The following is a 922746-nucleotide window of genomic DNA, read 5'->3' on the forward strand; positions in this document are numbered from 1 at the left end:
AATCAGGTTCAGGATATCCACTTTTGGATAGGTACGCGGCTGGAACGAGGCCCCGGGTGCGAGTACCTCCTGATTCAGTACGCGCAAAGAGGCATAGCCCAGCAGCTTCGGGTCAAAGTAGTGTCCAAAGGAAAAGGTGTAGCGGGCCTGCAGCCAACCGAAATCGGCTTGTCCGCACTGTTTGGCTGTTCTTGTCGTAATCATAAAACTTGACCTCTCTTTACACTAAAACAATGGTAAAGGTATGGACGCTGCATTGTTAGCCAGATATTCTGCCCGGTATGTTCAAATTTACTGAATGAGAACGCCATGGCTAAAGAGAGAGCATTGACCCTTGAAGCACTGCGGGTGATGGACGCGATCGATCGACGCGGTAGCTTCGCCGCAGCAGCGGATGAACTGGGGCGCGTGCCATCTGCCCTGAGCTATACCATGCAGAAGCTGGAAGAAGAGCTGGATGTGGTGCTGTTTGACCGCTCCGGTCACCGAACAAAATTCACCAACGTCGGGCGAATGCTGCTGGAGCGCGGTCGCGTACTGCTGGAAGCGGCGGATAAACTGACCACCGACGCTGAAGCCCTGGCCCGCGGCTGGGAAACGCACCTGACGCTGGTCACCGAGGCCCTGGTGCCCACCACTGCGCTCTACCCGCTGGTGGATCGCCTGGCGGATAAAGCCAATACCCAGCTGTCGATTATCACCGAGGTACTCGCCGGGGCGTGGGAGCGTCTGGAGCAGGGACGGGCCGATATCGTCATCGCCCCGGACATGCACTTCCGCTCTTCGTCCGAAATCAACTCCCGCAAGCTCTATAAAGTGTTGAACGTCTACGTCGCAGCACCGGATCATCCGATCCACCAGGAGCCGGAGCCGCTCTCCGAAGTGACCCGCGTGAAGTACCGCGGCGTGGCGGTGGCGGATACCGCCCGCGAGCGCCCGGTATTAACTGTCCAGCTGCTCGATAAACAGCCGCGTCTCACCGTCAGTACCCTGGAAGATAAGCGTCAGGCGCTGCTGGCCGGGCTGGGCGTGGCCACTATGCCGTATCCCTTTGTGGAAAAAGATATTGCCGAAGGACGGCTGCGGGTCGTCAGTCCGGAGTACACCAGTGAAGTGGATATCATAATGGCGTGGCGACGTGACAGCATGGGCGAAGCCAAATCCTGGTGTCTGCGCGAGATCCAGAAGCTGTTTACCCAGAAGTAATCTGAAGGCCCGGCAGGCGCAGCGCCGCCGGGCAATCCATCAGTTGTTTAGCAGCGGATCCGGCCCAAAACGGTTTTCACCTACCGTTCCGCGCTGGCAGTTGAAGATCAAAATAATTATCCAGCCGAGCACCGGGATCAGTACCAGCAGCAGCCACCATGCCGACCTGTCGGTATCGTGCAGTCGGCGAAACAGTACCGCCCACCCCGGCAGAAACACCAGCAGGCCATATACCGTGGTGAGAATGCCCTCGCCGCCAGCCCGCTCCCAGCCCAGCATTTTGTCGATGAGGCCCAGGACGCAGATCAGAATGAAGTTCACCAGAATAAACATCCAGTATTCTTTGCGCCGGGCGCGCCCTTTAAACCCAATATAATTTCGCAGTACTTTTAGATACCAGTCCATTTGTTGTGGCCTCAGTAGCAATTAATCACTTGTTTTCTAAGGGTGCAAATAAAGCATAGACGGGAATAAAAGAGGGGTAAAGGGCGCCAGAAAAGCGCCCCTGAGGCTTAGTCGAAGCGAGCGTCGCGGCCGTGCGGTTCAGTCAGATCCTGCCACGGGCCGATGGAAATAATGCCCGTCGGATTAATGGTTTTGTGGCTGCGGTAATAGTGGTTACGGATATGGTCAAAATCGACCGTCTCCGCAATTCCCGGCATCTGATAGATGTCGCGCAGGAAACCGTACAGATTGAGGTAATCGCTGATCCGGCGTTTGTCGCACTTAAAGTGGGTCACGTAAACCGGGTCGAAGCGAACCAGAGTGGTCCACAGACGAATATCGGCTTCGGTCAATTGGTTACCGGTCAGATAGCGGTGCTGACCCAGGATTTGCTCCAGACGCTCCAGTGACGCAAAGACGTTATTCACGGCTTCGTCATAGGCTTCCTGGCTGGTGGCAAACCCGGCCTTATAGACGCCGTTATTGACGTTGTCGTAGATCCAGCTATTCAGGTCATCAATTTTATCGCGCAGCGCCGGCGGATAAAAATCGCCCGCCCGGGCGCCGTGAGCATCAAACGCGGTGTTCAGCATGCGGATAATCTCCGCCGATTCATTGCTGACAATGGTCTGATTTTTCTTGTCCCACAGTACCGGAACGGTTACCCGGCCGGTGTAGTGCGGGTCGGCGCGCAGGTAAAGCTGATAGAGAAAATCGTGGTGATAGAGTGAATCGCCGGTGGCCGCCGGGAAATCGCTGCCGAAGGTCCAGCCATTTTCCAGCATCAACGGATGCACCACCGAGACGGGGATCAGCGTCTCCAGCCCCTTCAGGGCGCGGACGATCAGCGTGCGGTGTGCCCACGGGCAGGCAAGCGAGACATAGAGATGGTAACGATCTTTCTCTGCCGCAAAGCCGCCTTCGCCGCTCGGGCCAGGCGCGCCGTCCGCGGTAAGCCAGTTACGGAAGGCCGAAACGGAGCGCTTAAAACGCCCTCCGGTGGATTTGGTGTCATACCAGGTATCCTGCCAGACGCCGTCTACGAGTTGTCCCATCTTTTCCTCCTTAGATAGCAAAAGCGAGGAGATATCTCCTCGCTTTTTGATTCAGTATAGCGTGCTTACCACTTCTTATTCAGAACGCGGTCGATGCTGTATGCACCCGGGCCGGTGATGGCCAGCAGCAGGAAACCGCCTGCGATGGTCAGGTTTTTCATGAACATCAGGGAGTTCACGCCTTCCGCAAAGTTGCTGTGGAACAGGAACGCCGTCAGCAGGGTGAAGCCTGCGGTAAACAGTGCCGTAGTGCGGGTCAGGAAACCGAACAGGATCGCCAGACCACCCCCAAATTCAAGCAGAATGGTCAGCGGCAGCAGGAACCCCGGGACGCCCATCGCTTCCATATACTGTTGCGTACCGGCGTAGCCACCGATTTTGCCCCAGCCTGCGGTAATAAACAGGATTGGCATCAGGATACGCGCAACCAGTACACCAACATCTTCTAATTTTTTCATCTTACTCTCCAGGGAACCACTTGGGCTATAAATACTATTTAGTGTGCAAAATCGGGCGGATGCCGCGGTCTCGCTGACGATGGAGAGAATCATAAACGGGGTGAATGGGGATTGTTAGCAAGGAAAACTGTCAATCTTTTTCAAAGATATTGAGCAAGGCGGGACGGCACAAAAAAGTAAAGCGCCAGAAGGCGCTTTACCGGGTGAGGCAGAGGACAACGTCAGCGTGCGTCGGATTTGCGGAGTTGCTGCTGATTAATCGTCGATTTCACCAGCTTCCAGGCACTCCAGATACCGAAACCGCGGCGCGCCCAGCGGATCAGCATATTTGGATGTCGGACTGCCCGCACCGCCATAATGCTGCTCGCCACCAGCGCCCAGGCGCGGAGGCTCAGGAAGGTATTCCAGCCACGGTCGTAAGCGTGGGTCGCTTCCAGCCAGTCGCGGCTGCCTGCTGACAGATCAATCCGCTGCTGCTGGATCTGGCTTAGCAAAAATGCCTTCTCTCGCTGACGTTCTGATCTGCTTCTGCTCACTTTTTCTCATCCTCCAGCAATGACCGGTCGTTAGCCAGTTCCTTACGGGTATGGTGCAACAGGGTCGAGTGGCGCACCTTGCGCATCGTCCATATTCCACCTATCAGAGCGGCGAGCAGCAGTACCACGGTTGTGCCAATCATCACATTGAGGCGGTATTGCGGATCGACTGCCCAAATAATTAATACCATAAGGCTCATCAGGCCAAACGCGGCGAAGAGCATGGTCAACCCCAACATCAGTAGCAGCTGGAAGATGTTTGCTTTCTCTTCTTCCAGTTCAACCACTGCCAGGCGGATACGCGTCTCCGCGATGCCGACGAGAGTGGTTAAAATCCGCTGTCCGATACCGAGGACGTTTTTTGCGGGCCCTTGTGGTTGACGTGAATCTTCCATAATTAACGTCGCGTAAGGAGCATGCCGATGACGACGCCAACCGCAGCACCGATACCTACCCCGGCCCACGGATTTTCACGTACGTACTCATCGGCGCGCGCAGCGGCTTCACGGGTCTGTTTCGCCAGCACATCGCTGGTTTCGCCCAGACGGTAACGGCTCTCATGCAGGGCCTGCTCCGCTTTATTGCGCAGTTTACTCAGCTCTTCTTTCGACTTACTGCTCGAGGAGCTCAGCACCTCTTCCAGGGTATCCGCCAGGGACTTCAGTTCAGCGCGTAAATGGTCTGACGTAGTATCTTTTGACATGATTCTCTCCTGTTAAGATGTCCATTAAATCAGTAATCGCGAGACTCCAGCGCTTTCAGCTCGTTCTGCGCCTCCAGCAGCTTATGCTCACGTTTTGTAATCTTGTCCGCATCGCCTTTCTCTTTTGCCTCCGCCAGATCCTGGCGGCGTTCAGCAATCTCCTCTTTCTGATCGGCAATTTTGCGCTGATGATCGGCACGCAGCTTGCTGTCTGAACAGTTAGCTTTAACTTCGCTAAGGGCCTTCTGCAGCCCGTTGATTCGACTCTGATTGTTATGCTTTTCAGCGTAGCTGATCTCGCGTTGAATGTCCTTTTCCTTCTCCTGACACAGAGAAGACGCGAATGATGCTGCGCTTAAAGAAAAAAGGGCGAGGCCCAGGGCGATGCGGTAATTCATTATGAAAACCTTCCATTGTTTTTCGACATAACCTGCGGGAATGTCGATTTCCAGAGTTGTGCGGAGTACGAGTGGGAGGTGCTCCGCGTACTTAAGCATAGTAAGTAAACGGTGATATCACCAAAGTGAGTGAAAAGATTCAGAATAGTGGAAATTTAGCCTAACAGGCGCGAGGTATCACGCAGACGCGTCAGCCAGGCGGACGCCTGATTACCCTCATCCTGTTGGGCAATGATATAACCGTGCGGCAGGCTTCGGTCGAGCACCTTCTTCGCTGCGGCGCTCTGCACGCTGGAGTCGAAGGTGATCAGCAGCACGTCATTCTGTGGGGTAATGCTCTTGAACTGAATGCCGTTTGCATCCAGATGGTGCCAGATGGAGAAGCCATCTGGCATGCTGGTGCCCTGATTAACGGAGCGGATCGCCAGCGTTGATTCCTGCTTTTGCAGCGCCGTCCAGGCCAGCAGCAAGGCGCTGAACATCATCAGCGCAACCATGGCGTAAGAGAGACGGCGCAGTGACGGGGTTGAATTGCTCATTGCTTTAACCCTGACTTCCATGTTTTTTCTTCCACAACACCACCAGCGAACCAATCAGGCCAAACACCAGCAGCACGACGGGCAGCAGCATCAGGCAGGACATCAGCTGATCTTCGTACTTCAGGAATACCGGGGTCTTACCGAGCAGGTAGCCGAGGGTGGTCAGGATCAGCACCCATAGCAGGCCGCTCATCCAGTTAAAGAACTGAAAACGGGTGCTGCTGAGGCCGGAGAGCCCGGCAATCGTTGGCAGAAGGGTACGGACAAAGGCGATGAAGCGGCCCACCAGCAGCGCGGAGAGCCCGTGCTTATGGAACAGATGGTGCGCTCGCTGATGATAGTGTGCCGGGAGATGGGAAAGCCAGTTTTGCACGATGCGCGTATTGCCGAGCCATCGCCCCTGGATATAGCTCAACCAGCAGCCGAGGCTGGCGGCAATGGTTAGCAGCAGCACGGTTTGCGGGAACTGCATTGCCCCTTTTGCACAGAGCACGCCCACCAGCACCAGCAGACTATCGCCGGGCAGGAAAGCGGCAGGCAGCAGACCGTTTTCAAGAAACAGGATCATAAACAGGACAAAATAGAGCATGCCAATCATGGAAGGATTGGCCAGCGTTTCGAAATCCTGAGCCCATAAGGCGTTCAGTAGTTGGGTCAAAAGTTCCATTCAGTGTTCCTGAAAATCGGTTAACGGCACACCTGTCAACCGGGTCAAACAGCACGGCGACATTTTTTATAATTTCATTATGGTCGCTCGCGGACACAATGTGTGGCCAGAACTGTTCCCTGTTAAGTGGCAAAGTAAGCAAGCACTAACTAACAAGCTAAACGGCTAAATGCATCTAATTGTAACAAAGCCTGAAGGGATCCGTCACAGTATTTGCATCATTCCAGGATTGATTTTGGCTTAACCCAGGCAGAGGACGCGAGGTCTTTTACAAACGCTGACACTCTAAAGGTTTGCTTACCCACCGGGGCCGAAAGGCGCAGCGAAGCGCCTGCCGGTATAAAAAGGGGCTTATTTTGCGTGACTGACGGCAGTATCGAGATGAACCACCGGATTCTCCGCAAAAAGATAGCGGTCGGCATTGAATTCGAAGTCGTCGCTGGTTTCATTGAACAGCATCTGTTTGGTGTTCTCGAGATGCTGCCACATCGCCAGTTTTGCCGCATGCGGGTCTTTACGGATCAGGGCCTTGAGGATCTGGTCATGATCGTCGCACCAGTTATCCACGGTACGGGAATCGATGTGATCGTGCAGTTTTTTCCAGTACGGGTTATGAACGCGCTGAGTCCACATTTTTTCGACAATTGCCGCCAGGGCGGTGTTTTGCGTGGCGAGGGCCACCTGAACGTGAAACTGCAGATCCCACTCGGAGTCGCGGAAGCATTTTTCTTTACGCGCGTTATCCTGGATCTCCATCAGCTTCATGATGTCCTGCTTGGTCACCTGCGTCGCCGCGAACTCGGCGATATTGCTTTCGATAAGCTGACGGGCCTGGAGCAACTCAAAGGGGCCGTAGTTGGCAAACTCCAGATTTTCGTCCGGGGCCGGGGAGTGTTTTGCCTGACTGGAGATGACATGAATGCCTGAACCCTTACGCACTTCAACATAGCCTTCAACTTCCAGCATGATGATGGCTTCACGAACCACGGTGCGGCTTACGCTCTTCTCATCAGCAATAAAACGCTCGGCAGGTAATTTGTCACCTACCAGATACACGCCTTGCTCGATACGAGCTTTCAGCTCGGCAGCAAGTTGCTGATAAAGACGACGGGGTTCGTTGATTTCCATATGCGCTCCAGGCAGGGTATGGCTAATGATTTGTTATACCACTTTTACCCGTTTGTCTCCAGATTTGACCCGCAAAAAAGCCGCTCAGGAGCGGCCTTTTCATTGCCGGGCAAGCATAGCGCCACCCGCCATTACATATGCGCTAACTCTGCGTTGCCGGCCTTCCAACAGACTCTTGCTGCAACTCATCCGCAGATTTGTTTTTCAGCACCGTCCAGATAAGCACCGCACCCATCAGGTCGAACACCGCCAGGACCGCGAACAGTGGGCTGAAGCCGATGGTGTCAGCCAGCGCACCTACCACCAGAGCAAACATGGTGCTGGCAGTCCAGGCAGCCATCCCGGTCAGGCCGTTGGCAGTCGCCACTTCGTTACGACCAAAGACGTCAGAAGAGAGCGTAATCAGCGCACCGGACAGAGACTGGTGAGCAAAACCACCGATACACAGCAGACCAATTGCCACGTATGGGCTGGTGAACAGGCCGATCATACCCGGGCCAATCATCAGCAGGGCGCCCATGGTCACCACCATTTTACGGGAGACGATCAGGTTCACGCCAAACCAGCGCTGGAACAGCGGTGGCAGATAGCCGCCGACGATACAGCCGAGGTCAGCAAACAGCATTGGCATCCAGGCGAACATGGCGATCTCTTTCAGGTTAAAGCCGTAGACCTTAAACATGAACAGCGGGATCCAGGCGTTGAAGGTACCCCAGGCCGGTTCTGCCAGGAAGCGCGGCAGGGCGATACCCCAGAACTGACGGGTGCCGAGGATCTGCAGAACAGACATCTTCTTGCCGTTGTTGGTCTGGTGCTGAGACTCCTGGCCGCCGATGATGTAGTCGCGTTCTTCTTCAGACAGCTTCTTCTGATCGCGCGGGTGTTTGTAGAAGATCAGCCAGGACATTGCCCAGGCAAAGCTCAGCACGCCGGAGAGAATAAACGCCAGCTGCCAGCTGTGCATCACGATAGCCCACACCACCAGCGGCGGAGCAATCATTGCGCCGATAGAGGAACCCACGTTGAAGTAGCCCACCGCAATGGAACGCTCTTTCGCCGGGAACCACTCGGACGCCGCTTTCAGACCCGCAGGGATCATCGCCGCTTCCGCCGCACCGACTGCGCCGCGGGCCAGCGCCAGACCGCCCCAGCTGCCTGCCAGCGCGGTTGCGCCGCAGAAGATAGCCCAGGTGACGGCGAAGACCGCGTAGCCGACCTTGGTACCCAGAATATCCAGCACGTAGCCTGCTACCGGCTGCATGATGGTATAAGCCGCGGAGTAGGCCGCGATAATATAAGAATATTGTTGCGTGGAGATGTGCAGCTCTTCCATCAGCGTCGGTGCAGCCGCCGCTATGGTGTTACGCGTCAGGTAGCCCAGCACGGTGCCGAGCGTCACCAGTGCGATCATGTACCAACGTAACCCTTTAATTTTACGCATGTAAAACCTCATCGTTATGTTATTGCCGCACCGGAGTACGGGCATCCCTACGCCAGGCGTGAGATGTTTATCAACGGGAGGGTGTTACCGGGATCACTCCCGGAACGACCCGAACCTTGCCATAAGTAAACGTGCATAAGTCGGTATCCTTACCGCTGAGTCCGATGCCTGTGGCACCGGTAACGCATTCCGTCGGCTTATAATTTGCGACGGCGAAAAGATAACTTGTCATACAACTTTAAAAGGTGAGTGACATCACAAAAGTGTCAATCTTTGTAAGGACAATGTCTCTGCTCTGTTAGGCCAGAGCTGGCGCGGGGGTTAGCGGTATTTACCACTTTGGATGTAGATTATTTGTCGACGTTTATTGATCTAACTCACGAAAAAATCATCGGCCTCTGGAAATTGGTGTGATAACTTTGCAGCATCTGAACATTACTTTTCTGACGCACTCGTAGGCTCGTAAGAGGAAGACGATAATGACCCCGTTTATGACTGAAGATTTTCTGTTAGATACCGAATTTGCCCGCCGTCTGTATCATGATTACGCAAAAGACCAGCCGATTTTCGACTACCACTGCCACCTTCCGCCGCAGCAGGTTGCCGAAAATTACCGTTTCAAAAACCTGTATGACATCTGGCTGAAAGGTGACCACTACAAGTGGCGTGCTATGCGCACTAACGGGGTGGCGGAACGCCTCTGTACCGGCGATGCCTCCGATCGTGAAAAATTCGACGCCTGGGCCGCGACCGTGCCGCACACCATCGGTAACCCGCTGTACCACTGGACCCATCTGGAGCTGCGCCGTCCGTTTGGCATTACCGGCAAGCTGCTCTCTCCGGCTACCGCCGATGAGATCTGGAACGAATGCAACGAACTGCTGGCGCAGGACACCTTCTCTGCCCGCGGCATCATGAAGCAGATGAACGTCAAGATGGTCGGCACCACCGACGATCCGATCGACTCGCTGGAACATCACGCCGTTGTCGCGAAAGACAGCTCGTTTGACGTTAAAGTGCTGCCAAGCTGGCGCCCGGACAAAGCCTTCAACATTGAGCAGGCGACCTTTGCTGACTACATGGCGAAGCTGAGTGAAGTCTCTGATACCGAGATCCGCCGTTTCGGCGATCTGCAGACCGCGCTGGCGAAGCGTCTGGATCACTTTGCGGCTCACGGCTGTAAAGTGTCTGACCATGCCCTGGACGTGGTGCTGTTTGCCGACGCCAACGAAGCCGAGCTGGACAGCATTCTGGCGCGTCGTCTGGCCGGTGAAAGCCTGAACGAACACGAAGTGGCGCAGTTCAAAACTGCGGTACTGGTCTGGCTGGCGGCAGAATATGCCCGTCGCGGCTGGGTGCAGCAGTACCACATCGGCGCGCTGCGCAATAACAACCTGCGCCAGTTCAAGCTGCTGGGCGCTGACGTCGGTTTTGACTCCATTAACGACCGTCCGCTGGCGGAAGAGCTGTCGAAACTGCTGAGCAAACAGAACGAAGAGAATCTGCTGCCGAAAACCATCCTCTACTGCCTGAACCCGCGTGATAACGAAGTGCTGGGCACCATGATCGGCAACTTCCAGGGCGAAGGGATGCCAGGCAAGATGCAGTTCGGTTCCGGCTGGTGGTTCAACGACCAGAAAGACGGCATGGAGCGTCAGATGACCCAGCTGGCGCAGCTCGGCCTGCTGAGCCGCTTTGTCGGGATGCTGACCGACAGCCGCAGCTTCCTTTCTTATACTCGCCATGAATATTTCCGCCGCATTTTGTGCCAGATGATTGGCCGCTGGGTGGCAGCGGGCGAAGCCCCGGCCGATATCCAGCTGCTGGGCGAAATGGTGAGAAACATCTGCTTTAACAATGCGCGCGACTACTTCGCTATTGAACTGAACTAAGGCCTTCTGAGGGTTGATATGCAATACATCAAGATCCATTCGCTGGATAACGTAGCGGTCGCGCTGGCCGACCTGAGCGAAGGTCTGGACGTGACGTTTGATAACCATACCGTCACGCTGCGCCAGGACGTGGCGCGCGGGCACAAGTTCGCCCTGCAACCCATTGCCAAAGGGGAGAACGTCGTTAAATACGGTCTGCCTATCGGCCATGCGCTGGCGGATATCGCGGCGGGTGAATTCATTCACTCCCACAATACGCGCACCAATCTGAGCGATCTGGATGAGTACAGCTATCAACCTGAGTTACAGGCTGAGGCCAGCCAGGCGGCGGATCGTGACGTTCAGATCTACCGCCGCGCCAGCGGGGAGGTGGGGATCCGCAATGAACTGTGGATCCTGCCGACCGTCGGCTGCGTCAACGGCATCGCCCGTCAGATCCAGAGCCGGTTCCTGAAAGAGACCGGGCAGGCAGAAGGGACTGACGGCGTTCATCTGTTCAGCCACACCTACGGCTGTTCCCAGCTGGGCGACGACCACATCAACACCCGCACCATGCTGCAAAACATGGTGCGCCACCCGAACGCCGGGGCGGTGCTGGTGATCGGCCTTGGCTGCGAGAACAACCAGGTCGATGCCTTCCGCGAAACGCTGGGGGATTTCGATCCGGCACGCGTGCACTTTATGGTCTGTCAGCATCAGGACGATGAAGTGGAAGCCGGGCTGGAGCATCTGCATCAGCTGTATGAGGTGATGCGTCACGACAAACGTGAAGCGGGCAAGCTGAGCGAGCTGAAGTTTGGTCTGGAGTGCGGCGGCTCGGACGGCCTGTCCGGCATTACCGCCAACCCGATGCTGGGTCAGTTCTCCGACTACGTCATCAGCAACGGCGGCACCACCGTGCTGACCGAAGTGCCGGAGATGTTCGGCGCGGAGCGCATTTTGATGAGCCACTGCCGCGACGAAGCGACCTTTGAAAAGACCGTTACCATGGTCAACGACTTCAAGCAGTACTTTATCGCCCACAACCAGCCGATTTACGAGAATCCATCCCCGGGTAACAAAGCGGGCGGGATCACGACGCTCGAGGAGAAATCCCTCGGCTGCACCCAGAAAGCGGGCGCCAGCCAGGTGGTGGATGTCCTGCGCTACGGCGAGCGGCTGCAAACTCACGGGCTGAACCTGTTAAGCGCGCCGGGCAATGACGCCGTGGCCACCAGCGCCCTGGCGGGTGCGGGCTGCCATATGGTGCTGTTCAGCACCGGTCGCGGTACGCCGTACGGCGGTTTTGTGCCGACGGTAAAAATTGCCACCAACAGCGAGCTGGCGGCGAAGAAAAAGCACTGGATCGATTTTGACGCCGGTCAGCTGATCCACGGCAAAGCGATGCCGCAGCTGTTAACGGAGTTTGTGGATGTGATTGTTGATATCGCTAACGGCAAGCAGACCTGCAACGAGAAAAACGACTTCCGCGAGCTGGCGATCTTTAAGAGTGGTGTGACGCTGTAAGTGTGTTTGCCGGGCGGCACTGCGTTTGCCCGGCCTACGAAAGTAAAAGGCCCGGTCACTGACCGGGCCTTTTTTATTAGCTGCGCAGCGCGTTTTTCGCCAGACGCGCGTCTTCAGCCTGACAGGCCGCGGCGGTAAACAGCACGTCAGTCGAGGAGTTCAGCGCCGTTTCACAGGAGTCCTGCAGCACGCCAATGATAAAGCCGACCGCTACGACCTGCATGGCCACTTCATTCGGGATACCGAACATATTACAGGCCAGCGGGATCAGCAGCAGCGAACCGCCCGCCACACCCGATGCGCCGCAGGCGCACAGCGATGCCACGACGCTCAACAGCAGCGCGGTTGGCAGATCCACCGGAACGCCCAGGGTATGTACAGCCGCTAAGGTCAGCACGGTGATGGTGATTGCCGCACCCGCCATATTAACGGTTGCACCCAGCGGGATGGAGACGGAGTAGGTGTCACGATCCAGGTTCAGCTTCTCGGCCAGGGCCATGTTCACCGGAATGTTTGCCGCAGAGCTGCGCGTAAAGAAGGCGTAGACGCCGCTTTCACGCAGGCACGTCAGCACCAGCGGATACGGGTTACGGCGGATCTGCCAGAACACCAGCAGCGGGTTGATCACCAGCGCCACCAGCAGCATGCAGCCAACCAGCACGAACAACAGCTGGGCGTAGCCCCACAGGGTTTCAAACCCGGTGGTTGCCAGGGTGGAGGAGACCAGGCCGAAGATACCGATCGGCGCAAAGCGGATCACCACTTTCACCATAAAGGTCACCGCGTTGGACATGTCGTTAACCAGGTTTTTGGTGGTGTCGTTACCGTGGCGCAGGGCAAAGCCCAGCCCGACGGCCCACACCAGAATGCCGATGTAGTTAGCATTCAGCAGAGCATCAATCGGGTTAGAGACCATGCTCATCAGCAGGCCGCGAAGCACCTCGACAATGCCGGATGGCGGGGTGATATCACCCGCGGCAGAGGTAAGGTGCAGCGTGGACGGGAACAGGAAGCTAAACACCACCGCCGTCAGGGCGGCAGAGAAAGTACCCAGCAGATAGAGGAACAGAATCGGACGAATGTTGGTTTTCTGGCCGTGCTGGTGGTTGGCAATGGAGGCCATCACCAGCATCAGCACCAGCACCGGTGCGACGGCTTTTAACGCGCCAACGAACAGAGTGCCGAGCAGGCCGGTGGCAATAGCGGCCGGTTTAGAAACCAGTGCCAGTAAAATACCCAGCACCAGGCCTATCAGTATTTGTTTGACGAGGCTGCCCTGCGCCAGACGCGCGAGCAGACCAGTAGATTGTGTGGTCATGGAAAATTCCTTCAGTGAAATTGCGTTCCGTCCCGGGGGTGCTCTCAGGCACTTATCATCCCGGTTAGAGGTGTGTGGTTTGCAAGATTGAGTATATTGAAAGCGCAATGCGAGGGAAGCGTAAAATGCTGGGTTTTACGTGCTGCGTCATATTTTTTAACTGTATATTTACATTTTTGTCGGGTGGCGCTGCGCTTACCCGGTCTACAAACCGTAGGCCCGGCAAGCGTCGCGCCGCCGGGCATCAAACCGCACAAACCCTTACTGGATCTGCCGCTTCTTATCGTTCTGGTGGTTCACCCAGGCGTTGATAAGCAGGGTCAGGACCAGGATACCAAACACCACGCCCAGCGAGATGGCGATCGGGATGTGGTAGAAATCGACAATCATCATCTTGATACCGATAAACACCAGGATCACCGACAGGCCGTACTTCAGCATTGTGAAGCGCTCCGCCACGCCCGCCAGCAGGAAGTACATGGCACGCAGGCCGAGGATGGCAAAGAGGTTCGACGTCAGCACGATGAACGGGTCAGTGGTCACCGCGAAGATCGCCGGAATGCTGTCGACCGCGAAAATCACGTCGCTCAGCTCCACCATGATCAGCACCAGCAGCAGCGGGGTAGCGAACAGCAGCCCGTTCTTGCGCACGAAGAAGTGCTCGTTCTCGATGGTGTCGGTCATGCGCAGGTGGCCGCGGATCCAGCGCACCAGCGGCTTCTCGCCAATACCGGTTTCGTCTTCCTTCGCCAGCGCCATCTTCACACCGGTAAACAGCAGGAACGCGCCGAAGATATAGAGCAGCCATTCGAACTGCGAGATCAGCCAGCTGCCGGCGAAGATCATGATGGTACGCAGGACGATCGCGCCCAGCACGCCATACACCAGCACCCGACGCTGCAGGGCAGCCGGTACGGCAAAGTAGCTGAACAGCATCAGCCAGACGAAGACGTTATCCACCGCCAGGGCTTTTTCAATCAGATAGCCCGTCAGGAACGCCAGCGCCTGGGGATCGGCCACCGCGCGGCCCTGAGTGATAGAGAGATACCACCAGAAGGCGGCACAGAAGAGCAGGGAGAGGGTGACCCACACCAGCGACCAGGCGGCCGCCTGTTTCATGGTCATGCCATGTGCGCCGCGACGCCCCTGTAAAAAGAGATCGATCGCCAGCATGATCAGGACCACGACTGCGAATCCGCCCCACATCAGCGGAGTACCGACAGTATTCATAAAATTTTCCTTCCTGTACGAGCCTACCCCACAAGGCTATTTTGCTTGCCATTTTGAACCTGGGCAGTGCTCGCAATCCTCACGTACTACGTGTACGTTCCGGTTGCTGCGCGCTGTCCGTGTTCAAACTGTCTGCGCCAATTACGCCTTCTGGGGTAGGCTCTAAAAAACAAAAACGGCTATGGTCAGAAGACGATAGCCGTTGCGTTTTTTATGCATAGACCTCGCCTTCCGGCAAGGTCTCACTTACAACAAGAAAGGAATACGTTAATCGCATTCCTTTTTCGTTGCCCGGCGACCGGATGCGGGATTAAACGCATCGTAATGACGATCCACCGGCCAGGAAGTTACTCCCCTTTGCAGGTAACAAAATATGTCAGGCCATTGATTTCGTCAATGGCCTGCGCGAATTCATTACACAGCTTTACGCGGTAACTTCTGCATTCAGGCCATCCGCCGGGAACACCACCCCCGTCTGACGACGGATCTCGGTCTGTAGCTTCGCCGTGGTACGGCTCACCGCAAGGCCCGGATGGTTCACTTCCTGGGTTTCGACCAGACGCGCAAACACCTCTGCCTCATACAGCATAGTGTTGATATGTTGAGGCTGCGTCAGCTCCTGCGCCTTGCCGCCGCGCGGCACGTAGCTCAGCTTCTGGCACTCGGAGATCTTCTCAACCACCAGCGAGCCGTTTTCGCCCTGAATTTCGCTCGGCAGCACCGAGTCGCTCACCTTGGAGTGCTGCAGCGTGACGCTGAAATCACCGTAGTCCAGCACCACCAGACCGTGGGCATCAACACCGCTCTCCAGCAGGCTGGCGGTTGCCTGCACCCGGTGCGGCTCGCCCCACAGCGCCACCGCCGAGGCCAGGCAGTAGAAGCCGATGTCCATAATCGAGCCGTTGGAAAACGCCGGATTAAAGGTGTTCGGGTTTTCGCCGTCGAGATAGCGCTGATAGCGCGACGAGTACTGGCAATAGTTAATAAAGGCTTTGCGTACGCGGCCCACTTTCGACAGGGACTGCTGTAGCAGCAGGAAATTCGGCAGGCTGGCGGTTTTAAACGCTTCGAACAGCACCACTTGGTTTTCCCGCGCAAGCGCAATGGCGGCTTCCACTTCCTCTATATTGGAGGCCAGCGGCTTCTCGCAAATCACATGTTTTTTGTGGCTGAGGAACAGCGTCGTCTGCGGGAAATGCAGTGAATTCGGGCTGGCAATATAGACCGCGTCAATGGCATCGCTTTGCGCCATCGCCTCCAGAGAGGTAAACAGATGCTCGACGAGATAGTCGTTAGCAAAGGCCTGAGCCTGTTCAAGGCTGCGGGAATAGACTGCGGTGAGCTTATATTTGCCGGTCTCATGGGCGGCATCGACGAACTGGCGAGTGATCCAGTTCGTCCCAATGACTGCGAAACGTATCATAAACGTTCACGAACTCCGTAGCTGGGAACCTTTAGCCACTGTAGCACGTCAGAATGACAAAACGAGTGCGCTAATCCGCATTACTATTTAACGATAAATGCGTAAGCCACAAACGGGTATCAAACTCCAGCTGGTGATACTGCGGTTCCATATGGCAGCACAGGGAGTAGAACGCTTTGTCGTGCTCTTTCTCTTTCAGGTGCGCCAGCTCATGCACCACAATCATGCGCAAAAAGGCTTCCGGTGCGTTGCGGAACACGGTCGCCACGCGGATCTCGGCTTTGGCTTTCAGCTTGCCGCCCTGCACGCGGGAGATGGCGGTGTGCAGACCCAGGGCGTTCTTCAGCACGTGGATCTTGTTGTCGTACATCACCTTATTGATCGGCGGGGCGCTCTTCAGGTACCGGCTTTTCAGATCCTGCGTATACTGCCAGAGGGCTTTATCGGTGGCGAAATCGTGGGTCCCCGGGTAGCGTTTTTCCAGCACCGCGCCCAGCTTCTGCTCGGCAATCAGGCTGCGAACCTGAGAAAGTAAATGCTCCGGGTAGCCCTGGAGATAAGTCAGTTGGTTCATCAAAGCCCCAAAATAATTTGAAAACGGGTATACTCACGCACCCTTTTCAGGGATAACGCCGAAATTTTACCATTCAGGAGGGCCGATGAGCCACTTAGACAACGGTTTCCGTTCACTCGACTTAAAACGTTTCCCGGAAACGGACGACGTTAACCCGCTTCAGGCGTGGGAAGCGGCGGATGAATATCTGCTGCAACAGTTGGATGAGACAGAAATTAGCGGCCCGGTTCTGATCCTGAATGATGCTTTCGGCGCATTGGGTTGTGCGCTGGTCGAACATACACCGTACAGCATCGGTGATTCCTATCTGAGCGAGCTGGCGACGCGCGAGAACCTGCGCCACAACGAGCTCGATGAAGGCAGCGTGAAGTTCCTCGACAGCACCGCAGAGTATCCGCAGGCGCCGGGCGTGGTGCTGATTAAGATCCCGAAAACCATGGCTTTGCTGGAGCAGCAGCTGCGTGCCCTGCGTAAGGTTGTGACGCCAGAGACGCGCATTATTGCGGGCGCAAAAGCGCGTGATATCCACACCTCGACCATTGAGCTGTTCGAGAAAGTGCTGGGTCCAACCACCACCACGCTGGCGTGGAAAAAAGCCCGCCTGATCAACTGCACTTTCAGTGCTCCGCAACTTGCCGACGCGCCAGAAACCCTGAGCTGGAAGCTGGAAGGCACCGACTGGACTATCCACAACCACGCCAACGTCTTTTCACGTACCGGGCTGGATATCGGCGCGCGCTTCTTTATTGAACATCTGCCGGAGAACCTGGAGGGGGAGATCGTTGACCTCGGCTGCGGTAACGGCGTGATTGGCCTGACGCTGCTGGCGAAGAATCCGGAGGCCAGCGTGGTCTTCAGCGACGAGTCGCCGATGGCGGTGGCCTCCAGCCGTCTGAATGTGGAAACCAACATGCCGGAAGCGCTGGATCGCTGCGAGTTTATGATCAACAACGCGCTGTCGGGCGTGGAGCCGTTCCGCTTTAACGCGGTGCTGTGTAACCCGCCATTCCACCAGAAGCATGCCCTGACGGATAACGTCGCCTGGGAGATGTTCCACCACGCGCGTCGCTGCCTGAAAATTAACGGTGAGCTCTATATCGTGGCTAACCGCCATCTGGATTACTTCCACAAGCTGAAGAAGATTTTCGGCAACTGCACCACCGTAGCCACCAACAACAAGTTCGTGGTGTTGAAGGCGGTTAAGCTCGGTCGCCGTCGTTAAGATTGTTATGCCGGGCGGCGCAGCGCCGCCCGGCATCAGACCGCACACAATGTAGGCCGGGCAAGCGAAGCGCCGCCCGGCAATGCCGTTAGATCTCCAGCGCTAATTTCGTCCCCTGGGCAATCGCCCGTCTTGCATCCAGCTCCATCGCCACGTCACACCCACCAATCAGATGCACCGTTTTACCTGCTTCGCGCAGCGGATCCGCCAGATCGCGCTTCGGCTCCTGACCGGCACACAAAATCACATGATCGACGCGCAAGAGCTGCGGTTCACCGCCGATCAGTACGTGAAGTCCTTCGTCGTCGATCTTCTGATAACTGACCCCCGGGATCATCTTCACACCGCGCGAGAGCAGGGTGGTGCGATGGATCCAGCCGGTGGTTTTCCCCAGTCCTTCGCCCGGTTTGCTGGCCTTACGCTGGAGCATCACGATCTGACGCGCGCTTTTCGGCTGCTGCGGCCCCTCCGGACGCAGGCCGCCCACCTGATTCAGGCTGGTATCGATACCCCACTCCTCGCAGAATTCCGCAATATTCTGGCTGGTGGGCTCGCCCGCCTGGCTCAGGTACATGGCGGTATCAAAGCCGATCCCGCCGCAGCCGATAATCGCCACCCGATCGCCCACCGGTTTTTTATCGCGCAGCACGTCGAGATAGCTCAGCACCTTCGGATGATCGATGCCCTCGATCGCGGGGGTGCGCGGGGCGATCCCGCTGGCGAGGATCGTTTCGTCAAAGTCGATCAGATCCTGCGCGCTAACCCACTGGTTAAGCCGCAGATCGATCCCGGTGAGGTCGATCATCCGCGCGTAATAGCGCAGGGTCTCGTAAAACTCCTCTTTGCCGGGGATCTGTTTGGCGATATTAAACTGCCCGCCGATTTCAGCAGCGGCATCAAACAGCGTCACGCTGTGCCCGCGCGCCGCGGCATTCACCGCAAACGCCAGCCCCGCCGGACCTGCACCCACGACCGCCAGCCGTTTCTTATTTAGTGCCGGCACCACCGGCATTCGGGTTTCGTGGCAGGCACGCGGGTTGACCAGGCAGGAGGTGACTTTGCCGACGAAGATCTGATCCAGACAGGCCTGGTTGCAGCCGATACAGGTGTTGATCTCATCCGCACGGCCGCTCTGCGCTTTGGAGAGGATCTCCGCATCGGCGAGGAAAGGCCGCGCCATCGACACCATATCGGCATCGCCTCTGGAGATCACATCCTCCGCCACCCGGGGATCGTTAATGCGGTTGGTGGTCACCAGCGGGATCGACACTTTGCCTTTCAGCCTGCGCGTCACCCAGCTGAACGCCGCGCGCGGCACCGGAGTGGCGATGGTCGGGATCCGCGCCTCATGCCAGCCGATCCCGGTGTTGATGATGGTTGCGCCTGCGGCTTCAATGGCCTGCGCCAGCTGGACGGTTTCCTCAAAGGTGCCGCCGCCCTCCACCAGGTCGAGCATCGACAGGCGGAAGATAATAATAAAGTCGCTCCCGGCGCGTTCCCGCACCGCGCGTACCACTTCGATCGCAAAGCGCATCCGCCGGGCATAGTCCCCGCCCCATTCGTCATCGCGCTGGTTGGTACGCGCGGCGAGGAATTCGTTGATCAGATAGCCTTCGGAGCCCATCACCTCCACGCCGTCGTAACCCGCCTCGCGGGCCAGGGCGGCGCAGCGGGCGAAGTCATCAATCAGGGTCAGAATTTCATCATGGCTGAGGGCATGCGGCTTGAAGCGGTTGATTGGGGCCTGGATCGCCGACGGGGCTACCAGGTTCGGCTGATAGCTGTAGCGTCCGGTATGCAGAATTTGCAGGGCGATTTTGCCGCCCTCCTGGTGGACGGCATCGGTAACGATTCGGTGGTGCGGCAGCTGTGCCACATCGTTCAGCACCGCGCCGCCCTCCATCGTGACGCCAGAAAGCGCAGGGGCCACGCCGCCGGTGACGATCAGCGCCACCCCGTGACGGGCACGTTCGGCATAGAAGGCCGCCAGCCGCTCCGCACCGTCCGGCCGCTCTTCCAGACCGGTATGCATCGAGCCCATCAACACACGGTTTTTGAGCGTGGTGAACCCCAGATCAAGGGGGGCGAACAGCGACGGGTAGTGGCTCATAAACGCTTCCATTGTAAAATTATTGTTATGTGGTCGGATGAGTTACTAATTTAGCCAGCGGCGGGGGAAAGGTAAAAGCGGGATTAAATGATTGTGATGGGATTCAAAGAAAGCCCCCGGTGGCGCTGCGCTGACCGGGGCAACCAAACCGTAGGCCGGGCAAGCGTAGCGCCGCCCGGCGTTTAGCGTGCTGCGCGCACCAGCCCCGGTGCCTGCCACATCGACGTGGTCAGCCCGCTGTCCACCAGCCCCAGCTGGTCGGCGTACACCGCCTGCCATTTCTGCATCATGCCGTCGTACAGATCCCGGTGCGCCGGGTTCGGCGTAAACTCCCGGCTCCACTTCACCAGCTTCTCGCCCGTGGAGGCCATATCGGCATACAGCCCGGCCCCGGTGCCGGCAGCAATGGCGCATCCCAGCGCGGTCGCCTCTTTCACCTCCGGCACCCGCACCGGCAGGCCGGTAACGTCGCTTAAGATCTGGCTCCACAGCGCCCCTTTCGCGCCGCCGCCGGCAAACACCAGGCCGTCAAAATTTACGCCGGAGAACTGCGATATCTGCGCCAGATTGCAGGCGGAGACAATGGCCGCATTCTCCTCCAGGGCGCGGAACAGGGTGGCTTTGTTGCATTTTTCCGGGTCGATGGAGAGGTTAATAAAAGACGGCGCAGCGTGATACCACTGCTTAAAATGCATGGCGTCGGAGAAGATCGGCATCACCCCGTGGGAGCCCGCCGGCACCCGGCTGGCCATCTCCTCCATCAGAGCGTAAGTGTCCATCCCCATCCGCTCGGCAATCAGCTTCTCTTCGGCGCAGAAGGCGTCGCGGAACCAGCGCATGGTCAGCCCGGTGAAGAAGCTGATCGACTCCGCCTGGGCCATGCCGGGGATCACGTGCGGGTTCACGCGGATGTTCATCTGCGGATCGGTTCGCACCTGCGGCAGATTGACCACCTGCTGCCAGAAGGTACCGCCCAACACCGCGGTCTGCCCGGCGCGCACCACCCCCAGCCCCAGACAGCCCAGCTGCACATCGCCGCCGCCCATCACCACCGGCGTGCCTTCCCGCAGGCCGCTCTGCTGCGCAGCCTCTTTGTTGATCGCGCCCAGCAGGGTGCCGGTCTCTTTAACGGGAGAAAGAATGTCGGCACGCAGCCCGGCCATATCCAGCAGCGCCGGTCGCCAGTCGCGGGAGAACAGATCCAACATGCCGGTGGTGCCCGCGTTAGAAGGGTCGACGGCCAGTTCGCCGGAGAGCTTCGCCGCCAGCCAGTCGCTGATCATGGTGATGGTGGCCGCTTTGCGGTAGATGTCCGGGCGATGGTGCGCCAGCCACAGCAGGCGCGGCATGGCGCTCAGGGCCAGGGTCTGGCCGGAGACGTCATACACTTCGGATTCAAAGCGGAAGTCGTGGATCTCTTTCAGCTCGGCCACTTCGCGGCTGGCGCGGGCATCGACGTTGGCACAGGCCCAGATGGCGTCGCCGTTGCGGTCGTAGAGGACGATCCCTTCCCGCATCGAGCAGCAGGCGACGGACTGAATATCCGCCGCGCTCAGGTGCGCCCGCTCAAGCGCCTGGTGGATACACTGGCAGGCCAGCCGCCAGTTGGTGTCGAGGTCGAACTCCATCGAGCCGGGGACGTTCTCCACGCTCAGGTGTTTCCACTCCGCCTGGCCGACGGCAATCTGATTGCCCTGCAAATCGAAAATAACGGCGCGAACGCTGCCTGTCCCTGCATCTAACGCTAAAAGGTAACTCATGAGCTTGCCTCGTGTCAGGCGCAGGGCGACTCTTATCCGGCCAGAGCCAGCACCGCGCGGGCTGTCGTCTCTTCCGTCACCAGGCCATTGATACGGCGACCGTTCAGTGCGGCATAAATCGCATCGGCTTTCTCTTCTCCTCCGGCGACCCCGACGATGACCGGCAGCTGCGCCAGTTCATCGAGGGTGACGCCAAGTAATTCCCGGTGGATCTCCAGCTCTTCTACCCGCTCGCCGTTGGCGTTAAGGAAATAGCCCAGAATGTCGCCCACCGCTCCTTTACGGGCAAACATCAGCTGCTCGCCCTCGCTGATATAGCCGGAGCGCAGTATGGTGGCGTCCCGGCGCTGGTTCACTGAACCAATCCCCACCACCGCCACATCGGCAGCGGTGGCGGCGAGGATCACGTCCCGCACGCTGGTTTCCCGCTTTAAGATCCCGGCCACTTCCGCCGAGGACACCCGCAGCGGGGCGGGGATCATGCTGATACTACAGGCGGCATCCAGCTGGCCGATGCCGGTCATGTAGGGCCCGACGCCGCCGGAGAGGGTCACCAGCCGCACCTGCTGGGAGCTGATAAAGCCGCTTAAGTGCTGAATGCAGCTCATGGTCGTTTCACCAAATCCCACCGCCAGCAGCTGGCCGGGCTCCAGCACGCCCATGAGCGACTGCGCGGCGCCAATCCCTAAGCGCACGCTCATTGGCGGGGTGTTGAGGGCCGGCAGCACGCGGGTAAGCCGCAGGCCGAAGCGCTGCTGAAGTTCGGTCTCCAGCGCCAGACAGCCTTCGTAGCGGGAGTTGATCTGCACGCGGATCACCCCGGACTGTCGACCCTTTTCCAGCAGCCGCGAAATCTTGAGCCGCGGTAATCCCAGCCGCTCGCCGATATCGTTCTGCGTCAGGCCGTCGTGGTAGTAGCACCACGCCACGCGCGCCACCAGTTCCTCTTCCGTCAGCGCCAGTCCGGCAAATCGTCCCTCTTCGGCAACGCGTTTCTCAGCCATATTTGAACTCTTATCAAAATTTAGATCATATGTTCGCCCTGCCGCAGGATGAATGTGTGAGCCACACGGCAAAACGGATATTCCGGAATGTTTCTGCATTATTGGGATCATATCCATAAAACTGTGATCCCTGCACGGTTGTAAATATAGTTCACCGTCTACGCTTTTGAACATTATTAATTTGAAAAATCATTTGTTCAATAGCGGAGCGATAATGACAGCACTTATCGAGGCGCGCGGGATCCAGAAGCAGTTTTCCGGCGTTCCTGTATTGAAAAACATTGATTTCACTCTGCTTGCGGGCCAGGTACACGCCCTGATGGGCGGCAACGGCGCCGGGAAATCCACCCTGATGAAGATTGTCGCCGGGGTCGAAACTGCCGACCGCGGTGAACTTTCTATCGCCGGTCAGCCTTTTGCTCGCCTGAAGCCAGGCCAGGCGCACCAGCTCGGCATCTATCTGGTGCCGCAGGAGCCGATGCTGTTTCCGAATCTCAGCGTGCGGGAAAACATCCTCTTCCGTCTGCCGCGCGGGCAGGCCACCGCCCGGCGTCTTGCCGATAAGCTCGAGCAGCTTCAGTGCCAGCTCAATTTAGAGGCCGCCGCCAGCACCCTGGAGGTGGCGGATCAGCAGATGGTGGAGATCCTGCGCGGGCTGATGCGCGAGGCGAAGATCCTGATCCTCGATGAACCCACCGCCTCGCTGACGCCCGGCGAAACCGAACGCCTGTTCCGCCAGATCCGCGCCTTACAGGCGACGGGGGTTGGCATCGTCTTTATCTCCCACAAGCTGCCCGAAATCCGCCAGCTCGCCAGCCACGTCTCGGTGATGCGCGACGGGGCGATCGTCCTGAGCGGCGAAACCGCGCAGTTCGATGACAATGCGCTGATTGCCGCCATGACCCCGGTCAGCCGCGACCAGGGCCTGAGCGACACGCAAAAGCTGTGGCTTGCCCTGCCGGGCAATCGCCGCACCCAGGCCCAGGATTTTCCGGTGCTGCGGGTAGAGAGCCTCACCGGGGAAGGATTTATCGATCTGAGTCTTGAGATCTACGCCGGGGAGATCGTCGGGCTGGCCGGATTAGTGGGATCCGGGCGCACCGAGTTTGCCGAGACGCTCTACGGCCTTCGCCCGCCGCGTGGCGGCAGGATCTGGCTCGAAAACCAGCAGATCGACAACGATCCGGTCAGCACCCGGCTGGAGAAAGGGCTCGTCTATCTCCCGGAGGACAGGCAGGCGTCCGGCCTGTTTCTCGATGCGCCGGTACGCTGGAACACCGTTGCCCTTAACGAGCCTTCCCTCTGGCAGCAGCGCAAGCGCGAGTCGGCGGTGGTGGAGCGCTATCACCGGGCGCTGGGGATCAAACTCAATAGTGCCGATCAGACCGTGCGCACCCTGTCGGGGGGTAATCAGCAGAAGGTACTGCTGGCGCGCTGCCTGGAGGCCAATCCGCTGCTGCTGATCGTCGATGAGCCGACCCGCGGGGTCGACGTCTCGGCCCGCGCCGATATCTATCAGCTCATCAAAAGCGTGGCGGCGCAAAACGTGGCGGTGCTGATGATCTCCAGCGACATGGATGAGTTTCCGGGCCTCGCGGACCGCGTGCTGGTGATGCATCAGGGCGTGCTCAGCGGAGAACTGCCGCGTCACGCCGTCAGTCTGGATCGGATGATGGCTCTGGCCTTCGGAGGGCAGGCATGAAAACACTGCTGAAAAACCGAGAACTTACTGCGCTGCTGGCGATCCTGGCCCTGTTTGTGGTGCTGGTGGCGCTCAACCCGGCCTATCTCAGTTTGCAGACCCTGGGGATGATCTTTGCCAGTTCACAGATCCTGATCCTGCTGGCGCTCGGTGCCGGGCTGGTGATGCTGACCCGCAACATTGACGTCTCGGTCGGCTCGATAGTCGGGCTGTGCGCCATCGCCGTGGGAGTGGCGCTGAACAACGGTTACGGCCTGCCGGTGGCGATCCTGTTTGCGCTGGCCATCGGGGCGCTGGCGGGCGCCTTCAACGGCCTGCTGGTGGTGGGGCTGCGCATTCCGGCGATTGTCGCCACTCTCGGCACGCTGGGGCTGTGGCGCGGGGCGATGCTGCTCTGGACCGGTGGGAAATGGATTGAGGGCCTGCCGGTGAGCCTGAAATCCCTGTCCGAGCCGGTGGCGCTCGGGATCTCTCCGCTGGGTATCGTGGTGCTGGTGATTGCCGCTCTCGGGGCATGGACGCTGTCGCGCACCGCCTTTGGCCGCGATTTTTACGCCGTCGGGGATAACCTTGCCGCCGCCCGCCAGCTTGGCGTGGCGGTCAACCGCACCCGGATGGCGGCCTTCACCCTCAACGGCGTGCTGGCGGCCTGCGCCGGGATCGTCTTTGCCGCACAGATCGGCTTCGTACCGAACCAGACCGGCAGCGGGCTGGAGATGAAAGCCATTGCCGCCTGCGTGCTGGGGGGTATCTCCCTGCTCGGCGGCACCGGGACCTTAATCGGCGCGCTGCTGGGGGCCTTCTTCCTGACCCAGATCGATACCGTGCTGGTGCTGTTCCGCCTCCCGGCCTGGTGGAACGACTTTATCGCTGGCCTGGTGCTGCTGGGGGTGCTGGTGCTCGACGGGCGGCTGCGCCAGGCGCTGGTGCGTCATCAGCGGGCGCTGAAGTACGGCCGCTTCCAGCCGGGCAACAAAGGGGGGAAGCACGTCCCCCGTTTCGCAAACGCAACAAAGAGGTGGCGTAAATGAAGCTTAACTGGGAGTGGGCGCTGCTGCTGTTACTGGTGCTGGAGATCCTGCTGTTTGGCACCCTCAACCCGCGGATGCTCGACATCAACATGCTGCTGTTCAGCACCAGCGATTTTATCTGTATCGGGATTGTGGCGCTGCCGCTGACGTTAGTGATCATCAGCGGCGGGATCGACATTTCGCTCGGCTCCACCATCGGCCTGTGCGCCATCGCGCTGGGGGTGATGATGCAGTCCGGCGTGCCGATGGCGGCGGCGATCCCGCTCACCCTGCTGCTCGGGCTGCTGTGCGGCCTGTTCAACGCGGCGCTGATCCACTACACCGGGATCAGCCCTTTAGTGATCACCCTCGGCACGCTCTACCTCTACGGCGGCGGGGCGCTGCTGCTTTCCGGCATGGCCGGGGCCACCGGCTACGAAGGCATTGGCGGCTTCCCGGAGAGCTTCACCGCCTTTGCCAACCTGACGGTTATAGGGCTGCCGATCCCGCTGGTGCTCTTCGCGTTCATCACCTTCTTCTTCTGGCTGATCGTCCACCGCGGGCGTTTTGGCCGCCACCTGTTTCTGATTGGGCAAAACCCGCGTGCGGCGCGGTATGCGGCGCTGTCGGTGAACGGTATGCCCTATGCGCTCTATGGCCTGGTGGGCGTGGCCTCGGCGATCGCCGCCCTGGTGATGGTCTCCTATTTCGGCTCGGCGCGCTCCGATCTGGGGCGTGACCTGCTGATGCCTGCGCTCACCGCGGCGGTGCTTGGCGGGGCGAATATTTATGGGGGTTCAGGTTCGGTACTGGGTACGGCGCTGGCGGCATTGCTGGTGGGGTATCTGCAGCAGGGGTTACAGATGGTCGGCATCCCCAACCAGGTGTCGAGCGCGCTGTCAGGGGCGCTGCTGGTTGTGGTGGTGATGGGGCGTTCGCTGAGTCTGCACCGTGATTGGGTGCGGTCTCTTCTCACAAAAAATACCCGGAGCGTATGATGAAAATAAAACTGATGGTGCTGGCCGTGGCGTTAAGCGTGGCGACGGCGCAGGCGGCGGATCGCATCGCGTTTATCCCGAAACTGGTGGGGGTCGGCTTCTTTACCAGCGGCGGTAACGGCGCAAAAGAGGCGGGTAAAGAACTGGGGACGGAGGTCACCTATGATGGCCCGACCGAGCCGAGCGTCTCCGGGCAGGTGCAGCTGATCAATAACTTCGTTAACCAGGGCTACAACGCCATTATCGTCTCGGCGGTGTCACCGGATGGGCTTTGCCCGGCGCTGAAACGCGCCATGCAGCGCGGGGTGAAAGTGCTGACCTGGGATTCCGACACCAAGCCGGAATGTCGCAGCATCTACATCAACCAGGGCACTCCGGAACAGCTCGGTGGTCTGCTGGTGGACATGGCCTCGAAGCAGGTCACCAAACCGGCCGCCAAAGTGGCGTTCTTCTACTCCAGCCCTACCGTTACCGATCAGAACCAGTGGGTAAACGCGGCGAAAGCCAAAATCGCCAAAGATCATCCCCAGTGGCAGATCGTCACCACCCAGTTTGGCTATAACGATGCCACCAAATCCCTGCAGACCGCCGAGGGGATCTTAAAAGCGTACCCGGATCTGGATGCGATCATCGCCCCGGACGCCAACGCCCTGCCAGCGGCGGCCCAGGCAGCGGAAAACCTGAAGCGGGAAGGGGTGGCGATTGTCGGTTTCAGCACGCCAAACGTGATGCGTCCGTACGTTGAGCGCGGTACGGTGAAAGCCTTCGGCCTGTGGGATGTGGTGCAACAGGGCAAAATTGCGGTCAATGTCGCCGATCGTTTGCTGAAAAAAGGCGATCTTAACGTGGGCGACAGCGTGGAAGTAAAAGATATCGGCGCCCTGAAGGTCGAGCCGAACAGCGTCCAGGGCTATCAGTATGAAGCGAAAGGCAATGGCATCGTGCTGCTGCCGGAGCGGGTGGTGTTCACCAAAGAGAACATCAACAACTACGACTTCTGACAGGGGGGAACATGGCTGATTTAGACGACATCAAAGAGGGTAAGAACTTTGGCATCGACCGGCCGCAGCAGAACGTGCCCTTCACCCTGAAGGGCTGCGGGGCGCTGGACTGGGGGATGCAGTCGCGGCTGGCGCGTATCTTTAACCCGGCCAGCAATCGTACGGTGATGCTGGCCTTCGATCATGGCTACTTTCAGGGGCCGACCACCGGGCTCGAGCGTATCGATCTCTCCATTGCGCCGCTGTTCGCCGAAACCGACGTGCTGATGTGTACCCGCGGCATTCTCAGGAGCCAGGTGCCGCCCGCCACCAACAAACCGGTGGTGCTGCGCGCCTCCGGGGGTAACTCGATGCTGGGGGAACTTTCCAACGAGTGCGTGGCGGTGGCGATGGAGGATGCCCTGCGGCTGAACGTCTGCGCGGTGGCGGCGCAGGTCTATATCGGCAGTGAGTATGAGCACCAGTCGATCAACAACATCATCAAGCTGGTGGATGCGGGCAATCGCTACGGTATGCCGACTCTGGCGGTGACCGGGGTCGGTAAGGAGATGGCCCGGGACGCGCGCTACTTCTCGCTCGCCAGCCGTATTGCCGCCGAGATGGGGGCGCAGTTTGTTAAAACCTATTATGTGGAAGAAGGGTTCGAGAAAGTGACCGCCAGCTGCCCGGTGCCCATTGTTATCGCCGGGGGCAAAAAGCTGCCGGAGCACGAGGCGCTGGAGATGTGCTTCCGCGCCATCGACCAGGGCGCGTCGGGTGTCGATATGGGTCGCAATATCTTCCAGTCCAGCGCGCCGCTGGCGATGCTGAAGGCGGTGAAGAAGGTGGTGCACGAGAAGATGAGCGCCCGCGAGGCGTACCAGTTCTGGCAGGAGGAAAAACAAGGAGAAGGACAATGAACGTGACTTTAGTGGAAATTAACATTAAGCCGGACCGGGTGGAGGAGTTTCTGGCGGTGTTTCGCGCCAACCATGAAGGGGCGATCCAGGAGCCGGGCAACCTGCGGTTCGACGTGCTGCAGGATCCGCGGGTGAAAACCCGGTTCTTTATCTACGAGGCTTACAAGGATGAGGAGGCGGTGCTGGCGCATAAGCAGACCCCGCACTATCTGGCGTGCGTGGAGAAGCTTGAAGACCTGATGTCGGAGCCGCGTAAAAAACGCTGTTTTGTCGGGTTGATGCCAGCGTAAAAAACGCCCGGTGGCGGCTGCGCCTTACCGGGCCTACGGGATGGTGCGGGTGGTTTTGTAGGCCGGGCCAGCGCAGCGCCGCCCGGCGTTTTTCAGGCCAGCGCCAGCGGCTGGACCCGCGCCGTGGCCCCCGGCATCAGCCGCTGCAGGTTGCTGACCAGCTCATCCCCGGCCGCTTCCAGCGCCGCTAACGGCATGGCGGGCAGGCTTTCGAGAATAAACCACATGGTCTGCGCCTGGCTGTCGAGCCGGGTGCGGAATCCTTGCCGCCAGTTCCAGCGTCGGCAGGTCACTCCCACGTCGTCGCGCCAGATAACTTCGCCCGCATCGGGATGCTCCACGCCCGGCTGACCCTCTTTAACGGTGTCAAAAGGCTCACTGCCGTCGGCCAGCGTCAGGCGCGGTGCCCCGGAGTAGGCGGCAAGGTTTTCACCGCCTACCGGAATGGCATAGCGGATGCTGATCGCATTGTAGATATCCACCACAGGATCGAGCGGCGGCAGCGTGCCCTCTTTCAGCACCCGCTTGCGCAGGGCGCTGGCGGAGCAGGGAGTGCGTTTCGGTTTGGCGCCAAAGGCTGTAAACACCTCATCCCAGGCGGCGAGATGGGCCTGCGCCCAGGGAAAGTCATCGTTTAACATTTGCTGGCAGGCCTGATCTAACGCGGCAGAGGCTACGCCGGGAGCAGTAATGGGCGCGGCTTCGACCACGATGCTCAGCGCGCGGAACCCCGGCGCGATCCCGGCAAGACGCGGATCTATTGACGGCGTGAGGAGGGACATAAATAATCCTGTATCGACTGTTTTATACCATGGTAATGACTAGTGACCGATAAAGTCAATATAATGACTGCGCAGGGCGCAGATGTGGCCCAGGTAAGCCTGGCGGTCGCGAACCGTATCCGCAACTGGCGGAAAGAGAAAAGGCTGTCGCTGGATGAGCTGTCGCGCCGCGCCGGCGTCAGCAAGGGGATGCTGGTAGAGATCGAAAAAGGGGCCGCCAACCCCAGCATTGCGATCCTCTGCAAACTGGCGGCGGCGCTGGGCGTGTCGGTGGCCGATATCGTTAACGTCGCCAGCGAGCCGCAGGTGCACATTATTGAGGAAGCGGCGATCCCGGTGCTCTGGCAGGGCGAGAAGGGCGGCAGCGCCCGATTGCTGGCAGGCACCGCTGGCCCGGATATGATTGAACTCTGGCGCTGGGAGATGCAGCCCGGGGAGAATTTTAGCTCGCCCGGTCATCCGGCAGGCACCTTTGAACTGCTTCATGTCGAGGCGGGGGTATTAACGCTGAAGATTGAACAGAGCACCACGCAGGTGAACGCTGGCGCATCGGCGGTAGCGAAAACCGAAGCGGCGCACAGCTATGCGAATGAAGGGAAGAGCGTGCTGCGGTTCACCATGACGGTGGCGGAGTTTCACCGTTAACATGTGAGATGCCGGGGGCGCTACGCTTGCCCGGCCTACAAAACCCAACGTCGTTGTGGCCGTTGTAGGCCCGGTAAGCGAAGCGCCACCGGGCAACAACAAGCACAGTCTCATAGGCCGGGCAAGCATCGCGCCGCCCGGCGCTTTTTACGCTTCAGCCACGCTCACCCGCAGCGCCGCCAGCGCCTTACGGGCCGCTTTCAGCACCTGCTCACACTGCTCAACGGTCAGCGTCAGCGGCGGTTCAATGCGAATGGTTTTCGAGTTGTTGAGCGTTCCCGCCACCAGCACCCGCTGGCGGAACATCTCACTCGCGAAGCTGTAGCCGGTTTCGTTATCGACAAACTCAATCGCCATCAGCATCCCTTTGCCGCGCGCGTCCTGCACCAGGTCCGGGTATTCACGTCCCAGCTGGCGGAAGCCATCCAGCAGCATGTCGCCTTTCTGCTCCGCCTGGGCGGGCAGGTTCTGCTCCAGCAGCACGTTGATGGTCGCCAGCGCCGCGGCACAGGCCAGCGGATTACCGCCAAAGGTGGTGGTATGCAGGAAAGGATTGTCGAACAGCACCGAGAACACCTCTTCGGTGGCGACCGTAGCCCCAATCGGCATCACGCCGCCGCCCAGCGCTTTGGCCAGGCACAGAATGTCCGGCTGCACGTTCTCGTGCTCGCAGGCAAACATCTTGCCGGTACGCCCCATCCCGGTCTGCACTTCGTCGAGGATCAGCAGCGCGCCAAACTCATCGCACAGCTGACGCACCGCCGGCAGATAGCCCACTGGCGGCAGGATCACCCCGCCTTCACCCTGGATAGGCTCGAGGATCACCGCGGCCACGTCGTCGCCGGTTTTACGGCATTCGGACAGCGCGGAGCGCATGGCGTTAATGTCGCCGAACGGCACGTGGCGGAAGCCCGGCAGCAGCGGCATAAACGGCTTACGGAAGGCGGATTTCGCCGTGGCAGAGAGCGCACCTAACGACTTGCCGTGGAAAGCGCCGCTGGTGGCAATAAAGGTGAATTTCCCGCGCGGCGACTGGTACGCCTTGGCGAGTTTGATCGCCGCTTCGACCGATTCCGTGCCGCTGTTACAGAAGAAGCTGTATTTCAGTTTCCCTGGCGTCAGTGCCGCCAGCGTTTTTGCCAGCATCGCCCGCAGGGGATCCAGCAGTTCCTGGCTATGAAGGGGTTGTTTTGCAAGCTGATTTTGTACGGCGGAAACCACTACTGGATTACGGTGCCCCACGTTGAAAATACCAAATCCACCCAGGCAATCTATAAACTCCTGTCCCTGGGTGTCGACAAGCGTATTCAGACTCCCCGCCTGCCACTCTACGGCTCCGTAATCCCCGCCTGCTGTTACAGATTTTCTGTATTCCAAAAACCCGGGATTTACATGCTCTTTGAAGTAATCAATCACCTCGCGGTTAAGTTGTTTCATCTCCTCATGATCAAGCGTTCGCTTCTCAATGAGATTCAATGCGTGCGCGGTACAGGCCAGGGCCGACGCGCTGGAGGGTAACCTGTTCAAGATGTGCTCCCGGGAATGGCGTATCACATGATACTGGATTAAGTATTGCAGGCTTTGCGCCACTTCCGGTGAGGGGGCAAAAATCGGGATAAACGCCAGGTTAAAATAATGTTACACAATATTTAATCATGCGAAACGGAATTTCGACGGCAGCGCTTCGGCATTTTCCGGTGTCAGAATGCGCGTTTGCAGTGCATTCGCCCTGTTTTAGTGCGGTCGGGTCTCGGACAGGCGGATCGGGCGATCCCCCTTTGGGGGTAGTTTCAGGGCGAAATCATTTAATATCAATACATTAGAAAAACACACAAAAAATGCGGTTTAGTCGCGTTTTGCGATCTCAGGCATGTTTAACAACTAAAGATAAAACCGTTAACGCCGAAAAATCTTTACGCTACAAAAATAACATTCAAGTAACCTGCAAGGGATGCCTATGTCGCCTCAAAGATTTGTCACACAGTGTGAATACCCGCTGAATGATGACACCACCCTGATGTCCACCACCGATCTGCATAGCTACATTACCCAGGCCAATGACACCTTCGTCCAGGTAAGCGGGTACTCGCTGGGCGAACTGGTGGGTCAGCCGCACAACCTCGTTCGCCATCCTGACATGCCAAAAGCCGCCTTTGCCGACATGTGGTACACCCTGCAACAGGGGGAACCCTGGAGCGGTATCGTGAAGAACCTGCGTAAAAATGGCGATCACTACTGGGTGCGCGCTAACGCCGTGCCGATGGTGCGCAACGGCCAGACCACCGGGTATATGTCCATCCGCGTGAAAGCGACCCCGGAAGAGATTGCCGCCGTCGAACCTTTATATAAGGCACTGAATGAAGGGCGCTGTAATAAGCGGGTGCATAAGGGGCTGGTGGTGGCGAAAGGCTGGATCGGCAAGTTGCCGGCGATGCCGCTGCGCTGGCGGGTGCGCAGCGTAATGACCCTGATGTGGCTGGTGCTGGCGGGAGCCCTGTTCGCCACCGGTGCGAGCTGGGCGGCAATGGGGGTCAGCGCGCTGGTGATGCTGCTGGGAACAATGCTGTTTGAGCAGCAGATTGTGCGTCCGGTCGAGAACGTGGCGCGTCAGGCGCTGAAGGTGGCAACCGGCGAGCGCAATAGCGTGGAGCATCTTAACCGCAGCGACGAGCTGGGGCTGACCCTGCGTGCGGTGGGGCAACTCGGCCTGATGTGCCGCTGGCTAATCAATGACGTCTCCAGCCAGGTAGTGAACGTGCGTGACGGCAGCGACCAGCTGGCGAAGGGGAATGATGACCTCAACGATCGCACCCACCAGACGGTGTCAAACGTGAAACAGACCGTGGAGACGATGAACCAGCTGGCGATGACGGTGCAGAACAACACCCGAACCGCGGTGGATGCCGATAAGCTCTCCATCGCCGCCAGCGACGCCGCCACCGAAGGCGGGCACGCGATGCAAACTGTGGTCAACACCATGGACGAGATTGCCGACAGCACCCAGCGTATCGGCTCGATCACCAAGCTGATTAACGACATTGCCTTCCAGACCAACATCCTGGCGCTGAACGCGGCAGTAGAAGCGGCCCGGGCGGGCGAGCAGGGGAAAGGCTTTGCGGTGGTGGCCGGGGAAGTGCGCCATCTGGCCAGCCGCAGCGCCAGTGCCGCCAACGATATCCGCAAGCTGATCGACGCCAGCGCCAGCAAAGTAATGTCGGGTTCCGAGCAGGTGCATGCCGCCGGACGCACGATGGACGATATCGTGGAGAAGGTGCAGAACGTCACCCGGCTGATCGCGGAGATCAGCCAGTCGACCTCGGAGCAGGCCTCCGGGCTGTCGGAGCTGACCCGCGCGGTAGCCGAACTGGATTCCATTACCCAGAAAAACGCCGCGCTGGTGGAAACGAGCGCGCAGGTTTCCGCAATGGTGAAGCACCGCGCGAAACGTCTGGAAGATGCCGTCACCGTGCTCCATTGAGTCAGTAACGTTCCAGAAAGCCGTTTGCTCCTGACGGAGTTAACGGCTTTGTTATTTGTGAGTTGTGATTATTTTTATCGGTTACTGTTAATGTAATATTAAATAACTAAAAAAACGTCTCAGTTAATTATTCCTGCCTAAGTCAGTTTTCCCCGATGCTCTGTCAAAAATCCCCGTTTCCGTGGTTACGTAACGATCGATGCGGCTAAATTAATAGCTCACGCCTATCTTTTGTCGGAATTATGGAAGAAAAAAGCGATCAAAGTCATAAAGTTAGCGATGAAGTTACCGATAACGCTGATCGTCTGAGAAATAATCACATCGATGGAGTAAATATGTTCTTACATGACGTAAAAATCGGCACGAAATTATTTCTGGCGTTTGGGTTCTTTATTGTCCTGATGGGGATAAGTGCAAGTTTATCCCTGTTGAGCCTTAATCGGGCAAATAACGGGATGCAATCCATTATCACCAGCGATTATCCCACCACGGTAAAAGCGAACCAGTTAATCGACAACTTCCAGGAATTTATTAGCACCCAACAGCTCATGCTGCTGGACGATCGAGGCACGTACAGGGCCCAGTCAGAACAGCAGTTGAAGGCGATCAGCGAACGTATCACCGGGATCCTCGGCGACCTGAACAGTGCCCTGCAGGATAAAGCCTCTCAGCAGGTGCTGAGCGATATCCGCGGGGTACGCCAGCAGTATCTCGACTCCCGCTACCGTATCCTGCAGGCGGTGCAGAGCAACGATCGGGCGGGTGCGATTCAGGAGATGATGACCAATACCCTCAGCCTGCAGCAGGCCTATAAGGCGAAAGTGCAGGAGCTGATTGCCATACAGAACACCCATATGCAGCGCGCAGGCGTGGAGGTAGACGGCGACTTCAGAACCAACCGCCTGCTGCTGATCCTTATCACTCTGTTCAGCGTGGCGGTGGGCAGCCTGATGGGATGGTTTATCGTGCGCTCGATTACCCGCCCGCTGGGCGAGGCGGTCAATTTTGCCCAGTCTATTGCCGATGGCGATCTCACCGGGAACATCGCGTCGCACGGTAAGGACGAAACCGGCCAGCTGCTCTCTGCGCTGATGGAGATGAAAAACCGTCTGCTGGAGATTGTGCAGCAGGTACAGTTCGGCTCGGAAAATATCTCCACCGCGGCGGCGCAGATTGTGGCGGGCAACCAGGATCTGGCCGCGCGGACGGAAGAGCAGGCCAGCTCCGTGGAACAGACGGCAGCGTCGATGGAGCAGATCACCGCGACGGTGAAAAACACCGCATCACATACCGGTGAAGCCACTCATCTCTCCGCGGATGCGGCTCGGGTGGTGAAAAGCAACGGCGAGATGATGAAGCAGGTCACCAGCAAAATGCGCCTGATTAACGAGACCTCCAACCGGATGTCCGACATCATCAACCTGATCGACTCTATCGCCTTCCAGACCAATATTCTGGCGCTGAACGCGGCGGTAGAGGCGGCGCGCGCGGGTGAACACGGCCGCGGCTTTGCGGTGGTGGCCGGTGAAGTTCGCCAGCTTGCCCAGAAGAGCGCCACCTCGGCCAGTGAAATTCGCCAGCTGATTGAGAGCTCAACCAGCCAGACCCAGGACGGGATGGCGCTGGTGGAAAAAGCCAGCGGGCTGATTAACGGCATGGTGGGTAACGTCGAAGAGATGGATGGCATCCTGCGCGAGATCCGCCAGGCAAGCCATGAGCAGACGGAAGGCATCTCGCAGATCAACAGCGCGATTGGCCTGATTGACTCCACCACCCAACAGAACTCCGCCCTGGTGGAGGAGTCTGTCGCGGCGGCCTCATCCCTTAACGAGCAGGCGATAAACCTGAAAGATCTGGTGAAAGTGTTCCGCGTTCGCGCAGAAGTCACCGCTTAATCCAGCTGGGAGATCTCCAGCGCCGCGCGGTCTATCACGCCGATAATCTGTTTGATCTGCGCGTCGCTGGTCTCTTCCTGATTCACCTTCAGATCCAGCACCGCCTTGAAGTTATCCAGCGCCCGCTTCATCTGCGGGTTTTTACGCAGCTGGAATCCCACGCAGCGTGCTTTGACGCGCTCCTGAATGTGCTCCAGATGCTCCAGGTTTTCCTCCAGCCACTGCTGTCCGGCAAGGGTAATTTCAATCTTTTTACGCCCGGTCTCCTCCTCGGTGAGGGTGATGAACTGCTGATCCTGCAGAAAATCGAGCGTCGGATAGATCACGCCCGGGCTGGGCGTGTAGTTGCCCTGAGTCAGGGTCTCAATCGCCTTGATCAGCTCGTAGCCGTGGCTGGCGTTGCGGGTCAGGATATCGAGGATCACCAGGCGTAATTCGCCGTGCCCAAAGAAACGCTGACGGCGGCCGCCGCCGTGATGGTGTTCGCCGCCCCGTCCGCGGCGGTGGTGCTCGTGGTTGTCGCTGCCGTGAGAGTGTCGCATCGTCTTTCTCCGTATTTTTGATATATCTAATTTATATCTAAAATGTGAAAAGTAGCAATGCCAGCAAGTGATATTAATTTAAGTGATTGAAATTAAACTGGTTAATTTTTGCTTTTTGAATCAATGCACGCGATCGCAGACTATATCAAAAAAATTCTTGCAATCTGTTTAATTAGCAATCATTATCATTTAACTTTCATTTTCGATATATCTGTTTCACTTTCACGAAGGCAAATTATGACCACATCCCGCTACCCCCAACGTGTCCGTAACGACCTGCGCTTTCGCGAGCTGAACGTGCTCCGCGTTGAGCGCGTCAGCGCCGGTTTTCAGCGCATCGTGTTAGGCGGCGAGGCGCTGGAGGGCTACAGCTCCCGCGGCTTCGACGACCATTCCAAAGTCTTTTTCCCGGAAAAGGGCACGACCTTTGTGCCGCCGGTGGTAACGGACGAGGGCGTGGACTGGGGTGATAGCGTGCGTCCGCAGGCGCGGGATTACACCCCGCTGTATGACGCGGCCCGTCACGAGCTGGCGCTCGATTTCTTCATCCACGACGGTGGGGTGGCAAGCAACTGGGCAGTAGAGGCGAAGCCGGGAGACACTCTCTCCATCGGCGGCCCGCGCGGTTCGCTGGTGGTGCCGGAAGATTACGCCTGGCAGCTGTACGTCTGCGATGAGTCGGGCATGCCCGCGCTGCGCCGCCGTCTGGAGGCGCTGCGCGCGCTGCCGGTGCGCCCGGAGGTTCACGCCGTGGTGACCGTTGCCGATGCCGCCTGTCAGGACTATCTGGCCCACTTAAGCGAGTTCAACATCAGCTGGGTGGTGGGGCATAACGAGCAGGCGGTTGCGGATCGTCTGGCGACGCTCAGCGTGCCGGCAGAAGATTACTTTATCTGGCTGACCGGGGAAGGGAAGGTGGTGAAAAACCTGAGCCGCCTGTTTGAAACCGACGCCATCGATCAGAAGCTGGTGCGTGCCAGCGCATACTGGCACGCCAAATAATCAGGCCACGTCGTCGAGCTGCGCTTCGCTGACCTGATGTTCGAGCGAGGCGCGCACCTCGTGCAGGGCCTTCTCCTGCTGGGCAAAGTAAGCTTCCATATTGCTCAGCGAGGAGACCAGCAGCCAGGACTCCTCTTTTTCCAGCTCCGCCAGCTCGCTCAACAAGGTGTCGATCTGCTCCCGGACCTGGGCCATCTTTTTGCGGATACGCGTCAGGTCGTTCAGTCTGTCGCTGGCCATCAGCGGCTCCAGCCCCTGATGCAGACGGGCTACCAGGGAGCGGATCGCTTTTACATCGCCACGCTGCTTCGCCTGGTTCAGCTGCACCATCATGGCGTTCGCCTCTTCCTTCAGCTCGTCCGCCACCAGATCCGGGTGACAGAGCTTGCTCGCCTGGCGCCAGAGCCGTTTTAGCTCATTCTGATCCTCTTCCGACAGATCCTTGCCCTTGCGCAGGCGGATCTCCGCTTCATGCTGCTGCTCGCGGTATTTTTCATACTCGTCATTGGCTTCGTCCCGCGCCTGACGGGCGGGCTCCTCTTCGCGGGTTAAGCCTGTTTCCAGCTCCTGGGCTTCGGCCAGCAGGTTGGCGATGAGGTTGCTTTGCTGTTGCAGATGCTTACGCGCCGCGGCGGCCTGCACCGAGTCGGCGGGCAGATCGCGCCAGTGTCGGGTCAGCGTGGTCAGCACCTCCACCGCCTGAGCAACGTACTGCTGGCAGCGGCGATAATCCGCCTCCCGGCGGCGCGCCTCCGCCTGCTGGCGGCGCAGATTAAGCTCCGCCAGGGTTTTGCGCAGGGCGAGGATCTGGCTCATCAGCGGGCCGAGACGGGTGAGGTAGATATCGTTAAATTCATCCAGCTGCTGAACGCGGGCGTTACGCCTGTCGATCAGATCGCGCAGGCGTTCTTCCAGCGCTTTCAGCTCCAGCTTGCTGGCGGCCAGCTGCGGATCGCGCCACGTTGTCACGGCACGCTGGCTTTGCAGCCAGTGGGTAATGGCCGCCATCGCCCCGGTGTAGTTTTTCTGCTCAAGCGCCACGACGATCGCCCGCAGCTCCTCGTCAAAGGCTTCGCTTTTCAACCGTGCCAGCTGACTCTCGATGATGTCGTCATCTTCCAGTTCAATGGCATTTTTAATGATTTCCAGCCGTTTGATCGGTGTGCTCATGATGCTTTTCGCTTTGGCGCTTAAGTATTTGAGTTAAGGATAGTTGTCAGGAAAACAACAGGGAATAATACACATGTCTGATGAATGGCGCGACGGGGGAATGCGTTAATTTTGCGCCAGGTAATGGTATGAGGGTTATGCGGCTCCCACCTCCAGTACTACGACTTTTCGCGTTTTTTCATAAATCCTGCTTATAGTTACTCTCCGGTATTTAACCGCAATTACACTATTTTTCTGGTCAAATGTTTCAATTACGTAACATAAAACAACATTTTATGTTTAGGTTGTAGGTTGTTAATGGGGAAAAGTGGAGAAAATGTGTGATCTATCGATAAGCTTGTAGATAGTATTAGCTCTACGTAATATGCATTAGAATATTAGGTAAACAAATATTAGCGCCAGCGATGGCGGGCGATGATAGTTGTTAACCCTTCACTCCCTTTACATGTTCGTAATCTCATAAAACTGTTGTCCCTGGCAAAGTCATGCAGGAAACAAAAATACTGACTTGTGAATCAAGAGTAATACCATGAAAAATTATGATGATTTGCAGCGTTTTAAGGATAAAACGCGCACCGGTGACATCCACTTTAAGGACCTGTCAGCGCAAAACAAACAGGCCTCAAGCAGCGGCTGGGCGATTATCAACCAGCTGGCGGGTGTGGACAGTGACGCAGTGCTGGCTAAGGCTGGCAGCGTTGCGTTGCGGTGCCCGTGCCGCAGGCCGTTAAGCCCGGCGAACTGGATGCTGCTTTTGCCAGCCTGACGAAGACGCCCGTGGCGGAGCCTGCCGGTTCAGCCCCGTCTATCCTGCAGAGCATAACCAGCGGCAGCGCAGATAAAGAGGCGCAGACGCAGCTTCATCCGGCGTCACCCTCTTTGTTCGATCAGCTGCGCCCTGAGGCGGCCCCCCAGGCGGCCGTGAAAGAGACGCCTGTTGCGGCGGCGCCATCCGCATTCCATTCAGCACCCGCGCTGGCGCCGGTACCTGCATCTGTACCCGTACCTGCTGCGGCAGTGAACACGCCGAAACCGGCGGAGCCGGTGCGCTTTGAGCAACTGTTCGCGACCAAAACGTCCGGGCGTGCCAGCCATCCGGTGAAAGATCTTCCGTTACAACCGCTCCTGGAGAAAATCGCTTCATGCCGTTAGTGTGTATTTGCTCGCCAAAAGGCGGAGTAGGGAAAACCACGGTCACGGCCAACCTCGCTTATGCTCTGGCACGTTCCGGCAATAAAGTTCTGGCCATTGACTTCGATGTACAGAACGCGCTGCGTCTGCATTTTGGCGTGCCCTTGTCTGACGGGCGCGGCTACGTTGCGCGTGCCAATGAGTCGGCAGACTGGAGCCAGTCGGTGCTGACGGCGGGCAGCAATATGTTCGTCCTGCCCTATGGCGAAGTGACGGAAGAACAGCGCCTGATCTTTGAGCATAATCTGACCAGCGACAGCAACTTCCTGGCGCGAGGCTTAAGCTCCCTGCTGAACTACCCGGGGCTGATCATCCTGGCCGATTTCCCTCCGGGGCCGAACCCGGCGCTGAAGGCGATCTCTCCGCTGGCCGATCTGCATCTGGTGACCCTGCTGGCCGACACCGCATCACTGTCTCTGCTGCCCCACATCGAAAATCACCGGCTGACCGGCGGCGAACCGCCAGAGAACAAGGCCGGATACTATTTCCTGGTTAACCAGAGTGACAACCGGCGCCATATCAGCCGTGACGTCACCGCCTTCTTACAGCAACGCCTCGGTGACCGCCTGCTTGGTGTGATCAACCGGGATGAAAGCGTGCCTGAGGCTAATGCCTCACAGCAATCGATACTGGATTTCAGCGCCACCTCGGCGGCTGCGTTTGATATCGAGCTGGTGAGTAAGCGTATCGCGGGTATTTTGGGTATCCAGGTCGGTGACGGCGCCGTGCACGCCAGCCTGAGAACCTCCAGTTTCTGACGACAATTTCAGGACGTCCTATGAAAAAGGCGCTGTTTTATCTACTGCTATTGGTCTTAGCACCCATCGCCGTATTAATTATTATCACCCCAATGGATAGCCAGAAGCAGTATATCTTCGGTCTAATCACTATCGGGGTACTGGTAATGACTCCAACTTATTGATAGTGTTTTATGTTCAGATAATGCCCGATGACTTTGTCATGCAGCTCCACCGATTTTGAGAACGACAGCGACTTCCGTCCCAGCCGTGCCAGGTGCTGCCTCAGATTCAGGTTATGCCGCTCAATTCGCTGCGTATATCGCTTGCTGATTACGTGCAGCTTTCCCTTCAGGCGGGATTCATACAGCGGCCAGCCATCCGTCATCCATATCACCACGTCAAAGGGTGACAGCAGGCTCATAAGACGCCCCAGCGTCGCCATAGTGCGTTCACCGAATACGTGCGCAACAACCGTCTTCCGGAGCCTGTCATACGCGTAAAACAGCCAGCGCTGGCGCGATTTAGCCCCGACGTATCCCCACTGTTCGTCCATTTCCGCGCAGACGATGACGTCACTGCCCGGCTGTATGCGCGAGGTTACCGACTGCGGCCTGAGTTTTTTAAGTGACGTAAAATCGTGTTGAGGCCAACGCCCATAATGCGGGCGGTTGCCCGGCATCCAACGCCATTCATGGCCATATCAATGATTTTCTGGTGCGTACCGGGTTGAGAAGCGGTGTAAGTGAACTGCAGTTGCCATGTTTTACGGCAGTGAGAGCAGAGATAGCGCTGATGTCCGGCAGTGCTTTTGCCGTTACGCACCACCCCGTCAGTAGCTGAACAGGAGGGACAGCTGATAGAAACAGAAGCCACTGGAGCACCTCAAAAACACCATCATACACTAAATCAGTAAGTTGGCAGCATCACCGCTTTGTCGATTGTTAATTTTTTATGTCCCTCTAAAGATAATTTGGTTTTCGATACTCCAAATTCTATAGGGCTAAATTTATGAGAGTTAAAATAATCTTCAATGATTTCATATGCTGTTTTTTTATTGCTTAAACCAAGCGCACCAAGTTTTTTACTTTTTCTACTACCTTTATGGGTCAAAATCCTGAAAGAATAAAAATTAACGCTGTGCATAAAAAAATAACCTTTTCTGGAGAATTTAGGAAGTTTTTGGAGTCTTTTGGATGTGGGAGAGTAAAAAGGACGCTACCGCCCGAGTGCTATCACCCAAATGATACGTGCTGTCACAGAAGATGGTTTTAGAGAAGACTACACCATAATGAGATGGCGTAAAGCTAAGCGCTGGGAAAGAATCTGGAATTGAGAAAAGATAGGCAAAATTACACAAAACGACATCTGCAACTTACCTTTTTGCACATGTGGCCTTACCTGACAGCCTCATGCATCACCATCAATCCCCGTGTGCAATATCCCTGGCATATCCCTAAAAACAAAAAGGAGCTACGTTTTGTTTCGTAACTCCTTGTTTTATTTGGTGGCCCCTGCTGGACTTGAACCAGCGACCAAGCGATTATGAGTCATGTTAACAACGCGTTTCATCTTTGTGCATTTTTCATCGCTATGATTTTATTTTGATTAATAACATAGTGTTAATTCATTATTGTTGTTTCATGTTGTGCTGTGTTTTGGCCTTCAGTATCATCATTACGTCACCCACTACGTCACCTGTAAATGTTCAGGTGACGTAACACCTAAGGACTGAAAAAGGCTATGTCTGATAATTTAACCGTCTCGCTGATCAGCGGCTTAAAGCCGAAGAAAACTGCCTATTATGAGTGGGACAAAAGTGGTGAACGTGGGGCAGGGCGATTAGGGGTGAAAGTTGAGCCATCAGGCCAGAGAGTTTTTTATTATCGCTACTTCTGGCAAGGGAAACGGCAGTTCATTCTGCTAGGGCGGTTCCCTGAGCTGTCACTGGCACAAGCCAGACAGCAATGCAAAGAGCATGCGGGTCTTCTTAAACAAGGAAAAGCACCCAAGGCCGAAATCGCAGAGCAGCTTTTCTCTGCCGAACAACAACAACGTGAAGACCAGCTCAGAGGCAGCATTGAGCAACTCATTTTGGGTTACACCACCAAAATGCGTGAAGATGGTAAACGCACCTGGCAACAGGTTTTGTACCGGCTGGAAAAAGAAACCTATCCTTTTATACCTAAAGTGATGAAAGCTCGTGACGTTACACCTGCTCATATTAAACAAATTCTGGCCACCATTATTAAACGTGGTGCATCAGTTGAAGCAAATCGTGTTCGCTCTTATCTGATGGCAGCATTCAATTATGGGCTGAAGGCTGACAACGATCCGGCAAACCACCAGCAGAACGTGATGTTTGGGCTTCAAATGAATCCAGTGAGTGTGATACCTAAACAATCTGCAGCGGAGAAGGCAGGGACAAACTGGCTGAAACTGGATGAATTACAGCAACTTATGGGGGATTTCCCTAAAGCACCAAAGGTCGGCTCGTTAATCAGCCAATTGCTTAACTTATGTGTCTATACGGGGGGCCAGCGGCCTCATGAGCTGGTTTCCAGCCGTTGGGATGCCGTTAACTGGGAAGAAAAAACGTTATTGATAGTGGCGGATGTGTCGAAAAATAAAAGGGATCATCTGGTGCCTTTGACTGAGTCAGCCATTGAGATACTCGAAAAGTTGAAGGCTGAGAATCATAGTCAGAGTCCTTACATCTTCCCGCAGCGTATTAAATCGGAACAGCATCTACGCACAGACAGCTTTGCACAAGCCATCATTTATTACCGGCAACACTTTGCGTTGAGCCCATCTTTTATTGCGCGTGATATTCGTCGTACCTGTAAGACCCTGATGGGCGAAGCGGGTATTGCTAAAGACCTGCGTGACCGCATTCAGAACCATGCTCTACAGGATGTGAGTTCTAAACACTACGATCGTTACGATTACCTGGTTGAAAAGCGTAAGGCTCTCGAGATCTGGGAGTCTCGGGTGAATAACCACCAGCAACAGCAGGAAAACAATGTCGTTAACCTGTTTGGGCAGAGATAGAGGCTTAAATCGGATCTCTGGATTTGCTGGCGAGGCCGACGTTCTTCGCCAGTGTTCGGTTACGTTTGAGCTGTCGCTCAATTTCTTGCACGGGTTTTCCGGTTTCAATGGCTGTAGAACTGGCAACGGAACGATAGATTTGTGCCGGGGTTACTTGATATGGCGGAACTAATTTTTTCATGATAGTCAATTAAATTAATTGTGCCTTTATTATTTGATGCTAAATACAATAAGCGAAAATATTAGAGGTGACGCCATCTCCTCACCTCTAATATAAAAATATCTAATATTTATTACATTGTGATTCCTGCAGGAGCAGTTTTTTTATCTAACCCGGATTGCATACTTTGTCCTACATTATCACGACGGAAATCAAACATGTTCATTTCAAACGTACTTATAGCTACCTGATCATTGCCATGAACATGAGCAATCAAACGATTAAACGGTTCCTTGTAAGGTGCTTTAGCGTAAGATCCTCCGAATTCCCCTGAGTTAACGAGCACAACATGCTGGTACATATGATAATGCAGTGCTTCAACCATGGAATCGAATGTATTAACATCCCGGTAATGACTCCAACTTACTGATAGTGTTTTATGTTCAGATAATGCCCGATGACCTTGTCATGCAGCTCCACCGATTTTGAGAACGACAGTGACTTCCGTCCCAGCCTTGCCAGATGTTGTCTCAGATTCAGGTTATGTCGCTCAATGCGCTGAGTGTAACGCTTGCTGATTACGTGCAGCTTTCCCTTCAGGCGGGATTCATACAGCGGCCAGCCATCCGTCATCCATACCACGACCTCAAAGGCCGACAGCAGGCTCAGAAGACGCTCCAGTGTGGCCAGAGTGCGTTCACCGAAGACGTGCGCCACAACCGTCCTCCGTATCCTGTCATACGCGTAAAACAGCCAGCGCTGACGTGATTTAGCACCGACGTGGCCCCACTGTTCGTCCATTTCAGCGCAGACAATCACATCACTGCCCGGTTGTATGCGCGAGGTTACCGACTGCGGCCTGAGTTTTTTAAGTGACGTAAAACCGTGTTGAGGCCAACGCCCATAATGCGTGCACTGGCGCGACATCCGACGCCATTCATGGCCATATCAATGATTTTCTGGTGCGTACCGGGCTGAGAGGCGGTGTAAGTGAACTGTAGTTGCCATGTTTTACGGCAATGAGAGCAGAGATAGCGCTGATGTCCGGCAGTGCTTTTGCCGTTACGCACCACGCCTTCAGTAGCGGAGCAGGAAGGACATCTGATGGAAATGGAAGCCACGCAAGCACCTTAAAATCACCATCATACACTAAATCAGTAAGTTGGCAGCATTACCACCTTCACCTTCTGCGACACGTTATGATCGTGCAGCGAGACCCACTGGTTCAGTTTGATCTTAGCTTTCTTGCTGTCCACTTCCCGATCAGGATCTTCCAGGTTTTGCAGCAGCTTGTACGCCACCTTGTAGTTGGTGTAGTTCTTCAGTACATCGAGAATAAAACCTTCTTCGATGGCCTGGCGCATGGAGTAAACGTGGAATGCTTCCGGTTTGTTCGTTTTCGACGCTGGTTCCTGCGGATTAGGACGACGACCAAACAGCTCCAGGGTTTTGGCTTTCGGTGTAGCGGTAAAGGCGTAATAGTTGAGGTTGTTGCTGCCTTTACGCGCGGCGACGGTGGCATCCAGAATATCTTCTGAAGACATCTCCACATCGTCATCTACTTCTTCGGTCATCAGCACTTCTTTCAGCTGACGCGCCGTAGAACCGCTCTGCGAGGAGTGCGCTTCATCGGCAATGACCGCGTATTTACGCTGCTTGAGGCTGACGCTGTTTTCAATCGCCTTCAGGACAAACGGGAAGGTCTGAATGGTAACGATAATGATTGGCTGCGAGTTTTCCAGCGCGCTCGCCAGCTTCTCCGATTTAGAACCATCCCCCTCTTTATTATTGATACGCCCGACCACGCCATCTTGATGCTCAAACTGATAGATGGTGTCCTGCAGTTGGTCGTCAAGCACGGTGCGGTCCGTCACCACTATCACCGAGTGGAACTGCTTCTCGCCATGCTCATCGTACAGGCGGGAAAGCTGGTGAGCTGTCCAGGCGATAGAGTTCGATTTGCCCGACCCGGCACTGTGCTGAATCAGGTATTTGTTGCCAGTCCCTTCCACCGTAGCGGCCGTAATCAGTTTGTTCACCACATCCCACTGGTGATAGCGCGGGAAAATCAGGCTCTCGCTTTTGTACTTCAGGCCAATGGCGTTTTCTTTTTCGACGATTTGCAGATGCACGAAGCTCGCGAGAATTTTCAGCAGATTGTCCGGCAGCAGCACCTCATTCCACAGGTAGCTGGTGGCGTAGTCGTTGGCATCTTCCGGGATATCATTCCCCGCGCCGCCGTCATGGGTGCCTTTGTTAAACGGCAGGAAGAAGGTTTTATCGCCCTCAAGTTTGGTCGCCATAAACACTTCGTACTGGCTGACGGCAAAGTGCACCAGCGCCCCACGTTTAAAGGTCAGCAGCGGCTCGGGTTTATTGGTGCCTGAGTCTTTTGGCAAACGCGTTTTCTTATATTGCGTAATGGCGTTTTGCACCGTCTGCTTAAATTCAGACTTCAGTTCGAGGGTTGCTATCGGCAGGCGGTAATGGTGCCAACTTACTGATTTAGTGTACGATGGTGTTTTTGAGGTGCTCCCGTGGCTTCCATCTCCATCAGTTGTCCCTCCTGCTCAGCTACTGAAGGCGTGGTGCGTAACGGTAAAAGTACTGCCGGACATCAGCGCTATCTCTGCTCTCACTGCCGTAAAACATGGCAGCTACAGTTCACTTACACCGCCTCTCAGCCCGGTACACACCAGAAAATCATTGATATGGCCATGAATGGTGTTGGATGCCGGGCAACCGCCCACATTATGGGCGTTGGCCTCAACACGATTTTACGTCACTTAAAAAACTCAGGCCGCAGTCGGTAACCTCGCGCATACAGCCGGGCAGTGATGTGATTGTCTGCGCTGAAATGGACGAACAGTGGGGCTACGTCGGTGCTAAATCACGTCAGCGCTGGCTGTTTTTACGCGTATGACAGGATACGGAGGACGGTTGTGGCGCACGTCTTCGGTGAACGCACTCTGGCCACACTGGAGCGTCTTCTGAGCCTGCTGTCGGCCTTTGAGGTCGTGGTATGGATGACGGATGGCTGGCCGCTGTATGAATCCCGCCTGAAGGGAAAGCTGCACGTAATCAGCAAGCGTTACACTCAGCGAATTGAGCGGCATAACCTGAATCTGAGACAACATCTGGCAAGGCTGGGACGGAAGTCACTGTCGTTCTCAAAATCGGTGGAGCTGCATGACAAGGTCATCGGGCATTATCTGAACATAAAACACTATCAGTAAGTTGGAGTCATTACCCTGAAACGCTCTGAAATCCACAATAACAACCATAACGAAAACAGGAGACGTCGTAATGGCAATGATGAAAACATGGGTTTGTCAGCAACCGGGGGAATTAACGTGGCAATCAAGAAATATTCCAAAACCACAACAACATGAGGTCTTAATAAAGGTAAAAACGGTTGGTATCTGCGGAACAGATATTCATGCGTGGCGAGGGAAACAACCTTTTTTCAGCTACCCTCGCGTATTAGGACATGAAATTTGCGGGACGATCGTCGCGCTCGGCAGCCAGACTGACCATTGGCACGTTGGTCAGCAGATCGCGGTGATCCCTTATGTCTCCTGCCATGAATGTTCTGCGTGCCGGAGCGGGCGAGAGAACTGCTGTGAAAATATTGCGGTGATTGGCGTACATCGTGATGGTGGGTTCAGCGAATATTTATGCGTACCTGAGCAAAACATCCTGCTGGCGGAAGGCATTGCACCCGAAGCGGTTGCGCTGATCGAGCCGTTTGCCATCAGCGCACATGCGGTTCGCCGTGCGGCGGTGAAGCCCGGTGACGCGGTCCTGGTGGTGGGCGCTGGGCCAATTGGGCTGGGGACGGCAGCCATTGCGGCGGCGGAAGACGCGCAGGTGGTGATGGTGGATACTAGCCCGGAGCGCCGCGCGCATGTGGCGCACCAGCTGGCGTTACCGGCTCTCGATCCGCTGGCCGATGACTTCCTCACTCAGTTGCGCGATAGCTTTGGCGGTGACCTTGCACAGACGGTGATTGATGCCACCGGCAGCGCGCAGTCGATGAATCGCGCGGTGGAGTTGATTCGCCACGGCGGCAGCATTGTATTTGTCGGCCTGTTTAAAGGCGACCTGCAGTTCTCTGATCCGGAGTTCCATAAAAAAGAGACCACGCTGCTGGGCAGCCGAAACGCCACAAAAGCGGACTTTGCGCGGGTGGGGGAGCTGATGCAGCGTGGGCTGCTGCGCGCCGACATGCTGCTGACTCACCGGTTGCACTTTGATGAGTTGGGTAGCACCTATGAACGAGATGTCATCAATAATCCACGGCTGATTAAAGGCGTGATAGAGTTTAGCGAGAACATTGCTGTCGCTCAATAAAATAAATATGATGTAAATCAATATTTTAACTAAGTAAAACCTGCACCTCCGTCTGCGCTAAAGCCTGTCCGACAATATGGAGAAAAACATGACAACGGTAAACATCGCGCTTAAGGAAGCCTATCAACTGGCCTTCGACGTCCTCAGCTCAAACGGATTTTCAGCCGCACACGCCGACGCTATCGCCCGCAACGTCACCGCGGGTGAACGCGACGGCTGTGCTTCACACGACCTGTGGCGCCTGCTGGGGATCGTAGAAACTCTGCGCAAAGGCAAGGTGTCGCCGGATGCGGAACCGACGATTGTCGATCAGGCGCCCGCTATCGTTAAAGCGGATGCCAACGGGGCGTATTCGCTGTGTGCCTATGAAAAGGCGCTGCCGCTGCTGATTGAAAAAGCTCGCTACTGTGGGATTGCGGCGCTGGCGATCAACCGTTGCGTGCACTTCTCGGCGCTGTTTGACGACGTGGAACCGCTGACCGACGTGGGGCTGGTGGGTTACGCCTGTACGCCAAGCCACGCGTGGGTGGCCCCGGCGGGCGGCACCCAGCCGCTGTTCGGCACCAACCCGATTGCGTTCGGCTGGCCACGCGGTGCGAAGCCGCCGTTTATTTTTGATATGGCGACCAGCGCCGCAGCGCGCGGTGAAATTCAGCTGCACCAACGGGCGGGTAAGCCAATTCCAGAAGGCTGGGGGATTGATAGCGACGGCCAGCCAACCACCGACCCGCAGGCGGTGCTGGACGGGGCGATGCTGACCTTCGGCGGCCATAAAGGCTCGGCGCTGGCGGCGATGGTGGAACTGTTCGCCGGCCCGCTGATTGGCGATATGACCAGCGCCGAATCGCTGGCGTGGGATAACGGCGCGGGCGGCCTGCCTTACGGCGGCGAGTTGATTCTGGCGCTCGACCCTCAGCGTTTCCTGGGAGCAGAGGCCGGGACGCATCTGGCGCGCGCTGAGACGTTGTTTAGCGGCATGCAGGCGCAGGGCGCGAGACTGCCTGGCGAGCGGCGCTATCTGGCGCGCGAGCGAAGTGAGCTGCATGGGCTGGATGTTTCTCGTGGCCTGTACGACGAGATTTGTGCGCTGCGCGGGTAACGAGCATCCCCGGCGGCGCTGCGCTTGGCCGGGCCACGCGATCCGTCAATCTGCACTCATCGGTTCCCTCTCCCCTATGGGGAGAGGGCTAGGGTGAGGGGGAATAGGCACGCTCGGTGATGCAAAATCGCGCAGCTACCCGTATTAATAGTCACAATTTCTATAAAGTTTTGTCTTTTCCCGCCGAAAACTCGTTATTCGTCCGGAGGAAAGAGAAACATGTTAAAACGTATAAAGATCGTCACCAGCCTCGTGCTGGTTTTGGTGTTGTTTGGCCTGTTACAGCTGGCGTCAGGGGGACTGTTCTTTAACTCTTTGAAGCATGGCAAAGAGGACTTCACCATTCTGCAAACTGTGCGTCAGCAGCAGTCCTGGCTGAACGGGAGCTGGGTTGCTCTGCTGCAAACCCACAATACCCTGAACCGTGCCGGGATCCGTTACATGATGGATCAGAACAATATCGGCAGCGGCGCTACCGTTGCCGAGTTGATGCAGATTGCCACCAAATCACTGTCTGATGCGGAAAAACGCTGGACCGAGTACGAAGCGATGCCGCGTGACCCGCGTCAGAGCGAAGCGGCGGCGCTGGAACTCAAACGTAACTACGACATCTACCACGGCGCGCTGTCCGAGCTTATCCAACTGCTGGGTGCAGGCAAAATCAACGACTTCTTCGACCAACCGACTCAGGGTTATCAGGACGGCTTTGAGAAGGCGTACGTCAACTATCTGCAACAGAACGACAGCCTGTACGACCTGGCGGTCAACGACAGCAATGCCTCCTACACGCAGGCCATGTGGATCCTGTTTAGCATGATGATCGCCGTACTGGCCTTGATCATCTCCGTCTGGCTGGGCGTGCGCAAGACGCTTATCGAACCACTGAATCGTTTAATCGACAGCATTCGCCACATTGCGGGCGGTGACCTGGTCAAACGCATCGACGTGGAAAGCGACAACGAAATGGGCGAGCTGGCACACTCTCTGCGCCATATGCAGGGTGAACTGGCGCGCACCGTGGGCGAAGTTCGTCAGGGGGCTCACGCGATTTACAGCGGCGCGAGTGAAATTGCGATGGGTAACAACGATCTCTCTTCACGTACCGAGCAGCAGGCGGCTTCTCTGGAAGAGACGGCGGCGAGTATGGAAGAGCTGACGGTGACCGTGAAGCAGAACGCCGAAAACGCCCGTCAGGCGAGCCATCTGGCGCTGAGCGCATCGGAAACCGCGCAGAAGGGCGGTAAAGTCGTGGATAACGTGGTGCAGACCATGCGTGATATCACCGCCAGTTCGCAGAAAATTTCCGACATTATCAGCGTGATTGACGGTATTGCCTTCCAGACCAACATTCTGGCGCTGAACGCCGCGGTGGAAGCCGCACGTGCCGGTGAACAGGGGCGTGGTTTTGCGGTGGTCGCCGGTGAAGTTCGTAACCTGGCGCAGCGCAGCGCCCAGGCGGCACGGGAAATTAAGAGCCTGATTGAAGACTCGGTAAACCGCGTTGACCTCGGTTCCACGCTGGTAGAAAGCGCGGGCGAAACCATGGATGAAATCGTGAATGCGGTGACCCGCGTAACCGATATCATGGGCGAAATTGCTTCCGCATCTGACGAGCAGAGCCGGGGTATCGACCAGGTTGGCCTGGCGGTATCGGAGATGGACCGTGTCACCCAACAGAACGCCTCGCTGGTGGAAGAGTCCGCGGCAGCCGCCGCGGCGCTGGAAGAGCAGGCTAGCCGACTGACGCAGGCGGTGGCCGTGTTCCGCATCCAGCAGGGCCAGGCAAGTACCGCGCGCGAACCGGTCAGCGTGGCCGCTGCGCCAGCGCCGGATACGCTGCGTAAAGCGGCGGCAACCGACACCGGGGAAAACTGGGAAACCTTCTGATATGACATGCGCCCCTGTCAGGGCGCATTAGCTCAGCATCAGGCGCATGGCGCAGCGTGATTCATACGCCATGCCGTGCGCCACTTCTTGTGCCAGCTTTTGCCGTAGCGCAGCGTTCAATGACGTTTCCGGTAGCATTTCGAATCCCATTCGGGCATACCACGGCGCGTTCCAGGGTACATCCCGAAAGGTGGTGAGCGTGAGCGACGTGAAGCTCCTTGCTTTGGCCTCTACCGCGACATCGCTAAGAAGGCGTCGACCTAACCCTATTCCCTGACTCGCCTGATGCACGGAGAGCTCGACAATAAACAGCGTCGAATCCTGTGCTTCTGCTAACAGAAAACCACGCGGTTGACCGCTGTGTTCTACCACCCAACTCATTTCCTGCTGCAGATAATGCTGATGGCAACGGGCAGAGATGACGGGGCCTTGAGCGAGCCAGCTCAATTCGGGGATCTGCCGAAAGCATTGCCCGGCGGCGCGTTCAATGTCTGGAAGTGCGGCGATATCCGCAGCAGTGGTCGGACGAACGAGAGTTATCATGGGGCAAGTATAGCCTGTCGTTAACCGGCGCAAACCAAAATTGGCGAATAAAAGTTACTGATAATCATCGCATTATCCGGCGTTTTGCGAATGCTCAACAGCCGTTTCTGACCAGGGGTAATACCCAGCGCATATTTTTCAAATACCCCTGCGGGCACGGGTAATGCTGCCAACTTACTGATTTAGTGTATGATGGTGATTTTAAGGTGCTTGCGTGGCTTCCATTTCCATCAGATGTCCTTCCTGCTCCGCTACTGAAGGCGTGGTGCGTAACGGCAAAAGCACTGCCGGACATCAGCGCTATCTCTGCTCTCATTGCCGTAAAACATGGCAACTACAGTTCACTTACACCGCCTCTCAGCCCGGTACGCACCAGAAAATCATTGATATGGCCATGAATGGCGTCGGATGTCGCGCCAGTGCACGCATTATGGGCGTTGGCCTCAACACGGTTTTACGTCACTTAAAAAACTCAGGCCGCAGTCGGTAACCTCGCGCATACAACCGGGCAGTGATGTGATTGTCTGCGCTGAAATGGACGAACAGTGGGGCCACGTCGGTGCTAAATCACGTCAGCGCTGGCTGTTTTACGCGTATGACAGGATACGGAGGACGGTTGTGGCGCACGTCTTCGGTGAACGCACTCTGGCCACACTGGAGCGTCTTCTGAGCCTGCTGTCGGCCTTTGAGGTCGTGGTATGGATGACGGATGGCTGGCCGCTGTATGAATCCCGCCTGAAGGGAAAGCTGCACGTAATCAGCAAGCGTTACACTCAGCGCATTGAGCGACATAACCTGAATCTGAGACAACATCTGGCAAGGCTGGGACGGAAGTCACTGTCGTTCTCAAAATCGGTGGAGCTGCATGACAAGGTCATCGGGCATTATCTGAACATAAAACACTATCAGTAAGTTGGAGTCATTACCGGTGAAGGTGATTGTAGAGCACTTCCGTAAGCATGTGATGCACTTACTGGCCGGCCAGGCTAAAGCGATGGTGGTGACCAGTTCGCGTAAGGCGGCGGTGCGCTACAAGCTGGCGTTTGATAAATATCTCGCCGAGCAAAAGTACGACAAAATCAGCGCGATGGTGGCGTTCTCCGGGGAAGTGGAATTTTTTGATAGTGACCCAAACAGCCTTGCGCTGCTTAATCAGAAGTTTACCGAAATCAATATGAACCCAGGCCTCAAAGGCCGGGATATGCGCAAAGCGTTTGATACCGACGACTACCAGGTGATGCTGGTGGCCAACAAATTCCAGACCGGTTTTGACCAGCCCAAACTGTGCGCCATGTATGTGGATAAAAAGCTGGGCGGCGTTGAGTGCGTACAGACGCTGTCGCGCCTGAACCGCACCTATCCTGGGAAGGTGCAGTCCGGCACCTTTGTGCTCGATTTCTACAATGAGCCTGACGATATTTTGGGTTCTTTCCAGCCGTACTACCAGACAGCAGAACTGACGGATGTCAGCGATCCGCAGCTCGTCTTTGAACTGTTTGAAAAGCTGCGCACCAGCGGTATTTTCCTGTGGAAAGAAGTGGAGCAGTTCTGCGAGGCGTTCTTCAGTAAAAACAAATCCAACGCCGCCATTAGCAATATCTGCAAACCTGCGGTGGAGCGCTGGAAACATCGCTACACCTCGGCGATTGATGCATATGTGCTGGCCAAAGAGATGTTTGAACGCACCAAGAAGACCGGCGATATTGTGCTGATCACCAATGCGGAAAACACTTTCAAAGAGTGCGAGAAAGAAAAAAGTAAGCTGGATATCTTCAAGAAAGATCTCGGCAGCTTTGTCCGCTTTTACGAGTTTATGTCGCAAATCGTCGATTACGACGACAAGAACCTGGAGGAGCTGAGCCTGTTTGCCCGCCATCTGCGTCCGTTGCTGCATGAGCAGCGCATCGAAGAAGATGAGATTGATTTAAGCAACGTGGAGATGAGCCATTACCGCCTGTCGAAGCTTCATGAACAGCACCTGAAGCTGCAGGAAGATGCGGCGGAATACAAAATCAAACCGGGTAATAATGTCGGTACGGCGAAGCCGAAGGACAAGAAAGAAGAGTTTTTGTCGAATATCCTGGCCCGCCTGAACGAGTTGTTCGTGACCGATAATCTCACCGATAAAGACATGATTAACTATGCCTTCGCGGTGCGCGACAAGCTGTCAGAAAACCAGGCGGTGATGACCCAGATTGCAAACAATACGCGCGAACAGGCGATGCTGGGCGATTTTCCGAAAGCCATTGATGATGCCGTGATGGACAGCAACGACGCCCAGCAGGAGATGATGGTGCAATACCTCTCTAACCCTGAACTGGCGAAGGGTTTTGCCCGCGTGGTGTTTGATATGTTGAAAGGGGCTTAGTTTTTCAAGTTGACTAGTAGTGGGGATGCGTTGCCTGGTTTGGAACGCAGGTAAAATGTATCCCCATCTGCGGTGGTAGATCTGAAACTACTAGCCCACTCCCTGTAGGGATGAAGTGGTTTACTGAATTTGGCCACCTGAATAGAGGTGATATGCTCATCTCAGAACAATACAGGCGTACCAATGAAACGAAGAAATTTTAGTCCTGAATTCAAACGCGAATCCGCTCAGCTGGTTGTCGAGCAAAACTACACCGTCTCTGATGCTGCAAAAGCTATTGATGTCAGTCTTTCCACGATGACGAAATGGGTCAAGCAGCTGCGCGAAGAGCGTCAGGGCAAAACACCAAAAGCCTCTCCGATAACACCAGAACAAATCGAAATACGTGAGCTGAAGAAAAAGTTACAACGTATTGAAATTAAAAAATAAATATTAAAAAAGCTACCGCGCTCTTGATGTCAGCCTCCCTGAACAGTTCTCGTTAATCGGGAAGCTCAGGGCGCGTTATCCAGTGGCCTCTCTCTGCCACGTGTTCGGGGTTCATCGCAGCAGCTACAAATACTGGCAAAACCGTCCTGAAAAACCAGACGGTAATAGCCTAATGGATCGCTTCTTCAGGAGCCTGAAGAACGAATGGGTTCCGGTGACGGGCTACGTAAGCTTCAGCGAAGCAGCTCACGCTATAACGGACTATATCGTTGGGTATTACAGCGCGCTCAGGCCGCATGAATATAACTGTGGGTTACCACCAAACGAATCGGAAAACCGATACTGGAAAAACTCTAACGCGGTGGCCAGTTTTAGTTGACCACTACAGTATTCAACTATGGGGTGAAGGATGACAACGACCCGGCAAACTACCAACAGAATGTTATGTTTGGACTCCTGATTAACTCAGTCAGTGTTATTCTTCAACAGTCAGCAGCCAAAGCAGCCATCTCAGGGCTGCAAGTATCATCATAGTGATCATTTGATCACTTTATTGATCGCCCGTAACGAGACAAACGAAATTTATTTCGTGTTTTTGAACACCGGTTTTTTTGTGGCGTTTACGTCACCTGATCAAAACATCAAAATGCTTACTAACCCAGACAGGGTAAGGCCTTACTCGTCGCTAGTATTCCACGAATGGGTGATCAGATATACCGGTTCAGGCAAAGCGAATGTGATCAGATATACGTGATCACATTTTGTGATCACGTCTCAAATTTTCTCCAGATACCAGCCCCATGGTTTGTTTTGAGCATTCAGCTGACATGAAACAAATTGCCAGCCAACGAGATAAAGGTCATTGTTCAAACGTCGGAATACCATTCTGTGGTTTGAGCTGGTCATTCCGAGGTGTTCTGCTAATTGTTTGCTGGTTACGCCGGGATAGAGTGCTACAGCAAAAATATATGAGTGGTGGGGATGCCATGACATTTTTGTCAATAAATGCGCCACGGTATCAAGCGATCCCAAATCTTCAATATAAATTCTTCTGGAAAACCTATCGATATTCCACCGACTGCGTTGACCATTTCGTCTATTTTTCTTCACCACAGTGTTTGGATCATCGTGAAAAGAAGAAAATGCCAATGACTTAGCGACAAAATTCTTTTTTCGTGCTAATTGTTTTTTAAGCATTTTTCGACGCTCACAATATTTATATCTCCACCATTCATCCTCTGTTATACGTCGGTATGCTTTGTTCCCATATATACGGCGTATGTTTTTTTCGATAATACCCCAGTCATATTCATTATTACCCTCAGTATCCATTTACCTCTCCTGCTTTTTAGTAATTTGCTACAACCAAGCTTTCAATAACCACGGATTGATTAGACTCGCTGGGTAATTGCACAGGTAGCGGCCTGCGGTGCCTGGATTAAGGTAATACCAGTGGCAGTACTGCCTGACGCTGATATTGCAAGGCCAGTACTCTCGATAGTAGCGCTCAAAGTGACGCAGCCAATGGGGAGTCAGGCTTGAATGAATGCTACCGGGCAGTGTGGTTATTGAATCTTTTTTCTTGTGCGTATGCAGTCTCCGTAGTGCTCTTAAAAGAGCTTTACTGCGAAGTGCTTTTATATCCACTGGCGTCGTTACATACTTGAACAAGTCCTCTGGCGTTTCATATTCAATCTGCTCGCCTGAAAACTGGCTTTCCTTCTCTGCAAAAAGTGGATCCAGTTTGCCGGGTAAAGGGCAATGTTTCTGCGCAGGTACAGAAGCAGCAGGATTAATCTGCAATTGAGCTGGCTTGATACGTCTGGCTTTTTTCAGGCATGAGTAATGCTGAGTCCCGGAAAGGTCAATACCATCAGCGATATGTGTTTTTGAGTATCGCTTGGCAAAGTAGCTAACCCGTAGGAGCAATGCCGTTAGGGCTTCGGTATCGTCCCGGGTAACCAGATAGTACCCGTGCTTAGGTAACCAGACCCTACCGTCGGTAGCGTGCTTCCAATAGCACTTCACCAGCTGATTAATTTTGTGGGGATGGCGGACAACGTTGCCATCCATCATCAGAAGATAATGGTAATGCTGAGCGGGAGCCTTATTCTGCTCTCTGACCCAAAACACCCGCATGAAGCTTTTGGGATAGAGCTTCCTGAGGGCAGGAATTAACAGTTTATGGAAGGCAGTAATAACTCTATTGTCAGGACTGTATTGAGGCAAGTGAAAGTCATAGCGTATTGCCAGAAAGCGAGAACAACAGCGGTAAGTTTTATCAATGGCCCGGAACAGAGAATTCATGATTTTTATATTCTGCTGACTCTCCTCAGGCATAACTGGCCAGAGTACATTGTCAAAGAGAAACTCCCCACCAGCTTTGATGTCAGGGTAAGCAGAGCTCCGGGTAATATTATTAATTACCGCGCATTGAAGAATAGAATCTTTGCTGGCAGTTTTACTATTTATCATGGAGTTATATTAAAGTTCGATTCGTTGCGCTGTTATGATTTGATGAGCTTATTGTTTCAGCTGGTTACACCAACAGAGAAAAGAAAGGCTGGAAATTCCAGCCCTTTGATTCGATGGTTATTTCGCATTTTGCGCAAGCCAGCCTTCATACAAACTGGCAGGCCAGCCGAGGGTTTTACCGCCACGCATTAGGGGTTGAGGAAAGTTTCCGGACTTTACCCAACGATACAGGGTTGTACGGCTGCAACCGAGAAGCTCAAGCATTGCACTGATGCGAATCAGACGTTGGGGCTGATGAAGGGCGATAACCTTATCAGACATGGTTGGTTTATTTTTCAAACTGCTGACTCCCAATGAAGTGTATTGAAACCATTGAGATTTAATCAGACTCAGAGTGAGTTTACCTCCGTACCTTGTGAAAGGTCCTATAGTACCTTGCGTAACTTATTATTTATCAACGTTTTTTCTTTTTTGTTTTTTCGCTGCTCTAAGACTTTCAATGTCCTGAGTCGGACGTTCAAAAAGATTCAATGCAAAACCAAGCAGCTCACTTACCGCCTGGCGAGACATAGGTAAGCTCCCTGTGGAGGGCCAAAAATTTATAGCGTGTTTCTCGAGGGTATCAATAAGGTCTGTAACTGTTGGGACAACAGTTTTTTGGCTGCTTTTTTGGTTTTGCTGAATAAGCGCAAGAACTGCAATTAGTAACTCCTCTCGCTTAATTGCATAGTTTTCCCCCTTTAGTGGAGGAGAGGGTTTGTTCTCTCGTTCAGTCAGGAGGGCGAAATATTTTTCTTTATAATCTGGTTCATCTTCATACGTGTCGAGAAGTTCGAACTCAAGGAGTGGCGCGAGCTCTTTACGTAAGAAGCCATGCGTATGAAGTGATTCCTTTGACAGAGATGATTCAGTGATCCCAGACAGAAACTGGGAAAAATGTATGGCAGTCCTGGAATTCACCACCTCCTCAAATGTCAGTTTTTCTTGTTTGTCTCTTTGGTAAGATAATGTGCAAGCTTTAGCATGGTTTAATAACTCAACATCAGTGATTGACTCCTTGCCAAGTACAAAGAATCTTAAATCATGTTGATCTGTAAGAAGCTTTACGAGCGATGAGGCGATATCCGCATATGGGGAATGTGGGTAGCAATGTTTGGCCGAACGCAAAATATGATACAGGCTGACGCAGTCATCTGGTTCCGGATACTTTTTTCGTTTCTTTGCTGCAACCGCCAGCATGTCTGAAAAATTCATACCGATTTCAATTCTCGATTGGTAGTGGCGGTGAAGTAACGTCACCCATTACATCACCCAGATTGCTAAAAAACAAAAAGGGCTTAGTCAGTTTCCTGTCTAAGCCCTTGTTTTGTTTGGTGGCCCCTGCTGGACTTGAACCAGCGACCAAGCGATTATGAGTCGCCTGCTCTAACCACTGAGCTAAGGGGCCGTGGCGGAGGATTATAAAGTAACTCCTCGCCGCAATCCAGAGCTACCCACCTGCCTGCTGTTTTTATAAACAACCCATTTTCAATCTCTTATACTTAGAGCCTGAACCATTAAGCGGGAGTAATCATGATCAACGAAATCCTTGCGCCAGGCCTGAGGGTGGTGTTCTGCGGCATCAACCCGGGAAAGTCCTCCGCCCATACCGGTTTTCATTTTGCTCACCCCGGAAATCGCTTCTGGAAGGTGATCTACCAGGCCGGGTTTACCGACAAGCTGCTGAAGCCGGAAGAGGAGCAGCAGCTACTGGACACGCGCTGCGGCATCACTATGCTGGTGGAGCGGCCGACGGTGCAGGCGAGCGAGGTGAATCTGCATGAGCTGCGCAGCGGCGGGCGGGAACTGATTAAGAAGATTGAGGACTATCAGCCAGCAGCGCTGGCTATCCTGGGTAAACAGGCGTACGAGCAGGCGTTCAGCCAGCGGGGCGTGCAGTGGGGAAAGCAGAGTATCACCATCGGCGTGACCCAGGTGTGGGTGTTGCCTAATCCGAGTGGGCTGAACAGGGCGACGGTGGAGAAACTGGTGGAGGCGTATCGGGAGCTGGATGAGGCGCTGGTGACGCGCGGGCTTTAGCTCCTTTGCTGGCTGATGCCCTCAGCCTGACCTCTCTATGGGAGAAGGCGCGAACTGCCGGGTGGCGGCTACGCCTTACCCGGCCTACGGGATCCGTAGGCCCGTGCAAGCAAAGCGCCGCCGGGCGCTTTTTAGGGGGCACTCTGCCACAGAGCGAAGGGAAAAAAGCCAAAAAAAAGCTCCCCGTAGGGAGCTTTTTACGTTCAGGACGGTTAGTCGTCCAGGAAGCTACGCAGCACTTCAGAGCGGCTTGGATGGCGCAGTTTACGCAGCGCCTTCGCTTCGATCTGACGGATACGTTCACGGGTAACGTCGAACTGTTTACCCACTTCTTCCAGCGTGTGGTCGGTGTTCATGTCGATACCGAAACGCATACGCAGGACTTTCGCTTCACGGGCGGTCAGGCCAGCCAGTACGTCGTGCGTAGCGGCACGCAGGCTCTCGGTGGTCGCAGAGTCCAGCGGCAGCTCGAGGGTGGTATCCTCGATGAAATCACCCAGATGCGAATCTTCATCGTCGCCGATTGGCGTTTCCATGGAGATTGGCTCTTTGGCGATCTTCAGCACCTTACGGATCTTGTCTTCCGGCATCAGCATGCGCTCGGCCAGCTCTTCTGGCGTCGGCTCGCGGCCCATTTCCTGCAGCATCTGGCGGGAGATACGGTTGAGCTTGTTGATGGTCTCAATCATATGCACCGGAATACGGATGGTGCGCGCCTGATCCGCGATAGAGCGAGTAATTGCCTGACGGATCCACCAGGTGGCGTAGGTGGAGAACTTATAACCACGACGGTATTCGAACTTATCAACCGCTTTCATCAGACCGATGTTGCCTTCCTGAATCAGATCCAGGAACTGCAGGCCACGGTTGGTGTATTTCTTGGCGATAGAGATAACCAGACGCAAGTTCGCTTCAACCATCTCTTTCTTCGCACGGCGGGCTTTCGCTTCACCGATGGACATGCGACGGTTAATGTCTTTTACCTGCTCGATGGTCAGGCCGGTCTCTTCTTCAATCTGCTGCAGCTTCTGCAGGCCACGGTGTACGTCGTCAGCCACATCACGCAGCTTTTCAGACCACGGCTTGTTCATCGCGATAGCCGCGTTGAACCAGGTTTCGCTGGTTTCGTTGCCGGTGAACAGGGTGATGAAGTTCTTCTTCGGCATTTTGCACTGTTCAACGCACATTTTCATGATGATGCGTTCCTGGGTACGGACGCGGTCCATCATGACGCGCATGCTGTTAACCAGGTAATCGAACTGTTTTGGCACCAGACGGAACTGTTTGAACACTTCAGAAAGCTTCAGGATCTCTTCCTGAGCGGCTGCGTGGCTGCGGCCTTTGGCTTTAATGGTGTCGCGGGTCACCTCATACTGCGTACGCAGCTCACCGAACTTCTCACGCGCCAGTTCAGGGTCGATGCTGTTGTCATCGTCGCTGCTGTCGTCGTCGCCGTCTTCTTCATCTTCGTCTTCGTCATCATCCATCTCTTCCTGAGACAGTTCAGACCCGACGTGCGTCGCCGTAGGGGCAAGGTCTTCTTCCGCGTTCGGATCGACAAAGCCGGTGATCAGATCGGACAGACGCGCTTCTTCTGCTTCCACGCGATCGTACTGCTCGAGCAGATAGGTGATGGCTTCAGGGTATTCGGCAACGGAACACTGAACCTGGTTGATCCCGTCTTCGATACGTTTAGCGATGTCAATTTCGCCTTCGCGGGTCAACAGTTCAACGGTACCCATTTCACGCATGTACATGCGCACCGGGTCCGTCGTGCGGCCGATTTCAGATTCAACGCTCGACAGAACCTGTGCAGCAGCTTCTTCTGCATCTTCATCGGTGTTGTTTGAGTTTTCAGCAAGCAACAGATCATCGGCATCAGGGGCTTCTTCCATCACCTGAATACCCATGTCATTGATCATTTGGATGATGTCTTCGATCTGATCGGAGTCGACGATATCTTCCGGCAGATGGTCATTGACCTCGGCATAGGTCAGATAGCCTTGCTCCTTACCACGTTGGACAAGAAGTTTCAGCTGTGACTGCGGGTTTTGCTCCATAAGACGGTATCCACACTTATTCGTTTGATTGGTGTCGGCGATACGGCTGCCAACCTTTAAAGCGAGGGCGTACTTGTATTTTTGCCGCTGCCTCTCAGTGCGGCTGTCGGGATCTACCCGAACGATATTCGGCACTTAAGCCGTTAAATTCATTTCCGGGCACGTGCTTCAGTAATCACACGCACCTCTTCGCGTTCTGCTGGCGTTAACCCATGGGTCCGCGAGCGGGCGATCAATTCAGAGAGCCGTAGCTCAAGCATCGAATCAAACATATGGTTGAGCGAGTCGGTGAAGGTCTCTTCAGCGATATCTTTATCTGCTATATCGTCCCACATCGACAGTTTTTCAAGGGTTGCGGACGCTTTTGTTCCGCGATAGTGCTCTAAAAGTTGCCCGGTGGTCAGACCTGGCTGTGAGAGACAAGTGTTGACCAGTTCTGCGAATAAGCCAAGTCCCGGCAGCTTTTCATGGTCCAGACCTGCCAGAGAAGGCACTTTCGGTGCCAGTTCCGGATTCTGCACCAGCAGTCCTATCAGTATACGCATGGTTGTGCGTTTTAGCTGAGGCGCGGGGCGAGCCGCTCCGCTCTCCGCCAGCTTTGGCATTAAACGTTCAAGCTGACTGTCATCCAGAATGCCGAGTTTTTTACCCAGCTCCTGACGCAGATAGATGCGCAACGTTTCGCCCGGTACCTGAGTAATCAGCGGCAAAGCCAGCGTGCTCAGCTGGGCGCGGCCATCCGGGGTGCTCAAATCCACCTGCGGCATCAGGCTGTTAAACAGAAACGTGGAGAGCGGCTGAGCCTGCTCCATCCGCGCTTCAAAAGCCGCTTTGCCCTCTTTACGCACCAGCGTATCCGGGTCTTCGCCGTCGGGCAGAAACATAAAGCGTAGCTGACGCCCGTCGGTCATATAAGGCAGTGCCGTCTCCAGCGCGCGCCATGCGGCTTCGCGCCCGGCACGGTCGCCGTCGTAACAGCAGACCACGGTGTTGGTCACCCGAAACAGCAGCTGAATATGGTCGGCGGTCGTGGAGGTGCCCAGAGACGCAACGGCATAGTTAATGTCGAACTGCGCCAGCGCCACCACATCCATATAGCCTTCGACCACCAACAGGCGCTGCGGTTCAGCGTTATCCTGCTGGGCTTCATACAGGCCGTACAGCTGGCGGCCTTTATGGAAAATGTCGGTTTCCGGGGAGTTAAGGTATTTCGGCAGGGCATCGCCCAGCACGCGTCCACCAAAACCAATTACCCGGCCACGCTTGTCGCGAATGGGGAACATCACCCGTTCGCGGAAGCGGTCATAGCTGCGTCCCTTGTCATTAGTGACCAGCATGCCCGCGTCGATGAGGGATTTACGATCTTCGCTATTGCCGCCAAAACGCTTTAACACGTTATCCCAGCCGGGAGGGGCGTAACCAATAGCGAAACGCGCAATAACATCGTCGCTCAGTCCGCGCTGGTTCAAATATTGACGCGCAGGCTCAGCGGCAGGTTGCTTAAGAGACTGTTGATAAAATGCGTTCAGGCCGTCCATCAGCTGATACAGCGTTTGTCGTTGATGACGCTCTATCTGGCTTGGCCCGCTGCCTGCTTCATACGGCACTTCAAGGTTGTGCATGGCAGCCAGCTCTTCGACGGTTTCAACAAACTCGAGCTTGTCGTAGTTCATCAGAAAGTCGACGGCGTTGCCGTGCGCCCCACAGCCGAAGCAGTGGTAGAACTGTTTTTCACCGTTTACGGTGAAAGAGGGGGTTTTTTCGTTATGGAATGGACAGCACGCATGGTAGTTTTTGCCCTGCTTCTTCAGCTTTACCCGCGCGTCGATAAGATCGACGATGTCGGTTCTTGCCAGCAGATCATTGATAAATACGCGTGGGATTCGTCCAGCCATAGGCCCCGTGATTACACTTCATCCTTCAAACTGCCTCTGCGTTGGCTGCGCTCGTTCACCCCTGTCACTTACTTAAGTAAGCTCCGGGGATTCACTCACTTGCCGCCTTGATACAGCGTGAATGATTTTGTGTAAATCCTGATTCATAAACGAAAACAAGCCGCGCATTCCTTCCGGAAGCACGGCCTTACGACTACTACTCTGTCTGACAATTGAGGACGTGCGTCCTCAAAAGATTAGTACAGACGAGTACGGCGTGCGTTTTCGCGAGCCAGTTTCTTCGCGTGACGTTTCACAGCAGAAGCTTTAGCGCGCTTACGTTCGGTCGTTGGTTTTTCATAGAACTCACGACGACGAACTTCAGCCAGAACACCTGCTTTCTCGCATGAACGCTTGAAGCGACGCAGTGCTACGTCGAACGGCTCGTTTTCACGTACTTTAATTACCGGCATGTAACTCTCACCTTTATAAATTCGGTTTGCCGCTGGCATCAACGCCAGCTTATTTCAAAATGGTGCGGAATTTTACTGCAATTGCTGCTGCTTTGTAAAGCACCGCGGCCGTTTTTGAAAGGGACTTTTATAAGGGTGAGGAGTATACACGAAGAGAACTCCAGGGGTGAGGAAAGTTTTACATCAACCCGCCCAGGCTCTACACTGCGCGGTATCTGAGTGAGGTAAAACAAGTCATGCGTGTACTGGGTATTGAAACATCCTGCGATGAAACCGGCATCGCAATTTACGACGATGAAAAAGGGCTGGTCGCCAACCAACTGTATAGTCAGGTGAAATTACATGCTGACTACGGCGGCGTGGTGCCGGAGCTGGCCTCCCGCGACCATGTACGTAAAACGGTGCCATTGATTCAGGCGGCGCTGAAAGAGGCGGGCTTAACGGCAAAAGATATCGACGCCGTGGCCTACACCGCCGGTCCGGGTCTGGTCGGCGCGCTGCTGGTGGGCGCGACCATCGGGCGTTCGCTGGCGTTCGCGTGGGATGTGCCGGCGATCCCGGTTCACCATATGGAAGGGCACCTGCTGGCGCCGATGCTGGAAGACAATCCACCGGCATTTCCGTTCGTGGCGCTGCTGGTTTCCGGCGGCCATACCCAGCTGATCGGCGTCACCGGAATCGGTCAGTATGAACTGCTGGGCGAATCCATTGACGATGCGGCGGGTGAAGCCTTTGACAAAACCGCCAAGCTGCTGGGGCTCGATTACCCTGGCGGCCCGATGCTGTCGAAGATGGCGTCGCAGGGTACGGAAGGGCGCTTCGTCTTCCCGCGCCCGATGACCGATCGTCCGGGGCTCGATTTCAGTTTCTCCGGTCTGAAAACCTTTGCGGCGAATACCATCCGTAATAATGAAAACGACGATCAGACTCGCGCCGATATCGCCCGTGCCTTTGAGGATGCGGTGGTGGATACGTTGATGATCAAGTGCAAGCGCGCCCTGGATCAGACCGGCTTTAAGCGTCTGGTGATGGCGGGTGGCGTCAGCGCCAACCGTACCCTGCGCGCGAAGCTGGCGGAGATGATGCACAAGCGTCGCGGTGAAGTGTTCTATGCCCGTCCGGAGTTCTGCACCGATAACGGGGCGATGATCGCTTATGCCGGGATGGTGCGTCTGAAGCCCGACGCGACGGCAGATTTGAGCGTCTCCGTTCGTCCGCGCTGGCCGCTGGCTGAACTGCCTGCCGCCTGATGGCAAACGCCCGGATGTCAGATAACGATATCGAACATCCGGGTTTTGGCTAACAGACAGTAAAGCTGACAGCCGTTTTTCACCCCCAGCTTCTCCATCGCCCGCATTTTATGCGCACTCACGGTTTTGATGCTCAGATGCATACGCCGTGAAATATCCGTCAGGCTTAACCCTTTGCAAATCAAACGCAGCACTTCTGTTTCCCGTGGCGAGAGCGCCTCGTTGCTGGTTTTACCTTTCTGAAAGAGGGTATTCATCAGGGTGCGCTCGACAAACACCTCGCCGCTCATCACCGATTGCAGCGCCTGGCCAAGGATTTTCTCATTCGTATGCCGACTGAGATAAGCCCTGGCACCCGCCTCCAGCGCCAGGCGGATCATCAGCGGATTGGTATCGGGCGAGAGCATAATGACCTTTAGCGTGGGGTAGTGATGCATTAACCATTTCACCAGCGTCAGCCCCTCCATATCGTTCAGCGACTGGATGAGGGTGTAGCCCAGCAGCAAAATATCGATTTTATTCTGTGCCAGCAGGTTCAGCAGCTCGCTGGTTGATGCCGCCTCGCCAGTAACGCAAAGGTTAAGCGGGGAGTGGGTGTCCGTCAGATGCGTATGGTTGTCCATGATCATGGCGCGCACACCCCGACGAATAATGGTGTGTTCATCCGCAATCGCAATCTTGATTGTCATCGGGGTTCCTTTTGCGTGCTACCGCACTATTTTGATGTGCTCAGATAAAAATCAATTTTACCGGACATGTTTATTTTGCTGTTGCGCTGGAATAAACATTTTTATTATAAAGTGTCCTTGCGCGGTTATTTTAAGTGAGATGCAGGTAGGTAATAAAGTTTTCCATCAGGTATTTAAGTTAATTTTATTCTCAGTCGTCATTGACATCTTTTATATTTCATTATTGCTTCATCCTGACGTCTTGGCAGGAAAATTCTTGCTTTCTTGCCAGAGCGCTCTTATTGGTGGTGGGGCGTTTTTAATTCAAGCTGAAAAAAGGATGTGTGTTTATTTATGACCTAATGGAATATTGGCTAAAATGAAAAAAAGTATATTGTCCCTGCTAATTTGCGCAGCCGTCACCTGTTCAGCCTATGCAGAAACGGCCCCGCAGGTAGAACTCGCTCAGAACGGCGAATCTTATGTCGCCATTGTGGTTAAACTGAAACCCAGCAAACCGCTTTTGAAATCAACCGGCACGACCAGCGCCAGCACCACGACTAACCAGCTGACCCTGAGCGATCCATCGCTGGTGCCGACCAGCATGTTCCGTCCGAACAAACTGCGCAGCACCCAATCCGATGAGTTCGCCCAGCTTAATGCGCGGTATGGTTTCGATCGTTATCTGCGTATTGAATTACCGGAAAGTAAAGCGACCGACAGAACCTATATCAATAATATGATTGCGGAGCTGGAACAAAACCCCAATGTCGACATCGTGTATCCCGAAAGCCTGCCGGTATCGCTGGATAAATATCATGTTGGAAATGAACAAAACCAGCCGTTGCTGAAATCCACGGTGCAAAGTTCAGTCGGTGCCTCAACGGTACCAGATTTCCGTCATCTGCAATATTACACTAAAGCGCCAACGGACAAACGCCAGGGATATTATATGGGCGGGGTCAACCGTGACAGTGTGAATCAATATCCGGGTAATGCAGGCGAAGGTGTGACCATTATTTCCATGGAAAACGATATCTGGAATGTGAACCACATCAATCTGCCGACGCCTGCGTTAACCCAGGGAAATACGAAGTACATCGACGATCACGATACCGCTTCCGTGGCGATTATGGCGGCCAAAGATATTGGCGCTGGGGTGCGTGGTCTCAGCTGGAAAAGCCGTGTCGGCTTCTCAGACTGGAAGTATAACAACCTCTATAACATGATCCCTTTGCTGAAAGCGGGCGACGTGGTGCAGATCGGGATGCAAACCGGCGGCGGGGAGATAACCGGTTGTACCACTAAAGACTGCTATGTCCCGCAGGAAAACGTGCAAAGCTATTACGACGTGATTAAGGCCCTGACTGACAAAGGCGTGTACGTGATAGAAGCCGCGGGGAATGGCAATATCAACCTTGACCATTCGGCGTTTAAGGGGAAATTTGACGTTCATACCCGCGATTCAGGTGCCATCATTGCCGGGGCATTCTGCGCCAAAGACGGCAAAAAAGCGTCGTTCAGCACCTACGGATCGCGTGTGACCAGCTCCTCATGGGGTTGCTGGGATGTCGTGACTGCCGGCTACGGTAGTCTTTATAATGCCGCAAACGCGCAATATACCAACACCTTCGCTGGCACCTCCTCCGCCAACCCTATCATTGCAGGCGCCGTGGCCAGCCTGTCAGGGATTGCCAAAGCGAACGGTATCACCGTCACCCCGGTGCAGATGCGTCAGATCCTCCAGGACACCGGCACCTCGCTGGCGAACGGAGAGTCGGCTAAAGTGGGAACCCATCCTGATATGGAACGTGCGGTCGCGCGGATCCTGGCCCTGAAGGATGGCGGCAAAACCGCCCCAGCCCCGACAGCAGCCGCAGGTGCGGACTACACCATGGTTTCACCTGCCAGCGGCGTAAGCACTTATCCGCTGGATGGCAGTAAGAGCCTGAACGTGAAGTCGTTTAACTGGAGCGTCACCAAAGGGGCCGGCACCTTCTGGCTGCAGGAGAAGCTGAACGGCTCGCTGGTCAACAGCGTGAACAGTGCGCATGCCTGGGCGGTGATCCCGGCCAATACCGAAGGTGAAGTGACCTATACGCTGACCACTACCGGCGAAGACGGGCGTACCGCGCAGGACAGCATGACCATTAAGGTCAGCAAACCGGCAGCGCCAGCGCTGGATGTCCCGGCCTATAACGCAAAAATCGCCTATCCGACCAAATGCACGAAAGTGTCGTATAACGGCAAGATCTGGATGAACCAGTGGTACGTCAATCCGGGCCAGGAAACCCCGGGCACTGGCGGCACCTGGGGCGTGTGGCGTCAGCCGGGCGCAACGGGCAACAGCTGTAAATAACATCCACAGCCTGGCGTCACGCCAGGCTTTTTTTACATCTTCAGCATCCCTTTCTCTTCCAGGAAGCCAATAATCGTTGCCAGCCCGTCGCCCGCTTTCAGGTTAGTGAAGGTCCAGGGACGCTCGCCGCGCATCCGGTTGGTGTCACGCTCCATGACCTCCAGCGATGCGCCAACATAGGGGGCGAGATCGGTTTTATTGATCACCAGAAAATCGGATTTGGTGATCCCCGGCCCGCCTTTACGCGGGATCTTTTCCCCTTCCGCCACGTCGATCACGTAGATCGTCAGATCCGCCAGCTCCGGGCTGAAGGTGGCGCTCAGGTTATCTCCGCCGCTCTCGACAAAGATCAGGTCCAGATTGCCGAACTTCTCGCTTAACGCTTCCACCGCCGCCAGATTCATCGAGGCATCCTCGCGGATCGCAGTGTGCGGGCAGCCGCCGGTTTCCACCCCGACAATGCGCTCCGGCTCGAGCGCCCCCGCTTCGGTGAGGATGCGCTGATCCTCTTTGGTGTAGATATCGTTGGTCACCACCGCCAGCTGATACCGATCGCGCATCGCTTTACACAGGGCTTCCAGCAGGGCGGTTTTGCCCGACCCCACCGGACCGCCGACGCCTACGCGCAGGGGGTGTTTGTACTCAGACATAGAGACTCCTCAGGAACGGAATAACCGTGAATATTGGGTTTCATGACGCGCCGAAGCGATGGCGGAAAGCGGCGTGGCCGCCCCCAGCTGGTCATCGCGGCGCAAAAGCGCCTGCTCCAGCCCGTCGGCAAAGCGATCGCAGAGTTCGATGATCAACAGCTGGGCCGCCTGCTGGCCGAAGGGCACCAGCTTGACGCCCGCCATCACCGCGCTCTCAATCCAGCTGTAGCCGAGGCTTAACGCCAACTCGTGCAGGCCGATTCCCCAGCGCACGCCGAGCCATGCCATGCCGCACAGCTGGCTTTGCGAGAACAGCGGCAGCCAGTCGGGCGGGCAGTCCGCCTCCCAGCTTTTGATCAGCCGGGTGAAGGCCGCTCCGCGGTTGCGCTCCTCTTCCCGAAGTTCGCGAGTCTCGCGGCAGGCCAGCAGGTATGCCGTCCAGCGCGAGGCGGCAGCGATATTGTTCTGCTCGCAGGCGCGATACAGACGGGAAAACAGCGGCAGATCGACGCAGAAAAAGCTCTGCTTCATCTGCTGACATTGCCAGGCTTTGAACGCGGCCGGGGTGGTGACCCAGCCCGCTTCCGCCGCCCACTCCAGCCCCTGCGACCAGGTATAAGATCCCACCGGCAGGCTGCTGCTGGTGAGCTGCATCAGGCGCAGCTGGCGGGAGGGCTCCATCAGCTCATCAGCGCCAGCAGAGCGGAGGCGATCAGCCCGCCGCCGAAGGTTTTACGCAGCCCATCGTGACGGCGCAGCAGCATACCGGCAGCAAAGCTGACGCACAGCACCGCCGCGCTGGCGAGCATAAAGCCGCTGGTGAAAAGCCAGAAGCTGTGGCCTGCCATCTCGACGCCGTGGGCCCAGCCGTGGAACATCGCCAGCGCCGGTACGGCCAGCAGCAGACGATTTTCGGTTTTGAACATCATTACGCCGCACACCGCCAGCGAGGCGATAATCAGCATCTCCATGCCGCTAAAGCCCCCCAACAGGCTGCCCGCGACGGCGCCGGTCAGCATCATCCCGAGGGTGGCGAAGGGCATCAGCAGCCTGCGGCCGCTCAGGGCGGCGAGCACGCCTGCGCCGGTCAACATCAGCAGATGATCCAGCCCGGTCAGGGGATGGAAAAAGCCGGCCTGAAAACTGTCGCTGCCGTGCCCCGGATGGGCCAGCGCGGGCAGGGAGAAGGCCAGCAGCAGCAGGGGTAATAACTTACGCATGATGGATCCTTAATGTGAATGTGCGTGAGAGTGCGAATGGGAGTGGCCTTCGCTGGCGTAGGCGCCCGCTTCCGGCTCAAAAGGCAGGCTGGCGAAAGTCACCTCGAGATCGAACAGCTTTAGCATCTCGTCCAGGACATGATCGTGGTGATAGCGCAGCTCGCCGGGCAAGATTTGCAGCGGCACGTGGCGGTTGCCCAGGTGATAGCAGGCGCGGGCCAGCAGGAAGGGATCGGCGCAGCGCACCACCGACAGCGGCTCGGCGGCGGCAACGACCTCTACCACCTCACGCCCGTCGTCGCTGGTGAGCAGGTCGCCGCCCCGCAGCAGCAGGCCGCGCGGCAGTATCAGCCCGGCATCGCGCCCGTCGTCCAGCACCACGCGGGCACGGCTCTTGACCCGGACATCAATCGGCAGCGTCACGCGGGCGGTCACGGCATGGGGATGGTCAAGGCGTTGGGTTAAGGTGATCATGATTCCTCCTCAGAACAGAAAATAGCGTTGCGCCATCGGCAGGATCTCTGCCGGCTCACTGGTGATCGGTTCCCCGTCGATGCGCACCTCATAGGTTTGCGCGTCGACGGTAATGTTCGGCTGCAGGCCGTTGTGGATCATGTCGGCCTTTTTCACCGTCCGGCAGCCTTTGACCACCGCGATGGCGCTTTGCAAATTCAGCTCCTGCGGGATGCCGTTGTCGGCAGCGGCCTGCGAGACAAACGTCAGCCTGGTGGCATGACGGGCGGCGCCCAGCGCGCCAAACATCGGCCGGTAGTGCACCGGCTGCGGGGTGGGGATCGAGGCGTTAATGTCGCCCATCGGCGCGCAGGCGATCATCCCGCCTTTGACGATGGTGGCGGGCTTCACGCCAAAGAAGGCCGGGGACCAGACCACCAGATCCGCCAGCTTTCCGGCCTCAATCGACCCGACCTCGTGGGCAATGCCGTGGGTCAGCGCCGGGTTGATGGTGTACTTGGCGATATAGCGCTTCACCCGCAGGTTATCGTTAGCGCCGCGCTCGTCCGCCAGCGGGCCGCGCTGCACCTTCATGCGGTGCGCCACCTGCCAGGTACGGATAATCACTTCGCCCACCCGTCCCATCGCCTGCGAATCCGACGAGGTGAGGGAGAAGGCGCCGATGTCGTGCAGCACGTCCTCGGCGGCGATGGTCTCCCGGCGAATGCGCGATTCGGCAAAGGCCACGTCCTCAGCGATATCCGGGTCGAGGTGATGGCAGACCATCAGCATGTCCAGATGCTCGTCGATGGTGTTGACCGTGTAGGGCAGGGTCGGGTTGGTGGAAGAGGGCAGAATGTTAGGGTGTGCGCAGGCGGTGATGATATCCGGCGCATGGCCACCGCCCGCCCCTTCGGTGTGGAAGGTATGAATGGTGCGCCCGGCGATAGCCGCCAGGGTGTCTTCGACAAACCCGGCCTCGTTAAGGGTGTCGCTGTGCAGCGCCACCTGAATATCCATCTCATCCGCCACCGTCAGGGCGCAGTCGATCGCTGCGGGCGTTGAGCCCCAGTCCTCATGAATTTTCAGGCCGATGGCCCCTGCGGCAACCTGCTCGCGCAGGGCATCGGGGTTGGAGCCATTGCCTTTTCCCAGCAGGCCGATATTCACTGGCAGCGTATCGGCGGCCTGGAGCATCCGCGCGATATACCAGGGGCCTGGCGTGCAGGTGGTGGCGTGGGTGCCGGCAGCAGGTCCGGTGCCGCCGCCGATCATGGTGGTCACTCCGGAGACCAGCGCCTCTTCCGCCTGCTGCGGGCAGATCCAGTGGATATGGGTATCGACCCCGCCTGCGGTGACGATCTTGCCTTCGGCGGCGATCACCTCGGTGGCCGCGCCAATCGGGATGGTTACGCCGGGCTGAATATCCGGGTTACCGGCTTTGCCCACGGCGACGATCCGGCTGTCCTTCACGCCGATATCGGCTTTGACGATCCCCCAGTGATCGACGATCAGCGCGTTGGTCAGCACCAGATCCACGCACTCCTGCGCCGTCATCTGCCCCTGTCCCATGCCGTCGCGGATCACCTTCCCGCCGCCGAATTTGACCTCTTCGCCGTAGATCGTCAGATCCTGTTCCACCTCGATCCACAGCTCGGTATCGGCCAGCCGCACCTTATCCCCGGTGGTGGGGCCAAACATGTCGGCATAGGCCTGACGCGAGATCTCAGCCATGATCCACCTCGCCCATCACCGCGCCGCGAAAGCCGACAAGGCGCTGCGCGCCCGCCACCTGCACCAGCGTGACGGCGCGCTTTTGCCCCGGCTCGAAGCGCACGGCGGTGCCCGCGGCAATATTCAGCCGGTAACCTTTGGTGGGCTCACGATCGAACTTCAGGGCCGGGTTCACCTCGTAAAAATGGTAATGGGATCCGACCTGGATCGGACGATCCCCGTGGTTCTCGACGATCGTCGTCAGCGTGTTGCGCCCGGCATTAATAACGATCTGCCCGGGTTGTATCTGATATTCGCCTGGGATCATGCTCCCCCCTTACAGGATCGGATTGTGAACGGTGACCAGCTTGGAGCCGTCCGGGAAGGTGGCCTCCACCTGAATGTCCGGGATCATCTCCGGCACGCCCTCCATCACCTGGCTGCGGGTCAGAACGTGGCGACCGGCTTCCATTAATTCCGCCACCGTCTGCCCGTCGCGCGCCCCTTCCATAATGAAGGCGCTGATCAGGGCCACCGATTCCGGGTAATTGAGCTTTACGCCGCGGGCGAGACGGCGCTCGGCCACCAGCGCGGCGGTAAACAACAACAGCTTGTCTTTTTCTCTGGGGGTCAGTTCCATCGTGCGTCTCTCAGGTGTGCCAGATTCGGGGCGAGCAGGGGGCTTTGGCGGTGAGCTGCGGGCGCAGGCGTTGCCAGATCTCGCGCATCGCCTGCTGGCAAATCAGGTTGTCATGGGCCAGAAAACGGACCGACAGCAGGCCGTCGGTGAGGGTAGCGCCCGCAAAATCGTTCAGTGGGGTCAACAGCTCACGGGCATCATCCAGCTGCGTTTCGGTTGCCGGATAAAACAGCAGGGTGCCGATCCAGGGGTGTTCCGCCACTGGCGACAGATCGCCGTCCGCCAGATGCTGGCGCTCGATCAGCAGCGGTTCGCCCTCGAGCCAGATTTCAAGGCGGCTCTCAATGCGTCCGTGGCTGAAGGGCTCATTGATCACCGGGCGACCGAGGCAAAACAGCTCCCAGGCCAGCAGGGTGCTGCTGCGCTGCAGATGAAACACCGAGCGCAGGGCGGCATTCGCGCCGGGGAAGAAAATGGTGTCCTGCGGTAGCCACTCCAGAATGGCGTTTTCGTCCAGCGTGAAGTGCTGATCCAGCCGCGCCAGCGCGCCAGTGCTGCGATAGAACTTGCTGGCGCCGGGCATGGTGATCAGCGCATGGCTGCGGGCCTCAAGGTGGACGTCGATCGTCAGTTCATCCCCGCCAACAATCCCGCCCGGCGGATGCAGCAGATAGAGGTGGCAGGTCTCGCCTTCGGGATAGAACGGACGTTGTACGGTAAGGGGACCGACGTGACGGACAGCGTGAAGGAGGGTTTTTTCAGGGGTGTGACAAAACTGCAAAGCAAGCGAGGCCTGCCAGCCTTTTACTGTTTTATCAACCATCTGAGTTGCTGACATGCTTCATCCATCTGCTCGCCATCGGGGTGTTTTTTAGTATGCCCTGGCGGAAATGAAGGCTGTCATATGAGTCACTTATGGATGAGGCGTTCGCTAAGAGCTCACTTATTTTCTGGAGTGGTGGAATTGTTCCGTTCACTATGACTTCTCTGCGTTATGTGCGCCCCGCTGCGGTGAACGTGTTAAGGGGGCTGCCGCCGCCCCCTTAACAATCCCGGCTCCCGGCAAAGAAAATCGCCGCTTCGCGGTGCCTTCGGCTTATTCCCTTCGGCTATCGGGTCGGGCGTGATCCTACATCCATGTAGGTCACGCCCTCTCGGCGCATCCATGCGCCTTGCCCCGGCCTGCGGTCAACGCCTCAGCGATTTTCAGCCGGACTTTCGCTCCCTCAACCTTCTCTGCGGTTTGAATGTGGCACGGGTGTTGAGTCCCCGCTGAAATCGGCGAACCGGAGACCGTATGACAAGGGCTGGACGCCAGGGATGGCGGCCAGAGGCGAATCGAGACAGGACAAAATTGCCGGGAGCAATTTTGAACAACGCTTGCGTTGGCCCCGTAGGGGCGAGTCCCATGGATGGGACGAGTAATCACGAGTTGAGCCGACCGCAGGCGTCAGGTCGGGAGGTGAGCGTAGTGCGAAGCACCGATTTCGTCGCGGGGCCGCGGGGATTGATAAGGGGGCCGCGGTGGCCCCCTTATCACGTTCACAGGTTCCGTTCATTTCATATTCTGCTGGACATGAGGTGAACGGAACCATTCCACTCCTGCTACATAATGCCTTACCAGACAGGTAATACCTTACCGGTAATCCTCCGCATCAATATCATACCCGGAGGGCTCCCAGCGGATCGCCAGCAGCGAAACCAACCCAATCAGCGGCGCCAGGGCGATCACCCAGAACACCGCCGTATCCATCGAGGCCACCAGCAGCGGGAACATAAACAGCGACAGCGTCGAGCTGCTGCGCATCAGCGTCTGGTTCAGCCCCACACCGACACCGCGCAGCGACGTCGGGTAGCTGAGCGAGGCAAAGGTCATCGTATGCGCCCCCGGGCCAAAGCCCTGGCCGAACAGGAACAGGGCCAGCATCGCCACCGCCGCGATCCCCTCCGCCGCGCCTTCCGGGCGACCGATAATCGCCAGCACCAGCAGGGCAATCAGCTGACAGCTATAACCCCCCAGCGACATCCGCCAGGCGCCAAAACGCGGTACCAGCCGCACCGCCAGCAGGCCGCCGACAAAGGCGAACAGCAGGTTCAGGGCCAGGGAGATCAGAATCGTGGTCAGCATCGACTGCACAAAGAAGCTGGAGATAATCACCGGCAGGCCAAAGGCCACGGCGTTATAGGCGAAGGACGACACAACCGACAGCAGCGTGGCAAGCGTAGTGCGGCGCAGATAGACCCCACGGAACAGATTCAGGTAGTTACGCCAGCTGGCTTTGTTCACCACCGGGGCGGGCTGATCGAGCGCCTCCTGCGGCACGTGGGCATTAATGTTATACGCCTTGCGCAGAATCGAGGCCGCCTCTTTCAGGTTGCCCTGATTCGCCGCCCACACCGGCGATTCGCTCATGTACTTACTGCGGATGGCAATGATCACCAGCGCGGGGATCGCCCCGAAGCCGAGGATAATTCGCCACAGCCAGTCACTGTGCGTCTCCGGCAGCACGCCATAGAAGAAGAGCACCAGCAGGTATGAGATGCTGATTGCGGCATACCAGGTGGGACACCACATGGCGACGCTGGCGGCTTTGTTGCCGGGGCCTTTCAGCCTGGCGAACTCACTTAAGAAGGCCATCGCCACGGGGAGGTCGATCCCCACGCCCAGGCCCATCACAAAACGCGCCCCTGCCAGCACGTACTCGTTCGGGGCAAACGCGCAGGCGATGGCCGCGACCACAAAGAACACCATGTCGGCCATAAAGACCCGGTAACGACCGATTTTATCCGTCAGGTAGCCGCCAATCAGCGCCCCGACAATTGCGCCGAAGGTGATCGCCGAGGCCACCATGCCGGTGCCTGCGGGCGTAAGGTTGAACTCGCGGGTAATGTCTTTGATCCCGAACGCCAGCGCGCCCAGGTCGTAGGCATCCAGGAAGATACCGCCCAGCGCAATGCCGATGACGATGCGCGCATTGGCCCGGCCCTGGGAGCCTTCATTAACCAGTTGGGTGACGTCCGCTGCGTTACGGACCCATTTGATCTCCCCGTCGGGAGTTTTTCCTGCCGTTGCAAGTGAGGTTGGATCTGCGATCTCTGTCATTTTCTTATGTTGTGTTGGCTGTACGAACAAAAAGAGTACTCACCGCAAGAAAACGATCTAAATCACATTTGGTTATAAGGCATAACTAAGGGGGCAGGCGAAAGGGGAGCAGAGTCGCCTTACTGCGGATCTTTCTTCTTTCTCTTCAGCCTGGCCCAGATTTTGGTCTCCTGACGACGCCACAGGCGCTGGATATTGTCATGATGACGCAGCAGGATCAGGCAGGAGAGCATCGACACCGGGAAGGTGAACTGCGGTTTGAACCACCAGACGTAAAACGGGGCAATCAGCGCGCTGACGATAGCGCCAAGAGAGGAGTAGCCGCTGAGCAACACGCTGAGCAGCCAGGTGCCGGCCATTACGCCGGTGAGATCCCAGCCAATAGGGGCAATGGCGCCGAATGCGGTGGCCACGCCTTTACCGCCTTTGAAACCGAAGAATACCGGCCAGATATGGCCCAGGCAGGCGGCGATGGCAATCAGCCCCAGCCAGAATGGCGTCACGCCCAGCGCATACGCGCCCCAGACGGGAAGCATGCCTTTCAGGACGTCAAAAATCAGAACCGCTACGGCTGCTCCTTTGCCGCCAATTCGTAGTACATTGGTCGCCCCCGGATTCCCGGAGCCGTTCTCGCGTGGATCGGGTAATCCGGCGATACGGCAGACCAGAATGGCGCTGGAAATTGAGCCGCAAAGGTAGGCGAGGAGGATCATTCCAGGCGCGATTGCACTCATAACGCTGTTCCGTTTTGAAAATATCGTTTTGTACTTAGCATCTGTGGATAATACGCATAATTCGCCGGGAGTGGTATCCGGTTTAGCCAAAAACCAGGCAGGTCGTGATGGATATAGTATTTATAGAGCAACTTTCGGTAATCACCACTATCGGGGTGTATGACTGGGAACAGACCATCGAACAGAAGCTAGTGTTCGATATCGAAATGGGCTGGGATAACGTCGCCGCCGCGAAAAGCGATGATGTGAACGATTGTCTCAGTTATGCCGACGTCAGCGAAACCGTCATTAGCCACGTGGAAGGACAGCGTTTTGCGCTGGTGGAACGCGTGGCGGAAGAGGTGGCGGAGCTGCTGCTCAGCCGCTTTAATTCCCCGTGGGTGCGCATCAAAGTCAGCAAGCCGGGCGCGGTAGCCCGGGCGGCCAATGTGGGCGTCATCATTGAGCGTAGCCAAAATCTGAAAGGAAATATTTAACGGTATAATAGTTAAACCAATTCCTGTTAAATCAGTCTTACAGCTGTTCCTTCTGCGGTTGCCCCCCGGGTAACCCGTTTTTTTGTCTTTTTAGGGGTTTATTGATGAGCGATATGCACTCCCTGCTGGTGGCAGCAATACTGGGTGTAGTCGAAGGATTGACAGAGTTTCTGCCGGTTTCCAGTACGGGCCATATGATTATCGTCGGCCATCTGCTGGGGTTTGAGGGCGAAACGGCGAAAACCTTTGAGGTGGTGATCCAGTTAGGCTCCATTCTGGCGGTCGTGGTGATGTTCTGGCGCCGCCTGTTCGGGCTGATTGGCATTCACTTTGGTCACCCGCCGCATGAAGGCTCCGGCAAAGGGCGTTTGACCCTGCTGCACATTCTGCTCGGGATGATCCCGGCAGTGGTGCTGGGTCTGGTGTTACATGACACCATCAAATCGCTGTTTAACCCGATTAACGTGATGTACGCGCTGGTGGTCGGTGGCGTGCTGCTGATCGCCGCGGAGCTGCTGAAGCCAAAAGAGCCGCGCGCGCCGGGTCTGGATGATATGACCTACCGCCAGGCGTTTATGATTGGCTGCTTCCAGTGTCTGGCGCTGTGGCCGGGCTTCTCCCGCTCCGGGGCGACAATTTCAGGCGGGATGCTGATGGGCGTGAGCCGCTATGCCGCCTCTGAGTTCTCGTTCCTGCTGGCGGTGCCGATGATGATGGGAGCGACCGCGCTCGATCTCTACAAGAGCTATCACTTCCTGACCGCAGGCGACATTCCGATGTTTGCCGTGGGCTTTATCACCGCCTTTATCGTGGCGCTGATTGCCATCAAAACCTTCCTGCAGCTGATCAAGCGTATTTCGTTTATCCCGTTCGCCATCTATCGCTTTATCGTGGCGGCCGCGGTCTACGTGGTCTTCTTCTGATGACCGACTGCCCTCAGTCTTTTGGCTGAGGGCAACGCTGTTCCTTCCAGTACGCTACCGCCTGAATCCGCCGTTTCGTTAACTCTTCCCGAATCTCTGGCCCTTTAAATCCGGCCTCGACCACCGCTTTGGTCGGCACGGCTTTCGCCACCTCCCAGGCTTCGCGCAGCAACCGCCCCTGCGGATAGTCGCTGGCTTCAAACCCGGTGCGCCCGCGCACGTCGGCTTCGCTGGTCAGGGCGATCTGCTCCACGCGCTGCGGCTTACGCCAGGCGTCGATGCTGTCGAACAGCTTGACGATGGTGGCCGGTTTGAGGATGGGGAAGGTGTGGATCAGGTCATGGAACTCGGCGACCAGCTTTGCCAGATCGCGGATCTCGTTCGGCACCCGCATGCGCTGGCAGACTTTTTCAACCAGCCTGACGCCGGCCGGGCCGTGGCCGTGATGGCGCGGCCACAGTTCGGGTGGCGTTAAGCCCTTGCCGAGGTCGTGACAGAGGGTGGCAAAGCGCACGTCCACGTCGGGGCTCAGCATCGCCGCCATGCTCAGGGTCATCAGGGTATGGATGCCGGTGTCAATTTCGGGGTGCCACTTCGCCGGGGCAGGCACGCCGAACAGCGCATCCACTTCCGGGAACAGCACTTTGAGCGCCCCGCAGTCGCGCAGCACCTGGAAGTAAACCTGCGGATTGCGGGTGGTGAGCGCATTCTCGGTCTCTTTCCACACGCGCTCAGGCGTAAGGTGTTCCAGCTCGCCCGCGTCGGTCATCGCCGTCATCAGGGCCATGGTTTCGTCGGCAATGCGGAAGCTCAGATGGGCATAGCGGGCAGCAAAGCGCGCCACGCGCAAGACGCGGAGCGGATCTTCCGAGAAAGCAGGGGACACATGACGCAGGATGCGGTTTTGCAGATCCTGTTTACCGCCGTAAGCATCGACGATATGACCGTTTTCATCCTGTGCGAGGGCGTTGATGGTCAGATCCCGGCGCTGCAAATCGTCTTCGAGGGTGACATCAGGGTCGGCATGGCAGATAAACCCGGTATAGCCGACGCCGGATTTGCGCTCGGTACGCGCCAGGGCGTACTCCTGACGGCTTTGCGGGTGCAGAAAGACAGGGAAATCGCGGCCTACCTGCTGGTAACCCGCATCGAGCATGGCCTGAGGGGTGGCTCCCACCACCACCCAGTCCTTATCTTTGACCGGCAGACCTAACAACGCATCACGAACCGCACCACCGACCAGATAAATCTTCACGCCACACTCTCCCGTATCAAATATTGGCAAAATAATACGTAAGTATGGCAGAGATGGCGACTTAGTTCATCCAACGGTCTTTACGTTTACGGCTCGGCACCAGATGTGGCAGCACCAGACCCAGAAGCAGACCCATACCCAGCACGCCGCCGCCATACATAAACCACTGCATGATGATGGTGCGCTGTTTGTCATCCAGCTGCAGGTTGGCCGCGCTCACCTTTTTCTGGGCGACGATCAGCTCGTTCTTCAGCTTCTGGTTCTCATCTTTGAGGCCGTTGATCACCCCGTCGCTCTGGGCCACTTTCTGCTGCATTTCAGCGGTGCGCTGGTTCCAGGTGGCGTCGATATTGGTCAGCTTGTCGGTCAGGGTTTTGACCTGGTTTTCCAGATCCGGCACGCGGGTGCGCAGGCTCGGGTCGGTGCTAAGCTCTTTCAGGGGGATCCAGGCGGTACGGCCGCTGCTGTCGCGTACCTGGCCATAGTTGGATTCCGCATTGCTCTGCAACAGCACCACTTCCTCGCCGGCATTAATCGTACCCACGAGGCGATAATTGTCACCCGGACCGCTGCGTACCCAGGTGTTCAGTTCGTCAGAAACGTAGCGCTTCTCTTCTGCGTGGACCACGGTCGCGGCGCTTAAAGCAAGTAATGTCAGTCCGATCAGGCGTAATTTAGGCATCAGGCAGTCGTTATTTTCATAAAAAGTGGAACGATATTAGTGGAAACAGTCTTCAGGCTCAAAGGATTCGTCAGCATTCGGAATCCTCTGTGCCCTGATGGCCACTGTAGCAAACTTTACGCCCGTCAAATTGCCCATTGCGTGGCAATCTGGCGCAAAATACTATCTACTGACAAAAAAGTGGCGAGTAAGTTCGCCGTAATTTACCCCGCGATGTTGCAATCAAAAGAACAAGGCCATGGCTCAGGAAATCGAATTAAAGTTTATCGTTGAAAGCGGCAGCGTTGACGCGCTGCGAAATCACCTGCATCAGCTGAACGGCGAGCATTACGCGCCGGTGCAGCTGCTCAACATCTATTACGAAACCCAGGACCTGTGGCTGCGCCGTCACGACCGGGGTCTGCGCATCCGCGGCGTGGACGGGCGTTATGAGATGACCATGAAAATCGGCGGTCGCGTGGTCGGCGGCCTGCATCAGCGCCCGGAATACAACATTGAGCTTGGCCAGCCCGAGCTGGAGCTCGCGCGCTTCCCGGCGGAAGTGTGGCCGGAAGGTGGGCTGCCAGACGGGCTGGCGGAGAGCGTCAGCCCGCTGTTCAGCACCGATTTCTGGCGCGAGAAGTGGCTGGTGAACGAAGGTAAAAGCCGGATCGAAATCGCCCTCGACCTGGGTGAAGTAAAAGCGGGCGAGTTCCAGGAGCCGATCTGCGAGCTGGAGCTTGAGCTGCTGGAAGGCCACGCCGATGACGTGCTGAAGCTGGCCCGCAAGCTGGTAACCCAGAGCGGCCTGCGTCAGGGCAGCCTGAGCAAAGCCGCTCGCGGCTATCATCTGGCCCAGGGCAACGCGCCACGCCTCCTGAAGCCGACCGAAATTCTGCGCGTCGCGCCGAAATCCTCCGTCGAGCAGGGCTTTGAAGCCTCGCTGGAGCTGGCGCTGAGCCAGTGGCAATACCACGAAGAGCTGTGGATCCGCGGCGTGAAAGGCGCAAAAGAGCACGTGCTGGCGGCGATGGCGCTGGTGCGTCACAGCCTGACGCTGTTCGGCGGCATTGTGCCGCGTAAAGCGAGTGCTCACTTACGTGATCTGCTGACCCAGGCCGACGCCCTGATGGCCTCTGATGTTTCTGCCGAGACGGCGGTCTACAGCCCGCAAACCGCTATCGCTAAGCTGGCGCTCACCGAGTTCCTGGTGACCCGGGGCTGGCGCAGCTTCCTCGATGCGAAGGGGGAGACCAAAATGGCGGAAAACTTCAAGCGTTTCGCCGACATCCACCTATCCCGTCACGCCGCTGAACTGAAAACCATTTTCGGGCATCCGCTGGGCGATCAGTATGGCGATCAGCTGATCCGGCTGGCGCGTAACGTCGACAGCATTCTGCTGCTGGCAGGGGCCTATGACGGACCGGTCGCCCGCGCATGGCTGGAGAACTGGCAAGGGCTGCTGTATGCCATCAAGACCCGCCAGCATATTGAAATTGAGCATTTCCGCAATGAAGCCATTTCGCAGGAGCCATTCTGGCTGCACAGCGGAAAACGTTAACGCAGGCAAGGAACCCCCATGATGCCGCTTTCTTCACCCTTACAGCAGCAGTGGCAGACGGTATGTGAGCGTCTGCCGGAAGCATTACCCGCCTCGTCGTTAAGCGATCAGGCCCGCCAGGTGCTGACCTTCAGCGACTTTGTGCAGGAGAGCGTTACCGCCCATCCTGACTGGCTGGCGGAGCTTGAGGCTTCGCCACCCCAGGCGGACGAGTGGCAGCACTACGCGCAGTGGTTACAGGACGCGCTGGCGGAAATCAGCGATGAAACCGCGCTGATGCGCGCGCTGCGCCAGTTCCGTCGACGGGTGATGGTGCGCATCGCCTGGGCGCAGGCGCTGATGCTGGTGAGTGAAGAGAGCACGTTGCAGCAGTTAAGTCACCTGGCTGAGACGTTGATCGTCGCCGCCCGCGACTGGCTGTACGACGCCTGCTGCCGCGAATGGGGCACCCCGTGCAGCGAGGACGGCACCCCGCAGCCGCTGCTGATTTTAGGCATGGGCAAACTGGGCGGCGGCGAACTCAATTTTTCCTCGGACATCGATCTGATCTTCGCCTGGCCGGAGAAGGGGGCCACCCGCGGCGGACGTCGCGAGCTGGATAACGCCCAGTTCTTCACCCGGCTGGGACAGCGGCTGATCAAGGCCCTGGATCAACCAACCCAGGACGGCTTTGTCTACCGGGTGGATATGCGCCTGCGCCCGTTCGGCGACAGCGGCCCGCTGGTGCTGAGCTTTGCCGCGCTGGAGGATTATTACCAGGAGCAGGGGCGCGACTGGGAACGCTACGCGATGGTTAAGGCGCGGATCATGGGCGATACCGGCGATACCTATGCCAACGAGCTGCGCGCCATGCTGCGCCCGTTCGTGTTCCGTCGCTACATTGATTTCAGCGTTATTCAGTCGCTGCGCAACATGAAAGGAATGATTGCCCGGGAAGTGCGTCGTCGCGGCCTGAAAGACAACATCAAGCTGGGGGCGGGCGGCATCCGCGAGATCGAGTTTATCGTCCAGGTGTTCCAGCTGATACGCGGCGGGCGCGAGCCCTCGCTGCAGTCCCGCTCCCTGCTGCCCACCCTGGCCGCCATCGCCCAGCTGAACCTGCTGCCGGAAGGCGATGACCGGATCCTGCGCGAGGCCTACCTCTTTTTACGGCGGCTGGAGAACCTGCTCCAGAGCATTAATGACGAACAGACCCAGACCCTGCCGGGGGATGAGCTTAACCGCGCCCGCCTCGCCTGGGGGATGCGCCTGGACGACTGGCAGGCGCTGATCGACGCGCTGGATGCCCATATGGCCGCGGTGCGCCGCATTTTTAACGACCTGATCGGCGACGACGAGAGCGAATCCCAGGACGATGAGCTGTCCGAGCACTGGCGCGAGCTGTGGCAGGATGCGCTGCAAGAGGACGATACCACCCCGGTGTTGACCCACCTCAGCGATGAAGATCGCCATCGGGTAGTGGCGCTGATCGCTGATTTCCGCCTTGAGCTGAACAAGCGCGCCATTGGCCCACGCGGACGCCAGGTGCTGGATCACCTGATGCCGCATCTGCTCAGCGACGTCTGCTCCCGGGCCGATGCCCCGGTGCCGCTGTCGCGCCTGACCCCGCTTCTGAGTGGGATCATCACCCGTACCACCTATCTGGAGCTGCTCAGCGAGTTCCCGGGTGCGCTCAAGCACCTGATTTCGCTCTGCGCTGCCTCGCCGATGATTGCCAGCAAGCTGGCGCGCTATCCGCTGCTGCTGGACGAGCTGCTCGATCCCAACACCCTTTACCAGCCGACGGCGACCGACGCCTACCGCGATGAGCTGCGCCAGTATCTGCTGCGCGTGCCGGAAGAGGACGAAGAGCAGCAGCTGGAGGCGCTGCGTCAGTTTAAGCAGGCGCAGCTGCTACGCGTGGCGGCGGCGGATATCTCCGGGACGCTGCCGGTGATGAAAGTGAGCGATCACTTAACCTGGCTGGCGGAAGCGATTATCGATGCGGTAGTCCATCAGGCGTGGGTGCAGATGGTGGCCCGTTACGGCCAGCCGAAGCATCTGGCCGATCGCGAAGGACGCGGTTTTGCGGTGGTGGGCTACGGCAAACTGGGCGGCTGGGAGCTGGGCTACAGCTCCGATCTGGATCTGATCTTCCTGCACGACTGCCCGGTGGATGTGATGACCGACGGCGAGCGCGAGATCGACGGCCGTCAGTTCTACCTGCGCCTCGCCCAGCGCATCATGCACCTGTTCAGCACCCGGACCTCGTCCGGCATTCTGTATGAGGTGGATGCCCGTCTGCGGCCGTCCGGGGCGGCGGGGATGCTGGTTACCTCTACCGATTCCTTCGCGGATTATCAGCAGAACGAGGCCTGGACCTGGGAGCATCAGGCCCTGGTGCGCGCCCGGGTGGTGTATGGCGATCCGCAGCTGAAAGCGCAGTTTGATACCATTCGCCGCGACGTGCTCACCGCCACGCGCGAGGGGCCAACGCTGCAAACCGAAGTGCGTGAGATGCGCGAGAAGATGCGCGCCCATCTGGGAAATAAACACCGGGATCGCTTTGATATCAAAGCCGACGAGGGCGGCATCACCGACATTGAATTTATCACCCAGTATCTGGTGCTGCGTGACGCGCACAGCAAGCCGAAGCTCACCCGCTGGTCGGATAACGTGCGCATTCTGGAGCTGCTGGCGCAAAACGACATTATGGACGAGCACGAGGCGCTGGCATTGACCCGCGCCTACACCACCCTGCGCGATGAGCTGCACCATCTGGCCCTGCAGGAGCAGCCGGGTCATCTGCCGCTCGACTGTTTTAACGCCGAGCGAGAGCTGGTGCGGGCCTGCTGGCAGAAGTGGCTGGTGGAACCGTGCGTAACAAAACAAGTGTGATATTATCGCGCGCAAATTGTGAATCTTTCTGGAGTCAGGAATGAAAGTAACACTGCCAGAGTTTGAACGTGCTGGAGTTATGGTGGTTGGCGATGTGATGCTGGATCGCTACTGGTATGGGCCAACCAGCCGCATTTCCCCGGAAGCCCCGGTCCCGGTGGTGAAGGTGGATACCATTGAAGAGCGTCCTGGCGGCGCGGCAAACGTGGCGATGAACATTGCTTCTCTCGGCGCGCATTCGCGTCTGGTGGGGCTGACCGGCATCGACGACGCCGCGCGGGCGCTGAGCAAGACGCTGGCGGATGTGAACGTCAAATGTGATTTTGTTTCTGTCCCGACGCACCCGACCATCACCAAGCTGCGCGTGCTGTCGCGTAACCAGCAGCTGATCCGCCTCGACTTTGAAGAGGGTTTTGAAGGCGTGGATCCTGAGCCGCTACACGAGCGCATCAACCAGGCGCTGGGCAACATCGGCGCGCTGGTGCTCTCCGATTACGCTAAAGGAGCGCTGGCCAGCGTGCAGCAGATGATTACGCTGGCGCGTACTGCCGGTGTACCGGTGCTGATCGACCCGAAAGGCACCGACTTCGAGCGCTATCGCGGGGCAACGCTGCTCACGCCGAACCTGTCCGAATTCGAAGCCGTGGCGGGTAAATGCAAAACCGAAGATGAGATCGTTGAGCGCGGCATGAAGATCATCGCCGATTTCGACTTCTCCGCGCTGCTGGTGACCCGTTCCGAGCAGGGGATGACCCTGCTGCAGCCGGGCAAAGCGCCGCTGCATATGCCAACCCAGGCGCAGGAAGTGTATGACGTCACCGGTGCCGGTGATACGGTTATCGGCGTGCTCGCAGCCACCCTGGCCGCGGGTAATACGCTGGAAGAGGCCTGCTACTTTGCCAATGCCGCCGCCGGCGTGGTGGTGGGTAAGCTGGGGACCTCTACCGTTTCACCTATCGAACTGGAAAACGCGGTGCGCGGTCGCGCCGATACCGGTTTTGGCGTGATGAGCGAAGAGGAGCTGAAAGTGGCGGTAGCCGCGGCACGTAAGCGTGGCGAGAAAGTGGTGATGACCAACGGCGTGTTCGACATTCTGCACGCGGGCCATGTCTCTTATCTGGCGAACGCGCGCAAGCTGGGCGACCGTCTGATTGTGGCGGTCAACAGCGATGCCTCCACCAAACGCCTGAAAGGCGAGACCCGTCCGGTGAATCCGCTTGAACAGCGCATGATTGTGCTCGGCGCGCTGGAAGCGGTGGACTGGGTGGTCTCGTTCGAGGAAGACACGCCGCAGCGCCTGATTGCCGGGATCCTGCCGGATCTGCTGGTCAAAGGCGGTGACTACAAGCCTGAACAGATCGCAGGTAGCGAAGAGGTGTGGGCCAACGGCGGAGAAGTGATGGTGCTCAACTTTGAGGACGGGTGTTCAACCACCAACATCATTAAGAAGATCCAGAAAGACAGTCAGTAGTCGTCTGTAAATGCCCGGCGGCGCTACGCTTGCACGGGCCTACAGATCGTGCGGTGTGTAGGCCCGGTAAGCGAAGCGCCACCGGGCGTTACAGGCTGCACTTATGCTTCATCATCCACCGGTGGGATTGCCGGAGCCGGTTTCACTTCGTCAACGACGCTGCGGTTTTCCAGCTCGGTCAGACGCTGTTCCAGCAGGGCGATTTTCTCGCGGGTACGCAGCAGCACCTGCGTCTGCACGTCAAATTCTTCACGGCTGACCAGATCCAGACGCATCAGCTGCGACTGCAGCACCTGGCGGATCTTCTTCTCAACATCATCACCAAAGTCACGTACGCCTTTCGGCATGGATTCATGGACCTGGCGGGCAAGTTGTTCAATTTTTTTTGGGTCGATCATGGTAGTTCCCTTGAAGAAAAGGTGTTAACGACCATTGTAGCGCGTAACCGCGATCCTTAAACCAGAATTGTGTGAAGCTTATGCGTTGCCGAACATAATCATTAGCGTTATAGTTATCCCGCTTATTCTCAGGGCGGGGCGAAATTCCCCACCGGCGGTAAATCAGCGCTACGCTGAAAGCCCGCGAGCGCTTTGGGTGCAAACTCAAAGGTCAGCAGATCCGGTGTAATTCCGGGGCCGACGGTTAAAGTCCGGATGGGAGAGAGTAACGAACCAGCCGGGCGAGGCCCGCTCACGTTATTTTTTTGCCGTACTACGGCGCTCCTAAGACTGCCCTGATTCTGGTAACCATAATATTAATGAGGTTTTTTTACCATGAATCAGACGCTCCTTTCCTCTTTCGGCACCTCTGCTGACCGTGTAGAACAGGCGCTTGCTGCGCTTCGCGAAGGTCGCGGCGTGATGGTGCTTGACGATGAAGATCGTGAAAACGAAGGCGATATGATTTTCGCCGCCGAAACCATGACCGTTGAGCAGATGGCGCTGACCATCCGTCACGGCAGCGGTATTGTTTGCCTGTGTATCACCGAAGATCGCCGTAAGCAGCTGGAACTGCCGATGATGGTAGAGAACAACACCAGCGCCTATGGCACCGGTTTTACCGTGACCATCGAAGCGGCCAGCGGTGTGACCACCGGCGTGTCTGCTGCTGACCGCGTGACCACCGTGCGTGCAGCCATTGCCGATGGCGCAAAACCTTCTGACCTGAACCGTCCGGGCCACGTATTCCCGCTGCGCGCGCAGCCGGGCGGCGTTCTGACTCGCGGCGGCCACACCGAAGCGACCATCGACCTGGTGACCCTGGCCGGCTTCAAGCCTGCCGGTGTGCTCTGTGAACTGACCAATGATGATGGCTCAATGGCGCGCGCGCCGGAGTGCATCGAATTTGCCGGCAAACACAACATGGCTGTGGTCACCATCGAAGATCTGGTGGCGTACCGCCAGGCGCACGAGCGCAAAGCCAGCTGATAACGCATCATAAAAAACGCCGGGTTAACCCGGCGTTTTTTTAGCCAATTCCTGCCGTCTGGAGTAGCACCAGACTGAGCCCCATCACCGACATTCCGCACAGTACCCCATAGCTGGGATTGTTGTTCGGGTCGATCTCTTTGGCGAGCGGCATCAGCTCATCCACCGACAGCGCCACCATAATCCCTGCCACCGCCGCCATAATGGCTGCCATCACCACCGGCGAAATCAGGCTGCCGAGGATCAACCACGCCAGCACGCCGCCCGCGATCTCCGCCATGCCGGAAATACCCGCCCAGAACACCGCTTTACGCTTGGATCCGGTAGCGGCATAAACCGGGCCCGCCACCGCCAGCCCCTCGGGGATATTGTGCAGCGCCACCGCCAGCGCAATACCAAAACCCAACTCCAGATTATTACTGGCAGTCACGTAGGTGGCGACGCCCTCAGGGAAGTTATGCAGGCTGATGCCCAGAGTCAGCAGCAGCGCGGTGCGTCGCAGGTTACCGGGCAGCGGCTGACTGCTTTTTTGCATCAGATCCTGCGGGTGCGCGTGGGGTAACATCTTATCCAGCGCAAAGTAGCCCAGCAGGCCAATGACAAACATTCCGTAGCCCAGCACCGGCGACATGCCTTCCGTGCCGAGGGCGGCGGGCAGCATCTCCATCAGGGAGATAAGCAGCATAATGCCGGCCGCAAAGCCGAGAGAAAAGGCCAGTAGCCGGTTAGAGGGCTTCTGGCCCAGTACGCCGAGCATGGCGCCGATAAAAGTGGCTGCGCCTGCAAGAATAGTCAGAATCAGGGGAACTGACATTCACCTCTCCTTATGATAATGATTCTCATTCATATTAAAGGCTAAACGCGCGTAACGCGAGCGGGTACAGACGCCTTTACAGATCCCTTACATTCAAATTTCCTGATGATCTTCATCATGGTTATCTGAGTTCATCTTATCCGGATTACGGGTAAGGTAAAGCTATCAAATCGACACCTTGTGTAAGGATATCATCATGACTTCATCTCGTATGCCAGCGCTGTTTTTGGGTCACGGTAGCCCGATGAACGTGCTGGAAGATAACGTCTACACCCGCGCCTGGCGGCATCTGGGCGAGACGTTGCCGCGTCCGAAGGCTATCGTGGTGGTGTCTGCACACTGGTTTACCCGTGGAACCGGCGTCACCGCCATGGAAACGCCGAAAACCATCCATGATTTTGGCGGTTTCCCGCAGGCGCTGTACGACACGCACTATCCGGCACCGGGATCCCCGGCGCTGGCGCAGCAGTTGGTAGATCTGCTGGCCCCGATCCCTGTCACCCTCGATAAAGAGGCGTGGGGGTTTGACCATGGCTCCTGGGGCGTGCTGATCAAGATGTACCCGGATGCCGACATCCCGATGGTGCAGCTCAGCATCGACAGCACCAAACCTGCGGCCTGGCACCTGGAGATGGGCCGTAAGCTCGCGACTCTGCGTGATGAGGGTATTATGCTGGTGGCCAGCGGCAACGTGGTGCATAACCTGCGCACCGCCCGCTGGCACGGGGAAAACACGCCTTATCCGTGGGCGACGTCCTTCAATGATTACGTGAAAACGAACCTGAACTGGCAGGGTGCGGCAGAAGAACATCCGCTGGTCAATTATCTGGCGCACGACGGCGGCTCGCTCTCGAACCCGACGGCGGAACACTTCCTGCCGCTGCTCTATATCCTGGGGGCGTGGGACGGTAAGGAGCCTGTTACCATACCGGTGGATGGCATCGAGATGGGCAGTTTGAGTATGTTGTCGGTGCAGGTGGGGTAAATCGCCCGGTGGCGCTGCGCTTGCCGGGCCTGTGGATTTGTAGGCCGGGTAAGGCAAAGCCGCCACCCGGCACCACAAACTACTCCACAAAAATATGCGGATAGAAGCGGGACAGATCCTGGGTGATCAGCGCCCGATCTTCGCGAATACCAATCCCGGCTGGCTGATCGTTGATCAGCCAACTGCCGATCAGCATATAGCTGTCGCCATACTTCGGTAGCTGACAGAACTGCTGGACGATCATCCCCTCTTCGCCATACGGGCCTTCTACCGCTTCCACGGTATTACCGTTTTCGATAATCGACACGTTGGCACCCTCGCGGGAGAAAATCGGCTTTTTGACGTACTTATCCATTTGCGGATAGTCATCTTCCGCGAAGTACGCCGGCAGCAGATTCGGATGATCCGGGAACATCTCCCACAGCAGCGGCAGCAGGGCTTTGTTGGAGATAATGCTTTTCCACGCCGGCTCCAGCCAGCGCACGCCCGCATCTTCCAGCTTGGTGGAAAACACTTCGCGCAGCATGTATTCCCACGGATAGAGCTTGAACAGGTTACTGATCACCTGATCCTGGGTGTCGGTGAACTGACCTTTTTCGCCCAGCCCGATATCTTCTATATAGAGAAATTCAGTGGCGACCTCCGCTTCGGCGGCGCAATCCTGCAGATACTGCACCGTGCCGCGATCTTCGACCGTGTCACGACAGCAGGCAAAGTGCAGCAGATTGAAGCCGTGCTGCTCGCGCAGTTCAGCGAAACGTTCGATCAGCTTTTCCTGCAGGCTGTTGAACTGATCGCTGCCTTCCGGCAGACGGCCCGCGTTCTGCTGATCTTCCAGCCAGATCCACTGGAAGAAGGCCGCTTCATACAGCGAGGTGGGCGTATCGGCGTTGTTCTCGAGCAGCTTTGGCTCGCCGGCGCCGTCCCACGCCAGGTCAAGGCGCGAGTAGAGCGATGGCTGATGCGTCAGCCATGACTGACGCACAAAGCCCCAGGTGTGCTTCGGAATGCGGAATTTGGTCAGCAGTTCATCGCTGGCAATGACCTTTTCCACGACCTTGAGGCACATCTGATGCAGCTCTGCCGTGACCGCTTCCAGCTTTTCAACCTGGGTGAGGGTCAGTTGGTAATAGGCATCTTCACACCAGTACGGCTCGCCGTACATGGTGTGAAAGTTGAAACCGTATTCGGTGGCTTTTTCGCGCCAGTCCGGGCGCTCAACAATACTGACTCGTTCCATTCTCAGCCGCCCATAGAGCGTGTTGAGGTACCGGCCGCGCTACGCTGCATGGTGTTCTGTTTGGCAACAGAATCACCGAAGCCGCCGCGGGTAACGGTGCTGGTGGTGGCCGGTTTTGGCGCCATCGCGGTCTTAGGCACGTTCATGGTGCGGCCTGGCTGGGCTGCACCATAACCTTTACCGCTGGCATCGGTGTACTGGCCGTAAGCCGGGCTGGCCGGATTCTTCGAGCTGAACAGCGGCTGCTGCTGATAGCCTGCGCCGCCGCTCATCAGACGGCCCATCATGTAACCCGCCATCAGCGGCATCCAGAAGCTGCCGCTGGACTGTGCCTGCGCCTGGTTTTCTGCTGGCGCGGTGCCTGCCTGAGCCGGGGCCGGTGCCTGCTGGCACTGGCCTTCACCGAACTCTGCCACGCAGTCTTCACGGCTGGCGTATTTCGGCGCGGTACGTTCCGCTTCCTTCAGGGCGTTGTTGTACGAGGTAGTACACTCCGCGCTTTTGCCGGTAGCGGCCGCACAGTCATCGGCATTCTGATAGAGAGAAACCGTTTCGTCGGTTTTTTCACAGCCTGCCAGCATAAACGCGGCGCTCAGCGCCAGAGCGACAGGGGTGAAATGACGCGCGTTCCAGCTTTTGCGGAACGAGGCGTGATTAATGGATTTTGTCCGTTTCATAATTGTCTTCCAGGACCCAGTGGTAAAACACAGAAAATAACGCTCAGAATAGAGGATGAGTGGTGGAAATTGAAGCGACGGGGGCGAAACTGGGGGATCTTTACGTTGGCTTACGTATTTTTGTCGGACTGGGAGGATTTACCCGGCCTGGTGAACCCAGACCGGGTAGCAGCATCAGTTGCTGGTGGTGCGTGCAGCAGCGGCGGTGTAACCGTCAGCAGAGGCATCCTGCTGTGGGTTTTCCGGCGCCACGGCTTCTGGCGTAGTGGAGATCGGCTTACCTAATGAACCGTTCAGCGCCACCAGATCCTGCTCGTTCAACGTACCCAGCGCTTGCTTGATGTTCAGCTGGTTGATCAGGTAGTTGTAACGGGCATTGGAGAGCTGTTGTTTAGCGTTGTACAGCGTGGTGGTCGCGTCCAGCACGTCAACAATGGTACGGGTACCCACCGAGTAGCCGGCTTCCGACGCATCCAGTGAGCTCTGGGCAGAGACAACGGCCTGTTTGTAGGCGTTGATGCTGCTGACAGAGGCGTTCACGTTGTTGAAGGAGGAACGCACGGTCTGCACTACGCTGCGGTGCGCGCTTTCCAGCTGCTCGCTGGCACCCACAAAGTTGTACTGCGCCTGTTTGACCTGCGAATTGACCTGGCCGCCCTGATAGATTGGCAGGGAGAAGTTCAGGCCGATTTTGTTCTGGCCAACGTCGCTGTCGTTGTACTGACCATTGCCGGTTCTGGAACCGCTGTAGCTGGTGTTAGAAATGCTGCTGGAGGCGCTCAGGCTCAGGGTAGGCAGATGGCCATCCTGCGCCAGGCGAATCTGCTCGCGGGCCAGATCCTGGCTCAGACGAGCCTGCAACAGGCTGAGGTTACGGTTTTCAGCCTCTTTCAGCAGGGCATTCACCGCCTGCGGCTTTTCGGCTTTGAAGTGCTCAACGTTCAGCGATGCCAGCTGCGGGTAGTAGTTACCGGTGACCTGACGCAGCTCTTCGACGGCGTTATCCAGGTCGTTACGCGCGGTAACTTCGTTGGCCAGCACATTATCGTATTGTGAACGGGCGTTCTGCACGTCGGTGATCGCCACCAGGCCCACGTTGAAACGCTGGGTGGTCTGATCGAGCTGACGATAGATAGCCTGTTTCTGTGCTTCAACGTAGGAGAGCGTATCGATCGCGCTCAACACTCTGAAGTAGGCGGTTGCGGTATTGAGGATCAGCGTCTGCTGGTCGGTCTGATAGGTGACATCCTGAATACCGGCAGATTTTTCCTGCAGGCTCAGGTTACGCCATCTGGACATATCAAACAGCGTCTGGGTTAACTGGAGCGAACCGCTGGTGACGTTAGAGTCGACGCCGTTAGCATCCCGGTAACCGTTATTGTAGGTATAGTCGGCACCCAAACCCAGCTGTGGTAATAATGGGCTGCGTGCTTCATTAATTTTTTCAAATGCAGCATCACGATCGGCGGCGGATTTACGCAGTTCCGGGTTGCTCAGACGTGCCTGCTTATAAACCTGTATCAGGTCCTCTGCCTGACTCAACGCGCTGAAACCCGTCAGGCTCAGGCCGATGAGGATGGGGAGCAATTTCTTCATTTGCTTTCCTTGTTGTGAAGCTTAGTTAGCGCTGATCTAATTAAAAAATATCTACCGATTCTAGCAGACTTCGCCACTGCAAAAGGTTGGCGTTCCGTGCCATGCGGCAGTAACTTGCACCAATTTACCATACTGTAGTAGAAACCGCAGTTTAGCAGAATTGAATTTCACCTTAACGCCACCATTTATACCAGGATGCAAATATGGATAAACCAGAAAAGTTGCCAGTGACTTTTACAAAAAACGATGTAGAAATTATTGCACGAGAAACGCTCTACAGCGGATTTTTTTCACTGGAATTATACCGTTTTCGCCATCGTTTGTTTAACGGTGAAATGAGTGGCGAAGTCAGACGCGAAATTTTTGAGCGCGGGCATGCCGCAGTCTTGCTACCCTTTGACCCAGTGCGTGACGAAGTGGTACTGATAGAGCAGATCCGCATTGCCGCGCTGGATACCAGCGAAAGCCCGTGGTTACTGGAGATGGTGGCCGGGATGATCGAAGAGGGCGAAACGCCGGAAGATGTCGCCCGCCGCGAGGCAATAGAAGAGGCCGGGCTGGACGTTGGTCGAACAAAACCGATCACCAGCTATCTGGCAAGCCCCGGGGGCACCAGCGAGCGCCTGTCAGTTCTGGTTGGCGAAGTGGACGCCACGACCGCGCAAGGGATTCACGGTCTGGTTGATGAAAACGAAGATATTCGTGTTCATGTGGTAAGTCGGGAGCAGGCTTATCAATGGGTAAAAGAGGGGAAAATCGACAACGCGGCTTCTGTCATCGCTTTGCAATGGCTACAGCTGCATTATCAGGAATTACGAAACGAGTGGAAAAAATGAAGCGTTATACACCTGACTTCCCTGAAATGATGCGCCTGTGCGAGACCAATTTCGCACAATTGCGCCGATTACTGCCACGTAACGACGCGGTCGGTGAAACAGTGAGCTATCAGGTGAGCAACGCGCAGTATCGGTTAACCATTGTTGAATCAACCCGTTACACTACGCTGGTGGAAATTGAGCAAACCGCGCCGTCCATCAGCTACTGGAGCCTGCCGTCAATGACGGTGCGGCTCTACCATGACGCGATGGTCGCTGAAGTGTGTTCAAGTCAGCAGATCTTCCGCTTTAAAGCGCGGTATGATTACCCAAATAAAAAGTTGCATCAACGTGACGAAAAGCATCAAATTAACCAGTTTTTAGCCGACTGGCTAAGATATTGTTTAGCACATGGAGCAATGGCGATTCCGGTTTGTTAGCGTCGTAAACCTACCTAAGGACACCATTTGGAAAGCCTGTTGAACTTGACTGTTGCTGGTGGGGCGCCAGTCAGGGTATTGCAAATTACTGATACTCACCTGTTTGCCAAAAAGCATGAAACCCTGTTGGGTGTTAATACCTGGGAGAGTTATCAGGCTGTTCTGGAAGCCATTCATGCCCAGAAGCGCGAATGCGATCTGATTGTCGCCACGGGCGATTTGGCGCAGGATCAAACCTCCGCGGCTTATCAGCATTTTGCTGAAGGTATCGCGAGCTTTAACGCGCCCTGCGTCTGGTTACCCGGTAATCACGATTTTCAACCTTCGATGTACAGCGCGCTTCAGGATGCGGGGATTTCCCCTGCGAAGCGGGTCCACTCGGGCGACAACTGGCAAATCCTGCTGCTCGACAGCCAGGTTTTCGGCGTGCCGCACGGCGAGCTGAGCGAGTTTCAGCTGGAGTGGCTCGAAGCAAAGCTGGCGGCCGATCCTGAGCGCCATACTCTGCTTTTATTGCATCATCATCCGTTGCCGGCAGGATGCAGCTGGCTCGATCAGCACAGCCTGCGCAACTCTGCCGCTCTCGATCGGGTGCTGATGAAATTCCCGCGGGTTAATAACCTACTCTGCGGCCATATTCACCAGGAGCTGGATCTCGACTGGAACGGTCGTCGCCTGCTGGCTACGCCGTCCACCTGCGTGCAGTTCAAACCGCACTGCGCGAACTTCACTTTAGACACCATTGCCCCAGGCTGGCGCTGGCTGGAACTGCATGCCGACGGCTCGTTAACGACCGAAGTCTGCCGCCTGCAAAGCACGCAGTTCCGCCCGGATACCGCGTCAGAAGGCTACTGATGTCTGCGCTTCTCTATTTGCACGGATTCAACAGTTCCCCGCGCTCGGCTAAAGCGACGCTGTTTCGACAGTGGCTGGAGGTGCATCATCCCCACGTCGAGATGATCGTGCCTCAGCTGCCGCCGTACCCGGCCGAAGCCGCCGAAATGCTGGAGGCGATTGTCCTGGCGCACGGCGGCGAGCCCTTTGGCGTGGTGGGGTCATCCCTCGGCGGTTACTACGCCACCTGGCTGTCCCAGTGCTTTATGGTGCCCGCGGTGGTCGTCAACCCGGCGGTACGGCCTTTTGAGCTGCTGGTGGGCTATCTGGGGCACAACGAGAACCCCTACACCGGACAGCAATATGTGCTAGAGTCACGCCATATTTACGACCTCAAAGTTATGCAGATTGATCCGCTGGAAGCGCCAGATCTTATCTGGCTGCTGCAACAGACGGGTGATGAAGTGCTGGATTACCGCCAGGCGGTGGCGTACTACGCCTCCTGCCGCCAGACTATAGAAGAGGGCGGTAATCATGCCTTCACGGGCTTTGAGGATCATTTCACCCAGATTGTCGACTTTCTTGGTCTGCACAGCCTCTGACAATCGCTGCGAATTGCTAGTTTAAATCATGACGCAAACCTATAACGCTGATGCCATTGAGGTACTCACCGGGCTTGAGCCGGTTCGCCGCCGTCCGGGGATGTACACTGATACCACGCGCCCAAACCATCTGGGCCAGGAAGTAATTGATAACAGCGTCGACGAAGCGCTGGCGGGTCATGCCAAACGCGTCGACGTTATTCTGCACGCCGACCAGTCGCTGGAAGTGATCGACGACGGTCGCGGCATGCCGGTGGATATTCACCCGGAAGAGGGTGTTCCGGCGGTTGAGCTGATCCTCTGCCGTCTGCACGCGGGCGGCAAATTCTCCAACAAAAACTACCAGTTCTCGGGCGGTCTGCACGGGGTAGGTATCTCCGTGGTCAACGCCCTGTCAAAACGGGTTGAAGTTACCGTTAAGCGCGACGGCCAGGTGTACAACATCGCCTTTGAGAACGGCGACAAAGTCCAGGATTTGAAGGTGATCGGCACCTGCGGCAAACGCAATACCGGCACCAGCGTCCACTTCTGGCCGGACGAGAGCTTCTTCGACAGCCCGCGTTTCTCGGTCTCACGCTTAACGCACATTCTGAAAGCGAAAGCGGTCCTCTGCCCTGGGGTGGAAATTACCTTTAAGGATGAGGTCAACAACAGTGAACAGCGCTGGTGCTATCAGGACGGTCTGAACGATTACCTGGGCGAAGCGGTCAACGGCCTGCAAACCCTGCCGGAAAAACCGTTCATCGGTAATTTTTCTGGTGATACGGAAGCGGTGGACTGGGCGCTGCTGTGGCTGCCGGAAGGCGGCGAGCTGCTGACCGAAAGCTACGTCAACCTGATCCCAACCATGCAGGGCGGGACGCACGTTAACGGCCTGCGCCAGGGGCTGCTGGACGCGATGCGCGAGTTCTGCGAATACCGCAATATCCTGCCGCGCGGCGTGAAGCTGTCGGCGGAGGATATCTGGGATCGCTGCGCCTATGTGCTGTCGGTCAAAATGCAGGATCCGCAGTTTGCCGGGCAGACCAAAGAGCGTCTCTCCTCGCGCCAGTGCGCGGCCTTCGTCTCCGGCGTGGTGAAAGATGCTTTCAGCCTGTGGCTGAACCAGAACGTTCAGGCTGCGGAAATGCTGGCCGAGATGGCGATTTCCAGCGCCCAGCGTCGTCTGCGGGCGGCGAAGAAAGTGGTGCGTAAAAAGCTCACCAGCGGTCCTGCGCTGCCGGGCAAGCTGGCGGATTGTACCGCGCAGGATCTGAACCGCACCGAGCTGTTCCTGGTAGAAGGGGACTCGGCGGGCGGATCGGCCAAGCAGGCGCGCGATCGTGAATATCAGGCGATCATGCCGCTGAAGGGGAAGATCCTCAACACCTGGGAAGTCTCTTCCGATGAAGTGCTGGCGTCGCAGGAGGTGCACGACATCTCCGTGGCGATCGGTATCGATCCGGACAGCGAGGATCTGAGCCAGCTGCGTTACGGCAAGATCTGTATCCTTGCGGATGCGGACTCCGATGGCCTGCACATCGCCACCCTGCTGTGTGCGCTGTTCGTGAAGCACTTCCGTACGCTGGTGAAAAACGGTCATGTCCACGTGGCGCTGCCGCCGCTGTACCGTATCGATCTCGGCAAAGAGGTCTATTACGCCCTGACGGAAGAAGAGAAGGCGGGCGTGCTGGAGCAGCTCAAGCGCAAGAAGGGCAAACCGAACGTGCAGCGCTTTAAAGGGCTGGGCGAGATGAACCCGCTGCAGCTGCGTGAAACCACGCTCGATCCTAATACCCGCCGTCTGGTGCAGTTGACCATCAGCGATGAAGACGAGCAGCAGACCAACGCGGTGATGGATATGCTGCTGGCCAAGAAGCGCTCGGAAGACCGCCGCAACTGGCTGCAGGAGAAGGGCGACCTGGCGGATATTGAAGGCTGATAAAATGCCGGTCGGCAGGGATCGTGCGGGCTATTTGCCCGGCGGCGCTTCGCTTGCACGGGCCTACGGGACTTGCGTGGGCCTACGGATTTTGTAGGCCGGGTAAGGCATCGCCGCCACCCGGCATCTCCTCAGGCTGCATGATTCTTTCTATACTGTAAGGGCGTCTCTCCGATGCCCTTTTTAAATGCGCTGATAAAATAGGTCACATCCGAAAACCCCACCCGCGCGGCAATATCCCGCACGCTCGCCTCCGAGTGCAGCAAACTTTCGCAGGCCTTGCGCAGGCGTAACGTATTCAAATAATCGTGAATTTTTTCCCCCGTTTCGGCATGGAATTTCCGTGACACGTAGCTGCGGGATTTCCCCAGCTCGCCTGCCAGCGCATCGAGGCTGAATTTTTGCTGGTAATGCTCATCCAGCCAGAACATCACCTGGCTGGCGATCCCCTGACTGTTACCGGGCTGGCCTTCGTCATCGTGCGGCAGCATGGCAAACAGGCCGATCAGCAGGCTGGCGACGCGCTCGCTGTTCATCGGCGGCGGATAACAGCTGAACAGATGATCGAGATGGCTGTGGCAGTGCGCCATATCCGCCACCCAGGCCTCCCCTCCGCGCTGCGACAGCTTCTGTAGCCGCTGCTGGGTTTGCGGAAAATCACGCAGCGCCTTCAGGACCGCATGCTGATCGAGATGAATAATGGTGCGGCGATAGTTCGCTTCGGCCTGAGGATCGACCATTACTTTGTGCAGGGTAAAAGGCGGAAAGAAAAACAGCCGTCCCGGGCGCATGGTGTAGTGGCGATTATCGACAATCGCTATGCCAAATCCTTCTTCGACATAGAGAATTTCCAGACACTGGTGCCAGTGATGGTAGCGCACGGTGTTGGCGAACAGGCGACTGAACGACACGATGGTATCGTTCAGGGCGATCAGCTCAAGATGTTCCGCCGTGGGTGTTTTGCGCATAGTGCAATAAAACTCAATTTTTCCCTTTTCCTGCCTCTTTATAAACCACCTTTTTAAATTTCCTCAACTGCGGGTTTATTCATCTCTCACACCTGTGACCCGGCTAACATTTCTGCCCCTCGCTGATTAACTATTCTTTGCCGCAGTTGATTACGAGGACGACCCTATGTGCGCGGCAAACAAAGAAAAATCAAATCCGTTGTCATCCCGTCAGGATCTGGTGGCGGCGCTGAACACTCTGCTGGAAGCAGTGGACACGCAGTTCCCGGCGGGTAGCTCCCGCTTTTCGCTGGGCGATACCAGTGCGCATTACGCCACGGATGTGGCGCAGATGGAGGGGCTGTCCCGGGTGCTGTGGGGGCTGTTTCCGCTGATGGCCGCAGGCGACAGCACGCCGTTCAGCGACAAATACATCGCCGCCATTAAGCAGGGCACCGACCCGCAAAGCGCAGGTTACTGGGGCGAAGCCGGGCCTTACGATCAGCGTCTGGTGGAGATGGCGGCCTACGGTCTCGGGCTGGCGCTGCTGCAGGACAAACTCACCGATCTGTTCAGCGAGCGCGAGGTGATGAACCTTCATGCCTTGCTGAACCAAATCACCGATGCGACGATGCCGGACAGCAACTGGAACTACTTCGCCATCATGGTGCAGCTCGGCTTTAAGCGTGCCGGGCTGCCTTATGACCAGCAGGCCATCGATCGCCGCTTCGCGATGATGGACGCCTACTATCTGGGGGAGGGCTGGTACTCCGACGGTCCGGGGCGGCCAAAGGATTACTACATCTCAATGGCGTTTCACTTCTACGGTCTGATCTACGCCACCCTGAGCGGCGATGAGGCACGGGCAGAGGTGCTGCGCCAGCGTTCGCGTCTGTTTGCTGAAGACTTCATCTACATGTCCGCCGCTGACGGTGCCTCAGTGCCCTTTGGCCGCAGCCTGACCTACCGCTTCGCGATGGTCGCCTTCTGGAGCGCGGTGGCCTTCTCCGGGCTGGAGGTGTTCACGCCGGGCATCGTGAAGGGGATTATTCTCCGCCATCTGCGCTGGTGGCAGCAGCAGCCGATAACCGATCGCGATGGGATCCTGACCCTCGGGTTTGCCTACCCGAATCTGGCGATGTGCGAGGACTATAACTCCCCCGGCTCGCCGTACTGGGCGCTGAAAACGTACCTGATCCTGGCCCTGCCGGAGAGCCATCCGTTCTGGCAGGCCGACGAGCAGCCGCTGCCAGCGCTGGCCGAAAAGCGCGTTATCCCCCATGCCCAGCAGATCCTGATCCACTCCGATCATGTGACCCTGCTCACCGCCGGACAGCTGGAGCTGAACAACTACGTTAATACCGAGGCGAAGTACACCAAATTTGCCTACTCCAGCCGCTTTGGTTTCACCATTGAGCGTGGGCGTTTCGGCCTCAAGCACGCCGCCTGCGATTCCATGCTGCTGCTGGCCGATGGCGATAACTACTTCCGTGGACGCCGCGAGTGCGAGGAAGTCCGTGTTGACGAAAATTGTATTTTTTCGCGCTGGTCGCCGTGGCATGACGTCCATATCGAGAGCTGGCAGGTGCCCTTCGGCGAGTGGCATCTGCGTCTGCACCGCATCAACAGCGCACGCACGCTGCAAACGGTCGAGGGCGGGTTTGCAGTGATCAAAGCTGAGCCGCAGCTGCACGGTCGGGGCAGTTATCTGAGCGCGGACAACGGCAGCAGCGCCATCGTCGATCTCTCACCAAACATCACCCGCCAGCCCGACAGCGTGGTGACGCCGCCAAACAGCAGCATCATGTTTGCCGAATGCGCCGCTATTCCGGTGCTCAGCACCACCATCCCTAAAGGGGAGAGCTGGCTCTGCTGCGCGGTGACGGCCTCTGCACAGAATAAAAACCGGGCGGAAAGCCCCCAACTGCAAATCAACAATAACCAGGTGGTGATTCGCGCACCTGGAAGCGAACGTCAGCTGTCGTTCATTTTATAAAGCCCTTACCCTGGATATCGGCGAGGTTGGTATGAATAACAAAACTGAATATTACAAAATCAGCAGTTTTATCTTTCTCTATTTCTTTACCTGGTCCGCGAGTATTGGCCTGCTGGCGATCTGGCTCGGACAAAAAGCCAATCTCAGCGGGTCGGTGATCGGTACCGTATTTGCGGTTAACGGGATCTTCTCCGTTATTCTGAAACCGATCTACGGCTATATTCTGGATAAGATCGGCATGAGCAAATACCTGCTCTATTTTGTGGTGGCGATGTCCGCCCTGATGGCGCCGTTCTTTATTTACGTTTATCAGCCGCTGTTAATGTCCAACACCATGCTGGGGATTATTATCGGCGCGCTCTATTTAAGCTTCGCCTGGTATGCGGGCGTGGCGGCGTGCGAATCCTATTCTGACCGTTTCAGCCGCCTTAATGGCATGGAGTTTGGTCAGATCCGCATGTGGGGTTCATTGGGTTGGGCGGTGGCTTCCTCGTTCTCCGGCCTGCTGTTTAACCTCTCCCCGGCGTACAACTTTATTATGGGCAGCGTGGCGTCGGTGATTATGCTGATCGTCCTGCTGAACCTGAAAGTGAACACCAACTCGGCCCATGCCGGTGAGGTGCTGACCAAAGAGAAAATCGCTCCGGCGGACGTCTATGCCCTGTTGCGCAGCCGCAAGTTCTGGGCCTTCTGCCTGTACGTGGCGGGGGTGGCGTGGATGATGTTTATCGCCGAGCAGCAGTTCTCCCGCTATTTCGTCACCTTCTTCGATGATATTCACCAGGGTAACGCGGTGTTTGGCTATCTGGGTACCGTGCAGTCGGGGATGGAGTTCGTCATGTATATGGTGATCCCGCTGTTCGTTAACTTTATCGGGGCCAAACGCGGACTTTTGATTGTCGGCCTGATTGTCGGAGCGCGACTGATTATTTCCGGGATGTGCGATTCGCACCTGTTAATTTCGGTTCTCAAGCCGCTGTACGGTCTGGAAATCTGGGTGATGCTGCCAACTTACTGATTTAGTGTATGATGGTGTTTTTGAGGTGCTCCAGTGGCTTCTGTTTCTATCAGCTGTCCCTCCTGTTCAGCTACTGACGGGGTGGTGCGTAACGGCAAAAGCACTGCCGGACATCAGCGCTATCTCTGCTCTCACTGCCGTAAAACATGGCAACTGCAGTTCACTTACACCGCTTCTCAACCCGGTACGCACCAGAAAATCATTGATATGGCCATGAATGGCGTTGGATGCCGGGCAACCGCCCGCATTATGGGCGTTGGCCTCAACACGATTTTACGTCACTTAAAAAACTCAGGCCGCAGTCGGTAACCTCGCGCATACAGCCGGGCAGTGACGTCATCGTCTGCGCGGAAATGGACGAACAGTGGGGATACGTCGGGGCTAAATCGCGCCAGCGCTGGCTGTTTTACGCGTATGACAGGCTCCGGAAGACGGTTGTTGCGCACGTATTCGGTGAACGCACTATGGCGACGCTGGGGCGTCTTATGAGCCTGCTGTCACCCTTTGACGTGGTGATATGGATGACGGATGGCTGGCCGCTGTATGAATCCCGCCTGAAGGGAAAGCTGCACGTAATCAGCAAGCGATATACGCAGCGAATTGAGCGGCATAACCTGAATCTGAGGCAGCACCTGGCACGGCTGGGACGGAAGTCGCTGTCGTTCTCAAAATCGGTGGAGCTGCATGACAAAGTCATCGGGCATTATCTGAACATAAAACACTATCAATAAGTTGGAGTCATTACCGAAATCTGTCTCCTGCTGGTGTCGGTATTTAAATATATCGCCGAGCATTTCGATAAACGCGTCAACGCCACCATGTATCTGCTGGGCTATCAGGCGATGCTCTACGTCGGCAACGTCGTAGTGTCCTCACCGGCCGGTTATATGTATGACCGCATCGGCTTTGAGCAGACTTATATCATCATGGGCGCTACGGCGCTGACCTTTACCCTGATTTCTGCGTTTACCTTATCCGCCTGCCAGAGCAAATGGCGCGGCGCTAAAACGCTGAACGTTGCAGAACACCACTAATTTACGCCGTCAAAGAAGGAATCGAATTATGTTAAGTCATATCACCGAGGAACGTCTGGCCGATATTCCCGCCCCCGTGGATGAACGCGCCTTTAGCGATGAGTTAAGCTCGGCGCGCAGCCACGTCCTCGACCTGATTAGCCGTCATTTAACGGAGTTCGGCGACAAATTTCCGGCAGAAACCTGCAAGGAGGGGTATTACCCGCTGACTGACAACGTCGAGTGGACCACCAGCTTCTGGACCGGGCAGCTGTGGCTGGCGTGGGAGATGAGCGGTGATGAAAAATTCCGTGCCATGGCCGAGAAACACACCCGCTCGTTTGGCCTGCGCATCGCCGGGCGCAGCGACACCAACACCCACGATCTCGGTTTCCTCTACACTCTCTCCTGCGTGGCGGACTGGCGGCTGACCGGCAGCCGTGAGGCGCGCGGTTTCTCGCTGCTGGCCGCCGAAGCGCTGCTGGAGCGCTTCCACGAGAAAGCGAAGATCATCCAGGCGTGGGGCGATCTGGCGGATCCGGAACAGGCCGGGCGGATGATTATCGACTGCAACATGAACCTGCCGCTGCTCTACTGGGCGACCGAGCAGACCGGGGATCCGCGCTTTGCCGAGGCCGCTAAAGCCCACGTGATGCAGGCCGCGACGTATCTCATCCGCGAAGATGCTTCGACCTTCCACACCTACTATATGGACGTGGTTACCGGCGCACCGCGCTACGGCAACACCCAGCAGGGCTATGCGGATGACTCCTGCTGGTCGCGCGGCCAGGCGTGGGGGATTTACGGTTTCCTGCTGAGCTATATCTATACCGGCGACGCGACCATGATCGCCCTGTCAAAACGGCTGGCGAACTACTTCCTCAATCGCCTGCCGGAGGATCATGTCTGCCACTGGGATCTGGCTCTGGTGGGCACCGACGCCCTGCGCGATTCGTCATCGGCGGCGATTGCGGTGTGCGGCCTGCTGGAGCTGGTGAAGCATCTGCCGGCGACCGACCCGGACCGCGAGCGCTATCTGGCGTGGGCGAAAGGGATCATGTCCTCGCTGACGAAGCACTATCTGATGGGCAAAGAGGAGAAGGGCAACGGTCTGCTGAAGCACTCGGTTTATCACCTCGCCAGCAATAAGGGCGTGGATGAGTGCGCCAGTTGGGGGGACTACTTCTATGTAGAAGCTCTGGTGCGTTTTACCCAGAGCTGGAAATTGTACTGGTAAATAAAAGCTGGGGTGAGGTCACCACCCCAGCACCTCTTTTATGACTCGTCGGTAAGGCGTGTCGATCTGCTCCGGCACCTGGTCGATGTAGTTCCGCGCGTGCTGGCGGGCCTCGCCGCTCAGGTTGTCCAGATAGACAATGGCTTCGTCCACGGTGGGCACCCGGCCCTCCAGCGAGGCGCTTCTCGGCGGCAGTCCGGTCCAGATCACCGCCTCGATACCTCTCTCCACTGCCCATTCTGAAAGCAGACCGGTGTGGCGACCGGCGATCGGCAGCGAGCCGATGCCGTCACAACGTTCCTCCGGGATCCCCTCGCGCTCGCGCAACGCCTGGCAGGCCACGCTCAGCGTTTCCGCGTTGAGCCATGCCCAGAGCACCGGTACGGCAGGCGCATTCATACAGATGGCGGTAGCCAGTTCACCGCCGTCGCTGACCCGGCAAAACTCGACGGGCAGCGACGGCCCGTCGGTTTTCCACTCCCCGGCGACGGGGAGTGAGCCGCTTTTCCATATCAACGAGCCCCAGCCCAGACAGGCTATCTTCATTATCGTCCCTCTGTGCGACGCTATCAGGCTTCAGGAATACGCAGCGTCTGCCCCGGATAAATTTTATCGGGGCTGGAGAGCATAGGTCGGTTGGCTTCAAAGATTTTGTTGTATTTCGACGCATCGCCATACACGGTTTTGGAGATGGCGCTCAGGGTGTCGCCCGATTTTACCGTGTAGTAGGTGGCTTCATGCTGGGTGTCGGTGGCGGTGATGGTGTTCTCCACCTCGCTGACCCCTGCGATGTTCCCCACCGCGACCTGGATTTTCTCCTTCTGCTCCTGGGTCAGCCCGTCGCCCGTCACCACGGCCTTACCGTCGTTGACGTTGACCTGCACCTTTTCGGCACCCGGTATGTTGAGCTTTTTAAGGTGCTCCGAGACTTTATCACTTTGACCTTTGTGATCGGTCAGGTTATCCCACAGCTTTTCACCTGCTTCTTTAACGAAGTTAAAAATTCCCATTCCTTCCTCCAGATAACAATGAAATCAGGAATAAGCATAGCAGCTGCGCTTTAAGGTGATAAAAAAAGCCCAGTAACCTAAGGTTACCGGGCTTCTGTTTTGCCCGGTGGCGCTACGCTTACCGGGCCTACAAAAACGTAGGCCGGGCAAACGCAGTGCAGCCCGGCGATACCGTGGAGGTTAAACCCCCTGCTCCAGAATACGGATATGGGTTTCCAGAACGTCACCTTTCACCGCCTCGCTCCACGCTTTCATGTGCGGGGTTTGCAGGTGGGCTTCGAGGTGGGCCACGGTCTCCCACAGCTCAACCATCACAATGGAGTCCGGGGCGGTGGTCTGGAAGCTGACGCCTGCGGCGGTGTCCACCATCGGCGCGTAGCCGTGGCAGCCAGCCTCTTCTAAAACGGTTGGGATAATTTTTGCGAACTGATCCAGCACCGCCTGACGGTGATGTTGCCCAGGACGGGTGCGAATTTCAGCAATAACGGTAAGCATGGTCATTTCTCCTGATAACATGCCATCAGTTAAGCAAAAATTTCCGCGAGATGCTTGCGATATTCTGCGATATAGCGTGGCACATCCGGCATTTTGATCACGTCGTTGGTGATAAAGGTCGGCAGGGCTTCCATTCCGAGGAACTGGTTAGCCTTGTGGAACGGCAGATAAACACCGTCAACGCCCACGCCGTGGAAGAACTGATCTTCTTCGGTGAAGGCTTCCATCGGTGCGTTCCAGGTCAGGGAGAGCATGTATTTTTTCCCCTGGATCAGGCCGCCGGAGCCGTATTTCTTCGATGCATCAGAGCGGGTGCGGCCGTCGCTGGCATACAGCGCGCCGTGACCTTCGGTAAAGACGTCGTCCATGTACTTTTTCACGGTCCATGGCGCGCCCATCCACCAGCCAGGCATTTGCCAGATTACGACGTCGGCCCAGAGGAAGTTCTGCACTTCGGCCTGGATATCGTACTCGCCGTCGGTGCGCACGACCTTAACATCATGCCCGGCGTCGCGCAGGAAGCCGTCCGCGACCTCGGTCAGGGTGTCATTCAGTTGGCCATTAGAGTGGGCGAATTTTTTCGCGCCGTTGATAATCAGGATATTGCTCATTAAGTTGTCCTCAGAGTAGCGAGTCTGAGGGCCATTCTACGCGCGACAGCGGTGCGGTGAAATTAGCAAAATGTGCAAAGTCTTTTGCTGAAAAAGCAATAATGCCTTACCAGCCGATCCTGACCTCAAATCCGCCATTCTGCCCGTTGCGTAGCGAAACCGTCATTCGGTGCAGGGCGGCGATGCGCTTCACAATCGACAGACCCAGGCCGCTGCCGGTCTGATCCTGACCGGGTGGGCGATAAAAACGCTCCCCGATCCGCGCCAGGGCGTCGGGGGAAATACCCGGGCCGGTGTCGCGTACGGTCACGCTGTGGGCGTCGAGCGTCACCTCCACCTGGCTACCGCGCGGGCTGTAGCGCACGGCGTTGTCCAGCAGGTTGCGCACCAGCAGGCTCAGAAGTAATTGCTGCCCGGAGCGGGTGACCTGCGGAGCGTGGATGTTGAGCCGAATGTCGATTCCGGCCTGCTGCGCCGGGTGATAGATATCCATCACTGCCGACTGGAGTAAATCGGCCATGTTAAGGGTTTCGACATCGTCCAGATTTTCCAGCGAATCCAGGCGCGACAGCGTCAGGAGCTGTTCAACCAGCCTTGATGCCCGGTCGATCCCGGCGTGCAGCTGGGTCAGGGCTTTCGCCTGCGCCTGCGGATCGTCCAGCGACATCTGCGCCACTTCGGTCTGCACTTTCAGGGCGGTTAACGGGCTGCGCAGCTCGTGGGCGGCATCCGAAGTAAAACGACGCTCCCGGGCCATCATCTCCTGGGTGCGGGCGAAAAGCTGATTCAGCGCGTCCACCAGGGGGCGAACCTCAACGGGCACGCCATGCGTCGCCAGCCGGTCAGTGGCATCGGGGGAGCGGGCGCGCAGGGTTTGGGTCAGCTTTTTCAGCGGCCAGAGTTCACGGCTCAACAGGACGATCAGCAGCAGCAGCATCACCGGCAGGGCCACCAGCCACGGGGTGAGCTGCGATCTCACCACGTCCAGCGCCATCTCCTGGCGGTACTCCCGCTCCTGGCCGACCACCACCCGGTACTTTCCGTCCGGCGCGGTGAGCCATAAGAATCGCCATTCGTCGTTATCGTCGTTGAGCTGGCCGTTATCAAAACCTTCCCGGCGATAGTGATAGGGAATATCGCGCCCGTTTTCACCGTCGTTGAGCACCATTTTGCCGTCGGGGGTGTAGATGGCGAAGGCCAGCGCATCGTCGTCCAGATGCCCGTGTTTCGCTTTTTTCGGCACCTCGCGCATCCGTTGCGGGGCGCGGATCTCATCCAGATCCATGGTCAGCAGCCGTTTGGCAAACAGCATCTGCTGGGTGTCGAACAGCTTATCGAGCTTATCGCTGGTCTGGTGCCAGGCGACCAGGCTGGCGGCAAACCACGCCGTCAGCGACAGGGCGAGGAACAGCAGCGTGAGGCGCAGCTTGAGGCTCAGGCGTTGGGTCAGTTTCATGCGTCACCCAGGGTGTAACCGATGCCGTGCACGGTGCGGATAAAATCGCTGCCGAGCTTGCGGCGCAGATGGTGAACGTGGACTTCTATGGCGTTGCTGGAGACATCGTCGTCCCAGGTATAGAGCTTCTCTTCAATCAGCTTGCGCGGCAGCACGCGGCCCGCGTTGCGCATCAACAGCTCCAGCAGGGCGAACTCTTTGGGCTTGAGCACCAGGGTTTCGCCATTTAGGCTGGCCACCAGCCGGCTGGGATCGAGCGTTACGCCGCCGTGGCGCAGTTCGCTGCGCGCCTGGCCGTGGCTGCGGCGCACCAGCGCTTCAAGACGGGCGGCCACTTCGATCAGGGCAAAGGGTTTGCAGAGATAATCGTCGGCCCCGAGGCGCAACCCTTCGACGCGCTGGTTGAGCGCGTCCCGCGCGGTCAGGATCAGCACCGGCTCGCTGCGGCCCCGTTCCCGCCAGTCGCGCAGGATCTGTAGCCCGTCGATGCCGGGTAGGGTCAGATCCAGCACCACGGCATCATAGGGGGCGCTGTAGAGCGCCGCTCTGCCGGTTTCACCCTCGGTGAACCAGTCCACGCTGAAGCCCAGTTTTGTCAGCCCGGCCTTAATGCCGTCGCCAATCAGCTTGTCGTCTTCTACCAGTAAAATGCGCATGTGCCCTCCCTGTTGCGGCCAGTAAACCCTCTGTCACGCCCGGCTGTACAGTAAAAAAATTTAAATTTTCCGCTTAAGAAGTTGTTAAGGTTTACCCTGTTAAATGGACTGCGAAACAACATCAACAGCCTATCCCGTTAGGCTATTTTATTTGCCATTTTGAACCTGGGCAGTGCTCACAATCCTCACGGACTTCAAGTACGCTCCGGTTGTTCCGCGCTGTCCGTGTTCAAACTGTCTGCAACAAATACGCCTACCGGGACAGGCTCTAAAGGGAGAGTTAAGATGAAAAAATACGCTGCGATTGCTGCCATCATGATGATCACCACCGCGCCGGTTTTTGCGGCTCAGGGCGGGTTTAACGGCCCGTCGGCCACGGCAACCCAGACGCAAACCCAGCAGGGCGGTTTTGTCGATAACGACGCCAACCTCACCACGGCGCAGAAGGTCAAGGATCAGAAGGACGACAGCTGGGTGAAATTGCGCGGGAACATCACCGAGCGCTTGTCCGATGACCGCTACACCTTCCGCGACGAGAGCGGTACGGTGGTGGTCGAAATTGACCACAAGCGCTGGAACGGCGTGACCGTCACCCCGCAGGATAAGGTTGAGCTGCAGGGTAAAGTCGATAAAGAGTGGAACGATTTCGAAATCGACGTGAAACAGGTTATCAAGCTGAGTAAATAACCCGAAAAAGGGCCGCCATTGCGGCCCTTTTTCTCTGTGACTCGACTCGCCAGATAAGGTAGTATCTGCGGCAATATTGCCTGAAACCAACCGGTTTCTGAGTTGAGGAATCCCATTTAATGAGCGATATGGCAGAGCGCCTCGCGCTACATGAATTCACGGAAAACGCCTACCTGAACTACTCCATGTACGTCATCATGGACAGGGCGTTGCCGTTTATCGGTGATGGGCTGAAACCCGTTCAGCGCCGCATCGTTTATGCGATGTCTGAGCTGGGTCTGAATGCCAGCGCCAAGTTTAAAAAATCCGCCCGTACCGTGGGCGACGTGCTGGGTAAATACCATCCGCACGGCGACAGCGCCTGTTATGAAGCCATGGTGCTGATGGCCCAGCCGTTCTCTTACCGCTATCCGCTGGTCGACGGCCAGGGGAACTGGGGTGCACCGGACGATCCGAAATCCTTCGCGGCGATGCGTTACACCGAATCCCGCCTCTCTAAATATGCCGAACTGCTGCTCAGCGAGCTGGGCCAGGGCACCGTGGAGTGGGTGCCGAACTTCGACGGTACGATGCAGGAGCCGAAAATGCTGCCTGCGCGTTTGCCGAATATTCTGCTGAACGGCACTACCGGTATTGCCGTGGGGATGGCGACGGATATTCCGCCGCATAACCTGCGTGAAGTGGCGAAAGCGGCCATCACCCTGATTGAACAGCCAAAAACCTCGCTGGATGAGCTGCTGGATATCGTCCAGGGGCCGGACTACCCAACCGAAGCGGAGATCATCACCTCCCGCGCGGAAATCCGCAAAATCTACCAGAACGGTCGCGGCTCCGTGCGCATGCGCGCGGTGTGGACCAAAGAGGACGGCGCGGTGGTGATCACTGCGCTGCCGCATCAGGTTTCCGGCGCGAAAGTGCTGGAGCAGATCGCCTCCCAGATGCGCAATAAAAAGCTGCCGATGGTGGATGACCTGCGCGATGAATCCGACCACGAGAACCCGACCCGTCTGGTGATTGTGCCGCGCTCCAACCGCGTGGACATGGAGCCGGTGATGAACCATCTGTTCGCCACCACGGATCTGGAAAAAAGCTACCGTATCAACCTGAACATGATTGGGCTCGACGGGCGTCCGGCGGTAAAAAACCTGCTTGAGATCCTCACCGAGTGGCTGACGTTCCGCCGCGATACGGTGCGCCGTCGTCTGAACCATCGCCTGGAAAAAGTGCTCAAGCGCCTGCATATCCTCGAAGGTTTGCTGGTGGCGTTCCTCAACATCGACGAAGTGATCGAGATCATTCGTACCGAGGATGAGCCGAAGCCAGCGCTGATGTCGCGCTTTGGCATCAGCGAAACTCAGGCCGAAGCGATCCTTGAGCTGAAACTGCGCCATCTCGCCAAACTGGAAGAGATGAAGATCCGCGGCGAGCAGAACGAGCTGGAAAAAGAGCGCGATCGGCTGCAGGCGATCCTCGCCTCCGATCGCAAGATGAACAACCTGCTGAAGAAAGAGCTGCAGGCGGATGCCGACTCCTTCGGCGACGACCGTCGCTCTCCGCTGCACGAGCGCGAAGAAGCGAAAGCGATGAGCGAGCATGACATGCAGCCGTCCGAGCCGGTGACCATCGTGCTGTCGCAAAGCGGCTGGGTACGCAGCGCCAAGGGGCACGACATCGACGCCCCGGGTCTGAGTTACAAAGCGGGCGACAGCTTCAAAGCTGCGGTGAAGGGCAAGAGCAACCAGCCGGTGGCCTTTATCGACACTACCGGGCGCAGCTACGCCATCGATCCGATTACGCTGCCGTCGGCGCGCGGGCAGGGCGAGCCGCTGACCGGCAAGCTGACGCTGCCGCCGGGTGCGACGGTTGAGCATATGCTGATGGAAGGCGACGAGCAGAAGCTGCTGCTGGCCTCCGATGCGGGCTACGGCTTTATCTGTACCTTTAACGATCTGGTGTCGCGTAACCGCGCGGGCAAGGCGTTGATTAGCCTGCCGGATAACGCCCGCGTCCTGACGCCGCTGGTGATTGAGGACGAGAGCGACATGCTGCTGGCGATCTCCGCCGCAGGCCGGATGCTGATGTTCCCGCTCAGTGACCTGCCGCAGCTGTCGAAAGGTAAAGGTAACAAGATCATCAACATCGCAACGGCGGAAGCGGCCGCAGGTGAAGACAGCCTGGCGCACCTCTTTATTCTGCCGCCGCAGAGCACTCTGACTATCCACGTGGGTAAACGCAAAATCAAACTGCGCCCGGAAGAGCTGCAGAAAGTGGTGGGCGAACGTGGACGCAGAGGGTCGTTGATGCGCGGCCTGCAACGCATCGACCGCGTGGAGATCGACTCTCCGAACCGCGGTAATGCGAGCAACAACGAAGCGTAACAGAGCACCTCCCCCTCCGTTCAGGAGGGGGTCTCGCGTTAAACATCCGTTATAAAAACAAAAGAGTTACCAGTGAACAGTTGCAGTATAATCGTCAGCTGTCAGGGGTTTTTGAGGTCGCTATGCTATTAATTGTTCGTTCCATTCTTGCCGTTATTTACTGCATTCTGGTCTGTATTTTCGGCTGTATTTACTGCCTGTTCAGCCCGCGTAATCCAAAACACGTTGCCACTTTTGGCCACATGTTTGCTCGTCTGGGGCCACTGTTTGGACTGAAAGTAGAAACGCGTCTGCCGGAAGGGGCAGAGAAACATGGCAACGCTATCTATATCGGTAACCATCAGAACAACTACGATATGGTCACTGCGGCAAAAATCGTCCAGCCGCCAACCGTCACCGTGGGCAAAAAAAGCCTGCTGTGGGTGCCGTTCTTCGGCCTGCTCTACTGGCTGACCGGCAACCTGCTGATCGACCGTAACAACCGCGCCAAAGCGCACGGCACCATCGCCGAGGTGGTAAACCACTTCAAAAAGCGCAGAATCTCCATCTGGATGTTCCCGGAAGGGACCCGCAGCCGCGGTCGCGGCCTGCTGCCGTTCAAAACTGGCGCGTTTCACGCCGCAATTGCGGCAGGTGTACCTATTATTCCGGTGTGTGTTTCCAACACATCGAATAAGATTAACCTCAACCGCCTGCGTAACGGTCTGGTTATCGTCGAGATGCTGCCGCCGGTCGATGTCAGTAAATATGGCAAAGATCAGGTGCGCGAGCTGGCGGCTCACTGCCGCGAATTAATGCTGAATAAAATCGCTGAACTCGATAAAGAAGTCGCAGAGCGCGAAGCCGCTGGCAGGGTTTAAGCCGGCTTAAAGGGAAAACGAGTTCCCGCGTTGTTAGTACGTTTATACATGGAGCTAATATGTCACTCAGTCGCCGTCAGTTTATTCAGGCATCGGGTATCGCCCTTTGTGCAGGTGCGGTTCCGCTGAGGGCAAACGCCGCCGGGCAGCAGCAGCCGCTGCCCATCCCGCCGTTACTTGAATCCCGCCGCGGTCAGCCGCTGTTCCTGACATTGCAGCGCACCCACTGGTCGTTCACCCAGGGGACGCGGGCGAACGTCTGGGGCGTTAACGGACGCTACCTTGGCCCGACCGTGCGCGTCTGGAGCGGCGATGACGTCAAACTGATCTACAGCAACCGCCTGGCGGAGAACGTCGCCATGACCATCAGCGGCCTGCAGGTGCCGGGCCCGCTGCTGGGCGGTGCGCCGCGCATGATGTCCCCGAGCGCCGACTGGGCGCCGGTTCTGCCGGTTCGCCAGAACGCCGCCACCCTCTGGTATCACGCCAACACCCCAAACCGCACCGCGCAGCAGGTCTACACCGGGCTGGCGGGGATGTGGCTGGTGGAAGATGAGATCAGCAAATCCCTGCCGATCCCGAATCACTACGGGGTCGATGACTTCCCGATCATCATTCAGGACAAGCGACTGGATAACTTCGGTTCGCCGGAGTACAGCGAGCCGGGCAGCGGCGGTTTTGTTGGTGACACGCTGCTGGTGAACGGCGCACAGAGTCCGTATGTTGAGGTGTCACGCGGCTGGGTGCGCCTGCGCCTGCTGAATGCATCCAACTCACGCCGCTATCAGTTGCAGATGAGCGATGGCCGGGCGCTACACGTGATTGCCGGGGATCAGGGCTTTTTACCGGCCCCGGTGCCGGTGAAGCAGCTGGCGCTGGCCCCGGGCGAGCGGCGCGAAATTCTGGTGGATATGACCAACGGCGATGAAGTGTCGATCACCTGCGGCGAGGCGGCGAGCATCGTTGACCGCCTGCGCGGCTTCTTTGAACCGTCGAGCATTCTGGTCTCGACCCTGGTATTGACCCTGCGTCCAACCGGCCTGTTACCGCTGGTGACCGATACCCTGCCGATGCGCCTGCTGCCGGACGAGGTCCTGAGCGGGACGCCGGTGCGCACCCGGGATATCAGCCTCGGTGACGATCCGGGCATCAACGGCCAGCTGTGGGATGTGAACCGCATTGATATCACCGCCCAGCAGGGCACCTGGGAGCGCTGGACGGTGCGCGCCGATATGCCGCAGTCATTCCATATCGAAGGGGTGAAGTTCCTGGTGCGCAACGTCAACGGCGCCATGCCGTTCCCGGAAGACCGGGGCTGGAAAGATACCGTCTGGGTCGACGGACAGGTCGAACTGCTGGTCTATTACGGTCAGCCCTCCTGGCCGCACTTCCCGTTCCTGTTCCACAGCCAGACGCTGGAGATGATGGACAGGGGCTCGGTGGGGCAAATGTTAATCAATCCGGCACCATAAATCTTGCCGGGTGGCGGCTTCGCCTGACCCGGCCTACAGGCCCGTAGGCCCGGTAAGCGCAGCGCCACCGGGCATTAACATCCCCGCACAATACTCCTTCATTTCCCACATTGATCCAGCGTATAATCCCGCTCCTTTTGTCTATTTTTTCTTCGGAAGCATTATGAGCGCAATTTCCCTGATCCAGCCGGATCGTGACCTCTTCTCCTGGCCCCAGTACTGGGCGGCCTGCTTTGGACCGGCACCGTTCCTGCCGATGTCTCGTGAAGAGATGGACCAACTTGGCTGGGACAGCTGCGACATTATTCTGGTGACCGGCGATGCCTATGTCGATCACCCGAGCTTTGGCATGGCGATCTGCGGTCGTATGCTTGAAGCCCAGGGCTTCCGCGTCGGGATCATTGCCCAGCCGGACTGGAACAGCAAAGAGGACTTTATGCGCCTCGGTAAACCGAACCTGTTCTTCGGCGTCACCGCGGGCAACATGGACTCGATGATCAACCGCTACACCGCCGATCGCAAACTGCGTCACGACGATGCCTACACCGCGGATAACGTGGCGGGCAAGCGTCCGGACCGCGCCACTCTCGTGTACACCCAACGCTGCAAAGAAGCATGGAAAGACGTGCCGGTCATCCTGGGTGGCATCGAGGCGAGCCTGCGCCGTACCGCCCATTACGACTACTGGTCTGATACCGTACGCCGTTCGGTGCTGGTGGACTCCAAAGCCGACATGCTGATCTTCGGCAACGGCGAGCGTCCGCTGGTGGAGGTGGCGCACCGTCTGTCCCAGGGCGAGCCGGTAGGCAACATCCGCGACGTGCGCAACACCGCGATCATGGTGAAAGAGGCGCTGCCGGGCTGGAGCGGGGTGGATTCCCGCATCATCGATATGCCGGGCAAAATCGACCCGATCCCGCACCCGTACGGCGAAGATCTGCCCTGTGCCGATAACAAGCCTGTTGAGCCGAAGAAAGCCGAAGCCAAAGCGATCACCGTTCAGCCGCCGCGTCCAAAGCCGTGGGAAAAGACCTACGTGCTGCTGCCATCCTTTGAGAAAGTCAAAGCTGACAAAGTGCTCTACGCACATGCGTCGCGCATTCTGCACCATGAAACTAACCCGGGCTGTGCCCGTGCGCTGATGCAAAAGCACGGCGAGCGTTATATCTGGGTCAACCCGCCGGCGATCCCGCTCTCCACCGAAGAGATGGACAGCGTCTTTGCCCTGCCGTACAAGCGCGTGCCGCACCCTTCATACGGCGACAGCCGCATTCCGGCGTATGAGATGATCCGCTTCTCGATCAATATCATGCGCGGCTGCTTCGGTGGCTGCTCCTTCTGCTCCATTACCGAGCACGAAGGGCGCATCATCCAGAGCCGTTCTGAAGAGTCGATTGTCAACGAGATCGAAGCCATTCGCGACACGGTTCCGGGCTTTACCGGCGTGATCTCCGATCTGGGTGGCCCGACAGCCAACATGTATATGCTGCGCTGTAAGTCGCCGCGTGCGGAACAGACCTGCCGTCGTCTCTCCTGCGTCTATCCGAGCATTTGCGAGCACATGGACACCAACCATGAGCCGACGATTAACCTGTATCGTCGCGCCCGCGGCCTGAAAGGCATCAAGAAGATCCTCATCGCTTCCGGCGTGCGTTACGACATCGCCGTGGAAGATCCACGCTACATCAAAGAGCTGGCGACCCACCACGTGGGCGGCTACCTGAAGATTGCTCCTGAGCATACCGAAGAAGGCCCGCTGTCGAAGATGATGAAGCCGGGGATGGGCAGCTATGACCGCTTCAAAGAGCTGTTCGACACTTACTCCAAACAGGCCGGGAAAGAGCAGTACCTGATCCCGTACTTCATCTCCGCCCACCCGGGTACGCGTGATGAGGATATGGTGAATCTGGCCCTGTGGCTGAAGCAGCGCCGCTTCCGTCTGGATCAGGTACAGAACTTCTATCCGTCACCGCTGGCGAACTCCACCACCATGTATTACACCGGCAAGAACCCGCTGAGTAAGATTGGTTATAAGAGTGAGGATGTGGTGGTGCCGAAGGGGGACAAACAGCGTCGCCTGCATAAAGCCCTGCTGCGCTATCACGATCCGGCTAACTGGCCGCTGATCCGCCAGGCGCTGGAAGAGATGGGTAAAAAGCACCTGATCGGCTCACGTCGCGACTGCCTGGTGCCTGCGCCAACGCTGGATGAGATGCGCGAAGCGCGTCGCCAGAATCGTCATACCCGCCCGGCGTTGACCAAGCACACGCCGATTGTGCATCAGCGTTCGAACGCGGGGGCAACCGCGAAGAAACCCGTAAAACGCAAAGCGTAAAATAAAACCCCGGCTCGCCGGGGTTTTTTATTTATCCGCCAAACTGGTCCGGATCCGGCCCTAAACGCTTGCCTTTATCCAGCTTCGCAATTTCACCCAGCTCATCTTTATCCAGACGGAAATCCCACACCTTGAAGTTTTCCGCGATGCGCGACGGGGTGACGGATTTCGGGATCACCACCAGGCCGCAGTCCAGATGCCAGCGAATGACAATCTGTGCCGGGGTTTTGCCGTACTTATCGGCGAGATCGCGGATGATTTTCTGATCGAACACCCCTTCGCCGCCCTGTGCCAGTGGGCTCCAGGATTCAGTCTGGATCTTGTGGGTCGCATTCCAGGAGTGGAGTTGACGCTGCTGCATCAGCGGGTGCAGTTCAATCTGGTTGATGACAGGGGCCACGCCCGTCTCATCAATCAGGCGCTGCAGATGGTGAACCTGGAAATTACAGACTCCGATGCTCTTCACCAGCCCTTCTTTCTGCAGCTCAATCATCCCTTTCCAGGCGTCGACATAGTGATCGATCGCCGGCACCGGCCAGTGCATCAAGTAGAGATCGACGAAATCGAGTTGCAGCTTGTCCAGGCTCTCCTGGAGCGCTTCTGCAGGGCGCTTCTGGTCGTCGTTCCACAGCTTGGTGGTGATGAATAACTCATCGCGTGACACACCGGCGCTGGCCAGCGCTTTGCCCACGCCGTCCTCATTTTTGTAGGCGGCCGCGGTATCAATGGAGCGATAGCCGACTTCCAGTGCTTTATGAATGGCGGACACGACCTCGTCGTTACCGGCTTTCCATACGCCGAGCCCCAACTGGGGCATTACGTTGCCGTCCTGAAGCTTGATTACGGTTTGGTTTGCCATTTTTCCTCCTTCATTGGACATCCACCAGAGGTACTCCTCTGGTGGCGTATGTGCATTAAGCCTGGCCTAAATGCCGAAAAACGAAAGGTAAGCGTGCAAAATCGCTTAGCGAGCGGCCTCGTAAATACGGCGGCTCACGTCGAGGGTAATGTCGTGATGCTCACCGATCTGGGTCATGCCGTGTTCTTCCAGTTTCGCCAGCAGGGCAGGGATGGAGCTGCCGTCCAGGCCATAGCCGGAGAGGCGAGTTGGCACGCCCATCTGCTCGAAGAAGTTGCGGGTGGCGGCGATAGCGGCATCGATGCGCTCCTCTTCCGAACCGGCGGTGATACCCCATACGCGCTCAGCGTACTGCAGCAGTTTGCCGCGCTTGGTGTCGCGTTTCTCATTCCACAGCGCAGGCAGAACGACCGCCAGGGTCTGGGCGTGATCGAGGCCGTGCATCGCCGTCAGCTCGTGGCCCAGCATGTGGGTGGCCCAGTCCTGCGGCACGCCGGCACCAATCAGGCCGTTCAGCGCCTGAGTCGCGGCCCACATCACGTTGGCACGCACTTCGTAGTTTTCTGGCTCTTTCAGCGCCACCGGGCCGTCTTCAATCAGAGTCAGCAGAATACCCTCGGCGAAACGATCCTGAATTTTGGCGTTCACCGGGTAAGTGACGTACTGCTCAACGGTATGAACAAAGGCGTCCACTACGCCGTTCGCCACCTGACGCGGCGGCAGGGTGTAGGTGTAAACCGGATCCAGTACCGCAAACACCGGCTGCACGTGCTCGTTCATAAAGGCCTGCTTGTCGCCGGTGGTTTTACGGGAGATCACCGCACCTTTGTTGGACTCAGAGCCGGTTGCTGGCAGGGTCAGCACGGAGCCCATCGGAATGGCGCTTTTGATGTCGCTGCCGCCGGTCTGCAGGATGTGCCACGGGTCGATGCCGTCAGGATAGTGGGCCGCCGCAGCGATAAACTTGGTGCCGTCCAGCACCGAGCCACCGCCCACCGCCAGCAGGAAGGTGATCTTCTCGTCGCGGGCGATTTTCACGGCGTTCATCAGGGTTTCGTAAGAGGGGTTCGGCTCGATGCCGCCAAACTCACGCACGTCCAGACCTTGCAGGGCGCTATAGACCTGATCCAGCACGCCGTTTTTCTTCACGCTGCCGCCGCCATAGGTGACCAGCACGCGGGCGTCTGCCGGGATCTGCCCGCGCAGATCGGCGATAGCGTCTTTACCAAACAGAATACGGGTCGGGGTATGCAGATTAAAATTGTTCATTGTTCGTTCCCTTAGGTGGGTGAAAATACCGGGCTAACTGATGGTGCCCATTGTGGCGAGCGCAGGCTCTCCTCTCAATGCACATTCCTGCCGTTGTCTTGCCCATTTCTACACGGAGCTGGAGAAACTGCGAAAAACCGCGCACACTGCAAACGTCGGAAACCCTGGACGGATCGAGCAAAGATGAACCGCGATGAAACCTGCCTGCAGCTAACGGCGCAAATTAACAGACTGAAAGATAATGCAAATAATCTCGGCGAACTGCTGCCGGACGTGCGCCTGCTGTACGGCACTCAGCCCGGCACCCGCACGCCGGTGATGTACCAGCCGGGTATCATTTTTCTCTTTTCCGGGCATAAAATTGGCTATATCAACGAACGGGTATTCCGCTATGACCCGCGCGAATATCTGCTCCTGACAGTACCTTTACCCTTTGAATGTGAAACCTTCGCGACAGAAGCCGTGCCGCTGGCGGGGATTCGTTTAAATGTGGATATCCTGCAACTGCAGGAGCTGCTGATGGACATTGGCGAAGACGAGCTGTTTTGTCCGTCGATGGCGGCAAGCGGGATCAACTCCGCCACGCTGACGGATGAGATCCTCTGCGCCATTGAGCGTCTGCTGGATGTGATGGAGCGGCCGCTGGATGCCCGCATTCTGGGTAAACAGATCGTGCGTGAAATTCTCTATCACGTGCTGCTGGGGCCTGGCGGCGGGGCGCTGCTGGCACTGGTCAGCCGTCAGACCCACTTCAGCCTGATCAGCCGGGTGCTGAAGCGCATCGAGAGCCAGTACACCGAGAACCTGAGCGTCGATCAGCTGGCGGCAGAGGCCAACATGAGCGTCTCGGCGTTTCACCATAACTTCAAATCGGTGACCAGCACCTCGCCGCTGCAATATCTCAAGAGCTACCGCCTGCACAAGGCGCGGATGATGATGATTCACGACGGGATGAAGGCCAGCGCGGCCGCGCTGCGGGTGGGGTATGAAAGCGCGTCGCAGTTCAGTCGGGAGTTCAAACGTTATTTCGGGGTGACGCCAGGGGAAGATGCGGCGCGGATCCGGATGATGCAGGGGTAGGGTGTTCAAGTTCCCTCTCCCCTATGGGGAGAGGGTGAAGAGTATAGCTGTCAGGCGTTGCAGTACTTCTTACGGATCACCACCACGATGGTTCCCACCAGCCCTGCTACAAGCAGGAACAGCGGCAGGATCATCAGGAAGGTCATGACCTGATCTTCGTGGCGTTTCACGAATGGGATCATGCTCAGCGCATAGCCGAAGGTGGTCACTACGCCGACCCACAGCAGCGCGCTCAGCCAGTTAAAGAACTGGAAGCGGCGGTTAGAGAGGCCGGAAATGCCCGCCATGGTGGGCAGCAGGGTGCGCACAAAGGCCAGAAAACGCCCGGCGAGCAGCGCCAGCAGGCCGTGGCGATCGAACATGCAGGTCGCCCGCTGATGGTATTTATGCGGCAACTGCGCCAGCCAGCTTTTGACCACCCGCGTATTGCCCAGCCAGCGGCCCTGCAGATAGCTGAGCCAGCAGCCCAGGCTGGCGGCGGAGGTGAGGATCACCATCGTCGGCGCAAAGTCCATTACCCCTTTACCGATTAACGCTCCCGCCAGCAGCAGCAGGCTGTCGCCCGGTAAAAATGAGGCAGGCAGTAACCCATTTTCCAGAAACAGCGTGGCGAACATCACCAGATAAACAATCCCAACCACGTGAGGGTCCGCCAGTGCTGCAAAATCGTGTTGCCAGAGTGCAGCGATAATATCTTGAATAACAGCCATGGGCTTTCCTGTGGAACAGCGTATATGAAGTTATTGTACTCCCTATTTAGCCCGATGGGTTTGATCGAGGACCCAACAAATCAGACTTTTCTGGAGGTGGTGTCCAGAAATGCCTACTTTGCGGCCTCTTTTGTCCACGGGCTATTCGATACGAGCAAACCCGGCCTCTAAATCCGCAATCAAATCGTCGACGTTTTCCAGCCCGATATGCAGACGGATCAGGGTGCCGGTAAAGTCCACTTTTCCGCCCGGACGCAGATCGGCAATCTGCTCTGGCTGGTTCGGCAGGATCAGAGACTCAAAGCCGCCCCATGAGTAGGCCATGCTGAACAGCGAGAAGTTATCGAGGTAGTTGGCCAGCTCGTCATTGCTCAGACGCTTGTTGAGCACAAAGGAGAACAATCCGCTGCTGCCCGTAAAGTCACGTTGCCAGAACTCATGGCCTACGCTGCCCGGCAGGGCTGGATGGTTTACGCGCGCCACCTGCGGATGCTGCGCCAGCCACCGGGCGACTTTCAGGCTGCTTTCATGATGCTGACGCAGACGAACGCTCAGGGTGCGCAGGCCGCGGCTGGTCATGTAGGCGGTATCGGCATCCACCATTTGTCCCATCAGATAGGCATTTTCACACAGTTGCTCCCAGCAGCGGGCGTTGGAGACCGCCGTACCGATCATGCCGTCCGAGTGGCCAATCAGGTATTTGGTCGCCGCCTGGATAGAGATGTCGATACCAAAATCGAGCGCCTTAAACAGCACGCCTGCCGCCCAGGTGTTATCGATCATAATGATGGCGTCCGGCGCTTTGCTGCGTACCGCCTGCACAATGGCCGGCACATCATGCACTTCCATGGTGATGGAGCCCGGCGATTCAAGGAACACGATCCGGGTGTTGGGCTGGATCAGATCGGCAATATTGGCGCCGATCTGCGGATCGAACCAGCCGGTGGTCACGCCCAGCTTGCTGAGGATTTTGGTACAGAAGTCCTGGCTGGGCTCGTAGGCGGTGTTGGTCATCAGAATGTGATCGCCCTGCTCGACAAACGCCAGAATGGTATTTGCCACCGCCGCCGCGCCACAGGGGAACAGCGCACAGCCTGCACCGCCTTCCAGCTCGCACATCGCTTCCTGCAAAGAGAAGTGGGTCAGCGTCCCGCGACGCCCGTAAAACAGCTCGCCCTTCGCCCGGTTACGGGTGGCGTGCTTTTTGGCCTCGACGGTATCAAATACCAGCGAGGAGGCGCGCTGAATAACGCTGTTTACCGAACCGAGGGTGTATTTCTTGCTGCGTCCCGCCTGGACAAGGGTGGTATCAAGATGCTTCTCTTTCATGTCTACGCAACCTGTTTTTATACGTCTGGACGTCCACACTATCACGAAAGTAAAAAAGGTCGCGAGGAGGGGGATAGGATCAGCGGAAAATTTTTTAAAATTTGTTTCCGGGAAATTTTTCCTGCGTAAGCGCAAGGAAAATGAAACGAATTTACGGCAGTATGTAAATACTAATGAGAACTACTATCAATTCGACGCTGTTTTGATATTATTATGCTCAGATTTTGTGATTTGCGTCCTGGAGATACCGAGTGGGTAATAATTTGATGCAGACGGACCTCTCCGTCTGGGGCATGTATCATCATGCCGACATCGTAGTGAAGATTGTGATGATCGGCTTGATTCTGGCGTCCGTCGTCACCTGGGCTATTTTCTTTAGCAAGAGCGTAGAGCTTATCTCGCACAAGCGCCGTCTTAAGCGCGAACAGCTGCAGCTGGCCGAGGCCCGCACCCTGAATCAGGCGAGCGACATGACCTCTTCCTTCCAGGCCAAAAGCCTGACCACCCAGTTAATCAACGAAGCCCAGAACGAGCTCGAACTTTCTGCAGGCAGCGAAGATAACGAAGGGATTAAAGAGCGTACCGGCTTCCGCCTCGAACGTCGCGTTGCGGCCATTGGTCGTCATATGGGCCGTGGTAACGGCTACCTGGCGACTATCGGTGCGATTTCACCGTTCGTTGGTCTGTTTGGTACGGTCTGGGGCATCATGAACAGCTTCATCGGCATCGCCCAGACGCAAACCACTAACCTCGCGGTTGTGGCACCGGGCATCGCAGAAGCCCTGCTGGCGACGGCGATTGGTCTGGTTGCAGCTATCCCGGCGGTAGTCATCTACAACATCTTCGCCCGTATGATCGGCAGCTACAAAGCCACCCTCGGTGACGTTGCCGCTCAGGTCCTGCTGCTGCAAAGCCGCGATCTGGACCTCAGCGCCAGCTCGGTGAAGCCGGTCCGTTCTGCTCAGAAATTACACGTAGGTTAATTCGTCATGGCAATGCGTCTTAATGAAAATCTGGACGATAACGGCGAAATGCACGAAATCAACGTGACGCCGTTTATCGACGTCATGCTGGTTCTGCTGATTATCTTCATGGTTGCTGCGCCGCTGGCGACGGTGGACGTGAAGGTCAATCTGCCCGCGTCATCCAGCCAGCCGCAGCCGCGCCCGGAAAAACCGATTTATCTGTCCGTGAAAGCCGATAAATCCATGTTCCTGGGTAACGATCCGGTGACTGAGGAGTCGGTGATCCCGGCGCTGAATACCCTGACCGACGGCAAGAAAGACACTACCGTCTTCTTCCGTGCCGATAAGACCGTCGACTACGAAACCATGATGAAGGTAATGGACACGCTGCATCAGGCGGGTTACCTGAAGATTGGCCTGGTCGGCGAAGAGAAGACAGTCGCGAAATAAACAAAAACGGCAACCCCAAGGGTTGCCGTTTTTGTATTTGCCCGGTGGCGCTACGCTTACCGGGCCTACGTTCAACATGTAGGCCCGGTAAGGCGAAGCCGCCACCCGGCGCTGCACCACTATCCCAGATGTTCCCCGCCGCACACCCCGTGCACTTCCGCCGTCACATAGCTTGACTCCTGGCTTGCCAGATAGACATACACCGGTGCCAGCTCCGCAGGCTGCCCTGCGCGCTTCATCGGGGTCTGCTGACCAAACTGCGGGATTTTCTCCTGAGTCTGGCCGCCGGAGATTTGTAGCGCCGTCCAGATAGGCCCTGGGGCCACCACGTTGACGCGCACGCCGCTCTCTGCCACCTGTTTCGCCAGCCCGCGGCTGAAGTTAAGGATGGCCGCTTTGGTTGAAGCGTAATCCAGCAGATGGGAGCTGGGCTGATAGGCCTGGATCGACGAGGTGGTGATAATGCTCGCCCCGGCGGGCAGCAGCGGCAGCGCTTCCTGGGTTATCCAGAACAGCGCGAACACGTTCACCGCATAGGTCTGCTTAAACTGCTCCGTCGTCAGGTCGGCAATCTTTTCGACCGCAACCTGCTTACCGGCCACCAGCGCCAGCACATCCAGCCCGCCCAGTTCCTGATGGGCTTTATGCACCAGTGAACGGGCAAATTTTTCATCGCTCAGGTCGCCGGGGATCAGCACCGCTTTGCGTCCAGCTTCTTCAATCAGCTGCTTCACCTGCTGCGCATCTTCTTCTTCGGCAGGCAGATAGTTAATGGCGACGTCCGCTCCTTCACGCGCGTAAGCGATGGCGGCAGCGCGTCCAATGCCTGAATCGCCCCCTGTCACCAGTGCCTTACGATCCTGTAGTCTGCCGCTGCCCTTATAGCTCTTCTCGCCGCAGTCCGGCACCGGGTCCATCTTGCTCTGCACCCCGGGGGCAGGCTGCTTCTGCTGTGGATATTCACCGGTGTGGTACTGGGTTTTAGGATTCTGAATTTTGCTCTGGGAATTTGCCATTGAGGTTCTCCTTGATCTTGACCCGCCATCTCCGGACAGCTTTTGTATCTTAAGTTAACGATGTCCGCTGCCGCCGATATTCCCTCGGGGAGTGATATCCCAGCGCGCTGTGCGGGTGGTTTTCATTGTAATGTGTGAACGCTGCTGCAAGGTTTCGCAGGGCTGTTCTCACATCTGGTTTTGCCATGAACGCGATATAGTCTTCCTTCATCGTCTTCACGAACCGTTCGGCCATGCCATTGCTCTGCGGGCTGCTCACCGCTGTTGTACACGGCTCCAGATTCAGCTCTCTGGCGAACCTCCGCGTTTCATGCGCGGTATATGCTGAACCGTTATCCGTCAGCCATTGAACCGGTGTGGTCGGCAGCCCGTCGCCGAAGCGCTTTTCCACCGACCTCAGCATCACATCCTGCACCGTCGAACTGTCGTAGCCTCCTGTGCTCGCTGCCCAGTCTATGGCTTCTCTGTCGCAGCAGTCCAGCGCGAACGTGACCCGCAGCTTCTCACCGTTGTCGCAGCCGAACTCGAAGCCATCTGAACACCAGCGCATATCGCTTTCTGCCACCGCGATTTTGCCCTTATGTTCACGCTTCGACCGCTCTGGTTTGTCATGCAGTAACAGCAGATTATGCTCGCTCATAAGCCGGTAAAGCCGTTTGGCGTTCACGGGGGCAGTCCCTCTGTACGACGTTGCGTACGCAGGATGCCCCACACACGGCGATAGCCGTAACTGGGCATATCGCTGATGATATCGAGGATCTCTGACAGTATTTCAGCGTCTGCTTCGTCATCACGCCGGTTACAGCGCCTGTCCCTGCCAGTCGGCAGAACGGTTAATTCGCAGTGACAGCTGCGCACGCGACACGCCCATGGTGCGGCTGACCAGGGCTATTCCCCGTCCTTTGGCAACAAGGGCGCGTGCGCTATCCATTTTCGCGACTGAGCGTACTCCACGGCTTCTTTCAGGATCTCAACTTCCATCGTCTTCTTGCCCAGCAGGCGCTGAAGCTCCCGGACCTGCTTCAGAGCAGCAGTAAGCTCAGAAGCTGGAACAACTTCTTCTCCGGCCGCAACGGCGGTGAGGCTGCCTTCCTGATATTGCTTCTTCCACTTAAACAGCAGGCTGGGCTGGATGCCATGCAGGCGGGCGACATGGGAGACATTCATGCCCGGCTCCATCGTCTGCTGGATAATGGCGATCTTCTCCTGAGGAGTTTTACGTTTACGGACTTCTTGTCCTAACAGGATCCCGGTCATCTCAAAATTGGCGTTAGTGTTAGACATATATTCAAGCCTATCTCTTATCTGGAGATACAGCTACTGTCTGGTGTTTCAGGGGGCTACATCACCATTGAGGTTCTCCTTGAGTGGTTAGTCAGGCTTTAAGCTTAGGAGAATCAACCAGGAAGTGAGGATCATTCAGGATAATCCTTAAATCAGCAACGGGCGAGGCGGTACGAACTGGCGGGGTTTACGGCTTTTGCGGAGGGATGTCGGCTTTCGCGGCCAGCACGTCTTCATTCAGTGCGACTGTGGTCACGCTGGATGTGCGATAGCCCTGATCGGCCAGCTTACGGGTAACACGCAGGGTGGCGGTTTCACGTGCCCGCAAATACTGATAATTGGTTTCCAGGCGGGCCAGTATTTTATCTTTTAAGTCTGGTCGCTGCTGCATAATGGCGTTTATTGTCGCGCCGTAGATCTCTTCTTTAACCTGCAAAGGGTAAATTTCACGACGGTTTTGCCATTTCAGACGCACCAGACCGGCGGGAATGGAGAGCAGCTCTTTCGCAATGCGTTGTATTTCCGCATTTTTAATCTCTTTAAGTGCAGCCAGGTTTTGCTCTAAGATAAATTCATCGCTCTTTTTATCATCTAAAGCTAAATAAACGTTGTTGTTATCAACATCCTTCACGTTATTCATCCCCTAGCTTATAAAAAATGGGCGTGTTTTTTTCGCAAGTAATTAGATTCAGCCAGATGTCATTACCGGCTTCGTTTATCTCATCGGTTTTTTCCGTCAATATTTGACTTAGTGCTTGCGCGTCTATTTCCCCCTCCGCTTGCAGGTCATTGAGCAAACGGGCGAAGACCTCGATTTTAACTACCCGGAATAACCGGTCCTTTATATGGCGGTCGTGCTCTTCGAGCAACATATTGCGGGAGTTACCGGTACGGGTAACACCAATTAATATATCGGGCGCATAATCTGCGAGTGTTCTTTTCCCCTTAGTGAAATTTGCATTGCTTTCTGCTTCTGGTGGTTTCGGTTCCACGGAAGAAATGTGAAACTTAGCCGGGACCAGATTGTCGGGCAACATTTTATATTTCCTTTAATTTCAACAGGGTAGGGTTGTCTGGAGTGTGAGATTCGTTGACAATAACATGAGGCAAATTTAAAATCAAAAAAAATGGAGCCTGCCTATATGAACAGCATTTTTTATACTGTCATTACTTTGTTATTGCTTACTGCCGTAGTTCTTTTATTGATGCGCGAGTTCAATAAAAGTAGCGAAGCGGAGAACGCGCACGCCTCTGCCCAGCCAGAACGGATGTCAAAAGAAGAGGGCGAAGACCATTTTTCGGTGTTAATGAATGCGATTACGCCGGTTTGGTACTGGCGTGTTAATCATGAATATATTGATTTCCTCCATGCCACAATTAAACGAATGAATATGGTGGAAATAAATAGCATTCCTGACTTGTTTGAGGCGCAGCGTCGTTGCAGCGATCTTAACTCGGCGGTCTACAAATATTACGACAATATCAAGAAGCGCTGCCTGAATGGTGAGAAAGTGTCGCATTCCGATCTGGAGGTAATGAACCTGAGCCAGTGTTTTCGTGAGTTCAGCCTTGAGGCCTATCCATCGCTGGTCGTACTGGTTTGGCCGGAATATCAACGTCCTGTCGTTAAGCCGGAGCAGGTATAGGGGCGTTGTTGTTTAGTTGTTGCAAACACTTTACCCCGTTGCGATATACTGCGCGCTGGTTTCGTTTGCAGACAGGACTCTATGGAACGCTTCTTTGAAAACGCAATGTACGCCTCCCGCTGGCTGCTGGCCCCGGTCTATTTTGGCCTCTCGCTGGCGCTGGTGGCCCTCTGTATTAAATTCTTCCAGGAAATTTTTCACGTCCTGCCGCATATATTCAGTGTCGCAGAATCCGACCTGATCCTGCTTCTGCTGTCGCTGGTGGATATGACCCTGGTAGGCGGCCTGCTGGTGATGGTGATGTTCTCAGGCTACGAAAATTTCGTCTCGCAGCTGGATATCTCCTCTGATAAAGAGAAGCTGAGCTGGCTGGGTAAAATGGACGCCTCGTCGCTGAAAAACAAAGTGGCCGCCTCGATTGTGGCCATCTCGTCGATCCATCTGCTGCGGGTGTTTATGGATGCCAAGAACATCCCGGATAACAAGCTGATGTGGTACGTGATTATCCACCTGACGTTTGTGCTGTCGGCGTTTGTGATGGGATATCTGGATAAGCTGAGCCGCAAGTAAATACGCGGCCGGGATCCTCTCTCCCCGACGGGGAGAGAGGCAAACACTATTTATCTGATGACGCCTGCCACAGATTCAGCTGCCCGTCGGCCACGTGCCGATCAATCCGCTGCAACTCATCCTCGCTAAAGTGCAGATTATTCAGCGCCTGCACGTTCTCCTCCAGCTGCTCCGTCCGGCTGGCGCCAATCAGCACTGACGTCACGCGCTCATCCTTCAGCAGCCAGCTCAGGGCCATCTGCGCCATCGTCTGACCGCGTTCCTGCGCCATCTCATTCAACAAACGCAGGCTGTTGAGGTTAGCGTCGGTGAGCATATTCTCGGTCAGGCCGCGCGCTTTTTTACCTTCGCGCTGCATACGGGAGCCGTCAGGAATGCCGTTGAGGTACTTCCCGGTCAGCAGCCCCTGCGCCAGCGGCGTAAAGGCGATACAGCCGGTGCCGTTAGCCGCCAGGATATCCAGCAGGCCGCTCTTGTCCACCCAGCGGTTGAGCAGGTTATAAGAGGGCTGATGGATAAGCAGCGGGATTTTCCACTCGCGCAGCAGCTCCGCCATTTTCTGGGTGCGTTCCGGTGAATAGGAGGAGATGCCGACGTACAGCGCCTTACCGCTCTGTACCGCCTGCGCCAGCGCAGAGGCCGTCTCTTCCATCGGCGTGTTCTCATCCACCCGGTGCGAGTAGAAGATATCGACGTAGTCCAGGCCCATCCGCTTCAGGCTCTGGTCGAGACTGGCGAGCAGATACTTGCGCGAGCCGCCCGCACCGTGCGGGCCCGGCCACATGTCATAGCCTGCTTTGGTGGAGATAATCAGTTCATCGCGATACGCCGCGAAATCATCGCGCAGCAGGCGGCCAAAATTTTCCTCCGCGCTGCCCGGCGGTGGGCCATAGTTATTGGCGAGATCGAAGTGAGTAATGCCGCAGTCAAAGGCTTTTCGCAGCAGAGCGCGCTGTGAATCGAGGGCGTGGACGTGGCCGAAGCTGTGCCACAGGCCGAGTGACAGGGCGGGTAAGCGCAGGCCGCTTTTTCCACAGTAACGGTACTGCATGGTCTCGTAGCGGTTCGGGGAGGCGTTCCAGGGCATGATGTCTCCTTTCTGATGATTGATTTTCGAAACAGCGTTTCTATTCTATCCTTTGTTCGTTCACAATTCATGGAGATATGCGATGACGCGTATGACCGCCAAAGACTTTCCTCAGGAATTGCTCGACTACTACGATTATTACGCTCACGGCAAAATCAACAAACGTGAGTTCCTCAATCTGGCTGCCCGCTATGCTGTCGGCGGCGTCACGGCGCTGGCGCTGTTCAATATGCTCAAGCCCAATTACGCCCTCGCAGAGCAGGTGAAGTTCACCGATCCCGACATTTTGCCCGAGTACATTACCTATCCCTCGCCGGACGGTCATGGCCAGGTGCGCGGCTATCTGGTGAAACCGGCTAAAGCCACCGGTAAAGTCCCGGCGGTGGTGGTGGTGCACGAAAACCGCGGTCTTAATCCCTACATTGAGGATGTGGCGCGTCGGGTGGCGAAAGCGGGGTACATCGCGCTGGCGCCGGATGGCTTAAGCTCGGTGGGCGGTTATCCCGGTAACGATGAAGAAGGGAAGGTCCTGCAACAGAAGGTTGATCCAACGAAGTTGATGAACGACTTCTTTGCCGCCGTCGGGTTTATGGAAAAACACCCGGACGCCACGGGCAAGGTAGGGATCACCGGTTTCTGCTATGGCGGTGGGGTCTCTAATGCCGCGGCGGTCGCCTGGCCGGAACTGGCCTGCGCGGTGCCTTTCTATGGCCGCCAGCCCCCAGCGGCGGATGTTGCCAAAATCAAGGCTCCGCTCCTGCTGCATTACGCCGAACTCGACAAGAATGTTAACGAGGGCTGGCCTGCTTATGAAGCCGCGCTTAAATCTAACGGCAAGGTATATGAAGCCTGGATCTATCCTGGCGTAAACCACGGATTCCACAATGATTCTACCCCGCGTTACGACGAGCCCGCCGCGGAATTAGCCTGGAAAAGAACCCTGGGATGGTTTGAGAAATATTTGAGTTAACCTGCCTGAAAATGCCCGGCAGGCATCCCACTGCCGGGTCCGCATTATTTATTTCGCCCGACAATAGTCTTTTTGCTTTATGACATTTTTATTACCGTCAGATGGCTGAAATGCAATGCCACTCATCCCTTAATCATTATGCGGGTAAAGGTGGAATAGATGCTTTATATTTGCAACTTTATGAAATATAAAGGCAGGTTATTTTAAGGGGTAATACCACCGATGCCGCATCTTAATTTCCACACTTATTAAACAGAAATAAAAAGTTTTATAAAATTAGCCAATAAAAGTACCGCTTCGCATTTTATTGCCGATAACGAGGGTAATACTCGCCTCCGGGCGATATCTCCCTCATGGCAAGGAAATAAATATGCAAGTGTTTCGTAATTTCACGATCCGGTTCGTCATGCTGACGATTCTGGGGATTTTCTGTTTAATGTGGGCGGGCGTTGGGCTGTACGGCTCCTGGGCACTGTCCCGCGTTGCCGATGGCAATGAGGTCGATCGGCAGCTGGTCAAACAGATGACGGTGCTCAGCCAAGGCAACGATCAGTACTTCCGCTTCGTCACCCGTTTGAGCCGGGCGATGGACGTGCAGGCGGCGGGCGGTACGGCGGATCTCACCTCCGTCCAGCAGGCGCTGGACACCATGAGCAACAAGCTCGAGGAGATGAAAGCCATGTCGCCGGGGCCGATGGATGCGCAGATCTCATCCCAAGTGATCGCCAGCTGGCAGGCGCTGCTGGAGAACGGCGTAAAGCCCCAGATGCAGTTCGCGCAGCAGGGCAACGTTGATGCTTATCGCCAGCAGGCGAATAACGTCACCCCACCGCTGAGCCGGGCCTTTGGCGACAGTGCCGGAAAATTCAATAAAGCCGCCGACAGCATTCTCGACAGTACCCGCGTGACGGTGGACGGCCTGACCAGCTTCACCCGGACGGTGATCGTCACCGCGACCATCATCGGTCTGCTGATCCTGCTGTTCGCCGATCGCTACCTGGTCGCCATGCTGGTGAAACCTCTGGATCAGCTCCGCCACCACTTTCGTCAGATTGCCCAGGGCGATCTCAGCCAGCCGATCGCCCCCTTTGGCCGTAACTGCGTGGGCCAGCTGGTGCCGCTGCTGACGGCGATGCAGGACAGCCTGCGCGAAGCGGTCAGCACCATCCGCAGCGGTAGCGAGAATATCTGGCGCGGCGCCACGGAGATCTCCAGCGGCAATAACGATCTCTCGTCGCGTACCGAAGAGCAGGCGGCGGCGCTGGAAGAGACGGCGGCCAGCATGGAGCAGCTCACCGCCACGGTGAAGCTGAACGCCGACAATGCCCGTCAGGCCAGCGAGCTGGCGGATCTGGCCTCTCTCACCGCCAGCCGCGGCGGGGCGCTGGTGGATAACGTGGTCAACACCATGACCGGCATCTCCGTCAGCTCGAAGAAAATCGCGGAGATCACCAGCGTCATCAACAGCATTGCCTTCCAGACCAATATTCTGGCCCTCAACGCAGCGGTAGAAGCGGCGCGCGCGGGTGAGCAGGGGCGTGGTTTTGCAGTGGTAGCGGGCGAGGTACGTAATCTCGCCAGCCGCAGCGCCAGTGCGGCAAAAGAGATCGAAGGGCTGATTACCGATTCCGTCTCCCGGGTGGAGGAGGGCGCCCGACTGGTGAACGATACCGGCACCACCATGGAGGCGGTGATGCGTGATATTACCGGCGTGACCACCATCATGAAGCAGATTGCCGCCGCCTCGGAAGAGCAGAGTAAAGGCATTTCACAGGTGGGCGTGGCAATTACCCAGATGGATGGCGTGACCCAGCAGAACGCCTCGCTGGTGGAGCAGGTGTCGGCCGCGGCCTCCGCGCTGGAGCGTCAGACCGAGGAGCTGCAACGCTCGGTGCAGAAGTTCCGCCTGGCGAGCTAGCGGCGGCCGGGCTGCACGTCGCTGATCAATTGGGTCACCTGTGAAAGGTGACCAATTTTCACTTCACTGGACCGCTGAAACTTGCTTTTGTCGATTAACAGCAGCGACTGGCTGGCACGACTGAGAAGCTGCGACTTAAAACCCGCGCTGTGCGGGGTGGGATCCCACATCACACCCTGCTCATCCACCCCCTCGCACGAGAAAATAAACAGGTCGATCTCCAGGGCCTTCAGCTGCGTCACCAGAGCCGGGTTCACATAGCAGCGATATTTCCGCTCCAGCGTTCCGCCCGAGCAGATCAGAGTGATGCGTTCGCGCTTCGCCAGCTCAAGGCAGATGGGCAGGCTGTTGGTAAACACCGTCAGGGCGATATCCGGCAGCTGCCGTGCCAGATGAAAACAGGTTGAGCTGGCGTCCAGGGCCAGAGTCATCCCGTCGGTGACCCAGTCCAGGGCGTGACGGGCAATGTCGGCTTTGTCGGCGTAATGGCTTTTCAGCCGCGCGCCAAAGGGTTCGCCGCCGTCGCGGTGGTCCGGGTGAATGGCCCGCGCTCGCCCGTGATGGCGAACAATCTTGCCCTGCTGCTGAAGCTGTTTCAGATCCCGGCGAATCGTCTCTTTGCTGACCCTAAGCTCCGCGGCAAGGGCGTCTGTGGTCAGCCAGTCGGACGCCGCCAGCAGGCGGATAAGGTCCTGATGACGGGTGCTTTTCATGACTGCGTTCCGGTTCGGGAGACAGAGATTAGCGTCTGGCCAATCGCCACGCCATTCTTGCCGGTGTGCTTGATCTGGTACATCGAGCGATCGGCGCGGCGCAATGCATCGACGAAATCATCCTGCTCCTGCACCTCATCGATCCCCACCGAGGCCCCCACCTGCGCCTGGCCGTTATCCAGCTCGAACGGCGTCAGGGCCGCATTCAGGCAGAGGTGTGCGGTGCTGTTTACCAGCAGACTGGCGAGCGGGAAGGGCAGCAGCAGGACAAACTCGTCCCCACCCAGACGCCCGACCACAGCGCCCGGCGGGCAGGTGTCGCGCAGACGCTGGCTGAGCTGGATCAATAGCTCATCGCCGCTGCGGTGACCGAAGGTGTCGTTCACCGTTTTAAAATCATCCAGATCGATAAAAGCAATGCACAGCGGCCCCTGGGCTTTGAGCTGCGCGAAGTGCGTGAGCAGCGCATGGCGGTTGGCAAGGCCGGTGAGCGGATCGTGGTTCGCCAGCTGGGCAAGCTGCTCCTCGTACTGCTTCTCTTTAGTCATGTCGATGTGCGTGCCGGTCACCTTCAGGGGGTTCCCCTGCTCATCCCATTCGGTGACGCGGCCGCGATCCAGCACCCAGGTGACAGTGCCGTTTTTGTGCTGCATCCGGTGCAGTGCTTCGTAGAATGGGGTTTTGCCGTGCAGATGATCGTAGAACGCATCAAGCACGTTCTGCCTGTCATCGGGGTGCAGATGCTCACGCCAGATCTCAAACTGCGCGCTCAGCTCCTTGGGCTGATAGCCCAGCATGGAGCCCCAGCGGCGGTTATAGATAATCAGCTTCCCGGTCGGAACATCAAGCTGCCATAAACAGAGACCCGTCCCGTCGAGCGCAGCGCTGAGCTTGTTGCGGGCGTCACGCGCCAGCCTGGCAAGCCGGGCGTTGTGCTTTTTGAGAATCTGAATCTGATGTTCCAGCGCCTTTTCTGACATGCGAATAATCTGAAGAAAGAAATTATTGATGCCAGTTTACCGGATGGTTGTAAATATGCTGTTGAAAAAAGAGGGAGGTTTGCGTTAAGGCCTGTTACCCCTGAAGAAGGCACGACGGCATAACCGCATCGCTGTATAATGTTGTATATAGCGAATGCGAGGACATGATGAAACAGCAATTTTGGCAAGCTTTAACCCTGGGCGTAGCGGCTTTACTGCCCCTCTCTTCTCAGGCCTCCCGCACGATCACCGACCAGACTGGACGCACCGTGACGATCCCCGATGAGGTTGACCGCGTGGTGGTGCTTCAGCATCAGACCCTGAACCTGCTGGTGCAAATGAACGCCAGCGACAAAATCGTCGGGGTGATGGCGAACTGGAAACAGCAGCTGGGCGACGGCTATGCGCGTCTGGCCCCCGAGCTGAACCAGAAAACGACCCTGGGCGATTTGACCCACGTCGACCCGGAGAAGCTGGTGGCCCTGAAGCCAGATGTGGTGTTTGTCACCAACTACGCGCCGCAGGAGATGATCAACAAGATAGCCAGCCTCGGTATTCCGGTGGTCGCCATTTCTCTGCGTCACGATGCCGCGGGTGAAAAAGCGAAAATGAACCCCACGATGGCCGATGAAGAGCAGGCTTACGATCTCGGGCTGCGCGAAGGGATTACCTTGATCGGCGAGATTGTTAACAAGCAGCCCGAAGCGAAAGCGCTGATTGACGCCACCGATCGGGGCCGCAGGATGGTCAGCGATCGTCTGAAAGATATTCCGGCGGAAAAACGCGTTCGCGCCTACATGGCTAACCCGGAACTGACCACCTACGGCGCCGGGAAATACACCGGGCTGATGATGGCGCATGCGGGGGCGGTTAACGTGGCGGCGGCGACCATTCAGGGCTTCAAAACCGTGGCAATGGAGCAGGTGATCGCCTGGAACCCGCAGGTGATTTTCGTCCAGGACCGGTACCCGTCCGTGGTCAACGAAATCAAAACCGGCGCGCAGTGGCAGACCATTGACGCGGTGAAAAATCAGCGCGTCTACCTGATGCCGGACTACGCCAAAGCCTGGGGCTACCCGATGCCGGAGGCGATGGGCATCGGCGAGCTGTGGATGGCGAAAAAGCTCTACCCGGAGAAGTTTAAGGACGTGGATATGCGCAAAGTGGCCAACGACTGGTATCAGCGCTTCTATCGCACCACCTGGCAGGGGATCGACTGATGCGCGTGCTGGCGGCAGGCAGCCTGCGCAGGGTATGGCCGCAATTACTGGCCCACTTTCCGGAACCGGTTGAAACACGGTTCGGCCCGGCTGGGCTGTTACGGGAACGTATTGAATTGGGGGAGGCCTGCGATCTCTTTGCCTCGGCCAATCTTGCCCACCCGCAGTCGCTGCTGGCTGCCGGACGGGCGCAATACGTGGCGTCGTTCGCCAGCAACAGGCTCTGTCTGACCGTGCGCAGTGAGGTGCTGCGCGAGGGCGATGACTGGCGCTCGGTGCTGACCCGGGCTGATTTACGTGTTGCCACCTCGACGGCGGGCGCCGATCCGTCAGGGGATTACACGCAGACGCTCTTTACCCGGATGGGGGGCGCTGGCGGGGCGGTGAAGAGACGGGCGATGGCCCTGGTGGGGGGGCGAGGATCGGCCCCCGTTCCGGCGGGCAAGCTGGCAGCAGAGTGGATTATCCAGAGCGGGCAGGCGGAGGTCTTTATCGGTTACGCCAGCTACGCGGCCACATTGCGCGAGATAGCCGGGCTGACGGTTATCGACATCCCGGCACCCATTAACCCACGTGCAGAATATGCCTGCGCGGTGATGACGGCGCAGGGGCAACGGCTGGCGGATTTTTTAGAGTCAGACAAGGCAAAAGCGATCCTGCTCCAGGCGGGTTTCGGTGCGTAATTCTGCCGGGTAGCGCTGCGCTTACCCGGCCTACAGGTTCGTAGGCCCGGCAAGCGCAGCGCCGCCGGGCAATGGGTCAGCGCATTAACCCTGACGTTTGTCTTCGGTATTGGTATCAAAATCGCTCGCCGCATGACGCTCATGCAGCTGCTCGTTCAGCTCGCCGTTAGTGCGGTTGACGATACGCCCGCGCTTCACCGCCGGACGGCTGGCGACATCTTTCGCCCAGCGCTGGACGTTCTTGTAGCTCTCTGCGTCGAGGAACTCCGCCGCGCCATAGACCTGGCCGAGCGCCACGCTGCCGAACCACGGCCAGATGGCGATATCCGCGATGCTGTACTCTTCCCCCGCCACGTAGCGGCCGCGCGCCAGCTGTTTATCCAGCACGTCGAACAGGCGTTTGGCTTCCATGGTGAAGCGGTCGATCGCGTACTCAATTTTCACCGGCGCGTAGTGATAGAAGTGACCAAACCCGCCGCCGAGGAACGGGGCGGCGCCCTGCAGCCAGAACAGCCAGTTCAGGGTTTCTACCCGGCCCGCCGGATCTTTTGGCAGGAAGTGACCGAACTTCTCCGCCAGATAGAGCAGGATATTGCCGGATTCGAACACGCGGGTGGGCGGCGTGGTGGAGTGGTCGCGCAGGGCCGGAATTTTGGAGTTCGGGTTGACCTCAACAAAGCCGCTGGAGAACTGATCCCCCTCGCCAATGCGGATCAGCCAGGCATCATACTCTGCACCGGTGACGCCCAGCGCCAGCAGCTCTTCCAGCAGGATCGTCACCTTCTGGCCGTTCGGCGTGCCCAGGGAGTAAAGCTGCAGCGGATGCGAACCGACCGGCAACGCTTTGTCATGCGTGGCGCCCGAGATCGGACGGTTGATGCTGGCGAACGCGCCGCCGTTGGGGTTCTGCTTCCATTCCCAGACTTTCGCTGGCTGGTAGTTGTTGTCGGACATGTTGATCTGCCTTTTTGGGATGTGTTGAGGCAGTTTAGCAGGCATTACGTGAACGGTTTAACGAAGTGAGCGCATAAGCATATGCACTATTCCTTCTGGCGCTTATATATATAAATTCCGCATAAGCTTAATCAAAAACGGCATTTTCATTGTTAATGCGTAAGGGCTTAAAGCTGAATATGATGCGCAAACAGATATCTGTGAAAAATAAAAATTAGCAGTTAAAAAAACTTTCAAGGCAAGGAGTTAGTGAGATATGCGTAAGCCATTAGTATCTGCTGTTCTGGTCGCGCTGGCGCTGGTTGCCGCGGGCTGTGATGATGCCAAAAATAAAGAGACTGCGTCGGCCCCGGCTGCCAAAAGCGATGCGCCGAAAGAGGGCGGTTCACTGATTATCGGCATCACCTCCGGCGACCCGCTGGCCGTTAACCCGCTGTATGCCAGCGACCGTACCACCCTGACCATCATGCAGGCGCTCTATGCCCCGCTCTACAGCTTTAACGATGGCAAAATCGAATGGGGTCTGGCCGAAAGCCTGACGCCATCCGCCGATAACCTCAGCTATACCCTGACCTTAAAACCCAATCTGAAGTGGCAGGATGGCCAACCGCTGACTGCCGATGACGTGGTGTTCACCTTCAACAAACTGCTGGAGGAGAAGCAGCACAGCTTCTTCCGCAGCATGTTCACCTACGGCGGCAAGCCGGTGGCGGTGAGCAAGGTCGACGATCGCACCGTTAAGTTCACCCTGCCGCAGGTGAGCGCTGCCTTTACCGGCACCCTGGTGCAGATCTACCCGATCCCGCAGCACGTGTTTGCTCATGAAGCGGATCTGGAAAAGAGCAGCAAAAACGATGCGCCGGTGGGTTCCGGGCCGTTCAAATTTAAGGAGTACCGCGCCGGGCAGTATTACGCCCTGACCCGTTTTGACGACTACTGGAACGGCAAAGCGAAGCTCGACTCCGTGACCTACCGTTTCGCCAAAGACAGCAACTCCGCCAACCTCGCGCTGCAAAACGGCGAGATCAACCTCAAGATGGTCGATCCGCAGGATGTGTCGCGTCTGAAGAATACCGGCAAGTTTGATTTCGTGGTCTACCCGGAAGGGCGTCTGGCCTACATGACCTTCAACCAGAACGTGCCGGTGATGAAGAGCAAGGAGCTGCGCCAGGCCATCGCGTATGCCATCAATAAGGACGAACTGACCCAGACCGCGTTCACCTCGCTGGACTACGCCAGACCGGCAACCTCGTTCCTGACCCCGGATACGCTGTACCAGACTGACGACGTGGAGCAGTACAAGTTCGATCAGCAAAAAGCCAAAGATTTGTTGAAAGCCTCAGGCGCCCCGGCAGACCTCAAGCTGCGTCTGGCCTATGTGAATACCAACAAAACCCAGGAGAGCCAGGCGCTCTACATTCAGCAGGCGCTGAAGGGCATTGGCGTGAACGTGGAGCTGATGCCGCTCAACTCCAACGCCATGTCCCAGCGCAGCCTCGACATGAACAATACCGCCTGGGAGCTGAACCTCGGCGGCTACATCATGGGTGCCGAGCCGGATGGCTACAAATCGCTGTTCATGAGCAACGAAGCCTACAACTACGCCCACTACAAGAACCCGCAGTTCGATGCCCTGTGGGATAAAGGTGCTGTAGAAACTGACGCTGGCAAACGCGCTGAGATCTACAAGCAGATCCAGCAGACCGTGGCTAACGACATGACCTACTACCCAATCTCCTACACCAACGCCACCGTGGCCGTGGATAAACGCTTTGGCGGCACCAAAGAAGCGGAGCCGAAGCCGGTGTATCTGTTCCAGGATCTGTCAAAAATCTACCAAAAATAAGCTGTCGCCCCGGTCAATCGATCGGGGCGTTGTGTTGGGTAAGTAGTAAGGGCATGTCGTGAACACACTACTGATGCGTCGGCTGCTGCAACTGGTGCCGATGCTGTTCTTTATCTCGCTGGTGGCGTTTTTGCTGGTCAAACTCGCCCCGGGCGATCCGGTGGCGGCGTACATCACCCCGCGCATGGCGCCAGAGGATATCGAGCGTATTCGCCAGAGTCTGGGGCTGGATAAGCCGCTGGTGACGCAATATTTTCTGTGGCTGAAAAATATTTTGCAGGGGGATCTGGGCTATTCGCTGATCTATCACCGCCCGGTGCTGGCGATGATTGCCGAGCGCATTCCGGCCACCCTTGGGCTGATGGGGGCCTCGCTGCTGATGGCGATTATCCTCGCCATTCCGCTGGGGCTGCTGGCCGGGGCGTTTAAGCACCGCTGGCTGGATCATGTTCTGAACCTGTTCGCCTATATTGGCATCTCGGTGCCGATCTTCTGGTTTGGTATTCTGCTGATCACCGTCTTTGCCGTGCAGCTCAACTGGTTCCCCAGCATGGGGATGCGCACCATCGGCATGGAGGATAACTGGCTGGACGTGGTGCGCCATGGCGTGCTGCCGTGCATTGCGCTTACCTTCTATAACCTCTCCAGCTACGTGCGCTACATCCGCTCTAATACCATTTCGCAGCTTTCGGCAGACTACGTGCAGACCCAGCTGGCCTATGGAGCCACCCGTTCCAGCATCCTGTTCCGCCATGTGCTGAAAAACGTGCTGCTACCGGTGATCACCCTGTTTGGCCTGTCGTTTGGCGAGCTGGTTGTCGGAGCCTATGTCACCGAGAGCGTCTTCTCCTGGCCGGGGATGGGGCTGCTGGGGATCCAGTCGATCACCTCCCTCGACTACCCGCTGATTATGGCGATCATCATGCTCTCGTCGCTGATGCTGATCGTCGGCAACCTGATCGCCGATCTGTTATATCGCTTCGCCGATCCCCGCATACGTACCCTGAGGTAATCCCGGATGAGCAGACGCTGGCAACAGGTTCGTCACCAGCTGCGCCGCAATCGTCCGGCGCAGTTCTCGCTTTTTGTACTCTTTATCTTTATCGCCGCCGCACTGTGCGCCGGGCTGAGCCCGTACGATCCGGATCGGATGTCGCTGGGTGCGCGCACCCTGCCGCCGGATGGTGCCCACTGGTTCGGCACCGACGAGTACGGACGCGACTACTTTACCCGCGCCCTGTACGGCGGGCAGATCTCGCTGATGGTCGGCTGTCTGGCGATGGTCTTTTCGACGCTAATCGGCACGATAGTCGGCACGGTAAGCGGCTACTTCGGCGGCTGGCTGGATAACCTGATGATGCGCGCGGTCGACATCCTGATGGCGATCCCGGCCTTCTTCCTGCTGCTGGTACTGAATGCGTACCTGAAGCCCGGCGTGGACAACATCATCATGATCATCAGCCTGCTGACGTGGATGAACATGTCCCGGCTGGTGCGTGCCGAAACGCTGTCCGTTAAAGAGCGCGAGTATGTGCTCTATGCCCGCGCCTCCGGGGAACATCCGCTGCGGATTATCCTGCGCCATATCATCCCCGGCGTGCTGCCGACCATTATCGTCGCCGCCACCCTGAATATCGCCTCGGCCATTCTGATGGAATCCACCCTCAGCTTCCTCGGCCTCGGGGTGCAGGCGCCTGCCGCCTCCTGGGGCAGCATGCTCAATAACGCCCAGTCGTATATCGGCGAGGCCTCCTGGCTGGCGATGTTCCCCGGCATTCTGATTCTGCTGACGGTATTCAGTTTTAACGTGTTAGGCGACGTGTTCCGCACCGCCTTTGAGCCGGGAGCGAACCGCGATGAATAACTTACTTGAACTCGACAACCTGCAAACCACCTTCCGCACCCGCGATGGCGATGTCCACGCGGTGCGCGGGGTGAGCTTTCACGTTCAGCCGGGCGAGCTGGTGGGTATTGTCGGGGAGTCCGGCTGCGGCAAGAGCGTGACCTGCAAATCCATTATCCAGCTGCTGGGCAGCAACGGGCGCATCACCGGGGGGCAGATCCGTTTCGACAATGACGATCTGGCGCAGAAAACCCCGGAGCAGATGCGCGCCATTCGCGGGAACCAGATCGCGATGATTTTTCAGGATCCGATGACCGCCCTGAACCCGGTGCTGACCATCGGCAAACAGATGGCTGAGATCCTGATGCGTAACAAAGGCCTGAACAAAAAAGCGGCCCGCGCGGCGAGCATCGCCATGCTGGAGCAGGTGGGCATTGCCGAAGCGGAGCGCCGTTACGACCAGTATCCGCACGAGTTCAGCGGCGGGATGCGTCAGCGGGTGATGATCGCCATCGCGCTCTCCTGCGATCCCAAACTGCTGATCGCCGATGAACCCACTACCGCGCTGGACGTCACCATTCAGGCGCAGATCCTGCGGCTGTTAAAAAGTTTGCAGCAGAAAACCCACACCGCCATCCTGCTGATCACCCACGATCTTGGTGTTGTCGCTCAGGTATGCAGTCGGGTGGTGGTGATGTACGGTGGGCTGGTGATGGAGGAGGGCAGCGTGGAGGATATCTTTTACCGTCCGGCACACCCCTACACCCAGGGGCTGCTGGCGTCCCTGCCGCACCCGGAACAGACCAGCCATCGTCTGTCGCCCATCGAAGGATCGCCCCCGGGCCTGCTCAATCCGCCCCCGGGCTGTCCGTTTGCCGAACGCTGTCCGCAGCGGATGCCGCAGTGCGAGCGTCAGCCCGCGTTTTACAGCCCCGAACCGGGGCACCGCGCGGCCTGCTGGCTGCTGGCCGATAAGGAGGTTCAGGCATGAGCGAACAATATTCCCCGCTGGTCAGCGTGCGGGACCTGTATAAGCACTTCACTCTCAACGGCGGCCTGCTGCGCAAAGGGGTGGTGGTGAAAGCGGTGGACGGCGTCAGCTTTGATATCCGCCAGGGGGAGACCTTTGGCCTGGTGGGCGAATCCGGCTGCGGCAAATCGACCCTCGGGCGCGCCATTCTGCGGCTGTTTGATATCACCTCCGGCGAGATTGATTTTGCCGGGCAGGCGATCGCCCAGGCCAGCGAAAAGCAGCTCAAGCCGCTGCGTAAGCGGATGCAGGCCATTTTCCAGGATCCTTATTCGTCGCTGAATCCCGGGATGACCGTCCAGCAGCTGGTGGCGGAGCCGATGCAGATCCACGGCTACAGCCGCGAGGAGCAGCGGGAGCGAACCGAAACCCTGCTCTACAAGGTGGGGCTCAAGCAGGAACATCTTCAGCGCTTCCCGCACGAGTTCAGCGGCGGCCAGCGCCAGCGGATCAGCATTGCCCGGGCGCTGTCGGTGCGCCCGGAGTTTGTCCTGTGCGATGAGCCGCTGTCGGCGCTGGATGTTTCGGTGCAGGCGCAGGTGGTGAACATCCTTCAGGATCTGCAGCAGGAGCTGGGGCTGACCTATCTGTTTATCGCCCACGATCTGTCGATGGTGCGCCATATTTCGACGCGCATCGGGGTGATGTACCTCGGCAAGCTGGTGGAGGTAGCGCCCGCCGATACCCTGTATCAGCATCCGGCGCACCCCTATACCCGGGCCCTGTTAGCCTCCGTGCCGCAGCCCGATCCACGGATCCGCAATCTGGAGCAGGCCACCTTGCGCGGGGAGATCCCCGGCCCGACCTCTGTGCTGCCGGGCTGTAAGTTTTGCAGCCGCTGCCCGCACGTGATGCCGGTCTGCCGACGCGAAGCGCCCGCGATGCAGGAGATTGCTCCCGGCCATTTTGCGGCCTGTTGGTTGTTTAAGGTGTGAGAGTAAGGTGCCAACATCCGCCGGGTGGCGGCTTCGCCTTACCCGGCCTACAAAACCCTTAACCCGGTGCAAAATCGTAGGCCCGTGCAAGCGCAGCGCCGCCGGGCAACGGCAACCGCGTAAACCGTTTCGGACTATCCTTCAGAGAACCCCTTCATTCTGCCGGAGTTGACCATGAAACCCTTCTCGATCCTGTCCGCCGCCGTCGTCCTTTCCCTCTCTCTCTTTACCACCCACGTTGAGGCTGCCCTCGAGGCAGGCAGCCATGCGCCCAACTTCACGCTGCAGGGCGCGCTGGCGGGAAAACCTCTGACCTTCTCCCTGCAACAGGCGCTGCAAAAAGGGCCGGTGGTGCTCTACTTCTTCCCGGCAGCGTTCAGCAAGGGTTGCAACATCGAAGCCAACGCCTTTGCCGACGCCACCGACGAATTTAACAGGCTCGGTGCCAGCGTGGTGGGCGTCACCGCCGGGAATGTCGAACAGGTGGATGAGTTTTCCAGAAAAGAATGCCGCGATAAATTCACCGTTGCCGCCGATCCCGGGGCGAAGGTCGCCAGGCAGTACCAGACGCTGATGCAGCTGAACGGCAAAACCCTCTCCGAACGCACGTCGTTTGTCATTGCGCCTGATGGTAAAATCCTGCTGAGCTATACCGACCGTAGCCCCGAAGCGCATATCCAGAAAACGATGGCAGCCGTTAAGCAGTATGCCGATTCGCATTCGTAGCGCCGTGGGGGTGTCATAAACAGGAGAGGGCATGACCCAGGCAATAATGCTGCAGGGAACCGCGTCCGATGTGGGAAAAAGCGTGCTGGCCGCCGGCCTGTGCCGCATTTTTTATCAGGACGGCTGGCGCACCGCGCCGTTTAAATCACAAAACATGGCCCTCAACTCCGGCATCACGCCGGACGGTAAAGAGATGGGCCGGGCGCAAATCATGCAGGCCGAAGCGGCCGGGATTGTGCCGGATGTGCGTATGAATCCCGTCCTGCTCAAACCCTCCGCGGGCGGTCAGGCCCAGGTAGTGCTGATGGGCGAGGTGGCAAGCAGTATGGATGCGGCCCGCTATCACGACTTCAAGCCGCGCCTGCGGGAGCAGATCGCCGGGGTGTATCAGAGCCTGGCGCGGGAGCATCAGATCCTGGTCCTGGAGGGGGCGGGTAGCCCGGCGGAGATCAACCTGCGCGATCGCGATATCGCCAATATGGGGATGGCGGAGATCGCCCGGTGTCCGGTGATCCTGGTGGCCGATATCGATCGGGGTGGAGTGTTTGCCGCCATCTACGGCACCCTGGCGTTGTTGCAGGAGCACGAGCGCTGGCGGGTCAAAGGCGTGATCATCAACAAGTTTCGCGGAGATGTGGCGCTGCTCTACTCCGGGTTACAGCAGATTGAGTCCTTAACCGGCGTACCGGTGCTGGGGGTGATGCCGTGGCTGGATCTCGATCTGGAGGAGGAGGATGGCGTGGCGCTCCAGCGGGGCAATACGCGCCATCGTCAGGCGCGCGAGATCGACATTGCCGTGGTGCACCTGCCGCATATCGCCAACTTCACCGATTTTAACGCCCTGTCGGCGCAGCCGGACGTACGCGTGCGCTACGTCAGCCAGCCGCGGGAGCTGGACGAGGCCGACCTGCTGATCCTGCCGGGCAGCAAAAACACCCTTCACGATCTGAACTGGCTGCGCGACAGCGCGATGGCGCATGCCCTGCTGAAGCGACACCGGGACGGCGTGCCGCTGCTCGGGATCTGCGGCGGGTATCAGATGCTGGGCGACACCCTGATTGATGAGGTGGAATCCGGCCTCGGGCAGATGCCCGGTCTGGGGCTGCTCGATACCGTAACGCAGTTTGCCCGTCACAAAACTACCACCCAGGTCAGCGCCCGGATGGCGGCGTCGCTGCCCGGCTGGCTGGCCCCTCTCGCCGGAATGGCGGTGCGTGGGTATGAGATCCACATGGGGCAAACCGCGCGGGCCGACGTGGCGCAGCCGGCGCTGTGGCTGGAAAAAGAGAATGCGCAGGTTGCCGACGGGGCGGTGAGCGACGATGGGCTGGTGTGGGGCACCTATCTGCACGGTCTGTTCGACAGCGATGCCTTTACCCGCGCGCTGGTGGACAGCCTGCGGGCACGTAAAGGGTTACTTCCTCTCGAAACCGCGCCAGAATACGCCAGCTATAAAGACCAGCAGTTTGACCAGCTGGCGCAGGCGATGCGCCAGCACGTTGATATCGCCAGAATCTATCAGATCATGCGTGAGCATCAGGAGTGCAAGGAATGATTGTCGTGACCGGAGGGGCGCGCAGCGGTAAGAGCGCCCACGTTGAGGGGCTGGTCGCCCGCCACTATTCGCAGGTTTTATATATCGCCACCTCCACCGTCACCGACGAGGAGATGGCGGCGCGTATCGCCCGGCATCGCGCCCAGCGGCCCGCCCACTGGCGCACCCTGGAGCGTTATCGCGATCTGGGGGCCGCTATCCACCAGCAGGTTCAACCCGGCGAAGCGGTGGTGATCGAGTGCATCACCACGATGCTGGCGAACCTGCTGTACGACGCCTCGGGCGGGGCCGATCCCGACACCCTGGACTTTGTGGCGCTGGAGTCTGGATTGCAGCAGCAGATCGACGATCTGATTGCCGCCTGCCTGGCGACCCGCGCCCCGGTGTACATCGTTACCAATGAGCTGGGGATGAGCATCACCCCGGAAAACCGTCTGGCGCGGCATTTTGTCGATATTGCCGGACGGGCAAATCAGAAACTGGCCCAGGCGGCAGAAGAGGTCTGGCTGGTGGTCTCAGGGATTGGAGTCAAAATTAAATGAGCTTAGCGATGTTATGGGCGACGCTGCGCCTGATGTCACGCATTCCGGTACCGGAAAAATGGGCCGACGGGGTGGAGTTCCGCCAGCTGGCCCGTGGGGTGCCGTGGTTTGTGCTGGTTGGCGCGACGATCGGCGCGCTGGCCGGGCTGCTGGCGCTGGTGGTGAGCCAGACCGGCGGCGGGATCTATATTGCCGCCGCCGCTTACGTGCTGGCGCTGGTGCTGCTCACTGGCGGTTTTCATCTGGACGGACTTGCCGACACCTGCGACGGCATCTTCTCGGCCCGCAGCCGGGAGCGGATGCTGGAGATCATGAAGGACAGCCGGCTGGGCACCTTTGGCGGCCTGGCGCTGGTGTTTGCCATTCTGCTGAAAGTCTTCGCCGTGATTGGCCTGGCGCATCTTCCCACCAAAGAGTGGTTCATGCTGTTGGTGTGCGCCCCCATCGCCGGACGCGCCGCGCTGGTGCTGGGGATGTACGGCCAGCGCTACGCCCGCGAAGGCGAAGGGATGGGCAGCCTTTATATCGGCCAGGTGAGCTTCCGTAATGCGGCGCTGACCCTGCTGGGCGGGGCAATAGCTGTGGGGCTGATCGGCGGGCTGCACGGGCTGGCGGCGATGCTGGTCACTTACGTCGTGATTTATGGTCTGGTGCACTATCTCCGCCGTCGTCTCGGCGGGCAGACCGGGGATACCCTGGGGGCGCTGGCCGAAACCGCAGAGATCGTCTTTCTGCTGGCATTAATGTGGGTCTGAACATGCGATTTTTTCTGGTTCGTCACGGACAAACCGCGGCCAACGCCAGCGGCCTGTTCTACGGCAGCACCGACGTGCCCCTGACGCCGCTGGGGATTGAGCAAAGCACGCGGGTGGGCGCTTTACTGGCGGAGGTGTCGTTCAGCGAGGCGATATCCAGCCAGCTGCAGCGCGCGCAGCAGACCGCGGAATTGATCGTCCCGGTGACCGGGAGCGATCCGCGGCTCAACGAGATGGATTTTGGCCGCTGGGAGATGCGGCATTTCAGCCATATTGCCGAAGAGGAACCCGAAGCCTGGCAGAGCTGGCTGGATGACTGGCAAAACGCCACCCCCAGCGGCGGCGAGCCCTTCCCGCACTTTGCCGGGCGGGTGAAGGCCGTGGCGGACGAGTTAACCCAGCGCCAGGAGCCGGGCGACATGCTGATCGTGGCGCACCAGGGCGTACTTAGCCTGCTGCTGGCCCACTGGTTAAAGATGCCGACTGACTCCCTGTGGCACTTCCCCTTCCGGCAGGATGCTTACACGATGGTAGAAAATCGCGGCGGATTTATGCTGCTACGCGCCTTTAACGACCGGAGCCCTTTCCGGGAAGAAGAATGAGAACAATACCGATGCAGACAATACATGACCTGCTGGCCGCTATTACGCCCCTGGATAAGAACAAACAGGCGCAGGCGGCACAGCATATCGATGGTCTGGTGAAACCGCTCAACAGCCTGGGACGGCTGGAAACCCTGGCTATCCAGCTGGCGGGGATGCGGGGCTTAACCCGGCTCGACGATCTGCAAAAAGAGATCGTTGTGATGTGCGCCGATCACGGCGTCTACGAGGAGGGGGTCGCCATCAGCCCGCAGCAGGTAACGCACCTGCAGGCGCTGAATATGATCAAGGGCACCTCCGGCGTCTGCGTGCTGGCGAAAAACAGTGGCGCGACTGTGCTGCCGGTAGATATCGGCATCGACTGCGAGCCGATCGAGACGATGCTGAGCCTGAAGGTGGGGCGTGGCAGCGGTAACATCGCCCGTGGCCCGGCGATGAGTCGTGATGACGCCGAACAGCTGCTGCTGCGCAGCGCCCGGCTGGTGCAACAGCGTGCCGCAGAGGGGATCGCGGTGTTTGGCACCGGCGAGCTGGGTATCGCCAACACCACGCCGGCCTCGGCGATTATCAGCGTGCTCAGCGGCTGCGATCCGCAAGAGGTGGTGGGGATTGGCGCTAACCTGCCGGCGGATCGGATCCAGCATAAAGAGGCGATTGTCCGTCAGGCGATTGCGGTCAATCAGCCCGATCCCGGCGATGCCATCGATGTACTGGCGAAAGTGGGCGGCTACGATCTGGTGGGGATGACCGGGGTCATTCTCGGCGCGGGAGCGTGCGGGCTGCCGGTGGTGCTGGACGGTTTTCTCTCCTATGCCGCGGCGATGGCCGCCTGCCAGCTTGCGCCTGAGGTGAAAAACTACTGCATCCCATCGCATTGCTCGGCGGAAAAAGGGTCCCGACGGGCGTTAGACCACCTTGGCTTGACCCCTTATTTGTACCTGGATCTGCGTCTGGGCGAGGGGAGCGGGGCAGCGCTGGCGATGTCGATCGTCAGCGCCGCCGGAGCGATGTATGGCCAGATGGGGGTACTGGCTGAGAGCGGGATCAGCCTGAAAGCGTAATCTGCCGCTGATGCCATCGTCCGAGGAGCAGTACCGTGGTGAGCGCGCCGAGCAGGGCGCAGAACATATCGGACTGCGTATCCCAGGGATCGCCCTGGGTGCCGAGGAAATCATCCGCGCCCTGGCCCATCGCCAGCGCCGCCCACCACTCGATCAGCTCGTAGGTGGCGCTGATCGCCAGCGCAATACAGCACACCAGAAAGGCCGTCATCTTGCGGCCAGTGACGTAGCCGCCGCGCACCAGGATCTCCCGGGCCGCCAGCGCGGGCACCAGCCCCTGGAAAAAGTGCCCCAGCTTGTCGTACGGGTTGCGGCTCAGGTGGAACATCTCCTGAACGTCAAAGCCGATGGGGACTTTGGCGTAGGTGTACATCCCGCCCACCATCAGGATGATGGCATGCCAGAAGATCAGCGTGTAGAGCAGGGGAGTCAGCGGGTAGCGCCGTTGGGTGGCGAGCAGCAGCGGCACGATGATGATGACCGGCGTCACCTCCATCAGCCAGGTGGTTCGGTCCGCGGTATAGAGACCGGTATAAATCAGGATCAGCAGTAAAAGCAGCGCGCCGACCTTTAATCCAGAGGAGAGTGCAGTTTGCGTCATGTGAGTTAACTGTTGAGTAAAAACAGACACTATCGACCGACGCGGCGAAAAATACAATGTCTGGCAGCTGAGCATAAAAAAACGGGGCCATGCGTGGCCCCGTTGATCGTTCATAACAATCAGAACGACTTGCGTACACGCAGACTGAAGGTGTGCGCCTGGTAGCGGTCGCCGGCCTGCAGATCGTAACGCGCGTCGAGGCTCAGATCGTTGGCGTCATACAGGGTGGTGCCCACGGCTACGCCCGCCATATCTTCCACCGGAGAGGCCCCTTTGGTGATAAAGCTGGTTTCACCGATAGCATCGGCGGCGTAGGTCGCATGGCTGCTGACCTGACGGTTATCGTACTGGTGGATCCAGGAGACCTGGGCGAACGGCGTCAGGTTACCCAGGCCGGTGGCGAAGGTCTTCCCGATGCGGGCACCGATATCGCTCACCACAGACTGCGCGTGGGTGCTGCTGACATCCAGCGCCATGCCGTTGCCGCCGGTTTCGCTGTAACCATCCACATGCTGATAGCCATAGGTCAGGCCCGCCAGCGGGGTCAGGACCACGTCAGCCGGCAGGGCAATTGGATAGCCAAGCTCGCTTTGCAGGGTGATGGACTGACCGTTGAACTTGCCGTGGGCAGCGCCGGAGAAGCCGGTGAAATCAGCGCGACGCACGGAGCTGTAGTTCTGACGGTTCAGACCTGCGGAGAGGTTCAGGTACCACGCATTGCCGGTGTAACCCGCGTAAGCAATTACCCCATAGTTATTGGCGGTAGAGTTGTTGCCGCTCAGGTTGTCTTTACCGTGCACGGAGGTGTTGCTGTAGTTCAGGGCTGCGCCCAGACGCCAGTCGTCACCCAGCGCGCGGTCGGCACCGATGATCAGGCCGCCAAACTTCGCGGTGTAGCCGCTGACGTTGTCGGTGCTGTCCTGGCGAGCGTAACCGCCGAACGGCTGACCCCAGACGATCCAGTTGTTGGCGTAGTCATCACCGGTTGCCACGCCGCTGGCGCCGGAGGCCTGCGGGTTACGTACGGCATCGATATGAGCACCCACTACGGCCTGAGCAGTAGAGGTCGCAACGGTGGCTGCGGAGCTGGTGTTCAGGTTCTGGCTGGTAGAAAGACGCTCCCCGACGCGGTTCGCTTCCTGTTTACCTTCAATCGCCAGGGAGGCGTTGTACAGATTCAGCAGCTGTGGGGAGGCGATACCGGAGTAGTTCGCCAGCCCGCCGAGTGCCGCCGTGGCGCTCGGAATAGTGGCATAACCCCGTTTGGTCGGCTGAGCAGGTGCAGGTTCCGCTGGCGCAGGCTGCGTCGGCGGCGTTGGCACCGTAACGATCGGGGCAGTGACGTCGGGCTCTGTCACGACCGGCGGGGTGACTTCGGGTGTTGGCTCTGGCTGAGGCTCTACCGGCTCGATGATGACCGGCTCTGCACCCAGGGTTAACACCAGGGCCTTGCTTTCATCCAGTTCAGCGACGCTGCCGTTGACCGTACCGCGATAGCCGAGGGCTTTGTAATTCAGCCGATCGGCGTGGTAGTCGGTCTCTGCGCCTGCGGCATTGATGACCACATAACGCTGGCCTTCGGCGAACTGGTAAGTGCTGCCGGTGCGCAGCAGATTAACGCTGGAACCCGCATCGATAATAGCATTGCCGGTGACGTTGAGGCGGCCATAGCCGGTATCGGCCAGCAGATCGCCGCGAGCATCCGCCAGATCGGAGACACCGGAAATCAGCGTCGCGGCGGCTTTCTGATGGTAATCGCCAGCGATGTTGATGCTGTTGTTTACCTGCAGGGAAGCCGCTTCGTTCACCACGGTGCCGTTTGATACAGGCTGCTCATCGCTCATCTGGAGTGACATCAGGCCGAATTCAGGCGTGCTGGTAACGATATTATCGTTCAGCAGCAGCGAGCCGGTGCCGAATATCACGTCGGAACCCTTAATGGTCCCTGTCGCGCCCTCGAGGCCGGTCAGCGTGCCCATGGTGGTGGTGCCACCGTTAATGTTTAATGTTGTCGCGTTTAAGGCGTAAATCTCACCAGCAATAACGCCACTGTTGGTCAGGGTCACGCCATCGCTGCTATTGCTACCGACCAGCAGCGCATAATAGCCGCCCGTTAACAGGCCATTGTTAACAATCTGCGTCGTTGCGCTCTGGTTGTAGTAGTTCCAGATATAGATCCCGCTCGAGTTGCCTGACAGCTCACCGTTGTTGATGATTGAACCAAGGGCGCCGTTGCTATAGATAGCGGTAAAATTGCCGGTGATTTGGCCGTTATTTTCAATGGTGTCGATAGTGCCATAGGTATTAATACCGGCGAAGCTGCCATTAATTTTATTATCATTGACGATGGAATTAATGGTGCTCTGGTTATATATCCCGGAACTGCCGTAATTATCGGTCGCACCACCGTCAATCGTACCGGTGTTGTGCAACGTGCCAATCGTACCGTTATTAAAAATGGCGCTGTTTTGGCCGCTGTTGACGTTATTTTCGGCTGGGGTGAAGGAGATCACACCCGCATTGGCTAAGGTATCAATGGTTCCCTGGTTACTGATGACGCGGGAACCAGAGATCTTACCTTCTGCGGTATTGATTAAGGTATTAATGGTCCCGGCATTGTCTATCGTGCCATTGTTATATGAATTGAAGTCGTAGTTATTGTTGTAAGTATTCTGAACGCCCTTCATGGTGCCGCTGTTGGTGAGGGTGTTAATCATCCCCGATGCGCTTACCGCAACCACTTTGCCATTCTGGTACTGATTGAGGCTGGAAATGGTTCCGTTATTGTTAAGCTCACCCACGGTTCCATCAATCTGCACAACACTGCTGCTCAAAAATAATGGAACACTGACAACGTCGCTGATGGTGCCGTCATTGATAAGCGTTGTGACAGTCACTCCCGAATTAACGGTTAAGGCCGAATCCGGGGCGCCCGTTACGCTCCCCGTCTGGGTGATATGCACTAACTCTTTTGCGTTAGCGATCTGAACGCTGCTTGCTGGTGTGTCGATAATTAATTCATGAGATGTGGCGTAGGCCTGCGCGGTCGTTGATGCCACCAGCAGAGAGATCAGCTGGCTAAGACGTTTCTTTTCCATGGTGTACCATCATAAAGTTGCGATGTTTGTGCAAAATGCAATTGTGATTTCTTCGGATTAATCCGATATCTTCGGGCGCAGAATATACAAATTGTTGCCGAAAACAATAAGCACTGCTTAATTATTTCCGGTTGAATTCATTCCACATATTTGGTCATGTTGATAATTTGAGTTAAGGCTGGTGCGGCATGAGGATATATCCTCACATTTTGCAGGGAACGATATTGATTAGTTTATCTTTATTATTGTCAGGGTGTATTACCGCCGAGCCGCTCAGTGCTGCGCATAAAATAGCCAATGAAAGTGGTCTGATCAGTGAGAAATTTGACACAGATCCATTCCCTGTTGTTACCTGGCACCGGATTACGCCACCAGTACAATCCCTGCGGGTCTACGTCGAAGGAGATGGCTTTGCCTGGAAGAGCCGCACAACGCCCTCTGATAATCCGACGCCGCGTCATCCGATCGGCCTGATGCTGGCCGCGGCGGACAGTCAGGCAAATGTGTTTTATCTTGCCCGGCCCTGCCAGTTCATCGGGCCGCCGCTGCCGGCTAACTGCCGCGTAAATATCTGGACGCAGGATCGCTTCTCGCCTGTGGTAATAGATGCGATGAACGAGGCGCTCAACCAGATGGTCCTGCGCTATCCGGGCGTGCAGCTCGATGTGGTTGGCTACTCCGGGGGCGGCAATATCGCCGCCCTGCTGGCGGAACGCCGGGATGATGTGCGCTCCCTGCGCACGGTGGCTGGCAATCTCGACGTGGCGTATGTCAATGCCCTGCATCGTGTCACCCCGATGCCCGCAGCCGAGAGCGCCATCGATGGTGCTCCCGCGCTTCGCGCCCTGCCGCAGATCCACTTCAGCGGCGAAGCCGATACCACCGTGCCACCCGCCGTCGCCCGACGTTTTCAACAGGCGGTGGGGGGAAGATGTGTGCAAACGGAGATAGTCAGCGGGATGAAGCATGGTTCGGACTGGGCGGCCATCTGGCCGCGACTGCTGGCGCAAGGTTTGCCGGACTGCTGATGTGTGATCAACGTTGAATGACTTCAGGACGAATAATGAAAAAGAAAGAGTTTGTGACCCAGGATCTGTTGAGCAAAATCTATCAGGACACCACGGCGGGGCCACGCAAACTCCCCCCTGAACGGCAGCTGGCCGAAGAGTATGGCGTCTCGCGTTTCACCATCCGCCAGGCGCTGGAAAAACTGGTCAGTATTGGCGTGGTGCGGATCGTGCAGGGATCGGGGATCTGGATCAACGAGCACGCGCGCAATAATCCACTGATCTACAACTCGATCACGGAAAAGCGATTCGATCAGATGCGCTACCGGATGATCAGCCTGCATAAGACGAGGCCAGATCGTGCGGCGCAGCAGATCTTTGGCATCGATGAAGAGAGTTTTATCTGGCACTTTTGCCGCCTGCGCTACGTCGATGACCAGCCCGTACAGCTGGAAGTGTCCAGCATGCCGGCCGCCGATTTTCCCGATCTTAATCAGCAGGCGATTGAGCGTTCCATTCAGCAGTACGTATTAAATAAAGGGATGAACATATCCCACATGTTGACCACCTACCGGGCGGTCAGCGTCAGCCGCGAGCAGGCGGTGATCCTGGGCTGCAAAAAAGGCAGCCCGGCAATGCATATTAATAATCGCGGGATACTGGAGGGGGGCCGGGTATTTGAGGTAAGCGATATTATCGATATCAACTACACCTGCACCTGGGTCAGCCCCTATAACCGCGATAATTTCGCCTGGCGACAAAATCAGGGCGTATGAAGGGTGCCGTCCGGCAGGCGGCTTTGCGTCCACTCGTGCGGGCGATAGACCACCGGATATGCCAGGGCCAGCTCTTCATTAAAGCCGGTGCCGATGCCGGGCGCTGTCGGCGGATAGACAAACCCGTCCTTCACCTCAGGCGCGCCAGGGAAGACGCTGTTGGTGGACCTGGAACGCGGAATAAATTCCTGAATAGCCGCATTATGCAGGTGAATGTTCAGGTGCGTATTCACCGCCACGCCGATAGGCGTCATATCGCCGGGGCCATGCCAGGCGAGACGCACGCCAAAGGCCTGACACAGATGCGCCAGCTTCAGTGCCGGGGTGATGCCGCCGATCTGCGAGATGTGGCAGCGAATAAAGTCGATACGGCGATTGACGATCAGGTCGTGCCATTCAGCCGGATTATTGAAGAGCTCGCCCATCGCCAGCGGCACACAGCTCTGCTGGCGAACCTGTTCCAGCCAGGCGCTCTGCTGTGGCGGCAGGATATCCTCGATAAAATAGGGCTGATAAGGCTCAAGCTGTTTTGCCAGCTGCACTGCCTGCTGCGGGAATAAACGCTCGTGGACATCGTGTAAGAAATGGAGCTTCCGGCCATATTTTTCGCGCAGGGCGCGGAACATCTCCACGGTATTTGCCATATACTCATGCTGATCGAACCAGGCACCCGGCGTCGGGTTCTCCGGAGCATGCAGCGCCGATGGCGTGCCGCCATAAAAACCGAGCTGACAGCGGATATGGCGATAGCCTTGCGCTACCAGTTTATCAACGGAGGCAAAGAGTTCCTCCAGCGTCTCGCCGCTGGCGTGGCTGTAAGCCGGGATCGCATCGCGGGATTTTCCGCCCAGCAGCTGATACAGCGGCATGCCGGCCAGCTGCCCTTTAATATCCCACAGGGCCATATCCACGCCGGAGATCGCGTTGTTCATCGCCGGACCGTTACGCCAGTAGGCGTTCACGTTCATCATTTGCCACAGATCTTCGATGTTATTGGCATCCCGGCCAATCAGCAGCGGTTTGAGATACTCATCCACCAGGGTTTTAACCGCCAGCGGGCGCTGCTGGAAGGTGGCACAGCCGTGTCCGACGGGGCCATGCTCCGTGGTAACGCGAACGGTGACCAGATTATGACGGTCCGGACGGGTAATAAAACACTCGATATTTTTGATAATCACAGGCGTCACGAGAAACTCCTTTGCGGCTCTGTGGAAATATAGAATGGGAATATCATCGCCCTAAAAATGTTTGCCGGTAAACCGTTTTTTTATTATTTATTTTGGTCAGTTATTTGATTCTATTTTAATTAAAAACCATACCAATTTTGGATTGATGGCGGTTTTATGGCTCTTTGCATGGTTAAATGTGAGCGATGTCAACTTTTATTGGTTTGTTTTGCCTGGTTGGTTTATCTATTCTCGTGGCATCAATAAAACAACAACCATACCGGCAGGAGTCTTTATGGGGACGCAAGAAGCCATCAACAATATTATTCGTCTGGTCGGCGGCCAGGGAAATATTAATAAAGTCTGGCACTGTATGACGCGGCTACGGTTTGATCTCATCGACGATAATAAAGTCGACCAGACCGCGATCAAAAATCTGCCGGGGGTGCTGGGCGCGCAGCTGCAGAGCGATCAGTTTCAGGTGATCATTGGGCCGAAGGTGAACAGCTGGTACGAGCAAATGCTTAATGTGCTCGGTCAGGGAGCTGATACAGCGCCGACGGCGACAAAGGGGCGTAAAAGCCTGGTTTCCCTCTTTATGGATACCGTCTCGGGGGTGTTTGGTCCGATTGTCCCGGCCATTGCCGGTGCCGGGATGATAAAAGGCTTGCTGGCCGGGCTGATCGCGCTGAAGGTGGTGTCGGCGAAAAGCGATACCGTCATGGTTATCGACCTGATTGCCAGCGGCGTCTTCTATTTCCTGCCGTTCTTCCTCGCCGTGTCGGCGGCGAAGATCTTCAAGACCAATGAGTATCTTGCCGCGGCGGTTGCCGCCTGTCTGATGTATCCCTCCTTAATAGAAGCAGCGAAAGCGCTGGCGACGCATCAGGAAGGGGCGGTCAGCGCTCTCTGGTTAATGAATGCGATCCCGGTATCCGTCTTTAACTATGCCTCGAGCGTCATTCCGGTGATCTTCTCAGTGCTGGCATTGAGCTATATCCATCGCTGGGTAGACAGCATCATGCCGGATGTATTGAAAACCGTGTTCACGCCGACGCTTACTCTCTTTATAGGCGCTTTGGCGGCGCTGGTGGTGATCGGTCCGATTGGCATCTGGCTGGGTAAAGGACTCGCCTTCTTTATAGAAGGGCTGTTTGGCGTGTCGGCCAGCTTCGCCGGACTTATCGTCGGGGCTATCCGTCCGGTGGCGATCCTGACCGGTATGCATCACGCGATGACGCCGATTGCCCTGCAGAACTTTAGTGACCGCGGCTACGACATGCTGATGCCGATGATGTTTATGGCCAATATGGCGATTGCCGGGGCGACATTCGCTATCTGGCGTCTGAGCCGGGATCGTCAGGAGAAGACCGTTACGCTGTCGGCGGCCATCTCTGCGCTGCTGGGGATTACCGAACCGGCACTCTTTGGTGTCCTGACGCGCTACAAGAAAGCCTTTATTGCCGCCACGGTGGCCAGCTCGCTGGCATCAGCTTTTATTGCCTTCTTCGGCGTGCGTCTTTATGGCTACATTCTGTCGAGCATCTTCAGTTTGCCTGCTTATATAGGTCCGTACTTTGTCTTTGCTTTGGCAGGCGTGGCGATATCTTTGGTTCTCTCCTTTATGTTAACCACCATTCTGGTGAAGAAAGAGCAAGCCGCAGCGTGATTCAGAACCCGTTTTAGCGTATGTGTCGCAGGGAATATCAGCGCGTTTGTGGATAACTCTGTGGGCAAATGCGTATAAGGCGGGGTTTTGCTGGGGAATGCAGCAGTCAGTCATTTTTCTGTCATTTAAGGGTTGCGGCCCCGGGAGAACTCCCTATAATGCGCCTCCATCGACACGGAACAACGGCAAACAAGCCGCCGGGTCAGCAGAGAAAAGCGTGAAATTATCGCTTGACTCTGAATGAGGAAAGCGTAATATACGCCACCTCGCAACGGTGAGCGAAAGCCGCGTTGCACTGCTCTTTAACAATTTATCAGACAATCTGTGTGGGCACTCAAAGTGACATGGATTCTTAATGTCTTCGGACAATAAATGAATACCAAAGTCTCTGAGTGAACATACGTAATTCATTACGAAGTTTAATTCACGAGCATCAAACTTAAATTGAAGAGTTTGATCATGGCTCAGATTGAACGCTGGCGGCAGGCCTAACACATGCAAGTCGAGCGGTAGCACAGGGAGCTTGCTCCTGGGTGACGAGCGGCGGACGGGTGAGTAATGTCTGGGAAACTGCCTGATGGAGGGGGATAACTACTGGAAACGGTAGCTAATACCGCATAACGTCGCAAGACCAAAGAGGGGGACCTTCGGGCCTCTTGCCATCAGATGTGCCCAGATGGGATTAGCTAGTAGGTGGGGTAATGGCTCACCTAGGCGACGATCCCTAGCTGGTCTGAGAGGATGACCAGCCACACTGGAACTGAGACACGGTCCAGACTCCTACGGGAGGCAGCAGTGGGGAATATTGCACAATGGGCGCAAGCCTGATGCAGCCATGCCGCGTGTATGAAGAAGGCCTTCGGGTTGTAAAGTACTTTCAGCGAGGAGGAAGGCGGTGAGGTTAATAACCTCATCGATTGACGTTACTCGCAGAAGAAGCACCGGCTAACTCCGTGCCAGCAGCCGCGGTAATACGGAGGGTGCAAGCGTTAATCGGAATTACTGGGCGTAAAGCGCACGCAGGCGGTCTGTCAAGTCGGATGTGAAATCCCCGGGCTCAACCTGGGAACTGCATTCGAAACTGGCAGGCTAGAGTCTTGTAGAGGGGGGTAGAATTCCGGGTGTAGCGGTGAAATGCGTAGAGATCTGGAGGAATACCGGTGGCGAAGGCGGCCCCTGGACAAAGACTGACGCTCAGGTGCGAAAGCGTGGGGAGCAAACAGGATTAGATACCCTGGTAGTCCACGCCGTAAACGATGTCGACTTGGAGGTTGTTCCCTTGAGGAGTGGCTTCCGGAGCTAACGCGTTAAGTCGACCGCCTGGGGAGTACGGCCGCAAGGTTAAAAACTCAAATGAATTGACGGGGGCCCGCACAAGCGGTGGAGCATGTGGTTTAATTCGATGCAACGCGAAGAACCTTACCTACTCTTGACATCCAGAGAACTTAGCAGAGATGCTTTGGTGCCTTCGGGAACTCTGAGACAGGTGCTGCATGGCTGTCGTCAGCTCGTGTTGTGAAATGTTGGGTTAAGTCCCGCAACGAGCGCAACCCTTATCCTTTGTTGCCAGCGGTCCGGCCGGGAACTCAAAGGAGACTGCCAGTGATAAACTGGAGGAAGGTGGGGATGACGTCAAGTCATCATGGCCCTTACGAGTAGGGCTACACACGTGCTACAATGGCGCATACAAAGAGAAGCGACCTCGCGAGAGCAAGCGGACCTCATAAAGTGCGTCGTAGTCCGGATTGGAGTCTGCAACTCGACTCCATGAAGTCGGAATCGCTAGTAATCGTAGATCAGAATGCTACGGTGAATACGTTCCCGGGCCTTGTACACACCGCCCGTCACACCATGGGAGTGGGTTGCAAAAAGAAGTAGGTAGCTTAACCTTCGGGAGGGCGCTTACCACTTTGTGATTCATGACTGGGGTGAAGTCGTAACAAGGTAACCGTAGGGGAACCTGCGGTTGGATCACCTCCTTACCTTAAAGAACCTGCCTTTGTAGTGTCCACACAGATTGTCTGATGAATGATGAACTTCTAAATGTACTTCCGAGTGCATTGAGAAGTTTTGCTCTTTAAAAATCTGGATCAAGCTGAAAATTGAAACGACACGCCGTGTCTGTTCTCCGTAATAAGAGCAGATAAGCGGTGTGTCAGAGTCTCTCAAATTTTCGCAATCAGAAGTGAAACATCTTCGGGTTGTGAGGTTAAGCGACCAAGCGTACACGGTGGATGCCTAGGCAGTCAGAGGCGATGAAGGACGTGCTAATCTGCGATAAGCGTCGGTAAGGTGATATGAACCGTTATAACCGACGATTTCCGAATGGGGAAACCCAGTGTGACTCGTCACACTATCGTTAAGTGAATACATAGCTTAACGAAGCGAACCAGGGGAACTGAAACATCTAAGTACCCTGAGGAAAAGAAATCAACCGAGATTCCCCCAGTAGCGGCGAGCGAACGGGGAGTAGCCCGGAGTCTGAATCAGCATGTGTGTCAGTGGAAGCGTCTGGAAAGTCGCAGGGTACAGGGTGATACTCCCGTACACGAAGATACACTTGCTGTGAACTCGAAGAGTAGGGCGGGACACGTGGTATCCTGTCTGAATATGGGGGGACCATCCTCCAAGGCTAAATACTCCTGACTGACCGATAGTGAACCAGTACCGTGAGGGAAAGGCGAAAAAGAACCCCGGCGAGGGGAGTGAAAAAGAACCTGAAACCGTGTACGTACAAGCAGTGGGAGCACCCTTGTGGTGTGACTGCGTACCTTTTGTATAATGGGTCAGCGACTTATATTCTGTAGCAAGGTTAACCGTATAGGGGAGCCGAAGGGAAACCGAGTCTTAACTGGGCGTTAAGTTGCAGGGTATAGACCCGAAACCCGGTGATCTCAGCCATGGGCAGGTTGAAGGTTGGGTAACACTAACTGGAGGACCGAACCGACTAATGTTGAAAAAAATTAGCGGATGACCTGTGGCTGGGGGGGTGAAAGGCCAATCAAACCGGGAGATAGCTGGTTCTCCCCGAAAGCTATTTAGGTAGCGCCTCGTGAATTCATCTCCGGGGGTAGAGCACTGTTTCGGCTAGGGGGCCATCCCGGCTTACCAACCCGATGCAAACTGCGAATACCGGAGAATGTTATCACGGGAGACACACGGCGGGTGCTAACGTCCGTCGTGAAGAGGGAAACAACCCAGACCGCCAGCTAAGGTCCCAAAGTCATGGTTAAGTGGGAAACGATGTGGGAAGGCACAGACAGCCAGGATGTTGGCTTAGAAGCAGCCATCATTTAAAGAAAGCGTAATAGCTCACTGGTCGAGTCGGCCTGCGCGGAAGATGTAACGGGGCTAAACCATGCACCGAAGCTGCGGCAGCGACACTATGTGTTGTTGGGTAGGGGAGCGTTCTGTAAGCCGTCGAAGGTGTGCTGTGAGGCATGCTGGAGGTATCAGAAGTGCGAATGCTGACATAAGTAACGATAAAGCGGGTGAAAAACCCGCTCGCCGGAAGACCAAGGGTTCCTGTCCAACGTTAATCGGGGCAGGGGTGAGTCGACCCCTAAGGCGAGGCCGAAAGGCGTAGTCGATGGGAAACAGGTTAATATTCCTGTACTCGGTGTTACTGCGAAGGGGGACGGAGAAGGCTATGTTGGCCGGGCGACGGTTGTCCCGGTTTAAGCATGTAGGCGGAGGTTCCGGGTAAATCCGGAACCTTGTTAACGCTGAGGTGTGATGACGAGGCACTACGGTGCTGAAGCAACAAATGCCCTGCTTCCAGGAAAAAGCCTCTAAGCATCAGGTAACATCAAATCGTACCCCAAACCGACACAGGTGGTCAGGTAGAGAATACCAAGGCGCTTGAGAGAACTCGGGTGAAGGAACTAGGCAAAAATGGTGCCGTAACTTCGGGAGAAGGCACGCTGATGTGTAGGTGAAGCCCCTGCGGGTGGAGCTGAAATCAGTCGAAGATACCAGCTGGCTGCAACTGTTTATTAAAAAAACACAGCACTGTGCAAACACGAAAGTGGACGTATACGGTGTGACGCCTGCCCGGTGCCGGAAGGTTAATTGATGGGGTTAGCGGCAACGCGAAGCTCTTGATCGAAGCCCCGGTAAACGGCGGCCGTAACTATAACGGTCCTAAGGTAGCGAAATTCCTTGTCGGGTAAGTTCCGACCTGCACGAATGGCGTAATGATGGCCAGGCTGTCTCCACCCGAGACTCAGTGAAATTGAAATCGCTGTGAAGATGCAGTGTACCCGCGGCAAGACGGAAAGACCCCGTGAACCTTTACTATAGCTTGACACTGAACACTGGTCCTTGATGTGTAGGATAGGTGGGAGGCTTTGAAGCGTGGACGCCAGTCTGCGTGGAGCCATCCTTGAAATACCACCCTTTAATGGCTGGTGTTCTAACGTAGACCCGTAATCCGGGTTGCGGACAGTGTCTGGTGGGTAGTTTGACTGGGGCGGTCTCCTCCTAAAGAGTAACGGAGGAGCACGAAGGTTAGCTAATCCTGGTCGGACATCAGGAGGTTAGTGCAATGGCATAAGCTAGCTTGACTGCGAGAGTGACGGCTCGAGCAGGTGCGAAAAGCAGGTCATAGTGATCCGGTGGTTCTGTATGGAAGGGCCATCGCTCAACGGATAAAAGGTACTCCGGGGATAACAGGCTGATACCGCCCAAGAGTTCATATCGACGGCGGTGTTTGGCACCTCGATGTCGGCTCATCACATCCTGGGGCTGAAGTAGGTCCCAAGGGTACGGCTGTTCGCCGTTTAAAGTGGTACGCGAGCTGGGTTTAGAACGTCGTGAGACAGTTCGGTCCCCTATCTGCCGTGGGCGCTGGAGAATTGAGGGGGCTGCTCCTAGTACGAGAGGACCGGAGTGGACGCATCACTGGTGTTCGGGTTGTCATGCCAATGGCACTGCCCGGTAGCTAAATGCGGAAGAGATAAGTGCTGAAAGCATCTAAGCACGAAACTTGCCCCGAGATGAGTTCTCCCTGAGCCTTTAAGGCTCCTGAAGGAACGTTGAAGACGACGACGTTGATAGGTCGGGTGTGTAAGCGCAGCGATGCGTTGAGCTAACCGATACTAATGAACCGTGAGGCTTAACCTTACAACGCCGAAGCTGTTTCGGCGGATTTGAGAGATTTTCAGCTGATACAGATTAGTCACTGCGCCTGCGGGCGGGGTGAACAACAGAATTTGCCTGGCGGCTGTAGCGCGGTGGTCCCACCTGACCCCATGCCGAACTCAGAAGTGAAACGCCGTAGCGCCGATGGTAGTGTGGGGCCTCCCCATGCGAGAGTAGGGAACTGCCAGGCATCAAATCACGCGAAAGCCCATCCTCACGGATGGGCTTTTTGCGTTGCGCCGGGAAAACCCGCCGGGCGGCTGCGCCTTACCCGGCCTACAAGCTATTATCCTTTCTGCAGTAGAGTTACCTTCCATGTAAATGAGATTTATTATCAATAATACTTTACAGGCGAAACATAAAGATTTATTTTAAATGCATGTTTAAAGCCGGAGGTACTTATGAGCCATCACAGAATTCCCAAAAACTGGACCATCAAACGTTCCACTCCCTTCTTTACTAAAGATAATGTCCCCGCAGCGCTTCTGAGCCATCACAACACCGCAGCCGGAATTTTTGGCCAGCTCTGTGTAATTGAAGGGACTGTAACCTATTACGGCTTCGCCAATGAAGAGGCGACGGAGCCAGAAGTAAAAGTCGTGATTAACGCAGGCACCTTTGCGACCAGCCCACCGCAGTACTGGCACCGTATTGAGATGACCGACGATGCGCAGTTTAATATCAATTTCTGGGCTGAACCGGCGTTCTCCGGTGAAGAAGTTTACAGCGCGAAAAAGGCATAATCCCGATGCTCCCTTATCCTTAATAAGGGAGCCCCTTCATACGGTGTGAAAGCGTTATGATCACTTTCTTCAGACACTCTTCAACGCGGGTCGACTACGGCGAACAGGAATCCTGTGGGGAGCAACTTCTGCTGCACGTGGCTGAATACCAGGAATATCTCTCCTGTGAAGCCCCATTTTGCCCGACCATAAATCACGATCGACTGGCCGATCCTGCTTCAGCGGATCCATTTTCAGGAGGATCGCTGTGAAGATCGTTGCTATTGAGGCCAATATTGCTGCGGGGAAAAGCACCCTGCTGGTACCTCTGGCGGCGGCGTTAACAGAAAAAACAGGCGCAAACTGGAGTGTAATAAAGGAGCCCGTGGATGAAGATCCGGTATTTCTTGAACTGCTTCAGGTGTTCGTTGAGAACCCGCACGATGCTGACGCCAGAGTGGCCTTTCAGCTCTATATCACCGCTTCCCGCCAGCGTCTGTTAAACAACATCCCGGAAGGCAACTACGTTATAGAACGTTCCCTGTTCAGCGACATCGTGTTCTGCCATGTGAATTTCCTGATGACTGAACAGCCATCGGCCCGGTATATGTCTTATTTCTACCAGATTAAGGATAACCTGCGGCGCTATCCACATATCGATTTGGTGGTCTATATCGATCGCGACGCCACGGCCTGTTTTAACGACTGTATGGCGCGAGCACGGCCTGGGGAGGATAAATATACGCTGGACTACTTTGAGGACGTTAAAGTCTTTCACGACGCCTGTCTGCCGCAAATTACCCGTCAGTATGGCTCAACGCTGCTGACGCATCGGGTCCAGTCCGGATTTGCATGCCCTGAAGCGCTGGCAGATGCGGTGATAGGGAAGCTGAAGAAGTTATAAGATTCTGTTTCGCCAAAAGCAAAAAACCAGCCCGTAGGCTGGTTTCTTTAAATAGTGGTGCCCGGACTCGGAATCGAACCAAGGACACGGGGATTTTCAAAACTCGTGCTTGGTTTGACCAGAATTAATACAGTTAATCTTAACCTGAACCTGCCCACAGGATTAAATACACTAGTCAGCTAGGGAAGGTGCGAATAAGCAGGTCATTTCTTCCCAAGCTGACTCGCTGATTAAAATTTCGCGGATCTGGGCCGATTTTTTTCCCGCAAACACATCGAATCAGCCTATTTAGGCTATTTTTTCCACCATTTCTGGCGTTATTTCCGGTTTTTACTGAGATCTCTCCCACTGACGTATCATTTGGTCCACCCGAAACAGGTTGGCCAGGGTGAATAACATCGCCAGTTGGTTATCGTTTTTCAGCAGCCCTTGTATCTGGCTTTCACGAAGCCGAACTGCCGCTTGATGATGCGAAACGGGTGCTCCACCCTGGCACGGATGCTGGCTTTCATGTATTCGATGTTGATGGCCGTTTTGTTCTTGCGCGGATGCTGCTTCAAGGTTTTTACCCTGCCGGGACGCTCGGCGATCAGCCAGTCCACATCCACCTCGGCCAGCTCCTCGCGCTGTGGCGCTCCTTGGTAGCCGGCATCGGCTGAGACAAATTGCTCCTCTCCATGAAGCAGATTACCCAGCTGATTGAGGTCATGCTCGTTGGCCGCGGTGGTGACTAGGCTGTGGGTCAGGCCACTCTTGGCATCGACACCAATGTGGGCCTTCATGCCAAAGTGCCACTGATTGCCTTTCTTGGTCTCATGCATCTCCGGATCGCGTTGCTGCTCTTTGTTCTTGGTAGAGCTGGGTGCCTCAATGATGGTGGCATCCACCAAAGTGCCTTGGGTCATCATGACGCCTGCTTCGGCCAGCCAGCGATTGATGGTCTTGAACAATTGACGGGCCAGTTGATGCTGCTCGAGCAGGTGGCGGAAATTCATGATGGTGGTGCGATCCGGCAGGGCGCTATCCAGGGATAATCGGGCAAACAGGCGCATGGAGGCGATTTCGTACAGGGCATCTTCCATGGCACCGTCGCTCAGGTTGTACCAATGCTGCATGCAGTGAATACGCAGCATGGTCTCCAGCGGATAGGGCCGTCGGCCATTGCCCGCCTTGGGATAAAACGGCTCGATGACAGCGGTCATATTCTGCCATGGCAGAATCTGCTCCATGCGGGAGAGGAAAATCTCTTTTCGGGTCTGACGGCGCTTAGTGCTGAATTCACTATCGGCGAAGGTGAGTTGATGGCTCATGATGTCCCTCTGGGATGCGCTCCGGATGAATATGATGATCTCATATCAGGAACTTGTTCGCACCTTCCCAAGGTATGCTCGCTCCCTGGTCTTGAGTTCAGGTCTAAATCTTGTGAGTGAAAATTAAACACTCATACGTCCACCCAGTTTTATTTACTGTGTTGTTAGCCAATATATTGGATACTATGCCCAAGTGACTCAACTCTGAATTCTGTATCTTGAAGTCACTTGGAGATATGGCAATAGTGCATTATTGAAGGAAATAGGTAATGAGTAAAAAAATGACCATGGCTGAGATTTCAAGGCAGCTTGGAATTTCAACAATGACTGTGTCGCGTTACTTTAATGGCGGTTATGTCTCGGAAGAGAACCGCCTTAAAATTGATGCCATCGTCAAAGAGAGTCATTACACGCCTAATATATTTGCTCGCTCCATTCGTAGCCAATCCAATATTATTGGTTTCATCGCGCCTCGTATTGAGTCATATACGACCAGTTTAGTGATTAAAGGGGCGCTGGCTGCTGCCAATGAATCACAAGTACGAATGCTGTTTCATGCCACAGGGTTTAACCATGAGTCAGAATGCCAAGCTGTGAGAGAGTTTAACGGCTTAAATGCATTGGGCACGATTATTATTGCGTCAAAGCACAGTGTCGAAGAGACTTTTTATCGAACCTTAGACAATGTGGTATTTATTGGCAAAAATACCCCCCACCATTGCTGTTTATATTACCCCGATCATGCAGCGATTAAAGCCCTCGTCTCCCACACCATCACTCAGTTAAAACAGCAGCAGGCACCGCTGGCTGCCGTACATTATATTTATGATGAGCGTATGCTTTCTAGCCGCACTAAGTTGATGCAAGCCACTATTACCGACACCGTCCCTGAGTTGAATTTATCACTACAAGCCCTAGCCAACTCGGAGGACAAAGCTGGCTATCAGGCCGTTCAATTACAGCCTAATCATGTCTACTTTTGTGCCACCGATAATATTGCCATTCGTTTATATCGTCGCGCCAAAGAACAGCAACTCAAGATCGGTCATAACGTATGGATTGTAGGCATGGGTGACTATGACTACAGCGATTTGTTAGTCCCGAGCCTGACGACTGTCGCTTTTAACTACTATCAAGTGGGCTACCAAGCTGTCAAAAAATTGCTCAAGCGCGATTTCAGTTCTGTTGAAGGCACATTCGACATAAAGATGAGAGAAAGCTCACAATTCCTCTGAAATTGTGTTGAGTCCAAATCGGTTCTACTTAACTATATGTGTTAACGATAACGCATATAGTATAACCGATGACACTCGCTCCTAATATGCACTCAAAACCACTCGCGTGGTGGAAGAAAGCAACCGCCTACCAAATTTATCCCCGTAGTTTTTATGATACAAACCAGGACGGTATTGGTGACATCAATGGCATCATTGCTAAGCTCGATTATCTTGCTGATTTGGGCATTGATTTAATATGGATTTGCCCATTCTATGCATCACCTAATGATGATAACGGGTACGATATTAGTGACTATCAAGCGATTCATCCTGACTTTGGAACCCTTGAGGATGTGGATGAACTAATCAGTGCTGCTCATAAACGTGGCATTCGCATTATTATGGATTTAGTGATCAACCACACTAGCGACGAGCACCCATGGTTCATTGAATCTCGAGATAACAAAAATAGCCCTAAGCGCGATTGGTATATTTGGCGTGATGGTTGTGAGCCTACCGCTGAAAAACCGACTTGCGACCCAAACAACTGGGAAAGTATTTTTCATGGCAGTGCATGGGAATATGATAAAAAAACTGCACAGTACTACTTGCACCTATTTTCAAAAAAACAACCTGATCTGAATTGGGAAAATCCTGAAGTTAAACAAACACTATTTAAAATGATTTATTGGTGGTTGGAGCGTGGTATTGATGGCTTCCGTGTGGATGCAATTAGCCATATTCAGAAACAACCAGGTTTACCTTCTTTACCCAATCCAAAGGGTGAAAAGTATGTCTCTTCGTTTGATTATCATATGAATGTGGCAGGGATTGAAAAACATCTGCATGAGTTAAAAGAGCAGGCGTTTGATCCCTTTAACATAGTGACAGTTGGTGAGGCTAATGGGGTGACTGCCGACAATGCATTACTTTGGGTTGCCGAAGCGACCGAACACGATCAAGGCGGTGTTTTCAACATGATTTTTCAGTTTGAACACATGAAGCTATGGTCGGAAGAACAAAGCAACGTGCCTTTAGATCTAGTGGAGTTCAAACGCATTTTATCGCGTTGGCAAGATGCATTAGAAGGTAAAGGCTGGAATGCGCTTTATTTAGAAAACCACGATCAAGCTCGTAGCATTGATACTTTTGCCGACCCTACCTCTAGGTATGCCAGTGCTACCGCGTTAGCGAGTTGTTATTTCTTGATGAAAGGAACTCCGTTTATTTATCAGGGCCAAGAGATTGGTATGGTAAATCATCAGTTTACTTCTCTTGATGAATTTAATGATGTGTCTGCTAGAAATTTAATTCAAAAGCTATCTCAACAAGGTCAAAGCGATGCAGACATCTTAGCCTTGTTAAATCAAGTATCTCGCGACCACAGTCGCTTGCCAATGCAATGGAATGCGCAGGATTTTGCCGGTTTTTCTGAGGTGCAACCTTGGTTCTCCGTCAATCAACAGTACGCAGATATCAATGTTGAGCAACAACAGAATGATCCAAATTCGATTTTGAGTTTCTATAAGCAGCTGATTGCTCTGCGTAAGTCAAATGTAAGTTTAGTGGTTGGCCGCTATCAATTGCTGCTACCTAACGACCCTAATATCTATGCTTATCAACGTGTTGCACAAGATATGACATGGACCATTATTACCAATTTAAGTCCACAAGAGAGCATCGTTGATATCGACCGCATGCAATTAGGCGAGTTAATGCTTGATAATCAGAATATCAACAATGAACACGTTCGCTCAGATTTTATAGCGACGCAAATTGCCCCACCTTATGCTGCGTATATATTTGCAAGAAAGCACTAAATTATATTTATCGCAGGGCCTTGATAAGGCTACCCTGCATTTAAACCAAGGAATCATTTATGAGTCAGTTACTATCTTTTGATTTTTGGCAACGATTTGGGAAATCCCTTATCGTTGTTATCGCGGTGATGCCAGCCGCTGGTATCATGATATCACTCGGTAAAGTTGTCGCAATGTATGCCGGTGGTATTGGTGCCATTGAAACACTAGGCGCTATTATGGAAAACATAGGCTGGGGGATCATAGTTAATCTTCACCTATTATTTGCTGTCGCTATTGGTGGATCATGGGCTAAAGAACGTGCAGGAGGAGCATTTGCCGCGCTGATCGCCTTCATCTTAATTAACCGTATCACTGGGGTTATATTAGGCGTGGATAACGCTATGCTCAGTGATCCCGAGGCGGTTGTGATGAGCCTATTTGGTTCTGAGCTACCTGTCTCTCAATTCTTCACTAATATTTTGGGTGCTCCTGCTCTAAATATGGGTGTGTTTATCGGTATTATGTCTGGCTATTTAGGTGCCAACTTATTTAACCGTTATCATGACTTCGCTCGCTTACCTCAGGCATTAGCATTTTTCAACGGTAAGCGTTTTGTACCTTTTGTTGTTATTTTCTATTCGATGATTATTGCGTTTGCTTTATCAATCGTATGGCCTTTAATTCAAGGTGCGCTTAATGATTTTGGTCAATGGATTGCAACCTCTAAAGACACTGCGCCGATCACTGCTCCTTTCTTGTATGGTACGTTAGAGCGCTTATTACTGCCATTTGGTTTACACCACACTTTAACTATTCCAATGAATTACACCGAGTTGGGTGGTACTTATGAGCTTTTAACAGGGGTGAATGCGGGGGCAAGTGTTTATGGTCAAGATCCACTATGGCTTGCTTGGGTTAGCGATTTAAATAATCTTAAATTAAGCGATCCGACAACTTACCAACATCTATTAGATACGGTGCATCCAGCACGTTTTAAAGCGGGCCAAGTTATTATCGCAGCGTCTTCATTGATTGGTATTGGACTTGCGATGTATCACTGTGTTGATAGTGATAAGCGCGCACAATACAAGCCAATGTTTTTATCTGCGTGTCTTGCTGTGTTATTAACCGGTGTGACAGAGCCTATTGAATTCATGTTTATGTTTATTGCTCCTGTTTTGTATGTTGCGCATGCGGTATTAACAGGGATTGCATTTGCGTTGGTCGATGTGATGGACCTACGTATACATGCCTTTGGTTTGATTGAGTTACTCACTCGTATACCTATGATGGTTTCAGCGGGAATCGGTGGTGATTTGGTTCGCTTCGCATTGGTTTCTATTGTTTTCTTTGGTGTTAACTATGGATTATTCCGTGTGCTCATTGTCAAATTTAAATTGCCAACACCGGGCCGTATGGGTAACTACCTCGATGAAAGTTCAGAATCCATGTCAGAAGATGAGAAGATGGACATTATTATTCAGAATTTAGGTGGCCGTGCCAATATTGCTGAGATTGATGCTTGTATGACTCGCTTGCGCATTACAGTTAATGACCCGCAGTTGGTTGCTGAATATGCATTATGGAAGCCGACAGGAGCACTTGGTGCTGTAATTAAAGAACAGGGAGTACAAGTTATTTATGGTCCAGGAGTGGATGTCATTAAATCTAGATTAGTTGAGAAGTTTTCAGCACAACCTGAGTAATTCATTCTCTACCCTAGATAAAATAACCTCGAGAAACGCAGCCTTGAGCTGCGTTTAACTCGCTACAATGAATAAGTGAATAATAAATGAAGTTAATGACGCTAAATACCCATAGTTGGCAAGAAGAGAAACAACTAGAAAAGTTGGATGTGGTAGCGCAAGCCATTATCGAGCAAGGGTGCGATGTCGTTGCATTACAGGAAGTGAATCAACATCAAAATAGCCCGGCTGTTGATGCCAATATATTAACTAATCACACCGTGCTCGCTGATAACTATGGATATTTATTACAGAAAAAACTCATGGAATACGGCTATCACTACCAACTTACATGGGATTTCGTTCATCAAAGTTATGACGTATATCAAGAGGGACTGGCATTCTTGACGCGACTGCCGATTGTCGAGCATGAGGTCATTGACCTAAGTGATAACTATGATGTGAACTTTTGGAAACATAGGCGAGCAGTGCGTATTAAGGTCACTTCTCAACGAGGTGATTTCAATCTTTATAATTGTCATTGCGGCTGGTGGAGTGACTCAGAGAGCTCATTTGAGGACCAGTTCAACAGAATAAAGGCAACATTATCAACAGAGTTGAGCTTTCTATTAGGCGATTTCAACAACCCAAGCCATATACGCAATGAAGGTTATGATTATGTATTACAGTGCGGTTTGATAGATTGTTATGAAATAGCAGAAATAAAAGACTCCGGAACTACTGTAATTAAAAATATTGACGGTTGGGAACAAAATAGCCAAGCGCTACGCATTGATTTGGTTCTTAGTAATCAACCGATGGTGGTAAAGCAGCATCAGGTGATTTTTAATAACGATTTTTATCCGGTTGTATCGGATCACTTTGGGGTTCTGGTGGAAGTAGACATTATTTAATGTTTATTCATAGACTAAACCTTAAGCAATACTGGACTTTTAATTACGTGACTTTGCAATACCTGTAGTTATTCAGGACTTTCTAATTTAGTAAAGGCGCTGACACGTTTTTGTCCCAAAACTGTGTTACAAAATCCACAACACCAAATTTTGAAGAGCCCCTTAGAGAGGGACTAGTTGAGGGGAGCCCAGTTGGCTAGTTGGCGGGGGTATCTGTTTCCTCTTCAGTGATTTCGTCATCGGTTGAAGGCACCGCTTGTTCAACTTCTGCTTCTTTACCCTTTGCTTTAGCTGATTTTCGTGCTCGAATTTCGATATCAATAATGCGCCGAGCCAGTTTGATAATGCGCTGTTGCCATGCGTAGTTGCCATCAACACGTTGCTTATTGCTAAGCACGCTAGATAACCAGAGTGTGTCCATTGAGATCATCAACGCATCGAGTTTGCGAACTAAGCCGACAAACTGGCCAACCTGAGGCGAGCTGATTTTGGCGTTGAAGGTAATCGGGTCGGTGTAGTCAGGTACTTCATCGATGCCGTTGGACTCCATCAGTTTGTCCAAACGAGCTTGTTCGTTGTCTACCGCTTTAGCGCAATCCTCGATCAACTGGCTAATTGACCTGCCCCCACGATTAGATACAACACTCAGTTAGTAACGTCGGAATCTTCATTCTCAGAATGACCCTTTCTCCAGCCCGCTGCAAATTCAGACGGTGTCTGATAATTCAGCGTGGAGTGCGGGCGGCATTCGTTATAATCCTGCCGCCAGTCATTAATAATTTTCCTGGCATGAACGATATCGCTGAACCAGTGCTCATTCAAACATTCATCGCGAAATCGTCCGTTAAAGCTCTCAATAAATCCGTTCTGCGTTGGCTTGCCCGGCTGGATTAAGCGCAACTCAACACCATGCTCAAAGGCCCATTGATCCAGTGCACGGCAAGTGAACTCCGGCCCCTGGTCAGTTCTTATCGTCGCCGGATAGCCTCGAAACAGTGCAATGCTGTCCAGAATACGCGTGACCTGAACGCCTGAAATCCCAAAGGCAACAGTGACCGTCAGGCATTCCTTTGTGAAATCATCGACGCAGGTAAGACACTTGATCCTGCGACCGGTGGAAAGTGCGTCCATGACGAAATCTGTTACCAACGGTGCAAAACTGATCCACCCCAGCGGTTGAAAATTGATCCAGGGGTTAATCTGCTCCTCTGAATACAGGGGAGCTTATGATCACTTTTGAGATTCGTATGGAAATTAAAGTCCTGCACAAGCGGGGAATGAGTATCCGGGCCATTGCCAGGGAGCTGGGTATTTCGCGCAATACTGTCCGCAGCCACCTGAAAGCCAAATCTGAAAAGCCGCAGTATTCACCACGCCCGGCACCATCATCACTGCTCGATGAATACCGTGATTACATCTCTAAGCGGATCAGCGATGCGCATCCCTACAAAATCCCGGCGACCGTTATTGCCAGGGAAATCATGGAGCTGGGCTATCGTGGAGGGCTTACTATCCTGAGAGAGTTCATCCGTAAACAGACCCCTGCCAGCACAGGCAGAACCGGTCGTTCGCTTCGAAACCGAGCCCGGACGGCAGATGCAGGTTGACTGGGGGACCATGCGAAACGGCAAGTCACCCCTGCATGTGTTCGTCGCTGTTCTGGGATACAGCAGAATGCTTTACATCGAGTTCACCGACAACATGCGCTACGACACGCTGGAAGCCTGTCACCGCAATGCGTTCAGCTTCTTCGGCGGTGTACCGCAGGAAGTCCTGTACGACAATATGAAAACGGTGGTGCTGCAGCGTGATGCTTACCAGACCGGGCAGCACCGGTTCCATCCTTCCCCTGTGGCAGTTCGGCAAAGAGATGGGCTTCTCTCCCCGCCTGTGCCGTCCCTTCAGGGCGCAGACTAAAGGCAAGGTGGAGAGGATGGTGCAGTACGCCCGCAACAGCTTCTATATCCCGTTAATGACACGCCTGCGTCCGATGGGGATCACCGTCGATGTTGAAACCGCAAACCGTTACGGCCTGCGCTGGCTGTACGATGTGGCCAATCAACGTAAGCATGAAACTATCCAGACCCGCCCCTGCGATCGCTGGGTGGAGGAACAGCAATCCATGCTGGCACTGCCACCGGAGAAAAACAGTATGACGTGCAGGTTGATGAAAGCCTGATGACCTTCGACAGGCAGCCGTTGCATCATCCGCTCTCCATCTATGACACGTTCTGCAGAGGAGCCGCATGATGGTCGAACTGCAACATCAACGGCTGATGGTGCTTGCCGAACAGCTCCAGCTGGACAGTCTTATCGGCGCAGCGCCGGCGCTGTCGCAACAGGCGGTGGATCAGGAATGGAGCTACATGGACTTCCTGGAGCACCTGTTACATGAGGAGAAACTGGCCCGGCATCAGCGTAAACAGGCGATGTACACGCGGATGGCAGCCTTCCCGGCGGTAAAGACGTTCGAGGAGTACGACTTCACCTTCGCCACCGGCGCTCCTCAGAAGCAAATCCAGTCGCTGCGATCCCTGAGCTTCATAGAGCGTAATGAAAACATCGTGTTGCTGGGGCCATCGGGCGTGGGAAAAACGCATCTGGCGATAGCCATGGGCTACGAAGCAGTACGGGCGGGCATCAAGGTTCGCTTCACAACAGCAGCGGACCTGCTGCTACAGCTGTCCACTTCACAGCGTCAGGGCCGTTACAAAACGACTCTCAATCGTGGTGTCATGGCCCCGAAGCTGCTTATCATCGATGAAATAGGTTATCTGCCGTTCAGTCAGGAGGAAGCCAAGCTGTTCTTCCAGGTCATCGCCAAACGTTACGAGAAGAGCGCGATGATCCTGACCTCCAACCTGCCGTTCGGGCAGTGGGATCAGACGTTCGCCGGTGATGCAGCGCTGACATCGGCGATGCTGGACCGGATCTTACATCACTCACACGTCGTGCAAATAAAAGGGGAAAGCTATCGACTGAAGCAGAAACGAAAGGCCGGGGTTATCGCTGAAGCTAATCCTGAGTAAACAAGGTGGATCAATATTAAACCGTTGGTGGTGGCGGTAAGTGGATCACTTTTTACCCGTTGTTGACAAAATCCATCGACCAGGTCAGATTGGGCGCCGCCGGACGGAGCAGCGGCAGACGTTCTGTTGCCAGCCCTTTACGACGTCTTCTGCGTTTTACGCCCAGGCCACTGAGGTGATAAAGCCGGTACACGCGCTTATGATTAACATGAAGCCCTTCACGGCGCAGCAACTGCCAAATACGACGGTAGCCAAAACGCCTGCGCTCCAGTGCCAGCTCAGTGATGCGCCCTGATAAATGCGCATCAGCAGCCGGACGGTGAGCCTCATAGCGGCAGGTCGACAGGGATAAACCTGTAAGCCTGCAGGCACGACGTTGCGACAGACCGGTCGCATCACACATCAACATCACGGCTTCCCGCTTCTGGTCTGTCGTCAGTACTTTCGCCCAAGAGCCACCTGAAGCGCCTCTTTATCCAGCATGGCTTCGGCAAGCAGCTTCTTGAGTCTGGCGTTCTCTTCCTCAAGCGACTTCAGGCGCTTAACTTCAGGCACCTCCATACCGCCATACTTCTTACGCCAGATGTAAAACGTGGCATCGGAAATGGCATGCTTGCGGCAGAGTTCACGGGCGGGTACCCCAGCTTCGGCTTCGCGGAGAATACTGATGATCTGTTCATCGGAAAAACGCTTCTTCATGGGGATGTCCTCATGTGGCTTATGAAGACATTACTAACATCGGGGTGTACTAATCAACGGGGAGCAGGTCAGATACCGACTTGGATTGATACTGACGCGCCTCAACAATGGTGAGTCACTGACCGTCAGGGGGCTTGCTGACGAATTTAACGTTTGTGAAAAAACAATACGGCGTGATCTGACCGAGCGTCTTGCTTACCTGAACCTGCTCCGACAAGGAAAGCAGTACCGCCTGCCTAAAGGGATTCTGGGGAAACGCAGCAACACGGATTTGCGCCGTTTTACCCGCATACTCGGTATCGAAGGGTTGTTCCCACGCTGGGAAGATCGCCTGCTGAACGTCCTCCTGGGGGATACCGAAAATAATCCCTTCCTGATCAAGCAACGCCCCTATGAGAATTGTGGTGCTTTCATGTCCACCCTGAATGCCATTTCTGGGGCGATTCAGGCATCCCAGAAGATTGCGTTTACTTATAAAAACAAGATATTTTCGGCCACTGAACCTTATCGTGTCGTGAATGACAGAGGGCTCTGGTATCTGGCCGCCCGGCACGAAGGAACGTTGAAGAGTTTTGCAGTTTCCACGATAACGCATGTGCAGGTCAGCAATATGCGATTCAGCCCTGATCCCGTTGTCATTCAGCAGGTGGAACTTGCGGAAAGTATCTGGTATGGCGATGAACTCACCGAAGTACTGATCGCTGTCTCAGCCCGTGCGGCATCCTATTTCTCTCGCCGCAACCTTTATCCCGGTCAGGAAATTATCCATACAACACCAACCGGTGATTTGCTCGTTATTTCCCGTGTGGTGCATCCCCGGCAGATTATTCCTCTAATCAAATACTGGTTGCCTGAGGTGGAAGTCATTAAGCCAGCGTCCATCCGCAATCAGATTATTGACGACATGCGCAGTGCGCTCACTCGATATGATGAAATGAATGGAGAAACATCAGATGAATAACGAAACGACTTTATACGACGATAATGATGCGGAAAACGCTTTTGAGGCGCTCGCAGTGGACTTACTGAGCGGGTTGCTGGGGGCGCATGATAATGCGCAAAATGCCGTTCTGAAAGACTGGCTGGACAGTCCTTTCCCCGTTCAGCCAGAGGTTTTACTCAAACATGCCGAATTTATCTGTGAGCGATTTCAGGCCGGGGACGACAGCCACCTGCTGATGCACGGCATTGATGAACAACTGGCGGCGATGACACTTTCCCGTAAGGAACGCTTCAGCCCAATGAATAAAGGGATGGTTGGATATTCTGCTCCTCGTGACCTGGAGAAAGTGAATGCGCTGCTGAAGGTCATTATCACCTGGTATGAGTGCGAAATCGTCCGGCTGAAGGTGAAGTATGGCGAAATCACGCCACCGGGCAAAAAATAAACCACACCAGCGAATCATTGATAAGGGAGAGCACAGCGCTCTCCCTTATGTTATTGATTGACTATCACAACTTGACTATGCCACTTTTTAGCGCCAGCCGGACACACTTGTTAGCTTCCTGCATAATGACATCGTGCGGATACATATTCATTGCACGATACCCGTCTGATTTCGCCATTTTTCCTTCCATGCCTGCATTATCCAGAATGGCTTTCCACGCATCGCGTATTTTCTTCGAGTCCTTTTCACCCACGCCGCCGGAAAGCGTGCCAAACAGCTCCTTGTTGTTGTCGCCAATATTTTTGTATTCCTTTGCATCAGGGTCCAGCAGCATGGCCATTTGTGTTGACTGACGGGTGGCTTCATAGCAGCGGCCCGCCGTTTCCAGTGAGATTTGAGAGGCTGATGCTGAAGCAGATGCTGCCAGAATGAATGTGGTGAGAATGATGTTTTTCATTAATTAACCTGTGAAGAATGTAGAGGTTTGAATTCAGTTATTGATAACGCCAACGCTGATGGGCTATTCATCGCCTTTGCGGTTGGCGGCATTGCTGTAATAGCTGACGCATTTATCGGCGAAAGCTGCCTTCTGGTAAGCCCGGGGAAGCTCATTTTCCAGAGCGTCAGAGTTTTCATTAATGGATTCCTGGTCAACGCCGTTGCGGGCCAGCTCGTTGTGCAACCAGCTTTTGGTAAAGGCGATATCACTTCCACGGGACTTCATAAGCCCTTCATTGCCGTCCAGAGCCAGATAACAGCTCACCCGGTTTTCGACCTTAACCAGCCCGGCATGAGCGCTGACAAGCGGGATGAGCGAAATAACCAGTGCAGTAAAAATCTTGTTCATGATGTTTTTTCCATAAATAACAGACCATGCGGGATATCGCCGAATGAGCATATCGGGTGGGTGGGACAGGTTATGACCACAGGGGAAAGAATTTTCAGCGATGGATAAAGGCGCGTCGAAGTGGTGCTGAGAGTCGCCAGCAACCGGGTGAGGCGGGTTCCATGATGCAGCCCATGCGGGCAAGGTCACGGCGGGCTGTGCGGGGTGAAATTCCGAACAGCTGGGTGAGCACACGGACTGACAGCGTTTTCCCCTGACAGAGCAAAATGACGCAATGGCAGAGGCGTTCAGCAAGTTTTTCAGCGCGGGCCATCAGTCCTCCCATACGCGCCAGGTATTCCCGCGTTGTAGCCGTTTCAGCTGGCGATGCAGGACCACGGCATTATCCGGTCTTCCGGTCAGGCACTCCGCTGTGAAGCGGTGGCAGTTCTCCTTCAGCAGGTGATACTGACGTCTGGAGCCCAGCGCCCGTAATGCCCGACCGGCTGCGGCAATATTTCCCACGGGCAAGCGTCCCTGACAATCGGTATAGACCGACATGGCAGGGTTCAGACCATTCAGTCTGGCCATAAACCCTTTGCGGTCGCTGCAAAGCACTTCACCATCACCGGACAGATGCACAATCCGGTTATTGCCGGTGTAGATACCACTGTGGGTGACATAGCCACCTGCCAGTTCGCACCAGACGATACCGCCTCTTGCCGGTTCATCCACCGTGTCACGAATAACATTGTCGGTGAAGCTTTCCGCCAGACTGAACAGAGGCCGGTATATCACCAGCCGGGAAATGAGCGTGAACAGCATAAAACCTCCTTATCAGTCCGGGGAAACGGTGACGGTGAAGACATCCATCTCGCAGTACGCCACAAAATTGTCCTGCCAGAGCGTCCAGAACCCATTTAGCTCATGGTTTAGCGGCAACTCTCCGATTAGATAGTGCCAGGCATAGCGCTCCGGCCAGCTGATATCGAATTCCTTTGCCAGTTCGGGCCAGACACGGCCCTGCCAGCTAAAGTCAGTGAGGTAATCCAGTTGCCATATTTCAGGATGCTCGCTGCGGATGAGACGAATTTCTACCGGATGCCAGCCGCCGTTTTCGGCGCTGTACTCAGGGTCACGAAAGTTCAGCACGACACCCTGACAGGTGTCTGGCAGTGCCGCGAGGTGTGCGGTTATCAGCGCGATAAACTCGCCGCTCAGGGGAAGGTCAAGCGTGGGCTGATGCAGTATGGGTGTACAGGGGGTCACAGATAATCTCCTTTATAGCGATATAAATTGGGTTGCCTCAGGCAGTGCAAAGGTCATGAAGGAAAGGGGCAGAGCAAGGGGGATAAAGGGGGTCAGGCAGAAAGGGGAATTGTCAGCAGTTTTTCCATTCGCTTTTCCCAGTCGGGGTAACAGCGATGGCTGAACGCCCCGCCTGAACCCTCTTCGGTGAGACAGATATCAGCACAGCGAAGAATGGCGGCGAGGAAACCCGCATTATTGCGACTGGCACTGGTAAACAACGGGCGCAGAGCCGTGGAGGTGAAATCACCTGCTTCATGGGCTTTCAGAACACCAGATATAGCGCTCAGGGCAATCCATTCCCGGGAGAACAGACCGCCGCTGTCGTTGGCGGTAATGCGTAACCCTCGTTTCCCGTCCAGATTTTCAGTCATCTCCCAGTGCAGCAGGCCAGTGGAATGCGGATTAATTTTCTCGGCCTCACCAGTAAGAAGGCAGAGGTCGTTCTGAGTTTCAGCATTAGGGGTTGGTGCGGTTTTACTCTTTTTCATCGGTTAATATCCTGAAGGTTCAGCCATAGCGATAAGTTCAGCGGCCCCGGTAAAGGTCGCCGACGACGGGAACAGCAGATAAAGGCCCTGCCCTGAGTCGCTGAGAATGGTCAGGGCAAGAAACAGTGAATCATCCAGACGGATGACGTATTCGGCATTGCAGGCCAGATGGTGCAGGTAAGTGGTCAGTTGTTCAGAAAGGTGCTTCTCCTCGCCGGGAAGCAGATACAGCAGTTGGGTTTGAGTTTCCTCCCACAGCTTCGCCGTTGCAGTGAGACTGCTGTCAGCGCATTCGGTGAGTTCGTTAATCAACTGCAGTTGCTGAACCGGTGACACGGGCAGGCAGAAAGCGTCTGCCGGAGACTGTATAATGTGCATTGCGGTGTCCTGATTAATTAATGGGCACCAGAATAATATATGGGCGAAAAGTGTATTTATTACAGGAATGACAATGTTAAAAAAAATCACGGCAAGCGACCTGATTAATAAAATGGAGAAGGATCCTGATATCGTCGGACTTAAAAATATTAAGCCGGAGGATTTTTTGAAAGTCATGTATGCATGTAAAATGCCGGGCGGTTTTCCTGCTGCTAACAAGGGGCATTCCGTGCTTGATGTTTTAACAAAGGATGGTGCTCTGAATGCCTTGGCATTTCTGTTGAATTCACTCAGTCATAGGAAGGAGGGGAAGGCTGGATATTTTTATCGTAACCTCCCCTGCAATTATATGGCTGTTTATGATTCAGGTCTTGAGCACGTGGTTGTGTCGCACGGGAAGTATATTTTCGACCTTGATGTTATTGTAAGAGAACTAATTTTAAAATTAAATGGGGGAGGCTTTCAGATTAAACTTAAATCAGATATTCCTTCTATAGGTAATGAGTTTTCACTTTTTCCGACGATAATAAATAATGCATCTGATGATGCGCTCGATTTTATATATTCAAAGCCTGTTGATTTTTCTGGGATGCTGAGCTTAACCCATATAAATATGATGAGTGAGCATTTCTCCAATAGTCTGAGATCTTTTGATAGTGCGTTGAGCGCAGGATCTGTAGGTCACATTACTAACGTACTCATATTTCTTCTGGAACTTATGGCTGAATGCCAGCAGAACAGAGGGGATGTTGATATGTCTAATTATTTAAAGCAACAGAGCAGGACTCATTTTCTTGAGAAGAAAATTGCATTCGATACGATGTTCATATTCGTTCTGTTGTGTAAAGTGCTTGATGCTATTAAGCGTGCGAACATGCTTCAATCAGCTATAGCTATACCTGGCAGTCCACTTCAGGTGTTCATTGATGAGAATTTTAAAAAAGATTCATTCTTTATTATCAAGGAACAGCGGAAGTTATTAATGAAAATAGTTTGGTATTGCTCATTGCTGCGCCTTAAAAATAAAAAAGAAAGCGTTCTTGATGAGAATGGCCCTCATTTGTCGTCAGATGTTATTAAGCATGTTTATAGCAACGTGTCGTGGATGGATTCAAACTCAACCCGAGTCGCGCAGTATTTTTGGTCCTTGGTCCGTGATGCTTTGAATGAAAATAAACATAGTGATGTTCACTGGGTAAATAAACGTAACCATATTCGCAGAATTTCCGATGAACGATTGTACCAGCCAGTTTTACTGATTGATCTCAGCACAAGAGGGGGGATCAAAAACTTCATGGGCGAACATTTTGATCCTAAGAAAGTGATCTTGACCCGCCATCTCCGGACAGCTTTTGTATCTTAAGTTAACGATGTCCGCTGCCGCCGATATTCCCTCGGGGAGTGATATCCCAGCGCGCTGTGCGGGTGGTTTTCATTGTAATGTGTGAACGCTGCTGCAAGGTTTCGCAGGGCTGTTCTCACATCTGGTTTTGCCATGAACGCGATATAGTCTTCCTTCATCGTCTTCACGAACCGTTCGGCCATGCCATTGCTCTGCGGGCTGCTCACCGCTGTTGTACACGGCTCCAGATTCAGCTCTCTGGCGAACCTCCGCGTTTCATGCGCGGTATATGCTGAACCGTTATCCGTCAGCCATTGAACCGGTGTGGTCGGCAGCCCGTCGCCGAAGCGCTTTTCCACCGACCTCAGCATCACATCCTGCACCGTCGAACTGTCGTAGCCTCCTGTGCTCGCTGCCCAGTCTATGGCTTCTCTGTCGCAGCAGTCCAGCGCGAACGTGACCCGCAGCTTCTCACCGTTGTCGCAGCCGAACTCGAAGCCATCTGAACACCAGCGCATATCGCTTTCTGCCACCGCGATTTTGCCCTTATGTTCACGCTTCGACCGCTCTGGTTTGTCATGCAGTAACAGCAGATTATGCTCGCTCATAAGCCGGTAAAGCCGTTTGGCGTTCACGGGGGCAGTCCCTCTGTACGACGTTGCGTACGCAGGATGCCCCCCACACGGCGATAGCCGTAACTGGGCATATCGCTGATGATATCGAGGATCTCTGACAGTATTTCAGCGTCTGCTTCGTCATCACGCCGGTTACAGCGCCTGTCCTGCCAGTCGGCAGAACGGTTAATTCGCAGTGACAGCTGCGCACGCGACACGCCCATGGTGCGGCTGACCAGGGCTATTCCCCGTCCTTTGGCAACAAGGGCGCGTGCGCTATCCATTTTCGCGACTGAGCGTACTCCACGGCTTCTTTCAGGATCTCAACTTCCATCGTCTTCTTGCCCAGCAGGCGCTGAAGCTCCCGGACCTGCTTCAGAGCAGCAGTAAGCTCAGAAGCTGGAACAACTTCTTCTCCGGCCGCAACGGCGGTGAGGCTGCCTTCCTGATATTGCTTCTTCCACTTAAACAGCAGGCTGGGCTGGATGCCATGCAGGCGGGCGACATGGGAGACATTCATGCCCGGCTCCATCGTCTGCTGGATAATGGCGATCTTCTCCTGAGGAGTTTTACGTTTACGGACTTCTTGTCCTAACAGGATCCCGGTCATCTCAAAATTGGCGTTAGTGTTAGACATATATTCAAGCCTATCTCTTATCTGGAGATACAGCTACTGTCTGGTGTTTCAGGGGGCTACATCAGAAAGTCCTCTGGAGAACATCTAAACCTAAAAAGACCGAATAGGTTTCCGTCAGTTCATAGTATCAAAGGGAGCGCTTCTCACATAGGTGTGACTAGTGTGAGCCTCAGGCATTCGTAGAGGATGGTGCCCTGGGAGGCTATGCGCCGCCGGCGCTAATAACTCTTATCTAATTGAGGGCGTTACGGGAAACGCTCATTCTTTTGAGCGCATTCTAACTATCTGGTCTGCTTAGTGGTGGTATTTTGTGCTAAATCCCGCAGGTATTATGGCGAGAACTGCAAGGATATTGTATCAATATGTATTTAATGGTTTTTTTTACCAGAAGAATGTTCCTTGCTTTCATCTATTGTCATAGCTTTGGACTGATTTCCCTGCCGAGCGTAAATTTATCCCCATACCGAGGCGCACCGGAAATCAGAAACTGAATCTGGTGAGTGAATGAAACTGACAGAAGGAGAACAATGTGAAATTGTCCCACTACATTGATGTATTGCTGAAAAGCTATGACCCTGGCTGAACTCTGCCATATATACCTTCAGCACACCAGAGGGTATAAAAAATCCAGCCATACGGATAGTTCTAAAATCTCGAATTATATTGTGCCACAGTTAGGTGGCACAGAGATTGAAGATATTACGCGGCTACAGATTCAAAGCTATATTAATGGTTTGACGCATCTTAAGAACTCGACTCTCAATCGTCATATTAATTTACTCAAAGCGATATTCTCGTTTGGGCGCGAATATTGCTACATAGATAAGTCCCCTGTGGCCGGAATGCGGACTTATAAAGAGCCTGCATCACTAAGAAAAACTCTTGAACCAGAAGAATTTTCTTCATTAATTCGAGTTCTTAAAGAGGAAATAGTTGCAGAGCCACGCGACACGCTGAGTCTTATTATGCTTCTGGCTTTCACCGGAATGCGTCTGGGTGAAGCACGCTCTGGGCTGATTGAAGATATAAACTTTAAAAAGAGTACACTCTTTTTGCGAGATAGTAAATCCGGTGACTCCAGGTTGGTGCCACTTTGTCGCGAAGCTAAGGAAGTTTTACGTATGCAGCAGAATAAATATGGGGCGACAGGTTTGATTTTCCGCTCAAGCAATGGAGGGATGGTCAGTGAACCGCGAAGGTTAATGGCAAAACTCTGTGAGAAAGCCGGTATTCGCAAATGCCTGTTGCATGAGCTCAGATATACCGCAGGCTCAGCAATGCTTGCTGCGACCAATAATATCTATGCCGTAAAGGTATTCCTGGGACATCGGAATATCAAAACGACTGAGCGGTACGTCGCATTCTTTAATGGTAAACAACATGAAGATGTTGAAAAAGCGATGGCCCTGATGATGAAAGACTGACTGCAGTAGTATCAAATTATCAATTTATAAAATGAATGCTTTATTCCCTGTTAAGGGAAGGGCGCTCCACAACCTAAAATAAAACCTGATAAGGATTACATTATGTCAAACGTGAAAAGCAAATCAGCAGAACACAAATTACCGGAAGGTTTTACTGAAGAGAATGGCCGGTTGTATTATTGTCATGAAGATGATGATAAAAAGAAACTTGTGTCCAGTCATTCGCTGAAACCTGTGGCAAAAGCCTGTAACCGTACCCTGAACGGGAACTGGCACATTGTTCTGAAATGCACGAATCACAGCGGTGCTGAAGCTGACGTAACCATAAGCCTTAAGAAGGTTAAAAGAAATACCGATTCTGTTATCAGTCAGCTTGCCGGGAAGGGCGTCTTTGTCCAGGACGGCAAACTATTTCTGATGTTCCTGGAAAAGTCCTGTGAGCAGGACTTGCCACTTTACCGCGTGGCGATTCGACCAGGATTTCAACCTGAGGAGCTGGTGTTTCAGTTTGGTCCTTATCCAATCTTTATGGCTGGACGAGAGGGGATCCAGGATGTGATCCCGAATGAGGATATGACGATTAATCATGCCATTGCTGTCTCAGGTTCGCTTGAGCAATGGCAGGAACTGATTGCTAAGAAGGTATGTGGTATGGCTCCAAAACTGTCTATCTTGGTGGGGCTCAGTTCATTCCTTCTCCCTCTTCTGGGCGAAAGTGGTGCCATTTTCCACCTGTGTGGTGACAGCTCGACGGGTAAAACTGCCGCGATTCAGGCAGGTGCCAGCGTGAATGGTCTCGCAGCTGAGCCCGGAAGTGGTAGCCCGACCCAGATCCAGCGCTGGAACAGCACATCTAATGGGCTGGAATTGCTGATGGTCATGAATAACGGAACGACCTTATGCCTGGACGAGCTTGGCTCATTCACCGGTAAATTTTTTGCAGAGACGCTGTATGACATCGTTTCCGGTGTTACGAAGTCTAGAATGGACGGCGAGACTTTGGGGATGGCGCGGCAATCCACATGGGCTCAAAACGTACTGTCTACCGGTGAGTTGACGATTGTAGACAGAATTCGCCTTGAAAAGTCTCCGGTGATGGATGGTATGTTGCATCGCGCCTTGTCTATCCCTGTCACATCGGAGGACTCCAGAAGCGAAAATGAAGATATCGATGCCGCCAGACAGCGAATTAGCGAAATAAAGACCAGTCTGTTGACCTGCCATGGTAGTGCTGGCTATGAATTTATTCGTTGTTTGACACATCTCGTAGATGAAGACGGGAAGTATTTTGACTGGAAAACAACGTCAGATATTCTGAGGTCATCACTGAACGAGTTTCATGATGAAATGAAGCGGCACTTGCATGCAGAACTCATTACCCTCAGTTCTGTTGAAAACAGAGCATTGCATCGTTTCTCTATCCTTTATATGACGGGGGCCTTTGCCGCAGACTGGTCGATCCTGCCGTGGCAAAGTCCAGAAATTGCCGATGTGGTTTATGAAGCCTTTAAACGTTGGTTGCAGCATTATCGCGCTGATGCTGGTCGTAAACAGAACGTCCTGATCACCGTCCAGAACTTCATTGCGGTGAGTCGTTCAAAATTTATTGACGTGAAAATGCCTTCTTTTGCTTCCCGTAAGACCGATACTGCCGGGTATATTCTAAATGACGGGAGCTATTTGATACTGCCGGACGCCCTTGAAAAACTTGGGATGAACTGGGGCTTGTCTGCGAAAAAACTGGCCCGCTTAATTGACGAAGAAGGTTATCTGACACGCCCGGAAGGCGATCGCCTGACGACACGCCGGACCATACAAAAAGTAAACGTGACGGGGTACTGCTTATCTGCCGAATTTGCCACAGCCAGTTTCTGAATTCTTAATCATTGATTCCACAGGCCGCCCGCACAGGCGGCCTTTCTCATGTCTGTTGATTAATCAGATGACCCGGAAAATGCCAGTGCATTACCAATATGTTGCTCTATCAACTGGCCGGTCGCTTTCAGCCGCTGCGGATGCAGATGAGCATAACGCTGTGATGACTGAATGCTGCGGTGTCCGAGCTGGGCCTGGACGTCATATAGGGTGCCTCCCCGTGAAACGATTAATGCTGCGACTGAATGGCGACATGTGTGAATACAGACCTCCTCATCGTAGATGCCTGCCCGTCGGATAATGCGCCTGAAGGCTTTAGTGACATTGCAGACTGGTTTGCCCGGCATTTTGCCGCCAAACATCCATACATTGCCGCCGAAGCGGGGTAACTCATCAATCAGCTTTACCGCCCAGTCGTTGAGATGAACCAGTCGCCCTGAGCCGTTCTTGGTTTCCGGTAGCCACAGCGTTCCCTGTTGCTTGTTGTAATGTACCCATTTTGCCAGCCTCAGCTCGTCACGTCGCAATCCGGTCAGCAGCAGTAAACGAATATAAATCCCGACTACACGGCTGTTGTCCTCACTGGCAGCCTCGAATATGCGCCGGATTTCCGTTTCCGAGAAATAACGCTGGCGGGCGTTATTTTCACGCAGAAGTGGGATGTTTGCCGCCGGGTTCACTGTCACCATCTCATGACGCAATGACCATCTGAGGAGGGCTTTCAGCAGGGCAATCACCCGGTTATTGGTGGCGGGCTGACAGGTTTCGCAGAGCGATGACTGAAGTTGGGTGACGTGACGAGGCGTGATTTCATTAAGCAGCAGATTTCCCATCATAGGGGCAATGTGGTCACGAAAGCGCTGCTCATCCTTGTTCCAGCTCTTTTTATGCAGTTTTGCCCATGGGAAGTAATACTGGCTGAAGGCTTCCTGAAGGGTAGGTATGGCCCGGCATTTGTCCCGCTCGTAACGCGGGTCAGTACCAGTGGCTATCTGTCGTTTCATCTCAGTGGCAATCTTTCGGGCGACAGTGACATCAATCTCCGGCCAGTGACCGATGCTGATAGCACGTTTGCGGCCCTGCCAGAGATAGCGCAGGAGAAACTTCTTCTTACCTTCTCCCTTACCAACCAGACATTTGAGCCCGCTGATTTCGGTATCGCTGTATTCCGCTTCACGGGAGGGGGCATCTGGTTCATTAGGGGGCAGGCCATCAATGAGGCGTTGAGTAAACTTAAAACGGCGTGGTGTGGGCATGCAGAAGTCTCCTTATGCAGTGGGTGATTTAATGCGTGAATGTGGTCAGAAAGTGAGGCAGGGAGGGAAGAGTCCCGTTCCTCAGTGTGTAATGCGCGTTGGAGCAGAAAAGGCAGCATGACTATGTTGTGGCAATGACGGCTACTGATGGGGGGAAGGTGATCGCCAGAATTCTCCGGTCCGTCTCTGGTCTTCCCCGCAACTTACCCGGCGAAATCCCTTAAAACGGGAGCTGAAAAAGTATTGCGCCATAACGTTTTGACAGGTAATTCCCCGTTTCCCCGTGAGAATGGTGCAGGGGAGGGCACTGAATTAAAGGCAACGGTGTGTTGTTTACTATCGGTCTTTCAGTGAAGAGGGTAAATTTATTAGATAATAAACAACCTATATGAATAATATATAAATGAATATGTACATGAAACCGTTTGTTGATCAGTAAATCATTACAGTTAATTTGGAACTATTTTATTAATGGGTATGAATATTAATAGTTAATTTAATTATCAAAGAAATATCAGTCACGCTGAGTTTCCACATTTATCTGCTGCAAGAATAAAAGTCATGGTTAACGATACATCATGTCATTTGAGAAAATAAAATGAAAAGCCTTCATTGTCTGTTTAATTTGTTTTTATCATGTAACGTATGTTTTTTGGGATTGAGTTTATTACCATTATTTTATGAAGGAATATACAGAGTGATATAAATGTTGGATTGATGACTGGTGGTAGCATTCATACCCACCCTGTGAAAATAAATCGGGAAAACGGGAAATTTGGAGCAAAGTGTTGGTATACAAGGGATGTGTGGATCTCTGTTACGGGAAAACTACGGGGATATTGTGGGAAAAGGACGGGAGAGAGGTCCTATGTTGATGCTGATCAGATCTTTTCTGGTTTGCACTTGCTCATATCGTGAACAGCGTTAGTGTGGTGAGCATCATTTGCCAAAAGGGTAAGACAATGAATGCCATACAGCAGCATGCTGCAGCGCTTCTGGATAGTATTGCACGATGGAATGAAGTGACGACTCTGGCTAAATTACGCTATCAGTCCGAGCTGGCACCTGATTTCAGCCTCATGGACTGGCTGAGGAATGACGAACTGGCCCTTTCACGCTATCTACGATTTTTGCTTTCTCCTAATGAAACTCATGGTCAGTCAGCACTGTTTCTAAAGGGATTTTTTTCCCTCATTGAAAAGAGTGGGCACGATAGCCCTATAACTACCGGAGGCAGCCATCATAAAGTCAGGGTTGATTATGAAGTCACTATTGAAAACAGAAGAAAAATAGATCTGTTGATGACGTCTTCAGAGGGTTTTATTGCTATCGAAAATAAGCCATGGGCAGCAGATCAGGAAAATCAGTTACGGGATTATGCATTATGGCTGAACAAAAGTGAAAGACCATGGAAGTTAATTTATTTATGCAATCAGGAACCAGGAGAGTGGACTCTTCCTGACAATACCCCGGAAGCGCTGAAGCAACATATACTCACGATATCCTGGCATGAAGTCGTCAAATGGCTTAATGAATGTTTATTACATATTCGGGCAGGTGCGGTCAAAATATTTGTTGAATCATTGATTAAATATATCAACCAGTCAATTAATGGTGAGTTCATAATGGATAATAGTTGTGAGTTGTCAGAAATCATCCGCAAGGATAGGCACTCTATAGAATCGGCATTTATGATTTTTAACCAAATGAATGAGGTTCGCAACGATTTATTCAAAGAGTTTATTTCTGATTTAAATGCCAGCTTCATTAATCATCCTTATTCTATTGAAATCTCGGATGGGGACCTATCGAAACGTGGGGCTAATTTTTATATCCCATTAAGTTCGGATGGTAATTACACTTTGTGCTGGGAGTTTGAGTATTCAGGTTATTATGGTTTATTTTTTGGCATTTCGGGAGTGAGTCTGGTTGAAGGTCAATCTGCAAAAATAGCTGCTGCCATGTCAGAGATATTTCCACACACGCAGGGTAAATCCAGCGAATACTGGTCATGGTGGAGCAGAGGTTTCGATCTGCAAGGGAAAAATCGCATTCCTAGAGACTGGGGTAATGATGGAGCGGTTTGGGCGAAGCTCCGTGAGCGTGATACAGACAGTATTTTTGCAGCTACCCGTGAAGCGATTCTGGCCGTTCATGAAAAGCTGGATATGTGTTTATTGCGTTAATTATCTGATCGTTTGCAGTAAACGCCTGCAGTGGTAGATAGCCAATGAGGACAGGACGTGATCACGACTTAATGTGGTAAGCAAAATCTATGAGAGGGTACATGGATAATATTGAAGACAGCATTCCGCTTGGTATGCAGCAGTTGATTGATGCTGAGAGCGACGGGAAGATTTGGCTAAACAGTATTCCGGTCGTGAACGAGCTGTTGGATGATTTGCAGCGCGTGGCATGGCATGCGCGAATTCAGCAGGCAAAACATGAGATAACGGCGCACAAAAGCGCATATTTGGTGAATGCCAAGATCAGCGAACTGGTGCAGATCTTCGAGGGTAGGAATCCGGCCTATGCCGTCCTGCCGTGGAATACCGATCCCCACCAGATGAAAGCATACATTATGAAACAGGACGACTACTGGGGAGACGATGCCGACGTTATCTATGATGATGCCTTGCCGCGATTGCTCAATTGCTGTGCTGCTGCGGCAACTTGTGGTGTTGAGTCGCTATTACCAGACTGCCCTGAGATATTCCGCAGCAGCAAAGAACAGGTTCTCGCTGACCTGTCTGAGCAGCGCTATCTGGCTGGTGCGTTCCTGATGGGGGTGTCAGTAGAAATATTTATCCAGATGGCGGGCTAAATACCCCCCAATACCGCAACATTTTTACCAATCCATGCTTACTTTCGGAGAATGGACTGGCGGTTTCTATAAAGTGGCGAACCTTCTTCAACGGCAGCCAAATTGAACGACACTGGTGATTGTGGGTTATCGTGTCATGAAAAGCTTGCCATAGTCTGATCAGTAATTGAATAACTGTAATCCTGTGACTTTTGGCTATACAAGTTGGAGTCAGTTGGTTGAGAGTACTCATAACCGATATTATTGAGAACCGTGAACAAGGCCGGGAACCCTTTCCGGAATTGCGAGGGGTTGAGCAAGCCTACCGGCGCGGTAGTATTTTTTACACCAGCTGGGAACAGTTTGAAGACCAGAGCCTCGTTTAGGATTGTGTCCATTGTTGGAGGGTAAGATCACAAAGAGATTACACCCGAACAATGGTCAAAAGTCTCTGATGAAATTCAGCATAAACTTCAATTACAATGTGTTTAGTTCTTCCTTCCTTATCCTTATCGCTTCGTCTCTATTTAGAAAACCTTTACCTCGACATTTTCTACAATTCCTTATAGTCATTTTTGTACAGTCCGGACAGTCAAAGGAGTCGAAAACATCGATATCAATTTTTGAATAAATGTTATTCAAAACATAGCCATTCCCCATACAGACAGGACAAGACTGTGCACCCAATACTTGAACACCTTCACAAAGAGGGCATTCAATATATGTACGAACGGGATTCACATTTCGTTTTTTCTTGGGGATAAGTTTAATATACTGCTCAAAATATTTTTTAACTGCTCTATATACGTCCTTTCTATCTTCAGTCGATTGAAAAAATTCCGGGGCAATTCTAAGTCTCATCATCCCCGTATGTTTCAAAACAATCAGATCCTTTTCTTTATCACTGACAATTCCCCATGAATTAGTATGTTCAGGATGCCCATCATATTCAAGTCCAATTTTAGCAATGATTTCATTTGTATCTGAGTCATATAATTCAATTATTAAATCGTTTGAAAGGCTTTTTTTGGTCTTTGGATTGTAAACCTTTTTCTGAAGATGAAAATTTACAGAGTAACATCCATGAACACCATTTATTACGACATTAGTTCCTGAGATATTTTTAAACCTTAATGGTTTAAAATAAGACATAACGTATGCAATAAATATTGCCTCCGGGGCGGATGAAATTTTGTTGTTAGATTTGAAATTAAATAAATAATCAGATAGATTTTTATTATTAAGTATCGCATCCATTTCTGAGAGACTTAGGCATACTATAGTTCTTTTTTTTCTTTTCCATATTTAATTCACCTGAAAATAATTTTTATTTAACTTCGATTAGTATCTTCAAGCAACATATCTTTTAAATTTTCTACGCTTAAGACTTCACTGCTGCGATGTATCATTGCATGACAGTTGGGACAAAGGGGAACCATATCAGTGATTGGATTTACCACGTAGTCCTCACCTACCGTATGCAGCGGTTTGATATGGTGCACGTGGATAAAGCCTTTGCCGTGTTCACCATAGACTTTCTCAAAGTCGAAGCTGCAACACTTACAGGAAGTACCGTGATGGTCAATGCAAGCCTGTCGTGCTCTTGGATCACGCTCGTAAGAGTTTACCGTAACCTGCTTTTTTGCACCTTCTGCGTAATTCTCAGGTGCGGGAATTTCATCGGGAAACGAGTTAGGTAAGAAGTCGGCATACCATACTGTTCCTTCTTTTCGTAGAAAACGCTTTTCAAGTTTAGGGGTAAAACTTTTGATAACGGCAACATCTCGATCTTCGTCGTTTCGCCCCTGCTCCATATCAAAGGTGAAAAAGTCATAACCTTCGGCAATCAATTGGATGTGTTCAATAGCTTGAACATATCCCAAGTTCTTTCTTGTCTTGCCATCTACCACTTTGGTTTTCCACCGCTCTCGGAGTATTACAGACCTTTCCTGTTCTCTCTGTACATCCCATGCGCCAAAAATCACCATCTTCTTTGTGTGATTAACGAATGACCAACTCCAAGTCCAGTTCCTGCAAGTAGCCCCATGTGACTGGATGAATTGTTTTCTGTTCATGTCCATCTCCCTTTTAAGTATTCCTTTGTACATAAAAAATGTACGAGTGATCCAGCACTTTATATAGTTTTCTGACAGCGCCAGCATAAGGGGATTTGAGCAATTAGAGGTTAGTATGAAACCGGGCTTGAACAGGCCGGGGCAAACGAGCAAATCGAAGTGCGGTAGTTATTCACGAATAATTACCAAATCACTTTAAGTACTTCAATTGTCGGTACTGTTATCTGCTTGAGCAAAGCGAGTGCAATCAATCCCTGCGGGTTTTTAGGGGGATTACCGGAAAGGATGATGCTTTTCTTCCCCAGACCGGACAAAGACCGGATGCTGCCTTGCTGTGATCAATTCACCAACTAGGTATACCTGTTGGAAATAGTGTTTTTTGGCAGCGTGAAGACCAGCAGACGTTGGCACAGTGACCGGAGGGGTAGGGAGTCGCTAAAGGGAAATGCTCAGGCTGGATGGAAGAGGCCGAGTGGCGGTAACTGTGGCTAAGACGACCAGAAATCTACCGGAACCCTAGATAGCAAAAAACCAGCCCGTAGGCTGGTTTTTCTAAATAGTGGTGCCCGGACTCGGAATCGAACCAAGGACACGGGGATTTTCAATCCCCTGCTCTACCGACTGAGCTATCCGGGCAACGGGGCGAATTAAACCCGATCCGCCTCGTGCCGTCAATGGAATTTGTTGATTTCGCTACTGACCGCACACTCTGTCGCCAGTTTGCTGCGATCTCAGGCAAAAAACGCGGTCCACAGGGCGGAAAGCGGCATGGCGATCACCAGCGCAGGCAGCATATTGACTACCGCAAACATCTTAATTCCGCAGATCCGCAGCCCGGTTGCCAGCAGCAGCAGACCACCAACGGCGGTAAAGTCCGCCATCATTGCCGGCGTGGTCAGCGGTAAGATTAATGTGGCGCAGGTCGCGAGGGCGAGCTGGATAAGCAGCATCGGCACGCAAATCGCGGCAACTGCGATACCCAGGGTGGTCGCAAAAATGGTGGCAGTGAAGAAATCCAGGAAGGCTTTAGCGATAAGAATGCTGGGGTCGCCGGTCATCCCCTCCTGCATCGAGCCAAAAATCCCCGTGCCGCTGGCGCAAAACAGAATGATGATGGCGACATAGTTCTGGATAAACGCGTCGTGACCACCGCCTTTCTGTTTCCCACGGGAAAGCAGGTTTTTCGCTTTGCTGACGGCGCCGTTAATCCCTTTCTCCAGATAGCAGAACTCTCCAATCAACGCTCCAAGCAGCGTTGCCAGCACCATCACCGGCAGGTTAGCGCACTTGATGACCAGCAGAATACCAATCCCCAGTGAGGCGAGGCCAAAGATTGAAGGCATCGAGGAGCGAATACGCTCCGGTAGTCGCTGGCTTAGCACGGCGCCAAGTACGCCGCCCAGCAGCACGGCTCCCGCATTAATGAACGGTCCAATAACCACTGTGAACTCCTGTTATTTACTCATTGATATTGCATTATTATTACTCTTTTCAGTGAGTAATCGCCAAGTTAATCCCATTTTTTGCATAATGATTCCTTCTTGCGCGCCCTGGCGAAAGGTGACATTATTGCGCGAATTTTCTCCTCTCAGATACGAGGCCGCCAATGCACAGACTCTCTCTCGCTCGAATGGCTGGCCGTATCGACACATCTTATTCTACGCTCACCATGCGGTGAGGGTAACGTAGGCTCACTGCAGGACAACATTAAAACCAGACGCGTTCTGCTTTTACTGATGTCTGGCGGTCGGAGCTGAACTCCGGTCAGACACATTCGTTGGGCAGGGGGACTCCCTGTCCGGGGCTTTTTCACGCCTTGCACGGGTATTTGCGCTTATGAAATCAATGAAAATTGCCGTCAGCCGCGAGCTGGCGTCCGCCTTATCCACACACCGGGAAGTGGTGACGCTGGATAACACAGATTTTACGGATGTGGCGGCAGTCGTCATTACCGTCGCTGAAAGTCACAGCGGCATCCTCGCATTACTGAAACGCACCGGTTTTAACCTGCCTGTATTTATGTTCTCGCCACAGCCTGTTGAAACCCCTGCGGGTGTCGATGCTGTGATCGATGGCAAAGCGCAGGAGTGGTTAGAGCTGGAAGCCGCGGCCTGTCGCTATGAAGAGAACCTGCTGCCGCCGTTTTTCGACACTCTCAGCCAGTACGTGGCGATGGACAACAGCACCTTTGCCTGCCCGGGGCATCAGCACGGGGCATTCTTTAAGAAACACCCGGCAGGCCGCCAGTTCTTCGATTTCTTTGGTGAGAATGTCTTTCGTGCCGATATGTGCAACGCCGACGTGAAGCTGGGCGATCTGCTGATCCATGAAGGTTCTGCCAAGCATGCGCAAAAGTTCGCCGCGAAGGTGTTTAACGCCGACAAGACCTATTTCGTCCTCAACGGCACCTCGGCCGCCAATAAGGTGGTGACCAATGCGCTGCTCACCCGTGGCGATCTGGTGCTGTTTGACCGCAACAACCATAAATCCAACCACCATGGCGCGCTGATCCAGGCCGGAGCGACCCCGGTTTATCTCGAAGCGGCGCGTAACCCGTTTGGCTTTATTGGCGGCATTGATGACCGCTGCTTTGACGAGGCGTACCTGCGGGAGCTGATCCGCGAAGTGGCTCCGGAAAAAGCCCGTGACGCACGTCCGTTCCGTCTGGCGGTGATCCAGCTCGGCACCTATGACGGTACCATCTATAACGCCCGCCAGGTGATCGACAAGATTGGCCAGCTGTGTGACTACATCCTGTTTGACTCCGCGTGGGTGGGTTACGAGCAGTTTATTCCGATGATGGCGGATAGCTCGCCGCTGTTGCTGGATCTCAATGAGAAGGATCCGGGGATTTTTGTCACCCAGTCGGTGCACAAACAGCAGGCCGGGTTCTCCCAGACCTCGCAGATCCATAAAAAGGATAACCATATCCGCGGTCAGGCGCGTTTCTGCCCGCATAAGCGCCTCAACAACGCCTTTATGCTTCACGCTTCCACCAGCCCGTTCTATCCGCTGTTTGCAGCTCTCGACGTTAACGCCAAGATCCATGAAGGGGAGAGCGGACGTCGGCTTTGGGCCGAGTGCGTTGAGCTGGGTATCGAGGCGCGCAAGGCGATTATCGCCAACTGCAAGATGATTAAGCCGTTTATCCCGCCGGTGGTGGCCGGGCGTCCGTGGCAGGATCATCCTACCCATGCGATTGCCAGCGAGCTGCGTTTCTTCAGCTTTGAGCCGGGGGCCAAATGGCACGGCTTCGAGGGCTATGCCGAGGAGCAGTACTTTGTCGACCCGTGCAAGCTGCTGCTGACCACGCCGGGTATCGATGCTGAAAGCGGGGAGTATACTGACTTTGGCATCCCGGCGACCATTCTGGCGCACTACCTGCGTGAGAAAGGCATCGTTCCGGAGAAGTGCGATCTTAACTCCATTCTGTTCCTGCTCACTCCCGCGGAGAGCGCAGAGAAGATGGCGCAACTGGTGGCGATGCTGGGCCAGTTTGAACAGCACATTGAGGACGACACCCCGCTTGCGGATGTCCTGCCGACCATCTGGAAGAAATACCCGGTGCGCTATCGCGGCTATACCCTGCGTCAGCTCTGCCAGGAGATGCACGATCTGTACGTCAGCTTTGACGTGAAGGATTTGCAGAAAGCGATGTTCCGTAAAGAGAGCCTGCCCACCGTGGCGATGAACCCGCAGGATGCTAACCAGGCCTTTATTCGCGGTAACGTCGAGCTGGTGCGCATCAGCGAAGCCGAAGGGCGTATCGCGGCGGAAGGGGCGCTGCCATACCCGCCGGGCGTGCTGTGCGTGGTGCCGGGCGAACTCTGGGGTGGGGCGGTGCAGCGTTACTTCCTGGCGCTGGAAGAGGGCGTCAATTTGCTGCCCGGTTTTTCACCGGAACTGCAGGGCGTTTACAGCGAGAAGGATGCAGACGGGATTAAGCGGTTGTACGGGTATGTACTGAAGTAAAAAAATTCCCCCCTCGCAGGAGGGGGGAACCTAACAGATTAATGCGCGACGGTCTGCGCACCTGTTGGAGTACGAACATGTTTGTACTTGAACAGCGCCATGAAGGCGAAGGCCAGCACCAAAGAGTAGCCTGCGAAGATCAGCCACACCGGCTGCCAGTCAGTAATACCGTTAGTGGTATACATCTCCACAACCTTACCGCTCACCACGCCGCCGAGAATACAGCCGAAGCCGTTGGTCATCATCAGGAACATGCCCTGGGCGCTGGCGCGGATTTCCGGACGAACCTCTTTCTCCACAAACACGGAGCCGGAGATATTGAAGAAGTCGAAGGCGCAGCCGTAGACAATCATCGACAGCACCAGCAGCACGGTACCGAAGGCTGACGGGTCGCCGTAGGCAAACAGACCGAAGCGCAGCATCCACGCGAAGATACTGATCATCATGACGTTCTTAATGCCGTAGCGGCTCAGGAAGAACGGGATGGTCAGGATGAACAGCGTTTCGGAGATCTGGGAAATCGACATCATCACCGACGCATGCTCTACGATAAAGCTCCCGGAGAACAGCGGGTCGTTATCGAAGCTGTGCAGGAAGGTATTGCCGAACATGTTGGTGATCTGCAGCTCCGCACCCAGCAGCATGGAGAAGATAAAGAAGATCGCCATGCGTTTGTTTTTAAACAGCGCGAAAGCATCCAGGCCGAGCATGGCGCTCCAGCTCTGGTTTTTCTGCTGGTTAGAGACCGGAATGTGCGGCAGGGTCAGGGTAAACAGCGCCAGCACCACGGAGAGTACCGCCCCGATATAGAGCTGCATGTGGCTCAGTTCGAAGCCCGCGAAGCTCACGCCCCACATCGCCATGATAAAGCCGATGGTGCCCCAGATACGGATCGGTGGGAAATCGGTGACGATATCCATACCGGCGTCTTTCAGACGGTAGTAGGAGATGGTGTTGATCAGGCCCAGCGTTGGCATATAGGCCAGCGAGTTAAGCAGGATCACCATAAACATCGCCCCTGGCGTGGTGACCTCGGCCGCCATAAACAGCGTACCCGCCCCCACCAGATGGCAAAGCGCATACACCCACTTGGCGCTTATCCATTTATCCGCCACGATCCCGAGCAGGGTCGGCATAAAGACGGCAGCGATACCCAAAGAGCTATAGACCGCGCCGATAGAGGCACCGTCAAATTTGAGCGTGACAAACATGTAGGAGCCGAGCGTGGTTAGCCAGCTCCCCCACAGACAGAACTGCAGAAACGACAAGATTTTAAGCTGCAGCTTAAGGTTCATGTTACTTTCCTCACAAGAGAGCGGGCTGTATGTTGGTGTAGAAACATTTGGGTTTTGTATTTGATGCAATTCTATCAGCGAGTGGCGTGATGTTTTGTTACCTCCCGCAAAAAAATGCAATCAACATTAATTTGCAGTTTGGATTGTGATGCAAATAACACTTTCCTATGGATGAGGCCTGCACTGCTGGAGAGGATCTTTACCCTCTCCGGGGAGGAGAGGGTAAAAGAGAGAAGGCTACTTTCTACGATAGTTCTTTTGCGCCGTATTGACCTTATAAAGATAGCGGCGTGACTCGGCGGCGGGGTGACGGGTGGTCAGGGTCTGGTAAACATCCCCTGGCGACATGCTGTTGATAATGCTCGCCGCCTTCAGTTTATCGCTGGAGAAGACCCGCAGCACGCTGCCCGCACCGCCGTTATAGGCGGTGATGACCGCATAGCGACGCGAGGTCGGGTTATCAATGCCGCTCAGGTAGACGTTGTTCAGCATCGCCAGATAGGCGGTGCCGGTATCAATATTACTGGCGGGATCAAAGAGATAACTGCGGCCTGGCATGCCAGATTTCCCCTGCGCGCGGAACACATCTTTTCCGGCGCTGTGCTGAACAACCTGCATCAGGCCCAGGGCGTCGGAGCGGCTCACCGCATACGGGTTAAACGACGATTCGGTCTGCATAATCGCCAGGATCAGCGACTCATCGACACCGTATTTACGCGATGCCTGACGGACCATCCCCACATATTTGTGCGCACGTTTATCGAGGTGGTTTGGCACCAGGTTAATGGTCACGCTGTAGATAACGCGCAGGCCGTTGCTGCGGCTTTTCAGGCGGGTTTGTAGCAGATAGTTGGCAAAGTTGTTGGCACGACCTTCCCAGCGAATGGACTGACCGGTTTGATCCACCACCTGGCCATACAGGAACGGCTCTTTCGAGATGGTGATGTCGTCGGCATCGGAGTAAAGGTCGATAGAGCCCGGATCGTCACCCATCAGCAGGGTTTTGACGATCGCCTCACGTAAACGTGCCGCAGGATCGGTTCCGGCGATGGTCTCGACGGTGATGGTACCCTCGTCAAAGTTGATGTGGCTTCGGGTCTGGTAAGCGTCGGTGTATTTAACGTAGTCTTTCGGTCCGGCGATCAGAACTTCGTTAAATCCCCAAATGTTTTCGATGTTGTGGGCAAACTGCCCCATCAGAATGTCAAAACCGTTGGTGTCCTTCACCCAGGCTTCGTTATAGCTATCGCCTTTATTACTGGAGGAACACGAAACAAGTAACGGTGCAACAAGAGCAAGCGCTAAAAATTTTTTCATCATTCCGGGAGTGCGTGTTGTGTTGTTTTTGGGGCTGTTTTGCCGGGTGGCGCTTCGCTTACCCGGCCTGGTTATCGTGGGCCCGTGCAAGCGTAGCGCCGCCGGGCATCAGCCTGCACGATATTATTTTTCCGGTGGCGTGTAGCCTTCGATGTGGACGTCTTTGCCTTCAAACAGGAAATTCACCATCTCCTCTTCCAGCTGCTTGCGGTGTTCAACGTTCATCATGTTGAGCTTGCGCTCGTTAATCAGCATGGTTTGCTTGTGCTGCCACTGCGCCCACGCCTCTTTTGAGATCTCGTTATAGATGCGCTTACCCAGGTCGCCCGGATAGAGCTGGAAGTCCTGGCCTTCTGCGTCGCGTTGCAGGAAGGTACAAAAAATTGTTCTGGCCATACTGATTCCTCTTTGTCGCCCGGAGCTAAGCCGTTGCCCCGACACGTAATTGCTGTAACAGGCGCTCTACGGGAGCTGCCAGCCCCACTGACGGCGGTTGCGCTAAGTTATACCAGAGAGCGGTGCCTTCATCCATGCACGAGGTGAATGAGGACACGGGAAGCCACATTGGAACAATATCCAGATGGAAGTGGCTAAAGGTATGGCGAAACGCGTTGAGCTGCACAAGAGTATCGGCAGGGATGCCGCGTTGCGCCAGCCAGTCGCGAAGCCCATCCTCATCTTCAAACTGCGGGAAGCAGAATAAGCCGCCCCATAAACCGCTTGGTGGACGCTGGGCGAGCCAGACCGTCTCCTCGTGCTGCATCAGCAGAAAATAGCCGGTGCGCTCGGGCAGCGTCTGCTTCGGCTTTTTACCGGGATACTGCGCCCAGCTGTGGTTGGCATAGGCCACACACAGATTATTCAGCGGGCAGAGTTCGCATTTAGGCTTCGAGCGGGTGCAGACCATCGCCCCCAGATCCATCATCGCCTGGTTAAAGCGTTCAACGCCGTGAGCGGGAGTGACCGCCTCGCTGATTTCCCACAGGCGCTTTTCCACCTCCTTCTTGCCCGGCCAGCCGCCAACGGCATAGCAGCGTGCCAGCACGCGCTTCACGTTGCCGTCGAGAATGGGGAAGTGTTTCCCCAGCGAAAGGGAGAGAACGGCTCCGGCGGTAGAGCGGCCGACGCCCGGCAGGGCAGCCACTTCCTCGAAGGTTTCCGGGAATTTACCCCCGTGCAGCGACACCACCTGCTGGGCGGCTTTATGCAGATTGCGGGCGCGGGCGTAGTAGCCGAGCCCGGTCCACAGATGCAGCACCTCATCAAGCGGGGCGTTCGCCAGATCGGTCACGGTGGGAAAACGCGCCATAAAGCGCTCAAAGTAGGGGATAACGGTAGCGACCTGCGTTTGTTGCAACATCACCTCGGAGAGCCATACTTTGTAGGGTGTTTTTTCAGTTTGCCAGGGCAGGGTTTTACGCCCGTATTTGTCGTACCAGTCCAGCACCTGGGCTGAAAATTGAGAGGCTTGCATGGTCTTCGCTTCGCGATATCAGGGACGCAGATTGCAGCACAGCGGCATGCGGCTGTAAACCGGATCTTTCCCATGCTTGCATCCCATCATTAACTTTGGATAATGCCCGTTTCCCGAACATTCTCACAAGCAGACTACTCTTTTATGAAAAACGACGTCATATCACCGGAATTTGATGAAAACGGCCGCCCGCTACGCCGTATTCGCAGCTTTGTCCGCCGTCAGGGGCGCCTGACAAAGGGACAGCAACATGCGCTGGATAACTACTGGCCGGTGATGGGCGTAGAGTTCACCGAACAGCCGCTCGACTTTGTTGAGCTGTTTGGCCGCGACGCGCCGATTACGCTGGAGATCGGTTTCGGCATGGGCGCTTCGCTGGTGACCATGGCAAAAGCGCGTCCGGAGCAGAACTTCCTCGGTATCGAGGTTCACTCACCGGGCGTGGGTGCTTGCCTGGCGACGGCCCATGAAGAGGGCGTCGAGAATCTGCGGGTGATGTGTCATGACGCGGTAGAAGTGCTGCACAAGATGATCCCTGACAATTCTCTGAACATGGTTCAGCTCTTTTTCCCTGACCCATGGCACAAAGCACGTCATAATAAACGCCGTATCGTTCAGGCGCCGTTTGCCGAACTGGTCAAAAGTAAACTGAAGCTGGGTGGCGTTTTCCACATGGCCACCGACTGGGAACAGTATGCGGAGCATATGCTGGAAGTGATGTCGACGCTCGACGGGTATAAAAACCAGTCGGCGAGCAATGATTATGTGCCGCGTCCTGACTCACGTCCGGTAACGAAATTTGAACAGCGTGGCCATCGTCTTGGTCACGGCGTATGGGACTTAATGTTCGAGAGGGTGAAATAATGGCAAAGAACCGTAGCCGTCGTCTGCGTAAGAAAATGCACATCGAAGAATTCCAGGAAATTGGTTTTTCGGTTGCATGGCGTTTCCCGGAAGGCACCAGTGTAGAAAAAATTGATGAAGACGTAGATGCTTTCATCAATGAAGTTATCGAGCCGAACAAGCTGGCATTTGACGGCAGCGGCTACCTGGCGTGGGAAGGTTTGATCTGCAAACAAGAGATCGGCCAGTGCACCGAAGAGCATCAGGCTATCGTACGTAAGTGGCTGGAAGACCACAAATTCGAAGACGTGCGCATCAGCGAACTTTTCGATATTTGGTGGGACTAATAGAGCATCAGGGGCCAGCAATTGCTGGCCCGTTTTGTATGAGGGAGAATATATGATGCGCAAAACGCTGCTCGCTACGGCTTTAATGACCACGGCTCTGACCGCTCACGCAGACTACAAATGCGAAGTCACGCCGCGTGACGACGTGATCCTTAGCCCGCAAACCGTGCAGGTAAAAGGTGAGAACGGCAATCTGGTGATCACTCCGGATGGCAACGTCATGTTTAACGGCAAGCAATACACGCTGAGCGCAGCCCAACGTGAACAGGCGAAAGATTACCAGGCCGATCTGCGCAGCGCGCTGCCGTGGATCGACGAAGGCGCTCTGACCCGTGTGGAAAAAGGCCGTGTCGCGCTGGATAAGATCATTGCTAAAGAGGTAGAGGAGAGCAGCAATATGCGCTCGCGCCTGACCAAACTGGACGCGCAGTTAAAAGAGCAGATGAACCGGATTATTGAACATCGTACCGATGGCCTGACGTTCCACTATCAGGCGATCGATCAGGTACGTGCCGACGGCCAGCAGCTGGTAAATCAGGCGATGGGCGGCATTCTGCAGGACAGTATCAACGAGATGGGCGCTAAAGCAGTGCTGAAAGGCGGCGGCAACCCGCTGCAGGGCGTGCTGGGTAGTCTGGGCGGGCTGCAAACTTCCATTCAGAACGAGTGGAAGAACCAGGAAGCGGATTTCAAGGAATTTGGCAAAGACGTGTGTAAACGCGTGGTATCGCTGGAAGAGAGCCGCAAGGGGCTGGTCAGCGGCCTGAAATAAGCCACATTATCCAGCAAAGGGGATCTCCCTTTGCTGGTCTGAACTACATCAATCCCAACAGTTGCGGGATACACAACGAAATTGCCGGGATGTAGGCGATAAGCATTAGCGCTATCAACAGGGCCGCGTAGAACGGCAATAACGGTTTGATCAGCTGTTGTATATTTACCCCTGAAATTGAACAGCCGACAAACAGCGCACTTCCCACAGGCGGTGTCAGCAGGCCAATACAGAGATTGGCCACCATCATGATGCCAAAATGCACCGGATCCATCCCCAAATCCTGGGCTATAGGCAAGAAGATGGGCGTGAAGATCAGAACCGCAGGGGTCATGTCCATAAAGATCCCCACAATCAGCAGCACGATGTTTATCAACAGCAGAATAATCAGCGGATTATCAGAAATGCCCATAAGGGTATCGCTGATTAAGTAAGGGATATCCGCGTTGGTCATTGCCCATGACATGCCCACGGAAAAGCCGATCAGCAGCAGGACTATGGATGTCATCACCACCGACTCCAGAATAAGCCTGGCTAAATCTCGCCATTTCACTTCACGATAAATCAGCACCGACAGGATGAAGGTGTAGATCACGGCAATGGCTGAGGCTTCGGTAGCCGTAAAGATGCCGCCAAGAATACCCCCCATAACGATGATCACCAGCAGCAGGCTCGGCAGAGCATCGAGCAACGCTTTTAGCGCCTGTGCGCAGGTGGGACGCTCAGCCAGTGGCCAGCCGCGGCGCTTAGCAATGACCGCGCAAACGAGCATAATCGCCAGCCCCATCAGGATCCCCGGCAGGTAGCCCGCCATAAATAAAGAGGCTATCGAGACGCCGCCTGCGGTGAGGGAGAAAACAATCAGCACATTGGAAGGCGGAATGAGCAGGCCGGTGATACAGGAGGAGACGTTTACCGCAGTGGTGAAGGCGGGATCGTAACCCTGCTTTGTCTGGATGGGATGAAGCGTACCGCCAACGGCCGCGGCCGCCGCAACCGCGGAACCTGAGATAGAGCCAAACATCATATTCGCCAGCACGTTCACATGGCCGAGCGAGCCGGGCACCCGACCCACCATCACCTGCGCCAGCCTGATCAGCCGTATGGCGATCCCGCCGCTGTTCATCAGCGTGCCCGCAAAAATAAAAAAGGGGATCGCCAGCAGCGAGAAATTATCTAAACCGTTCGCCAGGCGCTGGGAAACCGTAATGACGGCGATCTCCCATGGAAACATCAGCAGCATGGAGGCCACGGTGGCGATACCGATTGAAAAAGAGATCGGTATCCCGATGAAAACCAGCACAAAAAAGCTGCCAAAAAGCATCAGCGCTACTGCGTTTTCCATTATATCGTCTCCGGAGATGTACTCTTAAAATGTAGAAAGCTCTGACACACGAAGTTCAGGGCATAAAACATCATGACCAGGCCGCTAAGCGGCAGTATGAGATACACGTAACCCATCGGGATCTGCATCGCTGCGGAGACCTGCGCCGTCTCAAAGGTTTTACTTATCAGCCTGATGCCTCCCGTCACGATGACCAGGCCGGCAAAAACAAAAATCATCACATTCACAAACAGGTTCAACAGGGCCTGCTTAGGACGGCTGAGTGATAACGCGAGAAGATCGATTGAGAGGTGTCGCTGAGCGCCAACGGTATAGGCCGCGCCGAGCAACCCAACCCATATCATTAAAAACCGTGCCAGCTCATCGGTGAGTGTGCTGGGCTGGTTAAGGACGTAGCGGCTGATTACCTGCCACACGACACAGACGACCAGTGCAACCATTACTATCACGCAAAAAGCAGCAATGACGCGGTCTACCGCAGCCTTAAGGCGGTTTAATATCATGGCGAATATCCCGTTAAAACAGGGTCTGAACAGACCCTGTGAAAAATTACTGCTTCGCAGCGTTTTCAAACTTCGCCAGCAGGGCGGCTTGTTTGGGATCTTTTTTGAAATCATCGAACAGCGGCTGAACTGCGGCGCGGAAAGGGGCTTTATCCACTTTAACGATTTCACCACCCATCGCTTTTGCCTGAGCGCGGGTATCGGCATCAATCTGCTCCCACAGTTTTTGCTGATAGGTCTGAGAGTTAAGGGCGGCTGTCGCCAGAATGTGTTGTTGTTCAGCTGTCAGGGCATTCCAGGTTTTGGTGGCGATAACCAGAAAGTCCGGGATAGCTGCATGTTCATCCTCAGAGAACACCTTAGCGATTTCAATATGGCGCGTTTGTACCCATGACGGAACGTTATTTTCCGCCCCGTCAACCACACCCTGCTGCATGGCGGTATAGACTTCGCCGAAGGAGACCGGGGTTGGCGAGCCGCCCATTAGCTCCACCATTTTGATCGTGGTTGGGCTTGGCCGAACACGAATTTTGAGGCCCTTCAGATCCGCCGGTTTAGTAATGGGTTTTTTAGCATAGAAACTTCGGGTACCCGCGACATAAGCGGATAAAGCAAAGAAGCCTCTCTCTTTAGTGGATTCCATAATATCTTTGCCGATCTCGCCAAATACAACGGAATTAAAATGCTGCTGATCGTTAAATAAGAAAGGTAAATTATAAATAGCATAAATATTGTCAAAGGACTCCAAATCACTGGCCGATCCTTTGGTCATATCCAGCGCGCCATTTTGTAGGAGCTCCATTGTTTCACGGGCATTCCCCATTTGACTGCTGGGATATATCCGCACGGTCATTTTGCCGTCGGATAACTGGTGTACATCTTTCGCCAGGGCTTCGAATGCGCGATGGACGACGTGGCTGCGTTCAAGGTTATGTGCGAGTTTAAGGGTCACTCTCTCTGCTGCGCTGGCAGGAAAAGTGAATAAGGTCATCAGAAAGGCCCATAACAATAAAAATAGATGCGTTCTTTTTTCCATTATTAAGCTCCATGCTAAAAGATGTCAGAATGAATTCCGTTACGCGATGCTCTTATTTGTATGACAGATTTACAAAGTTGTCGTACATCTGTCGCAATCATAATCACAATTTTCAGCTGGGGTAGTGCTTTATTATTAAAATGTGCGCTGGATTGGAGAAATAAAACGAGAGAGATTAATGGTTTTAGTAATAATATCCGGCAGGCGCCCGGTTATAATTAAAATATCGTGCAGGATAGTCGGTTTTACCGATATATATGAATAATGCGCCCGAAGGCGCATCGAAAATTACTCGGCGAGGAAAAGCTCCAGCAGGGAATTGAGAAACAATTTACCCTGCTGAGTGATCTGCCAGTCGTGTTCGCACTCGGTCAGATAACCTTTGGCGATGGCTTCATCCAGCTGAGGACGAATCACCGTTTCAGGTAACCCGGTATACAACGCAAACTCCGCTCGCGGCGCGGCTTCCAGCAGACGGAAGCGGTTCATAAAGAACTCAAACGGCTTATCTTCGGCCTCGACGTCATGGCTGCGCTCCAGATAGCGCCCTTCCATATAGCCACGCGGATGGCGCGTTTTGGCAGTTCGCAGAATACGCCCGTCCGGGAAGGTCACTTTGCCGTGGGCACCGCAGCCAATCCCCAGGTAGTCGCCAAAACGCCAGTAGTTCAGGTTGTGCTGACACTGGTAGCCCGGCTTTGCGTAGGCCGAGGTTTCGTACTGCTGATACCCGGCGGCAGTCAAAAGCCTATGGCCCTGCTCGAAAATATCCCACAGCGCGTCATCATCAGGCAGCACCGGCGGGCGCGAACCAAACAGCGTGTTCGGCTCAATGGTCAGCTGATACCAGGAGAGATGCGGCGGGTTCAGTTCGATGGCCTGGCGCAGATCGTCCAGCGCTTCTTCCAGGGACTGATCCGGCAGGCCGTGCATCAGGTCGAGGTTAAAGCTGCGCAGGCCCAGCCCGGTCGCCAGATGTGCAGCGCGCTTTGCCTCACCCGGGCCATGAATACGCCCCAGACGCTTTAACTTCGGCTCGCTGAAGCTCTGTACGCCAATGGAGATCCGGTTTACCCCGGCACGCTGATACTCGACAAAACGATCGGCCTCTACCGTACCCGGATTGGCCTCCATGGTAATTTCTGCATCCGCTGCCAGATTGAGGCGCGCACGCACGCCATCCAGCAGCGTCTGCATCGCCGGGCCCGAGAGCAGGCTCGGCGTACCGCCACCAATGAAGATAGTCTTAACTTCACGTCCCTGCGCGTAAGCTACGTCGGCGTCCAGATCGGCAAGCAGATGCTGAACGTAATCGTCATGAGGCACTTCGCCTTTCAGCGCATGCGAATTGAAATCGCAGTACGGGCATTTCTGCACGCACCACGGGATGTGAATATAAAGACTCAGAGGTGGCAAATTAGCCATTACGTAACGCTTCCAGTAACAGTTTCAGTGCGCGCCCACGATGGGAGATCGCGCTTTTCTCTTCGCGGGTCAGTTCCGCAGCGGTTTTGCCCTCGGTCGGGACAAAGAAAATCGGATCGTAGCCAAAACCGCCGTTGCCTGCCGCCTCGCGGGCGATGACACCCGGCCAGCTGCCGTGGCAGACAATCGGGGTAGGATCCTCGGCATGACGCATATAGACCAGCACGCAGTGGAACTGCGCCTGGCGCTGCTCATCCGGTACATCCTTGAGCGCGTCCAGCAGCTTTTCGAGGTTCTGCCGATCGCTGGCATCGACGCCGGAATAGCGGGCGGAGTAGATCCCTGGCGCACCGCCAAGCACGTCCACCGCCAGACCGGAGTCATCGGCAATGGCCGGCAGACCGGTCACCTGCGCCGCATGGCGCGCCTTCAGAATGGCATTTTCGATAAAGGTCAGGCCGGTCTCTTCGGCAGAGTCCACGCCCAGCTCGGTCTGCGCGACCACATCCAGACCGAAATCATTTAACAGCGAGGCCAGCTCGCGCACCTTACCGGCATTACCGGTAGCGAGAACAACTTTTTGCATGTGTTAATCCTGTTGTATCAGAGCCGCGACTTCCGTCGGGATTTGTTGCGGATTAAGAATTTTGACCTGCTTGTGGCGGCCCAGTTCACCCTTCTCGATCAGCACCTGGCTTTTCGCGACGCGAAACTGTTTTGCCAGATACTTCACCAGATGGGCATTGGCCTGGCCATCCACAGGAGGGGCGGTGATGGCGACTTTTACTTCGTCGCCATGCAGCCCGATGATAGTGTCGCGGCTGGCTTTCGGCTGAATATACAGCCGTAAAACCAGCCCGTCGGCGCAGGTGCTGACAGCACTCATAACGCCATCCACAGCCCCGGCAGCAGGATGTTGCCCGTGGACTGCAGCAGCTCAGCGATACCCATGTTGATCACGTACAGCAGCAGCACGAGGATCATCGGGGAGAAGTCGATCCCGCCCATGGCAGGCAGCAGGTTACGGATCGGGCGCAGCAGCGGCTCGGTAAGCTGAATAAGGGAATATTCTACCGGGCTACGACCACGGCTGATCCAGCTCATGATCGCCATCACCATTAGCACCCAGAACACCAGCAGGCCGATCGTTTTTAGCAGGATTAACACCGCCGCGATCCAGATGATCGGCTGGAAGGTGATGACCATAAACAGCACGATCGCTTTTACCACGCACAAAATCAGCGCCACCAGCAGAGAGGCGCTGTCAATCGGGCCCATCGGCGGGATCACCCGGCGCAGCGGCCCGATAATCGGCTGGGTCACTTTGACGACAAACTGTGAGAAGGGGTTGTAAAAATCACAACGGGCCCACTGCATCCAGACGCGCAACAAAAGCACCATCGTATACAGTTCAATGACGGTTGAGAGCAGGAAGGTCAACGTCTTCATGGCGTTCCTCAGGTTTCCTTATTATTGGGTGTAATCGCGCGCACCGAAAATTGCTGTGCCGATGCGCACCATGGTGCTGCCAGCCGCAATCGCGGCAGCCATATCGTCCGTCATGCCCAGTGAAAGCGTGTCGACCGTTGGGAAGCGTGTTTTAAGCGCCTCAAATGCTACAGCCATTTGCCGGGCGACGGCAAACTGCCTGTCGTAATCTGACTCCGGGGCCGGGATCGCCATTAACCCGCGAAGCCTGAGGCCAGGCAGCATCGCCACCTGATCCGCCAGTTGTTCCAGTTCCTCCAGAGCAATACCTGACTTGCTGTTTTCATCGCTAATGTTGATTTGAATCAGAACGTTAAGCGGTGGCATCTCTGCCGGGCGCTGCTCGCTCAGACGGCTGGCGATACGCAGACGATCCACCGTATGACACCAGTCAAAATGCTCCGCCACCAGCCGGCTTTTGTTCGACTGTAATGGCCCGATAAAGTGCCACTGCAGATCCGCGGTGCCTTTTTCCCGGAAATGGCGGATTTTTTCCACCCCTTCCTGCACGTAGTTTTCACCGAACATGCGCTGGCCTGCATCGATCGCTTCTGCGATGGCGCTCGCAGGCTTGGTTTTACTGACTGCAAGCAACGTAACTTCTTCTGAACTACGGCCGCAAACTGTTGCCGCGGCTGAGATTTTGTCCCTGACCTGTGCCAGGTTATGCGCAATGTCGTTCATTTTCCGAGGATCATTAAATGGATATGGAAGAAATTGTGGCCCTTAGTGTAAAGCATAACGTGTCGGATCTACACCTGTGCAGTAACGCACCACCGCGCTGGCGGCGGCGAGGGGAAATGGAATTCGCCCCTTTTCCGGGGCCGGATGTGGTGATGCTGCTCAAACGCTGGCTCAGCGACGAACAGCAGGGGGCATGGTGCGCCCAGGGGCAGGTGGACTTTGCCGTTACACTGGAGCACCACCGGCTGCGGGCCAGCGCCTTCGCCCATACGCAAGGGTGTTCGCTGGCGCTCCGGCTGTTGCCCGAAAAGTGCCCTCAGCTGTGTACCCTGGACACGCCGCGAGCGATCCCCGAGTTGCTCACCAGCGATAACGGGCTGATTCTGGTAACCGGGGCCACCGGCAGCGGTAAATCCACCACGCTTGCGGCCATGGTTGACTTTCTCAATCACCACAGCGACGGGCATATCCTGACCCTGGAAGATCCGGTGGAGTTCATCCATCAGAGCAAGCGTTGTCTGGTGCAGCAGCGGGAGATTGGCCTGCATTGCCCCTCTTTTGCCGATGGGCTTCGGGCTGCGCTGCGTGAAGATCCTGACGTGATCCTGTTAGGTGAACTGCGCGACAGCGAAACGATCCGCCTTGCGCTCACCGCCGCAGAGACCGGACATCTGGTGCTGGCGACCCTGCATACCCGGGGGGCCGCCCAGGCGATAGAGCGGCTGGTGGATGCCTTCCCGGCAGAGGAGAAAGAGCCGGTACGTAAGCAGCTGGCTGGCAGCCTGCGGGCGGTGCTGGCGCAAAAGCTCGAAAGGGATAACCAGCAGGGACGCGTCGCGCTGTTCGAGCTCCTGGTTAACACCCCTGCGGCGGCCAATTTGATCCGCGAAGGTAAAACCTGGCAACTGCCCGGCGTGATCCAGACCGGGTTGCAGGCAGGGATGCAGAACTTTGAGCAGAGCCGTGCTGAACGCAGGGCACAGGGTCGGCTTTAATACGGCAGAGAATGAATTTCGCGGCCTTGTATCCTTCTGCATGGGCGGTAAAATCGAGCCTCTGATTGCACACCTTGAAAGCGGCTATGTCATCACAACCGAACCAAAGTCTTATCGACGGCATTCGCTGTCTGCAATATCTGGTTTCCAGCGGTCGCGCCATCGGTTGCCGTGAACTCGCGCGGCTGATGGGGATCAACACCACCCGTGTGAACCGTTTGCTGATGACCATGGCCTCTATTGGCCTGACCATGCAGGACGAGCACCGACGCTACCTGCCTGGTCCCGGCATTCATGCCCTGGCGGCTCAGTCAATACGCGGCTCCGAGCTTTTCTCCCGCGCCTTGCCCCGGCTGGAACGCAATGCGCCACGCGATATCGTGGTGGCGCTGGGCGTGCTGTGGGAGGATCAGGTGATCTATATCTGGCACTCCGTGCCCGGCAGCCAGACCACCCAGGCGCTGGCCGGTTTCCACATACTGCCTGCCTGGCAATCAGTGATAGGCATGTCGCTGCTGGCGAGTGAGACGGACGAGGCGCTGATACCGCGCTTTACGCCCGAGCAGTGGCAAAACCTTGCCCCACATGTGGCGCAGCAGCGTCAGCAGGGGCATGTGGTCTGGCACCATGATGACGGCGAAGTGTCGATGGCTATACCTGTGGGCGTGCACCATGCCGCGCTGGCCTTTGCCGGTATGTGGAATGTTGAGGATGAGCATGTCCGCACGCGTCTGGCTGAGCTGACGGCGCTCAACGCCACGTTGCTGGAAGAGTAAGGGGTATTTGCCCGGCGTACCGGGCAAAGGGAAGGGGATCAGTAACCCTGCTCGAAGAAGCTTTCGAGGATAATCACCGCCGAGGCGGAATCGACGCTGCCTTTAGTGAGCGCGCGAAAACCGCCGTGCTCAAACAGGCCGGCGCGGGCTTCTACCGTGCTCAGTCGTTCATCGTGCAGCTTAATCGCCACGCCAAAACGGCCATGAATTTTATTGGCAAAATTGCGTGCGCGTGCAGTCAATGGCTGTTCGGTGCCATCCATATTCAGCGGCAGCCCGACAATCACTACCTCCGGCTGCCACTCTTTCAGCAGACGCTCAATCAGGTTCCAGTCCGGCGTGCCGTTTTGCGCCTTCAGCGCCGTCAGCGGACGGGCGGTGCCGGTGATGCGCTGGCCGATCGCCACGCCGATACTTTTGGTGCCGAAATCAAACGCGAGAAGCGTGCCGCTCATCAGGCATGCCCCGCTACGCCAGGCATGGTCTGGATATCAATGCCAATCAGCTTAGCCGCATCACGCCAGCGATCGGCGATAGGCGTTTTAAACAGGATGTTTAAATCTGCCGGGGCCGTCAGCCAGGCGTTATCCAGGATCTCCTGCTCAAGCTGGCCTTTTTCCCATGAGGAGTAGCCAAGCGCCACCAGCACATCGGCAGGCTGCTTTTCCGTGCCCAGGGTTTCCAGCACGTCGCGGGAGGTGGTGATCACGGTGTTGTCAGAGATACGGATACTGGAGGAAAAACCTGGCGGCGTATGCAGAATAAAGCCGCGATCTTCCGCCAGCGGGCCGCCCAGCATCACCGGTTTGTCGAGACGAATTTCTGGAACTCGTTCGTCCTGGGAAATTTTTAATTTGTCCAGAATGCCTTCAACAGACAGATTTTCCAGCGGTTTATTGATGATAATACCCATCGCGCCATCTTCGCTGTACTCGCAGATGTAAACGACCGCACGACGGAAAATCGGATCCTGGAGAGCAGGCATGGCAATAAGAAAGTGATGCTGTAAATTCATTGTCAGAGGTTCTGTTTCCTGGTTTAAAAAGCGACAGCACCCAGTATGCGTACAAACCTGAATGCTGTCACTAACAGTATTGGCTGGGTTATTACTGCTTCAGACGTTTTTCGATCGCATCCATCAGCATGCCGGTAATGGATACCGGGAACGCGGCTTCGATTTCGCGAATACAGGTCGGGCTGGTAACGTTCACTTCCGTCAGGCGATCGCCAATGATGTCGAGGCCAACAAAGATCAGCCCTTTGGCTTTTAACATCGGGCCGACGCGGCGGGCAATTTCCCAGTCGCTTTCGGTCAGCGGACGCGGTTCGCCACGGCCACCGGCCGCCAGGTTACCACGGGTTTCGCCGCCCTGAGGGATACGCGCCAGGCAGTACGGCACCGGCTCACCATCCACCACCAGCACGCGCTTGTCGCCGTCGACAATCGCCGGGATATAGTTCTGCGCCATGCAGTAGCGGGAGCCATGCTCGGTCAGGGTTTCGGCGATCACGCCGAGGTTCGGGTCGCCCTCTTTAACGCGGAAGATAGACGCACCGCCCATGCCGTCCAGCGGTTTCAGGATGATATCGCCGTGTTTCTGCCAGAAGGCTTTCAGCTGCGTTTTGCTGCGCGTCACCAGCGTCTCTGGCGTCAGGTCGGAGAACCAGGCGGTGTAGAGCTTCTCGTTGCAGTCGCGCAGGCTCTGCGGTTTGTTGACGATCAGCGTCCCTTTCTCTTCTGCACGCTCAAGGATATAGGTGCAGTAGATGTATTCGGTGTCGAACGGCGGATCTTTACGCATCAGGATGACGTCGAGTTCGGCGAGGGGCAGATCCTGATCGGAGCCGAATTCGTACCATTTATCGTAATTCTGCTCGACGTTGACGATGCGGGTGCGCGCACGGGCTTCGCCGTTAATCAGATACAGGTCGCTCATCTCCATATAGTGGAGCTGATAACCGCGACGTTGCGCTTCCAGCAGCATAGCGAAGCTGGAATCTTTCTTGATATTGATGCTTGTGATGGGATCCATCACGATGCCGAGCTTAATCATTGTCTTCTCCGTTAATGCTTCAACCTAAATCGCCAAAACGCACCTGCAGGGCCGTAATGGCGGTTAGCGCGGTGGTCTCAGTACGCAGAACGCGGGGTCCCAACAGAATATCAGTAAACTGGTAGCGTGCGGTCATGGCGATCTCATCCGCCGACAGGCCTCCTTCCGGGCCAATCAGCAGCCGCACGCGTTCAACCGGCAGCGGCAGGGTGTTGATGCTGGCGCTGGCGCGAGGATGCAGGTTGAGCTTCAGACCCTGTTCCTCTTCCGCACACCAGGCTTCAAGATCCATTGCCGGGCGGATCTCCGGGACGCGATTGCGGCCACACTGTTCACAGGCGGCAACGGCGATCTTCTGCCACTGCTGGAGCTTCTTATTCAGACGTTCAGCATCCAGTTTAACGCCGCAGCGTTCAGAAAAAAGTGGCGTAATGAGGCTTACACCCAGTTCGATCGATTTCTGGATAGTGAATTCCATTTTTTCGCCGCGCGACATCACCTGGCCTAAGTGAATATGCAGCGGCGATTCACGATCGTCGATTTCGCCACGCAAGATACTCACCTGCACGCTTTTTTTATCGGCGCGGGTGATTTGTGCCTCAAACACCTGGTTTGAACCATCAAACAGCTGAATCGCCTGACCTGCGCCCATGCGCAGCACGCGGCCAACGTGGTTGGCCGCCTCTTCAGAGAGGGCAATTTCACTGCCTGCGACAATCATTTCGGGATGATAAATACGAGGAACACGCATAGTTAAGAAGTCCATCAAGAGCTGAGTCCCTTGCACATTCTGCCCCCTCTTCCCTGTGGGAAGAGGGTGAGAGTGAGGGGTACGCAAAGAAACAATTGCCGCTAGTGTAGGTTAGCTCTTTTGCGCCTGGCAAGCGCGCTGGACGTACGGGTTGTGATTCCCCTGCACTTTGGCAATGCGCTCATCGCGCTGGCACTCCCAGGCGGTCACCGGATAGAGTTTATCCCAGGCGTTAAAGAGCTGGGTTTGCTGGCGGGAGAGATTGAGGTCATAGCGATCGCGCATATAGAAGTAGGTGCGGGCGATGCTGCCCCGGGCGCGGGCTGGCGGTTCGGCGAGCTTCTCTTTGAAATCCACCTTCATCGCACACTGACCATACTGGCCTTCACCGCCGTTCCACTGGCTGTACATAAAGTTGCCGCGATCGCCATTCACTTCGCCCACGGCGGGTTGCAGGTTATGCATATCGCTCTCTATCTGGCGATAGACCGGGTCTTTGGCGCAGTTTTTACGCCCGCCATCCTGCCAGCACTGACGCTGGTGGCCAAACTGCCAGGCCGGGACCACATGTTCCCATTCGATACGGCTGGCGCGGTTCTCATTTTTACGCACTTTGTAGCCGCAGGAGGCCAGATCCACGACCCCTTTTTTGCCCTGCCAGTTAATTTTGCAGCCACAGTAAAAATCGCCCGCGACGTCAGCATTGACCTTCACGCCTGCGGCTTTTGCCTGAGAGAAGCTGTGGATACCTTCGGCCAGCGCATGGCCTGAGAACGCGGTCGTCAGAAACGCGACCGCGAGAGAGAAATTACGGGACATCGTGAACTCCGTGTCAAAACGAGCCCGCAACGTAACGAAAGTTGTTCCTGTATGCAATCAGGTAGATCAGGAATGTTCCTGATAATTCTGCCGCTTACTCCGCAATAAGAGGTTCGCCGCACTTCACGCAGCGGTAGGTGGCTTCGCCGCGCACCACCCGGTTATGGCGACGCACGGTGAGCTGGTGCTGCTGGCACTGGCAGCGGTAAGGGAAGGTATTGCGCCGTACTGAATCAAGCTCGAACTGGTGCGTGCGACGAGCTGGAACGCCCAGCACCGCTTCCATCATCCATTTCCACTCTTTGCCGTGGGGCGCCACGCGGCCAAAGTGCTTCCACACCAGCAGGTGCGCCAGCTCATGCGGGATCACTTCGTCGATAAAAGCCTGCTGGTTTTCCAGCATCAGGACCGGGTTGAGGCGGATCTCATACGCGTCCAGCCAGGCGGTGCCGGCTGCGGTGCCGCGCTGCTGCCAGACCAGTTTCGGTTCAGGGTAGTTCCGGGCGAGCTTAAGGTTGGCCTGCGCCAGGCTGTCACGCAGGCTGCGCATAGCGGCTTGCTGGAGCGCAATGGGGAGACGGGGTGTTTTCATAACGGCAGAGCATAGAGCCTGTAGCGGGGCGGTGCAAGCGGCTTCCTCCCGGACGGGAGGAAGCCGGAAGGATCAGTCGTGAGCGCCGATTTCGCGCAGCGGACGACCTTTCATCAGGTTACGTTCAATACGCTCCAGCGACACATGTTTGGTTTCAGGAACCAGCCACAGCGTCAGTACGATAAACACTACGTTCAGACCGCCGTACACCCAGAAGGTATTGGCATTGCCCAGGGTATCGAGCATGGTCAGGAAGGTTGCGCCGACGATCATGTTGGCGATCCAGTTAGTGGCGGTGGAGCAGGTGATGCCGAAATCGCGTCCTTTCAACGGCTGGATCTCGGAACACAGCACCCAGATCAGCGGGCCTGCGCTCATTGCAAAACCAACGATAAACATCAGCAGCATCCCGACGGCCACGTACTGCATGGCTGGGGATTCGATACCGACATGCAGCATCGTGCCCAGCACGCCCATACCAACGGCCATGACCAGGAAGCCCAGCGTCAGCGTCGGTTTACGGCCCCAGCGATCCACCAGACCGATGGCGATAAAGGTCGCCAGCACGTTGGTCAGACCGACGATCACCGTGCCCCACATCTGCTCGGTGGTGTTGCTGTACCCCGCCAGCTCAAAGATTTTTGGCGCGTAATACATGATGACGTTCATCCCGGTGAACTGCTGCATCACCTGCAGCAGCACGCCAAGGAACACCGCCCGGCGGAAGTTGCTGTTCTCTTTGAACAGCGCCCAGCCACTCTGTTTGACCTTCAGGCTTTCACGGATCTCTTCCAGCTCGCGTTTCGCTTCTTCACTGGTATCGCGCAGGCGCAGCAGCACGCGCTCCGCATCGTTAAAGCGCCGTTTGGCCGCAAACCAGCGCGGGCTGTCAGGGAGGAAGAAGACGCCGATCAGCAGCAGGATCGCCGGGATAATAATCACCCCCAGCATCCAGCGCCATGCGCCGCTGTAGCTGAACGCGGTATCGGACAGGTAGGCCCCGAGAATACCGATGGTGATCATCAGCTGATACATGGAGATCATGCTGCCGCGAATTTTCTCCGGCGCGATCTCAGACAGGTAAAGCGGGGCGGTGTAAGAGGCGACGCCTACCGCCAGGCCCAGCAGCACGCGGGAGACAATCAGCACTTCCACGTTAGGGGCCGCTGCGGAAAAGAGAGAACCGGCGACAAACAGAATGGCACCAATCATCAGGCTCTTTTTACGCCCGAGCTTGAAGGAGAGCCAGCCGCTGCCGACCGCGCCGACCGCCGCACCGAACATCATTGAGCTCACCACCCACTCCTGGGTGTGGGAGTTGATCTGGAATTCATCCGTTATGAACGGTAAGGCCCCGGCAATGACGCCGATATCAAGACCGAAAAGTAATCCTGCCAGGGCAGCAAGGAAGCAGACGAAGAACGTCATCGTCTTGTTGGACGTCCGCCCCTGTTTTTTATTGTCAGGCATTTTGCCCTCCATTTGGCTTAGCTGTTTCATCAATGTAAAGATTTGATTAGGAAACAGTAAAAGTATGTCAGAGGGGGAGGTGTGACAAAGAGAGTATTCCGAAAGGAGGCTGATTTTATCTGGATGTAAGCGATTTCATGAAGGGCGTTATGTAGCAGAAAACAGAAAGGCCAGCACGGGGCTGGCCTTTCAGGAACGCTGTCAGTCGATTATTTCAGACCGGCAGCGTCACGCAGCTGGGCGGCTTTGTCGGTTTTTTCCCATGGGAAATGTTCGCGACCAAAGTGACCGTAAGCGGCGGTTTCTTTGTAGATTGGGTGCAGCAGATCCAGCATCTGGATCAGGCCGTATGGACGCAGGTCGAAGAACTCGCGCACCAGCAGGGTCAGCTGCTCAGAAGGCACTTTTTCGGTACCAAAGGTTTCAACCATGATAGAGGTAGGTTCCGCCACGCCGATGGCGTAGGAGACCTGGATCTCACAGCGGTCAGCCAGTCCCGCAGCAACGATGTTTTTCGCAACATAACGTGCTGCATAGGCTGCGGAACGGTCTACTTTAGACGGATCCTTACCGGAGAAGGCGCCGCCACCGTGACGCGCCATGCCGCCGTAGGTGTCAACGATGATCTTACGACCGGTCAGACCGCAGTCGCCCATTGGTCCACCGATAACAAAGCGGCCCGTTGGGTTGATGAAGTATTTGGTAGAGGCGTTCAGCCACTCGGTCGGCAGAACCGGCTTGATGATCTCTTCCATCACCGCTTCCTGCAGGGATTTCTGGTCGATATCTTCAGCGTGCTGCGTGGACAGAACCACCGCGTCGATGCCGACAATTTTGCCGTCGTCGTACTGGAAGGTCACCTGGCTTTTCGCATCCGGACGCAGCCACGGCAGGGTGCCGTTTTTACGCACTTCAGCCTGACGCTGCACCAGACGGTGAGCATAGGTGATTGGCGCTGGCATCAGCACGTCGGTTTCGTTGGTGGCGTAGCCAAACATCAGGCCCTGATCGCCCGCGCCCTGCTCAAGCGGATCGGCACGGTCAACGCCCTGATTGATGTCCGGGGACTGTTTGCCGATGGCGCTCAGTACGGCGCACGAGTTGGCATCAAAGCCCATATCAGAATGCACATAGCCGATTTCACGCACGGTGTTACGGGTGATCTCTTCGATATCAACCCATGCACTGGTGGTGATTTCACCGCCAACCATCACCATGCCGGTTTTGACATAGGTCTCACAGGCGACGCGCGCTTTTGGATCCTGCTCGAGGATCGCATCAAGCACCGCATCAGAGATTTGGTCAGCAATTTTATCAGGATGTCCTTCTGATACGGACTCGGACGTAAACAGGTGTTTTGCCATGTTTTAATTTACCTAAGGAGAATTTGTTTAGCTCAAACTGTCGTGTGGGATAGCCGTGGCAGGGTTTTCCACCAGGACTTGCAGATGATGACACTGGCAGTCTGAGTGTTAATCAGTATGGATGGATTAACATCTGGATGGCTATTTTAGGTCACTTCTTAGCCCCATTTCCAGTTTTTTTTGAATCCATGCGCACGCCATTGAAAACCCGACTGGAAATTTTTGCTGACGGTCCCGGCAATGCGCACATTTATATTTTGCATTTTCCCTGTCTTGTCGGTATAAAACGCGGCGCGCGGCTCATACAAAAAAGCACACGACGATTCTTCGTGTCGCCACTTCCAGCCGGGTAAAGCAGTGAACTTTTAGCTTTAACTTGTCGCGGGTTTGCTTAAGCTTGCGTGGAGGTGATACGAGATAATGAACCGTCGTTTTCCGCTTAGTCAGTTCTGCCTTTCAGGCCGGAACATGTTCCCCGCCATTCGCATTTCTAATCTGCAAACCTGCCGATGTTATACCCATCTCGGCGCTTCTCAGGATTCCAGGGCAGGCACTACGCTTTGTGAAGTCTGAACAAGGGCGCTCTTGTAAATACAAGAGTTTTCTCGTGGTTTCGCCGGACCTTGTCATACAGAGTTCGGATACGTGTTTTACAATGATATGAATAAGAAACCGGTCGCACGCCCCGGCTTTCAGCATTCTGTGCTGGAAATCCGGTCGGATAATGGGTTGTTATCGCAGATTGACGCTGCGATAGTAGTCAACTGTTTTACACTGAATAGTAAGAGTTGAGGTTCGCTATGTCTGACGACATGTCTTCGTTTTCGCCTTCGTCAGCAGGCGAACAGGGTGTACTACGTTCTATGCAGGAGGTTGCGATGAGCTCCCAGGAAGCCAGCAAGATGCTGCGCACTTACAATATTGCCTGGTGGGGCAATAACTACTACGACGTCAACGAACTGGGCCACATCAGCGTTTGCCCGGATCCTGACGTACCGGAAGCGCGCGTCGATCTCGCCAAACTGGTGAAAGCGCGTGAAGCGCAGGGGCAGCGTCTGCCTGCACTGTTCTGCTTCCCGCAGATCCTGCAACACCGTCTGCGTTCCATCAACGCCGCCTTCAAACGCGCGCGAGAATCTTACGGCTACAACGGCGACTATTTCCTGGTCTATCCAATCAAGGTGAACCAGCATCGTCGCGTTATCGAATCCTTAATTCACTCCGGCGAACCGCTGGGGCTGGAAGCCGGCTCCAAAGCAGAGCTGATGGCGGTACTGGCCCATGCCGGCATGACCCGCTCGGTGATCGTCTGTAACGGCTATAAAGACCGTGAATACATTCGTCTGGCGCTGATCGGCGAGAAGATGGGCCACAAGGTCTATCTGGTCATTGAGAAGATGTCCGAAATTAATATCGTGCTGGAAGAGGCCGAGCGTCTGAACGTGGTGCCACGCCTTGGCGTGCGTGCGCGTCTGGCCTCGCAGGGTTCCGGTAAATGGCAGTCCTCCGGCGGCGAAAAATCCAAATTCGGCCTCGCGGCGAACCAGGTTCTGCAGCTGGTCGAAATCATGCGTGAGCGTGGTCGTCTGGACAGCATTCAGCTCCTGCACTTCCACCTCGGTTCCCAGATGGCCAACATCCGCGATATCGCTACCGGCGTGCGTGAGTCGGCCCGGTTCTACGTGGAGCTGCACAAGCTGGGCGTGAACATCCAGTGCTTCGACGTAGGTGGCGGCCTGGGCGTGGATTATGAAGGGACCCGCTCGAAGTCCGACTGCTCGGTGAACTACGGCCTGAACGAATATGCCAACAACATCATCTGGGCGATTGGCGATGCCTGTGAAGAGAACGGTCTGCCGCACCCGACGGTGATCACCGAGTCTGGTCGTGCGGTTACCGCGCACCACACGGTACTGGTGTCTAACATCATTGGCGTTGAGCGCAACGAATACACCGAAGCGACCCCGCCGGAAGACGATGCACCGCGCGCGCTGCAAAGCATGTGGGAAACCTGGATTGAGATGCACGAGCCGGGCACCCGCCGTTCCCTGCGTGAGTGGCTGCACGACAGCCAGATGGACCTGCACGATATTCACACTGGTTATTCATCCGGTACATACAGCCTGCAGGAGCGTGCCTGGGCCGAGCAGCTGTATCTGAACATGTGCCATGAAGTGCAGAAACAGCTCGATCCGAGCAACCGCGCACACCGTCCGATTATCGACGAGCTGCAGGAGCGTATGGCGGACAAGATGTACGTCAACTTCTCGCTGTTCCAGTCGATGCCGGATGCCTGGGGTATCGATCAGCTCTTCCCGGTACTGCCGCTGGAAGGGTTGAATCAGGTACCTGAGCGCCGCGCGGTGCTGCTGGATATCACCTGTGACTCCGACGGGGCTATCGATCACTATATCGACGGTGACGGTATCGCCACCACCATGCCAATGCCGGAGTACGATCCGGAGAACCCGCCAATGCTGGGCTTCTTTATGGTCGGGGCATATCAGGAGATTCTGGGGAACATGCACAACCTGTTCGGGGATACCGAAGCGGTTGACGTGTTTGTCTTCCCTGACGGCAACGTGGAAGTGGAGCTCTCTGACGAGGGTGACACCGTGGCGGATATGCTGCAGTACGTGCAGCTCGATCCGAACAAGCTGCTGACCCAGTTCCGCGATCAGGTGAAAAAGACCGATCTGGACGATACCCTGCAGAAACAGTTCCTGGAAGAGTTCGAAGCCGGGCTGTACGGCTACACGTATCTGGAAGACGAGTAAATGCCGATGCCCGGTGGCGCTACGCTTACCGGGCCTGCGAGCTATACTCACTTGAACCCGTATGAAATAGCGGCGATAATCCGCCGCAACAGGCACTATTCAAATCAATCCCTTCCTCGTCGGGTTTAACGACGCGGAGGGGATTTTTTTTCATCTATTTTTAATGCTTCGACGTTATAAAGAGGTCAGGACATGAGCACTTTAGGACATCAGTACGATAACTCCCTGGTATCTAACGCTTTTGGTTTTTTACGCCTTCCGATGAACTTCCAGCCGTATGAGAGCGATGCGGACTGGGTGATCACCGGGGTGCCATTTGATATGGCGACATCCGGCCGTGCCGGTGGTCGTCATGGCCCGGCGGCTATTCGTCAGGTCTCCACTAACCTGGCCTGGGAGCACAACCGTTTCCCGTGGAACTTCGACATGCGCGAGCGCCTGAACGTGGTTGACTGCGGCGATCTGGTGTATGCCTTCGGTGACGCGCGTGAAATGAGTGAAAAACTGCAGGCCCACGCTGAGAAGCTGCTGGCTGCCGGTAAGCGTATGCTCTCCTTCGGCGGCGACCACTTCGTGACCCTGCCGCTGCTGCGCGCCCACGCGAAGCACTTCGGTAAGATGGCGCTGGTGCATTTCGATGCCCATACCGACACCTACGCGAACGGCTGCGAATTCGACCACGGCACCATGTTCTTCACCGCGCCGAACGAAGGCCTGATTGATCCTAATCACTCGGTGCAAATCGGGATTCGTACCGAGTTCGATAAAGACAATGGCTTCACCGTGCTGGACGCCGGCCAGGTGAACGATCGCGGCGTGGATGACATCATCGCGCAGGTGAAGCAGATCGTTGGCGACATGCCGGTGTACCTGACCTTCGACATCGACTGCCTGGATCCGGCCTTTGCTCCGGGCACCGGTACCCCGGTGATCGGCGGCCTGACCTCCGATCGCGCCATTAAGCTGGTACGCGGCCTGAAGGATCTGAACATCGTTGGCATGGACGTGGTAGAAGTGGCGCCTGCTTACGACCAGTCCGAGATCACCGCGCTGGCCGCGGCGACCCTGGCACTGGAAATGCTCTACATCCAGGCGGCGAAAAAAGGCGAATAATAGAGAGGCCGGGACATGTTGCCCGGCCTGTTTATCGAGGTTACTTAATGCCGTCTGCGGACATGCGATCGCGAATATGCTGCGCACGCGCTGCAGAGGCAGGGTGATCGTCAAACATTGAGCTTTGACGCCCCGCTTCCTGCTGGGCCAGTTTTTCGAAGCTGGTGGCTAAACCTGACGGATTGATGCCGCGTTTGCGCAACAGATCGTAAGAGTAGTCATCGGCTTCAGATTCCTGACGCTGGGAGAACTGGGAGTTGACCAGTTTTTCACCGAGATCGCCAAGCTGCGACTGGGAGAGGCTCCCGACAATGCCGCCGGCAGACGCTGCCGCCACGCGAACGGCGTTGGTGCCAAGCGCAACCTGCATCCCTTTCTTCACGTGGCCAAGCGCAACGTGACCCATTTCATGCCCGATAACCGCTTCGACTTCGTTGTCGTTCATCATGTCCATCAGCCCGCTGTAGACGCGGATGCAGCCGTTGGCCATGGCGAAGGCGTTGACGTCTTTAGCCATGTAGACCTTATAGTTCACCGGCTGGCCATTGATGTTGTCACCAAGAGCAGAAGCAATCTTATCCAGACGCTGAGCGTAAGTGCTGCCTGCCGGTGCGATGGTGGCTTTACCGTCCATCTCCTTACAGGCCTCATCGCTTAATGTTTTAACCTGAGCATCGCTCAGGGAGTAGGCCTGAAAAGCCTCTGCCCCGGAGCTCATCAGACCGCCAGAGTCCATATTCTGACACCCGCTCAGCAGGATCGTCGTTCCCAGAGCCAGCACTATTGCACGCATTTTCATTAGGTTGCTTCCGCACTCGTTAAACACGATAAATTCTGAAAGTACATCACGGCAGCGAAGCCGGAGTATGGCTAAGTATAAAGAATATAAACGGAGGCGGGCGAGAAGATTGCGCAACGTGCGAGCCTGTTCCAGAGATTTCTTAACCGGCAAAAGAATGGTCCATGTACATGCTTTGTCGCTTGGGTTACATTGTTGGCACTTTTTTCTGGCGTAGCCCAAAACGCGCTGTCGTCAAGCCGAAACGGGTATGGCCTTCAACATCCGATCTGGAGTCAAAATGTCCTCACGTAAAGAGCTTGCCAATGCTATTCGTGCGCTGAGCATGGATGCTGTACAAAAAGCTAAATCCGGTCACCCGGGTGCCCCGATGGGTATGGCTGACATTGCCGAAGTGCTGTGGCGTGATTTCCTGAACCACAACCCGCAGAACCCGGCCTGGGCTGACCGCGACCGCTTCGTGCTGTCCAACGGCCACGGCTCCATGCTGATCTACAGCCTGCTGCACCTCACCGGCTATGACCTGCCAATCGAAGAGCTGAAAAACTTCCGTCAGCTGCACTCCAAAACCCCGGGTCACCCGGAAGTGGGTTACACCGCAGGTGTTGAAACCACTACCGGTCCGCTGGGTCAGGGTATTGCTAACGCAGTGGGCATGGCGATTGCTGAGAAGACGCTGGCGGCGCAGTTCAACCGTCCGGGTCACGACATTGTTGACCACTTCACCTATGCATTCCTCGGCGACGGCTGCATGATGGAAGGTATCTCTCACGAGGTATGCTCCCTGGCCGGTACCCTGAAGCTGGGCAAACTGGTTGCGTTCTATGACGACAACGGCATCTCCATCGACGGCCACGTTGAAGGCTGGTTCACCGACGATACCGCAGCACGTTTTGAAGCCTACGGCTGGCACGTGGTGCGTGGCGTTGACGGCCACGATGCTGAAGCGATTAAACGCGCAGTAGAAGAAGCCCGTGCTGTGACCGACAAACCGTCCCTGCTGATGTGCAAAACCATCATCGGTTTCGGTTCCCCGAACAAAGCCGGTACCCACGACTCACACGGTGCCCCGCTGGGTGACGCTGAGATCGTTCTGACCCGCGAACAGCTGGGCTGGAAACACGCCGCGTTTGAGATCCCGTCTGAGATCTACGCGCAGTGGGATGCAAAAGAAGCCGGCCAGGCCAAAGAAGCGGCCTGGAACGAGAAATTTGCTGCCTACGCGAAAGCCTTCCCGCAGGAAGCGGCTGAATACACCCGTCGTATGAAAGGCGACATGCCGTCTGACTTCGACGCCAAAGCGAACGAATTCATCGCTAAACTGCAGGCGAACCCGTCCAAAATCGCCAGCCGTAAAGCGTCCCAGAATGCGATCGAAGCTTTCGGCCCGTGGCTGCCAGAGTTCCTCGGCGGCTCCGCTGACCTGGCGCCTTCTAACCTGACTATCTGGTCTGGTTCTAAAGCGATCAATGAAGATGCTGCCGGTAACTACATCCATTACGGTGTACGTGAATTCGGCATGACCGCGATTGCCAACGGTATCTCCCTGCACGGCGGTTTCCTGCCGTACACCTCCACCTTCCTGATGTTCGTGGAATATGCCCGTAACGCGGTGCGTATGGCTGCGCTGATGAAACAGCGTCAGGTGATGGTCTACACCCACGACTCTATCGGTCTGGGCGAAGATGGCCCGACTCACCAGCCGGTTGAGCAGGTCGCTTCCCTGCGCGTTACCCCAAACATGTCTACATGGCGTCCATGTGACCAGGTTGAATCCGCGGTAGCGTGGAAATATGGCGTTGAGCGTCAGGACGGTCCGACCGCACTGATTCTCTCCCGTCAGAACCTGGCTCAGCAGGATCGTACCGAAGAGCAGCTGGCGAACGTCGCCCGCGGCGGTTACGTGCTGAAAGACTGCGACGGTCAGCCACAGGTGATCTTCATCGCGACCGGTTCTGAAGTTGAACTGGCCGTTGCGGCCTGGGATCAGCTGGCAGGCGAAGGCGTGAAAGCTCGCGTGGTTTCCATGCCGTCTACCGATACCTTCGACAAGCAGGACGCGGCTTACCGTGAATCCGTGCTGCCGAAAGCCGTTTCTGCCCGTGTTGCTGTCGAAGCGGGTATCGCTGACTACTGGTTCAAATACGTGGGCCTGAACGGCGCTATCGTCGGCATGACCACCTTCGGTGAGTCTGCTCCGGCTGAGCAGCTGTTCGAAGAGTTCGGCTTCACCGTTGAGAACGTGGTCGCGAAAGCGAAAGAACTGCTGTAATTACATAAGCAGAGCACATGAAGGGTCGCGAAAGCGGCCCTTTTTTATGGCAATAACCGACCCGCTTCCAGACGAACCACGCGCGAAAAATGACGTCGGGTAAAGGCCGCGTCATGGCTGATCGCCACGACGCTGGTTCCGCGCTGACGACACACCGCCAGCCAGTTTTCAAATACCGCCAGCCAGTGGGGATCAAAATCCCGGCTGGGTTCATCCAGCAGCAGAACCTCTGGCGCCATCGCCTCGAGACTGGCGACGGCCACCATCCGCCGTTGTGCCGTGTGTAGATCAAGCGGATGGGCGTCGGCAACCTCCTCTAGCCGGCACAGCTGTAAGGCGTCCTGAGTACGGCGCGCAATGTCAGCCGCCGGTAATTTTTGCAGCTTCAGGCCAAACGCCACCTCTTCGGCAACCCTGCTATGGAAAATCTGGTTTTCCGCCTCCTGAAACAGCACGCCAATATGACGGGCGCGCTGGCGGTTTTTCAGCTGCGCTATCGGGTCAGCTTTAAAGGTCACCGCGCCAGAGGAGGGGATGAGAAGCCCGGCCATAATGCGCAACAGCGTGGATTTTCCCGCGCCATTATCACCCGTTAGCGCCAGCCATTCGCCCTCCCTGAGCGTAAGCGAGATGTCGCGCAGGCACTCATCTGCCGCGCCTGGCCAGCGATATCTGACCTGATTCAGGGTTAACATAAGGGATGTAAAGCTCCGCTGCGCAGCTGCCAGACCTGCTGACAGTGGGTAATAAAAGGGGAAGGATTGCGCTCGAAAAGCACAATCAGAGAGCGGTGTTCCAGCGCCCAGTGGCGCAGCCGTTCCAGCAGCCTGTCGGCGGCTTGCGAGGTCAGGCGGCTGAAGGCTTCATCGAGAATTAACAGTCTGGGCTGCATGGCGAGCGCGCTGGCGATCACCACGCGCTGGGTTTCGCCGCCGGAGAGCGTGCCGGGATGACGATGGCGCAAAGGCTGACAGTCGGTCAGGGTGAGCGCTGCGTCAATGCGCTGCAAAATTTCCGCTTCGTCGAGGCAGAGGTTTTCCGGGCCAAACGCCACCTCCTCCTCAACGCTGAAAGTACAGCCGGAAAGCTGCAGATAAGGCGACTGCTGCACCAGCTGGATGGCGGATGAACGCTCCACGAGGGATAACTCTCCGACCGGGGTTCCCAGTAGCAGCCCCTTGCCTTCAATCTTGCCGGGCAGGAAGTCCGGGTACCAGCCTGCCATAAGCTGCGCCAGAGTGCTTTTTCCGCTGCCGTTATCACCCAAAACTGCCACCATTCCCGGCCCGGAACAGTGGAAATCCAGGCATGAAGGCGAGTGGGTAGCATGGAGGGGGAGAAAGCGAAACTGCTCTAGCGTAACCATAACCAGACCCCCGTTTCCGTCACCATCAGCAGAACCATGCCGTAGCGCGCCAGGCGCTGTAGGGTACTGTCATGCGGAGCCCACAGCGTGGTGCGCGTGCGATGCAGGCGAAAGCCCCGCATATCCAGCGCGGCACCGCGTACGGCTAAATCATTGAGTGCATTGTGGGTGAGCGGCACAATCAGGGCGGGGATTGCGGCAAGACGCTGATACCAGGCTTCGTCCAGCGGTACGCCGCGCGCTCGCTGGGCCTCATGGATTATCGTCAGCTGGCGTTTAAGCTGTTCAACCACCAGCAGCGGGCCGGCAAACAGGTAGGCCACGCCAGGCGGCAGACGGGAGGCAAACAGCGCCCGGATAAATCGTTGAACCGGCACGTATGCCATCCACAGCTGCGACGTCGAGACAATGGCCAGAATGCGCAGCCACAGCGTGATGGCGTGCGCCCAGCGCTGCGGATCGCGAGGCTCGCCGCTGACCCACTCCACCAGCATGCCGCCATGTACCAGCCATAAACCCACTCCAAAAGGGATCATCAGTAAGACAACATATTTTGCCCGCCGTCGGGTGAGTTTAAGCCCCAGCAGGCAGAGAAAAGTGGCCCCGCTGTACACGGGCAGCAGGGTCTGGGGTGGCAGCAGCAAGGTGCTGCAAGCCGCCAGCGCCCATAGGGTTAACGAGGTAAACGGATGCATCTAGCGCACGGCTGCCATTGTCGGGAAATGGCGCGTGGTGCGTAGGGGCAGCTGGCGCAGCAGGAGCCACACCAGCACTGCGGTCAGCACTTTATCAACCAGATTGGCACCCAGCACGGTGATGGCGACAGACTCCACCAGGTTTTGCCCGACGGCCTGCAACCAGGCGACAAACAGGTCGGCACCGCCACCGGTTACGCCGCCAAAGAGAGCGGTGCGTAACGGCACCGCTACCAGCGTGACGGCGAAGGTAATAACAATCCCGCTAACGACCACTTTCGGCAGGGTGCGAAACCAGCCTGCCCGCGCCAGCCAGCCGGCAACCAGGCCGATCACCATAGCCACAGGCGCAAAGGCGGCGGCAATAGGATCGGTTAACAGCCCCCACAGCAGGTTGGTCAGCAGACCGGTCAACATGCCGATAACCGGGCCGAGCAGCACGGCGCTGATCAAGGTGCCGATGGAGTCGAGAAAAATAGGTAGCTTAAGCATGCTGATCAGCTGACCGCCGATCATGTTGATGGCAATAGCGATCACAATCAGGACCAGAGCCTGGCTGGAAAACGGGCGACGGGACATAGAGAAACCTCTTGCTGAGTGGTCAATTAACGGGGGGAGATATGCATTTCGTCATAGCCGGAAAGCGGGCAGGGCTGGCGGCTGAATGCCAGCTTTTTCAACTCGCCGATCACTAACTCAAGGGTGGTGCGCACGGTACAGCCCGGCATCATATGGCCTCCGAGCATTCTCCCTTGCGGATCTGAAACGCTGAGGTGCAGATGTTCACCGGTCAGCTCGAGCGTGCCATTGAGGGAGATAATTTCCCAGGTACCGGTGAGCAGGGTGGTGGCCTCCTGTCCGGCATAGCGCAGCGCGACGTCGGTCAGGCTACCGGTACAGCCGGCAATCCAGGCGGCGAGTAGTTGATGCTGTTGCACAAAGGCGTGCAACTGCGAAAACACCTCCTGGCCGGGAAGCAGACGAAGGGCATAAAAGCGGGCTTCTGATGAAGAGGCGTGAAGCATAGTCATAATTTGCAGGACTCCGAGACTCGGACGTGCCGCACATAGTATCGGCGCCGGGGGAAGTGCTTTCTGATATAAATCAGGATTTACGCCGCGACAACGAAAAGATCTTGCTACGCTTATTCACGATTCTGGAATATGGAATAAAACCGGCGATAATTGCACGCTAAATGTGACGTGCGTCATATAGCTGGCTTATTGGTCTGGACAGAGATTTCCTTTATTCCATGTTTCGCTTATTCTAGCTGAAGCGTTTCAGTCGATTAAACGTTCGACAAATGACCAATCAGTTGGAGTTTGTGACAGGCGAGGATTCCCCTCGGAGCGTTGCTGGATTACTCTGTCAGCCACCTCGAATCAGGGAAAGCTTTGCAGGAGACTTATGACCGTACGCGTAGCGATTAATGGTTTCGGTCGCATCGGACGCAACGTGGTTCGTGCTTTATATGAATCCGGGCGTCGGGCGGAAATGACCGTGGTGGCCATCAATGAACTGGCGGATGCCGCAGGCATGGCGCATTTATTGAAGTATGACACCAGCCATGGGCGCTTTGCCTGGGACGTTCGTCAGGAGAGAGAGCAGCTGTTCGTTGGTGATGACGTGATTCGTGTGCTGCACGAGCAGACGATCGACGCCTTACCCTGGCGTGAGCTGGGCGTGGATGTGGTGCTCGACTGTACCGGCGTCTACGGCAATCGCGGACATGGCGAAGCCCATCTGGCGGCTGGCGCGAAGAAAGTGCTCTTCTCACATCCCGGCAGTAACGATCTCGATGCCACGGTGGTTTACGGCGTTAACCATCATGAGCTGCAAGCGGAACACCGCATCGTCTCCAATGCCTCCTGCACCACCAACTGTATTATTCCGGTCATCAAACTGCTGGACGATGCCTATGGCATTGAATCGGGCACCGTGACCACGATTCATTCCGCCATGCACGATCAGCAGGTCATTGACGCATACCACCCGGATCTGCGACGCACTCGCGCGGCGAGTCAGTCCATTATCCCGGTGGACACCAAACTGGCGGCCGGTATTACCCGAATTTTCCCCCAGTTTGAAGACCGTTTTGAAGCTATCGCCGTGCGTGTTCCAACCATTAACGTGACGGCGATCGACCTCAGCGTGACCGTGAAAAAACCGGTAAAAGCCTGTGAGGTCAACATGTTGCTGCAAAAAGCGGCACAGCAAGCATTTCATGGTATAGTTGACTATACGGAATTACTGTTGGTCTCAGTAGATTTTAACCACGATCCGCATAGCGCCATTGTTGATGGCACCCAAACGCGCGTGAGTGGGGCGCATCTGATCAAAACGCTGGTCTGGTGTGATAACGAATGGGGCTTTGCTAACAGGATGCTCGACACCACGTTAGCCATGGCCGCACAAGGTTTCAGGTAAGGCGCGTATTGCGTCTGCAAAACTTTAAGAATCAACGAGAGGATTCACCATGTCTGTAATTAAGATGACCGATCTGGATCTGGCAGGTAAACGCGTTTTCATCCGTGCGGATCTGAACGTACCGGTTAAAGATGGGAAAGTCACCAGCGACGCACGTATCCGTGCCTCTCTGCCAACCATCGAACTGGCACTGAAGCAGGGTGCAAAAGTGATGGTCACCTCCCACCTGGGTCGTCCGACCGAAGGCGAGTACAACGAAGAATTCTCTCTGCTGCCGGTTGTTAATTACCTGAAAGACAAACTGTCCAGCCCGGTACGTCTGGTTAAAGACTACCTGGACGGCGTTGAAGTTGCTGAAGGTGAACTGGTTGTTCTGGAAAACGTTCGCTTTAACAAAGGCGAGAAGAAAGACGACGAAACTCTGTCCAAAAAATACGCAGCCCTGTGCGACGTGTTCGTAATGGATGCTTTCGGTACTGCTCACCGTGCGCAGGCTTCTACTCACGGTATCGGTAAATTCGCTGACGTCGCCTGTGCAGGTCCACTGCTGGCAGACGAACTGGAAGCACTGGGCAAAGCCCTGAAAGAACCAGCTCGTCCAATGGTTGCTATCGTTGGCGGTTCTAAAGTCTCTACCAAACTGACCGTACTGGACTCTCTGTCCAAAATCGCTGACCAGCTGATCGTCGGTGGCGGCATCGCCAACACCTTCGTTGCCGCTCAGGGCCACAACGTGGGTAAATCCCTGTACGAAGCAGACCTGGTTGACGAAGCAAAACGCCTGCTGACCACCTGTGACATCCCGGTTCCAACTGACGTTCGCGTAGCGACCGAGTTCTCTGAAACCGCTACCGCTGAGCTGAAGTCTGTCTCTGACATCAAAAATGAAGAGCAGATTCTGGACCTGGGCGATGCCTCTGCAGAAAAACTGGCTGAGATCCTGAAGAATGCGAAAACCATTCTGTGGAACGGCCCGGTTGGCGTGTTCGAATTCCCGAACTTCCGTAAAGGTACTGAAATCGTGGCTAACGCGATTGCAGACAGCGACGCATTCTCCATTGCTGGCGGCGGTGATACTCTGGCAGCAATCGATCTGTTCGGTATTTCCGACAAGATCTCCTACATCTCCACTGGCGGCGGCGCATTCCTCGAATTCGTGGAAGGCAAAGTTCTGCCAGCAGTAGCCATGCTCGAAGAGCGCGCTAAGAAGTAAGCCATTTTAGGGCAGGGAAACCTGCCCAATTTTCAGCGTGCTTTTAAGAGCTCGCCCCTTTCCAAGGCCGAAGATACAGGACTCGCAACATGTCTAAAATTTTTGATTTCGTAAAACCTGGCGTGATCACTGGTGATGACGTTCAGAAGGTGTTCCAGGTAGCAAAAGAAAACAACTTTGCTCTGCCAGCGGTTAACTGCGTCGGTACCGACTCTATTAACGCCGTACTGGAAGCCGCAGCAAAAGTTAAAGCTCCGGTAATCGTTCAGTTCTCTAACGGCGGTGCTGCGTTTATCGCAGGTAAAGGCGTGAAAACTGACGTTCCTCAGGGCGCGGCAATCCTGGGCGCAATCTCTGGCGCACATCACGTACACCAGATGGCTGAGCACTACGGTGTTCCGGTTATCCTGCACACTGACCACTGCGCGAAGAAACTGCTGCCGTGGATCGACGGTCTGCTGGACGCGGGCGAAAAACACTTCGCAGCAACCGGCAAGCCACTGTTCTCTTCTCACATGATCGACCTGTCTGAAGAGTCTCTGGAAGAGAACATCGAGATCTGCTCTAAATACCTGGCGCGTATGGCCAAAATGGACATGACTCTGGAAATCGAACTGGGTTGCACCGGTGGCGAAGAAGATGGTGTGGACAACAGCCACATGGACGCTTCTGCCCTGTACACTCAACCAGAAGACGTTGATTACGCGTATACCGAGCTGAGCAAAATCAGCCCGCGCTTCACCATCGCTGCCTCCTTCGGTAACGTACACGGCGTGTACAAGCCAGGCAACGTGGTTCTGACCCCGACCATTCTGCGTGATTCTCAGGAATACGTTTCTAAGAAACACAACCTGCCGCACAACAGCCTGAACTTCGTCTTCCACGGCGGTTCCGGTTCTTCTGCTCAGGAAATCAAAGACTCCGTAAGCTACGGTGTTATCAAAATGAACATCGATACCGACACCCAATGGGCAACCTGGGACGGTATCCTGCAGTACTACAAAACCAACGAAGCTTACCTGCAGGGCCAGCTGGGCAACCCGAAAGGCGAAGACCAGCCGAACAAGAAATACTACGATCCACGCGTATGGCTGCGTTCAGCCCAGGCCTCTATGGTGACGCGTCTGGAGCAGGCATTCAAAGAGCTGAACGCGGTTGACGTTCTGTAATTTGTGCTGCTAAAAGCCTCAGAAAGCCCGCGTTAATCGCGGGCTTTTTTTTGCTTTTTCAACTGGCTACAGGCACTATTTATGTGATCTGTTTGGCAAAACTCCCCGCTTTTGTTTACCCTTTACTAACTTGCCTGCCTCGATGGGGGATGCATTTTTATGGTCTGGCTTAGATAAGGAATATTGAATGGAAGATCTCGGTGTTGTAGATAGCATCAATAACGCGGGCTCCTGGCTGGTGCGTAACCAGGCATTGCTGTTGAGTTACGCCGTTAACATTGTGGCGGCCATCGCCATTATCGTCGTCGGTATGATCGTGGCGCGCATCATCTCTAATGCGGTTAACCGCGTGATGCGGGCGCGTCATATTGATGCCACGGTGGCGGATTTCCTATCCGCCCTGGTACGCTACGGCGTTATCGCGTTTACGCTGATTGCGGCGCTTGGCCGGGTCGGGGTACAAACTGCGTCGGTTATCGCTGTACTGGGTGCCGCCGGTCTGGCCATTGGTCTGGCGCTGCAGGGGTCGCTGTCGAACCTGGCCGCGGGCGTGCTGCTGGTCACTTTCCGTCCGTTCCGTTCGGGTGAGTATGTTGATCTGGGCGGCGTGGCCGGTACCGTGCTGCAGGTACAGATCTTCTCTACTACCCTGCGTACCATCGATGGCCGCATCGTGGTGATCCCGAACGGTAAGATCATCGCCAACAACATTATCAACTTCTCCCGTGAGCCGGTGCGTCGTAACGAGTTTATTATCGGGGTGGCCTATGACTCTGATATCGATAAGGTAAAGCAGTTGCTCACCAACATTATCGAGTCTGACGATCGGATTCTGAAGGATCGTGACATGATTGTCCGTCTGAACGAACTGGGCGCTTCATCGATCAACTTTGTGGTGCGCGTCTGGAGCAACAGCAGCGATTTGCAGAATGTCTACTGGGACGTACTGGAGCGCATCAAGCGTGACTTCGATGCCAACGGTATTAGCTTCCCGTATCCGCAGATGGATGTAAACTTTAAACGCGTGAAAGAATCAGAGGAATAACCGCTTCTCAACGACCCGGCAGGCGCAACGCTGCCGGGTTCTCATTAGCTTAGCTAATTGCCAATTAATATTATCCATTTCCGCTTATTATCCTCCCGCAGTATAGTCTGCCCTTAAGACAGCTTCCTGAGATTAATTTTCATGTTATCTTTTTACATTCAAGGGCTTATGATTGGCGCAGCGATGATCCTGCCTCTCGGCCCGCAAAATGCGTTCGTCATGAATCAGGGCATTCGTCGTCAGTATCATCTGATGATTGCGTTGCTCTGCGCAGTGAGCGATATGCTCCTGATCTGCGCCGGTATTTTTGGCGGTAGCGCGCTGCTGATGCAGTCCCCCTGGCTGCTGGCGCTGGTTACCTGGGGCGGGGTCGCGTTCCTGCTGTGGTATGGCTTTGGCGCCCTGAAAACGGCGATGGGCAGCAATATTGAGCTGGCCAGCGCCGAAGTGATGAAGCAGGGGCGCTGGAAAATTATCGTCACCATGCTGGCGGTGACCTGGCTCAACCCGCATGTTTATCTGGATACCTTCGTGGTGCTGGGCAGCCTGGGCGGGCAGCTCGATGCCGAGCCGAGACGCTGGTTTGCACTGGGTACCGTCAGCGCCTCTTTCCTGTGGTTCTTTGGGCTGGCGCTGCTTGCCGCCTGGCTGGCTCCCCGTCTGCGCACCGCCAAAGCCCAGCGCATTATCAACGGCCTGGTCGGTGTGGTGATGTGGGTTATCGCTTTCCAGCTGGCGAAAGAGGGGATTCATCATATTCGGGAACTATTCTACTAAGCGTTGTCTTATGGACATTCGACCAGCAGCCGCTAAGCTTGCTGGCATGCGCCCTGTTACATGGGCACTCTTCGCAACATGGAGGAATAAAAGTGAAGTTGAATGTAATCGCCCTGGCGGCATTAATGGGTTTTGGCGCAGCATCCGTTCAGGCCAGTGAACTGCCTGACAGCCCGCACATTGTGACCTCCGGTACCGCCAGCGTTGATGCGGCCCCGGATATTGCAACCTTAGCCATCGAAGTGAACGTGGCGGCAAAAGATGCCGCTACCGCCAAGAAACAGGCAGACGATCGCGTTGCGCAATATCTCTCTTTCCTGGAGCAGAACGGCGTCGCTAAAAAAGATATCAACTCTGCCAACCTGCGTACTCAGCCGGATTATGACTATAAGGATGGCAAAAGCATCCTGAAAGGTTACCGCGCGGTGCGTACCGTGGAAGTCACGGTACGTCAGCTTGATAAGCTCAACTCCCTGCTGGATGGCGCGCTGAAAGCGGGTCTGAACGAAATCCGTTCTGTCTCCCTGGGTGTTGCGCAACCAGAGAAGTATAAAGACGAAGCGCGTAAAGCGGCGATTGATGATGCCGTGCGTCAGGCGCAGCAGCTGGCTTCTGGCTTTAACAGCAAGCTGGGCCCGGTTTACAGCGTCCGTTACCACGTCTCTAACTATCAGCCGAGCCCGATGGTACGCATGATGAAAGCGGAAGCGGCGCCAGTCTCTGCGCAGGATACCTACGAACAGCCAACCATTCAGTTTGACGATCAGGTTGACGTGGTATTCCAGCTGGAGCCAGCGCAGGGTCAGCAGACTCAGCCGGTTCAGCAGAATCAGCAGAATCAGCAGCAGGATACGGCGACTAAAGCACCGTAAGTCTGGTATTCAGCACAGAAAAAAGGCCGGGTCAGCTTTAATGCGACCCGGCCTTTTTATTAGTCCTGACGCAGGACTTTATGTCCATGGGCCAGCAGCGCGTCGGTGACGTTGCGCATCATCCGGCTTTCCGGGGCAAAGCGGTGCCAGTAGAGCATACGGCGCTGGTGTAAGCCTGGTGTCAGGTCGATCAGCTCGCCGCTGTTCAGCTCTTTCTCGATCTGCAGATGCGGGATCATGCAGCAGGTGGTGCCCTGACGTGCCAGCTGCACGAAGGCTTCGGAGGAGTTCACGATATGGCAGGGTACGCTGCCCGGCGGCAGGTCGAAGTTCTGCTGTAAAAATGCCTGATGCATGTCATCAAGATGGTCAAAGGCCACGGCAGGTGCTTTCAGCAGCGCCGCGCGGGTAACGCCATTCGGGAAGTAACGCTCGGCAAAGGCTTTTGAGCCGACGAAAAGATAATCCAGCGCCCCCAGCTGATCCACCAGACAGCTAGGCAGCGCCTGAGGCTGGATACTGACTGCGCCCACCACTTCACCGCGGCGCAGACGCTCCTGGGTACGGGTTTCATCTTCTACCTGTAAATTCAGACGGATAGGCGAATCGGCCAGCACCGGGGCGAGGGCAGGGAGGAGCCAGGTTGCCAGGCTGTCGGCGTTGACCGCCAGAGAGAGCAGCAGCGGCGTGGAGCCGGTCTGTTCATCCCCCAGCCACTCATCTTCCAGCAGCTCAACCTGCCGCAGCAGCGCCAGCAGCTTTTGTCCCTGTTCGGTTGGACGCGGCGGCACGGTACGAACCAGCAGCGGCTGCCCGAACATGTTCTCAAGCTGTTTGATTCGTTGTGAAACCGCGGATTGGGTAATGCACAGCTTTTGAGCTGCGCGTTCGAATCCGCGTTCACGAATAACGGCATCAAGCGCCTGTAATGTTCTGTAGTCCGGACGTTTCATTGCTCTGGCTGACTCCCAAAAAATTCAATACTTCGCACTATGACATAAATTTATGTTTGATACAGACGAAATTGGTGACCTCGCAGATCACATGGCACAGGCGAATGCTCTATAATGCGCGTCACGCAAAATCACCACGGGCAAGAGATCATGACGCAGGATGAACTGAAAAAAGCAGTAGGATGGGCCGCTCTCCAGTATGTACAGCCGGGTACCATTGTCGGCGTGGGCACAGGGTCAACGGCAGCACACTTTATTGATGCGCTGGGCACGATGAAAGGCCAAATCGAGGGCGCAGTTTCGAGCTCCGATGCATCCACGGAAAAGCTGAAAAGTCTGGGGATCACCGTTTTCGATCTGAACGAAGTTGACCGTCTGGGAATTTATGTCGACGGCGCGGATGAGATCAATGGCCATATGCAGATGATCAAGGGCGGTGGCGCGGCGCTGACGCGTGAGAAAATCATCGCCTCCGTGGCGGACAAGTTTATCTGTATCGCCGATGCCTCCAAGCAGGTGGATATCCTCGGCAACTTCCCGCTGCCGGTTGAAGTGATCCCGATGGCGCGCAGCGCGGTTGCCCGCGAGCTGGTGAAACTGGGTGGCCGCCCGGAATATCGCCAGGGCGTAGTGACGGACAACGGTAACGTGATTCTGGATGTTCATGGTCTGGAGATCCTCGACGCCGTGGCGCTGGAGAATGCCATCAACGGCCTGCCGGGCGTGGTAACTGTAGGGTTATTCGCCAACCGTGGCGCGGATGTCGCCCTGATCGGCACCGCCGATGGCGTTAAAACCATCGTGAAATGATCTGACGGGGGGAGCCTCCCCCCGCTAACTTTTTTTGCAAAAGCGATATTCGGTGACTTGTGTCACATTACTAACCCTCTCCTGACGATCCTGCCGCTTTCTTAATGCTCTGCAGCATTATTCACTGCCAATTGACGCTGTATGACATTTCTTCAGAGTGCCGACGCAAACGTTCATATTGCTGCAATAGTTTTTTTTGATATGTTGGCTGGAGCGGATTTCAATCCAGCACAACAACAGTTCAGACAATCAGACAGGGTCGGGGAAATGGCAAAGGTATCACTGGAGAAAGACAAGATTAAATTTCTGCTGGTCGAAGGGGTGCATCAGAAAGCACTGGATAACCTTCGTGCGGCAGGTTACACCAACATCGAATTTCACAAAGGCGCGCTGGATACCGAACAGCTGAAAGAGTCGATCCGTGATGCCCACTTCATTGGCCTGCGATCCCGTACCCACCTGACCGAAGATGTGATTGCCGCAGCAGAAAAACTGGTCGCGATTGGCTGCTTCTGTATCGGTACCAACCAGGTTGATCTCAATGCTGCCGCGAAGCGCGGTATTCCGGTGTTCAACGCGCCATTCTCCAATACCCGTTCCGTGGCGGAGCTGGTGATTGGGGAACTCCTGCTGCTGCTGCGTGGCATCCCTGAAGCTAACGCCAAGGCCCATCGTGGGATCTGGAATAAACTGGCGTCCGGCTCTTTTGAGGCGCGTGGTAAAAAACTGGGCATTATCGGCTACGGCCACATCGGCACGCAGCTGGGCATTCTGGCGGAATCGCTGGGGATGCACGTCTTTTTCTACGACATCGAAAGCAAGCTGCCGCTGGGTAACGCTACCCAGGTTCAACATCTCTCCGACCTGCTCAACATGAGCGACGTGGTGAGCCTGCACGTCCCGGAAAACGCCTCCACCAGGAACATGATGGGTGCGGAAGAGCTGGCGCTGATGAAGCCGGGCTCGCTGCTGATCAACGCCGCGCGCGGTACGGTAGTGGATATCCCTGCGCTGTGCGAAGCCCTGAAAAGCAAACATCTGGCAGGGGCGGCCATTGACGTCTTCCCGACCGAGCCGGCGACCAACAGCGATCCGTTCAACTCGCCGCTGTGTGAGTTCGACAACGTGATCCTGACTCCGCACATCGGCGGCTCCACTCAGGAAGCGCAGGAAAATATCGGTCTCGAAGTGGCCGGTAAGCTGAGCAAATATTCCGACAACGGTTCAACACTTTCTGCGGTCAACTTCCCGGAAGTGTCTCTGCCGCTGCACGGTGGACGTCGTCTGCTGCACATCCACGAAAACCGTCCGGGCGTGCTGACGGCCATTAACCAGATCTTCGCTGAGCAGGGCGTGAACATCGCCGCACAGTATCTGCAAACTAACGCGCAGATGGGTTATGTGGTTATCGATATCGAAGCGGATGAAGATGTTGCCGAGAAAGCGCTGCAGGGAATGAAGGCCATCCCAGGCACCATTCGCGCGCGTCTACTTTACTGATCCTGCGGTTTGTGGTGTCGGGTGGCGCTTGCGCTTACCCGACCTACAAAGTCCGAGGGTTTATGTAGGCCGGGTAAGGCGTAGCCGCCACCCGGCTTTTTTTACCACTGCCAGACCTTCGACGGCGTCACCACCGCCGGCAGCGGAATATCCCATTTCTCCACCGGTAGCTTTTCAACGCCCTGACAATCATGCGCGTAGCCTACGGGCTGTAAGCCATGCTGCTGCCAGTTCTGTAGCGTGCGATCGTAAAAACCGCCGCCCATCCCCAGACGTTGACCACTCTCATCAAAGGCCACCAGCGGCGTCACCAGCACGCCCAACTGCTCAAGCGGCAGCACGTCGCGCACGTCCAGCTTCGGTTCGGTGATTTTCAGACGATTCACCACCAGCTCGCTGTGAGGATGATAGTGCAGGAACAGCAGGTTCCCGGGACTAAAGGGGTGGAGTACCGGCAGATAGACCTTTTTCCCGGTGCGCCAGAGTTCATCGATCAGCGGTTGGGTATCGAGTTCGCCATCAAAAGAGAGGAACAGGGCAACGGTATGCGCCATGACGACGGGCGGATAAGCCATCATGCGGGCCGCGGCTTGCTGGGCGAAATGGGCTTGCTGTTGAGGCGTTAAGGCTCTGCGTTGCTGACGGATAAACTGACGAATGTGTTGGCGTGAGGCAGGGACTTCAGGAAGTTGCGTCATGGTAGTCGCTGGGTAGAAAGGTGAGGGAATCTCCGAGATGCCGCCGCAGGCTGTAACCCTTGAACCCTTGGTTCAAGGTGAATGTGTCGTCATAGTTTTAAGGCTTCTCGGACGAACCGAGCATGCTCACCAACCATGGAGCGCCACATTCTTGTGGTATGAAATATCGGCTCAGGGGACTGGCCCGCATGCGAACATCTCAGAGAAATTTTTCCTTCAGGGTCACTCTACCATAGTAGACCACGAAGTGTTATTCAAAGTTTTGCCCCGGTCTGTCTGTTATGCGACCCTGATCAAGCAATGCCTGTTCAATGGTCTGCTGGAGCATTTTAATACGTTGTTCCATGCTCGCCGCGTAATCGCGGGTCTTCGCTTTTTCCTGAGTCAGTTCATAACTGATGTTCAACGCGGCGATGAAGACCAGCTGCTCAGTATTTGTGACTCTAGTGCGTTCTTTTAAATCTTGCAACCGCTGATTCAAATCATCCGCAGCCTGATTCAAAGCATCCCTTTGTTCAGGCGGACAATTCACTCGCAGCGAACGGCCAAAAATTTGGATATCGACGGGTTGTGCAGACATGCCACCTTCCTGCTGTTTGACTGCGCTGCCTTCACATCCGCTTCCGGGGGCTGCGAAGGGGCGACACTATAGCTACCCTGGCGCGTAGAAACAAGCCCTATTCTGGTTCACCAGGGTCCAAAGTGGTAGCATATCATGAATATTCCTCCCATTGATGATGAATGCTCATGTCTATACAGAACGAAATGCCTGGTTACAACGAAGTCAGCCAGTTACTGAACCAGCAGGGCGTGGGTTTAACCCCGGCTGAAATGCACGGTCTGATCAGCGGGATGCTGTGTGGTGGAAACAACGACAGCTCATGGCTGCCGCTGGTTCACGACCTGACGAACGAGGGTCTGGCGTTCGGTCACGATCTCGCTCAGGCGTTGCGCAATATGCATGGCGCAACCAGCGATGCGCTGGAGGATGACGGCTTCCTTTTTCAGCTTTATCTGCCTGATGGCGACGACGTCAGCGTGTTCGATCGCGCCGATGCGCTGGCAGGCTGGGTCAACCACTACCTGTTAGGTCTGGGCGTAACGCAGCCTAAGCTGGAAAAAGTGACGGGCGAGGCGGGAGAAGCTATCGACGATCTGCGTAACATCGCTCAGCTGGGCTACGATGAAGACGAAGACCAGGAAGAGCTGGAGATGTCACTCGAAGAGATCATTGAGTACGTGCGCGTGGCGTCTCTGCTCTGCCACGATACCTTTACGCGCGCAAAACCGACCGCGCCGGAAGTGCGCAAACCAACCTTACATTAATAAAAATTCCAGGAGGGTGTCATGACTCAGCAAGAGTATCTTCGCCGCCGTCAGGCATTGCTGGCCACTATGCAGCCGGGCAGCGCCGCGTTGATTTTTGCCGCACCGGAAGCCACGCGCAGCAACGATAGCGAATATCCGTACCGCCAGAGCAGCGATTTCTGGTACTTCACCGGCTTCAACGAGCCGGAGTCGGTGCTGGTGCTGATTAAAAGTCACGATACCCACAACCACAGCGTGCTGTTTAACCGCGTTCGCGATCTCACCGCCGAGATCTGGTTTGGCCGCCGTCTGGGCCAGCAGGCCGCGCCGGAAAAGCTGGGCGTGGATCGCGCTCTGGCGTTCAGCGAAATCAACGATCAGCTCTACCAGCTGCTCAATGGTCTGGATACGGTCTACCACGCGCAGGGTGAATACGCGTATGCCGATGAGATTGTCTTTGCCGCGCTGGATAAGCTACGCAAAGGCTCCCGGCAAAACCTGAAAGCGCCCGCAACCCTCACCGACTGGCGTCCTGCCGTCCACGAGCTGCGCCTGTTTAAATCGGATGAAGAGCTGGATGTCATGCGTAAAGCGGGGGAGATCAGCGCCCTGGCCCATACCCGGGCGATGCAAAAATGCCGTCCGGGGATGTTCGAATATCAGCTGGAAGGCGAAATTCAGCATGAATTTACCCGCCACGGCGCGCGCTTCCCGGCCTACAACACCATCGTCGGCGGGGGTGAAAACGGCTGCATCCTGCATTACACCGAAAACGAGTCTGAATTGCGGGATGGCGATCTGGTGCTGATTGACGCCGGCTGCGAATTTAAAGGCTATGCCGGGGATATCACCCGCACCTTCCCGGTGAACGGCAAATTCACCCCGGCGCAACGCGCCATCTACGACATCGTCCTGCATTCGCTGGACACCGCGCTGATGCTGTTCCGCCCCGGCACCTCCATCCAGGAGGTTACCGGCGAGGTGGTGCGCATTATGGTTAGCGGGCTGGTGGATCTGGGGATTCTTAACGGCGACGTCGATCAGCTGATCGCGGAGAACGCGCACCGTCCCTTCTTTATGCATGGCCTGAGCCACTGGCTGGGGCTGGACGTGCACGACGTGGGCGTCTACGGCCCGGAACGTTCGCGTGTGCTCGAGCCGGGAATGGTGCTGACCGTTGAACCGGGGCTCTATATCGCCCCGGATGCCGATGTGCCCGCCGAGTATCGCGGGATCGGCATCCGTATCGAAGATGATATCGTGATCACCAAATCCGGTAACGAAAATCTGACGGCTTCGGTGGTAAAAAACGCCGACGAGATCGAAGCCCTGATGGCGGCGGCGCGCCCATGAGCATCATCATCGTTGGCGGAGGCATGACGGGCGCCACCCTGGCGCTGGCGATCTCCACCCTGACCCAGGGCAAGCTTCCGGTCCACCTGGTTGAGGCCGTGGCGCCGCAGTCGAGTGGCCATCCGGGGTTCGATGGCCGCGCCATCGCCCTGGCTGCGGGCACCTGCCAGCAGCTGGCCCGCAGCGGCATCTGGCAGGCGATTGCCGATTGCGCCACCGCTATCGAAACCGTTCATGTCAGCGATCGGGGACACGCCGGGTTTGTCACCCTCGAAGCGCAGGACTATCGCATTGATGCGCTGGGGCAGGTCGTCGAGCTGCACGACGTGGGTCTGCGCCTGTTCCGCCTGTTGCAGGATGCTCCCGGCGTGACGCTGCATTGCCCGGCGCGCGTGGAGCACTTTACCCGCAGCGAAACCTCGGTCAGCGTTACGCTGGATGACGGCAGTACGCTCGAGGGACAACTGCTGGTGGCTGCCGACGGCTCACGTTCGGCGCTTGGCCAGCAGTGCGGGATCCAGTGGCAGCAGCAGCCTTACCATCAGCTGGCGGTGATCGCCAACGTTGCCACCGCCGAGCCGCACCGTGGCCGCGCCTTTGAACGTTTTACTCAGCATGGCCCGCTGGCCATGTTACCGATGTCGCAGGGGCGCAGCTCGCTGGTCTGGTGCCATCCGCTGGAAAAGGCGGAGGAGGTGAAGGGCTGGTCTGACGAACGCTTCTGCGTCGAGCTGCAAAAAGCCTTTGGCTGGCGACTTGGGCGCATCACCCATGCCGGGAAGCGTTCGGTCTATCCGCTGGCATTAACCACGGCGTCGCAGTCTGTCTCCCATCGCGTCGCGCTGGTGGGCAATGCGGCCCAGACGTTACACCCCATTGCCGGACAGGGCTTTAATCTCGGGCTGCGGGACGTGATGAGCCTTGCCGAAACGCTGGCGCAGGCCTTTGCCCAACAGCAGGATTGCGGCGCGTATTCGGTGCTGGGCCAGTATCAGAAACGACGTCAGGCAGATAAAGAGGCCACCATCGGTGTGACCGACGGGCTGGTACATCTGTTTGCCAATCGCTGGGCGCCGCTGGTTGCAGGGCGTAACCTGGGGTTGATGGCGATGGAATTATTCATTCCGGCACGCGATGTGCTGGCGCAGAGGACTCTCGGTTGGGTCGCTCGCTAAGGAGTAAACAAAGTGCAGAATGTTGATGTTGCCATTGTCGGTGGCGGAATGGTAGGACTGGCGCTGGCCTGCGGTTTGCAGGGCAGCGGTCTGCGCGTGGCGGTACTGGAGCAGAAACAACCTGAGCCTGTCGCTTCCGATGCGCCGCCAGAACTCCGGGTCTCGGCGATTAATGCCGCCAGTGAAAAGCTGCTGACCCGCATCGGCGTCTGGTCAGAAATTGTCGCCCAGCGTGCGAGCTGCTACCACGGGATGGAAGTGTGGGATAAAGACAGCTTCGGGCATATCGCTTTTGATGATGAGAGCATGGGCTACAGCCATCTCGGCCATATCATCGAAAATGCGGTGATTCACCATGCGCTGTGGCAGAAAGCGCAGCAGTGTAGCGACGTCACGCTGATTGCCCCCGCGCAGCTGCAGCAGGTGGCCTGGGGCGAAAACGACGCCTTTATCACCCTGCAAAGCGGCGACATGCTGACCGCGCGCCTGGTGGTGGGGGCCGATGGGGCAAACTCCTGGCTGCGCAACAAAGCCGACATTCCGCTGACGTACTGGGACTACCGCCATCATGCGCTGGTCGCCACCATCCGCACTGCGGAGCCGCATCAGGCCGTGGCCCGACAGATTTTCCATAACGATGGCATCCTCGCCTTCCTGCCGCTCAGCGATCCGCATCTCTGCTCGATTGTCTGGTCGCTTTCCCCCGAGAAGGCCCAGCAGATGCAGGAGGCGTCCGCCGACGAGTTCAATCAGGCCCTGTGCGTGGCCTTTGATAACCGGCTGGGGCTCTGCACCGTCGAAAGCGAGCGTCAGGTATTCCCGTTAACCGGTCGCTATGCGCGCCAGTTTGCGGCGCATCGTCTGGCGCTGGTGGGCGACGCGGCGCACACCATCCATCCGCTGGCCGGGCAGGGGGTGAATCTGGGCTTTATGGACGCCGCCGAGCTGGTAAATGAATTGCGTCGTCTGCATCGTGACGGCAAAGATATCGGGCAGCATCTTTATCTGCGCCGATACGAACGCAGCCGTAAGCACAGTGCCGCCATGATGCTGGCGGGCATGCAGGGGTTCCGCGAACTCTTTGCCGGTGCCAACCCGGCGAAAAAACTGCTGCGCGATCTCGGCCTGAAGCTGGCTGATACCCTCCCGGGAGTGAAACCGCAACTCCTGCGTCAGGCGATGGGGCTTAACGATCTCCCGGACTGGCTCCGTTAAAATACACTGCATCCTTCAAGCTGCCTCTGCGTTGGCTGCGTCTGCTCACCCCAGTCACTTACTTATGTAAGCTCCTGGGGACTCTCAGACTTGCCGCCTTGATGCAACTTGAATGACTTTGTGTATTGACCCCCGTCACACTTTATTCTGTCGGCCTGTGGGTCGGCAGAATTCCCTCGTTTGAAATAATCTAATTTCACCGACTTTTTCGCATTAGATTAACTAATCTGGCTGTTTTTATGTTACGGAAATTTCGCGCATTTTTCCGCAGTAAATATCATCCTGTGCTAAATCCCATCTTATCTACTTTGCTTTTGTGCGGAACGATTCGCATTTTTATAGTGAATAACTCTGTACGCTTTGCTGGCATTTTTGACCATAAGCTAATGTGATGGCCCATTCTGCCTTATGGTTAACCACCGTTTTCGGTGGTAAGTTCAGGTAAAAGAGAACGTTTGCGTCGGCGTCCGGGAGCGATGCCGATGCCGGGTTTTATGGTGGATTTTTCAGCATAAAACGCAAGACAGCCCAGCTTATTCAACGAGGAAAAGATGGCTCAACAGACGCCTTTATACGAACAACACACCTTATGCGGTGCGCGCATGGTCGATTTCCACGGCTGGATGATGCCGCTGCATTATGGTTCGCAGATTGATGAGCATCATGCGGTGCGCACCGATGCCGGTATGTTCGACGTCTCGCATATGACCATTGTCGATCTGCACGGTAGCCGCACCCGGGAGTTTCTGCGTTATCTGCTGGCAAACGACGTGGCGAAACTCACGAAGCCCGGCAAAGCGCTCTATTCCGGCATGCTGAATGCCTCTGGCGGCGTGATTGACGACCTGATTGTGTATTACCTCACCGAAGATTTCTTCCGCCTCGTTGTTAACTCCGCCACCCGTGAAAAAGACCTCGCCTGGATCACCCAGCACGCTGAACCTTACGCCATCGACATCACCGTGCGTGATGACCTGTCGCTGATTGCGGTGCAGGGGCCGAACGCGCAGGCGAAAGCCGCGTCCCTGTTCACTGATGAGCAGCGCCAGGCCACCGACGGCATGAAGCCGTTCTTTGGCGTGCAGGCGGGCGATCTGTTTGTCGCCACCACCGGCTATACCGGTGAAGCGGGCTATGAAATTGCGATGCCAAACGAAAAAGCGGCCGATTTCTGGCGTGCGCTGGTGGAAGCGGGCGTTAAGCCGGCAGGTCTGGGCGCGCGCGATACGCTGCGTCTGGAAGCCGGGATGAACTTGTACGGCCAGGAGATGGACGAAGGCGTCTCTCCGCTGGCAGCCAACATGGGCTGGACCATTGCGTGGGAACCGGCCGATCGCGACTTTATCGGTCGTGAAGTGCTGGAACAGCAGCGTGAGAAGGGCACCGAACAGCTGGTTGGCCTGGTCATGACCGAGAAGGGCGTGCTGCGCGGCGAGCTGCCGGTGCGTTTCACCGATGCCAATGGCAACCACTGCGAAGGCATTATCACCAGCGGCACCTTCTCCCCGACGCTGGGTTACAGTATTGCTCTGGCACGGGTGCCGGCGGGTATTGGCGAGACTGCCGTGGTGCAGATCCGCAACCGCGAAATGCCGGTCCGCGTGACCAAACCGATTTTTGTTCGCGCCGGTAAGCCGGTCGCCTAATTATTTTTATCAGGAGAAATTCAATGAGCAATGTGCCAGCAGAACTGAAATACAGCAAAGAACACGAGTGGCTGCGCAAAGAAGCCGACGGCACTTACACCGTCGGGATCACCGAACATGCTCAGGAGCTGTTAGGTGACATGGTCTTCGTGGATCTGCCGGAAGTGGGCGCGACCGTCACCGCGGGCGACGACTGCGCCGTGGCCGAGTCGGTAAAAGCGGCTTCTGATATCTATGCGCCAGTGGGCGGCGAAATCGTGGCGGTTAACGACGCCCTGAGCGACTCCCCGGAGCTGGTTAACAGCGAGCCATACGGCGAAGGCTGGATCTTCAAAATTAAAGCCAGCGACGAAGCGGAAGTTGCCGCTCTGCTGGATGCTACTGCGTACGAAGCCTTACTGGAAGACGAGTAAACCTTTCCCTCTCCCCTCTGGGGAAAGGAGAGTCAACGTAGGCCCGGTAAGCGTTAGCGCCACCGGGCAACAGAGTTACAAACAACTACGATTCACTGCACGTTTCAGGAACCATCGCTCATGACACAGACTTTAAGCCAGCTTGAAAACCGTGGCGCCTTCATTGAACGTCACATTGGGCCGGATGCTCAACAACAGCAGGAGATGCTGAAGACGGTTGGCGCGGATTCGCTCAACGCACTGATCGGCCAGATCGTGCCAAAGGATATTCAGCTCGCCACCCCGCCACAGGTGGGTGAATCGACCACTGAATACGCTGCACTGGCGGAACTGAAAGGCATTGCCAGCCTGAACAAGCGCTTTAAGTCTTACATTGGCATGGGCTACACCAACGTGCAGTTGCCGCCGGTTATTCTGCGCAACATGCTGGAAAACCCGGGCTGGTATACCGCCTACACTCCATATCAGCCGGAAGTGTCTCAGGGCCGTCTGGAAGCGCTGCTCAATTTCCAGCAGGTCACCCTGGATCTGACCGGTCTGGACATCGCCTCGGCCTCGCTGCTGGATGAAGCCACCGCCGCCGCAGAAGCAATGGCGATGGCAAAACGCGTCAGCAAACTGAAGGGCGCTAACCGCTTCTTCGTTGCCGCCGACGTTCACCCGCAAACCCTCGACGTGGTGCGTACCCGTGCGGAGACCTTTGGTTTTGAGGTGATTGTTGATGACGCTGACAAAGTGCTGGATCACCAGGATGTGTTCGGCGTGCTGCTGCAGCAGGTGGGCACCAGCGGTGAGGTCCATGACTACGGCACCCTGATTACCGAACTGAAAGCGCGCAAAATCGTCGTCAGCGTGGCGGCCGATTTTATGGCGCTGGTGCTGTTAACCGCCCCGGGCAAACAGGGCGCAGACATCGTCTTCGGCTCTGCGCAGCGCTTCGGCGTGCCGATGGGCTACGGCGGCCCACACGCGGCCTTCTTCGCCGCGAAAGATGAATTCAAACGCTCCATGCCAGGCCGCATTATCGGCGTATCAAAAGATGCCGCCGGTAACACCGCCCTGCGCATGGCGATGCAGACTCGCGAGCAGCACATTCGTCGCGAGAAAGCGAACTCCAACATCTGTACCTCGCAGGCGCTGCTGGCCAACATTGCCAGCCTGTATGCCGTCTTCCACGGCCCGGTGGGCCTGAAGCGTATCGCCAGCCGTATTCATCGTCTGGCCGATATCCTGGCCTGCGGCCTGCAGCAGAAAGGTCAAAAACTGCGCCACGCCCACTTCTTCGATACCCTCTGTGTCGAAGTGGCCGACAAAGCGGCGGTGCTGGCGCGCGCCGAAGCCGTAGAGATTAACCTGCGCAGCGACATCCTCAATGCGGTGAGCATTACCCTGGATGAGACCACTACTCGTGAAGATATTCAGGTCCTGTTCAACGTCCTGCTGGGTGACGACCACGGCCTGAATGTGGATACTCTCGATAAAGAGATGGCGCATGACAGCCGCTCTATCCAGGCGACCATGCTGCGCGACGACGCGATCCTCGCCCATCCGGTGTTTAACCGCTACCACAGCGAAACCGAGATGATGCGCTACATGCACTCCCTGGAGCGCAAGGATCTGGCGCTGAATCAGGCGATGATCCCGCTGGGCTCCTGCACCATGAAGCTGAACGCCGCCGCCGAGATGATCCCGATCACCTGGCCGGAATTCGCCGAGCTGCACCCGTTCTGCCCGGCAGATCAGGCGGAAGGCTACCATATGATGATTAACCAGCTTTCCGACTGGCTGGTAAAACTGACCGGCTACGACGCCCTCTGCATGCAGCCGAACTCCGGCGCCCAGGGGGAGTACGCGGGTCTGCTGGCAATCCGTCACTATCACGAGAGCCGCAACGAAGGTCATCGTGATATCTGCCTGATCCCAAGCTCTGCCCACGGTACCAACCCGGCCTCTGCCCAGATGGCGGGGATGGAAGTGGTGGTTGTCGCCTGTGATAAGAACGGCAACATCGATCTGGCTGACCTGCGTGCCAAAGCAGAACAGACCAGCGATAAGCTCTCCTGCATCATGGTGACCTATCCGTCCACCCACGGGGTATACGAAGAGACCATCCGTGAAGTGTGCGAGATCGTGCACCAGCACGGCGGCCAGGTTTACCTCGATGGCGCCAACATGAACGCCCAGGTAGGGATCACCACGCCAGGCTTTATCGGCGCGGACGTGTCGCACCTGAACCTGCACAAAACCTTCTGCATTCCGCACGGCGGTGGCGGCCCGGGTATGGGTCCGATTGGCGTGAAAGCGCACCTGGCCCCGTTCGTACCGGGTCACAGCGTGGTGCAGATTGAAGGTATGCTGACCCGTCAGGGCGCGGTCTCTGCGGCACCGTTCGGCAGCGCCTCTATCCTGCCAATCAGCTGGATGTATATCCGCATGATGGGTGCAGAAGGACTGAAGCAGGCCAGCCAGGTGGCGATCCTGAATGCTAACTACATCGCGACGCGTCTGAAGTCTGCCTTCCCGGTGCTCTACACCGGTCGCGATGGCCGCGTGGCGCACGAATGTATTCTGGATATTCGTCCGCTGAAGGAACAGACCGGCATCAGCGAGCTGGACATTGCCAAACGTCTGATCGACTACGGCTTCCACGCCCCAACCATGTCGTTCCCGGTCGCGGGCACGCTGATGGTTGAGCCAACCGAATCCGAAAGCAAAGCCGAACTGGACCGCTTTATCGACGCGATGCTGGCGATCCGCATGGAGATCGATCGCGTTCAGGATGGCGAATGGACGCTGGAAGATAACCCGCTGGTCAACGCCCCGCACACCCAGCACGAGATGGTGGCGGAGTGGAATCACGCTTACTCCCGCGAGCTGGCGGTCTTCCCGGCAGGCGTTGCCAACAAGTACTGGCCGACCGTGAAGCGTCTTGATGACGTCTACGGCGACCGTAACCTGTTCTGCTCCTGCGTGCCAATGAGCGAATACCAGTAACCTTTCTGCCATACTGTAGGCCGGGTAAGCGCAAGCGCCACCCGGCTTTTTTTGTTTCTGGAGAGTCTTATGGCAATTGCACTTGTAACCGGCGCCAGCCGCGGAATTGGCAAAGCTACGGCGCTGCAGCTGGCGAGCGAAGGCTATACCGTGGCGGTGAACTATCACCACAACATCAAAGCCGCCACCGACGTGATCGCGCAGATTGTGAAAGAGGGCGGCCGGGCCTTTGCCCTGCGTGCGGACATCAGCGATGAAGCGCAGGTCATGGCGATGTTTGACAGCCTCGATCGTGAAGGCGAGCCCCTCACCGCGCTGGTTAACAACGCCGGCATTCTGTTTGAGCAGAGCACCATCGAAAATCTCTCTGCCGAACGTATTAACCGCGTGCTGGCCACCAACGTGACCGGGTATTTCCTCTGCTGCCGTGAGGCGGTGAAACGCATGGCGCTAAAGCATGGCGGGAAAGGCGGGGCGATTGTGAACGTCTCGTCCGCGGCCTCACGACTCGGCGCGCCGGGGGAGTATGTGGATTACGCGGCATCGAAAGGGGCCGTGGACTCCCTCACTACCGGGCTAGCGCTGGAGGTGGCGGCACAGGGCATTCGGGTTAACTGCGTCCGTCCGGGGCTGATTTATACCGAAATTCATGCTTCCGGCGGGGAGCCAGGACGTGTGGATCGGGTGAAGTCGATGCTGCCGATGCAGCGCGGCGGCCAGCCTGAAGAGGTGGCGCAGGCGATTGTCTGGCTGCTGAGCGAGAAGGCGTCGTACGTGACGGGCAGCTTTATTGAGTTAGCGGGCGGGAAGTAAATCCCACCCGCATCATTTGTAGGCCGGGTAAGGCGAAGCCGCCACCCGGCGTTACAGAATTAAAGCTCCTCGCCGTTGCTGGCGATCACCGCTTTGTACCACTCAAAGCTCTTCTTACGCGAACGGGACATGTCGCCGGTGCCGTCGTCGTGCTTGTTCACGTAGATAAAGCCGTAGCGTTTGCTGTACTGGCCGGTGGTGAAGGACACGCAGTCGATGCAGCCCCACGGGGTGTAGCCCATCAGATCCACGCCATCATGAGTCACGGCTTTTATCATCTCTTCGACGTGGGCGCGCAGGTAGTCGATACGATAGTCATCGTTGATGCTGCCGTCCTCTTCCACTTTGTCGTAAGCGCCGAAGCCGTTTTCCACGATAAACAGCGGCTTCTGATAGCGCTCATACAGCTCGCACAGGGCGTAGCGCAGACCCACCGGGTCGATCTGCCAACCCCAGTCCGACGCTTTCACGTGCGGGTTCGGAACGCTGCCTTCGAAGCCGGAGATTGCATCGCCGGTGCCGCCTTCCGCTTTCACCGCGTTGGTCATGTAGTAGCTGAAGCCCAGATAGTCGCAGGTGCCTTCACGCAGGATCTGCTCATCGCCCGCTTCCATATTGATGGTAAAACCGCGACGCTCCCACTCGTTCAGGACGTAAGACGGGTAATAGCCACGCAGCTGCACGTCGGTAAAGACATAGCGTTCACGCATCGATTCCTGAGCAAACATCACGTCTTCTGGCTTGCAGGAGAACGGATAAAGCGCCACCATCGCCAGCATGCATCCGACTTTCATTTCCGGGTTGATACGGCGGGCGGCTTTCACCGCCAGGGCGCTGGCCACGAACTGGTGATGCAGCACCTGATACATGGTCTCTTCCGGGTTCTGATGCTCGGTATAGACCACGCCGGAGCAGCAGTAGCCGAACAGCGGGGCGCGCCAGTTACGCTGGTTGTTGATCTCGTTGAAGGTCATCCAGTATTTGACCTTGCTCTTGTAGCGCTCAAACACCACTTCAGCGAAATTAACGAAGAAGTCCACCACCTTACGGTTGGTCCAGCCGCCGTACTCCTGCACCAGGTGCAGCGGCATTTCGAAGTGGGAGAGGGTGATTACCGGCTCGATGTTGTACTTCAGCAGCTCATCGAACATGTCGTCGTAGAACTTCAGCCCCTCTTCGTTCGGCTGGGTTTCGTCACCTTTCGGAAAGATACGGGTCCAGGCAATGGAGGTGCGGAAGCATTTGAAACCCATCTCGGCAAACAGCTTGATGTCTTCTTTATAGTGACCATGGAAGTCGATGGCTTCATGGTTCGGGTAGTATTTGCCCTCAACCACTTCCTGGGTGATCTCACGCGGTACGCCGTGTGCGCCACCGGTCAGCACGTCACAAATGCTTGGGCCTTTGCCGCCTTTGTTCCAGCCGCCTTCAACCTGATGCGCCGCGACCGCGCCGCCCCATAAAAAGTCTTTTGGTAAAGTGAGTTTTTTCATCTTTGCTAATCTCATTTATTGTCTTATTTTTGAGTCTAACAAAGGGGAATAAAAAGTCACGATATAACAATTCACAGAAATTGTAATTTGTCACTTCTAAAAAACAGGGTGTTTTATTCTGTTAATTTCTTCGCCAGTTTGCGTCCCAGTGATTCAAGAATATAAATCACCGGGATTTGCGTCGTAATATCGTAGACGCCTGCGATACGCGTTTGGGGTACATGCCAGGAGAGATTAAAGTCCGCCAGTTTCGCCAGCCGCGAATGTTCGTGGCTGGTGATCGACAGAACCTTGCAGTGATGCAGGCTGAACTGGCTGGCGAAGCGCAGGATCTCTTCGGTTTCGCCCGAGACCGAGAGGACAATCGCCAGGGCGTTTTTCGCCATATCGTTGGTGACCGGGAAATAAGGATCGTCGATATGGTTGCTGAATTTACCAATATTGGAAAAGAACCGCGCACCGTATTTTGCCAGCGAGCCAGAAGTGCCTGCGCCGACAAATATAATACGCTCCGACGATAAGATAATATCCACGGCGTTATTTAAAAGCGTATCAAATTCATCGTTGTTTACGCTTTTGAAAAAACTGATAATCTCACTGGCACCAAAATTGGCCTGCTGCGGTTCGTTTTGTTCGAGATATAATTTAAACCGCACGCGGAATTCAGAATAGCCATCGCAATTGAGTTTGCGGCAAAAGCGCAGCACGGTGGTGGTGGAAACCCCTGCCGCATCCGCCAGTTCGCGGATGGTCATGTACATCACCCGATCGCGGTTTTTAATGACGGTGTTGTAGACCATCATCTCCAGATTATTGAGACTGGCAATGGCGGAATGGGAGAACATGCTCACAGTGGCTAAACTCACTCATCAACTTCATCTTCAGGGAATAATAACATGCAGCCAAACGACATTACTTTTTTTCAGCGCTTTCAGGATGACATTCTGGCCGGACGTAAGACCATCACCATTCGTGATGAGAGCGAGGCGCACTTTAAAGCGGGCGATGTTCTGCGGGTAGGGCGTTACGAAGACGACGGCTACTTTTGTACCATTGAGGTGACAACTACCTCGACCGTGACGCTGGAAACGCTGACCGAAAAACATGCTCAGCAAGAGAACATGACCCTGGGAGAACTTAAGCGGGTCATCGCGGAGATCTATCCGAATCAGACTCAGTTTTATGTCATTGATTTTAAATGTCTTTGATTTTTAACATGAACAAGCGTTAGCTGAAAATATCACTCAAATATATGATTGTATTAAATAAATATTTATATGATATTTATTTTAGCTAACAGGTGTTCACTGGAATCATTCTCAGTTAGCATAGTCAGCGATGCAGTATTCACTTATGTTTTCCCGGAGTTCTCTATGGTTAGCAAGCCATTAACCGCACAGGGATATTCGCTGGCTGAGGAAATAGCCAACAGTATTAGTCACGGGGTCGGTCTGGTGTTTGGCATCGTCGGGCTGGTATTGCTGCTGGTCCAGGCCGTCGACACCAACGCCAGCGCGCTGGCGATCACCAGTTACAGCCTGTATGGCGGAAGCATGATTCTGCTGTTCCTGGCCTCCACCCTTTACCATGCCATTCCGCATCAGCGGGCCAAGATCTGGCTGAAAAAATTCGACCACTGCGCCATCTATCTGCTGATTGCCGGGACCTATACGCCGTTTTTGCTGGTGGGGCTGAATTCGCCGCTGGCGCGCGGACTAATGATCGTTATCTGGAGCCTGGCGCTGCTGGGGATCCTGTTTAAGCTGACCATTGCGCACCGTTTTAAGGTGCTGTCGCTGGTGACCTATCTGACGATGGGCTGGCTGTCGCTAATTGTGGTCTATCAGCTGGCGGTAAAACTGTCGGCGGGCGGGGTGACGTTGCTGGCGGTGGGCGGAATTGTCTATTCGCTGGGGGTGATTTTTTACGTCTGCAAGCGCATTCCCTATAACCACGCGATCTGGCACGGTTTTGTGCTGGGCGGCAGCGTGTGCCATTTCCTGGCGATTTATTTGTATGTAGGGCAGGTTTAATTAAGATTGTTTTTGCCCGGCGGCGCTACGCTTGCACGGGCCTACGGGTTTCGTAGGCCGGGTAAGGCGAAGCCGCCACCCGGCACTAACACCATCACTCTTCCAGCGAATACGGCAGCGGCTCGATGCTCAGGGTATTCACATCTTCGCGCACGCGGAACACGCTATCCGGCTCCATATCATTATTCATGACGGCCTGCACCAGCAGACGACCATCATCGAGCTGAACGGCGGCAAGCACGGTGCCGGTCCGGCGCCAGTTCTCACCCATTTTCAGCTCCAGATCTTCACCGGCTTCCGGTACACGGCTCGCCTGGCCCGCCAGATACCACAGCGCGCGTTTGTTGGCGCCGCGGAACTTCGCCCGGGCCACCATCTCCTGGCCGGTATAGCAGCCTTTTTTAAAGCTGATCCCGCCGAGTGCCTGCAGGTTGGTCGCCTGAGGAATAAACTGCCCGCTGTTGGCGGCATCGATTACCGGGATGCCCGCTTCAATGTTCAGCGCCAGCCACTGCTGGCTGTTATTCAGCTGGGCTTCGCCACGCAGGGCCTGGGTCACGCGCTCTGCGGTAGCAACATCGGTTACCAGCAGGAAGCGTTCCGCCGGGTGTTCAAACCACAGCAGCGAGGTGGCGCCGTCGTGAGTCACCTGTTTTTCGGCATCCGGCAGTTCGCTGAACAGATTTTTCAACGCCGCGCGCGCCTGGAACCCGGCTACGCCCAGCAGCACCAGCTCGTCATCGGCAGCGATGGTCACTTTTGAGAACACCGCATACTTTTTCAGCTCCGCGAGCTGCGCGTCGCGCAGGCTGCGGCGTTCGATCAGGGCAAACCCGTCCTGACGGCGGAAGAGGCGCAGGTTGCTCCACATCTTGCCTTTTGGATCGCAGTGCGCGGCCAGCAGGTGTTGGTGTTCGGTCATCTGACTGACATCAGCGGTCACCTGGCCCTGCAGGTACTTTTCGCTGTCCAGGCCGACGAGGGTTGCCAGCGCCCAGTCATCAAGGGTCATAAGCGTCAGCGGCAGACGCGCAGAGGCGACAGGCTGGCGCGGGGAGAAAGGTGTAAATGCCATAGTGAGGTCCTGAATTGCATAACGCTTTGTTAATGCCTAATGGTAAAAGAGACTGTAGCCAATGCAAGCGGTTTCAACAGGCTATTCGTGCCCTCGCGCTGTTCTGCGTAGCACGACGCAAAACGGATGAACACGCTTTTTTGTTGTGGTTTTTTCTGGAAGAGTGCGGCAGGAACGTAATATTCCAGTAATGAAACAGCAAAAAACACGTTACACTAAGAGCCGTTTCTTCCCGGTAGATTCTCTCTCTTAACCGATACGAACGAAACACTGCCTGAACTCAACGTTATGCAGGAAAAATGCACATGGACATTACTAACAAAGCCCGCATTCATTGGGCATGCCGTCGCGGCATGCGCGAACTCGATATCTCCATCATGCCGTTCTTCGAATACGAATACGACACCCTGAGCGATGAGGACAAACAGCTCTTCATCCGTCTGCTGGAGAACGACGATCCTGATTTATTTAACTGGTTGATGAATCACGGCGAACCTGCCGACGCCGAACTGCAACGGATGGTGCTTTTAATTCAAACACGGAATCGGGAACGTGGTCCTGTGGCAATCTGATTTACGCGTCTCGTGGCGCGCCCAGTGGATGTCTCTTTTGCTCCACGGCCTGGTTGCGGCTTGCATTCTGTTGATGCCATGGCCGCTGAGCTACACCCCATTATGGTTAATCTTACTGTCGCTGGTGGTGTTCGACAGCGTGCGCAGTCAACGACGCATTAATTCCCGTCAGGGCGAAATCAAACTGTTCATGGATTCCCGACTGCACTGGCAGGGCAGCGAGTGGGAGATTGTCGGCACGCCGTGGATGCTAAATGCCGGCATGATGCTCCGCTTACGCAAAGGCGACGGGAAACGCTACCAGCATTTGTGGCTTGCGGCAGACAGCATGGACGAAGGGGAGTGGCGGGATCTGCGCCGGATGCTGTCGCAGCAACCGACGCAGGGGCGATAGCGGTTAACTAAACTGCTCCGCCATTTCGCCGAGGATCTGCTCGCACCAGTTTTGCAGGCGCTCTTCGCTCAGATCGTATTGATTAGTCTCATCAAGGGCCAGCCCGACAAACAGCTGGCCGTCGGCAATGATCGGTTTCTTGCTGGTAAACTCATAGCCTTCGGTCGGCCAGTAACCGATGAAGGTCACCCCTTTCGGCGCCAGCTTGTCATGCAGCATCCCCAGCGCGTCGAGGAACCACTCGCCATAGCCTAACTGATCGCCCATGCCGTACAGTGCGATAATTTTGCCTTCCAGCTTCAGGGAATCAAGCTGTTCCCAGATGGCTTCCCAGTCTTCCTGAAGTTCACCAAAATCCCAGGTCGGGATACCCAGGATCAGCACGTCGTACTGTTCCATCATCGTCGGGGCGTCGTCTTTGAGATTATGCAGGGTGACCAGTTCCGGACCGATAATGTCGCGAATTTTCTCTGCGGCCATCTCGGTGTAGCAGGTGCTGGAACCATAAAACAGACCAATATTCATCGCTAAAATGTCTCAATACTTGCTATGACTTTGCGAGTAGTGTACCAGAAACAACCCGCATTCAGGCATAATGCACCCATTGCAGAACGAAAGAGGCTGACGTGGAAAAGGATCTCGCACTCATCGAGCAGTTTCTCGATGCGCTATGGCTGGAGAAGAATCTTGCCGAAAATACCCTCAGCGCCTACCGACGCGATCTGGCGATGCTGGTGGCCTGGTTGCATCATCATGACCTCTCTCTTACTACGGCCCAAAGTGACCATTTGCAGGCGCTGCTTGCCGAGCGTATGGAGGGGGGCTATAAGGCTACCAGTTCCGCGCGGCTGCTGAGCGCCATGCGGCGTCTGTTTCAGCACTTGTATCGTGAGAAATTGCGCACCGACGATCCCAGCGCCGCGCTGGCCTCGCCCAAGCTGCCGCAGCGTCTGCCGAAGGATCTCAGCGAAGCACAAGTTGAGAGATTATTACAGTCGCCGGTGGTTGACCAACCGCTGGAGTTGCGCGATAAAGCGATGCTTGAGGTCTTGTATGCGACGGGGCTGCGCGTCTCTGAGCTGGTCGGGCTGACGATGAGCGATATCAGCCTGCGTCAGGGCGTGGTGCGGGTGATCGGTAAAGGCAACAAAGAGCGTCTGGTGCCGCTGGGTGAAGAGGCGGTGTACTGGCTGGAGAGCTATCTCCAGCATGGACGTCCGTGGTTGCTCAACGGTGTCTCCATTGATGTGTTATTCCCGAGTCAACGTGCGCAGCAGATGACGCGTCAAACCTTCTGGCATCGCATCAAACATTACGCCACACTGGCGGGTATCGACAGTGAAAAACTTTCGCCGCACGTTCTGCGTCACGCTTTTGCGACCCACCTTCTGAATCATGGCGCCGACCTGCGCGTGGTCCAGATGCTGCTTGGGCACAGTGACCTTTCAACGACGCAAATCTACACGCATGTCGCGACGGAACGCCTGCGGCAGCTACACCAACAGCATCACCCACGTGCGTGATGACTCGTAACAGGAACCAATATGAAAAAGTCTTTAGTGCTGTTCTCTCTGCTGGCAGCCTCATTATCTGGTCTGGCGCATGCTGACGATGCGGCCATCAAACAGTCTCTGGCGAAGCTTGGCGTTACCGGTAGCGATATTCAGCCTGCGCCGATCGCCGGAATGAAAACCGTGATGACCAGCGGCGGCGTGCTGTACGTCACCGAAGACGGTAAGCACTTTCTGCAGGGGCCGCTGTACGATGTGAGCGGCGCCCAGCCGGTCAACGTCACTAACCAGATGCTGATGAAAAACCTGAATGCGCTGGAAAAAGAGATGATTGTCTACAAAGCGGCGCAGGAAAAGCACGTCATCACCGTGTTCACCGACATCACCTGCGGCTACTGCCACAAGCTGCATGAAGAGATGAAAGACTACAACGCGCTGGGCATCACCGTGCGTTATCTCGCTTTCCCGCGTGCGGGCGTGCAGAGCCAGCCTGAGCAGGACATGAAGGCCATCTGGTGTGCGAAAGATCGCAACAAAGCCTTTGATGACGCCATGAACGGCAAAGGCATTCAGGCCGCTTCCTGCGATATCGACATTGCCAATCACTACGCGCTGGGCGTGCAGTTTGGCGTGACCGGTACGCCAGCCATCGTGCTGAGCAACGGGTATGTCGTGCCGGGCTACCAGGGGCCGAAAGAGATGAAAGCGTTCCTTGATGCGCACCAGAAACAGTTTGGCGGTAAATAATTCGCGTGAAATCTTCGATACAACTCCGTCGTCGTGAAGTGGACGACAGCGCCGCCTTACCCGCGGATCTGTCGCCTCTGTTGCGTCGACTGTATGCCAGCCGTGGCGTGAAACATGCAGACGATCTTGAGAAAGGCGTAAAAAATATGCTGCCCTGGCAGCAGCTGAGTGGCGTCGATACGGCCACGGAGCTGCTGTACAACGCCTTTCGTGAAGGAACGCGCATCATCGTGGTGGGGGATTTCGATGCCGATGGCGCCACCAGTACCGCGCTGAGCGTGCTCAGCCTGCGGGCGATGGGGTGCGATAACGTCTCCTACCTGGTGCCTAACCGCTTTGAGGATGGCTACGGCCTGAGCCCGGAAGTGGTCGATCAGGCCCATGCCCGCGGCGCGCAAATGATCCTCACCGTCGACAATGGGATCTCGTCCCATGCCGGTGTCGATCATGCGCACAAGCTGGGGATCCCGGTGCTGGTCACCGATCACCACCTGCCTGGCGACACGCTGCCGGCGGCGGAAGCGATCATCAACCCCAACCTGCGCGACTGCGACTTCCCGTCAAAATCGCTGGCGGGTGTCGGCGTGGCCTTCTACCTGATGCTGGCGCTGCGTACGAAGCTGCGGGATAAAGGCTGGTTTGAGGCGCAGGGCATTGCCGCACCGAATCTGGCGGAATTCCTCGATCTGGTGGCGCTGGGCACCGTGGCGGACGTGGTGCCGCTGGATGCCAATAACCGTATTCTCACCTGGCAGGGCTTAAACCGCATTCGGGCCGGCAAATGCCGTCCGGGCATTAAGGCGCTGCTGGAGATCTCCAACCGGGATCAGCAGCGGCTGGCGGCCAGCGATCTGGGCTTTGCCCTCGGCCCGCGTCTCAACGCCGCCGGGCGTCTGGATGATATGTCGGTGGGCGTGGCGCTGTTGCTGTGCGACAACATCGGCGAAGCGCGCGTGCTGGCCAACGAGCTGGACGCCCTGAACCAGACCCGCAAAGAGATCGAGCAGGGGATGCAGGCCGAAGCCCTGACCCTGTGCGAAAAGCTGGAGCGCAGCGGCGAAACGCTGCCCGGTGGGCTGGCGATGTATCACCCTGAGTGGCACCAGGGAGTGGTCGGGATCCTGGCCTCGCGCATCAAAGAGCGTTTTCACCGTCCGGTTATTGCCTTTGCTCCGGCCGGAGACGGCACGCTGAAAGGATCGGGCCGATCCATTCAGGGGCTGCATATGCGCGATGCGCTGGAGCGCCTGCATACGCTGCACCCGGATCTGATGATCAAGTTTGGCGGCCACGCGATGGCGGCGGGCTTGTCGCTGGAAGAGGCGAAATTCGATCGGTTCCAGCGGCTCTTCAGCGAGCTGGTCACCGACTGGCTGGATCCGGCCCTGTTGCAGGGCGAGGTGGTCTCCGACGGTCCGTTAACCCCCGCTGAAATGACCATGGAAGTGGCGCAGATGCTGCGTGATGCCGGTCCGTGGGGGCAGATGTTCCCGGAGCCGCTGTTTGATGGCCGCTTCCGTCTGCTGCAACAGCGGCTGGTGGGTGAACGCCATTTGAAAGTGATGGTAGAACCGGTCGGCGGCGGCCCGCTGCTGGACGGGATCGCCTTTAACGTCGATACCACTATCTGGCCGGACAACGGCGTGCGCGAAGTCGAACTGGCCTACAAACTGGATATCAACGAGTTTCGCGGCAACCGCACGCTGCAAATCATCATCGACCATATCTGGCCACTTTAGCATCACTATTCCGCTATAAAACAGGGCGTGAATCCGGTACAATTCCGCCCTTATCTCCGCATTTTGACTAGTCCATAAAAGAAAACAGACCATGTTTGAAATTAATCCGGTAAAAAACCGCATTCAGGACCTCACGGAGCGCTCCGACGTTCTTAGGGGGTATCTTTGACTACGATGCCAAGAAAGAGCGTCTCGAAGAAGTAAACGCCGAGCTGGAACAGCCGGACGTCTGGAACGAACCTGAACGCGCACAGGCGCTGGGTAAAGAGCGTTCCTCTCTGGAAGCTATCGTCGATACGCTTGATCAGATGGCGCAGGGTCTGGATGACGTGTCCGGCCTGCTGGAGCTGGCCGTTGAGGCCGACGACGAAGAGACCTTCAACGAAGCCGTGGCAGAACTCGACGTGCTGGAAGAGAAGCTGGCCCAGCTGGAATTCCGTCGCATGTTCTCCGGTGAATACGACAGCGCCGACTGCTACCTGGATATCCAGGCCGGTTCCGGCGGCACAGAAGCACAGGACTGGGCCAGCATGCTGACCCGTATGTACCTGCGCTGGGCTGAAGCCCGCGGCTTTAAGACCGAGATCATTGAAGAGTCTGAAGGCGAAGTGGCAGGCCTGAAATCTGTCACCGTTAAAATTATTGGCGATTACGCCTACGGCTGGCTGCGTACCGAAACCGGCGTTCACCGCCTGGTGCGTAAGAGCCCGTTCGACTCCGGCGGCCGTCGTCACACCTCTTTCAGTTCCGCGTTTGTCTATCCGGAAGTGAAGGACGATATCGATATCGAAATCAACCCGGCGGATCTGCGTATCGACGTTTACCGCGCCTCCGGTGCGGGCGGTCAGCACGTTAACCGTACGGAATCCGCGGTGCGTATTACTCACCTGCCGACCGGGCTGGTAACACAGTGCCAGAACGACCGTTCCCAGCATAAAAACAAAGACCAGGCCATGAAGCAGATGAAAGCGAAGCTTTATGAACTGGAGATGCAAAAGAAAAATGCTGAGAAGCAGGCGATGGAAGATAACAAATCTGACATCGGCTGGGGCAGCCAGATCCGTTCTTACGTCCTTGATGACTCCCGCATCAAAGACCTGCGTACCGGTGTCGAAACCCGTAACACGCAGGCGGTGCTGGATGGCAGCCTGGACCAATTTATCGAAGCAAGTCTGAAAGCAGGGTTATGAGGAACCAACATGTCTGAACAACAAGCACAGGGCGCTGACGCGGTCGTCGATCTTAACAATGAACTGAAAACCCGCCGCGAGAAGCTGGCTGCACTGCGCGAGCAGGGCGTGCCGTTCCCGAACGATTTCCGTCGCGATCGTACCTCAGACCAACTGCACGCTGACTTCGACGCTAAAGAGAACGAAGAGCTGGAAGCGCTGAACATCGAAGTGGCCGTTGCAGGCCGCATGATGACCCGTCGTATCATGGGTAAAGCCTCCTTTATCACGCTGCAGGACGTGGGTGGCCGCATCCAGCTGTACGTTTCCCGCGACGATCTGCCGGAAGGGATCTACAACGAGCAGTTCAAGAAATGGGACCTGGGCGATATCCTCGGCGCTAAAGGCAAGCTGTTCAAAACCAAGACCGGCGAGCTGTCCATTCACTGCACCGAGCTGCGTCTGCTGACAAAAGCCCTGCGCCCGCTGCCGGACAAGTTCCACGGCCTGCAGGATCAGGAAGCGCGCTACCGTCAGCGCTACCTGGATCTCATCTCTAACGATGAATCCCGCAACACCTTCAAAATTCGCTCCCAGATTATGGCTGGCATTCGTCAGTTCATGGTAGCCCGCGACTTTATGGAAGTGGAAACCCCAATGATGCAGGTGATCCCGGGCGGTGCGTCCGCGCGTCCATTCATCACCCATCACAACGCCCTGGACCTCGACATGTACCTGCGTATCGCGCCGGAACTGTACCTGAAGCGTCTGGTGGTTGGTGGTTTCGATCGCGTATTCGAAATCAACCGTAACTTCCGTAACGAAGGCATCTCCGTGCGCCATAACCCAGAGTTCACCATGATGGAACTCTATATGGCGTATGCAGATTACAAAGATCTGATCGAGCTGACCGAATCTCTGTTCCGTACTCTGGCGCAGAACATTCTGGGCACCACTGAAGTGCCTTACGGTGAAGAGGTCTTCGACTTCGGCAAGCCGTTCGTGAAGCTGACCATGCGCGAAGCGATCAAGAAGTACCGTCCGGAAACCGAGATGGCCGATCTGGATAACTTCGATTCTGCGAAAGCGATCGCCGAAAGCATCGGTATCAAGGTTGAGAAGAGCTGGGGTCTGGGCCGTATCGTGACCGAGATCTTCGAAGAAGTGGCCGAAGCGCACCTGATCCAGCCGACCTTCATCACCGAGTACCCGGCAGAGGTTTCTCCGCTGGCGCGTCGTAACGACGAGAACCCGGAGATCACCGACCGCTTTGAATTCTTCATCGGTGGCCGCGAAATCGGCAACGGCTTTAGCGAGCTGAACGATGCAGAAGATCAGGCGCAGCGCTTCCAGGATCAGGTTGATGCGAAAGCCGCAGGCGACGACGAAGCGATGTTCTTCGACGAAGACTACGTGACCGCGCTGGAGCACGGTCTGCCGCCAACAGCGGGCCTGGGTATTGGTATCGACCGTATGGTTATGCTGTTCACCAACAGCCACACCATCCGCGACGTGATCCTGTTCCCGGCGATGCGTCCGGTGAAGTAAGCCGTTAAGATGTAAAAAAAGCCCCGAAAGGGGCTTTTTTATTGCGCCGCGAAGGCTCTGAGTGCTTCGCGAGCCGTACTCGCTTCCATGACCATCCACGGGCTAAAGGCCCAGGGCGTGGCATCCAGCGCGCGGAATAACGCCTCCAGCTCAACCCACTGATAGTCCATCACTTCATCATCATTTATTGTTATTTCATTCGTGATGCGAGCGGCAAATACCGGGCAAATTTCGTTTTCAACAATCCCGGAAGGGTCGATTTTACGGTAGCGAAACTCAGGCGCAACGGGGGTGATATTGGCAATTTCGGCACCCACTTCGAAACGGCAGCGGCGGATTATTGCCTGTTCTGTCTCTTCGCCAGACTGCGGATGGCCGCAGACCGAGTTCGTCCAGACGCCGGGCCAGGCTTTTTTGCTCAGTGCGCGTCGGGTAATCAGGCATTCATCATTGGCGTTAAAGAGCCAGGAGGAGAATGCCAGGTGCAGTGGGGTATAAGAGGTGTGTGCGGCATATTTTTCCTGAGTGCCAATCACCATTCCCTGGTCGTTTACCAAAATAACGTGTTCTTGAATACTCATTCGTGCTCCAGTACCAAACATGCCAGATGGTTCAGCACCATCAGCGGCATTATTATACTGCATTCATATACGAACGGTTTGTCGCCCAGAGCGGAAAAGGGCTGACCCATATCAGTCGGGGCTGCTATCATAGCGCGGCCATTCACGTTGACCGAGGAACTGTTTTGTTTGCAGGAAGCCCGATGAAAAAAACCGTTTCTGCTCTGTTTTGCCTGATCCTGGCCCTGTTGCTGGCGGGATGCGCGGGCAATCAGGCATCGGATTCTGGTCCTGTGTATACCGTTAAACGCGGCGATACGCTGTACCGCATCTCGCGTGCGACCGGCACCAGCGTGAAGGATCTGGCGCGTCTGAATAATATTTCGCCACCTTACACCATTGAAGTGGGACAAAAGCTGAAGGTAAACGGCAGCAGCGCCATGGCCAAAAAATCCTCTTCAAAGAGTAAAGGTAAAACCGCCGCGGTCACGCCTTCTTACGCCGTACCTAAGTCCTCCTGGCCGCCCGTCGGGCAGCGCTGCTGGGTCTGGCCTGCCAGCGGAAAAGTGGTGATACCGTACTCCACCGCAGAAGGGGGAAACAAAGGGATTGATATCGCCGGTACCCGCGGGTCGCCTGTGTATGCTTCTGATGCGGGCAAGGTGGTCTATGTCGGCAACCAGCTGCGCGGTTATGGCAACCTGATCATGATTAAGCATGGCGAGGACTACATCACCGCCTATGCCCATAACGACACTCTGCTGGTGAATAACGGGCAAAACGTGAAGGCCGGGCAGAAGATCGCCACCATGGGCAGCACCGGCTCCAATACCGTGGCGCTGCATTTCCAGATCCGTTATAAGGCGACGGCGATCGATCCGGTACGCTATTTACCGGCGCCGGGCGGCAAACCGAAGTGCTAAGTGGTTATTTAATCGCCGGTTAGCGTATGGGAGTCTTGTCAGAAGAGGCGTAAGGTCTATAATGCTTTACGCACCTCAAAGCGGGCGTAGTTCAATGGTAGAACGAGAGCTTCCCAAGCTCTATACGAGGGTTCGATTCCCTTCGCCCGCTCCATAATTCCTTTGTCTGTTCCCTTACTCCCTGCAAACCTACGCCAGTAAGATCTGAATCAGCATCTGTACAAAATAGAGCGCACAGGCGATCTGTATTACCCGAAACCCCCATCTGACATAGCGCCATGCGTTGCGTTCCCTGGCATCAGCGTGTGCAATGGCTGGGTCAGCAGACCGTTTTTTTCGCTTTGTTTTGATTGCGTCCCATGCCCAAAAGGCAAGCAATATAACAACTAATCCTTTCAAATAGAGGGGGTTATCCATCGTCATTCAGGCGCTCCGGGTAGTCTGCTGATAAAGAAAACAGACTACCCTAAAGACAATACAATAAACATGGTTATCAGCGGTTTATCGCATTACGCCCAAAAAACCATGGATCCCCATATAAATCCCCACCAGCCCAATCAGCACGCTGGAGAAGTAGGGGGCTCTCCTGGCCATCGTATTAAACCCGCTCCAGCGTTTTGCCACCTGACGTACGCTCACCGCGGCCCCTACGCCAACGGTCACCAGGGTAAGCGCCAGCCCCATGCTGAAACTGACCACCAGCGTTGCGCCCAGGGTTAAGGCTTTCAGCTGGATACAGATAAGCAGTACGGTGATGGCGGCCGGGCAGGGGATCAGACCTCCGGTGAGGCCGAACAGCAGGATCTGCCCGTTAGTTACCTTTCTGCCGGCGAAGCGGCGCTGAATATCATGGGCATGAGCGCGCTCGTGGGCATCCTGATACGCCTTCGAATTGACCTCCAGCCCTTCCAGCGCGGCACGATCGTGTTCGTGTTCGTGTTCGTGATGATGATCATGGTGGTCATGGTCATGGTCATGGTCATGATCATGGTGGTGGTGGTCAGCATGCCCCTGCGTCTCCTCCAGCCAGCTCTTCTCCCCTTGCCATGTGCGCCAGAACATCCACACCGCGGTGCTCAGAATAACGATCGCAGAGATCACCTGTAGCCAGGGTTCAGCCGATTCCGCGGTGAACCTGTTGCTGAGGTACATCCCGCCAAAGGCAATCAGCCAGACGATGGCGGTATGGGAAATCGTCGCGGCCAGCCCAAGCATCACGGCCTGCCGCACCGTGCCTTTAATGGCGATGATAAAAGCCGCCATCATGGTTTTGGAATTGCCGGGCTCCAGGCCGTGTAAAGCACCTAATAAGATGGAGCTGGGAATAAAAAACCAGGCATTACCTTGCTGAAGAAGAGCGGTAAATTCGTTCATGAGAAGCGTTGTTTGTGAGTTGTTGGTGCCCGGATTCTACTCCCCCCCAGTACAGTATACTACCCCCCAGTAGATCGTCGATGTTACAATCAGCGTTGATTTTTCGGTTAACGAGGTGCCACGTGTCGCATACCATCCGTGATAAACAGAAGCTTAAAGCCCGTACCAATAAAATTCAGGGTCAGGTCGCGGCGCTGAAAAAGATGCTGGACGAGCCGCACGAATGTGCTGCGGTGCTGCAGCAGATCGCGGCGATCCGCGGGGCGGTAAACGGCTTAATGCGGGAAGTGATTAAGGGCCATCTCACTGAGCATATCGTTCATGAAGGCGATGAAGTGAAGCGGGAAGAGGATCTTGATGTCGTGCTGAAGGTGCTGGATTCATACATTAAATAAATGTTAACTTTTTGAAGCTGCACGCCAACGCTATGCTTGTTCCCAAACTCATAATAATTACAGAGGCAATGTCATGGATAACGATCTCCTGCAAGCGGGATACCGGGCCTATACCGGTGAGAAAATTGATGTCTACTTCAATACCGGTATTTGTCAGCACGCGGGAAACTGCGTGCGTGGCAGCGCCAGACTCTTCAACCTGAAACGTAAGCCGTGGATCATCCCTGATGAAGTGGATGTTGATACGGTTGTGCGTGTGATCGATACCTGCCCAAGCGGCGCACTCAAATACCGCCACAAATAAGCGAGAACCCATGGAAATTCAGGAAGGCCATAACAAGTTTTATGTGAATGATGCCGATGGCAACCAGGTCGCGGAAATTGTCTTTGTTCCCACCGGCGAACACCTCAGCATTATTGAGCATACCGATGTCGATCCCAGCCTGAAAGGGCAGGGCGTGGGCAAACAGCTGGTGGCGAAGGTGGTAGAAAAGATGCGCGCAGAGAACCGCAAAATCATCCCTCTGTGCCCGTTTGCGAAACACGAATTTGATAACACCCGCGAGTATGACGATATCCGCGCCTGAGACCGCACGGGTACGGCTCCGGCAATGGCGACCAGAGGATCTGGCGCCATTTGCCGCGCTGAACAGTGACCCGGAGGTGATGGGCTGCTTCCCCGCGCTCCTGAGCCGGGAAGAGAGCGATGCGCTGGCAGAGCGCTTTCACGCGCTCATTGACCTCAACGGCTGGGGATTCTGGGCGGTGGAGGAGAAGGCCAGCGGGACCTTTCTCGGCATGGTCGGCCTGCATCATCAGCCTGACCGTTTTTCATTTTCACCCTGCACTGAAATTGGCTGGCGACTGGCAAAACCGTTCTGGCACAAGGGGTTTGCCTGTGAAGCCGCAACGGCCTGCCTGGCGTATGCCTTTGAGGTGCTGGAGCTGGACGAGGTGGTCTCTTTTACCTCCATCCACAACGTCTCTTCTGAGTCGTTAATGCAACGCCTGGGAATGACTAAACAGGGGCACTTTCTGCACCCGTCGCTGCCGGCCGATCACCGGCTTGCCACTCACGTGCTGTATGGCCTTTCCCGGCAGCGTTATCACACTCATCCCCGCTTTAAGCAATAAACATTACCGACACGCATAACACCCCGACAATCAGCGTCAGCACATTGCCGACGGAGCGGTAAGGCTTCAGGGCCGGGATCAGGAAGGTCGACAGGGTCGGCATGATAAACAGGATCATGGCGATAAGCGGCCCGCTGATGGCGTAGATCATCGAGATGGCATTGGGATTAATGCAGCACACCGCAAAAGTGATCAGAGAGACCCCCATTACCGACACGGCCCGATTGAAGGCCCGGCTTTTCTTCACCCCAACCTGATTTAATCCTGATTTCACTATCTCCGTTGCCCCCTCAATCACGCCAAAATAGGTGCCGAGAAACGACTTCGACATCGCGATGATGGCTACCACAATCCCGGAAATCCCAAGCCAGGAAGGGGAGGAGGGCATCATCGAGAGCGCGGAGAGAATGGTGACCCCTTCCTCTTTGGCGGCGACGATATAGGACGGCGGGATCGACAGCAGGCAGCTGAAGACAAAGAACAGCACGCTCAGGCAGATGATCAGGTACGCCACCTTCATGATGCGGGTGCATTTGCCCATCGCGGCGTCGCCATATTTCTCCTGCCGGTCGACGGCAAAGGTCGAAATAATCGGGGTATGGCTGAAGGCGAACACCATCACCGGAATAGAGATCCACACCTGGTGCAGGGTGTGCTTATCAACCGTCATCTGGCTGGTGAGCAGCGAGGGCTGCCAGCTGTGGGTGAGGTACAGCGACACCAGCAGGAAGTACGCAATCAGCGGAAAGACCAGAAAGCCCATCACCCGGATGGTGACATGACGCCCCATCAAAAAGATCAGATTCAACGCCAGCACGACGCCCAGGCTGACCAGCACCCGCACGGTGGTGTCCACCGTTATATGCTTCGCCAGCTGTTCGGTCAGCGAGTTGGTGATCGCCACGGCGTAGATCTGCACCACCACAAAAAAGGCGACAAAGTAGAGCGTGGTGATTAGATTGCCGATCTTTTTCCTGTAGTAGTGGGTGACCGCGCCGGTGATCCCTTCGCTACCTTTTGTTTTTGCCGAGAGGATGAACTGGCATAGCGCTTTGTGGGGCCAGTAGGTGAATGGATATGCCACAAGGGCGGTGATAAACAGGACGACAGCGCCCGCAGATCCCAGCTGGATGGGCAGAAACAGGGTTCCTGCGCCCACGGCCGTGCCGTACAGGGCAAAGCTCCAGAGGGTCTCTTCTTTAGACCAGATTTTCGACATGAGAGAAAAGTATCAACTATAAAACCAACAAAAAGGAGACTATTTTACCATAATCATCAGTTGGCGTGGTGGCTGATGCGGGTTTAAGCAGGCCGGAAAGCATTTCCGGCCGGAGGGATTACCAGGTTGCAGGCTGTCGCTGCTGGCGTCGCTTCATGACGCGATCGCGCAGGGTGTCGTAGGCCCAGTTATAGACCATGGTGTACGGCAGGAAGAAAATAAAGAAGCCAATCTCTAAGGTAAACGCCTGCAACAGGCTTACGCCCAGCACCAGCGACACAATGCCGACGCCGATAAAAATAAACCCGACCTCAAAGCCGAGGGCGTGGAGGGCGCGAACTTTGGCGGTGCGGGTAATGATATGCCGCGGCCACAGCCTGTCAAAACCGGCGTTATAGATGATATTCCAGATCATCGCCGTGGTGGCGAGCAGAATAGTCAATCCGCCCATCTCCAGCACCGGACGCTGCATCAGCCAGGCGGTGGTCGGGGCGAGGATCGCCGTGGCGATGCCCTCGAAACAGACGGCGTGGAAGATACGCTCCGGCAGTTTTCGGTGTTGAATATCGTTGTGCTGCATAACCTGATACCTCATTAACCTGCCAGGATGGGCAGAATCAGGTCGCTATTTTTATCGTTAAAACTGATATATAAAAGTTGGATTCCATCGATAAAGTAGATACATCATGCGCTACTCCCCCGAAGCCTTAACGGCGTTTGTCGAGACGGTTGCCGCCGGCTCGTTCTCCGCTGCCGCCCGCCGCCTGCGCAAAAGCCAGTCCACCATCAGCACCGCCATCGCCCATCTGGAAGATGACCTCGGCTTCGCGCTGTTCGATCGCAGCGCCCGTCAGCCGGTGCTCACCGCCCAGGGTAAACAGGTGCTGGGCTACGTTCAGTCGATCCTCGCCGCCAGCGCGCGGCTTGACGAGCTGGCGGTCTCCCTCAGTGAAGAGACCGAAGCGCGGCTGACCTTTGTGCTCTCCGACACCCTGCACCCGGACGTGCTGGAGGAGATGCTGTTTCGTTTTGACGAGCGTTTTCCCCATACCGAATTCGAATGCCTCATCGGTGAAGAAGAAGATGTCATCGACCTGCTGCAAAAAGGGCGGGCGCACATCGGCCTCACGGAGGCGCGGGAGAGTTATCCCACCGACATTGCCGCCGTTCGCTTGCCGATGCAGACCCACATGGCGATCTATACCTCCGCCACGCATCCCCTCGCCGCGCAAAAGCGCACTGAAGCTGATGAACTGCACGGCTGGCGGGAGCTGCGCCTGAACACCTATCTGGAGCGCGAACCGGTGCTGGCCCAGGGTCCGGTGTGGTCTGCGCCCAACTACCTGATGTTGCTCAGCATGGCGGTGCAGGGCTTCGGCTGGTGCGCGCTGCCCTGTGCGCTGGTAGCAGAGTTTTCCCCTGCGAAAGCCCTGGTGCAACTCAACGTGCCGGGCTGGCCGCGTTCGGTAGCGATCGATCTGGTGTGGAATAAGCGCTCTCCGCCGGGGACGGCGGGAAACTGGCTGCGGCACTGGCTTCAGCACCAGGCGGATCCTGTGTGATGAATACGACATTCCCCTGATCGGTACCGAAATCTAAAAGGACTACACTTGATGGGGTGAATTAACCGTCGAGAAGAGACATGGCCGCTAAAAATACCATTACGCCCCGGGTGCTGCTGCTCTCAGCCAGAGACTGGGTGCCTAATAATCCTCATCTGCCGGTGCTGATCTATAAAGGGGTAATATCGGAAGGCGATTTTGCCAGCCAGTTTGAACAACGGTTTGCCGACAACGGATGGCCGCCCCAGTGGCGCGATGGGATTTTCGACTATCACCATTACCACTCGACTGCCCATGAAGTGTTGGGTGTTGCCCGGGGAACGGCGCGCCTGGTGATTGGCGGTCCTGGGGGTGAAGAGATGGAGGTCGAAGCCGGGGACGCCCTGTTATTGCCTGCGGGAACCGGGCACTGCCGCTTATCTGCAACGCTCGATTTTCAGGTAGTAGGGGCATATCCGCCGGGGATGGAGTTCGATCTGTGTAAGCAGGCGGCAACGCCGGCAATACTGGCGCGTATCGTGGCGCTGCCGTTTCCTGAGTCGGATCCAATTAATGGCAACGAGCCTGCCTTAACCCAGTACTGGAAATCTCCGCCCTTCAGCCAGTGAAGGGCGGAACAGGGTTACTTGCCGGTATAAATATCGAAGCTGAAGTATTGTGAGGCGAGCTTTTTATAGGTCCCGTCCGCCAGGATCGCCGCGATAGCGCCGTTCAACTCCTGGCGCAGCTGGTCATCCTCTTTGCGCAGTCCAATGGCCGCCCCGGCGCCAAACAGGGCATCGTCCTGCAGCGCATTGCCGACAAAGGCAAACTCTTTACCCTGCGGCTTGTTGAGGAAGCTGTATTCCGCCATCACCCCGGAGAGCACGGCGCCATCAATACGCCCGGACTCGAGGTCGCGGATCACCTGATCGGCACCCTGGTAGGCCACCACGTTAACGCCCTTGCCGCGCCACTGCTCATTGGCATAAGTTTCCTGGGCGGAACCCTGCTCAACGCCGATGGTTTTCCCCTTCAGCTGATCCACGCTGTTGCTGGCGAGGCTGTTTTTACGTGCCACCAGGAAAGCCGGGCCGCTGTAGATCTTGTCGCTGAAGGCAATCTGCTCTTTACGCTTGTCGGTGATGTACATCCCGGAGAGGATGGCATCAAATTTACGCGCCTTCAGGGACGGAATGATGCCGTCGAAGTTGCTTTCAACCCAGACGCATTTCGCCTGCAGTTGCTTACAGATGGCATTGCCCAGATCGATATCAAAACCGACCACCTCGCCCTGCGGATTTTTCGATTCAAAGGGGGCAAAGGTCGGATCCACGCCAAAACGCAGCTCTTTGGTCTCTGCTGCCAGGGCAGACGACGTTGCCAGCAGTGCCACCAGCGGTAAAAGGTATTTTTTCATTATCTGTCCCTGTCTTAACGGCAATAGTTTTCAACCAAACGGGCAAAGAAGGAGGCCCCGGTGGTAATGATCTCATCATTAAAGTCGTAGCCCGGGTTATGCACCATGCAGCCGCCTTTTTCCCCTTTCTCGCCGTTGCCGAGCAGGAAATAGCTGCCCGGACGTTGCTGGAGCATAAAAGCGAAATCTTCACTGCCGTTGGACGGGGAGACGCTCTCGAGTACCGCATCCTCGCCAAAGAATTCGACGGCCAGCTGGCGGGCGAAGGCGGTCTGTTCCGCATCGTTCACCAGCACCGGGTAGGAGTCATAGATCTCCACTTCGCTGGTGGCGCCGTAGCTGCGGGCGGTGAAGTCGGTGAGCTCCTGAATCCGACGGATCAGCAGGTCGCGGATCTCCGGCTTCATCGAACGCACCGTCAGCTCCATCACCGCGCTGTCCGGGATCACGTTAGAGGCAATGCCCGCCTGGAAGGTGCCGACGGTCACCACCGCGGTTTCACCCGGCGGCACGTTACGTGCCACAATGCTCTGCAGGGACATGATCAGGGCGGCCCCGGTCACAATCGGATCCACGGTGCGTTCCGGGTGCGCACCGTGACCGCCGTACCCTTGCAGGGTAATTTTCACGGTGTCGGCGGAGGCCATAAAGTTGCCTTCATAGAAACCAAACTTACCGGTCGGCAGATAAGGCATATTGTGCAGGGCGAAAATACGGTCGCAGGGGAAGCGGTCAAACAGCCCGTCTTTAATCATTAAATCCGCGCCGCCAATCGCCTCTTCGGCAGGCTGGAAAATAAGGTGCACGGTGCCGTTAAACTGGCAGGCATCCGAGGCAATGTATTTCGCCGCGGCCAGTAAAATCGCGGTGTGGCCGTCGTGGCCGCAGGCGTGCATTTTGCCCGGTACGGTACTGGCCCACGGCAAATCGGTGGCTTCTAAGATCGGTAAGGCATCCATATCGGCGCGCAGGCCGATGGATTTGCTGCCCTGGCCTTTGCTGAGCGAGCCGACCACGCCGGTTTTTCCGATCTCCCGCGTCACCTGATAGCCCCAGCCTTCCAGCTGGCGAGCCACCAGATTGCTGGTATTAAACTCTTCGAGACTTAATTCGGGATTGGCATGTAAATGACGGCGGATGGCGATGATTTCTTCTTCTGATTCTTTTATTTCTGGAATGATACAGTCGGACATTTGTTACTCCAGTGTAAACGCGTGTTTGCCACTCCTAACTTATCGTCGTGCCGTCATAATGCAAATGCGTTCTCTTATAATTAGCGCGGAAATTATAAGTTGTGTGAATGCATGCGGGCTTTACATCCGGGCCTGCAAAATGAGTGCGCGATCCTTTGTGATAAAACTCACTTTTTTTAAACAATTACATCATTAGTTGATAACAATACTCTACTATGTGCGGTGTCATTTTGCGCAGAGGTTGAGATGAAAGACGTCGTGATAGTGGGTGCGTTGCGCACAGCAATTGGCTGTTTCCAGGGAGCGCTCTCACGCCACTCGGCGGTAGATCTGGGCAGCGTGGTGGTCCGCGCGCTGGTGGAGCGCAGTGGCATTGAGGCCCACGAGATCGACGAGGTGATCCTCGGTCAGGTGCTGACCGCAGGGGCCGGGCAAAACCCTGCCCGTCAGGCCGCGCTGAAAGGGGGATTACCCAACACCGTCTCTGCCATTACCATCAACGACGTCTGTGGCTCCGGGCTTAAGGCGCTGCACCTGGCAACCCAGGCGATCCAGTGCGGTGAAGCCGACGTGGTGATCGCCGGTGGTCAGGAGAACATGAGCCGCGCGCCGCACGTTCTGACCGACAGCCGCACGGGCGCTCAGCTGGGGAACAGCCAGCTTATCGACAGCCTGGTGCACGACGGGCTGTGGGATGCCTTCAACGATTACCATATGGGCGTTACGGCGGAAAACCTGGCGCGGGAATATGGTATCTCCCGTGAACGACAGGACGCCTACGCCCTCAGCTCTCAACATAAGGCCCGGGCCGCCATTGACGCAGGCCGTTTCCGGGATGAGATTGTCCCGGTCAACGCGCAGAAGCAGAACGGTGAACATCTGCTGGTGGATACCGATGAACAGCCGCGTACCGATGCCAGCGCAGAAGGGCTGGCGTTGCTCAATCCTGCCTTTGAACTCACCGGTTCGGTCACCGCCGGGAATGCCTCCTCTATCAACGACGGTGCCGCCGCCGTGATGATGATGAGCGAGAGCAAAGCCGAAGCGCTGAATCTGCCGGTGCTGGCGCGCATTAAAGCCTTTGCCAGCGTCGGCGTGGATCCCGCCTTAATGGGAATCGCCCCGGTGCATGCGACGCGCCGCTGCCTGGAGCGGGCAGGGTGGCAGCTGGCGGATGTCGATCTGATCGAAGTCAATGAAGCCTTTGCTGCCCAGGCGCTTTCGGTAGGGAAAATGCTGGAGTGGGATGAGCGCCGGGTCAATGTCAACGGCGGGGCGATAGCGCTGGGCCACCCCATTGGCGCGTCTGGCTGCCGTATTCTGGTCTCGCTGGTGCATGAGATGGTGAAACGTGATGCCCGCAAAGGGCTGGCGACGTTGTGCATTGGCGGCGGGCAGGGTGTGGCACTCGCCATAGAACGCTAATTCGCTTTGATATATATCAACCTAAATAAGCCTCCCGTCACGGAGGCTTATTCGTTTGTGAGCTCCATCATATTTTTACCCTTGTAAGTAGATTCTCAAACTTCCTCGAAATATTTACCGCATTCGCTGAGTCGCTAATAAAAATTTAGTGTGATCCCGATCCGTTAAATTCCGCTTAAAACCCCTCTTTTGTTGATATTGCTCACGCCTGGCTTTGCCAAAAAAAATGAAACAAATAATTACGATCATGATCACTAAAATTACGTATTTAAAAAAATAAAATTCAATTCCATAAAAACGAAACATCATTTTAAACGAGGGTTTGTCCATGTTTAAGAAATCTCTGGTCCTTGCTTCACTTATTGGCGCTTCTTTCGCAGCTCAGGCTGTCACCGTGGATCTGCGTCACGAATACATTGATACTGGTACCAACGCAGACCGCGTGGCAGTTTCACACCGTTTCGAAAATGGTTTTGGTTTTTCAGTAGAAGCGAAATGGAAATCCGGCGGCGATAAAGCTGACCAGCCGTTTTCCGATGTGGTAGGTAATGGTCACGAAGACCAGATTAGCTGGCGCTGGAAAGCAACCCCGAATATTGCGTTAACACCAGGCTTTACCGTTGAAAGTAAAGACAGTTTCACCATTTATAAACCGTATCTGCATGCGCAATATAGCTTCGATAATGGCTTCTACGTTGCCGCACGTTACCGTTATGACTACACCCGTTATCCGTCAAGCTCGAATAAAGACGACGATAAAGTTAACCGTGGCGATGCGTGGGTTGGCTGGGTGATGGGCGACTGGCGTACCGAGCTCAATTACGTATACGCGAAAAGCTCCGAAGGCACTATCCGTAATAACAACAAAGATTACTCCCAGGAATATAACGTCAAGCTGGCGTACAAAATTGATAAAAACTGGGCCCCATATGGTGAAGTGGGCAACGTCGGTGTGAAAGAGACCGATGAGCGTCAGACCCGTCTCCGTGTCGGTGTAGCATATTCGTTCTAATAACAAGCAGTACCTCCGGGATTAACCGGCTCGAACGAGTCGGTTTTTTTATGCCTGCAATTTATGACTTCACCGATCGACAGATAAAAAAAAGCCCTCCATAAAGAAGGGCAAGGCCAGTTACAGGAACACAAACACAAACTTTTATTCACGCAACAGTTCAGGTTGCTCAGGAAGCTTCGCAATATAGAGAGCAGGTTTGCCGTCTTTATCGGAACTAAACAGGACCGCTTTATCATCCGGGGTAAAGGATGGATGCGGATGGGTCACCTGGCGGCTGTTGGCCACGGTTGCCCAGGAGGTATCGTGACGCGCAACGCGGAAGTAAGCTTTTTTCGCCACGTCAAACGCATACAGGTAAGGATCGTTATCGATGGTATAGCCGCTGGTGTCTTTCACATCAACCGGCGTGCCGGAACCATCACCCACCAGCAGCGTGCCGTCAAAGTTACTCATCAGGTGCGAACAGGTCGGCATCTGCATCACTGCGCTGTTCTCGCCGGTATCCGGATTGAAGCTATACACCGTACGGCCTTGTTGGCCTTTCAGGTAAGAGACATACACCAGCGCCGAGCCGTTCGGTACCCAGAACTCGTGGGTGCAGCTTTCGCCTTCCGCATGCTCTTTAACCTTACGCACGTTGCTGCCGTCTTCGTTAACCATCCACATGCGGGCATCCACCAGATCGTGCGGGCCTTCATGGCAGAACGCGACGGTGTTGTCATCGAACGGACGGTAGATCGGGTGACCGAGCCAGTTTTTCTCTTCGTGGATCACGCTGCTTTCGCCGGTCTGCAGATCGACGCGCAGCAGGCGGCAGTGCGGTCCTTTATGGAAGAAGTCGTGGAAGATTTTCCAGTCGTTCAGCGGGGTCCAGTCGCTCTTCGCAATTTCGATACCCACCAGTTTGGTGCAGTCAGAGTTGGCCACCCAGGTGCCGTAGCCGACCCAGTCGTCGCTCACGCGATACACTTCGCGCTCAACCAGCGTCGTCAGATTGACTTCCAGCAGGGTGCGATCATTCTTAACGTAATAGAGGGATTTATCATCCGGCGACAGGAAGCCGCCAAAGGTGTTGTCGCCCGCGCCTTCGGTTAACTGCACCGCTTCGGCCTTTTTCAGATCCAGCAGATAGTAGTTCCAGTGGCCATCGAATTCACCAGCAAACAGCAGATGACTACCGTCGTTGAAAAAACACTTTTGATAGAAGTAGTTACGATGACAGGTAACTTCAGGGGGGGTCAGGCGGGTGACTTCCACGCCTGTATCCGGATCGCGACTGACCTCATAGTTCAGTTTGACCCGCATGCCTTTTGCCATGATGCACTCCTTGAATTCGACGACAGGGTTTTACCTGCGGTCCGATCGGTAAAATATGAGTTTAAAAACTGGGTGTTAAAATATCAAAACATCGTTTCAGTGTGTGTGACTGGTGGCGCACTTCTGAAGGAAAAGCCCGCGAATTCATCATTCTCTTTACATCTGTTCAGATTTTTATCATCCCGGCATCAATTTTTTATTCCTTTATAAGTTATTGTTTAATTTAAAAATTAGAGTATGAATTTTAAAAATTAGTTTTAAGAAAGCGATGTCAACTCCCTGACAATCGTGATCGCAACTGCAATTTTGAGATTAACTAACAGAAAAAGTGAAACATCGTTTTCAATGTAATTGAAAACCCATTTCACAGCAGATAATATGTGCCCATCACGAAAACGGAACACCGTTTTGTTAATTATCATGGCCTTCGGGGCCGATAAATTCTGGAGGTTAATGTGGAAGTCAGACAAAGCATCCACAGCGCGCATGCAAAAACGCTGGATACCCAGGGTCTGCGCGATGAGTTTTTAGTTGAGAAAGTATTTGTCGCTGATCAATACACCATGGTGTACAGCCACATTGACCGCATCATCGTTGGCGGCATCATGCCGGTGGCCAAAACGGTCTCTGTCGGTGGTGAAGTGGGCAAGCAGCTCGGCGTCAGCTTCTTCCTCGAGCGTCGTGAGCTGGGCGTGATTAACATCGGCGGCCCGGGCACCATCACCGTTGACGGTCAGTGCTATGAGATCGGCCATCGCGACGCGCTGTACGTCGGGAAAGGCGCGCAGGAAGTGGTCTTCGCCAGCGTCGATAGCGGCAAACCGGCGAAGTTTTACTACAACTGCGCCCCGGCACACACCACCTATCCGACCAAAAAAGTGACCCCGGCGGAAGTCTCACCGGTCACCCTGGGTGACAACCTCACCAGCAACCGCCGCACCATCAATAAATATTTCGTTCCTGATGTGCTGGAGACCTGCCAGCTCAGCATGGGTCTGACCGAGCTTGAGCCGGGCAACCTGTGGAACACCATGCCGTGCCATACCCACGAGCGCCGCATGGAAGTGTACTTCTACTTCAATATGGAAGAAGACGCCTGTGTATTCCATATGATGGGTCAGCCGCAGGAGACGCGCCATATCGTGATGCATAACGAGCAGGCCGTCATTTCTCCAAGCTGGTCTATTCACTCTGGCGTAGGTACGCGTGCCTATACCTTCATCTGGGGCATGGTGGGTGAAAACCAGGTCTTCGATGATATGGACCACGTAGCCGTTAAGGATCTGCGCTAGTCGCGGACAGTTAAGCACAAACTTGCCTGTTCGTTCAGGCGCTGAAAGATAAAGGATAAAAAATGATTCTTGATGCATTTTCTCTGCAAGGTAAAGTTGCGGTCGTTACCGGTTGTGATACCGGTCTGGGCCAGGGTATGGCGGTCGGCCTGGCGGAAGCTGGCTGTGACATCGTCGGGATCAACATCGTTGAGCCGCAGGAGACCATCGAGCGTGTGACCGCGCTGGGTCGTCGTTTCCTGAGCCTGACCGCTGACCTGCGCAAAATCGACGCCATTCCTGAGCTGCTGGATCGTGCTGTGGCTGAATTCGGTAAAATCGACATTCTGGTCAACAACGCCGGTCTGATCCGTCGCGAAGACGCGATCAACTTCAGCGAGCAGGACTGGGACGACGTCATGAACCTGAACATCAAGAGCGTGTTCTTCATGTCTCAGGCGGCAGCGAAGCACTTTATCGCGCAGGGCAACGGCGGCAAAATCATCAACATCGCTTCCATGCTCTCCTTCCAGGGTGGCATCCGTGTGCCTTCTTACACCGCCTCCAAAAGCGGCGTAATGGGCGTTACCCGTCTGCTGGCGAACGAATGGGCGCAGCACAACATCAACGTGAACGCCATCGCTCCGGGCTACATGGCTACCAACAACACCCAGCAGCTGCGTGCTGATGAAGAGCGCAGCGCGGCGATCCTTGAGCGTATCCCGGCGGGTCGTTGGGGTCTGCCGAGCGATCTGATGGGGCCGGTTGTGTTCCTGGCTTCCAGCGCGTCTGACTACATCAACGGCTACACCGTCGCGGTTGATGGCGGCTGGCTGGCGCGTTAATTCTCGCCACTGCCGAAAAACCTCTGCCCTGGGCGGAGGTTTTTTTTGCCCTGAATAATTCATTGTCCATATACATAAAAGAGAAAAATCCATAGGCTTTTGACGAAAATGACGCATATCACATATTTAATGTCTATAAGTCATGCGTTTAACCAAAAGTGGTGAATACTCATCATAGTTTTAAATTGTAATGTCCATCACAGAACGCTACCTGCCAGCCAATAAATCCATATTTTCGCGCTATACGACCTGACACTTTTCCGGGGTTTCTCGTAGTTTCATTTAACGTCTTACGCTGTTCAGGCAGGAAAATATGACATCTATAAATGACTCTACCCTTATGCCCCGCGCCTTGCGCGATACCCGCAGGATGAACCTGTTTGTTTCTGTTTCCGCGGCGGTGGCCGGTTTACTGTTTGGGCTGGATATCGGCGTTATTGCCGGTGCGCTGCCTTTTATCACCGATCACTTTACGCTCAGTAATCGCCTGCAGGAGTGGGTGGTGAGCAGTATGATGCTGGGCGCGGCTATCGGTGCGCTCTTCAACGGCTGGCTCTCGTTCCGGCTGGGGCGGAAATATAGCCTGATGGTCGGTGCCATTCTGTTTGTCGCCGGCTCGATAGGATCCGCTTTCGCCACTAACGTGGAAGTGCTGTTGCTCTCGCGAGTCCTACTGGGCGTGGCGGTGGGGATCGCCTCGTATACGGCGCCACTTTATCTCTCGGAAATGGCGAGCGAAAACGTGCGCGGCAAAATGATAAGTATGTACCAGCTGATGGTGACCCTCGGAATTGTGCTGGCCTTTCTTTCTGATACGTATTTCAGCTACAGCGGCAACTGGCGCGCAATGCTGGGTGTACTGGCATTACCGGCGGTATTGCTGATTGTGCTGGTGATCTTTTTGCCTAACAGTCCACGCTGGCTGGCGCAAAAAGGGCGTCACGTCGAGGCGGAAGAAGTGCTGCGGATGCTGCGCGATACCTCTGAGAAAGCGCGGGAAGAGCTGAACGAGATCCGCGAAAGCCTCAAGCTGAAACAGGGTGGCTGGTCGTTGTTCAAAATAAACCGCAACGTCCGTCGCGCGGTATTTCTCGGCATGCTCCTGCAGGCGATGCAGCAGTTTACCGGCATGAATATCATCATGTATTACGCGCCACGTATTTTCAAAATGGCCGGGTTCACCACTACCGAACAGCAGATGATCGCCACGCTGGTAGTGGGGCTGACCTTTATGTTTGCCACCTTTATTGCGGTGTTTACCGTCGATAAAGCGGGCCGTAAGCCGGCCCTGAAAATTGGTTTTAGCGTGATGGCGCTGGGAACACTGATCCTCGGCTACTGCCTGATGCAGTTTGATAACGGTACGGCGTCCAGCAGCTTATCCTGGCTCTCTGTGGGGATGACGATGATGTGCATCGCGGGATACGCGATGAGCGCCGCGCCGGTGGTGTGGATCCTGTGCTCCGAAATTCAGCCCCTGAAATGCCGCGATTTCGGGATCACCTGTTCCACCACCACTAACTGGGTGTCGAACATGATCATTGGCGCCACCTTCCTGACCCTGCTGGATTCTATCGGCGCGGCAGGGACCTTCTGGCTTTATACGGTGCTGAACGTGGCCTTTATTGGTATCACCTTCTGGCTGATTCCGGAAACCAAAGGTGTCACCCTGGAGCATATTGAGCGCAAGCTGATGTCAGGGGAGAAGTTAAGAAACATCGGCGTGTGAGGGTAATGCCCGGCGGCGCTTTGCTTGCCGGGCCTACAAAACCGTAAGCCGGGTAAGGTGTAGCCGCCACCCGGCTTTTTTCACACCCGGGCGAGATAGAGCGCCGGCATCCCTTCTTCATCCGAGGTATACAGCACCCACTTATTTTCCGGTGAAAACGACGGATGCGGGTGGGTCACCTGGCGATCGCCGTCCAGCACTTTCCAGCTGGTGTTGTGCTGGCAGATGGCGGTTTGCGTGCCTTGTTCAATATCGAATACCCAAATAAAGGGATCGTTGAGGCTGATATCGCCGGTATTGTGCGGCGCGCCGTCACCGACGATCAGCGAGCCGTCGTGGCTACTCATCAGGTGAGAGCAGGGCGGGATCGCCATCAGCTGGCGATTCTCCAGCGTTTGCGGATCGGCGCTGAACAGGTAGCGCTGCGGATCGTTCTCCTTGTGCGCCACGTAATAGAGCGCTGAGCCGTCCGGCACCCAGAACTCGTGGGTAAAGCTCTCGCCCGCGGCATGCTGGCGCACCTTGCGCAGATTGCTGCCATCTTCGCCGATCAGCCACATGCGGGCATCGATCGCGTCGCGCGGCCCTTCATGACAAAATGCCACGGTGCTGTCGTCGAACGGACGGTAAATCGGATGTCCGAGCCAGCGTTTTTCCTGCAAAATCACCCGCCGTTCACCGGTTTGCAGATCGATGTTGATCAGGCGGCATTCCGGGTTGGTAAAGTAGAACGCGCGGAATTTGCTCCAGTCGGTGAGCGGCTGCCAGTCGCTTTTCTTAATCTCGATGCCCACCAGCTTCGTACAGTCAGAGTTCGCCACCCAGGTGCCGTAGGCCACCCAGTCGTTATCGACCTCATACACCACATACTCTTCAAGACTGTCGAGATCGACGCGTCTGAGTTCGCGGCTATTTTTCACGTACCACAGAGATTTATCGTCCGCGGAGAGGAAACCACCGAAGGTGTTGTCTCCGGCGCCGTCGGTCAACTGGGTCGCTTTTTGCTGCTCAATGTCCAGCAGGTAGTAGTTCCAGTGGCCCTCAAAGGCGCCGCCAAAGATCAGCTTGCTGCCATCGCGGGTAAAGCATTTCTGATAGAAGTAGTTACGGTGACAGATGATGTGCGGGGGCGTCAGCCGTATCACGTCGTGGCCGGTCTGGCTGTCCTGACGGGTACGGAAATTCAGGGGGATGATTTTTCCTTTCATGGTATGTTCCTTCAGATAAAAAAATACCCCACCGCATAGCGGCAGGGCATTGATAATCTAAGATAATTAGCGCATTGCGCGTTTCAGGATACGTTCAGCCTGGCGCTGGAAGTCAGCAGCAGTCTCTTCTACCGTTTTCTGACCATAGTCGATGTACTGCAGGGAGGTGCCGAACTGGGCCACGATCTGCGGATCGTCAAAGTATGGCGATACGGAGAGTTTGGCTGGCAGAGACTGCGCCAGGCGCAGACCCGCAACCGCCGGATCGTTCTCTTTGATGGTGCCGTCTTCAGTCAGGTATTTCACCGCCACTTTGCTCAGCGGTACGCCACGCTCCAGGCCCAGGGTTTCAACGCCTTCTTTGCTGTTCAGCAGGAAGTTGATGACTTTCGCTGCGGCTTCCGGGTTCTTAGTGGATTTCCCGATAGAGAGCATCTGGGCGGGTTTAAAGAACAGACCGGCATCCGTTGCGCCCGGCAGCATTGGATAGCTGCCCAGCTCCAGCTTCGCTGGTGGCTTCAGGTTGTCGGAGTATTTCTTGATGGTGGAGTTCCACATGTAGGTCCCGCCCCATTCACCCTCGATCCACGGCTTCATCTCATACATGTTGCTCTTACCGAAGGACGCGTAGTACTTGGTGTCCGGCATCACGTGGCTGTCGATCAGCTTCTTATAGGTCTGGAAGAACTCAACCCACTGCTCTTTGCTGTAGGAGAATTTCTTCGCCTGCTCGTCGACCGCCGGGATGTTGTACTTCTGGATCATGTAGGAGTTCAGCAGCGCCAGCGTATCTTGGTGCTCCAGCACCACCGGATAGTACTGTTTGCCCAGTTTGCTCTCAAAAGCTTTACCCGCCGCCATCAGCTCATCCCAGGTTTTCGGGTATTCAACGCCCGCTTTTTTCCAGGCTTCATCGTTGAAGTAGAAGACGCGCGCGGTCACGGAGATCGGGATCCCGTTCAGCTTGCCGTTCACCGTGGTGGACTGTAGCTCTTTAGGATCGAACTGCGTCAGATCGATCACGTCCTTCATTTTGTTCAGGTCGTAGAAGCCGTCGCCGGTTTTGGAGAAGATCGGCAGCCAGTTCCAGTTGGTCTGCATCACGTCCGGCTCGGTGCCGCCCGCAATCTGCGTGGTCAGACGTGACAGGTGACCATCCCAGCCGGTGTATTCCGACTTAACGTTAATATCCGGGTTCTGTTTGTGGAACTCTTCCAGAGCTTTCAACGTGACCTGGTGACGGCCATTGCCGCCCCACCAGGACATACGCAGATCGGTGCTGTCCGCAGCAAAAGTGGGTAGGGCACTCATTCCAAAAGTAGCGGAGATAACGGCGCTTAAAAGCACTTTTTTCATTTTTATAACTCCATTAGAGAGAGATGTTCTGTTCAGTTTTCGCGTCAAAGATATGACACTTATTCATGTCGAACTTAAAGTACACCTTACGGTGAAGGCCTTTGTTAATCATCGGCTTAGCTTCATCGGAAGGAATTCGGGCAGTCAGTTCGTACTCGCCAACTTTCAGGTAAACGAAGAATTCATGTCCCATGTTTTCGGCGCGGACCATTTCGCCGCTGCAGCTGCCCTGGGCGAAGGGCTCATCGGAAATTGAGACAAAATCAGGGCGGATACCGTAGAAAATGTCCTGATCAACATGCGCGGCGACTTTCTCTTTCAGCTCCGGACTTAACGGCATGGTCTGGTTGCCGATGGTCAGGGAGAGTTGGCCGTCCTGCTGCACCAGTTTGCTGGCGCGGATGTTCATCTCCGGTGAGCCAATAAAGCCGGCCACGAACATGTTTTTCGGTTTGTGGTACAGGTTGTCCGGGGTATCCACCTGCATGATATGGCCAAGCTTCATCACGCAGATGCGGTCGCCCATGGTCATCGCTTCGGTCTGGTCGTGCGTCACGTAGACGGTGGTCGCCGGTTTGCCGGAGGCCTTCAGCTGCTTGTGCAGATCCGAAATACGGATACGCATCGAGGCACGCAGTTTGGCGTCGAGGTTAGAGAGCGGTTCGTCGAACAGGAACACGTCCGGCTTTTTCACAATCGCACGGCCTACGGCCACACGCTGGGCCTGACCACCGGAGAGCTGGCGCGGCAGGCGGTCCAGCAGCTCATCCAGCTCGAGGATTTTGGCCGCTTCGTTAACCTGAGCCTCAATCTGCGCTTTTGGCAGCTTGCTCAGCTTCAGGCCAAAGGCCAGGTTTTCACGCACGGTCATATGTGGATAGAGCGCATAGTTCTGGAACACCATCGCAATCCCACGCTCTTTTGGCGCCAGGTTGTTGACGATCTTGTCGCCGATGCGCACTTCGCCGCCGCTGATGGTCTCCAGACCGGCCAGCATACGCAGGGTGGTGGACTTCGCGCAGCCGGACGGGCCGACGATCACCATGAATTCACCTTCAGCGATTTTCAGGTCGATAGCATGTACCGCTTTGAAGCCGTTGGAGTAAACCTTTTCCAGTTTGTTGAAAATAACTTCAGCCATGATATTTCCCTCTTAACCTTTAATTCCGCTGCTGGTTACGCCCTGTACGAAGTAGCGCTGTGCCAGGAAGAAGACAATGATGGATGGCAGAATGGAGATGCTCGCCATTGCCAGAATTTCGTTCCACGGCGCACCTTCGGTGACGTCGATGGACATTTTCAGAGCCAGTGCAATCGGGTATTTGTCCACGCTGTAGACGTAAATCAGCGGCCCGATAAAGTCGTTCATTGACCACATGAACTGGAACAGTGCCACGGAGATGATGGCCGGCTTCAGGATGGGTACCACCACGTACCACAGCACCTGAATGGAGTTACAACCGTCAATCTGCGCCGCCTCTTCCATGTCACGCGGTACGCCGCGCAGGAACTGAATCAGCATGAAGACGAAGAACCCTTGCGTAGCGAAGGCCAGCGGCAGGTACAGCGGCATGTAGCTGTTCAGCATGCCCATTTCACGGAACATCAGGTACTGAGGGATCAGCAGCACGGTGCTTGGCAGCAACATGGTGGTGATCAGCGTTGCGAACCAGAACTTCTTCCACGGGATCTCGAAGCGGGCAAAGCCGTACGCCACGATGGTGGAGGAGATAATGGTCAGGATCACTTTCGGGATCACATACTTGAAGGTGTTCAGCATGTAATGACCGAAGTTGTACTCGGTACCGGTTTTCCAGCCGTTAATGAAGCCGTCCCAGGTAGCGTGTGCCGGCCACAGGCTCAGGGTGGTGAAGATCTCGTGGTTCGGTTTGAACGACGCCGAGAACATCCACACCAGCGGATAGAGCATCAGCAGGCCAACAAACAGCAGGATCACATAGCGAATGCTGGCGCTAATTTTTTCACGACGCAGCGTCCGCGCCACTTCACGTTCTGCGATGCTTCTCGCCGTGGAGAGTTGTTGAATATCAGCCATTTTTGCCTCCCTTATCGGCGGAGTAGAACACCCAGTATTTCGAAGACTTAAAGGCGATAGCGGCGAAGACAGCGACTACCAGGAACAGGACCCAGGCCAGTGCCGCGCCGTAACCCATGTCAAAGTACTTGAATGCGGTGTCGTAGATGTACAGTGAGAACAGGTAGGTGGAGTAGGTTGGTCCACCGCCGGTAATAACATACGGACCGGTAAATTCCTGGAACGCCTGGGTGGTCTGCATGATGAAGTTGAAGAAGATCACCGGTGTAATCAGCGGCACGGTCACTTTCATGAACATCTGCCACTTGGACGCGCCGTCTATCATCGCCGCTTCATACTGCGACTGCGGGACGTTCTGCAGGGCGGCGAGGAAGATCACCATCGCTGAGCCGAACTGCCATACGCGCAGCAGGGTCACGGACATCAGCGCCAGAGAAGGTTCGCCAAGCCAGTTCACCGCGTCAAAACCAAACACGCCGATAAAGCTGTTGAGCAGGCCATCAATAGCAAACAGGGCGCGCCACAGAACGGCAATGGCCACGGAACTGCCGAGGATCGATGGAATATAGTAAGCGGTACGGAAGAAGCCGATGCCGCGCAGTTTAAAGTTCAGAACAAACGCAATACCCAGCGCAAAGGCCAGTTTCAGTGGGATAGTTAAAAAGACATAGGCAAAGGTCACGCCCATGGATTTCCAGAAGAGGGTGTCTTCCGTAAACATGTAGCGATAGTTCTCTATGCCGTTAAATACCGGCGGGCTCATCAAATCGTACTCAGTAAAACTGAGGAAGAAAGATGAAACAAAGGGGAAGGCGGTGAAAAGTATCAACCCAATTATGTAGGGTGATATCCACGCCAGCCCCAACATCTTGTTTTCATTCATACATACCTACCTGGTAATTAATGGTTTAAAACGGAATCTGTACGGGTGCTGCTGGCCGTTGTTTCAATTTTTTAAAACTTATGAACCACCGTTTTCAATTTGTAAAACGACGTTTTAATTTATTTTATTGTGATTTAAATCCACGTCATTCAATAAATAGTGGAAATGTGATCGCGGTCGAAACAGCGTTTCAATAAGGTGAGATGGATGGCATTTTTATCGACTTGCGCGGAAAGGCGATGAGAAAAAACCAGCTAAACAGAGGACTTTGCTCACATATTCTGGGAATTTTCGTCGGCAGAGACAAACTACTAATATTTGTAGCAAAAATGTAACATGGGAATTAAGGTAGCGAGGATATAGTTAACTTGTTGAATGATTAATTTGCTGAGATAAAGCGAATTGCACTTAAGCAGAAAAAAGGGCGATGCAGTTGCATCGCCCTGTTCATTATTTCAGGAAATCTTCACGAACCGGGGTAAAGGTATCCAGCAGGGTGCCCGGCTTCAGGCAAACGCACCCGTGCATAATGTGCGGTTGCTTATACAGCGTATCCCCGGCGGTAACGACATGCTTCTCTTCACCGATGGTGAATTCGAATTCACCGGATAACACATAGGTCAGCTGCTCGTGCGGGTGGTTGTGCATCGGGCCTACGGCACCCTGTTCGAAATTGACCTCTACCGCCATCATTTTGCCGTCGTGCGCCAGAATACGGCGGGAGACGCCGTTACCCAGATCTTCAAGTTGAGTTTCTTTGTGGAAAATAAACATGCTCATGTCCTGTTATATAGTGAAACATCGTTTCATTTAATTTATCCCAGTGCCGGGTAAAAGGAAATGTGGAACCAGAGAACTGGAAACTCGATCACAAGTTTGCTTCACTGGGTGAAACCGGAAAGGAGAGCACGATGAAAACGATTGGCCTGTTGGGAGGAATGAGCTGGGAATCCACCATTCCGTATTATCGTCTGATTAACGAGGGGGTGAAGCAGCGCCTGGGAGGATTGCACTCGGCCAGCCTGCTGCTGCACAGCGTCGATTTTCATGAGATAGAAGCCTGCCAGTCCAGCGGCGACTGGGAGAAGGCCGGAGAGATCCTCGCTGAGGCAGCGCTGGGATTGCAGGGGGCAGGGGCGGAGGCCATTCTGCTGTGCACCAACACCATGCACAAAGTCGCCGCGCAGATTGAAGCGCGCTGCTCTCTGCCGTTCCTGCATATCGCCGATGCTACCGGGCGGGCCATCACCGCGGCGGGCATGAACCGCGTGGCGCTGCTCGGCACCCGCTACACCATGGAGCAGGATTTCTACAGCGGGCGGCTGACGGCGCAGTACGGCATCGAAAGCCTGATCCCGGACGAGGCAGATCGGGCCCGCATCAATCAGATCATCTTTGAAGAGCTTTGCCTCGGCACCTTTAGCGAGGACTCACGCCAGTACTATCTGAGCGTGATCCAGACGCTCGCCGATCGAGGGGCGCAGGGAGTGATCTTCGGCTGCACCGAGATTGGCCTGCTGATCCCGGCGGATGAAAGCCCGATCCCGGTGTTTGATACCGCCGCGATCCACGCCGCCGATGCGGTGGCGTTTATGCTTTCGTAGCGTGCGAGGTTAACAGCCGCTCCAGCGGATCAATAATGGTATCCAGCCCCTGCTGCAGATGGGCGCTAAAGGTATCCACCAGCGCCGAGGCCGGGCGGTGCAGCGGCCTGATCAGGCTCACCGTAAAGGGCACCGAAATACTGAAGCGGCGGATCGCAATCCCGCTGTCGGCATAGTCCAGCGCCGTCAGCGGGTTCACCACCGAAATCCCCACCCCCGCCCGCACCATGGCGCAGATCGAGGCGGCGCTGTGGGTCTCCACCACCATCCGTCGTTTCACCTGATGCTCGGCAAAGAGCGTGTCCAGCAGCTGCCGGTAACTGTCGGTGCGCGACAGGCTGATGTAGTTCTCGCCCTGAAAATCCGCCGGGGTCAGTACCGCTTTTTCAGCAAGCCGATGTCCGGCAGGCAGGACGCACACCTCATCTAATGAGAGCAGTTCATGGCGGGCGGTACCCGCCGGGGTGGCGAGGGTTTCGGTCAGCCCAAGATCGTGGCGCTGGGCCGAGAGCCACTCCTCCAGCAACGGCGACTCCTGCGGGACGATGGTCAGGTTCACGTCCGGGTAGCGGGCGAGAAACGGCTGCAGCAGGGCGGGCAAAAACGACTGGGAGAAGACCGGCAGGCAGACGATGGACAGCTCGCCCTGGCGAAACTCGCGCAGGCTGTCGGCGGCGCTGACGATGCGGTCCAGCCCGTACCAGGAGCGCTGCACCTCCTCGAACAGCCGCAGCCCCTGCACCGTGGGGTGCAACCGCCCGCGGGTACGCTCGAACAGCGTCAGGCCGATCACCTTCTCGAAGCGAGCCAGCTCGCGGCTCACCGTCGGCTGGGAGGTATGCAGCAGGCGCGCGGCTTCGGTCAGGTTTCCGGCGGTCATCACCGCGTGGAAAATTTCAATATGGCGTAAATTTACAGCGGGCATGGGAGGCGACCTGGTTGCGCGTAATCCATATCATTTTTGCATAGACTGGCGATAAAACGATATTTTTTATTCTCTTCGCGCTGTGGCGTAATCATAAAAAATCGACTTCCCGGAGAGCACCATGCCACGCCCGCTGAACAACACCGATACCGATCTGAACGCCGACAATTTGCTGCGCCTGCCTGCGGAGTTTGGTTGCCCGGTCTGGGTTTATGACGCGCAGATTATCCGCGACAAAATTGCCGCCCTGCATCAGTTCGACGTGGTGCGTTTTGCCCAGAAAGCCTGCTCCAACATCCATATTCTGCGCCTGATGCGCGAGCAGGGCGTTAAGGTTGACTCCGTATCGCTGGGTGAAATCGAGCGCGCGCTGGCGGCGGGCTACGATCCAAAGATCGACCGCGACGCCATCGTCTTTACCGCCGACCTGATCGACAGCGCCACCCTGGCCCGAGTGCATGAGCTGCAGATCCCGGTCAACGCCGGTTCGGTGGATATGCTGGAGCAGCTGGGACAGGTGTCGCCGGGCCATCGCGTCTGGCTGCGCGTCAACCCGGGCTTTGGTCACGGCCACAGCCAGAAGACCAACACCGGCGGCGAAAACAGCAAACACGGCATCTGGTATAGCGATCTGCCTGCGGCACTGACCGTACTGCAGCGCTATAACCTGAAGCTGGTGGGGATCCATATGCACATCGGCTCCGGCGTGGACTACGGTCACCTTGAGCAGGTGTGCGGCGCGATGGTGCGTCAGGTGATCGAATTCGGTCAGGATCTGGAGGCGATCTCCGCGGGCGGTGGCTTATCTATTCCCTATCGCGAAGGGGAAGAGGCGATCGATACCGATCATTACTATGGCCTGTGGAACGGCGCGCGCGACAAAATCGCCGCTCATCTGGGGCATGCGGTGAAGCTGGAGATCGAGCCGGGGCGCTTCCTGGTGGCGGAATCCGGCGTGCTGGTGTCCCAGGTGCGCAGCGTGAAGGCGATGGGCAGCCGTCACTTCGTGCTGATCGACGCGGGCTTTAACGATCTGATGCGTCCATCCATGTACGGCAGCTATCACCACATTACGGCCCTCGCGGCCGACGGCCGGGATTTAACCCAGGCACCAGTGGTAGAGACGGTAGTGGCAGGCCCGCTGTGCGAATCCGGGGATGTCTTTACCCAGCAGGAGGGCGGGAAAGTGGAAACCCGCGCGCTGCCGCAGGTTGTGCCCGGGGATTACCTGGTGCTGCACGATACCGGTGCCTACGGCGCGTCCATGTCCTCGAACTACAACAGCCGTCCGCTGCTGCCGGAAGTGCTGTTTGATAAAGGTGAGGCGCGGCTGATCCGTCGTCGTCAGACCATTCAGGAACTGCTCGCCCTCGAACTGTTCTGATCGAACCAGGGTCCCGCCGCTACCGAATCACGTAACACCAGCGTGCCGGTAAAGGGCGGGATCGCTTCGATCGGCTCGCTTTTCGCCAGCCGGATCGCCTGATCGATGGCGGTGGTGATCATGTTATCGATCGGCAGATAGACGGTAGATAACGCGGGCTCCAGCCACCTGGCGCAGGGCGCGTCATCAAAACCAAATAACGACACATCCTGCGGAATATGCAGCCCGGCCTGGTGCAGTGCCTTCGAGGCCCCCAGCGCCATATCATCATTACAGGCAAACAGGGCGCTGAAGGGCACCTTGTCGTTCAGTAACTCCTGGCACAGTTCATATCCGCGGGTCATTCCCGAATCGCCATACTTCACCCGGCTCTCATCCCAGGGAATGCCGTGCTTTTCCAGCGCCTTGCGATAGCCGGTCAGACGCGCCTTGCCGGTGGGGGTGTGGATCGGTACCGTCATGCAGGCAATCTCCCGGTGCCCCTGGCTTATCAGGTACTCCACGGCGCTGAAGGCGGCTGCCTGCTGTTCGAAGAACACGCAGCGCTCCCGGGCCTGGCTGACGTCGCGGTTAATCACCACCAGCGGCATCTTGACGCTGTTGATGAGCTTCATGATCGCTTTTTCGCTCATGTAGCGGGTGTAGAGCACGATAGCATCGCACTGGCGATCGGCCAGCATCTGCACCGCTTCCTCTTCCCGCTCCGGGGTATCGTGACCGTCGGTGACAATCAGCTGCTTGCCGTGCGTTTCGGTCTGACGTGAGGCCTGCTGCAGCAGGCGCCCAAAGTAAAAACCGTCAAAGGTCGAAACCACCAGACCAATGCTGTTGCTGGTCCGGTTCGCCAGCGATCGCGCCAGAAAATTGGGGCGGTAGCCCAGCTCTTCCATCGCGTTAAACACCTGCTGACGGGTACTCTCTTTGACCTGACCTGTGCCGTTCAGTACGCGCGACACCGTGGCTTTCGACACGCCCGCGCGCAGTGAGACATCCAGCATTGTTGCCATTTGCTCTTCCTGCTTCCACGTTATGCACGCAAGTTTATCACAGACGTTCAGCGGCATAAGCCGGGCGGGAGGGGCAAAACCCTCATCAGGATCACGCTTTCTGGCAACGGGTGAGGAGTCAGGCAAAAGTGGCATACCAAAGTGATTATAAATCACACTCTGGGATACCTCTTGTCGCGTTGAGAGCTTAATCACAGAACAAATCGTGACTGGAAGCTATTTTTGGTATGCCAATAGAAGCCGGCTGTACACCTTATCCCAATAAAGGCCCTTTTACTGAGGTATTACCCCATGGCATTACAGGAAAAACTGATCAACTCTCTGGGCAGTTTCGCCACAAAGTTCAACAGTTATCGCTATATCATGGCGATAAAGTCCGCCTTCATCACCTTAATGCCGGTCATCATCGTGGGCGCATTTTCGGTGCTGATCTCCAATATGGTGCTGGATCCGAAAAACGGCTTAGCCAGCTTTCAGTCGCTCTCGTTTCTCGCCACGCTGAAGCCGATCACCAGCGCCCTGAACTATGCCACGCTGAACTTCCTCAATATCGGGGCCGTGTTCCTGATCGGCATCGAACTGGGGCGTATCAACGGCATTAAATCCCTCTTCCCGGGGCTGCTGGCGGTGATCTGCTTTATCTGCGTCACGCCAACTACCGTTGAGATGATGGTCGACGGCGAAATGCACATGGTAAAAGATGTGCTCCTGCGCCAGTTCTCCGATACCCGCAGCCTGTTCCTCGGCATGTTCATCGCCATCCTGTCGGTAGAGATCTACTGCTGGCTGGAAGGCCGGCCGGGGCTGAAGATCAGGATGCCTGACACCGTGCCGCCGAACGTGTCGGCCTCGTTCTCGGCGCTGATCCCGGCGATCATTACCACCACCCTCATCGCCACCTTCGGCTTTGTGTTCCATCAGGTGACCGGCATGTACCTCTACGATGCGGTCTACCAGGTGGTGCAACAGCCCCTGGAGCGGGTGGTGCAAAGCCTGCCGGGGATCCTGCTGCTGATGTTTGTCGCCCAGCTGTTCTGGGTGATCGGTATCCACGGTAACCAGATGATCAAACCGATCCGCGAGCCGCTGCTGCTGGGGGCGATCACCGTCAACATGAGCGCCTTTGAGCAGGGCAAAGAGATCCCGAACATCATCACCATGCCGTTCTGGGACGTCTACATGAGCATCGGCGGCTCGGGTCTGACCATCGGCCTGCTGATCGCGGTGATGATTGGCACCAAACGTAAAGAGATGAAGGAGATCGCCAAGCTCTCCATCGGCCCGGGGATCTTTAACATCAACGAGCCGGTGATCTTCGGTATGCCAATCATGCTCAACCCGATTCTGGCGATCCCGTTCATCATCACCCCATTAGTGACCGGCTCCATCGGCTACTTCGCCACCGTCACCGGCTTTGCCGGTAAAGCCGTAGTGATGGTGCCCTGGACCACGCCGCCGCTGATCAACGCCTGGCTCTCCACCGCCGGTTCGATGGGCGCAGTGGTCACCCAGGGTGTCTGCATTATTACTGCGGTGCTGATCTACCTGCCGTTTGTGAAGATCGCTTCACGCCGTGCCGAGCAGGCCGCGATTCAGGCCGCTAACCAGGAGGCAACGAATAACGCATGAGCATTAAACAGATAAAAATCCCCGGGGACTTTATCCTTGGGGCTGCGGCCTCCGCCTGGCAGACCGAGGGCTGGAGCGGCAAGAAAGCGGGGCAGGATTCGTGGATCGATCTCTGGTACAAAAACGATCGTCAGGTGTGGCATAACGGCTACGGTCCGGCAGTCGCTACCGATTTCATTAACCGTTTCCGCGAAGACGTCGCGCTGATGAAGCAGGCCGGGCTGACCCACTACCGCACCTCCATCAACTGGTCGCGTTTTCTCACCGACTATGAAAACGCCACCGTCGATGAGGAGTACGCCGCATATTACGACGCCCTGTTTGCCGAGATGCATCGTCAGGGCATTGAGCCGATGATCTGCCTCGAGCATTACGAGCTGCCGGGCACCTTGCTGGAAACCTACGGCGGCTGGGCCTCGAAGCATGTGGTGGAGCTGTTTGTCCGCTATGCCGAAAAGGTCTTTGCCCGCTATCACCATCTGGTGAAGCGCTGGTTTAGCTTCAACGAGCCGATTGTGGTGCAGACCCGGGTCTATCTCGACGCGCTGCGCTGGCCCTACGAACAGAACACCAGCACCTGGATGCAGTGGAATCACCACAAGGTGCTGGCGACGGCGAAGGTGGTGAAGCTGTTCCGCGAGAAGGGCTACAGCGGCAGCGTGGGCTGCATTCTTAACCCGGAAGTGACCTATCCACGCTCACGTGCGGCCCATGACGTAAAAGCGGCGGAGATCTACGATCTGTTCTACAACCGGGTATTCCTCGATCCGCTGGTGCACGGGCGCTACCCGCAGGAACTGTTCACCCTGCTGGAGAGACATCAGGTGCAGTGGGAGTACAGCCCCGAAGAGCTGGCGCTGATTGCCGACAACACCGTTGACGAGCTGGGCATCAACCTCTATTACCCGCACCGGGTAAAGGCTCCGTCCCGGGCCTGGCACCCCGAGACGTCGTTCCACCCGGCGTACTACTACGAGCCGTTTGAACTGCCGGGGCGGCGGATGAACCCTTCTCGCGGGTGGGAGATCGCCCCGCGCATCATTTACGACATGGCGATGCGGATCAAAAACGACTACCGCAACATCGACTGGTTCGTGGCCGAAAGCGGGATGGGAGTTGAAAACGAAGCCCAGTACCGTAACCACGACGGCATCATCGAGGACAACTACCGCATCAACTTTATCAGCGAGCATCTTTATTACACCCTGCTGGCGCGGGAGGAGGGGGCGAACTGCCACGGCTACATGCTGTGGGCCTTCACCGACAACGTCTCGCCGATGAACGCCTTTAAAAACCGGTACGGCCTGATTGAGATCGATCTGGCGGATAACCGCGCCCGACGCGCCAAAAAGTCGGCCAGCTGGTTCCGGCAACTGCGTGATGAGCGCGTCCTGACCCTGACCCTCGATGACGAATGGAAGTAGGCGCAGATCGCGATGCTTCTGGTAACATAGTGCGCAAACTGGCCGCATTAACTCAGAGTACAGGTGATAACGTGGATAAGGCTGTCGTCCCGGCGGAAAAGAAGCAGTACCAGGAGATTGGCGAGGATTTACGCGCCCAGATCATCCAGGGGCACTATCCCGTGGGCTCGCGTCTGCCGCCGGAGCGCAATATTGCGGAAACCTACGGCGTCAGCCGCACCATCGTGCGGGAAGCGCTGCTGATGCTGGAGTTACAGGGCACCGTGGATATCCGTCAGGGCTCCGGCGTCTACGTGATGCGCATTCCCGAAGAGCATGAGAACGAGGAAGAGCGTCTGTTAAAAAGCGACGTTGGCCCGTTTGAGATTTTGCAGGCGCGCCAGCTGCTCGAAAGCAACATCGCCGCCTTTGCCGCCAAAATGGCGACCCGGGCGGACATCGACAACCTGCGTCGCATCATTGAGCAGGAGCAGCGGGCGATCGCCGCCAACGACAACAGCCAGGACAACAGCAAGATGTTCCATCTGGTGCTGGCGGGCGCCACGCAGAACCAGATGCTGCTGGCGACCGTCGAAAGCGTCTGGCACCACATGGATAGCAGTCCACTGTGGCAGCAGTTTAACGTTCATATCGCCAGCAGGGCGTATCGCCTGAAGTGGCTGGGCGACAGGCAGACTATTCTGGCCGCCCTGCGTCGCCGCGACGTGATGGGGGCCTGGCAGGCGATGTTCCAGCATCTGGAAAATGTCAAAAAGAGCCTGCTGGAACTCTCCGATGAAGATGCCCCGGACTTTGACGGCTATCTGTTTGAGTCGGTGCCCATTTTCCAGGGGAAGCTGGTGTGATTATTCAACCGCTGTACGCCGCCCCACAGCATGCGGAGCAGGTGATCGACTGGCTATGGCAGGCCTTTGGCGACGGGCTGTCGCGCGACTTTTTTGCCAGCGTAGTGACTTACAGTCAAACGCCGGGCGCGCTGCCGCTGACCTTTATTGCCACTCAGGGTGAACAGCTACTCGGCACGGTGGGGCTATGGCGCTGCGACCTGATCACCCGCCAGGATCTCTATCCGTGGCTGGCGGCGCTGTACGTGGATGAAGCCGCGCGCGGGCAGGGGCTGGCGGGGAAATTACAGCAGCACGTGCAGAAATATGCAGCCGGGATCGGCTATCGCGAACTGCATCTCTGGTCCGCCTGCCGCGATTTCTATGAACGCTACGGCTGGCACTACATGGGTGACGGTCTGGAGTACCCGGACAAAACCGTGCATCTCTACCGCTATTCGCTGGCGGACTCTGCCGGTGGTGTGACCGAGTGACGACGCACCAGCGTCGGGCTGAAGACATGCGTGATCTCCGGCGGCTGACGTTTATCCGCCAGTGACAGCGCCAGCTCCGCCGCCTGGGTCGCCATGGTGACGATTGGGTAGCGCACCGTGGTCAGCCGCGGCCGTACATAGCGCGAGATCAGGATGTCATCGAAGCCGATCAGCGAAATATCTCCCGGCACGTCAATCCCGTTATCGTTCAGCACCCCCATTGCTCCGGCGGCCATCGAGTCGTTGTAACAGGCGATCGCCGTAAAGTTACGCCCCCGTCCAAGCAGCTCCGTCATCGCCTGCTCACCGCCGCGCTCATCGGGTTCACCGTAAGTGACCAGACGATCGTTGCAGGGCAGGTCGTTCTCGCGCAGTGCATCGTAGTAGCCCTGCAGCCGATCTTCGGCGTCAGATATGGCGTGATTGGAGCAGAGGTAGCCGATGCGGGTATGTCCCTGCTGGATCAGGTGGCGGGTGGCAAGCCAGGCGCCGTAGCGATCGTCCAGCGACACACAGCGCTGCTCATAGCCGGGAATAATACGGTTCACAATTACCATGCCGGGGATCTGCTTCATCAGATGAACTAGCTCTTCGTCCGACAGCTTTTTGGCATGGACCACCAGTGCCGCGCAGCGATGGCGGATCAGCTGCTCAATCGCCTGACGCTCTTTCTGCTCATTGTGGTAACCGTTGCCGATCAGCAGAAAATTGCCGGTGTGGTAGGCGACCTGCTCGACGGCTTTCACCATCGCGCCGAAAAAGGGATCCGACACATCGCCCACCACCAGCCCGACGGTATCGGTGGACTGCTGAGCCAGCGCCCGGGCGTTGGCGTTCGGGTGATAGTTCAGTGACTCCATGGCGGTCAGCACCGCCTGGCGGGAGGTTTCGCTGGCTTTGGGGGAATTATTGATGACGCGTGAAACCGTGGCGACAGAAACACCCGCCAGTCGGGCCACATCCTTAATTGTCGCCATTCTTTACCTTCTCATTGGGGTAAGCGTTTACACACTAAATAGTGTTGCGGAAAAGTCAGGCGTATTCAAGCGCAGGGCGGTGAGGCAATTCACAAAGGTGACACGTGGCTGCGGAAATTGTGTAATCGTTACACAGCGAAGCGTGACAGAAGCGGGTGAATTTGAATCTTTGGTTACACTTTGCCTCAGGCTGTTGCGATTGTCTGCTGGCAGGGATTTAGTCGCCGTTGCTACATTTGAGATCCCAGAGGTATTGATAGGTGAAGTTGACCCGCGGTTAACTGACACGCTTTACACCAGCCTGCGTTCTTACGCAGGTTTTTTTTGCTTGTTGTTCAAAATGTAACAGCCGCCGAAGAAATTCACACCTGGTTGCACTTCGGCTCATTCCCTTGCTTTTTTGCGCTGGTGAAGTCGATGGCCTGGATCCACAATCAAGATCCCAGAGGTATTGATTGGTGAGAATTCTTAGTACGTACTGCGTACTCATCTCTTGCACCAGCCTGCGCAGATGCGCAGGTTTTTTTTTGTCTTTATCCGGCTGTCGCTCCTGCTGCACTTCTCGTGTAATCTGCCACAATTTACCGTAACCCGGCTAATTGAAAGGCAAAGGGAGTTGAAATGCTATTTGGGTTCTTCCGCACGCTGTTCCGTATTCTTTTTCGCGTCCGTCTGACGGGCGACACCCGGGCATTGCACGCCGATCGCGTTCTTATTACCCCCAACCACGTCTCCTTTATTGACGGTATCCTGCTGGCGCTGTTTTTACCCGTGCGTCCGGTGTTTGCGGTCTACACCTCCGTCAGCAAGCAGTGGTACATGCGCTGGCTGACGAAGCTGATTGATTTTGTCCCGCTCGACCCGACCAAACCGATGATGATCAAACACCTGGTGCGTCTGATTGAGCAGGGGCGTCCGGTGGTGATCTTCCCGGAAGGGCGTATCTCCATTACCGGCTCGCTGATGAAAATCTATGACGGCGCGGGCTTTGTGGCAGCGAAATCCGGTGCCACTGTGGTGCCGGTGCGCATTGAAGGGGCAGAACTGACCTTTTTCAGCCGCCTGAAAGGGCTGGTGAAACAGCGCCTGTTCCCGCGCATCACCCTGCATCTGCTGCCGCCGACCTCCTTGCCAATGCCCGACGCGCCCCGTGCCCGGGATCGACGTAAAATCGCCGGTGAGATGCTGCATCAGGTCATGATGGAAGCCCGGATGGCGGTGCGCCCGCGTGAGACCCTTTATGAGTCGCTGCTGACGGCGATGTACCGCTATGGCGCGAAGAAAAACTGTATCGACGATATCAATTTCGCCCCTGATAACTATCACAAGCTGCTGACCAAGACCTTGTTTGTGGGCCGTATTCTCGAAAAATACAGCAAACAGGGGGAAAAGATCGGCCTGATGCTGCCCAACGCTGGGATCAGCGCCGCGGTGATCTTTGGTGCCGTCTCTCGCGGGCGTGTCCCGGCAATGCTGAACTACACCGCCGGCGTGAAGGGGCTCGGTAGCGCCATCACCGCCGCGCAGATCAACACCGTGTTCACCTCACGTACCTTCCTCGATAAAGGTAAACTCTGGCATCTGCCGGAGCAGCTCACCCAGGTGCGCTGGGTCTTCCTCGAAGATCTGAAAGCGGAAGTTACCGCTGGCGACAAGCTGTGGATTTTTGCTCACCTGCTGATGCCGCACCTGGCGCAGGTTAAACAGCAGCCGGAAGATGCCGCGGTGATCCTCTTTACCTCCGGTTCGGAAGGGAGCCCGAAAGGGGTGGTTCACAGCCATAAAAGCCTGCTGGCCAACGTCGAGCAGATCAAAACCATCGCCGACTTCACCGCCCGGGATCGCTTTATGTCGGCGCTGCCGCTGTTCCACTCCTTTGGCCTGACGGTGGGGCTGTTCACGCCCTTGCTGACCGGGGCCGAAATATTCCTCTACCCGAGTCCGCTGCACTACCGCATCGTGCCGGAGCTGACCTACGACCGTAACTGTACGGTGATTTTCGGCACCTCGACCTTCCTCGGCAACTACGCCCGTTTTGCCAATCCCTATGATTTCCACCGCGTGCGTTATGTGGTAGCCGGGGCGGAAAAACTGCAGGAGAGCACCCGCCAGCTGTGGCAGGACAAATTTGGCCTGCGCATTCTGGAAGGCTATGGCGTGACCGAGTGCGCGCCGGTAGTCTCCATTAACGTGCCGATGGCGGCGAAACCCGGCACCGTCGGGCGCATTTTACCGGGGATGGACGCGCGTCTGCTCGCCGTTCCGGGTATCGAAGAGGGCGGACGCCTGCAGCTGAAAGGACCGAACGTGATGAACGGCTACCTGCGGGTAGAAAATCCGGGCGTGCTGGAAGTGCCGACGGCGGAAAACGTTAACGGTGAAGTGGAGGCCGGCTGGTACGACACAGGGGACATTGTGCGCTTTGACGAGCAGGGCTATGTGCAGATCCAGGGGCGCGCAAAACGCTTTGCCAAAATTGCCGGAGAAATGGTGTCGCTGGAGATGGTGGAACAGCTGGCGCTGGCCGTATCGGCAGACAAAATGCACGCCACGGCGGTGAAAGCCGATGCCAGCAAAGGTGAGGCGCTGGTGCTCTTCACCACTGACAGCGAGCTGAAGCGCGAGCAGCTTCTTCAGCATGCGCGTGAACATGGTATCCCGGAACTGGCCGTTCCACGCGATATTCGTTATCTGAAACAACTCCCGGTGCTGGGTAGCGGCAAACCGGATTTTGTCACCCTCAAAGGCATGGTTGACCAGGCGGAGTCGCATAATGAGTGAGTCAGTACCCACTAACACCTCCATCTGGTCGAAGGGGATGATGGCGGTTACTGCCGCCCAGTTCCTCTCTGCCTTTGGTGATAACGCGCTGCTGTTTGCCACCCTGGCGCTGCTCAAATCCCAGTTTTATCCGGACTGGAGCCAGCCGATCCTGCAGATGGTGTTTGTGGGCGCTTACATCCTTTTCGCCCCCTTTGTCGGTCAGGTGGCGGACAGCTTCGCCAAAGGGCGGGTGATGATGTTCGCCAACAGCCTGAAGCTGCTGGGTGCCGCCAGCATCTGCTTCGGCGTGAATCCGTTTATTGGCTATACGCTGGTGGGGATCGGGGCGGCAGCCTACTCCCCCGCCAAGTACGGTATCCTCGGTGAACTGACGACGGGCGATAAGCTGGTCAAAGCCAACGGGCTGATGGAGGCCTCGACCATAGCGGCGATCCTGCTGGGCTCGATGGCGGGTGGGGTGCTGGCAGACTGGCACGTGCTGGCGGCGCTGGGGATCTGCGCGGTGATGTATGCCGGGGCAGTGATCGCCAACCTGTTTATCCCGAAACTGCCGGCGGCCCGTCCGGGGCAGTCCTGGCGTTTTACGCCGATGACCGCCAGCTTCTTTAATGCCTGTCGCTTGCTGTGGCGGAACGGCGAAACCCGCTTCTCGCTGCTGGGCACCAGCATGTTCTGGGGCGCGGGGGTCACGCTGCGCTTCCTGCTGGTGCTGTGGGTGCCGACGGCGCTGGGCATTACCGATAACGCCACACCGACCTATCTCAATGCGATGGTGGCAGTGGGCATTGTGCTGGGTGCGGGGGCGGCGGCGAAGCTGGTAACGCTGCAAACCGTCGCGCGCTGCATGCCCGCCGGGATCCTGATCGGCGTTGTGGTGCTGATCTTCGCGCTGCAGCATGCGCTGTTGCCAGCCTATGCGCTGCTGTTCCTGATGGGGATCTGCGGTGGTTTCTTCGTGGTGCCGCTGAATGCGCTGTTGCAGGAGCGCGGGAAGCAGACCGTCGGGGCAGGCAACGCCATCGCGGTGCAAAACCTCGGCGAAAACGCCGCCATGCTGCTGATGCTGGGTCTTTACTCGCTGGCGGTGAAGGTGGGTGTGCCGGTGGTGGGCATTGGGGTCGGCTTTGGTGGCCTGTTTGCGCTGGCGATTGCGGCGCTGTGGATCTGGCAGCGTCGGCGGTGATAGGGTGGCGGCTACGCCTTACCCGACCTACAAACCTTGCCTTTGACTTTGTAGGCCCGGCAAGCGCAGCGCCGCCGGGCAATCAGGCGGCGCCGGAGCGATTTGATGCCCTCTTCCACGAGGCAGAGGAATCCTCAGTAATTTTATTGCCTTTAAAGCAATGAAATAATCACCTGATAATAAAGGGCTTACAGCGACTCCCTGGTCCGGCTGAAAATCGCCGAAGCGTTTCCGGAAGGCCGGGGCGAGGCGCAGGGACGCGCCGAGAGGGCATAGCCTGCATGGATGCAGGCTGGTGCCCGACCCGAAAGCCTGAAGGAATAAGCTGAGGGTCACCGCGAAGCGGCGATTTTTTTTGCCGGGAGCCGGGGTAGCCAGGGGGGAGGCGGCGAGCCCCCCTGGCACGTTCACCGGTTCAGGCCTGGCAGAGAAGCAAGGAACCTGAGGTGAACGGAACCACCTCCTGAGTCGCATGCTCCCCCTCACCCTAACCCTCTCCCTCAAGGGAGAGGGGATAGTCCGTGTGAATATTTTTGGTGGGGATCCCTTAGCCCACGAGAAGAGGGCGCACATATTAAAAAGGCAACTTACGTTGCCTTTTTGCTTTTGTCAGGGTGCCGGGTAGGTATACACCTGATGTACCGCTTCAATCTCCGCTAACACCTCTTCGCTCAGCTCCAGATGGATGCTTTCAACGTTAGTTTTCAGCTGTTCCATGGTGGTTGCGCCCAGCAGGGTGCTGGCTACAAACGGCTGACGGCGCACAAAGGCCAGCGCCATCTGCGCCGGATCGAGCCCGTGACGTCTGGCGATATCCACATAGGCCGCTACCGCTTTCTGCGTCTGCTCGCCGCTGTAACGAGTAAAGCGGCTGAACAGCGTATTACGCGCCCCCGCCGGTTTTGCACCGTTGAGATACTTACCGGTCAGCGTGCCAAAGGCCAGGCAGGAGTAGGCCAGCAGCTCAACGCCTTCATACTGGCTCACCTCCGCCAGACCCACTTCGTAGCTGCGGTTCAACAGGCTGTACGGGTTCTGGATGGTGACGATGCGCGGCAGATCGTGCTTATCCGCCAGGTGCAGATAGCGCATCACGCCGAAAGCCGTTTCGTTAGAGACGCCGATATAGCGGATTTTACCCGCACGCTGGCATTCGGTTAAGGCTTCCAGCGTTTCCAGCAGCGTAACGACCGGTGCGCTGTCGCTCCAGCTATACCCGAGCTTGCCGAAGCAGTTGGTCGGACGCTGAGGCCAGTGAACCTGATACAGGTCGAGGTAATCCGTCTGCAGACGCGTCAGACTGGCGTCCAGCGCGGCGCGGATGTTCTTACGATCGAGGATCTGATTCGGGCGAATGCCGCTGTCGTTATTGCGTGACGGGCCGCTGACCTTAGAGGCAACAATCAGCTTTTCGCGGTTGCCGCGTTTTGCCAGCCAGTTGCCGACGTAGGTTTCGGTTAAGCCCTGGGTTTCCGGGCGTGGCGGAACCGGGTACATTTCAGCAACGTCAATCAGGTTAATGCCCTGGCTGACGGCGTAATCGAGTTGTGCATGGGCATCGGCTTCGCTATTTTGTTCACCAAATGTCATCGTGCCCAACCCCAGTTGGCTTATCTCAAGAGCGCTATGGGGGATACGGTGATATTGCATAGCCGGCTTCCTTAGTTGACATGTTAAGCGTGTCAGGAAATTCCCGACGAAGGACAATAAACATGGCAGAGGGGAAGCGAAAGGGGAAGAGAAAAATCAAAAGGCCAGCAAGTTGCTGACCTTCAATATTATCTTTCGATAATCTGCGAAACGTCGTCGCGGTTAATCTGCATATTATTACCTTCCCGATCGCGGTAGCTGACCAGACCGGTATCATCGTCGACTTCGGGTTTGCCGTCGGTCAGGATCATGCGGCCATATTTCGTCGCCATGACGTAATCGCTGCTACAACCTGAAACGGCAAACGCTAAACCAACAGCTGAGATTATCACTGCCCATTTTTTCATTCTTATTACCTCCACCTGGCTCGTATCACATGATTAGTGTAGTAATAACTCCGGTAATGGTTTTCACAAAGCGGTGAAATCTGAAAAAACAGGCAAATATGTGATAAACGACATAATTCTGGCTAAAAAATCAGGTATTCAGCAAAAAATGACGCGCTAACAGCGCACCCGTGAAGTTTTTTTTCAAATAAAAGCCGCGGGGCAGGGTCAGGATCGGTTCCCCGTGCGCGCCGATGGCCTCGGTGAGGGCTTTACTGTTTGCCGCTTTGGGCCGCAGCTGGAGCACTTCACCGTGGCGGGCGGTGATACGCTCAACCTGACCCAGCACGATCATGTCCATCAACTCCTCCCAGTCCAGGCGCAGCTGACGATCTTCCTCCTCATCCGGGCTCCAGATCAACGGCGCACCGACGCGCCGTGCCGCCAGCGGGATCGCCCGATCGCCCTCCACCGGGATCCACAGCACACGCTTTAGCTTATGCCGCACGTGGCTGCTCTCCCAGGTGATCCCGGTATTGCCGGTTAACGGCGCCACGCAGACAAAGGTGGTTTCCAGCGGACGGCCCAGGCTGTCGATCGGAATGGTCTTCAGCTCCACCCCCAGCGCGGCAAAATCCTGTTCAGGTTTGCTGCCCGCGCTAGCCCCCAGCCACAGCTCCAGCAGAATGCCCGTCCATCCCTTATCACGCTTAAGATCGGGTGGAATGGGCAGACCGGCCAGGGCGGCGAGTTCTCCCAGCGAGTATCCCGCCAGGCGTTGCGCTTGTTGCAGTAATGCCGCTTCCGTTGCGGGGGGAGACGTCAGGGGAACAAGGGGAAGCATGATCGTTGCCTTCTGGTTAAAAAGTGAACAGCAGTTTTCCACCGCACGGTCTGAGTTTATCTTTTTCTTTTTGCTGGTGCCAGGTGGATGATTTATCAGCCTTTTTATCACCTGCAATTCCGTTTCGCTAAGGGAGCTCTCCCGGTTGTTCAAATCTGGTCACTGACAATAAACAGGATCTTACACCCTGTTATCCACAGAAAAATGGGATAACTGGGAATAACCCCCACTACTGTTTCCATTTACAGCCTTGACGTGGGACGAAAATCGAAAAATCAGACAAAATGTGCCTAACTTATTGGCACAATCTGTGGATAAAACCGACGTTGTTCGATCTTTCATCAGTGCCAGGATCTTTAAGGTGATGTACATCACACTATGCCGTGTAATTCAGGTAATTTATAATTTAACTCCATGAATTATAGTGATTTGTAAAAATCACTCATCTCTGTAATATTCAGAGTGATCTGGGTTGTCCATCGGTAATTCCACACTTCTTCACAACTCTATCCACAGAAAAAGTGAATAAAATTGCCCTTTGTACCGGTCATCTGTTTATAACTCAGCTGATAATTGTGAGTTATTCAAATGTTATTAGGCTCCAGGCCAGAAAGAGAGTGGTTTACCGCCTCACTGGAGTGTGAAACAATCATTTATATATAAGGTTTAGTTTGGGGTAGTCCGGTGATTGATGACGATGGCTACCGCCCGAATGTAGGTATCGTAATTTGTAATCGCCAGGGTCAGGTTATGTGGGCCCGGCGATATGGTCAGCACTCCTGGCAATTTCCCCAAGGTGGGATCAATCCAGGAGAGTCCGCAGAGCAAGCGATGTATCGGGAGCTGTTCGAAGAAGTTGGCTTAAGCCGCAAGGATGTTCGCATTCTGGCTTCGACCCGCAACTGGTTGCGTTACAAGTTACCGAAGCGTTTGGTGCGTTGGGACACAAAGCCGGTATGTATCGGCCAGAAACAGAAATGGTTTCTTCTGCAATTGGTGAGCAGCGATGCGGATATCAATATGCAAACCAGCAGCACGCCCGAATTTGATGGCTGGTGCTGGGTCAGCTACTGGTATCCCGTTCGTCAGGTCGTGTCGTTTAAGCGCGACGTTTACCGTAGGGTGATGAAAGAGTTCGCAAGTGCTGTGATGTTGCTGCAGGAGACCCCTCCTAAGCCGCAGAGCGCACCTGCCTGGCGACGTAAAAGAGGTTAAGCTACGCACATTATGCTCACCCGCCTGCGCGAAATAGTCGAGAAGGTGGCCAGTGCCCCACGGCTCAACGAGGCGCTGGATATTCTGGTCACGGATATCTGCCTTGCGATGGAAACCGAGGTGTGTTCGGTCTATCTTGCCGACCATGACCGCAGGTGTTACTACCTTATGGCCACGCGCGGATTAAAAAAACCGCGTGGTCGTACCGTTGCGCTGGCATTTGATGAAGGTGTTGTGGGTCTGGTCGGGCGACTGGCGGAACCCATCAACCTTGCCGATGCGCAGAAACACCCCAGCTTTAAATACATCCCCTCCGTAAAAGAGGAGCGCTTCCGCGCATTCCTCGGCGTACCCATTATTCAGCGCCGTCAGCTCCTTGGCGTGCTGGTGGTACAGCAGCGTGAGCTGCGCCAGTACGATGAAAGCGAAGAGTCGTTCCTCGTTACGCTTGCCACGCAAATGGCCGCCATCCTCTCCCAGTCCCAGCTGGCAGCGCTCTTTGGTCAGTACCGGCAGACGCGCATTCGCGCTTTACCGGCCTCGCCGGGCGTCGCGATTGCAGAAGGGTGGATGGACGCCACGCTGCCGTTAATGGAGCAGGTTTACGAAGCCTCGACGCTGGATACCGCCCTTGAGCGCGAACGTCTAACCGGCGCGCTGGAAGAGGCCGCCAACGAGTTTCGCCGCTACAGCAAGCGTTTTGCTGCCGGGGCGCAGAAAGAGACGGCGGCGATCTTCGATCTTTATTCGCACCTGCTGTCCGATGCCCGGCTGCGTCGGGAGCTGTTTGACGAGGTCGACAGCGGCTCGGTCGCGGAGTGGGCGGTCAAAAAGATCATCGAAAAATTCGCCGAACAGTTTGCCGCCTTAACCGACGGCTATCTGAAAGAGCGTGCCGGGGATCTGCGCACCTTAGGCCAGCGTCTGCTGTTCCATCTCGATGACACCATCCAGGGGGCCAACACCTGGCCGCCGCGCTTTGTGCTGGTGGCGGATGAACTATCTGCAACCACCCTCGCGGAACTGCCGCAGGATCGGCTGGCCGGGATCGTGGTACGCGATGGTGCCGCCAACTCCCATGCCGCCATTATGGTGCGTGCGCTGGGGATCCCGACGGTGATGGGCGCGGACATTCAGCCCTCGGCACTGCACCGACGCACGCTGGTGGTCGACGGCTATCGCGGCGAACTGCTGGTCGATCCTGAACCGGTGCTGTTGCAGGAATATCAAAAGCTTATCAGCGAAGAGAATGAGCTGAGCCGTCTTGCCGAAGATGATGTTAATCAGCCTGCGGCGCTGAAAAGCGGTGAGCGAATCAAAGTGATGCTCAATGCCGGGTTAAGCCCGGAACACGAAGAGAAGCTCGGCAGCCGCATCGATGGCATTGGTCTCTATCGCACAGAAATTCCGTTTATGCTGCAAAGCGGCTTCCCTTCTGAGGAGGAGCAGGTCGCGCAGTATCAGGGCATGTTGCAGATGTTCAACGACAAACCGGTGACGTTGCGCACTCTGGACGTTGGCGCGGATAAGCAACTGCCGTACATGCCGATCAGCGAAGAGAACCCCTGCCTGGGCTGGCGCGGGATCCGCATTACCCTCGATCAGCCGGAGATCTTCCTGATCCAGGTGCGCGCCATGCTGCGCGCCAATGCCGCCACCGGTAACCTCAGCATTTTGCTGCCGATGGTCACCAGCATTGACGAGATCGATGAGGCCCGCCGTCTGATCGAACGCGCCGGGCGCGAAGTCGAAGAGATGATCGGCTACGAAATTCCGAAACCGCGTATTGGGGTAATGCTCGAAGTCCCCTCAATGGTCTTTATGCTGCCGCAGCTGGCGAGCCGGGTTGATTTCATCTCGGTGGGTACCAACGACCTGACCCAGTACATGCTGGCGGTGGATCGCAACAACACGCGGGTGGCGAGTATTTACGATAGTCTGCACCCGGCAATGCTGCGCGTGCTGGCGATGATTGCCCGCGAGGCACAAGAGCAGGGGCTTGACCTGCGTTTGTGCGGCGAGATGGCCGGTGACTCAATGTGTGTGGCGATCCTGATTGGCCTTGGCTTCCGTCACTTATCCATGAACGGACGCTCCGTCGCACGCGTGAAGTACCTCCTGCGCCATATCGACTTCGAAGAGGCGCAGCTGCTGGCGAAACGCAGCCTTGAAGCACAGCTGGCAACGGAAGTACGCCATCAGGTGGCGGCCTTTATGGAGCGTCGCGGCATGGGCGGCCTGATCCGCGGCGGGCGTTAAGCACCGGGTATCCCTTCCTCCTCGGGGAGGGATACAAACTGCGCGAAGTCTCTATACACATCTTTTACATCTCGGGCGCAACCTCCACGCTCGCTTGTGCTATGATTCGCAACTTTGGAGCGCAGGGTACACCTCTGCGCGCATCTCTGCCGCTGTCCACTTTCAGCGGAATAACAACATCTTGTGGTGACAGATGAACAGTGGCTATCTGCATTTTCCGGAGTTTGATCCGGTCATTTTCTCAGTAGGACCCGTTGCGCTTCACTGGTACGGTCTGATGTATCTGGTCGGTTTCGTCTTTGCCATGTGGCTGGCTGGCCGTCGTGCCAAACGCCCTGGCAGCGGCTGGACCAAAGACGAAGTGGAAAACCTGCTGTATGCCGGTTTCCTCGGCGTTTTCCTCGGTGGACGTATCGGTTATGTGCTGTTCTATAACTTCCCGGTCTTCCTGGCCGATCCGCTCTACCTGTTCCGCGTCTGGGATGGCGGCATGTCCTTCCACGGTGGCCTGATCGGCGTCATCCTGGTAATGGTTATCTTCGCCAAACGTACCAAACGTAGCTTCTTCCAGGTGGCTGATTTTATTGCACCTCTGATCCCGTTTGGTCTGGGCGCAGGTCGTCTCGGTAACTTTATCAACGGTGAACTCTGGGGCCGCGTCGATCCGAGCGTGTCATTCACCATGCTGTTCCCGCAGTCCCGTGCCGAAGATATCGCGCTGCTGCCGTCGCATCCGGAGTGGCAGTCGATTTTCGATACCTACGGCGTTCTGCCGCGCCATATGTCCCAGCTGTACGAGATGGCGCTGGAAGGTGTAGTGCTGTTTATCATTCTGAACCTGTTCATCCGCAAGCCGCGCCCGACGGGCTCCGTATCGGGCCTGTTCCTGATCGGTTATGGTGCGTTCCGCATCATCGTTGAGTTCTTCCGCCAGCCGGATGCGCAGTTTACCGGTGCGTGGGTGCAGTACATCAGCATGGGGCAGATCCTCTCTGTGCCAATGATTGTGGCAGGCATCTTGATGATGGTCTGGGCGTATCGTCGTCCACAGCAACAGGTCTCCTGAGGAATCATGAAACAGTATCTTGAACTGATGCAAAAAGTGCTCGATGAGGGCACGCCAAAGAACGATCGCACCGGCACCGGTACGATCTCCATTTTTGGCCACCAGATGCGCTTCAACCTGCAGGAAGGTTTTCCGCTGGTCACGACCAAGCGCTGCCATTTACGCTCGATCATTCATGAACTGCTATGGTTCCTGCAGGGCGACACCAATATCGCCTATCTGCGCGAGAACAACGTCTCCATATGGGACGAGTGGGCGGATGAAAACGGCGATCTGGGCCCGGTCTACGGCAAGCAGTGGCGCGCCTGGCCGACGCCGGATGGCCGCCATATTGACCAGATCACCACCGTGATGAACCAGCTGAAAAACGATCCAGACTCGCGCCGTATCATCGTGTCGGCCTGGAACGTGGGCGAACTGGATAAGATGGCGCTGGCCCCGTGCCACGCGTTTTTCCAGTTCTACGTAGCGGATGGCAAGCTCTCCTGCCAGCTCTACCAGCGCTCCTGCGATGTGTTCCTCGGCCTGCCGTTCAACATCGCCAGCTATGCGCTGCTGGTGCATATGATGGCCCAGCAGTGTGACCTGGAAGTGGGGGATTTTGTCTGGACCGGTGGGGATACCCACCTGTACAGCAACCATATGGAGCAGACCCACCTGCAGCTGAACCGTGAGCCGCGTGCGCTGCCGAAGCTGGTCATCAAACGTAAACCGGACTCCATTTTCGACTATCGCTTCGAAGATTTCGAAATTGAGGGCTACGACCCGCATCCGGGGATTAAAGCTCCTGTAGCCATCTGAGGCTGCAATCCTGACACAACCGGCGCCTTTCGCGCCGGTTTTTTTATGCCCTCGTGATGGTTTTGCGAGCCTGCGTCCGCGTGAATTGCAACGCGCTGAAACTCCCTCGAAAGTGCTGAAGCCGCCTCGTAATCTGCACATCTGCCCCTCGAACTGTTTTTTTCTTCACGGCACACTGCCGCCATGAAAAAGGAAAAGGGCTTTACCCTCATGGAAATGCTGATCGCCCTCTCGCTGATCGTGACGCTCAGTGCGGCAGGGCTGTACGGCTGGCGGCGCTGGCAGCAGCAACAGCAGCTGTGGCAGACGGCGCGCCAGGTACGGGATTACCTGGTGGTGCTGCGAAATGATGCCTGGCGGAACAACCGGGACCATATTGTGACCCTGCAACGGGCGGGCAAACAGTGGTGTCTGTTAAAGACCGGCATCCCGGCGTGCCAGGCGGATAATGCTTTTGTACTCACGCCGCAGTGGTCTGACATTCAGGTCACCGAGCTAACGCCTGCGCTGGGGTTTTACGGTTTACGGGATACCGCCTGGGCCGGAAGAGTACGTGTGCAAAGCCAGGCCGGAGAGTGGCTGATCCTCATTTCCGCATGGGGGCGTATCCGCATGTGCAACGGAAAGGGGGAGTTCGCATGCCGGTAAAGCAGCAGGGATTTTCCCTGACCGAAGTACTGATCGCGATGGCGATAAGCAGCGTGCTGCTGATGAGCGCGGCGCGATTCTTGCCCGCGCTACAGCGGTCGATAATGGTGCTGACGAAGCAGCAGGAGCTGCAAGAGGAGCTCTGGCTGCGCATAAACGGCATCGGTAAGCATCTGCAACGGGCGGGGTATTGCGCGGGCAAGTGCGAAGGCGAGGCGCTGAAAATTGGTCTGCGCGGCGAATGCGTTATTGTCCAGTGGGATGAAAACAGCAACGGCCGCTGGGAAACCTTACCCTCAGCCGGCGCCGAGCAGACCGGCTTTCGTCTGAACGGCGACGCACTGGAAACTTTGCGAGGTGCGACGCAGTGCGAGGGTAAGGGTTGGGAGAGAATGACCGACCCTGACAGGATCAGGGTTCAGCGTTTTCAGGTGCAACGCATTTTACGTGCGGGCTTCGCCCCGGAGCTGAGCCTGACGCTGGCGGCCTCCGTCAACGGACAGCGCGATGGCGTGGTCGAGGCGCGCCACGTCGTGACCGGGTTTAATCTGTGAACCGTCAGCAAGGGATGTCGTCGCTGGCGCTGGTGCTCCTGCTGCTGATTCTTGGCAGCCTGATGCTGGCCGGACTCAACCAGCAGTTGGCTGCCCTGATGCGCATCGTTAGTACGGAACGTCAGGCGATACAGCATCAGGCGACAGCCCAGTCCGCGCTGGAATGGGGAAGAATGCTCTCCTGGCAAACCCAGGCTGAATATGCATGCCGTCAGCATCCGCAGCAGCCCTGGCGCGTCTGCTTACGCATTCTGGAGGAACGCGCGCTGCTTATCGCCAGCAGCGGTAGCGCGACGCTGTGGCGGCTGGGCGAGGTGACGGCCAACGGCGTATATTTCTCGCCGCAGGGCTGGAGCGATTTCTGTCCCCTGAAGGAGAGGGCGTTATGTCAGCAACCGTAGCGAAACAGAAGGGGTTCAGCATCGTTGAGGTCTTACTGGCCATGATGCTGATGGTAATGGTCGTCACCGGGCTGGCGGGTTACCATCGTGTGTTAGCCAGCCGGTTTGTCACCCTTGAGCAGTATCGTCAGCTCTGGCGTCATGTCTGGTCTCAGTCACAGCTGGCCGCCGGGGAGATCCCTCCAGGCTGGCAGGTAAACAGGGTGCAGACAACACCGGCCGGATGTGTCAGCATCTCGGTCTCACTTATTTCTCCATTGGGTCGGCAGGGTCAAATGACGCGCCTGCACTGCCCGGTTAGCCAGTAGTTGGGAGCAGCAATGTTAAGGGTCTACCACTCAAACCGTCTTGATGTGCTGGAAGCACTGATGGAATTTATCGTCGAGCAGCAGCGGCTCGACGATCCCTTTGAACCGGAGATGATCCTGGTTCAAAGCACCGGTATGGCCCAGTGGCTGCAGATGTCCCTGTCGCAAAAGTTTGGCATTGCCGCCAACATTGATTTCCCGCTGCCCGCCAGTTTTATCTGGGATATGTTTGTTCGCGTGCTGCCGGAGATCCCCAAACAGAGCGCGTTCAACAAACAGAGCATGAGCTGGAAGCTGATGACGCTGCTGCCGGAGATGCTGACGCATGATGAGTTCGCCATGCTGCGCCACTACCTGAACGACGATACCGATAAACGAAAGCTGTTTCAGCTGGCGTCGCGTACTGCCGATCTCTATGACCAGTATCTGGTCTATCGCCCCGAGTGGTTAACGCGCTGGGAAGCAGGAGAACTGATTGACGGCCTTGACCAGGCGCAGGTCTGGCAGGCGCCGCTGTGGAAAGCGCTGGTGGAACACACTGAAAAGCTGGGTCAGCCGCAGTGGCACCGTGCCAATCTCTATGAACGTTTTATCGCGACGCTGGAGTCGGCCTCTGCGCCGCCTGCCGGATTGCCATCCCGGGTCTTTATCTGCGGGATCTCCGCCTTGCCGCCGGTTTATCTGAGAGCGCTGAATGCGCTGGGCCGGCATATCGATATTCATATTCTTTTCACCAATCCCTGCCGGCATTACTGGGGAGACATTCAGGATGCCCGCTGGCTGGCCCGCATCGTCACGCGCCAGCGTCGTCGCCTGTTTGACGAACGCGCGGTGCCGCTATTTAAAGACAGCGAGACGGCGGCTGACCTCTTTGACGAACAGGGCATTCAGAACCTGCCGAATCCGCTGCTGGCCTCCTGGGGAAAACTGGGGCGCGACTATATCTACATGCTCTCCGAGCTTACCGCTTCCGGAGAAGGGGATGTCGATGCCTTTGCGGATATCACCCCGGACAGCCTGCTGCATAACGTGCAGCGGGATATTCTGGATCTGGACAACCGCGCGGTGGCAGGCATCACCGCCGCCGAGTTTGCCAACAGCGCCAACAAGCGCCTGCTCGATCCTGACGATCGCAGCGTGACCATTCACCTGTGCCATAGCCCGCAGCGTGAGGTGGAGGTGCTGCATGACAAACTGCTGGCGATGCTGGAGGACGATCCGCAGCTGACGCCGCGCGACATCGTAGTGATGGTGGCCGACATCGACAGCTACAGCCCCTATATCCAGGCGGTGTTTGGCAGCGCGACGGGCGATCGCTACCTGCCGTTTGCAATATCGGACCGCCGGGCGCGTCAGTCGCATCCTGCCCTGCAGGCGTTTGTCAGCCTGCTTTCGCTGCCGGACAGCCGCTTCGTGCCGGAAGATGTGCTGGCCCTGCTGGACGTGCCGGTACTGGCGGCCCGTTTTGATATTGATGAGGACGCGCTGCGCTACCTGCGTCAGTGGGTCAACGAATCGGGCGTTCGCTGGGGGATGGACGATGACAACGTGCAGGAGTTTGAGCTGCCGGTCACAGGCCAGCATACCTGGCAGTTTGGCCTGACGCGTATGCTGCTCGGCTACGCCATGGAGAGCAGCCAGGGAGAGTGGAATGCCGTCCTGCCGTATGACGAATCCAGTGGCTTAATTGCCGAGCTGGTGGGTCATCTGGCTTCGCTGCTGATGCAGCTTAACCGCTGGCGGCGGGAGCTGATGAAGTCGCGCTCGCTCGAGGAGTGGATGCCGGTATGCCGGGAGATGCTTAATGATTTCTTCCTGCCGGATCAGGAAACCGAAGCGGCGATGGCGCTAATCGAGCAGCAGTGGCAGGCTATCATTGATGAGGGTATCGCCTCGCACTATGGCGAAGCGATACCTCTTTCGCTGTTACGCGATGAATTAACGCTGCGTCTCGATCAGGAGCGTATCAGCCAGCGCTTCCTCGCCGGGCCGGTGAATATCTGCACTCTGATGCCGATGCGCTCCATTCCATTTAAGGTGGTCTGCCTGCTGGGCATGAACGACGGCGTCTACCCGCGCGCGCTGGCGCCGCTGGGGTTTGATTTAATGAGCCAACAGTCCCAGCGCGGCGACCGTAGCCGTCGCGATGACGACCGCTACCTGTTCCTCGAGGCGCTGATCTCCGCCCAACAGCAGCTCTATATCAGCTACATCGGCCGCTCAATTCAGGACAACAGCGAACGTTTCCCTTCGGTGCTGGTTCAGGAGCTGGTGGACTACATCGGACAAAGCCACTACCTGCCGGGGGATGAGCACCTCAATTGTGATGAAAGCGAACAGCGCGTGAAGGCGCATATCACCTGCTGCCACAGCCGTATGCCGTTTGATGCCGTTAACTACAAGGACAACGAGCAGCAGAGCTACGCCCGGGAGTGGCTGCCGGCCGCGAAGCGGGAAGGGGTGGCCCATGGCGACTTTATCCAGACGCTGGATCCGCTCCCGTTGGATACGGTCGCGTTTGAACAACTTCAGCGCTTTTGGGCCCACCCGGTGCGGGCCTTTTTCCAGATGCGGTTGCAGGTCCATTTCCGCTCCGAAGAGAGCGAGATCCCGGATGCGGAGCCGTTTACCCTGGATGGGTTAAGCCGCTACCAGTTAAACCAGCAGTTGCTGAACGCGCTGGTGGAGCAGGAGGATGCCCATAAGCTGTTCCGTCGCTATCGTGCGGCGGGTCAGCTGCCATATGGCGCCTTCGGGGAAATTACCTGGGATGCCCAGTGTGAAGAGATGCAGGCCCTCGCTGGCCGGGTGATTGAGTGTCGCCAGCCCGGCACGAACATGGAGATCGATCTCAACTGCAACGGTATCAATCTGACGGGATGGCTGCAGCACGTACAGCCTGACGGACTGCTGCGCTGGCGTCCGTCAATGCTCAGCGTTTCGCAAGGTTTGCAACTTTGGCTGGAACACCTTGTCTATTGTGCGAGCGGTGGCGAAGGTGAGAGCCGGTTATTTGTACGTAAAGACGGCCAATGGCGCTTCCCGGCGCTGCCTGCCGCCCAGGCCATGGAGTATCTGTCGCAGCTGGTTGAAGGCTACCGGCAGGGGATGAATAAGCCGCTGCTGCTGCTGCCAGAAAGTGGGGGGGCATGGATTAAAACCTGTTACGACGCCACAAATGATGCGATGTTAACGGATGATGCGACCCTGCAAAAAGCGCGCAGCAAATTTTTGCAGGCTTATGAAGGCAACATGATCGTGCGTGGGGAAGGGGACGACGTCTGGTATCAACGCCTGTGGCGAACCCTTGAGCCCGAGTACTTTGAGGCCATCACCGACGAGGCCCGACGCTACCTGTTGCCGCTGTATAAATTTAATTAGTCCTGGCCCTGTTTAAAAATTGCGCAGGTTTGGGCATTCATTTATGATGCCCATCTTGTCATGGACTGATGTACACCACAAAGAGATGCTGGCCTGCCCGGCACAAAGCGTGTTAATGATGATGTCCGTGATGAAGAGGTAGTGAATGCCAGGCAGCACCTTGTTGAAATCGTTAGTTTTGTTCGTCGCTCTTTGGGCCCCCCTCAGTCAGGCAAATACCGGTTGGCAACCCGTTCAGGAAACGATCCGCAAAAGCGATAAAGATACCCGCGAATATCAGGCGATCCGCCTTGATAACGGGATGGTCGTGCTGCTGGTTTCCGATCCGCAGGCCGTAAAGTCACTGTCGGCGCTGGTAGTGCCGGTGGGCTCGCTGGAAGATCCTGAATCCCACCCGGGGCTTGCGCACTATCTTGAACATATGACCCTGATGGGCTCAACCAAGTACCCGCAGCCTGACAGCCTGGCCGAATTTTTAAAAATGCACGGTGGTAGCCATAACGCCAGCACCGCGCCGTACCGTACTGCCTTTTATCTTGAAGTTGAAAACGATGCGCTGGAAGGGGCGGTCGATCGCCTTGCGGATGCCATTGCCGCTCCGCTGCTGGATAAAAAATATGCCGATCGCGAACGCAACGCCGTTAATGCCGAGCTGACGATGGCCCGTACCCGGGACGGGATGCGTATGGCACAGGTCAGCGCCGAAACCATTAACCCCGCGCACCCTGGCTCCCGCTTTTCCGGCGGTAATCTTGAAACCCTGAGCGACAAGCCGGGCAGCCCGGTGCTTGATGCGCTGCACGCCTTCCGCGATAAATACTACTCCGCCAATCTGATGAAAGCGGTGGTGTACAGCAACAAACCCCTGCCAGAGCTGGCGAAACTCGCCGCCGATACCTACGGCCGCGTTCCGAATAAAGATATTACCCGCCCGGAAGTCACCGTGCCGGTCGTCACCGATGCGCAGAAAGGCTTAATCATTCACTATGTTCCCGCGATGCCGCGTAAGGTGCTGCGCGTTGAATTCCGCATTGATAACAACACCGCGCAGTTTCGCAGCAAAACCGACGAGCTGGTTAACTACCTGATTGGCAACCGTAGCCCGGACACGCTGTCCGACTGGCTGCAAAAGCAGGGGCTGGTGGAAGGTATCCGCGCGGACTCCGATCCGATCGTCAACGGCAACAGCGGCGTGCTGGCCATCTCCGCCACCTTAACTGATAAAGGTCTGGCCCATCGTGATGAGGTGGTTGCCGCCATTTTCAGCTACCTGTCGCTGTTGCGTGACAAAGGCGTTGATAAACGCTATTTCGACGAGCTGGCCCACGTGCTGGATCTCGACTTCCGTTATCCCTCCATTACCCGTGATATGGACTACGTTGAGTGGCTGGCCGACACCATGATCCGTGTGCCGGTCGAGCATACGCTGGATGCGGTCAATATCGCAGATCGGTACGATGCTGACGCCGTCAAAGCCCGTCTGGCAATGATGACCCCGCAGAACGCCCGTATCTGGTATATCAGCCCGGACGAGCCGCACAACAAAACCGCCTACTTTGTAAACGCTGAATATCAGGTTGATAAAATCAGCGAGCAAACTTTTGCCGACTGGCAGAAGCGATCCGCTGCGATTGCGCTCAAGCTGCCGGAGGTGAACCCCTATATCCCGGACGATTTCGCGCTGATCAAACCCACTAAAGAGTATGCGAAACCGCAGCTGATTGTGGATGAGTCTGACCTGCGCGTGGTCTATACCCCGAGCCGCTATTTCGCCAGCGAGCCGAAAGCCAACGTCAGCATGGTACTGCGTAACCCTGCAGCAATGGACAGCGCCAAAAACCAGGTGATGTTTGCCCTGAATGATTATCTGGCCGGCATTGCGCTGGATCAGCTCAGCAACCAGGCCGCCGTGGGCGGGATCGGTTTCTCAACTAACGCCAACAATGGCCTGATGCTTAACGCCAACGGCTACACCCAGCGTCTGCCGCAGCTGTTTAAGGCGTTGCTGGAGGGTTACTTTAGCTACACCGCTACCGAGGATCAGCTGGCGCAGGCCAAATCCTGGTATGCCCAGATGATGGACTCCGCCGAAAAGGGTAAGGCCTTCGATCAGGCCATTATGCCGGTGCAGATGCTGTCGCAGGTGCCTTATTTCCAGCGCGAAGAGCGTCGGGCGCTGCTGCCGTCCATCACCCTTGACGAGGTGATGGCCTATCGTGCGGCGCTGAAAACCAACTCCAGACCGGAGTTTCTGGTGGTCGGCAATATGAGCGAAGATCAGGCGAAAACCCTGGCGCAGGACGTCCGTACTCAGCTGGGGGCGAAGGGAACCGAATGGTGTCGCAACCAGGATGTGCTGGTGGATAAACAGCAGAACGTGATTTTCGAGAAACCCGGCAGCAGCACCGACTCCGCGCTGGCGGCGGTGTTTGTCCCAACCGGCTATGACGAATACGCCAGCTCGGCCTACAGCGCCATGCTCGGACAGATCGTCCAGCCCTGGTTCTACACCCAGTTACGTACCGAAGAGCAGCTGGGCTATGCCGTGTTTGCTTTCTCGATGAACGTGGGCCGCCAGTGGGGGATGGGCTTCCTGCTGCAAAGCAGTGATAAACAGCCGGATTATCTCTGGCAGCGTTTCCAGGCCTTCTTCCCGCAGGCGGAAGCTAAGCTGCGCGCCATGAAGCCAGAAGAGTTTGCTCAGATCCAGCAGGCGGTGATCGCCCAGATTACGCAGCCGCCGCAAACCCTGGCCGAAGAGGCGTCAAAGATCAGCAAAGATTTTGATCGGGGTAATATGCGCTTCGATTCGCATGATAAAGTAGTGGCCGAGATAAAACAGCTCACGCCGCAGAAAGTCGCCGACTTCTTCCACCAGGCGGTGGTTGCCCCGCAGGGGATGGCGATCCTGTCCCAGGTATCGGGTAGTCAGAGTAAAAAAGCTGACGTTGCCCCGCCTGCAGGCTGGACGGTCTGGAAGAGCGTGAGCGCATTGCAGCAATCTTTGCCCAGGAGTAAGAACGAATGACCGATACCGCCGAGTCCCTTGATCCCCTGAGTTTACCGTTACAGGGGGAACGACTGATAGAGGCCTCAGCGGGAACCGGAAAAACCTTCACCATCGCCGCACTCTATCTGCGCCTGCTGCTCGGGCTGGGCGGCAGCGCAGCCTTCAGTCGCCCGCTCAGCGTGGAAGAGCTGCTGGTGGTGACCTTCACCGAAGCCGCGACGGAAGAGCTGCGCGGCCGTATCCGCGCCAACATTCACGAGCTGCGGATCGCCTGCCTGAGACAGAGCACGGACAATCCGCTGTATGCCAGTCTGCTGGACGAGATTGACGACACACAGCAGGCGGCCCAGTGGCTGCTGCTGGCGGAACGGCAGATGGACGAGGCCGCCGTGTTCACTATCCACGGCTTCTGTCAGCGCATGCTCAGCCTGAATGCCTTTGAATCCGGCATGCTCTTCGAGCAGCAACTCATCGAAGATGAATCCCTGTTGCGCTACCAGGCGTGCGCCGACTTCTGGCGTCGTCACTGCTACCCTCTGCCTCGCGATATTGCCGAAGCGGTACACGCTCTCTGGAAAGGCCCGGAAGAGTTACTCCGGTCCATCGATCGTTACCTGCAGGGTGAAGCCCCGGTAATTAAATCCCCCCCGCCTGCGGACGAAACCCTGGCCTCTCGCCATGAGAAGATCGTCGGCCTCATCGCCACCATGAAGCAGCAGTGGTCCAGCAGCGTGGGGGAAATCGACGCGATTATTGAACGTTCCGGTATCGACCGGCGCAAGTTCAACCGCGGCAACCAGGCAAAATATATTGAGCGCGTCACGGCCTGGGCCCAGGAAGAGAAGCACAGCTACCAGCTCCCTGACGCGCTGGAAAAGTTCTCACAAACGTTCCTGGCGGAGCGCACAAAAGCGGGCGGCGAGGTGCCGGAACACCCGCTGTTTGTCGCCATCGATACTCTGCTGGCTGAGCCATTGACCCTGAACGATCTGATGATCACCCGCGCGCTGGCAGAGATCCGCGCAGCAGTCGCGCGCGAAAAGCGCCGTCGCGGCGAGCTGGGTTTTGACGATATGCTCAGCCGCCTCGATGAGGCGCTGAACAGCGACAATGGCGACGCGCTGGCCGCGGCCATCCGCGGCCGTTTTCCGGTGGCGATGATCGATGAATTCCAGGATACCGACCCCCAGCAGTACCGGATTTTCCGGCGGATCTGGCGGCAGCAGCCTGACACCGCGCTGCTGCTGATTGGCGACCCGAAGCAGGCGATCTACGCGTTCCGTGGAGCGGATATCTTTACCTATATGAAGGCCCGTGGCGAAGTTGCCGCGCACTATACGCTGGATACCAACTGGCGCTCGGCGCCCGGTATGGTGGAAAGCGTCAATACCCTCTTTTCACAGATGAACGACGCCTTCATGTTCCGTGAAATCCCCTTCCTGCCGGTCAAATCCGCCCCGAGAAACGCCGGGCTGCGCTTTGAGCTTCGGGGGGAGTTCCAGCCAGCGATGAACGTCTGGCTGATGGAGGGCGAGGGGTGCGGCGTCGGGGATTACCAGGCCTTTATGGCCCAGCACTGCGCGGCGCAAATCCGCGACTGGCTGAGCGCCGGGGTGCGCGGTGAAGCCATTCTGCACCGGGGCGACGAGGCCCGGCCGGTGAGAGCATCGGACATTACGGTGCTGGTGCGCAGTCGTCAGGAGGCGGCGCTCGTCCGCGACGCGCTGACGCTGCTGACCATTCCCTCGGTCTATCTCTCCAACCGCGACAGCGTGTTTGAAACCCTCGAAGCCCAGGATATGCTCTGGCTGCTGCAGGCGGTGCTGGCGCCCGAGCGTGAAAGCATCCTGCGCAGCGCGCTGGCAAGCTCAATGCTCGGTCTTAACGCCCGGGACATCGACATGCTGAATAACAGTGAAACCCTCTGGGATGAGGCGGTGGAAGAGTTTACCCGCTATCGCGAACGCTGGCAGAAGCGGGGCGTGATGGCGATGCTGCGCGACATCATGGCGCAGCGCAATATTGCCGAAAATATGCTGGCCACCGCGGGGGGCGAACGCCGTCTGACCGATATTTTGCACATCAGCGAGTTGCTCCAGGAGGCGGGAACGCAGCTTGAGAGCGAGCACGCTCTGGTGCGCTGGCTGGCGCAGCATATTGCCGAACCCAACAGCAATGCCTCAAGCCAGCAGATGCGCCTCGAAAGCGACAAACATCTGGTCAAAATCGTCACCATTCACAAATCGAAAGGGCTGGAATACCCCCTGGTCTGGCTGCCTTTTATTGCCAACTACCGGGTGCAGGATCAGGCGTTTTACCACGATCGCAACACCTTTGAAGCCGTACTTGACCTCAGCAAGGCGGAGGACAGCGTCGAGCTGGCCGAAGCCGAGCGGCTGGCGGAAGATTTGCGCCTGCTGTATGTGGCCCTGACCCGCTCGGTCTGGCACTGCAGCCTGGGCGTCGCGCCGCTGTTCCGTCGTCGTGGCGACAAGGGCGGTGACAGCGATTTCCACCTCAGCGCGCTCGGACGCTTGATCCAGCGCGGCGAGCCAAAAGACGCGGCCGGGCTGCGCCAGTGCCTGGAAACCCTGTGCAATGACCACATTGCGCTGCAGGTGGCCGGGGTGGCCGATACCGCCCGCTGGCATATGCCGGAGTCGGCGATGCCGGATCTGCAGGCGCGGCAGGTGGCTCGCGTGCTGTTTGACGACTGGCGGGTCACCAGCTACTCCGGGCTGCAGCAGCGCGGGCACAGTATCGCCCAGGATCTGATGCCGCGCCTCGACGTTGATGCCGCAGGCACAGGCGAGGTGGTACAGGAGCCGGAGCTGACGCCGCACCAGTTCCCGCGCGGTGCCTCGCCAGGCACCTTTTTACACAGCCTGTTTGAAGCGCTCGATTTTACCCAACCCGTCTCCCCGGAGTGGACGCTGGAGATGCTGCAGAAAGGCGGGTATGACGCCCGCTGGGAGCCGGTCCTGACCCACTGGATCAACCAGGTACTGCAGACGCCGCTCAATGAAGAGGGGATCTCCCTGAGCCAGCTTTCAGCCGCCGATAAACAGGTTGAGATGGAGTTTTATCTGCCGATCGCCGGGCCGCTTACCGCCGATGCGCTGGATGCGCTGATCCGCGAGCACGATCCGCTGTCGCGTGACTGCCCGCCGCTCGACTTTCGCCAGGTGCGCGGCATGCTGAAAGGCTTTATTGACCTGGTATTCCGCCATAATGGCCGCTACTACCTGCTCGACTATAAGTCCAACTGGCTGGGGGAAAACGGCGAGGCCTATACGCCGCAGGCAATGGCCCGTGCGATGCAGTCCCACCGCTACGATCTGCAGTACCAGCTCTACACCCTGGCGCTGCACCGTTATCTGCGCCACCGTATTGCCGATTATGACTATCAGCAGCATTTCGGTGGGGTGATCTACCTGTTTTTACGCGGCGTGGACGGCAGTTCGCCGGGGGCCGGTTGCTTTGCCACCCGCCCGGGTGAAATTTTAATCAATCAAATGGATAGCTTGTTTTCTGCAAGCCAAGAGGAGCTTGTGTCATGACGATGCAGGAATTATTGCTGGAGGCCGTGGAACAGCGCGTATTGCGTCGTCTGGATGTACAGTTTGCGATGATGGTGGCCGGGAACGATGAACCCTCGGTGATGCTGGCGACGGCGATCTTAAGCCGGGATACCGGAGAGGGGCATGTCTGTTTGCCGCTGTCCCGTCTGCAGGCAGAGGCTAAAACCGCCGCGCTGCAGGCCTGTTTTGCCCTGCATGATGAAACCCTGGACTGGTCCGCCACGCTGATGCGTTCGCGCGCAGTGAGCGCAGGGGACGAGCCAACGCCGCTGGTGCTGGTGGGCGAGCGCCTCTACCTCAACCGGATGTGGCGCTACGAGCGGGCCGTGGCCGGTTTCTTTAGCGAAGCCAATCAGCCTTTGCCCCATGACAGTGCCGACGTTCAGCGTACCCTGAACGCATTGTTCACCTCTGACGAAGCCGTTAACTGGCAAAAGGTGGCGGCGGCGGTGGCGTTAACGCGGCGTATCTCGGTGATTTCCGGCGGCCCGGGCACCGGTAAAACCACCACCGTCGCCCGCCTGCTGGCGGCGCTGATCCAGATGGCGGGAGAGGAGAAGTGCCGTATCCGGCTGGCGGCCCCGACCGGTAAAGCCGCCGCCCGTCTCACCGAGTCGCTGGGCGGCGCGCTGCAACAGCTTCCGCTGACCGACATTCAGCGTAAGCGCTTCCCGACCGAAGCCAGTACCCTGCACCGTTTGCTCGGCGCCCAGCCGGGCAGCCAGCGTCTGCGTTACCATGCCGGTAACCCGCTGCATCTGGATGTGCTGGTGGTGGATGAAGCCTCGATGATTGACCTGACCATGATGTCTCGTCTGATTGATGCCCTGCCGCCTCATGCCAGGGTGATCTTCCTTGGCGATCGCGATCAGCTGGCCTCCGTCGAAGCGGGCGCCGTGCTGGGCGATATTTGTACCTGGGCCAGCGCCGGTTTTACCGTGCAGCGTGCCCAGGAGCTGGCTGGCATGACCGGATGCCAGATGGAAGGCAACGTCAGCCCGGTGGCGGGCGCCTTGCGCGACAGCCTGTGCCTGCTGCAAAAAAGCTACCGTTTCGGCAGCGACTCCGGCATCGGGCAGCTGGCGGCAGCGGTCAACCGTGGCGATCGTCACGCGCTCCGCTCGGTGTTTGACGGCACGTTCAGCGATATCGAGAAAAAGCAGCTCCAGAGTGGGGAAGAGTATCTGGTGATGCTGGAGGATGCCCTGCAGGGATATCACCATTTTCTCGACCGGGTGCAACACCAGGCCTCCGAAGAGGAGATTCTGGCGGCCTTTGGCGGCTACCAGCTGCTGTGTGCCTTACGGGACGGCCCCTTTGGCGTGGCCGGGCTCAACGAAAGGCTGGAGCAGGTGCTGATGCAAAAGCGCCGCATCAGCCGTCAGCCGCATTCGCGCTGGTATGAAGGACGCCCGGTAATGATTTCGCGCAACGACAGTGCGCTGGGCCTGTTTAACGGGGATATCGGGATTGCGCTGGATCGGGGGCAGGGGCTGCGCGTCTGGTTCCAGATGCCGGATGGCAGCCTGAAGTCCGTACAGCCGAGCCGACTGCCGGAGCATGAAACCGCGTGGGCGATGACGGTGCATAAATCTCAGGGCTCTGAGTTCGATCATGCGGCGCTGATCCTGCCTACCCAGATGTCCCCGGTAGTCACCCGGGAGCTGGTCTATACGGCCATTACCCGTGCCCGTCGGCGGTTGTCGCTATATGCGGATGACGGCGTGCTGGTGCAGGCCGTTACTACCCGTACGGAACGGCGCAGTGGCCTGAGTGCGATTTTTGAAGCCTTGTAATTTATTCCCTCTCCCCATGGGGAGAGGGTCAGGGGGCTTAACCTAAATCCGCCATCAGCACCTTCGAGCGACGCTGATAGTTGTACATCTCTTTCTTGGTTTCCGGCAGGGAATCAATGTCCACCGGCGTAAAGCCGCGTTCCTGGAACCAGTGAATGCTGCGGGTAGTCAGCACAAAGAGTTTACTCAGCCCCTGCTGCCGGGCCTGAACGGCAATCCGCTCCAGCAACACCTCGCCGCGCGACGAACTGCGGTAGTCAGGATGCACCGCCACGCAGGCCATCTCGCCAATCTTCTCTTCCGGGAAGGGGTAGAGCGCCGCACAGGCGATGGTGAGGTTGTCGCGCTGAATAATGGTGAATTTATCGATCTCCATCTCCAGCTGCTCGCGGGAGCGACGCACCAGGATCCCCTGCTGCTCCAGGGGGCGAATCAGCTCCAGAATGCCGCCGATGTCGTTGATAGTGGCGCGACGGATCTGCTCGGCGCTCTCCATCACAATCTGCGTCCCGATACCGTCGCGGGAGAACAGCTCCTGCAACAGGGCACCGTCTTCCTGGTAGCTGATCAGGTGGCTGCGGCGCACGCCGCTGCGGCAGGCTTTAATGGCGCCGCGCAGGAAACGCACGGTGCCAGAGTAGTAGTCCCCCTGTTCCTCAAGCGCTTCTACCCGCGCCTGGGCTTCGTTAGGAAACAGCTCAGAGACGATATTCCCCAGCTCGTTAGTGACGCCCTGTGAAGAGCAGAAACCGATCATTTTTTCGGCTTTCAACTTGATCGCCAGCTGGGTGGCAATCTCTTCTGAGGTGAGGTTAAAGCTTTCGCCGGTCACGGAGACGGCGACCGGGCCGGTCAGCACAATCGCACCGCCGTCGAGCTGGCGATGGATCGCCTCTTCATCGATACGGCGAATACGTCCGCTGTGGCAATAATCCACCCCGTCATCCACGCCAAGCGGCTGAGCGATAATAAAATTGCCGCTCACCACGTTGATGTGCGCTCCCTGCAGCGGAGTGTTGTTGAGGCTCATCGACAGCCGCGCGGTAATGTCCAGCTGCAGCAGACCGGCGGCCTGCTTCACCAGCTCCAGCGTTTTGGCGTCGGTAACGCGGGTATGTTTATGGTAGATCGGCTCGTGATGATGCGCGGCCAGATTGGCTTCAATCTGCGGGCGGGCACCATAAACGACAACAAGGCGAATACCCAGGCTGTGCAGCAGGCCGATGTCATTGACTATGCTGGAGAAGTTCTCATGCTCAATGGCTTCGCCGCCGAGCATAATGACGAACGTCTTTCCCCGGTGGGTGTTGATATAGGGAACAGAATGACGGAATCCCTGGACCAGTTCGATTCTACGTTCCTTCACCACGGCACAACCCCTCAATGAATGTTTATTCGCAATTTTTGTATTTTTATTCGAATATGCCCCTGCGCGCAAGCCAAAATTTTCGGCGAAGCAAAGAAAACATTCAGGGAAGTAATCGTTAACGCATGATTGTTTACCCTTTTAAGGATGACAGGTTATGCATCATTCGCTAAAGTTTTCGGTCAATTTGGACGTTATGAGAAGTTATTCGATATCTTTGCTCGGGAGAAGCATGTCGGGATCCAGTAAAGCATTAAGTCGTCGCCGCCTGTTACAAGGGGCCGGGGCAATGTGGTTGCTTAGCGTAAGTCAGGTAGGGCTTGCCGCCGTCAGTCAGGTGGTGGCGGTACGTGTCTGGCCAGCGTCGACCTATACACGCGTGACGGTCGAATCCAACCGGGTGCTGAACTATAAGCAATTCGCCCTGAGTAATCCGGAGCGGGTGGTGGTGGATATCGAAGGGGTGAACCTCAATTCAGTCCTCAAAGGGATGAGCGCCCAGATCCGTGGCGACGATCCTTTTATCAAGTCCGCACGGGTAGGGCAGTTTGATCCGAAAACCGTGCGCATGGTGTTTGAGCTTAAGCAGAACGTAAAGCCGCAGCTGTTTGCCCTGGCACCGGTGGCCGGATTTAAAGAGCGTCTGGTGATGGATCTCTATCCGGCCAACGCGACGGACATCCAGGATCCTCTGCTGGCGTTGCTGGAGGATTACAACAAAGGCGATCTTGAGAAGCAGGTTCCGCCTGCGCAAAGTGGTCCGCAGCCGGGCAAAGCCGGGCGCGACCGCCCGATTGTGATCATGCTCGATCCGGGCCATGGCGGGGAAGACTCCGGCGCGGTGGGCAAATACCGCACGCGGGAAAAGGATGTAGTGCTGCAGATCGCCCGCCGCCTGAAGGCGTTGATCGACAGAGAAGGCAACATGCGCGCTTACATGACGCGTAATGAGGACGTCTTTATTCCGCTGAAAGTTCGCGTGGCGAAAGCGCAAAAGCAGCGCGCGGATCTGTTTATCTCGATCCATGCGGATGCCTTTACCAGCCGTCAACCGAGCGGTTCATCGGTGTTTGCGCTGTCGACCAAAGGGGCAACCAGTACGGCTGCAAAACTGCTGGCAGATTCGCAAAACGCCTCTGACCTGATCGGCGGCGTCAGTAAGAGCGGCGATCGCTACGTCGACCATACGATGTTTGATATGGTGCAGTCGCTGACCATCACCGACAGCCTGAAATTTGGTAAAGCGGTGCTGGGTAGACTGGGTAGGGTTAATAAGCTGCATAAAAACAGCGTCGAACAGGCCGGGTTCGCGGTACTGAAGGCGCCGGATATCCCGTCGATTCTGGTGGAAACCGCGTTTATCAGTAACGTGGAAGAGGAGCGTAAGCTCAAAACGGCCGCCTTCCAGCAGGAGGTAGCGGAGTCGATACTGGCGGGGATTAAGGCCTATTTCTCGGATGGGGCGACGCTCGCCAGACGAGGATAATCAGGGATGCCGGGTTTATGCCCGGCAAAAGGGCAAACTGCAGATACAAAAAAACACCCGAATGGGTGTTTATTGTTTTCAGAAGTGTTGGTTGCGGGGGCCGGATTTGAACCGACGACCTTCGGGTTATGAGCCCGACGAGCTACCAGGCTGCTCCACCCCGCGTCCGTCATTCTACTTTGTAGAATCTTACTTCTTTAAATTTGATTGGTTGCGGGGGCCGGATTTGAACCGACGACCTTCGGGTTATGAGCCCGACGAGCTACCAGGCTGCTCCACCCCGCGTCACCGTACTGCTTGTACTTCATCAAATTTTAATTGGTTGCGGGGGCCGGATTTGAACCGACGACCTTCGGGTTATGAGCCCGACGAGCTACCAGGCTGCTCCACCCCGCGTCCGTGGAAGCGCACTATACTCTGCTGACTTTTTGTTGCAACCCTTTTTCGTAAAAATCACCAAATTAGATGTTGATTGTACGCTCTGCCGACAGTTCGACTGTTTTTTGCGCAAAATTTGCGTGAGGGGAGGTAATCGCATTTCAATACCCCTGCCGGTTTGTTATCTTCATTGCGCAGAATCGGGCAACTTGAAGACGGGATATAATGAAAGGACGTTGGGCGAAGTATCTGATGACGGGCGCGATGGTAGCAATCCTTGCTGCCTGCTCCTCCAAACCGACCGATCGCGGTCAGCAATATAAAGACGGGAAACTGACCCAGCCTTTCTCTTTAGTGAATCAGCCGGACGCCGTGGGCGCGCCCATCAACGGCGGTGACTTCGCAGAACAGGTGAGCCAGATCCGTACCGCATCACCGCGATTGTACGGTTCGCAGAACGCCGTGTATAACGCGGTGCAGGACTGGTTACGCGCCGGGGGCGATACCCGCACCATGCGCCAGTACGGCCTCGACGCCTGGCAGATGGAGGGCACCGACAACTACGGTAACGTCCAGTTTACCGGCTACTACACCCCGGTGGTACAGGCGCGCCATACCGCGCAGGGTGAGTTCAAGTATCCTATCTACCGCATGCCGCCAAAACGTGGCCGCCTGCCGTCCCGCGCCGAGATCTATTCCGGTGCGCTGAGCGACAACTACATTCTGGCCTACAGTAATTCGCTGATGGATAACTTCATCATGGATGTGCAGGGTAGCGGTTATATCGACTTTGGCGACGGCAGCCCGCTTAACTTCTTCAGCTACTCCGGTAAAAATGGCCATGCTTACCGCAGTATCGGTAAGGTGCTGATCGATCGCGGGGAAGTGAAACGCGAAGATATGTCGATGCAGGCGATCCGCGAGTGGGGCGAGAAGCACAGCGAATATGAAGTGCGCGAACTGCTCGAGCAGAACCCCTCATTTGTCTTCTTTAAGCCGCAAAACTTTGCCCCGGTGAAAGGCGCGAGCGCGGTACCGCTGATTGGCCGCGCCTCGGTGGCCTCTGACAAGACGGTGATCCCGCCGGGCACCACGCTGCTGGCAGAAGTGCCGACGCTGGATCACAACGGGAAATTCTCCGGTCAGTATGAATTGCGTCTGATGGTGGCGCTGGACGTGGGCGGAGCCATCAAAGGCCAGCACTTCGACATCTATCAGGGGATTGGCCCCGATGCTGGCCACCGTGCAGGCTGGTATAACCATTACGGACGCGTGTGGGTGCTGAAAAGCGCAGCAGGCGCAGGCAACGTGTTTAGCGGCTGAGTGTGGTAATATTGACGCTATGTTTTCCGGGGTGAGGGGCAACTCTCACCCTTTTTACATCTGAGGTCCTATGTCTGTGGTAATGAGCGAAGCCTGGCGCCAGCGTTTTGGTGGCACCGCGCGTTTATATGGTGAGAAAGCCCTGCAACTGTTTGCCGATGCGCACGTCTGCGTGGTCGGGATTGGTGGCGTCGGCTCATGGGCGGCGGAAGCGCTGGCACGAACCGGGATCGGCGCCATTACGCTTATCGACATGGATGATGTCTGCGTCACCAACACCAACCGGCAGATCCACGCCCTGCGCGACAGCGTCGGGCTGGCGAAATCCGAGGTGATGGCGGATCGCATTCGCCAGATCAACCCGGAATGCCGCGTCACCGTGATCGATGATTTCGTGACGGCCGATAACGTTGCCCAGTACATGGGAGCCGGCTACAGCTACGTGATTGACGCCATCGACAGCGTGCGCCCGAAAGCGGCGCTAATCGCCTGGTGTCGTCGCAATAAAGTGCCGCTGGTGACCACCGGCGGGGCGGGCGGGCAGATCGACCCGACGCAGATCCAGGTGACCGACCTGGCGAAAACCATTCAGGATCCGCTGGCGGCCAAGCTGCGCGAGCGCCTGAAAAGCGATTTTGGGGTGGTGAAAAACAGCAAAGGCAAGCTGGGGATTGACTGCGTATTCTCCACGGAAGCGCTGGTTTATCCGCAGGCGGACGGCTCAGTCTGCGCCATGAAGAGCACCGCGGAAGGGCCAAAACGGATGGACTGTGCCTCCGGGTTTGGCGCGGCCACTATGGTGACCGCTACCTTTGGTTTTATCGCTGTTTCTCACGCCCTGAAAAAGATGATGGCAAAGGCGGAACGTCAGGCCTGACGCGCCGCCTCCAGCACCGCCTCACTCAGCGCAGTCAGCCCCTGGCTGCGCGAGGCGCTCAGCTGGCCGCGTAACCCCAGTGCATCAAACAGCGCCAGCGGGCTTTCGCTAAGGATCTGCGCGGCGCTTTTTCCCTCTATCGCCGTCAGCAGCACGGCCAGTAATCCGCGCACAATGCGGCCTTCGCTGTCGCCATAAAAGTGCAGCTTATCCCCGACGGGCGTCATCCCAAGCCAGACGCGGTTCTCACAGCCGGGGATCTCCTTCGCCTGCGCCTTCAGTTCATCGGACAGCGCGGGCAGCTGCTTACCCAGCAGGATTAGCTGGCGATACTTGTCTTCCCACTGGGTCAGCGGGGCGAAGGTCTGTTTCAACGTCTCTTCAGTGATGACGGTGCCGAACGGATGTCCGGCGAGAGTTGGGCTTGTCATTCATCCACCAGTAAAGCAAGGGCGCGATCGACGGCGGCAACCAGCGCGTCGACGTCGCTTTGGGTGTTATAGGGGGCAAACGAGACGCGCAGCGTGCCGTTAACGCCGAGCGCCGCCAGCAGCGGCTGGGCGCAGTGCTGCCCGGCGCGCAGAGCAATACCGTATCCCGCCAGCAGCGTTACCATGTCGCTGTGATGCACTCCGGCAAAATCGAACGCCAGCAGGCTCGAATCCTGGACGCGGAAAGAGCGAAAACCGGGACGCTTTTTTAGCGCTTCTTCGGCCAGCGTTGCCAGCCCGCGGCTCCAGCTCTCCGCCTGCTGCAGATCGACCTCCGCCAGCCACTCCAGCGCCGCGCTCAGGCCAATCACCCCGGCGACGTTGGGCGTCCCGGCTTCCAGGCGATACGGCACCGCCTGGGTTTTGAAGCCGTCGAAGCTCACCTCGGTGATCATCTTGCCGCCGCCGAGCCACGGGGTCATCTGCTCCAGCAGCTCCGCTTTACCATACAGCGCGCCAATCCCGGTCGGCCCGTACAGCTTATGTCCGGAGAAGGCATAGAAGTCGATATCCAGCTGCTGCACGTCCGCCGGAAAATGCACCACTCCCTGTGCGCCATCGACTACCACCACCATGCCGCTGGCATGGGCGAGCTGAATGGCGCGGGCCAGGTCCGGGCAGCCGCCGGTAACGTTGGACATCTGCCCCAGCGCGAGGATACGGCTGCGCGGAGTGATAAATTCGGGCAAGCGGGCGACATCTGCTAATAAATCGGCCCCCAGGGGGAGCTTCACTACCCGCGCGCCGGTCTGCTCGGCCACCATCAGCCACGGCACCAGATTGGCGTGATGTTCCGCCTCGCTGACGATGATTTCGTCGCCTGGCTGGAGGCGTGGACGGGCATAACATTGCGCCACCATATTGATGGCCTCGGTGGTGCCCCGCGTCCAGACAATGTTTTTACCGCTTTCGGCATTAAGCAGCTGTGCGACCTGATCGCGGGCTGCTTCATAGCGCGCGGTTAAGCGTTGCGCCTCGGCAAACTGGCTGCGATGCACATTGCCTGCGCTCAGGCTGTAAAACTGGTTCGTGGCCTCGATCACCGCCTGAGGCTTTAGGGCTGTCGCGGCGCTATCAAGATAGACGCCGGCATCGGCCAGCGCCGGGAACTGCGCGCGAAAATGGGCAGGGCTGAATGCGTTCATGGAATTCCTCTTCATCGTGAATAGATCGTCGCGCAAATTCAGCGGCAGGGCAAGGAGGTTGATCTCTATCGGAATTGTCTGTTTATCCTGGCGTAACAGACGAAGCAGGTTATGCTGAAATAGTGTCAGGAGAATGTTTTAGCCTGTTATGAAACACGCTTTTAATAGCATTAATTGCTAAAGGAGAAGAAGATGAAAAAGACTATCGCAATTGCCTCTGCCTGTATGCTGACTTTTGCCCTGAGCGCCTGTTCCGGTAATAACTATGTGATGCACACCAACGATGGCCGCTCTATCGTCTCTGAAGGTAAGCCACAAACCGATAATGATACCGGCATGATCTCGTATAAGGATGCGAACGGGAATAAACAGCAGATCAACCGCAGCGACGTGAAAGAGATGGTTGAACTGGACCACTAACGGAATTGCAGACAAAAAAAAGCACCGCAATTGGGCGGTGCTACATTAATCACTATGGACAGACAGGGTAAATGTACAGGAAGTGAAAAATTGGTAGCGTCGCTACCGAGGTCTGAATCGCAGACCAATTGCAAACACAACAACACAACATCACAACCGTAAGCCAAAAGCCCTTCAGAACACGCATTCCAAAAAAAGCTTTTCGTTCCGGCTCAGGAAGTGCCGCCACTATAGGTATTTGCTGGTAGTTCCTCAACGGACAATTTATAATGGCTCAGATAAAAAAAACTAATAGGTTAAACGTTGTTTCCTGTTTGTTAAAAGCCGTTAACATCTAAGCCAGATAACCATGTCCAAGCGATTACCACCTCTTAATGCATTACGTGTATTTGATGCTGCCGCCCGCCATTTAAGCTTCACGCGCGCGGCCGATGAGCTTTTTGTGACTCAGGCCGCAGTAAGTCATCAAATCAAGTCCCTTGAGGATTTTCTGGGCCTCAAGCTGTTCCGCCGCCGCAATCGTTCCCTGCTTCTGACGGAAGAGGGGCAGAGCTATTTTCAGGATATTAAAGAGATATTTTCCCAGCTGACGGAAGCGACGCGTAAGTTACAGGCGCGCAGTGCCAAAGGGGCGCTGACGGTCAGTTTATTGCCCAGTTTTGCCATTCAGTGGCTGGTGCCGAGGCTCTCAAGCTTTAACTCAGCTTATCCGGGAATTGATGTCCGAATCCAGGCCGTCGACCGTCAGGAGGACAAGCTGGCCGACGACGTTGACGTAGCGATTTTCTATGGCCGCGGCAACTGGCCAGGGCTGCGTGTCGAAAAATTGTACGCGGAGTATTTGCTGCCGGTCTGCTCGCCACTACTCTTAACGGGCGAAAAAGCGTTAAAGGCACCAGAAAATCTGGCGCAGCATACGCTTTTACATGATGCTTCTCGCCGCGACTGGCAAACTTATACCCGCCAGCTTGGTCTTAACCATATAAACGTGCAGCAGGGCCCCATCTTCAGCCACAGTGCGATGGTGTTACAGGCTGCCATTCACGGACAGGGCGTGGCGTTGGCTAACAACGTTATGGCGCAGTCCGAAATTGAGGCCGGCCGCCTGGTCTGCCCCTTTAATGATGTTCTGGTCAGTAAGAACGCTTTTTATCTGGTTTGTCATGACAGTCAGGCAGAACTGGGTAAAATAGCCGCGTTTCGCCAGTGGATCCTGGCAAAGGCGGCCAACGAGCAAGAAAAATTCCGCTTTCGGTACGAGTAACACTTTCTTTTGCGCGCAGGACGCGCATAACTTCAGGACAGAAACATGACCAGCCGTTTTATGCTGATTTTTGCCGCGGTGAGTGGCTTTATTTTTGTTGCGCTGGGCGCCTTTGGCGCACATGTCTTACGCAAATCATTGGGTGTGGTGGAGATGGGCTGGATCCACACCGGTCTGGAATATCAGGCGTTCCATACCCTGGCGATCTTCGGATTAGCCGTGGCGATGCAGCGCCGGATTAGTATCTGGTTTTACTGGAGCAGCGTATTTATGGCGCTGGGCACCGTGCTCTTCAGCGGTAGCCTGTACTGCCTTGCGCTGTCGCATTTACGCCTGTGGGCGTTTGTTACCCCGGTCGGCGGCGTCAGCTTCCTGGTCGGGTGGGTATTAATGTTAATCGGTTCGTTCCGTCTGAAACGCAAGGGCGTTGTTCATGAATAAAGTTGTCTTATATTGTCGCCCGGGCTTTGAAAAAGAGTGTGCTGCGGAGATCACTGATAAAGCCGCGAAGCGCGAAGTGTTTGGTTTTGCCCGCGTGAAAGAGAACGCGGGCTATGTTGTTTTCGAATGCTATCAGGCAGATGACGCGGAAAAACTGGTGCGCGATCTGCCGTTTAGCTCGCTGATTTTTGCCCGTCAGATGTTTGTCGCGGGTGAACTTCTGAAAGATCTTCCGCCTGAAGATCGCATTACGCCGATTGTTGGCATGCTGCAGGGCGTGGTGGAGAAGGGTGGCGAGCTGCGCGTTGAAGTTGCCGACACCAACGAAAGTAAAGAGCTGATGAAGTTCTGTCGCAAATTTACCGTGCCGCTGCGCGCGGCACTGCGTGAGGCGGGTGTGTTGACCAACTACGAGACACCAAAACGTCCCGTGGTGCATATCTTCTTTATCGCCCCAGGCTGCTGCTATACCGGTTATTCGTACACCACCAATAACTCGCCGTTCTTTATGGGCATCCCACGTCTGAAGTTCCCGTCTGATGCCCCAAGCCGTTCAACGCTGAAACTTGAAGAGGCGTTTCACGTCTTTATTCCCGCTGATGAGTGGGACGAACGCCTGGCAAACGGTATGTATGCGGTCGATCTTGGCGCCTGTCCGGGCGGCTGGACCTATCAGCTGGTGAAACGCAACATGTGGGTTTCCTCCGTCGACAACGGCCCGATGGCACAAAGCCTGATGGATACCGGACAGGTGACCTGGCTACGTGAAGATGGTTTCCGCTACCGCCCAACCCGCAACAACATCTCCTGGATGGTGTGCGACATGGTAGAGAAACCAGCGAAAGTGGCGGCCCTGATGGCTTCCTGGCTGGTCAACGGCTGGTGTCGTGAGACCATTTTTAACCTCAAGCTGCCAATGAAAAAGCGCTATGAGGAGGTCTCGCAGAACCTGGCCTACATTCAGGAGCAGATGGATGAGCACGGTATTAACGTGGTGATTCAGGCGCGCCAGCTGTACCACGATCGCGAAGAAGTCACCGTGCATATCCGCCGCTGGTGGGCTGCCGTGGGCGGTCGTCGCGACGAGAGATAGTTCCCCTCACCCTGACCCTCTCCCCATAGGGGAGAGGGAACGTTAATGCTCTAACCTGAGCTGCTGCAAATTCCCGTCTAACTGTAAATCGATCTGCAACCGCGCCACGTCCCGGCAGATAAACGCCATCTCTTTGTGCGCTTCCAGTTTTTTGCGCCACTTCTCCGGCACCGCATCCAGACGGGCGTAAATCCCTTCCAGATCCTGAAAATCGGTCAGCAGCTGGGCTGCGCTTTTCGGGCCAATCCCGGCAACGCCTGGTACTTTAGAGCTGCTGATCCCCGCCAGCCCCCAGTAATCCGGCAGCTGCTGCGGCGAGACGCCAAACTCACTGGCGATAAAGGGGGCGTCGAGCCAGCGTTTCTGGAAATAGTCGCGGATGCGAATGTTGGGAGAAAGCAGCTGGCAGTAGCCCTTGTCGGTCGAGACGATGGTGGCCTGATGCCCGGCGCTGGCAACTTTTACCGCCAGCGTGGCGGCCAGATCGTCGGCTTCGTTGCCCTGGGCCCCCCAGCAGGGAACCCCGCGCTGTTCAAAAGCGGCGCGAATGGCGGGCATTTCGGCGTGCAGATCGTCCGGCATGGGCGCGCGCCCGGCTTTGTAATCCGGCAGGCGCTGGTGTCGCCAGCCGCTGTTACGGGCTTCATCGTCAAACACGGCGACCACGTGACTGGGCTGGCTGTGGCGAATAAGCTGCTCCAGCGCATGCAGGCAGGTATCCTTGCAGGGCGTGCCCTGAACCGCGTGGATGCGCCGGATAAGGTTCAGCGCGTCGACAATAAGCAAATGAACGGCCACAGATTTTCTCCCTTCTGTTCAGTCAAATAAGGGTAACACTGTCGGCGGGGGGAAACTACGTGTGGCGGGGCGTTCGGGAAGGAGCCTCGCAAAACAAGGCTCCTTTTTTGCACTTAGTCGCAGGCGACAATCTTCATCGCCAGACCACCGCGGGAGGTTTCGCGGTATTTGGCGTTCATGTCTTTCCCGGTCTCATACATGGTTTCGATCACTTTATCGAGGCAGACGCGCGGCTCGCTGGTACGGCGCAGCGCCATACGCGCGGCGTTGACCGCCTTGACGGAGGCAATGGCGTTACGCTCGATGCACGGCACCTGTACCTGACCGGCTACCGGATCGCAGGTCAGACCGAGGTTATGCTCCATCCCGATCTCCGCCGCAATGCAGACCTGCGTCGGGCTACCGCCCAGCAGCTCCGCCAGGCCTGCCGCCGCCATGGAGCAGGCCACGCCCACTTCGCCCTGGCAGCCCACTTCCGCGCCGGAGATGGAGGCGTTCATCTTGTACAGCGAGCCAATAGCGCTGGTGACCAGCAGATAGCGGGCCAGCGAGTTAGCATTCACTTCGCGAATAAATTTGTCGTAATAGGCCAGCACTGCCGGAACGATGCCGCAGGCACCGTTGGTTGGCGCGGTGACCACGCGGCCACCCGCGGCGTTCTCTTCGTTTACTGCCAGCGCGAACATGTTGATCCAGTCCACCACCGCCATCGGGTCGCTGGTGGTTTTGTCGCTGCTGACCAGCATGCGGCGCAGGGCGGCAGCACGTCGCGGCACGCGCAGTTTGCCCGGCAGAACGCCCTCGGTGGTGATCCCGCGTTCAATACCGCCGCGCATCACCTCCCAGACGTTAGCAAAGTGCTGTTCCAGCTCTGCTTTGCTGTGTAATGCCAGCTCGTTTTGCATCATCAGGCCGGAGAGTGACAGACCGCTCTCCTGGCAATGGCGCTGGAGATCGGCCGCCGATTTATACGGATAAGGGACCGCAACAGGTGCGCTGTCGCTCTGCCCAAAGTGGTCTTCGTCGACGATAAAACCGCCGCCGATGGAGTAGTAAGTTTGGCTGTAAATCACCTTGTCGCCTGCCAGCGCGGTGATCCGCATGCCGTTTTCGTGCAGCGACAGGTTGTCGGCATGGAAATTCATGCAGCGATCAACCGGGAATTCAACTTCATGTTCACCCTTCGCCAGCAGCAAGCGGCTGTGGGTGTTAACGTCCTGGATAAAGCCCGGGATGGCATCAATATCGACGCTATCCGGCAGGTTGCCCGCCAGGCCCATAATAATGGCGATATCGGTATGGTGACCTTTGCCGGTCAGCGACAGGGAGCCGTAAACATCCACCACCACGCGGGTTGTGTCGTGCAGCATTCCGCGTGCAATAAGATCGTCCGTGAACTGTTTACCGGCTTTCATCGGCCCGACGGTGTGCGAGCTGGATGGACCAATACCAATTTTGAAAATATCGAAAACGCTAATCATGATGCGTCCGTTGCTTTACGTCTTGGGAGAAGAGTGCGCCGTCCGAAGACGGCGCGGGAGGAATTAAGCGAACAGCGAGAAGAAGATAGCGGAGATAGCAATCAGACCCATAATCACAACGAAGACGTTGCTGATCTGGCCGCTGTATTTACGCATCGCTGGCACTTTCTGAATCGCGTACATCGGCATCAGGAACAGGATCATCGCGATAACCGGGCCGCCCAGGGTTTCGATCATCCCGAGGATGCTCGGGTTCAGGGTGGCAACCGCCCAGGTGGTCAGCAGCATGAACAGAGCAGTGATCTTGTTCAGCTTGTTGATTTCAATGCTCTTGCCTTTACCGCGCAGAGATTTAATCACCATGCCGTTAAAGCCTTCACGTGCGCCCAGGTAGTGGCCGAGGAAGGATTTGGTAATCGCGATAATGGCGATGATTGGCGCCATCCAGGCAATGACCGGTGCGTTAAAGTGGTTCGCCAGGTAAGACAGGATAGAGATGTTCTGCTCTTTCGCTGCCGCCAGATCCGCCGGAGCAAGGCTCAGTACGCAGCTGAAGACGAAGAACATCACGGTCAGCACCATCATCACGTGAGCGCGAGCCAGGATGCTGGAACACTTCTTCTCGGCACCCTGACCGTACTCTTCACGCTTCGCAACCGCGAAGGAGGAGATGATCGGGGAGTGGTTGAAGGAGAAGACCATTACCGGGATTGCCAGCCACAGGGTCATCCACAAGCCGTTGCCGGTCGCAGATGCGCTGCTCAGGGAGAGGGTTTCCAGCGCCGCGCCGTTCCACTGTGGGATCAGGTAGCAGGCCAGCACCATCAGAGCGATAACGAACGGGAACACCAGCACGCTCATTGCCTTCACAATCATCTGCTCACCGAAGCGCACGATGGTCATCATGCCGACAATCAGGATCAGCGACAGAATGGCGCGCGGCGGCGGGGTCATGCCCAGCTGGTGGGTCATGAAGCTGTCAACGGTGTTGGTGATCGCCACGCTATAAACCAGCAGGATTGGATAGATAGCAAAGAAGTAGAGCAGGGTAATCAGTTTACCGGCGCCAACACCGAAATGTTCTTCAACGACTTCGGTGATGTCTTCGCCCGGGTTTTTACCAGAAAGCACAAAACGGGTCAGGCCGCGGTGTGCAAAGTAGGTCATCGGGAAGGCAATGATCGCCATGATGATCAGCGGAATTAAGCCGCCCACACCTGCGTTAATAGGAAGGAAAAGAACACCAGCGCCGATTGCTGTGCCGTACAGGCCGAGCATCCACATGGTATCTGTTTTACGCCATCCGCTTCGGGTTTCAATCGAAGCAACGGTGCTGGTTTGAGTGGTTTCCATTGTGTCTCCAGGAAGTAGCTAATGTCAGGTTTCTGGTCAAATTCGATGCAAAAAGGGCTAATCGTAATATGAAATTCGCTCAGCGACGGTTTTTATATAATTTTTCTCCGTAACTATTGGCGGGCGGAAAGATACATTTTAGTAATGGATCTATCAGTGATCCCGATCTCAAATGCGATAATCCACTTATGATGTGGGTATCTTTAGACCATTTGTCTGCTAAGAAAACGTCAGGGCGAATTTCTGGGCGCGAAGGCTACCATTAACGATATGTGGCGAGATAGATCCGCCTGAAAGATAGGAGGCATACGCTGTAAAAGCATCGGTTTATAGGATTTTTTCATGCTTTATGGCATTTGTGGCTAATAAATCACGCTCCAGGAAACAACGTAATCGTTTGCGTGGCGTTATAAAATAGCAAAAAGATAAGTAATAGTGATGTTGCAAACCAGGCCATGTGGCTGAAGGTAATAAAAAAGCCGGGAGGCGAAGGGCCATTCCCGGCGGGGGAGAGTGCCCGGCATGCGAGCCGGGCGGGTCGTTACGCAGAAATCTCGTAACAGGGGATATAGGCAGAGCCGGGAAGCTTCATACGGTGCTGAGCGACGAAGCCCTGCAGCAGATCGTCCATGCGGCGCATCATTTCGCGATCGCCATGGATTTTATAGGGGCCAAACTCTTCAATGGCCTGGATGCCCACCTCTTTCACATTACCGGCGACGATGCCCGAGAAGGCGCGACGCAGATCGGCGGCCAGCACTTCAACTGGCTGATCGGGATAGAGTTTCAGGTTGGCCATGTTTTCGTGCGACGGCTCAAACGGGATCTGTAGATCCGGTGAAATGCGGATCGACCAGTTAAAGCTATAGGCATCCCCGGTATCACGGCGGTTCTCTTTCACCAGCGGCATGGCCTTTTTCATCAGGCGCGCCACTTCCGCGGCATCGTCGATGATGATGCGATAGTGACGGCGTGCCGTCTCGCCCAGGGTATGCACGATGAATTCATCCAGCACACGGAAGTAGTCTGCGCTCTCTTTCGGCCCGGTCAGGATCAGCGGCAGGACCTGATCCTGGTTGGCCGGATGCATCAGAATACCCAGCAGATAGAGCAGCTCTTCTGCCGTACCCACGCCGCCCGGGAAGATGATGATCCCGTGTGCGATACGCACAAACGCCTCCAGACGTTTCTCAATGTCCGGCATGATGATCAGTTCGTTAACCAGCGGATTCGGCGGCTCAGCGGCAATGATTGACGGCTCAGTCATGCCGATGAAACGGCCCTCTTTATAGCGCTGCTGGGCATGACCCACCGCCGCACCCTTCATCGGCGCTTCCATCGCGCCCGGACCACAGCCGGTGCAGATGTTCAGCTCGCGCAGCCCCAGCTGGGTGCCCACGCGACGGGCGTAGAGGTATTCGGTTTCGTTAATGGAGTGACCGCCCCAGCACACCACCATGCTTGGGGCTTCGCCCACGTGCAGGGCGCGGGCGTTGCGCAGAATAGAGAACACCAGGTTGGTGATATGGGCCGAGCTTTCCAGGTTCAGATGCTGAAAACGACCGGCGTTACTGATCTGGCCATTCACAAACAGGATATCGCGCAGTACGGCAAACAGGTTGGCCTGCAGCGCGCGAATAATGCGCCCGTCAACAAAGGCATCTTCCGGTGGGTTAATCAGCTCCAGCTTCACGCCACGTTCGCGGCGCAGAACGTTAATATCAAAGCTTTCAAAGCGGGACAGCAGCTCTTTGCTGTTGTCGGTGAGGCTACCGGAGTTCAGAACGGCAAGTGAACAGTTGCGAAACAATTGATAAAGATCGCTGCTGGCCGTGCTCTTGAGCATGTCCACTTCCAGCTGCGACAACATATCCATTGAGCCAAGCGGGCTTATATGTGTAATCAAGTGAGCTCCTTACGGGACGTTTATCGTCTTTCCCTGCTGATTACAATAGCCCTGGCTTATGACCTTTCACAACCCAAAGCGCGGAACGGACCGCGCATATTGTGAATTTATTTATCTTACTGACGGACTAAACGACCGATCGCCGGAACAAAATCGCCGTTGCTGCGCCACGGATTGATATCCAGTCCGCCACGGCGGGTATAGCGGGCGTAAACGCTCAGCGTCTCTGGCTGGCAGAAATGCAGAATGTCGTTAAAGATGCGCTCCACGCACTGCTCGTGGAACTCATTGTGGTTACGGAAGGAGACCAGGTAGCGTAGCAGCTTCTCGCGATCGATTTTCGCGCCGCGATACTGGATCTGTACCGAACCCCAGTCAGGCTGATGGGTGATAAGGCAGTTGGATTTCAGCAGGTGGCTGACCAGCGTCTCTTCTACCAGGTTGCCGCTGGCGGCGTTTTCCAGCCAGGCGGTATCAAACTGGTAGTTGTCGATTTCGATCTCCTGATCGTCAATGCAGGTGCCGTGGAAGTGGGCGATCGGCTGGCCTTCCAGCTCGTCAATGCGGTAGAGGGCAACGGTTACTTTCCCCTGCGCGCAGGCGCTCAGGTCGCGTTCCAGCGTGCGCTGCACCGCTTCCCAGCTCTCAAAGCGCGTCTGGTTGAAGCTGTTGAGGTAGAGCTTGAAGCTTTTAGACTCCACCAGATTGACGCTGGTGTAATCCAGCTCAACGTGGCCCACCGCCACCTGCGGTAAGCCGCGGGCGTTAAGCCAGGAGAGCTCATACAGCGTCCAGATATCACCGCCGTGAAAGGGCAGGCTATCGGCCTTCAGCCCCAGCGGATCGCGGTTAAGACTGCGAGGTACCCCCTGTAACAGGCTGGCGTCATAGGTGTCGCGATAGGCGGTGGTTTTGCCCAGGGTTAAGCCTGATAAGGCATCATGATTTTCGTAAGACATGTTTCGTTGTCACTTTAAAGGTAAACTATGCAGCTGAGTGTATCCTGGCTTATATGAAGAGAGAAACCGGTGGATAAAGAGACTGCTGCTGCCTTAACCGCGTTTACGGCGCGTTACTGTGACGCCTGGCATGAACAGAAAGGGACATGGCCGCAAAGCGAGGCGCTGTATGGCGTCCCTTCGCCCTGTATTATCACCTCTTCCGGGGATACCGTGATCTGGCAGCCCCAGCCGTTTACCGCAGAGCAGAATGTAAAGGCGATTGAACGCGCAATGGACATTGTGGTACAACCTGCGGTCCACGCGTTCTATACCACACAGTTTGCCGGGGATATGTGCGCTCGCTTTGATAACGAGATGCTGACTCTGCTGCAAACCTGGAGTGAAGAGGATTTGCTGCGCGTGCAGGAGAACCTGATTGGGCATCTTGTGACCCAGAAGCGCCTGAAGCTATCGCCAACGCTCTTTATCGCCACCCTCGACAGCGAAATGGATATCCTCTCTGTCTGCAACCTCACGGGGAACGTGGTAAAAGAGACGCTGGGCACGCAGAAACGCCAGTTCCTCTCTGCTTCCCTTACGGATTTCCTCAAGCAACTGCATCCCGTCGTGTAATCCTGAATACTACTGCGCGTGTGAGAGATCTCTTACAAAGCTTGTAAGAGATCACCGTAATAACCGATACGCGCAACATATTATGCTGCCAGATAACTCATTAATTATCAGCTTGTTGAGTAAGAATCTGGCAGTAATAAGATGTAACATCTGTTTAATTTAGCTTACGGAGTGCCTTGTAAGACGAAGCGGAATAGGGGATTCTATGTCCGTCGACAGGAAGCCGACACGAGAAACGAACATCAGGATGATGGCGTTTCTTAACGTAGGACACGTCAGGAAGGCGTTACAGGGAAGGCTTCAGGACGAAGCAAAAGGATAACGCAGGATGCGTGAAGGACACCTCCAGGACGGAGAATGAGAGCCGGTAAGGATGTCCGGTGGGTCAGGAAGGCCAGGACGTTTCAGGATGAAACCGTCACATCAGGATGATGTGCGCAGGATGCAGTGGTCGAGGGAAGACCAGACCTTCGGGTCAGAGGAAAAGTTGTCACGGATGAGCAGGGAGCACTAAAAGTAGCTGGATTGCTGCGAAACGAACCGGGAGCACTGTTTTTACAGTGCTCCCTTTTTTTATTTCTGCGTGGTCTTTGCTATGCTGCCCGCCGTTCAGATTTTCAGTTGAGGTTTTCATGACGCATCACGACCATGTGCGCGCGCAGCTGCACGCCATCGAAGCTTTAATGCGCGATCATCAACTGTGGCAGGAGGCGGCGCCGCAGCCTGACGCGTTTGAGAGCACGCAACCTTTCTGCATGGACACCCTGGAGCCGTTTGAGTGGCTGCAATGGGTGCTTATTCCCCGCATGCATGCCCTGATTGAGGGTGGACATCCGCTGCCGCAAAACTTTGCCGTCGCGCCTTATTATGAAATGGCGCTGGACGCTGCCCATCCGTCACGCGACGCGGTGCTGGCGGCATTGCTGGCGCTGGACACGCTCTTTGGCGATGAAGCATGATTGAGATCCTTTATCAGGATGAGTGGCTGGTTGCGGTCAATAAACCTTCCGGCTGGCTGGTGCACCGGAGCTGGCTCGATCGCGATGAAAAAGTGGTGGTGATGCAGACGGTGCGCGATCAGATTGGTCAGCATGTCTTTACCGCCCACCGTCTCGACAGACCGACCTCAGGCGTGCTGCTAATGGGGCTCTCCAGCGAGGCCGGACGACGCCTGTCGCAGCAGTTCGAGCAGCATCAGATCCAGAAACGCTACCATGCGATTGTCCGGGGCTGGCTGACCGAGGCCGCGACGCTCGATTATCCGCTGGTCGAAGAGCTGGATAAAATCGCCGATAAATATGCCCGCGATGATAGAGGCCCACAGCCCGCGGTGACGGACTATCGTGGTCTGGCAACCACCGAACTGCCTGTCGCTATCAGCAAGTTCCCGACCACGCGCTACAGCCTGGTCGAACTGGAGCCAAAAACCGGGCGGAAGCACCAGCTTCGACGTCACCTTTCCCATCTGCGCCATCCGATTATCGGCGACAGCAAGCACGGCGATCTGCGGCAGAACCGCAGCGCGGCGGAGCATTTTGGCTGCAACCGTCTGATGTTGCACGCCAGCCAGCTGAGCCTGGTGCATCCGTTTACCGGCGAGCCGCTGACGATCCGGGCCGGGCTTGATCCGGTTTGGATGCAGGCGCTGTCACACTTTGGCTGGTGCGGGCAACTCCCCGAAAATGAAAGGGTTGAGTTTGATCCCGCCAACGTTCAGGATGAACGTTAATTGCATTCATTGAGGGAGTAAACCATGGCTGTAGTCGGAATTTTTGTCGGCACGATGTATGGCAATTCGCTGCTGGTGGCCGAAGAGGCCGAAGCTATTCTTGCGGGAATGGGCCATAAAGCCACGGTCTATGAAGATCCCGAACTTGCCGACTGGGAAAAATACCAGGGCCAGTATACGCTGGTGGTCACCTCGACAACCGGGCAGGGCGATCTGCCGGACAGTATCGTACCGCTGTTCCAGGGCATCAAAGACAAGCTGGGTTATCAACCGGAGATGCGCTACGGCATCATCGCGCTGGGTGACAGCACGTATGCGAACTTCTGTGGTGGCGGCAAGCAGTTCGACGCCCTGTTACAGGAGCAAAGTGCTCAGCGCGTGGGGGAAGTGCTGATGATCGATGCCTCTGAACATCCTGAGCCCGAAAGCGAAGCCAACCCCTGGGTTGAACAGTGGGGTACATTGTTAAAATAAGTTCTGGCCCTCCCTGCTGCGGAGGGCCAGAACCCGTTGCCAGTTAACAAAGCGACCTTACAGCCAGTGTAAGGGCACTGAATCGAGTAAGCATTGGGCAATCGCCCGTAATTCCGTACATTAATAGCGGGTATTGGCAGGCATTTTCACTGCGTCAAGCGACCTGTTTCACACTCCCGTCAATCCCTGCCGCCAGCGTGCCGTTTACCGGCGTGCAGTTTTCATTTCCGTGAAGTCTCTTCCATTCTCCTGGGCTTTTGCCACAAACAACCGCACAGCGGTGTACCAATGTTGTGTTGTTGCACGGTGAGAGGGGTCTTGATCCTTTCTTATACTTTTTCCGCCAGTTAATAAAAATGCAGTCGGTAAGGCAAAAGACCTCAACGTTCAAAACTGCAAAAACACATACACGTCATTCTGATTACCCTACAGGTGTGCTGTTCAGAATGAACGTAGCGGAAATGCTATGATTCAGGAGTGCAAGAATGAGTACATTAAGCCAGGCGGCGAGCAGCGCTGAAAAGCGTACCAATGCCCGCTATTGGATAGTGGTGATGCTGTTTATCGTCACATCCTTTAACTATGGCGACCGCGCCACGCTGTCGATTGCCGGTTCCGAAATGGCAAAAGATATCGGTCTGGATCCGGTCGGTATGGGGTATGTTTTCTCGGCATTTTCATGGGCCTATGTTATCGGCCAAATCCCTGGCGGTTGGTTGCTCGATCGCTTCGGTTCAAAACGCGTCTACTTCTGGTCCATCTTTATCTGGTCCATGTTTACCCTGTTACAGGGCTTCGTCGATATCTTTAACGGCTTTGGCATCATTGTCGCGCTCTTTACCCTGCGCTTCCTGGTCGGGCTGGCAGAGGCGCCTTCCTTCCCGGGTAATAGCCGCATAGTGGCAGCCTGGTTCCCGGCGCAGGAGAGGGGAACGGCGGTGTCCATTTTTAACTCCGCGCAATACTTCGCGACCGTCATCTTCGCCCCAATCATGGGCTGGCTGACCCACGAAGTGGGCTGGTCACACGTGTTCTTCTTTATGGGCGGGCTGGGTATCGTAATTAGCTTTGTCTGGCTGAAAGTGATCCATGAGCCGAACCAGCATCCGGGCGTAAACCAGAAAGAGCTGGATTACATCGCCGCAGGCGGCGCGCTGATCAACATGGATCAGGCCAAAAGCAAAGAGAAAGTACCGTTCAGCCACAAGTGGGGCCAGATTAAACAGCTGGTTGGCTCCCGTATGATGGTGGGGATCTACCTCGGTCAGTACTGCATCAACGCCTTAACCTACTTCTTTATCACCTGGTTCCCGGTCTATCTGGTTCAGGCGCGCGGCATGTCGATTCTGAAAGCCGGGTTTGTGGCCTCTGTTCCGGCGATCTGCGGCTTTGTCGGCGGCGTGTTAGGTGGGGTGATTTCCGACTGGCTGATGCGTCGTACCGGCTCTCTGAATATTGCCCGTAAAACGCCGATCGTGCTGGGTATGCTGCTCTCTATGTCGATGGTGGTGTGTAACTACGTTGATGCCGAATGGATGATTATCGGCTTTATGGCGATGGCCTTCTTCGGTAAAGGGATTGGGGCGCTGGGCTGGGCGGTGATGGCGGATACAGCGCCGAAAGAGATCAGCGGCCTGAGCGGCGGTCTGTTCAACATGTTCGGCAACATCTCCGGGATCGTCACTCCGATTGCCATTGGTTATATCGTCGGCACCACCGGGTCGTTCAACGGAGCGCTGATCTACGTAGGTGTCCACGCCCTGGTGGCGGTACTGAGCTACCTGGTGCTGGTGGGTGATATCAAACGTATCGAACTGAAACCTGTCGCGGAGCGTTCATAATGAGTATGCAATCGAGCCCTGTTGTAACCGAAATGAAGGTTATCCCGGTTGCCGGTCAGGACAGCATGCTGCTGAACATCGGCGGCGCGCATAACGCCTGGTTTACCCGCAATATCGTGGTGCTGACCGATAACGCCGGGAATACCGGCGTCGGGGAAGCCCCCGGCGGCGAGGTGATCTACCAGACCCTGGTGGATGCCATCCCGCAGGTGGTGGGTCAGGAGGTGGCGCGGCTGAATAAAGTGGTCCAGCGCGTGCACAAGGGCAACCAGTCTGCCGATTTCGATACCTTTGGCAAAGGTGCCTGGACATTTGAACTGCGGGTGAATGCCGTGGCGGCGCTGGAAGCGGCGCTGCTGGATCTGCTCGGCAAAGCGTTGAACGTGCCGGTGTGCGAACTGCTCGGCCCGGGCAAACAGCGCGATGCGGTCACCGTGCTGGGCTATCTCTTCTACCTGGGCGATCGCACCAAAACCGATCTGCCCTATCTGGAACGTTCGCCGGGTAGCCACGACTGGTATCACCTGCGCCATCAGGAGGCGCTCTCCAGCGAGGCGGTGGTGCGTCTGGCGGAAGCGGCCCAGGATCGCTACGGCTTTAAAGATTTCAAACTGAAAGGCGGCGTGCTGCCGGGCGAGCAGGAGATCGAGAGCGCCCGTGCTCTGAAAAAACGCTTCCCGGATGCGCGTATTACCGTCGACCCCAACGGCGCCTGGCTGCTGGATGAGGCCATCGCGTTGTGCAAAGGCCTGGGCGATGTCCTGACCTACGCCGAAGATCCGTGCGGCGCCGAGCAGGGCTTCTCCGGCCGTGAGGTGATGGCGGAGTTTCGCCGCGCCACCGGCCTGCCGGTCGCCACCAATATGATCGCCACCAACTGGCGCGAAATGGGCCATGCGGTGATGCTGAATTCGGTGGATATCCCGCTGGCCGATCCGCACTTCTGGACCCTCTCCGGCGCGGTTCGTGTGGCTCAGCTGTGCGACGACTGGGGCTTAACCTGGGGTTGCCACTCTAATAACCACTTCGATATCTCGCTGGCGATGTTTACCCATGTCGGCGCCGCCGCACCCGGCACGCCAACGGCTATCGACACCCACTGGATCTGGCAGGAAGGCGAAGCGCGCCTGACCAAAAATCCACTGGAAATTAAACACGGCAAGATTGCCGTACCGGATGCACCGGGGCTTGGCGTGGAGCTTGACTGGGATCAGATCCACAAAGCCCACGAAGCCTATAAGAAACTGCCTGGCGGCGCGCGTAATGACGCAGGCCCGATGCAGTACCTTATCCCCGGCTGGACATTTGACCGTAAACGCCCGGCGTTTGGTCGTCACTGATTAAAGGATTGAATTATGAGTACATTTACTACGCCTGTTGTCACTTCCATGCAGATCATTCCGGTTGCCGGCCATGACAGTATGCTGATGAACCTGAGTGGGGCCCATGCCCCGTTCTTCACCCGTAATATTGTGATTATCAAAGACAACTCAGGCCATACCGGCGTGGGTGAAATCCCGGGCGGCGAAAAGATCCGCAAAACGCTGGAGGATGCGATCCCGCTGGTGGTAGGCAAAACCCTGGGGGCCTACAAAAACATTCTCAATGCCGTACGTAATGAGTTTGCCGACCGTGATGCGAGCGGTCGCGGCCTGCAGACCTTTGACCTGCGTACCACTATTCATGTGGTCACCGGCATTGAAGCCGCAATGCTCGACCTGCTGGGCCAGCACCTTGGCGTCAACGTGGCGTCACTGCTGGGTGACGGGCAGCAGCGTACTGAAGTCGAGATGCTGGGCTACCTGTTCTTCGTCGGCAACCGCAAGCTGACCCCGCTGCCGTACCAGAGCCAGCCGGATGAGCAGTGCGACTGGTATCGTCTGCGCCATGAAGAAGCGATGACCCCGGACGCGGTTGTCCGTCTGGCAGAAGCGGCCTATGAGAAGTACGGCTTTAACGATTTCAAACTGAAAGGCGGCGTGCTGGCTGGTGAAGAGGAAGCTGAATCTATCATCGCCCTGGCGAAACGCTTCCCGCAGGCGCGCGTCACCCTCGATCCAAACGGGGCCTGGTCGCTGGAAGAGGCGATCCGCATCGGTAAGCGCCTGAAGGGCGTGCTGGCCTATGCGGAAGATCCGTGCGGCGCCGAGCAGGGCTTCTCCGGTCGTGAAGTGATGGCCGAGTTCCGCCGCGCCACCGGTCTGCCAACCGCCACCAACATGATTGCCACCGACTGGCGTCAGATGGGTCATACCCTCTCCCTGCAGTCGGTCGACATTCCGCTGGCGGATCCGCACTTCTGGACCATGCAGGGTTCGGTACGTGTGGCCCAGATGTGCCACGAGTTTGGCCTGACCTGGGGCTCGCACTCAAACAACCATTTCGATATCTCACTGGCGATGTTCACCCATGTGGCTGCGGCCGCGCCGGGCAATATCACCGCTATCGACACCCACTGGATCTGGCAGGAGGGCAACCAGCGCCTGACCAAACAGCCGTTCGAAATCAAGGGTGGGATGGTGAAGGTGCCGACCACGCCAGGCCTGGGCGTTGAACTGGACATGGATCAGGTGATGAAGGCGCACGAGCTGTATCTGCAACACGGTCTTGGCGCGCGCGACGACGCGATGGCGATGCAGTACCTGATCCCGGAGTGGACTTTCAACAACAAACGCCCTTGCATGGTGCGTTAAGTCCGGTGCCGGTTCCTGCGGGAGTCGGCATTTTCTCTTGCGTGACGGGTGTATGCTTATGGTAGTCAACATGCGTAAGGACGGCTTATGAAAATAGTTATCGCACCGGACTCTTATAAAGAGAGCCTGAGTGCCCTGGCTGTGGCGACGGCAATAGAGCAGGGATTTTGCGAGATTTTCCCCACGGCAGAGTACGTCAAACTGCCGGTCGCCGATGGCGGTGAAGGCACCGTGGAAGCAATGGTTGCTGCCACCCAGGGAGACATTATTCAGGTGCGGGTAACGGGGCCGCTCGGCGGGCATGTTGACGGTTTTTATGGCCGCTCCGGTGATGGTAAAAGCGCGTTTATCGAGATGGCGGCAGCCAGTGGTCTGGAGCTGGTGCCTCCGGCCCAGCGTAATCCGCTGAAAACCACCTCCTGGGGAACCGGGGAGCTGATCCGCCATGCGCTGGATGCGGGTGTAAAACATATCATCATTGGCATTGGCGGCAGCGCCACTAACGATGGTGGGGCAGGGATGGTGCAGGCGCTGGGCGCGAAGCTGCTGGACGAGCAGGGGAACGCCATTGGTGCTGGCGGCGGCGAGCTGGAAAAGCTGGCGCGCATCGACATCAGCGGTCTGGATAAGCGGCTGGCAGCGTGCCGCATTGAAGTGGCCTGCGACGTTACTAACCCGCTGACCGGAAACAATGGCGCAAGTGCCGTGTTTGGCCCGCAGAAAGGGGCAACGCCGGAGATGATTACGCGCCTCGACGGCGCGCTGACGCAGTATGCCCGCATCATTGCCCGCGACCTCGACGTTGACGTGCTCGGCCTGGCCGGCGGCGGTGCCGCAGGCGGTATGGGCGCGGCGTTATACGCTTTTTGCGGCGCACAGCTGCGCCAGGGCATTGAGATCGTAACCGATGCGCTCAACCTCGACAGCCAGGTGGCCGACGCCGATCTGGTGATCACCGGGGAAGGGCGAATCGACAGTCAGACCATTCATGGCAAAGTCCCGGTGGGAGTGGCAAAGATTGCGAAACGCCACAATAAACCGGTGATTGGTCTGGCAGGTAGCCTCACGGCGGATGTCGGCGTGGTGCACGATCATGGTATAGACGCGGTGTTCAGCGTGATCTACACCATCTGCACGCTTGAAGAGGCGCTGGAAGACGCCGCAGAAAACGTGCGGATGGCAGCGAGAAATATAGCGGCGGTGTTGAAGGTGGGGATGAATGTGTAGCCTCTGATGTTTATTCCCTCTCCCCTTTAGGGAGAGGGTTAGAGTGAGGGGGGGACTTACGACCCCAGCACCTTCATCGCTTCCCGTGTGACGTTATCCATCTCATCCAGCAGCTCCAGAAACTCCGGCTCAAGCTCGCTTTCCGGCGTCCCGGAACGCAGCTGCTGCTCCAGTAAATGACACAGATTTTTCAGGCGCGGCACGCCACTGTATCCGCAGCTGCCGTGCAGCTTATGGATCGCCTCGACAAGATCTTCCGGGTTTTCACCCACCAGCTGCTCTTCCACTTTATTGCGGATCTCCGGCAGGAAGGCCACCAGCATCTGCAGCATCTCCCGCGCGAGGTCATTTTTGCCCGCCGCCTGACGCAGCGCCAGCTGCCAGTCGAGGGTGGCACTGACGCTAACCTGGCTCCCGGCGGCTTCCGGAGGGGCGATCCAGTTGCCTGTCGCCGGACCGGGCTTGTAACGCAGCAGCAGGCTGTGCAGCTTCTCTTCTTCTATCGGTTTTGCCAGATAGTCGTTCATCCCGGCGCTTAATAACTTCTCTTTCTGGCCCGCCATCGCATGCGCAGTCACGGCGATCACCGGGGTTAGCTGCTGATGGGGCAGTTGGCGAATCAGCTCGCAGGCGCGGATCCCGTCCATGCCAGGCATCTGAATATCCATCATGATCAGATCAAACTGCATCTGCCTCGCCCGCTCAACGGCCTGTAGGCCACTCTCGCAAAGTTCGACATGCTGGACCTGATCCTCCAGCAGGGCGCCAATCAGCTTCAGGTTGGCTGGGTTGTCATCCACCGCCATCACGGTCATCGGCAGCTTGCTCTCATCGCTAACGATTGGTGCGGCGTAATGGTTCAGACGGCAGTATTCGGTCAGGGTTGGCAGCAGGCGCGTGGCGGTGAGCGGTTTCAGCAGACAGGCGGCCGCCCCGTCATGTTTAAGCTCTTCGGCGTTGATCTGCGCATGGCACGGCAGGGCCAGCAGCAGGTAATCGGTCATCGAGGCCGCTTTTGCCAGCCGCTCCTGCTGCATGGTCAGCTCGCCGGTAAAGGTCACCGGGATGCCCATCAGCAGAATGTCGTAATGGTCAAACGGCAGCGCGGAGAACGCCGGACTGTAGATCACCTCCAGCGGGGTGGTGCTTAACACGTCCAGCGTACTTTGCGCGGCGGCGGTATTGGCCTCCACGTACGCCAGCCGTTTACCCTGTAGACAATCCATCGCCGATCGATCGGTCAGGACATTCGGATTCAGGTCGAGGTTGATATGGAACCAGAAGGTCGATCCCCGGTTAGGCTGGCTATGGAAGGAGATATCGCCCCCCATCTCGTTAACCAGTTTCTGGGTGATCACCAGCCCCAGACCGGTGCCGCCATGGCGTCGGGAAATGCTGGCGTCGGCCTGACGGAAGGCCTGGAACAGCCGGGACTGATCGCGTTCCGGGATCCCAATACCGGTATCACGGATCTGCACTTCAAGCTGTACCTTGGTATTGCTGATGGCGCGTTTTTCGACCAGCACGTCAATGTTGCCGCTCTCGGTGAACTTGATGGCGTTGCCCACCAGGTTGGTGATCACCTGCTGCAGGCGCAGCGGGTCGCCAATCACGTTATCCGGCACATCATTCTTAATGTTCAGCGTCAGTTCCAGCCCCTTGTCGTGGGAGGAGTGTGCCAGCAGGGTGACCACCTCATCCAGCGTGTTACGCAGCGGGAACGGGATGCTCTCCAGAATCAGTTTACCCGCTTCGAGCTTGGAGAAGTCCAGCACGTCATTGATGATCGCCAGCAGGTTGTTGGCCGAACGTTCAATGGTATGCAGATGGTCGCGCTGGGTCGGGTTGAGTTCGGTCTTCAGGGTCAGGCGGGTAAAGCCAATCACGCCGTTGAGCGGGGTGCGCAGCTCATGGGACATGTTGGCCAGAAACTCCGATTTAATGCGGGCCGCTTCCTGGGCGCGCTTTTTGGCCAGATCCAGCTCGACGTTCTGGATCTCCATCTGCTCAAGGGTTTCACGCAGGTCGGAGGTGGCCTGATCGACGTTATGCTGCATCTCCTCATGGTAGGCCGCCAGCGACATGGCCATCGAGTTGATGCCATTTTTCAGCATATCCAGCTCGCCCAGCATAAAGCCTTCGACGCGGCTGTCGAGCTGGCCCCGACGGATACGGTCAACAGTATTTACCATGTTGCGGATCGGACTGGTCACGTCGCGCATCAGACGCCAGCCGAAAATAAGCGCAATGCCGATACAAAACAGCATCATCACCGTGGAGATAAAAATTTCCCTGTACTGCTGCAGCCGCACGGACTTGAGATCCAGCTCCAGCGCCACATATCCCAGCATGTTGTTATTGGGCTTGGCATCCGACCCGGCAGATTCATCCGGTGAATAGCTTTCCGAGATGATTGGCGTGCGCAGGATCATCTTCTCGTCCTGGCGGATCACGCTCAGCCGCGCCGGGAAGGGCATACCGGCCGGGAGCTTCAGCGTACCGGGGTCCTGCTGGATATTGGAGGTCACAAACAGGCGATTATGTTGGTCATAGACCGAGATCGCCCGCACAATATCCGAATGACGGCGGTGCAGGATGCTAATGAGCTGGCCAATAGACTCGCGATTTTGCAGGGTCATACCGTACTCGCTGGACACCGCCAGCGGTTCAATAATGCTGGCTCCGGCATCCTCAAGCTGGCGCTGCAGGTCGTTATAACGGTGCACCACAAAGAAGGTACTCAGCAGTAAACCAATGAGTACGGTAGGGGCGAGGATCAAAATCATCATGCGCGCACGCAGGCTGTAGTTGGTCATGGAGTTCCGTTATGGGACAATTAGAGTCAATATGTTCATTTGAGAAAATACCCGGCAATGGCGCAATTCTACTCTGCAAAGCGGCGCGTGACGACGCGTCAGATCATAACTGTTGATGTGACAGACCTCGACCCCTTCGGTCAGGGGGTGGCGCGCCATAATGGTAAGGCCTTGTTTATTCCCGGCCTGCTGCCCGACGAACGTGCGGAGATCGCCCTGACGGAAGAGAAACGTCAGTACGCGCGCGGGCAGGTAAAACGCCGCCTCAACGACAGCCCGCAACGCGAGACGCCGCGCTGTCCGCATTTTGGGGTCTGCGGCGGCTGCCAGCAGCAGCATGCCAGCATCGCGTTGCAGGAGCGCAGCAAAAGCAACGCCCTGGCGCGCTTGCTGAAGCACGACGTCAACGAGGTGATTGCCGATAAGCCGTGGGGTTACCGCCGCCGGGCGCGCCTGAGCCTGAACTATCAGCCGAAAACCGCGCGTCTGGAGATGGGCTTTCGCAAAGCCAACTCCAGCGATATCGTCGATGTGAAACAGTGCCCCATTCTGGTGCCCCGTCTTGAGGCATTGCTGCCAGAAGTGCGCAAATGCCTCTCTGACCTGCAGGGTATTCGCCACCTGGGCCACGTCGAACTGGTGCTGGCAAACAGCGGCCCGCTGATGGTACTACGTCATACTGCACCGCTTTCGGCCAAAGATCGCGAAAAACTGGAACGCTTTTCGCATTCCCATGAGCTTGACCTTTATCTCGCCCCACAAAGCGAGATACTTGAGCAACTGAGCGGTGAAACGCCCTGGTATGATTCAGACGGGCTACGCTTAACGTTCAGCCCGCGCGATTTCATTCAGGTCAATGACGGCGTTAACCAGCAGATGGTGGCGACAGCGCTGGCCTGGCTGGATATTCAGCCGGAAGATCGGGTGCTCGATCTGTTTTGCGGGATGGGCAATTTTACTTTGCCGCTGGCAAAACGGGCGCATAGCGTGGTCGGCGTGGAAGGTGTAGCGGCGCTTGTAGAGAAAGGACGCGACAACGCGATTCACAATGCGCTGCAAAACGTGACATTTTTTCACGAGAATCTGGAAGAGGATGTCACCCGGCAGCCCTGGGCGGCGCACGGCTTCGACAAGATTCTGTTGGATCCGGCACGTGCAGGCGCGCCAGGCGTGATGCAGCATATTATTAAACTCGCCCCTGAACGTGTGGTCTATGTTTCCTGTAACCCGGCGACGCTTGCCCGGGACAGCGAAGCATTACTGGCGGCGGGTTACCAGATTCAGCGTCTGGCTATGCTTGATATGTTCCCGCACACTGGACATCTGGAATCAATGGCGTTGTTTGTACACAACTGATGAATTTCGGCTTGTCGAATTCGACAGGCAAGGGTCCCTAAAGGAGAGGACAATGGTTGCGGTAAGAAGTGCACATCTCAATAAAGCTGGTGAGTTTGACCCACAAAAATGGATCGCAAGTCTGGGGATTGCCAGCCAGCAGTCGTGTGAACGCTTAACCGAAACCTGGGCCTATTGTCTGCGCACCACGAAGGGGCATCCCGATGCGGAGCTGCTGCTGTGGCGCGGGGTGGAGATGGTGGAAATCCTCTCCATGCTGAGCATGGATATCGACACCCTGCTCGCCGCCATGCTGTTCCCGCTGGCCGATGCCGAGGTCGTCTCCGAAGAAGTGCTGCGCGAAAGCGTCGGTAAATCGATCGTGTCGCTGATCCACGGCGTGCGCGACATGGCGGCGATCCGCCAGCTGAAGGCCACCCACACCGACTCCGTCTCCTCCGAACAGGTCGACAACGTTCGCCGTATGCTGCTGGCGATGGTGGATGACTTCCGCTGCGTGGTTATTAAGCTTGCCGAACGCGTCGCCCATCTGCGGGAAGTGAAGGACGCGCCGGAAGACGAACGCGTGCTGGCGGCGAAAGAGTGCACCAATATCTATGCCCCGCTGGCGAACCGGCTGGGGATCGGGCAGCTGAAATGGGAGCTGGAAGATTACTGCTTCCGCTATCTGCACCCGGCGGAATACAAACGTATCGCTAAACTGCTGCACGAGCGCCGTATCGATCGCGAACACTATATCGAGGAGTTTGTCGGCGGCTTACGTCAGTCGATGAAAGAAGAGGGCGTGAAGGCCGAAGTCTACGGTCGGCCGAAGCATATCTACAGCATCTGGCGCAAAATGCAGAAAAAGCATCTCGCCTTTGATGAGCTGTTTGATGTGCGCGCCGTGCGCATCGTGGCCGAGCGTTTGCAGGACTGCTACGCCGCGCTGGGGATTGTTCATACCCACTTCCGCCACATGCCGGATGAGTTTGACGACTACGTCGCCAATCCGAAACCGAACGGCTACCAGTCGATCCATACCGTGGTGCTGGGGCCGGGCGGTAAACCGGTCGAAATCCAGATCCGCACCAAACAGATGCACGAAGAGTCCGAGCTGGGCGTTGCCGCGCACTGGAAGTACAAAGAGGGCACCTCAGGCGGGGCGCGCTCCGGCCACGAGGATCGCATCGCCTGGCTGCGTAAGCTGATTGCGTGGCAGGAAGAGATGGCCGACTCCGGCGAGATGCTCGACGAAGTGCGCAGCCAGGTCTTTGACGACCGGGTCTACGTCTTTACGCCGAAAGGCGACGTGGTTGACCTGCCGGCAGGCTCAACGCCGCTCGACTTCGCCTACCATATCCATAGCGACGTGGGGCACCGCTGCATCGGCGCCAAAATTGGCGGGCGCATCGTGCCGTTCACCTATCAGCTGCAGATGGGCGATCAGGTGGACATCATCACCCAGAAACAGCCGAACCCGAGCCGCGACTGGCTGAACCCGAACCTGGGCTATATCACCACCAGCCGTGGACGCTCCAAGATCCACGCCTGGTTCCGCAAGCAGGATCGTGACAAGAACATCCTTGCCGGTCGCCAGATCCTTGACGACGAGCTGGAGCATCTGGGCATCCACCTGAAAGATGCGGAAAAGCAGCTGCTGCCGCGCTACAACTTCAACGAGCTGGATGAGCTGCTGGCCGCCATCGGCGGCGGGGATATTCGTCTTAACCAGATGGTGAATTTCCTGCAGGCGCAGTTCAACAAACCGAGCGCGGCGGAGCAGGATGCGGCGGCGCTGAAGCAGCTGCAGCAGAAGAGCTACACTCCGCAGCACCGCAGCAAAGAAAAAGACAACGGCAGGGTCGTGGTGGAAGGCGTCGGTAACCTGATGCACCACATTGCCCGCTGCTGCCAGCCGATCCCGGGTGACGAGATCGTCGGCTTTATTACCCAGGGGCGCGGGATCTCTATCCACCGTGCGGACTGCGATCAGCTCGAGGATTTACAGTCTCACGCGCCCGAACGTATCGTTGATGCGGTGTGGGGCGAGAGTTACTCTGCGGGCTATTCGCTGGTAGTGCGGGTTTCGGCCAACGATCGCAGCGGCCTGCTGCGCGACATTACCACCATTCTGGCGAACGAAAAGGTGAACGTGCTGGGCGTCGCCAGCCGCAGCGACACCCGTCAGCAGCTCGCCACCATCGATATGACCATCGAAATCTATAACCTGCAGGTGCTGGGCCGGGTGCTCGGCAAGCTGAACCAGGTGCCAGATGTGATCGACGCCCGTCGTCTGCACGGCGGGTAATCCATCGCACATTCTTCTCCCCGGCGGCGCGTTGCTTGCCGGGGCTACGCTTCACGTAGGCCGGGTAAGGCGCAGCCGCCACCCGGTATTACCGATTTAACAGGATAAGACATGACCCAAATCGACCGCCTGCTCGGCATTATGCAACGTCTGCGCGACCCGGAAACCGGCTGTCCGTGGGATAAAGAGCAGACTTTCGCCACCATCGCCCCCTACACCCTGGAAGAGACCTACGAGGTGCTGGATGCCATCTCCCGGGAAGATTTTGACGATCTGCGCGGCGAGCTGGGCGACCTGCTGTTCCAGGTCGTGTTCTACGCCCAGATGGCCCAGGAAGAGGGACGCTTTGATTTCAACGATATCTGTGCCGCCATCAGCGATAAGCTGGAGCGCCGCCACACGCACATTTTTGGCGATGCCACCGCTGAAAACAGTACTGAAGTGCTGGCCCGCTGGGAGCAGATCAAAAGCGCAGAACGCGCTGAAAAATCGCAGCATTCAGCGCTGGACGATATCCCGTTAAGCCTGCCGGCGCTAATGCGCGCGCACAAGATCCAGAAACGCTGCTCGACGGTCGGGTTTGACTGGACCTCATTAGGCCCGGTGCTCGATAAAGTCCATGAAGAGATCGACGAAGTGATGCACGAAGCGCAGCAGGCGGTGGTGGATCAGGAGAAGGTCGAAGAGGAGATGGGCGATCTGCTGTTTGCTACCGTCAACCTTTCACGTCATTTGGGCGTCAAAGCCGAAGTGGCGCTGCAAAAAGCCAACCTCAAATTCGAACGCCGTTTCCGGGAAGTGGAGCGCATTATCGCTGCCCGCGGCCTGGAAATGACCGGCGTGGACCTTGAGGCGATGGAAGAAGTATGGCAGGAAGTAAAACGCCAGGAATCTGATCTCTAACGAGTTTTTGCGATCAAGCGCAATTTGTGTGATTTTTTAAATGACAAGCGCTTGATTTGCGTCAAAAACATTTACCCAAAAGGGGCTATTTTCTCACTCCCAATATGAGTCAAAGCCTGAGACAGGAGACGGAGAATGAAAGTTTGTGGCGCTCGCCGTGTTCGGGTATACTACTTTCCCGTCCTGGTTATTCCATCGTTTCACCCTAACTTCTCAGGTTCAGCATGACAACGAACTATATTTTTGTGACCGGCGGGGTTGTATCCTCTCTGGGTAAAGGCATTGCCGCAGCCTCCCTCGCAGCCATTCTTGAAGCCCGTGGCCTCAATGTGACCATGATGAAGCTGGATCCGTACATCAACGTCGATCCAGGTACCATGAGCCCGATCCAACACGGGGAAGTGTTCGTTACTGAAGACGGCGCTGAAACCGACCTGGACCTGGGTCACTACGAGCGTTTCATTCGCACCAAAATGACCCGTCGTAACAACTTCACGACTGGCCGTATCTACTCCGACGTTCTGCGCAAAGAGCGCCGTGGCGACTATCTGGGCGCTACCGTTCAGGTTATCCCGCACATCACCAACGCCATTAAAGAGCGCATCATTGCCGGTGGCGAAGGCCACGACGTGGTGCTGGTCGAAATCGGCGGTACCGTAGGTGATATCGAATCCCTGCCGTTCCTTGAAGCGATTCGCCAGCTGGCGGTGGATATCGGTCGTGAACACGCGCTGTTCATGCACCTGACCCTGGTGCCGTACATGGCTGCCGCAGGTGAAGTGAAAACCAAACCGACCCAGCACTCCGTGAAAGAGCTGCTCTCCATCGGTATTCAGCCTGACATCCTGGTTTGCCGTTCCGATCGTGCCGTTCCGGCCAACGAACGTGCGAAAATTGCATTGTTCTGTAACGTGCCAGAAAAAGCCGTTATTTCAATGAAAGATGTCGATTCCATTTATAAAATCCCGGGCCTGTTGAAATCACAGGGTCTGGACGATTATATTTGTAAACGATTCAGCTTGAACTGTCCGGAAGCTAACCTGTCTGAATGGGAACAGGTTATTTATGAAGAAGCGAACCCGGCAGGCGAAGTGACTATCGGTATGGTCGGCAAGTACATTGAACTGCCGGACGCCTATAAGTCCGTTATCGAAGCGCTGAAACACGGTGGCCTGAAGAACCGCGTAACCGTCAACATCAAGCTGATTGATTCGCAGGATGTTGAAACCCGCGGTGTCGAAATTCTGAAAGATCTGGATGCTATTCTGATCCCTGGCGGCTTCGGCTACCGTGGCGTTGAAGGCAAGATCGCTACCGCACGCTATGCGCGTGAAAACAATATTCCTTACCTCGGCATTTGCCTGGGTATGCAGGTTGCGCTGATTGAATTTGCCCGCAACGTGGTGGGGATGGAAAACGCGAACTCTACGGAATTTGTGCCAGACTGTAAGTACCCTGTTGTGGCGCTTATTACCGAATGGCGCGACGAAGAAGGTAACGTCGAAGTCCGTACCGAGAAGAGCGATCTGGGTGGCACAATGCGTCTGGGTTCTCAGGCCTGTCAGCTTTCCGACGACAGCCTGGTACGCCAGATGTACGGTGCGCCGACAATCACTGAACGCCATCGTCACCGTTATGAAGTCAACAACCTGCTGTTGAAACAAATTGAAGCTGCGGGCCTGCGTATTGCGGGCCGCTCCGGGGATGATCAGTTGGTCGAGATCATCGAAGTGCCGAACCACCCATGGTTCGTCGCCTGTCAGTTCCACCCGGAATTTACTTCTACGCCGCGTGATGGACATCCGCTGTTTGCTGGCTTTGTGAAAGCCGCCAATGAGTTCCAGAAGCGTCAGGCGAAGTAAGAAAAGTTAGAACGGCAGCGCGTACCAGGGGTACGCGTTGTTTGTCTGGAGTTTTAGTTTAACTTGTACTGAGGAAAATCTAATGTCCAAAATCGTTAAAGTCATCGGTCGTGAAATCATCGACTCCCGTGGTAACCCGACTGTTGAAGCCGAAGTACACCTGGAAGGTGGTTTCGTCGGTATGGCAGCTGCGCCGTCAGGTGCATCTACTGGTTCCCGCGAAGCGCTGGAACTGCGCGATGGCGACAAATCCCGTTTCCTGGGCAAAGGCGTAACCAAAGCTGTTGGCGCGGTTAATGGCCCAATCGCACAGGCAATCCTTGGCAAAGACGCCAAAGACCAGGCTGGCATCGATAAAATCATGATCGATCTGGACGGTACTGAAAACAAATCTAACTTCGGTGCGAACGCAATCCTGGCTGTTTCCCTGGCGAACGCCAAAGCAGCTGCTGCTTCTAAAGGTCAGCCACTGTTCGAACACATCGCTGAACTGAACGGCACTCCAGGCAAATACTCTATGCCAGTTCCGATGATGAACATCATCAACGGCGGCGAGCACGCAGACAACAACGTTGATATTCAGGAATTCATGATTCAGCCAGTTGGCGCGAAAACCCTGAAAGAAGCAGTACGTATGGGTTCTGAAGTGTTCCACAACCTGGCTAAAGTTCTGAAAGCTAAAGGTATGAACACTGCTGTAGGTGACGAAGGTGGTTATGCACCTAACCTGGGTTCCAACGCCGAAGCACTGGCTGTAATCGCTGAAGCGGTTAAAGCAGCAGGCTACGAGCTGGGCACCGACATCACCCTGGCGATGGACTGTGCAGCATCTGAATTCTACAAAGACGGTAAATACGTTCTGGCTGGCGAAGGCAACAAAGCCTTCACCTCTGAAGAGTTCACTCACTTCCTGGAAGACCTGACCAAACAGTACCCAATCGTCTCTATCGAAGACGGTCTGGACGAATCTGACTGGGATGGCTTCGCATACCAGACTAAAGTACTGGGCGACAAAATCCAGCTGGTTGGTGACGATCTGTTCGTAACCAACACCAAGATCCTGAAAGAAGGTATCGAGAAAGGCATCGTTAACTCCATCCTGATCAAATTCAACCAGATCGGTTCTCTGACCGAAACTCTGGCTGCGATCAAAATGGCGAAAGACGCTGGCTACACTGCAGTTATCTCTCACCGTTCAGGCGAAACTGAAGACGCGACCATCGCTGACCTGGCTGTTGGTACCGCTGCTGGCCAGATCAAAACGGGTTCTATGAGCCGTTCTGACCGTGTTGCTAAATATAACCAGCTGATTCGTATCGAAGAAGCGCTGGGCGAAAAAGCACCATACAACGGTCGTAAAGAGATCAAAGGTCAGTAATTCATTCTGAACCTTCATCTTTAGAAAAAACCCGCTTCGGCGGGTTTTTTTTTATCATGACACCGTCGGTACGCTATGACGTGTACATACCGCCTGTTCAATAATATCGGCAGCCCGTGCTGCCCCTCCGGCGTTTCTCAGTTGAGTCTGGAGGGCGGTGATGCGCTGCGTGTACTGCTTATTTTCCAGCAGGTCGAGAAGATGCTGGCTGAGCGTGCGGCTCGGCGAAAAACGGCAAGCCTTAAGGCCAATGCCGCTGAAGACTACTCGGGCGGCGACGCCTGGCTGATCAAACGCCAGAGGCACGGCGAGGATCGGCGTGGCGGTGGCGATGGCATCCATAACCGTATTCAGCCCTGCGTGGGTGATGACGGCGCTGGCATCGCGCAATACCGCCAGCTGATCGGTAAATCCTATGGTATGCGCCCCCGCATGTGCCAGCCGGGCGGTTTGACTGGCATTTAGTCCGTCACAGTGGGCAATAAGCAAGGGCACTCCAGCCTGTCGGCAGGCGCGGGCAATCTTGCGGAACAGCCCATAGCGGTAGCCCTGGAGCGTGCCTAATGACGCAAAAACAAACGGCTTTTTATTGCCGGAAGAAACCCTTGGCGGATCGTAGCGTAGCGGGCCTACCGCATGGAAGCAGGCGGGCAAGGTGCGTGGAAAATCAAAGCCTGGGATGGTCTGGCTGATTTGCGCCAACGGAGACAGGCATTGATCCAGCCTGGTGCGCGAGGCCAGACCAAATGCCCGGGCATGACGGGCAATGACCCGCCCCTGTCTCGACATCAGCCAGTCATAAACATCCGCGCTGGAGGCGTATAATTTCCGGCTGCGATCGCTGGTGCCATAGCGAAAAGGCATCACCGGCAAGGGGATGGTGTTATCCCGGTTTACCGGCAGGGCGCAGCAGATGGAGATAAAGGGCAGGTTGAGCGCTTGAGCAACCAGCCCTCCTGCCGGCTCCATCTGATCGACAATCACGGCATCAATATTGTGCCGTTGGAAGGCGAGGGGCAGTTCACGGCACAGCATATCGGTAACGCTTGCCATACCTGATATCAGGCGAAAAAACCCCGGCTCGTTTATCGCTGACGGCGTTGGGTGACCCACTGCGATGAAGTTTGCCTGCGGTTCCCTAAGCAAGGTGCGAGCCTCTTCCTGCTGAAAAAAAGTGACCCGATGGCCGCGCACGATAAGGTGTTTTGCCAGTGCTTCCATAGCGTGCATATGGCTGTATAACGGTAGCGTTATTACCGCAAAATGGCTCATTCTGCTTGTCCAGTATTCTGATGGCTACTCAGTCAAGGGGGTTAACATCGACGCGAGCCGGGTGGGCGATATCTTAAAAGCGTAGCGTAAGTTTTCATGTTTTTAACATTGCCTTCTGACGACGGCTTTCCACCTTAAGGCTGTTAACCTGGCTATCCTTAAACTGACAGGAATAAAATCGTGGCCAGGGTTGTTTTGCCTGATTATGTGCGATCTGCAATAATGCCCACCTGTAAATCTGACCAGAGATAACTATGCAGTACCCGATTAATGAGATGTTCCAGACCCTGCAAGGCGAGGGTTACTTCACCGGCGTTCCCGCTATCTTCATTCGTTTGCAGGGATGCCCGGTTGGCTGTGCCTGGTGTGATACCAAACATACCTGGGAAACGCTTAGCGATCGGGAAGTGTCACTGTTCAGCATCCTGGCCAAAACCAAAGAGAGTGATAAATGGGGCGCGGCGAACCCGGAAGATCTGCTGGCGATTATTGGTCGTCAGGGCTGGACGGCGCGCCATGTGGTGATCACCGGCGGGGAACCCTGCATTCACGATCTCTTGCCGCTGACCACACTGCTCGAAAAAAATGGCTTTAGCTGCCAGATTGAGACCAGCGGAACGCACGAAGTGCGCTGCTCCCACACCACCTGGGTGACGGTATCGCCAAAAGTGAATATGCGTGGCGGTTACGAAGTGTTGTCCCAGGCGCTGGAGCGTGCCGACGAGATTAAGCACCCGGTAGGGCGCGTTCGTGATATTGAAGCGCTGGATGAACTGCTGGCGACGCTGACCGATGACAAACAGCGGGTGATTGCTTTACAGCCGATCAGTCAGAAAGAGGACGCCACGCGTCTGTGCATTGAAACCTGTATTGCGCGTAACTGGCGACTGTCGATGCAGACTCACAAATACCTCAATATCGCTTAGCAATGACGTAGATATTGTCGGACGGGGGCATATTGTCCGGCAATCATTACGCTTCAGGGAGAGTAATTGACATGATGTCAACTGAGCCACTCAACGCATTTTCCATGGATTTTTTCTCGCTGAAGGGAAAGACCGCCCTGGTGACCGGCGGCAACCGAGGCCTGGGGCAAGCTTTTGCTGTGGCACTGGCGAAAGCGGGGGCCAATATTTTTATCGCGGGGATTAGCGATGAGAATGCCAGCACCCGCGAGCTCATCGAATTGCAAGGCGTTGAGGTTGAATTCATGTCAGTGGATATTGCCGGTGAGGGTATGCCCGAACGGATAATCAATGCCTGCTGTCAGCGTTTTGGTACCCTGGATATTCTGGTCAACAATGCGGGCATCTGTAAGCTAAACAAGGTGCTGCGTTTTGGGCGAGATGACTGGGATCCGATGATTGAGGTTAATCTCACGGCAGCATTTGAGCTCAGCCATAAAGCGGCAAAAATAATGATCCCGCGCCGTAGCGGTAAGATTATTAATATCTGTTCGGTTTTTTCATATTTAGGCGGAAGGTGGTCTCCGGCCTATTCAGCAACCAAGCATGCGCTGGCTGGATTAACCAAATCCTATTGCGATGAGTTAGGCGAATATAATATTCAGGTGAATGGTATTGCCCCTGGCTACTATCACACCGATATCACGGCAATAACGCACAGCACCCCAAAGGAATATAAGCGGGTACTTGAGCATATTCCTGCCAACCGATGGGGGGAGCCGCAGGATTTAATGGGGGCGGTAGTATTTCTTGCCAGCCGGGCCTCAGATTATGTCAATGGCCATATCCTGGCCGTAGATGGCGGCTATCTGGTGCGTTAGCGCGTTGAAAACGGTAAAGACCCGCCAGACGGCGGATCTGATGCGGGAAAGGGGAGATTACTCTCCGCGATACACACAGCCTGCCGTGCAGGTCTCTTTGATCATCACTGCGCTCAGCAGGGGCACCAGCGGCTTAATCTCATCCCAGATCCACTTCGCCAGCACTTCGCTGGTCGGATTCTCCAGTCCTGGAATATCATTCAGATAGTAGTGATCGAGACGGTTATAGGTTGGCTTAAACGCGGCCTTCAGCTCGGCAAAATCCATGATCCAACCGGTATGCGGATCGACTTCACCCGTGATCTCCAGGCGCACCATAAAAGAGTGCCCGTGGAGGCGACCACATTTATGCCCTTCCGGGACGTGAGGGAGATGGTGGGCGGCTTCGAAGATGAAATCTTTAAACAGTGTGGTGGACATCATGAACTCTCAAAAATGCGGAAAAAACCGCCGCATAATACCGGAAAGGACATTTTTTATCATTACCTAAAACGGCCATTCATACCCGGCTGGTTTTTTGAGACCATTAAATCTGTTTTTTCCTTTAATTTTCAATGTGTTAATTAATCGTTTTTATCGTTAAGAACGATAGCAAAAACAGGTTAGTCCATTTGGTTATTTATTATTTCCATCCCGTCTTTAATTGTTATGATCCGCGCCGTTAACCTTACACTCTGTTCTGTCTTTCAGATAAAAATTCAGCTTTGCTACTGGAACATAACGACGCATGACAACACAGGCCCCACCTTCAAATTTGCTTCCCCTGAACCCGGAGCAACTGGCACGCCTGCAGGCGGCCACCACTGATTTTTCGCCTACCCAGCTTGCCTGGGTCTCCGGTTATTTCTGGGGAATGCTCAATCAACAGCCGGGTGCTGTGGTAAGTGCACCGGCTGCGGCCGTTGAGATCCCGGCAATTACGCTTATCTCCGCTTCGCAAACCGGCAATGCCCGTCGCGTGGCGGAAGCCCTGCGGGACGATCTGCTCGCGGCCAAACTGAACGTGAACCTGGTGAACGCCGGGGATTATAAATTTAAGCAAATCGCGTCAGAGAAGCTTGTCGTTGTCGTGACCTCTACCCAGGGTGAAGGTGAGCCGCCTGAAGAAGCGGTTGCGCTGCATAAGTTCCTGTTCTCCAAAAAAGCGCCAAAACTGGCGGGCACCGCCTTTGCGGTCTTCGGCCTTGGCGACTCCTCCTACGAATTCTTCTGCCAGTCGGGCAAAGATTTTGACAGCAAGCTGGCCGAGCTGGGCGGTGAGCGCCTGCTGGACCGCGTAGATACTGATGTCGAATACCAGGCCGCGGCTGCTGAATGGCGCGCGCGCATTGTCGATGTGCTGAAAGCCCGCGTGCCGAAAGAGACGCCTGCGCAGGCAACCCTCACCGCGACGGGCGTGGTCAACGATATTCACACCAGCCCGTACACCAAAGAAGCCCCGCTGACGGCGAGCCTCTCGGTTAACCAGAAAATTACCGGTCGCGACTCTGAAAAAGACGTGCGCCATATCGAAATCGATTTGGGCGACTCCGGCCTGCGCTACCAGCCGGGCGATGCCCTTGGCGTCTGGTATCAGAACGATTCGGCGCTGGTCAAAGAGCTGGTTGAGCTGCTGTGGCTGAAGGGCGATGAGCCGGTCAGCGTAGACGGCAAAACCCTGCCGCTCTCTGAAGCGCTGCAGTGGCATTTCGAGTTGACCGTCAACACCGCGAACATTGTGGAAAACTACGCCACCCTGACCCGCAGTGAATCCCTGCTGCCGCTGGTGGGTGACAAAGCCAAACTGCAACAGTATGCCGCTACCACCCCAATCGTCGATATGGTGCGTTTTGCTCCGGCACAGCTGGACGCCGACGCGCTGATTGGCCTGCTGCGCCCGCTGACGCCGCGTCTGTATTCTATTGCCTCTGCGCAAGCCGAGGTGGAGAGCGAAGTCCACGTCACCGTGGGCGTGGTGCGTTATGACATCGAAGGCCGTGCCCGTGCCGGTGGTGCCTCCAGTTTCCTGGCGGATCGCGTGGAAGAAGAGGGCGAGGTGCGGGTCTTTATCGAGCACAACGACAACTTCCGTTTGCCAGCCAACCCGGAAACTCCGGTAATTATGATTGGCCCGGGCACCGGCATTGCGCCGTTCCGCGCCTTTATGCAGCAGCGTGCCGCCGACGAAGCGCCGGGCAAAAACTGGCTGTTCTTCGGCAACCCACACTTCACCGAGGATTTCCTCTACCAGGTGGAGTGGCAGCGCTACGTGAAAGAAGGGGTTCTGAGCCGCATCGATCTGGCCTGGTCCCGGGATCAAAAACAAAAAATATACGTACAAGACAAACTGCGCGAACAGGGCGCAGAGCTGTGGCGCTGGATCAATGACGGTGCCCACATTTATGTCTGCGGCGACGCCAATCGCATGGCGAAAGACGTTGAGCAGGCGTTGCTGGAAGTGATTGCTGAATTCGGTGGCATGGATACTGAATCGGCGGATGAATTTTTAAGTGAGCTGCGCGTCGAGCGCCGTTATCAGCGAGATGTCTACTAATGAGCGAAAAACATCCTGGCCCTCTGGTGGTCGAAGGCAAACTGTCTGATGCCGAGCGCATGAAGGTTGAGAGCAACTACCTGCGCGGCACCATTGCTGAAGATTTAAACGACGGTCTGACCGGCGGTTTCAAAGGCGACAACTTCCTGCTGATCCGTTTCCACGGCATGTACCAGCAGGACGATCGCGATATCCGTGCCGAGCGTGCTGAGCAGAAGCTGGAGCCGCGTCACGCGATGCTGCTGCGTTGCCGTCTGCCGGGCGGCATCATCACCACCAAACAGTGGCAGGCGATCGACAAGTTCGCCCATGACAACACCATTTATGGCAGCATCCGTCTGACCAACCGTCAGACCTTCCAGTTCCACGGCATTCTGAAGAAGAACGTGAAGCCGGTACACCAGATGCTGCACTCCGTCGGGCTGGACGCGCTGGCGACCGCCAACGACATGAACCGTAACGTGTTGTGTACCTCCAACCCGTACGAGTCCGAGCTGCATGCCGAAGCCTACGAGTGGGCGAAGAAGATCTCCGAACATCTGCTGCCGCGCACCCGCGCCTATGCTGAGATCTGGCTGGATCAGGAGAAGGTTGCGACAACCGACGAAGAGCCGATCCTTGGTCAGACCTATCTGCCGCGTAAGTTTAAAACTACGGTGGTGATCCCACCGCAGAACGATATCGATCTGCACGCCAACGACATGAACTTCGTGGCGATTGCCGAGAACGGCAAGCTGGTGGGCTTTAACCTGCTGGTGGGCGGCGGTCTGTCGATTGAGCACGGTAACAAGAACACCTACGCCCGCACCGCGAGCGAGTTCGGCTATCTGCCGCTGGAGCACACCCTGGCGGTGGCCGAAGCGGTAGTGACCACCCAGCGTGACTGGGGCAACCGTACCGACCGTAAAAACGCGAAAACCAAATACACGCTGGAACGCGTGGGCGTGGAGACCTTTAAAGCCGAAGTGGAGCGTCGGGCCGGCATCAAGTTTGAGCCGATCCGCCCTTACGAATTTACCGGTCGCGGCGATCGCATCGGTTGGGTAAAAGGCATCGACAATAAATGGCACCTGACGCTGTTTATTGAGAACGGTCGTATTCTCGATTATCCGGGCCGTCCGCTGAAAACCGGCCTGCTGGAAATTTCGAAGATCCACAAGGGCGAGTTCCGTATCACCGCCAACCAGAACCTGATCATTGCCGGCGTGCCGGAAAGCGAGAAAGCGAAGATCGAGAAGCTGGCGCGGGATCACGCTCTGATGGACGCGGTGAAACCGCAGCGTGAAAACTCGATGGCCTGCGTCTCCTTCCCGACCTGTCCGCTGGCGATGGCTGAAGCCGAGCGCTTCCTGCCGTCGTTCACCGATAAAGTGGAAGCGGTGCTGGAAAAACACGGCATTCCTGATGAGCATATCGTGATGCGCGTAACCGGCTGCCCGAACGGCTGTGGCCGTGCGATGCTGGCAGAGCTGGGTCTGGTGGGCAAAGCGCCCGGGCGTTACAACCTGCACCTGGGCGGGAATCGCAGCGGGACGCGCATTCCGCGTATGTATCGCGAGAACATTACGGAACCAGAAATTCTAGACTCCATAGACCTGCTTGTCGGGCGCTGGGCGAAAGAGCGCGAAGCGGGTGAAGGCTTCGGCGACTTTACGGTGCGTGCGGGCATCATTCGCCCGGTGCTCGATCCCGCAAGGGATTTCTGGGAGTAACATCCCACGGGTTTATCAGTTGTAGGCCGGGCAAACGCAGTGCCGCCCGGCAAAACAGGCAAACGAGGTTCTTATGTCCGTACTCGATCTAAACGCCCTTAACGAACTGCCGAAAGTCGAACGTATTCTGGCTCTGGCGGAAACCAACGCCCAGCTGGAAAAGCTGGACGCCGAAGGCCGCATCGCCTGGGCTCTGGAAAATCTGCCAGGTGAATACGTGCTCTCGTCGAGCTTTGGTATCCAGGCGGCGGTCAGCCTGCATCTGGTGAATAAGATCCGCCCGGACATCCCGGTGATCCTCACCGATACCGGATACCTGTTCCCGGAAACCTACCAGTTTATTGACGAGCTGACGGACAAGCTCAAGCTGAATCTGAAGGTCTACCGCGCGGAGCAGAGCGCGGCCTGGCAGGAGGCGCGTTACGGCAAGCTGTGGGAGCAGGGCGTGGAGGGCATTGAGAAATACAATGCCATCAACAAAGTCGAGCCGATGAACCGGGCGTTGTCCGACCTCAACGCTAAAACCTGGTTTGCCGGTCTGCGCCGGGATCAGTCCGGTAGCCGGGCATCACTACCGGTGCTGGCCATTCAGCGCGGGGTGTTCAAGGTGCTGCCGATCATCGACTGGGATAACCGGACCGTTTACCAGTACCTGCAGCAGCATGGTCTGAAATACCATCCGCTGTGGGATCAGGGCTATCTGTCAGTGGGGGATACCCACACCACCCGCAAATGGGAGCCGGGTATGGCAGAAGAAGAGACCCGTTTCTTTGGCCTTAAGCGTGAGTGCGGATTGCACGAAGGGTAAGTTTTGTGCCCGGGGGCGCTGTGCTTACCGGGCCTACGGTTCGTGCCGTTTTGTAGGCCCGGTAAGGCTTAGCCGCCACCGGGCATGACCTTATGCCTTTCCTGCCTTCGCCAGCTCTTTCACCAGCGGCAGCATTACGCGCACCACGTCCCGGCTGCGGTGCTCGATCCGTTTTGGCAGCGCCTCGTCAATGTACTGCAGATTATCCAGCCTGACGTTATGCCAGCTGGTTCCCTGCGGGAAGGCTTTCGATTTCGCCCGCTGCTGATAACCGTCTTTCTTACCTAATGACCAGTTGGTCGCCTCGACATACAGCACCGGGATCCCGGCTTTGTCGAAAACCTCACCGTCATTGCAGCAGCCGGTCCCTTTCGGGTAGTTGGCGTTGCCGCCCGGATTGGTGGCGGCGAAGATACCCTGGGTGCGGGCAATCGCCAGCGCGCGGTCGCGGGTTAATTTGCGCACCGGGGCAGGGGTGGTTTTGCCGCTGTTAAAATAAAGCTTATCGCCCACAATAAGGTTATCGAGGTTGATCACCAGCAGCGTGTTTTTCTTCTCGGCCGCGCTCATGCGGTTAAGCACGTTCTCGGCGCCCAGGCGTCCCTCTTCTTCACCGCTGGTGGCGATAAATCGGATGCTGTACTGCGTTGGGATATTTTTCAGCTGCTCCGCCAGCTCCAGCATCACCCCGACGCCAGCGGCATTATCATCGATGCCCTGTAACGTGAGGCCGCCGAGGTTGTTATCGGCATCGCTGTCGCTCATCGGAGCGTAGGTATCCAGATGCGCCAGGATAATGATCTGCTGCGCGGCTTTACCTTCATGGGCAGCAATTACGGTGCTGCCGGTCACGTTGTGCCAGTTTTTGCTCTGGTTACGCGAAGTGTAGATATAGCGGCTCTGGAAGGTGCGGATATCGCTCTGGTAACCCATTTCGGCGAACTGCTGGCGCACATAGTCAGCGGAGAGCATCTCGGCGGGAGTGCCGGTCATACGGCCCGGGAAAAAGGTCGCTATATGACGCGCCTGCGTCGCGGCAATCTCACCCGGAAGAGGGGTTTTAGCCTGAACCGTTCCGATCAAGCAAACGCCGATCGCCAGGGCAGCGATACGGTGGCGCATTGCGGAAAACATAGTGAGTCCTTAAAAAATAGAGCAAAATTTTACCGCGCTTAGTATGAAACTGTGACCGCGCTTACACAATTTGAATTGCTCTTAAATGCCCGTAATTACGCATGTTAAGCACTTTTTGATATTTGCTTTTCCAGAGCGTTATTCCATTGAGTAACTACTCATTCCAATTCGTAATTTCATTCGCTATGAGCAGCCCCCTATAGTCCCACTATTCCTGGTTGTTAGCGAGTTGTAGCATTGTGGATTACCTTCCTTTATTTGCTGACATAAAAGACCGTCCGGTACTGGTGATCGGCAGCGGTGAAATTGCCGAGCGCAAAATTGCCTTTTTACATCGGGCAGGCGCGCGCGTGCAGGTGATTGCCGAAGCGGACTTTGATGAAGCGCAAATCGACAATGTGGTATTGGTTATTGCCGCAACCGAAAACCGTGCGCTCAACCAGCGCATCTCTGATGCCGCCCACGCCCGTCACCGTCTGGTGAACGTGGTGGACGATCAGCCGCTGTGCTCGTTTATCTTCCCGTCGATTGTCGACCGCTCGCCGCTGTTGGTGGCGATCTCCTCCGGCGGCACCGCACCGGTGCTGGCGCGCGTCCTGCGGGAAAAAATTGAAGCGTTGCTGCCAACCAGCCTTGGCCGGATGGCAGAGAAAGCCAGCTTCTGGCGCAACCACCTGAAAACCCGCCTGACCAGCGTGGCGGAACGCCGTCGCTTCTGGGAGCGGGTGTTCCGTGGCCGCTTTGCCAGCCTGATGCAGGCCGGTAATGAGACGGCGGCGCAGCAGCTTCTCGAGGACGAACTGGATAACCCGGGCAGCACCAGCGGGGAGATCATCCTCGTCGGAGCGGGGCCGGGCGATGCCGGACTACTGACGCTTCGTGGCCTGCAGGTACTCCAGGATGCGGACGTGGTGTTCTACGACCATCTGGTGACCGAGGGTATACGCGAGCTTATTCGTCGCGACGCCGAGCAGATCTGCGTCGGCAAACGCGCGGGCGGACACGCCGTACCGCAGCACGACACTAATCAGATGCTGATTGCCGCAGCGAAAGCGGGCAAGACCGTGGTGCGTCTCAAAGGCGGCGATCCCTTTATCTTTGGCCGCGGCGGCGAAGAGCTACAGGCAGCCGCCGAAGCGGGCGTACCCTTCCAGGTGGTGCCGGGGATCACCGCGGCCTCCGCGGTAACGGCCTATGCCGGTATTCCGCTGACGCACCGGGATTACGCCCAGAGCGTCACCTTTGTCACCGGTCACTACAAGGCCGACAGCACCCCGTTCGACTGGACCCATCTGGCCCAGAGTCGTCAGACGCTGGCGATCTATATGGGCACCATGAAGGCGGCGGAAATCAGTGAACAACTTATTCACCACGGGCGTGATGCAAACATGCCCGTGGCGGTGATATCCCGCGGCACGCGCGTCGATCAGCGCGTGGTGACCGGCACACTACAACACCTTGCAAGCCTGGCGAAAGACGCCCCAATGCCCGCCCTGATTGTGGTGGGTGAAGTGGTGCAGCTGCACAGCACGCTCGCCTGGTTTCAACACACTACCGACACAGAAGGGTTTGGCTCTTCTGTCGTAAATTTGGCTTAGCCCTGGAGCAACAGGCTATTTTATTTGCCATTTTTGCCCCGGGCTGTGCTCGCAATCCTCACGTACTTGAGTACGCTCCGGTTGCTGTGCGCAGGCCGTGACAAAACTGGCTGCAACAATAATGCCTGTTGCACCAGGCCTTATAAGGAACGGTTATGGATCAAAAACGACTGACTCACCTGCGGCAGCTTGAAGCGGAGAGTATTCATATCATCCGCGAAGTGGCCGCCGAGTTCGCTAACCCAGTAATGATGTACTCCATCGGGAAAGACTCCAGCGTGATGCTGCACCTGGCGCGTAAAGCGTTTTATCCGGGCACGCTGCCGTTCCCGCTGCTGCACGTGGATACCGGCTGGAAATTCCGCGAGATGTATGAGTTCCGTGACCGTACCGCCAAAGCGTATGGCTGCGAACTGCTGGTGCATAAAAACCCGGAAGGGGTGGCGATGGGTATCAACCCGTTCGTGCACGGTAGCGGCAAACACACCGACATCATGAAGACTGAAGGGCTGAAGCAGGCGCTGAACAAATACGGCTTTGATGCGGCCTTTGGTGGCGCCCGTCGCGATGAAGAGAAATCCCGCGCCAAGGAGCGTATCTACTCCTTCCGCGATCGCTTCCATCGCTGGGATCCGAAGAACCAGCGCCCGGAGCTGTGGCACAACTACAACGGCCAGATCAACAAAGGCGAAAGTATTCGCGTGTTCCCGCTCTCCAACTGGACCGAGCTGGATATCTGGCAGTACATCTATCTGGAAAATATTGAGATCGTTCCTCTGTATCTGGCGGCTGAACGTCCGGTGCTGGAGCGCGACGGCATGCTGATGATGGTGGATGACGATCGTATCGATCTCCAGCCTGGCGAAGTGATCAAAAAGCAGATGGTGCGCTTCCGTACCCTCGGCTGCTGGCCGCTGACCGGCGCGGTGGAATCCAACGCGCAGACGTTGCCGGAGATCATTGAAGAGATGCTGGTGTCGACCACCAGCGAGCGACAAGGGCGCGTGATTGACCGCGACCAGGCAGGCTCGATGGAGCTGAAGAAACGTCAGGGTTATTTCTAAGGAGCCGCCATGAATACCACTATTGCTCAACAGATTGCGGATGAAGGCGGCGTTGAAGCCTACCTGCACGCACAACAGCACAAAAGCCTGCTGCGTTTTCTGACCTGCGGCAGCGTTGATGACGGCAAAAGTACGCTGATTGGCCGTCTGCTGCACGATACCCGTCAGATCTATGAAGATCAGCTCTCCTCCCTGCATAACGACAGCAAACGTCACGGCACCCAGGGTGAGAAGCTCGATCTGGCCCTGCTGGTGGATGGCCTGCAGGCGGAGCGCGAGCAGGGCATCACCATCGACGTGGCCTATCGCTACTTCTCCACCGAGAAGCGCAAATTTATTATTGCCGACACCCCGGGGCACGAGCAGTACACCCGCAACATGGCAACAGGCGCGTCTACCTGCGACCTGGCGATCCTGCTGATCGACGCCCGTAAAGGGGTGCTGGATCAGACCCGCCGTCACAGCTTTATCTCCACGCTGCTGGGGATCAAGCACCTGGTGGTGGCGGTCAACAAGATGGACCTGGTCAACTTCAGCGAAGAGAAGTTTAACGAGATCCGCGAAAGCTACCTGACCTTTGCCGAACAGCTGCCGGGCAACCTCGATATCCGCTTCGTGCCGCTCTCGGCGCTGGAAGGGGATAACGTGGCTTCCCAGAGCGCCAGCATGCCGTGGTACAGTGGCCCGACGCTGCTGGAGGTGTTAGAGACCGTCGAGATCCAGCGCAGTGTGGAAACGCAGCCGATGCGCTTCCCGGTGCAGTACGTTAACCGCCCGAACCTCGATTTCCGCGGCTTCTCCGGCACCATTGCCTCCGGCAGCGTGCAGGTGGGGCAGCGCGTGAAGGTGCTGCCCTCAGGCGTAGAATCTGCGATTACCCGTATCGTCACCTTTGATGGCGATCTGCAGGAAGCCGGGGCAGGCGAAGCCGTTACTCTGGTGCTGAAAGACGAAATCGATATCAGCCGTGGCGACCTGCTGGTGGATGCCGCAGAAACGCTGCCTGCGGTGCAAAGCGCCTCCATTGATGTGGTGTGGATGGCCGAGCAGCCGCTGAGCCCGGGCCAGAGCTATGACATCAAAATCGCTGGCAAGAAAACCCGCGCCCGCGTGGACGGCATTCAGTATCAGGTGGATATCAACAATCTGGCGCAGCACAGCGTCACTGAACTGCCGCTGAACGGCATCGGCCTGGTCGATTTCACCTTCGACGAACCGCTGGTGCTGGATCAGTATCAGCAGAACCCGGTAACCGGGGGCTTAATCATTATCGATCGCCTGACCAACGTCACCGTGGGCGCCGGGATGGTGCGTGAGCCTAAATCGCAGGCGAACGCGGTGCCGTCAGAGTTCAGCGCCTTTGAGCTGGAGCTGAACGCGCTGGTACGCAAACACTTCCCGCACTGGGGCGCACGCGATCTGCTGGGAGGCAAGTAATGGCCCAGCATGATGAGAACGTCGTCTGGCATCCTCATCCGGTCACTGTAGCCGATCGCGAACAACTCCACGGTCACCGTGGGGTTGTGCTGTGGTTTACCGGGCTCTCGGGCTCCGGTAAGTCCACCGTCGCGGGCGCGCTGGAGGAGGCGCTGCATAAAGCGGGTGTCAGCACCTATCTGCTGGATGGCGACAACGTGCGCCACGGGCTGTGCAGCGATCTCGGCTTTAGCGATGCGGATCGCAAAGAGAACATCCGTCGGGTGGGTGAAGTGGCCAGCCTGATGGCCGATGCCGGGCTGGTGGTGTTAACGGCGTTTATTTCGCCGCACCGCGCCGAGCGGCAGTTCGTGCGCGAGCGCGTCGGCCAGAACCGCTTTATTGAAGTCTTCGTCGATACCCCGCTGGAGATCTGCGAGCAGCGTGATCCGAAGGGGCTGTATAAAAAAGCCCGCGCGGGTGAACTGAAAAATTTCACCGGCATTGACGCAGTTTATGAAACCCCCGATGCGCCCGACATCCATCTGGAAGGTCAACAATTGGTAACAAATTTAGTGAGCCAATTATTAGACCTGCTCAGACAGGGCGATATTATCAGATCCTGAGATGGTATTGATGGGGTGATTAACCCCATCGATATGTCATGGTCACAGGATCAGCTATGCGAAACAGTGAGAACTACATTATCACCGGGGCGGACAGGGTATCGACAAATGACGACACGACCTGGTCTTTCCCTGGGGCGATTGTCGGCTTCGCGTCATGGCTGATGGCACTGGGTATCCCTTTCCTGTTTTACGGCAGTAATACCCTGTTCTTTTTCCTCTATACCTGGCCTTTCTTCCTGGCGCTGATGCCCGTTGCCGTCGTGGTGGGGATTGCGCTGCACTCTCTGCTCAACGGCAAGCTGCTCTACAGTTCATTCACCACCGTAATGACGGTGGTGGCAATGGTCGGACTGTTATTTTTATGGCTCATGGGATAAGTTCAGCCATAATTCAAACCGTCACTAACTGTGTCACGTTGAAGGCTGCGCGAATCTGCAAAAAAAATGTGGTACATTTGCCCGCAATGGTGCGGCATCTCTGTAGCCCCGATGTAGAGTCGTGGGGAAAGTTATGGGATGATGATGCCGTTTTTCAGGGGGCAGGATGGGTAAACTTACGCTGCTGTTGCTGGCATTGCTGGTCTGGCTTCAGTATTCACTGTGGTTCGGTAAGAACGGCCTTCACGATTACAGTCGCGTCGGCGATGACGTGACGGCGCAGCAGGCAACAAACGGCAAACTTAAAGCGCGAAACGATCAGCTGTTTGCGGAAATTGACGATCTCAATGGCGGACAAGAAGCCATTGAAGAGCGCGCGCGCAACGAACTCAGCATGACTAAGCCGGGCGAAACCTTCTATCGTCTGGTGCCGGATGCGTCTAAACGCAACCAGGGCTCAGTACAAAACACCCGATAATCAGGCCCAGGATTATTAGCCATGGCAGTCACTTTTTCAAACGTATGCGCCGTTGTGCCAGCCGCCGGGTTTGGCCGGCGCATGCAGACAGAATGTCCTAAGCAGTACCTTTCAATTGGTGATAAAACGATCCTTGAGCACGCCGTAGCGGCGCTGCTGGCGAACCCACGCGTGACGCGGGTCGTTATCGCCATCAGCCCGGGCGACGCCCGCTTTGCCGCGCTGCCGCTTGCCCGCCATCCGCAGGTCACCGTTGTAGACGGCGGCACGGAGCGTGCCGACTCGGTACTGGCAGGTCTCCAGGCCGCCGGTGAAGCGCAGTGGGTGCTGGTGCATGACGCGGCGCGTCCGTGCCTGCATCAGGACGACCTGGCGCGTCTGCTGGCCATCAGCGAAACCAGCCGCGTCGGCGGCATACTGGCAACGCCGGTACGCGATACCATGAAGCGCGGCGAGCCGGGAATTCCGGCCATTGCCCATACGGTAGATCGCGTTGACCTCTGGCATGCGCTGACGCCGCAATTTTTCCCCCGCGAGCTGCTGCAGGCCTGCTTAACCCGTGCGCTGGATGAAGGCGCAACCATCACCGACGAAGCCTCAGCGCTGGAGTACTGCGGTTTCCACCCGGAACTGATTGAAGGGCGCGCAGATAATATAAAAGTGACGCGCCCCGAAGATTTACAGCTGGCAGAATTTTATCTTACCCGTTCGACCCATCAGGAGAAGGCATAATGCGAATTGGACATGGTTTTGATGTACACGCCTTTGGCGGCGAGGGCCCAATTATCATTGGCGGTGTACGCATCCCTTATGAAAAAGGACTGCTCGCGCATTCTGATGGCGATGTTGCCCTGCACGCGTTAACCGACGCACTGCTGGGTGCGGCGGCGCTGGGCGATATCGGCAAGCTGTTCCCGGACACCGATCCGGCCTTCAAAGGGGCCGACAGCCGCGAACTGCTGCGCGAAGCCTGGCGTCGTATTCAGGCCAAAGGTTTTACCCTCGGTAACGTGGACGTGACCATTATTGCTCAGGCACCAAAAATGCTGCCGCATATCCCGCAGATGCGGGTGTTTATTGCCGAAGATCTCGGCTGCCACATGGATGACGTCAACGTCAAAGCCACCACCACCGAAAAGCTCGGCTTTACCGGTCGCGGTGAAGGTATCGCCTGTGAAGCCGTGGCGCTGCTGGTGAAGGCGGCCAAATGACGGATTTCGATAACCTGACGTACCTGCACGGTAGACCGCAGGGCACGGGCCTGCTGAAGGCCAATCCGGAAGATTTCGTGGTGATCGAAGATCTGGGCTTTGAGCCGGACGGCGAAGGCGAACACATTCTGGTGCGGATCCTGAAAAATGGCTGCAACACCCGTTTTGTGGCCGAGGCGCTGGCTAAGTTTCTGAAAATTCACGCCCGCGAAATGAGTTTCGCCGGGCAGAAGGACAAACACGCTGTCACCGAACAGTGGCTCTGCGCCCGGGTGCCCGGTAATGCAATGCCTGATTTAAGCCAGTTCCAGCTTGAGGGCTGTAAGGTGCTCGAATACGCCCGTCACAAGCGCAAACTGCGCCTCGGCGCGTTAAAGGGCAACGCCTTTACGCTGGTGCTGCGTGAGGTAAGCAACCGCGACGAGGTCGAAAAACGTCTTACTGCCATCACCGGGCAGGGCGTGCCGAACTACTTCGGTGCCCAGCGTTTTGGTATTGGCGGCAGTAACTTACAGGGTGCGCTGTGCTGGGCGCAAAGCAATGCCCCGGTACGTGACCGCAATAAACGCAGTTTTTGGTTGTCGGCAGCCCGCAGTGCGTTGTTTAATCAAATCGTGAGCGAGCGTCTGAAAAAAACGGACGCGAATCAAGTTGTTGTTGGCGATGCGCTACAATTAGCGGGGCGCGGCAGCTGGTTCGTCGCCACCGACGAAGAAATGGGTGATTTGCAGGCGCGCGTCAATGCGAAAACGCTGCTGATCACCGCGGCCCTGCCGGGTACCGGCGAATGGGGGCCGCAGGGCGAGGCGCTGCAGGCGGAGCAGGCAGCCGTCGCCGGTGAAACAGAATTATGCTCTCTGCTGGTGCGGGAAAAAGTCGAAGCGGCACGCCGGGCGATGCTGCTCTATCCGCAACAGCTGAGCTGGAACTGGTGGGATGACGTAACCGTTGAGTTACGTTTTTGGCTACCGGCAGGTAGCTTTGCCACCAGTGTTGTCAGGGAACTTATCAACACTTCGGGTGACTATGCGAATATTGCTGAGTAACGATGACGGGATCCACGCGCCGGGCATTCAGACGCTGGCTAAGGCGCTACGTGAGTTCGCTGAGGTGCAGGTTGTGGCTCCCGATCGTAACCGCAGCGGTGCCTCTAACTCGTTAACCCTCGAGTCGTCCCTTCGCACCTTTACCTTCGACAATGGCGATATCGCCGTTCAGATGGGCACCCCGACGGACTGTGTTTTTCTCGGCGTTAACGCCCTGATGCGTCCGCGTCCGGACGTGGTGGTCTCCGGCATTAATGCCGGGCCCAATCTGGGCGATGATGTGATCTACTCCGGCACCGTGGCGGCCGCCATGGAAGGGCGCCATCTCGGTTTCCCTGCGCTGGCCGTCTCGCTCAACGGGCATCAGCATTACGACACCGCTGCCGCGGTGACCTGCTCCATTCTGCGCGCGCTGAGCCGCGAGCCGCTGCGCACCGGGCGGATACTCAATATCAACGTCCCGGACCTGCCGCTGGATCAAATTAAAGGCATTCGCGTGACGCGCTGCGGTAGCCGTCATCCGGCGGATAAAGTGATCCCGCAGGAAGATCCGCGCGGCAATACCCTGTACTGGATTGGCCCGCCGGGTGAAAAACATGATGCCGGCCCGGATACCGACTTCGCCGCGGTGGACGAAGGGTACGTTTCCGTCACGCCGCTGCATGTAGATTTGACCGCGCATAACGCGCAAGATGTGGTGTCAGGCTGGCTGGATCGCGCCGGAGTGAGCTCCCAATGGTAAGTAAACGTGTACAAACACTCCTGAATCAATTACGCACTCAGGGTATCGCTGATGAGCATGTGCTTAATGCCATTTCGCTGGTGCCGCGTGAAAAGTTCGTCGATGAGGCGTTTGAGCACAGTGCGTGGGAAAACGTCGCTTTGCCAATAGGCCAGGGGCAGACCATTTCCCAGCCCTATATGGTGGCGCGAATGACCGAGCTGCTGGAGCTGACCCCGGACTCGCGGGTGCTGGAGATCGGCACCGGGTCGGGATACCAGACCGCCATTCTGGCGCACCTGGTGCATCATGTCTGCTCGGTTGAACGTATTAAAGGCTTGCAGTGGCAGGCGCGTCGGCGCCTTAAGCAGCTTGACCTACATAATGTTTCTACCCGTCACGGCGATGGCTGGCAGGGCTGGAAGGCTCGCGGCCCGTTTGATGCCATTATCGTGACGGCCGCACCGCCGGAAATCCCGGCTGCGCTTATGGCGCAACTGGACGACGGCGGGATCCTCGTTTTACCGGTGGGCGATGAACATCAGCTGTTAAAGCGTGTTCGTCGACGGGGCGACGAGTTCATCATCGATACCGTAGAAGCCGTACGTTTTGTGCCTCTGGTAAAAGGGGAGCTGGCCTGAGACTCGGATTTTTCCAGGGTTATTCAGGCCAATTCAGCGTATGGTGTGGCGCAAAAGCGCGTGACATTACGGTTAATTTTAAGTCACTGGTAACTAATAATATTCCTGGGGGATAAATGAGCGCGGGAAGCCCAAAATTCACCATCAGCCGTGTTGCGGCACTGTCACTGGTTTCACTGTGGCTGGCAGGTTGTACATCCTCGAATAATGCCCCTGCGCCGGTGAGTTCAGTTGGCGGCAACAGCGGTACCAGCACCGGCAATTCATCCGGCGGCATGCTGATCACTCCTCCGCCAAAGATGGGCACCACAGCACAACAAACACCTCAGATTCAGCCTGTTCAGGCACCGGTAACCCAGCCAACGCAGATTCAGCCAGTGGATCAGCCTGTCCAGACGGAAAATGGCCGCATTGTGTATAACCGTAAGTATGGGAACATTCCGAAAGGGAGCTATACCGGCGGCAGCACCTACACCGTAAAACGTGGCGATACATTGTTCTATATCGCCTGGATCACCGGGAACGATTTCCGTGACCTTGCACAACGAAATAACGTTCAGGCCCCGTATGGACTGGAAGTTGGCCAAACGCTGCAGGTAGGTAACGCAACGGGCAAACCGCTTACGCCAGGCAATACCGTGTCGGTTGCTGACGTGACGGCGCAAAATAACAGTGTGACGCCTGCGCAAAAATCAAGCACAGTGGTTGCGTCGCAACCGACAATTACGTATTCTGAGGACTCAGGTGAACAGAGTGCTAACAAGATGTTGCCGAATAATAAAGGGTCTGCGGCTGTGGTCACAGCGCCCGTTACGGCACCTGTCGTTAGCTCTACCGTGCCCGTTGCCAGTAGTCAGACGTCCAGCTCGCCAATCTCTTCGTGGCGCTGGCCGACTGAAGGCAAGGTTATCGAGAACTTTTCTTCCTCCGAGGGGGGAAATAAAGGGGTCGATATCGCAGGAAGTAAGGGACAGGCTATTATCGCGACCGGAGATGGACGCGTAGTATATGCCGGTAACGCTCTGCGCGGTTACGGTAATCTTATTATCATAAAACACAACGATGATTACCTGAGTGCCTACGCCCATAACGATACGATGCTGGTCCGGGAACAACAAGAAGTTAAGGCGGGGCAAAAAATAGCTACTATGGGTAGCACCGGAACCAGTTCTACACGCTTGCATTTTGAAATTCGTTACAAGGGGAAATCCGTAAACCCGCTGCAATATTTACCGCAGCGATAATTTGGCGGGACATACCACTTCGGGTGTCTCGTTCAGGGATCACGGGTAGGAGCCACCTTTATGAGTCAGAATACGCTGAAAGTTCATGATTTAAATGAAGACGCGGAATTTGATGAGAACGGAGCTGAGGTTTTTGACGAAAAAGCCTTAGTAGAAGAGGAACCCAGTGATAACGATTTAGCTGAAGAAGAGCTGTTATCGCAGGGTGCCACTCAACGTGTGCTGGACGCGACTCAGCTTTACCTTGGAGAGATTGGATACTCTCCACTGTTAACAGCAGAAGAGGAAGTTTACTTCGCGCGTCGGGCATTGCGTGGTGATGTGGCATCACGCCGCCGTATGATTGAAAGTAACCTGCGTCTGGTGGTCAAGATTGCCCGTCGTTACAGCAATCGTGGTCTGGCTCTGCTGGATCTGATTGAAGAGGGCAACCTGGGGCTTATCCGCGCGGTAGAGAAATTTGACCCTGAACGTGGGTTCCGTTTCTCAACATACGCGACGTGGTGGATCCGACAGACTATCGAACGGGCAATCATGAACCAAACCCGTACGATCCGACTGCCTATTCACATCGTGAAAGAGCTGAACGTCTATCTGCGTACCGCACGCGAGTTGTCCCATAAGCTGGACCACGAGCCAAGCGCGGAAGAGATTGCCGAGCAGCTTGATAAACCGGTTGATGACGTAAGCCGTATGCTGCGTCTCAACGAGCGTATTACCTCCGTCGACACCCCGCTGGGTGGCGATTCCGAGAAAGCGCTGCTGGACATCCTGGCCGATGAAAAAGATAACGGCCCGGAAGACACCACGCAGGACGATGATATGAAACAGAGCATCGTCAAATGGCTGTTCGAACTGAACGCCAAACAGCGTGAAGTGCTGGCACGTCGTTTCGGTCTGCTGGGGTATGAGGCTGCAACACTGGAAGACGTCGGTCGTGAAATTGGCCTGACCCGTGAACGTGTTCGTCAGATTCAGGTAGAAGGTCTGCGTCGCCTGCGTGAAATCCTGCAGGGGCAAGGGCTGAATATCGAAGCGCTGTTCCGCGAATAAGCAACTTTTCGTCAAAAAAAGGCCCGTCGAGAGACGGGCCTTTTTCTTTTGTCTTAAGGCTGCGTGGTTTCGTGCAGCAGACGCCAGGTAATCGTATCGCCTTCCTGATTGAGTACGGCGCTGGACCAGCGCACGTTGACCGGCTGATCGGGGCGGGTTTGCGTTTCACGGTAGTGAAGCACCGCGCCGTTATCCCAGGTCTGCAACGTCGTTAATTCATCAATCACGATCTTCAGTCCAGGACGGCTGCCGCGCTGAGTCTCCAAAAAACGCGCCAGCGCGGGGTGATCCAGATGTGCGCCGCTGGGAGCAATCATCAGAAAGTCCTCGCGAAAACGGGCGAGCAGGGCGGCAAAATCGCCTTCACCCTGGCCTAACCAGTTTTCTAACGCGATGTGAGCATCAATAATTTCTGTTTCATAGCGGGTCATTCTCTCTCCTTTACCATCATTTTGCGGACCAAATCCGTAAACTGGCGACGCTCCTCGGCGGTTAAACGCCCCAGAAAAGCCTCATCGACGTTATTCCCTACCGGCTTGCAGCTCCCGAGCAGCGCTTCACCTTCCGGCGTTAAGAAGACAAACCGTCGGCGCTTATCGGCCGGATCGGCTTCGCGCGTCACCAGCCCGCGTGATTCCATGCGGCTCAGCATTTCCGCAAGGGTGGCTTTGGTACTGACAGCGGCTTCGGTCAGCGCCACCTGCTCGATACCGGGATGTTCGGCGATGGAACGCAGCACCGCATATTGCGGCTTGGTCAGCTCGGGCAAGGCCTGCTGCCAGTGCGCGGTATGCTGCTGAAAAAGCTGACGTAACAGGTGGAACGCTTCTTGTCTCAGTTCCATGAACTCTCCGGCGTAAAAATCACCTCTCTATGATAGCCGTTATCAGCCGGGAATTTAACGCGACCCTTTTTAGCATTACGTGTGATCGTATACGAACGATATTGCGAGGTGGCGTATCCAGGCGTAGGGTAAACAACACGTTCGCATACGAACAAATTAGATGAGGTACTGAATGCGATTGATTGTTGGGATGACAGGAGCGACCGGCGCGCCGCTCGGGGTGGCACTGCTACAGGCGCTGCGCGACATGCCGGAAGTGGAAACCCATCTGGTGATGTCGAAGTGGGCCAAAACGACGATTGAGCTGGAAACGCCCTACACCGCTCAGGATGTAGCCGCGCTGGCCGATGTGGTCCATAGCCCGGCCGATCAGGCCGCAACCATCTCATCCGGATCCTTTCGTACCGACGGCATGATCGTCATCCCCTGCAGCATGAAAACGCTGGCGGGTATCCGTGCAGGCTATGCAGAAGGGCTGGTGGGGCGTGCCGCCGACGTGGTGCTGAAAGAGGGCCGCAAGCTGGTGCTGGTTCCGCGGGAAACGCCGCTCAGCACTATTCATCTGGAGAACATGCTGGCTCTTTCCCGCATGGGGGTGGCGATGGTGCCGCCGATGCCCGCTTATTACAACCACCCGCAAACCGCCGATGACATCACCCAACACATTGTGACCCGGGTGCTCGACCAGTTTGGTCTGGAGCATAACAAAGCCCGTCGCTGGAAAGGCTTACAGGCGGCCAGAAATTTTTCACAGGAGAATGAACATGGCATTTGATGATTTGAGGAGCTTTTTGCAGGCGCTTGATGAGCAAGGGCAATTGCTGAAAATCACGGAGCAGGTCGATGCGGAGCCGGATCTGGCGGCAGCAGCCAACGCCACCGGGCGCATTGGCGACGGTGCGCCTGCGCTATGGTTTGACAATATTCGCGGCTTTACCGACGCCCGCGTGACGATGAATACCATTGGCTCCTGGCAGAACCACGCCATCTCAATGGGGCTGCCGCCGAATACGCCAGTTAAAAAGCAGATCGACGAGTTTATTCGCCGCTGGGATAAATTCCCGGTAGCGCCGGAGCGCCGCGACAACCCGGCATGGGCAGAGAATACCGTCGACGGCGAAGCAATAAACCTGTTCGATATTCTGCCGCTATTTCGCCTGAACGACGGTGACGGCGGGTTCTATCTGGATAAAGCCTGCGTGGTCTCCCGCGATCCGCTCGATCCGGATCATTTTGGCAAGCAGAACGTCGGCATCTACCGGATGGAGGTGAAGGGCAAACGCAAACTCGGCCTGCAGCCGGTGCCGATGCACGATATCGCCCTGCATCTGCATAAAGCGGAAGAGCGCGGACAGGATTTGCCGATTGCTATTACCCTTGGCAACGATCCGATCATCACCCTGATGGGGGCCACGCCGCTGAAGTACGATCAGTCGGAATATGAGATGGCGGGCGCGCTGCGTGAAAGTCCGTACCCGATCGCCACCGCGCCGCTGACCGGTTTTGATGTGCCCTGGGGCTCGGAAGTGATCCTCGAAGGGGTGATTGAGGGCCGCAAACGCGAAATCGAAGGGCCGTTCGGGGAGTTTACCGGACACTACTCCGGTGGCCGCAACATGACCGTAGTGCGTATCGACAAAGTCTCATACCGCACCAAACCGATTTTTGAGTCGCTCTATCTTGGCATGCCGTGGACCGAAATCGACTACCTGATGGGGCCGGCAACCTGCGTGCCGCTCTATCAGCAGCTGAAAGCCGAGTTCCCGGAAGTGCAGGCGGTAAATGCGATGTACACCCACGGTCTGCTGGCGATTATCTCCACCAAAAAACGCTACGGCGGCTTTGCCCGTGCCGTTGGCCTGCGGGCGATGACCACGCCGCACGGGTTGGGCTACGTGAAGATGGTGATCATGGTGGATGAGGATGTTGATCCGTTCAACCTGCCGCAGGTGATGTGGGCGCTGTCGTCGAAAGTGAACGCTGCAGGGGATCTGGTGCAGTTGCCGAATATGTCGGTGCTGGAGCTGGATCCGGGTTCAAGCCCGGCGGGGATCACCGACAAACTGATTATCGACGCCACCACGCCGGTTGCCCCGGATCTCCGTGGACATTACAGCCAGCCGGTGCAGGATCTGCCTGAAACCAAAGCCTGGGCTGAAAAACTGACCGCGATGCTGGCCGTACGTAAATAAGGAGGGAAAAATGATTTGTCCACGTTGTGCCGATGAACATATTGAAGTGATGGCGACGTCGCCGGTTAAAGATGTCTGGACGGTGTACCAGTGTCAGCACTGCCTGTACACATGGCGAGATACCGAGCCGCTGCGCCGCACCAGCCGCGAGCACTATCCTGAAGCGTTTCGCATGACGCAGAAAGATATCGACGATGCCCCGCAGGTGCCGACCATTCCACCGCTGCTGTAAAAAAAGCCGGGTGGCGGCTACGCCTTACCCGGCCTACGCCGTTCCAGTAGGCCCGGCAAGCGTAGCGCCGCCGGGCGATACAGGCCGCAGCGATCTACACCAGATTCTTTAAGCGATAAATCCACTCCAGCGCCTGACGTGGCGACAGGGAATCCGGATCGAGGTTCTCCAGGGCCTCCAGCGCCGGGGAGGTCTCTTCGGCTGGCATCAGCAACGACATCTGCGTCCCGTCCACCTGAGTGGCCGCCGCGTTAGGCGCGAGGCTTTCCAGCTCGCGCAGTTTTTGACGCGCACGCTTGATTACCTCTTTCGGCACCCCCGCCAGCGCTGCCACGGCCAGACCGTAGCTTTTGCTCGCCGCGCCATCCTGCACGCTGTGCATAAAGGCAATAGTATCCCCGTGCTCCAGCGCATCCAGATGCACGTTCGCCACGCCCTCCATCTTCTCTGGCAGTTGGGTCAGCTCAAAGTAGTGGGTGGCAAACAGGGTCAGCGCTTTGATTTTATTAGCCAGGCTTTCGGCGCATGCCCACGCCAGCGAGAGCCCGTCATAGGTGGAGGTTCCGCGGCCAATCTCATCCATCAGCACCAGGCTGTATTCCGTGGCGTTGTGCAGGATGTTGGCGGTTTCGGTCATCTCCACCATAAAGGTCGAACGACCGCTCGCCAGATCGTCCGCCGCGCCCACGCGGGTAAAGATACGATCGATGGGACCGATCTCCACCTTTTGCGCCGGAACGTAGCTGCCGATATAGGCCAGCAGGGCAATCAGCGCCGTCTGTCGCATATAGGTACTTTTACCGCCCATATTCGGCCCGGTAATGATCAGCATCCGCCGCTGCGGCGACAGGTTCAGCGGGTTAGCGATGAACGGTTCGTTCAGCACCTGCTCCACCACCGGATGACGGCCTTCGGTAATGCGCACGCCGGGCTTATCGCTAAAGGTCGGGCAGCAGTAGTTCAGCGTCTCGGCGCGTTCCGCCAGGTTGACCAGCACATCCAGCTCGGCCAACGCGGTGGCGCTCTGTTGCAGATCCGCCAGATGCGGCATCAGCATATCGAACAGGGCGTCATAAAGCTGTTTTTCCAGCGCCAGCGCTTTGCCTTTTGAGGTGAGAACCTTGTCTTCGTACTCTTTCAGCTCAGGAATAATGTAACGCTCGGCGTTTTTCAGCGTCTGACGGCGCACGTAGTGAATGGGTGCCAGGTGGCTCTGCCCGCGGCTGATCTGAATAAAGTAGCCGTGTACGGCGTTATAGCCAACCTTCAGGGTATCCAGCCCGAGACGCTCGCGTTCGCGGATCTCCAGCTTATCGAGATAGTCCGTTGCGCCATCGGCCAGCGCGCGCCACTCGTCCAGCTCTTCGTTATAGCCCGGGGCGATAACGCCGCCGTCACGCACCAGCACCGGCGGGGCTTCGATAATGGCGTTTTCCAGTAGTTCGCGCAGTTCGCTGAATTCGCCCATCGCCTCGCGCAGCTTCTGCACCGGCGCGCTGTCGATCTCTGCCAGCTGGCTGCGCAGTTCTGGCAGTTGCTGGAACGCGTGACGCATCCGGGCCAAATCGCGCGGGCGTGCGGTGCGCAGCGCCAGACGTGCCAGAATACGCTCCAGATCGCCCACCTGGCGTAACACCGGCTGCAGTTCGCTGTACCGATCCTGCAGAGCGCCGATGGTCTGCTGGCGTCCGGTGAGCGTAGCGGTGTCGCGAACCGGCATGTGCAGCCAGCGCTTCAGCATCCGGCTGCCCATTGGGGTGACGGTGCTGTCGAGCACCGAGGCGAGGGTGTTTTCCACGCCGCCGGCCAGGTTCTGGGTGATCTCCAGATTGCGACGGGTGGCGGCATCCATGATGATGCTGTCCTGCTGGCGTTCAATGGTAATGGAGCGGATATGCGGCAGGGCAGTGCGCTGGGTGTCTTTCACGTACTGCAGCAAACAGCCGGCAGCGCAAAGGCCACGCGGGGCGTTTTCAACCCCAAAGCCGGTCAGATCGCGGGTGCCAAACTGCAGGTTGAGCTGCTGGCGCGCGGTATCGATCTCAAACTCCCACAGCGGACGGCGACGCAGGCCGCGACGGCCTTCGAGCAGCGCCATCTCCGCAAAATCTTCGGCATACAGCAGCTCCGCCGGGTTGGTGCGTTGCAGCTCGGCGGCCATGGTTTCCCGATCGGCCGGTTCGCTCAGGCGAAAACGTCCGGAGCTGATATCCAGGGTGGCATAGCCGAAACCTTTGCTGTCCTGCCAGATGGCGGCGAGTAGATTATCCTGACGCTCCTGCAGCAACGCTTCATCGCTGATGGTGCCGGGCGTCACGATGCGCACTACTTTACGCTCGACCGGGCCTTTCGAAGTGGCCGGATCGCCAATCTGTTCGCAGATGGCAACCGACTCTCCCTGATTAACCAGCTTTGTCAGGTAGTTCTCAACCGCGTGATGCGGGATCCCGGCCATCGGGATCGGTTCCCCGGCGGAGGCGCCGCGTTTGGTCAGCGAGATGTCGAGCAGCTGTGACGCGCGTTTCGCATCGTCATAAAATAGCTCGTAAAAGTCACCCATACGGTAAAACAGCAGGATTTCCGGATGCTGAGCTTTCAGCTTCAGGTACTGCTGCATCATTGGGGTGTGGCCGTCAAAATTCCCTTGCGTGCTCATCAGGTTGTGATATCCATTGATATATATATTAATGAGTTAAAGTGATTTTTGACTCTCATTTAGTATCACTTTGTCTCATAGAATCTCATGAAATCCTATGAAAATATGTAGGTTAAAATGTAGCTTGCAAACCTACACTCCAGTTATGTAAGGTCAGTATAGTGAAAACCTACATTTTTCTCATAAGTATATGAGGATATGATAACGGAGTCTTTATGGCAGTAAAACAAGATAGGAAGCCACTTTCGTCTAAAGCTATAGAGATGATGAAGGCAAGCGACCATGATAAAGCAGATGTGGGGGAAAACCGTGGTTTGAGAGTCTCTTGTGGTAAAACTGCTGTTAAATCCTTTTTCTATCGATACACCAGTCCTCTAACTGGCAAGCTTGTCCAGATTAAGATCGGCAACTTTCCTCAAACTACTCTCGCCGTGGCTCGTACAAAACTGCATGAATTGAAACAAATCCGACAGGATGGGCGCTGTCCTGCAACAGAGTTAAAACAACAACAACTCTTAAAAGCAGAGGAAGCTGAGAGAGAGACGGTGCCAGTATTAACCATCAAGGGACTTGTTGAACTCTATCTATCCGAACGTATCGAAGATCGTAAAATGAATGATGGTAAGGTTGTTCCTGGCGCAAGAAAGAAAAAGGGGCAGAAGGAAGTACGCAGAACTCTGTACGCGGATGCTGTTGAGAAATTGGGAAACCGTAGCGCATCCGAGATCACTAGAAATGATGTCGTGCAGTTAATAAATAGCATTGTTGCTCGAGGGGCAAAGGTACAGGCGGGGAATGTATTGCGAGAATTATCACTTGCGTATGAATTCGCCATAGGACTTGGGCGATTTGAAGATAGCTTTGCGAATCCTGCGTTATTAGCAAAATCAAGCCTTAGTCAAGCACGGCTCAAATTAACTAATGACCGTGGTACACGTGTTCTTAGCAAAACAGAACTGACCAAACTCCTTCAATGGTTACCTGGATCCGCTTATTCGCCTACTGTAAAAAATGTTCTCCGCATGACGCTATGGACGGGGTGTCGTACTGGTGAAGTCTGCAATATGGCGTGGAAAGATGTCGATCTGGAAAAGGGTACAATACATCTTCGTGATACTAAAACAAATGTAGAGCGTTATGTCCAATTATCTAGACAGGCAATAGCCTTCCTGAGAATACTTCGCCTTAATTCTGACAAATATTTATTCCCCTCGACGCAGACAAAGAAGCCGATACTCCAAAAATACCTAACTGAAAACGCATGGCGTATGCGTGAGGCAGGACTAATGCTAGATATACCTCGTTGGACGCCACATGATTTGAGGAGGACAGTAAGAACAGAATTGTCACGGTTGCAGTGTCCTAATGAGGTAGGTGAAGCTATATTGGGACATACCAAGGGGGGAGTTGAAGGGGTATATAATCTTTATAAGTATGATGCTGAGTGTAAATATTGGTTGCAAAAATGGGCTGATTTTTTAGACTCAATATCTGTATCACCATCGATAATCTAGGAACCTCCGAGTTGCTGCTGGTCAGTGGGATACTTAAATGGGGCAAACATACCCATTTATTAATCCAGCATGGTCCTTGGAATGTTCCCTCTTGGCACACAGAGGACTTCGAAGTAAAGTAATGGACTGCTAAGAGCGACAAGCGGAAATTAACATATCTGTTAAAATGGCCAAATTTAGCTATCCACTACAGTGCGAAAAGTTATTTATCTGGCGATCAAGGATGCGTCAAAAAAATGGAGTATACCGATCCAATACTGGCGGCTGGCGATGAGTCGTTTTATTATCGACTTCGGTGACCGCCTGAGCGATCACCTTTAATACGGTGGCAGTTACACAGAATTATTTACAGGGTCAAATATTATAAAGCCCCCCCAAAAGTACCCCCAGAAGATTATTCCATTTCTAAACCTTGTTGAGCTTAGACCTACGAATATTATATTTTGATATAATATTATACATTAAGTGCTATGGCTGCGAAGGCATAGCACTCATATTCATTTCGTAGAATTTACTCTCCTAATTTGTATGCATAATCACCCACAATTGACGAAAACAGCTCCAACAACTCTAACTTAGTTCTTCCAGAAGCCGCTATGCTAACTAATTCATTGAAATCAATTTCAATATATTTGTTTGCTCTAGGGTTCAATAGTACACCTGTCTTCCATTCATCCGTACCACCCTCAATTGAGGATGAGAAATTCAATAGCCAATAAATTAAAATCTGCCGGTAATCAGAAGACGAAAAATTTCTATTTGTGCATTTTACTTCGATCAGTCGCTGGCCGATTGAGAAATCTCCTTGACCTTGTGCTATCCATTGAAATCCAGGAATGATGGGAGACCTAATTACATTACCATTGCCCCATTCTTCACTCAAATATCTTATTGATTTTGTTAAATTAGTAGCAGTTTGGTTAGCTATTTCAATCTCAATATCTGATAAATTATCGGGTAAAACTGCATCAAAATACCTTGATTGCCGAATCAGGGCGATAGACAAACACTCATTCCAATCTTCATTTTTTTCTTCAAGCATTTGCTCTGCTCTTACATAGGCAACTTCAAATAGCATAGCTGCATTTGTATCTATTCCTACCAACATACTTTCATCAATAATCGTACAGCCGGGTATAGGTTGTGCCTCGCGATTGAGATGTGCAACTATTGCCGGTAGCAATTGTGGAAATAACAAATCACAGATACCGGGAATATCTCGCGCTACAGTTCTGGGATCTTTGACAGGTAACCTTAAAAATCTCATTTATTCTCCGCCCCTTGGCACCAATTAATGAATATTGAACAAAATGATACTTTTCCTTTTTGTTCAATTCCTAATGACCAAGAGTTAGGTATTGCTTTTATTACTTGAGCCCTAAAATGTTTTCCGTCATCACCAAATTTATAGGATGCGAGCCAAAGTATTCTTTGTACTTCCGGTGTCAATTTTGGCCACTTATTTCTCTCGGAAACGAATGAAGGTCTATCTTTCCAGTTTCTTATACAATCAAGACACGCTCTTTTAATTGTTTCAGATGAACTTTCATTTAATAAACCATGAACATAAGCAGCTCGATTATTTGTTCTAATTACTCTTAGAGAACGTAAATAATGCAAACAGTTCGCTTCTGGTAGCAGTAGATGCTTAGAGTGCACAACAATATCATCAACCATCTTATCAAGCATTTGATAGATAGAAGAATACCGCTCATCATTCCTAATAGAAATTACACCTTTAATAATTGTAGAAAAAGAACTTCTAAAGGAATGTAAATTATCTGGAGAGAGTAATGTTATACATAACTGTAATGCTAAAGCTGGCTCATGAAGTTTCAATGTTCTACTTATTTGATTAACTAAGAAAGTATCTGGCTGACTTTTATGGATCTCTAAATCAAGTAAGGATTGTACATTTAGTTTCTCGACAGTTTCAACTAGTTCATCATAATCAGAAACAGGATTGTCTGAATAGGGGTCAAAATGTAAGTCAATTTTTTTAAGTTTACTAGATTTATCATCATCAACAAACAATTGTGTATAAACAAAGTTTTTATAGTGTTGAGCTTTTAAAATTGTTGTTTTAGTTCTGTTTAATGACAATCCATAATCTGCCAAAGCGTTCGACAGAATTGAAATAGCACGATACGCTTCAGCTTGATCACTGGCAATAATAGTAAAATCATCCACATACCTATGCCACTTAAGTTTTGATGATGTCAAAAGTTGGTCAACTGAGGTCATTAGCAACTCTGCTAAAACTCTTGAGCATTGCCCCCCGACCGGCAAGCCAAATGATCTACCAGCTGACAACTGACTTAGCAATCTATCTATTTGAGTTGCAACTGTAGAACCTTCACCAAATAAATCATTAATACAATTCTCGATACGATGATGATATATGTGCTCGTAAAAGCTTGATATATCAGTTTGGATGACAATAGCCCCATCATTATCTAATGCCGCATCATTAATTGTTGCTTCTTTATATGCCCTCCATGACTTATCTCTATCAAATAAATTTTCACCAATTTCTACGTAACGATATGAGTGTGCATTTGGACTTCTTTTTGATTCATTTATTTCTGCAATCGCGATAGCCAGACCATTAAGATATATATTCCAAAATGGATGTATCTTTGTAGAGATTCTAAAGCCGCTTGCACCAGTTGGTGAAAGCAATCTCTCCGAGTAAACCTGAATTCCATTCAAAGTATTTTTTGCATTCGTTTTGCTATCTTTTTCAAGCCTGTCAAAGAAGTCAAAAGCCATATTTGCTATCTGCGTCTTTGAATCGGAAATGAAAACTGTATCGATATCAAAAGGCAACATGTCATTGTCGCCATGAGCGCCAACATCTTCAATAGCCCTTATAAAGTGTTCACGTTTCACTGTATTCATCATCCCCACCGACTCATTAATTTATATTCAGATATAAAAAATTAACTTATGACAAGATTCATAAATAGGCAAGAAGATCTGGCCGATGAAAATTATCGCCTTAAACAGATGTTTGCGGATCTGAGTCTGGAGAACTGGGTAATGAAAGATGTTATTGAACAAAGCTTTAAAAGCTGTCTTTAAGCGTGGGCTGATGACACATCTGACAGCGACATTTGGACTCAATATGCGTCAGACCAGTAGGACGCTGAAACTGAACCGGACAGTCTGCAGGGCGTTGTTGAATAAGTCGATTTTGCTCAAAAGTGGGCTATCTTCGTATTATTCCCTAAATCAGCCATCAGGTCACAGTTTCCCATTCCCAAGTGAGAGATACATTTTGGCTTTATTTTTATGGTCATCATGTCATGAGAATATTCTACTCAAGTGGCAGAACTTTACTCCGCTCACTACACAGGATTAATCCATCTGCATCATCTTCCCTCTGAGATCCCAAATTTTTAAACATTGATGAAAAGTAACCATAGTGCTCTTTCTATTTGTTTGATCCTGCACTAATTTCTTCCATCCTCGCCTTTCTCTAATGGGACACATTTGTTAGCATATCGTGGCATAATTGGATGGATATAGTGGCATTGAGCCCATGGTCCTACTGAATGGTGGTGACACATTCAACAAACGTTAGCAACCAAAGAGGTGAAGTCATGGCGCGTCGAGTTATTTACTTACTAGCAGCACCGCTTGCCGTTGCTGTTGCAATTGCATCCTGGAACTACGTTGGTGTGCAGAAGCAGGTATCCCAAGTGATAAAAGCGGACCTTCGTAATAGTGGAATTAATGCAATTGCTCATTACCAATGGTTTGTTAACCCACAGACCGTTGTATATGACTTGAGAGGGGTATCAGAGGATAAGAGTGCATTAGATGTGACGCGCACACTACTCCAATTCTCTGAGCAAATGAAGGCTAGATCTTTCGACAGGGTTATTCTTTCTTATAAGGGCAATCCTCGCTTCATGCTCAAGGGAAACTATTTTCACACTTTAGGCACTGAATACGGTGTGCAGAATCCGATGTATACACTTCGCACTCTGCCGGAGAATATTTACAACTTAGATGGCTCGCCGGCGTTCGGTACTTGGACGGGTGGGGCGTTAGGCGTTCTAGGTAAGCAAATGGAAGATCTGACTGAATTCAACAAACGCTGGTACTTATCTGACGTTACCGGTGGCAACTAACGAGTTATGTATCTTATGCATTTCTAGATGAATTTATGATAAAGCCACTTAACTCTTTTTTTGCGCTGAGATAATAGTCTCGTGGTTATGAGCGCGTATAAAAATGTGAGTAAGTCCCAAGACTTACCTCATGACGGTCAAGTATTCAATGAGTGGATCATCATATACAAAATTCATACTTTTTTATGGAATATTATCGTTCAAGCACACGGGGTTCGTCCCTTTTGTGGACTTACGGAGTTTGTTAAAAAATTTATCAATCAACAAATTGGATGCATAACCGAAAAATGAAATTTAATTTTGCATTAGTAATTAGCGGTGTCTTATGCCTAAGTGGTTGCGTTCAGGAACGAGTCATTGAGCATTATCATTACGAACTCCAGAAAAGCCCTAATGCAATAGTATATGCTAATTGTTTTATTTTTAATAAAGATAATGAGAAAATTCCATCGGAATCATCAATTATCGATTTTGACAGTTGGTTTGTTTATAAGTCAGGGAACTCAAATTTAGTAATTAAAACGCCACCAATGGAAAAAACCTCTAAAGAAGGGGGTTATAATTATTTTGGCCCTAATGGTATATTCATCAGTAAAACAAAAACTGAAAATGGGTATCTTTATTTTTTAAATAGTGCTCTCGCTGTTTTTTGCCCATTTGATGTGGGTTCAAAAAAATATAAAGATCCCGAGTCTTTTCATACAACAGTTAATTGATTTTATATATTGAAAACTGTTTTTTTTGAAAAAATTATGCGATCCTACTGAACAATGCTGATTGTAAGTATCCCGTATAAGAGTACCGTTCACATTTAGAGTGTTTAATCAGGATAGGTTCTAAGGTGATCGCGTATTTGTAGAACATCGATCTTATAACCCGCCGCTACTGATTGACTCATTGGTGGAATGGGTGGTCACTTTGAGTAGAATTTGCTTACGCCGATGGAGACGTTACTTGGTGTAAAACGCATCTGGGTCGAGAAGAATTCAAGTCAGATGTAAACTGACAGATACCTATATAAATAATTGTTAACTGTCAGATCAGATCTGAGCTAATACACCTAATCTTTTCACGCATTTCGGCCAATGATCCCATATTTCTGCTTTGTTTAATAATGCGACTTGATGCTGTCTGATTAAATCTACATCTTTTCTGGTCAAGCGAGATGCTTTATTTTTCTGAAGAATATATTTCTTCAAATCTACTATACTAAGAATTTCTGAATATGAATCATTTTTTCCTGTTTTCTTAATTATTCTTTTAAGTCGAGATGAGTAAATTTGCAGTCTATCAAACGGATTGTCAATGTTGAGGATGTTGACTAGGAAACAATTAGTTTTAGTCTTTGATAAACTCTTCTTAGGCTTTATCCTTGCTTCAATGCGGAGGAATTGTTTGCATTCATTCAAATCTATATTCATGAGGCGTTTCTTTTTTAGTGTGTTAACTCTATCGTTTCCATAAACATCTACTTTCTCATAGCAAAGAAAGTGTAAGGCTGAGCGTGTACTTCCAATCAATAGTCCTGGTAACCCATTTGGTTTATCATAATATTTAGATTTTTCTGCCCGAACTAAACCCCATAAATAATTATTTAACTTATCACCATAAATATCATAGGCAACATCTATTCGAGTGATCCAAGACGTTGTTAATAGAGCATACAATTTTTCACTAAAACACTTGTCCAGCCAATGTAGTAATTTATTCATTTTGTTAGGTGGCATATGTTGGGGGTTAAAGTCGAAACGTATGGATCCGGTTTTTAAATTTATAGGCTTGTAGTCAATTCTTAATAGTACTGGGGATTTTTTCGCAATATATTTGATTACAATTGCTTTGATATATGGCTTTCCAAAAATGCCTCTGATGATTTGAACTCTATATCGCTTTGATTTTTGTTTATCCATGATATCTAGTTTTTTGTAAATCAAGTCTTCATCTTGTAGGTTTTCGAAGTTACTCACTAATGAAAGTTTGTCTATTCTCATTTTGGTAACCTGACCTTTATTATCTTTTCCTATTCTATTAGAGTGACAGAATTCTATGTTTTTTTTGTTTAAAAGCATGGGGAGCCTCTAGGTGTTAATAACTATCAAAGCGAGAAAATAGTGAGTTTTTGATTTATGTCTCGATTGAATCATTGTGGGTGAAAACAATATTCATGTTTTGAGGTTTGTGTAAATCTATGTCTAGATATCTATCTGGGTATCTATTTAGGTATCTATTTAGGTATGTAGGTATATAGCTATGTGTCTATAGCGTGCTATTAGAGGCACGACGCAAGGATGATCATTAAGTGGATGTTTTGTTCTATTTCAGATTTACTTTTTGGCGGTTGGCTATCCAGTCCTGAACTTCTTCCTTCCTCCATGCGACGGAACGTGAAGACTTTCCTTCAGTGAGACGAACTGGTTCTGGGAAGTAGCCTGCCTTGATCTGACGGTATAGTGTTGCACGCGAAACTGCGCACATTTCTAGGACGGTTTTGATTTTGATTAAACTTGCATTTGGCATGTTCTGAATTCGCTAGTTAAGCGTACCGGATTAGTACCTAGACTATTTACAGATTTCATGGGGTTGCATGAGGGTTCTCATTAACTTTATGAAAAATAATATGTTTTTTGAATATTTTTTCGCGAAAATTTTGAAATTTTGAAAAGTTTGAAACTTTTCGGCTTATCTCTGCATCGACTACAAAAGTTTCAAATCCAAAACTTTCTCTACAACACACCTAAAACGCATCTAAAACCAGTAACTAAAACATGCAAAATTTGCCAAAATTTTAGAGTTTTTTTTTCGAAAAATAGAGAGGATGATGGGCGATATGACGATTTTTTCACAGTATGTGTTCAGATTGAGAGTAGCATTGCTACAGATAATCTGGACACGTCTGTGCTGCTGCTGGACTGCCCGAGTGTAAGGTAGGGATGATGCTTGCTGATAGCTAAATATAATTTTTAGATAGAGTGTAGTGGGGTGAGGAAGTATGATTGATAAGTAAACCTCAATCTTATGAAATATAAAATGGAGAGTGTGGATGGAACTTACAATAAAATACAGTGAAGTTAAAAATCTAGCTTATTCCTTGAAAGTAAAAACCAATGCACTACATCATTTGCAGCCTTACAATGCTAACTTGATGGATGTGTTGGGGGCTAATGAAAATGCACATAGTGCGATTTTGGTAAAGATATTAAAATTTAAATGCAATGGTGTTAATGAGTTTTTACCTTCATTTATTAGCAGAGTGTTAAAACGTGATTTATTATTTAATCATGAATATTTAAACATTTCTGCAGAAAAATATAGAATTGATGCATTCATCCGTGATGAAAAAAATGCCATTATTATTGAAAATAAAATTCATGGGGCGGCAGATCAAAAAGAACAACTGAAAAGATATATTGATATCGCTAAGCACCTTGGCTTTTCTGCAAACAATATATATGTCCTATATCTCACAGGTGTTGACTCGGAATACGAACTATCAAAAAGCCTTGCTGAATACAGTGAGTCATTTATGGGACGTATTCAAATTTCCTCATTTAGCACGGATGTTTTAGCATGGTTAGAAAATGACGTAATTCCCAACATAAGGGATAAAGATAAAAATCTTCTTTTCTTTGTTAGTCAATATATAGATCATATTAAGGGATTATACTTTAAAAGAGATAAGGATAAAAACATGAATGAAAAAATAACTGAATATCTCATTGAGTCAATGGGCTTGAAAAGCGAAAGTCTAGAAAGGACCATAAGTGTAATGGAGGAAGAGTATAATGTGGTCAATGGATTACAAAAGCGACTGGCCAGTTTGATAATAGAGAAGAAAGAGAAGGCTTTTGATTATTGGTTTGAAAAACTAAAAATAGACTTCCCTCATTTAAGTGTTTTAAGAAATATTGACGACAGTACTCTAACTAAAGTTGGAGTGGTTTTTTACTCAGATAAAGGGAATTTTTCAGTTTTGATTGAGAAAAATAATGATTCATTGTATTTTGGAATCGGTAGACATTTTACCAAAGATACGATATTGAATGAAAAAATAAAATCTTTCAGTGATGTTTTTTTAGACAAGCCCTTTAAACTGTCTCCATGGTGGTATGGATGGAAATTTACTAATTACGAAACTGGATATCACGAACTATCTGTTCTTATACAAAAAACACAAACAGTACTTTGACGCTTTCAATCATGAAATCGTTGTTCATTGATGAGAAAGTAATTTCACGTCAAATAGGTCCCTTCTTGAAAGGAATCGCACTCTTATAGTACCCCCTCTACAAATAGAGGGGGTACCTTTTTATTTTCATGGAACTAACTCGACCTTATAGATCGACTGATGTCAATACCTGCAACATAGCGTCATCATAGCGTTCCATTTCTGACAGGCGAATCGCCTGTTTCAATAACATGGATTCAAATAAATTTCTGGCCAAACGACCATTTGCGAACTTGTCAGTGGACTTTCTGTAATTTGAGAAATTATCTAACAACGCCCTTTCCAGTTCATTATCTATTGTGTAGTCATTTCTCTCGGCCATTAACTTGACTATATTGACCAGTTCTTCATCATTGTAATCATCGAATTCAATGAAAAAGTTAAACCGAGATTTTAGGCCAGGGTTTATATTCAAAAAATCCTCCATCTCATCTTTATAACCTGCAACAATAATTACAATATCATCACGGTAATTTTCCATGGCAACCATGAGAGTTTCAATTACAATCTTGCCGAAGTCATTGCCCTTACCCGCTAAAGCATATGCCTCATCAATGAAGAGAACACCACCCTTGGCCTCTTCAAGAATTTTGCTGGTAATTTTTTCTGACTCTCCAATATGTTGCCCGACCAGATCTGATCGTCTGACTTCTCGGAATCCTCCTTGACTCACTAATCCATAAGCCTTGAAGAGCCTACCAATAATTCTGGCTACGGTTGTTTTACCTGTGCCTGGGTTACCCGTAAACACGATATGTCTACCAACTGAGACTGACTCCAGCCCCAGCTTTTTTCTTTTCTGTTGGATAGTACTGAAGGCAATGAGTTCTTTTATCTTTATTTTAACACTAGTCAAACCGATGATATTATTTAGTTCATTCTGGATGGATGTTATTTCATCATGCTTAACATTAGCGATTTGATTATTATTATCTGGTGCATTACAAAGAGCGCAGAGTTCTGCTATAGATGCCTGTTTGCCAACATACTTCATATCAAAAAATGAGCAAAGTCCTTTTATATCAGTATAGGTTAGGTAGCTTAAAGCTTGTGTGAGAGTCATCGAATCGAGCACTCGCCTAGTTAATTCATACTTGTTCCCAGTGCCGATATTGCCATTCGCTCTAAGAATAATTTGCAAGTCAGATTTATGGAGGTTTTCTAGAAAATCAAGAGGTGACATATAACTTCCTTATTAGCAAAAGTGATGATTTTAAAATCGAGGTGATATACAAACTACTGCTTGTCCGGGGGGATTACCGTCCTACGCGTTGCTGCCGCTCCTCACGTGCTGCAGGTCGGGTTTTTCGAGAGAAGACGGTTGCCGCCTAAATTTTGCACATTTAACAGTTAATGTAGGTCAATATGTTGTTTTTTATATTTTTTTTAAAAACTCATTAAAAATCAACTGAGACACACCAATGCATCATGGGGGTGTGCGCGTCGAAATTGTCAGTAGTGGTCATGGAGTGATGATGTCCATTTCTTTGAAAATAGTGCTGTTCAGGCGACGTTAGCGTCGTGTATTGCCGCTATTGTCGCATGAAAAAAACACCCGGCGCAGCAAAATGTCGCGACTTTACGAGGCCTCTTCCACAACCAGTTCGATCACTAATTTTCCCTGTTCTACCAGCACCCGTACCCGGGAATGGGTTTTAAAACCCGCCTCTTCCAGCCAGTCGCCTTTTAGACTTAGCGCGGCGTGCACGCTGTAGCGCGTTGGGATCTTGGTCTTGCGATCCTCGTGACGTTTTCTGAAATAGCCCACGGTGAGATGACGGCTGGGTCTGGAAATACACATATCCGACATAGAAACTCCTTTTTCTCAGGGAAGGATCCGGTGAAATAAACACCTGTATAAAATGCCAGTAAAAAGAGGCGGAGACAAACGCATAACTGCGAAGCGCCTTCAGAAAACGAAATGTAAAATATGAAATTTGGCTGAATATCCGGTCTGAAAAATGTATTATAAATGCAACTTATCAGTGGGTATCAGCCTATGTCAGGAAAACGTATCGCGCGCGAAAAAGAGACCATCCGCAAGATGATCGCGCTCTATGAAAAGCAGTGCCCGCAGGCATCGAAAGAGGCTGGGCATTATCCGGCACTGAATGATTATGCCGACAAGCGGCTGGATAAATGCGTGTTTGGCGAGAAAAAACCGGCCTGCAAACAGTGCCCGGTTCACTGCTATCAGCCGGCTAAACGGGAAGAGATGAAACAGGTGATGCGCTGGGCGGGGCCGCGGATGCTCTGGCGACACCCGATTTTAACGGTTCGCCACCTGATAGACGATCGCCGCCCGGTGCCGGAGCTGCCGGAAAAATACCGTCCGAAAAAATAACGCTCAGGCGCGTGGCCTGCGCATTGGCCGACAGATAACGACCATGGCGAGGGCGCTGCAAAACGGAAACACCGCCAGCACCAGCCACGGGTACATCGCCCCGACAGAGGGTGTCAGCGCCCGATCGAGCAGATCACCCAGCAATAAATTCCCCGCCAGCACCGCGCAGCCGCCTGCGGTCGCCAGCGCGCCGTAATGCGCGCCTAAGGTCGCTTCGCTGGCAAACCACGGCACCACGTCTTTGCCCGCCGGCACCAGCAGCATCTGCCCGGTGGTCAGCAGCGTGACGAAGCAGGCCGCAGGCAGCAAACGCAGCCAGCCGGCCGCTGGTTCTGATGGCGCAAAGAGCGCGACGCTCAGGAACGATACGGCAATCAGCAGAAAGCCCACCGGCAGGATCCGCACTGCGCCTATCCGGCGGGCAAAACGCGCCAGCGGCAGCTGAAAAAGGATCACCAGCCCCGACGCCAGCATAAACAGCGGGCCGAGATCTTTTTCGCTGCCTCCGGCACGCTGGATCTCGACCGGCAGCGCCAGATAGAGCTGGTTATAGCTTAACAGCCAGCTGCTCCAGGCGATGATGAACGCCACGAACCGCGGCTGGCGAAAGGTGGTCCACCACGGGGTTATCTGCAGCGGCTGGTTTCTTGCCGACCCGGCCGGCAGGCAGAAGAACAGCACGATCAGCGCCACCACGAAGACCGCGGCCCCTGCCAGCGCCACCTGGCGAAAGCCCAGGCCAGTGAGCAGGGCGCCCGCCACCGGGCCAAGCACTGCCCCCAGCTCGCCGCACACCGCAAACAGCGCGAACCACTCGGCGCGGCTGCGTTTGCCCTGCGCCTCGCTGCGGGTTCCGGCTTTTGCCAGTAAGGCTTCAATGGAGGGGGAAAATAGCGCGCCGCCGATCCCGGTGAGGCACGCTCCGGCGATGATAACGGGCAGACTGTAGCCAAAGGCCAGCAGCAGGTAGCCCACCACCCGCACCACGCAGCCGCAGAGAATAATCACGCGCGCGCCGTAGCGGTCGGAGAGGGCACCGCCGACGATAAACATCCCCTGCTGGGAGAAGGTTCTCAGCCCGAGCACCAGCCCGATAAGCCCGCCCGAGAGCAGCATATCGTCGCGTAAAAAGATCGCCAGAAAGGGGACAACGGCATAAAAACCGATGTTGAAAACAAACTGGCTGCCCAGTAAGACGGGCGGCCAGAGTTGTGTTGCGGGACGGATCGGGAACACGTCTTACCTCGCCTCAGACGAGGTAGTGGATATGTTTTTTGCCGTGAAAAGGCGACAGCTCAATGCGGGTTTTCACCCGGAACACCTCCCACAGCAGCTCTTCGGTAAGAATTTCCTGCGGCGTGCCGGTAGCAACAACGCGCCCTTTCTGCATCACAATCAGCGCATCGCAGAACATCGAGGCGTGATTAAGGTCGTGGATGGCGACGATGCTGGTGACCGGCAGCTGGCTGATCAGCTGCATCAGCTGCATCTGATGATGGATATCCAGGTGGTTGGTGGGTTCATCCAGCAGGATCTCGGTCGGCATCTGGGCCAGCGCCCGGGCGATGTGCACGCGCTGGCGTTCACCACCGGAGAGGCTCTGCCAGCCCTGATCGCTGTTATGCAGCATATCCACCGTCTTCAGTGCCGAATTGACGGTCTCGTCATCCTGCGCCGTCCAGCCGGAAAATGGGGAGTGGTGCGGAATACGCCCCAGCTTCACCACGTCCCGCACGCGCATGTTGGCATCGGTCATACCGTGCTGTTCCACAAAAGCCACCCGACGGGCGAGCTGCTTTTTGGCGATCCCGGCAATGCTTTTGCCATCCAGCGCGACGGTGCCGGTATGCGGGCGACGCAAACCGGCAAGGATCCGCAGCAGCGACGATTTACCGGAGCCGTTTGGCCCCAGCAGACCGACGGTCTGCCCCTGCGATACCGCCAGCGAGACATTATCGACGATGACCTTTTTACCCACCTTCCAGGTGATATTTTCAGCAGTGATGCTCATCACTTATTCCTTGAACGATAGATAATCATGGCAAAGAACGGGACGCCCACCAGCGCGGTGACCACGCCAACCGGCAGGCTTTGCGGGGCGATCAGAAGTCGGGAGGCGATATCCGCCAGCACCATCAGGATCGCGCCGGCCAGCGCGCTGGCGATGAGCAGCGTGCGGTGCAACGGGCCAAAGAAGAAGCGCATCACGTGCGGTACCACCAGGCCGACAAAGCCAATGGAGCCCGCCATGCTGACGATGGTCGCGGTCATTAACGCGGTGACGATAAACAGGATCAGGCGCACCCAGGGCACGGCGATCCCCAGCGAGGCGGCGGCATCGTCGCCAAAGGTGAAGGCGTCGAGCGCGCGGGCGTAATAGAGGCAGATCGCCAGACCCACCAGCACCATTACCAAGACCAGCTGGAACTCGGGCCATCTCACGCCGCTAAAGCTGCCCAGCAGCCAGAACATCACGTCGCGCGCCTGCTGGGCGCTGGCCGAGGTGCTGACGGTCCAGGCGGTGATGGCGTTAAACAGCTGCGAGGCGGCAACCCCGGCAAGAATGGTGCGTTCACTACCGCCGCGCGCGCCGTTGGTCAGCAGGGCCACAAACGCAAAGGCGGCAAAGGCTCCGGCAAAGGCCCCGGCGGAGAGGGTGACGGTGCCGCTGCCAACCCCCAGCACCACCACGGCGACCGCGCCGGTGGACGCCCCGGCAGACACGCCCAGCACGTAGGGCTCAGCGAGGGCGTTTTTCAGCAGGCTTTGCAGTACCGCGCCGCAAATCGCCAGCCCCGCGCCGCAGCAGGCCGCCACCAGCGCCCGGCTCAGGCGGAAGTCCCAGATTACGCTCTCGTAGATGCGGTTGAGCGGAACCTCGGTTAAGCCGATTTTGTTGGTAATGGCATAGAACACGCTCTGCAGGGGGATCGACAGCTCCCCCACGCTGACGCCGATGGCGATCACCAGCAGTAACGCCACTATCGCCAGAAAACCCGATGCCGGCAGCAGCCAGTTATGTCGGGTCTGTTGAACCACTGCGGTCATTAATTCAGTCCTATCTTTCTGAGCTGTTCACCGACCTGTTCCGCGCCGTAGATAGTGCGGATGGTTGGGTTCATCGCCTGGCCGTCCATGATCACAATGTGACCTTTTTTAACGGCTTCCAGCTGGCTGACGGCCGGATCGCTCTTCAGGAATTTGATTTTCTCCTGGGCATCGTCCAGCGCCCAGCGATTACGGTCGAGGCTGGAGACCACGATCACGTCCGGGTTGGCGGCAATAATGCTTTCCCAGCCGACGGTAGGCCATTCGGTTTCGGAGGTGATGGCGTTGTGGCCACCCAGCACGTTGGCAATAAAGCCGGAGGCGCTGTTTTTCCCGCCGACGTAGGCGTCAGAAGAGGGGGAAGAGCTGGAGAACCAGAAGACGAAGGAGAGGTCTTTTTTGTTTTTGCTGAACTCGCTGCGCAGATCGGCTTCGCGCTTTTTGAAGTCGGCAATCAGCGCCTGGCCGCGATCTTCCACGTTAAAGATTTTGGCGAAATCTTCGATCTCTTTGTACAGGAAGGTCATATCCCACAGCTTCTGGCGGCTGCCGTACATATCGCCAATATCTTTTTTGGTGGCGCACATGCCCGGCGACATATAGCTGTTCACGCCCACGGTCGCCAGATCTTCGCGTTTGGCGACTTTACTCTCCGGGCCCAGCAGCAGCGGCAGCTGCGCCGGAACGAAGTCCGGGTTTTGCGCCAGGATAGACTCCAGAGTGGGGATCTCGACGGTCAGCGTTTTGACTTTTTTGTTCTGTTCAGCCAGCTGCGGCAGCACTTTGGTTGGCCAGAAGGCGCTGGCGGCTACCTTATCTTCAAGGCCCAACAGCAGCAGAATTTCAACGGTATTTTGTCCCAGCGCCACGACGCGCTCCGGCGCTTTGGTGAAGGTTTCTTTATATCCGCAATTCTCAATCGTCAGAGGATATGTGGTCGCAAAAGCCGAGCCTGCTGTTGCGATCAGCAATCCTAATGCGCTGATGACCTTTTTCATGGAACGCTATCCTTCATTAATGTAGTTATGGCAGCCCGGGCACCTGGCTGAGAATGAATATCATTTATTTCGGCGGAGTTTTATACAATGATATATTCATGGTGTCAATGAACGATAATAACGCCATGAAACTATTGGGTTTGTGAGGACGTTTGTAGGCCGGGCAAGCGCAGCGCCGCCCGGCGAAGGGGGATTAATCTAAATCTGCACCGTTGCTGGCGATCACTTTCTTGTACCACCAGAACGATTTTTTGCGTTTGCGATCGAGGGTGCCGTTCCCGGCGTCATCGCGATCGACATAGATAAAGCCGTAGCGCTTGCTCATCTCGCCCGTTGAGGCGGCCACCAGATCGATGCAGCCCCAGCTGGTGTAGCCGATCAGCGGGATGCCGTCTTCAATCGCATCGCCCATGGCGCGGATGTGCTCCCGCAGGTAGCTGATGCGGTAGTCGTCGTTGATCTCGCCGTTAGCGTCAATCTCATCTTTCGCCCCCAGCCCGTTTTCCACCAGGAACAGCGGCTTCTGGTAGCGATCGTACATCATGTTCATGGTGATGCGCAGGCCCAGCGGGTCGATGCCCCAGCCCCATTCGCTCACCTCGATGTGCGGGTTGCGCAGGGACTTGACGATGTTGGCCGCGCTGGTGTTGCCCGCGTTCATATCCGCCGAGGCGCAGCGCGAGGCGTAATAGCTGAACGACACAAAATCGACGGTGTGTTTCAGCAGATCGTCATCGCCGGGATCTTTGACAATCACCACCCCTTTTTCGCGGAACACGCGGGCAGAGTAGGCCGGATAGCTGCCGCGGGCCTGTACGTCGATAAAGAACAGGTTCTCGCGGTCTTTCTCCAGCGCCATCCACACGTCTTCCGGTTTGCAGGAGTATGGGTAGAAGTTACCGCCCGCCAGCATGCAGCCGACCTGGTTTTCCGGGTTCACCTCGTGGGCAATTTTGGTCGCCAGCGCGCTCGCCACCAGCTCGTGGTGCGCCGCCTGGTACTTGACCTGGTCTTCGTTTTCGCCTTCCTCAAACACCAGCCCGGCGCCGGAGAAGGGGCTGTGCAGCATGATGTTGATCTCGTTGAAGGTCAGCCAGTACTTCACCAGTCCGTTGAACTCTTCGAAGCAGGTGCGTGCATAGCGGGCGAAGAAGTCGACCATCTTGCGGTTGCGCCAGGAGCCGTACTCGGTCACCAGATGCATCGGCACGTCGAAGTGGCACAGGGTCACCAGCGGCTCGATGTTGTACTTTTTGCACTCTTCGAACACCGCCCGGTAAAAGGCAATTCCCTCTTTATTAGGCAGCGGCTCGTCGCCGTTCGGGTAGAGACGGCTCCAGGCAATCGAGGTACGGAATACCGTGAAGCCCATCTCGGCCATTAAGGCGATATCTTCTTTATAGCGATGGTAAAAATCGATCGCGTTGTGGCTGGGATAGAACTCGTCGTCACGCAGCGAAAAGCGTTTTTCCTTGCCGACTTTTACCGCCAGGCGGTTAGCGCCGTGGGGGATCATATCGACGGTGGTCAGGCCCTTGCCGCCTTCACGGTATGCGCCTTCGCTCTGGTTAGCGGCCAGTGCGCCGCCCCATAAAAATCCTTGTGGAAAAACTGACATTGTTACCTCGCTATACATTTATGCTTGTGCTGCTTTGGCCTGAACCGGTGCGGTTTGTAGCGCGCGCGCTTTTTCCGCTTCCTCTTCTACCGGGATATCTTCAAAGCCCAGGATCAGGGTCAGCACGAAAGAGAGCACCACGGCCAGGGCCATCACCCCGAATACCCAGACGATAGACATCGGGTTAGCCGGGTCGAAGAACTGGACGCTGGTAAACAGGCCCGGCGCCGCCATTGAGTGGCTGGCCAGTCCGGCAATCCCGGCGACGGCGCCGCAAATAAAGCCGCTGATCAGGCTCGCAATCAGCGGGCGTTTCAGGCGAACCGCCACGCCGTACAGCGCCGGTTCAGAGATCCCCGCCATGATGGCAGAAGCCGCTGCGGCCAGCGCCGTCTGACGCAGTTCCGGGTTTTTGGTTTTCCACGCCACCGCCAGCGATGAACCGCCGAGTGACAGGTTGGCGCCGATTTCAGACGGCATCACCATCCCTTCTTTGCCGGTTTCGGCAATGGTCTGAATGATGGTTGGGGTAAAGACGCGGTGCATCCCGGTCATCACCAGCAGCGGCCACAGCGCGCCCATGATGGCAACGGACAACCAGCCCAGATAGCCGTGAATGGTGTAAACCAGGGAAGAGATGCCGCTACCGATCCAGATCCCCAACGGCCCAATCAGGACGATGGCGAGCGGGGCGGCAATCAGCACGATCAGCATTGGCTTAAGGAAGTTTTTGGTGACCGCCGGGGTAATTCTGTCCACCCAGCGTTCGATATACGACAGGCACCAGGTCATCACCAGCGCCGGGATCACCGTGTAGGTGTACTTCACCGCGGTGACCGGAATGAACGCGAACTCGACGTGCTCGCCCTGCGCCGCTTTGGCCATCAGCTCGATAAAGCTCGGGTGCACCAGCACGCCGGCAATGGCAATCGCCAGCGACATGTTGGTTTTGAATTTTACCGCGGCAGAGGCAGCCACCATCAGCGGCAGGAAGAAGAACGCCCCGTCACCGATCACCGTCAGAATGGTCAGCGTCGGTTCGCCTTTGGTCAGCACGCCGGTCATCTCGAGGATCATCGCCAGCAGTTTGACCATCGATCCGCCGATGATCGCCGGGATCAGCGGTGACATGGTGCCGATCAGCGCGTCGAGGATCCCGGCGCCAATGCGTTTCAGGGTCAGCTTTTGCGGCCCCTGCGGCGCGGCAGGCTGCATGTCGGCGGGCAGCAGATTCACCACCTCGCGATACGCCTGGGAAACGGTATTGCCGATGATCACCTGGCACTGGTTGTCGTTGCGCACTACCCCCAGCACGCCGCTGATGCTCTTAAGCGTGGCGCTGTCGATCAGGCTCTCGTCTTTCGCCACAAAGCGCAGTCGGGTCATACAGTGGGTGACGGCGACAATGTTATCTTTGCCGCCGAGCGCGCTGACAACGGCATTCGCCAGCGCAGCATAATTTTTGGCCATCGGGTTGTATCCTGTTTTATCAGTAAGGTACGTCTTCACCGTGTGCAACGATGAAACTTATATAGGAAACCGGTTCCACAAAATCATGAAGAGTTTCCTGAGATCAAACAAGATCATGTTTTGACCATTTTTTATATTCGTGATGACGATCACCTAACGCCATAAAAAGCGTGCGATCCACGCTGCGACAATTTTTACGCGGTGCAGTACACTGCCGCTCACTGGATTAAGACGGAACAGATTGATGACCACGATGCTGGAAGTGGCGAAGCGGGCAGGGGTCTCGAAGGCGACGGTTTCCCGGGTGCTTTCAGGCAATGGCTACGTGAGCCAGGAGACAAAAGACCGGGTTTTTCAGGCGATTGAAGAGAGCGGCTACCGCCCCAATTTACTGGCGCGCAACCTGGCCACCAAACGCACGCAAACCCTCGGGCTGGTAGTGACTAACACCCTTTATCACGGGGTCTATTTCAGCGAGCTGCTGTTCCACGCCGCCAGAATGACCGAGGAGAGAGGGCGTCAGCTGATCCTTGCTGATGGCAAGCACAGCGCCGATGAAGAGCGGGAGGCGATTCAGTATCTGCTCGATATGCGCTGTGATGCGATCATTATCTACCCGCGTTTTCTCAGCGTCGATGAGATGGATGAGATCATCCAGAAGCACGAGCAGCCGGTGATGGTGCTCAACCGTCGCCTGCGCAAAAACAGCAGCCACTGCGTCTGGTCGGATCATAAAGCCTCCAGCCAGGCGGCGGTATCGACCCTCATCGAACAGGGCCACCGCGATATCGCGTTTATCACCGGATCGCTGGACTCCCCCACCGGGATTGAACGTCTTTCCGGCTACAAGGACGCGCTTGCTGCACACCGCATTCCGCTACGCGAATCGCTGATTGTCGAGGGCAAATGGACCCCGGCCAGCGGGGCGGCAGGGGTGGCGACGCTGCTGGCGCGCGGGGAGAGTTTTACCGCGCTGGTAGCGAGCAACGACGACATGGCGATCGGCGCTATTAAGCAGCTCCACGACCGCGGGATCGCCGCGCCAAGGGCGGTTTCGGTGGTGGGTTTCGATGATATTGCCATGGCGCCCTACGTGGTGCCCGCGCTTTCCAGCGTGCGCGTGCCGGTGACGGAGATGGTGAAAGAGACCATCAGCCGCCTGATCTTTATGCTCGACGGCGGGGAGTTCACCTTCCAGCAGACCTTTGCCGGGGAGCTGATCCTGCGTGATTCGGTGATCCCCGGCCCGCACCGCCGATCATAATGCCGCCGCCGGAGGCAGCCAGGCGCGGGTAAAATCGAGCCAGCCGCCTGCGGTCAGCACCATATCCTGCACGTTTTCCAGGGCGTTGATCCGGTAGCGATAATGGAACAATGGCGTGCATCGGCCCTCCGCCAGCAGGCGCTGGAAAAAGGGCGTCAGATGGGCGTGAAAATGCGCTTCGCTGTCGCTGTTTTGCATCAGCTGCTGTTTCGCGGTCCCCCAGCCCGCCTCGCCCAGCGCCGTGGCCCAGGCGGGTTCATAGATAAACCATTCTGCCAGCGCAAAGGCTGCCATTCCGGTTGCCAGATGATCCCCCAGCAGCAGATCGGCGTCCGCCAGCGTATCGGGGGCATACCAGCCATCACGATCTTTCCACTCGGTGTGCAGCTCACAGCCGTGCGGCTGTAGCTGGTGCCGCCAGCTTTCAGCCAGCTCGCGCAGTTCAGGCGTGTTGTAGCACACCAGTTTCAGCCGGGGCGGCAGGTTGATATCAGCGGGCGCGGGCAGGCTGGGCACCTGTAGCCCGGGGAGGATTTCAGTGTGGATCTGCAGATCTTCACGCCGGCCAAAGCGCTGCTGGTTGAGGGTCAGGGCGGTCTGGCGCAGATACGCGGCCAGCGCTTTGGGCAATGTTGCATTCACCATCAGCCAGGCAAAACCGCCGCTGGTTGAGGTCACCGCTTCCTGCGGGGCGCTGCCTTTCCCTACCGTGATCCATGCCGGTTTATCGGTTACCGTGCCGGTGCGCCAGAACTCAATGGCGTGCAGCAACGGATGGGCGGCAAAGTACCAGGGCTGGCGCTCGAGGCGCAGAAAATGCGAGTGATGACGGGCAATGGCGAACGGCCCGGCGCCGACCTCCGGTTGCCGGGGGTGCGGCAGACGGCAGATCGGATGGGCGAGGCGATGGGCCAGCAGCGCATCCGGGGCATGCAGATACACCGCCAGACACCAGGGGGCGACGAGGGTGACCGTGTCGATATGCATCAGCCCGCTATTGCGCGCCGGATCGGCCAGCAGCAGCTGCATCGCACTCAGAATATCGTCGTCGCTCAGCGGCTGACCGTTGTGCCAGTGAGCGCCGCTGCGCAGGTAAAAATGCCAACGCAGTCCGTCCTCAGGGCAGGCCCAGTGGTGCGCCAGATCGGCCACCGGCTGTGCCTGACCCGGTTCATAACGGGTTAACCCGGCGTGGACCGCGCAGATAATATGCTGCTCGGCGCGCCGACGATGCAGCGCCGGATGCAGGGAGGTGAGCGGGCGATACCAGGGAATGCGCAGCGTTGGCTGATGCTTGAGCCATTTGCCGCCGAGAAACGGAGTGATGATGTGATGCAGGCTGGCCGGATCGCCGTCCGCCAGCTGGAGGGCGCTCTGATAATCACCTTTCTCCAGGCAGGCGTGCATCAGCGGGGCGCTGAGTTCGCTGGTGGTCACCAGGCAGTGCAGGGTGGCGCGATGCCCGCGCCCCGGCTGCGCCTTCCAGCTTAACCAGCCGCTTTCCGCCAGCTGGCGTAACAGCGTGCGGGCGTGGCGTTCGCTGCACAGGGCGACTTCCGCCACCTCGGCGATGGTGGTGAGTCTGGCGCTTAAACCGTAATGCACGGCGAGCCGCTGGTACTGGCGGATTTTCTGGATCTGGCGCATGGCGGCATCCCTGACAAAGGCGTTGCTAAGAGTGTAGGGCTTTTTGCGCGATAATAAACGTTTTGCCGGGTGGCGCTTCGCTTACCCGGCCTACGGGACGGGTGCCGGCTGCTTTGCCGGGTGGCGCTTCGCTTACCCGGCCTACGGGACGGGTGCTGGCTGCTTTGCCGGGTGGCGCTTCGCTTACCCGGCCTACGGGGCGCTTCGCTTACCCGGCCTACGGGACGCTGTAGGCCCGTGCAAGCGTAGCGCCGCCGGGCAATCAGTGCTTGATCTGACTGACAGGCAGCATCAATTCGCGCAACCGCTCGATGCGCGCTTCCGGGCTGAGATAGAGCCAGCGAAAGAGAATACGTTCATGTTTCTTTGCCTGTCTGAACCAGGCAGCAAGATAGTTAAGTTCCTGGGTGAAGTTTTTCATTGGCGGTCTCCGGCTGACGAGTACCGCAACAGAGTAGGCCGTAAACAGGGATTAAAACAGGACAGGGTTTGACAGCTGTTCCGCATTAAAAAAGCCCCGGGGCACCGGGGCTGCGAAAGGCAAAATCGGACAAGCATACAACGAGTAGAGCAAGAGTTTGAGGGTTAAACAGATAATGATTTCAGCAGGGCAAAGGCCTCCTTCATGCGATCTTCACTGACCACGAAGGCGCGCAAATTGCCTTCGCTGTCCGCTCCTTTCGCCACCATCCCCTGGGGTTCGATGGCGATCTGCCAGTTCAGGTCCTGGCGCTGAGTTTCGCCTGCCAGATGCAGCGGCAGTTCCGGCGTTTTCACCTTCACCAGCATCGCAGGCAGTTTCAATGGCGTGTTGGCTCCGAGCAGGTTCTTCGCCAGATACATGGCGCTTAACTGGATCGGCTGCAGGAAGGGCAGCACCTGACCGTTAATTTCGGCGCAGTCACCCAGGGCATAGATATCCGGCTGGGTGGTTTGCAGATAGCTGTCGACCTTCACGCCGCGGTGGGTTTCTGCCCCCGCACGCTGAGCCAGTCCGATCTCCGGACGCAGGCCGGTGGCGGCAATCACCACATCCACTTCGATACAGCGGTCACGATCCAGCAGGGCGCAGATGCCGGTATCGGTTTTGGTCAGGCTTTGCAGCTGGGATTTCAGCTGCAAATGCACGCCCATATCGGTCAGCCGGTGTTGTAAGCGACTGCTTACTTCGGCTGGCATCAGCGCCGACAGAATGCTGGCGGAATGGTCAACCAGGGTGACCGCTTTCCCGGCGCGGCAAAAATCCATCGCCAGTTCGCTGCCGATAAGCCCCGCGCCGACAATCATCACCCGCTGGGCGTCACGCAGCGTGGTTTCGCAGGCCCGGTACTCCATCTGGCTGTTGAGGGTAAGCATCAGCTCGCGGCCCGGAACCGGCGGCACAAAGGCTGCGGCCCCGGTGGCCAGAACCAGTTTGTCATACGACCACTGCTGGTCTTTCCCTTTAACCACGTGCGCTGCGGCATCAATGTCGGTGACCCAGGTGTAAGGGAACAGGCGCAGGTTAAACTGTTCGGCAAACTCCCCCGCCGTCTGGCGGGTGAGGTCGTCTGCATGCTGACTCTGGCTGATCACGTGGCTTAAGTCAGGCTTGTTGTATTCATCCATGCTGTCCGCGGCAATCAGCGTCAGCGGGACGTTCGCATCCTGTTTACGGATATTTTTTACCAACTGGCGGGCGGCGAAGCCCGAGCCGATAATCACAATGCCGTGGCTCATTTTGCCTCCGATGCCAGTTCGTCAAAGACGTCTTTACCGAGGGAACATTCCGGGCACAGGAAGTTATCTGGGACGTCGCTCCACGGTGTGCCCGGCTGGACATCCTGCAGCGGTTCGCCGAGGGCCGGATCGTAGATCCACTGGCAGACGCTGCACTGCATGCAAGGGCCGAGGTCGGCGGCGGCTGCGGCGGCACAGGCGCAGGCTTCCTGCTCTGGGGTGGCTTTAGCGGTCGCTTCTGGCAGAGGAGCGAGCGCCCACTGACGTGCAATGTCGCGGCCGTGCTGGCGGCAGATTTCCAGCGCGTCCAGATCCGGACGCCATTTCGCCTTCAGGCTCATCGACATTTCAAAGCCCGCGTCCTGCAGACGGGTTGAGAGACGGTCAACCGCACCGCCGCTCCAGCCGTGGGAGCCGAAGGCGCTGGCGCGTTTGTTGTGGAAGCGCAGGCCGGTCATCTCTTCCACCAGGCCGGCAATTTTCGGCATCATCACGTTGTTCATGGTGGAGGTGCCCACCAGCACGCCTTTGGAGCGGAAGACATTGGTCAGAATGTCGTTCTTGTCGCTGCGTGCCACGTTAAAGATTTTCACCGCCACATTTGGGTCCACTTCATTGATGCCCTGAGCAATCGCGTCGGCCATCATGCGGGTGTTGTTGGACATGGTGTCGTAGAAAATGGTGATGCGATCTTCCTGATAGTCCGCCGCCCACTTCAGGTACTGCTCGACGATCTGGGTTGGGTTCTCACGCCATACCACACCGTGGGAGGTCGCAATCATATCCACCGGCAGGTTGAAGCCGAGGATTTCGGTAATTTTTGGCGTAACCAGACGGCTGAACGGGGTCAGGATGTTGGCGTAGTAGCGCTGACACTGCTCGTACAGCTCGGCCTGATCCACTTCGTCGTTGAACAGTCGTTCGTCGCAGTAGTGCTGGCCGAAGGCGTCGTTACTGAACAGCACGGCGTCGCCGGTCATGTAGGTCATCATGCTGTCCGGCCAGTGCAGCATCGGGGTTTCAACGAAGATAAGCTGTTTGCCGTTGCCGATATCCAGTGAGTCGCCGGTTTTCACCACGTTGAAATTCCACTCCGGATGGTGGTGATGACCATTGATGGAGTCGATGGCGTTATTGGTGCAGTAGATCGGAGTGTCCGGGATGCAGGACATCAGCTCGGTCAGGGCACCGGCGTGATCTTCTTCAGCATGGTTAATGATGATGTAGTCGATATCGGCCAGGTCAATTTCACTGCGCAGATTTTGCACGAACTCACGGCTGAATTTATGATCAACGGTGTCGATCAGCACGTTTTTTTCTTCCCGGATGAGATAGCTGTTATAGCTGCTGCCGCGCAGCGTTTTGTATTCCGTTCCGTGAAAATCACGTACTTCCCAGTCACGTTGACCAACCCAATGAATATTGTTTTTAACCAGAATAGACATAGCAACCTCAACTTAATACAGCGAAATTAAACGAAAGATGTAATGGTAATTGCAGGTTGCGTGCCAACTTTATAACTTATTGATTTTTAATGGTTTATAAAATAATAACTCCTGATGGGTAGTCAATTTGACTGTCATTGATATAGTCAATATGACAAGATGTATTGTCAAAATGACAGTGAGGCGAGAATGAGTTTTTCTGTAGAGGTGCTGGCGAAAATCGCCATTGAATTGCAGAGCGGCATCGGGCATCAGGATCGTTTTCAGCGGCTGATCTCCACCCTGCGTCACGTCCTGGATTGCGATGCCTCGGCGCTGCTGCGCTACGAAGGGCGGCAATTTATCCCGCTGGCGATCGACGGCCTGGCGCAGGACGTGCTGGGAAGGCGCTTTACCCTGGAGGGCCACCCACGGCTGGAGACTATTGCCCGCGCCGGGGATGTGGTGCGCTTCCCGGCCGATAGCGACCTGCCCGATCCCTACGACGGGCTGATCCCCGGCCAGGAGAGCCTGAAGGTGCATGCCTGTATCGGCCTGCCGCTGTTTGCCGGGCAGAACCTGATTGGCGCTCTGACCCTTGACGGCATGTCGCCGGATCAGTTTGATACCTTCAGCGACGAAGAGCTGAGGCTGATCGCCGCTCTCGCCGCAGGGGCATTGAACAATGCCCTGCTCATTGAGCAGCTGGAGAGCCAGAACAGCCTGCCCGCGGGCCCGGCGGTGTTTGAGCAGGTGAAAAACACCGAGATGATCGGCCTGTCGCCGGGCATGATGAGTCTGAAAAAAGAGATTGAGATTGTCGCCGCCTCCGACCTGAACGTGCTGATCGAGGGCGAAACCGGGACCGGGAAAGAGCTGGTGGCGAAAGCCATCCATGAGGCCTCACCGCGGGCGGTCAATCCGCTGGTCTACCTCAACTGCGCCGCCCTGCCGGAGAGCGTGGCGGAGAGCGAGCTGTTCGGCCACGTCAAAGGGGCCTTTACCGGAGCCATCAGCAACCGCAGCGGCAAGTTTGAAATGGCCGATAACGGCACCCTGTTCCTCGATGAGATTGGCGAGCTGTCGCTGGCATTGCAGGCCAAGCTCCTGCGTGTATTGCAGTACGGGGATATCCAGCGGGTGGGCGACGACCGTAGCCTGCGGGTCGACGTGCGGGTGCTGGCGGCCACCAACCGCGACCTGCGCGAAGAGGTGCTGGCCGGGAACTTTCGTGCTGACCTGTTCCATCGTCTGAGCGTTTTCCCGCTTTCGGTGCCGCCGCTGCGCGAGCGGGGCGAGGACGTGGTGCTGCTGGCGGGCTATTTCTGCGAACAGTGTCGGCTGCGGATGGGGTTATCCCGGGTGGTGCTCAGCCCCGGCGCCCGGGCGCACCTGCTGAGCTACGGCTGGCCGGGCAACGTGCGCGAGCTGGAACATGCCATTCACCGAGCGGTAGTGCTGGCCCGGGCCGCGCGGCTCGGGGATGACGTGGTGATCCACGCGCAGCATTTTGCCCTGCATGATGAAAGCGCCCCTGCGGTGACGCCGGAAACCCCGCTGGTGGTGAATCAGAACCTGCGTGAGGCGACGGAAGCGTTCCAGCGCCAGATGATTAGCCGGGCACTGGAGCAGAACAGCCGCAGCTGGGCGGCGAGCGCGAGGGCGCTGGAGACCGACGTCGCCAACCTGCACCGGCTGGCGAAACGTCTGGGTCTGAAGGGTTAGAGGATGCCTGCCTGGTAGAAATCCTGCAGGTTGATGGCGCCGCACAGGCGGCCCGCTTCATCCACCACCGGGGCGGCGGTGATTTTGCGCTTCATCAGCAGCTCTTTGGCTTCTATGGCGCGGCTTTCAGCATTCAGCGTCAGGCCGCCAGTGGTCATGGCGCTACTGACATTAACGTCCAGTTTGCCGCCGCCCACCAGCCAGCGACGCAGGTCGCCGTCGGTGAAGACGCCTTTCACCTGGTTGTCGTCATCGCAAACCGCCACCAGGCCGAGCCCGGTACGGCTCAGCTCCAGCATCGCATCCATCACGCTGGTATTCAGCTTCACCTGCGGGATCGCCTCATTAGTGCGCATCAGGTGATGCACTTTATTCAGCAGACGCGCGCCCAACGCACCTGCCGGATGAGAGCGGGCAAAATCTTCTTCATTAAAGCCGCGGGCCTGCATTACCGCCATCGCCAGCGCATCGCCCATCATCAGGGTATTGACGGTGCTGGAGGTCGGGGCCAGATGCATCGGGCAGGCTTCGCGCTCCACCGAAATATCCAGCGTGGCTGTGGCGGCCAGCGCCAGCGGCGAGCGGGATTTTCCGGTCATCGCCAGCAGTGCAACCGATTTTTCCTGCAGGCGGGGCAGGATCAGATCCAGCTCTTTCGCCGAGCCGGAGTAGGAGATAAACAGTAGCACGTCGCGGCTTTCTATCATCCCCAGGTCGCCGTGCAGGGCCTCGGCCGGATGGACGAAAAAGGCCGGGGTGCCGGTGCTGGCCAGGGTCGCGGCAATCTTCTTGCCGATATGCCCGGACTTGCCGATGCCCGCGACGATCACTTTACCTTCGCACTGAATAATGGTGTTTGCCGCACGAACGAAATCCTCACCCAGACGTTCCGGCAGGCGGCTGGCCTCCTGCAGTTCCAGCATCAGGGTTTGACGACCCGCGTTTAACAGAAAATCACTCATCTCTCTCTCCGGTTACAATCACTTCGATTCCTTTCTCTTCCAGCGCTTTTTTGAACGCCGGATCGATACCCGCGTCGGTGATCAGCTTATCGACGCTCTCAAGGCTACAGACAATATTCGGGCTTTTACGGCCAAACTTCGACGAGTCGGCCATCAGGATCACTTCCCGGGCGGCGTTGCACATCGCTTTGCTGACGCTGAACACCTCGTTGAAGGTGGTAACACCCGCGTTGAGGTCGATACCGTCGGTGCCCATAAACAACCTGTCAAAGCTGAAATGGTCGAAGGCGTTCTCCGCCAGTTGGCCGTGAAAGGAGGCGGATTTTTTACGGAAGGTGCCGCCGGGCATCAGGATGGTTTGTTCGTTGTCGAATTCGGACAGGGCGTTGACGATATGCAGGCTGTTGGTCATTACCGTGATGTTATTAAAGCGGCTCAGCATCGGCACCATCTGCAGCACCGTACTGCCCGCATCGAGGATAATGGAGTCACCGTCATGGATATACTTTACCGCCGCGTCAGCGATTAACGCCTTCTGGTGGGTGTTGATCAGGGTTTTATGATCGATAGGCGGATCGGCCTCGTCCTTATTCAGCACCACGCCGCCATAGGTGCGGATCACCGCCCCAGAATTCTCCAGGATCACCAGATCTTTGCGGATCGTGGTGCCGGTGGTGTCAAAGTAGTGGGCCAGATCCTCAACCGAACACTTTCCCTGCTTTTGCAGATGGTCAAGAATGGCCGCCTGCCGCTGACGGGGTTTCATAGGCGTTGAGTTCCTCAGGTTGCGAAATGATAATTTCGCAAGCTTATAGCGTTCAGAACGAAATTATCCATGTTTCAATTTAAGCGCTAATGATAGTGCATCCTGACAGAGTGAATCATTGGGAAAGATCACATCAGGCTCTAATTCCTGCAGCGCCGTGCCGTTAATCGCTGCAATTTTCACCGGTCGGGCAAAGACCGTCAGCCCACGCATCATCAATGAGTCACAGACCCGGTGATTATCGTCCAGCGCAATGGCGACAATCACCCGCGGTTTAAAGCGCCCGCCGGAGCGGCCCACGCCCACGCGGCCTTTCTGGCAGAGGGCGTCGAAGGCGCGGTTAAAGCGGTGGATTTGCCAGCCGCCGAGCGCCAGCTGGCACAGCCAGGCGATAACGGCGACGGTGATGAGAGTGGTGACCATATCAGCTCCTTAATTGCCGGGCGGCGCTTCGCTTGCCCGGCCTACGATTAATCTTCCTCTCCCTGTGGGAGAGGGGAATAAACTCAGAACATCACCTGCCCGCCGGTGATGTTAATCGACTGTCCGGTGCAGTAGGAGGCTTTCGGGCTGGCATAAAACAGCAGCATATTCAGCACGTCCTGATAGTCACACCCGCGCTTCAGGGGCACTTTGTCAATGTAATACTGCTCCACTTGATCCGCCTCGATGCCCAGCTTGGTGGCATATTGTGGCAGCAGGGACTGGAACATCGGCGACTTCAGCAGGTTGCCCAGCATCAGCGAGTGCACGGTAATGCCGTACTCCGCCAGATCCAGCGCCAGAGACTGGGTCAGCCCCACGCCGCCGAACTTGGCCGCGCTGTAGCCGGAGTTGTGCTTGCTGCCCACCTTGCCGGATTTAGAGTTGATCTGAATGATGCGCCCGGCGATACCGTCGCGGATCATCAGACGCGAGAACTCCCGGGCGCAGAGGAAGTAGCCCACCAGGTTCACCTGCAATGAGCGATCGAAATCCCCCAGCTCCACGTCGCTGATAAACGCCGCTTTGGCGATCCCGGCGCTGTACACCAGCAGATCGACGCGGCCAAAGATCTCATTCACCCCGTGCGACAGCGCCATTACGCTCTGCTCACTGGTGGCGTCGGCGCCAAAGCCGTACGCCTTGCCTTCACCAAATTCCTGGTTGATCTCGCTGGCGACCCGGGCGGCTTTTTCGCTCTGAATGTCCACCACCGCCACGCGATACCCTTCTGCGGCCAGCCCGCGGCAGAGATATTCCCCTAAGGTTTGTCCCCCGCCAATGACAACTGCAACCTGTTCCATGTTTCTCTCCTTTAATTACGCCACAAATTTCAGTACACAACCGGCTGCCACCGCCTGCGGAACCGGCCCGGCAACGTGCACGGTGCCCGGGTATTCCGCTGCGGTCTGGCCATCAAAACGCAGGGTGATATGCCCCAGCTCGCGCAGGTTTTGCTCTGCGACATCACCCACCGCCGTCACCGGATAGCGCGCGTCGCCCAGCGTGAGCTGGCTGCCCGGCCGGAGCTCGCCGCTTAGCTCGCCGTGACAGTGGATAAAACAGAACTCCTCGATATCCGCCGGCGCCCCTTCACGGAAGGTGATCAGCATCTGGTCGCTCAGGGCATCCGTGGCGCTCTGGCCAATGCGGGTAATGGTGGTCTGGTAAATCACGGTCATCACGAAGTCCTCTTATTGATAAATAAAGCCAGAGACGAACCAGGCAATCAGTACGGTTGGCGCGCCGGTCAGGAAGCGGCTCACCAGCACGGAAGGAACGCCGACGCGCACGGTGTCCTGGCGCGCTTCGGCCAGCGACAGCCCCACCGGGATAAAGTCGCAGGCGGCCTGGGCATTAATGGCAAACAGCGCGGGCAGGGCGAGGTGCGGGGGAATATTGCCGAGCCCAATCTGCACGCCAATCAGCACGCCGATCACCTGGGCGATCACCGCCCCTGGGCCGAGGAACGGCGACAGCAGCGGGAAGGAGCAGATCAGCGCCAGGGTCACCAGCCCGAGCGGATGGCTGGCCAGCGGGGCGAGGCCGTGGGCGATCCAGTCTCCCAGGCCGGAGGCCATGATGATGCCGATCAGCGCCGAGACGAAGGCCATAAACGGCAGGATGGTTTTCAGCACCGTGTCGATGGTGTCGCGCCCGGACTGGAACAGTACCGCCACCGCAGAGCCCATCCCCATCCCGACTTTCGCCAGCAGGCCGTCGCTCTGCTCGGTGATCTTTTTACTGGTGTCATACTCGCGCGGCGCGCTCTTCTTCGCCGGGGCGGCACCCTCTGCCAGGGTGATGTTCTCCTCTTTCACCCCGGAGACGTAAATGTCCTCCACGATATACTGCGCCAGCGGGCCGGATTTGCCCGTTGAATGGATATTGACGGTGGGAATGCGCCGTTTCGGGTAGATGCCGCAGCGCAGGGTACCGCCGCAGTCGATCACCGCCACGCCGATCTCCGCTTCCGGCGGCTCGCCCTCCTTAAAGCCATCCACCGCGTCCCAGCCGGTGAGTTCGCGCAGCTTGTCGACAATCGCCGGACGGGTGCCTGCGGTGATATAGACGATCTTCTTCTCAGTGGTCGCGTCGAGCTCCAGCGGGCCGCCCCAGCCGCCCACGCCTTTTTCAATCCGGATACGGGTCATGCTGTGGCTCCTGCAAGCTGGACTTTCTGTTCAAGCTGGATGCCCATTTTCTTTTCGAAAATGGCGGTGGTGAGATCGGTCACCCAGCCGCGGAAGAAGTTGGTCACCAGGCCGACCAGCAGGTAACTCACCGCCAGCGGGCCGAGCGGCAGGCCGAGAGTAGTCAGCCCGCTGGCGATCCCCAGATAGACGAACAGCTCGCCGGGATTGATGTGCGGAAACAGGCCGTTCATCGAGTGGCAGCTGTAGGACGCCGCGGCGTAGTAGCTCGGCTTGTAGCGCTCGGGCATAAAGCGCCCGAGGCTCAGGGTCATCGGGTTACAAAACACGAAGGTGCCGATGCAGGGCAGCAGCAAATAGCGGGAGACCGGATTACCGGCGCAGCGCTGGGCCAGTTTTTCGATCCGATGCTGACCAATAAAGTTGATCAATGCATTCATGATCACCAGCAGGCTGATCAGCAGCGGCAGGATCCCGGTGACCATGCTGGTAAAGACCTCGCCACCTTTCTGAAACAGCCCGATAAACCACTCGGCGCCGTGGGTGATGGTTTCTATCATTGTTTTCTCCTGTAGGGTGAGTTCATCTCTGACGGGTCAATAATAATCACTTTGAAAGGTATTAAAGTGTTAAACAGATCTCACAATGAAAGAAAAATGGATTATTTTGAAAGATAATAGGAAAGGCGAGAGGGACGTGGTTGAGAAGAGGACGAATTTGTCTTTAGGCAGCGTAAAGATTTTGCCCTGCGGGTTCGCATCTCTTCCTTGAGGTGTCCCGGATGCTTTACCATACTTGCCACTTATCGAATTCGTTGAATGGATGTCTCATGCTCAAGCGTCGTTACGCAGCCATACTGCCTGCGCTTATCCTGCTCTCTGCCTGCAGCAGCAAACCTAAGACCGAAGAGGTCCAGCAACAAACGGCGGGCGTACTGTCCGGCGGCTTCCTGCTGGAACCCCAGCATAATGTGATGCAGATGGGGGGCGACTTTGCCAACAATCCCGCGGCGGAACAGTTCATCGACAAAATGGTGAGCAAGCACGGCTTTAATAAAGCCCAGCTGCAGGAGATCCTCTCCCAGGCGAAACGTCTGGATTACGTGCTGCGACTGATGGATCGTCAGGCCCCGACCACCCAGCCACCGGCCGGGCCGAACGGGGCCTGGTTACGCTATCGCAACCAGTTTATTACCCCGGACAACGTGCAGAATGGCGTGGCGTTCTGGAACCAGTATCAGGACGCGCTGACCCGCGCCCAGCAGGTTTACGGCGTGCCGCCGGAGATTATCATCGGGATTATCGGGGTAGAAACACGCTGGGGCCGCGTGATGGGCAAAACCCGCATTCTGGATGCGCTGGCGACCCTCTCCTTTAACTACCCGCGCCGGGCAGAGTACTTCTCCTCCGAGCTGGAAACGTTCCTGCTGATGGCGCGCGACGAGCAGGACGACCCGCTTGATCTGAAGGGCTCCTTTGCCGGTGCCATGGGCTACGGCCAGTTTATGCCGTCTTCCTATAAGCAGTATGCGGTTGATTTCAACGGGGACGGGCACATCAACCTGTGGGATCCGGAAGATGCGATTGGCAGCGTCGCCAACTACTTCAAAGAGCATGGCTGGACGCCAGGTCAGCCGGTGGCTGTAATGGCTAACGGCCAGGCGCCAGGGCTGGAGAACGGCTTTAAAACCAGCTATACCCCGGCACAGCTGACGGCCGTAGGGTTAATGCCGCAGCAGCCGCTGAGCGGTAACCAAAAGGTCAGCCTGCTGCGTCTGGATATCGGCACTGGCTATCAGTACTGGTACGGTCTGCCGAACTTCTACACCATCACCCGCTATAACCACAGCACGCACTACGCGATGGCGGTCTGGCAGCTGGGGCTGGCCGTGGCGCAGGCGCGGGCGGCATCGCCGTTCAGTTAATACTGTCTCTTCCTGGCGAAAAAGTGAGTGGCGTTGTTCCACTCACTTTTTATTCTTAACCGCTCGGCCTGCTTAATTTTTTTCTGAAGCGCCCTCGTAAAACCTTCACCTCACCCTCATATCTACCGACTAAAGTGCTATCTTGTGCTGCACGTTTTTAAGGAGTCAAAACGCTATGACTGACCATGAATTGATGCAGCTCAGTGAGAGGGTAGGGCAGGCGCTGAAACAGCGCGGTGCGACGGTCACTACGGCGGAGTCCTGTACCGGCGGGTGGGTGGCAAAAGCCATCACCGATATTGCCGGCAGTTCCGCCTGGTTTGAACGCGGGTTTGTCACCTACAGTAATGAAGCAAAAGCGCAGATGATTGGCGTCCGTGAACCCACCCTCATCGAACATGGCGCGGTCAGCGAACCGGTCGTCATTGAGATGGCGATTGGCGCCCTGCGTGCCGCCCGGGCGGACTATGCTATCTCTATTAGTGGCATCGCCGGGCCGGACGGCGGCAGCGCGGAAAAGCCTGTCGGGACGGTCTGGTTTGGCTTTGCGACGGCGCAGGGCGAGGGCGTTACCCGTCGGGAATGCTTCAGCGGCGACCGCGAAAGCGTGCGTCGTCAGGCCACCGTTTATGCGTTAAAAACGCTCTGGCAACAATTTCTACAAAACACTTGATACTGTATGAGCATACAGTATAATTGCTGCAACAGAACAGAAATCCAAGGTGAAGCGCAGTTGTTTCACCCGGCATGAGAGGAAAAAATGGCTATCGACGAAAACAAACAGAAAGCGTTGGCGGCAGCACTGGGCCAGATCGAAAAGCAATTCGGTAAAGGTTCCATCATGCGCCTGGGTGAAGATCGTTCCATGGATGTAGAAACTATCTCCACCGGTTCGCTTTCTCTGGATATTGCACTGGGTGCTGGCGGCCTGCCTATGGGTCGTATCGTAGAGATCTACGGGCCAGAATCCTCCGGTAAAACCACCCTGACCTTACAGGTTGTGGCGGCTGCACAGCGCGAAGGCAAAACCTGTGCCTTTATCGATGCTGAGCACGCGCTGGATCCGGTCTACGCACGTAAACTGGGTGTTGATATCGACAACCTGCTCTGCTCCCAGCCGGATACCGGTGAGCAGGCACTGGAAATCTGTGACGCGCTGGCGCGCTCTGGCGCAGTAGACGTAATCATCGTCGACTCCGTTGCAGCACTGACGCCAAAAGCAGAAATCGAAGGTGAAATCGGTGACTCTCACATGGGCCTCGCGGCACGTATGATGAGCCAGGCGATGCGTAAGCTGGCCGGTAACCTGAAGCAGTCCAACACGCTGCTGATCTTCATCAACCAGATCCGTATGAAGATTGGTGTGATGTTCGGTAACCCGGAAACCACCACCGGTGGTAACGCGCTGAAGTTCTACGCCTCCGTGCGTCTGGATATCCGCCGTATCGGTGCCGTGAAAGACGGTGAGAACGTGGTGGGTAGCGAAACCCGCGTGAAGGTTGTGAAGAACAAGATTGCTGCACCGTTTAAACAGGCTGAATTCCAGATCCTCTACGGCGAAGGTATCAACTTCTACGGCGAACTGGTTGACCTGGGCGTGAAAGAGAAGCTGATTGAAAAAGCGGGCGCTTGGTACAGCTACAACGGCGACAAGATTGGTCAGGGTAAAGCGAACGCTATCTCCTGGCTGAAAGAGAACCCGGCGGCAGCTAAAGAGATCGAGAAGAAGGTGCGTGAGCTTCTGCTCAGCAACCAGGATTCTAAACCGCAGTTCGCTGTTGATGGCGAAGGCGTTGAAGAAACCAACGAAGATTTCTGATAAACAGATGTAATAAACAAGGGTCGCTTAGTGCGGCCCTTTTTGCTTTTTAATTTTTGCTTTTATTGCAGCAGGTTTATCTATGAATGAATCCACAGCACGTCGTCCGGCTTATAACCGTCTGCTGGATCGGGCGGTACGCATTCTTGCTGTTCGTGACCACAGCGAGCAGGAACTGCGCCGCAAACTCGCCGCGCCGGTAATGAGCAAAAACGGGCCAGAGGCTATCGATGCCACGGCAGAAGATTACGATCGGGTCGTTGCCTGGTGCTATGAGCACAGCTATCTGGACGATACCCGTTTTGTCTCACGCTTCATCGCCAGCCGCAGCCGGAAAGGCTACGGTCCGGCGCGCATCCGCCAGGAGCTTAATCAAAAAGGTATCCCGCGTGAAACCAGCGAAAAGGCGATGCGTGAATGCGAGATTGACTGGTGCGAGCTGGCGCGGGAACAGGCTGTCCGGAAGTATGGGGAACCTTTGCCGCGTGAGTTTTCAGAAAAAGTCAAAATCCAGCGCTTTTTGCTTTATCGCGGCTTCCTGATGGAGGATATTCAGGATATCTGGCGTAATTTTACCGATTGAACGCATGCGGGATTTTACTTCCCTTTAAAGAAAACTTATCTTATTCCCACTTTTTTCAGTAGCTGGTCCGTCCAACAAAGATTGTGTAGTGACCGGCTGTGACATTTCGTTAGCTTGATTTCAGGATAATTATGAGCAAGAGCACCGCTGAGATCCGACAGGCGTTTCTCGATTTTTTCCATAGTAAGGGACACCAGGTTGTTGCCAGCAGCTCCCTGGTACCGAACAACGATCCAACTTTACTGTTTACCAACGCCGGGATGAACCAGTTCAAGGATGTCTTCCTGGGTCTCGACAAGCGTAATTATTCTCGCGCAACCACCTCGCAGCGCTGCGTGCGTGCGGGCGGTAAACATAACGATCTGGAAAACGTCGGTTACACCGCACGTCACCACACCTTCTTCGAAATGCTGGGTAACTTCAGCTTCGGCGACTATTTCAAACATGACGCTATCCAGTACGCATGGGAACTGCTGACCGGTGAAAACTGGTTCAACCTGCCGAAAGAGCGTCTGTGGGTTACCGTCTACGAAACCGATGACGAAGCCTATGAGATCTGGGAAAAAGAAGTGGGTATCCCGCGCGAACGCATTATTCGCATCGGCGATAACAAAGGCGCTCCGTACGCGTCTGACAACTTCTGGCAGATGGGTGACACCGGCCCATGCGGTCCGTGTACCGAAATCTTCTACGATCATGGCGATCACATCTGGGGCGGCCCTCCGGGCAGTGCAGAAGAAGACGGCGACCGTTACATTGAGATCTGGAACATCGTCTTCATGCAGTTCAACCGTCAGATCGACGGCACCATGGAGCCGCTGCCTAAGCCATCCGTGGATACCGGTATGGGTCTGGAGCGTATTGCCGCAGTACTGCAACACGTCAACTCCAACTACGACATCGATCTGTTCAGCACCCTGATTAAGTCTGTTGCCGAAGTGACCGGCGCAACCGACCTGAGCAACAAATCCTTGCGCGTTATTGCCGACCACATCCGTTCCTGTGCCTTCCTGATTGCTGACGGCGTGATCCCGTCGAATGAAAACCGTGGCTACGTGCTGCGCCGTATCATTCGTCGTGCTATCCGTCACGGCAATATGCTGGGCGCGAAGGACACCTTCTTCTACAAACTCGTTGGGCCACTGGTTGGCGTGATGGGCGCAGCTGGCGACGAACTGAAACGTCAGCAGGCGCAGGTTGAACAGGTTCTGAAAACCGAAGAAGAGCAGTTTGCCCGTACTCTGGAACGTGGTCTGGCCCTGCTGGACGACGAACTGTCGAAGCTGAAAGGCGATACCCTGGATGGCGAAACCGCCTTCCGTCTGTACGACACCTATGGCTTCCCGGTTGACCTGACGGCTGACGTCTGCCGCGAGCGCAACATTAAAGTTGACGAAGCGGGCTTCGAAGCCGCCATGGAAGAACAGCGCCGCCGCGCGCGTGAGTCCAGCGGTTTTGGTGCCGACTACAACGCGATGATCCGCGTTGATGGCAGCAGCGAATTCGAAGGTTACGAGCATCTCGAAACCAACGGCAAAGTGACTGCCCTGTTTGTTGACGGCAAGGCCGTGGACAGCATCAGCGCGGGCCAGTCTGCGGTTGTGGTTCTGGACAAAACCCCGTTCTACGCAGAATCAGGCGGCCAGGTTGGCGATAAAGGCGAGCTGAAGGGCAGTGATTTCAGCTTTACCGTGAACGACACGCAGAAATACGGTCAGGCAATCGGCCATCAGGGTACGCTGGCATCCGGCATGCTGAAAGTGGGCGAGGGCGTTCAGGCTATCGTTGACGAAGCACGCCGCGCACGTATCCGTCTGAATCACTCCGCGACGCACCTGATGCACGCCGCGCTGCGCCAGGTTCTGGGCACGCACGTTGCGCAGAAAGGCTCGCTGGTAAACGACAAAGTGCTGCGCTTTGACTTCTCCCATTTCGAAGCGATGAAACCGGCGGAAATCCGTGCGGTGGAAGATCTGGTGAATGCCCAGATCCGTCGTAACCTGCCGATCGAAACCAACATCATGGATCTCGACGCGGCGAAGAACAAAGGCGCAATGGCCCTGTTCGGTGAGAAGTATGACGAACGCGTACGCGTACTGAGCATGGGCGATTTCTCCACCGAGCTGTGTGGCGGTACGCACGCCAGCCGTACGGGTGACATCGGTCTGTTCCGCATTGTGTCCGAATCCGGTACGGCGGCAGGCGTGCGTCGTATCGAAGCGGTCACCGGCGAAGGCGCGATTGCGCTTCTGCATGCAGAGAGCGATCAGCTGCACGACATCGCGCAGCTGCTGAAGGGCGACAGCCAGAACCTGGGCGAGAAAGTGCGCAGCGTGATGGAACGTACCCGTCAGCTGGAAAAAGAGCTGCAGCAGCTGAAAGAACAGGCCGCCGTTGCCGAGAGCGCAAACCTCTCCAGCAAAGCGGTTGAGATTAACGGCGTCAAACTGCTGGTCAGCGAACTGGCTGGCGTTGAGCCGAAAATGCTTCGTACCATGGTCGACGATCTGAAGAACCAGCTCGGTTCAACCATCATCGTTCTGGCAACGGTAGCGGAAGGTAAGGTTTCTCTGATTGCGGGCGTATCTAAGGACGTGATCGATCGTGTGAAAGCAGGGGAACTGATTGGTATGGTCGCTCAGCAAGTGGGCGGTAAAGGCGGTGGTCGTCCGGACATGGCGCAAGCCGGTGGTACAGACGCAGCAGCTCTTCCAGCGGCGCTGGCCAGTGTTGAAAGCTGGGTAAGTTCTAAACTGTAATAATTACAAAGCGTACACAGACGCCATAACGACACCGTTATGGCGTACTGCGCTCTACGCTATCGATAATGATAAAGTCAGGTTGAGTTTGTGTATATCGGCTAAACTTACGTTTAACAGATTGTGATGCCGTGACTACCTACACATTACGTGTTTGTCATCGCTTACTTTTTGGCGTTATATGATGGATAATGCCGGGATACAAGAGACCCGACTCTTTTAATCTTTCAAGGAGCAAAGAATGCTGATTCTGACTCGTCGAGTTGGTGAGACCCTCATGATTGGGGATGAGGTCACCGTGACAGTTTTAGGGGTAAAGGGCAACCAGGTACGTATTGGTGTGAACGCCCCTAAAGAAGTCTCTGTTCATCGTGAAGAGATCTACCAGCGTATCCAGGCTGAAAAATCCCAGCAGTCCAGTTACTGATATTATCGCGTCTCGCTGTCTGGCGAGACGCAACCCTCCTGATATATTCCTTGTCAAAAGTTACCGTTCGATTTCAATTGCTCTCTTTTTAACCTTCTGTCACACCCTTTCTCTGTCCGCCATCCCTTTTATACCCCTACATAACTGCCAGCAGGCCTGCAAAATCCGTTTATAAAACACCCTCTTTGCGGGTTTTACATGCGAATTGCCTGTGATTTGTGCAAACGATAAAAGCTTGTGGAAAATTGTTTGACTTATAGGTCCCAGAAAGTAATATATGCGCCACGCAGCGACGAGAAGCTTTTAACGAGTTACTCGAAGCACTCGAAAGAGGCGTTGTGTGGTGAGGTGGCCGAGAGGCTGAAGGCGCTCCCCTGCTAAGGGAGTATGCGGTCAAAAGCTGCATCCGGGGTTCGAATCCCCGCCTCACCGCCATTTTGCATCCGTAGCTCAGCTGGATAGAGTACTCGGCTACGAACCGAGCGGTCGGAGGTTCGAATCCTCCCGGATGCACCATATTCTCCGAGATAGCAGTTAAACTGTTGTTTCATGTTCTGCGAGATAATCGCAAGCACCAGGGAGGATAGCGTTGCTTTAGCAACGACCCGTAGGGCGAGGCGCAGCCGAGTAATACTCCCGGATGCACCATCTATTACTTCATATTGCTTTCGAAGTGATATGAGTATCGAGTAGTACAGTAGTAAATCCTGATGCATCCGTAGCTCAGCTGGATAGAGTACTCGGCTACGAACCGAGCGGTCGGAGGTTCGAATCCTCCCGGATGCACCATCTTTTACTTTGTGTTGCTTATGAAGCAATACTGAGTATCAGCAGTAACAGCAGTAAATCTCGATGCATCCGTAGCTCAGCTGGATAGAGTACTCGGCTACGAACCGAGCGGTCGGAGGTTCGAATCCTCCCGGATGCACCATCTTTTACTTTGTGTTGCTTATGAAGCAATACTGAGTATCAGCAGTAACAGCAGTAAATCCTGATGCATCCGTAGCTCAGCTGGATAGAGTACTCGGCTACGAACCGAGCGGTCGGAGGTTCGAATCCTCCCGGATGCACCATATTCTCCGAGATAGCAGCCATACTGTTATTTCATGGTCGGCGAGATAATCGCAAGCACCAGGGAGGATAACGTTGCTTTAGCAACGGCCCGTAGGGCAAGGCGCAGCCGAGTGCATCCTCCCGGATGCACCATCTCTTCTTGTCACCCCCCTCTGATGTTTAGTTCTTAATCACTCTCATTGTTATCACTTCGCAATCAGCGACAAAAACCGCCATTTACGATAAAGTAACGTTTTGTAATCCTTCTGCGAGAGCACGATGTACGCACAGTATGACGGTTTGATCTTCGATATGGATGGCACCATCCTGGACACCGAGCCAACGCATCGTAAAGCCTGGACTGATGTCCTCGGCCGTTACGGAATGCGTTTCGACTTACAGGCGATGATTGCCCTCAACGGATCCCCCACCTGGCGTATTGCGCAGGCCGTGATTGAACTGAATCAGGCCGATCTCGACCCCCATCTGCTCGCGCGTGAAAAAACCGATGCGGTAAAAGCGATGCTGTTAGACACCGTGCGCCCTTTGCCATTAATTGAAGTGGTAAAAGAGTGGCACGGACGTCGTCCGATGTCGGTCGGGACGGGCAGTGAGAGCGCGATCGCAGAGGCACTGCTCAACCATCTTGGCCTGCGCCACTATTTTTCTGCCGTTGTCGCCGCCGATCATGTTAAAAACCACAAGCCCGCCACGGACACCTTTCTGCTGTGCGCAGAGCTTATGGGTGTGCCCGCGGCCAGGTGCGTCGTATTTGAAGATGCCGACTTCGGCATTCAGGCAGCGCACGCTGCCGGCATGGATGCGGTGGACGTTCGCTTACTGTGAGTGACCTGCTGTCACTGACCTCACTCTTCGCCAGCAGTTTTTTAAGCGCCACTCTCCTGCCGGGAAATTCGGAAGTGGTACTGGTGGCGATGCTGTTGTCCGACGTAAGTCAGCCCTGGTTGCTCGTGTTAATAGCAACAATGGGTAATAGCTTTGGAGGGCTGACTAACGTTATTCTTGGGCGATTCTTTCCGCTACGCAAAACATCGCGCTGGCAGGAAAAGGCAGTCGGCTGGCTAAAACGCTATGGGGCTGCCACGCTTTTACTAAGCTGGATGCCGGTAATCGGTGATTTACTGTGCCTGCTGGCGGGATGGATGCGCATCTCCTGGGGGCCCGTGCTCTTTTTTTTATGCCTCGGCAAGGCGCTGCGCTACGTTCTCGTGGCGGTTGTGACTTTACAGGGCATGACGTGGTGGCACTAATTGGACTGTTTGTGACCATGAACCATTACAATTATGCTAAATAAAATGATTTTGACAGGCGGGAGGTCGAATTGATCCCGGACGTATCACAGGCACTGGCCTGGCTGGAAAACCACCCTCAGGCTCTGAAGGGTATTCAGCGTGGTCTTGAGCGCGAAACGCTGCGCGTTAACGCGGATGGCAGTCTTGCAACGACGGGCCATCCACAGGCGTTGGGTTCAGCGCTGACCCATAAGTGGATCACGACTGATTTCGCTGAAGCGCTGCTTGAGTTCATCACCCCGGTCGATGGCGATATTGACCACATGCTGAAAATTATGCGTGATATTCACCGCTACAGCGCCCGCAATCTGGGTGATGAGCGTATGTGGCCACTCAGCATGCCTTGCTATATCGAGCAGGGCCAGGACATTGAACTTGCGCAGTACGGCACGTCAAATATTGGTCGTCTGAAAACGCTCTATCGCGAAGGGCTGAAAAACCGCTACGGCGCGCTGATGCAGACGATTTCTGGCGTGCATTATAACTTCTCACTGCCGATGGCATTCTGGCAGGCGAAGTGCGGCGAGACGGACAAAGAGGCGATCTCTGCGGGCTACTTCCGCCTGATCCGTAACTACTATCGCTTTGGCTGGGTCATTCCGTATCTGTTCGGCGCATCGCCGGCGATTTGCTCCTCGTTCCTGCAGGGCAAACCGACCACGTTGCCGTTCGAGAAGACCGATTGCGGCATGTATTACCTGCCGTACGCGACCTCCCTGCGCCTCAGCGATCTGGGTTATACCAATAAGTCGCAAAGCAATCTCGGAATTACCTTTAACGAATTGCACGAGTATGTGGCAGGATTGAAGCGGGCGATCAAAACGCCGTCGGAAGCGTACGACGAAATCGGGCTCGAGAAAGACGGTAAGCGCCTGCAAATCAACACTAACGTTTTGCAGATTGAGAACGAACTTTACGCGCCGATCCGTCCAAAACGTGTCACCCGCAGCGGCGAGACGCCGTCAGATGCTCTGCAACGCGGCGGTATTGAGTACATCGAAGTGCGCTCCCTGGATATCAACCCGTTCTCACCGATTGGTGTGGATGAGCAGCAGGTACGCTTCCTCGATCTGTTTATGGTCTGGTGCGTACTGGCGGATGCGCCAGAAATGAGCGCTGACGAACTGCTCTGCACCCGCACCAACTGGAACCGGGTGATCCTCGAAGGGCGCAAACCTGGCCTGACGCTGGGCATCGGTTGCCAGACGGCGCAGTTCCCGTTACAGCAGGTGGGTAAAGATCTGTTCCGCGATCTGAAGCGCGTCGCCCACACGCTGGACAGCGTTTACGGTGGGGAAGAGTATCAGCAGGTTTGCGATCGGCTGGTCGAAAGCTTTGATAATCCTGAGCTGACATTCTCGGCGCGCATTCTGCGTTCTATGATTGATCAGGGGATTGGCGGTACAGGTCGTGCGCTGGCGGCAGAGTATCGCGATATGCTGCAGCAGGAGCCGCTGGAGGTGTTAAGCGAAGCCGATTTTGCGGCGGAGCGCGACGCGTCAGTGGTGCGTCAGAGAGAGATTGAAGCGGCGGATACCGAGTCGTTTGCCGATTTCCTGGCGAAACAGGCCTGACAGAAAAGAAAAAGGCCACATCTCTGTGGCCAAAATAACATCTCTGAAGAACAGGGATGATGATAACAAATGCGCGTCTTTCATATACTCAGACTCGCGTTGAAAAGAAGAGTTCATTTTTTTTAAAAAAAAATCACTATCGGAGGTGACGTATGCCGTTATTAGATAGCTTTACTGTCGACCATACCCGTATGGAAGCACCAGCTGTACGCGTTGCGAAGACCATGCATACCCCGCACGGCGACACGATCACCGTTTTCGACCTGCGCTTCTGCGTACCTAACAAAGAAGTGATGCCGGAAAAAGGTATTCACACTCTGGAGCACCTGTTTGCCGGTTTCATGCGCGATCACCTGAACGGCAACGGCGTTGAGATCATTGATATCTCCCCAATGGGTTGCCGTACCGGTTTCTACATGAGTCTGATTGGCGTGCCTGAAGAGAAACGCGTCGCAGATGCGTGGAAAGCTGCGATGGAAGACGTGCTCAAGGTAAAAGAGCAGAACCAGATCCCTGAGCTGAACGTTTACCAGTGCGGTACGTACCAGATGCACTCTCTGGAAGAAGCCCAGGAAATTGCTCGTCATATTCTTGAGCGTGACGTTCGCGTTAACAGCAACGAAGAGCTGGCGCTGCCTAAAGATAAACTGCAGGAACTGCACATCTAGCAAATTACCCGGCCCTCAGCAAGGAGTGTGCCGGGTAATATTAGTTTCTTTATAAATTCCTAAAAGCCTATCTCTCGTTGTGCATCCTTCTCTTTCTCTCTATTATTGCAATCAACGCATGATAGTTATTTATATATATTATATTTATGGATGATATGTTGGCGCTCATTCACTGTAATTATAGATGCGTTAATATTTCATGGAATAGATAATAATTCAGAGGGATTTATGAAAGTTTATTTGACTGGCACCGCGATTCTTTTTTCCGCTCTTCTCCTGTCTGCCTGCAGCTCTAAACCCGTTACAACGCCTATCGCCAAAGCGCCCGCTGAGCGCAAGCAGGAGGTGCAGTGCTACCAGGAGTTCTCCGCGCTGCAAAAGCTCGATCCGGCGGCATATGAGTCCTATCGTAAGCAATTTGATAATATTAATAAAAACTATAAAATTTACGAATCGAATAAATCTCTGGTTGATAACAACGCTTCAGAAGTTATGCTGACCGAAATTAATAAAAAACTGTCGCTGGTATGCGTAAGGATTCGTAATACGGTTTATACCAACATGATGAACCGTGCCAATGAAATGAATAAGTTATGAATAAATACTTTAGCGCAGCATTGTACTGCGGATTGTTATTATCGGGTGGAAAAGCATTTTCAGCCGGAACGGATTTGTTGGAACGTTTAAATAACGAAAAAATTATCGGCAACGGTTCAACCAATCCTTTCATTGCCTCAGAAGCCAACACGAATCCCCCGGACGCGGCGCCGCCGAAAGCAGAGCCAGCCCGCCCGTCGGCGCGTGCCGTGCCCGATAAAAAAGACAAAGCCATTGCAGTAGACCAGGCCAAACTTTCCCGCCTCACCGAGGCGCTTCGCCAGGCTAATGCCACCATCACCGGATTAGATAAACAGCTGAGCGCGGTAGAAAGCGAAAAGTCGTTACTGGAACAGGCTGTTGCCGACGAGAAGGAGCGCGTCGCGGAAAAGGAGCAGGCAATCGCCCGATTTAAATCACAGCCGGAAGGCAGTGCACAAAAACTTGCCGTCGAAAGCCTTATCGCGACGTTGCCGAAGCCAGCTGGCGTCGATCAACAAAAATATGCCGAACTGGCAGAGCAACTGCGTAACGCCAACGTACAACGCGCCGAACTGACTAAAGCCCTGAGCGAGCTGCAGGTACAGAAAAATGCGCTGGATACGCAGTTGAGCGCTCTCAAGGCGAACAACGCCCAGGCTATCGACGTGGCGAAAGAGCTCGACGCCTTAAAAGCCCAGCTGTCGGCGCTGAATCTGCAAAAAGTCACCCTGGAAACCCGGCTGGCCGAACAGGAAAAAGTGTTCAGCAGCGAAAAGACAAAGGCTGAGATTGCCCAGAACCAGCTGGAGGACGCCAAAAAAGTTATCGCCTCGCAGGAGTCCCAGCTGGCCGCGCAGAAGAGCAGCGCCGGAAGCGACAAAGAGAAGCTGCTTCAGGAGCTGACCGACCTGCAGACGCAGAAGAAAGCGCTGGATACTCAGCTGGCCTCCCTGAAAGAAGCCACTGCGAAAAACGCGGCTCTGACCAAAGAGCTGACCGACCTGCAGGCCCAGAAGAAGGTGCTGGATACCCAGCTGGCCGGGCTGCAAGAGACCCGCGAGAAAAACGCCACCCTGACCAAAGCGCTGGCCGATCTGCAAACGCAAAAGAATGCGCTGGACGCACAGCTCGCCACGCTCAAAACAAGCAGTGACAAGAGCACTGGCGCGGTGAAAGAGCTCGACGCCTTAAAAGCCCAGCTGTCGGCGTTGAATCTGCAAAAAGCCACCCTGGAAACCCGGCTGGCCGAACAGGAAAAAGTGTTCAGCAGCGAAAAGATAAAGTCTGAGGTTGCCCAGAACCAGCTTGAGGACGCCAAAAAAGTCATCGCCTTGCAGGAGTCCCAGCTGGCCGCGCAGAAGAGCAGCGCCGGAAGCGACAAAGAGAAGCTGCTTAAAGTGCTGACCGACCTGCAGGCGCAGAAGAAAGCACTCGATACCCAGCTGGCCTCCCTGAAAGAGGCCACTGCGAAAAACGCGGCTCTGACCAAAGAGCTGACCAACCTGCAGGCCCAGAAGAAGGTGCTGGATACCCGGTTGGCCACGCTGAAAGCGGCCAATGAGAAAAGCGCCGCGCTGGCGAAGGAGATGGCTGACCTGCAGACGCAGAAAAAGGCGCTGGAAACAGAGCTGGCCGGGCTGAAAGAGACCCGCGAGAAAAACGCAACCCTGACCAAAGCCCTGGCCGATCTGCAAACGCAAAAGAATGCGCTGGACGCACAGCTCGCCACGCTCAAAACAAGCAGTGACAAGAGCACCGGCGCGGTGAAAGAGGTGGATGCCTTAAAATCCCAGCTGTCGGCATTAAACCTGCAAAAAGCCACACTGGAAACCCGGATGGCCGAGCAGGAAAAACAGCTTAAAAGCGAGAAGTTCAAGGTCGATATTGCCCAGAACCAGCTGGAGGACGCTAAAAAAGTCATCGCTTCACAGGAATCCCTGTTGGCGCTTCAGAAAAATAACGTGGGCAGCGAGAAAGACAAAAGCGGTGCGCTGGTCACCCAGCTGGCTACCGCCGGGAAAGAGACGGCGGAGCTGAAAAAGCAGCTGGCTCTGCTCCAGACGCAAAAAGCCTCGCTTGAGGAGCAGCAGAAAACACAAAGCGCCTCTCTGGCAACGCTGACAGCCGAAAACCAGAAGCTGAAAGAGAGCCAGTCTGCACCAGCAAAAGAGGGCGCGGATAAGCAGCGGATGAAGATCGATAAAGCTGCGGCAAAAGATACCCTGACCAGCTACGCCATTGGCACCTGGTATGGCGATGCGGCAGGGCGTGAGAAGAGCAAGCTCGACGGGCTGAACAAAAAGCTCGATCTCAACGCCTTTATGCAGGGCTTTGACGATAAGGTAAACAATAAGCTCCAGCTGACACCCGCTGCGCTTTCGAAGGAGCTGGCCGCGCTGGACCAGGTACAGAAAAAGCAGTTTGTCGCGACGCAAAGCGAAAATGAAAAGCAGAGTAAAGCGATCATGACTAAGGCGGCGAATGAGAAGGGGGCCAAGCGACTGCCGGATGGCGCCATCTACCGGGTGATTCAGCAGGGTGAAGCACCTCTGGTTACGGGCAAGAATGAGATCATTACCGAAATTGATGAGGTGTTGGGCACCGGAAAAGTGATGTCCAGTAAAGAGGTTCGCGCCAGCCGAGTTAAAGACTTACCGCCGCTGTTCCAGACGGTAGTGAAAAAGCTCGGGCTGGGCGGGGAGGCAAAACTGCATATTCCTGCGAAGCAGGCCTACGGTGAAGCGGGCGTTCCCGGTTTTGTACCGCCAGGCACGGTCTCGATCATTACGATTAAAATTATCGGCATTAAGTAAGCTTAATCGCTACCATAAAAAAACGGATCTGCATGCAGATCCGTTTTTCTTTTCAGCCGGTTAGTGGGCGCCACCGCCTCCGCCGCCCGCGCCGAATGGCGGTTTGGCGAACCATATTAGCCCTAATAGCACAATGAACACGCCCGCCGATAGCCAGAAAATCTCGTTAGCCGAGATGATCAGCCCCTGCGCGGTGATCTGCTGCGCTATCCAGCCCGAAGCCTGCTGCTCGGTCATGCCCATCCCCTGCAGCTGGCTGTAAACCTCCTGCGCCTGCGGATTGAACACGTTCACCGATTCAGTCAGCTGCGCATGGTGCAGCGACTCGCGGTTGGTCCACATGGTGGTGGTCATCGAGGTACCGATGGAGCCCGCCAGGGTACGCATAAAGTTCGACAGACTGGAGGCCGCCGCCATCCGTTCCGGCGGCAGGCCGGAGAGGGTGATGGTGGTCAGTGGCATAAAGAAGCAGGCTACCGCAAAGCCCTGAATGAACTGCGGCCACGCGGAGGCACCAAAGTCCATGCCCGGCTCAAAGGTATAGGCGCGCCAGTAGAAGCACACCGCATACATAATGAAGCTGAAGGTCACCAGCCGACGCATATCCAGCTTATGGGCAAAGCGGCCGATGATCGGCGACAGCAGGACCGGGATCACCCCGACTGGCGCTGACGCCAGCCCCGCCCAGGTGGCGGTATAGCCATATACCTCCTGCAACAGCTGCGGCAGCAGAACGATAGCGCCGAAGTAGAGCATGTAGGCAAGGCTGATACACAAACAGCCTATGGTGAAGTTGCGCGACTTAAACAGCGATAAATCGACTATCGGGTTGTCATCCGTCAGCTCCCAGACAATCAGGAAGCTTAGCGCCACCACCGCCACGACCGTCAGGACGATGATCTCCTGCGAGGCGAACCAGTCCAGCTCTTTCCCGCGGTCGAGCATGATCTGCAGGCTGCCGATGCCCAGCACCAGCAGCGCCAGCCCCACGCCATCAATACGCCGTTGTTCGGTGCGGGTTTCGCGGCCGCGCAGCGACTGCAGGGTCAGCAATACCACCACCGCGCCAATCGGCACGTTGATAAAGAAGATCCAGCCCCAGTGGTAGTTATCGCTGATATAGCCGCCCAGAATCGGGCCGCAGATCGGGGCGACGATCACCGTCATCGACCACAGCGCCAGCGCGATGGAGCGTTTGGCCGGCGGGTAGTTGTTGAGGAGCAGACTTTGCGACAGCGGGATCAGCGGTCCGGCGACAATCCCCTGGATCACGCGGAAGAAGATCAGCATGGTCAGGCTGCTGGACATCCCGCACGCCCAGGAGGCAATAACAAAGGCGATGGTCGACCAGAGGAAGAGTTTTACTTCCCCGACGCGCTTTGCCAGCCAGCCGGTAATCGGGATGGAGATGGCATTCGCCACCCCAAACGAGGTGATCACCCATGTCCCCTGGCTCAGGGATGAGCCAAGGTTCCCGGCGATGGTCGGGATCGCCACGTTCGCGATGGTGGAGTCCAGCACCTGCATGAATGTCGCCAGCGACAGCGCAATGGTCATGATGACCAGCTGCGCGCCTTCCAACGGTTTTTGCGGTTTTTGCTGCTGCATAACGCTCACCTTCGGATTAACCGGCGTTTGCCTTCACGATCTCATCGATCAGCTTATTCACCGGCTCAAGGCTGATCTCGCGGGCATTACTTTCGTAGGCCGGGTTAGAACGCGCCTGGTTTGCCAGCATCTGACCGTCGCGGTTGGAGGTATCGACCGTCACCAGCGTGGAGAGGCCAATACGCAGCGGATGGTCCGCCAGCTGTTTCTCATCCAGCTCAATACGCACCGGCAGACGCTGAACCACTTTGATCCAGTTCCCGGTGGCGTTCTGGGCAGGCAGCAGGGAGAAGGCGCTACCGGTACCCATATCCAGGCCGACAACTTTACCGGTGTATTTCACCTCGTCGCCGTAGATATCACTGACCACCGTCGCGCTCTGGCCGATACGCATATGCGCCAGCTGCGTCTCTTTGAAGTTAGCATCCACCCACAGGTTAGTTGCTGGCACCACCGCCATCAGCGGGGTTGAGGAGCTAATCTGCGCGCCAGGCTGCACCGAGCGACGGGATACGTAACCGGTCATCGGGCTGACAATTTTGGTTCGCTCCAGGGCCAGCCAGGCGTTGCGTACTTCGGTCGCCGCCTGTTTCACCGCAGGTTGTTGATCGAGGGTCGTGTCCAGCACCACCGCCTGGTTGGCGTTGTACTGCTGGATGGCGACATCAAGCTGGGCCTGCGCGCTGGCCACCGCATCGCGGGCATGTTGCAGCTCTTCACGGCCAATCAGATTGGCGGTGCCGAGCGGAACGCGGCGATTAAAGTCGCTCTGCGCCTGGGCGAGGGCGGTCTTCTGCACGGTGATGTTGGCCTGCAGCTGCTTGCTGTTGATCATCTGCTGGCGGGTCTGACGTACGCTCGAGGCCAGCCCGGTCTGCGCTTTTTCAAACGCCTGCTGGGCATCGGTCGGATCCAGCGTCACCAGCACGTCGCCTTTTTGCACAAAGTCGGTATTGTCAGCCCAGACTTTCGTCACGCTGCCCGACACCTGCGCCATAATCTGAACCTGGTTCCCTGCCACGTACGCATCATCCGTCTCTTCACTATGACGCAGTACTAAAAACCAATAGATCCCATATGCCACGGCAATGATAATAAAGAGCAAGGTCAGCAGCAGAAGGGCGCGCTTGCGTTTGCCTTTCTTGTTGTTGACCGGTTGCTGCGGGGTTGTGTTCTCCGCATTTGCGCTCATGATTTTCTCCACGATCTTATTATTTCACATCGGCTGAGCCGACCTGTTATCAGAAAGGCCAGCACTATGATGTGCTGGCCTGTCGGTTTTCTTATGAATCTGGATTTTTGGAGCGTGTCGTCGCGTTAGCGCAGCGCCTCAAGAACAGCGCCGTCTTCATCCATCTGGTCCAGACGGGTGAGAAGCTTGCGGGTGATATGCTCGAGCTGCTCTTTCTCGGTACCGCTTAAAGACGACCAGAGTTGATGCAGACAGTTGTGCTGAGGTGGAAGCACCTCGCGCAGGAATTCGTGACCTTTCTCGGTCAGTTGCAGGTGCAGACAGCGACGGTCATTGTCGCTTTCACGGCGTTCGATCCAGCCGCGTTTTTCCAGCTCATCGGCAATACGGGTTGCATTGGTACGAGACGAACCCAGGGCGCAGCTCAGCTCGGAAGGCTGGATGCTGTGATTCTCCTGAGACTCCAGCGTAATCAACGCCATAAATAACGTCTCGTTAATCCCTTGAGCTTTCAGCATTTTATTGCGATTTTCCAGCAGCTTGCCCTGCATATGCATGCAGAGACGGGTCAGCAGGATCTCCTGATACGGGAAATCTGCATAGCGACTGGCGCGAAATTTAAGCATTTGTTCAATGGGCGTAAACGAACTATCCATTTGGGCATAACCTCATTAATTACAGCCGATATAGTAACAACAGTGACAAATAATGTAAATGAATTATTTGTGCGGCTAAAATCCATTAGACAAATTTCACCGTCATCAAGAGCCGGGTAGATCCGTGACCCGGTAAGCACAGAAAAGAGGGGATGGCACTGGCAAAACGGGGATGGGTCTTCGGGCGTAAGCTATTCATGCGGTATTCTAATATATTACCCACATAAAAATTTCCGGAATAAATGATTACGCCACCATAACAGACTGAGGGGCTCCTTAACACCCTGAGGAGCCCCAAACTTATGTAAACCTTATTGAATTGCCTCCTGGCGATGGTAGCCGCGCCACCAGGCCAGCAGGTTAACCAGCGCCATCACCGTCCCAACCGCACACACGCCTGCCCAGCCGGCATGCTGCCACGCGTACGCCGAGATCAGTGACCCGGCGGCACCGCCGATAAAGTAGCTGGTCATGTACCCGGCCGTCAGACGGTTACGGGCGTCCGGCTTAACGCGGTAGATCACGGTCTGATTGGTGATATGCACCCCCTGCACGGTAAGGTCGAGCACCAGAATGCCGACAATCAGCGCCAGCACCGAGACATGCCCGTACCAGATCGCTGCCCAGGAGAGCAGGAGCATCACCAGCCCGACGGTGGTGGTGAGATGCGATTTACCCTTATCCGCCAGGCCACCCGCAGGTCGTGCGCCCAGCGCGCCTGCGGCGCCGGCCAGGCCGAACAGGCCGATCATCCCCTCAGAATAGTTAAACGGCGGGGAGGCCAGCAGGAAGGCCATTGAGGTCCAGAGGATGCTGAAGTTAGCAAAGGTGAAACAGCCCAGCAGCGCCCGGGTACGCAGCAGTTTATCGTGCGTGAACAGGCTGAAAACGGACCCCAGCAGCTGAGGGTAGTTGAGATGGGTTTCTGACTTCACCTTCGGCAGGCCGCGCCACAGGGCGAGAGCCATTACCACCATCAGCACCGACGCCACCCAGTACACGGTGCGCCAGCCGCCGATGCCCGCCAGCAGGCCCGCGACGGTGCGCGCCAGCAAAATCCCCAGCAGCAGGCCGCTCATAATGGTCCCCACCACCTTACCGCGTTTTTCCGGCGAGGCGAGGGTGGCGGCGAGCGGGACCAGAATCTGGGCCACTACCGAGAACAGGCCCGTCAGGGCGGTGCCGAGGATCATCATTGCCAGCGACTGGCTGGAGGCGGTGATCAGCATCCCTCCGGCGGCCAGCAGGGTCATGGAGACAATCATCGCCCGACGTTCAAACATATCCCCCAGCGGCACGAGGAACAGCAGACCCACGGCGTACCCCAGCTGGGCGGCGGTGACGATAAAACCGGCCGAGCTGGCCGAGAGCGAAAAATTGCGGGCGATGGTTTCCAGCAGCGGCTGGGCGTAATAGTTACTGGCGACCGCCAGACCGGTTGCCACTGACATCAGCAGAATAAGTGCGGGGCTCAGCCCCTGAGTGGATTTTGTCATCAGGTTTTTGAAATCATTAGTTGAGTGATTATTTTTTCAAAAAACATAATAACGGATGAATAAGGGAGGCGGGGAGATGTTGAGTGATGGATCGTGCGATCCAGGCCCCTCACCCCGGCCGGGATGAGGGGACACTGCGTGCTCTTACTTCTGCGCGGCCAGCGCCTCATTCACCCACGCATCAAACTGCTGCTGGTGGGCTTTGATCCAGCCGTCAACGTGACCCTGGACATCGGCTTCAGAGGATTTGCCCGCGTGCATCATCGCGTTCTGGGCGTTGATGTCCGCCAGCGGGAGCTTCATTACCGAGAACAGCTTCGCCGCCGCCGGGTTTTTCTCAGCCCAGGCTTTGTTGGCGACGATGTGCATGGTGTTCACCGGGAAGCCATAGTTCATGCCGTTCGGCAGCTTGGTGTCGATATCCTTCTGCTCGCCCGGCAGGGAGGAGAACGGCACCTGCAACCAGACCACATCTTTACCCGGCTTCAGCACGTCGCTCACCCAGTACGGCGTCCAGGTGTAATAGATAACCGGCTTGCCTTCCTTAAAGCGGGCGATGGTGTCGGCCATCATTGCGGAGTAGTTGCCGTGGCTGACGTCCACGGTTTTCGCCAGGTGGAAGGCTTTGTTCTGGTGGTTAATCACCGCTTCGCAGCCCCAGCCCGGGGAGCAGCCCATCATGTCGGCTTTGCCGTCACCGTTGGTATCAAACAGTTTGGCGATCTTCGGATCCTTCAGCTGTTCGATATTGGTGATGTGGTACTGGTCGGCAGTTTTCTTGTCGATCAGATAGCCCTGCGCCGCGCCCGAGACAAAGGTGCCTTCGCGGTAGAACTTCTTGTCGCCGCCCGCCGCGCTGTACATGTCGTCATGCAGCGGCTGCCAGTTTACGGCCGTAAAGGTGGCATCGCCGGAGGCAATAGAGGTATAGCCCACGTTGTAATCCACTTCGCTGGGCTTACTGACGGTATACCCCAGCTTTTCCAGCGCCCGGCTGACCAGCCCGGTCTGGAACGACTCTTCGGAGATGGTGCTCTGTACCGGTTGCACGGTAATGCCTTTGCCCGGCAGATCGGCAGCAAATGCGCTGGTGGAGGCAAGGGTGGCAAACGCTGTGGCAAAAATTACGCTATGTCGCATCGTTGTTCCTTATTTTGCTTTTGAGAAGGGACGGGTGATTAACCCGACAGGGCCGGTGGTGTACCAGCGACGGTTGCCGCGACTGCGTGAATCACGACCGACAGCCTGGGTCAGGCGGTCAAGAATAATGGCGAGGATCACGATCCCGACGCCGCCCACGGTGGCGAGTCCCATATCGAGACGACCAATCCCGCGCAGCACCATCTGACCAAGACCCCCTACGGCGATCATCGAGGCGATCACCACCATCGACAGGGCCAGCATCAGGGTCTGGTTCACACCGGCCATAATGGTCGGCATCGCCAGCGGCAGCTGCACTTTGAACAGCATCTGGCGCGGGCTGGCGCCAAACGAGCGCGAGGCTTCGATCAGATCGGCGGGTACCTGGTTGATTCCCAGAATGGTCAGACGCACAATCGGCGGCAGGGCGAAGATAATGGTCACCACCACGCCCGGCACGTTACCGATGCCAAACAGCATCACGATAGGCACCAGATAGACAAACGCCGGGGTGGTCTGCATCGCATCCAAAAGCGGCCGGATAATTTTGGCCGCCCGCGGACTGCGCGCCAGCCAGATCCCCATCGGCAGGCCAATCACCACGCAGAAGAGCAGGGCGGTTAGCACCAGCGCCAGGGTGATCATCGCCTGCGACCAGGCACCGATCGCACCGATCAGGATCAGCGAGATCAGGGTCGCGATGCCCATCCCCGCGCTGCCAAACTGCCAGGCAATCAGCGAGAACAGCACGATAGCGACCGGGGCCGGCATGCCCAGCATCAGCTGCTGGAAGCCGTTAAGGATATAATCCACCGGGACGCGGATCCCCTGAAACACCGGGCGAAAGTGCGTCACCACCCAGTCGATCCCCTCTGTCACCCAGCTGTCGAGCGGGATAAGGGTTTTATGGAACGGATCCATAATATTGAAATGTTCTGGCGCCGGCGCCGGGGCGCTGGTCAGCCAGTCGGCACTGCCGCCGTCCGCAGGAGCCGTCGCCGGAGCGGTACCCCACGCGTCGGCGGATTGTGCCGCGCTGTCGGCGGCCTCAGTGGTGCCCCACGGGTTAGATTGATCAGCCATTGTTTGCCCCCTCGCGATCTAAAGCCTGCAGCAACATGCGTTTTGAGATGATGCCGACGTACTGTTGTTCCTCTCCGACTACCGGTACCGCGCAGGGCGCCTGACCGACATGGGAGAGCAGCTCGCTGAGCGGCGTTTCGGCATCCACGGCAAGCGGAGCGTCAATTAACGCCGCATCGATTCCTGCGTTTTCGCTAAGCGCGGTTTTCAGGGAGTCGATGGAGACAACACCTACAAATTTATTACCGCGTTCAACCAGATAACCGTATTCGCGGTCTTCATCCTGCAGCAGTTTGAGCGCCGATCGCGGGCCGAAGCCTGGCGTTTTACGGATAATGCCGTTCGGCGTTCGGCGGGCAATATCTTTGGCGCTGAACACCTGGCTAATATCCACGCCGCGGAAGAAGGTACGCACATAATCATTCGCCGGATTATTGAGAATTTCATCCGGGGTTCCCACCTGCACCACTTCGCCGTTTTGCATAATGGCAATACGATCGCCAATTCGCATGGCTTCATCGAGGTCATGGGAAATAAAGACAATGGTGCGCTGATGCCGCGACTGCAGTTTTACCAGCTCATCCTGCATCTCGGTACGAATTAAGGGATCGAGCGCCGAGAAGGCTTCGTCCATTAATAATATATCGGGGTTGATCGCTAATGCGCGGGCTAATCCTACGCGCTGACGCATCCCGCCGGAAAGTTCATCCGGGTAGGCGTGAGCGTAATTTTCCAGCCCCACCTGACGCAGCGCATCCAGCGCTTTTTCCTGGCGCTCATTGGCCGCAACGCCGGCTAATTCCATACCAAAGGCGGTGTTATCTAATACCGTCATATGCGGCATCAGAGCGAACGACTGAAACACCATCGCGATCTTTTTTCTGCGCACCTCGCGGAGCTCGGCGTCCGATATTTTGGCGATATCCACGCCATCAATCAGCACCTGTCCGCGGGTGGGTTCAATCAGGCGATTGAGAAGGCGAACCATAGTGGATTTACCCGAACCGGATAACCCCATGATGACGAAAATCTCGCCTTCTTCAATGGCCAGACTGGCGTCTTTAACGCCAAGCGACAGCCCGGTTTTTTCCAGAATATGTTCTTTTGAAAGTCCTTTTTCAATATATTTGAATGCGCGCTGCGGGTGCTCGCCAAATACCTTATAAAGATTTTTAACTTCTAATTTAATTGCCATGCAATAAAGAATGCCCCGTTATTTATTTATGTCGATATCATTACCAGTGAATATAATTAACCGGCCATACCCTAACATACTCAGAATCTGAGACAACCCTGGATTGGCTTGTGGCATGATTTTTGCCGCGCGCGAATCGGCGCAATTTCCCATGAGATAAGGGCTGAGCGCGATATGAATTTTTCTTGAGAAATGTCTTATTATGGCGAAATTCGCGGAGCGAAAACAAAAATGCACAGGAATATGACAGGGGAATGACGCCGGTAAGGGCAGGGAAATAGGGTAATGACTCCAACTTACTGATAGTGTTTTATGTTCAGATAATGCCCGATGACCTTGTCATGCAGCTCCACCGATTTTGAGAACGACAGTGACTTCCGTCCCAGCCTTGCCAGATGTTGTCTCAGATTCAGGTTATGCCGCTCAATTCGCTGAGTGTAACGCTTGCTGATTACGTGCAGCTTTCCCTTCAGGCGGGATTCATACAGCGGCCAGCCATCCGTCATCCATACCACGACCTCAAAGGCCGACAGCAGGCTCAGAAGACGCTCCAGTGTGGCCAGAGTGCGTTCAGCGCCACAACCGTCCTCCGTATCCTGTCATACGCGTAAAACAGCCAGCGCTGACGTGATTTAGCACCGACGTAGCCCCACTGTTCGTCCATTTCAGCGCAGACAATCACATCACTGCCCGGCTGTATGCGCGAGGTTACCGACTGCGGCCTGAGTTTTTTAAGTGACGTAAAATCGTGTTGAGGCCAACGCCCATAATGCGGGCGGTTGCCCGGCATCCAACACCATTCATGGCCATATCAATGATTTTCTGGTGTGTACCGGGCTGAGAGGCGGTGTAAGTGAACTGTAGCTGCCATGTTTTACGGCAGTGAGAGCAGAGATAGCGCTGATGTCCGGCAGTACTTTTACCGTTACGCACCACGCCTTCAGTAGCTGAGCAGGAGGGACAACTGATGGAGATGGAAGCCACGGGAGCACCTCAAAAACACCATCGTACACTAAATCAGTAAGTTGGCACCATTACCGCAGGCGCTTACACTCATGATCTTGGCCGGTATTGGGTTTATAAGACTCTAGTCTCACAACCAGCCGTACTGCGTGCGCTAGCAGCTCGCTACCCGCAAATACTTGTCGATGAATCCCAAGATTTAGGTACAGTACATCAGGAAATCTTAGAATTATTAATAGGTGCAGGGACACAAGTAACTCTTATCGGAGATATAAACCAAGGGATTTATGGCTTCGCTGGTGCTGACGGAGAGTTCCTGAATAGCTACGAGAATCGTGCTGAGGTAACCGGCTACAAGCTTACTCGCAACTATCGTTGCCTGCCGCCAATCATTAATGTCGCCAATTCTCTCTGCGGCCGTAATGACGAGCCTGACCGGCAGAACGAAAAAGTTGGCGCATTTTTCATCGGATACAAGGAATCTGAACTGCCCACATTAACTGAAGCATTCAAGGCTCATATTGATGAGTTAGGCATGCAGGTTCAGGATTCAGTGATTCTTTGTCGCGGGGCTGAGAGAGCCGAAAAAATTGCGGGTAGAGCCTCCTCGCCAGGACAAGGTACGGTCAAAGTCTTAGCTGAAGCATGTTTGTTACGAGATCAACATGGTAACTACCATGGCTGCTTTAAACTGGTCTGTAGGGCAATTATTGGATTACTGGGCAATGCACCCCATGGGCTAAGTTCAGTACTTCAGGGACTATCACATGTAAATGGAATGAGTGGGCTGAGACGACTTCTATGGCGTTTCAGTCGCAGCGCAGAGTTAGGGCTTCCCTCGTCTGCTCTGATAGCGAAAACAGACTGGCACAGCAAGCTATTAGCGAATGTCAAAGTGCTTCTCGCAGAGATTGAAAAACAGTATGGATATAAAATCTCTGGCACGCTTGGCACCAAACTGAAGAAAACGTCACTATCGGATCTGCCATTGGCCAATGCATCTGTTACTCATGCACCCGGATTCAGAGTAGAGACAGTACACCAGGTCAAGGGGGAGTCTATCGGCGCAGTTATGTACTTGGCAAAGAAACCTCATATAGAAGCATTGCTTTCAGGTACAGGTGAGGAAGAAGGCCGGATTGGTTATGTCGCAATCACTAGAGCCAAGAACTTATTTTGGCTCGCTGTGCCACAAGCATGTCTAAAAGAATTAAAAGAGAATCTTATTAGCGCTGGTTTTCAGGAACGGATTAATCATGCCGTTATTGGTCCTACCTGAACCGGATTAAACGCAACTCTGGACTCATCGTCCGGTTTTTATCCGCCATTCCTCTTGGATGGCGGCTTTTTTAATTGTTACTGTCTTGATTACCATTGATTAATATACTTAAATATCATTTATTTACCTTCGGAATTGATGAGCTTCGAACCTCTGCTACTCGCTCTTAACAGACATTCATTGTTTCTCATATGCAACAACCAATACTGCAAGCATATAAAAAACCGAACACCAGCCCCTCAGCCCTAACCTCATTCTCAAACGCATTAAGGGGCCTGCCACAGCCCCTTCACCATCTTCGATTAGAAAGCCTTAACCGACGTCCAGCCGCACTCAATGCACCGTAATATACGGCTCCTTCACAAACTCATTAATCAGCCAGACCAGATCGTGCAGCAGTCCCGCCAGTTCTTTTTCGACACTTGCGGGCAAGGTTCCACCCAGAATTGCCTGAACCAGAGCCAGCGCATAATCCACCTGGGGAGCAGTTTCCTGCCAGCAGTCCGGCATACAGGAGGTGAGCGTTTCCCCCTGGATTAACTGGGCGATAAGGTGCGGCGGGAGTTCGGCATCACAGCGTTCACTCAACTGGCGCAGCGCGTGCAGCAGACCTTCACAGAGCGCAGTGCGGGATGCTCTGTCGTTGGTTTCGATCAATACGCTCACCAGCGCGGCGCAGCGATCGGCGACCTCGAAGAGATCGGCAGCCGCAGAAAGCGGCGTAGTCAGGGAAGCGGGAATAACCTGTTCGTCAGATTGCGGGTAAGTCAGGGTTGAAATAGTAGTCATCATGACATCCTCTACGTGTAGTCCAATTAACTACCCAGTGAGTTCTGTCAACAACGGGTAAAAAGTGATCCACTTACCGCCACCACCAACGGTTTAATATTGATCCACCTTGTTTACTCAGGATTAGCTTCAGCGATAACCCCGGCCTTTCGTTTCTGCTTCAGTCGATAGCTTTCCCCTTTTATTTGCACGACGTGTGAGTGATGTAAGATCCGGTCCAGCATCGCCGATGTCAGCGCTGCATCACCAGCGAACGTCTGATCCCACTGCCCGAACGGCAGGTTGGAGGTCAGGATCATCGCGCTCTTCTCGTAACGTTTGGCGATGACCTGGAAGAACAGCTTGGCTTCCTCCTGACTGAACGGCAGATAACCTATTTCATCGATGATAAGCAGCTTCGGGGCCATGACACCACGATTGAGAGTCGTTTTGTAACGGCCCTGACGCTGTGAAGTGGACAGCTGTAGCAGCAGGTCCGCTGCTGTTGTGAAGCGAACCTTGATGCCCGCCCGTACTGCTTCGTAGCCCATGGCTATCGCCAGATGCGTTTTTTCCCACGCCCGATGGCCCCAGCAACACGATGTTTTCATTACGCTCTATGAAGCTCAGGGATCGCAGCGACTGGATTTGCTTCTGAGGAGCGCCGGTGGCGAAGGTGAAGTCGTACTCCTCGAACGTCTTTACCGCCGGGAAGGCTGCCATCCGCGTGTACATCGCCTGTTTACGCTGATGCCGGGCCAGTTTCTCCTCATGTAACAGGTGCTCCAGGAAGTCCATGTAGCTCCATTCCTGATCCACCGCCTGTTGCGACAGCGCCGGCGCTGCGCCGATAAGACTGTCCAGCTGGAGCTGTTCGGCAAGCACCATCAGCCGTTGATGTTGCAGTTCGACCATCATGCGGCTCCTCTGCAGAACGTGTCATAGATGGAGAGCGGATGATGCAACGGCTGCCTGTCGAAGGTCATCAGGCTTTCATCAACCTGCACGTCATACTGTTTTTTCTCCGGTGGCAGTGCCAGCATGGATTGCTGTTCCTCCACCCAGCGATCGCAGGGGCGGGTCTGGATAGTTTCATGCTTACGTTGATTGGCCACATCGTACAGCCAGCGCAGGCCGTAACGGTTTGCGGTTTCAACATCGACGGTGATCCCCATCGGACGCAGGCGTGTCATTAACGGGATATAGAAGCTGTTGCGGGCGTACTGCACCATCCTCTCCACCTTGCCTTTAGTCTGCGCCCTGAAGGGACGGCACAGGCGGGGAGAGAAGCCCATCTCTTTGCCGAACTGCCACAGGGAAGGATGGAACCGGTGCTGCCCGGTCTGGTAAGCATCACGCTGCAGCACCACCGTTTTCATATTGTCGTACAGGACTTCCTGCGGTACACCGCCGAAGAAGCTGAACGCATTGCGGTGACAGGCTTCCAGCGTGTCGTAGCGCATGTTGTCGGTGAACTCGATGTAAAGCATTCTGCTGTATCCCAGAACAGCGACGAACACATGCAGGGGTGACTTGCCGTTTCGCATGGTCCCCCAGTCAACCTGCATCTGCCGTCCGGGCTCGGTTTCGAAGCGAACGACCGGTTCTGCCTGTGCTGGCAGGGTCTGTTTACGGATGAACTCTCTCAGGATAGTAAGCCCTCCACGATAGCCCAGCTCCATGATTTCCCTGGCAATAACGGTCGCCGGGATTTTGTAGGGATGCGCATCGCTGATCCGCTTAGAGATGTAATCACGGTATTCATCGAGCAGTGATGATGGTGCCGGGCGTGGTGAATACTGCGGCTTTTCAGATTTGGCTTTCAGGTGGCTGCGGACAGTATTGCGCGAAATACCCAGCTCCCTGGCAATGGCCCGGATACTCATTCCCCGCTTGTGCAGGACTTTAATTTCCATACGAATCTCAAAAGTGATCATAAGCTCCCCTGTATTCAGAGGAGCAGATTAACCCCTGGATCAATTTTCAACCGCTGGGGTGGATCAGTTTTGCACCGTTGGTAACAAGTTCCTACGCTCGGGGGGTAGCGCTGACGGAGGTAGGAATACCGCCCACATAGAAAACGGCCAGCCTTTCGGCTGCTCCGCCAGCGCCACCGCGATTTTAACGGGATACGCACTGCCGCGACATATAAATATCGCTATGTAGAATACGGGTTCCTACACCCGATTGCGGATGTGCCGCAACGCAGTCACTTTACGAGGCTGATAACGGGAATAAAAGCCTTAACCATGAATTACATAAGGTTACTTTAAAGTTTGCGAGGAGCTTTCCAGAAAGGCCATGCTGGGGGCGCTTCGCTTGCCCGGCCTACAATGCTGACGGCATTCAGACGTGTCATTGTCATCGTCACTTATGTCGATGACAGCCGCCCTACCAGATAAATCCTTTTAAATTCAAAATATTAATATCTGGCCCAATTTATGCATACCTCCGGCAAGCTAATCATCATTCCCGGAGATAAGAATGAACCGTTTCATCATTGCCGATGCCAGCAAATGCATCGGCTGTCGTACCTGTGAAGTGGCCTGCGTGGTGTCGCACCACGACACCCAGGACTGCGCCTCGCTGACCCCGCAGAACTTCCTGCCGCGCATTCACGTCATCAAAGGCGTCAACGTCTCCACGGCCACCATGTGCCGCCAGTGTGAAGACGCCCCTTGCGCCAGCGTCTGCCCGAACGGGGCCATCACCCGCGATAACGACTTTGTTCACGTCCACCAGGAGCGCTGCATCGGGTGCAAAACCTGCGTGGTGGCCTGCCCGTACGGCGCGATGGAAGTGGTGCTGCGTCCGGTTGTGCGCAGCATTGGCGCCGGGCTGAACGTGATGTCAGAGAAGGCCGAGGCCAACAAGTGCGACCTCTGCTACCACCAGCCGGACGGCCCCGCCTGCATTCAGGCCTGCCCGACCAATGCCATTGTCTGCATCGACAGGCAGAAGCTTGAGCAGTTGAGTCTCGAGAAACGCCGCCGCGCGGCGCTGGACTCCGTTTCCTCGCAGATGCTGTAAGCCTCTGCCTCTCTTTTCACTTTTAGCAGGTCTGTTACTGATGAAAAAAATCACCAGCGTCTGCCCGTACTGCGGTGCGGGCTGTAAATTAAAACTCATTGTCGACAACAATAAAATCGTTCGTGCGGAGGGCGCGCAGGGCGTCACCAACCAGAATCAGCTGTGCCTGAAAGGCTATTACGGCTGGGATTTTCTCAACGACACCCGGCTGCTAGGCTTTGTACGAAAAGTATTGCCGCATGCAACGTAGGCTGCAGGCCAAGGTGACCATGGCTGCAAAGCTCTTGGCCAGCTTGTCATAGCGAGTGCCGATCCTGCGATTTTCTTTCAGCCAGCCAAACATCCGCTCAATGATGTTCCGTTGCCGGTATTTGGGCCGGTCAAACAGTCGGGGCAAGCCAGGTCGAGGTTTGCGCGGCATAGCGCGCAATGGGATTACCGGCTGCATTCGGTAACGGTCGCAGTACTGGCGCAGGTGCTCGGCATCGTATCCCTTGTCAGCCAGCAACCACCGGCTACGTTTACGCGGTCGTCCTGGCTTGCCAGCAATTCTTACAGCATCCAGCAGCGGCTGAGCGTGGGAGACATCACTGGCTTGTCCTGGTGAAAGCCTGAAATGCAATGGCACGCCATTGGCATCGCACACCATGTGAATCTTGGTGGTCAGACCGCCTCGACTGCGCCCCAAGGCATGGTCTAACGGTTCTTCAGGCCCCCTTTTTTTCCCGGCGCCTGAAGAGGCTCGGGTTGCTCGTACTGCGGTGGAGTCGATCATCCAGGTGTCCAAGTCGATCAGTCCTTCCCGGTTCAGCCGAATATGCAGACGCTCCAGTACTCGCTCGAATGTGCCGTCGTCGCGCCAGTCACGAAAACGCTGATACACCGTTGACCAAGGCCCAAAGCGTTCAGGCAGGTCGCGCCAGGGAGCGCCCGAGCACAGGATCCACAGAATTCCGTGGAGAACCTGACGATCATTGTTGCGAGGACGGCCCATTTTCTGTTCTGGAGAAACCAAATCCTTGATCAGCTCCCATGACGCATCAGAAAGTTCGTAACGCCTTGCCATACGGGCCTCCAACCGGTCATGGCGGCAATTTTAGCCACAACGACTTTTCGTACAAAACCTAACGCCGCGCCTCACCCAGCCAATGATCCGCTACCAGAAGGGCGGTAAATTTGTGCCCGTCTCCTGGGATGAAGCCATCCGCTACACCGCCCGACGCCTGGGTGAGATCAAGGCCAGCCATGGACCGCGCGCCATCATGACCACCGGGTCATCGCGCGGCACCGGGAATGAAACCAACTACGTGATGCAGAAGTTTGCCCGCGGGGTGCTCAACACCAACAACGTCGACTGCTGCGCCCGCGTCTGCCACGGGCCGAGCGTGGCCGGGCTGCAGGAGACGCTGGGCAACGGGGCGATGAGCAACTCCATCAGCGATATCGAAAACTCAAAATGCCTGCTGATCTTCGGCTACAACTGCGCCGACTCGCACCCGATCGTCGCCCGCCGGGTGATCAAAGCCAAACAGAACGGCGCCCGGGTGATCGTCTGCGATCCGCGCAAAATTGAAACCGCGCGCATCGCCGACCGGCATTTGCAGATCCACAACGGCTGCAACATGGCGCTGGTGAACGCCTTCATCTACACCCTGCTGGACGAGAGCCTCTACAACAGCGATTACGTCGCCCGCTACACCGAAGGGCTGGACGCGCTGCGCGAAACGGTCCGCGACTACGCTCCGGAAAACGTCGAGGAAATTACCGGGGTCAGCGCCCGGCAGATCCGCGATGCGATGCGCATCTATGCCGCCGCGCCGTCCGCCACCGTGATGTGGGGGATGGGCGTCACCCAGTTCGGGCAGGCGGTGGACGTGGTGAAAGGGCTCTCCACTCTGGCGCTGCTTACCGGCAACCTCGGGCGCGAACACTGCGGCGTCGGCCCGGTGCGCGGGCAGAATAACGTCCAGGGCGCGTGCGACATGGGGGTGATCCCCAACCAGTTCCCCGGCTATCAGGACGTGACGGACCCGCAGGTGCGGGAGAAATTCGCCCGGGCGTGGGGCGTCGATCCACAACTGATTGATGACCAGGTCGGCGTGCGGATCACCGAAGTGCCGCACCTCGCGCTGGAGGGCAAGGTCAAAGCCTATTACATCATGGGGGAAGATCCGCTCCAGACCGAAGCCGACTTAGGGTTGGTACGCAAAGGCTTTGACGCCCTCGACTTCGTGGTGGTGCAGGACATCTTTATGACCAAAACCGCCGAGGCGGCGGACGTGTTGCTGCCCGCCACCTCCTGGGGCGAGCATGGCGGGGTCTTCACCTGCGCCGACCGGGGGTTCCAGCGTTTTGAAAAAGCCGTGGAGCCAAAGGGCAACGTCAAGCGCGACTGGGAGATCATCAGCCTGATCGCCACCGCGATGGGCTACCCGATGGCGTACCGCGATAACCAGCAGATCTGGGACGAAATGCGCGAGCTGTGTCCGTTGTTCTACGGCGTGACGTACGAAAAAATGGGCGAGATGGGGCACATCCAGTGGCCGTGTCCGACCCTCGATCATCCGGGCACGCCGTGGCTCTACGCGGACAACCGCTTCGACACCCCGAGCGGCAAAGGGCAGCTGTTTGCCGCGCCATGGCGCAAACCGGCGGAGATGCCGGACGCCGACTATCCGCTGGTGCTCTGCACCGTGCGCGAGGTGGGGCACTACTCCTGCCGTTCGATGACCGGCAACTGCGCGGCGCTGCAAACCCTGGCGGATGAGCCGGGCTTTGTGCAGATCAACCCGCAGGATGCGCAGCAACTCGGCATCCGCGATCGTCAGCTGGTGTGGGTCAGCTCCCGCCGCGGGAAGGTGATCAGCCGCGCCGACGTGAGCGAACGCATCAATCAAGGGGCGGTATACATGACCTATCAGTGGTGGATTGGGGCCTGCAACGAGCTGACCCAGGACAACCTCGACCCGGTCTCGAAAACGCCGGAAACCAAATACTGCGCGGTGAAGATCGACACTATTGCCGATCAAGCCTGGGCAGAAAACTATGCCCAGACCACCTACAGCGCGATGAAACAACGCCTGCGTGAGGCGGTAGAGAGTTAATTAATGTGTACAAACGGCACGCTGCTGCGCATTCGCGGCAAAGTCCAGGGGGTGGGGTTTCGCCCCTGGGTCTGGCAACTGGCCCGGCAGCTGGGGCTGAAAGGCGACGTCTGCAACGACGGAGCAGGGGTGGTGGTGCGCCTGACCGGTGAGGCGCAGGATTTTATCACCCGGCTGGCCGCCGGAGGCCCGCCGCTGGCGCGCATTGACGACATCAGCGAGCAGCCGTGGCACTGGGCCTCGTTGCCGGAGGCGTTCACCATTCTGCCAAGCGGGCAGGGGAAGATGACCACTCAGGTGGTGCCGGATGCCGCCACCTGCCCGCAATGTCTGGCCGAGATGAACGATCCGGGCGAGCGTCGCTACCGTTATCCCTTTATCAACTGTACCCACTGCGGGCCACGCTTCACCATTATTCGGGCGATGCCCTACGACCGCCCGGCCACCACCATGGCGGAGTTTGCCCTCTGTCCGGCCTGCGCGGCGGAGTACCGCAATCCGGCTGACCGGCGCTTTCACGCCCAGCCGGTGGCCTGCCCCGACTGCGGGCCACAGCTGAGCTGGGTGTGCGGCGAGTGGCGTGAAGAGAAAGATAGCGCCCTGCGGGCTGCGGTGGAGGCACTGAAGCAGGGCGGGATCGTGGCGATAAAGGGGCTGGGCGGCTTCCATCTGGCCTGCGATGCCGGCAATGCGCTGGCGGTTAACCGGCTGCGCGCGCGCAAGCGGCGTCCGGCGAAACCGCTGGCGGTGATGATCCCGCCGCGATTAGCTGTTGCACTTCCTGCAGAAGCGCAGGCGCTGCTGCGCTCCACGGCGGCACCCATTGTGCTGGTGGATAAGCGGCTCCTGGCCTGCTGCGAAGCCATCGCCCCGGGCTGAACGAGGTGGGAGTAATGCTGGCGGCGAACCCGCTCCAGCATCTGCTGATGCAGGATCTGGATCGTCCCCTGGTGATGACCTCCGGCAACCTGAACGGCTGCCCTCCGGCGCTGACCAACGACCGGGCCATGCAGGATCTGGACGGGATTGCCGACGGCTGGCTGCTGCATAACCGCGACATCGTTCAGCGCATGGACGACTCGGTGCTGCGCGCCAGCGGCGAAATGCTGCGCCGCTCCCGGGGCTTTGTCCCGGACGCGCTGCCGTTGCCGCCCGGTTTTGCCAATGTACCTTCGCTTTTATGCCTTGGCGCGGATCTGAAAAACACCTTCTGCCTGGTGCGCGGCGGGGAGGCGATCCTGAGCCAGCACCTGGGCGATCTGGGGGATGACGACGCGCTGGCCCAGTGGCAGCAAGCCCTGACCGTGCTTCAGGATCTCTGGCAGTTCAGCCCGGAAGGGGTGGTGACCGACGCCCATCCCGGCTATCGCTCCACCCGGCTCGGGGAGCAGATGCCGTATCCCCACCATCGCGTGCTGCATCACCACGCCCACGCCGCGGCCTGCCTGGCGGAACATGGCTGGCCGCGCGACGGCGGGGACGTCATCGCCCTGGTCCTTGACGGGCTGGGCCAGGGGGAAAACGGTGCCCTGTGGGGTGGGGAGTGCCTGCGGGTCAACTACCGCTGCTGTGACCGGCTCGGCGGGCTGCCTGCGGTGGCGCTGCCGGGCGGCGACCTTGCGGCACGCCAGCCGTGGCGCAACCTGCTGGCCCAGTTCCAGGCCTTTGTGCCCGGGTGGCAAGCCCGCCCCGAGGCGCGGGTGCTGCTGGATAAACCCTGGCCGCCGCTGGCCCAGGCCATCGCCCGCGGGGTGAATTCTCCGCTGGCCTCGTCTGCCGGACGGCTGTTTGATGCGGTGGCCGCCGCAACGGGCTGCGCTCCGGCGCAGCTCAGCTACGAAGGGGAGGCCGCCTGTCGGCTGGAGGCCCTGGCGCTGCACGGCGGGCCGGTCAGCCATCCGGTCACCTTGCCGGTACGCGACGGCGAGCTGGATATGGCCACCTTCTGGCACCAGTGGCTTGGCTGGCAGGCCTCTGACGCCGAGCGCGCGTGGGCGTTCCACGATGCGCTGGCCGGCGGGCTGGCGACGCTGGCGGTGCAGCATGCCCGCCGCTGCAACCTCGGCACCATCGTCTGTAGCGGCGGGGTTATGCACAACCGGCTCCTGCGGGAACGCCTGCAATTCTGGCTGGACGATTTTACCGTGCTGTTTCCCGGGCGCTTGCCCGCCGGAGACGGCGCGATTGCATTTGGACAGGCGGTGATTGCTGCCGCGTCTCTTTCTTAAATCGGGATATCACGATGTTTATCAAATACTTCAACAACCACCCCAAGGCCATGGCGCTGATGCTGGCCCTGATCGCCACCAATATTCTCGCCTGGGGAACCGCGTTCTACCTCTTTCACAACACCCCGTCGCTGATGGCGGCCAGCCTGCTGGCCTGGTGCTACGGCCTGCGGCACGCGGTGGATGCGGACCACATCGCCGCCATTGATAACGTCACCCGCAAGATGATGCAGCAGGGCAAACGCCCGTGCGGCGTGGGGGCCTGGTTCTCGCTGGGGCACTCCTCCATTGTGGTGCTGGCCTCGATTGCCATCGCCGCGACCGCTACCGCTTTCAGCCGTAACATGGAATGGTTCCACGAGACCGGCGGCACCATCGGCACGGCGGTGTCGGCCTTTTTCCTGCTGGCGATGGCGCTGGTGAACCTGGTTATTCTGCGCGACGTCTGGGGCAGCTTTAACAAAATGAAGCGCGGCGAGAAGGTGCCGGAAGAGGTCTCCTTTGCCCGCGGCGGGGTGATGAACTGGCTGTTCCGCTCGGCGTTCCGCCTGGTGACCCGCAGCTGGCATATGTATCTGGTGGGCTTTCTGTTTGGCCTCGGCTTTGATACCGCCACCGAGATCGGGGTGCTGGGGATCTCCGCAGCCGGGGCCTCCAGCGGCATGTCGGTATGGGCGATCATGGTCTTCCCGCTGCTGTTTACCAGCGGTATGGCGCTGATCGACACGCTCGACAACCTGATTATGGTGGGTGCCTACGGCTGGGCCTTCAACAAGCCGCAGCGCAAGCTCTACTACAACATGACCATTACCGGCACCTCGGTGGTGGTGGCGCTGTTTATCGGCGGGCTGGAAGCGCTGGGCCTGCTGGCGGATAAGTTTGGTCTGACGGGCGGGCTGTGGAACGACGTGGCGGCGCTGAATGACAACCTGGGCAACGCCGGGTTTATCGTGGTCGGGCTGTTTATCCTCTGCTGGATCGCCTCTCTGATTAACTACCGCTTCAAAGGCTACGACGCGCTGATCGTACGCTAACGTCATCGCTGTCCGTTCGTCATGACATTTATGACGAACGGCTGCCCCCCCGCAAAACTCTTTCTCTATTTTTCCACAATTTCAGCTACTTAACTTCAAATTTCATGCTGGCACACTTCATGCATACCGCTGAGGACATATTACTAACGGAGTAACTACCGATGAAGAAAGTCGTCACGGTTTGCCCCTATTGCGCATCGGGTTGCAAAATCAACCTGGTGGTCGATAACGGCAAAGTCGTCAAGGCTGAAGCGGCACAGGGTAAGACCAATCAGGGCGATCTCTGCCTGAAAGGCTACTACGGCTGGGATTTTATCAACGATACGCAGATCCTCACCCCGCGCCTGAAGTCACCGATGATCCGTCGCGAGCGCGGCGGCAAGCTGGAGGCCGTCTCCTGGGACGAAGCGCTGGATTACGTTGCCACTAAACTCTGTGCGATCAAAGCCGCACACGGCCCGGACGCGATCATGACCACCGGGTCATCGCGCGGCACCGGGAATGAAACCAACTACATCATGCAAAAATTTGCCCGCGCGGCAGTCGGCACCAACAATGTCGACTGCTGCGCGCGCGTCTGACACGGCCCATCGGTTGCAGGTCTGCACCAGTCGGTCGGTAACGGCGCAATGAGTAACTCCATTGTTGGCATCGAGAATGCCGATATGGTCTTTATTTTTGGCTATAACCCGGCGGATTCGCACCCTATCGTGGCGAACCGGGTGATCAAAGCCAAACGCAACGGGGCGAAGATTATCGTCTGCGATCCGCGCAAAATTGAAACCGCGCGCATTGCCGATATGCACATCGCCCTGAAAAACGGCTCCAACATCGCGCTGCTCAACGCGATGGGGCACGTGATTATCGAAGAGCAGCTGTACGACCGCGCCTTTGTGGCGGCCCGTTCCGAAGGCTTCGAGGAGTATCGCAAAATCGTTGAAGGCTACACGCCGGAATCCGTTGAAGACATCACCGGGGTCAGCGCCCAGGAGATCCGCCAGGCGGCACGGATGTATGCCGCAGCGGAAAACGCGGCCATTCTGTGGGGCATGGGCGTGACCCAGTTCTACCAGGGCGTGGAAACCGTACGTTCCCTGACCAGCCTGGCGCTGCTGACCGGCAACCTCGGCAAGCCTTACGCCGGGGTTAACCCGGTGCGCGGGCAGAACAACGTGCAGGGCGCGTGCGACATGGGTGCGCTGCCGGATACCTATCCGGGCTATCAGTACATCAACAACCCGGAAAACCGGGCTAAGTTCGCCAAAGCCCGGGGCGTGGAATCTCTGCCTGCCCATACCGGGTACCGCATCAGCGAGCTGCCGCACCGGGTCGCGCACGGCGAAGTGCGTGCCGCCTATATCATGGGGGAAGATCCGCTCCAGACCGACGCCGAGCTATCCGCGGTGCGTAAGGCCTTTGAGGAGCTGGAGCTGGTCATTGTGCAGGACATCTTTATGACCAAGACCGCCGCCGCCGCCGATGTGATCCTGCCGTCCACCTCCTGGGGTGAGCACGAGGGGGTTTACACCGCCGCCGACCGCGGTTTCCAGCGCTTCTTCAAAGCGGTAGAGCCGAAGTGGGATCTCAAAACCGACTGGCAGATCATCAGCGAGATCGCCACCCGGATGGGCTATCCGATGCACTATGACAACACCCGGCAGATCTGGGATGAACTGCGTCATCTGTGCCCGGATTTCTTCGGAGCCACCTACGAGAAGATGGGCGAGCTGGGCTATATCCAGTGGCCGTGCCGCGACGAGTCAGAGGCCGATCAGGGGACGGATTACCTGTTCGAAAAAGAGTTCTCCACCCCGAACGGGCTGGGACAGCTCTATACCTGCGACTGGGTTGCGCCGATCGACAAGCTCACCGACGAGTACCCGCTGGTGCTGTCGACGGTGCGTGAGGTTGGCCACTACTCTTGCCGTTCGATGACCGGTAACTGTGCGGCACTGGCTGCCCTGGCGGATGAACCGGGCTATGCGCAGATCAATACCGCCGACGCGAAGCGCCTCGGTATTGAAGACGAAGCCCTGGTGTGGGTCACATCGCGTAAAGGCAAAGTCATTACCCGCGCCCAGGTGAGCGATCGCCCGAACATGGGTGCGGTGTACATGACCTACCAGTGGTGGATCGGAGCCTGTAACGAGCTGGTGACGGAGAACCTGAGCCCGATTACCAAAACGCCGGAGTATAAGTATTGCGCCGTGCGCGTGGAGCCGATTGCCGACCAGCAGGGTGCCGAACAGTACGTGATTGATGAATATCACAAACTGAAAAAGCACTTAAGGGAACTGGCTAAAGTGTAAAAAGCAGCCCCGAAGGGCCGCCCGGCGGCGCTTTGCTTGCACGGGCCTACAGAAACGGTAGGCCGGGTAAGCGCAGCGCCACCCGGCAAAAATGCGGGCACTTTGTCATCATAATCAGCAGCCCCCAAGGGCTGCTTTTTTTTGCGCTCATACTTTATTTGGGAATATATTCCTCCGATCGGAAAATGTGGAAATTTAAAAGGACAGGGGATATATCAGCCATTCAGCCATCCGGGTGTTTAAACGGGTAAAATAAATAATATAAACATTGCTTAGCTAATTTTTCTATGTCTTAATAGCGCCATCGGTTTGGAAAACAGACCTTACGAAAGCAGTTTTAGTAAAGCAGTCCTCAGTTCAAGTGTTATCCACAGATACCCTTCTTCATGAGTCTCCTCCTAAGTGCCAGGTAAGTAACTCTCGCAATACAGGCCATCATCGCCGCGTTTAAGTGGCTCATCATTAAGGAATTATCTATGTCTAATAAAATGACTGGTTTAGTAAAATGGTTTAACGCAGATAAAGGTTTTGGCTTTATCACCCCTGATGACGGCAGCAAAGATGTCTTCGTACACTTCTCTGCTATCCAGAGCGACAGCTTCAAAACCCTTGAAGAAGGCCAGAAAGTCTCCTTCACCATTGAAAATGGCGCTAAAGGTCCTGCTGCCGGAAACGTCACAGTCCTGTAATCTGCGTTAATTATCAGTAGTTATTACGATAGCGATGAAGGTAATAGCCTGAGCAGTTAAGCATTGCTGATAATAAAATAAACCCGCCCTGAGCGGGTTTTTTATTAACTTAATTTCGCATGACAGCGGTTCGCTTATTTTGCCGCCTGGCTTAATAACGCATTGCTACGTTTAATCCGGACGGTATTTCCCTTTCTGCTGCAGGCCGTAAATCTGTTTCTGGCTCGTAGTCGCCAGGGTCGTTATCATCCCGGGCACTGACTCTCCAGCCACTCACCGACGACAGGCCATAATTTCTCTGCACATCGCGTACGAAAAAAGCCCATGTGGCCGACGCCTGAGAGACCGAATTCCGCGTGCCGTATCTCCTGGCGTTCAATTTTTGCGTGCTGTACCGGCTCCAGCAGGCGCGTAATGGCTTCGGGGTTAGCCCAGGGATCGTCATCAAAACCCATCACCAGTAAGGGTAACCTTATCTCGCTTGCCCGTCGGCGCGCATCCCAGTCAGGATCGTCGTAAAAGTAACCCGGCATTGCGCTCCAGCGTCCCCACTGTAGCATCACAGGCGCGGGTAAATCTTCTCCCAGCCCGAGGCGCCTGGCAGGCATATACCCAAAGATACGGCATAGCGCCGGCGCGAGAATACGCAGTAAGCACCATACGCGTACCTTTTCTGCCGTATGTTTGATGGTCCTGGTCACCCCGGCGTGTGATGCCACAATGACCGCCGCCTTCAGGGAGTGGGTGGCCGTCGAAAGCAGAACGGCGTGCCCACCAATGCTGTGACCCACTGCCAGCAGGCTAAGCCCGGGGAAACGCGCCTTAGCCCAGGCCGTTATGCAGCCTACATCCTGCTCGATCCAGTCTGACATGGAGACGCTGTAGTGACGGAGCATTCCCGACTTCGAGCGACCCGTCCCACGGTAGTCGTAAGTCAGAACGCTGAATCCCATGTTGTTAAGATACTCTGCGAAGCCTTTGTAAAACGCCTGCACAACCGCCGTAGCAGGATGAAGGATAACCAGTGCTCTTGCATCGTTTTTTTCCCATAACGTGGCAGCCAGAAATCCGCCTTCAGTGACCGGTATTATTATCGAATTCATCAGGTGAGCCTTTTTTTGTGTGGTCATACCAGTTGGAGCTGTATTGACTGTAGCTTTTACTCACTCATCTGGCGATTTTTTTTGTTCTGTATCCTGATGCCCGCTTTGCGCTCACAGCGGCCTGAACGCTCCAGGCGGCCCACCCTCATCGTTGCCGGGCAACGCTCTTCCCGGCATTGCCTGTTTTTAAAGAGGGGCTTGCGAGCAGAAACGCTATCTGAGAAGGGCATTAATGAATTATTTGCATAACTCCTGTCAGGCTCTGCCTCTTAATCGCCACCGTCTTTGTCCTTTAGAATGGCTGTTTGACAGCGCAGAGGAGTTCAATCGTGGAATATGCAGAATTAAGCAACGGCCTGAAAATGCCGATGGCCGGTTTCGGTGTTTTTCAGGTTACTGACAAAGAAGAGTGTAAACAGTCCGTGCTGAGCGCGATTCGGGCAGGCTATCGTCTGATCGATACGGCTGCGGTCTATGGCAATGAAGATGCCGTGGGCGACGCCGTTCGGGAAGCCATTGCCGGGGGCCTGTGCACCCGGGAAGAGCTGTTCATTACCTCAAAACTGTGGGTGCAGGACATGGCCAGCGACGAGACGGCCAAAGCGGGTATCGACGCGTCGTTAGAAAAATCGGGGCTGGAGTACTTTGATCTCTACTTGCTGCATCAGGCCATGCGGGACTATTTCAGCGCGTGGCGGGCGATGGAAGAGGCCTATGAAGCCGGTAAACTGAGAGCGATTGGGGTGTCCAATTTTTATCCTCACGTCTTAGCCAACTTCTGTGAAACCGTCCGAATCAGGCCGATGGTCAATCAGGTTGAACTGCATCCGTACTTTGCCCAACCTGCCGCCCTGGAAACCATGCGCTATTACAACGTGCAGCCTGAAGCCTGGGCGCCCTTGGGCGGCGGGCGACACAAGCCGTATGAAAATGCGATGCTGCAGGGCATTGCCGATGCCCATAAAAAGAGCGTTGCTCAGGTGGTCCTGCGCTGGAACGTCCAGCGCGGTGTGACCGTCATTCCAAAATCGACCCATCAGGAACGTATCGAAGAGAACGTTGCTATCTGGGATTTCTCCCTGACGGAGAGCGAAATGGCGCAGATCGACGCCCTCGATTTGGGCTACGTCGGGGATGCCGTGAAGCACTTTAACCCTGAGTTTGTTCGCGCTTGCCTGGGCGTCAACATTCACGACTGAACCGTTGCGCCACTCTTTCACCCCTTTTCGGGGTGAAATTATTAGAAATTCCAGTCCTCGTCTTCGGTCTCCACCGCTTTACCCATCACATACGACGACCCCGAGCCCGAGAAGAAGTCGTGGTTTTCGTCGGCATTCGGCGAAAGTGCGGCGAGGATGGCCGGGTTGACCTCGGCCATCTCCGGCGGGAACAGCGCCTCGTAGCCGAGGTTCATCAGCGCCTTGTTGGCGTTGTAGCAGAGGAAGGCCTTCACATCCTCCTCCCAGCCGGTTCCGGCGTACAGCTCTTCGGTATAGGCCAGCTCGTTGTCATACAGATCCATCAGCAGATCCAGCGCAAAGCCTTTTAAATCCTCGCGCTCCGCCGCGCTCACTTTCTCCAGCCCTTTTTGGAACTTATAGCCAATGTAGTACCCGTGTACCGCCTCATCGCGGATGATGAGCCGGATCAGATCCGCGGTATTGGTCAGCTTGCCCCGGCTGGACCAGTACATCGGCAGCCAGAAGCCGGAGTAGAAGAGGAACGATTCCAGAAACACGCTGGCGATCTTCTTCTTCAGCGGCTCGTCGGCGCGATACTGTTCCAGCACCCGCTGAGCTTTGCGCTGCAACGCGTCGCTCTCCTCGCTCCAGCGGTAGGCGGCATCCACGTCCCGGGTCTGACAGAGGGTGGAGAAGATCGAGCTGTAGGAGCGGGCATGCACCGCCTCCATAAAGCTGATGTTCGACATCACCGCCTCTTCGTGCGGCGTCAGCGCATCGGCGATCAGGGCCGGAGCGCCCACCGTGTTCTGCACCGTGTCGAGCAGGGTCAGGCCGGTAAAGACGCGAATGGTCAGCTGCTGCTCGGCGTGGCTCAGGGTGGCCCAGGCCTGGACGTCATTCGACAGAGGCACCTTTTCCGGTAGCCAGAAGTTGCTGGTCAGGCGGTTCCACACCTCCAGATCCTTATCATCTTCAATCTTGTTCCAGTTAACGGCGTGAACCCGTGACAGTTTCATCCTCTCTCCTTAAAGCGCGCAGGACACGCAGCCTTCTGTTTCGGTGCCTTCCAGCGCAAGCTGGCGCAGGCGAATGTAGTACAGGGTTTTGATCCCTTTCTTCCACGCGTAAATCTGCGCTCTGTTGATGTCGCGGGTGGTGGCGGTGTCCGGGAAAAACAGCGTCAGCGACAGCCCCTGGTCGACGTGCTTCGTCGCCTCGGCATAGGTATCGATAATCTTTTCCGGCCCAATCTCGTAGGCGTCCTGATACAGGGCCAGGTTCTCGTTGGTCATAAAGGGGGCAGGGTAGTAAACGCGCCCGGTTTTGCCCTCTTTGCGGATCTCGATTTTCGAGACGATAGGGTGAATGCTCGAGGTCGCATGGTTGATGTACGAGATCGACCCGGTAGGCGGCACTGCCTGCAAATTCTGGTTGTAGATGCCGAACTGCATCACGTCGTCCCGCAGCTGCTGCCACATCTCCCGCGTCGGCAGGGTAATGCCGGCCCGGGCAAAGAGCGCGCGCACCTTCTCCGTTTTCGGCTGCCAGTCGTTTTCCAGATACCGACTAAAATACTCCCCGCTGGCGTAGCGCGACTGTTCGAAGCCCGCGAAACGCCGCCCCTTTTCGCGGGCCAGCATCATCGAGGTGTTCAGGGCGTGCCAGGTGATGGTGTAGAAATAGAGATTGGTGAAATCCAGCCCCTCCGGACTGCCGTAGGCGATCCCCTCCCGCGCCAGATAGCCGTGCAGGTTCATCTGCCCGAGGCCGATGGCGTGCGAGGCGGCGTTCCCGGCCTCCACCGACGGCACGCTGCGGATGTGGCTCATGTCCGACACCGCCGACAGGCCGCGCACCGCAGTTTCGACGGTACGGCCAAAGTTGGGGGAGTCCATGGTATGGGCAATGTTCAGCGAGCCCAGATTGCAGGAGATATCGTGCCCGATCCGGGTGTAATCCAGATCCTCGTCATAGGTTGAGGCGCTGTTGACCTGCAAAATCTCCGAGCACAGGTTGCTCATGTTGATGCGCCCGGCAATGGGGTTGGCGCGGTTAACGGTATCTTCATACATGATGTACGGATAGCCGGACTCAAACTGGATCTCCGCCAGCCGCTGGAAGAAGTCGCGGGCGTTGAGAGTAGTCTTACGAATGCTCGGATCCGCCACCATCTCGTCGTACAGCTCGCTGACCGCCACATCGCCAAACGGCTTGCCGTAGATGCGCTCCACGTCATAGGGTGAGAACAGCGCCATATCGGCGTTCTCCTTCGCCAGCCGGAAGGTGATATCCGGGATCACCACCCCCAGCGACAGGGTTTTGATACGAATTTTTTCGTCGGTGTTTTCCCGTTTGGTGTCGAGGAACCGCAGAATGTCCGGGTGATGGGCATGCAGATAGACCGCCCCGGCCCCCTGGCGCGCGCCCAGCTGGTTGGCGTAGGAGAAAGCATCTTCCAGCATTTTCATCACCGGGATCACCCCCGAGGACTGGTTCTCAATGCGCTTGATCGGCGCCCCCGCTTCCCGCAGGTTCGAGAGTAAAAACGCCACGCCGCCGCCGCGTTTGGAGAGCTGCAACGCTGAGTTCACCGCCCGGCCAATGGACTCCATATTGTCTTCGATACGCAGCAGGAAGCAGGAGACCAGCTCCCCGCGCTGGGCCTTGCCGCAGTTGAGGAAGGTGGGCGTCGCGGGCTGGAAGCGTCCGGCGAGCATTTCGTCGGTAAGCTGGCGGGCAAGGGTTTCATCCCCCTGGGACAGGGTCAGGGCCACCATCACCACCCGATCCTCGAAGTGTTCGAGGTACTGCTTACCGTCGAAGGTTTTCAGCGTGTAGCTGGTATAAAACTTCCATGCGCCGAGGAAGGTCTGAAAACGAAAACCGCTGGCGTGAGCGTGGGCAAACAGCCCCAGCACGAAGGCACGATCGAAGCGTGCCAGCACCCTCGGATCGTAGTAACTCTCGCTGACCAGATAGTCGAGACGCGCCTGCGGGCTGGTAAAGGACATGCTGTTGGGGTAGACGTGGGCGTTAAAAAAGGCGTCCACCGCCTCATGATCTTTGCTGAACTGGATCTTCCCGTCCCGATCGTACAGGTTCAGCATGGCGTTCAGCGCATGGAAATCGGTTGATCTCTGCATCACGCGCTCTGCGGTTGTCGTTGCCAAAATTCGTTCACTCCTTTACGCACGTTGTCGACGTCCTGCTGGGTCCCCATCAGCTCGAAGCGATAGAGGTACGGCACGCCGCATTTTTGTGAGATGACGTCCCCGGCGCGGCCGAACGCCTCGCCGAAGTTACGGTTGCCGGCGGCAATCACCCCGCGGATAAGCGCCCGGTTGTGCGGATCGTTGAGAAAGCGGATCGCCTGCCGCGGCACCGCCCCGGCCGTTCCACCCCCGCCGTAGCTGGGCACCACCAGAATAAAGGGCTCGTCTACCTGGAGCCGCTCCCGCTCGTTAAGCGGGATCCGCACGGCGGGCAGCCCGACGCGCGCGATAAAGCGGTGCGTGTTCTCCGAACTGCTGGAGAAGTAGACGAGCAGGCTCATGCCCGGGCGGCCTGGGCTGGCTGGGGCAGACGGTTAATCAGATCCGGGCGGAAGCCGGACCAACTGGTTTCCCCGGCGATCACCACCGGCAACTGGCGGAACCCCTGGGCTTTGAGCATCTCTGCCGCGTCAGGAACCAGGTCAACATTCACCATTTCAAAGGCCACGCCGCGGCTCTCCATGGCGCGTTTGGTAGCATGGCACTGCACACAGTCGTTTTGAGTGTAAATAATAATGCGCATGATTCGTATTTCCATCTAGAATAGGATTCCGACGCCAGTTAGTGCGTCACCAGGAGTCTGTCTTGCTAAAGAGAATACTAGATGTAGTTATCGTAAGTTTCAACCATACAAGATATGGGAAAATGTCAGGGGTTCACTGTCGGTGATGCGTTCAACGGGAGAGGGAGGCGCTCGGGCTTAAAAAAGAAAAACCCCCACACCGCAGGGCATGGGGGCAAAGGAGGATAGAGCCGGATCGGAGATTATTTGCGCAGAGCAAGCAGCGCGCCGATAAAGATCCCCACCGCGGCGACGGTCCCTACCGCACACATCGGACGTTCACGGATAAAGGTGTTAGCGCAGCCAATGGCATCGCAGGCGGCCTGCTTGCCGGTCGAGCGACCCTGCAGACGCGCGCGGGTTTCACGCAGCAGCGATTTGGCTTTACGTCTGGCGTCGTCCGCTTCGCCCTTCGCATCCGATCCCCAGGATTTCAAAACGCTTTCCAGCGAATCCGCTAATTTCCTGACATCGTTATGGATATCCTGAACATCGTCGTCAACATCGTTTCGGTTCGAACGGTTAAACATATGCTTCTCCCTTGTATTTGCGGTAATTAATAGTTTAGACCACCTTTTTAATATCTGAAGCCGGTCACGGCTTATCAGGCCGTTTATGGATTTTTCTGAAAGCGCTGCTATTGCTGAATACGGTAAGGTTGCCCGGCAGGAAATGATAACGAGGAAAGAATATGTATTTACGACCCGATGAGGTTGCGCGCGAACTTGAAAAAGCGGGATTTACCGTGGATGTGGTAACCCAAAAAGCATACGGGTACCGTCGTGGCGATAATTATGTTTATGTGAACCGGGAAGCCCGTATGGGGCGCACGGCGCTGATCATTCACCCGACGCTGAAAGAGAAAAGCCTTTCCTTTGCGGACCCTGCTTCAGAGATGAAAACCAGCGACCATTATGAGCAGTTCCCGCTCTATTTAGGGGGCAATAACCAGGAACATTATGGTATTCCGCATGGCTTCAGTTCCCGCATGGCGCTGGAACGCTTTCTGAAGGGCCTGTTTGGCGACGCGCAATAATGACGCGACTGGCTTGCGCCAGTCGCCGTGCTTTACGCTTTGACCTGTTGATACTGGCTGACTTTGAACAGACGTCGGCAGTAATCGAGGAAATAGCCGTAGACCGCACCCATCATCATCGACACCACGATATTTGAACTCACCGCCGCGGCAATCTGGTGCCAGTCGGCTCCCACCGTTAACAGGATCGCGACATACACCGGCGACTGAAAGGTGACGTAGGCCACCACGTCCGCCAGATTTTTCATCCAGCCGGTGGGCGAGTAGCGACGGGCAACGCGCATCACCGCATCGCGATAGAAACCGTATGGCCATGCAATAAGGATATTCACCGGGACGGCCACCAGGCGGGAGGAAAGCGACTGCTCGAAGGTCATTCCGGAGAGGAATATTTCAATCAGCATGTTCACCACCGAACAGTAGACCACCATGGCAAAGGTATCCGCTACCGCGTGACGCAGGCGAGACTGCCGAGAGAACATGTCCTGACTCCTTAAAGGTTGTATAACAGAGAGGCTAAAGCAGGGTAGGTTAGTGCTTTAGTTTGCATTATTTTTCGTGTATAGAGTATCTCTCTGCATTGAAACCTACAATTAGCGATAAATTTTTATTTAAAGGCGTTTTGTCCGTAAAATTCTCTAAGCCAATCGGTTTTGCCAGTGCGGCGGCATTTTCTCTTCGTTCTTTGTTTTTCTTTTTGATAAACAATGGGTTGTATTTTTTATTTTCAGCGGAGGGCATCTGCTGTGTTCCGGGGCGAAAAATCCCGTGCTTTGCTTGCTGCTCATGCTGCCAGTTTGAGATTGGTTGGAGTGAAAGTCTGGAAAGAGGTTTTTTGATTTATGCGTCAGAAGTGAATGAATAGTCGTTATGCCGACAAGAGAAAAGCCCAGGCAATTCCCCTGGAAAGGTTCAGGAATTAAATAATCATTAAACAGGTTATCAGGATAAATCATACAAAAAGAGAAGCATCGCACTGACTATTTTCTTTATTTCATTTAATTTGAGATAAATTATATTTTCGTGCGCTGTTGTCTGGATGTTCATAAACAAATGAATTACCATGGCCGCTATTGTTTATTTTATCGACTTGAAAAGGTTTTCATTTTATATGACTTCGCTGTTACAGAATCTTAATAATATTCGTACCCTGCGCGCAACGGCGCGTGAATTCTCGCTGGACGTGCTGGAAGATATGCTCGAAAAGCTGCGCATTGTCACGGAAGAGAAACGTAATGAACAGGCTGAAGTTGAACAGCAGCGTGCCGAACAGAGTCAGAAAATTAACGCCCTGCTGGAGATGATGAAAGCCGACGGTATTTCGGCAGAAGATCTGCTGAGTTCCGATCTGCTGAACGCCCCGGCACAGCCGAAAAAACGTCAGGCGCGCGCGGCAAAATATCGCTTTACCGATGTCGACGGTCAGGAAAAAACCTGGACCGGTCAGGGCCGTACGCCGAAGCCTATTGCCCTTGCACTGGCAGAAGGAAAATCACTGGATGATTTCCTGATTTAAACTGTGCATATCGGGCGGAGTAATACCGCCCGGTAGCGTCTGCTTAGCAAACCCCAAAATCACCGTCTTCTTTATACAGCGTTACGTCCGCTGCCTTCAGGGTGAATTTCTCCCCTTGCTCGTTACTCGCCTGCACCGCCACAATCTGATCTTCATGCACTTCGATGACTTTAAGTTTCGGTCCGCCCATGCGCGGTTGTACGAGATCGCCAACAGAAAACATAATTACCTCCTTCAGGATTGATGTGTCCCTGAGCTTAGCCCAGGCGCAGGCCCGGGTACAGCATCCCGCGAGGATTACCCCTTAATCGCCAGACTAAACCTGTGTAAAGAGGGTAAAAGAGGGTAAAACTTCACGCGAACGCTGGCGGCTGTGCGTAGACTCACTACGCTTAAGGTAAAAGCTCTTCTTTTACAATGACCTGACTGCTTACATGGAGAATCTATGGGTTTCTGGCGTATCGTAATTACCATCATTTTACCGCCCCTTGGCGTGCTGCTGGGTAAAGGCTTCGGCTGGGCGTTTATTCTGAACATCATCCTGACCCTGTTGGGTTACATCCCCGGCCTTATCCACGCGTTCTGGGTGCAGAGCCGCAGCTAATCCCGCCACAGTAAATCGCTGTAGATCCCGGTCAGCACCCCCTGAGGCGCAAACTGCTGTTTGATCCAACGGGTGACCTGACCGGTAGCCGCATGCTGCGTGGCGAGCAGCATGCGCGAATCCTGGCGCGGGTTATTAATACGTCGCGTCACCAGCAGTCCTGCATCCACCGCCTCTCTCGCCATATGCTCCGGTAAAAAACCAATCCCTTCTCCGAGGATCTGACACTGGCACTTGGTATTGAAATCCGGAACCAGGATCGCCTCCTGGCCGTGCAGCAGCCAGCCCACTTTTTTATTGATGGTGTGCGCCGTGTCTTCAACCATGATGTTGGGATACAGCCGCAGCTGGCTCTCGGCCAGCGGCTCCGGGGCCAGCGCCAGCGGATGGTCCGGGGCGATGGCGAACACCCAGCGGATGGCGCCAATCTCGGTGTAATCAATCCCGCCGCCGTCGAGCAGGGTATCCGGAGCACCAATGGCGATATTCGCCTGGTTATTGATGATCGAATCCCAGACCCCGTTGTACACCTCGGTCGTGACCGTGATCTGGCAGGTGGGGAACTGCTTTTTCAGCACCTGTAACAGGCGAGCGGTGTGGCGCGGGGTGTAGAGCAGCTGGTTGATGCAGATCCGCACCCGGGTCTCAATGCCCTGCGAAATGGTGTCGATCCCACGCTTGATGGCGTGGAAGTCATTCAGCAGGTCTATGGATTTGCGGTAGAAGTAGAACCCCGACTCGGTCAGCTCGATGCTGCGGGTGTTACGCACAAACAGCACCACGTCGAGGCCGGTCTCCATCCGCTTGATGGTGTAGCTGATGGCTGAGGTGGTCACCCCCAGTTCGGCGGCGGCTTTGCTGAAGCTGCCAAAACGCGCCGCGGTGGTGAAGGCCAGCAGGTTCTCTTCGGTAAAGATGGAATTCATATTATGGCTCCCGGCACCCATCAGTTTTGAACATATTTTAACAAAGTGGTTACAACGCATTTGACGCCGGTCACAGTTCTGCTAATTTGCTGCGAGCCGCACGGCACAAGGGCTCAGTAAACATAAGCAGAATGCAGCTTAGGGGCTTAAAAAGCGGTAAAACATAAGGAAAAGGTTGCACAGACGCACATTTTGACTCCACTGTTAAATTTAACTCAACAATGAATTCGCTGTCGATGAATCCTTTTTAAGCGGATTCTTTTCTGACCAGGCCGTTGCTATGCTCAGTCCATCAGAAAGGAAAACCAGGAGTGTGGATATGTCCAGCAATGAGCTTGTTACTGAATTTCTGCTAGCCGCCGAACAGGGAAATGCCGACGCATTAAAAGCCTGTCTGGAAAAAGGGGTGGATATTAACGCCACCAACCGGCAGAAAAGAACCGCCATTATTATTGCCAGCCTGAATAAACATTATCCCTGCGTGGAATTACTGATTGCCGCCGGGGCCAATATCGACCAGCAGGATCAGACCTGTTTCAACCCGTTCCTCATCAGCTGCCTGACCAACGATCTCACCCTGCTGCGCCTGGTGCTGCCGGCCAACCCGGATCTCGACAGGCTGACCCGCTTTGGCGGCGTGGGCATCACCCCGGCCAGCGAGAAGGGGCATCTGGAAGTGGTGCAGGAGCTGCTGACCCACACCGACATCAACGTTAACCACACCAACTTCGTAGGCTGGACGCCGCTGCTCGAAGCCATCGTTCTCAATGATGGCGGTGCCCGCCAGCAGGCGATTGTGAAGCTGCTGCTCGACCACGGCGCCAACCCGCACATGACCGACAAGTACGGCAAATCTCCCCTCGAACTGGCGCGGGAAAAAGGCTTCAACGAGATCGCCGACCTGCTGATCGCCGCCGGCGCGTAATACCCCCGGCCAGCCGTTTCGGGCTGGCCTGAAATTAAAACCGGACCGTTTTTCCATCATGCCTTCGGGCGTGATGTGGCCCCCTTTTGCCCGCATCCAGGAGGACGTAATGCCCACCAAAATCGTAATAAAAAAGAATACTTATTTTGATTCCGTATCGCTGATGTCGGTTTCCACCAAAGCCAATAAATTGCCCGGCGTGGAACAGGCCTTTGTCGCCATGGCCACTGAAATGAATAAAGGCGTATTAAAAAATCTCGGCCTGCTGACGCCGGAATTAGAAGACGCCAAAAACGGCGACCTGATGATCGTCATTAAAGGCGAGGCCGCCAACGACGACACCCTGGCCGCCATCGAAGCCCTGTTCACCCGCAAAGAGAGCGCCGGCAGTCATGAAGCGCGATACGCCACCCTCGCCAGTGCCAAAACCCATCGCCCGGAGAGCAATCTGGCGGTGATCTCCGTCAACGGCACCTTTGCCGCCCGCGAGGCGCGCCAGGCGCTGGAGAACGGCCTCAACGTGATGCTGTTCTCTGATAACGTCTCGCTCGACGACGAGCTGGCGCTCAAGCAGCTGGCCCACGAGAAAGGGCTGCTGATGATGGGGCCGGACTGCGGCACCGCCATCATTAACGGGGCAGGGCTGTGCTTTGCCAACGCGGTGCGTCGCGGCTCGATCGGTATCGTCGGTGCCTCCGGTACCGGCAGCCAGGAGCTGAGCGCGCGCATCCACGAGTTCGGCGGCGGGATCTCCCAGCTGATCGGCACCGGCGGCCGCGATCTGAGCGAAAAAATCGGCGGGCTGATGATGCTCGACGCCATCGGCATGCTGGAAGCCGACGACGCCACCCAGGTCATCGCGCTGATCTCCAAACCGCCTGCGCCTGCGGTGGCCGAGAAAGTGCTGGCCCGCGCCCGCGCCTGCCGTAAACCTGTGGTGGTCTGCTTCCTCGGTCGCAACGAGCCACCGGCCGATGAAGACGGATTACAGTTTGCCCGCGGCACCAAAGAGGCGGCGCTGAAAGCGGTCTTGCTCACCGGGATTAAAAAAGAGTCACTGGATCTGCACCCGCTCAACTGGCCGCTGATCGAAGAGGTGCGCGCCCGTCTGACCCCGCAGCAGAAGTACATTCGCGGCCTGTTCTGCGGCGGCACCCTGTGCGACGAAGCCATGTTCGCCGCGCTGGAAAAATACGACGATGTCTACAGCAACATTCAGCCGGATCCGACCAAACGTCTGGCAGATATCAACGTCAGCCAGGCCCACACCTTCCTCGACTTTGGTGACGACGACTTCACCAACGGCAAACCGCACCCGATGATCGACCCGACCAACCGCATCAGCCGCCTGCTGCAGGAGGCGCGGGATCCCGAAGTGGGTGTGATCGTCATGGACTTCGTTCTCGGGTTCGGATCGCACGAAGATCCGGTGGGGGTGATGATCGAGGCGATCAAGGAGGCGCAGGCGATCGCCAGAGCCGACAACCGTCCGCTGGAGATCCTCGGCTATGTGCTCGGCACCGACCAGGATACCCCGTCTCTCAGCCAGCAGTGCCAGCTGCTGACCGATGCGGGCGTCATCTGGGCCAGCAGCAGTACCAATACCGGATTACTGGCACGTGAATTTGTCTGCAAAGGGGAGAAAGCCTGATGACCACCTTATTTAACCAGCCGCTTAACGTCATTAACGTCGGCATCGCCCTGTTCAGCGACGACCTGAAGAAGCAGCACGTCCCGGTTACCCACCTCGACTGGACCCCGCCGGGGCAGGGCAATATGCAGGTGGTGGAAGCGCTGGATCAGCTGGCGGATAAACCGCTGGCGGAGAAAATTGCCGCTGCCAACAAAATCGCGCTGGAGCGCATTATCCAGTCTCACCCGGTGCTGGTGGGCTACGACCAGGCCATTAACGTGGTGCCGGGGATGACCCGCACCACCATCCTGCACGCCGGCCCGCCGGTGGCCTGGGAAAACATGTGCGGAGCGATGAAAGGGGCCGTTACCGGGGCGCTGGTGTTTGAAGGGCTGGCAACAGATCTCGAGGACGCGGCACGGCTGGCGGCCTCCGGGGAGATCACCTTCTCGCCGTGTCACGAGCACGACTGCGTGGGCTCGATGGCGGGCGTTACCTCCGCGTCGATGTTTATGCACATCGTCGAGAACAAAACCTGGGGCAACCGCGCCTTCACCAACCTCAGCGAGCAGATGGCGAAGATCCTGCGCATGGGTGCCAACGACCAGAGCGTGATCGACCGTCTGAACTGGATGCGCGACGTGCTCGGCCCGATGCTGCGCGATGCCATGAAAATCATCGGCGAAATCGACCTGCGCTTAATGCTGGCTCAGGCCCTGCACATGGGCGACGAGTGCCACAACCGCAACAATGCCGGCACCACGCTGCTGATTCAGGCCCTGACCCCGGGGCTGATCCAGGCGGGCTATCCGGTGGAGCAGCAGCGCCAGGTGTTTGAGTTTGTCGCCAGCAGCGACTACTTCTCCGGCCCGACGTGGATGGCGATGTGCAAAGCCGCGCTGGATGCCGCCCACGGCATCGAGTACAGCACCGTGGTCACCACCATGGCGCGCAACGGCTACGAGTTTGGCCTGCGCATCTCCGGCCTGCCGGGGCAGTGGTTCACCGGCCCGGCGCAGCAGGTGATTGGCCCGATGTTCGCGGGCTACAAGCCGGAAGACTCCGGGCTGGATATCGGCGACAGCGCCATCACCGAAACCTACGGCATCGGCGGCTTTGCGATGGCGACGGCCCCGGCGATTGTCGCCCTGGTAGGCGGCACGGTGGAGGAAGCCATCGACTTCTCCCGCCAGATGCGCGAGATCACCCTCGGTGAAAACCCGAACGTTACCATTCCGCTGCTGTCGTTCATGGGCATCCCGACCGCCATCGACATTACCCGCGTGGCGGGCAGCGGCATCCTGCCTGTGATCAACACGGCGATTGCCCACAAAGACGCCGGGATCGGCATGATTGGGGCGGGCATCGTTCACCCGCCGTTTAGCTGTTTTGAAAAGGCGCTGTTGACCTTCCGCGATCGCTACTTCTTATAAGGTAAGCATCCATGAAAAGCATGAAACTTGAGTGGAAAAGAGGTGACTGGGCGGCGTACTTCGGGTTGATGACCAACAACCTGACGAACCTGCTGACCATGATGGGGCTGCTCATTTTTGTCGTCGGCATCCCGAAAGAGATTGTTTATGGACGTATTGCGCCGGCCTTCGGGCTGGCGGTACTGGTGGCGAGCGTCTGCTACGCGTGGTTCGGTTTACAGATGGCGCGCCAGACCGGGCGTAACGACGTGACCGCACTGCCGTCGGGGCCGAGCGCCCCGTCGATCTTCACCGTGACCTTCCTGGTGCTGATGCCGGTCTATCAGCAGACCGGCGATGCGGATTTCGCCATCCAGATTGGTCTGGTGTGGTGCTTCGTGGAGGCGATGATCCTCGCGGGCGGTTCCTTCCTCGGCGAAACCATCCGCAAGATGATCCCGCGTACCGTGCTGCTGTCGTGCCTGTCCGGTCTGGGTCTGCTGCTGCTGGCAATGAACCCGATGCTCCAGGCCTTCGAAGCGCCGACGGTCTCCTTCATCGTGCTGCTGCTGATCTTCATCAACTGGTTTGGTAAAAAGCCGATCTTCGCCCGCATCCCGACCGGTCTGCTGCTGCTGATCGCCGGTACCGCGCTGGCGTGGATCTCCGGCCTGCAAAGCCCGGAAGCGATCAAAGCCTCGATGTCCTCCTTCGGTTTCAACCCGCCGGAAGTGCATATCGACAGCTTTATGCAGGGTCTGCCGCACGCGCTGCCGTATCTGGCGTCTGCGGTTCCGCTGGGGCTGGCGAACTACATCTTTGACCTTGAGAACATCGAAAGCGCCCACGCGGCGGGGGATGAGTACCCGACCCGCAAGGTGATGCTGGCTAACGGTCTGGCCTCGATGCTCGGCTGCCTGATGGGCAACCCGTTCCCGGTGACGGTCTACGTCGGCCATGCGGGCTGGAAAGCGATGGGGGCGAGCATCGGCTACACGCTGGCCTCTGGCGTAACCATGTTCATCGTGCCGCTGTTCGGGCTGGGGGCCTTTATGCTCGCCATCATTCCAATGACCGCCATCGTGCCGATTCTGGTCTTTATCGGCGTGGTCACCGCCAACCAGGTGGTGAGGGAAACGCCCAAAGTGGAGGTGCCCGTCATCTTTATCTGCCTGTTCCCGTGGATCGCCAACTGGGCGCTGACCATGATGAACAGCGTGATGGGGGCGGCGGGGACCAACGCGGCGAAAATCGGTACCGACGTGCTGCACAGCAAAGGGATTTACTACGAAGGGCTGATGCACCTCGGCAACGGCGCACCGCTCGCCAGCATGCTGTGGGGCTGTATCGCCATCTTCGCCATCATCAATAAACCGCTGCGCGGTGCGGTCGCTGCCGCCGTCGGGGCGCTGCTGGCCCTGTTCGGGGTGATTCATGCCCCGGTGGTCGGCTTCGCCGAGGGCAGCTCGCTGACCTTCGTGCTGGCCTACCTGATGATGAGCGGCATGTTTGTGGTGAAGCATTTTCTCGATAGCCGCGAAGCCGCGAGCGTTGAACCAGCCCCTGTTGCGAAGGAAAACGTATGAAAGAACTCATGGTCGTCGCCATCGGTGGCAACAGCATTATCAAAGATAACGCCAGTCAGTCGATTGAGCACCAGGCGCAGGCGGTGAAAGCGGTCGCGGACTCGGTGCTGGAGATGCTGGCCTCCGACTATGACATCGTCCTCACCCACGGCAACGGCCCCCAGGTGGGGCTGGATCTGCGTCGGGCGGAGATCGCCCACGAGCGGGAAGGGCTGCCCCTGACCCCGCTGGCGAACTGCGTGGCCGACACTCAGGGCGGGATCGGCTACCTGATCCAGCAGGCGCTGAACAACCGTCTCGCCGCCCGCGGCGAGCAGAAGGCGGTGACGGTGGTGACTCAGGTTGAAGTGGACCAGAACGACCCGGGCTTTACCCATCCCACTAAACCGATTGGCGCTTTCTTCAGCGAGGCCCAGCGTGATGAGCTACAGCGCGCCCATCCCGACTGGCATTTCGTTGAGGATTCTGGCCGCGGATACCGCCGCGTGGTGGCCTCGCCGCAGCCGGTGCGCATCGTCGAAGCCGACGCCATCAAGGCGCTGACGCAAAAAGGCTTCGTGGTGATTGGCGCGGGCGGCGGCGGCATTCCGGTGGTGCGTACCGCACAGGGCGACTACCAGAGCGTGGATGCGGTGATCGACAAAGATCTCTCCACCGCGCTGCTGGCCCGCGAAATCCACGCCAACGTGCTGGTGATCACTACCGGCGTGGAGAAAGTGTGCATCCACTTCGGCAAGCCCAACCAGCAGGCGCTGGAGACGGTGAGCGTGGCGCAGATGACGCGCTACATGGAAGAGGGCCACTTCCCGGCGGGCAGCATGCTGCCAAAAATCGTTGCCAGCCTGGAATTCCTGCACCACGGCGGCACGCGGGTGATCATCACCTCGCCGGACTGCCTGCCTGCGGCGCTGCGTGGCGAGACGGGTACCCATATTGTGGCCTAACCCCGGCGGGCTTCCAGCCCGCCGCGAGACAATACAAGGACAAGACAATGAGTGAGAATAAAAGCCGCCGGGAGTTTCTCAGCCAGAGCGGCAAAATCGCAACCGCTGCCACCGCCTGTGCGCTGTTTGGCGCTACCGGCTCCGTCGCGTATGCTGCTGACACAGCGAAACCGACCTGCGAGACGGGCAAACCGATGAACATCACCGCCACCCACTACTATCTGGATAACGTGCTGCTGGAGGCCGGGTTTAACTTTGACGGCGACGTGGCCGTCAGCACCCGCACCGAGCTGAAAACCCTGGAGATCAAGGATGGCAAAATCGCCGCCCTGCTGGATAACAACAGCCACGCCGACGCCATGCTGCCGCACTACGATGGCGGCGGCAAGCTGCTGCTCCCGGCGATGCGCGACATGCACATCCATCTGGATAAGACCTTTTACGGCGGTCCGTGGCGCTCCCTGAATCGCCCGGCGGGGACCACCATTCAGGACATGATCCGCCTCGAGCAAAAGCTGCTTCCGGAGCTGCAACCTTACACTCAGGAGCGGGCGGAAAAGCTGATCGACCTGATCCAGTCGAAGGGCTCCACCATCGCCCGCAGCCACTGCAATATCGAGCCGACTTCGGGGCTGAAGAACCTCGAGAATTTACAGGCGGTACTGGCGCGGCGGAAGCCTGGATTCGACTGCGAGATTGTCGCTTTTCCGCAGCACGGCCTGTTGCTCTCGAACTCGGAGAAGCTGATGCGTGAGGCGATGCAGGCCGGGGCGCACTATGTCGGCGGGCTGGACCCCACCAGCGTCGACGGCGCGATGGAGAAATCCCTCGACCTGATGTTCCAGATTGCGCTGGATTACGACAAAGGGGTGGATATCCACCTGCACGAAACCAGCCCGGCGGGCGTGGCGGCGGTGAACTACATGGTGCGAACCGTGGAGAAAACGCCGGAGCTGAAGGGCAAGCTGACCATCAGCCACGCCTTTGCCCTGGCGACGCTCAGCGAGCAGGAAGTGGACGCCCTGGCCCCGCGCATGGCGGCGCAGCAGATCACCATCGCCTCTACCGTGCCGATCGGTACCCTGCATATGCCGCTCAAGCAGCTGCGCGATAAAGGGGTGTTTGTGATTACCGGCACCGACAGCGTGATCGACCACTGGTCGCCGTATGGCCTGGGGGACATGCTGGAAAAAGCCAATCTGTATGCCCAGCTCTATATCCGCCCGAACGAGCAGACGCTGTCCCACGCGTTAGGTATTGCTACCGGCGACGTGCTGCCGCTGAACGACAAAGGCGAGCGCGTGTGGCCGAAAGCGCAGGATGCCGCCAGCTTTGTGCTGGTGGACGCCTCCTGCTCCGCCGAAGCGGTGGCGCGCATTTCCCCGCGCACCGCGACCTTCCATAACGGCAACCTGGTGTGGGGGACGGTGGGCTGATGTTGTGCCGGGTGGCGGCTACGCCTTACCCGGCCTACGGTTCGCGATTTTTGTAGGCCGGGTAAGCGAAGCGCCACCCGGCAATTGCAAACGACTCAATACCCCACCTTATAGACCCGCCCGCTCTGCACCCCTTCCACGCTGCGGCGATAGGCCTGGGCAACGGTGGCGGCGGGCACGCTTTCGAAGCCCGGGAAGAAACCGTCGTAGGCTTCGGCCGATTCGGTAAGCACCGTCGGGCTAATCAGGTTGATCCGAATTCCACGCGACAGTTCGCACGCTGCGGCGCGGACAAAGCCCTCCAGCGCGGCATTGACCGTGGTGGCATTCACCCCCTGGGCAATCGGCTCGTGGGCCACAATGCCGCTGATCAGGGTTATCGACCCGCCTTCATTCAGATAGTGCTGCCCGGTCAGCGCCAGCCGCACCTGGCCCAGCAATTTATCCTGTAGCCCCTGGTTGAACTGGCTGTCGGTCATGGTCGACAGCGGGCCAAAGTGCAGCCCGCCGCTGGCGGAGACAATGGCATCAACCGGGCCGATCTTCTCGAACAGCGCCTGCACGCTGGCCTGCGAGGTGATATCCACCTGATGATCGCCTTTTGTGCGACCCACGCGAATGACTTCATGACGACGACTCAACTCTTCTGTGACTGCCTGACCGACCGTACCGCTGGCACCAATAATGACGATTTTCATAGCCGACTCCTCTGTATGTGAGCCTTGATTGTTTAACAAACCGAAGAGCGGATAAACTGGGCTAAAGTTAGATCATTATTAACCAGAGGTTTGTAATATGGATAAGCTTCGCGGCATGGAAACCTTTATCGCGGTGGTGGAGAGCGGCAGCTTTACCGGTGCCGCCGCCCGGCTCGATATGTCGGCGGTGATGGTCGGGAAGTATATCGCCTGGCTGGAAACGCAGCTCGGCACCCGGCTGCTGGAGCGCAATACCCGCCGCCAGAGCCTGACTGACGCCGGGCGGGTCTGGTTTGAGGAGGCAAAGCGGGTTATCGAGCAGGTCGCCATCGCCGAACGTTCGGTGGAGCGTCTGCGTACCGCACCCGCGGGCACGCTGCGGGTGACCGCGCCCACCTCATTCGGCGGGTGCGTGATTGCCCCGCTGACCGCCACCTTTTTGCAGCGTTTCCCGGAGGTGCGTGTCGAGCTGGATCTTACTAACCGGATGGTCGATCTGGTGGAGGAGGGGGTGGATCTGGCTATCCGCATTGGCGATATCCACACCGGGGATCTGGTAGCGAAATACCTCTGTCCTTACCGGATGGTGATCTGCGCCGCGCCGGACTATTTAGCCCGTCACGGCACACCGCAAACGCCGGACGATCTGGTGGAGCATCTTTGTCTCTCCCACACCGTCTGGACCGCGCGCAACGAGTGGCGGCTGCCGGGTGTGGAGGGGGAAGTGCGCTGGAAGCGCGATGCGATCTTGCGCTGTAACGACGGGTATGGGCTGCGGATGGCGGCGATTGCCGGGGCGGGATTGCTGTTACAACCGGAGGTGCTGGTGGCGGACGAGCTGGCGAATGGTCGGCTGATACGTGTTTTGGAAAGTTACACGCCACAACCCCGACCGGTGCATCTTTTATGGCGTCAGGATCTGCGGCCGCTGCCGAAGTTAACCCAGTTTATCGCCCATATTATGCAGGCCGGGGAATAGTGCGGTCTGTAATGCCCGGCGGCGCTGCGCTTGCCGGGCCTACAAAACCCTCGGACCGTAGGCCGGGTAAGGCGTAGCCGCCACCCGGCATCAGGGCGCACCAATCAGAAGCTGTAACCCACACCCAGGTTCCAGCCGTTGATCCCGTAGTCATCGCCCAGGTCGGCAGTGGTACCTTCGTAACCGACGTGGATCGCCAGATCAGGCGTTGCGTTGAACTGTACGCCCGCGCCGTAGGCGAAAGAGGTCGATTTGTCATCGATGCCGTTGCGCTCGGTATAGTTGTCGCCGCCGTTCACCCAGGTGGTGTGGCCGTCTGCTTTCACGCGAGCAACGCCGCCCAGCGCATACAGGGAAACGAATTCATTAAGGCGATACGCCGGGCCTGCCATCAGGGAGTAATATTTCACTTCGATGTGATTTTTAATGGAGTCGGAAGCGAGATAATAATGCTCGTCCTGATCGCCGCTCATATAGGTAAATGAACCCACCAGGCTTACCGGGGAATCCCACTCGTAGCGATACTGAACGTTCACGCCGCGGATATTTTTAAAGTCTTCAACGTTACTCTGCGCATAACCCACCGAAACGGTGTGATTATCCGCCAGAGCAGCGCCGCTTGCCAGACTCGCCGCAACGCATACCGCCAGGGTAATTTTTTTCATTTTCCGTAATCCTTGTTGTCATTTTTTATGTGTAATGCCATATATCCCCAACCATCAGGCTGGAGATATTCCACTGCAAATTAAGGCGATAAAATTGTTGGTTGTTTTGGCAGGCGATGAAATAGGGAATAATCTTAAAAGCCGGAATAGTCCTGGAATTTGCCTCCCCTATATTGGTAGGGTGTGATGCTTACTCATCATACTTAACGCTGATGCTTATTTTCTCTGCGGGTATTTCAACGGTGATATCGCAACCTGTCCAGACCGCTTTGCCGTGGGTCATATTGTTCTGAATATAATAGTCCCGTAAGTTAACTAACAGGAGCCGAAGATGATAACTGGCTAACTTATCCGGCATGAACCAGTCCTGGTTATCCTGTTGATCAACATAATCATATTCATACTCGCATGACTCGCCATCCAGCGCTAATTTTGCGCGCGCAATGATTTTCTTTGCCTCAGCAGGACCGGCATCAACCAGTAATTGACCAATTTTATTATGCAGATCGTCTAAGTCGCTCATTTATTTATCCTGAAATTTTATTTAGTGTGAGATTATTATCTGTTAATCAGCATACTTAAAATCAATCGCGATTCTGAGCGTTTCAACATCGACCGTTATTTCACAGGCGTGCCAGAACGCGGGCTGTTGTGATGAGATGTTATCAACAAAAAATTTCCTCAGCTCAACCAGAAGGTCCAGCAAATCAGCATTGGCCTGTGCGCCTGCAGTAAACCAGCTTGTCTCACCTGAGGTGCTGTCCACATAATCAAACTCACATTTGCAGTGGTCATCTTCGGGCGACAGCTCAGCGCGAGCGATGATTTTTGCGGCGTTATCGGGCGCTGCGGCTATTAAGACCGAGCCAATATCATTATAAATAGCCTGGGATTCGCGCATATTTTCTCGCCCTTACTTCGTCATAGTTGAACACTTAATTACATTTTCCAGTGGGGGCTTTGAGCGGCCCGCACTCATCGAAGCCCAGCACCACATATCCTTTATCCTGCATGCAGGCTTCCACTTTTTCTACCCGGGCAAATATTGCTTTGTGGTCTTCCCCGGATAGCTACTGCCTCTGCCCCATGCTGGACTGTCTACATCGATATTTTTATCGACGCCGCAGGCATAAAGATCGGCTTTACGCTGTACCCGATCGGTATGGCCCAATGCTGGTGACCCTGTTTATCGACATAGTCATAAGTAAACTCACCGCAGTTACTTTCAGGATCTAACGTGGCACACAGAATGATTTTTTCCCCAGTATCAGGCGCGATCGAGAGCAATACTTAACCAATGTCATTATAAATATCCTGGGATTGACGCATCATCCTCCTGAAAGATAAATTAACTCAAATGAGGCAATATTTATGCCCGTAATCTCTATACACCAATCCGGGCTAAAGTTTGATAAAAACCGTTACAAATAATGGTTTTTTAATTTTTAATCAACGTTGCGTGACACAGGTGATTATGCTCCGTGTACTGAAGATGTACTGAGTGGTTGCCGTAATCATACTTTGACCAGCCATTGATCCACCCAAGGAGCATGTCGACTTTGCCTTCGCCAGACAAAGTGGGTTTTCCAGACAATTTTGTAATAAATGCCCTGTCCATCCCTCCTTTGATTCCGGGGATAAAATTGCCTGTAAAGGGTGAATATCCATCTTCATTGCCAAAGTAAAAATGAATATGATTTAAGCAGTCTTTCCGAAACCCCATCTCGATACCAGACTGATAAAATTTATAGTGCTTCGTTTTTCCATCGGGATCGTTATATTCGCCAGCATAAGCTGATATAACCGGGGATTCACCGATAGCATGACACAGGTTGATAACTTCAACAGAATTTTCCCTTTTACCAAGAACATCTATAAAATGAGCCCATTCCACTGTCATTTTGTAACTCCTGTCTGGCGTGTACTTCTCAACAATAATATAACCTGGTTGTTAAAGAACAAATTCATAGAAACCACCTACGAAAGCGGGATTTTTATTCAGGAAAGAAGGTTAAACAGGTCGCGTCTGAGCTGAGCGAGTTCATCGTTTTCATCCATCAAAACCTTTCCGTTTCTGTACAATACGAGATCGTTCAGAGATCCCATGCCGCCATAGAAACTTAGAAAAATGTATTTTATTTCATCATAGTCGACGCGTTTTTCAGGTGATGTCCAGGGTATGAGGGCAATACCAGGACCCTGGCGTTTTTGGAGCACCGCTTCTACAGGTGCTCCAAAAATCATCTTTTATGGCTACAGGGTTTTCCAGATAAATATTTACCTTGACTTACCTTAGTTGCCATCGATCCAGACATCTTTCACCCAGGCGGCTAAATCAGGCCATTGCTCTTCACTAGCACCATCGCCAGTCCAATATTGGACACGACCTTGTTGGTCTAAACAATAATAACTACCGTTATCTTCACATATGGGTAGCCACGATTCAGGCACGCCAAGTTCTTTCGCATCATTTATAGCCGTTAACAACTCGCCATAGAGTTTTTTGTCTTCTGTGACAGATAATAGTTCGATTGTTCCATAATAGATATTGCCAACTTCCTTAAGAAGTTTCTTGTAGTCAGGTGAAAAAGAAAAGCCTGTTTCTCCTTCATATTTATAAATAATATCATCATCCGGTAAAGGAATATTACTTCTCTCGTTCCCGGACACTACCTTTAACTCTTCAATAACGTCATTCAGGCTATTAGCCATACCGTCACCTGTTAAAATTGTTTGCTCGCTGCTCCCCGGCCCCCAATTTTTCCATCTTGTTATAGAACCAGTAACCCATCATTATTTCCCTTTACCCAGGGATATTTGTTCCCTTTATGGAAGACGGCAGTATAGCAGGATAAAGACTACTACCAATATTTAAGCCCGTAATCGCTTTACATCGACCCGGGCTAAAATTTGAAAAAAACATTATAAATCAGGGTGTTCTAATATTTAATCAACGTTGCGTGACACAGATGATTATGCTCCGTGTACTGAAGATGCACTGAGTGGTTGCCGTAATCATACTTTGACCAGCCATTGATCCATCCAGGGAGCATGTCGACTTTGCCTTCGCCAGCATCAGCTGATATAACCGGGGATTCACCGATAGCCTGACACAGGTTGATAACTTCAACAGAATTTTCCTTTTATTCCTGTAGTAAATGCCAGCCTCCCGCCGGAAGGGCGGGAAGTCGCCTATTAATCCTCATACTTGAAGTCGATATTTATTTTCAGTGTTTCAATGTTTACCGTTACTACACAGCCATGCCAGAATGGCTTTTTTGTGATTTAAAGTTATCAACAAAGAAATTTCTTAATTCGACCAAAAGATCTAATAGTCTTGCACTGGCATTTGCAGTTTCAGTGACCCAATGCTGGTTTACTTGTTAATCGATAACTCTAAGAAATCATCCGAATAATGTCATGAATACCCGGATGGCAGACGCTACCATATTGGACATTCCCTGTCCTGTAATATGGAACAGCGCTGTGGTTGGTGGTGTTCATATCTGCAACCACGGAACCACTCAATACAAAACGGTGCTGGGAATAAGATGCACATCTGCGACACCATGTGAGTCATTTCCAGCACCCTGCAAAACGAACAGGCAAAATATTTTTTAATGCTTGTCAATTAACTTTAGTTGAATATTACTACCATCAGGAATATCTCTTATTTGCAATGCAATATGTGCTCTTGCTTTCATTGCAACCGTAGATTTTTCTAAATAAAGATTATCTGACTCATATTCACCACCAGCAACAAAAGGCATTTTTGGAACTAAGCGATGGCCAACTGGTATTGAACCATGCCTCTTCTGCCAGGCATTTGCTAGCGGATAGCCTGTTAATACATCATAATCTTCAAGTATTGTTTTACACCATTCGTCTATATCTTGGGCAAGATAATCAAAAGAACCTGTTTCAGGATCGAATGCGTAGATGCCATTTTCTTTTATACAAAATTGACCGCCGAAAAGATCTTCAGCAAAGAAGATGGCGTTATGAGCAAGGTTATCGTAACAATCAATCCATAAACTATTCTCATTCCAGTCAATCAATCCTATTTCATCGCCTACTGTCTCAAAAGGGAACACATGCAAAGCTGACTCAAAACCATAAAATCCGTTTCTTTTATTTAATAAATTAATTAAATCATGTGCCAAAGGGTAATTATGATAAACAGAGGGTAATTTATTCCCCTTACATAAGGAGATATCATCACTACAAATGGATAAAAGTTTTTCCAAAAAGATTGACATTTTTATTAATCCTTATTCGTTTTAATGATAACTGTTGAACCATCGGGTAAGCCCCGGCATTGTGCTCCAATACATGCTCCAGCACCTCTATTATCAGATGGAGGAATTGGCCTTACAGAAGCACCATTACCGCCTTCTTTAAACATAGCTGGCGGATATTCATCTCGATCCGCGCCCTTGACAGGCGGTGTATTTTTTAACGATTCTTTTCGTCTTTGAGCGGCACCACTGCGATCTATCGTTAAGATAGTAGCATGTCCTGCTTGTTGGGCATCTTCAATATGTTTCGCTGATTCTGGATACTTCGTTTTATCAACAATGATAACCGCTGAAATCTCATCACTGGCCTGGTTAATCAGCTTAGACGCCGCTTCCAGATCGCCTGCTTTAAGCGCCTTTTCCGCACCCTTAATGGCTTTGCCCGCAACATCCCCTGCGCCAGGAATGATGCCAATCGTTGCAGCCAGATAATCAAGCGCACTGTGCGCTTCCGCAAAGCTCTTAATGTCACCCACGACCGGGACAAAATCTACGCCAAACAACGCCATATCCTTCAGCGCTTCCCGACGCTCGGTATACATTTTAACCGCGCAGGCTTCGGCGCTCATCCCGGCACAGTTTTCGCGCTTATAGCGTTCATTTTCGGCCTTCACCTGCTCTTCGGCCACCTGCGCGGTGGTTTTACCCTCCTGCAGTGCCGCGACGATGTCGCCAACGGAGTTATTCTCAACCGTCGTTTTACCCGCCTGTGCCCCGGCAACAGTGGAAGCTGAGCTGTCGCCCACCAGCCCACCGGATAAGCCTGCCGCCAGCGTCGCCAGCGCAGAAACCGTCTGCTTCTGCGTTTCATCCAGCTTATCGGCAGATTTGCCGTACATCTCGAGGGCGATCATCCCCACCAGCTCGCCCGTGGTGGCGCCGGCGGCACCCGCCAGCGCGTTTTGCCCCTGGGCGGCGGCCAGCGCGGCGTTGACCACCGCGTGGGCGGCAACTTTGCCCTCGTTGCTCAACCCGCTGCGGTGACCAATGACATACGCTAGGTACGGTGCAGCACCGCCCGCCAGGGCGGCGCTGAGATCGCTCCCGGCCAGCCCCTGAACCGCCGCCGTCGCCGCCTGAATCGCCCGCTGATACTCCCCGCCGGTGCCAAAGCCGGAGGCATTCATCGCATCGTTGTACGCCGTCTGGTAAATCTGGCCGTTAATATCTTCCAGCGTCGCGGTTTTTCCCGGGTTGGCTTTCTCCCACGCCGCTTTCGCCTCCTGCAGATCCTGCGCGTTGACGTTTTTCAGCTTCTCTTTCGCCGCGTTGGTGGCGCGGATGCTGCCCTCGGTGCGGGCAATATCCGCCACCTGATTGCCGATCTCGCCGATCAGCTGCGCCTGCTGGAGTCGCTCCTGCTCTTTTTCCTTATCGAAGATAGGGGAGAGCGTCTGGTTGGCGTGCTCCACGTCGCGGCTGAGCTGGTTAATATCCTGCACCTGACGAGTCGGGTCGCGGACGATCAGCGTACCGTCCGATACCGCTGCGTGCGTGGTGCTGCTGTCATGTCCGTCGCGGTTGGCGCCCACCAGCAGGCCGTTAGCCATGTTGCCGGCAAACTGGCTGCCGATGCTGCCCCCGGTGCTCATGCCCACGCTCTGGTGTTCCACTTCGAAATCGGCGCGGTTTTCAATATCGCTGAAGCCGATGGTGCCGGTATCGAGACGGTTTTTATCGGCGGTCGCCGTCGAGCCAATCACCGCTCCGTTGAGCTGGGTATGCTCGCCCACGGTCACGTCATAGCCGCCTTTGCCCGCGAAGATCCCGGTCTGCTCCACCACCGAGTCGTAGTTGCTGTGCATCTTGTCGCGGCTGAGGTTGACGCTGGCCGAGCCGGTCATGGTGCCGATACTGAAGCTCCCGCCCGCGCTGGCGTTCTGCTGTTTTGAGTCGTAGCGATCGCTGTCCTGCTCGGAGGTGAGCGTCAGGTTGCGGCCAATGTCCGCTTTCACGGTTTCGCCGCTCACCTGCGCCCCGGTCAGGGTGGCGTCACGTCCGGTCAGGAGATTCACCTGGCGGCCCGCATCCACGGTGGTCTCGCTGTGGGTGGTGCCGTTGCCGCTCTCGTTGCCTTTGCCGCGGTTGACGCTGGCGGAGATGTTGATGCCCGCTCCGCCGGAGCCGTATCCGATGCCAACCCCGACGCTGCCGCCCTTGCTCTCGTTTTTACCGTCCAGCAGCTGGGTGTTTTGCGCCGAGCGCAGGTACAGATCGCGGTTGGCGGCAAGCGTGATATCGTTGCCCGCCTTCAGCTGGCTGCCTTCCATGGTCAGATCCCCATCCGCGCCGCGCGCGCCGCTGCCGGTGGCGATCACGCTGAGATCGCGCCCGGCGTTGAGGGTGCTGCCCTGAGCGGTGTTCTGCTCGCTGTACTGGGTCGATTTCGACGACTGGCTGCCGTAAGAGAGGCTAATGCCCACCGTGTTGGTGTTTGATTCGTCTGCGCCCAGCGCCTGGTCCATCCGTGCGGCCTGGGCGGCCTGCACGCCGGAGAGCGCCGCCTTCACGCCCTGCAATGCCTGCAGGCGGCCGCTGCCGGAGGATTTCGCCTGCTGCGAGGCCTCGACGGCGCTGTTCAACGCGCTGCCAACGGTACCGGAGAGCGCCAGCGTCAGCCCGGAGGTTTTCTGCTCCACCTCGTGGGTCTGCTGGCTGCGGTTGTTCACCGCCGTGATGTCGACGTTTTTACCGCTGAGGGCCATGTCCTGACCGGCCACCAGATCCGAGCCGCTCACCGTCAGGCGATCTCCCGCCCGCAGGGTCAGGTCGCCGTCAACGCTGCCGACGGTGCTGCCCGCCTGGGTGGCGTCCGCGCCGGTGTCGGTGGTTTTGATACTCTGGGTGCCGACGCTAAAGCCGATCCCGCCCGAGCTTAACAGCCCCGATTTTTTCTCCTGCTTCTGGTGCAGCTCGGTATTGCGCTCGGCCTGGGTCCCGACGGTCAGGTTGTTGCCTGCCAGCAGGGAGACATCATTGCTGCCCGCCACGTTGCTGCCGCGCACGGTGAGATCGTTTCCGGCGGTGAGGTTAACGGTGTTGCCGTTCAGCTCGCTGCTCTGCACCGTCTGACGGTCAATCTGGTCGCGGGTGGTGGTGGTGGTTTTCGACAGCCAGCCGTTACCGCCCACCACTTTATGCCGTTCGTCCAGATCCTGAGTGTTTTCGCCTGCCGTCAGGGTCAGGTTATTCCCGGCGCTGACGTTCAGCGCCTCGCCGGCGGAGAGGGCGGCGGCGCGGGCGTTGAGATCGTTCCCGGCGGCAAGGGTGACGTCGCCTTTGCCGGTCACTTCGCTGCCGACGCTGGTTGTCTGCCCCTGTTTCAGGCTGTTGTCGGCGTCCCACACCAGGTTATCGCGGCTGGCGGTTTCCACCGTGTTCAGGGTCATATCCCGCCCGGCCACCAGCTGCGCTTTGCCGTTCTCGCCGCTGGCGATCACCTGCGCCCCGGTCAGGGTCATATCCCGCCCGGACTGCAGGGCCAACTTACCGTCGTCGCCCTGCACGTAAATGCCGGAGACGCTGTCGATGGTGGTGCGGGCGAAGCTGTTCTCGCCGTTAACGCTGTCGGCGCTGGTGGTGGTGCTGATGAGATTGATGTCGCGTCCGGCGCTGGCCAGCACGCTGCCGTCGCCCACGATGGCACCGCCAAGGTTGTTGATATCGGTGCGGGCGTTCAGGTTGACGTCCGCCCCCTGAAGGGTGCCGGTCTGGTTGGTGATGTTGTCGGCATCCAGCTGCAGGACTTTGCGCCCGGCAATCGTCCCGCGGTTAAACAGGTCGCCGTTAAGCTTGATGGAGACATTGTTGCCGGCAATCAGCGCCCCGGAGCCGTCGATATCTCCCTGTTTCACTTTGGCGTAGACCTGCGGCACCAGCACGTTCTCCATCGAGCCGTCCGGCATCTTCACCCGGGTGTTAACCAGCCAGACGATATCCCCGGTCAGGAGCGCCATCTGCTCTGGCGTCAGCGCCACGCCGATCTTCAGGTCGTACTGCTTGCCGAAGGTGATGCCGCGATCCATCAGCGCCTTGTACTGCTCTTCGTCGTTGTTGTAGCCGTCCAGATAGCGCTGGCCGGTAATGCCAATCACCTGCTCGCGGATCAGGCGCTGCTCGTAATAGCCATCCCCCAGCCGTTTCTGCGTGTTGTCGCCATTGGCGGTAAAGGCGTCCTGCATATAGTCGCTGCCGAGCCACTGGCGCTCGTTGGTAAAGCGCGGGTCGGTCTCCACCAGGTACGGCACGTCCGCCGATGGGTTCACCTTGAACAGGCTGTTGTCCGGCAGGGTGGTATTCGGGCCGATAATGCGGATCGCGCCGTCGGCCGGGGTCACTTCAAACTGCTGTCCGGCCGGCGGGGTCACCGGCTCGCCCGGCGAAACGGTCTGCTGTGGCGCGGGTTTCACCCCCGCGGCCTGTCCAATGGTGACGTCCGTTCCCTGCAACACCAGCGGGGTGATGCTGAGGTTGCTCCCCTCAACGCTGCCGTTGCCGATCAGCTGGCCCGGTTTCAGGGCGATATCCTGAATGGTGGTTGGCGGGGTATATGCCGTGCGATCGCGCCCCTGTTCATCATCGCCTTTGTGGCGAATACGGTAGTAGTGGGTGACGGTGCCCTCATCGGTGGTGTAACGCTTGCCGGGCACGTCCTCGTTCTTCACGCTGCCCATCTGGTCAATCGCCAGGGTGCCGCCTGCGATAACCTGGCTCTTGTCGTTAAACAGTTTGTCGCCCGTCATCAGCAGGTTGCCGCCGGCGAGGATCTTCGCCGGGTCGCTCTCTTTAATGCGCGTTTCGTCAATCGTGCGGGTGTAGTCGTACTGGTTGAAGTTGTCGTTATTGGCGCCGGTATCTTCTGGCGTATTCAGGTTACGCAGCCCGTCTGAGGAGTTGCCATCCACCCAGACACCTTTCTCAGTCGAACTCCAGCGGTTGGTGGAACCGGAGTGCTGATAGTCGGTGAGATCTTCCTGCGACACCCGCACCACTTCGGTGGAGAAGTGGTCGTTGATGTTGTTGATCTGCCCGGCGGCAATCGCCATATCCCCGGCGGACTCAATGGTCGAGCTGTGGTTGTTAAGGGTTCCTGCGCGACCGGTGACGGCGCCCTTGTCGTCCAGCGCCCCGCCAATGGTCATGCTGCCGGCGCTGTAGATCAGGCCGTGGTCGGCGTTATTCAGGGTCTGCACGCCGAGGTTCACGCGCTCGCGCCCGGCCAGCGTCGCCGCGGTGCCGTTTTCGGCGAGGTTGTTGAAGGTATCCACATTTACCCCCACCGCATCGCCGTAGATCCGCCCGGTGCCGGTGTTGGTCAGGGTGTTGGCGTTGATGCGGGTGGCGATCCCGTCGATCAGTCCGGTATTGTGCACCGTGCCGGTGGCCGTCAGGGTGGTGCTGCCGGCGTTGATTTCGCCGCTGGCGAGGTTGGTCAGGTTGGCGGTCTGCACGTCGAGGGCGCTGCCCGCCATCAGCTGGCCGCTGTTGGTCAGATCGCCATCGGTGGTGAAGGTCAGGTTGCCGTTGGCGATCGTAGTGCCGGTGTTGTTCACGCTGCCCGTGCTGTGGAGATCCATATCCCCCAGCGACAGTAGCTGGCCGCTGGCATCCAGGGACGCCGCGTCTACGCTCAGGGTTTTACCCGCTTTCAGGGTGCCGCCCGCGTTGACCAGGTTCAGCTCGTTGCCGCTGAGATCCAGCGTGCCGCCGGAGGCCAGCGCCCCGGCGCTGTTGTTCAGCTCGCCGCCGTTATCAATATTCAGCGTGTCGTTCGCCAGGATACTGCCGCGCCGGTTATCCAGAGCTCCGGTGTTCAACGCCAGGCTCTGGCCCTCCAGCCCCTGATTTTCACCGAGCATGTCGCGGTTAATAAAGTTCAGGGCATTGAGGGTCACGCTTTTGCCGCTGCGGATCAGCCCCGAGACGTTATCCAGCACGCCCTGGGCGCTGTCGAGGAGCAGATCGCCCACCGACTGGATCTGCCCGCCGCCGTTTTGCAGGTTAGTGGTGTGCAGGGCGGTATCGGCCTCGCCAATCACCCGTCCGCCGCTGCGGTTATCCAGGTTCGTGGCCGCGACATCCGCCGCACCGCTGGCCGCCAGGGTGCCCGCCTGGTTATTAATACGTCCTGCCGAAAGGTTCAGCGTCCCCAGGCTGTTAAGGGTGCCATCGCGGTTATCGAGCGCGCCGGAGGCGACGTTCACGCCATCGCCCTGCAGCACGCCTTTATTATTGATGAGCTGCGTGGTGGTCAGGGAGAGGCTCTCTGACGCCGCCAGCTGCCCGGCGGTATTGTTCAGCGTGTCGCCGCTGAAGGCGAGGCTATCCCCGGAGAAGGTGGTGCCCTGGCTGTTATCCAGCAGGCCGCCGCTCAGGGTCATGGCCCCGACCGATTTCAGCGCGCCGCCGTTATTGCTGAGCGTGTCGAATCCGGCGGTCAACGTGCGGTTCGCACCGATCTGACCGTCGCTGTTGTCGATAGCGCCCGCGTTAAGGTTAAAATCGCCGTCGCTCGCCAGGAAGCCGCTCTGGTTGTTCAGCGCGCCGCTCTCAAGACTAAGGGAGCCCTGAGAGAGCAGGGAGCCGGAACGGTTATCAAACGCGCCGCCGTTCAGGGCCAGGGTAGCGCCGTCGGCGACAATCACCCCCTGCTGGTTGTCGAGGCTTCCGGCGCTGATGCGCTGAGTTTTCGCCGCCTCAATGCGCCCTTTGGCGTTATTCACCGCCTGGTGGCTTTGGATCTCGCCGTCGCCCGCAGCCGCAGAGATCAGCCCCTGCTGGTTGTTGAGCGCTCCGGACTCCAGGCGGGTGTTGCCCGCCACCGCCACGATCTGCCCGGCGGTGTTGTCGATTTTGTCAGCCTTGAGCCGCACGCCGTTGGCCGCGCCAATCTGTCCCTGCTGGTTATCTATATTGCCCGGCAGGTCTACCGCCAGTTCGCCGCTGCCGCTGTGGGCGATTTTGCCTTGCTGGTTACTGAGGTCGTGGGCGCTTAGGTTCATCGTCTCCGCGCTCAGCGTCCCCCCGGCGTTGTTGAGCATCTTACCGGTGCGCAGGGTCATTTCGCTGGCGTTGACCTTCGCGCTGGCGGTGCTCACATCCCCCGCGCCGCCGTCGAGCAGAACACGTTTGCCCTGGGTCTGGCTGCCGCTGACGTCCACCCCCTGGCCGCGGGCGCTGAGATTACCGCCCGCCAGGGTTTGCCCGTGGGCGCTCAGCTGGCCGCTGGTGCTGATTTCCAGATCCCCCGCGTCGGCGAGCTTGCCGTCGCTCTTCACCCCGGCGGCCAGCACGCTCTGCTGGCTCCCGGTAAGGCTGGCCGCGTTGACCCGGACGTCCCGGGCGGCGGTGATTACGCCGCTGTTGTTAAGCTCGCTGGCGGTTTGCAGGCGGGCGCTGTCGCCCGCGCGCAGGGTGCCGCTGTTCTCGATACGCCCGTCGGCAGAGAGGGTCACGCTGCCCGCCTGAGCGCCGATGGCCCCGGCGTTACGCACCCCGACGCCGGTCTCGGTGCCGACCATGCGGATTTTGCCTGCGTACATGCCGCCGAGGCTGGCCACGTCCACCGCCAGCTGCGGGCGAGTGGCGGGATCGTCGCTGCCTTTTTCGATCGCCTCGTGGGCGGCATCCACCTTGTTGCGCCCGGTGGTGACCTTCAGATCGTTAGCCCACAGCCCGGCGTTAACCTTCACCGAGCGGGCAATAATGTCGGTGTAATCCGCGCCGGAGGTGTCCATCCCCGCGCCCTCGACCACCACTTCGCCGCGCTCGACGTTAAAGCCGGTCAGCGCGCCGTCTTTCATCTGCGGCTGGCCGGTGGTGAGGGTGGCGCGGTTGGCGTTAATAAAGCCGCAGCCGCTACAGGTGATGCCCGACGGGTTGGCGATCACCACCTGGGCTTTTTTCCCCGCCACTTCGATCATGCCGTTCAGCTTGCTCGGGTCGCGGGAGCTCACCTCGTTGAGGATCACTTTGGCTTCGCCTTTCGCCAGCCACGGGTTGCCCGCCACCATGCCGCCGATATTGGTCTGCACGTTTTTGTGCGAGTTGTTGAGGATCGCCCCTTTGTTGTCCACGTCAAACTGGGTGTAGTTGTTGCGTGACACCCCGGCTGCGGACGGGGTCTGGATATTGACCTGCGGCGTGCCGTTGGCGCTGTTGATGACCGTGGGCTGCTGGTTTTTTGGAGCACCGGCGTCCGCCACGATAGTGGCCTGCGCCGTCTGCACGGCCCCCATCGCCAGCCACAGGCTCAGGCTGATGGCGCTCACCTTGCCGATAAGCTGGCCGTGGGTATGGCCGATGCCGGAAGAACGGGACGAACCGGCGCGGCCGGAGCGGGCGATATCCGCCACCACCATCAGCATGCCGCGCGCTTTGTTAAAGACAATTCGGTACAGGTTCTTATTCATGGTTCGTTCCTTTAAACGCTTCCGGCAGGCTTACGGTGAGCGGGTGATTCTGTTGCCACTCTCTGGCGTGTTGACGGCTGACGTGGCTGCCGTGGAACAGCATCACGCGCTTGCCACGCTGCGCGCCGCGGTGATAAAGCGCGCGGCAGACGTGGTCGGGGAAGATATCGCGGCGCATCAGGTTGTACATCGCGGGGGTATGGCCGAAGGGGGCGATCCAGTCGCAGAACCAGATCCGATCCCCGCTGTCCCAGTCCTCTTCTTTCATCTCGATGGCCGGGCGGGTGAGGTAGCGGGCTTCCGCCTCCTCGTTCAGCCAGGCCCAGCTGAGGAAAAAGATCGGCCGGTCGTTTTCGCTCACCAGCACGTACTGCTGGCGCTTAATGATGGGCAGCAGCAGGGTGGGGAGGGCGTGCAGCGGGGCATCCCGGTGCATCGGGGAGTGCATCCACAGCCAGACGGTGGCCCCCAGCACTTCGGCCTCGCTCTCCTGCCCGCCGAGGATCAGCGGCGCTTTGATATCCAGATGTCCGACGCGCATCACCAGCTCCAGTTCAGGTTAAAGCCGAGCGTGAGATCGCTGGTTTCAAAGCCGTCCGGCTTCGAGAACGGCGTTCCGGCGAACAGGTCGTAGCCGGTGTTAAAGGCGTTGCCGCGCAGGCCCGCCACGCCGCCCGCCAGGTGTTTACCCACCTGCAGATCCGAGCTGTAGCCGCCCACTTCGCCGTAGTCGGCACCCAGATAGAACTCCTGATTTGGCAGCGGCGTGCGCCAGGCCAGATCGTTACGCACGTACCAGCCGTGGCTGGCGCTCAGGGTGCGCTCGCCGTCAAAGCCGCGCACCGTCCAGCGGTTGCCGATGGCGAACTGATCCTGCGGCGTCAGCGGCGTGTTGCTGATCTGGCGCAGGTACTGCAAGTTGTAGCGGAAGTTCTGCGTGCCGATGGCAAACGGCAGGTCGAGCTGGGCGCTGAGCTGGGTAATTTTGCTCAGGGCAGTAGCATCGCCCCAGTACTCTTCCGGCGCAGGCTGGGCACCAAACCAGCGCGTGCCGCGCTGATAGCTGATGCCTGCATCCAGCGTCGCCTGGCCGATGTAGTGGCGGTGATCCAGCCCGATGCGCCAGCCCGCGGTCTGACGGCGCTGGACGCCCACTTCCGTATCGTCGATAAAGTTGCGGGTCTCCCGCGCCAGCACGTCGTAGCTGAAGGTGGTTTTTTGCGAGCCGCTGCGGTGCAGCACGCGGCTGAGCTGAATGTCGAGGTTTTTGCTTTTACCGCTGTAGCGATAATCCTCGTTCAGGCCGGCGACGGTCTGGTGGTAGTCGTAGTCGCTGCCGGTGATGCCCAGCATCCAGTAGCCAAAGGGCACCGAGTAGTGGGCGGTGACGTTTTTGCTGCCTTTGCCGCCCTTGTCGTTCAGATCGTGGCTGGCAGAGACATACAGCAGGTCGCTCAGGGAGAAGGGGTTATCCAGCGACAGGGTCACGCCGCCCTGGTAGCGCCCGGTGGTTTCGGTCCCGGCATCGTCCAGCGACAGGCCGATACGCCACATTTTGCTCTGTTTGCGGGCGATCACCACATCGCTCTCGCCCGGGTTTTCCCCCGGCAACAGCTCCATGCTGGCCTCCACCGTCGGCAGACGTTGCAGGTTTTCCAGCCCCTGTTCAATATCGCGCAGATCCAGCAGGTTCCCCTCGTGGGCCGGGAAAGCGCTGTAGAGCTGGATATAGTCGTCGCTCTCTTCGGTCAGCTTCACGTGGCGGATGGTGCCCGGTACGATGGCGAGTTTCAGCGTCCCGCTCTTCAGATCCTGAGACGGGGCCAGCACGCGGGTGGTGATCCAGCCGTGGTCGACGATGCGGTTCTGCATTGTACTCATCAGCAGGTTAATCCCTTTGCCGCCCAGACAGCGCCCCTGGGCCTGGTCCGCAATACGCTGGAGCGGTAGCCAGTGGGGCAGGGCCTCCTCGCCGCTCAGCTCGACGCGGTTAATCGGGAAGCAGGGGGATTCCGTCGGAAAAGCAATTTTGCCAAAGCCGGATGAGGGCTCAGAAAGACGCACATCGGGAACGGGCGGGGTTAATTGCTGCTCCAGTGCTCGCTGACGCTGCTGCTGAATAATAAATTGATTATCCGGCTCTGCCGCCTGGGCAGGGAACATTAAGGACAGGCCAGCGGCTGACGTTATTATCAGGGCGATATTGTGTGGGGCTTTCATCGGCAGATCCGTGCTGTGTAAGCAAAATGAATACAATGTGAATTTGTGTAAAATTGTTTAAGTATTGCGAGGGGAAGGAAAGAGGGATTAATCCTAAAGCCCGGAATTATCCGAGTTTTGGGCTCCTTAATTCTGGTAGGTTAGTATCGGGAGAGAATATATCGGGGCGTTTCACGTGGATGTCGGGAAATATCCACGCGAAACTTAAGTGAAATTACACGCTATTTCTGAATGCGATCGACACGAACGACTGGCGGGTTCATCTTTTTATCCAGACTGCCGTTAATGCTGATCATATTGTCAGGCTTGACTTCACGACCATCAAATACAGCCTGAGGAATAATGGTATCGATTGTGCCGGTTTTATCGCGGAATTTAAATTTATCGCCGCCGGAGCCATCAATTAAATTCCCGCGCAGGGAGATGGTCGCGCCATCGTGCATCTCTTTGGCCTGCTCCACGGTCATGGTTCGGGCATCCTCGGTGCCGCGGTAACCCTCATCCAGCGAATGCGGCGGTGGCGGGGCAGCATCTTTCTTCAGTCCACCATTATCATCGGCATATGCCGCTGAAATTAAAAGACAACACAATAAGGGTGCGACGGTTAATTTCATACTGCCTCCTTGGTTTAACCTGCTTGACAGATTAAGCCTGGTTGCTATTTTTTATTTTGCAAACAGGAACAGTCTTAATCAAATTTATCTATAAAAATCATCTGGCTGTATAATCTTAATAAACGAAGCGGTGAGGTGATATATGGCGAAAGTAAAAGAAAATTCCCCTCCTTTACCCGGCGTGAAACAAAGCCATGCCGCACTGCAGTTTGAATACGACGTCCACCGCTTCGGTTTCGTTCTGTTATTGCTGATTATTGCCGCTGCGCTGTTGGGGCTTTTTTCGGGCGGTTATTTTAGCGAAGCGACAAAAACCAACGCCGCCAAAAGCGTGCAGGTGGAATACCAGCGTTTTGGCCGTCTGCAATCTCCCCTGGAGCTGAAAATTACCCTGCCGGGGCAAAGTAATGCCCCTGTGACAGTGCGTATTGGCGGGGAATATATGGCGCGAACGCAAACCGATAATATCTGGCCGCAGCCTGACGAAATGCACAGCGAGGGTGGGGAGCTGGTGCTGGTTTATCAGGAGGCGAAACCACGTCAGGATTTTACCGTCTGGCTCTATAGCACGCCGGATCAACCCGGTAAAACCGTCACCACTGTCACGTTAAATAATCAGCCGGGTCTCTCTTTCTGGCAATTTATCTATCCGTAGGGGACCAGTATGGAAATGATACTCAGGGCGGTGGCGATTTATCTGATTTTGCTGGTGGTCTTTAAAATCGCCGGAAGGCGGGCGCTGCTGCAAATGACCAGCTTTGATTTGATCCTGTTATTGATTATTAGTGAGGCCACCCAGCAGGCGCTGCTGGGGGAAGATTTTTCGGTAACCGGGGCCATGCTCACCATTATTACGCTGGTGGTGATTGATATGCTTTTCGGCGTGGCAAAAAAATATATTTCCGGCGCGGAATCGATGCTTGATGGCTCCCCGGTTATTCTGGTTGTGCACGGTGAATTACAGAACGAAAAATTAAAAAAGGTGGATGTCTCCTGCGATGACATTCTGGTATCGGCCCGACAAAACCACGGAATATATCAGCTCGAAAAAATTAAATACGCAATCCTTGAACGCAATGGGCATATTTCGATTATTCCCGAAGAGAGTGAATCATGAAAGAAAATATCTGGAACCAGGCCAAAACCACCAAGGAACTTACCAGTCAGGTGTCGACGGTGTTAATCGATTTAGGCTGGCTGCTCACCACGGCCGAGTCCTGTACCGGCGGCAATGTGGCCTCTGCGCTCTGTGCAGAAAAGGATACCGCCTCGTTCTTTGGCACCGGCGTGGTGACCTTCAACAATGAAGCCAAGCACAAGGTGCTGGGGGTCAGTAATGCCACCCTGGAAAAGTACACCGCCGTCAGTAGCCAGACGGTGGGCGAGATGGCCGAGGGGGCGTTGAAGCTGGCCGATGCGGATGTCAGCATCGCCATCAGCGGCTACGCCGGGCCGGACGGCGGCGAGGATGGCACCCCGGCGGGTACCGTCTGGTTTGGCTGGTGCTTCCGCGGCGAGGTGACCACCGCCGTGCAGCACTTCACCGGCGAGTGTGAAGACGTGATTGAGAAAGCGGTTCGCTACGCGCTTTCTGAACTGTTGCGGCAGATCCCGCACTGGAAAAAGCAGCTGCATTAAGGAGAGGCTATGAGTTACCGGCGCAACGGCTGGGGTAGGCAAGGCCACGGCGCTGCGTTTTGCAGCGGCAGGCTACGACGTGGGCCTGATCGCCCGCGATAACCACAGCCTGGAAGCCACGCGGGCGGAGGTGGCGAACTATGGCGTCAACTGCCATGCGGTAAGCCTGGATGTGGCCGATGCCGCGGCATTAAGCGGGGCAGCGCAGACGCTGGCCGACCGGCTGGGCGCTATCGACGTGTGGATAAACAACGCCATGTGCACCACCCTGGCACCGTTTTACAGCATCACCGACGATGAGTTTCGCCGGGTGACGGAGGTGACCTATCTGGGCTGCGTCAACGGCACCCGGGCCGCGCTGGAGCAGATGATACCCCGCGACAGTGGGGTGATTATCCAGGTCGGCTCCGCGCTGGCCTACCGCTCCATTCCGCTGCAATCAGCTTACTGCGGCGCCAAGGCGGCGATCCGCGGCTTTACCGATGCGCTGCGTACCGAGCTGATGCATGAGCGCAGCGGCGTGCATCTGGCGATGGTGCAGATGCCGGGACTCAACACCCCGCAGTTTGACTGGGCGCGGAATAAGTTCGCTTACAGCATGCGCCCGGTGGCACCGGTATTTCAGCCGGAGGTCGCCGCCGAGGCCATCTTTGGCGTGGCGCAGAGACCGGTGCGCGAGCTGTGGGTGGGGCGCAGCACCATCGGAGCGATTGTTGGCCAGTTCCTGTTCCCCGGTTTTCTCGACCGGATGATGGTGAAAAAAGCCTGGGAAGGGCAGATGGACGAGGCGCTCAACCCACCTGACCGACGGGACAACCTGACCGAACCGGTCGGCGGCGAACACCGGATACACGGGCGTTTTTCCCCGGAGGCTAAACCCCACGCTGCGGCGATGACCTCCGGCGTGCCGGGCAAAGCCCTGCTCGGCACCGTCGCGCTGGCGGGGCTGCTGCTGATTGGAAAATGCCTCGGACGCCGGAAGTAGTTCGTAGGCCGGGTAAGGCGTAGCCGCCACCCGGCTTTTTTACTGCGCACCGGGCCTTATGCGGCACCGCCCGGCGGCGCTGCGCTTGCCGGGCCTACGGATGGTGCATGCTGCGGGTGTGGTAGGCCGGGTAAGGCGTAGCCGCCACCCGGCTTTTTTACTGCGCACCGGGCCTTATACGGCAACGCCCGGCGGCGCTGTGCTTGCCGGGCCTACGGCTCGTGCATGCTGCGGGGGTTGAAGGCCGGGTAAGGCGTAGCCGCCACCCGGCTTTTTATTGCGCACCGGGCCTTATGCGGTAACGCCCGGCGGCGCTGCGCTTGCCGGGCCTACGGATCGTGTATGCTGCGGGTGTGGTAGGCCGGGTCAGGCATAGCCGCCACCCGGCTTTTTATTGCGCACCGGGCCTTATGCGACAACGCCCGGCGGCGCTGTGCTTGCCGGGCCTACGGCTCGTGCATGGTGCGGGTGTGGTAGGCCGGGTAAGGCGTAGCCGCCACCCGGCTTTTTATTGCGCACCGGGCCTTATGCGACAACGCCCGGCGGCGCTGTGCTTGCCGGGCCTACGGCTCGTGCATGCGGCGTAGCCGCCACCCGGCTTTTTATCGCGCACCGGGCCTTATGCGGCAACGCCCGGCGGCGCTGTGCTTGCCGGGCCCACGGCTCGTGCATGGTGCGGGTGTGGTAGGCCGGGTAAGGCGTAGCCGCCACCCGGCGATGTTGCAGCTTAGTGGTAACCCTCGGTATCCGTCACCTTGCCGCGGAACACGTAATAGCTCCAGGCGGTGTAGACCAGGATCAGCGGGATGATCAGCAGCGTGCCCACCAGCATAAACAGCTGGCTGGAAGGCGGGGCGGCCGCGTCCCAGATGGTGATGCGTGGCGGGATAATGTTGGGCCACAGGCTGATACCCAGCCCGCTAAAACCAAGGAAAATCAGCCCTAGGGTGAGAAGGAAAGGCCGGGCGTGGCTGTGCGGGTTGCGGGTGAGCCGCCAGATCCAGATCCCAAATACCGCCACCAGCAGCGGCACCGGCATGAAGTAAAAGAAGTTAGGCAACGAGAACCAGCGTTCGGAAACATACTGCCAGCCGAGGGGCGTCCAGATGCTGACCACCGCCACGACCCCCAGCAGCGCCAGCAGCACATGGCGGGTCAGTTCCCGCATATGACGCTGTAACGCCCCTTCACTTTTCATGATAAGCCAGGTAGTGCCCAGCAGGGTATAAGCCACCATCAGCCCCAGACCGCAGAAGAGGTTGAAAGGCGTCAGCCAGTCCAGCGCGGAACCGGCAAAGCGACGGCCCTCCACGTCGAAACCGTTAATCATCGCTCCCACCACAATGCCCTGGCTGAAGGTCGCCAGCAGCGAACCGCCGGCGAAGGAGTAGTCCCAGAAGGCGCGGTGGGACGGCGTGGCTTTGAAGCGAAACTCAAAGGCCACGCCGCGGAAGATCAGGCCGATCAGCATGGCGGTCAGCGGGATCGTCAGGGCGTCGATAATGACCGCATAGGCCAGCGGGAAGGCGCCGAACAGCCCCGCGCCTCCCAGTACCAGCCAGGTTTCGTTCCCGTCCCACACCGGGGCGACGCTGTTGACCATCACGTCCCGCGCCTGCGGGTCACGCTCAAAGTAGAAGAGCATCCCGATACCTAAATCGAAACCATCCATAATGATGTACATCAGGGTGGCGAAGACGATGATGGCAAACCAGATCACTGAGATATCGACGCCCATTATGGTTTCTCCTCTTCCGGTACCGGTTCAGCCGCTGAGAGCGGACGCGCGGGCCTGCCGTCGGTATTCAACGAGAGATTGTCGGTCGGCTGCGGTCCCTTCTTAATCAACCGCACCAGATAGACATACCCCACGCCAAACACCGAGCAGTAGACAACGATAAACGCCAGCAGGCTGATGCTCATCTGCAGGGTGCTGTGCAGCGACACCGCGTCAATGGTGCGCAGATAGCCATATACCACCCACGGCTGGCGGCCCACCTCGGTAGTGATCCAGCCCGCGAGGATCGCCACCAGACCGGCGGGGCCCATGCTCAGGGCGAACCAGTGGAACGGACGGGAGTGGTACAGGCGGTGTCGGTGGCGCAGCCACAGGCTGATAACGCCCATCAGGATCATCAGCAGCCCGAGGCCCACCATCACGCGGAACGACCAGAAGACGATCAGCGAGTTGGGTCGCTCATCTTTCGGAAAATCTTTCAGCGCCGGAACCTGCTTATCCAGGCTGTGGGTAAGGATCAGGCTACCGAGCGCCGGGATCTCCAGCCCGTATTTGGTGCGTTCCTCTTCCATATCCGGTACGCCAAACAGCAGCAGCGGCGTGGCTTCACCGGGGGGATTTTCCCAGTGGCCTTCAATGGCGGCAATTTTCGCCGGCTGATGTTCCAGGGTGTTCAGGCCGTGCATATCCCCGACAAAGGCCTGAATCGGTGCGACCAGCAGCGCCATCCACAGCGCCATCGAGAACATTTTGCGCACCGCCGGGCTGTCGTTACCGCGCAGCAGATGCCAGGCTCCCGATGCGCCCACAAACAGGGCGCTACTCAGGAAGGCGGCGATGGACATATGAATCAGGCGGTAGGGGAAGGAGGGGTTAAAGATAATGGCGAACCAGTCCTCGGGGATCACCTGGCCGTTCTCGATGCTGAAGCCCTGGGGGGTGTGCATCCAGCTGTTGGAAGCGAGGATCCAGAAGGTGGACATCAGGGTGCCGAGCGCCACCATGCAGGTGGCAAAAAAGTGCAGGCCGGGCCCGACCTTGTTCCAGCCAAACAGCATCACGCCGAGGAAACCCGCTTCGAGGAAGAAGGCGGTTAACACTTCATAGGTGAGCAGCGGGCCGGTGATGCTCCCGGCAAACTGGGAAAAGCCGCTCCAGTTGGTGCCGAACTGGTAGGCCATCACCAGACCGGAGACCACGCCCATGCCGAAGTTAACGGCGAAGATTTTTAACCAGAAGTGATACAGCGAGCGCCAGACGTCATTCTTCGTCTTCAGCCACATGCCCTCGAGCACCACCAGATAGCTGGCGAGGCCGATGGTTAAGGCCGGGAAGATAATGTGAAACGACACTGTGAAGGCGAACTGAAGCCTGGCGAGATGGAATGCATCGAGTTCGAACATCGTACTCTACCCCTGTCAGCGAAATGCCCCGTAAGAAACGGGGCATCGTGGTACAGCATTTACCTCGGCGCGGGGTTACGGTTTTTTCTTACCGGCCCCCAGCTCCGCGCCAGTCAACGGATTGGCCTTCGGATCCGACTCGGTGCGCGATGCCATCGCTTTCAACAGAGCGGCCTGCTCTTTCGAAAGCGAGACCTGAGCGCTCCCGTCGCCACCGTCAACGGCAGGTTGCGGATCGGCAACGTACTCGAAGTTTTCGTCGCTGTTCCAGCTACCGCGAAGATCGTCACCCGCAGACATATTGTAGTAGGTGGTTGAATATTGTTCGATAGGCGGCAGTTTCCCCGGTGGGAAATTATTGCGAATCGACTGCAGCGCCTTCTCAAACGAGAGCTGGTGCGCCGCTTCACGGGTCATCAGGAACGCGAGGGCATCTTTTACCCCGACATCGTCAGTGACGTTGATTAGGCGTTCATAGATGATCTTGGCGCGCGCTTCCGCTGCGATATTCGAGCGCAGGTCAGCGGTGGGTTCGCCAATGGTGTCGATATAGGCCGCGGTCCAGGGCACGCCGCCGGAGTTGGTCAGCGGTGGCCCACCCCCGTACAGCAGGGAGGTGATATGGCTGTCGTTACCGTTGGCCGTCAGGGAGCGATAGAGCTCCGCTTCCTGTTCGGTGCCTTCTGCCAGCTCGCCTTTAGCACCTTTATTCAGCATACCGACCAGCGTCCCGATGATTTCAAGGTGGCTCAGCTCTTCGGTAGCGATATCCATCAGCATCTCTCTGCGACCTGCATCGTCATCCCCCAGACCCTGAGTGAAGTAACGGCAGGCGGCAGCCAGCTCGCCCTGAGGGCCGCCGAACTGCTCGAGCAGCAGGTTCGCGAGGCCGGGATTTGGCTCAGCGACGCGAACGGTGTATTGCAACTGTTTTACGTGTCGAAACATAGGCTCACTCCTGGGTTATTTTTTCGCTTCAACGCCTTCGGCGTCAGAGCGCAGGAGGAATTGTTCCGTGGTATCCGGGATATGCTGGATAAGCCAGTCGGCCATGCGCTGCTCTTCCGCGAGGATAGATTCGATGGCAGGGATCGAAGCCACGTCTCCGGCTTTTTTCGCCGCAGCCAGCAGGGAGGTGTAGCAGGCGATTTCGAACTGCTCGAAAACGTAGCCGCTAATCGAGCCTTTCACGATCTCATCCGACGCGGCCATGCCACCCATCGATTGGCCGAACGCCATCATTTTGCTCATGGAGTCTTTTAAAACCGAGCGGGAAATATCGTTACGATCGAGGATCTCTTCCAGCAGGGTAATCTGGTGCTTGGTTTCAGAAATATGCTGTTCAATTCGGGCGCGTACATCAGGGTAATTATCGATGCGGCTGGCCATTGATTCGAGCATTGATTCGGCTTGCTTTTCCATGGCGTGAGCATCGCGTAGCCAGTCATGGTAGTGTTCTACGTGATTCATATTTTCTTCCTCGGGTTCGGTTAATTCAGGCTTACTTTTCCGCTTTCTGATTAATATTACCGACGGCCAAATCGGTGAGTTTAAGATCGGTGGATTTCTCTTCTTCCAGCGTCTCGGCTAATAATTTCACCGCCTGGGTATAGCCTAATTGCTCGGCCAGGGTGGCGAGCGTGCCATAGCTGGCAATTTCGTAGTGCTCGACTTTTTGCGCCGCCGCGATCAAGGCTGCATCGCGTACTTCATTTTTTTCTGTGCTTTCAAGGACTTCATTGGCTTCTTCAATTAAGCCTTCCATTGCCACGCACTTCATTCTTTTCAGTTTAATATTGGGCGTTTTCTCCACGATCTGATCGATACGCTCAATCTGGCCGTGGGTCTCTTCCAGGTGCGCTTTAAACGCAGCGCTCAGATCCGGGCTGGAGGCTTCGCGGGACAACTTTGCCAGCGCACGGGTTAGCTGTTTTTCTGCACTGTAGGTGTCAGATAGCAAGTGAATAAACACATCTTCTATGCTTTTCATATTCATACGCTTTTCTCCAGTGACATAAAAATTCTGCGAGCCCGCGGACCCGCAGAGTACCGATTAAAGTGAATAACAGGCTTTAATAATGAGATGAATTAAGAGTTGTCAGATTTACGTCCGCCACCATGGCTATGCTGACCCCCCTTTTTGCCTGCTTCAGAAGCGCGCTGCGGATCATTTTTGAAATTACCGCCGCTTTGCTGTCCACCTTTTTTCCCTGCTTCAGAAGCCTTTTCACGATCCTGTGCGAAATTACCTGAACCACCACGTTGCTCTGCCATATTATGTTTCCTCATATACATCGTTTATGTCAGTAAGATACGTTTTCATTCGTATCCGTTGTCGTTCAGAATTAAATTTAGCCGCTATTTTTGAAGAGTCAAACGAGAATTTTGGAATAATTTCCAGTCCATCTGATGAGTTGGAGGAAATATCGGTTCGCTTGTTTTTAGAATATTTTCCTTCAAGGTGATGTTATCAAACGACCTTCCGGGATAACGGCTTAACGCGTTTTTCTCTGTCTCGTTGAAACGCGCGATGCCAGGCGTGGCGGGGCTCTTTACTGAAGTTTACAATTAGGGTAAGCGATGCATAGCGCATAAAAAATAAAAATACGTGGGATTAGTCTTAATTGATTTCCTATATTATTCGCAGCGCGGAAGAGTGACTAAAAAATAATCTAGCGAAGCGGTTGAGTATATTATGCATGGATTACAGTGATTCATGGAAAATGCTACTTCATAAAGAGTAAACGAAGGGCAGGATTAAATACCCTGATAAAGTATGATGGTGAATCGGGTACGTTGGTCAATACTGAGCCGGAGCGGTGACGCGGTGTCATCCTGCTAGCTGCAACGGTGAGCCATATGATTGATTTCGTTTCGGGTGTCCTGATCCACACTCCCTTCTGGGTCTATCTCATCCTGCTGTTTCTGATAAGCCGGGGCATCAAGGCGCGCAGGCCCGCGACCGTGGCGCTGGAGAAGCTGGCCATCATCCCGGCTATTTTTCTGCTCTGGGATATCTACGATCTGCTGGTTTTCCGCAAGCTGACGCTGGCGACCGGCTCCCTGTGGCTGGTGGGATTACTCAGCGGCGCGGCAATGGGCTACATCCTGATCAAACGCACGGCGGTGGCCCGCGCCGCCGCCCCGCGCAGCATCTATCGTGAGGCGGATTATTCGGCCCTGCCTTTTATGATGCTCGCCTTTGCGGTGAAGTATGTGCTGGGGGTGATGAGCGCCATCGCGCCCGACGTGCTGCTGCGCCCTGGAGTGAGTGCGTTCGCCATCATCACCGGAGGGCTGTTCGCCGGGGTGTTTGTCGGCAAGTTTGTGCGCTATGTGCGGGTGTATCTGGCGGCGGAGATGCGGGAAGTGGGGTGAGAGGGATCCCCTCTCCCTGGAGGAAGAGGGCTGGGATGAACGTGCCGCGTAGTGGGATACTCCGTTAGCCGACGTTAACGAGTTCAGCTTTCTTTGTTGGCCCAACGAGGTCCATCTCTTTTTCCCGCTGGCCCACTTGTGCAAGTTTGTTGCCGTCAATAGTTGCCCAGAAGTCTGCGGCGCGTTTGGCAGCAGCAGTCGCTTTAACAGAATCGATTTTTTTGTTTTGCTTGATCATAACGTCTCCCGGTTGGTTTTTAACCATTTCATCAGAGTTTACAGCGGTCGCGTTTGCCTGACAAACAGTCGATTTTTATCTCAGTGGATACCCATCACTTTGCGTCGAATCGTTGTCTGAATATCAGCGACTGCAGAGGACATTTTGTTGGGGGCGTAAAACACTTGTGAGAATCCATACGATCGATAGCGTGGTTTCATCTCCTCCAGGGGGTCATGTATCACCACATCATCAAGTTCCATCATGCTGCAAAATGTTGTCGAATAGATCAGAGCAATAATAAAGACGTTACCTGTAAGCGCACTCTTTTTGTGAGCTCTCAGATTTTCCAGCATGCAAATGGCGAACTCCTTCCTGCGAGCATCATATTTGCAAATTATTGCTGCATGCAGGACAGCATAATCATATCCCTTCGTACTTTTTAGTCTGATATCTAAGATACCGTTATCGTTGGCATTTCCACGATAATGCTCTATTGCCCAGCGCCAGTTAAGAACCGCGTTATCGTTCTCATTCCAAAGGTAAGTTTTGTCTTCCTCGCTTAACGAACCTACGATGATGCTATCCCAACCGAAGCTCTGAATGATTTTTTGAGTAGTATGAAGGCAGTGTTCATGTATTTCCTGGAGCGATAAATTGCTCATGTCATCAGCCATCCTTAGCTGTCATCTTCCCCTCACGCTATCGTGAGGGGAAACATTCACATTAGTTAATCCACTCCACTCCCGCATCGGTTGTCAGCCAGCGTGGCGCCTTCAGGCGCTCGGCAAAATAGCCGGTTAACTCTGCCAGTAGATCGCTCATGGTGCGGGCGGTATCCGGTGCCAGCGTATTGCTGATTAACAGCCGGGCGATCGCTTCACAATAACCGCACAGCGCATCGGATTCCGGGGCAAACTCCGGCTGATGCAGGGGCAGGGAATCAACGGTGAGATACGCCTCAAGATCCCGGGGAATGGGCTCATGCAGCGTCGGTTTCAGCAGCGCCAGGCAGGCGGCGAGGCGGCCGCACAGGGCGATTTTCATTGTCGGATCCTCTTCGTACAGCATCGCTTCGCAGAAGCGTTCGCAGTTATCGGCCAGTTCGGTGAAGTCGGTATTGTGGTCGAAGGGGGCGGTAATGAGCGGGTTGATAGTAGCCATATTTATGTTCCATTAAGTGGTTTATTTACCGCCACCCGGAAATGCCAATTTCACGGGTGGCAGAACTGAACGGAGTTGGCATTACCGGCCTTAATGGATACCGGCGCGTCTAACGACGCCCCCGTCCAGCCCACCATAGAAGTGTTGCCAGACGCGCGGTGCGTTACAGCCCCGCTCACCATTAAGTTTAACCGGGATGCCAATCCCGACGCCAGATGTTGCTGACGTACCGACACCCTACGCCGCAAATAGCCACTGTTAAAGAAGGGAGATAAGGCAGATTTCATTCCTGCGAGGCGTCTTCAGGAAAAGATGTGAATGCGATGAATTGTTGCAGTTCAGCGGGAAGAAGGAGCGCAACAATGATGTTGCACGTCATTATCCTGGTTTGTTGTTCGCGGTGCTCTTGTCACACTTCGTCTCTGTAAGGATCAGAGATAATTAGGGTCGATACACTTCACAGGAGAGGAAAATGGTATATATCAGCAACATCATGATGATTCAGGGGCAACCGGCCATCATCACCTTTGAAGCTGAAATCGGTGCGTTTCGCGGTAAGTTCCTGAATGTCTCTGGTTACTGTGATTTTGTCGCGGACAGTATCGCCGGTCTGCATAAAGAGGGAGAAATCTCTTTGGCAGAATATTTACAGGATTGTCGTGAAGAAGGTATTCAGCCGTTTCGTGAAGAACAACAGGAACGGCTGACTGTTCGGGTATCTGGACGCCTGGGTGCCCGCCTGACGGCAGTTGCTAAACAGCATTCAATCTCTAAAAACCAGTTAATCGTTGAAGTGTTAGAGCGGGAACTGGCGTTGGTCTAACCGCGGCCGAAAAAACGAGTATTCCATTGCGGGCCAATACAGGGCCCGCATTCATAAGTTTATGCTGTCTTAGAATTACGCTACAGACTGCTGCGCTTTCTTCCTCTCAACCATCTCCGCCGCAGTAATGATCTGCTGATGTTCTGCCTGCATGCGCTCGTCGTGCTGAATTTCCCAGATATCCACGTTCAGCTGCAAGTTCAGCCAAAACTCAATGGTGGTATCAAAAGCCCGGGCTAGCCGTACGGCCATGTCCGTGGTCAGTTTTCGGTTGTTATTGACCAGCGCGCTGACGCTGTTTCTGTGCACGTTAAGCATCTCGGCCAGATCGGCAATTTTTAAATGCAGCGGCTCAAGAAACTCGTGAAGCAGAATATCGCCGGGTGTGGTCGGTTTACGGGTGCTGTTTGTGAATGCCATTTTATGACCTGCCTTGTTTAGCGGATGTCCCCATACGCATCGCTCATCGGTGAGCATTGTAGGTATGAGGATCAAGATAAATCCCTTTCGCCTTACCGCCTGACCAGATGAAAATCAGTCGGTATTGCCTGTTCACGCGTATCGAATAACAACCCAGAAGCGGCGAGCTCAACGCTTCAAGCTTGTTGCCGGGTGGGCTACGCAGATCCCGATACGAGGTCGCTGCGTTGATGATGTCGAGTTTTCGCATCAGAGCTGACGCTATCTCTGCCGGGATTTTTCCATGTGGACGTCCATATAGAAAAAAGTCCTCAAGCCAGGTATCGCGAAAGTCAGAGATGCTCCTTAACGTAAGTGGTGTGGTCATTCTCCATCCTGGTGAACGTAGGTCAGTTTAATGCACTTATGCACTGTGCGCAAGTGCGTTTATTTACATGTTCTGTAATGGCAAATTAACCTGGAGTTTTAGCGTGGGGAAGCGTAGCGCTGGGGAGAATGTAAGGTTTGCGAGGCGTCTTCAGAAAAGGGGAAGTGCGTAGGCCGGGTAAGGCGTAGCCGCCACCCGGCGATGTTGCAGCGTTAAAGCGTAAACGCCCCTTCCATGGTAATGACACAGCTGCCGCCCACCCGAACAACGGGTTTTCCTGACGAGGCGTCATACCCTGAATAAAGTACACTGGCCCGGCCCATATCAACGCCCTGGCTCACCTGTAGCGACAGCGTGGTTTTATCCCGATGCAGCGCCAGCAGGGCGGTCACCGCGGCGGTGGCGCTGCCGGTGGCCGGATCTTCCGTCATGCGCGGGGTCAACATCCGCGCCTGGAGATCGCCCTGTTCACCGGCATCTTTATCAAGGGTATAGGCATACACAGAGACCGCGCCATCCAGCGGCAGCACCGCGCGGAACCCCTGCAAATTCGGCACGCAGCGGCGAAGCGCGTCCCGGGAGGCGAGTTCCACCACCAGAAACGGCAGGCCAACCGAGGCGACAAGCGGGTTATGCACCTCGGTGCGGATATCCTCTGCGGTCAGGGACAGGCAGGCGGCGACCTGTTCCGGGCTGACTTCCGAGCGACAGGATAAGGCTTCCGGCGTGACCAGTTCGGCACCAGTCACCGTGCCGTTGTCTTTTAACAGCCTGACGGGAACCAGACCTGCAATTTCCTCGAGCAGCAGCGTCTCAGGCAGAGGCGTGTCATTCATCTCCGCATAGGTTGCCAGCACGTAAGCGGTGCCGACGTTGGGATGGCCCGCGAACGGAATTTCACGCGAGGGGGTAAAAATCCGCACCCGCGCCGTATGGGCAGCATCGTCCGGCGGAAGCACAAAGGTCGTTTCACTGTAGCCAAACTCAACGGCAATCCGCTGCATCTGCTCGGTGCTCAGATCCTCTGCATCTAAAACCACGGCGACGGGATTGCCCAGAAAGGGGGTATCAGTAAAAACATCAGCCACAACATAACGTCTTTTCATTTACTGTCCTGAATGAAGTGATTAAAAGCAATCCATGGATGGTACTTCCTTAGCGTGCAAATTAACAAAGACACTCACGGGAAAATGAAAAACGTCAGGGCAGATAGACTAAGGCGCATTGACGAACCTTCCACAGGAGAGCGCCGGATGTTCACCCATATGCGAATTGCCAGACCCGTTACCGACCCCGAACGATCGTTTCAGATGTACAGCCAGGGACTGGGCCTGCAAAAGATTGCTGACTTCCAGGATCATCAGGGATTCATCGGGATTATGGCAGGCAAGGAAGCGTTGTCCTGGCACCTCGAGTTTACGGTGTGTCACCATCATCCCGTCCAGCCCTCCCATACCGAAGAGGACCTGTTCGTTCTCTATTATCCCGATAAAGCGGAGTGGGAGCAGGCCTGCGCCCGGATGATCGACGCAGGTTTTACTGGCGTGGATTCCTTTAACCCCTACTGGGACGTTAACGGACGGACGTTCGTGGATCACGATGGCTACCGGGTCGTTTTGCAGAACCGGGCATGGTGATTTGACGCAGGGCTTATCACCTTCAGAACGGGCTGGCATGGCGGGCGACGATCGGCTCCCCGCTGACGGGATGGGCAAAATGCAGCTCGCTGGCGTGCAGCATCAGCCGTGGCGTCCGTTCGGTGCCGGGCGGCAGGAGCCCGCCATACAGATCGCAGCCCAGGATCGGGTGGCCCAGCTGCTGGCAGTGAATGCGCAGCTGGTGGGTGCGCCCGGTCTCCGGGGTGAGTTCAACCCGCGTCACCGGCACCGTCCCTTCGTGATAAAAACGCTCCACCACACGATAGCGGGAGCGGGCAGGTTTGCCGTTGATAGCGCAAATCGACATCAGCGGAAACAGAGCCGGATCTTTCGCAATGGGCGCATCTATCACCCCTTCGTCATCGGCCAGATGGCCGCAGAGCAGGGCGGTGTAGATCTTGGTCACGCTGCGCTGGCTGAACTGCTGGCAGAGGGCGGCATTGATCGCCTTGTTACGGGCAATCACCATCAGCCCGGAGGTACCAAAATCCAGGCGATGCACCAGGGTGCAGCCGGGAAAAGTCTGCACCAGCCGGTAATGCACGGAATCGAGATTTTGCGGATTCTTCCCCGACAGGCTCAGTAGCCCGCTGGGTTTATTGATCAGCACCAGATGATCGTCCTGCCACAGCGTCTCTATCGGGTCGTGGCACGGCGGGGCAATAAAGGTATCGATAATGGCAGACATCAGGCTGACCGGCGGATAAAAGAGGCGAGGATAATAACCAATTTGCCGCGGGCTGGCGAATCGGCTCTATTTGCCGGGTGGCGCTACGCTTACCCGACCTACAACACCCTCGTAGGCCCGTGCAAGCGCAGCGCCGCCGGGCATTATGTTGCCTGCGCAGGTTCTTCTTTCGTTTCCGGCGTTCGGCTGCTGGAGTAGATAAAGAACAACGCGATCCCCAGACAGACGATGGCCCCCAGACGGCTCATCGAAAACGGAATCGCCGCATTACCCAGCCAGCCGAAATTGTCGATCAGCATGCTCATGGTTAGCTGACCGAAAATCACCGCCACGGTAGCGACCGCCGTACCGATACGCTGCACGGCCAGCACCATGATCACGATGTACGGCACGCCGAACATCGCCCCCAGCAGCTGCCATTTGGGCACGTCCAGCAGGGTCACGGCCTGTTTCGGTTCAAAGAAGAAGATCAGCAGGGCGGTGATCAGCGCGCCGACGGAAAAGGTCAGGAACGCACTTTTAAAGACGCCTACTTTGCTGCCCAGCTGGCCGTTGATGGCGGCCTGAATGCTCAGCGTCGCACCGCCGATAACCGCCAGAATAATCATGATAAATGTCATACTGTTACCCCTGTGCAACCAGAACCAGCGCGGCGATGATGAACCCCAGCGCGATGATGCGTTTACTGTCAATTTTGCGGTGTGGCGTGCCCAGCAGGCCGTAGTGATCGATGATCAGGCTTTTAAAGACCTGGCCCGCCAGGATGCCAATCATGGTCATGGCGATGCCGATTGCCGGCGTGGCGATGGTCAGAATGATGACGTACACCGGGCCGAGCACCCCGCCCAGCAGCTGCCATGAGGGCTGGGCGAAAAACGACGGACTGTTGCGCGGGCTGAAAAACAGCATCAGCAAAAACGTCAGGGCGGCACCGACGCCAAACACGCTGAACGTTGCCCACAGATCGCCCACCTCGCCGCCGAGCGGCCCCAGCAGTCCTGCCTCGACGGACAGCCCCATGCCGCCCGCGATCGTGAATAAAATCAATATAAGTTGCATACCACGCCGTCTCTCCGTTGTTGAGGCCGGGAAGCGTACGCCTGTTTATCCGTGAGAAAAATGCCATAATGCAATAAACACCTGTGCAGGAAATGCATTAATGTACGATGCCGCAAACATCAATATTCGCTGGCTGCAGATCTTTATTGCGGTCTATGAAACACAGAATTTTTCGGTGGTGGCGCGTCGGGAGGGGATTTCGGCGTCGCAGGTTTCCCGCGTTATTCATCAGCTGGAAGATGCGCTCGGCCAGCAGCTGTTCTACCGCAATACGCGGGCGATTATCCCGACCGAGAGCGGCCATCTGTTTATTCGTTTTGCCCGCCAGATGCTCGGCAATCTTGACGAGGCGCGCCGGGAGCTGGACGAACGCAAGCGGGAGCCTTCTGGCATTATCCGCATCAACACCCCGGTCTTTTTCGGCCAGCGGCACATCGCCCCCGGCCTTCCCGGCCTGACGGAACGCTATCCCCGGCTCAGCATCGAGCTGACGTTGACCGATGATTATATCGATCCTCACCGGGATGCCGCCGACGTGATCTTTCGCATCGGCGCGCTGACCGACTCCTCTTTTCACGCCCGGGTGCTGGGCCAGCAGTTTTATCACCTCGCCGCCGCTCCGGCGTACCTGCGCAAATACGGCACGCCGAAAACGCCGGACGACATTATGGGGCATAAATGCCTGGTCTACCGCGGCTCGTCCGGCCCCAACCGCTGGCTGCTGCGTCAGCCCGGCGAGGCGTGGATCCACTATCCCGTTACGCCGCTGATGTCCTCCAATAACGCCGAAACCCTGCTTATTGCGGCGCTGGGCGGGATGGGGATTGTGCTGTTTCCGGACTGGCTGATTGGCGACCGGTTCCACAGCGGTGAGCTGGTGAAGCTGCTGCCGGACCACGAGACCTCCATTAATACCGAGCCCCTCAACATTGCGGCGATCTACCCCCATACGCGCCACCCGCCGCTGAACGTGCGGGCGGTCATTGATTACTACGTGGAAGTGTTTGGGTCGCCGCTTTACTGGCAGTCTGGGGCGAAGGGGGCATAACAGGAATCAAGCATGTCTGAACAGAATTTATCCAGAATGGGTGCGGCGAACGTCACGCTGATCGGCGATGAAGTGGAGCGTCGGGTCATCGAGAAATATCCCGTCAGTGAGGTGGAGTTTGCGTTTTATCACTCCGCTGCGCCGCGACTCCGCCATGCGGGTATCGCTTCTCCTGCGCTGCTGTTCGCTGATGCCTCCCGGCGCAAAATAAGGCTGGAATATATTCCCCACCCGGTGGAGCAGGACGCTGTAGCAGGCGATGAGGTGCTGTTGATGCTGGCCCGTCTGCACGATCATCCGCCGGATCCTTCATGGACTTATCATCCCCACGGCTGGTCAGCCGCCGCGCTTGAGGCCTCCCTCGCGCTGTTGGTTTTACCAGAAAGGGCTGCACAGCAGATGCGCCGTTTTCATCAGCACAGCGAGGCGCTGTTTCAGCATCCGGGTTTAATTTCCGGCGACAGTAATGCGGGTAACTGGGGCCGAAGAGATAACGGCGAGTGGGTGCTTTTTGACTGGGAACGGTTTGGCACGGGAAGTCCGGCTATCGACCTCGCCCCCCTGATTAAGGGAATGGGCACCCTTCAGGCATTCAATACGCTGGCCGATCGTTATAGTCTTATTGCCTGTTATCCCGGCGTTCGTGACTTCGCCAAGGAGATCGCCATAGCGAAAGCCTGGATTGTGACGGAGGTGGTTTTACTGCTGCATGCGCGGCAGAAAAGCGATTTTCAGGCCTACCTCAGCTGGTACAGAGAGCATCTTCCTGGCTGGTTAGCGCGCACCGTCAACATACTCTGAATACCTGCATGGGGAATAGTAATGCGTCAACTGTCTGTCCTGTTCTGTCTGCTGTTACTCACCGGCTGCGTCGTCAGTTCGCCGCAGAAAGCGCAATTTAATGCGGAGTATCCGAACCGCCAGGATATTCGCAGCCACACGGTGTACCGCTTTATGACGAAACCGCTTCAGCCGGGCGGGGGAAAATACTACGGCGCAAACGATCTGGCCGAGACTCTGTATGTCAGAGCCGACAACGCGGCGATGGTGGAGTTACGCTTCAACTATCCTGGCAGATCGCTGCAGGTGAAATCGCTGGATGCGCAAAACAGAACGCTGCGGGAGGAGACCTACGCGCTGCTGGATGAGTCGGCGGCAAAACCGTCCGATGCCGAAAGCCGGTACTTCTTCCTGAGCAAAGAGGGCGTGCTGTTAACGAAGTTTAAAAATTGCACCCCGGATATGAGCGTCGGTTGCCGCTGGCAGGATCGGACGCTGTTTATTACCCGCAGCGGCGATATGGCGGTGCAGTTAGCCAGCGGAACGGCGGGCATGGCGTTTCTGGTGATCCCGTTTTATGGCTCGGAGAAATATCTGGAGATTTTCCCGAAGGTTTCGGGTACGTAGCGCTTGTGCGACAACGCCGGGTGGCGGCTACGCCTTGCCCGGCCTACAAAACTCATCAATTGTTATTATTGTTTTTACTCATGGAGCTAATAAGACTGTAACTACGTTCATTATCTTCCAGGGTTACGCACATGTTTGTGTCATGGTGGTTAATTGTTCCTGTCGTTACAGGGGTCGCGATACTCTTCATTATGGTTTCCCGTCTCTCCAATGAAGTGGATAAACTTGAAACGGCGTTAGAAGAGAGCCGGGGACAGCTGAAGTCCCTCGGCCATAACGCTGAGGCGTTCAAACAGGCGAATCGACGCGTGTCTGAAAATTTGCTGCGGGCAAAAAGTTAAACACGGCAGACGGTTCAACCCCCTTAAATAAATCATCTTCTATACTCTGATACGTTTAGTGGAATATGCCGCTGTTCTTCATACTGCGCTGTTTTTTTAGCGTGTACGAGAATGAAAATAGCTGCAACTGCCCATGAAAACGCCGTTTGAGTGACTTGTTTATTTTATAAGGGGACTTCCTGGTATGTTGCACTCTCAACCCTCCCGCGTCGGCAGCATATTGCTGTTGCTGGCCGCGGTCATTGGCTTCGCGGTGGCGTTATATGCCTGGCTGACACCGCTTACAGGCGTCACCGGCACTATTGGTGCGCTGGGCGTGGCCATCGCCTGCGTATTTCTGGCAATACTGAGCTTTATTTTGCGTGCCGCATCCCGTCGCGGCGGGCGCATTTTCCTGATTATTGTCACCCTCGTGTTCTTGTTTGGGATTGGTTTTGCAGCCGCGCTGCTGCACCAGTACATCATTACGGCAGCTATGGTGGTCGGCCTGATTGGTCTGATTATGCTGAGCAGCAATTCCGTTCGTCACAATCCCCGCGTCAGAGCCTGAGGAGCCACCCGTGCATAACGATAAACACTATTCCGTCTTTAAGGTCAGCATGACAGCGCTGGCGCTGCTGGTTACTCCACTCTCGCTGCAGGCGCAGGATAAAGCCGCTGAAGCCTCTCAGGGGACTCAGGAAGAGCTTAATGTGGACGCGGCCGATCAGCAGGCGCCGGGCACCACAAAAACCACTGACGAGGCATCCACCGGTCAGGAAGGCGGAGAGAAAGCCGCGTCGGTCAAGCAACCTGCGTCCCCGCTGGTGCCCTCTGCGGCCACCTGGGACAGTTTCCATGGGCAGCTTAACGCGCAGAAATACAGTCCGCTGACGCAGATTACGGCGGATAACGTCGGTAAATTAACAAAAGTCTGGGAGTTCCATACCGGCGACGTCTCGGATGGTAAAGGCGACACCCCGGCTACCGTCTGGTCCGCCACGCCCATCTTCGCAAATGAGACGCTCTACATCGGTACCCCTTTCGATCGCCTGATTGCGCTGGATCCGGGCACGGGTAAAGAGAAGTGGCACTATGACACCAAATCGTCACGCAAGGCGCTGACCCAGCCGGTGCTGAAAAACCGCGGCGTCTCTTACTGGCAGGCAAAAAATCCGGTCGCCGGAGAGGCGTGTCAGAAGATGGTTTATATGGGCACCGTTGACGGCAAGCTCTTCGCGCTGGATGCCGATTCCGGCAAGCCGTGCAGCAGCTTTGCGGACAATGGCGTGCTGGACATCAATCAGTGGAACACGGTTAATGCCAAGTACCCGCTATCTATCCTGCAGCCGCCGACCGTCGTGGGCGACCATCTGATTGTGGGCTGGGCCGGTAAAGACTGGGCCTATGCCGAAGCGCCTCCGGGCAGCGTATTTTCCATCAATGCCCGCACCGGCGAGCGCGAATGGACCTTTGATGCGATCCCGGCTGAGATCCGCCAACGTACCGGGACGGCCAACGTCTGGACGCACATGTCCGCCGATGAGGCCAACGGCCTGGTCTATCTCCCGGTTTCATCTCCGTCCCCCAACTACTGGGGTGGCAACCGCGTCGATCCTATTCCACTCGGCACCTCTACCACCGCGCTGGACATCAACACCGGTAAAGTCGTCTGGTCTCGTCAGTGGGTGCACCACGACGTGTGGGATTACGATATCAACTCTGCGCCGACGCTGATGGATATCACCGTAAACGGTAAGCAGATCCCGGCGCTGATTCAGGCCACCAAGCAGGGCTTTTTGTTTGTGGTTAACCGTCTGACGGGCGAAGACGTCTGGCCTATCGAAGAGCGTCCGGTACCGCAGGGCGATGGTTCGGTGCAGGGCGAAGTTCTCTCGCCAACGCAACCTTTCCCGACGAAACCTGCGCCGCTGCTCGATCAGTCGAAAAAACCAGAGATCTGGAAGCTGGCGGATGTCGTCGGTGCCGGGCAGTGTACTCGCCTGTGGGACAATCTCACCTATGACGGCATGTACACGCCGCCTGTCACCAAAGGCGAAGGCACGCTCACCTATCCGGACAGCGCCGGCGGCGTGCAGTGGGGCGGGGTGGCGTTCGATCCACACAAGCAGATTGCGATCGTTAACACCTCTCATATCGTGCAGTACGTGAAGCTCTACAGCCGTGAAGATTACGATAAAGCGGATAAAAGCGCCGGGAATGAGAGCGGTTTTGCGCCTCAGGAAGGGGCACCTTATGGTCTGCGCCTGATGGTGGCGAATAACTGGCTGGGTATGCCGTGCTGGAAGCCGCCGTTTGGTGAAATCGTGGCGCTGGATATGCATACCGGTGATGTGAAGTGGCGTCGTCCTGTTGGCGCATCGCAGCAGTATGGCTTCTTTATGCCGGAAAGCTGGGGTTCACCCACCATTGGCGGCCCGGCGGTGACGGCGGGGGGCGTGATCTTTATCGGTGCCTCGATGGATGCCAAAGTGCGCGCCTACTCGGTGGAGAGCGGTGAAGAGCTGTGGGCCGATCAGGTTGAAGCCCCTGCGGTAGCGAACCCGTCGGTCTATGAGTACAAAGGCCGTCAGTATGTGGCGTTCGTCGCAGGCGGGAATACTATCCTGAAGGACCAGGTGGGCGATCAGGTGGTGGTGTACGCATTGCCTGAATAATGCCGTTCACATACCCCAAGGGCTGAATTATCCCCGGTAATTTTATTGCTTTTAACGCAATGGAATAACTCAATGATAATAAATGGCCTACAGCGGCGCCCTGGTTCGGCTGAACCTCGCCAAAGCGTTTTCGGAAGGCCGGGGCGAAGCGCAGGGACGCGCCGGGAGGGCATAGCCTGCAGGGATGCAGGCTGGTGAACAGCTTACCGGGGATCCCACGCCCCGGTGGGCGAGGGCATCGACCGTGCAACCCCGAAACTCATCAAAGGTTAACGACCCGATTTGCCGCGTCGCTTTGGCTCTGAACGCTTCACCGCAGAATATCAGCGCTTCGGTACCATATTTGGCAGGTGAACAACGATAGATACTATGAAAGGATAAATATGAAGGTTAGCCTTTATATCCTGGACGCTCAGGGACGCTACTTCACCGGATGGCGTCCTTTTTTTGATTCATAGAATATGCATGAGCCTGATAGCGGATTAAGCAAGACTCAATGCTTTCCTCGACATGGAGGCGCGGATGAAAATCTACTGGACGTTAAAAAGCATTCCTGAACTTTCACATCTTACGTTTCAGGAGCGCGGCAAGCGCTGGCGAAGCGCGTATAAACTCATTTTTCGTCACTGGCAAACATGGTGTGGACTGCTGATCTGTGGTCTGTGCGTGGGGGCAGGCTCTTCTTATTATGGTACGCCGGGCCTGATAATATCAGGCGGGTTGGGCGGCTTCATATACGGGAATATCGCGGTTTATGTTGCTCGCCGCTATTATCGGGATAAGTTTATCCGCTAATAAGTATGACCCTGCATTCTATCTCCTGCGGCAAACCCATTAATTCTTTCCTCTCTACTTACCTGAAGCTATCCAGCGCAAATGCACCCAGGATTCGCTACAGTTCGACCCTCGATTTGGCGCAGGACAGGATGTTTTCAAAGCGCTTACGCGACTGATTGAGCACGCAGATCCATCCTGGCGCACATAGCTGATACCGTGGAGCGTTGGACTGTGTTGTTTCAGGCCGGGTGAGGCGCAGCCGCCACCCGGCAATACTTCCCGTTCACACCAGCCCTCTCCCAAAAGGAGAGGGTAAACACTATCTTTCCCTCAGCGCCTCTTTCGCCCGGTTGAACGGCTTAATCATATAATCCATCACCGATTTCTCTCCGGTCTTGATATCCACCGTGGCAATCATCCCCGGCACGATGGAGAAGTGCCTGCCCGCTTTGTTGACCAGGTAATCCTGGCTGGTGCGGATAAACACCCGGTAGTAGAACACTTCCGGTTTGGCCTCATCCTGGATGGTGTCCGGCGAAATGGTCTCCACCACGCCGTCCAGCCCGCCGTAAATGGCGTAGTCGTAGGCGGTGATCTTCACCAGCGCCTTCTGGCCGGGGTGGATAAAGGCGATATCGCGCGGCGACAGGCGAGTCTCAATCAGCAGGTGGTCGTCCACCGGCACAATCTCCATCATCTCGCCGTTCGGCGGGATCACGCCGCCGATGGTGGTCACCTTGATGTTCTTCACGATGCCGCGCACCGGAGAGGTTACCGTCAGGCGGGTGACCGAGTCCTCACGCCCCTTCAGCACCGCCGAGACCATATCCACTTCGGCATTGGATTTGGACAGCGCCTCCCGGGCCTGGACGTAATACTGCGAGCGCAGGTCGGTGAGTTTCAGCTCCAGGTCGCTCTTCTGACGCTGCAGGCGCAGAGCTTCGACGTGGCTGGCGGCGCCGGTTTTCACCAGTCGCTGGGTGATGGCGAGTTCCGCGTTAACCAGCTCCAGCGCCTGGCGCAGCTCGCGGCGCGAGTCTTCCAGCTGCTGGCGGCGGGAGTTGTAGAGCCGGGTTTCGGCGGCGATCAGGTCGGTCCATTTCGCCAGCTCGGGTGGGAAAGTAAGCGGCAGATCGTTCACCTCCGCATGCAGACGGGCGCTGGAGGCCAGCGACGCCCGGTAGCGGGCGGCGCTTTCACCAACGTTGGATTCGGAGCGGGTCGGGTCGAGGCGCGCCAGCACCTGGCCGGCCTGCACCTGATCCCCCTCGTGAACCTTCAGCTCGGCGAGGATCCCGCCGTCGAGGGACTGTAACACCTGCTCGCGGGAGCTGGGGATCACCTTCCCGGTGCCGGTGGAGACCTCATCGAGAATGCTGTACCACGCCCACACCCCGGCGACGACAAACAGCAGCAGGCTGAAGATCACAATGCTTCTGGCCCCGGTATAGCCGCTCTCGGAGCCGAGGGCGTTATCCAGGTCGTCCATCGCGGCGGCATCATGCTGATTGATTTTCATTTTTCCACTCCCGGCCATTCGCCTGCTGTTGCTGCTGCATCCGGCTGTTGCTCAGCGCCTGGGCTTTCGGCGCATCCATCACCAGCATTCCCTCTTTCAGCACCACCACGCGCTCCACCAGCTCCAGCATCGGCACCCGGTGGGTGGCGACGATCAGGGTCCGGTTGCCCAGCCACTGGCTCAGGCGCTGGATAAACTCGCGTTCGGTATGCTCATCCAGCGAGGCGGTAGGTTCGTCCAGCAGGACGACGTTGGGATCGCGCAGGAACATACGTGCCAGCAAAATCGACTGGCGCTGGCCGCCGGAGAGCCCAACGCCGTTCTCCATGATCGGATGGTCCAGTCCCTTCGCCAGCTTCTGCACAAAGGTGGCCGCCCCGCACATCTCCAGCACGGCAAAAATCTCTTCGTCGGTGGCGCGCGGCATCCCGAGGGTGATGTTTTCGCGCAGGGTGCCGTAAAACAGCCGCGCGTTCTGGCTCATCAGGCCGACGTTGCGGCGCACGTCCGCCATGTCGAGATGGGGCAGGCTGAGGTTGTCGAGCCGCAGCTCGCCGCCGACCAGATCCATACCGCCCACCATCGCCTGCAGCAGGGTCGATTTGCCCGCGCCGTTACGGCCGAGGATCGCCACGTGCTCGCCGGGTTTGATCTCCAGCCGGTTGATGCGCAGGGCCGGGTTTTGCGCGTCGCCCGCGTAGGCAAACTGCGCCTGATCGAACAGGTAGTGGCCGCGCAGCACGTCCTGGCGGATCGGCGTCTCTTCACGCTGGTTCTCGGTCGGCAGCTGCATGATGTTGTCCAGCCCCTCTTTGGCGGCCTTGACCTGCTGCCAGCGGGCCAGCACACCGCACAGGGTTGCCATCGGGGCGATCATCCGCGAGGCCAGCATCGAGGCGGCCACCACCGCACCGGTGGTCATCTCGCCTTCGATCACCATCGGGGCGCCCACCACAATCACCGCGGTGTAGACCAGGCTCTGAATGGTCATCCCCCAGCTGATGAGGCCCTGGGTCAGCTCGCGGGTCTTCAGGCCCGACTCGGCGGTGATCTGAACGTAGCTGTTCCACTGTTGCAGGAAGCGGTTCTCCGCCTGCATCAGCTTGATGTCCTCCAGCCCCTGCACGCTCTCCACCAGCACGGCGTTGCGCAGGGTCGATTCATGAGCCGCCTGCTTTGCCAGCGCCGCCAGCTTTTTCTGCAGCAGCAGGCCCGGGAGGACCATCAGCACCGCCGCCACCGGGGCGATCCACGCCAGCGACGGGGCGATGATCGCCAGTACCCCCACAAAGAGGAAGAAGAAGGGCAGGTCGACAATGGTTGAGATGGTCGAGGAGGTCACCATCTCGCGGATCTGCTCCAGCTCGCGCAGCTGGGAGATAAAGCTGCCGGTAGAGCGGGGCACCGCGCTGTTGCGCAGGCGCAGGGCATGGCCGAACACCCGGTCCGATACGCGCAGGTCAGCGCGTTTTCCCAGCAGGTCCATAATGTGGCTGCGGGCGAGACGCAGGATAAAGCCGAACAGGGTGGCGATCAGCACCCCGATGGTCAGCACGTACAGGGTAGGGTAGGACTGAGCCGGGATCACCCGGTCATAGACCTGCATCGAGAACAAAATTCCGGCCAGCGACAGCAGGTTGATGAACAGCGCCGCCAGCATCACGTAGGTGTAGGGGCGCAGGTCGCGCATCACCAGGCGGTAGAGCCAGTCCGGGCGGTACTTTGAGATATAGGCATCCACGCGGCTGTCTTTCAACGCCGCCAGCGGGCGCAGGGCCACCACCTGATGAATGGCCGGCAGCAGCTTCGCCAGCGAGATGCGGTTGGTCTGCGCCTTGCCGTCAAAGAAGCAGACGTCGAGCATGTCTTCGCCGTCGAAATGTTCAATCACCCCGATCTTGCCGTCGTTCAGCTCCACCACCACCGGCAGACGCCAGCTGTTGATGGACTCTTCGCCGTTGCTCAGCAGCCGAAAGGAGAGCCCTGCCTCGCGGGCCAGCCCGGTGAGGGCCGGGGTTTTGCTTTTCCCCTGCAGCCAGGGGGCACCGGCCACCAGCGCGCCCGGGGAGCAGGCCACCCGGTAGCGGGTGGCGACATAGCCAAACGCCTGCGCCCAGTGCTCCAGCGCCTCCTGCGTCAGTGGCTCCTCGTGAAGGATATCGTCTCGCGTCATGGCTGGATCTCCACTGACTGAATGGTGTGGTTTTCAAGGTCGAAGGCGTTGCGCATCCGCCCGGTGTTATACAGGCAGTTGATCTGCAACTGATGCAGCTGTCCGGCGGTTTGCCACTGGGTAAAGCGAGTCTGGAAGACCTCCTGCTCGGCGTTCAGCACGTCCAGCAGCGGGCGGGAGCCGAGATCCAGATACTGCTGCTGATAGAGTTCGCGGGTGCGCTGGCTGAGGGTCTCCTGGCGGGACTGAATTTGCAGGGTGCTCATCAGGCTCATCACCTGGCTTTTGGACTCCAGCAGTTTCTGCCGCACATCCAGCCGGGTGCGCTGCACGTTGGACTGGGCCGCCTCCACCGCGTGGCTGGCGGCGTTGCGCCGGGCGCTCAGGCCGCCGCCCTGGTAGATGGGCATCTCGACGTTGACCGACACGTTGTACTGGGTTTTATCCAGGGTGTCGTGACCGGGGTAGCGATTGTTTATGTAGTGGCGAACCTCCGGCTCCAGCGAGACGGTGGGGGTCATCTGGGCGTTGGCGTAGTCGAGATTCGCCTGGGCCACGTTGGCCTGTGCCCAGGAAGAAAGCACCGCGGGCACCAGCCGGTCATCCGGCTCCTTGATGTCGCAGCTTTGGGCCAGTTTAGCCGGGAAGGCGTTGCTGACCGCGTTGAGGTTGCTCCAGCCGAGGTTGCTCATCAGCGTGGCGCGGGCGCTGTCGAGATTCGCCTGATACTGCATCAGCTGCGAGCGCGCCCCTTCGATACGGGCGTCGGTCTGCACCACGTCGGAGAGCGAGGTGGCCCCTTCGTCATTACGCTGGCGCGTCAGCGTGCCGATGCTGCTCAGCGCCTCAAGCTGCTCTTCGGCGGTCTCCACCATCTGCTGCCACATCTGCACCTGCACCAGCGCGGTGGCGGTATCCCGGGCGATGGTATCAATGCTCAGCAACACGTTGGCCTGCTGCTGGACCACGCCCGCGTCTTCGGCCCGCACCTGGCTGGCGACCTTGCCGAAGTCATAGAGCATCTGGGAGAGGGAGAGCACCACGGAGGGGGTAAAACCGGTGTCGCTGGAGTTATTGCTGTAGCCGTTGTTGATGCCGGCGCTGATCTGCGGGTAGTACTTCGATTTGGCGACGTCGACCTGCTGGATCTGTTCGTAGAGTTTGCCCACCGCTTCGCGAATGGTGGGGTGCCAGTTAACGGCGCGTGTCACCGCATCGCCCAGGGTTAAGGTGCCGGGCGCGGCCTGGCTTGTCGGCAGGGCGACCCGTCCATTCAGAGAGGGCAGCTCCTGGTTTTCGCTTAATTGCCCAAAATTAATGACCGCAGGCGAGTCGGCCGCCAGGGCGTGCCCGGACAACAGGCAGCACCCCAGCCACCAGCAAGGTACTTTGTTCATGGCATTATCCCTAAAAAACTGAACAACTTTATAATGTTAAGCCCGGGCGACGTGCGCCCGGGTCTTGTTATTAGCGCTATCCGGTGATGATGTGTTGTTGGTTAACCAGCTCCTCGTAGGTTGTCTGAACGTTATCCAATGTTACAAGTGTAGTATTGGTGTAAATATTTGCCGCTCCGTCTCGGTCGACGGAGATCACGGTATTGCCATTGCTGTTAGTGACATGCAGATAGTTACCCAGCGTTGCGCTGCTACCGTTCCAGCCCACCAGCAGATCGCTGATGTCGATCTTGTCTCCCTGCGCCAGGGAGAAGTTGGTCCAGTGGTCGTTGCTGCCGTTGCCCGCCGTACCGTTACCCGCCGTGTTGTTCAGCACCTCGTAAATCAGCGTGTCGCCATAGGCGCTACCGGTGAAGGTATCGCTATGCTCGGAGCTGACAAACTTCGGTGCCATGTCGATGGTCAGGGTCGCGGTATCGGTGGTGCCGTTGTCGCCGGTCAGTTTGTAGGTAAAGGTCTCCTTCGTGGTCATCGAGGCCAGCGAGACGCCGCTGTTCAGGGTGTAGGTGTAATGCCCATCCACCCCGATGTTCAGCACGCCGTAATGCCCCTGAATGTTGGCGGTGGCCGTGGCGGTGGTGTACGGATCCAGGGTGGTGACGGTGCCGGTATAGCTGGTGATGCTCAGACGGCTGTCCACCGAATGGAGCTGATCCAGCACGCCGCCCGAATCCGAGCCGTCAAAGATATTGCCGGTGACGGTGTGGCCCGCGGTGGTCAGCTCACTGTTCAGGAACACGGTGGTACCCGTGACGTAAGGGGTGATGGAGATCTGGCCTAACCCCAGCGGGCCCATAGATCCGGTAAAGTTCAGGGTGTAGGTCCCGGCATTCAGATCCAGATCCGGCAGGTTAATGGTGGCAGTGCCCCCCAGCAGCAGGCCGCCGTTGAAGGAACCGGTTCTGGTCACTCCTGGCCCGGTAATGGTCCAGTTCACGCTCAGGCCGCCCAACGACAGCAGGGAGGCGACGTTAAAGTGGAGCACGACGTCGTGCAGGGCGGTGTTGGCCGCCACCACAAACGTGCCGCTGCCGCTGCCGGAGGTCGGAGCCAGCAGGGCAGCGAACCAGGAGGCGTTACCCACCGTATCATCACGATAGGCTGCGACCTGCGAGGTGGTTTCGAAGACCAGCGCATCGCTGACGTCACTGACCGCATCCAGCGCCACCGGCGTTGGGGTGATGTTCAGCGAGGCGGTGTCCTTATCGCCATTCGGTGCCGTCACGGTATAGACGAAGGTGTCCGGCGTGCTGATCAGGTCTGCGCCCACCCCGTTGCGCAGGGTATAGGTATATTTCCCCTGAGCGTCGATCTCCAGTTCGCCGTACTGCCCTTCGATACGCGTGGTGCCGGTGGCGTTAACGTTAATACCGTTCACCTGGGTGACGAGCGTGCCGGCCGGCACCACGTCACTCTGCAACACGTCGCCGGTCGTGGCGGCGGCGATGCTGGAAACGGCATAAACATGATCTTCCAGGATGTTGATACTGTAGCCGGTCAGCACCGTGATCCCCGCCGCGGTGTTCATCAGGAACAGGTATTCACCGGCCGGCAGGGTCAGCGTCAGCGGTGCCGAGGTGCCGCCCAGCAGCGGCGCCCGCAGCCAGCCTGCCTCGGTGCGCATCCGCTCATAGCTCTGGGTCGCCGGGTTGAACTTGTAGATATACAGGTCAAACACCGACGCCAGCGCTACCCCACCAACGCTTCCCTGGATGGTCATGGTGCGGGTGGTGCCTTCCTCCACGCTGTACTTCATGGTCTCGCTGCGATCGTCCAGCAGGTTGAGGTTCAGCACGTTACCCAGGTTGACGCCCACCACGGTAAAGCCGCTCTGGCTCGATGGACCGTAGTCGATGGCCTGTACCTGCGTGTTGAAGGTCAGCGAGGCGGTGTCGTCCACCGCCGTGACGCTGTTTCGCACCGTGTTTTCACCGAGGGTGATGATCAGTCGGGCGTCGTCCGTGGCCCCTTTCCCGGCGATGTTGTAGGTGAAGGTATCGGTCCGGCCCAGCACCGTGGCGCGGGTGTCGGTCAGGGTGTAGGTGTAGCTCCCGTCAGCGTGCAGGGTCAGGGTGCCGTACAGCCCGTTGATGGTGGTGCCCGCTGCGCCCGACGCCACGTTGGTGGTGATGCCGTTGGCGTTGGTGACGCTGGTGACTACCGTGCCGTTCGGGGCGCTGTCGCTGCCGCTTACCGGATCGGTATCGGTGATGACGTTGCCGTTTTGCACCAGGGTACCGGTCAGGGTGCCCGCGGTGGTTTGCGTGACGTCCACATCAAGGCTGGTGTACGACCCGGTCGCCAGCAGGTTGGTGTTGTAGCTGAGGACGCGATACTGCCCGCCCGGCAGGCCGGTCAGGTTCAGGGTCACGCCGCTGGCGCCGAGGGTCAGCAGGTTAGCGAACTGCGGCAGGCCGGTATCCACCTCGGTGGTCCAGGTGGTGCCGTTCCAGCGTTGAACAACGATCTCCAGGGTGTTGAGCAGGGAGAGCACAATACCGGTGGCGCTGGCGTTGATCTCCATATCCGCGCTGCCGCCGGTAGGTACGGTGAAGGTCACCTGGGCGGAGTTATCCCCCAGCAGCGACAGCACGTTGCCGACGCCGCCTACCAGCTGGACGCCATAGTCGCTGTACTGGGCGGTGCTGACGGTGGCGTTAGTGGTCAGGTCCAGCCCCACCACGTTGTCGCTGGCCGACAGCGGCAGGTTTGGCGCAATCACCGTCCCGGTGGCGGAGGTGTTACCCGCCGCATCGGTGGCAGAGAGGGTGATCCGCTCCCCTTCGGACTGCTTGTCGAGGAAGGTGTAGCTCCAGTTGCCCTGGGCGTTGGCGGTGGTGGTCACCACGCTGTTATCGCTCAGGAGCAGGGTGATGGTGCTGCCCGCTTCGGCGGTCCCGCTCAGCACGCTGCCGTCGGCGTTAAAGGTCCCCTGCGGCGTGCCCGGGGCGACGGTATCCACCACAATCGAGCTCAGCGGCGTGGCCGGGCTGGTGCCGACCGCGTTGCCCGCGGTGGCGGTAAAGGCGTGATTGCCATTACCCAGCGGCACGGTTGGGGTATACGTCCAGATCCCCGCGCTGTTGGTGGTCACCGTGGCTAACAGCACGTTGTTGTCATACAGGGTGATGGTGGAGAGCGGCTGCGCGGTCCCGGTCAGGGTTGGGGTGGTGTCGTCCGTGACTTGCCCGTTCAGCAGGTTGCCGATGATGCTGCCCGCGTTGTCGTTGACGCTGGTGATGACCGGTGGGTTCGGCACCAGTGAGTACGGCATTCTCAGGTCCACCGCCAGACCTGCGTTTCCGGCCCGGTCGGTGGCAAAGACGTGCAGCAGCTCGGCGTTAACCTGCGGCGTGGAGAGCGCAATGCTGAACCTCCCGCTGGCGTCGGCGATGCCGGTACCCAGCACCGTCACGTTGTCGGTGCCGAGGATGGTCACGGTGCTGCCCGCCTCGGCGGTACCGTTAACCCGGCCGCCGCTCTCGAGCACGGTGAAGGCGCCAGGCGCCCCCGGGGCGACGGTATCCACGGTGACCGACGCGATCGGTGAGGCCGCGCTGAGGTTGCCCGCCGCATCGGTGGCGGTAGCGGTGAAGTTATGCACCCCGTCGGTAAGAACGGTGGTGGTCTGCGGCAGGGTCCACTGACCCTGGGCATTGGCCGTCACCTGGCCCACGAGGGTGGTGCCGTCGTAGATGCGCACCACGGCGTTGGCTTCGGCGGTGCCGTTAAGGGTCAGACGGTTGTCGTTGGTCGGATTGCCGCCGATCACCGGGCCCTGGATCGTGCCGACGTCATCCACCACCGAGGTGATGACCGGCGCGCCCGGAGCGGTGGCATCGAGGTTAAGGTTAAAGGCCGCAGTCGACAGACTGACGTTGCCCACCGCGTCGGTGGCGGTCACCGTAAGGGCGTGCTGGCCGTCGGCCAACGGCGTGGTTGGGGTAAAGCTCCAGGCGCTGTTGGCGTCGGCTACCACGCTGCCCAGCAGCAGATTGCCGTCATAGATGTTCACCGTCGAGCCCGCTTCCGCCGTGCCGTTGAGGGTCGGTCTGGCGTCGTTGGTCAGCTGGCCGCTGGTGAGCGACACCACCGTGCCGACATCATCCACCACCGAGACCAGCACCGGTACCGCTGGCGGCAGGGTATCCACCGTCAGGGTGAAGGTGGCAGACGGATCGCTGATGTTGCCTGCCGCATCCGTCGCCACCGCGGTGAAGTTGTGGGTGGCGTTGGTGAGCGGCGTGGTGAGCGGAATCGACCAGTTGCCGCTGCTGTCTGCGGTGGCGGTGCCCAGCAGCGTCTCGCCTTCAAAGATCTGCACCCGGGCATTCGGTTCGCTGGTGCCGGTGAGCACCGGCAGGGTGTCATCGGTGCGCTGACCGCTGGTCAGGGCGCCGGTGAGGGTGCCAGCGTCGTCCTGGGCCAGGGTGATGACCGGGGCGAGCGGTTTGAGGCTATCGACAATCACCGTGAAGCCCGCCGAGACCTCGCTGAGGTTGCCTGCCGCATCGCTGGCGCTGGCGGTGAAGATGTGGCTGCCGTTGCTCAGCGCGTTTTCCGGCGTGAAGTTCCACTCGCCAGCGGCGCTGGCCTGCACGCTGCCGAGGAAGACGCCATTGTCATAGACGGTGACCGTGGCGTTGGCGGCAGCGCTGCCCGACAGGGTTGGGGTGGTGTCGTCGGTGACCTGGCCGGAGACGGTGAGCGGGGTCTGGATCGGGCCCACGTTGTCGGCGGCCGCGAGGATGGTCGGTACGGCTGGTGCCTGGGTATCCACCGTCAGGGTAAAGGCCCCGCTGACAGGGCCGGTATTTCCGGCGAGATCGGTAGCGGTCAGGGTCACGCTGCGCAGCCCGTCCTCAAGGGCGGTTTCCGGCGTGAAGGTCCAGCTGCCCGTGGCGTTGACCACCGCGGTGCCGATCTCCTGTCCGTCAACGAGGATGCGAACCGTGGAGCCTGCTTCGCCGGTGCCGTTAAAGGTTGGACGGTTGTCGTCGGTGACGCCACCGTTGTTCACCGCACCGGTGAGAGTCCCGACATCATCCACCACGCCTGTCAGTACCGGAGCCAGCGGGGCGACGGTATCAACGTTCAGCGAGAAGGCCGGAGAGGTGCCCGAGACGTTACCTGCGGCATCGGTGGCGCTGACGCGCAGTTCGTGCGGCCCCTGGGCCAGATCGCCGGTCGGGGTAAAGCGCCAGTTACCGCTGTCGTCCACCCGCGCGGTGCCGATCTCCTGGCCGTTATCCAGGATATGCACGGTGCTGCCCGCCACGCCGGTGCCGGTCAGTGCCGGACGGGCATCGTTGGTGAGCTGGCCGCTGGTCAGCGGGCCGGTATTGCCCGCCACGTCGTCATTAACGCTGACCAGCACCGGAGTGGCCGGTGGCGTCATGTCGACGGTCAGGGTGTACGCCCCGGATGCCTGGCTGAGGTTGCCTGCGGTGTCGGTGGCGATAGCGGTAAAGCTGTGTTCGCCCTCTGCCAGTACCACCGTTGGGGTGAAGCTCCAGATCCCGCTGGCGTTGGCCAGCACGGTGCCGAGCAGTCTGCTGCCTTCATAGATGGCGACGCTGCTGCCTGCTTCCGCGCTGCCCGTCAGGGTCGGGGTGTTGTCGTTGGTGACGCCGCCGCTGACCACGTTGCCGATGACCGGGCCCACGTCATCGTTGGCTCCGGTGATAACCGGCGCAGCGGCCACGGTATCCACCACCAGCGAGAACGGATCCGAGCGCAGGCTTTCGTTGCCGGCCGGATCGGTGGCGCTGAGGGTCAGGGTGTAAGTGCCGTCATCCAGCGCCTGAGGCAGGGTAAAGCTCCAGGCCCCGGTGGCGCTTACCGTGACGTTCCCCAGCAGGGTATCGCCGGAATACACATTAATCACATCCCCCGGCGTTGCCGTGCCGTTCAGGACCGGCTGGCTGTCATTGGTTGGTCTGCCGCTGACCACGGCCCCGGTGACGGTACCCACGTCATCCACCAGGGTGCCAAATACAGGCGCAGCCGGTGGCGTGAGATCGATATTTACCGTCGCCTCTGGCGACTGGCCGCTGGTCTGGCCGTCGACGGTGGCGGTCACGCTGAAGCTGTGGCTGCCTTCCCCGAGGGCGGAGACCGGGAACGACCAGGCGCCGGTGGTGGCATCGGCGGTGACGCTGCCCAGCGCCGTGGTGCTGCCGTCCAGATAAATCGTGACCAGGCTGCCCGGTATCGCCGTACCGGTCAGGGTTGGGGTGGCATCGTTGGAGCTGCCGCCTTTGACGTTGACGCTGCCGCCGGTGCCGTTGTCATCCAGGATGGCGACGATAACCGGCACGTCCGGCAGCGCAGGCGTCGCCGGAACCTCAAAGGTGCCCGGGAGGCTGGTGTTGCCCGCCACGTCGCTGGCGGTCAGGCTGAGGGTCACCTCGCTGCTTTGCGGCGGGGTCAGGGCCACGGAGAACTGCCCCTGGGCGTTGGTGACGCCGGTACCCAGCACCACGTTGTCCGTGCCACGTACTGTGATGAGGGAGCCCGCCTCGGCGGTGCCGGTCAGTGGCGTACCGCCGGAGACGATGTCGGTCACCGCTGGCGTACCCGGCGCCTGGGTGTCAACGATCAGGTTCACCGGCGCGCTTTGGCTGGTATTGCCCGCGGCATCGTTCGCCACCAGGGTGACGGTGTGCGGGCTATCGGACAGCGGCGTACCGCCCGGGATCGGCAGCGTCCACTGTCCCTGGGCGTTGGTCTGTACCTGACCCAGAGACTGGCCGTCGACCAGGACGGTAATGGTGCTCAGCGGCTCGCCGGAGCCGCTGAGGGTCGGGGTGCTGCTGTTGGCGTAGAGCTGGCCCCCGGCCAGGGTACTGTTGGAGATATCCAGCAGCTGCGGGATCGCTGGCGGCACGGTATCGATGGTGAAGGCAAAGTTACTGCCCGCCTCGCTGACGTTCCCGGCGGCATCCATCGCCGCCACGGTCAGGGTGGTCGCGCCATCCCTCAGTACCGGCGTGGTGATGGTCCAGCTGCCGTTGCTGACGAGGCCGCGGCCCACTTCGATGCCATTGCTGTAGAGGATCACGGTGGTGCCGTTCTCCCCGGTGCCGGTGCCGGTGCCGGTGACGGTCGGGGTGGTATCGTTGGTGCTGCCGCCCGCCGCGATGTTGCCGGTGACCGGCCCGACGTTGTCATTCACGCTACTGATAACCGGGATCGCCGGCACGAGGCTGTCGACGGTCACGGTCATGGCGTCCGACACGTCCGAGACGTTGCCGGCCCGGTCGGTGGCGGTGAGGGTAAAGCTGTGCGACCCCTCCGCCAGCGGCGTCTCTGAACGCCACGTCCAGTTGCCGTTGATGTCCACTACCGCTTCGCCTACCAGCACGTTGCCGGTGGTGGTCTGGTCGTAGATGCTGATGGTGTCATCCGGGGTGCCTGTACCCGTCAGTACCGGACGGGTGTCGTTGGTGGCACCGTTGTTGCCTACCGGGCCGGTAATGTCGCTGACGTTATCGGTCACCACCGGCAGCCCCGGCGCGTCCGGGGCCTCGGTATCGATGATGATGGTTACGGGATTCGACGGGGCGCTCTCGTTGCCCGCGCCGTCGCTGCTGGTCACGATCAGGACGAGGTTATAGGTCCCATTCGGCAGATCCGCTGGCGGCGTCCAGGTCCAGGTTCCGCCAGGCTGAACGGTGGTTTCGCCGATTGGGGTGGTGCCGTCGTAGATGGTGACAAGATCGCCCTCATTCCCGGTGCCGCTCAGGGTTGGCCGGGTATCGCGGGTGCTGTCCCCGCCGGTAAGGGCCGTCTCTCCCTCGCCGTCAGGGTTGACGGTGATGTCCGGGATACCCGGTGTGGCAGGAGGAACGTTATCCACCACCAGGTTAAAGGTGCCGGAGGTAGCGGTGTTGCCTGCCGCATCGCTGACCGTCGCGGTCAGGGCGTGCGTGCCGTTACCCAGCGGAGTCGTCAGCTGCACGCTCCATGCCCCCGTCGGGCTGGTAGTGGCGGTGCCGAGCAGGGTGGTGCCTTCATAGAGGCTAATCTGCGCGTTGGCCGGGCCTGTCCCCTGGATCAGCGGCAGGGTTTCGTCTGTCGGCTGGTTGCTGACCACGTCGCCTGTGACGGTGCCGGTGTTGTCCACGGCCATGGTGATGACCGGGGCGGCCGGCGGTACGGTATCAATGGTGACGTTAAAGGCCGCAGACGGCAGGCCGGTATTACCGGCGGCATCCGTCGCCACCACGGTGATGGCGCGTAGCCCTTCGGCGAGGGCGGTCTCTGGCGTGAAGGTCCACGCGCCACCCGCGCCCACCACGGCGGTGCCCACTTCCACGCCATCCACCCGAATGCTGAGGGTGGCGCCCGCTTCCCCGGTGCCGTTCAGGGTCGGACGGCTGTCGTTGGTGGCGGTGTTGTTAGCGATGGCTACCGGGCTGCCGGAGAGATCGTTGATCGCGTTGACGATCGTCGGGGCGTCCGGGGCGGTGGCATCGACCACGATGCTCCAGCTGTTGGACGCGGCGCTGTTATTGCCCGCGGTGTCCACGGATTGTGCCGTCAGGACGTGGCCGCCGTCAGGCAGGGCGGTGGTGAGCTGGATCTCCCAGGCGCCTTCCGCGCTGACCTGCGTGGTGCCGACCAGATCCGAGCCGCTGTAAAGCTGGATAGTGGCATTGGCAGGGCCGGTGCCGCGGATCAGCGGGGTCGCATCGTTGGTGGTCTGTCCGTCGGTGATGGTGCCGGTGACGGCGGTCACGTTATCCACCACGTCGGTAATGACCGGAACGGCCGGAGGCGTGGTGTCAGGCGCCACGAACTGGCCTTCTGCGCCACTATTCCCGGCGCTGTCGGTAGCGGTGGCCGTCAGCAGTTCGCCGTTCGCTTTCGGCGTGGTGAGGGTAATGGAGAAGCTGCCGGTGTCATTGACGACCCCGGTGCCGATCACCGTGTTGCCATCGCGCACGGTGATGGTGCTGCCCGCTTCCCCGCGGCCGGTAAGGGTATTGCCGTTATTGAGGATAGTGAAGCTGTCCGGGGCCCCCGGGGCGATAGTGTCGACGGTAATCGAGGTCACCGGCGACGCCGCGCTGAGGTTGCCCGCCGCATCGGTGGCGGTAGCGGTGAAGTTATGCTCCCCGTCTTCGAGGGCGATGCTGGTTTGATCCAGCGTCCACTGGCCCTCGGCGTTAGCGGTTGTCTCGCCCACCAGGGTCTCGCCGTCGTAGATGCGAACAGTTGCGCCTGCTTCGGCGGTACCGTTGAGGGTTGGACAGGTGTCGTTGGTCGGGTTGCCGTTGAGCACTGGCCCCTGCACCGAACCGGTGTCATCCACCACCGAGGTGATGGCTGGCGCGACCGGGGCGGTGGCATCGACGTTGATCACGAAACCGCTGGTTGCCGGGCTGACGTTGCCCGCCGCGTCGGTAGTGGTCACCGTCAGGGTATGTTCCCCGTCGGCCAGCGGGCTCTGCGGGGTAAAGGTCCAGGCGTTGTTCGCCCCGACGGTGGCGCTGCCCAGCAGGGTAGTACCGTCGTACACGTTCACCGTGGTGCCCGCTTCCGCCGTGCCGCTGAGGGTCGGCCTGGCGTCGTTGGTCAGCTGGCCGCTGGTGAGGGCCACTTCGGTGCCGACATCGTCAAGAACCGTGATCAGCACCGGGGCGACAGGTACCAGCGTATCCACCGTCAGGGTGAAGGTGGCGGACGGATCGCTGGCGTTGCCTGCGGCATCGATCGCCACGGCCGTGAAGCTGTGCAGGGCATCGCTGAGCTGCGTGTCCAGCTCGATCGACCAGTTACCGTTGCTGTCTGCCTGGCCTTCGCCAAGCAGGGTCTCACCTTCAAAAATCCGCACAAGGGCGTTCGGTTCGCTGGTGCCGGTGAGCACCAGCTGCGGGTCGTTGGTGGTGCGGCCGCTGGTGAGCGGGCCGGTCACCGGGCCGACGTCGTCAATCGCCAGGGCGATCGTCGGCGGGGTTGGTTTCAGGGTATCGACGATCAGGGTGAAGCCCGGCGAGGTTTCGCTGAGGTTGCCCGCCGCATCACGGGCGGTGGTGGTGAAGGTGTGGCTGCCGCCGGTCAGGGCGTTGTCCGGCGTCCAGCTCCAGCTGCCGGTTTCGGTGGCCTGTACGGTGCCGACGAGGGCTCCGTTGTCGTAAATCGCCACCCTGGCGTTGGCTTCGGCCTGGCCGGTCAGCGTTGGCGTAGCGTCATCGGTAGCCTGGCCGGAGGTGGTGATCGGATCCTGAAGGGGGCCCACGTTATCACTGATGGCGGTCAGCGTTGGTGCCGCCGGGGCCAGGGTATCCACCGTCAGGATAAACGGATCGCTGGCAGGCCCGGTGTTCCCGGCGGTGTCGGTGGCGGTAAAGCGGATGCTGCGGGTGCCTTCATCCAGCGCCGTTTCCGGGGTGAAGGTCCAGCTGCCCGAGGCGTTAACCACCGCGGTGCCGATCTCCAGCTCGTCGACAATGATGTGGATGGTGGCCCCAACTTCGCCGCTGCCGGTCAGGGTTGGCTGCGCGTCGTTGGTGGTATCGCCGCTGTTCAGGGTGGTAGTCGCGGTGCCGACATCATCCACCGCAGTAAGCAGGATCGGTGCCTGCGGGGCGGTGGTGTCGATATTCAGCGAGAACGCTGGCGAGGTGCCGGAGACGTTGCCCGCGGCATCGGTGGCGCTGACGCGCAGATCGTGCGGCCCCTGAGCCAGATCGCTGGTCGGGATAAAGCTCCAGCTGCCGCTGGCGCTGACCAGCGCGGTGCCGATCTCGATACCGTTATCCAGGATGTGGACAGTGCTACCCGCCACGCCGGTACCGGTCAGTTCCGGACGCACATCGTTAGTCACTTGCCCGTTGGTGAGCGGGCCGGTATTGCCCGCCACGTCGTCGTTGATGCTGCTGATCACCGGGATGGCCGGTGGGGTCATGTCGACGGTCAGGATATACGCCCCGGAGATCGGGCTGACGTTGCCTGCGCTATCGGTGGCGACGGCGGTAAAGACGTGCTGACCTTCCGCCAGCACGGTGGTCGGGGTGAAGCTCCAGGCACCCGTGTCGCTGGCGGTGACGGTGCCAATCAGCTTAATGCCGTCGTAGATAGCGACGCTGCTGTTGGCTTCTGCGGTGCCCGACAGGGTCGGGGTGTTGTCGTTGGTGCTGCCGCCGTTGGCGACGTTGCCGGTGACCGGGCCCGCATCATCGTTGGCTCCGGTGATGACCGCTTCGCCCGCGGTGGTATCCACCACCAGAGAGAACGGCGCCGAACGCGGGCTTTCGTTCCCGGCCGGATCGGTGGCGCTGAGGGTCAGGGCGTAGGTGCCATCATCCAGCGGTTCGGTCAGGGTAATGCTCCAGGCCCCGGTGTTGCCCACCGTGGCGGTGCCGATCAGGGTATCGTCCGCGTAAAGGCGGATCACATCTCCCGGCGTGGCCGTGCCGCTGAAGGTTGGCTGGTCATCGTTGGTCGGGCTGCCGCTGACCACCGTACCGGTCAGCGGGCCCACGTCGTCCACCACGGCACCAAAGGCCGGAGCCTGCGGCGGGGTGAGATCGATATTGACCGTCGCCGCCGGTGACTGGCCGCTGGTCTGGTCCTGGAAGGTGGCGGTCACGCTGAAGCTGTGGCTGCCTTCAGCCAGGGCGGCTACCGGGTACGACCAGGCACCGGTCGTAGCGTCGGCGGTGACGCTGCCCAGCACCGTGGTGCTGCCGTCCAGGTAAATCGTGACCAGACTGCCCGGGATTGCCGTACCGGTGAGGGTGGGGGTGGTGTCGTTAGAGCTGCCGCCTTTGACGTTGACGTTGCCGTCAGTGCCGTTGTCATCAAGGATGGCGTCGATTGTCGGCACGGCTGGCAGCGCAGGCGTCTGCGGAACCTCGTACGTCGTCGCCGGGTCGCTGGCGTTGCCCGCCGGATCGCTGGCGGTCAGTGTGAGGGTGACCGCATCGCTTTGCGGCGGGGTCAGGGCGATGGAGAACTGCCCCTGGGCGTTGGTCACGCCGGTCCCCAGCACCACGTCACCCGGGCCACGGACCGTAATGGTGGAGCCCGGTTCGGCGGTGCCGTTCAGCGGCGTGCCGCCGGAGACGACCCCGGTGACCAGTGGTGCATCCGGTGCGTCAGTGTCGATCACCACGCTAACCGGGCTGCTTTCGCTGGTATTACCCGCCGCGTCGCTCGCCACCAGGGTGATGGTGTGGGTGTCATCCGGCAGTTCAGTGCCGGCCGGCAGCGGGAAGGTCCACAGCCCTTGCTCGTCGACCTGCACCTGGCCGAGCGAATTGCCGTCAACGGAGACGGTGATGGTGCTCAGCGGCTCGCCGGTGCCGCTCAGGGTCGGGGTGCTGCTGTTGGCGTACAGCGTGCCGTTGGCGAAGGTGCTGTCAGAGATCCCCAGCAGCTGCGGGTTGCCCGGCGGCACGGTATCGATGGTGAGGGCAAAGTCGCTTCCGGTGCCGCTGACGTTCCCGGCGGCATCCAGCGCCGCCACCGTCAGGGTGGTCGGGCCGTCATTCAGCGCTGGCGTGGTGATGGACCAGCTGCCGTTGGTGACCAGCCCGCGGCCCACTTCAACCCCATTGCTGTAGAGGATCACCGTGGTGCCGTTTTCGCCGGTCCCGGTGACGGTTGGGGTGGTGTCGTTGGTGCTGCTGCCCGCAGTAAGGGTGTCATTCACGCTGGCGATCGTCGGGATCTCCGGCGCCTGGCTATCAACGGTCACGGTGATGGTGTCCGAGACCACCGAGGCGTTGCCCGCCGGGTCGGTGGCGACAACGGTAAAGCCGTGCGTCCCCTGGGCCAGCGGCTCATCGGCGCGCCAGGTCCAGTTGCCGTTGATGTCGACCACCACTTCGCCCACCAGTACGTTACCGGTCGCGGTCTGGTCGTAGATGCCGATCACGTCATCCGGCGTGCCTGTACCGCTCAATACCGGACGGGTGTCGTTGGTGGCACCGTTGTTGCCCACCGGGCCGGTGATTTCGCTGACGTTATCGGTGACGATCGGGGCGGCTGGCTGGTCCGGCGCTTCGGTATCAATGGTGATGGAGACCGGCTGCGATGGGGCGCTTTCGTTGCCCGCGCCGTCTTTGTTGGTCACGGTCAGGCTGAGATCGTAAGTGCCATTTGGCAGACCTGCTGGCGGGGTCCAGGTCCAGTTGCCGCCCGGCGGAATAGTGGTTTCCCCGATTTTGGTGGTGCCGTCGTAGATGGTGACGATATCGCCTTCCGTACCGGTACCGCTCAGGGTTGGGGTGGTGTCGCGGGTGCTGCCCCCGGAGGTGAGGGTCTCTTCCGTGCCGCCCTCAGGATTAACGGTGATGGCCGGGATGCCCGGCGTGCCCGGGGCCAGGGTATCGACCACCAGATTAAAGCTGTCAGAGGTGGCGATGTTGCCCACCGCATCGCTGACGGAGGCGGTCAGGACATGGGTGCCGTTACCGAGCGGGGTGCCGAGCTGAAGGCTCCAGGCGCCATCCCCATTGCTGATGGTGGTGCCGAGCAGGGTGGTGCCTTCGTAGATGCTGATCTGCGAATTCGCCGGACCCGTCCCCTCGATCACCGGCCGGGTTTCGTCGGTTGGCACATTGCTGGTGACGTCGCCTGTGATGCTGCCGGTGTTGTCCACGACCCGGGTAATCACCGGGACATCCGGTGCCACGGTATCAATGGTCAGGGTAAAGGTTCCGGAGGCGAGGCTGCTGTTACCGGCTGCATCCTTCGCCACCGTGGTGATCTCATGCAAACCATCCTCGAGGGCGGCGTCAGGCGTGAAGATCCACTCCCCGCCGATGCCGACCTGCGCGGTGCCGACCTCCACGCCATCCACCAGAATGCTGATGGTCGAACCTGCTTCACCCGTGCCGTACAGGGTCGGGCGGTTGTCATTGGTGGTGCTGTTGTCAGCGATGACTACCGCGGTCTCAGGCAGATCGTTGATCGCCTGGACGATCGCCGGGGTGGCCGGTGGGGTGGCATCAAGAATGAAGCTCCAGCTGTTGGAAGATTCGCTGAGGTTGCCTTTGCCGTCCACGGCTTGTGCCGTCAGGACATAGCCGCCGTCGCCGCTCAGTTCCACTTCGGTGGACCAGTTGCCGTCGGCATCCACTTCGGCGGAACCCACCAGGATCTCGCCGTTGTAGATATTAATGGTCGCACCCGGCTCGCCGGTACCGGTGATTAGCGGCCGGGTGTCATTGGTAACCTGCCCGTCAAGGATCGCGCCGGTGCCAGCCTCCACGTCATCCACCATGCTGGTGATGACCGGGGCCTGCGGCGGGGTCACGTCCGGAGCGATAACGTTGGCTTCCGGCCCGGTATTGCCCGCTGGGTCGGTGGCGGTAACCGCCAGGTCTTCCCCGTTCCGGCGCGGGGTGGTGAGGATAATTTCGAAGCTGCCGTCAGGGCCGGCGACGCCTCCGCCGATCACGTCGTCGCCATCGCGAACGGTAACGGTGCTGCCCGCTTCCGCCTTCCCGGTGACGGTGGCGCCGTCCGCAGAGATCTGAAGATCGGTTGGCGCATCAGGCGGGGTGATATCACTCACCACGGCGGTTGCTGGCTGGCTCGGGTTCCCGGCAGCATCAGAGGCGACCACGGTGAAGGTATCCCCCACGGCTTGCGCTTCCTTGAGGTCAACGCTGAACTGGCCGCGAGCGTCGGCCGTGCCGCTGCCAATCACCGTGCCGAGCGAGTTGAAGATGGTGATGGTGCTGCCTGGCTCGGCGGTGCCGATGACCTGGTTGCCGTTAGGGATTTGAGTGATGGTCGGCTGGTCCGGCGGCGTGCGGTCAATGGTAAAGTCAAATGAGGCGGAAGGCGCGCTGGTGTTGCCCGCCAGATCGGTCTCCGTCAGGGTGATGGCGTGTGCGCCATCGGCAAGCGGCGTCTCTGGCGTAAAGGACCATTTGCCGTCGGTGCCGACGGTTGCCTGGCCCACGGGCTGGCCGTTGTCATAAATCGTGATGGTGCTGCCCACTTCGCCCGTGCCGCTGAGGGCAGGGCGGTTGTCATCGGTGCTTTGCCCGGCGGTCACCACGCCCTGTTGCGTGCCGGTGGTGTCACTGACCGTCACGCCGGAAGGGGCGTTCGGAGCAGTGGTATCGACGGTGATGTTGAATGCCGGGGATGCCGGTCCGGTGTTGCCCGCGCCGTCGGTGGCCCGGGTGGTGATTTGGTGCGCCCCTTCGCCCAGCGCGGTGGCCGGGGTGAAGCTCCAGCTGCCGTCGCCGTTGACCTGCGCGGTGCCAATGGCGGTGCCGTTGTCGTAAATCGTGATGGTGCTGCCTGCCTCGCCGCTGCCGCTAAAGGTTGGGCGGGCGTCATCGGTCGTCTGGCCGCTGGTGAGCGACCCGGTTACGCTGCCCACATCGTCGGCAACGGTATTGATGACCGGGGCCTCCGGCGGGGTGGTATCGGCGGCGGTCACCGGGGTGCCTGGACCGACGTTGCCGGCACCGTCGGTGGGTGTCGCGGTCAGGGTTTCACCGTTGGTGTACGGCGTGCCCAAATCGATGGTGAACTCACCGTTGCTGTTGGTCTGGCCTCTGCCGACCACGTTGCCGTTGGCATCGGTGATGGTGATGCTGCTGTTGGCTTCGGCGCTCCCGCTAAGTTGCGTACCATCTGCTGAGAATTTGAGGTTGCCGGGCGCGCCCGGAGGAGTGGTGTCGTTCGGGTCGGTGCCCGGCAGCGGCGGGTTAGTACCATTGCCGCCGTCACTGCCGCCGTCACTACCGCCGTTACCGCTCCCGTCACCACCACCGCCATTGCTGCTGTCCCCGTCGCTCCCGCCACCGCCACCGCCGCCACCTGCGGCCAGCGCAATGCCGCCTGCCACCGCCACGCCACCCAGGGCCCACGGCCAGATCGCCGCCTCACCTGCCGACGCGGTAGTGGTGCCTGCCAGCAGGACATCAAGAGAGGCGATTGACTGGTAGCTCTCTGCCGCGATGGGATCGGCAATCCACCACAAGGCGCCGTTATCCTCCTGCAGCACCAGCTGGCTGATACCCTGCTCACCGCTGACGAAGAAATTTTTGAGTGTCAGGGTTTCGCCGTCGGCCAGCTTAACGATCAGGTCGTTACCGCTGCGTTCATAGTCGAGAATGTCGGCGCGTTCGGCGTTGATCTTAACGATGGAGGAGTCATTCAGCGTAACCTGAGACCCGTCTGTTACCGTTTCCTTGTGCGTCAGTTTGGAGATGACAGTGATTTTACTCATGTGTATTACTCCCGGCAGAGTGCAATGAAATGGCGAGCGATTCAGGCCATTTCTATTGAGCGGATTGAGCGCCACCCGTAGGGAAACTGTTTATTTACAACAATGACCTAGGGTAATTATTTAAAAGTTATTAATAGCTGCCGATAAAGCGATGGTGGCAGCGACATTTTGCCCTTGGTATTCAGGGGGGGTAAGGCGATAGGGAATATATTTCTCGGCGGTAAAATCCTTGTCTTTAATATTGGTAACAATTTCGGATTGACTAAATTTGATATAGCCAGAAAGTACTAAAAGTGCAAATTAAGCACCGGTTAATAAAGGGTTAGCGTTGTTGAAGAGGTTATTTCTGCGCGGGTGTTGTTCGTGGGTCCAGGCGGGGTGCGGGCTGGCAGGGGTGGCGAAGCGCGGGGTACAGGCGTTTATTTTAGCGTTAATTTAATGGGTTAGGAATAATCTGGATGTGCAAAACGGGCGGATTTATATTTTAGCGGCGCTGTGTAAATAATTAAGTCACAGTAAAAGAGATATTGAATATGATATATTCCTTGCTGCTTTTTAATATTAATATACTGGTTTGCATTATTAAGATGATCTGCTATTTAGAGCATCGTTTAAGTTAAGGCAATAATGGTATTTGGTAGAAAAAATATTATGATGGGAAGGTCACAATATTAATGGCATTAAGTTTGGGGTTATTTCAGGTATTTTGACGTTGTAGGCCGGGTAAGGCGTAGCCGCCACCCGGCGATGTTGCAGGCGTGCGGTCTGATTGCCCGGCGGCGCTACGCTTGCCGGGCCTACAAGGTTAAAGGCCGTGCCTGGCTAACCGGTAATGATGTGGTTCTGGTTTACCAGCTCCTCCCAGGTGGTCTGAACGTCATCCAGCGTCACCAGTGTCGCTGGCGTATAACCGGTGTCAGCCCCGTCCCGGTCGATGCCGATCACCGTGTTGCCATCACTGTTGCTGACCTGGATATAATCCCCCAGCGTGGCGCGATCGCCGTTCCAGCCCATCAGCAGTTCGCTGATGTCGATTTTATCTCCCGCCGTCAGCGAGAAGTTGCTGACGTGGTCGCCGCCGGTTTCACTGAGCACGTTATAGATCAAGGTTTCGCCCGTGGTACTCAGGGTGCTGACTACCGGCTCCTCGCTCTGGGCGAATGCCGCGGTTGCCACCGTTGCGGGTGGCGGGTTCGGGGCAGCCGGGTCGACGTTAATCGACCAGATATCGGACTTATCACTGTGATTGTTGCGACGGTCAACGGCGTCTGCGGTCAGGGTGTGAGGTCCGTCCGTCAGACTGGCCGGAACCTGGAACGACCAATGGCCCGTAGAATCGACCTGCGTCATCCCGATCTGGATATTCTGGCTGTAGATAAAGATGGTCGTGTCCAGTTCACCGGTGCCGGAGATAAGCGGGGTGCGGTCGTCGGTAAGCGACCCGCTGGCGATAGTGCCGACAGTGGAGGGGACGTCATCCCTCACGTCGGTAATGATCGGTATGGCCGGAGGAGTAACATCCCTGGCTTCTATCGAACTGACATCGCTGGTGTTGCCCGCGTGATCGGTGGCGGTCAGGCTCATGAGCTCACCGTTCAGCCTGGCGGTGGCCATCGTGAAGGAGAAGCGGCCTGATTCGCCAACCACCACTTGATCGAGCTTGGTGGTGCCTTCCATAAGGACCACGGTGCTGCCCACTTCCGCGGCGCCGGTGAGCGTCACGTCATCGGCCGCGATCGCCAGTTCCGCAGGGGCGTCCGGAGGCGTGGAGTCCGTGGCAGTGGCCTGGCCTGGCTCGCTTTTGTTCTCCGAAGCATCAGTGGCATACACCGTCAGCACTTCACCGTTGAGCTGGTTGGGGGTGATGCTGACGGTAAACTTACCGTCGAGGCCCACGGTGCCGGTGCCGAGAGTCGCACCCGTAGCGTCTAAAACGGTGATTTGCGCCCCAGCTTCGGCTGTACCGCTTACGCTGCCGCCCGTTGTGGCCACCACAAGGTCGGCCGGTGCCGCCGGTGCGGTGACGTCCCGGGCAATCACTTCGGCCGCAGGGCCTTCGTTACCCGCTCTGTCGGTGGCCGCCGCGCTCAGCGTCTCGCCGTTAAGCTGAGCCGCGTTCAGGGTAACGGAAAACGCCCCACTGGCATCCGCGACTGCCGTGCCTAAGGTGACGCCCAGATCGTTGCTGACCGTGACGGTCGAGTTGGCTTCCGCCGTACCGGTGAGGAGGGTCCCTTCGGTATTGAGCACCAGACCGGTGGGGGCAGGCGGTGGCGTACGGTCGATGGTAAATTCAAACGGCGCGGAGACGGCGCTCAGGTTACCCGCCAGATCGGTCTCCGTCAGGGTGATGCTGTGCAGCCCATCCGTCAGGGCCACTGGCGGGGTGTAGCTCCAGGTGCCTTTGTCGTCGACGACCACTTCCGTCACCAGCAGGCCGTTGTCATAGATCGCGATGGTGCTGCCCGGATCGCCTGAGCCGCCAAGCTCAGGCTTGTTATCATCGGTAAAGCCACCGTTAGTGAGCAGACCCTGAAGGGTGCCTTCGTCGTCCGTCACTTCCAGCACCGGCGCATTCGGGGCGAGGGTGTCAATGGTGAGGTTAAACTCCTCCGAGTCCGGGCTGACGTTGCCCGCGGCGTCGGTGGAGGTGGCGGTGAACTGGTGGAAGCCGTCAGCGAGATTGGCGCTGGGGGTGAAGGTCCAGCTGCCGTCGCTGTTCACCACCGTGGTGCCGATGGACTTACCGTTGTCGTAAAGAGTGACGGTGGTCCCGGCCTCGCCGCTGCCGCTGAAGACCGGGCGGGGATCGTCGGTGGTCTGGTCGCTGTTGAGCGCGCCGGTCAGGCTGCCGACAGCATCGTCCGCGAGAATAATCATCGGCGTATCCGGCGCGGTGGTATCCGCAGCGGTAATGCTATTCGACGGGCTGACGTTGCCGGAGCTGTCGTTGGCGACAGCCGTCAGGGTCTCGCCGTTGGTATAGGGAATGCCCAGCTCAACGGTAAAGTCGCCATTGCCGTTGGTTTTCGCCTTGCCCACCACGTTACCGCTGGCATCGGTGATGGTAACCGTGCTGTTGGCCTCGGCATTACCGAGCAGCTGAGTACTGTCTGAGGAGAATCGCAGATTGGTTGGGGCGGCTGGTGGCGTGGTATCGAGCGGTACCGGGCCGGGATCGATACGGTCGCTACCCCCGCCGCCGCCACCGCCGCCACCGCCAGCCGCCAGGGCAATGCCGCCTGCCGCCGCCACGCCACCCAGCACCCACGGCCAGATTGGGGTATCCCCGGATGAATTACTGACGTTGCCCGCAATCAGGGCATCGGTTGAGGGGATCGACTGATAACGTTCCACCGCGAGCGGATCGTCAATCCACCACAGGGCGCCGTTTTCATCCAGCACCAGCTGGTGGTTGTTGGCGAAGTAGTTTTTCAGCGTCACGGTTTCGCCGTTGGTCATCCTGACCAGCAGATCGCTGTTGCTGCGGGAATAGCTGGCGATATCACCCCGGCCGGCCTGAAGCTTCACGACGGAATCTTCGCCCAGTATGATCTGGTTTCCTTCGGCTACCGTTTCTTTATGCGTCAGTCTGGAGATGACAGTGAATTTACTCATGTGTATTACTCCCAACAGAGTGAAAGAAATGCTGTGTGTTTAAATTCATTTGTTATCAGCAGATTTTAAGCGCCCCGAAAGAGGCACTATTTGTCAGAAATAGTGACCTGCTGAAATGTTTTTAAAGCGGCTCATGCCAGGCGTGATGTTTGCCATCCCTGTTATTAATATTACGATCGTCTCATTAATGCTTAAAAATGATATAGCCAGAAAGCACTATAAGCGCAAATGACGAAGCGGTGAAATGAATTATAAGCGAGAAATAACGGCTTGTAGTCTGATTAAAAGTGCCTGGCAGGAGGTGGTTTGAGGCGGGGCCTTATGGTATGCGGGATGGCGACCTGCTTGGCCTGTTTATTATGGCTGGGTAAAGGTTATGGAAATTGAGGTCTGTCACAATTTATCGCGATAAACGTGCTGCCGGGTGATGTTTATTAACTGCGTATTATGAAATATGAATATTTATTATTTTTCGGGATTGTGTTTTTTGTTGTGGGGTTTATTAGTTCAGATAGTGTGAATGAGAATAATACAAAAGCATGATTTTTTAGCTTTATAAATGGCCGATCCGAAAATAGCGCTACGACACAGGTACTATTTTCTGCAGGACATATTATCCTGCGGGGGAGGGCTTCGCCTGGATCTCAATGGCAATGGCGATCCGATCGTCCACCACCAGCGCAAAGCGATCCATTTTATAGGCCGACCGGGAGATGGCGGTGGTGGCATGCAGGGCGATCGTTTCTCCCGTCAGACGATCGAGCCGGGCATCGAGGATCACCGGACGGCTGAGATCCCGGACGGTGAGCGTACCGAAAGCGCGGTAGTGATCCGGGCCGAGCTTCACCACCCGGGTGCTGGAAAAGGTGATGGTCGGGTAGCGGGCGGCGTCAAAAAACATATCGCTTTTCAGCTGCCAGGTGAGCAGGTTATTGGAGGCCTGTAGCGTCGCCACCGGAACGGTGACGTTGATGCGGTCATCAAATTCATTTTCCGGGTTCAGCGTGACCGTTCCCGTTACCCCCTTCAGATGCGCCCACGACGGTATACCGCCAAAGGCGCGCCACGACAGCTTGATCGCGGTTTTGTCCGTGTCGATGGTATGGGCGACCGGCACGGCAAAAAGCGGCGGGCAAACGAGCGTGACCACCAGCAGGAGAAGAAGGCGCAGCATAAGGTCTCCCTTTCACAGAGCGCAGGTTTATTCGATGTAAGGCCCTGCGTGAGATAAGCGTAGAAAGACGAAAGCGCGTCGGCAAGGAGGCCGATCAAATCGTGCTACAGTGAGCGATTAAAATAGGATCTGAAAGGATTTTGCGATGGATTTTGTTGATAGCTTAAAACTGAAATATCCGGGTGCCCGGGCATGGGCTTTCGGGGACAGTCCTGAGATGGCCAACGAACTTGCGGATCTGGTCGTCAAAGGGGTGAAGACCGCCTCCTGCTGCTCGCTGGCCTCCTTTAATGCCGATGATTCCGCCTCCTTGCCCGGGAGTTACCATATTATTCTTAACTGCCAGGACGCGCCGGTCTGCGTCATCAGAATGGTTTCTCTGCGCCTGATGCGCTTCTCTGAGGTTACGGAAGCCTTTGCCCGCCGGGAAGGGGAAGGGGATTTGAGTCTGGACTACTGGCGCGAGGAGCATAAGGCGTTTTTCACCCGGGAAGGGGTTTATGCGGATGATATGGAGCTGGTGGCTGAGGAATTTGTGGTGGTTGAGGTGCTGTGAGGGATTGCAACACCGGGTGGCGGCTACGCCTTACCCGGCCTACGAACAGTAGGCCCGGCAAGCGAAGCGCCGCCGGGCAGAAAGGCCGCACCGCGGTGACAACACCGGCATGTGACCTTATCAAATCTCTTTAAACGCCAGCTCCAGACGGGCCATCAGCGGTTTGAACAGGTAGCTCAGGAAGGTGCGCTCCCCGGTTTTGATGGTCACGCTGGCGGGCATCCCGGCTTTAATCTTGTGATCGCGCAGCAAACGCACCCCCTCGGGGGAGACCTGCACTTCGGCCAGGTAATAGGGCTGCTGGGTCACTTTGTCGGTCAGACGATCTGCCGAGACGGTGAGCACCCGGGCAGGGACCGACGGTAGCAGGGCGTGGTTCAGGGCCGGGAACATCACGTCCACGGTCAGCCCCGGGGCCATTTTATCGATGGCCTGCACCGGAATTTTGGCGTCGATTTGCAGCGGCTGTCCGGCGGCCACGATATCCATCAGGTGTTCTCCGGGCTGGATCACCCCGCCCACGGTGCTGACTTTGACATCCAGCACAATGCCGTCGATGGGCGAGCGGATCACGGTGTTATCCAGCTCGTGGCGGGTCGACTGTAACTCATCCTCCAGCATCGCCACCTCTTTTTGCTTATCCGTTAACTCGGACTCCACCTCCCGCTGGTACTGGTGCTGCACCTGGTACGCTTTGATCCGCAGTTCGTTCTGCTGCGACTTGAGTTTGGCGATGTTGAGAATATCCTCCGAGACGGTGCTGGAGATCTCCGCCGCCTCACGCTCCAGCACCATCAGCTGGGCTTTGGGATAGTAGTTCTTCTCGCTCAGCGCCCGGATGGCCCCCAGCTCTCTGTTGATTAGCGTGAACTGATGCTCGCGGTAGCCTTTAATCTTATTGAGGTTCTCCGTCTGCCCGACCAGCCCGTCGAGAGACTCGTCGATCATCGACAGCTCATCCTGAATATTTTTCCGCCGGGTCTCAAAGAGTTTGGCCTGGAGCTGCTGGCTCTCCGCCAGGCGTTTATTGTTGGCGAAGTTTTTGAGCAGGGTTTCGCTGAAGGTGATGGTCTCTGCGCCGTTTCGCTCTGCCAGCAGCCGGTCTTCGCTGGTTTTGGCGGAGATATACTGGGCACTTAACGCGCTGTAGCGCATATCCAGCTGCAGGGTGTCGAGGCGCATTAACACCTGGTTCTTTTTCACCGCTTCCCCTTCCTTCATAAAGATATCGGTCACCCGGCCGCCGCTTAAGTGCTGGATGGTTTTGCGGTTGCTAGAGACCGTCACCGTGCCGTCGGCCACCACCCCGGCATCCAGCGGCGCTTTCACTGCCCAGAGTAAAAACCCGCCGACGGCAATGAGGATCACCGCCAGGCCGCGAATCAACGGCGGCCAGATATTGATATCGACGAGGTCGGCGTCTGGTATCTCAGGGCCTTTATTCTTCTTGTTCATGATAATGCCTCACGTGGGGATGGTTGGGTTTCAACCGCGGCCTGGCTCACGGCTGCGGGTGCGACGGGGACCGATTTCAGCATGTTGGCCTGGCGCAGGTTGGCAAACACCTGCTCCCGCGGGCCGAAGGCCTGAACGGCACCTTCATTAATCAGCAGCACTTTATTCACTACCCCCAGCAGGGTCGGACGATGGGAGATCAGCACCACCGTCTGCCCCTGAGCGCGCAGGGCATTGATCGCCTTGATCAGGGCCATCTCTCCGGCGTCGTCGAGGTTGGCGTTGGGCTCATCAAGGACGATAAAGGCGGGGTTGTTGTACACCGCCCGCGCCAGGCCGATGCGCTGACGCTGCCCGCCGGAGAGCTGATGGCCGCTGGCGCCAAGCGGGGTGTCGTAGCCCTGCGGCAGCCGCAATATCATCTCGTGAACCCCGGCCAGTTGCGCCGCGGCCACGATAAGCTCGCTGTTGGCCTCGCCAAAGCGGGCGATGTTCTGGGCGATACTGCCGTCAAACAGCTCCACGTCCTGCGGCAGATAGCCCATCGACGGGCCGAGCAGGGTTTTATCCCACTGGCAGATGTCGGCGCCATCCAGCCGCACTTTACCGGCCATGGGCTGCCACACCCCCACCAGCAGCTTCGCCAGCGAGCTCTTGCCGGAGGCGGAAGGGCCGATGATCCCCAGCACTTCGCCCTGTTCGAGCTGGAACGAGACGTTGCGCAGGGTGGCGACTTTCTGTCCCGGAGGGGCGGCAAACACTGCTTCGACGCTGATGACGCCTTTCGGGGTCGGCAGGGTGAGGATCGCTTTTGGCGCCGGGTACTCTTCCAGCAGGCGGGTGAGCTGCTGCCAGCTGCTGCGGAACTGCACGAACTGCTTCCAGCTGCCGATGATCTGCTCCACCGGACTCAGCACGCGTCCGAGGATGATCGAGGCGGCAATCATCAGCCCGGGGGTGATTTCACCGGCGATCACCAGCAGGGCACCGGCTCCCAGCGACACGGACTGTAGCAGCACGCGGACAAACCGGCTCAGGCTGCTGTAGACTGCCGATTTATCGGCAATGTGGGTCTGGATCACCATCACTTTGGTATGGCCTTCCAGCCAGTGCTTTTTCAGGGTGGCGAGCATCCCCATCGCTTCGATGGTGTCGGAGTTCTGCAGCTGCTTGTTAAGGATGATGGAATTGCTGACGCTCAGCATCTGCGCCTGTTGAATCGGCGTTTTGGTGGAGAGCTCCGTGAGCAGCGTCAGGCAGAGTAAAATCAGGATCCCGCCGAGGGACAAATAACCCAGCAGGGGATGGACCAGGAACGCCACTAATAAATAGAAGGGCGTCCAGGGAATATCGAGCAGGGCAAACAGACTGTTGCCGGAGAGGATCTGGCGGATCTGCGCCAGCTCGTTCAGCGCCTGCGCCGGGTTATTATCGCCCGTCGCAATTTTGCGCTTAAAGGCGGCATTAAAGACCAGCTGATTTAACTTCACGTCGAGACGGTTGCCCAGCCGGGTCATCACGCTGGAACGGGCGAACTCAATCATTCCGATGACGGTATATAACCCGATAATCAGTAACGTGAGCATCAGCAGGGTGGTGGTGTTCTGGCTGGCCAGAACCCGGTCGTACACCTGTAGCATATAAATTGCCGGCACCAGCATAAGCATATTTATCACGCTGCCAAAAAACAGCAGGGTAATAAATGCAGGCCTGGTCCCCTTGAGGGCTTTTTTCAGTTCTGTTGACTTATACTGGCGCGGCATAGGGTGCTCCTTATTAAATCAATGAGGTCTGTCTGCTATTTATTGACGTCGTGAGTTAACTGAACTGGAAATCAGTTCCTGTTATTGAGCTCACCGCCGTATTCAGTAAGGTGATTCGTTCACCACTCGCGAAGCTCAGAACCGTCGACGTCCCATTGGCCGTTACCGAGATGCTGTTAAGGTAATTGCCCGCAGTAAGACCCCTGCCTGCCAGGTTAATGACGTCCTGGCCCCCGGCCGCGTTACTGTCGAAATCGGTAATGATGTCCTGCCCGAAAGAGGCGCCGAAGATAAAGACATCGTTGCCGCCTGCGCCGGTGAGGGTGTCATTTCCGCCCGCGCCGTTCAGCCGATCCACGCCCGTACCGCCGGTGATAGTGTTCGCCAGGGCGTTACCGGTCCCGGTGAAGCCACCGTTGCCGGTAAAGGTCAACACTTCGACGTCCTGGCTCAGGGTAAAGGTGTTGAGACTGACCCGGACGGTATCGGTCCCGCCGTTGACCCCTTCCACCACCGTATCGCCCGCGTTATCCACGGTATAGAGATCGTTTCCGAGTCCGCCGGTCATGGCGTCGGCACCCTGGCCGCCGTCAAGGCTGTCGTTACCGTTCCCACCGATCAGGGTGTCGTTCCCGGCCAGACCGAACAGGGTATCGTCGCCATCCATCCCGTTCAGGGTGTCGTTCCCTCTGCCGCCGGTCATGGTGTTGGCCAGCGCGTTGCCGGTACCGTTGAAGTTGCCTGTTCCGGTATAGGTCAGGTTTTCAAGGTTATCGGCCATCACGTAGCTGGCGGCGGTGACCTCGACCAGATCGGTCCCGGCGTTGGCCCCCTCCGTGATAACGTCGCCTGCGTTATCCACGTGATAGGTGTCGTTGCCGACGCCGCCCGCCATCTGGTCAGCACCCTCGCCGCCGTCCAGATCGTCATTGCCCGTCCCGCCGATCAGCACGTCGTCCCCCGCCAGGCCGAGTAGGGTATCGTTACCCGCGCCGCCGTCGATGTAGTCACTGCCGGATGTGCCGAACAGGGTGTTGGCCCCGTTGTTACCGGTCAGCAGATTACCGACCAGCTGGGTCGGGGCTGAGGTCAGGGTCACCGACGGGTTGCCCTCATCGTCGGTCACGGTGACGATCACCCGCAGCTGCCGCTCTACCGTCGCCTGGGTCGGAATAAAGGTGGCCGCCGTGGCCCCGGCAATGTTGATGAAGCCCAGACCGGCACTCATCTGCCACTGGTAACGGAAGTTGTTGCCGTTGGTCAGGCCATCGCCATCGGTAATGCCCGAGACGTCAGCCGTCAGGGCCAGGGTGCGGGTCGGCGTCAGGTCGCTGACCACCGGCACGCCGCGAGTCGGTTGATCCCGTGGTCCTACCGTGCCAGTGATCGCCGACACCAGGGATTCGGCATCGCCCATCCGGTCGGTGAAGCTGGCGGTCACCCGCAGCTGCGACCCAAAGAGGTTATTGCCCACCCGGAACTCGGTGCCGGTGGCCTGGTCGAGCCACTGGCCGCCAATCAGCGCCTGCCAGGTGTAGGTGATCGGCAGGTTGTCCGCCAGGCCGTTGCCATCCGCCAGGTTAGCGGTGCTGACCCGCAGCAGATCGCCCACCCCAGGCGCCTTATTGCTGATATTGACGTCGCCGGTGGCCTTTTGCGCCGTCACCCACAGCTGGGTGTTGTCGCCAAACTCCAGTTTTTCGATGTTCAGCAGGCGGTCGGTGCCGTCACCTAAAGGCAGGTTGGCGGAGACGGTGGCGTGGTTGACCGTCAGGCTGCCGTCGGCGTTGCGGGTAAAGTTGTAGTTACCGTTAACGTCGCGGTAGAGCGCAACGTCGGTTTCGCCATTGTTACCGTCATTGAGGATCTCACGCACGATGTGCAGCTGCCCCGGGTTGATCACGCGGTTCAGCATGTCGGCGTTGAGTTCTTTCATGCTGTCGACGCTCTTGATGACCCCGCCCTGTGCGTCACGCACTTCGATCCGCACGTTCAGCCAGGCGTCGCCATCGATGATGTCATTCCCCGCTTTACCCATGATGCGGTCGCTGCCGCCGCCGCCGAGAATAATGTCCGCGCCGTTGTCCGGGTTCAGCACCACGCCATCCACGGCGCCGTTGATCAGATTGCTGCCGACCACCTTATCGAGGCCGTTGATCCGCGCCACCCCTTCCAGGGTGAGGTTGTTGGAGAGCGGCGTTCCCTGAACCGGGGCGGTACCAAGCGGCTGATCGGTGCCGGTGAGCACGTCATCAAATTTCCAGCCCGACAGCCCTTCTACCAGGTCGAAGCGGTCCCGCAGGATAAACTCCTGCTGGTTAACGAAGATCGGAATGCCGAGGTCAGAGTTGGCGCCGACAACGTCGCCCTTATGGATTGCCCAGTCGAAGCCCGCCATCCCGTTATTACGCTGGATGCCCGCCCCCTGGACCATGATGTCATCGCCCGCTTCGCCGTCGTAGTCAGTGTCGTTCCCCTGACCGTTCAGCACGTCGTGACCGACAATGGTACTGTTGAAGAACAGTTCGGAGTTTTCACCCGTCAGGGAGTCAAAGCCGTCGCCGCCTTCAAGCCAGTCATCACCTTCGTTCCCCAGCAGCGCGTCGGCACCGGAGCCACCCATGATGAAGTCATTGCCCAGACCGCCAAACACCTCCTGCGCATCCTCGCCCACCATAATAAAGTCCTGGCCGCTGCCGCCGAAGCTCAGGTCGTTACCGTTGCCGGAGAAGATGACGTCGTTTCCGGCATCGCCGTGCAGGAAGTCCGCTCCGCCAACCGGCGTACCGGTGTCGGTGATGATGTCGTCCCCGTCGCCGCCGTGCACGGTATCGGCTTCATCGCCGCCGTCGAGACGGTCGTTGCCGCCGTCGCCCCACAGGCTGTCGATCCCTTTACCGCCGATTAAGGTGTCGTTACCGGCAGAGCCCCCCAGTACTACGTGCCCGTCGCCGATGTATTTCAGGTAAGCGCCATCCGCCTTGCCATCGCCGTCAACGTCCGCCCCGGCCGCTTTGCGTACCACCAGCGGGGTGAGCAGGTCTTTCAGCGCATTACCCCATTTAGGATCGGCGCCAATCTGTACCCCGGTGTTCACTTCCAGAATATGATCCGGGGTCATGAACAGTTTCGCATGCACGTGAGAGGAGCCTTCATTGCCGAGGTCGCTGTTACGCATCACCAGGGCGGCAAAGGAGTTGGCCTCCAGCTGGGTCAGCATGTTCAGGCCCTGGGTACGGCTCAGGTAGTAGAAGCGGTCCCCGTCCTGCAGCATCTCCATCTGCGTCTCAAAGACGAAGTTGAAGGTGGATCCGAGCATGCCGCCGAACTCATTTTTCCGCTCTGCCAGGCCGCCAATCCAGAAGTCGACCATGTTCAGGCCCGTTTCTTTGTTAGCCCATGCGCCCGTGCTGTTGAAGAAGTCAAACGCATCGGCGCGCCGTGGATCGTTGGCATCACCAAACAGCAGGAAATCTACCGCTGCGCGTTTACCTTCGATGGTCTGTGCATCCAGGATCAACTGATGCTGTCCGTAGGCGGCCATAAAGTTGAGGATCGAGGCGGTATTTTTCAGGTAAACAGCAAAGTCAGCCCAGCTCTCGTAGGGTTTCAATTCGCTGTTGCCCGTCAGTTCGAAGAACTGCGCACGGGCCTGATTGAGGGTGGGCATAAAGGTGTCGCGGCCGCGGGCGATGTTAAGTGCGCCGAGATCCAGCGGCAGACCGACCAGGTTATTGCGCAGGGCACCGGTCAGGAACTCATCGATTTCGTTGCCCACCTGACGGGTCATCCCGCGCACAATCGCGCCGATAGCGGCATGACTTTCCATCGAGCCGTCGTTATCGAAGGCCAGTGGGTTAAGGAAGGCCTGAATAAGCCCCAGGTCGTCACTTGCCATATCCATGCCGATACGATCGACGCTCTCGGTGAGCATCGAGTGGCCGAAGCGGTAGACCACGTGGGCGAACTCGGCGAAGATCGCCGGGTTGATGTCGGCGGTGTTCGAGAAGACAAAGGGGTCGACCGCCGGCTGGACGGCGCGGGCAAACTCTTCAAATACCAGGTGCTGGTATTCCATCTCGGTCGTGAAGCGACCGGCCTGGAACAGGTATTCGCCGTTCCACACCAGGGTGCTGGTATCCGCCGGGATCTCGGTGATCTGGTGGTTCGGCATCAGCCACTGGTTGATCACGCTGATATCGCCGGAGCCCAGAATGGTGGCTTTGTACTGCTCCACCAGACGGTTATGTTCGTCGTGGAACACCGAGTGCACCGCGGTTAAGCCGATGTTCTCGTTGCCGCGGCCGTCACCGGTAATGAAGTGGCGATCGAGCAGTTCGTTGTCGTAGGTGCCAGCTTCCGGTGCGCCGCCAATCACATCGTTGGCATCGGCCAGCAGGACGCCGTTGGCGTCAACTTTCGGCACGGCGGTGTGGGCGATGTCATCGAGGAAGGCATGGCCGGTACGCAGGGTGTCAGAAGGCAGCAAGCCGCCGTTGGCCTCAACCAGCCCGTGGAGGGTGACAATCTGCACCTTGCCGTTGGCGCTTAACATCAGGTTGCCGTAGCGGTCGGTCGCCAGCAGCGGCACGTTGAAAATATCCGCATCGGTCAGCTGAATGCCGAGGAACTGCAGGGCATGAGCTTTGACCTCCCCCCAGGTGGCGATCCCGTGCGCGCCATCCAGCAGATTACCGGTGGGCTCAGGCTTGCCATCAATGATGGTGAATTCGCGCAGGAAGATCTGGTGCGACGGATGGGAGGTGTAGGTCTGGTTCTGATCGATCCACGGGGTGGTGGTGTTCACCGTATTATGGGTGGCATCCACTTTAGCCCGGGTGAGGATCATGAAGTTCGTCGGGGAGCCCTCTTTGTACAGCGGATCGTCAGGCATCAGCGGAATAAACACGATCCCGTTGCCCTCTTTGGGGATCAGATCCAGACCGTGGTCAAAGAACTGGCCGAAGAAGGTCATCCAGCCGTTGAAGGCGGGCGATAACCCGACATCCGGGGAGAGGTTAGGGATGGACAGACTGCCGTTCTCGCTGGTGCCGCCCCCGGGGGCGTCTTTGAGTCCTTCCGCCGCATCCACTGCCGCCGGGTTATTGGCGGTCTGGTCGGAAATAATATTACTGATGGTGCGCGAGTCGGAATCGGTCACCACGCCGTTAGGGCCGGAGGTACTCAGATATTTAGCCAGCTCTGGATTGTTCTGAATGGCTTCCAGATCCAGCGGCACCAGCCTTGGCATGGTCTGGTCGGCAGAGCCGTACATCTCCTGACCCGGTAACAGGTTGTTCCAGGAGCCGTCCACGGTACGTATGCCGTACGGGAGCAGCGGGTCACCTACCGCGTCACGCAGCGCGTCGCCGTTGACGGTGCCATCGGCATTCGTGGCGGATTCGGAGATCTTGATCTGCTTGAGAATAAATTCGAGGTCATGCAGCGTGACAGTAAAATCATATTGTTCGGCCATAATTAATTACCTCAATCTTGAATCGCTATCATCATTGCTTTTCGCTGTTTAAAAATTATGCGAAAAGAACGTGCCGGGTCGTGCGGGATTAATCCGGGGTCGGTGATTGCATTAATGCGCTCCGTGTTAAGTCGTTAATGACAGTGCCCTTTCTCCGTTATTACCGGGGTTGCAGGGGTAAATTTTGGGTAAGTTTATTTATCCCTCCTGTGGAGAGATAAATAAAATCACTGACGGACTCGACGCTTCGAATGTGCAAACACATTCAAAAGGTTAGGGCCACAGACATGACAAGGTTTTAGCGGGGCTTAACGAATGTTTAAAAGTGTTATCACATGTTACTGTCTCGCTATTGAGATAACTATGAAGGGTCTTTATCTTCCCACAATAATACTTTTTTATGAGCGCTCAGAGGCGCGGTTATTATTTTTTCTACGCCATTTTTGTAGAGTTGTACAAATTGAATGATGCTGTCTATATTTTCGAAATTATTTTCCCGGCTATTTCCGTGAAATGTTAAAGTTATTTAGCAGGCGAATTTATTTTTTTAAATTCCTGGGGCGATAACAACAATATTACCCTGCGAAGGAATATTTGAACGGTTGGTCAAATTTAATAATAGCCAGTGAATATCAGTGAATATTTCATCGTTTCTGTAATTGATAATTATTCAGGGTGTATTGCTTCCGTTCACCTATCACCTGGCAGGAAGGCCTGTGTTATGATAAAGAACTCTTTAACTCAACTTCTTACGATGTAACGTCTATGACTTTGTCCCGCGAAAAACAGGCAGAAACCTCCCCGGAAACCATTGGGCGTGCATTACGCCGTCGTCCGCTGGCGCGCAAGAAATTGTCCGAGATGGTGGAAGAAGAGCTGGAGCAGATGATCCGTCGCCGGGAGTTCGCCGAAGGGGAGCAGCTTCCTTCCGAGCGTGAGCTGATGGCCTTTTTTAACGTGGGTCGGCCCTCGGTCCGCGAAGCGCTGGCCGCGTTAAAACGCAAAGGGCTGGTGCAGATCCAGAACGGCGAGCGCGCCCGCATTTCGCGGCCGTCTGCGGATACCATCATCAGCGAGCTTTCCGGCATGGCGAAGGATTTTCTGGCCCATCCGGGCGGAATTGCCCACTTCGAGCAGCTGCGCCTGTTCTTTGAATCCAGCCTGGTGCGCCATGCCGCCCAGCATGCCAGCGAGGCGCAGATCGCCCTGCTGGAAAAAGCGCTGGAGCTGAACAGCCAGTCGCTGGATGACAACGCGCTCTTTATCCGCTCTGACGTCGAGTTTCACCGCGTGCTGGCGGAGATCCCCAATAACCCTATCTTTATGGCCATCCACGTGGCCCTGATCGACTGGCTGATCGCCGCCCGTCCTGCGGTGCCTGAGCAGGCGCTGCGCGAGCATAATAACACTAGCTATCAGCAACATATCGCCATTTTTAAGGCGATCCGCAGCCAGGATCCCGATGCGGCTGAACAGGCCCTGCAGGCGCACCTCACCAGCGTTTTCGCCACCTGGCACGCCTTCGATCAGAACAAGAAGCCTCGCAAGTAGTCCCCACGATCGTTTAGTGAACTGGATCGCGTTCTGCGCATTTCGATGATCTTTGTTTCGGTCTTACTGGTATAACAGGTATAAAGGTCTACAGTCATAACATCATCACCACACACTCGAGGTTTGTATGTCAGTTACGCTGAAAGGGGTTATGCCCGCGCTTCTTACACCGTTTAATGACCAGCAGCAGCTGGATACCCAAAGCCTGCGCCAGCTGGTGCGGTTCAATATTGCCCAGGGGATGGACGGTCTCTACGTCGGGGGTTCCACCGGCGAAGCCTTTGTGCAGAGCATTGCGGAACGTCAGGAGGTGCTTGAAATCGTGGCCGAAGAGGCGAAAGGGAAAATTACCCTGATTGCTCACGTCGGCACCGTCAGCACCCATGAAAGCCAGCAGCTCGCCCAGGCCGCCAGCCGTTTTGGCTATGACGCCGTCTCTGCCGTGACGCCGTTCTACTATCCGTTCAGCTTTGAAGAGCACTGCGATCACTACCGCGGGATCGTTGATTCTGCTGAAGGGCTGCCAATGGTGGTGTACAACATTCCGGCCCTCAGCGGGGTGAAGCTCTCTCTGGATCAGATCAACACCCTGATCACTCTGCCGGGCGTGGGCGCCCTGAAGCAGACCTCCGGCGATCTTTTCCAGATGGAGCAGATCCGCCGGGCACACCCGGATCTGGTGCTCTACAACGGTTACGATGAGATCTTCGCATCCGGCCTGCTGGCGGGGGCAGACGGCGGGATCGGCAGCACCTATAACATCATGGGCTGGCGTTATCAGGGGATCGTGAAAGCCCTGAAAGAGGGGGATATCGCCACCGCCCAGGCGCTGCAGACAAAATGTAATGAGGTTATCGACCTGCTGATCAAGGTCGGCGTGTTCCGCGGCCTGAAAACCGTTCTGCACTACATGGGCGTGATTGAGGTTCCGCTGTGCCGCAAGCCGTTTGCGCCGGTTGATGAAAAATATCTGCCCGCGCTGCGGACATTAGCGCAACAACTTCAACAAGAAAAAGAACAAGATTAAGACAACGCCTGATGCCGGGCCTGTCCGGCATCACTGAAGCTGTACCCTACAAAAACAGCGTATGGGTTTACCCATTGCGGAGACTGACATGAATACAATGACACAAAATGTCCCGTGGTATCGTTGCCTCAACCGTCAACAGTGGCGTGCCTTTTCTGCCGCCTGGGTTGGCTATGTTCTGGATGGTTTTGATTTTGTTCTGATCGCCCTCGTCCTCACCGATATAAAAACCGAATTCGGCCTGACCACCCTGCACGCCGCGAGCCTGATCTCCGCCGCCTTTATCTCCCGCTGGTTCGGCGGCCTGATGCTGGGCGCGATGGGGGACCGCTACGGTCGCCGCCTGGCGATGGTGAGCAGTATCGTCCTCTTCTCCGTGGGCACTCTGGCGTGCGGCCTGGCCCAGGGGTACACCACCATGTTCATTGCCCGTCTGGTGATCGGCATGGGGATGGCGGGGGAGTACGGCTCCAGCGCGACCTACGTGATCGAAAGCTGGCCAAAGCACCTGCGCAATAAAGCCAGCGGTTTTTTGATTTCTGGCTTCTCCGTCGGGGCGGTAGTGGCGGCCCAAGTTTACAGCCAGGTGGTGCCGGAGTGGGGCTGGCGGGCGCTGTTCTTCATCGGCATTCTGCCGATTATCTTTGCCCTGTGGCTGCGTAAAAACATCCCGGAAGCGGAAGACTGGAAGGAGAAACAGCAGAGCAAAACCCCGGTCAAAACCATGGTGGATATTCTTTATCGCGGCGAACATCGGGTCATTAATATCGCCATGACGCTGGTGGCGGCTGTCTCGCTGTGGTTCTGCTTCGCCGGCCAACTGGACAGCGCCGCCATTGTCGCCGTGCTCGGCCTGCTGTGCGCGGGGATCTTTATCAGCTTTATGGTGCAGAGCAACGGCAAACGCTGGCCGACCGGCGTCACCCTGATGGTGGTGGTGCTGTTTGCTTTCTTATACTCCTGGCCTATCCAGGCGCTGTTACCCACGTATCTGAAAACCGATCTGGCTTACGATCCCGCCACCGTCGCCCAGGTGCTGTTCTTCAGCGGCTTTGGATCTGCGGCAGGCTGCTGTGCCGGCGGCTTCCTCGGGGACTGGTTAGGCACGCGGAAAGCCTATGTCTGGAGCCTGCTGGCCTCGCAGCTGCTGATAATTCCGGTATTCACCATCGGCGGCAGCAGCGTCTGGGTGCTGGGCCTGCTGCTCTTCTTCCAGCAGATGTTCGGTCAGGGGATCTCCGGGATCCTGCCTAAACTGATCGGAGGCTATTTTGATACCGAGCAGCGCGCGGCCGGGCTCGGCTTTACCTACAACGTCGGCGCATTAGGTGGCGCGTTAGCCCCGGTGCTGGGGGCGTTTATTGCCCAGCGTCTGGATCTGGGTACCGCGCTCTGTTCGCTCTCGTTTGGCCTGACCTTTGTCGTCATCCTGCTGATTGGCTTTGATATGCCGTCCCGCGTGCAGCGCTGGCTCCATCCGGAGGCCCTGCGTACCCATGATGCTATCGACGGTAAACCTTTTAGCGGCGCTCTGATTGCTGGCGAAAGGGCCAGCCAGTTTGTCAAAAACAAAGGCTGAAGCTGAATTTCTTAATGGAGGTGTTATGTCATTCCTTGACGAGTTGGATGCAAAAGTGAAAGCCCAGGGCGGGCTGATTGTCTCCTGCCAGCCGGTGCCGGATAGCCCGCTGGATAAACCGGAGATTATCGCGGCGATGGCGCTGGCGGCCGAACAGGCGGGGGCCGTGGCGCTGCGCATCGAAGGGGTTGAGAACCTGCGTGCCGTACGCGCCGTGGTGACAATCCCGATTATCGGCATTGTGAAACGCGATCTGCCCGACTCCCCGGTGCGTATCACCCCCTGGCTGGAGGACGTGGATGCTTTAGCCGAAGCGGGGGCCAGCATCATCGCCTTTGACGGTACGCAACGCCCGCGCCCGGTACCCGTTGAGGCACTGCTGGCGCGCATTCAGCACCATCAGCTGATCGCCATGGCCGACTGCTCCTCGCAGGAAGAGGGGCTGTATTGTCACCAGCTGGGGACGCAGCTGATTGGCACCACGCTGTCGGGTTACACCTCAACGGAGACGCCTGATGAGCCGGATCTGGCTCTGGTGGCCTCGCTGAGTCAGGCCGGTTGTCGGGTGGTGGCCGAGGGGCGCTATAACTCGCCGGCCCTGGCGGCACAGGCCATCGGGCAGGGGGCATGGACCGTCACGGTCGGCTCGGCGATCACCCGGCTGGAGCATATCTGCCAGTGGTATCGGGATGCCTTACTGGGAGCGACAAAATGATCGTCCTGGCGATAGATATCGGCGGGACCAAGCTCGCCGCGGCGCTGGTGGACAGCGCCCTGCAAATTATCGCCCGCCGGGAGATCCCCACTCCCGCCAGCCAGACGCCGGATGCGCTGGAGGCCGCGCTGCGCGACCTGGTGACGCCGCTCTTTTCACGGGCGCAGCGCTTTGCCATCGCCTCGACCGGGATTATTCAAAACGGAGTATTAACCTCGATCAACCCGTCCAACCTCGGGGGGCTTTCGCACTTTCCTCTGGTGGACTATTTATCTGCCCTGACCGGGCTCCCCGGCGTGGCCTTAAACGATGCCCAGGCCGCGGCGCTGGCCGAGTATCAGCAGGTGCCGCGCGCCATCCGCGACATGGTGTTTATCACCGTCTCGACCGGGGTAGGGGGAGGCGTGATCCTTAACGGCAGGCTGGTGACCGGATCCGGTGGGCTGACCGGCCACTGCGGCCACACCCTGGCCGACCCGAACGGGCCGCGCTGCGGCTGCGGGCGAATCGGCTGCGTGGAGGCGATCGCCTCGGGGCGGGGGATCGCCGCGGCGGCGGAAGGAGAGTTGGCCGGGCTGGATGCAAAAGCCATTTTCGCTCACGCCACCCAGGGCCATGAACAGGCGGTAGCGCTGGTTGCGCGTTCCGCCAGAACGCTGGCGCGGTTAATTGCGGATCTGAAAGCCCTGACCGACTGCCAGCGGGTGGTGATTGGCGGCAGCATCGGCCTGGCCGACGGCTATCTCCCGCAGGTGCAACACTACCTGGCGCAGGAACCCTCTGCGTACCAGACCGAACTCTGTTCAGCCAGCCATAAGAGTAATGCCGGGCTGCTGGGCGCGGCATTATGGGCACAAGGAACTTTGTCATGATTGTGGGTGATATCAGGCAACTTCAGGCCGCAGGCCTGCCGGCGGCGTTTTGTCAGGCGATCGACCAGGCGCTGAGCGCCGGGATTGCGAATCTGGCACCGGGAAGCTATCCGCTGCAGGGGGATAAGGTGTTTGTCAACGTGATGGCGTTTGCGACGCAACGCGCGGAGGAGAAACGCGCCGAACTGCACCGCGGCTACATTGACATCCAGATCCTGCTGGAAGGGGAAGAGCATATTTATTACGGCCTGGCGGGGAGCGCCCGGGAGTGTGATGCGTGGCACGAGGAGGAAGATTATCAGCTCTGCCAGCACATAGAGAATGAACAATCCGTGACGTTAAAGCCGGGGATGTTTGCCGTCTTTATGCCGGGAGAGCCGCATAAACCCGGCTGCTATCGCACCCGATCGGGCATGGTCAAAAAAGCGGTGATTAAGGTGCATCGCAGCGTGGTGCTTTAAGCGCTGAAACACAAAGCCCGCCGGGGATACCGTGCGGGCTTGCTGGACGTTAATCCTCTTCGCGCTCTCTGATGGCGCGCTGGCGTTCGTAATACTCATCTTCGGCCGAAACGATCTCATCCAGCAGGGAATCCATATCCACATCATGAACGTCTTCGACAAACAGCCCGGTGAGCGGGGTTTCCGGGGTTAATTTCCCGTCTTCATAGAGCATCCAGATCTCTTTCCCGTAGCGCGTTTTCAACAGCTGCGGGGCGAACTGACCGTAATACTCGGTGATGTTATTCACATCGCGTTCGAACATGGACTGGGCATGGTTGTTCGCCGCGGCATCCACCGCTTGCGGCAGGTCGATAATGACCGGCCCCTGGGCATCAAGCAGCACGTTAAACTCTGACAGGTCACCGTGGACAATACCGGCGCACAGCATGCGCACGATGTTGCGGATCATGGTGTCGAAATCTTTTACGGCTTCTGCTTCAGTTAAGGACACATCGCTCAGGCGTGGCGCAACGGCGCCATCACCGTCCGTGACCAGCTCCATCAGCAGCACGCCGTCCAGACACATGTAGGGCTGCGGCACGCGTACCCCGGCGTTCGCCAGGCGGAATAACGCATCAACCTCTGCCGTGTGCCAGACTTCTTCTTGCTGTTTACGGCCAAATTTAGAGCCTTTTTGCATGGCGCGGGCATCACGCGTATTCCGCACCTTACGGCCTTCCTGATACTGCACGGCCTGCTTAAAGCTGCGCTGTGACGCTTCCTTGTACACTTTGGCACACTGGATTTGGTCCCCGCATAGCACGGTGTAAACGTCAGCTTCTTTGCCGCTTTTCAGGCGTTGAAGCACGTTGTCTATCAGGCCGTCATCGACCAGGGGCTGGAGTCTGTTTGGGATTTTCATGCGGCTTTTATAGCGCATTTTTGCCGCTTTTCGTATCAAAAAAGCAGGCAAATATCGTCTTCCAGAGGATTAACGTGTTGCCTGCCCCTCACAGCAGGCTTTGACCGCCTCATACAGTAACCTGACGCCTGTGGAGAGCTGTTGGCGGTGCGGGCAGATCATGTTCAGCGGCACGCTTTCGCCCTCATAGTCTTTCATTAAAACCCGCAGCCGACCGGCGCGGACATCCTCTGCGACATCCAGCCAGGATTTGTACGCGACCCCCGCTCCGGCGACCGCCAGGCGGCGGATCACCTCGGCATCATCACTCATCATGCTGCCGCTGACGTTCACGCTGTGCGTTTCGCCGTCGCGGAAAAAGGTCCAGCGATCGTGCAGGCGTCCGCGCAGGACAAAGGTGAGGGCGTTGACCCGGCTTAACGCCTCGGGATGCGGCAGATCGCCGTGGCGGGCGACCCACCCGGGCGATGCCACCAGCACGCGGCGGTTGTCGGGAGCGACGGGGAGGGCGATATAGGAGGCATCTTCCGGTGTGCCGTAGCGAAAGGCGATATCGACCGGATCCTTAAAAACATCCGCCACCTGGTCGGAGAAAAAAATGCGCAGCCGTAATGCGGGATAGCGTTCGTCGAACGCCTGAAACACCGGCAGCAGCAAATTGCGGCCTAAATCCGACGGGACGGCGATCTGCAGGGTGCCGGAGATCTCCTGTTCCGGGGCCTGGATTTTTTGCATCCCGGCGTACATGGCATCCAGCATCTGTCGCGCGTAGGGAAGCCAGGCCTCGCCCTCTGGCGTTAAGCGCAGGCTACGGGTGGAGCGCGCAAACAGCCGGATAGCCAGCGACGACTCCAGCCGTTTGATAGCGGCGCTGACCTGCGCTGGCTGGACGCCCGCCTCTCGTGCCGCATCGCTGAAGCTGCTCAGGGCAGCGACGCGTACGAACAGTATCAGATCCTCAAGCCGCACCATTTTCATCTCCCGAGTATAAGTCTTGTCTCTGCGAGGCTATTTTTCCCGTCACTGCTTCGCTTTACCATCAAATTATTGCGACACAGTGGATAAAACGCCGGAGAGATTATGAAAGCCATTGCTATTACCCGTTCTGCACCAGACAACATCGATTTCCTGCACGAGATTGAGCTGCCGCAGCCGACGGCAACAGGGCACGACCTGCTGATTGAAGTGAAAGCTATCTCCGTCAACCCGGTGGATACCAAGGTCCGCGCCGGGTTTAGCGGGGATACGCCGCGGGTTCTCGGCTGGGATGCGGTGGGGACTGTTACCGCCGTCGGTGAGGCGGTGACCCTTTTCTCGCCGGGTGACGAGGTCTGGTATGCCGGGGCGCTGGGCCGGGCGGGCAGTAACAGCGAGTATCAGCTGGTGGATGAGCGCATTGTGGCCCTGAAGCCAAAAACGCTGGACAACGCCGCCGCCGCCGCGATGCCGTTAACGGCGATCACCGCCTGGGAAATGCTTTTCGATCGGCTGGGCGTTCAGGAGCAGGGCAACGAAGGGGATACGCTGCTGATCGTCGGCGCCGCAGGCGGGGTGGGGTCGATCCTCGTTCAGCTGGCACGCAAGCTGACGAAAATGACCGTGATCGGCACGGCGTCGCGCCCGGAAAGCCAGCAGTGGGTACGAGAGGCGGGGGCGCATTATGTTATCGATCACAGCAAGCCGCTGTCGGAAGAGCTTGCTGCCCTGGGGATCAACGAGGTGACCCACGTCGCCAGCCTGAACCACACCGCCGCGCATTATGCGGAAATTATTAAGGCCCTGGCGCCGCAGGGCAAACTGGCGCTGATTGACGATCCCGAAACGTTGGATGCCCGTCCGCTGAAGGCGAAGAGCATCTCCCTGCACTGGGAGTTTATGTTCACCCGCTCGATGTTTGAAACCCGGGATATGATCGCTCAGCACCAGCTTTTGACCCGCGTTGCAACGCTGATTGATGAGCAGGTGATCGCTACCACGCTGGGTGAGCACTACGGGGCGATTACAACGGCGAATGTGCAGAAAGCTCATGCTCAACTTGAAACAGGGCGTGCGGTCGGGAAGATTGTGCTGGAAGGGTTCTGACGGGGCTAATGGCTTTCGCTGGATAAATTGAGGATACAAAAAAGCCCGCAGGCTTGCGCCGTGCGGGCTTTCAGGACTTCGCATCAGGCTCTGGTGACCATCTACAAAGAATTTTGGTGGCTGGCGTCCCTGTGTTTTATTTTACACTTATATGATTTTTATGGTTATTTTTGTATCGTTATTAATTAAGGGTTCATTAAAGGGTCCTAAAAAAGGCGTCATCACTGATTTTACTTATTCCAGAGCTAAAATCTTAGATACTGCACGTTTAGGAGTTGAACTCACGAAACATAGCCTTTCCTCTCCAGAGGCTATTTCCCGTATGCAAAATCTTACCTCCAACTAAGTCTTCTCAAAGTGCTAAACAAGGATTATAAAGAGGAATAGTACAGAATTAAATCATGAATAATTTAAATCATTGATAAATAACTATTTATTAAAAAAACTTAAATAGACCAGAAAAATAGCACTTTTTGCAAAAGTCCTCCTAAGCCTATGCTGGCTTGCTTTCAAAATACTCTTCATAAATCTGACTAAAAAAACACCACCCCTTGATCAATTCGTGCTTTTTGATAGTTGATCGCCATAAGCGATCTGAAGATACTGCATCCATCAAAACAACAATGGAGAAATGTATGACAGAAAGAAAAAGATTTATCCGTATGCCTGAAGTGTTGGAAAGAACCGGATTTTGTAAAGCTTGGATTTATCGATTGATTAGTCGTGGTCAATTCCCTGCACCTATAAAACTAGGTGATCGAGCAATCAGGTTCGTAGAAAGTGAAGTTGATGAGTGGATCGACCAAATGATTTACGCGTCACGTAATAAAGCAGCATGATAATATTTTTATAAATGAAGTTAGGAGGTCATATGTAATAAATATATAGGCCTGTGTTTGAATATAACGATCCCTTTAATAAAAATACATGAAAGTGTGGGGGGATATTTACTTAACGATTAAATAAGGAACCAAAAATGAAAAAAGAAAATAAATGTAATAGTCAGAACTCAGCAGAACTTACAGCATTGCTAGAATACTCTCGCTTTACCAAGAAAGTGCTTGCGAAGCCTGCTAATGAAGTATTCGATCTATTTACCGATAAATATTATATGGAAACAGTTTACGATGATATTATCGATAAAACGAAGAAGAGTATTGATCAAAGTCAGCATAGATACATAGATTTTGAAGAGGTTAGAATAAATATAATGTGCATGCATACAGAGGCCATTATGATTTGTTATATGTGAAAATAAAATAGCTCAAAATGGATTGTATAGCGTTTAGAGATTTTATATGAATAGTATTGATATCTTAAGCAAAAGGTCAGATATATTTCTGACCTTTATTAGGTTTTGCTATCATTAATCAATAATGATTTTGTGAAATATTTTATTTGTTTCTCTTGACTATTAAAATATAAGTCTTATAAAAAATAAAGATACAAAAAAAGCCAGATGATAAATCTGACTTTTTAAGGACTAAAAAAGTCAGCGAAAACTTTTTAAGTCTTGTAATCAGTTAGAGGATTAACGTGATTACAAATATAATAAAGTATTAAATAATATTTTCATATTTGTCAAATCTAAATCTGAGCTTTCTACAAGTCTTTTAAATATCACTTCCAGAAGCTTTAATGTCCTCGAAAGCAATCAAATTATAAACCTTTGTATCAGGTCTGCATATGTGGAGCAATTGAGCGCGAGTCGCTAATAAGAGATGTCCGTATGTTTTGTTGGTTGTAGGTATAGAAGGGGAAGCGACGTAATACCAACCCGAAGCGAAGTTCTAAACAGATAAGTGAAGTTGTATATGGAATAGCTATGAGAAAGCCCTACCTTTGTTGACAGCATAAATAGGGGATAACAATACATTAATCTGCATGAACGAATCTGGGGGTGTCGTAGGGTGTCCTACATTGGAAACGATGTAGAGCTTTAAGCCAGATCAACTTGGGTGAAGTCATATTTTTCATCTTGGTTTTCGCCAATCTTGATAGATTTTCAACAAAATAAGTTGAAAATTTCAGGAGGCGAAGCCTTGGATGAAGTCCCCTTTTCGGGGGCGAACACAAGGCAGTATATAACTCTCAGTAAGGCTGTTTTTATTTATAGCAAAGGTGCCTTGTTTTATGGCACCAATAAAATATAAAGTAGAACTAGATCTAAAAAAGATATAGGGCGAAGCCTAATAAAATAAAAAGAAAACCATATCTAAAAAATATAAGAAAAAAGTCTCGCGCCAGATATCCCGCCATAGAACTTTTCACGTCGTTATCCCTTCAAGATCCAAATCCTAAACAGAAAATGATCGGTATAAAAGATCGATATGTAAATATCGATATGTTTTATCAATCAAAAGGTGCTAAATCGATCGTTGTTAATTGTTTTAAACGATCGATTGTCATAGTGTGATAGTTTTAAACTATCATGGTGCATTTTTTCGATCGGTACAAACGATATGACTAGACATAAAAATAATTGAATTCTAAGGCGTTTACAGATCAATCGTAGGTCTGTGCTATTGGTGAAGGAAAAGTTATGCGCAAATTTATGTTAGTGGCAGGTCTTGCCGTCCTGCTGTCGGGTTGTGGCGATGATGGCATCTATGGCAGCTACGTTAATCAACAATACGGTGTCAGGCTTGATGTTCAGAAAGATGTGATCAAGTTCAGAAATGGCGTTTTTACTGTTAAAAGCTGGGATGAAAGCCAAAAGCCTGTTTATATCGCAAGAACTCAAAACAAAGATCTTGGTTCTTGGACTTTTAAAATAGAAAAAGTCAAAGGCGGTGTAGTTTACCAAGGTGCGGTTTTTAAGAAAGATTAGAGGATTAGGAAATGGAAAACAATATCATTCAATGTCCCTACTGTCTAAAAGAAAGTCAGAAAGGGGTTCACGTATGCACGGGATGTCAAGCAACTATATTATACGGTGCTCCTCCGGGTTGGTGTGTTTTTTTAGTTATACTTGGCACTTTTATAATGTCTATTTTGATCGGGCTGAGTGCAGGGATAGTTGCATTTAATATAAGTTTGTTTGTCATTGCAATTTTTGGATTTATTATTAGCAAGTTGGCTTTTTCTGAACGGATTTCTTTTAGACGAAGGATGTAAAACTGCCCTGTCTTTCAAGGTGATGGCTCGCAGTGCGAACCATCACCTATCTAAAGTTTATTTCCTTCATTGCGTCATCAAGTAATAAATCGGAACCCACTGACATATAAGCCGTCAGCGGGACCCCGCGATCTATTACTTAACGACCTGACCCTCGCTGCAAATTTTACGCAAAGCTACCTATTACGCACAGATACCAGAAAGACAATATATTATTCATCCTATCTTTTATTTGCATTTAATTTGTCGTGCAGTGTATTTATTTATGTAGCCGCTATTGACTAGATCTTATTATCGGTTATTTATTTAAATATAGGTGTAGTTCAGCTTTGTTTTTTTGTTTTTCGGAAACTGAGGCAAGGTGTAATAGCGTATCCGCTATTTACCCAATCCTTCGGATTGCCCTATCTCGCTTTGCTCGTAGGGTTGAAAAAGATCTACCCTTCCGCCTATTCCCCTTGTCAAAGGGGAGGCGGTAAATAGTTTTACAATTCACTTCAAAACAAAAAGGAATAAATATGAAAATAGTTTTATCAGTATCAAAATGTTTATACATAAACGATTTAGATCGCTTACTTCCCTGTAATCGTTTTTTTGTTCATTTAGATTATAAGGATATTAGCAAAAAGGAGTCATTTGAGATGAATAGACACGACAAAGAAAGCTACAAAATTATCTTTGATAAGATTGTAGGTAATGACGTAATGCTTGCTATTGATGAAGACATCTACAGCGAAGTTATCGAAAACTTACTTTATTATTCAAATAAGAAATAAGGAGTTATATATATGATTATAGCAATAGCAATGATGCTTCTTTGTATTATGCTTGGCGGTTTTATGATTAGAAGCTGTATGGGAAAAACAAACTCTTCAAGTGAAGCAAAGCAATCAATATCAGATGTTAGAAAAATAATCGATAAAAAAGCACTGATTAAATATAAGAGGAGTAATAGAATATGATTGATGATGACATAGAGGAACAGATAAGTTTAAAAATGAAGTTTGAGTTATTAGCAAGGTTTTTTTATTACATAGAACAAGATAAAGATATACCTTTTTGTGAAATAAATAGTGATGAACAAAGATTATGTTATTTTGTGTCCCATAGATATATACAAGAAAATAAAGCTGATGATCTTCTAAAATCTTTGATTGATGAAAATGATGAAGACTATATAAAAGCTATAAGAGATTATATGTTTACTACAGGTGGATAATAAAATATGGATACAGACAGAAAAAGAGGTCGTATAGAATTAAATCACGAAGAACGCAGAGATATATCTATACAGTTCAGAGTAAACAAAGCAGAATTTGAATATTTAAAAGAACTTGTTGAAGCATCTGGTTTAGAAAGAGGACATTATATACGAAAAGAGATTTTAAACGCTGAACCAGTTATTAAAAGGAAAATGCCTGAAGTAAACCAGAAGACCTATATACAACTTTCAGGTATAGGCAACAACATAAACCAAGCTGTTAAAAAATTAAATGGCAATGAGTATTTTGATAAAAATGAAGTTGATAAGCTTAATTTTAACATAAAGCAAGTTAGCAGAAGGATAATAGAGGTAAATAAGGATTTAAATTATATATGAAAGGGAATGTAGCCAAAACAGGTAGATCATTTAAAAATAGAGTTGATTACATATTAAAAGATGATCACAGTTTTATTTGTAGCAATATGTCAGCAGATAAAAATAATGTTAGTGATTTAACTGATGAGTTCAAAGCTGTAAGCAGCTTTAGACAAGATATAAAAAAACCAGTCTTTCATGCGTTTTTATCTCTTCCAAAAAATGAACATTTAACCGATCAGCAATGGGAAGAGATAGCAAAAGACTATTTGAAAGAAATGAATATTGATATAGAAAAACATCAATATATTTGTGTGCGTCATAACGATACTGATAAAGAACATATCCATATAGTGGCTAACCGGATCGGCCTTGATGGTTCTGTATGGCACGGTCAGCACTCAGCATTTAATACAATAGCAGCTTGTGAACGTTTAGAAGCAAAGCACGGCTTAACCATTACACAGGGGCTTAAAGGTCAAAAATCAGATGTATCAGCACCAACCAAAGCTGAAATTGAGATGGCACTTAGAACAGGAGAAAAGCCAGCCCGTTTGGTGCTTCAAGCCTCTTTACAAGCGGCTATGACAGGAAAACCAGATCTTGAGACGTTCGTAGAACGTCTGCAGGCCGTAGGCATTGAACCGAGGTTCAATGTTGCCAGCACTGGCAACGTGGCGGGTTGTTCTTTCAGTGTGGGAGATGTGGCATTCAAGGGATCTCAGTTAGGCAAAAAATTTAGTTGGAACACTATAAAAAGTAAGGTGAAATATGACAAAAATAGAGATGATGAGCTCGTTAGAAGATTCGCAGCAAGAAAAACAGATGACGAAAATAGTATTGGACGATCACTTATTGAATCAGATTTCAATGACAGTAGAACCTCTGACGGAATCAATGATGATATTATCGGAGTCGGTCAGTACAGCATTAAACCAGACACAACAGACACTAACAAGAGTGAACAACTCACTAGAAGCAACAACAACCGCTTTAAACTCAGCGAAAAATATAATAGACCAACAAACAAAAAGATTGGAAGAGCAACACATAAAGCTGCACAAGTACTCAACAGAGTTAAAAAACAATACCATAAAGAACCAATCAAAACTTATAATAAAAGTAGCTTTAATCGTGGGAGCAATACATTTAGCGGCAGTTCTATCAGTAGGATACTTGATCATGCAGAAACAGCCACAACAGCCACGAATAACTTTAGACTCAAAAGCCGTGGCAAAATCAATAGTAGAGCAACAAAGATCGAAAAGATAAGAGAAAAGTTAAATATAAAGAAATCTATTATTCAACCTAAAAATAAAGGAAAAATAGTTAAAGAAGAAATAAAGAAAAAGCCTTTGGGGTTGAGTATGGATGAATATAGATTTAAATCGAAGTTAAAAGAAGCTCTTAAAAAAGAAAAGATGACATTACATTTCGAAGAGGTAAATGAAATAGAGAACCGCCGATTTGAGATAAAATAAAAGAGGCGTTGAACCTCTTTTATATGGTGTTTATTAGTATAATTTTTTGTTCTACTTCTTCAATTTATTTATTGTTTCCCTACCGTATTTTTTTTCCATTGTAGCTATAAATGAAGGTTCTATGTAATATGCGAAAGCTAACAAGCCCTTCAACTTATCGACGGCTTCCTGATCTAATTTTCCATAAGAAAAACGATGTATCGCTGACGATATTAATCTTTTTCTTTCTCGCCCAAGTGAGATGTTATCATTATTAGAGATTGTTATACCCGTAATATGTCGATTATGAGCTTTCGAAGAAAGAATGGTTTTATCTTGGTTCAAAGAAATAGCCCCTTTGAAAAGATCGAATAAAACCTTTTTTATTAACTCATCAAAGCCAATAAGAGTATTCTTTATGCTTGTCGAAAATGTCATATCATCAGCATATCTTGTGAATGTTATCTCTCTTTTCCGACATTCTGTTTCAATAATTTGATCAAATGAGTACATTATTACATTGGAAATGAATGGAGAACTGGGTGCTCCAACACTTAATTTTAAACTGGATTTCCTATGCTCTCGATAGAACAAACAGTTTGATATAATAGAAGCATTGTCTTTATCAAAATCAATATTGTTTCTTCTACACTCAGCAAAAAATATTTCAGGTGTCAACGAATTGAAAAAATTGGATAGATCCAGTTTCAATAAATAACTATTTTTTGAGTGAATGAGCGCATTTTCTTTGATTCCTCTTCCAGTTCTATAAGCATAAGCGCAATCATGTACAGGCAACATATTAGATAATTCTTTAACTATGATTCGTTGAATTAACTTCAGTTCCTTTGAAGGATGAGCGATTTTACGCTTTTCATCAGAGCTTCTTTTATCAATCTCATAAATTTTATATCTATAAGGAGCAGTGGTAATAAAAATATTAATGAGGTCATCACTTAAGAAAAGTGTGCTTTGTAAAAGCTTGCGTAATGATTTTAGATTATTGGTCATTTTCTTCACCATACTTGGCTAATACACTGAGGCGTCTTTGTTCTTTATCCCTTAAATTCAAAGCGAGTTCTTGTTTTAAATGTATTTTATTTTTTGTTTTGTCAAATTGTTTTTTGTCTGAGTAAGAGCCAAATTTTATATAATTGTCATTTGCGAGTTTTTTTGGTGGAAAAAAGTATGTATTGGAACTTCTTTTCTTTTTTTGTATTAGCTCTAGTGTTAATAGTAAGTAGATTAATTGAGAAAGACGTTTTTGCGGTATTTTAATTTGAAAGGATGAAAGAACTGATTCAATTTCAGAAAGTTGAACAGGGAAACTGATATTTATTATCTCAAGTATCAGCATGCATAGATGACCATCATCATTTTTTCTAAATTTTTCAACCTTAACTTTACTGTCCACTCTTGTAAATATATCTTCGCATATTTGACCCCATACAGCTTTGTCAAATTTTCCATTTTCGGCATCATACGGATAAGTGAGTACTGCTTCGTTTACATGAGTAGATATTCTTTTTAACGGGCCTAAAAAAATAAACGAGTCCTCACTCTCAACATGATCCTCTGGTGCGATAACACAAATCTTATCATAGAGATTTTCGAAAGAAGAAAATATCCCTAATTCAACCAGTGAGCCGGGGCTTTCAAGAAATAAAAGAACTTGCGAGGATATCTTAGCAATATCGTGTTCAAAATGAAGCAAATCTTCATACTGGCCAGTCTCAATATAGTCCTTGAAGGATTCAGCCATCCGAAGGCAATTATGAAAATCTTCATGTTCAGTGGCAGTATAAGCGTAAAGCTGCCCGCGCATACTTGTAGGTATGGCTTCTTTTACATCAACAAGCCCCCCGCAAACAAATATTAAATTTAAACTGTTATTAATCACAGTAAAATTTTCGACATCAAGATTTTTAAATGTATCTTTTATGATTTGTTCGTACATCTAAATTTCCAAATAAAAAAAGAGACCTGTTAGTCTCTTTTTAACTCTTTACTAAAGGATGCGGCGGATGCAAATCGGCCGATCGTGTGAGTGAGCGAGCAGGATCGGCCGATTTGCATCTGACGCAACCCTAAATGTAAACAATAAGTTCGTGTCTGGCGAAACGCCCGACAAGGCTATATAACTAAAGCCCATACGCTAAAGAGTGTTTTTTTTATAGCATGATGAATGGAAATTTTCAATTATTTTTGCCTGATTTTGCTTTTTCCTGCGATGCAACTATATCTGTGAAATCCATAGTGTTGGCTGTCGGGGATGTGCTGCTTGATGCTCTATGCATAGCTTTGTTAGCAAGTGCAATCCTTCACGCAGCAATTGCTTTAACCTTCTGAGCTTGAACGTAATCTCCCCACCACTGCATCAGCTCTGTTCTTTCGGCAAGATACTCAGCACGGTTGTAAGCGGCTATGATTTCATCTTTCTTGGTATGAGCTAAGGCGGATTCAAGCACCTCTGTTCTAAATTTACCGCTTTCTTCAGCAGCCGTTCTTGCTATAGAACGCATTCCGTGGGCTACCAGTTCACCACCGAATCCCATACGGATGATTGCAGCATTAGCTGTTTGCTCATGCATGTGGTTAAGCGGGGCCTTAATGCTTGGGAAAACCCACTCTCTATGACCACTGATTGGTCTGATTAACTCAAGTATACGCATAGCCTCTTTACTCAGCGGAATCTTGTGTGATGTAGCCCCCTGAAACACCAGACAGTAGCTGTATCTCCAGATAAGAGATAGGCTTGAATATATGTCTAACACTAACGCCAATTTTGAGATGACCGGGATCCTGTTAGGACAAGAAGTCCGTAAACGTAAAACTCCTCAGGAGAAGATCGCCATTATCCAGCAGACGATGGAGCCGGGCATGAATGTCTCCCATGTCGCCCGCCTGCATGGCATCCAGCCCAGCCTGCTGTTTAAGTGGAAGAAGCAATATCAGGAAGGCAGCCTCACCGCCGTTGCGGCCGGAGAAGAAGTTGTTCCAGCTTCTGAGCTTACTGCTGCTCTGAAGCAGGTCCGGGAGCTTCAGCGCCTGCTGGGCAAGAAGACGATGGAAGTTGAGATCCTGAAAGAAGCCGTGGAGTACGCTCAGTCGCGAAAATGGATAGCGCACGCGCCCTTGTTGCCAAAGGACGGGGAATAGCCCCTGGTCAGCCGCACCATGGGCGTAGTCGCGTGCGCAGCTGTCACTGCGAATTAACCGTTCTGCCGACTGGCAGGACAGGCGCTGTAACCGGCGTGATGACGAAGCAGACGCTGAAATACTGTCAGAGATCCTCGATATCATCAGCGATATGCCCAGTTACGGCTATCGCCGTGTGTGGGGCATCCTGCGTACGCAACGTCGTACAGAGGGACTGCCCCCCGTGAACGCCAAACGGCTTTACCGGCTTATGAGCGAGCATAATCTGCTGTTACTGCATGACAAACCAGAGCGGTCGAAGCGTGAACATAAGGGCAAAATCGCGGTGGCAGAAAGCGATATGCGCTGGTGTTCAGATGGCTTCGAGTTCGGCTGCGACAACGGTGAGAAGCTGCGGGTCACGTTCGCGCTGGACTGCTGCGACAGAGAAGCCATAGACTGGGCAGCGAGCACAGGAGGCTACGACAGTTCGACGGTGCAGGATGTGATGCTGAGGTCGGTGGAAAAGCGCTTCGGCGACGGGCTGCCGACCACACCGGTTCAATGGCTGACGGATAACGGTTCAGCATATACCGCGCATGAAACGCGGAGGTTCGCCAGAGAGCTGAATCTGGAGCCGTGTACAACAGCGGTGAGCAGCCCGCAGAGCAATGGCATGGCCGAACGGTTCGTGAAGACGATGAAGGAAGACTATATCGCGTTCATGGCAAAACCAGATGTGAGAACAGCCCTGCGAAACCTTGCAGCAGCGTTCACACATTACAATGAAAACCACCCGCACAGCGCGCTGGGATATCACTCCCCGAGGGAATATCGGCGGCAGCGGACATCGTTAACTTAAGATACAAAAGCTGTCCGGAGATGGCGGGTCAAGATCACAGCGGAATCTTGTGAGGGCGTTTCATCTTCATAAACTCAGCGGGGATGTTCCAGAATCGATTATCTTCGTCTATATCACTCCACCGAGCACGGACAGCTTCTCCCGGACGAACCCACGTAAGGAGTTGCCACTCAATTAGAAGACGAGTTTCGAGTCGTATAGAAGCGTTAGATAGAGCAATTAAGAATCGGGGTAAATCATCTGGTGGTAAAGCGGGCATGTTTTGCTTCTTAGGCTTACTGAATCGCTGACCGAGGTTATCAGCAGGGTTAAATTCAATAAGCTCTTCTGTAGCAGCCCAACGAAAAATTTCATTTAAACGTGAAATGATACGGCGTAGGGTTTCCAATACGCCTCGTTGTTCTATGGGGTCAAGGTGTTGTTTTAAGAGCTTGGGACGGATCTCTTTGATCGGAACGTTGCCTAAACCGGGGAAGATATTTCGTTCAAGGCTCCGCCAGATATCTTCTGCGTGGTCTGGAGAGATACCAGAAGTCTTGACCTTCTCATCTAACCATTTCCTAGCAACCGCCTGTAGCGTGTGCTCAGTGGCATCTTTAAGGGCATTGGCTTTATCGTTGTTGTGAATCTGCGGATCGATACCATTTGCAAGCAACGACAAGTATTCATCACGTAAAGCCCGAGCTTTGGCAAGTGTGAGATGAGGGTAGGTTCCTAAGCTCATCTTTGTTCGCTTCTTACTTACTGGCACTGCATACCTGAAATACCAATTTTTCTTACCACCCTTTGATAGGGGAGCGATTCGTAGCATCAGGCCGTCACCATCAAAAAGGTTGATCTCCTTTTCTGCTGGCTTGGTATTTTTGATTTCAGTGTCAGTGAGTTTCTTAGCGATCTTTGCCATTTTTAGGACCCTCGATTTTGGGACCCTTTGCGTTGGGTCCCAAAAAGGGTGCCATAAGGAGTAGCTTCTAGCAAATTTCAGTAGACTTCTGTAGACGTAAAAAAGCCCGCAAGGCTAGTTCCATGCGGGCTTGGTAGACTTCAGTATACTTCAAACAACTAAAAAGTGGTGGAGCTGGCGGGAGTTGAACCCGCGTCCGAAATTTCTACATCCTCGGTACTACATGCTTAGTCAGTCTTTACATTCGCACGCCAGCTGCGGACAGACACGCCACTAACGAACTAGCCTGATTAGTTTTAACACTTCAGCCCCAGGCAGGACATCCATGCGATCTCTTTTGGGTTTGACCTCTCTTTGATCCCCGTCTTAAGAGCGGAAGCTAGGGAGAGAGGGCTCTTAGCAGGTTATTAAGCTGCTAAAGCGTAGTTTTCGTCGTTTGCGACTATTTTTTTGCGGCTTTTTACGAGGCAAACCGCCCCTCGGCATGCACCTTGGGTTTCGCAAATCCCGTCGAATCCAGAATCAGCCCCAATAGTGTTACAGCAAGTATACCAGAATTATCAGCCCGGATACCAGTCCGGAACGCTAACTTATTGAATCGCTCAATAAGTATCCGGAAATTAACGGCCTGCGTGCTTCATGATGCGCGCTTTATCGACCTGCCACTCGCGATCCTTGGCATCGTTACGTTTGTCGTGCTGCTTCTTACCTTTCGCCACGCCGATTTTCACTTTGCACCAGGCGTTCTTCCAGTACAGCGACAGGGCGAGCACGGTATAACCTTCGCGATTGATTCGTCCGAAGAGGGAATCCAGCTCGCGCTTGTTCAGCAGTAGCTTACGGGTGCGGGTAGGATCGCAAACGTAGTGAGAAGAGGCGACCGTCAGCGGCTGAAAGTTTGCGCCAAACAAAAAGGCTTCGCCGTCTTTGAAGATCACGTAGCTGTCACCGATGTTGGCTTTTCCTGCACGCAGCGATTTAACTTCCCAGCCCTGCAGCGCAAGGCCAGCTTCGAATTCTTCTTCAATGAAATACTCGTGGCGGGCACGCTTGTTGAGCGCAATGGTTGCCGAGCCAGGTTTATGTGCTTTTTTCTTCGTCATAAGTGTCGTGAAGCCGTAGGTAATCTGATGTCAAAAAGTCACCTCATTGCGTCCTGTGAGGTCTAACGCGCTATATTAGCACGAGATGAGGCTCAGCGTTTTTTTAACAGGTGATAAATGTTATTATTTGTTGGTTGTTTGATCAGGAAAAATGTTATGCCTCAGATTAGTCGTACTGCGCTTGTCCCCTACAGTGTGGAACAGATGTACCAGTTAGTGAATGACGTTCAGTCATATCCGCAGTTTATCCCGGGATGTACCGGGAGCCGCGTGCTGGACTCAGGCCCGACGCAAATGACGGCAGCGGTGGATGTCTCCAAAGCCGGGATCAGCAAAACCTTTACCACCCGCAATACGCTGACCGATAACCAGAGTATTCTGATGCATCTGGTGGATGGGCCCTTCAAGAAACTGATGGGCGGATGGAAGTTTGTCCCGCTCAGTGCCGATGCCTGCCGGATCGAGTTTCATCTCGACTTTGAGTTTACCAACGCCCTGATTGAGCTGGCGTTTGGACGCGTATTTAAAGAACTGGCGGCGAATATGGTTCAGGCCTTCACGGTGCGCGCTAAAGAGGTTTACAGTGCCGGCTAACATCGTGGTGGAAGTAGCCTACGCGCTGCCGGAAAAGCAGTATCTGCAGCGCGTAACCCTGGAAGAGGGCGCCACCGTTGAAGAGGCGATCCGTGCCTCTGGCCTGCTGACGCTGCGCAGCGATATCGATCTGGCGAAAAACAAAGTCGGGATTTACAGTCGTCCGGTCAAACTGGGAGACAGCGTCAAGGACGGCGATCGGGTTGAGATCTATCGCCCGCTGATTGCCGACCCGAAAGAGCTACGTCGCCAGCGTGCGGAGAAGTCCGCAAAATAAACTGGCTACTGATAAAAGAAAAAAGGTGCTCAATGAGCACCTTTTTGCGTTTCTGAAACCTTACTCTTTGGTGAGCGCCGGTTTGTTGTCGATGTTGGTCAGCACGCCGCTGCTGTTGAAGGTCAGCGTCAGGGTCTGCTGGGACACGTCTTCATGGCCAGGCTTCTGGCGGAACACGTAGAACCAGGTGTTAGTGCCGAACGGATCGGACATCATCGGCGTGCCCAGGGCATAGGCAACCTGCTGCTGCGTCATACCGACACGGATTTTAGACACATCGTTAGGAGCGAGATAGTTCCCCTGGTTGATGTCAGGGCGGTAAACCACTTTTTCCAGAGTGGAGCAGCCTGCGGTCATCATCAGAAGAACCGCTGCGGCAGCGGTCAGCGTTTTACAGCGCATAGTGATTTGATTCCTTTTCGGGCCCGGGCAATACGCGACGGCTCATATGTAATATGCCGATGATAATAGACCTTTCACCACATTAAAACCTCTGGCGTCCGGTCTGTCGGCGTTTTTATTGTTCTGTATGACCCTGAGATACCGAAAAAGTTTAGGCAGCCAACAGTTCTTTCGCATTCGCCAGCGTGTTGCGGGTGACTTCGCTGCCACCCAGCAGACGGGCCAGCTCCTGCAGACGGGCGCGTTTGTCCAGCGGCTGCATGTGCGTTTCGGTCATCTCACCGTCGGTTTCTTTGCTGACAAAGAAGTGATGATGGCCACATCCGGCAACCTGCGGCAGGTGGGTCACACACATGACCTGGGTGGATTCGCCAAGCTGACGCAGCAGTTTACCCACTACCGCCGCGGTCGGGCCGCTGATACCGACATCCACTTCATCGAAGATCAGCGCCGGGGTTTCCATTTTCTTCGCGGTGATCACCTGAATCGCCAGGGCGATACGCGATAGCTCACCGCCGGACGCAACGCGGGAGATAGCCTGCAGCGGCTGGCCCGGGTTGGTGGTCACGCGGAATTCAATGCGGTCTGCGCCCTCTGCCGTCAGATGGTTGGCCTCAAACTTCACGTCAATGGTGAAAACGCCGTGCGGCATCGACAGCAGATGCATGCTCTCCGTGATGTGCTGGCTGAGTTCCTGAGCGTAACGCTGACGAACATTGTGCAGCTGCGTGGCGGTTTGTATCGCCTGCTGATGATGCACGCTAACGGCCAGAGAGAGGGTCTCCAGCGAGTCGGCCTGATCGTCGAGTTGATGCTGCTCATCAAGCAGGGACTGGTGGAAGGCAGGCAGTTCTTCCGGCGAAACGTGGTGCTTACGCGCCAGGGAGATCTGGCGCGAAATACGCTGTTCCAGCTCAAACAGGCGGTTTGGATCGAGATCAAGACGCTCGCAGTAGTGGCGCAGCTCGTCACTGGCTTCAGAGATTTGAATCGCCGCCTCTTCCAGCATATCCAGCATGCCGGACACTTTGCTGTCCATACCCGCCAGTTCGGTCACGAGCTGGCGCACGGTGTAGAGCTGGCTTTGCAGATTCACATCCTCGCCGTCTGCCATTAAGTTCAGCGCCTGCTGGCTGGTGGAGAGCAGCTGACCGCTGTTGGCGAGGCGTTTGTACTCTTCGTCGATCTGCTCAAACTCGCCCGGCTGCGGGCTAAATTCGTTCAGCTCTTTCAACTGATAGGCCAGCAGTTCGGCGCGAGCCGCCCGCTCCTGGCTCTGCTGTTGATGCAGCGCCAGCTCACGGCAGCTTTGATGCCACTGACGATAGTGCGCTGCCATCAGCTGCATAAGGTCAGACTCACCGGCATAGCCGTCGAGTAATGACTTCTGCTGCTCAGGCTTGATCAGCTGCTGATGAGCGTGCTGCCCGTGGATCTGAATTAACAGCTGACCCAGCTCGCGCAGCTGGGAGAGCGGTACCGCGGTGCCGTTGATAAAGCCGCGGGAGCGGCCGTCGCTGCTAAGAACCCGGCGAAGTAAGCACTCACGTCCATCTTCGAGCTGGTTCTGTTCAAGCCAGCGCAGGGCGGCAGGCGTATCTTTCAGGGAGAAACGGGCGCAGAGATCGGCGCGGCTGGCGCCAGCGCGAACCATGTTGCCATCAGCACGACCGCCAAGGCACAGCCCGAGCGCATCAATCGCAATAGATTTACCGGCCCCGGTTTCTCCGGTGATAGCCGTCATGCCGCTGTTGAAATCAATTTCGAGCTCACGAACGATGGCGAAGTTGCTGATGGTCAGTTGTGCCAGCATAAACGTTTTCCTGTATGAAAAACCATAACTGTGTTTGTGTACAGTATAAACTGGTTTTTTATCCAGTAAAGTGCTGGATGCTATTTCAGAACAATTTTTTCGACCAGCCGAGCTTGGAGCTTAATGTGTTGAAATAGCTGTAGTCTTTCGGGTGGATTAAATTGAGGTGATAATCGCAGCGGCGGATCAGCACGTCTTCCCCTTCCTGGATCGGCAGCGCGATTTGGCTGTCGCAGCTGATCTCCAGGTCGTTACGGCGGTGAGAGAAGCGCAGACGAATGGTGCTGCTGCTGTTGATCACCAGTGGGCGAGCCGAGAGGGTATGCGGGAACATTGGCACCAACGTGATGGCATCCAGCGACGGAGTCAGGATCGGGCCGCCCGCCGAGAGCGAGTAGGCCGTGGAGCCGGTAGGGGTAGAGATAATCAGGCCATCGGAGCGCTGCGAGAAGGCGAAAATTTCGTCGATATAGACCTCGAACTCAATCATATGCGCCACTTTTCCCGGGTGCAGTACCACTTCGTTAATGGCGGTGCTGATCCGTTTCTGGCAATCCTGCTGGCACACCTGGGCTTCCAGCAAAAAGCGTTTTTCACTGATGTAGTGGCCTTCCAGCACGTCTGCGAGCTGCTGCTGGGCGTTATCCGGGTCAAGGTCGGTCAAAAAGCCCAGGTTGCCACGGTTGATGCCGATGACTTTAATGTCGTAACGGGCGAGGGTTCGCGCGGCACCAAGCATATTCCCGTCGCCCCCGACCACCACTGCCAGGTCAGCCTGCTGACCGATTTCCGCCAGCGTGCCGGTTTTTACGTTTGTTAGCTGCAGTTCCTGGGCAATCTGCTGTTCAACAATCACATCGTAGTTTTTCGCACACAGCCAGCGATAGAGCATTTCATGTGTCGTCAACGCTGTAGGGTGACGTGGATGACCGACAATCCCAATACACTTGAAATGGTTGCTCATTTTCTGAAGGTCCTTGTGCGATTGAATGATGACAATGTGGCTTGTTCCCTTGAATCCCGGAAACTGATCCCCATAATAAGCGAAGTTAGGGAGTTGAATGCAGAAAAACGCGGAGAAATTCATGAGTAGTAAAGAACAGAAAACGCCTGAGGGGCAAGCCCCGGAAGAAATTATCACGGAGCAGCACGAAGAGGTTGAGGCTACAGAGCCTGAGGCTGGTGCTGAGCAGGTGGATCCGCGCGATGAAAAAATTGCGAATCTGGAAGCTCAGGTCACTGAAGCCCAGAATCGCGAGCGCGATGGCATCCTGCGTATCAAAGCGGAAATGGAAAACCTGCGTCGCCGTACCGAGCTGGACGTTGAAAAGGCGCATAAATTTGCGCTGGAGAAATTCGTCAACGAACTGCTGCCGGTGATCGACAGCCTGGATCGCGCGCTGGAAGTAGCGGATAAAGCGAACCCGGACATGGCTCCAATGGTTGAAGGGATCGAACTGACGCTGAAATCCATGCTCGACGTGGTGAAGAAGTTTGGCGTCGAAGTGGTTGCTGATACCAACGTGCCGATGGATCCGAACGTGCACCAGGCGATTGCGATGGTAGAGTCTGAGGACGTTGCTGCCGGTAACGTGCTGATGGTAATGCAAAAAGGCTATACCCTGAACGGTCGTACTATTCGCGCGGCGATGGTCTCCGTAGCGAAAGCAAAGGCGTAATTCGCCTCCCGTAGTGCCGGGCGGCGGCTTCGCCTGACCCGGCCTACAACAGCTTACTCCGCGACGCTCTCCCTGAGCGGTTTCACCGGCAATACTTTTACCTGCTTAATCATATTGTCCTGCACGTCCAGAATATCAATATCGTACTGGCCAATACGCACCCGCGTACCTGCTGCCGGGATCTCCTCCAGCGCTTCCAGAATCATGCCGTTAATGGTACGAGCCTCGTCTTCCGGCATCTGCCAGTTAAAGGCTTTGTTGAGTTCACGGACGTTCGCGCTGCCGTCAATCAGCACCGAGCCGTCATTTTGCGGCGTGACCTCTTCTGCGAGGGAAGGGGACATGGAGGTGGTGAAGTCGCCTACAATCTCTTCCAGAATATCCTCAACCGTTACCAGCCCCTGGATATCGCCATACTCATCGACCACCAGCCCCACTTTCTTTTTATTGCGCTGAAACTTGATCAGCTGGGTGCTGAGCGGGGTGCCTTCCGGGATGTAGTAAATCTCATCCGCTGCGCGCAGCATCACCTCTTTGGTGAACTCTTTCTTCTCGGTCATCAGCCGATAGGCTTCGCGCACGCGCAGCATGCTGATGGTGTCATCCAGGGAATCACGGTACAGAACGATGCGGCCATGCGGGGAGTGGGTCAGCTGGCGAACAATGGCTTTCCAGTCATCATTGATGTCAATACCGACGATCTCATTGCGCGGCACCATGATGTCGTCGACGCTGACCTTTTCCAGGTCCAGCACCGACAGCAGCATATCCTGATTGCGGCGGGAGATTTGCGAGCGCGACTCATGCACGATGGTGCGCAGTTCATCTTTGCTCAGCGCGCTGCTGATCACCACATCCGCTTTAATGCCCATCATACGCATCAGCACTCGCGTCACGCCGTTTAACAGCCAGACCAGCGGCATCATCAGAATGAGTAACGGCGCCAGCAGGAAGCTGCTGGGATAGGCGACCTTCTCGGGGTAAAGCGCGGCAACGGTCTTCGGCAACACTTCGGCAAAGACCAGTACTACAAAGGTCAGCACCCCGGTGGCGATAGCGACCCCGGCGTTGCCGTACAGGCGCATGCCGACAATGGTTCCCAGCGCGGAAGCGAGAATGTTGACCAGGTTATTGCCGATAAGCACCAGGCTTATCAGGCGATCCGGTTTACGCAGCAGTTTTTCCACGCGACGTGCGGCCCGGTTACCCTGTTTGGCGCGATGACGTAACCTGTAGCGGTTCAGCGTCATCATGCCGGTTTCCGAGCCGGAGAAATAGGCAGAGATAACCACCATGACGATCAGGGTGACGATCAGCGTGGTGGTAGAGATGTGTTCCAGGGGGAACTCCTTGGTTACTTAGCCGGCGAGTTGCTGGATGACGCGGCTACCAAAATAAGCCATTGTCAGGAGGCCTGCTCCCGCAACGTTGAACCAGACCACGCGGCGACCGCGCCAGCCTTCATGATAATGGCCCCATAACAGGACAATATAGACAAACCACGCGATGATGGAGAGTACGGCCTTATCGATATTCTCCATGCTGAAGAGATTGTGCATGTAAAACAGGCCGGTACTCAGCGTCAGCGTCAGCAGCACAACCCCGACCTGGGTGATGTGAAACATCTTGCGTTCGATGGTCATCAGCGGCGGCATCTCGTTACTGAAGACCAGCTTTTTGTTTTTGAGCTGGTAGTCAATCCAGGCCAGCTGGAGCGCGTACAGTGCGGCAATGATCAGCGTCGCATACGAGAACAGCGACAGGCCAATATGCACCATCATACCCGGCGTGGTTTCCAGATGGGTGATGAACTCATTCGGTACGAAAGTGGCAAAGGCGAGGTTGATCAGCGCAAAAGCGTAGACAATCGGCAACAGCAGCCAGCCGCGGTTTTTCGAGGCCACGATAGTCATTACCGTACAGATCATCAGGCTGACCAGCGACCCGACGTTGAGCAGGCTCAGGTTTTGTCCGCTGCCGTCGCCCGGCAGAATGCGCGCTTCGAGCGCAAAGGCGTGACTTATCAACGCGATGACAGCCGACAAAATAGCCATTCGCCGCCAGCCGCTGTTTTTTTGTAGCAGGCCAGGGATAATCAGCGCGAGGCTGACAGAGTACGCCACAAGAGCGATCAGTGCGAAAACAGGCATATAGGTGTCGACAGTTGTCCTGATGAGAAAGAGAGGCAGTATAACGTTACGTGAGGCGTGCTCCAACCGTTGCATAACAACAAAGGCGCCTTCATGTTATACTGCGGCAAAATTCTGTGTACGTGTCGCGCCAGCGACCTAACGTTTCTACCCCAGGCGAGAGACAATGTTTGATAATTTAACCGATCGTTTGTCGCGCACGCTGCGCAACATCAGCGGCCGTGGACGCCTTACTGAAGACAATATTAAAGAGACGCTGCGTGAAGTGCGCATGGCGCTGCTTGAAGCAGACGTTGCGTTGCCGGTCGTGCGTGACTTCATCAACCGCGTTAAAGAAAAAGCGGTTGGTCATGAAGTCAACAAGAGCCTGACCCCGGGTCAGGAGTTCGTCAAAATCGTTCGGAACGAACTGGTTTCGGCGATGGGCGAAGAGAACCAGAGCCTGAACCTGGCGGCGCAACCGCCAGCGGTAGTGCTGATGGCCGGTCTGCAGGGTGCGGGTAAAACCACCAGCGTCGCTAAGCTGGGTAAATTCCTGCGCGAAAAGCACAAGAAGAAAGTGCTGGTCGTCTCTGCCGACGTCTATCGCCCGGCGGCGATCAGACAGCTGGAGACCCTGGCTGAACAGGTTAGCGTCGACTTCTTCCCGTCTGACGTGTCGCAGAAGCCGATCGATATCGTTAACGCGGCGCTGAAAGAAGCGAAGCTGAAGTTCTTCGACGTGCTGCTGGTGGATACCGCCGGTCGTCTGCACGTTGACGAAGCGATGATGGACGAAATCAAACAGGTTCATGCCGCGATCAATCCGGTAGAAACCCTGTTCGTCGTCGATGCCATGACCGGTCAGGATGCGGCAAACACCGCGAAAGCGTTTAATGAAGCGCTGCCGTTAACCGGTGTGGTACTGACCAAAGTGGACGGTGACGCCCGCGGCGGTGCGGCACTCTCTATTCGTCATATCACCGGCAAGCCAATCAAGTTCCTCGGCGTCGGCGAGAAGACCGAAGCGCTGGAGCCGTTCCACCCGGATCGTATCGCCTCCCGTATTCTCGGCATGGGCGACGTGCTGTCGCTGATCGAAGATATCGAGAGCAAGGTTGACCGCGCGCAGGCCGAGAAGCTCGCCACCAAACTGAAAAAAGGCGACGGTTTCGATCTGACCGACTTCCTGGAGCAGCTGCGCCAGATGAAGAACATGGGCGGTATGGCGAGCCTGATGGGCAAGCTGCCGGGCATGGGTCAAATCCCGGACAACGTCAAATCGCAAATGGATGACAAAGTGCTGGTGCGTATGGAAGCGATCATCAACTCGATGACGCTGAAAGAGCGTGCCAAGCCGGAAATCATTAAAGGCTCCCGTAAGCGCCGTATCGCGGCGGGCTGCGGGATGCAGGTTCAGGACGTTAACCGCCTTCTGAAGCAGTTCGACGACATGCAGCGCATGATGAAGAAAATGAAGAAAGGCGGCATGGCGAAGATGATGCGCGGCATGAAAGGCATGATGCCACCAGGATTCCCTGGCAGATAAATCGTGTTTAATGCTCAGCATCAAGATGCTGATTGCATTTTCCCCAGAAATCAGTAAAATTTTCGGGCTTTTAATATGACACCGGGCTCCTTCCCTCGATGGGGCCCGGTGTTTTATTCACACAAGAGGATGTTATGGTAACTATTCGTTTAGCACGTCACGGCGCGAAAAAGCGTCCGTTCTACCAGGTTGTTGTTACTGACAGCCGTAATGCACGTAACGGTCGCTTCATCGAGCGCGTTGGTTTCTTTAACCCACTGGCCGCTGGCGCAGAAGAAGAAACCCGTCTGGATCTGGATCGTATCGCTCACTGGGTTGGCCAGGGCGCTACCGTTTCCGATCGCGTTGCTACGCTGATCAAAGCAGCAAACAAAGCAGCTTAATCTGTCACGGTGGTCATGATGAGCAAAAAAGCACCTGTTGAACCGATTGTATTGGGCAAAATGGGTTCTTGCTACGGTATCCGTGGTTGGCTCAGAGTGTTTTCCTCCACCGAAGACGCCGAAAGCATTTTTGACTATCAGCCCTGGTTTATCCAGAAGGCGGGTCAGTGGCAAGAGGTCGAGCTGGAAAGCTGGCGTCACCACAATCAGGACATCGTTATCAAGCTGAAAGGCATTGACGATCGCGATGCCGCGAATGCACTGACTAATTGTGAAATTGTCGTGGATTCGTCGCAGTTGCCTGAACTGGAAGAGGGCTACTACTGGAAAGACCTTATTGGTTGCCAGGTAGTGACTACTGAAGGTTACGGTCTGGGGAAAGTCATCGATATGATGGAAACCGGATCCAATGACGTTCTCGTCATTAAGGCAAACCTGAAAGATGCGTTTGGCATCAAGGAGCGGCTGGTTCCGTTCCTCGATGGGCAGGTTATCAAGAAAGTCGATCTCGCTACTCGTACTATCGAAGTAGATTGGGATCCTGGTTTTTAAATTCTCCTGAAAACGGTAAAAGACGGCGCTATGTGGATTGGCATTATTAGCCTGTTTCCTGAAATGTTCCGCGCGATTACTGATTACGGGGTAACTGGCCGGGCAGTAAAAAATGGCCTGCTGAGCATCGAGAGCTGGAGTCCACGTGACTTCACTCATGACCGGCACCGTACCGTGGACGAACGTCCTTACGGCGGCGGACCGGGGATGCTTATGATGGTACAACCCTTACGGGATGCCATCGCAGCAGCAAAAGCCGCGGCAGGTGAAGGCGCAAAGGTGATTTATCTGTCACCTCAGGGACGCAAGCTTGATCAAGCGGGCGTCAGCGAACTGGCAACGAATCAGAAATTGATTCTGGTGTGCGGTCGCTACGAAGGGATAGATGAGCGCGTAATTCAAACCGAGATTGACGAAGAATGGTCTATCGGCGATTACGTTCTCAGCGGTGGTGAGTTACCGGCAATGACGCTGATTGACTCCGTTTCCCGGTTCATTCCGGGGGTACTGGGCCATGAAGCATCAGCAACAGAAGACTCTTTTGCTGATGGATTGCTGGACTGCCCACACTATACCCGTCCTGAAGTGTTAGAAGGGATGGAGGTTCCGCCAGTATTACTGTCGGGAAACCATGCCGAGATTCGTCGCTGGCGCCTGAAGCAGTCGCTGGGCCGTACCTGGCTTAGAAGACCTGAACTTCTGGAAAACCTGGCTCTGACTGAAGAGCAAGCAAAGTTGCTGGCCGAGTTCAAAAAAGAACACGCGCACCAGCAGCAGAAACATGATGGGATGGCCTGAGGCCCCCGAATATCAGTTTACCCAGGATAAGAGATTAAATTATGAGCAACATTATTAAGCAACTTGAACAAGAGCAGATGAAGCAGGACGTACCTTCCTTCCGTCCGGGTGATACCGTGGAAGTGAAAGTATGGGTTGTTGAAGGTTCCAAAAAACGTCTGCAGGCATTCGAGGGCGTGGTTATCGCTATTCGTAACCGCGGTCTGCACTCTGCATTCACTGTTCGTAAAATTTCCAACGGCGAAGGCGTTGAGCGTGTCTTCCAGACTCACTCTCCGGTAGTTGACAGCATTGCTGTTAAACGTCGTGGTGCTGTACGTAAAGCTAAACTGTACTACCTGCGTGAGCGTACTGGTAAGTCTGCTCGTATTAAAGAGCGTCTGAACTAAGATTCGCAATAACGCGGCATCCAAAGCGTGTTAAAAAACAAGGGGTTAGCATAATGCTAACCCCTTTTTTATTGCCTGTGTCCAAAATTTTCCCAAGATAAATATTAAGTTCAGAAACAATAACTATTCGGAATATAGCTACAAATTGGATATAGGAGGCTTTTTAGGTAGAGATAATGTGTCGCGTTTGCCAGAAAATAAAGTTAGAGTTGAAAGTATGGTAGTTCTTTTAAATGTTTAATGGACGCGGTAGAAGTTATGGAATTGTTAGGGCTACAATAACAATTAATTAAGGTAAGATGCTATGACTATAGACAGTGCGTATAACTATGTTCGAAACAAAGATAAGTTACTTGCAAATCTAATTAATATCATCGAAGGCTTAACTTGTGATGGCAGGTTGAGTGAAAGCGAAGTTCTCTTCTTAGATACCTGGCTTCTGGAATCGCAGTCATTATCTGAAAATTATTATGTGCAGTGCATACGCTCAAAGATTTTCGACATACTAACTGATGGATGCGCAGACGAGCAAGAATTGACAGAGTTCAAAGCTAACTTGCTCGATATCCAGCGTGGGTTAATGGACACACCAAAACTTGATTTGTTCTCTGAAGACTCAGATAAACATTTGCTGGAAGGGCTATGTAAGGGCATGGCTGCTGATTATCATCTTAGCGATGATGAAATTTATTATCTGAAATGGTTCCTTTCTGTTAACTCAGCATTGAAGAAAAATTATCCTGGCAAGCATTTATATGGGCTTGTTCAAAGCATTTTGAGTGATGGCGTTATTACCAATGATGAACGCGCTCAGCTATTAAATGAAGTAATTGCATTTACAGGCTCAAACATTAGTGAAGGCATTGTGGATGGCTTGTCCACCACACTTCCCAATGACTTAATTAATAAGTGCGACTTTAACGGAAAAAACGTGTGTTTAACTGGAAAGTTTCTTTGCGGTTCTCGTAGGCAATGCTCCTCTGATATAGAAAAGTTAGGGGGTAAGATTGTTGATAGTGTAACGCAAAAATTAGATGTTCTCATTGTTGGCGCTCTAAGCTCTAAAGACTGGAAGTTTCAAAGTTTTGGCCGCAAAATAGAGATGGCTGTTGATTTAAGGGATAACAAGAATATTCCCCTGATAATCATCAGTGGTAATGACTCCAACTTATTGATAGTGTTTTATGTTCAGATAATGCCCGATGACTTTGTCATGCAGCTCCACCGATTTTGAGAACGACAGCGACTTCCGTCCCAGCCGTGCCAGGTGCTGCCTCAGATTCAGGTTATGCCGCTCAATTCGCTGCGTATATCGCTTGCTGATTACGTGCAGCTTTCCCTTCAGGCGGGATTCATACAGCGGCCAGCCATCCGTCATCCATATCACCACGTCAAAGGGTGACAGCAGGCTCATAAGACGCCCCAGCGTCGCCATAGTGCGTTCACCGAATACGTGCGCAACAACCGTCTTCCGGAGCCTGTCATACGCGTAAAACAGCCAGCGCTGGCGCGATTTAGCCCCGACATAGCCCCACTGTTCGTCCATTTCCGCGCAGACGATGACGTCACTGCCCGGCTGTATGCGCGAGGTTACCGACTGCGGCCTGAGTTTTTAAGTGACGTAAAATCGTGTTGAGGCCAACGCCCATAATGCGGGCGGTTGCCCGGCATCCAACGCCATTCATGGCCATATCAATGATTTTTCTGGTGCGTACCGGGTTGAGAAGCGGTGTAAGTGAACTGCAGTTGCCATGTTTTACGGCAGTGAGAGCAGAGATAGCGCTGATGTCCGGCAGTGCTTTTGCCGTTACGCACCACCCCGTCAGTAGCTGAACAGGAGGGACAGCTGATAGAAACAGAAGCCACTGGAGCACCTCAAAAACACCATCATACACTAAATCAGTAAGTTGGCAGCATCACCATCATCAGTGAAGAACAATGGCAGTCATTAATTCATGCTTAATCACATGCCTGTAAAGAAATTGGCTACAGGTGAAGGGTTGAGTGATTTCCGTGTTGATGGCGCGGAAAGTAGACGTGTCCGTAAAAAACTCGCTACCAAGAGCGAGGCTTTGGCTTATGAGCAACATTTTAAAGACGCAGCGCAGAGCAAACCCTGGCTTGGGGAGAAAGAAGACCGCAGGCGCTTAAGCGAACTCATTGAGCTTTGGCTTGACCTGCACGGTCAGTCTCTCGAGGCCAGTAAGTCACGCCTGGCGAAACTTCATATCATATGCCGAGAGCTCGGGGACCCGATAGCCTCGCAACTAACGGCTAAGGACTTCGCCCATTATCGTGATCAACTCTAAAAGGGGAAATCGATAATGGTTACCATGCTGACCCTAAAAAGTGGATTGCTAAGCCAATAACTGTCAATCGGGAACAGAACTATCTAAAGGCCGTTTTCAACGAGCTGAAACGTCTCGGGGAGTGGTTACTGCCTAACCCGCTGGAAAGCATACGTACGTTTAAAGAAGTAGAGAAAGAAATGTCCTGGCTGACTGAGCCGCAGATACAGGAGTTGCTCCGCGCTTGCGATGCTTACGGCAAAATTTTTCTGACCCGTATTGTTAAGGTATGTCTGGCTACCGGTGCGCGATGGAGCGAAGCGGAACGGCTAACCCGTTCGCAGCTTTCGCCTTACAAACTTACATTTACAAAAACTAAAGGTGGGAAAAACCGGACAGTACCGATTCCGCGCTGGTTATACGATGAACTCGCTCCGTTACAGGGGAGATTGTTTCAGCCTTGCTACCAAGAGTTCAAGAAGATGCTTGCATTGACCAACATAGAACTAGCGGAGGGTCAAAAAACCCATGTGTTACGTCATACCTTTGCCAGTCATTTTATGATGAATGGCGGTAACATCCTCGTACTTCAACGAATTCTTGGCCATGCTAATATTCGAGAAACGATGCGTTATGCTCACTTTGCACCTGAACACTTAGAAGACGCTGCGGAATTAAACCCTATCGCTAAATTATACACTTCGCTAACTTAAAATTATCATATAGGAGGTTTTATGATTGATATTATTGAATCTTTTATTTTTACATATCGTAAAGAATTCGACTTTTATGAAAAGCTTGCTCAGCTAGTCGGCCAGAAATTAGAAACAGCACTTAATGAATCAGGTGTGCGAGCTATTGTTTCATATAGAGCGAAGGGAGTCGAAAGTTTACATCGGAAGTTAGAAAAACGAGATTCAGAAGATAATTACGAAAAATATAAGTCTGTTGATAGTATTTATAGTGATATTGTTGATTTGGCAGGTGTAAGGGTGGCGTTATATTTCCCAGCGGATATTGATATTGTCTCAAAAATTATTACAGAAATGTTTGTTGAGTTATACAACAAGGTTTTCCCTTCTGGAGTGAAGGGGAATGAAGCTGGAAGTTATACAAAAAGATTTGATGGTTATCATGCGAAACATTATAGGGTAAAGTTGGGCGATGGTTCTCGCTATTCTGAAACACCAGTAGAAATTCAAATAGCTTCTGTTCTTATGCATGCATGGTCAGAAGTCGAACATGATCTCGTGTACAAGCCAATGAGTGGCGGGGCATCTAAAGAAGAGTTAATGATTCTAGATGAAATAAATGGAATGGTCATTGCAGGCAATATAGCATTAGAGAGACGGTAATGACTCCAACTTACTGATAGTGTTTTATGTTCAGATAATGCCCGATGACCTTGTCATGCAGCTCCACCGATTTTGAGAACGACAGTGACTTCCGTCCCAGCCTTGCCAGATGTTGTCTCAGATTCAGGTTATGCCGCTCAATTCGCTGAGTGTAACGCTTGCTGATTACGTGCAGCTTTCCCTTCAGGCGGGATTCATACAGCGGCCAGCCATCCGTCATCCATACCACGACCTCAAAGGCCGACAGCAGGCTCAGAAGACGCTCCAGTGTGGCCAGAGTGCGTTCACCGAAGACGTGCGCCACAACCGTCCTCCGTATCCTGTCATACGCGTAAAACAGCCAGCGCTGACGTGATTTAGCACCGACGTAGCCCCACTGTTCGTCCATTTCAGCGCAGACAATCACATCACTGCCCGGCTGTATGCGCGAGGTTACCGACTGCGGCCTGAGTTTTTTAAGTGACGTAAAATCGTGTTGAGGCCAACGCCCATAATGCGGGCGGTTGCCCGGCATCCAACACCATTCATGGCCATATCAATGATTTTCTGGTGTGTACCGGGCTGAGAGGCGGTGTAAGTGAACTGTAGCTGCCATGTTTTACGGCAGTGAGAGCAGAGATGGCGCTGATGTCCGGCAGTACTTTTACCGTTACGCACCACGCCTTCAGTAGCTGAGCAGGAGGGACAACTGATGGAGATGGAAGCCACGGGAGCACCTCAAAAACACCATCGTACACTAAATCAGTAAGTTGGCACCATTACCTAGAGAGACTTCAATCGGCTATTATTGAAAGGGTTAATGGTTCAAATTATAATTTTCAAAATCATTATGAATTAGCGGCTTATATAACTAAAAAGATCGGGGCTGCCGAGATAATTAATACTAGAGGATTGTTTGATTTATTTGAAAAACTTGATTTATTATCAAAAGACAAGATTGAAGAGGTTTTATCAATTGTTAAGAATGCTCTAGATAAAGCTACTGAAGACCTTGAAGAACTGAAAAAGCATGAGGACGAATACTATAAAGGTGGTTATATGATGGGTTCCATCTTCGATGCTATAGCACAACTCCATAATTCAAAAGTTGCATCTTTAATTTGTTCTGGGTATATCCCTTTCGATAGCCCTAGATTCAAGCAAGAGCTTTTGACATCTGCAATGTCCTATCATGAAGATGCTTATGTTCAAGAGGCAGCACTGATTTCGGAGCTATTGTGCACGAGAGCATCCAATTTGGTTGATCCTTCAACATATAGTATTGAAAGAGTGGATAATGTGTGCTCATCGAGAAGCAATCATACAAATGCGAATGATAAGAAAATCATAGTACAAAGTTTTCTGCACGCGATAGCCGCAATTCCCCGAGATGACTTTGATGATGAGGCCTACAAAAATCTTCTTGAACTTGCTCATAAAGTAGGAAGTGTCTGCAAACTAAAATTCAATAATATTTGAGTGATTGAGTGTCCATATAGTGCCCATGTAGCATGTTTTGGATTGCACTTTACTGCACTAATGATGCACTTAACTTACTGTTAAATATATAATTTGTAGGTTAATCAATAGGTTTAAATAAAAGCGTCTGAACTAAGATTCGCTTAAGCGACATCCTGTAAAAAGGGCTGGCCGAAAGGCTGGCCCTTTTTTTATCTCTCTGTGCTCTGCACGTTAACGTATCCGTCATAAATCGTTTACAATGCCCCGCTCTGACGGAGGGGAAGTGACGACTAAACAGCATCAGGCACAGTGGCAACGTATCGCGGCAGGTCTCGCGCTATTTGCGATCCTGATGATCGTCTTCGCGCCGCTGGTCTCTGTCTCGTTGCAAAAAGATCCCATGAGCGCGATGCCCGGCATGCATCATGACATGAGCATGATGGCGGAGCACCACCACGCACCGTCTGAAAGTGTGCCTGTCGACCATGCCGAAGCCTGCGGTTACTGCGTCCTGCTGGCCCACGTTCCGGGCGTCATCCTGGCGCTGGTGCTGCTGTTATGCGCAGTCTTACTCAGACAGCGCCTTACGCCGCAGCGACCCGTCGTACACCACTGGCATTTCTTCCTCTGGCTCTGTCCCGATACCCGCGCGCCGCCGCACCTGTCTGCTTAATCCATGTAAAAAAACGTGCACCCCGGTGTACCGATAACTTTTTGCCTTAAAAAGGGAAAGCATGACTACCTGCACTCCGCGCGCAGCATGGGGCCACCTGCTGCGTCGTCTTCACTTCTATATTGGTCTGTTTGTCGGGCCGTTTATCTTTATCGCCGCGCTCTCCGGAACGTTGTATGTCGCCACGCCGCAGCTGGAAAACGCGCTTTATCATCATGCGCTGTTCAGCGAGACCGGGGGCACAATACGTCCTCTTGCTGAGCAAATTGCGGTAGCGGAAAAGATCACCGGCGGGGAGCTACGGCTACAGGCGGTACGTCCGGGCCTGACATCAGGAGAAACCACCCGGGTGATGTACATTGACCCGGCGCTGAAAGCCTCGGAGAACCGTGCCATCTTTATCGATCCGGTCAGTCTGGAGGTGCGCGGGGATATGACCGTCTACGGCACCAGCGGTATCCTGCCGTTACGCCAGAAAATCGATTATCTGCACCAGTCTTTGCTGCTGGGGGATGTGGGGCGAATTTACAGCGAGCTGGCCGCGTCCTGGATGTGGATCGCCGCGCTGGGAGGGATTGCCCTGTGGTTCTATACCCGGCCAAAACGGCGCATCAATAACCGCTTCCAGAACCGCCGTCGTCTGCACGTTTCCCTCGGCTGGAGCCTGCTGCTGGGTATGCTGCTCTTCTCTGCGACCGGCCTGACCTGGTCCCAGTGGGCGGGCAGTAATGTGGATAAACTGCGGGCAGAGATGAACTGGCTCACGCCGCAGGTGAATACGCAGCTGCATGGCCCGGCGGAAGCCGCAGATCCGCATGCTGAGCACCACGGTCATCACATGACCATGCCGATGCCGGAGATGAAACCTGACCTGTCCCTGTATGATGGCGTGCTTCAGGCGGCAAACACGGCGGGGATTGATGCGACGAAGCTGGAGATACGTCCGGCGAAGAGTGCCTCAACGGCGTGGACGGTGACGGAGATCGATCGCAGCTGGCCTACTCAGGTCGATGCGGTTGCCGTTGATCCCACCACCCTGAAGGTTATCGATCGCACCCGGTTTGGGGATTACCCGCTGATGGCTAAACTGACCCGCTGGGGCGTGGATTTCCATATGGGCGTGCTGTTTGGCCTGCCAAATCAGCTGGTGCTGATCGCCTTTGGTATCGCGCTGTGCGTCATGATTGTGTGGGGCTACCGGATGTGGTGGATGCGCCGGCCCCGGCAGACGGCAACGGATCCTGCGCAGACCCTGTGTCAGAGCTGGCTGGCATTGCCGCTGGGGGGACGCGTGGTCTCTTTAACCATCAGCGTAGTACTGGGGCTCATAATGCCGGTAATGGGCTGTAGCCTGGTGCTGTTTGTGGTTATTGACTGGCTGCGCTGGCGCGCGGCAGTGCGTGTGTCTCTGACCGAATCGCGGGAATAACGCTTCAGGGCGTGCTGATCACCACCGCCACGCGGCGGTTTTCGGCACGTCCCTGGCCGGTTTTATTATCCGCGACAGGATATTGCTGACCCAGGCCCTGGGTCGTCAGATTACTGCGTGGAATAGTGGCACCCTGCGCCCAGGCATCGGCAACCACGTTGGCCCGCTTCAGGGATAACGCTTTGTTGTAGCTCACTTCACCGTAGTTATCGGTATGGCCGTCCATCCGGGCGTGTTTCAGGCCGGTCGCGGCAAGGCGCGCTGCCATGCTTTTAATCTGCTGCTCGCTTTCCGGCTGCAGCTTATACTCGTTTTTACCAAACAGGATCTTTGCCGAAAGACCAAGCGACCAGTCCCCGTTTATCTCATTAAAGCCGTAAGACTTCATGGCGGCGACCTGCTCAGCGGTAAATTTGCCCTGTGGCGTCTGGCATCCAGCCAGCAGCATTGATGCCATAAAGAGCGGTGCGACGTATCGCCTTAACATAATGTGTTCCTTTCTACGGTGTGATTTTTTGAACGTTGATGCTTCACCAGATACATATTCCGGTCGGCTTGCTCCAGTAAGGCTTCAACGGAGTGATGCTGCCAGCTCAGCGCGAAGCCAATACTGAGCGACATTCGGGAGGAGAACCCGTTGTGCAGGTCATAGGACGGGCTAAATTGTTGCGTCAGCGCGGCGCAGAGACGCAGCACTTCGTGTTCTGAATGGACGCCATACAGAATGATGGCAAACTCATCCCCACCCAGACGGTAAGATTGATGTTGTTCGCCGCCAAACTCGACCATTCTGCGGGCTACTTCAATCAGTACACAATCGCCTGCGGCATGGCCCCAGGTATCGTTAATACGCTTAAAGTCATCTCCGTCCAGGAAGAGCAGGGCGGAGTTGGTCCGCGCGGAGGAATCACTCATCAGCGCGGCGATGCGGGTGCGAAAAGCGGCCCGGTTAGCCAGTCCGGTGAGCGGATCGTGCATGGCGGTGCGCATCAGCTGGGCGTTTTTAGCCTGCAACTTTAGCTGCCACTCTTCCATTTCATCCAGCAGGCTGTTGAAGTCCTGACCGAAGCGATGAAATTCATCAATGCGCTCCTCGGATACCCGGCGGGAGAAGTTCCGGTTTGTACGTACGTCATGCACCACATCGGTAATGTTTTGCAGGGCGGTCACCACGCCATTGTGCAGTGCACGGGTGATGGTTATTGCCACCAGGGAGGCAAACAGAAGACAGCCGGTTAATACCGCCAGCGAGGTCCAGAGAAAGTGGCCGATCAGGCTATCCCGTGCGGTGAGATGTAACTCGCCGATCGGTAAATTGTTGTGCCAGATGCGCTGTCTGATGGGATGGGGGAATAACCACTGGCTGGCCAACTGGCTGAGCGGATCCGCTTTGTCGTTCGGCCCCATCGACCAGCTGGCAAAGCGATGATCGTAGCGATCCAGCAGTTCCGCTGCTGAGAACTGCCCTTGCTTGCCAAGAGAGACCAGCGCTTCGTTAGCAGCGGTAGCATCATTGAAGACCAGCGCTGCCTCCAGACTGCGGCTCATGGTGGCGCTGGTTAATTCAAGGTTGCGTTGCGCATACTGTTTCAGCGTCACCACAGAAGCAATGCACAATAATAACCAGATGAGCGTCATAGTAATTAGGACGCTAATTATACTGATGCGCCGCAGAGTCCTTTTGAATGTTGGACGCGGCGCTGAAGTAATTTCCTTATTCATGCTTAGTATTCCGTGCGAGCATTAACACATCAGGATTAACTCTGACTCCGCTGCGCGACAGCATATCCAGATTGACGGAAAATCTTACTCTGGCGCTGTCTATTATCAGGCAGAAAGCACTACCTATAAGGCACCGCGGGTTTTGCTCCGCAATTAATAGTAACGGTCTGGCATGAAACGCCTGACTTAATTCAAGCTGGTGGGTCGGGGATTCGCTGCCGAAATAGAGCGCGTGACATTCTGCACTCAATGCTTCCTGGTCGTCATGAATAATGACCGGGGTGTAGGGCAGCGCGTCCGGACCCTCGGCACTGAGCGCCTCAACATAATGGGAGGAGGCGAAAATACACAGGTTCGGCTTGCCGGAAAGCGCAGGCCAACGGGTGTAACTGACGATCCCGGAGACAATAGAACGTACCGATTTATCCGTTTCGGATAAGGTTCCGCCAATAGCGAGCCCACAGGGCATTGATAACATCAGTACTAATGCCGCACGGTGCCAGGAGATAAGAAAAAAGTTACACACCAGAATCCGCCATACCACTCTGGAAATAGTAGTCCTTGAGTTTCGCTGGCAGAATACCATTTTTTGCCCGTACAGTCATTATGCCAACAGCATATTCAGGTACTTAAGTAAAATCTCACGCTCTTAATTAACAGAAATGGCGTTGACAGAATTAATTTAAACGGTTGGCTTTTGTTCCTTCATTCATTCCCTGTTGCCAGGCGGTGCGAAGGGTGGTCGCGTTTTCCGCGGTGTCACAGCTGGCCGGGAATATTCGGCCAGCTAATCCCCAGGCGTAAACAAAATTTTCCTGACATATTTTCTGTTGGCCGTCTTTATATCCGCTGAGATAGTCAGGGCGATCCACTTTAGGGTCGTTAAAATTAGCGGCAAGGGTTTCATTGGATTTTACCCCCACGCCATTCATGGCGTCTTCTTTACCGGCATCATACCAGTCGGTTCCCGTCCAGTGGGGCTGATGGGTATAAGGATCGATCTGACAGGCGGTTAAAAACAGGCACAGTAGCGGGGTAACAATCAGGCGCATAAGACATTCTCCCTTTTCCATTGAGCATAGCCTGGCGGCAAGAATGCAGACTGTAATTTTTACGTTACATGATAATCGAATGTATTTTGCTTTAAAATGGGTGATGTAAAGTATTATTTACGTATTTTGGATTGAAATCTTTACTCGGTGTGGTATCGTTGGGCTTCCTCATCGAGGAAACAACTATCGCAAACGAGCTTCCAGGATCGCAATCATGCAAAAAGACGCGCTGAATAACGTACATATTAGTGATGAACATGTTCTGATCACCCCGGATCAACTGAAAGCGGAATTCCCGCTGAGCGTTGAGCAAGAGGCGCAAATTGCGCACTCCCGCCAGACCATCTCCGACATTATTGCCGGGCGCGATCCGCGTCTGCTGGTGGTATGTGGTCCGTGCTCCATCCATGATCCAGAAACTGCCATCGAATATGCGCACCGTTTTAAAGCCCTGGCCGAGGAGGTCAGCGATAGCCTCTACCTGGTCATGCGCGTCTATTTTGAAAAACCCCGTACCACCGTCGGCTGGAAAGGGTTAATTAACGATCCGCACATGGATGGCTCGTTTGATGTGGAAGCTGGCCTGAAGATTGCGCGTAATCTTCTGGTGGAGCTGGTTAACATGGGACTGCCGCTGGCAACTGAAGCGCTGGATCCGAACAGCCCGCAATATCTGGGCGATCTGTTCAGCTGGTCCGCCATTGGCGCGCGTACCACTGAATCGCAGACGCACCGTGAGATGGCCTCAGGCCTCTCCATGCCGGTCGGCTTCAAAAACGGTACCGACGGTAGCCTGGCAACAGCTATCAACGCCATGCGTGCCGCAGCGATGCCGCACCGTTTTGTCGGCATCAACCAGGCCGGCCAGGTCTGTCTGCTGCAGACCCAGGGCAACCCGGATGGCCACGTTATTCTGCGCGGCGGCAAGGCGCCAAACTACAGCCCGGCAGATGTGGCCCAGTGTGAAAAAGAGATGGAACAGGCAGGACTGCGCCCGGCACTGATGGTAGATTGCAGTCATGGTAATTCGAATAAAGATTATCGTCGTCAGCCGGCGGTGGCGGAATCCGTCGTCGCGCAGATTAAAGATGGCAACCGTTCGATTATTGGCCTGATGATTGAAAGCAATATCCATGAAGGCAATCAGTCATCCGAACAGCCGCGCAGCGCCATGAAGCATGGAGTTTCCGTCACCGATGCCTGCATTAGCTGGGAAACCACCGACGCGCTGCTGCGTGAGATCCACAAAGATTTGAACGGCCAGCTGGCGACGCGTCTGGCTTAAGAGGTTTGTTATGGTTGCTGAATTGACCGCTTTGCGCGATCAAATTGACGAGGTGGATAAGGCGCTGCTGGATTTGCTGGCGCGCCGCATGGCACTGGTTGCTGAAGTTGGCGAAGTGAAAAGTAAATACGGTTTACCGATTTACGTACCGGAGCGTGAAGCCTCCATGCTGGCATCCCGACGCAAAGAGGCCCAGGCGCTGGGCGTCTCGCCGGATCTGATTGAAGATGTGCTGCGCCGCGTGATGCGAGAGTCCTACTCAAGCGAAAACGACAAAGGCTTTAAAACCCTTTGTCCGACGCTGCGCCCGGTGGTGATTGTTGGGGGCGGTGGGCAGATGGGGCGTCTGTTTGAGAAGATGCTGACGCTCTCTGGCTACCAGGTGCGCATCCTCGAAAAAGAGGACTGGGCGCGGGCGCAGACGATGGTTGCCGATGCGGGTATGGTCATTGTCAGCGTGCCGATCCACGTCACCGAAGAGATTATTGCCAAACTGCCACCGCTGCCGGAAGACTGCATTCTGGTCGATCTGGCCTCGGTGAAGAATGGCCCACTGCAGGCGATGCTGGCCGCGCATAATGGCCCGGTGCTGGGGCTGCACCCGATGTTCGGCCCGGACAGCGGCAGCCTGGCGAAGCAGGTGGTCGTCTACTGCGATGGCCGTCAGCCAGAAGCCTATCAGTGGTTCCTGGAGCAGATACAGGTGTGGGGCGCGCGGTTGCACCGGATCAGCGCCGTCGAACATGACCAGAACATGGCCTTTATCCAGGCGCTGCGCCACTTCGCGACCTTCGCGTATGGCCTGCATCTGGCGGAAGAGAATGTTCAGCTTGAGCAGTTGCTGTCGCTGTCTTCACCTATCTATCGCCTCGAACTGGCGATGGTCGGTCGACTCTTTGCCCAGGATCCGCAGCTGTATGCAGATATTATTATGTCTTCGGGCAATAACCTGGCGCTGATCAAGCGTTACTACCAGCGTTTTGGTGAGGCGATCACTCTGCTGGAGCACGGCGATAAACAGGCGTTTATCGACAGCTTCCGTAAGGTTGAACACTGGTTTGGCGATTATGCCCAGCGCTTCCAGAGCGAGAGTCGCATTCTGCTGCGGCAGGCGAATGACAGTCGCCAGTAATCTGATGATGTATATACTGAAAGCCAGCACTGCTGGCTTTTTTTATTTTGGGGATCTGTCATGGCTGAACCACGCGTTTTGTTTGACTATACGGGGCACTTACCGGAGTGCCCGACCTGGAGCGAAGCGGAAAGCGCCCTTTACTGGGCGGATATTCTGGAAGGTGAGATCCATCGCTATCACCTCTCCACGGGTGAACATACGATTTTATCCTTCCACGAAGAGGTAGGTTGCTTCGCATTGCGCGAGGGCGGGGGATTTATCGTCGCCATGCGCACGGGCATCTGGCTGGCGGACAAGCATGGCCTGCTGCAACGGAAAGTCTGTGATAATCCGTCGAACCCGCAGCTGGCGCGTTTTAATGACGGGGGAACCGATCATTTTGGCCGCTTCTATGCGGGCACCTTCTGGGCACCGGGCGACTACAACGGCGCCCTGCTGATGCGGATCGATAACGACCTGACGCCTGAGGTCATCCAGTGTGATATCCACGGGCATAACGGTCTGGCCTTCAGTGACGACAAGCGCTGGATGTATACCTCCGATACCCCTAATGCGGTGATCTACCGCACGCCGCTGGATGAGCAGGGCGAGCCGGGTAAACGGGAAGTTTTTCGTCGGTTCCAGCCGGGGGAGGGGATCCCGGATGGTGCGGCAGTGGATGTGGAAGGCTGTTACTGGAGCGCACTGTTTGACGGCTGGCGTATCGCACGCTTTTCACCGCAGGGTGAACAGCTGGAAGAGTATCGGTTGCCGGTGCGCTGTCCAACGATGGTCTGTTTCGGTGGTGATGATATGCAGACGCTGTTTATCACCACCACCCGTGAGAACATGGAGCCGCAGGAAGTGGCGGCATATCCTCTGTCGGGCGCCATTTTCACCCTGCCCGTCAGCGTGGCAGGGGTGAAGAAAGGGCCATTTATTGCGCGTTAAACCGGATCAACCGGGACCACGTTTTCGCTCGGATAGCAGCCCAGCACCTTCATCGAACGGGTGATCTCACCCAATTCACGCAGGGCTTTCTGCAGGGATGCAGATTCCAGGTTGGCCTGGATATCGAGATAAAACATCTCTTCCCACGGGTTGCCGTGAATCGGGCGCGATTCCAGTTTGGTCATAATCAGATTGTGATTGCGCAGCACAAGCAGGGCTTCTACCAGCGCACCGGCCTGCTGACCGGTCGCCATCAGCAGAGTGGTTTTGGCCGGAACCTGATCGGAGACGTTTATCGCCTTACGCGCCAGCACGATGAAGCGGGTAATGTTTTGCGTCTGGTTTGCCAGGTCACGCTCCAGCACCTGTAAACCATACAGCGCGCCGCCCGCTTCGCTGCCCAGCGCGGCCACTGTAGGGGAGTTGGCCTGCGCGACCTTTTCCATGGCCGCCGAGGTGCTCTCGGTATACTCAATTTTCCAGCCCGGATAACGGTTCAGGAACTGACTGCACTGCTGGAAAGGTTGCGGGTGGCTGTAGACCGTCTCGATTTTGTCGAGGTCGGTGGTGCCGGAAACCAGCACGCAGTGGTCGATAGGGATCGTCATCTCGCCAACCAGCGACAGGGTCGTGTGCTGGAGCAAATCGTAAACGTCATTGATCGCGCCGGAACTGGTGTTCTCGATCGGCACGACGGCGTAATCCGCTTGTCCGGTCTCCACCTGGTTGAAGATATCCGCGAACTTCGCGCAGCCGCTCTCAATAAACTCTTCGAAGTGACGGGCCGCATACTGACGTGCGGCGAGGTGGGAATAGGATCCTTTCGGCCCCAGGAAGGCAATTCGCGCCGAGTGCGGGTTGGTCTTGTTCAGGTGCTGTTGCAGCAAGGCCTGCTGCGTCAGGACGGAATCTTCAATGATCAGCTGGAACAGGCGGGTGATGTAATGCGCATCCAGATGGTGCGTTTTGCCAAGGTTAATCAGGCGTTCCAGCAGATCGCGCTCCCGATCGATATCGCGTACCGGACGATGCGACGCCAGCTTTGCCTTTCCTACCTCAACGGCCAGCGCACGGCGTTCGGCCAGCAATGATAGTAACTTTTCATCCAGAGCGCTGATCTTGTCTCGCAGATCCAGTAATGGGTTTTCCGGTGTCATAGCGTTGCCTTAATCATATTATCGTTATCAATAAAAAAGGCCCCCCGGTGTGGGAGGCCTTGTTGTTCGTCTTCGCATTCTTTATCACACGACGAAACGCCTCCCAATCAGGGGAAGGTAAAAAAGAATGCGAAGAAAAACGGCTTAACGGTCATGAATGATTCCTTCAGAAGACAGACTTAAAGTACCCGTACTGTTTTCACCCTGTCAATAAAAAACAAAAAACGCGCCCGAAGGCGCGTTGGCGATAGACTCAATGTAAAGGATTATTCATCTTCAGCTTCAACTTCTTCTGCGAAGCTAGCGTCTTTCACCGATGTTGTGGCGCGACGGGCTTCACCTTTGTGTTGCACTTTATTGAGCTGCCGTTCCAGCTTGTTAATCAAATCGTTGATTGCGGTGTACATATCCTCATGTTTCGCGCTGGCGACCAGGTGGCCGTTTGGAGTATTGATAGTTGCGTCAGCGATGAAACCTTGTGGCTCCTTAGAGAGAATGATATGCGGGTTAATCAAGTGTGTTTGCCATTTATCCAGTTTGGCGAGACGGTCTGCGACGTGCTGGCGAATTGCCGGAGTAATTTCCATTTGTTTACTGGTAATGTTCATTGTCATAAATTTTACCTCTTGTCTTTCCCGTCTTGGTGATTCCAGCATACCGTTCTCAATGTCAATTTGTGTGATCTAAATCACATTTTAATGTCCATTTTTGTCAACGGATTCTTTTTGTGAGGCAGGACAGGAAGAAGTAACTTTTACCTTGTCGCCGGAAGAAATTGCGGCCATAGTTGATAGGATTGGTGCGGGCTAAACCGCTTCAGCTTAGTTCGAAAATGGATAAAAAAACGGCAGCCCCTGGGCTGCCGTTTTGCATCTTACTCAAGGATCAGGAGCTGCTGCTGTTAGCGGCGATGATCTTCGCGACTTTGTCAGCCTGCGAGTTCATCTGCAGTTCACGATAAGCATTTTCCATCAGCTTCAGGCCATCACGCGTTGCCTGAGTATCAGGGTAATCACGCAGCATGCCTTCAACACGGTTCACTACGGCAACGTATGCGCCACGGCGGGTATAGTATTCCGCAACAGAGTATTCGTATTTCGCCAGACGGTCTTTCAGGAACACCAGACGTTTGCTGGCATCCGTCACGTACTGGCTGTTCGGATAGCCGCGTACCAGTTTGGAGAAGTCATTGAACGCATCGCGGGCGTGCTGAGGATCGCGGTCAGAACGGTCAACCCCAAAGAAGCCCTGCAGAGCGCTGTCGTCCAGCGCCATGTTGGTCAGGCCGCGCATATACATGACGTAATCAATATTGGGATGAGTCGGGTTCAGACGCATGAAGCGATCAATCGTCGCCTGGGCCAGTGGCAGATCGGCATTTTTATAGTAGGCGTAGATCATATCCAACTGTACCTGCTGGGAATACGGGCCAAATGGATAACGATTATCCAGCGCTTCCAGTTGCGTTATCGCCTGTTTCCAGTTACCGTCCTGCAGCTTTTGCTGAGCAGTCGCATAGATTTCATTCGGCGGATTGTCAGGGACCTGTTCATTCGAACCGGAGCAGCCCACCAAAGCCAGGCTCAACGTGGCCGCTGCCACCAGATATTTCATGCGCGTCATGACGTTTTGACTTTCCTCAAATGTTTGTCCGGGAGAATCTCTTTCCTGCTCCCGATTAAGACCAGCTACAATAGCACACTATATTAAACGGCAAAGCCGTAAAACCCAACGTTAAACGAAGAAGCAGTCTATGGCACAACGAGTAGAACTCACCGCAACAGTCTCCGAAAAACAGCTCGGACAACGCTTAGATCAGGCTTTGGCCGAAATGTTCCCTGATTATTCGCGTTCACGTATAAAAGAATGGATTCTTGACCAGCGCGTGCTGGTAAACGGCAAGATCTGGGACAAGCCAAAAGAGAAAGTGTTGGGTGGGGAAGTGGTCGCCATCAATGCTGACATCGAAGAAGAAGTCCGTTTCGAACCTCAGGATATCCCCCTGAATATCGTCTACGAAGATGACGACATTCTGGTGATCAACAAGCCACGTGACTTTGTTGTACACCCTGGCGCAGGCAACCCTGATGGCACAGTGCTGAATGCGCTGCTGCACTATTATCCGCCAATCGCTGACGTCCCGCGTGCCGGGATTGTTCACCGTCTGGATAAAGACACCACCGGCCTGATGGTCGTTGCGAAGACCATTCCGGCGCAAACGCGTCTGGTTGAGTCACTGCAGCTGCGTGAAATTACCCGTGAGTACGAAGCTGTCGCGATTGGTCATATGACCTCTGGCGGCACGGTAGAACAGCCTATCAGCCGCCATCCAACCAAGCGTACCCATATGTCCGTTCATCCGATGGGCAAACCGGCGGTCACGCACTATCGCATCATGGAACATTTCCGCATTCATACGCGCCTGCGTCTGCGTCTGGAAACCGGCCGTACTCACCAGATCCGTGTGCATATGTCGCACATCACCCATCCGCTGGTGGGCGATCAGCTGTACGGTGGTCGTCCGCGCCCACCGAAAGGGGCCTCCGAGGAATTTATCGCCATGCTGCGTAAATTCGATCGTCAGGCTCTGCATGCGACCATGCTGCGTCTCTATCATCCGATCACCGGCATTGAGATGGAGTGGCATGCGCCAATCCCACAGGACATGGTGGATCTTATCGACGCCATGCGCGCCGATTTTGAAGAGCATAAGGACGACGTGGACTGGTTATGACCAAACTGATTGTCCCGGAGTGGCCAGCGCCAGAAGGCGTAGCGGCCTGCAGTTCCACCCGCATAGGTGGCGTGAGTGAGGGAGCCTGGGAGTCATTAAACCTGGGCGCGCACTGCGGCGATAATCTCAATCATGTGGAAGAGAATCGTAAGCGGTTGTTTGCAGCAGGGCAGTTGCCGTCGAAACCGGTCTGGCTTGAGCAGGTTCATGGTACGGCTGTTCTCAGTCTTACCGGCGAACCCTATGCCTCGAAACGCGCCGATGCCTCTTACAGCAATACTCCGGGTACAGTCTGCGCCGTTATGACCGCCGACTGCCTGCCGGTACTTTTCTGCAACCGTGCAGGCACCGAAGTGGCTGCCGCCCATGCGGGCTGGCGTGGATTGTGTGCCGGCGTGCTGGAAGAGACCGTTGCCTGTTTTGCTGACAGCGCGGATAACATTCTCGCCTGGCTCGGCCCGGCGATTGGCCCGCAGGCCTTTGAAGTGGGTCCGGAAGTTCGTGAGGCCTTTATGGCGCATGACCCGCAGGCGGAGAGTGCTTTTTGTCCGGCGGGGGAGAAGTACATGGCGGATATTTATCAGCTTGCCCGTCAACGCCTGACCCATCTCGGTATCAGCCAGATCTATGGCGGCGATCGCTGCACTTTCACCGAAAAGGGTGATTTCTTTTCCTATCGCCGCGACAAGACGACCGGGCGTATGGCAAGTTTCATTTGGCTGATATAACCTATAGAATCAAGACGATCCGGTACGCGCCGTTTTCTTTTCGCATAATTCAGGTCATTCACCTTGAATAATTGAGGGATGACCTCATTTAATCTCCAGTAGCAATTTTGACCTGTTATGGGAGGAGTTATGCGTCTGGATCGTCTTACTAATAAATTCCAGCTTGCTCTCGCTGATGCCCAGTCACTCGCACTGGGGCACGACAACCAATTTATCGAACCTCTTCATCTCATGAGCGCCTTACTGAATCAGGAAGGGGGATCGGTTCGTCCTTTACTCACGTCTGCCGGCGTTAATGCGGGCCAGTTACGTACCGCCATCGATCAGGCATTAAGCCGTTTACCCCAGGTAGAGGGCACGGGCTGGGATGTACAACCGTCCCAGGATCTGGTTCGCGTATTAAACCTTTGTGACAAACTGGCGCAGAAACGCGGCGACAACTTTATTTCGTCAGAGCTCTTTGTTCTGGCGGCGCTTGAATCACGCGGCACCTTGACCGACCTGCTGAAAACGGCCGGCGCAACTACCGCCAACGTGACGCAGGCGATTGCACAGATGCGCGGAGGGGAAAGCGTGAACGACCAGGGTGCTGAAGACCAGCGTCAGGCATTGAAGAAATATACGGTCGACCTGACCGAGCGCGCCGAGCAGGGCAAGCTTGACCCGGTCATTGGCCGTGACGAAGAGATCCGCCGTACGATTCAGGTCCTGCAGCGCCGGACCAAAAATAACCCTGTACTGATCGGTGAGCCGGGTGTCGGTAAAACCGCCATTGTTGAAGGGCTGGCGCAGCGCATTGTTAATGGTGAAGTCCCGGAAGGTTTGAAAGGCCGTCGCGTGCTCGCGCTGGATATGGGCGCGCTGGTGGCGGGGGCAAAATACAGGGGCGAATTCGAAGAGCGCTTAAAAGGTGTACTCAACGACCTGGCGAAACAGGAAGGCAACGTCATTCTGTTTATTGACGAGCTGCACACCATGGTCGGTGCCGGTAAAGCGGACGGCGCCATGGATGCCGGGAACATGCTGAAACCAGCGCTGGCACGCGGTGAGCTGCACTGTGTCGGGGCCACCACGCTCGATGAGTATCGTCAGTACATTGAAAAAGATGCCGCACTGGAACGCCGCTTCCAGAAAGTGTTTGTGGCTGAACCGACAGTGGAAGACACCATCGCCATTCTGCGTGGTCTGAAAGAACGCTATGAGCTGCATCACCACGTGCAGATCACCGATCCGGCCATCGTGGCGGCAGCGACCTTGTCACATCGTTATATTGCTGACCGACAGCTACCGGACAAAGCGATCGACCTTATTGACGAAGCCGCTTCCAGCATTCGTATGCAGATTGACTCGAAACCGGAAGAGCTGGACAGGCTCGATCGGCGAATCATTCAGCTCAAGCTTGAACAGCAGGCGCTGAAGAAAGAGTCTGATGAGGCGAGTAAGAAGCGCCTGGATATGCTTAATGAAGAGCTGGAAGACAAAGAGCGTCAATATTCTGGCTTAGAAGAGGAGTGGAAGGCGGAGAAAGCCTCCCTTTCCGGTACTCAGACGATTAAAGCCGAGCTTGAGCAGGCGAAGATTGCCATCGAGCAGGCACGTCGCGTGGGCGATCTGGCGCAGATGTCTGAGCTCCAGTACGGCAAAATTCCGGAGCTGGAAAAACAGCTGGCGGCGGCAACCCAGCTGGAAGGCAAAACCATGCGTCTGTTACGCAATAAAGTGACGGAAACAGAAATCGCCGACGTGCTGGCGCGCTGGACCGGTATTCCGGTCGCCAGAATGATGGAGAGCGAGCGCGACAAGTTACTGCGTATGGAGGAAGACCTTCACCATCGGGTTATTGGCCAGGATGAAGCGGTGGAAGCGGTATCGAACGCCATTCGCCGTAGCCGTGCGGGTTTGTCCGATCCTAACCGTCCGATTGGCTCCTTCCTGTTCCTCGGGCCGACCGGGGTAGGTAAGACGGAGCTTTGTAAGGCGCTGGCAAACTTCATGTTCGACAGTGATGATGCAATGGTGCGCATTGACATGTCCGAGTTTATGGAAAAACATTCCGTGTCGCGTCTCGTAGGGGCACCTCCGGGCTATGTTGGTTATGAAGAGGGCGGGTATCTGACAGAAGCGGTTCGCCGTCGTCCGTATTCCGTTATCCTGCTGGATGAAGTTGAAAAGGCGCATCCGGATGTGTTCAACATCCTGCTGCAGGTGCTGGATGATGGTCGCCTGACGGACGGGCAGGGGAGAACGGTCGATTTCCGTAATACGGTCGTCATTATGACCTCGAACCTCGGTTCCGATCTGATTCAGGAACGCTTTGGTGAGCTGGATTATGGTCATATGAAGGATCTGGTGCTGGGCGTGGTGAGCCACAGCTTCCGTCCTGAGTTCATCAACCGTATCGATGAAGTGGTGGTCTTCCATCCGCTGGGTGAGAAACACATTGCCTCGATTGCCCGTATTCAGCTGCAACGTTTGTATAAACGTCTGGAAGAGCGTGGATATGAAATGCAGATTGCGGATGACGCGCTGCAGCTGCTGAGTGCGAACGGGTACGATCCGGTGTACGGCGCTCGTCCTTTAAAACGCGCTATTCAGCAACAGATAGAAAATCCGCTGGCTCAGCAAATCCTTTCCGGGAAACTAATCCCGGGCAAAACGATACAGCTGGTGAAAAAAGACGACCAGATTGTGGCAGTGCAGTAAGTCACAAAAAGGCAAAAACGAGCCCCCAGGGGCTCGTTTTTGTTTAAAAACCAGGCAAGAATACAGGTCTGGATACAGAGTTGCCTGGAAAGTGAGCGGTCAGTAAATAATTTTCACTTTATACTTGCCAGCCCAGAAGAACTGCCTATAATGCGCCTCCACTGACACGGAACAACGGCAAACAAGCCGCCGGGTCAGCAGAGAAAAGCGTGAAATTATCGCTTGACTCTGAAAGAGGAAAATGTATTATACGGGACCTCGCAACGGTGAGCGAAAGCCGCGTTGCACTGCTCTTTAACAATTTATCAGACAATCTGTGTGGGCACTCAAAGTGACATGGATTCTTAATGTCTCCGGACAATAAATGAATATCAAAGTCTCTGAGTGAACATACGTAATTCATTACGAAGTTTAATTCACGAGCATCAAACTTAAATTGAAGAGTTTGATCATGGCTCAGATTGAACGCTGGCGGCAGGCCTAACACATGCAAGTCGAGCGGTAACACAGGGAGCTTGCTCCCGGGTGACGAGCGGCGGACGGGTGAGTAATGTCTGGGAAACTGCCTGATGGAGGGGGATAACTACTGGAAACGGTAGCTAATACCGCATAATGTCGCAAGACCAAAGAGGGGGACCTTCGGGCCTCTTGCCATCAGATGTGCCCAGATGGGATTAGCTAGTAGGTGGGGTAATGGCTCACCTAGGCGACGATCCCTAGCTGGTCTGAGAGGATGACCAGCCACACTGGAACTGAGACACGGTCCAGACTCCTACGGGAGGCAGCAGTGGGGAATATTGCACAATGGGCGCAAGCCTGATGCAGCCATGCCGCGTGTATGAAGAAGGCCTTCGGGTTGTAAAGTACTTTCAGCGAGGAGGAAGGCATTGTGGTTAATAACCACAGTGATTGACGTTACTCGCAGAAGAAGCACCGGCTAACTCCGTGCCAGCAGCCGCGGTAATACGGAGGGTGCAAGCGTTAATCGGAATTACTGGGCGTAAAGCGCACGCAGGCGGTCTGTCAAGTCGGATGTGAAATCCCCGGGCTCAACCTGGGAACTGCATTCGAAACTGGCAGGCTAGAGTCTTGTAGAGGGGGTAGAATTCCAGGTGTAGCGGTGAAATGCGTAGAGATCTGGAGGAATACCGGTGGCGAAGGCGGCCCCTGGACAAAGACTGACGCTCAGGTGCGAAAGCGTGGGGAGCAAACAGGATTAGATACCCTGGTAGTCCACGCCGTAAACGATGTCGACTTGGAGGTTGTTCCCTTGAGGAGTGGCTTCCGGAGCTAACGCGTTAAGTCGACCGCCTGGGGAGTACGGCCGCAAGGTTAAAACTCAAATGAATTGACGGGGGCCCGCACAAGCGGTGGAGCATGTGGTTTAATTCGATGCAACGCGAAGAACCTTACCTACTCTTGACATCCAGAGAACTTAGCAGAGATGCTTTGGTGCCTTCGGGAACTCTGAGACAGGTGCTGCATGGCTGTCGTCAGCTCGTGTTGTGAAATGTTGGGTTAAGTCCCGCAACGAGCGCAACCCTTATCCTTTGTTGCCAGCGGTCCGGCCGGGAACTCAAAGGAGACTGCCAGTGATAAACTGGAGGAAGGTGGGGATGACGTCAAGTCATCATGGCCCCTACGAGTAGGGCTACACACGTGCTACAATGGCGCATACAAAGAGAAGCGACCTCGCGAGAGCAAGCGGACCTCATAAAGTGCGTCGTAGTCCGGATTGGAGTCTGCAACTCGACTCCATGAAGTCGGAATCGCTAGTAATCGTAGATCAGAATGCTACGGTGAATACGTTCCCGGGCCTTGTACACACCGCCCGTCACACCATGGGAGTGGGTTGCAAAAGAAGTAGGTAGCTTAACCTTCGGGAGGGCGCTTACCACTTTGTGATTCATGACTGGGGTGAAGTCGTAACAAGGTAACCGTAGGGGAACCTGCGGTTGGATCACCTCCTTACCTTAAAGAACCTGCCTTTGTAGTGTCCACACAGATTGTCTGATGAAAAGTAACGAGCAAGACGGCTGCGAAGTCGCGACACATCGTGTCCCCTTCGTCTAGCGGTTAGGACTCCGCCCTTTCACGGCGGCAACAGGGGTTCGAATCCCCTAGGGGACGCCACTTGCTGGGTGTGAGTGAAAGGCACAACCAATCAGTATCTCAAAACTGACTGTTAAGTCATGTTTGAGATATTTGCTCTTTAAAAATCTGGATCAAGCTGAAAATTGAAACGACACGCCGTGTCTGTTCTCCGTAATAAGAGCAGATGAGCGGTGTGTCAGAGTCTCTCAAATTTTCGCAAGTCGATGATGAATCGAAAGAAACATCTTCGGGTTGTGAGGTTAAGCGACCAAGCGTACACGGTGGATGCCTAGGCAGTCAGAGGCGATGAAGGACGTGCTAATCTGCGATAAGCGTCGGTAAGGTGATATGAACCGTTATAACCGACGATTTCCGAATGGGGAAACCCAGTGTGACTCGTCACACTATCGTTAAGTGAATACATAGCTTAACGAAGCGAACCAGGGGAACTGAAACATCTAAGTACCCTGAGGAAAAGAAATCAACCGAGATTCCCCCAGTAGCGGCGAGCGAACGGGGAGCAGCCCGGAGTCTGAATCAGCATGTGTGTCAGTGGAAGCGTCTGGAAAGTCGCAGGGTACAGGGTGATACTCCCGTACACGAAGATACACTTGCTGTGAACTCGAAGAGTAGGGCGGGACACGTGGTATCCTGTCTGAATATGGGGGGACCATCCTCCAAGGCTAAATACTCCTGACTGACCGATAGTGAACCAGTACCGTGAGGGAAAGGCGAAAAGAACCCCGGCGAGGGGAGTGAAAAAGAACCTGAAACCGTGTACGTACAAGCAGTGGGAGCACCCTTGTGGTGTGACTGCGTACCTTTTGTATAATGGGTCAGCGACTTATATTCTGTAGCAAGGTTAACCGTATAGGGGAGCCGAAGGGAAACCGAGTCTTAACTGGGCGTTAAGTTGCAGGGTATAGACCCGAAACCCGGTGATCTCAGCCATGGGCAGGTTGAAGGTTGGGTAACACTAACTGGAGGACCGAACCGACTAATGTTGAAAAAAATTAGCGGATGACCTGTGGCTGGGGGTGAAAGGCCAATCAAACCGGGAGATAGCTGGTTCTCCCCGAAAGCTATTTAGGTAGCGCCTCGTGAATTCATCTCCGGGGGTAGAGCACTGTTTCGGCTAGGGGGCCATCCCGGCTTACCAACCCGATGCAAACTGCGAATACCGGAGAATGTTATCACGGGAGACACACGGCGGGTGCTAACGTCCGTCGTGAAGAGGGAAACAACCCAGACCGCCAGCTAAGGTCCCAAAGTCATGGTTAAGTGGGAAACGATGTGGGAAGGCACAGACAGCCAGGATGTTGGCTTAGAAGCAGCCATCATTTAAAGAAAGCGTAATAGCTCACTGGTCGAGTCGGCCTGCGCGGAAGATGTAACGGGGCTAAACCATGCACCGAAGCTGCGGCAGCGACACTATGTGTTGTTGGGTAGGGGAGCGTTCTGTAAGCCGTTGAAGGTGTGCTGTGAGGCATGCTGGAGGTATCAGAAGTGCGAATGCTGACATAAGTAACGATAAAGCGGGTGAAAAACCCGCTCGCCGGAAGACCAAGGGTTCCTGTCCAACGTTAATCGGGGCAGGGTGAGTCGACCCCTAAGGCGAGGCCGAAAGGCGTAGTCGATGGGAAACAGGTTAATATTCCTGTACTCGGTGTTACTGCGAAGGGGGGGACGGAGAAGGCTATGTTGGCCGGGCGACGGTTGTCCCGGTTTAAGCATGTAGGCGGAGGTTCCGGTAAATCCGGAGCCTTGTTAACGCTGAGGTGTGATGACGAGGCACTACGGTGCTGAAGCAACAAATGCCCTGCTTCCAGGAAAAGCCTCTAAGCATCAGGTAACATCAAATCGTACCCCAAACCGACACAGGTGGTCAGGTAGAGAATACCAAGGCGCTTGAGAGAACTCGGGTGAAGGAACTAGGCAAAATGGTGCCGTAACTTCGGGAGAAGGCACGCTGATGTGTAGGTGAAGCCCCTGCGGGTGGAGCTGAAATCAGTCGAAGATACCAGCTGGCTGCAACTGTTTATTAAAAAAACACAGCACTGTGCAAACACGAAAGTGGACGTATACGGTGTGACGCCTGCCCGGTGCCGGAAGGTTAATTGATGGGGTTAGCGGCAACGCGAAGCTCTTGATCGAAGCCCCGGTAAACGGCGGCCGTAACTATAACGGTCCTAAGGTAGCGAAATTCCTTGTCGGGTAAGTTCCGACCTGCACGAATGGCGTAATGATGGCCAGGCTGTCTCCACCCGAGACTCAGTGAAATTGAAATCGCTGTGAAGATGCAGTGTACCCGCGGCAAGACGGAAAGACCCCGTGAACCTTTACTATAGCTTGACACTGAACACTGGTCCTTGATGTGTAGGATAGGTGGGAGGCTTTGAAGCGTGGACGCCAGTCTGCGTGGAGCCATCCTTGAAATACCACCCTTTAATGGCTGGTGTTCTAACGTAGACCCGTAATCCGGGTTGCGGACAGTGTCTGGTGGGTAGTTTGACTGGGGCGGTCTCCTCCTAAAGAGTAACGGAGGAGCACGAAGGTTAGCTAATCCCTGGTCGGACATCAGGAGGTTAGTGCAATGGCATAAGCTAGCTTGACTGCGAGAGTGACGGCTCGAGCAGGTGCGAAAGCAGGTCATAGTGATCCGGTGGTTCTGTATGGAAGGGCCATCGCTCAACGGATAAAAGGTACTCCGGGGATAACAGGCTGATACCGCCCAAGAGTTCATATCGACGGCGGTGTTTGGCACCTCGATGTCGGCTCATCACATCCTGGGGCTGAAGTAGGTCCCAAAGGGTACGGCTGTTCGCCGTTTAAAGTGGTACGCGAGCTGGGTTTAGAACGTCGTGAGACAGTTCGGTCCCTATCTCGCCGTGGGGCGCTGGAGAATTGAGGGGGCTGCTCCTAGTACGAGAGGACCGGAGTGGACGCATCACTGGTGTTCGGGTTGTCATGCCAATGGCACTGCCCGGTAGCTAAATGCGGAAGAGATAAGTGCTGAAAGCATCTAAGCACGAAACTTGCCCCGAGATGAGTTCTCCCTGAGCCTTTAAGGCTCCTGAAGGAACGTTGAAGACGACGACGTTGATAGGTCGGGTGTGTAAGCGCAGCGATGCGTTGAGCTAACCGATACTAATGAACCGTGAGGCTTAACCTTACAACGCCGAAGCTGTTTCGGCGGATTTGAGAGATTTTCAGCTGATACAGATTAGTCACTGCGCCTGCGGGCGGGGTGAACAACAGAATTTGCCTGGCGGCTGTAGCGCGGTGGTCCCACCTGACCCCATGCCGAACTCAGAAGTGAAACGCCGTAGCGCCGATGGTAGTGTGGGGTCTCCCCATGCGAGAGTAGGGAACTGCCAGGCATCAATTAAAGAAACCCCGTACCGCAAGGTACGGGGTTTTTTGCTTTTCCCTCGGTCCGGGCAAAATCAACAATCTCTGGCTAAAATAACAAGATACGCATTGTCAGCGAGGTTATTTTGCCGAACCCCCCCTTTAACTACGACCAAGATTTTGCCAACACCAACTTTCGTGACCACCCCGAACTTTATCAGGTAGGACGGGGAGAGCAGGGTGTTCTGCTGGTTGAACCTTACAAAAGTGAAATCCTGCCCCACTGGCGATACAAAAATGCTGAAGTTGCGACCAAATCTGCTCAGGAGATTTACGCGCTGTTTGAGCAGTACCGTCAGCAAAACGATTTTGTGGGTATGGATATGGCGAGAAAATTTATTCAAATGGGATATACCCGCGCCAGGCGCTACGCCAACCACAAAGGCGGGAAAAAGTACGATGATGAACGCAATGTTCGTCCGTTAGATCACGATCCTGTTAAAGCCGAAGCGGCAAAAATCTTTAAAGGATGGTGGGATAAAATTCGCGCCGACGAAGATTATTTGCAAAGAAAACAAGCGCATCAAAAAAAGTGGGGATAATGATATAACTCGCGGTAGCGCCCGTTTTATGATTTGTCTCACAAAATGAAATGAAACATAAAAGAAACAATTTTTTTACCTAACGTTAAATTTTAAATCTGGTTTTACTGGAATGGGTGCAATGGCCCGCAATGTAAGACAGGGGATTTAAAATGACAGAAACCGTAGCAAGTACAGATACGGATAGTAAAAAAGCAGCAGACGGCGATACTCGCCGCAGGATCTGGGCAATCGTCGGCGCCTCTTCAGGTAATCTGGTTGAGTGGTTCGACTTTTACGTTTACTCGTTTTGCTCACTCTATTTTGCCCATATCTTCTTCCCATCCGGCAACACTACTACTCAACTGCTGCAAACCGCAGGTGTCTTCGCCGCTGGCTTTTTAATGCGTCCGATTGGCGGCTGGCTGTTTGGCCGCATTGCCGATCGAAAAGGGCGAAAAGCCTCCATGTTGATCTCCGTCTGCATGATGTGTTTCGGCTCTTTGGTAATCGCATGTCTGCCCGGCTATGACGCGATTGGCACATGGGCACCGGCCTTACTGTTGCTGGCGCGTTTGTTCCAGGGGCTCTCAGTCGGTGGAGAATATGGCACAAGCGCGACCTATATGAGTGAAGTTGCAGTGGAAGGGCGTAAAGGCTTTTATGCCTCATTTCAGTACGTGACGCTGATAGGCGGTCAGCTGTTGGCTATCCTGGCGGTGGTGATCCTGCAGCAGGTATTGAGTGATGAAGATCTCCGTGCATGGGGATGGCGTATTCCTTTTGCGCTCGGCGCGGTACTTGCCGTGGTGGCGTTGTGGTTACGCCGCCAGCTGGATGAAACCTCCCGAAAAGAGGTGAGAGCGTTAAAAGAGGCAGGCTCATTTAAAGGTTTGTGGCGTAACCGAAAGGCATTTTTGATGGTGCTCGGCTTTACGGCAGGGGGTTCACTCACCTTCTATACCTTCACGACCTACATGCAGAAGTATCTGGTTAATACCACAGGTATGCATGCTAACGTAGCGAGTATGGTCATGACGGTGGCGCTATTTGTCTTTATGCTCATTCAGCCCATCATCGGCGCGCTGTCGGATAAAATCGGACGGCGTAGCTCTATGCTAATTTTTGGCGGGTTGTCGACGTTGTGCACTGTGCCCATTCTCACGGCACTTCAGCATGTCTCCTCTCCTTATGCCGCTTTTGCTCTGGTGATGGTAGCGCTGGTCATTGCCGGTTTTTACACCTCTATCAGCGGCATTCTTAAGGCAGAGATGTTTCCGGCGCAGGTACGTGCATTGGGCGTTGGGTTGTCTTATGCGGTGGCTAATGCCCTGTTTGGCGGCTCAGCGGAGTACGTCGCGCTGTCACTAAAATCGGCAGGCAGTGAGACCGTCTTCTTCTGGTACGTCACGCTGATGGGTGCGCTGGCATTTATTGTCTCGTTGATGCTGCACCGAAAAGGGAAAGGGGTCCGCCTTTAGTGCTCTGCCAGTTGCCACAGGGTATAGCCGGTCGTAGCCCCGGCGATATCCCAGGCAAAATCTTTCCAGCTCCAGCCGCTCCCCGCCGGGCGGCTGTCCCACAGCTCCTTCGATGCTCCCAGGCTTACCGAAAACATCAGGCCGTATGCCGCGCTGCGATCGCGACTAAAACCCTGGCGTTGAGCGTATTCATTGCCCGCCGCCGATAGCATCGCCGAGGCTAAAAAGTGTTGCGCTTTATCCTGACCAGACCAGCTATCCTGAGCCATATGGCTGCAGCCAGACAGTACCAGACAGCCCATTAACAGGAAATAACGCACAACGACCTCCATAAAAAAGCCCCGTCGAGGACAGGGCTGAAGATTACAAAATGCGGCTAATCAGGCGATCGATTCGGATCCTGCGCAGGCGGCGGATCAACTTTCTGACCTTGACCGGGTAATCAGCAATGCTCTGCAGATCGCGGTAGTGGTTAACCACAGTGGTGTGGGTGCGGATCAGCTCCAGCTCGCGATCGCGCTGAGCGGCCAGCTCGTGACGAGGGTCGTGGATCAGAATGGCATTCTCCAGATCCAGTCGCCATGCGCGCGGGTTGAGGTTATTCCCCGTCAGCAGCATCCACTCATCATCAACCCACATCCCTTTCAGGTGATAGCTGTTGTCTTCATCTTTCCAGAGACGCACCACCAGCTGATCAGTATTTACATAATACTGCAGGCGACTGAGGAAGCGGCGAAGGTTGATCTCATACAGATAAGGCAGGGCGCCGATAATCTTAAACGGCTGATCTTCCGGGATGAAGAAATCGTTCGCGGTTTTATCGCCGACGATAATCTCAACCTTTTTACCGTCGCGTAAAAGCTGAATGATATTACGCACCAGCACGGCCGGCAGGTTGAAGTACGGCGTACAGATGGTCAGCTTATGCTCGGTGCACGGCATAAGATGGAAGATGGTTTTGTTGAGCAGGCTGGATTTGCCCAGACCCACCAGCGGGGTCACCGCAAGCTGTTCGTTATCTGCATCGCCCTGGAAATGGAACATGGCATCGCGCAGTTCCTGACGGAAAAGGCGAATATCATTTTTAATCTCCGGGCTTTTTGGACGATGAGGATCGTCAAGGCGATTCACGCCGCGACCGTGCACCAGATGCTGATCCACCCACTCGAACATAACGTCTGCCATGCGGGCATTACGCACCAGGTGATAGCGATCGTAACGGTATTTATCGAGCTGATGCAGATAGACATCATTCAGGCTCGCGCCGCTATACAGCACGCTGTCATCAATAATGAAGCCTTTGAAATGGAGGACACCGAGTGCTTCGCGGGTGTTAACCGGAACACCATAAACCGCGACTTCTACGCCAGGGTTCTCCTGCGCCATGCGGCAATACCAGTCGGCATTGGTGTTGGATGCGGCCGCACCAATACGGCCGCGCTGGGCGCGGTGCCAGTCAACCAAGATGCGTACATCCAGTTCCGGGCGCTGACGTTTGGCCTCGTATACCGCACGTAAAATGGCGCTGCCGCCTTCATCCTGTTCCAGATAAAGCGCGATAATGCAGATACGATGCGTTGCGCTGGCAATTTTTTCCAGTAGCGTCTCCCGAAAATCGGCGGGAGCATAAAAGAACTCTACATCATCAACTGACTGAGAAATCTTCGGTAGTTGAGCAAGGTGTTGTTGATGTTTATTACGCTTAAATTTGGACAACATCACAGTGCGTTTCTTCTCTGTTCATTGAAGGATTATATGGACTATGCAGACAACAGAAGCGGGCAATCATACCATCAGTGCCGTTTAATGTGGTCAACATTTCCAGTACCTTACTCTTGTTTACCTGCCGACATCAGCGCCAGCGTCAACCCGACAATGCCGTCTTCCAGCTGAACATCAACGGTAAAGCCTAATTTTCGCGCCAGGGCGATCATGCCACGGTTGTTGGGCATAGTAATCCCATTGAGGCGGATAAGTCCGTGATCGCGCGTATAACCGATCAGCTTTTCCATTAACCGTCTTCCTAACCCCAGGCCTTTTAGATCGGAGCGAACCAGCACCGCAAACTCCGCATCGACGTTATCGGGATCGGAGATCGCACGCGTGACGCCAAGGATCTCATCGCCCTGATCCGTGCGGCGGACGGCAACAAAAGCCATTTCCCGATCGTAGTCGATCTGCGTCATATTGGCTAAATCTTCGTGGGTAAATTCGTTGATTTCACTAAAGTAGCGATAGTACAGATCTTCTTTTGTTACCTGATCGATAAAGCGCTGCAACTGGGGTTCATCTTCCGGAAGGATGGGGCGAAACAGCGACTGCTCGCCGTTTTTCATCTCCACCCACTCTTCAAGCTGATGGGGATAAGGGCGGATCGCGAGACGGCTTTCGCGATCGCCGGTAAAGGCAGCCACATCCATTGTCACATCCAGCGCCGTCAGCTCGCTGCCGGATGCCAGCAGAGGATGAATATCCAGACGCTGGATTTCCGGGCTGTCGACAATCAGGTTCGATACCTGGACCAAGAACTGGCTCAGGGCGGCGATATCCAGTGGTCGCAGGGCGCTGCGCCCGCGGATCTTCTTACTCTTGATCGCCTGGATCACGAGATAACGTGCGAGGTTCATGTTCAGGGGAGGCAGGGCCACCACCGCCTGATCTTCAGGGCGCCACTCCACGCCCCCTTCACCCAGCATGATCAGCGGGCCGAAGACCGGATCGTGTTCGACCACAACCCGTAACTCCTGCGCCCCCGCGCGGTTGGCCATGCTTTGCACCAGCAGGCCGTGAATGCGCGCCTGGGGCCAGGTCATTTTGACGCGATCGATAATCGCTTCCGCCGCCTGCTGCACTTCCGCCGCGGTGCGCAGGTACAGCATTACCCCCTGAACTTCTGACTTATGCGGGATATCGGGGGAGCGCAGTTTCAGCGCCACCGGATAACCAATCTGCTCGGCGATATGTACCGCTTCCGCGCTGTCGCTGGCGATCCAGGTCGGCAGGGTATGCATGCCGAAGGCATTCAGGATCGGCTGCACCTCATGGGTATCCAGCGAGCGCGCGCCCTCATCAATAGCGCGTTGCAGCAGGGCCCGGGCATGTCCGGTATTGGCCGTCAGATTTCCGGGGAGCGCCGGTGTTTCCCGCAGCTGTTTCTGGTTACGCCGGTACTCCACCATATGCATAAAGGCGGTGATTGTGCCTTCCGGGGTGCGGTATGTCGGCAAACCTGCCTCGCTGAACAGGCGCCGCGCCTCCTGCGAAGAAAACTCCCCGCACCAGTTAGTCAGAAGCGACACATATTTCCCCCGCGGATGCTTTTTCACGGCCTCAATCAGCGAACGGGCGCTTTCGCTACCCGGTGCCGCGGCGCTCGGAGAGTGAATGACCATCAGGGCATCAAAATCCTGGCTTTCCAGCAGGATGTTGAGGGCGCTGATATAGCGATCGCTGCTGGCATCATCGCGCAAATCAAGGGGATTACCCGGCTCCACGCCAGGCGGTAGCGCATCACGTAGGCGCTGAAGCGTCTCTTCACTGAGCGCGGCCAGCTTCCCGTTGCGCAGCCAGAGTTCGTCCAGAGCCAGCGCGGCCGGGGCGGCGCCGTTGCTGATGATCATCAGCCGCTCTCCCCGCAGCGGGCGCATATGGCTCAACGTTTCGACAGCGGAAAAGAGTTCGTGGGTGTCCTGAACGCGCAGTAAACCGGCGCGCTGGATGGCGGCATCCCATGCCGGATCCATCCCGGAATGCGAGTGCAAAAGACGCTGGGCGGCAGGGCTGCGTCCGCTTTTGATCACCAGAATCGGTTTATTACGCGAGGCGCTACGGGCCGCCGACACAAAGCGTCGCGCGTCGCTGAGATGTTCAAGATAGAGCAGAATAGCGCTGGTTTTGGTGTCACGCGCCAGGAAATCCAGCAGCTCGTCGACATCGATGTCCAGCCCATCACCCAGCGCGATAAAGTAGGAGAACCCCATCTCGCGCTGCTGGGCCCAGTCGAGGATCGTATTGGAGACCGCTGCCGACTGGGAGATGAAGGCAAGTTTGCCTTTCCGTATCGGAACGGGGGAGAAACTGGCATTCAGCCCCTGCCAGGGTGCCAGCAGGCCAAGGCTGTTTGGCCCCAGCAGCCGCATCTGGTATCGCGCCGCGCAGGCCAGCAGCTCTGCCTGTTGTTCCGGCGGCGAGGAGAGAATAATGCAGGTTTTACAGCCTTTTTTCCCCAGCGCCTCAAGTAGGGCGATATTGCGTCGGGCGTGGGTACACAACACCGCGAGATCGGGGATAAAGGGCAGACTGTCCACGTCTGGCCAGGCCAGGACGCCCAGCACCGCTTTATAAGCAGGTGTTACCGGCAGGATCGGGCCGTTAAAACCGCCTGCGAGCAGGTTTCGCATCATCAGGTAACCGGCGCGTTCGGGTTTCATCGACGCGCCAATCACGGCGATGGATTTAGGGCGGAGTAAGGCTTCTAACCCGCGCTGGCTCATACAAGTCTCCTGAAAAGGCGAGTGACCTGATGATTTTAAACGCTTTCCGGCTCCGCTGCTGTGATGCTTCCCTTATGAATGGTTTTTCCGGCCAGATAGCGTTCGCGAAAACGAGTGAAGTGATCGCCCAGCGCGCTTGCCGCCTGAACATCTCCCGCCAGATCCAGCAGGGCAATCGCCACTTCGGCGGTGCAGTACTGGCCTTCCGCGTGGGCTTCGCGGAGGCGGTAAGCGGAAACGCGCGACAAATCGACGGAGATAACCGGCAGGGCATCCAGGTAAGGACTCTTGCGAAACATTTTGCGCGCCTCGGTCCAGGTGCCATCCAGCATGATAAACAGCGGCGGCTTACCGGATGGTGGGGCGGCAAGAACCGGACGGGTATCTCCCGCATAGGAGGCAGGGAATACCACCATCGGTTGATAGTCGGGGCTGGCGACCAGATCGAGCAGCGCCTGCGGTGGCTCAGTGCGTGACCACTGGAAGGCGGCGGTATCCGGTAAAATATCGGCAATCAGCCGCCCGGTATTACTGGGTTTCATCGGTTCGGTATCAAACATCACCAGACAGAAACGGCTATGGGCATGGCTGGGGGCCAGGGTCGCGCACAGGCACTGCTTAAGCGGCAGCAGGCAGCGCTGACAGCGACGAATACGGTTACCACGGGCAAGAAAGGGGCGGGTCGCACGCGCCAGGCGTTCGGCGCGCAATTGCAGTACGGCGTTATCAGTCATGGGGGAGTGCGCAGAAAAAACGCCATTCTCGCAGAGGGGAGAACGGGGCACAAGTTACATGCCCCGGAATATCAGAGGGATTCGTTCAGCCAGCTGTCAAACGGAGCTTTTGGAACGGCACCGTTCAGCATATCGACAACTTCACCATTCTTGAAAATCATGATGGTCGGGATACTGCGGATGCGGAAGCGGGCGCTTAGCTCGCGTTCGGCCTCAGTGTTCACTTTCACGAAACGCATTTTACCGCTACGCTCTTCTGCGACATCTTCAAAGATCGGCGCAAAGTTACGGCACGGGCCGCACCACGGCGCCCAGAAATCGACCACTACCGGCAGATCGTCCTTCAGCAGTTTATCCAGAGTTGCGCCGGTAGCATTAATGACATCACCATCGAACAATTCATGACCGCAGCGTCCGCATTTTGCTCCATCATCAATTCGATCATCCGGAATGCGGTTAAGAGCCTGGCAGTTGGCACATACGGTATTCATAACTAACCTCAGGTAGAGCAGGGGGACAAAGCGGCACTATGCCGGTTATGTTTCCAATATGTTACATATTATCAACGACCCTGTTTGAAACGACAATGCGTTTTATTCAATGAGAACAATAGTCACAGGCTTTTATACGAAGTAATGGCTATGCGCGGGTACATCGGGTAATCTGCGCGCTTCGCGCAGCGCTGGTGGAGAAAAGCATGAACGACGAACTGAAAAACAAAAGCGGCAAGGTCAAAGTGATGTATGTCCGCAGTGATGATGACTCTGATAAACGCACCGAAAATCCGCGTACCGGAAAAGGTGGCGGGCGTCCAGGGCCATCTCGTGCAGACGGTGGCCGTCGCCCCGCCCGCGATGAGAGAAACAGCCGCGGTGATGACCGCAAACGTGACGACCGTAAGCGTGACGATTTCAAACGCGACGATTTTAACCGCGACGCTTCCCCGTGGCGCACCGTTTCCCGCGCGCCGGGCGATGAGTCAAAGGCTCCGGTCGATCACGGCAGCATGGCCGGTAAAACGGTTATTGATCCAGCAGTGATCCGTCGTCAGCGCGCGGAAGAGACCCGCGTCTACGGTGAGAACGCTTGTCAGGCCCTGTTCCAGAGCCGCCCTGATTGCATCGTTCGCGCCTGGTTTATCCAGAGCGTTACGCCGCGTTTCAAAGAAGCGCTGCGCTGGATGGCGGCTAACCGCAAAGCCTACCACGTTGTAGACGATGCTGAGATCACCAAAGCCTCTGGCACCGAACACCACGGTGGCGTTTGCTTCCTGATTAAGAAACGTAACGGGACTACCGTTAAGCAGTGGGTTAGCCAGGCGGGTGAAGATGACTGCGTACTGGCCCTGGAAGACGTGGGTAACCCGCACAACCTCGGCGCGATGATGCGCAGCTGCGCCCATTTCGGCGTGAAAGGGGTACTGTTGCAGGATGCGGCTCTGCTGGAGTCCGGTGCGGCAATCCGTACGGCGGAAGGCGGCGCAGAGCACATTCAGCCGATCACCGGCGACAGCGTTCTGGAAGCGATTGAGCAGTTCCGTAAAGCGGGCTACGCCATTGTAACCACCTCCAGCCACAAGGGCACCACGCCGCTATTTAAAGCGACACTGCCGCGTAAAATGGTGCTGGTGTTGGGTCAGGAGCGTGATGGTCTGACCGATGCGGCACTGTCGAGCGCCGATCTGAGCGTCTCCATTGATGGCACCGGCAACGTAGAAAGCCTCAACGTATCCGTTGCGACCGGCGTTCTGCTGGCGGAGTGGTGGCGTCAGAACAAAGCGTAATCCCGCTTTGCCTGTAGGCCGGGTAAGGCGAAGCCGCCACCCGGCAATATGCCCGGTGGCGCTACGCTTACCGGGCCTACATATTTTATCTATTCACTTTCAGCCGGTAACTCTGGCATCCAGTCAATCGGCGTTTCGCCCTGTTTCTCCAGCCACTCATTTGCCAGCACGAAATGATTGCAGCCAAAAAAGCCGCGATGCGCTGACAGCGGTGACGGGTGCGGTGCTTTCAGCACATGATGGCGCTGGGTATCAATGATCGCCCCTTTCTTCTGCGCGTGCGAGCCCCACAGTAAAAACACCACCCCTTCCCGATGCTGGTTAATCAGGCTGATAACTTTATCCGTAAAGGTCTCCCAGCCGAGGCTGGCATGGGAGTGCGCCTGCCCGGCTCGAACCGTCAGCACGGTGTTCAGCAGCAGGACCCCCTGACGCGCCCAGCTTTCCAGATAGCCATGTGCAGGCCGGGTAAAGCCAGGTACCGAGGCTTCCAGCTCCTTATACATATTCAGCAGGGAAGGAGGGGTAGCCACGCCCGGACGCACGGAAAAGGCCAGACCGTGCGCCTGACCCGGCCCGTGATAGGGATCCTGGCCCAGGATCACCACTTTGACATCGGCCAGTTCGGTAAAACGAAAGGCGTTAAAGACGTCTTTCTGTGGCGGATAGATGGTGACGCCATCCTGACGTTCGGCGGCTACCGTGTTCAGGGTGTTGACGAAGTAGGGCTGTTTTTTCTCATCGGCCAGTACATCGTGCCAGGTTAAAGGTGTTGTCATCTCGCTCTCCTGCGAATTTTCTCTGCCTCTAGCTTAACTGCTTATGACGAGGGAGCAAAATTGCCGGGGGAAAAAGGTCATCTAATTGAAAAATATTTAAAAATTGCGAGATTTTTTGAAGTCTGCTTTTGAGGAAAATTGATATAAAACAATAATCTCCCTCTATCACCCTTTTACTGGTGTGGTTTTTATTGATTTAAGTCAATGAATGACGGGGGTTTGACTGATATATATACACTCAAGCAACAATGGTTTTACCAATTGCCCTAAACAATGGGCGACACCCAATAGTGTAGTTTAAGGGAGACATCACATGATTACTGGTATCCAGATTACTAAAGCTGCAAACGACGACCTGCTGAACTCTTTCTGGCTGCTGGACAGCGAAAAAGGCGAAGCGCGCTGCGTATGTGCAAAAGCAGGCTTTGCGGAAGACGAAGTTGTCCAGGTTAATGCGCTGGGTGAATTCGAATATCGCGAAATCCCAATGGAAATCAAACCGGAAGTCCGTGTGGAAGGCGGTCAGCATCTGAACGTTAACGTACTGCGTCGCGAAACGCTGGAAGATGCCGTCAAGCACCCGGAAAAATATCCGCAGCTGACCATCCGCGTTTCTGGCTATGCCGTTCGTTTCAACTCACTGACTGCAGAACAGCAGCGTGACGTTATTGCGCGTACCTTTACTGCCAGCCTGTAATCGTAGTCAGTACGCAGATAACAAAACGCCGGGTTAACCCCGGCGTTTTTTTTACTCTTCTTTCTGTGAGGCCGGTGCGCTTCCGCTCGGCTTACGGCGCTTGCCCACGTTTTTGGAATCACGGTGGCGTTCCTTAACGCGCGGTTTCTCTTTTTCTTTCGCTTTTTTCTCTGCGCGTTTGGCGAGCACTTTCTTGGACGGTTTACCCGTCATTTTTTCACTTGGTGGACGTGTAGTCGGGCGCAGTTCATCAATCACGCGCGCTTTCACCGGCTCGTCGATGTAGCGGCCCACTTTCTGCAGCAGCAGATAGTCATGCGCCTCTACCAGAGAGATCGCCGTGCCTTTAAGGCCGGCACGTCCGGTACGACCGATACGGTGGAGGTAGACATCCCCGCTGCGCGGCATGTCGAAGTTAATCACATGGCTCACTTCAGGAATATCGATACCACGCGCTGCCACGTCGGTAGCAACCAGCACGTTTACGCGACCTTCGGTCAGGCGTTTAATCCCTTCGGTACGTTTAACTTGCGCCATCTCGCCTTCGAGATAACAGTTGTTAATCCCTGCGGCACGGAGTTGTTCAGCCAGCTCGTGCACACGCTCGCGTTTACGTACAAAGACGATGGTACGCGTCGTATCATCTTGTTTTAACAGGTGCTTAAGTAACTCGAGTTTATGCTCGTAGTTATCGGCACGATAATACCACTGGTGAATTTTTTTGCGCTCACGGGTGGACGGCGTGGCAGAGACCTCTGCCGGATCGTCAAGCAGACGCTCAGCGAAGTCCTTAATGGCATCGCCTTCAAGCGTCGCGGAAAACAGCATTGTCTGTTTGCGCCAGCGTGTTTCGCCCGCGATATGTTCAATATCCTGCGCGAAGCCCAGTTCCAGCATGCGGTCCGCTTCATCCAGAATCAGCGTTTCAACAGCACGACAGTCAAAGTTTTCTTCTTTGATGTACTGCATTAATCGCCCGGTCGTGGCGACCACGATATCCTGGTTCTCGCTGAACACTTCGGCGTGGTTCATGTAGGCTACGCCACCGGTGATTGTCGCAATATCCAGATGGGTATTGGCAGCCAGTTCACGCGCATGCTCCGCAACCTGAACGGCTAACTCACGTGTCGGGGTCAGAATAAGGATGCGCGGCGGCCCGGATTTCTTACGTGGGAAATCAATAAGGTGCTGCAAGACGGGCAGCAGGTACGCCGCTGTTTTACCGGTGCCTGTCGGCGCTGAACCGAGTACGTCGCGGCCTTCTAACGCAGGCGGAATGGCTGCCGCCTGGATGGCAGTCGGGCGTGTGAAGCCTTTATTCTGGAGTGCTTCCAGAAGGCTTTCGTCGAGTTCAAGTTCGGAAAAAGTCGTTACAGTCATGTTCTACCTCTGTGTGGGGCGCTGATTATAGACGTTATGGCTGCGATCTTCATCTGTTTGTGTGGATATCCCTTTTCCCTCGTTGCGCTTTCACCTATGCTACTCCCGTTTCATTTTGAAGGTTGCTCTGACATGTCTCAACTCAAAGCGCAGCTGCGCCGCGATGGTTTTACCTTTAAGCAGTTCTTTGTCGCTCACGATCGCTGTGCGATGAAAGTCGGCACTGATGGCATTTTACTGGGGGCATGGGCACCGGTTGCAGGCGTTAAACGTATCCTCGACATTGGCAGCGGCAGCGGGTTATTAGCCCTGATGCTGGCCCAGCGTACCGGGGAATCTGTCACCCTGGATGCGGTAGAGCTGGATCCGCAGGCGGCCGAACAGGCGGCGGAAAACGTGGCTGAATCACCCTGGGCTTCTCGTATTACTCTCCATTGTGCTGATGTTCTCACCTGGGCGCCAGAGCAAACGGCTCGCTATGACTTAATTGTCAGCAATCCTCCCTATTATGAACCCGGCGTCGGATGCGCAACGCCCGAGCGCGAGCAAGCACGTTCAACCGGCTCGCTCGATCACAGCGCACTGTTAGCCTGTGCGGCAGCGTTGATCACCGAAGAGGGTTTTTTCTGCGTGGTATTACCGGAAAGCGCGGGCAGTGCGCTTATCAATAACGCACTGGAGATGGGTTGGTATTTACGTCTGCGCACCGATATTGCTGACACGGACGGCAGGCTTCCGCACCGGGTGCTGGTGGCACTGTCGCCGAAAGAAGGGGAGTGCTTCAGCGACAGGATGGTGATCCGTGGGCCGGATCAGCGTTATTCCGAGGATTACACGGCGCTGACCCATCCGTTCTATCTGTTTATGTGAGTCAGCGGAGAGAGCACCGACGGCCCGGAGTGCTCAAGTTGTTCCGGGTAGTCGAGCGTATAGTGCAGCCCGCGGCTCTCTTTACGCATCATGGCGCAGCGCACAATCAGCTCGGCTACCTGGACCAGATTACGTAACTCCAGCAGGTTGTTCGAGACGCGGAAGTGGGCGTAATACTCGTCAATCTCCTGCTGTAGCATGGTAATGCGGCGCAGGGCGCGCTCCAGCCGCTTGGTGGTGCGCACAATCCCAACGTAATCCCACATAAAGAGGCGCAGCTCGTGCCAGTTATGCTGGATCACCACCAGCTCATCCGGGTTTTCCACGCGGCTCTCATCCCAGGCAGGCAGGTTTTCTGCCTGGCGGGCATAAGGCATGCGTTTGGTAATATCTTCCGCTGCCGACCAGCCGTAAACAAGACACTCCAGCAGGGAGTTCGAAGCCATACGGTTGGCGCCATGCAGGCCGGTATAGCTCACCTCTCCGATGGCATACAGGCCGTCGACATCGGTCCGGCCATGATCGTCCACCATCACCCCGCCGCAGGTATAGTGCGCTGCGGGCACTACAGGCATCGGCTCTTTAGTGATATCGATGCCTAGCCCCAACAGTTTTTCATAGATGGTCGGGAAGTGCTGGCGCACAAATTCTGCCGGTTTGTGGCTGATATCCAGATACATGCAGTCCACGCCCAGGCGCTTCATTTCATGATCGATAGCGCGGGCCACGACATCGCGCGGAGCCAGTTCGCCGCGCTCGTCGAAGTCCGGCATAAAGCGCGTGCCGTCCGGGCGTTTCAGGTGCGCACCTTCACCGCGCAGGGCTTCGGTCAGTAAGAAATTGCGGGCCTGAGGATGGAACAGGGCGGTGGGGTGGAACTGGTTAAATTCCAGGTTGGCCACGCGACAGCCCGCACGCCAGGCCATGGCAATCCCGTCGCCTGAGGAGATATCCGGGTTAGTGGTGTACTGATACACCTTGGAGGCACCGCCTGTTGCCAGCACCACGGATTTGGCCCGGCAGGTTTCAACCGTCTCTTTATTCCGGTTCCAGACCCAGGCACCCACAACGCGGCGCGTGCCAGGCAGGCCAATCTTGTCGGAAATGATCAGGTCCACCGCATTGCTGCGTTCCAGCACCTGGATATTCGGATGGCTCAACGCCTGGCTGACCAGCGTCGTTTCCACCTCTTTACCGGTGGCATCCGCAGCGTGCAGGATGCGGCGATGACTATGCCCGCCTTCCCGCGTCAGGTGATAGCTCTCTTCACCGTTGGCCTGCACATGCGTATCAAACAACACACCCTGATCGATAAGCCACTGTACGCAGTGGCGAGCATTACTGGCGACAAACTCCGCGGCGTGTTTATCCACGATACCGCCACCGGCAATCAGGGTATCTTCTACATGCGAGTCGATACTGTCCGTTTCATCAAACACAGCGGCAATCCCGCCCTGTGCATAAAAGGTTGAGCCTTCGCTGATGGGACCTTTGCTGAGGACAATCACTTTCTGGTGTGGGGCGAGTCGCAGCGCCAGTGAAAGGCCGGCGGCACCGCTACCGATAATCAGTACATCACAGGAAAGTTCAGAAATTGCGTTCATGATATGTGTTTAATTTACTAAACAGTGTTTGGTCAGCATAGCACCCGAATGCGATGAATCGCACGTTTTTTTTGCGGCTTGTTGCAATGACTAAACAGCCAGCGTGGCGGAGAAGAAACATAAAAAGGGCGAAAATATTTTGCGAAGCAGGTCGTTAGCTTCAGATTTTGTGGTGAAATAAAGCCCGTCTTGCGGTACCCTGCAAGCGGTAAAATGCCAATTCTTATCAGAAACTGGGTGCGTTTCAGTATCAGACTTATAATGATAGAAAATGAACAGTCTGCGACGCGATTAACAAAAACAAAGGCGTGACGGAACTTTTTGAAAAAAAGACCCTCAAAGCAACTGCTTGCTCACAGTGCAGTGTTTGGAGTGGCGTTTCGATAACGCGTGGATTTTAGGTTTGGGGAGACATTACCTCGGATGAGCGAGCAGTTAACGGACCAGATTCTGGTTGAACGGGTCCAGAAGGGAGATCAGAAAGCCTTTAACTTACTGGTGGTGCGCTACCAGCATAAAGTGGCGAGTCTGGTGTCCCGCTATGTACCGTCAGGGGATGTTCCTGATGTGGTGCAGGAGTCTTTTATCAAAGCCTATCGCGCGCTGGAATCTTTCCGGGGAGATAGTGCTTTTTATACCTGGCTGTATCGTATTGCTGTCAATACTGCCAAGAACTACCTCGTCGCTCAGGGGCGTCGTCCGCCTTCAAGCGATGTTGACGCAATCGACGCCGAAAATTTTGAAAGCGGCGGTGCGTTAAAAGAAATTTCGAACCCTGAGAACTTAATGTTGTCAGAAGAACTGAGACAAATAGTTTTTCGCACCATCGAGTCGCTCCCGGAAGATTTACGCATGGCAATTACGTTACGGGAGTTAGATGGCCTGAGCTATGAAGAGATAGCCGCTATCATGGATTGCCCGGTCGGTACGGTTCGCTCACGAATTTTTCGTGCGCGAGAAGCTATTGATAATAAAGTTCAACCGCTAATCAGGCGTTGACGATAGCGGGATACTGGAAAAGGTATTAGGCATGCAGAAAGAACAACTTTCCGCTTTAATGGATGGTGAAACGCTGGACAGTGAGATGCTCAACGAGCTCTCTCGCTCTCCCGAGATGCAAAAAACCTGGGAGAGTTATCATCTCATCCGCGATACCCTGCGCGGCGATACCGGCGAGCTCCTCCATTTTGATATCTCATCTCGCGTAATGGCTGCCATCGAGAATGAACCTGTTTCTCAGGCCACTCCGCTGATTCCTGAAGCCCAACCGGCGCCGCACCTGTGGCAGAAGATGCCTTTCTGGAAAAAAGTGCGTCCCTGGGCGAGTCAACTGACGCAAATCGGCGTCGCTGCTTGCGTATCGCTTGCAGTTATTGTTGGCGTCCAGCACTATAACACCCAATCTGAAGTCAACCAGCAACCAGAAGCGCCAGTGTTCAATACGCTGCCGATGATGGGCAAAGCCAGCCCGGTAAGCCTGGGTATTCCTTCTGATGCATCGGCAGGCGCCGGTCAGCAGCAGCAGGTACAAGAGCAACGCCGTCGTATCAATGCGATGTTGCAGGACTACGAATTGCAGCGTCGTCTGCATTCCGAACAGCTTCAGTTTGAGCAGGCGCAAACCCAGCAGGCTGCTGTGCAAGTGCCCGGAAACCAAACTTTAGGAACGCAATCGCAGTAATGAAGCAACTTTGGTGCGCCATGTCTCTGATGGCGGGTAGCCTGTTGTTCACTGTCAACGCCTCGGCTGATGTATCGTCCGGGGCGTTGTTACAGCAAATGAACCAGGCCAGCCAGTCACTCAACTACGAGCTGGCTTTTATCAGTATCAATAAGCAGGGTGTAGAGTCGTTGCGCTATCGCCATGCCCGTCTTGATAAACAGCCGCTTGCCCAGCTTTTGCAGATGGATGGTCCGCGCCGCGAAGTCGTGCAGCGTGGCAATGAAATCAGCTACTTTGAGCCGGGTCTTGAACCCTTTACGTTGAACGGCGATTACATCGTTGATTCGCTGCCTTCGCTCATCTATACCGACTTCAAACGGCTTGCGCCTTACTATGATTTTATCTCCGTAGGGCGTACCCGCATCGCCGACCGGCTCTGTGAAGTGCTGCGTGTGGTCGCAAGAGACGGGACGCGTTACAGCTATATCGTCTGGATGGATGCGGAGACCAAGCTACCTATGCGGGTCGATCTGCTCGATCGTGATGGCGAGACGCTGGAACAGTTCCGGGTGATCTCCTTTACCATTGACGATCAGGTCGGCAACAGCATGCAGAATCTGGCAAAAGCTAACCTGCCGCCGCTGCTCTCTGTACCGGCGGGCGATCCTGTCAGCTTCAACTGGGCGCCAAACTGGATCCCGCAGGGCTTCAGTGAAGTCTCCAGCAGCCGCCGCCAGCTACCGACGATTGATACCCCGGTCGAATCCCGACTTTATTCCGACGGTTTGTTCAGCTTCTCGGTTAACATCAACCGTGCAACGCCGGTGAGCGCCGATCAGATGCTGCGTACCGGACGCCGGACCGTGAGTACCACCGTGCGTGATAGCGCCGAGATCACCGTCGTGGGCGAACTGCCGCCGCAAACGGCTAAACGCATCGCAGACAGCATTAAATTCAGGGCCGGACAATGATCAAAGAGTGGGCAACTGTCGTTTCATGGCAGGAGGGCGTTGCGCTGGTTAGCTGTGACGTGAAAGCGTCCTGTAACAGCTGCGCCTCCCGCGCCGGTTGCGGAAGCCGGGTGCTTAACAAACTCGGGCCGCAGACGTCGCACACCATCAGCGTCCCCAGTGCAGAGCCGCTGGTGACAGGACAAAAAGTCGAGTTAGGGATCGCTGAAGGCAGCCTGCTGGGCTCGGCGATGCTGGTCTATCTCTCTCCGCTGGTGGGGCTGTTTGCTCTGGGCGGCGTATTCCAGGTGCTGTTCGGCACCGATCTGGCCGCGATGTGCGGCGCAGCCCTGGGTGGCGTGGGTGGCTTTTTACTGGCCCGCGGCTTTTCATCGAGGCTTGCCGTTCGCGAGGAGTGGCAGCCTGTTATTCTCAGCGTCGGGTTGCCCCCCGATGAGCTTCGCGTTGAAATGCTCTCTTCTGAAGCCCGGTGATGTCACCGGGCTTTGCTTTATTTACATCTCATAAAAGAAAACGCTGAATCTTCACGCTAAGCTTGCTGGAAGAGCATTTCCCGGTTAAGGAGATGTAGTGTAGAATGCTGCGTTTTCGCACTGAAAAACGTCAGGCTAAGAACAGCGGCCTCCAGGAATTCGTAAGGCATAATTATTTAACTATATGAAGAACATACGTAACTTTTCGATCATTGCTCACATTGACCACGGTAAGTCGACGCTGTCTGACCGTATTATCCAGATTTGCGGTGGCCTGTCTGATCGTGAAATGGCAGCCCAGGTTCTGGACTCCATGGACCTGGAACGCGAACGCGGTATCACCATTAAAGCGCAGAGCGTGACGCTCGACTATAAAGCGTCTGATGGCGAAACCTACCAACTTAACTTTATCGACACCCCAGGCCACGTAGACTTCTCCTATGAAGTTTCCCGTTCGCTGGCCGCCTGTGAAGGCGCGCTGCTGGTGGTTGATGCCGGGCAGGGCGTAGAAGCCCAGACGCTGGCCAACTGCTATACCGCGATGGAAATGGATCTCGAAGTGGTGCCGGTACTGAACAAAATCGACCTGCCAGCCGCCGATCCTGAGCGCGTAGCGGAAGAGATTGAAGATATCGTCGGTATCGACGCGACGGACGCAGTGCGCTGCTCCGCCAAAACCGGCGTAGGTGTAACCGACGTGCTGGAACGTCTGGTGCGTGACATTCCGGCCCCGGAAGGTGACGCTGATGCGCCGCTGCAGGCGCTGATCATCGACTCCTGGTTCGATAACTATCTCGGCGTTGTCTCGCTGGTGCGTATTAAAAACGGCACCATGCGCAAAGGCGACAAGATTAAAGTGATGAGCACCGGACAGGTCTATAACGCCGACCGTCTGGGGATCTTCACGCCAAAACAGGTTGACCGTACCGAGCTGAAATGCGGCGAAGTAGGCTGGCTGGTTTGTGCCATCAAAGACATCCTCGGCGCGCCGGTTGGCGATACTCTGACCCAGGCACGTAACCCGGCAGATAAAGCGCTGCCAGGCTTCAAAAAGGTGAAACCGCAGGTTTACGCGGGTCTGTTCCCGGTCAGCTCCGATGATTACGAGAACTTCCGTGACGCGCTCGGCAAGCTGAGCCTCAACGATGCTTCCCTGTTCTATGAGCCAGAAAGCTCAACGGCGCTGGGCTTCGGCTTCCGCTGTGGCTTCCTCGGCCTGCTGCACATGGAGATCATTCAGGAGCGTCTGGAGCGTGAATACGATCTGGATCTGATCACCACTGCACCGACGGTAGTTTACGAAGTTGAGACCACCTCGAAAGAGGTTATCTACGTCGACAGCCCGTCCAAGCTGCCGCCGCTGAACAATATTCATGAGCTGCGTGAGCCGATTGCAGAGTGTCACATGCTGCTGCCGCAGGAGTTCCTGGGTAACGTCATCACGCTGTGTATCGAAAAACGCGGCGTGCAGACCAACATGGTTTACCACGGTAACCAGGTTGCGCTGACTTATGAAATCCCGATGGCGGAAGTGGTGCTCGACTTCTTCGACCGCCTGAAGTCAACCTCCCGCGGCTATGCGTCGCTGGACTACAACTTCAAACGCTTCCAGGCCTCCAACATGGTTCGTGTGGACGTGCTGATCAACAGCGAGCGCGTCGATGCGCTGGCGCTGATCACCCACAACGACAATGCTCCGTATCGCGGTCGCGAACTGGTCGAGAAGATGAAAGAGCTCATCCCTCGCCAGCAGTTCGATATTGCGATTCAGGCGGCCATTGGCAACCACATCATCGCCCGTTCGACGGTGAAACAGTTGCGTAAAAACGTTCTGGCAAAATGCTATGGCGGCGACGTCAGCCGTAAGAAAAAGCTGCTCCAGAAGCAGAAAGAAGGTAAGAAGCGTATGAAGCAGGTCGGTAACGTCGAGCTGCCGCAGGAAGCGTTCCTCGCCATTCTGCACGTGGGTAAAGACGGAAAATAATCCTATAAGGAGTTGGCATGGCGAACATGTTTGCCCTGATCCTGGTGATTGCCACCCTGGTGACGGGGCTGTTGTGGTGTCTGGATAAGTTTATCTTTGCCCCGAAACGTCACGAACGTCAGGCCGCCGCACAGGCTGCCACGGGCGACCAGTTGGATGCGAAAACCCTGAAAAAAGTCAGCCCGAAGCCGGGCTGGCTGGAAACGGGCGCTTCGGTCTTTCCGGTGCTGGCGATTGTGCTGGTGGTGCGTTCGTTTATCTATGAACCTTTCCAGATCCCATCCGGTTCGATGATGCCAACGCTGCTGATCGGTGATTTTATTCTGGTGGAGAAGTTTGCTTACGGCATTAAAGATCCGATCTACCAGAAAACGCTGATCGAAACCGGTCATCCAAAACGTGGCGATATCGTGGTGTTTAAATATCCGGACGATCCGCGTCTGGATTACATCAAACGCACCGTTGGCGTACCGGGCGATAAGGTAACCTATAACCCGGTCTCCAAAGAGGTGACGGTTCAGCCTGGATGCAGTTCCGGTACGGCCTGCGGAAGTGCGCTGGCGGTAACCTATTCCGGCGTTGAGCCAAGCGACTTTGTGCAGACCTTTGCCCGTCGTAACGGCGGCGAAGCCACCAGCGGATTCTTCCAGCTGCCGAAAGGCGAGACCAAAGAGAACGGTATTCGTCTGAACGAGCGCAAAGAGACGCTGGGCGATGTGACGCACCGTATCCTGACCGTCTCCATCGCTCAGGATCAACTGGGGATGTACTATCAGCAGCAGGGGCAGCAGTTGGCAACCTGGATTGTGCCGCCGGGACACTACTTCATGATGGGTGATAACCGCGACAACAGCGCGGACAGCCGTTACTGGGGCTTTGTGCCGGAAGCGAATCTGGTTGGCAAAGCGACCACTATCTGGATGAGCTTTGAGAAACAGGAAGGCGAGTGGCCGACCGGCGTACGGTTAAATCGTATTGGCGGCATCCATTAATTCCTGATAAATGAGCACGTAGTCTCTTTAATCAGAGGCTACGTGAATTATTTAAGGGATAAATCTCTTCTGACTAACGACAACCCCTGTCGTTGCGTATAGAATATTCCCCCGAAGTTTAAGGTTGGCGCTGATTCAGTGCCACGGCACACGAAACCGCGTTGGCTCCCTCAGGACGGTTTCGTGTGCTGCATTTTTGACGCATTTATTCTATTGGTATCGCATGAACCCCATCGTAATTAATCGGCTTCAACGGAAGCTGGGCTACACTTTTCAGCATCAGGAGTTGTTGCAACAGGCATTAACCCATCGCAGTGCCAGCAGCAAACACAATGAGCGACTCGAATTTCTGGGCGACTCCATTTTAAGTTTTGTTATTGCGAATGCGCTTTATCACCGTTTCCCGCGCGTGGACGAAGGTGATATGAGCCGCATGCGCGCAACGCTGGTACGTGGCAATACGCTTGCCGAAATTGCCCGTGAATTTGAACTGGGTGAGTGCCTGCGACTCGGGCCTGGGGAACTGAAAAGCGGCGGCTTCCGTCGTGAATCTATTCTCGCGGATACCGTCGAAGCGTTAATCGGTGGCGTTTTCCTCGACAGCGATATCCAGACGGTTGAGCAGCTGATCCTGAACTGGTATCAGTCGCGTCTGGATGAAATCAGCCCGGGTGATAAACAGAAAGATCCAAAAACCCGTTTGCAGGAGTACCTGCAGGGTCGCCATCTGCCGCTGCCATCCTATCTGGTGGTACAGGTTCGTGGCGAAGCACACGATCAGGAATTTACCATCCATTGCCAGGTCAGTGGCCTGAGTGAACCGGTGGTTGGCACAGGTTCAAGCCGTCGCAAGGCGGAACAGGCTGCCGCCGAACAGGCGTTAAAAATGCTGGAGCTGGAATGAGCGAAGAAAAGAGTTACTGCGGTTTTATTGCCATCGTCGGACGTCCGAACGTTGGCAAATCGACCCTGCTGAATAATCTGCTGGGTCAGAAGATTTCCATCACCTCCCGTAAGGCGCAGACCACCCGTCACCGCATCGTCGGTATCCATACCGAAGGGGCGTATCAGGCTATTTATGTCGATACCCCGGGTCTGCATATGGAAGAGAAACGCGCCATTAACCGCCTGATGAACAAGGCGGCGAGCAGCTCTATCGGTGACGTTGAGCTGGTGATTTTCGTTGTCGAAGGCACCCGCTGGACTGCCGACGACGAGATGGTGCTGAACAAGCTGCGCGACGGCAAAGTGCCGGTGATCCTCGCGGTCAACAAAGTTGATAACGTGCAGGAAAAAGCCGATCTGCTGCCGCATCTGCAGTGGCTGGGTAGCCAGATGAACTTCCTCGATATCGTTCCGCTCTCTGCCGAGACCGGTCTGAACGTGGATACCATCGCGGGCATCGTGCGTAAGCATCTGCCGGAAGCGATTCATCACTTCCCGGAAGATTACATCACTGACCGTTCTCAGCGCTTTATGGCGTCTGAAATCATCCGTGAGAAATTGATGCGTTTCCTCGGCGCTGAACTGCCGTACTCCGTGACCGTGGAAATCGAGCGTTTCCAGACCAACGAGCGCGGCGGATATGACATCAACGGGCTGATCCTCGTTGAGCGCGAAGGGCAGAAGAAGATGGTGATTGGCAATAAAGGCGCCAAAATCAAAACCATCGGTATTGAAGCCCGTAAGGACATGCAGGAGATGTTTGAAGCTCCGGTTCACCTGGAACTGTGGGTGAAAGTGAAATCTGGCTGGGCCGATGACGAACGCGCGCTGCGCAGTCTTGGTTACGGCGACGACGTATAAGTCACTAAAACGTGGATGGATGGCAAAGAGCCTTTGTCCTTCACAGCCGTCCGTGGAGCGAAACCAGCCTGATGCTGGACGTCTTCACGGAAGAGTCAGGCCGCGTGCGCCTTGTTGCTAAAGGCGCACGTTCCAAACGTTCTAACCTGAAGGGCGCTCTGCAACCCTTCACACCGCTGCTGGTGCGCTTTAGCGGACGTGGGGAAGTAAAAACCCTGCGCAATGCCGAAGCCGTCTCTCTGGCGCTCCCCCTCTCTGGTATTACGCTGTACAGTGGTCTGTATGTGAACGAGCTCATCACGCGCGTTCTTGAACATGAGACCCGCTTCTCTGAACTCTTTTTCGACTATCTGCACTGTCTCCAGGCGCTGGCAGGCGCAACCGGCTCGCCGGAACCGGCGCTGCGTCGCTTTGAGCTGGCGTTGCTCGGGCATCTGGGATACGGCGTCGATTTTCTGCACTGTGCGGGCAGCGGCGAGCCGGTCGAAGACTCCATGACCTACCGCTATCGCGAAGAGAAGGGCTTTATCGCCAGCATTGTCATCGACAACAGCACCTTCACCGGACGGGATCTGCGGGCGCTGGCGGAACGTGAGTTTCCCGACGTCAGCACCCTGCGGGCGGCAAAACGCTTTACCCGCATTGCGCTCAAGCCTTATCTTGGTGGCAAGCCCCTAAAGAGCCGCGAATTATTCCGGCAGTTTATGCCGAAACGTTAGACTACAGAACAAAAGAAATCCGAGGATTGTCATGGCTGAATTACTGTTAGGCATCAACATCGACCACATTGCTACCCTGCGCAACGCGCGCGGTACGGCATATCCTGATCCGGTTCAGGCGGCATTCATCGCCGAGCAGGCGGGGGCCGATGGCATTACCGTGCATTTGCGCGAAGATCGCCGTCATATCACCGATCGTGACGTTCGTGTCCTGCGTCAGACCCTGGACACCCGCATGAATCTGGAGATGGCCGTCACCGAAGAGATGCTGGCGATCGCCGTTGAGACCAAACCGCACTTCTGCTGTCTGGTACCGGAAAAGCGTCAGGAAGTGACCACCGAGGGTGGGCTGGACGTGGCCGGTCAGCTGGATAAGATGCGTGACGCCTGCAAACGCCTGGCGGACGCCGGGATCCTGGTGTCGCTGTTTATCGATGCCGATGAAGCGCAGATCAAAGCCGCAGCCGACGTGGGCGCGCCGTACATCGAGATCCACACCGGCTGCTATGCCGATGCTGAAGACGATGCCACCCGGGCGAAAGAGCTGGATCGCATCGCCAAAGCAGCCACCTATGCGGCAGGTCTGGGTCTCAAGGTTAATGCCGGCCACGGCCTGACCTACCATAACGTTAAAGCCATTGCCGCCATCCCGGAGATGCATGAGCTGAACATCGGCCATGCGATTATCGGTCGCGCGGTGATGAGCGGCCTGAAAGAGGCGGTGGCAGAGATGAAGCGGCTAATGCAGGAAGCCCGCAAGTAATGGCCATCCTCGGCTTAGGCACGGATATCGTCGAGATTGACCGTATCGAAGCGGTGATTGCCCGTAGCGGCGATCGCCTTGCCCGCCGGGTGCTCAGCGATAACGAATGGGCCATCTGGGAGACGCACCAGCAGCCGGTGCGTTTTCTTGCCAAACGTTTTGCGGTGAAGGAGGCTGCGGCGAAAGCCTTCGGCACCGGGATCCGCAACGGTCTGGCCTTTAATCAGTTCGAAGTGTTTAACGATGAGCTGGGCAAACCGCGCCTCAGGCTATGGGGCGAGGCGTTAAAGCTGGCGGAAAAGCTGGGCGTGGCGCATATACACGTGACGCTGGCCGATGAACGTCATTACGCCTGCGCCACGGTGATTATCGAAAGTTAAATCTTATCCGCGTGGTGCATCAGGACAAACTTGTCCCACAGCTGCTCTTCGGATTCTGAATGTGCCGGATCCTTCAGGATGGTATTGGGGATCGGGCACACCTTCTGGCAGGTTGGCGTCTCGTAATGGCCAATGCATTCGGTGCAGCGGTCGCTGTTAATCTCATAAATGCTGTCCCCCATCGAAATCGCCTGGTTCGGGCATTCAGGTTCGCACATATCGCAATTGATGCATTTTTTGGTGATTAACAGCGCCATCAGGAAATTCTCAGAAACAACACAAACAGGGCGGGCATTATACGCTCGGTCATTCCCTGCTCAAACCAGTTTTTTTACCAGCGCCTCGCTGTGGCGAATGCGTTCCGGAGCCCGCTCCAGATCCTGCTGAACCAGCGCCATAAACAGCAGGTCGGTCAGCATCATCTGCGCGCTGGTGGAGGAGATGGCCGCGCTGCGGGTGGCCTGCTCTTCGGCAATGGTGTACAGACAGCGGGTGGCCCGCTGCTGCAGGGCATTGGGGGTAAAGCCGGTGATAGCCAGAATTTTCCCGCCCACGCGCAGGGCTTCATCGGCGGCCAGGTTAATCTCCCGGCGCTCGCCGGTATAGGAGATAGCCAGCAGCAGATCGTCAGGTGCCATCGCCTGCACGGTAGCCAGCAGGGCGTGCATATCCTGTTCGACAATGGCGATCAGGCCGATCTTGTTCAGCTTCCAGCCAAAATTACGTGCCACCAGGCCTGAAGCGCCGATCCCGGTGAGGATCACCCGCCGTGCCGCGTGCAGCATGGCGACGCTTTCCAGCAGTTTCTCTTCGCTGTTGACGTCCAGCGTGGCGTGCATCGCTGCGACGTTCTCCTTGATCAGCTTTTCCCCCACCAGACGCATCGGATCGTCGCCGCGGATCTGGTTGTGCACCGGCATGGATTGCGGATTCGGGTTGCTGGCCAGGGCTTCGCTCAGCGCCAGTTTTAGCGCCGGAAAGCCTTTAAAACCAATTTTTTGCGCGAACTTAACCACGCTGGACTGGCTCACGCCCGCCTCGCTTGCCAGCTGCTGGGAGCTGAGATGGCGGGCACGGTCGGGTTGGGTGAGTAAAAAGTCCGCCAGTTTTTTATCGCTCTGGGCAAAGCCGGCGTAGCGCTGGCGGATTCGAATTAAACAGTTCATAAGGACTCCTGGCGAAATGTGATGACTGCAGCAAATGCGAATTCTGCTCGCCTGAATGAATTTTATATTCCATTATAATGCGACTATTATGAATTAAAAATTCTTGAGGCACAAAAAAATGAATCTCGGCTCACTGGTATCAGAATCCCGCAATCCACAAACCCTGGATCTCGACGCGCTCTCCACGCTTGACCTGGTTAATCGCTTTAACCAACAGGATACGCTGGTCGCGCAGGCAGTGAAAGAGACATTGCCCGAGGTGGCAAAAGCCGTGGATGCGGCAGCCGACGCGCTGAAGGCGGGCGGGCGCATCATCTACATGGGGGCGGGCACCAGCGGGCGTCTTGGGGTGCTGGACGCCTCAGAATGTCCGCCGACCTTTGGCGTGCCGCATGGCCTTGTCATCGGCCTGATTGCCGGGGGGCCGGGGGCGCTGCTGAAGGCGGTGGAAGGGGCCGAAGACAGTAAGGAGCTCGGTGAAGAGGATCTCAAAGCCCTCAACCTGACCGCGCAGGATCTGGTGGTCGGGCTGGCGGCCTCCGGACGCACGCCGTACGTGATTGGCGGCCTCGAGTATGCGAACCAGACCGGCTGCACCACCGTGGCGATCTCCTGTAATCCGGGCTCACCCATTGCCCAGGTTGCCACCATCGCCATCTCGCCGGTTGTCGGCCCGGAGGCGCTGACCGGCTCCACTCGTCTGAAATCCGGCACTGCGCAAAAGCTGGTGCTGAACATGATCTCCACTGGCGCGATGGTGAAGTTTGGCAAGGTCTACCAGAACCTGATGGTGGACATGAAAGCCACCAACGTGAAGCTTATCGACCGGGCCTGCCGCATGGTGGTGGAAGCCACCGGTACCACGCGGGAAGAGGCGGAAGAGGTCTTGAAACAGACCGGATATGACGTCAAACCGGCCATTCTGATGATCTTAAGCGGGCTGGATGCCGCGGCGGCGCGCGCCAGACTCGACGCGCATCAGGGATTCTTACGTGCGGCATTAGAGAACTAAAAGAGGCGTACATGGAAAAAACAGCAGCTCTCGCCAGCGATATCCTTGCGGGTATTGGCGGGGAGAACAATATCCGGCGTCTGGAAAACTGCATGACGCGGGTCCGGGTGGAAGTTCAGGATGATAACAAGCTCGATCTGGCGCGGCTGAAAAAACTGCCCGGGGTCAGCGGCTATGTGAAGCAGGGGGAGCAGCATCAGCTGATCGTCGGCCCCGGCAAGGCTGCGCAGGTGGTGGATGCCATGCGTTCGCTGATGGGCGGGGCGGTGATGGATGACGCCGAGCGCACCAAAGCCCAGGTGAAGGCCAAATACAAAGCCCCGATGAGCGACGCATTGCGCCAGCTGGCCAACGTCTTTATTCCGCTGATCCCGGCCTTTATTGCCTCGGGGCTGATCACCGGGATCATCAATATCCTGAAACGCCCGGACATTGTCGGTGACTTCGCGACCCACTATCCCAATCTGCTGGGGATCCTCGGCATTTTCGGCAGCGCGGTCTTTGCCATCATGAACATTCTGGTGGGGGTTAACACCGCCAAAGTGTTCGGCGGCTCGCTGGCAATGGGCGGGGTGATGGCGGGGATCCTCTCCAGCCCACAGCTGGCGCAGATCACCCTGTTTGGTGAAGCGCTGCAGCCGGGGCGGGGCGGGGTGATCGCCGTGCTGCTGGTGGTGGTGTTGATGTGCTGGATCGAGAAACGGCTGCGCAATATCCTGCCGGGCTCGCTGGAGCTGATCTTCAATCCGCTGCTGACCACCTTAATCACCGGCAGCGTGGCGATTATCGCCCTGCAGCCGCTGGGGGGCGTGATCTCCGAATCCATCGCCCACGGTGCCTCCTGGGCTATCGATCGCGGAGGATTCCTGGTGGGCGGGGTTCTCTCGGGCACCTTCCTGCCGCTGGTATTGACCGGCTTACATCAGGGCCTGGTGCCAATCCACGTTGAGCTGGTGCAGGCCCATGGTTACAACGCGCTGTTGCCTATTCTGGCGATGGCCGGTGTCGGACAGATCGGCGCGGCGATTGCGGTGCTGATGAAAACCCGTAATGAACGCCTGAAAAAGGTCATCAAAGGGGCGCTGCCGGTCGGGCTGCTGGGGATCGGTGAACCGCTGATCTTCGGCGTCACCCTGCCGCTGGGCAAGCCGTTTATCGGCGCCTGTCTTGGCGGCGCGGTCGGCGGGGCGCTCATCAGTTACTGGAAAGTGGCAACCGTTATCACCTTTGGTATTTCCGGATTACCGCTGGCATTAACCATCGTGACCGGAAAAGTCATGCTCTATCTGTTAGGCTATCTGGTAGCGGTGATCGCCGGGTTCCTGTTTACCTGGCTGTTAGGGTTCAACGATCCAGAGGAGTAAGGTTTGGTCAATCACGAGCGTCGCGTAGTCTTTTTCGATCTGGACGGAACGCTGCATCAGCAGGATATGTTCGGCACCTTTATGCGCTATTTGCTGCGCCGACAGCCCCTGAATGCCCTGCTCGTGTTACCCCTGCTTCCCATCATCGGCGGCGCGTTGCTGATTAAAGGCCGCGCCGCCCGCTGGCCGATGAGCCTGCTGCTGTGGGGCTGCACCTTCGGTCACAGCGAAGCGCGGCTCAAACAGCTGGAGAAAGAGTTTGTCACCTGGTTTCGCGGGCATGTCACCGCCTTCCCGGTGGTGCAGGAGCGGCTCACCAACTACCTCAACGCCAACGATGCTGACATCTGGCTGATCACCGGCTCGCCGCAGCCGCTGGTCGAGCAGGTCTATTTCGATACCCCCTGGCTGCCGCGCGTCAACCTGATTGCCACTCAGATGGGGCGCGCGTACGGTGGCTGGGTGCTGACCATGCGCTGCCTCGGCCACGAGAAGGTGGTGCAGCTGGAGAAAAAAATCGGCACCCCGCTGCGGCTCTACAGCGGCTACAGCGACAGCAAGCAGGACAACCCCCTCCTTTACTTCTGCCAGCACCGCTGGCGCGTCACGCCCCTTGGTGAACTTCAGCAACTGGAATGATTTTGTGATTATGCATAGCGGGTGTGTATAATGCGCCCGCTTTTCAGACTGGAGTATGCTGCGTTGTCCGACCTTGAACTCAATCATGAATACTGGATGCGCCATGCGCTCCAGCTTGCCAAACGCGCCTGGGAAGAGGGTGAAGTCCCGGTGGGCGCCGTGCTGGTCCACAATAACCAGGTGATTGGCGAAGGCTGGAACCGCCCGATTGGGCGTCACGACCCGACCGCCCATGCCGAAATCATGGCCCTGCGCCAGGGCGGAATGGTGCTGCAAAACTACCGCCTGCTGGACACCACGCTCTACGTTACCCTCGAACCCTGCGTCATGTGCTCCGGTGCCATGATCCACAGCCGGATCGGCACGGTGGTGTTTGGTGCGCGGGATGAAAAAACCGGGGCGGCAGGTTCGCTGCTGGACGTGCTCAGACATCCCGGCATGAACCATCAGGTCAATGTGTTGGGAGGGGTGCTGGCACCAGCGTGTTCGGAGATGCTAAGTGAGTTCTTTCGAATGCGGCGTCAGCAGAAAAAGAGACAAAAGGCAGAATTGAAGTTATCGGGCGAGTAAGCTCATCCGGCGATACTACCGGATAACTTTGCGCCAGCTGCTGTGCCGCCTGCGCCTCTCTCTCTTTCTCCATCAGATACCCCACCAGGCTTATCTGGTATTTGCGGATATTCTCCACGTAGGTGTACGCCTCGTGGCCGCGCGCATAGCCATAGGTTAACTTGCTGTAATACGGCTTCTGACTCAGCAGCGGCAGGCGCTGTTTGACGTCAGACCAGCTGTCGGGATTGCCTTTGGTTTTTGCCGTCAGGGCGCGGGCATCAATCATATGGGCGTATCCCATGTTGTAGGCCGCCAGCGCAAACCAGATCCGTTCCTCTTCCGGCACCGTCTCCGGCACCTTAGCCATCATATCCTGCAGATAACGTGCGCCACCGCTGATGCTCTGCTCGGCATCGGTGCGGTCGGTCAGGCCCAGGCTCTGGGCGGTGTTTTTGGTCAGCATCATCAGGCCGCGCACGCCGGTAGGTGAGGTAGCCTGTGCGTCCCAGTGCGACTCCTGATACGAGATAGCGGCCAGCAGACGCCAGTCAATCTCCTGCGCATATTTCTCAAACAGCGGCTTCAGATCCGGCAGCACGTTATCCACGGCGCGCAGGAAGCTGCGGGTATCGACATAGTCAAAGTCATCCCCGTGGCCGAGGTATTTCTCCTCCAGCCGCGCAAGGGTGCCGTCCTCATTCATCCCGTTGAAGAAATCGAGCATCGCGGCAGAGAGCGTCTGGTCGGCATCAAGGGGGCTGAACCAGGTGACGGGCTGCTCGTCAGTGACGTCCAGCGCCACCGCCAGCTCCGGGTGGACACGCTGGAACAGGCTAATGGCCACCGAATCAGCGATGGTGTAAGGCAGTTTGCCGTCGGTGACCTGCTCCAGCAGCGCCGTGGTGCCCTGCTTCTCATCCACCGTCCAGTTGAGGTTAGGGTACTTCTTCTCTTTCAGCGCCCGCAGGTCGTCGATTACCACATGCCCCGGTGCGACGGTGAGCTGTTCTGCTGTCAGACCGGCAAGGGTGCGCGGGCGCAGGCTGCCCACGCGATAGACCAGCTGCTGTGAGACAGAGTAATAGGTGGGGCCCGGCTGATAGTTCTTGCTACGTTCGCTGTTATAGACCAGCCCGGCGGCCAGCAAATCGGCATCGCCATTATCCAGGTCGTCAAACAGCTGACTGATGTTCTGGCGTACGGTCACTTTGAGCTTTACGCCCAGGTAGTCTGCAAAGTGCTGCGCCAGTTCGTAATCCAGGCCAATCACTTTATTGTTGATCGCGCTATAGGTCAGCGGTGAGGACAAGGTACTGACGCGCAGCTCCCCCCGCGCCTGAATAGCGGCGATGCGGTTTTCGGCTTTGCTGAACCAGGGGATTGAAGGCCACAGGGCCGCTGCCAGCAGCAAGGTCACTATGCCGATGAACAGATAATTAATCTTTAATTTTTTCAATAAGTTGATTCTATGTGCTGTGTATTGTTCTGGTTTATGTGGGCCATAGTAAAAACAAGTATTACCAAAGATTTCGCGGCATTTTGCGCAAAGTAACGCCACTTGGCAACTTATTAGCGGGAGCTGCAACATCTCCTGCTAAATGACAACGTCGATTTTATTACGACGCAAACGGTTTCGTCGGCGCGCAGGATCCACTATAATGGCGCCCGTTTTCCCCCCTTGCGCACACTGTAAGCGCCTCCGGCGCTTCGAAGACGAGAGACTTATGATGGAAATTCTGCGTGGTTCGCCTGCACTGTCTGCCTTCCGTATCAACAAACTGCTGGCACGTTTTCAGGCGGCCGACCTTCCGGTAAGCAATATTTACGCTGAGTATGTCCATTTTGCTGACCTGAATGCTCCCTTAACGGCAGAGGATTTAGTCCGGCTTGAGCGCCTGCTGAAGTACGGCCCAAGCCTGAGCAGCCATACCCCGAACGGTAAACTTCTGCTGGTTACGCCTCGTCCGGGCACCATCTCCCCCTGGTCTTCTAAAGCAACCGACATCGCCCGCAACTGTGGTCTGAGCCAGATTGATCGTCTGGAGCGCGGCGTGGCGTATTACGTTGAAGCCTCCACTCTGACCGACGCCCAGTGGGCCGTTGTGGCAAGCGAACTGCACGACCGCATGATGGAGAGCGTGTTTGCCTCTCTGGATGACGCACAGCAGCTCTTCTCCCACCATCAGCCTGCGCCAGTCCAGAGCGTGGACCTGCTGGGTGAGGGCCGTCAGGCGCTGATTGACGCCAACCTGCGTCTGGGCCTGGCGCTTGCCGAAGATGAAATCGACTACCTGCAGGACGCGTTCGTTAAGCTGAACCGCAACCCGAACGACATCGAACTTTATATGTTCGCGCAGGCCAACTCCGAACACTGCCGCCATAAGATTTTCAACGCTGACTGGGTTATCGACGGCGAGCAGCAGCCGAAGTCGCTGTTCAAAATGATCAAAAACACCATGGAGAAAACCCCTGACCACGTGCTGTCTGCATACAAAGACAACGCCGCGGTAATGGAAGGTTCCGAGGTGGGCCGCTTCTTCGCCGATCGCGAAGCAGGGCGCTATGACTTCCACCAGGAGCCTGCGCATATCCTGATGAAAGTCGAAACGCATAACCACCCGACGGCGATCTCGCCATGGCCGGGTGCCGCAACCGGCTCCGGCGGCGAAATCCGTGACGAAGGTGCCACCGGACGCGGGGCTAAACCAAAAGCGGGGCTGGTGGGCTTCTCCGTCTCCAACCTGCGTATCCCGGGCTTTGAACAGCCGTGGGAAGAGGACTTCGGTAAGCCGGAGCGCATTGTTACCGCCCTGGACATCATGACCGACGGCCCGCTGGGCGGCGCGGCATTTAACAACGAATTTGGTCGTCCGGCCCTGAACGGTTACTTCCGTACCTACGAAGAGAAAGTGGACAGCCACAACGGCGAAGAGCTGCGCGGCTACCACAAACCGATCATGCTGGCGGGCGGGATCGGCAACATCCGCGCCGATCACGTGCAAAAAGGCGAGATCGTCGTCGGTGCTAAGCTGATCGTGCTGGGTGGCCCGGCGATGAACATCGGCCTGGGCGGCGGGGCGGCTTCGTCGATGGCCTCCGGTCAGTCTGATGCGGATCTCGATTTTGCCTCCGTACAGCGCGACAACCCGGAGATGGAACGTCGTTGCCAGGAGGTGATCGACCGCTGCTGGCAGCTGGGCGATGCCAACCCAATTCTCTTTATTCACGACGTGGGCGCGGGCGGTCTCTCCAACGCCATGCCGGAGCTGGTGAGCGATGGCAACCGCGGCGGCCGCTTCAACCTGCGCGACATCCTGAGCGATGAGCCAGGCATGAGCCCGCTGGAGATCTGGTGTAACGAATCCCAGGAGCGCTACGTGCTGGCCGTTGCACCGGATCAGCTGCCGCTGTTCGACGAGCTGTGCCGCCGCGAACGTGCGCCGTACGCGGTGATCGGTGAAGCCACCGAAGAGATGCATCTCTCCTTAAGCGATACCCACTTTGACAACCAGCCGATCGATCTGCCGCTGGACGTGCTGCTGGGCAAAACGCCGAAGATGACCCGCGACGTACAGACCCGTAAAGCCAGCGGCAAAGCCCTCGACCTGCAGGGTGTGACCGTTGCCGAGGCGGTTAACCGCGTTCTGCATCTGCCGGCCGTGGCGGAAAAAACTTTCCTCGTCACCATCGGCGACCGCACCGTGACCGGCATGGTTGCCCGCGATCAGATGGTAGGTCCGTGGCAGGTGCCGGTGGCGAACTGCGCGGTAACCACCGCCAGCCTCGACAGCTACTACGGTGAAGCGATGGCCTTGGGCGAACGTTCCCCGGTTGCGCTGCTGGACTTCGCGGCCTCTGCCCGCCTGGCGGTGGGTGAAGCGCTGACCAACATCGCCGCCACCCAGATTGGCGATATCAAACGCATCAAGCTCTCCGCCAACTGGATGGCCGCAGCCGGTCACCCGGGCGAAGACGCCGGGCTGTATGAAGCGGTGAAAGCGGTGGGGGAAGAACTCTGCCCGGCGCTGGGCCTGACCATTCCGGTGGGCAAAGACTCCATGTCGATGAAAACCCGCTGGCAGGAAGGCAGCGAGCAGCGTGAGATGACCTCGCCGCTGTCGCTGGTGATCACCGCCTTCGCTCGCGTGGAAGATGTGCGTCACACCATCACCCCGCAGCTTTCCACCGAAGACAACGCCCTGCTGCTGATTGACCTGGGTAAAGGTCATAACGCGCTGGGTGCCACCGCGCTGGCACAGGTTTACCGCCAGCTGGGCGACAAGGCTGCTGACGTGCGCGACGTGGCGCAGCTGAAAGGGTTCTACGACGCCATTCAGGCGCTGGTAGCCCAACGTAAACTGCTGGCCTACCACGACCGTTCCGACGGCGGCCTGCTGGTTACCCTGGCCGAGATGGCCTTCACCGGCCACTGCGGCGTGGAAGCCAACATTGCCAGCCTGGGCGACGATCGTCTGGCGGCGCTGTTCAACGAAGAGCTGGGTGCTGTGATTCAGGTACGTGCGGCCGATCGCGAAGCGGTGGAAGCGCTGCTGGCCCAGCACGGTCTGGGCGACTGCGTACACTACCTGGGTAAAGCGGTGACCGGGGATCGCTTTGTTATCGAGGCCAACGGTCAGACCGTCTTTGCCGAAAGCCGCTCTACGCTGCGCATGTGGTGGGCAGAAACCACCTGGCAGATGCAGCGTCTGCGCGACAACCCGGCGTGTGCCGATCAGGAGCACGAGGCGAAAGCTAACGACCAGGATCCGGGCCTGAACGTGAAGCTGTCGTTCGACATCAATGAAGACATTGCCGCACCGTATATCGCGAAGGGTGCCCGTCCGAAAGTCGCGGTTCTGCGCGAGCAGGGCGTGAACTCCCACGTGGAGATGGCGGCCGCCTTCCACCGTGCGGGCTTCGATGCCATCGACGTCCATATGAGCGACCTGCTGGCAGGCCGTACCGGTCTGGCCGATTTCCAGGCGCTGGTGGCGTGCGGCGGCTTCTCTTACGGTGACGTGTTGGGTGCGGGCGAGGGCTGGGCGAAATCCATCCTCTTTAACGACCGCGTTCGCGACGAGTTCGAAACCTTCTTCCACCGTCCGCAGACTCTGGCCCTGGGCGTCTGCAACGGCTGCCAGATGATGTCGAACCTGCGCGAGCTGATCCCGGGCAGCGAAGCCTGGCCGCGCTTTGTGCGTAACCAGTCCGATCGCTTCGAAGCGCGTTTCAGCCTGGTGGAAGTGACCCAGAGCCCTTCTCTGCTGCTGCAGGGCATGGTGGGTTCCCAAATGCCAATTGCGGTATCTCACGGTGAAGGGCAGGTGGAAGTACGTAACGCCGCGCATCTGGCGGAGCTGGAGAGCAAAGGTCTGGTGGCGCTGCGCTTTGTCGATAACTTCGGTAAAGTCACGCAAACCTATCCGGCGAACCCGAACGGTTCAGCCAATGGCATCACCGCAGTGACCAGCGAAAGCGGTCGCGTTACGGTGATGATGCCGCACCCTGAGCGCGTATTCCGTACCGTCAGCAACTCCTGGCACCCGGAGAACTGGGGCGAGGATAGCCCGTGGATGCGTATCTTCCGCAACGCGCGTAAGCAGTTGGGTTAAGAGATCGTTGTTGTGCCCGGTGGCGCTTCGCTTACCGGGCCTACAAAGCCGAGTGAGGTTTTGTAGGCCGGGCAAACGCAGTGCCGCCCGGCAATTCCCCAGTGTCGCAAATGTGCGACAACCCTCACATTGTTATGTCGCCAATTGGCGACATTTAACCTGTTGATTTTTATAGTACGCAGAATAACCCTGCAAAGGTGTTGCTAATAAGCGACAGATAGCCTGAAAATCATCCCATCCGAAATTACCGCTGGTATCTATAAAAAATCATATAAATTAACACTTTAATATTTTTATTTGCATTATGGCACATCTGTTGCATAATAGTAGCCAGTGGCTCATTCACCCTCTTATGTCAGCCCCTTCGGGACGCGCTACATAAACTTCGAATGACGCACAAAAAGGTGCCTGCCGTCCAACTGCTGATCATAGCTCTGCTTTATCAGACCCGGGGCGAAACGTCGAGTTAGGCACCGCCTCATTCCATAACAAAGCCGGGTTTTTAACCCGGCTTTGTTGTATCTGAAGGGCTGTCCAGCTAGCATCCTCTTACCCCCTCGCAAAAAAGAGTAATGCGTTGAAACGCTGGTCTGTTTTCCCTCGCTCCTTGCGACAGTTAGTCATGATGGCATTCCTGCTGATCCTGCTGCCTTTGCTGGTCCTGGCATGGCAGGCATGGCAGAGCCTGAACGCCCTCAGCGCCCAGGCAGCGCTCACCAACCGTACCACCCTGATTGATGCCCGCCGCAGCGAGGCGATGACCAATGCCGCGCTGGAGATGGAGCGCAGCTACCGGCAGTATTGCGTGCTCGACGACAGGACGCTGGCAAACGTGTATCAAAATCAGCGTAAGCGCTACAGCGAAATGCTTGATGCCCATGCAGGGGTGTTGCCGGACGACAAGCTGTATCAGGCGTTGCGTCAGGATATCAATGCGCTGGCGCAGTTGCAGTGCCTCAACAGCGGCCCCGATACGATGTCCGCCCTCCGGCTGGAGGCCTTCGCCAACGCCAATACCGAAATGGTCCAGGCGACCCGGGCGGTGATCTTCTCCCGCGGGCAGCAGCTCCAGCAGGAGATTGCCGAGCGCGGCCAGTTCTTTGGCTGGCAGGCGCTGGTGCTGTTTCTGGTTAGCCTGGTGCTGGTCCTGCTCTTCACCCGCATGATCATCGGCCCGGTGAAGGGTATTGAGCGGATGATCAACCGGCTGGGGGAGGGGCGCTCGCTGGGCAATACCGTGGTCTTTACCGGCCCGCGCGAGTTGCGCTCGGTCGGACAACGCATCATCTGGCTCTCCGAACGGCTGGCGTGGCTCGAATCCCAGCGTCATCAGTTTTTACGCCACATCTCCCATGAACTGAAAACCCCGCTCGCCAGCATGCGCGAGGGAACCGAGCTGCTGGCCGATGAGGTCGCCGGGCCGCTGACGCCTGAGCAAGGAGAAATTGTTGAGATCCTCGATGCCAGCAGCCGTAATCTGCAAAAGCTGATTGAGCAACTGCTCGACTACAACCGCAAACTGGCCGACGGGATACCCGAGCTGGAGCGGGTGGAGCTTGCACCGCTGGTGGATTTGGTGCTCTCCGCCCACAGCCTGCCTGCGCGGGCTAAAATGATGCATACTGAACTGGCACTTTCGACGCCCGCCTGTTTAGCCGAACCTATGCTGCTGATGAGCGTGCTGGATAATCTTTATTCCAACGCGGTGCACTATGGCATTGAATCCGGTACCATTTATATTCGCAGTTTTACGCACGGCTCGCGTGTCTGTATCGATGTCGCTAACACCGGAAACCCGATCCCCGACGATGAAAAAACGATGATCTTCGAACCCTTTTTCCAGGGTAGTCATCAACGCAAAGGGGCGGTTAAGGGAAGCGGTCTGGGGCTGAGCATCGCCCGCGACTGCATTCGTCGTATGCAGGGAGAGCTTAATCTTGTCACTGACGACCGTACCGATGTCTGTTTTCGCATCGAACTGCCGCTTGAGTCGGAAAAATCACTGAAATGAATCTAAGTCTGGTGAGTATGTCACACGTCTTTTCCCGCGCCATTAACGCGGTATTTTCCGGCCACTTTATCCGCCTGAGCCTTCCCTGCCTGCTGCTGGCCGGATGCGTCACCCACGCGCCGACGCCTGCCATCAGCGACAAGCAGGATGAAAAATTGCCTGAACATCAGCTGGCGGACTTCCTTTCTACCGACTGCAATAATATCTGGCAGCTGCATGGTCAGGAAACCGACAGCAACCCGCTCTACTGGCTGCGCGGCATGGACTGTGCGGATCGCCTCTCACCCGCCGCCGCGCGTGCAGAGGCGCGGACCTGGAGCGATGACACCTGGCAGGAGAGCTTTAAACGCGGGCTCCTGCTGGCAAATGCCAAAATTAACCCGGTGGAGCGGCGGGTGTTGACCACCCGGCTGGATGCGCTGAGCCCGCAGATCCCGGCCCAGGTGCGCCCGCTCTATCAGCTATGGCGACACGGGCAGGTGCTGCAGCTGCAGCTGGCGGAGGAGCGTTCACGCTACGGCAAGTTACAGCAGACGACCGACGGTGAGCTGGATAACCTGCGCCAGCAGCAGCAATATTTACGCTCGCAGCTGGACACCACTACCCGGAAGCTGGAAAACCTGACCGATATTGAACGGCAACTCTCCACCCGTAAGCCGGTCAGCAACTATCTGCCGGATGCGCCAAAGAGTGCGACGCCGCCCGCTGACGGCGACGCGGCGGATACCCCGAAACAAGAGGACGGAAAGCCATGACAAGCCGAAAACCTGCGCATCTTTTGCTGGTGGATGACGACCCCGGCTTGCTGAAGCTGCTGGGCATGCGTCTGGTAAGCGAGGGCTACAGCGTGGTGACTGCCGAAAGCGGTCAGGAAGGGCTGAAGGTGCTGGGGCGCGAGAAGGTCGATCTGGTCATCAGCGATCTGCGGATGGATGAGATGGACGGCATGCAGCTGTTTACCGAGATCCAGAAGCTGCAACCCGGTATGCCGGTGATTATCCTCACCGCCCACGGCTCAATCCCGGATGCCGTGGCGGCCACCCAGCAGGGGGTCTTTAGCTTCCTCACCAAGCCGGTGGACAAAGACGCGCTCTATAAGGCGATCGACGATGCGCTGGAGCACGCCGCGCCGTCAGGCGATGAGACGTGGCGGGAGACGATTGTCACCCGCAGTCCGATCATGCTGCGGCTGCTGGAGCAGGCGCGGATGGTGGCGCAGTCCGACGTCAGCGTGCTGATTAACGGCCAGAGCGGCACCGGGAAAGAGATCCTCGCCCAGGCGATCCACAACGCCAGCCCGCGCGGCAAAAACGCCTTTATCGCCATCAACTGCGGGGCGCTGCCCGAGCAACTGCTGGAGTCGGAGCTGTTTGGGCACGCGCGCGGGGCCTTTACCGGCGCGGTCAGCAGCCGGGAAGGGCTCTTCCAGGCCGCAGAAGGCGGTACGCTGTTCCTCGATGAAATTGGCGATATGCCGGCACCGCTGCAGGTCAAACTGCTGCGCGTGCTGCAGGAGCGCAAGGTCAGGCCGCTCGGCAGCAACCGCGATATCGACATCAACGTGCGCATTATCTCCGCCACTCACCGGGATCTGCCCAAGGCGATGGCGCGCAACGAGTTTCGTGAAGACCTGTTCTATCGCCTCAACGTCGTCAACCTGAAGATCCCGGCGCTGGCGGAGCGGGCGGAAGATATTCCGCTGCTGGCGACGCAGCTGCTGCGCCAGTCCGCCGAGCGGCATAAGCCGTTTGTGCGGGCTTTCTCCACCGATGCCATGAAGCGGCTGATGACCGCCAGCTGGCCCGGTAACGTGCGCCAGCTGGTGAACGTGATTGAGCAGTGCGTGGCGCTCACCTCCTCGCCGGTGATCGGCGATGCGCTGGTGGACCAGGCGCTGGAGGGGGAAAATACCGCTCTGCCGACCTTCGTCGAGGCCCGCAATCAGTTTGAGCTCAACTATCTGCGTAAATTACTGCAGATCACCAAAGGTAACGTGACCCATGCGGCGCGCATGGCCGGACGTAACCGCACCGAGTTTTATAAGCTGCTGTCGCGCCATGAGCTGGAAGCAAACGATTTTAAAGAGTGATACCCTAAAATCCGCCTGAATATGATACTGTGAGCAACCGATTACGAGGCAGCTGACAGGCATAAGTTTAAGGACCACCATGAAAAAGATTGATGCGATTATTAAACCTTTCAAACTGGATGATGTACGCGAAGCGCTGGCGGAAGTCGGCATCACCGGCATGACGGTGACAGAGGTGAAAGGCTTTGGTCGTCAGAAGGGCCACACTGAACTGTACCGTGGCGCGGAATACATGGTTGATTTCCTGCCGAAGGTAAAAATTGAAATCGTGGTGTCGGACGACATCGTGGAGACCTGCGTGGATACCATTATCCGCACCGCGCAGACCGGCAAAATCGGTGACGGCAAGATCTTCGTCTTTGACGTGTCGCGCGTGATCCGTATCCGTACCGGCGAAGAAGACGACGCCGCGATTTAACGCCGGACTTCAACCCGTAGGCCCGCGCAAGCGCAGCGCCGCCGGGCAAAAAAAAAGCCCCTCGTGAGAGGGGCTTTTTGCATTACAGCACCTTATGCGGGCCGAAGCATTCGTAATGAATATTATCTTTATTCACGCCCAGCTCAAGGAGCTGCGCCGCGGCGTACTGCATAAAGGCTACCGGGCCACAGACGTAGAACTGCATCTCCGGTGCGTGGAACTGCTCTTTATGCTGGCTTAACGCCATCAGACCTTCGCTGTCGAAGCGTGCTGCGGCACGGTCGTCATCCGACGGCAGGCGATACCAGGTGTGGGCGGTAAAGTGCGGCAGACCGGCAGCCAGCGTTTTCACTTCATCAGAAAACGCATGTACTTCGCCATTCTCTGCGGCGTGGAACCAGTTAACCTGCGCCTGATGCTGCGATTTCGCCAGGGTATCCAGCATCGCCAGCATCGGGGTCTGACCGACACCGGCGGAGATCAGCGTCACCGGAGTATTGGCATCCACCGCCATAAAGAAATCGCCCGCTGGCGCGGCCAGATGCACCACATCACCGACGCTAGCTTCGTCGTGCAGCCAGGTGGAGACCTGACCACCGTCCTCGCGTTTCACCGCAATGCGGTAGCCTTTTCCGTTTGGCTTACGGGTCAGGGAGTACTGGCGGATCTCCTGATGCGGGAAGCCTTCCGGCTTCAGCCACACGCCCAGGTACTGGCCCGGCTGGTAATCGGCCACCGGCTGGCCGTCCACCGGCTCAAATTCAAAGCTGGTAATCAGCGCGCTGCGCGGGGTTTTTTCCACGATACGGAACGCACGCGTACCTTCCCATCCACCACTCTTGCTGGCGTTTTCGCTGTAGATCTGCGCTTCACGGTTGATAAAGACGTTAGCCAGCACGCCGTAGGCTTTGCCCCATGCGTCCAGCACTTCCTGACCCGGGCTGAACATCTCATCCAGGGTGGCCAGCAGATGGCTGCCAACAATGTTGTACTGCTCGGGTTTGATCTGGAAGCTGGTGTGTTTCTGGGCGATTTTTTCCACCGCTGGCAGCAGCGCCGGCAGGTTCTCGATGTTGCTGGCGTACGCGGCAATGGCGTTAAATAACGCTTCGCGCTGGTCGCCGTTGCGCTGGTTGCTCATGTTGAAAATCTCTTTGAGCTCCGGGTTGTGCGCGAACATGCGATCGTAAAAATGGGCGGTAAGTTTAGGACCGGTTTCGACCAGCAGGGGAATAGTGGCTTTAACGGTAGCGATGGTTTGAGCGTCTAACATAGCAGCTTCCTTCAAATGTTACTTTAATGATGTATTTTAGATGCATCTTATAAAAAATAACCCTGCGTTGTAAATGGTTCTTTGCAACTTGAATTAACTGCATCACAAACCTGAAAAGAAATCCACTTTACAGGGCGAGAGCGTTATTCCTCAAACCCTTGCGTGGCGGGAAGGTAAACGTTTGCGTAAAATCGTTTGTCAAGACCTGTTATCACTCTGCTAATCAGTTATACTGTTGCCCGTCGTCCAACTGGACTGCCTTTTTCAGGCAAAAATTTACTTGTTAGCTGAGTCAGGAGATGCGGATGTTAAAGCGTGAAATGAACATTGCCGATTATGATGCCGAACTGTGGCAGGCTATGGAGCAGGAAAAAGTACGTCAGGAAGAGCACATCGAACTGATCGCCTCCGAAAACTATACCAGCCCGCGCGTTATGCAGGCGCAGGGCTCTCAGCTGACCAACAAATACGCTGAAGGTTACCCGGGCAAGCGCTACTACGGCGGTTGCGAGTATGTGGATATCGTTGAGCAGCTGGCGATCGACCGTGCCAAAGAGCTGTTTGGCGCAGACTACGCTAACGTGCAGCCGCACTCCGGCTCTCAGGCTAACTTCGCAGTCTACACCGCGCTGCTGCAGCCGGGCGATACCGTTCTGGGTATGAACCTGGCGCAGGGCGGTCACCTGACTCACGGCTCCCCGGTTAACTTCTCCGGTAAACTGTACAACATCATCCCTTACGGTATTGATGAGTCCGGTAAAATTGACTACGAAGACATGGCGAAGCAGGCCAAAGAGCACAAGCCGAAGATGATCATCGGTGGCTTCTCCGCTTACTCCGGCGTGGTTGACTGGGCAAAAATGCGTGAAATCGCAGACAGCATCGGCGCATACCTGTTCGTCGACATGGCGCACGTTGCCGGTCTGATCGCCGCAGGCGTTTACCCGAACCCGGTTCCACATGCTCACGTGGTCACCACCACCACCCACAAAACCCTGGCGGGTCCACGCGGTGGCCTGATCCTGGCGAAGGGCGGTGACGAAGACCTGTATAAAAAACTGAACTCTGCCGTGTTCCCAAGCGCGCAGGGTGGCCCGCTGATGCACGTGATCGCGGCGAAAGCCGTGGCGCTTAAAGAAGCGATGGAGCCTGAGTTCAAAGTTTACCAGCAGCAGGTTGCTAAGAACGCGAAAGCGATGGTGGAAGTGTTCCTGAACCGTGGCTACAAAGTGGTCTCCGGCGGGACTGAAAACCACCTGTTCCTGCTGGATCTGGTTGATAAAAACCTGACCGGTAAAGAAGCTGACGCTGCCCTGGGGCGCGCCAACATCACCGTCAACAAAAACAGCGTACCAAACGATCCGAAGAGCCCGTTCGTTACCTCCGGTATCCGTATCGGTTCCCCGGCAGTGACTCGCCGCGGCTTCAAAGAAGCGGAAGTGAAAGAGCTGGCTGGCTGGATGTGTGACGTGCTGGACAACATCAATGACGAAGCCGTTATCGAACGCGTGAAAGCCAAAGTACTGGATATCTGTGCGCGCTTCCCGGTTTACGCATAAGTCTGCTTCGCAGAACAAAAAGGCCGCGTATGCGGCCTTTTTTTATGGCTAACGGCGGTCGATGGAGATAGCGCCCGGCCCGGCCACCGCCAGCAGCAGAAACCCGCCGGCGATACTGATGTTTTTGAAGAAGTTAATCATATTGGGCATCACCGCATCGCCACTCATGTCCCAGTAGTGGTGACCAATCACCGCCGTACCCAGAGTATAAAAGACGAACAGCACCGCCAGCGGGCGGGTAAAAAAGCCGAGCACGATCAGAATCGCGGCGGGCACCTCCATGATCACCGCCATAATGGCCGCCAGCATCGGCATCGGGGCGCCCAGCTTCGCCATATATTGCACCGTGCCGTCGAAACCGAACATTTTTGGCACGCCGAAAATGATAAACAGGAGGATAAGGGCGAGACGGGCGATTAACAGGATCAGCGCCCGGGACTGACCGAAATCGAAATACCGTATAGCGTTCATAGCGGCATGACCTATGTGAGCAGGATAATTAAACCCTAATACAGATTTGTGCCGCTTGCCATGAGCCATTCGGGTCACTTTTTTTGTTAAGCAACAGTTAATTTATAGCAGGCTATCTGCTTGCTTAATTAGCGCTTTATCGCCAGACTATCGCCTCCAAAACGGGAGGGATTCATGGTTTTGCATTCCACACGCTGGCTGGCGCTCAGCTACTTCACCTACTTTTTTAGCTACGGTATTTTTCTGCCTTTCTGGAGCGTCTGGCTCAAGGGAATCGGCCTCACTCCGGAGATGATTGGCGTTCTGCTCGGCTCGGGTCTGGTGGCGCGTTTTCTCGGTAGCCTGCTTATTGCGCCGCGCGTCAGCGATCCCTCCCTGTTAATCAAAGCCGTGCGCGTGCTGGCCCTGCTCACCCTGGTATTTATGGCTGGCTTCTGGGTCAGCCAGCAGTTTGCCTGGCTGGTGGTGGTGATGGTGGGCTTCAACCTCTTCTTCTCGCCGCTGGTGCCGCTGACCGACGCGCTGGCCAATACCTGGCAGAAGCAGATCACCATGGATTATGGCCGGGTGCGGCTGTGGGGCTCGATCGCCTTTGTGATTGGCTCGGCGCTGGTGGGCAAGCTGGTGAGCCTGTACGACTATCGCGCCATTCTGGCTCTGTTGAGCCTGGGCATTATGTCGATGCTGCTCGGGATGCTGCTGCGCCCATCGGTGATGCCGCAGGGCGAAAGCCGTCAGCAGGAGAGCGCAGGCTGGCCGGCATGGCGCTCGCTGGTGGCGCAGAGCTGGCGTTTCCTCGCCTGCGTCTGCCTGTTGCAGGGGGCGCATGCCGCCTACTACGGCTTCAGCGCGATTTACTGGCAGGGGGCCGGGTATTCGGCTTCGGCGGTCGGCTATCTCTGGTCGCTGGGCGTGGTGGCAGAAGTAATCATCTTTGCCCTCAGTAACCGGCTGTTCCGCCGCTTTGGCGCCCGGGAACTGCTCCTGCTCTCCGCCGTCTGCGGTATCGCCCGCTGGGGGATCATGGGCTGGACCACCGAACTGCCGTGGCTGATTGTCGCCCAGATCCTGCACTGCGGCACCTTCACGGTGTGCCATCTGGCGGCGATGCGCTATATCTCGGCGCGCGAGGGCAGCGATGTGATCCGCCTCCAGGCGGTCTACTCGGCGGTGGCAATGGGGGGCAGTATTGCGATCATGACCGTCTTCGCCGGCTTCCTGTACCAGCATCTCGGTCACGGGGTTTTCTGGGTGATGGCGCTGGTGGCGCTGCCCGCGGTTCTGCTGCGTCCGCGGGTAGCAGCGCGCTAAGATTCCAGCATGGCGCGAATATGTTCCTGCTGCTGCGCATTCAACGCCTCGACGGCGTGAATGAGCGGCGGCGAGAACAGGGGCAGGGCGGTGGTATAGGGCGTGACCACCAGGGCGGCCTCGCGCGGGGCCCCCTCCTTCTGAAAGGCCTGTAGCGTCACATAGCGAATGTTCAGCGGCAGCAGGGTCAGCTCCCGCAGCTGCTGTTCAATCAACTCCTCGCAGGCTTTATCCTCCCCGGTCAGCAACACCACCTGCTTTTCATGCAGATCGTTCTCCTGCATCAGCCAGGCGCCAAAGATCACCGCCACCAGGCTCGACTCCTCCTCAGAAAACCGCAGGCCAAACTCCGCCTCCAGCTCGAACAGCACCTCGCGGGTGGTACGCATCAGGCGCGGATAGAGGCGGTGGATCTCTTCGGGCAGGCTGTTGTCGATACCGATGCCAAACAGCGAGCGGTCCAGAGCCTGCGCCAGATGAATATAGAGCTGATCGATAAGCCCCTGCTCGTCGCTGAACTGCATGCCGGTTTGCCCATGAAAGCGGGCGATCATGCGGGTGATGGTGCGACGCAGACGGTCATCTTCCTGGTGCGTATCGCGAAGGGGATCCGGCGTGCGGAGCATCATAAACAGCAGCGCCAGAAAAGGTTGCTCATCGGCGTGAGGCGCCTGCGCCACGCGGCGCTGCCAGTGGCGGATAATCTCCTGCGCCATCAGATATTCGCTGCGCGACTGGGTCCAGTTACGCTGAACCACCGAAAATTCGGGGCTCTGGCCCAGCTGGTGCTGGAGCAGACAGTACTGCAAATAGAGCTGCAAAAACTGCGTGTCCCGGCATTCAAACTGGCGCTGCAGGCGGCGGGAGCAAAAGTTAATCAGCGCCCGCAGGTTGGTATCGTCATATAAAGTGCGGGCGATGCCGAGCTGCTTTAGCGCGATTTTCAGAGATGGGGTAAACTGCTGCGCGACGAAGTGGGGGCAGAGGCGTAACGCCCGGCGCAACCAGTGCAGCAGGCACAAGCGTTGGTTCAGGTGGCTACCTTCCAGCAGGTAGCAGCCATCATGCTGTGTCGCAATGTCGAGCTGGTGATAGCGCTGGATCTCCATGCGCATCTCGTCGATATCCTGCCGGCAGAGGGCATCATCGACACCGTTGATTTCACCGATGCTTTGCAGGGTGGCGCGAAAGCCTGGCACATAGAGCATCAACAGAACCTGGCAGCGGCGCTGCGAACTGGAAAGTGCAGATGGCATTTCGAGAGTCGTCATCATCTGTCGGGTTCCAGTGAGTGTGTTTGATAAGAATAGCTAAAGGATGTACGCCATAGCACGTGATGCCGGGCTTTCCTTCAGGAATGCGGGTGAACATCACAGAATTTTTGACGTGAGGATGAGATGCAAACAGTGAAACGCAGCGCAACGACGCTTTTTTTGGCGGTTTTGTCTTTTACCGCCGCCGCGCACCCTCACAGCTTTATCACCCTGAAAACGCAGATCATGGTGAAAGACAACCAGCTTACCGGGCTGAAGATGCGCTGGGCGATGGATGAGCTGACCTCCGCCGATCTGCTTTACGATGCCGAAAACGCAAAGCCGGGGGATGAGATCTGGAAAAAACTGGCGGCGGAAGTCATGGCCAACGTGCTCGGTCAGCACTACTTTACCGAGTTCTGGCATAACGGGCAGAAGGTGAAATTCCTCAACCGGCCGACCCAGTACGGCATGACCCGTCAGGAGCATCAGGCGGTGCTGACCTTTATTTTGCCGCTGGCGGAGCCTCAGCCGCTGGCCGGACAAAAATATACCTTCTCCACCTTCGATCCCTCCTATTACGTGGACATGAGCTACGCCGAGGATGACGATGTGTCGCTGCCTGCTGAGCTGCAAAAAAGCTGTTCCGTCAGCGTGGACACCCCGGAGCCCAGCGACGAGACGCTGAACTTTGCCAGCTCGCTGGATAAAGACGATGCGCCCCCGGAGGATATGGATCTCGGCAAACAGTTTGCCCAGACGGTGACCCTGCAATGTCAGTAGTACGCGCGCGACGCGGGTGGGATCTCTGGCCGCTGGGGCTGTTTCTGGTAGCGGCGGTGGCGGGCGCTGTCTGGCTCTGGCAGGCGTGGCCGCAGGTGATGCGCCAGAGCATTCTCTGGCAGCGGGACGTCAACCAGCAGATGAGCGGCCTGCTGAACGCGGTGGCCGACAATCCGACGGCGGCAGGCGGGTCGCTGCTGCTATTCAGCTTTGTATACGGCGTGTTGCATGCCCTGGGGCCGGGCCACGGCAAAATTGTCATCGCCACCTGGCTTGCCACCCATCCCTCAAAACTGAAATCGAGTATCGGCTTAACCCTGGCCTCCTCTTTATTACAGGGAGTGGTGGCGATCGCCCTGGTGGTAGGCGTGTTAACGCTGCTGCAGCTCCCGGCGCGGGATCTGCACATGAGCAGCTTCTGGCTGGAGAAGGGAAGCTATGCCCTGGTGGGCGTGCTGGGGCTGATGCTCTGCTGGCGGGCGCTGAAAAAACTGCGCGGCCTGCTGCGTAAACCGACCTTCAAAGCCTTTACTCCGCATCACGTCCACGATGCAAACTGCGGCTGCGGCCATCAGCATCTGCCGAGCCCGACGCAGATCCAGCGCGCTGACGACTGGCGGGCGCGGATGATGATTATCCTGTCCATGGGCATGCGACCCTGTTCCGGGGCGATTATGGTGCTGCTGTTCAGTAAGGTGATCGGCGTGTTCAGCTGGGGCGTGGCTTCGGCGCTGGCGATGGCGGCGGGAACGGGATTAACCATCTCTTCGCTGGCGCTGCTGGTGCACGGCTTTCGTCAGCTGGCGGTCAGGCTTAGCGGCAACAAAGCGCCGGTACTGTGGCGACAGATCGGATGGACAACGCTGGCATTAGCGGGTGGAGTGGTATTGCTGGTAGCGGCGGTGATGATGTGGATCAGTGCGGTGCCGGTGGGCAGGGGAATGCGGCCGTTTTAAAATGCCGGGCGGCACTTCGTTGGCCCGGCCTACGGTCTTGTAGGCCCGGTAAGCGCGAGCGCCACCGGGCAAGACAACCAGAATTAACGCTTCAGCGCTTCACTCAGTTCGTCACGCATGTTCGCCAGCATCGCTTTCACAACGCGTGGGTTACCTGCAACGATGTTGCCGGACAGCATGTAGTTGTGGCCACCGGTGAAATCGCACACCAGGGCACCCGCTTCACGGGCAATCAGTTCGCCAGCAGCGAAGTCCCACGGCTTCAGGCCAATTTCAAAGTAACCGTCCACGCGGCCAGCGGCAACGTAGGCCAGGTCCAGCGCAGCGGAACCGGTGCGGCGGAAGTCAGCGCACTCGGTAAACAGTTTGCCCAGAATTTTCATGTAGGCAGGTGCGTGCTGTTTGGCTTTGAACGGGAAACCGGTCGCCAGAATGGTGCCGTCGAGGTCGCGAGCGTTGGTGCCGCGCAGACGGTAGCCGTTCAGCTGTGCGCCCTGACCACGGGTTGCGGTGAAGAGTTCGTTACGCATTGGATCGTAAACCACAGCCACTTCAGTACGGCCTTTGATGCGTACGGCGATAGAGACAGCGAAGTGTGGCAGACGTTTAACGAAGTTGGTGGTGCCATCCAGAGGATCGATAACCCACTGAACATCCTGATCTTCGCCTGCATGCTCACCGCTTTCTTCGGTGATGATGGTGTGCTGCGGGTAAGATTTGCGAATGGTTTCGATAATAATCGCTTCTGCGGCTTTATCGACGTTAGTCACAAAGTCATTGCTGCCTTTCTGGCTGGTTTCTACGGAATCTGGGGTCTCGTAGTGTTTGGCAATTACATTACCCGCCTTGCGCGCTGCGCGCACGGCGATGGTCAACATAGGATGTTGCATCGGTTACTCTCACTGGATGTTAAAGAACGGGGATACGAAAACGGCGCAGAGTATAGCAGCGGGATCGGAATATGTCTTCCGTTTATGATAACATCACCGAATATTCTCCAGACTCAGAAAAATTATGCTGCAAAATATCCGAATCGTGCTGGTCGAAACATCGCATACCGGCAATATGGGCTCCGTGGCCCGTGCTATGAAAACCATGGGCTTAACCAATCTCTGGCTGGTTAACCCGCTGGTCAAACCCGACTCGCAGGCCATTGCGCTCGCCGCAGGTGCCAGCGACGTGATTGGCAATGCGCAGATCGTCGATACCCTGGATGAAGCCTTAGCCGGTTGCAGTCTGGTAGTCGGAACCAGCGCGCGTTCACGCACCCTGCCGTGGCCGATGCTCGATCCGCGTGAATGCGGGCTGAAAAGCGTTTCCGAAGGCCAGCATGCGCCGGTGGCGCTGGTGTTTGGCCGTGAGCGCGTGGGGCTGACCAACGACGAGCTGCAGAAGTGTCATTATCACGTCGCCATTGCCGCTAACCCGGAATACAGCTCGCTGAACCTGGCGATGGCCGTGCAGGTTATTGCCTACGAAGTGCGGATGGCGTGGCTGGCAACGCAGGAGAAAGAGACTTACGCTGCGCCGGAAGAGACCCCGTATCCGCTGGTGGATGACCTGGAGCGTTTCTATGGCCATCTGGAGCAGACCCTGCTCGCCACCGGCTTTATCCGCGCCGGGCATCCGGGGCAGGTGATGAACCGACTGCGCCGCCTCTTTACCCGCGCGCGTCCGGAGAGCCAGGAGCTGAACATCCTGCGCGGTATTCTGGCGTCGATTGAGCAGAAGAATAAAGAGTAGTGCCGTTTGCTTGCCAGGTGGCGCTGCGCTTACCCGGCCTACAAGACCGTAGGCCCGTGCAAGCGAAGCGCCGCCGGGCAAAACTAATGAGCGCACAGAAGGTTAAATACCTGACTAAAACAGTCAAGTAAATAGTTGACCAAATTAGTCGGGAATGTCAGACTTGGCCCTGCTATGCAATACCCCCACTTTACAATAAAAATCCCCGGGCAGGGGCGAGTTTGAGGTTAAGTAAGACATGAGACTGACATCTAAAGGGCGTTATGCCGTGACCGCGATGCTGGACGTTGCGCTCAACTCCGAATCGGGCCCGGTTCCGTTGGCTGATATTTCTGAACGTCAGGGAATTTCCCTCTCTTATCTGGAACAGCTGTTCTCCCGACTGCGTAAAAATGGCCTGGTTTCCAGCGTCCGCGGTCCTGGCGGCGGATATCTGTTAGGTAAAGACGCGGGCAGTATTGCCGTTGGCGAAGTCATTAGCGCAGTTGACGAATCCGTCGACGCGACCCGTTGCCAGGGTAAAGGCGGCTGTCAGGGCGGCGATAAATGTCTGACTCACGCGCTGTGGCGCGATCTGAGCGACCGTCTGACCGGCTTCCTGAATAACATCACCATCGGTGAACTGGTTAACAACCAGGAAGTGCTGGACGTCTCAGGTCGTCAGCACTCGCACGAGTCCCATCGTAATACCCGCACGCAAGACGCTATCGACGTTAAACTGCGCGCGTAATAAAAAACGATAAGTATTTTAGAATCAGGCCGGGGCGTTCGCGCGCCCCGATGACCCGGTCGTACATCCAGCCGGTTGCCTGATTCCTTGCATTGAAGCGATGTACGGAGTTTAAAGAGCAATGAAATTACCTATCTATCTCGATTACTCCGCAACCACGCCGGTGGACCCGCGTGTTGCCGAGAAAATGATGCAGTGTCTGACCCTGGACGGAAACTTCGGTAACCCGGCTTCCCGCTCCCACCGTTTTGGCTGGCATGCTGAAGAGGCGGTAGATATCGCCCGTAATCAGATTGCCGAGCTGGTTGGCGCCGATCCGCGTGAAATTGTTTTCACCTCAGGCGCGACCGAATCCGATAACCTGGCGATCAAAGGTGCGGCCAATTTCTATCAGAAAAAAGGCAAGCACATCATCACCAGCAAAACCGAACACAAAGCCGTGCTGGACACCTGTCGCCAGCTGGAGCGTGAAGGGTTTGAAGTGACCTACCTCGCGCCGCAGCGCAACGGTATCATCGACCTGAAAGAGCTCGAAGCGGCAATGCGTGATGACACCATTCTGGTCTCCATCATGCACGTCAACAACGAAATCGGCGTGGTGCAGGATATCGCCACTATCGGCGAACTGTGCCGTGCGCGCGGTATCATCTACCACGTTGATGCGACCCAGAGCGTGGGCAAACTGCCTATCGACCTGAGCCAGCTGAAAGTGGACCTGATGTCCTTCTCCGGCCACAAAATCTATGGCCCGAAAGGCATTGGCGCGCTGTACGTGCGTCGTAAGCCACGTATCCGTATCGAATCCCAGATGCACGGCGGCGGTCACGAGCGCGGCATGCGTTCTGGTACTCTGCCTGTTCACCAGATCGTGGGTATGGGTGAAGCCTACCGTATCGCCAAAGAAGAGATGGAAACCGAGATGGCGCGCCTGCGTACGCTGCGCAACCGTCTGTGGGAAGGCGTAAAGGATATGGAAGAGGTCTACCTGAACGGCGATCTCGAGCAGGGCGCACCGAACATTCTTAACGTCAGCTTCAACTATGTTGAAGGCGAGTCGCTGATCATGGCCCTGAAAGATCTGGCCGTCTCTTCCGGTTCTGCGTGTACTTCCGCAAGCCTGGAGCCGTCCTACGTACTGCGTGCGCTGGGCATGACCGACGAACTGGCACACAGCTCTATCCGCTTCTCTTTAGGTCGTTTCACTACCGATGAAGAGATTGACTACACCATCAAACTGGTTCGCAACTCCATTGGCCGTCTGCGTGAACTCTCTCCACTGTGGGAAATGTTCAAAGAAGGCGTGGATCTGAACAGCATTGAATGGTCACATCACTAATCGGTTTGTAAGGAGAATTCAACATGGCATACAGCGAAAAAGTTATCGATCATTACGAGAATCCACGTAACGTGGGCTCCTTCGACAACAGCGACGACAGCGTAGGCAGCGGCATGGTGGGTGCACCGGCCTGTGGCGACGTGATGAAGTTGCAGATTAAAGTCAACAATGAAGGTATCATTGAAGACGCGCGCTTCAAGACTTACGGTTGCGGTTCCGCAATCGCCTCCAGCTCCCTGGTCACCGAGTGGGTGAAGGGCAAATCTCTGGACGAAGCGCAGGCGATTAAAAATACCGATATTGCTGACGAACTCGAACTGCCGCCGGTGAAAATTCACTGCTCTATCCTGGCGGAAGATGCGATTAAAGCTGCAATCGCGGATTACAAAAGCAAACGTGAAGCAAAATAATTAGTTGAGGTTGTTATGTCGATTACCCTTAGCGACAGCGCTGCCGCGCGAGTAAGCTCCTTCCTGGCAAACCGTGGCAAAGGCTTCGGCCTGCGACTGGGTGTACGCACCTCCGGCTGTTCCGGTATGGCGTATGTACTGGAATTTGTTGACGAACCTGCGGCGGAAGATACCGTATTCGAAGACAAAGGCGTGAAGGTGGTGGTCGATGGTAAAAGCCTGCAGTTCCTGAACGGCACTCAGCTGGACTTTGTAAAAGAAGGCCTTAACGAAGGGTTTAAATTTACTAACCCGAACGTTAAAGACGAGTGCGGCTGCGGCGAAAGCTTCCACGTTTAATTGCGTATCACCTGCTAACCCCACCGCAGCCAGACTGTGTGTGGGGTTTGTTTTAATCAGCTAACCCTGAGATTGTTATGGATTACTTCACCCTCTTTGGGTTACCAGCCGGGTATGAAATTGATACTCAGGCGCTGGCGGCCCGTTTCCAGGATCTGCAACGTCAGTATCACCCGGATAAGTTCGCCAGCGGCACGCAGGCGGAACAGCTGGCGGCGGTGCAGCACTCTGCGACCATCAATCAGGCGTGGCAAACCCTGCGCAATCCGCTGAGTCGGGCAGAATATCTGCTTTCGCGCCACGGGTTTGATCTCTCCAGCGAGCAACACACCGTCCGCGACACCGCCTTCCTGATGGAACAGCTGGAGCTGCGTGAAGAGCTGGATGAGATCGAACAGGCCAAAGACGAAGCCCGTCTTGAGCGCTTTATTAAGCGCGTAAAAGGGATGTTCGATACCCGCCATCAGCAGATGGTTGACCAATTGAATAACGAGACGTGGGACGTGGCGGCGGACAGCGTTCGCAAGCTGCGTTTTCTCGATAAACTGCGAAGCAGTGCTGAACAACTCGAAGAAAAGCTGCTCGATTTTTAATTTCGGAAGCAATTATGGCCTTATTACAAATTAGTGAGCCGGGCTTAAGTGCCGCACCGCACCAGCGTCGTCTGGCGGTAGGCATCGACTTAGGCACCACCAACTCGCTGGTGGCGACCGTGCGCAGCGGCCAGGCTGAGACGCTGGCGGATGCGCAGGGTCAACACCTGCTGCCCTCTGTGGTCCACTATCAGCCCCAGGGCCACAGCGTGGGCTTTGATGCACGGGCCAACGCAGCCCAGGATCCGGCCAACACCATCAGCTCGGTAAAACGCATGATGGGCCGCTCGCTGGCAGACATCCAGAGCCGTTATCCGCATCTGCCGTATCAGCTGCAGGCAAGTGAAAATGGCCTGCCGATGATCGCCACCGCCGCGGGTTTACTGAACCCGATCCGCGTCTCTGCCGATATCCTTAAGGCGCTGGCCGCCCGCGCAACCGCGACCCTGGAAGGCGAGCTGGATGGCGTAGTGATCACTGTTCCGGCCTATTTCGATGACGCCCAGCGTCAGGGCACCAAAGACGCGGCGCGTCTGGCGGGCCTGCACGTGCTGCGTCTGCTTAACGAGCCGACGGCTGCCGCCATTGCCTACGGCCTCGACTCCGGTCAGGAAGGGGTGATTGCGGTCTTCGATCTCGGCGGCGGGACCTTTGATATTTCGATTCTGCGCTTAAGCCGCGGGGTGTTTGAAGTGCTGGCGACCGGCGGCGACTCTGCCCTCGGCGGCGACGACTTTGACCATCTGCTGGCGGATCACATCTGTGAGCAGGCGGGGATATCCGATCGCAGCGACGCGCGTCTGCAACGTCAGCTGCTGGACGCGGCCATTGCCGCCAAAATCGCCCTCAGCGATGCTGCCTCCGTGACCGTTGAGGTCGCGGGCTGGAAAGGCGACATCAGCCGTGAACAGTTCAATGCGCTGATCGCCCCGCTGGTGAAACGCACCCTGCTGGCCTGCCGTCGCGCGCTGAAAGATGCGGGCGTGGAAGCAGAAGAGGTGCTGGACGTTGTCATGGTCGGCGGTTCGACCCGCGTTCCACTGGTACGCGAGCGCGTGGGCGAATTCTTTGGCCGCACGCCATTAACCTCTATCGATCCGGATAAAGTGGTCGCCATTGGTGCCGCTATCCAGGCCGATATCCTGGTCGGCAACAAGCCGGACAGCGAAATGCTGCTGCTGGACGTGATCCCGCTGTCCCTCGGGTTAGAAACCATGGGCGGCCTGGTGGAGAAAGTGATCCCGCGTAACACCACCATTCCGGTGGCGCGCGCGCAGGAGTTCACCACCTTTAAAGACGGCCAGACCGCGATGTCGATCCACGTGCTTCAGGGCGAGCGCGAGCTGGTCCAGGACTGCCGTTCGCTGGCGCGTTTCGCGCTGCGCGGGATCCCGGCACTGCCTGCGGGCGGGGCGCATATCCGCGTCACCTTCCAGGTGGATGCAGACGGCCTGCTGAGCGTCACGGCGATGGAAAAATCGACCGGTGTCGAATCCTCCATCCAGGTGAAACCGTCCTACGGTCTGACCGATGGCGAAATCGCCACCATGATTCAGGACTCAATGAGTTTTGCTGCGCAGGATGTGAAGGCGCGTATGCTGGCGGAACAGAAAGTTGAAGCCGCACGCGTGCTGGAAAGCCTGAACAGCGCACTCACTGCTGATGCCGCGCTGTTAAGCGCCGCAGAACGTCAGGCCATTGACGACGCCGTCGCGCAACTGAGCGCGGTGGCGGTTGGCAATGACGCTGACGCCATAGAACAAGCGATTAAAAACGTTGATAAGCAAACCCAGGAGTTCGCCGCTCGCCGCATGGACCAGTCTGTCCGTACCGCGCTGAAAGGCCACTCCGTGGACGAGGTTTAATATGCCAAAGATTGTTATTTTGCCTCATGCGGACCTCTGTCCGGATGGCGCAGTTCTGGAAGCTGAGACCGGCGAAACCATCCTTAACGTTGCCCTGCGTAACGGTATCGAAGTGGAACACGCCTGTGAAAAATCCTGTGCCTGCACGACCTGCCACTGCATCGTCCGCGAGGGTTTTGACTCTCTTGCGGAGAGCACAGAAGATGAAGACGACATGCTGGATAAAGCATGGGGTCTGGAGCCGGAAAGCCGTCTGAGCTGTCAGGCGCGCGTCACCGATGAAGATCTGGTGGTCGAACTTCCGCGTTATACGCTTAACCACGCACGCGAGCATTGATATGGGACTGAAGTGGACTGACAGCCGTGAAATCGGCGAGGCGCTGTACGACGCTAACCCGGATCTCGATCCGAAGACCGTACGCTTCACCGATATGCATCAGTGGATTTGCGATCTGGAAGAGTTTGACGACGATCCCAACGCATCCAATGAAAAAATTCTGGAGGCGATTCTGTTAGTCTGGCTGGACGAAGCAGAATAAAAACGTAACGGGCTGCCTTCAGGCGGCCCGTTTGCTTGTTGCTAATAAGGATAAATAAAAATGACCGAAGCGATGAAGATTACGCTCTCTACTCAGCCTGCCGATGCGCGCTGGGGTGAAAAAGCCACTTACAGCATCAACAATGACGGTATTACCCTGCACCTGAACGGCAGCGACGATGTCGGTCTGATCCAGCGCGCGGCGCGGAAAATCGACGGCCTGGGCATTAAACATGTGTGTCTCGACGGCGAAGGCTGGGACACCGATCGCAGCTGGGCATTCTGGGCGGGCTATAAAGGTCCAAAAGGCACCCGTAAAATTGAGTGGGCGAACCTCGACGACGCAGGAAAGACAGAGCTGGAAAGCCGTCTGACCATCATCGACTGGGTGCGCGATACCATCAACGCCCCGGCGGAAGAGTTAGGCCCGGAACAGCTGGCGCAGCGCGCGGTGGATCTGCTGAGCAAAGTCGCTGGCGACAAGATGTCTTACCGCATCACCAAAGGCGAAGATCTGCGCGAGCAGAACTACATGGGCATCCACACCGTTGGCCGCGGCTCCGAACGTCCTCCTGTACTGCTGGCGCTGGATTACAACCCAACCGGTGATAAAGCGGCACCGGTATTCGCCTGCCTGGTCGGGAAAGGTATCACTTTCGATACCGGCGGTTACAGCCTGAAGCAGAGCGCGTTCATGGACTCCATGAAGTCCGACATGGGCGGCGCGGCCACCATTACCGGCGCGCTGGCCTTTGCCATCACCCGCGGCCTGAATAAACGCGTGAAGCTGTACCTGTGCTGCGCCGACAACATGGTCAGCGGTAACGCCTTCAAGCTGGGCGACATCATTCGCTACCGCAACGGCAAGAACGTCGAAGTGATGAACACCGACGCCGAAGGCCGTCTGGTGCTGGCCGATGGCCTGATTGACGCTTGCGCGCAAAAACCAGAGCTGATCATCGATATGGCAACCCTGACCGGCGCGGCGAAAACCGCGCTGGGCAACGACTACCACGCGCTGTTCAGCTTTGACGACAAGCTGGCGAACCGTGTGCTGGCAAGCGCTGCCGCCGAGAACGAACCGTTCTGGCGTCTGCCGCTGGCCGAGTTCCACCGCAGCCAGCTGCCGTCGAACTTCGCCGAACTGAACAACACTGCCAGCGCGGCCTACCCGGCAGGGGCGAGCACCGCCGCCGGTTTCCTGTCGCACTTCGTTGAGAACTATCGTGAAGGCTGGCTGCATATCGACTGCTCCGCTACCTACCGCAAAGCGGCGGTTGAGCAGTGGTCCGCCGGTGCGACCGGTCTGGGTGTGCGGACCATCGCGAACCTGTTGACCGCAGAGTAATTGACTTGCCCGGCGGCGCTGCGCTTGCCGGGCCGACAGATTACCGTCTTGCCGGGTGGCGCTGCGCTTACCCGGCCTACAAAACCCGTAGGCCCGTGCAAGCATAGCGCCGCCGGGCGATTTTGAAGTAACGAAACTATGTCAGAAATCAAAAACGAATTAGAAACTTTGCTGGAAAAAGCGGCCACCGAGCCTGCCCATCGTCCGGCATTTTTCCGCACGCTGCTGGAGTCCACCGTCTGGGTGCCTGGCACCGCCGCGGAAGGTGAGCAGGTTGTTGAGGACAGCGCCCTGGATCTGCTGCACTGGGAAAAAGATGACGGCACCTCGGTGATCCCGTTCTTCTCCTCCCTTGAAGCCTTACAGGCAGCGGTTGAAGATGAGCAGGCGTTCGTGGTGATGCCGGTGCGCACCCTGTTTGAGATGACGCTGGGCGAAACCCTGTTTCTGAACGCCAAACTGCCGACCGGGAAAGAGTTCACCCCGCGCGAAATCAGCCACCTGATTGGCGAAGAGGGTAACCCGCTCAGCACACAGGAGGTGCTGGAGGGCGGTGAGTCGCTGCTGCTGTCGGAAGTGGCCGAGCCACCGGCACAGATGATCGACTCCCTGACCACCCTGTTCAAAACCATCAAACCGGTCAAGCGGGCGTTTCTCTGCTCGATCAAAGAGCAGGCCGACGAACAGCCGGTACTGCTGATTGGCATTGAGGCAGATGGCGAGATCGACGACATCATCCAGGCCGCGGGCAGCGTGGCGACCGACACCCTGCCGGGCGACGAGCCCATCGATATCTGCCGGGTCGTAAAAGGCGAGAAGGGCATCAGCCACTTTATCACCGAGCACATCACGCCCTTCTATGAGCGCCGCTGGGGTGGCTTCCTGCGCGATTTCAAAAACAACCGTATTATCTGAGCCCTTGCGGGGTGAACACTCACCCCGTTGCCTCCAGCAGCAGTAAATCCATCAGCAGCACCAGGTTCGACTCAAACGATGTCACTCCTGCGGCCTCGGCAGCGAAATGCACCGCTTCGTCGTATAAGGCAAAATGCAGATCCGCCATCCCCGCCAGGGTATTCGCCGACGCCCGGGTAAAAGCCACCACCGTCATCCCCACGTTCTGCGCGATCCGCGCCTTATCCAGCACCTGCTCCGTTTCCCCGCTGCGCGAGACCGCGATGAACACCTGATAGCGCGAGGCGTTGCTGAGAAAGATGTTGCGGCTGTCGCCAGGGCCGGAGATAAATGCCGTCTTGCCCAGCACCTGCAGTTTCTTGGTCAGGTACTCGGCAAACAGATAGGAGAAGCCCGCGCCGTAGAGGAAAAAGCTCTCCTTGTCGCGCAGCAGCCCGGCAAACCGGCGGCGTTTCTCCGCCGTTGCCCACTGAAAGGTCTGCTGATAATTGGCGATAAACTGATTAAACAGGGCGGGTAATTCCGCAGGTTGCCGGGTTTCGGCGGCAATGTGCGGGGTATCGCTTAACAGCTGCTTGCAGTGCCAGATAAACTCGCTAAAGCCGCTGAACCCCAGCTTGCGGCACAGGCGCATAATAGTAGCGGTGGAGACAAAGGTCGCCTGCGCCAGCTCCCGTACGGTGATCTGGCCCACCAGCAGCGGATGCTCGGTGAGATGGGCCAGCACGCGATACTCTGCGCGGGTCAGAGACTCCCCGCGCGTTAACAGTGTCGCCAGACGGTTATCCATTACCGGGACGGTTCAACCGGCAGATCGTCCCGGGCACCCCATTCACTCCACGCGCCGTCGTACAGCGTGACGTCGGTTTTGCCGAGGGTCGCCAGCGCCAGAATAACGACACAGGCGGTGACGCCGGAGCCGCAGCTGGCAACGACCGGCTGATGCAGATCCACGCCCTGGCGAGAGAAAATTTCACGCAGCTCGTCGGTGGTTTTCAGTTCACCCTCAAACACCAGATCGCCCCAGGGCACGTTACGCGCGCCAGGGATATGGCCGCGCTTAAGGCCCGGACGCGGCTCGTCGGCTTCCGCGTTAAAGCGCGGGGCCGGGCGGGCATCGACAATCTGCGCGGTCTGCTCGTGGCTTGCCAGCAGCACGTCGGTGACACGCTTGATCGCCCCGGCATCGAAGGTGGCTTCAAAGTCGCCGTCCGGCAGGGAGACATCGCCCTGCTGGAGAGGTAACTCGGCCCGCTGCCAGCCGGCAAGACCGCCCGCCAGAATCGACACCTTTTCCACGCCGAAGGTTTTCAGCATCCACCACGCCCGTGGAGCGGAGAAGAGATTCCCTTCATCGTAAATCACCAGATGCTTGTCGTGGCTGACGCCCAGCTCGCGCATTGCCACCGCAAAAGCTTCCGGGCGCGGCATCATGTGCGGCAGGGGAGAGGTATGATCGGAGAGGGCTTCAACATCAAAAAATACCGCCCCCGGCAGATGCCCGGCGCGGTATTCGGCAGAAACGTCACGATGCTCCTGGCCAGGCGGCGCCATGCGCGCGTCGAGGATCTGGACTTCAGGGTCATCACTGTGCTCAATCAGCCAGTCGGCTGCGACAAAATATGAGGTGGACATGGTTGCCTCCATAAATGAATCCATTAATGGATTGTCGGTGTTTTTTCTGACACCGACAAGCGAACCACGTTCAACTCGCGAGCAAGCCCTTATTTTTTCACCGCTTCCCCATCCTGCCAGGCTTTTTGCAGCGCAGGCCAGTATTCCCAGTTGGCCTCAATCATCTCATCCAGAATCGCTTTGGCATGTTCCATGGTTGGCACGGTGCGGTTCAGGGTGAACGCCTGCAAGGCTTTCTCATAGCTGCCTTCGATGGTGGCTTCCACCAGCAGCTGCTCTGAGGCCAGCTGCTGTTGCAGCAGGGTCTGATGGAACAATGGCACCCGGCCGATGCGGATCGGCTCTGGACCTTCGCTTGTAATATAGGCCGGGACCTCAACCATCGCGTCGTACGGCAGGTTGACGATCGCCCCCCGGTTTTCCACCATCACCAGATGGCGCTGGCGCAGGTTAAACGCCAGCGAGCGGGCCACATCCACGATAAACTCGCCGTGCACCCCCACGTGGAATGCATCCGGCAGGATCCCGGTCTGTTTATACTCTTGTGCGGCGGCAAACAGCTTTTTCTCGCGACCGTTCATCACTTCGTTGGCGCGGGTATAGTCCGGATTCTGGTGATCCACGATCTGATTCGGCATCAGGTAGTACTGCAGATACGGGTTCGGCAGATACTCCGGGAAGTTATCCATGATCGGTTTGATGTTGCGCCAGGTTTTCACCCACGACGGATCCGAGTGCTGCGGGTCAGTTTTGGCCGCATCTTCGGTCAGCAGACCAAATTTTGCGACATGGCGACGCAGCTCCGGCAGTTTATCCTCGCCGTCCACCAGCACGCGGGTAAACCAGCCGAAATGGTTCAGACCGAAGTAGTCCACCTCCAGCTTGTGGCGATCCACACCCAGAATGGCCCCCATGTTACGCATCGCCGCTACCGGCATATCGCAAATGTTCAGTACCCGGGCGTCCGGACGCAGGCGACGTACGCCCTCGGCGACGATGGCCGCCGGGTTGGAGTAGTTGACGATCCACGCCTTCTCATGGGCATAGCGGTCAACCATGTCGATCAGCTCAACCATCGGCAGGATAGTACGCAGGCCATAGGCCAGCCCGCCCGGGCCGCAGGTCTCCTGACCGACCACCCCATGACGCAGGGGGATCTTCTCATCCTGCTCGCGCATTTTGTACTGGCCGACGCGCATCTGGGCGAAGACGAAATGGGCCCCGCTGAACGCCACTTCCGGGTCGCTGGTAACGGTAAATTTGATGCTCTGGCTGTGATCGCGAATGACCTTCTCCACCACCGGCGCGATGGTGTTTTGCCGCGCGGCATCAATGTCGTAGAGGCGAATTTCCGCCAGCGGGAATTTATCCAGCTGTACCATCAGGCTTTTCACAATCCCGGGCGTATAGGTGCTGCCGCCACCGGCGATAGAGAGAATAAATGGGGGTGTAATCATGTTTATCTCCTTCAGAGAACCGTCTCGACCGCTTCTCGCATTTTTTTGACATGCAGCCCGTAGACCACCTGAACGTTGTTACCTTGCTTGATAATGCCTTTCGCGCCCGTCGCCTTAAGCCGTGGCTCGTCGATGATGGCAACGTCTTTCACCGTGACGCGAAGACGGGTGTAGCAGTTATCCACCACCTCGATGTTTTCGCGTCCGCCGAGGCCGACCACAATCGCCTCGCCCAGACCATCATTGCTGCCTTTCGCCTGGTACTCCTGCTTGCTGTACAGACGGGTCTCCTGATCCTCTTCTTCGCGTCCCGGCGTCTTCATGCGGAAATGCAGGATCAGGAAGCGGAAGATCGCGAAGTAGAGGGCGAACATGATCAGCCCGACCAGGATGTACATCGGCCAGTTGGATTTTTCGGTGCCCAGCGGCAGGTTATAAAGAATGAAATCGATAATGCCGTTGGCCCCGATGGCGTGCACCCCCAGCAGATAAAAGAGCATCATGCCGATCCCGGTCAGCACCGCGTGCACCACAAACAGCAGCGGGGCGACGAACAGGAAGGAGAACTCGATCGGCTCGGTCACCCCCACCAGCAGGGAGGTGAGCGCCGCCGGGATCAGAATCGCTTTCGCTGCGGCTTTACGCTCCGGTTTGGCGGTGACATACATCGCCAGCGCCGCGGCAGGCAGGCCAAACATCTTGCTGATGCCGCGGGCATCCCACACCGCGGTGCTGCTGAGCTGCTTCACCTCCGGGCAGGCCATCTCGGCAAAGTAGATATTGCGCGCGCCCTGATAGGTGGCACCGCAGACCTCCTGGGTGCCGCCCAGTTCGGTATAGAGGAAAGGGGTATAGACCAGATGGTGCAGGCCGGTGGGCACCAGGATGCGCTCAAGGAAGCCGTAAATCGCTACCCCAAACGCCCCGGAGCCTTTAATGGCTAAGGCCATGGCGCTGATCCCGTTCTGGGCAAACGGCCACAGCTCGCTCATCACCACCCCCAGCAGCATGGAGACCGGGAGCATAATGATGGCGACGAAGCAGTGCCCCGAGTAGATCGCCATCGCGCCGTTAAACTGCACGCCGGAGTATTTGTTATACAGATAGCCCGACAGCGCCCCGGTGAGGATCCCGGCAAACACGCCCATCTCCAGCACCTGCACGCCCAACACCATGCTCTGTCCGGCCGCTTTCATCTGGTCCGCCGGGGCCAGCGCGCCCTGCAGATTCAGGGTCACGTTCATGGCGTTAATAAACACCACGAAGGTCACCAGGCCTATCAGCGCCGCGTAACCTTTGTCACGCGTTGCCAGACCGATGGGGATACCCACGGCAAACACCAGCGCCAGGTTCACCAGCACCGAGACGGCGGATTTTGAAATCAGCTGGCCGATGCTCTGGATCAGCGGATGGCCGAGGAACGGCAGATAACCGGCAAGGGCGCCGTTACCCAACACATTACCAAAAGCAATGAAAAGACCGACAATAGGCAGGATAAGTACCGGTCCGTACAGTGATTTTCCGAAATTTTGTAGGGCGTTCACGGCTCGTTTCATGACGTTCTCTCTTATTGAACCGCGCACTCAGGGTGCGTCATAACGTTAAAATTAGCAGGGCAAACGCGAACTTAGCCAGCTATCTTGTTGTTTTAAAAACAAATGACGTTAAAGGTTACATGTAACCTTTAACGCTGTGATCGCGCCAGCAGCCAGAATGTTATCCACGCAGAAAACTTTGCGAGACGCTGTCCAGAATTGAAATCGACACTTTTGTATTAATGAAACTTGCGGATAATACTTATCCCGACGACGACCAACAGGCCCGCAAGGCCAGGGATAAAGGATGAAACCGTTTCGCCTTGCCGCGCTGTCATTAGCGCTGCTTACCACCATCACGCTTGTCGGCTGTGATGACAGTGACGACAAGACCTCTTCAGCGGCACCCGCCACAGCTACCGCTTCCACCTCTACGCCAGCGCCTGCCTCTGCGCCGGCAAAGCCGGACAACGCCACGCTGGAGAAACTGGCCGCGCAAAGCATGGGTAAAACGCTGACCCTGCTGGATGCGTCTGAGATCCAGCTGGACGGGGCCGCTGCCCTGGTGCTGACCTTCTCGGTGCCGCTCGATCCATCGCAGGATTTCGCCCGGACGGTGCACGTGGTCGACAAAAAAAGCGGCAAGGTTGATGGCGCCTGGGAGCTGGCGCCGAATCTGAAAGAGCTGCGCCTGCGCCATCTGGAGCCGAACCGCAACCTGGTGGTCACCGTCGAGCGCGATCTGCTGGCGCTGAACAAAAACACCTTTGGCAGCGACGTCGAAAAAGCCATTACCACCCGCGACATTGAGCCGAGCGTCGGTTTTGCCAGCCGCGGCTCGCTGCTGCCGGGTAAGGTGGTGGAAGGGCTGCCGGTGATGGCGCTGAACGTGAATAACGTCGATGTGAATTTCTACCGGGTTAAACCTGAATCATTAGCCGCCTTTGTCAGCCAGTGGGAGTACCGCAACTCGCTCACCAACTGGGAGTCCGACAATCTGCTGAAGATGGCGGATCTGGTCTACACCGGCCGTTTCGACCTTAACCCGGCGCGTAATACCCGTGAAAAACTGCTCCTGCCGCTGGCGGATATCAAGCCGTTACAGCAGGCGGGCGTCTATATCGCGGTGATGAATCAGGCCGGGCATTACAACTACAGTAACGCCGCCACCCTGTTTACCCTCAGCGATATTGGTCTCTCCGCACACCGCTACCATAACCGGCTGGATATCTTTACCCAGAGCCTGGAGAACGGTGCGGCGCAATCGGCAATCGAAGTGCAGCTCCTTAACGATAAAGGGCAGACGCTGGCGCAGGCCACCAGTGACGCTGACGGCCACGCGACGCTGCAGACCGACAAAGAGGCGGCGCTGCTCCTCGCCCGCAAGGACGGGCAGACCACGCTGCTGGATCTCACTCTTCCGGCGCTGGATCTGGCGGAGTTTGCCATCTCCGGCGCGCCTGGCTTCACTAAACAGTTCTTTATGTTTGGCCCGCGGGATCTCTACCGCCCGGGCGAAACGGTGATCCTCAACGGCCTGCTGCGCGACAGCGACGGCAAACCGCTCCCCGACCAGCCGGTGAAGCTGGAGGTGCTGCGCCCGGACGGCCAGGTGGCGCGCACCCTGGTCAGCCAGCCTGCAAATGGCCTCTACCGCTTTGACTACCCGCTTGAGAGCGGGGCGCAAACCGGGATGTGGCATGTCCGCGCCAGCACCGGGGATAACCAGCAGCGGATGTGGGATTTCCACGTCGAAGACTTTATGCCAGAGCGCATGGCGCTCAATATTGCCGGGCAAAAAACGCCGGTTTCACCGCAGGATCCTGTCGCGTTCGATGTGACGGGGTATTACCTGTACGGTGCGCCCGCCAACGGCAACAGCCTGCAGGGGCAGCTCTTCCTGCGTCCGCTACGGGAAGCCGTGGCCGCCCTGCCGGGCTTCCAGTTCGGGGATATTGCCGAAGAGAACCTGAGCCGCAGCCTCGATGAAGTGCAGCTGACCCTCAACGATCGGGGGCGCGGGCAGGTGAGCAGCGACAGCCAGTGGAAAGAGACTCACTCCCCGTTGCAGGTGGTTTTGCAGGCCAGCCTGCTGGAGTCCGGCGGCCGACCTGTCACCCGACGGGCGGAGCAGGCCGTCTGGCCAGCGGCGACCCTGCCGGGCATCCGTCCGCAGTTCGCCAGCAAAGCGGTCTATGACTACCGCACCGATACCACCGTCAACCAGCCGATTGTCGAGGAGAACAGCCAGGCCGGGTTCGATATTGTTTATGCCGATGCCAGCGGGGCGAAAAAAGCGGTCTCTGGCCTGCAGGTGCGCCTGATCCGTGAGCGCCGCGACTACTCCTGGAACTGGTCCGAGAGCGACGGTTGGCAGTCGCAGTTTGATCAAAAAGATCTGATTGAGGGCGAACAGGCGCTGGACCTGGCCGCCGACGAGACCGGAAAAGTGAGCTTCCCGGTGGAGTGGGGCTCCTATCGTCTGGAGGTGAAAGCCCCGGATGAGGCGATCAGCAGCGTGCGCTTCTGGGCAGGCTACAGCTGGCAGGACAACAGTGACGGCACCGGGGCGGCACGTCCGGACCGGGTGACGATGAAGCTGGATAAACCGGCCTATCAGCCCGGGGAGACCATCAAGCTGCACATTGCCGCTCCGGCGGCAGGGAAAGGCTATGCGATGATCGAATCCAGCGAAGGGCCGCTGTGGTGGAAGGAGATCGACGTCCCGACTGAGGGGCTGGATATGACCATCCCGGTGGATAAAGCCTGGAAACGTCACGATCTCTATCTTTCCACGCTGGTGGTTCGCCCTGGCGATAAATCCAAATCGGCCACGCCAAAACGGGCGGTGGGCCTGCTGCATCTGCCGATGGGCGATGAGAGCCGTCGCCTGAGCATTGCGCTGGACAACCCGCAAAAAATGCGGCCAAACCAGACCCTGGCGGTCAAAGTGAAAGCCAGCGTGAAAGAGGGTGCCACCCCGCAGAAAGTTAACGTGCTGGTCTCGGCGGTGGACAGCGGCGTACTCAACATTACCGATTACGTCACCCCCGATCCGTGGCAGGCATTCTTTGGTCAGAAGCGCTATGGCGCGGACATCTACGATATCTACGGCCAGGTAATTGAAGGCCAGGGGCGGCTGGCATCGCTGCGCTTTGGCGGTGATGGCGATGAGCTCAAACGTGGCGGTAAACCGCCGGTCAACCATGTGACCATCATCGCCCAGCAGGCGCAGCCGGTGGAGCTGGACGCCAACGGCGAGGGCACCGTTTCGTTGCCGATTGGCGACTTTAACGGCGAGCTGCGTCTGATGGCCCAGGCCTGGACCGATGACGATTTCGGCAGCAGTGAGAGCAAAGTGGTCGTTGCCGCACCCGTGATTACCGAGCTGAATACCCCGCGCTTCCTTGCCAGCGGCGATAACGCCCGGCTGACGCTGGATCTGACCAACCTCACCGATCGTCCTCAGACCCTGAACGTGGCGCTGACCGCCGGCGGCAATCTGGCGCTGGAAGGCGCCCAGCCGCAGCCGGTGCAGCTGGCGGCCGGTGAACGCACGACGCTGTTTATTCCGGTGCGGGCGCTGGAGGGTTACGGCGAGGGCGAAGTCGCCGCCCAGGTCAGCGGCCTGACGCTCCCGGGTGAAACCTTTGCGCCACAGCAGAAGAGCTGGAAAATCGGCGTGCGTCCGGCGTTCCCGGCGCAAACGGTGAATACCGGTACGATGCTCAAACCGGGTGAAAGCTGGCACGCGCCGGAACAGCACATCGCTAATTTCTCACCGGTGACGTTACAGGGGCAACTTCTGCTCAGCGGCAAGCCGCCGCTCAACCTGGCCCGTTACATTCGTGAACTGCAGGCCTATCCGTATGGCTGTCTGGAGCAGACCGCCAGCGGCCTGTTCCCGTCGCTCTATACCAGTGCCGCACAGCTGAACGCGCTGGGTATTAAGGGCGACAGCGACGAGAAGCGTCGGGCAGCCATTGAGATCGGCATATCCCGCCTGCTGCAGATGCAGCGTAACGACGGCGGATTCGCCCTTTGGGATAAAGAGGGGCCGGAAGAGTACTGGCTCACCGCCTACGTCACCGATTTCCTGGTGCGCGCGGGTGAGCAGGGCTACAGCGTGCCGGCGGATGCCGTTAACAATGCCAACAACCGCCTGCTGCGCTACCTGCAGGATCCGGGCATGATGGCGGTCCGCTACAGCGACGATATTCAGGGCAGCAAGTTTGCGATCCAGGCCTATGCTGCGCTGGTGCTGGCACGTCAGCAGAAAGCCCCTCTCGGGGCATTGCGCGAAATCTGGGAGCGTCGTGCGCAGGCAAAATCGGGCCTGCCGCTGATGCAGCTGGGGCTGGCGCTGAAGCTGATGGGCGATGCGCCGCGCAGCCAGCAGGCGCTGGATCTGGCCCTCAAAACACCGCGCAGCGAAACGCAGAGCTGGATGGCCGATTATGGTAGCCCACTGCGTGATAACGCAATGATGCTGAGCCTGCTGGAAGAGTACAACCTGCTGCCGGATGCGCAGAGCACGCTGCTGAACGTCCTGTCTCAGCATGCGTTCAGCCAGCGTTGGCTCTCTACCCAGGAGAGCAATGCCCTGTTCCTGGCGGGTCGTTCCCTGCAGACCCTTTCCGGGGCGTGGCAGGCCACTACCACGCTGGCGGAAGGCAACGTCCGTGGTGACAAACCGCAGGTGCAGAACCTCGATGCCGATCGGCTGGCCGCCCTGCAGGTTACCAATACCGGCACTGCGCCGCTGTGGGTGCGCCTGGACAGCAGCGGCTATCCACAATACGCGCCGCAGCCTGCTTCTAACGTGCTGAGAATTGAACGTCAGATTCTGGCGACCGATGGCAGCAGTAAATCCCTCTCCTCCCTGAAGAGCGGCGAGCTGGTGCTGGTCTGGCTGAATGTGACCGCCAGCCAGAACGTGCCGGATGCCCTGGTAGTTGACCTGTTGCCTGCCGGGCTGGAGCTGGAAAACCAGAACCTGGCCAGCAGCAGCGCCAGCCTGCAGGAGAGCGGCAGCGAGGTGCAAAACCTGCTCAGCCAGATGCAGCAGGCCGACATTCAGCATATGGAGTTCCGCGACGATCGCTTTGTCGCCGCCGTGCCGGTCAATGAAGGCCAGCCGGTGACGCTGGTCTATCTGGCCCGCGCCGTCACGCCGGGAACCTATGCGGTGCCCGTGCCGCTGGTGGAATCGATGTACGTGCCGCAGTGGCGGGCAACGGGTGCGGCCAGCGGCCCGCTGATCGTCGTTCCGTAACGTGCAGTATCGGAAATGGACAGGCTCCCGCTGGCTATGGCTGGCGGGGGCGATACTTCTGCTGTGGGGCGGCGTCATTGCTGCCGATCGCCTGTGGCCACTGCCGCTACACGAGGTCAATCCCGCCCGGGTGGTAGTGGATGAAAAGGGGATCCCGCTGTGGCGATTTGCCGATCGCGACGGGATCTGGCGCTATCCGGTCACCATCGAAGAGGTCTCGCCGCGCTATCTCGAGGCCCTGATCCAGTATGAAGATCGCTGGTTCTGGGATCATCCTGGCGTTAACCCGTTCTCGGTGCTGCGTGCCGCCTGGCAGGATCTGACTGCCGGGAAGGTGGTGTCGGGCGGCAGTACGCTGACCATGCAGGTAGCCCGCCTGCTGGATCCCCATCCCCGCACCCTGGGCGGCAAAGTGCGTCAGCTCTGGCGCGCGCTTCAGCTGGAGTGGCACCTCTCCAAACGTGAAATCCTGACCCTCTATCTGAACCGCGCCCCCTTTGGCGGCACGCTGCAGGGGGTGGGAGCCGCCAGCTGGGCCTACCTGGGGAAAGCCCCTGCGCAGCTGAGCTATTCCGAAGCCGCGCTGCTTGCCGTCCTGCCGCAGGCCCCGAGCCGTTTGCGCCCGGATCGCTGGCCGGAGCGCGCCGAGGCGGCACGTAATAAAGTCCTCAAACGCATGGCCTCGCAGGGCGTCTGGCCCGCGCGTCAGGTAAGCGAGTCGCAGGAGGAGCCGGTATGGCTGGCCCCCCGGCAAATGCCGCAGCTGGCGCCGCTGTTCTCACGCATGATGCTCGGCAAAAGCCGTGACACCAAAGTGGTGACAACCCTTGATGCCACGCTGCAGCGCCAACTGGAGGAGCTGGCGCTGAACTGGAAATCCCGGCTACCGCCCCGCAGTTCGCTGGCAATGATCGTTGTCGATCACAGCGATATGAAGGTGCGCGGCTGGGTTGGATCAGTCGACATTACCGACGACAGCCGTTTCAGCCATGTGGATATGATCTCGGCGATCCGATCTCCGGGATCGGTGCTTAAGCCTTTTGTCTACGGCCTGGCGATGGACGATGGGCTGATCCACCCGGCCTCGCTGCTGCAGGATGTTCCGCGCCGCACCGGCGATTATCGTCCCGGGAATTTTGACAGCGGTTTTCATGGCCCGATCAGCATGAGCGAGGCGCTGGTGCGATCCCTTAACCTGCCCGCCGTGCAGGTGCTGGAAGCCTACGGGCCGAAAAAGTTTGCCGGAATGTTGCGCAATGCCGGATTACCGCTGCTGCTTCCCGCAGGCGCTCAGCCGAACCTCTCCCTGATCCTGGGCGGCGCCGGGGCACGTCTGGAAGATATCGCCGCGGCATACAGCGCCTTTGCCTGTCAGGGACGGGCAGGAAGACTGCGCATGCAGCCGGGCGACCCGCTGGTTGAACGGCCCCTGCTGTCGCCCGGTGCGGCGTGGATCATCCGCCGTATTCTGGCCAACGAGGCACAGCCGCTGCCGGACAGCGCGCTTGCCCAGGTGGTGCCTCTGGCGATAAAAACCGGTACCAGCTATGGCTACCGCGATGCCTGGGCGATAGGGCTGAATGCGCGCTACGTGATCGGGATCTGGACCGGCAGACCGGACGGCACGCCGGTGGCTGGGCAGTTTGGTTTTGCCAGCGCGGTTCCGGTGTTAAATCAGGTCAACAACCTGCTGCAGTCGCGCTCGGCGCTGGATGAGGCGCGCCTGCCGCGCGATCCGCGTCCGGCCTCGGTGAGCCGCGGCGTGATTTGCTGGCCGGGCGGGCAGTCCCTGCCTGACGGGGACAGCAACTGTCGCCGCCGCCTCGCGACCTGGCTGCTTGAGGGGAGCCAGCCGCCGACGCTGTTGCTGCCGGAGCAGGAGGGCATCCGCGGGATTCGTTTCCCTGTCTGGCTGGATAACAGCGGTCAACGCGTGGCGGCGGATTGCCCGCAGGCACAGGAACGCACCCTCGACGTCTGGCCGCTGCCGCTGGAGCCGTGGCTACCGCAGGCGGAACGGCGGTCTGCGCGTATCCCGGCGGCATCTGCAACCTGCCCGCCGCTCGGCCAGGCCTTCCCGGCACCGCTGATCCTTTCAGGCATTCGTCAGGGAGCGGTGATTAAGCGTCTGCCGGGGGAGGCGCGCGTGTCCTTACCGCTGCAGGCCAGCGGAAGCGACGGGGCCCGCTGGTGGTTCCTGAATGGTGAACCGCTGAATGCGCAGGGGCGGACGTACACACTTCATCTTGAAAATGAAGGTGATTATCAACTGCTGGTGATGGATGAGGCGGGGCAGGTGGCAACCGTAGATTTTACGTTGCAGTAAATAAAACAGGTTTTAGCCACGATCTGTTGTTAAAACTCGTCTTATTTTAAAAAAATGTTACATGCATCCATAGGCAATGGCGTGAATGCTCATTATAATCCGCGCCATATATTTCGCATGAATGCAAAACAACAGAACAAATCACAGAGGTAATCATGGCTATTGAACGTACTTTTTCCATCATCAAACCAAACGCGGTGGCAAAAAACGTTATTGGCAGCATCTTTGCTCGCTTTGAAGCGGCAGGGTTCAAAATCGTTGGTACTAAAATGCTGCATCTGACCGTTGAGCAAGCTCGCGGTTTCTATGCTGAGCACGAAGGTCGCCCATTCTTCGACGGCCTGGTTGAGTTCATGACCTCTGGCCCAATCGTGGTTTCCGTACTGGAAGGCGAAAATGCCGTTCAGCGTCACCGCGATCTGCTGGGTGCAACCAACCCGGACAACGCTCTGGCGGGTACTCTGCGCGCCGATTACGCTGACAGCTTCACCGAGAACGGCACCCACGGTTCCGACTCCGTAGAATCTGCTGCACGTGAAATCGCTTTCTTCTTCGCAGAAGGCGAAGTGTGTCCGCGTACCCGTTAATTTAACGGTTTCGTTTACACATTATTTTCGTAAATGCCGCGTGCAGACGTGGCATCCCTGCGCCAGACTTTGTACAATGCAACGCCCCGGATGAGCAGACTGCTTGCCGGGGCGTTTCTTTTTAACCCTCCACGGGCCATAACGTGTAACAACGAGGCCGGAATATATTATGTCTGAATTAGTTAATACCTCCGAAGTCGCCGTTCCTGCGGTTCCAAATAAAAATGGAAAAATCAACCTGCTGGACCTGAACCGTCAGCAGATGCGCGAGTTCTTCAAAGAGATGGGCGAGAAGCCGTTTCGTGCCGACCAGGTTATGAAATGGATGTATCACTATTGCAGCGATAACTTTGATGACATGACAGACATCAACAAGGTCCTGCGCAACAAACTCAAAGAAGTAGCCGAAATCCGCGCCCCGGAAGTGGTGGAAGAGCAGCGTTCAGCTGACGGCACCATCAAATGGGCGATTGCCGTAGGCGATCAGCGCGTTGAAACGGTCTATATCCCGGAAGATGACCGCGCCACGCTGTGCGTCTCTTCCCAGGTCGGTTGTGCGCTGGAGTGCAAGTTCTGCTCCACGGCGCAGCAGGGCTTTAACCGTAACCTGCGCGTGTCGGAAATCATCGGCCAGGTCTGGCGTGCGGCGAAGATCGTCGGCGCGGCAAAAGTGACCGGCACCCGTCCTATCACTAACGTGGTGATGATGGGGATGGGCGAACCGCTGCTGAACCTCACTAATGTGGTTCCGGCGATGGAAATCATGCTCGATGACTTCGGTTTTGGCCTGTCCAAACGTCGCGTGACGCTCTCCACCTCAGGTGTTGTACCTGCGCTGGACAAGCTCGGCGATATGATTGACGTTGCGCTGGCGATTTCGCTGCATGCGCCGAACGATGCCATCCGTGATGAGATCGTGCCAATCAACAAGAAGTACAATATCGAAACCTTCCTGAACTCGGTGCGGGGCTACATTTCGAAGTCCAACGCTAACCAGGGACGCGTCACCATTGAGTACGTCATGCTGGACCACGTCAACGACGGTACCGAGCATGCGCACGAGCTGGCGGCACTGCTGAAAGATACGCCGTGCAAGATCAACCTGATCCCATGGAACCCGTTCCCGGGCGCGCCGTATGGCCGTAGCTCAAACAGCCGTATCGACCGTTTCTCCAAGGTACTGATGGAGTACGGCTTCACCACTATCGTGCGTAAAACCCGCGGTGACGATATTGATGCCGCCTGTGGTCAGCTGGCCGGTGATGTTATCGACCGCACCAAGCGCACGCTGCGTAAACGTATGCAGGGCGAAGCTATCGACGTCAAGGCCGTGTAATTATTACGCTGCCGCGGCGCATTATCTGCGCCGTGGCAGCGTAAGATGCGAATAAACAGTCATTGCACCGGTGTATGGGTAATAATTACGGTGCGTTTTATATGACTTTAAGGCAGTATGTAACGACGCAACAACAGTTTAGCCTCACTGACAAGCCGCTTCTGTCAACGAAAACCTGACAGTATTGTGCTGTCTTACTAAGGTTAACTGACCAGAAGTTTCGCGGTGCGGGTGGCATTGTGACACCGGCGCCAGGATCCTCAATTTTCACGTACCAGTAGTTGTAGCGAATGAATACTGAAGCCACTCACGACCAAAATGCAGCACTTTCCACTGGCGTTCGTCTTCGCAACGCCCGTGAACAACTCGGACTAAGCCAGCAAACCGTTGCGGAACGCTTATGTCTGAAGGTTTCCACGGTCCGCGATATTGAAGAAGATAAGGCACCTGCCGATCTTGCTTCAACGTTTCTGCGTGGTTATATCCGCTCCTATGCGAAACTGGTGCATATCCCTGAAGACGAACTGCTGCCGATGATGGAAAAACAGGCACCGGTCAGAGCGGCGAAAGTCGCGCCGATGCAGAGTTTTTCGCTGGGCAAACGTCGTAAAAAACGTGATGGCTGGCTGATGAGCTTTACCTGGCTGGTCTTGTTTGTGGTTATCGGCCTGACGGGCGCCTGGTGGTGGCAGAACCACAAAGCGCAGCAGGAAGAGATCACCACCATGGCCGATCAGTCCTCCGCCGAGCTGAATAACTCAGCGGGCGAGGGCGCTCAGAGCATCCCACTGAATACCGACGCCTCAGCAAACGCCAGCGAACCGCAGGCCCCTGCTGCTGGCACCACGGATGTGGCAACGGCGCAGGCAACTGCGCCAGTGGCTAATCAAACAGCCCAGGCTCCGGCTGACAGTGCCGTCGTTTCGCCTTCCCAGGCGAACGTCGAGACTGCCCTGGCAGCCACCGCGGATAACGCGGTTCAGCCCCTGCCATCCGATCCGGCTGGCGTCGCGGCGGCACCGGCCGACCCAAACGCGCTGGTGATGAACTTCAGCGCCGACTGCTGGCTGGAAGTGACCGACGCGACCGGCAAAAAGCTGTTCAGCGGACTGCAGCGTAAGGACGGCACGTTAAATCTGGCAGGCCAGGCGCCCTATAAGCTCAAGATTGGTGCTCCGGCAGCGGTCCAGATCCAGTTCCAGGGTAAACCTGTCGATCTGAGCCGTTTTATCAGAACTAACCAGGTTGCGCGTCTGACCCTCAATGCCGAACAATCAGCAGCACAGTAAGTAACAGACAGGCAACGCGGGAGATTTTCCATGCATAACCAGGCTCCTATTCCACGTAGAAAATCGAAACGTATTTACGTCGGGAATGTGCCAATTGGCGATGGTGCTCCCATCGCCGTTCAGTCGATGACCAACACCCGTACCACCGATGTGGCGGCAACGGTCAATCAGATCAAAGCGTTAGAACGTGTGGGCGCAGACATTGTCCGCGTTTCCGTGCCGACAATGGATGCGGCAGAAGCGTTTAAACTCATCAAACAGCAGGTCTCCGTTCCGCTGGTTGCCGATATTCACTTCGATTACCGTATCGCGCTGAAAGTAGCGGAATACGGCGTCGATTGCCTGCGTATCAACCCTGGCAACATCGGTAGCGAAGAGCGCATCCGCGCGGTCGTTGATTGCGCCCGCGACAAAAACATCCCCATCCGTATCGGCGTGAATGCCGGTTCGCTGGAAAAAGATCTGCAGGAAAAATACGGTGAACCGACCCCGCAGGCGCTGCTCGAATCGGCCATGCGTCATGTGGACCATCTCGATCGTCTGAACTTCGATCAGTTCAAAGTCAGCGTGAAAGCCTCGGACGTTTTCCTCGCCGTTGAATCCTATCGTCTGCTGGCGAAGCAGATCGATCAGCCGCTGCACCTCGGGATCACCGAAGCCGGCGGCGCGCGCAGCGGTGCGGTAAAATCAGCGATTGGCCTTGGTCTGCTGCTGAACGAAGGCATTGGCGACACTCTGCGTGTCTCGCTGGCCGCCGATCCGGTGGAAGAGATCAAAGTCGGTTTCGATATCCTGAAGTCACTGCGTATTCGTTCCCGCGGCATCAACTTTATCGCCTGTCCGACCTGTTCGCGTCAGGAGTTCGACGTCATCGGTACGGTGAATGCGCTCGAGCAGCGTCTGGAAGATATCATCACCCCGATGGACGTTTCGATTATCGGTTGTGTGGTGAACGGTCCGGGTGAGGCGCTGGTGTCGACGTTGGGCGTTACGGGTGGTAACAAGAAAAGTGGTCTCTATGAAGATGGCGTCCGCAAAGATCGTCTGGATAATAACGACATGATCGATCAGCTTGAAGCCCGCATCCGCGCCAAAGCCACCATGCTGGATGAAGCGCAGCGCATTAGCGTGCTACAGGTAGAAAAATAACGAGATGGGAAGCGGTTCGCTTCCTGTGTATGATTGAACCCTTCGGTTATGAACCCCAGGGTTCATTTTTGTCTATAGAAAGAGAACAAACGTGGCAAAGAACATTCAAGCCATTCGCGGCATGAACGATTATCTGCCTGCCGAGACCGCCATCTGGCAGCGCATTGAAGGCACCCTCAAGCAGGTGCTCGGCAGCTACGGTTACAGTGAAATCCGTTTGCCGATTGTAGAGCAGACCCCGTTATTCAAACGCGCTATCGGTGAAGTCACCGATGTGGTTGAAAAAGAGATGTACACCTTTGAGGATCGTAACGGCGACAGCCTGACCTTACGTCCGGAAGGTACGGCGGGATGTGTACGCGCCGGCATCGAGCATGGTCTCCTGTACAATCAGGAGCAGCGCCTGTGGTATATCGGCCCAATGTTCCGTCACGAACGTCCTCAGAAAGGTCGCTACCGTCAGTTTAACCAGCTGGGTGTCGAAGCCTTTGGTCTGCAGGGCCCGGATATCGATGCGGAGCTGATTATGCTCACCGCCCGCTGGTGGCGCGCGCTGGGTATTGCCGATCACGTCTCCCTGGAGCTGAACTCCATCGGTTCTCTTGAAGCGCGTGCAAACTACCGCGATGCGCTGGTGGCCTTCCTCGAGCAGCATAAAGAGAAGCTGGACGAAGACTGCAAGCGTCGTATGTACAGCAACCCGCTGCGCGTGCTGGATTCCAAAAACCCGGACGTGCAGGCCCTGCTGAACGACGCGCCTGCCCTGGGCGATTATCTGGACGAAGATTCCCGCGAACACTTTGCCGGTCTGTGCAAACTGCTGGAAGCTGCCGGTATTGCTTACACCGTTAACCAGCGCCTGGTACGCGGTCTGGACTACTACAACCGTACCGTGTTTGAGTGGGTTACCACCAGCCTCGGTTCACAGGGAACGGTCTGTGCGGGCGGTCGTTACGACGGTCTGGTGGAGCAGTTAGGTGGTCGTCCTGCACCGGCAGTAGGCTTCGCCATGGGTCTTGAGCGACTTGTTTTGTTAGTTCAGGCAGTTAATCCGGAATTTAAAGCCGATCCTGTTGTCGATATATACCTGGTGGCCTCAGGCGCGGAAACGCAGTCTGCGGCAATGCAGCTTGCCGAACGCGTGCGCGATGCGCTGCCAGCGGCTAAGCTGATGACCAACCACGGCGGCGGCAACTTTAAGAAACAGTTCGCCCGTGCCGATAAGTGGGGCGCGCGTATTGCACTGGTACTTGGCGAGTCAGAAGTGGCTAACGGCGAAGTGGTGGTGAAGGATCTGCGCTCTGGTGAGCAAACAACGGTAACGCAGGACGGCGTTGCGGCGCACTTGCGCACTCTACTGGGCTAAGGAGAAGGACTGCGTGGAAATGTACGAGAACGAAAACGACCAGGTCGATGCGATTAAACGCTTCTTTGCTGAAAACGGCAAAGCGCTGGCTGTTGGGGTCATTTTAGGGGTTGGTGCCCTGGTGGGCTGGCGTTACTGGAACAATCATCAGGTCGATTCCGCGCGTGGCTCCTCCTTACAGTATGAAAATACCGTGAGCGCCATTCAGGCCGATCGGCCACAAACCCTGGCGGCAGCAGAGAAATTTGCCGCCGACAATAAAAATACCTATGGCGCGCTGGCGTCATTGGAAGTGGCTCAGCAGTTCGTTGATAAAGGCGAGCTGGACAAAGCGGCAGCTCAGCTGCAGCAGGGTCTGGCAGCCGCAGGCAACGATAACCTGAAAGCGCTCATCAATCTGCGTCTTGCCCGTATTCAGGTGCAGCAGAAGAAAACAGACGAAGCGCTGAAAACCCTCGACTCTGTTAAGGGTGAAGGTTTTGCCTCGATTGTTGCCGACCTGCGTGGTGAAGCACTGCTGAGTAAAGGTGACAAACAAGGCGCGCGCAGCGCATGGGAAGCGGGCGTGAAAAGCAACGCCTCGCCAGCGCTGAGCGAAATGATGCAGATGAAAATAAATAATTTGTCCGTCTGAGAGGGACCCGATGCAATTGCGTAAATTACTTCTGCCAGGACTGCTTTCCGTTACGTTATTGAGCGGCTGTTCACTGTTCAGCGGCGAAGAAGATGTTGTCACCATGTCTCCACTGCCAACGGTTGAAAACCAGTTTGCGCCGTCTACCGCATGGAGCACTTCCGTCGGTGACGGTATTGGCGACTTCTACTCCAACCTGCATCCGGCTTCTGCGGACGGCGTTGTCTATGCGGCTGACCGCAAAGGCATCGTCAAAGCCGTAAACGCCGATGATGGCAAAGAGGTGTGGTCGATTAATCTGGCAGAAAAAAGCGGCTGGCTGTCACGCACGCCGGCTCTGCTGTCAGGCGGTGTGACGGTTGCCGGTGGTCATGTCTATATCGGCAGCGAGAAGGCCCAGGTCTACGCCCTTAATGCCAGCGACGGCTCCATCGCATGGCAGACCCGCGTCGCGGGCGAAGCGCTCTCCCGTCCGGTGGTCAGCGATGGCATGGTGCTGGTGCATACCGCCAACGGTCAGCTGCAGGCGCTGAATGAAGCTGACGGTGCGGTGAAATGGACGGTTAACCTCGATATGCCTGCGCTCTCCCTGCGCGGTGAATCTGCGCCAGCCACTGCCTTTGGCGCGGCTATTGTCGGCGGTGATAACGGTCGCGTTAGTGCCGTATTGATGCAGCAGGGCCAGATGATTTGGCAGCAGCGTATCTCTCAGGCAACCGGTCCGACCGAAATCGACCGCCTGAGCGATGTGGACACCACGCCGGTCATCGTCAATGGCGTGGTTTACGCTCTGGCCTATAACGGCAACCTGACTGCGATGGATCTGCGTAGCGGCCAGGTGATGTGGAAACGCGAGCTGGGCTCCGTGAATGATTTCGTGGTGGACGGCAACCGCATCTACCTGGTCGATCAGAACGATCGCCTGCTGGCGCTGAGCACCGAGGGTGGCGTGACGCTGTGGACGCAGAGCGATCTGCTGCACCGTCTGCTGACCGCACCGGCGCTGTATAACGGCAGCTTGGTGGTAGGTGATAGCGAAGGCTATATGCACTGGATTGACCCGAGCAACGGTCGTTTTGTCGCCCAGGAGAAAGTCGACGGTTCCGGTTTCCTGACCGAGCCGGTGGTGGCTGACGGCAAACTGCTGATCCAGGCAAAAGACGGTACGCTGTACGCGATCACGCGTTAATCACCGCGGTTGTAGTATACTCAACGGCTCCTGTTGCTTCAGGGGCCGTTTTGATTTTTTAAAAAACGCCGCAAACGCGACGTGATATCGAATTTTATGAGGCTTTAAACATGGTACCTGTGGTCGCGCTTGTCGGGCGCCCGAACGTTGGAAAATCCACTCTTTTTAACCGTTTAACACGCACCCGTGATGCGCTGGTTGCGGATTTCCCGGGGCTCACGCGTGACCGTAAGTACGGTCGTGCAGAAGTGGAAGGTCGTGAGTTTATCTGTATCGATACCGGTGGTATCGACGGGACAGAAGACGGCGTTGAAACTCGCATGGCGGAACAATCTCTGCTGGCGATTGAAGAAGCGGACATCGTGCTGTTTATGGTTGATGCGCGCGCGGGCCTGATGCCTGCCGACGTTGCCATCGCTAAGCACCTGCGCTCACGTGAAAAATCCACCTTCCTGGTGGCGAACAAAACGGACGGTATCGATCCCGATCAGGCGATGGCCGATTTCTGGTCATTAGGTCTGGGCGATATCTACCCGATCGCCGCCTCTCACGGCCGTGGCGTGACCAGCCTGCTGGAAACCGCGCTGCTGCCGTACGTTGACGAGATCAACCCGCCGGAAGAGGTCGACGAAGACGCCGAGTACTGGGCGCAGTTCGAAGAAGGCGAAGAGGGTGAAGAGGAGCCGGAAGACGACTTTAACCCGCAGGATCTGCCGATCAAGCTGGCCATTGTCGGTCGTCCGAACGTCGGTAAGTCAACGCTTACTAACCGTATCCTCGGTGAAGACCGCGTGGTGGTGTACGACATGCCGGGCACCACCCGCGACAGCATCTACATCCCGATGCAGCGTGACGAGCGTGAATACGTTCTGATCGACACCGCGGGCGTGCGCAAGCGCGGGAAAATCACCGATGTGGTGGAAAAGTTCTCGGTAATCAAAACTCTGCAGGCGATTGAAGACGCCAACGTGGTGATGCTGGTTATCGATGCCCGTGAAGGCATCTCCGATCAGGATCTCTCCCTGCTCGGCTTTATCCTCAATAGTGGGCGCTCGCTGGTTATCGTCGTCAACAAGTGGGACGGCCTGAGCAACGAAGTGCGTGAGCAGGTCAAAGAGATGCTGGACTTCCGTCTGGGCTTTATCGACTTCGCTCGCGTCCACTTCATCTCAGCCCTGCACGGCAGCGGCGTTGGCAACCTGTTTGAATCGGTGCGTGAAGCCTACGACAGCTCTACCCGTCGTGTCGGTACCGCAATGCTGACCCGTATCATGACCATGGCGGCAGAAGACCATCAGCCACCGCTGGTGCGCGGTCGCCGCGTGAAGCTGAAATATGCTCACGCCGGTGGTTATAACCCGCCTATCGTGGTTATCCACGGTAACCAGGTAAAAGATCTGCCGGATTCTTACAAACGCTACCTGATGAACTACTTCCGCAAATCGCTGGACGTAATGGGTACGCCGATCCGTATTCAGTTCAAGGAAGGGGATAACCCGTTTGCCAACAAACGTAACACCCTGACGCCGAACCAGATGCGTAAGCGTAAGCGTTTGATTAAACACATTAAGAAAAGCAAATAATCTTTGCTGCTCTGCCGAAAAACCCGCGCCTGTCGCGGGTTTTTTTATGCCTGAAAGGAACGAATAATTATTGATGTGATGTCAATCACTATTCATGTTTATTCAACATAAAATCTAAGAAATAAGACGATTGTCGAACTTTCATCTTTTGGTGGCGGGGTGGGGGCTGGACAAAAGTTGCCTCAGGTTATCAAATGGTTAAATAACATTTCGCCGGATGTAAAAAAGCCGCCCGATTGCTAACCGGGCGGCGGGCTTCCGGTGTTTACAAGTAAGACGACACATCATCTCGGGAGAATTATGCAATCCTCTGTTAATAAAAACGAAAGCCGAACTTTCTTCGGCCATCCTTATCCACTCGGCGCGCTGTTCTTCACGGAGATGTGGGAGCGCTTCTCGTTTTACGGTATTCGTCCACTCCTGATCCTGTTTATGGCGGCCACGGTGTATGACGGCGGCATGGGGCTGGCGCGTGAAAATGCCTCCGCTATTGTCGGTATCTTCGCCGGAACTATGTATCTGGCGGCGCTGCCGGGTGGCTGGCTGGCGGATAACTGGCTCGGCCAGCAGAAAGCGGTCTGGTACGGTTCGATTCTGATTGCACTGGGCCACCTGTCAATTGCGCTGTCGGCGGTGATGGGTAACAACCTGTTCTTTATCGGTCTGATGTTTATCGTCCTGGGCTCGGGCCTGTTCAAAACCTGTATCTCGGTGATGGTGGGCACGCTGTATAAGAAAGGCGATGCGCGTCGCGACGGCGGCTTCTCGCTGTTCTATATGGGCATCAACATGGGGTCCTTTATCGCGCCGCTGATCTCCGGCTGGCTGATTAAATCCCACGGCTGGCACTGGGGCTTTGGTATCGGCGGTATCGGGATGCTGGTGGCGCTGGTCATCTTCCGCCTGTTTGCCGTGCCGTCGATGAAGCGCTATGACAGCGAAGTGGGGCTGGATTCCACCTGGAACAGCCCGGTCGCGAAGAAAAACGGCGTCGGCGGCTGGTTACTGGCGCTGGCGGCGGGTATCGCCATTATCGTTACCCTGATCGCGCAGGGCGTGATTGTCATTAACCCGGTCGCGGTGGCCAGCGTGCTGGTATACGTGATTGCCGCCTCGGTGGCGCTCTACTTCATCTGGCTGTTTATGTTTGCCGGCCTGAACCGCAAAGAGCGCGCCAGACTGCTGGTCTGCTTTATCCTGCTGGTGTCTGCGGCCTTCTTCTGGTCTGCATTTGAACAAAAGCCAACCTCGTTCAACCTGTTTGCCAACGATTACACCAACCGCATGATCGGTGATTTTGAAATCCCGGCGGTATGGTTCCAGTCAATTAACGCCCTGTTTATTATCCTGCTGGCACCGGTCTTTAGCTGGGCCTGGCCGAAGCTGGCGAGCAACAACATTCGCCCGAGCAGCATCACCAAGTTCGTGATCGGCATTCTGTGTGCGGCAGGGGGCTTTGGCCTGATGATGCTGGCGGCGCAGAATGTCCTGAGTAACGGCGGGGCGGGCGTGTCACCGTTCTGGCTGGTGGGCAGTATCCTGATGCTGACCCTCGGCGAACTGTGCCTGAGCCCGATTGGTCTGGCGACCATGACGCTGCTGGCCCCGGAAAGAATGCGCGGCCAGATGATGGGCCTGTGGTTCTGCGCCAGTGCCCTCGGCAACCTGGCGGCGGGTCTGATTGGCGGTCATGTGAAGGCCGATCAGCTGGATATGCTGCCGGATCTCTTCGCACGCTGCTCCATCGCGCTGCTGATTTGTGCCGCCGTTCTGACGGTGCTCATTGTTCCGGTGCGTCGTATGCTGGAAAATACGCAGACGAAAAACGAGCCGAAACCGGTAACCAACGCCTGATATCAGCCTGAGCTGGCCGGAGCGTGCGTTACGCTCCGGCCTTGCCAAAACAGAGGTGATATATGCAGATTGGGTTTGTTGGACTTGGCGCGGTGGTTGAAACCGCCTACTTACCCGCACTACAAAACACCTTCGGCGCTTCTCTCCGCTGTCTGGGCTTTGATATCCAGGCGACAAGAACACTGGATGGAATCACCCGCTGCTCAACGCTTGCCGATCTCCTCGCCCAACCCCTCGATACGCTGTTTATCACCACCGCATCGCTGCATCACCTTGAGGTGCTTGAGCTGGCGCTGGCGTCCTCCATCCCGCGCATTGTGGTTGAAAAGCCGATTGTCGCCACCCTTGCCCAAATCGCCAGGCTGAAAACGCTGATGGCGAAACCGGAGGCGGCCGCCCGGGTGCTGGCGCTCGATCACTGGATGGCACGCATTAACCTGGTGTCGCTGGGGTTGTTCGGGGCCTTTTCGGATATCGTCCGCATTGAGGGCTTTTTACAGGAGCCGAGCGGGTTTAACGCGGCGGGGGAGCCCATCGCGCTCAACTTTGCCACCGGGGAACCCGATACCCGAACGCTGCGTCATCCTGACGGGGTGATCCTGGATATCGGCACGCACGTGCTGGCGATGATGCGCGAAACGGTGCGCTACCTGGGAGGCAATGGCGATATTGCCTTGCAGGTTGTAACGGCTAAAGACCGTCTGGGGCGCGATATCGCCAAAGGCGATCTGACCACGGCGGAAGGCGAGGCGCATCTTCAGGGGCAGCTCGGCGGTGTGCCGGTGAATATCTGGCTCAACAAATATGCCGGGCCGTCCGGGGGGCAAAAAGGGCTGCGGCTGCATCTGCGGGACGGTCGCGTCATCAGCCACGACCGGCGTGGGGCAGAGGATGTGCTTGACCTGATCGATGGCGATAAAATTCAGTCCTGGCGTTTTGGCGGCACGATCTACGAACGCTGTCTGGCGGAGCATATTCTGGGGGAGCAAAGCCTGTTTACACGCGATCCGTACGAGGTGAGCCGCACGACGCAGCGCAGGCTGGAAGAGGTGGAGATCCTGCTGACGTTACAGCAACAGCTACGTGGCCCCCACTAAACGCATCGTGTTAATATCAGGGCAGAACTGAATGTCCTTTGAAGGAGTCATCATGTCGATTACCTGCCCGGATTGCCATGCGGAGATTGAACCGCAAAACGGTGTGGCGCACTGCGAGAATTGCCACAAAGATATCGCCCTGGAAGCGCGCTGCCCGGAATGCCATCAGCCACTCCAGGTGTTAAAAGCCTGCGGTGCGGTGGACTATTTCTGCCAGAACGGCCACGGTCTGATCTCGAAAAAGCGCGTGGAGTTCGTCAGGACTGACGCTTAATCGCATACGCAGCCTTCGCCTTTTTGCCAGAGCTCGACCAGCGACTCTGGCGCTTCCTGCTCGGGAACCAGCACAATGATGTCGGTGTATTGCGCCTGATTGTGCCGGGTCCAGATTATCTGGATGCGAAAATAGCGCTGGTCGCCGCCGCCGGGTGACGACCGCTGGCCGGGCGGCTCTCCCCGCGGAATAGCCTGCTCCAGTATATTTACCACGCGCTGGCGCTGGGCGCTGTTAAGCGTCGAGAGCGCAATTCGCCGCAACCCGCTGAGATGGGGAATATAGGCCACGCCGCCTTCACGCGCCAGCTCGACCACCGCGTCATCCGTCAGTTCCGGAACCTGCATTTACAACACTCCCACCTGTTTCCAGGCTTGCTCAATGGCTGCTGCGACGTCACCACCCGATCGTTTTTCACCGTGCGACACCGTCAGTTTCGCAAAGGCGTCAAAATCTGCATCTTGCGCCAGCTGTCGATCGCAAACCGTGTCATACCAGGCATAACCGGCTTTCTCCCAGGCATGGCCGCCAATGGCCGTCGCGGCAAGATAAAAGGCGCGATTAGGAATACCCGAATTAAGATGCACGCCGCCGTTATCTTCGCGCGTTTTGATAAAGTCTTTCATATGCCCGGGCTGCGGATCTTTGCCGAGCAGGGGATCGTCATAGGCGGTTCCGGGTTCTGACATCGATCGCAGCCCTTTGCCATTAATCCCCTTAGCCAGCAGCCCTTCACCAATCAGCCAGTCGGCTTTGTCGGCCGTTTGCTTCAGGTGATACTGTTTCACCAGCGAGCCGAAAACGTCAGATAAAGACTCATTCAGCGCACCCGATTGTTCAAAGTAGATAAGCCCGGCTTCGGTATCGGTCACCCCATGGCTAAGTTCATGTGCCACAACGTCAATGGCAATAGTGAAGCGGTTAAATATCTCGCCGTCACCATCGCCAAATACCATCTGCTGGCCATTCCAGAAAGCGTTCTGATATTCCCGCCCATAATGAACGGTGCCCGTCAGTATCAGCCCTTTATTATCCAGCGAGTCGCGATGATAATTTTTCAAGAAAAAATCATGGGTGATACCTAAATAATCATAGGCTTCATCAACAGCAATATCCCTGTTTGACGCCTGTCCCTCATAACGCACCTGGGTGCCCGGCAGTTCCTGGGTCTGTTTTGCATCATAAATATCGCGCTCCAGCTGCCCGGCTTTATTAACGTGCGGCGCAGCGGGTTTACCTGGCATATGTGCCATAAGCGTCTGTACATGCGTCAGCGTCTGGCGGGCGCAACGCTGCTGCGGCTCAGAGCCACTCTCAATAATACGACGAAGAATATAGGGCGGGATCACGCTGTGAATTCGGGCCATGCGTCTCTCCTGTTATGGCAATGCCGAAAAAAGCAACAGCTTAAGTGTAAGCCATAGCGGCGAAACGGCAGGCATGCCGGAGAAATCGCAGGGTAAAAAGGAGGCGCGAAGGCTGCTCAGGCTTTTTTGCGGGCGCGGGTTTTCCTGGCTATCGTCACGCCTTTCACTTCGCTTTCCACCCAGCCGTCTGACAACCGGGTGGTGAGCACATCCCCGGCTTTGACCTGTTTGGCCTGCTTCAGCACTTTGCCATCGTTCGCGGTGGTCACGCTGTAACCGCGAGCCAGCGTCGAGAGCGGACTGACGGCTTCCAGATGGGTGACCGCCTTACCGAAGCGCTCGCGGGTGCTGCTCAGTTGCGCGCGCAGGTTTTCCGCGAGGCGATACTCCAGCTGCTGAATACGCGTTTGCGCGCGCCAGATGCGCGGCTGCGGGTTGTGCTGGTTCAGGCGCTGAGTAGTGCGCTGCTGGCGCTGCACCGCCCGTTTAAGCTGACTGTCCACCGCGAGGTTCATCTGCTGGCGCAGACGTTCCAGTACGGTTTGCTGACGGGCCAGACGCAGCTGCGGGTGCTGCTGCTGCAGGCGATGATGCAGCTGGGTAAAACGACGGGTGCGGTTGGCGAGGAAATAGTCCATCGCCATCTCGAGGCGCTGTTGGCCGTTTTGCATCTGGCGCAGCAGCTCGAGCTGGTTACGGCTCACCACTTCTGCCGCGGCAGACGGCGTCGGCGCCCGCAGGTCGGCGACAAAATCCGCAATGGTGACGTCGGTTTCGTGCCCGACGGCGCTAACCACCGGGATCTGGCTGGCAAAAATTGCCCGCGCCACGCGTTCGTCGTTAAAACTCCAGAGATCTTCCAGCGAACCGCCTCCGCGCCCGACGATCAGCACATCACACTCCTGACGGGCGTTGGCAAGCTGAATGGCGCGGACAATCTGCCCGGGCGCATCGTCACCCTGCACCGCGGTCGGGTAGATAATGACCGGCAGGGAAGGGTCGCGGCGTTTCAGGACGTGCAGAATGTCATGCAGCGCGGCGCCGGTTTTCGAGGTAATCACCCCTACGCAGTGGGCAGGGGAGGGGAGCGGCTGTTTATATTGCTGATCGAACAGCCCTTCCGCCGAAAGCGTGGCTTTCAGCTGCTCATATTTCTGCTGGAGAAGCCCTTCACCCGCTGGCTGCATGCTCTCAACGATAACCTGATAATCACCGCGCGGCTCGTACAGGGTGATACTGGCGCGAACCAGCACCTGCTGCCCGTGCTGCGGCCGGAAGGTCACCCGACGGTTGCTGTTGCGGAACATCGCGCAGCGCACCTGAGCGGTATTGTCCTTCAGGGTGAAGTACCAGTGACCGGATGCCGGCTGGGTGAAATTGGAGATCTCTCCGCTAATCCACACCTGGCCAATTTCCTGCTCAAGCAGCAAACGGACCGTCTGATTCAGGCGGCTAACGGTATAAATTGAGGGGGATTGAGAGGATAACATGTGAGCGGGATCAAATTCTAAATCAGCAAGTTATTCAGTCGATAGTAACCTGATAAGAGGCAATCGCAAGCATTTTTTATAAAAAAGTGTAGATGCAATCGGTTACGCTCTGTATAATGCCACGGCAATATTTAACCACCCAGGTCAGAGATATTGCCCATGCTACGTATCGCTAAAGAAGCACTGACGTTTGACGACGTCCTCCTCGTTCCCGCTCATTCCACCGTTCTGCCGAATACTGCCGACCTCAGCACGCAGTTGACCAAAACCATTCGCCTGAACATTCCTATGCTCTCCGCGGCAATGGACACCGTGACTGAAGCGCGCCTGGCTATCGCCCTGGCTCAGGAAGGCGGCATTGGCTTTATTCATAAAAACATGTCTATCGAGCGTCAGGCGGAAGAAGTTCGCCGCGTGAAGAAACATGAATCTGGCATCGTTACCGATCCACAGAGCGTTCTCCCAACCACCACCCTGCACGAAGTGAAAGCGCTGACCGAGCGTAACGGCTTTGCAGGCTACCCAGTTGTGACCTCCGATAACGAACTGGTGGGTATCATCACCGGTCGTGACGTGCGTTTCGTCACCGACCTGAACCAGCCGGTCAGCGTCTACATGACCCCGAAAGAGCGTCTGGTTACCGTGCGTGAAGGCGAGTCCCGCGACGTGGTCTTCGCAAAAATGCACGAAAAACGCGTTGAAAAAGCGCTGGTTGTGGACGACAGCTTCCACCTGCTCGGCATGATCACCGTTAAAGACTTCCAGAAAGCAGAACGTAAACCGAACGCCTGTAAAGACGAGCATGGCCGTCTGCGCGTCGGTGCTGCGGTTGGCGCGGGCGCGGGCAACGAAGAGCGCGTTGATGCGCTGGTTGCAGCCGGCGTTGACGTGCTGCTGATTGACTCCTCTCACGGCCACTCCGAAGGCGTACTGCAGCGTATTCGCGAAACCCGTGCAAAATATCCTGATCTGCAAATTATTGGTGGCAACGTGGCCACCGGCGCAGGCGCTCGTGCCCTGGCTGAAGCGGGTTGCAGCGCGGTGAAAGTGGGCATTGGCCCAGGCTCCATCTGTACCACCCGTATCGTCACCGGCGTGGGTGTTCCGCAGATCACCGCGGTATCCGACGCGGTAGAAGCGCTGGAAGGTACCGGTATTCCGGTTATCGCTGACGGCGGTATCCGCTTCTCCGGCGACATCGCCAAAGCCATCGCGGCCGGTGCGGCAGCGGTCATGGTTGGCTCCATGCTGGCCGGTACCGAAGAGTCCCCGGGCGAAATCGAACTGTTCCAGGGCCGTTCTTATAAATCTTACCGCGGCATGGGTTCTCTGGGCGCGATGTCCAAAGGCTCCTCCGACCGTTACTTCCAGACCGATAACGCTGCCGACAAACTGGTGCCGGAAGGTATCGAAGGTCGCGTGGCCTATAAAGGCTACCTGAAAGAGATCATTCACCAGCAGATGGGCGGCCTGCGCTCCTGTATGGGTCTGACCGGCTGTGGTACCATTGATCTGCTGCGTACTAAAGCGGAATTCGTGCGTATCAGCGGTGCAGGTATCCAGGAAAGCCACGTTCACGACGTGACGATCACCAAAGAGTCTCCGAACTACCGTATGGGCTCCTGATTAATTTCCGCGCCCGGCTTTGAGCCGGGCGCTCTGTTTTTGTTTCACTTGCCTCGGAATTAGCGTCAATGACGGAAAACATTCATAAACATCGCATTCTCATCCTCGATTTCGGTTCTCAATACACTCAGCTGGTGGCGCGTCGCGTGCGTGAGCTGGGCGTTTACTGCGAACTGTGGGCGTGGGATGTTACGGAAGCTCAGATTCGCGAGTTCAACCCAAGCGGTATCATCCTTTCCGGTGGTCCGGAAAGCACCACCGAAGATAACAGCCCGCGTGCACCGCAGTACGTGTTCGAAGCCGGCGTGCCGGTGTTCGGCGTCTGCTACGGCATGCAGACCATGGCGATGCAGCTGGGTGGTCACGTTGAAGGTTCTAACGAGCGTGAATTCGGCTACGCGCAGGTTGAAGTGCAGACCGACAGCGCCCTGATCCGCGGTATCGAAGACTCCCTGACCGCCGACGGCAAAGCGCTGCTCGACGTCTGGATGAGCCATGGCGACAAAGTCACCGCTATCCCGTCCGACTTCGTGACCGTTGCCAGCACCGAGAGCTGCCCGTTCGCCATCATGGCTAACGAAGAAAAACGCTTCTACGGCGTGCAGTTCCACCCGGAAGTGACCCACACCCGTCAGGGCCTGCGCATGCTGGAGCGTTTTGTCATCGACATCTGCCAGTGTGAAGCCCTGTGGACGCCAGCAAAAATCATCGACGATGCGGTTGAGCGTATTCGCCAGCAGGTCGGTGATGACAAAGTGATCCTCGGCCTGTCCGGCGGCGTGGACTCCTCCGTGACCGCAATGCTGCTGCACCGTGCCATCGGCAAAAACCTCACCTGTGTCTTCGTGGACAACGGTCTGCTGCGTCTGAACGAAGCCCAGCAGGTTATGGACATGTTCGGTGACCACTTCGGTCTGAACATTGTTCACGTGGAAGGCGAGAAGCGCTTCCTGGACGCGCTGGAAGGCGAAAACGATCCAGAAGCAAAACGTAAAATCATCGGCCGCGTCTTCGTAGAAGTTTTCGATGAAGAAGCGCTGAAGCTGGAAGACGTTAAGTGGCTGGCGCAGGGCACCATCTACCCTGACGTGATCGAGTCCGCGGCTTCTGCCACCGGTAAAGCACACGTCATCAAATCTCACCACAACGTGGGCGGCCTGCCGAAAGAGATGAAGATGGGTCTCGTTGAACCGCTGCGTGAGCTGTTCAAAGACGAAGTGCGTAAGATCGGTCTGGAGCTGGGTCTGCCGTACGATATGCTCTACCGTCACCCGTTCCCGGGTCCGGGTCTGGGCGTACGCGTGCTGGGCGAAGTGAAGAAAGAGTACTGCGATCTGCTGCGTCGTGCCGATGCGATCTTCATCGAAGAGCTGCACAAAGCGGATCTGTACAACAAAGTGAGCCAGGCGTTCACCGTCTTCCTGCCGGTTCGCTCTGTCGGCGTAATGGGCGATGGCCGCAAGTACGACTGGGTTGTCTCCCTGCGTGCGGTGGAAACCATCGACTTTATGACTGCCCACTGGGCACATCTGCCGTATGACTTCTTAGGCCGCGTGTCTAACCGCATCATCAACGAAGTTAACGGTATTTCTCGCGTGGTGTATGACATCAGCGGGAAGCCACCGGCTACGATTGAGTGGGAATAATCCCCGCCCGTTAATCGTTCTCTATTCAAGCCCGCATCCTGCGGGCTTTTTATTGCCTGTTTTACTTCACCGCTTGCTCAATCACCCGGGCAATCTCCTCCGGCTGGCTCACCATCGACACATGGCTTGCCGCTACCTCTGTTGACTTGGCACCAATCTTCTTCGCCATCGCACGCTCAAGATCCGGGTTGATCATCCGGTCATTCTTGCTGACCACATACCAGCTTGGCTTATCACGCCAGGCCGCATGGGTGACCTTTTGCGCAAAGGCGTCGGCGCGGATCGGGCCCTGGGTCACGGTCAGCGTGTTCTGCTCGCCAGCCTTAATGTCCGGCGCAAAGTCCTGGCGTACCGATTTGCCTGGCAGATAGAGAAAACCGTCTGCGGTTTTGGAGATACCTGCGCTGCCCGGCGGGGCGGGATAGCTCCCCGCCAGATCCGCCGTTGACTGGCCCGAGTCCGGGGCAAACGCCGCCACGTAAACCAGCGATTTTACCCGCGCATCGTTGCCCGCCTCGCTAATCACCGTCCCGCCCCAGGAGTGGCCCACCAGCACCACATCCCCGTGAGCCCGGGCGATGGCGCGCTGAGTCGCGGCGACATCCTCTTTTAACGAGGTGAGCGGCAGCTGAACGGCAATAACCTCGGTATGCTGGCGTTGCAGTTTGTCGATCACCCGGTTCCAGCTGCTGCCGTCGGCAAAAGCGCCGTGCACCACTACCACGGTTTTACTGTTCGCCAGCGCCGTGCCGCTGGCGGCGGCCAGCAGCAGGCCCGGCGCTAAGGTATTGATAGACAGTTTTTTCATGATTACGCCTCAACGATAAATATCCGCAGTGCCTGACAGGGTGTTATTTCCCCCGGCGGAGGTAATGCGAAACGCGCTGGCTCCCGCTTCGGCGGCTTTGGCCTGCAGTTTCGCCTCCAGATCCGCGAGCGACTTCGTGCCGCTGCTGTCGGAAACGGTGCCAATTTTTTGCATCCTCTGAGGCTGGTTAACTTCCTGGGCGGCGAAAGCGGAAGAGGCCATTGCAGCAGTAAAGGTCAGTACAGCAATCAGTAATGTTTTCATGGTTTAAATCCTTAAAAATAAGTGAGTGGACGCGTTCAGTGCATAACCGCAGCATGCGGCGGCACGGTGAATTCGATGGTTTTACGGTCAACAGGTTTATGGGTTGGGTCGGCGAGAATAAGAGTCACTTTGTGAGGGCCTGTGGGCAGCCCCACCAGAATGACCGGCTCGCCGCTGGCATCGGCCCAGTGCCAGGGATTGTCATCCACGATGACGTGGATATGGCCGATGCGCGGCGTTACTTTGAGCGCCTTGGGCCCGAATACGGGTTCAATGCGCATGTTCTCGGTGCGGTATTGAATAAAGACTGCGCCTTTACTCAGCGGGCCCGCCAGCGGCGGATCCACAATCAGCCTGGCCGGGGGTTGAGGCTGATCGAGCGGTGCAACGGCGGCCGGGCCGTTAACATCTGCGGCACTGAGCCCGCTTAACGGTGCGGCCCAGGTGCAGCCAGATGTCAGCGCGAACAGAGTGAGCAGTAAATTTCGACGCATCATTCGGGTATCTCCTCTTCAGGTCATCAATGGCGACAGATACAGAAAACCATTTTTATGTATCGGGTCTGTTTGCTGCGGGTGGCTTTTTTGTATGGCTGCGTAAGCAGGGCGGCGTGGATACAGTGCGATACATTCCACGAATGCGCGGGGCTGTTTCTGCTGGCAGTGTGTATGCCATGAGTAAAGCGGCAGTCGCCTCGATGGTGCAAAATCTCGCGCTGGACCTGGCGCCACGCCGCATCACCATTAACAACATTCAGCCAGGACCCATCGCCACCGATATGACTGCCGGCATGGCGGAGCAGATCGTCGGTAGCATTCCGCTGCAGCGGATGGGCGAGCCGGATGAAATCGCCTCGCTGGCGGCATGGCTTGCCGGTGAATCGTCTGGCTATATGACGGGTTCAAGCCTGACCATTGACGGCGGATTCGTACTTTAGTCGCTAAGGGCAGGGATGCCCTGACTGTGATGCGAAGCCTGACCCTTCGCGATAGCTACCGCCAGCCCGGCAATCACCAGCGTCAGCCCCCACGACAGCCACATCGCACCGAGGGTCCCGAACGCCCGGTTTAACCACGCATAGGCCAGCGGGGAGGCCGCCGCCATCAGCTGGGCCGGGATCAGCAGTACCCCGGTGCGCCTGGCGTACTCTTCAGGGGCAAACAGTTGCAAGGGCAGGGTGGCTTTCACGATGGTCACCAGCCCGTTTATCGCCCCGTAGCCCAGCACAAAACCGGCGGCGGACCAGAGGAAGAGCGAACTGCTCAGCCCGAGCATAAAGCACACCGGCATGGCAAGGGCGGTGAGCAGCGTCAGGCGCAGCGGGGTGAGTCTCGCCCCGGCAACTACCTCCAGGAACCGCGCCCCGGTCTGCCCAATCCCCCATAGCATGCCGATGGTAACCGGCAGGCCGACGCTGGCGATAAATTCCGGCAGGTGCGTGGAGGTGCCGTTAGAGACAAAGGTGATCAGCGCAATAAAGGCGGCATACAGCCAGCCGTTGCGGCGATCCTGTCCACCGGCAGGCGGGTTGGGTTGCTTTACTGGCGGGAGGGTTTGATTGGGTAATGACAGGGTTAACGCGGCGCTCAGCAAGCCGAACAGAGCATAAACCAGCAGCGCGCTCCGCCAGGTCATAATCGTCAGCAACGCCTCTCCCAGCGGCCAGAACACCACCGAGGCCAGCCCGCCCGCCAGCGTCACGCGGGAAATGGTTCCCCGCGCCTGCTGGCCGTAGAGATTGACCAGCGCCGCGAACAGCGCGTCGTACAGCGACAGGCGCATGCCGATGCCGGTCACCATCCATGCGGCATACCAGACGACAAGCGATTGGGCATAAGCCATCACCACGCAGCTGGCGGAAATCAGCAGCGATCCGAGCATCACCACCCGTTGCCCACCCGCCCGCGCCAGCAGCTTAGCGACAAACGGCGAGAGGGCGGCCATCACCAGCATGGCCAGCGTCAGGCCCGAATAGATCGCCGGTGAAGACCAGCCGCTGTCCGCCGTGATTGCCCGGGCGAACGTGCCCGGCATATAAAAGGAGATCCCCCAGTTGATAAGCTGGTTACAGCCGGTAGTCAGGGGGAGCGCGCGGGGCATGGCCAGGTTTTTCATTATCATTCATTCCTTCAGACAGTTATCCTGAGCATATCCCGCGCATCAGGATGCTGGCAGGCCGGTGCGTTTATGGCTTCTATAAGAGAAACTTTGTGATGACGACGCTGAATCTGGGACAGCTGGCAACCTTTCGACTGGTCGTGCAGCGGGGCAGTTTTTCTGCGGCAGCGGACGTGCTTGGGCTTTCACAGCCCGCAGTAAGTTTGCAGATCCGCCAGCTGGAGCAGTTTCTTCAGGCGCGATTAATCGAGCGTACCGGAAGGGGCGTCAAAGCCACGCCGGCCGGGCTGGCGTTGTTGATCCACGGCGAGCGGATAGAGCAGGCGGTAGACGAGACGATCCGGGCGGTGGCCGCGTTCAGCCATGAGGTGAGCGGAACGATCACTGTCGGGATGGGGGCTACGGCCTGTATCCATCTTTTGCCGCCGCTGTTGCAGCAGCTACGTCAGGATCACCCCCTGCTGCGGGTCGGCGTCACCACCGGCAATACCCTGGAGATTGTTCGCGCCATAGAAGAGAACCGTCTCGACCTGGGACTGGTGACCTTACCCGCTGCGGGCTCGGCGCTGGCGATCGCGCCGGTGCTGGATGAAGAGTTTGTGTTTATTGCCGCAGAGGATCAGCAGGGGCTGTTTACCACGCTGACCGCCACTGCGCTACAGGCCCACCCCTTTATCGCCTTTGGTGCCGGGAGCAGCACCAGGGCGGTGATCGACGCCTGGTTCCAGGCCAGCGGTGTGGACGTTGAGCCGGTAATGCAGTCGGGCAGTATCGAAGCCATCAAACGTATGGTTCGCGTCGGGCTGGGGTACAGTATTATTCCCCGCATGGCGGTGGATTGTACGGAAGACAGGCAGGGGTTATGCGTGCGATCGCTTACGCCGGTTTTACAGCGTCAGCTGGCCATCGCTATGCGTCAGGATAAAGTGCTGAGTAAAGGCATCAGCGAAATTATTCGATTATTACAAACGGCGAAATAATTTAATTAACCCATAAAAACAACAGGATTAATTAATTGTTGTGGAGGAACGTTCGACGTATTCGCCAGAGAGGCTGGATTGTTGCGCCTGCTTTTTTTCCTGGTGGTGATACCAGGCACCAATGGAGGAGTAAACGAATCGGCCCACAAAAAAGAATAAGCTGATAAGGAGTATGATACGCGTCATCCGAGTGTTAAACCGATGTCGTTTTCGCATACGTGTAGCCTGACTCACTGTCGTTTTCCTGAAAATACCCTGCGGGCGATGTGCCATTAAGGCATACGGGGCAACAGGGGTCAATTATTCGGAATGTAAAATTCTGTCAACGATTAAGCCGCCAGATGTTATATATAATAATTAGTTTATTTACGCCATTGATAATTAGCACAAAAGTAGGGTTAAAAAATGTGAATATTCTTTTCTGGAATTAATCTGTTTGATTTAAGTCAAATCTTGCTCGCCATGGCTTACTAAAATCTTTGCTCCTTTCGTGCAAACGTTATTTCGTCTGCACGGCAACGTCGTCAGGTTGGATGCCTGTCAGAACTGCCCCTGGATGAGCGGGTTAACCATGGCATCTATGACTATTTTCTCGTTATACAAAAAATATAAAGACCGCTGGTGGGCGCTGCCGTTGATTTTGCCGGTCGTTCTGCTGCCCGTCGCGCGCCTTGCCACTACCTACACCCAGGTTCAGGGGAATATGGTGGTGCTCTATTACATGCCGCTGGCTTTTTTATTATCGCTGATGCTCTTTTACGGCATGGCGGCGGTGCCGGGCATTGTGCTTGCGCTCTTTGTTCGCTACTACCCTTCGGTGGGCGGTTACGAGACCGCCGTGGCGATTGGCCATTTTTTGATCCCGATAACCCTCAGCTGGGGCGGATATCGGGTTTTTGCCCCTCGCCGCAATAAAGTCTCCTATGGTGACGCACGGTTAATGGCGCAACGGATGTTCTGGCAGATGTTCTGTCCAGCCACGATTTTCCTGCTGCTGTTCCAGTTTGCCATCTATCTTGGCGTCTATAAGACACGCTTTGACCTGGCGGGTATCAGCATCCCCGAGATCCGCTCGCTGATTAACTATCAGGGATTACTGGTCGGGTGCCTGACGGGCGTGCCGTTCTGCTACCTGATCATCCGTACCCTCCGCCATCCCCGCTATTTACGAAGCCTGCTGTCGCAGATTCGGTGCCAGATCGACCGTAAAGTGACGGCGTCGGAGGTGGCTATCTGGCTGGTAGCAACCAGCGCATTGCTGGCTTTGCTTCTGTGGCCCATCACCGAAAACAGCACCATCTTCAGCACTAACTACACGCTGTCGCTGTTGATGCCGGTGATGCTATGGGGATCGATGCGCTTCGGCTATAAGCTGATGTCCCTGATCTGGACCCCGGTGCTGATTGTCTCTATTCACTTTTTTGACAGCTACATCCCCCGGGCGCAGGGCTATGACATTCAGCTCACCATCACCTCCTCCAGTTATCTGGTCTTTACCTTCGTGGTGGTTTACATGTCGATGCTGGCGACGCGTCAGCGGGCAATCAATATTCGCGCCAGACGACTGGCATTTCTCGATCCGGTGGTGCATATCCCCAACCTGCGGGCGCTCAACCGCGCCCTGGGGAAAAAACCCTGGTCGGTGCTCTGTTTCCTGCGTATCCCGGAGCTGGAAGTGCTGGGGCGTAACTACGGCGTCTTGCTGCGTATCCAGTACAAACAGAAACTGGCCGCGTGGATTAACGGCTATTTGCAGCCGGATGAGTGTGTGTATCAGCTGTCCGGGCACGATCTGGTGCTGCGTCTGAATACCGAGTCGCATCAGTCCCGGATTGACGAGCTGGATTTGCATATCAAGCGCTTTCGCTTCCTCTGGGACGGGATGCCGCTCCAGCCGCAGGTGGGGGGCAGCTATTGCTATGTGCGCTCACCGGTAGTGCATCTTTATCTGCTGCTGGGCGAGCTGAGTACCATCGCCGATCTCTCCCTGGCGACCAATCACCCGGAAAACCTGCAGCAGCGGGGCGCCATCAATCTGCAACGCGGCCTGAAAGACAAAGTCGCGATGATGAACCGCCTGCAGCGTGCGCTTGAAAAAGATGAATTTACTCTGCTGGCGCAGCCCGTGCAGGGGATCCGTGGCGATGACTATCACGAGGTACTGCTCCGGCTACAAAACGATGGCGCCGAGCTGATTTCGCCCGATGAATTTCTGCCCGTCGCGCAGGAGTTTGGCCTCTCCTCGCGTATTGATCTGCTGGTGCTGGAGAAGACGCTGCAGTTTATGGCCGACAACCGGGAGAGTCTGCCGGGACAGCGGTTTGCTATCAACCTGTCGCCCTCATCCGTTTGCCGTGCGCAGCTGCCGCTTGAGGTGAGCCACATGCTGCAAACCTATGCTATTGAGAGCTGGCAGCTCATATTCGAGATCACCGAGAGCAGCAGTTTTGGCAACGCCGGGCTGGCCATGCAGACCATGAACCATTTGCAGGAGATGGGATGCCGGGTCGCCATTGATGATTTTGGCACTGGCTATGCCAGTTACGCTCGTTTAAAAAGCGTGGATGCCGACATCCTTAAGATCGACGGCAGCTTTATTCGTAACATCGTCAGCAACAGCCTGGATTATCAGATAGTGGCCTCGATTTGCCATCTGGCGCGGATGAAGAAAATGCTGGTGGTAGCGGAATATGTCGAGAGCGAAGAGATTCGTTGTGCCGCAGAGGCGCTGGGGATTGATTATTTCCAGGGTTATTTAATCGGTAAACCCGTACCGCTGGACGCTTTACTGCCTCTTCAGGCGCTCACGAAGAGCGCCTGAAGAGGAGATTACGCGGCAACGTTTGGAGAGTGCTCTTCCTCAATTTTCAGGCACCAGCCGGTGACGGCACTCCAGTACTGCTGCTCTCTTTCCAGATCCAGCAGCACCAGCGCGTTCTGGCTAAACCAGTCGTGCGGGAAGCTCAGCGTCCAGTGGTTATCGTCCGTGGTGAGCGTCAGCGTTGGCGGCGTGGTTGTCGCCTGACGCTGGTTGTTGAGCAGCACACCCAGACGTAACAGCTGGATCAGCGGCAGGAACTGTTTTTTCTTGAACAGCGTAAAGCGCGGCAACTCGTCCAGCTTAACGGCTTTGCGATGATAGCGTACCAGCGAAGCCATCATGGTCTGCTGCTCCTGATTAAAGCCTGGCAGATCGCTGTTTTGCAGAATGTAGGCCGAATGGCGGTGCATCCCGCTGTGATTGATGTTCAGCCCGACTTCGTGCAGCATCGCCGCCCACTTCAGCAGGGCCGCCAGCTGCGGATGCGCCAGTTTGGGGTTCTGGGTTTCCCACTGCTCATACATATGGGTAGTGGTTTCCAGGACCCGCTTCGCCTGCTCGCGGTCGATGTTGTACTGATTCGCCAGGCTCTGTGCGGTACGGCTGCGAATATCCTGGTGGCGGAATCGGCCTTCCATCTCATACAGCACGCCTTCGCGCAGCGCACCGTCAGACAGGCGCAGCTCGCGAATGGCCAGCGCATCGAACACGCCGCACAGGATCGCCAGACCCGGAACAAACACCGCTTTGCGCTCTTCGGACAGGCCAGGCAGGCTCAGAGCTTCAAAGCTCTTATGCTTGATCACCTCTTCCATCAGCATCGACAGACGCTCCGGGGTGATAAAGCCATCTTTTTCGCCCATCTCCACCAGCACTTCATGTGCGGCTTTAATCGTACCCGAGGCGCCAAGCGCCACGTTCCAGCCCTGCAGTCGGTACTGCCAGGCGAGCGACTCCAGCTTCTGCACCGCGGCCATGCGCGCACGCTGGAAGTTTTCCCGGCTGATTGTTCCGCCCGGGAAGTAGATCTGGGCGAAACTGACGCAGCCCATCCGGCGGCTTTCGACCAGATGCGGCTCAAAGTTTTCGCCAATCACCAGTTCGGTAGAGCCACCGCCGATATCGATCACCAGCTTACGGCCTTTTTCCGGCTGAGTATGTTCCACACCCATGAAGATCAGACGGGCTTCTTCATTCCCCGAAATGATCTCGATAGGGTAGGGGATCACCTGCTCCGCACGCTTTAAAAAGTCCGTGGCGTTCGCCGCCTGGCGAAGGGTGTGGGTTCCGACAATGCAGACGCTCGACGGGGTGAAGCCCTGCAGGCGTTCGGCAAACAGCGACAGGCAGTTCAGCCCGCGCTCCATCGCCTCTTCGCTGAGCATGTTGTCGGCGCCCAGGCCGTCAGCCAGGTGGACGCGCTGTTTCAGTCGACCGATGATCTGCATTGCGCCATCAACCTCACGGGCAATGACCATGTGGAAGCTGTTAGAACCAAGGTCGACCGCAGCAAACTCCTGCGGTCGTGGGGTCTTATCGTTTATCGGCATAGGTTAATCGGGTTGCTCGAGTGATTTGATATAGTCGTAAATCGCCAGCTGTGACCGCACCTTACGGCGATTGCCGCGCGGCACATAGCGGTTACTCAGTTCTTTATCGATATAGCGTGCTTTTACGGTATCGTTTAACAGTAAGTCAATAATATCAAGTACTTGTTGCTTAAGCCGCGGATCGAGCAGCGGCGTCGCTACCTCGATGCGATAGTCGATGTTGCGCGTCATCCAGTCGGCGGAAGAGAGGTAGACCTGTTTATCGCCACCGTTCTCAAAAATATAGGTGCGATCGTGCTCGAGGTAACGGTCCACGATGCTGATGACGCGAATATTTTCGCTGATACCCTCAAGCTCGGGGATCAGGGAGCACATGCCGCGGATCAGCAGATTGACCGGAACGCCTGAGCCGGAGGCGGCATACAGGCGATCCACCAGCCCTTTATCGACCAGGTTGTTGAGCTTCAGCGTAATGCCGGAAGGCAGGCCTTTCTGCGCATTAGCGATCTCACGGTCGATCATGTCATACAGCAGGCGACGGGAGTTCTGCGGCGACACCAGCAGATAGTCGAAGCTGACCGGACGGTACGGGTTCTCAATGAAGTTGAATACCCGGCGTACCTCATTGGTGATGCGCGCATCGGCGGTGAGCAGCGAGTAGTCGGTGTAAATTCGCGCGGTCTTCTCGTTGAAGTTGCCGGTGCCGATATGGGCATAACGCACCACGTCATCACCCTCTTTACGGGAGATGAGGAACAGCTTGGCGTGGATCTTCAGCCCCGGGGCCGAGAAGATCACGTGTACGCCCGCCTCGGTCAGACGGCGGGCCCAGTGGATGTTCGCCTCTTCGTCGAAACGCGCCTGCAGCTCTACCACCACGGTCACTTTCTTGCCGTTATGGGCGGCATGGATCATCGCATCGATAATGCGGGAGTCTTTCGCCACGCGGTAGATGTTGATTTTGATCGCCAGCACGTTAGGGTCGAACGACGCCTGACGCATCAGCTCCAGTACGTGCTCAAAGGTGTGGTACGGATAGTAGAGCAGGACGTCGCGCTCGCGGATTGCGTCGAAGCCGTTGCGGAACTTATCGAACCAGATATGGCGCAGACGCGGCAGCGGCTTGTTCACCAGGTTGGCCTTGCCGACGTTCGGGAAGCCGATAAAGTCTTTGAAGTTGTGATAGCGACCGCCCGGCACGATGGAGTCGTAGCGGGAGATGGTCAGCTTTTCACGCAGCATCTCGACCATCGCGTCCGGCATATCGCGCTGATAGACAAAGCGCACCGGCTCGGCGGTCAGACGCTGCTTAAGGCTGGAGGACATCAGCTCCATCAGGCTGGCCTCCATCTCGTGCACCAGGTCGTACTCGGCGTCACGGGTCATCTTCATCGAATAGGCGTTCAGGGCATCATAATCGAAGAAGCCCTTGAAGATGTCGTCCAGGCAGTAGCGCAGGATGTTATCCAGCAGGATCATCGGCTTGCGACGGCGCGGCGTTTCCGGCGGCAGGTTGACGAAGCGCGGCACCTTGTCGGACGGGATCTCCAGCAGCGCATAGCGAATGCTGTCGCCGCGGATAATCTCCACCGCCAGATAGGTGTAGTCGTCCTTCAGGAACTGCACCAGATCGGTTTCACGGTTAATCAGAATAGGGGTGATGTGCTGGCGCAGATACTGTTTGAAATAGTGGCGCAGCCAGCTCTGCTGGTTGACCGAGAGCTGTCGCTCGTTGATCAGGAAGATTTGGTTGCGCGCCATCTCCAGCAGCAGTTCGTTATACAGGCTGTCAAATTCCTGATCGGCTTTCAGGACCCGGGACTGGATCTTGCCCAGCAGATGACGCGAATTCGAGTTTAAACCCTGCTCTTCGCTAATGATGATTCGACGCTTCAGTTCAGCAAAGCGAACTTTATAGAACTCGTCCAGGTTATTGGAGTAAATCCCCAGAAAACGCATGCGCTCAATCAGCGGGTTACTTTTATCCGCCGCTTCCTGAAGCACGCGCTCGTTGAATGCTAACCAGCTTAGCTCTTTCTCGATGTATAACTTTTCCTGACCCATTACTACTCACACTCCAGTTCAATCACAGGACGTGGTAAATCCGTCTCGCCTTTATTATGGCGAGCATTTCCACTATATGTCCAACTGTGTCAGAAAAGTATGACAGTTAAATTTATTCTTGAGGGATAATAGAGGGTTGAAGCGATGGTGCAACGGCTGTCGGGTGGCGCTATCGCTTACCCGACCTACGTACCGTAGGCCCGTGCAAGCGTAGCGCCGCCGGGCAAAAAACTACTCTTCCGCCGCATGTCCTTGCGGAGGTAACGGCGCGCCGTCCAGCCAGGCGGCGCCGTCGCGCATTTCCAGACGGCCATCAACAAACCAGCTCACCACCAGCGGGTAGATGGCATGCTCCTGAGCCTGAACCCGGGCGGTGACGTCATCTTCGCTGTCGCCTGCAAACACCGGCACTTTCGCCTGCAGGATCACCGGGCCGCCGTCCAGTTCGTCGGTGACGAAATGGACCGAGGTGCCGTGCTCCTCGTCGCCGTTATCCAGCACCTGACGGTGGGTATTCAGGCCGGGATATTTTGGCAGCAGGGAAGGGTGGATGTTCAGCAGACGTCCGGCATAGTGCGCCACAAACGCCGGGCTGAGGATCCGCATATAGCCCGCCAGCACCACCACATCCGGGGCGTAGGCGTCGATCTCCTGCACCAGCTCGCGGTCAAAGGCCTCGCGGCTGGCAAACTGGGAGGCGCTGAGCGCATGGGCGGCAATGCCCGCCTCGCGGGCACGCTCAAGGCCGAAAGCGTCGGCCTTGTTACTGAATACTGCGCGGAGGGTGCCGTTGATTTTCTTCTGTTTGCAGGCATCGATGATAGCCTGCAAATTACTTCCGTTACCGGAAATGAGCACCACTATGTTTTTCATTCAATGACCACACGCTGTTCGGAATCAGACGCTTTGATGATACCGATTTTCCACGCGTTTTCACCTTTCGCCTGCAGCAGCGCCAGGGCATTGTCCACTTCGCTGGCCGGCAGGGCGATCAGCATCCCTACGCCGCAGTTGAAGGTGCGATACATTTCGTGATCGCTGACGTTACCGGCATCCTGCAGCCAGTTGAACACCGCCGGCCACTGCCAGGATGACTCATCGATCACGGCCTGGGTGTTGTCCGGCAGCACGCGCGGAATGTTTTCCCAGAAACCGCCGCCGGTCAGGTGGGCGATAGCGTGAACGTCCACGTTCTCGATCAGTTCCAGAATGGATTTCACATAGATGCGGGTCGGTTCGAGCAGATGATCGGCCAGCGGTTTGCCTTCCAGCTCGGTCGTCAGCGGGTCACAGCCGCTCACTTCGACAATTTTACGCACCAGTGAATAACCGTTGGAGTGCGGACCGCTGGAACCCAGTGCAATCAGCACGTCGCCGTCGGTCACTTTGCTGCCGTCAATGATCTCTGATTTTTCGACAACGCCCACGCAGAAGCCGGCGACGTCGTAATCTTCGCCGTGATACATCCCCGGCATTTCAGCGGTTTCACCGCCGACCAGCGCACAGCCAGACTGCAGGCAGCCTTCCGCGATACCGCTGATCACGCTGGCTGCGGTGTCGACGTCCAGCTTGCCGGTCGCGTAGTAGTCGAGGAAGAACAGCGGCTCAGCGCCCTGAACCACCAGGTCGTTAACGCACATGGCGACAAGGTCAACACCGATGGTGTCGTGGCGTTTCAGATCCATTGCCAGACGCAGCTTGGTGCCCACGCCGTCAGTGCCCGAGACCAGAACCGGTTCACGGTATTTTTGCGGCAGCGCGCACAGGGCGCTGAATCCTCCCAGCCCACCCATGACTTCAGGGCGGCGGGTTTTTTTAACTACCCCTTTGATACGGTCAACCAGCGCATTACCTGCGTCAATATCCACACCGGCATCTTTGTAGCTGAGAGAAGTTTTGTTGGTCACGGCTCAAGTCCCCACGCGATTGCATTGCGATAGTAAGAAAAATCGGCGCAATTCTAACAGTCCAGGCAAACGTTTGCGAGCCCATTCTGCAACAGAAAAAAGCGCCTCTGAAAATCCAGAGAAAATCGCACTCTGGCGCACAAACTTGAACCCGTTCACGAAAATGAAACCGGGTACATTCTTATTCTTGCAACCCCTTCGCTGAATGCACATCATTTCACTGAAACCGGTTTCTGTACTCTTTTTTGCCGATAATTAACGCTGAATGAGGGATATCGCATGTCAGGATTCAAAGAGGGTTTTCTGTGGGGCGGCGCGGTGGCGGCGCATCAACTTGAAGGCGGCTGGCAGGAGGGCGGGAAGGGCCCGAGCGTCGCAGACGTAATGACCGCAGGCGCGCACGGCGTTCCGCGCGAAATCACCGACGGCGTGCTGCCGGGCAAAAATTACCCCAACCATGAAGCCATCGATTTCTATCACCGGTACAAAGAAGATATCCAGCTGTTCGCGGAAATGGGCTTTAAATGCTTCCGTACCTCGATAGCCTGGACGCGGATTTTCCCCAAAGGCGACGAACAGCAGCCCAACGAAGCGGGCCTGCAGTTTTACGACGATCTGTTTGACGAGTGCCTGAAGCACGGCATCGAGCCGGTTATTACCCTCTCGCATTTCGAAATGCCTTATCACCTGGTGAGCGAATTCGGCGGCTGGCGTAACCGCAAACTGATCGACTTCTTTGTGCGCTTTGCCAGCGTGGTGTTTAAGCGTTATCAGCACAAAGTGAAGTACTGGATGACCTTCAACGAGATCAACAACCAGGCCAACTTCCACGAAGATTTCGCCCCGTTCACCAACTCCGGCCTGAAATATCAGCTGGGCGAAGATCGCGAGCCGGTGATGTTCCAGGCGGCGCACTACGAGCTGGTAGCCAGTGCTCTGGCGGTAAAAGCCGGGCGTGATATTAATCCGTCCCTGCGAATCGGCTGCATGATTGCCATGTGCCCGATCTACCCGCTGACCTGCGCCCCGGACGACATGATGATGGCGATGAACGCCATGCATCGCCGCTACTGGTTCACCGACGTACACGTCCGCGGCGCCTATCCGCAGCACCTGCTGAACTACTTCGCCCGTCGCGGTTTTGATCTTGATATCACCGAAGAGGATAAAGCGGCGCTGAAACAGGGCTGTGTGGATTACATCGGCTTCAGCTACTACATGTCGTTTGCCACCAAAGCGACGGCGGATAATCCGCAGCTGGATTACGACGAAAGCAAAAGCCTGGTCTCCAACCCGTATGTGCAGAAATCGGACTGGGGCTGGCAGATTGACCCCGTTGGGCTGCGCTACTCCCTGAACTGGTTCTGGGATCACTATCAGCTGCCGCTGTTTATTGTTGAGAACGGTTTTGGCGCCATCGACGTGCAGGAGAGCGACGGCACGGTGAACGACCAGTACCGCATCGACTATCTCAGCGCCCATATCCGTGAGATGAAGAAAGCGGTGGTGGAAGACGGCGTGGATCTGATGGGCTACACCCCATGGGGTTGTATCGATCTGGTCTCTGCCGGCACCGGCGAAATGAAAAAACGCTATGGCTTTATCTATGTTGATAAAGATAACGAAGGCAACGGTACGCTGAATCGCAGCAAGAAAAAGTCGTTCGTCTGGTATCAGAAGGTGATCGCCAGTAACGGCGAGTCGCTTTAATTTCTTATTGCCGGGTGGCGGCTTCGCCTTACCCGGCCTACAAAATCGTAGGCCCGTGCAAGCGCAGCGCCGCCGGGCACAAAATCCGCCGCTCCCCCTCCAGATTTATTTGTCTGTTTTATAATCTGTAACGGTCTGTTATTCACTTTGGTTGATCCCGGTCAAGCAAGATGGGTATGGCGCTGTCCGAAAAAAGCGGTATAATCCGGCGATTTTTTTTGTGGCTGCCACCCGAAGGAGAAAGAGAATGAAGATTGTGGAAGTGAAACACCCACTCGTTAAACACAAGCTGGGCCTGATGCGTGAGCATGACATCAGCACTAAGCGCTTTCGTGAACTTGCCTCTGAAGTTGGCAGCTTACTGACCTATGAAGCAACCTCCGATCTGGAAACTGAAACTGTCACCATTGAAGGCTGGAACGGCCCGGTACAGGTTGAGCAGATCAAAGGTAAAAAAATTACCGTTGTGCCAATCCTGCGTGCGGGTCTGGGCATGATGGAAGGCGTGCTGGAGCACGTTCCGAGCGCGCGTATCAGCGTGGTCGGTATCTACCGTAACGAAGAAACTCTGGAGCCAGTACCGTACTTCCAGAAGCTGGTGTCCAACATCGACGAGCGTATGGCGCTGGTCGTTGACCCGATGCTGGCGACCGGTGGTTCGATGATCGCCACTATCGACCTGCTGAAAAATGCCGGCTGCAGCAGCATCAAGGTGCTGGTACTGGTTGCCGCGCCTGAAGGCATCGCCGCGCTGGAAAAAGCGCACCCGGACGTTGAGCTGTACACCGCCTCTGTCGATCAGGGGCTGAACGAGCACGGGTATATCATCCCGGGCCTCGGCGATGCCGGCGATAAGATTTTTGGTACTAAGTAATCGCATAACGATAAAGAAGCCGACTTTGATAGTCGGCTTTTTTTTGAATAAAACACACACAACCAATAATACTCAGAGGAAAACACTATGACGCGCCGTGCTATCGGGGTGAGTGAAAGACCGCCGCTTTTACAGACTATCCCGCTTAGTTTGCAGCACCTGTTTGCGATGTTTGGCGCAACCGTGCTGGTGCCAATCCTGTTCCACATTAACCCGGCCACCGTGCTGCTGTTTAACGGTATCGGGACGCTACTGTACCTCTTCATCTGTAAAGGTAAAATCCCGGCCTATCTGGGCTCAAGCTTTGCCTTTATCTCCCCGGTACTGCTGCTGCTGCCGTTAGGCTACGAAGTGGCGCTGGGCGGTTTTATTATGTGCGGCGTGCTGTTCTGCCTAGTGGCTTTCATTGTGAAGAAAGCGGGTACCGGCTGGCTGGATGTGATGTTCCCGCCTGCGGCAATGGGCGCAATCGTTGCCGTTATCGGTCTTGAGTTAGCCGGTGTTGCGGCGAACATGGCGGGCCTGCTGCCTGCCGACGGTCAGTCGCCGGATACCAAAACCATTATCATCTCGCTGGTAACGCTGGGCGTGACGGTCTTTGGCTCCGTGCTGTTCCGTGGCTTTATGGCGATTATCCCGATCCTGATTGGCGTGCTGGCGGGCTATGCGCTCTCCTTCGCGATGGGCGTTGTCGATACTACCCCGATCGCGCAGGCCCACTGGTTTGCCCTGCCAACCTTCTATACCCCGCGCTTTGAGTGGTTTGCGATTTTCACCATCCTGCCTGCGGCACTGGTGGTGATTGCCGAGCACGTCGGCCATCTGGTCGTCACCGCGAACATCGTCAAGCGCGACCTGATCCGTGACCCGGGTCTGCACCGCTCGATGTTTGCTAACGGCTTCTCGACCATTATCTCCGGTTTCTTTGGCTCCACTCCAAACACCACCTACGGTGAGAACATCGGCGTGATGGCGATTACCCGCGTTTACAGTACCTGGGTTATCGGCGGCGCAGCGATTATCGCTATCCTGCTCTCCTGCGTCGGTAAACTGGCGGCAGCCATCCAGATCATCCCGGTGCCGGTGATGGGCGGCGTTTCGCTGCTGCTGTACGGGGTGATCGGTGCTTCCGGTATCCGCGTCCTGATCGAATCAAAAGTCGATTACAGCAAAGCGCAGAACCTGATCCTGACCTCGGTGATCCTGATTATCGGCGTCAGCGGCGCCAAAGTTCATATTGGCGCAGCAGAGCTGAAAGGCATGGCGCTGGCGACCATCGTTGGTGTCGGCCTGGCGCTGATATTTAAACTGATCTCTGTCCTGCGTCCGGAAGAAGTTGTGCTGGACGCCGAAGAGAGCGAAAAAATCTCGCATTGATCGTCCAACCGGGCGGTCGATCCGCCCGGTTCTCTCCCCGCTTGTTCCGTGTTAAACTCTGGGCCGATTCTGAGTAAGACCTGGTTGAGGTATTTCTGAACGCACCGGCACAGCTCTCTTTGCCACTCTATCTTCCCGACGACGAAACTTTCGCGAGTTTCTGGCCGGGTGATAACCCCTCTTTACTGGCTGCACTGCAAAACGTGTTGCGCCAGGAGCACAGCGGTTACATCTATATCTGGTCACGCGAGGGCGCGGGGCGTAGCCATCTGCTCCATGCTGCCTGCGCCGAACTCTCACTGCGCGGGGATGCGGTCGGCTATGTGCCGCTGGACAAGCGCACCTGGTTTGTGCCGGAAGTACTCGATGGGATGGAACAGCTGTCGTTGGTCTGCATCGACAATATCGAATGCGTGGCAGGGGATGAGCTGTGGGAAATGGCGATTTTTGATCTCTATAACCGCATTCTGGAGTCCGGTAAAACCCGGCTGCTGATCACCGGCGATCGTCCACCGCGCCAGCTGAATCTGGGGCTTGCCGATCTGGCTTCACGTCTCGACTGGGGACAAATCTACAAGTTACAGCCGCTTTCCGATGAAGATAAACTCCAGGCTTTGCAGCTGCGGGCGCGGTTGCGGGGGTTTGAACTGCCGGAAGACGTGGGGCGCTTTCTGTTAAAGCGGCTGGATCGCGAGATGCGCACGCTGTTTATGACTCTCGATCAGCTGGATCGGGCATCCATCACCGCCCAGCGGAAACTCACCATTCCCTTTGTAAAAGATATTCTTAATCTTTAGGCCCGGCACAGGCAGACTACCGGGCCACTTCACGCTTACTTCACAATCTCCAGCACCTGTTCAGGCGGACGGCCAATACGCGCTTTGCCGTTTGCCACCACAATCGGGCGCTCGATCAGCTTCGGATTATCCACCATCGCCTGAATTAACGCGTCTTCACCGAGCGCGCTGTCAGCCAGGCCCAATTCTTTGTAAAGCTCTTCTTTCTGGCGCATTAACTCTCTGGCGCTGGCCATTCCCAGCTGGCCTAACAGCGTGCGAAGGGTGTCCGCATCCGGCGGCGTATCCAGATAGAGCACCACCTGCGGCTCAATGCCGTTGGTTTTCAGCAGGGTCAGGGTTTCGCGGCTCTTTGAGCAGCGAGGGTTATGGTAGATCGTAACCGCGTCAGACATCTCTTCTCCTTTTACATCTTTTCATACGGGCGGTAGCGCTGCTGCAGCTGGCGCAGCTGATCGATGCGGGCATCGTAACGGGCCTGCTGCAGGCTACCGAGTTTCACCTGCGAGCTGGCGCTGCTCAGCAGGGAGATGGCCTGGTCCAGGCGTCCGGCCAGGGCATAGCCTTCGGCGCGGGCCGCCAGCTCCTGATCGCGATGGCCAAGCGCGGCTTCTACCTGGGCCAGCAGATCCCAGCCGTTAGGATCATCTTTATTATTAAAGGTGTAGCGGTTGAGAATGGGGGCGGCCTCCTGCGGCTGTCCACTTTGTAAGTAAGCATTCGCCAGGTTGAGTTGCAGAACCGGATTGGTGCGCAATTCCCGGGCACCTTTCAGACGGTTGATCGCATCCTGGCCTTTTTTCTGGCCTAAATCGATGTCGGTGGCCAGATCGAGATACCAGGCATTGTTCGCCTCTGCGGTCAGCAGCGGCTGCAGATTTTTTCGGGCCTCATCATAGTTGCTGGCCTCCATCGCCTGTAACGCCCGGCCATACTGGGCCGCACGCTGTTCACGCACGTTGCCTTTGGCCAGCGCGTCCAGCAGATCGTTGGTCAGCTGGTTGCGCCCGGAATTGTACATGCCGAGGGTTCTGACCTTCGCCATATAGAAATCTTCTGAGGACTGCACCACCACCGGACGCATCTGGTTGGCGCGGTTGCGGGCATCCGAGAGGCGGCTTTCCGGCAGGGGGTGAGTCAGCAGAATTTCCGGCGGACGCGAAGAGTAGCGCGCCCGGTCGAGTAACTTTTCGAGGAAGTTCGGCATCGCCTGCGGGTCGAACCCGGAGCGTTGCAGCACTTGAATCCCGATGCGGTCGGCTTCCTGTTCGTTTTGCTGGGTAAAGCTGATCATCCCCTGACGCGTGCCCGCCAGCGTACCGGTCAGCGCCGCCATGCCCGCCTGCGGACTGGCCATCGCCAGCAGAATGGAGCCCAGTGCGCCCACCCAGGTCAGCGGGGCGCTGCGCTTCTGATCTTCCATTGCCCGCGCCAGATGTCGCTGGGTGACGTGAGAAATCTCGTGCGCCATCACCGAGGCAAGCTGGCTTTCGTTATCGGCATAGCGGAATAACGCCGAGTGCAACACCACATTGCCGCCGAAGAAGGCGAAGGCGTTGATCTCATCGTTATTGATTAAAAAGAAGTGGAAAGGGGTCTTCACCGAATCTGCATGGGAGACAAGACGCATCCCCAGGGAATTGATGTACTGCACCAGCAGCGGATCGTTAATCAGCGGCGCACTGCCGCGCAGCTGGCGCACATAATAGTCGCCCATTTGCATCTCCTGACCAATGGAGAGCGTGCTGCCTGCCGAGGTGCCCATGTCCGGCAATGATTCTGCAGAGTCAGCGAACGCGGGCATCATCTGGCCGGCGGTCAGCGCAGCGATGAGCGTCGCAACCAACGTTTTTTTCAACTGCCTGAACATAACCTCTGTCCTGTCTGGTGAGTGTGCTAATTTGACCGAAGAACCCGCATATCGTTCATCTGCGGCTGCTCTGCGAGTGTAGCCGCGTCAGGGCGATAAGAAAATCCCTCTTTTCAGGCTTTTGCGTTTTGTGACAGAGCAAGAAAAAGCGAAAGTCTTTTCATTGACTCTCCGATACAATTCACCCTTTACGTCCAGCCATCATCTTCAGGGAAGGGTTGCATGCTCGAGTTATTAATGCAGTGGTACCGCCGACGCTTTAGCGATCCCGAGGCCATTGCTTTGCTGGTTATTCTGGTTGCCGGTTTTGGCATCCTCTTCTTCTTTAGCGGGCTGCTGGCCCCGCTGCTGGTGGCGATTGTGCTCGCCTATCTGCTGGAGTGGCCGACGGTCCGGCTGGAAAATATCGGCTGTTCCCGCCGCTGGGCCAGCATCATCGTGCTGGTCTTTTTTGTCGGTATCCTGCTGGTGATGTCCTTTGTGGTGCTGCCGATCGCCTGGCAGCAGGGGATCTACCTGATTCGCGACATGCCCGGCATGCTCAGCAAGCTCTCTGATTTTGCCGCTACCCTGCCGCGCCGTTATCCGGCCCTGATGGATGCGGGCATTATTGATGCGATGGCGGAAAACATGCGTACCCGCATCATGACCATGGGGGACACGGTGGTGAAATTCTCCCTCGCATCGCTGGTGGGTCTGCTGACGCTGGCGGTTTATCTGGTGCTGGTGCCGCTGATGGTCTTCTTCCTGGTCAAGGACAAAGAGCAGATGCTGAACGCGGTGCGCCGCGTGCTGCCGCGTAACCGTGGCCTGGCAGGGCAGGTGTGGAAGGAGATGAACCAGCAGATCACCAACTATATCCGTGGCAAAGTGCTGGAGATGATCGTCGTCGGGGTCGCCACCTGGATTGGCTTCTTTATCTTCGGCCTGAACTATTCGCTACTGCTGGCGGTCCTGGTGGGCTTCTCGGTGCTGATCCCCTACATCGGGGCCTTTGTGGTCACCATTCCGGTGGTGTGCGTGGCGCTGTTCCAGTTTGGACTGGGCACCGAGTTCTGGAGCTGTTTTGTCGTCTATCTGATTATTCAGGGGCTGGACGGTAACCTGCTGGTGCCGGTGCTGTTCTCGGAAGCGGTGAACCTGCACCCCATCGTCATTATTCTGTCGGTGGTGATTTTTGGCGGGTTATGGGGATTCTGGGGCGTGTTCTTTGCCATCCCGCTGGCCACGCTGATTAAAGCGGTGGTGCATGCCTGGCCGGATGTGCCGGCGGTTGAGGAGTAATGTTTTCGCCGGGTGGCGCTTCGCTTACCCGGCCTACAAATCCTGTAGGCCCGTGCAAGCGTAGCGCCGCCGGGCGGCAAGCCGAATCAGGCGTTCTCTTTCACCCAGTTCAATACCACGTCGTGGTGATTGCTGGTTTTGAAGTCGTCAAACACGTGTTCAACCTTACCTTCGGCATCGATCAGGAAACTGATGCGGTGGATACCGTCGTAGGTTTTGCCCATAAAGGTTTTTTCACCCCAGATGCCAAACTCGCTGCAGACCTGATGGTCTTCGTCGGAGAGCAACGTGAAGTTGAGCAGCTCTTTTTCGGCAAAACGAGACAGCTTTTCAGGCTTATCGGTACTGATACCCAGCACTTCTACACCTGCGTTTTTCAACTCGTCCATGTTATCGCGTAGACCGCACGCTTGTACGGTACAGCCTGGCGTCATGGCTTTCGGGTAGAAATAGACCAGAACACGCTGTCCCTGGAAGTCGGTTAAATTTACTTGCTCACCGTCTTGATCGGGCAAGCTAAATTTCGGTGCGATGTCACCGGCTTTCAGTGGATTCATTACTCAACTCCGTCTTGTTCATGCTGGGAATAATTGACGACGTTTATACTGCCTTGCGCATTTAATTCTGTACAGAGGGCTTTGAACGCTTGCTCGATATTTGACGCATCCTGAGAGGCCGGGCTGTGCGCGGTGATCTGGATGAACAGTTTAGGGATGGTGTCGCCTTCACCCGGCTGGGTACGGGAGACCAGTTCGGCAATGTTCATCTGATGGCTATCAAACAGGGCGGTAAAGCGTTCGATTAAGTGCGGGGAGTCAGTCACTTCCACCTGAACCCAGACGGTTGCCGGCAGGGCCGGCTGCGGGCGCGCGGTGGTGCGCTTCATCACGATCAGCAGATCCAGCTCCGCGCCTTTTAACGGCAGGGTCGATTCAATTAAGGTAATCGCATTCCACGACCCGGAAAGCAGCATGATGAAGGTGAACTCTTCTCCGAGCATCGCCAGGCGGCTGTCTTCAATGTTGCAGCCGCAGCTACTGACGTGGCGGGTGATGGTATTCACGATCCCCGGCCTGTCGGCACCCAGCGCAGTGATAACCAGGTAATGTTGTGATGAGGTTGTCAAACCTGTTCTTCCTTTGCGTGGTTTAGTCTTTCTAAGGAAAGCATAAAAAAAACCGGCATACAATAACCTGGAGGCCTCATGTCCCTTGCTTTTATTACAGCACCAAACGTACCATTGAGACTCTTGTACGCACAGAGGATGGCCCATGTTCACGGGAAGTATTGTCGCGCTTGTTACACCGATGGATGAGAAAGGTAATGTCTGCCGGTCAAGCCTGAAGAAACTGATTGATTATCATGTCGCCAGCGGAACCTCGGCGATTGTTTCGGTAGGGACTACCGGTGAATCTGCTACGCTGAGCCATGAAGAGCATGGTGAAGTGGTCATGATGACCCTCGAACTGGCTGACGGGCGTATCCCGGTTATCGCCGGTACGGGCGCCAATGCGACCGCGGAAGCCATCAGTCTGACCCAGCGTTTTAACGATAGCGGCGTAGTGGGTTGCCTGACGGTAACGCCGTACTACAACCGTCCGACCCAGGAAGGTCTGTTCCAGCATTTCAAAGCCATCGCTGAACATACTGACTTGCCACAAATCCTGTATAATGTGCCGTCGCGCACTGGCTGCGATATGCTGCCAGAAACGGTTGGCCGCCTCGAGAAAGTAAAAAATATTATCGGTATTAAAGAGGCGACCGGGAACTTAAGCCGTGTTCATCAGATCAAAGAGCTGGTTTCAGACGACTTTATTCTGCTGAGCGGTGATGATGCGACCTCGCTGGACTTCATGCAGCTCGGCGGCCACGGCGTAATTTCCGTGACCTCCAACGTTGCAGCCCGCGATATGGCTGAAATGTGTAAACTGGCAGCTGCCGGTCACTACCGGGAAGCGCGCGTGATTAACCAGCGTCTGATGCCGCTGCACAACAAATTATTTGTCGAACCCAATCCGATCCCAGTGAAATGGGCATGTAAGGAGTTGGGACTTGTAGCGACCGATACGCTGCGTCTGCCGATGACCCCGATTACCGACCACGGTCGCGAAACGGTCACCAGCGCGCTGAAGCATGCCGGTCTGCTGTAAAGTTTAGGGAGATTTGATGGCTTACTCAGTACAGAAGTCGCGCCTGGTGAAGGTTGCGGGTGTTTCGCTTGTTATGCTGCTCGCGGCCTGTAGCTCAGATTCACGCTACAAGCGCCAGGTGAGCGGTGACGAATCCTATCTGGATGCTGCGCCGCTTGCTGAACTTCATGCGCCCGCTGGCATGATCCTGCCGATTCAGAATGGCGACTACAATATTCCGGTCACCAACGGGAGCGGCGCGGTAGGCAAAGCGCTTGATATCCGTCCACCAGCACAGCCTCTGGCGCTGGTGAGCGGGGCGCGTACTCAGTTCACCGGCGATACCGCGACGCTGCAGGTTGAGAGCGCGCGTAATGCCACGCTGTGGCCGCAGGTTGTCAGCGTGATTCAGTCGAAGAACTATACAATCACGCAACGCGACGACGCCAGCCAGACGCTGTCGACAGACTGGATCGAATGGACCCGTCTGGATGAAGATCAACAGTACCGTGGACGTTATCAAGTCTCTGTTAAACCTCAGGGTTACCAGCAGGCGGTCGTGGTTAAGCTGCTGAACCTGGAGCAGGCGGGCAAGCCAGTCTCAGATGCCGCGTCCTTGCAGCGTTACAGCACCGAGATGCTTAACACCATCGCTGCGGGCCTCGACAAAAACGCAACCGACGCTGCCAATGCTGCCCAGAGCCGCAATGGCGCAACCTTCGACGTGCAGAGCGCTGCCGACGATACCGGTCTGCCAATGCTTGTCGTACGTGGTCCGTTCAACCAGGTCTGGCAGCGTCTGCCTGCAACGCTTGAGCGCGTCGGCATGAAAGTGACCGACAGCACCCGCTCAACCGGCAGCATGGCGGTGACCTACAAGCCGCTGTCTGACAGCAGCTGGGAAGAGCTGGGCGCACGCGACCCGGGTCTGGCTTCCGGCGACTACAAACTTCAGGTCGGCGACCTGGACAACCGTAGCAGCCTGCAGTTTATCGATCCGAAAGGTCACACCCTGACCCAGTCGCAGAACGATGCGCTGGTGGCTGTCTTCCAGGCAGCATTCAGCAAATAAAAAAGAGGGCTGGTTAATCCAGCCCTTTTTATTTTAGTGCTACGCAAACGTGTGCGTGGCATAATATCTCCAGTTTTGAACACAAATCATCACACCAGGAGTAATGAAGATGCAGAAGCAAGCTGAGTTGTATCGTGGCAAAGCGAAAACCGTATACAGCACGGAAAACCCGGATCTGTTGGTGCTCGAGTTCCGCAATGATACGTCAGCAGGAGATGGCGCGCGCATTGAACAGTTTGATCGTAAAGGGATGGTGAACAACAAGTTCAACCACTTCATTATGAGCAAGCTGGAAGAAGCGGGTATCCCGACGCAGATGGAAGCGTTGCTGTCCGATACCGAATGTCTGGTGAAAAAGCTGGATATGGTGCCGGTGGAATGTGTCGTCCGTAACCGCGCCGCAGGCTCCCTGGTGAAGCGTCTGGGTATTGAAGAGGGCATCGAGCTCAACCCGCCGCTGTTCGACCTGTTCCTGAAAAACGACGCCATGCACGATCCGATGGTCAACGAATCTTACTGCGAAACCTTTGGCTGGGTAAGCAAAGAGAACCTGGCGCGTATGCAGGAGCTGACCTTTAAAGCCAACGACGTGCTGAAGAAGCTGTTTGATGACGCGGGCCTGATCCTGGTCGACTTCAAACTGGAATTCGGATTGTTTAAAGGTGAGGTGGTTCTGGGTGATGAATTCTCCCCGGACGGCAGCCGCCTGTGGGACAAAGAGACGCTGGATAAAATGGACAAAGACCGCTTCCGCCAAAGCCTGGGCGGTCTGATCGAAGCGTACGAAGCCGTAGCCCACCGTCTGGGCGTCAAACTCGATTAATCCCGCCTTACCGCCAGGGGAACCTCTGTTCCTCTGGCATCTCACCCCTGTTTGCAGTGGTAATCTTGCCCCGAACCGCCTACGATCATACTTATTATCAAGATGATATTTTCGAGGTGGTTATGCGCTGGCAAGGGCGTCGTGAAAGTGACAATGTGGATGACAGACGCAGTAGCGGGGGCCCATCGATGGGCGGCCCGGGATTTCGCCTGCCGGGAGGCAAGGGCGGCATCATTATTCTGCTGGTAGTGGTGGTGGCCGGCTACTACGGCGTCGACCTGAGCGGATTGCTGACCGGGCAACCGATGCAGCAGCAGCAGTATCAGTCGCCGCGCTCCATCAGCCCGAATGAAGATGAAGCGGCGAAATTTACCTCAGTGATCCTCGCCACCACGGAAGATACCTGGGGCCAGCTGTTTGATAAAATGGGCCGGACCTACCAACAGCCGAAGCTGGTGATGTACCGCGGCGCCACGCGTACCGGCTGCGGGACCGGGCAGTCGGTAATGGGACCGTTCTACTGTCCTGCCGATTCGACCGTCTATATCGATCTCTCCTTCTACGATGACATGAAACGCAAGCTGGGCGCCGATGGCGACTTTGCTCAGGGCTACGTTATCGCCCATGAAGTGGGCCACCACGTACAGAAACTGCTTGGCATCGAGCCTAAAGTCCGTCAGCTGCAGCAGAACGCCAGCGAGAAAGAGGTCAATGCGCTGTCGGTGCGTATGGAGTTACAGGCCGACTGCTTTGCCGGCGTCTGGGGCCACAATATGCAGCAGGAAGGCGTGCTGGAAGCAGGCGATCTGGAAGAGGCCCTCAACGCCGCCCACGCCATTGGCGATGACCGTTTGCAACAGCAAAGCCAGGGGCACGTCGTACCGGACAGCTTTACACACGGAACTTCGGAACAGCGCTATAGCTGGTTCAAAAAAGGTTTTGACGGCGGCGATCCGGCACAATGCAACACCTTCGGTAAGGCCATGTAATTCTCAATGTCAGGGATGAATTTATCAGGATTGCCTGAAAAACTGGCGCGAAAAGGGCACCGGCGATTGCTGGTGCTGAGCGGTGACGAGGCGTGGACACAGCAGCAGGCGCTGCTGCTGAAGGGGAATTATCCTGGCGACTGGCTGTGGGTAGGCGACGATGCCCCACAGCTCCCCTCATGTTCGCCTCAGGCGCTGAATCAGCTGCTGGGCCGCGAGTTTCTCCATGTTATTTTCGATGCCCGTCACGGCTTCGACGTCTCGGCCTTTGCGGCCGTAGGCGGCACGCTGCGTGCCGGAAGCCTGCTGGTATTACTTACGCCAGCCCTGGAACATTGGCCGGAGAAAGCCGACCAGGATTCGCTGCGCTGGAGCGACAGCCCAGACCCGATCCCCACGCCACGCTTTATCGAACATTTTTGCCGCCACGTTTCGCGCGATCCGCAGGTTATACGCTGGCAGCAGGGCGCTCCTTTTCCTCATCTGCACAATGCATGCGCCCCCGACTGGCACCCGGCCAGCGGTGAGCCGCAGCGCGAGCAGGCCGGGATTCTCCATTATCTGACAACGATGCCAGAAGGGGTGGCCGCCGTGACCGCAGCGCGCGGACGCGGAAAGTCGGCGCTGGCGGGCATGCTGCTGCAACGCATTACCGGTCATGCCATTGTGACGGCCCCCGCCAGAGCGGCGACGGAGGTTATCGCCCGCTTCGGGGGTGACCGCTATCACTTTATGGCTCCTGACGCGCTGCTGGCCTCTGACCAGCGCGCCGACTGGCTGATCGTCGATGAGGCGGCGGCGATCCCCGGCCCGCTGCTGGCGCGGCTGGTAACGCGCTTCCCCCGGGTGCTGCTGACCACCACCGTGCAGGGGTATGAGGGCACCGGCAGAGGATTTCTGCTGAAATTCTGCGCCCGTTTTAGCGGGCTGCGATACTTTACCCTCAGCGAACCGGCGCGCTGGGCGGCGGGCTGTCCGCTGGAGCGCATTATCGCAGAGGTACTGCTGTTTGATGATGCGCCCGACGACAGCCTCCCGCAGGGGGAGATCGTGTGTACGCCGCTTGAGCAGGAGGCCTGGAGCCGCGACCCTGAACTGCCGTCGGCGGTCTACAAACTGCTCTGCGCCGCTCACTACCGGACCTCACCCCTCGACCTGCGGCGCATGATGGACGCTCCCGGGCAGCATTTTTCCGTTGCCCGGGCCGGCGAGCGCGTCTGCGGCGCGCTGTGGCTGGTGGAGGAGGGCGGTCTGAGCCCGGCGCTCAGTCAGGCGGTGTGGGCGGGCTATCGCCGCCCACGCGGCAATCTGGTGGCGCAGTCGCTGGCGGCCCACGGCGGCTCACCGCAGGCCGCCACCCTTACCGCCCGACGGGTAACCCGCGTTGCTGTCCATCCTGCCCGCCAGCGCGAAGGCATTGGCCTGGCGCTGGTTGCCGCTGCCAGCCAGCAGGTGAACATTGACTACCTTTCCGTCAGCTTCGGCTACACCGAAGAGCTCTGGCGCTTCTGGCAGCGCTGTGGCTTTGTGCTGGTGCGCATGGGAAGCCATCGCGAGGCCAGCAGCGGCTGCTACACGGCGATGGCGATCCTGCCCCTCAGCGCGGCGGGGCAGGCGCTGTGCCAGCGCGAGCATCAGCGGCTCTGTCGTGATGCGCCGATCGTTGAACGCTGGAACGGTGAAAAGATCCCGGTAGTGCCAGCAGGTGGGGCTACCCTTAATGATGATGACTGGCTGGATCTGGGCGGGTTTGCCTTTGCGCATCGCCCTTTTCCTGCGGCGATGGCCAGCCTGACGCGGCTGCTGCAGGCGACGGATCTGCCGCTGGCAGGACTGCGGGGCAGGATTGAGCAGGGGCTGGACGATAGCGCCCTGAGCCGCGCGTTGTGTCTTAGCGGGCGCAAAGCCTTGCTGAGCCATCTGCGTACCGAGACGGGCCAGGCGCTGACGCAGCTGGACAACGAACGTTGTCAGAGGCTGAAGCACCGCGTTTTGCAATGGCAATTTTTTCAATGACTTCATCAGTAAACCGGCATGTTCATTCTGCCTGTCAGGCGTAGAATCCCGCTTATCAATCAAGGAGACTGCCATGAAACATGACCATTTTGTTGTCCAGAGCCCCGATCGCCCGGCTAAACAGCTGCTGCTGCTGTTTCATGGCGTCGGCGATAACCCGGCTAATATGGCGCAGATTGGCAGCTGGTTTGCGCCTCTTTTTCCCGATGCCCTGGTGGTGAGCGTGGGCGGCGTTGAGCCGTGCGGTCCGAATGGCCGTCAGTGGTTTTCGGTGCAGGGCGTGACCGAAGAGAACCGTCAGGAGCGTGTGGATGCGATCATGCCGTCCTTTGTTGACAGGGTGCGTTACTGGCAGCAGCAAAGCGGTGTCGGGGCAAATGCCACCGCGCTGATCGGTTTTTCTCAGGGCGCGATCATGGCGCTGGAGAGCGTGAAGGCCGAGGCGGGATTAGCCTCCCGGGTGATTGCATTCAATGGCCGCTATGCGACCCTGCCCGAGCGGGCGACCACCGAGACCACTATCCATCTTATCCACGGCGGAGAAGATCGCGTAATTGAGCTGTCTCATGCGGTTGCCGGTCAGGAGGCGCTGATCCGCGCAGGCGGCGATGTGACGCTGGATATTGTCGACGATCTGGGACACGCCATTGACGACCGCAGCATTCAGTTCGCGCTGGACCATCTGCGTTTTACCGTGCCGAAACACTATTTCGATGAAGCGCTCAGCGGCGGCAAGCCGAACGACGACGGTATTGTCGAGTTTTTCTGAGGATAACCCTCTCCCCGTAAGGAGAGGGTAAAAGCGTTACTTCTTCTGGTCCTTTTTCGGCCAGTCGTCTTCGTCGTCCCACTTGTCGTTAAAGTCACGATGCGGAGGGAGGTCAGGTTTGTTGGCGAGGAATTTCTTGTGGTCAACGCGCTTGAGATCCTTGATCACGTTCAGCAGCACGCCTACCAGAAAAACCAGTACCAGGATCCACCAATATTTAGCCAGCCAGTCCATTCGCTTATCCTTCTTGGGGCAACCGTCAGGCGACGAGCTGCTCCATGATTCGTTGATACATACGGGCCAGTAGCTGCAAATCAGCGGCATTCACGCATTCATTGATTTTATGAATCGTGGCATTTACCGGCCCAAGTTCCACCACCTGCGCACCCATACGGGCAATAAAACGTCCGTCGGATGTGCCGCCCGTGGTCAGCAGTTGCGGTTTAATTTCATTATAGTGCGCGATAGCGTTAACCACCGCATCCACCAGCTTACCGCGCCCGGTCAGGAACGGCTGACCGGAGATCCACCAGTCCACGCTATAGCGCAGCTGGTGTTTCTCCAGCAGTGCCGCGACGCGGGCTTTAATCATCTCGTCCGTCAGCTCGGTGCTGAAGCGGAAGTTAAACTGCACAAACAGATCGCCGGGGATGACGTTGTTGCTGCCAGTGCCGGCCCGGATATTGGCAATCTGCATACTGGTTGGCGGGAAATAGTCGTTGCCCTTGTCCCACTCGATACCCACCAGCTCGTTGAGCATCGGGGCGGCGCGGTGCACAGGGTTATCGGCCAGATGCGGATAGGCTACGTGGCCCTGAACGCCGTGAATAGTGAGGTTACAGGTCATGGAGCCGCGACGGCCATTTTTGACCACGTCACCCACCACTTCGGTGCTGGACGGTTCGCCCACCAGGCAGTAATCCAGGCGTTCGTTACGCGCCATCAGCGTTTCTACCACCTTCACGGTGCCGTTTTTGGCACTGGCCTCTTCATCAGAGGTGATCAAAAACGCCAGACGGCCTTTATGATTCGGGTATTGCGCCACGAAACGTTCGGCGGCAACCACCATCGCTGCCAGAGAACCTTTCATGTCCGCCGCGCCGCGACCAAACAGCATGCCGTCGCGGATCGTCGGTTCGAAAGGAGGATTGATCCAGCGGTCAGCGTCACCGGCTGGCACCACATCAGTATGTCCGGCAAACGCCAGCGTTTCGCCCTGACCACGCCAGGCCCAGAAATTTTGCGTATCGCCAAAATCCATAGGTTCGACGGTAAAACCAATCGCCCGCAGGCGTTCGATCATCAGCGCCTGACAACCCGCATCGTCCGGGCTCAGGGAGGGGCGGCGAATAAGCTGCTGAGTCAGCTCAATGACCGGGCATGACATAGACTACACCTCAATAAAATAGGTTTGGTATTGGTTTTCGTTGAAACCCAGCAGCATAGGCTTACCGGGCGCCCAGAGCAATGGGCGTTTAATGATTGCTGGCATTTCAACCATTAAGGCGGCGGCGCTGGCGGCATTGTCGATGCTGGCGCGCAGGCTCTCATCCAGTTTGCGCCAGGTGGTACCGCGGGTGTTCAGCAGGGCTTCCCAGCCCAATTCCGCGATGAATTTCTGCATTAAATCCGCATCAAGACCGTCGGCGCGATAGTCGTGAAAACGGTAATCAACCTTGTTTGCCTCCAGCCAGCGGCGGGCCTTTTTGATGGTGTCGCAATTTTTGATGCCGTAAAGGGTAATCATGGTGAATCCTTTTGTCTTAACAGGGAGCAATTGCTCAGTATTTTCGATGTTTAAGCGATTGCGAAAATATAACACATTTGTTTTATTACTTAATTTTATATTGAGGAGTGGTATAAATAATGTACAGCGCATGAATATTATTTCACCTTTATCGCATAGAAGTCCAGGTGCTAAAAAGTCGTGTAAGAACAGCCGCTAATTAATTTTTTCGTCGTTAATTAAGGTTATTTCAAAATATTGCAGTTGGTCACATAAAATTTATCGGACTGGACCCATATTATCTACAAACCAGTAGTACCAACGGGGGTAGAGCAGTATCACTGATTAAAAAGTCTTCACAATGATGATATATTCTCGTAGAATGGCCATAATAATAAGAGAGGTAGTTATGATTGAACGTGAACTGGGGAACTGGAAAGATTTTATCGAAGGCATGCTTCGTAAATGACATTCAGGAAGAACTGCAAGAGCACTTAATTAGCTAAATAACAATAATGTGAAAATAAACACATAAAAAAGGCGGCCGGTAAGGACGCCTTTTTCATTTTCAATATCTTATTTCTGTCGTTCCTTTAGCGGGAAACGTCGGCGGACCAGCACAAAGAACAGCGGAACAAAGTAAATGGCGAGGATGGTGGCGGAGATCATCCCGCCCATTACCCCGGTTCCCACCGCGTGCTGGCTGCTCGATCCCGCCCCAGAGCTGGTGGCCATCGGCAGCACGCCGAAGACAAACGCCAGCGAGGTCATCAGGATCGGACGCAGGCGCTGGCGACAGGCGTCAAGGGTCGCAGCCATCAGCTCCTGGCCTTTCTCATTCATCTCGTTAGCAAACTCGACGATGAGAATGGCGTTCTTCGCGGAGAGGCCAATGACCGTTAACAGCCCGACCTGGAAGTAGACGTCATTCTCCAGCCCGCGCATCCAGGTGGCGAGCAGGGCACCGATTACCCCCAGCGGCACCACCAGCATGACCGAGAACGGCACTGACCAGCTCTCATACAGGGCGGCCAGACAGAGGAACACCACCAGCAGCGACAACGCATAGAGCGCCGGCGCCTGGGCACCGGAGAGGCGCTCCTGATAGGACATCGCGGTCCACTCAAGGCCAAACCCGGCAGGCAGCTGCTGCACCAGATTTTCCATCACGTCCATGGCGGTGCCGGTACTGACCCCCGGCGCGGCCTCACCGACAATCTCTACCGCTGAATAGCCGTTGTAGCGTTCCATACGCGGAGATCCGGTCTCCCAGCGCGAGGTGGCGAAGGCCGAGAAGGGCACCATGCCGCCGTCTTTGTTGCGCACGTACCACATGTTGATATCGTCCGGCAGCATGCGGTATTTGGCTGCCGCCTGCACGTAGACCTTTTTCACGCGGCCCCGATCCATAAAGTCGTTCACGTAGCTCGAGCCCCAGGCGGTTTGCAGGGTGTCATTGATATCGTCAATGTCCACGCCCAGCGCCTGCGCCTTACGCTGGTCAATATCAATCTGCAGCTGCGGGCTGTCGTCCAGACCGTTGTGGCGCACGCGCGTGAGGGAAGGATCCTCCCCGGCCAGCTCCAGCAGTCGGTCGCGGGCGGCCATCAGCGCCACATGCCCGGCTCCGGCGTGATCCTGCAGCTCCATATCAAAACCTGCCGAACTGCCGAGCCCGCTGATGGCCGGTGGGCTGCTGGCGAAGACCCGCGCCTCTTTGATGTGGCTGAAGGCTTTGGTGGCGCGCTCGATGATGGCGAACGAACTGCCGGTTTTGGCATCGCGCTCATCCCAGTCTTTCAGGCGCACGAACATACGCGCCACGTTCTGCCCGTTCCCGCCAGGGCCAGAGCCCACGGTAGCAAAGACCGACAGCACGTTGTCTTTCTCTTTGTTGAAGAAGTAGGACTCCACCTGCTGAACCACCTTCAGGGTCTGCTGCTGGGTAGAGCCGCTGGGCAACTGCACCGAGGTGATAAACATGCCCCGGTCTTCAAGGGGCAGGAACGAGGTCGGCAGACGCAGGAACAGGAACACCATACCGCCCAGCAGAAGGACGTAGATCAGCACCCAGCGCAGGCTGCGGTGCAGGATCCGCCCGACGCCCGCCTCATAGCGCGCGGCGTTGCGGTTAAACATGCGGTTGAACCAGCCAAAGAACCCTTTCTGGCCGTGCTGTTCGCCCTTATGCAGCGGTTTAAGCAGAGTGGCGCAGAGGGCCGGGGTGAGGATCATCGCCACCAGTACCGACAGCACCATGGCTGAGACGATGGTGATCGAGAACTGGCGGTAGATTGCGCCGGTGGTACCGCCAAAGAAGGCCATCGGCACGAATACCGCAGACAGCACCATGGCAATACCTACCAGCGCCCCCTGAATCTGTTTCATCGATTTTCGCGTCGCTTCGCGCGGGGAAAGCCCCTCTTCGCTCATGATACGCTCGACGTTCTCCACCACCACGATGGCATCATCCACCAGCAGGCCTATCGCCAGCACCATGGCAAACATGGTGAGGGTGTTGATGCTATAGCCAAAGGCGTAGAGCACCGTAAAGGTGCCCATCAGTACCACCGGCACGGCGATGGTCGGGATCAGCGTGGCGCGGAAATTTTGCAGGAACAGGTACATCACCAGGAACACCAAAGCGATGGCTTCCAGCAGGGTTTTCACCACATCTTCAATCGAGGCCTTCACGAAGGAGGTGGTTTCATAGGCGATTTTGTACTCGAGCCCGTGAGGGAAATAGTGCGACAGCTCGTCGAGGCGGTTAATGACCAGTTCTGCCGTGGCCATTTCGTTGGCGCCGGAGGCCAGCTTTACCCCAAGCCCAGAGGCCGCTTTGCCGTTAAAGCGGCTCAGGTAATCGTACTTCTCGGCACCCATTTCGACGGTGGCGACATCGCCCAGCCGCACTTCCGAACCATCCTGGTTGACGCGCAGGGTGATATCGCGGAACTGCTCCGGGGTCTGCAACAGCGACTGGGAGTTAATGGTGGCGTTCAGCGCCTGCTTATCAATGGACGGCGTACCGCCCAGCTGGCCGACCGCAATCTGCGCATTTTGTGATTCGATGGCGTCGGTAACATCTTTCGCCGTCATCTGAAAACTGTTCAGCTTCGCCGGGTCGAGCCAGATGCGCATCGAGTATTGTGAGCCGTAGGCGTCGATATCCCCCACGCCGTTGATGCGGCTGAGCGGATCCTGAATATTACTGGCGACATAGTCAGCGATATCCTGCTTATCCATCGATCCGTCATTGGAGACAAAGGCGATGGTCAGAATGTTGGTATCACCGGTTTTACGCACCGTCACGCCCTGATTCTGCACCGCCTGCGGCAGCTTACGCAGCGCGGACTGCAGCTGGTTTTGCACCTGCTGCACCGCTTCATCCGGGTCAGCGCCCGCGGTAAAGCTCAGCGTGACCGTCGCCTGCCCGGTGGCGCTGCTCTGGGAAGACATGTACATCAGGTTGTCGAGGCCGGTCATGTTCTGCTCGATCACCTGGGTGACGGTGTTCTCCAGAGTTTGCGCGGATGCCCCCGGATAGTTAGCCGTGATCCGCACGTTAGGCGGGGCCAGATCCGGGTACTGTTCAACAGGAAGGGAAAAAATGGCCAGCGTGCCGGTCAGGCACAACAAAATTGCCAGCACCCAGGCAAAAATGGGGCGATCGATGAAAAAATTCGCCATTAAAATAAGACCTCGTTTTGCTGCGCGTCGTCATTGTACATTGCCCGCATAACTCTAGCGGCAAGGCGGATGCCAAACGTGGAGAAATAAAGGAGATAATGTAAATTATCATGCGCTTTATTCGCGTCGTTGCCCGTTGTGAAGCGGTGAGTATTGTCTATCCGCATGGCTGACTGGTGACATTCCCCCCGTTTTTACCGTTATTTACCCTCGGTAGCGGCTGACGAGCGGAAACAGACGCTGACCTGCGTCCCTCCGCCGGGCGGCTGCGAGAAGTGCAGGGTACCCCCCAGCCTGTCGGCGCGCTCGCGCATGATGTTCAGACCGTAGTGACCCGGCGGCTCGCTGGCGTCGCCAATCCCGATACCGTTGTCGCAAATGTTCACCCTATGGCTGCCGTCCGGGGCGGTAACGCAACTGACCTCAATGTCGCTGGCCTGGGCGTGCTTGATGGCGTTTAGCACCGCCTCGCGCACAATTTGCAGCAGGTGGACCTGCATCTGGGCGTCCAGCGCCAGCGAGGAGAGCTGGCAGTCGAGGCGCAGTGTTGCGCCGGTCTGCTTCTGGAGATCCTCCAGCGTCTCCTGTAGCGCAGCGGGCAGGTTGGCCTGGTTCAGCGTCAGGCGGAAGGTGGTAAGCAGCTCGCGCAGCTGGCGGTATGCGGCATTCAGCGCCCGGGAGAAATCGGTAATGATCGCCTGCGCTGCCTGGTTCTCCTCCGGCACCGCATGTTTAAGCAGCGTCAACTGAATGCGCAGATACGACAGCACCTGCGCCAGCGAGTCGTGCAGCTCGCGGGCGATGGTGGCGCGCTCCTCCATCAGCAGCAGCTGGTGGTAGTGCTTTTGCGCCTGGTTGGAAAAGAGGCCGCGCCCGAGCATGGTGGCGACGCTTTTCATCAGCGGGATCGGCACGGCGCGCTGCTCGCTTTGCCAGCGTAGCTCACCGAACCGGGTCTCCAGCATAATGACCGGCAGCACCTGCGTCTCCAGGTGCTCGGCGGCCTCGCCCTCCTGCATTTTCCAGCCGTCGCTGGTATGCAGCGCCAGCCAGGCGATCCCGGTGTATTCGCGCACGGTCTGCAGGATATGACGGAAGCAGTGGCTGTCGATCTTGCTGGTGTTCATCTCCTGCGAGCAGGTAAACAGCATCTCCAGCTGCTGGTGGGCCTCGTGCAGATGGTGCGTCTTCTCTTCAACCGAAATTTCCAGAGAGCGGTACAGGGTGTGCAGCTCGGCGGCCATATGGTTAAAGGTGCGGGAAAGCAGGCCAAGCTCGTTCGGCAGATCGGTATCCGGCACCGGGGTATCAAACCGGCCCTGTTCGATGTGCAGGCTGGAGGCGACCAGGCGATTGAGCGGGGCGACCACCTGCTGGCGGATCCGCCGCAGCGTGCTGAGCGCCAGCAGAATGATGCCGATCGCGCCGGCAAAGGAGATGGCGAACACCAGCTGGATTTTATGTTCGGCGTAATGCTGCAGGGAGAGAACAAAGGCGTCGATACGCGCCACATACTCATCCATATGGTTCTGATACCAGGCGTAATCACCCTGATCGAGTTTCTCGTTAACACCCTGCCACGCCAGCTGCAGCAGGTGATAACGCTGTTGAACCTCATCCGGCACGTACCAGCTTTTCAGGGTGAGCAGGGCGGGGGCATTCAGCGTTTGCTGCCAGGCCTGTCGATGGGGCAGCAGATCGGCGCTGCCCCGTTGTATATCGTAACCCAGGCGATAGCTCTGCATCCGCAGTGACCCCGCCAGGTTGATCGCTTCGGCGTCGCGCTGGCTGCTGGCGAGGGTAAACAGCGCAATGGCGCTCGTCAGCAGCGACAGGGCAATGATGGCGAAAAAGGCCAGGGCAAGGCTGCGTGAAACCGGTTGTTTAACTATCACAAATCGCGTCCTGAGCTAATACGAAACAGACCTGAACAACGTTTCCGTAGGGGGAATGAAACGTAATTTCATCAGGAATGAAATTAATTGATCTGACACAGGTTCAGGCGAAATAGTTCGCGTTCCTGGGCAATTGAACATTGCCTCAACCCGTTGCGGTGGGTAAATACATTATTCATACAAAGAATAAGGTTATTTGGGCCAGCAGGGGAACCGTGATGAATCATTTTATTATGGCTAATAGCCAGTTATGCATTGGATGTCGAGCCTGCGAAGTGGCGTGCGTCATGGCGCATCATAATGAACAGCATGCCCTCAGCGCGCGCCATTTTACCCCCCGTATCACCGTGGTGAAAGAGGGCAATAAGCACAGCGCTGTTACCTGCCACCACTGTGAAAACGCCCCCTGTCTACAAAGCTGCCCGAATGGCGCCATCAGTCGGATGCGCGACAGCGTGCAGGTTGATGAGCAGAAGTGTATCGGCTGTAAAGCCTGCGTAGTGGCTTGCCCGTTTGGCACTATGGAGGTGGTCACCGGGGCGCAGTCGGCCACCGCGCAGAAGTGCGATCTCTGCCTGGATCGCCCCGAGGGGCCAGCCTGCGTGGCGAACTGCCCGGCGGATGCCTTATCGAGGGTCACGCCCGATACCCTGAATCAGCTGACCCGTACGCGGCAGGTGCGCACGGCGCGCCATGAGGCGCAGCCGTGGCAGACCGGGGCGGCGAGCCGGATAAACTCTCCCCCGAGGCGCGGGCGGGTAATTTCGACGAAATCTATCTGCCGTTCCGTCCGGCGCAGGCGCAGCGTGAAGCCGACCGCTGCCTGACCTGCGGGGAACATTCGGTATGCGAATGGACCTGCCCGCTGCACAACCACATTCCCCAGTGGATCGAACGGGTGAAGGCCGGGGATATCGACGCTGCGGTGGAGTTATCCCATCAGACCAACTGCCTGCCGGAGATAACCGGCCGGGTCTGTCCCCAGGACAAACTGTGTGAAGGGGCGTGCACGGTGCGCGACGTTGCCGGGTCGGTGACCATCGGCAACATCGAACGCTATATCTCCGACCAGGCGCTGGCCAAAGGCTGGCGGCCCGATCTGAGCCAGGTCACGCCCGTCAATAAGCAGGTCGCCATCATCGGGGCCGGGCCCGCCGGACTGGCCTGCGCCGATGCGTTAATCCGCCGCGGCGTTAGCGTCACGGTCTTTGACCGCCACCCGGAGATTGGCGGCCTGCTTACCTTCGGTATTCCGGCCTTTAAGCTGGATAAATCGCTGCTGGCCCGCCGTCGGGAGATCTTCACGGCGATGGGCATCCGCTTCGAGCTGAACTGCGAGGTGGGTAAAGATCTCCCGCTGGCGCAGCTGCTTAGCGAATACGATGCTCTGTTTGTTGGCGTGGGCACTTACCGTTCGATGAAGGCGGGCATTCCCCATGAGGATGCGCCCGGGGTCTACGATGCCCTGCCGTTCCTGGTGGGCAACACCCGGCAGCTGATGGGGCTGGCCCCGTCGGTAGAGGAGCCCTTTGTCGATACCGCCGGGCTGAACGTGGTGGTGCTGGGCGGCGGCGATACGGCGATGGACTGCGTGCGCACCGCGCTGCGTCACGGGGCCGCCAGCGTCACCTGCGCCTACCGCCGGGATGAAGCCAACATGCCGGGCTCGAAAAAAGAGGTCAAAAACGCCCGGGAAGAGGGGGCCGCCTTTGAGTTTAACGTGCAGCCGGTGGAGCTGACCCTCGACGAGACCGGGCGGGTTAACGGCATTCGCCTCCTGCGCACCCGGCTGGGCGAGCCTGATGCCCAGGGCCGCCGCCGTCCGGTGCCTGTCGAAGGTAGCGAGTTTGTCATGCCTGCCGATGCGGTGATCATGGCCTTTGGCTTCAACCCGCATGCCATGCCCTGGCTACAGGCGCAGGGGGTCGAGGTGGATGACTGGGGGCGGATCGCCGCCAGCGTCGAGACGCGCTACCGCTATCAGACCAGCAACCCGCAGATCTTTGCCGGTGGCGACGCGGTGCGCGGCGCCGATCTGGTGGTCACGGCAATGGCGGAAGGGCGGCATGCCGCCCAGGGCATCGCCGACTGGCTTGGGGTCGAGGCACCCGCCCCGCATTAACCCGACGGACGACAACGCGGGCTTCTCAGCGTAGTATGACCAGCATGACGCGTAACGGAGCCCGTATAAACTTGAAAATTGAACTGATTAAAGACAAGTGCCTCTCAGATAACTATTTCATTCTGCGCAACCTGACCTACGATCTGACGCGGCGTAACGGCGAAGTGGTGCGCCACAAACGTGAAGTCTACGATCGGGGTAACGGCGCTACTGTCCTGCTCTACAACACTGAGAAGCAGAGCGTGGTGCTGATCCGCCAGTTCCGCATCGCCACCTGGGTGAACGGCAATCCCGACGGGCGACTGATCGAAACCTGCGCCGGGCTGCTGGATAACGATGAGCCGGAAGTCTGCATTCGCAAAGAGGCGATCGAAGAGACCGGTTTTGTCGTCGGTAACGCGCGCAAGGTGTTTGAGCTGTACATGTCCCCCGGCGGCGTGACGGAAATCGTCCATTTCTTCGTGGCGGAATACAGTGACGCCCAGCGCGCAGGCAAGGGCGGCGGGATAGAGGACGAAGAGATCGAGGTCCTGGAGCTGCCCTTCAGCGAGGCGTTATTGATGATTCAATCGGGTGAAATACGGGACGGCAAAACGGTGATACTCTTACAGTATTTGCGCAGCTCCGGGTTAATGGATTGATATTATTATTCTTAATAAGATGTATTTCATATAAATCTATCCGATAAATCTGATTGAGTAACCCCGGCCTGAGCAGGAAGATACGGTCTGTTTGTCTGTCTTTGCTTCCGGGATCCTGCTATTCATGCGTCACAGCCTTTTTCTTATCTTTATGCTCAGCGTGCTGCCCGCGGCTCTGGTTCAGGCGGCACCTGCACAGCAGTCGTTTACTGACTGGCAGGTGACCTGCAACAACCAGAACTTTTGTATCGCGCGCAATACCGGTGAGCATAACGGGCTGGTGATGACGCTGAGCCGCAGCGCCGGGGCAAAAACCGATGCGGTGCTGCGCATCGATCTCGGCGGGCTGGCCACGCCCGACCCTAAACAGCCCGCTATCGCGCCCCGCCTGCTGCTTGACGGCGAGCCGCTGCAGCTTGCTCCACCGCACTGGCAGGTGACTCCCTGGCGTCTGACCACCGATCATGCCGCCACTATTACTGCTCTGTTGACCACGCTTCAGCAGAAAAAGGCCATCACCCTGGCGGATGGCAAGCAGGTCATCTCCCTGGATGGGCTGAAAGAGGCCCTGCAGTTTATCGATGCCCAGCAAAAGCGTGGCGGGAGTGAAACCGCGTGGATCAACAAAGGCGCGCAACCGCCGCTGAGCGTACCGCCCGCGCCGGCGCTGAAAGAGGTTGCCGTAGTCAACCCGACCCCCACGCCGTTAACCCGCGAAGAGCGCAGCGATCTGACCGACTATGGCACCTGGCGCATCAACAACAGCCAGTGCTCACTCGACCCGGCGCGTCGTGAAGTGCGGGTCACCGCCTTAACCGATGACAAAGCGCTGCTGATGATCAGCTGTGAGGCCGGGGCCTATAACACCGTCGATCTGGCCTGGCTGGTGTCGCGTAAGAAGCCGTTTGCCTCCCATGCGGTGCGCCTGCGCCTGCCGTTTGTGCCGTCGAGCGACAGCAGCGAGATGGAGTTGATGAACGCCAGCTTCGATGAGAAGAGCCGCGAGCTGACCACCCTCGCGCTGGGACGCGGCATTGCCGATTGCGGGATCCAGACGCGCTGGCGCTTTACCGGACAGCGTTTCCGTCTGGTGCGTTATGCGGAAGAGCCGAGCTGCGATAACTGGCATGGACCCGATTCCTGGCCCACCTTGTGGATCACAAGATAAAAGAAAAACGGTAACCATAAGGTTACCGTTTTTTGGTTTTGTAGGCCCGTGCAAGCGTAGCGCCGCCGGGCAAGGCACTTACAGTAAGGCCTGCGCCTTCTCTACCACGTTCTCAACCGTAAAGCCGAAGAACGGGAATAGCTTGTCGGCAGGCGCCGATTCACCATAGCCGGTCATCCCGACAATCTTCCCTTTCAGCCCGACATACTTGTACCAGTAGTCCGCAATACCCGCTTCGACCGCCACGCGCGCCGTAACGTCCGACGGCAGCACCGACTCGCGGTACGCCTCATCCTGAGCATCAAAGATATCCGTTGAAGGCAGGGACACCACTCGCACCGCGTGGCCTTCCGCGGTCAGCTTCTCCGCCGCCTTGACGGTGATCTCCATCTCCGATCCGGTGGCAATCAGAATAATATCCGGCTTGCCGCCGCTGTCTTTCAGGATGTATCCCCCGCGGGCAATATTTTTTACCTGGTCCGGGGTACGCTCGATCTGCGCCAGGTTCTGACGGGAGAGGATCAGCGCCGTCGGGCCGTTGTGGCGCTCTATCGCCAGCTTCCAGCCCACCGCGGCTTCAACCTGATCGCACGGACGCCAGGTGCTGAAATTCGGCGTCAGACGCAGGCTGGCCAGCTGCTCCACCGCCTGGTGGGTCGGGCCATCTTCCCCCAGCCCGATGGAGTCGTGGGTATAGACCATGATCTGCCGGGCCTTCATCAGCGCCGCCATACGCGCGGCGTTACGCGCATACTCCACGAACATCAGGAAGGTGGCGGTGTAAGGCACAAATCCGCCGTGATGGGCGATGCCGTTGGCAATGGCGGTCATGCCGAACTCGCGCACCCCGTAGTGGATGTAGTTCCCGGCGATATCTTCTTTAAGCGAGGTTGAGCCCGACCAGATGGTCAGGTTGCTCGGGGCCAGATCCGCCGAGCCGCCCAGCAGCTCCGGCAGGATCGGGCCAATGGCGTTGAGGGTATTCTGAGAGGCCTTACGGGTGGCGATCTTCGCCGGGTTGGCCTGCAGGTTTTCGATCAGCGCCTGGGTGGTCTCTTCCCAGTTCTCGGGAAGCCCGCCGCTCATGCGACGGCTGAACTCGGCCGCCAGCTCCGGGTGCGCTTTCTGGTAGGCAGCAAATTTGTCGTTCCAGGCCGCCTGCGCTTTTTCGCCCTCTTCGCGGGCATCCCAGGCTTTGTAGATCTCTTTCGGGATCTCAAAAGCCGGGTATTTCCAGCCCAGCTTCTGGCGGGTCAGAGCCACTTCCTCTTCGCCCAGCGCCGCGCCGTGAGACTCCTCTTTACCGGCTTTGTTCGGGGAACCAAATCCGATGACCGTGCGACAGATAATCAGCGACGGTTTATCGGTCACGCTTTGCGCTTCCTGGATGGCCGCCTTCAGCGCCTCAGGATCGTGACCGTCAATCTCATGCACCACATGCCAGTGGTAGGCTTCAAAGCGTTTTGCCGTGTCGTCAGTGAACCAGCCCTCGGTCTCGCCGTCGATGGAGATACCGTTGTGATCGTAGAAACCAATCAGCTTGCCCAGTCCCAGCGTGCCCGCCAGGGAGCAGACCTCGTGGGAGATCCCCTCCATCAGACAGCCGTCGCCCATAAACACATAAGTATTGTGATCGACAATCTCATGTCCCGGCTGGTTAAACTGCGCCGCCAGCGTGCGCTCGGCAATCGCCAGCCCGACCGCATTCGCCAGCCCCTGACCCAGCGGGCCGGTAGTGGTCTCCACCCCAGGGGTGTAACCCAGCTCCGGGTGACCCGGGGTTTTCGAGTGCAGCTGGCGGAAGTTTTTCAGCTCCTCAAGCGGCAGGTTATAGCCGGAGAGGTGCAGCAGGCTGTAGAGCAGCATCGACGCGTGACCGTTAGAGAGAATAAAACGGTCGCGGTCGTACCACGTCGGATCGTTGGGGTTGTGCTTCAGGAAATCATTCCACAACACTTCTGCGATATCGGCCATACCCATTGGTGCGCCTGGATGACCGGAATTGGCTTTTTGCACGGCATCCATGCTGAGGGCGCGAATGGCATTGGCTAACTCTTTACGGGACATAGTTCACTCCATGGCAAGGTTACAGTTTGGCGGCGAGCAGATCTTCGAGTTTGCGTTGGTCGACCGCGAAAAGACGGATCCCTTCTGACAGCTTATCGACCGCCATGGCGTCCTGATTATGCTCCCAGCGGAATTCAGCTTCGGTCATTGGTTTTGGTTTTGGCAACACCGTTGAAGAAGGCACCAGGCGACGGACCACCTCTTCCTCTTTCTCCTGTAACTCCTGCAGCAGGTTAGGGGAGATGGTCAGGCGGTCGCAGCCGGTAAGGGCAAGGATCTGCTCGGTGCGGCGGAAGCTGGCGCCCATCACGATGGTTTCGTAGCGGTGCTGCTTATAGTAGTCGTAGATATTGCGAACGGATTTTACGCCCGGATCTTCCTCTACCACGTAGGGGTCCATCGGCTGGCGGGCCTGATACCAGTCGTAAATACGCCCGACGAACGGTGACACCAGGAACACCCCGGCTTCGGCGCAGGCGCGTGCCTGAGCAAAGGAGAACAGCAGCGTCAGGTTGCAGTTAATTCCCTCTTTCTCCAGCACTTCGGCGGCGCGGATCCCCTCCCAGGTGGAGGCCAGCTTGATCAGAATGCGCGATTTTTCGACATCCTGCTCCTCGTAGAGCTTCACCAGATGGCGCGCTTTGGCGATGCTTTTCTCCTGGTCAAAGGAGAGGCGTGCGTCCACTTCGGTAGAGACCCGTCCCGGAATGCTTTTCAGAATTTCGCTACCAATATTGACCGCCAGCTTATCGCTGGCTTCAGCGACCTGTTGCTCTTTGGTTTTCCCCCGTCCTTTACCGTACGTAATGGCGTCGTCAATCAGGTGCGAGAAGTGCGAGAGCCCGGCGGCTTTCAGCAGCAGCGATGGGTTGGTGGTCGCATCCTGTGGCTGGTAGTGGCGGATGGATTCGATATCACCGCTGTCAGCAACGACCGTGGTGAATTGTTTGATGCCGTCTAGTTGGTTCATAAGTAATGACTCCTTGAAAATAAAAGAGTTGGTGGAGTGTGTTAGATCACACTTCTGTGAAATTCGCGATGTACTTAACAAAAAAGCATAGCAGACGGACATGGTCTTGCTTTGATGGGCAGGTAACATGATTGTTATAAATTGATAACAATTTTTGTTTTTTGATGGTGAGAGTTTGGCAGCCTTCAAAGTTTGAGCGGCGGGCAGCAGCGATACTATCCGCCATCCAGGGTGAACTCAGACCATAACAACATCACCCATTTTGAACGATACGTGAAAGGAACCTTACAATGGACGAGCAGTTAAGACAGAGTGCCCTCGATTTTCATGAATTTCCCGTACCTGGCAAAATTCAGGTCTCTCCGACCAAACCCCTCGCCACCCAGCGCGACCTGGCGTTAGCCTATTCGCCGGGCGTGGCCGCGCCCTGTCTCGAAATCGAAAAAGATCCGCTGGCGGCCTACAAATACACCGCCCGCGGCAATCTGGTGGCGGTGATCTCCAACGGCACTGCGGTGCTGGGGCTGGGCAATATCGGGGCGCTGGCCGGTAAACCGGTAATGGAAGGCAAGGGCGTGCTGTTCAAGAAATTCGCCGGTATCGACGTGTTTGATATTGAAGTGGATGAGCTGGACCCGGACAAATTCATCAACGTGGTGGCCGCGCTGGAGCCGACCTTTGGCGGCATCAACCTCGAAGACATTAAAGCGCCAGAATGTTTCTATATCGAGCAGAAGCTGCGCGAGCGGATGAACATTCCGGTGTTCCACGACGACCAGCACGGAACGGCGATCATCAGCACCGCCGCTATTCTGAACGGCCTGCGGGTGGTGGAGAAGAACCTTTCTGACGTGCGGATGGTGGTCTCCGGCGCGGGCGCGGCAGCCATCGCCTGTATGAACCTGCTGGTGGCGCTGGGGATGCAGAAGCACAACATCGTGGTCTGCGACTCCAAAGGGGTGATTTATAAAGGCCGCGAAGCCAATATGGCGGAGACCAAAGCTGCCTACGCCGTGGACGACGACGGCAAGCGCAGCCTGGCGGATGTGATGGACGGCGCGGATATCTTCCTCGGCTGTTCGGGCCCGAAAGTGCTGAACGAAGAGATGGTGATGAAGATGGCGCGCGCGCCGCTGATCCTCGCCCTGGCGAACCCGGAGCCTGAGATCCTGCCGCCGCTGGCAAAAGCGGTCCGCCCGGATGCGATTATCTGTACCGGCCGTTCCGATTACCCGAACCAGGTGAACAACGTCCTCTGCTTCCCGTTCATTTTCCGCGGAGCGCTGGACGTCGGCGCGACCGCCATTAACGAAGAGATGAAGCTGGCGGCGGTTCACGCCATTGCCGAGCTGGCCCATGCCGAGCAGAGCGAAGTGGTGGCTTCCGCCTATGGCGATCAGGATCTGAGCTTCGGCCCGGACTACATTATTCCGAAACCGTTCGATCCGCGTCTGATTGTCAAAATCGCTCCGGCGGTCGCCAAAGCGGCGATGGACTCCGGCGTGGCGACGCGGCCTATCACCGACTTCGATGCCTATGTCGATAAGCTGACCGAGTTTGTCTATAAAACCAACCTGTTCATGAAGCCGATCTTCTCCCAGGCGCGCACGGACGCCAAACGTGTGGTGATGGCAGAAGGGGAGGAGGCGCGCGTCCTGCACGCCACTCAGGAGCTGGTGAGCCTGGGGCTGGCGAAGCCGATCCTGATTGGTCGTCCGAGCGTGATCGAGATGCGTATCCAGAAGCTGGGGCTGCAAATTAAGCCGGGCGTGGACTTCGAGATCGTCAACAATGAGTCCGATCCGCGCTTTAAGGAGTACTGGAACGAATACTACGCCATCATGAAGCGCCGGGGGATCACCCAGGAGCAGGCCCAGCGGGCGGTGATCGGCAACACCACGGTGATCGGGGCGATCATGGTTCACCGCGGTGAAGCCGACGCGCTGATCTGCGGCACCATTGGCGACTATCACGAGCACTTCAGCGTGGTGCAGGAGATCTTCGGCTATCGCGAGGGGGTACATACCGCCGGGGCGATGAATGCCCTGCTGCTGCCAAGCGGCAACACCTTTATTGCCGATACCTACGTCAACGACGATCCTACCCCGGAGCAGCTGGCGGAGATCACGGTGATGGCAGCGGAAACGGTGCGTCGCTTCGGTATCGAACCGAAGGTGGCGCTACTGTCGCACTCCAACTTTGGCTCCTCCAAATCGGCGGCCGCGTGCAAAATGCGCCAGACCCTGGAGCTGGTGCGCGAGCGCGCGCCGGAGCTGATGATCGACGGAGAGATGCACGGCGACGCCGCGCTGGTGGAGAGCATTCGTAACGAGCGGATGCCGGACAGCCCGCTGAAAGGCTCTGCCAACGTGCTGATCATGCCGAACGTCGAAGCGGCGCGTATCAGCTACAACCTGCTGCGCGTCTCCAGTTCGGAAGGGGTGACCGTTGGGCCGGTACTGATGGGCGTGGCGAAACCGGTGCATGTGTTAACCCCGATTGCGTCCGTGCGTCGTATTGTGAACATGGTGGCGCTGGCGGTGGTAGAGGCGCAGACGCAGCCGCTGTAATGGGGATGTGTCGGGTGGCGCTTTCGCTTACCCGACCTACAGGTTTTGTAGGCCGGGCAAGCGAATGCGCCGCCCGGCAATCAAATCCAGTTCCGAACCTTAATAAACTCCTTCAGGGCAGCCTCGCGGCTGCCTTCTTTCGGATCAAAGTTATACTCCCAGCGCACCAGCGGCGGCATCGACATCAGAATCGACTCCGTGCGCCCGCCGGTCTGCAGGCCGAACAGCGTGCCGCGGTCCCACACCAGATTGAACTCCACGTAACGCCCCCGACGATAGAGCTGGAACTCGCGCTCGCGCACGCCGTAATCGTGGCTTTTACGCCGCTCGACAATGGGTAAATAAGCGTCGGTATAGCCGTTGCCCACCGCCTGCATAAAGCTAAAGGCGGTATCAAAATCCGGGGTGTTCAGATCGTCAAAGAACAGCCCGCCAATGCCGCGCTGCTCGTCACGGTGCTTCAGATAAAAGTACTCATCGCACCATTTCTTGTATTTCGCGTAGACGTCCTCACCAAAGGGCTGGCACAGGTCGTGCGCGGTCTGGTGCCAGTGGATTGCGTCTTCCTCAAACCCGTAGAAAGGCGTTAAGTCGAAGCCGCCGCCAAACCACCACACCGGATCGGCACCCGGTTTTTCGGCGATAAAAAAGCGCACGTTGGCATGGCTGGTGGGCACGTACGGATTATGCGGATGCACCACCAGCGAGACCCCCATCGCTTCGAAGCTGCGGCCCGCCAGCTCCGGGCGGTGCGCGGTGGCCGAAGCGGGCATGGCGTCGCCATGAACGTGGGAAAAGTTAACCCCGGCCTGCTCGAACACGCCGCCGTTACGCAGCACGCGGCTGCGCCCGCCGCCGCCGGCTTCGCGCTGCCACTCATCCTGCTGAAATTCACCGCCATCGACGGCGCTCAGTTTCTGGCAAATTTCATCCTGCAACTGCAGCAGAAAGGTTTTGACCAGCTGTGCATTGGGTTTCATTAACGTTTCCTGGAGTGCGCTTTCTGGTTATCGAACCACTTGAAGTAACTGATGATCCCGGAGGCGATGGCGTTGGCGATCTTCTGGCGAAACGCCCTGGTGCCCAGCAATCGCTCTTCTTCCGGGTTGGTGATAAAGGAGGTTTCCACCAGCACAGAGGGAATCGACGGGGATTTCAGCACCACAAACGCCGCCTGCTCGGTACCCTTGCTGTGCAGACGGTGCACCGGCTTAATCTTCTTCAGAATATGCGAGCCGAGGGTCAGGCTATTCTTGATGGTGTCGGTTTGCACCAGGTCAAACAGCACCTGCTGGAGCAGATGATCTTTGTCGGTGGTCTTCTTTCCGGCCACTTCATCCGCACGGTTTTCACGGTCGGAGAGGTATTTTGCCATGGCGCTACTGGCGCCACGATTGGAAAGGGCAAATACCGAAGCACCCGCCGCCGAGGGGTTAGTAAAGCCGTCAGCGTGGATCGACATAAACAGATCGGCGCCGTGCTGGTGGGCAATCTCCACCCGGTCGTACAGCGGAATAAAGGTGTCGCCGGAGCGGGTCAGGCGGGCGTCAATGCCGTTGCTGCGTAAAATCGCCCGGACGTTTTTTGCAATCGCCAGCACGACATGTTTTTCTTTAGAGCCGTTACGGCCTATGGCGCCGGTATCGATGCCGCCATGGCCCGGATCGAGCATTACCAGACGCTTCGCACCGGGCTTTTTAGTTTTCGGCTTGCTGTGTCCGTTACTGGTTTTAAGGGTGCTTTCGTCTTTTGCCTGAGCCTGCTTTGCAATGCCCGTTAACGTTAAGGCCGCCAGCCCCGCTTTGAGAACCTGACGACGCGATGTGAGTGCTTTTAATGGTTTGAATGTGCTCATGCGGCCTGAATTGTAAAAATTGGGGTCCTGGTGTTATATCGTATCGTCTTTTCCGTTACGACAGTCCATGTGGCGAATTGTTTTACTTTTCATTTCAATACGTGACAAAGTGCCATTATGCCAAATTTCCTGACCTTTTTCGCTGGATATTGGCGAAAGAGGGCGTTCGCGTCATAATCACTGTTTTTAAACCCAAAAAGGCGGTTAATACCATGGAGATACGCGTTTTTCGCCAGGCAGACTTCGAAGAGGTGATCACCCTTTGGGAGCGCTGCGATCTACTGCGACCGTGGAACGATCCGGAGATGGACATCGAGCGCAAGCTCAACCATGACGTCAGTCTGTTTCTGGTCGCGGAAGTGAATGGCGAAGTAGTGGGCACGGTGATGGGCGGCTACGACGGGCATCGTGGTTCGGCGTACTACCTGGGGGTTCACCCGGAGTTTCGCGGGCGTGGCATTGCCAACGCGCTGCTCAATCGTCTGGAAAAGAAACTGATCGCCCGGGGCTGTCCGAAGATTCAGATCATGGTGCGTGAAGATAATGACGTGGTGCTGGGTATGTACGAGCGTCTCAACTATGAACATGCCGACGTGCTGACGCTGGGCAAACGCCTGATAGAAGATGAAGAGTATTGATTTTCACCCCGGGGACTATGACAGCCACGGTCGGGTTCGCCTGCCGTTTCTGTTCTGGTGCGTGCTGCTGCTTCAGGCGCGCACCTGGGTATTGTTCGTGCTGGCCGGGGCTTCCCGCGATCAGGGCAATACCCTGCTGAACCTGTTTTATCCGGACCACGATAACTTCTGGCTCGGGCTGCTGCCGGGGATCCCGGCGGTGCTGGCCTTTTTACTGAGCGGGCGGCGCCATCTCGTGCCGCGCCTGTGGCGCGCGCTGCGCTGGCTGTTGATCCTCGCCCAGGGCGTGCTGCTGGGCTGGCAACCCCTGCTGTGGCTCAACGGTGAGGCCGTGAGTGGGCCGGGCATTGCGCTGCTGGTAGCCGATATCGTGGCGCTGCTGTGGCTGCTGACCCACCCCCGCCTGCGCGCCTGTTTTACGCCTGAAAAAGATTAAACGGCACTTTTTAGCGATGCTGCACTCCAACAAGCGTCAAATTAACCAGAAAGGATCTCCCGATGAAATCGCTGCGTTTACTGTTATGCGCGCTCCCCGTTGTCCTGACGGGCTGTTCAACGCTCTCCGCCGTGAACTGGTCTGCGGCCTACCCCTGGAACTGGTTCGGTTCATCCACGGAGGTGACCGAGCAGGGCGTGGGGAATCTCACTGCCGCTACGGCGCTGGAACAGAGCGCCATCGAATCGGCGTTAGGCGGCGATTACCGTCTGCGCAGCGGCATGAAAACGCAGAACGGTACCATCGTGCACTACTTTGAAGCGATGAAAGATGACCAGCTGGCGCTGGTGATTAACGGTGATAAATCCACTGTCGGGCGCATTGAGGTGCTGGACAGCGAGCTCGAAACCGACAATGGCGTGAAGATCGGGACCCCGTTCAGCGACCTGTATCAGAAAGCCTACGGCAACTGCGTCAGCGTGCCGGGTGATGACAGCGTGACGGTGGAGTGTAAGGCCGACGGCAGCCAGCATATCAGCTACCAGTTCAGCGGAACCTGGAGCGGCCCGGAGGGGTTGATGCCGTCTGACGACACGCTGAAGAACTGGAAAATCAGCAAAATTATCTGGCAGCAGTAAATTGCGCCTGGACAAGCCGCCTCGCTGAAAAAGCGGGTATAATCGCCGCCAACAATGCCACGACGTCGTGGCATCTTTTTTTTCAGGAGGAGCGATGTCTCAGGTTCAGAGTGGCATTTTGCCAGAACATTGCCGCGCGGCGATTTGGATCGAAGCCAATGTCAAAGGGGATATTGATGCCCTGCGTGCGGCCAGCAAAGTTTTTATCGATAAACTGGCCACCTTCCAGGTCAAATTCCCGGATGCCCACTGCGGCGCGGTGGTGGCGTTCGGCCACAACGTCTGGCGTAAGCTGAGCGGTGGGGAAGGGGCCGAAGAGCTGAAAGACTTTGTCCCTTACGGCAAAGGTCTGGCCCCGGCCACCCAGTATGACGTGCTGATCCATATTCTCTCCCTGCGTCACGATGTGAACTTCTCCATTGCCCAGGCCGCAATGGCCGCCTTTGGCGATTGCGTCGAAGTGACAGAAGAGATCCACGGTTTCCGCTGGGTGGAAGAGCGCGATCTGAGCGGCTTCGTTGACGGCACCGAAAACCCGGCAGGGGATGAGGTCCGTCGTGACGTGGCGGTCATCAAAGAGGGCGTGGACGCGGGCGGCAGCTACGTGTTCGTCCAGCGCTGGGAGCACAACCTCAAACAGCTTAACCGTATGAGCGTACACGATCAGGAGATGATGATTGGCCGCACCAAAGAGGCCAACGAGGAGATTGACGGCGATGACCGTCCGGCGACCTCGCACCTGAGCCGTGTGGATCTGAAAGAAGACGGCAAAGGGCTGAAGATTGTGCGCCAGAGCCTGCCGTACGGCACCGCCAGCGGTACGCACGGTCTCTACTTCTGCGCCTACTGTGCGCGTCTGTATAACATCGAACAGCAGCTGCTGAGCATGTTCGGGGATACCGACGGCAAGCGTGACGCCATGCTGCGCTTCACTAAGCCGGTCACCGGCGGCTACTACTTTGCGCCGTCCGTTGAGCGTCTGCTTGCACTGTAATTCCCTCAGCCTGACCCTCTCCCCACAGGGGAGAGGGGAGTAATGCCTTATTCCCTTTTCTGCTTCTAAATCACCAAACGGTATATAAAACCGTTACTCCTTTAGTACTCGTTATAAATATGATGACCCTAAGAAAATCATCACAACTCTTAGGGTGCGCAATGGCCGTTACTGTACTGAAAAAAGGATCTCTGGTGCTGGCAGCTTCAGTGTTGCTGGTCGCTCAGGCGCAGGCAACCGAGCTGCTGAACAGCTCTTACGACGTCTCCCGCGAGCTGTTTGCCGCCCTGAACCCGCCGTTTGAACAGCAGTGGGCGAAGGATAATAACGGCGACAAGCTGACCATCAAACAGTCTCACGCCGGTTCGTCCAAACAGGCGCTGGCGATCCTGCAGGGGCTGAAAGCAGATGTGGTGACCTACAACCAGATTACCGACGTGCAGATCCTGCACGACAAAGGCAAGCTGCTCCCGGCCGACTGGCAGAGCCGTCTGCCCAATAACAGCTCGCCGTTCTACTCCACCATGGGCTTCCTGGTGCGTAAGGGAAACCCGAAGAACATTCATGACTGGAACGACCTCGTGCGTTCTGACGTGAAGCTGATTTTCCCGAACCCGAAAACCTCCGGCAACGCCCGCTATACCTATCTGGCCGCCTGGGGGGCTGCGGATAAAGCTGACGGTGATGATAAGGCCAAAACCGAGCAGTTCATGACCCAGTTCCTGAAAAACGTCGAAGTGTTTGATACCGGCGGACGCGGCGCGACCACCACCTTCGCCGAGCGCGGTCTGGGCGATGTGCTGATCAGCTTTGAATCGGAAGTGAACAACATTCGCAAACAGTATGAAGCGCAGGGCTTCGAAGTGGTTATCCCAAAAACCAACGTGCTGGCGGAGTTCCCGGTCGCCTGGGTGGATAAAAACGTGCAGGCAAACGACACTGAGAAGGCGGCAAAAGCCTATCTCAACTATCTCTACAGCCCGCAGGCGCAGACCGTGATCACCGATTACTACTATCGCGTGAATAACCCGGACGTGATGAACAAGCTGAAAGATAAGTTCCCGCAGACCGAGCTGTTCCGCGTGGAAGACCATTTTGGCTCCTGGCCTGAGGTGATGAAAACGCACTTCGCCAGCGGCGGTGAGTTGGACAAATTGTTGGCGGCGGGGCGTAAGTAATGTTTGCAGTTTCCTCCAGACGTGTGCTGCCGGGCTTTACCTTAAGCCTCGGGACCAGCCTGCTGTTCGTCTGTCTGATTTTGTTGTTACCGCTCAGTGCGCTGGTGGTCCAGCTCTCTGAGATGAGCTGGTCCCAGTACTGGGAGGTGATCAGCAACCCGCAGGTGGTGGCGGCCTATAAGGTGACGCTGCTGTCGGCGTTTGTCGCCTCCATCTTCAACGGCGTGTTCGGCCTGCTGATGGCGTGGATCTTAACCCGCTACCGCTTCCCGGGCCGCACGCTGCTGGATGCGCTGATGGATCTGCCGTTTGCGCTGCCTACCGCCGTGGCCGGTTTAACCCTGGCCTCGCTGTTCTCGGTGAACGGGCTTTACGGCGAGTGGCTGGCGAAGTTTGATATCAAAGTGACCTATACCTGGCTTGGCATTGCGGTGGCGATGGCCTTTACCAGCATCCCGTTTGTGGTGCGTACCGTGCAGCCGGTGCTGGAGGAGTTGGGTCCGGAATACGAAGAGGCGGCAGAAACCCTCGGCGCGACGCGCTGGCAGAGCTTCTGCAAAGTGGTCATGCCGGAGCTCTCTCCCGCGCTGCTGGCGGGCGTAGCGCTGTCGTTTACCCGCAGCCTCGGTGAATTTGGCGCGGTGATTTTTATCGCCGGTAATATCGCGTGGAAAACGGAAGTCACCTCGTTGATGATTTTTATCCGGTTGCAGGAGTTTGATTACCCGGCGGCAAGCGCGATTGCCTCGGTGATCCTGGCGGCCTCGCTGCTGCTGCTGTTCTCAATTAACACTCTGCAAAGTCGCTTTGGTCGACGCGTGGTAGGTCACTGATGGCGGAAGTTACTGAATTGAAACGCTACGACGCGCCCCGTATTAACTGGGGGAAATGGTTCCTGATAGGGACGGGCGTGCTGGTGTCCGCCTTTATTCTCGTTGTGCCTATGGTGTACATCTTTGTCCAGGCGTTCAGCAAAGGGATCATGCCCGCGCTGCAAAATCTGGCCGATCCGGACATGCTGCATGCCATCTGGCTGACGGTAATGATTGCCCTGATTACCGTGCCGGTGAACCTGGTTTTCGGCGTTTTGCTGGCCTGGCTGGTGACGCGCTTTAACTTCCCGGGCCGCCAGCTGCTGCTGACCCTGCTGGATATTCCGTTTGCGGTGTCGCCGGTGGTGGCCGGTCTGGTCTATCTGCTGTTCTACGGCTCCAACGGCCCGCTGGGCGGCTGGCTGGATGAACATAACTTACAGATCATGTTCGCCTGGCCGGGCATGGTGCTGGTGACGGTGTTTGTGACCTGTCCGTTTGTGGTGCGCGAGCTGGTGCCGGTGATGCTCAGCCAGGGCAGCCATGAAGACGAAGCGGCGGTACTGCTGGGCGCATCCGGCTGGCAGATGTTCCGTCGCGTGACGCTGCCCAACATCCGCTGGGCGCTGCTGTATGGCGTGGTGCTGACCAACGCCCGCGCGATTGGTGAGTTTGGCGCGGTGTCGGTGGTTTCCGGCTCGATCCGCGGCGAAACCCTGTCGCTGCCGTTACAAATTGAATTGCTGGAGCAGGACTATAACACCGTCGGTTCCTTTACCGCCGCAGCCCTGCTGACGCTGATGGCTATTTTGACCCTGTTTTTAAAGAGTATGGTGCAGTGGCGTTTAGAAAATCAGGCCAAACGCCAGCATCAGGAGGGAAATCATGAGCATTGAGATTGCCAATATTAAGAAGTCCTTTGGTCGCACCCAGGTGCTGAACGATATCTCGCTGGATATCCCTTCCGGACAAATGGTGGCGCTGCTGGGGCCGTCTGGCTCCGGTAAAACCACGCTGCTGCGTATTATTGCCGGTCTGGAGCATCAGACCAGCGGGCATATTCGCTTCCACGGTACCGACGTCAGCCGCCTGCATGCACGCGATCGTAAGGTGGGCTTCGTGTTCCAGCATTACGCCCTGTTCCGCCATATGACGGTGTTCGACAACATCGCCTTCGGCCTGACGGTACTGCCGCGTCGTGAACGCCCAAACGCCGCTACCATCAAAGCGAAAGTGACCAAACTGTTGGAGATGGTGCAGTTGGCACACCTGGCGGACCGTTATCCGGCCCAGCTCTCCGGTGGACAGAAACAGCGCGTGGCGCTGGCCCGTGCCCTGGCGGTTGAGCCGCAGATCCTGCTGCTGGATGAACCCTTCGGCGCGCTGGATGCGCAGGTGCGTAAAGAGCTGCGTCGCTGGCTGCGTCAGCTGCATGAAGAGCTGAAATTCACCAGCGTCTTCGTCACCCACGATCAGGAAGAAGCGATGGAAGTGGCCGACCGGGTAGTGGTGATGAGCCAGGGGAATATCGAGCAGGTTGATGAGCCAGAGCACCTCTGGCGCGAACCGGCTACCCGCTTTGTGCTGGAGTTTATGGGCGAAGTGAACCGTCTGCACGGCCATATTCGCGGCGGTCAGTTCCACGTTGGCGCCCATCGCTGGCCGCTGGGTTACACGCCTGGCTATCAGGGGCCGGTGGATCTCTTCCTGCGCCCGTGGGAAGTGGACGTCAGCCGTCGCACCAGTCTGGATTCCCCGCTGCCGGTACAGGTGCTGGAAGCCAGTCCAAAAGGCCACTACACCCAGCTGGTCGTGCAGCCGCTGGGCTGGTACAACGAACCGTTGACGGTGGTCATGCGCGACGAGGAGCCGCCATACCGCGGCGAACGTCTGTTTGTCGGGCTGCAACATGCGCGCATTTATCACGATAAGGATCGTATCGAGACGCGTGGAGATCTTGCTCTGGCGGAATCTGCCTGATAGGTTAAGCCCACGTAGTTTTGCCGGGTGGCGCTGCGCTTACCCGGCCTACCATATGCTCTCTGTAGGCCCGGTAAGCGTAAGCGCCACCGGGCTTTTTATTGGACAGCGATCATGAACACATTAGAACAAACCATCGGCAACACCCCTCTGATCAAACTGCAGCGCATGGGACCGGACAACGGCAGCGAAATCTGGATCAAACTGGAAGGCAATAATCCGGCGGGATCGGTCAAAGACCGCGCCGCGCTGTCGATGATCGTTCAGGCGGAAAAGCGCGGCGAAATCAAACCCGGCGATGTGCTGATCGAGGCGACCAGCGGTAACACCGGCATTGCGCTGGCGATGATTGCTGCTCTCAAAGGCTATCGCATGAAGCTGCTGATGCCGGATAACATGAGCCAGGAGCGCCGTGCCGCAATGCTGGCCTATGGCGCCGAGTTAATTCTGGTCAGTAAAGAGCAGGGGATGGAAGGGGCCCGCGATCTGGCCCTCGAGATGGCGAACCGGGGAGAAGGCAGGCTGCTGGATCAGTTCAACAACCCCGATAACCCTTATGCGCACTACACCACCACCGGCCCGGAAATCTGGCAGCAGACCGGGGGCCGCATCACCCATTTCGTCTCCAGTATGGGCACCACCGGCACCATCAGCGGCGTCTCCCGCTTTCTGCGCGAGCAGGATAAGGCGGTTACCATTGTTGGTTTGCAGCCCGAAGAGGGCAGCAGCATTCCGGGTATTCGCCGCTGGCCTGCGGAGTACATGCCGGGCATTTTTAATGCCTCGCTTGTGGATCAGGTGCTGGATATTCATCAGCGCGAGGCGGAAAATACCATGCGTGAACTGGCCGTGCGCGAAGGGGTTTTCTGCGGCGTCAGTTCTGGCGGCGCGGTAGCCGGCGCTCTGCGGGTAGCCGCGGCAACGCCGGGGGCGGTGGTGGTGGCGATTATTTGCGATCGCGGCGATCGCTATCTGTCTACCGGCGTGTTTGGTGAGGAGAGCTATGCGCAGGGCGCAGGGATCTAAACGCTATGGAAATGATTTTATTCCGGGACAAAACCCGGGCGCAGCAGACCGACATTGTGGCGGTGCAGTCGCAGGTGGTGTACGGCAGCGTCGGTAACAGCATTGCGGTGCCCAATATTCGCCAGCATCACCTCAACGTGACGGCGATACCGACGGTGCTGTTCAGCAATACCCCGCACTACGACACTTTTTATGGCGGGGTGATCCCCGACGAGTGGTTCATCGGCTACCTGAAAGCGCTGGGCGAGCGCGATGTGCTGCGTGAGCTGAAAGCAGTCACTACCGGCTATATGGGCAGCGCGAGCCAGATTGCCCTGCTGGCGGAGTGGCTGGGTGCGGTCAAGGCGCAGCATCCCGATCTGCTGATCCTAGTGGACCCGGTGATTGGTGACACCGACAGCGGAACCTACGTCAAACCAGAGATCCCGGAAGCTTACCGGCAGCACCTGCTACCGCTGGCGCAGGGAATTACGCCGAACGTCTACGAACTGGAAGTTCTCAGCGGTAAGTCGTGCCGGGACAATGCCAGCGCCATTGCCGCCGCCAAAGGCCTGTTATCCGATACGTTACAGTGGGTGGCGATCACCAGCGCGCCGGTTGCCGGTGATGCTGACAGCATCCACGTGGTGCTGGTTTCACACGACAACGTGACGGTCAGCGCCCACCCGCGCATTAAAGCCGATCTGAAAGGTACCGGGGATCTGTTCTGCTCTGAGCTGGTGAGCGCCCTGGTGCAGCGCGAAAGCGTGGCCGCAGCGATAAGCCGGGCAGGGGATCGGGTAACGCAGGTGATGCAGCACACCCAGGAGAAAGGGTACGACGAGCTGGTTCTGCCGGCCTGACAAACAAAAATGGCGCCCGAAGGCGCCATTTTTCTGTGCGGCAAGAAATTACTTCTTGATGCGGATAACCGGGGTTTCACCCACGGTAACGCTGCCGGACAGTTTGATCAGTTCTTTGATTTCGTCCATGTTGGAGATAACAACCGGAGTCAGGGTAGACTTGGCTTTCTCTTCCAGCAGTGGCAGATCGAATTCAATAACCGGGTCGCCAACTTTAACGCGCTGGCCTTCTTCAGCGATACGCTTGAAGCCTTCGCCTTTCAGCTCGACGGTGTCGATACCGAAGTGAACGAACAGCTCAATACCGCTATCAGATTCGATAGAAAATGCGTGGTTGGTTTCAAAAATCTTACCGATGGTACCATCAACCGGCGCAACCATTTTGTTACCGGTCGGTTTGATAGCAATGCCATCACCAACAATTTTCTCTGCAAACACGACATCCGGCACGTCTTCGATGTTGACGATTTCACCAGACAGCGGAGCAACAATCTCAATAGTTCCGGTGCCGCTGTTGCCTTTGTCACCGAACAGTTTACTAAATAACCCCATTAGCCATCTCTCCTAAGCAGTAAATTGGGCCGCATCTCGTGGATTAGCAGATTGTTTTTTCTTCAATGAACTTGTTAACCAGCGTCATTAACTCGTCCGTTGTCGGTTGAGCAAGAGCCTGCTCTGCTAATACCTTCGCATCTTCGAAGTTCGTGTTACGGATAATCTTCTTGATGCGCGGGATGGAAATGGCGCTCATAGAGAACTCGTCCAGACCCATACCCAGCAACAGAAGTGTAGCACGTTCGTCGCCTGCAAGCTCACCACACATGCCAGTCCATTTGCCTTCGGCATGAGAAGCATCAATAACTTGCTTGATAAGCGTCAGCACGGACGGTGACATTGGCTGGTAAAGATGTGAAATCATATCATTACCACGGTCAACTGCCAGAGTGTACTGGGTTAAATCGTTGGTACCAATACTAAAGAAATCGACTTCTTTCGCTAAGTGACGGGCAATCGTCGCTGCGGCTGGGGTTTCCACCATGACGCCAACTTCGATAGCTTCGTCGAAGGCTTTACCTTCGTCGCGCAGTTCCTGTTTGTAGATTTCGATCTCTTTCTTCAGTGCACGCACTTCTTCAACAGAGATGATCATCGGGAACATGATGCGCAGTTTACCGAAAGCGGAAGCACGCAGGATGGCGCGAACCTGGTCGCGCAGGATCTCTTTACGATCCATGGCGATACGCACCGCACGCCAGCCCAGGAACGGGTTCTCTTCTTTCGGGAAGTTCATGTACGGCAGCTCTTTGTCTCCACCGATGTCCATGGTACGGACGATAACCGCCTGTGAGCCACAGGCTTCAGCTACCGCTTTGTAAGCAGCAAACTGCTCTTCTTCGGTTGGCAGGGCGTCACGGTCCATGAACAGGAATTCGGTACGGTACAGGCCTACACCTTCCGCGCCGTTGCGCTCTGCGCCATCAACGTCGCGTACGGTGCCGATGTTGGCACAAACTTCAACCTGATGACCATCCAGCGTAATTGCCGGCAGATCTTTCAGTTTTGCCAGTTCGGCTTTCTCGGTCGCAACCTGTTCCTGAACGGCACGCAGCTGTTCAATTTGGTCGTTGGTTGGGTTGACGTAAACCAGATTGTTTACGGCATCCAGAATCAGATAGTCGTCGTTTTTAACCTGTGCGGTCACGCTACCGGTACCCACGATGGCAGGCAGTTCCAGAGAACGCGCCATGATAGAGGTGTGGGAGGTACGTCCGCCGGCGTCAGTGATGAAACCTAGCACCTTGTTCAGGTTCAGCTGTGCGGTTTCTGACGGGGTCAGGTCAGCAGCAACCAGGATCACTTCGTCCTGAATCGCGCTCAGATCGATGATGGCCAGGCCGAGGATGTTGCGCAGCAGGCGCTTACCGATATCACGCACGTCAGCCGCACGTTCTTTCAGGTACTCATCGTCCAGCTCTTCCAGGGCAGTCGCTTGACCTTCGATAACTTCATGTGCAGCCGCATCGGCCGTCATGCCTTTATCTTTAATCAGGGCTATGATTTCCTGCTCCAGCTCCTCATCTTCGAGCAACATGATGTGCCCTTCGAAGATGGCTTCTTTTTCTTCACCGAAAGTTTCGCCAGCTTTAGTTTTGATCGTTTCCAGCTGCGCAGATGCTTTTGCACGGCCACTCAGAAAACGCTCAACTTCCTGATTTACCTTATCAGCAGAAATTTTTTTCCGGTCGATGACGATCTCGTCTTCTTTCAGCAGCAGTGCTTTGCCGAAAGCGATACCCGGGGATGCTAAAATGCCTGAAATCATAACCCTACCTTACTTGTGACTGATTTTTACAAAGAACCCGGAAACTTACTCGAGCTCAGCCATCAGTTTTACCAGATGCTCAACTGCTTTCTGCTCGTCTTCGCCTTCAGCGGAGATGGTCACAACAGTGCCCTGAGTCAGACCCAGAGTCTGCAGTTTGAACAGGCTTTTTGCGCTGGCGCTTTTGCCGTTGGAAGTCACAGTGATCTCAGAAGTGAAGCCTTTCGCTTCTTTAACAAACTGAGCAGCAGGGCGGGTGTGCAGACCGTTCGGAGCGGTAATGGTAACTTCTTGCTGGAACATTGTATTTCCCCAACTTATTGGTTTAGTGTTGTGGAACTAAAGTCTAGCCTGGCGGCAGGACTTTAGCCTGTATTGTTAGCACCGGCTTAACGGCACGAGGCACAGATGTGTCAAACGTATTTCCGGTACTGGCATGTCAGGCTGCTGACGTCTCGTTCGACATTAAACATTATGCCGCGAAAGCAAGACTTGAACCAAATCATAAAATCGATTCAGCAGCGGGAATTCGTGTATCGATTAATTTCGAGCTTCAAAATAATTGTCAGCTTAAATACCAGAGCTAACAGGGTGAAGCAATGCCAGACGAGATAAAACTTTGAAGCAGGCCACAAAAAAGCACCCGAATGGGTGCTTTTTTACGCGATATTTACATTCTGGCACTACTGTTGCAGTTCTTTCTCTGTGAAGAGATCGGCAAACAGTGCAGTACTTAAATAACGCTCACCCGACGATGGAAGAATAACCACGATATTCTTATTGGTAAAGGTTTCATCTTCGAGTAATTGCAGCGCCGCGGCTACAGCAGCACCGGAAGAGATACCGGCCAGAATACCTTCTTCTTCCATCAGACGACGGGCGGTAGAGATGGCTTCATCGTTGGTGATAGCCACCACTTTATCAATCAGTTTCAGATCCAGGTTGCCCGGAATGAAGCCTGCGCCGATACCCTGAATTTTATGCGGGCCTGGTTTCAGCTCTTCACCTGCCAGCGCCTGGGCAATCACCGGGGAGTCTGTTGGCTCAACGGCAACGGTAATCAGATCTTTTTTACCTTTTGTGCCTTTAATATAGCGAGACACGCCGGTGAGCGTACCGCCGGTACCCACACCTGAAATAAAGACATCAACCTGACCGTCAGTATCTTCCCAGATCTCCGGGCCGGTGGTCTTCTCGTGAATTTCCGGGTTAGCCGGGTTGCTGAACTGCTGGAGCAGCAGATATTTAGCCGGATCGCTGGCAACAATCTCTTCAGCTTTCTGGATAGCGCCCTTCATCCCTTTTGCGCCTTCAGTTAACACCAGGTTCGCACCCAGCGCCTTCAGCAGCTTGCGACGTTCAATACTCATGGTTTCCGGCATGGTCAGCGTCAGCTTGTAACCGCGCGCGGCGGCCACGTAGGCCAGAGCAATACCGGTGTTACCGCTGGTTGGCTCAACCAGCTCAACGCCAGGTCTCAACACGCCACGCTTTTCCGCATCCCAAATCATATTGGCACCGATACGGCATTTTACGCTGAAGCTTGGGTTACGAGATTCTACCTTCGCCAGGATGCGTCCATTACCGATACGGTTCAGTCGAACCAGGGGCGTGTGACCGATAGTCAGCGAGTTGTCTTCAAAAATCTTACTCATGGCCTGTCCTTAACTGTTTGAAATTGGGATACCGACCCAGCATACCTGTTGAATAAGTATGGGGAAGTAAGGAATTCGCATATCTATATGCTGCGTGGAAATAATGGGGATCAGTATGGAATAAGGGATGGCATAAGCCATCCCTCGTTTACACATTTTTGCATTATTTCCATAACGCGTGTTTATCACGGTAACAGTCAACCCACATCGCCGTTGCGCCGCAAACCGCAACCGGCATGATGAACAGGTTCAGGAACGGGATCATGGTGAACAGGCTGGTCAGCGTGCCAAACTGCATATTGGTCATTTTGCGGGCACGCAGGGCGGTACGCATCTCTTTAAACGGGACTTTGTGGTTATCGAACGGGTAGTCGCAATACTGGATCGCCAGCATCCACGCGCTGAACAGGAACCATAGCACCGGGGCAACCGTCTGCCCGATCCCCGGAATAAAGTAGAGGATCAGCAGCACGATAGCGCGGGGCAGGTACCAGGCGAACTTCTGCCATTCACGTTTCATAATGCGCGGCAGATCTTTCATGATGCCCAGAACGCCGGTGTCCGGCGGCGTAGCGCCCGTCAGCCGCGCTTCCAGCTGTTCAGCCAGCAGGCCGTTAAAGGGCGCGGCTATCCAGTTAGCCAGGGTTGAGAAAAAGTAGCCAAACACCAGCAGCACCGAAACGATCGCCACGGGCCACAGCAGATAGCTCAGCCACTGCAGCCAGTCGGGAACGTGGCTCATGAGCGCCGGGATCCAGGTGTCCAGGCGGGTAAACAGCCACCAGAAGGCACCCCCCATCAGCAAAATGTTAATCAGCAGCGGGAGGATCACAAAGCGCCGGATACCCGGCAGCGAAACCAGTTTCCAGCCCTGAGAAAAGTACCAGACGCCGCTGCGGGGAGGGGAAGATGTTGATGAAACCATAACCAGGTTGGGCTCCTTTTATCACAACCAGTGAAATTGCCTGCCTATATTAGCCAGTTGCGGCGCGTTGACCAGTTCGGAAATGTTCGAAAAAACAGCAAAAAGCACGATTTAGTTCATCTTTATGCTGCGAATGCTCCCCATACACTTGCACTTGACGTAATCGGCAAATACTCTTAGTGAGTAAATGTTTGCCGTGGTGGCAAGGTGTTAGAACAACAGAGAATATAATGATGCAGGATTTGCGTCTGATATTAATCATTGTTGGCGCGATCGCCATAATCGCTTTACTGGTACATGGTTTCTGGACCAGCCGTAAAGAGCGCTCTTCTATGTTTCGCGATCGCCCACTGAAGCGCATGAAGTCTACTCGTGACGACGATAGCGATGACGATATCGAAGAAACGGAAGACGAGGGTGTGGGTGAAGTACGCGTTCATCGGGCCAATACTGCGCCCGGCGCAGGCCATGGGGAGCAAGAAGCGCCTCGTCAGCCTCCGCAGCATCAGTACCAGCCGCCTTACGCATCTGCTCAGCCACGTCCTGCTGCACCGCAGCCGGTGGTCGAGCCGGTACACCAGCCGCAACCGCAGCAGCATGAGCCTGTGCGCCAGCAACCTGTGCAGCAACCCCAGTATGCCGCTCAGCCTGAACCGCAGCCGGTGGTGCAGCAGGCACCTCAGCCTGTCGCACCAGCGCCGCAACCGCAGCCGGCCCCTGCACCTGCACCTGTTGTCGAGCCGGAACCGGTAGTTGAAGCTGCGCCAGTGGTTGAAAAGCCGCAGCGCAAAGAGACGGTTATTGTCATGAGCGTGGCGGCCCACCAGGGCACGACCATCAATGGCGAAGTGCTGCTTAACAGCATCCACCAGGCGGGCTTCAAATATGGCGATATGAACATCTTCCATCGCCATCTGAGCCCGGACGGAAGCGGCCCATCGCTGTTCAGCCTGGCGAATATGGTTAACCCTGGAACCTTTGATCCGGAGATGACCGGTGATTTCACTACCCCGGGCATTACCATCTTTATGCAGGTGCCGTCTTATGGCGATGAACTGCAAAACTTCAAGCTGATGCTGCAGTCTGCCCAGCATATCGCGGACGAAGTCGGTGGTATGGTGCTCGACGATCAGCGTCGAATGATGACGCCGCAGAAACTGCGCGAGTATCAGGACCGCATCCGCGAAGTTAAAGAAGCTAACGCGTAAATTTCCGCGTTTTGTTTCACACCTCTTCAACCCCCGCATGTCGGGGGTTTTTCTCATTAATGGTGCGACACATGGACTCAATCGAACAACAACTTACCGAACTGCGAACCACGCTTCGCCACCATGAATATCTTTATCATGTGATGGATGCGCCCGAAGTGCCGGACGCGGAATATGACCGTTTGATGCGTGAACTGCGCGAGCTTGAAGCGCAGCGTCCCGATTTAATTACCCCGGACTCACCGACTCAGCGTGTCGGCGCCGCGCCGCTGGCCTTTTTCAGCCAGGTGCGTCATGAAGTGCCGATGCTGTCGCTGGATAACGTGTTCGACGAAGAGAGCTTCCTCGCCTTCAACAAACGCGTCCAGGATCGCCTGAAGCAGACCGATGCCCTGAGCTGGTGCTGCGAGCTGAAGCTGGATGGTCTTGCCGTCAGCATTCTGTATGAAAACGGTGTGATGACCCGGGCCGCCACTCGCGGCGACGGCACCACCGGCGAGGACATTACCACCAACGTGCGCACCATCCGCGCTATCCCGCTTAAGCTGCATGGTGAGAACATTCCGGCACGTCTGGAAGTGCGCGGGGAAGTGTTCCTGCCGCAGGCGGGCTTTGAAAAAATTAACGAAGAGGCGCGCCGCACCGGTGGCAAAATCTTCGCCAACCCACGCAATGCTGCGGCAGGGTCGTTGCGCCAGCTGGATCCCCGCATTACCGCAAAACGCCCGCTGACCTTCTTCTGCTATGGCGTAGGTATCCTGGAGGGGGGTGAGCTGCCCGATACCCATCTGGGCCGCCTGCTGCAGTTTAAGGCGTGGGGGCTGCCGGTGAGTAACCGTGTGCAGTTGTGCGACTCACCGGAAGCGGTACTGGCGTTTTATCGGCAGGTCGAAGCAGATCGTCCGACGCTGGGCTTTGATATCGACGGGGTGGTGATCAAAGTTAACTCCCTCGCGCTTCAGGAACAGCTGGGCTTTGTCGCCCGTGCACCGCGCTGGGCGGTAGCCTTTAAGTTCCCGGCGCAGGAGCAGATGACCTTTGTGCGCGACGTGGAGTTCCAGGTGGGTCGTACCGGGGCAATAACGCCGGTTGCGCGTCTGGAGCCCGTTCAGGTGGCAGGGGTGCTGGTCAGCAACGCGACCCTGCATAACGCCGATGAGATCGACCGTCTGGGGCTGCGTATTGGCGATAAGGTGGTTATCCGCCGTGCCGGGGACGTGATCCCGCAGGTGGTGAACGTGGTGGAGTCAGAACGTCCTGAAGATACGCGCGCGGTTGAATTTCCAACCCACTGTCCGGTGTGCGGCTCAGACGTTGAACGCGTTGAAGGCGAGGCTGTGGCCCGCTGTACCGGCGGTTTAGTCTGCGGCGCTCAGCGCAAAGAGTCGCTGAAGCACTTCGTCTCTCGTCGGGCGATGGACGTTGACGGCATGGGTGACAAAATCATCGATCAGCTGGTTGAGAAAGAGTACGTTCATACGCCGGCTGACCTGTTCCGCCTGACGCCGGGTAAGCTGACCGGACTGGATCGGATGGGGCCGAAATCCGCGCAGAACGTGGCCGACGCGCTGGAAAAATCCAAAGACACCACCTTTGCCCGTTTCCTCTATGCACTGGGTATCCGTGAAGTGGGCGAGGCGACCGCGGCGGGGCTGGCAGCGTATTTTGGTACGCTGGAGGCGCTTGAAAAGGCCACGATTGACGAGCTGCAAAAGGTGCCGGACGTCGGCATTGTGGTCGCCACTCACGTCTTTAATTTCTTCTCGGAAGAGAGCAACCGCGAGGTGATCGGTCAGCTGCTTAACGAAGGCATTCGCTGGCCGGCGCCGCAGGTGATCAATGCCGAAGAGATCGACAGCCCGTTCGCCGGGAAAACCGTCGTGCTGACCGGTAGCCTGAGCCAGCTTTCACGCGATGATGCCAAAGCGCGTCTGACGGCGCTGGGGGCTAAAGTGGCCGGCAGCGTGTCGAAGAAAACTGACCTGGTGATTGCCGGGGAAGCGGCGGGCTCCAAGCTGGCAAAGGCTCAGGAGCTGGGTATTGACGTGATTGATGAAGCAGAGATGCTGCGTCTGTTGGGAGAGTAAAGTGGATAAAGCGCAGCTTATCGAGATAGCCAATACCGAAATGCCCTTCGGGAAGTATAAAGGCCGTCGATTGATTGATGTGCCGGAAGAGTATCTGCTGTGGTTTGCCCGTAAGGATGAGTTTCCTGCCGGGCATCCTGGCGAGCTGATGGCGCTCACGTTGCTGATTAAAACCGAAGGGCTGACCCAGCTGGTTCAGCCCCTGCGTCGTCCTTAAACTTTTGCCGTGCGGGCCTGCTCCTGGGCCTGCAACTCGTCGGTCTGGCGTTTGTAGCGACGCGCCATGACCGCGCAAATCATCAGCTGTAGCTGGTGGAAGATCATCAGCGGCAGCACCATCATCCCAATCACCGAGGTTGGAAACAGAATGTTGGCCATCGGGATCCCGTTTGCCAGGCTCTTTTTCGAACCGCAGAAGACAATGGTGATCTCATCGGCTTTGTTAAACCCGAAGCGGCGCGCGGCAAACACGTTGATACCAATAATAATTGCCAGCAGCACCAGGCTGACCACCACGATAAACAGCAGCGATCCGATCCCGACTTTATGCCAGATGCCATTGACTACGGCTTCGCTGAAGGCGGAGTAAACCACCAGCAGAATCGATGACTGATCGGTTTTGGCAATCCACTTCTTATGCTTCGCCACAAAGGCTCCGATCCACGGACGGGAAAGATGTCCCAGCACAAACGGCAGCAGCAGCTGCAGCATGATTTTGCCCACCTGCTCCAGACTCCCTTCCGCCCCGTGCATATCCATCACCAGGCCAACCAGCAGCGGCGAGAGGAAAATCCCCAGCAGGCTGGAGGCGGACGCCGAGCAGACGGCCGCCGCCACGTTGCCACCCGCCATTGAGGTAAAGGCGATGGCTGACTGCACCGTAGCCGGCAAAATACAGAGATACAGGAAGCCGGTATACAGTGCCGGATCGACATTGACCGGCGCCCACCAGGCAAAGAGCACGCCCAGCACCGGGAAAACGACAAAGGTGCTGCACATTACCCACAGATGCAGTCGCCAGTGGCTACCGCCGGAGATAATTGCTTCCCGGGAGAGCTTTGCCCCGTGCATAAAAAACAGCAGCGCGATGGCGGCGGTGGTAAGGCCTTCAAAAAACGGCACAAAGCCACCCTCGGCGGGGAAGAAGGAGGCGAGCAGGACAACCACGATAAGGGTGATGGTGAACGGATCGAGAATGCGGAAAAGTTTCATAAACACTCCTGAAAACAGATAGCGCTATTGTGCTTTCTTCCTTTTGAGAAATAAAATTGATTTATTGCATCAATTCATGAGTAAAACAGATGAATTACTCGTTACGACAGTTGCGTGTTTTTGTTACCGTCGCGCAGGCGAAAAGTTTTAGCCGTGCAGGGGAAATTATCGGCCTGAGCCAGTCGGCGGTCAGCCACAGCGTGAAAGAGCTGGAGCAGCAGACCGGGGTGCGGCTGATCGACAGAACCACCCGGGAAGTGATGCTGACCGAGGCGGGTCATCAGCTGGCGGCCCGGCTGGAAAGGATCCTCGATGAGCTCTCCAGCACTTTGCGGGACGTGGGCCGGGTAGGGCAGCAGCTCTCCGGGACGGTGCGCGTCGCCGCCAGCCAGACCATTTCGGCACATCTCATTCCTCACTGCATCGCGCAGAGTAATCAGCAATATCCGGATATCAATTTTGTGCTGCACGACCGACCGCAGCAGTGGGTACTGGAGAGCATCCGTCAGGGGGAAGTAGATTTCGGCATCGTTATCGATCCGGGGCCGGTCAGCGACCTCGAGTGCGAAGAGGTGCTCTCGGAGCCCTTCTTACTGCTCTGCCGTGACGACGATCCTCTTGCCGCTCATGAGCAGGTCACCTGGCAGGCGCTGCAGGGGGCAAAGCTGGTGTTACAGGATTACGCCTCTGGCAGCCGGCCCCTTATTGATGCAGCCCTTGCAGAACAGCAGGTAAAGGCGACGATTGTGCAGGAGATCGGCCATCCCGCCACGCTCTTTCCGATGGTGGAAGCCGGGATTGGCATCAGCGTACTTCCTGCACTGGCGCTGCCGTTGCCCCAGGGGAGCCGGTTAACGGTCAAACGTTTCACGCCGATCGTCGAGCGTAAGCTGATGCTGGTACGGCGTAAGAACCGTTCTTTGTCAGGGGCGGCACAGGCACTGTGGGAGGTGGTTCGTATGCAGGCGCAGCGGCTGACCGAGGCCCGCATACGGGATCCACTGTTTACGGCTGGGGAGCATTAAACGTAGATATCAATCTGGTGATCGGCAGAAGGGGTATTAATCCCTTCCGCTTTGGCCTGATTTTGTTCTTGTTTCTGTTGTGCTTCTTCAGCCTGACGATGTTGCAGTTGGGCCAGCTGCGCCTCCAGCATGGCGATCTGATTCTGAATAAGCTCTTGCTGTTTCTTTTTTTCCTCAGCGCTACCGCTTCCATCGGCAAGTTCTTTGAGCTGCTGGGTCAGTTTAGTTATCTGGGCCGTGATGCGGCTGATCTGAGAAGCGATATCGTTGCCGCCGGAACTGCTGCTGCCACTGCTTTGAGTTTGTATGGAAGGTGTGGAGGCCTGGATGGTGGTCATGCGTATTTCCTCTGCCAAAGAAAGAGATATCGGCAGGGAATATAGACTGGCCCCCTGAATCTCCAGACAGTTGGTATCACTTAAGTTAGTGATAGTCTTAATACTAGTTTTTAGACTAGTCGTTGGAGTCCGAATGATTGATGTTTTAGGTCCAGAGAAGCGCAGACGGCGAAGTGTTCAGGAAAAAATCGCCATTGTTCAGCAGAGTTTTGAGCCCGGAATGACCGTGTCGCTGGTCGCCCGTCGGCATGGCGTTGCTGCCAGTCAGCTGTTCCTGTGGCGTAAGCAGTATCAGGAAGGCAGCCTTACAGCCGTTGCCGCAGGAGAACAGGTTGTGCCCGCGTCGGAGCTGGCATCTGCGATGAAGCAAATTAAAGAGCTGCAGCGCCTGTTGGGCAAGAAAAACCATGGAAAACGAGCTGCTAAAAGAAGCCGTTGAATATGGCCGACAAAAAGTGGATAGCGCACGTGCCCTTGTTGCCGGAGGATGGCGAATAAGCCTTGTCAGTCGTTGCCTCCGGGTGTCACGTGCGCAACTGCATGCCATGGCCCGTCGGTCGAAGGACTGGCAGGATCGTCGGTGCAAGCGCAAGCCTGATGATACTGACGCGCTGGCCCGTATCCATACCGTTATCGGCGATCTGCCCACCCTATGGTTATCGTCGGGTATGGGCACTGCTGCGCAGACAATCAGAAACTGACGACATGGCGGTGATCAATGCCAAACGCGTATACCGCATCATGCGTCAGAATGCGCTGCTGCTTGAGCGTAAACCGGAAATACCGCCATCGAAGCGGGCGCATACAGGGAAAGTGGCCGTTGGAGAAAGTAACCAGCGGTGGTGCTCTGACGGCTTCGAGTTCAGCTGTGATAACGGTGAAAAAAACTGCGGGTCACGTTCGCTCTGGACTGTTGCGATCGCGAGGCACTTTACTGGGCGGCCAGTAACGGTGGATATGACAGTGAAACCGTGCAGGACGTCATGCTGGGTGCCGTGGAGCGTCGCTTCGGTGACAGCCTGCCGACATCCCCCGTTGAGTGGCTGACAGACAACGGTTCAGCCTACCGTTCTTATCAGACGCGTCAGTTCGCCAGAATGGTAGGACTGGAGCCTAAACATACGGCGGTACGTAGCCCGGAAAGCAACGGGATGGCAGAGAGCTTCGTGAAAACGATGAAGCGCGATTACATCAGCATCATGCCGAAACCCGACGGGTTAACAGCGGTAAAGAACCTTGCGGAGGCCTTCGAACATTACAACGAATGGCATCCGCATAGTGCACTGGGGTATCGTTCGCCACGGGAATATCTGCGGCGGCGAACCAGTAATGGGTTAAGTGATAAAAAGTGTATGGAAATATAGGGGCCAATCCAGAATAGAAGGACTTGAGTGAAACTACCTGTATTGGCAGAAATCGCAGACAGCAAAAAAGCGCCTTTAGGGCGCTTTTTTACATTGGTGGGTCGTGCAGGATTCGAACCTGCGACCAATTGATTAAAAGTCAACTGCTCTACCAACTGAGCTAACGACCCGAAATGGTGGGCGATGACGGGCTCGAACCGCCGACCCCCTCCGTGTAAAGGAGATGCTCTACCAACTGAGCTAATCGCCCATTTCGGAACTGCTATCGATAAGGTGAGAATGGTGGGCGATGACGGGCTCGAACCGCCGACCCCCTCCGTGTAAAGGAGATGCTCTACCAACTGAGCTAATCGCCCATTCTCAATTCTTATCTACACTGCGGCATCTATCGAAGTAGATGGTGGGTGATGACGGGCTCGAACCGCCGACCCCCTCCGTGTAAAGGAGATGCTCTACCAACTGAGCTAATCACCCCCGCTGTGTGGAGTCGCATTATAGGGAGAGTTGAAAATGAGTCAACGGCTTTTCTAAAGATTTTGTTCGTTCGTCGTAAAATTAAACAAAACGATCGCGAAACCACCAGTGATGCATGATTTCTAAACAAAAACGGCTATGAATACGGATCTGACAGCAACAAGATTGAGGAATCAGGCGGGAGTGATAGAATATTGCCCACTTTAGTTTCCAGGATATGCCGGTTGTCGGCATCTTTATCACTGTAAGGCCACTTCATGAAAATCAAAACTCGCTTCGCGCCAAGCCCGACCGGCTATCTGCACGTCGGCGGCGCGCGTACTGCTCTCTATTCCTGGCTGTTTGCTCGCAACCAGGGCGGTGAGTTTGTGCTGCGTATCGAAGACACCGATCTCGAACGCTCCACGCCGGAAGCAATCGAAGCCATTATGGATGGTATGAACTGGCTTAACCTGGAGTGGGATGAAGGCCCATATTTCCAGACCAAACGTTTTGATCGCTATAACGCGGTTATTGATGAGATGCTTGAAGCGGGCACGGCGTATAAGTGCTACTGCTCGAAAGAGCGTCTGGAAGCCCTGCGTGAAGAGCAGATGGCAAATAATGAAAAGCCACGTTACGACGGTCGCTGCCGCCACGATCATCAACATCACGCCGCGGACGAGCCGTGCGTGGTACGTTTCGCAAACCCGCAGGAAGGTTCGGTCATTTTTGACGATCAGATCCGCGGCCCGATCGAATTCAGCAACCAGGAGCTGGACGATCTGATTATCCGCCGTACCGACGGTTCTCCAACCTATAACTTCTGCGTCGTGGTCGATGACTGGGATATGGCGATCACCCACGTGGTACGTGGCGAAGACCATATCAACAACACCCCACGTCAGATCAACATCCTTAAAGCGCTGAATGCCCCGGTTCCGGTTTACGCGCACGTGTCGATGATCAACGGCGACGACGGTAAAAAACTGTCCAAACGCCATGGTGCAGTCAGCGTGATGCAGTACCGTGACGACGGCTATCTGCCGGAAGCCCTGCTCAACTATCTGGTGCGTCTGGGCTGGTCCCACGGCGATCAGGAGATCTTCAGCCGTGAAGAGATGATCCAGCTCTTCACCCTGAGTGCGGTGGGTAAGTCTGCCAGTGCGTTCAATACCGATAAACTGCTGTGGCTGAACCATCACTACATCAATACTCTGCCACCAGAGTACGTTGCGACCCAGCTGCAGTGGCACATCGAGCAGGCAAACATCGATACCCGCAACGGTCCTCAACTGGCCGACCTGATTAAACTGCTGGGTGAACGTTGTAAGACCCTGAAAGAGATCGCGGAAAACTGCCGCTACTTCTATGAAGAGTATGACGAGTTCGATGCCGACGCCGCGAAGAAACACCTGCGTCCGGTTGCGCGTCAGCCGCTGGAAGTGGTTCGCGACAAGCTGGCCGCCATTACCGACTGGAGCGCTGAGAATGTGCATCATGCTATTCAGGCGACAGCGGATGAGCTGGAAGTCGGAATGGGTAAAGTTGGCATGCCGCTGCGCGTAGCCGTTACCGGTACCGGTCAGTCTCCTGCTCTGGACGTTACGGTACACGCGATTGGTAAAACCCGCAGCGTGGCGCGTATCAACAGAGCGCTCGACTTTATTGCTGAGCGCGAAAGCCAGCAGTAATCAGGAAGTCAAAAAATAAAACGGCAGGTTTCCCTGCCGTTTTTTAATTCTCAGGCTGATGAATGCTCAGCCGCACGAGAAAACCTTGTATCCCTTCCCGTGTAAGCAGCGTTTCAAGCCGCTCCTGTTCCGTTAAGGTCATATTCTCCAGCGCGTTGATGATCCCAGGAAGCACGGCAACCGGCTTGGCGTCACCGTAGCTGGCCGTGCTCTCTGCCAGCTGGTAGAGGGCCTGTCGTTTACGAATGGCGGGAATATTCATGATGTGCGCACGCACCTGCGCATCAATATAGATAAGGCGCGCCCGCCCACCTTTTACGCCATTGATCCCTTCCGTCTTCCAGCCATTTTTGCGCACCCAGCGGTTTACGGTCTGTCTGGCGACGCCCAGCGTATCCGCCAGCTCCTCGGTGGTCATTTTGCTACGTAATCTTTTCATATCAGTTCTGATCGCGAATCCCTAAGCGTTGCAACAATCCGGTGATCCCTTCCCGGAGTAATAAAGAGGTAAGTTGTTTCTGTTCTGTCGGTGTCATTTCGTTGGCCAGCGTGATCAGCAGGGCCTGCAGCGAGTTATCCGGGGTTGCTTCCAGTAAGGTCGCCACATCCGGGGCTCGACGCGCATTGCGAATAAATTCCCGTACTTTCTCATTAACATGGACCAGACGCGCTTTACCGCCCTGAACACCAGGTTTTGGCGATGTGGACCATCCCTCTTTACGCACCCATTTATTGATGGTCTGTCGGCTATAGCCAGTGAGCCGGGCCAACTCTTCTGGCGTCATTCGTTCCTTGATCATGCAATTTCCTGAGTAAGAGTGTGGGTAATGAGTGGTTCATTTTATAACACCGTTTTACTGGAAAACGTGACAAGATTAACTCATGACTGCGAGCATTCTCGCAATGTGATTCATTTGCATGAATTTTCAGCGGTTGAACGCCAGAGTGATAATTTGCCGTTGACACTCAGCAAGGGAATTCATATTATGCCGCCCGTCAACACGACACGCTTTACGCGATGGGGCTATAGCTCAGCTGGGAGAGCGCTTGCATGGCATGCAAGAGGTCAGCGGTTCGATCCCGCTTAGCTCCACCAAACTCTGAACCCAACAGAGTCTGGCGCGTAAACAAAATTGTGGGGCTATAGCTCAGCTGGGAGAGCGCTTGCATGGCATGCAAGAGGTCAGCGGTTCGATCCCGCTTAGCTCCACCAAAATTTGAACCCTCGCCGAATGGCGGGGGTTTTTTTATGCCTGCAATAGGTAATGACTCCAACTTACTGATAGTGTTTTATGTTCAGATAATGCCCGATGACCTTGTCATGCAGCTCCACCGATTTTGAGAACGACAGTGACTTCCGTCCCAGCCTTGCCAGATGTTGTCTCAGATTCAGGTTATGCCGCTCAATTCGCTGAGTGTAACGCTTGCTGATTACGTGCAGCTTTCCCTTCAGGCGGGATTCATACAGCGGCCAGCCATCCGTCATCCATACCACGACCTCAAAGGCCGACAGCAGGCTCAGAAGACGCTCCAGTGTGGCCAGAGTGCGTTCACCGAAGACGTGCGCCACAACCGTCCTCCGTATCCTGTCATACGCGTAAAACAGCCAGCGCTGACGTGATTTAGCACCGACGTAGCCCCACTGTTCGTCCATTTCAGCGCAGACAATCACATCACTGCCCGGCTGTATGCGCGAGGTTACCGACTGCGGCCTGAGTTTTTTAAGTGACGTAAAAATCGTGTTGAGGCCAACGCCCATAATGCGGGCGGTTGCCCGGCATCCAACACCATTCATGGCCATATCAATGATTTTCTGGTGTGTACCGGGCTGAGAGGCGGTGTAAGTGAACTGTAGCTGCCATGTTTTACGGCAGTGAGAGCAGAGATAGCGCTGATGTCCGGCAGTACTTTTACCGTTACGCACCACGCCTTCAGTAGCTGAGCAGGAGGGACAACTGATGGAGATGGAAGCCACGGGAGCACCTCAAAAACACCATCGTACACTAAATCAGTAAGTTGGCACCATTACCCCTGCAATAAATCCTTTACTATCACCACGTTGACAAATACATCGCTTTTTTGGGTTAAAAACTTTACTTTATGTAATGACTTTTCCTGGCCTGGAATGTTGAATCACGGTTTTAAAGAATCTATTATTAATATGGATTTAATTTCGCCAGGTAAACAGTTAAATAAAATTAATGAAAAACATAATTGATATTAACGGAAAGAGCTTCCTGCTTGCTCTGGCGTTATGCATGATTGTCGTGCCTTTTTCCCGCCTTATTTCACCCAAATCTGTTGTCGATGGCTTTGAGGTTTATCTTGCTTGGATGCCGCTGAGCGTCATGCTGGCGATCGTATTATTATTTGGTCGTCAGGCCATCCTGCCGATTATTATCAGCTTTGCCATCCTTAACGAATGGAATTTACAGCTGTCGGCAAAGCAGGATCTTATCCTGCTTTTTTGCCAGGTATTTAGTACTTTAGCGGTATGCGCCATACTCCGCTGGCAGGTGGGGTCGCGCTGGCGCTACCATGTTCCCAGCCGGTTCATGGCGGCGCGCATTGCGTGGCTGGGGTTTGTTCTGCCGCTGGCAATAAAACTGTCGATGTACCTGGCAGGCTATATTTGCGATTTTCCCGTTACCCTCGCCAATTTCACCGACCGGGGCTCAGTAATATATCATGTTGTCGATGTTCAGAGCCTGGTTTGCGCCGTTATCATCTTTACCATGCTGTTCTATTATCCGTTAAGAATGATTATTAATCCGAATTATGCGCGCGCCTTCTGGCGAAGAAATATACATAATTCCTTTTCGTCCCGAAACCAGTTATTTACATCTGCATTACTTATTTGCCTTATTGTTGGGCTTCTTCTGCTCTGTTTACCCTTTACGTCAGATATTATTGCCGGCTATCTGGTGCCAGTTATTTTCATTTTATTTACAATTGGCATCAGTCGATTTCGCTATCCGCTGATAATCCTGGGTTGGGCGTTGAGCGCATTGATGCTGCTGACCTATAACAGCAATTTTTTGCAGGGCGTGCAGAATGGTTACTCGCTGGCGTTTGTGCTGTCGGTACTTATCTCATTCGCCATCTGTCTGGCTTATATGTCGCGCATTTATCAGCGCAGCGAATGGCTTAAGCGTGGCTGGCAGGAGAGGGCGCTGGTCGATCCGCTGACCGGCTTGCGTAACCTGCGCGCCCTGGAGTCCTTTCTGACCGACAACAAGGGCATCACCCTCTGCTGTTTGCGAATGGATAACCTGGAGTTTCTGAGTCGTCATTATGGCCTGATGATGCGGGTGCAGTGTAAACGCGCCATCATTCGTGAGTTGCAGCCGTTGCTGATGCCTAATGAATATGTTTTCCAGATCCCCGGTAATGAACTGGTGGTGGTGCTCAGCGGCCCGGAAACGGGGGCGCGGTTACAGCACATTGTTGATCATCTGAATAGCCGTAAAATCTACTGGAACAACACCGGGCTGGATATTGAGTTTGGCGGCGCCTGGGGAGGCGTGGAGTACAAATGCGGTGAAAGTCTTTACCATACGCTGGGTCAGCTCAGCTGGCTGGCCGAAAAGTCCTGCCCGGCGCATCAGGTTCTGTCGCTGAATAACAGTCTGGAGACGGTCTCAGGGCAGACGACGGAGCGCGTGCTAATGCTCAGCCGGGTCAAACGGGCGCTGGATGAGGGCGACTTACGCCTGTATGCGCAGCCCATCCAGAGAGGCGATGGCGTGGGCTACCACGAAATCCTTTCGCGTCTGGAGAGCGAAGGGGAGATCCTGACCCCCGATAAGTTTCTGCCGCTGGTGGCGCAATTTAACCTGAGTCGGCGCTTCGATATCAGCGTGGTGGAGGCGTTGCTGGCATGGCTGCGGGATCATCCCTCGGAAAATTGCTGTGCGCGTTTCTCGGTGAACCTGATGCCCTTGACGCTGATGCAGAAAGAGGTCGCGACGGAGATCATTGCCCTGTTTGAACGCTACGGGATAAGGCCGCAGACGGTGATCATCGAGGTGACCGAAGAGCAGGCGTTCTCTAATTCGGAAGTCAGTATCGCCAACATTCAGCAGCTGCGTCACTACGGCTTCAAGCTTGCCATCGACGATTTCGGTACCGGTTACGCCAATTATGAACGTCTCAAGCGCCTGCAGGCGGATGTCATCAAAATTGATGGCTGCTTCGTGAAGGATATTTGTAGTGACAGTATGGATGCGATGATCGTGAAGTCCATCTGTAACCTGGCGAAGACCCGGTCCCTGTGTGTGGTGGCGGAGTATGTTGAAACGGAGGAGCAGCGCGAGATGTTGCTCGCCTCGGGGGTAGATTATCTTCAGGGGTATTTAGTGGGCAAACCGCGCCCGCTCAATGAATTACAGGCGTAAAAAAACCGGGGAGGATAAGTCCCCGGTTTTTTTTAGCTGATTACAGAACCAGTGCAGCGATAGACGCAGACAGGACGCTGACCAGCGTGGAGCCGTAAACCAGTTTCAGACCGAAGCGGGAAACCACGTTACCCTGCTCTTCATTCAGGCCTTTAATCGCACCGGCGATAATACCGATAGAAGAGAAGTTGGCGAAGGAGACCAGGAAGACGGAGAGAATGCCTTCGGCGCGCGGGGAGAGGGAACCGGCGATTTTCTGCAGATCCATCATCGCGACGAATTCGTTAGAAACCAGTTTGGTTGCCATAATACTGCCCACCTGCAGCGCTTCGCTTGCCGGCACACCCATTACCCAGGCTACCGGGTAGAAGATGTAACCCAGAATGCCCTGGAAGGAGATGCCCAGCACGGCAGCAAACAGGGCGTTCAGCGCGGAGATCAGGGCGATAAAGCCGATCAGCATCGCCGCAACGATAACCGCTACCTTGAAGCCTGCCAGGATGTATTCACCCAGCATTTCGAAGAAGCTCTGACCTTCATGCAGGTTAGCCATCTGCAGGTTCTCTTCACTCTCATCCACGCGGTACGGGTTGATCAGTGACAGAACGATAAAGGTGCTGAACATGTTCAGAACCAGCGCAGCAACCACGTATTTTGGCTCAAGCATGGTCATGTACGCGCCCACGATAGACATGGAAACGGTGGACATTGCCGTGGCCGCCATGGTGTACATGCGATTGCGGGACATTTTGCCGAGGATGTCTTTATAGGCGATAAAGTTCTCAGACTGACCCAGGATCAGGGAACTTACGGCGTTGAAAGATTCCAGTTTGCCCATGCCGTTCACTTTAGACAGCACGGTACCGATAGCGCGGATCACAATTGGCAGAATGCGAATGTGCTGCAAAATACCGATCAGGGCAGAGATGAAGACGATAGGGCACAGCACCTTCAGGAAGAAGAATGCCAGACCTTCATCGTTCATTTTACCGAACACGAAGTTGGTCCCTTCGTTAGCGAATCCGAGCAGTTTTTCGAACATCTCGGAGAAGCCTTTCACAAAGCCCAGCCCCACGTCTGAGTTCAGGAAGAACCAGGCGAGCAATACTTCAATAACCAGTAACTGAACAACATAGCGAATGCGGATCTTTTTGCGATCGCTGCTGACCAGCAACGCAAGCACGGCAACAACAACGAGTGCCAGGACAAAATGTAGGACGCGGTCCATATTTGCTCCAAATATGAGGCAGGTTTAATTTCGCTGCACATTCTATGAAACAAGCGTAAAGAAAACGAGATCAAAGCCACACTATAGTCACGTCCTGTGACGAGACTCAAAAATAGTGACATACGATACATTTTCGTTATGTTGTGTAAATGAATTAAAAGTTAAGTTTCTGTGCTACGCTTCACAAAGGTTGCGTGCACTTTTTGCCCGGCAGCCTATCCACGAGTCCAGCCTGCTTATTGTTCTTCGCTATCACTGTAATCAATACAAACAAACTAAATGAACTTGATAAGCATTCGCATTTTGATAGCATTAAACATAGCAAAGGCTATATTTCTGAGGCAAAAATGACCAATAGTCGCGTTGATGAGAGTAGCAGTGGCAGAGCAGCACGCAAAATGCGGTTTGCATTAATGGGACCTGCGTTTATTGCCGCCATTGGCTATATCGATCCCGGTAATTTTGCGACCAACATCCAGGCCGGGGCCAGCTTCGGCTATAAGCTGCTGTGGGTGGTGGTGTGGGCCAACCTGATGGCGATGATGATCCAGGTGCTGTCGGCCAAACTGGGCATTGCCACCGGTAAAAACCTCGCAGAACAGATCCGCGACCACTATCCGCGTCCGCTGGTCTGGTTTTACTGGGTGCAGGCCGAGATAATCGCCATGGCGACCGACCTTGCAGAATTCATCGGAGCCGCGATCGGCTTTAAGCTGATTCTGGGCGTATCGCTGCTGCAGGGCGCGGTTTTAACCGGTATCGCCACCTTCCTGATCCTGATGCTGCAACGACGCGGGCAGAAGCCGCTCGAAAAAGTGATTGGTGGCCTGCTGCTGTTCGTGGCAGCGGCCTATATTGTTGAGCTGATTTTCTCCCAGCCTGACTTCGTACAGTTAGGTAAAGGGATGGCGATCCCGAGCCTGCCCACCACCGAAGCGGTCTTCCTGGCGGCCGGGGTTCTGGGGGCGACGATTATGCCGCACGTGATTTACCTGCACTCCTCGCTGACCCAAAACCTGCACGAAGGGTCGCGCCATGAACGTTACTCTGCAACCAAATGGGACGTGGCGATCGCCATGACTATCGCCGGTTTTGTTAACCTGGCGATGATGGCCACCGCCGCGGCGGCATTCCACTTCAACGGCCATACCGGTGTTGCCGATCTCGATCAGGCCTATCTGACGCTGGAACCTTTACTCAGCCACGCGGCGGCCACCATTTTTGGCCTGAGCCTGGTGGCGGCGGGACTCTCGTCGACGGTGGTCGGAACCCTGGCGGGGCAGGTTGTGATGCAGGGATTTGTGCGCTTCCATATTCCCTTATGGGTGCGTCGCGCCGTCACTATGCTGCCGTCCTTTATTGTGATCCTGATGGGGCTGGATCCAACCCGCATTCTGGTAATGAGTCAGGTGCTGCTGAGTTTTGGTATTGCGCTGGCGCTGGTGCCGCTGCTGGTGTTTACCAGCGACAAGACGTTGATGGGCGATCTGGTGAACAGTGCATTGGTCAAACGGGCAGGGTGGGCGATAGTGGTGCTGGTGGTTGCGCTGAATCTGTGGCTGCTTATCGGCACGGCGTTGGGGTTATAAAAAAAGGCGCCGCGAGGCGCCTTTCTGATATTAGTGACGATGTCCGTGTCCGTGACCTTTGCGGCCGCGATGGTCATCACGATCGCGCCAGCCTTCGCGGTAGCCGCGCTCATAGGCGTTACGTTTATCCCATCCACGATGGTAGCCGTTGTCATGTTTGTGCCAGCGTTTGCCACGCCATTCATAATTACGATGCCAGTAGCCGCGGTCACGCCAGCCGCCACCGTCCCAGTAGTTACCGTAATTATCGCGATCGCCAATTTGTAATTTTACTGATGGCAACAGGGTGATTTCGCCAGCATTAGCGACCAGCGGAGCTGAAGCCATTAATACTGCTGCCAGAATCAGGGACCTGAACATTATTATTCTCCTTCACGATCGGAGCCGTAATCGGCTTGTTAACGCAATATTAAGGGGCGGTAAAGCCCCGGATAATCGCTTTAACTCCTAATTCAGAAGGCATAGCACTTTTTGCTAAAAGTGCTTTTAATTCGCGCTGAACAGGATAGATTCTATTTCGTTCAGTTCCTCAGGCGTGAAGTGACGATTCGCCAGCATACCTACGGCGTCGTCGATTTGCGCCGTTTTGCTGGCACCAATCAGCACTGAGGTGATAGCTTCGTGATGTAATACCCAGGCCAGCGCCATCTGCGACAATTTCTGATTACGGCGTTCGGCCAGCGCATTGAGTTTACGGACCTTCACCAGCTTCTCTTCCGTGATCTGATCCGGGTTCAGGAAGCGGCTGCCGCTGGCCGCGCGGGAATCTGCCGGGATCCCGTTCAGATAACGGTCGGTCAGCTGGCCACCCGCGAGCGGCGAGAATGCGATGCATCCCACCCCTTTCTGCTTAAGCACATCCAGTAATCCCTCCTCAGGGGCGCGTTCCAGCATCGAAAATTTAGGCTGGTGGATCAGGCAGGGGGTGCCTAAATCATCGAGGATCTCGATAGCCTGTTGGGCCAGCTCTGCCGGGTAGTTGGACAGCCCGACATACAGCGCCTTGCCCTGACGCACGACGTGGTCCAACGCTTTCATCGTCTCCTGCAACGGCGTTTCCGGATCCGGGCGATGATGATAGAAGATGTCGACATACTCCAGTCCCATCCGTTTCAGGCTTTGGTCGAGGCTGGCAATCAGGTATTTACGCGAGCCCCAGTCGCCGTAAGGCCCGTCCCACATGGTATATCCCGCTTTGCTCGAGATGATCAGCTCATCGCGCAGGGCGCTGAAATCTTCCTGCAGGATCCGCCCGAAGTTACGCTCTGCCGATCCCGGCGGCGGACCGTAGTTGTTGGCAAGGTCGAAATGGGTAATGCCCAGATCGAAGGCACGATGTAAAAGTTGACGGCTGTTTTCAATCAGGGTGGCGTCGCCAAAGTTGTGCCACAGCCCGAGGGAGATGGCGGGCAGCTTAAGGCCACTTTGCCCACATCTTTGATACACCATTGATTGATAACGGTTTTGATCTGCCTGGTAACCCATGAGTTTTTCCCTCTGCGTCAGAAAGTCATTCAGTGTATACGTTTACACCACGACCGAGGCAAACAGATTACCGCGCAAAAATACGTAAAGCATGGTTTCCACGCTCTGATTATTACCAATCCTGGACAGCTATCACGCTTCTTCAATACTCAAAGTGAAGTCAACATTATAAGGATAATAGTCATGCTTACCCCCTACACCGTCGCCGATTACCTGCTGGACCGCCTTACAGATTGTGGTGCCGATCATCTGTTTGGTGTGCCAGGCGACTACAACTTACAGTTCCTCGATAACGTTATCGCCAGCCCGGATATTGGCTGGGTGGGTTGTGCTAACGAATTGAACGCCGCCTACGCCGCGGATGGCTACGCGCGCTGCAAAGGGTTTGCCGCGCTGCTGACCACCTTTGGAGTGGGCGAGCTTAGCGCCATGAACGGTATCGCGGGCAGTTTCGCCGAGCATGTACCGGTTCTGCATATCGTGGGTGCACCGGGAAGCGCCTCGCAAAAAAGAGGGGAGTTGCTGCACCATACCCTCGGTGACGGCGAGTTTCGTCACTTCTATAAAATGAGTGAGCCCGTGACCGTCGCGCAGGCGCACCTCACCGAACAAAATGCCTGCTATGAAATCGACCGGGTATTGACCGAAATGCTCCGGGAGCGCCGTCCCGGCTACATCATGCTGCCTGCTGATGTGGCCAAAAAACCTGCCAGTCCGCCTGTAAGCGCTCTCATTGACCGTCTTTATGAAAGCGACAGCTTCCGCCTCGATGCCTTCCGCCAGGCGGCAGAGAAACGGCTGGCTGCGAGCGACCGCACCGCGCTGTTGGCCGATTTCCTGGTCCTGCGCTACGGTCTGAAAAACCAGCTCCAGCGCTGGGTGGAGCAGACGCCAATGGCGCACGCCACCCTGCTGATGGGTAAAGGAATTTTTGACGAGCGCAAACCGGGCTTCGCGGGCACCTATAGCGGTTCTGCCAGTGCGGGCGACGTCAACGAGGCCATTGAGGGCGCCGATACGGTGATCTGCGTGGGGACCCGATTTACCGATACGCTTACCGCCGGGTTCACCCATAAGCTTACGCATCAGCAGACAATTGACGTTCAGCCCCACGCCTCGCGGATCGGGGATGTCTGGTACACCGGGATCCCAATGTCCCAGGCGATTGAGGTGCTCTCCAGCCTGTGCCATCAGTACGTCAGCGCCACCGCGGCGAACCGTCCGGCACGGCAGCTGCATGCGGTCCATCCCGGCACGCTGACGCAGGATAGTTTCTGGAAAACGCTGCAAACCTATATTCGCCCCGGGGATATTATTCTCGCCGATCAGGGCACCTCGGCCTTTGGTGCCGGCGCGCTGCGGTTACCCGAAGACGTGAATTTTATCGTTCAGCCGATCTGGGGCTCGATTGGCTATACCCTTGCCGCCGCCTATGGCGCGCAGACGGCCTGCCCGGATCGCCGCGTGATTGCCATCACCGGCGACGGTGCGGCGCAGCTCACGATTCAGGAGCTGGGCTCGATGCTGCGGGATAAACAGCGCCCGGTGATCATGGTCCTGAACAACGAAGGCTACACGGTGGAGCGTGCCATTCATGGCCCGAATCAGCGCTATAACGATATTGCGCTGTGGAACTGGACGCAGATCCCGCAGGCCCTCAGCCTGGATTGTCAGGCCGAGTGCTGGCGGGTGAGTGAAACGGTGCAGCTGGAAGAGGTGCTGGAGAGAGTGGCGCACCCGGAACGGCTTTCGCTGATTGAGGTTATGCTGCCGAAAGCCGATGTTCCGCCGCTGTTGAGCGGCATCATCCAGGCGCTGGAAGCGCGTAAAAGCGCCTGATTACTTATCTTCGCGCCAGGCAATCATCATCGGTCTGCCCGCCAGCAACAGCCAGGCGGGCAGCATCACGATACAGAGCAATGGCAGCAGGGTGGTGTCTGGCACCACCACTGCCGCCATAAACAGGCTCAGCCAGGCATCCCGGGTAACAACCAGCACCAGCCCCAGAATTGAACAGGAGATGGTGATCGCCGCCGGTACCGCCTCGACGTGCTCATGCAGCATCAACCCCAGGGCGACGCCGATAAACACCGCCGGGAAAATGCGCCCCCCGCGAAAACCGCAGGCCGCTGCCACCACCAGCGCCGCCAGTTTGATCAGCGCAAAGAGCAGATAATCTGAGACGCTGAACAGCTGGCCGAACGCCATCTGCTGCATCTCATCCAGTCCTTTGAACAGAGTAATGTTGCCCCCGATAGCGCCGAGGATCCCCAGTATCAGCCCACCCACACCAAGAATAAGTACCGGGTGCTTCAGGCGATGCATCAGCCGGTGCAGGCGCGGCAGACACCAGACCGCCACCATCCCCAGCGCGATGGCAATGGCGGCGACAATCGCCCCGCTAAAGATATCCACCAGCTGCATCTGGCTGTAGTGGGCGAGGGGCAAGGAGAAGTGGGGATGGAAAAACAGGCTGGTGGTCAGAGCGCCGGCGGCCGCAGACAGCAGCGGGGCGAACAGGCGATCCCAGAGGGGGATCTCGGCGTTGCCGCTCAGGGTCTGGGAGAATATCAGGGCCGCTGCGACGGGCGTGCCGAACAGCGCGCCTATGGTGCCCGCCGAGGCGAGGATGGTCCAGTCCAGGGCGTTAACCCGGGGAAAGACACGCGAACCCACGGCAACGGCGAGGGCGATATTCACCGCCATCACCGGATGCTCTGGCCCGAGGCTGACGCCCCCCGCGAGTCCGATAATCAGGGCGATAATCAGCCCGGGCAGGGCTGCGGCGTCCACCGGCGCGCCAATCAGCGGTTCTGTCGCCGGGTCCGGCCCGGCGTGGCCCGGGCTGTAGCGGATCACCAGCCCTACGGCGATACCGGTCAGGGTCAGGGTCAAAATCACCCAGGTCGGGGAACTCGCGCTGAGGCCGACCGTGGAAGGCAGTGACGTCCACAGAATTGACTGTAATACTGAGGCGACTTTCATAATCACAATCAGAATCAGGCTGGAGGCGACGCCAATAATCAGCGCGGGAGGGGCCAACAGCAGCATCGTTCTGGCTCGCGGATGGAGCATGATGATTTCCTTGTAAAAATTGGCGGTCTTTACTTTGCACGCTCAGACTGATGCTAATAGTGCAAATGGTGCTGAAACGGTAAAGTGAATCTGTGACGAAGATCGATAATCCTGGGGTGCTTTTATTCAGGTCGTTGTTGTTATCGGGCCTTGAATTTAGAGTGTGCCAAAGAGTTATTTTGACTTTAGCGGAGCAGTAGAAGAATGACAAAGTATGCTTTGGTAGGTGATGTAGGAGGCACTAACGCGCGTCTGGCGTTATGTGACGTCAACTCGGGGGAGATCTCCCGCGCCAAAACCTATTCCGGGCTGGATTATCCCAGCCTTGAAGCGGTGGTTCGTGTCTATCTGACCGAGCATGATGTCAGCGTTGAGGATGGCAGTATCGCCATTGCCTGCCCGATTACCGGTGACTGGGTGGCGATGACCAACCACACCTGGGCGTTTTCCACGGCGGAGATGAAAGCCAACCTTGGCTTTGCGCATCTGGAAATTATTAACGACTTTACCGCGGTGTCGATGGCGATCCCGATGTTAAAACCGGAACATCTGATCCAGTTCGGCGGTACCCAGCCGGTGGAAGGTAAGCCGATCGCCGTTTACGGTGCCGGCACCGGTCTTGGCGTCTCGCATCTGGTACACGTCGACAAGCGCTGGATCAGCCTGCCAGGCGAAGGCGGCCACGTGGATTTCGCGCCTAACAGCGAAGAAGAGGGCATTATCCTCGAAGAGCTGCGCGCAGAGCTCGGCCACGTGTCGGCGGAGCGCGTGCTCTCGGGCCCGGGGCTGGTGAATCTCTACCGGGCGATCGTCAAGTCTGACGGGCGTCTGCCGGAAAACCTGCAGCCGAAGGACGTAACCGAACGCGCGCTGGAAGATAGCTGTACCGACTGCCGTCGTGCGCTGTCGCTGTTCTGCGTCATCATGGGGCGTTTTGGCGGCAACCTGGCGCTGAATCTGAGCACCTTTGGCGGGGTCTACATCGCGGGCGGGATCGTACCGCGCTTCCTCGACTTCTTTAAATCCTCCGGCTTCCGCGGCGGGTTTGAAGACAAAGGCCGCTTCCGCGACTACGTTCGGGACATCCCGGTATACTTGATCGTGCATGACAACCCGGGCCTGCTGGGTGCCGGGGCGCATCTGCGCCAGACCCTCGGCCAGGTGCTGTAATCCTTCCTCCCCGGTGAACGTCCGTTCACCGGGGATCGCCTTCACAGGTGCATCAGCTGGCGAAAATCTTTCACCTTGCTGCGACTTACCGGCACCTGAAAATCCAGATCCTTCAGCCGCAAAATGTAGGTATTGTTAAACCAGGGCTCGATCTCGCGGATCTTGTGCAGGTTTACGCAGAACGAACGGTGGCAGCGGAAAAAATGGCTCGTCGGCAGCTTGCTGCAGAATTCGGTGATGTTCATCGGCATCACGAACGACTCGCGACGGGTATAGACAAACGTCATCTTCTCGTGCGCTTCGGCGTAATAGATATCGTCCACCGGCGTCACGATGATGCGCTCGTCCTTGATCAAATTGATGGTGTCGTTTTCACGCGTGACCGGCGAGGCTGCGACCTGTCCCGCGCCCGACTGCTGGTGCCAGGCTTGCTCAAGCTTTTGCAGCATGCTGACGATCCGCGACTCCTGATACGGCTTCAGAATATAGTCGAAGGCTTCCAGCTCGAACGCCTCCACCGCATGCTCTTTCCATGCGGTAACAAAGACGATAAAAGGCTTACTGGCAAACTGGCTGATGTTTTGCGCCAGCAGCACGCCGTCCAGCGACGGAATATTGATATCCAGAAAAATGGCGTCGACCCTGTTGTGCTGAAGGTATTTCAGCACGTCCAGCCCGTCCTCAAAGGTGCCGACAATCTCCATCTGGCTATGTTCTTTGATAAGCCAGCTCAGCTCCTGTTGAGCGAGTATTTCATCTTCCACAATGATGACTTTCATGGGCACTCTCTCTACGACAATAACAACGTCTGCGCATGAACGGCGGAGCGTTCATTAGGCACATAAAAGGCGATCTCGGTACCCGGCTCAAGGCGGCGAATGTGCAGCCCTTCACCATAGAGCAACTTCACGCGGTGGTGAACATTCAGCAGGCCAATTTTATTGCCGGGCATTTCGTTCGACTCCACCCGCTCAATCACTTTCGGATCGATACCGTGGCCGGTGTCGCGTACCGCCACCCGCACGCGGTTACCGCACTCCGCCACGCTTATCGTCACTACGCCTTTACCCTTACGCGGCTGAATACCGTGGACAATGGCGTTCTCCACCAGCGGCTGGATCAGCAAACTCGGGATCACACAGTTCACTTCCTCATCGATGTCGTAGATGACGGTGAGCTTATCGCCAAACCGCGCCTGCTCGATGGCGATGTAATCCTTAATCTGGTAGAGCTCTTTTTTGATGTCGATCTGCTCATCATCCTTCAGCTCAATGTTGTAGCGCAGGTAGCGCGACAGATTAAAGATCAGCTGACGGGCGGTGTCCGGATTCAGGCGGATCGACGAGGAGATGGCGTTCAGGGCGTTGAACAGGAAATGGGGATTAATTTTACTCTGCAGGGCGCGTAGCTCGGCCTTGTTAGCCATCTCCCGCAGCTGCTCGGCACGGGACACCTCCAGCTGGGTGGAGATAATCTGCGACAGCCCGACCGCCATCTCCTGCAAGGATGAGGTGATCTGGTGCGCGTGGCAGTAGTAAATTTTTAGCGTGCCGGTGACGATCCCTTTCTCCCACAGCGGGATCACCAGCATGGAGTGGATCTCCGGGGTGCGGTGGGCTTCATCGTTATTCTTGATGATGATTTTGCCGTCGCTGATGGCCTGGCGGGTGGTGGGGCTAACGGTATCGTCATTATCCCGGTAGTTATGCTCGCCCACGCCCACGTAGGCCAGCACCCGGTCAATATTGGTAATGGCCACCGCATCGGCGTGAATATCGCTGCGGATGATGTCGCACACCTGACGCAGGGATTCGGCATTAATATCGCGAAACAGCGGCAGGGTTTTATTGGCAATATCCAGCGCCAGCTTGGCCTGCCGGGCGGCGCTGGCCTCTTTTTCCCCCTCCACGCTCTGCACCAGCAGCACGATAAAGCCGATGCAGACGGTGCCGAGGATCATCGGGATGCCGATTTTCGACACAATATCCAGCCCCAGTTCGGCGGTCGGCGCCCAGGCCACCACCAGAATCATGGTCATCGTTTCACAGACCATCCCGCCGATAATGCCCGCCCGCCAGTGCTGCTTTTTGGGGAATTTGCGGTTGATCCAGCCCGACATCGCGCCCGCGATGACGCAGGTGATAAGGCAGGGAACAGCCGTCACGCCGCCGATATCGATCAGGTAACGGTGAAGCCCGGCGATGACGCCGGTGATAATCCCCACCCAGGGGCCAAACAGGATCCCGCCTGACATCACGGCAATAATACGCACGTTGACCAGGGAGCCTTCCACCGGCACCCCGGACCAGGTGCTGAACAGGGCAAACATCGAAAAGATGACGGTGACCGCCAGCAGCTCGCGCGGCGAGTGGGCTGATTTATGCAACAGCTCGCGGAACAGGCGGATACGGATCAGGAAGAACAGGCAAATCAGCATTAATGCCGCGCGATCGAAGACCGCCAGCAGCATATTGAATATTTCGTGCACGGGTAAACCTGGGAAAACGGGAAAGACCCATGATAAAAAACCTGACGCCCAATGACCAGCCATCCGTAGAATTTATGAAATGAGGATAAACCATGCAGTTCAAAGGGGATAAATTGAGGTTCACCTGAAAGTTATACTTGTGAGAAAAACCACCCAAAAGTCGTAAATCCATTGATATTAAAATGTTAAGAAAAAGGCATCAGAGATGCCTCTTTTTATTATCACTTCCTGTTTTAGCTGCAGCAGTGTTCCCGTTTTAGCGCTACGTTTTTTTTTATTTTTGCCTCTCGACAAGTCGATTTTTTTCAGGTTATTTTCTAAGCACGCCACACATCGTGGCGACGTCGCTCGGACGGTCCGGGCGCTAACGTTATCTGAGGTAGGTATGGCTGATTCCAGTCCTGAACGCCGTTTTTCGCGTATCGATCGTCTCCCCCCGTATGTGTTTAATATTACCGCTGAACTGAAAATGGCTGCGCGTCGGCGCGGCGAAGACATTATTGATTTCAGTATGGGCAACCCGGACGGCGCCACGCCGCCGCATATCGTGGAAAAACTCTGCACGGTCGCCCAGCGCCCGGATACGCATGGCTACTCCACCTCCAAAGGGATCCCGCGTTTACGCCGTGCCATCTCGCGCTGGTATCAGGACCGCTATCAGGTTGATATCGATCCCGAGAGCGAAGCCATCGTTACCATCGGCTCGAAAGAGGGGCTGGCGCACCTGATGCTGGCGACGCTGGATCATGGCGACACGGTGCTGGTGCCGAACCCCAGCTACCCGATCCACATTTACGGCGCGGTCATTGCCGGCGCGCAGGTACGCTCCGTGCCGCTGGTGGAAGGCGTCGACTTTTTCAACGAGCTGGAACGCGCTATCCGCGAAAGCTATCCGAAGCCGAAGATGATGATCCTCGGTTTCCCCTCCAACCCGACCGCCCAGTGTGTCGAACTCGATTTCTTTGAAAAGGTAGTGGCCCTGGCGAAGCGTTACGACGTGCTGGTGGTCCATGACCTGGCCTACGCCGATATCGTCTATGACGGCTGGAAAGCCCCGTCGATTATGCAGGTTCCCGGCGCACGCGACGTGGCGGTGGAGTTCTTCACCCTGTCGAAAAGCTACAACATGGCGGGCTGGCGTATCGGCTTTATGGTCGGCAACAAAACGCTGGTGAACGCTCTGGCGCGCATTAAAAGCTATCACGACTACGGCACCTTTACCCCGCTGCAGGTGGCGGCCATTGCTGCCCTGGAAGGGGATCAGCAGTGCGTGAAGGATATCGCCGCCCAGTACAAACGCCGTCGCGATGTGCTGGTTAAAGGGCTGCATGAGGCGGGCTGGATGGTCGAGATGCCGAAAGCCTCGATGTACGTCTGGGCAAAAATCCCGGACGCCTACGCCGGAATGGGCTCGCTGGAGTTCGCCAAGAAACTGCTGCAGGACGCGAAGGTCTGCGTCTCACCGGGCGTGGGCTTTGGCGAGTACGGCGATACGCACGTGCGTTTCGCGCTGATTGAGAATAGCGATCGTATTCGTCAGGCGGTGAGGGGGATCAAGAGCATGTTCCGTGCCGACGGGCTGTTGCCCCAGGCGACAAAAACCTCGCCAGAGCAGGCCGGCCAGTAAGCGCCAAAAAAAACAGGAGCCAGTGGCTCCTGTTTTTTTAACTGCATTTTCTTCGCTCAGTTCATCATCAGGGCAAAAGTGCCGACCCAGGCGAACACAATAACCGAAAAACCCATAAAGAAATATTTCACGTTCATCGCTCCGCGTATATCGTGATACGCATTAAATACAGAGTCCAACTGAGTATAGAGAGGTGAAGTCAGGCCAGGACGGAAATGAGAATTATCCCCGTTATGGCGTCAACTCCAGCTCAGAATTCTGCGCTTCCCGCTGCCAGACGGCGCTAATGTACGCCTAAATTTCAGGGGTGACAAGAGGCATTTTTTTAAATAATTTCCGCGACTTACGAGTGTCGTGGAACGGCGACAGTTTAATTTCGTGGGGTAATAAATCGCGCTTGAGCAACATAGCGTGCTAACGATAAAGCGGGGTGATTACAGGTGATTGAAAAGGTTAGTCTCAAGGCGAAACTAACCTTCGGCAGAGGCTTAACGATAGAGGGACGCCTCGCCCTCGGGACGAGTTTTGAAGCGGCGATGCACCCACAGATACTGTTCTGGCGCACGCATGATCTCTTTCTCGATCACCTTGTTGATCCAGGCTGCGGCAGCAACCTCTTCCTGCGGATAGTTTTCCAGTTCCGGCATGATAAACAGGCGATAACCGCTATTATCCGTTTTTCTCACCATTGTGACGGTCAGCATCGTAGCTTTGGACAGGCGTGAAATCACGAAGGTTCCGTTAGTCGTCGCGACATCTTTCACCGCAAAGAACGGGGCGAAGCTGCTGCCATTGCGGCCATAATCCTGGTCCGGGGCAAACCATACCGCTTCCCCTTTTTTCAGAGCGCTGACCAGTCCGCGTAAATTATTACGGCTGATCATCGCCTTATTAGAACGCATACGACCGCGGGTCTGTACCCACTCCATCAGCGCGCTGTTGTGCGGCCGATAGGTGGCCATCATCGGCTGGCACAGCCCCATCACGCGACCGCCCAGTTCCAACGACATAAAGTGCACGCCGATCACCATCACTCCACGGTTTTTGGCCTGCGCACGCTGTAAATTTTCCAGACCTTCGACATCGAACCACTTGCGTACCCGTTTGTCCGGCCAGAACCAGGCCATCCCCGTTTCCAGTAACGCCATGCCGATGGATTTAAAGTTTTCAGTAATCAGATGTTCGCGCTCTTCGGGCGATAAGGCCGGAAAACAGAGCTCGAGGTTTCTGCGGCCAATGGATTCCCGACGTTTCAGAAAACGACGCGAGAGACTACCGAGGGTGGCACCCAACCAGAGCAGCACCGGGTAGGGAAGTTGTACGAGCAGCCACAGAACACCCAGACCAAACCACGTAAACCAGTAACGGGGATGCAGAAGGGTGAGTGTGAATTTGCATTGAGACAAGATAAGACAACCTTTATGAAGAGTGTGGAGGTAGCGCCAGACGGGCGATACGCCGTACTGCTTTTATGACCCGTATTAATACTAACGGTTCCGGGCTGTTACCGTACAGGTCGACTGGTCTGATAATGCGAGTTGCCGTTGGGCGGCGTAATGTAGCACTGAATATATCTTAACTGCTATCACTACTTTGTGCTCAAAAAACAGCAGTAAAAGGCGTCGAAAACGGGCCGATTCATTGTCCCAAAAAAGACATTAATTTTCATGTGTTTCATAGCCAAAATCAAAGCCCATCAGCAGGTTCTGGCGCAGGGCGTGATTCAACGGATAGCTGTAACTTTGCCCGATGCTGACCGCATGAATAACCCGTAACAGTGTCCCGCCGCCCAGCCTCGAGGGTTCGTCGGTGATCGCTACCTCCGCCCCCTGCAAGCCATGACGTAAGGCGTGATAAGCCGGAGAGGCCGTGATGCTGTTATTCATCATGCTAAACACGCCCGGCAGCAGGCAAATCAACAGCACCGGGAAGGTCAGCGGATGGCGATTGAGCAGGCGAACCGGCCGCCAGGAGGTGATATAGAGCAGGGCCGCGCTCAGGGGGAGCAGCAGCAGATAGAGCAGTTTTGCCAGATGGGTGAGGGCACCGAGCAGCGAGAACATTAACGCAATCGGCGGGACAATCACCGCCCGCGCCGCATCCTCTCCCTGCTTTTCATTCGCGCCGCCCGCGCCGTAGCTTGCCAGCTCGGCCTGCAGGCGCGGGATCTGCTGTTGCACAGCGTAATCAAGATGGGGTGCCTGTAGCTCAAGCGCAAACAGTTTCAGGGCGTCGTCTTTGGGGTACTCAGAAAGGATCCTGCTCTGGCGGGGGAGGGACAGCTTGTCACGCAGCGTTTTCTGCACCACCTCCAGCATGAAAAACGCCTCCCAGTCGAGACGGGCAGGGATTATCTCCCCCTGATAACGCACCTCTTTCTGTGAAACATCGTAGTAGTCGAGATAGTCCCTGTAAATTTCCGCGCGCGCCGCCAGCCAGGCTTTGTAATAGCCGAGGAGCCCCCCCTCCTGGACGCTGATGCTGTCACGCAGGTTCTGCGCCGCCTCGCTTTCGAGCAGGTCGTGATAGCGGCTGACCGAGCTCATCAGAAGCGGCAGCATAGCTAAAAACGCTTTCCCCGACGGGCTGGTCCAGGTCTGCCGCTGCCCGCCGTCGGGATCCAGCGGGATCCCCTCCAGCGTCTGATGCCCGTCAATTAAGGATTGCTGGTAGAGCTGCGCCAGCAGCGCCTTATGCCGAAATTCGCCGGTGCTTTGCGCAACCTGATGCTCAATCACCCGTTCCACCGTCTGCCAGGTCACCACGCCGGCCAGCAGGCAGAGCGAAAACACCATGCTTGCCACATACAGCGCAGGAAAATCGATGCCACGTTTTTTCAGCCAGGCGTTGCCGCCCAGCACCAGCTGCAGTACCAGCAGGGACGCGGCGATGGCGGTTAACGCCCGGCCGTAGCGTTCCATACTGTGGATTTCATCGGGCGTGGAGAGACTTCCTACCAGATCCAGCAGGCGCGAGTTGAATGCCAGCTCGCAGATGAGATAGGTGAGGGTGAGGATAATTACCAGGACGTTCTGCCAGAGAGGCAGCGTCGGGCGTTTGATCTCAGGGCGGCTGCTCAGTTCACCGATGACGCGTTCCGTCATGATTTCAGCTCCAGACTCGTCTGACGGGTTATCGCCGGTTGCCAGATCTGCTCGGGCAACGAATTGTCCAGCACCGGCATTGCCCTGGGCTGTGGTTGGTCTGCGGCTTTGATCTGCGGCCGTTTTTTCACTTTCACGGGTGGCGGCTCGTCCTCTGGCATTTCGCTGAACGATTCCTGCACGCGCTGCACGGGCATCACCGGGGGATGAACGTACCCAGGGCGATAGTATTTTTGTACCGGCCGTGCCCGGCTGGAGGCATTTTCATGGGAAGAGCACCCGCTTACGCCCAGGAGTAGCGCTAACAGCATCAGCCCGCAGCGGGGTATTTTTTGCAGTGGCACGCTCATCAGTTTGTCCTGACCCTGTTCACAGCGGAGGGATGTCTCCTTAACTGTAATCGGGAATTTTAAATCAGGCAGTTGTATCGCCTGAAAATTCGCCATTTTCGCCGCTTCGGTGAGGCGGCGACATGGTCAGTATGTATTCAACGCCAACATTTATTCCTCATGATTTTTTATTATTCATTTCAGGACCATCAGCCTGGGTGATGAGACAAAAGCTCATGGTCAGCCTGCGTTTATCACTACCACGGGCGGGGGCGCAGGGTTGTATCCTCAGGATTTTGGGGTATGTCCGCGCTGCGGACAAAGACGAATGGCGTTGACCGCGGCATTACCCAGCAGATTGTGGTACATCGGCGGGGCGGCGGGGCGTTCCAGCAGTTCCACCCGGTGGCCATGTTCCCGCAGCGCAGCGGCAAAGCGCGCCTGCAGATCGAACGGCGTATTGCGATCCTGTGGGCTGCCGATCACCATGATCAGCCGCAGAGGATCGGCGGCGATCCCGTCAAGATGATCGAGCGGATCCCACGGGTGCGGGAGCCCGGTGGTGTCCAGTGCCGGTGTCAGAGCTTTGCCCTGGCGCAGACGTAAACGCTGCGCCCGCTCAAGCAATCCCCAGGCGCCGGAGGAAAGTACCGCGCAGTCGATATCGCGACGGCCGGTGGTCAGCAGCGCCGAGGCGGCGGTTGAGCCGCCGCTGTGACCGCTGAGGATAAAACGCTGAATACCGTAGCGGGCTTTGATGGCGTCAAGGGCGGCCGCGATCGCCTGAAACTCTTCCAACTGACGACGACGGTAGTGGTTGCCGCTGGAGCCGTAGGTGCCGGGGCGGGCGATAACAATCGTCGGCAGCCCGGTCTGGCGCAGCATGGTGCGGGCCAGTCGGCGCTGGGCACCGGCAGTGTTGCCGGGGATGGCGTCGGGTGAACGCTTTATCTGTGAGACCCGGTCGCCTTTCAACACCACCAGCGCCAGCGGGGCGTCACGCAGATTTCCGGCGCTGAAATAGCGCATGCAGGCCTCGCCGCTCGGGTACTGCACCCAGGCGGCGTCGTTGCTGGAGGGGCAGTGTTGTCGGCTGGCCGGTTGGTTCCACAGCAGCGGCTCTTCAGCGTGAGCGAAAGCGCTTATCAGCAGCAGAAACCCTACCCTGGAACATCGACTCACAATACCTCCCCGGCAGAAACAATAGACATACAGAATACACAACGCATCACACATAATGTTATCATCGGTTAGGATTTTTCTGACAGGATTCCTCTGGCGTTATCAGGAGTTAACATGCCGCTCAGTGACTTACTTGCGCAGACCCGCCCGGCGATGGAATTGCTGGACGTTGCGCCTAAACCGCCCGTTTGCCCCTCCTGGGCGATCTTTTTTAGTGCTTCCGACAGTCAAAACCGTGCGCACATTGTGCAGGGTCATGGCGATACCTTTGATCAGGCCTGGCAGCAGGGCGCCGGGGCGCTACAACAGTGGCAACAGCAGAGCGGAACTGACGTCCGCTGGCTGCGGGTTGACCTCGTCGATAAAGTGAAAGCGCTGCGCTGGGACACGCTGCAAGCCCAGTTAGCCAAAACCAAACGTAACTATTTTCGCTATGGCCTGAGCTTCGATCCGGCGTTTCGCTACGCCATGCTGGAACAGGAAATTGCCGCCAACGCGCTGCTCTATCACGGCGATCACGGCGTCGCCACGCCGAATGCCAACAACCTGGCCCATTTTACCCGTCGTCGTTTTGGGGCGGTGCTGAGCTGGCCCGGACAGCCTGACCAGGCACTCTGGCGTTTCACCACCCGGGCCTTGTTCTGCGATGGCGAGCAGCTGTTGCCTGTCGAGTCGATCGGGCGTAACAGCGGTTACCGCCAGCTACCCGACTGGCAGGCGACGGCGCTGGATCCGATGATCGCCTCGGCCACTGATTATCTGGCGCGCCAGATTACCTCTTCCGGGCGCTACCAGTACGGCTGGTTCCCCTGCTTCGATCGCGCCATTCCGACCTATAACGCCCTGCGCCACGCCAGCTCAACCTATGCGCTGCTCGAAGGCTGGGAGGTGACGCGACAGCCTGCGCAGTTCGCGGCCATCGAGCGGGCGCTGGCCGATCTCTGCACCAGCTTTATTCGCACTTATACCCTGCCGGATGGCAGCGAAGCCGATTTCCTGGTGGATACCGGGGATGAGATCAAGCTGGGCGGCAACGCGGTATGCATCCTGGCGATGGCGAAATACAGCGAGCTGACCGGCGATCCCCGCTACCTGGAGCAGATGGCGCGGCTGGCGAACGGGATTGGCTTTATGCAGGATCCGCAGACGGGTGGGTTTGTGCATGTGCTGAACGGCCGGGATCTCTCCCTGAAGGCGGCGCACCGCATTATCTATTACGACGGTGAAGCGGCTTTCGCGCTGATGCGTCTCTACGGGCTGACAAAGGCGCCGCGCTGGCTGGCAATGGTCGAGCGGGCAATGGATCACTTTATCGAACAGAAGCACTGGCAGGCCCACGATCACTGGCTCAGCTACTGCGTGAACGAACTGACGCTGTACCGGCCGCTGGAGCGTTATTACCAGTTTGGGCTGGATAACGTGCGCGACCACCTCGATTTTGTCCAGAACCGGGTTACCACCTATCCCACGCTGCTGGAGCTGATGATGGCCGCATCGCGGATGATCGCGCGGCTTGAAACCTCCCCGCATAAACATCTGCTGGCGGGCTTCGACATGGCGGTATTCAATCAGGCGCTGGAGACCCGCGCCCGCTACCTGGCTAATGGCTTTTTCTGGCCGGAGCTGGCGATGTTCTTTAAAAACCCGCCACGTATCGTCGGCAGTTTTTTTATTCGCCACCATAGCTACCGGGTGCGGATCGACGATGTTGAGCACTACCTGTCTGGCTATGTCGCGTATCGTCAACGCTGGCGCGCCCGGTCAGGCGAGCAGTAAGCCGCTCCCATGCGACCTCTGCGTTCCTTCATCTCAGTGCAGTGTCGACGTTGGTTGTCGCTCTGGCTGGTGGCATTGCTGGTTATCTCCCCCGGGCTCGGCGCCGGGTGGGATTTCAGTGCCATCAGCACCCGCACCGAGCGGCTGTATGGCCCGGCCACCCCCGCCGCGCGGCAGCGGATCGATGAGTGGGCGGCCTTGCTTAACAACCCAGCGCAGGGCACGATCCAGGACAAGTTAAAGCAGGTTAATCAGTTTTTTAACGCCAGAATGGCCTTCCGGGATGATATCGTCGTCTGGAAGCAGCAGGATTACTGGGCAACGCCGATTGAATTTCTCCGTAAAGGGGCAGGGGACTGCGAGGATTTTGCGCTGGCGAAATATTTTACCCTGCGCGAAATGGGCGTTCCTGCGAACCAGTTACGTATTACCTATGTAAAAGCACTCGAACTGAATCAGGCGCATATGGTGGTGACATGGTATTCCACCCCCACGGCGATCCCGCTGGTTCTGGATAATCTTAAAACCGCCATCCTGCCGGCCACCCAGCGTACTGACCTGCTTCCGGTGTACGCGTTTAACGGCGAAGGGCTCTGGCTGCCGCAGTCCGGCGGCAACAAACGCGTGGGCGACAGCAAAAGGCTCTCCCGCTGGCAGGATCTTCTCACCCGAATGCGTGCAGAAGGATTTGTAATTAATGAATAGGATAGGGCCATGTCTCTTTATAAACAGCTACTGATTGGCATCTGTTTATTTACGTTCGTCATTTTCTGCGGGAACTTCGTGGTGACCCTGGAAAGCTCACGGGAGCAGTACCGCAACCAGCTCAGCGCCCACGCGCAGGATGCGGCGACGGCGCTGGGGCTGTCGCTGACCACCCATATCGACGACCCGACCATGACCGAGCTGATGGTGAACTCCATCTTCGACAGCGGCTATTTCTATCGCATTCGCGTGATCGACATTAAGACCAATAAACCGATCATCGAGCGCAGCGATGTGCCCCAGGATACCCGCGTCCCGCAGTGGTTCGTGCGGCTGGTGCACCTTAGCCCCGGCGAAGGCGATGCCATCGTGATGCGCGGCTGGACCCAGGTCGCCCGGGTCGAAGTGGTCAGCCATCCGATGTTTGCCCTGGCGCGCCTGTGGAACGGCATTGTCGCCAGCTTTTTGTGGCTGACCGGCTGTAGCCTGCTGTTCCTGCTCGCCGCCACCCTGCTATTACGCCGCAGGCTGCGCCCGCTTAACTATATTGTCGACCAGGCGATGGCCATCTGCCGCCGCGAGTTCCTCAATGTGCCGGCCCTGCCGAAGACCCCGGAGCTGCGCCGGGTCGTTGAGGCCACCAACATGATGGTGACCCAGCTTAAAGCGTTATTCAGCGAGCAGGCCCGGCGCACCGAGTCCCTGCGTCAGGAGGCCTATCATGACAGCCTGACCGGTCTGAGCAACCGCCGCGCGTTTGATATGCAGCTACAGTCGCGCCTGAGCGATGAAGAGAACGCCGGCGGCCACATCCTGCTGCTGCGGGTCCAGGATTTGATGGGCCTCAACCAGCGTCTTGGCGGAGCGAAATCCGATCGGCTGCTGGTGGCGGTGGCGGATATTCTGACCGGCCTGCAGCGCAACTATTTTCACAATGAAGGCTTTGTCGCCCGCGTGCGCGGTGGGGAGTTCGCCATTATCGCCCCGCAGATCCTCGGGCAGGATCTCGACAATCTGAGCAACACCCTCAGCACCCAGCTGAAGGCGCTGTCTGAGACCGGCATGAGCGACGTGACGCCGGTCGCCCACTTCGCGCTGGTTCCTTTTAACGTGGGCGATACCCCCCAGGCGGTGCTGGCGCAGGCGGACCAGGCGCTGGCGAGAGCGGAAACCGAGATGCGCTTCTTTGCCAGCTCCGATACCGTACCGACCGGAGAGCGCGAAGAGGATCATCACAGCTGGTACACTCGCCTGGATACCGTGCTGACCAATGGCACCTTTGAGCTGTTCTCGCAGCCGGTGTATGAGTGCAACAACGCGCATGTGGTGCTGCACCATAAGATCCTTGCCCGCATTAAAACCCGTGAGGGTGAGCTGGTGCCGGCAGGGCGCTTTATGCCGTGGATCCACCGTCTCGATCTCAGCCGTCGCATGGACATCGTGATGCTGCAACAGACCCTGCAAGAGCTGGCAAAATCGCCGCGCCCGCTGGCGCTCAGTATCAGCGGCGCCAGCGTCGGAGACGACCAGAGCCTGAACGCTCTGCTGCAACCGCTGAAAGGTGCACCGCAGCTGGCAACATGGCTGACTCTTGAGCTGGATGAAAATGAGCTTCCCGATGTTGAGCGCGTAAACGTGCTGGTCAGTCGTCTGAAGGCATTGGGTTGTCGTCTGGGGATCCAGCATTTTGGTGGTCGTTTCCACCTTATCGGCAATTTACCGCAGTGGGGTCTGGCCTGGATTAAAGTTGATGGCAGTTATATTCGCGATATAGACAGCGAGGACGATAAAAAACTGTTTATTGAGGCAATTTACTGGGCAACACGCCAGATTAACCTGCCGCTTATTGCCGAACGTGTGGAAACAGCTGGTGAACTGACGATTCTGGAAAAAATTGGCCTTCATGGCGCGATGGGTCGCTATTTCGCTGACGCCAGTACGCTGGGCGGAAATTAACCTCACAGGCTGAACGGAGGCTGAAAATGTATTACGTAGAACGCGATACGGAAAGACGAATTATTCGGGTGGAGCTGACCCCTTTTTCCACGATGACGGAAAAGCATGACCTGTGCACACCCGAGATTGACGAGTGGATGCGTCAGCGAGAGATCCGCGAAGCCACGCTGTATCAACTGCGGCAGAGCGACCTTGAAATGGTGCGCGTGCTTGAAGACTTGATCGAGGTGCTGATGAGCAAAGGCGTGATCACCATTACCGATCTGCCGCCAGCTGCGCAGGCGAAACTCACCAGCCGTGCGCAGGCGCGCCGCTCGCTGAGCGGTCTGGAAGGGTTAATCGCAGAGGATGATGAAGGGCTTATTTAATCCCTATCGTTACGTGAAGGGATTAATCAACAATGACCAGGGGGCGATGGCCTGGCTCCCTGTTTTGATAGGCATACCTTTTAAAATTTCTTTTCATTCATGTCATCTATTAATATAAGGCCCTGACTCGGGCCTGCATCAATAAATTTGTTGCTGAAAGGCGTATCGTAGTCAGAGTTGCACAGCAAATTACTAATACAGATTTAATTCTCTTTTAGCATTCTAAGCCTGAGCAATGGATGAATTGGGCGTGAAAAGGATTGAGGGATAAATATATGAGCGGCGTATCCGGGATCGTCAAAGCAGTAATAGGGCAGGTATTCGCAGTCAGTCCTGATGGCAGCACGCGGTTGCTGACGGAAGGTGACAGGGTCCTCGACGGGGAACAAGTCCAGACGGGAGCAACTGGTGCGATTACCTTATCGCTGGCAAACGGCAAACAGTTAGATCTGGGCCGTGACAGCCACTGGGACAGCGCAGGGCATGTGGCCACCGACGCCACAGCGGCCCAGCAGCAGGACGTTGCAGCTATTCAGCAGGCCATTGCCGACGGGCAGGACCCGACGCAAACCCTGGAGGCGCCGGCCGCAGGTCCTCAGCCCGGTGATTCTGGGGGTGAGCCAGGCGGCAGCGGCGGAGGGTCGCATACCCACGTCGTGCTCGATTTAACCGCTGAGATTGTCGACCCTAATGCAGGTTACCCGACGATCGGCCTTGATTTTCCTGATGATGAGCCCCCGGAAGAATTAACGCTGCTCGATACTGACGATTCGGATGCTGATGCGGATTCTGACGCGGATGCGGACGCTGATGCGGATTCCGATGCGGACGCAGACGCCGACGCGGATGCGGACGCCGACGCTGATGCAGATGCTGATTCCGATGCAGATGCAGATGCTGATTCGGATGCAGATGCGGACGCCGACGCTGATGCGGATTCGGATTCGGATGCAGATGCGGATGCAGATGCAGATGCAGACTCTGACGCCGACGCCGACGCCGACGCTGATTCCGATGCCGATGCCGATGCGGACGCTGATGCAGATGCCGACGCTGATGCAGATGCAGATGCCGACGCTGATGCTGATGCTGATGCTGATGCTGATGCTGATGCTGATGCAGATGCCGACGCGGATGCGGATGCCGATGCGGATGCGGATGCGGATGCCGACGCAGATTCCGATTCTGACGCTGACGCTGATGCGGATTCTGATGCGGACGCCGATGCCGACTCTGACGCGGATGCTGACGCAGATGCCGATTCTGACGCTGATGCAGATGCAGATGCAGATGCGGATGCGGATGCAGACTCTGACGCCGACGCTGATTCCGATGCTGATGCTGATGCTGATGCTGATGCTGATTCTGATGCCGATGCCGATGCGGACGCCGACGCCGATGCCGATGCGGACGCGGATTCGGATGCAGATGCCGATGCTGATGCTGATGCGGACTCCGATGCGGATTCTGATGCGGACGCCGATGCGGATGCAGATTCCGATTCTGACGCTGATGCGGATGCGGATGCCGATGCCGACGCCGACGCAGATGCCGATGCCGATGCCGATTCCGATTCTGATGCTGATGCTGATGCTGATGCTGATGCTGATGCTGATGCTGATGCGGACGCCGATGCCGATGCGGACGCCGATGCGGACGCCGACGCCGACGCAGATGCCGATGCTGATGCAGATGCGGATGCTGATGCGGACTCCGATGCGGATTCTGACGCTGACGCTGACGCGGATTCTGACGCGGATGCGGATTCTGATGCCGATGCCGACGCAGATGCCGATTCTGACGCTGATGCGGATGCAGATTCTGACGCCGACGCCGACGCGGATGCAGATGCCGATGCCGATGCTGATGCGGATGCAGATGCTGATGCTGATGCGGATTCCGATTCTGACGCTGATGCGGATGCGGATGCTGATGCCGACGCTGATGCTGATGCGGATTCTGATGCTGATGCGGATGCGGACGCCGATTCTGATGCGGATGCCGACGCTGATGCAGATGCAGATGCAGATTCTGACGCTGATGCAGATGCCGATGCCGACGCGGATGCAGACGCTGATGCCGATGCCGATGCGGATTCTGACGCTGACGCAGATGCCGATGCTGATGCGGACGCTGACGCAGATGCCGACGCGGATGCGGATGCGGATGCAGATTCCGACGCGGATGCGGACGCCGATGCCGACGCAGACTCTGACGCGGATGCAGATGCAGACGCGGATTCTGATGCGGATGCCGATGCGGACGCTGATGCAGACGCAGATGCAGATGCAGATTCTGACGCCGATGCTGACGCTGATGCAGATGCAGACGCGGATTCTGATGCGGATGCCGACGCAGACGCGGATTCTGATGCGGATGCCGACGCAGATGCAGATTCTGACGCCGATGCTGACGCTGATGCAGATTCTGATGCGGATGCCGATGCGGACGCTGATGCAGACGCAGATGCGGACGCCGATGCAGATTCTGACGCAGATGCAGATGCAGATGCGGATGCAGATTCTGACGCCGACGCCGACGCTGATGCAGACGCAGATGCCGATGCGGATGCAGATGCAGATGCAGATTCCGATGCAGATGCCGACGCGGATGCCGATGCCGATTCTGATGCGGATGCCGATGCGGACGCTGATGCCGATGCGGACGCTGATGCCGACGCCGACGCGGATTCGGATGCAGATGCCGATGCGGACTCCGATGCGGATTCTGATGCGGACGCCGATGCGGATGCAGATTCCGATTCTGACGCTGACGCCGACGCCGATGCAGATGCGGATGCAGATTCCGATTCTGATGCTGATGCTGATGCTGATGCTGATGCTGATGCTGATGCGGATGCGGATGCAGACGCCGATGCCGATGCCGATGCGGATTCCGATGCGGACGCCGATGCAGACGCTGACGCCGATGCAGACGCTGACGCCGATTCCGATGCCGATGCCGACGCAGACTCTGACGCGGATGCAGATGCAGATGCAGATGCCGATGCGGACGCTGATGCCGACGCGGACGCCGACGCGGATGCCGATGCGGATGCGGACGCCGATGCGGACGCTGACGCAGATGCCGACGCCGACGCGGATGCTGATGCCGATGCCGACGCGGATGCCGATGCGGACGCAGACGCCGATGCAGATGCAGACGCGGATGCCGACGCGGATGCTGACGCCGACGCAGATGCAGATGCAGACGCAGATGCCGATGCCGATGCCGATGCCGATGCCGATGCCGATGCCGATGCCGATGCCGATGCCGACGCGGATGCGGATGCGGACGCTGATGCCGATGCTGATTCTGACGCCGACGCCGATGCTGATGCGGACGCTGATGCCGATGCGGACGCTGACGCAGATGCCGATGCCGATGCGGACGCCGATGCGGACGCCGACGCGGATTCGGATGCCGATGCCGATGCGGACGCTGATGCCGATTCGGATGCGGACGCCGATGCGGATGCCGACGCTGATGCCGATGCTGATTCTGACGCCGACGCCGATGCCGATGCTGATGCAGATGCGGATGCGGATGCCGATTCTGACGCTGATGCGGACGCTGATGCGGACGCTGATGCGGATGCGGACGCTGATGCCGACGCGGATGCCGATGCGGACGCTGACGCAGATGCCGATGCGGATGCTGATGCTGATGCGGATTCTGATGCCGATTCCGATGCGGACGCAGACGCCGACGCGGATGCTGATGCGGACGCAGATTCTGACGCCGATGCGGACGCAGACTCTGACGCGGATGCTGACGCTGATGCGGATGCAGACGCTGACGCTGACGCTGATGCCGATGCCGATTCTGATGCCGACGCCGATGCTGATGCCGATGCGGATGCGGATGCGGATGCGGATGCGGATGCAGATTCCGATTCTGACGCTGACGCGGATGCGGATGCCGACGCTGATGCCGATGCTGATTCTGACGCCGACGCCGACGCCGACGCCGATGCCGATGCCGATGCCGATGCCGATGCCGATGCGGATGCGGATGCGGACTCTGATGCTGATGCTGATGCCGATGCGGATGCGGATGCGGACTCTGATGCCGATGCCGATGCCGATGCGGATGCGGACTCTGATGCTGATGCGGATTCCGATGCCGACGCAGATGCAGACTCTGACGCGGATGCCGATGCCGATGCGGACGCTGACGCGGATGCCGATGCTGATGCGGACGCCGACGCGGATGCCGATGCTGATGCGGACGCCGACGCGGATGCCGACGCAGACTCTGACGCGGATGCAGACGCCGATGCGGATGCAGACTCTGACGCTGATGCGGATGCCGATGCAGACGCTGATGCCGATGCGGACGCGGACGCAGACGCCGACGCGGATGCGGACGCTGACGCAGATGCCGACGCAGACTCTGACGCGGATGCAGATGCAGATGCAGATGCAGATTCTGACGCCGATGCTGACGCTGATGCGGATTCCGATGCGGATGCGGACGCCGATGCCGATTCGGATGCGGACGCTGATGCAGATGCAGATTCTGACGCTGATGCGGATGCTGATGCAGACGCTGATGCTGATGCGGACGCCGACGCCGATGCGGATGCAGATTCCGATTCTGACGCTGACGCGGATGCGGATGCGGATGCCGATTCTGACGCTGATGCGGATGCGGATGCGGACGCCGACGCCGATGCAGATTCTGACGCTGACGCTGATGCGGATGCAGATTCTGACGCTGATGCGGATGCGGATGCGGATGCCGATGCCGATGCGGACGCCGATGCGGATGCAGATGCTGATGCTGATGCCGATGCCGACGCTGACGCGGATGCCGATGCAGATGCTGATGCAGATGCAGATGCTGATGCAGATGCAGATTCTGACGCTGACGCTGACGCTGACGCTGACGCCGACGCCGATGCAGATTCCGACGCCGATGCGGATGCGGATGCGGATGCCGACGCGGACGCCGATGCAGACGCAGATGCCGATTCTGACGCTGATGCCGATGCGGACTCCGATGCGGATGCTGATGCAGATGCAGATTCCGATGCAGATGCCGATGCGGACTCCGATGCGGATGCTGATGCAGATGCAGATTCCGATGCAGATGCCGATGCGGACTCCGATGCCGATGCGGACGCCGATGCCGATGCTGATGCCGATGCCGATGCTGATGCCGATGCCGATGCGGACGCCGACGCCGACGCGGATGCAGATGCAGATGCAGATGCCGATTCCGATGCGGACGCCGACGCGGATGCGGATGCGGACGCTGATGCCGATGCTGATTCTGACGCCGACGCCGACGCCGATGCTGATGCGGACGCTGATGCCGATGCGGACGCTGACGCAGATGCCGATGCCGATGCGGACGCCGATGCGGACGCCGACGCGGATTCGGATGCCGATGCCGATGCGGACGCTGATGCCGATTCGGATGCCGACGCTGATGCCGATGCTGATTCTGACGCCGACGCCGATGCTGATGCTGATGCAGATGCGGATGCGGATGCGGATGCCGATTCTGACGCTGATGCGGACGCTGATGCGGACGCTGATGCCGATGCGGATGCGGACGCTGATGCCGACGCGGATGCCGATGCGGACGCTGACGCAGATGCCGATGCGGATGCTGATGCTGATGCTGATGCGGATTCTGATGCCGATTCCGATGCGGACGCAGACGCCGACGCGGATGCTGATGCGGACGCAGATTCTGACGCCGATGCGGACGCAGACTCTGACGCGGATGCTGACGCTGATGCGGATGCAGACGCTGACGCTGACGCTGACGCTGATGCCGATGCCGATTCTGATGCCGACGCCGATGCGGATGCGGATGCGGATGCGGATGCAGATTCCGATTCTGACGCTGACGCGGATGCCGATGCAGATGCTGATGCAGATGCAGATGCAGATTCTGACGCTGACGCTGACGCTGACGCTGACGCTGACGCCGACGCCGATGCAGATTCCGACGCCGATGCGGATGCGGATGCGGATGCGGATGCCGACGCGGACGCCGATGCAGACGCAGATGCCGATTCTGACGCTGATGCCGATGCGGACTCCGATGCGGATGCTGATGCAGATGCAGATTCCGATGCAGATGCCGATGCGGACTCCGATGCGGATGCTGATGCAGATGCAGATTCCGATGCAGATGCCGATGCGGACTCCGATGCCGATGCGGACGTCGATGCCGATGCTGATGCCGATGCCGACGCCGATGCTGATGCTGATGCAGATGCGGATGCGGATGCGGATGCCGATTCTGACGCTGATGCGGACGCTGATGCGGACGCTGATGCCGATGCGGATGCGGACGCTGATGCCGACGCGGATGCCGATGCGGACGCAGACGCCGACGCGGATGCTGATGCGGACGCAGATTCTGACGCCGATGCGGACGCAGACTCTGACGCGGATGCTGACGCTGATGCGGATGCGGATGCCGACGCTGATGCCGATGCTGATTCTGACGCCGACGCCGATGCCGATGCCGATGCGGACTCTGATGCTGATGCTGATGCTGATGCTGATGCCGATGCGGATGCGGATGCGGACTCTGATGCCGATGCCGATGCCGATGCGGATGCGGACTCTGATGCTGATGCGGATTCCGATGCCGACGCAGATGCAGACTCTGACGCGGATGCCGATGCCGATGCGGACGCTGACGCGGATGCCGATGCTGATGCGGACGCCGACGCGGATGCCGATGCTGATGCGGACGCCGACGCCGACGCGGATGCCGACGCAGACTCTGACGCGGATGCAGACGCCGATGCGGATGCAGACTCTGACGCTGATGCGGATGCCGATGCAGACGCTGATGCCGATGCGGACGCGGACGCAGACGCCGACGCGGATGCGGACGCTGACGCAGATGCCGACGCAGACTCTGACGCGGATGCAGATGCAGATGCAGATGCAGATTCTGACGCCGATGCTGACGCTGATGCGGATGCTGATGCTGATGCTGATGCAGATGCGGATGCGGATGCAGATTCCGATTCTGACGCTGACGCTGATGCGGATTCCGATGCGGATGCGGACGCCGATGCCGATTCGGATGCGGACGCTGATGCAGATGCAGATTCTGACGCTGATGCGGATGCGGATGCGGATGCGGATGCCGATTCTGACGCTGATGCGGATGCGGACGCCGACGCCGATGCAGATTCTGACGCTGACGCTGATGCGGATGCAGATTCTGACGCTGATGCGGATGCGGATGCGGATGCCGATGCCGATGCGGACGCCGATGCGGATGCGGATGCAGATGCTGATGCTGATGCCGATGCCGACGCTGACGCGGATGCCGATGCAGATGCTGATGCAGATGCAGATGCAGATTCTGACGCTGACGCTGACGCTGACGCTGACGCCGACGCCGATGCAGATTCCGACGCCGATGCGGATGCGGATGCGGATGCGGATGCCGACGCGGACGCCGATGCAGACGCAGATGCCGATTCTGACGCTGATGCCGATGCGGACTCCGATGCGGATGCTGATGCAGATGCAGATTCCGATGCAGATGCCGATGCGGACTCCGATGCGGATGCTGATGCAGATGCAGATTCCGATGCAGATGCCGATGCGGACTCCGATGCCGATGCGGACGCCGATGCCGATGCTGATGCCGATGCCGATGCTGATGCCGATGCCGATGCGGACGCCGACGCCGACGCGGATTCGGATGCAGATGCAGATGCCGATGCCGATGCTGATGCTGATGCTGATGCTGATGCTGATGCTGATGCTGATGCTGACGCTGACGCTGACGCGGATGCTGATGCTGATGCTGATGCAGATTCTGACGCTGACGCTGATGCGGATGCAGATTCTGACGCGGATTCTGATGCGGACGCCGACGCCGATGCGGATGCAGATTCCGATTCTGATGCTGATGCAGATGCAGATGCGGATGCGGATGCTGATGCGGACGCAGATTCTGACGCCGATGCGGACGCAGACTCTGACGCGGATGCAGACGCTGATGCCGATGCCGATGCCGATGCCGATGCCGATTCTGACGCCGACGCCGACGCCGACGCAGATGCCGATGCCGATGCTGATTCTGACGCGGATGCCGATGCAGACTCTGACGCCGATGCCGATGCCGATGCCGATGCCGATGCGGATTCTGATGCGGACGCCGACGCCGACGCCGATGCTGATGCCGATGCTGATGCAGACGCGGATACTGATGCCGATGCCGATGCCGATGCGGATTCTGATGCGGACGCCGACGCCGATGCGGATGCGGATGCAGATACGGACGCCGACGCAGATGTGGATGCGGATGCTGATGCAGACGCAGACGCTGACGCCGATGCCGACGCAGATGCAGATGCAGATTCCGACATCAAACTGACCGTTACCGTCACGCCAGGCAGTAAAACGACCGAGACGTCAGATGACAAGATCATCCACATTAACGGCGGCAGCGGCGATCCGAACGGTTACGATATTCAGAACGGCGTGATCGTGGCGATCGGCAGTAATGTGCACGTCTGGCTGACCCCGGATAGCCCGGACGGCAAGGTGCAGGGCGACTTCGTGCCGAAGGCTGACAGCGCGGATCAGATCCACTACTACAACAGCCAGGGTAACGCCAACGCCAATAACGGTGATAAGACCCATACCGATATCTTTGTGGTCGGTGACCATACGGGTGGCTACTACCAGCAGAGCGACTGGCCGCAGGATCGCTATGACTTCCGGCCGCTCAACGGCATTACCGGCAACCAGGGCTTACCGCAGAGCAGCGTAGGTAAGGACTATATCTTTGTTCAGGGTAATGAGGCTGACTACACCGTCACCGGGGTCGATCATCCACAGAACGGCAAAAACAACGACATAGATAACCTGCATGTGGTTGATAATGAGACCGGGAAGTCGCCGTTCCAGAACGCCAACGGCATTGAGGGCGTTATTTTTGGTGACGGGCCATCCTCTTCGCACGGGGGCAGTACCACCGTTACCACAACGGCTACCCTGAACCTCGACGTGAATCTCGAAAGCTCAGACAGCACCGACCACCTGAAGAGCATCACGCTGGAAGGCATTCCTGAAGGTGCGACCTTTACGGGTAACCACACCAGCGTCACTTACGATGCGGACAGCAAGGTCTACATCCTGACTTTTGATAACGATACCTCGCACTATACTGGCCAGGTCAGCGTCGAACTTCCGGCCGGTAGCAGCGATTTTGGTAAGGTCACGCTGGAAGTGGACTCTACCGCTGTCGAACAGCACGAAACCGAATTCACGGTTGACGGCAAAGAGGGCGGAACCTTCGTCAGCGAAAGCCACGGTGGGGAAGAGCATGCCGATGACGCTGTTGACGACGATCGTTCTCTGATGGCCAGCCACAGCGTTGAGGAGAGTCATTCCGATCATAACGGTGAGGAGAGCGATAAGCAGACGCACACCAGCAGCCTGGATGCTGACGATCGCGCCGCCTCGTTAATCGATGACGACAATCTGATGCTCAACACCACGAACGCAGAGCACAGCGAGACGCCGACGGCATCGGCCGATCATGCCAGTGATGCGTTGTTGGGCGATGCGCAGAGCGAGTCCCTCGCCACGCTGCAAAGCGCCAGCCCGGGTCAGGAGGAACAGCTGAACTTCAGCGATCTCATCCACGACGAGGAGCATAACGATCTCAGCAATCTGATTCAGGCCGGTCCGCAGAGCGATGCGGCAGAGGGACCGGCGGAGGTCGAACATGTTCCCGCTGAAGGCGGTGAGATAGCCGGAGCGGACGGTTACGATGCCGGTAACGACGCGATGCTGGATAATCTGATCGCGAAACCGGAAGAGCACGTCTGATCCGCCGCCGCGCAGGGTGCAGTTGGGCTCTGCGCGGCAACAAAAATGAGATGAATTCAGGTCAGACGAGGGATCCCGTCCGATCATAAACTCGCAGGATGCATTTTTTCCCTCGGTCTAATGGGATTTTCTCTGGTGGGTATTGACCAACAATCAAGGGATATGAAGGAAAAACAGCAAGATGAAACAGTATAGTCAGATTGTGATGGGTGCGGCGCTGGTGTTGAGCGCCACGCAGAGCCAGGCCACTACCCTGGAGCAGGCCGTAAAAGATAGCCTGTTATGGCACCCGGAAGTTAACGCGTCGGTCAACAGCCGCTATTCCGCAGATCAGGATCTCCGCGCCGCCAAAGGCGGTTATCTGCCGACGCTGGATCTCACGGCCGGTACCGGCTGGGAGCAAACCGATAACGCCAGCACCCGTGCGGCAGGGGATCATCTGCGTGATTTGCGCCGCAGCGAGTCCGCCATCAACCTGCGACAGAACGTATTCAATGGATTTGCGACCACCAGCGAAGTGGGCCGCCAGAAAGCGACGGTCAACTCGCGTGCCTGGACGGTGCTGAATACCAGCGAATCTACCGCCCTGCAGGCGATCCAGAGCTATCTCGATGTCCTGATGCGCCAGCAGATGGTGGCGCTGGCAGAAGATAACCTGAAGAATCACGAGCGGGTGTTCGATCAGATCCGCCTGCGTACCGAGCAGGGCGTGGGCCGTCAGGCAGACTTCGATCAAGCGGAAGCACGCCTGGCGCAGGCGCGCAACAACCTGCTGACCGAGCAAACTAACCTCGAAGACTCCCGGGCCAACTACCAGAGCATTACCGGCAAAGAGCCTGATACGCTGGTGATGCCCACTAAAATCGTGGTTCCTGCCTCGCTGGACGCCGCGCGTTCGGTGATGCTGGAAAATAACCCGCTGCTGAAGCAGGCCGATGCCGATGTGGAAGCGACCCGCCAGCAGTACGAGGCGGCAAAATCGCGCTTCTACCCGGATGTGAACGTTGAAGTCGGACGTACCATGGATAACAACATCGATGGCACCCGCGGGCACAGCCAGGAGTGGCAGGCGATGCTGCGTATGCGCTACAACCTGTACAACGGCGGCAGCGACCAGGCCACGCTCACCTCTTACGCCTACAAAATGAAAGAGGCGCAGGATGTGAAAAATAACGCCCAGCGTCAGCTGAACGAAGAGCTGCGTCTGGCCTGGAACGCCCTGAAAAACGCCAGGCAACAGGTGCCTATCGCCAAAGACTATGCCGATCGCAGCGTGAAGGTGCGGAGCGCCTATCAGGAGCAGTTCAGCCTGGGCGACCGTACCTTGCTCGATATGCTGGACAGCGAAAACGAAGTGTTCAGCGCCCAGCGCCGTTACGTCGAGCTGCAGTTTGTGGACATGTTTACCACCTACCGCATCAACGCCCGAACCGGCGAACTGCTTAAGAGCCTGAATATTCAGGCGCCGTCGGCAGCGCAACCGCTCGATCAGGCACAGCGTTCACAGACGGAGCTGCCTGAATTAAAATAAGCCGCCCTTAAAGGCTGACGGGGTTATTGCCGACACAACGACCGGTAATAACCCTCTTTTTTTTACCTGCGGCAGACGTCTGCAGAACACTGAGGCAGAGAATGACGCCTGACATTGACTCCCCCGATCGCATCGAGATGACCCCGCAGGCGCAGGGCAGACAGGATCCGCGGCAAAGCCATGACGATCCGCTGCTGGATGCGCTGATGATCGTCTGTAAACTGCATAACATTGCCACCAGCCGCAACGTCCTGACCACCGGTCTGCCGCTGGAAGCCCACACCCTGACGATTGAGAGCTTTCCGCGCGCCGCCGGGCGGGCAGGGCTCAAGGCGCGGGTGGTGCAACGTCCGCTGGAAAACATCACCGCGATGTCACTGCCCGCCGTTCTGCTGCTGAAAAACAATCAGACCGCGGTGTTGATTGGCTGGGATCAACAGCAGCGCGCGCGTCTGCTGCCCAGTGAAACGGAAGGCGGTGAGATTACCGTCTCGCCCGAGACGCTGGCGGAGAACTACAGTGGCCGGGTGATTTTCATCTCCCCGGAACATGAGTTTGATGCGCAACCGACGGCCACGCTGCCGCGCACCAAAGCCTGGTTCCAGGACACGCTCAAACTGTCGAAATTCCTCTACCTGGATGCGGTGGTCGCCAGCTTCCTCGTTAACCTGGTGGCACTTGCCGCCCCGCTGTTCGTGATGAACGTCTATGATCGGGTGGTGCCCAACCAGGCCACCGCTACCCTGTGGGTGCTGGCGATCGGCATCAGCATCGCGTTTGTGTTCGACTTTGTGCTGAAGATCCTGCGGGGCATTTGCCTCGACCTGGCGGGTAAAAAGACCGACCTGGTGGTCTCCTCGGCGCTGTTCGAGCGGCTGCTGGGGATGAAGATGAAGCTCCGCCCGCAGCGGGTGGGGAGCTTCGCGCAGAACTTTCAGGAGTTCCAGTCGATCCGAGACTTCCTGTCATCGCTGACGCTGACCGCCTTTATCGACCTGCCGTTTACCCTGCTGATCCTGCTGGTTATAGGCATTATCGGGGGGCCGCTGGTCTTTATCCCGCTGCTCTGCTATCCGCTGGCGCTGCTGGTGAACTGGCTGATCCAGCGCCCGCTGATGTCGCGGGTCAAGAAAACCTATCAGCTCTCCAACGAACGCCAGGCGATGCTGGTGGAGACGCTCACTGGCCTGGATGCCATCAAGATCAACAACGCCCAGAGCGAGCGCCAGTATCAGTGGGAACACCTCACCGGTCAGCTCAGCAAGCTGGAGTTAAGGGTGAAGTCGCTCTCCTATGTGGCGGTGAACTTTACCGCCTGGCTGCAGCAGTTCAGCGGGGTGGCCATTATCGTGGCCGGGGTCTACATCATTATTGGCGGCAACCTGAGTATGGGTGGGCTGATTGCCTGCTACCTGCTGCACCGTCGCGCCATGATGCCCATCGGCCAGCTTTGTAGCCTGATCACTCGCTATCAGCGGGCAAGAATGACCAAAGGCACCATTGACCGGATGATGGGCCTCGAGCAGGAGGTGCAGGACAACGAGGTGCCGCTGAAGCGGGAAACCCTCTCCGGTGCCATTGAGCTGCGCGACGTCACCTTTATCTACCCGGGCAATCAGTATGCCTCGCTCAGCAATGTCTCGCTGACGATCCAGCCCGGCGAGAAGGTAGGGATCATCGGCCGCAGTGGGTCGGGCAAAAGCTCGCTGGCGAAACTGCTGGTCGGCTTTTATCAGCCGGACAGCGGCAACGTGCTGATCGACGGCATTGATGCCCGCCAGATAGACGTCCACGATCTACGCCATAACATCGGCTATGCCCCTCAGGATATCCACCTGTTCAGCGGTACCCTGCGGGAGAATCTGGTCTACGGCGCCAGCTACGTTGACGACGAGACCATGCTGCGGGTCGCCACCCTGACCGGGGTACATGAGTTCGCCCGTCGCCATCCGTCCGGTTACAACATGCAGGTGGGCGAGCGGGGGATGAGCCTCTCCGGCGGCCAGCGGCAGGCGGTGGCGCTGGCGCGCGCGCTGCTGCTCGATCCCCCGGTGCTGCTGATGGATGAACCTACCAGTTCGATGGATAACACCAGCGAAGATCTGATTAAAAAAGCGCTGATACCGGTCATCAGCAACAAAACGCTGCTGATGGTAACGCATCGTGCCTCGCTGCTGACGCTGGTGGATCGTCTGATTATCGTCGACAACGGCAAAATCATTGCCGACGGTCCGAAAGAGAGCGTTATGAGTGCGCTGAAGAAGGGACAAATTCATGCGAATCGTTGAGTCGCTTAGCCGTCTGATGAGCTGGCTGTCAGGAGATAAACAGCCGGCACCGTTCACCACCAATGAGGTGAACAAAGCCTTGCTGGATGATGCCCCGCGGGTGGTACGCGTGACGCTGTGGGCAATTCTCGTCTTCTTTATCGCTATGATCCTCTGGGCCTCGCTGGCCAGTATTGATGAAGTGACGCGTGGGGAAGGGCGGGCTATTCCCTCCTCCCGTTTGCAAAAAGTGCAGAACCTCGAAGGGGGGATCGTGGCCGAGGTCTTTGTGCATGAAGGCGAGGTGGTGAAAGCCGGTGCGCCGCTGCTGCGTCTGGATGATACCCAGTTTCGCTCCAACGCCGGGGAAACCGATGCCGATCGGCTGGCGCTGCAGGCGCGGATCCAGCGTCTGACCGCGCAGCTTAACGATGCCACCACCCTGACCCTGGCGCCGGAAATTGTTCAGCAGGCACCGGATATCGCCAGTGGCGAGATGGAGCTGTTCACCAGCGTTAACAAACGCATTCAGAGCGAGCTGGCCGGGCTTAACGAACAGCTGGTACAGAAGAAGCAGGAGCTGCTCGACTTCCAGGGCAAGGTCAGCCAGTACCGCCGTAGCCTGGGGTTGCAGCAGCAGGAGGTCAGCATGTCTGAACCGCTGGTGGCCAAAGGGGCAATCTCAAAAGTAGAAGTGCTCCGTCTGCGTCGTGGCGTGGTGGAAACCCAGGGGCAGCTGGACTCGGTGCTGCTTGCCATCCCCCGGGCGGAAGCGGCCATCAAGGAGATTGAGAGCAAGGTCAGCGAAACGCGGGGCCGTTACCGCAGCGAGGCGCTGGGGCAGCTCAACGAGGCGCGAACCGATCTCAGCAAAATAGAGGCTTCGGGTAAGGCGATTACCGACCGGGTGAATCGCACCCTGGTGACGTCTCCGGTGCGCGGCGTCGTCCAGCAGCTGCTGGTGAACACCATCGGCGGCGTGATCCAGCCGGGTAACGACCTGGTGGAGATTGTACCGCTGGACGACAAGCTGCTGGTGGAGGCCAAAATCCGTCCGCAGGACATCGCGTTTTTGCGTCCGGGTCAGGAGGCGACGGTGAAGTTCACCGCCTACGACTATACGATCTATGGCGGGCTGAAGGGCACGCTGGAGCAGATCAGCCCCGATACGGTGACCGACAAAGACGGGAAGAGTTTTTATATCATTCGTCTGCGCACCGACAAAAACCATCTCGGCACGGATGAGAAGCCGCTGCTGATTATTCCGGGGATGGTGGCCTCGGTGGATATCATTACCGGCAAGAAAACGGTGATGGCCTATCTGCTGAAACCGATCCTGCGGGCGAAAGCGGAGGCGTTCCGCGAGCGTTAAGAAGGGAGACAGACCACCTCTCCGGGAGGTGGTCTGTCAGGGTTACCACATCAAATCATCAGGCACGACAAAATCAGCATAGGGATCGTCTTCGTCCTTCGCTTCCTGAGTCAGCTCGCTGCTTAATACGATATAGCTCGCATCTCGCTGGGAAATTTTCTCGGCAACGATGGCGGGGATAATTGCATATTCGCTCTCACGGTCCGCTTCGGCAACCAGTCGCGCAATGGCGAGACGGCCATTGATCAGCTGCGCCTGGGTGGTCTTATCGACATAGATTTTTTTAATCAGATTATTGTCGGTGAAGTTAAAACCGATATCGCCTTTTGCCACTACGACCCGGTTCATCTCAATTAACTGCTTAATCTGCGCCTTATACTCTTTCGCAAGCGTGGCCTGCTTCTGCTGCTCGCTCAACTCTTTATCGCGTTCAAGTTGCGCCTGCTTGTTTACTTCCACCGCTTCGCGCGCCTCGCGGGCCTGCACGCGGGATTTTTTGGCGGTGCGCTGCACTTTCGCCATTTTTTTGCTGGAGACTAAGCCAGCTTTAAGCATCTGCTCTTGTAGTGTGAGTTTGGTCATGTTCGTTTCTGAAATCTGTCAAATGATTGGCAGATTATACCCTGGAGGACGGCACAGGGCACAGTATTCAGGACAGCTGCAACGCGGTGGCGTCGGTAACCTGCGCAAAACCAGCCTCAAGCAGCGCCAGAGTGACATCATGAATGGCCTTCGCGCTGAGCTGAGATTTTTCCAGCTCAAAGCTGAGCACCGCATCTTTTAGCACCGTCATCTTTAACCCAAGGTCGGCACCCATTCTGACGGTGGAGTTAACACAAAATCCTGCAACGGCACCGATAACGACCACCTCTGAAATATTTGCCTCCTGGAGATGAGCCAGTAATCCCGTTGAGCTGAACGCGGAGGAGGTGTGTTTGATAAATACCGGCTCGCCCGGGCGTTCCTCAAATGAGGCAAGGGGCTGGCTTGAGGGGGAACCGTGATGAAGAGGCGAACCTTGCTCAGGCGTCTGGTGTCGCACATGGATGACAGGTCGGCCAGAGGTTCTGAATTGTTCAATTACAGAGGTCATGTTTTCAATGCTGTTCTGAGGGAAGTAATCCACACCCTGTTGAATTCTTTCCGTTACAAAATTCTGCATATCGATAATCAGTAGTGCTTTTGACATGATACTTTCCTTAAACCGTGCCGTTGGCAGGGCTAATCGCCGTTGAAAGGCCTCACCGTAACCCTGAAGCCAATTAACATATCCGGTGTTAAGTAAGGTGCGCGCCTACTAAATTTGGTTAAGGCCCAAAAAAATCATCAACTAATCCAGAGTATGACCGATAACAACTCCAGAGAAACCTGAACGGGTACATGGGAATGTTAAGCCTGAATACCAATTTAACTGCGTTAACGATCCAGGGGAAATCCTCACAAAATACGTCTGCCCTCTCGCAGGTGATCTTGACCCGCCATCTCCGGACAGCTTTTGTATCTTAAGTTAACGATGTCCGCTGCCGCCGATATTCCCTCGGGGAGTGATATCCCAGCGCGCTGTGCGGGTGGTTTTCATTGTAATGTGTGAACGCTGCTGCAAGGTTTCGCAGGGCTGTTCTCACATCTGGTTTTGCCATGAACGCGATATAGTCTTCCTTCATCGTCTTCACGAACCGTTCGGCCATGCCATTGCTCTGCGGGCTGCTCACCGCTGTTGTACACGGCTCCAGATTCAGCTCTCTGGCGAACCTCCGCGTTTCATGCGCGGTATATGCTGAACCGTTATCCGTCAGCCATTGAACCGGTGTGGTCGGCAGCCCGTCGCCGAAGCGCTTTTCCACCGACCTCAGCATCACATCCTGCACCGTCGAACTGTCGTAGCCTCCCTGTGCTCGCTGCCCAGTCTATGGCTTCTCTGTCGCAGCAGTCCAGCGCGAACGTGACCCGCAGCTTCTCACCGTTGTCGCAGCCGAACTCGAAGCCATCTGAACACCAGCGCATATCGCTTTCTGCCACCGCGATTTTGCCCCTTATGTTCACGCTTCGACCGCTCTGGTTTGTCATGCAGTAACAGCAGATTATGCTCGCTCATAAGCCGGTAAAGCCGTTTGGCGTTCACGGGGGCAGTCCCTCTGTACGACGTTGCGTACGCAGGATGCCCCACACACGGCGATAGCCGTAACTGGGCATATCGCTGATGATATCGAGGATCTCTGACAGTATTTCAGCGTCTGCTTCGTCATCACGCCGGTTACAGCGCCTGTCCTGCCAGTCGGCAGAACGGTTAATTCGCAGTGACAGCTGCGCACGCGACACGCCCATGGTGCGGCTGACCAGGGCTATTCCCCGTCCTTTGGCAACAAGGGCGCGTGCGCTATCCATTTTCGCGACTGAGCGTACTCCACGGCTTCTTTCAGGATCTCAACTTCCATCGTCTTCTTGCCCAGCAGGCGCTGAAGCTCCCGGACCTGCTTCAGAGCAGCAGTAAGCTCAGAAGCTGGAACAACTTCTTCTCCGGCCGCAACGGCGGTGAGGCTGCCTTCCTGATATTGCTTCTTCCACTTAAACAGCAGGCTGGGCTGGATGCCATGCAGGCGGGCGACATGGGAGACATTCATGCCCGGCTCCATCGTCTGCTGGATAATGGCGATCTTCTCCTGAGGAGTTTTACGTTTACGGACTTCTTGTCCTAACAGGATCCCGGTCATCTCAAAATTGGCGTTAGTGTTAGACATATATTCAAGCCTATCTCTTATCTGGAGATACAGCTACTGTCTGGTGTTTCAGGGGGCTACATCATCTGCCCTCTCGCAGGCCATCCGCAATCTTTCTTCTGGCATGCGTATCAACAGTGCTAAGGATAATGCGGCTGGTCAGGCGGTGGCTAACCGTATGACCAGCGAGCAGAATGCGCTGCAACAGACGCAGCGTAACGCCGGGGATGGTTTGTCGCTGGTGCAGACTGCCGAAGGTGCGATGAGTGAAATTAATAACAGACTGCAGCGCATCCGGGAGCTTACGGTAAAAGGGCTAAGTGAAACCAACAACCTGGTGGATGCGGATGCTATTCAGGCTGAAATTAATTTAAACCTGAAAGAGATCGATCGGTTAAATACGTCCGTCGACTTTAACGGTATTAATCTGCTGGACGGCAGTGCGGGCACGGTCGGTTTTCAGGTCGGCTCCCGTGATAATGAAAAAATCTTCCTCGATTTATCGAAAAACTTCAGCGTGGAGAATATCGGGCTGAAAGATTTGGTTATTCGGGGTATCAGCGGGTCGGTATCCGATATTAACAAGGTTACGGGCGTTGCTAATAATATCGACCTTACCAGCAGCAATGTGAGCGTAACCTGGTCTCCGACAGGCACCTTTAATTTGCCGCAGCTGGTGCACAACGGCATGAACGGGCAGACGTATATTCAGGATACGGGAGGCGATGGCAAGCCTGTTTATTATCAGGCCACGTATAACGCTAGCTGGGATACTGCCAGCGGAACCGGCAGCGTGAGTATTGGCGCGACCACTGGAACACCGCTCTACAGCGATGTGCCTCAGTACAGCGGCCTACCGATAACTTCCGTGAACTATCTTGATACGAACGGCGGTGCATTAAGTAACAGCCCGGTGCCATCGCTGAGAGAATCCAACGGCCAGTATTATATTGAGCAGGATGAATTGTATTATCCTGCCGTCCTGACATACGGTTCAACCGGTGCGGTTAGTGCGCAAATGACCAGTACCAGTTGGGTAACGGATACAAGTTTCTCTGTTATCCCTGCGGTCGTAGCGTCTACACCCAATATTGATACCACGACGGCAACGCTGAGCTTTGTGGACTCCAGTAATAATTCGGTCTCAGAAGATAAAGCCAGGCTGCTGAAATCCGGTAGCCAGTACATTATGGAGGTGGACGACGGCAGCGGTAATTTTCGCTACTACAATGCCTCGGTGTCTGTAACGACCGATGGCAACGACAGTTCGCTTGTCGTCAAGGCGAATAGCGCCACCAGCCTGAATAATTTCTCTGCCGTTACCCTTGTGGATGGAACATCAACCGTCACGATGGATCCCGCAAAGGTCAATGTGCGTTATACCGATGCTGAGGGCAATGTATCGGATGATGTATTGCGCAAGGATTCAGACGGCAATTACTACATGGACGTGGTGAAGGGCACGGACTCAAAAAGAGTCACCCTGGTTGTGCCCGATGATAACGTCAGCCAGATCATGCTAAAAACGCAGAACGGCGTGGGCGATCTCCTGCTCTATTATAACGCTTCTCATGGGGCGTCTACGGATACCGAAACCAACTATACGACCTTGAATATTTTTGAAGTCGGTAATGAAATACGGCTGAAAAAACCGGAAAATCCCCTGGCGGCAATCGACAATGCCATCAAGCAGGTTGATACCAGTCGCAGTACGCTGGGTGCCATGGCCAACCGTCTGGCGTCAACGCAAAATCAACAGGCGACTATGTCAGTCGCGGTCAACGCTTCCCGCTCACGTATTGAAGATGCTGATTACGCCCTCGAAATGTCAAATATGGTACGGGCGCAGATATTCCAGGAATCACTTGGCTCGATGTTGTCGAAAGCCAATCAGATGCCACAGGTCGTGTTGTCATTACTGAATGGTGCGATCAAATAAGATCCTCAGAGATGAAATCGAGCTCCGGTATTCCGGAGCCCTGTACTTCTTATCGAATCACGTTACCGTGCTGTACGCAGCGTCCATCGTTGCAGTTAACGGCATCCACTCTGGCGGCACGGTGGTTTCTTGCCTGCGCGGTGACCGTCGCGGCAGCAACGGGGTGATCGGAATTCGCTACCACGGCAGCGCGCTCAACCGGGTGAAAGATAACCCCGGCAAAGGCTGAGCAAGGGGCGATTAATGCCATAACGATGAGGATTCTTTTCATTCCATTTCTCCGTTGTTTTTTTTGAGGCGTGAATGCGTTTAACGGCGGGAGAGTACAGCACAGCGGCACATAACGTTGTGTGTATGGGTGCTATTGGTTGGAAAGGGGATATAAAGCCGGTAAGGAAGGTAGGCAAATGTCCCCTGCAGGAATCGAACCTGCAACTAGCCCTTAGGAGGGGCTCGTTATATCCATTTAACTAAGGGGACGAAGCGGCACGAGTATAACGCCATTTGTACCAGGCGTTAAGCACGCCGCCGCCTGACTGCTTAAAGTGTCGCCATTCAGGCCGAATTTTTATTTTCTTCCGCTTCCTCCTGCTGGGCCTGCTCTTTTGCTTTTAGCTCGGCTTTGCGCTTATTCGACATATCGTTACGGATTTGCGCATGGCTCAGCAGGGCAAATATAAAGGTGCCGCCGCAGATGTTACCAACCAGGGTAGGGATGGCGAAGGGCCAGAAAAACTCGCTCCAGTGAATGGTGCCGTTAAAGACCAGATATAAAATCTCCACCGTGCCCACCACGATATGGGTGGTATCGGCCAGTGCGATAAGCCAGGTCATCAGGATGATAACCACGATTTTGGCCGAACCGGCAGCCGGGAACATCCATACCATGGTGGCGACGATCCAGCCGGAGATAATGGCGTTGGAGAACATTTCGAGAGGGCTGTTTTCCATCACCCCCGTCCCGATTTTTACAAACGCGTCGCGGGTAGCCTCGTCAAAAATCGGCATATATTCAAACGCCCAGGCTGCGACGCCGGTTCCGATAATATTCCCGAACAACACCACGCTCCACAGGCGCATCAGCAGGCCGAAATTGCCCCATGTCGGGCTCTGCATCACCGGCAATACCGCGGTGACGGTATTCTCGGTAAACAGCTGCTGGCGCGCCATGATCACGATAATAAAGCCAAAGGTATAACCCAGGTTTTCCAGTACCATCCCGCCGGGGATACCTTCAAACTGAACGTGAAAAATCCCTTTGGCCAGAAAAGAGGCGCTCATTGATAACCCGGCAGCGATAGCCGACCACAGCAGGGCCATGGCATCGCGTTCCAGCTCTTTTTCACCGTCCTGGCGAATATGTTCGTGGATGGCCATCGCGCGCGAGGGGAGCTGGTCCTCATCGACCTCAATCTTCTTTCCCCGGCGATTCTCCTCGCTTTCAACTTCCAGTTCTTCGGTATGGTTATCTATTTTCTCTTCTTTGAGTTCGTCCATTATGGTGCTCCAGAGGTGGCTGATACCTTTAAGCGTAGCGGTTTTTGTCCTAACGCCCGTGGGTATGCTCTTAAATTCCTGCAATGACAATAAAGGCGATACATCGTCGGCAAAGGCCGTATAAAATTGCCAGCCAAACGAAACTGCAAAGCCAGGCTATTCTGAGATCATAAAGAGGGTGTTTATTGCCCTGATTTGTGGTCGTAGACATCAGTAAGCGTGCTGATACAATCACTTGCACATCTACAGACGGAGCGCGAAAGCTCCAGTACGGATGGCTTTCGAAGATAGCCATACTTAACAGGGAGAAAGATATGAAACTTCAGCTGTCGGCGGTTGCGCTGGGCACCACGTTGCTGATGGGCTGCGCCAGCTCTGGCGAGCAGCAGGGGCGCTCCGATCCTCTGGAAGGATTTAACCGCACCATGTACAACTTCAACTATAACGTGCTGGATCCCTATCTGGTGCGTCCGGTTGCGGTAGCATGGCGTGATTATATTCCACAACCTGCCCGTAACGGGCTGAGCAACTTCACCAGCAACCTTGAAGAGCCTGCGGTGATGGCGAACTACTTCCTGCAGGGCAATCCCTATCAGGGGATGGTCCACTTCACCCGCTTCTTCCTGAACACCCTGTTAGGGATGGGCGGCTTTATAGACGTTGCCGGGATGGCGAATCCGAAGCTGCAACGCGAGCAGCCCCACCGTTTTGGTAGTACTCTGGGTCATTACAATGTGGGTTATGGCCCGTATGTGCATTTACCGTTCTACGGCAGCTTCACCCTGCGTGATGATGGTGGTGATGCGGTCGATACCCTCTATCCGGTACTGTCCTGGCTGACCTGGCCGCTGTCGGTGGGTAAATGGACGCTGGAAGGTGTCGAGTCGCGCGCGCAGCTGCTGGATTCAGACGGACTGCTGCGTCAGTCTTCCGATCCGTACATCATGGTGCGTGAAGCCTACTTCCAGAACCATGACTTTATTGCTAACGGCGGCAAGCTGAAACCGGAAGATAACCCGAACGCGAAAGCGATCGAGAATGAACTCTCCGAGATTGATGCGGAATAAAAAAGAAAAGGTGAGCGCGAAGCTCACCTTTTTTTATCGCTACGTGATTAGAACGCGTAGTTGAAGTTCATGCCATACAGCCAGGCTTTACCTTCAGAAGAGAACTCATACGGACCTTCCTGGAACGTCACTTTCTGACCATGCATATAAGAGACACCCGCATCGATTGAGGCATCTTTGTTGAATGCATAGGTCGCGCCGGCGCTCAGCCAGAAGCGATCCTGATCCGGAATGGAGATAGAACGTTTGTCTGCCGGAACCGGGCTGTCATCGAAGGCAATACCGGTACGGAACGTCCAGTTATCGTCCATATAGTAGGTGGTACCCAGAGCGATGCGGTAAGCGTCACGGAAGCTTTCGTCTTTAAAGAACAGCGTATCACCGCCGCTGTTGGTCGCTTTCAGCTCCTGGAACTGGCTCCAGCTCGTGTAGGTCAGGCTATAGTGGATGGCCCATTGCGGCGCGACTCTGTTGTAACCGGACAGTTCCCACATCTCAGGTAAGTTCAGGGTCAGAGAACCGCCAGTGGTGCGGCCATCCGTCCCCATTGGCAGACCAAAGTTGCCGAGGATCTGGTTGTAGGCTGAAGGCAGGCTGCTCTTATAGTCGCCATCGAAATCGATTTTTACTTCAGAACGGTAGGTAAAGCCATAGCGGTTGTTCTTGTCGATTTCATACAGAATACCGGCGTTCCAGCCAAAGCCCCACTCATCACCCTTCAGGTAGGCAATCTGGGTATCTCCAGGGATCCCCGCGACCGGTCGTGCCAGGGCTGGAGGTAGTGCGCCGGAGCCTGCGACGATTCGACCCAGGTCACCCGCGTAGCGCTCAATTTTCGCTTTCGCATACACCGCATCAAAGCCAACACCGAAACTCCAGTGATTATCCAGGCGATAAGCACCGCTCAGGTTCAGGTTGAGGGTTTCCAGGTCGGTTTTACCGCCGTATGCCCCTGCTGCGTAGTTGTTATTGAACTCGGTCGCCAGTCCGTAGTTAGAGGTAACGGACGCGCCCCAGCCAAATTGTTCATTGATTGGCGCGACAAAGTGCAGGTTTGGAACCCATGCTGTTGGCGCGATGTTATCCGCGTTCAGGCTTGCGCCCGTTGGTGAACGTCCGGTGATATCTACGCCAGGGTCAACAAAAATGGCACCCGCGGAGAAGGTTGGACGATCAAACATCATGATCAGGGCAGGGTTACGGCTCGCATTTCCTGCGTCATCAGCGATAGCGCCTTCCCCGGAATAGGCACGGCCCAGGCCTGAGGAAGAAAACTCGTTAAGCTGAAAGCCCGCAGACCAGGCGGAGGTGGAGACGATTGCCACTGCGACTGCCAGCGCAGTTTTGTTGAACAGGGTTTTCTGGCTCATGACCATAACCTCATTGAGTTATTTTTATTCAATATTTGTTACATACCGTAACAGGAGCGCGAAGTGTAGGGTCTGTCGTAACACTTAGAAATCAGACCAGTGGCGAGAGTATAGGTCTGACCAGATAGAATGTTGCAAGTCTGTTTATTAATATTTACTGATATGTTTTTCGAAACGGGATCTGGTTGGCAAAATTGTGACCAGTTCGCTTACTCCAAACGGGTGATTTTTGTTTTAGATCATTTTTACGTGTGATATTGCTCACTTACCCGCGTTTAGGCCATTAACGACTGGAGCCGCTCCCGAGCGGGGCGTAAAATATCAGCATTGTGTCTATTTCGCGCCGTGCGCGACTACAGAGGAAATCTACTATGAGTAAATGCAGTGCTGATGAAACCCCGGTTTGCTGCTGTATGGATGTGGGTACCATCGTGGATAACACGGATTGCACCGCCTCTTACAGCCGTGAGTTCGCCAGCCGTGCCGAAGCCGAAGAGACGCTGGCCGCACTGACTGCCAAAGCCCGCGGCGTTGAGTCTGAACCGTGCGACATCACCTCCACCTTCACTGAAGTGAACGGCGGGGTGCGCCTGGACATCGATTTTGTGTTCAGCTGCGAAGCTGAGTCCCTGATTTTCCAGCTCGGTCTGCGTTAATTTCCCTTCAATGCCCCCATTCATGGGGGCGTTTCGTTTGTGCTCTGTGGCTTCGCTCGCAATTTTTCTTCTCTCCGATTGGCTAATGTAAAAATTTGGTTAAGACTGTTATCAGGTCAGACCACTTTGCGCATTTGTTATTCACAGGGGAGCGTTATGAGTCAGGCATTACCGCTAATCACCCGTCAGGGCGATCGCATTGCCATTGTCAGTGGATTACGTACGCCATTTGCCCGTCAGGCGACGGCGTTTCATGGCATTCCTGCCGTCGATCTGGGAAAAATGGTGGTGGGGGAGTTGCTGGCTCGCAGCGAAATACCTCCTGAGGTGATTGAACAGCTGGTCTTCGGCCAGGTGGTGCAGATGCCGGAAGCGCCGAATATTGCCCGTGAGATCGTGCTGGGCACCGGAATGAATGTCCACACCGATGCCTACAGCGTCAGCCGCGCCTGCGCCACCAGCTTTCAGGCGGTGGCGAACGTTGCGGAAAGCCTGATAACGGGCACCATTCGCGCCGGAATTGCCGGGGGGGCCGACTCATCCTCTGTCCTGCCGATCGGCGTCAGCAAAAAGCTTGCCCGCGTGCTGGTGGACGTCAATAAGGCCCGCACCACCGGGCAGCGCTTATCCCTCTTCTCGCGTCTGCGTTTGCGCGATCTCCTCCCCGTGCCGCCTGCGGTCGCGGAATACTCCACCGGCCTGCGGATGGGTGATACCGCCGAACAGATGGCGAAGACCTACGGCATTACCCGCGAACAGCAGGATGCGCTGGCGCACCGCTCGCACCAGCGCGCCGCTCAGGCCTGGGCGGAGGGCAAGCTGGCGCAAGAGGTGATGACCGCCTACACCCCGCCGTACCGTGAGCCCTTAAGCGAAGATAACAATATCCGGGGCACTTCGACGCTGGCGGATTACGCGAAACTGCGTCCGGCATTCGACCGTAAGCACGGCACCGTGACCGCCGCCAACAGCACGCCATTAACCGATGGCGCGGCGGCAGTGATCCTGATGACCGAATCCCGGGCCAAAGAGCTGGGCCTCACCCCGCTCGGCTACCTGCGCAGCTATGCCTTTACCGCCATTGATGTCTGGCAGGACATGCTGCTGGGGCCGGCTTGGTCCACGCCGCTGGCGCTGGAGCGTGCCGGGCTCACTATGAACGACCTGACGCTTATCGACATGCATGAAGCCTTTGCCGCCCAGACCCTGGCCAACCTGCAGCTGCTGGCCAGCGAACGCTTTGCCCGCGACGTGTTAGGGCGTGCCCATGCCACGGGCGAGGTGGATGAAAGCAAATTTAACGTGCTGGGGGGCTCCATTGCCTACGGCCACCCCTTTGCGGCAACCGGGGCGAGGATGATCACCCAGACGCTGCACGAGTTGCGCCGTCGCGGCGGCGGGTTTGGCCTGGTCACCGCCTGTGCGGCGGGTGGCCTGGGCGCCGCAATGGTTCTGGAGGCAGAATAATGGAGATGACAACGGCGTTTACCCTCAATGTGCGTCCGGACAACGTGGCGGTGGTCACCATCGATGCGCCAGACGAAAAGATGAATACCCTGAAAGCCGAGTTTAGCGGTCAGGTCCGCGCGATCCTGAAGCAGGTGCGGGAAAACAAAACCCTGCGCGGGCTGGTATTTATCTCGGCCAAGCCGGACAACTTTATCGCCGGGGCCGATATCAACATGATTGCCCGCGCCAACAGCGCGCAAGAGGCGGAAGATCTTGCCCGTCAGGGGCAGCAGATCATGGCCGAAATTCATGCTCTGCCGATCCCGGTGATTGCGGCGATCCACGGCGCCTGCCTCGGTGGGGGTCTGGAGCTGGCTCTGGCCTGTCACGGACGAATTTGTACCGACGACGGCAAAACGGTGCTGGGTCTGCCGGAAGTGCAGCTCGGCTTACTGCCCGGCTCAGGTGGCACCCAGCGTCTGCCGCGGCTGGTGGGCGTCAGCACGGCGCTGGAGATGATCCTCACCGGCAAGCAGCTGAGTCCGCGTCAGGCCCTGAAGGTGGGGCTGGTGGACGAGGTGGTCCCGCATGCCATCCTGCTGGAGGCCGCAGTAGCGCTGGCTCTGAAAGACAAACCGGCCGGTCGTCAATTACCGGTGCGCGAGCGCGTGCTGGCAGGCCCGCTGGGCCGCACGCTGCTATTTAAGATGGTAGCGAACAAAACCGAACAAAAAACGCAGGGGAATTACCCGGCGGCAAAACGTATTCTCGAAGTTATCCATACCGTTCTGACGCAGGGCAGCAGCAGCGGCTATGCCGCAGAAGCCAAAGCCTTTGGCGAGCTGGCGATGACCCCGCAGTCACAGGCGCTACGCAGCCTCTTTTTTGCCAGCACCGAGGTCAAAAAAGACCCGGGTAGCGAGGCAGATCCTGCCCCGCTCGACGCCGTCGGCGTGCTGGGTGGCGGGCTGATGGGGGGCGGTATCGCCTTCGTAAGCGCCAGCAAGGGCAAATTACCGGTGCGGATCAAGGACATCAACCCGAAGGGGATCAACCATGCCCTGCAGTACAGCTGGCAGCTGCTTGATAAGAAGGTCAAACGCCGCCATATCAAAGCCAGTGAGCGCGATCGCGAGCTGGCGCTGATCTCCGGCACCACCGATTACAGTGGCTTTCGCCATCGCGATGTGGTGATTGAGGCGGTATTTGAGGATCTGGCGCTGAAACAGCAGATGGTGGCTGAGGTTGAAGCGCACTGCGCGCCGCACACCATCTTTGCTTCTAACACCTCGTCGCTGCCGATTGGCGATATTGCAGCGCAGGCTGCGCGTCCTGAACAGGTGATCGGGCTGCATTTCTTTAGCCCGGTTGAAAAAATGCCGCTGGTGGAGGTCATTCCGCACGCTGGCACCAGCCCGCAGACCGTTGCCACCATTGTTAAGCTGGCAAAAATGCAGGGCAAAACGCCGGTGGTGGTGGCCGATAAAGCCGGGTTCTACGTCAATCGCATCCTGGCACCCTATATCAATGAAGCCATGCGCCTGCTAACCGAAGGGGAGAAGGTGGATCACATTGATAATGCGCTGGTGAAGTTTGGTTTCCCGGTCGGCCCAATCCAACTTTTGGATGAGGTGGGAATAGATACCGGCACTAAAATTATACCTGTGCTGGAAAGGGCTTACGGGGAACGATTTAGCGCCCCTGCAAACATTGTTTCTGCAATTTTGAATGACGATCGCAAAGGCAGAAAAAATGGACGCGGTTTCTATCTTTACGATCCAAAAGGGCGTAAAAGCAAGAAGCAGGTAGACCCGGCGGTTTATGGGCTTATTAAGCCCACCGGCGAGGGCAAACTCTCTGCACAGCAGTGTGCAGAACGTTGCGTCATGATGATGCTCAACGAGGCGGCGCGCTGCTTTGATGAGCGGGTAATCAGAAACGCTCGCGACGGCGACATTGGCGCGGTGTTTGGCATTGGTTTTCCACCTTTCCTGGGTGGCCCGTTCCGCTATATGGATAGCATTGGCGCGGGTGAAGTTGTTGCGATTTTACAACGACTGGCTGTGCGATATGGGCCGCGGTTTACACCGTGTGACACATTGTTGCAAATGGCGGATCAGGGGCTGCGATTTTGGCCAGCAAAGGAAACTGACCCGGTAAATTAAGGTCAAATAAGAGTAAATCCGCCGTTGAAGGGTCTGGTCCTGTCTAATTTGTAAACTGACATTGACTATACTTACGCCGTTGAGGTAAAAAACAGCGTTTCATTCAACGGATGGATCAGGCACAATGCCCGGCCATCGGGTTTTCTACCTCGTGATGTGTTCACGCGGGGTGTTAACGCCGGTGATCCTGGTCAACAAAAGCGGTGCAATATGCAAGTTTTTATCATGCGTCACGGTGACGCGGCACTCGATGCTGCCAGTGACTCTGTTCGTCCTCTTACGCCTTGCGGCTGTGACGAGTCCCGTCAAATGGCAACCTGGCTGAAAGGGCAAAAAGTGGATATTGAACGTGTCCTCGTCAGCCCGTTCCTGCGTGCTGAGCAGACACTGGAAGTGGTAGGGGAGTGTATGAACCTGCCTGCCGGTGTCGATGTTCTGCCCGAGCTGACCCCCTGTGGTGATGTGGGTTTGGTCAGTGGCTATCTTCAGGTGCTGTGCAATGAAGGCGTCGCCTCTGCGCTGGTGATTTCCCATCTGCCGTTAGTCGGCTACCTGGTATCTGAACTCTGTCCGGGCGAAACGCCGCCGATGTTCAGCACTTCCGCCATTGCCAACGTCACTCTCGATGAAAAAGGTGTCGGCGTGTTCAACTGGCAAATGAGCCCCTGCAATCTGAAGATGGCGAAAGCTATCTGACGTAAACCACATCCAGGCGGGTAGCCTCAGCCACCCGCCTGCCTGTCAGGGCAGCTCAGGCGGTTGCCACTCTTCCACTTCAATCAGCACCAGTAAGGCGGCATCACCGCCGTACTCTTTGGGTGCCTGATGAAAAGCCATCACGTGCGGATGCTGGGCAAGCCACAGTGGGGTTTGCTGCTTGAGGATATGCTTTCCGTGGCCGTGCATCACGCAGGCGCAAAAGACATGTTCCCGGCGGCAGGCCGCAATCAGCGCGCCCAGCTCCTGTTTGGCCTGCATCTGCGTTAAGCCGTGCAGATCGAGAAACAGTTCCGGCGAATAATCCCCACGACGTAATTTTTTCAGCTCGAAATGGCTGACGTCCGATCGCACATACTTTACCGCGCCCTCGGTGTTCAGCAGCGGCTGGAACTCATCGGAAAAATAGTGGCTGGCGTCTGCCTGTTCCTGGATCAGCCGTTTTACCGGAACTTCACTCACTTTTTTGCGTAATGGAGGGTGGACGATGGTGTCCTGCTTGATTTTACGCGTGCCGGTCATCAGCTGACGAAACAGCGTTTGATCCTCCTCGCTCAGCGATGTTTTCTTTTTCATGGGTCCGTCTCATCTCTTATTTCCCACAGTGTACCTGACTCGCCGCGCGGCAAAACGCATTTTTTACCCGCAAGGCGTTAGCGACAGTGCTGATTTATCGCCGTCTTCGTGGCACACTAGCCGCCGAAAATTTAGCGAGCATGCCCTGGAGAATATAGTGGATAAAATTTTTGTCGATGAAGCGGTGAATGAGCTGCAAACCATTCAGGACATGTTGCGTTGGGCGGTCAGCCGTTTCAGCGCGGCCAATATCTGGTACGGTCACGGTACCGATAACCCGTGGGATGAGGCGGTGCAGCTGGTTCTGCCGTCCCTCTATCTGCCGCTGGATATCCCGGAAGATATGCGCTCTGCGCGCCTGACCTCCAGCGAGAAACACCGCATCGTTGAGCGCGTGATCCGCCGCGTTAACGAACGTATCCCGGTGGCCTACCTCACCAATAAAGCCTGGTTCTGCGGCCATGAGTTCTTTGTCGATGAACGCGTGCTGGTGCCGCGCTCGCCGATCGGAGAGCTGATCAACAACCATTTCGCCGGCCTGATTGACCATCAGCCGGAGCACATTCTGGATATGTGTACCGGCAGCGGCTGCATCGCCATTGCCTGCGCCTACTCCTTCCCGGAGGCGGAAGTGGACGCGGTGGACATCTCACCTGATGCGCTGGCGGTAGCGGAACATAATATTGAAGAGCACGGCCTGATCCATCACGTGACGCCGATTCGTTCCGATCTGTTCCGTGACCTGCCAAAAGTGCAGTACGACCTGATCGTCACCAACCCGCCATACGTTGACGCAGAAGATATGTCCGACCTGCCAAACGAGTATCGCCATGAACCTGAGCTGGGTCTGGCGTCCGGCTCCGACGGCCTGAAGCTGACCCGCCGCATCCTTGCCTGTGCACCGGATTATCTGACCGACAACGGCATTCTGATTTGTGAAGTGGGTAACAGCATGGTACATCTGATGGAGCAATATCCGGATGTGCCGTTCACCTGGCTCGAGTTCGACAACGGTGGCGACGGCGTCTTCATGCTGACCAAAGCGCAGCTTCTCGCCGCGCGCGAACACTTCAGCATCTACAAAGATTAATCCAACGGGCTTCGGCCCGTTTCACATTGCGCAAACACAGAAAGCTCAAACACATAACAACGAAAACGGAGCCGTGATGGCAGGAAACAGTATTGGACAATTATTCCGCGTGACCACCTTTGGTGAGTCGCATGGTCTGGCGCTGGGTTGCATCGTTGATGGCGTACCGCCAGGCATCGAACTGACCGAAGCCGATTTACAACATGATCTCGACAGACGTCGTCCAGGGACATCGCGCTACACCACCCAGCGCCGCGAGCCGGATCAAGTCAAAATCCTGTCAGGCGTCTTTGAAGGACGCACCACCGGCACCAGCATTGGCCTGCTGATTGAGAATACCGATCAGCGTTCGCAGGACTACGGCGCCATCAAGGACGTGTTCCGTCCGGGCCATGCCGACTACACCTACGAGCAAAAATACGGTTTTCGCGACTATCGCGGCGGCGGACGCTCCTCCGCCCGTGAAACTGCCATGCGCGTTGCCGCAGGCGCTATCGCCAAAAAATATCTGGCGCAGAAATTTGGCATCACTATTCGCGGCTGTCTGACCCAGATGGGCGATATCCCGCTGGCGATCGCAGACTGGGATCAGGTCGAGCAGAACCCGTTCTTTTGCGCGGATGCGTCAAAGCTGGAGGCGCTGGACGAACTGATGCGCGGCCTGAAGAAAGAGGGCGACTCCATCGGCGCCAAAGTCACGGTCGTGGCTGACGGTGTACCGCCGGGCTGGGGTGAGCCGGTCTTTGACCGCCTCGACGCCGACATCGCCCATGCAATGATGAGCATCAACGCGGTGAAAGGGGTAGAGATTGGCGACGGTTTTGACGTTGTGGCCCTGCGCGGCAGCCAGAACCGCGACGAGATTACGAAAGAGGGCTTCCAGAGCAACCACGCGGGCGGCGTGCTCGGCGGGATCAGCAGCGGGCAGCAGATTGTCACCCATATTGCGCTGAAACCGACCTCCAGCATTACCGTACCGGGGCGCACCCTTAACCGTGCGGGCGAGGAAGTCGAGATGATCACCAAAGGACGTCACGATCCGTGCGTCGGGATCCGCGCGGTGCCGATCGCAGAAGCGATGCTGGCAATCGTGCTGATGGATCACTTCCTGCGCCAGCGTGCGCAGAATGCGGATGTGACGACCCCACTTCCACGCTGGTAACCATGAAAAAAACCGCAATTGCTCTGCTGGCGCTGCTTGCCAGCGGGGCCTCGCTGGCGGCAACGCCGTGGCAGAAAATCACCCACCCGGTCGCGGGGAGCGCCCAGTCGATTGGTGCGTTTTCCAATGGCTGCATCGTCGGCGCCCAGGCGCTGCCGCAACAGTCCAGCACCTACCAGGTGATGCGTACCGATCAGCGCCGCTATTTTGGCCATCCGGATCTGGTGCTGTTTATTCAGCGGCTGGGCAATCAGGTGCATAACCTGGGGCTGGGCACGATGCTGATTGGCGATATGGGGATGCCAGCAGGCGGTCGCTTCAACGGCGGCCACGCCAGCCATCAGACCGGGCTGGATGTCGATATCTTCCTCCAGCTGCCGAAAACGCGCTGGAGTTCAGCACAGCTGATGAAACCGCAGGCGCTGGATCTGGTGGCGCGGGACGGCAAAAACGTCGTGCCGTCCCTCTGGTCACAGGATGTCTCCAGCATGATCAAACTGGCGGCAGAAGATAACGACGTCACGCGCATCTTCGTCAACCCGGCCATCAAGCAGCAGCTCTGCCAGGATGCAGGCACCGACCGCGACTGGCTGCGCAAAGTGCGACCGTGGTTCCAGCATCGCGCGCATATGCACGTGCGTCTGCGCTGTCCGGCAAACAGCCTCGAGTGTGAAGATCAACCGTTACCGCCGCCAGGTGATGGCTGCGGCGCGGAATTACAAAGCTGGTTTGAGCCAGCAAAACCTGGACCCAAGCCTGAGAAGAAGACACCGCCTCCGTTGCCGCCTTCCTGCCAGGCGCTACTGGATGAACATGCCCTGTGATGGACCAATTTACTGAGTTGTTTATGGTGTCGCCGCTGCTGCTGCTGGCGCTGTTTTTTATCGCCATGCTGGCCGGTTTTATTGATGCTCTGGCCGGCGGCGGCGGGCTCCTGACCGTTCCGGCGCTGCTGGCGGCAGGGATGAGCCCGGCGCAGGCGCTGGCGACTAACAAGCTACAGGCCTGCGGTGGTTCGTTATCGGCGTCGATCTACTTTATCCGCCGCAAGGTAGTGAGCCTGGCCGATCAGAAGCTCAATATTCTGATGACCTTTATCGGGTCGACCTCCGGCGCGCTGCTGGTTCAGCACGTGCAGTCCGACATACTGCGCCAGATTTTGCCGATCCTTGTGATCTGTATTGGTCTCTACTTTTTGCTGATGCCCAGGCTCGGGGAAGAGGACCGTCAGCGCCGCCTGCACGGTCTGCCGTTTGCCCTGATCGCTGGCGGCTGCGTCGGCTTCTATGACGGCTTTTTCGGTCCCGGCGCCGGGTCGTTCTATGCCCTGGCCTTTGTGACGCTGGCCGGGTTTAACCTCGCCAAATCCACCGCCCACGCCAAGGTGCTGAACGCCACCTCTAACCTGGGCGGCCTGCTGCTGTTTATCATCGGCGGGAAGGTGATCTGGGCAACCGGCTTTGTGATGATGGCCGGCCAGTTCCTGGGCGCACGGGTAGGATCGCGCCTGGTGTTAAGCAAAGGGCAACAGCTCATCCGTCCGATGATTGTCATTGTCTCGGCCGTCATGAGTGCCAAACTTCTTTATGACAGCCACGGACAGGAGATCCTCCACTGGTTGGGGATGAACTAATGAACAGTACGCATAAATATGAACAGCTGATCGCGATTTTCGACGGCTGTTTTGCCGATGATTTTAATACCCGTCTGATTAAAGGCGACGACGAACCGATCTATCTTCCTGCAGATGCTGAGCTTCCGTTCAACCGGATCGTTTTCGCACACGGATTTTATGCCAGCGGTTTGCATGAAATATCGCACTGGTGTATTGCCGGAAAAGCGCGTCGCGAGCTGGTGGACTTTGGCTACTGGTACTGCCCGGACGGGCGAGACGCAGCGACCCAGGGGCAGTTTGAAGATGTGGAAGTGAAACCCCAGGCGCTGGAGTGGCTGTTCTGCGTGGCGGCAGGATTTCCGTTCAACGTCAGCTGTGACAACCTCGAAGGGGACTTCGAGCCAGACCGTATTGTCTTCCAGCGCCGCGTTCACGCGCAGGTGATGGACTATCTTGAGAACGGCATCCCGGAACGTCCGGCGCGCTTGATCAAGGCTTTACAGAATTATTACCACACGCCGGAGATCACGGCGGAATGCTTCCCGTGGCCGGAAGATCTTTAATAGAGGAAAGAAGATGATCGCAGAGTTTGAATCACGCATTCTGGCGTTAATTGATGACATGGTAGAACACGCCAGTGACGATGAGCTGTTCGCCAGCGGTTATCTGCGTGGACACCTGACGCTGGCCGTTGCCGAGCTGGAAGCCGGTGATGACCATTCACCACAGGCGGTGCACGCTGAAGTGTCCCGCAGCCTGGAAAAAGCCATTCTGGCGGGCGAGCTCTCTCCGCGCGACCAGTCGCTCGTGCTGGGGATGTGGGAAACCTTGTTTCAGAAAGCCAGCCTGACGTCATAAGTTAGCGCCTGTAGGCCGGGCAAGCGCATGCGCCGCCCGGCGTGAAAACGGCTCCTCTGCCAGACGCCCGATGGCGCTACGCTTACCGGGCCTACGCTTTCACCATCTTCCCTTTCAACAACTTCCTTACCCATAACCGGTTCGGATTCAGCGCCGCCAGCGTATGCGCATCCAGCGGGATCGGCTCGTGGCTCATCTGCGCGGCGAGTATTTCCGCCGTCAGCGGTGCCGTACAGAGCCCGCGTGAACCCAGTCCGCCCAGCATAAACAGATTGCGGAATTCCGGGGCATTCACTGCCCGGTCCTTGTTGTGGGCTAAATCCTGATACGCCGCCAGGGTGGCGTCATAGTCCGGCACCGCCCCGGTCATCGGCAGGTGATCGCGGGTGGCGCAGCGAATACCGTTGCGCGCCTCTCCGGCGCTGACGTCTACCTCTTGTGCCCATGTCGCCTGGGGTAAACAGTCGATCAACCGCTGGCGGTTATGCTGCTGATCCTCGTCGCTGTACTGCGGCTCCGTCTGTCCACGGTGATAGCTCGCACCGATACAATGGTGGCCGTTGGTCGGATTTTGCGGCGTCAGATACCCGTCGTAGCAGAGTACCTGACGCAGCTGGCTCAGCTGCGGGGCGGCCGGGATATGGCTCACCTGACCACCTACCGGATAAACCGGCAGCTGTGCGGTCTGGCTGAACTGGCTGATGCCATGTCCGTTGGCCAGCACCACGCTGCCGTGTTGCACGTGCTCGCCCCCGGCGAAGTGCAGCGTCCAGCGAGCGTCGGTCTGCTCAAGCGACGTCACCTTGCGACCGTACTGCACCTGCAGGCCGAGCGTTTGCGCCTCGGCAATCACCGCCGCGGTAAGCTGCGCCGGACACAGCCAGCCGCCGAGCGGGTACTGGATCCCGCCGCAGCCGGTCGGCACCCCGATACTCTCTTCCACCTGTTGGGCGTTGACCGCAACGGCGATCTGCTCGGGCAGGCCCAGGGCAAGCATCTGGTTGATTTTGTGCTGACTCTTCTCGTCCCAGCCAAGCTGGGTGACGCCGCACCAGGCATGATCAAACGCGACCGGCAGGGCATCGTACAGACGACGGGCAAAGGTAAATGCCGTCGGGAAAAACTGGCTGAGTGCCGCATCGTGCGCGCTCAGCAGGGGATAGAGCGCGCCCTGGCGATTGCCGGAGGCACCCGTCGCCGGGGCCAGGTCGGCGCAGTAGAGCGTCACCTGCCAGCCGCGGCGCAACAGCGCCAGCGACAGCAGGGCGCTGGCGATCCCGCCGCCCACCACGGCGGTTTCCCGTCCGTCGCTGGCCGTACGGGCAAACCACGGCGTGCGGGCAGGGGAGGGGCGATCCTGCTCCATCACCCCGACGAGCATTTCGCGCTTGCGGCCAAAGCCTTTGGTTTTTTGCATGGTGAAGCCAGCTTCCTGCAGGCCACGACGGACAAATCCGGCGCAGGTGAAGGTGGCAAGCGTAGCCCCGGGGCGGGCCAGGCGGGCCATTGCGGCAAACAGCTCCGGGCTCCACATATCCGGGTTTTTGGCCGGGGCAAAGCCGTCGAGGAACCAGGCGTCAACCTGCTGATTGAGGGAGTCATCCAGCTTGTCAGTCAGCTCGTTGATATCACCCAGCCAGATATCGAGGGTGACACGCCCGTCGTCCAGCAGCAGGCGATGGCAGCCCGCGATGGGCAGCGGCCACTGGGCCTGGAGCTGCTCTGCCCAGGGCGCTAATTCCGGCCAGTGCTGATGGGCGAGACGCAGGTCGGCGGCGGCCAGCGGGAATTTCTCAAAACTGATGAAATGTAACCTTTGCAGCGTAGCGTCAGGGTGAGCCGCACGGAAGCGATCGAAGGCCTGCCAGAGGGTAAGAAAGTTCAGGCCGGTGCCAAAACCGCTCTCCGCCACCACGAACAGATCGCGGGGATGTACCGGGAAACGGGCGTTCAGCTGATTTCCATCGAGGAAAACATAACGTGTCTCTTCCAGTCCGTTATCATTAGAGAAGTAGACATCATCAAAATCTCGGGAAACAGGTGTACCCTCAGCGTTGAATTCGAGGTTGGCAGGTTGTATGGCGTTTTGTTTCACGTAAGTTACTCGTCTGACAGGCTGTGCCGCGATCTTAACGATGTGCGTCTGTTGGTGCAAATTTCCGCAGAAATTGGCTGATCGGACTTGTTCGGCGTACAAGTGTACGCTATTGTGCGACTCGAAACTTAAAATAGTGCGACTTACAGAGGTATTGAATGAAACGTGCAGTGATTACTGGCTTGGGCATCGTTTCCAGCATCGGTAATAACCAGCAGGAAGTCCTGGCATCTCTGCGTGAAGGACGCTCCGGGATCACCTTCTCTGAAGAGTTTAAAGATTCTGGCATGCGCAGCCACGTCTGGGGTAATGTCAAACTGGACACCACGGGCATGATCGATCGCAAAGTGGTCCGTTTCATGAACGATGCCTCTATCTACGCTTACCTCTCCATGCAGGAAGCCATTGCTGATGCTGGCCTGAGCGAAGATGTTTATCAGAACAACCCACGCGTGGGTCTGATTGCTGGCTCCGGCGGTTCGTCAAAAGCGCAGGTCTTCGGTGCTGACGCTATGCGTAGCCCGCGCGGCCTGAAAGCGGTGGGTCCATACGTGGTGACCAAAGCGATGGGCTCAGCGGTATCCGCCTGCCTTGCCACCCCGTTCAAAATTCACGGCGTAAACTACTCCATCAGCTCCGCATGTGCCACCTCCGCACACTGTATCGGTAACGCGGTAGAGCAGATCCAGCTGGGCAAACAGGACATCGTGTTTGCTGGCGGCGGCGAAGAGCTGGGCTGGGAAATGGCCTGTGAGTTCGACGCGATGGGCGCACTGTCCACCAAATATAACGAAACGCCAGAAAAAGCCTCCCGTACTTACGATGCAAGCCGCGACGGCTTCGTTATCGCCGGCGGCGGCGGTATGGTTGTGGTTGAAGAGCTGGAACACGCTCTGGCCCGTGGCGCGCACATCTATGCTGAGATCGTGGGCTACGGCGCAACCTCCGACGGTGCAGACATGGTTGCTCCATCCGGTGAAGGCGCAGTGCGCTGCATGAAGATGGCGATGCACGGCCTGGATACCCCAATCGACTACCTGAACTCCCACGGCACCTCTACTCCGGTAGGCGACGTGAAAGAGCTGGGTGCTATCCGCGAAGTGTTTGGCGACAACAGCCCGGCCATCTCCGCGACCAAAGCCATGACCGGTCACTCTCTGGGTGCGGCTGGCGTGCAGGAAGCTATCTACTCCCTGCTGATGCTGGAACACGGCTTCATCGCCCCAAGCATCAACGTGGAAGAGCTGGACGAGCAGGCTGCTGGCCTGAACATCGTTACCGCGACAACCGAGCGCGAGCTGAATACCGTGATGTCCAACAGCTTCGGTTTCGGCGGCACCAACGCCACGCTGGTCATGCGTAAGCTGAAAGCATAAGCGTTTGATGTATAGTAAGAGGGAGCCTGTGGCTCCCTTTTTTTATGCCTGAACATGGAGTTATGCATGACGGCCGTTACATCAGATAAAAACGCCTCCTCCGGAAACGTCTCGCTGTTTCGTATCGCCTTTGCGGTATTCCTGACCTATATGACCGTTGGCCTGCCGCTGCCGGTGATCCCGCTGTTTGTTCACCAGGAGCTGGGCTATGGCAATACCATGGTGGGTATCGCCGTGGGTATTCAGTTCTTAGCCACGGTGTTAACCCGCGGCTACGCCGGACGGCTGGCGGATCAGCATGGTGCCAAACGCTCGGCGCTGCAGGGTATGTTTGCCTGCGGGCTGGCGGGCGGCGCATGGCTACTGGCCACGCTGCTGCCGGTGGATGCTGCCTGGAAATTCGCGCTGCTGGTGGTGGGACGCTTAATCCTTGGTTTTGGTGAAAGTCAGCTGCTGACCGGCACCCTGACCTGGGGGATGGGGCTGGTAGGGCCCGCACGTTCCGGCAAAGTGATGTCCTGGAACGGGATGGCCATCTATGGGGCGCTGGCCGCTGGCGCACCGCTGGGTCTGTTGATTAACAGCCAGTTTGGCTTTGCGGCACTGGCCGCTACCACCATGGCTCTGCCGCTGCTGGCATGGGCGTTTAACGGCACGGTGCGTAAAGTTCCGGCCCATAAAGGCGAACGACCTTCCCTGTGGAGCGTTGTGGGGCAAATCTGGCAACCGGGTCTGGGCCTTGCCCTGCAGGGTGTCGGCTTTGCGGTGATTGGTACCTTCGTCTCGCTCTACTTTATGAGCCGCGGCTGGGCGATGGCAGGGTTTACGCTTACCGCCTTTGGCGGCGCGTTTGTTCTGATGCGGGTGCTGTTCGGCTGGATGCCGGATCGTTATGGTGGCGTGAAGGTGGCGGTGGCCTCGCTGGTGATTGAAACCCTTGGCCTTGTGCTGCTCTGGCAGGCTCCAGACGAGCCGGTAGCCCTGCTGGGCGCAGCCCTGACCGGCTGCGGCTGTTCGCTGATCTTCCCGGCACTCGGTGTCGAGGTTGTTAAACGCGTTGCCCCGCAGGTACGCGGCACGGCGCTGGGCGGTTATGCCGCGTTTCAGGATATCTCATACGGGGTCACCGCGCCGCTGGCAGGGCTGGTAGCCACTTCGTTCGGCTATCCGTCGGTCTTTCTGGCGGGGGCGGTTTCTGCGGTGGTGGGAATAGTGGTGACGCTGGTGGCGTTTCGTAAATCTTAGCGGTTTGTTGCCGGGTGGCGGCTACGCCTTACCCGGCCTACAGGTTGTGTTTTTGTAGGCCCGGTAAGCGTAGCGCCACCGGGCAAAATATCAGACGACCAACCAGAAAATCGCCAGCGCAATGATTAACGCAATTAACATCTGTCCCGGACGGGCAGAGAGTGTTCTGAAGGTTTCCACCACCGGGGCAAACAGCGGGCTGTAGATCGGCTGGATATTGCGCACTTCAATTACGCCAGCTTCACGCTCGGTGCGGCGGGTAAAGATCGCATTAAGCAGATCCTGAACCTGCGCGGTGGTCAGCACCGTCTGCGGCGTCGCCTGCCAGTTCTGGTGGGCATAATCCTGAATGCTGTTCCACTCCTGCGGCTCCAGCGGCTGTTTCAGCGCTGCCTGCAGGGTGTGCAGGGTTGGCGCGCTCTGGCTGCTCAGGGTCTGGCGTGCCTGTAGCCAGGTGGCAAGATGGGTAAACTGTCTGGCCGGGATCAACTCTCCCGCTTTTACACCGGACAACTCCAGCATCGACTGCCAGATCAGTTTGGTCGGCTCACCCGTGGCGGCGGCCAGCTTGGTCACCATCTGCTTGAGCGTATTGTGTTCAGCAGGCAGCAGCGGGCGCTCAGTGGCCGGACGCTGTTGCGGCTGCGGAATGGCGAGCTGGTTATTTTGCAGCAGCGTCAGCACCGTCTTAAGCTGCTCGGGCGTCAGTTGGCTAAGTGCCGTCTGACCGTACTGCTGACGAATAAAATCGCTGGTCGCCTGACGGTTATTCCCCTGGCTTAACAGCTCCGTCAGCTGCGAGACCATCTGTCGGGTGGTGTGGTTTTGCTGCGCGGTATTCAGGCGCTGGTTCAGGTTTTGCTCTGCAGCAGGAAAGTGACGCGACAGCATGGGCGCATCGCCCTTCAGGCCCAGATCGTGTTTGACCCCAGCCCACACTTCCGCATTTTGCTGCGACGTCAGGGCAATCAGCCGGGTGATCAGGCGTTCCAGTACGGTGCGCTGCTGTGTGGAGAGGGGCTGTTCGCCTGCGACATGAGACGGACGCGGGCCGTCACCCGGAGGTTGCGGCGGCGTACCTGAAATGGGCTGCATCGTCAAAAAATCCTTAAGGTCGTTACTCTGCGTAAACCAGGTTACGTATATGCCTGGCGGCCAGATTATGGCACACTTGACCGGTTAACTTCCTCTCAAACAGGTACTCAGACGTGAAAATCCTCGTTGATGAAAATATGCCTTACGCCCGCGAGCTGTTCAGCCGCCTGGGTGAGGTTAAGGCCGTTCCCGGACGCCCGATCCCGCTCGCTGAGCTGGATGATGCCGACGCGCTGATGGTGCGCTCAGTGACCAAAGTGAATGAGGCGCTGTTGTCTGGTAAAGCGGTGAAGTTTGTCGGTACGGCAACCGCGGGAACCGATCATGTGGATGACGCGTGGCTGAAGCAGGCGGGGATCGGTTTTTCCGCCGCGCCGGGCTGTAACGCCATCGCCGTCGTGGAGTATGTTTTCTCTTCCCTGCTGATGCTGGCCGAGCGTGACGGGTTTAGCCTGGCCGATCGCACTGTCGGTATTGTCGGAGTGGGTAACGTCGGTAGTCGCCTGCAAAAGCGCCTCGAGGCGTTAGGTATCCGCACGCTGCTGTGCGATCCCCCGCGTGCCGATCGTGGCGATGAGGGCGATTTCCGCAGCCTGGACGAGCTGGTGGCGGAATGTGACGTCCTCACCTTCCATACTCCGCTGTTTAAAGACGGGCCGTATAAATCCCTGCATCTGGCCGATGAGGCGCTGATGAGCCGCCTGAAGCCGGGCACTATCCTGATCAACGCCTGTCGTGGCCCGGTGGTGGACAACGCCGCGCTGCTGAAGCGTCTGGACGCCGGTCAGGATCTCAGCGTGGTGCTGGACGTCTGGGAGCCGGAGCCGGATCTCAACGTGGCCCTGCTGAATAAAGTGGATATTGGCACCGCGCACATCGCCGGCTACACCCTGGAAGGCAAAGCGCGCGGCACCACCCAGGTGTTTGAGGCTTACAGCGCCTTTATTGGCAAATCGCAGCAGGTGGCGCTGGATACCCTACTGCCGACGCCGGAATTTGGCCGCATTACCCTGCATGGCCCGCTGGATCAGGCAACGCTGAAAAGGCTGGTGCATTTAGTGTATGATGTGCGCCGCGATGACGCGCTGCTGCGAAAAGTAGCGGGTATGCCGGGTGAGTTCGACAAGCTGCGCAAGCACTATGTGGAGCGCCGCGAATGGTCTTCCCTGTATGTGATGTGTGATGACGCAGCGGCGGCATCACTGTTGCATAAGCTGGGTTTCAACGCCACTCATCATCCGGTTCGTTAATGTCTTCTTAATGCTCCCTGGCGGATAACCCGCCGGGGACGCTTTTTTATTTCTGGAGTAAACCACCATGTCTGAAGGCTGGAACATTGCCATACTGGGCGCAACGGGCGCCGTGGGCGAAGCCCTGCTCGAAACCCTTGCCGAGCGTCAGTTCCCGGTGGGGGAGATCTTTGCCCTGGCGCGTAATGAGAGCGCAGGTGAGCATCTGCGTTATGAGGGCAAATCGGTTCGCGTTCAGGATGCGGCTGAATTTGACTGGACCCAGGCGCAGCTGGCCTTTTTCGTCGCCGGTGCTGAAGCTTCCGCAACCTATATTGAAGACGCCACCAATGCGGGCTGTCTGGTGATTGACTCCAGCGGCCTGTTCGCCCTTGAGCCGGACGTGCCGCTGGTGGTGCCGGACGTCAACCCGTTCGTGCTGGCCGACTACCGCAACCGTAACGTTGTCGCCGTCCCGGACAGCCTGACCAGCCAGCTGCTGACCGCCCTGAAACCGCTGATCGATGATGGCGGCTTATCCCGTATCACCGTCACCAGCCTGCTGTCGGCCTCCGCTCACGGTAAAAAAGCGGTGGATGCGCTGGCCGGGCAGAGCGCGAAGTTGCTGAACGGTATTCCGGTAGACGAAGAGGACTTCTTTGGTCGTCAGCTGGCCTTCAACATGCTGCCACTATTGCCGGATCGCGAAGGCAGCGTTCGTGAAGAGCGCCGTATCGTCGATCAGGTACGCAAGATCCTACAGGATGAAGGGCTGATGATCTCCGCCAACTGCGTGCAGTCGCCGGTGTTTTACGGCCATGCCCAGATGGTGAGCTTCGAAGCGATGCGCCCGCTGGCGGCGGAAGAGGCGCGCGACGCCTTTGCCCGCGGTGAAGATATCGAACTGTCCGAAGAGAGCGAGTTTCCGACCCAGGTGGGCGACGCAACGGGCAACGCCCGCCTCTCCATCGGCTGCGTTCGCAACGATTACGGTATGCCGGAGCAGATCCAGTTCTGGTCGGTGGCCGATAACGTTCGTTTCGGCGGTGCGCTGATGGCGGTGAAAATTGCCGAGAAACTGGTGCAGGAGTATCTGTACTGATGTCAGAAGTGGAACAAAAGCCGGTCCATAAAATTGCTCTCGGGATTGAGTACGATGGCAGTAAATATTATGGCTGGCAGCGTCAGAACGAGGTGCGCAGCGTCCAGGAGAAACTGGAGAAAGCGCTCTCTCAGGTGGCGAATGAGCCCATAAATGTCCTGTGCGCGGGGCGTACCGACGCCGGAGTCCATGGTACGGGGCAGGTGGTTCATTTTGAAACCACCGCGGTGCGTAAAGACGCGGCCTGGACGCTGGGAGTAAATGCGAATTTGCCTGGTGACATCGCAGTGCGTTGGGTCAAAACTGTGCCGGACGATTTTCACGCCCGCTTCAGTGCCACCGCGCGCCGGTACCGTTACATCATCTATAACCAGCGTCTGCGGCCGGCGGTGTTAGGCCAGGGCGTAACGCATTTCTACGAGCCGCTGGATGCCGGGCGCATGCATCGCGCAGCGCAGGCGCTGATTGGCGAAAACGACTTTACCTCGTTTCGTGCGGTGCAGTGCCAGTCGCGCACCCCGTGGCGCAACGTGATGCACATTAACGTCAGCCGGTATGGCGCGTATGTGGTGGTGGATATCAAGGCCAACGCCTTTGTACATCATATGGTGCGGAATATTGTTGGCAGCCTGATGGAAGTGGGCGCCGGACACCAGCCGGAGAGCTGGATTGCAGAGTTGCTGGCAGCGAAGGACAGAACCCTGGCAGCAGCAACGGCGAAAGCGGAAGGGCTGTATCTGGTCTCGGTCGATTACCCGGATCGTTTTGACCTTCCGAAACCGCCAATGGGCCCGCTGTTTTTAGCGGACTGATAGCCGTGCAATAAAGGTTTAGACAATATGGATTTTATTCGCTTTCTGATTGATTTCATTCTGCATATTGATGTTCACCTGGCAGAGCTGGTCGCTGATTATGGCGTCTGGGTGTATGCCATTCTGTTCCTGATCCTGTTTTGTGAAACCGGACTGGTGGTGACCCCGTTCTTACCGGGCGATTCGCTGCTGTTCGTGGCGGGGGCGCTGGCCTCCCTGGAAACCAACGACATCAACGTTCACCTGATGGTGGTTCTGATGCTCATCGCCGCGATCCTTGGCGATGCGGTGAACTACACTATAGGGCGGCTGTTTGGCGAGCGGTTATTCAGTAATCCGGACTCGAAGATTTTCCGTCGCAGCTATCTCGATAAAACCCATGCGTTTTATGAGAAACACGGCGGTAAAACCATTATCCTCGCGCGTTTCGTGCCGATCGTCAGAACCTTTGCCCCCTTTGTTGCGGGAATGGGACACATGTCGTACCGTCATTTCGCACTCTATAACGTGACGGGCGCGCTGTTATGGGTGCTCAGCTTTACCTACGCGGGATATTTCTTCGGTACCATTCCTATGATTCAGGAAAACCTCAAGCTACTGATCGTAGGGATTATTGTGGTCTCCATCCTGCCGGGCGTGATCGAAATTATTCGTCACCGGCGCACGGCGGCAAAACAAGCAAAATAAAAGCACGACTGCGGTTCGACCACTTTTTTATCCAAAGTTTCGGGCTGTTATGTTTTAATGTGCAACATTCATGGTCTGTCGGGGGCAAAAATGGCATTATGCGCCCCTTACAGCAAACCTGGTTCAGGCAGAAAGGTTATCAATGAGCTGGATTGAACGAATTAAAAGCAATATCACCCCAACCCGCAAAGCGAGTATTCCTGAAGGGGTATGGACCAAATGTGACAGCTGTGGTCAGGTTCTGTACCGCGCCGAGCTGGAGCGTAATCTGGAAGTTTGTCCTAAGTGCGATCACCACATGCGTATGTCGGCGCGTAACCGCCTGCATAGCCTGCTGGATGAAGGTTCTCTGGTTGAACTGGGCAGCGAGCTTGAGCCGAAAGATGTGCTGAAGTTCCGCGACTCCAAGAAATACAAAGACCGTCTGGCCTCTGCGCAGAAAGAGACCGGCGAGAAAGACGCTCTGGTGGTGATGAAAGGCACCCTGCACGCGATGCCGGTTGTCGCAGCGGCATTTGAGTTCTCCTTTATGGGCGGCTCAATGGGTTCCGTGGTTGGCGCGCGCTTCGTGCGTGCGGTTGAGCAGGCGCTGGAAGACAACTGTCCGCTGATCTGCTTCTCCGCCTCCGGCGGTGCCCGTATGCAGGAAGCGCTGATGTCGCTGATGCAGATGGCAAAAACCTCCGCAGCGCTGGCGAAAATGCAGGAACGCGGTCTGCCGTACATCTCCGTACTGACCGACCCGACCATGGGCGGCGTATCGGCGAGCTTCGCGATGCTGGGCGATCTGAACATCGCTGAACCGAAAGCGCTGATCGGCTTTGCCGGCCCGCGCGTTATCGAACAAACGGTACGTGAGAAACTGCCGCCGGGCTTCCAGCGCAGTGAGTTCCTTATTGAGAAAGGCGCTATCGACATGATCGTTCGCCGTCCGGAGATGCGCCTGAAGCTGGCAAGCATCCTGGCGAAGCTGATGAACCTGCCGTCGCCGAGCCCGGATGAACCGCGCGAAGGCGTGGTAGTACCGGATCAGGAACCCGAGGCCTGATAACTGAAAAGGGCAGGGCCAATGGCGCTGCCCTTTTGCTTTCTAACCGTAACTGAAAAGCGCGCAACATGGAAAATATCACTCTTCCCCAAGCCACGTCGCCTCTGGCCGCGTGGCTTTCTTATCTGGAAAGCCTGCACAGTAAAGCCATCGACATGGGACTTGAGCGCGTCAGCCAGGTCGCGGCGCGCCTTGACGTTCTGAAACCGGCCCCCTTTGTCTTCACCGTGGCGGGTACTAACGGCAAAGGCACCACCTGCCGCACGCTGGAGTCCATGCTGATGGCGGCGGGCTACAAGGTGGGTGTCTACAGCTCGCCGCATCTGGTGCGCTACACCGAGCGCGTGCGGGTGCAGAACGCAGAGTTAGCCGAATCAGCACATACTGCCTCGTTCGCAGAGATCGAAGCCGCGCGCGGCGACATTTCGCTGACCTATTTCGAATATGGCACCCTGTCGGCGCTGTGGTTGTTCAAGCAGGCGCAGCTGGACGTGGTGATCCTTGAAGTCGGCTTAGGCGGGCGTCTGGACGCCACCAACATTGTGGATCCGGATGTCGCCGTGGTGACCAGCATCGCGCTGGATCATACCGACTGGCTGGGGCCCGATCGCGAAAGCATCGGCCGTGAAAAAGCCGGTATTTTCCGCGCGGGTAAACCGGCGATTGTCGGTGAGCCGGAGATGCCGCATACCATCGCTGACGTGGCGCAGGAGAAAGGGGCGCTGTTGCAGCGTCGCGATGTCGACTGGCGCTACAGCGTGACCCAGAGCGGCTGGCGCTTTGAAGATGCCAAAGGCGCGCTGGAAAACCTGCCGCTGCCGCAGGTGCCGCAGCCGAACGCCGCGACGGCGCTGGCCGCCCTGCGCGCCAGCGGTCTGGCCGTGAACGAGCAGGCCATTCGTGACGGCATTCAGCAGGCGATCCTCGCCGGGCGTTTCCAGATTGTCAGCGAATCACCGCGTCTGATTCTGGATGTGGCGCATAACCCCCATGCCGCGGCTTACCTCGCCGGACGTCTCAAATCATTGCCAAAAACCGGGCGCGTGCTGGCGGTAATCGGTATGCTTCATGATAAAGATATCGGCGGCACGCTGGCCTGCATGGAGACTGTGGTCGATAGCTGGTATTGTGCACCTCTGGAAGGCCCGCGCGGGGCAACGGCTGAACAGCTGATGGAACACCTCGGCCAGGGCCAGACCTTTGCCAGCGTGGAGCAGGCATGGCGCGAGGCGATGGCGGACGCCAGACCAGAAGATACCGTGCTGGTGTGTGGATCCTTCCACACGGTGGCACATGTCATGGACGTAATGGATGCGGGGAGAACCGGTGGCAAGTAAGTTTCAGAACCGTTTAGCAGGCACCATTGTGCTGGTAGCGCTGGGGGTGATTATTCTCCCCGGGCTGCTTGATGGACAGAAAAAGCATTACCAGGATGAGTTTGCGGCGATCCCGCTGGTGCCTAAACCCGGCGACCGGGATGAGCCGGACATGCTGCCGGCTGCGACCCAGGCATTACCTGCTCAACCGCCTGAAGGGGCGGCTGAAGAGGTGCGGGCTGGCGATGCCGCGGCGCCATCTTTAGATCCGTCGCGTCTGGCGGCCGGAAATAACAACGAGCTGGATCCAGCCCCGGTCGAGCAGTATGCGCCGAAACCGGTGCAAAAACCGAAACCGGTTGAGAAACCGCAGCCGAAACCGCAGCGCGACAACACCAGCCAGCAGCTGGCGGCGGCTACGGAAACCCCGCCGGCCAAACCGGCTGCAGAAGAGAAGCCGGCCCCGACCGGTAAAGCCTACGTTGTGCAGCTTGGTGCGTTGAAAAATGCCGATAAGGTCAACGAAGTGGTGGCCAAACTCCGTGGCGCGGGGTATCGCGTTTACACTTCGCCTTCGACGCCGGTACAGGGTAAAATCACCCGTATTCTCGTGGGCCCGGATGCATCAAAAGATAAGCTGAAGGGGTCGCTTGGGGAGCTGAATCAGCTCTCCGGCCTGAGCGGCGTAGTGATGAACTACAGCGTGAATTAATGTACGTATTATTCTCCTCCTACCGACGTTTTTCCTGAAAGGAGAAGGCCGGGGGAGGGCGAGGCAGGCGTCCGAAGAGACGTAACGGCCAGGGGCGTTGATTATTTTTTCAGCGCCTTTTTTATTTACGCGCGGGAAGGAAATCCCTACGCAAACGTTTTCTTTTTCTGTTAGAATTCGCCCCGAACTGGATGACAGGGCGTTTAATCGTGGGACGTATATGGTCTGGATTGATTACGCCATCATTGCGGTGATAGGTTTTTCCTGTCTGGTTAGCCTGATCCGTGGCTTTGTTCGTGAAGCGTTATCGCTGGTAACCTGGGGCTGTGCCTTCTTTGTTGCCAGTCATTACTACACTTACCTGTCTGTCTGGTTCACGGGCTTTGAAGATGAACTGGTTCGAAACGGAATCGCCATCGCGGTGCTGTTTATCGCGACGCTGATTGTCGGCGCCATTGTTAACTACGTGATAGGCCAGCTGGTTGAAAAAACCGGTTTGTCGGGAACGGACAGGGTGCTTGGGATCTGCTTCGGTGCATTGCGCGGGGTGTTGATTGTCGCCGCGATACTGTTCTTCCTTGATACCTTTACCGGGTTCTCAAAAAGTGAAGACTGGCAGAAATCGCAGCTGATCCCGCAGTTCAGCTTCATCATCAGATGGTTCTTTGACTATCTGCAAAGCTCGTCGAGTTTTTTGCCCAGGGCATAAACCCTGAGATGTGGCTTAACGAGGAAATGACGAATGTGCGGTATTGTCGGTATCGCCGGTTTCATGCCGGTAAACCAGTCTATTTATGACGCATTATCGGTGCTTCAGCACCGTGGGCAGGATGCTGCGGGTATCATCACCATTGATGCACACAACTGCTTCCGTTTACGTAAGGCTAACGGCCTGGTAAACGATGTGTTTGAAGCCCGCCATATGCAGCGTCTGCAGGGTAACATGGGTATTGGTCACGTTCGTTACCCTACCGCAGGCAGTTCCAGCGCCTCTGAAGCGCAGCCTTTCTACGTTAACTCCCCGTATGGCATCACGCTTGCCCACAACGGCAACCTGACCAACGCCCACGAGTTACGTAAAAAGCTGTTTGAAGAGAAGCGTCGCCACATTAACACCACTTCTGACTCTGAAATTCTGCTTAACATCTTTGCCAGCGAACTGGATAACTTCCGTCACTATCCGCTGGAAGCTGACAACATTTTTGCTGCCGTGGCGGCCACTAACCGTCTGATTCGTGGGGCCTATGCCTGCGTCGCGATGATTATCGGCCACGGTATGGTCGCGTTCCGCGATCCGAACGGGATTCGCCCGCTGGTGCTGGGTAAACGCGATATTGGCGATGGCCGCACCGAATATATGGTGGCCTCCGAAAGCGTGGCCCTGGACACCCTGGGTTTTGAGTTCCTGCGTGACGTTGCTCCGGGCGAAGCGGTTTACATCACCGAAAAAGGCCAGCTGTTTACCCGTCAGTGTGCGGAAAACCCGGTCAGCAACCCGTGCCTGTTCGAGTACGTCTACTTTGCCCGTCCGGACTCCTTCATCGACAAGATCTCCGTCTACAGCGCCCGTGTGAATATGGGCACCAAGCTCGGCGAGAAGATTGCCCGCGAGTGGGAAGATCTGGATATCGATGTGGTCATCCCGATCCCGGAAACCTCCTGCGATATCGCGCTGGAGATGGCGCGCATCCTGGGTAAACCCTATCGCCAGGGCTTCGTGAAGAACCGCTATGTTGGCCGCACCTTTATCATGCCAGGCCAGCAGCTGCGCCGTAAATCGGTGCGCCGCAAGCTGAACGCCAACCGCGCTGAGTTCCGCGATAAGAACGTGCTGCTGGTGGATGACTCCATCGTGCGTGGCACCACCTCTGAGCAGATTATCGAGATGGCCCGTGAAGCGGGTGCGAAGAAGGTCTATCTGGCCTCTGCAGCACCGGAAATTCGCTTCCCGAACGTCTACGGTATCGACATGCCGACCGCCAACGAGCTGATCGCTCACGGTCGTGAAGTGGATGAGATCCGCCAGATCATCGGCGCCGATGGCCTGATTTTCCAGGATCTGAACGATCTGATCGACGCGGTGCGCGCAGAGAACCCGGATATCCAGCAGTTCGAGTGCTCGGTGTTCAACGGTATCTACGTCACCAAAGATGTGGACCAGAAGTATCTGGACTACCTCGACTCTCTGCGTAACGACGATGCGAAAGCCGTGCAGATGGCGAACGATCTCGAAAGCTTAGAGATGCACAACGAAGGTTAATCCTTTTCACAGGCGAGGGCATCTGCCCTCGCTTGCAACTCCCGCCAAAATCCTGCACAGTCTGCCCTGTTACAGCAAGGGCGATAATCATGAAACGATTGATAGTAGGGATCTCAGGGGCCAGCGGCGCGATTTACGGTGTCCGTTTGCTGCAGGTATTACGCGACGTCGCTGACGTTGAAACCCATCTGGTGATGAGCCAGGCCGCGCGTCAGACTCTCTCTCTCGAAACTGATTATTCCCTGCGCGACGTTCAGGCCCTGGCCGACGTGGTGCATGATGCCCGCGATATCGCCGCCAGCATCTCCTCCGGGTCGTTTAAGACTTCGGGTATGGTGATCCTGCCCTGTTCCATTAAAACCCTCTCCGGCATTGTTAACAGCTATACCGATACCCTGGTGACCCGCGCCGCCGACGTGGTGCTAAAAGAGCGCCGCCCGCTGGTGCTCTGCGTGCGCGAAACTCCGCTTCATCTGGGTCACCTGCGCCTGATGACTCAGGCTGCTGAGCTGGGCGCGGTGATCATGCCGCCGGTCCCGGCGTTTTACCACCGTCCGCAAAGCCTGGACGATGTCATTAATCAAACCGTAAACCGGGTTATTGACCAGTTCGACATTGAACTGCCGGACGATCTCTTCGCCCGCTGGCAGGGCGTCTGACGGGAAAGGTGTCCTGCCCTGAAGCAGGTCAGCGCAACGTGCCCTGTTTCAGGGCAATTCTGCAACCGCGATCATATCCTCAACATTTAATTCCTTTTTTCCATTCTTCCCACTGCGGTTCGTTTGGCAGACCTGCTATCTTTCACCATTAAGGCAATCTTGCAACCTTTCGTTAACATATTTAACGCCGTAATTTTGCGCCATACGCAATCTGGCACAAGACCTGCAAGGGATCGCCTGCAACAACACACAACATCATCTATTACAAAATAAAATCACGACACTTGAGGGTAATGTATGAAGAAGACGGTTCTGGCTCTGTCTTTGCTGGTGGGATTAAGCGCAGCGGCAAGCAGCTATGCAGCGCTCCCACAGACCGTACGTATCGGTACTGACGCGACCTATGCGCCATTCTCATCGAAAGATGCGAAGGGCGACTTTGTCGGGTTTGATATCGACCTGGGGAATGAGATGTGCAAACGCATGTCCGTGAAATGCACCTGGGTGGGCAGCGACTTTGATGCGCTGATCCCATCGCTGAAAGCCAAGAAAATCGATGCGATTATCTCTTCGCTCTCCATCACTGAGAAACGCCAGCAGGAGATCGCCTTCTCTGAGAAGCTGTACGCAGCAGACTCGCGCCTGATTGCGGCGAAAGGCTCGCCTGTCCAGCCCACTATTGATTCGCTGAAAGGCAAACACGTTGGCGTCCTGCAGGGCTCCACGCAGGAAGGCTTTGCCAATGCCAACTGGCGCGAGAAGGGCGTCGATGTCGTGGCTTACCAGAACCAGGATCTGATCTATTCCGATCTGGCGGCAGGGCGCCTGGATGCAGCTTTCCAGGATGAAGTTGCGGCAAGCGAAGGCTTCCTGAAACAGCCGGCAGGGAAAGAGTTTGCCTTTGCGGGCCCGTCGGTTAAAGACAAAAAATACTTTGGCGACGGTACCGGGATTGGCCTGCGCAAGGACGACGCCGAGCTGAAAGCGGCCTTTGATAAAGCCTTTACCGAACTGCGTAAAGACGGCACCTACGACAAACTGGCGAAGAAATATTTCGACTTCAATGTCTACGGCGACTAACTCTAACTGACGGTGCGCACCATAATGGTTCACCGTTATGGTGCGCTGATTGCCTTTGCGAACCACGATGGTGCAAATCCTGCGCCGCGTTGGTTATAAAGTGAATAGTTAAGCACTGATAATGCACTTTTTCGCGTCAGCCGGGCATAATCTTTTGCCTTGCCGCGGCGATTAATGGCACATTAAAGGCAACCCCCGTCGGCGTTAAAATCCCGTAAGAAGACAGTCTGTTGAGGATAGATATGAAAAAACTGGTGTTGTCACTTTCCCTGGCTCTGGCATTTTCCAGCGCTACTGCGGCATTCGCAGCAATTCCGCAAAAAGTACGTATTGGTACTGACCCGACTTATGCCCCCTTCGAATCGAAGAATGCACAGGGTGAACTGGTAGGATTTGATATCGATTTGGCAAAAGAACTGTGCAAACGTATCAAAACAGAGTGTACCTTCGTTGAAAACCCTCTGGATGCGCTGATCCCTTCGCTGAAAGCAAAAAAAATCGACGCTATTATGTCTTCACTCTCTATCACCGAAAAACGCCAGCAGGAGATTGCCTTCACCGACAAACTTTATGCAGCGGATTCCCGTCTGGTGGTAGCAAAATCCTCTGATATCCAGCCGACCCTGGAGTCACTGAAAGGCAAACGCGTAGGCGTGCTGCAGGGCACCACCCAGGAGACCTTCGGTAACGAGCACTGGGCACCGAAGGGGATCGAAATCGTCTCTTATCAGGGTCAGGAGAATATCTACGCTGACCTGACCGCAGGCCGTATCGATGCCGCTTTCCAGGACGAAGTCGCAGCCAGCGAAGGCTTCCTGAAGCAGCCGGTAGGTAAAGATTACAAGTTCGGCGGTCCATCCATTAAGGACGAGAAACTCTTCGGCGTGGGCACCGGTATGGGGCTGCGTAAAGAGGACAACGAACTGCGCGAAGCGCTGAACAAAGCCTTTGCCGAGATGCGCGCGGACGGTACTTACGAAAAAATGGCGAAGAAATACTTCGACTTTGATGTCTACGGTGGCTGAACACCCCACTGAATAACGTGCGGCCCCTCCCGCTACGGGAGGGGAAAAGACACGGCGTCACCACTCACGACACGACAGGGCAGGCGGTATGCTGTACGGATTTTCTGGCGTAATTTTACAAGGCGCACTCGTCACCCTTGAACTGGCTCTCAGTTCGGTGGTGCTGGCGGTGTTAATAGGCCTGGCGGGCGCGGGCGCGAAGCTGTCGACCAATCGGGCAATGGTTCTGCTGTTTGAAGGCTATACCACCCTGATCCGTGGTGTGCCTGACCTGGTGCTGATGTTGCTGATTTTCTACGGTCTGCAAATCGCGCTGAATGGCGTCACGGATGCCATCGGTATGGCGCAGATTGATATCGATCCTATGGTGGCCGGTATCATTACCCTGGGCTTTATCTACGGTGCCTACTTTACGGAAACCTTCCGCGGAGCCTATCTCGCGGTGCCGAAAGGGCATATCGAAGCGGCCACGGCATTCGGTTTTACCTCCTCTCAAACATTCCGCCGTATTATGTTTCCGGCCATGATGCGCTTTGCGCTGCCGGGCATCGGCAACAACTGGCAGGTTATCCTCAAAGCGACGGCGCTGGTCTCGTTATTGGGACTGGAAGATGTGGTGAAAGCCACGCAGCTGGCGGGCAAAAGCACCTGGGAACCGTTCTACTTCGCCATCGTGTGCGGGGTCATTTATCTGGTGTTTACCACCGTCTCCAATGGTGTGCTGCTGCTGCTCGAGCGTCGCTACTCCGTGGGTGTGAAGAGGGCTGACCTGTGATCGAGATTATTCAGGAATACTGGAAATCGCTGCTGTGGACCGACGGATACCGTTTTACCGGTGTGGCGATCACCCTCTGGCTGTTGATTGCATCCGTGGTGATGGGCGGCATTCTGGCGATATTTCTTGCCATTGGCCGCGTGTCGAACAACAAATACATTCGCTTTCCCATCTGGCTGTTTACCTATATTTTCCGCGGTACGCCGCTCTATGTGCAGCTGCTGGTCTTCTACTCCGGGATGTACACCCTGGAGATCGTGAAAGGCACCGAGATGCTGAACGCCTTCTTCCGCAGCGGGCTGAACTGTACCGTCCTGGCGTTGACGCTGAACACCTGCGCCTATACCACCGAGATTTTCGCGGGGGCGATCCGTTCCGTTCCCTATGGCGAGATTGAGGCGGCGCGGGCCTATGGCTTCTCCTCCGTGAAGCTCTACCGCTGCATTATTCTGCCGTCGGCGCTGCGCATTGCGCTGCCTGCCTACAGCAACGAAGTGATTTTAATGCTGCACTCCACCGCGCTGGCCTTTACCGCCACCGTGCCGGATCTGCTGAAGATTGCCCGCGACATCAACTCGGCAACCTACCAGCCGTTTACCGCCTTCGGGATCGCGGCGGTGCTCTATTTAATCATTTCTTACGTCCTGATTAGCCTGTTCCGTAAAGCGGAAAAACGCTGGTTGCAGCACATAAAACCTTCTTCGACGCACTGAGAATTAAGATGGCTGAGAACAAATTAAACGTTATCGATTTGCACAAACGCTACGGCGAACATGAAGTGCTGAAAGGGGTGTCGCTGCAGGCAAATGCAGGCGATGTGATCAGTATTATCGGCTCGTCAGGGTCGGGTAAAAGTACCTTCCTGCGCTGCATTAACTTCCTCGAAAAACCGAGTGCCGGCAAGATTGTGGTCAGCGGCGAGAACATCAATCTGGTGCAGGACAAAGACGGACAGCTCAAGGTGGCGGATAAGCACCAGCTGCGGATGTTGCGTACCCGTCTGACGATGGTGTTCCAGCACTTCAACCTCTGGAGCCACATGACGGTGCTGGAGAACGTGATGGAAGCCCCGGTGCAGGTTCTGGGCTTAAGCAAGCAGGAAGCCCGCGCCCGTGCGGAGAAATACCTGGCGAAGGTGGGTATCGACGCGCGTCAGCAGATTAAATATCCGGTGCATCTCTCCGGCGGCCAGCAGCAGCGCGTCTCCATCGCCCGTGCGCTGGCGATGGAGCCGGAAGTGCTGCTGTTCGACGAACCGACCTCCGCGCTCGATCCCGAGCTGGTGGGTGAAGTACTGCGCATCATGCAGCAGCTGGCCGAAGAGGGGAAAACGATGGTGGTGGTCACCCACGAGATGGGCTTCGCCCGTAACGTCTCCAACCACGTGATTTTCCTGCATCAGGGGGTAATCGAAGAGCAGGGCCACCCGGATGAGGTGCTGGCGAATCCGAAGAGCCCGCGCCTGCAGCAGTTCCTGAAAGGGTCGTTAAAGTAGTTTTTGCCCGGCGGCACGACGCTTTCCGGGCCTACGGGTTTTGTAGGCCGGGCAAACGCAGTGCTGCCCGGCATTCAGGCCGCACCCAACTCCAGCCGGTACACCCAGTCGTCATACCGCACGCCGTTAATCTCATACGCCTGTTCCAGCACCTGGGTGCGCACAAAGCCCGCTTTTTCTAATACCCGCACCGAACCGCCGTTATCCGCCAGCACATAGGCATTAACCGCCTTTATTCCCATCCGGATAAAGGCATATTCACACACGGCATACAGCGCCTCGCTGGCAATCCCCCGGCCCTGCGCGGCAGGGATCACCGTGTATCCAATATCGGCCTCTTCAGGATACTGAGCGCTGATTTGCAACCCAATATCCCCCAGCGGGGTGTCATCATCGTGGGTGCGGATCACAAAGGTATGCGGGGTCGTCAGGCGGGCGGCAAACAGGCGTCGGGTCTCTTTTTCCGGGGCGATAGCGGCCATATAGCGCATGATCTCGGGCGATTCGCGAAGCCGCAGAAAGAAGGGCCAGTCGGAGGGCTCAAAAGGGGAGAGCGTCAGCCTGGAAGTGGTGATTGTGGCCATCGTAACGCCTTAAACGGGGATCGGGCATAGTAATTTAACACAGCCGACCGGGCAGATTTAACCTACCACATCTCCCAGGGCTTCTTCTAAATCGTACCACCGGAAGGCAAACCCGGCCGCCTCCAGACGCTTCGGCAGCGCGCGCTGGCCGCCCAGCACCAGCACGGCGGACTCTCCCATCAGCAGGCGAATTGCGGTGGCCGGAGCGCGAACCACGGCGGGGCGATGCACCGCATGCCCCAGGGCATGGGCGAACTGTTCGTTGCGAACCGGGTAGGGAGAGACCATGTTGAACGGGCCCCGCAGGTCGTTATCCAGCAGCCAGATAATGCCATTCACCATATCGTCGATATGGATCCACGCCAGATACTGACGGCCATTGCCGACCGGCCCGCCGAGACCCAGCTTAAACACCGGCAGCATCTTCCCCAGAATCCCGCCTTTCGGCGCCAGCACCACGCCGGTGCGCAGCAGGCAAACGCGGGTCCGATCGCTCTGCGCTCCGCAGGCAATCTGTTCCCAGCGGGCGCACAGCTTATGGGTAAATTCGTTGTGCGGCGGCTCCTCTTCGGTGACCACCACTTCGCCTAAATCGCCGTAATAGCCCGATGCTGAACCGGAGATAAACACCGACGGCGGATTGTCGCTGGCTTTGCACATATCCACCAGCCGCTGGGTGATAGTCCAGCGGCTGTTGCACAGCCGCTGCTTATGTTCTTCCGTCCAGCGTTTATCGGCGATGGGTTCCCCCGCCAGATTGATAACGGCATCAAAGCCGTTGAGATCCTGATGCTCGGTGAGCCCTTTCCAGATATCGATGCCGGAGCCGAGTGTCTGACGCGCTTTCTCGGGACTGCGCGTCACCACCGTCAGCTCATGGCCCAGCGTCTGCAAGCGGGGGATCAGATGCCGGCCAATCAGGCCGGTACCGCCGGTTACCAGGATCTTCATACAACCTCCGGGGGTTGCGCTTAGCGTTGCCAGCTTAACGTCATTGAGACGGAGTCGGCATAGCGCAGCGCGTGAAGTTTATCGATCTCTACTTCAGCATAGGTGACCCAGTGATGTTCGCGTGCGATATCCAGCACATCCTGAGTTAATTTTTCCAGCAAAGAGAAGCGGTTACTCTCGACATGTTGAATGATGCTTTTGGTGACGGTGCGATAGTTCAGGGCGTCATTGATATCCTCACTGTCCCGCGCCTTATCGGCCGGGTAGTGGATCACCACATTAACCACGATATCCTGACGGTTAGCGCGCTCCTCCTCTTTGATGCCGATATAGGTGCGCAGGCGTAAATTTTTAATACGAATAATCGCGTCTTGCTGGGACATTGCAGGCTTCCTCCGTGTCATTATCGCCACCATAATACATGAGGAAACCGTTTATAGCTGCTGCGCTTTTTGCATGGCGCGCTCGGTTGCCGGACGGGTACGAATGCGCTCAAACCAGTTGTTTACTGCGGGCCACGACGCCAGGTCGACGCGATGGTTTTCATGAGTATTGACCCACGGCCAGCAGGCGATATCCGCAATGCTGTAGTGATCGCCACCCAGCCACGGCGATTTTTCCAGCCGCTTGTTCAGCACGTTATAGAGCCGCTGCGTCTCGACCTGGAAGCGTTCGATGGCGTAGGGGATCGGCTGCGGCGCAAAGTGGTTAAAATGGGTGTTCTGGCCGATCATCGGCCCCAGTCCGCCCACCTGCCAGAAGAGCCACTGCAGGGTGATGTGGCGTTCCCGTAATTCGCCGCTCAGCAGCTTGCCGCTTTTTTCCGCCAGATAGAGCAGGATCTCGCCGGACTCAAACATGCTCAGCGGCGCACCGCCATCGTCCGGCTCATGATCGACGATAGCCGGGATTTTATTGTTGGGAGAAATGGCGAGAAACTCAGGGCGAAACTGTTCGCCTTTGCTGATATCCACCGGCAGGATGCGGTAATCCAGCTGGGCCTCCTCCAGAAAAAGCGTGATCTTATGCCCGTTGGGGGTAGGGGCGTAGTAAAGGTCAATCATCGCAACTCCTGTCATAACGATTATCGCGGCATAGGATCGAGTATAGGTGGTGATGATAAATCGTGAGTTTTCATCAAGTGACAGCCGGGGCCGGAGGTTATATTTTGGATATAAACCCATCCCCTGAAGCGTTACGAGGATCTTATGAGCGAACCTGCAATTACCCTGTGGTCAGATGCTGATTATTACTCCCCTTACGTCATGAGCGTGTATGTTGCGCTGGCCGAGAAAGGATTGCCCTTTACCCTGAAGACCGTGGATCTCAGCCGGGGTGAAAACCGGCAGCCGCAGTGGCGAGGCTATGCTCTGACCCGTCGCGTACCGGTGCTGGAAATCGACGGCTTTGAACTCAGCGAATCCTCCGCCATTACGGAATTTCTGGAGGAGAAATTTGCGCCGCCGGAGTGGGAGCGGATCTACCCCCTGGATCTGCAAAAACGCGCCCGCGCGCGCCAGATCCAGGCGTGGCTGCGCAGCGATCTGGTCCCGATCCGCACGGAGCGCTCTACCGACGTGGTGTTCGCCGGGGTGAGAAAACCGGCCCTGAGCGAAACCGCGCAGCGGGCGGCAAACCAGCTCTACGATACTGCCTCCTCGTTGCTTGTCCACGGCCAGCAAAACCTGTTCGGGGAGTGGTGTATTGCCGATGCGGATCTGGCCCTGATGCTCAACCGTCTGGTGCTCAATGGCGATGACGTGCCGCAGCAGCTGGTGGATTACGCAAACTTCCAGTGGCAGCGTGCCTCCGTGCAGCGCTACGTGGCGCTGTCGGCGAAGCGGACGGGCTGATATTCCGGTATGATGGGGCCGCTTTTCGACATAAGGAGTCTCTGATGAAGTTAATGTTTGCATCGGACATCCACGGCTCGCTGCCGGCGACCGAACGGGTGCTTTCGCTGTTTGACCAGAGCGGGGCAAAATGGCTGGTGATCCTCGGGGATGTGCTGAACCACGGCCCGCGCAACGCACTGCCCGAAGGCTATGCGCCTGCTGAGGTCGCCGATCGGCTCAACGCTTACGCGTCGCGAATTATCGCCGTGCGCGGCAACTGCGACAGCGAAGTTGACCAGATGCTGCTGCACTTTCCCATCACCGCCCCCTGGCAGCAGATCCTGCTGGAGAACAGCCGCCTGTTTGTGACCCACGGCCATCTGTATGGACCGGATAAGCTGCCCGCGCTGAATGCTGGCGATGTGCTGGTTTACGGTCATACTCATATTCCGGTAGCCGGGAAACGGGGCGACCTTATACATTTTAATCCTGGCTCGGTCAGCCTGCCCAAAGGCGGCTTTCCCCCCAGCTACGGCATGCTGGAAGGAAACCATTTGTGCGTTATGACGCTGAATGACGGCCAGGTTATTGCGCAGTCAGAGATTAATCCGTAATTTACTCCTCAACAGTAAACGCGCCGCGAGAGCGCTTTAAAGAGAAGGTTTCCCGATGGTGGAGCACAGTCATTTGGCAAGTACGGAATGGGTGGATATTGTCAACGAAGACAATGAGGTAATCGCACAGGCGAGCCGCGAGCAGATGCGGGCGCAGCGCCTGCGTCATCGCGCGACCTATATCGTAGTGCATGATGGGATGGGCAATATTCTGGTTCAGCGCCGTACCGAAACGAAAGACTTCATGCCCGGCATGCTCGATGCGACCGCCGGTGGCGTGGTGCAGGCCGATGAGCTGTTGCTCGATTCCGCCCGCCGTGAAGCGGAAGAGGAGCTGGGGATCGCCGGCGTGCCGTTTGCCGAACATGGCCAGTTCTATTTCGAAGATAGCCACTGTCGCGTCTGGGGAGGCCTTTTCAGCTGCGTCTCCCACGGTCCGTTTGCGCTGCAGGAGGAAGAGGTGAGTGAAGTCTGCTGGATGACCCCGGCTGAGATCACCGCCCGTTGCGACGACTTCACGCCAGATTCGCTGAAAGCGCTGGCTCTGTGGATGAGCCGCAATGCCAGCAACGAGCCGGTGAAGCACGAAGAAGCGTAACGAAGCGAATAAAAAAAGGCGACCCGAGGGTCGCCTTTTTACGTTGGGGTGCTGCTTACTGCTGGGAAGACTGGATCGCGGTCAGCGCGATGGTGTAGACGATATCGTCTACCAGCGCGCCACGAGACAGGTCGTTCACTGGCTTGCGCATACCCTGCAGCATCGGCCCGATGGAGATCAGGTCGGCTGAACGCTGTACCGCTTTGTAGGTGGTGTTACCGGTGTTCAGATCCGGGAAGATGAACACGGTAGCACGACCGGCAACCGGGGAGTTAGGCGCTTTGGATTTAGCAACGTCAGCCATCACTGCGGCGTCATACTGCAGCGGGCCATCGATAACCAGATCCGGGCGTTTTTCCTGGGCAATACGGGTCGCTTCACGCACTTTCTCTACGTCGCTACCTGCACCAGAGGTACCGGTGGAGTAGGAGAGCATCGCTACGCGCGGTTCAATACCGAAGGCAATCGCAGAGTCAGCAGACTGGATCGCGATCTCGGCCAGCTGTTCAGCGGTTGGATCCGGGTTGATCGCACAGTCACCGTAAACGTAAACCTGTTCCGGCAGCAGCATGAAGAACACAGAAGAGACCAGGGAGCTGCCTGGTGCTGTTTTGATCAGCTGCAGCGGCGGACGGATGGTGTTCGCGGTGGTGTGAACAGCGCCGGAAACCAGACCGTCAACTTCATCCTGCTCCAGCATCAGGGTACCGAGAACCACGTTGTCTTCCAGCTGTTCGCGGGCAACGGCTTCAGTCATGCCTTTGCTCTTACGCAGCTCGACCAGACGGGCAACGTAGCTTTCACGCACCACTTCCGGGTCAACGATTTCGATACCAGAACCCAGCTCAACGCCCTGAGAGGCGGCTACACGGGTGATCTCATCCGGGTTACCCAGCAGCACGCAGGTCGCGATACCGCGCTCGGCACAGATGGCGGCGGCTTTAACGGTACGCGGTTCGTCGCCTTCTGGCAGCACAACGCGTTTGCCCGCTTTACGCGCCAGCTCGGTGAGCTGATAACGGAAGGCTGGAGGAGAGAGGCGACGGCTGCGCTCGGAGGTTGCGGTCAGGGATTCAATCCACTCAGGATTGATGCAACCGGCAACGTATTCCTGCACTTTCTCGATACGCTGATGGTCATCAACCGGTACTTCCAGGTTGAAGCTCTGCAGGCTCAGAGAGGTCTGCCAGGTGTTGGTGTTCACCATGAAGACCGGCAGGCCGGTAGCAAATGCACGTTCGCACAGCTTGCTGACGCGTGGGTCCATTTCATAGGCACCGGTCAGCAGGATCGCACCGATTTCCACGCCGTTCATCGCCGCCAGACAGGCTGCAACCAGCACGTCTGGACGGTCAGCGGAGGTCACCAGCAGGGAACCTGCACGGAAGTGCTCCAGCATGTGCGGAATGCTGCGCGCACAGAAGGTCACAGACTTCACGCGACGGGTGTTGATATCGCCTTCGTTGACGATGGTCGCGTTCAGGTGACGCGCCATGTCGATCGCACGGGTCGCGATCAGGTCGAAGCTCCAGGTCACCGCGCCCAGTACTGGCAGAGAACTGTATTCCTGCAGCTTAGCCGGATCGATTTTCACCACTTTCGCTTTGGAAGAGTCGTCGAAAATTTCAGACAGGTCAGGGCGGGTACGGCCTTGCTCATCCACCGGAGCGTTCAGTTTGTTGACGATAACGCCGGTGATGTTGGCATTTTTCGCGCCGCCGAAGCTGCTGCGGGTCAGCTCAATACGCTCTTTCAGCTGTTCCGGGGTGTCGGTACCCTGGGACATCACGAACACGATTTCCGCGTTCAGCGTTTTGGCGATTTCGAAGTTCAGGGACTGGGCAAACTGATGCTTGCGCGTTGGAACCAGGCCTTCAACCAGCACCACTTCCGCATCCTGTGCGTTAGCGTGATAGTTAGCGATGATCTCTTCCATCAGCACGTCTTTCTGGTTGCTGGAGAGCAGAGACTCAACGTGGCTCATCTTCAGCGGTTCAGCGGCTGGCAGATTGGAGTTCGCACGAACGATAGTGGTGGTCTGGTCTGGGGCATCGCCACCAGCACGTGGTTGAGCGATTGGCTTAAACACGCTCAGACGAACGCCTTTGCGTTCCATCGCACGGATCACACCGAGGCTGACGCTGGTCAGGCCTACGCTGGTTCCGGTCGGGATCAGCATAATAGTACGGGACACGATTTATCCTCTTTCGTTACCGCCGACATCAGGCGGGCTACAAAACAGCACCGCCAGCATTGCTGGCGGTGTGGAATCAGGCAGTCAGACGGCTCGCGTCTTGTGCGATAACCAGCTCTTCGTTGGTTGGGATAACCATCGCAAGACGGGTGCCTTCTTTGTTGATGAAGCCAGACTTACCGAAGCGCGCGGCCAGGTTACGTTCATGGTCAACGTCAAAGCCCAGCACGCCCAGTTTGCCCAGGGACAGTTCGCGCACCATTGCCGCGTTCTCACCGATACCGCCGGTGAAGACCACGCCGTCCAGACGACCGTCCATCAGCGCAGTGTAAGAACCGATGTACTTCGCCAGACGGTGGCAGTAAACGTCCATTGCACGTTTAGCGTCTTCTTTCTCTGCGTAGTTGTCTTCAACGTAACGGCAGTCGCTGGTGACTTCGGTCAGACCCAGCAGGCCAGACTCTTTGGTCAGCATTTTGTTGATATCTTCAACGCTCATGCCCAGGGTATCGTGCAGGTGGAAGATGATCGCCGGGTCGATATCACCGGAGCGAGTACCCATCACCAGACCTTCCAGCGGGGTCAGACCCATAGAGGTATCAACGCATTTGCCGTTACGGATAGCAGAAACGGAACCGCCGTTGCCCAGGTGGCAAGTGATGATGTTCACTTCTTCAACCGGCTTGTTCAGCATTTTCGCGGCTTCTTGCGTCACGTAGAAATGGCTGGTGCCGTGGGCGCCGTAGCGGCGAACGCCGTGCTCTTTGTACAGTTTGTACGGCAGGGCATAGAGGTAAGACTCTTCCGGCATGGTCTGGTGGAACGCGGTGTCGAATACGGCCACGTTTTTGTCTTTCAGATGCGGGAAGGATTTCAGCGCTTCAGCGATACCGATCAGGTGAGCCGGGTTATGCAGCGGTGCAAAAGAAGCGGAGTCTTTAATGCCCTGAATAACGGAGTCATCAATAACCACAGACTTGGTGTACTTCTCGCCACCATGAACGATACGGTGACCGATAGCGGTCAACTGAGCGGACAGTTCTGGTTTTTGTGCCAGAATAGTGTTAACGATAAAGTTCAGCGCTTCGCTGTGAGCGGCGCCTGCACCTAAAGCCGCTTCCTGTTTGCTGCCGTCCATTTTCCACTTAAGACGTGCTTCTGGAAGATGGAAACATTCGGCCAAACCAGAAAGGTACTCTTCACCGTTGATCGCATCGATGATGGCGAATTTAAGTGAGGAGCTACCGCAGTTCAGAACCAGTACTAACTTACTCGACATGGAAGTACCTATTATTGATACGTGGCTAAAAAAACGTCAGTGAGTCAAGGATCGTAGCGCAAGATATCGCTGACATTTATGATTAACATCATGCCCGAAGTACATTTCGGCATGACGAAAGGAATACATATGATTTTATGCCATTTTGCGCATTTTTCCGGCAATGGCATAATGTGCGATAATTTGACGAGTGAACGTTCCTCGTCTAAGGCCTTTGCAGGCCGGCACAGGATACCTGATACTGGGTAGTGCTGACAAAAGTTTTTGAACGTTGTCATGACCAGTTGTGGTTTTGCACGAATTTTTTAATCTTTATATGTGAAGTTGAGGTAAGCCATGTCGACACCCGTGAACCCTTCCGTGAGCTTTTTCAGCCTGTTTCGCCGGGGACAGCATTATTCGAAGACGTGGCCACTGGAAAAGCGCCTGGCGCCCGTCTTTATTGAAAACCGCGTGATCCGCGCCACCCGGCACGCGATCCGTCTGATGCCGCCCATTGCGGTCTTCACCCTGTGCTGGCAGATTGCGCTGGGCGGGCAACTCGGGCCTGCGGTGGCTACCGCCCTGTTTGCCCTGAGCCTGCCGATGCAGGGATTGTGGTGGCTGGGCAAACGCTCGGTCACGCCGTTGCCGCCGTCGGTGTTGTCCTGGTTCTATGAAGTTCGCGGCAAGCTGCAGGATGCCGGTCAGGCGCTGGCGCCGGTCGAGGGCAAACCCGACTATCAGGCGCTGGCAGATACTCTGAAGCGGGCATTCAAGCAACTTGATAAAACATTCCTCGATGACTTGTGATTGATCATCGAAACGATGACTAAAAGAAGGCACAGTAACTGACCGTTACCGTGTCTTTTTTTTAAAGCTGCCATGTGCAACAGGAGTCGAAAGATGGAAATGACCCACGCTCAGCGTCTGATTTTGTCCAATCAGTACAAAATGATGACGATGCTTGATCCCGACAACGCCGAGCGCTATCGCCGCTTGCAGACTATCGTCGAACGTGGTTTCGGTTTACAGATGCGCGAGCTGGATCGCGAGTTTGGCGAACTTAAGGAAGAGACCTGTCGTACCGTTATCGACATCATGGAGATGTACCACGCCCTGCATGTCTCCTGGACTAACCTGAAAGATGCCCAGACCATCGACGAACGTCGTGTCACTTTCCTGGGCTATGATGCGGCCACCGAATCCCGTTATCTGAGCTATGTCCGCTTTATGGTCAATGTGGAAGGGCGCTACACCCATTTCGATGCCGGTACCCATGGCTTTAACGCCCAGACCCCGATGTGGGAAAAGTATCAGCGCATGCTCAGCGTGTGGCACGCCTGCCCACGTCAGTACCATCTGAGCAGCAATGAGATTCAACAAATTATTAACGCCTGACGGAGGTTGATGTGCAGTGTAAAGGTTTTCTGTTTGATCTGGACGGTACGCTGGTAGATTCATTACCGGTGGTGGAGCGCTCCTGGTGTCGCTGGGCCGACAGGCACGGCATTGACCATCAGGAGGTGCTGAATTTTATCCATGGCAAACAGGCCATAACCTCTTTACGGCACTTCCTCCAGGGAAGAAGCGAAGCAGATATTCAGGCCGAGTTTACCTGGCTTGAGCAGGTCGAGGCCACCGATACCGAGGGCATCACCGCGCTGCCGGGGGCGCTCGAGCTGCTCAGACATCTGAATGAAGCGGGGATCCCGTGGGCTATCGTCACCTCCGGCTCTGTTCCTGTGGCCCATGCGCGCCATAAAGCGGCAGGGTTGCCGGTGCCGGAGGTATTTATCACTGCGGAGCGGGTGACGCGCGGCAAGCCGGAGCCCGATGCCTTTTTACTGGGCGCGAAGCTGCTGGGGCTGGCGCCGGAAACGTGCGTGGTGGTGGAAGATGCTGCCGCCGGCGTGCTGGCGGGCCTCAACGCTGGCTGTCACGTCATCGCCGTCAATGTTCCGGCCAACTCGCCGCGTCTGGACGAGGCGGATCTGGTGCTTAACACGCTGGAGTCCGTTGCTGTCAGCCGCACCGCCGACGGGAATGTAACAGTCTCACGAAAAATGTAATCCCATGATATAGCCCCACATTGTTGGGGCTTTTTTATGGCACTATCGGCTTCACTCTCTTCTGACAAGGATCTGTTTTGAACGGTGAACTTATTTGGGTCTTAAGCCTGCTCCTTATCGCGATTATTCTGTTTGCGACCGGCAAAGTCCGCATGGATGCCGTGGCCCTGCTGGTGATTGTGGCCTTTGTGCTCAGCGGCACCTTAACCCTCCCGGAAGCCTTTTCAGGCTTTAGCGATCCCAACGTTATCCTGATTGCCGCCCTGTTTATTATCGGCGACGGCCTGGTGCGCACCGGCGTGGCGACCAGTATGGGCTCCTGGCTGGTCAGCGTGGCGGGCAACAGCGAAACCAAAATGCTGGTCTTTTTAATGCTCACCGTTGCCGGGCTGGGGGCATTTATGAGCTCCACCGGGGTGGTGGCGATCTTTATTCCGGTGGTGCTGAGCGTCTCGATGCGCATGCAGATCTCGCCCTCGCGCCTGATGATGCCGCTCAGCTTCGCCGGGCTGATCAGCGGCATGATGACGCTGGTGGCGACGCCGCCGAACCTGGTGGTTAACAGTGAACTGCTGCGTGAGGGCCTGGAGGGCTTCGGCTTCTTTAGCGTCACGCCGCTGGGGCTGGTGATCCTGGTGCTCGGTATTGTTTATATGTTGCTGACCCGCTTTGCCCTGAAGAGCGATAAGCAGGATAAACCCCGCGACGGCTGGAAGCGCCGTACCTTCCGCGATCTGATCAAAGAGTATCGTCTCACCGGACGGGCCCGCCGCCTGGCGATCCGCCCGGGCTCACCGCTGATCGGGCAGCGTCTGGACGATCTGAAACTTCGTGAGCGCTACGGCGCCAACGTTATCGGGGTGGAGCGCTGGCGCCGTTTTCGCCGGGTCATCGTTAACGTTAACGGCGTATCGGAGTTCCGCGCCCGGGACGTGCTGCTGATCGATATGTCCTCGGCGGATGTCGACCTGCGCGACTTTTGCAGCGAGCAGCTGCTGGAGCCGATGGTTCTGCGCGGCGAGTATTTTTCCGATCAGGCGCTGGACGTGGGGATGGCGGAAGTGTCGCTGATCCCCGAGTCGGAGCTGCTCGGCAAAACCATCCGCGAAATCGGTTTTCGTACCCGTTACGGTTTAAACGTGGTGGGCTTAAAACGCGACGGCGTAGCGATGGACGGTTCGGTGGTGGACGAACCTCTGGAGCTGGGGGATATCTTCCTGGTGGTGGGCAACTGGAAGCTGATCACCCAGCTGGGCCAGCGAGGCCGTGACTTTGTGGTGCTGAACTTACCCATCGAGGTCAGCGATGCCTCTCCCGCCCACAGTCAGGCGCCGCACGCCATTTTTTGTCTGGTGCTGATGGTCGCCCTGATGCTGACCGACGAGATCCCGAACCCGGTGGCGGCGATCGTTGCCTGTCTGCTGATGGGCAAGTTCCGCTGCATTGACGCTGAAAGCGCTTACAAAGCGATCCACTGGCCGAGCATCATTTTAATTGTCGGCATGATGCCCTTCGCGCTGGCGCTGCAAAAAACCGGCGGTGTGGATCTGGTGGTGAAAGGGCTGATGGAGCTGGGGGGCGGCTATGGCCCCTATATGATGCTGATGTGCCTGTTTATCATGTGCGCCACTATCGGGCTTTTTATCTCCAACACCGCGACCGCCGTACTCATGGCGCCTATTGCGCTGGCGATGGCGAAATCGATGGGCGTATCGCCTTATCCGTTTGCGATGATGGTGGCGATGGCCGCCTCCGCCGCCTTTATGACTCCAGTCTCGTCACCGGTGAATACCCTGGTGCTTGGGCCGGGTAAATACAGCTTCAGCGACTTCGTGAAGCTCGGCGTGCCCTTCACGATCCTGGTGATGGTGGTGTGCGTGGTGATGATCCCGGTCTTGTTCCCGTTCTGACAGTTTTGCCCGGCGGCGCTACGCTTGCCGGGCCTACGGTTTGGTAGGCCGGGTAAGGCGCAGCCGCCACCCGGCAAAAAACTCACAAGGGGGAATCCTGGCTGATCTCATCCAGCGACAGCTGGAAGCTAGGGACAAAGACTTCCATAAAGTAGTCCATCTCCTGGCTACGGCGCGCCTCGAGCGTCTTTTCCAGCCGGGTTTTCGCCAGTAAAAATTCGTGATTACCGGCAGACAACTCTTCCAGACACTTCAGGTAGGCGCAGAGCGCGTCGGCCTGCTTGACGATCGATCGCTCTTCTTCGCTGTAGCTCTGCTCGTCAATCAGCGGCTCGAAGATATCCCGCAGCTCATCCGGCACCATATCGACCAGTTTTTGCTGGGCGATTTTCTCGATCGCTTTGTACTCCTGGGCGATTTGCGAATTGAAGTACTTCACCGGCGTCGGCAGATCGCCTGTCAGCACTTCGGAGGCATCATGGTACATCGACAGCAGGGCGATACGTTCGGCATTGACCTGGCCGTTGAACTTGCGGTTCTTGATGGCGGCCAGCGCGTGGGCGACCATGGCAACCTGCAGGCTGTGCTCGGAGACGTTCTCGGTGCGGACGTTACGCATCAGCGGCCAGCGGTTAATCAGTTTCAGACGGGAAAGATGGGCGAAGAAATGACTCTGACTCATAAGTTACCTTTTGTCTTGCACTGCGACAGGTTTCATTGTGAGGGGAGGGGCGATGAGATGCAAATGCAGGTTTTTGTAGGCCGGGTAAGCGAAGCGCCACCCGGCATTAAAGTCGTTACTGATGGTATCCGCCGAGGAAACGCCCGAAGCGGCTGATGGCCATCTCCAGCTCATCCTCACGCGGCAGCGTAACGATGCGCACATGGTCCGGCCACGGCCAGTTAAACGCGGTACCCTGTACCAGCAACACTTTTTCCTGCAGCAGGAAGTCGAGCACCATCTTCTGGTCGTCAAAGATGTTGAAGCGTTTAATATCGATTTTCGGGAACATATAGAGCGCGCCGTTTGGCTTCACGCAGGAGACGCCCGGAATATCGTTAATCAGCTCCCAGGCGCGCTGACGCTGCTCGTAGAGACGCCCACCAGGCACGATAAATTCACTGATGCTCTGATAGCCGCCCAGCGCCGTCTGGATCGCGTGCTGAGCCGGTACGTTGGCGCACAGACGCATCGAGGCCAGCATCTCCAGACCTTCGATATAGCCTTTGGCGTGTTTTTTCGGCCCGTTCAGCACCATCCAGCCCTGACGGAAACCGGCAACACGGTAGGTTTTCGACAGGCCGTTAAAGGTGACGGTCAGTAGATCCGGCGCCAGTGCGGCAATGGAGTGGTGCTGCGCCGCGTCGTACAGAATTTTGTCGTAGATCTCGTCCGCGAAGATGATCAGATTATGCTGGCGGGCCAGCTCGACAATCTCCAGCAGCAGTTCTTTAGAATAGACGGCACCGGTCGGGTTGTTCGGGTTGATGATGACGATCCCGCGGGTGCGCGGCGTAATTTTGGCGCGAATGTCATCCAGATCCGGGAACCAGTCAGCCGATTCATCACACAGATAATGCACCGCTTTACCGCTGGAGAGCGATACCGCTGCCGTCCAGAGCGGGTAATCCGGGGCCGGAACCAGCATTTCGTCACCGCTGTTCAGCAGGGCCTGCATCGCCTGGACGATTAGTTCGGAAACACCGTTACCAATATAGATATCTTCTACGGTCACATCGCGCATGCCCTGCGCCTGATAGTGCTGCATGATGGCTTTACGCGCAGAGTAGAGACCTTTGGAGTCGCTGTAGCCTTGCGCCGTCGGCAGGTTGCGGATCACATCAACCAGAATTTCATCCGGTGCATCAAAACCAAATGGCGCCGGGTTGCCGATATTGAGCTTAAGTACTTTATTACCTTCTTCTTCGAGACGCTTTGCCTCTTTAAGAACCGGGCCACGAATGTCGTAACAAACGTTATCTAACTTGCTGGATTTTTCGATGGGTGACATGAATCTTTAACCTTTTCACTGTTATTGCTACTTCCTGCCGTGGAAGTCAGCACGAAACAATGTACTCCTCGCTTGGCCAATTTTGAAGCGTCGACAGAAGAAGATTTTGTTCATGCCCGAAAAGCCAAGTTGAAGTTTTTAACTGTTTTAAAGGTTTGGTTACATTTTATGGTCCATATTTATGTTGTTATTTGGTGATTTATTTTGGTTGTTGCATATTAAAATGGATTTTACGCTGTAAAAAAGCCGCATGTTGAGAGGCTTACGGTGGTAGTGCTACAGTTTCCTTGAGGAACATTTCGTAAAAGCTGAATGAAATTGAGTAGCGTTTGCGGTCCGGCCTCTTTATATAAAGGTTGCCCGTGTGAAATTAATGTTAAGTATAATTAATCATTAAGTCCTGGTTGAATTATTAGTTATTTCCAAATAATGGCGAAATCGCAACTTTCGTTAATATAAATAAAATTAGTTTAGCGAGTTATCAATCAGGTTAAATGCCTGGAAACACGATAAGGCTTATAAATAAAAAGGTTTTAGGGTAAGATGTCACCGGGTTTAGCGATAAAAGATAACAGGCCACCAGAGGTCTTGATGCCTGGACCTTTAATAGTTTATTGTTATTGTTAGAATTATCTCTGCCTTGAGAAGTTAAGTGACATCATTGCTGCTTAACCTGTACTGCGATAAAGTTGACGCTGGAAATGCATCTTCTTTAATGGATACATCATCCGACAATCATCTATATATCTCGATCGCTTTTGAGAATAAAAATATCGTCAGATAAGTTGTTTCTGACCACTGATATACCCAGCACAATTACATTATGCAGGCACACTGCCAGACCGGGACGTCAGAGGATTTTGTTCAGAAGGAACTGTATTACTTTTACGCACACAGCTTAAACCCGGGGCAGCTCCGTACGAGCAACCTGTAAGTGAAAAGATATGATTAATGCAAATCGTCCGATACTGAATCTCGACCTCGATCTGCTGAGAACCTTTGTGGCGGTCGCCGATCTGAACACCTTTGCTGCTGCCGCGGCCGCAGTTTGCCGTACCCAGTCCGCGGTCAGTCAACAAATGCAACGACTGGAGCAGCTGGTGGGTAAAGAGCTTTTTGCCCGTCATGGTCGCAATAAGCTGTTAACGGAACACGGTATTCAGCTGCTGGGTTACGCCAGAAAAATCCTGCGCTTCAATGATGAAGCATGTACATCATTAATGTTTAGTAACCTGCAGGGAGTCTTAACCTTAGGCGCGTCTGATGAATCGGCCGATACCATTCTGCCGTTCCTGCTTAACCGGATTAGTTCGGTTTATCCGAAGCTTGCGCTGGACGTCAGGGTAAAACGCAATGCCTTTATGGTCGATATGCTGCAGGAGCAGGAGGTCGATCTGGTGGTTACAACCCACCGCACCGGCCTGTTTGAGAGCCTGACGCTGCGTACATCGCCAACGCACTGGTACTGCGCCGCAGAATTTTCTCTGCAGCGCGGCGAGCCGGTTCCGCTGGTGCTGCTGGACGATCCCAGCCCGTTCCGCGACATCGTGCTGGCCACGCTTAACGCCGCCAATGTGCCATGGCGACTCGCCTATGTGGCCTCCACGCTGCCTGCGGTTCGCGCAGCGGTGAAAGCAGGGCTTGGCGTGACGGCACGCCCGGTTGAGATGATGAGCCCGGATTTACGGGTGCTAGGCAAAGCGGATGGTTTGCCTGGCCTGCCGGATACGGAGTATATGCTGTGTCATAACCCACTCAGCAACAACGAGCTGGCGCAGACCATTTTTAACGCGATGGAAAATTACGACAACCCTTGGCAGTACAACAATGTTACTCCGGAAGGGGGGGATGACTCCCTGGTGATTGAGAGCGATTTCGAGTAAACGAATCTCTAATGATCTGATAACAAATTCGTCCCGGTAAAAAAGAACCACGGAGGCTGATGACCAGCAAAGTGGTTCTTTTTTTGCATTGGGATCGGTGCAGTTTACCTTAGGTGTTTTACAATCCTCTTCTTTATCAACTTGATAGTCATTAATCCTCCCCTGCCTACCCCGCTCACGCGCTTCTTTCCAATGTCAATGGGCATGTTAAAAAAGCAGCAAAGATGTTGCCGTTTTTTTGATTGAATTAACAAAAGCGTGTCACAGATCAAGAAAATACTCCTCTTTGGGGGGAGGAATCAGCGGCAAATCCTGTCAAAATAGACGGGTAATCTTTGTATTAGTTCATTACGGACTCGATTCAACACCCCTACGCAGGAACGCGCCTCACAGTTTTTGAGGGTAAAGGGCATTAAATGTTAATGAAGTTCGAACGATGTAATTTAATGTGAAGAAACTTTTGTTAAAGTTGACAAAAGGTTATAGAAAGGAGTAAAAAACCACATCATTTTGCTGTCTATGTCTCATTTTTCGACAGTTAGTGTACGGTTATTTGTTCCTCCCCATGAATCGATGTGATGCCCATCTGCCAGAAAGAGCAGGGTTTACAGGTATCACTTTTGATGAGTAAGCAATGAGTATGTCAACATCCACAGAAGTCATCGCTCATCACTGGGCATTCGCAATCTTTCTTATCGTTGCCATTGGCCTGTGCTGCCTGATGTTAGTCGGCGGCTGGTTCCTCGGCGGTCGCGCCCGGGCAAGGCACAAAAACACGCCATTTGAATCGGGTATCGATTCGGTAGGGACCGCGCGTTTACGCCTGTCCGCCAAGTTCTATCTGGTGGCCATGTTCTTCGTCATCTTTGACGTGGAAGCGCTTTACCTGTTCGCATGGTCGACCTCCATTCGCGAGAGTGGCTGGGTAGGCTTTGTCGAGGCCGCAATTTTCATTTTAGTGTTACTGGCCGGTCTGGTTTATCTGGTGCGTATTGGCGCGCTGGACTGGACACCTGCACGTTCACGCCGTGAACGTATCAACCCGGAAAACAGTATCTCTAATCGTCAGCAGTAACAGCGAGGCAATAAGATGGATTATACGCTCACCCGCATAGATCCTAACGGTGAGAATGACCGTTACCCCCTGCAAAAGCAGGAGATCGTAACCGACCCCCTGGAGCAAGAAGTCAACAAAAGCGTGTACATGGGCAAGCTCGAAAATGCCATGCACGATATGGTCAACTGGGGTCGTAAGAACTCCATCTGGCCATATAACTTTGGCCTTTCTTGCTGCTACGTTGAAATGGTGACGTCATTCACTGCGGTGCATGACGTTGCGCGTTTTGGTGCAGAAGTACTGCGTGCCTCTCCGCGTCAGGCTGACCTGATGGTGGTGGCGGGTACCTGCTTTACCAAAATGGCGCCGGTCATTCAGCGTCTGTACGACCAGATGCTCGAGCCAAAATGGGTTATCTCCATGGGTGCTTGTGCAAACTCTGGCGGCATGTACGACATTTATTCTGTCGTGCAAGGTGTAGATAAGTTCATCCCGGTGGACGTTTACATCCCGGGCTGTCCACCGCGTCCAGAAGCCTACATGCAGGCTCTGATGCTGTTGCAGGAGTCGATTGGCAAAGAACGCCGTCCGCTCTCCTGGGTTGTGGGCGACCAGGGTGTTTACCGCGCTAACATGCAGTCCGAGCGCGAGCGTAAACGCGGCGAACGTATTGCAGTGACCAATCTGCGTACACCAGACGAAATTTAATTTGCGCCTGTGGGCATGGAGATAACCTTCGCATATCACTATTCAAATAGCGCGAAGCCACGCCCGACAGTCACCACGGACCTTTTGCAATGGTGAACACTATGACCGACTTAACCGCGCAAGACGCCGCCTGGCAAACACGGGATCATCTGGATGACCCGGTCATTGGCGAACTGCGCAACCGTTTTGGGCCGGATGCCTTTACTGTTCAGGCCACCCGCACCGGGGTACCCGTTGTTTGGGTGAAGCGTGAGCAGTTACTGGAAGTGGTTGATTTCCTCAAGAAACTGCCTAAACCTTACGTCATGCTGTTTGACTTACACGGCATGGACGAACGTCTGCGAACTCACCGCCAGGGTCTCCCTGCTGCGGATTTTTCCGTTTTCTACCACCTGATCTCAATAGACCGCAACACGGATATCATGCTCAAGGTGGCATTGTCTGAAAACGACATGCATCTGCCGACCATCACTAAACTTTTCCCGAACGCCAACTGGTATGAGCGTGAGACCTGGGAAATGTTTGGCATGACTTTCGACGGTCACCCGCACCTGACGCGCATCATGATGCCGCCAACCTGGACCGGTCACCCGCTGCGTAAAGACTACCCGGCGCGTGCCACCGAATTCGACCCGTTTGAGCTGACTAAAGCCAAACAGGATCTGGAGATGGAAGCGCTGACCTTCAAGCCGGAAGACTGGGGCATGAAACGCGGTACCGACAATGAGGACTTCATGTTCCTCAACCTGGGTCCAAACCACCCGTCTGCGCACGGTGCATTCCGTATTATTCTTCAGCTTGATGGCGAAGAGATTGTCGACTGCGTACCTGACATCGGCTACCACCACCGTGGTGCTGAGAAGATGGGCGAGCGTCAGTCCTGGCACAGCTACATTCCGTATACCGATCGTATCGAGTACCTCGGCGGCTGCGTAAACGAAATGCCATACGTGCTGGCCGTTGAGAAACTGGCAGGTATCACCACGCCGGATCGCGTTAACGTGATTCGCGTTATGCTGTCAGAACTGTTCCGTATTAACAGCCACCTGCTGTACATCTCCACGTTCATTCAGGACGTCGGCGCGATGACCCCGGTCTTCTTCGCCTTTACCGATCGTCAGAAAATATACGATCTGGTGGAAGCGATTACCGGTTTCCGTATGCACCCGGCCTGGTTCCGTATCGGCGGTGTGGCACACGATCTGCCGCGCGGCTGGGACCGCTTGCTGCGTGAATTCCTCGACTGGATGCCGAAACGTCTGGCCTCCTACGAGAAAGCCGCACTGCGTAACACCATTCTGATTGGTCGTTCTAAGGGCGTTGCGGCCTATGGCGCGAAAGAGGCGCTGGAGTGGGGTACAACAGGTGCAGGTCTGCGTGCCACCGGTATTGATTTCGACGTGCGTAAAGCCCGTCCTTACTCTGGCTATGAGAACTTCGACTTTGAGGTCCCGGTTGGCGGCGGTGTTTCCGACTGCTATACCCGCGTGATGCTGAAAGTGGAAGAGCTGCGCCAGAGCCTGCGCATCCTTGAGCAGTGCCTCAACAATATGCCGGAAGGCCCGTTCAAGGCGGATCACCCGCTGACCACGCCGCCACCGAAAGAGCGCACGCTGCAGCATATCGAAACCCTGATTACGCACTTCCTGCAGGTTTCCTGGGGCCCGGTCATGCCGGCGCAAGAATCCTTCCAGATGATCGAAGCGACCAAGGGTATCAACAGTTACTACCTGACCAGCGACGGCAGCACCATGAGCTATCGTACCCGTGTACGTACGCCAAGCTTCCCGCACCTGCAGCAGATCCCGGCCGCCATTCGCGGCAGTCTGGTCTCCGACCTGATTGTGTATCTGGGTAGTATCGATTTTGTTATGTCAGATGTGGACCGCTAATTATGCACGAGAATCAACAACCACAAACCGAGGCTTTTGAGCTGAGTGAAGCAGAGCGTGCCGCTATTGAGCACGAGATGCACCACTACGAAGACCCGCGTGCGGCGTCCATTGAAGCGCTGAAAATCGTACAGAAACAGCGTGGTTGGGTGCCGGATGGGGCGATCTATGAGATCGCAAAAGTGCTGGGTATCCCGGCAAGTGACGTAGAAGGCGTGGCGACGTTCTACAGCCAGATCTTCCGTCAGCCAGTGGGCCGCCATGTGATCCGCTACTGTGACAGCGTCGTTTGTCACATCACCGGTTATCAGGGCATCCAGGCCGCTATCGAGAAAAAACTCGATATCAAGCCAGGGCAGACAACCTTCGATGGGCGCTTTACCCTGCTGCCAACCTGCTGCCTGGGCAACTGCGACAAGGGGCCGACCATGATGATTGATGAGGATACTCACAGCTATCTGACGCCGGAAGCCATTCCTGACCTGCTGGAGCAGTACAAATGAAAACTGTAATTCGTACTGCTGAGACTCATCCGCTGACCTGGCGTCTGCGTGATGACAAACAGCCGGTATGGCTTGAAGAATACGAAAGCAAAAACGGCTATGCCGGGGCGCGTAAAGCCCTGAGCGGTATGGCGCCGGATGAAATTGTTAATGCGGTAAAAGACGCTGGCCTGAAAGGGCGCGGCGGCGCAGGTTTTTCCACCGGTCTGAAGTGGAGCCTGATGCCGAAAGACGAATCCATGAACATCCGTTACCTGCTGTGTAACGCCGATGAAATGGAGCCGGGCACCTATAAAGACCGCCTGCTGATGGAGCAGCTGCCGCACCTGCTGGTGGAAGGCATGCTGATCTCCGCCTTCGCGCTGAAAGCCTACCGCGGCTACATCTTCCTGCGCGGCGAGTATATCGAAGCGGCAGAGAACCTGCGTCGCGCGATTGCCGAAGCCACCGAAGCGGGCCTGCTTGGCAAAAACATTCTCGGCACCGGTTTTGACTTCGAACTGTTCGTGCATACCGGTGCAGGGCGTTATATCTGCGGTGAAGAGACCGCGCTGATTAACTCCCTCGAAGGTCGCCGTGCGAACCCGCGTTCCAAGCCACCGTTCCCGGCAAGCTCCGGCGTGTGGGGTAAACCGACCTGCGTAAACAACGTCGAAACCCTGTGTAACGTCCCGGCTATCCTCGCTAACGGCGTGGAGTGGTATCAGGGCATCTCTTCAAGCAAAGATGCCGGTACCAAGCTGATGGGCTTCTCCGGTCGCGTGAAGAACCCGGGCGTCTGGGAGCTGCCGTTTGGCACCACCGCACGTGAAATTCTGGAAGACTATGCCGGCGGCATGCGCGATGGTCTGAAATTCAAAGCCTGGCAGCCGGGCGGGGCAGGGACTGACTTCCTGACCGAAGCCCACCTCGATCTGCCAATGGAATTCGAAAGCATTGGTAAAGCAGGCAGCCGTCTGGGTACGGCGCTGGCGATGGCCGTCGACCACGAGATCGGCATGGTACCGCTGGTGCGTAACCTGGAAGAGTTCTTCGCCCGTGAGTCCTGCGGCTGGTGTACACCGTGCCGTGACGGTCTCCCGTGGAGCGTGAAGATCCTGCGTGCTATCGAGCGTGGCGAAGGCCAGCCTGGCGATATCGAGACACTTGAGCAACTGTGTCGATTCCTGGGCCCAGGTAAAACCTTCTGTGCGCATGCGCCAGGTGCGGTCGAGCCACTGCAAAGCGCGATTAAATATTTCCGCGAAGAATTCGAAGCAGGCATCAAGCAGCCGTTCAGCAATACCCATTCAATCAATGGTATTCAGCCGAACCTGCTGAAAGCGCGCTGGTAAAAACAGAATTTTGATTAACGCTCGGTTTCGACCGAGACAACTGGAAGCATGCTAATGGCTACGATTCATGTAGACGGCAAAGAATACGAGGTCAACGGCGCGGACAACCTGCTGGAAGCTTGTCTGTCCCTCGGCCTTGATATTCCGTATTTTTGCTGGCATCCGGCGCTGGGGAGCGTCGGTGCTTGCCGCCAGTGTGCGGTGAAGCAATATCAAAACGCGGAAGACACGCGTGGTCGCCTGGTGATGTCCTGTATGACGCCAGCCACCGAAGGTACCTTTATTTCTATCGACGACGCGGAAGCTAAACAGTTCCGCGAAAGCGTGGTGGAGTGGTTGATGACCAACCACCCGCACGATTGTCCGGTCTGTGAAGAGGGCGGTAACTGCCACCTTCAGGATATGACCGTGATGACCGGGCACAGCTTCCGTCGTTACCGTTTCACCAAACGTACCCACCGTAACCAGGATCTGGGGCCGTTCATTTCTCACGAAATGAACCGCTGCATCGCCTGCTACCGCTGCGTGCGTTACTACAAAGATTACGCCGACGGCGAAGATCTGGGCGTCTATGGCGCGCATGACAACGTCTACTTCGGTCGTCCGGAAGATGGCACCCTGGAGAGCGAGTTCTCCGGTAACCTGGTTGAAATCTGCCCGACCGGCGTCTTCACGGATAAAACGCACTCCGAGCGTTACAACCGTAAGTGGGACATGCAGTTTGCGCCAAGCATCTGCCAGCAGTGCTCCCTCGGCTGTAACACCAGCCCGGGTGAACGCTATGGCGAACTGCGTCGTATCGAAAACCGTTACAACGGCACCGTTAACCACTACTTCCTCTGCGACCGCGGTCGTTTCGGCTATGGCTATGTGAACCTGAAAGACCGTCCGCGTCAGCCGGTTCAACGTCGCGGCGACGACTTCATCACCCTGAACGCTGAACAGGCGATGCAGGGCGCAGCAGATATTCTGCGCCAGTCGAAGAAAGTGATCGGTATCGGCTCCCCGCGCGCCAGCATCGAAAGCAACTTCGCGCTGCGTGAGCTGGTGGGTGCGGATAACTTCTATACCGGTATCGCTCAGGGCGAGCAGGAACGTCTGCAGCTGGTGCTGAAAGTGCTGCGCGAAGGCGGAGTCCATACTCCGGCGCTGCGCGAAATCGAATCTTATGATGCGGTTCTGGTATTGGGTGAAGATTTAACCCAGACCGGCGCTCGCGCTGCCCTGGCGGTTCGTCAGGCGGTGAAAGGTAAAGCGCGTGAAATGGCCGCAGCCCAGAAAGTGGCTGACTGGCAGATCGCGGCGATCCTCAACATCGGTCAGCGCGCCAAGCATCCGCTGTTTGTGACTAACGTCGACAACACCCGTCTGGACGACATCGCGGCCTGGACCTACCGTGCCCCGGTTGAAGATCAGGCGCGCCTCGGTTTTGCTATCGCTCACGCGCTGGACAACAGCGCCCCGGCCGTTGAAGGCATGGATCGCGATCTGCAGAACAAAGTTGACGTGATCGTGCAGGCTTTGGCCGGTGCGAAGAAACCCCTGATTATTTCCGGTACTAACGCCGGTAGCGCAGAGATCATTGAAGCGGCAGCCAACGTGGCTAAAGCGCTGAAAGGTCGCGGTGCTGACGTTGGCGTGACCATGATTGCCCGTGCGGTAAACAGCATCGGTCTGGGCATGATTGGCGGCGGCTCTCTGGAAGAAGCGTTAAGCGAACTGGAATCCGGTTCCGCTGACGCGGTTGTGGTGCTGGAAAACGACCTCCATCGTCATGCTTCCGCTGCCCGCGTGGACGCAGCCCTGTCTAAAGCGCCGCTGGTGATGGTTATCGACCATCAGCGTACGGCGATCATGGACAAAGCGCATCTGGTGCTCTCTGCGGCAAGCTTCGCAGAAAGCGACGGTACCGTTGTGAACAACGAAGGCCGTGCCCAGCGCTTCTTCCAGGTTTATGACCCGGCGTACTACGACAACAGCATCGTGATGCTGGAAAGCTGGCGCTGGCTGCACTCCCTGCACAGCACCGTGCTGAGCCGTGAAGTGGACTGGACCCAGCTCGACCACGTGATCGACGCTGCCGTGGCAAAACTGCCGCAGCTGGCAGGCATTAAAGATGCGGCACCGGAAGCGAGCTTCCGTATTCGCGGCCAGAAACTGGCCCGTGAACCGCACCGCTACAGCGGTCGTACCGCAATGCGTGCCAACATCAGCGTGCACGAACCGCGTCAGCCGCAGGATAAAGACACCATGTTCGCCTTCTCAATGGAAGGGAACAACCAGCCGTCTGCGCCGCGTTCACAGATCCCGTTTGCATGGGCGCCAGGCTGGAACTCCCCGCAGGCATGGAACAAGTTCCAGGCTGAAGTGGGCGGTTCTCTGCGTCACGGCGATCCGGGCGTGCGTCTGATTGAAGCAAGCGAAACCGGTCTGGCGTTCTTCTCCACCGTTCCGGCAAGCTTCCAGGCGGAAGAGGGCAACTGGCGTATTGCGCCGTACTACCATCTGTTCGGTAGCGACGAAATGTCCCAGCGTTCCCCGGTCTTCCAGACCCGTATGCCGCTGCCTTACATCAAGCTCAACCCGGCGGATGCCGCTAAGCTTGGCGTGAACGCAGGCGCGAACATCAGCTTTAGCTATGAAGGCCAGACCATCAGCCTGCCGCTGATTATCTCTGAAGGTCTGACAGCAGGGCAGGTGGGTCTGCCGATGGGTATGCCTGGCATCGCGCCGGTACTGGCGGGTGCGCGTCTTGATAACCTGCAGGAGGCAAAAGCATGAGTTGGTTTACGCCCGATCTTATCGACATCCTGCTGAGCATCCTGAAAGCGGTTGTTATTCTGCTGGTGGTGGTCACCTGCGGCGCGTTCATGAGCTTCGGTGAACGTCGTCTGCTCGGTCTGTTCCAGAACCGTTACGGACCGAACCGCGTGGGCTGGGGTGGTTCACTCCAGCTGGTCGCGGACATGATCAAGATGTTCTTCAAAGAGGACTGGGTCCCGCGCTTCTCGGATCGCGTGATCTTTACTCTGGCACCGATGATCGCCTTTACCTCGCTGCTGCTGGCGTTTGCTATCGTTCCGGTCAGCCCGACCTGGGTTGTGGCGGATCTGAACATCGGGATCCTGTTCTTCCTGATGATGGCAGGCCTCGCGGTCTACGCGGTGCTGTTCGCCGGCTGGTCCAGTAACAACAAATACTCGCTGCTGGGTGCGATGCGTGCGTCTGCGCAGACCCTGAGCTACGAAGTGTTCCTGGGTCTTTCCCTGATGGGCGTGGTGGCGCAGGCCGGTTCATTTAACATGACCGACATCGTCAACAACCAGGCCGATATCTGGAACGTGATCCCGCAGTTCTTTGGTTTTGTTACCTTTGCTATCGCGGGCGTGGCGGTGTGTCACCGTCACCCGTTTGACCAGCCAGAAGCCGAACAGGAACTGGCCGACGGTTACCACATTGAATATTCCGGTATGAAATTCGGTCTGTTCTTCGTGGGCGAGTACATCGGTATCGTCACCATTTCCGCGTTGATGGTAACGCTGTTCTTTGGTGGCTGGCATGGCCCGTTCTTACCGCCGTTCATCTGGTTCGCGCTGAAAACCGCGTTCTTCATGATGATGTTCATTTTGATTCGCGCAGCGTTACCGCGTCCGCGTTATGACCAGGTAATGTCCTTCGGCTGGAAAGTGTGCCTGCCGCTGACGCTCGTCAACTTGTTGGTAACGGCGGCTGTCATTCTCTGGCAGCAGCCATAAGGGGCTTTGAGATCATGACCTTGAAAGAATTATTGGTAGGTTTCGGCACCCAGGTACGCAGTATCTGGATGATCGGCCTGCACGCGTTTGCCAAACGCGAAACCCGGATGTACCCGGAAGAGCCGGTATATCTGCCGCCGCGCTACCGTGGCCGTATCGTGCTGACGCGCGATCCGGACGGTTCGGAGCGCTGCGTTGCCTGTAACCTGTGTGCGGTAGCCTGTCCGGTAGGCTGTATCTCTCTGCAAAAAGCCGAGACGGTAGACGGTCGCTGGTACCCGGAGTTCTTCCGCATCAACTTCTCACGCTGCATCTTCTGCGGTCTGTGTGAAGAAGCGTGCCCGACCACGGCGATTCAGTTGACCCCGGACTTCGAGCTGGGCGAATACAAGCGTCAGGACCTGGTGTACGAAAAAGAGGATCTGCTGATTTCCGGTCCGGGCAAATACCCGGAATATAACTTCTACCGGATGGCGGGTATGGCAATCGACGGCAAAGATAAGGGCGAAGCAGAGAACGAAGCCAAGCCTATCGACGTCAAGAGCCTGTTACCGTAAGGAGAGGGGCAATGGAATTCGCTTTTTATATCTGTGGCCTGATCGCCATCCTGGCTACGCTGCGAGTGATTACGCACACCAACCCGGTGCATGCGCTGCTCTATTTAATCATTTCGCTGCTGGCTATTTCCGGGGTGTTCTTTGCGCTGGGCGCACACTTTGCGGGTGCGCTTGAAATCATCGTTTACGCCGGGGCCATCATGGTTCTGTTCGTCTTCGTGGTGATGATGCTGAACCTGGGCGGCTCGGAAATCGAACAGGAACGTCAGTGGCTGAAGCCGCAGGTGTGGATTGGTCCGGCGATTCTGTCGGCCATCATGCTGGCGGTGATCGTTTACGCCATTCTGGGTGTGAACGATCAGGGTATCGACGGTACGCCAATCAGCGCCAAAGCGGTGGGTATCACCCTGTTTGGGCCATACGTACTGGCGGTTGAACTGGCCTCGATGCTGCTGCTGGCAGGCCTGGTCGTGGCATTCCACGTCGGTCGCGAAGAGCGTGCCGGCGAGGTCCTGAGCAACCGCAAGGACGACAGCGCGAAAAGAAAAACGGAGGAACGCGCATGATCCCTTTACAACACGGACTGATCCTCGCAGCGATTTTATTCGTGCTGGGCTTAACCGGTCTGGTTATCCGCCGCAATCTGCTGTTTATGCTGATTGGCCTGGAGATCATGATCAACGCTGCCGCGCTGGCCTTTGTGGTCGCCGGTAGCTACTGGGGCCAGACCGATGGTCAGGTGATGTACATTCTCGCCATCAGCCTTGCGGCTGCCGAAGCGAGTATTGGCCTGGCGCTGTTACTGCAGCTCCACCGTCGCCGCCAGAACCTGAACATCGATTCAGTAAGTGAGTTGCGTGGATGAACATGCTTGCCTTAACCATTATTTTTCCGCTGATCGGCTTCCTGCTGCTGGCGTTTTCTCGCGGCCGCTGGTCTGAGAATCTGTCTGCCACCGTCGGCATGGGCTCTATCGGTCTTGCTGCGCTGGTTACGGCGTATGCGGGTATCGACTTCTTCAGTAACGGACGTCAGGCTTACAGCGTGCCGCTGTGGACCTGGATGTCGGTCGGTGATTTCAACATCGGTTTCAACCTGGTGCTGGATGGTCTTTCCCTGACCATGCTCTCCGTGGTGACCGGTGTGGGCTTCCTGATCCACATGTTCGCCTCCTGGTATATGCGCGGTGAAGAGGGTTACTCCCGCTTCTTCGCCTACACCAACCTGTTTATCGCCAGCATGGTGGTTCTGGTGCTGGCCGATAACCTGCTGCTGATGTATCTGGGCTGGGAAGGCGTAGGTCTCTGTTCTTACCTGCTGATCGGTTTCTACTACACCGATCCGAAGAATGGCGCAGCGGCCATGAAAGCGTTCGTCGTGACCCGTGTGGGTGACGTCTTCCTCGCCTTCGCGCTGTTCATTCTCTACAACGAACTGGGCACGCTGAACTTCCGCGAAATGGTGGAACTGGCGCCGGCGCACTTCGAAGCAGGCAACAACATGCTGTGGTGGGCAACGCTGATGCTGCTGGGCGGTGCTGTGGGGAAATCCGCGCAGCTGCCGTTGCAGACCTGGCTTGCCGACGCGATGGCGGGTCCAACCCCTGTCTCCGCGCTGATCCACGCCGCGACCATGGTGACCGCCGGTGTTTACCTGATTGCGCGTACCCACGGTCTGTTCCTGATGACTCCGGAAATCCTGCACCTGGTCGGTATCGTTGGTGCGGTGACGCTGGTGCTGGCAGGCTTTGCCGCACTGGTGCAAACCGACATCAAACGCGTTCTCGCTTACTCCACCATGAGCCAGATTGGCTACATGTTCCTGGCGCTGGGCGTACAGGCGTGGGACGCGGCGATTTTCCATCTGATGACGCACGCGTTCTTTAAAGCGCTGCTGTTCCTCTCGTCCGGTTCGGTGATCCTCGCCTGCCATCACGAGCAGAACATCTTCAAGATGGGCGGTCTGCGCAAATCCATTCCGCTGGTTTACGTCTGCTTCCTGGTCGGCGGCGCGGCGCTGGCGGCACTGCCGCTGATTACCGCTGGCTTCTTCAGTAAGGACGAAATCCTTGCGGGCGCCATGGCGAATGGCCATATCAATCTGATGGTTGCGGGCCTGGTCGGTGCATTCATGACCTCCCTGTATACCTTCCGTATGATTTTCATCGTCTTCCACGGTAAAGAACAAATTCACGCTCACGCAGGGAAGGGGATCACCCACCACCTGCCGCTGATTGTGCTGCTGGTACTCTCCACCTTCGTTGGCGCGATGATTGTGCCACCGCTGCAGGGCGTACTGCCGGACACCACTGAGCTTGAGCACGGTCGCGTTCTGACGCTTGAAATCACCTCCGGTGTGGTCGCGATTGCGGGCATCCTGATTGCTGCATGGCTGTGGCTGGGCAAACGTACGCTGGTGACTGCCGTTGCCAACAGTGCGCCAGGCCGTCTGCTGGGCACATGGTGGTACAACGCGTGGGGCTTCGACTGGCTGTACGACATGATCTTCGTGAAACCCTTCCTCGGTATTGCGTGGCTGATTAAACGCGATCCGCTGAACTCACTGATGAACACCCCGGCGATCCTCTCCCGCTTTGCAGGTAAAGGCCTGCTGTTCAGCGAGAACGGGTACCTGCGCTGGTACGTGGCCTCCATGAGCATCGGTGCGGTTGTGGTGCTGGCGCTGCTGATGGTGTTGCGTTGATCGTCGTTAAGTGAATTTTATTCGAATTCGTTGAAAATCAGGCCCCTGCTGGGGGCCTTAAAAAGGAATGCAAATCGCCATGTTACTACCCTGGCTAATATTAATTCCCTTTATCGGTGGGTTCCTGTGCTGGCAGACCGAACGCTTTGGCGTGAAGATGCCGCGCTGGATTGCGCTGATCACCATGGGATTGACGCTTGCGCTTGGCCTGCAACTCTGGTTGCAGGGCGGCTACTCTCTGACCCAGTCCGCTGGGATCCCACAGTGGCAGTCTGAATTCATTCTGCCGTGGATCCCGCGTTTCGGTATTACCATTCACCTGGCGATTGACGGTCTGTCGCTGCTGATGGTGGTGCTGACCGGTCTGCTCGGCGTTCTGGCGGTACTGTGCTCCTGGCGAGAAATCGAAAAATACCAGGGCTTCTTCCACCTGAACCTGATGTGGATCCTGGGCGGCGTGATCGGCGTGTTCCTTGCCATCGACATGTTCCTGTTCTTCTTCTTCTGGGAGATGATGCTGGTGCCGATGTACTTCCTGATCGCGCTGTGGGGCCATAAGGCGTCCGACGGTAAAACGCGTATCACGGCGGCAACCAAGTTCTTCATCTACACCCAGGCGAGTGGTCTGGTGATGTTGATTGCCATCCTGGCGCTGGTATTCGTGCACTACAACGCGACCGGTGTCTGGACCTTCAACTATCAGGACCTGCTGAAGACGCCGATGTCCCACGGTGTTGAATACCTGCTGATGCTGGGCTTCTTCATTGCCTTTGCGGTGAAAATGCCGGTGGTTCCACTGCACGGCTGGTTGCCGGATGCGCACTCCCAGGCACCAACGGCGGGTTCCGTTGACCTGGCGGGCATCCTGCTGAAAACCGCGGCCTACGGCCTGCTGCGTTTCGCACTGCCGCTGTTCCCGAATGCCTCCGCAGAGTTCGCGCCAATTGCCATGTGGCTGGGTGTGATCGGTATCTTCTACGGTGCATGGATGGCCTTCACGCAGTACGACATCAAACGTCTGATTGCTTACACCTCCGTTTCCCACATGGGCTTTGTGCTGATTGCGATCTACACCGGCAGCCAGCTGGCGTACCAGGGCGCGGTGATCCAGATGATTGCCCACGGTCTGTCCGCAGCCGGTCTCTTCATCCTGTGTGGCCAGCTGTATGAACGTCTGCACACCCGTGACATGCGTCAGATGGGTGGTCTGTGGGGCAAAATGAAATGGCTGCCAGCGATGTCGATGTTCTTCGCGGTTGCTACCCTGGGGATGCCGGGCACCGGTAACTTCGTTGGCGAATTCATGATCCTGTTCGGCAGCTTCAAAGTGGTTCCGATGATTACCGTCATCTCCACCTTTGGTCTGGTGTTCGCTTCCGTGTACTCGCTGGCGATGCTGCACCGCGCCTACTTCGGTAAAGCGAAGAGCGAAATCGCTGCCAAAGAGCTGCCGGGGATGTCGCTGCGCGAGCTGTTCATCATCCTGCTGCTGGTCGTACTGCTGGTGCTGCTGGGCTTCTATCCGCAGCCGATTCTGGATACCTCGCACTCCGCGATGGGTAACATCCAGCAGTGGTTTGTTAATTCTGCTTCTACTACAAGGCCGTAAATCGCCATGACAATAACTCCACAACAACTGATTGCGCTGCTACCGCTGCTGATCGTCGGATTGACGGTGGTGGTTGTGATGCTCTCCATTGCGTGGCGACGCAATCACTTCCTGAATGCCACGCTGGCGGTTCTGGGTCTGAACGCTGCGTTAGTCTCCCTCTGGTTTGTTGGCCAGGCGGGTGCGATGGATGTCACTCCGCTGATGCGCGTTGATGGCTTCGCCATGCTGTACACCGGGCTGGTGCTGTTAGCCAGCCTGGCGACCTGTACCTTTGCTTACCCGTGGCTGGAAGGCTACAACGACAACAGAGAAGAGTTTTACCTGCTGGTTCTGATTGCTGCCCTCGGCGGTATTCTGCTGGCGAATGCTAACCATCTGGCGGCGCTGTTCCTCGGCATTGAGCTGATCTCTCTGCCGCTGTTCGGCCTGATTGGTTATGCCTTCCGTCAGAAGCGCTCTCTGGAAGCGAGTATCAAGTATACGATCCTGTCTGCTGCTGCTTCGTCCTTCCTGCTGTTTGGTATTGCGCTGATCTACGCTCAGTCCGGTAACCTCTCCTTCATGGCGCTCGGCAAGAGCCTCGGCGACGGCATGCTGCATGAGCCGCTGCTGCTGGCGGGTCTGGGCATGATGATTGTTGGCCTCGGCTTTAAACTCTCTCTGGTGCCGTTCCATCTGTGGACGCCAGACGTTTACCAGGGTGCTCCGGCGCCGGTATCCACCTTCCTGGCGACGGCGAGCAAAATCGCTATCTTCGGCGTGGTGATGCGTCTGTTCCTGTACGCACCGGTAGGCGAGAGCGAAGCGGTGCGCGTGGTGCTGGGTATTATTGCCTTCGTCTCCATCATCTTCGGTAACCTGATGGCGCTGAGCCAGACCAACATCAAGCGTCTGCTCGGTTACTCCTCCATCTCGCACCTGGGCTATCTGCTGGTAGCGCTGATTGCGCTGCAGAGCGGCTCCATGTCGATGGAAACCGTGGGTGTCTACCTGGCCGGTTACCTGTTCAGCAGCCTCGGCGCGTTCGGCGTGGTGAGCCTGATGTCCAGCCCGTACCGTGGCCCGGATGCAGATTCCCTGTTCTCCTACCGTGGTCTGTTCTGGCACCGTCCGATCCTGTCTGCGGTCATGACCGTGATGATGCTGTCGCTGGCGGGTATCCCGATGACGCTCGGCTTTATCGGTAAGTTCTACGTGCTGGCTGTCGGTGTGCAGGCCGGTCTGTGGTGGCTGACGGCGGGTGTCGTTATCGGCTCCGCGATTGGTCTCTACTACTACCTGCGCGTTGCCGTGAGCCTGTACCTGAGCGCGCCTCAGCAGCTCAACCGCGATGCGCCAGGCAACTGGCAATACAGCGCTGGTGGTATTGTTGTGCTGATCTCGGCCCTGCTGGTACTGATCTTCGGTATCTATCCGCAGCCGCTGATCACCATCGTGCAGCACGCGATGCCGCTGATGTAAAAACAAAAAACCCGCTTCGGCGGGTTTTTTTTATTGCCCAGCGGCGCTGCGCTTGCAGGGCCTACGGGTATTGTAGGCCCTGCAAGCGCAGCGCCACCCGGCAAAAGAGCGCCAATCAGGCCAACTGCTTACGGCTAATCAACGGCCCATCAATCTTCTTCGTTGCCCGATCCAGTACCTCTTCAATCACCGATGACAGCTCGTTCAGCTCAAACTTCGCCACATAGCCATCGGCTTTCACCTTGCGGATATGATCTTCGTTGGCGTTGCCGGAAAGGGAAGAGTGGATTACTACCGGAATGTCCTTCAGGATGGCGTCGGTTTTGATCTTGCGCGTCAGGGTAAAGCCGTCCATCTCCGGCATCTCAAGGTCGGTCAGCACCAGCGCAATCTTATCGGTGATCGGCACGCCTTCCGCCTGGGCCTGGGCCGACAGGACGTTAATCTTCTCCCACGCCTCTTTGCCGGTGATGTGCATCAGCGCCGGGATCTGCATTGCCTGCAGCCCTTTCTCCAGCATCGAGCGCGCCACTTTGGAGTCTTCCGCCACAATCGCCACGGCACCCGGCTTGATATTGAATTTGGTGGTCTTCAGGTCGGTGGCATGCAGGTCGTGGTTGGCCGGGGTGATGTCATACAGGATCTGCTCAACGTCCAGTACCATCGCCAGATCGTTGGTATCGGTCTTCTCGTCCAGGCAGGCAATGCTGGTGATATAGCGTCCGCTGACGGCGGTTTCTGCCGCGTGCACCTGTTTCCAGTCCAGTCGCATAATGTTTTCGACCGACTCCACGGCAAAAGCCTGCACGCTACGGGCATACTCGGTTATCAGCAGAATATTCAGCCCCGTCGTCGGCTTGCAGCCTGCGACGGCCGCGAGGTCGATAACCGGGATCACCTGGTCACGAATATTGACCATTCCCATCAGGGGTGATTTCATCCCCGCCGGTTTGGTGAAGGCTGGCATGGGCACAATCTCGCGAAGCTTAAAGACGTTGATGCCGAACAGCTCAGATTTATTTTCATTCAAAGATGTGCCGAGACGAAACAGCAGCAGCTCAAAACGGTTCGACAGGGTCAGATTTGCCCTGTCATCAATGTCTTTCTGGAAGTTATCCATTTTTGCCCCTAAGTGAAAAATACCTGCATGGTAGGGTTATCGGCAGAGTCGGGGAAAAATAGAGCGTTAAACGCGCACCGTAGCAAAATCTTCTGCCAGCTGGCTGTTGGCAAACAGGGCGCGGCACTCGGCCAGCAGCATGGCGCAGCCTTCGGCGTCATAGCGGGAGCTGACGTGGGTGACGAGCAGCCTTTTTACCTGCGCATCGCAGGCAAGCCTGGCCGCCTGACGCGTTGAGCTGTGGCCGCGGCTGTTGGCTTTCTCCTCCATCGCCGCCTCAAGCGTGGCCTCATGCACCAGCAGATCGACGCCCTGAGCCAGCACGAGGGCGCTTTCGCAGGGGGCGGTATCCCCGAAGATGGCCAGCTTCTTACCGGGGCGGGGCGGGGAGAGATAGTCTGCGCCATCGATTATCCGGCCATCGTCCAGGGTGACGCGCTCCCCGCGCTTGAGCTGCTGGAACAGCGGGCCGAAGGGAACCCCGGCGGCAACAAGCGCTGCGCCATCCAGAGCGCCGGGCTTATCCTGCTCCTCCACGCGATAGCCGTAACACTCTACCGGGTGATTCATCGCCGCTGCGGTCACGGTCCAGGCGTCATCGCTGAACACCACCCCGGCGCTAATCTCGACAATCTCTAGGGGGTAATCGGTCCAGGAGCCGCTGATCCGCAGGCTGGTTTCAACAAACTCACGAATGCCGGGCGGGCCGTAAATGGTCAGCGGGTGGATGTTGCCCGCCATCGAGCGGCTGCACAGCAGGCCCGGCAGGCCAAAAAGGTGATCGCCATGCAGGTGGGTAATGAAGATTTTATCCAGCTTGCCGGGATGGCTGGTGGTGCGCAGCAGCTGGTGCTGCGTGCCTTCGCCGCAGTCAAACATCCACAAACCGCCGCGGGTCGGGTGCTGTAAATCCAGCAGAATTGAGGTGACGTTGCGCGTACGGGTGGGCACGCCAGCGGATGTTCCTAAAAAAAGCAGCTCCATAATGCACTCAGCCTCTGTGCCGGGGACGAAAAGTCATTAGTATAACGGCTACCGACACGATAAGGAGACCCCAATGATCCAGTGGCAAGATCTGCACCATAGCGAGCTGACCGTTCCCGCGCTTTACGCGTTACTCCAGCTACGCTGCGACGTCTTTGTCGCCGAACAAACCTGTCCCTATCAGGACATCGACGGCGAGGATCTGGTGGGGGAAAACCGGCACATCCTCGGCTGGAAAGATAGTCAGCTGGTGGCGTATGCGAGGATTCTGAAAAGCGACGACGATTTTTCCCCCGTTGTGATTGGCCGGGTGATTGTCAGCAGCCAGGCGCGTGGCGAAAAACTTGGATACGCCCTGATGGAGCAGACGCTGCGTTCCTGCGAAAAACAGTGGCCTGACAAGGCGTTATACCTGGGTGCGCAGGCGCATTTGCAGACATTTTATGCCCATTTTGGCTTTGTTCCGGTGACCGACATCTACGATGAAGATGGCATCCCGCATATCGGCATGGCGAAAGAGATACAACAAGCGTAGCAGGCAGAATCGGCAGGTATTGTCTATAGTTAGCGAACTGATGCAACCACAAGGAGAAAACTATGTCCTTCCAATCTTCGGAAACGCATGTTGATGACGATCTGACGCTGTTAAGTGAAACGCTGGAAGAGGTCCTCCGTTCTTCAGGCGATCCGGCCGATCAAAAGTACATTGAGCTGAAGGCGCGTGCCGAACAGGCACTGCACGACGTGAAAACACGCGTCAGCCAGGCGTCGGACACTTACTATTATCGGGCTAAAAAAGCGGTCTATCGTGCAGACGATTATGTCCGTGAAAAACCCTGGCAGGGTATTGGGGTAGGTGCCGCCGCCGGTCTGGTGCTCGGTATTCTTCTCGCCCGCCGTTAACGCTACACACGCACGCTTCTCCCTGCCAAATAGGGGGTACTGCTTTTTCAGGCAACTACCCCGTATAATGTGAGGTTTTTGAGCTGGGAGAAGTTCGCGTGCACTCGATTTCCACCGCGCTGGCAGGCCTTTGCCACCAGTTAGCCGCCGATTTTCCTGATGCACCCGGTCTGCATCATCTCGATGTCTCCTTTGCGCTCAACGATGCGTTTGACCCGCTCGCCTGGCTGAATGCCCAGCATTTTTTCCCCCATTTCTACTGGCAACAGCGTAACGGCGACGAAGAGTACGCCGCGCTGGGAGCGACCCAACACTTCTCCTCTCTCTCTGCCGCCCGTCATTTTTTACAGGGTTATCCGCAGTTCCCTGACCTTCGGGTCGTGGGCATTAATGCGTTCGAGCCTGTGCAGGGCGACCTGTTCCTGCCGCGTCTGCTGTGGCAACGCAACGGCGGAACCGCGACGCTGCGGCTGGTTCTCTGCAGCGCCACCTCGCTGAAAAACGATGCCCGGCGCGCGCGCGAATTTATTGGCGCCCTTAAAGAGAGCCAGCCTGTTGACGCTGTTGTCCAGACGGTGACGAGCGAAACCCAGCGGCCGGAGAAATCCGGCTGGCTGGCGTTAGTCCGCCGCGCAACCGACGCTATTGCTCAGGGGGACTTTGACAAAGTGGTGCTGGCCCGGGCAACGGACCTGCACTTCAGCCTGCCGGTCAATCCTGCCGCCCTGATGGCCGCCAGCCGTCGGGTGAACTTCCAGTGCTACCACTTTTTGATGCGCCTTGATGCCACTCATGCCTTTCTCGGTTCGTCGCCGGAACGGCTGTGGCGGCGGCGCGGAACCCTGCTGCGCACCGAAGCGCTGGCCGGTACGGTCGCCAGCCATTCGGATGAGGTGCAGGCCGCTCACCTGGGCGACTGGCTGATGAATGACGATAAGAACCAGCGTGAAAATATGCTGGTGGTCGAGGACATCTGTCAGCGCCTGCAGCGCGAGGGTGGGGTGCTTGACGTCCTGCCGCCGCAGGTCGTGCGCTTGCGCAAGGTCCAGCATTTACGCCGCTGCATCTGGACCACGCTGCAACAGCCGGACGATGAACAGTGCCTGACGCTGCTCCAGCCCACCGCGGCGGTCGCCGGTCTGCCGCGTCAGGCGGCACGGGAGTTTATCGCCCGCAATGAACCCTTTGATCGGGAGTGGTATGCCGGTGCCGCCGGCTATCTGTCATTAGCGCAAAGCGAGTTTTGCGTGGCGTTGCGCTCGGCCAGGGTGCAGGAGACCTGCGTGCGCCTGTACGCCGGGGCGGGGATCGTCAGCGGTTCCGATCCCGAGCAGGAGTGGCAGGAGATTGAAAATAAAGCCGCCGGGCTGCGCTCTCTGCTCCTAAAGGATTAATACTGAGTCGTACATACCCGATTCATATCAAAATTACATCTTTTCCTATTATTTATACTAAGTCGCAATATTGATACCGGACAATTCCATGTCAGTGAGTTCTTTTAACCGGCGCTGGGCGGCGGTGATCCTTGAAGCCCTGACCCGCCATGGCGTCAGGCACATTTGCATCGCACCCGGCTCGCGTTCGACGCCGCTGACCCTGGCCGCTGCGGAAAACCGCGCCTTTATTCATCACACCCATTTTGATGAGCGCGGTCTCGGGCATCTGGCGCTGGGGCTGGCCAAAGCCAGTAACGCCCCGGTGGCGGTGATTGTCACCTCCGGTACCGCGGTGGCGAACCTCTATCCGGCGCTGATTGAAGCCGGGCTGACCGGCGAAAAACTGGTGCTACTGACGGCGGATCGTCCCCCGGAGCTGATCGACTGTGGTGCAAACCAGGCCATTCGCCAGCCGGGGATCTTTGCCTCTCATCCCACGGAAACGCTGTCATTGCCGCGTCCGACCCGGGATATTCCCGCCCGCTGGCTGGTGTCGACGGTGGATAACGCGCTGGGTGCGCTGCGTGCGGGCGCGCTGCACATCAACTGTCCTTTTGCCGAGCCGCTGTATGGCGAAATGGATGATACCGATCTTGACTGGCAGCAGGCGCTGGGCGACTGGTGGCAGAGCGATAAACCCTGGCTGAGCGCTCCCGCAGAGCTTTCAAGCCCCAAACAGCGCGACTGGTTCTTCTGGCGGCAAAAACGCGGGGTGGTGCTCGCGGGCAGAATGAGCGCTGCGGAAGGGAAAAAGGTGGCGGAGTGGGCGCAAACCCTGGGCTGGCCGCTGATTGGCGACGTGCTCTCCCAGACCGGGCAGCCGCTGCCGTGCGCCGATCTGTGGCTGGGCAATGCGAAAGCCGTGACCGAACTGGAGCAGGCGCAGATTGTGGTCCAGCTGGGCGGCAGCCTGACGGGTAAACGACTGCTGCAATGGCAAACCACCTGCACACCAGAAGAGTACTGGCTGGTGGATCCACGGGAAGGACGGCTTGATCCGGCGCATCATCGCGGTCGTCGGCTGATCTCGAATGTGGCCGACTGGCTGGAACTCCATCCGGCGGAAAAACGCGCCCCCTGGGCCGCGGCGATCCCGGAACTCTCCCGTCAGGCCTGGGAGCTGGGGGCGCAGCATAGTGAAGAATTTGGCGAGGCGCAGCTGGCGCACCGTATTCGTCACTATCTCCCCGAGCAGGGGCAGCTGTTTGTCGGCAACAGTCTGGTGGTACGTCTGATTGATGCCTTTTCCCGCCTGCCAGCAGGTTATCCGGTGTTCAGTAATCGCGGCGCCAGCGGCATTGACGGGCTGATCTCCACTGCTGCCGGGGTCCAGCGCGCCAACGCCCGCCCGACGCTGGCGATCGTTGGCGATCTCTCGGCGCTGTACGATCTCAACGCGCTGGCGCTGTTACGCCAGGCCTCTGCACCCTTTGTCCTGCTGGTGATCAACAATAACGGCGGACAGATTTTCTCCCTGCTGCCGACGCCCCAGAGTGAGCGTGAACGCTTCTATCTGATGCCGCAAAACGTGCAGTTTGAGCATGCGGCGGCGATGTTCAGCCTCCACTATCAGCGCCCGACCAACTGGACGGAGCTGGAGAGCGCTCTGAATACGGCGTGGAGCAAACCCCGCGCAACGCTGATCGAAGTAGTGGTTAACGACAGCGACGGGGCGCAGATGCTGCAGAACCTGCTGGCGCAGGTAAGCCACCTGTGATCCTGCAGGGGACGCACTGCGCCGGCTCGGCAGGAAAACCCTGGCTGGTGTTCCTGCACGGCTTTTCCGGCGATCGCCGCGAATGGCAGCTGCCCGGAGAAGGGCTGGGCGATTTTCCCCGGCTGTATCTCGATCTGCCGGGACACGGCGACTCGGCGCATATTGCGGGGCGTGATTTCAGGGACGTAAGCGGTTTGCTGAATCGCACCCTTATTAGTTACAACATACTTAACTACTGGCTGATAGGGTACTCCCTCGGCGGCCGCATTGCGATGTATCACGCCTGCCAGCGCCCGGAAGGGTTGCAGGGGCTGATCGTTGAGGGGGCGCATCCGGGGCTGCGTGATGACCATGAACGCGCAAGCCGCCGTGCCTCCGATGCCCACTGGGCCGCGCGTTTTCGCCATGAACCCTTAGAGGCGGTGTTTGCCGACTGGTATCAACAGCCGGTATTTGCTTCGTTAACCGAAGCGCAGCGTCAGGCGCTGGTTGCCCTGCGCAGCCGCAATAACGGCGCAACGCTGGCCGCAATGTTGCAGGCGACGTCCCTGGCCGAACAACCCGATTTACGGGCTGCGCTCGCTGAGTGCGTGGTCCCTTTTTTCTATCTGTATGGCGAGCGGGATGACAAGTTCAGGGCGATTGCCCGGGAACTTCCCGCGATCGGCCATCAAATACCCCAAGCCGGACATAACGCCCATCGGGAAAACCCCGGTGCGGTGGCTGAGCGTCTGGCTCAGATACTCCGTCAATCCATAAAGGACACTCTATGATCTACCCTGATGAAAACATGCTCTACGCACCGGTGGAATGGCAGGACTGCTCCGAAGGCTACACCGACATTCGTTACCATAAATCGGCGGACGGGATCGCCAAAATCACCATTAACCGTCCCGAGGTGCGTAACGCGTTTCGTCCGGTTACCGTCAAGGAGATGATCAATGCCCTGGCGGATGCGCGTTATGACGATAATATCGGCGTGATTGTTCTGACCGGGGAGGGTGAAAAAGCCTTCTGCGCCGGTGGCGATCAGAAAGTGCGCGGCGACTACGGCGGATACCAGGACGACTCTGGCGTACACCACCTGAACGTGCTCGACTTCCAGCGCCAGATCCGCACCTGTCCGAAACCGGTAGTGGCGATGGTTGCCGGTTACTCCATCGGCGGGGGCCACGTGCTGCACATGATGTGCGACCTGACGATTGCCGCAGAGAACGCCATCTTCGGCCAGACCGGCCCGAAAGTGGGCTCCTTCGACGGCGGCTGGGGTGCATCCTACATGGCCCGCATCGTCGGTCAGAAAAAAGCGCGTGAGATCTGGTTCCTGTGCCGTCAGTACAACGCCCAGGAAGCGCTGGACATGGGCCTGGTTAACACCGTGGTGCCAGTTGCCGATCTGGAAAAAGAGACCGTGCGCTGGTGCCGTGAAATGCTGCAAAACAGCCCGATGGCGCTGCGCTGCCTGAAGGCGGCCCTGAACGCCGACTGTGATGGGCAGGCGGGGCTGCAGGAGCTGGCGGGTAACGCCACCATGCTGTTCTACATGACCGAAGAGGGTCAGGAAGGACGTAACGCCTTTAACGAGAAGCGCCAGCCGGACTTCAGTAAATACAAACGGAATCCGTAATGCGCGGCGTACAGATCTACCGCTGGCAGGTACCGATGGACGCGGGTGTGGTACTGCGCGAACGGCGGTTAAAAACCCGCGAGGGTCTGTTCGTGCATCTGCAGCAGGGCGATCGGCACGGGTGGGGAGAAGTTTCCCCCCTGCCGGGCTTCAGCCGCGAATCGCTGGAGGAGGCTGAAGCCTCGCTGCGGGCGTGGAGTATCGCCTGGCGTGAAGGGGCAGCGCCTCTGTTGCCCGGCCTGCCTGCGGTGGATTTTGGCATCAGCTGTGCGCTGGCGGAGCTCGACGGCTCCCTGCCGGAAGAGGCCGACTATCGTGCGGCCCCGCTCTGTACCGGGGATCCTGACGAACTCTTTGCCGTACTGGCCGCCATGCCGGGCGAAAAAGTGGCGAAGATCAAGGTTGGTCTCTATGAAGCGGTGCGCGACGGCATGGTGGCGAATCTGCTGCTGGAGGCTATCCCGGATTTGCGTCTGCGCCTCGATGCTAACCGAGCCTGGACTCCGCTGAAAGCGCAGCAGTTTGCGAAGTACGTTAACCCGGCCTACCGGGATCGTATTGCCTTTCTGGAAGAACCCTGTAAAACGCGCGCGGACTCGCTGGCGTTTGCCCGGGAGACGGGGATTGCCATCGCCTGGGATGAAAGCCTGCGCGAGGACGATTTCGAATGGGTTGCCGAGCCGGGCGTTCGGGCGGTGGTGATCAAACCCACGCTCACCGGCAGCATCGCGAAGGTGCGTGAGCAGGTGACGGCGGCCCACGCCCTCGGGCTGACGGCGGTGATCAGCTCGTCGATTGAGTCGAGCCTCGGTCTGACCCAGCTGGCGCGCATTGCTGCTCAGCTCACGCCGGATACCGTTCCCGGCCTGGATACCCTGAACCTGATGCAGGCGCAACTGCTGCGGCCCTGGCCGGGCAACACCTTGCCGTGTCTGGAACGCGAGGCGCTGGAGCCGCTGCTATGATCTTTTCCGACTGGCCGTGGCGGCACTGGTGCGCGCGCAAAGCTGAACAACCGGCTCTGCGGCTTAACGGTGCATGCCTGACCTGGCGCGAACTCTGCCAACGTACCGATGCCCTGGCGAGCGGCTTTGTGCAGCAGGGGGTAAGGGAAGGGGACGGGGTGATGCTGCAGGCGCATAATCATCCCGACACGCTGCTGGCGTGGCTGGCGCTGCTCCAGTGCGGGGCGCGGATCCTGCCGGTGAACCCGCAACTGCCGCAGTCCGTACTGAAGATCATGCTCCCGCCTCTGACGCTGCGCTTTGCGCTGGTACTCAACGGCGATGGCGGTTATTCGGGCCTCTCAGCCCTGTCGCTGGAGCCGCTGCAGGGGAGTGCGGGCGCGGAGTGGCAGCCGGACCGGCTGGCGACCATGACCTTAACCTCGGGCTCGACGGGGCTGCCGAAAGCGGCCGTGCACACCTGTGCCGCCCACCTTGCCAGCGCCGAAGGCGTGCTGGCCCTTCTGCCCTATGCCGGAGAAGACGACTGGCTGCTCTCGCTGCCGCTGTTCCATGTCTCCGGGCAAGGGATCCTGTGGCGCTGGTTGCTGGCAGGTGCCCGCCTGACCGTCTGCGAAAAACAGCCCCTGGAACAGATGCTCCAGGGGTGCACCCACGCCTCGCTGGTGCCGACCCAGCTCTGGCGGCTGCTTAACGGCGGAGACGAGGTGGCGTTAAAAGCGGTGCTGCTGGGCGGCGCGGCGATCCCCGGAGAGTTAACCCTGCGGGCTGCCAGCCGGGGCATTCGCAGCTGGTGCGGGTATGGCCTGACGGAGTTCGCCTCCACGGTCTGCGCCAAAGAGGCGGATGGCCTGGCGGATGTCGGCTATCCGCTGCCGGGCCGGGAAGTGAAGCTGGTGGAGGGTGAAGTGTGGTTAAAGGCTGCCAGCATGGCCAGCGGCTACTGGCGTGACGGTCAGCTTGTCACCGTCGCTAACGCGCAGGGCTGGTTCGCCACCCGCGATCGCGGTGAGATTGTTGACGGACGCCTGACGATCCTTGGTCGCATGGATAACCTGTTTTTCAGCGGCGGAGAGGGGATCCAGCCCGAGGAACTGGAGCGAGTGATCGGCACTCATCCTCAGGTCAGCCAGGTGTATGTGGTTCCCCTCGATGATGCCGAGTTTGGTCAGAGGCCGGTGGCGGTCGTCGAGTGCGAAGCGGAGGCAGATATCGCGCAGCTGCCGCACTGGGTCGCTGATAAGCTGGCGCGCTTTCAGCAGCCGGTGCACTGGCTGGTCCTTCCCGCTGAACTCAAAAATGGCGGGATTAAGATCTCCCGACGCGCCCTGCAACAGTGGGTTCATCAGTCGCTAAGAGGGTGATTTGCGAGCCTGCTCGGGAAAGAAACTCAACAAGCTTACCTGCAACACGCGCTGTGCTATTTTCCGGCGAAAGGAACTGACGCAAGGGATAATATGCACAGCCCATCAACACCCACACCGCATGACGCGGTGTTTCGTCATATTCTGTCGCAGGCAGAGACGGCGCGTGATTTTTTAGCGATTCACCTACCTGAAAAATTACGCGCACTCTGTGATTTGTCGTCGTTGCGGCTGGAGTCTGGCAGCTTTGTCGAAGAGGATCTTCGTCTCAGCTACGCCGATCTCCTCTGGTCCGTGAAAACCGCTTCCGGCGCCGGGTATATTTATGTGCTGATCGAGCATCAAAGCTCCCCGGATCGGCACATGGCCTTTCGCCTGATGCGCTATGCGATTGCCGCCATGCAGCGGCATCTCGACAAAGGGCACCGGGAGCTACCGCTGGTGATCCCAATGCTGTTTTATCATGGCCGGATCTCGCCTTACCCATGGTCGCTGCGCTGGCTTGATGGCTTTCAGGTGCCTGAACAGGCGGAATCGCTCTACACCGGGGCCTTTCCCCTGATTGACATCACCTGTCTACCCGACGAAAGCATCATGCAACACCGGCGGATTGCGATGCTGGAACTGCTGCAAAAGCATGTCCGGCAGCGGGACATGCTGGAACTCCATGAGCAACTGGTCAGGCTCCTGGCGCTGGGATACACTGGCAACGCCCAGCTTAAAACGTTGCTCAACTATCTTCTTCAGGCCGGCCATACCGCCGATCCTGCAGCGTTTTTGCAGGCATTAGCACACAGGACGAAGGATCATCAGCATAAGGAGACGTTAATGAATATTGCGCAATTTCTCCGGGAAGAGGGCATGGCTCAGGGATTAAGTCAGGGGTTAAGTCAGGGCAGAGCGGAAGGCATTGAACAGGAGGCGCTTCGCATCGCGAAGGCTATGCTGGAAAAGGGCCTGCCGCCCGAGACCGTCACCCAACTGACCGGGCTGGCACCCGAGATTGTCGAGCAGGCCAGACATTAGTCATGCAATAAAAAACGGGAGCCTGAGCTCCCGTTCTGTTTTTACTTCTCTTCGGCTAAGCGCATCAGTGCCGCCTGGACACCCGCTCCGTAGTCAGGATGAACCTCACTGAACAGGGCAATCTGGCGTGCCTGAATAAACGCCGGTACATCCTGCATATCCCCGGCGATACGTTCAAACATTCGCTGGTGCTCGTCCGGGCTCAGCAGTTCAAACAGCTTGCGCGGCTGGCTGAAATAGTCGGCATCTTCACGATGGTTCCAGTGGTCTGCGGCACCCTCAAGCGACAATGGTGGCTCGCTAAAGTCCGGCTGTTCCTGGAACACGCCAAAGCTGTTTGGCTCATAGGTGGCGCCGTTGCCGCTGTTGCCATCCACGCGCATCGCGCCGTCGCGATGGTAGTTATGGAACGGGCAGCGCGGGGCGTTTACCGGGATCTGGTGATGGTTTACCCCTAAACGGTAGCGGTGGGCATCGCCGTAGGAGAAGAGGCGCCCCTGCAGCATGCGATCCGGCGAGAAGCCAATCCCCGGCACCACGTTAGCAGGCGACATCGCCACCTGCTCAACTTCCGCAAAGTAGTTATCCGGGTTACGGTTCAGCTCCAGCACACCCACCTCCATCAGCGGATAGTCGCCGTGCGGCCAGACTTTGGTCAAATCGAACGGATTGTAAGGCACCTTCGCGGCATCGCTTTCCGGCATGATCTGCACGTAAAACGTCCAGCGCGGGAAGTTGCCTTTTTCAATAGAGGTAAACAGATCCCGCTGTGAGCTCTCGCGATCTTCTGCAACCAGGCGTTTGGCTTCATCGTCCTGCAGGTTAGCAATACCCTGCTGGGACTTGAGGTGGAATTTCACCCAGAAGCGTTCGTTGTTGTGGTTAATAAAGCTGAACGCATGGCTGCCAAAGCCGTGCATGGTGCGATAGGAGCACGGCAGGCCGCGATCGCTGAAGTCAATGGTCAGCTGGTGCAGCGTTTCCGGCAGTTGAGAGAAGAAATCCCATTTGTAAGTCGGATTACGCAGGTTGGTACGCGGATCGCGTTTCACCACGTGGTTAAGATCCGGGAACTTCAGCGGATCGCGCAGATAGAAAATAGGGGTATTATTGCCGACCAGATCCCAGTTACCTTCCTCGGTGTAAAACTTGATGGAGAAGCCGCGGATATCACGTTCCGCATCGGCGGCGCCGCGTTCACCGGCCACGGTGGAGAAGCGCACAAAGAGATCGGTTTTTTTACCGACAGCGGAGAACAGCTTTGCACGGGTAAAGGCGGTGATGTCCCGGGTAACGGTAAAGGTGCCGTAGGCGCCTGAGCCTTTGGCATGCATCCGACGCTCCGGGATCACCTCTCTGTCGAAATGCGCCAGTTTTTCCAGGAACCAGACATCCTGCAGCAGCATCGGTCCGCGTGGGCCCGCGGTGGCAACATTATTGTTGTGAACAACGGGGCAGCCGGATGCGGTGGTTAAACCTTTCTTGCTCATATTTTCTCTCTGATGTGTGAGTATTAGTCGGTAAATTTCCGTTTTGAGCAAAAGTTAATCTAAAGAAATGCGTCAGGGCAGGTATTGATCGGACGCAAGGTAACCGGGCGTAACCTGTTTCTCAGGATTTAACATTGTTAAATCCTGTAAGTATCAACTCGTTACAAACTTATTTTTTTATTATCTCACCACAGCGTTGATCGCAGGCTGACTCACGTTAAAATCACGCGTTTTTGGAAGTTATCTAAATAATTGTGCGGGATCACGACAATGAAAAAAGTGGCATTACTGGGCCTCGGCGGCCTGATGTTCGTTTCTGCGGCAGCGAACGCAATTTCCATCAGCGGCCAGGCCGGTGAGGACTACACCAACGTTGGCGTCGGTTTTGGCACCGAAACGTCGGGTCTGGCCGCGAGCGGCAACTGGACCAATAACGACGATGAGGGTGACGTGGCCAGCATCGGTCTGGGTCTGAACGTGCCTCTCGGTCCGTTCCTTGCCACCGTGGGCGGTAAAGGCATCTACACCAACCCGAAAGACAGCGATGAAGGCTATGCGGCAGCGGTAGGCGGTGGTCTGCAGTGGAAAATTGGCAACAGCTTTGGTCTGTTTGGCGAGTACTACTACTCTCCGGACTCCCTCTCCAGCGGTATCGATAGCTACGAAGAGGCCAACGCGGGTGCGCGCTGGACCATCATGCGTCCTGTCACCATTGAAGCGGGCTACCGTTACCTTAACCTGGCGGGCAAAGACGGCAACCGCGACAACGCCGTCGCTGATGGCCCGTACGTGGGCGTAAGCGCAGGCTTCTGATCTCCCGGCGCGGCGTTCTGCCGCGCCTGTTTCTCTCTTCCCCCCACAGCCGATTGCGCTATAGTGTTTTCACCACAAATGCGGGAGAACACAATGATAAACGTGGAGATGCTGTCCACTGGCGATGAAGTGCTGTATGGACAAATCACTGATACCAATGCGGCCTGGCTGGCGGATATTTTCTTTGAGCAAGGATTACCCCTAACGCGGCGTAACACGGTGGGCGACTCGCTGGAGTCGCTGGTCAACGTCCTGCGTGAACGTAGCGAACAGGCGGATGTGCTGATTGTAAATGGGGGCCTCGGCCCCACCAGCGATGACCTGAGCGCGCTGGCCGCCGCCACGGCGAAAGGCGAAGAGCTGGTGCTGCATACCGAGTGGCTCAGCCATATGGAGCATTTCTTCAGCGATCGCGGCAAAGTGATGGCTCCCAGCAACCGCAAACAGGCAGAAATTCCGGCCAGCGCGGAGTTGGTTGATAACCCTGTCGGTACCGCCTGCGGCTTTGCCGTTCAGCTTAATCGCTGCCTGATGTTCTTCACCCCCGGCGTTCCGTCCGAATTTAAGGTGATGGTGGAAAAAGAGATCCTGCCGCGTCTGCGGCAGCGTTTTACCTTACCGGAACCCCCGATCTGTTTACGACTCACCACTTTTGGCCGCTCGGAGAGCGACCTGGCGCAGAGTCTCGATCATCTGGTGTTACCGCCAGGCGTGACGATGGGCTACCGCTCCTCCATGCCGATTATCGAACTGAAATTAACCGGCCCGGCCACCGAGAAGGCCGCAATGCTGGCCCTGTGGCCTGAGGTGCAGCGCGTGGCGGGTGAGAACCTGATCTTCGAAGGCACCGAAGGACTCCCGGCGCAAATCGCCCGCAATCTACAGGCCCGCCAGCTGAGCCTGACCCTGAGCGAGCAATTTACCGGTGGCCTGCTGGCGTTACAGCTCTCGCGGGTAAGCGCTCCACTGCTGGCAAGCGAGGTGGTGCCTTCCCAGGAGGAGACCCTGGCGCAAACTGCCCACTGGGTGGCCGAGCGGCGCGTGAAACATTTTGCCGGTCTGGCGTTAGCGGTGTCGGGTGCGGAAGAAGATCATCTCAACTTTGCCCTGGCTACCCCGGAAGGCACCCACGCCCTGCGGGTGAAGATGAGCACAACGCGCTACAGCCTGGCAGTCCGTCAGGAGGTCTGCGCGATGATGGCGCTTAACATGCTGCGTCGCTGGCTGAACGGCAAGCCGGTGGCCACTGAACATGGCTGGATCAACGTCGTCGAGACGCTGTTCCTGCCGTGATTTTTGCGCGCCGGGCTCCCGTCCGGCGCGTTGTTGTCCAACCTGTTGTACTCGCTCTGTTTTTTTCTGCGCTGTTCGTCACAATTTTATCCTGCTGTTTGTCCAGCTGGCTGGAACCCTCCGGCGATTTGAACTCGCTCACAAATAAACCCGCCCTCAGCCGCAACACTGATTCCAGTATTCAGGACTGGAGTCCAGCATGTTGGAATCAACCAAAGTACCGGCGCTGACCCGCGCCATCGATATTCTCGACACCATTGCCCGTCTGGGGCCCTGTAGCGCCGCGACTATTATCGACGCGCTGGGGATCCCGAAAAGCACTGCCTATCTGTTGCTGGGTGAACTGAGAAGACAGCGTTTTCTCAGCCTCGACAGCCAGGACAACTACTGCCTGTGGACCCGGCTGGTGGAGCTGGCGGGCCATGCGGTCAGCCGGATGGATCTGTGTGAGATGGCGCGCCCGCGCCTGACGCAGCTGATGGACGAGAGCGGCCTGCTGTGCCATCTCGGCATTATCGATAACGGCAGCGCTTACTACATCCTCAAAATCGAGTCGCCCGCAACCATCAGCGTGCGTTCCCACGAGGGGAAAAGCCTGTCGCTCTCCCGCTCGGGGATTGGCAAATGCCTGCTCGCCTGGCAGCCCGAGCGGGTGCAGGAGGCCATTATTGCCAGCCTGGACTGGGAGCGGGTCACCCCTACCACTATCACCAGCGCCGGGCAGATGCGCGACGAGCTGGCACGCATTCGCGCCAGAGGCTGGAGCTTTGACAACGGGGAAGACTACCCCGACGTGCGCTGCGTGGCGGCGCCGGTCTTTAACGCCAGCAACGACCTTACCGCGGCAATCTCGGTGGTGGGTACCCGGCTGCAGATCAACGAGGACAACCGCGATTACCTGGCCGGTAAAGCGATTGCCTGCGCGAAAGATATTTCCCGTTTACTGGGCTGGAAAAGCCCCTTCGATCAAGCCTTATAATATGGAGAACATCATGACCCTACCGAAGATTAAACAGATCCGTGCCTGGTTTACCGGCGGCGCTACGGCAGAGAAGGGCGCAGGCGGTGGTGATTATCACGACCAGGGGGCCAACCACTGGATCGACGACCACATTGCCACCCCAATGAGTAAATATCCGCAGTATGAACAGTCGCGTCAGTCCTTCGGCATTAACGTCCTCGGCACGCTGGTTGTCGAAGTGGAGGCCGACAACGGCCAGACCGGTTTTGCGGTCTCCACCGCCGGAGAGATGGGCTGCTTTATCGTTGAGAAGCACCTCAGCCGCTTTATTGAAGGCAAGTGCGTCAGCGACATCAAGCTTATTCACGACCAGATGCTCGGGGCGACCATGTATTACGCTGGATCCGGCGGGCTGGTGTTGAACACCATCTCCTGCATCGACCTGGCGCTATGGGATCTGTTCGGCAAGGTGGTCGGCTTGCCGGTCTACAAGCTGCTCGGCGGTGCGGTACGGGATGAGATCCGCTTTTATGCTACCGGCACGCGGCCGGACCTGGCGAAAGAGATGGGCTTTATCGGCGGCAAAATGCCGACCCACCGGGGGCCGCACGATGGCGACGCCGGGATCCGCCAGGACGCGGCAATGGTGGCGGAGTACCGCGAGAAATGCGGTCCGGACTTCTGGCTGATGCTCGACTGCTGGATGAGCCAGGACGTGAATTACGCCACCAGACTGGCCCACGCCTGCGCGCCCTATAACCTGAAGTGGATTGAGGAGTGCCTCCCGCCGCAGCAGTACGAAGGCTATCGCGAACTGAAGCGCAATGCCCCGCCGGGAATGATGGTGACCAGCGGCGAGCACCACGGCACCCTGCAATCCTTCCGCACGCTCTCCGAAACCGGGATCGATATCATGCAGCCGGACGTTGGCTGGTGCGGCGGCTTAACCACCCTGGTGGAGATCGCCGCTATCGCTAAAGCGCGGGGACAGCTGGTGGTGCCGCACGGCTCGTCGGTTTACTCCCACCATGCGGTGATCACTTTCACCAACACGCCGTTCAGCGAGTTCCTGATGACCAGCCCGGACTGCGCGACGCTGCGTCCGCAGTTTGATCCGATCCTGCTTGATGAACCGGTGCCGGTGAATGGCCGCATCCACAAATCGGTGCTGGATAAACCCGGCTTCGGCGTCGAGCTGAACCGCGATTGTGCCCTGAAGCGTCCTTACAGCCACTAATCCGTCGCGCCGCGCTTCGGCGTGGCGTCACCTTTTACTGAGGATTGTCCATGAGTATGACTCTGCTCGACAGCGTGGTCAGGAAAAACCGCGCCCGCCTGATCCCGTTCATGCTGGCGCTCTACGTGCTGGCATTTCTGGATCGCTCTAATATCGGCTTCGCCAAAGAGAGCTACCAGATTGATACCGGGCTCAGTAACGAAGCCTATGCCCTGGGCGCCGGGATCTTCTTTGTGGTTTACGCCCTGCTGGGGGTGCCCGCTAACCTGCTGATGCGCAAGTTTGGCGCACGGACATGGATTGGCACCACCACGCTGCTGTGGGGGTTCCTCTCCGCGGCGATGGCGTGGGCCGACACGGAAAGTAAGTTTCTGCTGATCCGCACCCTGCTGGGGGCAGCGGAGGCAGGCTTCTTCCCCGGCATGATCTACCTCACCTCCCAGTGGTTCCCCCAGCGCAACCGCGCCAGCATCATGGGGCTGTTTTACATGGGCGCGCCGCTGGCGTTGTCGCTCGGATCGCCGCTCTCCGGGGCGCTGCTGGAAATGCACGGCTTTATGGGCCATCCCGGCTGGTTCTGGATGTTTATTATCGAAGGGCTGATTGCCGTGGGGGCAGGGGTCTTTACCTTCTTCTGGCTGGACGATACCCCGCAGCAGGCGCGGTTCCTCACTGCTCAGGAGAAGCAGGTGCTGATTAATCAGCTGGCGGGGGAGGAACAGAGCAAGGCCACGTCCCGGCTGAGCGATGCCCTGCGCAACGGTCGGGTCTGGCAGCTGGCGTTTATTTACATGACTATCCAGATCGCCGTCTACGGGCTGATCTTCTTCCTGCCGACCCAGGTGGCGGCCCTGCTCGGCACCAAAGTGGGCTTCACCGCCTCGGTGGTGACCGCTATTCCGTGGGTTGCGGCGCTGTTTGGCACCTGGCTCATCCCGCGCTACTCCGACCGCACCGGCGAGCGGCGCAACATCGCCACGCTGACTTTGCTGGCCGCCGGTATTGGAGTGGGCGTCTCAGGGCTGGTATCGCCGTGGCTTGCGATGGTGGCGCTGTGCGTGGCTGCGGTCGGGTTTATCGCCGTGCAGCCGGTCTTCTGGACCATGCCGACGCAGCTGCTCTCCGGCACCGCGCTGGCGGCGGGGATTGGCTTCGTCAATCTGTTTGGCGCAGTGGGTGGTTTTCTCGCTCCGCTTATCCGGGTGAAAGCCCAGACCGTATTTGGCAGCGATGCAGCCGGGCTGCTGGCGCTGGCCGGGATTGCGATCCTCGGCGCACTGGCGATTCTGGTGCTGGGCGTGACCCGCAGCGTGCCGCAGGCCGATCGCGTACATCATTAATATCAGGGAGTTATTATGCAAAACGTTCTTTCCAACCCCTTTAAGCAGGCTCTGCGTAACGGTGAAACGCAGATCGGGCTGTGGCTGAGCTCCACCTCATCTTATATGGCGGAGATCGCGGCGACCTCTGGCTACGACTGGCTGTTAATCGACGGGGAGCATGCGCCCAACACGGTGCAGGATCTCTACCACCAGCTGCAGGCGATTGCCCCTTATGCCAGCCAGCCGGTGATACGCCCGGTTGACGGTGACCGCAGCCTGATCAAACAGGTGCTGGATATTGGGGCCAGGACGCTGCTGATCCCAATGGTCGACAGCGCCGAACAGGCCCGGGAGATCGTCTCCGCTACGCGCTATCCGCCGCTGGGCGTACGCGGCGTGGGGGCCGGCGTGGCGCGGGCTGCGCGCTGGGGACGGGTGGAGAACTACATGGCCCGGGCCAACGACGAGCTGTGCCTGCTTATTCAGGTGGAGAGCAAAACCGCACTGGATAATCTGGATGCGATTCTGGAAGTTGAAGGAATTGACGGGGTGTTTATCGGTCCGGCCGATCTGTCGGCTTCGCTGGGCTATCCCGACAACGCCGGTCATCCGCAGGTGCAGGCCATTATCGAGCAGGCGATCCGCCGGATCCGACACGCGGGTAAAGCCGCGGGCTTCCTGGCGGTGGAGCCTGAGATGGCGACGCGTTGTCTGGCGTGGGGGGCGAACTTTGTTGCCGTCGGGGTCGATACCATGCTCTATACCGGAGCGCTGGACGAGCGGCTGGCGCTGTTCAGATCCGGCAGCGCCCGGGCCAGTAAAAGCAGCTACTGACCGGGTTACATTTCGATTTCGATATCACCTTTTGCCCGGCAGCAGCAGGGCAAAATTTCCCCTTCGTTGATGAAGGCCAGCGGTTCGGTGATCCAGTCGACCTGACCGGTCACCAGGCGGCAGCGGCAGGAGCCGCAGTAGCCTTCACGACACTGGTATTCGACCTCAATCTGGTGGGATTCCAGCGCAACGAGCAGGGAAGGGTGTTCTTCCTGGCACAGGAGTTCTGTGCCAGTAAGACGAAGCGTCACGCGGCTCATCAGAGCTGGAAGTCGCTCAAATCGTCGGTGTTGACTTCGGAGTCAATCTGACCGACCAGGTAGGAGCTGACTTCCACTTCCTGCGGTGCCACCTGAACGTTATCGGACACCAGCCAGGTGTTGATCCACGGGATTGGGTTGGAGCGGGTCTGGAACGGCAGGTCGAGGCCCACAGCCTGCATGCGGATGTTGGTGATGTACTCCACGTACTGGCAGAGAATATCTTTGTTCAGGCCAATCATGGAGCCGCCCTGGAACAGGTATTCCGCCCACTCTTTTTCCTGCTGTGCCGCCTGGACAAACAGGTCATAGCTCTCCTGCTTGCACTCTTCAGCAACCTCGGCCATCTCCGGATCGTCCACGCCGCTGCGCAACAGGTTCAGCATATGCTGGGTGCCGGTCAGGTGCAGGGCTTCATCACGGGCGATCAGACGGATGATTTTGGCGTTGCCTTCCATCAGCTCGCGTTCCGCGAAGGCGAAGGAGCAGGCGAAGCTGACGTAGAAGCGGATCGCTTCCAGGGCGTTAACGCTCATCAGGCACAGGTAGAGCTTTTTCTTCAGCTCACGCAGGTTCACGGTGACGGTTTTACCGTTCACGGTGTGGGTGCCTTCACCCAGCAGATGCCAGTAGCTGGTCATCTCGATCAGGTCGTCATAGAAGTGGGCAATACCCTGCGCGCGCTTCAGGATCTGATCGTTGGTAACGATATCATCGAACACAATCGCCGGATCGTTGACGATATTACGGATGATATGGGTGTAGGAGCGGGAGTGGATCGTCTCGGAGAACGCCCAGGTCTCGACCCAGGTTTCCAGCTCAGGGATAGAGATCAGCGGCAGCAGCGCCACGTTCGGGCTACGACCCTGGATGGAGTCCAGCAGCGTCTGATACTTCAGGTTGCTGAGGAAGATGTGCTTTTCATGTTCCGGCAGGGCCTGGAAGTCGATGCGGTCGCGGGAAACGTCAACTTCTTCCGGACGCCAGAAGAAGGAGAGTTGCTTTTCAATCAGCTTTTCGAAGATGTCATATTTTTGCTGATCGTAGCGTGCCACGTTGACCGGCTGGCCGAAGAACATCGGCTCTTTGAGCTGGTCGTTTTTCGTCTGTGAAAAGGTGGTGTATGCCATGAGTGTGTCCTGTGAGAGATTTTGTAGGTCGGGCAAACAAAATCGTAGGCCGGGTAAGCGTAGCGCCACCCGGCATTTACATTAAATCTTACATGCGCCGCTTTCGCAGCCATCATCCTGAATGGACGGGGCCAGATCGTCCTGCGCATCTTCCGCACCGTCACGGGTGTTTTGATAGTACAGGGTCTTCACGCCGAATTTATAGGCGGTAAGCAGGTCTTTCAGCAGCTGCTGCATCGGCACTTTCCCGGACGGGAAGCGTGACGGATCGTAGTTGGTGTTCGCAGAGATCGACTGGTCGATAAACTTCTGCATGATGCCCACCAGCTGCAGGTAGCCGTCGTTATTTGGCATTTCCCACAGCAGCTCGTAGTTGTTTTTCAGCAGCTCGTAGTCCGGCACCACCTGACGCAGGATCCCGTCTTTCGAGGCTTTGATGCTCACGTGGCCGCGCGGCGGCTCGATGCCGTTGGTGGCGTTGGAGATCTGCGAGGAGGTCTCGGACGGCATCAGGGCAGAGAGCGTGGAGTTACGCAGGCCGTGGGTTTTAATGGACTCACGGAGCGCTTCCCAGTCCAGGTGCAGCGGCTCGTTGGCGATCGCGTCCAGGTCTTTCTTATAGGTGTCGATCGGCAGAATGCCTTTGGCGTAGGTGGTTTCGTTGAACCACGGGCAGGCACCCTGTTCGATAGCCAGATCGTTGGAAGCCTTCAGCAGGTAATACTGAATGGCTTCGAAGGTCTGGTGCGTCAGGTTGTTGGCGCTGCCGTCGGAATAACGCTTGCCGTTTTTCGCCAGCCAGTAGGCATAGTTGATCACGCCAATGCCGAGGGTACGACGACCCATTGCACCGCGTTTTGCCGCCGGGATTGGGTAATCCTGATAATCCAGCAGCGCATCCAGGGCACGTACCGCCAGCACCGCCAGCTCTTCCAGCTCGTCGAGGCTGTTAATCGCACCCAGGTTGAACGCGGAGAGCGTACAGAGGGCGATCTCGCCGTTTTCGTCGTTCACATCTTCCAGCGGTTTGGTCGGCAGGGCGATCTCCAGGCACAGGTTGGACTGGCGCACTGGGGCAACGACCGGATCGAACGGGCTGTGGGTGTTGCAGTGGTCAACGTTCTGGATGTAGATACGGCCAGTGGAGGCACGCTCCTGCATCATCAGCGAGAACAGCTCAACCGCCTTCACGCGCTGCTTGCGGATGCTGTCGTCGTTTTCGTATTGAACGTACAGGCGCTCAAACTCATCCTGATCGGCAAAGAAGGCGTCATACAGGCCCGGAACGTCGGATGGGCTGAACAGGGTGATGTCGCCGCCTTTCAGCAGACGGGTGTACATCAGCTTGTTGATCTGAACGCCGTAGTCCATGTGACGCACGCGGTTTCCTTCCACGCCACGGTTGTTTTTCAGTACCAGCAGGCTTTCAACTTCCAGGTGCCACATCGGATAGAACAGGGTCGCTGCACCACCGCGCACGCCGCCCTGAGAGCAGGATTTCACCGCGGTCTGGAAGTATTTGTAGAACGGAATACAGCCGGTGTGGAACGCTTCACCGCCGCGAATTGGGCTGCCCAGCGCGCGAATGCGACCGGCGTTGATGCCGATACCGGCGCGCTGGGAAACGTATTTCACGATGGCGCTGGAGGTGGCGTTAATGGAGTCCAGGCTGTCGCCGCACTCGATCAGCACACAGGAGCTGAACTGGCGGGTTGGGGTGCGCACGCCGGACATAATTGGCGTAGGCAGAGAAATCTTGAACGTGGAGACCGCGTCGTAGAAACGCTTCACGTATTCCAGACGGGTTGCACGCGGGTAGTTAGAGAACAGGCAGGCGGCGACCAGAATGTAGAGGAACTGGGCGCTCTCGTAGATTTCGCCGGTCACACGGTTCTGGACCAGGTATTTACCTTCCAGCTGTTTTACCGCGGCGTAGGAGAAGTTCATATCACGCCAGTGATCGATAAACCCGTCCATCTGCTTGAACTCTTCTTCCGTGTAGTCTTCCAGCAGATGCGTGTCGTATTTGCCCAGCTCAACCATCTTCACCACATGATCGAACAGCGCTGGCGGCTCAAACTGGCCGTAGGCTTTTTTACGCAGGTGGAAAATGGCCAGACGGGCAGCGAGGTACTGATAATCCGGTGCTTCGCGGGAGATGAGATCCGCTGCCGCTTTGATGATGGTTTCGTGGATATCAGAGGTCTTGATGCCGTCGTAGAACTGGATGTGGGAGCGCAGTTCAACCTGGGAGATAGATACGTTGTTCAGTCCTTCTGCTGCCCAGTCGAGAACACGATGGATTTTGTCCAGATTGATACGCTCGGTAGCACCGTCGCGCTTTGTCACCAGCAGACTCTGATTCATGTGGGTTTTTACCTGTCCGTGAAAAAAAGAAATATCCCCCGTTTATCCACAGGTTGTTGTGGATAAATACTATATATAGGGGTTTCGCATTAAGCATAACGCAAGATGGTGAGTATTCTAGTAAGGATTCTTTTCAGTACAAGAGTTGATTTTGAGGTTAAATTGAGGTTGTCAAAGCGTAAAAAAGCGTAAGTCCTCGTACCGTAAGGCCTGGACGTGATGTCAATAATTTAGAAAAAAAAATGAAAATTTGATCGACTGCTGATTTCTTCAACGGGTGGTCAAAAATGCGCAACGGGGGGTTGCGCATTCGTTAGAAAAAGAGTGGATATTCTTAGTCTTTTTTTGCGGTGGTATGGAGCATGTAGTTCACGTCCACGCCCGGCGCCAGTTTGAACTTGTCGGTCAGAGGATTGTAATGCAGACCGGTCATGTGCTGCTCTTTCAGCCACGTGCCGTCAACCCAGCTCAGTAATTCGGCCGGTTTGATGAATTTTTTCACGTCATGCGTACCTTTTGGCACCATCCGCAGCACGTACTCCGCGCCGACCACCGCCATCAGCCACGCCTTACCGTTGCGGTTGATAGTGGAGAAGAACACCTGACCGCCCGGCTTCACCAGCGCCGCACAGGCTTTGACTACCGATTGCGGGTCGGGAACGTGCTCCAGCATCTCCATGCAGGTGACGACGTCATACTGATGGGCATGCTTTGCGGCGTGCTCCTCAACCGTTTCCTGCACATACTCTACCTGAATGCCGCTTTCCAGCGCATGCAGTCGCGCCACCTGCAGCGGCTCGAAGCCCATATCCAGTCCGGTCACCGTGGCGCCTTCGCGCGCCATGCTCTCGGCGAGAATGCCGCCGCCGCAGCCCACATCGAGCACCTTTTTACCGAACAGGCCGCCGGAACGCTCCGCGATATAGCCCAGACGCAGGGGGTTAATGCGGTGCAGGGGTTTGAACTCACCTTCAAGATCCCACCAGCGCGAGGCGACGGCTTCGAATTTAGCGATCTCTTCATGGTCAACGTTGGGAGCCACCGGGGATTTTTCCGCATTCATGGACGCTTTTACTCCGTAATTTAAAGACGAGGAAGTATATCAGGATAACAAAGCAAATTAGTTTAAACCTGAGCGGGTGTGTTATAATTTCCGACCTTTGAATCCGGGATACAGTAGAGGGATAGCGGTTAGATGAGCGACCTTGCGAGAGAAATTACACCGGTTAACATCGAGGAAGAGCTGAAGAGCTCCTATCTGGATTATGCGATGTCGGTCATTGTTGGCCGTGCGCTGCCGGATGTCCGCGATGGACTTAAGCCGGTACACCGTCGCGTACTATACGCCATGAACGTATTGGGCAATGACTGGAATAAAGCCTACAAAAAATCAGCCCGTGTCGTTGGTGACGTAATCGGTAAATATCACCCCCATGGTGATACTGCAGTTTATGACACCATCGTCCGTATGGCACAGCCATTCTCACTGCGTTACATGCTGGTTGATGGTCAGGGTAACTTCGGTTCTGTCGACGGCGACTCCGCCGCGGCGATGCGTTATACGGAAATCCGTATGTCGAAAATCGCCCATGAGCTGATGGCCGATCTGGAAAAAGAAACCGTTGATTTCGTCGATAACTACGACGGCACCGAGCGCATTCCTGATGTGATGCCAACCAAGATCCCTAACCTGCTGGTAAACGGTTCTTCCGGTATCGCCGTAGGTATGGCCACCAACATTCCACCGCACAACATCACGGAAGTGATCAACGGCTGTCTGGCCTATATTGACGATGAAGAGATCAGCGTTGAAGGGCTGATGGAACACATCCCGGGCCCGGACTTCCCGACCGCCGCCATCATTAATGGCCGTCGCGGTATTGAAGAAGCGTACCGTACCGGTCGCGGCAAGATCTATATTCGTGCCCGCGCCGAAGTCGAAGCCGACGCGAAAACCGGCCGTGAGACTATTATCGTCCACGAAATTCCGTATCAGGTGAACAAAGCGCGCCTGATCGAGAAGGTTGCCGAGCTGGTTAAAGAGAAACGTATTGAAGGGATCAGCGCGCTGCGTGATGAGTCTGACAAAGACGGCATGCGCATCGTGATTGAGATCAAACGTGACGCGGTAGGGGAAGTGGTTCTTAACAACCTGTACTCCCTGACTCAGCTTCAGGTCTCCTTCGGCATCAACATGGTTGCGCTGCACCATGGTCAGCCGAAGATCATGAACCTGAAAGACATTCTGAGCGCGTTCGTGCGTCACCGCCGTGAAGTGGTGACCCGTCGTACCATTTTCGAACTGCGTAAAGCCCGCGATCGCGCGCACATCCTTGAAGCGCTGGCGGTTGCGCTGGCGAACATCGATCCGATCATCGAGCTGATTCGTCGTGCACCAACCCCTGCCGAAGCGAAAGCGGGCCTGATCGCGCAGCCGTGGGATCTGGGCAACGTCTCTTCCATGCTGGAACGTGCCGGTGACGACGCCGCGCGTCCTGAGTGGCTGGAGCCGCAGTACGGTATTCGCGATGGCAAATACTGGCTGACCGAGCAGCAGGCTCAGGCGATTCTGGATCTGCGTCTGCAGAAACTGACCGGCCTTGAGCACGAAAAACTGCTCGACGAGTACAAAGAGCTGCTGGCACAGATTGCTGAACTGCTGCATATCCTGGGCAGCGCCGATCGTCTGATGGAAGTGATCCGTGAAGAGCTGGAGCTGGTCCGCGATCAGTTCGGCGATGAGCGTCGCACCGAAATTACGGCGAACAGTGCTGATATCAACATCGAAGACCTGATCAACCAGGAAGACGTTGTTGTGACCCTGTCTCACCAGGGCTACGTGAAGTACCAGCCGTTAACCGACTACGAAGCACAGCGTCGTGGCGGTAAAGGCAAATCAGCGGCACGTATTAAAGAAGAAGACTTTATTGACCGCCTGCTGGTGGCCAACACCCACGACACCATCCTCTGCTTCTCCAGCCGGGGTCGTCTGTACTGGATGAAGGTTTATCAGCTGCCGGAAGCGAGCCGTGGCGCGCGTGGACGTCCAATCGTCAACCTGCTGCCGCTGGAGCAGAACGAGCGTATCACCGCTATTCTGCCGGTTCGCGAGTACGCGGAAGGCGTGAACGTGTTTATGGCGACCGCCAGCGGCACGGTGAAGAAGACCGCCCTGACCGAATTCAGCCGTCCGCGTTCTGCCGGCATTATTGCCGTCAACCTGAACGAAGGCGACGAACTGATTGGTGTGGATCTGACCTCCGGTTCCGACGAAGTGATGCTGTTCTCTGCCGCCGGTAAAGTCGTGCGCTTCAAAGAGAGCGCAGTGCGCGCCATGGGTCGTACCGCGACCGGCGTGCGCGGCATCAAACTGGCGGGCGAAGACAGCGTCGTCTCCCTGATTGTTCCGCGCGGCGAGGGAGCGATCCTGACCGTTACGCAGAATGGCTACGGTAAACGTACTGCCCAGGACGAGTATCCAACCAAGTCCCGCGGCACGCAGGGCGTTATCTCGATCAAAGTGACCGAGCGTAACGGCTCCGTTGTTGGTGCGGTGCAGGTTGATGATACCGACCAGATCATGATGATCACCGATGCCGGTACGCTGGTGCGTACCCGCGTGTCAGAGATCAGCGTGGTGGGCCGTAACACCCAGGGCGTGATCCTCATCCGTACCGCGGAAGATGAAAACGTGGTGGGTCTGCAGCGCGTTGCTGAGCCGGTGGATGACGAAGAGCTCGACTCTATCGACGGCAGCGTAGCGGAAGGTGATGATGAGATCGCACCCGAAGCCGACACCGACGACGATGTAGCGGATGACGCTGAAGAGTAATGTCTCCTGACGATAAAGGGCCGGTCTCCGGCCCTTTTCTTTTGCAGCTACACGCAATTGCAGACAACCGAACATTGCGACCGCGCCCGTTTACCGCTACCTTAAGCCATTCCTTTTGACCCTGATGGCGGAGCCTCGCCCCCTTGAAATACCTCGTCTCCTTTCGAACCACGCTGAAAGTCTCTCGCTATCTATTTCGGGCGCTGGCGCTCCTGATCTGGGTGCTGATCGCCCTGTTTTCGGTGTTTTACATCGTCAACGCGCTGCACCAGAAGGAGTCGGAGATCCGTCAGGAGTTCAACCTCAGTTACGATCAGTCCCAGCGCTATATTCAGCGCACCGCCGACGTCATGAAGGAGCTCAAGTATATCGCTGAGAACCGTCTGACGGCAGAAAATGGCGTACTGGCCAGCCGCGGGCGCGACAGCAAAACCGAGGTGCCCAATTTTGAGCCGCTGTTCCCCGATTCTGACTGCTCGGCGATGGGTTCAGCATGGCGAGGTTCGCTGGAGTCGCTGGCCTGGTTTATGCGCTACTGGCGCGACAACTTCTCGGCAGCCTACGATCTGAACCGGGTCTTTCTGATTGGCAGCGAAAACCTCTGTATGGCCAACTTTGGCCTGCGTGACGTGCCGGTGGATCGTGACAACGCCCTGAAAAGCCTGCACGAGCGGATCATGAAATACCGTAATGCCCCGCAGGATGAGCGCAGCAATAATCTGTTCTGGATCAGCCAGGGCCCACGTCCAGGAGTAGGGTACTTCTACGCGATGACGCCGGTCTACCTGGCTAACCGTCTGCAGGCGATGCTCGGCACCGAGCAGACTATCCGCATGGAAAACTTTTTCACCCCTGGCAATTTGCCAATGGGCGTGACCATTCTTGATGAAAACGGCCATGCGCTTATCTCGCTGGCGGGTCCGGAAACCCGCCTCAAGGTTGACCCTCGCTGGATGCAGGAGCGTTCATGGTTTGGTTATACCTCCGGTTTCCGCGACCTGGTGCTGAAAAAGAGCCTGCCGCCTTCGTCGCTGAGCATCGTCTATTCCGTGCCGGTGGATCTGGTGCTGGAGCGTATCCGCATGCTGATCCTCAACTCGGTGTTGCTGAACGTGCTGGTGGGGATTGCCTTGTTTACTCTCGCGCGGATGTACGAGCGCAAAATCTTTATCCCGGCGGAAATCGACGCCCAGCGCCTCGAAGAGCATGAGCAGTTTAACCGCAAGATTGTTGCTTCTGCGCCGGTAGGGATCTGTATTCTGCGCACCCTGGACGGCACCAATATCCTCAGTAACGAGCTGGCGCATAACTATCTGAATATGTTGACCCACGAGGACCGGCAGCGCCTGACGCAAATTATCTGCGGGCAGCAGGTCAACTTCGTCGACGTGCTGACCAGCAACAACACCAACCTGCAGATCAGCTTTGTGCACTCGCGCTATCGCAATGAGAACGTCGCCATCTGCGTGCTGGTGGATGTCTCCGCGCGCGTCAAAATGGAAGAGTCGTTGCAAGATATGGCTCAGTCGGCCGAACAGGCCAGCCAGTCGAAATCGATGTTCCTCGCCACCGTCAGCCACGAGCTGCGCACCCCGCTATACGGGATTATCGGTAACCTCGATCTGCTGCAGACCAAAGAGCTGCCGCGGGGCGTTGACCGTCTGGTGACGGCGATGAATAACTCCTCCAGCCTGCTGCTGAAAATCATCAGCGATATTCTCGACTTTTCCAAGATCGAGTCCGAGCAGCTGAAAATTGAACCGCGTGAATTCTCCCCACGCGAGGTGATGAACCATATCAGCGCTAACTACCTGCCGCTGGTGGTGCGTAAGCAGCTGGGGCTGTACTGCTTTATTGAACCGGACGTGCCGGTATCGCTGCAGGGCGATCCAATGCGCCTGCAACAGGTGATCTCCAACCTGCTCAGCAATGCCATTAAGTTCACCGACATGGGCTGCATTGTAATGCATGTCTCCAGGGCAGGGGACTACCTGAGCATTCGCGTGCGTGACACCGGGGTAGGTATTCCGGCCAAAGAGGTTGTCAAACTCTTCGACCCGTTCTTCCAGGTGGGGACGGGAGTTCAGCGAAACTTCCAGGGTACAGGGCTGGGGCTGGCGATTTGTGAAAAACTGATCAGCATGATGGACGGCGATATCTCGGTGGATACTGAGCCGGGTATGGGCAGCCAGTTCACCATCCGCATTCCGCTCTATGCGGCGCAGTCACCGACCACTGGGCTGGTGGATGGATTAAGCGACAAACGCTGCTGGCTGGCGGTCAATAACGCCTCGCTGTATGCCTACCTGGAATCCCTTCTGACGCCGCACGGCATTCGCGTGGCGCGCTACGCCGGACAAACGCCGGACGCGGAAGATATGCTCATCACCGACGATGAGCTGAAGCAGCCGTGGCAGGGCAAAGCAGCGGTGATCTTCTGCCGTCGCCATATCGGTATTGCCCAGGAGCGCGCCCATGGTGAGTGGGTGAACAGCGTAGCCTCGCCGCACGAACTGATTGCGCTGCTGGCGCGGATCTACCGCGTGGAAATGGATGCAGGCGATGGCTCGGCGGCGCTGCCGTCGCCGGAATCGGCGCAGTCGCTGAATGAAGACATGATGATTCTGGTGGTAGATGACCATCCAATTAACCGTCGTCTGCTGGCCGATCAACTGGGCTCGTTGGGCTATCAGTGCAAAACCGCCAATGATGGTGTGGACGCGCTGAACGTTCTGAGTAAAAACCACATCGACATCGTTCTGAGCGATGTGAACATGCCGAACATGGACGGCTATCGCCTGACCCAGCGTATTCGCCAACTGGGCCTGACCCTGCCGGTGGTGGGCGTCACCGCTAACGCGCTGGCGGAAGAGAAGCAGCGTTGCCTGGAGTCGGGAATGGATAGCTGTCTTTCCAAGCCGGTAACGCTGGACGTGCTCAAACAGACGCTGTCGGTGTATGCGGAGCGGGTGAGGAAGACGCGGGGATAAAAAAAAGCCCATTTCCGGGCTTTTTTTATTGCCCGGCGGCGCTTCGCTTGCGCGGGCCTACGGGCAGTGTAGGCCGGGTAAGCGTCAGCGCCACCCGGCGTTTTGCACAACTACTCTTTATCAGCAGGACTCAGCGTCACGGAAGAGAGGTAGTTCAGCAGGGCGATATCGTTTTCTACGCCCAGTTTCATCATCGCGGATTTTTTCTGGCTACTGATGGTCTTGATGCTGCGGTTCAGCTTCTTGGCAATCTCGGTAACCAGGAAACCTTCGGCGAACAGACGCAACACTTCGCTCTCTTTCGGTGACAGACGTTTGTCGCCGTAGCCGCCAGCGCTGATTTTCTCCAGCAGGCGGGAGACGCTTTCCGGGGTAAATTTCTTCCCTTTCTGCAGCGCGGCCAGCGCTTTTGGCAGATCGGTTGGTGCGCCCTGTTTCAGGACAATCCCTTCAATATCGAGATCCAGAACGGCACTTAAAATTGCCGGGTTGTTGTTCATGGTCAGCACGATGATCGAAATACTTGGGAAGTGACGCTTGATGTATTTGATAAGCGTAATCCCGTCACCGTATTTATCTCCAGGCATGGAAAGGTCGGTGATGAGCACGTGCGCATCAAGTTTTGGCAGGTTATTAATCAGTGCTGTGGAATCTTCAAATTCGCCGACTACATTCACCCACTCGATCTGTTCAAGTGATTTGCGAATACCGAACAGTACAATCGGATGGTCATCGGCAATAATTACGTTCATATTGTTCATGTATAGGGCTACCTTGCTACAGCAAGCTTTTGACATAGTCGTCAATGTCGCTGATGTATTTTTCTATGCTGGCGGCATCTTTCTCACGAATAAGATGTTCCAGCGTTTCACATAATTGCTTGCCTGGAACCAGATTAAGCATGGCAAACACCCCTTTGAGCCGGTGTGCTGTCTGAGCCAGCGCTGCGAAGTCGTTCGCAGCGGATTCAGTATACAACCTCTTAACATCATCTGGTACTGTGTCTACGAAGAGAGAATAATAGCCGCTGGCCTGCAGTTCGGCATTTTCATTGCCGCCCAGTGGGGATTCCGGGATCGTTTCCTGCGCCAGCTGCTCCTCTATTAGTTGTAGTACAGCTTCCTGCATCGCATTGCTCATATTAAAGTTGACGCGCACCTGGCCGGGGCCAATTTTTCGCACGCCAGGCTCATCATCGCTTAAAAGCAAGCCTGAGGCAGTAAGATTAGACGGATTATCCGTTAAAAAGAGATCATATTCTTGACTTGCCAGCCTTTCGTCCGGGGAAATACAGGTCGCACCCCAGTTTTCCAGCTGGCGAACCACGATACTGCGGATCTCATTTGACGTCACATCCACCATGATCACTACCTCGTCCAGCAGGCCCTCATCATCCTCTGCTTCCTGCGGCGTGGCCGGCATTTTGACGTGCAGTGAATAACGGGTGCCCAGCGATTCACGGGCTTTAATATTCAGGTGGCCGCCAAGCTTACGCGCCAGCTGATCGCACAGCCAGAAGGTGAGGGCGTTGGCTTTGCCGTAATTATCGCTCTGAGTATCATTCAGGAACGGGAAGTGCAGGTTGTCGATTTCACTGGCCGTAACCCCTTCACCGGTATCAAGGATACGGAAGGTGAGACGGTCATCGGCTGATTCATCGCTGCTCACTTCAAGCGTAATTTTGCCGATCTGGGTGGTGGTCACAGCGTACTGGATCAGCATCAGCAGAATACGACGCAGCGCGTCACGGTCGCCGTGGCGTTCATCATTGGCCCGCAGCGGGTTGTTAATCAGCAGCTGCAGCCCCTTACGCTTGATCACCGGCAGCACTTCCGGCACCACTTCATCAATCAGATCCTGAATCGAGAATAGCGTTGTGGTGCTCTTCCAGCTGTCATTTTCCAGCATATTGGCGAGCTGGATCTCATCCACCAGCCGCACCAGCGTATCGGCATGCCCCGACAGCTGCAGGCTTTCCGGGCTGGTTAACTGGGCCGCTTCGCTGGCCAGCGCCTTCAGAGGCAGTTTAAAGGCATCGCCAATATTCTGCATAAAGGCCGCGCGGCCCTGCTGGTTCTTCTCATACAGCCTTTGCGCCTGTTTGAGCTTTTTATTCACCAGCACCTCGCGATCCTGATCGCGAATGATAAAGATCTGCGTGCGTGACGCCACCTGGCTGCGGAACTGGCGGATCTCATACAGCTCATTATTAATGGTGGCCTGAATCACGCCCTGATGCTGATCGGCCATGCTGGTGATGTTCTGCAGATTCAGGTGTGGCAGCAGGTGATCGGCGATTTTGTTGCTGATCACCGTGCGGTTGGCTTCCTGGTCGTGTACCAGCAGGCCGAGCGGCAGCACCGAGACAATCTCTTCATTGAGCGCGCGCAGCACGCGCAGCTCGTTGCTGGTACCTGCGGCGACGGGGGCATCGCTCTGGCGGCCTGGCTGCGAGCGGAAGGTGGTGTAACCAAACAGCGCCAGCGCCAGCAGGCCGATATTAAGCAGCAGCGGCAGCAGGATATTTTGCAGGGTGTCCAGCAACAGGGTACCAAAAGGGACCTGCCAGACCAGGCGCATACCGGTCGTGTTCAGCGAGGAGGCAATCTCGATTTTCGATCCGTTAAAGGAGATCGAGACGCTTTCGGGGCTCTCTTTGTCCGTCGGCGCGCGCAGGTTTTGCCCCGAGGAATCCTGTTCCAGGCGGAAGCTCTCAAGCGGCATATCCGGAGGGATCAGATCGTTGATCGGCAGATCGAAGGCCACCACCGTTGCCAGATGACCTGGCTGATTGAAGGTGGTACGCAGGGTAAAGTAGTAGCCATTTTGCCAGGCCAGGCGGCGCAGGGAAGAGAAACTTTCACGCTCATCCAGGGCATTGGCCTGCTGCAGCATCTCTGCGCGACGGGAGTCGACAACGGTGCCCACCGACGACTCTTTAAAACCGGAGGAGAGATCTTTTAGCGGCAGGGTGGAGATCAGGATCATGCTGTTGTCCTGACCGTTGAGATAGTACATCGACCAGGGAACGGTCTCCGCTCCCCATAGCGTATCAAGATAGGTCGACATGCGCTGGGTCATCTCCAGCGTGGCGCTGTCGTGGGAACCGAAAATCAGGGCTTCGGTTTTGCGCCGCGTTTTCTCCAGATAGTAGACATCCTGCTTCAGCCGCGTCTCCTGCAGCCCTTCTGCGGATGCGGTTGTCGGCGTGGCGGCGATGTTGTCGTAAATCTGCCAGGTTGCGTAGCGCCAGGTGTCGATACGTTTATGCAGCGCGTGGCTGATATCGACAATCTGATAGCTTTTATCTTTTAACCAGGTGTTCACCGCGCTCTGCACCATCACGCCCATGGTCACTAACAGCACAACGATCAATAGAAGAAAGAAACGGGTAATGCTGCCCGGAAGCAGGGAGAATTTGTTCGCGGCTGTGGTTTCAGACTGACTCATTGATGTGGTTAACCCGTTATGGCTGCGCTTCAGGCGAATAGGGCAGTATAAAGCGTAATAATCGAATTTCCAGCCTCACGCTACTTCCGGGGCTGACTTTTTCGTCCTGTTGCGCAAGACGAAAAGGATTGTCTTAAATCTGTACGGTTAAACCATAATTGTACAAATAACTAACAATATAGTGGAAAAATAGCACGAATAAACAAGAAATTAAATTACCCGTTCAATTTTCAGGACTAAAAATAGCACCCTAAGATTTAATTAATAGTCGTTATAGTTTCGGGTGGGTAGCACAGATATTTTAAATTTGCGTAAAGAAGGGTAAAAAAAAACCGAATGCATTGCATTCGGTTCAATTCGGGATAAACAGACATTCAAATTTGAATGACGGTAATAAATAAAGTTAATGATGATAGCGAGAGATATTTTAGTAGCCGGCTGCCTTTTTGTTTTGGCAATCAGTGCTATAATAAATTTTTTGTTAAATTATTGATTTTAAATGATAATTTTAAAATTTTGATTTATGGTGCTTTATTTTTTAACTTATTGTGCGGCAAAAAAGCTCCCTCAAATTTACAAAATGAAACATCTATACGGTAATATGAAATATCTTAAAAGTTTTCGTATCATATTCTTGTTGGATTATTCTGTATTTTTGCGGAGAATGAACTTGCCGACTGGTTAAGAGGGTTAATCAGTAAGCAGTGGTAATAAAAGACATATAACAGAGGGTTAAAATAATGAAAGTTAAAGTACTGTCCCTCCTGGTACCAGCACTGCTGGTAGCAGGCGCAGCAAATGCGGCTGAAATTTATAACAAAGACGGCAACAAATTAGATCTCTACGGCAAAGTAGACGGTCTGCACTATTTCTCTGATGACGATAGCGCTGATGGCGATCAGACCTACATGCGTCTCGGCTTCAAAGGCGAAACTCAGGTTAACGATCAGATCACTGGTTACGGTCAGTGGGAATACCAGATTCAGGGCAACACCACCGAGAGCGAAAACCAGTCCTGGACGCGTGTGGCCTTCGCTGGTCTGAAATTCGCTGAAGCAGGTTCTTTCGACTACGGTCGTAACTACGGCGTCATCTACGACGTCACTTCCTGGACCGACGTGCTGCCAGAATTCGGCGGCGACACCTACGGTTCTGACAACTTCCTGCAATCCCGTGGTAACGGTGTTGCTACCTACCGTAACCAGGACTTCTTCGGTCTGGTTGATGGCCTGAACTTTGCTCTGCAGTACCAGGGTAAAAACGGCAGCGTCAGCGGTGAAAACGAAGGCGGTCGTAGCCTGCTGAAACAGAACGGCGACGGCTTCGGCGGCTCCCTGACCTATGATCTGGGCGAAGGCTTCAGCGTAGGTGCGGCAGCAGCCTCTTCCAAACGTACCGCAGACCAGAACGGTGCTGGCGTTTATGGCCACGGCGACCGTGCTGAAGTGTACAGCGGCGGCCTGAAATACGACGCGAACAACCTCTATCTGGCAGCGCAGTACTCCCAGACTTACAACGCGACCCGTTTCGGTGACTCTCAGAGCGATGCCCCTAACGCGGTTTACGGCTTTGCTAACAAAGCCCAGAACTTCGAAGTGGTTGCGCAGTACCAGTTCGACTTCGGTCTGCGTCCATCCGTGGCTTACCTGCAGTCCAAAGGTAAGGACATCGAAGGTAACGGCGATCAGGATCTGCTGAAATATGTTGATGTTGGCGCGACTTACTACTTCAACAAAAACATGTCCACCTATGTTGATTACAAAATCAACCTGCTGGATGACAATGCCTTCACCGACCGTGCAGGCATCAGCACTGATGACATCGTAGCCCTGGGTCTGGTTTACCAGTTCTAAGTCTTACGCAGTATTGCAAAAGGGGCCAACTGGCCCCTTTTTTTGGTCTTACTATCAGCCCCTTACAAAGCCTGCTTTTTAGTGTACTCTTGCCGGTCTCAGGCTTGAGGATAATAACGAATGGAAATTACTTTTCTGCGTGTCGGCTTTCTGGCGACACTGTTTATGTTGTCTGCGTGCGATGCCCCCGCTCCTCCGGCTAAGGCCGACACCGCCGCAACGGTGCTGGAAGGGAAAACCATGGGTACCTTCTGGCGCGTCAGCGTGATTGATCTCTCTGCTGCCCGGGCTGAAGAGCTACGCGGCAAGATCCAGTCCCAGCTGGATGGCGACGACCAGCTGATGTCCACCTATAAAAATGACTCTGCCCTGATGCGTTTTAACCAGTCCCAGAGCACCTCCCCCTGGCCGGTGAGCGAAGCGATGGCGGATATTGTCACCGAGTCGCTGCGGGTGGGCTATAAAACTAACGGCGCGATGGATATCACCGTCGGCCCGCTGGTTAACCTGTGGGGCTTTGGCCCGAACAAGCAGCCGGTGAAAACCCCCGACCAGGCGCAGATTGACGATGCCCGGGCGCAAACGGGCCTGCAGCATCTGACGGTGATAAATCAGTCCGGCAAGCAATACCTCGAAAAAGATATCCCCGATCTGTTTGTCGATCTCTCAACGGTGGGTGAGGGCTATGCTGCCGATCACCTGGCCCGGCTGATGGCCGAAGAGGGGATCTCGCGCTATCTGGTGTCAGTTGGCGGGGCGCTGGTCAGCCGCGGCATGAACGCCAGCGATAAGCCCTGGCGCGTGGCGATCCAGAAGCCCACCGATCGGCAAAATGCCGTCCAGGCCATTGTCGATATCAACGGCCACGGCATCAGCACCTCCGGCAGCTACCGTAACTATTATGAGCTGGACGGAAAACGCATCTCCCACGTCATTGATCCCCAGACCGGTCGCCCGATTACGCACAATCTGGTGTCGGTGACGGTGATCGCCCCTACGGCGCTGGAAGCCGATGCCTGGGATACCGGTCTGATGGTGCTGGGGGCTGAGAAAGCCAAAGAGATCGCACGTGAGCAGGGGCTGGCGATCTATATGATCGTCCGCGAAGGGGAGGGCTTCAAAACCTGGATGTCTCCGCAGTTCTCCAGCTTCCTCGTCAACGGGGCGAATTAAAAAGCAAGGTTGCGGGTTTTTGTCGGGTGGCGTTCAGGCAGGCTAGGCGTATGCTTATATAAGGAGCCGATCATGAAAAAGCCGAACCTGATGAATGACGATCAACGCTGGCTGGCGGTGCTGGCCCGCGATGGCCATGCCGATGGTCAGTTTGTGTTTGCCGTACAGACCACCGGCATCTTCTGCCGTCCCTCCTGCCGGGCGCGCCACGCCCTACGTGAAAACGTTCACTTTTACCCCGATGCCCGCCAGGCAGTGCAGGCGGGTTTTCGCCCCTGCAAACGCTGCCGCCCGGATCAACCGGATCCCCAGGCGCAGCGGATCGCCACCATCGAAAAAGCCTGCCGGTTACTGGAGCAGGAGCAGCCCCTGACCCTTGAGAGGCTGGCGCAGGAGGTGGCGATGAGCCCCTGGCATCTTCATCGTCTGTTCAAATCCTTCACCGGGATGACGCCGAAAGCCTGGCAGCAGGCGGCCAGGGCGAAACGGCTGCGCGACGCCCTGGCGCAGGGTGAAAGTATTACTGACTCCGTGCTGGCAGCAGGTTTCCCCGACAGCAGCAGCTATTACCGCAACGCCGATGCCACCCTGGGAATGACCGCGAAGCAGTACCGCAGCGGCGGGGAGGAAACCACCGTGCGCTATGCTTTGAGCAACTGCACGCTGGGACGTTGCCTGGTGGCGGAGAGCACGCGGGGCGTCTGTGCCATTCTACCCGGGGATGATGACAGCGCCCTGATTGCCGAGCTGGAAACGATCTTTCCTCACGCCCGGCGAGAACAGGCGGATGCCGCCTTCGCCGCGCGCGTCGCCCAGGTGATCGCCAGCGTGGATAACCACGCCGTGGCGCTCGCCCTGCCGCTGGATATTCGCGGCACCGCCTTTCAGCGTCAGGTCTGGCAGGCCCTGCGCGCTATACGTAGCGGAGAGACGGCAAGCTATCAGCAGGTGGCCAACGCCATTGGTCATCCCGGTGCGGTGCGGGCGGTGGCCCGGGCCTGCGCCGCCAACAAGCTGGCGATTATTATTCCCTGTCACCGGGTGGTACGGAGCGACGGCGGGCTGTCGGGCTACCGCTGGGGTACGGCCCGTAAAGCGGCACTGCTGCGTCGCGAAGCCAAAAAAGAGGAGGTGTGATGCTCGATTTGTTTGCAGATGCTGAGCCCTGGCAGGAGCCGCTGGCGCCGGGGGCAGTGATCCTGCGCCGCTTTGCCCTGACGCGGGCCACCGCCTTAATGCAGGGGATCGAACAGGTCGCCAGCGCCTCGCCGTTCCGCCAGATGGTCACCCCCGGGGGATACACCATGTCGGTGGCGATGACCAACTGCGGCGGGCTGGGCTGGACCACTAACCGGCACGGCTACCTCTATTCAGCGGACGATCCGATCACAAATGCGCACTGGCCGCCGATGCCGGACGCTTTTGCTGCCCTGTGCCACGATGCCGCCTGCGCGGCGGGTTATCCCGACTTTCAGCCGGATGCCTGTCTTATCAATCGCTACGCCGTCGGGGCTAAACTGTCGCTGCATCAGGATAAGGATGAGGCCGACCTGCGGGCGCCGATTGTCTCGGTCTCGCTCGGCCTGCCCGCGGTGTTTCAGTTTGGCGGATTACGCCGCAACGATCCGCTTCAGCGCCTGCTGCTGGAGCATGGTGACGTGGTGGTGTGGGGTGGACCATCCCGCCTGTTTTATCATGGCATTCAGCCGCTTAAACCCGGAGAGCACCCTCTGACCGGCGACTGTCGCTACAACCTCACCTTCCGCCAGGCGGCGAATAACGAATAAAAATAAGAATTATTCTTGATGTAAGTGGCGAGCAGTTTACACTGCTGGCTGATTTTTCTTGTCTGGATTGCTCTGCATGGAACTCCTGTTACTGGTCTGGCGCCAATACCGCTGGCCGTTTATCGCGGTGATGGCGCTCAGCCTGCTCAGCGCCGCGCTGGGTATTGGGCTTATTGCCTTTATTAACCTGCGCTTAATTGAAACGGTGGACACCACCCTGATGGTGCTGCCGGAATTTCTCGGCCTGCTGGTGCTGCTGATGGCCGTCACCCTGGGTTCGCAGCTGGCGCTCACTACCCTCGGCCACCACTTCGTCTACCGCCTGCGCAGCGAGTTCATCAAGCGTATTCTGGATACCCAGGTTGAACGCGTCGAGCAGCTGGGCAGCGCCTCGCTGCTAGCCGGGTTGACCAGCGATGTACGCTCAATCACCATCGCCTTTGTGCGTCTGCCGGAGCTGGTGCAGGGGATTATTCTGACCTTCGGATCGGCCGCCTATCTGGCCTGGCTCTCCACCAAAATGCTGGCGATCACCGCTCTGTGGATTGCGATCACCATCTGGGGCGGCTACCTGCTGGTGTCGCGCGTCTACAAGCACATGGCGGTGCTGCGCGAAACCGAAGATAAGCTCTATAACGACTATCAGACAGTGCTGGAAGGGCGCAAAGAGCTGACCCTTAACCGCGAGCGCGCCGAGCACATCTTCAATAACCTCTATATCCCGGATGCCCGCGAATATCGCCACCACATTGTGCGGGCCGATACCTTCCACCTGAGCGCGGTCAACTGGTCCAATATCATGATGCTGGGGGCGATTGGCCTGGTCTTCTGGATGGCCAACAGCCTGGGCTGGGCAGATACCAACGTCGCCGCGACCTACTCGCTGACCCTGCTGTTCCTGCGCACGCCGTTGCTCTCCGCCGTCGGCGCGCTGCCGACCCTGCTCAGCGCCCAGGTAGCCTTTAACAAGCTGCGCAAGTTTGCTCTCGCACCGTACAAAGCCGAGTTCCCGCGACCTGAAGCCTTCCCGGACTGGCAGACCCTGGAGTTGCGCAACGTCACCTTCAAATATCAGGACAACGACTTCTCCGTCGGGCCGGTGAACTTAACCCTTAACCGCGGCGAACTGCTGTTCCTGATTGGCGGTAACGGCAGCGGGAAATCGACGCTGGCAATGTTGCTGACCGGCCTGTATCAGCCCCAGTCGGGCGAGATCCTGCTGGACGGTAAGCCGCTGAGCGCCGAGAAACCGGAAGATTACCGCAAGCTGTTCTCTGCGGTGTTTACCGACGTCTGGTTGTTCGATCAGCTGCTGGGCCCGGAAGGCAAGCAGGCCGATCCGGCGCTGGTGGAGAAGTGGCTGGCGCATCTGCAAATGTCGCACAAGCTGGAGTTGCAGGATGGCAAGATCCTCAACCTGAAGCTGTCGAAAGGGCAGAAGAAGCGCGTGGCGCTGCTGCTGGCGCTGGCGGAAGAGCGCGACATCATTCTGCTGGATGAGTGGGCCGCCGATCAGGACCCGCATTTCCGCCGCGAGTTCTACCAGGTGCTGCTGCCGCTGATGCAGCAGATGGGCAAAACCATTTTTGCCATCAGCCATGACGATCACTATTTCATCCATGCCGACCGCCTGCTGGAGATGCGCAGTGGACAGCTGACCGAGCTGACCGGCGCCGAGCGTGATGCCGCGTCGCGTGATGCGGTGGCACGTACCGCCTGAGTGTCAAAATGCCGGGTGGCGGCTTTGCCGCCCCCCGGTCTGCAACTGCCGATTTTTTGCTCTTCCCGCCGATTCGTTTATTAAAATTTACACAACCCCGCGCTATGCTTAATGCCAACTCATTTAATGGATTTATGATTAATGTCTGCATTAAGCAAAAACAGCGCACGGCTGCGCGATGAAGAGCGTGCGCGCCTGATCTGGCTGATGACCACCGACAAAGCGCTCACCTCCACCCTGCTGGGTAAACTGACCCTGGCTGAGCAATATGATGTCGGGACCTTAGCCGACGATATTGCTGAGGTAGGGGCGCTGGTGGCGCATTTGCCGCCGCCGGATCTGGCCGACACCCTCGAAGCCTTACCCTCGGAAGAGCGCCATGCCCTGTGGCGGCTAGTGCAGGATCACGAGCGCGGTCAGGTGCTGGTGGAGGCGTCCGAGAACGTCTGGGAAGATCTGATCGATGAGATGAGCGACAACGCGATCCTCGACGCGCTGCGTACCCTGGATATCGACGATCAGATTTACCTGGTTCAGCACCTGCCGCGCAACCTGACCGGACGCCTGCTGGCGTCGCTGCCGCCTCAGGATCGCGCCCGCGTCCACCAGGTCATGCATTATGAGCAGGATCGCGTCGGGGCGATCATGGAGTTCAGCGTGATCACCGTGCGCCCGGACGTAACCCTGGGCACGGTCCAGCGCTACCTGCGTCGGCTCGGCAAAATGCCGAAGAACACCGACAAACTCTTTGTCACCTCCCGGGATAAAACCCTGCTCGGCGAGCTGAAGCTGCAGACCATCCTGCTCAACAGCGCCCAGAGCAAGGTCAGCGAGGTGATGGACCCCCAGCCGATGCTCTTCTCCCCGGAAGATGATGCCGAGAAAGCCGCCCGCACCTTTGAGCGTGACAACCTGCTCAGCGCCGCGGTGGTGGACGCGGTGGGCAAGCTGTTGGGGCGACTGACCATCGATGAGATCGTCGATGTGGTCTATAAAGAGACCGATAACGATATGCGCGCCCTCGGGGGACTCAGCGCGGAAGAGGATGTTTATGCTCCGGTGAGCAAGGCGGTGAAAACCCGCTGGGCGTGGCTGGCGATCAACCTCTGCACCGCCTTTATCGCCTCGCGGGTGATTGACGGCTTCGAACACACCATCTCGCAGCTGGTGGCGCTGGCTTCCCTGATGCCCATCGTGGCCGGCATTGGCGGCAATACCGGCAACCAGACCATCACCATGATCGTGCGCGCCCTGGCGTTGCAGCATATTCAGCCGGGCAACTTTACCTTCCTGATTTTGCGTGAGCTGGGCGTGGCGCTGATCAACGGCCTGGTGTGGGGCGGGATTATGGGGGGCGTCACCTGGTGGCTGTACGACGATATGGCGCTGGGCGGGGTAATGACCCTGGCGATGGTACTAAACCTGCTGGTGGCGGCGCTGATGGGAGTGATCATTCCGATGGTGATGACCCGCCTCGGGCGCGACCCCGCAGTGGGGTCGAGCGTGATGATCACCGCCATCACCGATACCGGCGGGTTCTTTATTTTTCTTGGGCTGGCGACGCTGTTTCTGCTGTAGCGGCGCTGCTGCGTCGCAGGCGGGCAGGGAGGATCGCCATGACGATAATCCCGCCCAGCACGCCAATTGCCAGATTGCCGGTTGAGACGGTGGCCGCAACGGTCACCAGCATGACCAGGGTTTCCGCGACGGGCGCGCCTTTCACCGCGGCAGGGCGAATGCTCTGCCAGTTGAAGGTCTTAATGGCAACAATCGCCATGATCCCCGCCAGCACCGCCATCGGGATTTTAGCCATCACGTCGCTCAGGGCAGTGACCAACAGCAGCAGCACCAGCCCGGCGGCGAAAGTGGAGACGCGGCTGCGCCCCTTGCCCATTTCAACGTTAACGATGGTCTGACCGATCATCGCGCATCCGGCGATCCCGCCGAAGAAGCCGGCCATGATATTGGCCACGCCCAGCCCCATGCTCTCGCGGCGCTTGCTGGACGGGGTAGCGGTCAGCTCATCCACCAGTTTTGCCGTCAGCAGCGACTCCATCAGGCCGACGAAAGCAATACTTAGCGCGCAGGGCCAGATAATGCTCAGGGTTTGCAGATTGAGGGGCACCAGCATCTGGGTGATCCCCGGCAGGCCGCCGCCGATAGAGCCTTCGTCGCCGACGGTCGGCAGCAGCTGGCCGTTGGTGACGGTAAACAGGGTCAGAACCACAATCGCAATCAGCGGGGAAGGAATACTTTTAATGTAGCGGGGCGCCCACAGCACAATCAGCAGGGTCAGAACAAACAGGCCGACAATCAGCGGACTTTTGCTCCAGAAGTGGGGCACCTGGGCAAAGAAAATTAAAATCCCCAGCGCGTTTACAAACCCGGTCATCACCGCCTGAGGAATAAAGCGCATCAGGCGCGCCATCCCCAGCGCGCCGAACAGGATCTGGATCAGCCCCGCCAGCAGCACCGCCGGCAGAATATACTGCGCGCCATGCTGATGAACCATCGGCCCAATCACCAGCGCCACTGAACCCGCGGCGGCGGTCACCATCGCCGGACGTCCGCCCATTACCGACAGCGCCAGACACAGCACCACCGACGCGAACAGGCTCACTTTCGGATCGACGCCCGCCACCACGGAGAAGGAGATCACCTCCGGAATAAGCGCCAGGGCGGTGATCACACCGGCCAGGATTTCACGCGTCAACAGCGACGGAGAACGCAGAACGGCAAGAGTATGGGGAGAAGCGTGTGTTGGAGACATAGTTTTTCGCAGGTTAGTGGCGGTGGGCAGGATCTGTGCGGCCGATCACAAAGGGCAGCATAGTAGCGGGAAAACGCGCGCGTTTCCAGCGCAGCACGTGCCATGTCCCTACAAATACCGCGACATTAATTATCATAATTACAATAATTATTTAACCTTTAAACAATATTTAAATATTGCTACCGTGGCGCCGCACTCGACTTCATCTGCATAAATAGCGAACAATACGCTTATTACGAAGGCATTAATTATGAAAAAAATGACTGCCCTGTTGCTGGCTGCGGCGGCAAGCCTTAGTGCTGCCCCGATGGCGGCGAAGGCTCAGGCATCGCAGGATCAGGAAACGGACGTTCTGTTAATTGGCGGCGGGATCATGAGCGCCACGCTCGGAACCTATCTGCAGGAGCTTCAGCCGGACTGGTCCATGACCATGGTGGAACGTCTGGACGGCGTGGCGCAGGAGAGCTCCAACGGCTGGAATAACGCCGGGACCGGTCACTCGGCCTTAATGGAGCTGAACTACACCCCGCAGAAGAAAGACGGCTCCATCAGTATTGAGAAAGCCGTGGAGATCAACGAAGCGTTCCAGATCTCCCGTCAGTTCTGGTCTCACCAGGTGAACAGCGGCGTGATGCACGATCCGCATAGCTTTATTAACACCGTGCCGCACATGAGCTTTGTCTGGGGCGACGACAACGTTAACTTCCTGCGCGGCCGTTATGCTGCCCTGCAGCAAAGCTCGCTGTTCCGCGGGATGAAGTACTCCGAAGATCACGCCCAGATCAAGGCGTGGGCACCGCTGGTCATGGAAGGGCGTGACCCGAACCAGAAAGTGGCCGCGACCCGTACCGAAATCGGTACCGACGTTAACTACGGCGAAATCACCCGCCAGCTGGTGGGCTCTCTGCAGAAAAAAGAGAACTTCAACCTGTCGCTGAACAGCGAAGTGCGCGGCTTTAAGCGTAACGCGGACAACTCATGGAGCGTGACCGTTGCCGATCTGAAGCACAATGAAGAAGAGCACGTCATCAAGGCGAAGTTCGTCTTTATCGGTGCGGGCGGCGCGGCGCTGAAGCTGCTGCAGGAGACCGGCATTCCGGAAGCGGATAACTATGCGGGCTTCCCGGTTGGCGGCCAGTTCCTGGTGTCGGAAAACCCGGAAGTGGTGAACCGCCATCTGGCGAAAGTGTATGGCCAGGCCTCCGTGGGCGCGCCGCCGATGTCGGTCCCGCACATCGATACCCGTATCCTTGACGGCAAGCGCGTGGTGCTGTTCGGGCCGTTCGCCACCTTCTCGACCAAGTTCCTGAAGAACGGCTCGCTGTGGGATCTGCTGAGCTCAACCACCACCTCGAACGTGGGGCCAATGGTCGATGTTGGTCTGGATAACTTCGATCTGGTGAAGTACCTGATTAGCCAGGTGATGCTCTCCGATGACGATCGCTTCGAGGCGCTGAAAGAGTACTACCCGGACGCGAAGAAAGCGGACTGGCGTCTGTGGCAGGCGGGTCAGCGTGTGCAGATCATCAAGCGTGACGAAGAGAAAGGCGGCGTGCTGCGTCTGGGCACCGAAGTGGTCAGCGATAAAGAGGGCACCGTAGCCGCGCTGCTGGGGGCATCCCCGGGCGCATCCACTGCGGCACCTATTATGCTGCATCTGATGGAAAAAGTGTTCAAAGACAAAGTCGCCAGCCCGGAATGGCAGGCGAAACTGAAGACCATTATTCCGTCTTACGGTACGGCGCTGAACGGTAACGTTGACGCCACCGAGCAGGAGCTGGAGTACACCAGCCGCGTGCTGCAGCTGAAGTATGAAAAGCCGCAGGCACCGGATGCGGCGCCTCAGGCTCAGCCGCAGGCGACGTCCCAGCCGGAAAGCAAACCGGTCGCGGATATCGCGCTCTGATGCAAAAAAGCCGGGTTAACTAACCCGGCTTTTTTTTAACGCACAACGGCGTTTTCGACCTTCTCATCTGCCTGCCAGACGCGGTATTTCACCTCAACGTTGTCCGGCGTATAGACCACAATCGGCAGCTTACTGTTGTAGCGCAGCAGGCTATGCTCACCCAGATTCGCGGTCACAAATTTGGCGGTCTTTTTCCCTTCCGGGCAGGCCATCATGGTGGAGACCGGCGAGGTAACCTTATCAAAGACGTAATAGTCATAGCCCCAGCCTTCCAGCGTCTTGCTGGTTAACTGCCCGCCGAGGCGGTGCACGTTGCAGTCCACTTCCAGCGTCTGGCCGATCAGCAGCTCAACTTTATAATTCGCTTCATCTTTCTGCGCGGGCAGGTCGATAACCTGGCGCTTCATCCCATGCTCCGCCTGCGGATAAGGGGCCGTTTTCTCAAGCGATTGAGCGGCAGGGGCGGCATATGCGCTGGCGCAGGCCAGTGCCATCAGGGCGACGATGCTTTTAGATGCGTTTTTCACAGTCATTCCTTTTTATGTCAAACGGGTCATGCCTACACTATCATATCTGGTGTTTTTTGCCTGTATTTTATTTTTATCTGGTGTATATCACTGACAATTTGCCTTTGTTGTGGTTTTAAATTCTGGGTTGGTGCCGGAGGGCCGATCGTGGTAGGGTGAGCGGCAATCATTGTTATTCATCTGTGAAGGAATAAATGCATGGTACGCCAAAAACTTAACACCCCGGCGGGGAAAAAATTTCTGCTGGCACTGCTGACGGTGTTTCTGATTGCGGTGATTGGGGTGGGGCGTGTGACGATCGTCGGCGTGGTTGAGCAGTACAACATTCCGTTGACGGAGTGGACCACCAGCATGTTCGTTCTGCAATCGGCGATGGTGCTGGTCTACAGCACGGTCTTTACCGTTCTGCTGGCTATCCCGCTGGGGATCTTTTTCCTCGGGGACAGCGAGAAGCACTGAGTTTTCCCGCTTCGATATTAACGATATTTATTCGCATTCCCTCCTGCACCGTTTTCGGGTTAAATACCTGTTTTCCCGATAGCAGGAGTGGAGCATGGACTCCCGGTTTTCCACGCTGAGCCGGATCCCAAAAGGGGTCTGGGTCGTTGGCGGCGTCAGCATGTTGATGGATATCTCCTCGGAGATCATCCATAGCTTATTACCGCTGTTTATGGTGACCACGCTGGGCGCCAGCGTCATCTTTATTGGTCTTATCGAAGGGCTGGCGGAAGCCACGGCGCTGATCGTCAAGGTCTTCTCCGGCGCCATCAGCGACTATCTGGGGAAACGCAAAGGTCTGGCGCTGCTGGGCTACGGGCTGGGTGCCGCCAGCAAGCCGCTGTTTGCGCTCGCCTCCTCGTCGGGCATGATCCTCGGGGCACGCTTAATCGACCGGGTGGGGAAGGGGATCCGCGGTGCCCCCCGTGACGCGCTGGTGGCCGACGTGACGCCGCCTGAACTGCGCGGTGCAGCCTACGGGCTGCGGCAGTCGATGGACACCCTCGGCGCTTTCCTTGGCCCGCTGCTGGCCGTGGGCATGATGCTGTTGTGGAACGACGATTTCCGCACTATTTTCTGGATCGCCGTTATTCCCGGCGTGCTTGCCGTCGCGCTGCTCTTTTTTGGTCTCCATGAACCCGCCTCTCCGATTGCGCACAAGCGTACCAATCCGATTAAAAAAGAGAACCTGAAGCGCCTCGGCGCCAGCTGCTGGTGGGTGATTGGCCTGGGCGCGGTCTTTACCCTGGCCCGCTTCAGCGAGGCATTTCTGGTGCTCCGGGCCCAGCAATCCGGTATTCCGCTGGCGCTCATCCCGCTGGTGATGGTCGCCATGAACCTGCTTTACGCCTTTTCGGCCTATCCGTTCGGCAAACTCTCCGATGCCATGAGCCACACCCGTTTGCTGCAGTGGGGGCTGGCGGTGTTGATCGCGGCGGATATTGTACTGGCGCTGAGCACCCACTGGGCGGGGATCATCATCGGCGTGGCGCTGTGGGGCATCCATATGGGAATGACTCAGGGGCTGCTGACCGCGATGATTGCAAAAACGGCACCCGCCGACCTGCGCGGTACCGCCTTTGGCCTCTTCAGCATGGTGAGCGGCGTGGCGCTGCTGATTGCCAGCCTGGGGGCGGGCATTATCTGGGAGACGTGGGGCGCGGAATACACCTTCTATGCCGGAGCGGCGATTTGCATCGTGACGCTGGCGTACCTGCTCAGGCGTCCGGCGACCTTGTAAAGCGCACAATAGCGGAAAAGTATTCAGTAAAAAATTCGGCGAGTTAGCACCGTTTTGTTACCAATGTGGTCCTTTCTTTCAGGAGATTTTTATGAAAAGGACCACACTTTATACTGCGCTGGCGTCAGCCCTGCTGCTGCCATCACTATACGCCCATGCCGGCCCGCAGGCGCACGTCGTCTGCGCTTACAACCACACCCTGGGCGATGACGCCATCATGATGTTTGGCAAAGTCAATCAGGCGATGTGGCACGACTTTTTCGGTAATACCCGCACCGATGCTTACTCCTCTTATGATTAGCTGCGCCAGCAGCCAGAAACCACCTGTGATAACAAAGCCGACAGCTCGGCTTACTGGGTGCCCTCCCTGCGTCTCCCGGACGGCACGGTAGTGAAGCCGGCGTATCAGAAAACCTATTATCAGGCCAATAACGTCGATCAGTATCCGCTCAGCCCATTCCCCGCCGGGCTGGAGATGCTTGCAGGCGATCACCATGGTACGAAACCCAACTTGCGGATCACCTTTTTATGCGCCAACGGTAAAGGTTACACAAATACAGTGGGTGAAGTCTGTGGGCTGAGAAAAGCCAATGATGCCGTGCAGTTTAATATCGGGATCCAGTTCCCCAACTGCTGGGACGGCATCAACCTGAAGCCGCACCACGGGATGGCCAATGCCGTTTACGATGTGAAAGGGCAGTGTCCTTCCGGCTTCCCGGTGAAGCTCCCGACGGTGAACATGAACGTGGCCTGGGTGCTGCACGGCATCACCTCTCTGGATACGGCGAAAGCGCAGCTGTCGCTTGATCCCACCATGAATGGCGATGCGCGCGAGGAGCACTGGGGCAGTCTCTATACCGCTCATGCCGACTTTATGAACGGCTGGACTGAAGATGCGGCGCGCTTTATGACCGAGATGTGCATGAATCAGGGCATGGATTGCGGCACCAACGTGCCTTACGGCTATTCGAAGGCGCTGGCGAATGTCTGGGTGAGCAGCGAGACGCCGACCACGCCGGTTCCGACGGCGCAGACCCTGTTAATCCAGGATAACTGGAAAAACGGCGGCCGTACCCGTAACGTGGAGACCATGAGCCTGGTGAAATTTAAGATCCCTGCGCTGCCGGCCGGCCAGGATCCCGCCCTCTTCAAATACAAGATCCGCATCTATGGCGGGAAAGTCGAAGCCAACGGCGCGGATCAGATCTTCTTCTATCCGGCCAGCAACGACTGGGATCCGGCTACCGTCACCTGGAAAACCCGGCCTTCCTGCAACTACAGCTCGGATGCTGTCCTGTATCTCAACAACAAGCGTGAGTACCGGATGGTGGATGTCGATAAGGCGGTGCGTAAAGCCCTGGCCGCAGGCAAGACGGAAATCTCCTGGTACATCGGTGGCGACCGTCAGGGCAACCACTATCAGTTCAGCCCGGCAGATTCAAAAGAGAGCCTGCTGCTGATGCTGACCGGATACAAACATACCCCGGAAATCTAACCAGCAGGATGCCATGCAGCAGCCGGCCCGCTGACGGGCCGGCTTTGTCTTCCTTTACAAATGATTACACTTATCGCGAGGGTAAGCAAAAGACATTCAATTCAGTTGGTTACAAATACGACCGGCTCACGCTTATTTCATTTGAAACACCCATCAAACGCGTTGAAATCAAAAAATACTCTTTAATCATCAACGGCCTGGCATCTCTCCCTGATTCATATCAATAACTTATTAGTTTCCCTTTAATACAATTTCGTTTGTGAATCACAGCACGCAATGCTAATTTTCATCGCGAATTAACACTGTGTGGTTTTTAAGCAGCGTAAAGCACTGTTCAGAGTGCGGCTGACTCTCTGTTTTTCAGCATCTTTCTTTATATTTGGTGGGTACGGGTATGGTTAAAAAATTACTGATCGCTGTTGTGCTTTCCTCGTTAGTTTCCGGGCCAGCAATGGCAATTAACGCCAGTTTCCGCGAGCAGCTTATCCGCTCCGGGTGTAATCAGCAGACTGAGATGGACGGCAGCTGTGATGTTCATAAAACCAAAGCGGAGAACCAGAAATCCGCAGAGCTGAACAACTTTCTGCGCGACAGCGTTCGAGGGCAAAAGGTTGATGCAGCTTACAGCGCGCTTGAGGGATATGGTTTTAAAAATACGCAGCCTTTGACCTGGGTAAAGGGTAAGCAAAAGGTGATCCTGAAAATCGATAACGCTGATGTGGTGACCAGCGCCACCGTCGCGCACTGATTCAGTCTGAAAAATTGAATGCCCTCACAGCCCATTTAGGGCTGTTGCTCAGGCATAAAAAAACCAACCGCAACGGGTTGGTTTTGTTTGGGATTTTTGGTCGGCACGGAGAGATTTGAACTCTCGACCCTCGCCACCCCATGACGATGCGCTACCAGGCTGCGCTACGTGCCGACAGGTAAAATTTATACTACCCATTTCCGCGTTTAATGCAAGGCCAGTTCAGGCTAACTGATTAATTTTAAATCAATTAGCAATAAACCGTTTTTCATCCGTCAGCACCTGTAACAGCAGGCTGAGCTGTGGCGTCTGGTCGTTAAGTTTCTCACCCTGCGGGTTATAGGTTTTGTAGCTGCCGTTGCTGTTCAGTACCAGCGTCAGGGCTGGCGTCGTGACGGCCAGCGTATTGTTGCTGGCGGCCGTCACCCAGTTATGGCGACGTGTGGCGCTGAACAGATCCTGACCCTGGGAATACTCGTTGGCAGGCGTGCTGACGTGGAGCAGACGCTGCATCAGAGTGGTCATCACATCTTTGTGATCGGTCAGCATGTTAATGCGCTGCGATGGTGTGCCAGGCCAGTGGATCACCAGCGGAACATGCAGACGAGGGCGGGACCAGTCGACATCGTTGCGCTCGTTGCCCAGCGGCACGCCGTGACCCGCGGTGATCACCACCACCGTATTCTCCAGCTTGCCGGATTCACGCAGGGCGTTCAGCACGCGCGCAATCTGGGCATCCACATCGCCGGCAGCCTGAGCGTAGCGGCGGGCAAAGGTTTTCTGGTTGCTGTCATCCAGCGTGGTGCCGTTGAAGGCAACCCAGGAGAACCAGCGGTTATCGTCCTGGGCATAGCGGTTCAGCCAGCTGATCCACTGTCCGGCGGTCTGAGCGTCGGACTGGCTGCGGGTGGCCGGCAGCGAGAAGTCGGACAGCAGCGCCTGACGGAAGAGCGGGCTGCTGAAGCCATCAGACGAGAACAGCCCCAGTTGGTAACCCTGCTGATTCAGGCCGGTGATCAGCGCCGCAGGAATACGCGACGACAGCACGCCGTCCATATAGCCCGGCGAAATACCGTAGAACAGGCCGAAGATCCCGGTATCGGTGGCGTTACCGGAACTCATATGCTGGGTAAAGTTGATGTTCTTATCGGCAAACTCCGCCAGCGTCGGCATCTGCTTCTCAAAGCGCGAGTAGTTCAGGCCGTCAACGGTGATCAGCAGGACGTTCTGACCCTGGCCCATATCACGGTAGCGCAGATCGCTGAGCGGATACTGCACCGATACCGCTTCGGGATCGCCTTGCTCAATCAGGCGGCGCTGATACTCCTGCGCATCCAGCAGGCCGTGTTTCTCGAGGAAGCGGCGGGCGGTCATCGGATAGGAGAGCGGCAGGTTCGCGCGCTGCATGGTGATCGGCCGATAGAAGTTGGCATCTGCCCAGATATACATGAAATGCGAGCCGATAAAGGCCACAAAAAACAGGGCGGCAACCGGTTTGGCGTAGCGACGACGGCGCGTCAGGCTGCGCAGCTTTTGCCAGCTCCAGGTAGCAAACAGCATCTCAATCAGCAAGATAATCGGCACGCTGATAAACATCAGCTGCCAGTCACGAGCCGTTTCGTTCTGGTCGGGGTTAATCACCAGTTCCCAGACGACAGGATTAAGATGGAGATGGAAACGGGTAAAGACCTCACTGTCGATCAGTAACAGCGTCATGCCCGCGGTGGCGAGGATGGCGGAGACAAACCGCATCAGCCGCTGCGACATGACGACAAACGTCAGCGGGAACAGGATCAGAAGATAGGTCGAGAACACCAGAAAGCTGAAATGGCCAATGACGCTCATCCAGGAGTAGATACGCCCGGCAAGCGTGGTTGGCCAGTCGGCGACAAACAGATAACGACTGCCAAGCACCATCGCCAACAGAATGTTGAACAGGGCAAACCAGTGCCCCCAGCTAACCATCTGGGAGACTTTTTCACGGTAGCGCTGACGATTCGTCACCATAAACTGTCGTTCGTTTCCCTTAGTGCGCCTGGTCGTCGTTAACCGAGGACTGTAAGGCCTGGGCGAAAGATTTCGCGATCGCCTGGCGCTGGGCCGGCGCAACGCTGGTATTGATAAGGTTCGTCACCATATTTCCCAGAACCATCAGGGAAAGGTCGGTTGGCGCCTTATGTTTTTCCAGTACGTTGAGCAGCTCACTGAGCATTTGTTCAACGTGTTCATCACTATAGCGGGAGAGTTGTGGCATAAATCGAAATCTGTTTGTGGAGGAAAGGGCAACATATTACCGTAGCAACAGCTTTTTTTCCCCTTTTTTATCTTCGGTTGCATACATGACTGGCGGGTGGTTGAATACGGCCCGGTCTAAAAGGAGAGTTTATCATGAGTCTGGATATCAACCAGATTGCCCTGCACCAGCTTATCAAGCGTGATGAGCAAACCCTTGAGCTGGTGCTGCGCGATTCGTTACTGGAACCTACGCCTACTGCGGTTGACATGATCGCGGAGCTGCACCGGGTTTACAGCGCCAAAAACAAAGCCTATGGCCTGTTCAGCGAAGAGAGTGAACTGGCGCAGACGCTGCGCCTGCAGCGTCAGGGCGAAGAGGATTTCCTCGCCTTCAGCCGGGCCGCTACCGGTCGCCTGCGCGATGAGCTGGCTAAATACCCGTTTGCCGATGGCGGGATCGTCCTGTTCTGCCACTATCGCTACCTGGCGGTGGAGTATCTGCTGGTGGCGGTGCTGAACAACCTGAGCAGCATGCGCGTCAATGAGCAGCTGGATATCAGCTCCACCCACTATCTGGACATCAACCACGCGGATATCGTGGCGCGGATCGATTTGACCGAATGGGAAACCAATCCGGAATCGACCCGCTATCTGACCTTCCTGAAAGGGCGGGTAGGGCGCAAGGTTGCCGACTTCTTTATGGATTTCCTCGGCGCCAGCGAAGGTCTGAACGCCAAAGCGCAAAACAAAGGCCTGCTGCAGGCGGTGGATGACTTCACTGCCGAAGCCGAGCTGGACAAGTCCGAGCGCCAGAACGTGCGTCAGCAGGTGTACGCCTACTGCAACGAGCAGCTGCAGGCAGGGGAAGAGATCGAGCTGGAGTCGCTGTCAAAAGAGCTGGCAGGCGTCAGCGAGGTGAGTTTCCAGGAATTTACGGCGGAGAAGGGCTACGAGCTGGAAGAGAGCTTCCCGGCGGATCGCAGCACCCTGCGTCAGCTCACTAAGTTTGCCGGCAGCGGCGGTGGGTTAACCATAAACTTTGATGCCATGCTGCTGGGCGAGCGCATCTTCTGGGATCCGGCGACCGACACGCTGACCATTAAAGGCACCCCGCCGAACCTGCGCGACCAGCTACAGCGTCGCACGTCCGGCGGTAAATAACGGCCATAAAAAAACCCCGCAATGCGGGGTTTTTTCTCAACCTGTTAGCGATTACGCGCGAACGAAGTCGATGTGAGACAGTTTTGGCTTGAACGGGTGACGCTGAACAGCCTGAACCTTCACTTTTTCTTCTTTACCGTCAACAACCAGGGTCAGAACTTCGCCGTAAAAACCAGGCTTGTCCTGCAGGTTCCACACTTTGTCGTGGTCCAGTTCGATTGCGATCGGAGCAGCTTCGCCGCCATAGATGATGGCAGGGAATTTGTTTGCTACGCGCAGGCGGCGGCTCGCACCCTTGCCCTGCTCTTTACGTGCTTCTACATTGATAGTTAACATTGATTTCTCTCTGTACATATTATTCCTGCTACAGGCGACCCAGCAGCAGGTAAGTGTTCTGCCTCACGGATGTGAAGCGGGCGGCATTTTATACTCAAATGGCCCGCACATCAATGAAAAGTCCCTTTATCCACGTAATTCGTTGGCCCGGCGATAGCGGCCTTCATAATCGAAAACCTTCTCGCGTACCTGCCAGAACTGCCCTTTTTTGCGCGCAACCACAAAGTCAGGGTGGCGCAACAACGGCTGCTGATGGACGATGTCCGCCGCGGTGATCCAGCGCAGCGGCACCCCCGGCGTGCGGGTATGCGGGCGGATAAACAGCTGCTCAAAGGCGGTACGCTGGGCGGGCGTCTGCAGACGGAAGCGCTCACTCACATCGGCTCCATCCTCATCGTAATAGGTGATTTTCAGCCATTCGCCTTTCTCATCCGCGCCCTGAGCCAGCACCATCCCGCTGCAGCGCAGCACCAGCGCATCCTTCAGCTTCAGGGCCGCTTTCAGCATATCGTCGGGATCGACCAGCACCGTATCGCAGGCGCGACAGCGGCGAGCGGCAATATCGTTTTCGGCGTTACACTGCGGGCAGTTTTTGAAGCGGAAGCGGTAGTCGCACTGCTCGCGATGGCCCTCGTCATCTTCAAACCAGCCCTGACAGCGGCGGCCAAAGTGCTCAATCAGGGTGCCGTCAGCGGTGGTTTTGCCCCAGAAGGTGTTGGCAAACCCGCAGCCGGGACAAAATACCTGCACGGGAACGTTGTCACTTTTTCCCTTCGGCGCGCCCACTTCCGGGGCGTACAGGTCGTGAGGGTTACCGGCGTAATCCAGAATCAGGCAGTCGGTTTTGCCGGGGGCTAAGCGCAGGCCGCGGCCCACGATCTGCTGATACAGGCTGACGGATTCGGTCGGACGCAGAATAGCGATCAGATCGACGTGCGGAGCGTCAAAGCCGGTCGTCAGCACTGACACATTGACCAGATAGCGGAACTGCTGCGCCTTAAAATCTTCTATCAACCGGTCGCGCTCGCTGCCCGGCGTTTCGCCGGTGATAAGCCGGGCCTCGCTGGCGGGCAGAAGGCCGGTGATTTCCCGGGCGTGCTCGACGGTGGCGGCAAAAATCATCACCCCTTTGCGTTCGGCGGCAAACTCCATAATCTGGCTGATGATGTGTGGGGTAATGCGATCCTGCTTTTTCAGCTCGCGGTTGAGATCCGCCTCGCTGAACAGGCCGTTGCTCTGCACCTGTAAACGACTGAAGTCGTACTGCACCACCGGCATGTCCAGCCGCTCCGGCGGCGTCAGGTAGCCGTGTTTGATCATGTAGCGCAGCGGCAGCTCGTAAATGCAGTCGCGGAACAGCGCCTTTTCATTGCCGCGCACCATGCCGTGATAGTGAAAGCGGTAGATCCAGCCTTTGCCGAGGCGGAACGGGGTGGCGGTGAGACCCAGCAGACGGATTTGCGGATTCACGCTCTTCAGGTGAGTCAGGATCTGCTGGTACTGGCTGTCGTCGTCGTCGCTGATGCGATGGCACTCGTCCACGATCAGTAGCGAGAACTCGCTCTGAAATTTGTCCAGATTGCGCGCCACCGACTGCACGCTGCCAAACACCACCTTGCCGTGGCTCTCTTTACGCTGTAAACCGGCGGCAAAAATATCGGCCTCCAGGCCCAGCGCCAGATACTTGGCATGGTTCTGCGCCACCAGCTCTTTGACGTGCGCCAGCACCAGCACGCGGCCGCGCGCCAGGCGTGCCAGTTCAGCGATCACCAGGC

The 922746-nt window shown here is 56.3% G+C and carries 806 protein-coding genes, 20 tRNA genes, 6 rRNA genes, 2 other RNA genes, 32 pseudogenes, 1 riboswitch and 1 other annotated feature (2 of these 868 cut by a window edge); of the genes and pseudogenes, 491 read left to right on the forward strand and 375 right to left on the reverse strand.

Features of this window, described 5'->3' with window-relative positions; genetic code table 11:
* Positions 1 to 204: the 5' portion of a pirin family protein gene (locus tag LRS40_RS09940; RefSeq protein ID WP_142487208.1), read on the reverse strand. Its footprint begins 498 nt before the window's first position; 204 of the gene's 702 nt are visible here — the first part of the coding sequence; it begins with the start codon at positions 202 to 204; the stop codon falls past the left edge of the window.
* Positions 205 to 309: 105 nt separating this feature from the next.
* Between LRS40_RS09940 and LRS40_RS09945 the strand changes: the two genes are divergently transcribed.
* The gene (locus tag LRS40_RS09945) at positions 310 to 1206 is read left to right on the forward strand and encodes a LysR family transcriptional regulator (protein WP_106994774.1); all 897 of its coding nucleotides are present in this window, start codon (positions 310 to 312) and stop codon (positions 1204 to 1206) included.
* Positions 1207 to 1245: 39 nt separating this feature from the next.
* Here the strand turns inward: LRS40_RS09945 and LRS40_RS09950 are convergent, their stop codons facing one another.
* The 11 genes from LRS40_RS09950 to LRS40_RS10000 form a co-directional block, all read right to left on the reverse strand.
* Entirely contained in the window at positions 1246 to 1611 is a 366-nt protein-coding gene (locus LRS40_RS09950; RefSeq protein WP_142487207.1) for a DUF805 domain-containing protein, read from the reverse strand.
* Between the two features lie 107 nt (positions 1612 to 1718).
* Positions 1719 to 2705 carry a glutathione S-transferase family protein gene (locus LRS40_RS09955; protein WP_142487206.1) on the reverse strand — a complete coding sequence of 329 codons (987 nt, stop codon included), beginning with the start codon at positions 2703 to 2705 and terminating at the stop codon, positions 1719 to 1721.
* A 65-nt stretch (positions 2706 to 2770) separates the two neighbouring features.
* Positions 2771 to 3163: a DoxX family protein gene (locus tag LRS40_RS09960; RefSeq protein WP_181247303.1), complete on the reverse strand. Its 393-nt coding sequence runs from the start codon at positions 3161 to 3163 to the stop codon at positions 2771 to 2773.
* Between the two features lie 221 nt (positions 3164 to 3384).
* Positions 3385 to 3699, reverse strand: a complete 315-nt coding sequence (locus LRS40_RS09965) for a YqjK-like family protein (protein ID WP_156264700.1) — start codon at positions 3697 to 3699, stop codon at positions 3385 to 3387.
* Positions 3696 to 4094 (reverse strand): phage holin family protein, encoded by a 399-nt coding sequence (locus LRS40_RS09970; protein WP_142487203.1) that lies wholly within the window; start codon positions 4092 to 4094, stop codon positions 3696 to 3698. Before LRS40_RS09970 ends, LRS40_RS09965 begins: the two co-directional genes overlap by 4 nt.
* Before the next feature lie 2 nt (positions 4095 to 4096).
* Positions 4097 to 4402 (reverse strand): YqjD family protein, encoded by a 306-nt coding sequence (locus LRS40_RS09975; RefSeq protein ID WP_032614327.1) that lies wholly within the window; start codon positions 4400 to 4402, stop codon positions 4097 to 4099.
* A 29-nt stretch (positions 4403 to 4431) separates the two neighbouring features.
* Positions 4432 to 4800 carry a DUF1090 domain-containing protein gene (locus tag LRS40_RS09980; RefSeq protein ID WP_231313615.1) on the reverse strand — a complete coding sequence of 123 codons (369 nt, stop codon included), beginning with the start codon at positions 4798 to 4800 and terminating at the stop codon, positions 4432 to 4434.
* A 155-nt stretch (positions 4801 to 4955) separates the two neighbouring features.
* A complete protein-coding gene (mzrA, locus tag LRS40_RS09985) occupies positions 4956 to 5339 on the reverse strand; it encodes an EnvZ/OmpR regulon moderator MzrA (RefSeq protein WP_142487200.1) in 384 nt (127 codons plus the stop codon).
* 4 nt (positions 5340 to 5343) lie between these two features.
* Positions 5344 to 6006, reverse strand: coding sequence for a DedA family general envelope maintenance protein YqjA (gene yqjA / locus LRS40_RS09990; RefSeq protein WP_059307126.1), 663 nt, complete (start codon positions 6004 to 6006; stop codon positions 5344 to 5346).
* 351 nt (positions 6007 to 6357) lie between these two features.
* A complete protein-coding gene (gene exuR, locus LRS40_RS09995) occupies positions 6358 to 7134 on the reverse strand; it encodes a transcriptional regulator ExuR (RefSeq protein WP_142487199.1) in 777 nt (258 codons plus the stop codon).
* A gap of 142 nt (positions 7135 to 7276) precedes the next feature.
* On the reverse strand, positions 7277 to 8575 hold the full coding sequence (locus LRS40_RS10000) for an MFS transporter (RefSeq protein WP_142487198.1): 1299 nt from the start codon (positions 8573 to 8575) through the stop codon (positions 7277 to 7279).
* A 479-nt stretch (positions 8576 to 9054) separates the two neighbouring features.
* Here LRS40_RS10000 and uxaC point away from each other — a divergent pair, with 479 nt between their 5' ends.
* A complete protein-coding gene (gene uxaC / locus LRS40_RS10005; protein ID WP_231313616.1) occupies positions 9055 to 10467 on the forward strand; it encodes a glucuronate isomerase in 1413 nt (470 codons plus the stop codon).
* Positions 10468 to 10485: 18 nt separating this feature from the next.
* Positions 10486 to 11973 (forward strand): UxaA family hydrolase, encoded by a 1488-nt coding sequence (locus tag LRS40_RS10010; protein ID WP_231313617.1) that lies wholly within the window; start codon positions 10486 to 10488, stop codon positions 11971 to 11973.
* Between the two features lie 76 nt (positions 11974 to 12049).
* Here the strand turns inward: LRS40_RS10010 and sstT are convergent, their stop codons facing one another.
* From sstT to LRS40_RS10030, 4 genes are all read right to left on the reverse strand, one after another.
* A complete protein-coding gene (sstT, locus tag LRS40_RS10015) occupies positions 12050 to 13291 on the reverse strand; it encodes a serine/threonine transporter SstT (RefSeq protein ID WP_231313618.1) in 1242 nt (413 codons plus the stop codon).
* A gap of 261 nt (positions 13292 to 13552) precedes the next feature.
* Positions 13553 to 14521: a TerC family protein gene (locus LRS40_RS10020; protein WP_142487194.1), complete on the reverse strand. Its 969-nt coding sequence runs from the start codon at positions 14519 to 14521 to the stop codon at positions 13553 to 13555.
* A gap of 424 nt (positions 14522 to 14945) precedes the next feature.
* A complete protein-coding gene (locus LRS40_RS10025) occupies positions 14946 to 15944 on the reverse strand; it encodes a Gfo/Idh/MocA family protein (RefSeq protein WP_142487193.1) in 999 nt (332 codons plus the stop codon).
* 70 nt (positions 15945 to 16014) lie between these two features.
* Positions 16015 to 16518, reverse strand: a complete 504-nt coding sequence (locus LRS40_RS10030; RefSeq protein ID WP_231313619.1) for a YgjP-like metallopeptidase domain-containing protein — start codon at positions 16516 to 16518, stop codon at positions 16015 to 16017.
* A gap of 85 nt (positions 16519 to 16603) precedes the next feature.
* Here LRS40_RS10030 and rlmG point away from each other — a divergent pair, with 85 nt between their 5' ends.
* Positions 16604 to 17740: a 23S rRNA (guanine(1835)-N(2))-methyltransferase RlmG gene (rlmG, locus tag LRS40_RS10035; RefSeq protein ID WP_156264692.1), complete on the forward strand. Its 1137-nt coding sequence runs from the start codon at positions 16604 to 16606 to the stop codon at positions 17738 to 17740.
* An 88-nt stretch (positions 17741 to 17828) separates the two neighbouring features.
* Here the strand turns inward: rlmG and LRS40_RS10040 are convergent, their stop codons facing one another.
* The 3 genes from LRS40_RS10040 to lsrR form a co-directional block, all read right to left on the reverse strand.
* Positions 17829 to 19850 (reverse strand): NADPH-dependent 2,4-dienoyl-CoA reductase, encoded by a 2022-nt coding sequence (locus tag LRS40_RS10040; RefSeq protein ID WP_231313620.1) that lies wholly within the window; start codon positions 19848 to 19850, stop codon positions 17829 to 17831.
* A 182-nt stretch (positions 19851 to 20032) separates the two neighbouring features.
* Positions 20033 to 21610, reverse strand: coding sequence for an autoinducer-2 kinase (gene lsrK, locus LRS40_RS10045; protein WP_231313621.1), 1578 nt, complete (start codon positions 21608 to 21610; stop codon positions 20033 to 20035).
* A gap of 32 nt (positions 21611 to 21642) precedes the next feature.
* Positions 21643 to 22614, reverse strand: coding sequence for a transcriptional regulator LsrR (gene lsrR, locus LRS40_RS10050; RefSeq protein ID WP_142487188.1), 972 nt, complete (start codon positions 22612 to 22614; stop codon positions 21643 to 21645).
* 214 nt (positions 22615 to 22828) lie between these two features.
* On the opposite strand from lsrR, the gene lsrA reads away from it, so the two are divergent.
* From lsrA to lsrG, 6 genes are read left to right on the forward strand one after another with little or no spacing between them, the layout of a single operon-like run.
* On the forward strand, positions 22829 to 24316 hold the full coding sequence (lsrA, locus tag LRS40_RS10055) for an autoinducer 2 ABC transporter ATP-binding protein LsrA (protein ID WP_142487187.1): 1488 nt from the start codon (positions 22829 to 22831) through the stop codon (positions 24314 to 24316).
* Positions 24313 to 25347, forward strand: coding sequence for an autoinducer 2 ABC transporter permease LsrC (lsrC, locus tag LRS40_RS10060; RefSeq protein ID WP_231313622.1), 1035 nt, complete (start codon positions 24313 to 24315; stop codon positions 25345 to 25347). Before lsrA ends, lsrC begins: the two co-directional genes overlap by 4 nt.
* Positions 25344 to 26324: an autoinducer 2 ABC transporter permease LsrD gene (lsrD, locus tag LRS40_RS10065; protein ID WP_156264688.1), complete on the forward strand. Its 981-nt coding sequence runs from the start codon at positions 25344 to 25346 to the stop codon at positions 26322 to 26324. The genes lsrC and lsrD overlap by 4 nt, the downstream gene beginning before the upstream one ends.
* Entirely contained in the window at positions 26324 to 27325 is a 1002-nt protein-coding gene (gene lsrB, locus LRS40_RS10070) for an autoinducer 2 ABC transporter substrate-binding protein LsrB (protein ID WP_231313881.1), read from the forward strand. Before lsrD ends, lsrB begins: the two co-directional genes overlap by 1 nt.
* Positions 27326 to 27336: 11 nt before the next feature.
* On the forward strand, positions 27337 to 28224 hold the full coding sequence (lsrF, locus tag LRS40_RS10075) for a 3-hydroxy-5-phosphonooxypentane-2,4-dione thiolase (protein ID WP_231313623.1): 888 nt from the start codon (positions 27337 to 27339) through the stop codon (positions 28222 to 28224).
* Positions 28221 to 28514, forward strand: coding sequence for a (4S)-4-hydroxy-5-phosphonooxypentane-2,3-dione isomerase (gene lsrG, locus LRS40_RS10080; protein WP_231313624.1), 294 nt, complete (start codon positions 28221 to 28223; stop codon positions 28512 to 28514). The genes lsrF and lsrG overlap by 4 nt, the downstream gene beginning before the upstream one ends.
* Before the next feature lie 92 nt (positions 28515 to 28606).
* Here lsrG and LRS40_RS10085 read toward each other — a convergent pair whose 3' ends face one another.
* On the reverse strand, positions 28607 to 29296 hold the full coding sequence (locus LRS40_RS10085) for a B3/4 domain-containing protein (RefSeq protein ID WP_231313625.1): 690 nt from the start codon (positions 29294 to 29296) through the stop codon (positions 28607 to 28609).
* 63 nt (positions 29297 to 29359) lie between these two features.
* Here LRS40_RS10085 and LRS40_RS10090 point away from each other — a divergent pair, with 63 nt between their 5' ends.
* Positions 29360 to 29941: a helix-turn-helix domain-containing protein gene (locus LRS40_RS10090; protein ID WP_370649961.1), complete on the forward strand. Its 582-nt coding sequence runs from the start codon at positions 29360 to 29362 to the stop codon at positions 29939 to 29941.
* Positions 29942 to 30088: 147 nt separating this feature from the next.
* Here LRS40_RS10090 and ygjG read toward each other — a convergent pair whose 3' ends face one another.
* Positions 30089 to 31468 (reverse strand): putrescine aminotransferase, encoded by a 1380-nt coding sequence (ygjG, locus tag LRS40_RS10095; RefSeq protein ID WP_185902392.1) that lies wholly within the window; start codon positions 31466 to 31468, stop codon positions 30089 to 30091.
* Between the two features lie 430 nt (positions 31469 to 31898).
* Here ygjG and LRS40_RS10100 point away from each other — a divergent pair, with 430 nt between their 5' ends.
* On the forward strand, positions 31899 to 33419 hold the full coding sequence (locus tag LRS40_RS10100) for a PAS domain-containing methyl-accepting chemotaxis protein (protein ID WP_156264684.1): 1521 nt from the start codon (positions 31899 to 31901) through the stop codon (positions 33417 to 33419).
* Positions 33420 to 33754: 335 nt separating this feature from the next.
* Positions 33755 to 35314 (forward strand): methyl-accepting chemotaxis protein, encoded by a 1560-nt coding sequence (locus LRS40_RS10105; RefSeq protein ID WP_231313627.1) that lies wholly within the window; start codon positions 33755 to 33757, stop codon positions 35312 to 35314.
* On the opposite strand, the gene LRS40_RS10110 is transcribed toward LRS40_RS10105, so the two are convergent.
* Positions 35311 to 35856 (reverse strand): PadR family transcriptional regulator, encoded by a 546-nt coding sequence (locus tag LRS40_RS10110; protein ID WP_231313629.1) that lies wholly within the window; start codon positions 35854 to 35856, stop codon positions 35311 to 35313. The genes LRS40_RS10105 and LRS40_RS10110 overlap by 4 nt on opposite strands.
* 237 nt (positions 35857 to 36093) lie before the next feature.
* Here LRS40_RS10110 and LRS40_RS10115 point away from each other — a divergent pair, with 237 nt between their 5' ends.
* Positions 36094 to 36858 (forward strand): siderophore-interacting protein, encoded by a 765-nt coding sequence (locus LRS40_RS10115; protein WP_304608191.1) that lies wholly within the window; start codon positions 36094 to 36096, stop codon positions 36856 to 36858.
* Here the strand turns inward: LRS40_RS10115 and LRS40_RS10120 are convergent, their stop codons facing one another.
* Positions 36859 to 38028, reverse strand: coding sequence for a DNA repair protein (locus LRS40_RS10120; protein WP_142487171.1), 1170 nt, complete (start codon positions 38026 to 38028; stop codon positions 36859 to 36861).
* A 529-nt stretch (positions 38029 to 38557) separates the two neighbouring features.
* Between LRS40_RS10120 and bcsO the strand changes: the two genes are divergently transcribed.
* The 4 genes and pseudogenes from bcsO to LRS40_RS10135 all read left to right on the forward strand — a co-directional run.
* Entirely contained in the window at positions 38558 to 38794 is a 237-nt protein-coding gene (bcsO, locus tag LRS40_RS24675) for a cellulose biosynthesis protein BcsO (protein ID WP_255673645.1), read from the forward strand.
* Entirely contained in the window at positions 38743 to 39180 is a 438-nt protein-coding gene (locus LRS40_RS10125) for a cellulose biosynthesis protein BcsO (RefSeq protein WP_255673646.1), read from the forward strand. Before bcsO ends, LRS40_RS10125 begins: the two co-directional genes overlap by 52 nt.
* On the forward strand, positions 39171 to 39977 hold the full coding sequence (gene bcsQ, locus LRS40_RS10130; RefSeq protein WP_142487169.1) for a cellulose biosynthesis protein BcsQ: 807 nt from the start codon (positions 39171 to 39173) through the stop codon (positions 39975 to 39977). Before LRS40_RS10125 ends, bcsQ begins: the two co-directional genes overlap by 10 nt.
* A 20-nt stretch (positions 39978 to 39997) precedes the next feature.
* Positions 39998 to 40126 (forward strand): annotated as a pseudogene (locus LRS40_RS10135) (hypothetical protein); the annotation flags it as partial.
* 8 nt (positions 40127 to 40134) lie between these two features.
* Here the strand turns inward: LRS40_RS10135 and LRS40_RS10140 are convergent.
* Positions 40135 to 40832, reverse strand: a protein-coding gene (locus LRS40_RS10140) for an IS1-like element IS1A family transposase (protein WP_103215986.1) whose coding sequence is annotated in 2 segments (ribosomal slippage) — positions 40135 to 40583 and positions 40583 to 40832 — 699 coding nt in all. Because the reading frame shifts where the segments join, the coding sequence is not laid out codon by codon here.
* 33 nt (positions 40833 to 40865) lie between these two features.
* Positions 40866 to 41102 carry a hypothetical protein gene (locus tag LRS40_RS10145; RefSeq protein WP_231313630.1) on the reverse strand — a complete coding sequence of 79 codons (237 nt, stop codon included), beginning with the start codon at positions 41100 to 41102 and terminating at the stop codon, positions 40866 to 40868.
* A 597-nt stretch (positions 41103 to 41699) separates the two neighbouring features.
* Between LRS40_RS10145 and LRS40_RS10150 the strand changes: the two genes are divergently transcribed.
* Positions 41700 to 43007 carry a site-specific integrase gene (locus tag LRS40_RS10150; RefSeq protein WP_114385718.1) on the forward strand — a complete coding sequence of 436 codons (1308 nt, stop codon included), beginning with the start codon at positions 41700 to 41702 and terminating at the stop codon, positions 43005 to 43007.
* Positions 43008 to 43011: 4 nt separating this feature from the next.
* Here LRS40_RS10150 and LRS40_RS10155 read toward each other — a convergent pair whose 3' ends face one another.
* The 4 genes and pseudogenes from LRS40_RS10155 to LRS40_RS10170 all read right to left on the reverse strand — a co-directional run.
* A complete protein-coding gene (locus LRS40_RS10155; protein WP_163424167.1) occupies positions 43012 to 43188 on the reverse strand; it encodes a hypothetical protein in 177 nt (58 codons plus the stop codon).
* Between the two features lie 112 nt (positions 43189 to 43300).
* Positions 43301 to 43552, reverse strand: coding sequence for a hypothetical protein (locus tag LRS40_RS10160; protein ID WP_220434820.1), 252 nt, complete (start codon positions 43550 to 43552; stop codon positions 43301 to 43303).
* A 38-nt stretch (positions 43553 to 43590) separates the two neighbouring features.
* Positions 43591 to 44288, reverse strand: a protein-coding gene (locus tag LRS40_RS10165) for an IS1 family transposase (RefSeq protein ID WP_231313631.1) whose coding sequence is annotated in 2 segments (ribosomal slippage) — positions 43591 to 44039 and positions 44039 to 44288 — 699 coding nt in all. Because the reading frame shifts where the segments join, the coding sequence is not laid out codon by codon here.
* A 48-nt stretch (positions 44289 to 44336) separates the two neighbouring features.
* Positions 44337 to 45647, reverse strand: a pseudogene (locus LRS40_RS10170) (DEAD/DEAH box helicase family protein); the annotation flags it as partial.
* Between the two features lie 57 nt (positions 45648 to 45704).
* Between LRS40_RS10170 and LRS40_RS10175 the strand changes: the two are divergent.
* From LRS40_RS10175 to tsr, 4 genes and pseudogenes are all read left to right on the forward strand, one after another.
* Positions 45705 to 46403 (forward strand): annotated as a pseudogene (locus LRS40_RS10175) (IS1 family transposase).
* 70 nt (positions 46404 to 46473) lie between these two features.
* Positions 46474 to 47520: a zinc-binding alcohol dehydrogenase family protein gene (locus tag LRS40_RS10180; protein WP_231313632.1), complete on the forward strand. Its 1047-nt coding sequence runs from the start codon at positions 46474 to 46476 to the stop codon at positions 47518 to 47520.
* Positions 47521 to 47608: 88 nt separating this feature from the next.
* Positions 47609 to 48619 carry an Ldh family oxidoreductase gene (locus LRS40_RS10185; RefSeq protein WP_231313633.1) on the forward strand — a complete coding sequence of 337 codons (1011 nt, stop codon included), beginning with the start codon at positions 47609 to 47611 and terminating at the stop codon, positions 48617 to 48619.
* Between the two features lie 219 nt (positions 48620 to 48838).
* Entirely contained in the window at positions 48839 to 50506 is a 1668-nt protein-coding gene (gene tsr / locus LRS40_RS10190) for a methyl-accepting chemotaxis protein (RefSeq protein ID WP_231313634.1), read from the forward strand.
* A 27-nt stretch (positions 50507 to 50533) separates the two neighbouring features.
* On the opposite strand, the gene LRS40_RS10195 is transcribed toward tsr, so the two are convergent.
* Entirely contained in the window at positions 50534 to 51049 is a 516-nt protein-coding gene (locus LRS40_RS10195) for a GNAT family N-acetyltransferase (protein WP_150325477.1), read from the reverse strand.
* A 214-nt stretch (positions 51050 to 51263) separates the two neighbouring features.
* Here LRS40_RS10195 and LRS40_RS10200 point away from each other — a divergent pair.
* The 3 genes and pseudogenes from LRS40_RS10200 (at position 51264) to LRS40_RS10210 (ending at position 54225) form a co-directional block, all read left to right on the forward strand.
* A protein-coding gene (locus LRS40_RS10200; RefSeq protein WP_231313631.1) for an IS1 family transposase occupies positions 51264 to 51961 on the forward strand; the annotation gives its coding sequence in 2 pieces (ribosomal slippage) (positions 51264 to 51513 and positions 51513 to 51961; 699 coding nt in all).
* A 7-nt stretch (positions 51962 to 51968) separates the two neighbouring features.
* Positions 51969 to 53417 (forward strand): annotated as a pseudogene (locus tag LRS40_RS10205) (type I restriction endonuclease subunit R); the annotation flags it as partial.
* A 183-nt stretch (positions 53418 to 53600) separates the two neighbouring features.
* Positions 53601 to 54225 (forward strand): annotated as a pseudogene (locus tag LRS40_RS10210) (transposase).
* 395 nt (positions 54226 to 54620) lie between these two features.
* On the opposite strand, the gene LRS40_RS10215 reads toward LRS40_RS10210, so the two are convergent.
* The 5 genes from LRS40_RS10215 to LRS40_RS10235 all read right to left on the reverse strand — a co-directional run bounded on the left by LRS40_RS10215 (position 54621) and on the right by LRS40_RS10235 (position 57768).
* On the reverse strand, positions 54621 to 55178 hold the full coding sequence (locus LRS40_RS10215; RefSeq protein WP_151586505.1) for a hypothetical protein: 558 nt from the start codon (positions 55176 to 55178) through the stop codon (positions 54621 to 54623).
* A gap of 27 nt (positions 55179 to 55205) precedes the next feature.
* Positions 55206 to 56321 (reverse strand): inovirus-type Gp2 protein, encoded by a 1116-nt coding sequence (locus LRS40_RS10220; protein ID WP_213705950.1) that lies wholly within the window; start codon positions 56319 to 56321, stop codon positions 55206 to 55208.
* Between the two features lie 117 nt (positions 56322 to 56438).
* Positions 56439 to 56660 (reverse strand): AlpA family transcriptional regulator, encoded by a 222-nt coding sequence (locus LRS40_RS10225; RefSeq protein WP_225988644.1) that lies wholly within the window; start codon positions 56658 to 56660, stop codon positions 56439 to 56441.
* A gap of 108 nt (positions 56661 to 56768) precedes the next feature.
* The gene (locus LRS40_RS10230) at positions 56769 to 57620 is read right to left on the reverse strand and encodes a hypothetical protein (protein ID WP_213705951.1); all 852 of its coding nucleotides are present in this window, start codon (positions 57618 to 57620) and stop codon (positions 56769 to 56771) included.
* 72 nt (positions 57621 to 57692) lie between these two features.
* A tRNA-Ile gene (locus LRS40_RS10235) sits at positions 57693 to 57768 on the reverse strand.
* 125 nt (positions 57769 to 57893) lie between these two features.
* Between LRS40_RS10235 and mug the strand changes: the two genes are divergently transcribed.
* Positions 57894 to 58400, forward strand: coding sequence for a G/U mismatch-specific DNA glycosylase (gene mug / locus LRS40_RS10240; RefSeq protein ID WP_231313635.1), 507 nt, complete (start codon positions 57894 to 57896; stop codon positions 58398 to 58400).
* 212 nt (positions 58401 to 58612) lie between these two features.
* Here mug and rpoD read toward each other — a convergent pair whose 3' ends face one another.
* The 3 genes from rpoD to rpsU form a co-directional block, all read right to left on the reverse strand.
* Complete coding sequence (gene rpoD / locus LRS40_RS10245; RefSeq protein WP_255673660.1) at positions 58613 to 60502, reverse strand: RNA polymerase sigma factor RpoD; 1890 nt, start codon at positions 60500 to 60502, stop codon at positions 58613 to 58615.
* A gap of 107 nt (positions 60503 to 60609) precedes the next feature.
* Positions 60610 to 62355, reverse strand: coding sequence for a DNA primase (dnaG, locus tag LRS40_RS10250; protein WP_142487144.1), 1746 nt, complete (start codon positions 62353 to 62355; stop codon positions 60610 to 60612).
* A 236-nt stretch (positions 62356 to 62591) separates the two neighbouring features.
* On the reverse strand, positions 62592 to 62807 hold the full coding sequence (rpsU, locus tag LRS40_RS10255) for a 30S ribosomal protein S21 (protein ID WP_001144069.1): 216 nt from the start codon (positions 62805 to 62807) through the stop codon (positions 62592 to 62594).
* A 236-nt stretch (positions 62808 to 63043) separates the two neighbouring features.
* On the opposite strand from rpsU, the gene tsaD reads away from it, so the two are divergent.
* Positions 63044 to 64057 (forward strand): tRNA (adenosine(37)-N6)-threonylcarbamoyltransferase complex transferase subunit TsaD, encoded by a 1014-nt coding sequence (tsaD, locus tag LRS40_RS10260; RefSeq protein ID WP_231313637.1) that lies wholly within the window; start codon positions 63044 to 63046, stop codon positions 64055 to 64057.
* 17 nt (positions 64058 to 64074) lie between these two features.
* Here the strand turns inward: tsaD and LRS40_RS10265 are convergent, their stop codons facing one another.
* Positions 64075 to 64746, reverse strand: a complete 672-nt coding sequence (locus tag LRS40_RS10265) for a response regulator transcription factor (protein ID WP_156264662.1) — start codon at positions 64744 to 64746, stop codon at positions 64075 to 64077.
* A 358-nt stretch (positions 64747 to 65104) separates the two neighbouring features.
* Here LRS40_RS10265 and LRS40_RS10270 point away from each other — a divergent pair, with 358 nt between their 5' ends.
* A complete protein-coding gene (locus tag LRS40_RS10270) occupies positions 65105 to 67084 on the forward strand; it encodes a S8 family serine peptidase (protein ID WP_231313638.1) in 1980 nt (659 codons plus the stop codon).
* Positions 67085 to 67116: 32 nt separating this feature from the next.
* Here the strand turns inward: LRS40_RS10270 and ureG are convergent, their stop codons facing one another.
* The 10 genes from ureG to plsY form a co-directional block, all read right to left on the reverse strand.
* The gene (gene ureG / locus LRS40_RS10275) at positions 67117 to 67734 is read right to left on the reverse strand and encodes an urease accessory protein UreG (RefSeq protein ID WP_142487140.1); all 618 of its coding nucleotides are present in this window, start codon (positions 67732 to 67734) and stop codon (positions 67117 to 67119) included.
* 9 nt (positions 67735 to 67743) lie between these two features.
* The gene (locus tag LRS40_RS10280) at positions 67744 to 68415 is read right to left on the reverse strand and encodes an urease accessory protein UreF (protein WP_231313639.1); all 672 of its coding nucleotides are present in this window, start codon (positions 68413 to 68415) and stop codon (positions 67744 to 67746) included.
* Complete coding sequence (locus LRS40_RS10285; protein WP_142487138.1) at positions 68415 to 68954, reverse strand: HupE/UreJ family protein; 540 nt, start codon at positions 68952 to 68954, stop codon at positions 68415 to 68417. Before LRS40_RS10285 ends, LRS40_RS10280 begins: the two co-directional genes overlap by 1 nt.
* A 9-nt stretch (positions 68955 to 68963) precedes the next feature.
* Entirely contained in the window at positions 68964 to 69428 is a 465-nt protein-coding gene (gene ureE / locus LRS40_RS10290; RefSeq protein WP_156264658.1) for an urease accessory protein UreE, read from the reverse strand.
* A gap of 9 nt (positions 69429 to 69437) precedes the next feature.
* On the reverse strand, positions 69438 to 71141 hold the full coding sequence (gene ureC, locus LRS40_RS10295) for an urease subunit alpha (protein WP_231313640.1): 1704 nt from the start codon (positions 71139 to 71141) through the stop codon (positions 69438 to 69440).
* Positions 71134 to 71448, reverse strand: coding sequence for an urease subunit beta (locus LRS40_RS10300; RefSeq protein WP_142487135.1), 315 nt, complete (start codon positions 71446 to 71448; stop codon positions 71134 to 71136). Before LRS40_RS10300 ends, ureC begins: the two co-directional genes overlap by 8 nt.
* A 9-nt stretch (positions 71449 to 71457) precedes the next feature.
* A complete protein-coding gene (locus tag LRS40_RS10305; RefSeq protein WP_103822891.1) occupies positions 71458 to 71760 on the reverse strand; it encodes an urease subunit gamma in 303 nt (100 codons plus the stop codon).
* A gap of 10 nt (positions 71761 to 71770) precedes the next feature.
* On the reverse strand, positions 71771 to 72598 hold the full coding sequence (locus tag LRS40_RS10310) for an urease accessory protein UreD (RefSeq protein ID WP_231313641.1): 828 nt from the start codon (positions 72596 to 72598) through the stop codon (positions 71771 to 71773).
* A 798-nt stretch (positions 72599 to 73396) separates the two neighbouring features.
* Complete coding sequence (locus LRS40_RS10315; protein WP_156264655.1) at positions 73397 to 74863, reverse strand: MFS transporter; 1467 nt, start codon at positions 74861 to 74863, stop codon at positions 73397 to 73399.
* Between the two features lie 119 nt (positions 74864 to 74982).
* Positions 74983 to 75597: a glycerol-3-phosphate 1-O-acyltransferase PlsY gene (gene plsY / locus LRS40_RS10320; protein WP_142487131.1), complete on the reverse strand. Its 615-nt coding sequence runs from the start codon at positions 75595 to 75597 to the stop codon at positions 74983 to 74985.
* Between the two features lie 107 nt (positions 75598 to 75704).
* On the opposite strand from plsY, the gene folB reads away from it, so the two are divergent.
* Both folB and bacA read left to right on the forward strand, forming a co-directional pair.
* A complete protein-coding gene (gene folB, locus LRS40_RS10325) occupies positions 75705 to 76073 on the forward strand; it encodes a bifunctional dihydroneopterin aldolase/7,8-dihydroneopterin epimerase (protein ID WP_106995853.1) in 369 nt (122 codons plus the stop codon).
* A gap of 104 nt (positions 76074 to 76177) precedes the next feature.
* Positions 76178 to 76996 carry an undecaprenyl-diphosphate phosphatase gene (gene bacA, locus LRS40_RS10330; protein WP_039031758.1) on the forward strand — a complete coding sequence of 273 codons (819 nt, stop codon included), beginning with the start codon at positions 76178 to 76180 and terminating at the stop codon, positions 76994 to 76996.
* 13 nt (positions 76997 to 77009) lie between these two features.
* Here bacA and LRS40_RS10335 read toward each other — a convergent pair whose 3' ends face one another.
* Both LRS40_RS10335 and LRS40_RS10340 read right to left on the reverse strand, forming a co-directional pair.
* Positions 77010 to 78251, reverse strand: coding sequence for a multifunctional CCA addition/repair protein (locus LRS40_RS10335; protein ID WP_231313642.1), 1242 nt, complete (start codon positions 78249 to 78251; stop codon positions 77010 to 77012).
* 61 nt (positions 78252 to 78312) lie between these two features.
* Positions 78313 to 78933, reverse strand: a complete 621-nt coding sequence (locus LRS40_RS10340) for a TIGR04211 family SH3 domain-containing protein (RefSeq protein WP_106995850.1) — start codon at positions 78931 to 78933, stop codon at positions 78313 to 78315.
* Positions 78934 to 79171: 238 nt separating this feature from the next.
* Here LRS40_RS10340 and LRS40_RS10345 point away from each other — a divergent pair, with 238 nt between their 5' ends.
* The 3 genes from LRS40_RS10345 to hldE are packed head-to-tail and all read left to right on the forward strand — an operon-like array spanning position 79172 to position 84821.
* A complete protein-coding gene (locus LRS40_RS10345) occupies positions 79172 to 80473 on the forward strand; it encodes an inorganic triphosphatase (protein ID WP_231313643.1) in 1302 nt (433 codons plus the stop codon).
* An 18-nt stretch (positions 80474 to 80491) separates the two neighbouring features.
* A complete protein-coding gene (gene glnE / locus LRS40_RS10350) occupies positions 80492 to 83350 on the forward strand; it encodes a bifunctional [glutamate--ammonia ligase]-adenylyl-L-tyrosine phosphorylase/[glutamate--ammonia-ligase] adenylyltransferase (RefSeq protein WP_231313644.1) in 2859 nt (952 codons plus the stop codon).
* Between the two features lie 40 nt (positions 83351 to 83390).
* Positions 83391 to 84821 carry a bifunctional D-glycero-beta-D-manno-heptose-7-phosphate kinase/D-glycero-beta-D-manno-heptose 1-phosphate adenylyltransferase HldE gene (gene hldE, locus LRS40_RS10355; protein WP_142487126.1) on the forward strand — a complete coding sequence of 477 codons (1431 nt, stop codon included), beginning with the start codon at positions 83391 to 83393 and terminating at the stop codon, positions 84819 to 84821.
* A gap of 101 nt (positions 84822 to 84922) precedes the next feature.
* Here hldE and LRS40_RS10360 read toward each other — a convergent pair whose 3' ends face one another.
* Positions 84923 to 85219, reverse strand: a complete 297-nt coding sequence (locus LRS40_RS10360; protein WP_231313645.1) for an accessory factor UbiK family protein — start codon at positions 85217 to 85219, stop codon at positions 84923 to 84925.
* A 120-nt stretch (positions 85220 to 85339) separates the two neighbouring features.
* A riboswitch (FMN riboswitch) is annotated at positions 85340 to 85490 on the forward strand.
* Between the two features lie 104 nt (positions 85491 to 85594).
* On the opposite strand from LRS40_RS10360, the gene ribB reads away from it, so the two are divergent.
* Positions 85595 to 86248, forward strand: a complete 654-nt coding sequence (gene ribB / locus LRS40_RS10365) for a 3,4-dihydroxy-2-butanone-4-phosphate synthase (protein ID WP_231313646.1) — start codon at positions 85595 to 85597, stop codon at positions 86246 to 86248.
* Between the two features lie 40 nt (positions 86249 to 86288).
* Here the strand turns inward: ribB and zupT are convergent, their stop codons facing one another.
* On the reverse strand, positions 86289 to 87062 hold the full coding sequence (zupT, locus tag LRS40_RS10370) for a zinc transporter ZupT (RefSeq protein ID WP_231313647.1): 774 nt from the start codon (positions 87060 to 87062) through the stop codon (positions 86289 to 86291).
* 196 nt (positions 87063 to 87258) lie between these two features.
* On the opposite strand from zupT, the gene ygiD reads away from it, so the two are divergent.
* The gene (gene ygiD, locus LRS40_RS10375; RefSeq protein ID WP_142487122.1) at positions 87259 to 88047 is read left to right on the forward strand and encodes a 4,5-DOPA dioxygenase extradiol; all 789 of its coding nucleotides are present in this window, start codon (positions 87259 to 87261) and stop codon (positions 88045 to 88047) included.
* A 79-nt stretch (positions 88048 to 88126) separates the two neighbouring features.
* On the opposite strand, the gene LRS40_RS10380 is transcribed toward ygiD, so the two are convergent.
* From LRS40_RS10380 to tolC, 3 genes are all read right to left on the reverse strand, one after another.
* On the reverse strand, positions 88127 to 89287 hold the full coding sequence (locus LRS40_RS10380; protein ID WP_156264650.1) for a glutathionylspermidine synthase family protein: 1161 nt from the start codon (positions 89285 to 89287) through the stop codon (positions 88127 to 88129).
* A 2-nt stretch (positions 89288 to 89289) separates the two neighbouring features.
* Positions 89290 to 89964, reverse strand: coding sequence for a DUF1190 family protein (locus LRS40_RS10385; RefSeq protein WP_142487120.1), 675 nt, complete (start codon positions 89962 to 89964; stop codon positions 89290 to 89292).
* A 174-nt stretch (positions 89965 to 90138) separates the two neighbouring features.
* Entirely contained in the window at positions 90139 to 91560 is a 1422-nt protein-coding gene (tolC, locus tag LRS40_RS10390) for an outer membrane channel protein TolC (protein ID WP_142487119.1), read from the reverse strand.
* A gap of 203 nt (positions 91561 to 91763) precedes the next feature.
* Between tolC and nudF the strand changes: the two genes are divergently transcribed.
* From nudF to parE, 5 genes are read left to right on the forward strand one after another with little or no spacing between them, the layout of a single operon-like run.
* Entirely contained in the window at positions 91764 to 92396 is a 633-nt protein-coding gene (nudF, locus tag LRS40_RS10395; protein WP_156264648.1) for an ADP-ribose diphosphatase, read from the forward strand.
* Positions 92393 to 92815, forward strand: a complete 423-nt coding sequence (locus tag LRS40_RS10400) for a DUF1249 family protein (protein WP_032614182.1) — start codon at positions 92393 to 92395, stop codon at positions 92813 to 92815. Before nudF ends, LRS40_RS10400 begins: the two co-directional genes overlap by 4 nt.
* 27 nt (positions 92816 to 92842) lie before the next feature.
* Positions 92843 to 93670, forward strand: a complete 828-nt coding sequence (gene cpdA / locus LRS40_RS10405; protein WP_142487117.1) for a 3',5'-cyclic-AMP phosphodiesterase — start codon at positions 92843 to 92845, stop codon at positions 93668 to 93670.
* Positions 93670 to 94251 carry an esterase YqiA gene (gene yqiA / locus LRS40_RS10410; protein ID WP_142487116.1) on the forward strand — a complete coding sequence of 194 codons (582 nt, stop codon included), beginning with the start codon at positions 93670 to 93672 and terminating at the stop codon, positions 94249 to 94251. The genes cpdA and yqiA overlap by 1 nt, the downstream gene beginning before the upstream one ends.
* A gap of 28 nt (positions 94252 to 94279) precedes the next feature.
* Complete coding sequence (gene parE, locus LRS40_RS10415; protein ID WP_231313648.1) at positions 94280 to 96172, forward strand: DNA topoisomerase IV subunit B; 1893 nt, start codon at positions 94280 to 94282, stop codon at positions 96170 to 96172.
* 131 nt (positions 96173 to 96303) lie between these two features.
* On the opposite strand, the gene LRS40_RS10420 is transcribed toward parE, so the two are convergent.
* Entirely contained in the window at positions 96304 to 97140 is an 837-nt protein-coding gene (locus LRS40_RS10420) for an AraC family transcriptional regulator (RefSeq protein WP_142487114.1), read from the reverse strand.
* A 166-nt stretch (positions 97141 to 97306) separates the two neighbouring features.
* Here LRS40_RS10420 and LRS40_RS10425 point away from each other — a divergent pair, with 166 nt between their 5' ends.
* The 5 genes and pseudogenes from LRS40_RS10425 to LRS40_RS10445 all read left to right on the forward strand — a co-directional run bounded on the left by LRS40_RS10425 (position 97307) and on the right by LRS40_RS10445 (position 102383).
* Positions 97307 to 99115: a DUF2264 domain-containing protein gene (locus LRS40_RS10425; protein WP_231313649.1), complete on the forward strand. Its 1809-nt coding sequence runs from the start codon at positions 97307 to 97309 to the stop codon at positions 99113 to 99115.
* 31 nt (positions 99116 to 99146) lie between these two features.
* Positions 99147 to 100121 (forward strand): annotated as a pseudogene (locus LRS40_RS10430) (oligosaccharide MFS transporter); the annotation flags it as partial.
* Positions 100122 to 100166: 45 nt separating this feature from the next.
* Positions 100167 to 100864 (forward strand): IS1-like element IS1A family transposase gene (locus LRS40_RS10435; protein ID WP_103215986.1). Its coding sequence is split into 2 segments (ribosomal slippage): positions 100167 to 100416 and positions 100416 to 100864, totalling 699 coding nucleotides; the frame shifts between segments, so codons are not numbered across the junction.
* A gap of 15 nt (positions 100865 to 100879) precedes the next feature.
* Positions 100880 to 101167, forward strand: a pseudogene (locus LRS40_RS10440) (MFS transporter); the annotation flags it as partial.
* Positions 101168 to 101195: 28 nt separating this feature from the next.
* Positions 101196 to 102383 (forward strand): glycoside hydrolase family 88 protein, encoded by a 1188-nt coding sequence (locus tag LRS40_RS10445; RefSeq protein WP_231313650.1) that lies wholly within the window; start codon positions 101196 to 101198, stop codon positions 102381 to 102383.
* A gap of 18 nt (positions 102384 to 102401) precedes the next feature.
* On the opposite strand, the gene LRS40_RS10450 is transcribed toward LRS40_RS10445, so the two are convergent.
* The 6 genes from LRS40_RS10450 to qseB form a co-directional block, all read right to left on the reverse strand.
* Positions 102402 to 102929 (reverse strand): hypothetical protein, encoded by a 528-nt coding sequence (locus LRS40_RS10450; RefSeq protein ID WP_231313651.1) that lies wholly within the window; start codon positions 102927 to 102929, stop codon positions 102402 to 102404.
* Between the two features lie 23 nt (positions 102930 to 102952).
* Positions 102953 to 103393 carry a peptidoglycan-binding protein LysM gene (gene lysM, locus LRS40_RS10455; RefSeq protein WP_142487109.1) on the reverse strand — a complete coding sequence of 147 codons (441 nt, stop codon included), beginning with the start codon at positions 103391 to 103393 and terminating at the stop codon, positions 102953 to 102955.
* Positions 103394 to 103573: 180 nt separating this feature from the next.
* On the reverse strand, positions 103574 to 103888 hold the full coding sequence (locus LRS40_RS10460) for a putative quinol monooxygenase (protein WP_142487108.1): 315 nt from the start codon (positions 103886 to 103888) through the stop codon (positions 103574 to 103576).
* Between the two features lie 29 nt (positions 103889 to 103917).
* Positions 103918 to 104499: an NAD(P)H-dependent oxidoreductase gene (locus LRS40_RS10465; RefSeq protein ID WP_032614156.1), complete on the reverse strand. Its 582-nt coding sequence runs from the start codon at positions 104497 to 104499 to the stop codon at positions 103918 to 103920.
* A gap of 106 nt (positions 104500 to 104605) precedes the next feature.
* Positions 104606 to 105955: a quorum sensing histidine kinase QseC gene (gene qseC, locus LRS40_RS10470; RefSeq protein ID WP_231313652.1), complete on the reverse strand. Its 1350-nt coding sequence runs from the start codon at positions 105953 to 105955 to the stop codon at positions 104606 to 104608.
* Entirely contained in the window at positions 105952 to 106611 is a 660-nt protein-coding gene (gene qseB / locus LRS40_RS10475) for a quorum sensing response regulator transcription factor QseB (RefSeq protein ID WP_142487106.1), read from the reverse strand. Before qseB ends, qseC begins: the two co-directional genes overlap by 4 nt.
* Before the next feature lie 285 nt (positions 106612 to 106896).
* Between qseB and LRS40_RS10480 the strand changes: the two genes are divergently transcribed.
* The 5 genes from LRS40_RS10480 (at position 106897) to LRS40_RS10500 (ending at position 114343) form a co-directional block, all read left to right on the forward strand.
* Positions 106897 to 107298 carry a YgiW/YdeI family stress tolerance OB fold protein gene (locus LRS40_RS10480; RefSeq protein ID WP_142487105.1) on the forward strand — a complete coding sequence of 134 codons (402 nt, stop codon included), beginning with the start codon at positions 106897 to 106899 and terminating at the stop codon, positions 107296 to 107298.
* A 119-nt stretch (positions 107299 to 107417) separates the two neighbouring features.
* Entirely contained in the window at positions 107418 to 109676 is a 2259-nt protein-coding gene (gene parC, locus LRS40_RS10485; protein WP_231313653.1) for a DNA topoisomerase IV subunit A, read from the forward strand.
* Between the two features lie 122 nt (positions 109677 to 109798).
* Positions 109799 to 110536: a 1-acylglycerol-3-phosphate O-acyltransferase gene (gene plsC / locus LRS40_RS10490; protein WP_142487103.1), complete on the forward strand. Its 738-nt coding sequence runs from the start codon at positions 109799 to 109801 to the stop codon at positions 110534 to 110536.
* Between the two features lie 59 nt (positions 110537 to 110595).
* Entirely contained in the window at positions 110596 to 112008 is a 1413-nt protein-coding gene (gene ftsP, locus LRS40_RS10495; RefSeq protein ID WP_156264639.1) for a cell division protein FtsP, read from the forward strand.
* A gap of 163 nt (positions 112009 to 112171) precedes the next feature.
* Entirely contained in the window at positions 112172 to 114343 is a 2172-nt protein-coding gene (locus LRS40_RS10500) for a YgiQ family radical SAM protein (protein WP_231313654.1), read from the forward strand.
* Between the two features lie 31 nt (positions 114344 to 114374).
* Here LRS40_RS10500 and dkgA read toward each other — a convergent pair whose 3' ends face one another.
* Entirely contained in the window at positions 114375 to 115202 is an 828-nt protein-coding gene (dkgA, locus tag LRS40_RS10505; RefSeq protein WP_156264637.1) for a 2,5-didehydrogluconate reductase DkgA, read from the reverse strand.
* Positions 115203 to 115307: 105 nt separating this feature from the next.
* Positions 115308 to 116471: an alcohol dehydrogenase gene (yqhD, locus tag LRS40_RS10510; protein ID WP_142487099.1), complete on the reverse strand. Its 1164-nt coding sequence runs from the start codon at positions 116469 to 116471 to the stop codon at positions 115308 to 115310.
* 183 nt (positions 116472 to 116654) lie between these two features.
* Between yqhD and LRS40_RS10515 the strand changes: the two genes are divergently transcribed.
* Positions 116655 to 117551, forward strand: a complete 897-nt coding sequence (locus LRS40_RS10515) for an AraC family transcriptional regulator (protein ID WP_156264636.1) — start codon at positions 116655 to 116657, stop codon at positions 117549 to 117551.
* A 50-nt stretch (positions 117552 to 117601) separates the two neighbouring features.
* On the opposite strand, the gene yghB is transcribed toward LRS40_RS10515, so the two are convergent.
* Together yghB and metC are read right to left on the reverse strand one after the other, a co-directional pair.
* Positions 117602 to 118261 (reverse strand): DedA family general envelope maintenance protein YghB, encoded by a 660-nt coding sequence (yghB, locus tag LRS40_RS10520; protein WP_142487097.1) that lies wholly within the window; start codon positions 118259 to 118261, stop codon positions 117602 to 117604.
* Positions 118262 to 118402: 141 nt separating this feature from the next.
* Positions 118403 to 119590: a cystathionine beta-lyase gene (gene metC / locus LRS40_RS10525; protein WP_231313655.1), complete on the reverse strand. Its 1188-nt coding sequence runs from the start codon at positions 119588 to 119590 to the stop codon at positions 118403 to 118405.
* Between the two features lie 251 nt (positions 119591 to 119841).
* Between metC and exbB the strand changes: the two genes are divergently transcribed.
* Together exbB and exbD are read left to right on the forward strand one after the other, a co-directional pair.
* Positions 119842 to 120573 (forward strand): tol-pal system-associated acyl-CoA thioesterase, encoded by a 732-nt coding sequence (exbB, locus tag LRS40_RS10530; protein WP_231313656.1) that lies wholly within the window; start codon positions 119842 to 119844, stop codon positions 120571 to 120573.
* A gap of 6 nt (positions 120574 to 120579) precedes the next feature.
* Complete coding sequence (gene exbD / locus LRS40_RS10535; RefSeq protein WP_142487094.1) at positions 120580 to 121005, forward strand: TonB system transport protein ExbD; 426 nt, start codon at positions 120580 to 120582, stop codon at positions 121003 to 121005.
* A 119-nt stretch (positions 121006 to 121124) separates the two neighbouring features.
* Here exbD and LRS40_RS10540 read toward each other — a convergent pair whose 3' ends face one another.
* The 4 genes and pseudogenes from LRS40_RS10540 to LRS40_RS10555 form a co-directional block, all read right to left on the reverse strand.
* Positions 121125 to 122021, reverse strand: coding sequence for an SDR family oxidoreductase (locus LRS40_RS10540; protein WP_231313657.1), 897 nt, complete (start codon positions 122019 to 122021; stop codon positions 121125 to 121127).
* Between the two features lie 49 nt (positions 122022 to 122070).
* Positions 122071 to 123278, reverse strand: a pseudogene (locus tag LRS40_RS10545) (IS3 family transposase).
* Positions 123279 to 123492: 214 nt separating this feature from the next.
* Entirely contained in the window at positions 123493 to 123945 is a 453-nt protein-coding gene (locus LRS40_RS10550) for a cytoplasmic protein (protein ID WP_142487092.1), read from the reverse strand.
* Positions 123938 to 124342, reverse strand: coding sequence for a hypothetical protein (locus LRS40_RS10555; protein WP_142487091.1), 405 nt, complete (start codon positions 124340 to 124342; stop codon positions 123938 to 123940). Before LRS40_RS10555 ends, LRS40_RS10550 begins: the two co-directional genes overlap by 8 nt.
* 105 nt (positions 124343 to 124447) lie before the next feature.
* Between LRS40_RS10555 and LRS40_RS10560 the strand changes: the two genes are divergently transcribed.
* Both LRS40_RS10560 and LRS40_RS10565 read left to right on the forward strand, forming a co-directional pair.
* Complete coding sequence (locus LRS40_RS10560) at positions 124448 to 124951, forward strand: ESA_00282 family adhesion-associated protein (RefSeq protein ID WP_142487090.1); 504 nt, start codon at positions 124448 to 124450, stop codon at positions 124949 to 124951.
* Positions 124952 to 125032: 81 nt separating this feature from the next.
* Positions 125033 to 125521 (forward strand): TIGR00645 family protein, encoded by a 489-nt coding sequence (locus tag LRS40_RS10565; protein WP_103822854.1) that lies wholly within the window; start codon positions 125033 to 125035, stop codon positions 125519 to 125521.
* Between the two features lie 46 nt (positions 125522 to 125567).
* Here LRS40_RS10565 and LRS40_RS10570 read toward each other — a convergent pair whose 3' ends face one another.
* The gene (locus LRS40_RS10570) at positions 125568 to 126608 is read right to left on the reverse strand and encodes an aldo/keto reductase (RefSeq protein ID WP_231313658.1); all 1041 of its coding nucleotides are present in this window, start codon (positions 126606 to 126608) and stop codon (positions 125568 to 125570) included.
* 82 nt (positions 126609 to 126690) lie between these two features.
* Here LRS40_RS10570 and yghX point away from each other — a divergent pair, with 82 nt between their 5' ends.
* Positions 126691 to 127578 (forward strand): YghX family hydrolase, encoded by an 888-nt coding sequence (gene yghX, locus LRS40_RS10575; protein ID WP_156264632.1) that lies wholly within the window; start codon positions 126691 to 126693, stop codon positions 127576 to 127578.
* A 370-nt stretch (positions 127579 to 127948) separates the two neighbouring features.
* Positions 127949 to 129496 (forward strand): methyl-accepting chemotaxis protein, encoded by a 1548-nt coding sequence (locus LRS40_RS10580; protein WP_156264631.1) that lies wholly within the window; start codon positions 127949 to 127951, stop codon positions 129494 to 129496.
* On the opposite strand, the gene fucR is transcribed toward LRS40_RS10580, so the two are convergent.
* Complete coding sequence (gene fucR / locus LRS40_RS10585; RefSeq protein WP_142487086.1) at positions 129493 to 130209, reverse strand: L-fucose operon activator; 717 nt, start codon at positions 130207 to 130209, stop codon at positions 129493 to 129495. The two genes, LRS40_RS10580 and fucR, sit on opposite strands and share 4 nt — an antisense overlap.
* On the reverse strand, positions 130206 to 131189 hold the full coding sequence (locus LRS40_RS10590; RefSeq protein ID WP_231313659.1) for a sensor domain-containing diguanylate cyclase: 984 nt from the start codon (positions 131187 to 131189) through the stop codon (positions 130206 to 130208). Before LRS40_RS10590 ends, fucR begins: the two co-directional genes overlap by 4 nt.
* Positions 131190 to 131356: 167 nt before the next feature.
* Here LRS40_RS10590 and LRS40_RS10595 point away from each other — a divergent pair, with 167 nt between their 5' ends.
* Together LRS40_RS10595 and LRS40_RS10600 are read left to right on the forward strand one after the other, a co-directional pair.
* Positions 131357 to 132409, forward strand: a complete 1053-nt coding sequence (locus LRS40_RS10595) for an ABC transporter substrate-binding protein (protein ID WP_231313660.1) — start codon at positions 131357 to 131359, stop codon at positions 132407 to 132409.
* On the forward strand, positions 132409 to 133092 hold the full coding sequence (locus LRS40_RS10600; RefSeq protein WP_231313661.1) for a molybdate ABC transporter substrate-binding protein: 684 nt from the start codon (positions 132409 to 132411) through the stop codon (positions 133090 to 133092). The genes LRS40_RS10595 and LRS40_RS10600 overlap by 1 nt, the downstream gene beginning before the upstream one ends.
* Before the next feature lie 84 nt (positions 133093 to 133176).
* Here LRS40_RS10600 and yghU read toward each other — a convergent pair whose 3' ends face one another.
* On the reverse strand, positions 133177 to 134046 hold the full coding sequence (gene yghU, locus LRS40_RS10605; RefSeq protein WP_142487082.1) for a glutathione-dependent disulfide-bond oxidoreductase: 870 nt from the start codon (positions 134044 to 134046) through the stop codon (positions 133177 to 133179).
* 256 nt (positions 134047 to 134302) lie between these two features.
* Between yghU and LRS40_RS10610 the strand changes: the two genes are divergently transcribed.
* The 11 genes from LRS40_RS10610 to cobT all read left to right on the forward strand — a co-directional run bounded on the left by LRS40_RS10610 (position 134303) and on the right by cobT (position 144941).
* Positions 134303 to 135892 carry an ABC transporter substrate-binding protein gene (locus LRS40_RS10610; protein ID WP_231313662.1) on the forward strand — a complete coding sequence of 530 codons (1590 nt, stop codon included), beginning with the start codon at positions 134303 to 134305 and terminating at the stop codon, positions 135890 to 135892.
* 58 nt (positions 135893 to 135950) lie between these two features.
* Positions 135951 to 136904, forward strand: a complete 954-nt coding sequence (locus tag LRS40_RS10615) for an ABC transporter permease (RefSeq protein ID WP_142487080.1) — start codon at positions 135951 to 135953, stop codon at positions 136902 to 136904.
* A gap of 6 nt (positions 136905 to 136910) precedes the next feature.
* A complete protein-coding gene (locus LRS40_RS10620) occupies positions 136911 to 137756 on the forward strand; it encodes an ABC transporter permease (RefSeq protein ID WP_142487079.1) in 846 nt (281 codons plus the stop codon).
* Positions 137749 to 138726, forward strand: a complete 978-nt coding sequence (locus LRS40_RS10625) for an ABC transporter ATP-binding protein (RefSeq protein WP_142487078.1) — start codon at positions 137749 to 137751, stop codon at positions 138724 to 138726. Before LRS40_RS10620 ends, LRS40_RS10625 begins: the two co-directional genes overlap by 8 nt.
* Positions 138723 to 139700: an ABC transporter ATP-binding protein gene (locus LRS40_RS10630; protein ID WP_231313663.1), complete on the forward strand. Its 978-nt coding sequence runs from the start codon at positions 138723 to 138725 to the stop codon at positions 139698 to 139700. The genes LRS40_RS10625 and LRS40_RS10630 overlap by 4 nt, the downstream gene beginning before the upstream one ends.
* Positions 139701 to 139874: 174 nt before the next feature.
* A complete protein-coding gene (locus LRS40_RS10635; RefSeq protein WP_231313664.1) occupies positions 139875 to 140426 on the forward strand; it encodes a peroxiredoxin in 552 nt (183 codons plus the stop codon).
* 31 nt (positions 140427 to 140457) lie between these two features.
* Positions 140458 to 141981 (forward strand): cobyric acid synthase, encoded by a 1524-nt coding sequence (locus LRS40_RS10640; protein ID WP_231313665.1) that lies wholly within the window; start codon positions 140458 to 140460, stop codon positions 141979 to 141981.
* Entirely contained in the window at positions 141978 to 142523 is a 546-nt protein-coding gene (cobU, locus tag LRS40_RS10645; RefSeq protein WP_231313666.1) for a bifunctional adenosylcobinamide kinase/adenosylcobinamide-phosphate guanylyltransferase, read from the forward strand. Before LRS40_RS10640 ends, cobU begins: the two co-directional genes overlap by 4 nt.
* A complete protein-coding gene (cobS, locus tag LRS40_RS10650) occupies positions 142520 to 143278 on the forward strand; it encodes an adenosylcobinamide-GDP ribazoletransferase (RefSeq protein WP_231313667.1) in 759 nt (252 codons plus the stop codon). Before cobU ends, cobS begins: the two co-directional genes overlap by 4 nt.
* Positions 143279 to 143280: 2 nt before the next feature.
* Positions 143281 to 143880, forward strand: coding sequence for an alpha-ribazole phosphatase (gene cobC / locus LRS40_RS10655; RefSeq protein ID WP_185902390.1), 600 nt, complete (start codon positions 143281 to 143283; stop codon positions 143878 to 143880).
* Positions 143881 to 143891: 11 nt separating this feature from the next.
* Positions 143892 to 144941: a nicotinate-nucleotide--dimethylbenzimidazole phosphoribosyltransferase gene (gene cobT / locus LRS40_RS10660; RefSeq protein WP_231313668.1), complete on the forward strand. Its 1050-nt coding sequence runs from the start codon at positions 143892 to 143894 to the stop codon at positions 144939 to 144941.
* Here cobT and LRS40_RS10665 read toward each other — a convergent pair.
* Together LRS40_RS10665 and LRS40_RS10670 are read right to left on the reverse strand one after the other, a co-directional pair.
* Positions 144925 to 145542: a DUF2238 domain-containing protein gene (locus tag LRS40_RS10665; protein WP_156264617.1), complete on the reverse strand. Its 618-nt coding sequence runs from the start codon at positions 145540 to 145542 to the stop codon at positions 144925 to 144927. The genes cobT and LRS40_RS10665 overlap by 17 nt on opposite strands.
* A 119-nt stretch (positions 145543 to 145661) precedes the next feature.
* Positions 145662 to 148640: an autotransporter outer membrane beta-barrel domain-containing protein gene (locus LRS40_RS10670; RefSeq protein WP_231313669.1), complete on the reverse strand. Its 2979-nt coding sequence runs from the start codon at positions 148638 to 148640 to the stop codon at positions 145662 to 145664.
* A gap of 188 nt (positions 148641 to 148828) precedes the next feature.
* Between LRS40_RS10670 and LRS40_RS10675 the strand changes: the two genes are divergently transcribed.
* Complete coding sequence (locus tag LRS40_RS10675) at positions 148829 to 149668, forward strand: alpha/beta hydrolase (protein WP_231313670.1); 840 nt, start codon at positions 148829 to 148831, stop codon at positions 149666 to 149668.
* A 35-nt stretch (positions 149669 to 149703) separates the two neighbouring features.
* Complete coding sequence (locus LRS40_RS10680) at positions 149704 to 150423, forward strand: GntR family transcriptional regulator (RefSeq protein ID WP_142487068.1); 720 nt, start codon at positions 149704 to 149706, stop codon at positions 150421 to 150423.
* Here LRS40_RS10680 and LRS40_RS10685 read toward each other — a convergent pair.
* On the reverse strand, positions 150411 to 151610 hold the full coding sequence (locus LRS40_RS10685; protein ID WP_231313671.1) for an enolase C-terminal domain-like protein: 1200 nt from the start codon (positions 151608 to 151610) through the stop codon (positions 150411 to 150413). The genes LRS40_RS10680 and LRS40_RS10685 overlap by 13 nt on opposite strands.
* A gap of 274 nt (positions 151611 to 151884) precedes the next feature.
* On the opposite strand from LRS40_RS10685, the gene LRS40_RS10690 reads away from it, so the two are divergent.
* From LRS40_RS10690 to LRS40_RS10715, 6 genes are all read left to right on the forward strand, one after another.
* Positions 151885 to 153258, forward strand: a complete 1374-nt coding sequence (locus LRS40_RS10690; protein WP_156264612.1) for a PTS transporter subunit EIIC — start codon at positions 151885 to 151887, stop codon at positions 153256 to 153258.
* A gap of 441 nt (positions 153259 to 153699) precedes the next feature.
* Positions 153700 to 155240: ribosomal RNA gene (locus LRS40_RS10695) — 16S ribosomal RNA — on the forward strand.
* A 225-nt stretch (positions 155241 to 155465) separates the two neighbouring features.
* Positions 155466 to 158382, forward strand: a 23S ribosomal RNA gene (locus LRS40_RS10700).
* A gap of 92 nt (positions 158383 to 158474) precedes the next feature.
* Positions 158475 to 158590, forward strand: a 5S ribosomal RNA gene (gene rrf, locus LRS40_RS10705).
* The 16S, 23S and 5S rRNA genes sit together here, the layout of an rRNA operon.
* 211 nt (positions 158591 to 158801) lie before the next feature.
* The gene (locus LRS40_RS10710) at positions 158802 to 159143 is read left to right on the forward strand and encodes a DUF1971 domain-containing protein (RefSeq protein WP_231313672.1); all 342 of its coding nucleotides are present in this window, start codon (positions 158802 to 158804) and stop codon (positions 159141 to 159143) included.
* A 247-nt stretch (positions 159144 to 159390) separates the two neighbouring features.
* Positions 159391 to 160026, forward strand: coding sequence for a deoxynucleoside kinase (locus tag LRS40_RS10715; RefSeq protein ID WP_231313673.1), 636 nt, complete (start codon positions 159391 to 159393; stop codon positions 160024 to 160026).
* A 330-nt stretch (positions 160027 to 160356) separates the two neighbouring features.
* On the opposite strand, the gene LRS40_RS10720 is transcribed toward LRS40_RS10715, so the two are convergent.
* A protein-coding gene (locus LRS40_RS10720) for an IS5-like element ISKpn26 family transposase (protein ID WP_231313674.1) occupies positions 160357 to 161336 on the reverse strand; the annotation gives its coding sequence in 2 pieces (ribosomal slippage) (positions 160357 to 160457 and positions 160457 to 161336; 981 coding nt in all).
* 269 nt (positions 161337 to 161605) lie between these two features.
* On the opposite strand from LRS40_RS10720, the gene LRS40_RS10725 reads away from it, so the two are divergent.
* The 4 genes from LRS40_RS10725 to LRS40_RS10740 all read left to right on the forward strand — a co-directional run bounded on the left by LRS40_RS10725 (position 161606) and on the right by LRS40_RS10740 (position 166954).
* Positions 161606 to 162571, forward strand: a complete 966-nt coding sequence (locus tag LRS40_RS10725) for a LacI family DNA-binding transcriptional regulator (RefSeq protein WP_045332106.1) — start codon at positions 161606 to 161608, stop codon at positions 162569 to 162571.
* A 68-nt stretch (positions 162572 to 162639) separates the two neighbouring features.
* The gene (locus LRS40_RS10730) at positions 162640 to 164373 is read left to right on the forward strand and encodes an alpha-glucosidase (RefSeq protein WP_114385764.1); all 1734 of its coding nucleotides are present in this window, start codon (positions 162640 to 162642) and stop codon (positions 164371 to 164373) included.
* Positions 164374 to 164432: 59 nt separating this feature from the next.
* Positions 164433 to 166061 carry a PTS transporter subunit IIBC gene (locus tag LRS40_RS10735; protein WP_045332109.1) on the forward strand — a complete coding sequence of 543 codons (1629 nt, stop codon included), beginning with the start codon at positions 164433 to 164435 and terminating at the stop codon, positions 166059 to 166061.
* 86 nt (positions 166062 to 166147) lie between these two features.
* Positions 166148 to 166954: an endonuclease/exonuclease/phosphatase family protein gene (locus LRS40_RS10740; RefSeq protein WP_045332110.1), complete on the forward strand. Its 807-nt coding sequence runs from the start codon at positions 166148 to 166150 to the stop codon at positions 166952 to 166954.
* A 196-nt stretch (positions 166955 to 167150) separates the two neighbouring features.
* On the opposite strand, the pseudogene LRS40_RS10745 reads toward LRS40_RS10740, so the two are convergent.
* Together LRS40_RS10745 and LRS40_RS10750 are read right to left on the reverse strand one after the other, a co-directional pair.
* Positions 167151 to 167570 (reverse strand): annotated as a pseudogene (locus tag LRS40_RS10745) (hypothetical protein); the annotation flags it as partial.
* A 29-nt stretch (positions 167571 to 167599) separates the two neighbouring features.
* Positions 167600 to 168094: pseudogene (locus LRS40_RS10750) on the reverse strand (IS3-like element ISSen4 family transposase); the annotation flags it as partial.
* An 86-nt stretch (positions 168095 to 168180) separates the two neighbouring features.
* On the opposite strand from LRS40_RS10750, the pseudogene istA (LRS40_RS10755) reads away from it, so the two are divergent.
* Positions 168181 to 169204: pseudogene (istA, locus tag LRS40_RS10755) on the forward strand (IS21-like element ISSen3 family transposase).
* Positions 169201 to 169983: an IS21-like element ISSen3 family helper ATPase IstB gene (gene istB, locus LRS40_RS10760; protein ID WP_001531258.1), complete on the forward strand. Its 783-nt coding sequence runs from the start codon at positions 169201 to 169203 to the stop codon at positions 169981 to 169983. Before istA (LRS40_RS10755) ends, istB (LRS40_RS10760) begins: the two are co-directional and overlap by 4 nt.
* A 64-nt stretch (positions 169984 to 170047) precedes the next feature.
* Here the strand turns inward: istB (LRS40_RS10760) and LRS40_RS10765 are convergent.
* A pseudogene (locus LRS40_RS10765) lies at positions 170048 to 170682 on the reverse strand (IS3-like element ISSen4 family transposase); the annotation flags it as partial.
* An 85-nt stretch (positions 170683 to 170767) separates the two neighbouring features.
* Between LRS40_RS10765 and LRS40_RS10770 the strand changes: the two are divergent.
* Both LRS40_RS10770 and LRS40_RS10775 read left to right on the forward strand, forming a co-directional pair.
* Entirely contained in the window at positions 170768 to 171643 is an 876-nt protein-coding gene (locus tag LRS40_RS10770) for a YafY family protein (RefSeq protein ID WP_231313675.1), read from the forward strand.
* Positions 171636 to 172070 carry a hypothetical protein gene (locus tag LRS40_RS10775; RefSeq protein WP_181632392.1) on the forward strand — a complete coding sequence of 145 codons (435 nt, stop codon included), beginning with the start codon at positions 171636 to 171638 and terminating at the stop codon, positions 172068 to 172070. Before LRS40_RS10770 ends, LRS40_RS10775 begins: the two co-directional genes overlap by 8 nt.
* Before the next feature lie 64 nt (positions 172071 to 172134).
* Here LRS40_RS10775 and LRS40_RS10780 read toward each other — a convergent pair whose 3' ends face one another.
* From LRS40_RS10780 to LRS40_RS10805, 7 genes are all read right to left on the reverse strand, one after another.
* Entirely contained in the window at positions 172135 to 172527 is a 393-nt protein-coding gene (locus LRS40_RS10780; protein ID WP_181632393.1) for a hypothetical protein, read from the reverse strand.
* 63 nt (positions 172528 to 172590) lie between these two features.
* A complete protein-coding gene (locus LRS40_RS10785) occupies positions 172591 to 172917 on the reverse strand; it encodes a hypothetical protein (RefSeq protein ID WP_231313676.1) in 327 nt (108 codons plus the stop codon).
* A gap of 94 nt (positions 172918 to 173011) precedes the next feature.
* Positions 173012 to 173242 carry a DeoR family transcriptional regulator gene (locus LRS40_RS24680; protein WP_077776918.1) on the reverse strand — a complete coding sequence of 77 codons (231 nt, stop codon included), beginning with the start codon at positions 173240 to 173242 and terminating at the stop codon, positions 173012 to 173014.
* Entirely contained in the window at positions 173230 to 173721 is a 492-nt protein-coding gene (locus tag LRS40_RS10790) for a lecithin retinol acyltransferase family protein (RefSeq protein ID WP_072016559.1), read from the reverse strand. Before LRS40_RS10790 ends, LRS40_RS24680 begins: the two co-directional genes overlap by 13 nt.
* A 12-nt stretch (positions 173722 to 173733) precedes the next feature.
* On the reverse strand, positions 173734 to 174165 hold the full coding sequence (locus LRS40_RS10795) for a DUF2787 family protein (protein WP_231313677.1): 432 nt from the start codon (positions 174163 to 174165) through the stop codon (positions 173734 to 173736).
* Positions 174166 to 174257: 92 nt separating this feature from the next.
* Entirely contained in the window at positions 174258 to 174695 is a 438-nt protein-coding gene (locus LRS40_RS10800; protein ID WP_231313678.1) for a hypothetical protein, read from the reverse strand.
* 3 nt (positions 174696 to 174698) lie between these two features.
* Positions 174699 to 175073, reverse strand: a complete 375-nt coding sequence (locus tag LRS40_RS10805) for a hypothetical protein (protein ID WP_231313679.1) — start codon at positions 175071 to 175073, stop codon at positions 174699 to 174701.
* A 73-nt stretch (positions 175074 to 175146) separates the two neighbouring features.
* Between LRS40_RS10805 and LRS40_RS10810 the strand changes: the two genes are divergently transcribed.
* Positions 175147 to 176436 carry a hypothetical protein gene (locus tag LRS40_RS10810; protein ID WP_231313680.1) on the forward strand — a complete coding sequence of 430 codons (1290 nt, stop codon included), beginning with the start codon at positions 175147 to 175149 and terminating at the stop codon, positions 176434 to 176436.
* Here LRS40_RS10810 and LRS40_RS10815 read toward each other — a convergent pair.
* Positions 176433 to 177639 (reverse strand): annotated as a pseudogene (locus tag LRS40_RS10815) (IS3 family transposase). The gene LRS40_RS10810 and the pseudogene LRS40_RS10815 sit on opposite strands and share 4 nt — an antisense overlap.
* A 596-nt stretch (positions 177640 to 178235) precedes the next feature.
* Between LRS40_RS10815 and LRS40_RS10820 the strand changes: the two are divergent.
* Entirely contained in the window at positions 178236 to 179090 is an 855-nt protein-coding gene (locus LRS40_RS10820) for a site-specific integrase (RefSeq protein WP_192464773.1), read from the forward strand.
* Between the two features lie 102 nt (positions 179091 to 179192).
* On the forward strand, positions 179193 to 180965 hold the full coding sequence (locus LRS40_RS10825) for a DUF927 domain-containing protein (protein WP_192464772.1): 1773 nt from the start codon (positions 179193 to 179195) through the stop codon (positions 180963 to 180965).
* Between the two features lie 59 nt (positions 180966 to 181024).
* Here LRS40_RS10825 and LRS40_RS10830 read toward each other — a convergent pair whose 3' ends face one another.
* Positions 181025 to 182221, reverse strand: a complete 1197-nt coding sequence (locus LRS40_RS10830) for a site-specific integrase (RefSeq protein WP_231313681.1) — start codon at positions 182219 to 182221, stop codon at positions 181025 to 181027.
* Between the two features lie 962 nt (positions 182222 to 183183).
* Between LRS40_RS10830 and LRS40_RS10835 the strand changes: the two genes are divergently transcribed.
* Both LRS40_RS10835 and LRS40_RS10840 read left to right on the forward strand, forming a co-directional pair.
* Positions 183184 to 184407 (forward strand): PD-(D/E)XK nuclease family protein, encoded by a 1224-nt coding sequence (locus LRS40_RS10835; RefSeq protein WP_231313682.1) that lies wholly within the window; start codon positions 183184 to 183186, stop codon positions 184405 to 184407.
* A 101-nt stretch (positions 184408 to 184508) separates the two neighbouring features.
* A complete protein-coding gene (locus LRS40_RS10840; RefSeq protein ID WP_060617882.1) occupies positions 184509 to 185045 on the forward strand; it encodes a hypothetical protein in 537 nt (178 codons plus the stop codon).
* Here LRS40_RS10840 and LRS40_RS10845 read toward each other — a convergent pair.
* The 5 genes and pseudogenes from LRS40_RS10845 to LRS40_RS10865 form a co-directional block, all read right to left on the reverse strand.
* Positions 185026 to 185202 (reverse strand): annotated as a pseudogene (locus tag LRS40_RS10845) (hypothetical protein); the annotation flags it as partial. The gene LRS40_RS10840 and the pseudogene LRS40_RS10845 sit on opposite strands and share 20 nt — an antisense overlap.
* Before the next feature lie 299 nt (positions 185203 to 185501).
* Positions 185502 to 186281, reverse strand: coding sequence for a hypothetical protein (locus tag LRS40_RS10850; protein WP_231313683.1), 780 nt, complete (start codon positions 186279 to 186281; stop codon positions 185502 to 185504).
* A gap of 74 nt (positions 186282 to 186355) precedes the next feature.
* Entirely contained in the window at positions 186356 to 187099 is a 744-nt protein-coding gene (locus LRS40_RS10855) for an HNH endonuclease (protein ID WP_231313684.1), read from the reverse strand.
* Positions 187100 to 187659: 560 nt separating this feature from the next.
* Positions 187660 to 187735, reverse strand: a tRNA-Phe gene (locus LRS40_RS10860).
* 95 nt (positions 187736 to 187830) lie between these two features.
* The gene (locus LRS40_RS10865; protein WP_142487062.1) at positions 187831 to 188541 is read right to left on the reverse strand and encodes a DUF554 domain-containing protein; all 711 of its coding nucleotides are present in this window, start codon (positions 188539 to 188541) and stop codon (positions 187831 to 187833) included.
* A 394-nt stretch (positions 188542 to 188935) separates the two neighbouring features.
* Here LRS40_RS10865 and LRS40_RS10870 point away from each other — a divergent pair, with 394 nt between their 5' ends.
* Positions 188936 to 191071: an ornithine decarboxylase gene (locus tag LRS40_RS10870; protein WP_231313685.1), complete on the forward strand. Its 2136-nt coding sequence runs from the start codon at positions 188936 to 188938 to the stop codon at positions 191069 to 191071.
* A 38-nt stretch (positions 191072 to 191109) separates the two neighbouring features.
* Here the strand turns inward: LRS40_RS10870 and LRS40_RS10875 are convergent, their stop codons facing one another.
* The 4 genes from LRS40_RS10875 to mutY all read right to left on the reverse strand — a co-directional run bounded on the left by LRS40_RS10875 (position 191110) and on the right by mutY (position 195157).
* Positions 191110 to 192366: a nucleoside permease gene (locus LRS40_RS10875; RefSeq protein ID WP_231313686.1), complete on the reverse strand. Its 1257-nt coding sequence runs from the start codon at positions 192364 to 192366 to the stop codon at positions 191110 to 191112.
* Between the two features lie 237 nt (positions 192367 to 192603).
* Positions 192604 to 193683 carry a membrane-bound lytic murein transglycosylase MltC gene (mltC, locus tag LRS40_RS10880; RefSeq protein WP_142487059.1) on the reverse strand — a complete coding sequence of 360 codons (1080 nt, stop codon included), beginning with the start codon at positions 193681 to 193683 and terminating at the stop codon, positions 192604 to 192606.
* Positions 193684 to 193806: 123 nt separating this feature from the next.
* Positions 193807 to 194079 (reverse strand): oxidative damage protection protein, encoded by a 273-nt coding sequence (locus LRS40_RS10885; protein ID WP_142487058.1) that lies wholly within the window; start codon positions 194077 to 194079, stop codon positions 193807 to 193809.
* A 25-nt stretch (positions 194080 to 194104) separates the two neighbouring features.
* Positions 194105 to 195157 carry an A/G-specific adenine glycosylase gene (gene mutY / locus LRS40_RS10890; protein WP_231313687.1) on the reverse strand — a complete coding sequence of 351 codons (1053 nt, stop codon included), beginning with the start codon at positions 195155 to 195157 and terminating at the stop codon, positions 194105 to 194107.
* 144 nt (positions 195158 to 195301) lie between these two features.
* On the opposite strand from mutY, the gene trmB reads away from it, so the two are divergent.
* Genes trmB through LRS40_RS10905 form a run of 3 tightly spaced genes read left to right on the forward strand, consistent with a single transcriptional unit; the run spans position 195302 to position 197119 of the window.
* A complete protein-coding gene (trmB, locus tag LRS40_RS10895) occupies positions 195302 to 196021 on the forward strand; it encodes a tRNA (guanosine(46)-N7)-methyltransferase TrmB (protein WP_142487056.1) in 720 nt (239 codons plus the stop codon).
* Positions 196021 to 196347: a YggL family protein gene (locus tag LRS40_RS10900; RefSeq protein ID WP_142487055.1), complete on the forward strand. Its 327-nt coding sequence runs from the start codon at positions 196021 to 196023 to the stop codon at positions 196345 to 196347. Before trmB ends, LRS40_RS10900 begins: the two co-directional genes overlap by 1 nt.
* 52 nt (positions 196348 to 196399) lie before the next feature.
* Entirely contained in the window at positions 196400 to 197119 is a 720-nt protein-coding gene (locus LRS40_RS10905; protein WP_231313688.1) for a DUF2884 domain-containing protein, read from the forward strand.
* 43 nt (positions 197120 to 197162) lie between these two features.
* Here LRS40_RS10905 and LRS40_RS10910 read toward each other — a convergent pair whose 3' ends face one another.
* From LRS40_RS10910 to LRS40_RS10945, 8 genes are all read right to left on the reverse strand, one after another.
* On the reverse strand, positions 197163 to 198464 hold the full coding sequence (locus LRS40_RS10910) for a TRAP transporter large permease (protein ID WP_231313689.1): 1302 nt from the start codon (positions 198462 to 198464) through the stop codon (positions 197163 to 197165).
* Positions 198464 to 198967, reverse strand: a complete 504-nt coding sequence (locus LRS40_RS10915; protein WP_231313690.1) for a TRAP transporter small permease — start codon at positions 198965 to 198967, stop codon at positions 198464 to 198466. The genes LRS40_RS10910 and LRS40_RS10915 overlap by 1 nt, the downstream gene beginning before the upstream one ends.
* A 46-nt stretch (positions 198968 to 199013) precedes the next feature.
* The gene (locus LRS40_RS10920) at positions 199014 to 199958 is read right to left on the reverse strand and encodes a TRAP transporter substrate-binding protein (protein WP_370649962.1); all 945 of its coding nucleotides are present in this window, start codon (positions 199956 to 199958) and stop codon (positions 199014 to 199016) included.
* Between the two features lie 333 nt (positions 199959 to 200291).
* Positions 200292 to 201428, reverse strand: coding sequence for a radical SAM family heme chaperone HemW (gene hemW, locus LRS40_RS10925; protein ID WP_142487050.1), 1137 nt, complete (start codon positions 201426 to 201428; stop codon positions 200292 to 200294).
* Entirely contained in the window at positions 201421 to 202014 is a 594-nt protein-coding gene (locus LRS40_RS10930) for an XTP/dITP diphosphatase (protein ID WP_142487049.1), read from the reverse strand. The genes hemW and LRS40_RS10930 overlap by 8 nt, the downstream gene beginning before the upstream one ends.
* Positions 202015 to 202017: 3 nt before the next feature.
* Positions 202018 to 202314, reverse strand: a complete 297-nt coding sequence (gene yggU, locus LRS40_RS10935; protein ID WP_103822821.1) for a DUF167 family protein YggU — start codon at positions 202312 to 202314, stop codon at positions 202018 to 202020.
* Positions 202311 to 202877: a YggT family protein gene (locus tag LRS40_RS10940; RefSeq protein WP_231313692.1), complete on the reverse strand. Its 567-nt coding sequence runs from the start codon at positions 202875 to 202877 to the stop codon at positions 202311 to 202313. Before LRS40_RS10940 ends, yggU begins: the two co-directional genes overlap by 4 nt.
* A 21-nt stretch (positions 202878 to 202898) precedes the next feature.
* Complete coding sequence (locus LRS40_RS10945; RefSeq protein ID WP_156264605.1) at positions 202899 to 203600, reverse strand: YggS family pyridoxal phosphate-dependent enzyme; 702 nt, start codon at positions 203598 to 203600, stop codon at positions 202899 to 202901.
* Positions 203601 to 203617: 17 nt separating this feature from the next.
* Here LRS40_RS10945 and LRS40_RS10950 point away from each other — a divergent pair, with 17 nt between their 5' ends.
* Together LRS40_RS10950 and LRS40_RS10955 are read left to right on the forward strand one after the other, a co-directional pair.
* Complete coding sequence (locus tag LRS40_RS10950; RefSeq protein ID WP_156264604.1) at positions 203618 to 204595, forward strand: type IV pilus twitching motility protein PilT; 978 nt, start codon at positions 203618 to 203620, stop codon at positions 204593 to 204595.
* An 86-nt stretch (positions 204596 to 204681) separates the two neighbouring features.
* On the forward strand, positions 204682 to 205371 hold the full coding sequence (locus tag LRS40_RS10955) for an IclR family transcriptional regulator (protein ID WP_231313693.1): 690 nt from the start codon (positions 204682 to 204684) through the stop codon (positions 205369 to 205371).
* Positions 205372 to 205409: 38 nt separating this feature from the next.
* Here the strand turns inward: LRS40_RS10955 and ruvX are convergent, their stop codons facing one another.
* From ruvX to metK, 8 genes are all read right to left on the reverse strand, one after another.
* A complete protein-coding gene (gene ruvX / locus LRS40_RS10960; RefSeq protein WP_142487044.1) occupies positions 205410 to 205826 on the reverse strand; it encodes a Holliday junction resolvase RuvX in 417 nt (138 codons plus the stop codon).
* Complete coding sequence (locus LRS40_RS10965; RefSeq protein WP_142487043.1) at positions 205826 to 206386, reverse strand: YqgE/AlgH family protein; 561 nt, start codon at positions 206384 to 206386, stop codon at positions 205826 to 205828. The genes ruvX and LRS40_RS10965 overlap by 1 nt, the downstream gene beginning before the upstream one ends.
* A gap of 91 nt (positions 206387 to 206477) precedes the next feature.
* Complete coding sequence (gshB, locus tag LRS40_RS10970; protein WP_231313694.1) at positions 206478 to 207425, reverse strand: glutathione synthase; 948 nt, start codon at positions 207423 to 207425, stop codon at positions 206478 to 206480.
* Positions 207426 to 207444: 19 nt separating this feature from the next.
* A complete protein-coding gene (gene rsmE / locus LRS40_RS10975; RefSeq protein ID WP_142490023.1) occupies positions 207445 to 208176 on the reverse strand; it encodes a 16S rRNA (uracil(1498)-N(3))-methyltransferase in 732 nt (243 codons plus the stop codon).
* A gap of 111 nt (positions 208177 to 208287) precedes the next feature.
* Positions 208288 to 208995 (reverse strand): deoxyribonuclease I, encoded by a 708-nt coding sequence (endA, locus tag LRS40_RS10980; RefSeq protein ID WP_156264599.1) that lies wholly within the window; start codon positions 208993 to 208995, stop codon positions 208288 to 208290.
* A 94-nt stretch (positions 208996 to 209089) separates the two neighbouring features.
* The gene (locus LRS40_RS10985) at positions 209090 to 209587 is read right to left on the reverse strand and encodes a SprT family zinc-dependent metalloprotease (RefSeq protein ID WP_156264598.1); all 498 of its coding nucleotides are present in this window, start codon (positions 209585 to 209587) and stop codon (positions 209090 to 209092) included.
* Between the two features lie 72 nt (positions 209588 to 209659).
* Positions 209660 to 211057 carry a sugar porter family MFS transporter gene (locus LRS40_RS10990; protein ID WP_142487039.1) on the reverse strand — a complete coding sequence of 466 codons (1398 nt, stop codon included), beginning with the start codon at positions 211055 to 211057 and terminating at the stop codon, positions 209660 to 209662.
* Positions 211058 to 211266: 209 nt separating this feature from the next.
* Positions 211267 to 212421: a methionine adenosyltransferase gene (metK, locus tag LRS40_RS10995; RefSeq protein WP_142487038.1), complete on the reverse strand. Its 1155-nt coding sequence runs from the start codon at positions 212419 to 212421 to the stop codon at positions 211267 to 211269.
* A 137-nt stretch (positions 212422 to 212558) separates the two neighbouring features.
* Here metK and LRS40_RS11000 point away from each other — a divergent pair, with 137 nt between their 5' ends.
* The 4 genes from LRS40_RS11000 to speB all read left to right on the forward strand — a co-directional run bounded on the left by LRS40_RS11000 (position 212559) and on the right by speB (position 216311).
* Positions 212559 to 212774, forward strand: coding sequence for a hypothetical protein (locus LRS40_RS11000; protein WP_231313695.1), 216 nt, complete (start codon positions 212559 to 212561; stop codon positions 212772 to 212774).
* 307 nt (positions 212775 to 213081) lie between these two features.
* Positions 213082 to 213213 (forward strand): acid stress response protein YqgB, encoded by a 132-nt coding sequence (gene yqgB, locus LRS40_RS11005; RefSeq protein WP_127472193.1) that lies wholly within the window; start codon positions 213082 to 213084, stop codon positions 213211 to 213213.
* Positions 213214 to 213221: 8 nt separating this feature from the next.
* Complete coding sequence (gene speA / locus LRS40_RS11010) at positions 213222 to 215198, forward strand: biosynthetic arginine decarboxylase (protein WP_142487037.1); 1977 nt, start codon at positions 213222 to 213224, stop codon at positions 215196 to 215198.
* 192 nt (positions 215199 to 215390) lie between these two features.
* Entirely contained in the window at positions 215391 to 216311 is a 921-nt protein-coding gene (speB, locus tag LRS40_RS11015; protein WP_142487036.1) for an agmatinase, read from the forward strand.
* A 40-nt stretch (positions 216312 to 216351) separates the two neighbouring features.
* Here the strand turns inward: speB and LRS40_RS11020 are convergent, their stop codons facing one another.
* Entirely contained in the window at positions 216352 to 217110 is a 759-nt protein-coding gene (locus tag LRS40_RS11020; RefSeq protein ID WP_231313696.1) for a M48 family metallopeptidase, read from the reverse strand.
* Positions 217111 to 217390: 280 nt separating this feature from the next.
* On the opposite strand from LRS40_RS11020, the gene tkt (LRS40_RS11025) reads away from it, so the two are divergent.
* Positions 217391 to 219382 (forward strand): transketolase, encoded by a 1992-nt coding sequence (tkt, locus tag LRS40_RS11025; RefSeq protein ID WP_142487034.1) that lies wholly within the window; start codon positions 217391 to 217393, stop codon positions 219380 to 219382.
* Positions 219383 to 219426: 44 nt separating this feature from the next.
* On the opposite strand, the gene LRS40_RS11030 is transcribed toward tkt (LRS40_RS11025), so the two are convergent.
* Genes LRS40_RS11030 through LRS40_RS11050 form a run of 5 tightly spaced genes read right to left on the reverse strand, consistent with a single transcriptional unit; the run spans position 219427 to position 222474 of the window.
* Complete coding sequence (locus LRS40_RS11030; protein WP_231313697.1) at positions 219427 to 220077, reverse strand: ABC transporter ATP-binding protein; 651 nt, start codon at positions 220075 to 220077, stop codon at positions 219427 to 219429.
* A complete protein-coding gene (locus LRS40_RS11035; RefSeq protein ID WP_231313698.1) occupies positions 220071 to 220748 on the reverse strand; it encodes an ABC transporter ATP-binding protein in 678 nt (225 codons plus the stop codon). The genes LRS40_RS11030 and LRS40_RS11035 overlap by 7 nt, the downstream gene beginning before the upstream one ends.
* Positions 220736 to 221443 carry an energy-coupling factor transporter transmembrane protein EcfT gene (locus LRS40_RS11040; protein ID WP_231313699.1) on the reverse strand — a complete coding sequence of 236 codons (708 nt, stop codon included), beginning with the start codon at positions 221441 to 221443 and terminating at the stop codon, positions 220736 to 220738. Before LRS40_RS11040 ends, LRS40_RS11035 begins: the two co-directional genes overlap by 13 nt.
* On the reverse strand, positions 221444 to 222022 hold the full coding sequence (locus LRS40_RS11045) for an ECF transporter S component (protein WP_231313700.1): 579 nt from the start codon (positions 222020 to 222022) through the stop codon (positions 221444 to 221446).
* 26 nt (positions 222023 to 222048) lie between these two features.
* Complete coding sequence (locus LRS40_RS11050; protein ID WP_231313701.1) at positions 222049 to 222474, reverse strand: PPC domain-containing DNA-binding protein; 426 nt, start codon at positions 222472 to 222474, stop codon at positions 222049 to 222051.
* A gap of 376 nt (positions 222475 to 222850) precedes the next feature.
* Here LRS40_RS11050 and epd point away from each other — a divergent pair, with 376 nt between their 5' ends.
* From epd to LRS40_RS11080, 6 genes are all read left to right on the forward strand, one after another.
* Complete coding sequence (gene epd, locus LRS40_RS11055; protein ID WP_231313702.1) at positions 222851 to 223870, forward strand: erythrose-4-phosphate dehydrogenase; 1020 nt, start codon at positions 222851 to 222853, stop codon at positions 223868 to 223870.
* A 49-nt stretch (positions 223871 to 223919) separates the two neighbouring features.
* On the forward strand, positions 223920 to 225083 hold the full coding sequence (gene pgk, locus LRS40_RS11060) for a phosphoglycerate kinase (RefSeq protein WP_106994363.1): 1164 nt from the start codon (positions 223920 to 223922) through the stop codon (positions 225081 to 225083).
* An 89-nt stretch (positions 225084 to 225172) separates the two neighbouring features.
* Positions 225173 to 226252, forward strand: a complete 1080-nt coding sequence (gene fbaA / locus LRS40_RS11065) for a class II fructose-bisphosphate aldolase (protein ID WP_166183909.1) — start codon at positions 225173 to 225175, stop codon at positions 226250 to 226252.
* Between the two features lie 187 nt (positions 226253 to 226439).
* On the forward strand, positions 226440 to 227297 hold the full coding sequence (locus tag LRS40_RS11070; RefSeq protein WP_142487026.1) for a small-conductance mechanosensitive channel MscS: 858 nt from the start codon (positions 226440 to 226442) through the stop codon (positions 227295 to 227297).
* A 141-nt stretch (positions 227298 to 227438) separates the two neighbouring features.
* Complete coding sequence (gene argO / locus LRS40_RS11075; RefSeq protein ID WP_166183907.1) at positions 227439 to 228074, forward strand: arginine exporter ArgO; 636 nt, start codon at positions 227439 to 227441, stop codon at positions 228072 to 228074.
* A gap of 92 nt (positions 228075 to 228166) precedes the next feature.
* Positions 228167 to 228946, forward strand: a complete 780-nt coding sequence (locus tag LRS40_RS11080; protein ID WP_231313703.1) for an oxidative stress defense protein — start codon at positions 228167 to 228169, stop codon at positions 228944 to 228946.
* A gap of 59 nt (positions 228947 to 229005) precedes the next feature.
* Here the strand turns inward: LRS40_RS11080 and argP are convergent, their stop codons facing one another.
* A complete protein-coding gene (argP, locus tag LRS40_RS11085; protein ID WP_106994367.1) occupies positions 229006 to 229899 on the reverse strand; it encodes a DNA-binding transcriptional regulator ArgP in 894 nt (297 codons plus the stop codon).
* A 150-nt stretch (positions 229900 to 230049) separates the two neighbouring features.
* Between argP and rpiA the strand changes: the two genes are divergently transcribed.
* Together rpiA and serA are read left to right on the forward strand one after the other, a co-directional pair.
* A complete protein-coding gene (rpiA, locus tag LRS40_RS11090; RefSeq protein ID WP_032613951.1) occupies positions 230050 to 230709 on the forward strand; it encodes a ribose-5-phosphate isomerase RpiA in 660 nt (219 codons plus the stop codon).
* Positions 230710 to 230976: 267 nt separating this feature from the next.
* The gene (gene serA / locus LRS40_RS11095) at positions 230977 to 232209 is read left to right on the forward strand and encodes a phosphoglycerate dehydrogenase (RefSeq protein WP_156264589.1); all 1233 of its coding nucleotides are present in this window, start codon (positions 230977 to 230979) and stop codon (positions 232207 to 232209) included.
* A 101-nt stretch (positions 232210 to 232310) separates the two neighbouring features.
* Here the strand turns inward: serA and LRS40_RS11100 are convergent, their stop codons facing one another.
* From LRS40_RS11100 to zapA, 3 genes are all read right to left on the reverse strand, one after another.
* A complete protein-coding gene (locus tag LRS40_RS11100) occupies positions 232311 to 232907 on the reverse strand; it encodes a 5-formyltetrahydrofolate cyclo-ligase (protein ID WP_231313704.1) in 597 nt (198 codons plus the stop codon).
* 25 nt (positions 232908 to 232932) lie between these two features.
* A non-coding RNA gene (gene ssrS / locus LRS40_RS11105) (6S RNA) lies at positions 232933 to 233116 on the reverse strand.
* 41 nt (positions 233117 to 233157) lie between these two features.
* The gene (zapA, locus tag LRS40_RS11110; protein WP_142487022.1) at positions 233158 to 233487 is read right to left on the reverse strand and encodes a cell division protein ZapA; all 330 of its coding nucleotides are present in this window, start codon (positions 233485 to 233487) and stop codon (positions 233158 to 233160) included.
* Between the two features lie 167 nt (positions 233488 to 233654).
* Between zapA and LRS40_RS11115 the strand changes: the two genes are divergently transcribed.
* From LRS40_RS11115 to LRS40_RS11150, 8 genes are all read left to right on the forward strand, one after another.
* Positions 233655 to 234233: a YecA family protein gene (locus LRS40_RS11115; RefSeq protein ID WP_156264587.1), complete on the forward strand. Its 579-nt coding sequence runs from the start codon at positions 233655 to 233657 to the stop codon at positions 234231 to 234233.
* A gap of 21 nt (positions 234234 to 234254) precedes the next feature.
* Positions 234255 to 235568: a Xaa-Pro aminopeptidase gene (gene pepP / locus LRS40_RS11120; protein ID WP_142487020.1), complete on the forward strand. Its 1314-nt coding sequence runs from the start codon at positions 234255 to 234257 to the stop codon at positions 235566 to 235568.
* Positions 235565 to 236743 (forward strand): 2-octaprenyl-6-methoxyphenyl hydroxylase, encoded by a 1179-nt coding sequence (gene ubiH, locus LRS40_RS11125; protein ID WP_142487019.1) that lies wholly within the window; start codon positions 235565 to 235567, stop codon positions 236741 to 236743. Before pepP ends, ubiH begins: the two co-directional genes overlap by 4 nt.
* A 12-nt stretch (positions 236744 to 236755) precedes the next feature.
* The gene (ubiI, locus tag LRS40_RS11130) at positions 236756 to 237958 is read left to right on the forward strand and encodes an FAD-dependent 2-octaprenylphenol hydroxylase (protein ID WP_142487018.1); all 1203 of its coding nucleotides are present in this window, start codon (positions 236756 to 236758) and stop codon (positions 237956 to 237958) included.
* Between the two features lie 551 nt (positions 237959 to 238509).
* On the forward strand, positions 238510 to 239604 hold the full coding sequence (gene gcvT / locus LRS40_RS11135) for a glycine cleavage system aminomethyltransferase GcvT (RefSeq protein ID WP_142487017.1): 1095 nt from the start codon (positions 238510 to 238512) through the stop codon (positions 239602 to 239604).
* A 23-nt stretch (positions 239605 to 239627) separates the two neighbouring features.
* Complete coding sequence (gene gcvH / locus LRS40_RS11140; protein WP_039029826.1) at positions 239628 to 240017, forward strand: glycine cleavage system protein GcvH; 390 nt, start codon at positions 239628 to 239630, stop codon at positions 240015 to 240017.
* 120 nt (positions 240018 to 240137) lie between these two features.
* Positions 240138 to 243011, forward strand: coding sequence for an aminomethyl-transferring glycine dehydrogenase (gene gcvP, locus LRS40_RS11145; RefSeq protein WP_231313705.1), 2874 nt, complete (start codon positions 240138 to 240140; stop codon positions 243009 to 243011).
* Positions 243012 to 243080: 69 nt separating this feature from the next.
* The gene (locus LRS40_RS11150; protein WP_142487015.1) at positions 243081 to 243824 is read left to right on the forward strand and encodes an SDR family oxidoreductase; all 744 of its coding nucleotides are present in this window, start codon (positions 243081 to 243083) and stop codon (positions 243822 to 243824) included.
* 59 nt (positions 243825 to 243883) lie between these two features.
* On the opposite strand, the gene LRS40_RS11155 is transcribed toward LRS40_RS11150, so the two are convergent.
* Positions 243884 to 245317: a 6-phospho-beta-glucosidase gene (locus LRS40_RS11155; RefSeq protein WP_142487014.1), complete on the reverse strand. Its 1434-nt coding sequence runs from the start codon at positions 245315 to 245317 to the stop codon at positions 243884 to 243886.
* Positions 245318 to 245430: 113 nt separating this feature from the next.
* On the reverse strand, positions 245431 to 246162 hold the full coding sequence (locus LRS40_RS11160) for a MurR/RpiR family transcriptional regulator (RefSeq protein ID WP_142490021.1): 732 nt from the start codon (positions 246160 to 246162) through the stop codon (positions 245431 to 245433).
* Positions 246163 to 246213: 51 nt separating this feature from the next.
* Between LRS40_RS11160 and yqfB the strand changes: the two genes are divergently transcribed.
* A complete protein-coding gene (gene yqfB / locus LRS40_RS11165) occupies positions 246214 to 246525 on the forward strand; it encodes a N(4)-acetylcytidine aminohydrolase (protein ID WP_231313706.1) in 312 nt (103 codons plus the stop codon).
* Positions 246526 to 246690: 165 nt separating this feature from the next.
* Positions 246691 to 247350: a hemolysin III family protein gene (locus LRS40_RS11170; RefSeq protein ID WP_142487012.1), complete on the forward strand. Its 660-nt coding sequence runs from the start codon at positions 246691 to 246693 to the stop codon at positions 247348 to 247350.
* Between the two features lie 94 nt (positions 247351 to 247444).
* Here the strand turns inward: LRS40_RS11170 and ygfZ are convergent, their stop codons facing one another.
* A complete protein-coding gene (gene ygfZ / locus LRS40_RS11175) occupies positions 247445 to 248425 on the reverse strand; it encodes a tRNA-modifying protein YgfZ (protein ID WP_142487011.1) in 981 nt (326 codons plus the stop codon).
* Positions 248426 to 248730: 305 nt separating this feature from the next.
* Between ygfZ and sdhE the strand changes: the two genes are divergently transcribed.
* A complete protein-coding gene (gene sdhE, locus LRS40_RS11180) occupies positions 248731 to 248997 on the forward strand; it encodes an FAD assembly factor SdhE (protein WP_142487010.1) in 267 nt (88 codons plus the stop codon).
* Positions 248978 to 249391 carry a protein YgfX gene (locus LRS40_RS11185; RefSeq protein WP_142487009.1) on the forward strand — a complete coding sequence of 138 codons (414 nt, stop codon included), beginning with the start codon at positions 248978 to 248980 and terminating at the stop codon, positions 249389 to 249391. The genes sdhE and LRS40_RS11185 overlap by 20 nt, the downstream gene beginning before the upstream one ends.
* Positions 249392 to 249394: 3 nt before the next feature.
* On the opposite strand, the gene fldB is transcribed toward LRS40_RS11185, so the two are convergent.
* A complete protein-coding gene (gene fldB, locus LRS40_RS11190) occupies positions 249395 to 249916 on the reverse strand; it encodes a flavodoxin FldB (RefSeq protein ID WP_142487008.1) in 522 nt (173 codons plus the stop codon).
* A gap of 101 nt (positions 249917 to 250017) precedes the next feature.
* On the opposite strand from fldB, the gene xerD reads away from it, so the two are divergent.
* The 5 genes from xerD to lysS all read left to right on the forward strand — a co-directional run bounded on the left by xerD (position 250018) and on the right by lysS (position 256105).
* Positions 250018 to 250914, forward strand: coding sequence for a site-specific tyrosine recombinase XerD (xerD, locus tag LRS40_RS11195; protein ID WP_231313707.1), 897 nt, complete (start codon positions 250018 to 250020; stop codon positions 250912 to 250914).
* Positions 250915 to 250935: 21 nt separating this feature from the next.
* Positions 250936 to 251649: a bifunctional protein-disulfide isomerase/oxidoreductase DsbC gene (gene dsbC / locus LRS40_RS11200; protein ID WP_156264581.1), complete on the forward strand. Its 714-nt coding sequence runs from the start codon at positions 250936 to 250938 to the stop codon at positions 251647 to 251649.
* A 5-nt stretch (positions 251650 to 251654) separates the two neighbouring features.
* Positions 251655 to 253388: a single-stranded-DNA-specific exonuclease RecJ gene (gene recJ, locus LRS40_RS11205; protein ID WP_231313708.1), complete on the forward strand. Its 1734-nt coding sequence runs from the start codon at positions 251655 to 251657 to the stop codon at positions 253386 to 253388.
* A gap of 91 nt (positions 253389 to 253479) precedes the next feature.
* Positions 253480 to 254578, forward strand: a protein-coding gene (gene prfB / locus LRS40_RS11210; RefSeq protein WP_142487004.1) for a peptide chain release factor 2 whose coding sequence is annotated in 2 segments (ribosomal slippage) — positions 253480 to 253554 and positions 253556 to 254578 — 1098 coding nt in all. Because the reading frame shifts where the segments join, the coding sequence is not laid out codon by codon here.
* A 9-nt stretch (positions 254579 to 254587) separates the two neighbouring features.
* A complete protein-coding gene (gene lysS, locus LRS40_RS11215; RefSeq protein WP_142487003.1) occupies positions 254588 to 256105 on the forward strand; it encodes a lysine--tRNA ligase in 1518 nt (505 codons plus the stop codon).
* A 38-nt stretch (positions 256106 to 256143) separates the two neighbouring features.
* On the opposite strand, the gene idi is transcribed toward lysS, so the two are convergent.
* The gene (idi, locus tag LRS40_RS11220) at positions 256144 to 256686 is read right to left on the reverse strand and encodes an isopentenyl-diphosphate Delta-isomerase (RefSeq protein ID WP_231313709.1); all 543 of its coding nucleotides are present in this window, start codon (positions 256684 to 256686) and stop codon (positions 256144 to 256146) included.
* A 182-nt stretch (positions 256687 to 256868) separates the two neighbouring features.
* Between idi and actS the strand changes: the two genes are divergently transcribed.
* Together actS and LRS40_RS11230 are read left to right on the forward strand one after the other, a co-directional pair.
* Positions 256869 to 257588, forward strand: coding sequence for an amidase activator ActS (gene actS / locus LRS40_RS11225; protein ID WP_231313710.1), 720 nt, complete (start codon positions 256869 to 256871; stop codon positions 257586 to 257588).
* Between the two features lie 80 nt (positions 257589 to 257668).
* Positions 257669 to 257742, forward strand: a tRNA-Gly gene (locus tag LRS40_RS11230).
* A gap of 35 nt (positions 257743 to 257777) precedes the next feature.
* On the opposite strand, the gene LRS40_RS11235 is transcribed toward LRS40_RS11230, so the two are convergent.
* Together LRS40_RS11235 and LRS40_RS11240 are read right to left on the reverse strand one after the other, a co-directional pair.
* Complete coding sequence (locus LRS40_RS11235; RefSeq protein ID WP_231313711.1) at positions 257778 to 258011, reverse strand: hypothetical protein; 234 nt, start codon at positions 258009 to 258011, stop codon at positions 257778 to 257780.
* Between the two features lie 78 nt (positions 258012 to 258089).
* Positions 258090 to 258962, reverse strand: coding sequence for a nickel/cobalt efflux protein RcnA (locus LRS40_RS11240; protein ID WP_231313712.1), 873 nt, complete (start codon positions 258960 to 258962; stop codon positions 258090 to 258092).
* A gap of 122 nt (positions 258963 to 259084) precedes the next feature.
* Between LRS40_RS11240 and rcnR the strand changes: the two genes are divergently transcribed.
* From rcnR to LRS40_RS11260, 4 genes are all read left to right on the forward strand, one after another.
* A complete protein-coding gene (gene rcnR, locus LRS40_RS11245; protein WP_142486999.1) occupies positions 259085 to 259357 on the forward strand; it encodes a Ni(II)/Co(II)-binding transcriptional repressor RcnR in 273 nt (90 codons plus the stop codon).
* A gap of 73 nt (positions 259358 to 259430) precedes the next feature.
* Positions 259431 to 259661, forward strand: a complete 231-nt coding sequence (yjdI, locus tag LRS40_RS11250; protein WP_103792598.1) for a 4Fe-4S mono-cluster protein YjdI — start codon at positions 259431 to 259433, stop codon at positions 259659 to 259661.
* A gap of 10 nt (positions 259662 to 259671) precedes the next feature.
* A complete protein-coding gene (locus LRS40_RS11255; protein WP_142486998.1) occupies positions 259672 to 259944 on the forward strand; it encodes a GNAT family N-acetyltransferase in 273 nt (90 codons plus the stop codon).
* Positions 259925 to 260491, forward strand: coding sequence for a GNAT family N-acetyltransferase (locus LRS40_RS11260; RefSeq protein WP_231313713.1), 567 nt, complete (start codon positions 259925 to 259927; stop codon positions 260489 to 260491). The genes LRS40_RS11255 and LRS40_RS11260 overlap by 20 nt, the downstream gene beginning before the upstream one ends.
* Here LRS40_RS11260 and LRS40_RS11265 read toward each other — a convergent pair.
* Together LRS40_RS11265 and LRS40_RS11270 are read right to left on the reverse strand one after the other, a co-directional pair.
* A complete protein-coding gene (locus LRS40_RS11265) occupies positions 260481 to 261710 on the reverse strand; it encodes an amino acid permease (RefSeq protein ID WP_231313714.1) in 1230 nt (409 codons plus the stop codon). The two genes, LRS40_RS11260 and LRS40_RS11265, sit on opposite strands and share 11 nt — an antisense overlap.
* A gap of 118 nt (positions 261711 to 261828) precedes the next feature.
* Positions 261829 to 262290 (reverse strand): multidrug/biocide efflux PACE transporter, encoded by a 462-nt coding sequence (locus LRS40_RS11270; protein WP_231313715.1) that lies wholly within the window; start codon positions 262288 to 262290, stop codon positions 261829 to 261831.
* A gap of 106 nt (positions 262291 to 262396) precedes the next feature.
* Here LRS40_RS11270 and LRS40_RS11275 point away from each other — a divergent pair, with 106 nt between their 5' ends.
* Positions 262397 to 263272, forward strand: coding sequence for a LysR family transcriptional regulator (locus tag LRS40_RS11275; protein WP_231313716.1), 876 nt, complete (start codon positions 262397 to 262399; stop codon positions 263270 to 263272).
* Between the two features lie 80 nt (positions 263273 to 263352).
* Positions 263353 to 263880, forward strand: coding sequence for a cupin domain-containing protein (locus LRS40_RS11280; protein WP_231313717.1), 528 nt, complete (start codon positions 263353 to 263355; stop codon positions 263878 to 263880).
* A gap of 14 nt (positions 263881 to 263894) precedes the next feature.
* Here LRS40_RS11280 and LRS40_RS11285 read toward each other — a convergent pair whose 3' ends face one another.
* Both LRS40_RS11285 and LRS40_RS11290 read right to left on the reverse strand, forming a co-directional pair.
* On the reverse strand, positions 263895 to 264671 hold the full coding sequence (locus LRS40_RS11285; protein ID WP_142486993.1) for an ABC transporter substrate-binding protein: 777 nt from the start codon (positions 264669 to 264671) through the stop codon (positions 263895 to 263897).
* A 14-nt stretch (positions 264672 to 264685) separates the two neighbouring features.
* On the reverse strand, positions 264686 to 265864 hold the full coding sequence (locus tag LRS40_RS11290) for a M20 aminoacylase family protein (RefSeq protein ID WP_142486992.1): 1179 nt from the start codon (positions 265862 to 265864) through the stop codon (positions 264686 to 264688).
* Between the two features lie 246 nt (positions 265865 to 266110).
* Here LRS40_RS11290 and LRS40_RS11295 point away from each other — a divergent pair, with 246 nt between their 5' ends.
* Positions 266111 to 267289, forward strand: a complete 1179-nt coding sequence (locus LRS40_RS11295) for an acetyl-CoA C-acetyltransferase (protein ID WP_156264574.1) — start codon at positions 266111 to 266113, stop codon at positions 267287 to 267289.
* A 328-nt stretch (positions 267290 to 267617) separates the two neighbouring features.
* Positions 267618 to 268301 (forward strand): oligogalacturonate-specific porin KdgM family protein, encoded by a 684-nt coding sequence (locus LRS40_RS11300; protein ID WP_142486989.1) that lies wholly within the window; start codon positions 267618 to 267620, stop codon positions 268299 to 268301.
* Between the two features lie 144 nt (positions 268302 to 268445).
* Here the strand turns inward: LRS40_RS11300 and LRS40_RS11305 are convergent, their stop codons facing one another.
* Positions 268446 to 269621 (reverse strand): oligogalacturonate lyase family protein, encoded by a 1176-nt coding sequence (locus LRS40_RS11305; protein WP_231313718.1) that lies wholly within the window; start codon positions 269619 to 269621, stop codon positions 268446 to 268448.
* 455 nt (positions 269622 to 270076) lie between these two features.
* On the opposite strand from LRS40_RS11305, the gene kduI reads away from it, so the two are divergent.
* The 3 genes from kduI to LRS40_RS11320 all read left to right on the forward strand — a co-directional run bounded on the left by kduI (position 270077) and on the right by LRS40_RS11320 (position 273466).
* Positions 270077 to 270913 carry a 5-dehydro-4-deoxy-D-glucuronate isomerase gene (kduI, locus tag LRS40_RS11310; RefSeq protein ID WP_142486987.1) on the forward strand — a complete coding sequence of 279 codons (837 nt, stop codon included), beginning with the start codon at positions 270077 to 270079 and terminating at the stop codon, positions 270911 to 270913.
* Between the two features lie 62 nt (positions 270914 to 270975).
* Positions 270976 to 271737: a 2-dehydro-3-deoxy-D-gluconate 5-dehydrogenase KduD gene (gene kduD / locus LRS40_RS11315; protein ID WP_032613810.1), complete on the forward strand. Its 762-nt coding sequence runs from the start codon at positions 270976 to 270978 to the stop codon at positions 271735 to 271737.
* A gap of 295 nt (positions 271738 to 272032) precedes the next feature.
* Entirely contained in the window at positions 272033 to 273466 is a 1434-nt protein-coding gene (locus LRS40_RS11320; RefSeq protein ID WP_255673661.1) for a sugar porter family MFS transporter, read from the forward strand.
* Positions 273467 to 273546: 80 nt separating this feature from the next.
* Here LRS40_RS11320 and LRS40_RS11325 read toward each other — a convergent pair whose 3' ends face one another.
* The 6 genes from LRS40_RS11325 to LRS40_RS11350 all read right to left on the reverse strand — a co-directional run bounded on the left by LRS40_RS11325 (position 273547) and on the right by LRS40_RS11350 (position 279743).
* The gene (locus tag LRS40_RS11325) at positions 273547 to 274674 is read right to left on the reverse strand and encodes an oligogalacturonate lyase family protein (RefSeq protein WP_231313720.1); all 1128 of its coding nucleotides are present in this window, start codon (positions 274672 to 274674) and stop codon (positions 273547 to 273549) included.
* A gap of 66 nt (positions 274675 to 274740) precedes the next feature.
* Positions 274741 to 276030 carry an ABC transporter substrate-binding protein gene (locus tag LRS40_RS11330; protein ID WP_231313721.1) on the reverse strand — a complete coding sequence of 430 codons (1290 nt, stop codon included), beginning with the start codon at positions 276028 to 276030 and terminating at the stop codon, positions 274741 to 274743.
* Between the two features lie 13 nt (positions 276031 to 276043).
* A complete protein-coding gene (locus LRS40_RS11335) occupies positions 276044 to 277171 on the reverse strand; it encodes an ABC transporter ATP-binding protein (RefSeq protein ID WP_142486983.1) in 1128 nt (375 codons plus the stop codon).
* Positions 277172 to 277183: 12 nt separating this feature from the next.
* Positions 277184 to 278086, reverse strand: coding sequence for a carbohydrate ABC transporter permease (locus LRS40_RS11340; protein ID WP_032613800.1), 903 nt, complete (start codon positions 278084 to 278086; stop codon positions 277184 to 277186).
* Positions 278079 to 278969, reverse strand: a complete 891-nt coding sequence (locus tag LRS40_RS11345; protein ID WP_032613798.1) for a carbohydrate ABC transporter permease — start codon at positions 278967 to 278969, stop codon at positions 278079 to 278081. Before LRS40_RS11345 ends, LRS40_RS11340 begins: the two co-directional genes overlap by 8 nt.
* Before the next feature lie 450 nt (positions 278970 to 279419).
* Positions 279420 to 279743, reverse strand: coding sequence for a cupin domain-containing protein (locus LRS40_RS11350; protein ID WP_142486982.1), 324 nt, complete (start codon positions 279741 to 279743; stop codon positions 279420 to 279422).
* A 137-nt stretch (positions 279744 to 279880) separates the two neighbouring features.
* Between LRS40_RS11350 and LRS40_RS11355 the strand changes: the two genes are divergently transcribed.
* On the forward strand, positions 279881 to 280573 hold the full coding sequence (locus LRS40_RS11355; protein ID WP_231313722.1) for an aspartate/glutamate racemase: 693 nt from the start codon (positions 279881 to 279883) through the stop codon (positions 280571 to 280573).
* On the opposite strand, the gene LRS40_RS11360 is transcribed toward LRS40_RS11355, so the two are convergent.
* Positions 280560 to 281498, reverse strand: coding sequence for a LysR family transcriptional regulator (locus LRS40_RS11360; protein ID WP_231313723.1), 939 nt, complete (start codon positions 281496 to 281498; stop codon positions 280560 to 280562). The two genes, LRS40_RS11355 and LRS40_RS11360, sit on opposite strands and share 14 nt — an antisense overlap.
* 121 nt (positions 281499 to 281619) lie before the next feature.
* Between LRS40_RS11360 and lysA the strand changes: the two genes are divergently transcribed.
* Positions 281620 to 282882, forward strand: a complete 1263-nt coding sequence (gene lysA, locus LRS40_RS11365; RefSeq protein WP_142486979.1) for a diaminopimelate decarboxylase — start codon at positions 281620 to 281622, stop codon at positions 282880 to 282882.
* On the opposite strand, the gene LRS40_RS11370 is transcribed toward lysA, so the two are convergent.
* On the reverse strand, positions 282852 to 283889 hold the full coding sequence (locus tag LRS40_RS11370) for a LacI family DNA-binding transcriptional regulator (RefSeq protein ID WP_231313724.1): 1038 nt from the start codon (positions 283887 to 283889) through the stop codon (positions 282852 to 282854). The two genes, lysA and LRS40_RS11370, sit on opposite strands and share 31 nt — an antisense overlap.
* A 291-nt stretch (positions 283890 to 284180) precedes the next feature.
* Between LRS40_RS11370 and LRS40_RS11375 the strand changes: the two genes are divergently transcribed.
* From LRS40_RS11375 to LRS40_RS11390, 4 genes are all read left to right on the forward strand, one after another.
* Complete coding sequence (locus LRS40_RS11375; protein ID WP_142486977.1) at positions 284181 to 285518, forward strand: PTS sugar transporter subunit IIC; 1338 nt, start codon at positions 284181 to 284183, stop codon at positions 285516 to 285518.
* Positions 285515 to 286942 carry a glycoside hydrolase family 1 protein gene (locus tag LRS40_RS11380; protein ID WP_231313725.1) on the forward strand — a complete coding sequence of 476 codons (1428 nt, stop codon included), beginning with the start codon at positions 285515 to 285517 and terminating at the stop codon, positions 286940 to 286942. The genes LRS40_RS11375 and LRS40_RS11380 overlap by 4 nt, the downstream gene beginning before the upstream one ends.
* A gap of 71 nt (positions 286943 to 287013) precedes the next feature.
* Positions 287014 to 287787, forward strand: coding sequence for a GntR family transcriptional regulator (locus tag LRS40_RS11385; protein ID WP_142486975.1), 774 nt, complete (start codon positions 287014 to 287016; stop codon positions 287785 to 287787).
* Positions 287784 to 288260, forward strand: coding sequence for a GNAT family N-acetyltransferase (locus LRS40_RS11390; protein ID WP_156264566.1), 477 nt, complete (start codon positions 287784 to 287786; stop codon positions 288258 to 288260). The genes LRS40_RS11385 and LRS40_RS11390 overlap by 4 nt, the downstream gene beginning before the upstream one ends.
* Here LRS40_RS11390 and galR read toward each other — a convergent pair.
* Positions 288221 to 289237: an HTH-type transcriptional regulator GalR gene (galR, locus tag LRS40_RS11395; protein ID WP_142486973.1), complete on the reverse strand. Its 1017-nt coding sequence runs from the start codon at positions 289235 to 289237 to the stop codon at positions 288221 to 288223. The genes LRS40_RS11390 and galR overlap by 40 nt on opposite strands.
* Before the next feature lie 621 nt (positions 289238 to 289858).
* On the opposite strand from galR, the gene aas reads away from it, so the two are divergent.
* Both aas and lplT read left to right on the forward strand, forming a co-directional pair.
* Complete coding sequence (aas, locus tag LRS40_RS11400; protein WP_231313726.1) at positions 289859 to 292018, forward strand: bifunctional acyl-ACP--phospholipid O-acyltransferase/long-chain-fatty-acid--ACP ligase; 2160 nt, start codon at positions 289859 to 289861, stop codon at positions 292016 to 292018.
* Positions 292011 to 293204 carry a lysophospholipid transporter LplT gene (gene lplT / locus LRS40_RS11405; protein WP_231313727.1) on the forward strand — a complete coding sequence of 398 codons (1194 nt, stop codon included), beginning with the start codon at positions 292011 to 292013 and terminating at the stop codon, positions 293202 to 293204. The genes aas and lplT overlap by 8 nt, the downstream gene beginning before the upstream one ends.
* Before the next feature lie 609 nt (positions 293205 to 293813).
* Here lplT and LRS40_RS11410 read toward each other — a convergent pair.
* The 3 genes from LRS40_RS11410 to mutH all read right to left on the reverse strand — a co-directional run bounded on the left by LRS40_RS11410 (position 293814) and on the right by mutH (position 296024).
* Positions 293814 to 294854 (reverse strand): NADP(H)-dependent aldo-keto reductase, encoded by a 1041-nt coding sequence (locus LRS40_RS11410; protein ID WP_142486970.1) that lies wholly within the window; start codon positions 294852 to 294854, stop codon positions 293814 to 293816.
* Positions 294855 to 294982: 128 nt separating this feature from the next.
* A complete protein-coding gene (locus LRS40_RS11415; protein WP_231313728.1) occupies positions 294983 to 295201 on the reverse strand; it encodes a YgdI/YgdR family lipoprotein in 219 nt (72 codons plus the stop codon).
* Positions 295202 to 295331: 130 nt separating this feature from the next.
* Positions 295332 to 296024: a DNA mismatch repair endonuclease MutH gene (gene mutH / locus LRS40_RS11420; protein ID WP_142486969.1), complete on the reverse strand. Its 693-nt coding sequence runs from the start codon at positions 296022 to 296024 to the stop codon at positions 295332 to 295334.
* A 684-nt stretch (positions 296025 to 296708) separates the two neighbouring features.
* Between mutH and rppH the strand changes: the two genes are divergently transcribed.
* The 12 genes from rppH (at position 296709) to recD (ending at position 315044) form a co-directional block, all read left to right on the forward strand.
* Positions 296709 to 297239, forward strand: a complete 531-nt coding sequence (gene rppH / locus LRS40_RS11425) for an RNA pyrophosphohydrolase (protein WP_231313729.1) — start codon at positions 296709 to 296711, stop codon at positions 297237 to 297239.
* A 12-nt stretch (positions 297240 to 297251) separates the two neighbouring features.
* A complete protein-coding gene (ptsP, locus tag LRS40_RS11430; protein ID WP_142486967.1) occupies positions 297252 to 299498 on the forward strand; it encodes a phosphoenolpyruvate--protein phosphotransferase in 2247 nt (748 codons plus the stop codon).
* A 193-nt stretch (positions 299499 to 299691) separates the two neighbouring features.
* Entirely contained in the window at positions 299692 to 300564 is an 873-nt protein-coding gene (lgt, locus tag LRS40_RS11435; RefSeq protein ID WP_156264560.1) for a prolipoprotein diacylglyceryl transferase, read from the forward strand.
* A gap of 6 nt (positions 300565 to 300570) precedes the next feature.
* Complete coding sequence (thyA, locus tag LRS40_RS11440) at positions 300571 to 301365, forward strand: thymidylate synthase (protein WP_231313730.1); 795 nt, start codon at positions 300571 to 300573, stop codon at positions 301363 to 301365.
* Positions 301366 to 301548: 183 nt separating this feature from the next.
* The gene (locus LRS40_RS11445; protein WP_231313731.1) at positions 301549 to 302013 is read left to right on the forward strand and encodes a prepilin peptidase-dependent protein; all 465 of its coding nucleotides are present in this window, start codon (positions 301549 to 301551) and stop codon (positions 302011 to 302013) included.
* Positions 302004 to 302567 (forward strand): prepilin peptidase-dependent protein, encoded by a 564-nt coding sequence (locus tag LRS40_RS11450; RefSeq protein WP_231313732.1) that lies wholly within the window; start codon positions 302004 to 302006, stop codon positions 302565 to 302567. Before LRS40_RS11445 ends, LRS40_RS11450 begins: the two co-directional genes overlap by 10 nt.
* Positions 302564 to 302968: a DUF2509 family protein gene (locus tag LRS40_RS11455; protein ID WP_231313733.1), complete on the forward strand. Its 405-nt coding sequence runs from the start codon at positions 302564 to 302566 to the stop codon at positions 302966 to 302968. The genes LRS40_RS11450 and LRS40_RS11455 overlap by 4 nt, the downstream gene beginning before the upstream one ends.
* Complete coding sequence (locus tag LRS40_RS11460) at positions 302953 to 303276, forward strand: prepilin-type N-terminal cleavage/methylation domain-containing protein (protein ID WP_142486961.1); 324 nt, start codon at positions 302953 to 302955, stop codon at positions 303274 to 303276. The genes LRS40_RS11455 and LRS40_RS11460 overlap by 16 nt, the downstream gene beginning before the upstream one ends.
* A gap of 12 nt (positions 303277 to 303288) precedes the next feature.
* The gene (gene recC / locus LRS40_RS11465; protein ID WP_231313734.1) at positions 303289 to 306657 is read left to right on the forward strand and encodes an exodeoxyribonuclease V subunit gamma; all 3369 of its coding nucleotides are present in this window, start codon (positions 303289 to 303291) and stop codon (positions 306655 to 306657) included.
* 145 nt (positions 306658 to 306802) lie between these two features.
* Positions 306803 to 309685 (forward strand): pitrilysin, encoded by a 2883-nt coding sequence (gene ptrA, locus LRS40_RS11470; RefSeq protein ID WP_231313735.1) that lies wholly within the window; start codon positions 306803 to 306805, stop codon positions 309683 to 309685.
* Positions 309682 to 313227: an exodeoxyribonuclease V subunit beta gene (recB, locus tag LRS40_RS11475; protein ID WP_231313736.1), complete on the forward strand. Its 3546-nt coding sequence runs from the start codon at positions 309682 to 309684 to the stop codon at positions 313225 to 313227. The genes ptrA and recB overlap by 4 nt, the downstream gene beginning before the upstream one ends.
* Positions 313224 to 315044: an exodeoxyribonuclease V subunit alpha gene (gene recD, locus LRS40_RS11480; RefSeq protein WP_142486957.1), complete on the forward strand. Its 1821-nt coding sequence runs from the start codon at positions 313224 to 313226 to the stop codon at positions 315042 to 315044. Before recB ends, recD begins: the two co-directional genes overlap by 4 nt.
* A 37-nt stretch (positions 315045 to 315081) precedes the next feature.
* On the opposite strand, the gene argA is transcribed toward recD, so the two are convergent.
* A complete protein-coding gene (gene argA, locus LRS40_RS11485) occupies positions 315082 to 316413 on the reverse strand; it encodes an amino-acid N-acetyltransferase (RefSeq protein ID WP_142486956.1) in 1332 nt (443 codons plus the stop codon).
* 229 nt (positions 316414 to 316642) lie between these two features.
* Between argA and amiC the strand changes: the two genes are divergently transcribed.
* Positions 316643 to 317896 carry an N-acetylmuramoyl-L-alanine amidase AmiC gene (gene amiC / locus LRS40_RS11490; RefSeq protein WP_142486955.1) on the forward strand — a complete coding sequence of 418 codons (1254 nt, stop codon included), beginning with the start codon at positions 316643 to 316645 and terminating at the stop codon, positions 317894 to 317896.
* A gap of 88 nt (positions 317897 to 317984) precedes the next feature.
* Here the strand turns inward: amiC and LRS40_RS11495 are convergent.
* The 3 genes from LRS40_RS11495 to LRS40_RS11505 form a co-directional block, all read right to left on the reverse strand.
* Positions 317985 to 318061, reverse strand: a tRNA-Met gene (locus LRS40_RS11495).
* A 43-nt stretch (positions 318062 to 318104) separates the two neighbouring features.
* A tRNA-Met gene (locus tag LRS40_RS11500) sits at positions 318105 to 318181 on the reverse strand.
* A 34-nt stretch (positions 318182 to 318215) separates the two neighbouring features.
* Positions 318216 to 318292, reverse strand: a tRNA-Met gene (locus LRS40_RS11505).
* A 207-nt stretch (positions 318293 to 318499) separates the two neighbouring features.
* On the opposite strand from LRS40_RS11505, the gene mltA reads away from it, so the two are divergent.
* Positions 318500 to 319597, forward strand: a complete 1098-nt coding sequence (gene mltA, locus LRS40_RS11510; RefSeq protein ID WP_231313737.1) for a murein transglycosylase A — start codon at positions 318500 to 318502, stop codon at positions 319595 to 319597.
* Between the two features lie 70 nt (positions 319598 to 319667).
* Positions 319668 to 320474: a tRNA cyclic N6-threonylcarbamoyladenosine(37) synthase TcdA gene (gene tcdA, locus LRS40_RS11515; RefSeq protein WP_106994438.1), complete on the forward strand. Its 807-nt coding sequence runs from the start codon at positions 319668 to 319670 to the stop codon at positions 320472 to 320474.
* On the opposite strand, the gene csdE is transcribed toward tcdA, so the two are convergent.
* Together csdE and csdA are read right to left on the reverse strand one after the other, a co-directional pair.
* Entirely contained in the window at positions 320465 to 320905 is a 441-nt protein-coding gene (gene csdE / locus LRS40_RS11520) for a cysteine desulfurase sulfur acceptor subunit CsdE (RefSeq protein WP_142486953.1), read from the reverse strand. The two genes, tcdA and csdE, sit on opposite strands and share 10 nt — an antisense overlap.
* Positions 320902 to 322110 carry a cysteine desulfurase CsdA gene (csdA, locus tag LRS40_RS11525; protein WP_142486952.1) on the reverse strand — a complete coding sequence of 403 codons (1209 nt, stop codon included), beginning with the start codon at positions 322108 to 322110 and terminating at the stop codon, positions 320902 to 320904. The genes csdE and csdA overlap by 4 nt, the downstream gene beginning before the upstream one ends.
* Positions 322111 to 322302: 192 nt before the next feature.
* Between csdA and LRS40_RS11530 the strand changes: the two genes are divergently transcribed.
* The 4 genes from LRS40_RS11530 to rlmM all read left to right on the forward strand — a co-directional run bounded on the left by LRS40_RS11530 (position 322303) and on the right by rlmM (position 325328).
* Positions 322303 to 322530 carry a YgdI/YgdR family lipoprotein gene (locus LRS40_RS11530; RefSeq protein ID WP_032613722.1) on the forward strand — a complete coding sequence of 76 codons (228 nt, stop codon included), beginning with the start codon at positions 322303 to 322305 and terminating at the stop codon, positions 322528 to 322530.
* Positions 322531 to 322879: 349 nt separating this feature from the next.
* On the forward strand, positions 322880 to 323794 hold the full coding sequence (gene gcvA / locus LRS40_RS11535) for a glycine cleavage system transcriptional regulator GcvA (RefSeq protein WP_039029917.1): 915 nt from the start codon (positions 322880 to 322882) through the stop codon (positions 323792 to 323794).
* 45 nt (positions 323795 to 323839) lie between these two features.
* Positions 323840 to 324235, forward strand: a complete 396-nt coding sequence (locus LRS40_RS11540; RefSeq protein WP_039029918.1) for a DUF423 domain-containing protein — start codon at positions 323840 to 323842, stop codon at positions 324233 to 324235.
* Positions 324228 to 325328: a 23S rRNA (cytidine(2498)-2'-O)-methyltransferase RlmM gene (rlmM, locus tag LRS40_RS11545; RefSeq protein ID WP_142486951.1), complete on the forward strand. Its 1101-nt coding sequence runs from the start codon at positions 324228 to 324230 to the stop codon at positions 325326 to 325328. The genes LRS40_RS11540 and rlmM overlap by 8 nt, the downstream gene beginning before the upstream one ends.
* Before the next feature lie 42 nt (positions 325329 to 325370).
* Here the strand turns inward: rlmM and xni are convergent, their stop codons facing one another.
* From xni to queF, 5 genes are all read right to left on the reverse strand, one after another.
* The gene (gene xni / locus LRS40_RS11550; protein ID WP_231313738.1) at positions 325371 to 326126 is read right to left on the reverse strand and encodes a flap endonuclease Xni; all 756 of its coding nucleotides are present in this window, start codon (positions 326124 to 326126) and stop codon (positions 325371 to 325373) included.
* A gap of 113 nt (positions 326127 to 326239) precedes the next feature.
* Entirely contained in the window at positions 326240 to 327607 is a 1368-nt protein-coding gene (locus LRS40_RS11555) for an L-serine ammonia-lyase (RefSeq protein WP_142486949.1), read from the reverse strand.
* A gap of 63 nt (positions 327608 to 327670) precedes the next feature.
* Entirely contained in the window at positions 327671 to 328960 is a 1290-nt protein-coding gene (locus LRS40_RS11560) for an HAAAP family serine/threonine permease (protein ID WP_142486948.1), read from the reverse strand.
* A gap of 541 nt (positions 328961 to 329501) precedes the next feature.
* Positions 329502 to 330866 (reverse strand): nucleotide 5'-monophosphate nucleosidase PpnN, encoded by a 1365-nt coding sequence (gene ppnN, locus LRS40_RS11565; protein WP_142486947.1) that lies wholly within the window; start codon positions 330864 to 330866, stop codon positions 329502 to 329504.
* Between the two features lie 116 nt (positions 330867 to 330982).
* Entirely contained in the window at positions 330983 to 331825 is an 843-nt protein-coding gene (gene queF / locus LRS40_RS11570; protein ID WP_156264550.1) for an NADPH-dependent 7-cyano-7-deazaguanine reductase QueF, read from the reverse strand.
* A gap of 69 nt (positions 331826 to 331894) precedes the next feature.
* Here queF and syd point away from each other — a divergent pair, with 69 nt between their 5' ends.
* The 8 genes from syd (at position 331895) to LRS40_RS11610 (ending at position 340404) form a co-directional block, all read left to right on the forward strand.
* Positions 331895 to 332440, forward strand: a complete 546-nt coding sequence (gene syd / locus LRS40_RS11575; RefSeq protein WP_156264549.1) for a SecY-interacting protein — start codon at positions 331895 to 331897, stop codon at positions 332438 to 332440.
* 632 nt (positions 332441 to 333072) lie between these two features.
* Positions 333073 to 333399 (forward strand): YqcC family protein, encoded by a 327-nt coding sequence (locus LRS40_RS11580; RefSeq protein ID WP_142486944.1) that lies wholly within the window; start codon positions 333073 to 333075, stop codon positions 333397 to 333399.
* Complete coding sequence (truC, locus tag LRS40_RS11585; RefSeq protein ID WP_231313739.1) at positions 333396 to 334169, forward strand: tRNA pseudouridine(65) synthase TruC; 774 nt, start codon at positions 333396 to 333398, stop codon at positions 334167 to 334169. Before LRS40_RS11580 ends, truC begins: the two co-directional genes overlap by 4 nt.
* Positions 334170 to 334193: 24 nt before the next feature.
* Positions 334194 to 334643, forward strand: coding sequence for a flavodoxin (locus LRS40_RS11590; RefSeq protein WP_231313740.1), 450 nt, complete (start codon positions 334194 to 334196; stop codon positions 334641 to 334643).
* 485 nt (positions 334644 to 335128) lie between these two features.
* Entirely contained in the window at positions 335129 to 336484 is a 1356-nt protein-coding gene (gene gudP, locus LRS40_RS11595; RefSeq protein WP_142486941.1) for a galactarate/glucarate/glycerate transporter GudP, read from the forward strand.
* Positions 336484 to 337824: an enolase C-terminal domain-like protein gene (locus LRS40_RS11600; RefSeq protein WP_142486940.1), complete on the forward strand. Its 1341-nt coding sequence runs from the start codon at positions 336484 to 336486 to the stop codon at positions 337822 to 337824. Before gudP ends, LRS40_RS11600 begins: the two co-directional genes overlap by 1 nt.
* A gap of 12 nt (positions 337825 to 337836) precedes the next feature.
* Positions 337837 to 339177: a glucarate dehydratase gene (gene gudD, locus LRS40_RS11605; RefSeq protein WP_231313883.1), complete on the forward strand. Its 1341-nt coding sequence runs from the start codon at positions 337837 to 337839 to the stop codon at positions 339175 to 339177.
* Positions 339178 to 339264: 87 nt separating this feature from the next.
* Positions 339265 to 340404, forward strand: a complete 1140-nt coding sequence (locus LRS40_RS11610) for a glycerate kinase (RefSeq protein ID WP_156264544.1) — start codon at positions 339265 to 339267, stop codon at positions 340402 to 340404.
* Positions 340405 to 340460: 56 nt separating this feature from the next.
* Here LRS40_RS11610 and barA read toward each other — a convergent pair whose 3' ends face one another.
* The gene (barA, locus tag LRS40_RS11615; RefSeq protein WP_231313741.1) at positions 340461 to 343220 is read right to left on the reverse strand and encodes a two-component sensor histidine kinase BarA; all 2760 of its coding nucleotides are present in this window, start codon (positions 343218 to 343220) and stop codon (positions 340461 to 340463) included.
* A gap of 57 nt (positions 343221 to 343277) precedes the next feature.
* Here barA and rlmD point away from each other — a divergent pair, with 57 nt between their 5' ends.
* The 5 genes from rlmD (at position 343278) to eno (ending at position 351009) form a co-directional block, all read left to right on the forward strand.
* Positions 343278 to 344576 (forward strand): 23S rRNA (uracil(1939)-C(5))-methyltransferase RlmD, encoded by a 1299-nt coding sequence (rlmD, locus tag LRS40_RS11620; protein WP_231313742.1) that lies wholly within the window; start codon positions 343278 to 343280, stop codon positions 344574 to 344576.
* A 52-nt stretch (positions 344577 to 344628) separates the two neighbouring features.
* Positions 344629 to 346866: a GTP diphosphokinase gene (gene relA / locus LRS40_RS11625; protein WP_231313743.1), complete on the forward strand. Its 2238-nt coding sequence runs from the start codon at positions 344629 to 344631 to the stop codon at positions 346864 to 346866.
* Between the two features lie 111 nt (positions 346867 to 346977).
* A complete protein-coding gene (mazG, locus tag LRS40_RS11630) occupies positions 346978 to 347769 on the forward strand; it encodes a nucleoside triphosphate pyrophosphohydrolase (protein ID WP_231313744.1) in 792 nt (263 codons plus the stop codon).
* A 224-nt stretch (positions 347770 to 347993) separates the two neighbouring features.
* The gene (pyrG, locus tag LRS40_RS11635) at positions 347994 to 349631 is read left to right on the forward strand and encodes a glutamine hydrolyzing CTP synthase (protein WP_032613682.1); all 1638 of its coding nucleotides are present in this window, start codon (positions 347994 to 347996) and stop codon (positions 349629 to 349631) included.
* Between the two features lie 82 nt (positions 349632 to 349713).
* The gene (gene eno / locus LRS40_RS11640; protein ID WP_032613680.1) at positions 349714 to 351009 is read left to right on the forward strand and encodes a phosphopyruvate hydratase; all 1296 of its coding nucleotides are present in this window, start codon (positions 349714 to 349716) and stop codon (positions 351007 to 351009) included.
* A gap of 54 nt (positions 351010 to 351063) precedes the next feature.
* Here eno and LRS40_RS11645 read toward each other — a convergent pair whose 3' ends face one another.
* A complete protein-coding gene (locus LRS40_RS11645) occupies positions 351064 to 352281 on the reverse strand; it encodes a glycosyltransferase (protein WP_231313745.1) in 1218 nt (405 codons plus the stop codon).
* A gap of 254 nt (positions 352282 to 352535) precedes the next feature.
* On the opposite strand from LRS40_RS11645, the gene queE reads away from it, so the two are divergent.
* Together queE and LRS40_RS11655 are read left to right on the forward strand one after the other, a co-directional pair.
* Positions 352536 to 353207: a 7-carboxy-7-deazaguanine synthase QueE gene (gene queE / locus LRS40_RS11650; RefSeq protein WP_142486931.1), complete on the forward strand. Its 672-nt coding sequence runs from the start codon at positions 352536 to 352538 to the stop codon at positions 353205 to 353207.
* Between the two features lie 74 nt (positions 353208 to 353281).
* Positions 353282 to 354067, forward strand: a complete 786-nt coding sequence (locus LRS40_RS11655; protein ID WP_142490018.1) for an SDR family oxidoreductase — start codon at positions 353282 to 353284, stop codon at positions 354065 to 354067.
* A 57-nt stretch (positions 354068 to 354124) separates the two neighbouring features.
* On the opposite strand, the gene queD is transcribed toward LRS40_RS11655, so the two are convergent.
* Positions 354125 to 354490, reverse strand: coding sequence for a 6-carboxytetrahydropterin synthase QueD (queD, locus tag LRS40_RS11660; RefSeq protein ID WP_185902389.1), 366 nt, complete (start codon positions 354488 to 354490; stop codon positions 354125 to 354127).
* A gap of 304 nt (positions 354491 to 354794) precedes the next feature.
* Here queD and cysJ point away from each other — a divergent pair, with 304 nt between their 5' ends.
* The 3 genes from cysJ (at position 354795) to cysH (ending at position 359120) form a co-directional block, all read left to right on the forward strand.
* The gene (cysJ, locus tag LRS40_RS11665; protein ID WP_231313746.1) at positions 354795 to 356600 is read left to right on the forward strand and encodes an NADPH-dependent assimilatory sulfite reductase flavoprotein subunit; all 1806 of its coding nucleotides are present in this window, start codon (positions 354795 to 354797) and stop codon (positions 356598 to 356600) included.
* Positions 356600 to 358312, forward strand: a complete 1713-nt coding sequence (gene cysI / locus LRS40_RS11670) for an assimilatory sulfite reductase (NADPH) hemoprotein subunit (protein ID WP_231313747.1) — start codon at positions 356600 to 356602, stop codon at positions 358310 to 358312. Before cysJ ends, cysI begins: the two co-directional genes overlap by 1 nt.
* Positions 358313 to 358385: 73 nt before the next feature.
* Positions 358386 to 359120, forward strand: coding sequence for a phosphoadenosine phosphosulfate reductase (gene cysH, locus LRS40_RS11675; RefSeq protein ID WP_142486928.1), 735 nt, complete (start codon positions 358386 to 358388; stop codon positions 359118 to 359120).
* A gap of 90 nt (positions 359121 to 359210) precedes the next feature.
* Here cysH and LRS40_RS11680 read toward each other — a convergent pair whose 3' ends face one another.
* Positions 359211 to 360254, reverse strand: coding sequence for an aminopeptidase (locus tag LRS40_RS11680; protein ID WP_156264536.1), 1044 nt, complete (start codon positions 360252 to 360254; stop codon positions 359211 to 359213).
* Between the two features lie 239 nt (positions 360255 to 360493).
* Here LRS40_RS11680 and cysG point away from each other — a divergent pair, with 239 nt between their 5' ends.
* From cysG to rpoS, 13 genes are all read left to right on the forward strand, one after another.
* Complete coding sequence (cysG, locus tag LRS40_RS11685; RefSeq protein ID WP_231313748.1) at positions 360494 to 361852, forward strand: siroheme synthase CysG; 1359 nt, start codon at positions 360494 to 360496, stop codon at positions 361850 to 361852.
* Positions 361853 to 362007: 155 nt separating this feature from the next.
* On the forward strand, positions 362008 to 362916 hold the full coding sequence (gene cysD, locus LRS40_RS11690) for a sulfate adenylyltransferase subunit CysD (protein ID WP_142486925.1): 909 nt from the start codon (positions 362008 to 362010) through the stop codon (positions 362914 to 362916).
* A 9-nt stretch (positions 362917 to 362925) separates the two neighbouring features.
* Positions 362926 to 364353 carry a sulfate adenylyltransferase subunit CysN gene (cysN, locus tag LRS40_RS11695; RefSeq protein WP_142486924.1) on the forward strand — a complete coding sequence of 476 codons (1428 nt, stop codon included), beginning with the start codon at positions 362926 to 362928 and terminating at the stop codon, positions 364351 to 364353.
* Positions 364353 to 364958 carry an adenylyl-sulfate kinase gene (cysC, locus tag LRS40_RS11700; RefSeq protein WP_142486923.1) on the forward strand — a complete coding sequence of 202 codons (606 nt, stop codon included), beginning with the start codon at positions 364353 to 364355 and terminating at the stop codon, positions 364956 to 364958. Before cysN ends, cysC begins: the two co-directional genes overlap by 1 nt.
* 56 nt (positions 364959 to 365014) lie before the next feature.
* Entirely contained in the window at positions 365015 to 365338 is a 324-nt protein-coding gene (locus LRS40_RS11705; protein ID WP_142486922.1) for a DUF3561 family protein, read from the forward strand.
* Positions 365339 to 365504: 166 nt separating this feature from the next.
* Positions 365505 to 365816 (forward strand): cell division protein FtsB, encoded by a 312-nt coding sequence (gene ftsB, locus LRS40_RS11710; protein WP_231313749.1) that lies wholly within the window; start codon positions 365505 to 365507, stop codon positions 365814 to 365816.
* A 21-nt stretch (positions 365817 to 365837) separates the two neighbouring features.
* A complete protein-coding gene (ispD, locus tag LRS40_RS11715; protein ID WP_156264534.1) occupies positions 365838 to 366548 on the forward strand; it encodes a 2-C-methyl-D-erythritol 4-phosphate cytidylyltransferase in 711 nt (236 codons plus the stop codon).
* Entirely contained in the window at positions 366548 to 367027 is a 480-nt protein-coding gene (ispF, locus tag LRS40_RS11720) for a 2-C-methyl-D-erythritol 2,4-cyclodiphosphate synthase (protein WP_040074259.1), read from the forward strand. The genes ispD and ispF overlap by 1 nt, the downstream gene beginning before the upstream one ends.
* Entirely contained in the window at positions 367024 to 368073 is a 1050-nt protein-coding gene (gene truD / locus LRS40_RS11725) for a tRNA pseudouridine(13) synthase TruD (protein ID WP_231313750.1), read from the forward strand. Before ispF ends, truD begins: the two co-directional genes overlap by 4 nt.
* On the forward strand, positions 368054 to 368815 hold the full coding sequence (surE, locus tag LRS40_RS11730) for a 5'/3'-nucleotidase SurE (RefSeq protein ID WP_032613629.1): 762 nt from the start codon (positions 368054 to 368056) through the stop codon (positions 368813 to 368815). Before truD ends, surE begins: the two co-directional genes overlap by 20 nt.
* Positions 368809 to 369435, forward strand: a complete 627-nt coding sequence (locus tag LRS40_RS11735; protein WP_156264532.1) for a protein-L-isoaspartate(D-aspartate) O-methyltransferase — start codon at positions 368809 to 368811, stop codon at positions 369433 to 369435. The genes surE and LRS40_RS11735 overlap by 7 nt, the downstream gene beginning before the upstream one ends.
* A gap of 116 nt (positions 369436 to 369551) precedes the next feature.
* A complete protein-coding gene (gene nlpD, locus LRS40_RS11740) occupies positions 369552 to 370679 on the forward strand; it encodes a murein hydrolase activator NlpD (protein WP_156264531.1) in 1128 nt (375 codons plus the stop codon).
* Between the two features lie 60 nt (positions 370680 to 370739).
* Entirely contained in the window at positions 370740 to 371732 is a 993-nt protein-coding gene (gene rpoS, locus LRS40_RS11745; RefSeq protein WP_032613624.1) for an RNA polymerase sigma factor RpoS, read from the forward strand.
* A gap of 53 nt (positions 371733 to 371785) precedes the next feature.
* Here rpoS and LRS40_RS11750 read toward each other — a convergent pair whose 3' ends face one another.
* Positions 371786 to 372163: a DUF4440 domain-containing protein gene (locus LRS40_RS11750; protein ID WP_231313751.1), complete on the reverse strand. Its 378-nt coding sequence runs from the start codon at positions 372161 to 372163 to the stop codon at positions 371786 to 371788.
* A complete protein-coding gene (locus tag LRS40_RS11755) occupies positions 372160 to 372576 on the reverse strand; it encodes a MarR family winged helix-turn-helix transcriptional regulator (protein ID WP_142486915.1) in 417 nt (138 codons plus the stop codon). The genes LRS40_RS11750 and LRS40_RS11755 overlap by 4 nt, the downstream gene beginning before the upstream one ends.
* Positions 372577 to 372748: 172 nt before the next feature.
* Here LRS40_RS11755 and LRS40_RS11760 point away from each other — a divergent pair, with 172 nt between their 5' ends.
* The 3 genes from LRS40_RS11760 to LRS40_RS11770 are packed head-to-tail and all read left to right on the forward strand — an operon-like array spanning position 372749 to position 375000.
* Positions 372749 to 373351 carry a non-oxidative hydroxyarylic acid decarboxylases subunit B gene (locus LRS40_RS11760; protein WP_231313752.1) on the forward strand — a complete coding sequence of 201 codons (603 nt, stop codon included), beginning with the start codon at positions 372749 to 372751 and terminating at the stop codon, positions 373349 to 373351.
* Positions 373341 to 374768: a non-oxidative hydroxyarylic acid decarboxylases subunit C gene (locus LRS40_RS11765; protein ID WP_231313753.1), complete on the forward strand. Its 1428-nt coding sequence runs from the start codon at positions 373341 to 373343 to the stop codon at positions 374766 to 374768. Before LRS40_RS11760 ends, LRS40_RS11765 begins: the two co-directional genes overlap by 11 nt.
* 10 nt (positions 374769 to 374778) lie before the next feature.
* A complete protein-coding gene (locus LRS40_RS11770; RefSeq protein ID WP_014071539.1) occupies positions 374779 to 375000 on the forward strand; it encodes a non-oxidative hydroxyarylic acid decarboxylases subunit D in 222 nt (73 codons plus the stop codon).
* 94 nt (positions 375001 to 375094) lie between these two features.
* On the opposite strand, the gene mutS is transcribed toward LRS40_RS11770, so the two are convergent.
* On the reverse strand, positions 375095 to 377656 hold the full coding sequence (mutS, locus tag LRS40_RS11775; protein WP_231313754.1) for a DNA mismatch repair protein MutS: 2562 nt from the start codon (positions 377654 to 377656) through the stop codon (positions 375095 to 375097).
* A 215-nt stretch (positions 377657 to 377871) separates the two neighbouring features.
* On the opposite strand from mutS, the gene LRS40_RS11780 reads away from it, so the two are divergent.
* Positions 377872 to 379170: a site-specific integrase gene (locus LRS40_RS11780; protein ID WP_231313755.1), complete on the forward strand. Its 1299-nt coding sequence runs from the start codon at positions 377872 to 377874 to the stop codon at positions 379168 to 379170.
* 189 nt (positions 379171 to 379359) lie between these two features.
* Positions 379360 to 379491: pseudogene (locus tag LRS40_RS11785) on the forward strand (IS256 family transposase); the annotation flags it as partial.
* A gap of 190 nt (positions 379492 to 379681) precedes the next feature.
* Here the strand turns inward: LRS40_RS11785 and LRS40_RS11790 are convergent.
* Both LRS40_RS11790 and LRS40_RS11795 read right to left on the reverse strand, forming a co-directional pair.
* The gene (locus tag LRS40_RS11790) at positions 379682 to 380437 is read right to left on the reverse strand and encodes a hypothetical protein (protein ID WP_231313756.1); all 756 of its coding nucleotides are present in this window, start codon (positions 380435 to 380437) and stop codon (positions 379682 to 379684) included.
* Positions 380434 to 382071, reverse strand: coding sequence for an RNA-directed DNA polymerase (locus LRS40_RS11795; RefSeq protein WP_231313884.1), 1638 nt, complete (start codon positions 382069 to 382071; stop codon positions 380434 to 380436). Before LRS40_RS11795 ends, LRS40_RS11790 begins: the two co-directional genes overlap by 4 nt.
* A 60-nt stretch (positions 382072 to 382131) precedes the next feature.
* Here LRS40_RS11795 and LRS40_RS11800 point away from each other — a divergent pair.
* From LRS40_RS11800 to LRS40_RS11810, 3 genes and pseudogenes are all read left to right on the forward strand, one after another.
* Positions 382132 to 382339: pseudogene (locus LRS40_RS11800) on the forward strand (IS3 family transposase); the annotation flags it as partial.
* A 436-nt stretch (positions 382340 to 382775) separates the two neighbouring features.
* Complete coding sequence (locus LRS40_RS11805) at positions 382776 to 383309, forward strand: hypothetical protein (RefSeq protein WP_231313757.1); 534 nt, start codon at positions 382776 to 382778, stop codon at positions 383307 to 383309.
* Between the two features lie 287 nt (positions 383310 to 383596).
* Positions 383597 to 384025: a hypothetical protein gene (locus tag LRS40_RS11810; protein ID WP_231313758.1), complete on the forward strand. Its 429-nt coding sequence runs from the start codon at positions 383597 to 383599 to the stop codon at positions 384023 to 384025.
* A gap of 324 nt (positions 384026 to 384349) precedes the next feature.
* On the opposite strand, the gene LRS40_RS11815 is transcribed toward LRS40_RS11810, so the two are convergent.
* Both LRS40_RS11815 and LRS40_RS11820 read right to left on the reverse strand, forming a co-directional pair.
* Complete coding sequence (locus LRS40_RS11815; protein WP_231313759.1) at positions 384350 to 385378, reverse strand: hypothetical protein; 1029 nt, start codon at positions 385376 to 385378, stop codon at positions 384350 to 384352.
* 244 nt (positions 385379 to 385622) lie between these two features.
* Positions 385623 to 385826 carry an AlpA family transcriptional regulator gene (locus LRS40_RS11820; protein ID WP_231313760.1) on the reverse strand — a complete coding sequence of 68 codons (204 nt, stop codon included), beginning with the start codon at positions 385824 to 385826 and terminating at the stop codon, positions 385623 to 385625.
* A gap of 523 nt (positions 385827 to 386349) precedes the next feature.
* Between LRS40_RS11820 and LRS40_RS11825 the strand changes: the two genes are divergently transcribed.
* Positions 386350 to 387495 carry a PD-(D/E)XK nuclease family protein gene (locus LRS40_RS11825; RefSeq protein ID WP_231313761.1) on the forward strand — a complete coding sequence of 382 codons (1146 nt, stop codon included), beginning with the start codon at positions 386350 to 386352 and terminating at the stop codon, positions 387493 to 387495.
* Between the two features lie 145 nt (positions 387496 to 387640).
* Here the strand turns inward: LRS40_RS11825 and LRS40_RS11830 are convergent, their stop codons facing one another.
* Entirely contained in the window at positions 387641 to 388717 is a 1077-nt protein-coding gene (locus LRS40_RS11830) for an AAA family ATPase (RefSeq protein WP_231313762.1), read from the reverse strand.
* Between the two features lie 396 nt (positions 388718 to 389113).
* Complete coding sequence (locus LRS40_RS11835; RefSeq protein WP_142486910.1) at positions 389114 to 389344, reverse strand: SymE family type I addiction module toxin; 231 nt, start codon at positions 389342 to 389344, stop codon at positions 389114 to 389116.
* A gap of 189 nt (positions 389345 to 389533) precedes the next feature.
* Here LRS40_RS11835 and LRS40_RS11840 point away from each other — a divergent pair, with 189 nt between their 5' ends.
* Positions 389534 to 389878 (forward strand): nitrous oxide-stimulated promoter family protein, encoded by a 345-nt coding sequence (locus LRS40_RS11840; protein WP_231313885.1) that lies wholly within the window; start codon positions 389534 to 389536, stop codon positions 389876 to 389878.
* 3 nt (positions 389879 to 389881) lie between these two features.
* On the opposite strand, the gene LRS40_RS11845 is transcribed toward LRS40_RS11840, so the two are convergent.
* The 6 genes from LRS40_RS11845 to ascF all read right to left on the reverse strand — a co-directional run bounded on the left by LRS40_RS11845 (position 389882) and on the right by ascF (position 397012).
* Complete coding sequence (locus tag LRS40_RS11845; protein ID WP_156264523.1) at positions 389882 to 391114, reverse strand: MFS transporter; 1233 nt, start codon at positions 391112 to 391114, stop codon at positions 389882 to 389884.
* Between the two features lie 13 nt (positions 391115 to 391127).
* Complete coding sequence (locus tag LRS40_RS11850) at positions 391128 to 391889, reverse strand: ABC transporter ATP-binding protein (protein WP_231313763.1); 762 nt, start codon at positions 391887 to 391889, stop codon at positions 391128 to 391130.
* On the reverse strand, positions 391889 to 392926 hold the full coding sequence (locus tag LRS40_RS11855) for an iron ABC transporter permease (protein WP_156264521.1): 1038 nt from the start codon (positions 392924 to 392926) through the stop codon (positions 391889 to 391891). The genes LRS40_RS11850 and LRS40_RS11855 overlap by 1 nt, the downstream gene beginning before the upstream one ends.
* Complete coding sequence (locus LRS40_RS11860) at positions 392926 to 393924, reverse strand: ABC transporter substrate-binding protein (protein WP_231313764.1); 999 nt, start codon at positions 393922 to 393924, stop codon at positions 392926 to 392928. Before LRS40_RS11860 ends, LRS40_RS11855 begins: the two co-directional genes overlap by 1 nt.
* Before the next feature lie 193 nt (positions 393925 to 394117).
* Positions 394118 to 395542: a 6-phospho-beta-glucosidase gene (locus LRS40_RS11865; RefSeq protein WP_231313765.1), complete on the reverse strand. Its 1425-nt coding sequence runs from the start codon at positions 395540 to 395542 to the stop codon at positions 394118 to 394120.
* A gap of 18 nt (positions 395543 to 395560) precedes the next feature.
* Positions 395561 to 397012 carry a PTS cellobiose/arbutin/salicin transporter subunit IIBC gene (gene ascF, locus LRS40_RS11870; RefSeq protein ID WP_231313766.1) on the reverse strand — a complete coding sequence of 484 codons (1452 nt, stop codon included), beginning with the start codon at positions 397010 to 397012 and terminating at the stop codon, positions 395561 to 395563.
* 244 nt (positions 397013 to 397256) lie between these two features.
* Between ascF and LRS40_RS11875 the strand changes: the two genes are divergently transcribed.
* Positions 397257 to 398276, forward strand: coding sequence for a LacI family DNA-binding transcriptional regulator (locus LRS40_RS11875; RefSeq protein ID WP_231313767.1), 1020 nt, complete (start codon positions 397257 to 397259; stop codon positions 398274 to 398276).
* On the opposite strand, the gene LRS40_RS11880 is transcribed toward LRS40_RS11875, so the two are convergent.
* The 4 genes from LRS40_RS11880 to norV form a co-directional block, all read right to left on the reverse strand.
* Positions 398271 to 399923: an SgrR family transcriptional regulator gene (locus LRS40_RS11880; protein WP_231313768.1), complete on the reverse strand. Its 1653-nt coding sequence runs from the start codon at positions 399921 to 399923 to the stop codon at positions 398271 to 398273. The two genes, LRS40_RS11875 and LRS40_RS11880, sit on opposite strands and share 6 nt — an antisense overlap.
* Before the next feature lie 262 nt (positions 399924 to 400185).
* Positions 400186 to 400344 (reverse strand): hypothetical protein, encoded by a 159-nt coding sequence (locus LRS40_RS11885; RefSeq protein WP_185902386.1) that lies wholly within the window; start codon positions 400342 to 400344, stop codon positions 400186 to 400188.
* 164 nt (positions 400345 to 400508) lie between these two features.
* On the reverse strand, positions 400509 to 401642 hold the full coding sequence (gene norW / locus LRS40_RS11890) for an NADH:flavorubredoxin reductase NorW (RefSeq protein ID WP_142486900.1): 1134 nt from the start codon (positions 401640 to 401642) through the stop codon (positions 400509 to 400511).
* On the reverse strand, positions 401639 to 403087 hold the full coding sequence (gene norV, locus LRS40_RS11895) for an anaerobic nitric oxide reductase flavorubredoxin (protein ID WP_231313769.1): 1449 nt from the start codon (positions 403085 to 403087) through the stop codon (positions 401639 to 401641). The genes norW and norV overlap by 4 nt, the downstream gene beginning before the upstream one ends.
* 189 nt (positions 403088 to 403276) lie before the next feature.
* Here norV and norR point away from each other — a divergent pair, with 189 nt between their 5' ends.
* Positions 403277 to 404791, forward strand: a complete 1515-nt coding sequence (norR, locus tag LRS40_RS11900) for a nitric oxide reductase transcriptional regulator NorR (RefSeq protein WP_142486898.1) — start codon at positions 403277 to 403279, stop codon at positions 404789 to 404791.
* Here the strand turns inward: norR and gutQ are convergent.
* From gutQ to srlA, 7 genes are all read right to left on the reverse strand, one after another.
* Positions 404788 to 405753, reverse strand: a complete 966-nt coding sequence (gutQ, locus tag LRS40_RS11905; RefSeq protein ID WP_142486897.1) for an arabinose-5-phosphate isomerase GutQ — start codon at positions 405751 to 405753, stop codon at positions 404788 to 404790. The two genes, norR and gutQ, sit on opposite strands and share 4 nt — an antisense overlap.
* Positions 405746 to 406519 carry a DNA-binding transcriptional repressor gene (locus tag LRS40_RS11910; protein ID WP_156264513.1) on the reverse strand — a complete coding sequence of 258 codons (774 nt, stop codon included), beginning with the start codon at positions 406517 to 406519 and terminating at the stop codon, positions 405746 to 405748. The genes gutQ and LRS40_RS11910 overlap by 8 nt, the downstream gene beginning before the upstream one ends.
* Positions 406520 to 406582: 63 nt before the next feature.
* On the reverse strand, positions 406583 to 406942 hold the full coding sequence (gene gutM, locus LRS40_RS11915; RefSeq protein ID WP_103180888.1) for a transcriptional regulator GutM: 360 nt from the start codon (positions 406940 to 406942) through the stop codon (positions 406583 to 406585).
* 83 nt (positions 406943 to 407025) lie between these two features.
* On the reverse strand, positions 407026 to 407805 hold the full coding sequence (srlD, locus tag LRS40_RS11920) for a sorbitol-6-phosphate dehydrogenase (protein ID WP_142486894.1): 780 nt from the start codon (positions 407803 to 407805) through the stop codon (positions 407026 to 407028).
* A 15-nt stretch (positions 407806 to 407820) separates the two neighbouring features.
* Positions 407821 to 408183: a PTS glucitol/sorbitol transporter subunit IIA gene (gene srlB, locus LRS40_RS11925; protein WP_231313770.1), complete on the reverse strand. Its 363-nt coding sequence runs from the start codon at positions 408181 to 408183 to the stop codon at positions 407821 to 407823.
* A gap of 12 nt (positions 408184 to 408195) precedes the next feature.
* Positions 408196 to 409155, reverse strand: a complete 960-nt coding sequence (locus LRS40_RS11930) for a PTS glucitol/sorbitol transporter subunit IIB (RefSeq protein WP_231313771.1) — start codon at positions 409153 to 409155, stop codon at positions 408196 to 408198.
* A complete protein-coding gene (srlA, locus tag LRS40_RS11935; protein ID WP_156264509.1) occupies positions 409152 to 409715 on the reverse strand; it encodes a PTS glucitol/sorbitol transporter subunit IIC in 564 nt (187 codons plus the stop codon). The genes LRS40_RS11930 and srlA overlap by 4 nt, the downstream gene beginning before the upstream one ends.
* Before the next feature lie 269 nt (positions 409716 to 409984).
* On the opposite strand from srlA, the gene mltB reads away from it, so the two are divergent.
* From mltB to LRS40_RS12020, 17 genes are all read left to right on the forward strand, one after another.
* Positions 409985 to 411079: a lytic murein transglycosylase B gene (mltB, locus tag LRS40_RS11940; protein WP_231313772.1), complete on the forward strand. Its 1095-nt coding sequence runs from the start codon at positions 409985 to 409987 to the stop codon at positions 411077 to 411079.
* Positions 411080 to 411254: 175 nt separating this feature from the next.
* Positions 411255 to 411752, forward strand: a complete 498-nt coding sequence (gene pncC, locus LRS40_RS11945; RefSeq protein ID WP_142486889.1) for a nicotinamide-nucleotide amidase — start codon at positions 411255 to 411257, stop codon at positions 411750 to 411752.
* Between the two features lie 87 nt (positions 411753 to 411839).
* Positions 411840 to 412898, forward strand: coding sequence for a recombinase RecA (gene recA / locus LRS40_RS11950; RefSeq protein ID WP_142486888.1), 1059 nt, complete (start codon positions 411840 to 411842; stop codon positions 412896 to 412898).
* 82 nt (positions 412899 to 412980) lie between these two features.
* Positions 412981 to 413481, forward strand: a complete 501-nt coding sequence (gene recX, locus LRS40_RS11955; RefSeq protein WP_142486887.1) for a recombination regulator RecX — start codon at positions 412981 to 412983, stop codon at positions 413479 to 413481.
* 131 nt (positions 413482 to 413612) lie between these two features.
* Positions 413613 to 416240, forward strand: coding sequence for an alanine--tRNA ligase (gene alaS, locus LRS40_RS11960; protein WP_231313773.1), 2628 nt, complete (start codon positions 413613 to 413615; stop codon positions 416238 to 416240).
* A 241-nt stretch (positions 416241 to 416481) separates the two neighbouring features.
* Positions 416482 to 416667 (forward strand): carbon storage regulator CsrA, encoded by a 186-nt coding sequence (csrA, locus tag LRS40_RS11965; RefSeq protein ID WP_000906486.1) that lies wholly within the window; start codon positions 416482 to 416484, stop codon positions 416665 to 416667.
* A 342-nt stretch (positions 416668 to 417009) separates the two neighbouring features.
* Positions 417010 to 417102 (forward strand) — tRNA-Ser (locus LRS40_RS11970).
* A 4-nt stretch (positions 417103 to 417106) separates the two neighbouring features.
* Positions 417107 to 417183, forward strand: a tRNA-Arg gene (locus LRS40_RS11975).
* Between the two features lie 196 nt (positions 417184 to 417379).
* Positions 417380 to 417456: transfer RNA gene (locus tag LRS40_RS11980), tRNA-Arg, on the forward strand.
* Positions 417457 to 417521: 65 nt separating this feature from the next.
* Positions 417522 to 417598: transfer RNA gene (locus LRS40_RS11985), tRNA-Arg, on the forward strand.
* 65 nt (positions 417599 to 417663) lie between these two features.
* A tRNA-Arg gene (locus tag LRS40_RS11990) sits at positions 417664 to 417740 on the forward strand.
* Positions 417741 to 417999: 259 nt separating this feature from the next.
* Positions 418000 to 418566 carry a fructose-1-phosphate/6-phosphogluconate phosphatase gene (gene yqaB / locus LRS40_RS11995; RefSeq protein ID WP_231313774.1) on the forward strand — a complete coding sequence of 189 codons (567 nt, stop codon included), beginning with the start codon at positions 418000 to 418002 and terminating at the stop codon, positions 418564 to 418566.
* Positions 418563 to 418991: a YqaA family protein gene (locus LRS40_RS12000; protein WP_142486884.1), complete on the forward strand. Its 429-nt coding sequence runs from the start codon at positions 418563 to 418565 to the stop codon at positions 418989 to 418991. Before yqaB ends, LRS40_RS12000 begins: the two co-directional genes overlap by 4 nt.
* 71 nt (positions 418992 to 419062) lie before the next feature.
* A complete protein-coding gene (gene gshA, locus LRS40_RS12005; RefSeq protein WP_142486883.1) occupies positions 419063 to 420607 on the forward strand; it encodes a glutamate--cysteine ligase in 1545 nt (514 codons plus the stop codon).
* 152 nt (positions 420608 to 420759) lie between these two features.
* Positions 420760 to 421275, forward strand: coding sequence for an S-ribosylhomocysteine lyase (luxS, locus tag LRS40_RS12010; protein ID WP_142486882.1), 516 nt, complete (start codon positions 420760 to 420762; stop codon positions 421273 to 421275).
* A gap of 228 nt (positions 421276 to 421503) precedes the next feature.
* On the forward strand, positions 421504 to 421872 hold the full coding sequence (locus tag LRS40_RS12015; RefSeq protein ID WP_231313775.1) for a hypothetical protein: 369 nt from the start codon (positions 421504 to 421506) through the stop codon (positions 421870 to 421872).
* Between the two features lie 74 nt (positions 421873 to 421946).
* Complete coding sequence (locus LRS40_RS12020) at positions 421947 to 424667, forward strand: FKBP-type peptidyl-prolyl cis-trans isomerase N-terminal domain-containing protein (protein ID WP_231313776.1); 2721 nt, start codon at positions 421947 to 421949, stop codon at positions 424665 to 424667.
* A gap of 60 nt (positions 424668 to 424727) precedes the next feature.
* Here the strand turns inward: LRS40_RS12020 and emrB are convergent, their stop codons facing one another.
* The 8 genes and pseudogenes from emrB to LRS40_RS12060 all read right to left on the reverse strand — a co-directional run bounded on the left by emrB (position 424728) and on the right by LRS40_RS12060 (position 434021).
* Positions 424728 to 426275 (reverse strand): multidrug efflux MFS transporter permease subunit EmrB, encoded by a 1548-nt coding sequence (gene emrB / locus LRS40_RS12025; RefSeq protein ID WP_142486879.1) that lies wholly within the window; start codon positions 426273 to 426275, stop codon positions 424728 to 424730.
* Between the two features lie 16 nt (positions 426276 to 426291).
* On the reverse strand, positions 426292 to 427467 hold the full coding sequence (gene emrA, locus LRS40_RS12030; RefSeq protein WP_142486878.1) for a multidrug efflux MFS transporter periplasmic adaptor subunit EmrA: 1176 nt from the start codon (positions 427465 to 427467) through the stop codon (positions 426292 to 426294).
* 125 nt (positions 427468 to 427592) lie between these two features.
* Positions 427593 to 428123 carry a transcriptional repressor MprA gene (gene mprA, locus LRS40_RS12035; protein WP_032613564.1) on the reverse strand — a complete coding sequence of 177 codons (531 nt, stop codon included), beginning with the start codon at positions 428121 to 428123 and terminating at the stop codon, positions 427593 to 427595.
* Positions 428124 to 428434: 311 nt separating this feature from the next.
* Entirely contained in the window at positions 428435 to 429619 is a 1185-nt protein-coding gene (locus LRS40_RS12040) for an MFS transporter (protein WP_231313777.1), read from the reverse strand.
* A 144-nt stretch (positions 429620 to 429763) separates the two neighbouring features.
* Positions 429764 to 430759: a glycine betaine/L-proline ABC transporter substrate-binding protein ProX gene (gene proX / locus LRS40_RS12045; protein WP_231313778.1), complete on the reverse strand. Its 996-nt coding sequence runs from the start codon at positions 430757 to 430759 to the stop codon at positions 429764 to 429766.
* Positions 430760 to 430768: 9 nt separating this feature from the next.
* Positions 430769 to 431842: a glycine betaine/L-proline ABC transporter permease ProW gene (gene proW, locus LRS40_RS12050; protein WP_142486876.1), complete on the reverse strand. Its 1074-nt coding sequence runs from the start codon at positions 431840 to 431842 to the stop codon at positions 430769 to 430771.
* On the reverse strand, positions 431835 to 433037 hold the full coding sequence (proV, locus tag LRS40_RS12055) for a glycine betaine/L-proline ABC transporter ATP-binding protein ProV (protein ID WP_142486875.1): 1203 nt from the start codon (positions 433035 to 433037) through the stop codon (positions 431835 to 431837). The genes proW and proV overlap by 8 nt, the downstream gene beginning before the upstream one ends.
* A 296-nt stretch (positions 433038 to 433333) precedes the next feature.
* Positions 433334 to 434021: pseudogene (locus tag LRS40_RS12060) on the reverse strand (IS1 family transposase).
* Positions 434022 to 434070: 49 nt separating this feature from the next.
* Here LRS40_RS12060 and LRS40_RS24685 point away from each other — a divergent pair.
* A pseudogene (locus LRS40_RS24685) lies at positions 434071 to 434325 on the forward strand (UvrD-helicase domain-containing protein); the annotation flags it as partial.
* Between the two features lie 210 nt (positions 434326 to 434535).
* On the forward strand, positions 434536 to 435279 hold the full coding sequence (locus LRS40_RS12070; protein WP_231313779.1) for a 3'-5' exonuclease: 744 nt from the start codon (positions 434536 to 434538) through the stop codon (positions 435277 to 435279).
* A 333-nt stretch (positions 435280 to 435612) separates the two neighbouring features.
* On the opposite strand, the gene LRS40_RS12075 is transcribed toward LRS40_RS12070, so the two are convergent.
* The 3 genes and pseudogenes from LRS40_RS12075 to istA (LRS40_RS12085) all read right to left on the reverse strand — a co-directional run bounded on the left by LRS40_RS12075 (position 435613) and on the right by istA (LRS40_RS12085) (position 437984).
* Positions 435613 to 436068: a hypothetical protein gene (locus tag LRS40_RS12075; RefSeq protein ID WP_231313886.1), complete on the reverse strand. Its 456-nt coding sequence runs from the start codon at positions 436066 to 436068 to the stop codon at positions 435613 to 435615.
* A 113-nt stretch (positions 436069 to 436181) separates the two neighbouring features.
* Positions 436182 to 436965: pseudogene (istB, locus tag LRS40_RS12080) on the reverse strand (IS21-like element ISSen3 family helper ATPase IstB).
* Positions 436962 to 437984, reverse strand: a complete 1023-nt coding sequence (istA, locus tag LRS40_RS12085) for an IS21-like element ISSen3 family transposase (protein WP_000627495.1) — start codon at positions 437982 to 437984, stop codon at positions 436962 to 436964. The pseudogene istB (LRS40_RS12080) and the gene istA (LRS40_RS12085) overlap by 4 nt, the downstream one beginning before the upstream one ends.
* 547 nt (positions 437985 to 438531) lie before the next feature.
* Here istA (LRS40_RS12085) and hydN point away from each other — a divergent pair.
* On the forward strand, positions 438532 to 439077 hold the full coding sequence (hydN, locus tag LRS40_RS12090; protein ID WP_142486855.1) for an electron transport protein HydN: 546 nt from the start codon (positions 438532 to 438534) through the stop codon (positions 439075 to 439077).
* Between the two features lie 40 nt (positions 439078 to 439117).
* Positions 439118 to 439291: pseudogene (locus tag LRS40_RS12095) on the forward strand (hypothetical protein); the annotation flags it as partial.
* Here the strand turns inward: LRS40_RS12095 and LRS40_RS12100 are convergent.
* A complete protein-coding gene (locus tag LRS40_RS12100) occupies positions 439289 to 440143 on the reverse strand; it encodes an IS5 family transposase (protein ID WP_231313781.1) in 855 nt (284 codons plus the stop codon). The pseudogene LRS40_RS12095 and the gene LRS40_RS12100 overlap by 3 nt on opposite strands.
* 52 nt (positions 440144 to 440195) lie before the next feature.
* Here LRS40_RS12100 and fdhF (LRS40_RS12105) point away from each other — a divergent pair.
* From fdhF (LRS40_RS12105) to cspA, 5 genes and pseudogenes are all read left to right on the forward strand, one after another.
* Positions 440196 to 442181 (forward strand): annotated as a pseudogene (fdhF, locus tag LRS40_RS12105) (formate dehydrogenase subunit alpha); the annotation flags it as partial.
* Positions 442182 to 442184: 3 nt separating this feature from the next.
* Positions 442185 to 444409 (forward strand): annotated as a pseudogene (gene hypF, locus LRS40_RS12110) (carbamoyltransferase HypF).
* A gap of 14 nt (positions 444410 to 444423) precedes the next feature.
* On the forward strand, positions 444424 to 445443 hold the full coding sequence (locus LRS40_RS12115; protein ID WP_142486852.1) for a HoxN/HupN/NixA family nickel/cobalt transporter: 1020 nt from the start codon (positions 444424 to 444426) through the stop codon (positions 445441 to 445443).
* 161 nt (positions 445444 to 445604) lie between these two features.
* Positions 445605 to 447752, forward strand: coding sequence for a formate dehydrogenase subunit alpha (fdhF, locus tag LRS40_RS12120; protein ID WP_231313782.1), 2148 nt, complete (start codon positions 445605 to 445607; stop codon positions 447750 to 447752).
* A gap of 476 nt (positions 447753 to 448228) precedes the next feature.
* A complete protein-coding gene (gene cspA, locus LRS40_RS12125; RefSeq protein WP_106994905.1) occupies positions 448229 to 448441 on the forward strand; it encodes an RNA chaperone/antiterminator CspA in 213 nt (70 codons plus the stop codon).
* 245 nt (positions 448442 to 448686) lie between these two features.
* On the opposite strand, the gene LRS40_RS12130 is transcribed toward cspA, so the two are convergent.
* Positions 448687 to 449544, reverse strand: a complete 858-nt coding sequence (locus LRS40_RS12130; RefSeq protein ID WP_231313783.1) for an alpha/beta fold hydrolase — start codon at positions 449542 to 449544, stop codon at positions 448687 to 448689.
* A 329-nt stretch (positions 449545 to 449873) separates the two neighbouring features.
* Here LRS40_RS12130 and LRS40_RS12135 point away from each other — a divergent pair, with 329 nt between their 5' ends.
* Entirely contained in the window at positions 449874 to 450743 is an 870-nt protein-coding gene (locus tag LRS40_RS12135; protein ID WP_142486849.1) for an aldo/keto reductase, read from the forward strand.
* A 41-nt stretch (positions 450744 to 450784) separates the two neighbouring features.
* On the opposite strand, the gene nrdF is transcribed toward LRS40_RS12135, so the two are convergent.
* The 5 genes from nrdF to LRS40_RS12160 form a co-directional block, all read right to left on the reverse strand.
* A complete protein-coding gene (gene nrdF, locus LRS40_RS12140) occupies positions 450785 to 451744 on the reverse strand; it encodes a class 1b ribonucleoside-diphosphate reductase subunit beta (protein ID WP_231313784.1) in 960 nt (319 codons plus the stop codon).
* A 9-nt stretch (positions 451745 to 451753) separates the two neighbouring features.
* Positions 451754 to 453898 carry a class 1b ribonucleoside-diphosphate reductase subunit alpha gene (gene nrdE / locus LRS40_RS12145; protein WP_231313785.1) on the reverse strand — a complete coding sequence of 715 codons (2145 nt, stop codon included), beginning with the start codon at positions 453896 to 453898 and terminating at the stop codon, positions 451754 to 451756.
* Entirely contained in the window at positions 453871 to 454281 is a 411-nt protein-coding gene (nrdI, locus tag LRS40_RS12150; protein ID WP_231313786.1) for a class Ib ribonucleoside-diphosphate reductase assembly flavoprotein NrdI, read from the reverse strand. The genes nrdE and nrdI overlap by 28 nt, the downstream gene beginning before the upstream one ends.
* Entirely contained in the window at positions 454278 to 454538 is a 261-nt protein-coding gene (gene nrdH / locus LRS40_RS12155; protein ID WP_231313787.1) for a glutaredoxin-like protein NrdH, read from the reverse strand. The genes nrdI and nrdH overlap by 4 nt, the downstream gene beginning before the upstream one ends.
* 227 nt (positions 454539 to 454765) lie before the next feature.
* Positions 454766 to 455092, reverse strand: a complete 327-nt coding sequence (locus LRS40_RS12160) for a DUF883 family protein (protein ID WP_032613488.1) — start codon at positions 455090 to 455092, stop codon at positions 454766 to 454768.
* 161 nt (positions 455093 to 455253) lie between these two features.
* Between LRS40_RS12160 and LRS40_RS12165 the strand changes: the two genes are divergently transcribed.
* A complete protein-coding gene (locus LRS40_RS12165; RefSeq protein ID WP_142486844.1) occupies positions 455254 to 455598 on the forward strand; it encodes a DUF2002 family protein in 345 nt (114 codons plus the stop codon).
* A gap of 32 nt (positions 455599 to 455630) precedes the next feature.
* On the opposite strand, the gene alaE is transcribed toward LRS40_RS12165, so the two are convergent.
* Positions 455631 to 456080 (reverse strand): L-alanine exporter AlaE, encoded by a 450-nt coding sequence (gene alaE / locus LRS40_RS12170; RefSeq protein WP_142486843.1) that lies wholly within the window; start codon positions 456078 to 456080, stop codon positions 455631 to 455633.
* A gap of 67 nt (positions 456081 to 456147) precedes the next feature.
* Entirely contained in the window at positions 456148 to 456339 is a 192-nt protein-coding gene (locus LRS40_RS12175) for a hypothetical protein (protein ID WP_231313788.1), read from the reverse strand.
* Between the two features lie 370 nt (positions 456340 to 456709).
* Here LRS40_RS12175 and stpA point away from each other — a divergent pair, with 370 nt between their 5' ends.
* On the forward strand, positions 456710 to 457114 hold the full coding sequence (gene stpA / locus LRS40_RS12180; protein WP_142486841.1) for a DNA-binding protein StpA: 405 nt from the start codon (positions 456710 to 456712) through the stop codon (positions 457112 to 457114).
* A gap of 43 nt (positions 457115 to 457157) precedes the next feature.
* Here stpA and LRS40_RS12185 read toward each other — a convergent pair whose 3' ends face one another.
* Entirely contained in the window at positions 457158 to 457337 is a 180-nt protein-coding gene (locus tag LRS40_RS12185) for a hypothetical protein (protein ID WP_142486840.1), read from the reverse strand.
* A gap of 222 nt (positions 457338 to 457559) precedes the next feature.
* On the opposite strand from LRS40_RS12185, the gene LRS40_RS12190 reads away from it, so the two are divergent.
* Positions 457560 to 457718, forward strand: a complete 159-nt coding sequence (locus LRS40_RS12190; RefSeq protein ID WP_032613478.1) for a YqaE/Pmp3 family membrane protein — start codon at positions 457560 to 457562, stop codon at positions 457716 to 457718.
* Here the strand turns inward: LRS40_RS12190 and LRS40_RS12195 are convergent.
* Positions 457715 to 458644 (reverse strand): LysR substrate-binding domain-containing protein, encoded by a 930-nt coding sequence (locus tag LRS40_RS12195; protein ID WP_142486839.1) that lies wholly within the window; start codon positions 458642 to 458644, stop codon positions 457715 to 457717. The genes LRS40_RS12190 and LRS40_RS12195 overlap by 4 nt on opposite strands.
* A gap of 319 nt (positions 458645 to 458963) precedes the next feature.
* On the opposite strand from LRS40_RS12195, the gene LRS40_RS12200 reads away from it, so the two are divergent.
* The 6 genes from LRS40_RS12200 to LRS40_RS12225 all read left to right on the forward strand — a co-directional run bounded on the left by LRS40_RS12200 (position 458964) and on the right by LRS40_RS12225 (position 466580).
* Complete coding sequence (locus LRS40_RS12200) at positions 458964 to 459569, forward strand: ankyrin repeat domain-containing protein (protein ID WP_142486838.1); 606 nt, start codon at positions 458964 to 458966, stop codon at positions 459567 to 459569.
* A 109-nt stretch (positions 459570 to 459678) separates the two neighbouring features.
* The gene (gene fdrA, locus LRS40_RS12205; RefSeq protein WP_156264475.1) at positions 459679 to 461220 is read left to right on the forward strand and encodes an acyl-CoA synthetase FdrA; all 1542 of its coding nucleotides are present in this window, start codon (positions 459679 to 459681) and stop codon (positions 461218 to 461220) included.
* Positions 461220 to 462635 (forward strand): DUF1116 domain-containing protein, encoded by a 1416-nt coding sequence (locus LRS40_RS12210; protein WP_231313789.1) that lies wholly within the window; start codon positions 461220 to 461222, stop codon positions 462633 to 462635. The genes fdrA and LRS40_RS12210 overlap by 1 nt, the downstream gene beginning before the upstream one ends.
* Before the next feature lie 11 nt (positions 462636 to 462646).
* Positions 462647 to 464200: a xanthine permease gene (locus LRS40_RS12215; protein WP_142486835.1), complete on the forward strand. Its 1554-nt coding sequence runs from the start codon at positions 462647 to 462649 to the stop codon at positions 464198 to 464200.
* On the forward strand, positions 464197 to 465144 hold the full coding sequence (locus LRS40_RS12220) for a carbamate kinase family protein (RefSeq protein ID WP_142486834.1): 948 nt from the start codon (positions 464197 to 464199) through the stop codon (positions 465142 to 465144). Before LRS40_RS12215 ends, LRS40_RS12220 begins: the two co-directional genes overlap by 4 nt.
* 47 nt (positions 465145 to 465191) lie before the next feature.
* On the forward strand, positions 465192 to 466580 hold the full coding sequence (locus LRS40_RS12225) for an amidohydrolase family protein (RefSeq protein ID WP_231313790.1): 1389 nt from the start codon (positions 465192 to 465194) through the stop codon (positions 466578 to 466580).
* Between the two features lie 95 nt (positions 466581 to 466675).
* On the opposite strand, the gene LRS40_RS12230 is transcribed toward LRS40_RS12225, so the two are convergent.
* On the reverse strand, positions 466676 to 467278 hold the full coding sequence (locus tag LRS40_RS12230) for a short chain dehydrogenase (RefSeq protein ID WP_231313791.1): 603 nt from the start codon (positions 467276 to 467278) through the stop codon (positions 466676 to 466678).
* 97 nt (positions 467279 to 467375) lie between these two features.
* Between LRS40_RS12230 and LRS40_RS12235 the strand changes: the two genes are divergently transcribed.
* Complete coding sequence (locus LRS40_RS12235; protein WP_231313792.1) at positions 467376 to 468257, forward strand: LysR family transcriptional regulator; 882 nt, start codon at positions 467376 to 467378, stop codon at positions 468255 to 468257.
* Positions 468258 to 468361: 104 nt separating this feature from the next.
* On the opposite strand, the gene LRS40_RS12240 is transcribed toward LRS40_RS12235, so the two are convergent.
* From LRS40_RS12240 to LRS40_RS12290, 11 genes are all read right to left on the reverse strand, one after another.
* The gene (locus LRS40_RS12240) at positions 468362 to 468922 is read right to left on the reverse strand and encodes an Ail/Lom family outer membrane beta-barrel protein (RefSeq protein ID WP_156264471.1); all 561 of its coding nucleotides are present in this window, start codon (positions 468920 to 468922) and stop codon (positions 468362 to 468364) included.
* 190 nt (positions 468923 to 469112) lie between these two features.
* Entirely contained in the window at positions 469113 to 469445 is a 333-nt protein-coding gene (locus tag LRS40_RS12245; protein WP_231313793.1) for a hypothetical protein, read from the reverse strand.
* Positions 469446 to 469487: 42 nt separating this feature from the next.
* Positions 469488 to 469823, reverse strand: a complete 336-nt coding sequence (locus LRS40_RS12250) for a hypothetical protein (protein WP_231313794.1) — start codon at positions 469821 to 469823, stop codon at positions 469488 to 469490.
* Between the two features lie 537 nt (positions 469824 to 470360).
* Complete coding sequence (locus LRS40_RS12255; protein ID WP_231313795.1) at positions 470361 to 470822, reverse strand: hypothetical protein; 462 nt, start codon at positions 470820 to 470822, stop codon at positions 470361 to 470363.
* Between the two features lie 98 nt (positions 470823 to 470920).
* Positions 470921 to 471166: a hypothetical protein gene (locus LRS40_RS12260; RefSeq protein WP_231313796.1), complete on the reverse strand. Its 246-nt coding sequence runs from the start codon at positions 471164 to 471166 to the stop codon at positions 470921 to 470923.
* A 48-nt stretch (positions 471167 to 471214) separates the two neighbouring features.
* Positions 471215 to 471634 carry an SMI1/KNR4 family protein gene (locus LRS40_RS12265; protein ID WP_231313797.1) on the reverse strand — a complete coding sequence of 140 codons (420 nt, stop codon included), beginning with the start codon at positions 471632 to 471634 and terminating at the stop codon, positions 471215 to 471217.
* Positions 471635 to 472539: 905 nt separating this feature from the next.
* Positions 472540 to 473181 (reverse strand): SMI1/KNR4 family protein, encoded by a 642-nt coding sequence (locus tag LRS40_RS12270; RefSeq protein ID WP_231313798.1) that lies wholly within the window; start codon positions 473179 to 473181, stop codon positions 472540 to 472542.
* Between the two features lie 5 nt (positions 473182 to 473186).
* The gene (locus LRS40_RS12275) at positions 473187 to 481631 is read right to left on the reverse strand and encodes a hemagglutinin repeat-containing protein (protein ID WP_231313799.1); all 8445 of its coding nucleotides are present in this window, start codon (positions 481629 to 481631) and stop codon (positions 473187 to 473189) included.
* Positions 481624 to 482172, reverse strand: coding sequence for a toxin-activating lysine-acyltransferase (locus tag LRS40_RS12280; RefSeq protein ID WP_156264464.1), 549 nt, complete (start codon positions 482170 to 482172; stop codon positions 481624 to 481626). The genes LRS40_RS12275 and LRS40_RS12280 overlap by 8 nt, the downstream gene beginning before the upstream one ends.
* On the reverse strand, positions 482172 to 483794 hold the full coding sequence (locus LRS40_RS12285; RefSeq protein WP_231313887.1) for a ShlB/FhaC/HecB family hemolysin secretion/activation protein: 1623 nt from the start codon (positions 483792 to 483794) through the stop codon (positions 482172 to 482174). The genes LRS40_RS12280 and LRS40_RS12285 overlap by 1 nt, the downstream gene beginning before the upstream one ends.
* A gap of 278 nt (positions 483795 to 484072) precedes the next feature.
* On the reverse strand, positions 484073 to 484465 hold the full coding sequence (locus LRS40_RS12290) for a YdeI family stress tolerance OB fold protein (RefSeq protein WP_142486819.1): 393 nt from the start codon (positions 484463 to 484465) through the stop codon (positions 484073 to 484075).
* 142 nt (positions 484466 to 484607) lie between these two features.
* Here LRS40_RS12290 and LRS40_RS12295 point away from each other — a divergent pair, with 142 nt between their 5' ends.
* From LRS40_RS12295 to LRS40_RS12310, 4 genes and pseudogenes are all read left to right on the forward strand, one after another.
* Positions 484608 to 485120 carry a hypothetical protein gene (locus LRS40_RS12295; RefSeq protein WP_231313800.1) on the forward strand — a complete coding sequence of 171 codons (513 nt, stop codon included), beginning with the start codon at positions 484608 to 484610 and terminating at the stop codon, positions 485118 to 485120.
* A gap of 9 nt (positions 485121 to 485129) precedes the next feature.
* Positions 485130 to 485582, forward strand: a complete 453-nt coding sequence (locus tag LRS40_RS12300; RefSeq protein ID WP_106994946.1) for a DUF421 domain-containing protein — start codon at positions 485130 to 485132, stop codon at positions 485580 to 485582.
* Positions 485579 to 486103 (forward strand): 2-oxo-tetronate isomerase, encoded by a 525-nt coding sequence (locus LRS40_RS12305; RefSeq protein WP_142486816.1) that lies wholly within the window; start codon positions 485579 to 485581, stop codon positions 486101 to 486103. Before LRS40_RS12300 ends, LRS40_RS12305 begins: the two co-directional genes overlap by 4 nt.
* A gap of 13 nt (positions 486104 to 486116) precedes the next feature.
* Positions 486117 to 487088 (forward strand): annotated as a pseudogene (locus tag LRS40_RS12310) (SDR family oxidoreductase); the annotation flags it as partial.
* A 727-nt stretch (positions 487089 to 487815) separates the two neighbouring features.
* On the opposite strand, the gene cydB reads toward LRS40_RS12310, so the two are convergent.
* From cydB to LRS40_RS12340, 6 genes are all read right to left on the reverse strand, one after another.
* Positions 487816 to 488826, reverse strand: coding sequence for a cytochrome d ubiquinol oxidase subunit II (gene cydB, locus LRS40_RS12315; RefSeq protein WP_156264460.1), 1011 nt, complete (start codon positions 488824 to 488826; stop codon positions 487816 to 487818).
* Positions 488826 to 490229 (reverse strand): cytochrome ubiquinol oxidase subunit I, encoded by a 1404-nt coding sequence (locus LRS40_RS12320; protein WP_142486813.1) that lies wholly within the window; start codon positions 490227 to 490229, stop codon positions 488826 to 488828. Before LRS40_RS12320 ends, cydB begins: the two co-directional genes overlap by 1 nt.
* Before the next feature lie 75 nt (positions 490230 to 490304).
* The gene (locus LRS40_RS12325; RefSeq protein WP_231313801.1) at positions 490305 to 491177 is read right to left on the reverse strand and encodes a manganese catalase family protein; all 873 of its coding nucleotides are present in this window, start codon (positions 491175 to 491177) and stop codon (positions 490305 to 490307) included.
* 15 nt (positions 491178 to 491192) lie between these two features.
* Positions 491193 to 491699, reverse strand: coding sequence for a ferritin-like domain-containing protein (locus tag LRS40_RS12330; RefSeq protein WP_142486811.1), 507 nt, complete (start codon positions 491697 to 491699; stop codon positions 491193 to 491195).
* 31 nt (positions 491700 to 491730) lie between these two features.
* The gene (locus LRS40_RS12335; protein WP_106994953.1) at positions 491731 to 492225 is read right to left on the reverse strand and encodes a ferritin-like domain-containing protein; all 495 of its coding nucleotides are present in this window, start codon (positions 492223 to 492225) and stop codon (positions 491731 to 491733) included.
* Between the two features lie 92 nt (positions 492226 to 492317).
* Entirely contained in the window at positions 492318 to 492503 is a 186-nt protein-coding gene (locus tag LRS40_RS12340; RefSeq protein WP_103180815.1) for a general stress protein, read from the reverse strand.
* 585 nt (positions 492504 to 493088) lie between these two features.
* Here LRS40_RS12340 and LRS40_RS12345 point away from each other — a divergent pair.
* Positions 493089 to 493607: a hypothetical protein gene (locus tag LRS40_RS12345; protein WP_231313802.1), complete on the forward strand. Its 519-nt coding sequence runs from the start codon at positions 493089 to 493091 to the stop codon at positions 493605 to 493607.
* Positions 493608 to 493671: 64 nt separating this feature from the next.
* On the opposite strand, the gene LRS40_RS12350 is transcribed toward LRS40_RS12345, so the two are convergent.
* From LRS40_RS12350 to LRS40_RS12360, 3 genes are all read right to left on the reverse strand, one after another.
* Complete coding sequence (locus tag LRS40_RS12350) at positions 493672 to 493845, reverse strand: hypothetical protein (protein ID WP_166183533.1); 174 nt, start codon at positions 493843 to 493845, stop codon at positions 493672 to 493674.
* Positions 493846 to 493925: 80 nt separating this feature from the next.
* A complete protein-coding gene (locus LRS40_RS12355) occupies positions 493926 to 494489 on the reverse strand; it encodes a hypothetical protein (RefSeq protein ID WP_231313803.1) in 564 nt (187 codons plus the stop codon).
* A 61-nt stretch (positions 494490 to 494550) separates the two neighbouring features.
* On the reverse strand, positions 494551 to 494988 hold the full coding sequence (locus tag LRS40_RS12360; protein ID WP_231313804.1) for a hypothetical protein: 438 nt from the start codon (positions 494986 to 494988) through the stop codon (positions 494551 to 494553).
* Between the two features lie 472 nt (positions 494989 to 495460).
* Here LRS40_RS12360 and LRS40_RS12365 point away from each other — a divergent pair, with 472 nt between their 5' ends.
* On the forward strand, positions 495461 to 495811 hold the full coding sequence (locus LRS40_RS12365) for a type II toxin-antitoxin system HicB family antitoxin (protein ID WP_231313805.1): 351 nt from the start codon (positions 495461 to 495463) through the stop codon (positions 495809 to 495811).
* Positions 495812 to 495886: 75 nt separating this feature from the next.
* Here LRS40_RS12365 and LRS40_RS12370 read toward each other — a convergent pair whose 3' ends face one another.
* The 3 genes from LRS40_RS12370 to LRS40_RS12380 all read right to left on the reverse strand — a co-directional run bounded on the left by LRS40_RS12370 (position 495887) and on the right by LRS40_RS12380 (position 497704).
* The gene (locus tag LRS40_RS12370; protein WP_142486806.1) at positions 495887 to 496231 is read right to left on the reverse strand and encodes a HigA family addiction module antitoxin; all 345 of its coding nucleotides are present in this window, start codon (positions 496229 to 496231) and stop codon (positions 495887 to 495889) included.
* A gap of 43 nt (positions 496232 to 496274) precedes the next feature.
* Positions 496275 to 496598, reverse strand: coding sequence for a type II toxin-antitoxin system RelE/ParE family toxin (locus LRS40_RS12375; RefSeq protein WP_156264453.1), 324 nt, complete (start codon positions 496596 to 496598; stop codon positions 496275 to 496277).
* Positions 496599 to 496810: 212 nt separating this feature from the next.
* Positions 496811 to 497704, reverse strand: coding sequence for a PhzF family phenazine biosynthesis protein (locus LRS40_RS12380; protein ID WP_231313806.1), 894 nt, complete (start codon positions 497702 to 497704; stop codon positions 496811 to 496813).
* 147 nt (positions 497705 to 497851) lie between these two features.
* On the opposite strand from LRS40_RS12380, the gene LRS40_RS12385 reads away from it, so the two are divergent.
* Positions 497852 to 498235, forward strand: coding sequence for a VOC family protein (locus LRS40_RS12385; RefSeq protein WP_231313807.1), 384 nt, complete (start codon positions 497852 to 497854; stop codon positions 498233 to 498235).
* Positions 498236 to 498257: 22 nt separating this feature from the next.
* Here the strand turns inward: LRS40_RS12385 and LRS40_RS12390 are convergent, their stop codons facing one another.
* The 3 genes from LRS40_RS12390 to LRS40_RS12400 all read right to left on the reverse strand — a co-directional run bounded on the left by LRS40_RS12390 (position 498258) and on the right by LRS40_RS12400 (position 500003).
* Positions 498258 to 498944: an RluA family pseudouridine synthase gene (locus LRS40_RS12390; RefSeq protein WP_231313808.1), complete on the reverse strand. Its 687-nt coding sequence runs from the start codon at positions 498942 to 498944 to the stop codon at positions 498258 to 498260.
* A 143-nt stretch (positions 498945 to 499087) separates the two neighbouring features.
* Positions 499088 to 499564, reverse strand: coding sequence for a DMT family transporter (locus LRS40_RS12395; protein ID WP_142486801.1), 477 nt, complete (start codon positions 499562 to 499564; stop codon positions 499088 to 499090).
* Positions 499565 to 499568: 4 nt separating this feature from the next.
* Complete coding sequence (locus LRS40_RS12400; protein ID WP_142486800.1) at positions 499569 to 500003, reverse strand: DMT family transporter; 435 nt, start codon at positions 500001 to 500003, stop codon at positions 499569 to 499571.
* A 100-nt stretch (positions 500004 to 500103) separates the two neighbouring features.
* On the opposite strand from LRS40_RS12400, the gene LRS40_RS12405 reads away from it, so the two are divergent.
* The 7 genes from LRS40_RS12405 to LRS40_RS12435 all read left to right on the forward strand — a co-directional run bounded on the left by LRS40_RS12405 (position 500104) and on the right by LRS40_RS12435 (position 506251).
* On the forward strand, positions 500104 to 501051 hold the full coding sequence (locus LRS40_RS12405) for a LysR family transcriptional regulator (RefSeq protein ID WP_231313809.1): 948 nt from the start codon (positions 500104 to 500106) through the stop codon (positions 501049 to 501051).
* A 12-nt stretch (positions 501052 to 501063) separates the two neighbouring features.
* Positions 501064 to 501852 (forward strand): phosphotransferase family protein, encoded by a 789-nt coding sequence (locus LRS40_RS12410; protein WP_231313810.1) that lies wholly within the window; start codon positions 501064 to 501066, stop codon positions 501850 to 501852.
* Positions 501853 to 501873: 21 nt separating this feature from the next.
* On the forward strand, positions 501874 to 502458 hold the full coding sequence (locus tag LRS40_RS12415) for a hypothetical protein (RefSeq protein WP_231313811.1): 585 nt from the start codon (positions 501874 to 501876) through the stop codon (positions 502456 to 502458).
* Positions 502459 to 502589: 131 nt separating this feature from the next.
* Complete coding sequence (locus tag LRS40_RS12420) at positions 502590 to 502799, forward strand: hypothetical protein (protein ID WP_142486797.1); 210 nt, start codon at positions 502590 to 502592, stop codon at positions 502797 to 502799.
* Between the two features lie 184 nt (positions 502800 to 502983).
* Positions 502984 to 503349 carry a hypothetical protein gene (locus LRS40_RS12425; protein WP_231313812.1) on the forward strand — a complete coding sequence of 122 codons (366 nt, stop codon included), beginning with the start codon at positions 502984 to 502986 and terminating at the stop codon, positions 503347 to 503349.
* 10 nt (positions 503350 to 503359) lie between these two features.
* Positions 503360 to 505456: a pyrroloquinoline quinone-dependent dehydrogenase gene (locus LRS40_RS12430; protein WP_231313813.1), complete on the forward strand. Its 2097-nt coding sequence runs from the start codon at positions 503360 to 503362 to the stop codon at positions 505454 to 505456.
* 522 nt (positions 505457 to 505978) lie between these two features.
* Complete coding sequence (locus LRS40_RS12435; RefSeq protein ID WP_231313814.1) at positions 505979 to 506251, forward strand: hypothetical protein; 273 nt, start codon at positions 505979 to 505981, stop codon at positions 506249 to 506251.
* A gap of 301 nt (positions 506252 to 506552) precedes the next feature.
* Here the strand turns inward: LRS40_RS12435 and LRS40_RS12440 are convergent, their stop codons facing one another.
* The 6 genes from LRS40_RS12440 to LRS40_RS12465 all read right to left on the reverse strand — a co-directional run bounded on the left by LRS40_RS12440 (position 506553) and on the right by LRS40_RS12465 (position 532384).
* Positions 506553 to 507722 (reverse strand): HlyD family efflux transporter periplasmic adaptor subunit, encoded by a 1170-nt coding sequence (locus LRS40_RS12440; protein ID WP_142490014.1) that lies wholly within the window; start codon positions 507720 to 507722, stop codon positions 506553 to 506555.
* 10 nt (positions 507723 to 507732) lie between these two features.
* Positions 507733 to 509925, reverse strand: a complete 2193-nt coding sequence (locus tag LRS40_RS12445; protein ID WP_142486793.1) for a type I secretion system permease/ATPase — start codon at positions 509923 to 509925, stop codon at positions 507733 to 507735.
* Positions 509922 to 511322, reverse strand: a complete 1401-nt coding sequence (locus tag LRS40_RS12450) for a TolC family outer membrane protein (RefSeq protein WP_142486792.1) — start codon at positions 511320 to 511322, stop codon at positions 509922 to 509924. The genes LRS40_RS12445 and LRS40_RS12450 overlap by 4 nt, the downstream gene beginning before the upstream one ends.
* A gap of 76 nt (positions 511323 to 511398) precedes the next feature.
* Positions 511399 to 527592, reverse strand: coding sequence for a BapA/Bap/LapF family large adhesin (locus LRS40_RS12455; protein WP_231313815.1), 16194 nt, complete (start codon positions 527590 to 527592; stop codon positions 511399 to 511401).
* Positions 527593 to 528414: 822 nt separating this feature from the next.
* Positions 528415 to 531210, reverse strand: a complete 2796-nt coding sequence (locus LRS40_RS12460) for an Ig-like domain-containing protein (protein WP_231313816.1) — start codon at positions 531208 to 531210, stop codon at positions 528415 to 528417.
* A gap of 613 nt (positions 531211 to 531823) precedes the next feature.
* Positions 531824 to 532384, reverse strand: a complete 561-nt coding sequence (locus LRS40_RS12465) for a YceI family protein (RefSeq protein ID WP_231313817.1) — start codon at positions 532382 to 532384, stop codon at positions 531824 to 531826.
* 145 nt (positions 532385 to 532529) lie between these two features.
* On the opposite strand from LRS40_RS12465, the gene LRS40_RS12470 reads away from it, so the two are divergent.
* Positions 532530 to 532940: an ASCH domain-containing protein gene (locus tag LRS40_RS12470; protein ID WP_231313818.1), complete on the forward strand. Its 411-nt coding sequence runs from the start codon at positions 532530 to 532532 to the stop codon at positions 532938 to 532940.
* A 120-nt stretch (positions 532941 to 533060) separates the two neighbouring features.
* Here the strand turns inward: LRS40_RS12470 and LRS40_RS12475 are convergent, their stop codons facing one another.
* The 3 genes from LRS40_RS12475 to LRS40_RS12485 are packed head-to-tail and all read right to left on the reverse strand — an operon-like array spanning position 533061 to position 541634.
* The gene (locus tag LRS40_RS12475; protein ID WP_231313819.1) at positions 533061 to 534395 is read right to left on the reverse strand and encodes an HlyD family type I secretion periplasmic adaptor subunit; all 1335 of its coding nucleotides are present in this window, start codon (positions 534393 to 534395) and stop codon (positions 533061 to 533063) included.
* Positions 534392 to 536158: a type I secretion system permease/ATPase gene (locus LRS40_RS12480; protein WP_231313820.1), complete on the reverse strand. Its 1767-nt coding sequence runs from the start codon at positions 536156 to 536158 to the stop codon at positions 534392 to 534394. The genes LRS40_RS12475 and LRS40_RS12480 overlap by 4 nt, the downstream gene beginning before the upstream one ends.
* A gap of 55 nt (positions 536159 to 536213) precedes the next feature.
* Positions 536214 to 541634, reverse strand: a complete 5421-nt coding sequence (locus LRS40_RS12485) for a peroxidase family protein (protein ID WP_231313821.1) — start codon at positions 541632 to 541634, stop codon at positions 536214 to 536216.
* 765 nt (positions 541635 to 542399) lie between these two features.
* Here LRS40_RS12485 and nanR point away from each other — a divergent pair.
* The 6 genes from nanR to nanQ all read left to right on the forward strand — a co-directional run bounded on the left by nanR (position 542400) and on the right by nanQ (position 547839).
* Positions 542400 to 543185 carry a transcriptional regulator NanR gene (gene nanR / locus LRS40_RS12490; RefSeq protein WP_231313822.1) on the forward strand — a complete coding sequence of 262 codons (786 nt, stop codon included), beginning with the start codon at positions 542400 to 542402 and terminating at the stop codon, positions 543183 to 543185.
* Between the two features lie 127 nt (positions 543186 to 543312).
* Complete coding sequence (gene nanA, locus LRS40_RS12495; RefSeq protein ID WP_231313823.1) at positions 543313 to 544212, forward strand: N-acetylneuraminate lyase; 900 nt, start codon at positions 543313 to 543315, stop codon at positions 544210 to 544212.
* 88 nt (positions 544213 to 544300) lie between these two features.
* Positions 544301 to 545791: an MFS transporter gene (locus LRS40_RS12500; RefSeq protein ID WP_231313824.1), complete on the forward strand. Its 1491-nt coding sequence runs from the start codon at positions 544301 to 544303 to the stop codon at positions 545789 to 545791.
* Between the two features lie 25 nt (positions 545792 to 545816).
* Positions 545817 to 546506, forward strand: coding sequence for an N-acetylmannosamine-6-phosphate 2-epimerase (locus LRS40_RS12505; RefSeq protein WP_231313825.1), 690 nt, complete (start codon positions 545817 to 545819; stop codon positions 546504 to 546506).
* Positions 546503 to 547378, forward strand: coding sequence for an N-acetylmannosamine kinase (locus LRS40_RS12510; protein WP_231313826.1), 876 nt, complete (start codon positions 546503 to 546505; stop codon positions 547376 to 547378). Before LRS40_RS12505 ends, LRS40_RS12510 begins: the two co-directional genes overlap by 4 nt.
* Entirely contained in the window at positions 547375 to 547839 is a 465-nt protein-coding gene (gene nanQ / locus LRS40_RS12515) for an N-acetylneuraminate anomerase (RefSeq protein ID WP_231313827.1), read from the forward strand. The genes LRS40_RS12510 and nanQ overlap by 4 nt, the downstream gene beginning before the upstream one ends.
* 49 nt (positions 547840 to 547888) lie before the next feature.
* Here the strand turns inward: nanQ and LRS40_RS12520 are convergent, their stop codons facing one another.
* Positions 547889 to 548743, reverse strand: coding sequence for a PA4780 family RIO1-like protein kinase (locus LRS40_RS12520; protein WP_231313828.1), 855 nt, complete (start codon positions 548741 to 548743; stop codon positions 547889 to 547891).
* 69 nt (positions 548744 to 548812) lie between these two features.
* Positions 548813 to 549715: a LysR family transcriptional regulator gene (locus LRS40_RS12525; protein ID WP_231313829.1), complete on the reverse strand. Its 903-nt coding sequence runs from the start codon at positions 549713 to 549715 to the stop codon at positions 548813 to 548815.
* A 108-nt stretch (positions 549716 to 549823) separates the two neighbouring features.
* Between LRS40_RS12525 and LRS40_RS12530 the strand changes: the two genes are divergently transcribed.
* The 10 genes from LRS40_RS12530 to LRS40_RS12575 all read left to right on the forward strand — a co-directional run bounded on the left by LRS40_RS12530 (position 549824) and on the right by LRS40_RS12575 (position 557002).
* Positions 549824 to 550825, forward strand: coding sequence for a zinc-binding alcohol dehydrogenase family protein (locus LRS40_RS12530; protein WP_231313830.1), 1002 nt, complete (start codon positions 549824 to 549826; stop codon positions 550823 to 550825).
* A 635-nt stretch (positions 550826 to 551460) separates the two neighbouring features.
* The gene (locus tag LRS40_RS12535; protein WP_044695395.1) at positions 551461 to 551664 is read left to right on the forward strand and encodes an AlpA family transcriptional regulator; all 204 of its coding nucleotides are present in this window, start codon (positions 551461 to 551463) and stop codon (positions 551662 to 551664) included.
* A gap of 137 nt (positions 551665 to 551801) precedes the next feature.
* Positions 551802 to 552077, forward strand: a complete 276-nt coding sequence (locus LRS40_RS12540) for a hypothetical protein (RefSeq protein ID WP_061155636.1) — start codon at positions 551802 to 551804, stop codon at positions 552075 to 552077.
* A 1290-nt stretch (positions 552078 to 553367) separates the two neighbouring features.
* On the forward strand, positions 553368 to 553655 hold the full coding sequence (locus tag LRS40_RS12545) for a hypothetical protein (RefSeq protein WP_219987726.1): 288 nt from the start codon (positions 553368 to 553370) through the stop codon (positions 553653 to 553655).
* 11 nt (positions 553656 to 553666) lie between these two features.
* On the forward strand, positions 553667 to 553942 hold the full coding sequence (locus LRS40_RS12550; protein ID WP_071839117.1) for a hypothetical protein: 276 nt from the start codon (positions 553667 to 553669) through the stop codon (positions 553940 to 553942).
* A 518-nt stretch (positions 553943 to 554460) separates the two neighbouring features.
* Positions 554461 to 554718, forward strand: a complete 258-nt coding sequence (locus LRS40_RS12555; RefSeq protein WP_095661417.1) for a hypothetical protein — start codon at positions 554461 to 554463, stop codon at positions 554716 to 554718.
* A gap of 12 nt (positions 554719 to 554730) precedes the next feature.
* A complete protein-coding gene (locus LRS40_RS12560) occupies positions 554731 to 554904 on the forward strand; it encodes a hypothetical protein (protein ID WP_179289105.1) in 174 nt (57 codons plus the stop codon).
* Entirely contained in the window at positions 554901 to 555161 is a 261-nt protein-coding gene (locus LRS40_RS12565) for a hypothetical protein (protein WP_095661418.1), read from the forward strand. Before LRS40_RS12560 ends, LRS40_RS12565 begins: the two co-directional genes overlap by 4 nt.
* Before the next feature lie 6 nt (positions 555162 to 555167).
* A complete protein-coding gene (gene mobC / locus LRS40_RS12570; protein ID WP_231313831.1) occupies positions 555168 to 555542 on the forward strand; it encodes a plasmid mobilization relaxosome protein MobC in 375 nt (124 codons plus the stop codon).
* The gene (locus LRS40_RS12575; protein WP_231313832.1) at positions 555539 to 557002 is read left to right on the forward strand and encodes a relaxase/mobilization nuclease domain-containing protein; all 1464 of its coding nucleotides are present in this window, start codon (positions 555539 to 555541) and stop codon (positions 557000 to 557002) included. The genes mobC and LRS40_RS12575 overlap by 4 nt, the downstream gene beginning before the upstream one ends.
* Positions 557003 to 557053: 51 nt before the next feature.
* Here the strand turns inward: LRS40_RS12575 and LRS40_RS12580 are convergent, their stop codons facing one another.
* The 3 genes and pseudogenes from LRS40_RS12580 to LRS40_RS12590 form a co-directional block, all read right to left on the reverse strand.
* The gene (locus LRS40_RS12580) at positions 557054 to 557992 is read right to left on the reverse strand and encodes a retron St85 family RNA-directed DNA polymerase (protein WP_136398099.1); all 939 of its coding nucleotides are present in this window, start codon (positions 557990 to 557992) and stop codon (positions 557054 to 557056) included.
* Positions 557982 to 558938 carry a retron St85 family effector protein gene (locus LRS40_RS12585; RefSeq protein ID WP_231313833.1) on the reverse strand — a complete coding sequence of 319 codons (957 nt, stop codon included), beginning with the start codon at positions 558936 to 558938 and terminating at the stop codon, positions 557982 to 557984. Before LRS40_RS12585 ends, LRS40_RS12580 begins: the two co-directional genes overlap by 11 nt.
* A gap of 364 nt (positions 558939 to 559302) precedes the next feature.
* Positions 559303 to 559680, reverse strand: a pseudogene (locus LRS40_RS12590) (integrase); the annotation flags it as partial.
* A gap of 91 nt (positions 559681 to 559771) precedes the next feature.
* Between LRS40_RS12590 and LRS40_RS12595 the strand changes: the two are divergent.
* Positions 559772 to 560981 (forward strand): annotated as a pseudogene (locus LRS40_RS12595) (IS3 family transposase).
* A 37-nt stretch (positions 560982 to 561018) separates the two neighbouring features.
* Here the strand turns inward: LRS40_RS12595 and LRS40_RS12600 are convergent.
* The 3 genes and pseudogenes from LRS40_RS12600 to smpB all read right to left on the reverse strand — a co-directional run.
* Positions 561019 to 561885 (reverse strand): annotated as a pseudogene (locus LRS40_RS12600) (integrase arm-type DNA-binding domain-containing protein); the annotation flags it as partial.
* 166 nt (positions 561886 to 562051) lie between these two features.
* Positions 562052 to 562415: a transfer-messenger RNA gene (gene ssrA / locus LRS40_RS12605) on the reverse strand.
* Between the two features lie 90 nt (positions 562416 to 562505).
* Positions 562506 to 562988 carry an SsrA-binding protein SmpB gene (gene smpB / locus LRS40_RS12610; RefSeq protein ID WP_039030084.1) on the reverse strand — a complete coding sequence of 161 codons (483 nt, stop codon included), beginning with the start codon at positions 562986 to 562988 and terminating at the stop codon, positions 562506 to 562508.
* A 156-nt stretch (positions 562989 to 563144) separates the two neighbouring features.
* On the opposite strand from smpB, the gene LRS40_RS12615 reads away from it, so the two are divergent.
* The gene (locus LRS40_RS12615) at positions 563145 to 563582 is read left to right on the forward strand and encodes a type II toxin-antitoxin system RatA family toxin (protein ID WP_197090537.1); all 438 of its coding nucleotides are present in this window, start codon (positions 563145 to 563147) and stop codon (positions 563580 to 563582) included.
* Positions 563572 to 563859 (forward strand): RnfH family protein, encoded by a 288-nt coding sequence (locus tag LRS40_RS12620; protein ID WP_156264383.1) that lies wholly within the window; start codon positions 563572 to 563574, stop codon positions 563857 to 563859. The genes LRS40_RS12615 and LRS40_RS12620 overlap by 11 nt, the downstream gene beginning before the upstream one ends.
* Positions 563860 to 563919: 60 nt before the next feature.
* On the opposite strand, the gene bamE is transcribed toward LRS40_RS12620, so the two are convergent.
* From bamE to nadK, 3 genes are all read right to left on the reverse strand, one after another.
* On the reverse strand, positions 563920 to 564261 hold the full coding sequence (bamE, locus tag LRS40_RS12625) for an outer membrane protein assembly factor BamE (protein ID WP_039030087.1): 342 nt from the start codon (positions 564259 to 564261) through the stop codon (positions 563920 to 563922).
* A 151-nt stretch (positions 564262 to 564412) separates the two neighbouring features.
* Positions 564413 to 566074 carry a DNA repair protein RecN gene (gene recN, locus LRS40_RS12630; RefSeq protein ID WP_231313834.1) on the reverse strand — a complete coding sequence of 554 codons (1662 nt, stop codon included), beginning with the start codon at positions 566072 to 566074 and terminating at the stop codon, positions 564413 to 564415.
* Between the two features lie 85 nt (positions 566075 to 566159).
* A complete protein-coding gene (gene nadK, locus LRS40_RS12635) occupies positions 566160 to 567038 on the reverse strand; it encodes an NAD(+) kinase (RefSeq protein WP_077227861.1) in 879 nt (292 codons plus the stop codon).
* Positions 567039 to 567159: 121 nt separating this feature from the next.
* On the opposite strand from nadK, the gene grpE reads away from it, so the two are divergent.
* Positions 567160 to 567753, forward strand: coding sequence for a nucleotide exchange factor GrpE (grpE, locus tag LRS40_RS12640; protein WP_142486770.1), 594 nt, complete (start codon positions 567160 to 567162; stop codon positions 567751 to 567753).
* Between the two features lie 53 nt (positions 567754 to 567806).
* Here the strand turns inward: grpE and LRS40_RS12645 are convergent, their stop codons facing one another.
* Positions 567807 to 569093, reverse strand: coding sequence for an HlyC/CorC family transporter (locus LRS40_RS12645; RefSeq protein ID WP_142486769.1), 1287 nt, complete (start codon positions 569091 to 569093; stop codon positions 567807 to 567809).
* 18 nt (positions 569094 to 569111) lie between these two features.
* A complete protein-coding gene (locus LRS40_RS12650) occupies positions 569112 to 569903 on the reverse strand; it encodes an inner membrane protein YpjD (protein WP_142486768.1) in 792 nt (263 codons plus the stop codon).
* Between the two features lie 166 nt (positions 569904 to 570069).
* On the opposite strand from LRS40_RS12650, the gene ffh reads away from it, so the two are divergent.
* The 6 genes from ffh (at position 570070) to LRS40_RS12680 (ending at position 574787) form a co-directional block, all read left to right on the forward strand.
* Positions 570070 to 571431, forward strand: a complete 1362-nt coding sequence (ffh, locus tag LRS40_RS12655; RefSeq protein WP_106994995.1) for a signal recognition particle protein — start codon at positions 570070 to 570072, stop codon at positions 571429 to 571431.
* A gap of 134 nt (positions 571432 to 571565) precedes the next feature.
* Positions 571566 to 571814 (forward strand): 30S ribosomal protein S16, encoded by a 249-nt coding sequence (rpsP, locus tag LRS40_RS12660; RefSeq protein ID WP_003863133.1) that lies wholly within the window; start codon positions 571566 to 571568, stop codon positions 571812 to 571814.
* A 15-nt stretch (positions 571815 to 571829) separates the two neighbouring features.
* A complete protein-coding gene (rimM, locus tag LRS40_RS12665) occupies positions 571830 to 572366 on the forward strand; it encodes a ribosome maturation factor RimM (RefSeq protein ID WP_370462877.1) in 537 nt (178 codons plus the stop codon).
* A gap of 30 nt (positions 572367 to 572396) precedes the next feature.
* Positions 572397 to 573164 carry a tRNA (guanosine(37)-N1)-methyltransferase TrmD gene (trmD, locus tag LRS40_RS12670; RefSeq protein WP_106994998.1) on the forward strand — a complete coding sequence of 256 codons (768 nt, stop codon included), beginning with the start codon at positions 572397 to 572399 and terminating at the stop codon, positions 573162 to 573164.
* A gap of 41 nt (positions 573165 to 573205) precedes the next feature.
* A complete protein-coding gene (rplS, locus tag LRS40_RS12675) occupies positions 573206 to 573553 on the forward strand; it encodes a 50S ribosomal protein L19 (protein WP_002914145.1) in 348 nt (115 codons plus the stop codon).
* Positions 573554 to 573857: 304 nt separating this feature from the next.
* The gene (locus tag LRS40_RS12680; RefSeq protein ID WP_231313835.1) at positions 573858 to 574787 is read left to right on the forward strand and encodes a BRCT domain-containing protein; all 930 of its coding nucleotides are present in this window, start codon (positions 573858 to 573860) and stop codon (positions 574785 to 574787) included.
* Here the strand turns inward: LRS40_RS12680 and LRS40_RS12685 are convergent.
* A pseudogene (locus LRS40_RS12685) lies at positions 574722 to 575419 on the reverse strand (IS1-like element IS1A family transposase). The gene LRS40_RS12680 and the pseudogene LRS40_RS12685 sit on opposite strands and share 66 nt — an antisense overlap.
* 101 nt (positions 575420 to 575520) lie before the next feature.
* Here LRS40_RS12685 and LRS40_RS12690 point away from each other — a divergent pair.
* Positions 575521 to 576554 (forward strand): annotated as a pseudogene (locus LRS40_RS12690) (tyrosine-type recombinase/integrase).
* A gap of 21 nt (positions 576555 to 576575) precedes the next feature.
* Entirely contained in the window at positions 576576 to 577196 is a 621-nt protein-coding gene (locus LRS40_RS12695) for a GTP pyrophosphokinase family protein (protein ID WP_231313836.1), read from the forward strand.
* Positions 577197 to 577206: 10 nt separating this feature from the next.
* On the opposite strand, the gene LRS40_RS12700 is transcribed toward LRS40_RS12695, so the two are convergent.
* Positions 577207 to 577904, reverse strand: a protein-coding gene (locus LRS40_RS12700) for an IS1 family transposase (protein WP_231313837.1) whose coding sequence is annotated in 2 segments (ribosomal slippage) — positions 577207 to 577655 and positions 577655 to 577904 — 699 coding nt in all. Because the reading frame shifts where the segments join, the coding sequence is not laid out codon by codon here.
* Between the two features lie 183 nt (positions 577905 to 578087).
* Here LRS40_RS12700 and LRS40_RS12705 point away from each other — a divergent pair.
* The 3 genes from LRS40_RS12705 to LRS40_RS12715 all read left to right on the forward strand — a co-directional run bounded on the left by LRS40_RS12705 (position 578088) and on the right by LRS40_RS12715 (position 580738).
* Positions 578088 to 578654: a hypothetical protein gene (locus tag LRS40_RS12705; RefSeq protein WP_231313838.1), complete on the forward strand. Its 567-nt coding sequence runs from the start codon at positions 578088 to 578090 to the stop codon at positions 578652 to 578654.
* A gap of 241 nt (positions 578655 to 578895) precedes the next feature.
* Complete coding sequence (locus tag LRS40_RS12710) at positions 578896 to 579309, forward strand: DUF2946 domain-containing protein (RefSeq protein WP_231313839.1); 414 nt, start codon at positions 578896 to 578898, stop codon at positions 579307 to 579309.
* A gap of 61 nt (positions 579310 to 579370) precedes the next feature.
* Positions 579371 to 580738, forward strand: coding sequence for a PepSY domain-containing protein (locus LRS40_RS12715; protein ID WP_231313840.1), 1368 nt, complete (start codon positions 579371 to 579373; stop codon positions 580736 to 580738).
* A 4-nt stretch (positions 580739 to 580742) separates the two neighbouring features.
* Here LRS40_RS12715 and LRS40_RS12720 read toward each other — a convergent pair whose 3' ends face one another.
* From LRS40_RS12720 to LRS40_RS12735, 4 genes are all read right to left on the reverse strand, one after another.
* Positions 580743 to 581225 carry an OmpA family protein gene (locus LRS40_RS12720; RefSeq protein ID WP_231313841.1) on the reverse strand — a complete coding sequence of 161 codons (483 nt, stop codon included), beginning with the start codon at positions 581223 to 581225 and terminating at the stop codon, positions 580743 to 580745.
* Positions 581219 to 582460, reverse strand: a complete 1242-nt coding sequence (gene dgcN, locus LRS40_RS12725) for a diguanylate cyclase DgcN (protein WP_231313842.1) — start codon at positions 582458 to 582460, stop codon at positions 581219 to 581221. The genes LRS40_RS12720 and dgcN overlap by 7 nt, the downstream gene beginning before the upstream one ends.
* On the reverse strand, positions 582453 to 582938 hold the full coding sequence (locus LRS40_RS12730) for a YfiR family protein (RefSeq protein ID WP_231313889.1): 486 nt from the start codon (positions 582936 to 582938) through the stop codon (positions 582453 to 582455). Before LRS40_RS12730 ends, dgcN begins: the two co-directional genes overlap by 8 nt.
* A 199-nt stretch (positions 582939 to 583137) precedes the next feature.
* Positions 583138 to 583512: a DUF2799 domain-containing protein gene (locus LRS40_RS12735; RefSeq protein WP_142486761.1), complete on the reverse strand. Its 375-nt coding sequence runs from the start codon at positions 583510 to 583512 to the stop codon at positions 583138 to 583140.
* Between the two features lie 214 nt (positions 583513 to 583726).
* On the opposite strand from LRS40_RS12735, the gene aroF reads away from it, so the two are divergent.
* The 3 genes from aroF to LRS40_RS12750 are packed head-to-tail and all read left to right on the forward strand — an operon-like array spanning position 583727 to position 586862.
* Complete coding sequence (gene aroF, locus LRS40_RS12740) at positions 583727 to 584797, forward strand: 3-deoxy-7-phosphoheptulonate synthase AroF (protein ID WP_142486760.1); 1071 nt, start codon at positions 583727 to 583729, stop codon at positions 584795 to 584797.
* Positions 584798 to 584807: 10 nt separating this feature from the next.
* Positions 584808 to 585929 (forward strand): bifunctional chorismate mutase/prephenate dehydrogenase, encoded by a 1122-nt coding sequence (gene tyrA / locus LRS40_RS12745; protein WP_142486759.1) that lies wholly within the window; start codon positions 584808 to 584810, stop codon positions 585927 to 585929.
* A gap of 60 nt (positions 585930 to 585989) precedes the next feature.
* Positions 585990 to 586862, forward strand: a complete 873-nt coding sequence (locus tag LRS40_RS12750) for an SMP-30/gluconolactonase/LRE family protein (RefSeq protein WP_231313843.1) — start codon at positions 585990 to 585992, stop codon at positions 586860 to 586862.
* On the opposite strand, the gene pheA is transcribed toward LRS40_RS12750, so the two are convergent.
* From pheA to bamD, 4 genes are all read right to left on the reverse strand, one after another.
* Entirely contained in the window at positions 586859 to 588019 is a 1161-nt protein-coding gene (gene pheA, locus LRS40_RS12755) for a bifunctional chorismate mutase/prephenate dehydratase (protein WP_231313844.1), read from the reverse strand. The genes LRS40_RS12750 and pheA overlap by 4 nt on opposite strands.
* A 30-nt stretch (positions 588020 to 588049) precedes the next feature.
* Positions 588050 to 588175 (reverse strand) — a sequence feature (Phe leader region).
* A complete protein-coding gene (locus LRS40_RS12760) occupies positions 588127 to 588174 on the reverse strand; it encodes a hypothetical protein (protein ID WP_193767862.1) in 48 nt (15 codons plus the stop codon). Its footprint overlaps the feature before it by 48 nt.
* A 110-nt stretch (positions 588176 to 588285) precedes the next feature.
* Positions 588286 to 588633 (reverse strand): ribosome-associated translation inhibitor RaiA, encoded by a 348-nt coding sequence (gene raiA, locus LRS40_RS12765; RefSeq protein ID WP_142486756.1) that lies wholly within the window; start codon positions 588631 to 588633, stop codon positions 588286 to 588288.
* Between the two features lie 271 nt (positions 588634 to 588904).
* Positions 588905 to 589642 carry an outer membrane protein assembly factor BamD gene (gene bamD, locus LRS40_RS12770; protein WP_231313845.1) on the reverse strand — a complete coding sequence of 246 codons (738 nt, stop codon included), beginning with the start codon at positions 589640 to 589642 and terminating at the stop codon, positions 588905 to 588907.
* A gap of 130 nt (positions 589643 to 589772) precedes the next feature.
* Between bamD and rluD the strand changes: the two genes are divergently transcribed.
* From rluD to LRS40_RS12815, 9 genes are all read left to right on the forward strand, one after another.
* Complete coding sequence (rluD, locus tag LRS40_RS12775) at positions 589773 to 590753, forward strand: 23S rRNA pseudouridine(1911/1915/1917) synthase RluD (protein ID WP_231313846.1); 981 nt, start codon at positions 589773 to 589775, stop codon at positions 590751 to 590753.
* Positions 590750 to 591481: a purine nucleoside phosphorylase YfiH gene (yfiH, locus tag LRS40_RS12780; RefSeq protein ID WP_156264376.1), complete on the forward strand. Its 732-nt coding sequence runs from the start codon at positions 590750 to 590752 to the stop codon at positions 591479 to 591481. Before rluD ends, yfiH begins: the two co-directional genes overlap by 4 nt.
* Before the next feature lie 129 nt (positions 591482 to 591610).
* Positions 591611 to 594184: an ATP-dependent chaperone ClpB gene (gene clpB / locus LRS40_RS12785; protein ID WP_231313847.1), complete on the forward strand. Its 2574-nt coding sequence runs from the start codon at positions 591611 to 591613 to the stop codon at positions 594182 to 594184.
* A gap of 433 nt (positions 594185 to 594617) precedes the next feature.
* A 16S ribosomal RNA gene (locus LRS40_RS12790) occupies positions 594618 to 596155 on the forward strand.
* A gap of 87 nt (positions 596156 to 596242) precedes the next feature.
* Positions 596243 to 596317: transfer RNA gene (locus LRS40_RS12795), tRNA-Glu, on the forward strand.
* 219 nt (positions 596318 to 596536) lie between these two features.
* Positions 596537 to 599450 (forward strand): 23S ribosomal RNA (locus LRS40_RS12800).
* Between the two features lie 92 nt (positions 599451 to 599542).
* Positions 599543 to 599658 (forward strand): 5S ribosomal RNA (rrf, locus tag LRS40_RS12805).
* A 117-nt stretch (positions 599659 to 599775) separates the two neighbouring features.
* Positions 599776 to 600231, forward strand: a complete 456-nt coding sequence (locus LRS40_RS12810) for a DUF4385 domain-containing protein (RefSeq protein WP_142486751.1) — start codon at positions 599776 to 599778, stop codon at positions 600229 to 600231.
* A 152-nt stretch (positions 600232 to 600383) separates the two neighbouring features.
* On the forward strand, positions 600384 to 601691 hold the full coding sequence (locus LRS40_RS12815; protein WP_231313848.1) for an MFS transporter: 1308 nt from the start codon (positions 600384 to 600386) through the stop codon (positions 601689 to 601691).
* On the opposite strand, the gene LRS40_RS12820 is transcribed toward LRS40_RS12815, so the two are convergent.
* The 5 genes from LRS40_RS12820 to trxC form a co-directional block, all read right to left on the reverse strand.
* On the reverse strand, positions 601688 to 602023 hold the full coding sequence (locus LRS40_RS12820) for a YfiM family lipoprotein (protein ID WP_370649952.1): 336 nt from the start codon (positions 602021 to 602023) through the stop codon (positions 601688 to 601690). The two genes, LRS40_RS12815 and LRS40_RS12820, sit on opposite strands and share 4 nt — an antisense overlap.
* A 31-nt stretch (positions 602024 to 602054) precedes the next feature.
* A complete protein-coding gene (gene pssA / locus LRS40_RS12825) occupies positions 602055 to 603410 on the reverse strand; it encodes a CDP-diacylglycerol--serine O-phosphatidyltransferase (protein WP_142486749.1) in 1356 nt (451 codons plus the stop codon).
* Positions 603411 to 603520: 110 nt separating this feature from the next.
* Positions 603521 to 606184, reverse strand: a complete 2664-nt coding sequence (gene pat / locus LRS40_RS12835; protein WP_231313849.1) for a protein lysine acetyltransferase — start codon at positions 606182 to 606184, stop codon at positions 603521 to 603523.
* 35 nt (positions 606185 to 606219) lie between these two features.
* Positions 606220 to 606918: a tRNA-uridine aminocarboxypropyltransferase gene (gene tapT, locus LRS40_RS12840; RefSeq protein WP_142486747.1), complete on the reverse strand. Its 699-nt coding sequence runs from the start codon at positions 606916 to 606918 to the stop codon at positions 606220 to 606222.
* Positions 606919 to 606989: 71 nt separating this feature from the next.
* Complete coding sequence (trxC, locus tag LRS40_RS12845) at positions 606990 to 607409, reverse strand: thioredoxin TrxC (protein WP_142486746.1); 420 nt, start codon at positions 607407 to 607409, stop codon at positions 606990 to 606992.
* Between the two features lie 206 nt (positions 607410 to 607615).
* Between trxC and LRS40_RS12850 the strand changes: the two genes are divergently transcribed.
* Complete coding sequence (locus LRS40_RS12850; protein ID WP_142486745.1) at positions 607616 to 608701, forward strand: tRNA/rRNA methyltransferase; 1086 nt, start codon at positions 607616 to 607618, stop codon at positions 608699 to 608701.
* A gap of 89 nt (positions 608702 to 608790) precedes the next feature.
* On the opposite strand, the gene ung is transcribed toward LRS40_RS12850, so the two are convergent.
* Complete coding sequence (gene ung, locus LRS40_RS12855; RefSeq protein ID WP_142486744.1) at positions 608791 to 609480, reverse strand: uracil-DNA glycosylase; 690 nt, start codon at positions 609478 to 609480, stop codon at positions 608791 to 608793.
* A 313-nt stretch (positions 609481 to 609793) separates the two neighbouring features.
* On the opposite strand from ung, the gene grcA reads away from it, so the two are divergent.
* Positions 609794 to 610177 carry an autonomous glycyl radical cofactor GrcA gene (gene grcA, locus LRS40_RS12860; protein WP_103180763.1) on the forward strand — a complete coding sequence of 128 codons (384 nt, stop codon included), beginning with the start codon at positions 609794 to 609796 and terminating at the stop codon, positions 610175 to 610177.
* 51 nt (positions 610178 to 610228) lie between these two features.
* Here grcA and srmB read toward each other — a convergent pair whose 3' ends face one another.
* Positions 610229 to 611557, reverse strand: coding sequence for an ATP-dependent RNA helicase SrmB (gene srmB / locus LRS40_RS12865; protein WP_142486743.1), 1329 nt, complete (start codon positions 611555 to 611557; stop codon positions 610229 to 610231).
* Between the two features lie 132 nt (positions 611558 to 611689).
* Here srmB and LRS40_RS12870 point away from each other — a divergent pair, with 132 nt between their 5' ends.
* Entirely contained in the window at positions 611690 to 612427 is a 738-nt protein-coding gene (locus LRS40_RS12870; RefSeq protein ID WP_142486742.1) for a tRNA1(Val) (adenine(37)-N6)-methyltransferase, read from the forward strand.
* Here LRS40_RS12870 and nadB read toward each other — a convergent pair.
* Entirely contained in the window at positions 612412 to 614031 is a 1620-nt protein-coding gene (nadB, locus tag LRS40_RS12875; protein WP_231313850.1) for an L-aspartate oxidase, read from the reverse strand. The genes LRS40_RS12870 and nadB overlap by 16 nt on opposite strands.
* Positions 614032 to 614389: 358 nt before the next feature.
* On the opposite strand from nadB, the gene rseD reads away from it, so the two are divergent.
* The 12 genes from rseD to acpS all read left to right on the forward strand — a co-directional run bounded on the left by rseD (position 614390) and on the right by acpS (position 623782).
* The gene (rseD, locus tag LRS40_RS12880; protein ID WP_231313890.1) at positions 614390 to 614458 is read left to right on the forward strand and encodes a rpoE leader peptide RseD; all 69 of its coding nucleotides are present in this window, start codon (positions 614390 to 614392) and stop codon (positions 614456 to 614458) included.
* Positions 614455 to 615030 carry an RNA polymerase sigma factor RpoE gene (rpoE, locus tag LRS40_RS12885; protein WP_032613187.1) on the forward strand — a complete coding sequence of 192 codons (576 nt, stop codon included), beginning with the start codon at positions 614455 to 614457 and terminating at the stop codon, positions 615028 to 615030. Before rseD ends, rpoE begins: the two co-directional genes overlap by 4 nt.
* 31 nt (positions 615031 to 615061) lie before the next feature.
* Entirely contained in the window at positions 615062 to 615712 is a 651-nt protein-coding gene (rseA, locus tag LRS40_RS12890) for an anti-sigma-E factor RseA (RefSeq protein WP_231313851.1), read from the forward strand.
* A complete protein-coding gene (gene rseB / locus LRS40_RS12895) occupies positions 615712 to 616665 on the forward strand; it encodes a sigma-E factor regulatory protein RseB (protein WP_142486738.1) in 954 nt (317 codons plus the stop codon). The genes rseA and rseB overlap by 1 nt, the downstream gene beginning before the upstream one ends.
* On the forward strand, positions 616662 to 617138 hold the full coding sequence (gene rseC, locus LRS40_RS12900; protein ID WP_142486737.1) for a SoxR-reducing system protein RseC: 477 nt from the start codon (positions 616662 to 616664) through the stop codon (positions 617136 to 617138). The genes rseB and rseC overlap by 4 nt, the downstream gene beginning before the upstream one ends.
* A gap of 184 nt (positions 617139 to 617322) precedes the next feature.
* The gene (lepA, locus tag LRS40_RS12905; protein WP_032613179.1) at positions 617323 to 619122 is read left to right on the forward strand and encodes a translation elongation factor 4; all 1800 of its coding nucleotides are present in this window, start codon (positions 617323 to 617325) and stop codon (positions 619120 to 619122) included.
* Between the two features lie 17 nt (positions 619123 to 619139).
* Positions 619140 to 620114, forward strand: coding sequence for a signal peptidase I (gene lepB, locus LRS40_RS12910; protein WP_142486736.1), 975 nt, complete (start codon positions 619140 to 619142; stop codon positions 620112 to 620114).
* A gap of 223 nt (positions 620115 to 620337) precedes the next feature.
* A complete protein-coding gene (gene rnc / locus LRS40_RS12915) occupies positions 620338 to 621018 on the forward strand; it encodes a ribonuclease III (RefSeq protein ID WP_032613175.1) in 681 nt (226 codons plus the stop codon).
* Positions 621015 to 621920: a GTPase Era gene (era, locus tag LRS40_RS12920; RefSeq protein WP_142486735.1), complete on the forward strand. Its 906-nt coding sequence runs from the start codon at positions 621015 to 621017 to the stop codon at positions 621918 to 621920. The genes rnc and era overlap by 4 nt, the downstream gene beginning before the upstream one ends.
* 11 nt (positions 621921 to 621931) lie before the next feature.
* The gene (recO, locus tag LRS40_RS12925) at positions 621932 to 622639 is read left to right on the forward strand and encodes a DNA repair protein RecO (RefSeq protein ID WP_142486734.1); all 708 of its coding nucleotides are present in this window, start codon (positions 621932 to 621934) and stop codon (positions 622637 to 622639) included.
* Between the two features lie 31 nt (positions 622640 to 622670).
* On the forward strand, positions 622671 to 623402 hold the full coding sequence (pdxJ, locus tag LRS40_RS12930) for a pyridoxine 5'-phosphate synthase (protein ID WP_142486733.1): 732 nt from the start codon (positions 622671 to 622673) through the stop codon (positions 623400 to 623402).
* A complete protein-coding gene (gene acpS, locus LRS40_RS12935) occupies positions 623402 to 623782 on the forward strand; it encodes a holo-ACP synthase (RefSeq protein WP_142486732.1) in 381 nt (126 codons plus the stop codon). Before pdxJ ends, acpS begins: the two co-directional genes overlap by 1 nt.
* Here the strand turns inward: acpS and LRS40_RS12940 are convergent.
* Positions 623779 to 624039, reverse strand: a complete 261-nt coding sequence (locus LRS40_RS12940; protein ID WP_106994567.1) for a YfhL family 4Fe-4S dicluster ferredoxin — start codon at positions 624037 to 624039, stop codon at positions 623779 to 623781. The genes acpS and LRS40_RS12940 overlap by 4 nt on opposite strands.
* 60 nt (positions 624040 to 624099) lie before the next feature.
* On the reverse strand, positions 624100 to 624948 hold the full coding sequence (locus LRS40_RS12945; RefSeq protein WP_142486731.1) for a MurR/RpiR family transcriptional regulator: 849 nt from the start codon (positions 624946 to 624948) through the stop codon (positions 624100 to 624102).
* Between the two features lie 118 nt (positions 624949 to 625066).
* Here LRS40_RS12945 and murQ point away from each other — a divergent pair, with 118 nt between their 5' ends.
* Genes murQ through tadA form a run of 4 tightly spaced genes read left to right on the forward strand, consistent with a single transcriptional unit; the run spans position 625067 to position 628533 of the window.
* Entirely contained in the window at positions 625067 to 625960 is an 894-nt protein-coding gene (gene murQ / locus LRS40_RS12950) for an N-acetylmuramic acid 6-phosphate etherase (RefSeq protein ID WP_142486730.1), read from the forward strand.
* A gap of 11 nt (positions 625961 to 625971) precedes the next feature.
* Positions 625972 to 627324: a PTS transporter subunit EIIC gene (locus LRS40_RS12955; RefSeq protein ID WP_231313852.1), complete on the forward strand. Its 1353-nt coding sequence runs from the start codon at positions 625972 to 625974 to the stop codon at positions 627322 to 627324.
* 3 nt (positions 627325 to 627327) lie between these two features.
* Positions 627328 to 627963, forward strand: a complete 636-nt coding sequence (yfhb, locus tag LRS40_RS12960; protein WP_142486728.1) for a phosphatidylglycerophosphatase C — start codon at positions 627328 to 627330, stop codon at positions 627961 to 627963.
* Between the two features lie 30 nt (positions 627964 to 627993).
* Complete coding sequence (tadA, locus tag LRS40_RS12965; protein WP_231313853.1) at positions 627994 to 628533, forward strand: tRNA adenosine(34) deaminase TadA; 540 nt, start codon at positions 627994 to 627996, stop codon at positions 628531 to 628533.
* On the opposite strand, the gene mltF is transcribed toward tadA, so the two are convergent.
* On the reverse strand, positions 628415 to 629971 hold the full coding sequence (mltF, locus tag LRS40_RS12970) for a membrane-bound lytic murein transglycosylase MltF (protein ID WP_231313854.1): 1557 nt from the start codon (positions 629969 to 629971) through the stop codon (positions 628415 to 628417). The two genes, tadA and mltF, sit on opposite strands and share 119 nt — an antisense overlap.
* A 268-nt stretch (positions 629972 to 630239) precedes the next feature.
* On the opposite strand from mltF, the gene purL reads away from it, so the two are divergent.
* The 5 genes from purL (at position 630240) to glnB (ending at position 638645) form a co-directional block, all read left to right on the forward strand.
* A complete protein-coding gene (gene purL, locus LRS40_RS12975) occupies positions 630240 to 634127 on the forward strand; it encodes a phosphoribosylformylglycinamidine synthase (protein ID WP_231313855.1) in 3888 nt (1295 codons plus the stop codon).
* 577 nt (positions 634128 to 634704) lie between these two features.
* A complete protein-coding gene (qseE, locus tag LRS40_RS12980; RefSeq protein WP_231313856.1) occupies positions 634705 to 636138 on the forward strand; it encodes a two component system sensor histidine kinase QseE/GlrK in 1434 nt (477 codons plus the stop codon).
* Positions 636135 to 636893, forward strand: a complete 759-nt coding sequence (qseG, locus tag LRS40_RS12985; protein ID WP_156264361.1) for a two-component system QseEF-associated lipoprotein QseG — start codon at positions 636135 to 636137, stop codon at positions 636891 to 636893. The genes qseE and qseG overlap by 4 nt, the downstream gene beginning before the upstream one ends.
* A complete protein-coding gene (gene glrR, locus LRS40_RS12990) occupies positions 636890 to 638227 on the forward strand; it encodes a two-component system response regulator GlrR (protein ID WP_156264360.1) in 1338 nt (445 codons plus the stop codon). Before qseG ends, glrR begins: the two co-directional genes overlap by 4 nt.
* 79 nt (positions 638228 to 638306) lie before the next feature.
* Positions 638307 to 638645 carry a nitrogen regulatory protein P-II gene (gene glnB / locus LRS40_RS12995; protein WP_039029746.1) on the forward strand — a complete coding sequence of 113 codons (339 nt, stop codon included), beginning with the start codon at positions 638307 to 638309 and terminating at the stop codon, positions 638643 to 638645.
* Positions 638646 to 638727: 82 nt separating this feature from the next.
* Here glnB and hmpA read toward each other — a convergent pair whose 3' ends face one another.
* A complete protein-coding gene (gene hmpA / locus LRS40_RS13000) occupies positions 638728 to 639918 on the reverse strand; it encodes an NO-inducible flavohemoprotein (RefSeq protein WP_156264359.1) in 1191 nt (396 codons plus the stop codon).
* A gap of 305 nt (positions 639919 to 640223) precedes the next feature.
* Here hmpA and glyA point away from each other — a divergent pair, with 305 nt between their 5' ends.
* Entirely contained in the window at positions 640224 to 641477 is a 1254-nt protein-coding gene (glyA, locus tag LRS40_RS13005) for a serine hydroxymethyltransferase (protein ID WP_142486720.1), read from the forward strand.
* 48 nt (positions 641478 to 641525) lie between these two features.
* Here the strand turns inward: glyA and LRS40_RS13010 are convergent, their stop codons facing one another.
* Complete coding sequence (locus tag LRS40_RS13010) at positions 641526 to 641948, reverse strand: DoxX family protein (RefSeq protein ID WP_231311763.1); 423 nt, start codon at positions 641946 to 641948, stop codon at positions 641526 to 641528.
* Positions 641949 to 642122: 174 nt separating this feature from the next.
* Between LRS40_RS13010 and LRS40_RS13015 the strand changes: the two genes are divergently transcribed.
* Positions 642123 to 643259 (forward strand): 3-phenylpropionate MFS transporter, encoded by a 1137-nt coding sequence (locus tag LRS40_RS13015; protein WP_156264356.1) that lies wholly within the window; start codon positions 642123 to 642125, stop codon positions 643257 to 643259.
* Here LRS40_RS13015 and csiE read toward each other — a convergent pair.
* Positions 643256 to 644533, reverse strand: coding sequence for a stationary phase inducible protein CsiE (gene csiE / locus LRS40_RS13020; protein WP_156264355.1), 1278 nt, complete (start codon positions 644531 to 644533; stop codon positions 643256 to 643258). The two genes, LRS40_RS13015 and csiE, sit on opposite strands and share 4 nt — an antisense overlap.
* Before the next feature lie 123 nt (positions 644534 to 644656).
* Here csiE and LRS40_RS13025 point away from each other — a divergent pair, with 123 nt between their 5' ends.
* Together LRS40_RS13025 and LRS40_RS13030 are read left to right on the forward strand one after the other, a co-directional pair.
* Positions 644657 to 645295: a DUF1007 family protein gene (locus LRS40_RS13025; RefSeq protein WP_231311764.1), complete on the forward strand. Its 639-nt coding sequence runs from the start codon at positions 644657 to 644659 to the stop codon at positions 645293 to 645295.
* Positions 645286 to 646251, forward strand: coding sequence for a nickel/cobalt transporter (locus LRS40_RS13030; protein ID WP_231311765.1), 966 nt, complete (start codon positions 645286 to 645288; stop codon positions 646249 to 646251). The genes LRS40_RS13025 and LRS40_RS13030 overlap by 10 nt, the downstream gene beginning before the upstream one ends.
* 83 nt (positions 646252 to 646334) lie before the next feature.
* Here the strand turns inward: LRS40_RS13030 and suhB are convergent, their stop codons facing one another.
* A complete protein-coding gene (gene suhB / locus LRS40_RS13035; RefSeq protein ID WP_142486710.1) occupies positions 646335 to 647141 on the reverse strand; it encodes an inositol-1-monophosphatase in 807 nt (268 codons plus the stop codon).
* A gap of 124 nt (positions 647142 to 647265) precedes the next feature.
* On the opposite strand from suhB, the gene trmJ reads away from it, so the two are divergent.
* The 11 genes from trmJ to sseB all read left to right on the forward strand — a co-directional run bounded on the left by trmJ (position 647266) and on the right by sseB (position 656068).
* Positions 647266 to 647994, forward strand: a complete 729-nt coding sequence (gene trmJ, locus LRS40_RS13040) for a tRNA (cytosine(32)/uridine(32)-2'-O)-methyltransferase TrmJ (RefSeq protein ID WP_142486709.1) — start codon at positions 647266 to 647268, stop codon at positions 647992 to 647994.
* 238 nt (positions 647995 to 648232) lie between these two features.
* On the forward strand, positions 648233 to 648724 hold the full coding sequence (gene iscR, locus LRS40_RS13045) for a Fe-S cluster assembly transcriptional regulator IscR (RefSeq protein ID WP_142486708.1): 492 nt from the start codon (positions 648233 to 648235) through the stop codon (positions 648722 to 648724).
* Between the two features lie 121 nt (positions 648725 to 648845).
* Positions 648846 to 650060, forward strand: a complete 1215-nt coding sequence (locus LRS40_RS13050) for an IscS subfamily cysteine desulfurase (protein ID WP_142486707.1) — start codon at positions 648846 to 648848, stop codon at positions 650058 to 650060.
* Positions 650061 to 650083: 23 nt separating this feature from the next.
* A complete protein-coding gene (gene iscU / locus LRS40_RS13055) occupies positions 650084 to 650470 on the forward strand; it encodes a Fe-S cluster assembly scaffold IscU (RefSeq protein ID WP_004866383.1) in 387 nt (128 codons plus the stop codon).
* A gap of 15 nt (positions 650471 to 650485) precedes the next feature.
* Positions 650486 to 650809 (forward strand): iron-sulfur cluster assembly protein IscA, encoded by a 324-nt coding sequence (gene iscA / locus LRS40_RS13060; RefSeq protein ID WP_039029731.1) that lies wholly within the window; start codon positions 650486 to 650488, stop codon positions 650807 to 650809.
* Positions 650810 to 650886: 77 nt separating this feature from the next.
* On the forward strand, positions 650887 to 651402 hold the full coding sequence (hscB, locus tag LRS40_RS13065; RefSeq protein WP_039029730.1) for a co-chaperone HscB: 516 nt from the start codon (positions 650887 to 650889) through the stop codon (positions 651400 to 651402).
* A 14-nt stretch (positions 651403 to 651416) separates the two neighbouring features.
* Positions 651417 to 653267, forward strand: a complete 1851-nt coding sequence (gene hscA, locus LRS40_RS13070; RefSeq protein ID WP_142486706.1) for a Fe-S protein assembly chaperone HscA — start codon at positions 651417 to 651419, stop codon at positions 653265 to 653267.
* A 1-nt stretch (position 653268) separates the two neighbouring features.
* Positions 653269 to 653604 (forward strand): ISC system 2Fe-2S type ferredoxin, encoded by a 336-nt coding sequence (gene fdx / locus LRS40_RS13075; protein ID WP_106994594.1) that lies wholly within the window; start codon positions 653269 to 653271, stop codon positions 653602 to 653604.
* Between the two features lies 1 nt (position 653605).
* Positions 653606 to 653806, forward strand: coding sequence for a Fe-S cluster assembly protein IscX (gene iscX, locus LRS40_RS13080; protein WP_032613119.1), 201 nt, complete (start codon positions 653606 to 653608; stop codon positions 653804 to 653806).
* Between the two features lie 60 nt (positions 653807 to 653866).
* The gene (pepB, locus tag LRS40_RS13085) at positions 653867 to 655153 is read left to right on the forward strand and encodes an aminopeptidase PepB (protein ID WP_142486705.1); all 1287 of its coding nucleotides are present in this window, start codon (positions 653867 to 653869) and stop codon (positions 655151 to 655153) included.
* Positions 655154 to 655291: 138 nt separating this feature from the next.
* Entirely contained in the window at positions 655292 to 656068 is a 777-nt protein-coding gene (gene sseB / locus LRS40_RS13090; RefSeq protein WP_231311766.1) for an enhanced serine sensitivity protein SseB, read from the forward strand.
* 19 nt (positions 656069 to 656087) lie between these two features.
* Here the strand turns inward: sseB and LRS40_RS13095 are convergent, their stop codons facing one another.
* The 4 genes from LRS40_RS13095 to LRS40_RS13110 form a co-directional block, all read right to left on the reverse strand.
* On the reverse strand, positions 656088 to 656858 hold the full coding sequence (locus tag LRS40_RS13095; protein WP_142486703.1) for a MurR/RpiR family transcriptional regulator: 771 nt from the start codon (positions 656856 to 656858) through the stop codon (positions 656088 to 656090).
* Positions 656858 to 657703 carry a 3-mercaptopyruvate sulfurtransferase gene (sseA, locus tag LRS40_RS13100; RefSeq protein WP_231311767.1) on the reverse strand — a complete coding sequence of 282 codons (846 nt, stop codon included), beginning with the start codon at positions 657701 to 657703 and terminating at the stop codon, positions 656858 to 656860. Before sseA ends, LRS40_RS13095 begins: the two co-directional genes overlap by 1 nt.
* 89 nt (positions 657704 to 657792) lie before the next feature.
* Positions 657793 to 659160 (reverse strand): 6-phospho-alpha-glucosidase, encoded by a 1368-nt coding sequence (locus LRS40_RS13105; protein WP_231311768.1) that lies wholly within the window; start codon positions 659158 to 659160, stop codon positions 657793 to 657795.
* An 11-nt stretch (positions 659161 to 659171) separates the two neighbouring features.
* Positions 659172 to 660716, reverse strand: a complete 1545-nt coding sequence (locus LRS40_RS13110) for a PTS transporter subunit EIIC (protein WP_142486700.1) — start codon at positions 660714 to 660716, stop codon at positions 659172 to 659174.
* 286 nt (positions 660717 to 661002) lie between these two features.
* Here LRS40_RS13110 and LRS40_RS13115 point away from each other — a divergent pair, with 286 nt between their 5' ends.
* The 13 genes from LRS40_RS13115 (at position 661003) to LRS40_RS13175 (ending at position 680654) form a co-directional block, all read left to right on the forward strand.
* A complete protein-coding gene (locus LRS40_RS13115) occupies positions 661003 to 665970 on the forward strand; it encodes an alpha-2-macroglobulin (protein ID WP_231311769.1) in 4968 nt (1655 codons plus the stop codon).
* Between the two features lies 1 nt (position 665971).
* The gene (pbpC, locus tag LRS40_RS13120; RefSeq protein WP_231311770.1) at positions 665972 to 668296 is read left to right on the forward strand and encodes a peptidoglycan glycosyltransferase PbpC; all 2325 of its coding nucleotides are present in this window, start codon (positions 665972 to 665974) and stop codon (positions 668294 to 668296) included.
* A gap of 155 nt (positions 668297 to 668451) precedes the next feature.
* Positions 668452 to 668883: a nucleoside-diphosphate kinase gene (ndk, locus tag LRS40_RS13125; RefSeq protein WP_032613104.1), complete on the forward strand. Its 432-nt coding sequence runs from the start codon at positions 668452 to 668454 to the stop codon at positions 668881 to 668883.
* Positions 668884 to 669052: 169 nt separating this feature from the next.
* Complete coding sequence (locus LRS40_RS13130) at positions 669053 to 670219, forward strand: bifunctional tRNA (adenosine(37)-C2)-methyltransferase TrmG/ribosomal RNA large subunit methyltransferase RlmN (protein WP_142486697.1); 1167 nt, start codon at positions 669053 to 669055, stop codon at positions 670217 to 670219.
* 290 nt (positions 670220 to 670509) lie between these two features.
* Complete coding sequence (gene rodZ / locus LRS40_RS13135; protein ID WP_142486696.1) at positions 670510 to 671508, forward strand: cytoskeleton protein RodZ; 999 nt, start codon at positions 670510 to 670512, stop codon at positions 671506 to 671508.
* Positions 671509 to 671538: 30 nt separating this feature from the next.
* Positions 671539 to 672657: a flavodoxin-dependent (E)-4-hydroxy-3-methylbut-2-enyl-diphosphate synthase gene (gene ispG, locus LRS40_RS13140; RefSeq protein WP_106994607.1), complete on the forward strand. Its 1119-nt coding sequence runs from the start codon at positions 671539 to 671541 to the stop codon at positions 672655 to 672657.
* A 91-nt stretch (positions 672658 to 672748) separates the two neighbouring features.
* Entirely contained in the window at positions 672749 to 674023 is a 1275-nt protein-coding gene (hisS, locus tag LRS40_RS13145) for a histidine--tRNA ligase (protein WP_142486695.1), read from the forward strand.
* A 13-nt stretch (positions 674024 to 674036) separates the two neighbouring features.
* Entirely contained in the window at positions 674037 to 674657 is a 621-nt protein-coding gene (locus tag LRS40_RS13150) for a YfgM family protein (RefSeq protein WP_231311771.1), read from the forward strand.
* 10 nt (positions 674658 to 674667) lie between these two features.
* Positions 674668 to 675846 carry an outer membrane protein assembly factor BamB gene (bamB, locus tag LRS40_RS13155; RefSeq protein ID WP_142486693.1) on the forward strand — a complete coding sequence of 393 codons (1179 nt, stop codon included), beginning with the start codon at positions 674668 to 674670 and terminating at the stop codon, positions 675844 to 675846.
* 110 nt (positions 675847 to 675956) lie between these two features.
* Positions 675957 to 677429, forward strand: a complete 1473-nt coding sequence (der, locus tag LRS40_RS13160) for a ribosome biogenesis GTPase Der (protein WP_231311772.1) — start codon at positions 675957 to 675959, stop codon at positions 677427 to 677429.
* Between the two features lie 300 nt (positions 677430 to 677729).
* Positions 677730 to 679283, forward strand: coding sequence for a peptide MFS transporter (locus LRS40_RS13165; protein WP_231311773.1), 1554 nt, complete (start codon positions 677730 to 677732; stop codon positions 679281 to 679283).
* A gap of 62 nt (positions 679284 to 679345) precedes the next feature.
* On the forward strand, positions 679346 to 680380 hold the full coding sequence (locus LRS40_RS13170) for a Gfo/Idh/MocA family oxidoreductase (protein WP_231311774.1): 1035 nt from the start codon (positions 679346 to 679348) through the stop codon (positions 680378 to 680380).
* 52 nt (positions 680381 to 680432) lie between these two features.
* On the forward strand, positions 680433 to 680654 hold the full coding sequence (locus LRS40_RS13175; RefSeq protein ID WP_142486689.1) for a zinc ribbon domain-containing protein: 222 nt from the start codon (positions 680433 to 680435) through the stop codon (positions 680652 to 680654).
* Here LRS40_RS13175 and LRS40_RS13180 read toward each other — a convergent pair.
* From LRS40_RS13180 to xseA, 3 genes are all read right to left on the reverse strand, one after another.
* The gene (locus LRS40_RS13180; protein WP_142486688.1) at positions 680651 to 681001 is read right to left on the reverse strand and encodes a protealysin inhibitor emfourin; all 351 of its coding nucleotides are present in this window, start codon (positions 680999 to 681001) and stop codon (positions 680651 to 680653) included. The genes LRS40_RS13175 and LRS40_RS13180 overlap by 4 nt on opposite strands.
* Positions 681002 to 682021 carry a M4 family metallopeptidase gene (locus tag LRS40_RS13185; RefSeq protein WP_231311775.1) on the reverse strand — a complete coding sequence of 340 codons (1020 nt, stop codon included), beginning with the start codon at positions 682019 to 682021 and terminating at the stop codon, positions 681002 to 681004.
* Between the two features lie 116 nt (positions 682022 to 682137).
* Positions 682138 to 683511 carry an exodeoxyribonuclease VII large subunit gene (gene xseA, locus LRS40_RS13190; RefSeq protein WP_231311776.1) on the reverse strand — a complete coding sequence of 458 codons (1374 nt, stop codon included), beginning with the start codon at positions 683509 to 683511 and terminating at the stop codon, positions 682138 to 682140.
* 159 nt (positions 683512 to 683670) lie between these two features.
* Here xseA and guaB point away from each other — a divergent pair, with 159 nt between their 5' ends.
* Entirely contained in the window at positions 683671 to 685137 is a 1467-nt protein-coding gene (gene guaB, locus LRS40_RS13195; RefSeq protein ID WP_142486684.1) for an IMP dehydrogenase, read from the forward strand.
* 68 nt (positions 685138 to 685205) lie between these two features.
* Positions 685206 to 686783, forward strand: coding sequence for a glutamine-hydrolyzing GMP synthase (gene guaA, locus LRS40_RS13200; protein ID WP_142486683.1), 1578 nt, complete (start codon positions 685206 to 685208; stop codon positions 686781 to 686783).
* Between the two features lie 61 nt (positions 686784 to 686844).
* Here the strand turns inward: guaA and LRS40_RS13205 are convergent, their stop codons facing one another.
* Genes LRS40_RS13205 through LRS40_RS13215 form a run of 3 tightly spaced genes read right to left on the reverse strand, consistent with a single transcriptional unit; the run spans position 686845 to position 688352 of the window.
* Complete coding sequence (locus LRS40_RS13205) at positions 686845 to 687591, reverse strand: alpha/beta hydrolase (protein ID WP_231311777.1); 747 nt, start codon at positions 687589 to 687591, stop codon at positions 686845 to 686847.
* A 9-nt stretch (positions 687592 to 687600) separates the two neighbouring features.
* The gene (locus LRS40_RS13210) at positions 687601 to 687855 is read right to left on the reverse strand and encodes a YdgH/BhsA/McbA-like domain containing protein (protein ID WP_231311778.1); all 255 of its coding nucleotides are present in this window, start codon (positions 687853 to 687855) and stop codon (positions 687601 to 687603) included.
* 35 nt (positions 687856 to 687890) lie between these two features.
* Positions 687891 to 688352: a DUF6130 family protein gene (locus LRS40_RS13215; protein WP_231311779.1), complete on the reverse strand. Its 462-nt coding sequence runs from the start codon at positions 688350 to 688352 to the stop codon at positions 687891 to 687893.
* A 26-nt stretch (positions 688353 to 688378) separates the two neighbouring features.
* Here LRS40_RS13215 and LRS40_RS13220 point away from each other — a divergent pair, with 26 nt between their 5' ends.
* A complete protein-coding gene (locus LRS40_RS13220) occupies positions 688379 to 688792 on the forward strand; it encodes an SDR family oxidoreductase (RefSeq protein WP_231311780.1) in 414 nt (137 codons plus the stop codon).
* On the opposite strand, the gene LRS40_RS13225 is transcribed toward LRS40_RS13220, so the two are convergent.
* The gene (locus tag LRS40_RS13225; RefSeq protein WP_231311781.1) at positions 688789 to 689970 is read right to left on the reverse strand and encodes an MFS transporter; all 1182 of its coding nucleotides are present in this window, start codon (positions 689968 to 689970) and stop codon (positions 688789 to 688791) included. The two genes, LRS40_RS13220 and LRS40_RS13225, sit on opposite strands and share 4 nt — an antisense overlap.
* Positions 689971 to 690068: 98 nt before the next feature.
* On the opposite strand from LRS40_RS13225, the gene LRS40_RS13230 reads away from it, so the two are divergent.
* Positions 690069 to 690953, forward strand: coding sequence for a LysR family transcriptional regulator (locus LRS40_RS13230; protein WP_231311782.1), 885 nt, complete (start codon positions 690069 to 690071; stop codon positions 690951 to 690953).
* 27 nt (positions 690954 to 690980) lie between these two features.
* On the opposite strand, the gene LRS40_RS13235 is transcribed toward LRS40_RS13230, so the two are convergent.
* Positions 690981 to 691187 (reverse strand): YfgG family protein, encoded by a 207-nt coding sequence (locus LRS40_RS13235; RefSeq protein WP_142486675.1) that lies wholly within the window; start codon positions 691185 to 691187, stop codon positions 690981 to 690983.
* Positions 691188 to 691533: 346 nt separating this feature from the next.
* Here LRS40_RS13235 and LRS40_RS13240 point away from each other — a divergent pair, with 346 nt between their 5' ends.
* A complete protein-coding gene (locus LRS40_RS13240; RefSeq protein ID WP_231313891.1) occupies positions 691534 to 693774 on the forward strand; it encodes an EAL domain-containing protein in 2241 nt (746 codons plus the stop codon).
* 8 nt (positions 693775 to 693782) lie between these two features.
* On the opposite strand, the gene ppx is transcribed toward LRS40_RS13240, so the two are convergent.
* The 4 genes from ppx to purM all read right to left on the reverse strand — a co-directional run bounded on the left by ppx (position 693783) and on the right by purM (position 699295).
* Positions 693783 to 695324, reverse strand: a complete 1542-nt coding sequence (gene ppx / locus LRS40_RS13245) for an exopolyphosphatase (RefSeq protein ID WP_142486674.1) — start codon at positions 695322 to 695324, stop codon at positions 693783 to 693785.
* Between the two features lie 3 nt (positions 695325 to 695327).
* On the reverse strand, positions 695328 to 697388 hold the full coding sequence (ppk1, locus tag LRS40_RS13250; RefSeq protein ID WP_142486673.1) for a polyphosphate kinase 1: 2061 nt from the start codon (positions 697386 to 697388) through the stop codon (positions 695328 to 695330).
* A gap of 231 nt (positions 697389 to 697619) precedes the next feature.
* The gene (gene purN / locus LRS40_RS13255; protein WP_142486672.1) at positions 697620 to 698261 is read right to left on the reverse strand and encodes a phosphoribosylglycinamide formyltransferase; all 642 of its coding nucleotides are present in this window, start codon (positions 698259 to 698261) and stop codon (positions 697620 to 697622) included.
* The gene (purM, locus tag LRS40_RS13260) at positions 698258 to 699295 is read right to left on the reverse strand and encodes a phosphoribosylformylglycinamidine cyclo-ligase (protein WP_231311783.1); all 1038 of its coding nucleotides are present in this window, start codon (positions 699293 to 699295) and stop codon (positions 698258 to 698260) included. The genes purN and purM overlap by 4 nt, the downstream gene beginning before the upstream one ends.
* Before the next feature lie 279 nt (positions 699296 to 699574).
* Here purM and LRS40_RS13265 point away from each other — a divergent pair, with 279 nt between their 5' ends.
* The 4 genes from LRS40_RS13265 (at position 699575) to LRS40_RS13280 (ending at position 704053) form a co-directional block, all read left to right on the forward strand.
* Positions 699575 to 701005: a 6-phospho-beta-glucosidase gene (locus LRS40_RS13265; protein ID WP_231311784.1), complete on the forward strand. Its 1431-nt coding sequence runs from the start codon at positions 699575 to 699577 to the stop codon at positions 701003 to 701005.
* A 247-nt stretch (positions 701006 to 701252) separates the two neighbouring features.
* Positions 701253 to 701879, forward strand: a complete 627-nt coding sequence (gene upp / locus LRS40_RS13270) for a uracil phosphoribosyltransferase (RefSeq protein WP_032613066.1) — start codon at positions 701253 to 701255, stop codon at positions 701877 to 701879.
* A gap of 87 nt (positions 701880 to 701966) precedes the next feature.
* Positions 701967 to 703256 carry a uracil permease gene (uraA, locus tag LRS40_RS13275; RefSeq protein ID WP_231311785.1) on the forward strand — a complete coding sequence of 430 codons (1290 nt, stop codon included), beginning with the start codon at positions 701967 to 701969 and terminating at the stop codon, positions 703254 to 703256.
* A 95-nt stretch (positions 703257 to 703351) separates the two neighbouring features.
* A complete protein-coding gene (locus LRS40_RS13280) occupies positions 703352 to 704053 on the forward strand; it encodes a DnaA inactivator Hda (RefSeq protein ID WP_221888536.1) in 702 nt (233 codons plus the stop codon).
* A gap of 35 nt (positions 704054 to 704088) precedes the next feature.
* Here the strand turns inward: LRS40_RS13280 and arsC are convergent, their stop codons facing one another.
* Both arsC and bepA read right to left on the reverse strand, forming a co-directional pair.
* Positions 704089 to 704448: an arsenate reductase (glutaredoxin) gene (gene arsC, locus LRS40_RS13285; protein ID WP_231311786.1), complete on the reverse strand. Its 360-nt coding sequence runs from the start codon at positions 704446 to 704448 to the stop codon at positions 704089 to 704091.
* 11 nt (positions 704449 to 704459) lie between these two features.
* Positions 704460 to 705923 (reverse strand): beta-barrel assembly-enhancing protease, encoded by a 1464-nt coding sequence (bepA, locus tag LRS40_RS13290; protein WP_142486667.1) that lies wholly within the window; start codon positions 705921 to 705923, stop codon positions 704460 to 704462.
* 222 nt (positions 705924 to 706145) lie between these two features.
* Between bepA and LRS40_RS13295 the strand changes: the two genes are divergently transcribed.
* Positions 706146 to 707207: an AI-2E family transporter gene (locus tag LRS40_RS13295; protein ID WP_032613054.1), complete on the forward strand. Its 1062-nt coding sequence runs from the start codon at positions 706146 to 706148 to the stop codon at positions 707205 to 707207.
* Between the two features lie 86 nt (positions 707208 to 707293).
* Here LRS40_RS13295 and bcp read toward each other — a convergent pair whose 3' ends face one another.
* Together bcp and LRS40_RS13305 are read right to left on the reverse strand one after the other, a co-directional pair.
* Complete coding sequence (gene bcp / locus LRS40_RS13300) at positions 707294 to 707764, reverse strand: thioredoxin-dependent thiol peroxidase (RefSeq protein WP_142486666.1); 471 nt, start codon at positions 707762 to 707764, stop codon at positions 707294 to 707296.
* Positions 707764 to 708333 carry a glycine cleavage system transcriptional repressor gene (locus tag LRS40_RS13305; RefSeq protein ID WP_032613050.1) on the reverse strand — a complete coding sequence of 190 codons (570 nt, stop codon included), beginning with the start codon at positions 708331 to 708333 and terminating at the stop codon, positions 707764 to 707766. Before LRS40_RS13305 ends, bcp begins: the two co-directional genes overlap by 1 nt.
* A gap of 145 nt (positions 708334 to 708478) precedes the next feature.
* Here LRS40_RS13305 and dapA point away from each other — a divergent pair, with 145 nt between their 5' ends.
* The 6 genes from dapA (at position 708479) to ypfH (ending at position 715005) form a co-directional block, all read left to right on the forward strand.
* Positions 708479 to 709357 carry a 4-hydroxy-tetrahydrodipicolinate synthase gene (gene dapA / locus LRS40_RS13310; RefSeq protein WP_231311787.1) on the forward strand — a complete coding sequence of 293 codons (879 nt, stop codon included), beginning with the start codon at positions 708479 to 708481 and terminating at the stop codon, positions 709355 to 709357.
* Between the two features lie 16 nt (positions 709358 to 709373).
* Positions 709374 to 710408 (forward strand): outer membrane protein assembly factor BamC, encoded by a 1035-nt coding sequence (gene bamC / locus LRS40_RS13315; RefSeq protein ID WP_142486663.1) that lies wholly within the window; start codon positions 709374 to 709376, stop codon positions 710406 to 710408.
* Positions 710409 to 710517: 109 nt separating this feature from the next.
* A complete protein-coding gene (purC, locus tag LRS40_RS13320) occupies positions 710518 to 711231 on the forward strand; it encodes a phosphoribosylaminoimidazolesuccinocarboxamide synthase (RefSeq protein WP_142486662.1) in 714 nt (237 codons plus the stop codon).
* Positions 711232 to 711353: 122 nt separating this feature from the next.
* Positions 711354 to 712220, forward strand: coding sequence for a neutral zinc metallopeptidase (locus LRS40_RS13325; RefSeq protein ID WP_142486661.1), 867 nt, complete (start codon positions 711354 to 711356; stop codon positions 712218 to 712220).
* 15 nt (positions 712221 to 712235) lie between these two features.
* Complete coding sequence (locus tag LRS40_RS13330) at positions 712236 to 714236, forward strand: tRNA(Met) cytidine acetyltransferase TmcA (protein WP_370649963.1); 2001 nt, start codon at positions 712236 to 712238, stop codon at positions 714234 to 714236.
* Positions 714237 to 714309: 73 nt separating this feature from the next.
* Complete coding sequence (ypfH, locus tag LRS40_RS13335; RefSeq protein ID WP_231311789.1) at positions 714310 to 715005, forward strand: esterase; 696 nt, start codon at positions 714310 to 714312, stop codon at positions 715003 to 715005.
* Positions 715006 to 715041: 36 nt separating this feature from the next.
* Here ypfH and LRS40_RS13340 read toward each other — a convergent pair whose 3' ends face one another.
* From LRS40_RS13340 to LRS40_RS13350, 3 genes are read right to left on the reverse strand one after another with little or no spacing between them, the layout of a single operon-like run.
* Entirely contained in the window at positions 715042 to 715239 is a 198-nt protein-coding gene (locus LRS40_RS13340; RefSeq protein ID WP_095453344.1) for a YpfN family protein, read from the reverse strand.
* Between the two features lie 25 nt (positions 715240 to 715264).
* Positions 715265 to 716392, reverse strand: coding sequence for a succinyl-diaminopimelate desuccinylase (gene dapE / locus LRS40_RS13345; RefSeq protein WP_231311790.1), 1128 nt, complete (start codon positions 716390 to 716392; stop codon positions 715265 to 715267).
* Between the two features lie 3 nt (positions 716393 to 716395).
* Positions 716396 to 716752, reverse strand: coding sequence for an ArsC family reductase (locus LRS40_RS13350; RefSeq protein ID WP_142486657.1), 357 nt, complete (start codon positions 716750 to 716752; stop codon positions 716396 to 716398).
* A 388-nt stretch (positions 716753 to 717140) separates the two neighbouring features.
* On the opposite strand from LRS40_RS13350, the gene ypfM reads away from it, so the two are divergent.
* A complete protein-coding gene (ypfM, locus tag LRS40_RS13355; RefSeq protein WP_015572204.1) occupies positions 717141 to 717200 on the forward strand; it encodes a protein YpfM in 60 nt (19 codons plus the stop codon).
* A gap of 107 nt (positions 717201 to 717307) precedes the next feature.
* Here the strand turns inward: ypfM and acrD are convergent, their stop codons facing one another.
* A complete protein-coding gene (gene acrD / locus LRS40_RS13360) occupies positions 717308 to 720421 on the reverse strand; it encodes a multidrug efflux RND transporter permease AcrD (protein WP_231311791.1) in 3114 nt (1037 codons plus the stop codon).
* Between the two features lie 200 nt (positions 720422 to 720621).
* Complete coding sequence (narQ, locus tag LRS40_RS13365; protein ID WP_231311792.1) at positions 720622 to 722316, reverse strand: nitrate/nitrite two-component system sensor histidine kinase NarQ; 1695 nt, start codon at positions 722314 to 722316, stop codon at positions 720622 to 720624.
* A 218-nt stretch (positions 722317 to 722534) separates the two neighbouring features.
* Here narQ and LRS40_RS13370 point away from each other — a divergent pair.
* From LRS40_RS13370 to LRS40_RS13380, 3 genes and pseudogenes are all read left to right on the forward strand, one after another.
* Positions 722535 to 724438: pseudogene (locus LRS40_RS13370) on the forward strand (oxidoreductase FeS-binding subunit).
* A gap of 65 nt (positions 724439 to 724503) precedes the next feature.
* Entirely contained in the window at positions 724504 to 725079 is a 576-nt protein-coding gene (gene nudK / locus LRS40_RS13375) for a GDP-mannose pyrophosphatase NudK (RefSeq protein WP_231313892.1), read from the forward strand.
* 124 nt (positions 725080 to 725203) lie between these two features.
* Positions 725204 to 726247: a DUF1176 domain-containing protein gene (locus tag LRS40_RS13380; RefSeq protein WP_156264322.1), complete on the forward strand. Its 1044-nt coding sequence runs from the start codon at positions 725204 to 725206 to the stop codon at positions 726245 to 726247.
* A gap of 78 nt (positions 726248 to 726325) precedes the next feature.
* Here the strand turns inward: LRS40_RS13380 and tkt (LRS40_RS13385) are convergent, their stop codons facing one another.
* Positions 726326 to 728314 (reverse strand): transketolase, encoded by a 1989-nt coding sequence (gene tkt / locus LRS40_RS13385; RefSeq protein ID WP_142486652.1) that lies wholly within the window; start codon positions 728312 to 728314, stop codon positions 726326 to 726328.
* Positions 728315 to 728333: 19 nt separating this feature from the next.
* Positions 728334 to 729284, reverse strand: a complete 951-nt coding sequence (tal, locus tag LRS40_RS13390; RefSeq protein ID WP_231311793.1) for a transaldolase — start codon at positions 729282 to 729284, stop codon at positions 728334 to 728336.
* Positions 729285 to 729574: 290 nt separating this feature from the next.
* On the opposite strand from tal, the gene maeB reads away from it, so the two are divergent.
* Entirely contained in the window at positions 729575 to 731854 is a 2280-nt protein-coding gene (gene maeB, locus LRS40_RS13395) for an NADP-dependent oxaloacetate-decarboxylating malate dehydrogenase (RefSeq protein ID WP_231311794.1), read from the forward strand.
* Positions 731855 to 731934: 80 nt separating this feature from the next.
* Here the strand turns inward: maeB and hemF are convergent, their stop codons facing one another.
* Together hemF and amiA are read right to left on the reverse strand one after the other, a co-directional pair.
* Complete coding sequence (gene hemF, locus LRS40_RS13400; RefSeq protein ID WP_231311795.1) at positions 731935 to 732834, reverse strand: oxygen-dependent coproporphyrinogen oxidase; 900 nt, start codon at positions 732832 to 732834, stop codon at positions 731935 to 731937.
* Positions 732834 to 733709 (reverse strand): N-acetylmuramoyl-L-alanine amidase AmiA, encoded by an 876-nt coding sequence (gene amiA, locus LRS40_RS13405; RefSeq protein WP_231311796.1) that lies wholly within the window; start codon positions 733707 to 733709, stop codon positions 732834 to 732836. Before amiA ends, hemF begins: the two co-directional genes overlap by 1 nt.
* A gap of 212 nt (positions 733710 to 733921) precedes the next feature.
* Between amiA and LRS40_RS13410 the strand changes: the two genes are divergently transcribed.
* The 10 genes from LRS40_RS13410 to pdxK all read left to right on the forward strand — a co-directional run bounded on the left by LRS40_RS13410 (position 733922) and on the right by pdxK (position 742253).
* Complete coding sequence (locus LRS40_RS13410; RefSeq protein ID WP_142486647.1) at positions 733922 to 734347, forward strand: GNAT family acetyltransferase; 426 nt, start codon at positions 733922 to 733924, stop codon at positions 734345 to 734347.
* Positions 734334 to 734783: a DUF2919 domain-containing protein gene (locus LRS40_RS13415; protein ID WP_142486646.1), complete on the forward strand. Its 450-nt coding sequence runs from the start codon at positions 734334 to 734336 to the stop codon at positions 734781 to 734783. The genes LRS40_RS13410 and LRS40_RS13415 overlap by 14 nt, the downstream gene beginning before the upstream one ends.
* A 62-nt stretch (positions 734784 to 734845) precedes the next feature.
* Positions 734846 to 735421: an RpoE-regulated lipoprotein gene (locus LRS40_RS13420; RefSeq protein ID WP_231311797.1), complete on the forward strand. Its 576-nt coding sequence runs from the start codon at positions 734846 to 734848 to the stop codon at positions 735419 to 735421.
* A 94-nt stretch (positions 735422 to 735515) separates the two neighbouring features.
* On the forward strand, positions 735516 to 736415 hold the full coding sequence (locus LRS40_RS13425; RefSeq protein WP_231311798.1) for a Dyp-type peroxidase: 900 nt from the start codon (positions 735516 to 735518) through the stop codon (positions 736413 to 736415).
* Between the two features lie 161 nt (positions 736416 to 736576).
* Complete coding sequence (locus LRS40_RS13430) at positions 736577 to 737593, forward strand: sulfate ABC transporter substrate-binding protein (protein WP_231311799.1); 1017 nt, start codon at positions 736577 to 736579, stop codon at positions 737591 to 737593.
* Complete coding sequence (gene cysT / locus LRS40_RS13435; protein WP_142486642.1) at positions 737593 to 738426, forward strand: sulfate/thiosulfate ABC transporter permease CysT; 834 nt, start codon at positions 737593 to 737595, stop codon at positions 738424 to 738426. The genes LRS40_RS13430 and cysT overlap by 1 nt, the downstream gene beginning before the upstream one ends.
* The gene (gene cysW, locus LRS40_RS13440) at positions 738426 to 739301 is read left to right on the forward strand and encodes a sulfate/thiosulfate ABC transporter permease CysW (protein WP_142486641.1); all 876 of its coding nucleotides are present in this window, start codon (positions 738426 to 738428) and stop codon (positions 739299 to 739301) included. The genes cysT and cysW overlap by 1 nt, the downstream gene beginning before the upstream one ends.
* Positions 739291 to 740385 carry a sulfate/thiosulfate ABC transporter ATP-binding protein CysA gene (gene cysA / locus LRS40_RS13445; RefSeq protein ID WP_142486640.1) on the forward strand — a complete coding sequence of 365 codons (1095 nt, stop codon included), beginning with the start codon at positions 739291 to 739293 and terminating at the stop codon, positions 740383 to 740385. The genes cysW and cysA overlap by 11 nt, the downstream gene beginning before the upstream one ends.
* A 114-nt stretch (positions 740386 to 740499) precedes the next feature.
* Complete coding sequence (gene cysM / locus LRS40_RS13450; RefSeq protein WP_231311800.1) at positions 740500 to 741411, forward strand: cysteine synthase CysM; 912 nt, start codon at positions 740500 to 740502, stop codon at positions 741409 to 741411.
* Positions 741412 to 741416: 5 nt separating this feature from the next.
* Positions 741417 to 742253: a pyridoxine/pyridoxal/pyridoxamine kinase gene (gene pdxK, locus LRS40_RS13455; RefSeq protein WP_231311801.1), complete on the forward strand. Its 837-nt coding sequence runs from the start codon at positions 741417 to 741419 to the stop codon at positions 742251 to 742253.
* A gap of 48 nt (positions 742254 to 742301) precedes the next feature.
* On the opposite strand, the gene crr is transcribed toward pdxK, so the two are convergent.
* From crr to cysZ, 5 genes are all read right to left on the reverse strand, one after another.
* Entirely contained in the window at positions 742302 to 742805 is a 504-nt protein-coding gene (crr, locus tag LRS40_RS13460; RefSeq protein WP_231311802.1) for a PTS glucose transporter subunit IIA, read from the reverse strand.
* A gap of 43 nt (positions 742806 to 742848) precedes the next feature.
* Positions 742849 to 744576, reverse strand: a complete 1728-nt coding sequence (gene ptsI / locus LRS40_RS13465) for a phosphoenolpyruvate-protein phosphotransferase PtsI (protein ID WP_142486637.1) — start codon at positions 744574 to 744576, stop codon at positions 742849 to 742851.
* Between the two features lie 45 nt (positions 744577 to 744621).
* The gene (gene ptsH / locus LRS40_RS13470; RefSeq protein ID WP_000487600.1) at positions 744622 to 744879 is read right to left on the reverse strand and encodes a phosphocarrier protein Hpr; all 258 of its coding nucleotides are present in this window, start codon (positions 744877 to 744879) and stop codon (positions 744622 to 744624) included.
* 380 nt (positions 744880 to 745259) lie between these two features.
* On the reverse strand, positions 745260 to 746231 hold the full coding sequence (gene cysK / locus LRS40_RS13475) for a cysteine synthase A (protein ID WP_231311803.1): 972 nt from the start codon (positions 746229 to 746231) through the stop codon (positions 745260 to 745262).
* Positions 746232 to 746394: 163 nt separating this feature from the next.
* Positions 746395 to 747156 (reverse strand): sulfate transporter CysZ, encoded by a 762-nt coding sequence (gene cysZ, locus LRS40_RS13480; protein WP_231311804.1) that lies wholly within the window; start codon positions 747154 to 747156, stop codon positions 746395 to 746397.
* 230 nt (positions 747157 to 747386) lie between these two features.
* On the opposite strand from cysZ, the gene zipA reads away from it, so the two are divergent.
* The 3 genes from zipA (at position 747387) to LRS40_RS13495 (ending at position 750668) form a co-directional block, all read left to right on the forward strand.
* Positions 747387 to 748364 carry a cell division protein ZipA gene (zipA, locus tag LRS40_RS13485; RefSeq protein WP_142486636.1) on the forward strand — a complete coding sequence of 326 codons (978 nt, stop codon included), beginning with the start codon at positions 747387 to 747389 and terminating at the stop codon, positions 748362 to 748364.
* A gap of 71 nt (positions 748365 to 748435) precedes the next feature.
* The gene (ligA, locus tag LRS40_RS13490) at positions 748436 to 750451 is read left to right on the forward strand and encodes an NAD-dependent DNA ligase LigA (protein ID WP_142486635.1); all 2016 of its coding nucleotides are present in this window, start codon (positions 748436 to 748438) and stop codon (positions 750449 to 750451) included.
* A gap of 1 nt (position 750452) precedes the next feature.
* On the forward strand, positions 750453 to 750668 hold the full coding sequence (locus tag LRS40_RS13495; protein WP_231311805.1) for a DUF3820 family protein: 216 nt from the start codon (positions 750453 to 750455) through the stop codon (positions 750666 to 750668).
* Here LRS40_RS13495 and LRS40_RS13500 read toward each other — a convergent pair.
* Positions 750665 to 751663, reverse strand: a complete 999-nt coding sequence (locus tag LRS40_RS13500; RefSeq protein ID WP_142486634.1) for a bile acid:sodium symporter family protein — start codon at positions 751661 to 751663, stop codon at positions 750665 to 750667. The genes LRS40_RS13495 and LRS40_RS13500 overlap by 4 nt on opposite strands.
* An 89-nt stretch (positions 751664 to 751752) precedes the next feature.
* On the opposite strand from LRS40_RS13500, the gene LRS40_RS13505 reads away from it, so the two are divergent.
* Positions 751753 to 752688, forward strand: coding sequence for a LysR family transcriptional regulator (locus LRS40_RS13505; RefSeq protein ID WP_142486633.1), 936 nt, complete (start codon positions 751753 to 751755; stop codon positions 752686 to 752688).
* On the opposite strand, the gene LRS40_RS13510 is transcribed toward LRS40_RS13505, so the two are convergent.
* Positions 752685 to 753026, reverse strand: coding sequence for a FlxA-like family protein (locus LRS40_RS13510; protein WP_142486632.1), 342 nt, complete (start codon positions 753024 to 753026; stop codon positions 752685 to 752687). The two genes, LRS40_RS13505 and LRS40_RS13510, sit on opposite strands and share 4 nt — an antisense overlap.
* A gap of 133 nt (positions 753027 to 753159) precedes the next feature.
* Between LRS40_RS13510 and LRS40_RS13515 the strand changes: the two are divergent.
* A pseudogene (locus tag LRS40_RS13515) lies at positions 753160 to 754390 on the forward strand (IS3-like element ISEc36 family transposase).
* Positions 754391 to 754484: 94 nt separating this feature from the next.
* Here LRS40_RS13515 and LRS40_RS13520 read toward each other — a convergent pair.
* The 4 genes from LRS40_RS13520 to LRS40_RS13535 all read right to left on the reverse strand — a co-directional run bounded on the left by LRS40_RS13520 (position 754485) and on the right by LRS40_RS13535 (position 754864).
* Positions 754485 to 754560, reverse strand: a tRNA-Lys gene (locus LRS40_RS13520).
* 4 nt (positions 754561 to 754564) lie between these two features.
* Positions 754565 to 754640: transfer RNA gene (locus LRS40_RS13525), tRNA-Val, on the reverse strand.
* A gap of 30 nt (positions 754641 to 754670) precedes the next feature.
* Positions 754671 to 754746 (reverse strand) — tRNA-Val (locus LRS40_RS13530).
* 42 nt (positions 754747 to 754788) lie between these two features.
* Positions 754789 to 754864, reverse strand: a tRNA-Val gene (locus LRS40_RS13535).
* Positions 754865 to 755121: 257 nt separating this feature from the next.
* Here LRS40_RS13535 and gltX point away from each other — a divergent pair.
* Positions 755122 to 756537 carry a glutamate--tRNA ligase gene (gene gltX, locus LRS40_RS13540; protein ID WP_231311806.1) on the forward strand — a complete coding sequence of 472 codons (1416 nt, stop codon included), beginning with the start codon at positions 755122 to 755124 and terminating at the stop codon, positions 756535 to 756537.
* Positions 756538 to 756580: 43 nt separating this feature from the next.
* Here the strand turns inward: gltX and LRS40_RS13545 are convergent, their stop codons facing one another.
* Both LRS40_RS13545 and LRS40_RS13550 read right to left on the reverse strand, forming a co-directional pair.
* The gene (locus LRS40_RS13545; RefSeq protein ID WP_156264312.1) at positions 756581 to 756976 is read right to left on the reverse strand and encodes a YfeC-like transcriptional regulator; all 396 of its coding nucleotides are present in this window, start codon (positions 756974 to 756976) and stop codon (positions 756581 to 756583) included.
* A 1-nt stretch (position 756977) separates the two neighbouring features.
* Complete coding sequence (locus LRS40_RS13550; protein ID WP_142486630.1) at positions 756978 to 757337, reverse strand: YfeC-like transcriptional regulator; 360 nt, start codon at positions 757335 to 757337, stop codon at positions 756978 to 756980.
* Between the two features lie 220 nt (positions 757338 to 757557).
* Between LRS40_RS13550 and LRS40_RS13555 the strand changes: the two genes are divergently transcribed.
* A tRNA-Ala gene (locus tag LRS40_RS13555) sits at positions 757558 to 757633 on the forward strand.
* 41 nt (positions 757634 to 757674) lie between these two features.
* A tRNA-Ala gene (locus tag LRS40_RS13560) sits at positions 757675 to 757750 on the forward strand.
* A gap of 63 nt (positions 757751 to 757813) precedes the next feature.
* On the opposite strand, the gene LRS40_RS13565 is transcribed toward LRS40_RS13560, so the two are convergent.
* Entirely contained in the window at positions 757814 to 758512 is a 699-nt protein-coding gene (locus LRS40_RS13565; protein ID WP_231311807.1) for an IS1 family transposase, read from the reverse strand.
* Between the two features lie 226 nt (positions 758513 to 758738).
* Here LRS40_RS13565 and LRS40_RS13570 point away from each other — a divergent pair, with 226 nt between their 5' ends.
* Complete coding sequence (locus LRS40_RS13570) at positions 758739 to 760934, forward strand: EAL domain-containing protein (RefSeq protein WP_142486629.1); 2196 nt, start codon at positions 758739 to 758741, stop codon at positions 760932 to 760934.
* 40 nt (positions 760935 to 760974) lie between these two features.
* Here the strand turns inward: LRS40_RS13570 and LRS40_RS13575 are convergent, their stop codons facing one another.
* A complete protein-coding gene (locus LRS40_RS13575; protein WP_039032602.1) occupies positions 760975 to 762162 on the reverse strand; it encodes a NupC/NupG family nucleoside CNT transporter in 1188 nt (395 codons plus the stop codon).
* 347 nt (positions 762163 to 762509) lie between these two features.
* On the opposite strand from LRS40_RS13575, the gene LRS40_RS13580 reads away from it, so the two are divergent.
* Positions 762510 to 763751: an Nramp family divalent metal transporter gene (locus LRS40_RS13580; protein ID WP_142486628.1), complete on the forward strand. Its 1242-nt coding sequence runs from the start codon at positions 762510 to 762512 to the stop codon at positions 763749 to 763751.
* A 30-nt stretch (positions 763752 to 763781) separates the two neighbouring features.
* On the opposite strand, the gene ypeC is transcribed toward LRS40_RS13580, so the two are convergent.
* Both ypeC and mgrA read right to left on the reverse strand, forming a co-directional pair.
* Complete coding sequence (gene ypeC / locus LRS40_RS13585) at positions 763782 to 764111, reverse strand: DUF2502 domain-containing protein YpeC (protein WP_142486627.1); 330 nt, start codon at positions 764109 to 764111, stop codon at positions 763782 to 763784.
* Positions 764112 to 764237: 126 nt separating this feature from the next.
* Positions 764238 to 765236: an L-glyceraldehyde 3-phosphate reductase gene (gene mgrA, locus LRS40_RS13590; protein ID WP_231311808.1), complete on the reverse strand. Its 999-nt coding sequence runs from the start codon at positions 765234 to 765236 to the stop codon at positions 764238 to 764240.
* 183 nt (positions 765237 to 765419) lie between these two features.
* On the opposite strand from mgrA, the gene ipdC reads away from it, so the two are divergent.
* Positions 765420 to 767075, forward strand: a complete 1656-nt coding sequence (ipdC, locus tag LRS40_RS13595; protein WP_231311809.1) for an indolepyruvate decarboxylase — start codon at positions 765420 to 765422, stop codon at positions 767073 to 767075.
* Here ipdC and LRS40_RS13600 read toward each other — a convergent pair whose 3' ends face one another.
* Positions 767076 to 768311, reverse strand: a complete 1236-nt coding sequence (locus tag LRS40_RS13600) for an ion channel protein (RefSeq protein ID WP_142486624.1) — start codon at positions 768309 to 768311, stop codon at positions 767076 to 767078.
* Between the two features lie 204 nt (positions 768312 to 768515).
* Between LRS40_RS13600 and glk the strand changes: the two genes are divergently transcribed.
* Entirely contained in the window at positions 768516 to 769481 is a 966-nt protein-coding gene (glk, locus tag LRS40_RS13605; RefSeq protein WP_142486623.1) for a glucokinase, read from the forward strand.
* A gap of 41 nt (positions 769482 to 769522) precedes the next feature.
* On the opposite strand, the gene LRS40_RS13610 is transcribed toward glk, so the two are convergent.
* Together LRS40_RS13610 and LRS40_RS13615 are read right to left on the reverse strand one after the other, a co-directional pair.
* Positions 769523 to 770260 carry a LytTR family DNA-binding domain-containing protein gene (locus tag LRS40_RS13610; protein WP_142486622.1) on the reverse strand — a complete coding sequence of 246 codons (738 nt, stop codon included), beginning with the start codon at positions 770258 to 770260 and terminating at the stop codon, positions 769523 to 769525.
* Positions 770261 to 770271: 11 nt separating this feature from the next.
* Positions 770272 to 771969 carry a sensor histidine kinase gene (locus LRS40_RS13615; RefSeq protein ID WP_142486621.1) on the reverse strand — a complete coding sequence of 566 codons (1698 nt, stop codon included), beginning with the start codon at positions 771967 to 771969 and terminating at the stop codon, positions 770272 to 770274.
* Positions 771970 to 772354: 385 nt separating this feature from the next.
* On the opposite strand from LRS40_RS13615, the gene alaC reads away from it, so the two are divergent.
* Positions 772355 to 773596, forward strand: coding sequence for an alanine transaminase (gene alaC, locus LRS40_RS13620; protein ID WP_142486620.1), 1242 nt, complete (start codon positions 772355 to 772357; stop codon positions 773594 to 773596).
* 56 nt (positions 773597 to 773652) lie between these two features.
* On the opposite strand, the gene ypdK is transcribed toward alaC, so the two are convergent.
* The 5 genes from ypdK to LRS40_RS13640 all read right to left on the reverse strand — a co-directional run bounded on the left by ypdK (position 773653) and on the right by LRS40_RS13640 (position 778211).
* Positions 773653 to 773733 carry a membrane protein YpdK gene (ypdK, locus tag LRS40_RS24775; RefSeq protein ID WP_098946261.1) on the reverse strand — a complete coding sequence of 27 codons (81 nt, stop codon included), beginning with the start codon at positions 773731 to 773733 and terminating at the stop codon, positions 773653 to 773655.
* Between the two features lie 351 nt (positions 773734 to 774084).
* Positions 774085 to 775005, reverse strand: a complete 921-nt coding sequence (gene lpxP / locus LRS40_RS13625; protein ID WP_142486619.1) for a kdo(2)-lipid IV(A) palmitoleoyltransferase — start codon at positions 775003 to 775005, stop codon at positions 774085 to 774087.
* Between the two features lie 249 nt (positions 775006 to 775254).
* Positions 775255 to 776700 carry a hypothetical protein gene (locus tag LRS40_RS13630; RefSeq protein WP_231311810.1) on the reverse strand — a complete coding sequence of 482 codons (1446 nt, stop codon included), beginning with the start codon at positions 776698 to 776700 and terminating at the stop codon, positions 775255 to 775257.
* Entirely contained in the window at positions 776697 to 777050 is a 354-nt protein-coding gene (locus LRS40_RS13635; protein ID WP_142486617.1) for a hypothetical protein, read from the reverse strand. The genes LRS40_RS13630 and LRS40_RS13635 overlap by 4 nt, the downstream gene beginning before the upstream one ends.
* Positions 777051 to 777317: 267 nt before the next feature.
* Positions 777318 to 778211 carry a S9 family peptidase gene (locus LRS40_RS13640; protein ID WP_231311811.1) on the reverse strand — a complete coding sequence of 298 codons (894 nt, stop codon included), beginning with the start codon at positions 778209 to 778211 and terminating at the stop codon, positions 777318 to 777320.
* Positions 778212 to 778325: 114 nt separating this feature from the next.
* On the opposite strand from LRS40_RS13640, the gene LRS40_RS13645 reads away from it, so the two are divergent.
* The 9 genes from LRS40_RS13645 (at position 778326) to LRS40_RS13685 (ending at position 798019) form a co-directional block, all read left to right on the forward strand.
* Positions 778326 to 779987, forward strand: coding sequence for a Mur ligase (locus tag LRS40_RS13645; RefSeq protein ID WP_231311812.1), 1662 nt, complete (start codon positions 778326 to 778328; stop codon positions 779985 to 779987).
* A 9-nt stretch (positions 779988 to 779996) separates the two neighbouring features.
* Complete coding sequence (lapG, locus tag LRS40_RS13650; protein WP_156264307.1) at positions 779997 to 780692, forward strand: cysteine protease LapG; 696 nt, start codon at positions 779997 to 779999, stop codon at positions 780690 to 780692.
* Between the two features lie 9 nt (positions 780693 to 780701).
* Positions 780702 to 782648: a cyclic di-GMP receptor LapD gene (gene lapD / locus LRS40_RS13655; RefSeq protein ID WP_231311813.1), complete on the forward strand. Its 1947-nt coding sequence runs from the start codon at positions 780702 to 780704 to the stop codon at positions 782646 to 782648.
* Positions 782649 to 782674: 26 nt separating this feature from the next.
* Entirely contained in the window at positions 782675 to 783016 is a 342-nt protein-coding gene (locus LRS40_RS13660; protein WP_231311814.1) for a tryptophan synthase subunit beta, read from the forward strand.
* 774 nt (positions 783017 to 783790) lie between these two features.
* Entirely contained in the window at positions 783791 to 791386 is a 7596-nt protein-coding gene (locus LRS40_RS13665; protein ID WP_231311815.1) for a hypothetical protein, read from the forward strand.
* Entirely contained in the window at positions 791305 to 792849 is a 1545-nt protein-coding gene (locus tag LRS40_RS13670) for a hypothetical protein (RefSeq protein WP_231311816.1), read from the forward strand. The genes LRS40_RS13665 and LRS40_RS13670 overlap by 82 nt, the downstream gene beginning before the upstream one ends.
* 181 nt (positions 792850 to 793030) lie before the next feature.
* Positions 793031 to 794380: a TolC family outer membrane protein gene (locus tag LRS40_RS13675; protein ID WP_231311817.1), complete on the forward strand. Its 1350-nt coding sequence runs from the start codon at positions 793031 to 793033 to the stop codon at positions 794378 to 794380.
* A gap of 101 nt (positions 794381 to 794481) precedes the next feature.
* A complete protein-coding gene (locus tag LRS40_RS13680) occupies positions 794482 to 796668 on the forward strand; it encodes a type I secretion system permease/ATPase (protein ID WP_142486610.1) in 2187 nt (728 codons plus the stop codon).
* Positions 796655 to 798019 carry an HlyD family type I secretion periplasmic adaptor subunit gene (locus LRS40_RS13685; RefSeq protein WP_142486609.1) on the forward strand — a complete coding sequence of 455 codons (1365 nt, stop codon included), beginning with the start codon at positions 796655 to 796657 and terminating at the stop codon, positions 798017 to 798019. Before LRS40_RS13680 ends, LRS40_RS13685 begins: the two co-directional genes overlap by 14 nt.
* A gap of 42 nt (positions 798020 to 798061) precedes the next feature.
* On the opposite strand, the gene LRS40_RS13690 is transcribed toward LRS40_RS13685, so the two are convergent.
* The 3 genes and pseudogenes from LRS40_RS13690 to LRS40_RS13700 all read right to left on the reverse strand — a co-directional run bounded on the left by LRS40_RS13690 (position 798062) and on the right by LRS40_RS13700 (position 800730).
* Positions 798062 to 798601, reverse strand: a complete 540-nt coding sequence (locus tag LRS40_RS13690; protein ID WP_231311818.1) for a DUF2058 domain-containing protein — start codon at positions 798599 to 798601, stop codon at positions 798062 to 798064.
* A 67-nt stretch (positions 798602 to 798668) separates the two neighbouring features.
* Positions 798669 to 799208 (reverse strand): isochorismatase family protein, encoded by a 540-nt coding sequence (locus LRS40_RS13695; protein WP_231311819.1) that lies wholly within the window; start codon positions 799206 to 799208, stop codon positions 798669 to 798671.
* 313 nt (positions 799209 to 799521) lie between these two features.
* A pseudogene (locus LRS40_RS13700) lies at positions 799522 to 800730 on the reverse strand (IS3 family transposase).
* A 70-nt stretch (positions 800731 to 800800) separates the two neighbouring features.
* Between LRS40_RS13700 and LRS40_RS13705 the strand changes: the two are divergent.
* Positions 800801 to 802675 carry a flagellin gene (locus LRS40_RS13705; protein WP_231311820.1) on the forward strand — a complete coding sequence of 625 codons (1875 nt, stop codon included), beginning with the start codon at positions 800801 to 800803 and terminating at the stop codon, positions 802673 to 802675.
* 49 nt (positions 802676 to 802724) lie between these two features.
* Here LRS40_RS13705 and LRS40_RS13710 read toward each other — a convergent pair whose 3' ends face one another.
* The 3 genes from LRS40_RS13710 to LRS40_RS13720 form a co-directional block, all read right to left on the reverse strand.
* Entirely contained in the window at positions 802725 to 802946 is a 222-nt protein-coding gene (locus LRS40_RS13710; RefSeq protein ID WP_142486605.1) for a hypothetical protein, read from the reverse strand.
* 137 nt (positions 802947 to 803083) lie between these two features.
* Positions 803084 to 803155 (reverse strand) — tRNA-Arg (locus LRS40_RS13715).
* Positions 803156 to 803230: 75 nt separating this feature from the next.
* Positions 803231 to 804172 carry a formate/nitrite transporter family protein gene (locus LRS40_RS13720; protein ID WP_231311821.1) on the reverse strand — a complete coding sequence of 314 codons (942 nt, stop codon included), beginning with the start codon at positions 804170 to 804172 and terminating at the stop codon, positions 803231 to 803233.
* Between the two features lie 314 nt (positions 804173 to 804486).
* On the opposite strand from LRS40_RS13720, the gene mlaA reads away from it, so the two are divergent.
* A complete protein-coding gene (mlaA, locus tag LRS40_RS13725) occupies positions 804487 to 805239 on the forward strand; it encodes a phospholipid-binding lipoprotein MlaA (protein ID WP_231311822.1) in 753 nt (250 codons plus the stop codon).
* A 47-nt stretch (positions 805240 to 805286) separates the two neighbouring features.
* On the opposite strand, the gene fadL is transcribed toward mlaA, so the two are convergent.
* Positions 805287 to 806609: a long-chain fatty acid transporter FadL gene (gene fadL, locus LRS40_RS13730; protein ID WP_197090533.1), complete on the reverse strand. Its 1323-nt coding sequence runs from the start codon at positions 806607 to 806609 to the stop codon at positions 805287 to 805289.
* Between the two features lie 371 nt (positions 806610 to 806980).
* On the opposite strand from fadL, the gene LRS40_RS13735 reads away from it, so the two are divergent.
* The 4 genes from LRS40_RS13735 (at position 806981) to sixA (ending at position 811575) form a co-directional block, all read left to right on the forward strand.
* Positions 806981 to 807265: a YfcZ/YiiS family protein gene (locus tag LRS40_RS13735; RefSeq protein ID WP_142486589.1), complete on the forward strand. Its 285-nt coding sequence runs from the start codon at positions 806981 to 806983 to the stop codon at positions 807263 to 807265.
* A gap of 156 nt (positions 807266 to 807421) precedes the next feature.
* Positions 807422 to 808732 carry an acetyl-CoA C-acyltransferase FadI gene (gene fadI / locus LRS40_RS13740; RefSeq protein WP_156264301.1) on the forward strand — a complete coding sequence of 437 codons (1311 nt, stop codon included), beginning with the start codon at positions 807422 to 807424 and terminating at the stop codon, positions 808730 to 808732.
* Entirely contained in the window at positions 808732 to 810879 is a 2148-nt protein-coding gene (gene fadJ / locus LRS40_RS13745; protein ID WP_231311823.1) for a fatty acid oxidation complex subunit alpha FadJ, read from the forward strand. Before fadI ends, fadJ begins: the two co-directional genes overlap by 1 nt.
* A 210-nt stretch (positions 810880 to 811089) precedes the next feature.
* Entirely contained in the window at positions 811090 to 811575 is a 486-nt protein-coding gene (gene sixA / locus LRS40_RS13750) for a phosphohistidine phosphatase SixA (protein ID WP_142486586.1), read from the forward strand.
* A 45-nt stretch (positions 811576 to 811620) separates the two neighbouring features.
* On the opposite strand, the gene smrB is transcribed toward sixA, so the two are convergent.
* Positions 811621 to 812172, reverse strand: a complete 552-nt coding sequence (gene smrB / locus LRS40_RS13755) for an endonuclease SmrB (RefSeq protein WP_032612873.1) — start codon at positions 812170 to 812172, stop codon at positions 811621 to 811623.
* Between the two features lie 157 nt (positions 812173 to 812329).
* On the opposite strand from smrB, the gene prmB reads away from it, so the two are divergent.
* The 6 genes from prmB to LRS40_RS13785 all read left to right on the forward strand — a co-directional run bounded on the left by prmB (position 812330) and on the right by LRS40_RS13785 (position 816897).
* On the forward strand, positions 812330 to 813262 hold the full coding sequence (gene prmB, locus LRS40_RS13760) for a 50S ribosomal protein L3 N(5)-glutamine methyltransferase (RefSeq protein WP_142486585.1): 933 nt from the start codon (positions 812330 to 812332) through the stop codon (positions 813260 to 813262).
* 76 nt (positions 813263 to 813338) lie between these two features.
* Positions 813339 to 814424 (forward strand): chorismate synthase, encoded by a 1086-nt coding sequence (gene aroC / locus LRS40_RS13765; RefSeq protein ID WP_142486584.1) that lies wholly within the window; start codon positions 813339 to 813341, stop codon positions 814422 to 814424.
* Positions 814425 to 814426: 2 nt separating this feature from the next.
* Entirely contained in the window at positions 814427 to 815248 is an 822-nt protein-coding gene (gene mepA / locus LRS40_RS13770) for a penicillin-insensitive murein endopeptidase (protein ID WP_142486583.1), read from the forward strand.
* Complete coding sequence (locus tag LRS40_RS13775) at positions 815248 to 816057, forward strand: sulfite exporter TauE/SafE family protein (protein WP_231311824.1); 810 nt, start codon at positions 815248 to 815250, stop codon at positions 816055 to 816057. The genes mepA and LRS40_RS13775 overlap by 1 nt, the downstream gene beginning before the upstream one ends.
* On the forward strand, positions 816057 to 816602 hold the full coding sequence (locus tag LRS40_RS13780; protein WP_142486581.1) for an elongation factor P hydroxylase: 546 nt from the start codon (positions 816057 to 816059) through the stop codon (positions 816600 to 816602). The genes LRS40_RS13775 and LRS40_RS13780 overlap by 1 nt, the downstream gene beginning before the upstream one ends.
* Positions 816603 to 816615: 13 nt before the next feature.
* On the forward strand, positions 816616 to 816897 hold the full coding sequence (locus LRS40_RS13785; RefSeq protein ID WP_142486580.1) for a YfcL family protein: 282 nt from the start codon (positions 816616 to 816618) through the stop codon (positions 816895 to 816897).
* 91 nt (positions 816898 to 816988) lie between these two features.
* Here LRS40_RS13785 and mnmC read toward each other — a convergent pair whose 3' ends face one another.
* On the reverse strand, positions 816989 to 818992 hold the full coding sequence (gene mnmC, locus LRS40_RS13790) for a bifunctional tRNA (5-methylaminomethyl-2-thiouridine)(34)-methyltransferase MnmD/FAD-dependent 5-carboxymethylaminomethyl-2-thiouridine(34) oxidoreductase MnmC (protein WP_231311825.1): 2004 nt from the start codon (positions 818990 to 818992) through the stop codon (positions 816989 to 816991).
* A 158-nt stretch (positions 818993 to 819150) separates the two neighbouring features.
* On the opposite strand from mnmC, the gene fabB reads away from it, so the two are divergent.
* On the forward strand, positions 819151 to 820368 hold the full coding sequence (gene fabB, locus LRS40_RS13795) for a beta-ketoacyl-ACP synthase I (protein WP_142486578.1): 1218 nt from the start codon (positions 819151 to 819153) through the stop codon (positions 820366 to 820368).
* Positions 820369 to 820434: 66 nt separating this feature from the next.
* Positions 820435 to 821613, forward strand: a complete 1179-nt coding sequence (locus LRS40_RS13800) for an MFS transporter (RefSeq protein ID WP_231311826.1) — start codon at positions 820435 to 820437, stop codon at positions 821611 to 821613.
* 90 nt (positions 821614 to 821703) lie between these two features.
* Here LRS40_RS13800 and flk read toward each other — a convergent pair whose 3' ends face one another.
* The gene (gene flk / locus LRS40_RS13805) at positions 821704 to 822708 is read right to left on the reverse strand and encodes a flagella biosynthesis regulator Flk (RefSeq protein ID WP_231311827.1); all 1005 of its coding nucleotides are present in this window, start codon (positions 822706 to 822708) and stop codon (positions 821704 to 821706) included.
* 113 nt (positions 822709 to 822821) lie between these two features.
* On the opposite strand from flk, the gene pdxB reads away from it, so the two are divergent.
* From pdxB to hisP, 15 genes are all read left to right on the forward strand, one after another.
* Positions 822822 to 823958, forward strand: a complete 1137-nt coding sequence (gene pdxB, locus LRS40_RS13810; protein ID WP_142486575.1) for a 4-phosphoerythronate dehydrogenase PdxB — start codon at positions 822822 to 822824, stop codon at positions 823956 to 823958.
* Positions 823959 to 824025: 67 nt separating this feature from the next.
* Positions 824026 to 825039, forward strand: a complete 1014-nt coding sequence (locus LRS40_RS13815) for an aspartate-semialdehyde dehydrogenase (RefSeq protein ID WP_231311828.1) — start codon at positions 824026 to 824028, stop codon at positions 825037 to 825039.
* On the forward strand, positions 825039 to 825851 hold the full coding sequence (gene truA, locus LRS40_RS13820) for a tRNA pseudouridine(38-40) synthase TruA (protein ID WP_142486573.1): 813 nt from the start codon (positions 825039 to 825041) through the stop codon (positions 825849 to 825851). The genes LRS40_RS13815 and truA overlap by 1 nt, the downstream gene beginning before the upstream one ends.
* Before the next feature lie 27 nt (positions 825852 to 825878).
* Complete coding sequence (locus LRS40_RS13825) at positions 825879 to 826538, forward strand: DedA family protein (protein WP_231311829.1); 660 nt, start codon at positions 825879 to 825881, stop codon at positions 826536 to 826538.
* Between the two features lie 142 nt (positions 826539 to 826680).
* Positions 826681 to 827586 (forward strand): acetyl-CoA carboxylase, carboxyltransferase subunit beta, encoded by a 906-nt coding sequence (gene accD / locus LRS40_RS13830; RefSeq protein WP_231311830.1) that lies wholly within the window; start codon positions 826681 to 826683, stop codon positions 827584 to 827586.
* A gap of 68 nt (positions 827587 to 827654) precedes the next feature.
* Positions 827655 to 828923 carry a bifunctional tetrahydrofolate synthase/dihydrofolate synthase gene (gene folC, locus LRS40_RS13835; protein WP_231311831.1) on the forward strand — a complete coding sequence of 423 codons (1269 nt, stop codon included), beginning with the start codon at positions 827655 to 827657 and terminating at the stop codon, positions 828921 to 828923.
* Positions 828913 to 829614, forward strand: coding sequence for a cell division protein DedD (gene dedD / locus LRS40_RS13840; RefSeq protein WP_142486571.1), 702 nt, complete (start codon positions 828913 to 828915; stop codon positions 829612 to 829614). The genes folC and dedD overlap by 11 nt, the downstream gene beginning before the upstream one ends.
* A gap of 220 nt (positions 829615 to 829834) precedes the next feature.
* On the forward strand, positions 829835 to 830323 hold the full coding sequence (cvpA, locus tag LRS40_RS13845; protein ID WP_032612840.1) for a colicin V production protein: 489 nt from the start codon (positions 829835 to 829837) through the stop codon (positions 830321 to 830323).
* A gap of 33 nt (positions 830324 to 830356) precedes the next feature.
* On the forward strand, positions 830357 to 831874 hold the full coding sequence (purF, locus tag LRS40_RS13850) for an amidophosphoribosyltransferase (protein WP_142486570.1): 1518 nt from the start codon (positions 830357 to 830359) through the stop codon (positions 831872 to 831874).
* An 89-nt stretch (positions 831875 to 831963) separates the two neighbouring features.
* Positions 831964 to 832533 (forward strand): UbiX family flavin prenyltransferase, encoded by a 570-nt coding sequence (locus LRS40_RS13855; RefSeq protein WP_142486569.1) that lies wholly within the window; start codon positions 831964 to 831966, stop codon positions 832531 to 832533.
* Positions 832534 to 832830: 297 nt separating this feature from the next.
* The gene (gene argT / locus LRS40_RS13860) at positions 832831 to 833613 is read left to right on the forward strand and encodes a lysine/arginine/ornithine ABC transporter substrate-binding protein ArgT (protein WP_142486568.1); all 783 of its coding nucleotides are present in this window, start codon (positions 832831 to 832833) and stop codon (positions 833611 to 833613) included.
* 242 nt (positions 833614 to 833855) lie between these two features.
* Positions 833856 to 834638: a histidine ABC transporter substrate-binding protein HisJ gene (hisJ, locus tag LRS40_RS13865; RefSeq protein WP_142486567.1), complete on the forward strand. Its 783-nt coding sequence runs from the start codon at positions 833856 to 833858 to the stop codon at positions 834636 to 834638.
* Between the two features lie 88 nt (positions 834639 to 834726).
* Positions 834727 to 835413: a histidine ABC transporter permease HisQ gene (locus tag LRS40_RS13870; RefSeq protein ID WP_142486566.1), complete on the forward strand. Its 687-nt coding sequence runs from the start codon at positions 834727 to 834729 to the stop codon at positions 835411 to 835413.
* Positions 835410 to 836126 (forward strand): ABC transporter permease, encoded by a 717-nt coding sequence (locus LRS40_RS13875; protein ID WP_032612827.1) that lies wholly within the window; start codon positions 835410 to 835412, stop codon positions 836124 to 836126. The genes LRS40_RS13870 and LRS40_RS13875 overlap by 4 nt, the downstream gene beginning before the upstream one ends.
* Positions 836127 to 836134: 8 nt before the next feature.
* Complete coding sequence (gene hisP, locus LRS40_RS13880) at positions 836135 to 836908, forward strand: histidine ABC transporter ATP-binding protein HisP (protein WP_106994731.1); 774 nt, start codon at positions 836135 to 836137, stop codon at positions 836906 to 836908.
* A gap of 74 nt (positions 836909 to 836982) precedes the next feature.
* On the opposite strand, the gene LRS40_RS13885 is transcribed toward hisP, so the two are convergent.
* The 4 genes from LRS40_RS13885 to yfcG are packed head-to-tail and all read right to left on the reverse strand — an operon-like array spanning position 836983 to position 839507.
* Positions 836983 to 837492: a GNAT family N-acetyltransferase gene (locus LRS40_RS13885; RefSeq protein WP_231311832.1), complete on the reverse strand. Its 510-nt coding sequence runs from the start codon at positions 837490 to 837492 to the stop codon at positions 836983 to 836985.
* A 57-nt stretch (positions 837493 to 837549) separates the two neighbouring features.
* Positions 837550 to 838443 carry a TIGR01777 family oxidoreductase gene (locus LRS40_RS13890; protein WP_231311833.1) on the reverse strand — a complete coding sequence of 298 codons (894 nt, stop codon included), beginning with the start codon at positions 838441 to 838443 and terminating at the stop codon, positions 837550 to 837552.
* Positions 838444 to 838463: 20 nt separating this feature from the next.
* The gene (gene folX, locus LRS40_RS13895) at positions 838464 to 838826 is read right to left on the reverse strand and encodes a dihydroneopterin triphosphate 2'-epimerase (protein ID WP_142486563.1); all 363 of its coding nucleotides are present in this window, start codon (positions 838824 to 838826) and stop codon (positions 838464 to 838466) included.
* A 51-nt stretch (positions 838827 to 838877) separates the two neighbouring features.
* Positions 838878 to 839507: a GSH-dependent disulfide bond oxidoreductase gene (gene yfcG, locus LRS40_RS13900; protein ID WP_231311834.1), complete on the reverse strand. Its 630-nt coding sequence runs from the start codon at positions 839505 to 839507 to the stop codon at positions 838878 to 838880.
* Between the two features lie 144 nt (positions 839508 to 839651).
* Between yfcG and yfcF the strand changes: the two genes are divergently transcribed.
* From yfcF to yfcD, 3 genes are read left to right on the forward strand one after another with little or no spacing between them, the layout of a single operon-like run.
* On the forward strand, positions 839652 to 840296 hold the full coding sequence (gene yfcF, locus LRS40_RS13905) for a glutathione transferase (RefSeq protein WP_231311835.1): 645 nt from the start codon (positions 839652 to 839654) through the stop codon (positions 840294 to 840296).
* 44 nt (positions 840297 to 840340) lie between these two features.
* Positions 840341 to 840892: a phosphodiesterase gene (gene yfcE / locus LRS40_RS13910; protein ID WP_142486560.1), complete on the forward strand. Its 552-nt coding sequence runs from the start codon at positions 840341 to 840343 to the stop codon at positions 840890 to 840892.
* 55 nt (positions 840893 to 840947) lie between these two features.
* Positions 840948 to 841490 (forward strand): NUDIX hydrolase YfcD, encoded by a 543-nt coding sequence (gene yfcD, locus LRS40_RS13915; RefSeq protein WP_156264292.1) that lies wholly within the window; start codon positions 840948 to 840950, stop codon positions 841488 to 841490.
* Positions 841491 to 841545: 55 nt separating this feature from the next.
* On the opposite strand, the gene pta is transcribed toward yfcD, so the two are convergent.
* Complete coding sequence (pta, locus tag LRS40_RS13920; protein WP_142486558.1) at positions 841546 to 843684, reverse strand: phosphate acetyltransferase; 2139 nt, start codon at positions 843682 to 843684, stop codon at positions 841546 to 841548.
* Between the two features lie 76 nt (positions 843685 to 843760).
* Positions 843761 to 844963, reverse strand: coding sequence for an acetate kinase (gene ackA / locus LRS40_RS13925; protein WP_142486557.1), 1203 nt, complete (start codon positions 844961 to 844963; stop codon positions 843761 to 843763).
* 336 nt (positions 844964 to 845299) lie between these two features.
* Here ackA and yfbV point away from each other — a divergent pair, with 336 nt between their 5' ends.
* From yfbV to LRS40_RS13945, 4 genes are all read left to right on the forward strand, one after another.
* On the forward strand, positions 845300 to 845755 hold the full coding sequence (yfbV, locus tag LRS40_RS13930; RefSeq protein WP_032612804.1) for a terminus macrodomain insulation protein YfbV: 456 nt from the start codon (positions 845300 to 845302) through the stop codon (positions 845753 to 845755).
* Between the two features lie 93 nt (positions 845756 to 845848).
* Positions 845849 to 846343: a YfbU family protein gene (locus tag LRS40_RS13935; protein WP_142486556.1), complete on the forward strand. Its 495-nt coding sequence runs from the start codon at positions 845849 to 845851 to the stop codon at positions 846341 to 846343.
* Between the two features lie 11 nt (positions 846344 to 846354).
* Complete coding sequence (locus LRS40_RS13940) at positions 846355 to 847014, forward strand: sugar phosphatase (protein ID WP_142486555.1); 660 nt, start codon at positions 846355 to 846357, stop codon at positions 847012 to 847014.
* Between the two features lie 77 nt (positions 847015 to 847091).
* Positions 847092 to 848924 carry an SLC13 family permease gene (locus tag LRS40_RS13945; RefSeq protein ID WP_142486554.1) on the forward strand — a complete coding sequence of 611 codons (1833 nt, stop codon included), beginning with the start codon at positions 847092 to 847094 and terminating at the stop codon, positions 848922 to 848924.
* Positions 848925 to 849006: 82 nt separating this feature from the next.
* Here the strand turns inward: LRS40_RS13945 and yfbR are convergent, their stop codons facing one another.
* Positions 849007 to 849606, reverse strand: coding sequence for a 5'-deoxynucleotidase (gene yfbR, locus LRS40_RS13950; protein WP_142486553.1), 600 nt, complete (start codon positions 849604 to 849606; stop codon positions 849007 to 849009).
* A 115-nt stretch (positions 849607 to 849721) separates the two neighbouring features.
* The gene (locus tag LRS40_RS13955) at positions 849722 to 850936 is read right to left on the reverse strand and encodes a pyridoxal phosphate-dependent aminotransferase (protein WP_032612793.1); all 1215 of its coding nucleotides are present in this window, start codon (positions 850934 to 850936) and stop codon (positions 849722 to 849724) included.
* Positions 850937 to 851880: 944 nt separating this feature from the next.
* Between LRS40_RS13955 and lrhA the strand changes: the two genes are divergently transcribed.
* The 14 genes from lrhA to nuoN all read left to right on the forward strand — a co-directional run bounded on the left by lrhA (position 851881) and on the right by nuoN (position 868401).
* Positions 851881 to 852819 carry a transcriptional regulator LrhA gene (gene lrhA, locus LRS40_RS13960; RefSeq protein ID WP_231311836.1) on the forward strand — a complete coding sequence of 313 codons (939 nt, stop codon included), beginning with the start codon at positions 851881 to 851883 and terminating at the stop codon, positions 852817 to 852819.
* Positions 852820 to 853453: 634 nt separating this feature from the next.
* Positions 853454 to 853894, forward strand: a complete 441-nt coding sequence (gene nuoA, locus LRS40_RS13965; RefSeq protein WP_032612789.1) for an NADH-quinone oxidoreductase subunit NuoA — start codon at positions 853454 to 853456, stop codon at positions 853892 to 853894.
* A gap of 15 nt (positions 853895 to 853909) precedes the next feature.
* Complete coding sequence (gene nuoB, locus LRS40_RS13970) at positions 853910 to 854584, forward strand: NADH-quinone oxidoreductase subunit NuoB (RefSeq protein ID WP_032612787.1); 675 nt, start codon at positions 853910 to 853912, stop codon at positions 854582 to 854584.
* Between the two features lie 89 nt (positions 854585 to 854673).
* Complete coding sequence (gene nuoC, locus LRS40_RS13975; protein WP_142486551.1) at positions 854674 to 856476, forward strand: NADH-quinone oxidoreductase subunit C/D; 1803 nt, start codon at positions 854674 to 854676, stop codon at positions 856474 to 856476.
* Positions 856477 to 856478: 2 nt separating this feature from the next.
* Positions 856479 to 856979: an NADH-quinone oxidoreductase subunit NuoE gene (nuoE, locus tag LRS40_RS13980; RefSeq protein WP_142486550.1), complete on the forward strand. Its 501-nt coding sequence runs from the start codon at positions 856479 to 856481 to the stop codon at positions 856977 to 856979.
* Positions 856976 to 858313: an NADH-quinone oxidoreductase subunit NuoF gene (gene nuoF, locus LRS40_RS13985; RefSeq protein ID WP_142486549.1), complete on the forward strand. Its 1338-nt coding sequence runs from the start codon at positions 856976 to 856978 to the stop codon at positions 858311 to 858313. The genes nuoE and nuoF overlap by 4 nt, the downstream gene beginning before the upstream one ends.
* A gap of 54 nt (positions 858314 to 858367) precedes the next feature.
* Complete coding sequence (nuoG, locus tag LRS40_RS13990; protein ID WP_231311837.1) at positions 858368 to 861094, forward strand: NADH-quinone oxidoreductase subunit NuoG; 2727 nt, start codon at positions 858368 to 858370, stop codon at positions 861092 to 861094.
* Positions 861091 to 862068 carry an NADH-quinone oxidoreductase subunit NuoH gene (gene nuoH / locus LRS40_RS13995; protein WP_142486547.1) on the forward strand — a complete coding sequence of 326 codons (978 nt, stop codon included), beginning with the start codon at positions 861091 to 861093 and terminating at the stop codon, positions 862066 to 862068. Before nuoG ends, nuoH begins: the two co-directional genes overlap by 4 nt.
* 14 nt (positions 862069 to 862082) lie before the next feature.
* A complete protein-coding gene (gene nuoI, locus LRS40_RS14000) occupies positions 862083 to 862625 on the forward strand; it encodes an NADH-quinone oxidoreductase subunit NuoI (protein WP_003861491.1) in 543 nt (180 codons plus the stop codon).
* A gap of 11 nt (positions 862626 to 862636) precedes the next feature.
* Positions 862637 to 863191 (forward strand): NADH-quinone oxidoreductase subunit J, encoded by a 555-nt coding sequence (gene nuoJ, locus LRS40_RS14005; protein ID WP_106996022.1) that lies wholly within the window; start codon positions 862637 to 862639, stop codon positions 863189 to 863191.
* Positions 863188 to 863490, forward strand: coding sequence for an NADH-quinone oxidoreductase subunit NuoK (gene nuoK, locus LRS40_RS14010; RefSeq protein ID WP_032612773.1), 303 nt, complete (start codon positions 863188 to 863190; stop codon positions 863488 to 863490). The genes nuoJ and nuoK overlap by 4 nt, the downstream gene beginning before the upstream one ends.
* Complete coding sequence (gene nuoL / locus LRS40_RS14015) at positions 863487 to 865328, forward strand: NADH-quinone oxidoreductase subunit L (RefSeq protein WP_156264288.1); 1842 nt, start codon at positions 863487 to 863489, stop codon at positions 865326 to 865328. The genes nuoK and nuoL overlap by 4 nt, the downstream gene beginning before the upstream one ends.
* Positions 865329 to 865407: 79 nt before the next feature.
* Positions 865408 to 866937 (forward strand): NADH-quinone oxidoreductase subunit M, encoded by a 1530-nt coding sequence (gene nuoM / locus LRS40_RS14020; protein WP_032612768.1) that lies wholly within the window; start codon positions 865408 to 865410, stop codon positions 866935 to 866937.
* A gap of 6 nt (positions 866938 to 866943) precedes the next feature.
* Complete coding sequence (gene nuoN / locus LRS40_RS14025) at positions 866944 to 868401, forward strand: NADH-quinone oxidoreductase subunit NuoN (protein ID WP_106996019.1); 1458 nt, start codon at positions 866944 to 866946, stop codon at positions 868399 to 868401.
* A gap of 115 nt (positions 868402 to 868516) precedes the next feature.
* Here the strand turns inward: nuoN and LRS40_RS14030 are convergent, their stop codons facing one another.
* Complete coding sequence (locus tag LRS40_RS14030) at positions 868517 to 869521, reverse strand: chemotaxis protein (protein WP_156264287.1); 1005 nt, start codon at positions 869519 to 869521, stop codon at positions 868517 to 868519.
* 66 nt (positions 869522 to 869587) lie between these two features.
* The gene (gene rnz, locus LRS40_RS14035) at positions 869588 to 870505 is read right to left on the reverse strand and encodes a ribonuclease Z (protein WP_231311838.1); all 918 of its coding nucleotides are present in this window, start codon (positions 870503 to 870505) and stop codon (positions 869588 to 869590) included.
* A gap of 73 nt (positions 870506 to 870578) precedes the next feature.
* Between rnz and LRS40_RS14040 the strand changes: the two genes are divergently transcribed.
* From LRS40_RS14040 to LRS40_RS14080, 9 genes are all read left to right on the forward strand, one after another.
* A complete protein-coding gene (locus LRS40_RS14040; RefSeq protein ID WP_231311839.1) occupies positions 870579 to 871040 on the forward strand; it encodes a GNAT family N-acetyltransferase in 462 nt (153 codons plus the stop codon).
* Positions 871041 to 871102: 62 nt separating this feature from the next.
* A complete protein-coding gene (elaB, locus tag LRS40_RS14045; RefSeq protein ID WP_142486542.1) occupies positions 871103 to 871408 on the forward strand; it encodes a stress response protein ElaB in 306 nt (101 codons plus the stop codon).
* Positions 871409 to 871506: 98 nt separating this feature from the next.
* Positions 871507 to 872802: an isochorismate synthase MenF gene (gene menF, locus LRS40_RS14050; protein ID WP_231311840.1), complete on the forward strand. Its 1296-nt coding sequence runs from the start codon at positions 871507 to 871509 to the stop codon at positions 872800 to 872802.
* Positions 872803 to 872890: 88 nt separating this feature from the next.
* Complete coding sequence (menD, locus tag LRS40_RS14055) at positions 872891 to 874561, forward strand: 2-succinyl-5-enolpyruvyl-6-hydroxy-3-cyclohexene-1-carboxylic-acid synthase (protein WP_231311841.1); 1671 nt, start codon at positions 872891 to 872893, stop codon at positions 874559 to 874561.
* On the forward strand, positions 874558 to 875334 hold the full coding sequence (menH, locus tag LRS40_RS14060) for a 2-succinyl-6-hydroxy-2,4-cyclohexadiene-1-carboxylate synthase (RefSeq protein ID WP_231311842.1): 777 nt from the start codon (positions 874558 to 874560) through the stop codon (positions 875332 to 875334). The genes menD and menH overlap by 4 nt, the downstream gene beginning before the upstream one ends.
* Positions 875331 to 876188, forward strand: a complete 858-nt coding sequence (menB, locus tag LRS40_RS14065) for a 1,4-dihydroxy-2-naphthoyl-CoA synthase (protein ID WP_231311843.1) — start codon at positions 875331 to 875333, stop codon at positions 876186 to 876188. Before menH ends, menB begins: the two co-directional genes overlap by 4 nt.
* Entirely contained in the window at positions 876188 to 877153 is a 966-nt protein-coding gene (gene menC / locus LRS40_RS14070) for an o-succinylbenzoate synthase (RefSeq protein WP_231311844.1), read from the forward strand. Before menB ends, menC begins: the two co-directional genes overlap by 1 nt.
* Entirely contained in the window at positions 877150 to 878517 is a 1368-nt protein-coding gene (gene menE / locus LRS40_RS14075) for an o-succinylbenzoate--CoA ligase (protein WP_231311845.1), read from the forward strand. Before menC ends, menE begins: the two co-directional genes overlap by 4 nt.
* Before the next feature lie 93 nt (positions 878518 to 878610).
* Positions 878611 to 879543, forward strand: coding sequence for an Rpn family recombination-promoting nuclease/putative transposase (locus tag LRS40_RS14080; RefSeq protein ID WP_156264278.1), 933 nt, complete (start codon positions 878611 to 878613; stop codon positions 879541 to 879543).
* 41 nt (positions 879544 to 879584) lie between these two features.
* Here LRS40_RS14080 and LRS40_RS14085 read toward each other — a convergent pair whose 3' ends face one another.
* A complete protein-coding gene (locus tag LRS40_RS14085) occupies positions 879585 to 881033 on the reverse strand; it encodes a catalase (RefSeq protein WP_231311846.1) in 1449 nt (482 codons plus the stop codon).
* 270 nt (positions 881034 to 881303) lie between these two features.
* Between LRS40_RS14085 and LRS40_RS14090 the strand changes: the two genes are divergently transcribed.
* The 6 genes from LRS40_RS14090 (at position 881304) to yfaU (ending at position 887493) form a co-directional block, all read left to right on the forward strand.
* Entirely contained in the window at positions 881304 to 881846 is a 543-nt protein-coding gene (locus LRS40_RS14090) for a YfaZ family outer membrane protein (RefSeq protein ID WP_142486533.1), read from the forward strand.
* Positions 881847 to 881939: 93 nt separating this feature from the next.
* Positions 881940 to 883139, forward strand: a complete 1200-nt coding sequence (locus LRS40_RS14095) for a nicotinamide mononucleotide deamidase-related protein YfaY (RefSeq protein ID WP_142486532.1) — start codon at positions 881940 to 881942, stop codon at positions 883137 to 883139.
* A gap of 199 nt (positions 883140 to 883338) precedes the next feature.
* Positions 883339 to 884118, forward strand: a complete 780-nt coding sequence (locus LRS40_RS14100) for an IclR family transcriptional regulator (RefSeq protein WP_231311847.1) — start codon at positions 883339 to 883341, stop codon at positions 884116 to 884118.
* Positions 884119 to 884131: 13 nt separating this feature from the next.
* Entirely contained in the window at positions 884132 to 885337 is a 1206-nt protein-coding gene (gene rhmD, locus LRS40_RS14105) for an L-rhamnonate dehydratase (protein WP_231311848.1), read from the forward strand.
* A gap of 50 nt (positions 885338 to 885387) precedes the next feature.
* The gene (locus LRS40_RS14110; protein WP_231311849.1) at positions 885388 to 886677 is read left to right on the forward strand and encodes an MFS transporter; all 1290 of its coding nucleotides are present in this window, start codon (positions 885388 to 885390) and stop codon (positions 886675 to 886677) included.
* Between the two features lie 15 nt (positions 886678 to 886692).
* Positions 886693 to 887493, forward strand: a complete 801-nt coding sequence (gene yfaU, locus LRS40_RS14115) for a 2-keto-3-deoxy-L-rhamnonate aldolase (protein ID WP_231311850.1) — start codon at positions 886693 to 886695, stop codon at positions 887491 to 887493.
* A gap of 5 nt (positions 887494 to 887498) precedes the next feature.
* Here the strand turns inward: yfaU and yfaE are convergent, their stop codons facing one another.
* The 4 genes from yfaE to ubiG form a co-directional block, all read right to left on the reverse strand.
* Entirely contained in the window at positions 887499 to 887753 is a 255-nt protein-coding gene (yfaE, locus tag LRS40_RS14120) for a class I ribonucleotide reductase maintenance protein YfaE (protein WP_142486527.1), read from the reverse strand.
* On the reverse strand, positions 887753 to 888883 hold the full coding sequence (gene nrdB / locus LRS40_RS14125; RefSeq protein WP_142486526.1) for a class Ia ribonucleoside-diphosphate reductase subunit beta: 1131 nt from the start codon (positions 888881 to 888883) through the stop codon (positions 887753 to 887755). Before nrdB ends, yfaE begins: the two co-directional genes overlap by 1 nt.
* Positions 888884 to 888964: 81 nt before the next feature.
* On the reverse strand, positions 888965 to 891250 hold the full coding sequence (gene nrdA / locus LRS40_RS14130; RefSeq protein WP_231311851.1) for a class 1a ribonucleoside-diphosphate reductase subunit alpha: 2286 nt from the start codon (positions 891248 to 891250) through the stop codon (positions 888965 to 888967).
* Positions 891251 to 891584: 334 nt separating this feature from the next.
* A complete protein-coding gene (ubiG, locus tag LRS40_RS14135) occupies positions 891585 to 892313 on the reverse strand; it encodes a bifunctional 2-polyprenyl-6-hydroxyphenol methylase/3-demethylubiquinol 3-O-methyltransferase UbiG (protein ID WP_156264271.1) in 729 nt (242 codons plus the stop codon).
* Between the two features lie 132 nt (positions 892314 to 892445).
* Here ubiG and gyrA point away from each other — a divergent pair, with 132 nt between their 5' ends.
* Together gyrA and rcsC are read left to right on the forward strand one after the other, a co-directional pair.
* Positions 892446 to 895082, forward strand: coding sequence for a DNA topoisomerase (ATP-hydrolyzing) subunit A (gene gyrA / locus LRS40_RS14140; RefSeq protein ID WP_142486523.1), 2637 nt, complete (start codon positions 892446 to 892448; stop codon positions 895080 to 895082).
* A gap of 143 nt (positions 895083 to 895225) precedes the next feature.
* Positions 895226 to 898072 carry a two-component system sensor histidine kinase RcsC gene (gene rcsC / locus LRS40_RS14145; RefSeq protein ID WP_156264269.1) on the forward strand — a complete coding sequence of 949 codons (2847 nt, stop codon included), beginning with the start codon at positions 895226 to 895228 and terminating at the stop codon, positions 898070 to 898072.
* A 110-nt stretch (positions 898073 to 898182) separates the two neighbouring features.
* Here rcsC and rcsB read toward each other — a convergent pair whose 3' ends face one another.
* Together rcsB and rcsD are read right to left on the reverse strand one after the other, a co-directional pair.
* Positions 898183 to 898833 carry a response regulator transcription factor RcsB gene (gene rcsB / locus LRS40_RS14150; RefSeq protein WP_032612710.1) on the reverse strand — a complete coding sequence of 217 codons (651 nt, stop codon included), beginning with the start codon at positions 898831 to 898833 and terminating at the stop codon, positions 898183 to 898185.
* Between the two features lie 16 nt (positions 898834 to 898849).
* A complete protein-coding gene (rcsD, locus tag LRS40_RS14155) occupies positions 898850 to 901522 on the reverse strand; it encodes a phosphotransferase RcsD (RefSeq protein WP_231311852.1) in 2673 nt (890 codons plus the stop codon).
* A gap of 740 nt (positions 901523 to 902262) precedes the next feature.
* Between rcsD and LRS40_RS14160 the strand changes: the two genes are divergently transcribed.
* From LRS40_RS14160 to mgtE, 6 genes are all read left to right on the forward strand, one after another.
* Positions 902263 to 903375, forward strand: a complete 1113-nt coding sequence (locus LRS40_RS14160) for a porin OmpC (RefSeq protein WP_231311853.1) — start codon at positions 902263 to 902265, stop codon at positions 903373 to 903375.
* Positions 903376 to 903495: 120 nt separating this feature from the next.
* Positions 903496 to 904548 carry an FAD:protein FMN transferase ApbE gene (gene apbE / locus LRS40_RS14165; protein WP_142486519.1) on the forward strand — a complete coding sequence of 351 codons (1053 nt, stop codon included), beginning with the start codon at positions 903496 to 903498 and terminating at the stop codon, positions 904546 to 904548.
* A gap of 72 nt (positions 904549 to 904620) precedes the next feature.
* Entirely contained in the window at positions 904621 to 905685 is a 1065-nt protein-coding gene (ada, locus tag LRS40_RS14170; RefSeq protein WP_231311854.1) for a bifunctional DNA-binding transcriptional regulator/O6-methylguanine-DNA methyltransferase Ada, read from the forward strand.
* Positions 905685 to 906335, forward strand: a complete 651-nt coding sequence (alkB, locus tag LRS40_RS14175) for a DNA oxidative demethylase AlkB (protein ID WP_231311855.1) — start codon at positions 905685 to 905687, stop codon at positions 906333 to 906335. Before ada ends, alkB begins: the two co-directional genes overlap by 1 nt.
* A gap of 76 nt (positions 906336 to 906411) precedes the next feature.
* Positions 906412 to 908055, forward strand: a complete 1644-nt coding sequence (locus LRS40_RS14180; protein WP_142486516.1) for a multidrug ABC transporter permease/ATP-binding protein — start codon at positions 906412 to 906414, stop codon at positions 908053 to 908055.
* Between the two features lie 141 nt (positions 908056 to 908196).
* Complete coding sequence (gene mgtE, locus LRS40_RS14185) at positions 908197 to 909633, forward strand: magnesium transporter (protein WP_231311856.1); 1437 nt, start codon at positions 908197 to 908199, stop codon at positions 909631 to 909633.
* On the opposite strand, the pseudogene LRS40_RS14190 reads toward mgtE, so the two are convergent.
* Positions 909596 to 910886, reverse strand: a pseudogene (locus tag LRS40_RS14190) (SulP family inorganic anion transporter). The gene mgtE and the pseudogene LRS40_RS14190 sit on opposite strands and share 38 nt — an antisense overlap.
* 189 nt (positions 910887 to 911075) lie before the next feature.
* Here LRS40_RS14190 and mqo point away from each other — a divergent pair.
* Positions 911076 to 912731 (forward strand): malate dehydrogenase (quinone), encoded by a 1656-nt coding sequence (mqo, locus tag LRS40_RS14195; protein WP_231311858.1) that lies wholly within the window; start codon positions 911076 to 911078, stop codon positions 912729 to 912731.
* A gap of 35 nt (positions 912732 to 912766) precedes the next feature.
* Here mqo and eco read toward each other — a convergent pair whose 3' ends face one another.
* Entirely contained in the window at positions 912767 to 913264 is a 498-nt protein-coding gene (eco, locus tag LRS40_RS14200; protein ID WP_255673205.1) for a serine protease inhibitor ecotin, read from the reverse strand.
* 192 nt (positions 913265 to 913456) lie between these two features.
* On the opposite strand from eco, the gene LRS40_RS14205 reads away from it, so the two are divergent.
* The 5 genes from LRS40_RS14205 to LRS40_RS14225 all read left to right on the forward strand — a co-directional run bounded on the left by LRS40_RS14205 (position 913457) and on the right by LRS40_RS14225 (position 917239).
* A complete protein-coding gene (locus tag LRS40_RS14205; RefSeq protein ID WP_142486511.1) occupies positions 913457 to 913717 on the forward strand; it encodes a DUF2534 family protein in 261 nt (86 codons plus the stop codon).
* A 94-nt stretch (positions 913718 to 913811) separates the two neighbouring features.
* Positions 913812 to 914996 carry an MFS transporter gene (locus LRS40_RS14210; protein ID WP_231311859.1) on the forward strand — a complete coding sequence of 395 codons (1185 nt, stop codon included), beginning with the start codon at positions 913812 to 913814 and terminating at the stop codon, positions 914994 to 914996.
* A gap of 91 nt (positions 914997 to 915087) precedes the next feature.
* Positions 915088 to 915297, forward strand: a complete 210-nt coding sequence (locus tag LRS40_RS14215; protein WP_231311860.1) for a hypothetical protein — start codon at positions 915088 to 915090, stop codon at positions 915295 to 915297.
* Entirely contained in the window at positions 915298 to 916491 is a 1194-nt protein-coding gene (locus LRS40_RS14220) for a DUF1996 domain-containing protein (RefSeq protein WP_231313895.1), read from the forward strand.
* 394 nt (positions 916492 to 916885) lie between these two features.
* Positions 916886 to 917239 carry a hypothetical protein gene (locus tag LRS40_RS14225; RefSeq protein WP_231311861.1) on the forward strand — a complete coding sequence of 118 codons (354 nt, stop codon included), beginning with the start codon at positions 916886 to 916888 and terminating at the stop codon, positions 917237 to 917239.
* Between the two features lie 97 nt (positions 917240 to 917336).
* Here the strand turns inward: LRS40_RS14225 and LRS40_RS14230 are convergent.
* The 3 genes from LRS40_RS14230 to LRS40_RS14240 all read right to left on the reverse strand — a co-directional run bounded on the left by LRS40_RS14230 (position 917337) and on the right by LRS40_RS14240 (position 919493).
* Positions 917337 to 917413 (reverse strand) — tRNA-Pro (locus tag LRS40_RS14230).
* Between the two features lie 72 nt (positions 917414 to 917485).
* Positions 917486 to 919246, reverse strand: a complete 1761-nt coding sequence (gene yejM / locus LRS40_RS14235) for an LPS biosynthesis-modulating metalloenzyme YejM (RefSeq protein ID WP_231311862.1) — start codon at positions 919244 to 919246, stop codon at positions 917486 to 917488.
* A 19-nt stretch (positions 919247 to 919265) separates the two neighbouring features.
* The gene (locus LRS40_RS14240) at positions 919266 to 919493 is read right to left on the reverse strand and encodes a YejL family protein (protein ID WP_032612681.1); all 228 of its coding nucleotides are present in this window, start codon (positions 919491 to 919493) and stop codon (positions 919266 to 919268) included.
* A 134-nt stretch (positions 919494 to 919627) separates the two neighbouring features.
* Here LRS40_RS14240 and yejK point away from each other — a divergent pair, with 134 nt between their 5' ends.
* On the forward strand, positions 919628 to 920635 hold the full coding sequence (gene yejK, locus LRS40_RS14245) for a nucleoid-associated protein YejK (protein WP_231311863.1): 1008 nt from the start codon (positions 919628 to 919630) through the stop codon (positions 920633 to 920635).
* Positions 920636 to 920686: 51 nt separating this feature from the next.
* On the opposite strand, the gene rplY is transcribed toward yejK, so the two are convergent.
* Both rplY and LRS40_RS14255 read right to left on the reverse strand, forming a co-directional pair.
* A complete protein-coding gene (gene rplY / locus LRS40_RS14250; RefSeq protein ID WP_106995380.1) occupies positions 920687 to 920971 on the reverse strand; it encodes a 50S ribosomal protein L25 in 285 nt (94 codons plus the stop codon).
* A gap of 126 nt (positions 920972 to 921097) precedes the next feature.
* A protein-coding gene (locus tag LRS40_RS14255; RefSeq protein WP_231311864.1) for a DEAD/DEAH box helicase crosses the window boundary here: on the reverse strand, positions 921098 to 922746 show its 3' portion. It continues 112 nt past the right edge of the window; the window shows 1649 of its 1761 coding nt (coding positions 113-1761); its start codon lies beyond the right edge, outside the window — the gene reads right to left on this strand; the stop codon is at positions 921098 to 921100.

The sequence above is a fragment of the Leclercia sp. G3L genome (assembly GCF_021117075.1).
Taxonomy (GTDB): domain Bacteria; phylum Pseudomonadota; class Gammaproteobacteria; order Enterobacterales; family Enterobacteriaceae; genus Enterobacter; species Enterobacter adecarboxylatus_C.

What these genes read in the sequence shown, in the direction of transcription:
- proV (WP_142486875.1), bottom strand. Translation starts at nt 433,037, where the DNA reads ATGGCAATTAAATTAGAAGTTAAAAATCTTTATAAGGTATTTGGCGAG.
- LRS40_RS10825 (WP_192464772.1), top strand. Translation starts at nt 179,193, where the DNA reads ATGTCAAACGTGAAAAGCAAATCAGCAGAACACAAATTACCGGAAGGT.
- mutY (WP_231313687.1), bottom strand. Translation starts at nt 195,157, where the DNA reads ATGCAAGCCTCTCAATTTTCAGCCCAGGTGCTGGACTGGTACGACAAA.
- csiE (WP_156264355.1), bottom strand. Translation starts at nt 644,533, where the DNA reads ATGATGACGACTCTCGAAATGCCATCTGCACTTTCCAGTTCGCAGCGC.
- LRS40_RS12530 (WP_231313830.1), top strand. Translation starts at nt 549,824, where the DNA reads ATGAAAGCCATTGCTATTACCCGTTCTGCACCAGACAACATCGATTTC.
- LRS40_RS13545 (WP_156264312.1), bottom strand. Translation starts at nt 756,976, where the DNA reads ATGAAAAGATTACGTAGCAAAATGACCACCGAGGAGCTGGCGGATACG.
- LRS40_RS12330 (WP_142486811.1), bottom strand. Translation starts at nt 491,699, where the DNA reads ATGAATCACGTAGAACACTACCATGACTGGCTACGCGATGCTCACGCC.
- fdrA (WP_156264475.1), top strand. Translation starts at nt 459,679, where the DNA reads ATGCCCACCAAAATCGTAATAAAAAAGAATACTTATTTTGATTCCGTA.
- recD (WP_142486957.1), top strand. Translation starts at nt 313,224, where the DNA reads ATGACGATGCAGGAATTATTGCTGGAGGCCGTGGAACAGCGCGTATTG.
- LRS40_RS10315 (WP_156264655.1), bottom strand. Translation starts at nt 74,863, where the DNA reads ATGACAGAGATCGCAGATCCAACCTCACTTGCAACGGCAGGAAAAACT.
- hmpA (WP_156264359.1), bottom strand. Translation starts at nt 639,918, where the DNA reads ATGTTAGACGCTCAAACCATCGCTACCGTTAAAGCCACTATTCCCCTG.
- LRS40_RS13185 (WP_231311775.1), bottom strand. Translation starts at nt 682,021, where the DNA reads ATGGCCCGAATTCACAGCGTGATCCCGCCCTATATTCTTCGTCGTATT.
- LRS40_RS12505 (WP_231313825.1), top strand. Translation starts at nt 545,817, where the DNA reads ATGTCATTCCTTGACGAGTTGGATGCAAAAGTGAAAGCCCAGGGCGGG.
- tsaD (WP_231313637.1), top strand. Translation starts at nt 63,044, where the DNA reads ATGCGTGTACTGGGTATTGAAACATCCTGCGATGAAACCGGCATCGCA.
- LRS40_RS13575 (WP_039032602.1), bottom strand. Translation starts at nt 762,162, where the DNA reads ATGGACCGCGTCCTACATTTTGTCCTGGCACTCGTTGTTGTTGCCGTG.
- relA (WP_231313743.1), top strand. Translation starts at nt 344,629, where the DNA reads ATGGTTGCGGTAAGAAGTGCACATCTCAATAAAGCTGGTGAGTTTGAC.
- LRS40_RS12245 (WP_231313793.1), bottom strand. Translation starts at nt 469,445, where the DNA reads ATGAGCGACTTAGACGATCTGCATAATAAAATTGGTCAATTACTGGTT.
- hscA (WP_142486706.1), top strand. Translation starts at nt 651,417, where the DNA reads ATGGCCTTATTACAAATTAGTGAGCCGGGCTTAAGTGCCGCACCGCAC.
- mltB (WP_231313772.1), top strand. Translation starts at nt 409,985, where the DNA reads ATGCTCAAGCGTCGTTACGCAGCCATACTGCCTGCGCTTATCCTGCTC.
- yggU (WP_103822821.1), bottom strand. Translation starts at nt 202,314, where the DNA reads ATGAGTGCTGTCAGCACCTGCGCCGACGGGCTGGTTTTACGGCTGTAT.
- ffh (WP_106994995.1), top strand. Translation starts at nt 570,070, where the DNA reads ATGTTTGATAATTTAACCGATCGTTTGTCGCGCACGCTGCGCAACATC.
- eno (WP_032613680.1), top strand. Translation starts at nt 349,714, where the DNA reads ATGTCCAAAATCGTTAAAGTCATCGGTCGTGAAATCATCGACTCCCGT.
- LRS40_RS12290 (WP_142486819.1), bottom strand. Translation starts at nt 484,465, where the DNA reads ATGAAATTAACCGTCGCACCCTTATTGTGTTGTCTTTTAATTTCAGCG.
- LRS40_RS13215 (WP_231311779.1), bottom strand. Translation starts at nt 688,352, where the DNA reads ATGATGCGTCGAAATTTACTGCTCACTCTGTTCGCGCTGACATCTGGC.
- LRS40_RS12390 (WP_231313808.1), bottom strand. Translation starts at nt 498,944, where the DNA reads ATGTCTGCCATTATCGATACCTTTATTGCCCCGCCGTGCCACGACCCG.
- LRS40_RS10985 (WP_156264598.1), bottom strand. Translation starts at nt 209,587, where the DNA reads ATGAAAACACCCCGTCTCCCCATTGCGCTCCAGCAAGCCGCTATGCGC.
- lgt (WP_156264560.1), top strand. Translation starts at nt 299,692, where the DNA reads ATGAACAGTGGCTATCTGCATTTTCCGGAGTTTGATCCGGTCATTTTC.
- sstT (WP_231313618.1), bottom strand. Translation starts at nt 13,291, where the DNA reads ATGACCACACAATCTACTGGTCTGCTCGCGCGTCTGGCGCAGGGCAGC.
- apbE (WP_142486519.1), top strand. Translation starts at nt 903,496, where the DNA reads ATGGAAATTACTTTTCTGCGTGTCGGCTTTCTGGCGACACTGTTTATG.
- LRS40_RS14180 (WP_142486516.1), top strand. Translation starts at nt 906,412, where the DNA reads ATGGAACTCCTGTTACTGGTCTGGCGCCAATACCGCTGGCCGTTTATC.
- nrdB (WP_142486526.1), bottom strand. Translation starts at nt 888,883, where the DNA reads ATGGCATACACCACCTTTTCACAGACGAAAAACGACCAGCTCAAAGAG.
- LRS40_RS09950 (WP_142487207.1), bottom strand. Translation starts at nt 1,611, where the DNA reads ATGGACTGGTATCTAAAAGTACTGCGAAATTATATTGGGTTTAAAGGG.
- LRS40_RS11825 (WP_231313761.1), top strand. Translation starts at nt 386,350, where the DNA reads ATGGAACTTACAATAAAATACAGTGAAGTTAAAAATCTAGCTTATTCC.
- pgk (WP_106994363.1), top strand. Translation starts at nt 223,920, where the DNA reads ATGTCTGTAATTAAGATGACCGATCTGGATCTGGCAGGTAAACGCGTT.
- smrB (WP_032612873.1), bottom strand. Translation starts at nt 812,172, where the DNA reads ATGAAAAAGAAAACATCGCTGAGCGAGGAGGATCAAACGCTGTTTCGT.
- LRS40_RS12550 (WP_071839117.1), top strand. Translation starts at nt 553,667, where the DNA reads ATGGAAAACAATATCATTCAATGTCCCTACTGTCTAAAAGAAAGTCAG.
- LRS40_RS12445 (WP_142486793.1), bottom strand. Translation starts at nt 509,925, where the DNA reads ATGACGCGAGACGATATCCTTCACGAGGAGCCACTGACGCAGGAGGCG.
- gltX (WP_231311806.1), top strand. Translation starts at nt 755,122, where the DNA reads ATGAAAATCAAAACTCGCTTCGCGCCAAGCCCGACCGGCTATCTGCAC.
- folX (WP_142486563.1), bottom strand. Translation starts at nt 838,826, where the DNA reads ATGTCCCAGCAAGACGCGATTATTCGTATTAAAAATTTACGCCTGCGC.
- rlmM (WP_142486951.1), top strand. Translation starts at nt 324,228, where the DNA reads ATGAATAAAGTTGTCTTATATTGTCGCCCGGGCTTTGAAAAAGAGTGT.
- LRS40_RS11840 (WP_231313885.1), top strand. Translation starts at nt 389,534, where the DNA reads ATGTCAGGAAAACGTATCGCGCGCGAAAAAGAGACCATCCGCAAGATG.
- LRS40_RS10680 (WP_142487068.1), top strand. Translation starts at nt 149,704, where the DNA reads ATGAAAAAGAAAGAGTTTGTGACCCAGGATCTGTTGAGCAAAATCTAT.
- LRS40_RS10990 (WP_142487039.1), bottom strand. Translation starts at nt 211,057, where the DNA reads ATGCCTGACAATAAAAAACAGGGGCGGACGTCCAACAAGACGATGACG.
- mutS (WP_231313754.1), bottom strand. Translation starts at nt 377,656, where the DNA reads ATGAGCACGCAAGGGAATTTTGACGGCCACACCCCAATGATGCAGCAG.
- purF (WP_142486570.1), top strand. Translation starts at nt 830,357, where the DNA reads ATGTGCGGTATTGTCGGTATCGCCGGTTTCATGCCGGTAAACCAGTCT.
- LRS40_RS12460 (WP_231313816.1), bottom strand. Translation starts at nt 531,210, where the DNA reads ATGAGTAAATTCACTGTCATCTCCAGACTGACGCATAAAGAAACGGTA.
- LRS40_RS14110 (WP_231311849.1), top strand. Translation starts at nt 885,388, where the DNA reads ATGAGTATGACTCTGCTCGACAGCGTGGTCAGGAAAAACCGCGCCCGC.
- LRS40_RS12240 (WP_156264471.1), bottom strand. Translation starts at nt 468,922, where the DNA reads ATGAAAAAAATTACCCTGGCGGTATGCGTTGCGGCGAGTCTGGCAAGC.
- LRS40_RS12250 (WP_231313794.1), bottom strand. Translation starts at nt 469,823, where the DNA reads ATGCGCGAATCCCAGGCTATTTATAATGATATTGGCTCGGTCTTAATA.
- nuoJ (WP_106996022.1), top strand. Translation starts at nt 862,637, where the DNA reads ATGGAATTCGCTTTTTATATCTGTGGCCTGATCGCCATCCTGGCTACG.
- yfaE (WP_142486527.1), bottom strand. Translation starts at nt 887,753, where the DNA reads ATGAGCCGCGTGACGCTTCGTCTTACTGGCACAGAACTCCTGTGCCAG.
- LRS40_RS10855 (WP_231313684.1), bottom strand. Translation starts at nt 187,099, where the DNA reads ATGAACAGAAAACAATTCATCCAGTCACATGGGGCTACTTGCAGGAAC.
- tkt (WP_142487034.1), top strand. Translation starts at nt 217,391, where the DNA reads ATGTCCTCACGTAAAGAGCTTGCCAATGCTATTCGTGCGCTGAGCATG.
- uxaC (WP_231313616.1), top strand. Translation starts at nt 9,055, where the DNA reads ATGACCCCGTTTATGACTGAAGATTTTCTGTTAGATACCGAATTTGCC.
- iscX (WP_032613119.1), top strand. Translation starts at nt 653,606, where the DNA reads ATGGGACTGAAGTGGACTGACAGCCGTGAAATCGGCGAGGCGCTGTAC.
- nudF (WP_156264648.1), top strand. Translation starts at nt 91,764, where the DNA reads ATGGATAAACCAGAAAAGTTGCCAGTGACTTTTACAAAAAACGATGTA.
- ptsH (WP_000487600.1), bottom strand. Translation starts at nt 744,879, where the DNA reads ATGTTCCAGCAAGAAGTTACCATTACCGCTCCGAACGGTCTGCACACC.
- galR (WP_142486973.1), bottom strand. Translation starts at nt 289,237, where the DNA reads ATGGCGACAATTAAGGATGTGGCCCGACTGGCGGGTGTTTCTGTCGCC.
- csrA (WP_000906486.1), top strand. Translation starts at nt 416,482, where the DNA reads ATGCTGATTCTGACTCGTCGAGTTGGTGAGACCCTCATGATTGGGGAT.
- LRS40_RS11355 (WP_231313722.1), top strand. Translation starts at nt 279,881, where the DNA reads ATGAAAACGATTGGCCTGTTGGGAGGAATGAGCTGGGAATCCACCATT.
- folB (WP_106995853.1), top strand. Translation starts at nt 75,705, where the DNA reads ATGGATATAGTATTTATAGAGCAACTTTCGGTAATCACCACTATCGGG.
- rseB (WP_142486738.1), top strand. Translation starts at nt 615,712, where the DNA reads ATGAAGCAACTTTGGTGCGCCATGTCTCTGATGGCGGGTAGCCTGTTG.
- speB (WP_142487036.1), top strand. Translation starts at nt 215,391, where the DNA reads ATGAGCACTTTAGGACATCAGTACGATAACTCCCTGGTATCTAACGCT.
- LRS40_RS10630 (WP_231313663.1), top strand. Translation starts at nt 138,723, where the DNA reads ATGAGCGAACAATATTCCCCGCTGGTCAGCGTGCGGGACCTGTATAAG.
- actS (WP_231313710.1), top strand. Translation starts at nt 256,869, where the DNA reads ATGAAAAAAACCGTTTCTGCTCTGTTTTGCCTGATCCTGGCCCTGTTG.
- rhmD (WP_231311848.1), top strand. Translation starts at nt 884,132, where the DNA reads ATGACCCTACCGAAGATTAAACAGATCCGTGCCTGGTTTACCGGCGGC.
- LRS40_RS12440 (WP_142490014.1), bottom strand. Translation starts at nt 507,722, where the DNA reads ATGGACGACCTGGATAACGCCCTCGGCTCCGAGAGCGGCTATACCGGG.
- alaC (WP_142486620.1), top strand. Translation starts at nt 772,355, where the DNA reads ATGGCTGATTCCAGTCCTGAACGCCGTTTTTCGCGTATCGATCGTCTC.
- LRS40_RS12715 (WP_231313840.1), top strand. Translation starts at nt 579,371, where the DNA reads ATGACTACCTGCACTCCGCGCGCAGCATGGGGCCACCTGCTGCGTCGT.
- exbD (WP_142487094.1), top strand. Translation starts at nt 120,580, where the DNA reads ATGGCAATGCGTCTTAATGAAAATCTGGACGATAACGGCGAAATGCAC.
- LRS40_RS11240 (WP_231313712.1), bottom strand. Translation starts at nt 258,962, where the DNA reads ATGAACGAATTTACCGCTCTTCTTCAGCAAGGTAATGCCTGGTTTTTT.
- LRS40_RS10120 (WP_142487171.1), bottom strand. Translation starts at nt 38,028, where the DNA reads ATGAGCACACCGATCAAACGGCTGGAAATCATTAAAAATGCCATTGAA.
- LRS40_RS14040 (WP_231311839.1), top strand. Translation starts at nt 870,579, where the DNA reads ATGATCCAGTGGCAAGATCTGCACCATAGCGAGCTGACCGTTCCCGCG.
- ispG (WP_106994607.1), top strand. Translation starts at nt 671,539, where the DNA reads ATGCATAACCAGGCTCCTATTCCACGTAGAAAATCGAAACGTATTTAC.
- LRS40_RS14085 (WP_231311846.1), bottom strand. Translation starts at nt 881,033, where the DNA reads ATGAGCAAGAAAGGTTTAACCACCGCATCCGGCTGCCCCGTTGTTCAC.
- LRS40_RS10380 (WP_156264650.1), bottom strand. Translation starts at nt 89,287, where the DNA reads ATGGAACGAGTCAGTATTGTTGAGCGCCCGGACTGGCGCGAAAAAGCC.
- bamD (WP_231313845.1), bottom strand. Translation starts at nt 589,642, where the DNA reads ATGACGCGCATGAAATATCTGGTGGCAGCGGCCACGTTGAGCCTGGCT.
- aroC (WP_142486584.1), top strand. Translation starts at nt 813,339, where the DNA reads ATGGCAGGAAACAGTATTGGACAATTATTCCGCGTGACCACCTTTGGT.
- LRS40_RS13505 (WP_142486633.1), top strand. Translation starts at nt 751,753, where the DNA reads ATGAATTACTCGTTACGACAGTTGCGTGTTTTTGTTACCGTCGCGCAG.
- LRS40_RS13600 (WP_142486624.1), bottom strand. Translation starts at nt 768,311, where the DNA reads ATGCTCCATCCGCGAGCCAGAACGATGCTGCTGTTGGCCCCTCCCGCG.
- LRS40_RS09975 (WP_032614327.1), bottom strand. Translation starts at nt 4,402, where the DNA reads ATGTCAAAAGATACTACGTCAGACCATTTACGCGCTGAACTGAAGTCC.
- LRS40_RS09955 (WP_142487206.1), bottom strand. Translation starts at nt 2,705, where the DNA reads ATGGGACAACTCGTAGACGGCGTCTGGCAGGATACCTGGTATGACACC.
- cspA (WP_106994905.1), top strand. Translation starts at nt 448,229, where the DNA reads ATGTCTAATAAAATGACTGGTTTAGTAAAATGGTTTAACGCAGATAAA.
- LRS40_RS24680 (WP_077776918.1), bottom strand. Translation starts at nt 173,242, where the DNA reads ATGGGAGGACTGATGGCCCGCGCTGAAAAACTTGCTGAACGCCTCTGC.
- menB (WP_231311843.1), top strand. Translation starts at nt 875,331, where the DNA reads ATGATCTACCCTGATGAAAACATGCTCTACGCACCGGTGGAATGGCAG.
- recC (WP_231313734.1), top strand. Translation starts at nt 303,289, where the DNA reads ATGTTAAGGGTCTACCACTCAAACCGTCTTGATGTGCTGGAAGCACTG.
- yjdI (WP_103792598.1), top strand. Translation starts at nt 259,431, where the DNA reads ATGGATAACGATCTCCTGCAAGCGGGATACCGGGCCTATACCGGTGAG.
- LRS40_RS10345 (WP_231313643.1), top strand. Translation starts at nt 79,172, where the DNA reads ATGGCTCAGGAAATCGAATTAAAGTTTATCGTTGAAAGCGGCAGCGTT.
- LRS40_RS11020 (WP_231313696.1), bottom strand. Translation starts at nt 217,110, where the DNA reads ATGAAAATGCGTGCAATAGTGCTGGCTCTGGGAACGACGATCCTGCTG.
- kduD (WP_032613810.1), top strand. Translation starts at nt 270,976, where the DNA reads ATGATTCTTGATGCATTTTCTCTGCAAGGTAAAGTTGCGGTCGTTACC.
- pheA (WP_231313844.1), bottom strand. Translation starts at nt 588,019, where the DNA reads ATGACACCGGAAAACCCATTACTGGATCTGCGAGACAAGATCAGCGCT.
- csdA (WP_142486952.1), bottom strand. Translation starts at nt 322,110, where the DNA reads ATGAACGCATTCAGCCCTGCCCATTTTCGCGCGCAGTTCCCGGCGCTG.
- fadJ (WP_231311823.1), top strand. Translation starts at nt 808,732, where the DNA reads ATGGAGATGACAACGGCGTTTACCCTCAATGTGCGTCCGGACAACGTG.
- LRS40_RS12175 (WP_231313788.1), bottom strand. Translation starts at nt 456,339, where the DNA reads ATGCCCTCCGCTGAAAATAAAAAATACAACCCATTGTTTATCAAAAAG.
- LRS40_RS11255 (WP_142486998.1), top strand. Translation starts at nt 259,672, where the DNA reads ATGGAAATTCAGGAAGGCCATAACAAGTTTTATGTGAATGATGCCGAT.
- LRS40_RS10830 (WP_231313681.1), bottom strand. Translation starts at nt 182,221, where the DNA reads ATGCCCACACCACGCCGTTTTAAGTTTACTCAACGCCTCATTGATGGC.
- LRS40_RS11035 (WP_231313698.1), bottom strand. Translation starts at nt 220,748, where the DNA reads ATGGTTACGCTAGAGCAGTTTCGCTTTCTCCCCCTCCATGCTACCCAC.
- amiA (WP_231311796.1), bottom strand. Translation starts at nt 733,709, where the DNA reads ATGAGCACATTCAAACCATTAAAAGCACTCACATCGCGTCGTCAGGTT.
- aroF (WP_142486760.1), top strand. Translation starts at nt 583,727, where the DNA reads ATGCAAAAAGACGCGCTGAATAACGTACATATTAGTGATGAACATGTT.
- yghX (WP_156264632.1), top strand. Translation starts at nt 126,691, where the DNA reads ATGACGCGTATGACCGCCAAAGACTTTCCTCAGGAATTGCTCGACTAC.
- murQ (WP_142486730.1), top strand. Translation starts at nt 625,067, where the DNA reads ATGAATCTCGGCTCACTGGTATCAGAATCCCGCAATCCACAAACCCTG.
- LRS40_RS10025 (WP_142487193.1), bottom strand. Translation starts at nt 15,944, where the DNA reads ATGATACGTTTCGCAGTCATTGGGACGAACTGGATCACTCGCCAGTTC.
- LRS40_RS13855 (WP_142486569.1), top strand. Translation starts at nt 831,964, where the DNA reads ATGAAACGATTGATAGTAGGGATCTCAGGGGCCAGCGGCGCGATTTAC.
- LRS40_RS11295 (WP_156264574.1), top strand. Translation starts at nt 266,111, where the DNA reads ATGAAAGACGTCGTGATAGTGGGTGCGTTGCGCACAGCAATTGGCTGT.
- LRS40_RS12510 (WP_231313826.1), top strand. Translation starts at nt 546,503, where the DNA reads ATGATCGTCCTGGCGATAGATATCGGCGGGACCAAGCTCGCCGCGGCG.
- LRS40_RS10550 (WP_142487092.1), bottom strand. Translation starts at nt 123,945, where the DNA reads ATGAATAACGTGAAGGATGTTGATAACAACAACGTTTATTTAGCTTTA.
- LRS40_RS10555 (WP_142487091.1), bottom strand. Translation starts at nt 124,342, where the DNA reads ATGTTGCCCGACAATCTGGTCCCGGCTAAGTTTCACATTTCTTCCGTG.
- trxC (WP_142486746.1), bottom strand. Translation starts at nt 607,409, where the DNA reads ATGAATACCGTATGTGCCAACTGCCAGGCTCTTAACCGCATTCCGGAT.
- idi (WP_231313709.1), bottom strand. Translation starts at nt 256,686, where the DNA reads ATGAGTATTCAAGAACACGTTATTTTGGTAAACGACCAGGGAATGGTG.
- LRS40_RS12375 (WP_156264453.1), bottom strand. Translation starts at nt 496,598, where the DNA reads ATGACCACACCACTTACGTTAAGGAGCATCTCTGACTTTCGCGATACC.
- LRS40_RS10775 (WP_181632392.1), top strand. Translation starts at nt 171,636, where the DNA reads ATGAATAACGAAACGACTTTATACGACGATAATGATGCGGAAAACGCT.
- lapG (WP_156264307.1), top strand. Translation starts at nt 779,997, where the DNA reads ATGCGACCTCTGCGTTCCTTCATCTCAGTGCAGTGTCGACGTTGGTTG.
- hscB (WP_039029730.1), top strand. Translation starts at nt 650,887, where the DNA reads ATGGATTACTTCACCCTCTTTGGGTTACCAGCCGGGTATGAAATTGAT.
- LRS40_RS12265 (WP_231313797.1), bottom strand. Translation starts at nt 471,634, where the DNA reads ATGGCTAATAGCCTGAATGACGTTATTGAAGAGTTAAAGGTAGTGTCC.
- nuoF (WP_142486549.1), top strand. Translation starts at nt 856,976, where the DNA reads ATGAAAACTGTAATTCGTACTGCTGAGACTCATCCGCTGACCTGGCGT.
- epd (WP_231313702.1), top strand. Translation starts at nt 222,851, where the DNA reads ATGACCGTACGCGTAGCGATTAATGGTTTCGGTCGCATCGGACGCAAC.
- pssA (WP_142486749.1), bottom strand. Translation starts at nt 603,410, where the DNA reads ATGTTGTCCAAATTTAAGCGTAATAAACATCAACAACACCTTGCTCAA.
- stpA (WP_142486841.1), top strand. Translation starts at nt 456,710, where the DNA reads ATGACTTCGCTGTTACAGAATCTTAATAATATTCGTACCCTGCGCGCA.
- mobC (WP_231313831.1), top strand. Translation starts at nt 555,168, where the DNA reads ATGGATACAGACAGAAAAAGAGGTCGTATAGAATTAAATCACGAAGAA.
- LRS40_RS12730 (WP_231313889.1), bottom strand. Translation starts at nt 582,938, where the DNA reads ATGTTATCAATGCCCTGTGGGCTCGCTATTGGCGGAACCTTATCCGAA.
- LRS40_RS13205 (WP_231311777.1), bottom strand. Translation starts at nt 687,591, where the DNA reads ATGAAAAAACTGTCTATCAATACCTTAGCGCCGGGCCTGCTGCTGGCC.
- LRS40_RS11750 (WP_231313751.1), bottom strand. Translation starts at nt 372,163, where the DNA reads ATGACCCGCTATGAAACAGAAATTATTGATGCTCACATCGCGTTAGAA.
- yfcG (WP_231311834.1), bottom strand. Translation starts at nt 839,507, where the DNA reads ATGATTGACCTTTACTACGCCCCTACCCCCAACGGGCATAAGATCACG.
- ung (WP_142486744.1), bottom strand. Translation starts at nt 609,480, where the DNA reads ATGACAACACCTTTAACCTGGCACGATGTACTGGCCGATGAGAAAAAA.
- LRS40_RS10110 (WP_231313629.1), bottom strand. Translation starts at nt 35,856, where the DNA reads ATGCGACACTCTCACGGCAGCGACAACCACGAGCACCACCGCCGCGGA.
- ppx (WP_142486674.1), bottom strand. Translation starts at nt 695,324, where the DNA reads ATGCCGATAAACGATAAGACCCCACGACCGCAGGAGTTTGCTGCGGTC.
- LRS40_RS12945 (WP_142486731.1), bottom strand. Translation starts at nt 624,948, where the DNA reads ATGAACTGTTTAATTCGAATCCGCCAGCGCTACGCCGGCTTTGCCCAG.
- queF (WP_156264550.1), bottom strand. Translation starts at nt 331,825, where the DNA reads ATGTCTTACGAAAATCATGATGCCTTATCAGGCTTAACCCTGGGCAAA.
- LRS40_RS13660 (WP_231311814.1), top strand. Translation starts at nt 782,675, where the DNA reads ATGTATTACGTAGAACGCGATACGGAAAGACGAATTATTCGGGTGGAG.
- yfcD (WP_156264292.1), top strand. Translation starts at nt 840,948, where the DNA reads ATGGTGGAGCACAGTCATTTGGCAAGTACGGAATGGGTGGATATTGTC.
- LRS40_RS11000 (WP_231313695.1), top strand. Translation starts at nt 212,559, where the DNA reads ATGGCTATTTTAGGTCACTTCTTAGCCCCATTTCCAGTTTTTTTTGAA.
- cysK (WP_231311803.1), bottom strand. Translation starts at nt 746,231, where the DNA reads ATGAGTAAGATTTTTGAAGACAACTCGCTGACTATCGGTCACACGCCC.
- LRS40_RS11855 (WP_156264521.1), bottom strand. Translation starts at nt 392,926, where the DNA reads ATGACCGCAGTGGTTCAACAGACCCGACATAACTGGCTGCTGCCGGCA.
- LRS40_RS10885 (WP_142487058.1), bottom strand. Translation starts at nt 194,079, where the DNA reads ATGGCCAGAACAATTTTTTGTACCTTCCTGCAACGCGACGCAGAAGGC.
- lsrR (WP_142487188.1), bottom strand. Translation starts at nt 22,614, where the DNA reads ATGGCTGAGAAACGCGTTGCCGAAGAGGGACGATTTGCCGGACTGGCG.
- LRS40_RS10105 (WP_231313627.1), top strand. Translation starts at nt 33,755, where the DNA reads ATGTTCTTACATGACGTAAAAATCGGCACGAAATTATTTCTGGCGTTT.
- mzrA (WP_142487200.1), bottom strand. Translation starts at nt 5,339, where the DNA reads ATGAGCAATTCAACCCCGTCACTGCGCCGTCTCTCTTACGCCATGGTT.
- lysS (WP_142487003.1), top strand. Translation starts at nt 254,588, where the DNA reads ATGTCTGAACAACAAGCACAGGGCGCTGACGCGGTCGTCGATCTTAAC.
- bacA (WP_039031758.1), top strand. Translation starts at nt 76,178, where the DNA reads ATGAGCGATATGCACTCCCTGCTGGTGGCAGCAATACTGGGTGTAGTC.
- LRS40_RS12115 (WP_142486852.1), top strand. Translation starts at nt 444,424, where the DNA reads ATGTTTATCAAATACTTCAACAACCACCCCAAGGCCATGGCGCTGATG.
- LRS40_RS10870 (WP_231313685.1), top strand. Translation starts at nt 188,936, where the DNA reads ATGAAATCAATGAAAATTGCCGTCAGCCGCGAGCTGGCGTCCGCCTTA.
- proW (WP_142486876.1), bottom strand. Translation starts at nt 431,842, where the DNA reads ATGGCTGATCAATCTAACCCGTGGGGCACCACTGAGGCCGCCGACAGC.
- LRS40_RS11280 (WP_231313717.1), top strand. Translation starts at nt 263,353, where the DNA reads ATGGCCGCTAAAAATACCATTACGCCCCGGGTGCTGCTGCTCTCAGCC.
- mug (WP_231313635.1), top strand. Translation starts at nt 57,894, where the DNA reads ATGATCAACGAAATCCTTGCGCCAGGCCTGAGGGTGGTGTTCTGCGGC.
- mgrA (WP_231311808.1), bottom strand. Translation starts at nt 765,236, where the DNA reads ATGGGTTACCAGGCAGATCAAAACCGTTATCAATCAATGGTGTATCAA.
- LRS40_RS12040 (WP_231313777.1), bottom strand. Translation starts at nt 429,619, where the DNA reads ATGACAAAATCCACTCAGGGGCTGAGCCCCGCACTTATTCTGCTGATG.
- LRS40_RS10670 (WP_231313669.1), bottom strand. Translation starts at nt 148,640, where the DNA reads ATGGAAAAGAAACGTCTTAGCCAGCTGATCTCTCTGCTGGTGGCATCA.
- LRS40_RS10940 (WP_231313692.1), bottom strand. Translation starts at nt 202,877, where the DNA reads ATGAAGACGTTGACCTTCCTGCTCTCAACCGTCATTGAACTGTATACG.
- ligA (WP_142486635.1), top strand. Translation starts at nt 748,436, where the DNA reads ATGGACTCAATCGAACAACAACTTACCGAACTGCGAACCACGCTTCGC.
- gutQ (WP_142486897.1), bottom strand. Translation starts at nt 405,753, where the DNA reads ATGAGTGATTTTCTGTTAAACGCGGGTCGTCAAACCCTGATGCTGGAA.
- yfcE (WP_142486560.1), top strand. Translation starts at nt 840,341, where the DNA reads ATGAAGTTAATGTTTGCATCGGACATCCACGGCTCGCTGCCGGCGACC.
- ureG (WP_142487140.1), bottom strand. Translation starts at nt 67,734, where the DNA reads ATGTCTGAGTACAAACACCCCCTGCGCGTAGGCGTCGGCGGTCCGGTG.
- nrdH (WP_231313787.1), bottom strand. Translation starts at nt 454,538, where the DNA reads ATGGAAATACGAATCATGCGCATTATTATTTACACTCAAAACGACTGT.
- ipdC (WP_231311809.1), top strand. Translation starts at nt 765,420, where the DNA reads ATGCTTACCCCCTACACCGTCGCCGATTACCTGCTGGACCGCCTTACA.
- rcsD (WP_231311852.1), bottom strand. Translation starts at nt 901,522, where the DNA reads ATGAGTCAGTCTGAAACCACAGCCGCGAACAAATTCTCCCTGCTTCCG.
- tcdA (WP_106994438.1), top strand. Translation starts at nt 319,668, where the DNA reads ATGTCTGTGGTAATGAGCGAAGCCTGGCGCCAGCGTTTTGGTGGCACC.
- luxS (WP_142486882.1), top strand. Translation starts at nt 420,760, where the DNA reads ATGCCGTTATTAGATAGCTTTACTGTCGACCATACCCGTATGGAAGCA.
- LRS40_RS10280 (WP_231313639.1), bottom strand. Translation starts at nt 68,415, where the DNA reads ATGGAGCCCTCCCGCCAGCTGCGCCTGATGCAGCTCACCAGCAGCAGC.
- ureE (WP_156264658.1), bottom strand. Translation starts at nt 69,428, where the DNA reads ATGATCACCTTAACCCAACGCCTTGACCATCCCCATGCCGTGACCGCC.
- rpiA (WP_032613951.1), top strand. Translation starts at nt 230,050, where the DNA reads ATGACGCAGGATGAACTGAAAAAAGCAGTAGGATGGGCCGCTCTCCAG.
- cysT (WP_142486642.1), top strand. Translation starts at nt 737,593, where the DNA reads ATGTTTGCAGTTTCCTCCAGACGTGTGCTGCCGGGCTTTACCTTAAGC.
- LRS40_RS13030 (WP_231311765.1), top strand. Translation starts at nt 645,286, where the DNA reads ATGTCAGTAGTACGCGCGCGACGCGGGTGGGATCTCTGGCCGCTGGGG.
- LRS40_RS12585 (WP_231313833.1), bottom strand. Translation starts at nt 558,938, where the DNA reads ATGTACGAACAAATCATAAAAGATACATTTAAAAATCTTGATGTCGAA.
- LRS40_RS12555 (WP_095661417.1), top strand. Translation starts at nt 554,461, where the DNA reads ATGAAAATAGTTTTATCAGTATCAAAATGTTTATACATAAACGATTTA.
- LRS40_RS10215 (WP_151586505.1), bottom strand. Translation starts at nt 55,178, where the DNA reads ATGGATACTGAGGGTAATAATGAATATGACTGGGGTATTATCGAAAAA.
- argT (WP_142486568.1), top strand. Translation starts at nt 832,831, where the DNA reads ATGAAGAAGACGGTTCTGGCTCTGTCTTTGCTGGTGGGATTAAGCGCA.
- iscA (WP_039029731.1), top strand. Translation starts at nt 650,486, where the DNA reads ATGTCGATTACCCTTAGCGACAGCGCTGCCGCGCGAGTAAGCTCCTTC.
- zipA (WP_142486636.1), top strand. Translation starts at nt 747,387, where the DNA reads ATGATGCAGGATTTGCGTCTGATATTAATCATTGTTGGCGCGATCGCC.
- cysH (WP_142486928.1), top strand. Translation starts at nt 358,386, where the DNA reads ATGTCCGTACTCGATCTAAACGCCCTTAACGAACTGCCGAAAGTCGAA.
- LRS40_RS11040 (WP_231313699.1), bottom strand. Translation starts at nt 221,443, where the DNA reads ATGCATCCGTTTACCTCGTTAACCCTATGGGCGCTGGCGGCTTGCAGC.
- LRS40_RS13170 (WP_231311774.1), top strand. Translation starts at nt 679,346, where the DNA reads ATGCAGATTGGGTTTGTTGGACTTGGCGCGGTGGTTGAAACCGCCTAC.
- mgtE (WP_231311856.1), top strand. Translation starts at nt 908,197, where the DNA reads ATGTCTGCATTAAGCAAAAACAGCGCACGGCTGCGCGATGAAGAGCGT.
- LRS40_RS11645 (WP_231313745.1), bottom strand. Translation starts at nt 352,281, where the DNA reads ATGAGCCATTTTGCGGTAATAACGCTACCGTTATACAGCCATATGCAC.
- folC (WP_231311831.1), top strand. Translation starts at nt 827,655, where the DNA reads ATGGAAAATATCACTCTTCCCCAAGCCACGTCGCCTCTGGCCGCGTGG.
- LRS40_RS12500 (WP_231313824.1), top strand. Translation starts at nt 544,301, where the DNA reads ATGAATACAATGACACAAAATGTCCCGTGGTATCGTTGCCTCAACCGT.
- LRS40_RS12475 (WP_231313819.1), bottom strand. Translation starts at nt 534,395, where the DNA reads ATGAACAAGAAGAATAAAGGCCCTGAGATACCAGACGCCGACCTCGTC.
- trmD (WP_106994998.1), top strand. Translation starts at nt 572,397, where the DNA reads ATGTGGATTGGCATTATTAGCCTGTTTCCTGAAATGTTCCGCGCGATT.
- recN (WP_231313834.1), bottom strand. Translation starts at nt 566,074, where the DNA reads ATGCTGGCACAACTGACCATCAGCAACTTCGCCATCGTTCGTGAGCTC.
- pepB (WP_142486705.1), top strand. Translation starts at nt 653,867, where the DNA reads ATGACCGAAGCGATGAAGATTACGCTCTCTACTCAGCCTGCCGATGCG.
- ada (WP_231311854.1), top strand. Translation starts at nt 904,621, where the DNA reads ATGAAAAAGCCGAACCTGATGAATGACGATCAACGCTGGCTGGCGGTG.
- cysZ (WP_231311804.1), bottom strand. Translation starts at nt 747,156, where the DNA reads ATGGTTTCATCAACATCTTCCCCTCCCCGCAGCGGCGTCTGGTACTTT.
- LRS40_RS13050 (WP_142486707.1), top strand. Translation starts at nt 648,846, where the DNA reads ATGAAATTACCTATCTATCTCGATTACTCCGCAACCACGCCGGTGGAC.
- cobT (WP_231313668.1), top strand. Translation starts at nt 143,892, where the DNA reads ATGCAGACAATACATGACCTGCTGGCCGCTATTACGCCCCTGGATAAG.
- LRS40_RS12680 (WP_231313835.1), top strand. Translation starts at nt 573,858, where the DNA reads ATGACTATAGACAGTGCGTATAACTATGTTCGAAACAAAGATAAGTTA.
- LRS40_RS12410 (WP_231313810.1), top strand. Translation starts at nt 501,064, where the DNA reads ATGTCTGAACAGAATTTATCCAGAATGGGTGCGGCGAACGTCACGCTG.
- sixA (WP_142486586.1), top strand. Translation starts at nt 811,090, where the DNA reads ATGCAAGTTTTTATCATGCGTCACGGTGACGCGGCACTCGATGCTGCC.
- lysA (WP_142486979.1), top strand. Translation starts at nt 281,620, where the DNA reads ATGCCACGCCCGCTGAACAACACCGATACCGATCTGAACGCCGACAAT.
- LRS40_RS12350 (WP_166183533.1), bottom strand. Translation starts at nt 493,845, where the DNA reads ATGATCAAGCAAAACAAAAAAATCGATTCTGTTAAAGCGACTGCTGCT.
- dapE (WP_231311790.1), bottom strand. Translation starts at nt 716,392, where the DNA reads ATGTCATGCCCGGTCATTGAGCTGACTCAGCAGCTTATTCGCCGCCCC.
- LRS40_RS10020 (WP_142487194.1), bottom strand. Translation starts at nt 14,521, where the DNA reads ATGAATACTGTCGGTACTCCGCTGATGTGGGGCGGATTCGCAGTCGTG.
- exuR (WP_142487199.1), bottom strand. Translation starts at nt 7,134, where the DNA reads ATGGAAATCAACGAACCCCGTCGTCTTTATCAGCAACTTGCTGCCGAG.
- norR (WP_142486898.1), top strand. Translation starts at nt 403,277, where the DNA reads ATGAGTTTTTCTGTAGAGGTGCTGGCGAAAATCGCCATTGAATTGCAG.
- LRS40_RS13570 (WP_142486629.1), top strand. Translation starts at nt 758,739, where the DNA reads ATGAAAAACATAATTGATATTAACGGAAAGAGCTTCCTGCTTGCTCTG.
- cobS (WP_231313667.1), top strand. Translation starts at nt 142,520, where the DNA reads ATGAGCTTAGCGATGTTATGGGCGACGCTGCGCCTGATGTCACGCATT.
- LRS40_RS11865 (WP_231313765.1), bottom strand. Translation starts at nt 395,542, where the DNA reads ATGTCAGTTTTTCCACAAGGATTTTTATGGGGCGGCGCACTGGCCGCT.
- rpsP (WP_003863133.1), top strand. Translation starts at nt 571,566, where the DNA reads ATGGTAACTATTCGTTTAGCACGTCACGGCGCGAAAAAGCGTCCGTTC.
- tsr (WP_231313634.1), top strand. Translation starts at nt 48,839, where the DNA reads ATGTTAAAACGTATAAAGATCGTCACCAGCCTCGTGCTGGTTTTGGTG.
- alkB (WP_231311855.1), top strand. Translation starts at nt 905,685, where the DNA reads ATGCTCGATTTGTTTGCAGATGCTGAGCCCTGGCAGGAGCCGCTGGCG.
- pdxK (WP_231311801.1), top strand. Translation starts at nt 741,417, where the DNA reads ATGGAAATGATTTTATTCCGGGACAAAACCCGGGCGCAGCAGACCGAC.
- LRS40_RS10725 (WP_045332106.1), top strand. Translation starts at nt 161,606, where the DNA reads ATGAGTAAAAAAATGACCATGGCTGAGATTTCAAGGCAGCTTGGAATT.
- LRS40_RS12225 (WP_231313790.1), top strand. Translation starts at nt 465,192, where the DNA reads ATGAGTGAGAATAAAAGCCGCCGGGAGTTTCTCAGCCAGAGCGGCAAA.
- LRS40_RS10285 (WP_142487138.1), bottom strand. Translation starts at nt 68,954, where the DNA reads ATGCGTAAGTTATTACCCCTGCTGCTGCTGGCCTTCTCCCTGCCCGCG.
- LRS40_RS12380 (WP_231313806.1), bottom strand. Translation starts at nt 497,704, where the DNA reads ATGAAAAGACGTTATGTTGTGGCTGATGTTTTTACTGATACCCCCTTT.
- LRS40_RS12195 (WP_142486839.1), bottom strand. Translation starts at nt 458,644, where the DNA reads ATGAATTCCATCTTTACCGAAGAGAACCTGCTGGCCTTCACCACCGCG.
- LRS40_RS10690 (WP_156264612.1), top strand. Translation starts at nt 151,885, where the DNA reads ATGGGGACGCAAGAAGCCATCAACAATATTATTCGTCTGGTCGGCGGC.
- hemW (WP_142487050.1), bottom strand. Translation starts at nt 201,428, where the DNA reads ATGGCTAATTTGCCACCTCTGAGTCTTTATATTCACATCCCGTGGTGC.
- ypfH (WP_231311789.1), top strand. Translation starts at nt 714,310, where the DNA reads ATGAAACATGACCATTTTGTTGTCCAGAGCCCCGATCGCCCGGCTAAA.
- lsrD (WP_156264688.1), top strand. Translation starts at nt 25,344, where the DNA reads ATGAAGCTTAACTGGGAGTGGGCGCTGCTGCTGTTACTGGTGCTGGAG.
- LRS40_RS13105 (WP_231311768.1), bottom strand. Translation starts at nt 659,160, where the DNA reads ATGATTACACCCCCATTTATTCTCTCTATCGCCGGTGGCGGCAGCACC.
- LRS40_RS14095 (WP_142486532.1), top strand. Translation starts at nt 881,940, where the DNA reads ATGATAAACGTGGAGATGCTGTCCACTGGCGATGAAGTGCTGTATGGA.
- LRS40_RS11410 (WP_142486970.1), bottom strand. Translation starts at nt 294,854, where the DNA reads ATGCAATATCACCGTATCCCCCATAGCGCTCTTGAGATAAGCCAACTG.
- LRS40_RS13325 (WP_142486661.1), top strand. Translation starts at nt 711,354, where the DNA reads ATGCGCTGGCAAGGGCGTCGTGAAAGTGACAATGTGGATGACAGACGC.
- rpoE (WP_032613187.1), top strand. Translation starts at nt 614,455, where the DNA reads ATGAGCGAGCAGTTAACGGACCAGATTCTGGTTGAACGGGTCCAGAAG.
- LRS40_RS12100 (WP_231313781.1), bottom strand. Translation starts at nt 440,143, where the DNA reads ATGGCAAGGCGTTACGAACTTTCTGATGCGTCATGGGAGCTGATCAAG.
- LRS40_RS10905 (WP_231313688.1), top strand. Translation starts at nt 196,400, where the DNA reads ATGATGCGCAAAACGCTGCTCGCTACGGCTTTAATGACCACGGCTCTG.
- truA (WP_142486573.1), top strand. Translation starts at nt 825,039, where the DNA reads ATGTCAGAAGTGGAACAAAAGCCGGTCCATAAAATTGCTCTCGGGATT.
- LRS40_RS10665 (WP_156264617.1), bottom strand. Translation starts at nt 145,542, where the DNA reads ATGACGCAAACTGCACTCTCCTCTGGATTAAAGGTCGGCGCGCTGCTT.
- grpE (WP_142486770.1), top strand. Translation starts at nt 567,160, where the DNA reads ATGAGTAGTAAAGAACAGAAAACGCCTGAGGGGCAAGCCCCGGAAGAA.
- LRS40_RS13680 (WP_142486610.1), top strand. Translation starts at nt 794,482, where the DNA reads ATGACGCCTGACATTGACTCCCCCGATCGCATCGAGATGACCCCGCAG.
- LRS40_RS12335 (WP_106994953.1), bottom strand. Translation starts at nt 492,225, where the DNA reads ATGAATATGAAAAGCATAGAAGATGTGTTTATTCACTTGCTATCTGAC.
- LRS40_RS11155 (WP_142487014.1), bottom strand. Translation starts at nt 245,317, where the DNA reads ATGAAAAAACTCACTTTACCAAAAGACTTTTTATGGGGCGGCGCGGTC.
- LRS40_RS12215 (WP_142486835.1), top strand. Translation starts at nt 462,647, where the DNA reads ATGAAAAGCATGAAACTTGAGTGGAAAAGAGGTGACTGGGCGGCGTAC.
- nuoL (WP_156264288.1), top strand. Translation starts at nt 863,487, where the DNA reads ATGAACATGCTTGCCTTAACCATTATTTTTCCGCTGATCGGCTTCCTG.
- LRS40_RS10805 (WP_231313679.1), bottom strand. Translation starts at nt 175,073, where the DNA reads ATGCACATTATACAGTCTCCGGCAGACGCTTTCTGCCTGCCCGTGTCA.
- LRS40_RS10150 (WP_114385718.1), top strand. Translation starts at nt 41,700, where the DNA reads ATGTCTGATAATTTAACCGTCTCGCTGATCAGCGGCTTAAAGCCGAAG.
- LRS40_RS10460 (WP_142487108.1), bottom strand. Translation starts at nt 103,888, where the DNA reads ATGCTTACCGTTATTGCTGAAATTCGCACCCGTCCTGGGCAACATCAC.
- LRS40_RS12940 (WP_106994567.1), bottom strand. Translation starts at nt 624,039, where the DNA reads ATGGCGCTGTTAATCACCAAAAAATGCATCAATTGCGATATGTGCGAA.
- dsbC (WP_156264581.1), top strand. Translation starts at nt 250,936, where the DNA reads ATGAAAAAGTCTTTAGTGCTGTTCTCTCTGCTGGCAGCCTCATTATCT.
- LRS40_RS13690 (WP_231311818.1), bottom strand. Translation starts at nt 798,601, where the DNA reads ATGACCAAACTCACACTACAAGAGCAGATGCTTAAAGCTGGCTTAGTC.
- cysM (WP_231311800.1), top strand. Translation starts at nt 740,500, where the DNA reads ATGAACACATTAGAACAAACCATCGGCAACACCCCTCTGATCAAACTG.
- LRS40_RS12480 (WP_231313820.1), bottom strand. Translation starts at nt 536,158, where the DNA reads ATGCCGCGCCAGTATAAGTCAACAGAACTGAAAAAAGCCCTCAAGGGG.
- parC (WP_231313653.1), top strand. Translation starts at nt 107,418, where the DNA reads ATGAGCGATATGGCAGAGCGCCTCGCGCTACATGAATTCACGGAAAAC.
- endA (WP_156264599.1), bottom strand. Translation starts at nt 208,995, where the DNA reads ATGTCCCGTAATTTCTCTCTCGCGGTCGCGTTTCTGACGACCGCGTTC.
- cobC (WP_185902390.1), top strand. Translation starts at nt 143,281, where the DNA reads ATGCGATTTTTTCTGGTTCGTCACGGACAAACCGCGGCCAACGCCAGC.
- LRS40_RS12615 (WP_197090537.1), top strand. Translation starts at nt 563,145, where the DNA reads ATGCCTCAGATTAGTCGTACTGCGCTTGTCCCCTACAGTGTGGAACAG.
- LRS40_RS12255 (WP_231313795.1), bottom strand. Translation starts at nt 470,822, where the DNA reads ATGACAGTGGAATGGGCTCATTTTATAGATGTTCTTGGTAAAAGGGAA.
- LRS40_RS13110 (WP_142486700.1), bottom strand. Translation starts at nt 660,716, where the DNA reads ATGAAACGAGCCGTGAACGCCCTACAAAATTTCGGAAAATCACTGTAC.
- plsY (WP_142487131.1), bottom strand. Translation starts at nt 75,597, where the DNA reads ATGAGTGCAATCGCGCCTGGAATGATCCTCCTCGCCTACCTTTGCGGC.
- LRS40_RS10560 (WP_142487090.1), top strand. Translation starts at nt 124,448, where the DNA reads ATGAACAGCATTTTTTATACTGTCATTACTTTGTTATTGCTTACTGCC.
- lsrA (WP_142487187.1), top strand. Translation starts at nt 22,829, where the DNA reads ATGACAGCACTTATCGAGGCGCGCGGGATCCAGAAGCAGTTTTCCGGC.
- LRS40_RS11260 (WP_231313713.1), top strand. Translation starts at nt 259,925, where the DNA reads ATGACGATATCCGCGCCTGAGACCGCACGGGTACGGCTCCGGCAATGG.
- LRS40_RS10835 (WP_231313682.1), top strand. Translation starts at nt 183,184, where the DNA reads ATGAATGCCATACAGCAGCATGCTGCAGCGCTTCTGGATAGTATTGCA.
- hisJ (WP_142486567.1), top strand. Translation starts at nt 833,856, where the DNA reads ATGAAAAAACTGGTGTTGTCACTTTCCCTGGCTCTGGCATTTTCCAGC.
- LRS40_RS10420 (WP_142487114.1), bottom strand. Translation starts at nt 97,140, where the DNA reads ATGCGCAAAACACCCACGGCGGAACATCTTGAGCTGATCGCCCTGAAC.
- LRS40_RS12220 (WP_142486834.1), top strand. Translation starts at nt 464,197, where the DNA reads ATGAAAGAACTCATGGTCGTCGCCATCGGTGGCAACAGCATTATCAAA.
- LRS40_RS11610 (WP_156264544.1), top strand. Translation starts at nt 339,265, where the DNA reads ATGAAAATAGTTATCGCACCGGACTCTTATAAAGAGAGCCTGAGTGCC.
- LRS40_RS10850 (WP_231313683.1), bottom strand. Translation starts at nt 186,281, where the DNA reads ATGGATGCGATACTTAATAATAAAAATCTATCTGATTATTTATTTAAT.
- LRS40_RS10780 (WP_181632393.1), bottom strand. Translation starts at nt 172,527, where the DNA reads ATGAAAAACATCATTCTCACCACATTCATTCTGGCAGCATCTGCTTCA.
- LRS40_RS10950 (WP_156264604.1), top strand. Translation starts at nt 203,618, where the DNA reads ATGGATATGGAAGAAATTGTGGCCCTTAGTGTAAAGCATAACGTGTCG.
- gcvP (WP_231313705.1), top strand. Translation starts at nt 240,138, where the DNA reads ATGACACAGACTTTAAGCCAGCTTGAAAACCGTGGCGCCTTCATTGAA.
- ispF (WP_040074259.1), top strand. Translation starts at nt 366,548, where the DNA reads ATGCGAATTGGACATGGTTTTGATGTACACGCCTTTGGCGGCGAGGGC.
- LRS40_RS11100 (WP_231313704.1), bottom strand. Translation starts at nt 232,907, where the DNA reads ATGACGCAACTTCCTGAAGTCCCTGCCTCACGCCAACACATTCGTCAG.
- LRS40_RS13430 (WP_231311799.1), top strand. Translation starts at nt 736,577, where the DNA reads ATGGCCGTTACTGTACTGAAAAAAGGATCTCTGGTGCTGGCAGCTTCA.
- LRS40_RS11285 (WP_142486993.1), bottom strand. Translation starts at nt 264,671, where the DNA reads ATGAAAAAATACCTTTTACCGCTGGTGGCACTGCTGGCAACGTCGTCT.
- nrdF (WP_231313784.1), bottom strand. Translation starts at nt 451,744, where the DNA reads ATGAAACTGTCACGGGTTCACGCCGTTAACTGGAACAAGATTGAAGAT.
- tolC (WP_142487119.1), bottom strand. Translation starts at nt 91,560, where the DNA reads ATGAAGAAATTGCTCCCCATCCTCATCGGCCTGAGCCTGACGGGTTTC.
- LRS40_RS13870 (WP_142486566.1), top strand. Translation starts at nt 834,727, where the DNA reads ATGCTGTACGGATTTTCTGGCGTAATTTTACAAGGCGCACTCGTCACC.
- LRS40_RS13115 (WP_231311769.1), top strand. Translation starts at nt 661,003, where the DNA reads ATGAAACCGTTTCGCCTTGCCGCGCTGTCATTAGCGCTGCTTACCACC.
- LRS40_RS13210 (WP_231311778.1), bottom strand. Translation starts at nt 687,855, where the DNA reads ATGAAAACATTACTGATTGCTGTACTGACCTTTACTGCTGCAATGGCC.
- LRS40_RS11375 (WP_142486977.1), top strand. Translation starts at nt 284,181, where the DNA reads ATGGCATTACAGGAAAAACTGATCAACTCTCTGGGCAGTTTCGCCACA.
- LRS40_RS11445 (WP_231313731.1), top strand. Translation starts at nt 301,549, where the DNA reads ATGAAAAAGGAAAAGGGCTTTACCCTCATGGAAATGCTGATCGCCCTC.
- LRS40_RS10930 (WP_142487049.1), bottom strand. Translation starts at nt 202,014, where the DNA reads ATGCAAAAAGTTGTTCTCGCTACCGGTAATGCCGGTAAGGTGCGCGAG.
- tkt (WP_142486652.1), bottom strand. Translation starts at nt 728,314, where the DNA reads ATGTCCCGTAAAGAGTTAGCCAATGCCATTCGCGCCCTCAGCATGGAT.
- cysI (WP_231313747.1), top strand. Translation starts at nt 356,600, where the DNA reads ATGAGCGAAAAACATCCTGGCCCTCTGGTGGTCGAAGGCAAACTGTCT.
- lepA (WP_032613179.1), top strand. Translation starts at nt 617,323, where the DNA reads ATGAAGAACATACGTAACTTTTCGATCATTGCTCACATTGACCACGGT.
- LRS40_RS11350 (WP_142486982.1), bottom strand. Translation starts at nt 279,743, where the DNA reads ATGTTTATTTTCCACAAAGAAACTCAACTTGAAGATCTGGGTAACGGC.
- nanA (WP_231313823.1), top strand. Translation starts at nt 543,313, where the DNA reads ATGTCAGTTACGCTGAAAGGGGTTATGCCCGCGCTTCTTACACCGTTT.
- LRS40_RS12580 (WP_136398099.1), bottom strand. Translation starts at nt 557,992, where the DNA reads ATGACCAATAATCTAAAATCATTACGCAAGCTTTTACAAAGCACACTT.
- LRS40_RS10635 (WP_231313664.1), top strand. Translation starts at nt 139,875, where the DNA reads ATGAAACCCTTCTCGATCCTGTCCGCCGCCGTCGTCCTTTCCCTCTCT.
- LRS40_RS12385 (WP_231313807.1), top strand. Translation starts at nt 497,852, where the DNA reads ATGTTCACCCATATGCGAATTGCCAGACCCGTTACCGACCCCGAACGA.
- LRS40_RS13415 (WP_142486646.1), top strand. Translation starts at nt 734,334, where the DNA reads ATGAAGAGTATTGATTTTCACCCCGGGGACTATGACAGCCACGGTCGG.
- LRS40_RS10450 (WP_231313651.1), bottom strand. Translation starts at nt 102,929, where the DNA reads ATGAAGATAGCCTGTCTGGGCTGGGGCTCGTTGATATGGAAAAGCGGC.
- hisP (WP_106994731.1), top strand. Translation starts at nt 836,135, where the DNA reads ATGGCTGAGAACAAATTAAACGTTATCGATTTGCACAAACGCTACGGC.
- acpS (WP_142486732.1), top strand. Translation starts at nt 623,402, where the DNA reads ATGGCCATCCTCGGCTTAGGCACGGATATCGTCGAGATTGACCGTATC.
- LRS40_RS10030 (WP_231313619.1), bottom strand. Translation starts at nt 16,518, where the DNA reads ATGAACCAACTGACTTATCTCCAGGGCTACCCGGAGCATTTACTTTCT.
- LRS40_RS14090 (WP_142486533.1), top strand. Translation starts at nt 881,304, where the DNA reads ATGAAAAAAGTGGCATTACTGGGCCTCGGCGGCCTGATGTTCGTTTCT.
- LRS40_RS11580 (WP_142486944.1), top strand. Translation starts at nt 333,073, where the DNA reads ATGACGCATCACGACCATGTGCGCGCGCAGCTGCACGCCATCGAAGCT.
- LRS40_RS12185 (WP_142486840.1), bottom strand. Translation starts at nt 457,337, where the DNA reads ATGTTTTCTGTTGGCGATCTCGTACAACCGCGCATGGGCGGACCGAAA.
- LRS40_RS11070 (WP_142487026.1), top strand. Translation starts at nt 226,440, where the DNA reads ATGGAAGATCTCGGTGTTGTAGATAGCATCAATAACGCGGGCTCCTGG.
- LRS40_RS12070 (WP_231313779.1), top strand. Translation starts at nt 434,536, where the DNA reads ATGCAGGTTCAGGATTCAGTGATTCTTTGTCGCGGGGCTGAGAGAGCC.
- LRS40_RS11415 (WP_231313728.1), bottom strand. Translation starts at nt 295,201, where the DNA reads ATGAAAAAATGGGCAGTGATAATCTCAGCTGTTGGTTTAGCGTTTGCC.
- cvpA (WP_032612840.1), top strand. Translation starts at nt 829,835, where the DNA reads ATGGTCTGGATTGATTACGCCATCATTGCGGTGATAGGTTTTTCCTGT.
- lepB (WP_142486736.1), top strand. Translation starts at nt 619,140, where the DNA reads ATGGCGAACATGTTTGCCCTGATCCTGGTGATTGCCACCCTGGTGACG.
- nlpD (WP_156264531.1), top strand. Translation starts at nt 369,552, where the DNA reads ATGAGCGCGGGAAGCCCAAAATTCACCATCAGCCGTGTTGCGGCACTG.
- LRS40_RS11030 (WP_231313697.1), bottom strand. Translation starts at nt 220,077, where the DNA reads ATGTTAACCCTGAATCAGGTCAGATATCGCTGGCCAGGCGCGGCAGAT.
- LRS40_RS13780 (WP_142486581.1), top strand. Translation starts at nt 816,057, where the DNA reads ATGAACAGTACGCATAAATATGAACAGCTGATCGCGATTTTCGACGGC.
- LRS40_RS14030 (WP_156264287.1), bottom strand. Translation starts at nt 869,521, where the DNA reads ATGGATAACTTCCAGAAAGACATTGATGACAGGGCAAATCTGACCCTG.
- glnB (WP_039029746.1), top strand. Translation starts at nt 638,307, where the DNA reads ATGAAAAAGATTGATGCGATTATTAAACCTTTCAAACTGGATGATGTA.
- bamC (WP_142486663.1), top strand. Translation starts at nt 709,374, where the DNA reads ATGGCTTACTCAGTACAGAAGTCGCGCCTGGTGAAGGTTGCGGGTGTT.
- mazG (WP_231313744.1), top strand. Translation starts at nt 346,978, where the DNA reads ATGACCCAAATCGACCGCCTGCTCGGCATTATGCAACGTCTGCGCGAC.
- LRS40_RS10800 (WP_231313678.1), bottom strand. Translation starts at nt 174,695, where the DNA reads ATGAAAAAGAGTAAAACCGCACCAACCCCTAATGCTGAAACTCAGAAC.
- LRS40_RS12735 (WP_142486761.1), bottom strand. Translation starts at nt 583,512, where the DNA reads ATGCGCCTGATTGTTACCCCGCTACTGTGCCTGTTTTTAACCGCCTGT.
- ygfZ (WP_142487011.1), bottom strand. Translation starts at nt 248,425, where the DNA reads ATGGCATTTACACCTTTCTCCCCGCGCCAGCCTGTCGCCTCTGCGCGT.
- nuoH (WP_142486547.1), top strand. Translation starts at nt 861,091, where the DNA reads ATGAGTTGGTTTACGCCCGATCTTATCGACATCCTGCTGAGCATCCTG.
- LRS40_RS12165 (WP_142486844.1), top strand. Translation starts at nt 455,254, where the DNA reads ATGTATTTACGACCCGATGAGGTTGCGCGCGAACTTGAAAAAGCGGGA.
- LRS40_RS11590 (WP_231313740.1), top strand. Translation starts at nt 334,194, where the DNA reads ATGGCTGTAGTCGGAATTTTTGTCGGCACGATGTATGGCAATTCGCTG.
- LRS40_RS13675 (WP_231311817.1), top strand. Translation starts at nt 793,031, where the DNA reads ATGAAACAGTATAGTCAGATTGTGATGGGTGCGGCGCTGGTGTTGAGC.
- srlB (WP_231313770.1), bottom strand. Translation starts at nt 408,183, where the DNA reads ATGACCGTGATTTACCAGACCACCATTACCCGCATTGGCCAGAGCGCC.
- LRS40_RS11560 (WP_142486948.1), bottom strand. Translation starts at nt 328,960, where the DNA reads ATGGAAACCACTCAAACCAGCACCGTTGCTTCGATTGAAACCCGAAGC.
- LRS40_RS13295 (WP_032613054.1), top strand. Translation starts at nt 706,146, where the DNA reads ATGCTCGAGTTATTAATGCAGTGGTACCGCCGACGCTTTAGCGATCCC.
- nanQ (WP_231313827.1), top strand. Translation starts at nt 547,375, where the DNA reads ATGATTGTGGGTGATATCAGGCAACTTCAGGCCGCAGGCCTGCCGGCG.
- bamE (WP_039030087.1), bottom strand. Translation starts at nt 564,261, where the DNA reads ATGCGCTGTAAAACGCTGACCGCTGCCGCAGCGGTTCTTCTGATGATG.
- thyA (WP_231313730.1), top strand. Translation starts at nt 300,571, where the DNA reads ATGAAACAGTATCTTGAACTGATGCAAAAAGTGCTCGATGAGGGCACG.
- LRS40_RS13180 (WP_142486688.1), bottom strand. Translation starts at nt 681,001, where the DNA reads ATGCAGGTTCCGGAACTGACGGATGACGCGGTGGTCGAGCTGGCGCGT.
- bcsQ (WP_142487169.1), top strand. Translation starts at nt 39,171, where the DNA reads ATGCCGTTAGTGTGTATTTGCTCGCCAAAAGGCGGAGTAGGGAAAACC.
- fadI (WP_156264301.1), top strand. Translation starts at nt 807,422, where the DNA reads ATGAGTCAGGCATTACCGCTAATCACCCGTCAGGGCGATCGCATTGCC.
- gcvH (WP_039029826.1), top strand. Translation starts at nt 239,628, where the DNA reads ATGAGCAATGTGCCAGCAGAACTGAAATACAGCAAAGAACACGAGTGG.
- LRS40_RS10965 (WP_142487043.1), bottom strand. Translation starts at nt 206,386, where the DNA reads ATGAATTTACAGCATCACTTTCTTATTGCCATGCCTGCTCTCCAGGAT.
- nuoN (WP_106996019.1), top strand. Translation starts at nt 866,944, where the DNA reads ATGACAATAACTCCACAACAACTGATTGCGCTGCTACCGCTGCTGATC.
- trmJ (WP_142486709.1), top strand. Translation starts at nt 647,266, where the DNA reads ATGCTGCAAAATATCCGAATCGTGCTGGTCGAAACATCGCATACCGGC.
- mltA (WP_231313737.1), top strand. Translation starts at nt 318,500, where the DNA reads ATGAAAGGACGTTGGGCGAAGTATCTGATGACGGGCGCGATGGTAGCA.
- LRS40_RS13095 (WP_142486703.1), bottom strand. Translation starts at nt 656,858, where the DNA reads ATGGATAACCGTCTGGCGACACTGTTAACGCGCGGGGAGTCTCTGACC.
- fdx (WP_106994594.1), top strand. Translation starts at nt 653,269, where the DNA reads ATGCCAAAGATTGTTATTTTGCCTCATGCGGACCTCTGTCCGGATGGC.
- nuoG (WP_231311837.1), top strand. Translation starts at nt 858,368, where the DNA reads ATGGCTACGATTCATGTAGACGGCAAAGAATACGAGGTCAACGGCGCG.
- LRS40_RS10610 (WP_231313662.1), top strand. Translation starts at nt 134,303, where the DNA reads ATGCGTAAGCCATTAGTATCTGCTGTTCTGGTCGCGCTGGCGCTGGTT.
- LRS40_RS11325 (WP_231313720.1), bottom strand. Translation starts at nt 274,674, where the DNA reads ATGAAAGGAAAAATCATCCCCCTGAATTTCCGTACCCGTCAGGACAGC.
- LRS40_RS12850 (WP_142486745.1), top strand. Translation starts at nt 607,616, where the DNA reads ATGAACGACGAACTGAAAAACAAAAGCGGCAAGGTCAAAGTGATGTAT.
- LRS40_RS13695 (WP_231311819.1), bottom strand. Translation starts at nt 799,208, where the DNA reads ATGTCAAAAGCACTACTGATTATCGATATGCAGAATTTTGTAACGGAA.
- LRS40_RS13240 (WP_231313891.1), top strand. Translation starts at nt 691,534, where the DNA reads ATGACTATTTTCTCGTTATACAAAAAATATAAAGACCGCTGGTGGGCG.
- dgcN (WP_231313842.1), bottom strand. Translation starts at nt 582,460, where the DNA reads ATGAATAAGGAAATTACTTCAGCGCCGCGTCCAACATTCAAAAGGACT.
- hydN (WP_142486855.1), top strand. Translation starts at nt 438,532, where the DNA reads ATGAACCGTTTCATCATTGCCGATGCCAGCAAATGCATCGGCTGTCGT.
- LRS40_RS10090 (WP_370649961.1), top strand. Translation starts at nt 29,360, where the DNA reads ATGACTGCGCAGGGCGCAGATGTGGCCCAGGTAAGCCTGGCGGTCGCG.
- gshB (WP_231313694.1), bottom strand. Translation starts at nt 207,425, where the DNA reads ATGATTAAGCTCGGCATCGTGATGGATCCCATCACAAGCATCAATATC.
- LRS40_RS14210 (WP_231311859.1), top strand. Translation starts at nt 913,812, where the DNA reads ATGGACTCCCGGTTTTCCACGCTGAGCCGGATCCCAAAAGGGGTCTGG.
- ptrA (WP_231313735.1), top strand. Translation starts at nt 306,803, where the DNA reads ATGCCAGGCAGCACCTTGTTGAAATCGTTAGTTTTGTTCGTCGCTCTT.
- LRS40_RS12695 (WP_231313836.1), top strand. Translation starts at nt 576,576, where the DNA reads ATGATTGATATTATTGAATCTTTTATTTTTACATATCGTAAAGAATTC.
- smpB (WP_039030084.1), bottom strand. Translation starts at nt 562,988, where the DNA reads ATGACGAAGAAAAAAGCACATAAACCTGGCTCGGCAACCATTGCGCTC.
- LRS40_RS13015 (WP_156264356.1), top strand. Translation starts at nt 642,123, where the DNA reads ATGGTTTTGCATTCCACACGCTGGCTGGCGCTCAGCTACTTCACCTAC.
- LRS40_RS11805 (WP_231313757.1), top strand. Translation starts at nt 382,776, where the DNA reads ATGGCGCGTCGAGTTATTTACTTACTAGCAGCACCGCTTGCCGTTGCT.
- cobU (WP_231313666.1), top strand. Translation starts at nt 141,978, where the DNA reads ATGATTGTCGTGACCGGAGGGGCGCGCAGCGGTAAGAGCGCCCACGTT.
- norW (WP_142486900.1), bottom strand. Translation starts at nt 401,642, where the DNA reads ATGAGCCACGGCATTGTGATTATCGGCTCGGGCTTCGCCGCCCGCCAG.
- LRS40_RS11885 (WP_185902386.1), bottom strand. Translation starts at nt 400,344, where the DNA reads ATGAAAAACTTCACCCAGGAACTTAACTATCTTGCTGCCTGGTTCAGA.
- rnz (WP_231311838.1), bottom strand. Translation starts at nt 870,505, where the DNA reads ATGGAGCTGCTTTTTTTAGGAACATCCGCTGGCGTGCCCACCCGTACG.
- LRS40_RS11815 (WP_231313759.1), bottom strand. Translation starts at nt 385,378, where the DNA reads ATGCTTTTAAACAAAAAAAACATAGAATTCTGTCACTCTAATAGAATA.
- LRS40_RS13635 (WP_142486617.1), bottom strand. Translation starts at nt 777,050, where the DNA reads ATGAGCGTGCCACTGCAAAAAATACCCCGCTGCGGGCTGATGCTGTTA.
- LRS40_RS10340 (WP_106995850.1), bottom strand. Translation starts at nt 78,933, where the DNA reads ATGCCTAAATTACGCCTGATCGGACTGACATTACTTGCTTTAAGCGCC.
- LRS40_RS11705 (WP_142486922.1), top strand. Translation starts at nt 365,015, where the DNA reads ATGCGAAACAGTGAGAACTACATTATCACCGGGGCGGACAGGGTATCG.
- LRS40_RS13785 (WP_142486580.1), top strand. Translation starts at nt 816,616, where the DNA reads ATGATCGCAGAGTTTGAATCACGCATTCTGGCGTTAATTGATGACATG.
- LRS40_RS11370 (WP_231313724.1), bottom strand. Translation starts at nt 283,889, where the DNA reads ATGGCAACAATGCTGGATGTCTCACTGCGCGCGGGCGTGTCGAAAGCC.
- nuoA (WP_032612789.1), top strand. Translation starts at nt 853,454, where the DNA reads ATGAGTATGTCAACATCCACAGAAGTCATCGCTCATCACTGGGCATTC.
- LRS40_RS12355 (WP_231313803.1), bottom strand. Translation starts at nt 494,489, where the DNA reads ATGAGCAATTTATCGCTCCAGGAAATACATGAACACTGCCTTCATACT.
- LRS40_RS11765 (WP_231313753.1), top strand. Translation starts at nt 373,341, where the DNA reads ATGGCATTTGATGATTTGAGGAGCTTTTTGCAGGCGCTTGATGAGCAA.
- LRS40_RS14080 (WP_156264278.1), top strand. Translation starts at nt 878,611, where the DNA reads ATGCACAGCCCATCAACACCCACACCGCATGACGCGGTGTTTCGTCAT.
- LRS40_RS13510 (WP_142486632.1), bottom strand. Translation starts at nt 753,026, where the DNA reads ATGACCACCATCCAGGCCTCCACACCTTCCATACAAACTCAAAGCAGT.
- LRS40_RS10305 (WP_103822891.1), bottom strand. Translation starts at nt 71,760, where the DNA reads ATGGAACTGACCCCCAGAGAAAAAGACAAGCTGTTGTTGTTTACCGCC.
- ftsP (WP_156264639.1), top strand. Translation starts at nt 110,596, where the DNA reads ATGTCACTCAGTCGCCGTCAGTTTATTCAGGCATCGGGTATCGCCCTT.
- yqhD (WP_142487099.1), bottom strand. Translation starts at nt 116,471, where the DNA reads ATGAACAATTTTAATCTGCATACCCCGACCCGTATTCTGTTTGGTAAA.
- LRS40_RS11830 (WP_231313762.1), bottom strand. Translation starts at nt 388,717, where the DNA reads ATGTCACCTCTTGATTTTCTAGAAAACCTCCATAAATCTGACTTGCAA.
- LRS40_RS10195 (WP_150325477.1), bottom strand. Translation starts at nt 51,049, where the DNA reads ATGATAACTCTCGTTCGTCCGACCACTGCTGCGGATATCGCCGCACTT.
- LRS40_RS12235 (WP_231313792.1), top strand. Translation starts at nt 467,376, where the DNA reads ATGGATAAGCTTCGCGGCATGGAAACCTTTATCGCGGTGGTGGAGAGC.
- nrdA (WP_231311851.1), bottom strand. Translation starts at nt 891,250, where the DNA reads ATGAATCAGAGTCTGCTGGTGACAAAGCGCGACGGTGCTACCGAGCGT.
- LRS40_RS10625 (WP_142487078.1), top strand. Translation starts at nt 137,749, where the DNA reads ATGAATAACTTACTTGAACTCGACAACCTGCAAACCACCTTCCGCACC.
- ubiG (WP_156264271.1), bottom strand. Translation starts at nt 892,313, where the DNA reads ATGAATGCGGAAAAATCCCCGGTGGCTCCCAACGTTGACCATGAAGAG.
- xseA (WP_231311776.1), bottom strand. Translation starts at nt 683,511, where the DNA reads ATGTTATCCTCTCAATCCCCCTCAATTTATACCGTTAGCCGCCTGAAT.
- LRS40_RS12535 (WP_044695395.1), top strand. Translation starts at nt 551,461, where the DNA reads ATGACAGAAAGAAAAAGATTTATCCGTATGCCTGAAGTGTTGGAAAGA.
- iscR (WP_142486708.1), top strand. Translation starts at nt 648,233, where the DNA reads ATGAGACTGACATCTAAAGGGCGTTATGCCGTGACCGCGATGCTGGAC.
- gyrA (WP_142486523.1), top strand. Translation starts at nt 892,446, where the DNA reads ATGAGCGACCTTGCGAGAGAAATTACACCGGTTAACATCGAGGAAGAG.
- LRS40_RS12280 (WP_156264464.1), bottom strand. Translation starts at nt 482,172, where the DNA reads ATGCGCGTCGGACATCTGGATATCAAAGCGCCGCTGATCCTCGGCGGG.
- LRS40_RS12470 (WP_231313818.1), top strand. Translation starts at nt 532,530, where the DNA reads ATGGATTTTGTTGATAGCTTAAAACTGAAATATCCGGGTGCCCGGGCA.
- LRS40_RS11850 (WP_231313763.1), bottom strand. Translation starts at nt 391,889, where the DNA reads ATGAGCATCACTGCTGAAAATATCACCTGGAAGGTGGGTAAAAAGGTC.
- LRS40_RS11540 (WP_039029918.1), top strand. Translation starts at nt 323,840, where the DNA reads ATGACCAGCCGTTTTATGCTGATTTTTGCCGCGGTGAGTGGCTTTATT.
- rluD (WP_231313846.1), top strand. Translation starts at nt 589,773, where the DNA reads ATGGCACAACGAGTAGAACTCACCGCAACAGTCTCCGAAAAACAGCTC.
- ndk (WP_032613104.1), top strand. Translation starts at nt 668,452, where the DNA reads ATGGCTATTGAACGTACTTTTTCCATCATCAAACCAAACGCGGTGGCA.
- LRS40_RS12130 (WP_231313783.1), bottom strand. Translation starts at nt 449,544, where the DNA reads ATGAATTCGATAATAATACCGGTCACTGAAGGCGGATTTCTGGCTGCC.
- LRS40_RS11270 (WP_231313715.1), bottom strand. Translation starts at nt 262,290, where the DNA reads ATGCAGCACAACGATATTCAACACCGAAAACTGCCGGAGCGTATCTTC.
- LRS40_RS13710 (WP_142486605.1), bottom strand. Translation starts at nt 802,946, where the DNA reads ATGAAAAGAATCCTCATCGTTATGGCATTAATCGCCCCTTGCTCAGCC.
- LRS40_RS11735 (WP_156264532.1), top strand. Translation starts at nt 368,809, where the DNA reads ATGGTAAGTAAACGTGTACAAACACTCCTGAATCAATTACGCACTCAG.
- istA (WP_000627495.1), bottom strand. Translation starts at nt 437,984, where the DNA reads ATGATCACTTTTGAGATTCGTATGGAAATTAAAGTCCTGCACAAGCGG.
- lsrB (WP_231313881.1), top strand. Translation starts at nt 26,324, where the DNA reads ATGAAAATAAAACTGATGGTGCTGGCCGTGGCGTTAAGCGTGGCGACG.
- bepA (WP_142486667.1), bottom strand. Translation starts at nt 705,923, where the DNA reads ATGTTCAGGCAGTTGAAAAAAACGTTGGTTGCGACGCTCATCGCTGCG.
- LRS40_RS12285 (WP_231313887.1), bottom strand. Translation starts at nt 483,794, where the DNA reads ATGTTCCCTGCCCAGGCGGCAGAGCCGGATAATCAATTTATTATTCAG.
- LRS40_RS12710 (WP_231313839.1), top strand. Translation starts at nt 578,896, where the DNA reads ATGCCCCGCTCTGACGGAGGGGAAGTGACGACTAAACAGCATCAGGCA.
- LRS40_RS10675 (WP_231313670.1), top strand. Translation starts at nt 148,829, where the DNA reads ATGAGGATATATCCTCACATTTTGCAGGGAACGATATTGATTAGTTTA.
- aas (WP_231313726.1), top strand. Translation starts at nt 289,859, where the DNA reads ATGCTATTTGGGTTCTTCCGCACGCTGTTCCGTATTCTTTTTCGCGTC.
- LRS40_RS11770 (WP_014071539.1), top strand. Translation starts at nt 374,779, where the DNA reads ATGATTTGTCCACGTTGTGCCGATGAACATATTGAAGTGATGGCGACG.
- nuoE (WP_142486550.1), top strand. Translation starts at nt 856,479, where the DNA reads ATGCACGAGAATCAACAACCACAAACCGAGGCTTTTGAGCTGAGTGAA.
- LRS40_RS10040 (WP_231313620.1), bottom strand. Translation starts at nt 19,850, where the DNA reads ATGAGCCACTACCCGTCGCTGTTCGCCCCCCTTGATCTGGGGTTCACC.
- accD (WP_231311830.1), top strand. Translation starts at nt 826,681, where the DNA reads ATGAGCTGGATTGAACGAATTAAAAGCAATATCACCCCAACCCGCAAA.
- glrR (WP_156264360.1), top strand. Translation starts at nt 636,890, where the DNA reads ATGACAAGCCGAAAACCTGCGCATCTTTTGCTGGTGGATGACGACCCC.
- flk (WP_231311827.1), bottom strand. Translation starts at nt 822,708, where the DNA reads ATGCAGCCCATTTCAGGTACGCCGCCGCAACCTCCGGGTGACGGCCCG.
- yfbR (WP_142486553.1), bottom strand. Translation starts at nt 849,606, where the DNA reads ATGAGTCAGAGTCATTTCTTCGCCCATCTTTCCCGTCTGAAACTGATT.
- LRS40_RS10785 (WP_231313676.1), bottom strand. Translation starts at nt 172,917, where the DNA reads ATGAACAAGATTTTTACTGCACTGGTTATTTCGCTCATCCCGCTTGTC.
- LRS40_RS11345 (WP_032613798.1), bottom strand. Translation starts at nt 278,969, where the DNA reads ATGAATGAAAACAAGATGTTGGGGCTGGCGTGGATATCACCCTACATA.
- LRS40_RS12210 (WP_231313789.1), top strand. Translation starts at nt 461,220, where the DNA reads ATGACCACCTTATTTAACCAGCCGCTTAACGTCATTAACGTCGGCATC.
- LRS40_RS11680 (WP_156264536.1), bottom strand. Translation starts at nt 360,254, where the DNA reads ATGTTTTCCGCAATGCGCCACCGTATCGCTGCCCTGGCGATCGGCGTT.
- tyrA (WP_142486759.1), top strand. Translation starts at nt 584,808, where the DNA reads ATGGTTGCTGAATTGACCGCTTTGCGCGATCAAATTGACGAGGTGGAT.
- qseG (WP_156264361.1), top strand. Translation starts at nt 636,135, where the DNA reads ATGAATCTAAGTCTGGTGAGTATGTCACACGTCTTTTCCCGCGCCATT.
- LRS40_RS12420 (WP_142486797.1), top strand. Translation starts at nt 502,590, where the DNA reads ATGTTTGTGTCATGGTGGTTAATTGTTCCTGTCGTTACAGGGGTCGCG.
- LRS40_RS13350 (WP_142486657.1), bottom strand. Translation starts at nt 716,752, where the DNA reads ATGATTACCCTTTACGGCATCAAAAATTGCGACACCATCAAAAAGGCC.
- pyrG (WP_032613682.1), top strand. Translation starts at nt 347,994, where the DNA reads ATGACAACGAACTATATTTTTGTGACCGGCGGGGTTGTATCCTCTCTG.
- LRS40_RS10360 (WP_231313645.1), bottom strand. Translation starts at nt 85,219, where the DNA reads ATGATCGACCCAAAAAAAATTGAACAACTTGCCCGCCAGGTCCATGAA.
- LRS40_RS12395 (WP_142486801.1), bottom strand. Translation starts at nt 499,564, where the DNA reads ATGACATTTATCATGATTATTCTGGCGGTTATCGGCGGTGCGACGCTG.
- LRS40_RS12405 (WP_231313809.1), top strand. Translation starts at nt 500,104, where the DNA reads ATGTACGATGCCGCAAACATCAATATTCGCTGGCTGCAGATCTTTATT.
- ypdK (WP_098946261.1), bottom strand. Translation starts at nt 773,733, where the DNA reads ATGAACGTGAAATATTTCTTTATGGGTTTTTCGGTTATTGTGTTCGCC.
- dnaG (WP_142487144.1), bottom strand. Translation starts at nt 62,355, where the DNA reads ATGGCTGGACGAATCCCACGCGTATTTATCAATGATCTGCTGGCAAGA.
- LRS40_RS11810 (WP_231313758.1), top strand. Translation starts at nt 383,597, where the DNA reads ATGAAATTTAATTTTGCATTAGTAATTAGCGGTGTCTTATGCCTAAGT.
- yqgB (WP_127472193.1), top strand. Translation starts at nt 213,082, where the DNA reads ATGAATAAGAAACCGGTCGCACGCCCCGGCTTTCAGCATTCTGTGCTG.
- hemF (WP_231311795.1), bottom strand. Translation starts at nt 732,834, where the DNA reads ATGAAACCCAATGCACAGCTGGTCAAAACCTTTCTGCTGCAGTTGCAG.
- fabB (WP_142486578.1), top strand. Translation starts at nt 819,151, where the DNA reads ATGAAACGTGCAGTGATTACTGGCTTGGGCATCGTTTCCAGCATCGGT.
- LRS40_RS12720 (WP_231313841.1), bottom strand. Translation starts at nt 581,225, where the DNA reads ATGTTAAGGCGATACGTCGCACCGCTCTTTATGGCATCAATGCTGCTG.
- LRS40_RS10590 (WP_231313659.1), bottom strand. Translation starts at nt 131,189, where the DNA reads ATGTCAGAAAAGGCGCTGGAACATCAGATTCAGATTCTCAAAAAGCAC.
- LRS40_RS10620 (WP_142487079.1), top strand. Translation starts at nt 136,911, where the DNA reads ATGAGCAGACGCTGGCAACAGGTTCGTCACCAGCTGCGCCGCAATCGT.
- yqfB (WP_231313706.1), top strand. Translation starts at nt 246,214, where the DNA reads ATGCAGCCAAACGACATTACTTTTTTTCAGCGCTTTCAGGATGACATT.
- LRS40_RS10910 (WP_231313689.1), bottom strand. Translation starts at nt 198,464, where the DNA reads ATGGAAAACGCAGTAGCGCTGATGCTTTTTGGCAGCTTTTTTGTGCTG.
- ygiD (WP_142487122.1), top strand. Translation starts at nt 87,259, where the DNA reads ATGACTTCATCTCGTATGCCAGCGCTGTTTTTGGGTCACGGTAGCCCG.
- LRS40_RS13685 (WP_142486609.1), top strand. Translation starts at nt 796,655, where the DNA reads ATGCGAATCGTTGAGTCGCTTAGCCGTCTGATGAGCTGGCTGTCAGGA.
- dapA (WP_231311787.1), top strand. Translation starts at nt 708,479, where the DNA reads ATGTTCACGGGAAGTATTGTCGCGCTTGTTACACCGATGGATGAGAAA.
- LRS40_RS13425 (WP_231311798.1), top strand. Translation starts at nt 735,516, where the DNA reads ATGTCTCAGGTTCAGAGTGGCATTTTGCCAGAACATTGCCGCGCGGCG.
- LRS40_RS12465 (WP_231313817.1), bottom strand. Translation starts at nt 532,384, where the DNA reads ATGCTGCGCCTTCTTCTCCTGCTGGTGGTCACGCTCGTTTGCCCGCCG.
- LRS40_RS11290 (WP_142486992.1), bottom strand. Translation starts at nt 265,864, where the DNA reads ATGTCCGACTGTATCATTCCAGAAATAAAAGAATCAGAAGAAGAAATC.
- LRS40_RS12270 (WP_231313798.1), bottom strand. Translation starts at nt 473,181, where the DNA reads ATGTCAATCTTTTTGGAAAAACTTTTATCCATTTGTAGTGATGATATC.
- LRS40_RS11305 (WP_231313718.1), bottom strand. Translation starts at nt 269,621, where the DNA reads ATGGCAAAAGGCATGCGGGTCAAACTGAACTATGAGGTCAGTCGCGAT.
- LRS40_RS10915 (WP_231313690.1), bottom strand. Translation starts at nt 198,967, where the DNA reads ATGATATTAAACCGCCTTAAGGCTGCGGTAGACCGCGTCATTGCTGCT.
- cysD (WP_142486925.1), top strand. Translation starts at nt 362,008, where the DNA reads ATGGATCAAAAACGACTGACTCACCTGCGGCAGCTTGAAGCGGAGAGT.
- LRS40_RS10920 (WP_370649962.1), bottom strand. Translation starts at nt 199,958, where the DNA reads ATGACCTTATTCACTTTTCCTGCCAGCGCAGCAGAGAGAGTGACCCTT.
- yfaU (WP_231311850.1), top strand. Translation starts at nt 886,693, where the DNA reads ATGCAAAACGTTCTTTCCAACCCCTTTAAGCAGGCTCTGCGTAACGGT.
- nuoM (WP_032612768.1), top strand. Translation starts at nt 865,408, where the DNA reads ATGTTACTACCCTGGCTAATATTAATTCCCTTTATCGGTGGGTTCCTG.
- nadK (WP_077227861.1), bottom strand. Translation starts at nt 567,038, where the DNA reads ATGAGCAACCATTTCAAGTGTATTGGGATTGTCGGTCATCCACGTCAC.
- LRS40_RS09960 (WP_181247303.1), bottom strand. Translation starts at nt 3,163, where the DNA reads ATGAAAAAATTAGAAGATGTTGGTGTACTGGTTGCGCGTATCCTGATG.
- LRS40_RS11760 (WP_231313752.1), top strand. Translation starts at nt 372,749, where the DNA reads ATGCGATTGATTGTTGGGATGACAGGAGCGACCGGCGCGCCGCTCGGG.
- LRS40_RS10115 (WP_304608191.1), top strand. Translation starts at nt 36,094, where the DNA reads ATGACCACATCCCGCTACCCCCAACGTGTCCGTAACGACCTGCGCTTT.
- ruvX (WP_142487044.1), bottom strand. Translation starts at nt 205,826, where the DNA reads ATGAGCGGCACGCTTCTCGCGTTTGATTTCGGCACCAAAAGTATCGGC.
- LRS40_RS10730 (WP_114385764.1), top strand. Translation starts at nt 162,640, where the DNA reads ATGACACTCGCTCCTAATATGCACTCAAAACCACTCGCGTGGTGGAAG.
- plsC (WP_142487103.1), top strand. Translation starts at nt 109,799, where the DNA reads ATGCTATTAATTGTTCGTTCCATTCTTGCCGTTATTTACTGCATTCTG.
- LRS40_RS10100 (WP_156264684.1), top strand. Translation starts at nt 31,899, where the DNA reads ATGTCGCCTCAAAGATTTGTCACACAGTGTGAATACCCGCTGAATGAT.
- gcvT (WP_142487017.1), top strand. Translation starts at nt 238,510, where the DNA reads ATGGCTCAACAGACGCCTTTATACGAACAACACACCTTATGCGGTGCG.
- LRS40_RS10875 (WP_231313686.1), bottom strand. Translation starts at nt 192,366, where the DNA reads ATGAACCTTAAGCTGCAGCTTAAAATCTTGTCGTTTCTGCAGTTCTGT.
- LRS40_RS12260 (WP_231313796.1), bottom strand. Translation starts at nt 471,166, where the DNA reads ATGATTTTTGGAGCACCTGTAGAAGCGGTGCTCCAAAAACGCCAGGGT.
- fadL (WP_197090533.1), bottom strand. Translation starts at nt 806,609, where the DNA reads ATGAGCCAGAAAACCCTGTTCAACAAAACTGCGCTGGCAGTCGCAGTG.
- ureC (WP_231313640.1), bottom strand. Translation starts at nt 71,141, where the DNA reads ATGGCTGAGATCTCGCGTCAGGCCTATGCCGACATGTTTGGCCCCACC.
- LRS40_RS11335 (WP_142486983.1), bottom strand. Translation starts at nt 277,171, where the DNA reads ATGGCTGAAGTTATTTTCAACAAACTGGAAAAGGTTTACTCCAACGGC.
- LRS40_RS12540 (WP_061155636.1), top strand. Translation starts at nt 551,802, where the DNA reads ATGAAAAAAGAAAATAAATGTAATAGTCAGAACTCAGCAGAACTTACA.
- LRS40_RS10465 (WP_032614156.1), bottom strand. Translation starts at nt 104,499, where the DNA reads ATGAGCAATATCCTGATTATCAACGGCGCGAAAAAATTCGCCCACTCT.
- purL (WP_231313855.1), top strand. Translation starts at nt 630,240, where the DNA reads ATGATGGAAATTCTGCGTGGTTCGCCTGCACTGTCTGCCTTCCGTATC.
- acrD (WP_231311791.1), bottom strand. Translation starts at nt 720,421, where the DNA reads ATGGCGAATTTTTTCATCGATCGCCCCATTTTTGCCTGGGTGCTGGCA.
- srlD (WP_142486894.1), bottom strand. Translation starts at nt 407,805, where the DNA reads ATGGAACAGGTTGCAGTTGTCATTGGCGGGGGACAAACCTTAGGGGAA.
- metC (WP_231313655.1), bottom strand. Translation starts at nt 119,590, where the DNA reads ATGAAAGAGAAGCATCTTGATACCACCCTTGTCCAGGCGGGACGCAGC.
- hldE (WP_142487126.1), top strand. Translation starts at nt 83,391, where the DNA reads ATGAAAGTAACACTGCCAGAGTTTGAACGTGCTGGAGTTATGGTGGTT.
- arsC (WP_231311786.1), bottom strand. Translation starts at nt 704,448, where the DNA reads ATGTCTGACGCGGTTACGATCTACCATAACCCTCGCTGCTCAAAGAGC.
- srlA (WP_156264509.1), bottom strand. Translation starts at nt 409,715, where the DNA reads ATGATAGAAACCATCACCCACGGCGCCGAGTGGTTTATCGGGCTGTTT.
- nanR (WP_231313822.1), top strand. Translation starts at nt 542,400, where the DNA reads ATGACTTTGTCCCGCGAAAAACAGGCAGAAACCTCCCCGGAAACCATT.
- LRS40_RS12320 (WP_142486813.1), bottom strand. Translation starts at nt 490,229, where the DNA reads ATGTTCGAACTCGATGCATTCCATCTCGCCAGGCTTCAGTTCGCCTTC.
- nuoC (WP_142486551.1), top strand. Translation starts at nt 854,674, where the DNA reads ATGGTGAACACTATGACCGACTTAACCGCGCAAGACGCCGCCTGGCAA.
- nadB (WP_231313850.1), bottom strand. Translation starts at nt 614,031, where the DNA reads ATGAACGCAATTTCTGAACTTTCCTGTGATGTACTGATTATCGGTAGC.
- LRS40_RS13230 (WP_231311782.1), top strand. Translation starts at nt 690,069, where the DNA reads ATGACGACGCTGAATCTGGGACAGCTGGCAACCTTTCGACTGGTCGTG.
- sseB (WP_231311766.1), top strand. Translation starts at nt 655,292, where the DNA reads ATGTCAGAAATCAAAAACGAATTAGAAACTTTGCTGGAAAAAGCGGCC.
- LRS40_RS13500 (WP_142486634.1), bottom strand. Translation starts at nt 751,663, where the DNA reads ATGAAACTTTTCCGCATTCTCGATCCGTTCACCATCACCCTTATCGTG.
- LRS40_RS12360 (WP_231313804.1), bottom strand. Translation starts at nt 494,988, where the DNA reads ATGGCTACTATCAACCCGCTCATTACCGCCCCCTTCGACCACAATACC.
- LRS40_RS10160 (WP_220434820.1), bottom strand. Translation starts at nt 43,552, where the DNA reads ATGGTTGAAGCACTGCATTATCATATGTACCAGCATGTTGTGCTCGTT.
- ptsP (WP_142486967.1), top strand. Translation starts at nt 297,252, where the DNA reads ATGCTCACCCGCCTGCGCGAAATAGTCGAGAAGGTGGCCAGTGCCCCA.
- LRS40_RS11275 (WP_231313716.1), top strand. Translation starts at nt 262,397, where the DNA reads ATGCGCTACTCCCCCGAAGCCTTAACGGCGTTTGTCGAGACGGTTGCC.
- LRS40_RS11910 (WP_156264513.1), bottom strand. Translation starts at nt 406,519, where the DNA reads ATGAAACCCCGTCAGCGGCAGGCGGCCATTCTTGACCATCTGCAAAAG.
- nuoB (WP_032612787.1), top strand. Translation starts at nt 853,910, where the DNA reads ATGGATTATACGCTCACCCGCATAGATCCTAACGGTGAGAATGACCGT.
- LRS40_RS12275 (WP_231313799.1), bottom strand. Translation starts at nt 481,631, where the DNA reads ATGAATAAGAACCTGTACCGAATTGTCTTTAACAAAGCGCGCGGCATG.
- LRS40_RS12565 (WP_095661418.1), top strand. Translation starts at nt 554,901, where the DNA reads ATGATTGATGATGACATAGAGGAACAGATAAGTTTAAAAATGAAGTTT.
- LRS40_RS10425 (WP_231313649.1), top strand. Translation starts at nt 97,307, where the DNA reads ATGTGCGCGGCAAACAAAGAAAAATCAAATCCGTTGTCATCCCGTCAG.
- LRS40_RS12345 (WP_231313802.1), top strand. Translation starts at nt 493,089, where the DNA reads ATGATTGATTTCGTTTCGGGTGTCCTGATCCACACTCCCTTCTGGGTC.
- bcp (WP_142486666.1), bottom strand. Translation starts at nt 707,764, where the DNA reads ATGAATCCACTGAAAGCCGGTGACATCGCACCGAAATTTAGCTTGCCC.
- cydB (WP_156264460.1), bottom strand. Translation starts at nt 488,826, where the DNA reads ATGGGCGTCGATATCTCAGTGATCTGGTTTGCCATCATCGTCTTCGCC.
- gutM (WP_103180888.1), bottom strand. Translation starts at nt 406,942, where the DNA reads ATGGTCACCACTCTCATCACCGTCGCCGTTATCGCCTGGCTGTGCCAG.
- tal (WP_231311793.1), bottom strand. Translation starts at nt 729,284, where the DNA reads ATGAACCAACTAGACGGCATCAAACAATTCACCACGGTCGTTGCTGAC.
- LRS40_RS13800 (WP_231311826.1), top strand. Translation starts at nt 820,435, where the DNA reads ATGACGGCCGTTACATCAGATAAAAACGCCTCCTCCGGAAACGTCTCG.
- rseA (WP_231313851.1), top strand. Translation starts at nt 615,062, where the DNA reads ATGCAGAAAGAACAACTTTCCGCTTTAATGGATGGTGAAACGCTGGAC.
- tadA (WP_231313853.1), top strand. Translation starts at nt 627,994, where the DNA reads ATGCGCCCGCTTTTCAGACTGGAGTATGCTGCGTTGTCCGACCTTGAA.
- LRS40_RS13225 (WP_231311781.1), bottom strand. Translation starts at nt 689,970, where the DNA reads ATGAAAAACCTGGCCATGCCCCGCGCGCTCCCCCTGACTACCGGCTGT.
- LRS40_RS13935 (WP_142486556.1), top strand. Translation starts at nt 845,849, where the DNA reads ATGGAAATGACCCACGCTCAGCGTCTGATTTTGTCCAATCAGTACAAA.
- nuoI (WP_003861491.1), top strand. Translation starts at nt 862,083, where the DNA reads ATGACCTTGAAAGAATTATTGGTAGGTTTCGGCACCCAGGTACGCAGT.
- LRS40_RS11050 (WP_231313701.1), bottom strand. Translation starts at nt 222,474, where the DNA reads ATGACTATGCTTCACGCCTCTTCATCAGAAGCCCGCTTTTATGCCCTT.
- LRS40_RS11460 (WP_142486961.1), top strand. Translation starts at nt 302,953, where the DNA reads ATGTCAGCAACCGTAGCGAAACAGAAGGGGTTCAGCATCGTTGAGGTC.
- lysM (WP_142487109.1), bottom strand. Translation starts at nt 103,393, where the DNA reads ATGGGAATTTTTAACTTCGTTAAAGAAGCAGGTGAAAAGCTGTGGGAT.
- LRS40_RS10840 (WP_060617882.1), top strand. Translation starts at nt 184,509, where the DNA reads ATGGATAATATTGAAGACAGCATTCCGCTTGGTATGCAGCAGTTGATT.
- gcvA (WP_039029917.1), top strand. Translation starts at nt 322,880, where the DNA reads ATGTCCAAGCGATTACCACCTCTTAATGCATTACGTGTATTTGATGCT.
- clpB (WP_231313847.1), top strand. Translation starts at nt 591,611, where the DNA reads ATGCGTCTGGATCGTCTTACTAATAAATTCCAGCTTGCTCTCGCTGAT.
- LRS40_RS12415 (WP_231313811.1), top strand. Translation starts at nt 501,874, where the DNA reads ATGCGTCAACTGTCTGTCCTGTTCTGTCTGCTGTTACTCACCGGCTGC.
- LRS40_RS11160 (WP_142490021.1), bottom strand. Translation starts at nt 246,162, where the DNA reads ATGTTCTCCCATTCCGCCATTGCCAGTCTCAATAATCTGGAGATGATG.
- yejM (WP_231311862.1), bottom strand. Translation starts at nt 919,246, where the DNA reads ATGGTGACGAATCGTCAGCGCTACCGTGAAAAAGTCTCCCAGATGGTT.
- LRS40_RS11115 (WP_156264587.1), top strand. Translation starts at nt 233,655, where the DNA reads ATGTCTATACAGAACGAAATGCCTGGTTACAACGAAGTCAGCCAGTTA.
- LRS40_RS12820 (WP_370649952.1), bottom strand. Translation starts at nt 602,023, where the DNA reads ATGGAGGTCGTTGTGCGTTATTTCCTGTTAATGGGCTGTCTGGTACTG.
- LRS40_RS13775 (WP_231311824.1), top strand. Translation starts at nt 815,248, where the DNA reads ATGGACCAATTTACTGAGTTGTTTATGGTGTCGCCGCTGCTGCTGCTG.
- menD (WP_231311841.1), top strand. Translation starts at nt 872,891, where the DNA reads ATGTCAGTGAGTTCTTTTAACCGGCGCTGGGCGGCGGTGATCCTTGAA.
- LRS40_RS10480 (WP_142487105.1), top strand. Translation starts at nt 106,897, where the DNA reads ATGAAAAAATACGCTGCGATTGCTGCCATCATGATGATCACCACCGCG.
- LRS40_RS10265 (WP_156264662.1), bottom strand. Translation starts at nt 64,746, where the DNA reads ATGACAATCAAGATTGCGATTGCGGATGAACACACCATTATTCGTCGG.
- LRS40_RS10180 (WP_231313632.1), top strand. Translation starts at nt 46,474, where the DNA reads ATGGCAATGATGAAAACATGGGTTTGTCAGCAACCGGGGGAATTAACG.
- yejK (WP_231311863.1), top strand. Translation starts at nt 919,628, where the DNA reads ATGAGTCTGGATATCAACCAGATTGCCCTGCACCAGCTTATCAAGCGT.
- ppk1 (WP_142486673.1), bottom strand. Translation starts at nt 697,388, where the DNA reads ATGGGTCAGGAAAAGTTATACATCGAGAAAGAGCTAAGCTGGTTAGCA.
- rodZ (WP_142486696.1), top strand. Translation starts at nt 670,510, where the DNA reads ATGAATACTGAAGCCACTCACGACCAAAATGCAGCACTTTCCACTGGC.
- LRS40_RS13420 (WP_231311797.1), top strand. Translation starts at nt 734,846, where the DNA reads ATGAAATCGCTGCGTTTACTGTTATGCGCGCTCCCCGTTGTCCTGACG.
- LRS40_RS10595 (WP_231313660.1), top strand. Translation starts at nt 131,357, where the DNA reads ATGAAACAGCAATTTTGGCAAGCTTTAACCCTGGGCGTAGCGGCTTTA.
- speA (WP_142487037.1), top strand. Translation starts at nt 213,222, where the DNA reads ATGTCTGACGACATGTCTTCGTTTTCGCCTTCGTCAGCAGGCGAACAG.
- zapA (WP_142487022.1), bottom strand. Translation starts at nt 233,487, where the DNA reads ATGTCTGCACAACCCGTCGATATCCAAATTTTTGGCCGTTCGCTGCGA.
- LRS40_RS11930 (WP_231313771.1), bottom strand. Translation starts at nt 409,155, where the DNA reads ATGACCCGTATCCGGATTGAAAAAGGCGTGGGCGGCTGGGGCGGCCCG.
- rpoS (WP_032613624.1), top strand. Translation starts at nt 370,740, where the DNA reads ATGAGTCAGAATACGCTGAAAGTTCATGATTTAAATGAAGACGCGGAA.
- rimM (WP_370462877.1), top strand. Translation starts at nt 571,830, where the DNA reads ATGATGAGCAAAAAAGCACCTGTTGAACCGATTGTATTGGGCAAAATG.
- LRS40_RS12365 (WP_231313805.1), top strand. Translation starts at nt 495,461, where the DNA reads ATGGTATATATCAGCAACATCATGATGATTCAGGGGCAACCGGCCATC.
- ypeC (WP_142486627.1), bottom strand. Translation starts at nt 764,111, where the DNA reads ATGTTCAGGTCCCTGATTCTGGCAGCAGTATTAATGGCTTCAGCTCCG.
- LRS40_RS11300 (WP_142486989.1), top strand. Translation starts at nt 267,618, where the DNA reads ATGTTTAAGAAATCTCTGGTCCTTGCTTCACTTATTGGCGCTTCTTTC.
- lrhA (WP_231311836.1), top strand. Translation starts at nt 851,881, where the DNA reads ATGATTAATGCAAATCGTCCGATACTGAATCTCGACCTCGATCTGCTG.
- sseA (WP_231311767.1), bottom strand. Translation starts at nt 657,703, where the DNA reads ATGTCCACCTCATATTTTGTCGCAGCCGACTGGCTGATTGAGCACAGT.
- istB (WP_001531258.1), top strand. Translation starts at nt 169,201, where the DNA reads ATGATGGTCGAACTGCAACATCAACGGCTGATGGTGCTTGCCGAACAG.
- fbaA (WP_166183909.1), top strand. Translation starts at nt 225,173, where the DNA reads ATGTCTAAAATTTTTGATTTCGTAAAACCTGGCGTGATCACTGGTGAT.
- LRS40_RS13025 (WP_231311764.1), top strand. Translation starts at nt 644,657, where the DNA reads ATGCAAACAGTGAAACGCAGCGCAACGACGCTTTTTTTGGCGGTTTTG.
- trmB (WP_142487056.1), top strand. Translation starts at nt 195,302, where the DNA reads ATGAAAAACGACGTCATATCACCGGAATTTGATGAAAACGGCCGCCCG.
- rlmD (WP_231313742.1), top strand. Translation starts at nt 343,278, where the DNA reads ATGGCGCAATTCTACTCTGCAAAGCGGCGCGTGACGACGCGTCAGATC.
- qseC (WP_231313652.1), bottom strand. Translation starts at nt 105,955, where the DNA reads ATGAAACTGACCCAACGCCTGAGCCTCAAGCTGCGCCTCACGCTGCTG.
- LRS40_RS12955 (WP_231313852.1), top strand. Translation starts at nt 625,972, where the DNA reads ATGGAAAAAACAGCAGCTCTCGCCAGCGATATCCTTGCGGGTATTGGC.
- LRS40_RS12340 (WP_103180815.1), bottom strand. Translation starts at nt 492,503, where the DNA reads ATGGCAGAGCAACGTGGTGGTTCAGGTAATTTCGCACAGGATCGTGAA.
- LRS40_RS12325 (WP_231313801.1), bottom strand. Translation starts at nt 491,177, where the DNA reads ATGTTTCGACACGTAAAACAGTTGCAATACACCGTTCGCGTCGCTGAG.
- glnE (WP_231313644.1), top strand. Translation starts at nt 80,492, where the DNA reads ATGATGCCGCTTTCTTCACCCTTACAGCAGCAGTGGCAGACGGTATGT.
- metK (WP_142487038.1), bottom strand. Translation starts at nt 212,421, where the DNA reads ATGGCAAAACACCTGTTTACGTCCGAGTCCGTATCAGAAGGACATCCT.
- qseB (WP_142487106.1), bottom strand. Translation starts at nt 106,611, where the DNA reads ATGCGCATTTTACTGGTAGAAGACGACAAGCTGATTGGCGACGGCATT.
- cysJ (WP_231313746.1), top strand. Translation starts at nt 354,795, where the DNA reads ATGACAACACAGGCCCCACCTTCAAATTTGCTTCCCCTGAACCCGGAG.
- LRS40_RS10565 (WP_103822854.1), top strand. Translation starts at nt 125,033, where the DNA reads ATGGAACGCTTCTTTGAAAACGCAATGTACGCCTCCCGCTGGCTGCTG.
- LRS40_RS12750 (WP_231313843.1), top strand. Translation starts at nt 585,990, where the DNA reads ATGGCTGAACCACGCGTTTTGTTTGACTATACGGGGCACTTACCGGAG.
- LRS40_RS13340 (WP_095453344.1), bottom strand. Translation starts at nt 715,239, where the DNA reads ATGGACTGGCTGGCTAAATATTGGTGGATCCTGGTACTGGTTTTTCTG.
- yfbV (WP_032612804.1), top strand. Translation starts at nt 845,300, where the DNA reads ATGTCGACACCCGTGAACCCTTCCGTGAGCTTTTTCAGCCTGTTTCGC.
- LRS40_RS11360 (WP_231313723.1), bottom strand. Translation starts at nt 281,498, where the DNA reads ATGCCCGCTGTAAATTTACGCCATATTGAAATTTTCCACGCGGTGATG.
- LRS40_RS12815 (WP_231313848.1), top strand. Translation starts at nt 600,384, where the DNA reads ATGACAGAAACCGTAGCAAGTACAGATACGGATAGTAAAAAAGCAGCA.
- LRS40_RS12450 (WP_142486792.1), bottom strand. Translation starts at nt 511,322, where the DNA reads ATGAACAAAGTACCTTGCTGGTGGCTGGGGTGCTGCCTGTTGTCCGGG.
- lplT (WP_231313727.1), top strand. Translation starts at nt 292,011, where the DNA reads ATGAGTGAGTCAGTACCCACTAACACCTCCATCTGGTCGAAGGGGATG.
- proX (WP_231313778.1), bottom strand. Translation starts at nt 430,759, where the DNA reads ATGCGACATAGCGTAATTTTTGCCACAGCGTTTGCCACCCTTGCCTCC.
- LRS40_RS12075 (WP_231313886.1), bottom strand. Translation starts at nt 436,068, where the DNA reads ATGACTACTATTTCAACCCTGACTTACCCGCAATCTGACGAACAGGTT.
- rseC (WP_142486737.1), top strand. Translation starts at nt 616,662, where the DNA reads ATGATCAAAGAGTGGGCAACTGTCGTTTCATGGCAGGAGGGCGTTGCG.
- LRS40_RS13885 (WP_231311832.1), bottom strand. Translation starts at nt 837,492, where the DNA reads ATGGCCACAATCACCACTTCCAGGCTGACGCTCTCCCCTTTTGAGCCC.
- LRS40_RS09980 (WP_231313615.1), bottom strand. Translation starts at nt 4,800, where the DNA reads ATGAATTACCGCATCGCCCTGGGCCTCGCCCTTTTTTCTTTAAGCGCA.
- rplY (WP_106995380.1), bottom strand. Translation starts at nt 920,971, where the DNA reads ATGTTAACTATCAATGTAGAAGCACGTAAAGAGCAGGGCAAGGGTGCG.
- amiC (WP_142486955.1), top strand. Translation starts at nt 316,643, where the DNA reads ATGTCGGGATCCAGTAAAGCATTAAGTCGTCGCCGCCTGTTACAAGGG.
- LRS40_RS11150 (WP_142487015.1), top strand. Translation starts at nt 243,081, where the DNA reads ATGGCAATTGCACTTGTAACCGGCGCCAGCCGCGGAATTGGCAAAGCT.
- LRS40_RS13010 (WP_231311763.1), bottom strand. Translation starts at nt 641,948, where the DNA reads ATGAACGCTATACGGTATTTCGATTTCGGTCAGTCCCGGGCGCTGATC.
- ackA (WP_142486557.1), bottom strand. Translation starts at nt 844,963, where the DNA reads ATGTCGAGTAAGTTAGTACTGGTTCTGAACTGCGGTAGCTCCTCACTT.
- lsrG (WP_231313624.1), top strand. Translation starts at nt 28,221, where the DNA reads ATGAACGTGACTTTAGTGGAAATTAACATTAAGCCGGACCGGGTGGAG.
- LRS40_RS11340 (WP_032613800.1), bottom strand. Translation starts at nt 278,086, where the DNA reads ATGGCTGATATTCAACAACTCTCCACGGCGAGAAGCATCGCAGAACGT.
- queE (WP_142486931.1), top strand. Translation starts at nt 352,536, where the DNA reads ATGCAGTACCCGATTAATGAGATGTTCCAGACCCTGCAAGGCGAGGGT.
- LRS40_RS12525 (WP_231313829.1), bottom strand. Translation starts at nt 549,715, where the DNA reads ATGGTGCGGCTTGAGGATCTGATACTGTTCGTACGCGTCGCTGCCCTG.
- LRS40_RS12300 (WP_106994946.1), top strand. Translation starts at nt 485,130, where the DNA reads ATGGAAATGATACTCAGGGCGGTGGCGATTTATCTGATTTTGCTGGTG.
- LRS40_RS13550 (WP_142486630.1), bottom strand. Translation starts at nt 757,337, where the DNA reads ATGATCAAGGAACGAATGACGCCAGAAGAGTTGGCCCGGCTCACTGGC.
- pncC (WP_142486889.1), top strand. Translation starts at nt 411,255, where the DNA reads ATGACTGACCATGAATTGATGCAGCTCAGTGAGAGGGTAGGGCAGGCG.
- LRS40_RS11330 (WP_231313721.1), bottom strand. Translation starts at nt 276,030, where the DNA reads ATGAAAAAAGTGCTTTTAAGCGCCGTTATCTCCGCTACTTTTGGAATG.
- LRS40_RS11045 (WP_231313700.1), bottom strand. Translation starts at nt 222,022, where the DNA reads ATGTCCCGTCGCCCGTTTTCCAGCCAGGCTCTGGTCCTGATTGTGATC.
- tapT (WP_142486747.1), bottom strand. Translation starts at nt 606,918, where the DNA reads ATGACTGATAACGCCGTACTGCAATTGCGCGCCGAACGCCTGGCGCGT.
- LRS40_RS13645 (WP_231311812.1), top strand. Translation starts at nt 778,326, where the DNA reads ATGCCGCTCAGTGACTTACTTGCGCAGACCCGCCCGGCGATGGAATTG.
- LRS40_RS10790 (WP_072016559.1), bottom strand. Translation starts at nt 173,721, where the DNA reads ATGCTGTTCACGCTCATTTCCCGGCTGGTGATATACCGGCCTCTGTTC.
- LRS40_RS12870 (WP_142486742.1), top strand. Translation starts at nt 611,690, where the DNA reads ATGTCTCAACTCAAAGCGCAGCTGCGCCGCGATGGTTTTACCTTTAAG.
- argO (WP_166183907.1), top strand. Translation starts at nt 227,439, where the DNA reads ATGTTATCTTTTTACATTCAAGGGCTTATGATTGGCGCAGCGATGATC.
- LRS40_RS10580 (WP_156264631.1), top strand. Translation starts at nt 127,949, where the DNA reads ATGCAAGTGTTTCGTAATTTCACGATCCGGTTCGTCATGCTGACGATT.
- mltC (WP_142487059.1), bottom strand. Translation starts at nt 193,683, where the DNA reads ATGAAAAAATTTTTAGCGCTTGCTCTTGTTGCACCGTTACTTGTTTCG.
- LRS40_RS10710 (WP_231313672.1), top strand. Translation starts at nt 158,802, where the DNA reads ATGAGCCATCACAGAATTCCCAAAAACTGGACCATCAAACGTTCCACT.
- LRS40_RS12650 (WP_142486768.1), bottom strand. Translation starts at nt 569,903, where the DNA reads ATGCCTGTTTTCGCACTGATCGCTCTTGTGGCGTACTCTGTCAGCCTC.
- LRS40_RS11795 (WP_231313884.1), bottom strand. Translation starts at nt 382,071, where the DNA reads ATGAATACAGTGAAACGTGAACACTTTATAAGGGCTATTGAAGATGTT.
- cysW (WP_142486641.1), top strand. Translation starts at nt 738,426, where the DNA reads ATGGCGGAAGTTACTGAATTGAAACGCTACGACGCGCCCCGTATTAAC.
- LRS40_RS11835 (WP_142486910.1), bottom strand. Translation starts at nt 389,344, where the DNA reads ATGTCGGATATGTGTATTTCCAGACCCAGCCGTCATCTCACCGTGGGC.
- LRS40_RS11790 (WP_231313756.1), bottom strand. Translation starts at nt 380,437, where the DNA reads ATGAGATTTTTAAGGTTACCTGTCAAAGATCCCAGAACTGTAGCGCGA.
- LRS40_RS10810 (WP_231313680.1), top strand. Translation starts at nt 175,147, where the DNA reads ATGTTAAAAAAAATCACGGCAAGCGACCTGATTAATAAAATGGAGAAG.
- srmB (WP_142486743.1), bottom strand. Translation starts at nt 611,557, where the DNA reads ATGACTGTAACGACTTTTTCCGAACTTGAACTCGACGAAAGCCTTCTG.
- serA (WP_156264589.1), top strand. Translation starts at nt 230,977, where the DNA reads ATGGCAAAGGTATCACTGGAGAAAGACAAGATTAAATTTCTGCTGGTC.
- raiA (WP_142486756.1), bottom strand. Translation starts at nt 588,633, where the DNA reads ATGACAATGAACATTACCAGTAAACAAATGGAAATTACTCCGGCAATT.
- truD (WP_231313750.1), top strand. Translation starts at nt 367,024, where the DNA reads ATGACGGATTTCGATAACCTGACGTACCTGCACGGTAGACCGCAGGGC.
- LRS40_RS12305 (WP_142486816.1), top strand. Translation starts at nt 485,579, where the DNA reads ATGAAAGAAAATATCTGGAACCAGGCCAAAACCACCAAGGAACTTACC.
- LRS40_RS13165 (WP_231311773.1), top strand. Translation starts at nt 677,730, where the DNA reads ATGCAATCCTCTGTTAATAAAAACGAAAGCCGAACTTTCTTCGGCCAT.
- lsrK (WP_231313621.1), bottom strand. Translation starts at nt 21,610, where the DNA reads ATGAGTTACCTTTTAGCGTTAGATGCAGGGACAGGCAGCGTTCGCGCC.
- dkgA (WP_156264637.1), bottom strand. Translation starts at nt 115,202, where the DNA reads ATGGCAAACCAAACCGTAATCAAGCTTCAGGACGGCAACGTAATGCCC.
- LRS40_RS11450 (WP_231313732.1), top strand. Translation starts at nt 302,004, where the DNA reads ATGCCGGTAAAGCAGCAGGGATTTTCCCTGACCGAAGTACTGATCGCG.
- lsrC (WP_231313622.1), top strand. Translation starts at nt 24,313, where the DNA reads ATGAAAACACTGCTGAAAAACCGAGAACTTACTGCGCTGCTGGCGATC.
- mqo (WP_231311858.1), top strand. Translation starts at nt 911,076, where the DNA reads ATGAAAAAAATGACTGCCCTGTTGCTGGCTGCGGCGGCAAGCCTTAGT.
- LRS40_RS14215 (WP_231311860.1), top strand. Translation starts at nt 915,088, where the DNA reads ATGAAAAGGACCACACTTTATACTGCGCTGGCGTCAGCCCTGCTGCTG.
- ascF (WP_231313766.1), bottom strand. Translation starts at nt 397,012, where the DNA reads ATGGCCAAAAATTATGCTGCGCTGGCGAATGCCGTTGTCAGCGCGCTC.
- menE (WP_231311845.1), top strand. Translation starts at nt 877,150, where the DNA reads ATGATCTTTTCCGACTGGCCGTGGCGGCACTGGTGCGCGCGCAAAGCT.
- yqjA (WP_059307126.1), bottom strand. Translation starts at nt 6,006, where the DNA reads ATGGAACTTTTGACCCAACTACTGAACGCCTTATGGGCTCAGGATTTC.
- parE (WP_231313648.1), top strand. Translation starts at nt 94,280, where the DNA reads ATGACGCAAACCTATAACGCTGATGCCATTGAGGTACTCACCGGGCTT.
- grcA (WP_103180763.1), top strand. Translation starts at nt 609,794, where the DNA reads ATGATTACTGGTATCCAGATTACTAAAGCTGCAAACGACGACCTGCTG.
- argP (WP_106994367.1), bottom strand. Translation starts at nt 229,899, where the DNA reads ATGAAACGTCCGGACTACAGAACATTACAGGCGCTTGATGCCGTTATT.
- LRS40_RS12230 (WP_231313791.1), bottom strand. Translation starts at nt 467,278, where the DNA reads ATGAAAATCGTCATTATTGGTGCCAGCGGTACGGTCGGTCAGGCAGTC.
- upp (WP_032613066.1), top strand. Translation starts at nt 701,253, where the DNA reads ATGAAGATTGTGGAAGTGAAACACCCACTCGTTAAACACAAGCTGGGC.
- LRS40_RS10570 (WP_231313658.1), bottom strand. Translation starts at nt 126,608, where the DNA reads ATGCCCTGGAACGCCTCCCCGAACCGCTACGAGACCATGCAGTACCGT.
- LRS40_RS10145 (WP_231313630.1), bottom strand. Translation starts at nt 41,102, where the DNA reads ATGCACAGCGTTAATTTTTATTCTTTCAGGATTTTGACCCATAAAGGT.
- LRS40_RS10155 (WP_163424167.1), bottom strand. Translation starts at nt 43,188, where the DNA reads ATGAAAAAATTAGTTCCGCCATATCAAGTAACCCCGGCACAAATCTAT.
- cysC (WP_142486923.1), top strand. Translation starts at nt 364,353, where the DNA reads ATGGCCCAGCATGATGAGAACGTCGTCTGGCATCCTCATCCGGTCACT.
- purN (WP_142486672.1), bottom strand. Translation starts at nt 698,261, where the DNA reads ATGAAAAACATAGTGGTGCTCATTTCCGGTAACGGAAGTAATTTGCAG.
- rplS (WP_002914145.1), top strand. Translation starts at nt 573,206, where the DNA reads ATGAGCAACATTATTAAGCAACTTGAACAAGAGCAGATGAAGCAGGAC.
- mprA (WP_032613564.1), bottom strand. Translation starts at nt 428,123, where the DNA reads ATGGATAGTTCGTTTACGCCCATTGAACAAATGCTTAAATTTCGCGCC.
- truC (WP_231313739.1), top strand. Translation starts at nt 333,396, where the DNA reads ATGATTGAGATCCTTTATCAGGATGAGTGGCTGGTTGCGGTCAATAAA.
- LRS40_RS10955 (WP_231313693.1), top strand. Translation starts at nt 204,682, where the DNA reads ATGTCATCACAACCGAACCAAAGTCTTATCGACGGCATTCGCTGTCTG.
- mlaA (WP_231311822.1), top strand. Translation starts at nt 804,487, where the DNA reads ATGAAACTTCAGCTGTCGGCGGTTGCGCTGGGCACCACGTTGCTGATG.
- glyA (WP_142486720.1), top strand. Translation starts at nt 640,224, where the DNA reads ATGTTAAAGCGTGAAATGAACATTGCCGATTATGATGCCGAACTGTGG.
- LRS40_RS12370 (WP_142486806.1), bottom strand. Translation starts at nt 496,231, where the DNA reads ATGGCATTCACAAACAGCACCCGTAAACCGACCACACCCGGCGATATT.
- LRS40_RS10735 (WP_045332109.1), top strand. Translation starts at nt 164,433, where the DNA reads ATGAGTCAGTTACTATCTTTTGATTTTTGGCAACGATTTGGGAAATCC.
- uraA (WP_231311785.1), top strand. Translation starts at nt 701,967, where the DNA reads ATGACGCGCCGTGCTATCGGGGTGAGTGAAAGACCGCCGCTTTTACAG.
- LRS40_RS10385 (WP_142487120.1), bottom strand. Translation starts at nt 89,964, where the DNA reads ATGAAACGGACAAAATCCATTAATCACGCCTCGTTCCGCAAAAGCTGG.
- LRS40_RS13665 (WP_231311815.1), top strand. Translation starts at nt 783,791, where the DNA reads ATGCTGATGCGGATTCTGACGCGGATGCGGACGCTGATGCGGATTCCG.
- LRS40_RS11655 (WP_142490018.1), top strand. Translation starts at nt 353,282, where the DNA reads ATGTCAACTGAGCCACTCAACGCATTTTCCATGGATTTTTTCTCGCTG.
- LRS40_RS11820 (WP_231313760.1), bottom strand. Translation starts at nt 385,826, where the DNA reads ATGCCAAATGCAAGTTTAATCAAAATCAAAACCGTCCTAGAAATGTGC.
- LRS40_RS11235 (WP_231313711.1), bottom strand. Translation starts at nt 258,011, where the DNA reads ATGACGATGGATAACCCCCTCTATTTGAAAGGATTAGTTGTTATATTG.
- LRS40_RS12435 (WP_231313814.1), top strand. Translation starts at nt 505,979, where the DNA reads ATGAAAATCTACTGGACGTTAAAAAGCATTCCTGAACTTTCACATCTT.
- rpsU (WP_001144069.1), bottom strand. Translation starts at nt 62,807, where the DNA reads ATGCCGGTAATTAAAGTACGTGAAAACGAGCCGTTCGACGTAGCACTG.
- ribB (WP_231313646.1), top strand. Translation starts at nt 85,595, where the DNA reads ATGAATCAGACGCTCCTTTCCTCTTTCGGCACCTCTGCTGACCGTGTA.
- LRS40_RS10310 (WP_231313641.1), bottom strand. Translation starts at nt 72,598, where the DNA reads ATGTCAGCAACTCAGATGGTTGATAAAACAGTAAAAGGCTGGCAGGCC.
- LRS40_RS13130 (WP_142486697.1), top strand. Translation starts at nt 669,053, where the DNA reads ATGTCTGAATTAGTTAATACCTCCGAAGTCGCCGTTCCTGCGGTTCCA.
- LRS40_RS12425 (WP_231313812.1), top strand. Translation starts at nt 502,984, where the DNA reads ATGTTGCACTCTCAACCCTCCCGCGTCGGCAGCATATTGCTGTTGCTG.
- LRS40_RS11265 (WP_231313714.1), bottom strand. Translation starts at nt 261,710, where the DNA reads ATGTCGAAAATCTGGTCTAAAGAAGAGACCCTCTGGAGCTTTGCCCTG.
- queD (WP_185902389.1), bottom strand. Translation starts at nt 354,490, where the DNA reads ATGATGTCCACCACACTGTTTAAAGATTTCATCTTCGAAGCCGCCCAC.
- LRS40_RS13380 (WP_156264322.1), top strand. Translation starts at nt 725,204, where the DNA reads ATGCGTCACAGCCTTTTTCTTATCTTTATGCTCAGCGTGCTGCCCGCG.
- LRS40_RS14160 (WP_231311853.1), top strand. Translation starts at nt 902,263, where the DNA reads ATGAAAGTTAAAGTACTGTCCCTCCTGGTACCAGCACTGCTGGTAGCA.
- LRS40_RS13410 (WP_142486647.1), top strand. Translation starts at nt 733,922, where the DNA reads ATGGAGATACGCGTTTTTCGCCAGGCAGACTTCGAAGAGGTGATCACC.
- yghB (WP_142487097.1), bottom strand. Translation starts at nt 118,261, where the DNA reads ATGGCTGTTATTCAAGATATTATCGCTGCACTCTGGCAACACGATTTT.
- mutH (WP_142486969.1), bottom strand. Translation starts at nt 296,024, where the DNA reads ATGCTTCCCCTTGTTCCCCTGACGTCTCCCCCCGCAACGGAAGCGGCA.
- nuoK (WP_032612773.1), top strand. Translation starts at nt 863,188, where the DNA reads ATGATCCCTTTACAACACGGACTGATCCTCGCAGCGATTTTATTCGTG.
- alaS (WP_231313773.1), top strand. Translation starts at nt 413,613, where the DNA reads ATGAGCAAGAGCACCGCTGAGATCCGACAGGCGTTTCTCGATTTTTTC.
- LRS40_RS13735 (WP_142486589.1), top strand. Translation starts at nt 806,981, where the DNA reads ATGAGTAAATGCAGTGCTGATGAAACCCCGGTTTGCTGCTGTATGGAT.
- recB (WP_231313736.1), top strand. Translation starts at nt 309,682, where the DNA reads ATGACCGATACCGCCGAGTCCCTTGATCCCCTGAGTTTACCGTTACAG.
- yfcF (WP_231311835.1), top strand. Translation starts at nt 839,652, where the DNA reads ATGAGCGAACCTGCAATTACCCTGTGGTCAGATGCTGATTATTACTCC.
- LRS40_RS13580 (WP_142486628.1), top strand. Translation starts at nt 762,510, where the DNA reads ATGACCAATAGTCGCGTTGATGAGAGTAGCAGTGGCAGAGCAGCACGC.
- maeB (WP_231311794.1), top strand. Translation starts at nt 729,575, where the DNA reads ATGGACGAGCAGTTAAGACAGAGTGCCCTCGATTTTCATGAATTTCCC.
- LRS40_RS14240 (WP_032612681.1), bottom strand. Translation starts at nt 919,493, where the DNA reads ATGCCACAACTCTCCCGCTATAGTGATGAACACGTTGAACAAATGCTC.
- LRS40_RS12200 (WP_142486838.1), top strand. Translation starts at nt 458,964, where the DNA reads ATGTCCAGCAATGAGCTTGTTACTGAATTTCTGCTAGCCGCCGAACAG.
- emrA (WP_142486878.1), bottom strand. Translation starts at nt 427,467, where the DNA reads ATGAGCGCAAATGCGGAGAACACAACCCCGCAGCAACCGGTCAACAAC.
- lsrF (WP_231313623.1), top strand. Translation starts at nt 27,337, where the DNA reads ATGGCTGATTTAGACGACATCAAAGAGGGTAAGAACTTTGGCATCGAC.
- LRS40_RS11860 (WP_231313764.1), bottom strand. Translation starts at nt 393,924, where the DNA reads ATGAAAAAGGTCATCAGCGCATTAGGATTGCTGATCGCAACAGCAGGC.
- LRS40_RS12015 (WP_231313775.1), top strand. Translation starts at nt 421,504, where the DNA reads ATGAAAGTTTATTTGACTGGCACCGCGATTCTTTTTTCCGCTCTTCTC.
- yfiH (WP_156264376.1), top strand. Translation starts at nt 590,750, where the DNA reads ATGACCAAACTGATTGTCCCGGAGTGGCCAGCGCCAGAAGGCGTAGCG.
- sdhE (WP_142487010.1), top strand. Translation starts at nt 248,731, where the DNA reads ATGGACATTACTAACAAAGCCCGCATTCATTGGGCATGCCGTCGCGGC.
- LRS40_RS10900 (WP_142487055.1), top strand. Translation starts at nt 196,021, where the DNA reads ATGGCAAAGAACCGTAGCCGTCGTCTGCGTAAGAAAATGCACATCGAA.
- LRS40_RS10820 (WP_192464773.1), top strand. Translation starts at nt 178,236, where the DNA reads ATGACCCTGGCTGAACTCTGCCATATATACCTTCAGCACACCAGAGGG.
- LRS40_RS12485 (WP_231313821.1), bottom strand. Translation starts at nt 541,634, where the DNA reads ATGGCCGAACAATATGATTTTACTGTCACGCTGCATGACCTCGAATTT.
- LRS40_RS11755 (WP_142486915.1), bottom strand. Translation starts at nt 372,576, where the DNA reads ATGGAACTGAGACAAGAAGCGTTCCACCTGTTACGTCAGCTTTTTCAG.
- LRS40_RS11380 (WP_231313725.1), top strand. Translation starts at nt 285,515, where the DNA reads ATGAGCATTAAACAGATAAAAATCCCCGGGGACTTTATCCTTGGGGCT.
- LRS40_RS10185 (WP_231313633.1), top strand. Translation starts at nt 47,609, where the DNA reads ATGACAACGGTAAACATCGCGCTTAAGGAAGCCTATCAACTGGCCTTC.
- LRS40_RS12455 (WP_231313815.1), bottom strand. Translation starts at nt 527,592, where the DNA reads ATGAGTAAAATCACTGTCATCTCCAAACTGACGCACAAGGAAACGGTA.
- LRS40_RS10220 (WP_213705950.1), bottom strand. Translation starts at nt 56,321, where the DNA reads ATGATAAATAGTAAAACTGCCAGCAAAGATTCTATTCTTCAATGCGCG.
- LRS40_RS13815 (WP_231311828.1), top strand. Translation starts at nt 824,026, where the DNA reads ATGTCTGAAGGCTGGAACATTGCCATACTGGGCGCAACGGGCGCCGTG.
- LRS40_RS13175 (WP_142486689.1), top strand. Translation starts at nt 680,433, where the DNA reads ATGTCGATTACCTGCCCGGATTGCCATGCGGAGATTGAACCGCAAAAC.
- LRS40_RS11555 (WP_142486949.1), bottom strand. Translation starts at nt 327,607, where the DNA reads ATGATTAGCGTTTTCGATATTTTCAAAATTGGTATTGGTCCATCCAGC.
- crr (WP_231311802.1), bottom strand. Translation starts at nt 742,805, where the DNA reads ATGGGGTTATTTAGTAAACTGTTCGGTGACAAAGGCAACAGCGGCACC.
- LRS40_RS10085 (WP_231313625.1), bottom strand. Translation starts at nt 29,296, where the DNA reads ATGTCCCTCCTCACGCCGTCAATAGATCCGCGTCTTGCCGGGATCGCG.
- fucR (WP_142487086.1), bottom strand. Translation starts at nt 130,209, where the DNA reads ATGAAAAGCACCCGTCATCAGGACCTTATCCGCCTGCTGGCGGCGTCC.
- ptsI (WP_142486637.1), bottom strand. Translation starts at nt 744,576, where the DNA reads ATGATTTCAGGCATTTTAGCATCCCCGGGTATCGCTTTCGGCAAAGCA.
- ftsB (WP_231313749.1), top strand. Translation starts at nt 365,505, where the DNA reads ATGGGTAAACTTACGCTGCTGTTGCTGGCATTGCTGGTCTGGCTTCAG.
- LRS40_RS14205 (WP_142486511.1), top strand. Translation starts at nt 913,457, where the DNA reads ATGGTACGCCAAAAACTTAACACCCCGGCGGGGAAAAAATTTCTGCTG.
- LRS40_RS11880 (WP_231313768.1), bottom strand. Translation starts at nt 399,923, where the DNA reads ATGCGCCAGATCCAGAAAATCCGCCAGTACCAGCGGCTCGCCGTGCAT.
- pdxJ (WP_142486733.1), top strand. Translation starts at nt 622,671, where the DNA reads ATGGCTGAATTACTGTTAGGCATCAACATCGACCACATTGCTACCCTG.
- LRS40_RS13330 (WP_370649963.1), top strand. Translation starts at nt 712,236, where the DNA reads ATGAATTTATCAGGATTGCCTGAAAAACTGGCGCGAAAAGGGCACCGG.
- bamB (WP_142486693.1), top strand. Translation starts at nt 674,668, where the DNA reads ATGCAATTGCGTAAATTACTTCTGCCAGGACTGCTTTCCGTTACGTTA.
- LRS40_RS10445 (WP_231313650.1), top strand. Translation starts at nt 101,196, where the DNA reads ATGTTAAGTCATATCACCGAGGAACGTCTGGCCGATATTCCCGCCCCC.
- glk (WP_142486623.1), top strand. Translation starts at nt 768,516, where the DNA reads ATGACAAAGTATGCTTTGGTAGGTGATGTAGGAGGCACTAACGCGCGT.
- cysN (WP_142486924.1), top strand. Translation starts at nt 362,926, where the DNA reads ATGAATACCACTATTGCTCAACAGATTGCGGATGAAGGCGGCGTTGAA.
- guaA (WP_142486683.1), top strand. Translation starts at nt 685,206, where the DNA reads ATGACGGAAAACATTCATAAACATCGCATTCTCATCCTCGATTTCGGT.
- LRS40_RS14100 (WP_231311847.1), top strand. Translation starts at nt 883,339, where the DNA reads ATGTTGGAATCAACCAAAGTACCGGCGCTGACCCGCGCCATCGATATT.
- LRS40_RS13610 (WP_142486622.1), bottom strand. Translation starts at nt 770,260, where the DNA reads ATGAAAGTCATCATTGTGGAAGATGAAATACTCGCTCAACAGGAGCTG.
- LRS40_RS13220 (WP_231311780.1), top strand. Translation starts at nt 688,379, where the DNA reads ATGGCGACAGATACAGAAAACCATTTTTATGTATCGGGTCTGTTTGCT.
- LRS40_RS10300 (WP_142487135.1), bottom strand. Translation starts at nt 71,448, where the DNA reads ATGATCCCAGGCGAATATCAGATACAACCCGGGCAGATCGTTATTAAT.
- yqiA (WP_142487116.1), top strand. Translation starts at nt 93,670, where the DNA reads ATGTCTGCGCTTCTCTATTTGCACGGATTCAACAGTTCCCCGCGCTCG.
- rnc (WP_032613175.1), top strand. Translation starts at nt 620,338, where the DNA reads ATGAACCCCATCGTAATTAATCGGCTTCAACGGAAGCTGGGCTACACT.
- emrB (WP_142486879.1), bottom strand. Translation starts at nt 426,275, where the DNA reads ATGCAGCAGCAAAAACCGCAAAAACCGTTGGAAGGCGCGCAGCTGGTC.
- LRS40_RS09970 (WP_142487203.1), bottom strand. Translation starts at nt 4,094, where the DNA reads ATGGAAGATTCACGTCAACCACAAGGGCCCGCAAAAAACGTCCTCGGT.
- LRS40_RS13720 (WP_231311821.1), bottom strand. Translation starts at nt 804,172, where the DNA reads ATGGACGAACTCAAAGAAGAGAAAATAGATAACCATACCGAAGAACTG.
- yqaB (WP_231313774.1), top strand. Translation starts at nt 418,000, where the DNA reads ATGTACGCACAGTATGACGGTTTGATCTTCGATATGGATGGCACCATC.
- LRS40_RS10640 (WP_231313665.1), top strand. Translation starts at nt 140,458, where the DNA reads ATGACCCAGGCAATAATGCTGCAGGGAACCGCGTCCGATGTGGGAAAA.
- LRS40_RS13265 (WP_231311784.1), top strand. Translation starts at nt 699,575, where the DNA reads ATGTCAGGATTCAAAGAGGGTTTTCTGTGGGGCGGCGCGGTGGCGGCG.
- LRS40_RS11170 (WP_142487012.1), top strand. Translation starts at nt 246,691, where the DNA reads ATGGTTAGCAAGCCATTAACCGCACAGGGATATTCGCTGGCTGAGGAA.
- guaB (WP_142486684.1), top strand. Translation starts at nt 683,671, where the DNA reads ATGCTACGTATCGCTAAAGAAGCACTGACGTTTGACGACGTCCTCCTC.
- LRS40_RS12560 (WP_179289105.1), top strand. Translation starts at nt 554,731, where the DNA reads ATGATTATAGCAATAGCAATGATGCTTCTTTGTATTATGCTTGGCGGT.
- LRS40_RS10500 (WP_231313654.1), top strand. Translation starts at nt 112,172, where the DNA reads ATGAGCGCAATTTCCCTGATCCAGCCGGATCGTGACCTCTTCTCCTGG.
- iscU (WP_004866383.1), top strand. Translation starts at nt 650,084, where the DNA reads ATGGCATACAGCGAAAAAGTTATCGATCATTACGAGAATCCACGTAAC.
- LRS40_RS12545 (WP_219987726.1), top strand. Translation starts at nt 553,368, where the DNA reads ATGCGCAAATTTATGTTAGTGGCAGGTCTTGCCGTCCTGCTGTCGGGT.
- LRS40_RS10740 (WP_045332110.1), top strand. Translation starts at nt 166,148, where the DNA reads ATGAAGTTAATGACGCTAAATACCCATAGTTGGCAAGAAGAGAAACAA.
- LRS40_RS10945 (WP_156264605.1), bottom strand. Translation starts at nt 203,600, where the DNA reads ATGAACGACATTGCGCATAACCTGGCACAGGTCAGGGACAAAATCTCA.
- lapD (WP_231311813.1), top strand. Translation starts at nt 780,702, where the DNA reads ATGTCTCTTTATAAACAGCTACTGATTGGCATCTGTTTATTTACGTTC.
- LRS40_RS14225 (WP_231311861.1), top strand. Translation starts at nt 916,886, where the DNA reads ATGGTTAAAAAATTACTGATCGCTGTTGTGCTTTCCTCGTTAGTTTCC.
- LRS40_RS09945 (WP_106994774.1), top strand. Translation starts at nt 310, where the DNA reads ATGGCTAAAGAGAGAGCATTGACCCTTGAAGCACTGCGGGTGATGGAC.
- ubiH (WP_142487019.1), top strand. Translation starts at nt 235,565, where the DNA reads ATGAGCATCATCATCGTTGGCGGAGGCATGACGGGCGCCACCCTGGCG.
- eco (WP_255673205.1), bottom strand. Translation starts at nt 913,264, where the DNA reads ATGACTGTGAAAAACGCATCTAAAAGCATCGTCGCCCTGATGGCACTG.
- rsmE (WP_142490023.1), bottom strand. Translation starts at nt 208,176, where the DNA reads ATGCGTGTTCCTCGTATTTATCATCCCGAAATGATTGTCGCAGGCAGT.
- LRS40_RS10010 (WP_231313617.1), top strand. Translation starts at nt 10,486, where the DNA reads ATGCAATACATCAAGATCCATTCGCTGGATAACGTAGCGGTCGCGCTG.
- fldB (WP_142487008.1), bottom strand. Translation starts at nt 249,916, where the DNA reads ATGAATATTGGTCTGTTTTATGGTTCCAGCACCTGCTACACCGAGATG.
- mepA (WP_142486583.1), top strand. Translation starts at nt 814,427, where the DNA reads ATGAAAAAAACCGCAATTGCTCTGCTGGCGCTGCTTGCCAGCGGGGCC.
- alaE (WP_142486843.1), bottom strand. Translation starts at nt 456,080, where the DNA reads ATGTTCTCTCGGCAGTCTCGCCTGCGTCACGCGGTAGCGGATACCTTT.
- ispD (WP_156264534.1), top strand. Translation starts at nt 365,838, where the DNA reads ATGGCAGTCACTTTTTCAAACGTATGCGCCGTTGTGCCAGCCGCCGGG.
- LRS40_RS12575 (WP_231313832.1), top strand. Translation starts at nt 555,539, where the DNA reads ATGAAAGGGAATGTAGCCAAAACAGGTAGATCATTTAAAAATAGAGTT.
- der (WP_231311772.1), top strand. Translation starts at nt 675,957, where the DNA reads ATGGTACCTGTGGTCGCGCTTGTCGGGCGCCCGAACGTTGGAAAATCC.
- pepP (WP_142487020.1), top strand. Translation starts at nt 234,255, where the DNA reads ATGACTCAGCAAGAGTATCTTCGCCGCCGTCAGGCATTGCTGGCCACT.
- LRS40_RS13630 (WP_231311810.1), bottom strand. Translation starts at nt 776,700, where the DNA reads ATGACGGAACGCGTCATCGGTGAACTGAGCAGCCGCCCTGAGATCAAA.
- LRS40_RS11600 (WP_142486940.1), top strand. Translation starts at nt 336,484, where the DNA reads ATGAGTATGCAATCGAGCCCTGTTGTAACCGAAATGAAGGTTATCCCG.
- LRS40_RS12295 (WP_231313800.1), top strand. Translation starts at nt 484,608, where the DNA reads ATGGCGAAAGTAAAAGAAAATTCCCCTCCTTTACCCGGCGTGAAACAA.
- LRS40_RS10000 (WP_142487198.1), bottom strand. Translation starts at nt 8,575, where the DNA reads ATGCGTAAAATTAAAGGGTTACGTTGGTACATGATCGCACTGGTGACG.
- LRS40_RS11530 (WP_032613722.1), top strand. Translation starts at nt 322,303, where the DNA reads ATGAAAAAGACTATCGCAATTGCCTCTGCCTGTATGCTGACTTTTGCC.
- gudP (WP_142486941.1), top strand. Translation starts at nt 335,129, where the DNA reads ATGAGTACATTAAGCCAGGCGGCGAGCAGCGCTGAAAAGCGTACCAAT.
- rcsB (WP_032612710.1), bottom strand. Translation starts at nt 898,833, where the DNA reads ATGAACAATATGAACGTAATTATTGCCGATGACCATCCGATTGTACTG.
- purC (WP_142486662.1), top strand. Translation starts at nt 710,518, where the DNA reads ATGCAGAAGCAAGCTGAGTTGTATCGTGGCAAAGCGAAAACCGTATAC.
- LRS40_RS10400 (WP_032614182.1), top strand. Translation starts at nt 92,393, where the DNA reads ATGAAGCGTTATACACCTGACTTCCCTGAAATGATGCGCCTGTGCGAG.
- barA (WP_231313741.1), bottom strand. Translation starts at nt 343,220, where the DNA reads ATGACCAACTACAGCCTGCGTGCGCGCATGATGATTTTGATCCTCGCC.
- LRS40_RS10270 (WP_231313638.1), top strand. Translation starts at nt 65,105, where the DNA reads ATGAAAAAAAGTATATTGTCCCTGCTAATTTGCGCAGCCGTCACCTGT.
- pat (WP_231313849.1), bottom strand. Translation starts at nt 606,184, where the DNA reads ATGAGCCAGCGCGGGTTAGAAGCCTTACTCCGCCCTAAATCCATCGCC.
- LRS40_RS10600 (WP_231313661.1), top strand. Translation starts at nt 132,409, where the DNA reads ATGCGCGTGCTGGCGGCAGGCAGCCTGCGCAGGGTATGGCCGCAATTA.
- LRS40_RS10515 (WP_156264636.1), top strand. Translation starts at nt 116,655, where the DNA reads ATGAACCGCGATGAAACCTGCCTGCAGCTAACGGCGCAAATTAACAGA.
- nrdI (WP_231313786.1), bottom strand. Translation starts at nt 454,281, where the DNA reads ATGAGCCTGCTCGTCTACTTCTCCAGCAGTTCGGAGAACACGCACCGC.
- suhB (WP_142486710.1), bottom strand. Translation starts at nt 647,141, where the DNA reads ATGCAACATCCTATGTTGACCATCGCCGTGCGCGCAGCGCGCAAGGCG.
- recX (WP_142486887.1), top strand. Translation starts at nt 412,981, where the DNA reads ATGAATGAATCCACAGCACGTCGTCCGGCTTATAACCGTCTGCTGGAT.
- rlmG (WP_156264692.1), top strand. Translation starts at nt 16,604, where the DNA reads ATGAGCCACTTAGACAACGGTTTCCGTTCACTCGACTTAAAACGTTTC.
- LRS40_RS12160 (WP_032613488.1), bottom strand. Translation starts at nt 455,092, where the DNA reads ATGTTTAACCGTTCGAACCGAAACGATGTTGACGACGATGTTCAGGAT.
- LRS40_RS13890 (WP_231311833.1), bottom strand. Translation starts at nt 838,443, where the DNA reads ATGAAGATCCTGGTAACCGGCGGTACCGGCCTGATTGGCCGGCATCTG.
- LRS40_RS12400 (WP_142486800.1), bottom strand. Translation starts at nt 500,003, where the DNA reads ATGCAACTTATATTGATTTTATTCACGATCGCGGGCGGCATGGGGCTG.
- recA (WP_142486888.1), top strand. Translation starts at nt 411,840, where the DNA reads ATGGCTATCGACGAAAACAAACAGAAAGCGTTGGCGGCAGCACTGGGC.
- LRS40_RS13955 (WP_032612793.1), bottom strand. Translation starts at nt 850,936, where the DNA reads ATGTCACCCATCGAAAAATCCAGCAAGTTAGATAACGTTTGTTACGAC.
- LRS40_RS11875 (WP_231313767.1), top strand. Translation starts at nt 397,257, where the DNA reads ATGACCACGATGCTGGAAGTGGCGAAGCGGGCAGGGGTCTCGAAGGCG.
- surE (WP_032613629.1), top strand. Translation starts at nt 368,054, where the DNA reads ATGCGAATATTGCTGAGTAACGATGACGGGATCCACGCGCCGGGCATT.
- yghU (WP_142487082.1), bottom strand. Translation starts at nt 134,046, where the DNA reads ATGTCCGACAACAACTACCAGCCAGCGAAAGTCTGGGAATGGAAGCAG.
- csdE (WP_142486953.1), bottom strand. Translation starts at nt 320,905, where the DNA reads ATGACAAGCCCAACTCTCGCCGGACATCCGTTCGGCACCGTCATCACT.
- menC (WP_231311844.1), top strand. Translation starts at nt 876,188, where the DNA reads ATGCGCGGCGTACAGATCTACCGCTGGCAGGTACCGATGGACGCGGGT.
- LRS40_RS10540 (WP_231313657.1), bottom strand. Translation starts at nt 122,021, where the DNA reads ATGGCAAATTCCCAGAGCAAAATTCAGAATCCTAAAACCCAGTACCAC.
- era (WP_142486735.1), top strand. Translation starts at nt 621,015, where the DNA reads ATGAGCGAAGAAAAGAGTTACTGCGGTTTTATTGCCATCGTCGGACGT.
- LRS40_RS11780 (WP_231313755.1), top strand. Translation starts at nt 377,872, where the DNA reads ATGGCAGTAAAACAAGATAGGAAGCCACTTTCGTCTAAAGCTATAGAG.
- elaB (WP_142486542.1), top strand. Translation starts at nt 871,103, where the DNA reads ATGTCCTTCCAATCTTCGGAAACGCATGTTGATGACGATCTGACGCTG.
- zupT (WP_231313647.1), bottom strand. Translation starts at nt 87,062, where the DNA reads ATGTCAGTTCCCCTGATTCTGACTATTCTTGCAGGCGCAGCCACTTTT.
- norV (WP_231313769.1), bottom strand. Translation starts at nt 403,087, where the DNA reads ATGTCTATTCTGGTTAAAAACAATATTCATTGGGTTGGTCAACGTGAC.
- bcsO (WP_255673645.1), top strand. Translation starts at nt 38,558, where the DNA reads ATGAAAAATTATGATGATTTGCAGCGTTTTAAGGATAAAACGCGCACC.
- cysA (WP_142486640.1), top strand. Translation starts at nt 739,291, where the DNA reads ATGAGCATTGAGATTGCCAATATTAAGAAGTCCTTTGGTCGCACCCAG.
- LRS40_RS12520 (WP_231313828.1), bottom strand. Translation starts at nt 548,743, where the DNA reads ATGAAAATCCCAAACAGACTCCAGCCCCTGGTCGATGACGGCCTGATA.
- LRS40_RS12190 (WP_032613478.1), top strand. Translation starts at nt 457,560, where the DNA reads ATGGGTTTCTGGCGTATCGTAATTACCATCATTTTACCGCCCCTTGGC.
- LRS40_RS13825 (WP_231311829.1), top strand. Translation starts at nt 825,879, where the DNA reads ATGGATTTTATTCGCTTTCTGATTGATTTCATTCTGCATATTGATGTT.